The organism is Usitatibacter rugosus (assembly GCF_013003965.1).
Classification (GTDB): Bacteria; Pseudomonadota; Gammaproteobacteria; order Burkholderiales; family Usitatibacteraceae; genus Usitatibacter; species Usitatibacter rugosus.
In genome coordinates this window covers 1,789,609-2,712,354 of record NZ_CP053069.1, presented here as the reverse complement: position 1 = coordinate 2,712,354, position 922,746 = coordinate 1,789,609, and the positions used below count along the sequence as shown (strand labels likewise).

Here is a 922,746-nt window from a genome sequence, read left to right as displayed (position 1 = left end):
ACGCGGTGCCCAGGGCCGCCGACGCGGCAAGCGCGACGGAGACCAGCGTGGTCATGAACTTGCGGCGCAGCATTTGGATTTCCCCTTGTGAGTGGTGACTGGACCTGCTGCTTTTACTGTCAGCAGCATTCGTGCCAGCGGATTCCCACAGGGAAAAGGTGCTGCGCGCCGAAATGGCGCACGGAAGCGGTGCCTCGCGGTCCGTTTTGGTGCGTGGTAACGATCAGTCGGGCGCGAGCGTGATCCCGTGCGCCTTTGCCGTGCGCGAGTGGAGGTCGCGCAGGGTGACGAGCTCGAGCTGCGTCGGCGGGGCGGTGTCCTTGATCAGGTTCGCGATCTTCAAGTCCCAGCCCGTGGCCGCGCGCGCCTGCTCGACGCTCACGCCAGGATGCAGGGCCGAGAGGACGAGCTCCTTCGTGGTCGGATCGGGCGTGAGCACGCCGAGGTCCGTGATCACGGCGGTCGGTCCTGCGCCGCGGGCACCGGAACGCGCGCGCGAATCGCCGCCTTCGTAGTGGCCGACGGACGTGAGGAAGTCCACCTTCTCGACGAAGGTCCGCAGGCTCTGCTTGATGATGATCCACGTCTCTTTCGCGTTCGACGCGATCTCCGGCGCTCCGCCCGCGCCGGGCAGGCGCACCTTGGGCTTGGCGTAGTCGCTGCCGATGATGGTGGAGTTGATGTTGCCGTAGCGGTCCACCTGCGCGGCTCCGAGGAAGCCGATGTCAACGTGCCCGCCCTGCAGCCAGTAGCGGAAGATCTCCGGCACGGAGACGACGGTGTCGGCGAACTCGGCCAGCTCGCCGTCGCCGATCGACAGCGGAAGGATGTCGGGCTTGGCGCCGATGGTTCCCGACTCATAGATGAGAACGACATCGGGCGCGTGCGTGAGGCGAGCCAGGTTCGCTGCCGCCGAGGGCAGGCCAATGCCGACGAAGCACACCGTGCCGTCCTTGAGACGCCGCGACGCCTCGATGGTCATGATCTCCGCGGGCGTGTAGCCCGGGTGGCTCTGGGAAAAGCTCATCGGATCCCCGCGTAGGCCAGGAACTGCGCATGGTTGGGCGTGCCGAGCACGTGGGCGTTCATCCATTCGAGGAAGCGGTCGCGGTCGCGCGAGATCACCTCCCACTCCTTGCAGAAGGCGTTGTCGCGGTCGTAGTAGCCGTGGGCATAGCTCGGGTGCGCGCCCATCGGGACCTCGCACACGGCGGCCAGCACCCAGTGGGGCAGCACGCAGGAGTTCATCGGGGCCTCGAGGTCTTCGACGACCTCTTCGACGGTGACGATCGCGGCCTTGGCGGCGAGCACCGCTTCCTTTTGAATGCCGATGATCCCGTGGATGAGGACGTTGCCTTTCCGGTCGGCCTTCTGCGCGTGGATGATCGTCACGTCCGGGTTGATCGCCGGCGTGGCGGCGAGCACCTCGCCCGTGAAGGGGCAGGTGATGCTCTTGATGTTCGGGTTGTGCTTCGGAAGGTCGGAGCCCACATAGCCGCGCAATACAGAGAAGGGCAGGCCCGAGGCGCCGGCCTGGTAGCGGCCCGCCATGTCCGCATGGCTGTGCTCGGAGATCGTGACCGCGTTGGGCCAGCCGTTCTGGATCGCGTCGCGGAAGCGGTGCAGCGAGCCCACGCCGGGATTGCCGCCCCACGAGAACTCGAGGCTCGAGGCGCAGCCCATGCCGATCATCTGGTCGTAGACGATGTCCGGGGTCATGCGGATCAGCGTGAGGTTGCGGCGCTTCTGCCGGATGATCTCGTGGCCGGCCGCGGTGGGGATGAGGTGCGTGAAGCCTTCGAGGGCGAGCGTCTGGCCGTCCTTCACGTGGCGGCGCACGGCGTCGGCGAGGGGCATGATCCGGGATTCCATGGCGGTCCTTCAGCTCTCCGGGGTATCGAGGAAACGTCCGACGAGCGCCGCGTATTCCACCGGCTTCTCGTAGGCGGACAGGTGGGCGGCGCCGTCGATGACGGCGAGCTTTGCGTCGGGAATGCCGGCGGCCAGGATCTCGGCCATCGCAACGGGCGTACCCGGGTCGAGCGAGCCGGCGATGACGAGCGTGCGTGCGCGGATGCGCGGCAGCGAGGCCGTGTAATCGAGCTCCGCGATCGCGTCGCAGCAGCCCACGTAGCCTTCGACGCTCGTGGCGGTGAGCGGCTTCATGGCTACGGCGATCTTCTCCGGGTGCTCCAAGCGAAAAGACTCGGAGAAGTTGCGCGACACCATCAGGTCGTGGAGCGAGGCCATGCCGCTCTCGCGGACGAGCTTCTTGCGCGCCTCCCACAGGCCGCGTCCCTGTGGGCCGTACGAGCTGCTGGTGTTCGAGAGCACGAGGCGGTTCACCCGGTCCGGGTGGCGGAGCGCGAAGGCCTGGCCGACCATGCCGCCCAGCGAGAGGCCGACGAAGTCGGCGCGCGCGTGGCCGAAGCGGTCGAGGAGGGCCGCGCAGTCGTCGGCCATCGCTTCGAGTGAGTAGGGCCCGGGCGGCACGGGACTCTGGCCGTGGCCGCGCAGGTCCGCGAGGATCGCCTGGCGCTGGCTGCCGAAATGCTCGAGCATCGGCGTCCACATGCGATGGTCGTAGGCGATGGCGTGCGCGAGGAGCACGGGCGCTCCGGTGCCATGCGACTGCGCGTGGAGGGCCACCGCGTTCACTTCTTCTTCGCCGCCTTCTTCGACTTCGGCTTGGCGGCGAATGCGTCGATCTCCGCGCGCGCTTCCTTGAAGCCGTGGTTCGCGGTCGGCACGCCGCAGTAGATCATCGCCGTCAGCAGCAGCTCGCGGATGTCGTCCACGGAAAGGTCGCCCGAGCGCAACGCCGCGCCGATGTGCAGGCGGTACTCGGTCCAGTGGCCCTGTGCGGCGAGCATCGAGATGGTGAGGAGCCGGCGCGTGCGATGGTCGAAGTGCGGCCGGTTCCACACGTCGTCCCACGCATGCAGCGTGATGAGGCGCTGGAACTCCTCGTTGAAGCCGGTCTTCGTCGCCTCGGCGCGATCGACCCACTCGTCGCCCAGCACCTTGCGGCGCGTCTTCATCCCGCGCTTGTAGGCGTCCTTGCTCATCGTGCGATCTCCTTCAATAGTTCGTCGAGGGCCGAGCGCAATCCTTCCTTCGAGGCGCCGCCCGCGACATGCACTTCGGGTTGCGCTCGGAGGTTCTCGGCCATGCGTGCGGCATCGATGACCAGCGAAGGGCCGATGCGCTCGAGGAAATCCAGGCTCGATCCGAGCGCGCCCATCAGCTCGGGCACGGTGGCGAGCTCCGCCTGCCAGCCGCCCAGCGCGCGTTCGTGCTCGCCGAGGGCGGCGGCATGAATGGTGGCAAGGAGGCCCGGCGCACGCGTCGCGGCGGCGAGCGCATGGGCGCAGCCGACGGGATTGCGCTTGTGGGGCATGGCGCTCGACGCCCCGATGCCGGCACGCGGCGCGGCTTCCATCATCTCGCCGACCTCGGGTTGCGAGAGCAGCGAGAGGTCGCGAGCGATCTTGCCGATGGTGAGGATGGTGTTGCCGATGCGGTCGAGGAGGTCGATCCACGCGCCGCGATGCGTGTGCCACGCGGGCGCGTCGACGAGTCCGAGCTGGCGTGCGACCCGTGCGCGAACGGCCGGGCCTTTCGCGCCCAGCTTCTCCAGCGCTCCGACGGGGCCGCCGAGCTGGATCGCGAGCGCACCGCGCGCGCCTTCGATGCGCCGGCGGTCGCCTTCGAGCGCCGCCGCCCAGCGCGCGAGCTTCAGGCCGGCGGTGATCGGCAGCGCGGGCTGCATGAGGGTCCGTCCGAGCATCGGCGTGTCGCGGTGCTCGCGGGCTCGCGTGGCGAGCGCGGCGACCGCGGTGGCGAGGCAGCCGTCGGCCTCGTCGAGGCAGCGGCGCACGGCCATCACCATCGCCGTATCGATCGCGTCCTGGCTCGTCGCGCCGTAGTGCACATGGGCGGCGGCCTCGGGCGCGGCGCTGGCCACGCGCGCCTGCAGCGCCTCGACGAACGGCACGGCGATGCTCACCGAGCGCTTGCCTTCGGCGACGAGCGACTCGGCATCCATCACCTGCCGGGCCGCGTTCTCGATCGCGGCGGCCGACGAGGCGGGAATCACGCCTTCCTCGGCTTGCGCGCGGGCGAGCGCGGTTTCGAAGTCGAGCATCGCGCGCACGAACGCCGGGCCGCCGAGGGCCGCCTCGAAGGAGGAGCGCAGCAGCGTGCGTGCGGCGGGATTCATGCTCATGGCAACGGCCTCGTCGGAACGCAGAGATCCCCGGCCGCCTCGCGCAGCACCGGAAGGAAGAGGCGCTCCAGGTCCGGCACCGACACGCGATGCACCTGCGTGCCGGCGTTGATGGCGGCGACGATGCGGCCCTGGTCGTCGCGCACCGGGACGGCGATCGAGCGCAGCCCGACCTCCAGCTCCTGGTCGATGATGGCGAACTCGTCCTTGCGGGCGGCCTCGACGATGGCGCGCAGCTTTTCGCGGGAGACGACGGTGTGTTGGGTGTGGCGCACGGGGTCGATGCGCGAAAGGTAGGCGTTCAGGTCCGGTGCCGAAAGTCCCGACAGCAGCACCCGGCCGAGCGACGTGCAGTAGGCGGGCAGCCGGCTTCCGACGCCGAGGTCGACCGACATGATGCGCCGGGCGGTTCGCGAGCGCACGACGTAGACGACCTCATCCTTCTCCAGCACCGCCATCGAGCTCGATTCGTGGAGCTTCTCGCTCACGGCATCCAGCACGGGCTGCGCGAGCGCGGTGAGCGGAGTCGTGTTCAAGTAGGCGAATCCGAGCGTCAGCACCTTGGCACGGAGCGAGAACGTCTTGCGGTCCGGATCGTGGCCCACGTAGCCGAGACGGGCGAGGGTGTGCAGGGCACGGCGCACGGCGGCGCGCGGGATGCCCGTGCGCAGCGACAACTGCGAGATGGTCTGGTGGGGCCGCGATTGCGAGAAGCCGCGGAGCACGGCGAGCCCGCGAGCGAGCGACGTCATGAAATCGGGATCGCCCGCGAAGGCCTCGATCTCCTGCACGGGCGCCATGAGGCCGCGCAGGGGGAGTGCGTCGGGCGGAGGTTCCTTGCCGCGGGATGCCGTTCGAGCCATGGCGGGGGAGTGTGGGCGATAAACGCACAATGTGTCAATAATCGCCCTTGACGTGGGCGAGCCCAACCGGGATGCTCTCGAAAAATCGAGGAGACGTTGGCCGTGGCCGACGAAGAAAACTACCGCAAGCCGCTGCCGGGCACGCAGCCGGAATACCTGCATGCGCCTTACGGCTCGACGCGCAAGCGTTCGCCCTCGCACGCGCTCGTCGCGGCTCCGCAGCTCGCGGGTGAGCTCGCCGGTCCCCGCTTCACGCGCGAGGAAGTCGGCGTCGGATACGACGACCTCACGAAGCACGGAAATGCGCCGGCCTTGGGAGAGCGCATCGTCGTGGCCGGGCGGATCCTCGACCTCGACGGACGTCCCGCGGCCAACACCCTCGTGGAGATCTGGCAGTGCAACTCGGCCGGCCGCTATGCGCACGCCATCGACACGCACGATGCGCCGCTCGATCCCAATTTCACCGGCCTGGGCCGCGTGCTCACGGACGAGGAGGGCGGCTACAAATTCACCACCATCCGGCCGGGCGCGTATCCGTGGGGCAACCACGAGAACGCGTGGCGTCCCGCGCACATCCATTTCTCGGTCTTCGGCCCGTCCTTCATGACGCGCCTGGTGACGCAGATGTATTTCCCGGGCGATCCGCTGCTCGCCTTCGATCCCATCTTCAACTCCACCGCGGACGCCGAAGCGCGCCAGCGGATGGTCTCCTCCTTCAACTGGAAGCTCACCGTTCCCGAGCGCGCGCTGGGGTTCCACTTCGACATCGTGCTGCGGGGCCGCGGCGCCACGCCGCGGGAGGGCTGATGGCCTCCACGACGCCCTCGCAGACCGTCGGGCCCTACCTGCAGATCGGCCTCGCCTGGCTCGACACCGACACGATCGCTCCCGCTGGCGTCGCGGGCGAGCGCGTGCGGATCCGCGGCCGCATGCTCGATGGCGACGCGAAGCCCATCGCCGACGGCCTGCTCGAGATCTGGCAGGCCGATCCCGCCGGGCGCTTCGACAATCCGGCCTTCCGCGGCTTCGGCCGCGTGCCGACAAAGTCCGATGGGACCTTCGCCTTTACGACGATCCGTCCGGGTCGCATCGGATCGCAAGCCCCGCACCTGCTCGTGGGCGTGTTCGCCCGCGGCTTGCTCAAGCGCGCGGTGACGCGCATGTACTTCCCGGGCGACGCCACCCACGACAGCGATCCGCTGCTCTCGCTCGTGGAGCCTGCGCGCAGGGCCACGCTCGTGGCGCGGCCCGCGGGCGACGGAAGCCTCGAGTGGAACATCGTGCTGCAGGGCCCGCACGAAACGGTTTTTTTCGATCTCTAGGAGGAGAAACGAAATGAGGAGAATCCTGTTCGCGGCCGCCATGCTCGCCGCCGCTCCGCTCTTTGCGCAGGAGCCGCTCAAGATCGGCGTGATCGCGCCTTTCTCCGGCCCCTTCGCCGATTACGGGCGGCAGTTCGAAGGCGGCATCAAGGCGTTCATGAAGGTGAACGGCTCCACGGTCGCGGGCCGCAAGGTCGAGATCCTCTATCGCGACACGACGGGCCCGAACCCGGAGATCGCCAAGCGCCACGCGCAGGAGCTCGTGACGCGCGACAAGGTGGACTTCCTCGCCGGCTTCGGCCTCACGCCCGAGGCGCTCGCGGTGGCCGACGTGGCGACCGAGGCGAAGAAGCCGATGGTCGTGATGAACGCCGCCTCCTCGATCGTCACCACCAAGTCCCCGTACATCGCACGCTTCTCGATGACGCTGCAGCAGGTCTCGGCGCCGATGGGCGGATGGGCGGCGCGGAACGGCATCAAGCGCGTCTACACCCTCGTGTCCGACTACGCGCCGGGCATCGACTCCGAGACCGGCTTCAAGAACGCGTTCACCGCGGCGGGCGGGCAGGTGGTCGATTCGATCCGCGTGCCGCTGCGCAGTCCCGATTTCGCCCCGTACCTGCAGCGCGTGAAGGATGCGAAGCCCGACGCGGTGTTCGTCTTCCTGCCCGCGGGCGAGCAGGGCATCGCCTTCATGAAGGGCTTCCAGGAGCGCGGCCTGGCGCAAGCGGGCATCAAGGTGATCGCCACGGGCGACATCACGGACGACCACGTGATCGACGCGATGGGCGATGTCTCGCTCGGCATGATCACGACCTTCCACTACTCCGCGGCGCACGACTCGCCGGAGAACGCGGCTTTCCTCAAGGCGTTTGCGGAAGTGGCGGCCGACAAGGGCCGGCCCAACTTCATGGCGGTCGGCGGCTACGACGGCATGGCCGGCATCTACGAGGTGACGAGGAAGCTCGGCGGCAAGATCGACGGCGACAAGGTGATGGAAGCCTTCAAGGGCATGAAGCTCGCGAGCCCGCGCGGGGCCATCATGATCGACCCGGCCACGCGCGACATCGTGCAGACGGTGTATGTCCGCAAGGTCGAGAAGCGCGGCAACAGCTACTACAACGTGGAATTCGACAAGATCGCCGACGTGAAGGACCCGGGCAAGCCGTGATCGCCGCTTTCCTCGTTCGTCCATGCCGTAGCGGCATAGCTGCTAGTGCGGCAATCGAATTCTGGGATGGGCCGGGCGAGGGCAAACTTCGTCCATGATCGCCAACTTCATCGGCGTCCTGTTCGACGGCGTCGCCTACGGGAGCCTGCTTTTCCTCATCAGCATCGGGCTTTCGGTGACGCTGGGCCTCATGAATTTCGTGAACCTCGCCCACGGGGCTTTCGCGATGCTGGGCGGGTACGTGTGTGTGATGCTGATGTCACGCTGGGGCGTACCCTTCCTCGCGACCCTCCCGATCGCGTTCATCGTGACGGCCGCCGTGGGCGCGGTGCTGGAGCGCACGCTCTATCGCCGCCTGTACCGGGCCAGCCATCTCGACCAGGTGCTCTTCAGCATCGGGCTCACGTTCATGGCGATCGCGGGGGCCACCTGGGTGTGGGGCGCCTCGCAGCAGCCGGTGCGCCTGCCCGAGATGCTGCGGGGCCAGGTCGAGGTGCTGGGCCTGCACGTGGGCGCCTATCGCCTGTTCCTGGTTGCCGTGGTGGTGGTGATCACGCTGGCGCTGGTCGTCATGATGGAGCGCACGCGCTTCGGCGCGCAGGTGCGCTCGGCGGTGGACGATGCCGACGTCGCCAACGGCGTGGGCATCAACGTGAGCCTGGTCTTCAGCCTGATGTTCGCGCTGGGCAGCGGGCTCGCGGGCCTGGGCGGCGCGCTCGGCATCGACGTGCTGGGGCTCGATCCCACGTTCCCGCTCAAGTACATGGTGTATTTCCTGCTGGTGGTGGCGGTGGGCGGCGCGGGAACGATCCGCGGGCCGCTCGTCGCCGCGCTGCTGCTGGGCATCTTCGACGTCGCGGGCAAGTACTACGTCCCGCAGATCGGCGCCTTCATCATCTACACGCTGATGGTGGTGCTGCTGATCGCGTTCCCCGCCGGCCTCTACGGGAGGCGTACGTGATGCGGGCCGCCGAGGGGACGTTCGTGGCACCGCGCGCGGACGATGCCACGGCGGGGTTGCCCTCGGATCGCTGGTCACGCGCCGAGATCGCCTTCTGGGTGCTGCCCGTCGCGTGCTTCTTCCTGCTGCCCGGCTACCTGGTGCTGGGAAGCCAGATCCTCATCACCGCGCTCTTCGCGCTCTCGCTCGACCTCATCCTCGGCTACGCCGGCATCGTCTCGCTCGGCCACGCGGCGTTCTTCGGCGTCGGAGCCTATACGGCGGGGCTGCTGGCGCGCCACGGCTGGGGTGAGCCGATCTCCGGTCTTGTCGTCGCGGCGGTGGTGGCGGGGCTCGTGGGCTTGGCCACGAGCTTCCTCATCGTGCGCGGCAAGGATTTGACGCGCCTCATGGTCACGCTGGGCATCGGGCTCCTGTTCTACGAAGCGGCCAATACGGCGACTCCCGTGACGGGCGGCGTCGATGGGCTCACCGGCGTCACGATGTGGAAGCTGCTGGGCGTCTTCTCCTTCGACCTCGCCGGCAAGACGGCGTACGTGTACAGCCTCGTTGCGCTGTTCCTCGGTTTCGTGGCCGTGCGGCGCATCGTGAGCTCGCCCTTCGGGCTGTCGCTGCGCGCCATCCGCGAGAACGCGGGTCGCATGCCGGCGCTCGGCGCGTCAGTGCGCGCGCGGCTGGTGGTCGTGTACACGATCAGCGCGGCGCTGGCCGGCATCGCGGGCGCGCTCCTCGCGCAGACCACGCAGTTCGTGGGCCTGGACTCGCTCGGCTTCCAGCGCTCGGCGGAACTGGTGGTGATGCTGGTGCTGGGCGGCGCGGGGCGGATGTACGGCGCGGCCATCGGCACGGCGCTCTTCATGATCGTGCAGGACTGGCTCTCGGGGCTGAACCCGGTCTACTGGCAGTTCTGGATCGGCCTGCTGCTGGTGGCGATGGTGCTCTTCGCTCGCGGTGGATTGCTGGGTCTCATGGACCGCATCTCGGAGCGCGTGCGCCGGACGGGAGCGGGCCCATGAACGCCGCGCTTCGCGCAACCGGCATCACCAAGGCGTGGGGCGGCTTCGTCGCCAACCGCGACGTGAACCTCGAGCTCGCCGTGGGAGAGCGACACGCGTTGATCGGCCCCAACGGCGCGGGCAAGACCACGTTCATCAACCTGCTGACCGGTGTGCTCGAGCCGACCGCGGGCGAGGTGTTCATCGGCGAGGAGAACGTGACCCGCCTCGCGCAGCACGAGCGCGTGCGCCGCGGCATGACGCGCACCTACCAGATCACGTCGCTGTTCCCGGGGCTCACGGTGCTCGAATCGGTGGTGCTCGCGATCCTCGAGCGCGAAGGCCACGCGAGCCGCTGGTGGCAGCCGGTTTCGGCGCACGGGGCCGCGGCCCGGGAAGCACGAGACCTTCTCGACGTGCTCCACCTCGGCGCGGAGGCGAACAAGACGACCCGCAACCTTGCGTATGGCAAGCAGCGCCTGGTGGAGATCGCGCTGGCACTCGCCACGAAGCCGCGCATCCTGCTGCTGGACGAGCCCGCCGCGGGCATTCCGTCGGCGCAGAGCGCCGAGGTCTTCGAGGTGATCGCAGCATTGCCCCGAGACGTGACCATCCTCTTCATCGAGCACGACATGCAAATCGTGTTCCGCTTCGCCGAGCGCGTGTCGGTGCTGGTCTCGGGCGCGTTGCTCACGCAGGGGACGCCGGCCGAGGTGGCCAACGACGCGCGCGTGAAGCAGGTCTACCTCGGGGAGGCGGACCATGGCTGAGCGCCTGGGGCTGGAGCGCGTGAGCGCGGGGTACGGCGAGTCCGTGATCCTCGACGGCACGGACCTCGCACTGCAGGCCGGCGAGAGCCTGGCGCTCCTCGGCCGCAACGGCGCCGGCAAGACCACGCTGCTGAAGACGATCATGGGCCTCACGCACCTGCACGGCGGCACGGTGCGCTACGACGGGCGCGACCTTGCGCGCGATCCGCCGTACAAGCGCTCGCGCGCCGGCATCGCCTGGGTTCCGCAGGAGCGAGGCATGTTCCCGTCGCTCTCGGTGGACGAGCACCTCACGACGGTCGCGCGCCCCGGACCCTGCACGATCGAGCACGCGTACGGGCTCTTCCCGGCCATCGCCGCGCGTCGCGACAGCCCGGGCAATCGTCTCTCGGGCGGCGAGCAGCAGATGCTCGCCATCGCGCGGGCCTTGGTGATGAACCCCAAGGTCCTGCTCCTGGACGAGCCGATGGAAGGCCTGGCTCCGGTGATCGTGCAGGAGCTGAAGGCGCTGCTCGCGAAGCTGATCGGCGAGGGCGGCATGACGGTCGTGCTGGTGGAGCAGCACGCGCGCCTGGCGCTCTCCCTCACGGCACGCGCCGCGGTGCTCGAGCGCGGGCGCATCGTGCACCAGGCGCCGAGCGACCAGCTGATCGCTGACCAGGCGACGCTGCAACGGTTGGTGGCGGTGGCCTGACCGTGACGACGACGCGCACGCAGGTGGCGATCGTCGGCGCGGGCCCGGCGGGCCTGCTGCTGTCGGTGCTGCTGCAGCGCGAAGGCATCGACTCGGTCGTGATCGAGACCCGCACGCGAGACGAGATCGAGGCCACGGTGCGCGCCGGCGTGCTCGAGCAGAACACCGTGGACCTGTTGAAGGAGGCCGGCCTCGGGGACCGCCTCGTGCGCGAGGGCGCGGTGCACCACGGCATCCACCTGCGCTTCGACCGCCGCACGCGCCGCATCGATCTCTCCGCGCTCACCGGCGGGCGCTCGATCACGCTCTATGCGCAGCATGAGGTGATCAAGGACCTGGTCGCCGCTCGCGTCCGCTCGGGCCAGCCGATCGCGTTCGGGGTGCGCGACGTGCACCTGCGCGATCTCGAGACGGAGGCTCCGACGGTGCGATACCGCGCCGCGGAGGGCAACGAGGCCACGATCGCGTGCGACTTCGTGGCGGGTTGCGACGGCTACCACGGCGTATCCCGCACCTCGATTCCCGCGAGGAGCCGCGTCGAGCACTCGCGCGCCTATCCCTTTGGCTGGTTCGGCATCCTGGTCGAGGCACCGCTCGCTTCCGAGGAGCTGATCTACGCGCGCCACGACCGCGGCTTCGCGCTCGTCTCCACGCGCTCGCCTTCGCTGCAGCGCCTGTACTTCCAGTGCGAGCCGGGCGATTCGGTCGAGGCCTGGCCCGATGCGCGCGTCTGGGACGAGCTGCACACGCGCCTCGAGACCGACGACGGCTGGACCTTCCGCGAAGGCCGCATCACGCAGAAGAACATCGTCGCGATGCGCAGCTTCGTGTGCGAGACGATGCGCCACGGGCGGCTCTTCCTCGCCGGCGACGCGGCGCACATCGTGCCGCCCACCGGTGCCAAGGGACTCAACCTCGCGGTCGCCGACGTGCGCCTGCTCTCGGCCGCCATCGCCGCGCACTACGCCACCGGCGACGACGCGGGCCTGGATCGCTACGCCGCGGAGGCGCTCGCGCGCGTCTGGCGCTGCGAGCACTTCTCCTGGTGGATGACTTCGATGCTCCACCGCTTTCCGGGCGAGGACTCCTTCCATCGCCACCTGCAGCTTTCGCAACTGGACTATTTGACGCGTTCGAAGGCGGCCGCGACCGCGCTCGCCGAAAACTACGTGGGATTGCCCTGGGATTGGACGAACGACAACTCGAGAGGAGGATTGCAATGAAAACGACAATGACAAAGATCCGCTATGCCGTGCTCGTGACTTTGGGACTGGTTGCGAGCGGCGCGGTGCAAGCGCAAGGCGTCACGCTCTACGGCCTGGTGTTCCAGTTCGCGGAGAACACGAGGACGTCGGGTGCCACCAGCCCGGCGCCGCCTGCGGGTGAGCGGCCTTCGATGCGCAATGCGTACACCGGCGTCAACGATCCGCAGCGCAACCGCATCAGCGCGGGCACGTCGAACCTGGGCGTGCGGGGCTCGGAGGACATCGGAGCGGGACAGAAGGTCATCTTCCAGCTGGAGAGCGGCTTCTCCGTGGACGGCAGCCCGGGACCGGGCTGGGCGGGACGCAACTCGAACGTGGGCCTTCAGGGCGGGTGGGGCACCTTGTCGCTCGGCCAGTGGGACACGCCGTACAAGACGGTCGGGCTGCCGGTGAACCCGATCCGCGTGGGCTACCAGGCCGACTACACACCGGTAATGGGTAACCCCGGGTTCGGCGTTCCGGCCACGACCACGCAGAACACGAGAGCCGGCGCTGCTCCCGATGCGGCGTTCGACCGCCGCAACGGCAACGTCGTGCAGTACTGGAGCCCGGTGGTCGCCGGTTTCTCCGGCCGCATCCAGTACTCGGCTGATGAAGGCCGCACCGCGGCTTCGGCCACCGCACCGGGCATCGCTCCGGTGATCTGGTCCGGCAACGTCCAGTACGACTGGGGGACGCTCTCGATTCGCTACGCCTACGAGCAGCACGAGGACTACTTCGGCATGTCCGTGCTGGGCGGCGGCGCGGGGGCCACGCTCACCAACACGGGCTCCAAGGACCAGGGCAACAAGCTCGTGGGGATCTGGCGGATCGGATCGTTCAGGCTCGCCGGCATCTACGAGGAGCTCAAGTACCACAACGACGATTCCGTCGCGGGCAACGTGAACGACTACAAGCGCAAGGCCTACTACGCGCTGGGCGAGTACTACTTCGGGCAGGCGAGCTTCTGGGTGGCGTACGGCAAGGCCGAAGATGGTTCCTGCAGCCGAGTGGGCGGTGCGTCCTGCACGACCGCGGACCTCGGGGCGGATTACTACTCCGCGGGCCTGGTCTACAACTTCTCGAAGCGCACGCAGGTGATCGCGACCTACTACAAGGTGGACAACAAGAAGTCGGGCACCTACACCGTGCAGCCCCCCGTGGGCGGACCGGTCGCGGCCGGTGCCGACACCTTGTCGTTCGGCGTCGGTATCGCGCACTTCTTCTGACGCAACACGGAGTGCGGCCCCCGCCGCACTTCAGTTCCGCGCGATGCGGTCGGCGAGCTCTCGCCACGCCGCGTCGCGCGGCGCATCTTCGAAGGCTCCCGCTTCCTTCAGCGCCGCCATCCACGCCTGGCGATCGGCGATCGCGCTCGCCATGAACGGTTCGAGCCCGGCTTCGCCCACCGTCACGGCCGCTTCTCGCATCTCCTCGGCGCGGCGCCGCCCATGCGCCACCACGCGCTGGAAGAAGTAGCTGCCGTTCCTTTCCCAGTCGATGCCGGGGAAGGTCTCGGCGAGCGACGCGAGCACTTCTCTTTCGACGCCGTAGCGGCGTGCCGAGAGGAAACTCTCGATCACGAGCGCTTCCATGCCTTTCACGATGACGCTGCGGCACATCTTGATGGCCGAGGCGACGCCGAGCTTGTCGGACGCGTGCTCGACGTTGAATCCCAGGCCGGTGAGGAGCGGCGCCGCGGCCGATGCGTGCGGGCCGCCGGACAGCATCGGCACGCGGATACCGTGCGGTGGGATCGAGGTCATGACGGCCATCTCGACATAGCGACCCCCGGCGCCGTCGATCAGCGCCGCGCATTCGCACTTGGTCTTCGGCGAGGCGGAGTTGAGGTCCACGTAGAACGCGCCGGGGCGCAGGCCCGGGGCGGCGGCGCGCGCGGCAGCCAAGGTCTGGTCGGCGGTGACGGCACAGACGACGAGATCGACGCCGTCCACCGCTTCCGTCGCGGGCGCGATCGGCTCCACGCCGTCCTCCCGCGCGCGTTGAATCATGGCGTCACGCCGAGCGGCATCCTCGAGCTGGAGGTCGTACGTGCGAAGTGCCGCGAGACCCTGGGGCTGCAGAGCCTGTCCCAGCGTGCGCCCCACCTCGCCATAGCCGATGAGGGCGACGCGCGCGGAGGTCATTTGGCGGAGACCGAGTACAGCACCTTGGTGTTGCGCGTCTTCTGGAATTCCTCGAGCGTCTGGCCGCGCATCGCGGCGTAGATATGCAGGTTCGAGACGCCGACCACCGCGCCCAGCTTCTCCAGCATGAAGAAGATGACGCCGTAGTGGATCATGCCGCGCCAGTCGCGCTGGCGGATGAGATCGCGCTCCGTCTCGGCGAGCCCCGCAGCTTCGAAGGCGGCTTCCGGATCCGCGAGGAAACGCGCGCGATGCTCCGGTTCCACCATGCGGTGGAGGAAGTCGTTGATGCGATAGGCCTTGATGCTGCGCGCGAAGTCGAAGGGATACGTGCCCGCCAGCTTCTCGACGCCGGCCAGCTGGTGCCCCGCTGCCGCTCGCGCGCGCTCGTTCGCGGCGGGATCCACCACGGCATCGACGTCCTCGTAGATGGCGGTGGCGATGCCGGCCATGGAAGGCAGGTAGTACGTGCGGTGCAGGCAGCGCACCGTCTTGCTCATCGCGCCGCGCATCACGAGCCACATGATCACTTCCGATCCTTCGAGGCCGCCGCGCGTCGCGTATTCCGCGTGCGTCATGCCCGCGAGCTGCTCCGGATCGCTTTCGAGCAGGTCCAGGAATTCCGCATCCCAGGCCGTGTTGTTGAAGCCGGCGCGCTCGCCATGCACCTGGTGCGACAGGCCGCCGGTGGCGACGATCGCCACGCCGAGATCCTGCGGGAAGCTCTCGATCGCCCGGCGCAACGCCTGCCCGAGGCGGAAGCAGCGGCGCGCCGTGGGGATCGGGAACTGCAGCACGCCGACCTGCAGCGGCACGATCGCCGCGGGCCACGCCGGCTCGTGCGGCAGCATCATCGACAGCGGCGAGAAGACGCCGTGGTCGAGCGCGCGGTGCTGGAAGAACGAGAGGTCGAATTCCTCGGCCATCAGCGACGAGCCGATGTGCGCGGCCAGCACGGGATGTCCGGCCGCGGCGGGGAGGGCACGTGCGCCACCACCCTCGTCAGCGACGGGCCACGATTCCCCGATGCCGAGCGCGAACGCCGAGTAGTGGTCGAAGAAGAACGACGTCACGTGGTCGTTGTAGACCAGGAACAGCACGTCGGGCTTCTTCGCCGCGAGCCAGGCCTGGATCGGGCCGTAGGCTTCGAAGATCGGCGCCCAGACGGGATCGTCCTGCTTCTTCTTGTCGTACGCGAAGCCGATCGTCGGCGTGTGCGAGCTGGCGATGGCGCCGAGGATTCTGGCCATGGAAGTCTTCCGGTCGGAGCTCTAGACGCTGCCCCAGATGTCGCGGGCGGTCTGCACCACGAGCTCGAGCTTCTTCGTCTGCGATTCGACCGCGATGTCGTTGCCGTGCACCGTGCTGGAGAACCCGCACTGGGGCGAGAGACATAGTTGCTCGAGCGGCACGAGCTTCGCGGCCGCATCGACGCGGCGCTTCAAGTCGTCCTTGCTCTCGAGCTGTCCCACCTTCGTGCTCACGAGGCCGAGCACGACGGTCTTGCCCTTCGGCACGTGGCGGAGCGGTGCGAAGTCGCCCGAGCGGGCGTCGTCGTACTCGAGGAAGTAGCCGTCCACCGCGAGCTCGTTGAAGAGCACCTGCGCGACCGGCTCGTAGCCGCCCTCGGCCGCCCACGCGCTCTTGAAGTTGCCGCGGCAGAGGTGCACGCACACCGTCATGCTCGCGGGCCGCTCGGAGATGGCGGCGTTGATGAGGCGTGCGTAGCGGCGCGGGAGCTCGTCGGGATCGTCGCCGCGAGACCTTGCGCCCTCCCGCATCTTCGCGTCGCACAGGTAGGCGAGGTTGGTGTCGTCCAGCTGCAGGTACGTGCAGCCGGCCGCGGCGAGGTCGGCGATCTCCGCCTGGTAGGCCTTCGCGACATCGGCGTAGAACGCCTCGAGGTCCGGATAGGCCTCCTTGCTGATCGCGCCGCGGCCGCCGCGGAAATGCAGCATGGTCGGCGACGGAATGGTGACCTTGGGCGTGCGCTTCGTCGCGCCCTTCAGGAATTCGAAGTCGGCACGCTGGATCGGCACGTCGTGGCTCACCTTGCCGGCCACTTTCATGACCGGCGGGGCGAAGTCCACGTTGCCCGTCGCGCTGTGGAAGCTCACGTTGATGCCGCCCTGCGTCGTGACGCCGGAGAGCTTGGTGAGGAAGTCGGTGTGGAAGAACGTCCGGCGGAACTCACCGTCCGTGATGCCCGTCAGCCCCAGGTTCTCCTGGAAGCGCACGACGTCGCGGATCGCGTCGTCCTCGACGGCGCGCAGCCCCGCGGCCGGGAGCGTTCCGGCCTTGTGCTGGTCGCGGGCATCGAGCAGCTTCTTGGGCCGCAGGAAGCTGCCCACGTGATCGGCACGGAACGGCGGGCGGCGGGTTTGTGTATTCATCGGGTTCTCCTCGGAGAGCTGTTGCGCGTGGCGAGAGCGTCGATCAGCGCGACCGTCGACTGGAGCAGCGGCGTCGACGGGCGCTGGGCAGACGTCGCGACTGCCAATGCGCTCTTCAGGTGGGGTTGGACGATGGTCCGGGCGTGCAGGCGTGCCGCCATGGACGCGCCTTGTACCGCGCGGGGCGAGAGAACGGCATAGCCGTGGCCTTCGGCGACGAGATCGAGGATCGCGGGAACGGCGTCGATCTCCATCGCGATCTGCGGCTGGAGGCCGAGGCTCGCGAGGCGCGTCTCGACCAGGCGTCGGATCGCGTGCGGGCGGCTCGGGATCAGTAGCGGAAAGCCGGGGAGGTCCTGCAGGCGCACGGTGCGCGGCTCGGCGGGCTTGCGGCGCGCGCCCACGAGGCACAGGGCCTCTTCGTAGAGCGTGCGCACGTCGAAAGCCGCGGTGGGCGAGGGGTTGTACACGAGGCCGATGTCGATGCGGCCGTCGCCCAGCATGTCCAGGATGGTGGAGGAGAGGCCCTCGACGATCGACAGCGTGGCCTGCGGGTGCGAATGGCGGAACTCTCGCACGATCGGCAGCGTGAGGTGGCGCGCCAGCGTCGGCGGCAGGCCCACGACAACTTTGCCGACATGGGCGCCGCGCGATTCGTCGATGTCGTGCCGAGCCCGCTCGATCTGCTGGAGGATGCCGCGGGCATGCAGGAGCATCCGCTTGCCGGCCTCCGTGGGCACCGCGCCCCGGCCGTTGCGAAGCAGCAGGTTCTGGCGCAGCTCCACTTCGAGGCCGCGCACCTGGCGGCTGATCGCGGGCTGGGCGACCCCCATCACGCGCGCGGCGCGGCTGAAGCCGCCCAGGTCCACCACGCGGACGAAGTATTCGAGCTGTTTCAGGTCCATGGAATCTCCATCGCTATGGTATCTCCGGCGGGTTCGGTGAGCCATGCCGAAAAGGCATATCTGATAGTGCTCCAAGTGGATTCTATGAGGGGGCGGGCAAAGGCAAACTTCGGCATCGGCCGCTCGGGAGCGGCCAGGAGGAGGGCTCCATTCAAACCGCAATTCCCTGCCTCTTCATGCGGGGCGGCACCTCACGGGGCCCGTTCTTCTCGGCGAGCGACCTGCCGGCCGACGTTGCGGCGCGTGACGCGGTGCTGCTCGCCGTCATGGGCTCGCCGGACAAGCGCCAGATCGACGGCCTGGGAGGAGCGCATCCGCTCACGAGCAAGGTCGGCATCGTCTCGCCCGGCAGCAAGCCCGGCGTGGACCTCGACTTCCTCTTCGCCCAGCTCCAGCCGGAGCTGGATACCGTCGACACCACGCCCAACTGCGGCAACATGCTGGCCGCCGTGGTGCCGTTCGCGCTCGAAACCGGCCTCGTGAAGGCGCAGGGCGAGACCAGCACGTTCCGCGTCCTCACGCGCAACACCGACATGCAGTGCGACATCCGCGTGCAGACCCACGGCGGACGTGTCGAGTACGAAGGCGATGCGCGCATCGATGGCGTGCCCGGCAGTGCCGCGCCGGTCTCGATCAACTTCCTCGACACCGCTGGGTCGGTCTGCGAAGGCCTGCTGCCCACCGGCCGGGTGCGCGACGTGATCGACGGCATCGAGGTCACGTGCATCGACAACGGCATGCCGCTCGTGATGCTGCGCGCGGGATCGGTCGGCCGCACCGGCTACGAAGACGTGGCGCGGCTCAACGCCGACACGGAGCTCAAGGGCCGTCTCGAGCGCCTGCGCGTCGCGTGCGGCCACGCCATGGGCCTGGGCGACGTCACGCCGAAGAACTATCCCAAGATGACGCTCATCGCCGCGCCGCGCTCGGGCGGCAGCCTTTGCACGCGCAGCTTCATTCCCCACGTATGCCATGACGCCATCGGTGTCCTCGCGGCGGTCACCGTGGCGACCGCGTGCGTGCTGGAAGGCTCGGTCTGCGACGGCGTGGCCGTGATGCCGTCCGGCCTGGTGAAGAAAGTGTCGGTCGAGCATCCGACCGGCGAATTCAGCGTCGAGCTCGAGGTGGATCCCGCCAACCCGCAATCGGTCACGCGGGCCGCGTTGCTGCGCACGGCGCGCCTCATCATGCGCGGCGATGTCATGATCCCGGCATCCACGTGGAAGGGAAGGGCTGCATGATCATCGATTGCCACGGCCACTACACCACGGCGCCCCCGGCGCTCGAAGCGTGGCGGAACCGCCAGGTCGCGGCCCTCGGCAACCCCGCCGCGACGCCGAAAGCCTCGGAGCTCAAGATCGGCGACGACGAGCTGCGCGAGAGCATCGCCTCGAACCAGCTGAAGAAGATGAAGGAACGGGGCATCGACCTCACGATCTTCTCGCCGCGCGCGAGCTTCATGGCGCACCACATCGGGGATTTCGAGACCAGCTCTGCGTGGGCGGCCATCTGCAACGAGCTGTGCCACCGCGTGGCCGGCCTGTTTCCCGATGAGTTCATCGGCGCGGCGATGCTGCCGCAATCGCCGGGCGTCGATCCGGCGACCTGGATCCCCGAGCTGGAGCGGTGCGTGAAGGAGTACGGCTTCGTCGGGGTGAACCTCAATCCGGATCCTTCGGGCGGGCACTGGACGTCGCCGCCGCTGACCGACCGTCATTGGTATCCGATCTACGAGAAGCTGGTCGAATACGACATTCCCGCGATGGTCCACGTGAGCACGAGCTGCAACGCCTGCTTCCACGCGACCGGCGCGCATTACCTCAACGCCGACACCACGGCCTTCATGCAATGCCTGTCGGGCGATCTCTTCAGGGACTTCCCCACGCTGCGGCTTGTCATCCCCCACGGGGGTGGGGCCGTGCCATATCACTGGGGCCGGTTCCGCGGGCTGGCCGAGATGCTGAAGAAGCCGCTGCTGCGCGACCACCTGCTGCACAACATCTTCTTCGACACGTGTGTCTACCACCAGCCCGGCATCGATTTGCTCACGAAGGTGATCCCGGTGGAGAACGTCCTCTTCGCTTCGGAGATGATCGGTGCCGTGCGCGGCATCGACCCGGAGACGGGCTTCGCGTACGACGACACCAAGCGCTACATCGAGGCCGCGGCGCTCACGCCACAGCAGCGCAAGCAGATCTACGAGGGCAACGTGCGCCGCGTCTATCCGCGGCTGGACGCGGCGCTCCGCCGGAGAGGGCATTGAGCATGAACAACCTGGGCATCGTTCGCCGCGCGATCGCGCGCGCCGATCGCGCCGCGGTGGAGCGCCTCGCGGGTTTCGGGGTGGCCACCGTGCACGAGGCGATGGGCCGCGCGGGGCTCATGAAGACGTACATGCGCCCTGTGTACGCAGGCGCCCGGTTGTGCGGCCCGGCCGTGACCGTGCTGCTGCAGCCCGGCGACAACTGGATGCTGCACGTGGCCGCGGAGCAGCTCCGCGAGGGCGACATCGTCGTCGCCGCCTGCACGACCGACAACGAGGACGGCCATTTCGGCGAGCTGCTGGCGACGAGCTTCCGTGCGAGGGGCGCTCGCGGCCTGGTCATCGACGCCGGCGTCCGCGACGTGAAGGACCTCGCGGCGATGCCGTTCCCGGTGTTCTCGCGCGCGATCAGCGCGAAGGGCACGGTGAAGGCGACGCTGGGATCGGTGAACGTGCCCGTGATCTGCGCCGGCGCCGCGGTGAATCCCGGCGATGTCGTCGTGGCCGATGACGATGGCGTGGTGGTGGTGCCCTCGGCCCTCGCGGCCCAGGTGGCGGATGCCGCGGCGGCGCGCGAAGCGAACGAGGGCGACAAGCGCAAGCGCCTCGCCGCCGGCGAGCTCGGGCTCGACATGTACAAGATGCGGGAGGCGCTGGCGAATGCTGGCCTCAAGTACATCGATTGATCGCGCCTTCGAGGTGACGCCGGGATGGCTCCCGTTCCATCCCGCGCCTTCGCGGCCGCGCTTCGCGTTGCCTCGCGGCGCCGTGGATGCGCATTGCCACGTGTTCGGCCCGGGTGCGGCGTTTCCCTACGCTCCGGAGCGGAAGTACACGCCGTGCGACGCGTCGAAGGACGACCTCTTCGCCTTGCGAGACCGCCTCGGTTTCGAGCGCAACGTGATCGTGCAGGCCACCTGCCACGGAGCCGACAACCGCGCGCTCGCCGATGCGCTTCGTCATTCGGGCGGAAAGGCTCGCGGGGTCGCGACCGTGCGGCCCGGCGTGACGGACTCTGAGTTGCGCGAGCTGCATGCGGCCGGGGTTCGTGGCGTGCGCTTCAACTTCGTCCGGAGACTCGCGGATTCCACGCCGGCCGCCGCACTGCTGGAGATCGCGCGGCGCGTGGAGCCGCTCGGCTGGCACGTCGTCGTGTACCTCGAGTCAGCGGACCTTCCCACGCATCGGGATTTCCTCGCCGCGTTGCCGACGATCGTGGTCCTGGACCACATGGCGTGCCCGGACGTGACGCAGCCGGTGGACGGACCCGCATTCGAGTCGTTCGTGGCGATGCTGCGCGAGCATCGCAACATCTGGTCGAAGGTAAGCTGCCCGGAACGCCTCAGCGTCTCCGGCCCGCCCGCGCGCGGCGGTGAACGCCACGCCTATCGCGACGTCATCCCGTTCGCGCGCAGGATCGTCGAGACCTTTCCCGACCGCGTGCTGTGGGGCACCGACTGGCCGCACCCGAACCTGAAGGACCCCATGCCCGACGACGGCTTGCTGGTGGATATCATTCCGCACATCGCGGCAACGGCCGAGCTGCAGAGGAAGATGCTCGTGGCGAACCCGATGCGCCTGTACTGGCCCGAAGAACAACGATGAAGCACCCGACCCGGAGGAAACCATGAAGACATCCCTCGCTCTCTCGCGCCGCACCTGGCTCTCGCGCCTCGCCGCGACGGTCCTGCTGGGCGCGCTGCCGCTCGCCGTGCACGCCGCCGATCCGCTGAAGATTGGCTTGATCCTGCCGCTCACGGGGCCGTTCGCCTCCACCGGAAAGCAGATCGAGGCCGCCGTGCGCCTCTACATCGCGAAGAACGGCGACACGGTGGCCGGCCGCAAGGTCGAGCTCATCGTTCGCGACGACACGGGCCTGGCACCGGAGACGACCAAGCGCATCGCACAGGAGATGGTCGTCCAGGACAAGGTGACGGTGCTCGCGGGCTTCGGCCTTACGCCGCTGGCGCTCGCTGCTGCGCCCGTGGCGACCGAGGCGAAGGTGCCGATGATCGTGATGGCCGCGGCCACCGCGATGATCCCGACCCGCTCGCCCTTCATCGTCCGCACCGGTTTCACGCTGCCCCAGGTCACCGGGCCGATCGCCGAGTGGGCCGCGAAGAACAAGATCAAGCGCGTGGTCACGATGGTCACGGACTACGGCCCGGGGCTGGACGCGGAGAAGGCCTTCCACGCGGTCTTCAAGGCGAACGGCGGCGAGATCGTCGAGGCGATCCGCACCCCGCTGCGCAACCCCGACTACGCGCCGTTCCTGATGCGCGCGCGCGACGCCAAGCCCGAGGCGCTCTTCGTGTTCGTGCCCTCGGGCGAGGGGCTCTCCGTGATGAAGCAGTTCGACGACCGCGGCCTCAAGAAGTCCGGCATCCGGATGATCGGCACGGGCGATGTCACCGACGACGACCTGCTGGAGAGCATGGGCGCCCCGGCGGTGGGCGTGGTCACCTCGTTCCACTACTCGGCCGCGCACGAGTCGCCCGAGAACAAGGCGTATGTCGAGGGGATGATGAAGGCCAACAACGGCATGCGGCCCAACTTCCATTCGGTGGGCGGCTACGACGGCATGCACGTCATCTACGAGGCGGTGAAGAAGGCGGGCCCCGGTGCCACGGGCGAGCAGCTCGTCGAGGCGATGAAGGGCCTGAAGTGGGTAAGCCCGCGCGGCCCGATGTCGATCGACCCCGCGACGCGCCAGGCGGTGCAGAACGTCTACCTGCGCGAAGTGAAGATGGTGGGCGGCAAGCCCTGGAACGTCGAGTTCGACAAGTTCGAGAACGTGAAGGACCCGGGCAACTGAGGTAAAATGACCTCTCAGAACGGGCTGAAAGGGCCGACATGGTTATGAGACCGCCGACTACGCTGCAAAGGAAAACCCGGTAGGACGGGCGCGGACCCTTTTCGTCTACGAAAAAGCGCGGCTCGACCGCGCTTTTTTCTTTTAAGGAATGCAAACATGGTTGCCATCACGCTCCCGGACGGTTCGGTCCGGCAATTCGACAATCCGGTTTCGGTGGCCGAGGTCGCTTCTTCCATCGGCCCGGGCCTCGCCAAGGCGGCGCTCGGCGGCAAGGTCGACGGCACGCTCGTCGACACGTCGTTTCGCATCGACCACGACGCGAAGCTCGCCATCGTCACGGACAAGGACGCCGATGGCCTGGACCTCATCCGCCACTCGACGGCGCACCTGCTCGCCTACGCGGTGAAGGAGCTCTTTCCCGACGCGCAGGTGACGATCGGCCCCGTGATCGAGAACGGCTTCTACTACGACTTCGCGTACAAGCGGCCCTTCACGCCCGAGGACCTGGCGGCCATCGAGAAGCGCATGGGCGAGATCGCGAAGAAGGACATCCCGGTCTCGCGCGAGGAGTGGAAGCGCGACGACGCCGTCGAGTTCTTCAAGGGCATCGGCGAGAAGTACAAGGCCGAGATCATCGCGTCCATCCCGTCGGAGCAGGGCATCAGCCTCTACCGCGAGGGCGATTTCATCGACCTCTGCCGCGGGCCGCACGTGCCTTCGACGGGCAAGCTCAAGGTCTTCAAGCTGATGAAGGTCGCCGGCGCGTACTGGCGCGGCGACCATCGCAACGAGATGCTCCAGCGCATCTACGGCACGGCGTGGGCCAAGAAGGAAGACCAGGAGGCCTACCTGCACATGCTCGAGGAGGCGGAGAAGCGCGACCATCGCCGCCTCGGCACGCAGCTGGACCTCTTCCACCTGCAGGATGAGGCCCCGGGCATGGTGTTCTGGCACCCGAAGGGCTGGGCGGTCTGGCAGCAGGTGGAGCAGTACATGCGCCGGGTCTACCAGGACAACGGGTACCAGGAGATCCGCTGCCCGCAGATCCTCTCGCGCTCGCTGTGGGAGAAGAGCGGCCACTGGGAGAACTACAAGGACAACATGTTCACGACGGAGTCGGAGAAGCACGACTTCGCCGTGAAGCCGATGAACTGCCCGGGCCACGTGCAGGTGTTCAACAAGGGCGTGCGCTCGTACCGCGAGCTGCCGCTGCGCTATGGCGAGTTCGGCGCGTGCCACCGCAACGAGCCTTCGGGCGCGCTGCACGGGATCATGCGCGTGCGCGGCTTCACGCAGGACGACGGCCACATCTTCTGCACGGAGGAGCAGATCCTCCCGGAATGCCTCGCCTACACGTCATTGCTGCAGAAGGTCTACAAGGACTTCGGCTTCGAGAACATCATCTACAAGATCGCCACGCGGCCCGAGAAGCGCGTGGGCTCCGACGCGTCCTGGGACAAGGCCGAGGCGGCGCTGATGGAATCACTGCGCCAGTCCGGCTGCGAATTCGAGGTGACGCCGGGCGAGGGCGCGTTCTACGGTCCGAAGATCGAGTACTCGTTGAAGGACGCGATCGGCCGCGTGTGGCAGCTGGGCACGATGCAAGTGGACTTCAATATGCCGGGCGCCTTCGGGGCCGAGTACGTGGCCGAGGACAACACGCGCAAGGTGCCGGTGATGCTGCACCGCGCGATCGTGGGCTCCTTCGAGCGCTTCATCGGCATCCTGCTGGAGCACTACGGCGGGGCGCTGCCGGTGTGGCTGGCACCGGTCCAAGTGGTCGCGATGAACGTCACGGACCGCACGGAAGCGTTCGTGAGGGAGGTCGAGGCTGTCCTTCGCCTGAATGGCATCCGCGTCCAGGTGGACCTGCGCAACGAGAAGATCAACTACAAGATCCGCGAGCACAGCGTCCAGAAGGTGCCGTACCAGCTCGTCCTGGGCGACAAGGAAAAGGAGGCCGGCACGGTCTCCGCGCGCAACCGGGCGGGGGAGAACCTGGCGCCCGTTCCGATCGCGGAGTTCGTCGAGCGGATCAAGGCGGAAGTGGCGGCCCGGCAGTAGCGGCGCGGGGCTCGCGGGCCCCTCGCTGCCCTGTTTGCCCGCAGGTCAAATAACGTATAAAATTCGGGAACATAGCGTTCAAACAGCTCACGCGTTCGTGCCTCGGCACAGGACGCCAAGCAGCGGGAACCGGAGGGTCTCGGCAAGGGCCGTAGTTGGAGCCCGGCTCGAGGCCCTTAATTTCTGGTTCTCCGTGGCGCCGCACACTTCTCGAAGTAACTTCAGAAATGTCCGGCACGTGATTGATTAACTGAGGATTTTTACCCATAGCTCAAGACAAATCGGTACGCATCAACGGGGAGATCAACGCGCCCGAGATTCGTCTGGTCGGCATCGACAACGAACCCCTCGGCATCGTCACCCTGGCTGAAGCGATGAAGCTCGCGGAAGAGAAGGAGATCGATCTCGTCGAGATCGCCCCCACCGCCAAGCCCCCCGTTTGCCGTTTGATGGACTACGGCAAGTTCAAGTACCGGGAGAGCAAGAAGGCGCACGAGGCGAAGCTGAAGCAGAAGCAGATCCAGGTGAAGGAAGTGAAATTCCGCCCTGGCACCGACGACGGCGACTACAAGATCAAGGTCCGCAACCTGACCCGCTTCCTCACCGAGGGAGACAAGACCAAGGTCACGTTGCGCTTCCGCGGACGCGAGATGGCGCACCAGGAGCTGGGCATGGCCCTTCTCAAGCGCGTCGAAGCCGATTTGAAGGAATTTGGCGTCGTGGAGCAGTGGCCGCGACTCGAAGGCCGCCAGATGATCATGATCATCGGGCCGAAGAAAAAGTAGCTTGCAGGGCCCCGCCCGTGGCGGGGGTTGAACAAGGTGTCTTCAGGTTCGAAAGCGCGGAAGGGTTCCGCCACCTGCTGCACCAACGTAGCGAAAAGGAGGGCAATTCCATGCCCAAGATGAAGACCAAGAGTGGCGCCGCCAAGCGCTTCCGGGTCCGCGGCAGCGGCTCGGTGAAGCGCACGCTGGCCGGCAAACGCCACATCCTCACCAAGCGAACCACCAAGTCGAAGCGCCAGCTTCGCGGCACGGCCGGGGTCCACGCGACCAATGCCGCTTCCGTGAAAGCCATGCTTCCTTACGGTTGAGGAGATAAGCCATGCCTCGCGTCAAACGTGGCGTCACCGCCAAAGCCAAGCACAAGAAAGTATTAGCCGCCGCGAAGGGGTTCCGCGGCCGCCGTGGCAACGTCTTCAAGATCGCCAAGCAGGCGGTGATGAAGGCGGGCCAGTACGCCTACCGGGACCGCCGCAACAAGAAGCGCGACTTCCGCGCGCTGTGGATCACGCGCATCAACGCCGCGTGCCGTATCGAAGGCCTCTCCTACAGCCGCTTCATGGCGGGCATGAAGAAGGGCGCCATCGAGATCGATCGCAAGGTCCTCGCGGACCTCGCGGTGATGGACAAGGCGGCGTTTGCGAAGATCGTCGAACAGGCCAAAGCTAGCCTCGGCGCCTAGTCAGACGACAAAAAACGAAAGGGGCTCAGCGATGAGCCCCTTTTTTTGTTGATGCAGCGGGGGAGAACGCGATGTTCGATGAGTCGTGGCGCAAGCAGGTCCTCGAAGAGGCCGTGCGCGACGTGGCGGGCGCGGGGAGCGAGCCCGACCTGGCCAACGTGAAGGCGAAGTACCTGGGCAAGGAAGGCCGCGTCACCGAAGGCATGAAGGCGATGGGCAAGCTCTCCCCCGAGGAGAAGAAGGCCCAGGGCCAGATGCTCAATGGCATGAAGGTCGGCATCGAGCAGGCGATCGCGGGCAAGCTCGAATCGCTGAAGAACACCGAGCTGGAATCGCGGCTCGCGGCCGAGGCCGTGGATGTGACGCTGCCGGGACGCCGCCAATCCTCGGGAGGCCTCCATCCCATCACCCGGGCGCAGGAGCACGTGGAGGCGCTCTTCGCCTCGATGGGCTTCGCGGTCGCCGACGGTCCGGAGATCGAGGACGACGAGCTCAACTTCACCGCGCTGCGGATGTTCCCGAACCATCCGTCGCGCAGCATGCAGGACACGTTCTACGTCGAGGGGTCGTCGCGCGTGCTGCGCACGCACACCTCGCCGGTGCAGATCCGCTACATGAAGTCGCACACGCCCCCGATCCGCATCATCTGCCCGGGGCGCGTCTATCGCGTCGACCATGACGCGACGCATTCGCCGATGTTCCACCAGGTCGAGGGCCTGTGGGTCGACGAAGGCATCAGCCTCGCGGACCTGAAGGGCACGATCACGCAGTTCTGCCGCGCGTTCTTCGAGCGCGACGACATCGGCGTGCGCTTCCGCCCGTCGTACTTCCCGTTCGTGGAGCCGGGCGTCGAGATCGACATGGAGTGGGAGAACAAGGGTGGCGAGATCAAATACCTCGAGATCGCTGGTGCGGGCGTGGTGCACCCCGACGTGCTTCGCAACGTCGGCATCGACCCCGAGAAGTATTCCGGCTTCGCCTTCGGCATGGGCCTCGACCGTCTCGCGATGCTCAAGTACGGCGTGAACGACTTGCGCCTGTTCTTCGAGAACGACCTGAAATTCCTGAGGCAATTCCGATGAAGGTCTCGGTCAACTGGTTGCGCGAGCTGGTCGACGTGAAGCTGTCCGTCGACGAGCTCTCCCGCGTGCTCACCATGGGTGGGCTCGAGGTGGAGGAGGTCACGCCGGTCGCGGCTTCCTTCGACAAGATCGTCGTGGCCCACGTGAAATCCGTGGCGCCGCATCCGAATGCCGACAAGCTTCGCGTGACGGAAGTCGACGCGGGCACGGGCACCACGCTGCAGATCGTCTGTGGAGCACCCAACGTCGCCGCGGGCCAGAAGGTGCCCTGCGCGCTGATCGGCGCCAAGCTGCCGCTGGAGGACGGCAAGGTCCTCGAGATCAAGGCGGCCAAGCTGCGCGGCACGGAATCCAACGGCATGTTGTGCTCCGCGCGCGAGCTGGGCCTCTCGCAGGATCACGCGGGCCTGCTGGTGCTGCCGGACGACGCGCCCGTGGGCCAGGACATCCGCACGTACCTGGATCTCGACGACGTCTATCTCACCCTCAAGCTCACGCCCAACCGCGGTGACGCGCTGTCGATGCTCGGTATCGCACGCGATGTTGCCGCGCTGACGGGATCGGCACTTCGTCCGCCGAAGGCGGAGCCCGCTCCGGTCGCGATCGATGCGAAGCGAAGCATCCGCATCACCGACGGCAAGGCCTGCGGCGCCTACAACGGCCGCGTGATCAAGGGCATCGATGCGAAGGCCGCGACCCCCGGCTGGATGGTCCGGCGCCTCGAGCGCGCGGGCCTGCGTTCCATCAGCCCGCTCGTGGACATCACCAACTACGTGATGCTCGAGCGCGGGCAACCGATGCACGCCTTCGACGACGCGAAGCTGAAGGGCGGCATCGACGTTCGCTTCATGAGGGCCGGCGAGCGCGTGAAGCTGCTGAACGACCAGGAAGTCGACTACCGCCCCAGCCTGCTCGCGATCACCGACGACAGCGGCCCCGTGGCGCTGGGCGGCGTGATGGGCGGCCACGCGACGATGGTGGGCGACGCGACGACCGACGTGTTCTTCGAGTCCGCCTTCTTCGATCCCGAGGCGGTGCAGGGCAAGGCGAAGGCCCTGCAGCTCACCAGCGACGCGGCGTATCGCTACGAGCGCGGCGTCGATTTCGCCGGATCCCGCTCCGCGCTCGAGCGCGCCACCGCGCTCACGCTGGAGATCTGCGGCGGCAAGGCCGGTCCCGTCACCGAGGCGCTGGGCGAGCTGCCGAAGCGTTCCGCGGTTCGCGTGCGTCCCGATCGCGTCCGCCTGCTGCTCGGCTACGCAGTCGCCGATGACGAAATGGTCCGGATCCTCGAGCGCCTGTCGTGCAAGGTGCAGAAGGAGGGTGCCGCGATGCAGGTGACGCCGCCTTCGTGGCGCTTCGACCTCGCGATCGAGGAGGACTTCGTCGAGGAGATCGCCCGGGTGCGGGGCTATGACCACGTTCCCGCGACCCCTCCGCGTGCGAGCGTGCCGATGCTGCGCACGCGCGAAGGCGCCCGCGACCGATTCGCGCTTCGCCACATCGCCGCCGACCTCGGCTACCAGGAGGTCATCAACTACAGCTTCGTCCCGGCCGAGTGGGAGCGCGAGTTCGCGGGCAACGAGAAGCCCGTGCGCCTCGCCAATCCCATCGCCAGCACGATGGACGTGATGCGCACCAGCCTCGTGGGCGGCCTCGTCGCGTCCCTTGCGGCCAACCTGAACCGCGGCGAGGAGCGCGCCCGCCTGTTCGAGATCGGCCGCTGCTTCGATCGCGACGAGGCGAGCGTGGAAGCCCAGCCCGAGCGCCTCGCGGCCCTGGCCTATGGCCTGCGCGAGCCCGAACAGTGGGGCTGGGGTGCCAATGCCGGCCGCGTGGACTTCTTCGACGCCAAGGGCGACCTGGAGGCCCTGGCGGGCTCCGTGGCGCTGGAATTCGAGCCTGGAACCCATCCGGCCTGCCACCCGGGCCGTTGCGCGGTCGTGAAGGCGGGCGGGAGGGTGATCGGCTTCGTGGGCGAGCTCCATCCGCGGCTGCAGCAGAAGCACGACCTGCCGTTCGCCCCGGTGCTCTTCGAGGTGCTCGCCGGAGCCCTCCTGGAGGCCCCCGCGACCCGCTTTGGAGGGGTCTCGCGGATGCCGGTGGTGCGCCGGGACCTGGCCGTCACGGTGCCGGAAAACGTGGCCGTTGGGACCCTTTTGGGAGCCGTTCGGGGGTCTTTGCCGGCCTTTGTGACAGAGGTCGAAGTGTTCGATCAGTACCGCGGCAAGGGGGTCGAGCCGGGGAGAAAAAGCCTTGCGTTCCGTATACTTATGCAGGATACTGACAGAACTTTGACAGATACTGAGGTGGAGGTTGTGGTTGCCTCCATACGAGATCAGCTAGTCCAACAATTCAAAGCCCAACCGCGCACGTGAAAGACAAAGTCACACTCACAAAGGCCGAGCTGGCCGACCTGATGTTCGAAAAGGTCGGGCTGAACAAGCGCGAGGCGAAGGACATGGTGGAGTCCTTCTTCGAGGAAATCCGGATCGCCCTGGAGCGGGGGGAAATGGTCAAGCTCTCGGGTTTCGGCAATTTCCAGCTCCGCAAGAAGCCCCAGCGGCCGGGCCGTAACCCCAAGACCGGCGAGGAGATCCCGATCACCGCCCGCCGCGTCGTGACCTTTCACGCCAGCCAGAAACTGAAGAGCCTTGTGGAGAAGTCCTTCAATGGCCACGGAGAACCTGGCGACGACTGAACTTCCCGCCATCCCGGCCAAACGCTACTTCACGATCGGCGAAGTAAGCGAGTTGTGCGGGGTGAAGCCCCACGTGCTTCGGTACTGGGAGCAGGAATTCACGCAGCTGAAACCCCTGAAGCGCCGCGGCAACCGCCGCTACTATCAGCACCACGAGGTGCTGCTGATCCGGCGCATCCGCGAGCTCCTCTACGAGCACGGCTTCACCATCAACGGCGCCCGCAACCGACTCGAGGAACCGGCGCCTGCCGGCTCCAGCGCGGCCATGCGCGACGGCACGCGCACCATGACGGTCCCCCAGCCCATCTCTCCGGCGAGCATCCGCAAGGAGCTGAAGGGCATCCTGAAGCTCCTCGAGCCCTGATCGTCCTTTCTCGCCCTTTTCCTTGGGAAGAGGGCACTCCAGCAGGTATAATTTCGGTCTCGGTCGGGGCGTAGCGCAGCCTGGTAGCGCACCTGCATGGGGTGCAGGGGGTCGAAGGTTCGAATCCTTTCGCCCCGACCAAATCTTCTTCGAAGGGCCCGCACGCGCGGGCCCTTTTTCAGGGTGCCTTCTTCGGGCGCTCCAGCTCGACGATGTGCTTGTTCCGCGGCTTGTCGCGCGGCACCAGGACAGCAACCTCGTAATCGGGCGCAATGTAGGTCGAGAGGACGTAGATCCAGCCGTCCTCGACTTCGAACTCTTCCTTGATCGCCGTGCCGTCGCCGCCGCCGGAGTAGTTGCACTGGTACTGCTTGCAATTGGCCGACATCCACGAGATCACGTGGGGGCGCGCGTCCATGTACGTGAAGTTGTCGGGGTCGTGGACGAAATAGACCTTGTAGATGGACCACACGACCATCACCACCACCGCGATGCCGATTATCTTTGCCATCCCCTTGATGTCCACGCCGGCTCCTTGTTCGAGTTGTTGTTGGCGCGAATATATCGCAAGCGGCTGCGGCTAGCTCCAGTCGAGCACGACCTTTCCGGACTTCCCGGAGCTCATCGTTTCAAAGCCCTTCAGGTATTCCTTCACGTCGAAGCGATGCGTGATCATCGGCGAGAGGTCGAGGCCGCTCTGCAGCATCGCGATCATCTTGTACCAGGTCTCGTACATCTCGCGGCCGTAGATGCCCTTGATGACGAGCCCCTTGAAGATCACCTTCGTCCAGTCGACCGCGGCTTCCGAAGGCGGGATGCCCAGCATCGCGACCTTGCCGCCGTGGTTCATGACCTCGAGCATCTGGCGAAACGCCGTCGGCACGCCGGACATCTCGAGACCGACGTCGAAGCCCTCCACCATGCCCAGCTCCTTCATCACCGACTCGAGCGATTCGCTGGACACGTTCACCGCGCGACTCGCACCCATCTGCCTCGCCAGCGAAAGGCGGTAGTCGTTCACGTCGGTGACGACGATGTGCCGCGCGCCGACGTGGCGAGCGATCGCCGCGGCCATGACGCCGATGGGACCCGCGCCCGTGATCAGCACGTCCTCGCCGACGAGGTCGAAGGAGAGGGCGGTGTGCGCGGCGTTGCCGAAGGGATCGAGGATCGCGGCGATGTCGTCGGGAATGTCGTCGGGGATCGGGAACGCATTCTCGGCGGGGATCACGAGGTAGTCCGCGAACGCACCAGGTCGATTCACGCCCACACCCTGCGTGTTGCGGCAGAGGTGACGTCGGCCCGCGCGGCAATTGCGGCAATGGCCGCACACGATGTGGCCCTCGCCGGAGACGCGCTGGCCGATCGCGAGGCCGCGCACCTCGTCGCCCATCGCTTCCACGGTGCCGACGTATTCGTGGCCGACGGTCATCGGCACCGGGATCGTCTTCTGCGACCAGTCGTCCCAGTGGTAGATGTGCATGTCGGTGCCGCAGATCGCGGTCTTGCGGATGCGGATCATCACGTCGTTGGGGCCGAGCGCCGGCTTCGGCGCGTCCACCATCCAGATGCCCGGCTCGCGCTTCGTCTTGGCCAGCGTTCTCATGCGATCACCTCGAGTTCCTTGCCTACCTTGGCGAACGCGGCGACGGCGCGTTCGATGTGCTGCGGTTCGTGGGCTGCGGACATCTGCGTGCGGATGCGGGCCTGGCCGCGCGGCACGACGGGAAACGAGAAGCCGACGACGTAGATGCCTTCCTTCAGCATCCGGTCGGCCATCTCCTTCGCGAGCGTCGCTTCGCCCAGCATGACAGGAATGATCGGATGGCCGGCGCCGGCAAGCTTGAAGCCGAGCTTCGTCATGTCTCGGCGGAAGTGCTCGGCGTTGCGGCGCAGCTTCGCACGCAACTCGCCGCCGGCTTCGAGGAGGTCCAGCACCTTGATCGACGCACCGGCGATGGCCGGCATCAACGTGTTCGAGAAGAGATACGGGCGGGAACGATTGCGCAGCCACGCGATCACCTCGCGCTTGCCCGCCGTGTAGCCGCCGGAGGCGCCGCCCAATGCCTTGCCGAGCGTGCCGGTGAGGATGTCCACCTTCCCTTCGACCCCGCAATGCTCGGGAGTTCCGCGGCCGTGCTCGCCCATGAAGCCGACCGCGTGCGAGTCGTCGACCATCACGATCGCGTCGTATCGTCCGGCGAGGCCGCAGATCGCCGCAAGGTTGGCCACGATGCCATCCATCGAGAACACGCCGTCGGTGGCGATCATCTTGTAGCGCGCGTCCGCCGCATCCGCGGCCTTCAGCTGCGCCTCGAGGTCGGCCATGTCGTTGTTGGCATAGCGATAGCGCTTGGCCTTGCACAGCCGCACGCCGTCGATGATCGACGCGTGGTTCAGCGCATCGGAGATCACCGCGTCCTCCTCGCCCAGCAGCGTCTCGAAGAGACCGCCGTTCGCATCGAAGCACGAGCCGTAGAGGATGGCGTCCTCCGTGCCGAGGAACTTCGCGAGGCGCATCTCGAGCTCGCGATGCACGGCGTGCGTACCGCAGATGAAGCGCACCGAGGCCATGCCGAAGCCGTCGCGGTCGAGCGACTCGTGCGCGGCGGCCACGAGCTCCGGGTGGTTCGCGAGGCCGAGGTAGTTGTTGGCGCAGAAGTTGAGCACCTCCGGCCCGCCGGCAACGCGTACGTTCGCGCCCTGCGGTGAATCGAGCACGCGTTCGGATTTCAGCAGTCCCTGCGACTCCAGGGTGCGCAGCTCGGTTTGTAGGAATTCAGGAAGGGGTTGTTTCATCGGGGAATTATCCCAAAAAACTGTCCCAATGCTCCGGGGCATGCGTTACCCTGACTTCCGATGGCCACCGCTTCCCAGAACAAACCCCAGGCACGTGCCGACGAGAATGCGTCGCGCGGTCTCAACGACGACGATGCGCTGCACCGGTTGCTGGTTGCCTCGGTCACCGACTACGCCATCTTCGTCCTGGATTCGCAGGGCTACGTCCGCTCCTGGAACGCCGGCGCCGAGCGCCTGAAGGGCTACCGGCCGGAGGAGATCATCGGCCACCACTTCTCCGCGTTCTACACGCCGGAGGACATCGAGCGCGGCTGGCCGGAAGAGGAGCTCACCCGCGCGCGGGACGCGGGCCGCTTCGAGGACGAGGGCTGGCGCGTGCGCAAGGACGGCACGCGCATGTGGGCCAACGTGATCATCACGGCGCTGCGCGACGATCAGGGCGATCTCGTGGGCTTCGGCAAGGTGACCCGCGACCTGACCGAGCGCCGCGAGCAGGAAGAGCGCGTCCGGCAGAGCGAAGAGCGTTTCCGCCTCCTGATCGACGGCGTGCAGGACTACGCGATCTACCTGCTCGATCCCGAGGGGCACGTGAGCAGCTGGAACGCGGGCGCCGAGCGCATCACGGGATTTCGCGCCAGCGAGATCCTCGGCCGCTCGTTCGAGGTGTTCTATCCGCAAGCCGACGTCGCCGCGGGCAAGCCGGCGGCGGAGCTCCGAGAGGCGCTCAACCACCGCCGCGCCGAGGACAAGGGCTGGCGCGTGCGCAAGGACGGAACGCGCTTCTGGGCCGACGTGGTCGTGACCCCGCTCTACAACGCACGCAGCGAGCACGTGGGCTTCGCGAAGGTCACGCGCGATCTCAGCGAGCGAAAGCGCATGGAAGCGCTCGAGCAGGAAGGCCGGCACGTCACCGAGTTCCTGGCGATGCTCGCGCACGAGCTGCGCAATCCCCTCGCGCCGATCCGCAACGCGGTCGGGATCCTCGCCATCCTGCAGGACCCGGCGCCCGAGGTCGCGTGGTGCCGCGACGTGATCGACCGGCAAGCGGCGCAGCTCTCCCGCCTCGTGGACGACCTCCTCGACGTGAGCCGGATCACGCGCGGCAAGCTCCTGCTTCAGTCGACGCCCATGGACCTCGCAGGTGCGGTGCATCGCGCCATCGAGATCACGCGCCCGCTGATCGAATCGCGCAGGCACGACCTCGAAATCGTCGTGCCGAACAAACCGGTCATCGTGCACGGCGACCTCACGCGCCTGGCGCAGGTGTTCTCCAACCTGCTCACGAACGCGGCCAAGTACACCGGCGAAGGCGGGCGCATCCGCATCGAGCTCGGTGTCGAGGGCGATGACGCGATCGTCCACGTGAAGGACAACGGCCAGGGGATCGCGCCGGATCTCATCGAGCGCGTGTTCGATCTCTTCGCGCAGGGCGAGCGCAACCTCGACCGGTCGGCGGGCGGGCTGGGCATCGGCCTCACGCTCGCGCGCCGGATCGCGGTGCTGCACGGCGGCACCATCGCTGCCGCCAGCGCGGGCGAAGGCCGCGGCTCGACCTTTACCGTTCAGCTCCCCTTGGTCCATGGCAAGGGCGCGGCCGATCCCGCCGGCGACGTCCTGGCTTCGCAGTCGCGCGGCCCGAGGCATTCGATCCTCGTCGTCGACGACAACACCGACTCGGGGGCCAGCATGGCGATGCTGCTTCGCCTGATGGGCCACGACGTCGAGACGTCGACCGATGGACCCGAGGCCCTCGCGCGCATGGCATCGCTCAAGCCGGACATCGTCTTCCTCGACATCGGCCTGCCGGGCATGAACGGCTACGAAGTCGCGCGCGAGATCCGCCGCGCTCCCGGAGGCGATCGCGTCCACCTCTATGCCATGACCGGTTATGGCCAGTCCGAGGATCGCCGCCGCTCGCTCGAAGCGGGCTTCAACGGCCATCTCGTGAAGCCCGTGGCGATGGAAGCGATGGTCGACGTGATCGACAACCTCCCGCCGCGCGGCTAGAATCGCGCCCATCTGATCGGGAGAGAGTCGGTCGAGGGATAGAACCCTGGATCGATCGCCGAAGGGGTAGCACCCGCAAACTCTCAGGCAAAAGGACCGATCGGACCCGGGGGTGTTCCCCGGACTCTGGAGAGCAGGCGGATATTCCGCCCACCGAAGGGGCTAGCGGCACGAGGCAGGGTTCCTCGCGCCGTAATCTCTCAGGTATCAAGGACAGAGGGGTCAGGCAAGATGGTGCCTGGCCCTTTTTCTTTTTTGCGACCGGAGAGATCTTGCTGAAAACCACGCCCCTCAACGCCGTCCACCTCGCCGCAGGCGCCCGCATGGTGGACTTCGGCGGCTGGGACATGCCCGTCCACTACGGCTCGCAGATCGAGGAGCACCACGCGGTGCGCCAGAACTGCGGGCTCTTCGACGTGTCCCACATGCTGATCGTCGACATCGAGGGCAGCGGCTCGCGAAGCTTCCTGCGCCACGTGCTCGCCAACGACGTGGAGAAGCTCAAGATCCCCGGCAAGGCGCTCTACACCTGCATGCTCGACGGCAACGGCGGCGTCATCGACGACCTCATCGTCTATTTCTTCCGCGAGGATTTCTTCCGCCTCGTCGTGAACGCGGGCACGGCCGAGAAGGACATCCGCTGGCTGACCCAGCTCGCCGACCGCGGCCAGTTCGCCGTGCACGTGACGCCGCAGCGCGATCGCGCTCTGCTCGCGATCCAGGGGCCGAACGCGCGCGAGATTTTCTGGAAGGCATTTCCCGAAGCGAAAGCCAACACCGAGAACCTCATGCCGTTCTCCGCCGCACTCGCCGCCGGGATGATGGTCGCCCGCACCGGCTACACGGGCGAGGACGGCTTCGAGATCGCCTTCGCGGCCGATCGCGCCGAGGACGTGTGGAAGAAGCTGGTCGCCGCCGGAGCGCGGCCCGCGGGGCTCGGAGCGCGCGACACGCTGCGCCTCGAGGCCGGCATGAACCTCTACGGACAGGACATGGACGAGAGCGTCTCGCCGCTCGACGCGGGCCTCGCCTGGACCGTCGACCTCAAGACCGACCGCGCCTTCGTCGGCCGTCCCGCGCTCGAGAAGGAGGGCTCGTCGAACGAGTTCCTCGGCCTCGTGCTCACCGACAAGGGCGGCGTCCTCCGCGGCCACCAGAAGGTGCTCGCCCCCGAAGGCGAGGGGGAGGTCACGAGCGGCACGTTCTCGCCCACGCTCTCGCAATCCATCGCGCTGGCACGCCTGCCGCGGGGCACCAAGCCCGGCGACACCGTGCACGTGCAGGTCCGCGACAAGGCGCTCGCCGCCCGCGTCGTGAAGCCGCCCTTCGTCCGCAACGGCAAATCCCTCGTCTGATCATCTGGAGCCCGCATGAACATCCCCAAGGACCTGCGTTACACCGAATCCCACGAGTGGCTGAAGCGCGAGACCGACGGCACCTACACCGTGGGCATCACGGACCATGCCCAGGAGCAGCTGGGCGACATCGTCTTCGTCGAGGCGCCGAAGGCGGGCCGCAAGGTCGCCTCGGGCGAGGCGATCGGCGTCGTGGAATCGGTGAAGGCCGCTTCCGACATCTATGCCCCGGTGGCGGGCGAGATCGTCGCGGCGAACGCGGAGCTCACCGGCACGCCCGAGAAGGTGAACACCGACGCGTACGGAGCGTGGATGTTCCGCATCAAGCCCGACAACGCCGGAGACGTCGACAAGCTCCTCGACGCGGCCGCCTACGAGAAATCCGCCAATGCCTGACATTCCCGTGAAGGGTGCGCGCGAGTCGCTCGACGCGCTCGAGGACCACGGCGCCTTCGCGCGCCGCCACATCGGACCCGATGCCGTCGAGGTCGCGCAGATGCTGGGCCTGCTGGGCCACGGCTCGCTGGACGCCCTCATGGACGCGGTGATCCCGCCCGCCATCCGCCGCAAGTCGCCGATGAAGCTGGGGCGAGCGATGCACGAGGCCGAGGCGCTCGCCGAGATCCGCCGCATCGCCGCGAAGAACAAGGTGTTCAAGAGCTACATCGGGCAGGGCTACTACGGCACGCACACGCCCGGCGTGATCCTCCGGAACGTCCTCGAGAATCCCGCGTGGTACACGGCGTACACGCCGTACCAGCCGGAGATCTCGCAGGGTCGGTTAGAAGCGCTGATCAACTTCCAGACGATGGTGACCGACCTCACGGGCCTCGCCATCGCCAACGCGTCCATGCTGGACGAGGCGACCGCGGCCGCCGAAGCGATGACGCTGTGCGCGCGCTCGGCGAAGGGCGAGGCGAAGGTCTTCGCCGTCGCCGACGACGTGCTGCCGCAGACGATCGACGTCGTGCGCACGCGCGCGAAGCCTCTGGGCATCGAGGTGCGCGTCATGCCGGCGGGACAGCTCGCGGAGGCTCCGGCTTTCGCGGTGCTGGTGCAGTACCCCGGCACGGACGGCGAGCTGCGCGACTATCGCAGCCTCGCCGCGGCCGTGCACCAGCGCGGTGGTTTCGTGATCGCCGCGGCCGATCTCCTCGCCCTCGTGCTGGTCGATGCGCCCGGTGATTGGGGCGCGGACGTCGCGGTGGGCTCGGCGCAGCGCTTCGGCGTGCCGATGGGCTTCGGCGGCCCGCACGCCGGCTACATGGCGGTGCGAGACGAGCTGAAGCGCAGCATGCCCGGACGCCTGGTCGGAGTGACCGTCGATGCGCAGGGCGAGCGCGCCTACCGCCTCGCGTTGCAGACCCGTGAGCAACACATCCGCCGCGAGAAGGCGACCTCCAACATCTGCACGGCGCAGGTGCTGCTGGCGGTGATGGCGTCGATGTACGCGGTGTATCACGGGCCGCAGGGGCTGGAGCGCATCGCGCGGCGCACGCACCGGTTGGCCTCGATCCTCAAGGCGGGTCTCGTGAAGCTCGGCTTCGCGGTGCCGACGGGCCACTTCTTCGACACGATCACCGTGGCGGCGGGCGAAGCCTCGCGCGAGATCGGCGATCGCGCCGTCGCGGCCGGCGTGAACCTGCGCCGCTCCGGCGTGCTGCTCGGCATCTCGCTCGACGAGACGACGGTCCCGGCCGACGTCGAGAACCTCTGGCGCATCTTCGCGGGCGAGGACGTGGGCTTCACCGCCGCGTCGCTCGACGCGCGCGTCGACGATGCGATCCCCGCGGCCCTCGCGAGGAAATCGCCGTTTCTCACGCATCCTGTCTTCAACCGGCACCACTCCGAGACGGAGATGCTGCGCTACCTGCGGAAGCTCGCCGACAAGGACGTGGCGCTCGACCGCTCCATGATCCCGCTGGGCTCGTGCACGATGAAGCTCAATGCCACGAGCGAGATGATCCCCGTGACATGGCCCGAGTTCGGCGCCATCCACCCGTTCGCGCCCGTGGACCAGTGGCAGGGCTACAGCGAGCTGATCGTCGGCCTCGAGAAGATGCTCTGCCAGGCCACCGGCTACGACGCGGTGTCGTTGCAGCCCAACGCCGGCTCGCAAGGTGAGTACGCGGGCCTGCTTGCGATCAAGGCGTATCACGAGAGCCGCGGCGAGGGGCACCGCAACGTCTGCCTCATCCCCACGTCCGCGCACGGCACCAACCCGGCGTCGGCGCAGATGGTCGGCATGAAGGTCGTCGTGGTCGCTTCGACGGACGAGGGCGAGGTCGACCTTGCCGACCTGAAGAAGAAGGCCGACGAGCACGCGCACGACCTCGCCGCCATCATGGTCACGTACCCGTCCACGCACGGCGTGTTCGAGACCGGCATCGTCGAGATCTGCGACGTCGTGCACAAGCACGGCGGCCAGGTGTACGTGGACGGGGCGAACCTGAACGCGATGGTGGGCTTGGCGGCGCCGGGCCAGTTCGGCGGCGACGTCTCGCACCTGAACCTGCACAAGACGTTCTGCATCCCGCACGGCGGCGGCGGGCCTGGTGTCGGTCCGGTCGCGGTGAAGGCGCACCTGGCGAGATTCCTGCCGGGCCATCGGCACCTCGAAGCGGCTCCCGGCGGCATCGGCCCGGTGTCGGCCGCGCCGTTCGGCAGCGCCTCGATCCTGCCGATCTCGTGGATGTACATCGAGATGATGGGCGGCGAGGGCCTGAAGCGGGCGAGCGAGGTCGCGATCCTCAATGCCAACTACATCGCCAGGCGCCTCGCGCCGCACTACCCGGTGCTGTACTCGGGCCCGGGGGGATTGGTGGCGCACGAGTGCATCCTCGACCTGCGGCCGATCAAGGAATCGTCCGGTATCACCGTGGACGACGTCGCCAAGCGCCTCATCGACTACGGCTTCCACGCGCCGACGATGTCCTTCCCCGTCGCCGGCACGCTGATGGTGGAGCCGACGGAGAGCGAATCGAAGCTCGAGCTCGACCGCTTCTGCGAGGCGATGATCGCGATCCGCGAGGAGATCCGCGCCGTGGAGGAGGGGAAGCTCGACCCGGAAGACAACCCGCTTCGCAACGCTCCGCACACCGCGGCCGTGGTGATCGGCGACGACTGGAAGCGGAAGTACTCCCGCGAGCTCGCCGCCTATCCGTTGAAGAGCCTGCGGGACTCCAAGTACTGGTCGCCCGTCGGTCGCGCCGACAACGTCTACGGCGACCGCAACCTCTTCTGCAGCTGCGTGCCGCTCGCCGAGTACGAATGAATGAATAAAGGGGTCAGGACAACTTATTCGAAAAGAGAGGCGTACGAATAAGTTGTCCTGACCCCTTTATTCATTCACCGCGCGGAAAAAGTAGCTGACCCTCATTTCTTCAGAGGGAGTTGGTGGAGTGGCCGCCGTCGACGGTGATGACGGAGCCGGTCATGTAGCTGCCGGCGTCAGAGGCGAGGAGGAAGAGGGCTCCGTGGAGCTCCTCCGCCGTCCCGATGCGGCGCATGGGCACGCGCTTCACGAGCGCCTGGCCGGCCTCCGTGTCGAACATGCCCTGGTTCATCTCGGTCTCCACGTAGCCCGGCGCGATCGCGTTCACGCGGATGCCGTAGCGCGCCCACTCGAGCGCCAGTGCCTTCGTGAGCTGCACCAGGCCCGCCTTCGCGGTGGCGTACGACGCGAGGTTGTTGGCCACGCGCAGCCCGAGGATGGACGCGATGTTCACGATGCTTCCCGGCTTCTTCGCGGCCACCAGCGCCTTGGCAGCGGCCTGCGCGACGCGCCACGCACCGTCGAGGTTGGTCGCCATCATGGAGCGCCAATCCTCCTCGGTGAGGTCGATGGCTGGCTTGGCCGAGCCGATGCCGGCGTTGTTCACGACGATCTGCGGCACGCCGATCGTCGCAACGATCTTCGCGAACGCCGCCTCGACCGACTTGGCGTCCGAGACGTCGAGCGCCACCGCATGAGCCGTGCCGCCCGCGGCCGCGATGTCGGCCACGAGCTTCGCCAAACGGTCCTCGCGGCGCGCGGCCACCACGACGACGGCGCCCGCCTTCGCGAGCGCCCGCGCGAACGATTCGCCCAACCCGCTGGAGGCGCCCGTCACGAGCGCCACGCGCCCGGCAATGTCGAAGGTCTTCATCGCGTGAACCCTACCAGATGTGCACGCGCTCCGATTCGGCGCGCAGCGCCTTGGCGGGATCGCACGAGAAGGCTTTCGCGAATTCCGGCAGGTTCTCGGTCGGCCCGCGGACACGGAAGCGACCCGGCGAGTGCCCGTCGGTCTGGATGATCAGGCGCTCGCGCTCCGGGCGGTCCAGGCGGCGCCACGACTCGGCGAACGCGAGGAAGAAGCGCTGCTCGGGCGTGAAGCCCTGCACCGGTTCGCGGGGCTTGCCGGCCAGCGACTTCTGCAGGGCCAGGTACGCGATCTTCACGCCGCCGAGATCCGAGATGTTCTCGCCCAGCGTGAGCTTGCCGTTCACGTGCAGGCCCTCGACGCCGACGTAGCCGTCGAACTGCTTCACCATCAGTTGGGCGCGCGCGTCGTAGCGCTTCGCGTCATCGGCCGTCCACCAGTCCTTGAGGTTGCCCTGCGCATCGTACTTGCGGCCGCTGTCGTCGAAGCCGTGCGTGATCTCGTGGCCGATCACCATGCCGATGCCGCCGTAGTTCACCGCGTCGTCCGCGGTTGCGTCGAACATGGGAGGCTGCAGGATGGCCGCGGGGAACACGATCTCGTTCAGGCTCGGGTCGTAGTACGCGTTGACCATCTGCGGGGCCATCCACCATTCGCTGCGGTCCACCGGCTGGCCGAGGCGCTTCAGCACGCGGCGCGTCTCGAAGCGCTTGGCCTCCATCCAGTTCTGCGCGAACGGTGCGGCCGCGATGCGCGCATCGGCGTAGTCCTTCCAGGGCGTGGGGTAGCCGATCTTCACGTTCATCGCGGCCAGCTTCGCGAGCGCCTTCTGCCGCGTCGCGTCTCCCATCCAGTCCACCTCGCGCAGGCGATCGCCCAGCGCGGCCTTCACGTTGACGATCAGCGCGTCGGCACGGGCCTTGGCCTCCGGCGGGAAGGCTTTCGCGACATAGATCTGGCCGAGCGCCTGGGCCATCGGCTCGTCGCCGTAGGGCCCGTTCATGATCGTGAGCACCTCGCGTTCGCGCTCCGGGCGCGCCTTGAGGCCGTTGATCACGCCCTGGTTGAACGCGAACGACTCATCGGAGATGGCCTTGGGTAGCATCGGGGCGAGCTTGCGCAGGGCCGACCAGCGCAGGTAGGTGCGCCACTGCGCGGCGGGCCGGCTCGCGACCTGCGTGGCGAAGGCCTTGGAGAACGCCGGCTGCGCGTTGTTGAGATTGGCCAGCGACGCGGCGCCGAGCGCGTTCAGGTACTCGGTCCACGGGAAGCCCGGGGCGCCGGAGGTGAGCTTCGCGACGGTCGTCTTGTTGTAGTTCTTCTCGTCGTCGCGGAGGTCGACCGCGGTGCGCGACGCGCGGGCGAGTGCGGTCTCGATCGCGAAGGCCGTGTTCGCGTTCGCCTTGGCGGCCGCTGGCTTGTCGCCGGCCAGCTCGAACATGCGCGCCATGTGGGCGCGGTACTTCTCGCGCTGCTCCTTCGTCTTCGCGTCGGTCTTGAAGTAGTAGTCGCGCTCCGGCAACCCGAGACCGCCTTGCGTCAGGTCGAAGAGGTAATGCGTCGAGTCCTTGAGGTCCTGCTTCACCGTGAAGTCGAAGCCGGCGGGGATGCCCGAGGTGTGCAACGCCGCCAGCGCGCGGGCGAGGCTCTTCGCGTCCTTCACCTCGTCGAGGGTTGCTTGCACCGAGACCAGCGGCGCCAGGCCCGCGCGCTCGATGGCCTCGAGGCTCATGCCGCTCTCGTAGAAGTCGATCGCCTTCCTTTGCGCGCTGCCTTCGGGCGGCGGGTTGCTGCGTGCCGCCGCGATCGATTCGCGGATCAGGGCTTCGTTGCGCTTCTGCATCTCCGCGCCCACGCCCCACGACGCGCGGTCCGCGGGAATGGTCGTCTTCGAAAGCCACTGCGCGTTCACGTATCGGTAGAAGTCGGTGCAGGCGTCGATGTCCTTCGAGTAGCTCTCGACGTCGAGGGCTGCGGCGGGCAGGCCAGCGGCGAGGGCCGAGGCGAGGGCGATGCGGCGGAATGTGTTCTTCATGGGGTCACCAGATGTTGACGCGCTCGTTGTCGGCGCGGAGGGTTTTCGCGGTATCGCAGGAGAAGGCGCGCGCGAACTCGGGCATGTTTTCCAGCGGGCCGCGCACGCGGAAGCGCGGCGGCGAATGCCCGTCGGTCTTGAGGTAGATCAGCTCCTGCTCGGGGCGCATCTTGCTGCGCCAGCCCTGCGCGTAGGAGATGAAGAAGCGCTGCTCGGGCGTGAGGCCGTCGATCGGAGCCCGGGCGGTGCCCTCGAGCGCCTTCTGCATCGCGGTGTAGGCGATCTTGAGCCCGCCCAGGTCGGAGATGTTCTCGCCCAGCGTGAGCTTGCCGTTCACGTGCACGCCCTCGACGCCGACGAAGGCGTCGAACTGCTTCACCACCATCGAGGCGCGCGCCTCGTAGCGCTTGGCGTCGTCGGCCGTCCACCAGTCGCGCAGGTTGCCGATCGAATCGAAGCGCCGGCCGCGGTCGTCGAAGCCGTGCGTGATCTCGTGGCCGATCACCATGCCGATGGCGCCGTAGTTCACCGCATCGTCGGCCTTCGCGTCGAAGAAGGGCGGCTGCAGGATGCCGGCGGGGAACACGATCTCGTTCGCGCGCGCGTTGTAGAACGCGTTCACGATGTGCGGCGACATGCCCCACTCCGTCCGATCCACGGCCTTGCCGAGCAGCGCCACCTGGCGCGCGGCCTCGAAGCGCCCAGCGCGCATCCAGTTGTCGGCGAAGGCATGGCGTCCGACGGTGGAAGCGGAATAGTCACGCCATCTGTCGGGATAGGCGATCTTCGGAACGATCGCGTCCAGTTTCCCGAGCGCGGCGACCTTCGTCTCGGCACCCATCCAGTCGAGGGCCCGGATGCGATCACCGAGCGCCGCCTTCACGTTGCGGATGAGCGCATCGGACCTCGCCTTCGCTTCCGGAGGGAACGCGCGGTCGACGAAGATCATGCCGATCGCCTGGGCCATGGGCTCGGTGCCGTAGTTGCCGCTGATGAACGAGAGCACGTGGCGCTCGCGCGGCGGGGCGACCTTCACGCCCTTCAGCACGCCGGAGTGGAACGCGTAATGCGCGTCCTCGAAACGCTTCGGCAGCGTGGGCGCCGCGTCGTTGACGAGCTGGAAGCGCAGGTACGCCTGCCATTCCGCGGGCCGGCGCTGCGCGGCGAACTTCGCCAGGGCGCGGAAGTACGCCGGTTGCGCCACGTTCACGCGCGCGAGGCCCTTGGCACCGACCGCGTCGAAGTACGCTCGCCACGGGAAGCCCGGCGCATCCGCGGCGAGCGCGTCGATCGTCATCGGGTTGTACGTGGCGTCGATGTCGCGGCGCTCGACGGCGGTCATCGAGGCGCGGGCAAGCTCGGTCTCGAACACGAGTACCTGTACGGCCGATTCCGCGGCCTTGGCCGGCGGCTCGCCCAGCAGCACGAAGACCTGCTCGATGTACTTGAGGTAGGCGTCGCGCTGCTGCTGCGTGCGCGCATCGTCGCGGAAGTAGTAGTCGCGGTCGGGAAGGCCCAGGCCACCCTGCGCGATCTCGGCGAGATACACCTTCGAATCCTTGGCGTCGGGCCGGACGAAGAACGCAAAACCCGCCTTGCTGCCCGCCTGCTGCATGCGGGCGAGGGTCGCGGCCAGCGTGGCCGGCTCGGCGGTGAGCGCGATGGCATCCAGCAGCGGCTGCAGCGGCTTCACGCCCGCGGCCTCGATGGCCTCGCGGTCGAGACCGCTCGCGTAGTAGTCCACCACCTTGCGTTGGGCGGATCCGGCGGCGAACTTGCCGGCCTTGATCTCGGTTCCGAACGCATCGATGAGCAGCGCCGTGTTGCGCTCGCCCACGATGTCGAACGTGCTCCAGCGCGACCGGTCGTCGGGGATCTTCGCGGTATCGAGCCAGCTGGCATTGGCGTACTGGTAGAAGTCGGTGCAGGCATCGAATTCCTTCGTGGGGACATCGATCGCTGCGGAGGCGCCGAGGGGGATACCCAGGGCAAGCAGGGCGGGCAGGAGGCGTTTCATGGGGGCCGGATGAGGGGAAGTGCGGCGATTCTAGCCGACCCCGATGCTATAATTCGTCACCAAAAAATGCGCATCCTCCTCTCGAACGACGACGGCTATTTCTCCCCGGGATTGGCGGCATTGGCGCAAGGCCTGGCTCCCCTGGGCGAAATCACCGTCGTGGCTCCCGAGCGCGACCGCAGCGGCGCCTCCAACAGCCTCACGCTCGACCGGCCGCTCACGCTTCGCAAGGCCCCCAACGGCTTCTACTACGTGAACGGCACGCCGACCGACTGCGTCCACATGGCCGTCACCGGCTGGCTCGATTTCGAGCCGGATGTCGTGGTCTCCGGCATCAACCTCGGCTCCAACATGGGCGACGACACGCTCTACTCGGGCACGGTCGCCGCGGCTACCGAGGGCTACCTGCTCGGCATTCCCTCGGTGGCCGTATCGCTGGTGGGCCACGAGATCTCCCATTTCGACACCGCGGCCCAGGTCGCGCGCACGATCGTCGAGCGCCTCGCCAAGGCGCCCTTCGGCGCTCCGGTGCTGCTCAACGTGAACGTGCCGGACGTGGAATACGCCGCCCTGAAGGGCATCGAGGTCACGCGCCTCGGCCGGCGCCACAAGGCGCAGCCCGTCGTGCCGGGCAAGAACCCGCGCGGCGAGACGGTCTATTGGGTGGGTGCGGCCGGTGCGGCGCGCGAGGCCGGCCCGGGCACCGATTTCCACGCCCTGGAGCACGGCTCCGTCTCCGTGACGCCGCTCCAGGTCGACCTCACGCACGCCGCGCAGATCCCGCTCGTGAAGGATTGGATCGTCAAGCCATGACGGGCGTCGCCGGCATCGGCATGACCTCCGACCGCACGCGCCAGCGGATGGTCGAGATGCTTCGTCACGAAGGCATCACGGACGAGCGCGTGCTGGCCGCGATGCTCGAGCTCCCGCGCCACGCGTTCGTCGAGGAGGGCATCGCGTCCCGCGCCTATGAGGACACGCCCCTGCCCATCGGCCATGGCCAGACGATCTCCAGCCCCCTCATCGTCGCGTCGATGACGCAGCTGCTCCTCGAGAAGACGCCGATGGCCAAGGTCCTCGAGATCGGCACCGGCTGCGGCTACCAGACGGCGGTGCTGGCGCGGCTCGTGAAGGAGGTCTACACGCTCGAGCGCATCGCCCCGCTGATGGACAAGGCCCGCCGGCACCTGCGCGACCTGCGCTTCTACAACGTGCGCTACAAGCATGCCGACGGCCACGCCGGCTATGCCGAAGGCGCACCCTATGACGGAATCCTCTCCGCGGCGTCAGCGAGCCACGTCCCTCCCGCGTTGAAGGAGCAGCTCGCCGTCGGCGGGCGGCTCGTCCTGCCGGTCGGCGTGGGCGAGCAGTGGCTCTACGTGATCGACCGCACGGAAAAAGGATTCACCGAACAGAAGCGCGAAGCCGTCCGGTTCGTGCCGCTCCTTCCGGGACTCGCTCAATGACCTCCAGGCATCTCTTCGTTGCGCTCGCCCTCGCGTTGCTCGCGGGCTGCGCGTCCCGCCAGCCCGCGCCCGTCAGCGATCGCGCCGCGCCTCCGCCCGCGGTGGTCGAGGCCCCCGCACCTGTGGAGCCGGAAAAGCCCGCGCCCAAGCCCATCCCCACGCACACGGTGAAGCGCGGCGAAACGCTGGTGGCCATCGCGCTGCAATACGGGTTGGAATATCGCGAGTTGGCGGCGTGGAACGGAATCACCAACGTCAACGTGATCAGCGTGGGCCAGGTGCTGCAGCTCGCTCCCCCGATGGGCATGGGGCAGACCACGCCGCTCGCCGTCGGTCCTACACCACTCGCCACTGCCGGGCCGCCGATCGAGGCGCGGCCCCTCGCGAATACGGACAAGCTGAAGGTCGAGCCGCGCGGCCAGAAGCTGCCGTTCTCCGAGAAGACGCTCTCGCAGCTCTCCGTGCCCGAGGCCGGCGGTACCACCGTCGCATCCGCACCGCCCGCGCCGATCAGTGCGCCTGCCTCGCCGGAAGCGCCCGCACGGCCCCCTGCGCCTGCACCCGAACCCGAGAAAGCCTCGCCCGGAACAGACTCCGAGGACGTCGACTGGATGTGGCCCGTGAAGGGCAAGGCGCTCGCGCCGTTCACCGATTCCACCAAGGGCGTCGACATCCCGGGCAAGAAGGGCGCTCCCGTGCAGGCCGCGGCCGCCGGGCGCGTCATCTACGCCGGGGAGCTCCGCGGCTACGGGCGTCTGGTGATCATCAAGCACAACGCCACGTGGGTGTCGGCGTATGCCCACAACGAGAAGCTCCTCGTGAAAGAGCAGCAGGACGTGAAGAAGGGCCAGAAGATCGCCGAGATGGGCTCTTCGGATACCGACCAGGTGAAGCTGCACTTCGAGGTCCGCCGCAACGGCAAGCCCGTCGATCCCGCGAAGGTCCTTCCCGCGCCCTGAAGCGGAACTCCCGGTGCCGCCGCGGGGTCAACCCTGCGGATCACCAAGGAGACCCGCCATGCATCGCCGCTTCCCGCACTTTGCCGCCGCAGTGCTCATTGCCACCGCCGCGCCGTTTGCGCACGCCCAGGTGGCCGACGCGGACGCGCGTTGCAAGTCGGAGGTCACGAGCCGCGGCTACCCCGGTTCGTTCGACGGCGTGCAGGTCAACGGCAGCGTGGTCAGCGGCCAGGTGCGAACGGGCAACGACGTGCTCGCGTTCCGGTGCCTGGTGGATAACCAGGGCAACGTAAGCGAGGTGTACGTCGATCGCGCGTACGGCGTGCGCAACGACCTTGCTCCGTCCGACAGCGACTACAAGCGCGGCTATCGCGATGGCGCCGTGCGCTCGCCCTACAACAATTACTCGAACAGCAGCGCGTACGACCAGGGCTACGAAGAGGGTTACCAGTCGCGCCGTCGGCGCTAGGCCTTCACGGGCGCGGCGGGCGGCTCACGCGCATGCCCGGGTACCAGGGCGAGGTCTCGCCCTCGACCATCCAGCGCCACTCCGGCGGATCGGGCACGTAGACCCGCTGGCCTTTCGCCACACCGGCGCGCAGGTGCGTGTTGGTGTTGCTGGGCCCCACGTAGTCGTCGACGAGATCCATGAGGGCCAGCATGTCCTCGAGATCCGCGTTGGCATCGGACAAGTCGTGCACGGTCGCTCCCAGCGCACGCTCCAGGGCCTCTCGTGAACCGGGTACGGGGTTGCGCTGCACGCTCACGAGCGTCGCGGCGCTGCCGCGAAGCTCGCCGACGATCCAATCCGTCACCGCCTCCTTCACCTGCGCGCGCGTTGCACCCTTGGCCGCGACGCCCGCCCGCCAGGTGATCGCGATGCGCGGAGCGGGGCCCAGGGCTTCGAGCTCGCGTTGCAGGGCATCGATGCGATCGGCGAGCGGCGTGAGGGGCAGCGCCGGCGGAAAGCGCGAGGCGTCGTCGGCACCGGTGAGCCACGGCAGGTCACCCACGTAGATCGCTTCCAGGTCCGGCGCGGCTTGGCTCTCGGCCGCGCAGCCGAGCGCGAAGTGGCCGGTGCGTTGCAGCATGCCGTGCAGGCGCGGGTCGCCGCGAAAGGCGAGCTGCGCGCCGCGGCGCGTGAGCTCCGGTGCGAAGCGCAGGAAGAACAGCACGTCGCCCACGCCCTGTTCGCCATGGAGCACGAAGCGGCGGCCGGAGAGCGATGCGGGCAGGCGCGGCGCGTTTGCTTCAGGCGGGGCGGTCACGCCGCGCGCATGGAGGCGCCAGCGGTAATGGTCCCAGGCTTCCGCGAATCGCCCGAGGCACAACTGCAGGCGCGCGAGGTTCTGGTGCGCGGCGGCGAAGCCCGGCGAGCGCTCGAGCGCATGTCGATACGCGCTCTCGGCGTCTTGCCACTGCAGGGCGTCCTCCAGCGCGAGGCCGAGGTTGTTCCACGCTTCGAAGTAGCCCGGATCGACCTCGAGCGCACGCCGGAAGCCCGCGACCGCCGCGGCGTTGCGGCCGAGGTTGCCTTCGAGGAGCGCCAGGTTGCTGTGGAAATCGGGAATGCGCGCATCGGCCGCGATCGAGGCGCGCAGTTTCGCTTCAGCCTCGGCGAGGCGGCCCTCGGTCCAATCGATCATGCCGAGGTAGTGCGTCGCGATGGCGTTGCCCGGATCGGACTCGAGGATCGCGCGATACACGGCGCCCGCTTCGGCGAGGCGGCCCTGCTGGTGGGCCTGCAGCGCTTGCGGGATGCGCGGGTCGGTCGCCGTCGCTGCGGGCGGTGCATCGCCTCCGAGGCGGCCGTGGCAATCCTTGTAGCGCTGGCCGCTTCCGCAGGGGCAGGGCTCGTTGCGGCGAACGGGGACGGGCGGCATGGAGCGCGATTCTCGCCGAAGATCAGGCGGCGCGGAAGGCGCGCACGAGCCGCGAGAGCTCGCGCAGCTGCGCCGGGCTGGCACCGCGGCCGTAGCGCGCTTCGACGTAGCGCTCCGTGATCTCGCGGGCCGCGCGCTCCAGCTCCGGGCGAGTGCCGGCCACGCGTTCGGTGAAATCGACCGGACCTTCGTGCGGCGCCCGTGCGAGGCCGATGCGGGCGAGCTTCGCGCAGAAGCGCTTCCAAGCGGCGAGCGAGGGATCGCCGCGGCGCGGAAGGTCGCGCAGCAGCAACCCCAACGCGATGAGTCCGCCGATCACGAACGTGCTGCCGCCAAGCCACAGGGCCAGCTTCTGCCAGTCGATGTTCACGCCCATGCCGAGCTGCTGGAGGAACTGGCGCTGGCGGTCGACGTTGTAGCCGACGACCCATTGGTCCCACTCGCTGTTCACCACCTGCCAGGCGTAGCGCATGCGCGAGAGCACGCCCAGCTTGTCCGCGGCGATCAGCGAGGACATCGCGCCGATGGGTCCGAGCGCCGCGTCCATGCCGCCTTCGACGCGCAGCGGCGAGACGGCACCCGTGGGGTCGACGCGAATCCACCCGCGACCCTCGAGCCACAGCTCGACCCACGCATGCGCATCGGCCTGGCGGACGATGAGCTCCTGGTTCAGCGGGTTCACGTCGCCGCCGAGGTAGCCGGTCACGATCCGCGCCGGGATGCCGGCGGCCCTCATCAGCAGCGCGAAGCTGCCGGCGTAGTGCTCGCAGAACCCGCGCTTCGTCTGGAAGAGGAAGTCGTCGTAGGGGCTGCGCTCGTCGAGCAGCGGCGGCTCGAGGGTGTAGGTGAACTCGCGGTTGAACATCGTGAGGGCCCGATTCACGATCGCCGCGGGCTCCCGGAGATCCGCGCGCCATTGCTGGCCGAGGGCGATGGTCTGCGGGTTGCGCGACTCGTCGCCGAGGCTGAGCGCGTAGTTGCGCCACATCTGCGGGAATTTCTCGTCGTACGCGTAGTCGAGGTACGAGACCATCTCGTAGCGGATGCGCGTATCCACGGGCCGCGTCGAGCGGATCTGCAGGTCGTGGCGGATGGTGCTGCCCGGCGGCAGCGTGCTTCCGGGGATGTCGAGCGCGAAGAGCCAATGCTTGCCGGTGGGCTCGACCGTCACCGCGTAGCGCACCGGCCGCTCGGCCTTCTCGTATGGGGCGTTGCGAAGCGGCGCGCTCTCGTTCGCCCGCCACGTCGAGCCATCGAAGCCCCAGAGCACCGGCCCGCGCCAGTAGAGCGTTCCGTACGCCGGGATCTTGTCCTCGAACTGCACGCGAAACGCGAGGGAATCCGACTGGATCAACTTGGAGATGTTGCCCGGGGTCATGGTCTCCGAGAGCCCCGTCATTCCCGCTCGCGCGTCCTGCGGCAACGCCCACAGCGGCCCCTGCACGCGCGGGAAGAGCAGGAAGAACGCGGCCATCAGCGGCAAGGCCTGCAGCAGCAGCAGGCCCGCGGGCACGAGGCGCTCGCGCACGGTGGGCGTGGCCCCGATGCGCTGGAACCCCACGAGCGTGGCCACGAAGAGCCACACGCACGCCAGCAGGTAGATGCCGAGCGGGATCGACTGCGAGAAGAGGAAGTTCGTCATCACCAGGAAGAAGCCCAGGTAGATGCAGAGGATCACCTCGCGCTGCGTGCGCATCTCGAGCAGCTTCATCGCCGCCATCACGATGAGCAGCGTCACGCCCGCGTCGCGGCCGACGATGCGCCCGTAGGCGAAGAACACGGCGACCGAGGCGCCGAAGGTGAGCACGGTGGTGAACCAGCGCGGCGGGAAGCGCTGCGCGGAGATCGAGATCCATCCGCGCCACGCGATGATCGCCGCGAAGAAGATGCCGACCCACGCGGGTACGCGCAGCAGGTGGGGCGCGATCACGAACGCCATCGCGGCCAGCAGCCAGAAGACGTTGCGGATGTCGAGGGCGCGCAGGGCCGCGGGCGGGGCGAGGGCGCTCATTGCGGCTTCGGGTCGCCGTGGAGGGCGAGCGCGTTGAGGCAGCGCGTGCGGTGGGCGTCGCCCCGGCCCGGCTCGATCGAGGTTCCCGGCAGCCGCAGGCCGTAGCTCTGGCCCATGCGCTCGGCCTCGAGCACCCAATGACACAGCACCGACAGGCGCGACTCCGGGTCGAGGGCGCGGGCGTCGTTCCAGTCGAACCACATCTCCGAGGAGGCGGTGGCGTTGAACTCCTTCGTGAGCAGCCCCTGGCCGCGTGCCAGCGCCTTCCACGCGATCTGCCGCGGCGGATCGCCGGCGTGATACGGGCGCAGCTGGTTGAATTCGTCGTCGCCCGGAACGGGGATCCCTTCCTCGGCCTCACCGTGCGATTGCGTGGGCGGGGCGCCGGCGGAGGCATCCGGCTGCGGGTAGACGATGACCTGCAGGCCGAAGTCGAAGTACGACCACGCGTGGAAAAGCCCCACCGGATAGCGCGTGAAGATCTCCAGGCGGCCGCAGGCGACGCGCCCGCGCCGCACCGCCGCCGAAGGCAGCGACACGACGGCGACGTTGCCGAGCTCCACGTCCGCGTAGCTGGGCTCCGCATCGCGGCGGCGAATGGCGACGGCGAAGCGCGTGCGCGAAGGCGTCTCGATGGTGACGCCGAAGTGCGCGGTCTCGCCCGCGAAGACCGGCGGGCAATGCCCGGGGCGAAGCTTGAGGTGCGCGAGGTTGCGCCAGGTGTGCAGCATTGCCACGCCGCCCATCGCCGCCAGCAGGAACGTGAGCAGGAAGCCCAGCGAGAGCGTGTAGTTGATCGACGCCATCAGCAGGAGCAGCAGCGTGAAGGCGAAGAAGTAGCCCTGCCGCGTGGGCAGGATGAAGATGCGCCGCTGGACCAGCGTGACCGGCGGCGCCTCGGGAACGGCGGCGCGGAAGATCCAGTCGGCGACCGACTGGCGGATGTTCGCGAACATCACCCGTTCAAGGGATCGCGACGCCCGTCAGCAGGTCTCGCGCGGCGTCGAACCCGCCCTTGGCCGCCTCGGCGCTGCCGTGCACGCGGTGCCCGACGACCGAGGGCAGGATGGCCTGCACGTCCTCGGGCAGCACTTGCCTGCGGCCCTTCATCATCGCCCACGCCTGCGCGGCGCGAAGCAGGGCGAGGCCGGCGCGCGGCGAGAGGCCCTGCGCATAGCGCGGCGAGTGGCGCGTGTGGTTGATGAGGGCCTGGGCGTAGTCGAGGAGCGCCTCGGACACCTGCACCTGTGGCACCGCGGCCTGCAGCTCGAGGAGCTGCGCGGCCGTCATCGCCGGCTGGAGGTGCTGGATCATGTCGCGCCGCTCTTCCCCCATCAGCAGCGCGCGCTCGGCCTTGGCATCGGGGTAGCCCAGGTGGATGCGCATGAGGAAGCGGTCGAGCTGCGACTCGGGCAGCGGGAACGTGCCCACCTGGTGCAGCGGATTTTGTGTCGCGATGACGAAGAAGGGCTCGGGCAGGCGCCGCGTCTCGCCCTCGGCGGTCACCTGGTGCTCCTCCATCGCTTCCAATAGCGCGCTTTGCGCCTTGGGGCTCGCGCGGTTGATCTCGTCGGCGAGGATGATCTGCGCGAAGATCGGGCCCGGGTGGAAGCGGAAGGTGGAGCTGTCGCGATCGAAGATCGACACGCCGATGACATCCGCCGGGAGGATGTCGGACGTAAATTGGATGCGCTGGTAGTCGAGGCCGAGCAGCCGGGCGAGCGCGTGGGAGAGCGTGGTCTTGCCCACGCCGGGAACGTCCTCGATCAGCAGGTGGCCGCGAGCGAGGATGCACGCCATCGCGAGGCGGATCTGCCCCTCCTTGCCGAGGATGACCTGGCCGGCGCGGGCGATGACTTCCTCGATGGGATCGGCGAGTTGCTTGCGGGAATCGAGCAGCATGGAAGGGGGCGGAAACCTGTCAGCCAAATACGTGTCGGAACGTTAACTGGATTATAGTGGGACTCCCGATGAAGCCTTCCAAGATGCGTCTTTTCTTCGCCGCGGCCGCCTGTGCCGCCTCGCTCCAGGCCTCCGCGCAGGCCGTCCCCAACGCCAACTACACCGACATGTGGTGGCTGCCCGCCGAGTCGGGCTGGGGCATCAGCTTCATCCAGCACCCGTCCAATCAATCGTTCGCGGTGCTGTACCACTACGATCCGCTGACCCCCGAGCCCAACACCGCCGACGGCGCCGATTTCAGGCCGATCTGGATCGTCATGCCCGGCGGCACGTGGACTTCGCCTACCCGTTTCACGGGCGCCGTCTATGTCACGAGCGGGGTGCCTTTCTTCCAGTCCGGCACCAACACGGTCAACAACGAGGTCGGCACGTTCACGTTCAACTTCACCGACATCAACAACGGCACGTTCACGTACAGCATCCAGGGCAACAACACGCCCGGCACCCCGGCCTTCGGCCTGCCCGCGGCCAGCGGCGTGAAGAACATCACGCGCCAGATTTTCTGACGCGGGGCGCATGGCAGTCGCGCTCCTCACCCACCCCGATTGCGTCCTCCACGAGATGGGGGACCATCACCCGGAATCCCCGGAGCGCCTTCGCGCCGTCCTCGCGGCCATCGAAGGCGCGGGCCTGGCACCGAAGCTGCGCATCGAGCGCGCCCCCGAAGCCACCCGCGAGCAGCTGCTGCGCATCCATCACCCGGACCACGTCGACCTGATCTTCGACGCGTCGCCCCAGGCGTCCTACGCCTACCTGGATCCGGACACCTCGATGAATCCCAAGTCCCTCTCGGCCGCGCTGCATGCGGCGGGTGCGGTCGTCCGCGGCACGGACCTCGTGATGTCGGGCGAGGTGAAGAGCGCCTTCTGCGCCGTGCGTCCGCCGGGCCACCACGCCACGCCCGAGCGGCCGATGGGCTTCTGCCTCTTCAACAACGTCGCCATCGGCGCCGCCCACGCGCTCGAGGCGCACGGGCTGGAGCGCGTCGCGGTGCTGGACTTCGACGTCCACCACGGCAACGGCACCGAAGACGCTTTCCACGAAGATCCGCGAGTGATGCTGTGCTCCACCTTCCAGCATCCCTACTATCCGCACTGCGGCGCCGAATCCGGCAACGAGCACATCATCAACGTGCCGCTGCCGGCGATGACCGATGGCGAAGGCTTCCGCCAGGCCGTGGAAGAGGTGTGGATCCCCGCACTGGATCGCTTCAACCCCCAGCTCATCTTCGTCTCGGCCGGCTTCGATGCCCATCGCGAGGATCCGCTCGCGTACCTGAACCTCGAGGACGAGGACTACCGCTGGGTCACCGAGCGCCTCGTGGAGGTCGCAAACCGCCACGCGCAAGGCCGCGTGGTCTCCACGCTGGAGGGCGGCTACAACACGGTGGCTTTGGGGCGGTGCGTGGTTGAGCACCTCGAGGTGCTCGTCGCCCACTGAAGCCGGGCGAATCCGCTACGGCTTGGCGGTGGCGACGTTCTGGGCTTGCGCCCGGAAGGGCCCGGATTTCTGCGTGAGGCCGATCAGCGCCCAGTTCCGCGTCGCGATGGCGTCGTGGATGATGCTGCGATAGCGCATGGCCTGCGCGTACGCGAAGGGCGAGGCGAGGAAGTTCTGGTAGAGGTCCTCGTACGTGCGCGCATCGCAGTAGCCGGCGTAGGCGCAGGCATTGAGGGCTTCACGGTTGAGCGCGAGGCAGTCGGGGCCGTAATCGCAGGCCACGAGCAGGAATGCGCCCAGGAAGGCGTTGGGTTCCGCCATTTCGCCGTCGGGGCCGATGCGGATCTGCTGCGTGGTGGCCATGGTGGAGAGCACCTGGCCCACCGTCACCACGGCCTCGGGGTCGTGCGTCTCGAGCAGGCCGATCAGCACGTTCAGCTCCGAGGAGCCGTCGACGCGCTGGCCCGCGCTGGTGTCGCCGGGCGGCTTGGAGCTGCCGGGCACGCCGTTGTTGTGCTTGTTCAAGTCGGCCACGAACATGCGGGCCTGGGCGCGCGGGTCGCCTTGCTGGGCGGCATCGGCGTACAGCGACTCGATGTCCTTGGCGGCGATCTTCGTGCCCTGGAAGCGGGCGCAGCGCTGCGTGTTGTCGCTGGCCTCGAAGGCGGCGATGCGCTTGCCGTTGAGCGCGTCTCCCGCGGGCAGGCCGGCCAGGAACAGGCGGCGCTGCTTGGCGGCGTAGGCGATGAGGTCCTCGTTCATCGAGGCGACGAACTGGCACTCCTCGAGCGTCTTGGCGAGGTGGTAGCGCTCGTCGGCGTTGAGCGTGGCGCGGCGCGACAGGAGTTGGTCCGCGTAGGCCTTGAGGTCCGTGGCGGCGCGGAACTCGAGCGACGCGGCGGAGGCCTTGACGGTCTGGATGCGATTGGCCGAAGCGATGGAGGCGGCGGCACGAGGCTCGGCGACGACGGGGAGCACGGCAGATTCGCCGACCGTGAGCTTGCCCTCGGTGGCCGTGACGCGCGCAGGCGCCCGGTCACCTGCGGATGCAGGCGCAAAACCCGCGTACTTGGTGGCGATCAAAACGCCCCAAGCAACGAGAGAAGCCAGGCCGATGGCCGTCAGGCGATTCATGGATAGGGAGTTTCGGGGGAAAAACCCGTTTCGTCAATGGCTTGGGCAGGATTCCTCAGCCCATTTTCGGCAAGGAGTGCCGAAAATCGCCCAAATCGGCAGTTTGGGGTCAATGGTGGAGGATTTTGGACAGGAATTGCTGGGCCCGCTCGGAGCGGGCGGTGCCGAAAAACTCGTCCTTCGTGCAGTCCTCGACGATCTGGCCCTTGTCCATGAAGATCACCCGGCTGGCGACCGTCTTGGCGAAGCCCATCTCGTGGGTGACGCACATCATGGTCATCCCCTCGCGGGCGAGCTCGACCATGACGTCCAGCACCTCGTTGATCATCTCCGGGTCGAGGGCCGAGGTGGGCTCGTCGAAGAGCATGGCGATGGGGTCCATCGACAGGGCGCGGGCGATGGCCACGCGCTGCTGCTGGCCGCCCGAGAGCTGGCCGGGGTACTTGTCCTTCTGAGCGATGAGGCCCACGCGGTCCAGGTACTTCAGGCCGTGCTCGATGGCCTGGTCGCGAGGGCGGCCCAGGACCTTCATCTGGCCGATCGTGAGGTTGTCCACGATCTTCATGTGCGGGAAGAGCTCGAAGTTCTGGAACACCATCCCGATGCGCGAGCGCAGCTTCGAGAGGTTGGTCTTCGGGTCGTGGACCTTCACGTCCTCCACGGTGATCTCGCCCTTCTGGAAGGGCTCGAGCGCGTTCACCACCTTGATGAGCGTCGATTTACCGGAGCCCGAAGGGCCGCAGACGACGACCACCTCGCCCTTTTCGACCTTGGTGGTGCAATCCGTGAGCACCTGGAACTGCCCGTACCACTTGCTCACGTTCTTGATGTCGATCATCGGCATGCGATTGTCCTATCGAACGATGGCGTACTTCGCCTGGAGCTTCTTCACGGCCCACGAGGCCCCGAAGCAAATGATGAAGAACACGAACGCCACGAAGATGTAGAGCTCCACGATGCGCCCGGAAAGCTGGCCCGCCTTGCTCGCGGCGCCGAGGAAGTCCTTCAAGCCGACCACGTACACGAGCGAGGTGTCCTGGAAAAGGATGATCGCCTGCGTGAGCATGATCGGGATCATGTTGCGGAAGGCCTGGGGCAGCACCACGGTGCCCATCGCCTGCCAGTAGTTCATGCCGAGCGCGTAGGCGGCCCACGGCTGGCCGCGCGGGATCGACTGGATGCCGGCGCGGATGATCTCGGAGTAGTACGCGCTCTCGACCATGATGAAGGCCACGATCGCGGAGGTGAACGGTCCCACGGCCTCGCCCTGCTGGCCGGTCATCTTCTGCACCAGCATCGGCGTGAGGAAGTAGAACCAGAAGATCGCCATGATGAAGGGGATCGACCGGATCAAATTCACGAAGCCCGCGGCGGGGTAGGAGAGCACCTTCCACGACGACAAGCGCGCCATCGCGAGCAGCGTGCCGAAGAAGATGCCCCCGGTGAGCGCGATCGCGAAGAGCTTGAGCGACAGCATCATGCCGCTCACCAGCACCTCGCGGTTCTTCCAGATGACGTTCCAGTCGAAATCCATCAGTGCCCCGCCGCCTGGGAGATGTAGCCCGGAACCGCCACGCTCTTCTCGAGCCAGCGCATGAGGAAGATCACGGTGAGGGTGATCGCGACGTAGATCAACGTGGCCGCGGTGAAGGCCTCGAAGGTCTTGAACGTGTACTCGGAGATCTGCCGGCTCTGCGCCGTGAGCTCGATCACGCCGATGGTGAGCGCCGTGGAGGAGTTCTTGAAGATGGTGAGGAACTCGCTCGTCATCGGCGGGATGATGATGCGGAAGGCCATCGGCACCAGCACGAAGCGGTAGACCTGCGGCAGCGTGAAGCCCATCGCGAGGCCGGCGTTGGTCTGGCCGCGGGGCAGCGAAAGGATGCCGGCGCGAACCTGTTCGGCGACGCGCGAGGCGGTATAGAGGCCGAGGCACAGGACCGCGGCGGTGAATTCCCACATCGAGAACTGCGCGAACGGCAGCTCCACGAGGTTGGGAAGGTCCTGCTTGAGGTAGTCGCCCAGCGCCTTGGGCACCAGCTCCGGCATCACGAAGTACCAGAGGAACATCTGCACCAGCAGCGGGACGTTGCGGAAGATCTCGACGTACGTCGTGGCGATGGTGCGCGGCAGCGCGAGCGGCGTGGTGCGCATCACGCCCAGCACCGAGCCCAGGCTGAAGGCGATGATCCACGCGAAGATCGAGACCAGCAGCGTCCACATCGTGCCGGACGCGAGCCAGCCCAGGTACGTCATGCCCCCCGAGGGGGCCTGCTCCAGGAAGACCTTCCAGTCCATGGCGGGCTCTAAAGAAGCGAGGGGAGCTTTCGCTCCCCCGGTCGGTCAGGACATCAGTCCGGAAGTGCGTTCGTGCGGCAGACGGCCTCGAGCAGCGGGCTCATCGGCACGCCCATCGTCTGGCCGGATGCCAGCTTGTCGACGAACCACTTCTTGTAGACGGTCTTGATCGGGCCGTTGCACAGGCCCGGCTCGCCGAAGAAGCGGGCGACGGCGCGGCGCACGACGACACCGAACGCATCGTCGTTGTTGCGGAACATCATCCCGTACGGGTCGTACGAGAGGTAGTCGCCGACGACCTCGAAGTCCTTCGGGTTCTTCGCGGTGCCGATCAGGCCGTAGAGCAGGATGTCGTCCATCGAGAACGCGGCGGCGCGGCCGGACTCGACCGTGAGGAAGCTCTCGGCGTGGTCCTTGGCGTTGAGGAACTTGATGTTCAGGTTCTCCTTGTCGGAGAGGGCCTTGATGATCCGCTCGTTGGTCGTGCCCTGCGTCACGACGACCGTCTTGTTCTTGAGGTCCTTGTACGTCTTGATCTTCGCGGACTTCTTCACCAGCAGCTTGGTGCCGGTGATGAACGTGACCGGCGCGAACGCGACCTGCTTCTGGCGCGTGAGGTTGTTCGTGGTGGAGCCGCACTCGAGGTCGATGGTGCCGTTGGCCATGAGCGGGATGCGCGTCTGCGACGTGACCGGGTTGTACTTCACGGTGAGGGTCGGCAGGTTCAGCTCTTTCTTCACTTCCTCGACGATCGCGGCGCAGATGTCCATCGAGTAGCCGATGGGCTGCTGCTTCTCGTCCAGGAAGGAGAAGGGCACGGAGGTCTCGCGGTGGCCGAGGGTGATGGTGCCGGAGTCCTTGATCTTCTTCAGGGTGCCGGTGAGATCCTGCGCCATGGCCGGAATGGCCATGAAAGCGCAGAGCGCGGCCGCGGCGGCGGCGTGGATGTGGCGATGCATGGGGGTTCCCTCCTCTGTTGAAAGCCAAGAATACTTCAAGTGACCATGCCTTGGTGAGCCAAGGCTCATGCCGGCCGATCGATTCCGAACGTCCCCGAAGGCTCGGAGCAAGCCGTATGCCATCGGCGGAGCCGGTCATGAAGACGTCCGCCGAATGGAGCAAAATGGAGGACTCCATACGCTTTCCGCATCCCCAATCCCCATGCATTTCCCCGCCCACGAGCAGAAGCAGGCCATCCTCGCGCAGGTCCTGCGCCTCGCCGACCAGCGCCTTTCCGGTGCCGCGGCGAAGGAGGCACGCACCTTCATCGCGCACTACTTCGATTCCGTCGACGCCGAGGACCTGTCGAGCCGGTCCGTCGAGGACCTCTACGGTGCCGCCATGGCGCACCTGCAATTCGCGCGCACGTTTGCCTCCGGCATGCCCAAGATCCGCGTGTACAACCCGCGCGTCGAGGAGCACGGCTGGTCCAGCCCGCACACCGTGATCGAGATGGTGAACGACGACATGCCGTTCCTCGTCGATTCGGTGGGCATGGAGGTGAATCGCCTCGGCTATACGCAGCACCTGCTGGTGCATCCGTTGTTCGGCACGCAGCGCGACAAGGAAGGGGCGCTCACCTCGGTCGGTGCTCCCGGCGCGGGCACGAAAGTGGAGTCGCTGATCCACGTCGAGGTCGATCGCGAGAACGACCCCGAGCGCCTCAAGGTCATCGGGCTGCAGCTGAACGCGGTGCTCGGCGACGTTCGCGCGGCCGTCGAGGATTGGCCGGCGATGCGCGAAGGCATGGCGGCCATGGCGAAGACGCTCGAGAAGCCACCCGTGACCGTGGATGCGGACGACGCCCGCGAGATCCAGGCGTTCCTCGCCTGGGCCATCGACGACAACTTCACGTTCCTCGGCTGCCGCGACTACGAGCTTGCGGTGATCGATGGCGTGGATCAGCTGAAGATCGTGCCGCGCACGGGCCTTGGCGTGTTGCGGGAACCCAAGCTCGGCGGCGTCTCGGCCAGCTTCGCGGAGCTGCCGGCACAGCTTCGTGCGCTCGCCCGCGAGCCGCGCGTGCTGGTGCTCACGAAGGCGAACACGCGCGCGACGGTGCATCGCCCGGGCTATCTCGACTACATCGGCGTGAAGCGCTTCGATGCCGCCGGCCAGGTGATCGGCGAGCGGCGCTTCGTCGGCCTCTACACCTCGTCGGCGTATCACGCCGATCCGCTCGAGGTCCCGCTCCTTCGCCGCAAGGTGGCCGCGGTCGTGGAACGCGCCGGCTTCCCGAAGGGCAGCCACGCCTACAAGAACCTGGTGCAGGTGCTCGAGGACTATCCGCGCGACGAGCTTTTCCAGGTGGACGCGGAGACGTTGCTGGACACGGCGCTGGGAATCCTGCGCCTGGGCAACCGGCGCAGGACCCGCGTCTTCATCCGCCGCGACCTCTTCGGCCGTTTCTATTCGTGCCTCATCTTCCTGCCGCGCGACAACTACAACACCGACGTGCGCGTGAAGATCCAGGAGATCCTCAAGCGCCACCTCAATGGCACGACCGCCGAGTTCACCGTCATGCTGTCCGACGCGGTCCTGGCGCGCATCCACATGCTGGTGCGCACCTCGCCGAAGGAGACGCCCGACTACGACGCGCGAGCCATCGAGGCGGAGATCGCCCAGGCCACGCGCCGTTGGGAAGACGACCTCAAGATCGCGCTCACCGAGGCCCTCGGCGAGGAACGCGCCGTCGGAGCCGTGCGCTCGTACGGCGCGGCCTTCCCGGTGGCGTACCGCGACGACGTCACGCCGCATTCGGCCGTGCGCGACGTGGTCGCCATGGAAACGCTCGGCGCCGATCGCGAGTTCGCCGTGAGCCTCTACCGCCCCGTCGAGGGCGATGCGAACACGCTGCGGCTGCGCGTCTATCGCTCCGGAGCCTCGGTGGCGCTCTCGGCGAGCCTGCCGGTGCTGGAGAACATGGGGCTCGAGGTGCTCGATGAAGTGAGTTATGAAATCGAGCGCGCGGGCGGCACCGTGTTCCTGCACGACTTCGGCCTGCGCAGCCATCGCCCGATCCCGCAGGTCGAGGTGATCAAGGCCATCACCGAGGAGGCGATCGCGCGCGTGGCCCGCGGCGAGATCGAGAACGACGGCTTCAACCGCCTCACGCCCGGCGCCGCACTAGCCCCGGACGACGTGATCGTGCTCCGCGCCTACGCCAAGTACCTCAAGCAATCGGGCTTCACGTTCAGCCAGGCGTACCTCGAGCAGACGCTCGCCGCACATCCGATCATCGCCGCCAAGCTGGTCGCGCTCTTCAAGGCGCGCTTCGAGCCGGCGCGCACCGGCGACCGCGAGGCTGCGCAGCAGGAGATCCACACCGAGATCAAGGAGGCGCTGAACGGCGTCGCGAATCTCGACGAGGACCGGATCCTCCGCCGCTTCCTCCACGTGGTCTGGGCGACGCTGCGCACCAACCACTGGGTGAAGGGCGCGGACGGCAAGCGCAAGCACTACGTGTCGTTCAAGCTCGAGTCGGCCAAGGTGCCGGAGCTGCCCGAGCCGCGGCCGCTCTTCGAGGTGTTCGTCTACTCGCCGCGCTTCGAGGCGATCCACCTGCGCTCCAGCAAGGTCGCGCGCGGCGGGCTTCGCTGGTCCGACCGCCCGGAGGACTTCCGCACGGAGATCCTCGGCCTGATGAAGGCGCAGGTCGTGAAGAACGTCGTCATCGTGCCTTCGGGATCGAAGGGCGGCTTCGTGCTGAAGAAGGCGCCGCCGCAGTCCGACCGCGAGGCCTACCTGAAGGAAGGCATCGACTGCTACCAGAACTTCCTGCGCGGCCTGCTCGACGTCACCGACAACCGCGTGGCGGGCAAGATCGTGCCGCCCAAGGACGTGGTGCGTCACGACCCGGACGATCCGTACCTCGTCGTGGCCGCGGACAAGGGCACGGCCGCGTTCTCCGATTTCGCCAACGCGGTCTCCGAGGAATACGGCCACTGGCTGGGCGACGCGTTCGCCTCGGGCGGCAGCGTGGGCTACGACCACAAGAAGATGGGCATCACCGCGCGTGGCGCCTGGGAGAGCGTGAAGCGCCACTTCCGCGAGATGGGCATCGACACGCAGAGCCAGGACTTCATCGTCGCCGGCATCGGCGACATGTCGGGCGACGTCTTCGGCAACGGCATGCTGCTGTCGAAGCACATCAAGCTCGTGGCCGCGTTCGACCACCGCCACGTCTTCCTCGATCCCGATCCGGATCCCGCGACCACGTTCGCGGAGCGCGAGCGTCTCTTCAACCTCCCGCGCTCGTCATGGGAGGACTACGACAAGAAGCTGATCTCCAAGGGAGGCGGCATCTTCCCGCGCTCGGCGAAGTCGATCGCGCTCACGCCAGAAGTGAAGAAGCGCCTCGACATCCGCGAGGACAGCCTCACGCCGCCGGAGCTGCTGAAGGCGATCCTCAAGGCGCCGGTGGACCTGCTCTACAACGGCGGCATCGGCACCTACGTGAAGGCCTCGTACCAGGCGAACACGGAAGCGGGCGACCGAGCCAACGACGCGATCCGCGTGAACGGAGCCGACCTGCGCGCGAAGGTGGTGGGCGAGGGCGGCAACCTCGGCTTTACCCAGCTCGGCCGCGTCGAGTACGCGCTGAAGGGCGGGCGCATCTACACGGACGCGATCGACAACTCGGCCGGCGTCGACTGCTCCGACCACGAGGTCAACATCAAGATCCTCGTGGGCCAGGTGGTGGCCGAAGGCGAGATGACGCTGAAGCAGCGCAACAAGCTGCTCGCGGACATGACCGAAGAGGTCGGCCACCTCGTGCTCGTGGACAACTACTACCAGCCGCAGGCGCTCGCGGTGCAGGGCGTGCGCGGCGAGAAGCTGCTGGATGGCCAGGCCGCGTTCATGCGCGTGCTGGAGAAGGCCGGCAAGCTCAATCGCGCGGTGGAGTTCCTGCCCTCGGAGGACGAGATCGCCGAGCGCCGCGTGAAGAAGCTGGGCCTCACCGCGCCCGAGCGGGCCGTGCTGCTCGCCTACTCGAAGATCGTGCTCTCCGACGAGCTCGACCGCTCGACCCTGATCGACGACGCGTATATCGGCAGGGCGCTCGTGGATTACTTCCCGAGCACGCTGCGGAAGGAGCAACCGGCGGCGATCGCGAAGCATCCGCTGCGCCGGGAGATCATCGCGACCGTCGTCGCCAACACGATGATCAACCGCACGGGCAGCATCTTCGTGCACCGCATGCAGGAGGAGACGGGCGCTTCGGCGGAAGAAGTCGTGCGCGCCTACATCCTGGTGCGCGACATCTACGGCCTCGACCCGCTGTGGCTCGAGATCGACGCGCTCGACAACAAGGTCCCCGCGCAGCTCCAGTACGAGCTGCTGATCAACGTGGGCCGCGTTCTGCTGCGCGCCGTGCTCTGGTTCCTGCGCCGCCGTCGCGAGAGGCTGCCGATCGCGCAGGTGCTGGAGATCTTCCGGCCCTCGCTCGGCGCGCTCGGCAAGCAGGTTCCGGCGGTGCTCTCTCCGGGAGACCGCGCCGCGTGGGAGGCCTACGTGCACAAGCTCACGACGAGCGGCGTGCCGAAGCCCCTCGCCGAGCGGCTGGCCAGCCTCGAGTCGCTCTACGCCGTGCTCGACGTGACCGAGGTATCGGACGAGACGAAGAAGGGCATCGACGCGATCGCCGCGGTGTACTTCGCGATCGTGGGCGAGCTCGACCTTCGCTGGGTCGCGGAGAAGATCACCGCGCTGCCGACGGATACGTCGTGGCAAGCCCTGGCCCGCAACGCCCTGCGCGACGACCTCGCGAGCCAGCAGCGCGCCATCACGCAGTCGATCGCGAAGATCTCCGACTCGAAGGATCCGGCGCAGATGCTGGCCGCGTGGAAGGAGCGCTACGGTCCGCAGATCGCGCGCCTCGAGTCGATGGTGAAGGATCTCAAGGGGCAGGGCACGCTGGATCTCGCCGTGCTTTCGGTGCTGCTACGGGAATTGCGCGGGCTCGCGTGAGCCTGGGCGAGGTCCTCCTCAGGACCTGCCCGAACTGCGGCGAGGTGAACCGGCGCGCCACGGGCTTCCGCGCGATCTGGACCAACCCGCGCTACACGGCGCGACAGTGCCAGGCGTGCGCGCATCCCCTCGACGGCAGTGCGGCGAGCGTCTTCGATCGCCTGGCCGGAGCGGGGCTCCGCGCCACGTTCTACGGCTTCAATGCGCTCTCGTGGTGTGTGGTCGCGATCGTCGCAACCGTCATCGTGGATGCATCGATCACCGCGCCGGTGCCGCGCCTTGTCTACCCGGTGTTGGCGGCGGCCGGCGTGGCGTTCGGCCTGTACCGCGCGGACATCACGCGCCGCCGCAAGCGGATCCTCGCGGTGCGTTCGGGCTGACCTATCGTCACTTGCATGAAACTTGCATCATGGAGGCTCCACCAACGACAACAACCCGGGGAGCTCCACCGATGCATGCATTCCGCAAGGCGATGATCGCCACCGTCTTCGCCGCCGCCGCGTCCGGCGCCAACGCCCAGTCCATCGACAACAGTGCGATCGGCAAGCCGGAGTTCCGCGAGCACAAGGCCACGTACGGCGTGGTCTATCGCCTGCCGAAGGATGTGACCGACATCCTCGACAGCAAGGTCTACCCGCCGCTGCGCGAGAGGCTCGTGAAGCTGGGGCTGGTCGCCGAGGCGCGCACCTTCAACTTGCAGCACGTGACGGTCGTGCACATCCACAGTGCGGATCCCTCGACGCCGAAGAAGATGCTGGCCGCGTTCCCGAAGGCGCCGCCCGTTCTCACCCTCACGCTCAAGAACTTCTACAACACCGAAGCCGCGGCCGGCGCCGGAGCCCCGTGGTGGTTCGACCTCGGCGTGGTGAAGAGCGGGCAGGGCTACACCGAGATGATGAAGTTCAACACCGTGGCCACGGCGGCTATGGCGCCGCTGCGCGACGGCCCGCTGCCCCGCGTCACCGGGCCGGTGTACGAGAAGATGGGCGATGCCGGCAAGGACCTCGTGAAGACGGTGGGCGTGAGCGGCGTGAACATCGTGAAGGACGGCAAGGAAACGGCGTCCCACAACCCGCACAACACGCTCGTCTACAGCATGGTGCGCTGGGACGACCGGCTGAAGACCGCGATGAACGAATTCGCCGCCGAGATGAACGCGGTGCTGCCCAACGGCATCGACACGCAGTTCCGGGAAGTCTCGATCGTGGAGATCGGCTTCATGGGCAACGTGCTGCGCGAGTTCTACCGCGTGGGCCTCGCCGACGGCTCGGCCTACGACGTGGTGAACGGCCAGCCCGTGAAGGCGGGCAGCTAGTCGACCACGAGGGCCGCGACCACGTTGCGGCCCTCGCTCGCGAGGATGTTGAAGGTGCGGCAGGCCGCGGGGGTGTCCATCACCTCGACGCCGATGCGCGCCGCGTAGAGCGGCGCCAGCACCGCCGGGTCGGGAAAGGCGAAGCGCGCCCCGGACCCCAGCAGCACGATCTCCGGTTTCGCCGCGAGCACCTGCTGCACGTGCTCGGGCGCGAGCTGCGCGATCGAGGCGACGTTCCAGTCGTCGATGGCTTCCGGGCGCACCAGCACGCCGCGCTCGATGTGCCGTCCATTGACGGCCACGTACCCGGCCCCGTAGCCGGTGAATCCATTGCGGCCCTCGGCCGTGACGCGATCGACTTTCATCCCGGCATTCTCGCATTCCCGGGAGGCGCCGCGCGTGTTCGGATAGACTTCCGCCTGCACGGAGAACAGGAACCCGAGGTCGCAATGCCCGTACCCGATTACTACGAAATACTCGGCGTCCCCCGCCGGGCCAAGTTGACCGACATCACGCGGGCCCACAAGCGTTGGGTCGCGGAATTCAAGAAGGAAAGCACGGCGCCCGACCCGCGGCGCGAGGCCCTGCTGCTCGAGGCGTTCGAGACCCTGTCCGACGAGCATCGGCGCGACGCCTACGACGCGGAGCTGGCGGCCTTCGAGCGCGAGATCGGGAGGAAGAAGAACAAGCCCCCGGTTGCCGCGATCGCCGCGGGAGTCCTCGTGGTGGCCGCGGGCGCCGCCTTCTTCGGGTTCCGGTCCTCCGGCCCGCCCGCTCCGACGGCGAGCACCACCGAATCCCTGCAGATGGCGATGTCCGGCTCCGTGTCGCCGCTGCTGAGCTACGACATCTCCGGCAAGTCCACGCCCGCGGGCCTCGCGTTCGTGATCGAGGACAAGGTCATGGTGGGCAACTGCCAGGGCCTGGCGCCTGGAGCGCTGCTGGTCGTGAACGTCGGCAAGGGGCGCACGATCCCGGCGCGGGTCACGATCGCCGACGACGCGCTCGGCCTTTGCAAGATCCTCACCGACGGCTATGTCGGCCAGCCGCTCTCGGTGAACAGCACGCCGCCCGCGGTGGGCGCGAACGTCTTCTCGGCGGTGATGGATGCGAAAGGCGAGCTGGGCATCCGCGAGACGAAGGTCACGAAGGTCGTGGACGAGGGCAAGGGGAAGGCGATCCAGGCCGCCATCACGACGCAGCCCGGCGGCAACGGCGCCCCGCTGCTGGATGCGCAGGGCAAGGTGGTGGCCGTGGCGACGCTGCAGGCCGACGGAAGCACGCTCCACCGCGTGATACCCGCGGGCTGGCTCGCCGAAAACCGGCCGCAGCTGGCGGAGCCCAAGCCGTATCAGGATTCGGGAGGCGCGGCGAAGGCGACGGGCACCGCGGGCGCCACGACCGACCAGGGCGCGGCGAACCTCCTCGGGCAGAAACCGGCCAACTGGGAGGAGATGGGCCCGGACGAGCGCGAGCAATGGGAGCGCGGACAGGCGGAAATCCAGCGGCGGCAGGGCGCGATCATCAAGGGGATGGGCGGCAAGAAATAGCGCTGCGATAGAATTGGGGCATGCAACCCGAATTCCCGCGCATCAAGCGCCTCCCCCCGTACGTCTTCAACATCACCAACGAGCTGAAGATGGCCGCCCGCCGCGCGGGCGAAGACGTGATCGACCTGTCGATGGGCAACCCCGACGGTCCTACGCCGCGCCACATCGTCGACAAGCTCGTGGAGGTGGCACAGCGCGAAGACACGCACGGATACTCCGTCTCCAAGGGCATCCCGCGCCTTCGCCGCGCGATCTGCCAGTGGTACAAGCGCCGCTGGAACGTGGACCTCGACATGGATTCCGAGGCCATCGTCACCATCGGCTCCAAGGAAGGCCTCGCGCACCTGATGCTCGCCACGCTCGACCGCGGCGACACGGTGCTGGTGCCCAACCCCAGCTACCCGATCCACATCTATGGCGCGGTGATCGCCGGGGCGGACATCCGCTCGGTGCGCATGACCCCGGGCGTGGATTTCTTCGAGGAAGCCGAGCGCGCGATCCGCGAGCTCTTCCCCAAGCCCAAGATGATGATCCTGGGCTTCCCGTCGAACCCCACGGCCAAGTGCGTGGAGCTGGAGTTCTTCGAGAGGATCGTGGCGCTCGCCAAGCAGCACAACATCCTCGTCGTGCACGACCTCGCCTACGCCGACATCACGTTCGACGGCTGGAAGGCCCCGTCGATCATGCAGGTGCCGGGAGCGCGCGACGTCGCCGTCGAGTTCTTCACGATGTCGAAGAGCTACAACATGGCGGGCTGGCGCATCGGCTTCATGGTCGGCAACAAGGACCTGGTGCACGCGCTCGCGCGCATCAAGAGCTACCACGACTACGGCACGTTCACGCCCCTGCAAGTGGCGGCCATCGCGGCGCTCGACGGCCCGCAGGAATGCGTCGAGGAGATCCGCGCGAAGTACCAGAGGCGCCGTGACGTCATGGTGGCGGGGCTCCACGACGCCGGCTGGATGGTCGCGAACCCCAAGGCCTCGATGTACGTCTGGGCGCAGATCCCCGAGCCGTACCGCGCCATGGGCTCGATCGAGTTCGCGAAGAAGCTGCTCAAGGACGCGAAGATCGCCGTCGCCCCCGGCGTGGGCTTCGGCGACTACGGCGACGACCATGTTCGCATCGCCCTCATCGAGAACGAGGCCCGCTCGCGCCAGGCGGTGCGCGGCGTGAAGGAAATGTTCCGCAAGGACGGCCTGCTGTGAGGATCGTCCCCGTCACCGACGCGCAGGGCGCCATCACCGAGCCGCAGCTCATCGCCGCCGCCGAGGAAGTGCACCGCCAGCTCCGCCCTCAGCTGCCGCAGGACTACGTGGGCCGCCTGAAGGAGGTCTTCGCCAGCGGCGCCGAGATGGCCGTCGCCGAGAAGGACGGCCGCGTGCTGGGCATCACCGTCTTCCGCGTGATGGAGAAAACGTTCACCGGCCGCGAGCTCTACTGCGACGACCTGGTCTCCGACGAGCGCGAGCGCTCGAGCGGCGTGGGCAAAGCACTCCTCGATTACCTGAAGGGCGTGGCCGAGCAGCGCGGCTGCGACAACTTTGCGCTCTCGTCCGGCTGCCAGCGCACCGCGGCGCACCGCTTCTATTTCCGCGAAGGCCTCGTCATCGGCGCATTCAGCTTCAGCCGCAAGGTGAAGCCGTGAAGCCGATGCAGGTGGGGTTGCTGGGCCTGGGTACGGTGGGCAGCGGCACCGTCGAGGTCCTGCGCCGCAACCGCGAGGAGATCGCGCGCCGCGCCGGGCGCGACATCGTCGTGAAGGCGGCTTCCGCGCGCGACCTCAAGAAGAAACGAGCCGTCTCGCTGGACGGCATCGAGCTCGTCGCCGATCCAGCCGCGATCATCGCGCGCCCCGACATCGACATCGTGGTGGAGCTGATCGGCGGGGACACCATCGCGCGAGAGCTGGTGCTGAAGGCCATCGCCGCGGGCAAGCACGTGGTGACCGCCAACAAGGCGCTGCTCGCCAAGCATGGCACCGAGATCTTCCTCGCCGCGCAGAAGAAGGGCGTGATGGTCGCGTTCGAGGGCGCGGTCGCCGGCGGCATTCCGATCATCAAGGCCATCCGCGAGGGCCTCACGGCCAACCGCATCGAGTGGATCGCCGGGATCATCAACGGCACCTGCAACTACATCCTCTCGGAGATGCGCGACAAGGGCCTGCCCTTCGACATGGTGCTCGCCGAGGCGCAGCGCCTGGGCTACGCCGAAGCCGATCCGGCGTTCGACATCGAGGGCATCGACGCCGCGCACAAGCTCACCATCCTCGCCGCGATCGCCTTCGGCATCCCGATGCAGTTCGACAAGGCCTACGTCGAAGGCATCACGCGGCTCACCGCCATCGACATCAAGTACGCCGAGGGGCTGGGCTACCGGATCAAGCTGCTCGGCATCGCCAAGCGCACGGACAAGGGGATCGAGCTTCGCGTGCATCCGACGCTGGTGCCGTCGCGCCGCCTGATCGCCAACGTCGAGGGCGTGATGAACGCCGTCCTCGTGAAGGGCGACGCAGTCGGTCCGACGCTGTTCTACGGGCGTGGCGCGGGCTCGGAACCCACGGCGAGCGCCGTCGTGGCCGACCTCGTGGACGTGACCCGCATGGCCACGGCCGATCCGGAGCACCGCGTCCCGCACCTCGCATTCCGTCCCGACCGGCTCTCGGACGTGCCGATCCTTCCGATGGAAGCGGTCGAGTCCGCGTATTACCTGCGCCTGCGGGCGCTCGATCGCCCCGGAGTGCTCGCCGACGTGACGCGCATCTGCGCCGACCTCTCGATCTCCATCGACGCGATCTTCCAGAAGGAAGCGGGCGAGGGCGAGGACCAGGTCGACGTCGTGATCCTCACGCACGCGACGCAGGAGAAGCACGTCAACGCCGCCATCCATCGCATCGAGAATTTGCCGACGATTCCGTCGCCGGTGGTCCGCATCCGGTTGGAGGAGCTGCTGTGAAGCCGGGTGTCGTTGCCGTGGCCCTCGGGCTCGCGGCGGCCAACGCGTTTGCCTATGCCCCCTGCGACAGCCCGGCCAAGTACACGGCGATGAACGATTCGCTCCAGCCCTGGCGCAACGCGCTCACCGAGAAGCGCTTCGACGACCTCGAGCGCCATTTCTCCGGCGTGGTGAAGTCCGTGGAAGCGGGCACCCTCAGCGACGCCGAGGGCTCGACCCTGTTCAGCGTGTTCGCCGTCGCTTCGCCCGCCCGCGATCCGCTGCACCGCGAATGGATCCAGCGTTACCCGAAATCGGAGGCTGCCTATCTCGCCGCCGCGGCCTACTACCTGCGCCTGGCTTTCGCGGCGCGCGGCGACAAGTTCTCCGACGAGACCTCCGACGAGCAGTTCGACGCGATGGGCGAGTCGATGATCAAGGCCAACGAGCTGCTGGACGAAGCGATGCGTCTCTCGAAGCGCCCCACGATGGCGATCTCGCAGCGCATGCGCATCACGACCGCAACGGGCAACTCCGTGCGGACCGCCCAGCACTACCGCAAGGCCATCAAGGACTATCCCGAGACGCTGCAGGTCCGCTACCGCTACATCTCGGCCAGCAATCCGAAGTGGGGCGGCAGCATTCCCCAGCTGATGGCGATCGTCGACGACGCGAAGGGCATGTCGGAATCCGACCAGCGCTACGTGAAATACATGGTGCAGAACGAGGTGGCCTCGTCGCTCGAGACGGTCAACGACGACAAGCGCGCGGTCGAGGTCTACGAGAAGACATTCCTGCTTTGCCCGGGGCTCGAGGGCGCGCTCGACTCGGCGATCCGCCTGCGCGAGAAGAACAAGGAATACGCCGCGATGCTTCCGCTCGCCGAGGAGTTCATCAAGCGCTTCCCGGCGCGCGGCCGCGGCTATGTGTCGCGCGGCTGGTCGCTCTACTACACGGGCAAGATAAAGGAGTCCTTCGCGGACTACGAGAAGGCCGCGGAGCTCGGATACGGCCGCGGCTTCAGCGGCCTAGCCTGGTACTACGAGACCGGGACCGTGGTGGCCAAGGATCCGAAGCGCGCGGCCGAGCTCTACCTTGCCGCCGCCGCACAGGGCGTGCCGGGCACGAAGGAGAGGGCGGCCGCGGTCCGTGAAAAGGCAAAGGCCGGCGCATCCCCCGTCCCCGCGAAGCCGTGAAGTACGTCAGCACCCGCGGCGCGTCTTCCGGCCAATCGTTCACCGACATCCTGCTGGAGGGGCTCGCGCCGGATGGCGGGCTCGCCGTGCCCGAGCAGTGGCCGCGCATCATGCCGGTCAAGCTGCAGGCGATGCGCGATCTCGCCTACCCGCAGCTCGCCTTCGAGATCCTGCGCTTCTTCTCCGACGATTTTCCCGGCGGCGCGTTGAAGCGCATCGTCGACAAGACGTATACGAAGGAGATCTTCGGCACGCCCGAGATCACGCCGCTCCGGCCGCTCGGCAACAATCTTCATCTGCTCGGCCTCTCCAACGGGCCCACGCTCGCCTTCAAGGACATCGCGCTCCAGCTCCTGGGCAACCTCTTCGAGCAGGTGCTCGAGGAGAAGGACCGCCGCCTCACCATCGTCGGCGCCACGAGCGGCGACACGGGCTCCGCGGCCGAGTACGCCCTGCGCGGCAAGTCGCGCGTGAAGGTCTTCATGCTCTCGCCGCACAACCGCATGAGCCCGTTCCAGCGCGCGCAGATGTTCTCGCTGCAGGACGCCAACATCTTCAACATCGCCGTCGAGGGCACGTTCGACGAATGCCAGGACGTGGTGAAGGCCGTGAATGCCGACGCCGCATTCAAGGCGCGCCATTCGATCGGCGCGGTGAACTCGATCAACTGGGCGCGGGTGGCAGCCCAGGTGGTCTACTACTTCAAGGGCTACTTCGCGGCGACGCAGTCGAACGACCAGCAGGTCTCGTTCGCGGTGCCGTCGGGCAATTTCGGCAACATCTTCGCGGGCTACGTCGCGAAGCAGATGGGCCTGCCGATCCGCAGGCTCGTCCTCGCCACCAACGAGAACGACGTGCTGGACGAATTCTTCCGCACCGGCCGCTACCGGCCGCGAGCGACGGCAGATACGCACGAAACCTCGAGCCCGTCGATGGACATCTCCAAGGCGTCCAATTTCGAGCGCTTCATCTGGGACATCGTCGGCGGCGACGGCGAGAAGGTCCGCTGGCTCTTCGGCCAGGTGGCGAAGGAGGGCGGCTTCGACCTCTCGCGCGAGAAGGAATGGGAGAAGGTCGAGGAGGATTCCGGCTTCGTCTCCGGCAAGAGCACGCACGCCGACCGGCTGGCCACCATTAAAGAGGTAAAGGCGATGCACGGCGTGATCATCGATCCGCACACGGCCGACGGCGTGAAGCTCGCGAAGCGATACGCCGAGCCGCGCTATCCGATGATCTGCCTCGAGACCGCGCTGCCGGTGAAGTTCGAGGCCACGATCATCGAGGCACTCGGTGAGCCGGCGCCGCGGCCGCCGGGATTTCACGATCTGGAATCGAAGCCGCAGCGCTTCGACATCTTGAAACCCGATGCCGAGGCGTTGAAGCGCTACATCGCCGATCGCTGAAAGTTTGTCAAGACTTCCCGTTCGTTTCGGAGGCCCTTAGACTCCGAAAAAAACGTGGAAGTAACGATCATGCGCACTTCGCTCCTTCGCACACGTTCAGGGCGTGTCGCGAATGCCGTCAAGGCTGTGCTATTCGTCGCCTGCGTTGCGGGCGCTTCGTCGGCACACTCCGCCACCTTCGACGTCACGTCGCTCGCCGATTCCGGAGGCGGGTCATTGCGCGACGCGATCGACCAGGCCAACGCGAATCCCGGCGGAGACACGATCACCTTCTCCGTGACCGGCACGATCACGCTGGCCTCGCCGCTGCCCCCGAGCATCGGACCTCTCGTCGTGCAGGGCTCGCCGGGCGTGATCATCGACGGCATCGGGCTCTACCGCGCGTTCATGTTCCTCGCCGGCGACGGAGCGCTCCGCGACCTCGTCATCCGGAACGCCCGCGCAAAGGGCGGCGACGGCGGCATCGGCCAAGGCTCCAGCGGCGGCGGCGGGATGGGCGCGGGGGGTGGCCTCTTCGTGAACAGCGGCGTGAACGTCATCGTCAGCGGCGTCGCTTTCCAGGACAACGTCGCGCTCGGCGGCAATGCGGGTGCGATCGCGGCCGAGTCCGCCGGGGCCGCGGGCCCGGGCGGCGGCGGCATGGGCGGCAACGGCGGCAACAGCCGCTATACAGGCGGTGGCGGCGGCGGTGGGCTGATCGGTCAGGGCGGCTCGTCGACGACCGCGGAGCAAGGCAATCCCGGATTCGTGAATGGCGGCGCGGCCGGCGGTCTCGGCGGGAACACCTACTCGTCCGGCAGCGGCGGGGGCGGACCCGGTGGCGGAGGCGGTGGGGGCTACTCCGGCGGCGCAGGCGGCGCTTCGCTCGGCTTTCCGGGCACGTCGGGCACCGGAGGCTGCGGAGACGTCGCGGGTTCGCCCGGTTCGGCCGGCGCGGGCGGTGCGGGCGGCAATGGTTCGACCGATCCCGCGGCTCCGCCCTTCGACTACCAAACCGGCGGGGGTGGAGGCGGTGCGCCAGGAGGCGGGGGCGGCGGCGGCAGCGACAATGCGTGCGGCGGCGGCGGCGGCGATTTCGGCGGCGGCGGCGGCGCGGGCCTCGACCAGAACCTGAGGACCACGACCGGCGCGCCCGGTGGATTCGGGGGCGGCGGTGCCGGCGGTGCGAGTGAACGGGCGGGCGGCGCCGGCGGCTTCGGCGGTGGCAATGGCGGAACGGGCGGTGACTACGGCACCGGACTGGGCGGCTCGCGCGGCAACGGAGGCTCGGCTTACGGAGGCGCCATCTTCGTGCGCCAGGGTGGAACCGTCACATTCGCCGAAGGTTCGATGTCGGGCAACATTGCCCTGGCCGGTACCGGTAACGCGAATGGCAGCGCGGACGGGCGCGGGATCTACCTGCATGGCTCGTCCACGCTCTCGCTCAACACGGTCGTGAGCTCCACGCTGAGCGACCCGATCGCAGGCACGGGCTCGGTCAGCAAGACGAGCCCGGGCACGGTCACGCTCGCGGCGGCGAACACCTACACGGGCGGCACGACCGTCGGTGGCGGCACGCTCGTCGTCAACGGATCGATTCCTTCCGCGACCGTTTCCGGCGGAACGCTTGCCGGGACCGGCACCGTACCCAGCGTGGTGGCCACCAGTGGCGCCATCAATCCCGGCGTCGGCGGCTCGGGCCTGCTCAACGTCGGCACGATGAGCCTCGCGGGCGGCGTCACGTACTTTGCGACGATCGGACCGACGACCGCGCGCGCGCGTATTGCGGGCAACATCACCCTCGGCGGTGCGACGCTCTCCGTCACGCTCGCCCCGGGCTACACGCACACCGTGGGCGCGGCGCACACGATCGTGGAGAACGCCGGCGTGCAGGCTATCGGCGGCGTGTTCGCGGGCCTCGCCCCGAACGCGCTCACGACGATCGGCGGCAACCTCTTTCGCATCAGCTATGCCTCGGGCGCCGGCGGCCGGCAAGTGACGCTCACTGCGGTCGGCCTGCCCTCCGCGCCCACCGGCGTTGGCGGCAGCGCGGGCAATGCCAACGCGACGATCTCGTACGGCGTGCCCCTATCCAACGGCGGCCTCACGATCACCGGCTACACGGTGATCTGCAATCCGGGCGCAATCACGGTGACGGTCTCCACGCTCTCGCGCAACTTCACCGGCCTGGTGAACGGCACGCCTTATACGTGCACGGTCGCCGCGGTGAACGCGGCGGGAACGGGTCCGGCCTCCGCGCCCGTGACCGTGACGCCCACGCTCCTCAACGTCACGGGTCCCGATCCGGACGGGGTCGGCGTCGTGACCGCGGCGCTCGCCGGCGGTGGCGGGGGATGCTCGTTCGCTCCGACGCCCGCGTTCGTGCCGCCGGTCGGCGATCCACGTTCGCCGCCGGAGCTTCCGCCGATGGTCGCCTTCCCGCACGGGCTGTTCGATTTCAGCCTCGTCGGCTGTACGCCGGGTGCCACGGTGACGCTCACGCTCGCGTATCCCGATGGCCTGCCGGTGAGCAAGGCGCAATTCTTCAAGTACGGGCCCACGGTGTCCGATCCCGTGCCTCACTGGTCCCCGTTCCCGGCCACCCTCGCCGGCAACACGCTCGTGATCACGCTGGTCGACGGAGGCGCCGGTGATAGCGATCTCGCCGCGAACGGCGCGATCGCGAACCTCGGCGGCCTGGGCGTGCGCGTGCCGGACCCGCCGGTCTTCACGCCGGCGACGGTCGCGTACCAGGGCACGTGGTGGGCGAGCCCGGGCGGCCGCGAGAACGGCTGGGGCATCAACACCACGCACCAGGGCAACACGATCTTCGCCACGTGGTTCACGTACGACGCGAACGGCGACGGCCAGTGGCTGGTGATGTCCAACGCCGAGCGCGCAGCAGACGGTTCGTTCACGGGCAAGATCCATCGCGTGACCGGACCCGCGTTCGATGCGGTGCCGTTCGATCCGCGGCTCGTCACGCGAACGGAAGTGGGAACGGGCACCCTCACGTTCACGAGCGCCACCGAAGGCACGTTCGCGTACACGCTGGATGGCGTGACGCAATCAAAGCCGATCACGCGCCAGGTGTTCGGCGACGTCGTGCCGGAGTGCGTCTCGAGCGGCTCCACGGGAACGATCGACAACTACCAGGACCTCTGGTGGAACGCGGGCGGCTCCGAATCGGGCTGGGGACTCAACATCACGCACCAGGGCGAGGTGATCTTCGCGACGTGGTTCACCTTCGCCGCTTCCGGCAAGGGGCAATGGCTGGTGATGTCGAACCTGCGGCGCGTGGAGCGAAGCGACACGTACACCGGGAAGATCTATCGCTCGCGCGCCAACCGCTTCGATGCGCAGCCCTGGGATTCCTCGTCGCTGCACCTCGTGGAGGTGGGCGAGGCCACGCTGAGCTTCCCGGACCGCAGCAACGGCACGTTCGCCTATACGCTGGACGGCATCACGCAGCAGAAGGCGATCACGCGCACGGTCTTCAAGGACGCATCGGCGGTCTGCCGCTATCCGTAGGCGGCACTTGCCCGTACTAAAGGAACATCTGCAGCCGGGGGCGGCGCGTATTCCCTACAGCCGCCTTTCCCGGCGCCTTCGCCCGCCCTCGCATTGACGATGCGATAACGCTGCATTAACACCCGTCCTGCCGGCCTTTCCCGACACTGCTCCCATCCCATCGATGGGAAACCAGGAGCCGGGCCATGGCAGATATCCAGCGTCGCATCCGTTCGTTTCTCCCCTTGCTCGTCGTGGCGGCCGCGGCTCTCGCGCCATCCGCCGCGTCAGCCGCGGATTGCCCGGCCAACAACGAGGCCACCTTCCTGGCCTGTGCGTCCGGCCCCGGCGCCGGGGACACCATCACCCTGTCCGCGGACATCACGCTGGGCGGTGGAAGCCCCGTCCTGGTGGTCGCGGACAAGACCCTGGTGCAGGGCGCCTTTCGCCTCTTCGGTAACCTCAACAAGACCGGCGCCGCGGCCCTGTCCATCAACGCCAACAACTCCCTGGGCGTCGTCCAGATTTCCGCGGGAACGATCTTCATCGGCGCCACCGGCGCCCTGGGTTCGGGCAGCCTCCTCATGGCCGGTGGCCAGCTCGTCGCGACGGGCCTCGCGAACCCCACCTTTTCGACGCTCGATTTCACGGCCGGCACGACCAGCGTGATCTCCGCCGTGACAGGCCAGTCGATCGGGCTCTTCGTGACCAACGTGACCCTCCAGACTTCCTCGCAGGCCCGGTTCGGGAGCCCGGGGCGCCAGGGCGGGGTGTTCCTCTTGCCGGGAGCGCCTTCCAGCGCGGCAGCGGACTCGACGATCGTGGTCGACGGGACCAGCCTCACGGCGGGCAGTCCGAACTTCTCGCTGCTGTCCGATGCCGCGGCCTCGCTGACGATCCAGAACACGGGGGGCCTCTCCAACAACGGCAACAACCTCACGATCGCCAACCTGCAGGCGCCGGACATCTTCGCGGGCCTGACGATCGCGTCGGCCGGCGCCTCGACGGTCAGCGTGCGCAGCGGCAACTTCCCGGCGAGCATCGGCGGCAACGGCGCGCTCGCGAAGATCGGGGCTGGAACGCTCGTGCTGTCGGGCCTGCTCCAGCACACGGGAGGCACCACGATCAGCGGCGGGACGCTGCAGCTCGGCGACGGCTCCGGCACCAACCAGAACTACAACCTCGCCATCCAGAACGACGCCACGCTGGTGATCGACACGGCGGCGGCCAACTTCACGCTCGGCGGGACGATCAGCGGATCCGGCAGCGTCGTCAAGAACGGCGTCGGCGCCCTGAACCTCAACACCACGAGCTCGTACTTCGGCGACACCACGATCAACGCCGGCACGCTTCGCATCGGCAACGCGGGCGCGCTCGGCGTCGGCCCGAACCTCAACATCAACACCGGGCGGCTGCAGGCGACCGCCACGATGACGCTGAACAAGAACATCACCTTCGGCGCCGGCAGCTCGCCCACGATCTGCGCCACCGACTTCCAGACGCTGGTGCTCACCGGGCTCATCACCAGCAACACGAGCGGCGTGCTCCGCTTCAACGATTGCGGGGCGGGGTACATCGAGCTCGCCGGCGGCACGACCGGCCTGCCGATCGGATCGTTGCAGGTCGTCAACGGCGAGCTGCAGGTCAACAATCCGTTCAATGGCACCCTGTTCCAGACCGCGATCAATACCCAGGTCACGGCACCGGGCGCGCTGCGCGTGAATCGCGTGACGCCGCTGCGGGTCGCGAACCTGCAGGGCGACGGCAGCGTCATCGTCGAGCAGAGCCTGCTCGAGCTGAGCGGCGGCACCTTCGATGGCGTGATTTCGGGCGCGGGAGGCGTGAGGACCGTCACCTCGCCCGTCACGCTCACCGGCGACAACACCTACACCGGCGGCACGGAAGCCCAGATCAACTTGACCGTGGGCAACGGCGGCGCGTCCGGAACGCTCGGCACGGGGCCCATCAACGTGATCAGCGTCGTGACCTTCGTCCGCTCCGACACGCTCGACATCCCGAACACGCTCAGCGGCAACTCCATCCAGTTCAACGGCGGGGGCACGTTCATCCTTTCCGGCACCGGGACGTCGGTCGGCAACTTCCGTACCCAGCCGAACGCGACCCTCGTCGTGACGGGCACGTACCTGGCGGCGCGTCCGCAGATCACCGGTGCAGGCGGGGTGCTGCGCGGCACGGGCATCGTGCAGGGATTCCAGGTGGCGCCGGGCGGGATCGTCGAGCCCGGCGTCGGCGCAGGGACCGGAATATTCAATGGGGGCCAACCCTCGCTGGTCGGTGGCCAGGTCAGCATCAAGATCGGCGGCTCCACGGCCGGAGCGCAATACGACCAGCTGCAGGTGTCGAGCTTCAGCTCGTTCTCGGCCACGCCGCTCAGCGTGATCCTCGTCGGCGGCTACGTCCCGCCGGCGGGCACGTCGTTCACGATCGTGGACGTCGCGACCGGGAGCACGCCGGCCTCTTTCAACGGCCTCCCCGAAGGCGGGCTGCTGGCGACCGGCGCGACGAATTTCCGCATCACCTACCAGGGCGGCAACGGCAACGACATCGTGCTCACCGCGATCAGCGTTCCGGGCGCGCCGACGATCACGGGCGTGATGCCTGCCGACCCCGACTTCCCGAATGACGTGCAGGTCTCGTTCACGGCGCCGGCCTCCGACGGCGGCTCGCCGATCCTCGACTACACCGTCACGTGCGCGGCCACCGCCGTGATGGGCGTCACTTCGTCGCCGGCGCTGCTGTCCGGTGTCGCCTCGGGGCCGACGACCTGCGTTGCCCGCGCTCGCAATGCGCTGGGCAACGGTCCCGATTCGGCGCCGTTCGCGGTCACCATCGGCCTCTTCGACTTCTCCGGCCCGAGTGCCACGGGCAGCGGCACGATCACGGCGAACGTCGCCGGAGGCGGCGGTTGCAGCTTCACCATTCCGCCGTTCCTCCTTCCGGTCACCGCGGCTCCGGATGCGCCGCCGGCGAACCTCGATTTCCCGCACGGGATCGTCGGTCTCATCGCGGACGGATGCACGCCGGGCTCGACGGTCACGTTCACGCTCACCTTCCCGGCACCGCTGCCCGCGGGCACGCGCTACTGGGTCTACGGCATCGAGGCCGGCAATCCCGTGCCGCACTGGTACGCGCTGCCGCTATCCGCCGCGGTCATCTCGGGCAACACCGTCACGCTCAGCATCATGGACGACAGCACCGACGACGCCGAGCCCACGCCGGGCCAGGTCATCATCGGCGGCGGACCCGCGGCGCCGAGGGCGGCTCCCGTGACGCCTCCGACCGCCGGCACGCCCGCGTACCAGGCGTTGTGGTGGGCCGGCGCGCAGGAATCCGGCTGGGGCATCAACACCACGCACCAGGGCGACATCCTCTTCGCGACGTGGTTTACGTACAACGCGAACGGGGAAGGGCAGTGGTTCCTGATGTCGCGTGCCGAGCGCACGGGACCCGGCGAGTACACCGGGACCATCTACACGACGCGAGGCCCGGCCTTCAACGCGGTGCCGTTCGATTCGCGCCAGGTCGTGGCCACCGAGGTCGGCACCGGAACGTTCAAGTTCTCGAGCGCGACGTCCGGCAGGTTCGAGTACACGGTGAACGGCATCACGCAGTCGAAGACGCTCACGCGCACCGAGTTCGGCAACGCCATTCCCGAGTGCACGGCGGGCGGCCCGGCGAGCGCGATCGTGAACTACCAGGACACGTGGTGGAACGCTTCGGAGTCCGGCTGGGGCTTGAACATCACCCACCAGGGCGACGTGATCTTCGCGACGTGGTTCACCTACGACACGAGCGGCAAGGCGCAGTGGCTTCTCATGTCGGACGTGCGCCGTGTTGGATTGGGCGACAGCTTCGCCGGGAAGATCTACCGGGCGCGCGGCAACCCCTTCAACACGCTGCCGTGGAACACGGGCTCCATCCAGGTGACCGAGGTCGGCCAGGTGACGCTCTCCTTCAGCGACGCCGACCACGGGACGTTCGCGTACACGCTGGATGGCGTGTCGCAGACGAAGGCGATCACGAGGCAGGAGTTCGCATCGCCCAAGGCGATGTGCAGCTTCCGCTAGGGAGACGGCGATGACGGCGATGAGGAAGGTCCTGCAGGCCCTGGCCGTCGCCGCCCTCGCGCTGCCGCTCGGCGCACGGGCGGCGGCGTGCCCCGCGACCAATGAGGCGACGCTGCTCGCCTGCGCGGCGAGCGCGGCCGACGGCGACACGATCACGTTCGCCACCACGATCACGCTCTCCGGCGCTCCCATCGTGGTGCCCGCGGGCGTGACCGTCACGCTCACGGGAACGAGGCTGCAGGGCACCATCCTCAAGGACGGTCCCGGCACCCTCGTGTTCGCGCTGACGAACCCCCTCGGCACCGGGATCCCCCGCGTGGAAGCGCGCGCGGGCACGATCTCGATGGGCACGGCGCAGGTCCAGTCACCCACCGCGTGGATCTTCTCCGGAGGGCGCTACGTGGCTACGGGTGGCGGCATCGTGGTGATCTCGGGCAACACGATCAACTTCGCCGCGGGCACGTCCAGCACGGTCTCGGCGGAAGCGGGCACGACGATCTTCTTCCAGCCCACCGTGACGCTCGAGCTCGAGCACGACTCCGTCGCGACGTTCGGCGATCCCCTGGCGACGGGCAGCGTCAACATCAGCCAGCCCGCGACGGCCTACATCTCGGATCCCACGGCGGAGTTCGTCGCGGGCGGCGGCACGGTCGTCATCGGCCGCCCGAACTCGTTGCCGCTGCTTCGCGACGTCGGGTTTACGACGGTGAACGCGGGAGCGACGCTGCGCAACAATGGCGATCCCCTCACCATCAACAACCTGCGCGGCACCGGCACGTTCCAGTCGCAGTTGAACCTCAACACGATCCTCACGGGCACGAGCCAGTTCGACGGCCTGATCACCGGCTTCGGGAGCCTGGAGATCGCCGGCGGCGCGGAGATCACGTTCACGGGGAACCACACCTACACCGGAGGGACGACGGTCGGAGGCACGCTGAACCTCGGTGCCGGCGGGACATCGGGCGCACTACCGCCGGCGAGCGTCGTCACGATCCTCGGCAATTTCCTTTCCGGCGCGATCGTCAACGTGAACCGCTCGAACGTCTACGACATGCCGAACCCGCTCACGACGGGCGGCCGGCTGTTCATGAGCGGCCCGGGCGACCTGCGCCTGTCGGGGCCCAGCACGCGCACGAGTGGCCAGACGTACGTGAGGGGAGGCGGCACGGTCACGATCGCCAACCCGCTGGCGACAGCCGGGGGCGGCGCCGTCATCAACCAGTTCAGGATCGAGGACGGCCGGCTCCACTTCGTGGTCGGCGTTTCCGATGTGCGCTTGCAGTTCGCCCACGCCAATGCCCGGCTCACGGTGGCGGCGGGGGTCACGGTGAACCCGCTGTCGATGGGCATCAGCAACATGACGGACCGGTACCTGATCGGCGATCCCGTGAATAGCGGCACGTTCGCGATCGACGTGCCCCTGAGCGGCTTCAGCAGCTTCACGAACTTCAGCACGGCCTTCCGCGTCGAGGGAGGCACCGTGCGATTCGGCAACACCTTCTTCAATAGCGCCACCGACGCCTTTGGGTCGACCTACGTCGCGGCGGGCGCGACGATCGAGGTGAATGCGACCCCGGGCACGGTGCGCCTGCGCAACCTCCAGGGTGACGGCCGCCTGCTCCTGGGCACCGCGACCAACCTGCGCGGGCCCACGAACTTCAACGGACGCATCGAAGGGGTGGGCACGCTCACCCTCGCGGAGACCACGATCCTGACGGGCGACAACAGCGGTTACTCCGGCTCGCTCAACGTCAACGCGTCGCTGAACGTCGGCGTCGGCGGCTCGACCGGCACGCTCGGTACCGGTCTCGTCTTCGTCAACGACGTGCTGACGGTCGACCGTGCCGGCGCGCTCACGATGGCCAATGTCTTCCAGAGCTCCGGGACGATCGTGAAGAGCGGCGCGGGAACGCTCACGCTCTCCGGCGCGAGCCCCTTCAACGGGCCCGTGAACGTCCAGGCGGGCGTGCTCTCCTTGACCGGCTCGATCGCGGGGACGATCACCAACAACGCGCGCCTGATGGGGACGGGCAGCGCCGCGGCGGTGAACAGCTCGGGCTCGTTCGCGCCGGGCCTTTCCCCCGGCCTCTTCACCGTCGACTCTCTCAACCTCGCGGCCGGCACGCTCGAGGTCGAGATCAGCGGGCTCGCTGCCGGCACGCAATACGACCAGGTTCGCGCGAACATTGGCGCAAGCGTCGGCGGGGCTCTCAACGTGGCGCTCGGCTACGCACCCGCGACCGGAGACGTGTTTCGCATCGTCGACAACCTGGGTCCTTCGGCGACCGCCGGCACGTTCGCGGGCTTGCCCGAAGGCGCGATCGTCACGGCGGGCGCTTCGAAATTCCGCATCTCGTACGCGGGCGGTACGGGCAACGACATCACGCTCACCGTACTGGCCGTTCCCTCGGCGCCGACGATCACGAACGTCACGCTGCCGACGACGTCGAGCGCGCTCGTCACGTTCTCGGTCCCCGCTTCGGACGGTGGCTCGGCGATCCTCGACTACACCGCGCAGTGCGGCGCGCGCACCGCCACAGGGCCGGCCTCGCCGCTCACGGTGGGCGGATTGCCCGCGGGTCCGGTGACGTGCGTCGTTCGTGCACGCAATGCCGTCGGCACGTCGGTCGACTCCGCGCCGTTCTCGATCACGCCCGGCCGATTCACCGGCGGCGGCACGAGCCCCACCGGCACGGGGACGATCGCGGCGAACCTCACGGGCGGTGGTGGGGCCTGCGAGTTCTCGGTGGATCCCTCGTTCATTCCGTTGACGGGCGATCCCTTGTCCCCGCCTGCGGGAACGGGCCCCTCGAACGTGCAGTTCCCGCACGGTCTCTTCGCGTTCGATGCGGGGGGCTGCGCTCCGGGCTCGACGGTCACGATCGTGCTGACGTATCCGCAGACGTTGCCCGACGGCACGCAATACTGGAAGTACGGTCCGACCGCAGCCGCGCCCGCGCCTCACTGGTACACGGTGCCGGCGACGATCGCGGGCAACACGATCACGCTCTCCATCGTCGACGGTGGATTGGGCGACGACGATCTCGCGGCCAACGGCGCCATCAGCGATCCGGGCGGCCCCGGCATCTACGTGCGTCCGCCGCCGCCGGTGGCTTCCGTCGCCGATGCGTATCAGGCGTTGTGGTGGGCCGGCCCGCAGGAATCCGGCTGGGGCATCAACACCACGCACCAGGGCAACATCCTCTTCGCCACGTGGTTCACGTACGGCGCGAATGGGGAAGGGCAGTGGTACCTGATGTCGCGTGCGGAGCGCACCGGTCCCGGCGTCTATACGGGGACGATCTACACGACACGTGGGCCCGCATTCAACGCGGTGCCGTTCGATCCGAAGCAGGTCGAGGTCACCGAGGTCGGTACGGGGACGTTCACGTTCTCGAGCACGACGGCCGGCAAGTTCGACTACACGGTAAACGGCATCACGCAGACGAAGCCGCTCACGCGCACCGAGTTCGGCAACGCCATCCCCGAATGCTTCACGGGTGGTGCGCCGTCGGCCATCGTGAACTACCAGGACACGTGGTGGAACGCTTCGGAGTCAGGGTGGGGCTTGAACATCACGCACCAGGGCGATCTCATCTTCGCGACGTGGTTCACGTATGACTTGAGCGGCAAGGCGCAGTGGCTGCTCATGTCGAACGTGCGGCGCGTGGGGCTGGGCGACCAGTTCACCGGGTCGATCCACCGCGCGAAGGGAAATCCGTTCAACACGCTGCCGTGGAACGTGGGCTCGATCCAGACGACGGAGGTGGGGCAAGTGACGCTCACGTTCAGCGACCGCGAGCACGGGACCTTCGCGTACACGCTGGATGGGGTGGCGCAGGTGAAGAACATCACCCGCCAGGAGTTCGCGTCACCGAAAGCGACGTGCAGCTTCCGGTGACGCAGTCCAGTAGTCGCTGGTCTTAGGGGGCGTTGCAGGCGGCCTGCGCGCCGTCCGGATTGAACACCGTGCGCGTGATCGCCTTCGATTGGCTGATGTTGTCCAGCGTGTACGCGAACGTTCCGTTGTTGCGGTCGCTGAACACGACGGTCGCCGTCCCGACTTCGGTCGAGATCACGGATGCCGGGTTCCACGGCGTGCTGTTGAACGGGTTGCCGGTGTAGCGGTAGATCTTCCCGCTGAAGGACTCGCCCGTCCCTTTCACGACGTCGGGCATCAGCAGCCACTGGCCCTTGCCCGTCGCGTCGTAGGTGAACCACGACATGAGCAGGCGGTTGCCTTGATGCACGATGTTGAGGCCCCAGCCCGATTCGGACGAGGCGGGAGCCTTCCACCAGATGTCCTGGTAGTTGAGGCCGGTCGGCGTTCCGCCGAGCGTGCACTCGGGAGCACCCGCGGAGAAGACGAAGCGGGTGATGTCCTTCGTCTGCGTGATGTCGTTGACGGTGTACTGGAACGTGCCCGACGACGAGTTGCCGAACGTGAACGTCCCGTTGCCCACGTTGGTGAGCACGACCTGGTTGGGAAAGAACGGCTCCGCGTTGAAGGGGGGGCCGCGTGCCGTGTAGATGTCGCCGCGATACTGGCCCTCGCCGATCTTCGATGCATTCGAGAGGATCATCCAGAGGCCCTTGCCGTCCGCGCCATAGGTAAACCACGTGGCGAAGATGATGTCGCCCTGGTGCGCGGTGTTGATGCCCCAGCCGGATTCCTGGCCCGGGTCCTGCCACCACATGCCCTGATAGGCGGGTGGCAAGCCGGCGAAGCTCTGCGGCGTAGCGGCCCGGGACACGAAAGTGACGCCGCTCGTATTGAGCGACGTGGCGCCATCCACGGGCAGGGCCGGGTAGACGAGAGTGTCCGATCCTTCACCCCAGTTGATCGTGCCTCCCGCCGGCGCGACGAATGAGTTCGGGCAGATGTAGTCCGGAGTCACGCCGAACCGGGCCTGCACGCCGGCCGTGCCGAACAGCATCTTCTTGCCGCTGGTGTCGCCCGGCAGGTTCGGGGCGGAGTTGCAGACCACGGCGGCCCCACCACCGGCCGGGGTGATGGTCAGCGTGTGTCCCGACGTGAACTGCTGGCCGCCCGCGAGCGCGGTCAGCTCGACGAACTGAACCGTGCCATTGTTGTTGGTGTAGACCTCGTTGATCCTGAAGAGGTGAAATGCCGCCGAGGCGGGGCCGCTGGCGGCGACGAGGGCCGCGAGGGCGAGGGATGAGGCTAAATGACGCATGGATTTCTCCTGAGATGATCGATACGGTAACAGCGGCCAAACGGATTTGTTCCCGCGGCCGGAGAGGGGCGCGCCGTCGTTGATTGCCGACAGGCGGAGGGGGCGGGCGGTCTTAGAGGAAGACCAGCCACGCGACGAGGAGCGTGAGGAGCAACCCGCCGATGGCGGCGGAGAAGATCACGATCAGTACCCGGGCATCCTGCGCTTCGCCGGCGGCAATGTCACCTGGCGCGAGAGCCTTGCCGCGCGCCCGTTCGCGGAAGGCCATGTACATCACGCCGCCCATCAGCGTGCAAAAGCCGATGAAGACGAAGAAAAGTTTCCAGCCGAGCGACATGCCTAGAAGTCGTCCTTCACCTTCGGCGGCTTGCCGTCGTAGACCTGGTTCTGGCGGCGCTGCAGCCATGCGTCGCGGATGAACGAATACTTGTCGATCGCCGCGTCGTCGAGGAGCTTTTCGTTGCGGAGCAGGTTCGCGCGCGAGCGGGTGATGTCCACGCCGAAGAGGATCCAGCCCACGGATTCCGGCTCGATGTAGCGGCCCCACACGTATTGCGGATCGACGATGCGAGCCGGCGCATCGCGCGCGGTGCTGGGACCGAAGAGCGGGATCATGAGGTAGGGGCCTGAAGGCACGCCCCACACACCGAGGGTCTGGCCGAAGTCCTCGTCGTGCTTGTCCAGCCCCATCGGCGTGGCCACGTCCCACAGGCCGAAGATGCCCACGACGCTATTCACGACGAAACGGCCGAGGTCGCCCACGCCCTGCTGCGGCTTGCCCTGCAGGATGTTGTTCAGGCCCGTGGCGATGTCGTTGATGTTGCCGAAGAAGTTGTTCACCCCGGTCTGCGCGAACTCCGGCATCACCTTCTGGTAGCCCTGGGCCACGGGCTTCAGGACCGCCTTGTCCACCGTGTCGTTGAAGGCGTAGACCGGACGGTTGAAGCCCTCCCATGGATCGCGCGGGTTGGTCTCGGCGGTGGTGGCGCAGCCGGAGAGCAGGGCGATGAGGCAGAGGGCAAGAAGGGAGCGCATGGTTTCCTTATCGGTGGATGAAGCGCATCGAGAGATCGATGGCCTCGATGTCTTTGGTGAGCGAGCCGATCGAGATGCGGTCCACGCCCGTCTCGGCGATGGCACGCACGTTCTCCAGGCTCACGCCGCCGGAGGCCTCGAGCTCGGCGCGGCCGGCCGTGGCTTCGACGGCGGAGCGCAGGCCCACGATATCGAAGTTGTCCAGCAGCACGAGCTTGGCTCCGGCGTCGAGCGCCTCGGCGAGCTGGGCGAGGTTCTCGACTTCGACTTCCACCATCGTGCCGGGGTCGGCGACATGGCGGGCTTCCTCAAGCGCGGCGCGGATACCGCCGGCGGCGAGGATGTGGTTTTCCTTGATGAGGATGCCGTCGTGCAGGCCGATGCGGTGGTTCGAGCCGCCGCCGGCGCGCACGGCGAATTTCTGCGCGATTCGCAGCCCCGGCATCGTCTTGCGCGTGTCGTAGATGCGCGCCTTCGTTCCGGCCACGGCCTTCACGAAGCGGTTGGTGCGCGTTGCTACGCCGGAAAGCATCTGCACGAAGTTGAGCGCGGTCCGCTCGGCGGTGAGCAGCGCCCGGGCGCGGCCCTCGATCTCGCAGAGCTGGGTGCCGGCCATGACCTCGTCGCCGTCCTCGAAGTGCCAGAAGATCTCCGCGTCGGTGTCGAGCTCTTCCACCGTGCGGTTGAACCATTCGACGCCGCACAGGATCGCATCCTGGCGGGTGAGCAGGCGGGCGGTGCAGGACTTGTCCCGCGGCACCAGGCTCGCGGTGAGGTCGCCCACGCCTACGTCTTCCGCCAGGGCGCGCGTGACGTCGGCGGTAACGGTTTCCTCTAGGGCGTGGAAGGGGTCGGACATGGCGTGTAAAAAGGTAAAAAGGCCTTGAAACCGTAGGGCTAACGCCCCACGTCTTTCGCATCACAAGGGAATGATACCTATGCGGATCGACAAGCTGACGACTAAGTTCCAGCAGGCCCTGGCCGACGCCCAGAGCCAGGCCCTCGCACACGACAACGCGTACATCGAGCCCCAGCACCTGCTGCTGGCGCTCCTGAAGGATCCTGACGGCGGCATTGCGTCGCTGCTGCAGCGCTCCGGCGTGGCCGTACAGCCGCTCTCGGCCGACCTCGAGGCATCCGTCGATCGCCTGCCGAAGGTCGAGGGCACCGGCGGCGAGATCTCCGTCTCGCGCGACCTGAACAACCTGCTCAACATCACCGACAAGGACGCCACGAAGCGAGGCGACCAGTTCATCTCCTCCGAGCTCTTCCTCGTGGCCGCGCTCCACGACAAGGGCGAAACCGGCAAGTTGCTCAAGAAGCACGGCGCCGAACCGACCGCCGTCGAGGCGGCGATCAAGGCCGTGCGCGGCTACGGCAACGTGAACAGCGCCGATGCCGAGGGCCAGCGCGAGGCTCTGAAGAAATACACCGTCGATCTCACCGAGCGAGCCCGCCAGGGCAAGCTCGACCCGGTCATCGGCCGCGACGAGGAGATCCGCCGCGTGATCCAGGTCCTGCAGCGCCGGACCAAGAACAACCCGGTGCTGATCGGCGAGCCCGGCGTGGGCAAGACCGCGATCGTCGAGGGGCTGGCGCAGCGCATCGTCAATGAAGAAGTGCCCGAGGGCCTTCGCGGCAAGCGCGTGCTGTCGCTCGACATGGGCTTGCTCATCGCGGGCGCCAAGTACCGCGGTGAATTCGAGGAGCGCCTCAAGGCGGTGCTGAAGGAGCTCACGGCGGACGCGGGCAAGTCGATCGTGTTCATCGACGAGCTGCACACCATGGTGGGTGCCGGCAAGGCCGAAGGCTCCATGGATGCCGGCAACATGCTGAAGCCCGCGCTCGCGCGCGGCGAGCTGCACTGCGTGGGCGCCACCACGCTCGACGAATACCGCAAGTACATCGAGAAGGATGCCGCGCTCGAGCGCCGCTTCCAGAAGGTGCTCGTCGACGAGCCGTCGGTGGAAGACACCATCGCGATCCTGCGCGGCCTCCAGGAGAAGTACGAGGTCCACCACGGCGTGGACATCACCGACCCGGCGATCGTCGCCGCGGCCGAGCTCTCGCACCGCTACATCACCGACCGCTTCCTTCCGGACAAGGCGATCGACCTCATCGACGAGGCCGCGTCGCGCATCAAGATGGAGATCGACTCCAAGCCGGAGGTGATGGATAGGCTCGACCGCCGCATCATCCAGCTCAAGATCGAGCGCGAGGCCGTGAAGCGCGAGAAGGACGAGGCGTCGCAGAAGCGCCTCGGCCTGATCGAGGACGAGATCAAGCGCCTCGACAAGGAGTATTCGGACTACGACGAGATCCTCAAGGCCGAGAAGGCGCGCGTGCACGGCTCGACGCACGTGAAGGAGGAGCTCGAGAAAGCCAAGCTCGCGATGGACGAGGCCAAGCGCAAGGGCGACTGGTCGAAGATGTCCGAGATCCAGTACGGCAAGATCCCGGAGCTGGAGAAGCAGCTCAAGGCCGCGGAAGCGCAGGGCGAATCGAAGGACAAGCCGAAGCTGCTGCGCACGCAGGTCGGCGTGGAAGAGATCGCGGAAGTGGTCGCTCGCTCGACCGGCATTCCCGTGTCGAAGATGCTGACCGGCGAGCGCGAGAAGCTCCTGCACATGGAGGATCGCCTGCATCGCCGCGTGATCGGCCAGGACGAAGCCGTGCGCCTCGTCTCGGATGCCATCCGCCGCTCGCGCTCGGGTCTTTCGGATCCGAAGCGCCCGTATGGATCGTTCCTGTTCCTGGGCCCGACCGGCGTGGGCAAGACGGAGCTTTCGAAGGCGCTCGCGGAATTCCTCTTCGATTCCGAGGACCACCTCATTCGCATCGACATGTCCGAGTACATGGAGAAGCACTCCGTCGCGCGGCTGCTCGGAGCGCCCCCGGGCTACGTCGGCTACGAGGAGGGCGGCCAGTTGACCGAGATGGTTCGCCGGAAGCCCTACTCCGTGATCCTGCTCGACGAAGTCGAGAAGGCGCACCCGGAAGTGTTCAACGTCCTCCTGCAAGTGCTGGACGATGGCCGCATGACGGATGGCCAGGGCCGCGTCGTGAACTTCAAGAACACCGTGATCATCATGACCAGCAACCTGGGCTCGCAGATGATCCAGCAGATGCAAGGGCAGGATTACCAGGTGGTGAAGCTCGCCGTGATGGGTGAAGTGAAGACGCATTTCCGCCCCGAATTCATCAACCGCATCGACGAGATCGTCGTGTTCCATGGCCTGGACGAGAAGAACATCGAGGGCATCGCCCGCGTGCAACTGAAGCAGCTCGAGGAGCGCGTGGCCGCGATGGACATGGCCCTCGAAGTGTCCGATGCCGCGCTCTCCGAGCTCGCGAAGGCGGGCTTCGATCCGGTCTACGGCGCGCGGCCGCTGAAGCGCGCGATCCAGTCGGAGATCGAGAACCCGTTGTCGAAGGCGCTGCTCGAGGGCAAGTTCGGCCCGAAGGACACGATCCGCGTGGATGCGAAGGGTGGAGTCTTCAGCTTCACCAAGGCCGGATTGAAGCGGGCGGCGTAGAAACTCGCGGCCCCTCCTCGCGGTCGAACGGATTCACGACATCGAGGAGGTTGCCATGCAAGCAGATCACATCGAGAAGTCCGTCCGCGCGTGCTTCGAGGCCTACGCCACGAAGGACCGCGCGGCGATCGAGGCGTTGCTCGCCGACGACTTCCACTTCACGAGTCCCCTCGACAACCGCATCGATCGCAAGACTTACTTCGACGTGTGCTGGCCGAACAGCGAGCGCATCGACGGCTTCGAGATCGAGCGCCTGGCCGTCGATGGCGATCATGCCTTCGTGACCTACGAGGGCCGCATGGGCAAGGAGACATTCCGCAACACGGAGATCCACACCGTGCGCGGCGACAAGATCGTCGACGTCGAGGTCTATTTCGGCTGGAACGTGCCGCACAAGGCGAAGCCGGGAAAACACAAGGGCTGACACGCGGCGTCGGTATCATGGCGTTCCACTCCCTCCAGGATTCGCCATGAAGGCATTCGCCGCCGTCGTCGTGACACTCGCCGCCACGTCGGCCAGCGCGCAGGACCTCACGGGCACGCTGAAGAAGATCAAGGACGCCAACGCCATCTCGCTCGGCATCCGCGACACCTCCGTGCCGTTCTCCTTCCTGAACGAGAAGCAGCAGCCCGTCGGCTATTCGATGGACCTGTGCATGAAGGTCGTCGACGCCGTGAAGGCGGAGCTGAACCTGCCCAACCTGCAGGTGAAGCACATCCCGGTGATCTCGCAGACGCGCATCCCGCTCGTGGCCAACGGCACCGTGGACCTCGAGTGCGGCTCCACCACCAACACGCTCACGCGCCAGAAGCAGGCGGAGTTCTCGCCCGTCACGTTCATCGGCGGCACGCGGCTGCTCGTGAAGGCGAAGTCGGGCATCAAGGAGGTCGAGGACCTGAAAGGCAAGACCATCTCGGTCTCGCAGGGCACGACCAACGAGCGCGTGATCAAGAACCTCTCCGAGAAGCTCAACCTCGGCATCAAGGTCCTCAACGTGAAGGACCATGCGGAAGGCTTCCTGGTGCTCGAGAGCGGCCGGGTCGATGCGAACGTGAGCGACGACGTGCAGCTCTACGGTCTCAAGGCGAACGCCCGGAATCCCTCGGACTACGCAGTCGTCGGCCGCACGCTCTCGTATGAGCCTTTCGGGCTGATGTTCCGGCGCGGGGATCCGGACTTCAAGTTGCTGGTCGCGAAGACCCTCGCGGGCCTGATGCGCAGCGGCGAGATGGAGAAGCTCCACGCGAAGTGGTTCGGTCCGCTGGGCCTCGCGGTGGACGAAGCGACCAAGGCGGCGTTCGCCTTGCAGGCCCTGCCCGAGTAGTCGCGGCGGATTCCTACGTCGTTGCGATGAAACGATTGCGCCGTTTACCGGTCGATCCTCCATGAAGCGACACTTCTCGATGATCCGCGACTTCCACGTCGCGGATTTCTTTACCCTCGGCAACGCGGCCTGCGGCATGGCGGGCGTGATGCTCGCCATGCTCTTCATGGCCGACGCATCGCCCTCGCACTTCCTCGCGGCGGCGGCGTTCGCGCCGGCGGCCTTCATCTTCGACGTGCTGGACGGCAAGATCGCCCGCGCCCGCAACGAGCACTCCACGCTCGGGCGCGAGCTCGATTCGCTGGCCGACGTGATCTCCTTCGGGGTCGCCCCGGCGTCGCTGGCTTTCGCAGCTGGCATGCGCGGGGGTTGGGATGCCGTGGTGCTCGCGTATTTCGTCTGCTGCGGCGTGAGCCGCCTCGCGCGCTTCAACGTGACCGCGGAGACGCTCGCCGAAGGCAACGAGGGCGGCAAGGTGAAGTACTTCGAAGGAACGCCTATCCCCACGAGCGTGGCCCTCACCGGCGTGCTCGCCTTCGCGTGCTGGCAGGGGCGGATCGGCGAGTCGCTGTACGGCGGAGCGTGGGCCCTCGGACCCTGGACGCTCCATCCGCTGGTATTGCTTTTCGCGCTGTCCGGCTCGCTGATGATCAGCAAGACCCTGCGCATCCCCAAGTGGTGATTCTGAAAGGGATTTTTCCCGCTTCGGTTACATCTGTCGCTTTCTGACAACACTTGTTGTTTTCTCGCCCACAAGCACCCCGAAGGCGGTAAAATTGCAGCATGGGAATTCGCCTCTCCGCCTTCGTCGCGCTCTTCACCGTCTCGCTGCTCGTCCAGGGCGCGGGCGTCTCGGGCGTCACGAAGCCGTTCGACGGCGGTAGCCCGAAGCGCTTCGAGCAACTCCAGTTGGGGGCGGGTCCGGACGCGGTCCTCGCGTTGCCGCCCCTGGGCGCGGAAGCCAAGAGCGCCATCGCCGATCTTCCCTTCCACCAAGTGGGCGTCTCGCGCCGCTTCGAGGTCGAGTCGCAGCCTTCGATCGATGCCTCGTCGCTCACGTGGGTTGCCGCCGCGGGCGGATACGCAAGCCGCATTCGGGTCGTGTCGCCCGGAGCCGTGCAACTACGCGTGGGCCTGCTCTTCACCGCCATGCCGGCCGACCTGCAGGTCCGTGCCGCGTCGGCGTCGGGCGGCGAAGTCACGCGCGTCGACGCATCCGATCTCTTCAAGCTCTCGGGCGGCACCTGGCCCATCGAGCACTGGACCAACACCAGCGACGGTGACGTCCAGGTGATCGAGCTCTGGAGCGCGCGGAAGCCCCTGCCGCAGCAGCTCGCCTTCCGCGTGATCGACGTCTCGCACGGCTTCAGCAAGGCCCTCGACTTCGCGTGCCACGTGGACATCGCGTGCGTCTCCGATCCCAACGTCCGCACGGACGGGAAGGGCGTCGCGCGCATGCGCTTCGTGAAGGACGGCAGCGCGTTCGTCTGCACGGGATCGCTGCTGAACGACAACGCGAGCTCCATGACGCCGCTCTTCGCGACGGCGAACCATTGCATCTCGAGCTCGGCGGTGGCGGCGACGCTGGAGTCGTGGTTCTTCTACTACCCGGCCGTGTGCGGCGGTACGCCGGCCTCGCCCACGCGCCTCACGGGCGGTGCCACGCTGCTGATGGCCGACTTCGACACGGACTTCACGTTGCTGCGTCTCATGAATGCGGCGCCCGCCGGCGCGCATTTCCTCGGATGGGATCCCAGCCCGCTCACGGTGAACTCCGCGGTCTTCGGCATCCACCATCCGAACGGCGAGGCGCAGCGCTACATGGCGGGCAGCGTCGCGGCGAGCGTGCGCGTGACCGATTCCGATACGGGCCTTACGTTCGGCCAGCCTTTCAACCGCATCGCGATGTCGCAGGGGATCATCGAGGGCGGCAGCAGCGGCTCGCCGCTGCTCACCGGTACCGGCATCTTCCGCGGCACGCTCTTCGGCAGCCCGGCCAGCAACGCGTGCGGCAACACGGGCAACGTCGCGTCGTATTCGGACTTCTCCAAGGCCTATCCGCTCGCCTCGACGTTCCTCGCCGGCCCCAACGCGGCCGATGACCATTCGGATTCCGCGGGCTCGGCAACACTGCTGCGCGCCGACGCGCGCATCGTGGCGCAGATGAATCGCGACGGCGACGCGGACTGGTTCCGCACCACCTTCGCGAGCTCCGGCAACTGGACGATCCGCTCGTTCAGCCCCTCGAACGGCGCGCCGCTCGACGTGATCGGCGAGGTCTACGCTTCGGATGGCCTGACGCGCATCGTCATGAGCGACGACCGCTCGTCCTCCGACCGCAATTTCGAGATGGTGATCCCGGTCACGCCGGGCACGTACCTGCTCAAGGTGACCAGCCATGCGGGCGCCACGGGCGCGTATGGCGTGCAATCCGCCTTCGAGCTTCCGGACGACCACGGCAACACGTTCTCGACGGCCACGCCGCTCGCCCCGACGGGCAGCGCCGCCGGCGGCCTGCAGAGCCGCACCGACCAGGACTGGTTCCGCATCACGTTCGACGGCCCCGGCACGTTCAGCGTGCGCTCCACCGGCACGACCGACATGTACGGCCGCCTCTATCGCGCCGACGGCACGTCGCTGATCGCGGAGAACGACGACATCGTGCTCGGCACCGAGGTCAACTTCCAGATCGGCGCCACGGTCAACGGCGCGGACACGTACTACCTGCAAGTAACGGGCTTCGACGGCGACGTCGGCACCTACGGCATCACGACCACCTTCACCGCCGGCACGGGGGTCGCGAACTACACCGACCTCTGGTGGAACGCGGCGGAGTCGGGCTGGGGCATGAACCTGAACCAGCAGGGCGAGACGATCTTCGCCACCGTGTTCACCTACGCCCCCGACCGACGCAACATGTGGCTCGTGGCCTCGGCGCTCGCGCGCCAGCCGAACGGCTCATTCGCGGGCGCGCTCTACCGCGCCACCGGCCCGGCCTTCAACGCGCAGCCTTGGGGCGCCTATGCGCTCACGCAGGTGGGCACGCTCTCGATCACGTTCTCCGGCCCGGACAGCGGGACGCTCGTCTACACGGTCAACGGGCTCACGGTGAGCAAGGTGATCACGCGCCAGCGTTTCGGTGCGGCACCCCTCTGCACCTTCACCTCCGCACCGCGCACGGGCGCCACGAACTACCAGGACCTCTGGTGGAACCCGCAGGAGGCCGGCTGGGGCATCAACCTCACGCACCAGGGCACGATCATCTTCGCGACGCTGTTCACGTATGCCGCGGACGGGCGCGACGCCTGGTTCGTGGGCGACGCGCTGAAGCGCCAGGCGGACGGGTCCTTCACGGGAACGTTGAGGCGTGCTTCAGGCCCCGCGTTCAACACGGTCCCGTGGACGCCGATCACCCTCGAGGACGTCGGGACGATGACGCTCTCCTTCACGAACGGCACCAACGGCACGCTGCGCTACACCGTGGACGGCGTGGTGGTCGTGAAGCAGATCGAGCGCGAAGTCTTCGGGTTGCAGCCCAGCGTTTGCCAGTAGGCTGCGGGGCCGCGGAGCGGCGCTAGTCCGGGAGGATGGGCAGCCGGACTTCGAAGGTCGTCGGGCGTCCCGCGCCGATGCTCTCGGCCATGACCGAGCCCCCGTGCAGGTCCACCAACGCTTTCACCAGCGCCAGCCCGACGCAGAGGCCGCTCGCCATGGCGCCGGCGTCGCCTTCGACGGCCGGGAAGATCCCGAACATCGACGCGACGGCGCGGGGAGCCCGTGACGCATGGTCGCGGACGGTGAGGATGACCTCCGCGCCTTCGACCACCGCGGAGATGCGCAGGAGATCCTCGCGGCCCGCGCGGCGCGACGCCTGGACCAGCAGCGTGCCCAGGGCCTGCGCGAGGCGCTTCGAATCCACATGCACGAAAACGGCGGCCGTCGGCAGCGACACGGCGACCTCGTGGCCGCCTTCGGCCAGGACGGGTCGCGCGTATTCGAGGGCGGCCGAGACGGCATCGGCGAGCCGCACGCGCGTGCGCGCCAGCGGGAGCTTGCCCTCGGTGAGGCGGGAGAGCGTGGCCAGGTCGTCGAGGATGCGCGCCATGTGCTCGAGCTGGCGCTCCATCAGCGGCAGCTCGTGGGCGACCAGGGCGCTGAAGTCGTCGCGGGCGCCGGAGGGCTTCTTCGGGGCGCGGTTGCGGTGGTCGGCGACGGCGAGCAGGCGCGAGGTGAGCTGGTTCAGCTCCTCCAGGGCGCGCAGCTCCAGGGTGACGATCGCCGGCTCGGCCTCGGGCAGGGCGCGCGGGCGCGCCCGGGAACCGGGAGCGGTGGAATTACGCGCAACGGTGCGGACGGCGGTCTTCATCGGGAGGGGGCCATTCTCCACCTCGTACGGTGACAAGACAATGGCGGATTCGGCACTCTAGAATCGGACCTTCCCCACCGGTTGGAGTTGCAGAATGCCCCGCTATCTCGTCGAGCGAACCTTTCCCGAGGGCCTCGCCATCCCCATCAACGACGTGGGCGCCCGGATCTGCGCCTCGGTCGTCGCCAACAACCTGGCCGGCGGCGTCACGTGGATCCACTCCTACGTGACCCCCGACCGCAAGAAAACCTACTGCATCTACGACGGCCCCAGCCCGGAGGCCATCCGGAGTGTCGCCGAGAAAAACGGCCTGCCCGTGGACCGGGTCGAGGAGGTCCGGGTCTTCGATCCGTACTTCCACCGGTAACCTGTCCCACGCCTTGCCCTGTTTCGAAAAAGGAGAACCCATGCTTCGCGCCGCTTGCTTCGCGTTCGTCACGTTCGCCGCAGTCGGCGCCCAGGCCCAGGTCGTGAAGATCATCGTGCCGACGCCCCCGGGCGGCGGCACGGATGGGTTCTTCCGCGTGGTCGGCAAGGAAGCGGAGCCTTTCCTGCAGCAGAACGTCATGGTCGAGAACGTGCCCGGCGCCGGCGGCACGATCGGTGTGGCCAAGCTCACCAATTCCAAGCCCGACGGCCTCACCCTCGCGGGCATCTGGAGCAGCCCGCTCACCGCCACGCCGCACACGCTGAAGGCCACGCCGTACTCGACCACGGACTACATCCCCGTGATCGAGCTCTCGCATACGCCGTACGTGATGTGCGTGGATGCCAAGTTCCCGGCGGCGAGCGGCGCCGACCTCGTCGCCGAGCTGAAGAAGAACCCGGACAAGTACACCTTCGGCAACGACGGCATCGGGGGCACGGGCCAGCTCTCGGCCGCGCGCGTCTACAAGGCGCTTGGCGTGAAGGTGCGCGACGTGCCGTTCAAGGGTGCCGGCGAGACGCTCACCAACTTCCTCGGCGGCCACGTGGACATCTACGTGGGCTCGCCCGCGCCGATCCTGCCGTCGGTCGCGAGCGGCAAGTCGAAATGCCTCGTGGTGACTTCGGCCGAGCGCCTTCCCGCGTTGCCGGGTGCCGCGAGCCTGAAGGACCTTGGCATCCCGGGGGAAGAGACGATGCTCTGGCGCGCGATCCTCGTGCCGAAGGGGACGCCGCCCGAAACGGTCGCCAAGCTCGAGGCCGCGTTCGAGAAGGCGATGTCCACGCCGGCCACGAAGGCGTACGTGGAGAAGGCGGGCGAGATCGTGCAGATCCGCAAGGGCGCGGAGCTGCGCCGCATGCTCGAGACCGAGTACGCGTCGCTCGGAGCCGTCGCGAAGGGCCTGAACCTGCAGGCGCAGTAGCGTGGGTTCACGTGCCTACGACACGCATGCGCATGTCTGGCACGGACCGCTGCGGCTGATCGAAGGCGCGCGGCACCGTCCCACGCACGACGCGCCGGTCGACGCCTTCATCGCCCACCTCGATCGCCATGCGCTGGGCGGTGGCCTCCTGATCCAGCCGAGCTTCCTCGGCACCGACAACTCGCTGATGCTGGAAGCCGTGCGGCGCTACCCGCACCGCCTGAAGGCGGTGGCCGTGGTGAATCCGGCGATCGATGCCGCGGCGCTCGACGCGCTCGCGAAGGACAACGTGGTCGGCGTGCGCTACAACCTGATCGGCCTGCCGCTGCCGGACTTCGCTTCGGGTCCGTATCCGGAATTCCACCGCGAGCTCGCGCGCCGCCGCTGGCACGTGGAGCTGCATCGCGAGTCGGGCGACCTGCCGCGCCTGCTCCACACACTGGTCGCGCAGGGCGTGCGCATCGCCGTCGATCACTTCGGCCGCTGCTACTCGCCCGATGACGCGGGGTTCCGGCATCTGCTCGGCCTGGGCCCGAGCGGCAACGTCTGGGTGAAGGTGTCGGGGGCATACCGGTGCGGTGGCGATGCGACCGGAACGGCGCTCACGCAACGGCTGCTCGACGCTTTTGCTCCCGATCGCCTGCTCTGGGGCAGCGATTGGCCGCACACCCAGCACGAGTCCCTCGCCACGTACGACTCGACGTACGCGCTCTTCGAGCGCAGCATCCCCGACGCGGCCGTCCGCAAGCGCATCCTCGAGGAGGCGCCGGCCGCGCTCTTCGGGGACACCTGATGCCGGCCGGGCGACTGCAGCAAATCTCGTATGGGCTGGCCGGGGGCGTGCTCGTCTTCGTCCTGTATTTCCACCTGCTGCCGGCGCTGCTGGCCGGGCTCCTGGTCTACGAGCTCGCGCACATCGGCGGGCGGCTGCTCGAGCGGCGGCTCTCCAGCCAGCGCGCGAAGCTGCTGGTGATCGCGCTGCTCGCGATCGCGGTGGCGGGGCTGGTGGCCGGCGCGATCATGGCGATCGTGGCGCTCCTGCGCGACGAGAACAGCCTCGCGGCGCTCGCCGCCAAGATGGCGGAGGTCCTCGAGAGCTCGCGGCGGATGCTGCCGGCCCCGGTGATCGAGTCATTGCCCGAGAGCGTGGACGACATCAAGGATGTCGCGGTCGCGTGGCTGCGCGAGCACGCCCAATCGCTGCAGGGCTACGGCAAGGACGCCGGCGTGGCCGCGGCGCACATGCTGGTGGGCATCGTGATCGGCGCGATGGTGGCCATGCGCCACGCGACGCAGGCGGCACCGCTGGCCCCGCTCACCGCCGCGCTTGCCGAGCGCTGCGCGCATTTCGCCGAAGCCTTCCGGCGTGTCGTGTTCGCGCAGGTGACGATCTCGGCGCTGAACACCGTATTCACCGCCGCCTACATCCTGGTGGTGCTGCCGCTGTTCGGCATCCACCTGCCGCTCGCGAAGACGATGGTGGTGGTGACCTTCGTGGCCGGCCTGCTGCCGGTGCTGGGCAACCTCATCTCGAACACGGTGATCGTGGTGTTGAGCCTCGCGCACTCGCCGCAGATGGCGGTGGCCTCGCTCATCTTCCTGGTCGTGATCCACAAGCTCGAGTACTTCCTCAACGCCCGCATCGTGGGGTCACGCATCTCGGCGCAGGCGTGGGAGCTCCTGCTCGCCATGCTCGCGATGGAGGCCGCCTTCGGCATCCCGGGCGTGGTCGCCGCGCCGATCTACTACGCGTACGTGAAGCGCGAGCTCGCCGCGGCAGGGCTCGCGTAGCCGCTAGAGCTGCTTCAGGCAGCGCTCCCGGGCTTCCTGGTCGATCACGCGGTTGCACTCCGCGCGCCGCCATTCCTTCTCGGACTTGTCCTGCTCGGAGACCGCGCAGCCCGGAAGCAGGGTGGCGGTCGAGAGGGCGAGCACTATCGCGGCGATCTTGAGCATGGGATCCGGCCTCATACCAGCACGTTGACGATGGCGTTGCCGATGCCGACCAGCGCGGCACCGGAGATGAGGCCCGCGCAGATGGGCTCCATGCCTTCCACCCAGAACTCGTGGCCCCGGGTTCCTTTTTCCTTGTGCTTGCGGCCCATCAGCCAGAACATCAGCGCGCCGACCCACATGGCGAACGTCGCTTCCGGCGGCAGCACCACGCCCAGGCCGATCGAGACGGCGGAGAGCGGGAAGCGGCCCTTGGTCACGATCTTCGCGATCTCGATGGCGGCGGCCGCGCAGGCCGCGACGATCATCGACACGACCGCGGAGTGGGGGAGCGAGCCGATGCCTTTCGCGATCAGCTCCGCGACGCCTTTCCACTGGAGCGCCGCGGGGAACGCGAAGTTGTCGGAGACCATCTTCTCGACGGAGCGGTTGCCGGACGCGTCGGGCGGCAGGAAGAGCAGGAAGAAGAGCGGCACGCAGAAGAGCGCCCCCGAGAGGATGCCGATCACATGGCCCACCGCCTGCTGGCGCGGCTTGGCGCCGAGCATGTAGCCCGGCTTGATGTCGGAGAGCAGGTTCGACGCGTTGGACGCGATCTCCCCGGTCATGCCGGCGGGAATCAGGTTCGAGGCCGGGTTGGTCCGGTCGATGGCGCCCATCGAGAACTGCGTGATCTTCGAGAGCGCACCCGTGGGCGTCCACGACGTGAGCGCCATCGAGTTGGCGCAGATGATCGAGAGCACGAAGATCAGCGGCAGCGAGATGAACGCGAGCAGCCACGGCACGCCGAAGAAGTAGTGCGTCACCGCCGCACCCAGGACGCTGAACACCGGCACGCCGATCGCGGAGATCCACAGCGGGAACTCGATGTGCTTCAGCACGTCGTGCTTGCCGCTCTCGCCCGCCGCGCGGGACTTGCGCCTGAAGAAGCTGGTGAAGATCTCCGGGCGGCCGAGCAGGCTCACGAGCGAGCCCACGACCATCATCGTGACACCCCACCAGAGCGACCACTGGTTCACGATCTCGATGCGGCTGATCGGTACCGGCTGGCCGGTGGGCCCGATGCGCACGGCAATCTCGCCGGCCTGGATCATGATCGGTGCCAGCACCGTGAAGTTGATCAGCATCCCGAGCAGCACGCTCGTGGCCACGGCCATGCCCATGAGGCCGCCCACGCCCAGCATCGCCACGTCGAGCGTGAGTCGAAGCCCGAGCTGGCGGATGTCGGTGCCGAGGATCGTCGGGATGCCCCAGCCGAATTTCGCGGCGGCGGCGTAGTAGTAGCTGTCGAGGCGCTCGTGGAAGACCCACGGGTCCTTGGAGAACTGCACGATCCGCATCCAGCCGTCGGAGATGATCGCCTGGTAGGCGCCGGCGAGGAGCGCGGTGTAGGCGAGCAGCTTCGCCTTGAACAGGCCCGCCTTCTCGGCGCCGGTGTACAGCGCATCGAGCACCACGCCCGCGGCGCGGCCCTCGGGGAAGGGGAGCTGGTCGTCGTTGATGAAGCGGCGCTTCAACGGGAAGGCGAGCAGCACGCCCAGCACGGAGCACACGATCATCCACACCATCATGTGCAAGCCGGGGATGACCGTGCCGGTGACCAGCATGTAGGCGGCGAGGCTGGAGGCGAGCGGGGTCACCATGTAGCCCGCGGCGGTGGCGATCGACTGCGTGCAGTTGTTCTCGAGGATCGTGAAGTCCTGCGAGATGTTCGCCTGCGCCATCAGCTTGTAGATCGCGAAGGCGAGGATCACGGAGGTGAGGCCCACGCCGATGGTGATGCCGGTCTTCGCCGCGATATAGAGCGCCGTGGCCGCCAGCACGCCCCCCAGGAAGAAGCCCGTGATCGCGGAGCGGATCGTGAGCTGCGCCATGTCGCCGCGGAACACGTTTTCCAGCCACCAGCGGTCCTTCTGGTCGCGGGTCCAGGTGCGGATCTGCTCGTCGGTGATTTGCTGCAGCGCCATAGGGAGGTCGGGGGTTCGAAAAGGTGCCGTATCCTAAATCAAATCCCCCTGCTTATAACTAAAGCAACTTGGGACCCCTTGAACCACGGAGGCACGGAGACACGGAGAGCCACGGAGATACCCTTCAAGGGATTGCAGTTGCGAGCGGCCGCCAATCAGTACTGCCGGAATCCTTCAAGTTCATTCATGGATTCCTCCGTGGCCCTCCGTGTCTCCGTGCCTCCGTGGTTCAAGGGGTCCCGAGTGGTGTCCCCGGGCGGTGCCTCCGAAGTCACTCCCTCACATTCACGAAGCGAAGCTCCACCTGGTCATTCGGCCGAGGCTTGATCTGCACCTTCTCGCCCACCGCCCAGAAGACCCGCCGGTAGTGGATCGGGATGAACCCCACGTCCTCGTCCACCAGCACCATCGCCTCCACCAGCATCGACAGCCGCTTGGCGGGATCCAGCTCCACGCGCGCCTTGTCGACGAGCGCGTCGACCTTCGCGTTCGAGTACGCCCCGGCGTTGTACTCGCCGTTGCCCGGCGCGTTGGGCGAGTGCGCGATCGGCACCAGCACGCCCTCGGCGTCGGTGGAGGGCGTCCAGCCGAGCGCGTAGAAGCTCACGTCCTTGGTCATGATCTTCGGCACGAGGCTGTTGAAGGGCAGCGGGGCATAGGTCACGCGGATGCCGATCCGCGCGAGCATGCCGGTCACCGCCTGGCAGATCCCGTCGGTGGGCGGGGCGTTGCTGCAGTGCAGGGTGACGCCGAAGCCGTTGGGATAGCCCGCTTCCTTCAGCAGCTCGCGCGCCTTGGCGGGATCGTAGGGCGAGAACTTGTCGAAGCGCTTGTCGTAGCCCGCGACCGCCGGCGTGTAGAGCGCGCTGCCGGAGAGGGCCAGGCCGCGCATCACCTTCTCCTGCATCGCGTTGAGATCGATGCCGTAGCGCACCGCGAGGCGCACGCGCCGGTCCTTGAACGGGTTCTTCGGGCCCGCGTCCGCGTAGAGCAGCTTGTCGCGCGCCTGGTCGAAGCCGAGGAACTGCGTCGCGCGCGAGAGCCCCGTCACGATCTTCACGTGCGGCGTCGCCTTGAGACGCTCGATGTCCTGCGTGGCCGGGTCGATCACGAGGTCGATCTCGCGCGAGACGAGCCCGGCGATGCGCGTGGCGGGCGAGCCCAGCACGAGGTACTGCGCCTCGGTCACGTTGCCGCGCTTGCCCCAGTACGACGGGTTCGCGACGAGGATCGTCTTCGAGTCGGGCACCCACGACTTCAGCATGTAGGGGCCGGTGCCGTTGGCGTTGCGCGAGACGAACGTGTCCTCCTTCGCGGAGAAGTTCTGCGGCTTCGCGGCGCCGTGCTTGTCCATCCACGCCTTGTTCGCGATGCGCATGTTGGTGAGCGCCATGGGCAGAACGGGCGTGGGGCCGTTGGTGGCGATGTCTACGGTGAGCGCGTCGATCTTGCGCGCGCCGGTCACGTTGGGCAGCGCCGATTTCACCGCGGAGCTCGGCGCCAGCGCGCGCTCGACGGAGAAGACGACGTCGTCGGCCGTGAAGGGCGCGCCGTCGTGGAACTTCACCCCGGGGCGCAGCTTGAAGCGCCATCCGGTGGGGACCGCCGTCCATGAGAGCGCGAGCTGCGGCTCCAGCTCGAAGTTCTCGTCGCGTCCCACGAGCGAGTCGTAGATCTGGGAGAGCACGCGCGTGTTGTAGACGGTGGCCACGGCATGCGGGTCCATCGAGCCGGGCTCGAAGGCGGAGGCGTAGCGGAAAGTCGCCGCGCCGCAGAGTGCGGGCAGCATCGACAGCAGCACGACAGCGAGGCGGAAAGGGCTCATGACGCGAGCATTGGGGGCGGCGCGCGGGCTGTCAATCATCGAGGCTGGAATTCGTCCTAAACCCGCGCGATCATGAGCCCAATGAGCGAGACCTTCGAAGGCGGCTGCACCTGCCGCGCAGTGCGCTACCGCATGGAAAGCCGCCCCATGTTCGTGCACTGCTGCCATTGCCGCTGGTGCCAGCGCGAAAGCGGTGCGGCGTTCGCGTTGAATGCGTTGATCGAGACGGACCGCGTGACGCTCCTGGCGGGGAAGCCGGAAACGGTGGACACGCCGTCCAACAGCGGCAAGGGCCAGAAGATCGTGCGCTGCCCGGCCTGCCGCGTGGCCGTGTGGAGCCACTACGGAGGCGGAGGACTGAAGGCGGCCTTCGTGAAGGTGGGCACGCTGGACGAGCCCGACCGCCTGCCGCCCGACATCCACATCTTCACGGCCTCGAAGCAGCCCTGGGTCGTGATCCCGCCCGGCGCCCGTGCGGTCCCGGAGTACTACCGGAGCGCCGAGGAGTGGCCCGCGGAGAGCCTCGCGCGGCGCGAGGCTCTCTTTGGATGAGGCTGGGTCCCCGCCTACGCGGGGATGACGGCGTTCAGGGTTTGTCCACCAGCTTGAAGACGGTCACCTTGTGGCCGCCGCCCGCGTCGATCTCCTTCTTGGTCGCGCGGACGATCCCGTAGATCGAGCCGGCCTGCGAGCGGTCCCAGGCGATGCCCTGGCCGCGGATGTTCATCGGCAGGATCTCCACGACTTCCAGCACCGAGCCGGCCTTGGGCGGACGAACCTTGTAGATCTCCGCGGGATCGTGGCCCGAGAGGTAGAGGAAGCCGTCGGGGCCGAACGAGCCGCCCGAGTTGCTCATGTCCTCGAACTTGTCGAGCAGCGCCTTGGGCAGCGTGTACGACTCGACCAGCTTGAACTGCGGATCGAGCTTCACCACCAACGTGTTCGCCTTGTTGCCGTAGGGCGTCTTGTTGGGGCCGAGCAGGCGGTCGTAGTTCGCGAAGCCCATCCACCAGTGGCCATCCCTCCAGTCGACCCAGGTGAGCGAGCCCCACTGGATGCCGAAGCTGTGCGTGCCGATGTGCTCCATCGTGTTGGCGTCGAAGATCTCGAGCGAGCTCGTCATCGGCCATTCGGGATAGTTGGAATGGGCCGCGTAGATCTTCCCGTCCTTCAGCATGGCGCTGTCCAGGTGCAGGATCGGGCCGGCCTTGGGCCCCTCGTAGCGCTTCACGAGCTTGCCGGTGGCCTTCTCGTACTTGCCGATCACCTGGTTGTCCACGGCGTAGAAGTACTTGTCGTCGACGCCGACCGCCTGGTTGGCCTCCTTGATGGTGAATTCCCCGACCTGCTCCAGGGTGGGCTTGGCGCCCGCGTCGAGGGTGAAGGCGAGGGCGAGGGCAGCTAGGGCGAGCGAGCGAATCAAGGCTTTTTCTCCAGGTGGGGTGGCCGAGGGGGGATTGTACAAAAGCCCTTGTGAATCATTTAGGTCGCTTCGCATATGTCGAAAATTCTGCATCGCGCGCGTCGGCATCTGGCGACACTGCGGAGATGGAGAACGCCGACCTCGTCTCGCCCGAGTTCCTGGCCCACCGGTTGCGCCGTGTGCTGCGCTTGCTGCGCACGCATGCTGAGCACATCCGCACGGCCCCCGTGGGCGATTCGCGGGCGGACCGGGCGGCGTGCGACACCGTGCTGCTCTGCGCCAAGCTCTCGCGAAACGGCCACCTGGAGGGCGAGGAGGGGGTGGACGGCCTGCTGGACGTGGCCGATGCTCGCCTGCGCTCCGACGCGATGGTGGCGAGCCTCGTGTGGCGGCCCGGCCTCGTGCCCTGCCTGGCGATGGCCACCACGCTGCTGAACGAGCTGGGGCGGGGCGATCCCCGCTTCGACGTGCTGCCGCTGGCGGCCTGGGATACGAGCTTCCGCGAGTCCGCCGAACGCCGCCCCCACGAGGTCCTGGAGGCCCGCTGGAGCGCCCGCCATTCGGGCGCCGGCGACGACGTTCGCATCCCGGACACGAGCCTGCTGCTGCGGAAGCCCTTCGCGCCCATGACCGAGGCCGCGGACCTGGGCGCCTACGCCCGGTCGCTCTACTGCGTGACCGACTTCGGCCGCGATCCGTTGCCCGCCAAGCCCCTGCCGCGGGATGTGTGGGATGTCCTGGACGCCGCGGTCACCTGGACCCTCTTCACGGGCGACCCCGAGCGCCTGGCCGAGCTGCTGCTGGCCGCCGTCTATGCGGGCATGCCGCCCACGCCCGCGTTCCGCGCCGGTCTGTGCGCACTGATGGTCGCCTGGGACGATCGCGGTTTCGTCGCCCCGCGCGGTGCAGGACACGATGAGCTGGACGAGACCGGGCGCTTTTTCAGCATCTGCCGCGGCAACACGCTCGCGGCGCTGCTGTGCAGCGAGCTGATCGTGCGCGAGTTCCACTGGCCCCTGATGTCCGGTACCGACGAAGGGGGCGAGGCGGAGGAGCTGCTGGCCTCGGCGCTCGGCCCGGACGTGGCACGGCGCATCGCGGCCCACGTCGGCCCGGCCTCGATGCAGGCGCTGGAAGGCGACCTGCGGGTCGCGCGGGGCTTCGCCCGCCGCGACATCGAGGACATCTCGCGCAGCCTGCGCAGCGGCTCCGCCACGTGGGCGATCCGTTGCGCCGCCGAGTGGCTGGCGATGGTGAAGTCGGTCGCGGAGGTGACGCGCCGGACGGACCACGCCTTCGCCGCGACGGGCGCGCAGCCCGCATCCACGGGCTGCGGCGCCGGCATCGCCTAAGGCCGCACGCCGGCCCCGTATACTTTCCCCGTCGTCGTTCCATCGCGAAGGGGCTCTCATGAAGCGGATGTTGGTGCACGCGCTGTCGGCCGTGCTGCTGGCGGCATCGTTCGCCGTGCTCGCGGACGAGCCGAGCGTCGAGGAAATGATCGACGCCCTCGCGCCGAAGCCCACCACGCCGCTCACGCGCGGCCTTTCCCGTGGCATGAAGCCCGCGCCGCAGGTGCGCGAGGGGCGGCTGCAGCTCTCCGTGCAGTTCGACTATGCGTCGGCCTCGCTCACCAACGAGGGACGCGATCTCCTCACGCGCCTCGCCACGGCGATGCGCAGCCCCAACCTCGCGCAGCTTCGCTATCGAATCGAAGGCCACACCGATTCCTCCGGCGACCCGCAGCGCAACCAGAACCTCTCCGAGCGGCGCGCGGCGACGGTCGCGAAGTTCCTCTCTTCCTCCACGGGCATCGAGGCGCTGCGCATGAACCGTGTCGGCCTGGGCGCCACCGTACCGGCGAACGAGGTGAACCCGCGCGCGGCCGAGAACCGCCGGGTGGTGATCGTCTCGCTCGAGGCGGGTGCGGAACCGGCGCCCGAGCAGAAGGCACAGAAGGGTGGCGGCGGCGTCGTGCAACAGGTGAAGGGCGCGCTACACGCGAACCGCGCGGGCGAGACCACGACGCTGCGCGTGGGATCGCGCATCGCCGAGCGTGACGTCCTCACCACGCCCGGCCGCTCCACGGCGCTGCTCAAGATGGACGACGGTGCCAACCTGCTGCTGCGCGAAGACACGACGATCGAGGTGAGGAAGCTGCAGACCCAGGGCGAGCCCGGCGCGGTGGGGCAGGTATTCGAGCTGCTGGTGGGCGCCTTCCGCTACGTCTCGGGGTCGCTGGGCTCCGAGCGCCCGGACTCGATCGCCTTCGTGACCTCGGCCGCGACGCTGGGCCTGCGCGGCACCGACCTCGACGTGGTGCATCGTCCGCTCGCCGCCGGCAGCGAGGACCCGGGCACGTACGTGAAGGTGAACCGCGGTGCCGTGGCACTGGGCGGGCTCGACGGCTCGTTCGTGCAGGTCGCCAAGGACCAGCAGGCCTATGCCGGCAAGCCCGCGACGCTCACCCGCGGCGGAAAGACCGGGCCGGTGACGATGCGCATCGAAGCGCCCGCCGACATGTTCAAGACCGGCGAGCTGGACGCCTTGCTGCCCCGTTGAGCGAGCCCATCCCCGAATACCACGGCGTCGACGCCTGGACGTTCCAGAGCGAGATCCGCGCGCAGTACCGCCCGGCCGTCCTGCGCGGGCTCGTCGCCGAATGGCCGGCGGTGGCGCGCGGCCTCGAATCCAGCGACGCGATGACCGCCTACCTGGCCGGCTTCGACAGCGGACGCAAGGTGGACGTACTGATGATGCCGCCGCACGCGCGCGGGCGGATCTTCTACAACGAGAACCTGAGCGGCTTCAACTATTCGCGTGACCAGCTCGCCGTCTCGAAGGTGGCCGAGCAGCTCGGGCGCTACGCCAAGTTCGAGAACCGGCCCGCGGTCGCGGTGCAGAGCGCCTCCATTCCCGAGTGCCTGCCGGGCTTCGCCGAAGAGAACCGGCTCGCGATCGTGGACGAGGACGTCGTGCCGCGCATCTGGCTCGGCAACGCCGTGGTGACGCCGGCGCACTTCGACGAGTCGAGCAACATCGCCTGCGTGGTGGCGGGCAAGCGCCGCTTCACGCTGCTGCCGCCCGAGCAAGTAGCCAACCTGTACATCGGGCCCCTCGACTACGCGCCGACGGGAACGCCCATCAGCCTCGTGTCCTTCCGCGATCCCGACTTCGAGAAATTCCCGCGCTTCCGCGAGGCGCAGGCCGCCTCGCTCGTGGCCGACCTCGAGCCGGGTGACGCGATCTACATCCCGCCGCTGTGGTGGCACCACGTGGAGTCGCTCGCCAAGTACAACATCCTCGTGAACTACTGGTGGTGCGCCGCGGCGGGTGGGACGGATAGATCCAACTCCGCGTTGAACGTGCTGCTGCTGGCACTCCTTTCCCTCAAGCAATTGCCTCCCGACCAGCGCGGCGCCTGGCGGGCGCTGTTCGACCACTACATCTTCGACGCCGATGAAGAGAGCGTGGCGCACATACCCGAGCATCGGCGCAGCGTGCTGGGGGAGATCTCCCCCAAGCTGGCTGCAGAGATGAAGGCTTTCCTGGTCAAGCAGCTCAAGGGCGACAAGGCCTGACGTCCTGACGCTGCGCTGGCAGGTGCTCCTTGAACCACGGAGGCACGGAGACACGGAGGGCCACGGAGAAACCCTTCAAGGGATTGCCGTTACGAGCGGCCGCCCATCACTACTGCCGGAATCCTTCACGTTCATTCATGGATTCCTCCGTGGCCCTCCGTGTCTCCGTGCCTCCGTGGTTCAAGGAGTACCTGCCAGCGCAGCGCAGCGCAAATCCTGGGCAATGGCGCGGTTATGTCCCGCCATCAGGGCGATGAGGATCGCGAGCAGGGCGGCAGCGAAGAGCAATCGGGATTCGAGGCGCATGCGGAACTCCGGTGGGGTGCGTTCGGTTTCCATGGACGCACCTTACGGCTAAACTAGGACGCATCAAGCCCTAGTTGCTCTATATATTGGCGGTATGTCCAGACCGACCACCCGCGTCCTTGCCGTCCTCGAGCTGCTCCAGTCCCAGGCCCAGGTCGGCGGGGCGGAGCTGGCCGATCGTGTCGGCGTCGACCGCCGCACGCTCCGGCGCTACATCGCCACGCTTGAGGAGATGGGCATCCCCATCACCACCGAGCAGGGCCGGTACGGGGGCTACAAGCTCGTGCCGGGCTTCAAGCTCCCGCCGATGATGTTCACCGACGAGGAGGCCCAGGCCCTCTCGCTGGGGCTCATCGCCGCGCGCGGCCTGGGCCTCGCCGATACATCACCCGCGATCGAGAGCGTGCAGGCCAAGCTCGACCGCGTGCTGCCCTCGGCGCCCAAGAAGACCATCGCAGCGCTGCGGGAGAGTGTCGCGCTGCAGACGGGCGGCATCCGCGCCACGGCGGATGCGAGGCTGCTTCGCGTGCTGTCGGAGTCCGCGCAGGCCCGCCGCACCGCAACGCTTCGCTACCGCGCGGCGGACGGCACGCTCACCTCCCGCGACTTCAACGTCTACGGCCTGGTATTCCGCTCAGGGCGCTGGTACGTGATCGGCTTCTGCCTGCTTCGCTTCGGCCTGCGCACCCTGCGGCTGGACCGCGTCGCGCATGCGGATGCCACGGAGCGAGACTTCACGCGGCCGGACGGCTTCGATGCCGGCGAGTACCTCAACAAGGCGCTGGCAACGCTGCCGCGCGGCACGCCCACCGAGCTCCTGCTCTTCACGGACATGGAATGCGCCAAGCGCGAGGTCTTCCACGTGATGGGCCTGTGCGAGCCGTGCAAGGAAGGCGTGCGCCTCGTGGGCTCCGCGGACGACCTCGAGTGGTATGCGCGCGAGCTGATGCGCCTGCCGTTCCGCTTCAAGGTGAAGGCGCCGGCCGCGCTCAAGACCACGCTCGCACGCCTGGCGCGCGAGTACGTCGAAGCCTTCAGCTGAGGGGTTTCTTCGGGGCGGGCTTGCGCAGCGCCTCGATCTCCGGCTTCAACGTCGCGAGTTGCTTGTCGTTGGCCATGAGCTTCGAGTAGGTCGCCTTGGGCAGCGCTCTCACCTCGGGCGCCAGGAAGGCGGTCGCGGTGCCGAGCTTCTCCTCCTGCTCCTTCATCCGCACGGTGCGGAAGGGATCGGGCGTGGCCTTCGCGAACTTTTCCATCCGCACCACGCGCTTCTTCGCGTCGTCCCACATCTGCAGGCAGCCCTTGAAGCGCGGCTTCTCGGTCATGCGCCCCTCGCACTTCGAGAACGCTTCGGCCTGCAGGCCCAAGGTCGTGAAATCTTCCTCCCAGGCCGCAACGTCATAGGCGGCGAATGCGGGAAAAGGAACGACCAGGACGAGGGCGAGAAGGAGGGCGGGGCGCATGGCGATAGTCTAGCTCGACGAGATGGGCGCTTCCGTCGATCAGACACCGGACTAGGAAAAGCGAGGATGGGGAGGAAAGGCGGAGGAAGGAGAGGAAAGCAAAATAGGGCTGTGAGATCGACATAGTTACCCGGTCACGGCACGACGGCCGACCTGCCCCGATTTTGCTTTCCTCTCCTTCCTCTGCCTTTCCTCCCCATCCTCCCTCTTAAAAACCGGCGCCCGCACCCTCGCGACTTGCTGCCCTGGGAAGTCAGAGACCGAGGAAGGTCTTCACATCCTCGAAGCGCACCACGCCGGCCCCGCGCTTGTCGATGGCCTGGAAGTTGTCCGCGATGTACACCAGCCCCGCCGCGCGAGCCTGCGCCTGAGTGAGCGTCCCGGATTTCGCGAGGTCGGCGGACTCGAACTGGTCGCGAAGCTTGCGCTCCACCTGCGCCTTCAGCGCCGGGCCGCTCGTCTCGACATAGTCGGGCGAGCGCTTGATGTGCGGCGGCACGTACGGGTCGCTCCAGGTCTGCTGGGCGCTCGCGCCGAAGGTGGTGGCAAGCAGGAAGGCGAAGAGGATTCGGCTCATGGTTGCGTCGCGGTCCGGTAGAACTCGGCGAGGTCCGCCTTCTGCGCGATGCGCGAGGCGTTGTCGAGGTAGATCATGTGCCCGCCCGGATAGTTTCGGACGCGCACGTTGGGATGCCCGCCCAGGCGCGCGATATCGCGCTCGGTCTGGAACCAGGGGGTGGCGAGGTCGTGATAGCCGCTCACCGCCAGCACCTGCAGCCGCGGGTTCAGCGTGAGCGCGGCGAGGAGGTCGGGCACGACGTCGGGCAGGCTGTTACCGTCGTGCGAGAAGTCCCACGTGTTGATGGCGGGCGAGGAGAACGTGTAGATCGATGGCGTCGTGAACCGGAGCGTATCGGTGAGGTAGCCGCGCAGGCCCACGTCGAACGAGGTCGAGATGAACGTGTTCGAGATGTCGATGTTCGGGCTCGCGCCGAACACGCTCATGCGCGCGTCGTACCGGCCGAGCACGAAGCCGGGCAGCAGGCGGATCCGGTAGGTGTCGGGCGGCACGTTGAGGTTGGCCTGCCATTCGGCGACCGGGATGCCCGTCGCGTTGGTGAAGGTCTGCAGCGTCGCGGGATCGGGCACCGCGTGGCTCGCGATGTACGTCGTCACCGCGGGCTGGTACACGTTGTTCGCGAGATCGCGGAGCTGCTGCGCGAATACAGGCAGGCCTGCCACGGGCACCGCCGGGTTGGTCTTCTGGTGCCACGCGCCGATCGCGCCATAGCTCGGGAAGTACCCCACGCAGCTGATCTGCACGGTGAAGCCCAGCCCGCAGTTGGTGTTGTAGTTGAGCACCGAGGAGAGCAGCACCACGCCGCTCATCCGCACGCCGGCCGTCTCCAGCGCGCGCACGAGCACCGCGCTGCGCGTGGTGCCATAGGACTCGCCGAACAGGAACTTGGGCGAAGCCGTACGGCCGTTCACGGTCACGTAGCGGCGGATGAAGTTGCGGAACACGCCGGCATCCGCATCGACGCCGTAGAACGTCTGGTTGCGGTTGGGCGAGATCGCCTGCGAGTAGCCCGCGCCCACGGCATCGACGAACACGAGGTCGCTCACGTCGAGCATCGACTCGGCGTTCTCCACCAGCGCGAAGGGCGTCGGAATGTCCTGCGACGGTGCCTGGACATCGAGCCGCTTCGGCCCGTACGAGCCCATGTGGAGCCACACGGTCGCCGAGCCCGGACCGCCGTTGTAGAAGAACGTCACGGGGCGCGTGGCCGGATCGCGTCCGTTGGCGGTGTAGGCCACGTAGAACATCGACGCGTCCGCGGCATCGGTGCCCAGGTGGCGCGCTGTCAGGTGGCCCGCGGTGGCGGTGTACGCAATCGCCTGGCCGCCGACGGTCACCGAGCCCTGCGTGACCGACGTGTTCTCGTTCGGCGTGGAAAGGGATGCGTTGGGAGACCCGGTGTACGCATTCGGGTCCGTGTAGTTGAAGGTCTGCCCGCCGGGCGGCGGGATGACCGTGACGCTGTTTTCCGGGCCGCTGCCGCCCCCACACCCGGCGAGGGCCAGAAGCAGGAGGGCGGCGGCGGAGCCCTTGGGGATCGATGTCATGCGGGAAAGCATAGACGCCCCGCCCGCCGCCCGCGTAACCGCCTGTTACGGCGCTCCGTGCACCCGCATCCCGACCGGGCTCGCCTTCAGCGGGACGCTGCCGCCGTCGCGCATCTGCCCGTTCGCGTCGATGTCGAGGACCTGCAGGCGATTCTCGAGGATGTTCTGCACGTAGAGCTTGCGCCCATCCCCGCTGAAGCCCGAGCCCTGCACCCAGGCGCCCACCGGTGCTTCGGAGACTTTCGTGAGCTTGGTGCCGTCGACGCGCACCAGCACCGCCTTGCCTTTCTCCGCGTACCACGGCCAGTCCTTGACCTTGTTGCTGCCGTTGATGACCGAGACCGCGACCCACTTCCCGTCGGCGGACATCGAGACGGCCTCCGGTGACTGGCCCACGGTGAGATGCTCGGCCACACGCGGCCACTTGCCGGTGAGGTCGATCGACGCGATGGCATCGTTGTCGCCCACGCCGCGGCCCACCAGGCCGACCACCGCGGTCCTGCCGTCGGGCGTGATCACGAGGCCGTAAGGGCGTACGCCGGGGAAGAGGTCACGCTTGTTGTACGTCACCGTCTCGCCGTCGATCGCGAGCACGGACACGGCGTTCTCGGTGCCGTCCTTCGTCACGAGCGCCGTCCTGCCGTCGGGCGTGAAGGCCACGTGGCTGGGCCCTGACGTCGCCGCGCCGACCGTCACCGTGCCGATACGCGTGACAAACGAGCCATTCACCTTGAGGACGGAGACCGTGCCGTCGCTGCGGTTGGCCACGAGCGCCAGCGTGCCGGCCTTGTTGAACGAGACCCCCGAGGGTGCCGCACCGCATTCGATGGTGCTCACGACCTTCGGCGGCGATACCGATAGATCGATCACCGAGAGCCGATTGTCGGGCACCCAGGTCTTCGGGTTGGCGGGGCTGATCTTGTACGCGCTCGTCACGAGCGCCACCTTGCCGTCGGGCGAGATCGCCACGTTGGAAGGCGGGCCCATGAAGCTGCCCGGCACCTCGATCTCCGCGACGACCTTTCCGCCGGCTCCGAGGTCGAGGATGGCGATGGTGTCGGGAACGATCTTCTCGGGCATGGCGGCAGCGCCATTCACGAGCGTCACCTTGCCGTCGTTGGACGAGATGGCGAGCTGGGCCAGTGCCGCGGGGGCGGCGAGGGCGAGCGAAACGGCGAGTGCGAGGCTAGCGGACGCTGAACGGCGCATTGTAGGGTCTCCCATAGGCGATACCACCGGCAACGGTCTGCACCGGGCGAAGGTGAACCTTGCCGGCGCGCTTGTTATTCCTCGTGTCCACGAATTCCACCGGACCCTCGACCACTTCCAGCATCGAGACGTCGGCGGGCGCGCCCACTTGCAGCGTGCCCAGCTTCGCGACGCGGTTGATCGCGCGCGCGGGGGTGATCGTGGCCATGCGCACCACGTCCTCGAGCGAGAAGCCCATGTTGAGGAACTTGCTCATCACCCACGTGAGATACGGCATGCCCGGCGTGTTGCCCGAGAACACGTGGATGTCCGACGAGATCGTGTCCGGACCCGCGCCCTGCGCGATGGCGGCTTCGGCCACCGTGTAGTCGAAGCTGCCGCCACCGTGGCCGATGTCGAACAGCACGCCGCGCCGCTTGGCCGCGAGGGCCGCGGGCAGCAGCTTGCCGTCCTGCACGATGTTGGTGAACTGGTTCTGCAGGTTGGGCGCGCCCGAGTAGCAGTGCGTGAGGATGTCGTCCTTCCTCAGCAAATCGAGGATTTCCGACATCAGGCCCGCGTTCTCGACGCCGCCTATGTGGCACATGATCTTGGCGCCCGGCACGCCCGACATCACGCACGCGGCGATCGCGCGCTTCAGCGGCTCGGTGCCGTGCTTGGCGACCACGTTCTCGCTCATCCGCACCTTGATGCCGATCGCGATGTCGGCGTTCTCGGCGAGCGTGCGCGCCGCGTCTTCGGTGCGCGCGTAGTCGATGTTGTAGAGCTCGGCGATCGGGAAGCCCGTCAAGCCGATGTTGGCGATGTGCACGAACGCAAAGAGCCGCGACCGCGTGGTGCCGACCACGAAGCGGCGGAAGGCCGCGAAGTTGTTGGCACCGGCGTCGCCGCCGGAGACGGCCGTCGTGCTCGCCTGGTGTTGTACCAACTCGTCGGCAGGGATGCCGATGCCCGAGCCGTAGGGGAACACGTGCGCATGTAGATCGACCAATCCGGGCGTCACGAGGCGTCCGGTAGCGGTGATCACCTTCTGGGCGCGTGCAACGGGAATGTCGGCTTCGACCGCCTCGATCATCCCGTATCGAATGCCGATATCCCGGACGCCGCGCAGCCTCTGGCTGGGATCGAGGACGTCGCCGCCCTTGATCAGCAGGTCGAACTTGTCGTTGGGACCCATCGCCGCGCGAACGGCGGTGGGAATGGAAGCAAGAGCGGATGCCGCTGCTGCGCCCGCGACGAAATCGCGGCGCGTGACCGGACGCTTCATTTCTTTTTCTCCCCGAGTGGACTGCTGCCCAATCCTGAGCGCACTCGCGCCACGGGGTCAACCGCCATTACGCCACGTCTTCGAGAAACGTCCTTTCCTCCCGGAGGATGAATCGCTTCGACTGGGCCATCGCGAAGTTGGCGCGACCCTCGGCATCGGACTTGATGCGCGCTCGGTAGGTCTCGTACGCGGCGAGGCTCTCGAAGCCGATCACGCCCCACGCAATGTCGTTGGTGCCTTCGTACGGAAGGTAGTAGCCGCGGAGATTCCCTCCACAGCGCGGGATGATGCGAAGCCACGCCTGCGCGTATTCGCGGAAGACCTCGCGCTGGAAGGGATCGATCTGGTAGCGGATGAAGACGGTGAGGGCCATGCAGCTCTCCGGCATTGTCGAAACCGACTGTAACCGCGGGAGTGTTGTCGATGGTTCGTTGCAAGACGTACCATGGAGCCATGAAGGACGGACCTCCCATTGCCGGCATCGCGGCGTTGATCGGCGACCGTGCACGCGCCGACATCCTCATGGCACTGATGGCCGGCCAGGCGCTCACGGCGACCGAGCTCTCCGAAGTCGCGGGCATCACCAAGCAGACGGTGAGTGCGCATCTGGCGAAGCTCCTCGATGCGAAGCTGCTCGCGATGCAGAGCCAGGGCCGCCACCGCTACTTCCGGCTCGCCGATCCCGACGTGGCGGATCTCATCGAGCGACTCACCGGTGTTGCGCAACGCACCGGCGCCGCGCGCCTGAAGCCGGGACCTCGCGAGCCCGCGTTGAGGAAGGCCCGCGTCTGCTACGACCACCTCGCGGGCGAGCTGGGCGTGCTGGTGCTCGACGGCTTCGAGAAGCGCCGCTTCGTTCGCCGCATGGATGACCAGCTCGAGCTCACCCGCCGCGGCGTGGAGTTCTGCGAGTCGCTGGGCCTCGATCTCGAGACGGCTCGTGGAAGGCGTCCGCTCTGCCGCCCGTGCCTGGACTGGAGTGTCCGCCGCAACCACCTCGCCGGCGTGCTGGGCGCCGCGGTCCTCGAACACTGCTACGCGAAGGGCTGGGCGAAGCGCGTCCCCGGCACGCGCGTGGTTCAATTCACCGCGGCGGGCGAGAGAGCCTTCCGTGAACGTTTTGCACCCTGACAGGACGCCATGAGCTCACTTTTCCCGGACGACCGCATGACGCTGCTGAAGACGCTCGACATCGAGGTGACCGAGGCCACGAAGGATCGCGTGGTCGCCACCATGCCGGTGGCACCCAAGGTGCACCAGCCGTTCGGGCTGCTGCATGGCGGGGCTTCGGTGGCGCTCGCGGAGACGGTGGCCTCGATCGGCGCATTCAGGAATTGCGATGCCACGCAGAATGCGGTCGGCATCGAGATCAACGCCAATCACCTGCGCGCCAAGAAGGACGGAATGGTGACCGCGGTCGCGACCCCGATCCACAAGGGCCGCTCGACGCATGTGTGGGAAGTGAAGATCACTGACGAGGCGGGCAAGATGGTGTGCATCTCACGGTGCACGCTCGCCATCGTGCCGCGCGGCTAGATCACTCGATCTTGATGCCCGCGGATTTCACGACCTCGCCCCAGCGCGCGAGATCTTTCTTAACCTGCTCGGTGAACTGCTCCGGCGTATTTCCCACCGGGTCGATGCCGAGCACCGCATAGCGATCGCGAACGGCTGGCGTTTGCAACGCGGCGGCGATCTCGCGCTGCAGCTTGTCCACGATTGCCTTCGGCGTCTTCGCGGGCGCGAAGATGCCCACCCACGACACCGCCTCGAAGCCATCCAACCCGGCTTCGATGAAGGTCGGCACGTCCGGCAGCGACGACGAACGCTTCGCGCTCGGAACGCCCAGGCCGATCACCTTGCCGGACTTCACGTGCTGCTGCGCTGAGGCGATTGCGGTAAACACGAGCGGAATCTGCCCGCCCAGCACGTCGGTCATCGCCTGGCCGCCGCCCTTGTACGGGATGTGCTCCAGCGCGACGCCGGTGCGCTGCTTGAGAAGCTCGCCCGCGAGGTGCGGCGTGCCACCGGTGCCCGAGGTGCCGTACGGATACGGGCCGGGCTTGGTCTTCGCGAGCGTGAGGAACTCCGCGAGGCTCTTCACGCCGAGCGAGGGATGGGCCACGAGCAGCAGGCCGGCATCGCCGAGCTTGGTGACGGCGGCGAAGTCGCGCAGCGTGTCGAAGGGCATGTCCTTGAAGACGTGCGGGTTGATCACCATCGTGCCGTCGAAGCCGAGCACCAGGGTGTAGCCATCGGGGGCTGAGCGCGCGACCTGGTCCGTGCCGATGTTGCCGCTGGCGCCTGGCTTGTTCTCCACGACCACGGGCTGTCCCAGGCGCTGCGACAGCGCTTCGGCGATGGTGCGCGCGCTCGTGTCCGCGACGCCGCTGGGGGCGAACGGGACGATCAGGCGAATCGGTTTGGTGGGCCAGTCCTGGGCAAACGCCGATGCGGCGAGGAGGGTGGCGGTGAGAGCGAGAGCGCGGGTTATCGTTTTCATCCCGCGAGTGTATTGCAACAGCCCGCGGCCGAACTAGACCTCGGCCCAGGAAGCCCAGCTCAGGATGTGCTGGGCGATCTTGTCGAGCGGCGCTTCGACCGCGACGGCCTCGGCCTCGAGCGCCGCGCGCGGCATTCCGTAGACGAGCGAGGTGGCTTCGTCCTGCGCGATCGTGTGGCCGTCGGCCAGGTGCATCTCGCGCAGGCCGGCAGCGCCGTCGTTGCCCATCCCGGTCAGGATCACGCCGCAGCCGTTGGAGCCGGCCGCGATGGCCGCGGAGTGGAAGAGGGCGTCCACGGGGTGGCCGTCGAGGTTCACGTCGACGACACGCGAGCCGTAGCCACGCGATTCGTACCTTTCCACCGTGACCGTCGAGCCGCTCGGCGCGACGTACACGTTGCCCGGGAGCAGCGGCTCGCCGTCGGCCGCCTCGCGGATCGTCATCTTGCATTCGCCCTGCAGGCGCTTCACGAAGTGGCGCGAGATGCCGGGCGGGAGCTGGAGGGCCAGCACCACGGGCGGGGCATCGTCGGGCATCTGCGTGAGGATCTCGCGCACGGCCTCGGCGCCGCCGGTGGCCGCGCCGATCACGACGACCTGCTGCAGCGTCATCGCGCGCTTGCCCAGGTTGGGAAGCACGGCGCGGGCGTCGTTCTTGTTGGTGGAGTTGGCCTGGAGGTTGTGGCGCGCTTCGTGGGCGCCGCGGATCGCCTCGATGATCGACTTCGAGTACTTGTCGTCGACCGGCGCGCCCAGCGTGGGCTTGCCGACGAAGTCGACCGCTCCGAGCTGCAGCGCCTGGAAGGCCACGTCGGAACCCTGCTGCGTGAACGACGAGAGCATCACGACGGGCATCGGGCGCACCGCCATGAGGCGCTTCAGGAAGGCGAGCCCGTTCATGTGCGGCATCTCGATGTCGAGCGTGAGCACGTCCGGGTTGACCTTCGCGATGAGGTCTTTCGCCACGAGCGGATCGGGGGCTGCACCGACGACCATCATGTCGGGCTGCTCGTCGATGATGGCCGAAAGGATGCTGCGAATGACGGCCGAATCGTCGACCACGAGAACCTTGATCTTCACGGCCCGAATCCTACCTTGCCGACCCCCTGTCCGGTCGCCTGCGTTACGAATGAAAATGTCGGACGTTTCCTACAGTAGAACCGCTTGTGCCGGACGCCGTAATATCCTTTCCATTCATGAGGAAACTCCCCAGGGCGTTCTACGACCGAGATACGGTCGAAGTGGCCCAAGACCTGCTCGGCAAGCACCTCGTCCACCGCGTGGGCGGCGTGGAGCGTGTCGGGCGCATCGTCGAGGTCGAGGCCTACCTGGGCCCGCACGACCTCGCGGCCCATTCGTCGAAGGGGCTCACCGATCGAACGCGCATCATGTTCGGCCCGCCCGGCCACGCGTATGTCTATCTCATCTACGGCATGCATAGCTGCATGAACATCGTGACGCAGGCCGAAGGTCACGCCTCCGCGGTGTTGCTTCGCGCGCTCGAGCCCGTGGCGAACGTCGAGCTTCGTACGCAGGGTCCGGGTCTCCTGTGCAAGGCGATGGACATCGATCGCACGCAGAACGGATTCGACCTCACGGGCACGGAGCTCTTCGTGCGCGGCGAGGCGAATGCATCGCGCATTGCGATCGTGAAGCGTCCGCGCATCGGCGTCGACTACGCGGGGCACTGGGCACGAAGGTTGTTGCGCTTCTACGAGAAGGGCAATCCGTTCGTCTCGCGCGTGTAACGTTTCCAACGCGTTTTACAGCTGAAAGATGCGCGGCATTGTGATTGCCGCACCCGCGCCCATCTACCGGGTCGTAGAGATATAGCCCGGCAGACGTTCTACGTCTTGCACCCTCCAGGTCGCGTCGGGGTTCCCTAACGAAAGAACAACCGGTGTCCTCGCGGCACCCGGGAGCCTGTTGCCATGAAAGTGCTTCGCACGGAGAGGCTCGTCCTCGAGCCCCTGCAGGAGGCCCATGCCTCCGAGATGTTCCGAATCCTCGTCGACCCCATCATCTACACCTATCTGCACGAGCGTCCGCCGTTCACGGAGGACGAACTGCGCGCGCGCTATCGCTTCCTCGAGCGCCGGCGTTCGCCCGACGGAGCGCACGAGTGGCTTTCGTGGGTTCTTCGCGGGCCGGGCGGCGAGGTATACGGGCATATCACCGCCATCGTCCACGCGCGCGGGGCGGCCGACCTCACGGTGCTCATCACGCCGCGCATGTGGCGCCAGGGCTTCGGGCGCGAGGCGCTGAAGTCGGCCATTGCCGACCTCAAGGCGAACCATCGTGCGACGTACTTCTTCGCCACGGTTTCGCCGCGCAACGAGCAGGGGATCGCTCTTTTCCAGCACCTGGGTTTCCGCCTGGTGGGCCGATCGGACTTCGACCTGAGGGCGGTGGACAACGGCGACCTGGTGTTCGTCAACGGCCGCCACCCGAACGGCGGCGACAACTAGGACGCAGCCCCGCCGCTAGTGCAGCGGCGGCTCGCAGGCCAGCAGGCGGATGTGCGCGATGAGGTCGCGGTCCGCCTGCAGCCACGCGTTCTTCAACGCCTGGGCCTCCTCGGGCGTCATCGGCTCGTGGCCCTGCGGATATCGCTCGTAGAGGAAGCGCACGAAGAGCTCGCCCGGTGCCGGCTCCTCGATGCGCATGAGCTTGCGCGCCGCCGGAATCGTCGGCGTGGCGTCCGTGCGGATCTCGATCTCCTGCAGGGGCTTTATGCGCACGTGGTCGCGGATCACCGTGCTGCCGAAGTGCAGCTCGCGGTCGATTCCGTCGGAGCGCCGCTCGAGGATCTTCACCTCGTCGATCGCCGCGAGGAACTCCGCGGGATCCTCCGCGCTGTGCAGCAGGCCCTTCCACAGGGTCTCGCGCGTGAGCGTTTCCACGAGGGGGTTGAGGAAGTCGTTGATCTCGACCAAATGCTCGAATTTCATGTCCGGTTTAGGATAGCGCAGCCCAAGACCCCGAAAAGGCCCCTCCCGTGGTTTCCAGCGCCGCCGCGACCGTGTCCCAGTACCTCGGGGAGCTCCCGGCGGAACGCCGCGCGGTCGTCTCCAAGGTGCGGACCCTGGTGCGAAAGAGCATCCCCAAGGGCTACGAGGAGTGCATGAACTGGGGAATGATCTGCTGGCAGGTCCCCCTGAAGCGGGCACCCGACACGTACAACGGCAAGCCGCTTTGCTACGTCGCGCTCGCCGCACAGAAGAACAACTACGCGCTGTACCTCATGGGCCCGTACATCGACAGGAAGCAGGCCGCCGCGTTGCGCGCTGCCCGGGGAAAGTCGGGCAAGAAGCTGGACATGGGGAAGTCCTGCCTTCGTTTCAAGGCGCTGGACGACCTTCCCGTCGAGGCGATCGGCGCTTCGATCGCCAGCATCCCGGTGGATGAATGCATCCGCCTCCACGAGAAGCAGCACCCGAGGAAGAAATGAACGCCGCCCTGCGTGTCCTCGCAACCGCTTCGCTGCTCCTGGCCGTGGCCGCTTGCGCGCCGACCGCCACTTCCGTGTCGCCTACGTTGCGCACGGAGGCAGCACCCACGGGCAAGCTGCGCGTGGGCGTCGTGTCCGCCACCCCGGATATGAAGGGCGTGGGCGTCGACATCGGCCGCGAGATGGCGTCGCGGCTGGGCGTTCCCGCGGAGCTGGTGCGCTACGAGTCGCCCAATGCGTTGTGGAGCGGCATCGCGCGCAACGAATGGGACGTGGCCTCGCTCGCGATCGATCCGCAGCGTGCCTCCGACATGAACTTCACCTCCGCCTACCTGTACCTCGCGGACCGCCCGGTCGCCGTGGCCGTCCCGCGCGGGCGTCCCGCCGCTTTCGCATTTGCCTACGACGTGGTCGAGGACCTCAAGGCCTCCGGCTTCGTGGGCGAAGCCATCTCTCGTGAGGGCATCGCCGGGGCGCGCGTCGCGCCGGCGCGTGCAAAATGAAAAACGATCAACCCAAGGAATCCCCGATGATGCTGCGTCTCGCCCGTTTCGCTCCGCTGTTCCTCGTTGCCGCCTGTGCTTCCACGCCGCCGGCGCCCACCGCTCCGTCCGCGGACGTCGTGAAGCAGATCGCGCCGAGCGGGAAGCTGCGCGCCGCCATCAATTTCGGCAATGCCGTGCTCGCGCAAAAGGGCCCGTCGGGCGAAGCGAAGGGTGTCTCCGTGGATCTCGCGACGGAGCTGGCGCGGCGCCTGGGCGTGCCGCTGGATCCGGTCTACTACGACGCGGCGGGGAAGGTCGCCGCGGGCGCGAAGACCGGCGAATGGGACGTGGGCTTCGTCGCCCTCGACCCCGAGCGCGCGCAGGATATCGACTTCACGGCCGCGTATGTCGTGATCGAGGGCGGCTACATGGTCCGCGTGGACTCCCCGCTGAAGGCGGTCGAGGATTTCGACCGCAAGGGCCAGCGCATCGTGGTGGGCAACAAGAGCGTCTACGACCTGTACCTCACGCGCACGATCAAGAATGCGGAGCTGGTGCGTGCTCCGACCACGCCGCTTGCGCAAGAGCAATTCCTGGCCGATCGCGAGCGAAAATTCGACGGCCTGGCCGGCATCAAGGGACCGATGATCCGCTATGCCAACGCGCATTCCGCCGAGGTGCGCGTGATTCCGGGCCGCTTCATGGCGATCGAGCAGGCCATGGCGCTGCCCAAGGGGCGCGACCCCGCGGCGTTGGCGTACCTGAAGGCTTTTGTCGAAGAACAGAAGGCGAGCGGATTTGTCGCCCGGGGTTTGGAACGAAGCGGCCAGTCGGACGCCAACGTGGCGCCGCTCGCCGCGAAATAGGGAGGTATAGGGGATGAAAACAACAATCGTGACGCTGTCGCTGGCCCTCGCGGCCGGTCCGGTCTTCGCTACACCGTGCGACGAGGTGAAGGCGAAGATCGCGGAGAAGGTCGAGAAGAAGGGCGTGAAGGACTACACCATCGAAGCGGTGGCGCCCGACGCGGTAGGTGACAAGCGGGTGGTCGGCACCTGCGAGGGTGGCAAGAAGAAGCTCGTCTACACCCGCGAAGCCGCGAAAAAGTAAGACGCAATAAAGTGGTCTGACCCCTTTATTGTTTAGCCGCCCCAGGACTTGAGGGCGAGGAACTCGCGCCGCGTCTTCGGCCCGTAGGTGACGTAGGCCGGGTCGTGGCGCTCGGCGCGGTATTCCTCGCGCACCTGCGCCACGCGGTCGCCGCGCGCGTGCTTGTCGACGATGTCCTTCGGTACCGGATAGATCTTGAGCGCGTTGAGGCCGAAGACCTTCGCGCGAAGGGCCGGCGTCATTTCGGGGTAGCCGTGCTTCGCGCGCAGCTCGGGCGAGATCTGGAACGTGCGGAAGGCCTGGATCTGGTCCTGCGGCGATCCGTACCAGACCGAGTCCGTGCCCCACAGCACGTTGTCCTCGCCGCACGCCTTGAAGAGCTTGCCCATCATGTGCGCGGCCGTGTCGGGATCGCGCATCGCGAAGCGCCAGGACGATCCCAGCTCCGCGAACACGTTCGAGTTCGGCTTCACGCCGTTCTCCGCGAGGCTCGTGACCAGCGCATCCACACCGTCGGTTCGCTTCGGGTCGTAGACGCCTTCCTTCTTCTCGGCGACGAAGCCCGAGTGGTAGATGAGGAAGTTCACGTCGGGATAGCGCTTCGCCACGCGGCCGATGTCGGCGCACGTCGAATGCTCGTAGCTCTGCGGGCCGAAGGGCAGGCCCTTATGGATCGCGATGTTGCGGATGCCGAGCTTGCGCGCGCGCTCGATCATCGCGATGCCCGGCTCGTCGTCCATGAAGAAGCCTTTGCCGCCGGGTCCGTACTGCGTGTAGGTCTTCCAGGCCGCGACCTTGTGGCGGGCGGCCAGCTCGTCCATGCCCTCGAGATCGCCTTTCTGGTTCGGGTTCACGCGCCCGTGGATGTACATGCGGTGCGTGCCCTCGAGCTTCTCGACGATGCGCGCGGTCGACTCCGCTTCTTCCATCGTGAGCGGCTCGCCCTCGCGCGTGGACGGCACGAAGGAGAGGACCATGAGGTCCGTGTCGGAGTCCATGAAGACGTCCTTCACGAACTGGTCGGGACCCACGCACCGGAGGTAATCGAAATCGCCGGGCCCCTGGTGCACCTTGCACTCGGCGCGCGACGTGGCGAACCCGAGCGGCTTGGCCCCTTTCGGCAGGCGCTTCAGCCACGCGCCCGACGGATTCACGAAGTGGCCCTGCACGTCGAAGATGAACTCGCGGCCGTCGACGGCGCTGCGTGCCGCCACCGGGTCGAGCGCCGCCTCCTTCGGAAGCTCGTAGAAGCCGCCCGTCATGCCGTGCTTCGCGTAGGCCGCGTTCATGCCGAGCAGCGTCGTGGCGACACCGCACGCGGAGACGAGGAAGCCGCGGCGCTCGAGGCCGAGGCGCTTCGCGTTCCCGCACGCTTCGGCGAAGGCGACGTGCCGCGCCTCGTGGTGGACGGGGGAGAGCGCGATCGGCGAGAACTCGCCGTTGGTGGTCGTATCGAGCTTGACCGGCAGCCGCAATCCGTCGGGATCGTTCTCGTATCGCATGGGGAGCCTCCTCAGGTTCATTTCATTCTAAGGGGAACAAGCGCGGGCCGTACGTCTCCAATGCGAGACACGATACGAAACCGAGGAGACTTCCATGCAAAGGCTTGCAACATTTTCCGTCGTGGCCCTGTCGCTCGCCGCAGGTGCCGCCCACGCCGACCTCAACTACACCGTGAAGATGCAGATGATCGGCCCCACGTCCACCGGCAAGGCGCTGGGCGACGTCGTCATCACCCCGGGCTACCAGGGCAAGGGCGTCGTGTTCGCGACATCCCTGTCGGGCCTCCCGCCGGGCGACCACGGCTTCCACGTGCACCAGAATCCGACCTGCGGTGCGGCGATGAAGGACGGCAAGATGGAGCCCGGCGAAGCGGCCGGCCCGCACTACGATCCGCAGAACACCGCCAAGCACTCGGGTCCGGCGGGCGGCGGGCACAAGGGCGATCTCCCGGTCCTCAAGGTCTCGGCCAACGGCAAGGCCGCGGAGAACATCAATGTGGACGGCCTCACGTGGGCCGAGCTGAAGGGCAAGTCGCTCATGATCCATGCGGGCGGCGACACCTACGGCGAGCCGCCGGCAAACGGCGGAGGCGGTGCCCGCATCGCATGCGGCGTCATCCAGTAGCGACAGCTTGAACGGCGGGGTGCAACACCCCGCCGTGCCGGGCGATCGGCACAGTAGAATGCGGAGGTCCTCGCAAGATCTCCCATGACGCTCCGCTCCCACCTGCTGATCCTCGTTGCCGTCGCGGTCTTCCCCGTGCTGGCCTTCGCGGGGTATGTGGTCGTCACGCTCTGGCAGGAGCAGCGCGCCGCGTATGCGGAGTCCTACCTCGGCAACACGCGCGCGCTCGCGATCGCGGTGGATTCGGAGACCGAGGGCTACAGCCGTGCCCTGCAGGGACTGGTCGCCGAGAGCGATCCCGACAACGAGAACAGCCCGCGCTTTGTCGCCGCTGCCCGACGCGAGCTCGCCACGCAGCCGACGTGGAGCTCCATCGCGATCGCGGATGCCGGCGGCAAGCACGCCGTGGGCGTCGGACGAAACGTCTACGAGCCCACGGCCGGCTTCATCGATCCCTCGGTGCTGAAGGCCGTCGTCATCTCGGGCCGGCCCGCGGTCTCGGGGCTCGTGCAGTCGGCCGCCGGTGCCACACCCGTGATTCAAGTGGTCATTCCCGTGGTGCGCGGCAATGCGGTCACGCACGTCGTGGCCGCGAACGTCGATGCCACCTATTGGGTGCGCTTCCTCTCGGGCTTCACGGTGCCCGAGGCGGCGACGGTCACGCTGATCGACCGCGAAGGCGTGATCATCGCGCGCACGCTGAACAACGAGCGCTGGATGGGCAAGCGCGCGTCCAACACATTCCTGGGCGAGATCGCGAAGGCGCCGCTCGAAGGGAAATACCGCAGCACGAGCCTCGAGGGCGTGCCGTTCCAGACGGCGCATCGGCGAGCGCGCTCGGGCTGGATCATCGGCATCGGCATTCCGATGTCGGAGATCGAGGCGGCGCTGCATCGCCCCACCATCGTGATGTCCGGCATCGCGCTCGCGGCGCTGCTGCTGGCGGTGCTCGCCGCGCTCTATGTCGGCCGGCGCATCGCGCTGCCGGTGGCGTCGCTCGCCGATTCCGCGCAGGCGCTCGCGAGGGGCGCCGCGCCCGCGACGCTGAGAAGCCACGGGATCACCGAAGTGGAGGGCGCCAACCGCGCGTTCGCGGAGGCCTCGCAGCTCCTGAATGAGCGCCAGGACGCGTTGAACGAATCGCTTGCGCGCGAGCGGCAGGCGCGCACGGGCGCCGAGGGCGCGAACCGCGCGAAGGACGAGTTCCTCGCGATGCTGGGGCACGAGCTGCGCAATCCCCTGCATGCGATCACGGCGGCGATGGCGGTGATCGACCGCGTGCCGCCTGCGAGCCCGCATGCCGTGCGCTCCCGCGAGATCGTCGTGCGCCAGGCGCATCACCTCACGGATCTCGTGGACGATTTGCTGGACGTCGCGCGCGTGACCAGCGGCAAGATCGTGCTCGACCGCAAGTTGATCGAGCTGGGTCGGATCGTGCGCCGCTCCGTCGCCGTGCTGCAGGAGGCGGGCCGCGTCGGCGACCACCCGGTCGACCTCGAGATCGGCGAGGCGTGGATCTCGGGGGACGAGACACGCATCGAGCAGATCGCGGTGAACCTGGTCGAGAACGCGGTGAAGTACACGCCTCCGGGACGGCGCATCCGCGTGCGCGTGACCACCGAGGGCAACGAAGCGGTCTTCGAGGTGAGCGACGAGGGGGAGGGCATCGCGCCCGAGCTCCTGCCGCGCATCTTCGAGCTCTTCATCCAGGGCGAGCGGACGCTCGACCGCGCGCAGGGCGGGCTCGGCCTCGGCCTCACGCTGGTGAAGAACCTGGTCGAGCTGCACACGGGCCGTGTGACCGCGCAGAGCGAGGGGATCGGCAAGGGAGCGCGCTTCGTGGTGCGCCTGCCGCGCGCCAATGCTCCGGAGCGCGAGGTGTCCGACGCGCTCGCCGTGGATCGCGATTCGCGTGCCCTCCGCGTGCTGGTCGTGGAGGACAACGCGGACAGCGCCGAGACGCTGCGCACGCTCCTCACCCTCCGCGGCCACGAAGTGGACGTCGCCCACGACGGACCGCACGCCGTGGAACGCGCGCTCGCAACGCATCCGGACGTGGCGCTCGTGGATATCGGCCTGCCGATCTTCGACGGCTTCGAGGTCGCGCGCCAACTCCGGGCCGCCCCCGGCGGCGATGCCATCCGCCTCGTGGCGCTCACGGGCTACGGACAGCCCGAGGACCGCAAGGCCGCCAGCGCCTCGGGCTTCGACAGCTTCCTGGTGAAGCCCGTGGACCTGAACGCGCTCTCCGAGCTCCTCACCCGCTACTGACCGGCGTTTCCCGGTTCGAAACCGGGTTTCCACCCTGCGACGGAATGCGGTTCCGGGGGAACGGACGGTAACGACCTCCGGCACCCTTCACGGGATAATTGCCGGCGTGACGAGAACCCTCCAGAAGGAACACCGATGTCGTTCGTGAAATCCCTGGCCGCCGGCATGGCCGTGGCCGCCTCCCTCATCGCGCCGCAGGCTGGAGCGGCATCCACGTTCTTTCCCACGGCGCCGCTGCCGTTCGAGCTCGTGAACCTGCGCACCACGGTCGACTCGTGCGCCTTCAACCCCGATACGGTGCAAGTGGTCAACACCGGCACCGCGATCCAGGTCCGCATGCGCGACAACAACTGCCTGGTCCCCGGCACGCCCAAGCAAGTGGACATCCGCCTCGGCGCGTTCCCGGTCGGCCTGTACAGCGTGGAGGTGGCGCAGGGCAGCTTCGAGAACGTCGTCGTGACCGAGCGGCTGCAGTTCTCCGTGATCCCGCGCTCGACGATCTTCGTCGCGCCGCCGATTCCGTTCCCGCTCACCGACTACACGGGCGCGTGGTGGAACCCGTCGCAGCCGGGCTGGGGCGTGTTGATCCACCAGTCGCCGCTGGATGCCGTGTTCGCCGCGGTGTTCGACTACGTGGAAGGGCCGAATGCCGCGCCGACGTGGGTCACCCTGCAGTCGGGCCGCTGGAAGTCGGCCTCGACGTGGGAAGGCCGCACGATCCGCACGACCGGCAACCCCGTCACCGCGCAGGATCTCGGCGAGGCCTACTTGCAGTTCGACGTGCCGCCGCCCGAGGGCGCCGCGCCCGGGACGAAATGGGCGATCGTGACCCACCGCCTGCCCAACGGCAGCACGGTCGGACGCTACATCACGCGGATGCCCTGACATGGCTCGCGAGCTCGCCCAGCTCAACATCGCGCGCCTGCGGGCGCCGCTCGATTCGCCGATGCTCGCGGACTTCGTCGCGAACCTCGACCGCATCAACGCGCTCGCCGAGGCGGCTCCGGGCTTCGTGTGGCGGCTGAAGGACGATGCGGGCAACGCCACGTCGTTCGAGAGCCCGTTCGGCGAGGGCGTGATCGTGAACCTCACGGTGTGGCGCGATGCGAAGTCGCTGCACGAGTTCGCCTTCCAGAGCGAGCACGTGCAGTACATGCGCCGGCGCCGCGAATGGTTCGAGAAGCTCGCCGAGGCCTATGCCGCGCTCTGGTGGGTGCCGGAGGGCCATCGGCCCGATGTCGCCGAAGCGTCGCGCCGGCTGGATCACTTGCGCCGCAACGGCCCCACGCCCGAGGCCTTCACCTTCCGCGAAGCGCTCGCGTCGGCTACCCTGTCGCCTTGAGCGACGCCGTCCGATCCCAATACGAAGCGCTGCCGTACCCCGCCCGCGATCCCGCCGAGGAAAAGCAGCGGCTGCTGCGCACGTGGCTCGATGACCTTCCCATGATCGCCCACTACGGTTTCGGTGGGCGTTCGGTTTTCCAGGAGGGCTTTCGCGCCCTGGTGGCCGGCGGCGGCACGGGCGATGCAACGGTCTTCCTGGCCGAGCAGCTTCGCGGCACCGATGCGGAGGTCGTGCACCTCGACTTCAGCAAGACCAGCCTGGAGCTGGCGCGCCGGCGCGTCGAAGCGCGCGGGTTGAAGAACGTGCGCTTCGTCCACGAGTCGCTGCTGGAGCTCCCACGCCTCGAGCTCGGCACCTTCCGCTACATCAACTGCGTGGGCGTCCTTCACCACTTGCCGGAGCCGGATGCGGGTTTGCGCGCGCTGCTCGGCTCACTCGAGGAGGGCGGCGCGTTGGGCCTGATGGTCTACGGCACCGTGGGCCGCACCGGCGTCTACCAGATGCAGGAGCTGATGCGCCTCGCGATCGGCGAGGACCTCGAGCTTCGCAAGCGGATCATGGCCGCGAAGGAGTTGCTGGGCGTCTTGCCGGCGTCCAACTGGTTCAAGCGCGGCGAGGATCTCTACTCGGATCATCGCGTGAGCGACGCGGGGCTCGTGGACTTGCTGCTGCATCCGCAGGACCGCGGCTACACGGTCGATGAGCTCTTCGCGTGGCTCGAGGATGGCCACGGCCTCCACCTCGAGCTCACGGACGTGCAGAACGGCCGCTCGGCCTACCTGCCGCACCTGCGCCTGGGACCCAAGCCCCCGAAGCTCGCCGAGCGCATCCGCGAGATGCCGCGCCGGCGCCAGTACGCGATCGGCGAGATGCTGACCGGCAAGGTGCAGACGCATTCGTTCTATGCGACACGCAAGCCCGCGGTGGCGCGCTACGGGGATCCGGAGCTGGTGCCGTTCTTCTTCCACGAGCCGCTCGACGGCAACCAGCTCGCGGGCTTCCTCGCCTCGGGCCGCGGCTCCGCGGTGCAGCTCGACCACCGGTACACGGGACTCTCCGTCACCGTCTCGCCGGGCCGCCATGGCCCCGCGATCGTGAAGCACATCGACGGCAAGCGGACGTGGCACGAGATCTTCGAGGTCGTTCGGTCGAGCGGCGTGTCCGCCAGCGACGAGGAGCTCTTCAAGGACTTCACGCCGGTCTACGAAGTCCTCAACGCGATCGACCGGTTGCTCCTCAAGAACTAGGGGAGGGTGGGAGGGGGTTGTCGAAACCTTCTGGAACCAGCCGGTGTCCAGACATCGTTTCGCCAACCCCCTCCCACCCTCCCTAGTTCTTGAGGAGGAGCACCACGCCGCTGACGAGATAGACGACCCCGACCGTCATGACCGTCCATCGGGTCCACTGGCGGAACGACTTGTCGTCCATCTTCTCGAGCACGCTGCGCGAGAGACTGGTGCCGGCCATCGCGAGCGCGATCATCATCGCGGCCACGCCCCAGTGGATGTGCGCGCCTTCGCCGACCGTGATGGCGCCGAAGTAGAGGATCTTCTGCAGGTGGGAGAAGCTCTGCGTCATGGCCTTGGTAGCGACGACCTTGTGGCGGCTCATCTTCGAGCGGACGAAGAAGACGTCGAGGATTGGACCCGACACGCCCGCCGTGAGTGAGAGGACTGTGCAGATGACCCCGCACGCGGCCGAGTGGAACTTGCGCTCGACGTTGAGGTGCCACTTCTCGGGAAGGGCGAGGGCCACGAACGGCGTGAAGCCCAGGATCACGAGCGCCACGGGCTTGGTCACGACGAGTTGCACGAGGATGAAGAAGGCCGTAGACCCCAGCGCGCCGTAGACGTAGCCGCGGAACACGCGCCAGTCCACCTCGTGCCGCCACAGCCACGCGCGCCAGCCGTTGGCCGAGAGCTGCGTGATCCCGTGCAGCATCATCGCCTGGGGCAGCGGCAGCATCGCGAGGAGGATCCCCATGAGGATCATCCCGCCCGCCATTCCGAGGATTCCGGAGATGAAGGACGTTACGAGCGCCGAAACGGCGAGCAGCGAGAGGACGACGAGCGATGGCATGGGCGCCAAGGTAGCACGCGCCCTCCGGGGCAACCGGACAGGAAACCGCTATCCAGCGGACAGGTGCGCTTCGGCGTCCTGCTGCTCGTGCAGAGGCCAGTAGCAGGAGGCGACGAGGCCGCCGAACAGCACGTGCGCGGAGAACGTCACGACGCCGCGCATCTCGATCATCCACGGGTACAGGCCGGTGAAGCCGTAGTAGTTCACGACGTAGAGCAACGCCCCGCACGCGGCGCCGACCCACGGAGCCGATTCCTGCGAGAACTCCACGATCAGGAAGGCCATGACCAAGCCGTAGATCATCGACAGGCCCGCGTGCACGGCGAGCGCGCTGAAGACCACGTTGGCGTTGAACGCATCCGCGTTCTCCATCGCGGACGGGCCCATGAGCATGGCCGCGATGCGGTGGAACGGATTCCACATGCCGTCACCATCGACGACCGAGCCCATCACGGACAGCGTGACGAGGTACGCGATGCCCGCGACCAGTCCGGCGGCAATGGCCGCGACGCCCCGCGGGCGCACGGAGGGGTCGGCAGGACGAGGGCTGGGGCGAGGGTTGCCCGTGCGGCTCGTGCGCTGTCGTTGTCCGGGGAAGGTGAGCTCGGCCATGACCCATTGACGCACTTTCGCGCCGGCGCCGGGACTGCCCACCCTCCGAGCGCTCTGTAGGACTGCGACGAAGTGCGTGTCAGGCAGCGACCGCGCCGGAGGCGATGAGCTGGTCCATCTCGGTGGCCGAGTAGCCGAGATCCGCGAGAACCTCGCGCGTGTGCTGCCCCAGTGTCGGGGCGCCACGACGAACTTCTCCGGGTGTATCGGAGAACTTGAGCGGCAGGCCCAGGGTCTTCATGCGGCCTGCCTTCGCATGATCGACCTCGACCACCATCTCGCGTGCGGCAACCTGGGGATCCTCGAGCATGTCGCCGATCTTGTTGACGGGGCCCGCGGGGACGCCGGCCGCTTCGAACGCCGCGAGCCATTCAGCCGACGGCCGCGTCTTCATGCGCTCGGCCACCATTGGCGTGAGCGCCGCGAGGTTGCGCATGCGATCGCCATTGGTCTTGAACCGCGCGTCGTCGGCCAGCTCGGGGCGGCCGATGACTTTCACGATGCGTTCCCAGTTGGCCTGGTTCGCGCCGCCGACGTTGACCCATCCATCGGCCGTGGGGAACGCCTGGTAGGGCGCCGTGAGCAGGTGCGCGGATCCGGAGGGCCCGGGGCTCACGCCGGTGGCGAAGTAGATCGCCGATTGCCAGTAGGTCTGCTGGATCGCGGCCTCCATGAGCGAGGTCTCGACGATTTGTCCGCGCCCGGTGGTCGCGCGCGCGTGCAGGGCGGAGACGATCCCCAGCGCCGCGAAGACTCCGGCGTTGATGTCCGCGATCGAGGTGCCCGACTTCATCGGCGGCCCGCCGGGCTCGCCGGTGATGCTCATGAGTCCCGCGAAGCCTTGCGCGATCAGGTCGAAGCCGCCCTTGTCCGCGTACGGGCCGGTGCGGCCGTACCCGGACACCGCGCAATAGACGAGGCGCGGGTTCAGCTTCTCAAGCACGTCGTAGCCCAGCCCGAGCTTCTCCAGCGTCCCCTTGCGGTAGTTCTCGGTGACGACGTCGGCATCGGCGAGCAGCTTCTTCACGACCTCGAGGCCGCCGGGGGTCTTCAGGTTCACCGCGATGCCGCGCTTGTTGCGGTTCAGCATCATGAACGCGGCCGATTCGCCGGCGATCGAGGGCTCGCTGTAGCTCCTCGTGTCGTCGCCACCGGGGAGCTTTTCCACTTTGATGACGTCGGCGCCCATGTCGGCGAGGAGCATGCCGCAGGTGGGGCCGGCCATGATCTGGGCCAGCTCGATGACCTTGATGCCCTTCAGCGGTCCGCTCATTTCAAAACCCTAAGGCGAAAGGCGTCCTCCGCAGATAAACACGGATAAACGCAGATGAAAAACAAAATGGGGTTTGATCCCAAGACCTTTGCCTTTGAAGTTATCTGCGTTTATCCGTGTTTATCTGCGGAGGGCGCCGTTTGCCGTAGTCATTTCCCCTCGAAAGAGGGCTTCCGTTTTTCGAGGAACGCCTTGCGCCCCTCCTGGAAATCGTCAGTTCCGAACGAAGCAAACCCTTCATCGATTTCATCCGCGGAGAGGGGTTCCACGGACCGAAGGCGCCGGGCAAACTTCTTGTGCCACCGCGCCACGAGAGGAGCGCCCTCCGCGATGCGCGTCGCGGTCGCGAGCGACTCGGCCTCGACCTCCGCATCGGCGACCACCTTGTTCACGAGCCCCTTGTCGAGCGCCTCCCGGGCGTCGAACACGCGGCCTTCGAGCAGGATCTCCATCGACACGGCCTCGCCCACGAGCCGCACCAGCGCCTCGATCTCGGGATAGGCCATCGTGAGGCCGAGCTTCGCGATCGGGACACCGAAGCGGCTCGATTCGCCACAGATGCGGATATCGGCGAGCGCGGCGACCTCGAGCCCGCCGCCGACGCACACGCCATGGATCATCGCGACCACGGGATGCGGGCAGCCGTCGATCGCGGCGATCGCGCGGCGCATCACCTCGCCGTACTCGCGGGCCTGCGTGACGTTGGCGCGCTGCGACTCGAATTCGGAGATGTCGGCGCCGGGCGAGAAGGCCCGCGTGCCCGAGCCGCGGAGCACGACGCAGCGCACCCACGGCTCGTCGGCGAGCGCTTCGAACGATTCGGCGAGGTCCACCCACATCGCGCGGTTGAGCGCGTTCAGCTTCTCGGGGCGGTTGAGGGTGACGATCGCGAGGGGGCCCTCGCGTTGCACGACGACGGGATTCTCCATCCCGCGATTCTAGACGAGCCCTCCGGCCACGTCCGCGATGGCGCCTTCGATCGAGGCCTGGGCCACGCCGGGACCGTCCACCTTGAGCACGGTGCCCACGCGGCGGCGCTCGCGAAGATCCAGGAGCCCGATCGCGAAGGAGCGGTTCTGGTCGAGGTCCTTGAAGAGGCAGGTGCCCTGCACGGGGCTCATCCAGTTCAGGCGGCAGCGGTGGCGCGTGCCGTCCGTGTCGATGAACTCGAACCACGCGCCGCGGAACAGGCCTTCCTCGGCGAGCGTGGCGCTCGAGATGCTGAGCGTGGCCGTGTAGTCGTCGGGGGAGGGGACCGTCGCCTCGGCGGGCGGGGCCTTGCGCAACGGCCTTGCCGGAGTCGTGGCCGTGCGCGAGCGCGTGAGCTCCTCGTGCAGCTCCTTCATCTCCTCGACCAGGGCCGCGGAGCGATCGCCGTCCATGCTGGCGCGAACGTGGCCCAGGCGCACGCGGAACGCGAGCGAGGGCAGCAGCGACACCATGCGCTCGCGCTCGGGCAGCGTGAAGCGCGGCGTCATGAGCCACAGCAAGTCGTCGAGCGTCTCGATGTCGCTCTTCCAGTCGTCGCCCGCCTCGCCGCCGGCAAGATAGTCGAAGACCATCACCTCGCGCCAGCTTCGATAGAGATAGTCGGCGACGTGGGGCGCGTAGTGGCCGGCGGCGAGGCGGTGGGCGATCGCGAGCGTGGCCTCGCGCATGCCGTCCAGCTGCGTCTCGCGCTGGCGGATCACCTGCACGTCCTCGTCGTGCTCGAGCGCGGCCTCGGCGTGGCGCTCGAGGATCTCGCCCAGGTGGCGTGCCGCGCGCGCGAACGTGCCCGGGTCCTCCCCATGCTCGATCACGATCGCCTCGACCGCCCCGGCGACCCATTCCACCGGCGCCTTGCCGTCGACCTGGACCGAAGCTTCGGCCCCGCCGAGTTGAGCCATCACGTCGATCAGCTCGCGGATCGGATGCTTCTTGTCGGTGAAGAACGCGCGGTCCTGCATCACGGCCTTGAAGACCGGGAGCTGCAAGCGGCCCACCTGCGCCTTGAATCCATCGGCGAGGCGCTCATCGGCGAAGAGTCGCTCGAAGAGGGCCGCCACGAGATCGGCCACGACGGCATCCGAAGGCGTGAGCGCCGCGCCCATCTCGCGCTTGATGCGCGGGATGACGACCGGATAGAGGGGCTCGGCGATGATGAAGGCGTCGTCGCCGCCCGCGGGCGCGGCACCGAAGGACGGCATCGCGGACGGGGCCATGGGCATCGCGCCAGCCGCGGAGCCCTGCGCATCGGCAGGCATGCGGGACTCCAGCGCACGCAGGGCCGCCACGAGCTCGGGCCGCACCTGGATCGTCACCAGGCCCGGTGTCGAAGGCGGCGGGGCACTGGGCGCGGCGGGACGTGCACCACCACCGGAGACGAGGCGTTCGAAGAGGGCAGCGGTTGGGTCTGCGGGCGCGGACGCCGCCGAACCTGCGGAACCTGCCGCCGGGCTCGACGCGTGCGTGGGCGGGGCGGCGGCGCCGGTCCCCAACGCACCCGCCGCGCCGGCATCACCGGCACGCACCGCGCGGTTCTCCGGATTCACGACGGAGCCGTAGGCCTTGCGGAAATCGGGCATCACGCCGCGTTCGCGCAGCAAGCGATTGGCCGCCGCGTAGCACTGCGGCACGACCTCGAGCATCGCGGGCCCGAAGGCGCCGAACGCCGCGAGCCGGCCCTGCAGGTCGATGCCGCCTTCGCCGATGGCATCGAGGAGCGCACGCGCGAACACGCGCGGGAAGACGGGGTTCATCTCGTCGGGCAGCGAGTCGCGCCCGAGGATCGATGCCAGGCGATGGGTGAGCGCGAAGAGCTCCTCGTCGGACTGGTCCTTGAGCCGGCGCGTGGCGTTGCCGAGGAGGATCTCTTCCTGCATCTCGTCGTCCGCCACCAGGGAGAGCGACTCGAGCGAGAAGCGCGCGGTCTGTCCGAGCGTGTCGGCGCCCGGCGTCAGCTTCGCGTCGAAGCGGGCGATCAAACGGTCGCGGGCCCGGCCCCCGAGCGCCCGGCCGCCGTCGCGCAGCATCGCGATGGCGCCCTTGAGCGGCTTCCATTGAGTGCGCTCGGGCGATTGCATCAGCTGCTGCTCCAGCACCTCCACGACCGCGGGCACGGCCGAGGCGATCGCGTCGCCGAAGGGCAGCGCAATGCCGGAGCGCACCTCGTCGAGGAGGGCGTTGTCGGGGCGTGCGGGACGGGATTCGTTCATGGTTCGTCGCTGATGAAAGGGCGGACCTTTCGAATAGTGTAGGCCATATATAATTTCCGCTACTTGCCCCGGATTTGCCGTGTCCACCGCCTCGCTCCCTACCACGCTTCGACAGGACGCCACCGTCATCTCGCTGGTGGGGTACGTCCACGGCACGTCGCACTTCTACCACTTCATGTTCCCGTCGCTGTTTCCGTGGCTGATGGCGGACTTCGGGCTCAATTTCACGCAGGTCGGCCTCACGATGACGGTGTTCTTCGTCGTCTCGGGCATCGGGCAGGCGCTCTCGGGGTTCATCGTCGATCGGTACGGGGCGCTACGCGTGCTCTATGGCGGCATCGGTCTCTTCATCGTCTCGGGCCTGCTCCTCGCCGCTTCCACCAGCATGGCGATGCTGCTCGGCGCGGCCTTCCTCGCGGGGCTCGGAAACTCGGTGTTCCATCCCGTCGACTTCACGCTGCTGAACCGCCGAGTCTCCACGCCGCGGCTGGGCCATGCGTTCTCGGTGCACGGGTTGTCCGGCAATCTCGGCTGGGCCATGGCGCCGGTCCTGCTCACCACGATCGCCTCGGCTTGGAACTGGCGGGCCGCGGGCGTGACGGCTGCGTTGGTGGGCGTGCTTGCCTTGATCGTGGCCTTCCTCAATCGCCGCACGCTGGACGATGCGCGAGTTGCCGCGGAACCGGACGGCAAGAAATCGGGTGGAACGTTCGACTTCCTCGCCGCGCCCACGGTGTGGCTCTGCTTCGCATTCTTCTTCATCGTGACGCTCGCTTTCGGCGCGCTGCAGAACTACTCCACGCCGGTCTTCACGAACGTCTATCACGTGTCCATTCCGATGGCGGCATCGGCATTGACCGCGTACCTGCTGGCGAGCGCGGCGGGCACGGCGACCGGCGGCTTCTTTGCCGCGAAGGGTGATGGGCAAGACCGCCGCGTCGCGATCGCGCTCTCGGTCGCCGCCGTTGCCGCGGGCCTCATCGCCTCGGCCGTACTGCCGGCGGTTGCGTTGCCCGTGCTGATGGCCGTGATGGGGTTCGGTGTGGGCTTCTCCGGCCCGTCGCGAGACATCCTCGTGCGCCGTGCAGCCACGAGCACCTTCGGCCAGCGCGCCTTCGGACGCGTCTACGGCTTCACGTACTCGGGACTCGATGTCGGATTCGCCGTCGCGCCGCTGGTCTTCGGGCCGATGATGGACGCCGGCCAGTACACCCACGTCCTCTGGGGCGCCGCAGCACTCCAGCTCCTGGCGATCACGACGGCCCTCACCGTCGGAGCGAAGTCTCGAAAATAATTAGGGTCAGACCCTAATTATTTGCGGCGGGGCATCCGGCGATGTGGTCGTCGACGAGGCCGGTGGCTTGCATGAAGGCGTACATGATCGTGGAGCCGACGAACGTGAAGCCGCGCTTCTTGAGGTCCTTCGACAGTGCATCGGACTCCGGCGTCGTTGCGGGAACGCCTTTGGTGGAGCGAGGGCGATTCACCTTCGGCTTGCCACCGACGAAGCGCCACACGTAGGCATCGAAGCTTCCGAACTCCTTCTGCACGGCGAGGAACGCCTTCGCATTCTTCACGGCGCCCGCGACCTTCAGGCGGTTCCGAACGATGCCCGGATCGAGCAGCAGCTTCTTCACCTTGTCGGGCGTGAAGCGAGCCACTTTCACCGGGTCGAAGCCCGCGAAGGCCTTCCGGTAGTTCTCGCGCTTGGCGAGGATCGTCGACCACGAGAGCCCGGCCTGCGCGCCCTCGAGGATCAGGAATTCGAAGAAGACGCGATCGTCGTGGACGGGGCGTCCCCACTCGCGGTCGTGGTAGGCGATGTACTCGGGGCTCCCGAGGCACCAGGGGCAGCGTTTGTCGGCCATGGCTCTTTCCGTGCGGGCTTCATGAAGGGGATTTCGACGAACCGGTACGAGAGGTACGAGACGGCGAGCACCATCGTGGCGTAGGTGGCGAAGCTCATCCAGCCCCAGTCCGCCGGGCCGTACAGGTTCCAGTTGAAGAGGAACGGCAGGTGGTAGAGGTAGGCCGAGTAGCTGATGCGGCCCAGGAAGCGAAGCGGGGCGATCGCGAGCGCCTGCCCGATGCGTGGGGCCACGGTGATCGCCACGTGCATCGCGAGCGCGAAGGCGATCGGTGCGGTGGCCCACGTCGAGCCGCCGAAGAAGCCGGGCAGCGACGAGTGGACGAGGTAGACCATCGTGAGTCCGCCGCAGGCCGCGACAACCCACGCTGCGGTGGTGGCAGGGCTCCAACCCCCTTTCGACAGCAGCCACGCGCGTCCCAGCATCACGCCGAGCGCGAAGTGGCCGAGGAAGGCCGGAAGCTGCGTCTCCACCAGGTGGCGGATCGCCGACTCGGGGACATCCTTGTACGCCAGCGACTTCTGCCACGCCACGAACGCATTCATGTCGTGCAGCGAGAACCAGCGCCAGGCGGTCGCGATCACCAGCAGCGCCACGAGCGTCCGCCAGGGCGCGCGCACGAAGAGCGGCGCCAGCAGCGGGAGGATCACGTAGTACTGCGCCTCGAGCGTCAGCGTCCAGAGCGCGCCGTTCACGTTCATCGACGCCGAGGACAGCGGCGTCGTGTAGTGCAGGAACGAGAGGTGCGCGGGAATGTTGTAGGCGAGGTACCCGAGGTTCCTCATCCAGTAGTTCGAGCCGTAGTAGAGCGGCACGAACACCACGATCAGGAAGAAGAGCTGCACGTAGTAGGCCGGCACGATGCGCCGGATCCGCCGCACGTAGAAGCCGCGGGCCGAGGGTGCGGGCCGGCCCTGCAGTGCGTGGCGGAACCACGGCAGCGTGAGCAGGAACCCGGTGATGAGGAAGAAGAGCTCGACCCCGAGGTAGCCGTTGGAGACGATCGCGCGAAGCGGCGGCACCGAGGCGATGAAGGCGTTCCACGGATCCTTCGGGAACGCGTCCACGCGCAGCACCCAGTAGTGGAAGAGGATCACCCACAGCACCGCGACGCCGCGCAGCGCCTCGATGGCCGCGATCTCGCCCACCTCGGCGCGAACGCCCTGCTCGGGATGCACGTCGCGCAGCACGTTCGCCGTCATGGCCGCGATGATAGCGGACTCAGAACGGCAGCTTCTCGCGGTAACCGGTGAGCTCGAGGTAGCCCTTGCCCGCGGAGGAGCCCGTGACCTTCACCGCGCCTTCCCAGTAGAGCGTGCCGGTGCTGCCGCGCGCGTCCAGCTCCTGGTCATCGAGCAGCGGCTCCAGCTTCCAGGTGCGTCCGCCGGCGCGCACCTCCATCGCGACGGGATAGTCGGTCGCGGTTCGGGGCGATTTCCACGAGCGCAGCGGCGTGAAGCGAACATCGTCGGGGCCGAGCGTGACCGGTTCTCCGCGGGCGGGTCGATAGGTACCGCCGGCCCACACGACATTGCCGGTGCGGCCGCGCATGCGAAAGGCCATCAGGGCGGCGCCATCCTCGAAGTTGAGGCCCACCCAATCCCAACCGACGGCCTCCTTGGCGAGCGGAGCGCTGGACCATTCGTGATCGAGCCACGCGGTACCGCGCACAGGAAGCGATTTGCCACCGACCCGCACGGTGCCGGTGACCTCGAGATGGGGCTCGCTGTAGTAGTAGCTGGCGTATTCCAGGGAGGGTCCCTTGCGGCTGAAGCCCCGGTCGCCCTGCAGGATCGGCGGCTGCGTGGGCCGCATCGTGAGGTCGAGCGTGAACGCGTCGCCGGGGATGCGCGTGCGGTAGGCGCCTTCCGCGAATTTCATCGACCAGTCGTCGATGAAGACGTCGGTCCCGCCGGTGCGTGCCTCGGCGAGGCCGAAGCCGGCGCGGGCGTTGCGCTCCTCGTGGCGCAGGCGCCCGTGCGATGGCTGCGCGAGCGCTGCGTGTGCGAAGAGGAGCTGCGAGGGCGCGAAACGGCTCGCGCGTCCCTCGGCATCGGGATTGCGTGCGCGAAAGAACGTCACCTGGAATCCGAGCGGGCCCTCGTCGGAATCGAGATGGCCGGTCACGTACCACCACTCGAGGCGATGTCCGGGATGCGCTCCGGCGTCTTCCGGCAGACGAATCGCGCGGCCGGGGACGACGGGATCGTAGGTCGCCGTGTCGGATGCTACGGCTGTGCCGGTAAGCAGCAACGTGCCCGCGAGCAGCGACACGCTCGCGAGCACCAACGTACCGGCGAATGCCTGGACAAGCACGCGAATGAGGCTACGCATCGTCCCGCACCGCTCGAACGGCTTCCTCGCGAACCGCCGCGTGGGCACTCCAGCGCGCCCCGATGGCGCACGCGACAACCAGCGCCGTGGCAAGGGCGACGAGCGCCGCAAACGGCCAGTGCACCTCCATGCCCCAATGGAACGACTGGCGGTTCACCACTTGCACCAGCACGACGCTGATCGCCGCGCCCGAGGCGAGACCAATCGCCGCGCCGAGCGTTCCGGCAACGGCGCCTTCCACGGTGAGCATCCGCAGCACGTCGCGACGCCGGAGGCCCAGGTGGCGCAGCACGCCGAACTCGCGCCGCCGCGACCAGGCGATGGCGGCGAAGCTGCTGGTCAGACCCGCGAGCGAGATCACCAGGGCCACCGCCTCGAGCGCGTACGTGGCCGCGAACGTGCGGTCGAAGATGTCGAGCGAACGCTGGTGGAGTCCCGTTGCGTCCTCGATGCGCAGGGCCGGAGCGTCGGCGAGTGCGAGGCGGATCGCGGCCTGTGCCTCGCTCGTGCGGGCCCGATCGGTGAGATCCACCGCGAGGTCGTTGGCGGCCAGGTCACCGGTGAGGCGGCGGTAGTCCTCGATGTCCATCAGCACGGCGCCCCAGGTCCGCGCGAAGTCGCGGAAGGTTCCGACGACGAACACCTCGGTCGAGCGTCCGCCGATCGGAAGCGTCATCGGCTCGCCCTTGCGCCATCCATGGAGATCGACCGCGGCCTCGCTCACCCACACGGGTATCGCCTTGGTGTTCTCGGGCCGCGACGCGGGCTCGGCCTGGAAGCCGCGCAGCACGCGGTCATCGAGGGTGCGCGCGAGCAGCGTCACCTGCGGCACGTCGGCGCCGAGCGTGAGGCGGTCATAGCGCATCACGTCGACGCGGGCGAGCTGCGGAAGCGCCGCGATCGCGCGTTGTTGCTCGGGACTGAAGGTGACGGTGTCGCCTTCCGCGCCCCGCACGTAGAGATCCGCGCCGATCACGCTGGTGAGCCACCGGTCGAGCGAGACGCGGAAGGAATGCACCATCACCACCATCGCGGCGCAGAGCGATGCGGACACGACGATGCCCGCCACGCTCGCCGCAAGATGGCCGGGGAGGTGGCGGAACTGCGCGGCGGCCAGGTGCGCGATCGGATCGCGCGTGGGCGCGAAGCGCGCGAGAAGGGCGCGGCAGGCTGGAGGCACGAGCAACGCCGAGGCCGCGAGCCAGAGCGCGATGGTGGTGTAGCCGCCGAGCGGAAGGCCGCCGACGGGCGGTGCCCAGAGGAACGGAACACCGGCAACAATGAGACCCAGGGCGACAGGCAGCGCGTGCCGATCTCCGGCCGGCAGGTCGTGCGCGCGCTCGCGAAGCGCCGAGGCGATCTCCACGCGGCTGGCACTGCGCGCCACGGCCCACGCACCGGCGAGCGAGGTCGCGATGCCGAGGAACGCGATCGCGGACAACGCCCATGGATCGGGCGCGAACGTGGCCTCGATGCCGCGGAAGTAACCGGACCCCAGGTCGGTGCCGAAGCGTTCGAGCACGACGCGGCTCACCGCGAGTCCGCCCAGCGTTCCGATCGCCGCGCCGGCGAGCCCGACCAGCAGGCCTTCCACCAGCACGAGGCGCGCGAGGCCGCCGCGCGTGACGCCGAGCGCGCGAAGCAGGGCGTATTCCTCCCGCCGGCGAGCGGCCTGCAGCGCGAGCGTCGAGAAGACGAGGAAGAGGCCGGTGAGCAATGCCATCGAAGCGAGCGCGTTCAGGTTCACGCGATAGGCGCGCGTGAGCGACGCGGCGCGTCCCGAGATCGCGGCAGGCGGCATGGCAACCACGCCGGGTGGAAGCTCGGCTGCGAGCGCGACGCGGAACGCCTCTGCATCCACACCGGCCCGCAGGCGCAGGTCGATGCGCGAGAGTTTTCCGAGCCGATCGAAGCGCTCCTGGGCCGAGGCGATGTCGATCACCGCGATCTCGCCACCCGCATCGAGCCGCGGCAACACGCCCGCGACATGCAGCTCGACGGTCCCGGGGCCCGACCGAAGCGCGACCGTTCCGCCGACCTTCACGCCGAGGCGAGCCAGGGCCGAGGGCGTGAGCCAGGCATTCGCGGAATCGAGCCCCTCGGCGGCCCACGAGAAATTCGCCTCGCCGACGAGGAAGCCGGGCTGCAGGCGAGCCGCACGGAACGGATCCACACCCATCACATGCAGCGTGTCTTTCCCATTGGCGAGCGACGCCTCGAGCTCCACGACAGGACTGGCCGCGAGCACTTCCGGATGCCGGGCGATCTTCGGGAAGAGTGCCTCGTCGAAGCCGCTGCGGGGTCCGCGGATCTCCAGGTCGGCACTTCCCGCGAGCGTGCGCGCGGCGCGGTCGACTTCCGTCAGCGCGGACGCGTGCAACGTGTGCACCGCTCCCGCGAGCGCCACGCCGAGCGCGATGCACGAGAGGGTGAGGGCGAGCCGCACGCGCTGGCCGATGGCCGCGCCGCGCAGCAACTGCAGCAGGACCGCCGCGTTCATGCCGGTGCGAGATGCCGTCCGGCCAGGCGCAGGCGACGATCGCAAGCCGCCGCGGCGAGCGCCGAGTGCGTAACGACGAGCGCCGCGGCACCCGTTCGCTTCACTTCCGCGCGCAGGCACTCCAGAACTTGTCCGGCATGCCCTTCGTCGAGATTGCCCGTCGGCTCATCCGCGAGCAGCAGCCGCGGCGCGTGCACCAGGGCCCGCGCGATCGCAACGCGCTGCGCCTCGCCCCCGGAGAGCGTGCCGGGCTTGCGGTCGGCATGCGCGACGAGCTCCACGGATTGGAGCGCGGCTCGGGCACGCTCGAGTCGCTGCGAAGACTCGACCCCGTTCAACGCAAGCGGCAGCGCGACGTTCTCGGCGACGGTGAGATACGGCAGCAGGTGGAACGCCTGGAACACGAAGCCCACGTGGGCGCGCCGCCAGAGGGCCAGCGCATCGTCGTCGCCGTAGGGCAGGGCAGCACCGTCCAGCCGCACGGTGCCGCGGTCGGGACGGTCGAGGCCCGCGACGATGTTGAGCAGCGTGGATTTCCCGGAGCCGGACTCGCCGACGATGGCCACCAGCTCGCCGGCCGCCACGTCGAGATCGACCGCCTCGAAGAGCGCGGCCGGACCGAAGGACTTCGCGAGGCCGCGGACCTCGAGCATGGCCTAGCTCAGATCCAGGCGATCACCCCGAAGACGGCGCCCGCAAGGGCGGCGAGCCCTGCGCCGGCCATCAGCCAGCGCTTGCGGGTGAGCACGGTGATGGAGGCGAGGGCGATCGCGATCTGCAGCAGCGTCATGGAGATCGCGAGGTGCTCGTGCGGGTGCAGCGCGTGGGCGCTCTTGTCGGACGCGGCCTTCGATTGCTCCTCGAGGCGCTCGGCTTCCTTCTTGATCTCGGCCTTTTCCTTCTCGTAGCGATCGACGCTCGCGCGGTACTTGTCGGCCTTGGCGGGATCGGTCGTAAGGCCGGCAGCGAACTCCGCCAGCGCTTGCTTCGTGCTCTTGGCCTGGAAGTAGTTCCACTGGTTCGAGGCTTCGGTCTTCTTCAAGACCGCCTCGTTCTTGTAGAGCAACGCCTCGTTCTGGGTGTGGCCGCCGAGGAAGCTCACGATGGCGCCGACGGTTGCCAGCACCGCGGTGAAGATCGCGATCTTCTGGCCGAGATCGCCGCCATGCTGTCCTGCGTGTTCGACTGCGTGGTCGTGGGGACCGTGGACGTGTACTCCGTGACCGGACATGCGTTGCTTTTCCTTTTCGTCGTTACTGGCCGCTTATATAGTGCTCGAGCTGCTCGATGGTGAAATCCTGGTCCGCGATGATATCGCCCACGATGTCGCGGATCGAGACCATCCCGATCACGCGCCCCTGGTCCACCACGGGGAGGTGGCGGATGTTCTTCTCGGTCATGAGCGCCATGCACTCGCGGCAGTGCGTGCGCGGGCTCACGACGACGACGCTGGAGGTCATGATCTCCTCGACGCGCGTCGTGTCCGACGAGCGGCCGTTGAGGATCACCTTTCGCGTGTAGTCGCGTTCCGAGAAGATGCCGGCGAGCCGATCGCCGACCATCACGATCGCCGCGCCGATGTTCTCGCGCGCGAGGACCTTGATGGCGTCGAGGACGGAGTCCTCGGGCTTCACGGCGACGACACGGGTGGGTTTGGCCTTCAGGAGCTCCGAGACGGTCTTCATCGCCAGTCCTCCTTCGCGAAGAATGCCACTGCGGCATTACATATTGGGGTAGTTGGGACCCCCGCCGCCTTCGGGCGCGATCCAGACGATGTTCTGGGTCGGGTCCTTGATATCGCAGGTCTTGCAGTGCACGCAGTTCTGGGCGTTGATCTGCAGCCGGGGCTCGCTGCCTTCCCGAACGATCTCGTAGACCCCTGCAGGACAGTAGCGCGTCTCGGGCGCGTCGTAAACCGCAAGATTCACGACGATCGGGACGGCGGGATCCTTGAGGGTGAGGTGGGCGGGCTGGTCCTCTTCGTGGTTGGTATTCGACACGAAGACCGAGGAGAGCCGGTCGAAGGTGAGGACCCCGTCGGGCTTGGGATACGCGATGGGCGCCACGTCCGTCTTGGGTTTGAGCGTCTCGTTGTCGGCGTGGGCATGGGCGAGCGTCCACGGCGCCTTGCCGCGGAAGAGCATCTGGTCCACGCCCACCAGGAAGGCGCCGGTGTAGAGGCCCTTCGACATGAACGGCTTGAAGTTGCGGGCGCGGTGCAGCTCCTCGTGCAGCCAGCTCTTCTCGAACGCGGCCGGGTAGGCGGAGAGCTCGTCGGCGGAGCGGCCGGCGCCCAGCGCTTCGAACGCGGCATCCGCGGCGAGCATTCCGGATTTGATCGCGGCATGGCTGCCCTTGATGCGCGAGGCGTTGAGGAAGCCCGCGTCGTCGCCCACGAGCACGCCGCCCGGGAACGTGAGCTTCGGCAGCGACTGCAAGCCGCCCGCGGTGATGGCCCGCGCGCCGTACGACAGGCGCCGGCCGCCCGCGAAGAAATCGCGGATCGCGGGGTGTGTCTTGTAGCGCTGGAATTCCTCGAACGGGTGCAGGTACGGGTTGCTGTACCCGAGCCCCACCACGAAGCCCACCGCGACCTGCCGGTTGTCCAGGTGATAGAGGAACGAGCCGCCGTAGGTCTCGCTATCGAGCGGCCAGCCCGCGGTGTGGACCACCAGCCCCGGCACGTGTTTCTCGGGCGCGACTTCCCACAGCTCCTTCAGGCCGATGCCGTAGACCTGCGGCCCGCGGCCCTCGCGCAATTTGAAGCGCGCTTCGAGCTGCCGGCCGAGGTGGCCCCGGCAACCCTCGGCGAAGACGGTGTACTTGGCGAGCAGCTCCATGCCGGGTGCGTAGCGCGCGGTCTTCTCGCCGTTCTTGCCGATGCCCATGTCGCCGGTCGCGATGCCGCGCACCTTGCCGTCCTCGGTGTAGAGGACTTCCTGGGCCGCGAAGCCCGGATACACGTCGACGCCCAGCGCTTCGGCCTGCTGGCCCAGCCAGCGCACGAGCGTGCCGAGGCTCGCGGTGTAGTAGCCGTGGTTGGTGAAGCATCCGGGCAGCGCGAAGCCGGGCACCTGGAACGAGCCCGTCTCGGTGAGGAAGAGGAAGCGGTCCTCGGTGACGGGTTGGGTGAGGGGTGCTCCGCGCTCCTTCCAGTCCGGGAAGAGCTCGGCCAGGCCGCGCGGGTCGATGACGGCGCCCGAGAGGATGTGGGCTCCGACCTCGCCGCCCTTCTCGACGACGCAGACGTTCACCTCGCGGCTGTTCTGCTGTGCGAGTTGCTTCAAACGGATCGCCGTGGCGAGGCCCGCGGGGCCTGCGCCGACGACGACGACATCGAACTCCATCGATTCGCGTTCGCTCATTTTCAAAAGATTAATGCAAAAGGCGTCCTCCGCAGATAAACACAGATAAACGCCGATGAAAAAATCTTGGGTTTATCGGCGTTTATCTGTGTTTATCTGCGGAGGACGCCTTTCGCCTTAGGGTTCCGAGTTCACAAGTGCGCGAGCCTCGAGAATGACGTCCGAGGCCGTGAGGCCGACGGGACCCACGCCCCGCGCGACGCACGCATCGGCGGCGGCGCCGTGGAGGCAGACCGCGAAGGCGAGGGCGCGCGGGGCGTCGAGCCCCTGGCAGAGCATCGCGCCGATCATCCCCGCGAGCGCATCTCCCGTGCCGCCCGAAGCGAGGCCGGGGTTGCCGGTCGTGTTGATCGCGTACGTTCCATCGGGATGGGCCACGATGCTGCCCGCGCCTTTCAGGACGACGTGCGCGTTGAACTCTTCCGCCATGCGAAGCGCGCTCGCGATGCGGTCGGCCTGGATCGCCTTCGTGTCGGTGTTGAGCAGGCGTGCGGCCTCACCCGGATGGGGCGTGAGGATCGTCGCGGCTTTGCGGGCCTTGAGCGGTTTGCGGTGCGCGGCGTTCTTCGCGAGATCGTTGAGGGAGTCCGCATCGAGGACGATCGGCTTCTCGAAAGCGATCGCGGTGGCGAGGGCGGGGCTCGATCCGCTTCCCGGTCCGGCCACCAGCGCATCGGCGTCGAGGACGTCCGCGGGCTTGCGCAACATCAGCTCGGGAGCCTCGGGGTCGAAGGCCGGTGCGCGCTCGTCGTAGAGGCCGACCAGCACCTTGCCCGCGCCTGTGCGCAGCGCCGCGCGTCCCGCGAGGATCGCCGCGCCCGTCATGCCCGCCGCGCCGCCCAAAATTCCGAGCGTTCCATGGCTGCCCTTGTGCGCGTTCGCGCGGCGCGGCTCGAGCCACGCGCGGACCGCTTCCCATTCGAGGAGCATGCCGCGCGACTCGCCCAGCTCGGCGCCGAGGTCGAGGTCGTCCAGGTGCACGACGCCGGAATGCTCGACGCCATCGCCGGTGAAGAGGCCCGGCTTCATCGCGATGAAGGTGAGCGTGTCGTCGGCGCGCACGGCGGCCCCGCGTGCCACACCCGTGTCGGCATCGATGCCGCTCGCTATGTCGAGCGCCAGCACGCGCGCGCCGGACGCATTGATGCGCTCGATCGCCGCGGCGATCGCACCCTCGGGCACGCGCGTCGATCCGATGCCGAGCACGCCATCGATCACCAGCGAAGGACGCACACTCGCGGGCCATTCGCGAACGACTGTGCCGCCGCCGGCGCCGTAAGCCGCCTTCGCCGCGACGGCTTCGGATGCGCGGGGCGCAGTGCCCATCACGTCGAATACGGTCACGCGGTGGAAGGACTGCGCCAGATGCTGCGCGGCAACCCATGCGTCGCCACCGTTGTTGCCCGGCCCGGCGACGATGACGATCGGCCCGCCGCGCTCACCGGCGATCGAGGCGGCGAGCACGGCGCTCGCGCGGCCGGCGCGTTCCATCAGGGGAGGTGAAGCGTCGCGGAAGCGTTGCTCGACGACGCGCAGCTCGGCGTTGTTGAGGAGCGCTGGGGCGCTCACGGGGCGATCGCGGCGAGCGGTGTGTCGCGAACGGTGGGGCGGGCGGCGGCGGCCACGCCGGGAATGATCACGGTGTCGCGCGCCTCGGGCAGGGTCTCGGGGAAGTCGCGGCTGAAGTGCAGGCCGCGGCTTTCCTTCCGGGCCAGCGCCGAGCGCACGATGAGCTCGGCCGTCGTGACGAGGTTGCGAAGCTCCAGCAAGTCGTTCGAGACGCGGAAGCTCGAGTAGAACTCGTCGATTTCCTCCTGCAGCAGCTGGATGCGGTGGCGCGCGCGCTCGAGGCGCTTGGTGGTGCGGACGATGCCCACGTAGTTCCACATGAAGCGCCGCAGCTCTTCCCACGTGTGGGCGATGATCACTTCCTCGTCGGCGTCGGTGACGCGGCTTTCGTCCCAGTCGGGCAGCTTCGGCACGGGCGAGGGGCCCTGGCCGAGGATGTGCCGGGTGGCGGCCTCGGCGAACACGAGGCATTCGAGGAGCGAATTCGAGGCGAGGCGGTTGGCGCCATGCAGGCCGCTGCTCGCCACTTCACCCAGCGCGTAGAGGCCGGGCAGCGTCGCGCAGCCGTGGAGGTCGGCCACGAGGCCGCCGCACGTGTAGTGGGCCGCGGGCACGACGGGAATCGGGTCCTTCGTGATGTCGATGCCGAACTCGAGGCAGCGCTCGTAGATCGTCGGGAAATGGTGGCGGATGAACTCCGGCCCCTTGTGCGTGATGTCGAGATACACGCAATCCAGGCCCAGGCGCTTCAGCTCGAAGTCGATGGCGCGGGCAACGATGTCGCGCGGCGCGAGCTCGGCCCGCGGGTCATGGCGCGGCATGAAGCGCTCGCCGTCCGGGAGCCGCAGGATCCCGCCTTCGCCCCGCACCGCCTCGCTGATCAGGAACGACTTGGCGTGCGGATGGTAGAGGCAGGTCGGGTGGAACTGGATGAACTCCATGTTCGCCACGGCGCAGCCGGCCCTCCAGCCCATGGCCACGCCGTCGCCCGTGGCCGTGTCGGGGTTCGTCGTATAGAGATAGACCTTGCCGGCACCCCCGGTGGCCAGGATGGTCTGGCGCGCCGCGATGGTCTTCACGCGGCCGGCGTCCTTGTCCAGGACGTAGGCACCCCAGACGCGGTCTTCGCCACCGCGGCCGAGCTTCCGGTTGGTGATGAGGTCGATCGCGATGTGGTGCTGCAGGACCTCGATGTTGGGATGGCTCTTCACCTGGCCCACGAGGGTCTTCTGCACCGCCCGGCCGGTGGCATCGGCGGCGTGGACGATCCGGCGGTGGCTGTGGCCGCCTTCCTGGGTCAGGTGCAGGCCGTCCTGGGTGCCGTCTTCGCGGGTGAAGGGAACCCCTTGGGCCATCAGCCACTCCACTGACTGCCGGCCACGCTCGACCACGAAGCGCACCGCATCGTCGTGGCAGAGGCCCGCCCCGGCGACATGGGTGTCCCGAACGTGGCTTTCGACCGAGTCGGTGCTGTCCAGGACGGCGGCGATGCCCCCCTGGGCCCAGGCGGAGGCGCCGTCCAGGAGCTCTTGCTTGGTCACCAGGGCCACGCGCCGGGTCGGGGCGAGCCGAAGGGCGGCGGAGAGTCCGGCCAGGCCGCTGCCAATGATCAAAACGTCGTAGTCAGCCACGGAAAGGTTGGACCGGGAGATGGAAAGACCTTGCAACGCGTGGAACTATTTGCAACCAGCCCGCTCTATGAGCCATGCTCCATGCGCGATGACGGCAAGGGAATGAAAAACCTGACGTTTATACTACCGCAAGCGGCCACCCGGCCTTTCGTGGGTGATGTCGCTGCGCATGCCCTTACGGGTGGCGCAACTTCCACCCCGACGAGAACAACACAGGCTCCAGCCCGGATGAGCGATCGTGAAATCGACCAGCAACTGGTCGAAAAAGCCCAGCGTGGCGACAAGCGGGCTTTCGAGCTGCTGGTGATCAAGTACCAGCGCAAGCTCGAGCGGCTGCTCTCCCGCGTGATCCGCGACCCCGGCGAGATCGAGGACGTCGCCCAGGAAGCCTTCATCAAGGCCTACCGGGCCCTGCCGAACTTCCGCGGCGACAGCGCCTTCTACACGTGGCTCTACCGCATCGGCATCAACACGGCCAAGAACCACCTCATCGCGCTGGGCCGCCGCGCGCCGACCTCCACGGAGTACCACTCCGACGAGGCGGAAGGCTTCGAAGATGCCTCGGGTTTGCGAGACATCAATACGCCTGAAAGCGAGTTGGCTACAAAGCAAATCGCGCAGACGGTGAACGATGCGATCGAAGCCCTGCCAGAGGAGCTGCGCACCGCGATCACGCTTCGCGAGATCGACGGCCTCTCGTACGAGGAGATCGCACAGATCATGAATTGCCCGATCGGGACGGTCCGGTCGCGCATCTTCCGGGCAAGGGAAGCAGTGGCCGAGAGGCTTCGCCCGCAGCTGGGCACGAGCAAGGATCAACGCTGGTAGCGGCACGCAAGCGCAACACAAAACAACCATAACCAGAATACGCAGCAGGGCGGCAACTCATGCAGGACAGGAGCAGCACATGAACCAGGAAATTTCGTCGCTGATGGACGGTGAGCTCGATACCCACGCGAGCGCCAAGGCCATCGGTGATTGTTGTGCAACCCCCGAAGGCAAGCAGGCCTGGGATACCTATCACCTCATCGGCGACGCGATGCGCGGCAAGGACTGCCGCCCGTTCGACGTCTCGGCGCGAGTGATGGGAGCCCTGGCGCAGGAGCCAACGGTTCTCGCACCCCGCGCTTCCAGCGCATCTCGCAGCCGCACGTCCACCTTCGGGCGGATCGCGCTCGCGGCCGCAGCCTCGGTGGCCACCATCGGCGTCGTCGGCTGGATCGGCACCCAGGGCATGACGGGCCGCGCGCCCGAGGGCATGGCGAAGAACGAGGCCGGCGTCACCATGCAGGCCAACGTTCCGACGCTGCAGGCCAGCACGCCCGTTTCGCAGATCCGCCCGGCGGAGCCTGCCTATGCCGCCATCGAGGTGACCGACTACCTCGCCGCGCACCGCCAGATGCCGTCTCCGGACCAATACCGTACGGTTGCCAGCCGCACCATCGTGCCGGCTCGATGATGCGCGTCACCCAAGCATGGCTTCCCGCGCTCGCCTTCGGCGCGGCGGCGGGAGCCCAGGCCGCGCCCCAGGATGACCCGCTCGCATGGCTGCAACGTGCCGCCAATGCTTCGCGCACGTCCGCCTACTCGGGCACCTTCGTCCACACCAACGGCGAGCGCACCTCCACGGTCCGCATCGCCCACGCGATCATCGATGGCGTGGAGCAGGAAAGGGTGGAGCCCCTGGAAGGCCAGCCCCACGAGATCGTCCGGCGCGGCGAAGACATGATCTGCTACATGCCCGAGCAGAAGACCATGCGGCTGGACAAGCGCGTCTCCGCCCGGTTCTTCCCCTCGATCTTCCGCGGGCCGCCCGAGGCCCTCGCCGAGAACTACACGCTCAAGCTCGGCAACCAGGAACGCATGCTGGGCCTGGATTGCCAGTGGATCCGCCTCGATCCGAAGGATGCGCTCCGCTACGCGCAGCGCCTCTGCGTCGAGGTCACCACGGGCCTGCTCCTGCGCGCGCGCACGCTGAACGAGCGCAAGCAGGTGATCGAGCAGTGGACTTTCACCGACCTGAAGATGGGCTCGCAAGTCGCCCGCAGCGACGTGAAGCCCACGCTGCAGTCGCGCGTGAAGAGCTGGACCACCGATGCCCAGCCTCGCGACGAGGCCAAGGGCGTGGACACCGGCTGGGAGGTGACGAACCTGCCCGCCGGCTATCGCAAGATTGGTGAAATGCGCAGGACGATGCCGGGCCGCCAGCTGCCCGTCTCGCAGATCGTCCTCTCGGACGGCCTCGCGACCATCAGCGTCTTCGTGGAGCCCGCCGGCATGCCCGCGCGCCCCGCGGAAGCCGCGAGCGAGGAGGGCACCACGAGCTTCTTCGTGCGTCCCGCGGGCGACAATGTCGTCACGGTCCTGGGCGAGGTTCCCATCGCCGCCGCGCAGCAGGTCGGCCGGAGCGTCTCGCGCCGTCCTTGAACCCTTTACACTCGTCACCATCTACAACAATTAGAAGCAGTACTTTCCCTCACCATCGGGTGTCGCTCTGCAGGGGCGCCCGCTGAAAAGGATTCCCACATGACACAACGATTGAATACCCTCGCGGTCGGCGTTGCCGTCGCGCTGGGCATCGCCGGCGCCGGCGCGCTCACTTTCTCGCACAACCCGTCCGCCAATGCCCAGGCGCAGGCTCCGGCCGTGCCCGTGCAACTGGCCCAGGCACCGATCACCACGCCCTCGGGCGCGCAGCTGCAGGTGCTGCCCGACTTCGCGGACCTGGTGGACAAGTACGGTCCCGCGGTCGTCAACATCAACACCACCACGCGCAAGGCGCAGGCCGCGCTGAACGTGCCGGGGCTCTCCGAGGACGATCCGTTCTACGAGTTCTTCCGCCGCTTCATGCCGCCGGAAGGCCGTGGCGCTCCCGAAGGGCGCGGAGCGCCCAAGGGCGAAGGCAAGTCGGCCCCGGAACAGCGCCGTGGTCCCGCGCGCCCGCTGGGCCTCGGCTCCGGCTTCGTTATTTCGCAAGATGGCTACATCGTCACCAATGCGCACGTGGTGGAGAATGCGGACGAGATCACCGTTCGCTTCACCGACAAGCGCGAGCTGAAGGCCAAGGTCATCGGCGCCGACAAGCGCAGCGACGTCGCCGTGATCAAGGTCGAGGCCACGGGCCTGCCGGTCGTGAAGATCGGCAACTCCACCAAGGCCCGCGTGGGCGAATGGGTCATCGCGATCGGTTCGCCGTTCGGCTTCTCCAACACGGTGACCGCCGGCATCATCAGCGCCACCAGCCGCGAGAACCTCTCGGATCCGAACATGGACGCGGTGCCGTTCATCCAGACGGACGTGGCCGTGAACCCGGGCAACTCCGGCGGCCCGTTGCTGAACCTGAAGGGCGAGGTGATCGGCATCAACTCGCAGATCTTCTCGCGCACGGGCAGCTTCGCCGGCATCTCGTTCTCCATCCCCATCGACTTCGCGATGAACGTCGCGAACCAGCTCCAGGCGGGGGGACGCGTGACGCGCGGGCGCATCGGCGTGTCGATCCAGACCGTCACCAAGGACATCGCCGAGTCGCTCAACCTGCCGAAGGCGCAGGGTGCCGTCATCGGGCGCATCGAGGATGACTCCCCGGCCGGCAAGGCGGGCCTGCAGGCGGGCGACGTGGTGCTCAAGATCGACGGCAAGACGATCGACGGCTCCCCGGACCTCTCGCGCTACGTGCGCCAGGTGAAGCCGGGCAGCAAGATCAACGTGCAGGTCTGGCGCGAAGGCAAGATGAAGGACGTTGCCGTCACCGTAGGCGAGCTGAAGGAAGAGGGCGAGACCACCAAGGTCGCCTCCGCCAAGGCCAAATCCGAGGTGAAGACCACCAAGCTGGGCGTGGCCGTGACCGAGATGAAGGACGACGTGAGGAAGAAGCTCAAGGTCACGGGCGGCGTCGAGGTCGAGGCCGTGGATGGCTCGGCGCTCGCCGCCGGCATCCAGCCGGGCGACGTGATCCTGCGAGTGAACAACGTCGCGATCACCAACGTGAAGTCCTTCAACGACGCCATCGCCAAGCTCGACGCGAAGAAGCCGGTCACCCTCGTGGTGGCCGACGAGAGCGGCACGCGCGTCGTGCCCTTCCGCCCGGACGAAGGTTGAAACCAAAGCTGACGGTACTCTCCCGCGAGTATTGCCACCTTTGCCAGGACATGATCTCGGCCCTGCAGCAGTTGCAGGGCCGATTTTCTTTCGATGTGGACGTCGTGGACGTCGACAGCCGCCCCGAGCTCGAGGAGAAGTGGGGCGACAAGGTCCCGGTCCTGCTGGATGGCGAGATCGAGATCTGCCACTACCATCTCGACGTCCCGGCTTTGGATGCGCGGCTGGCCCGAATGAAGTAGAATGTTGCACCGCAAAAAGGCCACGTTTCTGTGGCCTTTGTTCGTTGTCACGGGCCTTTTGCGCGTCTACAAGGGCAATTCCGGCTTCATGGACCACATTCGCAACTTTTCCATCATCGCGCACATCGACCACGGGAAATCCACGCTGGCCGACCGCATCATCGAGCGCACCGGCGGCCTCTCCTCGCGGGAGATGGAATCGCAGGTGCTGGACTCCATGGACCTCGAGCGCGAGCGCGGCATCACCATCAAGGCGCAGACCGCGGCCCTTTCGTACAAGGCGCGCGACGGCAAGACCTATCGCCTGAACCTGATCGACACCCCCGGCCACGTGGACTTCTCCTACGAAGTCTCGCGCTCGCTCTCCGCCTGCGAAGGCGCGCTGCTGGTCGTGGATGCCTCCCAGGGCGTCGAGGCCCAGACGGTCGCCAACTGCTACACCGCCACCGAGCTCGGCGTGGACGTGGTGCCGGTCCTGAACAAGATCGACCTCCCGTCGGCCCAGCCCGACCGCGTGATCCAGGAGATCGAGGAAGTGATCGGGATCGACGCCACCGACGCCGTCTTCTGCAGCGCCAAGACGGGCGAGGGCGTGGACGACGTGATCGAGGCCGTGATCGCGCGCATCCCGCCGCCCAAGGGCGACCCCACGGGCCCGCTGAAGGCCCTGATCATCGATTCCTGGTTCGACAACTACGTGGGCGTGGTGATCCTCGTTCGCGTGAAGGACGGTGTCCTCAAGCCCAAGGACAACATCCTGTTGATGGCCACGGGGGCCAAGCACCTCGTGGAGCAGGTCGGTGTGTTCACGCCGAAGTCGCTGCAACGCGAAAGTCTCGGCGCGGGCGAGGTGGGCTTCATCATTGCCGGCATCAAGGAGCTGAAGGACGCGAAGGTGGGCGACACCGTCACCACCGTCGAGCGCCCGGCCGTCGAGCCGCTGCCCGGCTTCAAGGAGATCCAGCCGCAGGTGTTCGCGGGCCTCTATCCGGTGGAGTCGAACCGCTACGAGGCGCTGCGCGACGCGCTGCAGAAGCTGCAACTCAACGATTCGTCGCTCCGCTACGAGCCCGAGACCTCGCAGGCGCTGGGCTTCGGCTTCCGCTGCGGCTTCCTCGGCCTGCTGCACATGGACATCGTGCAGGAGCGCCTCGAGCGCGAGTACGACATGGAGCTGATCACCACGGCTCCGACGGTGATCTACCAGCTGGCGCTCCGCGACGGCACCGTGATCGACATCGACAATCCGTCCAAGCTGCCCGACGCGTCGAAGATCGAGGAGATCCGCGAGCCCATCATCCGCGCCACGATCATCATGCCCAACGAGTACGTGGGCCCGGTGATCACGCTCTGCGAGATCAAGCGCGGCACCCAGGTGAACATGCAATACGCGGGGCGGCAGGTGATCCTCACGTACGACATGCCGTTGAACGAGATCGTGATGGATTTCTTCGACAAGCTGAAGAGCAACTCGCGCGGCTACGCGTCGCTCGACTACGAATTCCGCGAGTTCCGCGCCGGCGACCTCGTGAAGCTGGACATCCTGATCAACGGGGACAAGGTCGATGCCCTGTCGCTGATCGTGCACCGCGAGACCGCCAAGTACCGCGGCCGCGAGCTCGCTTCGCGCATGCGCACGCTGATCCCCCGCCAGATGTTCGACGTGGCGGTGCAAGCGGCCATCGGCTCGGACGTGGTGGCGCGAGAGAACATCAAGGCCCTGCGCAAGAACGTGCTCGCCAAGTGCTACGGCGGCGACATCTCGCGCAAGCGGAAGCTCCTGGAGAAGCAGAAGGCCGGCAAGAAGCGCATGAAGCAGGTCGGCAACGTCGAGATCCCGCAGGAGGCGTTCCTCGCCATCCTGCAGGTCGAATCCAAGTAGGAGACGGAATGCAGCAAGGCGGACTGGACTGGGAAATGATCGCGATGGTGGCCGCGGCGCTGTCGTTCGCGCTGATCGGCTGGGATTTCGTCACCACGCGCGGCGGCGTGCTTCGCTCGGAAGCGAGGAAGGGCCTGCTCGAGGTCGCCTGGCCGGTGCTCTTCATCGCGCTGATGGGCCTCATGCTCAAGTTCACCGACTTCGCCGCCGTGCTGCTGATGGCCGCGGTCCTGACGGGCCTGATCTGGCTCTACGACGCGAGGTTCGCCCGGCCGCGCCGCAGCTCCGGCACCGCCGAGCCGATCGTGGTCGACATGGCGCGCGCCTTCTTCCCCGTGATCATCGTGGTGTTCCTGATCCGCTCGTTCTGGGTCGAGCCTTTCAAGATCCCTTCGGGCTCGATGAAGCCGACGCTCCTCGTGGGCGACTTCATCCTCGTGAACAAGTACACCTACGGCATCCGCCTGCCGGTCATCAACAAGAAGATCGTCGAGATCAACCCGGTCGATCGCGGCGACGTCGTCGTGTTCCGCTACCCGGTCGATCCTTCGGTGGACTACATCAAGCGTGTCGTGGGCATTCCCGGCGACGTGGTGGAGTTCCGCAACAAGCGCCTCGCAATCAACGGATCCCCGGTCGCGGTGCAGGCCTCGGGCTTCTACACCGACGCCGAGGTGAACTACACGCGCCTGCCGCAATTCATCGAGAAGCTGGGCAACCGCAACCACCGCATGATGGTCGTGCCGTCGCAGCCCGTGGTGGACCTGGCGCAGGTCCGTCAATTCCAATACCGCGACAATTGCGAATACAATGACGAAGGATTCCGCTGCACGGTCCCGCCGGGTCACTACTTCATGATGGGTGACAACCGAGACCAGAGCAGCGACAGCCGATACTGGGGCTTCGTCCCCGACGACCACATCAAGGGCAGGGCATTTCTGGTGTGGATGAATTTCGGCGACCTGAAGCGCATCGGCAACGGCATCGAATAGGATTCGGGGAGGATCCAAGATGAGGAATCAACGCGGCATCACCTTGATGGGCGCCATCGGGGGCATGGTCGTCATTGGCTTCGTCGGCCTCTTCGCAGCGAAGCTGCTGCCGAGCTACATCGAATACTTCGCCGTGAAGAAGATCTTCGCCTCCATGGAGCAGGCGGGTGACTTCAAGGGCAGCGTGCGCGAGATCCGCAACTCCTTCGACAAGCGCAACTCGATCGAGGGCGCGCAAGCCGTCAAGGGCGACGACCTCGAGGTCACGAAGGAAGGCGGCGAAGCCGTCGTCACCGCCGCGTGGTCGGTGAAGGTGCCGATGATCTACAACTTCTCGGCGTGCCTCGACTTCGTCGCGACCAGCGCCAAGTAGAGTCGTCCGGCGCCCTGGCGCCGGAGGGCCTGACGCGCCTCGAGGAAGCCCTCGGCCACCGCTTCGCCGACCCGGCGCATGCCGCTCGCGCGCTCACCCACCGCAGCTTCGGAACGCCGCATAACGAGCGCCTGGAGTTCCTCGGTGATTCGTTGCTGAACTGCGCGGTCGCAACGCTTCTCTACGAACGGTTCCCGAAGCATCCCGAAGGCGATCTCTCGCGCCTTCGCGCCCAGTTGGTGAAGCAGGCGACGCTCTTCGAGGCGGCCCAGCGCATGGGCCTGGGCGAGTGGCTGCGTTTGGGCGAAGGCGAGCTGAAGAGCGGGGGCTTCAGGCGTCCATCCATCCTCGCCGATGCGCTCGAGGCCGTGCTGGGTGCTGTTTACCTGGATGGCGGGTTCGACGCCGTGCGGGGCGCCGTGGAGCGCCTCCTGGCCGATGCGCTGGACGACGCCGGGCGCCACCCGGTGGACAAGGATCCGAAAACCGCCCTGCAGGAAGCGCTGCAGGGGCGCAAGCTTCCGTTGCCGCGCTACACCGTCCTTACGACGGCGGGCGAGGCCCATGAACAGGTCTTCACCGTGGAGTGCCGAGTGGACGAGTTGAGTGTCACCGTGCAGGGCAGCGGCACCAGCCGCCGGGCCGCCGAGCAGGATGCGGCCGCCAAGGCGCTGGAGCAGCTCGAGGCCGAGCGCGCGAAGAGGCGGGCATGAGCAAGCAGGCCTTCCGCACCGGAACCGTCGCGATCGTGGGCCGGCCCAACGTCGGCAAGTCCACGCTGATGAACCAGCTGGTTGGCGCGCACGTGGCCATCACCTCGCGCAAGGCCCAGACCACGCGCCACCGCATCAACGGGCTGCTCACCAACAGCGACACGCAGTACATCTTCGTCGACACGCCGGGCTTCCAGACGCGCCACACCAATGTGCTGAACAAGCGCATGAACCGCACGGTGCAGCAGGTGCTCTCCGAAGTGGACGTGATCGTGATGGTCGTGGAGGCCTGGGCCCCGGACGAGCGCGACGAGCCCGTCTTCGAGATGCTCCCGGACAAGGTGCCGGTGATCCTCGCGTTGAACAAGGTGGACCGCATCAAGGACAAGGCCAAGTTCGCGCACGTCCTCACCACGTGGGCCGCGCGCCGCGACTGGGCGGCCCTGGTGCCGGTGAGCGCGGAGAAGGGCACGGCGACGAAGGCGCTGCTCTACGAGATCCGCAAGCTCCTGCCCGAAGCCCCGCCGATCTTCGATGCGGATGACATCACGGATCGCTCCGAGCGCTTCCTCGCCGCGGAGCTCGTGCGCGAGCGCGTCTTCCGCCTGCTGGGCGACGAGCTGCCGTATTCGACGGCGGTGGTGATCGAATCCTTCGAGACGGAGCCCTCGCCGCAGAGTCCGGAAGGCTTCCGCCGCATCCACGCCACGATCTTCGTCGACCGCGACGGCCACAAGGCGATCGTCATCGGCGAGAAGGGCGCGTCCCTCAAGCGCATTGGTACCGAGGCACGCCATGCGATGGAAGCGCTCTTCGGCGGCAAGGTGCACCTCGAGATCTGGGTCCGCGTGAAGGGCGGCTGGGCGGACAGCGAGAAGATGCTCCAGCAGTTCGGGTATGAGTGATCGCGGTTACGTCCTGCACTCGTACCCGTACAAGGAAACGAGCCTGATCCTGCAGGTGTTCACCGAGCACCACGGCCGCTTCGGCATGGTGGCCAAGGGTGCGCGCCGGCCCCGGTCGGCGTCGCGCAGCACGCTCGTTCCCTTTCTCCCCCTGGTGTTCGACTGGTTCGGCCGTGGGGAGCTGAAGACCCTGAAGACCGGCGAGGCCGACGGCCCCGCGCTGCCGCTCGCAGGCGCCGCGCTGCTGGCCGCCTTCTATCTCAACGAGCTGCTGCTCAAGCTCACGCATCGCGACGATCCGCACGAAGGCCTCTACGACGCGTACCACACCGCCATCGGCGAGCTGCGCGCGCTGTCCCGCTCGACCGTGAAGCCGCCCGCCGACGCCGTGGAGCCGGTGCTGCGCCGCTTCGAGGTGACGCTGCTGCGCGAAGTGGGCTATGCCCTCGAGCTCACGCGGGAGGCCGGCACCCACGCGCCGATCGTCGCCGAGCGCGATTACCTGTACTACGTCGAGCGCGGAGCCGTCCCGGCGGGCGAGGGGCAGGAGCCGAGAGCGAATGCAGTAAAATTGCGGGGACTGACACTCCATCACCTGGAGCGCGGCGAGCTCTCCGATCCCGTCACCGCGACCCAGGCCAAGCAGCTCATGCGGCTCATCATCCAGCACGTGCTCAACGGCGAGGAATTGTCCACGCGCAATCTCGCGCGCGACCTGCAACGCATGGCCGAGGGAACGACGAAATGATCGAGCTGGGCGTCAACATCGACCACATCGCGACCATCCGCCAGGCGCGGATGACGTACGAGCCGGATCCCGTGTGGGCCGCGGTGGAAGCGCACTTTGGAGGCGCCGACGGCATCACGGTGCACCTGCGCGAGGACCGCCGCCACATCCAGGACGAGGACGTGCGGCGCCTGCGCGAGGCCACCAACATCAAGCTCAACCTCGAGATGGGCGCCACGGACGAGATGGTCGCCATCGCCGAGCGCATCAAGCCCGAGATGGCGATGCTCGTCCCCGAAGGCCGCCAGGAAGTCACGACCGAAGGCGGCCTCGACATCGCATCGCAGGAAAAGCGCATCGCGAAGCAGGTCGCCAAGCTCGCCAAGGCCGGCATCACCGTGAGCGTCTTCATCGACGCGGAGCCGAAGCAGGTGAAGGCGGCCGAGCGCGTGGGGGCCAGGGTCTGCGAGATCCACACCGGCCCCTATGCGCACGCCTTCTACTCGAAGGGGCGCGATGCGGAAAGCCCCGCGGTGGTGAGGGAGCTGGACAAGATCCGCAAGGCCGGAGAGGCGATCCGCAAGGCCGGCATGCGCTTCAACGCCGGCCATGCGCTGAACTACTTCAACGTGCAGCCGGTGGCGGCGCTGCCGGGCATCCGCGAGCTGCACATCGGGCACGCGATCGTCTCGCGCGCCGTGTTCGTCGGCCTGCGTGAAGCGGTGCGCGAGATGAAGGACCTGATGCGGCAGGCAGCGAAATGATTGTCGGCATCGGCACGGACGTGACGTCGATCCCGCGCATCGCCGCGGCGCTCGAGCGCTTCGGCGAGCGCTTCGCCAACCGCATCCTCACGCCCGAGGAGCGGGGCCGCTACCACCGCACCAAGCAGAAGGCGAGCCATCTCGCGAAGCGCTTTGCGGCCAAGGAAGCGTTCGCCAAGGCGATCGGCACCGGCATCCGCAGCCCGTTCACATGGCACAGCGTCACGGTGGCGCGCGACGTGCGCGGCCGCCCGATGCTCCATCCGAGCGAGAAGATGGCGAAGCACCTCGAAGGGATCGGCGTGAAGTCGTCCCACATCTCGTTGACCGACGACGCGGGCGTGGCCGTGGCGTTCGTCGTCCTGGAAGGATAGGCATGCGGCTGGGTCCGGTGATGGTGGATGTGGGCGGCCTCGAGTTGACGACCGACGACATCGAACGCCTCCAGCACCCGCAAGTCGGCGGCGTGATCCTCTTCGCGCGCAACTTCGCGGCGCCGCTGCAGCTGATCCAGCTCGCCCATTCGATCCGCGAGCTCCGCAAGCCCGAGCTGCTGATCGCCGTCGACCACGAAGGCGGGCGCGTGCAGCGCTTCAAGCACGGCTTCACGACGATCCCGGCGATGACGCACCTGGGCAAGCTCTTCGATCGCGATCCTGCCCAAGCCCTCGCGGCCGCGCGCGGCTGCGGATACGTCATGGGCAGCGAATTGCAGGCGCACGGCGTGGACTTCACGTTCGCGCCGGTGCTGGACGTGGACTACGGCGAGTCGAGCGTGATCGGCGACCGCGCGCTGCACTCCGATCCGAACGTGATCGCGGTGCTCGGCGAGGCGTTGCAGGCGGGCTTGCAGGCAGCGGGCATGGCGAGCGTCGGGAAGCACTTCCCCGGCCACGGCTACGTGCGCGCGGATTCGCACCTCGAAGTGCCGGTGGACGACCGCACGATGGCCGAGATCGCCGCCAAGGACCTCGTGCCTTTCCAGCGCCTCGCGCGCTCGGGCATGGGCGGCATGATGCCCGCGCACGTCATCTACCCGAAGGTGGATTCCAAGCCCGCAGGGTTCTCCTCCATCTGGCTGCAGAAGATCCTGCGCGAGAAGCTCGGCTTCGACGGCCTCATCTTCTCCGACGACCTCGGCATGGAAGGCGCCAGCACCGCCGGTGGGATGGTCGCCCGGGCCAACGCCGCGCTCAACGCCGGCTGCGACATGGTGCTCATGTGCAACGACCCGCGGGCCGCGGACTCCATGCTGGAAGGCCTCGAGCGCCGCGTGGTGGCGCCCACGCTCGCGCGGCGCCTGGAGCGCATGCGCGGCCGCGCCATCTCGACGGCGGCGCTGAAATCCAGCGCGAACTACCTCGCGGCCGCGGAGAACCTGGCGCGCATCCGCGCGGTCTGATCCGGGCCGATGGCCACCGAATTCGACAGCGCCGCGTTCCTCGCGGGGCTCCCGTCACTCCCCGGCGTCTACCGCTTCATGAACGCGGGCGGCGAGGTCATCTACGTCGGCAAGGCGAAGGACCTCAAGAAGCGAGTCTCCTCGTACTTCCAGAAGACGCACCCGAGCCCGCGCACCACGCTGATGGTTTCGCAGATCGGCGCCGCCGAATACACGGCCACGCGTACCGAGGCCGAGGCGCTGCTGCTCGAGAACAACGCGATCAAGAGCTCGCAGCCGAAGTTCAACGTCGTCTTCCGCGACGACAAGAGCTACGGCTACGTTCTGATCACGGGACATCAGTTCCCGCAGATCCGCTTCTACCGCGGCGTGCAGCACAAGGGCAACCGCTACTTCGGCCCGTTCCCTTCCGCGTGGTCGGTGCGCGAGACGATCGGCCACCTGCAGAAGATCTTCCTGCTGCGCACCTGCGACGACACGGTCTTCGGCCACCGCTCGCGCCCCTGCCTGCTGCACCAGATCGGGCGCTGCTCGGCGCCGTGCGTCGGCAAGATCGACGCGGAAACGTACAAGCACGACGTTGACCAGGCCGCGCAATTCCTCTCCGGCAAGGACGACGACGTCACGGCCGAGATCACGAAGAAGATGGATGCCGCCGCCGAGGCGCTCGACTACGAGAAGGCCGCCGAGCATCGCGACCGCATCCGCATGCTCCAGCGCGTGCGCTCCGGCCAGGCCGTCGAAACCGCGAAGGCCGGCGACGTGGACATCATCGTCGGCGTCGAGCGCGAGGGCGTGTGGGCCGTGACGCTCGCGATGGTGCGCGGCGGCCGCCACCTGGGCGACCGCACGTTCTTCCCCTCGAACGCCAACGGCCTCAATGCCAACGAGGTGCTCGAGGCCTTCATGGAGCAGCACTACGTCACGCAGCCCGCGCCGGCGAAGATCGTGATCGACCAGCTCGAGGGGCCGACCTCCATGGAAGAGATGCTCACCGAGGCGTCGCAGCGCCCGATCCGCCTCGTCTCGCGGCCGGTGGGCGAGCCGCGCCTGTGGATCGACATGGCGCGCAAGAACGCGAGCCTGGCGCTCATCACGCGCATCGCCGCGCAGGAGACGCAGGAGGCGAGGGCGGTGGCGCTGCAGGAGTTCATGGCCTCCGAGTCGCCCGTCGCGCGCATCGAGTGCTTCGACATCAGCCACACGATGGGCGAGCTGCCCGTGGCCTCGTGCGTGGTCTACGACAAGGGCGGCATGCAGACCTCCGAGTACCGCCGCTACAACGTGAAGGGCGTGGAGCCCGGCGACGACTACGGCGCGATGAAGTACGCGCTCGAGGTCCGCTACCGGCCGCTCGCCGAGGGCGAGGGCAAGGTGCCCGACCTGATCCTCATCGACGGCGGGCGAGGGCAGGTGAACGCCGCGCGCCAGGTGATGACCGAGCTGGGGCTCACGGAGATCCCGATGATGGGTGTCGCCAAGGGTGTCGAGCGCAAGGCCGGGCTCGAAGAGCTGATCTTTCCCGACGAGCAGGAGCCGCGCATCCTGCCCCCGCACCATTTGGCACTGCACCTGATCCAGCAGGTGCGCGACGAGGCGCACCGCTTCGCCATCACGGGCCACCGGGCGAAACGCGGCAAGGCGCGCATCGTGTCCCGGCTGGAGGAGATCGGCTCCGTCGGGCCCAAGCGACGCAAGCAGCTCCTGGCGCACTTCGGCGGATTGCAGGGCGTGATGGCCGCGAGCGTCGACGATCTTGCCCGCGTGGAAGGCATCAGCCGTACACTCGCGGAACGCATCTACAACGAGCTGCACTAAGAAGCGTGTCGAACCGGTTCAACCTCCCCATCCTCCTCACGTGGCTGCGCGTCGCGGCGATTCCCCTCTTCGTGGCCGTCCTCTACTTCCCCGAGGACTGGCTCACCGAGCGCCAGGCGAACGTGATCTCGATGTGGATCTTCATCGCCGCGGCCATCACCGACTGGGCCGACGGCTACCTCGCCCGCAAGTGGAACCAGACCACGTCCTTCGGCGCCTTCCTGGACCCGGTGGCCGACAAGCTCATGGTCGCCGCCGCGATGATCGTGCTCACGGAGAAGGGCTTCGTGGACCCGTTCGCGACGCTGATCATCATCGGCCGCGAGATCACGATCTCGGCCCTGCGGGAATGGATGGCGCAGATCGGCCAGTCGAAGAACGTGGCCGTCAACATCTTCGGCAAGCTGAAGACCATCGCCCAGCTCGTGGCCATCCCGTTCCTGCTCTACAACGGGGTGCTTTTCGGGCTCTTCCACACCAACGGGGTGGGGCGGATCCTCATCTGGATCGCGGCCTTCATCACCCTGTGGTCCATGGTGGTCTACCTCAAGGCCGCCATGGTGCCTCCCAAGGGCGGGAGTTGATCGGAAGTCCCTAAAAAGGTTATAATTTCCCTTCAGTTTTGCGGCAGTAGCTCAGTTGGTAGAGCGCAACCTTGCCAAGGTTGAGGTCGAGAGTTCGAGACTCTTCTGCCGCTCCAGAATTGCACGGGGGAAATCGGGATACCGGTTTCCCCCGTTTTGTTTTCCCCACAACAGAAGAAGAATCATAAAAAATGAAAGCAGTCGCGCGCGCAGTAGCCGTCCTCGTTGTTTCCCTCGCTTCCCTCGCCTCCCTCACCGCAAACGCAGCCACCGTCGTCAGCACCTGGCCCCTCGGCCAGACACCCACCCTCGTCACCAACATCAATGGCCCGGCCAACGCCCAGCAGACCTCGTTCACGGGGTACGTGGCGGGTCCGTACAACTACGTCCTGCTCCCGCTCACCGTCACCCAGACGGGCACCTACACCGCCACCTCGAGCACCACGAACGTCCTGAACACGACCTGGATCCTCAACGGGATCTTCAGCCCGTCGCCCGTCGCGCCGGCCACGCCGCTCGCCAACTTCATCGTCGCGGTCCTTGCGCTGAACACCAACCCCAAGGTGGGCACGTTCACGGGCTTCAACCTGGTGGCCGGGCAGCAATACTCCGTGCTGGTCGCGTTCAACTCGGGCAGCACGCCCGTCGATGTTTCGACCTTCACGATCAACGGGCCGGGCGGCAGCTGCATCACGCTGGGCAGCAGCACCAACTGCTCGCGCGTCCCGACGCTCGACTCCTGGGCGCTGCTCTTGCTGGCCCTGCTGGCGATGGGAGCCGGCATGCTGCACATGCGGCGCAGGCGCTAGGGTTTGGTATAATTTGTCGTCGCGTGTCCTAGCGCGGCACCAGATTCCCCGGGGGAAAACGGTCACACCGGTTTCCCCCGTTTCGCTTCACCGGCCCTGAATTGCGGGGTCGCCTCCCGGGCGGGATGGCAGAGTGGTTATGCAGCGGCCTGCAAAGCCGTGTACGGCGGTTCGATTCCGCCTCCTGCCTCCAGAACTACGGTCCCACCCGGTCCCTCAAGTACGCCTGCAACCGGGGATGCGCGAGCACGGCGCGCCGGGCGCCTTCGATCGTGGCTTCGATCTCCCTGGGCTCCAGGGCGAGGCGAGTAGCAATAGGCTCCACCCGTTCGCGCCATGGACTTTCCAGGTCTTCAATGGCGAGATTGGCCAGCGCGAACTTCACGTCCGCGCAGTTCCAGTCAGCGGGCCCTCCGAGCCGCGCGACCTCGCTGGGCGACAAGCTGCATCGATACGCAATCACCGCGAGCTGCCAATCCAGCAGTATTGAACCGAGCGCATCGGCAGCACCCCGCGCCGCGGAGTCCACCGCCGCGTCCGTCGCGGAAACAGCGAGCTCGAATCCCCCCGGACCGGCTTCAGCGCCGATCCAGTCGCCATGGGGACCGCGGGACGCGTCCACCACGACGACCAGCAGGCGCCGGATCGTCACCGCATCGCGTTGCGTCATCGGGGCATACGGCGTTTCCATGATGGCGCGAGACAAGACGAGGGTGGAGACCGCGAAGTTGTCGGTGAGGCCACCGTCGCCCAGCTTGACGTACCTTTCCCGCTTGGGATCCCGGTAGGCCGAGATGGCCCGGGCGATCGCATTCACGCTCCGGGGGGATTCGGGCTGCACGCGAAGGTCGCGCGCGAAGGAGGGCAGCGGGCCGCACCGATCGTGATAGGGACGAAGGACCACCGGGGCGAAGACCACCGGAACGGCCATCGACGCGGCGACCGCGTCGGCTACGCTGTATCGCGACAGGTCGCTGCAGAGCACCTCGAAGATCGCCGGAATGAACGGGAACGGCACGCGATGGTAGAGATCGGTGGCCTGGATCCTGATTCCGGGGCGTCCGCGGCGGTACATGTCGCCGAACGTCGCGCCGTGGAAGATCCGGTTGTCGAGGACGTCGCTGAAGTTCTCGCGGCCGTTCACTCCACCACCGATAGCGCGCGCCAGGTTGGCCGGACTCCACAGCGACGTTCGCATCGCGTCTTCGAAACCGGGGGAAAGGACTCGCTCCGGAAACCTCGCCAGGCCCTCGCGCCCGAACACACCGAAGTGTGCTGCCGTGAGAGCGCTTCCGGACACGGCGTTGATCAGCGCCACGTCGTCGAGAAGATCCTTGTCGCCGGACTTCACGGCGGCGAGGCCCTCGAGTACACCGTGCGCGAAAGCTGCCGCGCGGAGCCCTCCACCGGAGAACGCGAGAATGATGGAATTGGGCCGGATGAGGTCCGTCGGCGCCCCCATTCCCGCAGGTGTCGTGGAGGACACCGGCATGTTGGCCGGCGGGCTCCGAGCCACGCTCGCGCAACCGGCGAGGGCCGTGGCGGCAGCCAAGGCTCCAACAGCTCGGGCGGCCTTGGCCAGGCAGACCGTGTCCATTACTCGTCGTGCTTTTCCGCCAGGAGCTTCAGCTTGTCGACCATTCGGCTGAGCTCGACGAGCGATCCAGCCTTGACCTTCCGCATCATGTTGCTGCGATGCACCTTCACCGTGGTTTCGGTGATACCCATGTCGCCGGCAATCTGCTTGTTCAGCCGGCCCTCCGCGACCTGGAGCAGGATCGCGCGCTCTCGCGGCGTCAGCACCTCGAACCGTGCCTTGAGCGAGCTGATCGATTCTTCATTCTCCCGGCGCTCCCGGTCGCGAGCGATCCCGATGTTGACGGCATCGATGAGGTCCTGGTCCCGGAACGGCTTGGTGAGAAACTCGATCGCGCCACGCTTCATCGCCTGCACGGTCATGGGAATGTCGCCGTGTCCCGTGATGAAGACGATGGGTAGCCTGCCGCTCCCCGCGACGAGATCGCGCTGGTAGTCGAGCCCGCTTCGCCCCGGCAGCCTCACATCGAGGACCAGGCAAGTCGGGCAATCGGGCGGCGCGGATCCCTGGAATTCGGCGATGGATGCAAACAGACGGGCCTGAAGCCCCGCGGAACGCAACAGTCGTCCAAGCGATTCGCGGAACTCCGCATCGTCGTCGACGACCACGACGCATGCTCTCGAGTCCGGCAATGGCTTCGCTTGCGATTGAACGACCACGGAAGCCTCTCTTCCCTTGACGGCTTGTTGGCCAAATCCTCGTGCCGTTCCTCCTTGGCGAGTCTAGTCCCAACGTATCCCTCGGGAAAGACGGCCTTCGGCTCATGGGGCTAAGCCAAGGTTTAGAGATCCGGGGTTTGCAGCGCGCTATTCTTCACTCACGGCGGTGGATCGCGAGCCGTGAGCCGGAGGCGGAGTGTCCGAGCAAGCGCTGATCTCCATCGTAGACGACGACCAGTCCTTTCGCGATTCCATGCGGAGACTGCTCAAGTCGCTGGGCTACCCGGTCGCGGTGTTTTCGTCCGCCGGCGAGTTCCTCGCATCTCCCGAGCTTGCGGCGACGACCTGCCTGGTCGCCGATGTCCACATGCCCGCAATGACGGGTATCGACCTCTACAAGTCGTTGACCGAAGGTGGGCATGCGATCCCGACGATCCTCGTCACGGCCTACCCGGACGACATCGTCCAGGACCTCATGCTGTCCCTGGGGGTGAAGTGCTACCTTAGCAAGCCGCTGGAGGAGGCCCACCTGATTCGCTGCCTTCGTTCCGTCTTCGCGCGCGGCACGGGAGAGCCTGGCCGATGAAGGCAATCGCGATGGGAGCCGACCGACAACAGGAGTCCGTAGAGATCTTGTGGAAGGACGGCGAACGGGCGTTCTGCAGGCTGCGACGAGTCGATGCCGAGGGTCAGAGGCATGCGTTCGTGCCGGCGGGGGCCGGCACCGAGCATCCGACGCTCGAGAGCATCAATCGCCTCACCCGCGAGTACGAGCTCAAGGACCACCTGGACTCCTCATGGGCGCTGCGTCCGCTCGAGTTGGTGCGCGAGCGTGGGCGAACAATGCTCGTGGTCGAGTACGCCGGAGGCGAGCCCCTGGAAGGCCTTGTCGGCCAGCCCATGGAGGTCGGCCGATTCTTGCGCCTTGCCGTGGCCCTCTCTGCGGCCGTAGGCCGGCTGCACGGACGGGGGCTCATCCATCGGGACCTGAAGCCGGCCAACGTGTTCGTGGATTCCACCACGGGACAAGTCTGGCTGACCGGCTTTGGCATCGCCTCGCGGTTGTCGCGAGAGCGCCAGCTGCCCGAGCCCCCGGGAGTCATCACGGGCACGCTGGCCTACATGGCTCCGGAGCAGACGGGACGGATGAACCGCTCCGTCGACGCGCGCAGTGACCTCTACGCGCTGGGGATTACTTTCTACCGGATGGCTACCGGTGTACTGCCGTTTACGGTCGCGGATCCCATGGAGTTGGTGCATTGCCATATCGCGCGCCAAGCCGTGCCACCCGCCGAACGCGCGCCGGGCGTGCCTGAAGCGATTTCGGCCCTGATCATGAAATTGCTCTCAAAGACACCGGAGGACCGCTATCAAACCGCCGCCGGCCTGGACGCGGACTTGCGGCGCTGCCTGGCGCCGCAGCAGCTGGCCGCCGGGATCGAATCCTTTGCGCTCGCTGCGCACGACATTCCCGATGTCCTCCGGATTTCCGAAACGTTGTACGGACGCGAAGAGGCCCTCCGGGCGCTGCTCGCGGCGTTCGAGCGCGTTGCCGCCGAGGGAAGCTCCGAACTGATGCTCGTTTCCGGGTACTCCGGAATCGGCAAGTCGTCGCTGGTCCTCGAGCTTCAAAGGGCATCGAGCGTGTCGATGTCGATCTTTGCTTCGGGTAAGTGCGACCAGCTCAAGGGTGATATCCCTTACGCCGCGCTCGCCCAGGCCTTGCAGGCGCTCGTGCAGATGATCCTGCGCAGCAGCGAAGCGGAGCTTGCCGGCTGGCGCGACTCGATCCGGCGAGCCGTGGGGCCCAACGGCCAACTCATCGTGAGCCTCGTTCCCGAGCTGGAGCTCGTCATCGGCAAGCAACCGCCCGTGCCGGACCTGCCGCCACAAGATGCCCGCAACCGCTTCCAGATGGCATTTCGCGGATTCCTCCACGCGTTCGCCCAATCCGACCATCCGCTGGTGCTGTTCCTGGATGACCTGCAGTGGATCGACAGTGCGACTCTTGCCCTGCTCCAGGATGTGGTGAGCCGGCCCGAGACCCGCCATCTGCTGTTGATCGGGGCCTACCGGGACAACGAAGTCGGCCCCTCGCATCCGCTCATCTCCTCGCTCGCAGCGCTCCGGGAGACCCGGACACGTGTAGAGGAGATCGTGCTCTCGGCGCTCGAAATCGATGACCTGGTTCGTCTCGTCGCCAGTGCCCTCCATTGCGACGGGCAGCGCGCGCTGCCGCTCGCCCGCCTGGTGTTCGAAAAGGCGGGTGGCAATCCGTTCTTCGTGATCCAGTTCCTGACCGAGCTCGCCGCCGACGGGCTCCTCTCGTTCGATGCGGGAGTTACGGCCTGGACCTGGGATGTCGAGCGCATTGGCGCCAAGGGCTACACGGACAACATCGTGCAATTGATGGTCGTGAGGCTGAAGCGCTTGCCGGCAGCCGCGCAAGAAGGGCTGAAGGAGCTTGCCTGCCTGGGCAGCCACGCGGACTTCGCGACCCTCGCGGTCGTCCGCGACAGCTCCGAAGGGGAAATCCACTCCGCACTCGCGGACGCCACCAACGCGGGCCTTGTCCTTCGCCTCGAGGGTGCATACCAATTCGTGCACGACCGTGTCCAGGAGGCGGCATACGCATTGGTGCCCCAGGGGTTGCGGCCCGAAACGCACCTTCGTATCGGACGCCGGCTCCGCGCGGCAAGCCGCAGGGAGCCGACGGCCGATCACGTCTTCGCCATCGTCAACCAACTGAATCACGCTGTGGGTCTCATTGCCGACGCCGATGAGAGGGTGGACCTGCTTCGGCTAAACGTGGTGGCCGGCCTGAGGGCGAAATCCGGGGTTGCCTATGGAGCCGCTCGTGCCTATCTCGCCCAGGCTGCCGCCCTGGTCACCGCAGACGGGTGGACACGGTCCCATGGCGAGACCCTCGAGTTGTACCTGGGCCTTGCCGAGTGTGAATACCTGGAAGGCCATTTCGAATCGGCAGACCGCCTGTTCGAGTTGATGCTTGCGAATTCGGATTCCAATCTCGACCGAGCCCGGATCTACAGTTTGCGCATGAAGGTCTACCAGGTCGGCGGGAGTTACGACGCGAGCCTGGGTCTTGCACTGGAAGCCCTGAAGCTGTTCGGCGTCGCTTTTCCCGAGTCGGACGAAGAGATCCAGGCGGCCGCGGACGCGGAGTTCAGGGCCGTGGCGATCAACCTGGGCGAGCGCCACATCGGGGACCTGCTCGATGCCCCCGCAGCGCTCGATCCCGAGGTGCGGGCCACCATCGATCTGCTCGTCGATGCGGTACCCAGTGCGTACAACGGAAGGCCGAAGCTGTTTCCGCTTCTCGTCATGAAGGCGGTGAATCTCTCGCTTCGTCACGGCAACACCGACCAGTCCAGCTACGCTTACGCGGTGCACGCCCTCATGTTGGTCGGCGTGTACGGTGAGATGGCGCAAGCGTTCGAGTTCTCCGAGATGGCGCTGCGGCTCAACGAGCGGTTCGGCAACGCACGCCTGCGCGGGGCTCTGCTGCACCTGCATGGCGACCACGTCAACTTCTGGCGCCGTCACTTCGCGACCGGTGCGCCCATTTTGGAACAGGGGCTCCGCGCATGTCTCGAAGTCGGGGACCTGGTCTACGCGGGCCACCTGGCCTTCCTGAGTGTCTGGCAGGGGATCGAACGGGGAGACGCGCTCGAGGAAGCGAGCGCATTGGCAGCGCGCAATGGCGAGATCGCCCGGCGCAGCCACAACGACGCGGTTCACCACACCATCCAGCTCGAACAGCAGTTCCTGGCGTGCCTGCAGGGAAAGACGCGCGATCCGCTGAAACTCGACGTGGACGGTTTCGACGAGGGCGCATCGCTCGCCACGATTGAAAAGGCCGCCTTCGGTTGTGGCATCGCCCTGCACCAGGTCATGAAGCAGATCCTCGCCTTCCTCGATGGGCGGCATCCCGAGGCCCTGGAGGCCGCGCACGTGGCCGAGCCCTTGCTGGGCGCCGCGATGGCCACGCCGATCGTGGCGACCTATCACTTCTTCCACGCTCTCACTCTCACGGCCCTTTACCCAGGAGCACCGGCAGAGGAGCAGCCGAAGATTGCCCGGCTTCTCGAGGGCAAGCTGGAGAAGCTCGAGCACTGGGCGGCCAACTGTCCCGGGAACTACCACAATCGGTATGCGCTCTTGCTGGCGGAGATCGCTCGCATCGAAGGCAGGCCGACGGAAGCCATGGACCTCTACGAGGATGCGATTCGCTCGGCGAGGGACAATGGTTTCGTGCACCAGGAGGCGCTGGCCTTCGAGCTGGCTGCGCAGTTTTATGCGGCTCGCGGCTTCGCAACGTTCGCCCACGCGTACCTGAGGAATGCGCGGGATGCATACCTTCGATGGGGCGCGCAAGGCAAGGTGCGGCAGCTGGAAGCGGTGTACCCGCAGGTGCGCGACGGAGACCCCGCGCCGCATTCGTCATCCGCAATCCAGGAAACGGTGGAGCACCTTGACCTGGGGACCGTGGTCAAGGTTTCGGAAGCGATATCGGGTGAGATCGTCCTGGAGAAGCTGATCGATACGCTCATGCGCACGGCCCTCGAGCACGCCGGCGCCCAGCGAGGCCTGTTGCTCCTCCCGCACGGCGATGAATATCGAATCGAGGCAGAGGTCACGACCCGGGGCAACGAGGTGGCCGTCGATCTGCGCCAGTCGGCCGTCACGGCAGCGGATCTGCCGGAGTCCATCTGGAGATATGCCTTGCGGACCAAGGAAAGCGTGCTGCTGCCCGACGCCTCGGGGCAGGGCCCCTTCTCCTCCGATGACTACATCCGCAGGCATCACGCGAGGTCCGTGCTGTGCCTTCCGATCCTCAAGCAGGGCCGTTTGCTCGGGATGCTTTACCTCGAGAACAACCTCGCGCCACATGCCTTCACTCCAGCACGAATGGCGGTCCTGAAGCTGCTCGCTTCGGAAGCGGCCATCTCGATGGAGAACGCTCGCTTGTACCGCGAGGTTGCCGAACGCGAAGCAAGAATCCGGCGACTGGTGGACGCCAACATCATCGGGATCGCCATCTGGGATTTCGATGGCCGGATCCTCGATGCGAATGACGCATATCTCCGAATGGTTGGCTATGGGCGGGAAGACGTGCTCTCGGGTCGCTTGCGATGGAAGGACCTGACGCCGCCGGAATGGCTCGAGCGCGAAGAACGCGAGTTGCTTCCCCAGCTCAAGGCGGCGGGGAGCCTGGCGCCGTACGAGAAGGAATATTTTCGCAAGGACGGCAGCCGCGTACCCGTGCTGCTCGGCCTGGCGACCTTCGAGGGAGACGGCAACCAGGGTGTCGCATTCGCGCTCGACCTCACCGAGCGCAAAAGCGCCGGCGATGCCCTTCGCGCGTTGCAGATGGAGCTGGCGCACGCGAACCGCCTGGCGACCATGGGGCAGCTCGCTGCCTCCATCGCGCACGAAGTCAATCAACCGATTGGTGCTACACGCAACAACGCCCATGCGGCGCTACGGTTTCTCTCCGCGGATCCGCCGGATCTGGGGGAGGTGAGGGAGGCGCTCGAGTGCGTGGTGAACGACACCTATCGGGCGGGCGACATCATCGGGCGGATCCGCGACCAGATCCGGAAGGTGCCTCCCCGCAAGGAGGAGGTCGCATTGAACGATGCAATCGAGGAAGTCATCGCGCTCGTGCGAGGTGAGCTGTCGAAGAATCGCGTATCCGTCCAGACGCAACTCGCGGAAGGGTTGCCAACGATCCACGGTGTTCGAGTTCAACTGCAGCAGGTCGTGCTGAACCTGATCGTCAACGCGATCGAGGCCATGGCGGGCGTGGATGTCGGCGTGCGCGAGCTGACGATCCGCAGCGAATCGCACCCCATCGAAGGCCTGTGCGTCGAGGTCGGTGACTCGGGGCCCGGCGTTTCCCCGGAAGATCGCGGCCGGATCTTCGAGTCCTTCTACACCACGAAGGCCGGCGGAGTGGGGATCGGACTCTCGATATGCCGTTCCATCATCGAAGCCCATGGAGGGCGCCTGTGGGCGGACGCGAACCACCCTCGCGGCGCGCTCTTCAGCTTCACGCTTCCGGCAGGACTGAACAAGGGTTCAGTACACCCCTAGTTCCATAGGCCTCGGTACTCCCGAACCGCGGCGTGTCGCCCCCCCGGTGGTGGCGGCCCAAACCAAACCCGTAGATCCATAGGCCATCGCGCAATCGACGCAGGTCTCCTCGCGCCGCGTAATCGCTGCTGGGTCGCGAGCCTTCCCCAGGCAGACCCGAATCCGACCAACAGTTGCCAAGGAGCGCGCCATGAAAGGGATTCCCAGCCTCGATCGCCGTCGCTTTTGCGGCGCCGCAGCGGCAACCGTTGCCGCGGGCCCGGTAGGTCTTCCCAGCCTTCTCTTTTCCGAAAGGAGTACCGCCATGGATACCGTTGCACAAACCCAGAGTCGTGACAGGACCGCCATCCGTCCGTTTCACGTGACGTTTCCCGAGAGCGATCTCGTGGACCTGCGTCGGCGCATCCTCGCCACGCGCTGGCCCGAAAAGGAACCCGTCGCGGACTTCTCGCAGGGCGTGCCGCTCGCGACGGTCCAGAAACTCGCCCACTACTGGACGACGAAATACGACTGGCGCAAGGTCGAGGCGAAGATGAACTCGTATCCGCAGTTCATCACCGAGATCGACGGGCTGGACATCCATTTCCTGCACGTCCGCTCGAAGCACGAAAATGCGCTTCCGGTCATCGTCGCGCACGGGTGGCCGGGCTCGCTCGTCGAGCAGCTGAAGATCATCGATCCGCTCGTCAATCCCACGGCGCATGGAGGCACGGCGTCCGACGCCTTCCATGTGGTGATTCCGAACATGCCGGGCTACGGATTCTCCGGCAAGCCGACGGCGACGGGTTGGGATGGCCCCCGCATCGCACGTGCGTGGGCGGTGCTGATGAAGCGCCTCGGGTACACGCGCTACGTGGCGCAAGGCGGCGACTGGGGCGGGCTCGTCGTGGACCAGATGGGCGTGCAAGCCGCGCCGGAATTGATCGGCATCCACACCAATTTTCCGCGCGTGGTTCCGCCGGAGGTTTCCAGGGCGATGCAGAGCGGCGCCCCGGCGCCGGCTGGCCTGTCCGACGAAGAAAGAAGCCAGTTCGAGCGGCTGAAGGTCTTCTTTGCGAAGGGCGTCGCGTACGCGCTCGAGATGGGGCTGCGCCCGCAGACGCTGTACGGGATCGCGGATTCCCCGGTGGGCCTGGCCGCCTGGATGCTCGACCACGACATCGACAGCCTGAAGATGATCGCGCGTTCCTTCGATGGAAAGCCCGAAGGCCTCACGCCGGATGACGTGCTCGACAACGTCACCTACTTCTGGCTGACGAACACGGGGGTCTCCTCGGGGCGTCTCTACTGGGAAAACAAGTTGCCCTTCTTCGAGCCCTCGGGCGTGACCATCCCGGTCGCCGTGAGCGCGTTTCCAGACGAGCTCTACACGGCGCCGCGGAGCTGGGCGGAGAAGGCCTATCCCAAGCTCATCCACTACAACAAGCTCGAGAAGGGCGGCCACTTTGCGGCATGGGAGCAGCCGAAGGCCCTCGTGAACGAGCTGCGCGTGGGGTTCAAGTCGCTGCGGTGATCGCAGGTGGTTCGACGCAGCACGGCGGATGACGCTCCTCGCAGGCGTGTCATCCGCTCCTTCACCCACGGGAGGGGAAAAGTCATGGACACGATTGCTTCCAGCACCGAGATCCGCCCGTTCACCTATCACGCCCCCCAGGCCGAGCTCGACGAGCTTCGCCGGCGCGTCCTTGCGGCTCGCCTGCCCGAGCAGGAGACGGTTTCCGATCGGTCGCAGGGCGTGCGGTCGGCGACCGTTCGAGAGCTCGCGCACTACTGGGCCGCGGAATACGACTGGCGCAAGGTCGAGGCCACGATGAACGCCCATCCGCAGTTCATCACCGAGATCGACGGGCTGGACATTCATTTCATCCACGTCCGCTCGAGGCACGAGAAGGCGTTGCCGCTTCTCATCACGCACGGATGGCCGGCTTCGATCGTTGCGCTGCTGAAGGTCATCGATCCCCTGACCAATCCCACCGCGCATGGGGGAGAGGCATCGGACGCGTTCGACGTGATCATTCCCTCGCTGCCGGGTTACGGGTTCTCCGGCAAGCCGGCCACGACGGGCTGGGGTCCCGCGCGGATCGCCCGAGCCTGGGCGGTGTTGATGGATCGCCTGGGATACGCGCGCTACGTGGCACAAGGCGGCGATTGGGGCGCGATCACCACGGACCTGATGGCCGCGCAGGGCCATCCGGGACTGATCGGCATGCACACCAATCTGCCTGGTGCGGTTCCGTCCGACGTGGATGTAGCGGCATTCACCGGGAGCGAGCCGCCGCCGGGACTGTCGGAAGAGGAGGGGCTTGCATTCGAGCAGCTCTCCCTCACGTACAAGAACGTCCAATACGCGTTCTTCATGGGAGCGCGACCCCAGGCGCTGAGCGCCCTGGGCGATTCGCCCGTGGGCCTGGCGACGTTCATGCTCGATCCTCCACTCATTTCGCGCATCTTCGAGGGGCAGGCCGGAAGTCTCACCCGGGACGACATCCTCGATAACATCACGCTCTTCTGGTTGACGAACACAGCGGTTTCCGCGGCGCGCCTCTACTGGGAAAACAAGGTCGCCTTCTTTGCTCCCAAGAACGTCACCATCCCGGTTGCGGTGAGCGTCTTTCCGGACGAGCTCTACCAGGCTCCGCGGAGCTGGGTTGAGCGGGCGTATCCGGGGCTCGTGCATTACAGGAAGCTGGAGAAGGGCGGACACTTCCCGGCCTGGGAACAACCGGGGCTCTTCGTGTCGGAGCTGCGCGCGGGATTCAACTCGTTGCGGTAGTCATGAGAGGTGACGCATGGACTCGAAACGGCTCGTGGCAATCGGCATCTTGTCCGTGGTGGCGGGTGCGGTGTTTCTCGGGGCGCGTGGCGGCGAGGTCGGCGGACCCACGGACCTGTTCAACCTGCAGGGCGGATATCGGAAGGCCGCGGTGACCTCGCTTTCGTTCGATGGAGCGACGGCCTGGCTCAACACGCCGACGCCCTCGGGCCCCGACCTTCGCGGGAAAGTGGTGCTCGTCGACTTCTGGACTTACAGCTGCATCAACTGGCGGCGAACCCTTCCCTACGTGCGTGCATGGAACGAGAAGTACAAGGAGCAGGGGCTCGTGGTCGTCGGCGTGCACACGCCGGAGTTCACGTTCGAGAAGGACATCCGCAACGTGAGCACGGCGGTGAAAGACATGCGCATCGACTATCCGGTGGCGATGGACAGCGACTACCGGGTCTGGAATGCCTTCGGCAACCGGTATTGGCCCGCTCTCTACCTGGTGGACGCGAAAGGGAAGGTGCGTTACTTCCATGCGGGCGAGGGCGACTACGAGGGCGCGGAACGTGCCATCCAGCAGGCGCTCGAGGAAGCTGCGGCACCCGCCGTCGCTAAAGGCCTTGTCGCGCTGCGAGGTACGGGGGTCGAGGCCCCGGCAAACTTTGCCCAGCTGCGCACTCCGGAAACGTACATCGGTTACGCGCGAGCGCAGAATCCGGCGAACGGCCTGGCGGTTCCCAACCGTCAGCACCTGTATCGAGCGCCTCTCGAGCTGCCGCTCAATGCCTGGGCGCTTTCGGGCGAGTGGACGATATCGAGGGAATTCGCGACGGGGAATGCACCGGGCGGGACTCTCGCGTTTGAATTTCATGCCCGCGACCTCCATCTCGTCATGGGACCCTCGGACGATCAGGTGCGGCCGATACGGTTCCGCGTGCGCCTCGCAGGCCGCAAGCCGGGCGCCGACCACGGCGTCGATGTCGACGAGAGCGGCGAGGGGACCGTGACCGAGCCCAGGATGTATCACCTGATTCGGCAATCGGGGTCCGTCGCCGACCGGCGCGTGGAGATCGAGTTCCTCGACGCCGGTGTGCAGGCCTACGTATTCACTTTTGGATAGCCAGGAGATTCATCGATGAAATCCGATAAACCTGCCCTTCGTACCTTTGCAAGGGATGAAGAAGCGATCCGCAAGCTGTCGTCGGAGCAGTTCCGCGTGACGCAGCAAGCCGCCACGGAACATCCCGGGACCGGAGAGTATCTGTCCAACGAGGAACCGGGCATCTACGTCGACATCGTGTCGGGCGAGCCGTTGTTCGCGTCGTCGGACAAGTTCGACTCGGGCTCGGGTTGGCCGAGCTTCACCAAGCCGATCGAGCCCGCTTATGTCAACGAGCGCCCGGATCCGCGCGAAGGCGGCACGGAAGTGCGTTCCACGCATGGCGACAGCCACCTGGGTCATGTCTTTCCGGATGGTCCGCGGGATCGCGGTGGACTGCGCTACTGCATCAACTCGGCCTCGTTGCGGTTCATTCATCGCGATGACATGGAAGCCGAAGGCTACGGGGCCTACCTGACGCAGGTGGAGGCTGACCATGACTGAGGAACGAGCGGTCCTCGCGGGCGGCTGCTTCTGGGGCGTGCAGGACCTCATCCGCCGCCACGATGGCGTCCTGTCGACGCGCACCGGCTACACCGGTGGCCGCGTCCCGAACGCGACCTATCGCAATCACGACGGCCACGCGGAAGCACTGGAGATCGTCTTCGATCCGATGCGCATCAGCTACCGGAAGCTCCTCGAGGTCTTCTTCCAGATCCACGATCCGAGCACGCGCAATCGCCAGGGCAACGATGTCGGAAGCAGCTACCGATCGGCGATCTTCTACACCAGCGACGAGCAGCGACGGATCGCCGAAGACACGATCGCCGACGTGGATGCTTCGGGCTTGTGGCCCGGGAAGGTCGTGACGGAAGTCGTTCCGGCAAGTGACTTCTGGGAGGCGGAGCCGGAGCACCAGGACTATCTGCAGCGAACTCCCAATGGCTACACGTGCCACTTCGTCCGGCCGAATTGGAAGTTGCCGGTCCGCGCCGGGAGCTAGTGGGCCGTCATTTGATTTCGATGGCCCGGATGACCGGCAACGTTCGTATTCTTGGTAGTCCTCGAAAGAGGGTGCCTTACTCCCCGTTCGAGCGGAATGCCGTCCCGGCTTTGCTGGCAATATAAAGCGCAGGGTTGTGTCAGGGGGGCCTGATGATCGTCACTGCGCTCCGGTTTCTCGCGTTGTTGGTAGCAGGCATGGCCCTGTGGCCCGTACCTGCGTGGGCGCTCGACCCGCGGCTTGAAGTGACCCAGTACGGGCACTCCGTCTGGAAGGGGGTCGAACGGCTGGGCCGCGGACGGATCGATTCGATCGCGCAGACCACCGATGGATACCTCTGGCTCGGCACGTCGTCCGGGCTCATCCGGTTCGACGGCGTTCGCGGCGTGCCGTGGAGACCACCCGTGGGCACGCTTCCGGACAACCGGGCGCGCGCGCTCCTGGGCACGAGAGACGGCGCGTTGTGGATCGCGACCTCGCGAGGTCTCGCGATATGGAAGGACTCGCAGCTCGTCACGCCCGGGCAGTTCGACGGCAGCATCGTGAACGCGCTCCTCGAAGACCCCGATGGAACGGTGTGGGTTGCCGGATCGACCAAGGCGAATTCGGCTTTGCTTTGTGCCTTCCGTGCGACGCAGCCCGTTGAGTGCCACGGTAGCGACGGTCGTTTCGGACGCGTGATCGCCTCGTTGTATCGCGACCGGGATGGAGCGCTTTGGATCGGCGGACGCGATCGAGTCTGGAAGTGGAAAGGCCAACGAGAGGAAGCGTACGACCTTCCGCACCCCATCATGGCTCTCCGGACGCTCACGGAAACCGCGAACGGCGCGATGCTCGTCGGGACCAATCGCGCGCTCCTGAAGCTCGCGAACGGCAAGGTCGAGCCGTTTCCCCTGCCCGAGGAAATCGAAGGCCAGGGTGTGATGAGCCTCCTGCGGGATCGCGAGGGGGCCCTGTGGCTCGGCGTGGCCGACTTCGGCTTGGTGCACATCTTCGAGGACCGAACGGACGTGTTCCGCGTTGCCGAGGGACTCTCCGGCGATTTCGTGCTGGACATGTTCGAGGACCGCGAGGGCAACGTCTGGATCTCCACTCACACTGCACTCAACCGCTTCCGGGAGGCAACGGAGACGGTCTATTCGCGAGCGCAGGGCCTCGGGGGACGCGTGCTCTCGGTGCTGCAGGCGAAGGATGGCGTCATCTGGACGTCGACCTCCGACGGCTTGTATCGGCTTGACCGTGGGCGCTTCGAGAAGGTCGCGCCCACGCGATCCTCGGCGCTCTTCGAGGACCCCCTCGACCGGATCTGGGCGGCCGCACCGACAGAGCGCGGATATGTGAAGGACGGGCGCTTCGTTCCCGCGGAGCTCGAGTCGGGGGGGCCCGTCGATGCGGCCGTCCAGGATGCAAAGGGCAACCTCTGGTTCGCGCAGCGCAGGGCCGGTTTGCTGCGCATGCCGGCAAGCGGAAAGATCGAGCGCGTCGGATGGCCCGCTGCGGGCGAGGATGCGATCGTGTCCAGCCTCGCGGTCGACCCGTCCGGCGACGCCTTGTGGATCGGCCAGGCATCGGGCCAGGTGTCGAAGCGGGTCGATGACAACGTCCAACCGATGTTCTCGCTGCAGGGGACGGCCGAAAACCGGCGAGTCCTTCATCTTCGCGTCGAGCCGGACGGCAGTGTGTGGATGTCCTCGCGTGCCGGCCTGTGGCAGTTCAGGAACGGGGCCTTGAGGCGAATGGCAATCGCCGGTTTGCCCTGCAACTCGACGTACTGGAGCCTGGCGAAGGGTGACTCGGTGTGGGTGTACACGACCTGCGGGCTCGTGGAGCTCGACGGGAAGGATGTCGCCGCATGGTCGGTGACGGCCGACGTGGAAGCCAACAAGGTTCCGATGCAGAGTTTTCGCGATCGCATCGTGATGCAGCGCACGCGGATCCCGGTGGGACAGCTGCCGCAGACCACGATCTTCACTCCCAAGGCGGTCCAGGCGAGAGATGGCCGTATCTGGATCGCGGGAATCGACGGTCTCTACGTCGTCGATCCGACGCGCCGCAAAGCCGTGGACGTGCGGCTGCCGGTACACGTCGAGAAGCTCGTCAGCGACGGCGTGCCCTACTCGCCGACGCAGGCGTTGCGCTTGCCGCCACAACAACGTGACGTCGCGATCGAGTACACGGCACTGGCATTCGCCGCGCCGGAGAAGCTCCGGTTTCGGCACAAGCTCGAAGGGCGCGATGCCGAATGGCAAGCGGTTGGAGATCGCCGCGTGGCTTCCTACACGGATCTTCCTCCCGGCAGCTATCGATTCATCGTGTCTGCGGCGGGCGAGAACGGCGTGTGGAGCAAGGAGGAATCCGCCATCGAGTTCGCCATCGCCCCGGCGTGGTGGCAGACCCTGGAATTCCGGGCGGCATGCGTCGCCGCATTCGTCCTGTTGATGTTCGGCCTTTACCGCCTTCGCGTGGCGAGCCTCGCGCGCCAGATGAACGCGACGCTCGAAGCGCGAGTCAACGAGCGGCTCCGCATTTCACGCGACCTGCACGACACGTTGCTGCAGAGCTTCCAGGGACTGCTGTTGCGCTTCCAGACCGCGCTGCAACTCTGGCCCAGTCCGGAGGGCCGGGATGTCCTGGTGAAGGCCATCGACCAGACCGCGGCGGCCGTGACGGAAGGCCGCGACGCCGTGCATGGGCTGCGCGTGTCGGCAACGGAGGCCAACGATCTTGCGGAGGCGATCCGTTCGCTGGCCCAGAGCCTCGCGACGGAATATGGACCGCAACGGGTGACTGACCTGCGCGTGGAAGTGCAGGGCTCGCTTCGCGCGCTCCATCCGATCCTTCGCGACGAGCTCTTCCGCATCGCTGGGGAAGCGATGCGCAACGCCTTCCGGCACGCGGGTGCAACCCGCATCGAAGTCGAGACCCGATACGACGAGCGCGAGCTTTGCCTGCGCGTGCGCGACAACGGCAAGGGCATGGATCCGGCGGTGATGGCGCATGGAGGGCGCGAAGGTCACTTCGGGCTGCACGGCATGCGCGAGCGCGCGAAAGACATCGGGGGCACGCTCGCGGTGTGGAGCGGCGAGGGCACGGGTACGGAGGTCGAGCTCAAGATCCCGGCGCGGCAGGCCTACGCACTCCAGCCGCCGGCAGGCCTCGCCGTTCCCATTTCGTTGAGCGGCCACGGGGCAACATGAACGAGACACCACGAATCCGCATCCTCTGCGTGGACGACCACCCGGTGGTGCGCCAGGGCATCGCGGGCTTGATCGACGTGCAGGCCGACATGGCACTCGTCGGCGAGGCGGCGAACGGCCGCGACGCCATCCACCAGTTCCGCACGCTCAAGCCGGACATCACGCTGATGGACCTGCAGATGCCGGAGATGAGCGGGTTCGACGCGATCAGCGCGATCCTGGGGGAGTTCCCGGATGCGCGCGTGGTCGTGCTGACGACCTTCGCCGGCGATGCCCAGGCGCTCCGGGCGCTCAAGGCCGGCGCGCGCGGCTACTTGCTCAAGAACATGCTGCACAAGGAGCTCCTCGACACGATTCGCGCGGTCTACGCGGGGAAGAAGGCCATCTCTCCCGAGATCTCGTACGAGCTGGCCGAGCACGCGACCGACAGTGCCTTGACGCCGGCCGAGGTTCGCGTGCTGCGCCTCGTGGCCGGCGGAAACGCCAACAAGGAGATCGCGCGCGAGCTCCACGTCAGCGAGGAAACGATCAAGGGGCAGGTGCGCAATATCCTCTCGAAGCTCGGCGCGAAAGACCGCACGCATGCGGCCATGATCGGTTTCAAGCGAGGGATCCTCGACCTCTGAGGGATCGCCTCCCGAACGAGGGGCGTCTTTTCCCCGTTCGAGGCTACCGCCCCTGGGTGGTGCATTCGTAGACTTGGGGCGTGAGAAGACTCTTCTCTTCGTTCGCTCGGGGTGCTCCAGGCGCCGGACTTCTCCTGATGCGCGCGGCGGTCGGCGGCGCCTTGATTGTCCATGCCGCAGCACGGATGAATAGTGCGGCGCCTCTCGCGGCGAACGCCTTTCCATTGACGATCGGTGTCCTCGGAGCCTTGCTGGTGGCGGGCCTGTGGACGCCGGCTACGGCATTGATGACGGCGGGTGCTGCGGCGTGGATCGCGATCTCGCAGCAGGTCAGCGCGGCTCCCTGGTTCTTCGTGTTCGTCATCGCGACCGCGCTGGTGTTGCTGGGTCCCGGTGCATGGTCGATCGACGCGCATCTGTTCGGATGGAAGCGGGTCAACGGTCACGGCGAAAAAGAGGGGCCATCGCCGCCCGACTGAGGGTCGCGGGCCGCGCAGGTGCGGGCGCAACGTGGGACGGCTGCATTCATCTCCTCCACTCCCGCAAGGAACCCGACCATGGACACGACTGTTGCCAGCAGCACCGAGATCCGACCGTTCATCTATCACGCGTCCCAAGCCGAGCTCGATGACCTTCGACGGCGCATCCAGGCCACGCGGTGGCCGGAGAAAGAGACCGTCGCGGACACGTCGCAGGGCGTGCCGCTCGGGCCGCTCCAGGATCTCGCGCGCTACTGGGCGACGGACTATGACTGGCGCAAGTGCGAAGCGAAGCTCAATGCGCTGCCCCAGTTCGTGACCCGGATCGACGGGCTCGACATCCATTTTATCCACGTGCGTTCGAAGCACGAGGACGCGTTGCCCGTCATCGTCTCGCACGGATGGCCCGGCTCGATCCTGGAGCAGATCAAGCTCGTCGGCCCGCTCACCGACCCCACGGCCTTCGGCGGCCGAGCGAAGGATGCCTTCGATGTCGTGATCCCGTCGATTCCCGGTTATGGATTCTCGGGCAAGCCGGCGACGACCGGCTGGAGCCATGCCCGCATGGCCCGCGCCTGGATCGAGCTGATGCGCCGCCTGGGATACATGCGATACGTCGCGCAGGGCGGCGACGTCGGCGGACAGATCACGGACGCCATGGCCGTCGAAGCCCCCGCGGAGCTCGTGGCCATTCACACGAATTTCCTCTTCGCCCTCCCGGAGGACATCTCGAACACGCTCCAGGCCGGAGCGCCGCCGCCGTCCGATCTCTCCGACCTCGAGCGACGCGCGCTCGACAAGCTGAGGGTCTTCTTCACCCGAAACGCGGGGTACGCGATCGAGATGGCGACACGTCCGCAGACGCTCTACGGACACGCCGATTCGCCGGTCGCCCTCGCGGCCTGGCTGATCGATCACGGCGACGGCGACGACCAGCCGGCAGCGACGGTCCTCGCGGCGATGCGCACGCCCACGCAGGGACAACCTCCGGAGCGACTGACGCGGGATGACGTGCTCGACAACATCACCCTCTACTGGCTGACCAACACCGGGGTCTCTTCGGCCCGCAGCTACTGGGACAACAAGCCCCCGTATTTCGGCCCCAAGAAGTTCTCCATCCCCGCGGCGTTCACTGTCTTCCCCGGCGAGATCTACCAGCCCTCGCGGCGTTGGGCGGAGCGAGGCTACGCGAACCTCTCGTATTTCCACGAGGTGGACAAAGGGGGGCACTTCGCGGCGTGGGAAGAGCCGCTGCTCTTCGCATCGGAGATGCGCGCGGCGTTCAAGTCGTTGCGATAGGAGGCCGAGGCCTACGCGGAATACCTACATCCGCGTAAGCCGTCCGGCTTCGATTCGAACCCGCTGCCCGTGCGCGAAACCGGGGTGGGTGGGATACGTGAAAACCCGGGTGGCGCCGCCCGCGAAGTTCACGCGAACCTCCCACCCGTTCTCGCCGCGCAGCAGGTAGCGCGAGAGCACCGAGGCGACCGTGCCGCACGTGTCGCAGGACACGTACCTCGAGCCTCCGGCCTGCGAACGGGTTTCAACGGCGGGCATCACCGAAGGGGCCCTGGCCGCGGTGATTTCGATCGCGCGTTTCGTTTCGGCGAGCTTCGCCTCCGCGAGCTTCGCCTCGGCCAGCGTCGCTTCGACGGCGCGCTTCTTCTCGGCGAGCCGCGCGTCCGCAGCCTTCATTTCAGCCAGGCGTTGCGCTTCGGCCAGCTTCGCTTCGATCGCCACCATTTCGGCGGCGCGTTTCGTTTCCGCGAGCTTCGATTCCGCCGCGACCATCTCGGCCGCGCGTTTCGTTTCCGCCAGCTTTGTTTCGGCGGCGAGCTGTTCCGCCGCGCGCTTCGTCTCGGCCAGCTTCGCCTCGGCGGTCCGGATCTCGACCACGCGTTTCGCCTCGGCCGCTTTCATCTCGATTGCCGGGCGTTTCGTCTCGACGCGCCTGGGCTCGGCAGCCCTCACGGTCGAGACCTTCACGATGACCGGCTTCGGCTCGACGCGCTTTACTTCGGCGATCTTCACTTCGGCGGGCTTCGGCTTGGCCGGCTTCGCCACGACGACCACCTTGGGTTCGGCAGGCCTGGGCTTCGCCACGGCGACCCTGACGTCAGCCGGCTTCGGCTTGCCCCGATTCGCTTCGATCACTTTCGGTTCGACGGGCTTCGGATCGACGCGCCTCGGTTCGGCCGGCTTCGCTTTCGAAATGCTTGTCTTCACGCGCGCGAGCTCAACGATCTTCACTTCCGCGACTTTGATTTCTGCGACCTTGGGCAGCTCTGCTTGTGGGGCCGCGGCGACCTTCGTCTCGGCAGGTACGGGCTCGGGGAAGTTCGCCTCGAAGGACTCGTCTTGGCGCGGCTTGGCCTCGGGGCTTAGCACGACCACGACGTACTCGCGCTGCGAGAGCGACTCGGGCGGCACCGGTTCCGGCGGACCCTGCGGGGATCCCGCATCGGCGGTTTGCGTCGGGGCAGGGGGATCGGGGGGCAGGGGTTGCGGCGGCGCGAGCTTGACGGGATTCCATCGCGATGACTTCACCATCTGCGTGGGCCTGCCCGGCGGAGCCGAATCGGGGGGCGCCGTGCCCGCCCGCTCGAAGAACGGCGTTCTCGTATGCGCGATGATGCCGAACAGCGCAGCACCGCCCAACGCCAATGCGACGCCGGCGACGAGGAGCGCCGCCTGTGGACCGCCCTGGAATCTCCCCATATTTCCCCCCCAGGAGAATGCGCGATCGTGACGCTCTCGAGTCGCGCGATCTCACTGCAATGCGTGAGCGAGTCGTTAGGTTGACAAGCCAGCGCGACGAACACAACAGATTCCGCAGTCCTACAGCAGCATTCGCGGGATACGTGCACTAGTCGGCCCCGGAGCGCCGAATTTTCAGCACGCATTCGGCCCCCTTGAGGCGTAGGTTGGCGCAACAACAACACAAGGGGCGCACATGAAACGCTGGCTCTTCGCGCTGCTCGCAGCGCTCGGTATCTCCTCTTCCGCCCAGGCGCAGTTCACCATCGACATCGCCGGCAAGAACCCGACCAATATCGAGGGCTTGTGGTGGAATGCCTCGGAGTCGGGGTGGGGCGCGGCCTTCACCCAGCAGTTCCACATCATCTTCGTCACGCTCTACACCTACGACGCCTCGGGCTATCCCACGTGGTACGTGGTGACCGATTGCCGTGTATCGGGCAATTCCTGCTCCGGAGCGCTCTACCGGGCCGGCAACGGGCAACCGTTGACCACCCAGTGGCGATCGACCGCGGGAGTCCAGCAGGTGGGCTTCTTCACGGCGACGTTCAGCGGCACGAGCGCCGGGACGCTGACGTTCACCATCGACGGCGTGAGCGCCGTGAAGTCCATCACCCGGACGATCTACAACACCAGCGGGCCCGCGCCGGCTGTCGAGACCAGCCGGCAAAAGACCGAGCGCCTTGTCGGCGGAACGTGGAGCCACACCTACACGCTCTCCACGACCACGTTCACGGATCGCTTCACTTTCGGCGGCTCGCTGATCGCGGCGCAATTTGCCGGCGATTTCTACGCGGTCGGGCGCGACCAGTTCAATACCGACGTGCTGGCGGGCTACTCCACGCAGAACGACTTCTGGGGACTCCTGAATCCCGGGATCACCATCGACGAATTCTTCACCTACCAGTTCAACACGCTGAATTCCGTGGGAGGCTGCTACTACCTGATCAGTCCCGCCGGCTCCACCAACCTGTCGCGCTGCTACAGCTTCAGTGGTTCGCGGTCGCCCCCGAAGGTTTTCTTCGAGCCGGACTCGGGCAAGGTCCTCAGCGAGCAGGAGAGGGTGGAGTTGGTCGCCGGGGACAAGACCGAGTACGTCGTCGACCAGGCTGTGCTCGATCAATACCTGCGTGCCTACGCGGCGCGCAAGACCTACCAGAGTCGCCGCTAGCAACTCGGGAGCGACGGGAGATCTAGAACAGCGCCCGCGTGATCGCCTTGGTGCCAGTCCGCCCGTCCACGGTGTAGCTGAGGACGCCGTTGTTGCCATCCGTGAACGACAGCGACACCGTACCCGCCTGGACGGCGTGAACGCTGGCGGAATTGAAGGTCGGTCCGAAGGCAGGTCCCGTCGTGCGATGCAGCGCCCCGGTGCAACCGTTGCCGGCGGCATTCACCGCGCAATTCGTAGCCACGTACCACATGGGCTTTCCCGCATCGTCGTAGACGAACCACGCGAGGAACATCACGCGGCCTTGTTGCGCGACCGAGAGGCCCCATCCGGACTCGGACGCGTTCCACCAAAGATCGGTGTAGTTCACGCCCGGCACGCTGCCCGTCGAGAGCGGCGCGCGCGTGATGTCGATGGAGCGAGACTGGGTGGGCATGGAGTAGTAGAGGGACCCGGTATCGGCGTCCGTGAAGCTCACGCTGACGTATCCCACGTCCTTTGCCGCGGTGGCGGAAGGGTTGAAGGGCGCGCCGAAGAAACGCGAGCCGGTGACCTCGTAGAGGCGGCCGGAGCAGTACCTCGCATACGCTTCGCAGCGTGACGCGATGTACCACTTGGGCGCGCCCGTCGCGTCGTAGGTGTACCAGGCGAGGAAATAGTTTCCACCGCGTTGCGTGACGCTGAGGCCCCACCCCGATTCATCCGCGTTCCACCACATGCCGCTCGTCCAGGAGGGGGCATTGCCCTGCGAGGCCGGGGGCGCGGGCGTGATGAAGCGGCCGAGCACGATCATCTTTTCCGCGTACACGCGCTGCGCGACCCTCTGGTTCACGAGGTCCACGATCGCCATGCTCGTGGTGTGCATCGGCACGTAGAGCTTGGTGCCGTCGGGAGTCAGGTCCAACCCCGTGGGGCTCTGGTCGATGGGAATGGTCGAAAGGACGGTGTTCGTCGCCGTGTCGACCACGCTGATCGAATCGCTCTCCACGTTGCCGACGTAGAGCCGCGTGCCGGCGGCGTTCAGCACCACGAGCGCCGGGCGGATACCCGCGTTGATCGTGGCCGTGACCGAATGGCTCGCGAGGTTCACCACGCTCACGACGGACACCTGCTGGAACAGGGTGCCGATGTGGCCGACGTAGAGATGGTTGCCCGCGGGATGGAGGGCGAGGCTGAGGGGGCCCAGCGCGACCGGAATCGTCTCCAGCGTCTGGAGCGTCTGCGCGTCGTGCACCGTGATCGTGTGGGATTCCCCGTTGGCCACGTAGATCCGGTTGCCATCGGCGCTGAAGAGCGCCGCGGCGGGGCGCAAGCCCGTCTCGGCGGTCGCGATCACCGTGTTTGTCGTTGTGTCGATCAGGCTCAGCGTCGAGCCGGCACCCAGGAGCGTGCCGGCCGAGCCGACGGCGAGGCGCGTTCCCGCCGGGTTGACCGCGAGCCCCACGGGACCTCTCGCGACGGTGATGCGCGTGACGACGGACTGGCGCGTCGCATCGACCACATAGACCTGGTCGGCGGCGGCGTCTCCGAAGTAGGCGCGGGTGCCGTCCGGTGAGATGGCAACGCCTCCCGGCGCGGTGTCCGGCAACCGGAGCTCCCAGATTCGGGTGTTCGAGGCGGTATCGAAGACGGCGATGCCGCCGCGAAACGGCACGTATGCGATCGGGGCGGCCGCCGCGGCCGAGAGCCAGAGGCAGGCGAACAGGCAAAGCCATTGTCGGGTGCGCATGGCGGCCACTCTCGGCCAGCCTCGCGCCGGAGTCAAACCGGTCGGACGGTCACTCGGTATGATCGTGTTGCCGACTACGGGAAGAGGGAAAAATGGCGACGACAGGTGCGATCAGGGCGATCCGGCAGGCGGGCTTGGCGCTCGCCGCAATCGTGGCGTGCGGTGCGTGGGCGCAGGCCGATCCCCGGATCCGCGCGCTCGCCCAGGAGCAGAAGCCGGCGATGCTCGAGACGATGAAGGAGCTCGTGGGCTTCGAATCGGGTTCGCGCGAGATCGAGGAGCTGGACCGTATCGCGGCCCATATCGCCGTGAAGTTCCGGGCAATCGGTGCACAGGTGGACGTCATCGATCCCGTCGAGGCGCAGACCCTGCGGTTCTCGGATACGCCCGAGCGCATCGGCAAGATGGTGAAGGCCTCGTTCACCGGCACCGGCAAGGCCCGCATCCTGATGCTCGCCCACATGGACACGGTGTATCCGAAGGGCATGCTCGCCAAACAGCCGTTCCGCATCGACGGGAACCGCGCGTACGGCCTGGGCATCGCCGACGACAAGCAGGGCATCGCGCTCATCCTCCACGTGATGACCATGCTGAAGGCGCTCGACTTCCGCGACTACGGAACGGTCACGGTGCTCATCAACGGTGATGAGGAGATTTCCTCGCCCGCGGGACGCTACTACCAGGGGCTGCTCGGGGAGTCGCACGACGTCGTCCTCTCGTACGAAGGCGGGGGCTCGCCCGAGGAGGAGCGCCTGCGCCTTGCTACGAGCGGCATCGCGCTCGCTCACCTCAACGTGCGCGGCCGCGCTTCCCATGCCGGATCGGCGCCCGAACGCGGCATCAACTCGCTCGAGGAGCTGGCGTTCCAGATTGGCCAGATGCGCGACCTCTCCGATCCGAAATCCGGCATCAAGGTGAACTGGACGCTCGCGAAGGCTGGCGTCGTGCACAACATGATTCCGCCCGAGGCGCAGGCCACCGCGGATGTTCGCGTGGAGCGCGTCTCCGATTTCGATGTCGTGGAGAAGGCCATTCGCGCCCGCATCGAGAAGCAGCTATTGCCGCACGCGAAGGTGGAGCTCAACTTCGAGCGCCACTTCCTCCCCTTGGAGCTGCGGCCCGTTTCACGAGCGCTCGCGCAACATGCGAAAGGGATCTACAGCGAGCTTGGACGCCCGATCGTGGTCCTCGAGCGTTCGACGGGCGGCGGCACGGATGCATCGAACGCCGCGGTCCGGGCGAAAGGTCCCGTGATCGAAGGCTTCGGCCTGCCGGGATTTGGCTCGCACACGGTGAACGCCGAGTACATCCTCCTCGACGCCATCGAGCCCAAGCTCTATCTCTCGACGCGGTTGATCATGGACTTGGCGACGGGGAAGGCACCGTTGCAGTAGCCCTCACCATTTCGTAAACAGCTTGTTTACGAATTTCAGGCGGTGCTTCCCTTCACCGCCGGCCGCGTCGTCGGCCCCGAATTCACGTTCACGCTCCGCTCGAACGTGATGCGATCGCCATCGAACTTGCAGACCACGGTGTCCTTGAACGCGGACTCCACGAAGACCCACGTCATCGCGAACGTGTTCGCGTCGCGCCACTCGCCCCCGGCGACGACGCGCATCGAGTCCAGTTGGTATTCGTGGTGGAGCTTGTTCCCCGTCATCGACGTGCTTCCCTCGATGCGCCTGCCCAGGCCCGCGTCGATCGTGTGCGTCCCGCGATCGTCGACCAGCGTGAAGCGGCAGCGGTTGTCGGCGAAGTCGAGCTGGACGGATTTGATCGCATCCTCGTTCGCTTCCATCGCGTAGCGCTTGCCGGAGACCCGCGCGGCGGTCGGCGAGGTGGGATTGCCGGGTGGCGGCAGCAGTTGCAGGTTCTTCGTCCGCTCGGTCAGCGCGGCAAGCGCCCCATCGTCGTTCGCGACCTTGCCCGCCCGGAACATGGCGGGGAAATGCTTGTACGTGCGCGACGTGAAGCCCGTCTTGATGGCCGAGGTGATGGCGAGCACCGCGTCGTCCTTGGGAAAGACAAACGCGAACTGGCCGAAGAGGCCGCGCGCGGAATAGTTGTCGGGCCCCAGCCACCATTGGGCGCCGTAGCGGTCCTTGGTGAAGGGCGACTGCACGAAGTCGGTCCAGCCGGCGGGCAGGACCTGCTTGCCATTCCAGAGGCCCTTGTTCAGGTGGAGGACGCCGAGCTTGAGCGAATCCGCCGTGCGCCAGCTGAGCCCGTTCGCGCCGGGCGAGATGCCGTGCGGATCGGGGTCCCACTCGTAGCCCCTGATGTCGAGCGGCTCGAAGAAGCGCGGGCGCAGGTAGGTTTCGGTGTTCTGCCCGGTGGTCTTGGAGATGATGGCCGAGAGCATGTACGTGGCCGCACTCGTGTACAGGTACTCGGTTCCCGGCTTCTTGGTGACCGGAATCTTGAAGAATTCCGCGACCCAGCTCGTCTTGATCGGCCGCCATTCGGATCCCGACACCTCGCGCACCTGGCCGGTACGCATCGTGAGGAGGTCCTCGACCGTCATCGCGGCGAGGTTCGGCTCGACCGTCGCGGGGAGATATTCGGGAAAGAACGAGACCACCTTGTCCTGCAGGCCGAAGCGTTTCTCGGCAAGCGCGAAGCCGACACCGCAGGCCGTGACGCTCTTCGTGAGCGAGTGCGTCATGTGGATGCGGTCGGCACGGTAGGGGGCCCACCAACCCTCGGAGATCACGTGGCCGCCCTTGTAGAGCATGAAGCTGTGCATCTCGCCCGATTGCATCTCGTCGAGATAGGCGGAGATGGCGGCGGGCGAAACACCCACGGACTCCGGCCGGGCACGCGTGAACCCGTCGTTGTATGCCATGGAACCGGCCGGCAATGTCGCGCAGCCGGGAAGGAGCCCGGTTGCGGTGGAACCGGCCAGCAAGCCCACGAATTGGCGGCGCGTCGTCATTTCTTCTCCTCCTGAATTCTTCAGGCCATTTTGCCCTATCCCGGTCCCCGTACAATTGCGCCATGAGCGCATTCGACGAAGCCATCACCTTTTCCCAGGCCCACGAGATTCCGTGGCCCCGCGATCCCGCAGCCGACCCCGCACGCTGGGGCGTTCACCACGACGATCCGCCGCCGTTCAATCGCTTGCGCGGCCCGGTGCATGTGCGGGGCGGCGTCTCCGGCGTCATCCGGGTTCGCGGGAAGGAAGTTGCGGCGTGGGGCGAGCCCGATCGCTCCGACCAGACATACAGCGTCGCCAAGACCTACCTCGCGATCCTCGCGGGCATCGCGCAATCGCGTGGGTTGCTGAAAGCCGACGAGCGCGTGAGCGATCGGCTGCCCGGGATCGGCTTCGATTCCGAGCACAACCGCGCGATCACCTGGGAACACATGCTCACCCAAACCAGTGAGTGGCATGGCGAATGCTTCGGCATGCCCGACCAGGTGGAGCACAACCGCCGTGTGTCGCACGATCCGAAGCCGCCCGCAGGGAAGAAGGGCGAGCTTCGCAAGCTGCACGCTCCGGGAACGTATTGGGAGTACAACGATGTCCGCATCAACCAGCTCTCTCTCGCGTTGCTGCATCTCTTCAGGAAGCCGCTGCCGGAAGTTTTCCTTGACGAGGTGCTGCGGCCGATCGGCGGTGGCCACGACTTCCGCTGGGAAGGCTACGACGACTCGTGGGTCGAGATCGACGGCAAGCGCATTCAATCGGTACCGGGCGGCACGCACTGGGGCGGCGGCATCAGCATCAGTGCACGCGACCAAGCTCGCATCGGTCAGTTGCTGCTCGATGGCGGTGCGCACGAAGGCCGCCATCTTGTCCCGCGGGAATGGGCTCAGCGCATGCCCGTGCCGTCACAGACCGCCCCGTTCTACGGTCTACTCACGTGGCTCAATGGCGACGGCCGCATGTTCGCCGACGCATCGCGCTCGAGCTGGTTCATGTTCGGTGCGGGCGGGCACACGGTGTGGATCGATCCGGACCACGATGCGGTGGTCGTCGCTCGCTGGCTCGACGGCGCGCACTCGAAAGAATTCGTGAGCCACGTCGCGCGGGCGCTCGGCTAACCACTCGATCAGGAGGCATTCATGGCTGAAGAACGCGCAATCCTCGCCGGCGGCTGCTTCTGGGGCGTGCAGCACCTGCTGCGCCGCCAGGAGGGCGTGATCTCGACGCGAGTGGGCTACACGGGTGGGAACGTCCGCAACGCGACCTACGGGAACCACGGCTATCACGCCGAGGCGGTCGAGGTCGTCTTCGATCCGGCACGCACCAGCTACCGGCAGATCCTCGAGTTCTTCTTCCAGATTCACGACCCGACCACGCTCAATCGACAGGGCGGCGACTACGGCACGAGCTACCGCTCGGCGATCTACTACACGAGCGAAGAGCAGAAGCGCGTGGCGGAGGACACGATCGCCGACGTCGATGCCTCCGGCCTATGGCCGGGCAAGGCCGTGACCGAGGTCGTGCCTGCCAGCGACTTCTGGGAAGCCGAGCCCGAGCATCAGGATTACCTGCTGAGCAATCCCGGCGGATACACGTGCCACTTCATTCGCCCGGAGTGGAAGCTGCCGAAGCGCAAGGTCGCCGTATAGATGGAACGACCCCAACTCGACCTGGCTTTCGTCTCCGATGTCGCTTGCCCGTGGTGCGCGATCGGGCTTGCCTCGCTGGACCAGGCGCTCGCACGCCTGGCCGGTGAGTTCGATGTGACTCTGCACATCGAGCCCTTCGAGCTCAACCCGGACATGCCGGCGGAAGGCGCCGAAGTCGTGCCGTATCTCGCGCGCAAGTACGGCCGCACGCCCGAACAGATAGCCCAGGGGCAGGCGAGGATCCGCGAGCGCGGCGCCGGTGTCGGATTCACTTTCGGGCCGCGCAATCACGTGTGGAACACCTTCGATGCGCACCGGATCCTCCACTGGGCCGGTCTCGAGGGGAAGGCGCCGGAGTTGAAGCGCGCGCTGCTTCGCGCTTATCACGCCGAAGGACGCAATCCCGGTGCGGCGGATGTGCTCGTCGAGCTCGCGGGCTCTGTTGGCCTGGACGCGGCGCGCGCGAAGGCGATCCTGGAAGGCGATGAGTTCAAGACCGAGGTCAAGGATCGCGAGCGCTTGTGGCTGCAACGCGGCGTGGGCGGGGTGCCGCTCGTCGTGGTGAACGACACGCACGCGATCGAAGGGGCCGAGACGCCCGAAGGCTACGAGCGCGCGCTCCGGCAGATTGCCGCGCAACTCGGATGACGAAATTCCTCCTGGCCATCTGCGTCGCGCTCATGGCCGCATGCGCGAGTGCTCCCGTCGTGCCGGTTCAGGACATCGCCCCGAAGGGCGAGCTGCGCGTCGCGGTCGGCGTCGGCCCGTCGGCCTCGGCGTTCTGGGCGACCCGTGACGCGTCGGGCAACTTGAAGGGCGTCACCGTCGACCTCGGACGCGCCGCGGCCGAAAAGTTGGGCGTACCCCTCAAGCTCGTCGAATATCGCAACGCCGGCGAGATCACCGCCGCCGCCTCGAAGGACGCGTGGGACCTCACGTTCATGCCGCACGAGGCGGAGCGCGAGAAGCTCATGGACCACGGTCCCGCCTACGTTTCCTACGACAGTGCCTACATCGTGCGCGCCGGGCTCGATGTCGCGAGCGCCGCCGAGCTGGACCGTGCGGGCACCCGTGTCGGCGCCATCGAGGGCACGAGTACGTCACGCACGGCCGCGCGTTCGCTCAAGAACACCTCGGTGACACTGTTCGCGAAGGCCGACGATGCCGTGGCCCAGCTCGCGGATCGGCGCGTCGACGCGCTGGCCATGGGCCGCGAGGCGCTCGTCGACATCACGCGGAAGGTGCCCGGCACGCGCATTCTTCCCGACGTGATCCAGACCACCGGCGTGGTCGTCGTGGTCCCGCTCAACCGCCCGGCGGCGCGCGCGTGGGCGGCGCGATTCATCGAGACGGCGAAGGCGGACGGCACGGTGCGCAGCGCCCTGGATCGCGCGGGCTTCGCGAACGCCGTGGTTGCACGTTAGTCTTCGGGGATGACGATCGCGCAACGTTCACTGCCCCTCGACCTCGGCCCCATCGTGGTCGCCCTGGATGCCGCGCCCTTCGAGCAGCTCCTGGCCGAAGCGGCGAACGCCCACCGAATCTATGAGTTAGCGTTGCTGCAGCGCCCCGGCGATCTTTGGGAATACCTCGAGGTCGTCGCCACGCAGGTTCCGTCCTTCATCACCGGACCCCTCGAGCTCGCGCGCTCCATCGCCTCCAAGACGGGCGCACCGTGGCCCGCGGGCCGCGTCCCGTTCGCGGTCTTCGACAGCCATGTGCGCTACGGCGCGGATGAAGCGGCCGCGGCCGCCGAAGCCTGGAGGGATGCCTGCGCGGGCGAGGAAGCACAGGCGTTCGTGCGAGAGCTCTTCGGGCGCATTCCGGATGCCGTCGCCAAGGGCAACGATCTCGTCGCCCACGAGCAGGCGCGCATTGCGGACGGCACGCACGCCTTCGCCTTCCTTCCTCGCGAACGGGCCATTGCCGAAAGCCGCCGCCATCCGCCCAACGCGCCCGCGCACACCGAAGCGTTCTACGCGAAGCTGGATGAGCTCATCGGCACGGCGGACGTGACCTCCGTTTCCGTGCGAGGCCTGGGCGACCATCGCCTGCTGCGCCAGCTCTGCGAACGCCAGCGTGTGCGCGAGGAGTTCGAGATCAGCGCTCTCACCGATCGCGAGGTCAACGATGCGGCCTGGGATGCGCGCATTGCCTTCTTCTCCGAGGACATCGGGCAGGGCTTCCTCTTCGTGGAGGACGCGGGCGAGGGAAGCCGAAGCGTGAAGGACCTGGTGGAAACCTATGCGACGCTGGGTCCCGGCGGGCTCATCCTGTCGTGCAAGGACGAAGGCGACATCGCGGGCTACGAGCGCGAGCAGGGGGAGGGCTGGTACCTCTACCGCAGCGAAGTCACGCCGCTCATGCTGCCGAACCTGCGCAAGTACTACAACGTCTGGTCGCTGCTGCTCGCGCAGGAGAACGACGAGATCTCCGACACGCAGGTGGTCGAGATCATCGCGCAGTGGGAGAACTTCCTCTCGCGGAGATTCACGCGCCGCAACGGCTAGAGGGATCGGCGTGCGCGCAGCACCGGCGCGATGTCGGCTTGCTCCGGGAAGGCGGCCAAGGCATCGCGAAGCGCGTCCCTTGCCCCGCGATCTTCCCTGTTCAGCTCGCGGATCGCGGTCAATGCCCGCAGCACCGTCAGGTGCGCGCCTTGCCGCGTGGCGATCGCCTGGCACTCGCGCAGCGCGACCTCCGCGGCCTCTCGCCGGCCCAATGCCGCAAGGGCTTCGCCCCGCAGCCGAACCTGATCGCCTTGCCGCCATCCCTCGACGCCGATTCGCTCGGCGATGACCGGGTCTTCGAGCGTCGCGAGCGCCTGGGCCGCGCGGCCGGCGAGGATCTGAACTTCCGCCAGCACCTGCATGAAGATCACCAGGCCGATCGAGGCGCCCGTCGCGCGCCAGGCGGCGATGGCTTCCTCGATCTCGGCGAGCCCGCGCGCGGGGTCCCCGTTCCTCGCGACGGCCCAGCCATGCACGACGTGTGCGGCGGCGGCAAGATAAGGGAATCCGCGCTCGAGCGAGAGGTCGCGCATCATCGCGGCTCGCTGCTGGGCTTGCTCCGGCTGGTCGACGAACCACCCGGACCACATCGCGGTTCCGCCGGCGAAAGCGCGCGAGAACGGGTGGCCGAGCGCGTCGGCGCGCGCGACAGCGGCCTTGATGTGCTCGAGGGCGGAGACGGGCCGGCCGAGATAGCACAACGCCCATGACAGGATGCCGCGATTGGCCACGTCGGGATCCTGGCCCAGTTCCACGGCGAGGGCCTGGTGGCGCTGCGGATCGTAGAGGGCGACGGCGCGCTCCATCTCCACGCACGCCGTGGTGAAATCGCCGGTCCAGAACGCGACGTTGCCGGTGACGCGATGCGCCTCGACCAGCAGCGCTCCGTCCGTGGCTTTCTGCGCGAGCGAGAGCATCTCCTGCGCCGTGGCATGCGCCAGGTCGTACTTGGACTGCCCGACCTGGAACTGCCACACGCCGCGCAGCGCACGGAAGAGCTGGCCCGGATCGCCTCCGTCGCGGCACAGCTCGCGCGCACGATCGTAGACGGCCTGCACTTCCGGCGCTCCGTAGCTCGTCGCGGCGACGAGCGCGGGGCCCAGCTCGAGCTGAAGCCGCAGCTCGATGCTCGTGGCCGCGGGGCTCTCGGGCAGCGTCCTCACCATCGCGATCGCCTGCTGCAGCAGGTCGATCGCCTCGCGGTTCGCGAAGGCGCGCATCGCGTGCTTCGCGGCCTTCTCGTAGTAGCCGGCGGAGCGCTCGACCAGCTCGGGATGCGCGACGCGATCCTCGGCCGCCATTCGCCAATGGTGCGCGAGCTGCGTCACCACCTCGGCCTGGTTCGTGTCCCCGTTGGCTTCGAGCCACTGCGCGACCTTCTGGTGCAGCTCGCGGCGTTGCGAGAACAACATCAAACCGTAAGCGATGTCCTGCGTGAGCTTGCTCTTGAAGAAGTAGGCCTTGGCGTCGGGTGGAGCGGGCGGAGGCCTGCGCCCGGCGAACGACGGCGTGAGCTCGAGGCGTTCCAGCGTGGCGCACTGCGCGGCGACCTCGGAGCGCTCGGACTCGATCGGGTGCACGTCGGCGAGCGTCCAGGGATCGAACACGCGGCCGACGACGCTCGCTACCTTGAGCGTCATCTGCTCCGCGGCGCCAAGCCGGTCGATGCGGCCCGTGATGACGCCGCCGAGCGTATTCGGCAGCTTGTCGGCCGAGAGCGCCTCCCCGCCGCGCACCAACCGGCATTCCCGCCCGACGACCTCCACGAGGCCCTGGTCGCGCAAGCCGAGCGCCAGCTCCTCGGCAAACATCGGATTGCCTTCCGCGCGTTCCTGCACCAGGTCCTGCACCGCCTTCGGCAGGCGGTCGACCCCGAGGCGCCTGCGAACCACGGCGGCGATGTCGTCGTTCGAAAGTGGCGGAAGCGAGACGCGTTCCAGGCCGGGCAGGGCCAGGAAGCTCGCGAACGCCTTCGGCGCATCGGCGCCGAGCGGCCGCGAAGTGACGACGAGCGAGAGGCGCTCGACTTCCCGCGCGATCCTCAGCAGCACGGACCACGAGGCCGAATCGAGGAAGCCCGCGTCGCGGATGATGACCAGCAGCGGGCTCGCCTTCGCGGCGTGCTGGAGCAGGGCCACGAGGAGATCCTGGGTCTTCTGGGCGCGGGCCTTGCCGCTGAGGCCGCGGGTCACGTCGTTGTCGCTCCACTGCATCGGCAACACGGCCTCGATCAGCGGCGTGAGCTCGATCAGCTTCGGATCGGCGGGGAGCATCGATGCGAGGCGGGTGCGCCTCGCGCCGGGATCGGTGAGCTTCGGGTCGACCGGGTAGAGCCAGTCGAACACGCGCCGCCAGGCCCGATAGGGGATCGTCATTTCCAGCGGGTCGGCCGTCCCCATCAGGGCGAGGATGTCGCGGTCCTCCGCGAGAGCGAGGAAATCCCTGAGCAGGCTCGCCTTGCCCATGCCCACCTCGGCTTCGAGGAAGACGCGGCTTGCAGTCCCCTTGCGCCGCAGCGCGTCCAGCCGCCCGATCATCGCCGTGCGTTCCGCGCTCCGGCCGATCACGGTCTCGCGCTTCACGGCGCTGCGCTCGGTGCGGTCGACGTCGGTTTCCAGCGGCCGCCAGATCTCGATCGGCAGCGCCTTGCCCTTCACCTTGATGGCGGGCAGCGCCTCCAGCCCGACGCGTTGTCCCGCGGCCGATGCCGTCGCCTTGTCGCAGAGGATGCCGCCCTTCGCCGCCTGCATCAGGCGCGCGGCGAGATTCACGACGTCGCCCATCACCGTGTATTCGCGACGCCGCGAGTTGCCGACGGCGCCGCAGAAGGCGAGGCCGGTGCACACGCCGACGGAGCTGCGCATGCCGATCGCGATGAGTCCCTCCTGCATGGCCAACGCCGCGCGGAGCGCCCGTTCCGGGTCGTCCTCGTGAGACAGCGGCGGGAGGCCCAGCACCGCGATGAGCGACGCGCCCTTGTCGTCGACGCTGATCTTGTTGATCGAGCCCTCGAAGCGGTACAGCGCCGTCTGCAGCGCGCGCATGGCGGCCTGGGCGGCCTCGAGCGGTGCATCGACGTTGAAGTCCGGAAGGTTCACGAACATGAGCGAGATGCGGCGCATCTCGCCCAGCCAGTCGGTGTGGCCCGCGTCGAGACGTCCGCGGATCGCGACAGGCACGAACGAGCGGACGCCCGGGGCGATCTCGGGACGAAGCTCGAGCGGTGCGGGGGGCTCGACCGGGAGCGAGCGCTCCAGGCCCGTGAGGCGCACCGTGCCGTCGTCCAGCACGACACCCTTCGCATGTTCGCCGACAAGTCGCCACGCCTCGGCGGAGACCATGATGTCGCCGGGCTCGGCGCGGCCGTTGGCCACCCCGACTTGCGCCAGGGGCAGGCCCGCGATCAGCAATTCCCACCGGTCGAAGACGCCGCCGAGGTGTTCCGTGAGCACCTCGCCGGCTCCGATCGCGAGCTTCATCGACAGGCGCAGTCCCTCGGCGACTTCGTAGTCGTGAAGCCGTCCCTGCATCTCCAGCGAGCACCGGGCGATGCGCTCGACCCGCTCGGCGAGCCCGGCTTCGTCGGGGCTGGGCCACAACGCCACCAGCGCATCGCCGGCGAACTTGACCACGTCGCCTCCATGTCCGGCGATGAGATCGATCATCTGCCCGAAGTAGAGGTTCAGGAGGACCGTGAGGTCCTCCGCGCCGGCGGGCCCGCGCGCGGCGAGGCGTTCGGTGAGCGCAGTGAACCCGGAGATATCGGCGAACAGCACCCCGGCCGGCAGCCGCACCACGGTTGCGGAGGTGATGCCCTTCGGATCGTGGTTCGCCCGCCGCAGGATCAATTGCGGGGCGAAGCTCGCGAGGCTCTCGAGATAGCTCGACATACCCGAATTCTACGGGGGGAGCGGGGGCCAGCCCGGGAGAAAACAAAAAGGCCGGCGGGTCAGGCCGGCCTTTCGGGTCCTGGGGAGCCGCGCTCAGCCGCCGCTCTCGCGCGTGAAGCTCTTGAAGAACACCTCGGCCTGCTTCTTGTCGATCTTGCCTTCCTTGCGGGTGTCCGCCTTGTCGAAGGCCTTGCCCGCCATGGCCATCACCTGGGCGCGGGTGATCTTCCCATCGGGACTCTTCTCGCACATGACGACGAAGACATTGGGCTGCTCGTCGTCGGCGTGAACCGGAAACTGGACGAGCGCGATCGAGGCCAGCACGAGCGTTGCGAACACGGTTTGAATCGGCTTCATGGAATTCTCCTGGTGAGGTAGTGGGTAAGTCAGGTGATGCTCAAGCCGCCATCCACGGCGAGAACCTGGCCTGTGATCCAGGCTGCAGCCGGTGAGGCGAGTGAAACGATCCATCGGGCGACGTCGTCGGGCGTGCCGCGCCGGCCCAGGGGGATGCGGCTGCGTTCGTCGGCCTTGACGGCCTCGATCCGCTCCGCATCGAGCCCCATGCGCTCGGCGAGGAAGTCCGTCTCGGTCGGGCCGGCGGCGACCGCGTTGACGCGGATCCCGGAGGGGGCGAGCTCCAGGGCCCAGCATCGGGTCATGTGCTCGAGTGCCGCCTTGCTCGCGGAGTAATGCGAGAGCATCGCGGCCGCCTTGTGGCCGAAGGTGCTCGACACATTGACGATGCTTCCCTGCGTGGCCGTGAGATGCGGGACAGCGGCTGACGCGAGCAACGAAGGGCCGAACACGTTGACCGCGAAGACCGCGGCGACCTGGCGCTCGTTCATGGTCGTGAGCGGCGCGATCGCTCCGGCTCCAGCGTTGTTCACGACCACGTCGAGCCGCCCGTACCGGTAGATCGCGCCTTGCACCGTCTTGATCGCGTCTTCCTCGCTCGAGGCGTCCGCGACCGTGAAGAAGATGTTGCGATGCTCTACGGCGAGCGCCTTCAGGGGCTCGATGCGGCGGCCCGTGACGATGACGCGCGCCCCTTGTGCCGCGAACTGGAGGGCGGCCGCGCGGCCGATGCCTGCGCCGCCCCCCGTCACGATCACGACCTTGTCGTTGAACGTTTTCATGCCAGCTAGACGGCCATGCGGGAGCGCTGTGACAGATGGCACCGGCCGTTTGCCGCGGCGCGCTCGAGTCACATACGCGGCGCCGGTGTCGTCTTGAAGGAGACACACAACGGAGGCCACCATGCAAAGGACCATCTTCTTTCGCCGCTTCAATCGCGGGCTTCCGCGAACCGCCCGCATCGCGCTGTTTATCGCCGTCGTGCTCGCGCTGCTGAGCTACGCTTCGAGCTCGCTGATGGCCGATCCGAGGATCGCCTCCACGCCGGTCGTGGTTCCGCAATGGACCGTGCCCGCCGTCGAAGGCGAATGGATCAGCAGCCCGCGAGAGTGCGACCTGCCGGCCGGCCTCTCGACGGACTGCGTCTTCATGGACTAGCCATGGGCAAGGCGATCCGGATCCTGCTGCAGACCACCATTCCCGCCACCGAGGACGACTGGCACATCGGGCGCTTCTCGCTGCTGCGTGTGCTGCTCGAGTCCCAAGTCGATGAAGGCGGTGCACCCCTCTATGCGGTGACGGCGCGCGACCGATCCGGGGCCGCCATCGATCCCGTGCTCAGCACGCTAGATACCTCGGACTTCGACCAGCTGTGGCTGTTCGCCGTCGACTCCGGCAATGGCCTGGTACCCGAGGACGTCGCGGGGATCTCCGGGTTCTACCAGCGCGGCGGTGGTTTTCTGGTGAGCCGGGACCACGAGGATGTCGGTTCCTCGGTCTGCGAGTTGGGGTGCGTGGGCAATGCCCATCACTTCCATAGCCGGCGCCGGGAGCAGGACGAGACCCGGCGGGTGCGCGACGACAAGCACAACCCGGCCATCTCCTGGCCCAACTACCATTCCGGCCGCAATGGCGACTACCAGAGGATCCTGCCGCTCGATCCGCTCCACGAGCTGCTGCGGGATCCGCGCTCTCCCTCGGGAGTCGTCGAATATTTTCCCGCCCATCCGCATGAAGGCGCGGTGGGAGTGCCGCCGGGCGAGCACGATGCCCGCGTGATCGCGGTCGGCCGAAGCGTGGCGACGGGACGGCCGTTCAACCTGGCGGTGGCATTCGAGCGCGTGACCGACCCGGAAGGTGAGCCTCGCGGCCGTGGCGTCGCCGAGTCGAGCTTCCACCACTTCGCCGACTACAACTGGGACGTCTCGATGGGCTGCCCGAGCTTCGTCGACGAGCTCCCTGGCGACGAGGTGGCGCGCCATCCCGCCCGGCTCGCCGGCATCAAGGCCTACGTGCGCAACCTGGCGCGGTGGCTCGCCCCGTCACACGGCAGCGATGTCAGGCGTCTTGCTGATGTCCACATGCTTGCCCACGGAGATTGACATGAACTCGCTCGCACGCCGTTTCCTCGCCCTCGTCGCCGTCCTCGCGGTTCCCGTTCTTGCGCTGCTCCCGCTTCCCGCCGAGGCGAAGGCGTCGGCGGCCAAGCCTACGGTCGTCCTCGTCCACGGCGCGTTCGCCGATTCGTCGAGCTGGAACGGCGTCGTCGCCCGCCTGGCCGCCAAGGGCTATCCGGTCATCGCGGTCGCCAATCCGCTGCGCGGCCTGAAGAGCGACGCGGCCTACGTAGGATCGGTCCTCGACAGCATCGACGGTCCGGTCATCCTCGTCGGCCATTCGTATGGCGGTGCGGTGATCACCTTCGCGCCGACTTCGAAGGGCAACGTGAAGGCGCTGGTCTATGTCGCGGGCTTCGCGCCCGACGTGGGCGAAACGGCGTTCACGTTGTCGGGCAAGTTCCCGGGAAGCACGCTGGGCCCGGCGCTGGCGCCGCCCGTCGGGCTGCCCGGCGGCGGCAAGGATCTCTACATCCAGCCCGCGAAATTCCATGACCAGTTCGCGGCCGACCTGTCGACGCGCGACACGAAGCTCATGGCCGCCGCGCAGCGCCCCATCACCGAGGCCGCGCTGAACGAGTCCGGCGAGTCTCCGGCATGGAAGTCGATCCCGTCGTGGTTCCTGTACGGGAGCGCGGATCGGAACATCCCCGCGGCCGTGGTCGCGTTCATGGCCGAGCGGGCCGGCGCGAAGAAGGCGATCGAGGTGAAGGGCGCTTCGCACGTCGTGATGATCTCGCACCCGATCCCCGTCGTGAGGCTGATTGAAGACGCGGCCGCCGCCACGCAGCCCGGCATCTGAACCTCCACGTCACCTCATTGAGATAGAGAGCTCCCGTGACCCAACGCATCGACTACATGAAGCAATCCCCCGAGCTGTTCAAGAAGTTCGTGGCGTTCAACATGGCCGTGGCGGAGGGCATCGAGTCGTCGATCGCCGACCTTGTCGTCATCCGCGCCTCGCAGCTCAACGCCTGTGGCTTCTGCCTGGACATGCACGTGAAGCAGGCGAAGATCCACGGGGAGAAGGAGCTGCGCCTGCATCACGTGGCGGTATGGCGCGAGTCGACGCTCTTCGCTCCGCGGGAACGTGCCGCGCTCGCCTGGACGGAGATCCTCACGAAGCTGCCGGAGCAGGGCGTTCCCGACGACATCTACGAGCGCGTCCGGACGCAATTCTCCGAGAAGGAGATCACGGACCTCACCTACCTCGTGATGTGCATCAACGCGTGGAACCGGATCAACGTGGCCTTCAAGCCCGTTCCGGGATCGGCCGACGTCGCGTTCGGCCTCGACAAGGCGAAGTTCGCCGCCTAGGAGCAATCACATGAAGATCGTCGTCATTGGCGGTACCGGACTCATCGGCTCGAAAGTCGTCGAGAAGCTGCGGGCGCAGGGGCATGACGCCATTGCCGCATCGCCTGCGTCCGGCGTGGATACGCTCACCGGGGAGGGATTGGCCGCGGCGCTGGCGGATGCGAGCGTCGTCGTCGATGTCTCGAATTCGCCGTCATTCGAGGACCGTGCGGTGATGGCGTTCTTCGAGACGTCCACCCGCAACCTGCTCGAGGCGGAGTCGTTCGCCGGGGTGAGCCACCACGTGGCGCTATCGGTGGTCGGCACCGATCGCCTGCCCGACAGCGGCTACTTCCGCGCGAAGCTCGCCCAGGAAACGCTGATCCGCAACGGTCCGATCCCGCACACGATCGTGCGCGCCACGCAATTCTTCGAGTTCCTGGGCCGCATCGCCCAGATCGACTCGAAGGCGACGGCGGTGACGTTATCGCCGGCGTACATCCAGCCGATGGCTTCCGACGACGTGGCGGCGGCGGTCGCCGATGCCGCGGCCGGAACGCCGGCCTACGGCGTCGTCGAGGTCGCGGGGCCGGAACGCGTGCGCCTCTCGGAGATCGTCCAGCGGCTCCTGCGGGCGAAGGACGACTCGCGCAGGGTGATCCCGGACCTCCACGCCCGGTACTTCGGCGCGGAGCTGGACGACCGGTCGCTCGTTCCCGGCGCGCAGGCCCGCATCGCCGCCACCCGCTTCGAAGAATGGCTCGTTCGCTGATTCCCACCTGGAGGACTCCCGATGGACATCCACACCCACGAAGAGAGCGTCACGATGATCCACGTCTCCTGCGCCGTCTGCCGGCACGAGGTTCCCGTGGACGAGGCGATCAATGCCGAGGCGTCCGACTACGTCGCGCACTTCTGCGGCCTGGAGTGCTACCAGCGCTGGCTCACCCTGTCGCACACGCCGGGCGATGACACGTTCTGAGACCTTGCTCGCCTGGATCGACGCGCGCTTTCCGCTCTCGAAGAACTGGAAGGCGCACGTCTCGGAGTACTACGCGCCGAAGAACCTCAACGCCTGGTACAACTACGGGCTCTTCGCGCTGGTGGTCCTCGCGATCCAGGTCGTCACGGGCATCCTGCTCGCGATGAACTACAAGCCGAACGCCGCGCAGGCGTTCGACTCCGTCGAGTTCATCATGCGCGACGTGCCCTGGGGCTGGCTCATCCGGTACATGCACACGACCGGCGCGTCGATGTTCTTCGTGGTCGTGTACCTGCACATGTTCCGCTCGCTCATGTATGGCTCGTACCACAAGCCGCGCGAGCTCTTGTGGATCTTCGGCGTGCTGATCTACCTGGTGCTGATGGGCGAGGCCTTCTTCGGCTACCTGCTTCCCTGGGGCCAGATGTCCTACTGGGGCGCGCAGGTCATCGTGAACCTGTTCAGCTCGGTGCCGTTCATCGGGCCGGATCTCGCGATCTGGATTCGGGGCGACTACGTGGTGTCGGATGCGACGCTGAACCGCTTCTTCGCGCTGCACGTGATCGCCTTGCCGCTCCTGCTGATCGGCCTGGTGACGGTGCACCTGCTGGCGCTCCACGAAGTGGGCTCCAACAATCCCGACGGCGTGGAGTTCCACGACGACGTGGATCCCCGCACGGGCACCCCTCGCGACGGGATTCCGTATTTTCCGTACCACGTGTCGAAGGAGCTGGTCGCGACCGTTGTGTTCCTGATGGTCTTTGCGGCCATCGTGTTCTTCGCCCCGGAGATGGGCGGTTACTTCCTCGAGGCCAACAATTTCATTCCCGCCGATCCGCTGAAGACGCCCGAGCACATCGCGCCGGTCTGGTACTTCACGCCGTACTACTCGATCCTTCGTGCCATCCCGCCGGTGGCGGGTTCGCAGTTCCCCGGCGTCGTGGCGATGGGGGCAGCGGTGCTGATCCTCTTTCCGCTGCCGTGGCTCGACCGGAGCCCGGTGCGGTCGATTCGCTATCGCGGCTGGTGGTTCCGCTCCGCGCTCGCCGCGTTCGTCGTCGCGTTCCTCGTGCTGGGCTATCTCGGAACGGAACCGTCGAACGTGTGGGGCCAGTTCGGTTCCTGGCTGGGCGGGGCGGACGTCGCCACGGTCGTGGCTCGCATCCTCACGGTCGTGTATTTCGCGTTCTTCCTCCTGATGCCCTGGTACACCCGCCGGGACAAGACCAAGCCTGTCCCGGCGCGTCTCACGTAGCCTTGCGCCTACTCCCTGAACGGGGAGTTGAGGAAGAAGTCCACCGTCGAAGGCGCCTTGTAGCCCGGAACGAATCGCTCGCCGAACTCGCGGGCGAAGTTGTCGTAGGTCGTTCCGGCGCGACTCCTGGCGAGTCCGCAGATCGCATGGGCGAATCGCTTCTTCATCTCCAGTCGCGGGAATGCCTCCACGATCGCCTCGATGCGTGCCTCCGGAAGCGCCTCGTACCCGATGCCACCCCAGTCGAGGCCGATGCCCGCGGTGGCGAGCGCGACTTCGGCCTCCTTGTAGAAGGCGATCGACGGGGTCGAGTTGAGGGCCACGCCATCCCAAACGAGTTGCGCACGGCGCTCGTCCATGCCTTCGTTGCGGGCGAAGGCGCGCACCGCGTTCGCGCCTTCCACCTCGAAGCGCAGCGGCCCCGCGAAGGCCTCTTCCAGTCCGATGTCGTGGAGGAGGGTGGTTACCGCGAGGACTTCCGCGTCATGCGGCGTCTTCCGGGCCTCGGCGATGAGGACCGCGAACAGCCAGGACCGCACGCCGTGGTTGAAAAGGTAGGGCTGCGAGTTCTCCCGCGCATACGCGAGGGCCGCGTTGACGAGCTTGGTGTCGGGCACAGGCACTCCTGCCAGCAGGCGGGTCGCCGCGGCAGTCGGACGTTTCGCTTCGAGGGTATCCATTCCACGTACTCCTTCTCGGGTTTGTCGTGAAGGGAAGACGCAGCCGGCGATCCGTACGTGACCACGGGATGTCACGCCGTGCTGTGGCTGGTCGTCTTGGTAGCAAGACCAGCACGGGAGAGCAGGATGAATATCGGACGAATCGGAAGAATGGCCACGGCGTTCGGCGTGGCGATCGCACTTGCCCAGGGCGCCCTGGCCCATGACGGCGACGTGGCGGTGAGCCCCCTCATGCAGCTTCCCTTGCCCGACCTGCCCGGCAAGGAAGGATTGGTCCTGAAAGTGGTGTATCCCCCGGGATTCGTCGAGCCCGCGCATCGGCACGACGCGCACGCGTTCGTCTACTGCCTCTCCGGCTCCGTCGAGATGCAGATGGCCGGAGGCAAGCCCGTGGTGCTGAAACCGGGCGACATGTTCTACGAGGATCCGAGCGGCGAGCATCGCGTGGGCCGCAACCTGAGCAAGACGAAGACAGCGACGCTGATCGTCTTCCTCGTGAAGGACATCGGCAAGGCGCCGGTGCTCCCCCCGACGAAGAACTGAGGAAGGGTCGTGCACGCGGGCCGCAGGTACACGCTTCCCCAGTTTCTCCTCTGGACGCGGCATTGCATCTACCCGCTCGCGGCCTATGCGACCGCCGTCGTGGTCCTGTACGAGTTGGCGGGCCTCCAGTGGGTCGGCATCCCGTGGGCCGTGGTCGCGGTCCTCGGGACCGCCACCGCCTTCATCGTCAGCTTCAAGAACATCCAGACGTACAACCGCACCTGGGAGGCGCGCCAGGTCTGGAGCGACATCGTGAGCGCGAGCCGGGGGTGGGGTGCGATGAGCCGGGACTTCGTGCCCGATGCGCGCAAGGCGCGCGAGATGCTCGATCGCCACCTGGCCTGGCTCACGGCGCTGCGCTACCAGATGCGCGAGCCGCGTCCGTGGGAGCTCACGGACAAGCCGTACAACGTCGAATACCGGCGTTTCTACTCGATTCCCGAGCGCGAGGTCCCCCTCGAGGATGAGCTCGCGAGGTACCTGTCCGTCGGCGAATTGAAGCGGGTGCTCTCCGCAAAGAACCGGGCGACGCAGGTGGCGGCGCTGCAGAGCGCGGTCGTCAAGGACCTGTTCGCGCGGCAGGAGATCGTCGTTCTCCAGTTCATCCACCTGCAGCGGGAGATCAAGGAGCTCTTCGTGCTCCAGTCCCGCAGCGAGCGAATCAAGGACTTCCCCTATCCCCGGCAGTTCGCGACCGTGAGCACGCTGTTCGTGACGCTCTTCTGCGTCTTCCTGCCGCTCGGCCTGCTGCGGGAATTCGACCGGCTGAATGAAGGCATCGAGGGCCTCATGAAGGGCCACATGGTCTGGCTCGCCATCCCGTTCAGCGTGGTGATCTCGTGGGTGTTCACCTCGCTCGACCAGGTGGGGGAGGGCACCTCGAATCCCTTCGAGGGTGGATCGAACGACGTCCCCATCTCGCAGCTTTGCCGCAAGGCCGAGATCGACATGCTGGAGATGATCGGGGAGCCGGACCTGCCCGCGGCGCTGAAGCCCCAGAACGATGTCGTTCTTTGATCAGGAGACTCGCAATGCCCGAAATCGATGAAATGCGCCGCAAGGTGCTGATCAGCGGCGCAGCCGCAGTGGCCGGAATCGGCCTTCCCCTGGCGGCGACCGCCGCTCAATCGAAGCAAGGAGCCCAACACATGAACACCATCACCACCAAGGACGGAGTACAGATTTTCTTCAAGGACTGGGGCCCCAGGAACGGGCAGCCCATCGTCTTCCATCACGGCTGGCCGCTGAGCGCGGACGACTGGGACACGCAGATGATGTTCTTCGCCGTGAACGGCTTTCGCGTCATCGCCCACGACCGGCGCGGCCACGGCCGTTCGAGCCAGGTCGCCACGGGCCATGACATGGACCACTACGCCGCCGATGTCGCCGCGGTGGTGGAGCACCTGGACCTCAAGAACGCCATCCACATCGGCCACTCCACCGGCGGCGGCGAAGCAACGCGATACGTGGCCCAGCATGGCCAGAAGCAGGGCCGCGTCGCGAAGCTGGTGCTGATCAGCGCGGTACCGCCGCTCATGCTCAAGACCGCCGCCACCCCGGGCGGCCTGCCGATCGAAGTCCTCGACGGCTTGCGCAAGGAGCTCGCGGCGAGCCGCGCGCAGTTCTACCTCGATTTCGCCAGCGGTCCTTTCTACGGGTTCAACCGGCCCGGCGCGAAGGTGTCCCAGGGCGTGATCCAGAACTGGTGGCGCCAGGGGATGATGGGCGGAGCGAATGCGCATTACCTCGGCATCAAGGCCTTTTCCGAAACGGACTTCACCGAGGACCTGAAAGCCATCACCGTGCCGACGCTCGTCCTGCACGGCGATGACGACCAGATCGTGCCGATCGCCAACGCCGCGTTGCTGTCGGTGAAGCTGCTGAAGAACGGCGCGCTGAAGGTCTACGAGAAGTTCCCGCACGGCATGTGCACGACGCACGCCGACGTGATCAATGCGGACCTGCTCGCGTTCGTGAAGACGGGGAGCGTGGACGCTGCGAAGAAAGCGGCCTGACGGCTTGGGCGCGATGGTGATTTCGCCGTCGCGCCCGGCTCACCGGGTTCGCGTTCAGTCGGTGGCCGGTAGCGTCAGCATGACGTCGGTGCCTTTTCCCGGGCGGCTCTCGATCGAAAACGTCCCGCCGATGTTCTGCGCACGCTCACGCATTCCGGAAAGGCCGAAGTGTCCCGGCTTGCTTCCCGCCGAGAGCAGCTCTTCGGCGATGCCGATGCCGTCGTCGTGGATGCGGATGCGGAGCTCTCGAAGGGCAAAGGTGACGGTCACCTCGACCGACCTCGCCTGGGCGTGACGTGCGATGTTGAACAACGCCTCGCTCGCGATCTGCTTGATCTCGGCCAGTACGAGCGGATGCACCGTGCGTACCTTGCCCTGCACGTTGATATGGACCGGGATCCGGGGATCGAAGGGCGTGGCCGCCGCGATCTCCTGGAGGATCGTTCGCACGTCGCCCTGGCCGCCCGCAATCCGCAGGTCGAGCACGCGGTTGCGTCCCTCGGCGACCACGTCATTGGCGTGCTCCAGCGCGGCCTCGAGCTGCTCGCGCGGCGCTTCGCCGGGCGCCATCTTCGTTGCCGCGGATTGGATGTGGAGGATCAAGCCCTGCGTGCTTTGCAGCAGCGTGTCGTGGAGCTCGCGGGCGATCCGCTCGCGCTCGATCAGCTGCGCCTCGAGGCGGCTGCGGATGCGGGCCGCGACTTGCGCCATCCGCAGGCGATAGAGCAGCCAGAGCAGGAAGAGACCCGTCGCGACGCACAGCACGGCGAACAAGCGCGTCTGGTACCAGGCGGGCGCGATATCAAAGGCCACCGAAGCGCCGGGCTCGCTCCAAAGCCCGTCCTCGCTGGCGGCCGTGACCTGGAATCGGTAGCTTCCCGGGCCGAGGTTCGTATAGAAGGCCTGCCTGCGGGGACCGGCCTCGCGCCAATCGTCATCGAGACCTACGAGCCGGTGGCGGAACCGAACGCGGCGCGGCGCGGCGGAGTTGGGCACGGTGTAGTCGAACTCCAGGCTGGTCGTACCAGCCGGCAGCTCGAGGCTCGCAGGAGCGACGAAGCGATCGCCGGCCGCCACAGCGGAGTTGATGACGACGGTCGGCGGCACATCGTCGCCGACAAGCCTTCGCGGGTCCAGCGAAAAGACTCCCCGGGTCGTGGCAATCCACAGGCGCTCATCGCTTCCCTTGACCAGGGTCGGCAACGGACGCACGAGGGCGCGGTTTCCTCGCAATCCGTCTTGCTCGCTGAAGACACGAACTTCAGGGCGGTGGGCCGGATCCTTCAGCGCCCTTTGGACTTCCGCCGCGCGCATCCGCGCTACGCCACCCACTCCGTGCAACCACAGGTCACCCCCGCGCGTCTCGACGATGCCGGTGATGCCGGCCACGGCGTCCGGCGCGGCGGTCGCGATCGTGCGAAACGTGTCCCGATCGAATGTCGCGACGCCGCGATCGCCGCCGATCCACAAGCGCCCGTCGCCTTCATGGATCGCGCTCACGACTCCGAGGTCGACGCCGTCCGCGGAGCCGTAGATCCGTACCTTGCCGCGCGCGTATTGCGCGACCTGACCCTCGCGGTAGCCGAGCCACACGTTGCCCGAAGCGTCCGCGGCCATGACGACGGCCGTGCGCCTTCCCCCGTCGGGGAGGCCGGCGACGCGGGACCATGTCGTGCCCTCCCGGCGGAAGACACCCCGGCGAACCACCGAAATCCACAGGCCTCCGTCCGCGTCGACGACAATCGCCTGGAGGTCGACTCCAAGGCCGAGCTCCCCGGGCAGCGCGATCGTCTCGAAGCGGCCGCCTTCGTATCGCAGCAGCTCCGGGGCAATCCCTGTGATTTCGCCGGAGGCAAACCACATCGCGCCCCCGGGCTCCACGTAAGCGCTGCTGCCGCGCAGGCTCTTCACGGTTCGCGCGGTGCCGTCGGCAGCGACGTGCCTGAGGGTACTCTTCCACCCGGCAAACCAGAGGCCGCCGCTCGTGTCGGGGATCATCGCGGGCCATCGCGTGGCCATCAGCCCCGTCGGCGGCACGATCGCGCCCGATCGAAAGCGCTCGATGCCTTGTCCGTTGGCCACCCAAATGCTTCCATCCCGATCCTCGAGCAGGGCGCTGTAGTCGTGCTCGAGGCCCCCCAGGGTCTCGTGATACTCGACACGGGGGTCCTTGCCGCCGGGTTGCGGGACCCGGGCGATGCCGGTGTTCGTGCTGAACCAGAGGCCGCCGTCGCGATCGAGGAGCAGGTGCCGGTAATCGCTGTCCGGCAGGCCTGCGAGCAGCACCGGATTGTCCGGGCGATCGTAGTGGGCGAGATTTGTGAACGACCGGATCGAAGTCCCGAGACTGAAGTAGTACTTGTCGTCCCTAGCCCGGGCCATCGGCGCGCCCGAGCTATGGGTGCCTCCCGTTTCGCGGAATGCCGCCGCTCCCCTGGGAAGGAGCATGAGCGTCGTTTCGGTCAGTGCCCCGACGGTTCCATCCCGATCGAGGAACAATGCGTAGGCATGAAGTCCCGCGAAATTCATCTCGGCGCCGACCCGCTGCCATCGCTTGCCGTCGAACCGGGCGAGCGCAGTGCTCGTTGCTGCCCAGAGGCCCCCATCGCTGTCCCTCAGGAACTGGTACGTGGTTCCCGGCGGATATCCGTCCTTCTCGCTCCAATGCGTGACGTCGCCATTGCGCACCAGGCTCGCGCCGCCCCAGAACCATCCGACCAGGAGACCGTTGCTGGGAAGCGCGAGGATCGAGTGCGCCGGATTTCGCGGAAGGCTCGCACCCCGGGCACCGTAGCTTTCGAACCGCACGCCGTCGAAGCGCACGACGCCGGTCGCCGTCGCGAACCACAGGAAGCCATCGTCCGTCTGGGCCATCATGTTGACGGCCGTCGGGGCGCCGTCATGGACGCCCCATGCCTCGTGGTGAAGCTGGACGAGCGTTCGATCCGCCTCGATGGGCCATACCGGCATGGCGCAGAGCAGGGCATAGCCTGCAAGGAGAAGCGACCGGATCACCGCGCGCCCTTCAAGCTCAGTCGCTCGCCGGCAGGATGAGCGTCACGTCCGTGCCTGCACCCGGGCGGCTCTCGACGGCGAGCGTGCCGCCGATGTTCTGCGCGCGCTCACGCATGCCGGGAAGTCCGAAGTGTCCCGGCTTGCTTCCCGCCGCGAGCAGCTCTTCGGCGATGCCGATGCCGTCGTCGTGGATTCGGATGCGGAGCTCTCGAAGGGCAAAGGTGAGAGTCACCTTGACCGACTTCGCCCGCGCGTGGCGCGCGATATTGAACAACGCCTCGCTCGCGATCTGCTTGACCTCGGCCAGTACGAGCGGATGCACCGGGCGTACCTTGCCCTCTACTTTGATATGGACCGGGATCCGGGGGTCGAACGGCGTGGCATCCGCGATCTCCTGGAGGACCGTTCGCACGTCACCCTGGCCGCCGGCGATCCGCAGGTCGAGCACGCGGTTGCGTCCCTCCGCGACGACGTCATTGGCGTGCTCGAGCGCGGCCTCGAGTTGTTTGCGGGGCGCCTCGCCGGGGGCCATGTTCGTTGCGGCGGCCTGGATGTGGAGGATCAGTCCCTGCGTGCTCTGCAGCAGCGTGTCGTGCAGCTCGCGCGCGATGCGCTCGCGCTCGATGGTTTGCGCCTCGAGGCGGCTGCGGATCCGCGCGGTGACCTGCGCCACGCGCAGGCGATAGATCGCCCAAAGGAGCAACACGCCAAGCGCGATGCAGAGGGCCAGAAATGTCCTCGACTGGACGAACGTCGGCGGAATCTCGAAATCGAGCGCCGCGCCCGTTTCGTTCCACACGCCCTCGTTGTTCGCGGCCTTCACGCGGAAGCGATAGGTTCCCGGTGCAAGGTTCGTGTAGAACGCCTGGCGCCGCGTGCCGGGATCGACCCAGTCCTTGTCGTAGCCTTCGAGGCGATAGCGGAACTCCACGCGCTTCGGATTCGCGTACGAGAGCCCGGCGTAGTTGATCTCGACGTTGGAAGGCGCTGCCGGCAGCGTTAGCGACCCAGGGTCGCGGTGAAGCTTGCCGTCGACGATCAACGAGGTGATCACGACGGGCGGCATGAGCGCGTTGCGAATGATGCGCTCGGGATCCATCCAGACCGTCCCGAGAAGCGTGCTGATCCACAGCCGGCCGTCGCCGCCGCGGACCATGGCGCGTGCGGCCCGGGCGTAGATTCGCCCCGGCAACCCGTCGTCGTAGCTGAGCTTCACCACGGCGGGCTGGAAAGCGGGCTCCGCGAATGCGCGATCGAGATCCGCGGTACGCGTGCGCGCGATGAAGTTCTCGTTGACCGTCCAGGTGTCGCCCCCGGACGTTTCCGCGATTCCCTTCACGCCCCGGTAGTGCAGGCCCTGGGCCTCGGTGATCGTTTCGACGCGGCCGTCGCGAAACTGCCGGAAGGCCCGCGAGCTGCCCGAGAGGACGTGCCCGCGGGGTGAACCGTAAACGGTGATCAGGTTCTCCGGTGCATCCCCCAACTTTGCCGACGTGCGCTCCGGGTGGTCGATCCAGCTCAGGGTCTTCGGACCCCACTGCAGCACGAGCCGTTGTCGAGAGTCGCGGGTCATGCCCGAGGGAAAATAGTTTTCGCGATCGACGGGGCCGAACATCGGCTCCCAGCGCTTGTCGCGATAGCGGAACATGCCACTCGCCTTCGCGGTCACCCACAGGTCCCCGTGCCTGTCGAAGGCGCAATCCTGGATGACCGCCTCGGCGGGCGCCTTCGGCACGCGTCCGACGATGCGATCGCCCTTCCAGACGACGATGGGCTCGGAGCTCATGATCCACGCCGCACCGTCCGGACCCTCGCAGATCGCCGAGGGGGTTGACGTGCTCTTGAGGATCACCTGGGGCTGGCCACCGGGCGCGACGCGGTACACCGCGTCCGACTCGCCGATGTAGACGCTGCCATCCGACGATGCCATCAGTGCGTCGCCGAAAGGCGTCGGCTTCGTGAGCATGGGCTCGACCCGCACCGTCGCGGCGCGAAACTTGTCGAGGCCCTTTTCCGTGACGACCCAGATGTTGCCCTCGCGGTCCTCCAGCAATTGCGTGGTAACGGCAGCGGTGAGGCCGTCGCGTACGCCGAAGGTCTCCACCCGCGATGCGGCTTCCTCCGCGGAGTTGCCTCCGGCGGGATCGGGGGCGGTGACGCGCTGCAGGCCACCGCCGAACGGCAACGCGAGCCACAGGTGCCCATCGCGATCGAACATGGGCCGGCCGGGCACGGGCGGGTTGGCCGTGGGGTAGGGGAATCGGACCGGCGGTGCCGCGCCCTGCGCTCCCGGCCCGGTGAGCGGATAGCTGCCGCGCTTGCCCGATATCCAGATGCGTCCGGAGGGATCCTGCGAGATGCGGCCGTTCTCGCCCTGCGTGTCGAACGCCTTTTCGAACCGGTCGGCACCCGGTGCGAGGCGCGAGACGGAGTGAAAGTAGGAAACCCACAGCGCGCCGTCGGCCGCCACGAGCATGCTGCGCGAGTAGTCGTCCGGCAGGCCATCCGCGGGGCCGAACTTCCGCCATTCGCCCTTCGCGTACCGCAGGAGTCCCGTACCCTTGCCCGTTCGCCGCGCCCAGATCGCCCCGTCGCGTGTCTCCGCCAGCTCGGTGACGTCGCTCACCTTGGGAGCCTCGATCGCGCGTAGCGCGCCACTGCGATAGACCGCGAACGTCTGCGAGAGCACGAACCACGTCCACACGTCGCCGTTCGCCGCGGCCACCAACCCCTCTATCGAGCCTTGGCGCCCGGTGACTCCCTCCAGCTCGATTTTCTCGAAGCGCACCCCATCGAACCGGTAGAGGGCGCCTTCGCCCGCGCCGACCCAGAGGTAGCCATCCTTGCCTTGGACCAGGTTGAAGGTGGGACCCGGAATGCCGTTCTCGTCCGTCCAGCGCTGGTGGGTGTACTGCGACAGGGAGCGTGGGATATCGGCGCCCACGGAGGCAAGCGGCAGCAACATCACCGCGAGGAGCAGCAATCGGATCACCACGAACTCCCTTAGGTCACGTCGAGGATGCCGCGCTGGATCGCGATCGTGACCGCGTGGGTGCGGTCCTTCGCGGCCAGCTTGCTGGAAATATTCTTCATGTGCGCCTTGATCGTGTCTTCCGAGACGAACAGCGCATTGGCCGCGTCGCGGTTCGAGTTGCCGGCCGCGACCTGGCGCAGCACAGCGAGCTCCCGTGCCGTCAGCAGCTCATCGACCCGGTGGGCCGCGAGCTCGCGCGACACCTCGGCCGGCAGGTAACGGCGTCCCGCATGGACCGCGCGAATGGCGTCGAGCAACTCGGTACGCACCATGCTCTTCAGCAGATAGCCACTCGCTCCGGCCTTCAGGGCGCGGACCATCTGCACGTCGCCCGGATAGGTGGTCAGCATCACGATGCGGGCTTCGGGCGCCTCGGCACGGATGGTCGCGCACGCCTCGACGCCGTCGATGTCGGGCATGCGTACGTCGAGCACCGCCACGTCCGGCGCGTGCTCGCGATAGCGCTCGATCGCCTCGCGGCCGTTACCGGCCTGCGCCACGATTTCCATGTCCGCTTCCTGCGCGACGACGGCGACGATGCCGTCCCTCAGCAGCGGGTGGTCGTCGACGACCATCACGCGGATGCGCGCCAAGGATTTTCCGCCGGTCTCCGTCATTTGCTTTCCCTGTATCGGCATGCCATTCACCACCAGCGGGCGGTGCGGCGAAGGTAGGCGATGCGCGCGGGCACCTGCAGCTCGATCTCGGTACCCACGCCTTCATGGCTGCGAATGTCGAGTTTAGCGCCCATCGCGCGCGCTCGCTCCCGCATCCGCTCCAATCCCCATCGCGCGGCGTCTCCGTTTCCGCCGGCCTCCGCCCCGAAGCCGCGTCCGTCGTCGCGGACGCGCAGCCGGAACATCTTGTCCGCGAAGGCGAGCTGCACCTCCACCAAGCCCGGCTTCGCGTGGCGGAAAGCGTTCGACAATGCTTCGCGGGCGATCTCGTAGACGTCGTTGGCGATCGTCACGCACATCGTGCGCGGGCGGCCCTCGACCACGACGTCGAAGCGCGTGCCGTCGGCACGCCACAGCGCCTGGCCCAGCCGCTTCAACGCATCGGGCAAGTCGGTGGGGTCGATGCCGAGGGAACGCAGCTGGTGCACGCGGTCGCGCCCGTCGGCGAGGACCTGGTCGGCAGTGTCGAGAGCGCGCTCCAGCATCGGACGCGCAGGGCTGTTCGCCGGCACGAGCCCGGCGGCGGCCTGCACGGTGAGGATGAAGCCCTGCGTGCTCTGGACCAGCATGTCGTGCAGCTCGCGCGCGATCCGCTCCCGCTCGCGCAAGCGGTCGTCGTGGAGGAGGCGTTCCTGCTGGAGGAGGCGATGGGTCCGGCGCCGCATGAGGAGCGCCACCAGGGCGATCGTCGCCAGTCCGCACAACGCCCACATGGGCCAACCCTGTACTGCTTCCGTCCGCATGGCCTGGTCGCTCCGCGCTCGAGACGTCGAGCTTCGCAAGCCATTGTCGTCGGCTCCGACATTGCGCCCCTCACCCGAACGGGTAGTTTCATTGCCAGACGTCCTAGGCCGCCACTTTGTGACAACGGTCGGACGTCGCTCTTGCAGGCTCGACGTATTCGACGGGCTCCGACAGGAGTGCCATGACGTTCGGGTGGCTGCCCGTTGCCATCGCCGCCTGGAACTTCTGCATCACGCGCATCCGGGATTCGTCGGTCAGCGTGAAGCGCCGGTTCGAGTCGCGAATGCGGGTGCGTGCGCGGTGGATCAGCTGGCGGCAGGCGGGCTCCGCCTTGCCCAGCAGGCGTGCCACCTCGGGGTAGTCGTAGTCGAAGATCTCGCGCAGGAGGAACGCCGTGCGCTCGTCCGTGCCGAGGCGCTCCATGACGGCGTCGAACGCGATGGAGACTTCTTCGGCCTGGATGCGTTGCGCCTCGGGAGACGGGCAAGGATCGGCGAACGTCGCCTCGGGCTCGTCGGTCACCACACAGTGCTCGCGTTCGCGCTTCAGCTCGCGAAGCCGGTCGAGCGAGAGCCGCGTGGTGATCGTGACGAGGAAGGCGAGGGGCGATTCGATGTGCTCACGCGCGGTCCGGTGCCAGCGCAGGTACGCGTCCTGCACGAGGTCCTCCGCTTCGGACCAAGAGCCGAGCATGCGGCAGGCGATTCCCAGGAGGCGCTGGCGATGCGCCATGAAGACTTCCGTCACGTTGTCGGCATTCACTGCGTTCATGTCTTTTCTCCCGTTGGCGAAGACAGGCCCAGCGTAGGGACCTCTCGAATCTCGCGACACACCCGTTCGGCGATTCCTGCACCTACTCGAACGGGTACCCGACTGCATGGCTCGCATTGAATGCCGGGGAGATCGCAAGTTGTCCGCAGGATCGCGTCCGGGAATGCCGCCGGTGACGCGGATGCGGCGCTTGAAGCTGCAGGCGCGACGTTTGTGGCAAATGCCATCTCATTGCAACGCCTGGCAAAGGCGCACGTGCACCGCCGGTGGCGGTGTATTCTTCGCGGTCGTAGTCCTCGCCAAAGGAGCAAGCCATGCAGGCTGCGATGCGCTACGCACTCGCACCCGGTTGCGTTCTGCTCGCCGCGCTGGCGTACCACTCGCCAGTGGGCCCCATGTTCAGCCTCGCAGGCCTGTTCGTGATTGCCGCGCTCGTCACGGGGTGGTTTGGCGGCGCAGGCCCCGGATTCCTGGCGGCCGTCCTGGCGACCCTCCTGGTGCCGCGGCTCATCACGGTGAGCTACCCGCTGCTGGGCGGCTTCCTGGACTTGCCTCGCTTCATCACGTTCTCCATCGTGGGAGTCGCCGTGGGGTGGTGGGGGTTCAGGCGCCGGCAGGTGGAAGCGGAGCTACGCGAATACAGGGAACGCTGCGAGCTCGCCTTGGGCGCCGGCGACGCAGGGTTCTGGGACTGGACCGTCGAGGGTGACAGGCTCTATGTCTCACCCCGGCTGCTCGAGCTCTTCGGGATCGCGCCGGGCACGACGATCAACGGGCGGGGGGACCTGTTCCGGCGGGTCTCGATGCCTAACGAGGACCGGGCGGTGATGAACCGCATGGTCGCCGAGCACTTCGCGGGCAAGACGGAGCGCGTCGAGTTGGCATACCGCGTCCTGGCGCAGGGCGAGGTGCGCTGGATCCACTCCATGGGCCGTGCGACGCGCGATTCCACGGGGCGGGTGGTGCGTTGGAACGGTGCGGTCCGTGATGTATCGGAGAGCAAGCGCGCTGAAACGGCACTGCGCGAATCCGAGGAGCGCTACGCCCTCGCGATGGAAGCGGCCGGGGAGGGCTACGTCGACGCCGACATCGAGACGGACACGTTCGTCACGTCCGAGCGGCTGAACGAGATCTTCGGCATACCGAGGGGCACGCGTTTTACGGGCCGACGCGATTTCCTGAGGTACTTCCGCTTCTACGCAGACGAGGACGCAGCGAACTACGCCGACATGATCCGCGCCGTCGAAACGCCCGGCGGCCCCGATCGCTACGCGTTCGAGTTCCGCATCGTGCTGCCCTCGGAAGAGATGCGCTGGCTCTCGACGCGCGGCAAAGTGGTGCGTGACGCCACCGGCCGCGCGCACCGGCGGGTCGGCGTGGTGGCCGACATCACGGCGCGCAAGGTTGCCGAGGAGGCGCTGCGCGAATCCCAGGAACGCTTCGCTCGCGCGGTCGCCGGCTCCGCCGACGGCGTATGGGACATCGATCTCGTCGGTCGGAGCGTCTATTTCTCCCCGCGCACGCGCGAGCTATGTGGAGTGCCTCCGGGGCCGGAGGTCGTGCCGCTGGACGGATGGTTCGAATCGCTGCCGCTCCATCCCGAGGACCTTCCACGGCGTTTCGCCGCGGTGCAGGCGCACCTGTCGGGAAAGGCGCCGGCGTACGACGGCGAGTTCCGCTTCCTTCAGCCGGATGGTGTCTACCGCTGGCGACACCTCCATGGCGTGTGCGTGCGGGATGCATCCGGGAAACCGCTGCGCATGGCCGGCTCGATGAGCGATGTCGATGCCCGCCGGCGCGCCGAGGAAGCGCTGCGCGAATCCGAGGAACGCTACGAGCTCGCGATGGCGGCGAGCGAGTCGGGATACTGGGATTGGCACATTCCGACCAACCGCTACTTTGTCTCGCCCAGGTCTTTCGAGCTGGGCGGCTATGCACGCGACACCACGTGGTCCAACCGGGATGAGTACCGCGCGAACATCAACATGCATCCGGAGGATCTCGTTCGATGGGAGGCTGCGCGACAGGAGCTGTTCGACGGGACGGGCGAGCGGCTTTCCATGGAAGTGCGCTACATGGTCCGTGGGGAGACTCGGTGGCATCTCCTTCATGCCATCTGCATGCGCGATGACACGGGCAAGGTCGTCCGCTGGAGCGGCTCCACGACCGACATCACGGAGCGCAAGCTGGCCGAGGAGGGGCTGCGCGAATCCGAGCAGCGTTACGAGCTCGCCATGGCCGCGAGCGAGTCGGGGTATTGGGATTGGCACGTTCCCACCGACCGCTATCTCGCCTCGCGCAGGGCGTTCGAGATGGGCGGGTTCGACTTCGACGAATGGTCGAGCCGGGAACACTTCCGGACGCGAACCAACATGCACCCGGAGGACTTCGCAAAATGGGAGGCCGCACGAAACGAGCTGTTCGCCGGAACGGGCGATCGGCTCGCCATGGAAGTGCGCTACCTGGTCCGTGGAGAGACCCGCTGGCACAGCCTCCAGGCCATCTGCGTGCGCGACGACACGGGCAAGGTCATGCGGTGGACCGGCTCGACCACCGACATCACGGCCCGCAAGGCGGCGGAGCAGGGCTTGAGGGCGATGGAGGAGAAGCTTCGCCAGTCGCAGCGCCTCGAGGCAATGGGAACGCTGGCCGGCGGGATCGCGCACGACTTCAACAACATCCTTGGGGCGATCCTCGGCTACGGCGAGATGGCGCAGCGCGGTGTCCCCAAGGGCAGCCGCCTTGCGCGCGACCTGGACAGCATCATGGTCGCCGGCGAGCGCGGGCGGTCGCTCGTCGAGCGCGTGCTGGCCTTCAGCCGCAGCGCGGTCGGTGAAGTCGTGCCGGTCCATGTGGAGAGCGTCGTCCGTGAGGTGCTCGACCAGGTTTCGTCGAAGGTGCCGGCGGGGGTGGCGGTGCATTCCATGCTGCACGCGGGGTCGGCGGCGGTGCTTGGCGACGCGACGCAGGTCCACCAGGTGGTTTCCAACCTGGTGACCAATGCCGTCCAGGCCATGCCTTCCCACGGAACGCTGCGCGTCGAGCTCGCCATCGAGCGCATCGAGGTGCCTTCCACCGCCACGATCGGCGCGCGTGGGGCTGGAGAGTATGTCGTGCTCAGAGTGTCGGATACCGGTTCGGGCATCGCGCCGGACATCGTGGATCGCATCTTCGATCCCTTCTTCACGACCAAGGAAGTTGGCACCGGCACCGGACTGGGGCTTTCGCTCGTGCACGGCATCGTGACTGAGCTCGGCGGTGCGATCGATGTTCAGAGCGCCGTCGGTGCCGGCAGCACGTTCGTCGTCTACCTGCCTCGATCCGGGGACGCTGCGGAGCCTGCCGAAGAACGGGTGGAAGAGGAGTCGGTTTTTCCGCGAGGCGAGGGCCGGTGCATATTGATCGTCGACGACGAAGAGCCGTTGGTGCTGCTCGCGGCCCGCGCTCTCGAGGACCTGGGCTATGAGCCCATCGGCTTCACCTCGGGTGCGGCTGCGCTCGCCGCGTTTCGTGCCGATCCCGGGCGCTTCGATGCACTCATCACCGACGAGCGCATGCCGGAGATGTCGGGCTCGGACCTGATTCGCGAAGTGCGTGGCATGGGCAGCTCCATGCCCGTCGTATTGATGAGCGGCTACCTGGGGTCGCACGCCGGGCTCCCGGAAGGAGCCGACGAAGTCCTGCAGAAGCCGCTTTCGGTACGCGACCTCGCCACGAGCCTGGCGCGGGCGCTTCGCCTGTAGACAAGTAGATAAAGGGAGAGAAGGTGAGGATCTTTCTTGCTGGGGCCACGGGCCTCATCGGCATTCGACTCTTGCCGCTCATGCGGGCGGAAGGCCACGTCGTCGCGGGCATGACACGCACGCCTGCGAAGATCGAGGCGCTACGCGCCGCGGGCGTGACGCCCGTGTTGTGCGATCTCTTCGACGCGAAGGCGCTGGCCACCGCGGTGACGGACTTCCAGCCGGATCTCGTCGTTCACCAGGTGACGGACCTGCCGGATGAGCTCGAGAAGCTGGCCGACTTTCTCTCCCGGAACGACCGTGTACGCAGCGAAGGGACGCGCAATCTCCTCGACGCGGCGAAGGCCGCGAAGGCTCCGGGGTTCCTGGCTCAGAGCATTGCGTGGCGCACAGGTCCCGGGACCGGGCCGGTGATCGACGCCCACGAGAACGCCGTCGTCGCGGCGGGGGGGAGGGTGTTGCGGTACGGATTGTTCTACGGGCCGGAGACGTACTTCGACAAGGAGCCGCCGCCGGCCCCCCGGATCCACGTCGATGACGCCGCACGGCGCACCATGCCGTTTCTCACGGGTCCGCAGGGAATCTTCACCATCACCGAGGGTGACATCGCGCCATGAACGAACCGACGAAACCTTTTGTGCACGACCTCGCCGTGGACGCCGCGAAGCTGCGCAAGCTGCACGTTCCCGGCAATCCGCTGATTTTGGCCAACGTCTGGGATCCGACGAGCGCCCGCGTCGTCGAGGCCGCCGGCATGAGCGCGATCGCCACGGCCAGCAACGCGCTCGCGCCCGTGAACGGCTATGAGGATCACGGCCACCTTCCGCCCGATGTCGCGTTCGGCGCGACGCGGCGAATCGCGGATGTCGTGACGCTGCCGGTCACGGCGGACCTCGAGGATGGCTATGGCCTGTCGCCGAAGGAGTTCGTCGATCGGCTTGCGGAGTCGGGCGCCTGCGGGGCCAATCTGGAAGACTCCGACTATCGCGCCGGAGGTCTCGTCGACATTGGCCGGCAAGCGGAGCGCATCACCGCGATCAAGGCAGCGGCGCGCGCCCGGGGCTTCGACGCCGTGATCAACGCCCGGGTCGACGTGCATTTTCCCGGCCGGGAGCGCTCGCTGGACGAGGGCTTGAAGCGCGCACGGAGCTACCTCGAGGCCGGCGCCGATTGCGTCTATCCGATCTTCCTGTCGGAGCCATCGGCCATCCGGCAGTACGTTGCCCTGGGCCCGACGAACATCGTGTACGCCCCGGGTAGCATCGCCCTCGCCGAGCTTGGCCGGATGGGCGTGGCAAGGATCAGCGTCGGTCCCATGCTGTTTCGCCTCCTGCTGAAGCGGCTTGCGGCCGCCACGGATGCGCTGCGGCGCCTCGACGACGCAGGAATGGGGCCGGACTGGAATGCCGAGCTGTGGAAATGACGCCGGGCAGGGCGCACCGCGCCTCTCGATCACGCGCCGCCGATCGACTCGTCCACCGCCGAGAGCAACTCCTCGCGCGTGAACGGCTTCGGCAGGACCATTCGCACGCCCAACTGGCGCGCCACGTTGCTCGAGGAGCCCGAGCCTCGCGTGAATCGGGCGGACAGGAGCAGGATCGGGCCACTGTACGCTTCGCGGACCGACCGGATGATCTTCTCCGCGCTGCGGGGCGTCGGAACGTCGATGATCACGAGATGCGGTACTTCGCGCCCGCCCACGGCCCGCGACACCGCTTGCGAGGCCTCGACGACGACCGCATAGCCTGCCTCGCCCAGCCAAAGCTGGAGCAAGCCGAGAATCAGGTCGTTCGGCTCGACAACGAGGATGTGCCCCTTCGCACGCCGATTGCCCATGGCGCATTGTCGGCCGGCGACGCCGTCAGGACGGTGGCAGGATCCGTCCGGTCTTTGTCATCTGACACAAAGTCCCGCCGGAAAGACACGCGGCTGCGATACTTCGGGCCGAATCTTTCGCCATGTTCCATGACGCACTGGCTCAAGTGAGCACGACTACGACCGGGAAGACGCCGCCTGCCGCGACCCACGTCCTGGCCGTCGATGACGATCCCTCCGTGCGCCAGATGGTCGCCGACTACCTGGGCGACAACGAGATACAGGTCACCGCGCTTTCGAGCGGGCGGGAAATCGCCGGCGTGATGGCGCAAGACATGATCGATCTCGTGATCCTCGACCTGAAGCTGCCCGGCGAGGATGGAATGGAAATCGCCCGCAGGATCCGCGCCGACTCCAACGTGCCGATCATCATGCTCACGGGGCGCAAGGAGGAGGCCGATCGGGTGATGGCCCTCGAGCTGGGAGCCGACGACTACCTGACCAAGCCCTTCTCGCCGCGCGAGTTGCTGGCGCGGATCCGAGCGTTGCTGCGCCGTTCGCGCTCCCACGAGACGGTAGCGGACGGTTTGGCGAAGATTCGTGCCTACCGCTTCGCGGGCTGGGAACTCAACGTCCGCGTGCGGCGCCTGAAGTCGCCCCAAGGCGAGGTGATCGCGCTCAGGAATGCCGAGTTCAATTTGCTTGCGGCCTTCCTCGCTTCGCCGCAACGCGTCCTTACGCGCGAACAATTGCTCGGCATGTCGCACCTGCACAACGACGAGGTCTACGATCGCGCGGTCGACACCCAGGTGGGCCGCTTGCGCAAGAAGCTCGAAGAGCACAGCGCCGGCGAGGAATTGATACGCACCGAACGCGGAGCCGGGTACGTGCTCACGGTGCCGGTCGAGGTCGTGCGCTGACCTCAGGGGACTGGCGTGGTATAGGCGCTAAGCGCCGCCGAAGCCGACCGCGCCAGCAGGCGCGCTATGAACGTGATCATTTTGCCGTCCTCAGGTAGAGGGCCATTGCGCTACATCCACTTCGCGACGCGATACGCGCGCGAGGCGAGCGTGGTCCGCAGGGAGCTCTCGCAGCACGCGGCCTGCGAGCCCTGCACTTGCGCGACTCGCTGCGGCTGCGCGGAGGCCATCGTGCCGATCTCCACCCAGAGGATGAAGACGAGGCTCAGCAGGCCCACCGAGAGGGTCGCAATCGTCGCGACGACGACGCCGAGGGTGAATTGGGACGTACTCATCGTGCTCATGTCAGGGGCTCCCGGTCCAGGGTTCGATTCGGCGTTGAAGAAGCTTCCCGTCCGTCACCTCGTCGCATGGCTGGCCGGAGTTTCGCGGGGACACCGCGCCGGCGTAGGCCGTCCCGTGCACGAACGGGTGGAAAGTGCACGCCCCGTTACAGCCGCTTCGACGAACTGACACCCGTCATCTTCGTTGCGACGGACGGGATGCAACGTTCAACATCCCACAGGACGGCCGCGGCCCCCGGGGTGTGACAGGGCGTGTCACGTGGCCCGTGTCGCTTCGTCTTCACGGCATGACCTCGAATACGCTCTTGCGGCCCCGGCCTGCACACGGCCATCACCGGGTCACGTATGTGGAGCTGCTCTTCGATCTCGTGTTCGTGTTCGCGATCACGCAGGTCTCGCACCTGCTGATCAAGCACTTCACGCTCGCGACCGCCGCCGAGTGCGCGCTGTTGCTGCTCGCGGTCTGGTGGGTGTGGATCTTCACGGCGTGGGTGACGAACTGGATCGACCCCGAACGTTCGCCGGTCCGCGCGATGCTGCTGGTGCTGACGGTCGTCGGCCTCGTGCTGTCGGCCGCGATCCCGCGGGCCTTCGAGTCGCGCGGGCTGGTCTTCGCGGGTGCCTACGTCGCGATGCAGATCGGGCGAACGGCCTTCGTCGTCTGGGCCGCGCGCGGCGAGAGCTCGAGAATGGCGCGGTCCTACGAGCGAATGCTTGCGTGGTTCGCGGTGGCCGGCGTGTTCTGGATCGCCGGCGGCCTGGCCGAGGGGAGTGCTCGCTGGATCCTCTGGATCGTGGCGCTCGCGATCGAGATCGTTTCGCCCTCGGCGGGTTTCTGGATTCCGGGCGTCGGTCGCTCCGCGACAAAGGACTGGAGCGTCGAAGGCGGCCACATGGCGGAACGCTGCGGTCTCTTCGTGATGATCGCGCTGGGCGAGTCGGTGCTCGTCACGGGCGCCACCTTCGCGGAGCTCGCGTGGACAGGCGCGACGATCGCGGCCTTCCTCGCCTCCCTGGTCGGGAGCATCGCGATGTGGTGGTTGTACTTCGGCACGGCGGCCGATGCGGGTGGCGAGCGCATGGCGCATTCGCACGACCCCGGCTGGCTCGCGCGCCTCGCCTATACATACATCCACGTCCTGTTCGTGGCGGGCATCGTCGTGAGCGCGGCCGGAGACGAATTCACGCTCGCGCATCCCACGGGACACACCGACGCGAAGACGGCGATCTCGGTGCTCGGGGGAACGGCGATCTATCTCGCCGGCAACCTGCTATTCAAGTGGGCGATCGCGGGGAAGGTCGGGCATGCGCACTGGATATCGATCGTGGCGCTGGGCGCGCTGGCGCTTGCCACGAGCCACCTCTCGCCCGTGATGCTGATGACAGCGACCTCCGCGGTGCTCGTGGCCCTGGTGATCGGGGAAGAAAACAAAAGGCCGGCGGGTTAGGCCGGCCTTTCGAGCCCTACGCCGTAGCGGTAGGGTGGAACCGCCCGCTCAGGCGATCGTAGCCTTCGCTGCGTGATCCATCACCACTGCAACGGCGAAATTCAGGGGCTTTTTCACGATCACCTCCTCTCGTACGGGTTGAAGACGGCATCACTCTACCATCGGTCCGCGCGAAATTGCGAGGGGCCTACTCCTCGCCGGGCTTCGCTCCGCGTGCTTTCCACCAGAGGTAGACGCCATAGGCGACGATGCTGCCGAGGAAGAGCACGAGGAACACGCCGACCACCATCCCGTTCGCATGCTCGACGGGAGCTTCGGCCTCCTCGGCCAGGGCGAGGAGAGGGGCGAGCAGAAGGAACAGCGACGAGAGGAGTCTCTTCATGGCGTGTTCACCATTTCTTCGTTCAGGGGGCTTCCAGTAGAGCAGGCTGAACTTGCGATCAACTTGCTCGGCAGTCACCTGAACGGACCCTGTCGGAAACCTTCCGGCCCGACCCGGAAGCGAGGTCGATGCGCCATGTGGTGCCCGTGCTCGCGCCGGCGTAGATCACCTTTTCGTTCTCGCCCCATCGAAGGCTCGTGAAGCCGAAGTCCTTCTCGGCGTCGCTGTCCACCGCGATCTCGAGACGCTCCACCTCGAAGCGCGACGGGCTGATGCGCCACAACACCGGCTGCGCATTGGAAGAGACGATCAGCGTGCCCGTACGGCCGAGCAGCATGTCGGGCAAGCAGCTCTCGTGCGCGCCGGAGAGACTCGCACCCGTGAGCGCCACGACGCGCAGTCGTTGGCCGCTCGCGATGTCGTAAGCAGTGACGGATCCCCAGCGGAGCTCCCAGCGCATGCCGCGTGCGAGGTCTTCGCGCACGGCAATGGGTTGCTCCGAAGCGAGCAGGGGTGTGGATACCAGGAAGAGTGCGGCCAGCAGGGTTCGCCACATGAGTGCCTCCACGTCCTCGCGAGAGGAACGATGCAGCACTTGGGCGACAGGCCTTGGGTGTGTCGGGCGTCTGCGTTATGCCCGGCGAGTCAGGACAGCATACTCCGCGTCGCGGCTATTCGCGCGCGTTCATCTTCCGCAGGCGGTCGGCCATGACGCGCATGATCTGCAGCGAGAACTGCGGCATCGCCGAAACCATGAACAGGAAACGGTTCTCGGGAATGACGAGCAAGCGGACGTTGGTCTTGGCCACGGCGGTGGCCGTGCGCGGCGCCTGGTCGATGAGGGCCATCTCACCGAAGGGCTCGTCCATGCCCACGGTCTCGACCACCTTGTTGTTGATCAGGAGATCGATCTCGCCTTCGAGCACGACGTACATGGCCGCGCCCATCTCCCCCTCGACGAAGATCGTCTGCCCCGCGTCGTAGGTCACCCCGTCCGCTTCGGTGCGGAAAAAACTCAGCTTTACGCCCATGTTATGCGCCCCCTCCGTGGCTCGATACTACATCCGTCAGGCCAGAGCGCGAAGCTCCCGCCGGAGAATCTTGCCCACCGTGGACTTCGGCAGGGCCTCCGCGAAGCGCACCTGCTTCGGCACCTTGTAGGACGAAAGCCCGCGCTTGCAGTGTTCGATCACCTGCGCCTCAGTGAGCGGGGTGCCCTTTATCGGCACGACGTAGAGTCGGACGGCCTCGCCGGTCTTCTCGTCCGGGACGCCGATGCAGGCGCACTCCAGCACCCCCGGGCACGCCGATGCGATGGCCTCGATCTCGTTCGGGTACACGTTGAAGCCCGAGACCAGCACCATGTCCTTCTTGCGGTCGACGATCTTCAGGTTGCCGCGCGCATCGAAGACGCCGATGTCGCCGGTGCGGAAGAAGCCGTCGGCCGTGAATGCGGCGGCGTTGGCCTCGGCCTTTTCCCAGTAGCCGCCCATCACCTGGGGTCCCTGGGCGCAGACCTCGCCGGCCTCTCCGGGCGGGACTTCCTGCCCGTCATCGCCCAGGAGCTTGATTTGCGTCCCGGGAAACGGAGGGCCCACGGTGGCGGAGAAGCCGTCCCCGCCGGGGTGGTTCAAGGTGAGGATCGGACCGGTCTCCGAAAGGCCGTAGCCCTCGAGGATGTCCTGACCGGTGATGGCCTTCCAGCGCGCGGAGGTGACCGGCAGGATGGTGGAGCCGCCGCCGATCGAGCAGGCGAGCCGTGAGAAATCCACCTCGCGGATCCGGGGGTGCGCGGCCAGCCCTCCATAGAGCGTGTTCACGCCCGTGAAGATCGTGAACCGCGCCTGCTTGAGGACGTCGATGTAGGCGTCGAGGTCGCGCGGATTGGGGATCAGCCAGTTCTCGGCGCCGCGCACGAACGCGGACACGAGGTTCACCATCAGCGCGAAGATGTGATACAGCGGCAGCGCGGTCGCGATCACCACTTCACCGGGGCGGAAGGCCTCGGGCACCACTTGCATGAGCTGCTGCGTGTTGGCGATGAGGTTGCGGTGGCTCAACGCCGCGCCTTTGGACAGGCCCGTCGTGCCGCCCGTGTACTGCAGGAAAAGGATGTCCTCGCCGGTGAGGGGCACGGGCGTGAAGGGGAGGCCCGCGCCATCGTCGAGCGCCTGCGCGAACCCGGCGGGCTCCGCGATCACGTTCTTCACGGCCGTGCGTTCCACCACCTGCGCCAGCGTGGCGGCCGCCGCGGCACCGACGACGATGGTCTTCGCCCCGGCGTCGTTCAGCTGGTATTCGAGCTCGCGCGGCGTGTACATCGGGTTCACGTTCACCTGCACGGCGCCGGCGCGGAGGATGCCGATCATCGCCACGGGGAAGGCGAGGATGTTGGGCAGCATGATCGCGACCCGGTCGCCCTTGCGCACGCCCAGGCGCTGCTGGAGGTACGCGGCAAACGCCCGCGACTGGCGGTCCACCTCTGCGTACGTGAGCGACTGTCCTGCGCAGCGGAAGGCGGTCTTCGAGGTGTAGCGCTGCATCGCCTCCTCGAGCATAGCCACGACCGACGGATACGCGTCCGGCCCTGCCTGCATGTCGACTCCCCCGTTTTCTTATTGGTGAATGCAGGTTACCGATGACCTGACGCGGGCGCCATATATCCCGGGCGAGGTTCCCGGCAGAATCCCCGGACCGCCTCCGGAAATCCCCCCGAAAAGACCATGCATCGCCTCCTGCATCACCCCCTGCATCGCCTCCTGCTCGCCGCGGCCGTCCTCGCCGCCTCGCTCCAGGCCGACGCGCAATCCGACTTCCCCTCGCGCCCGATCACGATGCTGGTGGGCTTCGCCCCCGGAGGTGCCGCCGACGTCACGGCACGCATCATCGCGAAGAAGCTCTCCGACCAGATGGGCCAGCCCGTCACCGTGGAGAACAAGGGCGGGGCCGGGGGCAACATCGTCCACCAGCAGTTGGCCGGCCTGCCGCCCGACGGATACACCATCCTGCTGGGCTCGGTGGGGCCGCTCGCCATCTCTCCGCACTTCGGTGCCAAGCTGGGCTACGACCCGCTGAAGGACTTCGCGCCCCTCTCCATGGCGGCGATGTTCTCGCAGGTCCTGCTGGTGCCAGGGTCGCTCCCCGTGAAGGACATCAAGGAATACATCGCCCTCGCGAAGAAGCAGTCCGTGGACTTCGCGAGCTCCGGGATCGGCAGCATTCCCCACCTCGCCGGCGAGCTCCTGAACCAGGAGGCCAAGGTCCAGATCGTGCACATCCCCTACAAGGGCGGCGGCGCGGCAGTGACGGACCTGCTCTCGGGCCGCGTGAACTCGCTCTACGGATCGCCCGCGACCGCAGCGCCGTACCTCGAGAGCGGCCGCATGCGCGCCATTGCCGTGACGGGCGCCAAGCGCTCGCCCTTCATGCCCACGGTGCCGACCATCGCGGAGCAGGGCTATCCCGGGGCGGTCGCGGAGAACTGGTATGCGTTCATTGCGCCCGCCAAGGTGCCGGCGCCGATCCTCGAGCGCTGGAACCGCGAGCTCGTGAAGGCCCTGAGCGCTCCGGACGTGAAGGAGCAGATGGCCAAGCACTTCCTCGAGCCCAACCCGAGCACGCGGGAAGAGCTCGGCGCCTACATCCGGAAGGAGTACGAGATGTGGGGCAAGGTCATCAAGTCGGCAGGAATCAAGGGCGAGTGAGCTTCAGAAGTTCACGTTCTTCCGGCCCTTGAGGGAGAGCATCGAACGCGCCTCGTCGGGCGTGGCGACCTGCAGGCCCAGCCCCTCGATCACCTGGCGCGCAGCTCGCACTTGCTGCGCATTGGTCTCGGCGAGTTGGCCGGGGCCGATCCAGAGGGAATCCTCCAGGCCCACGCGAACGTTGCCGCCGAGCGCGACCGACTGCGTGGCGATTGGCATCTGATTCCTGCCCGCTCCCAGAACGCTCCACACGTACTCGTCGCCGAAGAGGCGGTCCGCGGTGCGCTTCATGTGCGCGACGTCCTCCGGATGTCCGCCGATGCCGCCGAGAATCCCGAACACCGACTGGATGAAGTAGGGCGGCTTGATGAGCCCGCGGTCGGCGAAGTGGCGCAGGGTGTAGAGGTGGCCGATGTCGTAGCACTCGACCTCGAAGCGCGTGCCGTTCACGCGGCAGGTGTCGAGGATGTTGGCGATGTCCTTGAAGGTGTTCTTGAAGATCCGGTCGTCGGAGCCCGCGAGGTACGGCTTCTCCCACTCGTGCTTGAATTCCTTGTAGCGGTTCAGCATCGGGTAGAGGCCGAAGTTCATCGATCCCATGTTGAGCGAGGCGACCTCGGGCTTGAAGTGCGCGCAGGGCTTCAGGCGCTCTTCTACCGTCATCGTCGGGGCGCCACCGGTCGTGATGTTGATCACGACATCGCTCTCCTGCTTGATCTTGCCGAGGAAGGGCGCGAAGGCTTCCGGCCGTTGGTCGGGGCGCCCGTCCTTGGGGTCGCGCGCGTGCAGGTGGACGATCGCCGCTCCCGCTTCCCAGGCACCGAGCGCTGCGGCGGCGATCTCATCCGCGGTGATAGGGAGGTGCGGCGACATGGTCGGCGTGTGGATCGCGCCGGTGACGGCGCAGGTGATCACGACCTTGCGGGTGGGATTGCGGGTGGCCATCGCGGTTACCTCGTCGTCAGCGGCTGTGCGCCGCCAGGATGCGTTCCAGCAGCGCCCCGAAGGCGATGCCCTCGACCTTCTTGTGCGGCTCGTCGGTGTCGGCGCGGTGCACGATCACGAGGTCGTGCGAGGGGATCACCACGATGTAGTGGCCTCCCGCGCCGCGCGCCGTGTACGTTCCCTCGGGCACTTCCATCTGCGGGAAGTGCACGCTGCCCTGCGCGATCCACCACATGTAGCCGTAGCCGCCGCGCTCGCCCGCGTGCGAGTACGAGCGCGTGCTCAGGCGAACCCATTTCTCCGGGAGGACCTGCTGCTCCTTCCAGCGGCCGCCGCGGAGGAACAGCAGGCCGAAGCGCGCCAGGTCGCGCGACGAGAGGCGGAACGGATAGGCGCGGTGGATCGACACATCGAAGGGAACGTAGCTTCCGTCCCGGCGCGTGTCGTCGTAGCGATAATCCTGCATGCCGACGCGCAGCGCGATGCGGTCGCGAAAGTCCTCGAAGATCGAGCGTCCCGTGCACTGCTCGAAGATCGTGCCCAGCGCGTTGAAGTCCCAGTTGTTGTAGCACCACCACGTGCCCGGCCCCTGGCTGTGGCGCGCGGGCTTCAGGTTCTTCATGTAGTCGGTCTCGTAGCCCGTCGGGTGGTAGACCCCGGAGCGCGCCATGAGGAGATCGATTACCTTGGCCGCCTTCTCGCGCGGCGAGAGGCCCTCGACGTCGTCGATGTTCAGCTCGCCCATCGTCTTGTTGAGGTCGATCTCGCCCGTGTCCACGTGCAGGCCGATCAGCGCCGAGAGCAGGCTCTTGCGGATGGAGTGGCACTTGTAGCGCCGCTCGATCTCGCCCCACTGCGACACGACCTCGCCGCCTTGCACGATCATCACGGCGGCGCTGCCGATCTGGTCTCCGAACGCGCGCGCCTCATCGAGCGCGGCGAGCGACCATCCGCGCTTCGCGGGCGACTCCATCGCGGACCAATGCTCGCCCGGCCAGGTCTCGGTGGTCATGCGGTCTCCGGGTGCCATTCGGCGTGCGAATCGAGCGGGAACATGGGGCGGCGAATCCTTGCATAGGGCAGGTGGGCCAGTCCCTGCGTGGTGAGGCCGGGCGCGTCCACTTCCACGATCTGGTCGTCGCGGAAGAACTCGCCGAACGCGGCGCGGAAATGGCCGCGCGATTTCACGATGACGCCGCGCAACTTCGCGACGTCGATGCCGAAGTGCTCGAGCGTCGTGGGGTCGGTGCATTGCTGGCGGATGCTGATGACGACGATGTCGATGCCGCCTTCGCCGCCGATGCGCACGCGGGCGCTCTTGCCGAGCGTGAGGGTCCGTCCGTTGCTGGCACCGCGCTTGCCGACGAAGGTGCCGTCGGACACGGCCACGACTTCGACGTCCGCCTCAAAGCGCTTCGAGAGCGCATGGGTTTCCTTCGCGTTGAAAGTCGTGCGGAATCTCGAACCGACGCCCCGGCGATGCGCTTCCGCGGCGAGCGCGGGATCGTTGAAGAGGCCGAGCGCCACGCCGCGCACGCCGGCATCGATGAAGGACTTGAGGAGGTCGGTCGTATTGCCGCGCCCGCCGCCGCCGGGGTTGTCGGCGCAGTCGGCGAAGCAGAGCGCGGGCAGGGACGGGTCGCGGCTCGCGAGCACCATGCGCTGCGTGGCATCGCCGAGCGAGACCAGGTGCGGCACGTAGCGGTTGCGGTCCTCCCACGCGCGGCGGGCGAGGTCGTTGGCGAGCTCGCGCGCCAGGGGCTCGTCGCCCCGCGTGGTCACAACCACGGACATGCCGCCCTTGGGTGAATCGGTGAGGTAGAAGCCGGCGCAGATCGAGACGTTCATCACCTTCGGACCGAGGAGCGTCTGCCCGTATCGGATGAGGTCGCCGTACGGCCGGCCAGTGCCTGCTCCCGTAAGTAGCGTGAGCGAAGGCGGCATCAGCGGGATCTTCACCAGCGCCATGGCCGTCTTCACGCCTGCCAGCAACTCACGCATCGCGGCGGCCGCTTCGAGGCCGCGTTCGCGCTGGTCCACGTGCGGGTTGGTGAGGAACGCGATGAGGACGTCGGTCTCGTCGACCATGCGGTGCGACACGTTCGCGTGCAGGTCGAGCGTGGCGACGACGGGAATCGTTCCGACCACGGCTCGTACCGCGGCGAAGAGCGTGCCGTCGGGATCGTCATCCCCTGTCGCCGATGCCGCGCCGTGCTCGGCGATGTACACGCCGTCCAGCGGGCCGGCGGCGTGCAGGCGCTCTTCGATCTCGGCCACGACCTCGCCGAAGAAGGCCTGGTCCACGGGGCCGCTGGGGCTCGTGGCGGCCACCGCGATCGGCACCAGCTCCCAGTCGCCGCTCTCGTCCATGCCCTTCACGAAGCCGGTGAGCGTGCCCACGGCTCGTGGATGCGCGGCGCGAAGGTCGGCCTCGAGTTGCTCGCCGCCCATCAGGTACGACTCCTCGAAGTCTGCTTTCACGGCCACGGGCGCGAAGCCGTTGCTCTCGAGGCTGAACCCGAGAATGGCAATTCGAGGGCGGGAGGTGGGTGACATTCGGTAGGTCTTCTTAGGGGGGACGGCTTTTTTAAAGGGGAGGAAGGGGAGGAAAAGCAGAGGAAGGGAAGGAAGGCTCTGAAAGGGAAATGGGGGCGTCGCCTGGGTTCGAGAATGTGGGTGCGTCAATCTTATTCAATGATTTCCTTCCCTTCCTCCGCTTTTCCTCCCCTTCCTCGCCGTTCAAAATTCGCCGCTCGCCCACTCCAGCCCTAGCTCGAGTCATGCTTCCTCCCAGGATGCGGCCATGGCTCGATCGTACCCGCGGCTCGCTTCAATGAAGCGACGGCTGTAGGGCTGCGAGACTTCGCCGGCGCGCAGGCGCTCCGTGGCGACCACCTCGACGAGCTTGCCCTCGTGGATGAATCCGACGCGCGAACAAAGATGCGCCACCACGGCGAGGTCGTGGCTCACGAGCAGGTACGTGAGGCCGCGGTCGCGCCGGAGGTCGGCGAGCAGGTTCAGGACTTCCGACTGGATGGAGACGTCGAGCGCCGAGGTGGGCTCGTCCAGCAGCAGGATCTTCGGCTCGAGGATCATCGCGCGCGCGATCGCCACGCGCTGGCGCTGGCCGCCCGAGAGCTGGTGCGGATAGCGGAAGCGGTATTGCGAGCCGAGGCCGACCTGCTCCAGCGCACGCAGGATCCGTCCCGCGGCATCGCCCAGTCCGTGCACGGCGATGGGCTCGCGCAGGATCGCGTCGATGGTGTGGCGCGGATGGAGCGATCCGTACGGATCCTGGAACACCATCTGGACTTTGCGGCGCTGCGCGAGCGAGCGGTGCGCTCCGAGCCGTTCGCCTTCGGCCCAGACTTCGCCGTCCCAGGCGTCGTTGAGCCCGGAGACCGCGCGCAGCAGCGTGGACTTGCCGCATCCCGATTCGCCGACCAGTCCGTACGATTCGCCCGGCTCGATGGCCAGGCTCACGTCGTCCACGGCGAGCAGGCGCCGGTCGTCCTGCCCGAAGGCGACTCGCAGGTGGCGGATGTCGAGCATGGCCATCGCCTAGGCCTCCAGCCAGGCGGGGTCGCGCTGCAGCACGGCCAGGCGCTCGCGAGGGGCTTCCAGCCGCGGCATCGATTCGAGCAGCCCGCGTGTGTAGGGATGCTTCGCATGCTCAAGCTCGTTGGCCTTGCACGACTCCACGATCCGCCCGGCATACATCACCAGCACGCGGTCGCAGAAGGTGGCGACGAGGTTCAAGTCATGGCTGATGAAGAGCAGGCCGAGGCCGCGCTGCGTGACGAGGTCGTCCAGGATCGCCAGCACCTGCGTCCGTACGGTGACATCGAGCGCGGAGGTGATCTCGTCGGCGATCAGCAGCGCCGGCTCCGGGATCAGCATCATCGCGATCATGATGCGCTGGCCCATGCCGCCGGAGACCTCGTGCGGATAGAGGTCGTAGACGCGCTTCGGGTCGCGGATGCGCACCTGCGCCAGCATCTCGAGCGCTCGCTCGCGCGCCTGGGCCTTCGTCGCCTTGTGATGGACGAGGAACGACTCGGCGACCTGCGTGCCCACGCGCATCACGGGATTCAGCGAGAACTTCGGGTCCTGCAGGATCATCGACGCGTGGCGCCCGCGGATCTGCCGCATGCGCTTCGCATCGGCCGCGAGCAGGTTCTCGCCCTGCAGCTCCAGCTTGCCCGCGGTCACGGTGGCCGCGCGCGGCGTGATGCGCAGGATCGCGCGCCCGGTCATCGACTTGCCCGAGCCCGACTCGCCCACGAGGCCCACGCGTTCGCGGCCGACTTCGAAGCCGATGCCGCGCACCGCTTGGACGACACCCCGGGGCGTGTCGAAGCTGACGCGAAGGTCCTCGACGCGCAGGATCGGATCCATCACTCGTTCCTCGGGTCGAGCACGTCGCGCAGCCCATCGCCCAGCAGGTTGAAGGCGAGGCTCACCAGCAGGATCGCGAGGCCGGGGAAGGTCGCCATCCACCAGTTGTCGATGAGGAAGCGCCGTCCCGCCGCCAGCATCGCGCCCCATTCCGGCGACGGCGGCTGCGCACCGAGGCCCAGGAAGCCCAGCCCGGCCGCGGTGAGGATCACGCCGGCCATGCTGAGCGTGGTGCGCACGATCACCGACGGGATGCACATCGGGATCACGTGGCGCAGCACGATGCGCGTGGCCGATGCTCCTTGGAGGCGGCTCGCGGCGATGTAGTCGGAGGAACGCACGATCAGCGTCTCCGCCCGCGCGAGGCGCGCGAACCCCGGCCAATGGGTAAGCGAGATCGCGATCACGGCGTTGAAGAGCCCCGGTCCCAGCGCGGCCGCGAAGGCGAGCGCCAGCACGAGGCCCGGGAACGCCAGGAAGATGTCCGTGAGCCGCATCAGCACCGCGTCGACCTTGCCGCCCGCGTAACCGGCGATGGTGCCGATGAGCAGCCCGATCGGCGCCACGATCACCGCGACCAGCACCACGATGTAGAGCGTGATGCGCGAGCCGTACACGACGCGGCTGAAGAGGTCGCGTCCTACCTGATCGGTGCCGAACCAGTGCTGTGCGCTGGGCGGCAGCAGGCGGCGGGTCAGCGACTGGTCGAACGGATCGTAGGGCGCGATCCACGGCGCGAAGATCGCCACGAGCACCAGCGCCACGATCACCGCGAAGCCGCCCACCGCAAGCGGGTTGCGCAGCAACCGGCGCGCGCCCAGCCACACGCTTTGCGCCGTCGCCTGCGCGGTGGACTCGGGAACCTCGGCGGTGAGCCAGGCGATCATCGCGTGCGCGGGTCGAGAGTGCGGTAGAGCACGTCCGACAGGAGGTTCAACGCGAGGAAGATCACGCCCACCAGCAGCGTGCACGTGAGCACCACGTTCATGTCGCCGGCGAGCAGGCCCGAGGTGAGGTACTGGCCGAAGCCGGGCCAGCCGAACACCGTCTCGGTGAGCACGGCGCCATCGAGCAGCCCGCCATACGCGAGCACGATGATCGTGAGGAGCTGCACGCCGATGTTGCGGAAGGCGTGGAAGGTGACTCCCCATTCCGACAGGCCCTTGATGCGCGCGGTGACGACGTATTCCTGGCTCAGCTGCTCCAGCATGAAGCTTCGCGTCATGCGGCTGAGATATGCCATGGAAGTCGTGGCGAGGATCAGCGCCGGCATCACGATGTGTCGCAGCGCGTCCACGAACACCTCCGTGTTGCGGTCGAGCAGGGCGTCCACGAGGATCATCCCCGTCACGTCTGGAACGGCGTCGACGAACCCGAGCGACAGCCGCCCCGAGCCACCGATCCAACCGAGCTTCGCGTAGAAGATCACGAGCGCAATGAGTCCCAGCCAGAAATGCGGCACCGAGTAGCCGACGAGCCCGAAGAAGCGCACGACGTGGTCGGCCCAGCGTCCTTTCCACACCGCCGCCGCCACACCGAGCGGAACGCCCAGCAGCACGCCGCCCAGGAGCGCCAGCGTGGCCAGCTCGAGCGTGGCCGGGAAGACGCGCTTGATGTCCTCGATGACGGGGTGGCCCGTGGTGATCGCCGTGCCGAAATTGCCGGTGGCGATGTCGCGCAGGTAGTAGCCGAACTGCACCGCGATCGGCTTGTCGAGGCCGAGGCGCTCATAGACCGCGCGGTAGGTCTGCTGGTCGGCCTGGTCGCCCACCAGCGCGGTGACCGGATCGACCGGCATCACGCGCCCGATGAAGAACGTGAGGGCAGCGAGGCCCAGCAGCGTGAAGGCGACGGTGGCGGCGAGGCGCGCGAAGCCGCGGGCCCCGCGCAGCGCCTCAGCGCTTCTCGACGCTGGAATAGTCGTCCCCGACGAGCGTGTGGTGATACGCGCTCACGTTCTTGCCCACCGCGTTCACCGAGAGGCGCTGGAAGAGATAGATGATCGGCGAGGCGGCGTTGTGCCGGCGCTGCAGCTCTTCGTACATGGCCTTGCGCTTTGCCTGGTCGCGCTCGAGCTGGGCGGCGCGGATCGTGTCGTTGATCCACGGCCCCGGATCCCAGCCGGCTCTCCAGGCGATGGAGATGGTGTCGTTCGACTTGTCGGTGTTGTCCGCGTTGTAGGCGTGGCGAAGCATGATGTTGTTGGCGTCCGGATAGTTGAACCCGTAGCCGGCCATGTACAGCTCGAACTTGCGCGCCCTCGCCTTCTGGTAGAGCTGCGCCCCGATCATCTGCGTGATCTTCAGCTTCACGCCCACCTTGTCGGCGTTCTGCTGCAGGTGCTGTGCGAGGTCGGGGTAGGGGAAGTTGTTCAGCACCGAGAGCTCGGCGGAGAAGCCGTTCGGGTAGCCCGCTTCGGCGAGGAGCTTCTTCGCGCGGTCGAGGTCGAGCTTGTACGGCATGTAGCTCTTGGGCAGCGCGCCGAAGACGCCGGTGGGCACCGGGCTTTGCCGCGCCTCGGAGTCGTTCTTGAGCAGCGTCTCCTCGAGGCCCTTGTAGTCGAACAGGTAGCGGAACGCCTGGAACAGCTTCGGGTTCTGGAAGCGCGGGTCCGACATGTTGAACATCATGTAGCGGATGCCGAGGCTCGGGCTGTAGTCGATCTTCACGTTCGGGTTGCCTTCGAGCGCCTTGAAGTCCGCGGGATCGATGTCGTTCGCGGTATCGACGTCACCTTGCTCGAGCAGCAGGCGCTGCGCCCCGGCCTCGGGCACGTGGCGGAGCACGACGCGCTTCATCGCGACCTTCCGGCGCCAGTAGCCGTCGTTCCTCTCCATGATCAGCATGTCCTGCGGCCGCCACGTCGTGACGCGGAAAGCCCCGAGGCACGCCGTGTGCGTCGTGAGCCATTTGTTGCCGAGGTCGCCGTTCACCTCGTTCTTGAGGATTTCCTTGCGGTCGAGGATCGGCGCCACGCGGAAGTCGGTGAAGGCGAACAGGAAGAGGTTCGGCGACCAGGCGCGCGTCGGCTTCACGCGGAGCGTCTGCGAGTCGACCACCTGGACGACCGCGTCCACGTTGTCCTTCGTGATGTCCCATTCGCGCAGGCGCTGCGCGTTGGCGAGGTTCAACGTGAGGTTGCGCTTGATCGACCACACGATGTCCTCCGCCGTGACCGGGTTGCCGGAGGCGAACTTGAGGCCCTTGCGGACCTTCAGCGTGTAGGTCGTCGAATCGGGCGAGACGGTCCAGCTCTCGGCGACGCCGGGAACCAGCTTTGCTGCATCGTTGGGATCCTGCGCGATCAGCGCGTCACACGCATTGCGCACGAAGCCGGAGGCGAAGCTTTCGTTGATCGCCGCGGGGTCGAGCGTGATCATCTGGCTCATGTTGGCCGCGATCACGAAGGTGTCGGCGGGCGTCTTGGCGAGCGCGGGTGCGGCGAGGAGGAGCGATGCAGCGAGGGACAGCGGGAGGAGGGGGCGCATGGTCGCGAAATGATACATCCTCGCCCGAGCGGGCGAGGATGCTTCGCGAGTTAAAACCGTCAGCGAATCTGCGTCAGATCTTGCCCATCAGCAGCAGGATGACGAGGATGAGCACGACGAGGCCCAGGCCGCCGCTCGGGCCATAGCCCCAGCTGCGGCTGTGCGGCCAGGCGGGAATCGCGCCGACCAGAATCAGGATCAGGATGATCAGCAGGATCATTGAAATGGACATTTGTGCTCTCCCTGGAGGGTTATGTGTGCGGGTGATCATCCCGCGCACGGACCCCGAAAGATGCCGGACAGGGACTACACGCCGGGGGTCTTGGGCACCAGCCGCCAGAGAGAGGTCACCTCGAGCTTCCGGGCCGCGTGCAACGGATCGTTCGCATCGGAGGCTTTGGGATGCTTCGGCCGGATGTCCATGCGGTCGATCGCCTTCAGGCCGGCGGCCTCGAAGAGCGCGAGAAGGTCCTCGCGCTTGCGAAGGCCGAGGTGCTCCGCGAGATCCGAGAGGATGAGCCAGCCTTCGCCACCGTCCTCGAGATGCGAGGGCAGTCCCCCCAGGAAGCCCTTCAGCATGCGGCTCTCGGGATCGTAGATGCCGTGCTCCAGCGGAGAGCTGGGCCGCGCGGGAACCCAGGGCGGGTTGCAGACGACCACGGCGGCTCGGCCTTCGGGGAAGAGATCGGCCTGGACCACATCGACATTCGCGCCGAACCCGAGCCGTTGCACGTTCTCGCGCGCGCACGCGAGCGCCCGGGGGTCCAGGTCGGTCGCGACCACGCGCTGCATTCCGCGCTTTGCAAGCACGGCAGCGATCACGCCGGTGCCCGTTCCGATATCGAAAGCGACCGAGTGCGTCGCGGCAACGGGCGGGAAGGACATCTTCGCGACGAGATCGACATATTCGCTGCGCACCGGGGCGAACACACCGTAGTGCGGATGGATCTTCATCCCGTGCAGCTCGATGCCGCGCCGACGCCATTCGTGGGCGCCGATGACGCCCAGCAGCTCGCGCAGGGATACGACCGAGGCCTCCTGAGTTGCCGACCCGTAGGCTTCGAGACAGGCTTCGCGGATATCGGGTGCGCGGCGCAGCGGAATCGCGAAATCGGCCTCGAGCGGGATGAGGAGCATGCCGAGCGTTCGCGCGCGCTGGGCCCGCGCCTGGCGCGCGAGGTTGAACGCATCCGCGGGTGCCTTCGGCTTGCCGGGCTTGGCCGCTTTGCGAGGCGGCTTGTCGGCGCGGTGTGCGAGCGCGGTCAGCATCTGCCGGGCATTCTGGAAATCGCCGCGCCACAGCAGCGCGATGCCCTGGCACGCGAGCCCGTACGCTTCGTCCGCCGTGATGCGATCGTCGACGATGGCGAGCTGCTCCGGGGGTGGGGCGCCGCGCTCGGAGCGCCAGGCCGCGGAGCGCTCCTGGCCGTCTTCGCTCCAGTCGACGACGAGGGCGTCGCCCACTAGAGCTCGGTGTACTTCTTGTTGTTGCCGCGGGCCTTGTCGGCGGGATACTTCTGCGCGTTCGCGATCATCTTGCGGCGCGCGGCGGCAACGGGATCGATGCCGAGCTTGTCGGCGATGCGAACCAGGTACAGGAGGACATCCGCGATCTCGTCGGCCGCCTTGGCCTTGGCATCGGCGGAAAGGTTCTTGCTCTGCTCTTCCGTGAGCCACTGGAAGATCTCGAGCAGCTCCGCGGATTCCACGGAGAGCGCCATCGCGAGATTCTTGGGCGAATGGAATTGATCCCAGTCGCGATCGGCCGCGAACTGGCGCAGCGCGTCGCGCAGCCCTTCCAGCCCCGCGCTCAAAACTTCTCCTCGCGGCGCAGGTAGCGCCACTGCCCGGGAGGGAGCTTGCCAAGGGGAACGCCGCCCGTGCGCACGCGCTTCAGGCCCGTGACCACGAGGCCCACCATTTCGCACATGCGGCGGATCTGGCGCTTGCGGCCTTCGCGCAGCGCGAAGCGCAGCTGGTCCTCGTTGGCCCACGACACCTGCGCGGGCTTGAGCTTCACGCCGTCCAGCTCCATGCCGTGGCGCAGCTGCTTGAGTTGATCCTCGGTGAGCGTGCCCTGCACGCGGACGAGATATTCCTTCTCGACCTCGGAGTCGGCGCCGATCAACCGCTTCGCCACGCGGCCGTCCTGCGTGAAGACGAGCAGCCCCGTGGAATCGATGTCGAGGCGGCCGGCCGGGGCGAGGCCGCGCAGGTGGCCGTGGACGAACTTCGTGGGCGACGGGTCGTCTTCCCAGCGATTCTCCGGCTTGATCAGCACCATTGCCGGCTCATGGCCGTCCTCGGGTTGTCCCGAGACGTAGCCCACGGGCTTGTTGAGGAGGATCGTCACCTGCTCGCTCTGGTGGCGCGAGGCGGCCGGGTCGATCTCGATCTTGGCGTCGCGCGCGACGCGCACGCCGAGCGTGGTGACGACCTTGCCGTCCACCAGCACCCAGCCGTTCTCGATCCACTCGTCGGCTTCGCGGCGCGAGCAGAGGCCCAGCTCGCTCATGCGTTTCGAGAGGCGCGGACCGTCGGGATTCTCGACGACGGGCGCTCGCGGCTTCGGCGGCGGGGCGGCCTCAGGCCTGCGGGGCGTGAATGCGGGCTTCGGACGTGCCGCGGCGGGTTTTGGCCGTGCCTTCGTGGCCTTGGGGCGTGATTCGGAAGGCTTGGGCGGAGCCTTGGGTGCCTCCGCGGGCGGAGGCCGCTTGGTGAGCTTGATCGTGGGCCGGGTCATTCCCGGCATCGTACCTCAGGCGATGGACGCTTCCGCGCTCACTCCGTTTCGCATTTGCGGTCCCACTCGCGCAGGAGCTTGGTCGCCGCGCTGCGGGTATAGAAGAAGCCGCCGCGCACGAAGCCGGAGATGAGCGTGGCCTTGCCGGCGATCACGCGGCCGTCTGCAGCACGCATGCGAACCGCTTCGTCCGGAAGGCCGTCCAGCAGGTGGAAGGGGGCAGGCTGGCCGTCGGCGAAGCGCGAGAGGTGGATGGCGAAGGTCGCGTAGTCGAGGAAGGCGGGGGAGAAGCCGAGTCCGCCATTTTCCTGGCTGCGGCCACCCGTGCCGGCGTGTTCGCGGTTCTCTTCCTTCAGGCGTTCCTTGTTCAGCAGCCTTTTCATCGCGGTCTCCTTCGCCGGTTGGGTCGTCACTCGATGAACCCAGTGTCTACCCGGTCGCGAAGGCGCGATGTGAGGGAATTCGCAAATCGCTCCCGGTCATATTACGAACGTGGCGGACGAGCGGTCGGTGGACACGGAAGGACGGGTGTTTTCCCCGTTTCGATTTCCGTTGAAATAATCGGGCGGAGGGGTGCTATTTCGGCCGGCCGTTGAAATAGGCGAACGCCGCGGCCACGATCCCCAGGCCGAAGACGATCGCGCCGTAGTAGCCGATGTAGTAGCTCGCGTTCGCGCCGAACATGCGCTGCATGATGGCGCCGAGGAGCACGGCGGCGATGCCCAGGAACCAGATGGGAATCTTCGCGCCCGACATCTTCCGGGCGAAGAACACCCAGGGGGCGAGCATCACCACCAGGAAGAGCGCCGTGACCGTCGTCTCGAGCATCGGGACTTACTCCGAGCGGAGCACCTTCCCGGTGGCGAACTCGACCGTCTTGGGCTCCCAGGTCACGATGAGCCGGCGCTCGTCCAGGGCGACGAAGTCCTTGGCCCTTTCGCCCGAGCTCCCGCGCAGGTTCGAGCAGCGCACCTCGACGGACTGGCTGCCGCCGACGGGCTCGCGATGGTCGATCCAGCATTGCGCGAGGCCCAGCAGGGACTTCGGATCGGATTCGCTGCGCACCTGGACCGAGCCGGTCACGCGCGTGATGGTCTCGCTGCCGTGGTTCTGCAGGCGGTAGGTGACGACCAGGACCTCGTTGTTGTTCAGGGCGCGGCCCGGCTGGGGCTGGCGTCCCGAGGCCTCGTCCGCCGTCATGATCTCGCGCCGGAGCAGCGTGGCGGAGATGGCACGGCGAAGGGGCTCGTACGCTTCCTCGCGCGCTTCGGCCAGCGACTCCATGCGCTCGGTATCGGCGGCGTGCTTCACCTTCCATTCCTTCTGCAGCTTGATGGCCTCGGCGAACGTGCGCGCGGTGAGCGGGTTGTCCGGATCGGCGAACTTCGCGGGTAGCACGTCGCCCTTGCTGCGCTGCAGGTAGGCCAGGACAAGCTCACGCTCGTCGGGCGGCAGCTTGTCCAGCTGCTTCTGGATCTTGGGGATGTCCGCGAGGTCGAGCGGCAGGCGCGTGGTGCGCGGATCGCGCGAGCAAGCCGAAAGAGCCAATACCGCGGCCAGGACGACGACGGGGGCCTTACTCCACATAGGCGGGCGCTTTGGGAATGGCGGCATGCTGTTCCTTGTCGTGGTTCACCCAAACCTGCGCGCCGGTCGCCTTGGCGTAGGCCTTCATCTCCTCGAGGCTGCGCTTCGTCTGCGCGACGTCGTAGTTGAAGCCCGGGACGATGTTGTTGTCCCAGCTATAGAGAAGGTGGACGAGATCGCCGGTGAGCAGCACCGGGCCGCGCTTCGGTAGCCGCACCAGCAGCGACTGGTGACCCGGCGTGTGGCCCGGAGTCGACTTGATCACCACCGAGCCGTCGCCGAAGACGTCCTGGTCGCCGGTGAGGCGGACGAACTTCGAACCCTTCAGCTTCTCGAAGTTGGCGAGCGGCAGGCCCGACTTCGCGGCATCGGGGCCGAAGAGCGCGTCGTACTCGGTCTGCTGCATGTAGATCGTCGAAGCGGGGAAGAGATTCGCGTTGCCCGAGTGGTCGCCGTGCGAATGCGACATGGCGAAGTAGCCGATGTCGGCGGGCGCGACGCCGATCTGCTTCAGCGACTCGGACAGCGGCGTCTGCATGAACGCCGTGATCGTGCCCTGCGCGTTCGGCATGCCGTGGGGCAGGGCCGCGATGCGGTCGGCGATGCCCGTGTCCCACAGCATCCAGCCCTTGGCGTGCTTGATGAGGTAGCAGTAGTCGCCGAAGACGTGCGCCTTGCCCACGTTCTCGCCCGGCGTCCAGCGCGAGAGGTCCTTGGTGTGGTTCTCGCCGCACGAGATGACGTACATGCGTTCGACGGCGGCTTGTTTGGGCTCCGTACTCGCACATGCGGCAAGGAGCAAGAGCACTGCGGAGGTAATCAACGCTTTCATGGGAGTCTCCTGTCGGCGGTGCCGATTTTGCCAGATACTGGGTCCAACAAGATCCACGGAGGAGGGAAGATGACGCGTTTTCTCGTGACGTGCCTGGCTGCGTGCACCGTGGCCTTCGGCGCGCTCGGCCAGCCCCAACCCTATCCCGCCAAGCCCGTGAAGGTCGTCGTGCCGTTCGCACCCGGCGGCGGTAGTGACATCGCGGCGCGCGCGCTGACCGCGAAGCTGCAGGAATCTTTGGGCCAGCCCTTCATCATCGAGAACCGCGGAGGCGCCGGCGGCATGGTCGGGATGGAGATCGCCGCCAAGTCGCCCAACGACGGCTACACGATCCTCATCATGTCGGACAGCTTCCCGGTGATCGCGGCGACCCACAAGCCGGCGTGGGATCCGGTGAACTCGCTCGTGGCCGTCTCGCAGGTGAGCGTGGCACCCTTCGGCCTCATCGTGCATCCGAGCGTGCCGGCCAACACGGTCGCGGAGTTCATCGCGCTCGCGAAGTCGAAGCCGGGCGCCTTCTCGTACGGCTCGTCCGGCAACGGCGGCCTCACGCACCTCATCACCGAGATGTTCACGCAGATGGCGGACATCAAGCTCGTGCACGTGCCGTACAAGAGCACCGGGGCGGCGCTGCCCGACTTCCTCTCGGGGACGATCCAGGTGTACGTGGGCAACGTCTCGCCGCTGCTGCCCAACATCCAGTCCGGGAAGCTCAAGTTGATCGCGGTCACCAGCGCCGAGCGCTGGCCGCTGCTGCCCAACGTGCCGACGATCGGCGAGACGCTGCCCGGCTTCGCGGCCGATCCGTGGTTCGGCGTCTTCACGCCGCGCGGCACGCCGCAGCCCATCATCGACAAACTGAACGCCGCGATCAACAAGCTGAAGGACGACGAGGACGTGAAGAAGAACTACATCGGCCAGGGCATGCTGCCGCGCGCGGGGACGCCGGCGCAGTTCGACGCGATCGTGCGCAAGGACTACGCGCGCTGGTCGAAGGTCGTGGCCGACATCGGCTTCAAGCCGGCGGACTGATGGCGGTTCGCGTCGACGCCGGGCGCCTGCTCGCGTTCGTCACGGAGGTCTATCGCCGCGGCGGCATGCCGGATGCGGATGCCGCTCTCATCGCGGACACGCTCGTCCAAGCAGATCTCTGGGGCCACCAGTCGCACGGCGTGCTGCGCACCGGGTGGTACCTGGCGCGCCTGAAGACGGGCGTGATGAAGGCGGTCACCGAGACGCGCTTCGCGGTCGATGCGCGCGCCGTCGCCGTCATCGATGCGCAGGACGGCGTGGGGCAGGTCGCGACGAAGCTCGCCGCCGAGGAAGCGATTCGCCGGGCGAAGGTCCACGGGGTTGCCTCGGTGGCGGTGCGCAACTCCAACCACTTCGGCACCTGCATGTACTACACGCGCAGGGCCGCGGAGCAGGGCTGCATCATGATGCTGATGACCAACGGCGGCCCGGCGATCGCACCGACCGGCGGCCGCAAGAAGATCATCGGCACCAACCCGTGGTCGATCTCCGCGCCGGCGGGCAAGCATCCGCCGTTCATGATGGACATGGCGAATACCGGCGTGGCTCGCGGCAAGATCTATCTCGCCCGCCAGCGCCGTGAGCCGATTCCCCTCGGATGGGCGCTCACGGCCGACGGCGAGCCCACGACCGACCCGCAGGCCGCGATCGACGGGATCATCCTTCCCATGGCGGGGCACAAGGGGTATGCGATCGCCTCGGTGGTGGACATGCTCTCGGGCGTGCTCTCCGGGAGCGCGTTTCTCTCCGCCGTGAACGGGCCGTACAAGACGGAGCTGAAGAGCGGGGCGGGACATTTTTTCACCGCCTACGACATCTCCGCCTTCATGCCGCTCGCGGAGTTCAACGCGCGCATGGAAGCTTTCATCGCGGAGATCAAGGCCGTGCCGCTTGCCAAGGGTGCGGACGAGATCTTCTACCCGGGTGAGATGGAAGCGCGCAGCGACACTCGCTTGCGCGCGCAGGGGCTGGACCTTCCCGAAGACACGATCGCGGATCTCTCGCGGATCGCGGCCGAGCTGGGCATGGAGGCGCTTGTGCCGGGACGCGGCTAGAACACGAGATAGCGAACCGAGATCTGCAGCCGCGTGTTCGAGGCCGTGGCGCCATCCACGCGCGTCGCTTGTCCCCAGAGCACTTCCGCGCCGACGATCAACGTCGGCGTCACGCGATGCGCGAGATTCGCGGACGCATACACGACGCGCTTCAACTCCTCCGGCCGCCGCGCCAATCCCTCATCCGCGATGCGCAGCGTGCTGGCGCCCGCGATCGTGGTCCAGTCCGGCGCCCAATGGTGCTGGTAGTAGAGCGTGGCGCCGCTGGAGCGCAGCAGGTCGAGCTGCGATCCGGAGCCGAGGCCCACACCGGTGGCGCTCAGCGGATCGTTGAAGTAGCGGCCGATGCCTTCGCCGCTCGCGATCTGACCCGAGATCGCGTTGTCGCCGACGTTGAGCGATCCCGAGAGCGAGACGCCCTTGCCGTTCACGTGTTTCTCGCGCGTGCCTGCGGGGGTGTCGAGCGCGACATCGATCCGGCGCGACAGGCCCGCGAGCTGCACGTGGCCGAAGTCGCCTTCGAAGCGGACGCGCGCCGCGATATCGGGACGTCGCTCATCCGTGCGGAAGGAGAGAAGGGTGCCGCTCGCATCCAGATCGGCTTGCGAATCCTCCACCGACGCCGCGACGGTCCAGCCCGCCGCGATCGGCAGTGACACGCGAACCAGCGCCTGGCGCGCGAAGGTGACGCCGCTCGGTCCGTTGTAGTCGAGCGTCGTGGGGAGCACGTCCTCGTCCACGAAGGTCGAATACGTCTTGCCGATCGTGACCGCCTCGCCGAAGCGCACGAAGAGCTGGTTCAGCGTCGGGTGCGTGCGGCCGTCCAGCGGGAAGAGGTTGGCCTCGAGGCGCGTCCAGAAATCGCCGAAAGGGGCCGGCGTCTTCGAGATCCAGTTCAGCTGCGAGGCGCGAATGCCCGCGCGGTAGTTCTTGTCCGCGGGGCCGAAGGGCGTGGTCGAGACGATGAACGCGTCCTGCTCGTCGCCGTCCTGGCGGTGGCGCGTGGCGAGCCCGTCCAGCTGGAGATAGCCGCCGATGAAGTACTGCGTGTCGGTGCCCGGCAGTGTGCGGATGGAGGCCTTCAAGCGAGCCTGGAGCTGCGCTTCGGCCGCCGAGCCTTTCGTCGCCGCGAAGTCCGCGTCTTCCTCCGCGGCCAGGGCACCGCAGGCCGCCAGCGAGGCGACCGCGGCGGCGAGCGTCCTCACCCGCCCAGCGCCATGATCGCGGCCATCAGCAGGATCCCCGTGACGGCCATCCAGAGTCCCCCGCGCCAGGGCCGGGCGCCGGCATAGCGGCCGAGGACTTCTCCCGCCAGGAAGAGCATCGCGACCGCGACGCCGTTCGACACGCGGATCGCGATCGACGCCTGGTCGAAGAGCATGAAGGGGATGACGACCGGAAACGTCGCCAGCACCACGAGCAGGAAGACGCCGACGGCTCCGCGGAAATCGGTGCCGGCAAGAACGGGGCGGACATCCGGTGCGGCCGGTGCGATCAGGCGCCGGTGGATGGCGTCCACACCTTCGGAGCCGGCCGCCTCGACGATGCTGCGCGGCAGGGCCTCCTCGACGAGTGCGCGGCCTTTCGCCGCATCCGGCTCCGCGCGCACCTTCGTGAGCATCGTGCGGTTGCGGGTGCGGTTGGTCGCGATCCGCACGAGGTACATGACCGCGTCCGCGAGACCCCAGGCGAGGTTGCATCCGATGGCGGTAAACATCATCGTGCGTACTTCTTCACGGCCAGCCGTGGCGGCGCTCAGCGCTCCGATGAAGGTCATCGCCATCAGCAGCCCGAAGATCACCTCGGAGGCGCGCTCGATCGGGTCCAGCACCCGGGCCGGTTTCTCGGTCTCAGACTGCGCCATGCCTCACCCCACGGGAATGAAATAGAACATCAAGGCGATGATGAGATACACCGCGATCAGCTGCACGCCCTTGAACCAGTTGGCGCGGCCGTCGCCGGCCACCATCGAGCCGATCAGCACCGCCATCAGCAGCGCTCCGATCTCGGCGCGGTTGAACGAGAGCTCGAGCGGGCGCGGTCCCACGAAGTAGCTCGCCAGCACCAGCACGGGTGCCACGAAGAGCGCGATCTGGATGCAGCTGCCCATCACGATGCCGACGGTGAGGTCCATCTTGTTGCGCCGGGCCATCGCGATCGCCGAGCTCGATTCCGCGGCGCCCCCCACGATCGCGAGGAAGACGATGCCGATGAACACCTCGGACATGCCGAGCGCCTTGCCCGTGCCTTCCGCGGCGCCCACGAGGATCTCGCTCATCCACGCGGCGAGCAGCGAGGCGAGGACGAGGCCGCCCACCGAGCGTTTGATGCTCCAGCGCTCACCGTGGTGCTCTTCCTCCGCGCCCGGCGCGGCCTTGAACTCCTCCGGATGCGTCTTCAGCATGAACACGAGGTACAGCACGTAGGCCACGAGCAGGACCACCGCGAGCCCGATATTGAGCATGGCCTCCGCGCGCACCATCTCCGTGGGCGCGAAGAAGCGGCTGAAGGCGCTGGGCACCAGGAGGCTGATCGCGGCCACCAGCATCATCGAGCCGTAGAGGCGTGCGGCTCCCGCCTGGTAGGTCTGGGTGTGGTAGCGAAGGCCGCCCAGCAGGAACGCGATGCCGAGCGCCAGCAGCAGGTTGGCGAGGATCGCCCCGGCGATGGAGGCCCGGACCATGTCGAGCATCCCGGCCTTCAGCGCGACCATCGCGATGATGAGCTCGGGCGCGTTGCCGAACGTCGCATTGAGAAGGCCGCCGACCGCATCGCCCGTGTACGTCGAGAGATGCTCGGTGGACCGTACGATGAGGCTTGCGATCGGCACGATCGCGACCGCGGCCGAGAAGAACACCCATGGCGGGCTCGCGTGCAGGTGCTCGAGCGCCAGCGTGATCGGAATGAAAGCCAGCAGCCAGTTGAGCGAGGGTTTCACGCCGTCGCTCGCAGGGTCACTTGGGAGTGCCGGACTCGTTGGCCGCCTTGGGATCGGGCGGCGGAGGCACGGTGGGCTTCTCGTCGAAGCTGCCCCCCAGTGCGACGTGCAGGTTCACGCGCTGCACCAGCCGCTCGCTGCGAATGCGCACCAGGTTCACCTGCGCGCTGAAGAGCGAAATGTTCTGCTGGAGCACGGAGCGCAGGTCGCCGGAGCCGACGCGGTAGCGGATGCCGGAGAGCTCGAGGCTGCGCGTGTTCTCGGCGACGGCCTGGCGCAGGAAGGCCTCGCGCGCGTCGAGCGCGAAGCCCGACGAGAGGGCGTTCTCCACTTCCCCGAAGGCACGCGTGCTGATGCGGCCGTATTCCGCGATCGCCTGCTTCTGCTCGGCGGTGCGGATGTCGACTTGTGCCTGCAGCTGGCCGCCAAGGAAGAGCGGCGCCATGATCGATCCGCCGAAGCTCGACACGGGGTTGCTCCGCTCCTGGAGGACGAAAAGCTCGCTGCTGACCGAGGTGAGCGATGCCGTGAGCGAGATGCGCGGCAGGCGTGCGGCCTTCGATTCCTGCGTGCGATAGAAGGCCGCGGCGACGCGGCGCTCCGCGGCCACGACATCGGGCCGGCGCTCGAGGAGCTCCGAGGGCATGCCGACCGGAACCGGGGGCGGCGGCGCGGGAAGGTCGGTGGGAACGGCGAGGATCGCGGCGGGATAGCGGCCGACGAGGATCTCGAGCGAACGAACCGCTTGCTGGTAGGCCTGGTCGAGGCTCTGCGAGGCATCGCGGAAGCTGTAGAGGCTCGCGTTGGCGACGGTGAGGTCGTATTCGTCACCCACGCCGACCCTCATGCGGTCCTGCGAAAGACCCACGACGCCTTCGGCGGCTTTCACCGATTCGTCGGCGATGCCGCGCTGCAGCCGCGCCTCGGTCGCGAGGAACCAGCCCTTCGCGACCTGCGCCACGATCGACTGGCGGGCGAATTCGGCATCCAGCGTCGCGGAATCGAATTGATAGTCGGCCGCCTTGGCTCCGGAGCGCATCCGGCCCCAGAGGTCGATCTCCCAGTTCGCGAAGAGGCCGATGCCCTGCAACCCCGAAGGATCGCCGCCCATCTTGCCGCCGCCGCGCGCCATGGCGTTCACCTGCGGCCAGAGCGTGCCGGCGGCAACCCGCTGGTACGCCGCGGCCTGCTCGACGCGTGCCGCCGCGACGCGAAGGTCGAAGTTGTACGCGATCGCCTCGGCGGCGAGGGCTTCCAGCTGCTTGTCGTTGAAGGTCGCGAGCCAGCGGTCGGTGGCCGTGCCCGCGAGGCCGCCCGGAGCCGTCCACTGCGCGGCGATCGGACGGTTGGGCGCGGAGTCCTTCTGCAGGTCCTCGCCCTGGGGCGGCGGGGCGAGGGCGCAGCCGGCCAGCGCGAAGGCGATGGCGGCCGGCAGTGCGGATCGGATCACGCGCATCTCAGTGCAGCTTCAAAATCAGGTAATTCGTGTACGAGCCGACGCGCACGATGATCTTGCGGATGATGTGCACCGCATGCAGGTGGTCCGTGTAGATCGCCGCGTGGCCCGCGGCGCCGGCCGCGAGGAATGTCGCACGGTCCTTCTCGGCGATGTTGAACTTCACCGCGAACCGTCCCGGGGGCTGCTGGATGTACGCGGACATCGGGATCTGCCCCGAAGCCTGCAACTGTCCCGCGCCCTGGGCCCAGATGATCGAATCGACGGTGCCCTTCACGACCTTGCCGGGCAGCGTATTCACGGTGAACTCGACCTCGTTGCCGGGCTCCACCTGGTGCAGCTCGTTCTGGTTGTAGAGCGCGACCACCTGGCCCTCGGCCTCGACCAGCGTCATTACCGCGTTCAACGGCAGTCCCGCGACGAAGGCGCCCACGCGAAGCTGCAGGTTCACCACGTAGCAGTCACAGGGCGACACGGTGGTCGTCTGTTCGAGCAGCCACTTCGCGTTCTCGAGCTGTGCGCGGATCTGTGCGACTTGCGCGTATTCGCCGTTCACCCGGCCGCCCAGCTTCTGGACCACTTGCTGCTCGCCCGCGACCGCCTGCGTTTCGGAGGCGCGCGCCTGGACCTCGGCGCTGCGTGCAGCGGCGAGCTGGCCTTCCTGCTCGGCCAAGTCGGCTTCGGCCTTCTCGAGATCGAAGCGCGATCCGGCGCCGGTTTTCGCGAGCTCGCGGTACTGCTCGGCGCGCTTCCGCGTAAGGGCCAGCCGCGCGTTCACTTCGCGCGTACGGCTTTCGGCCTGCGTGATGGCGCCGCGCGATTCCGCGATCTTGCCGCGCGTGCCCTTGAGGTTCTCCTCGACCTCGCGCTGCCCCGCGCTCGCGGCGGCGAGCTGCGCGGTGAGCGTGTTCACGTCGAGCTGGTAGGGCGTGGGATCGACCTTGAAGAGCACTTCGCCCTTCTTCACCAGGCGGTTGCCTTCGGTCACCGGAACCTCGATCACGCGGCCCCTCACCTGCGAGACGATGGGGATCGTGTACTTGTAGACGCGCACGTCGGCGGAGGAGGGCGCGAAGATGTTCAGCAGCAGGATCAGCGAGGCGAGGCCGACGATCGGGATGATGACGACGGTGACCTTCCAGGGCGTGTTCCACGGCAGCAGCTTGAACTTGATGAAGATCAGCCAGACGAAGAACGAATAGATGCCGAGGAGAATGATTTCCATCAGCCGTTCCCCCTTTCGTTCGCCGCGGGCGGCGGGACCGGCGCGGCGGCGATCGCGGCCGCTTCGGCCTGGACGGCGTTGCGCTTCAAGGCGTCCAGCTCGTCCTTCAAGGTCTTCAGCTTCGGCGGAAGGGCTCCGCGCGATTCCATGGCCTCGAGATCTTCGCGCAAATGGCGAAGGTCGTCGCGCAGCAGCGTGCCGGCGCGGTGCTTCTCGGCCATCTCGTCGTAGTAGTTGTCATGCTTGTCGGTGCCGTACGCCACGCGGTACCCGACGGGCTTGGTGTACGCCCAGAGCCAGGCCAGCGGCCAGAGCAGGCCGCCGAAGACGAGCGACAGCAGGCACAGGGTCGTGATCGCCTCGGTCTGCGGGTGGTGGCGCTTGTGGGCGATCTTCTCGGGCATCACGTGCACGAGCCAGAACACGATGATGAGGACGACCGGGACCAGGAACAGGACCACGATGGCCATCACGTCGGCCATGGTGTCCAGCGCTTCGCCGGAAAGGAATGAGGCCCGGGCGGGGGTGGCCGCGAGCACGAAGAGGCACAGTAACAATCGCATTGCATTTCTCCCGAACTGCATGGGTCGGTAGCCGACTCTAGATCGCTTTGGATGGCGCTGCACTTGGACCAAGGTGCCATATTAACGCCCTCCATACTGTGGCGACCCTTGCGCGGCGAGAAAAGGGTCCGCAGACTGCGGTCCATGCGCTTCCATACCCTGTTCGCCGCCGCACTCCTTGTCGGATCGACGGTCGCCATGTCGGCCGACGACGACTATCCCGTTCGCCCCGTGAAGATCGTCGTGCCCTTCGCTCCCGGAGGTTCCACCGACGTCGTGGCCCGCATCCTCGCCGACAAGCTGGGCACGGAGCTGAAGCAGACCTTCGTCGTGGACAACCGCGCGGGCGCCAGCGGCAACATCGGCGCCGATGCCGTGGCCAAGGCGGCCCCGGACGGTTACACGTTGCTGATGGGCACCACCGGCGTGCTCTCGATCAACGCGCACCTCTTCAAGGAGCTGTCGTACTCGCCGGCCCGCGATTTCGCGCCGGTGAGCTACACGTCGCTCATCACCAATGTGCTCGTGGTGAATCCGGCCGTGCCCGTGAAGACGGTGCAGGAGCTGATCGCCGCGGCGAAGGCCAAGCCCGGTAGCCTCACGTTCGCGTCCTCGGGCTCGGGCAGCTCCACGCACCTCACGGGCGAGCTCTTCAAGGCGATGGCCGGCGTGGATGTCCTGCATGTCCCGTACAAAGGCAGCTCGCAGGCGCTGGTGGACGTGATCTCCGGCCAGGTGACGATGCTCTTCGACAATGCGCCGTCGTCGATCCCGTTCATCCAGCAGGGAAAGCTGCGCGCGCTCGGTGTCACCAGCAAGACGCGCATGCCCAACCTGCCGGACGTGCCGACGATCGCGGAATCGGGCGTGGAAGGCTACGAGTCGCTGTCGTGGAGCGGCATCGTCGCGCCTGCCGCGACGCCCAAGCCGATCATCGCGAAGCTGAATGCGGCGATCGACAAGATCCTCAAGTCCGACGAAGTGCGCCAGAAGTTCGCGGCGCTCGGTGTCGATCCCGTGGGCGGTCCTCCCGAGGCCTTCGCCGCGCACATTCGCGCGGAGAGCGACAAGTGGGGCAAGCTGATCCGCTCGGCCAACATCACCGTCAACTGACCGCGCGCTAGCCCGCGCTGCCTCGCAGGCGGCGCTCGTGCACCACCAGCCCCACGCCGGAGGCGACGATGATCGCCATGCCGAGCGCGGAAACCTTGTCCGGCAGGTGCCCGAAGACCAGGTAGCCGTAGAGCGTCGCCCACAGCATCTGGATGTACATGAAGGGCGCCAGCAGCGAGGCGGGCGCGCGCACGAACGCGCCGATCAACATGCCGTGGCCCAGCCCCGCGAGCGTTCCGAGCAGCACGAGAAAAAACACGTCCGTGTACGAGAACGACACGGGAAACGGCGTGAACGGCACCATCGCCGAGAGCGCCACGGTGCCGACGAGCCCCGAATAGAAGAGCGTGGTGTGCGGCGTGTCGTTGGGGAGCTTGCGCGTGAGGAGCTGGTACATCGCGTTCGAGATCGCGGCCAGCACGAGCAATGCAGCCGCGGGCTGGAACACGGCGGAGCCGGGCCGTGCGAGCAGCAGGATGCCGATGAACCCGGCGATGGCCGAGATCCAGCGCGACATCGTCGGCACTTCGCCCAGCACGGCCTTCGACAGCACGATCGCGAACATGGGCGCCAGGAAGGTGATGGCCGTGGCCTCCGCGAGCGGAAGGAAGCGCAAGGAGCCGAAGAAGCACATCGTCGCGATCACGAGGCACAGGGAGCGTGCGAGCTGCATGCGCAGGTGCTTCGTGCGCCAGAAGCCGTGCCCTCGCTGGTGCCATGCGATCGGCGTCACCACGAGCATCTGGCCGGCATAGCGCGCCCAGACCACCACGAAGAGCGTGTGCTCGACGACGAGGTACTTGGCGGTGGCGTCGAGGGTCGCGAAGCACACGCCCGCGAACAGTAGCGGCGGCAGGGCGTGGCGCAGGGGATGGTCGGTGTCCACCCCGCCACGATACAGGCTCGGGCCTCGCGGCCCGGGAGCGGCTAGCCCTCGGTGCAGCGGGGCGCGGGATGCGTGGCGGCCCACGACTTCGCGCGCTGCTGGCCCTCTTCGATCACCGTGGGATCGAGCTTGGATTCGGCCGATGCGACGGAGGGACGGATCTTCTCCGCATAGCCCGGGCACGCCGATGCGATGGTCCACCATTTCACGGCTTCGGGGAGATCGCGGCCGACGCCCTGCCCCTTGTAGTAGGCCACGCTGCTCTCGAACTGCGCCTGGGGCGCTCCGAGCTCCGCGCCTCGCACGTACCAGGTCGCGGCGCGAGCGAGGTCCACGGGGACGCTCATTCCGTACTCGTACATCTTGCCGAGCGTGATCGCGGCCTCCGTATCGCCGGCCTTCGCGGCGTTCTCGAGATGCATCACGGCCTTGGGGATGTCCTGCTTCACGCCCTCGCCCTGGTAGTACTTCATGCCGAGGAGGCGCTGCGCCTCGGCGGCCTTGGGATTGGCGGCGTCGAGGTTCGGTGACAGGGCGAGCAAGGCGACCACGAGCGATGTCTTGATCATGACGAGGACCTCCTTGCCGGAAGTCTACGCCGGGAGGCTCTCGATGCGCGGATCGCCGAGCAGCTGGCGGAAGTTGAGGTCGAGCGCCACGACGCCCAGGCGGGTTCCATCGGCCGGGCCATACGTCGCGGCCACGGTGAGGCAGAACTCGTCAGTGGCCACGGAACGGTAGATCTCCGAGCTGAAGACGCCGGGCGCGCGAACGGCCCCCTGGAACCACGGCCTGCGCGACCAATCCCGGCCCGCCCCCGAGCGGCCGTAGCTCGCGCTGAAGGCCTTGCGCGCGATGTTCTCCGTCACCTGCACGCCGCGAAGGTCGGTCACGTAGGCGAGCTCGACGGGCGGGCAGAGCTCGAGCGCGAGCCGAAGCGCCCGGGTCTTGCGCGTGAGCTCGCCCGAGCACAGGCCCGGATCCGTGCGCAGCTCTTCCAGCAGCGACTCGGCGCGGCGATGCGCATCGAGGCGGAAGGCGCCGACCGAACGGATCATCGCCTCGGACAGCGCGCGGAGCTCCGAGCCGAGGTGCGTGAGCTCGCGCGCTTCCGTCGCCTGGCGCGTGGCACTCGATTGCGCCTCTTCCATGCGGGAGAGCACCCACGCGAGGCCGGGCCCGTCTTCCTGCTTGGCCTTGGCGGCGCCGTCGAGTCCCACCACGCGAGCGGTGCGCTCGGCACTCTCCTGCAACTGGCGGATCTTCGTCTCGACGTCGCGAGCGGCCGCCGTGGTGTTCTGCGACAACGCGCGGATCTCCTGCGAGAGTACGCTGAAGACCTTGCCCTGCGCTCCGGCGTGCGCGGCAGCGACACCCGTGTTGATGGCGATGAGGGAGGTCTGCTCGGCGATGCGACGGATCCGTTCGGCCAGGTCCGTGATCTCGGTGGTCGCGGTGCGCAAGGTGCCGACGGTCTCCGCGAGCGACTCGGACATCTGCCGCGTGAGCGCCGTGACCTCCGTCGCCCGCCCCGCCTGCCGCTCCGCTTCGCCCTGGCGCGTTTCGGCCAGCTCGTTCAATCGCGGCGCGATCTTCGAGAGGCCGATGGTCGCGTGCGCGAGCTGGAGGAGGGCCTTGCCACGCACCACGCGGGTGCCTGACGCACCATCAACGGGTGTTTCGGGTACTGCCGCGCCGAGCTTCGCACCGTCGTAGGTCTCCATGCCGGTGCATGACGCAACGCTCGTGCCACAACTCGTTCAACAGTCGAGGAGGGCGAGGGGGTCGGTCGGTCTTTTTTCCGTTCGGCCCCCGGATCTGGCGGATCGTGGACTAGTCGTGATCGCTCATCGTGTTGACGTCACTTGCGACGGTTGTAGATCGAAGATGGGAGGCAGTGTCATCGGGCCTCACTCCGACACCCACGGTTCATTCCGCCAGTCCTCCCGCCGAAGGAAAAAAGCCCGACGCGACCCCCTGCCCTCCGCGGCCAATATCGTCGAATCGAACGGAATAGAGGCACGTCGATATGGCCCCGCGATCTTCGATTCAGCTCCGATGATCGATGCAGCCCCTCGCCCTCCTCACCTGTTTAGTCAGCGTCAGCGAGGCGAATAGGTGAAGTGACTGAAGTCCGCGGGGCAAGCCACGCCCGATTGGTCGAACGCGAGCATTCCGATGAAGGCGCCGGTGAACGAGCCATGCGCTCCCCGGCCGCCTTCATCCGAGATCACGCTCGCGTCGAGATCAGGACCGATGCGCCGCCACCCATCTCCGGCATTGAAGAAGAAGTGCAGCGTCGGTCCATCGACTTCGGCCGCGAGGCCGATCGGTCCGATCGGAGGCACCGGAATCGGCGCGTGCAGCGGGAAGACCAGCCGGCCGTCGGGATAGTCCCCGGGGCAGGACATCATGGTGATCACGCGACCCATCGTCTCGTGCCACGTGACGGCGATGAAGTGGAACTTGAAGCGGTTGTAGTAGTAGGTGAGGCCCGCGACCTGCTGGTACGTGGTCGGCGAGAACGACACCGAGGTCTCGGAGCGGAACTTGAAATCCTCCTGCCGCCGCGCCACGAGGCTCTGCTCGAACCAGCTTCCCACCGATTCGCGTGCGTGCAGCCGCAGTGCCGAGCCCGTGAGCTTGAAGAGGCGCTCGGGTTGCGGCGTGCGCAGCCACTGGAACTCCATCGGCAGCTCCGTGCACTTCGCGAAATCGCGTTTGATTTCCACGTGCGGCTTCGGCATCACCGAGGGATCGGGCGAGGGCACCTCCACGGCGGGCACCACGCCGCCGTGCTCGAGGTAGAGCCACTCGTCTTCCTTCCACACCACCTTCTGGATTGCGGTCTCGCGCCCGAGCGGCGAGCGGCGCGTGCCCGGCAGGGGACGGCCACACAGATGCGTGTGATAGAACTGCCCGTCCGGCGTCTCGACGATCTGCCCGTGGCCTGCACGCTGCAGCGGCGCCTCGGGCTTGTCCTTCGACGTGATCGGATGCAGCAGCGGGTGCGTCTCGTACGGGCCGTCGAGCTTTCGCGACCGCGCCATCGTCACCGCATGGCCGTACGACGTGCCGCCCTCGGCGACGGTGAGGTAGTACCAGCCGTTCCGCTTGAAGACGTGCGGTCCTTCGACCAGCCCCTGCGGCGTGCCGCGATACACGTTCTTCACCGGACCCACGAGCTTCGAAGTCTTCGCGTCCCACTCCTGCAGCAGGATGCCGTCGAAGGCCGGTGTCTTCGGGTTGCCGCCGACCGATTCCGTCCGATAGTTCCAGACCATGTTGAGAAACCACTTGCGGCCATCGTCGTCGTGGAAGAGCGTCGGGTCGAAGCCGGAAGAGTTCACGTACCAGGGATCGCTCCACGGCCCGGTGATCGACGGCGCCGTCACGATGTAGTTGTGCACGTCCTTGAAGTTGCCGTCGTAGCGCTTCACGTCCGTGTAGACGAGCCAGAACTTGCCGTCCGCGTACGAGAGGCACGGCGCCCAGATGCCGCACGAGTCGGGGTTGCCGCGCATGTCGAGCTGCGAGGCTCTCGTGAGGGGCCGGCACACCAGCTCCCAGTTCACGAGGTCCTTCGAATGGTGGATCTGCACGCCGGGATACCACTCGAAGGTGGAGACGGCGATGTAGTAGTCGTCGCCGACGCGGCAGATGGACGGATCGGGGTTGAACCCCGGCAGGATCGGGTTGCGGATCATCGGTTTCTCTTCTTCGAGGGAGCTACTTTTTTCGCCCGACGCTGGGTTGCTTCGGGTCGTACTTCCATCCGGGAACGAGGTATTGCATCGGCATCGCGTCGTCGCGGGCGCCGCTGCCGACCTTCTTGTAGAGCTCGTGGGCCGCGCGGATGCGGTCCATGTCGGGTTCGATGCCCAGGCCCGGCTTCTTCGGCACCTCGACGTGGCCGCCGCGGATCTGCAGCGGCTCCTTCGTCAAGCGCTCCTCGCCTTCCTGCCAGATCCAGTGCGTGTCGATCGCGGTGATGCGCCCGGGGGCGGCGGCCGCGGCGTGCGTGAACATCGCAAGCGAGACGTCGAAGTGGTTGTTCGAATGCGAGCCCCAGGTGAGGCCCCAGTCGTGGCAGAGCTGCGCCAGCCTCACGGAGCCCGCCATGGTCCAGAAGTGCGGGTCCGCGAGCGGGATGTCCACGGCGCCGAGCAGGTACGAGTGCGCCATCTGCCGCCAGTCGGTGGCGATCATGTTGGTGGCGCTGCGGATCCCGGTCGCGCGCTTGAACTCGGCCATCATCTCGCGCCCCGAATAGCCGTTCTCCGGGCCGCAGGGATCTTCCGCGTAGCTCAACACATGGCCCTGGCCGCGGCAGAGCTCGATCGCCTCGGCGAGCGACCAGGCGCCGTTGGGGTCGAGCGTCACGCCCGCCTGCGGAAAGCGCTTCTTGATCGCGGTGACGGCGGCGATTTCGTCCTCGCCGCTCATCACGCCGCCCTTCAGCTTGAAGTTCGTGAACCCGTAGCGCTCGACCGTCGCCTCGGCCTGCTCGACGATCTGCGCGGGGGTCAATGCCGGTTGATGACGCGACCGGTGCCATCCCGAGAGGGTGTCACCGGAGAGATAGGGCAAGTCCGTGCGCTTGCGGTCGCCGACATAGAAGAGATACGCGAGCATCGGGACCGCCTCGCGTTGCTGCCCGGAGCCGAGCAGCTCGCAGACCGGTACGCCCAGGTGCTGGCCCAGGAGGTCGAGCAGCGCCGCTTCGACCGCGGTCACCACGTTGTCCAAACGGAGATTGATCTCGTGCGGCTGCTTCAGCACCGCCGCCTCGGCTGCGGACGTGACCTGGTGCTGCATGCCGGTCGCCTTGCCGGCAATGCACTCGCGTACCGCCGCGATCGTTCGGTTGAAGGTGCCGACTTCGGTGCCGACGACCACCGGTACGGCCTTCTGCAAGGCCCTGAGGATCCCGTCCCCGCCGGGGACTTCCCCGATGCCGGTGCGTCCCGCGCTGTCCTTCAGCAGGACGAGGTTGCGGGTGAAGTAGGGCTGGTGGGCCCCGCAGAGGTTGAGGAGCATCCCGTCATGGCCTGCGACGGGGATGACCTGCATCTCGGTTATCATAGGTAGCGCTACCATAAATCAAATTCTGGAGGAGACATGAGCCCGGGTCAACACGGGAAACGCGGGTTTGCCGCGTTGCTGGCTGCTTTTGGCCTCGCCGCGTGCGCGTCGACCCAACACGCCCCGCCCGCAGAGCATTGGGTGGCCTCATGGGGCACCTCGCAGATCATTGCCGAGCGCGACAACGTCCTCGAGCCCGAGAAATGGCGCAATGCGAGCCTGCGGCAACTGGTCCAGGTGTCGCTCGGGGGCTCGCGCATCCGTTTGCGACTGAGCAACGTCTTCGGCACGGCGCCGCTCACGGTCGAGGCGGCGAGCATTGCGCGCGCGTTGGCCGTCGGCAAGGCCGATGTCGATGCGGCTTCGATTCGCGCGCTGGCCTTCGGTGGCAAGCCTTCGGTCACGATTCCGCCGGGTGGTGAGTACTACAGCGATCCCGTGGATTTCGCGCATGCGGCGGGCGCCGACCTCGCGATCTCTCTCCACTTCAAGGACGAACCGGCACGGCAGACGAGCCATCCCGGATCGCGCACCACGAGCTTCCTCGCCAAGGGTAATCGCGTGGTCGAATCGTCCTGGCCCGGAGCCGAGACCTTCACGCGCTGGTACGTGATCGCCGATCTCGAGGTGCTGGCACCGCGTGGCACTGGCGCCGTGGTGGCGATCGGCGACTCGATCACCGATGGCAACGGCGCGACCACCGACGGCAACGACCGCTGGCCCGATCTTCTCGCGCGCCGCCTGAGAGCCGAAGGACCGGCGATGGGCGTGGTCAACGCGGGCATTGGGGGCGGGCGGATGTTGAAGGACGGCATCGGCCCCAACCTCGTCTCTCGCTTCGATCGCGATGTGCTGGCGAGGAGCGGCGTCACGCATGCCATCGTGCTGATCGGCGTGAACGACCTCGGTGTGCTGCATCGCAACGCCGAGGACACCGCGCTGGCTCGCGCTCAGCTCGTCGAGAATCTCAAGATGGCCTATCGGCAAGTTGTCGCGAAGGCGCACGCGCAGGGCATCTGTGTCGTCGGCGCCACGATCACGCCTTACGGCTCCAGCGAGTATTACCACCCGAAGGCCGACAACGAGGCCGATCGGCAGGAGCTGAACACCTTCATTCGCAGCTCGGGCACCTTCGACGCGGTGGCGGACTTCGATGCCGTGGTCCGCGATCCCGCGCAGCCCGACCGCATGGCGAAGGACAAGGACAAGGGTGACGGGCTTCATCCTGGCGTCGGCGGCTTCCGGGCGATGGCGGATGCGGTGCCGCTCGCGGCGTTCGCGAAAACCTGCAGATGACCAGGTCAAAAGCGTTGAACCACGGAGAACACGGAGAACACGGAGGAATTCGGGTTTTGGGAATGGCGATGGTGATGGGCGCGATCATGTTGGCGGGGTGCGCGTCGGTGCCATCACCGAAGGAATATCGCAATCCCGTTCTCACCGGCTTCCATGCCGATCCCAGCGTTTGCCGCTCGGGCAGCGACTACTACCTCGTCACGAGCAGCTTCGAGTATTTCCCCGGCGTGCCCGTGTACCACTCGCGCGACCTCGTGCATTGGCGGCAGGTGGGGCATGCGCTCACGCGCGAGAGCCAGTTGCCGCTGAAGGGGCAGAAGGCGTCGAAGGGCATCTTCGCGCCGACGATCCGCTGCCACGCGGGCACCTTCTACATGATCACCAGCAACATCGACAACGGTGGCGATTTCTACGTGACCACGAAGGACCCGGCGGGCGAATGGTCCGAACCGACGTGGATCAAGCAGAAGGAATGGTCGATGGATCCGTCGCTCTTCTTCGACGACGACGGCAAGGTGTACTACACGCGGCATGGCGGCGGGCGGAATGGCGGCGTCTATCAAGCGGAGATCGATCTCGCGACCGGAAAGCTCTCCGAGGAGCCGCGGCTCATCTGGTCCGGCACCGGCGGCATCTGGCCCGAGGGTCCACACCTCTACAAGGTCGGCGGCACCTACTATCTGCTGATCTCCGAGGGCGGCACGTCATACGGCCACATGCTCACCGTCGCGCGCTCGAAGTCACCGTGGGGTCCCTTCGAGGCAAACCCCGCGAATCCGATCCTCACGCACAAGTCGCAGCCCGAGTTGCCTCTGCAAGCGGTCGGCCATGCGGATCTGGTGCAGACCGACGCCGGCACGTGGTGGACGGTGCTGCTCGGCATCCGACCGGTCGCACGCAATCACCACATCGGCCGGGAGACACTCCTCGCGCCCGTGACGTGGGACGCGAACGGTTGGCCGGTCGTGAACGGCAACCAGCCGCTCCAGTTGTCGATGACGGTGACGGGATTGCCGGCGTCTTCGCCTTGGCCGCGTGAGCGGGTCCGCGACGACTTCGATGCCACGCGTCTCGGTCTTCAATGGGTGCATTTGCGCGGACCCGCCACCGCGCTCTGGTCGGTTACGGAGCGTCCGGGGATGCTTCGCCTCAAGGGGAGCGTCCACACGTTGAACGACGTTGCGACGCCGGCCTTCGTCGCCCGCCGCCAGGAACACTTCCGCGTGCGTGCTGCCACGGAAGTGACGTTCGATCCCACGGCCGAGGGCCAGGTCGCGGGCCTCGTGCTGCGGCAGAACGAAGAGAACCACTACGAGCTGCGCGTGACGGGTGCCGGAGCTCGCCGCGTGGAGCTCGTGACGCGCGTCGGGGGCGTGACGAAGATCGTGGCGACCCAAACGATCGAGGCCGGTCCGACGACACTGCAGGTGGAAGCTTTCGAGGATCGCTATGAATTTTCCGTTCGATCGCGTGCGGGTACGACGCGCGCCGTGGGATCCGCACCGACGCAGCCGATGTCATCCGAGAAGGCCGGCGGCTTCACCGGCGTCTACTTCGGGATGTATGCGAGCGGACCGCAGCCGATGCCGCCCGCCGACTTCGCCTGGTTCGACTATGAGCCGCTGGACGAGTAGGGCGCTGCTCGCCGCGGTGCTCGCGTTTGCAAGCGTCTTGCCGGCGCATGCGCTCGGCGAAAAACCCTTCGTCGCTTTCACGCCGTCGCCCGGCGCCGTGGCCATCGCCAACGGCGACTACGTCGCGACGCTCGTCACCGACAGCGGCGAGGACCAAGGCGTCGTGCGTGCGGCACAGGGCCTCGCATCGGACATCCAACGCCTCACCGGCCAGAATCCCGGAGTCATGCGCGGCGCCAAGGCATTCGGCCCTGGCGCGATCCTGATCGGCACGCTCGGCAAGAGCGGCTTCATCGACGGCCTGGCTCAATCGGGCGCGATCGACGTCTCCGCCATCCGCGGCCAGTGGGAAGGCTTCGTGATCCAGGTGATCACCTCGCCGTGGAACGACCGCCAGCCGATGATCGTCATCGCCGGGAGCGACAGGCGCGGCACGATCTACGGCATCTACACGCTCGCGGAGCAGATGGGCATTTCTCCCTGGGCGTGGTGGGCTGATGTTCCGGTGACACCGCGCAAGCAGATCTTCGTGCCCGCGGGAACGCGCGTGCAGGACAAGCCCGTCGTGAAGTACCGGGGCATCTTCCTCAACGACGAGGCGCCGGCGCTCACCGGGTGGACCAGGGAAAAATTTGGCGGGTACAACCACAAGTTCTACGAGCGCGTCTTCGAGCTGATCCTGCGGCTGCGCGGCAACTACCTCTGGCCGGCGATGTGGCCGCCGACGGCCTTCTTCGCCGACGACCCGGAGAACGGCCGCCTCGCCGACGAGTACGGCATCGTGATGGCCACGTCGCACCACGAGCCGATGATGCGCGCGCACGCCGAGTGGCACCGTGGCGGCGACAAGGGGCCGTGGAACTACGACACCAACTCGGAACGGCTGCAGGACTTCTGGCGCGGCGGCATTCGAGGCACGAAGCCCTATGAGAAGGTCGTGACGCTCGGCATGCGCGGCGACGGCGACGAGCCGATGTCGCGCGACGCGAACGTGGCGCTGCTGGAGCGCATCGTGGCCGACCAGCGCCGCATCCTCACCGAGGAAGGCGAACGTGCACCGCAGGTGTGGGCCCTCTACAAGGAGGTGCAGGAGTACTACGAGAAGGGCATGCGCGTGCCCGACGACGTGCTGACACTCTGGTGCGACGACAACTGGGGCAACATCCGGCGGCTTCCCACGCCCGCGGAGCGTGCGCGTCCCGGTGGGGCTGGTGTCTACTACCACTTCGACTACGTGGGCGGCCCGCGCAACTACAAGTGGATCAACGTGACGCCGCTGCCCAAGGTCTGGGAGCAGATGCACCTCGCGTGGAAGTACGGTGCGACGAAGCTGTGGATCGTGAACGTCGGCGACCTGAAGCCGATGGAAGTGCCGATCGAGTTCTTCCTGCAGTACGCATGGAATCCGGAGCGCTGGCCGGAGTCGCGCCTCCAGGAGTTCCTCCAGCTCTGGGCTGAGCGCGAGTTCGGCGCGGCGCACGCGGTGGAAATTGCTGACCTCGTCGCCAAGTACACCAAGTACAACGGCCGGCGGAAGCCCGAGATGCTGGATCCCGCGACGTACTCCCTCGCCAACTACCGCGAGGCGGAGCGAATCGTCGCGGAGTACAACGCGATCGCACAGCGCGCGGAGACGGTGAGCGCTGCGCTGCCCCCGCAATACCGCGATGCGTTCTACCAGCTCGTGCTCTATCCCGTGAAGGCGGCGGCGGTGGTGAACGAGCTCTACGTGACCGCCGCGAAGAACCGGCTGTACGCGACGCAGGGCCGGGCTTCGACCAACGACCTGGCTCGCGACGCGCGCGCTCTCTTCGCGCTCGACGCCGAGCTCGTGCGTCGCTTCCACCAGGACATCGCGGGTGGCAAGTGGAACCACATGATGTCGCAGACGCACCTGGGCTACACCTACTGGAACGATCCGCCGCGTAACGTCATGCCGGCCGTGAGCGAGCTGCAGGTTCCGGCCGCGCCGTCGATGGGCGTGGCGGTGGAGGGCACCGAATGGGCATGGCCGGGGCGCAGCGCCAATCGCCTGTCGTTTCCGGCGCTCGATGCGTTCGAGCGATCCACGCGCTACTTCGAGGTGTTCAATCGTGGCGAGCAGTCCTTCGCGTATCGCGTCACGGCGAGCGAGCCTTGGGTGACGCTGTCGTCCTCCGAGGGGAGGGTCGATCGCGAGGTGCGCATCGAGGTTGGCGCGCGTTGGGAGGACGTGCCGCCCGGGACGAAGGAAGCGACCATCACCGTGACGGGCCCGGACGATCGCAAGGTCACGCTGCGTGTCCCCGTGAACAAGCCCGCGGAGAACCTGCCGGCACGGGGAGCGGGGTTCGTCGAGACACGCGGTGTCGTCTCGATCGACGCGGATCACTTCACGCGTGCGATCGCACCACCGGGCCGCGAGTGGCGTCGCGTGCCCGACCATGGGCGCACGGGTTCGGGCGTGATGCCGCTGCCGGTGGAAGCGCCGTCACTTTCGGCGTCCGCGGCCATGCGGCTCGACTACGACCTGCATCTCTTCACGGCAGGTGAGGTGACGGTGCATGCCACGCTCGCGCCGACGCAGAAGTTCCAGCCGGGCGAGGGCCTGCGTTTCGCCGTCTCCTTCGACGACGAGCCGCCGCAGATCGTGAACATGCATGTCGACGAGTCGCGTCGTTATTGGGACAAGACCGTTGCGGATGGCGTGGCTGTCCATGTGACGAAGCACGTCGTCGCGAAGCCCGGAGCCCACACGCTCAAGTACTGGATGCTCGATCCGGGCCTTGTGCTGCAGAAGCTCATCGTGGACACGGGCGGGTTGCAGCCCAGCTACTTGGGCCCTCCCGAGAGCCCGAAGCTTTAGGCGTGCGTGTCCTCGTCCTTGGCGGCACGGGCTCGATGGCGCATCGCGTCGTCGAGGCTGCACTCGCGCAGGGCCACGAGGTGATGGTGGTGACCCGCGGCCGCCGTCCGGTCGCTGCGCCGCCCGGCGTTCGAGTGCTGCAGGCCGATCGCACGGCGCTGCGCTCGGAGGCGAAGGCCCTGGACGCGTTCTCACCCGAGGCCGTGGTCGACGCGATCTGCTTCCAGCCCGCACAAGCGCAGGACCTGGTCGACCTGTTTCCGAGCGCACGCCGCGTCGTGCTGGTGAGCTCGGTCGACGTCTATGGCGAGGACGTCGGCGGCATGCCCGTTACCGAGGAGCGCGATCCGCATCCGGTGACTCCGTACGCGACCGCGAAGGCCGAATGCGAGCGCATCGTGCTTTCGGGTCTGGGACGGCGCGCTACTGTCATTCGACCCAGCCACATGCTCGGACGAACGTACCTCACCACGAGCCTCTGGAGCCGCAGCCCGTACCTGGTCGATCGCATCCGCAAGGGCAAGCCTATTCCCGCCATCGACGGGGGCCGCAACCTGATGACCCCCGTGTGGTCGCTGGACGTCGCGAGCTGGATCCTGGCGACGCTGGATCGCAGTGGGGCCGATGGCGAGATCTTCAACGCCGTGGGCGCCGAGACCGTGACGCAGCGCGACTACTACGAGACGATCGCTCGGATCCTCGGCGTGGAGCTGCGGATCGTCGCGGTTTCATCGCAGGTGTTCCAGCGCTACGTTGAGTCGCCGTCGGCATTCAACTGGCACCGTCCGTATAGCAACGCGAAGGCGGTCTCGCGGCTCGAATATCAGCCCCGGGCGACGCTGCGTTCCATGATGGAAGAGACCGTGCAGCACATGCTCGAGCACAGCCTCGTTCGGGACTGCGCGGGGGAGCCTCGGGACGATGCGCTGGTCGAGCTCCTGTTGAGACACGAGGCGGAGCTTGGTGTTGCGCTGGGCGGGAAGGGGTGATGCGTTTCCCTTTTCGTTTTAACATTGGTTCCAGCAATTCCGCTGGCTTGACAGGCACTTCCGCCGTTCCGAATATTGTTTTAGAGGACAAGATGGCGATTTTTCCTGCAGTTCATCCATCCATATCTTGTTAGATTGCATGCTGCGAGCGCTGTGCATATTGATGCTTGTTGGCGGTGCACTGCCGTCTTGGGCTCAGGTCAAGTCGCAGCCCATCATTGACCACGCGTGCATCTTCGAAGTTGAGAACCTTCGGAAGTACGATATTGCGTACGAGTCCTCTGGATACTGCTCCGAAGCGGAAGCTCGAACATCGGAACACGACGAGATGCTCAGGCGTCGCGCCTTTCTTCAGCGCGAGAGGTTGGGCGCCGGTCAAAGCAAGCGGATCTCGACCGCTTGCTCCTGCGCGTGGGTGCGGTGGTGCCAACTTGAGCCGGCTACGAGCCTTCCCTGTCATATTGTGAACGTAGATACTCGGGGCATCGGCGCCAAGCTCACTCTTGAATGAGCATGCAATCTAACAACGCGTTGGAGCGGACCGTGAACCACCGTGGCGCGCTGTGTCATTGCGAACGGGTATCGTGCCCGGCCGCTCAACTCGGTCGTTAGACAGCACCCATGGGACAGTCCGCATCGCAGGCGCACACGTTCTATCGGGAAGTCGCAAAGAATCGCGTCGTTTGGACGATCCGCGATTCTGGCGGGTATCCCGCGCCGAAGACTCGAACAGGACAACGAGCGCAGCCCTTCTGGTCGTCGAAGTCGCGAATAGATCGAATCAAGAAAATCGCCCCCGACTACGCCGGGTTCGAAGCAGAGAAGATTTCTTGGGAAGAGTTTCGTGACAAATGGCTTCCCGAGCTCGCTCGCGATGGGTACCTGGTCGGAGTAAATTGGAGCGGAAAGAACGTGACGGGTTACGACCTCGATGCTCCGTGGGTCAGAACGTGCATTGAGGGGTACATCGAGAATGGTGCTGTCTAACAACGCGTTGGAGCGGACCGTGAACTATCGCGGCGCGCTGTGTCTTTGCGAATGGGCATCGTGCCCGGCCGCTCAACTTGGTCGTTAGATCGCAGGCAAAGTCGAACACCAATCACTCGTGGCTCACGACCACAACGCTTTTCAGATCACCTCATGCCGCCGCCGTGCCACGGGGCCGCTCAGCGGAGCGCGATCATCCCCATTGCGCCGAGCTCTTGAGCAAGACCATCGGCGCAAGTTTGGGCAAAATACAGCCATGTGCACTCAGCTAGTGGGCCAGCGTTCTAACTTCGCGTTGGAGCGGACCGTGATCCAGCGTGGCGCCCCTCTCAGGGGCGAAGCGGCAGCGTGTGCGGCCGCTCAACTCGGTCGTTAGCCGTCATGGATCGACCGTTTTCCATGCGCGATCAAAGGGTCATCGCCTGGGTCTCGGCCGTATCCATCCTTGTCGTCGCAGCGGGAGCAATGTTCTCTGTCTCGCTGTACATCATCATTGCCGGCGCGGTTCTATGGATGATCGCTTCCTTCCACTACGACTTCACGTCGGCACAGCGCACTTGGCAGGCCCCCACGCTCACGTGGCCTCAGGGAATCGCCGTTGCGACCGGGGCGGCACTCATCATCGCGGGTTCGCTCGCCGCAGTTCTCAGATATACGATAGTGCTCGCATGACGCCTAACAACGCGTTGGAGCGGACCGTGAACCAACGCGGCGCGCTGTGTATTTGCGAATGGGCGTCGTGCCCGGCCGCTCAACTTGATCGTTAGATTGCACCTCGAGCCATGACCTTAGTTCCGAAGACCTACGCTGAGATCGACGGCTTCGTCACAATGCTCGTGGCCGCGTGCGAAGACGCCGCAATGAACGAAACACTCGAGATGCTCCTGTCCGCTCCCGACGACCGTCGCAAGGCGGTCATCCGCGAGTTACTCGAGCGTTTCCGGACGAGCGGGGTGCCGCAATCGCTCCACGACGCATTCGTGTGTCTCCTGGATGACGCCGTGGCCGGGAAGGCGTACGAAGTCATCTTCCAGTGCAAACGGGGTGAACGCGGTGCAATCTAACAACGCGTTGGAGCGGACCGTGAACCATCGTGGCGCGCTGTGTCTTTGCGAATGGGCGTCCTGCCCGGCCGCTCAACTTGGTCGTTAGCTGGCATGAAGGAAACGCAGTGCCCCTTGTGCAATGGCGCTCTCGAAGTTCGAGACGTCGCTCCGTGCCACGAGTGCGGCGGAGACCCTGTGGAGCTGGCGCACTGGCGCGACGAGAAGCACCACTTCACGGAATACGAGGTCTTTTCGGGGCTTCGGCTAACACTCTGCAACTTCTGTGACGTCGACTTTTCCTCCTACAATCCCGAGTTCTTCGGTCTGCCGCCCAAGAGCAAGCTCGGCCTCTCGAAAATGAACGTTTCTCGGGCTGTTTCTGATGCATCGCCAGGCATCGACAAATTCTGCAGCCATTGTGGCTATCGGCTCGCCTTTCTCCGGTTCGTCCAACGGGCCCGTGAGTTACATGCCAGCTAACAACGCGTTGGAGCGGACCGCGGACTACCGTGGGCCGCACCCTGGTTGCCAACCGGCGGTTGGCTCGCTCTGCATGCGGCAAGCGGCATCGTGGCCGGCCGCTCAACTCGGTCGTTAGACAGCATGAGTCACACGGTGTACCTGTATCACCCGACTATCCGTCAGACGCACGCCGATGGCGATGCGTTGGACGACGGCGAAAAGATCGGACTACCCACCTCTATTGTCGACGCATTCATCGCGCGTCTATCGAGCTTTGGCTACGCCCCTGAAGGCGCATCGTCCGGCAGGCGCAGCTTCGTGAAGCTCGCGGGCGGAAGCACCATCACTGTCGCAGTTCACTCCTCCGAAATATCATTCACCGTGCCGACGTCGGACAGCGGAAGCGATGCCGTATTTGAAGCGCTGCAGGATGCCTGCGAACTGTCTGACGGCGGGGATCTTGAGCCCTATGACCCGCAAACCGAGGAGTGGCTCAATGCTGTCTAACAACGCGTTGGAGCGGACCGTGGACCATCGTGGCGCGCTGTGTCTTTGCGAATGGCCATTGGGGCCGGCCGCTCAACTCGGTCGTTAGAAGGCCTACGCGAAGCAATGCGACTCTCTCAGCTCGCACCCGCATCGATCCTCTTGGCAGCCAGTTTGGTCGCAGCTCAGCAACCGCGGCCTCACAATTACGTTCCGCCCAATGGTTACGTCCCCGATGCCGAAACCGCAGTGCAAATTGCGGTTGCTGTGTGGAGTCCAATTTACGGTCGTGACAAGATCGAGCAGGAAAAGCCCTATAGCGCAGTGCTGAAGGGTGACGTTTGGACAGTGGTCGGCTCACTACCCTCCGCTTACCAGCTGGGTGGAGTCGCCGAGATCGAAATCTCAAAGAAAGATGGTCGCGTCTTGCGAGTGACTCATGGCAAGTAGGCCTTCTAACAACGCGTTGGAGCGGACCGTGAACCATCGTGGCGCACTGTGTCATTGCGAATGGGCATCGTGCCCGGCCGCTCAACTCGGTCGTTAGGCGCTACGCCGCAGAGAGTTAGGCGATGAGCCGTCGAAAATTCCAATCGGTCAACGGGGACTTCGTGAGCCGCATTAATGCAAAAGCGCAGCGCCCTGCGGGAGGCTTTGAACGTGGGGGCATCGATGGCGCGCAGTCTCATCCAGCGACGCGAATTGATAGGCCGACGCTCCGATCAAGAGATGCCTTGAGCATCGATCTAGAGGCGGCGAGGCCTAACAACGCGTTCGAGCGGACAGGAGTGTGGCCAACGCGCTCCGCGCTTTGGCCACCTGCCGCTCAACTTGTAAGTTAGGTTGCAGCGCGAACGTCTCCGAAAATTTCATCGATGAGAAGAATTTCACAAAGACTTCTGCTTACCTATGCCATCACCTTGGTAGCAGCAGTGGTGTTCGTGGTGCTTACCGTGCAGGTCTCGGGGGCCTTTGCCACCGGGCTCATATTCACCGTCATGTTTGGCGTCGCAGCTCTAGTCTTGGTCGCATGCCCCAAGTGCGGCAAATGTGTCCTGATTGGAGCCCAGAAGGCATTTGGAGTCACCGTCAAAAGTCATGTGCTCATCCTCTTTCCGGTACCGAAAGAGTGTCCAAAGTGCGGCCACAAGCTATAGAGCAACCATGCGACTGCAACCTAACAACGCGTTGGAGCGGACCGTGAACGGTCGCGGCGCGCTGTGTCTTTGCGAATGGGCGTCATGCCCGGCCGCTCAACTTGGTCGTTAGATTGCACCCAAACACCGTGGCTCCGAAGATCTGTCCAAAGTGTTCGACCGATTTGCGGTATCTGCCACCGCCCAAGCAAACCGGCACCCTTGCGTGGATCGGCGGCGAGTTTGCGGGCTGGATTGTCGCGGCCCTCACCGCGGGCGCAGTGTCATGCGCAGTCGATGCGAAGTACGCCCTATCCTCAGTCTTGGGCGGCATCGCAGCGGTGGCGATTGGCATTCTCATCTTCCGTACTCGCGAAAAGCAGCCCCCGGGCCCTGGCCTGTTTCATTGTCCAAAGTGCCAGTACTACTATCGACCGGAGCGCCTTGAGGGAGGGGCAGGTGCAATCTAACAACGCGTTGGAGCGGACCGTGAACCATCGTGGCGCGCTGTGTCATTGCGAATGGGTGTCGTGCCCGGCCGCTCAACTTGGTCGTTAGCTGGCAATGAGCGCTCCAACTACGGTCGCCTCACTTCTCGCCCTCGCCATGCTGCTGGCATCTGGCCCTTCCTTGGGCGACGACGAGCACGCCAAGCGCGCCAAGGTCCCGAGCAACGACATGCGACGAATCGCGGGGGAGCTGTTCCCCGACAAGTGTGGCTGGAGCGGCGAGCGCTGCACGCTCGTCTATGACGCCCGTGGTTGTCCCCTCCAGTTCATAGTGTCCTTTCCACTCGACGAGAGAGTCTCCGGGGAGCCTTCCGCAGCGTGGGTCACGGTCAATCCCCGTGGTGCTGTGATCGAGGTTGCATCCACCAAGGGCAAGGAGTGCCGCAATGGCATTGCCAGCTAACAACGCGTTGGAGCGGACCGGGGTACATCGTGGGCCGCGTCTGCCCGCGGCACGGGCGTCGTGCCCGGCCGCTCAACTTGGTCGTTAGAACGCACCTTGACTGTCGACCGTGGTGCACCCACAAGCGTCCGAAACGCCGTAGTTCTACTCTGCGCCTCGATCGCCATCGGTCTCGCCCAATTGCCCATCGATCTGTCGCGAGCACCAAGTCGTCTGGATATTTTCGTTGTTGGCCCAACGATTGGCTTTGCGACCTGCGTGTTCATTGCAGCTCGCCGCAGGAACTGGGCCCGATACCTGCTCTTGCTTTGGTTCCTCGGCGGCCTGATCGTAGATGATCTGTACCCCGAGAACCTTGAGGAGTCTGCCCTTGCGATCGGGGCATTCTTGGTGCGCACAGCCTGTGAAGCTGTGGCAGTTTACTGGCTGTTCACGGGCGAAGGAGACCGGTGGTATGAGTCGAGTCGTGAAGGTGCGTTCTAACAACGCGTTGGAGCGGACCGTGAACCATCGTGGCGCGCTGTGTCTTTGCGAATGGGCGTCGTGCCCGGCCGCTCAACTTGATCGTTAGACGTCAACATGAGATTCCCGGAGCTGGAACCGCTGCTGGTGAAGGTTGCGCCGTTAGAGCGTTCTGCCGACGCATCTGACATTTGGGAGTCCGTTAGTCGTGCCGTGAGTACGGCGACCACACCCGCAATGGCGCAGAGCGCCTGCGACAAGGTCATCACCATGTGTCATCCCAAAGCCTGGGGCGATCGCTATGTGACTGGCTTTGACTCGATTGGTGGTTGGAATGCTTTCCTCGGCGAGCTTTCCGATATAGCGACCGTTTGTGGTCAACGCATTTTTGAGAATCATGGCAAGGTCGGAAACTGTTGACGTCTAACAACGCGTTGGAGCGGACCGTGAACCATCGTGGCGCGCTGTGTCATTGCGAATGGGCGTCGTGCCCGGCCGCTCAACTCGGTCGTTAGACAGCACCAAATGAACGCTTCCGCGAGACGATCATTGTGGTGGTTGCCCGGTCCTCTATTCGCTATTGTGCTGACGGGCCTAGCCTTCCTGGGCAACGTGGGCCCGGGAGCTTTCGCCCTTGTCTGCGTAGTTGTCATACCGGGGTTTATGTTCTTGGTGCCAATGATTCAACTTGTCCTTCTCGGCACCGCGTCATTTCGCGGAAGATATGGTGCGGCGTGCGGATTAGCTTTCGCAGCCGTTTTCGCCATTCTGGTTGCGGCCATCTTTTCGGGCGCATTTAGCTTTTGGTGATCGCGCTGCAGAATGGTGCTGTCTAACAACGCGTTGGAGCGGACCGTGAACCATCGTGGCGCGCTGTGTCTTTGCGAATGGGCGTCGTGCCCGGCCGCTCAACTTGGTCGTTAGATTGCACTTGGATCCATCTCCGCCAAATCTCAAGCTAGCACCGAGCGCACGAGCTGTGCTTGAGCAGCTTAAGTCCACGAGCGGACTGAGCCGCCCCGTCTTTGCGTTGTGGTGGGCCGTCGGGGCGCAGGAGGGAAATGCTGAAACGGGCGAATGGCGCACGCTCGATCCACACTGGGGCCTGGGGTGCTATGACTCAGAAACGCTTCCTGAACAATTGCGAATCGTGGAGATTGACGGATTTCCATTCACGTACGGCTCGCCGAGCGATCACCTTCTTGATGGTGGGACTCTTCACTTCACCAATGGGCTGTTCAGTGTCGAGAAGAGTGCAATCTAACAACGCGTTGGAGCGGACCGTGAACCATCGTGGCGCGCTGTGTCTTTGCGAACGGGCGCTGTGCCCGGCCGCTCAACTCGGTCGTTAGGCATCAAGGGAACGTCGGTGAAACGGACGATCATTGGACTAGCGGTCATCGCCCTGATTGCCGCGACTGTGGCCTGCGTCTGGGCGGGATATCCACCGTTCGAGTCCAAACCGCTCCGTCAGGCGCTCGGCGTGCTATTCCTGATCCCATTCCCAGTCCTACTTCTTACGGGGTTGGCGGCGCATGCGGGAAAGGACGTGCTCTTCTTTCTGGCCTTTACCCTCGTATCGGTCGAGTTGTTGTTTTGCTGGGGGATCTGGCGAATGGTTCAAAGTCTGCGGCAGCAGGCCCGTGATCGGAGCGCCGGTATATAACGATGAATGGCTTGATGCCTAACAACGCGTTGGAGCGGACCGTGAACGATCGTGGCGCGCTGTGTCGTCGCGAACGGGCATCGTGCTCGGCCGCTCAACTCTGTCGTTAGAAGGCAGCATGACGGCGAAGAAGTTTGCGATCATCTCCGTCCTCGTGGCGACTGCGCACTTCCTATTGACATGGGGTGCCGCAATTGCGAGCGGAAGTCCCGCCGCAGATGGGACGCGGACCTCGCTGTTTGCGACCTTAGCCTGGCGCGTTTCCCAAGTCCTGTTTCAGCCGTTAACCTCTCTCTGGGAACCGGCTCTGCACTTCCCGAGAGCTCAGGCCTTCGCGTTGGTCATGGCCAACAGTGTGTTTTGGGGAATCGCCATTGCACTGGCCGTTGTCTTCGTACAGACACTAAGAGGTCGAAATAATGCTGCCTTCTAACAACGCGTTGGAGCGGACCGTGAACCATCGTGGCGCGCTGTTTCCTTGCGAGTCGGCATCGTGCCCGGCCGCTCAACTCGGTCGTTAGACAATGACGACGCAGCGGCGAACGATTTGGATCGTCGTTCTAGCGACACTTGCGTGGATGCCGTGGATTGCAGCGCGGTGGTATTTCTACGAGCACGGCCAGCACATGCAGCTAGGTTTCTGGTGGCGGGTGGCAATGGTCGAAGGCGCAGTGGCCGCATCAATTGCGGTGGGGCTGTGCGTGGTCGGAATCCGCCAGCGCCAATGGAACCTTCTGATCGTCCTATCCACGTGTGCGGCACTTTGGTTCATCGTGAAGTACCTGCCCCTCGCAGTTGAGGGCTTGCTCAGGTCTTGGAGGGTCATTGTCTAACAACGCGTTGGAGCGGACCGTGAACCATCGTGGCGCGCTGTGTCTCTGCGAATGGGCATCGTGCCCGGCCGCTCAACTCGGTCGTTAGGCTGCAGGAGATACAGTGTCGAACATGACCATCGTCGCCCGCATCGCGACGCTCACTGACGACCTTGAGAAGGGGCGAACGACGTTGGCCGCATTTGCTAGCGAGCTCCTTGGCCACGCGGAGGCATTGGAGGGCGTGCCATACCCTCAACTTAAGCAAGTTCAATTGGCGCGGGCCCAGATCCTTCATGCCGTGGGCCAAAAGCAAGATCATCTTGTAGACGTACCTGCGTTGGTCAGCTGGGTGCGCGGTTGGGTCCGCGATGTACCGGTCGATGCAGCCTAACAACGCGTTGGAGCGGACCGTGAACCAGCGTGGCGCGCAGTTTCTTTGCGAACGGGTATCGTGCCCGGCCGCTCAACTTGATCGTTAGATTGCGCCAGACGTGCTGAATTTGAACGTCATCGAAGTAGGGACCTATCACGCGCATGGGTCGCACGGCCTTAGCGCGTCCAGCACGCACTTGCCGCTCGAAGCTCACTTCGAGGCGGAGTCCTTTCCGAACGCACTCGTCCTCGAGGGAAAGTGGCAGACGCATTCTGATCGCCCTGCCTACGCATTCCGCGTCGAGCTCAGCCGAGACCATACGTCGCAGTCCCAGGCCGACGCCACCGTTACCGCAACCGGCGTTGGTGTTCTCTCCGGGCGCATGTCGATGCGCGGGCCGACTCTTGAGCTGCTTGCCAGTGACTCTTCATCCGGAAGTCAACTCAGTGCGCGCTTCGTGCCTATGGAGAAATCGCGCACCTACGAGATATCGGGCATCGTCTCTTTCAAGGGGCAGTACTGGTTTCCGTTTCACTTCCGCGCCGTGCCATTGGAAACGGCATTGGCCAAGGTTGTGGCCCTTCCGAAGAGGTCGGCATAGCAATGGCGCAATCTAACAACGCGTTGGAGCGGACCGTGGAAAATCGGGGCGCGCCTCTCAGGCGCGAAGCGGCAGCGTGTGCGGCCGCTCAACTTGGTCGTTAGGCATCCGAGTCGGCCATGGCAGACCTATTTGTCGAAGAGCTCCGAAGATTCATTCTGACCTACGCAGAACATGATCCCTCCTGCCCAGGGATTGATGCGAACTCCTGGCCCGATCAGCGAAGGGTCTGCTCGTGTGGCTTGGCACCGCGGTTGGACGAGCTGCTGGAGCAGCTCGAGGGCAAACTATCTCGATCTCAAACTTAGTGGGAGACTCGGATGCCTAACAACGCGTTGGAGCGGACCGGGGTACATCGCGGGCCGCGTCTGGCCGCGGCACGGGCGTCGTGCCCGGCCGCTCAACTCGGTCGTTAGGCATCACCAGTGTACGGATGGGGCGCATCCTTTGAGTTCTTGGAAACGACATCGCAGTCGGAGCGGTTCCGCATCCTTGCAGATCTATCCGCGCAGATTGAGGGAGCCTCGCCACAATTTAATGGAAGCCCTGGCTTCTCCGTCACCATGGATCGCCGGGGTCACGTTGAGCTGGTCATATGGAACCCCATGAAAACCTGGCCAGCGCAGCTCGCGCTGCGGCGATTCGAGAGGAGTGGCGCGCTTCGAGTTTCGAAGCCAGCAGACTTTTCCGCGAATGTCGACGAAGGGGAACGGGAACGTGCGACATGGTGATGCCTAACAACGCGTTGGAGCGGACCGTGAGCCATCGGGGCGCGCTGTGTCTTTGCGAACGGGTGTCGTGCCCGGCCGCTCAACTTGGTCGTTAGGCTGCAGGAGATACAGTGTCGAACATGACCATCGTCGCCCGCATCGCGACGCTCACTGACGACCTTGAGAAGGGGCGAACGACGTTGGCCGCATTTGCTAGCGAGCTCCTTGGCCACGCGGAGGCATTGGAGGGCGTGCCATACCCTCAACTTAAGCAAGTTCAATTGGCGCGGGCCCAGATCCTTCATGCCGTGGGCCAAAAGCAAGATCATCTTGTAGACGTACCTGCGTTGGTCAGCTGGGTGCGCGGTTGGGTCCGCGATGTACCGGTCGATGCAGCCTAACAACGCGTTGGAGCGGACCGTGAACCAGCGTGGCGCGCAGTTTCTTTGCGAACGGGTATCGTGCCCGGCCGCTCAACTTGATCGTTAGGCGTCACGGAGGCAGCGTGGACAGCGAAACGTTGAAAGCGGGAATCGCGGCACTTGCGGCGGTAGTTGCTGTGATTAGCGCCATCCTTGCGCACCGTGCCAAGGTTCAAACGCGTGGAGATCTCTTCGAGGGAGAGCGAAATGCGCTTGTGCTCGCGATGGCCGAGAACGACGGGCGGTGTCATCACTTGGCCATCCAGGAGGCGTTTGCTCGCGCGGAGCTCGCTCGCATACACCCCTTAATAGGTGAACCAGCTCTTGTCGAAGAGCACTCCGAGTGGCTTAAGCGTATCCCCGAAGCCGCGTCGTTCGCCTCGGTGTTGCAAAGCCGAGAGTACACAAAAGACAGTCTCGATTCGCTCTCCTACACCGAAAGGGGCCTCAGTGTGCTTCGTGTTGCGCGAAGAGGAGAGCAGCTCATTTCGCAGTCTTTGAGTCCACCGACTTACGACTTGATATTTTCCGGGCTCACCGCCTTTGTTGCGCGATGTGAGAAGAAGTCCCCGTGACGCCTAACAACGCGCTGGAGCGGACCGTGAACCTTCGTGGCGCGCTGCGTCGTTGCGAATGGGCGTCGTGTCCAGCCGCTCAACTCGGTCGTTGGGCGTCATCGAATACCTCGTGAACGCACCCATCTCCTTACTGGTTCCGTGCGGGATCATCCTCGTCGCGAGCATCCCCCTCATGCTCGGACTCGTCCCTCCCAATCGGCTCTACGGTTTCCGGACGCGGGAAACCCTTGGCAATCGCGACCTTTGGTTCCGAGCAAATCGTTTTGCGGGGTTCGCACTCTTCGTGGCTGCAGGGGCGAGCTCGATCGTCTTCCTGGTTCAGCCCGAATATGCATCGGGGAGATCTCTAGCTGGCCTGCTCGTACTACTGCTGCCGCTCGTCACAGCCATCGCGGCTTGCTTCGTCTATCTTCAACGCTTGCGCAGTGGCGGGCCGAGATGATGGACCTGCAGCCGCTCGTCGCGTTAGTGCTTGCTGCCCTGACGGCCGCAACGGCTTTAGCGGTTCCCGTCTACTTCGGTAATCGAAAGCCTGGCTATAGCCATCTTCGACATACGATAAGTGAGCTCGGTGAAGTAGGCTCGCCAGTTGGGGCGCAGGTGTCCTATGTCGGGTTTGTGTCGATCGCACTCCTGCTTTGGCTCTTTCTGGTTGTCGCGGCGCAATCGGCCCCAGGAGGATCAAGCGAAGTGTTTTGGATGCTTTCGCTGGTTGGCGTGGGCTACTTTGGCGGCGCGATATTCCGGTGCGATTCTGGCGCCCCAGCTTTCGGCACATGGCGCAATACTCTCCACAATGTCTTTGGTGCCCTTGGATACCTCGGGGCGGCAGCCGCCTTCTCGACGCTCAGGTTCAGCTCATACTGGGCGCCGCTTTCCGATGTCATGGGGTACGCCGTTCCACTCGTGCTCGTTTGTTTGTTGGGTTTGAGCTTTCCTCACGGATTCCGCGGCCTGATTCAGCGCGTCGCCGAGACGACAATCTTCGCTGGCGTGGCCGGGATGGGCTTTTGGGTGTATCGGGCGGGCGCCTGACAACCGGTAGCAGCGGACGATGAGAGGTAGAGTGCCAAGACACGAACGTCAGCGTAACGCCACTGAACCGGGACGTTAGGCCAATGGAATTCGCACTCCAGCTTTTGCCGCTCCTGTTCTTGTTTGGTCTTGTCGCGGCCCTTGTTCGCGTATCAGGCCACGTACTCGCCAGAACGAAGATCGAGTGGGGGCATTGCCTCAAGTACGCGGCGATTGCGGTGTTGCTCCTGCTGCCGTTGCGCCTCATCACGGCTCAGATGGGGTCGGGCGGGGTTTGGTTTGGTGCACTTCTCGCCGTTGCCGTCCACGCGGCCGTTGGCGCGTTCTATCTTGGGCCGCGCGTATTGACGAGCAACGGTTCTCGCCTCGGTCCTATAACCGGAGCAAAGGTTGCATGCGGCGCAGCGTTCCTGGCCATTGGTTCTGCGATCTTGCTGGTTTTCGCACTACGAGCGCTTCGTGCAATCTTGCAGCAATAGCGGGCCAAGGCTTAACAACGCGTTCTACCTCGACAAGAACAATCGTGTTGATGCCGTGTACCTTAACGTGGAGCTCAAGTAGTTGAGCAGACGCCTCACAACGCCTCGAGCGAAACCGTGAAATACGATCAATTCAGAGTACTTTCGATTGCGACTGTCCTTTCGCTCACGTGCATGAGCGCCTTTGCACATCAGGCCTCGGATGCGGCCATCACGTCGAAGGCGCAACCGACGCCCGCTCCACTCCAGGACGCGAGTCGCGAAACTCCAGCCGCAACGAAGTCACGTCTACCCTGCGAGGCCTTTACGCGCCCGCCGGCGAAAGCGCATGACCCCAACGCGCTTGCCTTCACCTTCGACCAGCTTGACCACTGGTATCGGGTACCCGGCGAGTTCACGCATCGCCTCGATGGCGACAAGTACGGGTTCGAAACGCTCTCGTTCATCATTTCTGAAACGCACCCTGGCGGCGGGCCCGGACTTCATGTGCACGACACAGAAGAGGCGCACGTCTTGCTCGCCGGCACTGCCCAGTACCGGATCGGCGACCGGACATTCACCGTCCAGGCACCTTACGTAGCCAAGGTGCCGGCCGGCGTGCCACACACGTTCATCAACGTTGGGACCGAGCCGTTCAACCTGGTCGCGGTGTTCGCTACGAAGCATCCCAGCACCACAAGAGTCGGCCCCAATCCTTTGGTGGCCGCGTGGGAAAGCCGACACGGAGGACCTCCTTGCGGCACGGCGAAGTGACCCGCATCGCACAACCGTGTTTGAGCACCATCACCAGGCGTTCGGAGGAAACACTGTGGCCCGTCAAATCGTATTCACGCCGAAGGCAGCCAAACCGCCGGCGACGTACAGCCAGGCAGTCAAGGCCGCTGGCCTGGTGTTCGTCTCAGGCACGGCCCCCACTGATCCCATCACGGGTGCCTTGAGTGGTTCCACTATTCAAGATCAGACCCGACAATGCCTGGCCAACATACAGGCGATCCTCGAGGAAGCAGGCAGCTCCCTCGACAAGATTGTCAGCGCGACGGTGGTGCTGGCTGACGAAGATGACTTCGCCGGAATGAACGAGGAGTGGCTCAAATGGTTCCCTTCCAATCCGCCAGCTCGCCAAGGGGCCAAGCTGCCCGTGCGCATCCCCGGTTTGAAAGTCTCCATTGCGGCGATCGCCGAGGCCTAGCGATGCGTTGGAACGGGCCGTGGAGAATCGCACTAGCGTTCGTGTCTGGAATCGCCCTTCAATTGATCGCAGCCACGGCCCTTGCACAGGCCACTCAGCCGGCGAGCGCCGCGAAGCGCTTGGTTGGAACGTGGCGGCTTGTCTCGATCACCGAAAGCCGGCGTCAAGAGTCTCGCGGAGAAAAGCCTACCGGCCTCATCTACTACGACGACAAGGGCAACATGGCCGTGCAGATCATGCCCGATCGCCCGCGCGCGAAATTTGCAGGCACGTCACCGACGCCCGATGAGGCAAGGGACGCGATCCTGGGGTACACAGCCTACTTTGGGACCTACACCGTTGACGAGAAGCTGCAAACGGTCACCCACAACCGCGCGGGTAACATCGACCCGAGCGGGCTTGGCGACTTCGTAAGGCGTTACGAATTTCTGTCCGAGGACAAGATCGTCCTCAGGCCGCTCGAGACCAAGGGCGGCTTGACCTGGGAGCGCGTGAAGTAATGGGATTGTTGACCTTCAGTATCAACGTCACCCTGGACGGCTGTGTCGACCACCAGGAAGGAATCGCCGACGACGAGACACACGCCTTCTTCACCCGCCTCATGGACGAGAGCGGGGCAATGCTGTGGGGCCGTGTCACCTACGAGATGATGGAGGGCTACTGGCCAGCCGTCGCCCGTGGCGACGCGGAGGCACCGCCGGCGTTGCGCGAATGGGCGGTCAAGCTGGAGGCCAAGCCGAAGTACGTGGTGTCCTCGACGCGTAAGGACTTCCCCTGGACCAACAGCCACCCCATCGCCGGCAACCTGCGCACGGGCGTCCAGAAGCTCAAGGATGCGACCCCGAACGGCGTGCTCCTCGGTAGCGGCAAGCTTGCGGCCGAGCTGGACCGGCTGGATCTGATCGACGAGTACAAGTTGCTCGTCCACCCCAGGATCGCCGGCCACGGCCCGACCCTGTACGAGGGAGGGCTGCCCAGCACGCGACGGCTAGAGTTGCTCTCGGCGAAGCCGCTCCGCGGCGGCTCGGTCGCAATGCACTACCGGCGCGCGCGCTGATTCGGAGATCTACGATTGACCACTGAGAACAGACGACATGCAATTGGCGAGTCCACCTTGGCTGCTATTACTGGCGGCACAGGTACTGCCGTTGTAGAGAGCCTCAAGGACATTGCCCCCGATTTGGCGGAGTGGATCATTTCCTTCTCATACGGGGATGTGATGTCACGCCCAGGCTTGGACTTGCGATCGCGCCAATTCGCCACCATTGCGGCCTTGACTGCCATGGGTACAGCGACGCCGCAGCTGAAAGTGCATATCCATGGCGCCCTCAATGTCGGTTGCCAGCCGCCGGAGATCATCGAGGTCATCCTGCAAATGGCGGTATACGCCGGATTCCCGGCAGCCATAAACGGGCTCAACGTTGCCCGCGAAGTGTTCCAAGAGCGCGGTGTTGCGGTCGGCACCTGACATGGCGGTGTTGGACTCCGGACCATTTTTCCACGGCACAAAAGCGAAGCTGCAGGTGGGTGAGTTCCTGACGGCGGGTTTCAGGTCAAACTATCGCGACACGGTCGTGATGAACCACATCTATTTCACAGCCTTGGCAAAGGGCGCCGGACTTGCCGCGGAAATAGCAAAGGGCGACGGGAAGCCAAGGGTCTACATCGTCGAACCCACTGGACAATTCGAAAACGACCCGAACGTGACGGACAAGAAATTTCCGGGTAATCCGACACGGTCGTACCGAAGCAGGTTGCCTCTGAAAGTCATCGGAGAGCTGGAGAGCTGGGAGCCTTACGACCCGGAATTCATCCGCCAGCTCAGGCGTCGCATCGAAACCGGCATGGGTGAGATCATCAACGACTGAGATGAAGAACAAACGATCCCCTCAGCACAGCGTTGAATGGAACAGCGGCCGGCGAGAGGTGCTGCAATCTCTCGGCGCGTTGGCCGTCGCCACCGCCGCAAGCGGTTGCACGACATTTGCAGCTGCCCCACGCAAGAGTTACGACGTCGTCGTTGTCGGAGCCGGAGTCTTCGGAATCTGGACGGCCTACAAGCTCCACATGGCGGGTCGGCGAGTGGCCGTGGTCGAGGCCGTAGGCCCCGCGCACAGCGGTGCTTCGTCCGGGGGAGAAAGCCGCGTGACTCGCTGCGGTTACGGCGGGAAGGAAATCTATTCGGAGTGGGCCTGGCGCTCCCTCAGCGAATGGCAAGCTCTTTCCGCACGCTCTGGACTGCCCATCTTCCATCCGACGGGTGTGTTGTGGGTGCATACGCAGCCGAGCGAACTGGTTCAAGCCAGCGCACGCGTGCTGTCCCGGAAGAACATTCCATTCACGTTGCTGCAGGCCGATGAGCTGAGGCGCCGGTTCCCGGTCATGCGCGTGGCAAATGACGAGGCCGGGTTCCTCGAGCCGGCGGGCGGTGCGCTGATGGCTCGGCGGGCAGTGCAGTCGCTGGCTTCGGAGCTGAAAGCCAACGGCGTCACGTTTCTGTCCGGCGAGGTATCGCCGATCAGGCGGGAACAAGGTGAGAACGGTGCCTTAGCCGCAGTGACGACGAAGAGCGGCGAGCGGATCGATGCAGATCAGTTCGTTTTCGCTTGCGGCCCCTGGCTGGATCGAATCTGCCCCGATGCGATGGCGAACCGTCTGTTCGTCACCCGGCAGGAGGTCTTCTTCTTTTCGGTGGATGCCGGCGCCACCGGTGCACTTCCGATCTGGGCTGACCTCCCTTTCTATGGCTTTCCAAGCCTGGAAGGCCGCGGCTTCAAGGTGGCCAACGATACGCATGGAGCGCCGGCGAATCCCGATACCGTGGATCGCCGTGCAAGCGCGGCCGGGGAAGAGGAGGCGCGCGCTTTCCTGGCCCGACGATTCCCGTCGCTGGCCAAGGCTCCATTGAGCGAAATGCGGGTGTGTCAGTACGAGAACAGCTCGAACGGCGACCTCGTCATCGATCGGCACCCGGGCCTCGACAACGTCTGGGTGGTCGGATGCGGTTCGGGGCACGGATTCAAGCATGGACCGGCGGTCGGTAGCCACATTGCTGAGCTCGTCGCGGGTACCGCGAAACCACGCGATCCCTTCCTCATCGCGTCAAAATTGCGGCAACAGGATCGGGGTGTCCAATGACCGGGAGGGTGACATTGCATGGGTAAAGCGACCTTTACAGCCTGGCTCTACATCATGGGCGTGGCGTGCGTGGCCATCGCGGTGGGCGAGAAAAAGTGGGGCTGGCTGATCGGGGCCGTCGTCTTCTTCGCCGTGGCGGAGATGGCTCGCCGCATGATGAAGGATGGAGAGGCGAGCAATGGTCCCGCGCGCGTGAGCTTCGTGGCGCTGGCGATGCTCGTGATGCTCACCGCGATGGGCTTCCTGTTCTGGATCCAGTTTCGCGCGTGACCGCGACGGCTGCGCCAGCCCTGGCGGAAGAGGCGGTGAGGCTCCACCTCGAGGGGGCCGCCGATGAGTCCCTCGCGCTTTGCGACAAGGTCATCCTGCACTACCGGAACTCTCGCGATGCCGGGGAGAAGGCCGCCGTGGACCGCGCCTTGTGCAGCAAGGCGGCCGTGCTGGACGAGCTGGGAAGGAAGGACGAGGCGATCTCGCTCCACGACGAGGTCATCGAGCGCAACTCGCCGCCGGCAGACCTCGAGTCGCGGCGGCTGCTCGCCGATTCCCTGCTGGCCAAGGCCTGCATCGTGCAGAGCCTGGGCACGGACGAGGCGGTCGCGGAAGCCCTCGAGTGCTACAGGCTCGTCCTGCCGGTGCGGGAGATGTCCGACGATCCCGTGCTGGTGGAGATCGAGTCCCGCGCGCTCCTGGGGGAGGGATACGCGCGCTTCGTGGCCCAACGCGGATTCGTGCAGTCTTTCTCCTGGGGCGAGAAGCGGGCGCTGTTCAAGTGCCTCGATCGGTCGGTGGAGGTTCTCGCGGAGTGCCCGCACGACACCGACGCATTGATGCTCCAGGCCGCGAAGGCCGTGATCCTGAGAGCGCAGTTGCTCCGCCAGTTCGGGGATGCGAAGGCGGCGGACAAGTCGGTGACTGCGATCGAGCGCAGCTTCGGTGCGGCGCGAGCCCAGCGGATCGCCGGATTCATGGAGCTCGAGCAGAACCTCGACGCCATGGCCGCCGCGGCGGGCACCCGCTCGATGGGCGTCTTCCTTCCCTAGGTGCGCTGGGGCATCGCCCGGAAGGCGTCGGCGAGGGCTGTGTACAGCGGTGTGGGCTGGAGCTTCTCGTCGAACGGACATCCCCGCACCATCGTCTTGTCCGCGCGCGGGATCCACTCCTGCAGCCAGCTCTGGCGATTCGCCATCCCCCAGAAGAGGAACTCCCGCAGCCGCGTGTACGACAGCGTGACGTCGAGGAACTCCTTCGCGATCGCCGCTACTTGCGCGTCGCGCGCGGGCACCTCGGTCGGCAGGCCCTTGTCGGAGACGTCGAACTCCGTGATCAGCAGGTCCAGGTCCATCGCGGTCGCTTCGTCCAGGAACTTGCGCCATTGGGCGGGGCCGCCCAAACCGGTGGCTTCGTTGTCGGGCCAGTAGCCGATGTGGCCCTGCAGGCCCAGCGCGTCGATCGGCGTGCCGCGCTTGCGAAGGTCGCGCAGAAGCTGCAGGACTCCGGAGCGATGCTTGGCGCTGCGCTCGTCCCAGCGCATGTAGTCGTTGTAGACCAGCTTCGCGTTCGGCGCGTGCTCCTTGGCGAGGCGGAAGCAGAGATCGATCTGCTCCACATTGCCAAGCTTGCTGTTCAGTACGTTCACGCGGTGATCGCCCGTGACGGGGTCGATGGCCTCGTTCACGACGTCCCAGCTGTAGACGTCACGGCTGAAGTGCTTGCAGGTCTGCGAGATGTGCGTGCGCAGGATCCGCTCGGCCTCGGCCTTCGGGTTGGCGCCATAGTCATGCTTGTTGACCCAGTCGGGCAGCCACCGCGGCGTTTGCCACACGAGGCAGTGGCCGCGGATCGCCATGCCTTCCTTCTTCGCCCACGCGAACATCTCGTCGGAGGCTTCCGGACGGAACGTATCCGGGCGTGGCTGGAGGTGCTGCCACTTGGTCTCGTTCTCCGCGACGAACAGGCTGCATTCGCGGGCCATCAGCGCGCGATAAGCGGGATCCTCGAAGCGGACGTTGGCACGCGGTCCCGTCGTGCCGCGGCCCATCGCGTTGCCGACGCGCAGGCCCTTGGCGCGGGCGATCGCGTCGAGCGAACCGGGAGCGGGGGTGGCGAGCGCGGAGCCCAGGGGGGCGAGCGTGCCGAGACTGGCGCCGAGCAAAGCCTTGGAGAAGTCGCGGCGGGAAGGGGAGCGGGGTTCGGACATGGTCAGGTGATCTCGAGGGCGACGGATTGGAGGTCGCGGGAATTGGATCCCACGAGGATGTCGAACGTGCCGGGCTCGATCACTTCCTTCATCTGGGCGTTCCAGAGCCGGAAGGCTTTCGGGCCGAGCGGGATGCGCACGGTCTTGCGTTCTCCAGGTGCCAGCGTCACTCGCTCGAAGCCCCGGAGTTGCTTCGCGGCGCGCGCGACCGTGGCCACGCGATCGTGCACGTAGACCTGCACCACTTCGTCCCCGGCGCGTGAGCCCGTGTTGCGGACGTCGACTTCGACCGTGACGTTGGCACCGCGGGCGATCGAGCTCGCGGACAGGCGCGGCTTGCCGACCTCGAACGTGGTGTAGCTGAGACCGTAGCCGAACGGGTAGAGCGGAACGGGATCGCGGCCACCCACGCGGGCCGAGGGCCGGGCGTTGTAGTAGATCGGCACCTGGCCCACGTCGCGCGCCACCGTGACCGCGAGCTTGGCGCCCGGATTGATATCTCCGAAGATCGCATCGGCCATCGCCGTGCCGCCTTCCTGGCCGACGTACCAGCACTCCAGCAGCGCGTTGCACTTGGCGATGGCATTGGGGAAGCTCGGCGGCCGCCCGTTCTGCGCGACGATCACCAGCGGCTTGCCGAGCTTCGCGAGCGCGTCCACGAGTTCGTTCTGCTCGCCGACCAGGTCCAGGCTCGTGCGGTCTCCAAGATGGTTCTTGGCGAAGCCTTCGCGGCTCGTCTGCTCCGTGTCGCCGATGGAGAGCAGGATCACGTCGCAAGTCTTCGCGACCGCCACCGCCTCGGCGATCAACTGGCGGTTGCGCGCGGGATCGGCCAGCAGCACCTCGTCGGAGCTGCGGTCCTCGCTCTTCGTGATGAAGACGCCCTGCGCGAACACGGCCTCGGCCTTGCCCGCGAGCTTCGCCTTCACGCCGTCCAGCAGCGAAATGTTGTGCAGCGGTTCGCCCGAATAGCCACCGAGGCGCGCGATGCCGGCGTTGGGGCCGATCACCGCCACGCGCTTGTGGGCACCGGGGGCGAGGGGCAACGTGCCGTCGTTCTTCAACAGGCAAATGGAGCGGTGCGCGGCGCGGAGTGCCAACGCGCGAGCCTCGGCATTGGAGTTGAGCGCGATCGCTTCCTCCGCCTTCGCATACGGGTTCTCGAAGAGCCCCGCGCGGAACTTGAGTGAAAGCATCCGCGCGCAGGCCGCGTCGATGGCGCTCTCGGGCACGCGCCCGGAGCGAACCAGCGCCGCGAGGCCCCGGAACGCAGCGCCGTCGGGAAGCTCGCTGTCCACGCCGGCCTCGAGCGTGCGGATGCCGGCCGAAGGCAGGTCGGGCACCACGTGGTGCAGCGTGTCCAGCTGCTCGACCGCGTTGTAGTCGCTGACCACGACGCCGTCGAACTTCCATTCGCCGCGCAGCAGGTCGCCCAGCAGCCATTTGTTGGCGTGCGAGGCGACGCCGTCGATCTCGTTGTACGACGGCATGAGCGAGCTGATGCCGGTGCGCTCGACCACCTCGCGGAACGGCGGGAAGAAGCTCTCGCGAAGCTCGCGCATCGCGATCGGCGCCGGCCCCACGTTCGCGCCCGCCTGCGGCTGCCCGTGGCCGGTCATGTGCTTCAGCGTCGCAAAGACCTTGCCCGGCCCCAGCGTGCGGCCCTCGCCTTGAAGGCCCAGCACCGAGGCGACACCCATCTCGCTGCACAGATACGGATCTTCGCCGAAGGTCTCCTCGATGCGGCCCCAGCGCGGATCGCGCGCGATGTCGACCACGGGCGAGAGCGCCAGGTGCGAGCCGTGCGCGCGCATCTCGCGGCCAATGACCGACTGCACCTCGCGGACGAGCGCGGCGTCGAAGCTGCCGGCGAGCGCGATCGGCACCGGGAAGTTGGTCGCCTCCGGCGCCATGTACCCGTGCAGGGATTCCTCGTGGAAGATCACCGGGATGCCCAGGCGCGTCTGCTCGAGCGCCCAGCGCTGCGTGTCATTGACCAGCTTCACCGTCGATGCGGGATCGCGCCAGCGCTTGCCCGGCACCGTGGGCGCTCCACGGCGATCCGAAGGACGCGTGACCTGGCCGAAGCTCGCGGGGTACGCCTTGCTCGCCTTCGCGGGCGAGAAGTCGCCTTTCTCGTCGGTGACATCCGTCTTGGTGAACCAGAGCGCGATCATCTGCGCCACTTTCTCCTCGAGCGTCATGCGCGGCAGCAGGTCGCGCACGCGCTGCTCCACGGAGAGTGCCGGGTTCTTGTACGGAGGAGGATCGCCCGCGGCCGCAACCGCTGGCAGCGAGGCCGAGGCTCCGGCATACGCGGTCAATCCGGCGAGAGACTTGAGCGCATCGCGGCGACCGTTCTTCATGGCGCGGCCCTCACGGTGAGCGTCGCGGACTGCAATTGACTGGAGCTGTTGCCGGTCATGATCTCGAAGTCTCCGGGCTCGACGACGCGCTGCATCTTCTCGTTCCACATCTCGAGGCTGCGCGCATCGACCTTGAAGGTGACGGTGCGCGCTTCCGCGGGCTTGAGCGCGATCCTCTGGAAGCCTTTCAGTTCCAGCACGGGCCGCGTCACGGAGCTCACCTTGTCGCGGATATAAAGCTGCACCGTCTCGTCGCCCGCCAACTTGCCGGTATTGCGCACGTCCACCGACACGACGATGGAGCCCTTCGCGTCCATCGTCGCTGCGGATAGGCGAGGCGCACCCAGCGTGAAGGTGGAATAGCCGAGGCCGGAGCCGAACGTATAGAGAGGATCGGTCGTGTCGAAGAGGTAGCCGCGCCGGGCCGAGGGCTTCACGTTATAGAAGGCCGGCATCTGGCCGGCATTGCGCGATAGCGTCAGCGGAAGCTTGCCGCCGGGGTTCACGCGGCCCGACACCACGTCGGCGATCGCATCGTCGGAGCGCTCGCCCAGGTTCCACGCGGCGAGGATGGCGTTGGCCTGCTCCGACATCTTCACGGTGAGCGGGGAGCGCGGCGAGGTGAGCACCACGACGACGGGGCGGCCGGTGGTCTTCGCGGCATCGACGCGCGATTGCTGCGCGGCTGCGTCACCGTCACCGATGCGGAGCACGAGGACGTTCGCGGCAGCAGCGGCCGGAAGCGTGCCGTCGTTCTTCAGTAGCACGATCGAGCGTTGCGCGGCCTTGAGTGCAAGCGCGCGGGCGGATGCATTGAGCGGAGCGGCCTCCGTGGAGGAGGGGCGATCGAGCGTCTCGATTCCGGCATCGCTCGCGATCCGGGACGCGGCGTCCGCATTCGCGGCCACGCCGTGGATCGCATGCAAGTCCGTGATGGCGTCGGAGCCTGCGAGCAGGGCGCCCGTGTACTTCCACTCACCGCGCACGACATCCTTCAGCAGCCACGGATTCGCGAGCGACGGGAGGCTGTCCAGCTCGTTGCGGGAAACCACGATCGCACGCAGGTTGGCGCGGGCAATGGCGGCTTCGAAGGGCGGGAAGTAGATCTCGCGCAGCTCGCGCTCCGCGACCGGCACCGGTCCGACCTCGCTTCCGTCGCCCGGAAGAGGCGGACCCGCGAGATGCATCGCGGCCGATGTCACCTTGCCGGCGCCGGGCGTGGCACCTCGTCCTTGCAAACCTTCGATCGCAGCCACACCCATCTCACCGACGAGATAAGGATCTTCACCGAACGTGCGCTCCGCGACGCCGCGCCGTGCATCGCGCACGACATCGAGCGTGGGAGCGAGCACGAGGGCACAACCCCGGGAACGAGCCTGCTGTGCCGCGAGCGAATGGACCTCGCGAACCAGCGCGGGATCCCAGGACGAAGCGAGCGCGAGAGGCTGGGGCAGGGCGGCATCGATGCCGTCGCATGCAGGGCCCGGTGTTGCGGCAAACGGGCTCGTGACACACGCGAAAAGCACCGCGGCGGCGAGCCACGCTGCGTTCTTGGACGCATTGTTCGTGGCGGACATCTGGCTTTCCCGAGAGAGGTAGCGTTACCATTCTGGCACCGGGTAGGAGGCTCGGGCAAGATGAATCGAATGAATAAGCCGCAAACGATATTGCGGGCGCTCGCGCCCTTGATGGTTGCGTTGCCCCTGAATCCCGCCTGGGGATTCGAGGAAGATGGATACGAATTGTGGCTTCGCTACCGGGCGTTGGAAGGCGCACAGCGCACGCGCGTCCTGGCCCACGCGAAGGTCATCGTGGCACCCGCGGGGCCTTCGTTGACGGCGCTTGCCGCGGTCGCCGAGCTGCATCGCGGCCTCTCCGGCCTCGTCGGCCGGCCCCCCGAGCTGGCGCGCGAGATCCGCAAAGGCGCCATCGTGCTCGCCACGCCCGCTTCGCTGCCGGCCATCGCGAAGCTCGATCTCGACCTCGCATCCCTCGGGCAGGAAGGGTATTTGTTGCGCGCGACCAAGGTGCGCGGCCATGCCGTGACGCTGGTCGCGGCCAACTCGGATGTGGGGCTCCTCTATGGCACGTTCGCGCTGCTGGCGGCCATGCGGACTGGCGTGGATCTCGCGAAGATCGACGTGCGCTCGGCACCGAAGGTCGCGCTGCGAATGCTCAACCATTGGGACAACCTCGACCGCACCATCGAGCGCGGCTACGCGGGTGAGTCGATCTGGGAGTGGCACCACCTGCCGGACGTGAAGGACGCGCGCTACGTCGACTACGCCCGGGCCAACGCCTCGATCGGCATCAACGGCACGGTGCTGAACAACGTCAACTCGAAGGCCGAGATGATGACCGCGCCCTGGATCGCGAAGGCGGCAGCGCTGGCCGACGTGTTCCGGCCCTACGGCATTCGCGTCTATCTCTCGGTGCGTTGGTCGGCTCCGATGGAGCTGAAGCAGACGGCCACTGCGGATCCGCTCGACCCGGCCGTGCGCAAATGGTGGAAGGACAAAGCGGCCGAGATCTACAAGGTAATCCCCGATTTCGGCGGCTTCCTCGTCAAGGCGAACTCCGAGGGCCAGCCCGGGCCGCAGGACTACAAGCGCAGCCACGCGGAGGGAGCGAACCTCCTCGCCGAGGCGGTGGCGCCGCATGGCGGCCTCGTCTTCTGGAGAGCCTTCGTCTACTCGCAGTTCGACGAGGAGGACCGCGCCAAGCAGGCATACACGGAGTTCGTCCCCCTCGACGGGACGTTCGCGAAGAACGTGATCGTGCAGGTGAAGAACGGTCCCATCGACTTCCAGCCGCGCGAGCCTTTCCATCCGCTCTTCGGCGCGATGCCGAAGACGCCGCTCGCGATGGAGTTCCAGATCACCAAGGAGTACCTCGGCTTCGCGACCCACCTCGCGTACCTCGGCCCGATGTACGAGGAGGTCCTGCAGGCCGACACGGGACGCCCGCGCAAAGGCTCGACGGTCGCGAAGGTGATCGACGGGAGCCTCGATGGCAACAAGCTCACCGCGATGGCCGGGGTCGCCAACATCGGCAGCTCCCGCACGTGGAGTGGCTCGCATTTCGACGCCGCCAACTGGTACATGTTCGGCCGGCTCGCCTGGGATCCGCATGCGTCGTCGCGCGACATCGCGCGCGACTGGGCGGCGCTCACGTTCTCCACCGACCGCAAGTCCACCGAGGCGATCGTCGAGATGATGATGCGGTCGCGCGAGGCCGTGGTCGACTACATGAACCCGCTGGGCCTGCATCACCTCATGGACACGGGGCATCACTACGGACCGGGGCCCTGGGTGTCGGAGCTGCGCCGTCCCGAATGGAACCCGACCTACTACCACCAGGCCGACCGGAAGGGCATCGGCTTCGACCGCACGCCCAAGGGCAGCAATGCGCTCGAGCAATACGCGCCGGATGTCGCCCGGCAGTGGGCCGATCCGAAGACGACGTCGGATCAATTCCTGTTGTGGTTCCACCACTTGCCGTGGGATTTCAGGATGCCGTCGGGGCGCTCCTTGTGGGATGAGCTGATCGCGCGCTACGACCGCGGCGTGGCCGGGGCAGGGGACCTTCGCAAGCGCTGGGATCGACTCAAGAACGTGATCGACCCGCGCCGCCATCGCGAGGTGCGCGAATTCCTGCTGATCCAGGAACAGGAAGCGAAATGGTGGCGCGATGCCTCGGTCGCCTACTTCCGTTCGGTCTCGGGATTGCCCCTGCCGAAAGGTCACGCCGCACCGCCGCTCACCCTCGAGCAATACAAGTCCCGCCGCACTCCGTGGGCGCCCGGCCGGGCCCAGCCGTATTAGGGAAAACCCGAGACCCCCCGTTGACACGGGATTTAGGACCTGCCTACACTGAAATGGTCACGCTACCAATTCAGGTGATAAGTTGAAGCGAATGCCACCAAAGAGTGGCGCCGGAAGCCCGCCCAGGAGGAATCACAATGCAGAAGAATCCCAGGAAGTCGCACGTCCGCGCGCTCCACGGCGGCCGTGCATTGTTTGCTATGACCGCCCTCGCGGGCATGATTTCGCAGGCGTATGCACAAACGCCTCCGGCAGATCCCACCAAGATCGAAACCATCACCGTCACCGGTTTTCGTGCGAGCGTGGAATCCTCCACGCGTGACAAGCGCGATGCCACGGGCTTCCAGGACTCGGTCTTCGCCGAGGACATCGGCAAGTTCCCGGACGCCAACATCGCCGAATCGCTGAACCGCATCCCCGGCGTGCTGATCAGCCGGGAGATCACCGGCGAGGGCCTGAACATCCAGATCCGCGGCCTCGGCACGAGCTTCACGAAGATCCTGTTGAACGGCGCGCCCATCGCAGTGGCTTCCTCGGGCCGCACCGACAACCAGAACACCAACCGCGAAGTCGACCTGGACATGCTCCCGACGGAGCTCTTCTCGCGCTTGAGCGTGTACAAGAGCCCGACTTCGGCGATGACCGAAGGCGGAGCCGCGGGCGTGGTCGACATGCGCACCGCACGCGCGTTCGACAACCCCGGCCGGCACGTCACCGTTTCGGTGTCGGGTGTCGAGAACAGCGTGGCCGACAAGTGGGGCAACAAGGGCGCGATCGTCGCCAGCCAGACCTGGGGCGATACGTTCGGCATCTTGGGCGGCTTCGCCTGGGGCCAGAACAAGATCCGCACCACCGGCTTCGAGACCATCGGCTGGACCAACCCGAACCTCACGGCCGCGCAGAACACGCTCGCCACGCGCAACAACACCGGCGGCGGCAACTTCTCGATCCCGAACGTCGTCCCGGCCAACGCGGGCAACGGCCTCACGCCGGGCGCCGCGATCGACCAGGCCTTCCTGCTCGCGCACAACCCGGGCCTGAACATCACGCAGATCGACAACGCGATCATTCCGCGCCTCGGCCGTGACATGGACGAGTCCGGCACCAAGAACCGCTACAGCGGCGTGGTGAGCCTCGAGTGGCGTCCCAACGCGGACCTGTACTTCTACGTGGACGCGCTGGACGCGAAGAAGAAGAACGACATGAAGCGCATCGACATGAACTGGGTCGGGCGCAACGGGGCCGTCATCCCGCTCAACATGACGGTCGACCAGACGGACTGCACGAATGGCTGCGTGGTCCAGTCGGGCACCTTCGCCAACGCGCAGTTCTTCCTCGAATACCGCCCGTACATCGAGGACGTGAAGCTCTACGGCATCAACCCCGGCATGGAGTGGAAGATCGGGAAGGATCTCAAGCTCGACGGGATGCTGAACTACACCAAGAGCGAGTTCCACCGCGAGTCGCCGACGGTCCTTCCGATCACGCGCGGCAGCTCCGGCGTCACGGTGAACTTCACCAACGGCGAGCGGCCCACCATCTCCAGCAACGTGGACCTGAACAATCCGGCGAACTTCGTCTGGGACGGCGGGCGCGTGAACCAGCAGGAGGAGTTCCGCGAGACCGAGACCAAGGGCGGCCGCATCAACCTCACGTGGGGCGACAAGCGCTTCAACGTGCACGGCGGCCTCGCCTACGACGAGATCGAGCGCAGCATCCGGGCGAAGGACAACTCCGGCGCCTGGCAGGCGGCGACGTGCGGCAACAATCCCAGCACCTTCGTCCTCGGCCCGAACGGCGGCCCGGCTTGCAACGGCGCCAACACGCCGGGTGCCACCGCCGCCGCGCTGTATCCGGGCTTCGGCACGGGCTACACGGCGGGGCAGGGCTCTCCGGCCTCGCTCACGTACCGCGGCTCGCTGATCCCGCTGGCCAACCTGGCGAGCTACCTGTCGCCCGGCCCGGCCGGCTTCATCACGGTGGACTGGAACCGCTTCGCCACCGACTCGCGCTACGGCGATTTCGTGAACTCGGCTCCGGAAGTCGGCTCGTCGAACACCGGCGCCAGCGCCGGGTTCATCAACGAGAAGGCCACGGCGTTCTACACCGAGATCAACGGCATGGCCGATCCGTGGGGCATGGCGCTCAAGTACAACGCGGGCCTGCGCTACGTCCGCACGGAGCAGACGGTGGGCGGCTTCATCTCCATCGCCGATCCGCGCAACGCCGTCGTCCCGCTGCTGCAGAACGGCGGCAAGTACCCGAACATCGACAACTTCGTGTACCTGGAGACGACGTACAACAACACGTTGCCGTCGGCCTCCGCGGCCTTGAACCTCACGAAGGACGTCGTGCTCCGTACCAGCGCCTCGCGCACGATGACCCGCGCCGACCCGAACGCGATCCGTCCCTCGATCAACTTCAGCTCGCCGTCGGCCGACGTCGGCACGCTGGGCAACCCGGCTCTCAAGCCGTACCTCTCGGACAACCTCGACCTCGGGCTCGAGTGGTACACGGGCGGTTCGGGCTACGTGAGCGCCACGCCGTTCTACAAGCGCATCAAGGGCTTCACGACCAACGCCAACACCACGCTGCCGTTCAACGCGCTCGCGGCCTTCGGCATCAACTACGACTCGCTCTCGCCGACGCAGCAAGCGGCGATCACGGCGCGCGGCGGGCCGGATGCCGCCACCGTGGTGATCACGCAGTCGGTGAACGCGGAGGGCTACCTGAAGGTGAAGGGCGTCGAGCTCTCGTGGGTGCAGCCGCTCGACCGGATCCTGCCGATCGAGGGGTTCGGCTTCAGCGCGAACTACACGCGGATCAAGCAGACCACGAGCGGCGGGGTTTCCGGCGCGGTGGCCCTCGGCGTGCCGGAGAAGACGTACAACCTCACCGCGTACTACGAGAACCACGGCTTCATGTTCCGCATCTCGCAGACGTTCCAGGAAGGCAGCCAGGTCGCCACCGCCAACCAGAACGGCATCACGAATGCGGCGCTGTTCGTGGACGACTACAAGCAGGTGGACCTGTCGTCGGCCGTGGACCTGGGAGATGTGCTGGGCAAGACGAGCAACTTCTGGCCGCAGATCACGTTCGACGTCCAGAACGTGACGCGCCAGTCGCAGCGCACGTACTTCCAGTTCCCGAACGCGACGTTCACGCTGTATGACCCGGGCCGGACGTACATCGTCGGGGCGCGCTTCAAGTTCTAGGGCCCCCGCCCGGTAACGCCCGGTAAAGAGTGTGCTGGCGCGACGAGGGCAACCGAGCCGCAATCGGTTGCCCTTGTCGCTTGTTAGCGGTACATATTGATCACATGAAAAAGGGTAGAACGCGGTGAGAGCAGCAAGGACCAGGGCCGGACGGGGCAAGAACGTCGCCACCATCGCCGATGTCGCCGCGCAAGCGGGCGTCTCGCCGATGACCGTCTCTCGCGTCGTGAACGGCGAGCAGAACGTGCGCGAGAGCACCCGCGAGCGCGTCCGCGAGGCGATCGCGTCGCTGAACTACGTCCCCAACCCGGCGGCACGCCGCCTGGCCGGCTCCGAGCTCATCCGCATCGGCGTGCTCTACAGCAACCCGTCCGCGGGCTACCTCTCGGAATTCCTGGTGGGCCTGCTGAACAAGGCGAGCCTGATGCACATCCAGCTCGTCGTGGAGAAGTGCGAGGCGGGCGACCACGAGGAAGCCGCCGCCCGCGACCTCATCACCAACGGCATCGACGGGCTGATCCTGCCGCCGCCGCTGTGCGATTCCGCTCCACTGCTGAGCCTCGTGTCCGACACCGCCACGCCCTCGGTCGCGGTGGCGAGCGGCGCTCCGGACAAGCGCATCAACGCGGTCAGCATCGACGACTACCGCGCCGCGTACGACATGACGCGCCACCTGGTCTCGCTGGGCCACCTGCGCATCGGATTCATCACCGGCGCTCCGAACCAGACCGCGAGCGAGCGCCGCATGGCGGGCTTCCGCGCGGCCATGGCCGAAGCAGGCCTGGGCGTTCCCGAGGAACTCGTGGCCAAGGGCATGTTCAACTACCGCTCGGGCCTCGACGCGGCCGAAGTGCTGCTGAACGTCGACCCGCGCCCCTCGGCGATCTTCGCCTCGAACGACGACATGGCGGCGGCCACCGTGGCCATCGCCCACCGCCTGCACCTCGACGTGCCGGGCGACCTCACCGTAGCCGGCTTCGACGATGCCGCGCTCGCCACCACGATCTGGCCCGAGCTCACCACGGTTCGCCAGCCGATCACGGACATGGCGGCCACGGCGGTGGATATCCTCGTGCGCCAGATCCGCGCACGCCGGGCCAAGGAGATCATCAAGCCCGAGCAATTCGTCATGGACTTCGCGCTGATCCGCCGCCAGTCGGACGCGGCGCCACGCCTGCGCCCGCCCGTGAGGATCGTGAGCCAGTCGTGACCTTTCGCTTCCGCGGATCCGCCATCGCCCTGGCGATCGCTGTCTCGATGGTGGGCGCTGCCCGTGCGGAGGAGATCGTCGTCCAGGCGATCAACACCTACGTCGGCTTCACCGTCGATCGGTTCAACCGGGAGAACCCGGGCGACAAGGTCCACTTCCGCCTCGTCTCCTACCAGTCCATCCTCGAGAGCCTGCCGGTGCAGCTCGCTTCCGGACGCGGGCCCGACATTTCCATCGTGGGAGACTGGAACGGCCTCTCGAAGTACTACCTCGACGTGCGCCCCTACGTGGACGCGGCGTACTTCGAGCGCGAATTCGGCGTGATGCTGCCGATGCTTCGCGGCACCGATTCGCGCCCCGACGCGATCAACGGCATGTCCTCGGCGATCACGATGAACGGCGCGTACGTGAACCTCACGCTCTTCCGGCAGGCGCGCGTCGAGCTGCCGCCCCCGGGTGCTACGTGGGACGACTGGGCCGCGGCGTGCCGGAAGGTCGCGAAGGCGACGAACACCCCGATGGCGATGGAGGTCGATCGATCCGCGCACCGCTTCGCCAGCATCGCCATCAGCTACGGGGCCCGGTTGGTCGATGCACGCGGCAACTTCGTCGTGGACGAGGGGCTCAAGACCGCCATGCGCAAGTTCGTCGGCTGGCACCGCGACGGCACATTGCCGATGGATCTCTGGGGCGCGGTCGGCGGCGCCACGCACCGCGACAATTTCCAGGACTTCATGAACGCCAAGGTCGTCCTCTACTTCGGCGGCTCGTGGCAGCTCGAACGCATGAACAAGGAGGTCGGCGATCTCTTCGACTGGGCCGTGATCGACGCGCCCTGCGGCACGTCGTCCTGCGCGCTCATGCCGGGCGGGGGAGCCGTGGTCGGCTTCAAGCATTCGAAGGCGCCGAAGCTGGTCGGGCGCTTCCTCGCCTTCGCCGCGCGCGAGGACGTCATGCGCGAGCAGCTGGCCCGCGGCGCGAACATTCCCATCGCCGCAACGCTGGTGAGGACGGGCGTGGCCTATCCCAACGCCTCGGAGCGCGTGCGCGAGGCGCTCGCGAGCTACACGCGCCAGGTCTCGACCAACATCCCGCCGGCCGCCTACGCCTTCCAGGGCTGGCGCTTCCAGCGCGCGGCGATGAACGCCATGACCACGCGCATCAGCCAGGTCCTGAACAACGAGCTCGACATCGACACCGCGGCCGCCTTCATCAAGAAGGACGTCGATCTCGCCGTCCAGGTCACGAGGATGTGACGGCCATGGCCCCGGGACTCGAGGATCGGGCAAAGGCAGTCCTGGGCGCGGTGGCGGCGGTCCCGGCGCGCGCGCTCGAGCCCGCGATGGTCTTCCTGCAGCGCGTGCTCGGGATGAAGCGCCTGCCGTGGGTGTTCCTCGCACCCAACCTCATCATCATCGCCGTGTTCTCGCTGTTGCCGGTGCTGGTGAACGTCGTCTACTCGATGACGGGCGGGGAGAGCCTCTACCCGACGCAGCGCCACTTCGTGGGCCTCTTCAACTACGAGACGCTGCTCGCCTGCGACAACTACCTCGATCCGTCCACCTGCACGCGCGACCTCTTCTGGCGGGCGGTGAGGAACTCGATGTGGTTCGTGCCGCTGCAGGTGACGATCATGATCGGCGTGGCGCTCGCCACCGCGATCGCGTTGAATCGCCGCATCCGCGCGCGCGGCTTCTTCCGCGGCATCTTCTTCTTCCCGGTGATGCTCTCGCCGGTCGTGGTGGCGATGACGTGGGTGTGGCTGCTGCAGCGCGACGGCGCGCTGAACGGGCTGCTCGCGGGGGCGGGAATGCCTGCGGTGAGCTGGCTCACCGAGCCGTCGCGTGCTTTTAAGTGGTCGATCTTCGTCACCGTGTGGGCTCACATGGGCTTCTATATGGTGATCCTGCTGGCGGGGCTGCAAAGCATCCCGGCCGATCTCTACGAGGCCGCGAAGATGGACCGCGCCTCGCCGTGGCGGGTGTTCACGCGGATCACGCTGCCGCTGCTGAAGCCCGTGCTGCTGGTGGTGTTCATCCTCGCGGTGATCCGTGCCGTGCAGACCTTCGACGAGATCTACGTGCTCACCGGCGGCGGGCCGGGCTCGGCCACGAAGATGATCGTCCACTACATCTACGAGACGGGCTTCGCGGTGATGCCGCGCAACTACGGGCTGGCGGCGGCCGCGTCGCTGCTGCTGGGATTGGTCCTCTTCGGGTTCACCGCGCTGCAGATGCGCCTGTCGCGGGGAGGGCGAGATGCTTAGCTTCTTCACGCGCAAGCGCGGCGGCATCCGTGCGGATTGGACCGACTGGCTCACGTACGGCTACCTGGGCCTGGGCGCGATCGTCATGCTGGCCCCGGTGCTGTGGGTGGTGATCTCGTCGTTCAAGGGCGAGGGCAACCTCACGGAATTCCCGCCCACGCTGCTGCCGAAATCGTTCGAGTCGGTGAAGGTCCCCGGCTATCCCCGGCCGCTGACCCTCTTCCGCGTGACGCGCGAAGACGGCAGCGTGGTGACGCTGGCGCAGGTCCGGCGCGTCGGCATCGAGGCGGTGATGGTCGACCCGGCTCATCCCGAAACCGGACGCATCACGGTGCCCGCGGACCGCGCCGAGCCGATCCGCCAGTACCACCTCGCCACCGAGAATTACACGCAGCTCCTCGATTCCGCGGGAAGCCGCATCGGGTCGTCCATCTACAACACGTTCTTCATCACCGTGATGGCCACGGTCATCACGCTGGTGATGAACTCCATGGCGGCCTTCGCGCTGTCGATCTACCGCTTCCCGGGCAGCAACGTGGCGCTGCTGATCATTCTTGCGACGCTCATGATCCCGGCGACGGTGGTCCTGGTGCCGATCTACCTCATCGTCTCCGAGCTCGGCCTCACCAACAATCCGTGGGGCGTGATCCTGCCGGTGATCTCCACGCCCACCGGGGTCTTCCTGCTGCGCCAGTACATGCTGACGCTGCCCACGGAGCTGATCGAGGCCGCGCGCATGGACCACGCGAGCGAGTGGCGCATCTATTGGAAGCTCGTGGTGCCGCTGTCCACGCCGGCGCTCGCCGTGGTGGCGATCTTCTCGATCATGTCGCGCTGGAACGAGTTCCTGCTGCCGCTCATCATCCTCACCGAGCCGCACGCCCAGACGCTGCAGATCGCGCTCGCCGGCTACACGGACGAGAACGGCATCCACTACGGCATGCTGCTCGCGATGACGACGTTGACCGCGCTGCCGCTGGCGCTCGCGTTCATCTTCCTTCAGCGCTACATCACCACCGGCATCGCCTCGACGGGGATCAAATGAGAGCGACGATTTCGCGGATGGCGACGTGGCGGGCGTTGTTGGAACCGCCGATCCCCGCCGATTTCCCGCCGATTGCCGCCGATCAAAGCAAAGGACGGGCGAAATGCGTTAGGGACACAGATGAACACGGATTCACACAGATAAAGGCAAACCGAACTCGAGAAGGTCTTCGCAAGGGTCGCCAAGCCGGGATCGGCGGTTCCAAGGGCGCTCGTCTCGAAGCCGCTCGTCCCACTGGGGAGATCTCGTGGCGAGCCTGACCCTCGAGAACGTCACCAAGGCTTTCGGCACGGCGGAAGTCATCGCCGGGGCGAACCTCGAGATCGCGGACGGCGAGTTCGTGGTCTTCGTGGGGCCGTCGGGCTGCGGCAAGTCCACGCTGCTGCGTTTGATCGCGGGTCTCGAAGAGACGAGCGGCGGCGACATCCGCATCGACGGGCAAAGCGTGGTGCGTACGGCCGCAGCCGATCGCGGCGTCGCGATGGTGTTCCAGTCCTATGCGCTCTATCCGCACATGACGGTGCGCGAGAACCTCTCGTTCGGACTCGAGAACATGCGCATGAAGAAGGACGAGATCGCCAGGCGCGTGGACCACGCGGCGAAGCTGCTGCAGATCGACGCGCTGCTGGAGCGCAAGCCCCGCCAGCTTTCCGGCGGCCAGCGCCAGCGGGTGGCGATCGGCAGGGCCATCACGCGCGACCCGAAGATCTTCCTCTTCGACGAGCCGCTGTCGAATCTCGACGCGGAGCTGCGCGTGATGATGCGCCTGGAGATCTCGAAGCTCCACGACCGCATCAAGAACACGATGATCTACGTCACCCACGACCAGGTGGAGGCCATGACCATGGCCGACCGCATCGTGGTGCTGCGCGCGGGGCACATCGAGCAGGTCGGTGCTCCGCTCGATCTCTACAACCGCCCGCGCAACAAGTTCGTGGCCGGCTTCATCGGCTCTCCGCGCATGAACTTCGTGAACGCCCGCGTGCTGTCGGTGAACGACGCGGAGTTCGAGCTCGAGTGCCCCGGCCTGGGAAAGCTCCGGCTGCCCCGGTCGGGCCTCGCGCTCACTGCGGGGCAGGACCTCGTCTTCGGCCTGCGACCCGAGGACATGGTGGTGGTGCAGGGCGCCGACAACGCGTGGACGCTCGCCGTGGACGTGATCGAGCAGCACGGCTCGAACACCTACGTGCACTGCAGCCCGCAGCTGAGTGGCGGCGTGCTGCTGCACCTGCCGGGCCAGAGCACGCTGGCCGCCGGGGACGTGGTGCATGTCCGCCCGGCGCCGGGACGCTGGCACCTCTTCGGCGCGGACGAGCTGCGCATCGTCGCCGGGGGAACCGCCTCGTGATCACGATCGGCATCGACATCGGCACCTCGAGCGCCAAGGTGGCGCTGGTGGGCGACGACGACCGCGTGATCGCCACCGCAAGCCGCTCGCTCGAAGTGAGCCGGCCGCAGCCCGGCTTCAGCGAGCAGGATCCGCAGCTCTGGTGGAACGCCGTGCTGGAGTGCCTGGACGAATTGAAGGCCGCGCACGGCTCCGAGCTCGCGCAAGCGGAGGCGATCGGCCTCTCGGGCCAGATGCACGGCGCCACGCTGCTCGATGAGAAGGGCGAGGTGCTGCGGCCCTGCATCCTCTGGAACGACGGGCGGAGCGCCGCGCAGTGCGAGCAGCTCACGCGCGAGTGGCGCGGGCTTCGCAAGGTGACGGGCAACCTCGCCATGCCCGGTTTCACGGCGCCCAAGCTGATGTGGGTGCGCGAGCACGAGCCGGAAGTGTTCGCGAAGGTCGCCACGGTGCTGCTGCCCAAGGCCTACGTGCGCTATCGGCTTTGCGGTGCGCTGGTCGAGGAGATGTCCGATGCCTCGGGCACGCTCTGGCTGGATGTCGGCAAGCGCGACTGGTCCGATCGAGCGCTCGCCGCATCCGGCATGACGCGCTCCCAGATGCCTAAGCTGGTGGAAGGCAACGCCGTGTCGGGCGAGCTCTCGGCCGAGCTCACCCAGCGCTGGGGCTTCCGCAGGCCGCCGGTGATCGCGGGCGGAGCGGGGGACAACGCCGCCGGGGCCGTCGGGCTCGGAGCTGTCCACGCCGGCGATGCGTTCGTCTCGCTCGGCACGTCCGGCGTGCTCTGGGCAACCACGGCGGCCTTCGCCCCGGCGCCCGCCCGTGCGGTGCACGCGTTCTGCCATGCCGTCCCGAATACGTGGCACCAGATGGGTGTCCTGCTGTCCGCCGCGGCCAGCCTCGCGTGGTGGGCCGAGGTCACGGGGCGCACCGAGTCGTTCCTGCTGGGCGAGCTCGATCCGAATCGCGCCGCGTCACGCTGCTGGTTCGCGCCGTACCTGAACGGCGAGCGCACGCCGCACAACGACGCCGCGGTACGCGCGGGTTTCGCGGGCCTGGACGGAAGCTGCACCCGCACCGACATGACGCTGGCCGTGCTCGAAGGCGTGGCCTACGCGATGCGCGATGCGCAGCAGGCCCTGGCGAGCGCCGGCACGACGCTCACGGAAGCCGACGTGATCGGAGGCGGGGCCCGCTCGCCGCTCTGGTCGCAGCTAATGGCCGACGTGCTCGGCGTCCCGCTCCACCAGGTGGCCGAGAGCGAGATCGGGTGTGCTCTCGGTGCTGCGCGCCTCGCACGTCTCGCCAACAGCGCACCGCTGGAAAGCCTGCAACGTCCGAAGCGCGTTCGCACGTTCGAGCCGCGCGCGGAACGCTCGGCGCTGCATGCCGTGCGCCATCGCCACTGGCAGGGCCTCTATCCGGCGCTCTCCACATGGTCACAGGCGGCGGGCTGACGATGAAACGCCCCGCGCCCTTCTTCCAGCAGGCCCAACCGGTGAAGTACCGGTGGTACAAGCCCGATCGCAAGGTGCTCGGCAAGCGCATGGACGAGCACATGCGCTTCGCCGTCTGCTATTGGCACAGCTTCGCCTCGATCGGCGCCGATCCGTTCGGCGTCGGAACCTTCGAGCGTCCGTGGCACGCCCCCGGCGGCGATCCGATGCAGCAGGCGCGGCACAAGGCCGACGTCGCCTTCGAGCTGCTGCGGCTCTTGAACGCGCCGTACTTCACCTTCCACGACCTCGACATCGCGCCCGAGGGCGCCACGCTGCGCGAGACGAACCTCAACGTCCGGCGCATGGGCGAGGTGATCGAGAAGAAGATGCGCGCCTCGGGCGTGAAGGTGCTCTGGGGCATGGCGAACCTCACCTCGAATCGCCGCTACTTTTCCGGCGCGGCGACCAATCCCGATCCCGACGTCTTCGCATACGCCGCGGGGCAGGTGAAGGGCGCGCTCGAGCTCACGCACGACCTGGGCGGCGAGAACTTCGCGCTCTGGGGCGGGCGCGAGGGCTACGAGACGCTGCTCAACACCGACATGGGGCGGGAGCTGGACCAGCTCGGCAGGTTCCTCAACCTCGTGGTCGAGCACAAGCACAAGCTCGGCTTCCAGGGCGCGATCCTCGTGGAGCCCAAGCCCGCGGAGCCGACCAAGCACCAGTACGACTACGACGTCGCGACGATCTACGGCTTCCTGCAGCGCTACGGCCTCGAGCGCGAGGTGAAGATCAACGTCGAGCAGAACCACGCGCTGCTGGCCGGCCACACCTTCGAGCACGAGATCGCGCTCGCCCAGGCGCTCGGCGTCTTCGGTTCGATCGACATGAACCGCGGCGACGAGCTGCTGGGCTGGGACACGGTGCATTTCCCCACGAACCTGCCGCACGCCGTGATCGCGATGTACCAGATCATGAAGGGCGGCGGCTTCACCACCGGCGGCCTCAACTTCGACGCCAAGGTCCGGCGCCAGTCGATCGACCCGGACGACCTCGTGGTCGCCCACGCGGACGCGGTGGACCTGTGCGCCCGCGCCCTGCTGATCGCCGCGAAGATGATCGAGGAGGGCGAGCTCCCGAAGCGCGTGGCCGACCGCTATGCCGGATGGGACGGCGCGCTCGGCCGCGGCATCCTCGGCGGCCGCCAGTCGCTCGCCAAGCTCGCCACGCACATCGAAAAGAACGATCTCGAGCCGCAGCCCCGCTCGGGCCACCAGGAGCGCTACGAAGCCCTGGTCAACCGCTACATCTGATGGACCCCCGGAACGAAAGACGCACATGAAAAAATCGCAGAGCTTCTTCACGCAGGACAAGCCCGCCTCCTTCCGCTACTACAAGCCGGACCGCAAGGTCCTCGGGAAGAAGATGGCGGATCACCTCCGGTTCGCCGTCTGCTACTGGCACAGCTTCGTCTGGCCTGGGCTCGATCCCTTCGGCGGCGACACCTTCCAGCGCCCGTGGCACGCCGCGGGCGGCGACGGCATGAAGCAGGCCGAGCACAAGGCCGACATCGCCTTCGAGCTCTTCCGCCTGACGCAGGCGCCGTACTTCACCTTCCACGACCGCGACATCGCGCCCGAGGGGGCGACGCTGCGCGAATCGAACCGCAACGTGCGCAAGATCGGCGAGGTCTTCGAGAAGAAGATGCGCAAGTCCGGCATGAAGCTCCTGTGGGGCACGGCCAACCTCTTCAGCCACCGCCGCTACATGTCGGGCGCGGCGACCAATCCGGATCCGGAAGTCTTCGCCTACGCCGCCGCGCAGGTGAAGAACGTGCTCGAGATGACGCACGAGCTGAAGGGCGAGAACTACGTGCTGTGGGGCGGGCGCGAGGGCTACGAGACGCTGCTCAACACCGACGTCGGCCGGGAGCTGGACCAGCTCGGCAAGTTCCTGAACCTCGTGGTCGAGCACAAGCACAAGATCGGCTTCAAGGGCCTCATCCTCATCGAGCCGAAGCCCGCCGAGCCCACCAAGCACCAGTACGACTACGACGTGGCCACGGTCTACGGGTTCCTGCGCCGTTATGGGCTGGAGAAGGAGGTCAAGGTCAACATCGAGCAGAACCACGCGCTGCTGGCCGGCCACACCTTCGAGCACGAGATCGCGCTCGCGTATGCGCTGGGCATCTTCGGCTCGATCGACATGAACCGCGGCGACGAGCAGAGCGGCTGGGATACGGACCAGTTCCCGAACAATCTGCCGCAGATGGCGCTCGCCATGTACCACATCATCAAGGGTGGCGGCTTCACCAGCGGCGGGCTCAACTTCGACGCGAAGGTGCGCCGCCAATCGATCGATCCGGACGATCTCGTGATCGCGCACGCCGAGGCGATGGACCTCTGCGCCCGCGCGTTGCTGATCGCCGAGAAGATGATCGACGACGGCAAGCTCGGCCAGGCCGTGGACGCGCGCTACGCCGGGTGGAAGGGCAAGATGGGACGTGACATCCTCGCGGGCAAGATGTCGCTCGCGAAGCTCGCGGCCCACGTGGAGAAGACCGACCTCGAGCCGCAGCCCCGCTCGGGTGGACAGGAAAGACTCGAAGGACTCGTCAACCGCTACATTTGAACGGTCAGGGCTCCCCGGCAGAGGGGGCCCGCCCGGAGGAGAAGCAAAGATGGTGCGAAGCAACCTCGGGGCCGCGCTCGCGCTGGCTGCCTGTTTCCTGGGTGCGGCCCCCGCCGTGCATGCGAAGGGCGAATTGGTCGGCGTCTCCTGGTCGAATTTCCAGGAGGAACGCTGGAAGAAGGACGAGACCGCCATCAAGGCCGCGCTCGAGGCCGCGGGGGCGCGATACATCGCCGCCGACGCGCAGGGCTCGAACGAGAAGCAGCTGGCCGACGTGGAGGCGCTGATCGCCAAGGGTGCGAAGGCGTTGATCATCCTCGCCCAGGACGCGAGCGCGATCCTGCCCGCGGTGGCGAAAGCGAAGGAGGCGAAAGTCCCCGTCGTCGCCTATGACCGCCTGATCCAGGACCCGAGCGTGCTCTATCTCACGTTCGACAACACGGAAGTCGGTCGCATGCAGGCGCGTGCCGTGCTCGCGGTAAAGCCGCGCGGCAACTACGTGTTCATCAAGGGCTCGCCCACCGATCCCAACGCCGACATGCTCAACGCCGGGCAGCGCGAGGTGCTGGCCGATGCGATCTACAAGAAGGACGTGAAGATCGTCGGCGAGCAGTACACCGAAGGCTGGGCGCCGGAGGTGGCGCAGAAGAACATGGAGCAGATCCTCACGAAGAACGCCAACAAGGTGGATGCGGTCGTCGCTTCCAATGACGGCACGGCCGGAGCCGCGATCGCGGCGCTGCGGGCGCAGAACCTCGTGGGCGTGCCGGTCTCCGGGCAGGACGCCGACGTGGCCGCGCTGAATCGCGTGGCGCGCGGGGAGCAGACCGTGACGGTGTGGAAGGACGCGCGCGAGCTCGGCCGGGTGGCCGGAGCCTACGCGGCGCAGATCGCCGCGGGCGGCAAGCGCTCGGACATCAAGGACGTGCGCCTCTGGAGCCCGGGCAACCGCAAGGCCTCGGTGCCGGCGGTGTTCCTGAAGCCGGTCGCGATCACGCGCGATAACCTGAACGTCGTCATCGAGGCCGGCTGGGTGACCAAGGCGCAGGTGTGCGCGGGCGTCGAAGCGGCGAAGGCGCCTCCTGCATGCAAGTAACACGCTTCACGGCGCTGGTGATGGCGCTGTCGGTGATCTGGATCGCGCTCGCGATCGCGACCGACGGCATCTTCCTCACGCCGCGCAACCTCTACAACCTGTCGATCCAGACGTGCGTCACGGCGATCATGGCGTGCGGGATGGTCTACATCATCGTCGCACGCCAGATCGATCTCTCGGTGGGCTCGCAGATGGCGTTCACCGGGATGCTGATCGCTTTCGTGCAGGTGGAGTGGCTGGGCGCGGAGACACCGTTCGCATGGCTGCTGTCGATCGGCGTTGGCGTGCTGGGCGGGATGGCCCTGGGTGCGTTCCAGGGATATTGGACGGCTTTCAGGGGCGTGCCGGCGTTCGTCGTGACGCTGGCGGGCTACCTCATGTTTCGCGGCGCGGCGTTTCTTGTGGCCGATGGACAGACGCTTGCGCCTCTTTCTATGACGTACCAAAGGCTCGGAGGCGGGGTCCACGGATCCATCGGGCCGTGGTGGAGCTGGTTGCTGGGGCTTGTCGCCTGCGCATGGGTCGTGGCGCAGGTGGTCTATGCGCGGCGCTCGCGCTCGCGCTACAACGCATCGATGGCACCTCTGTGGGCCGATGCGCTGAAGGCCTTCATCTCGTGCGCCGCGGTGATCGCCTTCGTGCTGGTGATGAACGCCTATCCCGATCCGGGCAGCGGCGACGGCGAGGCGACGACCGGGAAGGGCATCGGCGTGCCGGTGTTGATCCTCGTCGGCGTGGCAGTGGTCCTCACGCTCGTCTCCACGCGCACGCGCTTCGGGCGTTACGTGTTTGCCTATGGCGGCAACCCGGAAGCCGCACTTCTTTCGGGGCTCCCGACCAAGCGCGTGCTGCTCTATCTCTTCATCCTGATGGGCGCGCTCGCGGCGATCAGCGCCGTGATCACCACGTCGCGCCTCAACTCGGGGACGCACTCCATCGGGCAGATGGCCGAGCTCTATGTGATCGCCGCGGCCGTGATCGGCGGCACGTCGTTCGCGGGCGGGGTGGGGACGATCCCCGGCGCCATCGTCGGCGCGCTGCTGATCCAGAGCCTCGACAACGGCATGGTGCTGATGGATGTCTCGAGCGCCAAGCGCCAGATCGCGATTGGCCTCGTCTTGATCGGCGCCGTGTGGGTGGATGGCATCTACCAGCGAAGGCAGGCGCGATGAGCACCGCGCTGGTCGAGGTCCAGGGGCTCACCAAGCATTTCGGCGGCCTCACGGCCGTCGACCGTGTCGACTGCTCGCTGCAGGAAGGCGAGGTCGTGGGCCTGCTGGGCCACAACGGCGCGGGCAAGAGCACGCTGATCAAGATCCTCGCGGGCGTGTATCCCGCCGACGAAGGGCGCATCGTGGTGCGGGGAACCGAGCAGCGCTTCGAGACGCCGCTGGAAGCGCGCCTCGCGGGCATCGAGACCATCCACCAGACGCTCGCCCTCGCCGAGAACCTCGACGCGCCGGCGAACGTCTTCCTCGGCCGCGAGCTGCTCACGCCCTGGCACACGCTCGACACGGACCGCATGGAGCACGAGGCGCTGAAGGTCATCTCGCGCCTGAACCCGAACTTCCGCGACATGAAGAAGCCGGTGCGCGCGATGTCCGGCGGCCAGCGCCAGACGGTGGCGATCGCACGCGCGCTCTACTTCAATGCGCGCATCCTGATCATGGACGAGCCGTGCGCCGCGCTCGGGCCTGCCGAGACGCAGATGGTGCTGGATACGATCCGCCGGTTGAAGGCCGAGGGCATCGGCATCTTCCTCATCTGCCATGACATGGCCGACGTCTTCGCCGTCTGCGACCGCGTGACGGTGATGAAGAACGGGGCGGTGGTCGACACCACTCGCGTGGCCGACGTCACGGAGCAGGACGTGCTCGCGATGATCATCCTCGGGGAGAAACGTGGACATGGGAGTGTCGAAGGTCGGGAGTCTGTTGGAACCGCCGATCCCCGCCGATAACCCCGCGCCGATTCTCGCCGATGAAAAGCAGAAGGCAGTGGGGACACCGATGAACACAGATTCACACGGATAAAAGCCAATCGGGCTTGAGAATCTCCGCGCGCGGGTCGCCAAGACACTATCTGTGTCCATCTGTGTTCATCTGTGTCCCATGATTTTTCGTTTCTATCGGCGGGAATCGGCGGGGGGCTATCGGCGGGGATCGGCGGTTCCAACAACGTCCCTATAACTCGCACAGTCCCAGTCAGGAGAAAACCCTTGCAATACCGCCCTCTCGGCCGCACCGCATGGAATGTTTCTACCGTGAGCTTCGGCGCATGGGCGATCGGCGGCACGTGGGGCCCGGTGGACGATGCGGAGTCGATGGCGGCGCTGCACCGTGCGCTCGATCTCGGCGTCAACTTCTTCGATACGGCGGATGTGTACGGCGACGGCCACAGCGAGCGCCTGATCGGCCGCCTTCGCCGCGAGCGCAGCGAACCTTTCTACGTCGCGACCAAGATGGGCCGGCGCCTGTCGCCGCATGCCGCCGAGGGGTTCACGCGCGAGAGCCTCACCGCCTTTGCCGAGCGCAGCCTCGTGAACCTGGGCTTCGAGGCGCTCGATCTCGTGCAGCTTCATTGCCCGCCGACGCAGGTCTACTACATGCCGGAAGTCTTCGGCGTGCTGGACGATCTCGTCCGCGCCGGCAAAGTCCGCCACTACGGCGTCAGCGTCGAGAAGGTGGAGGAGGGCCTGAAGGCGATCGAGTATCCCGGCGTGCAGTCGGTGCAGGTCATCTACAACATGCTGCGACAACGTCCCGCCGAGCGCCTGCTGCCCGAGGCGCAACGCCGCGGCGTCGGCATCCTCGCGCGCCTGCCGCTCTCTTCGGGCCTGCTCACGGGCAAGCTCACGGCGCAGAGCACCTTCGCCCAGGACGATCACCGCCACTTCAACCGCGAGGGGGCGGGCTTCGACCGCGGCGAGACCTTCTCGGGGATCGACTACGCGGCGGGACTGGAGGCGGTGGAAGCGCTCAAGCCCCTCGTTCCCGCGGGCATGAGCCTCGCGCAGATGGCCATCGCCTGGATCTCCATGAACCCGGCCGTCACCTGCAGCATTCCGGGCTGCAAGCGCGTGGCCCAGGTCGACGAGAACCTCGCCGCCGCCGACCTCCCGCCGCTGTCCGACGCGGCGATGAAGGCCGTCGCCGAAGTCTACGAGCGCCACGCCAAGCCCCTCGTCCACCCGCGCTGGTAGCTTCTGCAATTCCGCAAGGTACGGCCCGCGCCGACGCCGCCATGCGGCCCCGGCCTACAGGCTTTCGACCCCCTCCGGCCTATCGTGTCACCACCCGCCAAGGGGCGGAATACACACGTCGGAGACAAACACATGAACAAGCAGATCGCATGGATGCTGGGCGCAGCCGGGATCGCCGCGTCGCTGCACGCGGCGGCGCAGGTGACTTTCTACGAGAACGAGGGCTTCCGCGGACGCATGTTCACGGCGAACGGCCCGATGGCCAACTTCGAGCGCTCGGGCGGCAACGACCGCGCCTCGTCGGTCGTCGTGGACCGCGGCAACTGGGATGTCTGCGTCGACGCGGGCTACCAGGGCAAGTGCACGACGCTTCGCCCGGGCAGCTACGACTCGCTCGAGCGCATGGGCCTGAACGACCGCATCTCCTCGGTTCGTCCCAGCAACGGCAAGGTGCGCTACGACTACAATCCGGAGCCGCTGGCCGCTCCGAACTACGAATATCGCCGCCGCCCGAACGAGCGCCTCTATGAAGCGCCCGTGACGAACGTGCGCGCCGTGGTCGGCCAGGCCAACCAGCGTTGCTGGGTCGAGCGCGAGCAGGTCCGCGAAAGCCCGAACGTGGGTGGCGCCGTCGTCGGCGCGATCCTCGGCGGCGTGCTGGGCCACCAGATCGGCAGCGGCCGCGGCAACACGGCGGCAACGGTCGGCGGCGCGGTCGCCGGCGGCGCCGTCGGCTCGCAGGCTGGCCGCGGCACCACCGATCGCGACGTCCAGCGTTGCGAGAACGTGTCGAACACCAATCCCGACTATTGGGATGTCACCTACAACTTCCGCAACCAGGAGCACCGTGCCCAGATGAGCACGCCCCCGGGCCGGACGGTGACGGTGAACGAGCGCGGCGAGCCGCGCGGCTAAGCCTCCTTCGGGAACCTTCGCCCCCCTGCCCCCTGTCGAAGGGGGCGGGGACCTTCCCCGGGCGTCAGTCTCTCGAAAGGAGAACCATGAAGAACCTGCATCGCATCGGCATCCTCGCCGCTGCGTTGGCTGCCAGTCCTGCGTTCGCGCAAGTCGCGCCGCACTGGTATGCCGGCGTCGGCGCGGGCATCGGCAACCTCAACGCATCGGGGTCCGATCTCACCAACCTCAGCAACGCCAACATCGACGACAGCGACAAGACGTATACCGTCCGCCTGGGCTATCGATTCCATCCGAACTTCGCCGTCGAGGCGGGCTACTACGACTTCGGCAAGTACACGTTCAGCGGCAACACCACCGGACCGGGCAACACCGACGTCTCCGGCTCGTTCAAGGCGAAGTCGTACGGGCTCTCGTTCGTCGCCCTGGCGCCGCTGTCGGACCAGTTCGACATCTACGGCCGCGTGGGCTATGCGCGCTCGGAGCTCAAGCCGAACGCGAACACCGACAACTTCACCGCGAGCCGCGAGGACAAGCAGAACGAGCTCACGTATGGCGTCGGCGCGCGCTGGATGTTCGCCAAGTCCTTCGGCGTGTTCGGCGAGTGGGTGAAGAACGACAAGATCGAGATCGACAGCTACATGGTCGGCGTGGACTTCCGCTTCTAGCATCGCGGCAAGTCATTACGGCAAGCCCCCTGCCTCACTGGCGCACGGCCAGCATGTGAGGCGGGGCGGTCCCCCGGCGGGACCGGGTAGAATTGGCCTCTATGCCGAAGCTCACGAGGCTGTTCGACAACAACCGCGCCTGGTCGGAGCGGATCCATCGCGAGGACCCCGGCTTCTTCCGTCGCCTGTCCGAGCAGCAACGCCCGCGCTACCTCTGGATCGGGTGCGCCGACAGCCGCGTTCCCGCCAATGAGATCGTGGACCTCGCCCCCGGCGAGCTCTTCGTCCATCGCAACATCGCCAACGTCGTCGTCCACAGCGACCTCAACTGCCTGTCGGTGATGCAGTTCGCTGTCGATATCCTGAAGATCGAGCACATCATCGTCGTCGGCCACTATGGCTGCAGCGGTGTCGCGGCGGCGATCCAGAACCTGCGCGTGGGCCTGGCCGACAACTGGCTTCGCCACCTGCAGGACGTGATCGCCAAGCACGAGGCACGGCTCGCACGAGTGCGCGACCAGCCTCTCGCCCAACGCATCGACCTGCTCTGCGAGCTGAACGTGATCGAGCAGGTGGCCAACGTCTGCCAGACGACGATCGTGCGCGATGCGTGGGAACGGCAACAGCCGCTTTCAGTGCACGGATGGGTCTACGGACTTAAAGACGGCCTCGTGCGCGACATGGGGACCACCATCTCGTCGCCCGAGGAAATGACGCAGGCCTACCAGGAAGCGCTCATCGCGCTCTACTAGGGACACCGTGGCGCGAGACCTCCGCGAACAGGTGCGCGATGACGGATTCGCGTTCGTTCCCGGTACCGATTTGCGCGCGCTCCTGCCGCTCGCCCCTTCGGACTGGGAGGCGTTCGCCGCGAGTTGGGCTGACCTCGATCTCGATACGCACCTTCCGGACGGCCACCGGTATCGCCGGCGGCGTCATGCGACGCTCTCGGCACGGGCAGGGGACACGGCCGCGCGGCGCGAGCCGCACCAGCCGCATTACCAGGGACTCGAGTACAACAAGCTGGTCGGCGGGATCGAGCGCTGGTTCGAGCCGATCCACCAACACATCCTCGAAGGTCCGACTTTCCGGGGCGTGTTGTCGTTCTGCCTCGATTTCTTCGGCGCGCTGCGGCCGGATACGGCGTGGCACATCGAGTGCCACCAGTTCCGCATCGAGGCGAGGGCGGATGCCGAGGGGCTTCCGACGCCCGAAGGCATCCATCGCGACGGCGTGGACTACGTGCTGGTGATGCTCGTGGGCCGCGCGAATATCGCGAGCGGCACCACGACGGTCCACCTGCCGGACGGCACGACGCTCGGCAGCTTCACGCTCGCCGCGCCGTTCGACTCCGCGCTCGTGGACGACAACCGCGTGATGCATGGTGTCACCGCGGTGCATCCGGAGGATCCGGCGCGCGCTGCGTTTCGCGACGTGCTGGTCGTCACGCTCCGCGCCACGAGATAGCTTCCTGTGTGCGGTGTCGTACAGATGCCCGGCCGCCAGGCCGGGATACTGCACTGGCCATGATGCCCACGTCGTCCCGACGTCGATCCCTCGCGCTGCTCGTGCTTGCGCTGCACGCGTGCCATGCGCACGCGGCCGACCCCGAGGTGCCGATGTTCTCCTTCAGCGGCTTCGGCACGCTGGGCGTCGTGCATTCGAGCGAGGACCAGGCGGATTTCACCGGGACGCAGTCCAAGCCGGACGGTGCAGGCTTCTCCCGCTCCTGGCACCCGGGTGTCGACAGCCTGATCGCGGGCCAGGTGAGCGCGAACCCCACGCCTCGGCTGTCCGCCATCCTGCAGGTGATTTCGGAGCAGAACTACGACGGGAGCTACCGGCCCCACGTCGAATGGGCGAACGTGATCTACAAGGTGACTCCGGACATCACGGTGCGTGTCGGGCGCATGGTGCTCCCGTCCCTGATGCTCACGGAAACGCGCAAGGTCGGGTACGCGAACCCCTGGGTGCGTCCGCCCGTCGAGGTCTACAGCCTCGTTCCCCTCTCGTCTTTCGACGGCGCCGACGCGACCTTCTACATTCCCGCCGGCACCGCCTCCCACCGGCTCCAGGCGACGGTCGGGCGAACGGATTCGCTCTATCCGGGCGACGGCGGAGGCTCGACGAAGTCGAAGGCACGCGGGAACGTGACGCTGATCGATGCCTTCGAGCTCGGATTCTTCTCCGCGCGCGTGAATGTGGGCCGGGCGCGCATCACGATCGACGCATTGAACCCGCTCTTCGACGCGTTCCGGCAGTTCGGCCCCGAGGGCGAGGCGATCGCGAGCAAGTACACCATCGACGACACGCTCGTGACGTTCGCCGGCGTGGGTGCGACCTACGATCCGGGCAAGTGGTTCGTGACGGGCGAATGGTCGCGCCTGAACAGCGCCAATCGATTCCTCGGCGGGAAGTCGGGTTGGTACCTGAGCGGCGGTTACCGCATCGGCAACTTCACGCCTTTTGCCACGTACGCCCGGACGACTGCGAACAATCTCTCCGACCCCGGGCTCCCGCTCGAAGGGTTGCCGCCCGAGATCGCCGGCGCCGCGGCCGGTCTCAATGCAGCGCTCAACGCCACGCTGGCCGGCCGGATCGCGCAGGACACCGCCTCGGTAGGCGTGCGCTGGGATTTCCGGAGAAACATGGCGCTGAAGCTCCAGTTCGACCGCACGTCGATCGCTTCGGGGTCGACCGGACTCGTGAGCAACATCCAGCCCGGCTACCGGCTGGGCGGGAAGATCGACCTGTTCAGCGCATCCCTGGACTTCGTCTTCTGATGCGCGGCGCCGGTCTCATGCGCCGCTCGCACTTCATGCACCGCCTCGGATCCGCGATCGCGGCCCTCGCCCTGTGCCTTTGCGGAAGCGCGTCCGCCGAGGTCGTTGCCGTGGTTTCCGCAAAGGCCCCGCTGGCGCCGTTGAGCAGGAACCAGGTCGTGGACATCTTCCTCGGCAAGGCCAGCCGCTATCCCGACGGGACCCTGGCCGTGCCGATCGACCTCGCGGAAGGCTCGACCGCCCGCGACGAGTTCTACTCGCACCTCGCCGGCAAGTCCCCGGCGCAGGTCACCGCGCATTGGTCGCGGATGATCTTCACCGGCCGTGGGCAGCCGCCGCGCGAGGTCGCGACCGGCGCGGAGTTGAAGCGCCGCCTCGCCGCGACGCCGGGGGCCATCGGCTACCTAGATCGCAGCGAGCTCGATGCCACCGTGCAAGTCGTGGCGATGCGGGAGCTTCCCCTGGGCGCGAAGTAGCTCCGCGATGTCCGCGGGCGCCATCGGCACGTTCAGGTAGTAGCCCTGGAATTCGTCGCAGGCGTTCTCGCGCAGGTAGTCGGCCTGCTCCTTCGTCTCCACGCCCTGCGCCACGACCGTGAGGCTCAACGTCCTGCCCATCGCGATGATGGCCCGCGTGATCGCCTTGTCCTCCCGCCCGCTGGTGAGGTCGCGGATGAAGGAACGGTCGATCTTGATCGTGTTGAGCGGGAATCGCTTCAGCAACGAAAGCGACGCGTAGCCGGCGCCGAAGTCGTCGATCGCGATGCGCACTCCGATGTCCTTCAACCCGTCCAAGATCTTCAGCGCACGCTCGACGTTGCCGATCAGCAGGGCTTCGGTGATCTCCAGCTCGAGGAGGCCCGCCTCCATGCCGGACTCCGCGAGGGCCGCGCCGATGTGGCCCAGCAGCTCCGGATCGTTGAACTGGCGCGCCGAGAGGTTCACCGACAGCGTGAGCCGCGGCAGGCCCAGCGCGTGCCATGCGGCGTTCTGGCGGCATGCGGTCATCAACACCCAGCGACCGATGGGCACGATGAGGCCGGTTTCCTCGGCGAACGGGAGGAAGCGCCCCGGCTCGACGATGTCGCCTCCGTCCGGGCGCCAGCGCAGCAGCGCCTCCACGCCGGTGATCGTGCCGCTCTGCACGTCGCGCTTCGCCTGGTAGTGCAGCTCGAACTCGCCGCGCTCCAGCCCGTGCCGCAGGGCCTTCTCGAGCGACAGGCGCTCCGCCGAGCTCGCGTTCAGCGTCTCGGAGTAGAACTGGAAGTTGTTCTTGCCTTCCTGCTTCGCCTTGTACATCGCGGTGTCGGCATTCTTGCCGAGCGCCTGCTCGTCGGTGCCGTCTTCCGGGTACACGCTGATGCCGATACTGGCGCTCACCCGCACCTCCTGCCCGTCCAGCATGAAAGGCCGGGCGATGGCGGCGAGGATCTTCTGCGCGACGATCGCGGCGTACTTGTCCTGGGTGAGCTCCGGCAGGAGCGCCACGAACTCGTCGCCGCCGAGACGGGCCACCGTGTCGCTGTCGCGCAGGCATTCGCGCAGCCGCACCGCGACCTGCTTCAGCAGCGCGTCGCCGCCCTCGTGGCCGAGCGTGTCGTTGACGGCCTTGAAGCCGTCCAGGTCGAGGAATATCACGGCGAGCTGCCGGCGGTAGCGGCGCGCCTGGCTGATGCTCTGGCCGAGGAGCTTGCTGAACAGGGTGCGGTTGGGCAGCGCCGTGAGGCCATCGTGGTAGGCGAGGTATTCCACGCGTGCGGCGTGCGCTACCTGTTCCTCCGCGGCGCGCTTGCGGGCGCGGGCGAGCTGCCGGCTCATGCGCCACAGCGCGAAGATGACCACCAGCAGGACCACGCTCGCGGTCCCGGCCTGCAGCGCGTGGAGCCGCACCGCGGCGCGCGCCGGCGCGAGCTGCTCGTCGGCGGAGAGGCCGACGATGACCGCGAGCGGGAACTCGAAGAGCTGGCGCGCGCTGGTATAGCGCTGCACGCCGTCCCAGGGGTTGGTGACGAGCCGGGCTTCCGCCGGTTCGTCGTCCGCGTCGGATACGATCGTCGCCTTGCCCACCGTGTCGCCGGCGTTGACCTTGTCGCCGCTGCGCCGCGCGCGGAACACGCCGTCCGTCCCGACGATGCCGAGCATCCCGTGGGCGCCGAGCTTCGCCGCGTCGTAGCCGCTCACGAAGTAGGCGATATCCACCGAGATGATCACGACGCCCGCGAAGGACCCGTCGGGCGCGCTCAGCCTGCGGCTGAACTGCAGCTTGCCCTTTGCGTCATCGACCAGCCGCGGCGGCTGGCCGATGAAGACCGTATCGACGCCCCGAGGCACCCGGAAGTAGTCCTCGCTCGCCACGTTGTGCTGCGCCGGAGGGCGCGTGCCGGCCACGATGTTGCCGTCGCGATCGGCGATGCTGATGCCGAAGAGCAGTTCCGGCGGCAGCAGCGCACTCGCCTTCAGCTCCTGCAGCACCTCGAAGCGCCTTCCCCGTTCGTACGCGTACTTCACGAGCTTCAGCGTCTGGTCGATCTCGCGCAGCGCGCGCACGACCTGCGCTTCGTAGGTCTCGGCCAGCTCGCGTCCCGAGACCGCCACCGCGTGCTCGGCCGCGGCGCGCTCGATCCCGATCAGCTTGTAGGTCGCGCCCCAGATCATCGCCAGGGCAATCACCGCGATCACCGGGAAGATGAACAGGGGTGTCGCGGCGCGACTCATCCACGGCTTGTGGGCGACGGGCGGTGGGGGGAGGGGGATCATGGCAGCAGGTAGCGGGCTTCGAACTCCGCGCTCGGCACGGGCTTGCCGTACAGGTAACCCTGGATCTCGTCGCAGCGCAGGTCGTGCAGCAGCCGCGACTGCATCGCGGTCTCCACGCCTTCGGCGACGACGCAGAGCTTGAGCGAGTGCGCGAGCGTGATGATGGTCGACACGAGCGAGAGCCCCTGCGGCCCGGTCGTCATGTCGACCACGAAGGAGCGGTCGATCTTGAGCGTGTCCACCGGGAGCTTCGAGAGGTAGCTCAACGACGAGAAGCCGGTGCCGAAGTCGTCGATGGCGATGGTGACCCCCATCTCGCGGATCGCCTGGAGGCTCGCGATGCTGTTCTTCACGTCCTCCATGATCAGGCTCTCGGTGATCTCCAGCTCGAGGCCGGCGGCCGCGTGGGGATCGACGTCGATCGCGTTGCGGATGTCGCGGACGAAGCCGCGGTCGCGCAGCTGCCGCGGCGAGACGTTGACCGAGACCCGCACCGCGGCGCGGCGCGCGGCGCGCCAGTGCAGGTACTCCGCGATCGCCTTGTGCAGCGCCCAGCGCCCCACCTCGTGGATGAGGCCCGTCTCTTCCAGGATCGGGATGAACCGGCCCGGGGGCACGAGGCCGGTGGCCGGATCGTTCCAGCGGATCAGCGCTTCGGCGCCGGTGAGCCCGCCGCTCGCGAGGTTCATCTTCGGCTGGAAGTGCAGGACGAACTGCTCCTTCTCCAGGGCCTGGCGCAGCTGGTTCTCGAGGGTCAGCGTGCCCGCCGAGCTCTCCGTCATGCGGGGTGCGTAGAAGGCGTAGCGGTCGCCGGAGGCCTTCGCCGTCTTGAGCGCCGCTTCGGCCTGCTTCAGCAGCTCGTCGGCGTTGGCACCGTCGCCCGGATAGAGCGCCACGCCCACCTTCGCGGCAATCCGGTAGACGGCGCCATTCAGGTTGAAGGGATGCTCGGCGAACCCCTTGATCGCCTTCTCGAGCAGCCGCTCGATGCTGCCGCCCGGCTTGATCTCGGGCAGCACGAGCGCGAAATGGTCGGCTCCGAGGCGCGCGGCCAGGTTCGCGTCGCGCGCATCCTGCGTGATCCACTGCGCCACCTGGCGGAGGAGCTCGTCGCCGGCCGGCTGCCCCAGGCTGTCGTTGATGCTCTTGAAGCGCTCGAGGTCGAACAGGAATACGGCGAGCCCATGCTTGCCGGTCGCCGCGCTCCGGATGTACTGGCTGACGCGCTCGAGGAACAGCGTGCGGTTGGCCAGCCCCGTGAGCACGTCGTAGTAGGCGAGGTAGTCGAGGCGGTCGCGCTTGTCGAGGTAGTTGATCGCGTAGGCGATGTCGCCGGTGAGCTCGGAGAGCAGCCGCAGCTCCGCCTCGTCGAAGACGTTCGCGTCGGCGGCGTAGAGGTTGAGCACGCCGACGGGATCTCCGTCGATCATCAGCGGCAGGCTCACCACGGCGCGGATCCCTCGCTGGGCGTGCGCCTTCTTGTGCAGCACGTACGGCACGGTCTCCACGTCGTTCACGACGACGGAGCGCTTCTCCCGGACGGCGACGGCGGGGGCACCATGGCCCGCGGGCGAGTCGTCGAGGAGCGAGAGCCGGTCCTCGATGATGTCGAAGAACGCCTCGTCGAGGCCGCTCGAGGCCACGCGCACGATCCGCATCCCGGGGCGGTCGACCATCCCGATCCACGCGCCGACGAAGCTGCCGTCCTCGACCGCGATGCGGCAAGCGTCCTGGAAAAGGTCTTCATGGTCGCGCACGCGAACGATGAGCGTGTTGATTCCGCTCAGCACCGCGTAGACGCGGTTCAGGCGCGTGATCTTGCGCTCGGCATCCTTCCGGTCGGTGAGGTCGCGAATGAAGGCGCTGAAGATCCATTTCCCGGCGAGCCTGAGCGGCGAGATCGCAAGCTCCACCGGGAACTCGTGGCCGTCGCGGTGCATCGCGGTCAGCTCGACGCGCCGGTTGATGATCGCGCCGGTTCCGGTCTCGAGGAACCTCGCCAGGCCCAGCACGTGCCTCTCGCGATGCTGCGGCGGGATGATGACGGCGGCGAGCGGAGTGCCGGCGACCTCGTCCCGGGTCCAGCCGAAGGTCTTCTCGGCTTGCGTGTTCCAGTCGACGATCGAGCCCGTCGAGTCCATGACGACGACGGCATCGAGGGCCAGCTCGACGATCGAACGCGTGCGCTCGTCGCTCTGTTGCCGCGAGTCCTGGTTCTCCTTCTGCTCGGTGATGTCCTCGCCGATGCTGGCCACCCCGATCACGTCTCCCGCCGGCGAGCGAAGCACCGAGTTGTTCCAGCGGACCAGCCGGCGCTCGCCCATGCGCGTGTAGATCTCGTTCTCGACGTGCCAGGCGGAGGGCAGGTTGTCGAGGAGGTCGAGGAACGTGGGCTTCATGTCTCCCAGCTCGGGAGGCATGAAGCGCTCGAACCAGTCCTGCCCGATGACCTCGTCGCGCTTCCAGCCCGTGAGGCTCAGGAAGAATTCGTTGCAGTACGTGACGCGCGCGTCGCGGTCGAGCATGACCGCGACCAGCCGCACGTGCTCGAGCATGTCCGTCAGGCGCCGCTCGCTTTCGCGCAGGCGTGCCCGGTCGGCGAGCTGCATCGTGATGTCGTCGGTGATCACGAGCAGGTGCGTCGCCTGTCCGGCGTCGTTTCGCAGCGCCACCTTGCGCATGTGCACATGGATGTCGCCCCGGTCCCGGGTCGTGGCGCGCCGGTCGACGTATTCCTGCATGCGCCCGGTGGCGGCGAGCTCGAGGTCCGAGGCGTGCATCGGATCGGCGTCGGCCTTCGGCCAGAGGTCCTGGACGTGGCGCCCGATCGCCTCCTCGCGGGGCACGCCATACATCGCCTCGGCCGCCTTGTTCCACATGCGGATGCGGAAGTCGTCGCGGACGGACTTCACCTGCACCGCGGTCGGGATGTTCTCCACGATGTTGTCCAGCAGCTGGCGCAGGTCGCGTTGTCCCTGGGCCGCTGCTTCCTTCTCGGTGATGTCGAGGTGCATGACGACCGCGCCGCTCGGGGGATGGCCGAGCGGTGTCACGGTCATCAGGAACCAGCGATGCAACTCCGGGGAATCGCAGGCGTATTCCATCGAGAAGCGCGGCGCCTCGCTCGTGAGGACGGACCGGATTCCCACCGCGGCTTCGACGGCACCCGCGGATCCGGGGCCGGCGGCACGATCGCAGATCTCGAGGTAGTTGGCACCGATGCCATGGCCCGCGCCCTGCACGGCGTTCGCGGCCGCGAAGCGGTGCCACGCATCGTTCACCGACACGATGACGCCCCGCATGTCGATGAGGGCGATGTGCGCGGGCAGCGCGTTGAGGATTGCGGCCTTCTTGGCGGCCTCGCCCTGCCGTACCAGCTCCTGCGCGCGCGGCAGCAGGTAGGCCATGCCATGCTGGTCGGCCACCGCGTCGATCTCTCCGGCGGTGAGCTCCTCCAGGCGTTGCCCGGCGCGGTGCAGCGTATCGATCAGCGCGCTCACTTCCGCGTTCACGTCGCTGCCGGGGGCGGACCTCACCGGGCTCATGCGAGCACGACTTCCAGCCCGATGGCCTCCATCAGGTTTTCCGGCTGGCTCAGGGTACCCACGATCCTGCGCACCGGCCGGGGGTAGAGCTTGATCAGCGTGGGGGTCATGAAGACGCGGTCGGCCAGTGCGCGCTTGGGCTCGCGGAACACGTCCACGACCTCGATCTCGCAGCGGCCGGGGATGTGCGTGCGGCAGAAGGCGCCGAGGTTCGCGAGCGCGCGGGTGGAGTTCTGGGCGTCGCCTGCGACGTAGAGGCGGAACCGGTAGGCGGAGCGCTTCATGCGCGGCTCACTTTGGAGGGACGACGTCCGCGCCGCGCAGCTCTCCCATCCGCGTGCGGCCCTTGGAAAGCTCGCGCTTCTGGATCTCGGTGGTGCGGGCGAGGAGCGCCTTTTCCACTTGCTTGGCCTCCAGCTCCACCATGAGCGACTTCACGCGCACCTCGAGCTCGGCCTCCTCGGCGTCGAGGCGAACGCGCTTCAGCTTGGTCGCGACCTCGGTCACCTCGTGGGCGACGCGCTCGGCGCTCTCCTTCTCCCAGCGCAGCGTTCCCATCAGCACCTCGCCGCCCGCCGTATAGGTGTCGGTGAGGGTCACGCCCGTGTCGCTCAGGATCAGCTCGCGCACCTGGTTCGAGTGGGCCGTGCCGCGCGACTTGATGATGGAGAGCCCGCGGTTGCGCTCGCCGGCCTGCACGACGTAGCTCAGGTGGATCCAGGCGTCGGCGAGCGTCGAGATCTGCAGCGACGAGCCGCCCTCGGTCTGGCTGGCGATCTCGTCGAGCAGGCTCGTGCACAGCATCGTGATGCCGTTGGCCTTCGTCCAGCCGATCAGGCGCTCGGCCACGCTATGCGCGGCCTGGTCGCTGCCGGATTTCGACCACGTGGAGACGGGGTCGATCACCAGGCAGCGGGCCTTGTGGGTCTTCGCGAGCGACTTGATGCGCACCAGGTACGTCTCGGCACTTCCCGTGATCGTGCGTGCCGAGGCCATTCGCAGCACGCCGCTCTTCACGTGCGGCCCGAGATGGATGCCCACCGAGCCCAGGTCGCGGACGACCTCGTTCACGTCCGAATCGAAGCTCACGAAGAGCGTCTGCTCCCCGCGGAGGCAGGCCGCTTCCGCGAACGCTCCGGAGAGCGTCGTCTTCGCCGTGCCGGGAAAGCCCGTGACCAGGATGGCCGAGCCGCGGTAGAAGCCGCCGCCCAGCATGGTGTCGAGGCGGGCGACGCCGCTCGAGATCCGCTCGTTGCTCACCTTGGCGTGCTCGATTCCCAGGGTCGGCGCGGTCGCGACCTCGAGGCCGGTCGGGCCGATCAGGAACGGCGATTCGTTTTCGTCGAACGCCGTGCCGCGGTATTTCTGCACGCGCAGGTTGCGCTGCGAGACGCCCAGCACGACGCCGTGGCAAAGCATCACGGCGCAGTCCACCATGAACTGCATGAAGCCGAAAGTCTGCTCGCCGACCGAGCTCGCCTCGTCGCCGCCGCTCTTCGCGGTGATGAGGCCGGTCAACCCGTGGGCCAGCAGCCACTCGTGCAGGCGGTAGACCTCGCGGCGCTTCGAGGCTTCGTCGGGAAGCAGGGCCAGCACGACGTCGAGCGCATCGAACACGATGCGCTTCGCCTTCATCTGCGCGACCTGGGCTCCCAGCGCCGCGAGCATGCCGCTCAGGTCGAAGGTGCCGGACTGCACCAGGTCGGCCATGGGTTGCGCGTCGAGGAAGTACAGCTTCCCGTCGCGGCGAAGCTGGCGCATGTTCCAGCCGAAGCTCTCGGCATTGGACTCGATGCGCTCCGAGGCCTCTTCGAAGGCGACGAAGATTCCGGGCTCCTTGCCGTGGCGGGCTCCGTGCACGAGGAACTGCAGCGAGAAGATCGTCTTGCCGGAGCCGGGGCCGCCCACCAGCAGGGTGGTGCGTGCACGAGGCAAGCCGCCGCCCGTGATCTCGTCGAAGCCGAGGATGCCGGTCGGGGCCTTGACCGGAGCCTTGACGGACTTGCGGGGATTGATGCGATTGGCGTCCATCATGTTCCGGGGGACTCCTTCACGGGGAACTGTCCGCCTGCCGGGAGAGCGGGTCTGTACGGTAAGGCACGCTTCGTCGTTATCCGCCGGGCTTGCTGCCCGGTCCGTCGAGCAATCGCGTCGTGAGGGCCTTCAGTTCGGCGAGGGAATGGGCCAGCAACTCGCCGGTCGCCCCGTTGATGCCGACCCTGCCGGTGCGCATCGCCGCGCAGGAGTGCTGGGCGACGCCCACCAGGCGCCGCAGCTCGATCGCGATGGCCTGGAGGTGCTCGGTCGCGTCGCTCGCGTCGGAACAATGCGCTCGCTCCCGCGCGTTTCCGAATGCCATGACGGATTCGGCGATCGCGTCGTCGAGGGCCAGGTTCAGCGCCCGGAATTCCTCTGCCGAGATCCGCGCGCCGAGCTCGTCGGCCATCTCGGTCACGGTCTGGCAGACGTCGCCGTAGTCGCGCACGACGTGCTCGATGCCATGGCCGAGGCCGAGCATCTGCTGGCCGTGCGCCGCCGCGGCGCCGAGCACACGGGCGGCGAGCGGGGGGGCGAGGTCCGCCGAGCCATCGCGCGTGGCCTCCGCCCTGCGAAGCGTGTCCACCAGCTGCACCAGGAACAACGGGACACCCTGGTCGGCCTCGGGAGGCGCCTGCGCGAGTCCCAGCCGCTTCGCGACCCGGCCGCGGCAGCGCAGGATCAGCTCGTTTCGATGGGTGGCGACGAATTCATGCAGCATGGGCCAAGGCTAATGCGTTCGCCGGACTTTGACTGTTCGGTGGCGAACATAGGGACATCGTCAGGGGAGGTCGGCGGGGCTCCGCGCGGGAGGCTCGTTGCGCGCCTTCCACTGCTCGATGACGGCGGTGGGATCCCAGCGGGCCGGCGGCTCATCGGCGGGGCCTTCCCGGTCGGGGTTGCCCAGCAGCTCGCCGAAGCGGAATGCCTCGCTGATGTTCTCGCGCATCGTCCGGTTGTCCCACGGCTTGGTGTAGTAGCGGTGGATCGCTCCGCGGTTGATCGCGTCCATGATCCCGCTCGGGTCGGCCTGGCCGGAGAGCACGATGCGGAACGTATCGGGATACAGGTCCTTCACGCGGTCGAGGAAATCGGTGCCGCTCATGGCCGGCATGCGTTCGTCGCACATCAGGACGTCCACCTTGTGCAGGGCGAGCAGCTCGAAGCCTTCGGCCGCGGAGATCGCGGTGAGGATCTGGTAGCCATCCGCCCGCAGCATCGCCTGCAACGCGGCAAGGATGCGCGGCTCGTCGTCCAGGAGCAGGAGCGTGCGCACCCGCTCCTTGCCATCCCCCCGGGGCGAAGGCAAGGTCCTGCCCTCGAGCATCAGCGCCTCGACCTCCGGGACCGCCAGGGGCTTGCTGAAGAGGTAGCCCTGCATCTGGTCGCAGCCGTGGCGGCGCAGGAACGCGAGTTGCGCTGTCGTCTCGACGCCCTCGGCCACCGTCTCGAGCTTGAGGCTGCGCGCCATGCGCACGATGGCGAGCACGATCGACGCGTCGTCCGGGTTGCTGGTGACGTCGTCGATGAATCCCTTGTCGATCTTCAGCTTGTCGATCGGGAAGCGGCGCAGGTAGGCGAGGCTCGAGTAGCCGGTGCCGAAGTCGTCGATGGACACGCGCACGCCCAGCTTCTTCAGGCGCCGCAGGCACGCGATGGTGAGCTCGGTGTTCGCAAGCAGCGAAGTCTCGGTGAGCTCCAGCTCGAGAAGGTCGGGCGGCACGCCGTTCAGCTCGAGCGCGCGGATCACGTCGCCCTCGAGGTCGCCCTCGCCGAACTGGCGCGAGGAGACGTTGATCGAGACCTGGCGGGGCCCGACGGGCGAGTCCATCCAGGCCCGGATCTGCTTGCAGGCGGTCGCGACGATCCACCGCCCGACGCGCACGATGAGCCCCGTATCCTCGAGCGCCTGGATGAATTCCCCCGGGAGCACGAGGCCGTGGCCCGGGCGCTCCCAGCGAACGAGCGCCTCGAGCCCGCAGACGCGGCCGCTATCGACCTGCACCTTGGGCTGGTAGTGCAGGACGAACTCGCGGTGCTCCACCGCCCGGCGCAGGGCCGTCTCGAGCTCGAGCCGCGCCACCACCTCGACGTTCATCTGCGCGGTGAAGAAGCGGAAGGTGTTGCGCCCGGCCTGCTTGGCGCGGTACATCGCCGTGTCCGAGTACTTCATCAGGGTGTCGGAATCGGCCGCATCGTCGGGCAGGATCGCCACGCCGATGCTCGCGGTCGAGTTCACCTCGTGGCCGCCGAGCTCGAAAGGTGCGCGCAGGCACTCCTGGATCTTCGCGGCGACGGCGGCCACGCCGAGCTGGCCGTGCTGCATCACGAGGATCACGGCGAACTCGTCGCCGCCCAGGCGCCCGACGGTGTCGCGCAGGCGCACGCACTTCACGAGGCGGCTGGCGAACTGGCGCAGGAGCTCGTCGCCCATCGCATGGCCGAGCGTGTCGTTCACGTTCTTGAAGTGGTCCAGGTCGATGCAGAGCACGGCGACCCGCCAGGCGTTCTGGGTGGCGTGCACGAGGGTGTTCCTGAGCGTCTCGTTGAACAACGTGCGGTTGGGCAGCGAGGTGAGGGGATCGTAGTGGGCGAGGCGGTGCAGCCGCGCTTCGGCTTCCTTGCGCTCGGTGATGTCGCTCATCACCTCGACCATGATCCAGGCGTCGCCCGAGGCGTGGGCCGTGCGCTTGGCCTCGACCGGGAACTCGGTGCCGTCCTTGCGGCGCAGGCGCGTCTCGGCGAGCTCCCCGGTGGAGCGGCCGTCGATGATGGCGTCGTAGACGCGGTCCAGCTGCTCGAAGCTGCCCAGCGCGACCTGCTCGGGCCCCATCCGGAGAGTCTCCTCGCGCGTGAAGCCGAGCATCTTGCAGGCGGTCGCGTTGACCTCGATGAAGCGCATCGTCGAGCAGTCCACGAGGAAGATCGCGTCGACGGTTGCGTCCATCGCGGTGCGGAATCGCTGCAGGTCGGCGGTGCGCTCCCGGACTTGCGCCTCGAGGATCGCCCCGTGGTCGCGCAGCAGGTCGGCCGAAGCCTTCATGCGCAGGAGGTTTCGCACCCGCAGCCACAGCTCGGAGCGGTCCACGGGCTTGGTGAGGAACTCCTCGGCCCCGGCATTGAGGCCGGCCAGGCGTGCCCCGCGGTCGATCTGCGCGGTCACCATGATGATCGGGATGTGCGCGCTGGCGGGGTTTCCCTTGAGGATCTTGGCGACCTGGTAGCCGTCCATGCCCGGCATCATGATGTCGAGCAGGATCAGGTCGGGGGATCGCTCCGCCACGAGCGCCAGCGCGGCCTCTCCGTTGGAAGCGACCATCGTCGCATAGCCTTCGGCCTGCAGCAGCGTCACCAGCAGCTTGCAGTTGGCCGGCTCGTCGTCGACGATGAGGAGGAGGGCAGCGGGGCCGCTCATCGGGAGCGGACCAGCAGCAGGTCCATCGCCGCGTAGAGCTCCAGGTAGCGCAGCGGCTTGGCCATGTAGGCGTCGCAGCCCGCGAGGGTGGCGCGCTCCTGGTCTTCCTTCATGGCGAGCGCCGTCAACGCGATGACCGGGATTCCCGCCGTGGCGAGGTCCCGCTTGAGCAGCGCCGTCGCCGCGAGGCCATCCATGCCGGGAAGCTGGACGTCCATGAGGATCAGGTCGGGCAGCTGCTCGCGCGCGATGGTGATCCCGGCTTCCGCGTCGACGGCGCAGAGGACGTGGTGGCCGGCATTGCGAAGCAGCAGCACCGCGAGCTTCATGTTCGCCTGGTTATCCTCGACCACGAGCACGCGCGCCATGGGGCGGGCCTAGTGCGGCCGCAAGGCGCGCCGCACCTCGTCGATGAAGTGGGCGTGGTTGAAGGCGGCCTTCTCGACGATGTTGATCGCGTTGTCGGGGTTGGCGTTGAGCGTGGCGCGGTCGTGCGGCGTGATGTGCTTCGCGGTCACGACGAGGATGGGGATGCGCGCGGTGTCGGAATCCCGCCGCAGCTCCAGCACGACATCGAAGCCGCTCACGCCGGGCATCATCAGGTCGAGGAGGATCAGGTCCGGCTGCAGGTGCTTGGCCATCGCGATGGCTTCCTCGCCGCCGTTGGCGCGGATCACGGTGTAGGCCGGGCTGGGGAGGAACGCGGCGATCACTTCGATGGCCTTCGGATCGTCATCGACGACCAGGACCGTGTGCGTGTGCTCCGCGTCGGGATGCAGCCCCAGGCGTGCCAGCGAGGACTTCAGCTCGCTGCGGCTGATGGGCTTCTGCAGCACGGTGGCGGCGCCATCGGAGAGCGCCATGTGATTGTCGACGAGGCTCGAGACAACCACCACCGGAACGCCGGAGAGTGCCTGGTCCTCGCGGATGCGCAGCAGGAACTCCCAGCCGTTGATGCCGGGCAGCTCGATGTCGAGCGTGATCAGCGAGAGGGGTTGCTGTTTCGCCATCTTCAGCGCGTCCTCCGCGTGCGCGGCGCGCAGCACCCGGAAGCCCTCGGCCTCGAGCAGCAGGCGCACCAGGTCGGCCGCCCGGTCGTCGTCCTCGACGATGAGGGCCACGCGCTCCTTGGGGTCGCTGCCCACGGGCTTGTACGCGGGCATGGGCTGGGTGGCGGACAGGCCCAGGGCGCTGCGGAGCGGCAGCCACACGGCGAAGGTCGCGCCTTCGTCCACGGCGCTGGCCACCGCCACGCTGCCGCCATGCAGCTCGGCGATCAGCTTCACCATCGCGAGGCCGAGCCCGGTGCCCTCGAATTTGCGCGACAGGCTGCTGTCGATCTGGCTGAAGGCCTGGAAGAGCCTCGGCATGTCGTCGGCCGCGATGCCGATGCCGCTGTCGGTGACGCAGATCTCGAGGAAGTGCTGGTGGGTGCTGTCGGCGAGCGGGAAGGCGTGCACATGCCAGGAGCCTTTCAGGACGCCGACGGCACTTCGGGGAACCCGGTGGGCGCGGAGCGTCACCGAGCCGCCTTCCGAGCTGAACTTCACGGCGTTCGACAGCAGGTTGTAGACGATCTGCTTCATCTTGCGCATGTCGAGCTGGGTGATGCCCAGGTCCTTGCCCGTCTCGAGCACGAGGCCGACGTTCTGCGCGGCGGCCTTCTCGCGCACGATGGTGAAGCTGTTGGCGAGCAGCAGGCCCAGGTCCACCGCCTCCAGCTCGAGGGCCATCATCCCGGCCTCGACCTTCGAGAGGTCGAGGATGTCGTTGATGAGGGAAAGCAGGTGCTGGCCGGCGGAGAAGATGTCGCCGATGTATTCGCGCTGCGTCTCGCTCATCGGGCCCACCAGGCCGTCGCTCATGGCCTCGGAGAAGCCGATGATGGCGTTCAGCGGCGTGCGCAGCTCGTGCGACATCGTGGCGAGGAACTCCGACTTCATGCGGCTCGCGTGCTCCAGCTCGATGTTCTTCTCCTGCAGCGTGCGGTCGAAGCGCTTCCTTTCCGTCACGTCGCGGGCCGCGGCGAAGACGCCCTGGAGCTTCCGGTCGCGATCATGGAACGTGGCCGCGTTGTACGAGACGACCGTCTCCTCGCCGTTCAGCGCCCGCACCGTGAGCTCGTAGTTGCTGACGCGGTTCTCGGCCAGCACGCGCTTGATCGCGGCGTCGGCGCGGACCGGGTCGGTGAAGAAGGTCTTGCAGGGCGCTCCGATCAGCTCGTCGCGCGTGCGGCCGGTGAGGGCGATCATCTGCTGGTTCACGTCCGAGATGATGCCCTGCGGATCCGTGGTCATCAGCGCGTCGATGTTCGACTCGATCAGCGAGCGCGTATAGAACTGCTGGTCGCGAAGCCTCTGGTCGAGCAGCGCCTGGTTGGCCTCGACCTGCTTCCTCGCGGTGTTGTCGGTGCCGATCAGCAGGTAGCCGAGGATGGCCTCCTTCGCGTCGCGCAGCGCCGTCACCGAGACGATCGCCGGGAAGCGGCTGCCGTCCTTGCGGATGTAGGTGAGCTCGTAGATGTCCTCGATGCCGCGCGAGGCCTTGAACACCAGCGCCTCGAAGCCCGGGGTGATCGTCGTGTCCAGCTCGAGGCTGAGCACGTTGGCCCGGGCGATCAGCTCCTGCGGATCGGAGATGTCGGCCGGCGTGATCTTGTTCATCACGTCCGCCGCGGCGTAGCCCAGCATGCGCTCGGCGCCGACGTTGAAGATCTGGATCACGCCCTTCTCGTCGGTGGCGATGCTGGAGAAGTTCGCGCTGTTGAAGATCGCGCTCTGCAGCGCACCCGCCTTCAGCAGCGCTTCCTCGGCGCCCTTGCGCGCGGTGTTGTCGGTGCCGATCAGCAGGTAGCCGAGGATCGCTTCCTTCGCATCGCGCAGCGCCGTCACCGAGACGATCGCCGGGAAGCGGCTGCCGTCCTTGCGGATGTAGGTGAGCTCGTAGATGTCCTCGATGCCGCGCGAAGCCTTGAACACCAGCGCCTCGAAGCCCGGGGTGATCTTCGTGTCCAGCTCGGCGCTGAGCGCCGCGGCGCGCGCGATGAGCTCCTGCGGATCCGAGATGTCGGCCGGCGTGATGAGGTTCACGACATCGGCCGCGGCGTAGCCCAGCATCCGCTGGGCGCCGACGTTGAAGATCTGGATCACGCCCTTCTCGTCGGTGGCGATGCTGGAGAAGTGCGCGCTGTTGAAGATGGCGTCCTGCAGCGCTCCCGTCTTCAGGGGCGATTTCACGGAAAGCTGCTCAACCGCGCCCATAGCTTTTCCTTGTTGTTATCGGATGGACCTTAGCTCCGGGAAGTGCCAACGTCGGTGCGGTAGCGCACATGCGATCGTATCGCCGGCGGGAACAGCTAAAGGTCGGGGCGGTCGGCGCTCACGAGGTGGTGGCGCACGGCGAAGAGCACGAGGCCCGCGATGTCGTGGATGTCGAGGCGTTCCATGAGGGTCGCGCGGTGGGTCTCCACCGTCTTCGCGCTGAGCGAGAGCGCGAAGGCGATCTCCTTGGTGCTCTTGCCTTCCGCGATCAGCTGCAGGACCTCGCGCTGCCGGGGCGTGAGCGCGTCGAGCATCGATTCACTGGCGTCCGCGCCCCGGCCCACCATGCCCGAGACCACGCCGCGCGAGACGCGGGGGCTCAGGTAGACCTCGTTGCGCAGCACGGCGTCGAGCGCCATGCGGAGCTCCAAAGGCGCGGAATCCTTGACGAGGTAGCCCGAGGCGCCCGCCTTCAGCGCCCGGCGCACGAAATCGTCGGTGGTGTGCATCGAAAGGATGAGCACGCGCGAGCCCGGCGCCTCGGTGCGGATCCGCGCCGTAGCCTCGATGCCGTTCAGCTCCGTCATGGAGATGTCCATCACGACCACGTCGGGCGAGTGGGCCTTCGCGAGCGCCACCGCCTCGCGCCCGTTGCTGGCCTCGGCCACGATCGTCGCGCCCTCCATCTCCTCGATGAGGGCGCGAATTCCCGCGCGCACGAGCGCGTGGTCGTCAGCCAGCAGGATTCGCATGGCGATAGGGAAACTGAGCGCTCAACGTCGTGCCGGCACCGGGGGCGGTGGTGAGCCTCACCCGGCCCCCGACGAGCCGCGCTCGTTCTTCCATGCCGACCAGCCCGAGGCTGCCGGACTGGATCGCCGAGCGCCGGCCGGCGGCCTCGTCGAACCCGGCGCCGTCGTCCTGGATGACGAGCTTCAGCAGCGGGTCTTCGTAGGCGAGCTTCACGAGGATCATCGAGGCCTTCGCGTGCTGCGTCGCGTTGCTCAGGCCCTCCTGCGCGACGCGAAAGCAGGCGACCTCGATATCCGGCGGAGGGCGATGCTCCTCGACGCCGGAGAAGCTGAAGCGGATGTCGGTCCCGGTTGCGTCGCGCTGGCGCTCGACCAGCCAGCCCAGGGCATCGACCAGGCCCAGGGCGTCCAGCTGCGGCGGGCGAAGGTCGTGGATCAGCAGGCGCAGGCGCTCGAGGGTGTCGTCGGTGACGCGCAGGCCCTCGTCGATGAGCGGACGCGCTTCCACGGGGGTTCGCGCGGCGAGGCGGTGCAGCGTGATCTTGAGCGCGGTGAGCGACTGGCCGATGTCGTCGTGCAGCTCGCCCGCGATACGCCGGCGCTCGTCTTCCTGGGCGGAGAGCAGCCGGCTGGAGAGGTTTCGCTGGCGCTCGTGCGCCACCTCCAGCTCGACCAGCGCGGACATGCGCTCGGTCGTCTCGGCGTGGGAGAGCACGGCGCCGCGCTCGCTTCCCTCCAGCGGGGTCGCGCACACGCGGAACCAGCGGGTGCCGCTGGGCGTCTCGACCTGGTAGTCGAGGGAGGCGAAGGTTCGCTCGCGCGCGATCACCGAGGCGATGCCTTTAAGTCCCTCCGGCGCGAAGGCCCGCCCGCCGCGCGCGGCCTCGCGCAGGATCTCGAGGAAATTCGAGCCGACCTTGGCGCTGCCCAGGCCGAGCTCGGAGCGTGCGGTGTCGAAGCGCTCCCACGACGGGTTGGCCTCTAGGATGGCGCCGTCGCCGTCGATCACCGCGATGCGCGAATCGAGCGAGTCGAGGATGCTCTGCGCGAGAGGGGCGTTCACCTCCGCAGCGTGCGCCCATTTGCCATCGGCCGCTTGCCTCTCAGGGACTTGGAGGCACGATGCCGGGGATTTCCCGATGGCCGCGCCCGGCCCGATGACGCACCCTGAGGCTCGTCCCAGACCCGCCGTGAAGGAAGTCCCGATGGAATTCCAGAATGCCGTCCTCCTCGCCACTACCGCCGTGGCCTCGTTCGCGGTCTTCGAGAGTCGCGCTTCCTCCATCGCTCCGCGCGTGGCAAAGCGCGCCGACCCGGCGCCCGTGCCGCGAACGACGCCGCAGGGCGACCTTACCTGGGATCGCCCCATCTCCAGCGAGCCGTCCAACGCCCCGCAAGCCGCGCGAACGATCAACGGCGACCTGATCCTGCAGCGCAAGCTCCGGGACCGCTACATCGCGGCGCGCTTCCCGTGCACCGCGCAGTCCAGCGCCGACCTCGAGAACCCGGACCGCATGATCCAGGCCGCGCGGCTCTTCCTCGAGGAGGAGCAGCCCGACCGCGCGATGGAGCTGCTGTCGCTCGCGATCGAGCAGTGTCCCGCCGTCGAATCGCTGCGCCTCGCGCAGCTCGAGGTCGCGTTCCGGATGGGCGATGCCGGGTCGTACCGGACGCTCGCGATGGAGTTCCAGAAGAACCATCCGGCCAGCAAGGACTGGAAGCAGGTCGCGCGCCTCGGCCGGGCGCTCGCCGGCACCCCGTCCCCGGCGCACGACGGGCCCTGGCCGGACACCCCGAACTGGATCCACGCATCCTGGGACCTGACGGGCGAAGTGCTCGCCGCGGACTTCCATCGGGCGATGAACCGCACGTTCGCGGCGGGATCGCGATGAATACCCCGACATTCACGTCCCTGATGAGCGTCGATGCGCAGAAGGCCAGCATCGAGCGCCACCTCTCGGAGCTGCGCGAGACGCTGAAGGGCACCTTCACCGAGGCCGCGCTGACGGGCTACTACGGCTTGCATGCCGACGTCGACGGGCTCATCGGCAAGATCAAGCGCCGCCTCCTCGGGAGCGCACTCGCCTGGAACGCCGAGGAGAAGGAAGCCAGCGCCTGGATCTACTACACCAGCCGCCGCATGGCGAAGCTGGGCCAGCGCCTGCTGGAATCGATCGACCGCAAGTTCGACACGCCCGACGGCCGCACGCTCGACGTCGCCGCGCTGGCGCTGCTCTACCTGGGCGAGTCGGTGAAATGCGAAGTCAACGTGGGCCGGCAGGATCCCTACGACTACCGCGGCACGCACGCCATCATGAGCCTCGCGCTGGCCACCGGCCGGCAGGGCGACGAGCGCCGCTTCGCGTTCGACGGCCGCCCGGTCGCCAGCTCGATCGAGGGGCTCTACTTCCGCGCGCTGCTGCTCGCGAAGTTCTCGACCGGCAATCTCAACGCGAAGCAGATCGAGATCTTCGACGCCTGCCTGTGGCTGTGGATGCCGGTGCTGCGCGCGGTGCGCGAGTCGCCTTCCGCCTCCGCGCTGCGAGCCGACCTCGATTCGGGCGACGGCCTTCGCCGCGGGCCACGCCATCTCGGCGCGGAGCTCTCGCTCTATCTCCCGCCGGAGCCGATCGAGGCCGCGTACCGAAGCGCCCTGAAGGAGTTCCACGCCGGCCGGATCATTCCTTCGGAGGGCTTCACGGCCGAGTTCGGCATCGAGGAGCACGTCGCCGTGCTGGACGTGGTGCGCCAGGGCCTGCTCGATTCGCGCTCCGTGCTCACGCCCCGAGCCGAGCGGCGTGCCGCGGGCTTCGAAGCCGAGGCCTTCGTCGGGCTCGCCGAGATCATGGCGCGAGGCTTCGGGGACGTCGCGCAGTTTCTTTCGGCCGAGCGGAGCATCCGGTGGGTCGATGTGAGCGACACCGGGCTGGGCGCCTCGTGGAGGCTCGGCGATTGCGGCGAGATTTCCGTGGGCGACCTCGTGGGCATCCGCCGCTCCGCGGCCGATCCCCTGATCGTGGGCCGCGTGGTTCGCAGCGTGCCCGCGGCGGAGGGAGGCCGGACGGAGATCGGCGTATCGATCGTCACCCAGGCGGCGCGGAGGGTGTCGATCTCGCGGCCGTCAGGACACGAAGTCCCGGGCGCCATCGACGTGCTTTACGTGCCGGGAACCGACGGCAGCGGACGGCACGATGCCTATCTCATTCCCGATCGGCTCTACCGCGACGCGGGCCCCTTCGAGGCCCTCGTGGACGGCGACACCTACGAGTTCCGCTTCAACCGCATGCGTGAGCGAGGCCACGGCTGGGCGCTCGCGGGCGTCGAGATCACGGGAGTGCGGCGCGCGACCGTCTCCGTCGGAGAGCTCTAGGCCTTCTCGAGGCCGAAGAAGTTGCGGATGCGCCCGAGGATCGCGTCGGAGGTCGAGGCGTGGGGCGTTCCGTTGGTGCGCTCGGCGATCGCGGTGACGAGGTCCGCCTCCCGCGAGGCGAGGATGCGCGAGATCTCGCCGGCGATATCGGTGCGCGCTCGAAGGATCGCCTCGAGCCCGGACTTGTCGAGGCGGTAGCAATCCACGTCCGTTTGCGCGACCACGGTGGCGCGCCGCGGCTCGCCCGTGAGCAGCCCCATCTCGCCGAAGACGCTGCCCGATAGCAGGGTGGCCAGCGGCCGGCGGCCGCTGGGCGTCTCCAGCAGCACTTCAGCCCGGCCCGCATCGAGGATGTAGAGCCAGTGCGCGACGTCGCCCTGGCGCGTGATCGTGTCGCCCTTCACGAAGGGCGCGTGCACGAGGCGGGAGGCGAGCTGGTCGCGCTCGGCCTCGGTGAGCGTGCCGAACATCTCGCAATGCGCCAGCACGCGGTTGTTGCGCTCGCGCTCCTTCGTCGCGGCCTGCGTGCGGTGCGCCTCGTTGTCGCGGATCTGCAGCTCTTCCTGGTAGGGCACGCCGATCTTCATGCCCTTCCTCTCGAGCGAGGCGAGGACGTGCGCGCGTACGGCGGAATCCGTGGGATCGTCCACCTGCGGGTTGGTGAGGTAGTAGCGCAACGCGTACGTGCCGTAGCGCGCGCCGATCTCCAGCAGCACGGCGTTCGCGGCCGGCTCGCGGGCGACGTTGGGGATCTCCGCATCGCGCACCGAACGCTCGAGCGCCGCGCACACCGCCGTGGGCGACGCGGAGAGGTCCACGTTCACGCGCACCCAGCGGCGCCAGACGGGCTTGGGATCCGATCGAGACCCGATGACCGTGAAGCGGTTGGCCATGAGCCATCCGTTGGGGACGACGACGGTCTCGCGGTTTCGCGTCTCGATGGCCGTGTGCCGCCAGCGGATCTCGACGACTCGGCCCGACACGTCGTCCACCTTCACCCAGTCGCCGACGCGGATGGATTCGTCCAGCTGCAGGACCACGCCGCCCAGCACGTTGCCGAGCGTGTCCTTCATCGCGAACGCGAGCACCGCCGTGATGACCGCGGAGGTGGCGAGCAGGCTTCCCACGTCCACGCCCGCGAGGCGGAACCACATCAACGCCCAGGCGGCGAAGAGCGCGGAGACCGCGAGGTCCTCGATGATGCGCGGCGTCTCGAAGCGCAGCACCGGCAGCAGCACGCGGAAGAGGAACATCGCCGCGAGGCGAAGGACGATGAAGCCCACGAGGATGGCCGCGGCATCGGCCACCCAGCCGCCGACGCGGCCCACGGCGCTGCCTTCGAGCGCATGGCCACCCACCTCGCAGATCGCGGCGAGAACCAGCACCACCAGGTGGTTGCGCACGCTCGCGCGGTCCGCGGGGCGGAGCGCGAGCAGCCCGAGGCCGAGCACGAGCGCGACCAGCGCCGCGTACCCGACCTCGTCGCGGAACATGCCCGAAAAGCCCAGCGTCAGCCCTTCGTGTAGTCCGGGTACCGCGGGTCGTACATCTTCGACTTGATGAACGCCAGGATGTCCGCGGGACGCGGGTCCTTCGTGAGGCCGCGGTCCCAGGCCACTTTCGCGATGGCCGCTGCGATGTGGGACGAGACGTCGCGCACGGTCTTCAGCGGCGGGTAGAGCGAGCCCTGGTCCAGGTCGGCTTGCGTGACCAGCTCCGCGAGCGACTTGGCCGATTGCATGAACATCTCCTCGGTGATGCGCGAGGAGTGCGACGCGATGACACCCATGCCCACGCCGGGGAAGATGTACGAGTTGTTGCCCTGGCGCGGCACGTACGTCTTGCCGTTCAGGGTGACGGGGTCGAACGGCGAGCCCGAGGCGAAGAGGGCGCGGCCATCCGTCCACTTGTACGCCTGCTCCGCCGTGCACTCGCACTTCGAAGTCGGGTTCGACAGCGCGAAGATGATGGGGCGCTTGTTGTTCGCGGCCATCGTGCGCACGACTTCCTCGCTGAAGGCTCCGGGTTGTGCCGCCACGCCGATGATGGCCGTGGGCTTGAGGACCCTCACCGCTTCGGCGAGTGTCTTGACCTCCGCGTGCTCGTGGGCGAAGGGCACCTTCTCACCGGCGACGTCCGCGCGGCCCTTGACGACGAGGCCCTTGGAATCGACCAGCCAGCAGCGCTTGCGCGCATCCGCTTCGGAGAGGCCGTCTTGCATCATCGCCAGCACCGCAAGCTTCGCGATGCCGGTGGCGGCGCTACCGGCGCCCTGGAACACGATCATCTGCTCGGACATCTTCTGGCCGGTAACGCGCAGCGCCGTGAACAGCCCGGCCAGCGAGACCGCGGCCGTGCCCTGGATGTCGTCGTTGAACGTGGGCAGGCGGTCGATGTACTTCTGCAGCACCTTGAACGCGCTGTGGTTCGCGAAGTCCTCGAACTGGATCATGAGGCCGGGGAAGACTTCCATCGCGGCGGTCACGAATTCCTCGATGAGGCCGTAGTAGTCGTCGCCCGTGAGGCGCTTCTGGTGCAACCCGATGTAGAGCGGATCGTTCAGGAAGGCCTCGTTGTTGGTGCCGACGTCCAGCACGACCGGCAGGCACTCCGAGGGATGCACGCCAGCACAGGCCGTGTAGAGCGCCAGCTTGCCGACGGGAATGCCCATGCCGCTGGCGCCGAGGTCGCCCAGGCCGAGGATGCGCTCGCCGTCCGTGACGACGATGATCGAGACCTTTTTCTCCGGCCAGTTCTGCAGGACCTTCTTGATGTTGCCCTTGTCCTTCGCCGTCACGTAGAGGCCGCGCGGGCGCTGGAAGATGTGGCCGAACTTCTGGCAGGCGAGGCCGACGGTGGGCGTGTAGACGATCGGCGTCATCTCGTCCGGATGGTCGACGAGGAGCCGGAAAAAGAGGGTCTCGTTGCGGTCGTGGAGCGCCGCGAGGTTGATGAACTTCTCGAGGTCGTCGGTCTTGCGGCGGAAGCTCGCCAGCACGCGGTCCATCTGCTGGTCCTGGGTGCAGACGTACGGGGGCAGCAGGCCGCGGATGCCGAGGGCATCGCGCTCCGCGTCCGAGAAGGCCGTGCCTTTGTTGTATTCGGGCGAGCGCAGGAGGTCGATGCCTCGCAGGCCGCCTGCGGCGCCATGTTTATCAGTCATTTTTATTACTCCCTGGGGGAAACGGATGGGGTTCGACACCATTCTAATCGCATATGATTTCCACTACCTGATCGGGGAGCGACGAATGGCTGCGACGAAGAAGAAGGTCCGGAACGTGGAGCGTCCCACGCGGGAGGAGGCCGAAGCGGCCGTTCGAACGATGATCCTGTGGGCGGGAGACGACCCCGATCGGGAGGGCCTCCTGGAGACGCCGTCGCGCGTCGTCCGCGCCTACGAGGAGTTCTTCGCCGGCTACGCGCAGGATCCCCGCGAAATCCTCGCCAAGACCTTCTCCGAAGTGGAGGGCTACGACGAGATGATCGTGATGAACGACATCCGCTTCGAGAGCCACTGCGAGCACCACATGGTCCCGATCATCGGCAAGGCCCACGTGGGGTACCTGCCGAACAAGCGCGTGATCGGCATCTCGAAGCTCGCCCGCCTGGTCGAGGTCTACGCCCGGCGCCTGCAGGTACAGGAGAAGATGACCGTGCAGATCGCCGACACCCTGCAGGAGGTGCTCCATCCCAAGGGCGTGGCCGTGGTGATCGAAGCCGCGCACCAGTGCATGACCACGCGCGGTGTCCACAAGCCCGGCGTGGGGCTGGTCACGAGCCGCATGGTCGGCGCCTTCCGCGATGATCCGTCGACCCGCCGGGAATTTCTCGCCGTGATCGGCCGGACCGGGGCCGGAGGCCTGCCGAATACGTAATCCGGCGTATCGAATCGCGTGAATTGTTGGGGTGGAATTTTGTTCATCCCCTGATATTCTGGCGCCGCTTTACAGCGCACAACCAGAAAACAAACCAGGGAGATGAAGTGAATAACATCGGGAAGCTGTTGGCGATCCTCGCGGTCGCCGCGCTTGTCCCGGGATGTGCCGTCAACCGCGCGACCGCCCAGGTCGACGCGACGGCGGATCTCGACAAGCTGAAAACCGTCCACGTGAGCAAACTGGCTCCGGACGAAAGGGGCATCAACAACCTGATCGCGGACAAGTTCCGCTCCCGCGGCCTCACCGTGTCCACCGGACCCGGCAAGGTCGAGGGCGTGGACGCCATCGTGACCTACACCGACAAGTGGATGTGGGACATCACGATGTACATGCTCGAGCTCACCGTCACGGTGCGCGATCCGAAGACCGATTTTCCCCTCGCAACGGGAAACTCGTACCACACCTCGCTCACCCGCAAAACCCCCAAGGAGATGGTGGATGAGGTGGTCGACAACATCTATAACAAAGGGAAGACAAAATGAACAACGCACTCACCCGTCGCTTCGCAGTCGCCACGATCCTCGCCGTTGCCGCCGTCCTCGCCGGTTGTGCCTCGCCCGCCAGCCGGGAATCGATGGCTCCGCCGCCCGTCACCGTCGCGAAGAAATTCCCGCTCACCCTCACCGTCGAAGCCAAGGGCGGCTCGGAGACGGGCGCGATGGACAGCTCGAACATCTCGGATGCCGACCTCAAGGCCGCGATCGAGAGCGCCGTCACCAGCTCGGGCCTGTTCAAGTCCATCGTGCAGGGCAAGGGCGGCGACTACGAGCTCACGGTCACCGTGACGCAGCTCAGCAAGCCCTCGTTCGGTGCCAGCTTCACGGTCAACCTCGAGGCGGGCTGGGTGCTCGTGAAGGCGAGCGACAAGTCCGTCGCGATGCGCAAGTCCATCCAGTCGTCGCACACCGCCAGCATGGGTGACTCGCTGGTCGGCGTGACGCGCCTCAAGCTCGCCGTCGAAGGCGCCGCGCGCGCCAACATCACGCAGGGCCTGCAGGCGATCGCCGCGCTGAGCCTCTAGCGTTCACACACCCTGGGCCGGGCTCCCCGCAAGTGGAGCCCGGCCCCAGGGGTTTCCCGTACTATCCGGCGATGCCAGGTGATTGGGTCTCGCAGGCCGCGCTCCCCGCGGGCTTGATGTTCATCATGTTCACGCTGGGAATCGGCCTCGCGTTGGCCGACTTCCGTCGCGTGTTCGCGCATCCGCGCGCTTTCCTCGTGGGTACGGTGTGCCATTTCGTGCTGCTGCCGCTCGTGGGCTTCGCGGTGGTGAAGGCCTTCGGCGTGACCGGCGCCCTGGCCGTCGGCTTCTTGATCGTCGCGGCTTGCCCGACGGGCACGACGTCCAACCTGCTCACGTACTTCGCCCGGGGTGACGTCGCGCTGGCGCTTTCCTTCACGGCCTTCGCGGGGCTGGTTTCGATCGTCACGGTGCCGCTGATCGTGTCGTTCGCGATCTCGTACTTCATGGGCGGGGAGCAGGGCGTGGCCTTCCCCGCGGGCGCCACGATGGGCCAGATCTTCGTCGTGATGGGCGTGCCGGTGATCGCGGGCATGGCCGTCCGCGCGAAGTGGCCCGCGTTCGCGCAGCGTTGGCAGGCGCGGTTGGGCGTCGTCTCGGCGGTCGTCTTCGTGGCGATCGTGCTGGCGGGCATCGCCCGCAACTTCGCGCTCTTCCAGCAGCACACGGCGACCTTCGCTCCGATGGTCTTCGCCATCAACCTCACCATGCTGGCCGCGGGATATGGATTGTCCCGCCTCGCGAAGGTGCCTCGCGACCAGGCGATCACGGTCGCGATCGAATCGTCCGTGCAGAACGCCGCGCTCGCGATCGTGATCGGCGCCACGCTGCTGAAGAACGAGGAGATGATGCTGCCGGGCGCGATCTACGGCGTGCTGATGTACGTCACCGGAGTCGCCTTCGTGTTCGTCGGTCGGCGGATCGCGACGGCCGCGAGGTAGGCGCCCCCGGCGGCCGTCACGCCCGGGGCCGGACGGTTCACCAACCGCCCGGCCCAAGCGGCACGCGTCAGCCCTTCAGGCACGTGCTCATGAAGGAGCGGCGCTCGTCGCCGTGCAGGTCCTTCACCCGCGCACTGGCGTTGCAGTACTTCATCTTTTCCTGCTGCGAATGCGGCTTCGGGCACGCGGCCAGGGCCTTGTCCTTCTCTTCGCCTTCCAGCGAGCTCGCCGTGGCGATGCACGTCGAGTCGTTGGACGGCGCGTTCTTGTCGGCGGCGATGACGGGGGAAGCGAAGGCGAGCGCGGCGGCGCACGCGAGGGCAAGCGTGATCGGTTCGGGTCTCATGGATTTCCTCGGTTGTGGGTCGAGGCGCCATTGCACACGAGAATCGGTCAAGCATCGCTGCAGAATCTCAAGTAGATAGAGTCAGATTTCGCTTATCCACAATCTGATGCCTGCACAAATTATTGCTTGGGTTCTTGAGACAATATTCACGTCGCACGAAGCTTGGAATCAGCAATTGGGAAGAAGAAGGCGCTGGACAGATGATGCGTTGCGAATAGCCGTCGCGAACAATCGGTCCGTGGCAGGAACACTTCGCGCTTTGGGGATACGCGCGACTGGTGGGAACTACGGTTCGGTCATGAGACACGTCGCAGCGCTTAAGTTGGACGTTTCGCACTGGACGGGGCAGGCCCACAGACGCGGCTGCAAAGGGAACATGACGCCAACCATCCCCCTCACTGCATTGCTGAGGCGAGGAAGTCAGTGTCAAAGTAACAAGCTTCGACGCAGGCTATTGGCGGAAGGGTATTTCAAGCCGATCTGTCGTTCGTGCGGTCTACGATCTTGGCTGGGTCGGCCCATTCACCTGGAGCTGGATCACATCGACGGTGACCACTCGAACAATGCCCTGACAAATCTCAGGCTGCTTTGCCCTAATTGCCACGCTCAAACGCCGACGTACAAGGCGAGAAACATTTCCTACGACTACATTCCAACCCTGGACGAAATAAAACGTGGAATCGCGCGGTGCGGAAGCATTCGCATTTATGCGAAGGAGCGACGCGTTTCTGACGGCACTGTGCGCGGATGGTTGAGGTCGGACCGGCTTAAGCGTGAGGCCGGAATTTCTCCCCATCCTGAGTTATTGTTGTGACTTGCCCGGGTGGTGGAATTGGCTATACACAGAGCACTTAAAATGCTCCGCCGCGAGGCATGTCGGTTCGAATCCGACCCCGGGTACCAATCGGAGAGAAAAAACGGCGCCTTGAAGCGCCGTTTTTTCTTGATGTGTTTCGCAGGTCATGCGACTGCTGAGCACGCACGTTTAGGGCGCCGCGCAGATCGTCCCGAGCTTCTCGCGCGGCTTCTTGGGATAGCCGTCGTACTTGAGCGCGCGCGACTGCATCACCAGCTCGGTGTGCGTTCCACCCCATTTCGGCGTCACGTCCGGATCGACCGCGTAGACCGGATCGGACTGCGCGTCCTCGAGCGTGGTGAGCTGGAAGCCTTCCTTCTCGATCAGTGCCAGCAGATCGGGAAGGATCACGGGGCTGAAGGCCCCGAGGTGCAACAGGAACACATGTGAGATCTCGCGGCCGAAGGCCAGCTTCGCCGTCTCGCGCCCGCCCTTGATGTAGGCGGCGGCCATCTCGAGGTAGCTCTCACGCAGCCACGCGATCGCGGCCGTGTCCTTGCGATCGAGGCAGCGCGCGTAGGCGGTGTTCCAGAGGTAGTCCTCGTGGTCGAGTGTCGTCTGCGCGATGCGGTAGCGGCTCTTCTCGAGGAAGGCGCGCACGGCGCGGCGCTTCTCGAGCGTGTCGCCTTCACGGAGATACGGATAGCGGAACCAGCGCCATGCATTCACATCGCGCGTGGACAGCAGCATCAACGCGGGCTCGTTCTGCAGGATGTCGCGCGTGAAGGCCTCGACCGTGTTCTGGTGGAGATCCATGTGCGAGTACGCATGGTTGCCGACGGGATGGCCCGCGTCGACCCACGCACGCAGCGCCGACGCTCCATCCGGATCGCCCTCGAGCTTGCGGGCGTTCACGAAGCCGTAGGAGGGCGGGACCTTGAAGCGCTTCAGGACCGCGACGGTCTCCTGCGTGATGGCGGTCTTGGTCGCACCCGCCGGCAGCGCGCCGTTGAGCGGAAGGTCGTCGAAGGTGAGCGCGAGTTTCTCGGCCATGGCGGGACCTGCCATCCCCAGGAAAGCGGCGAATAGCAAAACGGCGCCTCGCGGCGCCGTCCTGTTGCTCATCGAACGCTCGCCGTTCAGGCGGGCACCGTCGCCGGCGTGAGCGCCTTGCTCATGCGCTCGGCGGCCTTCTTGAGGTTGTCCATCGACGTGGCGTAGCTGATGCGGACGTAACCTTCCATGCCGAAGGCGGAGCCCGGCACGACAGCGACGGCCTTCTCCTGCTCCATCAGGTACTCCGTCAGCGCGGCATCCGTCGGCGACTTCAGCTTGCCGTCCGCATGCAGGCGCGCGATGGCTTCGCGAAGATCCGGGAACACGTAGAACGCGCCCTGGGGCTTCAGGCACTTCACGCCCGGGATCGCATTGAGGGCCTCGGAGATGAACTTGCCGCGCTCCTTGAAGGCGACAACCATCGGGTCGATGCAGCCCTGGTCGCCGTTCAGCGCCGCTTCGGCCGCGTACTGCGAGATGGAGGAGGGGTTGGAGGTCGAATGCGACTGCACGTTCTCCATCGCCCAGATGAGCTCCTCCGGACCGCCGCAGTAGCCGATGCGCCAGCCGGTCATCGAGTACGCCTTGGAGACGCCGTTCAGCACGACGGTGCGGTTGAAGAGGTCGGGGCAGGCGTCGAGGATGTTCACGAACTTCGAGCCGTCGAGCAGGATGTGCTCGTACATGTCGTCCGTGGCGATCACGATGCGCGGGTGCTTGCGGAGCACTTCGCCGAGCGCCACGAGATCGGCCTTGGCGTAGATGGCGCCGCTCGGATTGGACGGGCTGTTCAGGAACAGGAGCCGCGTCTTCGGCGTGATGGCGCGCTCGAGCTGCGCCGCGGTGATGCGGAAGCCCTGCTCGATGCCGGCCTGGATGAAGACCGGCGTCGCGTCGGCCATCATCGCCATGTCGGGGTACGAGACCCAATAGGGGGCGGGGATGATGACCTCGTCGCCCTTGTCCAGCAGCGCCATGCAGAGGTTGAAGCAGCTCTGCTTGCCGCCGACGGAGACGAGGATCTGCTTCTCGGTGTAGTCCAGGCCGTTGTCGCGCTTGTACTTGGCGATGATGGCCTTCTTCAGCGAGGACGTGCCGCCGGCCGGCGTGTACTTGGTGAAGCCCTTGTTCATGGCGGCGATGGCCGCGTCCTTGATGAACTGGGGCGTGTCGAAGTCCGGCTCGCCGGCACCGAGGCCGATGATGTCCTTGCCCTCCGATTTCAGCTTGGCAGCCTTGGCGGTAATGGCGAGGGTGGGGGACGGCTTGATGGCCTTGAGGCGCTGGGCGATGAACGACATCGAAAGTTCTCCGGGAGGGCGGGCGGGGTACGTCTTTTCAGGGCTATTTTACGCCGTTGATGCAGTGCAGCAAAGCTACGCGGTGCGTACACCGGGTGCCATTCCTCCGCTCCGCCAACTAGGTCACGAAAAGGAGGGGTCCAACCCGTACAATGGTCGTTTTTGCCTCGCAAAAGATGGACGTCGCCACCTTCCCCAACAGCCCCTTCCGGCTGCACCGCCCGTTTCTTCCCGCCGGCGACCAACCCCAGGCCATCGCAAAGCTGGTCGAGGGCCTCGGCGACGGCCTTGCCTACCAGACGCTGCTCGGCGTCACGGGCTCGGGCAAGACCTACACGATGGCCAACGTGATCGCCCAGACGGGGCGGCCCGCGCTGGTGATCGCCCCGAACAAGACGCTGGCGGCACAGCTCTACTCCGAGTTCCGCGAATTCTTCCCCGAGAACTCGGTGGAGTACTTCGTCTCGTACTACGACTACTACCAGCCCGAGGCGTACGTGCCCTCGCGCGACCTCTATATCGAGAAGGACTCCTCGATCAACGAGCACATCGAGCAGATGCGCCTGTCGGCCACCAAGAGCCTGCTCGAGAAGAACGACGTCGTGATCGTGGCGACGGTGTCCTGCATCTACGGTATCGGCGACCCGTCGGACTACCAGGACATGCGCCTGCTGCTGCGCGAGAAGGACCCGATTCCCCAGAGGCAGTTGCTGGGGCGCCTGGCCGGCATGCAGTACCAGAGGAACGACATCGACTTCCGCCGCGGCGTCTTCCGCGTGCGCGGGGACACGATCGACGTCTTCCCCGCGGAACACGGCGAGACCGCACTTCGCATCCAGCTCTTCGATGACGTGGTCGAATCCCTGACGCTCTTCGATCCGCTCACCGGCGAGTTGCTGCACAAGATTCCGCGCTTCACGCTCTACGCCAAGAGCCACTACGTGACGCCGCGCGATACCGTGCTGCGCGCCATCGAGACCATCAAGGCGGAGCTTCGCGAGCGGCTGGACCAGTTCCAGCAGGAGGGAAAGCTCCTCGAGCTCCAGCGCCTGCAGCAGCGCACGCACTTCGACCTCGAGATGATGAACGAGCTCGGGTTCTGCAAGGGCATCGAGAACTACACGCGCCACCTGTCCGGCCGTGCGCCCGGCGAGCCACCGCCCACGCTGATCGACTACCTGCCGCACAACGCGCTCGTCGTTATCGACGAGAGCCACGTGACCATTCCGCAGATCGGCGGCATGTTCAACGGCGACCGCGCGCGGAAGACGACGCTGGTGGACTACGGCTTCCGCCTGCCGTCGGCCCTGGACAACCGCCCGCTCAAGTTCGAGGAGTTCGAGCGGCAGGTCAAACAAGCAGTCTTCGTCTCCGCGACGCCCGCCGACTACGAGAAGACGCATGCCGGGCAAGTGGTCGAGCAGGTGGTTCGCCCGACCGGACTCGTCGATCCCACGGTCGAGGTGCGGCCGGCCTCGTCGCAGGTCGATGACCTGCTGTCGGAGATCACCAAGCGAGTCGCGGTGAACGAGCGCGTGCTGGTCACCACGCTCACCAAGCGCATGGCCGAGGACCTCACCGATTATCTCGGCGAGCACGGCGTGAAGGTGCGCTACCTGCACTCGGACGTGGATACCGTGGAACGGGTGGAGATCATCCGCGACCTTCGCAAGGGCATGTTCGACGTGCTGGTGGGCATCAACCTGCTGCGCGAGGGCCTGGATCTTCCCGAAGTGTCGCTGGTGGCGATCCTCGATGCGGACAAGGAAGGGTTCCTGCGCTCCGGCCGCTCGCTCATCCAGACCATCGGCCGCGCCGCGCGCCACATCAACGGCAGGGCGATCCTCTACGCCGACAACATGACGGACTCGATGAAGCTCGCCATCGGCGAGACGGATCGCCGGCGCGCGAAGCAGGTGGCCTTCAACCTCGAGCACGGCATCGAGCCCAAGGGCATCTCGAAGCGCATCAAGGACCTCATCGACGGCGTCTACAGCTCCGAGGACGCGCGCGATGCGAAGGAGGCGAGGGCGCTCGCCCGCGAGGACGAGAAGGTCGAGTCCCTCGGCGAGAAGCAGCTCGACAAGCGCATCCGCACGCTCGAGAAGGAGATGCTCGAGGCGGCGCGCAACCTCGAGTTCGAGCGCGCGGCCCAGATGCGAGACGAGCTCCGCCGCCTGCGCGACCGCCTGATGATGGTGGGCGGGGAAGGATAGGGGGCCTGCGTTGGACGCGGATCTCTTCGTTCACGTCCGGGTGCTCGTCGGCATGGTCGTGAGCCTGGGCATCGCCAAGCTGCTCACCGGCCTGGTCGGCTTCGTGCAGCACCCCACGCGTGCGAAGACGTACGGCGTGCACCTCGCCTGGTCGGCCTCGATGCTGCTCATGCTTGTGCACTTCTGGTGGTGGGAATTCCGCCTCTCGCACCTGCACGGCTGGCACTTCGCCACCTACGCCTTCGTCGTCTACTACGCGGTGATGTTCTTCGCGCTCTGCGCACTGCTCTTCCCGGACAACGTGGACGAATACGACGGCTACGAGGGCTACTTCCACTCGCGCCGCCGCTGGTTCTTCGGCCTGCTCGCGTTCACGTTCCTGCTGGATTTCGTCGACGCCGCGATCAAGGGACAGGGAAGGCTCCTGGAGCTCGGCATCGAGTTCCCGATCCGCAATGTTGCCTACATCGGCCTGTGCATCACCGCGGCTTTCGTCCGCAACGAGACGTTCCATCGGGTGTTCGCCGGTGGCAACCTTGCGTACCAGGTCTACTGGATTCACCGCACGTACGAGACGCTGAGCTAGGAGCCGTTGAATGGGTGTGAGTGTGCTGGTCGTCTGCACGGGAAACATCTGCCGCTCGCCCACGGGCGAGGGCGTGCTTCGCGCCAAGGCGAAGGAGCGAGGTCTCGACAAGGCGGTGCACGTCGCTTCGGCGGGGACGCACGACTATCACATCGGTGATGCGCCGGATGCTCGCTCGATGCGCCATGCCATCAAGCGCGGCTACGACCTGAGCGCACAACGGGCGCAACAGGTCTCGGAAGAGCACTTCGAGAAATACGACTACATCCTCGCGATGGATCGCTCGCACCTGCGCATCCTGAAGGCGCTGGCCCCCAAGGGCTCGCGCGCGAAGATCGGCCTCTATCTCGAGATGAGCAAGTCGTGGAAGGGCGAGGACGTGCCCGACCCTTACTACGGCGGCCCGGAGGGATTCGAGACCGTGCTCGACATGGTGGAGGAAGCGGCCGAGGGTTGGCTCGACGTGATGGCCGCGGAGATCGATCCCAGGGCGTTCAGGCTGGACGGCGCCCGTTAGGGCTGCCGTCCCTTCGCGATTCAGCCCTGCCGCTTGAAGCGGACTTCGCGGGGCGACGAGCCTCGACGGCCTTTGCCCCCGGGCACGTAGATCGTGAGCACGAGCGATTCTGGCGTGAGCGTCGTCCAGGCCGCCCACTCGGGGAGCGTGACCACGTAGTCGTTGTCCGGGATGTAGGTGATGCCGCTGTACTCTTCCTTGATGTAGTAGAGGACGCCGTTCTCGATCCCGGCACCCGCGTAAGGAAACCACTGCATGGGTGACGGGCCGCCCGTGAGCCAACCGGCCGTCGTGTTTCCGACAAGCACGCCCACGAAGTCGAAAGAATTGTTCGGGACCGCCTTTCCGTGCTCAGCCATGAGCTTCTCCCTGATCGTTTTTATGGGAAGAAAAGCGTGGCACCGGTGCGCGGCAGAGGCCCCACCCGACCGGGTGGGAGAGCGAAGCTTCGCCCAGCGCACCTGCATAAGGCCGCGGTGATATGGCGAGACGTTTGTCGCGCCGATGCGGTAATCGTTGACGCCCGGCCGTCTTACACAGGCGATTTCGCGCCACGCGTACCTAAGTCCCTGATCGACGAAACAACTTCCCCGAAGCGGCCCGCGCGGGCGCGTGCGCCTTTCGCGCGAAGTTGTCTGCCATTTAAATGGTAACGGCGGTCCTAACCAAAATCGCTCTGGAGATAAACGTGAATTTCTGACGCCCGGCTTTCAAGGTCCTGTGCTATCTTCCGGCGCGTCTCAGAAGAAAAAACAAACAAGAATCCCATCCGCACAGAGAGACGAGTCCGGGGAGGGCTCCATCCTGTCGTTTCGCGCACGCCCTGCGTTCACGCTGCCGTCGGCGAGATTCCTCGCCGCGCTCCTGGCCGCACTGCTCGCCGCTCCGCTTGCGTGGGGCCAGGCGAACCCGTTGCCGCCCTCGCTGCAGGGCGTGACGCTCGCATCCATCGATGCGGGAGCGGGGATCGCCATCGTGCGCCGTGCGTCGGGCGAATACGCCCCGATGCGCTCCGGTGATTTCACGCCCGAACGCGACTATCGGTTGACGCGCATCTACGAGGACCGCGTCGAGTTCTCGCTCGCCGGTAACGCGAGCGTTCTTGCGACGCGGTATTGGCTCACGGTCGGCGAGCCCTCGGCCGTCGCGGTCACCAGCACGCCGCCCGGCGGCCGCGCGCGATATGTGACTCCGGAAACCCAGATCGTCGGCGGGCCGCAGCGATGACGGTCCGCGCACGCCTCGCCCGATTCGCAGCCGCGGCGTGGCTCGCGCTGCTCGTATTCCCGCACTTCGCCGAAGCGAGCACGCCGCCGGTGCTGAACGCGCCCGCAAAGAGCGGCGCGGCCAAGGCGGGCGAGGACAACACGGCGACGTTCGTGCGCGACCAGGGCGACGTCGCGATCATCGAGCTCACGGGCAACTACGATGCGTCCCTGGCCGGAGGCGCGTTCAACGTTGGAGCCCGCCAGGTTCTCGCGCGCGAGTTCCTCCGCACGCACCCGGATGCCTACGACATGCTCGTGGTCTTCACGGGGTTTCCGATCCAGACGGGCGAGGCGCTCGCCTTCCACCATCCGGTCCGCAATCAAGTGATGGGCATCGGACGCGACCTGTTCGACAACTCGTCCTTCTATGGGAGCGCCGGCCGCCTGCAGGGCATGATCGACATGGCCCTGCTCACGCAGTACTCGACGGATTCGATGTCGCGGGATTTCGAGCAGGGACTGATGGTGTTCTCGCACGAGTTCATGCACCAGTTCGGCTCGTACGTGAAGTACCGCAAGGCCGACGGCTCGACCAGCACGGGACTGCTCGGACGGGACGCCAGCCACTGGTCGTACCTGCTCGAGACCAACGGCTCCGTGATGTACGGGTCGCGCTGGCGAGATAACGGCGACGGCACGTTCACGTCGGTGGCCGTCCGCGACGCGTACAGCGCGCTCGACCTGTATCTCATGGGATTGAAGCGGCGCGAGGACGTGCCGCCGTTCTTCGTGATCGATGCGCCGGGCGTCGACCCGACGCAGCTCCCCTTGCTCGGAGCGACCGTCACGGGCACGAAGCGCATCGTCACCGTCGAGGACATCATCGCGGTGGAAGGTCCCCGCATCCCCGAAGCCGGCCTGGCCCAGAAGGACTTCCGCCTTGCGTTCATCTACGCCGTGCGGCCCGGGCAGCAGGCCACGATCACCGAGCTGGCGGCGATGGACCAGATGCGCCGCGCCCTCGCCACGCGATTCAGCGCGCTCACCGGCGGCGTGGGCAACCTCAACGTCTTCGTCGAACCGGCACTCACGCTCGCGCCCGGTACGCCCGCCACGTTGCCCCCGTCCGTCAGCCTGCCGGCCCCAACGGTCAACGTGCAGCAGGGCATCACGTGGCTTCGCCAGAAGCAGTCCCTGGCCGATGGCTCGTGGTCGGATACCGCGCCGACCGCCATGCGCGACAGCGCCGTCGCGCTGAGCACGCTGAGCGATGTCGATTCGGGCTTCGCCGGAATCGCGCTGGGCGCCGGGTGGCTTTCGGCCCGCACGACTTCGAGTGTCGATTTCCTCGCGCGCAAGACGAACACGCTGGCGCAAGTGGCCCGCGTCACGATCGCCGCGCCCACCGAGCTGCTCGCGGCCCAGAACCCGGATGGCGGTTGGGGCTCGGCCGCCGGCTACGGCAGCAACCCGCTCGACACGGCGCTGGCGCTCCAGGCCCTGATGCGCCGGGCTCAGCCGCTGGATGCGGTTGCCGCAAACGGATTCACTTACCTGCGCGCCAACCAGAACACCGATGGGGGCTGGGGTAACGTCTCGGGAGGCGCCAGCCGCTCGGCGACCTCCGCGCATGTCCTCGTCGCGCTGCAACCGGATGTGGACGTGGCGGCGGTCCAGGCGATCGACCGCGGCCGCGCCTTCCTCGCCTCGCGCCAGAACACCGATGGCGGCTTCGGCGACAGCCCGAGCTCCATCCACGACACGGGCAACGTCGTGGCGGCGCTGATGGCGACCAACGCAAGCGCCGGCATCCGCCTGGGCGACGCCATGACGTACCTGGCCTCCAGCCAGCGCGTCGACGGAAGCTGGGCCGGCAGCGTCTATTCGACGGCGCTTGCGGTGAACGTGCTCGCGCGCGCTGATGCGCTGAACTGGGCGATCGTCGGATTCACCGCGACGCCGGGACGCGCGAGCGACGGCCAGCGCGTTGTCGTAACCGTCACGGTCCGCAACACCGGCAACCGGGCCACGCCGGCCGGCAAACTGCGAGTCTCCGTGGGCGATCCTTCCGCGGGCGGCGTCGCGATCGGTCCCGATGGCGACATCCCCGCGTTGGCTCCGGGCTTGAGCGCCGTGGTGCCGATCACGTGGAACACCTTCGGCAAGGCCGGCACCGTATCGCTCTACGCCGTGGTCGATCCGGACCGGTTGTCCCAGGAGCTGAGTGTCGCGGACAACACGGCGATCCTCCCGTATGCCGTCGATCCGCCGGCGACCGGAGCGGACCTGCTCGTTGCCGCCTCGGATATCACCTTCTCGCCGGCGCGCCCCGCGCAACTTCCGGCGCCGCTGCAAGTGAGCGCGCTGCTCACCAACGCGGGCTTCGGCGACGCGGCGAACGTGAAGGTCGTCCTGTGGGAAGGAACCGGGGCCCAGCGCGTGAAGGTCGGCGAGACGACGGTCGCGTCGTTCACCGGGCGCTCCACGCGGCCGGTGACGTTCCCGGTCACGCTCGTGGCTGCGGGCACCACGTCCTACACCGTGCAGATCGATCCGGACAATGCCGTCGCCGAGAACGCGAAGGACAACAACGAGGCGACCGCGACGATCTCGACGGAAGCCGGCATCGACATCGAGGTGACCGCCGCGGACATCTCGCGCGACAAACCCGCGCCCCGCAACGGCGAGGACGTCAACTTCTCGGTGCGCATCCGCAACAAGGGCACGGTCGCGACGCCGGACTTCACGGTGCGGCATTCGGTGGACCAGCCGGTGGGCACGGCCGAAGCAGCCACGAACACGATCCGCCTCCTTCCGGGGCAGCAGGTCACGCAGTCCGTCACGTTCCGCGTCACGCAGAACGGCGCGCATACGTATCGCGTGCAGGCGGGCGAGGGGAACGAGGTCGTCGAAAACAACAAGGCCAACAACGTCGCCACGCACGCCTTCACGGTCGCGTCGGACACCGGGCCCAGCCTCTCGATCTCCTTCCCGGACATCACCGCTACGCCCAACCCGGCGCTCGAGGGGCTGCCGCTCGTCCTCACGGCGCGCATCCGCAACCTCGGCGACCAGCCCGCTTCGAATGTGCAGGTCGCGTTCTACAACGGCGATCCCGCCACGGGCGGAACGCAGATCGGCGACACGCAAGTTGTCGCTTCGCTGCCGCCGAGCACGGGGGCCATCGCCACCGTCACGTGGAGCGCCGTGCCCGACGCGAACCAGAAAGTCCTCTTCGTCGTCGTCGATCCCGCGAACGCGATCCCCGGCGATGTCGTTCGCGCCGACAACAAGGCGTTCATCGTGGTGCCGGTGCGCTCGCTGCCGGACCTTGCCATCTCGACCGGCAACCTCACGCTGACCCCGGCGTTGCCGCAACCGGGCGCCGCGGCCTCGCTCGCCGTAAAGGTGCAGAACCTCGGCGTGCAGGCCGCGAACAACGTGCTGGTGCGCGTGTTCGACGGGAACCCGGCGGCGGGCGGCACGCAGGTTGGCGGTGACCAGGTCATCGCGGTCCTGGAAGGGCAGGCCACCGCGACGGCCACGTTCAACTGGACGTTCCCCGCGGCGTCGGGCGACCGGGTCCTCTACGTGCAGGTCGATCCGCTGCAGGCGATCAACGAGCGCGTGCGCACGAACAACGAGGCGCAGCTGGTCGTCGGCGTGCAGACGGGCGACTTCACGGTACAGCCGCGCTACTTCTCCCCGAACGGCGACGGAGCGCAGGACACCGTCGACTTCACGTTCCGTGTCGGCACGGCACAAGCCCTGTCGATCCAGGTGATGTCGTCGACCGGCACCGTCGTGCGCCACTACACGGGCACGGAGCTCGCGAATGCCTCGGCGGGCCGCTGGTCCTGGGATGGCCGCAACGACACGGGCAGCGTGGTGTTCGACGACACGTATCGCATCCAGGTCGTCGCCGCGGGCGTCGTCGTGGGCGAAGCCTCGGTGGTGCTCGACACGAACCGCTCGTCGCTCGTGGACGCATTGGGTACGCCGGACGCGACGATCTCGAGCCTCGACTGCCAGGTGAGCAACGAGGTGTCGTGGCCGCGCTTCACGGCGGATCTCTCGTACGCCTATTCGCGATTCGGCAGCAGCAGCTCCTCCACCGGAGACTTGCCGGCCGGCATCTACCGCACCGATGCGCGCGGAGGCGACCTGCGCCAGGTCGCCGCCAACGACTCGGCGGTGTTCTGGACCGATGCCCGGCCGAGCCCCGATGGCACGCGACTCGCACTGGCTCGTGCCATCGGCCTGTCGGCGCAACTCTGGATCGCCAACGCCGATGGATCCGGTGCGCACGACGTGACGTTCGAATCCGTGTTCCCGGGGGCGACGGGCGTCACGCTCGTCACGTTCAACCTGGCGGGCACCGAGGTGGTGATCGTCGCGTCGCGCTTTGGGAGCCAGGCGATCATCACGGTGCCGGTCGGTGGCGGCCCGCCGCGACTGCTGGCCACCGGCGACGCGTTCATCTCGTACTCGCCCGATCGCACTCGACTGCTGGTGCGTAGCGTCGATGCGTTCGCGATCGTCGAGGTCGCGACGGGTGCTCGTCATGCGGTCCAGACCACCGCGCCCCAGTGGACGGAGTTCACGTGGTCGCCCGACTCGCGCGCGCTCGTCACGATGCCCCCGGAGACAACCTCGCTCCTCGTCTTCGATGCGGCCGGCGTGCTCCAGCGGACGATCGCGTTGCCGCTCGTCCGGCACGTGCACGCAATCACCTGGGGCGACGATTCGAGCCAGATCTTCGTCGCTTCCGGTGACGACACCTTCTGCAACCCCAACACGGACTGCAACGTCGACGCGATCATCCAGCGCATTCCGGTGCTGGCGGGCGATCCGGAAGTGGTCCTGCGGGTACCCGGCGGCGTGACCTCCTATGGCGAGGCCAATATCCCGGTCCGGCTGTCGATGGCACGCCTGGAAGGCCGTGGAGAGCTTCTCGTCAGCCACGGAGTCGTGCTCCCCGAGGGGCAGCCTGGAGAGCCGCACAACCTCACCTTCGCGCTGTCCACGTCCGCGCCCTACGGCACGCGCCCGCTTCGCGACGCGGCGCGAGTGGTCCTGCTGGGCCAGTTCGAGTTCCGGAACGAGGAATCCCTGGACTTCGGCCGGGCCTTCCTGTTCAACGGCGACAACGCGCTCACGGACAACCCGGGCCAATGCCTCGACCCGACCTCGGGGAGCTGGCTGCTGGCCCGCTCGCTGAGGAACCTGACCGCCGACCTGCTCGTGGTCCGCAATACAACGGCCGTCCGGTTGGTGGGCACCGCGTGGGATGCGAACTTCTCGCGCTACACCCTCGAATACGCCAACGTCGACGCGCCGGGCGTGTGGCAGTTGATCGCGCCGGTCTCGACATCCCCCGTGCGCGGCGGGGACCTCGCTTCGTGGGTGCCGCCGCTCCAGGGCCGCTACCTCGTCCGCCTCACGGTCCAGGATCTCGCGGGCAACCGGCGCGAGGCGATACGCAGCGTCAATTGGGGCGCGGGCACGGTCATCAGCAGCCTGCAGCGCTCCAACGAGTACATCTCGCCGAACGGCGACGGGGTCAAGGACGGCACGACGCTCTCCTATCGCGTGCTGGAGCCGACGAACCTCGAATTCAGCGTCTTCGACGCGCAAGGCGGACGCGTGCGGGTGTTCACGCGCAACCATCCCGTGAGCGGCATCGACGCGTCGGTCGAATGGGACGGGCGCGACACTGCCGGCAACGTCGTCGCCGACGGCACGTATCGCATCACGGTCCTCGACTACGAGTTTCCGGTGACGGTGGACACGAAGCGCCCGGTTCCGGCCGGCGACGCCACCACGATGGCGCGCATGGACATCAAGATCACGCAGATCGCGCACGACAACGATGAGGACCTGCAGGTCGCGCTGCAGGGGGGGATCCAACCGCACGTGCGCATCGATTGGGCGATCGCGGAATCCCACCTCGCCAGGATCGAGCTGCAGGCCGGGGACGGGGATGCACCCACCGAATGGCTCACCGTGCGCGAGACCAATCGCCTCGACATCCGCACTCCCTACGAGCCGGTGATCGTCACGTTCAACGATGCGGCGCGCAAGCGCTACCGCCTGGTGGTGACGGATCTGGCGGGCAACGTCTCCATCGAACCGCTCACGGTCGACGAGAAGATCCTCGTCACGGCCTACCACGGCGACGGCGAGTGGCACTTCCTGCAGGAGGACAAGGTCAGCGTTTCGGATCTCGTGGCGGGCATGGACCTCGAAGTCGTCGAGACCGTGCGCGCCATCACCGCGCAGTGGGCGATCGAGTACCAGGGTCCCTACCAGCGCGATAACGAGGGCAAGCTGCCGCCTCCGAATGCGGCCGCCTGGACGGCCCACGTCCTCGTGCCGCCGTTCGACACGGCGCTGTTCACGGAGCCGCACAAGCAGCCGCTGGATGGCGCTTTCCTCGCGTCGTGGGATCTCAAGGAGCTGGGTACGTCCGGCGCCTACTACTTCCGGCTGCGTTCGACGAACGCCGCGGGCGGCGTGGTGACCAGCAACGCGATCCTCTTCGAGAGCATTCCGAAGCTGCTCGTCCGCGCGGTTGTGAAGGACCTGATCCGGCCCGCCATCCGCTACGTCAGCGCCGAGGAGAGCGTCGGCGAGCTTCTCCAGCGGGTCGACCTCTACGTCCAGGCCGAAAAGGATCCGTTCTACAGCCAGGAACGCAAGATCGCCACGCGGCCCGGCGCGCCCACGTCGGCCGGTTTGGGCCGCTTCACGTACGAGATCCAGGATCGGCTCCAGACCTGCGTGAAGTACAAGTTCAGGCTGGAGGGGACCGCGCCCAACGGGAAGACCTTCAAGTCCGCGCCGTTCGAGTACGAGGACTGCAAGTTCGTCCAGACCTACCTCGAGCCGGTCGAGGCGCAGACCTGCGGCGCGATTCCTCCCGGACGCCTGGTGGCAAACATGTTGGTTCCGGGACCGATCATCCCGGACACGCTCCTCACGCTGCTCGAATTCGGGCGCAAGCGCACGGATGGCACCGACGACATCCTGTTCAGCAAGGTGAATCCGCAGTTGAGGACGCCGTACCCGTTCGAGTTCTCCACGGCGGCGCTGCCCGAGGGCGAGCTGGCTGCGGACGGTTCGCAGTTCTTCACGCGCCTCACGGACCTCGACGGCAACCGCAAGGTGGAAGGGGTTCGCGTCGTGGTCGATCGCACGGTGCCCGAGAGCCGCATCACGTATCCGGTCGCCGAGCAGCGGGTCTGCGCGGTCCAGGCGATCGAGAACGGGAAGCTCAAGACGTTCCTCGACATCCAGGGCTCCACGACGGATCCGTCGGGCGTCGACTACGTGATCGAGAACGGCGTCGGTGCGTCGCCCACCGCGTGGAACGGCATCGGCGCCGTGAACCCCGGTTGCTTCACGGCCTCGAACGCCAATCGCGCGGTGGGCAAGATCGACTGGAACGGCATCCAGGGCAACAGCGCCACCTACCTCCCGCCCGACGACCCCGTGCATTGCGGCGCTTGGACGGCCCTTGCCGCCAAGGATGTGCAAGGCACCGTCGGCCGGTGGTACAACCCGCACGGATCGGTCTCGGCGCGGCTCGTGGCCCGCAACTGGGGCGGCTACAAGTCGTGCTCGCAGGTCGCGTTCTTCGTGGACGGGCGCGTGGAAGTCCAGCCCGCCTCGCTCTCGCGCACGCGGATCGCGCCCGGCCGCCCCGAGCCGTTCGGCATCACCCACGTTCGCTACACGGCGGACGAATCGGTGAAGCTCACGCTGCTCGTCTATCGCAAGGCCGATGTCGTCCTCGACGCGGGCCGGATCACGGGCGTCCTCACCGGCCGCTCCCCGATCCGCACGCTGGCCGACCGCAGGCCGGTGATCGGCGAAGGCACGGTCGCCTGGGATGGCCGAGACGATGGCGCGACCCTGGTCGACGACGGCGAATACGTCATCCTCACGAGCTACGAGGACGATTGCACGAACCTGCTCGTCGACGCGGCGCTCATCGTGCAGACGGACCGGACGCCGCCCGTCGTATCGATCGCCTCGCCGCTGGTCTCCGCCAACGTGACGGGCATCGTGGGCGTCACGGGCAGCGTGAGCGACGCGTCGCTCGAGGCTTTCGTCCTGGAGTTCGGCTCCGGTGCCAGCCCCGAGACGTGGACGGCGATCGCGAGCGGCGCCTACAACGTCCCGGGCAACGGCAGCCTCGGCTCGTGGACCACGCTGGGCCTCGACCCGGGCGTCTACACCTTGCGTCTCCGCGCGAGCGATCTCGCGGGCAATGCGGCGGAGACGCGCGTTTCCGTGACGGTGCAGGCGAGCGGCACTCTCGTGGCCGACCTCGAAGCCGTGCCGGCGGTGTTCTCGCCCAATGGCGACGGCAAGGCCGACCTGGCCGCCATCCGCTTCAGCCTCAACCGGACCGCGCAGGTCACGCTGCGGATCCTTCAGGGAACGCTGGTGGTCCGCACGCTGGCGAACGGCGTCACCGTGGGCGCGGGCGACAGCTTCTATCCGTGGGATGGCCGCAATGACGGCGCCGTCATCCAACCCGATGGCCGCTTCGAGGCGGAGCTCACGGTGAACGACGGAGGCTCGAACCAGACCCTGCGCGTGCCCATCACGATCGACAACACGCCGCCGCAGGTCACGATCGTGCGGCCGTCGGAGGGCTACGTCCGCGGAGCGGAGTCGGTCGTGGGTAGCATCGCCGACGCCAACCTCCTCGACTACTCGGTGCTCCTGCGCGGCCTCGATGCGCCCATCTCGGTGATCCTCGACGAGGGCGGCGACACCCGGTCCAACTATCCGTTTGGCCAGCTCTCGCTCTATCCGGAAGGCCGCTACGAGCTCGAGGTCATCGCGCACGATCGGGCGCAGAACACGACGCGGATCCTGCTGCCCTTCGTGATCGACAACGTGGCTCCGCAGGTCGCGATCACGGCACCCGCGGCACAAGCCGTGCTCGGCATGAAGGGCAACAAGTACGGCGTCACCGGCACGGTCGACGAGCGCAACCTCCTGCGCTATCGCCTGAACCTGGGGCAGGGCCCGCCGCCGGCACCGCAGACCGAGCTCGCGACGGGATCGGTCCTGGCTGCGCCGATCCACCAGCTCGACATCACGAACCTGCCCGACGGCGCCTACCAGCTGCAGCTCATCGGCGAGGACCGCGCAGGGTGGAGCACCACCGCGACGGTGCCCTTCATCGTCGACAAGACACCGCCGGTCGCGAGCTTCTCGGCACCGGCCGAAGCCAGCTACGTGAAGGCCGGGACCGAGATCCGCGGCTCCGCGACCGACACCAACCTCAAGCAGTACAAGCTCGAGATCGCGCCCGGTCCGCGCGCGACCGCCAGCCGCTTCACCGAGCTTGCCACCGGCACATCGCCCGTTTCCGTCGGCGTCCTGACAACGCTCGCGGCGCTTCCGCCCGATGGCGTGCATACGCTGCGCCTCACGGTGACGGACAAGGCCGAGAACGAGACGAAGACCTTGCTGCAGGTCACGGTGGATACCGTGCCGCCGCCGGTACCGCTCAACCTCGCCGCGCGTGTCGAGAACCGCCAGGACGTCGTGCTCACGTGGAACGCGGTCACGGATCCGGACCTCGCGGGATACCGCGCCTATCGCGGCACTACGCTGCTTACACCGGCACCGATCACGGCGACCACGTTCACGGAAGTCGGCGTGGCCGAAGGCGACCACTCGTACACCGTGACCGCGGTCGACCGCGCGGGCAACGAGAGCGCGCGTTCCGCGCCGGCGATTGCGCGCGTGAGCCTGTCCACGCCGATCGCGCAGATCACCTTCCCGACCCGCGACTCGACGGTCACGGGCGTGATCGAGATCCGCGGCTCGGCCTTCAGCCCGCGCGAGTTCAAGGAGTTCCGTGTTTCGGTCGGTGTCGGTGCGGCGCCGGCGAGCTACACGCTGCTTCGCCACTCCACGGTCGGAGCACAGGGCGAGGTCCTTGCGACGTGGAATGCATCTGCCTTGCCGCAGGACGCGCAGTACACGATCCGGCTCGAGGCCGAGGACACGTTCGGGGCCATCGGACGCGACCTGGTCACGGTGCGCATCGACAACCTCGCCCCCGCGGCGCCGACCAACCTGCAAGCGGCCGTGGCCGGGGCGGACATCACGCTCACCTGGAACGCAAATACCGAGCCCGACATCGACGGCTACCTGCTGTATCGCAATGGCCAGCTCGCGAACCTGAGCGGGCCGGTGGCGCCGGACATCCGCGCCTACCTCATCCACGGCACGACGTACGTGGACCGCAACATGCCGGACGGTACGTACAAGTACACGGTGGTGGCCGTGGACACGGCGGGCAACCAGAGCCCCGAGTCCGAGGAACGTACGGTGGTGCTGGAGTCCCGCGTTCCGAAGGCGCGCATCGTGAAGCCGCTGGAAGGTGCGCGCATCGACGCCAGCGCCTTCGTGCAGGCCGCGACCGACGACAACGACGTCCAGTTCATCCAGCTCCAGTTCCGGAAGAAGGGCGTGCTGCCGTGGACTCCCATCGGCGGAACGCTCACGGCACCCCCGTACGGGCGCGATTGGGATCTCTCCGGGCTGGTGTACGGCGAGTACGAAGTGAGCGCCGTGGCCCACGACTTCGGGGGCCGCTTCCAATCCGACCTGGAGCTGGAGTTCATCACCATCAACCACACGCGCGTCGACCGTCCGCCGGCGCCGGCGAATGTCGTCGCGCGCGTGGCCGGCGACATCGTGACGCTCACGTGGAACGCGGTCACCACCGACAGCCTCGGCGGGTACACGGTCTACCGGGAAGATCCGGATGGCTCGCGCACGGCGCTCACGCCCGATCCGATCAGCGCGCTCACCTATGTCGACGGGGGCCTCGCCGACGGCGTGTATCGCTACACCGTGGTCACCAGCGACACGTTCGGAAACCTGAGCGACCCGAGCGCACCCGCGACGGCGCGCGTCTACGGCATCGAGATCGAGCAGCCTTACACGCCGACCGACGCGCGCACGACGAACCTCTCGGGCACGGCCGTGGCGGGTTCCCCGGTGACGCTCACGGTGACCTCGCCCGGCGGCGGAACGCGACAGCTCATCCAGGGCACGGACGCGCAGGGCCGCTTCACATTCGCGAACATCGCGCTGGAGCTCGGCAACAACGGCTTTGTCCTCGTGCAGACCGATGCCGTGGGCAATACGAGTCGCGATATGCCGTCGCATGTTCGCGTGGGCGATCGTCCGTCGGTGCCGACGGGCCTCGCGGTCACTCCGCAGGGTCTCGACGCGCGCGTGACCTGGAACGCGAATCCGGAAGCGAACCTCGGCGGCTACATCCTCGCGTTCGACGGCGAGCCGGTGACGTTCCCGGCAACGCCGACGTACGTCGAGGGCAGCACGGAGGAACCGGATTCGTCCGCCCAGAGCGCGGTCGATGGCGACACGACCACGGCATGGCGTCCGGCTCGGGAAGATTCGAAGCCCACCATCAAATTCCAGTTCGATGCGCCCCGGCTCCTGAAGAGCGCGACCATCCTCTGGAGCCCGTATGAAGACGACACCGGGATCACGCCGGCCACGTTCATCCTCGAGGGATGGGATGGCGAAGTCTGGGTGCCGCTTGCCGTGCGCCAGCCGGGCACGGTGACGGAATCCATCATCGCGCTCGACCAGCCATACCTGACGGACGCCCTCCGGATCCGCATGATCGGCCCGCGTCCGGAGAATGGCGTCCAGCTCTCGGAGCTCACGACCGAATGGCTGCAGACGTCGGCGGCGAGCCCGGAGATCGTGAGTGGGAAGAACGGGAACGTGTCGTTCTCGATCCGTGCGTACAGCGCGATCGGCCTGGTGGGCGCCGCGTCTCCGGCCGTGCAGGCGACCGTCGGCGATACCACGCCGCCGCAGCCGGTCGTGCTGCAACTGACGGCGGTCTCGGGGCGCAATGCCACGCTGAGCTGGGCGGCGAGCGCGTCGACCGATGTGTCGGCGTACTACGTCTACACGAACGGCGACTTTACGGCCCAGGTCGAGCCGCTGCCGACGACGAACACGTTCCCGCTCGAGGGCTACGCGAACGGCGAGTACCGCTTCCGCGTGGTCGTCGTGGACCAGGCCGGCAACGAAAGCGTTCCCTCCAACGAGGTGGTGTTCACGGTCTCCGTGAATCCGACCGGTGCTCCGCGCGACGTGGTGGTGACGGCCGTGCCGTCGGGCCGCGCGCTCGACGTGTCGTGGAATCCGCCCGCGACGGGCAGCGCGCCGGTGGGTTATGTCGTGGAGCGCGCCCTGCAAAGCGGTGGCCCCTACGACTCCTCGGCCGACGCGATCGCCCCGCCGTATCGCGACGAGGGCCTTACGAACGGCACCCGCTACTACTACCGCGTGCGAGCCGTGAACGACAACGGCGATCGCGGGCCGGCCTCGGCCGAGGCGAGCGGCGTCCCGAGTGTCGCGGGCGTGCCGTTGGCGCCCACACTGATGTATCCGGGATCCGCGGCGCGCACCGGCACGATCTCCTCCGCGCTGTCCGCAGTCACGGGCTTCTCCGAGCCGGGAACGCAGGTCGCGCTGGTTCGCGACGGCAGCTCCGCAGGAACCGCCGTCGCCGCGACCGAGCCCCAACGCCGCTTCAGCAACGGCAACCTGGCGCGCTTCTCACCCAACGGCTACTGGTCGATCGGTGGAGACTCCGACGCCGACCTGTACGCGATGGCCCCGAGTGGCGAAACTCGCGTCCGCACGTTCAACGAATTGAAAGCCACCGCCTTTGCCTGGGCGGGCAACCAGCGCGCGGCGTTCGTCTTCTATCGCTTCGTCGGCGGCAACTTCGTGAAGACGACGGGCTACATCGACGTCGACGGCACGGAAGTCCACGCCCTCGATTCGCTCGTGCCCACCGCCGACGAGATCCAGGCCACGGGCGACGGCCGCTACGCGTACGTCATTGCCGACAATGGCGGCCATCCCGCCTTGTGGCGCATGGAGCTCGCGACCAACATCCCGACGCTGGTCGTGGATCTTCCGGGCGCGGCGAGCGTGACCGGGCTCGCACTCTCGCCGAACGAGCAGTTGATGGCGTACCGCCGCGATGGTCGGATCGAGGTCGCCAATCTCCAGAGCGGCACGGTGGCCTTGCAGGGTCCGGCGGTCCAGGACCCGGGCGTTCCGTCGTGGACGATGGACAATGCGTCGCTGCTCTACTCGGCCTGGGTGGGAGGGATCGAGCAAGTCTTCCGCCAGGCACTGAGCGGTACGGCGCCCGTGCAGCTCACCACCGGTACGACCTCGGCATCGTCGCCGACCGCGTCGCCGGATGGCGTGCGCTATGCCTACGTGCGCGGCTTCAGCGTCTTCATCGCTCCGCTCGATGGCGGGACGACCACGGAGATCTCCGACTTCCTCGACTCCGTCCGCTGGCTCCCCTCGGGATACATCGCGACCGAGATCTTCGGCACTCCGGGCCGCATGGAGCTGGCGGGCTTCTTCGCGGTTCCCGACGTCCTGTTCCGGCCGGGCATCAACCGCCTCACCGCTACGGCGAACTATGAAGGCGGCCTGTCGAGCGCAGTCTCCGCCGCGGCGCTGGTGAACTACTCCACGGCGGATCGTGCGGATCTCTCCGTGAGCAGCGCCGAGCTCGTGGCGATCCCGGGCGTGCCGACGGTCGGTGAATCCGTCCGAATCACCGCGCTGGTGCGCAACGTGGGCCCGCGCGGAGCGAATGCGGCGCCGTTCGTGCTGCAACTGGTCGATCCCACGGGCGCGATCGTGACGCTCGTCAACACGCGCCTGCCGCAACTCGCTTCCGGGGCGCTGCAGTCCTATGTCGTGGACTGGATGCCGGCAAGGGCAGGGGCCCACCGCCTCGTGGCGACCGTCGACCACACCGACGAGGTGAACGAGGTCACCGAGAACAACAACGTCGCCACGCGGGACATCGTCGTGGCCGAGGCCGGGGTACCGCGCCTGGAGGTCACGACCGACGCCCGCGTCTATCCGCAGAACGCGGCGGTCGCGGTCGAGGCGCGCATCACGAATGGCGGCACGACTTTCAACGGCGTGCTCGAGCTCGTGGTCGAGGACCCGGCCGGATTCCCGGTGACGACCTTCACGTCGCAGGCGGTGTCGGCGCTCGACTTCGGCCAGACGCTCGTGGTGCAACGCGCCTGGAACACAGGCAGCACGCTGCCGGGGCCGTACCGCGTCAGGGCGAAGCTTCGCAGCGGCGCAGGTGTAGTGGTGGCAGAGGCCAATACTCCGATCACCGTGGATGCGCCGGTCGACGCGGCCGTCACGCTCACGACCGATCGCGCGCAGTACTCGCCGGGTGCGACGGTGCGGGTGCTCGGGCGCGTCGCGTTCGCCAATGGCGCGGGCGTCGGGATCACGGGCGATATCGTGCTGCGCATCTACGACGCGGTGGGATCCATCCGCTTCGAGCAGCAGCGCAGCCTCGCGTTTGGCGCCACCGCCGACGTGAACGTCGACTGGCCGCTGGCGGGCCAGCCCGCGGGCGACTACACCGCGCGCCTGGAGCTGCGCCTCGACGGCCGCGTCATCGCGGCGGCGAGCACCGCGTTCAGCGTCGTCGCGGTGACCTTGCAGCCGCCGACGGTGGCCGTGATCGCGCCGGCCAACAACGCCGTCTTCGGGGCACCGGGCCGGATCGGCATCTCGGTCGGCGCTTCCAGCCCGAACGCCGGAGGATCGATCGCGAAGGTCGAATACTTCGCCGGCACGACGAAGCTCGGTGAGTCGCTCGCGGCGCCGTACACCTACGACTGGACCAACATCCCGGCGGGAACGTACGCGATCACGGCGATTGCGACCGACAACCGCGGCGTGACCTCGACCTCGACCGCCGTGTCGGTCATCGTCGACGCGCTGCCCACGGTCGCGATCACCGCTCCGGTGAACGGCGCCCAGTTCTCGACGCCCGCGACGGTCTCGATCACGGCGCAGGCACAAGACAGCGACGGCACGATCGCGCGCCTGGAGATCTACGCGGGCACGCTGAAGCTCGGCGAGTGCCTGGCCGCGAGCTGCACGGTGAGCTGGAACGACGTGCCGGTGGGCTCGCACGGGTTGACGGCCGTCGCATTCGACAACCATGGCGCGCGCGGCACCAGCAGCGTCGTCACGATCGTGGTGGGCCAGGCTTCGGCACCGCCCTCGGTTTCGCTCACGTCGCCGCTGGATGGCGCCGTCGCGCAGGCGCCGGGCAGCTTCGCGCTGTCGGCCTCAGCTTCGTCGCCGAATGCCGGCGGCTCGATCCAGAAGGTCGAGTACTTCACCGGGCTCACGAAGATCGGCGAATCGGCCACGGCGCCGTACGCGGTGACCTGGAGCGCCCTGGCGGCCGGCACCTACACGGTCTTCGCGCGCGTCACCGACGATCGCGGCGTGACGGCCGATTCGGTCACCGCCACCGTTTTCGTGAATGCCGCGCCGACCGCCGCGATCACGAGTCCCGCGGCGGGCGCCACGTTCACCGCTCCGGCGGCGATCGCGGTTACGGCGACGGGCACGGACACGGACGGCAACGTCACCAAGATCGAGATCTTCCAGGGCGCCGCCAAGCTGGGTGAGTGCGCGAGCACGCCGTGCACGGTCACGTGGACCGGCGTGGGCGTCGGATCCTATTCGCTGACGGCGGTCGTGACCGACAACCGCGGCGGGGTCACGGCCAGCGCGGCCGTCTCGATCTCCGTGGTGCCGCCGCTCCAGCCCCCGGTCGTAGCGCTCACGGCGCCCGCGAACGGCGCGCTCTACCAGGCGCTGTCCACGGTGGCGCTTGCAGCCACGGCCTCGAGCCCGAACGCCGGCGGGTCGATCACGAAGGTCGAATTCTTCCGCGGTACCGACAAGCTAGGCGAGTCGCTCGCGGCACCGTTCACGTTCTCCTGGACCAACGTCGCGGCGGGCACCTACACGCTCACCGCGCGGGCCACGGACAATCGTGGCGTCGCGACGGACTCCGCACCGGTGTCGATCAACGTCAATGCACAGCCCGCGGTCGCCATCACGGCGCCGGCGGCGAACGCGGCTTACCTCGCGCCGACCGACATCACGATCACCGCGACGGCCCAGGACAGCGACGGCAGCATCACGAAGATCGAGATCTTCAGCGGCACCGACAAGCGCGGCGAATGCGCGACCTCGCCTTGCACGATCTCCTGGACTGCCGTGCCGCCCGGAACGTACTCGCTGACGGCGAAGGCCACGGACGACCGCGGCGGCACCGCGACCACGGCCGCCGTGCCGGTGACGGTGGGCGTGCTCACGGGCACCGTGTCCGTCACCCCGACGCCGGCCGACATCGGCACCGCGGTGCAGATCAACGCCCGTGCGCAAAGCCCGGCGGCGGCCACGGGACTGCCGCTGCGCGTGCGTGTCCTCAACGCAGCCAATGCGACGGTCTCCGAATGGGATACGACCGCGACGCTCGTGGCCGGCGTGCCGTTCATCTGGGCTTTCTCGTGGGATACGACAGGGCAGGCGGCGGGCACGTACACGGTCGCCTTCTACGACCGCCGCACGGGCTCGAACGTGGTGCTCGCGACCACGACCCTGACGCTGCGTGCCGCCGGAAACGTCCAGCTCAGCGTGACCTCGTCTCGCTCGCGCGTGCTCGTCCTGGCGGCCTGCCACACGCCGAGCGGCAACAACGACCCGGCCGACGCCGCCTGTGCACTGCAGCGCAAAGCCGCCCTCGAATCGCTGCTCGCGGAGCTGGGAATCCCCGGACGCGTCGTGACCGACGCCGACACGTTCCGCACCGAGATGCGCTGCGGCACCTGGAACACGTTCTGGATCGCCGGCGGCCGGGAGAAGCTCAAGGACCGCATGGTCGAAGAGCTGGCCCAGCGCGTCTACGCGGGCGACGGCCTGCTGGTCGATGGCGTCCACGACGGCCCGGTGAACACGCTCGATCCGCTGCTCGGGGTCAACTACCTCGGCAAGCTCGCGCTGAACGGCGGCTACTCGGCCGTGCCGGTGGGCTCGCTGATCGCGGCCGGCTTTACCACGTCGGGCCGCGCGTCGCAGTACCAGGCGCTGCCGGGTACGACGGTGCACGCCGCGTTCGGCAGTGCGGGCGGCAACCCGGCCTTGATGTCGCGCGCCTACGGCCTCGGCTGGGCGGGAACGGCCGCGTTCGACTACCCGGCAACCATCGCGGCATCGGCCTCCGCGAAGGCGACCGTGCTGCCGATGCTTCGCAAGGTCCTGTCCGGCCCGGCCGCTCCCGGCACGAGCGTGAACGCGAGCCTCGTCGTCACCAACGGCGGCACGGCGGGACCGGTGACCGTGCAGGCCACGGTGCCCTCGGGCATCTCGATCGCGAGCTCGGTGCCGGCGGCGTCGGGCAGCACGTGGAACCTGAACCTCGCCGCCAATGAGTCGCGCACGATCGCGATCGTGTTCAACCTCACGGGCGCGGAGGCGAGCTACACGGTGCCGTTCACGTCCGGTGCGGCCACCGCGAACCTCGTGATCGACATCGCGCCGCATGCCGCCGGCACCCACTCGGCATTGGTGACCGCGTTGCAGGCCCTGGTGGTCTCCGGGGCGGAGGCGACCGCGCGCAACAACGCGGTGCAGTTCGTCAACCAGTCCTCGTCGTCGCTCTCGTCCGATCCGGAGGCGGCGCTGTACAAGCTGCTCGACGCGGCCAAGGAAGTCGCCAAGATCGCGAACCCGATCCCGGTCCCGACGCAACTCGCGCGCCTCGCGAACCAGACCTCGGCAGCGTGGTGCGGCCAGGTCGGCACGTGCATGCGGCCCGACCAGGGCGTGCCTTCGCTGGGCAGCTACCAGCTCCTGGTCTTCGGCGACGCCACGCTCTTCAACGGCAGCACGCAGGGCGCCGTGGGCATCTCGGGCAACGCGCAGCTCACGAGCGAGTTCGTCGGAACCGAATGGGCCGGCGATGCCGCGCGCCTGAACGTCGGCGGCAACCTGAACATGACCAACGGCAGCATCGGCCGCAACAGCACGGGTGCGATCCGCGTCGGCGGCACGATGACGCTGAGCGCCAACGTGGGCCGCCGCACCGCGACCGCGCCCGCGGAGACGGAGGATTGGGCCGCGCTCGAGACGTTCTACCGCGCTCGCTCCGACAGCATCGCTGCGCTGGGCGGCACGGCGCCGGTCACGGACGGCTTCGGCAAGTTCACGCTGACGGGCACGAACGCGGATCGCAACGTCTTCCAGATCGCGGGCTCGCAGATGACGCAGATCCGCAACCTCGTCTTCAACGTGCCGCTCGCCTCGACGGTCATCGTGAACGTCACGGGTGGCAGTGCGACGCTGACCAACGGATCGCAGTCGGTGATGGTGGGTGGCACCGCGCAATCGATGGCCCAGCATCCGTTCTCGGCTCGCGTGCTGTTCAACTTCGCGCAGGCGGGATCGCTCTCCTTCAACGGCTGGGCGCTGCAGGGCAGCCTGCTCGCGCCGCGCGCCGTGCTCTCGATCAACAACGGGCAGCTCTTCGGCCAGCTGGTGGTGGACGGCCTCACCTCCAGCGGCGTGGGCTTCCAGCAATGCGGCACGTTCAAGGGCGTGCTGCCGTGAAATCTCTCCCGGACCTCATGACTCGCCCCATCCGCTTCCTCGCCTTCATCCTGGCCGCTGTCCTGCCCGTGCTCGCCAGCGCCCAACCGCTGGACCGCGAGGCGCTCGAGCGCGCGATCACCGAGTCGGTGTCGCGGGGCGATCCGGCGAGCGACCTGCAGGCGCAGTGGCGCGAGCGCTACGGGAAGGAAGCTTCCACGTCCCCGCGGGCGAAGCGGGTCGAAGGCCAAACGCTCAAGCGTGCACTGGACGAGGTCAAGGCGACGGTTCGTGCTGCACGCGCCGGACGCGGTGATCCGCAGAAGCTCGCCGCGGCAGTGGAGTCGCTGCGTGCGGCCGATGCCCTTGCGATGGCGGCCTTCGACGATGCGCAGAAGCGCCTGGACGAATCGGGCAGCTCCGGCGGCACGTTCGGCCAGCGCCTTGCGGAAGCGCGCCAGCGCGTGCGCTCGGCCATCGATCCGGTCTACGGAGCGCTCGACGTGCCGCGCTCGAACGAGAAGCGCGCGGGCTCCGCCGTCACCACGGATGCCGCGCTGCTCGATCGCGCGGCCGCGGTGCTGGAGGCCATTCCCACCGACACTCCGAGTGCGATCCTCGGAGCTTCCACGCTGCCCGTCCGCCCGGCGAATCTCCCGGCACGCGCTCCGTTGCTGATCCCGGTCGTCACGCCGGTCTATCAATCGAACGTCTCCGACGCGACCCCCGCCGATGCCTCGGCGGCCGACGACGCGCCGTTCAACGCCGAGATCCTGCAGAAGGCCGCGGACCTCGGCCACGACTACGTGCGGGTCTTCGAGTTCGTGCGCAATGAAGTGCGGACCGAGTGGTACGCCGGCAGCCAGAAGGGCGCGACCGGCGTGCTGCGGACCAAGTCCGGCAACGCGGTCGACCAGTCTTCGCTGCTGATCGCGCTGCTGCGCGCGAGCGGCGCTCCGTCGCGATACGTCTCGGGCGTGATCGAGATGCCAGTGGAAACCCTGGCCGCGCAGATGGGGCTTGCCGATACCACGCTGGTCCCGGATCTCCTCGCACGGGCGGGCATCGCGTACTCGCCGATCGTGCAGGGCGGGCGGGTCGCACGCGTTCGGCTCGAGCACACGTGGGTCGCATCGCTCGTTCCGTATACGAACTATCGCGGCGTCACGCTGGACACGACGGGCCGCACCTGGCTACCCCTGGATGCGTGGCTGAAGCGCGTCGAGGGCCTTTCCACGCAGCCGCTGCTCCTGCAGCCGAGCCTCAGTGCTCCGGCGCTCGCCGCTGAGTACGTCTCGACGGATCGTACGAAGGACCTGATGACGTTCGTGCGCGAGCGCGCGACTGCCGTGGCCGCCGGGGCGAACCAGACCTACGCGCAAGCGCTGGGCGAGGTGCGGATCGTGGCGCAGCGCCTGGACCTGCTGCCCAACACGCTTCCGTACGACGTGGTCGTGGTCACGCGGGAGTCCGCGGCGGTGGATCCGGCGTCGGTCGTGACCGTGCGCATGCGCCTCTACCCGGCCGCCGTGGGTTCGGCAGCGGGAATGGACCTGAGCTACCCGTTGCGCGAACTGGTCAACGACCGGGTCACGCTGTCGTACGACGCCGCGAGCGTCGACGACCACCGCGTCTCGCTGCTTTGGGGCGGCCTGGACCAAACGCCCTCGTACCTCATCCAGGTGCGCCCGCGCATCCATGTCGCGGGCCACATTCGCGGGTCCGGCACCACCGGCTTCACGCCGGGAGCGCCGGTTCGCTTCGAGATCGCCTTCAACGGTCCGTTCGGAACCCACGCCGTCGAGCAGACGCTGACGGCGGGCGCGTACCAGGCGATGGGCGTCGCGGCGGGCGGGCTTACGCGCTCCGCGGTGCTCACGGGAGATCTCGAGCGCGATGGCCCGCGTTTCCTCGACGGCGCCGCGAAGAAGTACGTAACCGACCTCAAGGCCGCGGAGGACGAGCTGGCTCTCCTCACGGGCGCCGCGATCGCGCGTCCGCTGCCCTCGCTGGTGATGGTGAACAACTACCTGCGCGCCGATGCGATCGCGAACGTCACGTTCGCGGCGAGCTGGCGCGGCGTGACGATGGATGCGTTGACGCGTGTGTCCGAGCCGGTGGGCTCCGCCGCGGCGCGCACGGCGTGGATGCAGCTCGCGGCGCTCGAGGGCTCGTCGCTCGAGCAGCTGGTGTTCGCATCCCTGTTCCAGGTGGACGCGCTTTCCGCCGATCGTGTGCTGGCCCTGGCCGGCCGCGTCGTGCTGTCCGGAGCCGTGGGAGAGACCCAGCTCGCGGGGATGCCGCACGCGGCGGCGGTGAAGACCGAAATCGGAAACTGGCTCCGCCAGGGCTACACCGTCACCACGCACGCGGCGCCGATCACTCGCAACATCTGGACCGGTTCGGCCTGGGTGGTCGAGGATCCGGCCACGAAGGCCGCCGGCTATTTCATCTCGGGCGCGCTCGCGGGCGGCACGAGCACGGATGCCGAGTGGGTGATGAAGATCTTCGCCGACGCGCTGGCGAACTCGTCGTCGTCGGAGCCTGCCGATCCGCTGTCGGCCGCGTCGATCACCATCGTCACCGAGACCGATGGCCAGAAGGGCACGGTCGGGAAGATCCTCGACAAGAAGGTGCAGGTCCGCGTTCGTGACGCCGAGGGCCGCCCCGTGAAGGGCGCGAAGGTGACTTTCCGGTCGCTGCGGGGTGGAGCCACCGTCGCCCCCCTCGAAGCGGCCAGCAACGCCAACGGCATCGCCGAGACCGAGGTCACCCTCGGGCAGAGCACGGACGAGTCCTCCCTTTATCTTCGGAAGTCCGCGTCCGATACCTACACGTCGAAGGTGGGCCAGAACTTCGTGACCGCGAGCGTCGTCACGCGAAGCGGCTCGCTGCCGCTCACCGAGCCGATCAACGCGTATGCGTTCCCCGACATCGTCGATAACCTCTTCACGGGCTGGCTCAACCGGGGCGAGGGGGGCGTGTCCGGCGGATCCACGATCATCGCCGAGGATCGTTTCGGCAACCTGGTCGCCAACGCCTCGTTGGTCATCGCCGCGCAACAGGCGACCAATCCCTGCGAGGGCGTCGGCACCCCACCGCCGCTCAAGATGTCCTCGGGTACGCAGTGCGAAGGCTCCATGACCTACGCGGGGTGCGGAGGCGGGGGCACCCTCGAGCTCAAGACCAACTCCGAAGGTTCGGCGACCTTCCTCGCATTCCTGCCGCCCGTGAACGCCTCCATGTTCCCGGTGACGATCACTTCGGGGCTCACGCTGCTCAATCTCACGTTCCGCTCGACCGCCTCGTGCGGGGATCGCTCGCCGCGGATCATCATGCAGCACTTCACGGTGCGCGACGCGGTCGGCCGCCTCGTGCGCGCCGCGAAGCCAGGAACGCAGTCCACCGAGCCGGTGTACTTCTCGGCCTACGTGTCGGCGCCGGTGGGAAGTGGTTCCACATGCGGCACGAACCGGGACGTCACCCCGGTCACCACGCTGCTCACGAGCTCCGCGACCCTCGTGCCCGGGTCGGTGACGGGTCCCACGGTCGTCGGGGGCGGCCTTCTCAGCACGACGGTCACGACCGGCCCCTTGCCCGCGATCCACAACCTCTCGGTGACCTTCACCGTGGCCAACCCCGGCGGCTGCGACGGCCCCGGTTCCGGACCGTTGGCCGGGGGCATGGGCGTGGAAGCGATCTGGGGCGTGGAGGCCAAGGTCGATCGCGCCATTCCCGTGGAGGTCCCGCCGGGCACCGATACCGGAAAGTTGCACCTCAACGCGCTCGGACGCCTCACGTATCCGGTGGAGATCGAGTACTCGATCAAGCCGGCCAACTACGCCGCGGCGCTGGCGGACGTGAACCTGCTCGCTGCGGACGTGGTGAACTACAGCTTCATCGGCACCTCGACGCTCAACACCGGCAAGATCCGTGTGGAGTCGGGCTACCCGTTCGACATCAGCAAGCGCAACGACGCCCAGCTCGTGCTCAACAACGGGTACGGGGGCCTTGGCGAGATCAAGAGCGACAAGTACGAGCTGCCGTTCCGCCAGAAGATCATCACCGAGGTGCGCGCCGAAGGCGGGCAGGGCGGGGAGCCCGTCAGCACGAAGAAGCTGAAGCTCCTGATGGACGTGGACATCGTGAACGAACGTGCGTGCCGCATCGGCGCGACGTACTTCTTCAAGATCTCGCGCCAATCGCGCATCACGCTGAAGGCCTCGCCGCGCGCGAGCGCCGGCGGCCCGCCGACGGGAACGCCGCTCAAGCTCATCGACGACGTGGTGTACGCCGAGGGCGAGCACAGCATCACGCTGCAGCCCGAGCAGTTCCTGCCGAGGGAGTTCGGCTACCAGCTGCTGCTCACGGCGACCTCGGTATCCGATCCGAGCCTCGTCGAGGAAAACGAGGGCCACCTCGAGCTCGTCTTCAAGATGAACGACGCACTGCCCGTGGGGCAGGTGCTGGTGAAGGGTGTCAACGTGAAGAGCGGCCGCCTGGTGCAGCCCGGCCAGTCGCTGCAGGTGCAGGGCCGCGGCCCGGCGCTTGCGTTCCGGCCCACGTACTCGAGCGGCGGGGCGGGATCGATCGGCGCCCTGGGCGCAAACTGGTCGCACAACTACGAGGCGAGCCTCGCCATCACGCCGTGCGGGGAAGTCGTCGTCTCCACGGGGGACGCGGGTTCCATGCGCTTCTTCCCGGGACCGAACAACACCTTCGTGCCCGGCAAGGGCTATCACGGCACGCTAGTCGCGAACCCGACCGACCAGACGTTCGATTTCTACAGCAAGGACGGGACGCGCTACCACTTCAAGTTCGTTACGTTCCTGAAGCGCTGGCTGCTCGAGACCATCACCGATCCCAACGGCAACCTGCTCAAGCTGGATCGCGATCTCACCAGCCCCGAGACGCCGCTGAAGACCGTGACCGACGGCAATGGCCGCACGCTCAACTTCTCGTACGAGACGCAGGACTTCAAGGCGCGGCAGGCTTCGGTGATCTCGCGCGTGGCGGGGCCGGACGGCATCGCGATCGAGTTCGATTACGACACGGATGGAAACCTGATCCGCAGCCAGCGCGCGGACGCACCTGCGCTGATCGAGACGTATGCGTACTCGGTGTCCGAGTCCTCGAACCTCGCGCACCTGATGACCGCCTACACGAACATCAACGGGCAGGTCACGGGGTACACGTACCAGACGCAGATGACGCCGCTCCGCCTGGGCGTGGCGGGGACGCCGATCGACTTCACGATTCCGGACGGAAAAGTCTCGCGCGTCACCGCCGCGGACGCCGGGACGACGACCTTCGCCTATGTGCCGTCAACGGGCTCGCAGATCACGACCGTGAACGACGGCGTCGGCAACCCGACCGTCTACACGCTCGACCGCTATGGCAGCCCGCTCACCATCCAGACGCCGGCCGGAACCACCACGATGGTCTGGGAGCCCGCCGACGTCGTGATGCGCAGCAAGACGGACGCGAACGGCGTCGTCACGTCCTATACGTACGATGCGCAGGGCAACGTCCTCACGGAAGCCGTGTCGGGCGCCGGGGTGAGCGTCACGTCGAGCAACACGTGGCTGGTGCAGGCCGCTCCGCCGTACATCAAGAACCGTCCGCTCACGCGCTCCGACCGCCGTGGAAACACCACGGGGTTTACCTACGACGCGAGGGGCAACCTCACCGCGGAGTCCCGTCCCGAGAGCGTGACGCTTGGCTACACGTATGCCGGGAATGGCGACCGGATCACCGCCACCGATGGCCGTGGCGGCGTGACGAAGTTCTCTTACGACGCCAACGGCAACCTGGAGCAGGTCACCGACCCGATGGGCGGCACGATCGCCACGCGCCACGATTCGCGCGGCCGCGTCCGGTCGATCACGGACCAGGAAGCCCGGACGACCGTGATGGAGTACAACACGCTCGACCAGATGACCATCCGGGCCGATGCGAAGGGCGGGCGACGCGAGTTCACCTACGACGCGCTGGGCAACAAGCTCTCCGAGAAGGACGAGGAGAACCGCACGGCCACGTACGAGTACGACGCGGTCAATCGCCTCAAGAAAGTCACGAATCCCATCGCCTCGAAGTCGATGGGCTACGACAAGGCGGGCAACAAGACGTCCGAGACGGATTGGCTGGGCCACGAAACGACCTACGCCTACGACGGCGCGAACCGCCTCATCACGCGCACCGAGCCGCTGCAGAAGATCACGCGGTATGGCTACGACGGCGTCGGCAACGTCACTACGGAGACGGATGCCGAGAACCGCGCCACGGCGCATGAGTATGACGGCCTCAACCGCCGCACGAAGACGACCGATGCCGAGCTGGGCGTCACGCTGTTCCAGTACGACGGCAACGGCAACAAGACGCGCCTCACGGATGCCGAAGGACGCGTAACCGCGCACAGCTATGACGGACTGAACCGGTTGAAGGCGACCACGGCCGATGCGACCGGCGTGAGCGCCACGACCAGTTACACGTACGACAAGAACAACAATGTGACGATCGTCAGCGATCCGTACATCCGTGACACGAAGCACGAATACGACGCGAACAATCGCAAGACCCGCACCGTCGACCAGGCCCTGCAACCGACCCGGTTCGAGTATGACAAGGTCGGGAACAAGCTCACGGAGGTCAACGCCCGGGGCCGTGGAAAGGGCTGGACGTACGACGAGCTGAACCGCGTCAAGCTGGCGCAGGACGAGGAGCGCAGCCAGACGGCTTTCGAGTACGACAAGGTCGGAAACCAGGTCTCGGAACGCTGGCAGAACGGCAACACCATCGTCCGCGACTACGACGCGTTGAACCGTCTCATCGCCACACGCGACGACCTGGGGAGCCTTGGCGGAAAGGGCTATGACGGACAGGGCAACGTCACGTCGGAGCGCGATGCCAACGGCAACACCTCCACGCACGTCTATGACGAGCTGAACCGCCGCACCTCGAGCACGCTGCCTTCGGACGCCGGGGCGCGCCTGCTCACGTTCGGCTACGACAAGGTGGGCAACGTCACGAGCGAGAAGGACGCCAACGACAACACCACCACGCACATCTACGACAAGCTGAACCGCCGCACGAGCTCCACGGATTCGCTGGGCCGCCGCTACGCCGCCACCTACGACAAGGTCGGCAACAAGCGCACGGAAACGGACGCGAACGAGCGGACCGACACACATACGTATGACGGCTTGAATCGACTCACCCGGACGGTCGACTCGATCGGCACGGTGATGGAGGCGACCTACGACCTGGTCAACAAGATCCAGGAGAAGGACGCCAACGGGATCGCCACCGATTTCGATTACGACGACATGAACCGTCCGAGGTCCGCGACCCGATCGGGCGTTACGTTGAGCGCCAATGAATACGACGAGGTCGGCAACGTTCGTTTCGTGACCGACGCCAACGGCAACAAGGTCGGATACGAGTACGACGGACGGAACCTGAAGACGGCGGACAATCGGAGCCTGGGCGCCATCACCCGCTACACGCGCGACAACATGGGTGACGTGACGCAGGTGCTGGACCCCGAGGGCCGGAAAACCGTCAACGCCTACGATTCCCGCCGCCGTCTCGACACCGTCACCAACGGTGCCCAGGAAACGACGGACTACTCTTACGACCTGAACGGCAACCGCACGGGCGTGCTCAAGCCCAAGGGCGCCGGGTTCTTCCAGACGTTCGCTTACGACGCTGCAAATCGTTTGGTGCGCGTCACGACACCCGCGGGGACTTCGAGCCTCGGCTACGACCGCCATGGCAACCTCACGTCGAAGACCGACGCGAAGAACCACGCGACGGCGTATCAGTACGACGCGCGCCATCGCCGCACGCGAACGATATTCGCCGATACGAAGTTCGAGGTGCAGACGTTCGACGGCGTGGGCAATCTGAAGACGCTCACGGACGCGAATCTGGCCGTGACGTCGTACACGTACGACGCCCGCAACCGGGAGACGCTGAAGGCGTACTCCGCCAGCGCCGACGGGCTGCAAAGCATCGGTACCGGCTACGACGGCAACGGGAACGTCTTGTCGACGACGGAAACGTATGTGAGCGGCACTCGCGCTCATACGCGCGCCTACGACCGCTTCAACCGCCTGCAGTCGGAGACGGATCCGTGGGGCGACACGATCACCCACCTCTACGACACCCAGGGCAACCGCAAGAGCACCACGGCGCAGGGCTCGACCACGCTCTACGGCTACGACAGCCTGAACCGGCGCATTTCGACCACGGCGTCCGGCGGGGCCATCCAGACCACGTACGACCGCACGAACCTGCCAACGGAGATCCGCTACCCGAACGGCGTGGTCTCGACGACGACCTACGACGCGGCGATGCGCACGAAGTCGGTGGCCCACGCGAAGGGTGCGACTTCGCTGGAGTCCACGACGTACTCGTACGACACCAACGGAAACCGCACGCTGCAGACGAAGGTCGCAGGCGCGCTGACAGAGGCGACGACCTATCTCTACGACAACGACGACTGGCTGAAGCAGACCTCGGTCACCAAGTCGCAGGGTGCCACGACCGGCACGCAGCTGATCGTCTACACGCTGGACGCCGTGGGCAACCGCTCTATCGAGAACTCGACGGGGACGGGGGCGGCTTCTTCGCTGACCTACGAGAAGACCTACACGCTCGATCCACGCGACCGGGTGACACAGGTGGTGGTGACGGGCACTGGGTCAGGAACCACGACCTACACCTACGACGACAACGGCAACCTGCTCACCAAGGCCAACTCGGCCGGCACGCGCACCTTCGTGTGGAACATCCGCGACCGTCTGGTGGAGGTGAAGAACGCCGGCTCGACCATCGCTCGTTACCGCTACAACGCGGAGGGTCTGAGGGACGAGATCGAGGGACAGCGCCGCACGACTTGGGTGAACGGCTTCGCCTACCTGGATAAGAGCATCACCAACTCGCTGCTCGCGAAGTACGAAACGCATGCCAACGGGCGCAGTCCGATTGTGGCCATCACGGGCTCGGGTAACGAATACCTGCATTCGGATGCGCTGGGCTCAAGCACGTTGTCGACCAATGGAGCGGGTGGCCAGAACGCGATCACGAGCTTCGACGCGTGGGGAAATTCGGCCACCTCGGGCTCGACGATCAACAAGTTCGGCTACACGGGCCACGAGATGGACGGGGATACGGGACTCGTCTACTTCAAGGCGCGATATTACGACTCGGAATTGGGGCGCTTCATCAGCGCTGATCCTTACGAGGGTGAGGCGCCGGTGCCGGTGAGCTGGAACTCGTATCTGTATGCGAGCGGCAATCCGTTGTTCTACATCGATAAACAGGGGTATGCAGGCGAGCCGCCAGAGATTGAACAGAGAGGACGCGTGATCGGAGGCGTTACTCGATCATTCAACATGGCGAAGGAAGCGGCGACCGATCCCAATACGCCTTGGGTCGAAAAGCAGGTCAACACCGCGCTTGCGCTGGCTACATTCCCGGTCTCAGTTGCAGAGACCCTCCTTTACTCTCCGCTCAACGTCGCGGCACCGGCTGATGAGGCCGGGCAGCACTTGGCTCGAGCGTCGCTCCAGAAAGATCCACGCGAGCGCAATCTTGACCTGCTGCGTGCTGTGGCATCCGGAAGCGAAGCGTTTACGAATCAAGGAGCAGCCGTTGGAGCTCCACGTCCGTCGTTGCGCGCAGTCGAAAACGACATTGCCAAGAAGCAAGCGGCGAATGCCACTGAAGTAAAAGCAATTGCGCAGCGGGAGCAGGGTCAGGCTGCGGGAGCAAACAATGCTAGCGTTGGAACGCAGAGCGCCTCGCCAGGTACTAGGGTCCTCACGTCTGAGGGCGGCGACGGAAAAGTTGCCAAGCAGCTACTCCCGACCGACAAGACGGCCGTACCAACGGCGCCCCCCCCGCGACAAGTTCTTCTCGACAGCAACGTAACAACTGGATTGGCCAAGGACCCAACGCTCAAGGGTAGAGTTCTCGCGGACGAGCAACCTGTGGTGTCATACGTCACTCGACCCGAGATGCAGAATGCAACCAAACACTCAAACTTGAAGGGGGTTCCTCGAGCGTTGGACGATATTCCCGTTCTCGCCGATGTGCCATCGCTTGATTTGCGTATCAACATCCGGGGCCAACTACCCGACAAGGCCGGCCGCTTTGGCGATGGAATCATTGGTGCGCAAGCACTTGAAAAGCGAATTCCGCTTGTCACCAACGATACTGATCTTGCGAAGGTTGTAAGAGGACGCGGGGGCGAAGTCCGATGAAAGTTGGGGCTCGTTTGGAAATCGTAGGAAGGAGTGAGCTTCGAGTAGCGGGCCTTCCGGTCATTACGCTTGTTGCTGCGTGCGATGAGGGAGGTAGACCTGGTGCTCTGGATATCCTAGGGGGCCCTGCGAGCCTGGGACGCTTTGAGAACTTCGTAGGATGCACATCTCGGACCGTCGATGGGAGATCCTTTCCCGCTACAGTCGACTTCGTGAGCGGAGACCCTCACCGTGCATATCTTCTATTGATTGGAAGCTTCGACCTGATTTTCATTGGCACAGAAAGGGTCGCCAAGCACGTCACTACCCTGCACCGTCGATCTGACTGGGATCGATCGTTCTCGCGTTCCGAGGTCTATGAACGCGACGCGTTTCTCATTTTTCTCTACGAAGGCGGCATCTGCAGAATCAGCTACGACGGCCAACTGGCTTGGCACAGTCGGCTGTTTTGGGACGATCTGCTCGTGCGTGCGTCCGATAGTGAGTTCATCTTCGCGAATGAGCACGCCAACGACGGCAGAGAGTGGAGCATTGATCTCTCGGCTGGGCATCGAAGTTCCAATGCGCCTGCAGCGCCTTAGGCTTCCAAGCCCGGCGGCCAGTGAATTGGCGTGCGGTCACTTTGGCTGAAGGCAAAGGACCTACCAACCCCCGCGCTTCACCCACTCCTCGAGCATCGCCATGCGGTCGGTGCCCCAGAAGGACTCTCCGTCGACGATGAAGAAGGGCGAACCGAACGCGCCCTTGCCGATGATCTTCTCGACTTCCTGCTTCGCTCGATCCTTCACCGCAGGATCATTCAGCGCGGCGGCAAGCGCATCGCTGTCCACGCCGAGCGACTTCGCGATGGGCACCACGACGTCGGCGGCGCTGATGTCCTGGCCGTCCACGAAGTAGGCCTTGTACACGGCCTTCGCGAACGCTTTCGCCTTCGCCGGATCGAGATCGTTGATCCAGTAGAAGGACCGCAGCGCCGCGATGGCGCCGATCGGAAACTTCGCTGGAAGTGAAAACGGCACGCCGTAGTAGCGTGCCGTGCGGACAAAGTCGTGCTTCGAGTAATCGCCCTTCATCGGGACATCGACGAGGGGCGCCATGCCGTTGGCCTTGAAGACCGGGCCCAGCAGGAACGGGCGCCAGGTGACTTCGCGGCCGACGCGCTTGCCGAGGTCATCGGCAAGCGTGCTGGCGACATAACCGTAGGGCGACGAGAAATCGAAGTAGAACTCGATCGGCGCGCCCACGGCTTACACCGTCGTGTTGTCGACGGGCTTCTCGGCTCCGGCCGCCGTCTCGACGATCTGCAGCGGCTCGTTCTCGACCGAGACCGAACGGCGGCGACGCGGCTTCGTGCGGCGCGGCGCTTCGTCCTCGACGACAACGGGTGCCACCGGTACGTCGGCACCGGTTTCCACGAGCTGCAGCGGCTCCGCGGCTTGCGACGCGGATTCGTTGCGGCGCTTGCGCACCGGCTTGTGGGCGTCGCCTTCGTCCTCGTGTTGGCTCACCGGGGAGTACGAGCCGATGGGCGTGGGCGACGAGTAGGCGAGGGTGGTTTGCGTGGGTGCGGGCGCAGACGGCGCGGCCACGGGTGCGGCGGCCTCGGCCGGCGCCGCGGACTGCGGTGCGGGCTCGTCGAAGTCGTCGAACGACGGCGTGCGCTCGCGGCGCTGCGACGTCTCTTCCGTGGAACGCTCGGGGCGCGGCGCACGTTCGGCACGCGGAGCGCGCTCCTCGCGGGGCGCACGCTCTTCGCGCGGCGGACGGGACTCGCGTTGCTCCGGAGCGGCTTGCTGCTCCGAAGGTGCGTGATCGTCCTGGTGATCGTGCGAATGATCGGCGTGATCGTGATCGGGGTGCTCGGCGTGATGCTGGACTTCGCCACCGTCGGTCATCGGGGCCTGGCCCTCGACACCGGCGGCCTGGCCGTCACGCTGCGGACGATCGCCACGCTCTCCACCGCGGCCACCGCGGCCACGACGGCGACGGCGTCCACCGCGCTCGCCATCCTCACCGACGACTTCCTCGGCGGGGCGGGCTTCGAGACTCGGCGGGCCATCGGTGCGGGGCTCGCTACGCGGCGGGCGTTGCTCCTGGCCCTCGCGCTGCTCACGCGGCTCGCGGGCTTCACGCGGCTCGCGGGCTTCACGCGGTTCGCGCTGTTCCTTCGGCTCACGCGGGTCACGCGGCTCGCGGGCTTCGCGCGGCTCGCGTTGCTCCCTCGGCTCACGGGCCTCGCGCGGCTCACGAGCCTCACGCGGCGGTTGACCTTCACGCGGCGGTTGACCCTCGCGGGCCGGTTCGTCGCGGCGCGGCTCGCGGCCTTCGCCACGCGCCTCGTCACGGCGGCCGCCGCGTTGTCCCTCACGATTGCCGTCGCGATTTCCATCGCGGTTGCCGTCGCGTTGACCCTGGCCTTCACGCTTCTCACCGTCGCGGCCCTGGCGCTGGCGATCACCACCGCCACTGCCACCGCCACCACCACCGCGTCCGTCACGGCGGCCTTCGCCTTCACCACGGCCACCGCCACGGCGTCCGTCGCGATTTCCATCGCTGCGTCCACTGCCACCGCGGCCATCGCGGCGGCCTTTGCCGTCACGATTGCCCTCGCGAGCTTTGCGGTCCTCGATCGCGGCGACCGGCGCGGGAATTGCGGCCGGCTCCGAAGGCTTCTTGAACCAGCCGAACAAACGATCGAGCAGCCCCGGCTCTTGCGAGACGGGAGCGGCGGCCGGCGCGGCGCGCACAGCCATCGGCTGCGGTGCGACCGACGTCGGTGTGATCGGGGCGGGTTGGTCGGGCGTGATGCCCTTCACCAGCGGCTCGGGGCGCGCGGCGACGGGCTCTTTCGAGCGCGCGGCGGCCTTGGCATCTTCGTCCTCGGCCGGAGCGACCGCCATCTCGTAGCTCGGCGTATCCGAATCGAGGAGCGGCGAGTCGTGGCGCAGGCGCTCGACCTGGTAGTTCGGCGTCTCGAGGTGCGGGTTCGGGATCAGCAGCACGTTCACCTTGAAGCGCGTCTCGAGCTTGAAGATCTCGCTGCGCTTCTCGTTCAGCAGGTACGTCGCGACATCCACCGGAACCTGCGCGTGGATGGCGGCGGTGCTTTCCTTCATCGCCTCTTCCTGCAGGATGCGCAGGACGTGGAGCGCGGTGGAGGCCGTGTCGCGGATGAAACCCGTGCCATGGCAGCGCGGGCAGGGCGTGTGCGTCGTCTCTTCCAGCGAGGGCTGCAGGCGCTGGCGGGAGAGCTCGAGCAGGCCGAAGCGCGAGATCTTGCCGATCTGCACGCGGGCACGGTCGTGGCGCAGAGCGTCGCGCAGGCGGTTTTCCACCTCGCGCTGGTTCTTGGCGCTCTCCATGTCGATGAAGTCGATGACGATCAGGCCACCCAAGTCACGCAGGCGCAATTGGCGGGCGACTTCATCGGCGGCTTCGCAGTTCGTGTTGAACGCGGTCTGCTCGATGTCGTGGCCGCGCGTGGCGCGGGCGCTGTTCACGTCCACTGAGACCAGGGCTTCCGTGTGGTCGATGACGATCGCGCCGCCGGAAGGCAGCGTCACGTTCCGGTGGTAGGCGCTCTCGATCTGGTGCTCGATCTGGAAGCGCGAGAAGAGCGGGACGTCATCCTTGTACAGCTTCACCTTGTTCACGTTGGCCGGCATCACCGTGCTCATGAACGAAAGGGCCTGGTCGTAGATGTGCGGCGTGTCGACGAGGATCTCGCCGATCTCCGGCTGGAAGAGGTCGCGGATGGCGCGCACGACGAGGGACGACTCGAGGTAGATCAGGCACGGGCCTTTTTCTTCCTCGGCGGCTTTCTCGATCGCGCCCCAGAGCTGGTTCAGGTAGTTCAGGTCCCACTGCATCTCCTCGGCGCTGCGGCCGATGCCGGCGGTGCGCGCGATGAGGCTCATGCCTTCGGGGACTTCGAGCTGGTCCATCACTTCACGCAGCTCGTTGCGGTCTTCACCCTCGATGCGGCGCGAGACGCCGCCGCCGCGCGGGTTGTTCGGCATGAGGACCAGGTAGCGGCCGGCGAGCGAGATGTAGGTCGTGAGGGCGGCGCCCTTGTTGCCGCGCTCGTCCTTGTCCACCTGGACGATGAGGTCCTGGCCCACGCGCAGGTGGGTGGCCATCTTCGAGCGGCCGAACTCGCCGTCGTCGTTGACCATGAACTGCTTGGAGATTTCCTTGAAGGGGAGGAACCCGTGCCGGTCGGAGCCGTAGTCGATGAAGACCGCTTCGAGGGAAGGTTCGACTCGGGTGATGAGACCCTTGTAGATGTTGCTCTTGCGTTGCTCTTTGCCGGTGGTTTCGATGTCGAGGTCTACGAGCTTCTGACCGTCGACGATGGCGACACGGAGCTCTTCGGCTTGTGTCGCATTGAACAGCATGCGTTTCATTTTCTTCTATCTCCCGCGCTCGATGACACGGAAGAGGGTCCCGCCTCAGGCGGAGCCCGGGGGGACGAAACTACTTCAGAAGTCGGCTGGGTGAAGCGTCACGTGTTTTGACGTGTAAGTGGGCGAGTTCTGGTTTTCGTCGAGGTTGCTGCGGAGGCCCTAGGGCCCTGAGGGCAACAACCGGAATCGGTGCGTCGAGCGCGAATTGCTTCGTTATCCATCGCTGGCTTGGTCGGGCAGGTGAGCGAAGTTAACCTGCTTGGGGCCCGTTTCGTGGCACCCGGGGGGTGACTGGCAAGGTGTCCAACCAGTTGCTGGACTGCCTTGGAAATCAACCAGATAGTAGTATACGCACGATGGCTGTCGATGGCAAAGCGGGCGCTAGAGCCCCGGTTGGCGCGCCCGCGGTGCGCTGGATCGAGGTGGCTCCCGAAGAGGCCGGGCAGCGGCTCGACAACTATCTTCTCGCGCGCCTGAAGGGCGTTCCCAAGAGCCACATCTACCGCGTGATCCGGGGCGGCGAGGTGCGCGTGAACAGCAAGCGCATCGATGCCTCCTACCGCGTCGAAGGCGGGGACCGCATTCGCATCCCCCCCATTCGCGTGGCTGAACGCGAGGATGTCACCCCCGCACCGCATTTCAAGATGCCGATCGTCTTCGAGGACGACGCGCTCCTCGCGATCGACAAGCCCGCGGGCCTCGCCGTGCATGGCGGCAGCGGCGTCGCGCATGGGGTGATCGAGTCGATGCGTTCGATGCGGCCCGAAGCGAAGTACCTCGAGCTGGTGCATCGCCTCGATCGCGAAACCTCGGGCGTGCTGCTCATCGCCAAGAAACGGAGCGCGCTCACGGCGCTCCACGAGATGCTGCGCGGTCGCGACATGGACAAGCGCTATCTCGCCGGCGTGGCGGGGCGTTTCCGCAACGAATTGCAGCGCGTGAAGCTGGCCCTTGCCGAGCGCCGCGGCCCGGAAGGCGAGAAGCGCGTGGTCGTCTCGGACGACGGCCAGGCCTCCGAGACCGTTTTCCGCCTCGTGGGCCGCACCGACGAGTACAGCCTCCTCGAAGCGGAGCTGCTCACCGGACGCACGCACCAGATCCGGGTCCACGCGGCGTCGATGAAGCACCCGATCCTCGGCGACGACCGCTACGGCAACTTCGAGCTCAACAAGGCGCTGCGCAAAAACGGCCTGAAGCGCATGTTCCTGCACGCCGCGAAGCTCTCCTTCACCCACCCGCTCACGGGCGAGGCGCTCTCGATCGAGGCGCCGCTCCCCCGCGAGCTCGACGCCTTCTGGAAGAAATGTACGAGCTGATTGTTTTCGACTGGGATGGCACGTTGATGGACTCCACCGCGCTCATCGCCGGCAGCCTGCAGAGTGCTTGCCGCGACATCGGCGTGGCCGTGCCGAGCGACGAGGACGCGCGCTACGTGATCGGCTTGAGCCTCGCGGATACGCTGACCCACGTCGCCCCCGGGCTGGATGCCGAGCGGGCGCAGAAGCTCGCCGAGCGCTATCGCTTCCATTTCCTGGCGAAGGACGAATCGCCCCTGTTCGAGGGGATCCCGGAGCTCCTCACCGAGCTGCGCGGCAACGGCAAGCGGCTCGCGGTGGCTACGGGCAAGGCGCGTCGAGGGCTCCAGCGAGCGCTCGACATGACCGGCCTGGGACCGATGTTCGAGTTCACGCGCTGCGCCGACGAAGGCTTCGCCAAGCCTCATCCCGGAATGCTGCACGCCATCCTCGACTACACCGGCGTCGAAGCGGCCAACGCCGTGATGGTGGGCGACACTACGCACGACCTCCTGCTCGCCGCGAACGCCGGCATGGACGCCATCGCCGTCCTCTATGGCGCCCATCACCCGGAGCTGCTGGATACGCACGGGGCCGTCGCGCGTTGTGCGAGCGTCGCGGAGCTGAGGCAATGCCTGACCGCCGCCTGATCTGCCCCTCGGCCGAGCTGCTCGAGGGCGGGAAGGGCGTGCGTTTCGCCCTCCAACCCGGGGCGCCGGACGAGCGCGGCTTCGTTGTGCGCTATGACGGTGCGCCGCGTGCCTACGTCAACGTCTGCCCGCACGCGGGGACCGAATTGGACTGGCAGCCGGGGGAGTTCTTCGAGGAGGCCGGGTTATACTTGGTGTGTTCGACGCATGGCGCATTGTTCGATCCCGGTTCGGGCCTCTGCATCGCGGGCCCTTGCAAGGGAGAGTGCCTGGAGCCGATTCGCGTCGAGGAGCACGACGGCCACGTGATCATCCCCGGAACGACGCCATGACCGAATCCCCGCCCCCCGCCTGGGAGCGCGCGGTGCTCGAAAAGCTCGCACTCAAGTCGCTCGAAGAACAGCGCCGCGCCCGCCAATGGAGCGCGCTCTTCAAGCTCATCTGGTTCGGCTTCGCCTTCCTCGTCTTCGCGGCGCTGATGGGCTGGATCGGCCGCTCGTCGGACGGCGACAAGGCCAGCATCGGCCGCCACACCGCGCTGATCGACCTGAAGGGCGTGATCGGCGTCGAGGCCAAGGCCTCGGCCGACAAGATGATCCCGGCGCTGAACCAGGCGTTCAAGGACAAGAACACGCAGGGCGTGGTGCTGCGCATCAACAGCCCCGGCGGCAGCCCGGTGCAGTCCGGCTACATCAACGACGAGATCAAGCGCCTGCGCGCCAAGTACCCGTCGATTCCTCTTTATGTCGTGGTGCAGGACCTCTGCGCATCGGGTGGCTATTACGTTGCGGTCGCCGCGGACAAGATCTACGTCGACAAGGCGAGCCTCGTGGGCTCCATCGGCGTGATCATGAGCGGCTTCGGCTTCACCGGCACGATGGAGAAGCTCGGCATCGAGCGCCGCGCCTACACGGCCGGCGAGAACAAGGACTTCCTCGATCCCTTCCAGCCCGAGAACCCGAAGCAGAAGGAATTCGCGAAGCAGATGCTCTCGGAGATCCACCAGCAATTCATCGACACGGTGAAGGCCGGCCGCGGCAAGCGCCTGAAGGAGACGCCCGACATGTTCTCGGGCCTCATCTGGACGGGTGCGCGCAGCGTCGAGCTGGGCCTGGCCGACGAGCTGGGCAGCCTCGACTACGTGGCGCGCGAGGTGATCAAGGCCGAGCGCGTCGTGGACTTCACGCCCGACGAGAACTACCTCGAGCAATTCTCGAAGCGCCTGGGCGCGGAGACCGGGGCGGCCTTCGCCAAGGGATTCGCGGCATCGCTCTCGCGCGGCACGTCCGTCGGCGAGCACTGAGGCCGTGGCGAACGGCCTCTCGCCGGAATCCTCCGGCGCGTCCAGTGGACTCGACATCGACCTCGAGCTCGCCCGCGAGGCCCTCGACCGCACTCCGGTCGGCCTGGTGCTGGATAACCTCGACGGAATCTGCGTCCTCGCCAACCGCACGTTCTGCGAGCTGGTCGACTATCCGGCGCAGGCCCTGCGCGGCCTTTCCTTCCGCGCGATCACGCACCCCGAGGACATCGACCGCGACGAAGCGGCGCTGAACCGCCTCACCGCGCACGGCGAGATTCCCGGTTCGGTCGAGAAGCGCTTCGTCCGGCCCGACGGCAGCATCGTCTGGGTCCAGCGCAGCACGTCGCTCATCCGCGGCGTCGGGGGCGAGGTGCGCTTCATGGTGAGCGCGTTCGTGGATCTCACCGAGCGCCGCGCCAAGGACCGCGCGATCTACCAGATGAACGAGTTCCTCACCGCCGTGGTGGAGAACTCCCCGGTCGCCATCTTCACGACCGATCCCGAAGGCCGCATCACGTTCTGGAATCCCGCCGCCGAGCGCACGTTCGGCTACAAGCGCGAGGAAGCGATGGGCCAGAGCGCGCCCTTCGTTCCGGACGCCAAGCGCGAGGAGGCCCACACGCTTCGCCAGCGCGTGCTGGGTGGCGAGGTGCTGACCGGGCTCGAGCTCGAGCGCCAGCGCGTGGACGGATCGACGATCTACATCAACGGCGCCGCGGCACCGCTTCGCGACGAGAACGACCGCGTCACGGGCCTCCTCGTCGCCTGCATCGACACCACCGAGGCCAAGCTCACCGAGCGCGAGCTGGGCCGGCAGCTCCACTTCACGCGCGCCATGATCGACGCCATCCCGAGCCCGGTCTACTTCAAGGACCGCGAGGGCCGCTACAAGGTCTACAACCGCGCGTGGGACGACCTCTTCGGCGGCGGCCAGAGCTGGATCGGCCGCACCGTGTTCGACATGTTCGAGCGCGAGCTGGCCGACGTGCACCACGACCGCGACAAGACCCTGTACGACAAGCCGGCCTCGACCAGCTACGAAGCGAAAGTGCCCACGGCCGCGGGCGGCGAGCTCGAGATGCTCTACAACAAGGTGAGCTTCGTCGAGCGCAGCGGCGAGGTCGCGGGCCTGATCGGCGTGATCACCGACGTCACGCGCTACAAGGAGGCGGAGCGGGCGCTCGAGGCGAGCGAGGCGCGCTTCCGCGTGCTGACCGAGAGCGCGCTGGACCTGATCTCGGTGCTCACCGAGGACGGCATCATCACCTACCAGAGCCCGTCGCTGAAGCACCTCATCGGCTTCGAGCCGGCCGAGACCATCGGCAAGAGCGTCTTCGATCTCGTGCACCACGACGATGCCGAGCATGTCCGCGCCGCGTTCAAGCGCATCCTCGAGATGTCCCAGTCGCGCGAGCCGATCGAATACCGCGTGCGCCACAAGGACGGGATGTGGCGCACGTTCGAGTCGCTCGGCACCAACACCATCTCCAACCCGCACATCGGCGGCGTGGTCTTCAATTCACGCGACATCACCGACCGCAAGGTGATCCAGCAGCGCATCCAGCACCTGGCGTACCACGACAACCTCACCGGGCTGCCGAACCGCTCGCTGCTGCAGGACCGCCTCGCGCACTCCATCGCGCGCGGGGAGCGCTCGGGCAAGAAGGTCGCGGTGCTCTTCATCGACCTCGACAACTTCAAGAACATCAACGATACGCTCGGCCACGACGTCGGCGACGAGCTGCTGCGCCAGGTGTCGCGCCGGCTCTCGGACTGCGTCCGCGTCGAGGACACGATCGCGCGCCAGGGCGGTGACGAGTTCATCGTGCTGCTGGATAGCCTGGAGGACGGGCGTGGCGCCTCGGTCGTGGCGCAGAAGATCCTCAATTCGCTGCGGCTGCCGTTCCTGCTCGGCGCGACCGAGCAGCACGTCTCGGGCTCCGTGGGCATCGCGCTCTATCCCGAGGACGGCCGCGACGCCCAGACGCTCATGAAGAACGCCGACACCGCCATGTTCCACGGCAAGGGCCTCGGCAAGAACACTTACCAGTACTTCACCGCGCAGATGAATATCGCAGTGAAGAGGCGAATGACTCTGGAATCGGCGCTGCGCCGGGCCGTGATGCAGAAGGATTTCCTGCTGCACTACCAGCCGCAGATCAACCTCGAGACCGGGGAAGTGATCGCGGTCGAGGCGCTGGTGCGCTGGAAGACGGAGGACAGCGGCACCGTGATGCCGGGCGATTTCATCCCGCTCGCCGAGGAGACAGGTCTCATCAACGAGATCGGCGAATGGGTGCTGCGTGAAGGCTGCCGCCAGGCGAAGGAATGGCAGGTGGCCGGGCTCACGCCGCGGCGCATGGCGATCAACCTCTCCGCTCGCCAGTTCGCCGACAAGGCCTTCCTCGACATGGTGACGCGCGTGCTCGCCGAGACCGGCCTGGCACCCGAGTACCTCGAGCTGGAGATCACCGAGAGCCAGGTGATGCGCCAGACCGACGGCATGATCATGCTGCTGAACCGCCTCTCGGAGATGGGCATCCATCTCGCGATCGACGACTTCGGCACGGGCTACTCGAGCCTTTCGTATCTCAAGCGGCTGCCGATTCAGAAGTTGAAGATCGACCAGTCCTTCATCCGCGACATCACCGTCGACCCGAACGACACGGCCATCGTCGTGGCGATCATCAACATGGCGAAGAGCCTGGACCTGGACACGATCGCCGAGGGCGTGGAGACGGCGGGCCAGCTGGCGCTGCTGCGCTCGAAGGGTTGCCGCGTGGGGCAGGGGTTCTATTTCTCCGCACCCATGAGTGCCGAGGCGCTCTACCCGCTGCTGAAGCAGAATAATTTGTACCTGCAGTCGCGCGCCCGCTAGGACGCGCACGCCTCAGCGGCGCCGCGCCGCTCCCGCATGCAGCAGGAAAATCGCCGGGCGCTTGCCGATCTCAGGCACCGACCTGCGCCAGTCGGCGATGGTCTTCATGCGGATCCACTCCTTCGCACCCGTCACGTCCGCGGCGATCGCGAGCCGCGTCGCCGGCTGGCAGGTCTTCAGCAGGTCGGCCAGCATCGCGTCGTTGCGATAGGGCGTCTCGATGAAGACCTGCGTCTCGTCTTCCATCGTCGAGCGCCGCTCGATGGTCGCAATGCGCTCCACGCGATCGCGCGGTTCCTGCGGCAGGTAGCCCACGAAGCGGAAGCGCTGCCCTTCGAGGCCCGAGGCCGCGAGGGCCAGCAGGATGGAGGAGGGGCCGACGAGCGGCACCACGCCGATATCCTCGGCGTGGGCCAGTGCCACGAGGCGTGCTCCGGGATCCGCGACGGCGGGCATGCCGGCTTCGGAGAGCAGACCCAGGTCGCGACCTTCGCGCGCGGGAGCGAGCAGTGGCGCGATCGCGGCGTCCGGCGTGTGCTCGTTCAGCTCGGCCATCGCGATCTCGCGCATCGGCACGGGGTGCTTGCACGCGGCGAGGAACTGCCGCGCGGTCTTCGCATCCTCGACGACGAAGTCGCGAATCGTGCGGATGCGATCGAGCACGCCCGCGGGAAGAACGCTTTCGACGGGCACGTCCTCCGCGATCCACGATGCGATCAGCACGAGCGGCCCGGCCATCAGGGCACCGCGATGCCTTCGGAGCGCAGCATCTCCGAGAGCGCGATGAGGGGAAGGCCGACCAGCGCCGTCGGATCGTCGCCGCCCTGGCGCGAGAGCAGCGAAATGCCCAGCGCCTCGCTCTTGGCGCTCCCGGCGCAGTCGAACGCCGGCTCGCGGTCGAGGTAGCGCTCGATCTCGGCATCCTCCAGCGGGCGGAATTCCACGGGGGTCGTCACGAGCCGCTCCTGCGCGCGTTGCGTCGCGGCATTCAACAAGCAGAGGGCCGTATGGAAGTGCACCGTGCGGCCGCGCATCGAGCGCAGCTGCGCCACGGCGTTCTCGCGATTGCCCGGCTTGCCGAGCGGCAGGCCGTCCAGCTCGGCCACCTGGTCGGACCCGATCACCAGCGACTGCGGGTGGGCAGCTCCACCGGCATTGGCCTTGGAGCGTGCGAGGCGAATCGCGGTCTCACGGGGAGATTCGCCGGGAAGGGCTTTCTCGTCGACATCGGGCGACCAGCTTTGAAACGGCAGCCCGAGACGTCCGAGGAGCTCGCGGCGATAGGCGGAACCGGAGGCGAGGATGATGGAAAAGGCTTTCACAATCAGTATGTTATAGATGCCGACGACGGAAAGCCTATCATGGCGCCCCATGCGTGACGAGGACAGGATCGACCCCACCACCTTCGCGACCAAACCGAAGGTCTGGAAGGGGGTGCTGAAGCCCGGCGAACTTCCCCGGGTCGCCGATCTCGTGGCGAGCCCGGAAGGCGAGTTGCGCTACGAGGTTTCGGGCTTCCTGGACAAGCAGCGCCGGAAGCTTGTCTCGTGTATAATCAAGGGCTTCGCTCAACTTACGTGCCGGGTTTCGATGGAAGACTTCCGGTACGACATCGACGTGGAAGACCGGCTGGTGCTGGTGGACGATGAGTCCGCCCTTCCGCCGATCGAGATGGAGTCCGAGGAAGAGGATTTCGTGGTCGCGGAGGTTCCCCTGGACGTCCGCAACCTGGTTGAAGACGCGGTGATCCTGGCCCTGCCGATGATCCCGCGCAAACCCGGAATCGAGGAGGTCCCGAAGGTGGACGACAAGCCGCCGCGGGAATCGCCCTTCGCCGCCTTGAAGCGGCCGAAGTGAACAAACGCAGCATTTACTGGAGAACATCATGGCCGTCCAACAAAACAAGAAGTCGCCGTCGAAGCGCGGCATGCACCGCGCGCACGACCACCTCAGCAAGCCCCCGGTCGCCGTCGAGCCCACCACGGGCGAGACGCACCTGCGCCACCACATCTCGCCGTCGGGCGTTTACCGCGGCAAGAAGGTCATCCAGACCAAGGACTGACGTTTCGTCCCGCGGCCGCCTTCATCGGTGGCCGACTCGATGAACACCGTCATCGCCGTCGACGCGATGGGCGGTGACCACGGTCCCGCGGTCACCGTCCCCGCCTGCCTCGACTTCCTCGCCGCGGATCCCGCTGCGCATCTCCTGCTGGTGGGGCTCGCGGAGCCGCTCCGGCGCGAGCTCGCTCGCCATCGCGCGTCCGAGAACGACCGGCTGCAGATCGTCGTGGCCACCCAGGTCGTGGGCATGGATGAAGACGTGCGCAGCGCCATCCGCACGAAGAAGGATTCGTCGATGCGCGTGGCCATCGACCTCGTGAAGGAAGGCCGGGCGCAGGCCTGCGTCTCCGCGGGCAACACCGGGGCGCTGATGGGCACGGCCAAGTTCGTGCTGAAGACGCTCCCCGGCATCGAGCGTCCCGCGATCTGCGCGGTGCTCCCCACGCGCTCGGGCCAGGTCTACGCGCTCGACCTCGGTGCCAACGCCGATTGCACGCCCGAGCAGCTCCTCCAGTTCGCGATCATGGGCTCGACGCTCGTCGCCGCCGTCGAAGGCAAGGCGCGTCCCACCGTGGGCCTGCTCAACATCGGCTCCGAAGAGATCAAGGGCAACACGGTCGTGAAGGAAGCCGGCGAGTTGCTGAAGAAGAGCCCGCTCAACTTCTACGGCAACGTCGAGGGCAACGACATCTACAAGGGCACCACGGACGTCGTCGTGTGCGATGGCTTCGTGGGCAACGTCTTCCTCAAGACCTCCGAGGGACTCGCCAAGATGATGGGCGACTTCCTGAAGGAGGAGTACACGCGCGGCGTCCTCTCGAAGCTCGCCGCCGCGGTCTCCTACGGCGTCATCAAGCGCTTCCGCCGCCGCCTCGACCATCGCCGCTACAACGGCGCCGCCTTGCTGGGCCTGCGCGGCATCGTGGTGAAGAGCCACGGATCGGCCGATCGCCTGGCGTTTCGCACTGCGCTCGCGCGCGCCGCCTCCGAGATCACGCACGGCGTGAACGACCGCATCGGCCAGGAGATCACGCGCCTGCACGAGCTGGGACTGCTCGCGGCAAAGCCCGCCGAGGCTGCGAAGCCCGCCGACGAGGCCGCCGCATGACCTTTTCGCGCATCACCGGCACCGGCTCGTACCTGCCCGCGAACGTCGTCTCGAACGACGAGCTGTCGAAGATCGTCGAGACCAGCAACGAGTGGATCGTCGAGCGCACCGGCATCCGCCAGCGGCACATCGCGGCCGAGGGCGAGTGCACCAGCGATCTCGCGCTTCACGCCTGCCGCAACGCGCTCGCGGCCGCGGGCCGCACGCCCGAGGACGTCGACCTCATCATCCTCGCCACGTCCACGCCGGACATGGTGTTCCCGTCGTCCGCGTGCCTGCTGCAGGCGAAGCTGGGCGTCACGAAGGGCGCCGCGTTCGACGTGCAGGCCGTGTGCTCGGGCTTCGTCTACGCGCTCGCCACGGCCGATCTCTTCATCAAGTCCGGTGCGCACAAATGCGCGCTGGTCGTGGGCGCGGAAGTTTTCTCGCGCATCCTCGATTGGAAAGACCGCGGCACCTGCGTGCTCTTCGGCGATGGCGCGGGCGCGATCGTGCTCGAGGCCTCCGACAAGCCCGGCATCCTCGCCTCCGAGCTGCATGCCGACGGCCGCCACGCGAAGATCCTCAACACGCCCGGCCACGTCGACCGCGGCTGCATCACCGGCGACCCGACGCTCAAGATGGACGGCCAGGCCGTGTTCAAGCTCGCGGTGCGCGTGCTGGAGCAAAGTGCCCGCAGCACGCTCGCGGGGCAGGGCTTCGCGGTCGCCGATCTCGACGCGTACATCGCGCACCAGGCCAATGTCCGCATCATCTCGTTCGTCGGCAAGAAGCTCGGCCTCGCCGAGGACAAATGCATCATCACCGTCGACCGGCACGCCAACACGTCGGCCGCCTCCATTCCGCTCGCCCTGGACGTCGCCGCGCGCGACGGCCGCGTGAAGCCCGGCCACCTCGTCCTGCTGCAGGGCGTGGGCGGTGGGTTCACCTGGGGCTCCGTCCTCCTCCGTTATTGATCCCCTCATGACCCTCGCCATCCTCTTTCCCGGACAAGGCTCCCAATCGCTCGGCATGATGCAGGGCTTCGCCGATCTTCCCGTGGTCGAGAAGACGTTTCGCGAGGCGTCCGCGCTCGTGGACGTCGACTACTGGAAGATGGTCACCGAGGGGCCGGCCGAAGCGCTGAACCAGACCGTCAACACGCAGCCCGTGATGCTGATCGCCGGCGTGGCGTGCTGGCGTGCCTGGCGCGAGAAGGGCGGCGCGATGCCCGCGTACTTCGCCGGGCACAGCCTCGGTGAATACACCGCACTGGTCGCTTCCGGCGTGCTGAAATTCGAAGACGCCGTGCCGCTCGTGCGCTTCCGTGCGCAGTCCATGCAGGAAGCCGTACCCGAAGGCACCGGCGGTATCGCCGCGATCCTCGGTCTCGACGAGCCCGCCATCCGCGAGGTGTGCGCCGCCGCCGCGCAAGGCGAAGTGCTCGAGCCCGCGAACCTGAATTCCCCCGGGCAGATCGTGATCGCCGGCCATCGCACCGCGGTGGAGCGTGGCATGGCCGCGGCGAAGGAGAAGGGTGCCAAGAGGGCCGTGATGCTGCCGATGAGCGCGCCGTCGCACTGCAGCCTCATGAAGCCGGCCGCCGATCGGCTGGCCGAGCGCCTCGCCGCGCTGCCGATGGGCAAGCCGCAGGTCCCGGTCGTGCAGAACCGCGACGTGCAGGCCTTCGACGACCCCACGCGGATCCGCCAGGCCCTCGTCGAGCAACTCTATAACCCCGTGCGCTGGATCGAAACGGTGCAGTTCCTCGCGAGCCATGGCGTCACGCGCATGGTCGAGTGCGGGCCGGGCAAGGTGCTCACCGGGCTCTCCAAGCGCATCGCGGGAGACGCCGAAGTCATCGCCATCAACGATACGGCCGCGCTCACCGCGGCCGCCACCCAGGGTTAGAACGCATGCTCAACGGACAAGTCGCGATCGTCACCGGCGCCAGCCGCGGCATCGGCGAAGGCATCCTCCACGCACTCTCGAAGGCCGGGGCCATCGTCATCGGCACCTCGACCTCGGAGAAGGGCGCGGAAGGAATTGCAAAGTGGCTCGCCGACGCCGGCGCCAAGGGCACGGGCAAGGTGCTGGACGTGCGCGATTCGGCCGCTTGCGCGGCGTTCGCCGACGCGGTGGCCGCGGAATTCGGTCCGGTCGGGATCCTGGTCAACAACGCCGGCATCACGAAGGACAATCTCCTCGCCCGCATGAAGGACGAGGAGTGGGACGACGTACAGGCCACCAACCTGAAGAGCGTCTTCACGCTCTCGCGCGCGGTCCTGCGCGGGATGATGAAGGCACGGACGGGGCGCATCGTGAACGTGACCTCCGTCGTGGGCCACATGGGCAATGCGGGCCAGGCCAACTACGCGGCCTCGAAAGCGGGCACCATCGGCTTCACGAAGTCGCTCGCGCGCGAGGTCGGCAGCCGGAACATCACGGTGAACTGCGTGGCGCCCGGCTTCATCGACACGGACATGACGCGCGCGCTGGGCGAAGACCAGGCCAGGAAACTGGTGGAAAACGTCCCGCTGGGACGCCTGGGGCGCGTGGATGACGTTGCGCAGGCCGTATTGTTTCTCTGCTCGCCGAATGCAGGCTACGTGACCGGTTCCACGGTGCACGTGAATGGTGGGTTGTACATGGATTAGATGGTAGAATGTCGCGTTTTTTCGCACCTAAACAGAAGCGGAGGAAGTAGATGGACAACCTCGAAGCCCGAGTCAAGAAAATCGTCGCCGAGCAACTGGGTGTTGCCGAAGCGGACGTGAAAAATGAATCCTCCTTCGTCGAAGACCTTGGCGCAGATTCCCTGGACAACGTGGAGCTCGTGATGGCCCTCGAAGAGGAATTCGAGTGCGAGATCCCCGACGAGGAAGCGGAGAAGATCACCAACGTGCAGCAGGCGATCGACTACGTGAAGACGCACGTCAAGTAACAGCAAGCGGCGCGGGCCTCGGCCCGCCGCTCCCGGGGCCGCGTCCGCGGCCTCCGCAAATCCCGCGATCCCCTGTCGCGTTCCGGAGTGACCGAATGACCAAGCGTAGAGTCGTCGTGACCGGCCTCGGCGTGGTCTCCCCCGTCGGCATCGGCATCGAGCCGGCCTGGGAGAACCTGCTGAAGGGCGTGAGCGGCGTCGGCCCCATCACGCGTTTCGACGCGTCGGTGCTTCCCACCCGCATCGCCGCGGAAGTGAAGGGCTTCAACGCCGTCGACTGGATGCCGCCCAAGGAGACCAAGCGCTCCGACACGTTCATCCACTTCGGCCTCGCCGCGACCAAGATGGCGCTCGCGGATGCGGGCCTCACCATCGACGAATCGAACGCGGAGCGCGTCGGCGTGAACATGGGCTCGGGCATCGGCGGGCTGCCGATGATCGAGGACAACATCCGCGAGATGATCGCCAAGGGCCCGCGGCGTATCTCGCCGTTCTTCGTGCCCGGCTCGATCATCAACATGGTGGCCGGCATGGTCTCCATCCAGTTCGGCGCCAAGGGCCCGAACCTCTCGATGGTCTCGGCCTGCACCACGAGCTCGCATTGCATCGGCGATGCCGGCCGCGTCATCGAGTACGGCGATGCCGACGTGATGATCGCCGGCGGTGCCGAAGCCACCATCAACATGTCCGGCATGGGCGGCTTCTGCTCCTGCCGCGCGCTCTCCGAGCGCAACGACGACCCCGCGACCGCTTCGCGTCCGTTCGACAAGGACCGTGACGGCTTCGTCCTGGGCGAGGGCGCCGGCGTAATGATCCTCGAGGAATACGAGCACGCGAAGAAGCGCGGTGCGCGCATTTACTGCGAGCTCGCCGGCATGGGCATGAGCGCCGACGCGAACCACATCACCGCGCCCAACATGGATGGTCCCCGCCGCGCCATGCTCGCGGCACTGCGCAACGCCGGCGCCAACGCCGACGAGATCCAATACATGAACGCGCACGGCACCTCCACGCCGCTGGGCGATTCGAACGAGACCGCCGCGATCAAGGCCGCCCTCGGCGACCACGCCTACAAGATCGCGGTGAATTCCACCAAGTCGATGCACGGCCACCTCCTGGGTGCGGCCGGCGGGCTGGAGGCGGTGATCACGGTGCTGGCCATCCACCACCAGAAGTCGCCGCCCACGATGAACATCTTCAACCAGGATCCCGCTTGCGACCTGGACTACGTGGCCAACACGGCGCGCGACATGAAGATCGATTTCGCGCTCTCGAACTCCTTCGGGTTCGGCGGTACGAACGGAACCCTCGCGTTCCGCCGGTTGCGCTAGCGCCGGGCGGGCCGCTCGCATGACGGCCTCCATCCTTGTCGACGGCGTCGCCGCATCCACGGTGACGGTGCTGGACCGCGGCCTCGCCTTCGGCGACGGCATCTTCCGCACGCTCGAGGTTCGCGCGGGCCGGGCGCTCAACTGGGATCGCCATTTCCGCCGCCTCGCGCACGATTGCCAGGCGCTCGACATCCCCGTTCCCGACGAAGCCGTGCTGCGAAGCGAGATCGCGCGCGTTGCGCCGCGTGAAGCGGTGGTTAAGATCACCGTCACGCGCGGCACGTCCGGCCGCGGCTACTCGAAGCCCACGGAGACGGTCGCGCGCCGAATCGTGGCCGCATTCGATCCTCCTGAATACCCGGCCGAGCTGGCACGCGATGGCATTCGCGTCCGGCGCTGCGACCTCGTGCTCTCCGAGCAGCCGCGCCTGGCCGGCGTGAAGACGCTCAATCGCCTGGAAAACGTGCTCGCGCGCTCGGAGTGGTTCGATGCGTCGATCCGCGAAGGCCTGCTGTGCGATCGCGAAGGGCGCCTCGTCGAGGCCACGATGAGCAACGTGTTCCTGGTCGTCGCCGGCGCGCTCGTGACGCCGCTGCTCACGCGCTGCGGCGTGGCCGGTGCGCAGCGCGACCGCGTGCGCGACCTCGCGGCCGCCGGCGGCATCACCTGCGACGTGCGCGATGTCGCCTTCGCCGAGCTGGAAGAAGCCGACGAAGTCTTCCTCGCCAACAGCCTCATCGGCCTGTGGCCGGTCGTGGCACTGGGCGAGAAGAAATGGCCGGTCGGGTCCCTCACGCGCCGCTTCCAGTCAGAGATCGCCGCCGACGATGCGAAAGCTTAAGGTCCTCATCCTGCTGGTCCTGGCCTCGCTGCTCGGCGCGGCCGCGTGGCTCGCGCTGTTCGCCTCGAAGGCCCTCCAGCCGCCGGTGCCGGGCTACGAGTTCCACGTGCGGCCCGGAGCCTCGCTGCGCGGCGTCTCGCGCCGCCTCTCCGACGAAGGCCTCCTGCCCGACGCGAACTCCTTCTGGATCCTCGCTCGCATCCTCGGCAAGGACCGCGCGATGCAGGCCGGCACGTATCGCCTCGACGCTCCGATGACGCCGATCGAGCTGCTGGACAAGCTGAATCGCGGCGACGTGGTCAACGTGGACATCGCGTTCATCGAAGGTACGACCGTGCGCCAATGGCTGGCGGCGCTCGCGCTGCAGCCGCGCCTGAAGCAGACGCTGCCCGGCAAATCGAAGGACGAAGTGCGCGCGGCCGCCGGCCTGCCGGAAGGCTCCCTCGAAGGCTGGCTCTTCCCCGACACGTATCGCTTCGATCCGGGCACGGCGGATGCGGATGTCCTCAAGCGCGCGCACGCCGCGATGAAGAAGCGCCTGGCCGAGGCCTGGCAGGCTCGCGATCCCGACGTGCCGCTCGCCAATCCCTACGAGGCCCTGATCCTCGCCTCGATCGTCGAGAAGGAAACGGGCGCCGCCGCGGAGCGTCCCCTCGTCGCGAGCGTGTTCGTGAACCGCCTGAGGAAAGGGATGCGCCTGCAGACCGATCCCACGGTGATCTACGGCATGGGTGCCACCTTCGACGGCAACATCCGCAAGAAGGACCTCTCCGCCGACACGCCGTGGAATACGTACACGCGCGATGGCCTGCCGCCCACGCCGATCGCGATGCCCGGGGCGGCCTCCCTCGCCGCGGCGACGCGTCCCGCGAAGTCCGACTATCTCTATTTCGTCGGCAAGGGCGACGGCACGCACCAGTTCTCGCGCACCCTCGAGGAGCACAACCGCGCGGTGGCAAAATACCAGCTCGGGAAAGGATGAGGATGCGCGGGCGATTCATCACGCTGGAAGGCATCGACGGTGCGGGCAAGTCCTCGCACGTCCAGTTCATCGCCGACCAGGTGCGGGAGAGGGGCGTGCACGTGATCGACACGCGCGAGCCCGGAGGCACCCGCGTGGGCGAGGATGTGCGCAAGATCGTCTTGCACGAGCCGATGGGCGTGCGCGCCGAGGCCTACCTCATGTTCGGCGCACGATCGGAACACGTGACGAAAGTGATCGAGCCCGCGCTCGCCGCCGGTGAGTGGGTGATCTGCGACCGCTTCATCGACTCCACGTACGCCTACCAGTGCGGTGGCCATGGCCTGCCGCGCGCCACCTTCGATGCCCTCGTGAAGGCCCTCGAGCCGGCCCCGGTGCCCGACGCCACCTTCCTCTTCGACGTGGATCCGGCGCTCGCGGCCGAACGCCAGCAGGGCCAGCAGCGCACGCCCGACCGCTTCGAGCGCGAGAAGACCGACTTCTTCCGCCGCGTGCGCGGCGCCTACCTCGAACGCGCACGCGACGAGCCCGCGCGCATCCGCGTCATCGACGCGTCCGGATCCTTCGAACAGGTTCGCGCCCGCCTCGAGGCCGCGTTGGCCCCGGTCCTCGCATGACACCGTATCCCTGGCATCGCGCCGCGCTGGAGCGCCTGCTCGCCGATCGCACGCGCCTGCCGCACGCGCTCCTGGTGCAGGGCCGCTCGGGCATCGGCAAGAGTGAGTTCGCCAAGGCACTCGCCAACGCCGTGCTGTGCGAATCGCCCAAGGGCGCCTTCGCCTGCGGTACGTGTTCGTCCTGCCATTGGTTCTCGCAGGGCAACCATCCCGACTATCGCGAGGTGATTCCCGAAGCCGCCGAAGAGGATGCGGAAGGCGAGGCCGAGACGGCCAAGGCCGACACCAAGAAGAGCGTGGTCATCAAGATCGACCAGATCCGCGCGCAGGCGGATTTCATCTCGCTCTCCACGCACCGTGCGGGGCTGCGGGTGCTGGTGATCCGTCCGGCCGAGGCGATGCATCCCGGGGCGGCCAACGCATTGCTGAAGACCCTCGAGGAGCCGCCGCCTTCGACGCTCATCGTGCTCGTGAGCGACCAGCCCGCACGCCTGCTGCCGACCATCCGCAGCCGCTGCCGTGCCCTCGTGCTCCCCATGCCGGTCGAGGCCGAGGCGCTGGCCTGGCTGAAGGCCGAAGGCGTGGAAGACCCGCGCACCGCGCTCGCCGTGGCCGGAGGCGCGCCGCTCCTGGCCCGCGACCTCGCCGCCCCCGAGGAGATGCAGCTGCGCCGCAAGGTGCTGGCGGAGCTCTCGCGGGCCTCGGGCGCGGAGCCCCTGACATTCGCCGAGCGCATCGACCGGCCCGCGCTCGACCGCACCGTGTACTGGATGCAAACCTGGGTCCACGACCTCATGCGGGTGCGGGCGGGCGCTTCGGTGCGCCACCACGTGGACCTGGTCCCCGCGGCACAGGCCAAGGCGCGGGCCGCCGACCCCGAGCGCCTCTACGACCTCGAGCGCGAGCTGCGGGCCGCCCGCCGGCTGGCCTCGCACCCCCTGAATGCCCGGCTGCTGGCCGAGCACCTGCTCATGTCCTACAATCGGGCTACATCGGGTACCCGATAGATGAGCACAGCCGACACCGCCACCGCACACCGGCCTGGGGTCTTCTCCCTGGTGATCCGGTCCAAGGCCTCGCTCTACGCGGCCTGGATCCCCTTGCTGAAGGGCGGCGGGCTCTTCCTTCCCAGCAACCGCGACCACCGCCTCGGCGAAGAGGTGATCGTCCTCCTCTCGCTGCTGGACGATCCGTCGCGCATCTCCCTCCAGGGCATCGTCGCCTGGGTGAACCCGGCGCACACGGCCGGGAACCGTCCGCAGGGGATCGGCATCCAACTGCAGGACAGCGAGCAGGCCCGGGACTTCCGCAAGAAAGTCGAAGGACTTCTCGCCGGCGCACTGCAGTCCTCGCGGCCGACGCACACGCTCTGATCGTCGGCCCTCGCGGGCTGCCGGGCGCGTACCGGCAACCGTGAGGAGGTCGCCTTGTTCGGATTCGATCCCGCCAAGCGTCTTGGCCATGTGCAGGCTCCCGTGCGCGTCGTGCTCTGGGACGGCCGCGATTTCGCCCTCTCCGATTCCCCGAGCGCCACGCTGCGCGTGAAGCACCCGGGTGCGGCGCTCGCGCTGCGACGTCCGAGCCTCCTCAGCCTCGCTGAGGCGTACATCGAGGGCGACATCGACTTCGAAGGGGATATCGGCGCCGCCATCCGCACGGCGGAGGCACTGTCCCGTTCGACGGGTGACGGGCTCTTCGGGCGCTCGGGCCCGCGCGCCGCGCTGCACACGCGCCGCGGCGACCGCCAGGCGATCGCGCATCACTACGACGTCTCCAACGAGTTCTACGCGCTCTGGCTCGACTCGCGCATGGTCTATTCATGTGCCTACTTCCACAGCGAGTCCGACACGCTGGCGCAGGCGCAGGTGCAGAAGCTCGACCACATCTGCCACAAGCTGCGGCTGGAGCCCGGCGACCGCTTCCTCGACGTGGGTTGCGGCTGGGGCGCGCTCGTCATGCACGCAGCCCGCGCTTACGGCGTGAACGCGACGGGCATCACGCTCTCCGAGAACCAGTATCGCCTCGCCAACGAGCGCATCCGCGCCGCGGGCCTCCAGGACCAGTGCCGCGTCCTGCTCGAGGACTACCGCGATCACCACGGGACCTACGACCGCGTGGCGAGCGTCGGCATGTTCGAGCACGTGGGCTTGAAGAACCTGCCGACCTATTTCCAATGCGTCCGCCGCCTGCTGCGCGAGGGCGGGGCGTTCCTGAACCACGGCATCACCACCTCGGATACCGGCAACCGCTCGCTGGGCCTGGGCGCCGGCGAGTTCATCGACCGCCACATCTTCCCCCGGGGCGAGCTGCCGCACCTGCACCTCGTCGTGAAGGAGATGAGCGACGCGGACTTCGAGGTCCACGACGTCGAGACCCTGCGGCCGCACTACGCGAAGACGCTCTCGCACTGGAGCGCCAACTTCGAGGCGCGGCTCGCCGAGGCGTCGGCCGCGTCGAGCGAGCGCATCGCCCGCACCTGGCGCCTCTATCTCGCGGGCTGCGCGCATGCGTTCGAGCAGCGCTGGATCTCCATCCACCAGGTGCTTGCCACGAAGGAGACGCAGCCGGGGCGCTCCGAAATGCCGCTCACGCGGGACTGGATGTACCGCTGAGTTTCACGGCTGCGCCGACACGCAGATGCCCACCCTTGGACAGAAGAAAGGCGCCCGGAGGCGCCTTCCGGATAGGACAGGGTTACGCAGATGGCCGCAGATAAAACCTTGGAGGTATCTCAATAGCGTCGAGCGGTGATTCATTTCTCGCGTCTCGCCGCCCTGAGTCACAAACAGGGGGTTATCTGCGGCCATCTGCGTGACCCCGTCTTGTCCTGAAGCCGCCTGTTTGGCGGCTTTCTTCTGTCCCAGGGTGGGCATCTGCGTGTCGGCGCAGCCGTAAACGAAACGAACCCGTAAAATGGGAGCATGTTCGTCGACTCCCATTGCCACCTCGATTTCCCCGAGCTGCGGTCCGACCTCGATGGCGTCCTCGCGCGCATGCGTGAGAACGGCATCACGCACGCACTGACCATCAGCACCACGCTCGAGACCTTCCCCGCGGTTCGCGACGTTGCGCGCTCGCAGCCCAACCTCTGGTGCTCCGCGGGCGTGCATCCCGACGAGCGCGGTGACGGCCGCGAAGCTTCCGTGGAGGAGCTGCTCGCGATGGCCGACGACCCGAAGGTCGTCGCGATCGGCGAGACGGGCCTCGACTACTTCCGCGTCGAGGGCGACCTCGATTGGCAGCGCGAGCGCTTTCGCAGGCACATCCGGGCAGCACGCGCCTGCGCGAAGCCGCTCGTGATCCACACGCGCCAGTCGGCGGCGGACACGGTGCGCATCCTGGACGAGGAGGGCGCGCGGGACGTGGGCGGCGTCATGCATTGCTTCACGGAGACGTGGGACGTGGCGAAGGCGGCCATCGACCTGGGCTTCTACATCTCGTTCTCCGGGATCGTCACGTTCAAGAACGCCAGGGATTTGAAGGAGGTCGCGAAGCAGGTGCCGCTGGACCGCATGCTGGTCGAGACCGACTCGCCGTATCTCGCGCCCGTGCCCCATCGCGGCAAGACCAACGAGCCGTCGTTCGTGCGCCACGTGGCCGAGGAGGTCGCGCGCCTGAAGGAGGTCCCGCTCGAAGCGGTGGCGGAAGCGACCACGAAGAACTTCTTCGCGCTCTTCAGGAACGCCCGGCCCGCGGCGGCGTGACGATGGGGTCGATCGAGCTCGTGCAGTTCCGCGAGGCCACCCCCGAACGCGAGGCCGAGGTCGCGCGCGTGATGGCGGAGTGTCCCGACTACTACCGGGCCGTGCAGGGCCGCCTGGCGGGCCCCGGGGAAGTCAAAGACTTCTTCCACGCGGAGGTCCCCGGCATCCCGCCCGAGGACGTGCGCTCGTACGGCATCTATTCCCAGGGCCGCATGGTCGGCCTCGCAAGCCTGGTCCTCGGGTGGAAGCGCCCCGGCCAGTCGATGATCGGATTCCTCGCGGTCTCGGAGCGCGAGCGGGGCCACGGGTTTGCGCGAGCCGCTTGCTGCGCGCTCGAGGCGACCGCGCGTTCCTCGCCGCACGGCACCTCGATGCGCATCGGCATCGTCGAGACCAACGCGAATGCCTTCGGCTTCTGGCGGCACCTCGGATTCGTCGAGACGGGCGAGCGGAAGACGCTGGAAGAGTTCGCGGGCGACGTGATCCTCCTCGAGAAGCCCCTGCATGGCTGAGTCCATGGTCATCTACTGCCGGGCCGGCTTCGAGCGCGAGGTGGCCCAGGAGATCACGGCGGAGGCGGCGCGCTGCGAGGTCGAGGGCTTCGTCCGCGCGAAGCCCGACAGCGGCTTCGCCGTCTTCCAGGCCCACGAGCCCGCGGCGGCCGAGGCGCTCGCCACCGGGATCGAGTTCTCGTCGCTCATCTTCGCGCGCCAGCTCATCCGCTACGCGACGCTCGTCTCCGACCTTCCGGTGGGCGACCGCATCGGCCCGATCGTCGCCGCCGCCCGTGAACGGGGCACGCGCTTCCAGGGCTTGCACGTCGACATGCCGGACACGAACGACGGCAAGGCGCTTTCCTCGCTGATCAAGCCGCTGATGCCGCACCTCGAGCGCGCCCTCGCGAAGGCCGGCGTGGTGCTGGACGAGCCGCGCTCGCCCGACCGGCTGCACATCTTCTTCGTCGGCGGCACGGCGTGCTATGTGGGCGTCTCCGCGATCGCCAACAGCTCGCCGTGGCCGATGGGTATCCCGCGGCTACGCATGCCGCGCGGCGCGCCGTCGCGCTCCACGCTCAAGCTGGCCGAGGCCCTGATGGTCTTCCTCGGCAACGAGGAGACCGCGAAGCGCATCACGCCCGGCATGACGGCCGTGGACCTGGGCGCCTCGCCCGGCGGCTGGACGTGGCAGCTCGCCCAGCGCCACGTGAAGGTCCTGGCGATCGACAACGGGCCGATGGATCCCGCATTGCTGGAGACCGGCCTGGTGAAGCATTGGCGCGAGGATGCGTTCCACTACCGACCCAAGGATCCGGTCGACTGGATGGTCTGCGACATGGTCGAGAAGCCCTCGCGCATCGCCGACCTTGCCGCGCGCTGGATCCGCGACGGATCGTGCCGCGAGACGATCTTCAACCTGAAGCTGCCGATGAAGAAGCGCTGGGAAGAGGTGCAGCTGTGCCGCGAGCGCATCGATGCCGGCCTGGGCGAGATCCCCGCGCGCCTGCGCATCAAGCAGCTCTACCACGACCGCGAGGAAGTCACGGCGCACCTCGAGACACTTGCCGAGCGCGACAAGGGCCGGTCATGATGGCTGCATGAGCGCCCGCATCGTCATCAGTGAGTTCATGGACACGCCCGCGGTCGAAAGGCTGAAGGGCTCCTTCGAGGTCGACTACCGCCCCGCGCTGGTCGACGATCCCGCGGCCCTCGCCACGGCCGTCGCCAACGCCGATGCGTGGATCGTGCGCAACCGTACGCAGGTGCGCGGCGCGGCCTTGGCCGCCGCCGGAAGGCTTCGCGTCGTGGGCCGGCTCGGTGTGGGCCTGGACAACATCGACGTGGACGCATGCGAGGCTCGGGGCATCACGGTGATCCCCGCCACCGGCGCCAACGCGGATTCCGTCGCGGAGTACGTCATCGCCACGTCGATGATCCTGCTGCGCGGCGCGGGCTACCTCTCCACGGCCGCCGTCGCCTCGGGGCGCTGGCCGCGCCAGATGCTCTCGCAGGGCCGCGACCTCACGGGCAAGGTGCTGGGGCTCATCGGCTTCGGCGGCATCGGCCGGCTCACGGCCCGCAAGATCACGCCGCTGGGCGTTCGCGTCATCGCGCACGATCCCCTGCTGGGCCCGGATGCGCCCGCGTGGAAAGAGCAGCGCGTGGAGCGCCGGACGCTGGAGCAGCTCCTCGCTGAATCCGACGTCGTCTCGCTGCACATCCCGCTCACCCCTTCGACGCGAAACCTCCTCAACGCCGAGCGCCTGGCGCTGATGAAGCGCGGCGCCATCCTCATCAACACGGCACGCGGTGGGGTGGTGGACGAAGGCGCGCTGGCGGCTGCGCTGCAGGAAGGCCGGCTGGGCGCGGCTGCGCTCGATGTCTTCGACGAAGAGCCGCTGCCGGCGGGCAATCCGCTGGCGGGCGCCCCCAACGTGCTGCTCACGCCGCACATCGCCGGGGTGACCATCGAGTCCAACGAGCGCGTGAGCGCGCTCATCGCGGAGCGCGTCGCTGCCGCACTCGGTTAAGGCGAAAGGCGTCCTCCGCAGATAAACACAGATAAACGCGGATAAAGTCAAAAACTTGAAGGGCCAAACCCCTCAAGGTTTTTCATCTGCGTTTATCTGTGTTTATCTGCGGAGGGCGCCTTTCGCCTTAGTGTTTAAACACCTGGAGCAGGTTGTTGTAGGCGTCGGTCCAAAGGCGCCAGCCAGGTTGCGGCGCAACGGGCTCGGTGGAGGCGACGATCTCGGGCCGCAGGATGATCTTCTTCGTGCGTGAGAGCAGCACCCAGTCGCTGGTGGTGTCGCCGTCGTTCGAGCGCTGGTCCACGTAGGCGTACTCCAGGCCCTGCTTCTCCGCGATCGCCAGCAGCACCGGCTTGAGATCCAGGAAGCGGTTCGACACGTGGTAGGCGATCACGCCATCGGGCTTCATGTGGCGCAGGAACGCGGCCACGGCCTCGTCGGTGATGAGGTGGGTCGGGATCGAGTCGCCCGTGAAGGCGTCCACGGCGAGCACGTCGAACTGCTGCGGGGCTTCCCGCTCCAGCTGCAGCCGGGCGTCGCCCAGCACGAACTCGATCTTCGCCTTCGAATCCTTCAGGTACGTGAAGTACGTGTTGGCGATGCGCTCGACCGCGGGATTGATGTCGTAGAAGCGGTAGACGTCGTCCGCATCGCCATAGACGGCGAGCGTGCCGGTGCCCAGGCCGATCACGCCGACCTTGATCGGCAATCCCTCGTGGGCCAGGATCGCCATCCCGATGCCGGAGCCGCCGCGATAGTAGGTCGTCGCCGAGCGGCGGTACTTCTCGTTCAGCCACTGCTCGCCGTGCAGGATCGCCCCGTGCACCAGCGAGCGGTAGCGCGCCTCCTCGTCCTCGAGGCGCGAGGTCGTTTCCTTGACCCGAAGCACGCCGTAGTAATTGCGCTCGATGTGGATCGTGTCCTGCATGAACGTGTGGACGCGATAGACCAGCGCTCCGGTCGTGAACACCGCGACCAGCGCGAACATGGCCACGATGGGCACGGCGCGACCGAGGTTCAGCGCGAGCGCCAGGTGCGCCACGATCACGAGCGCGATCTCCAGCTCGAGGAAGCCCGGCAGCGTCACCGGAGCGACGATGCCCACCAGCACGCCGCCCACGACGCCGCCCAGCGACACCATGAGATAGAAGAGCGTGAGGTGCCGCGGTCCGGGGCGTAGCCGCGCCAGCTCGCCGTGGCAGAACATGCACACGAAGAAGAGGCCCACGGTGAACACGGCGATCTGCCACAGGAGCTCGAATTGCAGGCTCTTGTCGGCGAGGAACCACGCCATCACGCACAGGATCCAGACGAGGAAGCCCAGGTAGGCATCGCGCTTGTACCAGTCGCGTCCCTCGAAGCAGAGGATGAACGTGAGGAGGTAGATCGCGAGCGGCACCACCCACAGCAACGGGATCGACGAGACGTTCTGCGTGAGGTGGTTCGAGACACCGAGGAGCACCACCGAGCCCATGGCCGAGAGGGTGAGCCAGAGCGCGATGCGGCCCGCGGTGGGGCGCGGCTCCTGCATGGCCGGGGCTTCTTCCGTCGGGGTGTGCGCCAGCGGCGCGAGCGAGCGCGCTTTCCAGGTGAGCACCGCGCAGAGCACCACGAAGCCCGCGTAGCCGATGCTCCACACCTTCGACTGGTCCGGATTGTCGAAGCGCGGCTCGATCAGCAGCGGGTAGCCCAGGAGCGCCAGCATCGAGGCGAAGTTGGAGAGGGCGAAGAGCCGGTACGGGCTCGTGCCCGGATACGCCCGGGCGAACCACGCCTGCAGCAGCGGGCTGGTCGAGGACAGCATGAAATAGGGCAGGCCCACGGTCGCGAAGAGGAGCGCCAGGATGCGAACGACCGGGTTCTCCGTGCCGTCGGGCTTCCACATCGCGTCCGGCATCATCGGCATGAAGGCGAGGCTGGCCGCGAGGATCGCGAGGTGAACCCAGTTCTGCTTGGGCTGCGCCACGCGCGTGGTGATCCAGTGCGAGTAGGCGTAACCCAGCAGCAGCACGAACTGGAAGAACACCATGCAGGTGGTCCAGACGACGGCCGTGCCTCCGAACCACGGGAGGATCTGCTTGGCGAGGAGGGGCTGGACCAGGAAGAGCAGGAAGGCGCTCAGGAAAATCGTCGCGGCGTAAAGCGGCATTCGAACTCTTCTTCGGGGAGGGAGACAGCCGGAAATGGCCGGCGAAATCTTAACATCTATACTGCGGCCCTCCATGCTCTCCACCCTGGTCCGCGCCCAGCTCGCCGCCGAGCTCCTCATCGCCATCGCCCTGGGGGCCTGGCTCCACCGGTGCGGCTGGAACCTGGCGGCGGTGGGGGCCTTCCTCGTCGCCGTATCGCTGGGCGTTCGCCTCCTCATCGTGGTCACCTCGAGCCTCGTCGCCCATGCGAATCGCTCGCCGCGCGAGCCCGGGCAGCAGGTCGGTTTCACGGGCGGCGTGCGGGTCGTCCTGGACGAATGGCGAGCGATGCTCGTGGACAACTTCGCCTGGCTGCCCTTCGAGTCGGTGCTGGTGCGGGCCGATCCTCCCTCGGGTGGACCGCATGTTCCCGTCCTCACCGTGCACGGCTATCTCTCCAACCGCGGATTGATGCGTCCGGTGGTCGATGCGATGGATCGCGCGGGCGCCGAGGTCCACACCTTCAACTTCCGCGGCCTCTTCGGATCCATCGAGCCGCTGGTCGACCAGCTCGAGGCCGAGGTCCAGCGCCTCCTGGCCGCTTCGGGCCACCCGCAGGTCGTGCTGGTGTGCCACAGCATGGGCGGGCTGGTGACGCGGGCGTGGCTCGCGCGCCACGGAGCGCAGCGCGTGGCGAGGCTGGTCACGATCGCGAGCCCGCACCACGGGACGGCGATCGCGAAACTGGGCCTGGGCGCCAATGCGAGGCAGATGAGGCAGGGCAGCGATTTCCTCCGCGTACTCGAGGCGGCCGAAGGCGGGCGGGGTCCGGCTTGCCCGACGACCTCGATCTACTCGGTGCACGACAACCTGGTGGCGCCGCAGGAGACCAGCCGTCTCCCGCAGGCGACGAACATCGCGCTGCACGGCTGGGGACACGTGGGGATCGTTGCGGCGCCGCCGCTGCATGCGGCGGTGGTCGCGGCGCTGCGCGAAGCGGGCGCGCTGCCGAAGCCCTAGAGCAGGGCCAGCACTTCCTCGGCGTGGCGGTCGGTGTCGGGCTTGTCCAGGATGTGCGTGATGATCCCGTTCTCGTCGATCAGGAACGTCACGCGATCGGCGAGCCCCGCCGCGGTCTTCAGCTTGTTCACGATGCCGTCGCCGCCCAGCACCCCATAGGCCCGGCCCACGGCGCCGTCGGTGTCGGCGAGCAGCGGGAAGTTGAGCTTGTACTTCCACGAGAACTTCTGGTGCGACACCACGCCCTGGGTCGAGACGCCGAGCACGCCCGCGCCCTTGGCGATCAGCTCCGCGTTCGCGTCGCGCAACGAGCACGCCTGCGCCGTGCAGCCCGGCGTGTCGTCCTTCGGATAGAAGTACAGCACGAGCTTCTTGCCGGCGAAGGTCTTCAGCGAGATCTTGGCGCCCTCGTCGGTGGAGAGCCCCTCGAAGAACGGGGCCTTGTCGCCGGGCTTGAGCGTGAGCGTGTTGGGCATGGGAGTCCTTACCAGTGGATGCCTTGGGTGATCTGCGCGAAGGCGATCTGCTCGGGTGTCAGCTCGACTTCCTTCGCCTCGCCGTCCTTCTTCTTGCCCTGCGCGGCACCCGAGTCCGGGAACATGCGGAACGCGGTGTTGAGGATGATCTGCGTGGCCTTCGGCGCCACGGCGTGCAGGATCTCGCCGAAGATGCCCAGGCGGGTGGCGATGCGCACCGGCTTGTAGACCACCGCTTCCACCACGAGGTCGGCCGCCTGCTCCGGCGAGAGCGTCGGCACGTGGTTGTAGAGCTTGGTCGGCGCGATCATGGGCGTGCGCACCAGCGGCATGTTGATGGTGGTGAAATGTACGTTGTTGTCTATGAATTCGGATGCAGCGCAGTCGGCGAAGGCATCGAGCGCTGCCTTCGACGAGACGTAGGCCGAGAAGCGCGGCGCCCGCGTCAGCACGCCGATCGAGGAGATGTTGATGATGTGGCCGGCGTTCTGCGCCACCATGGACGGCAGGAAGCCCATGATCAGGCGCAGGCTCCCGAAGTAGTTCAGCTGCATCGTCCGCTCGAAGTCGTGGAAGCGGTCGTAGCTGGAGGCGATGCCGCGGCGGATCGAGCGCCCGGCGTTGTTCACCAGGTAGTCGCAGCGCCCGAACTTCTTCAGCACCGTGGCCACGAGCTTGTCGCAGTCCTCCAGGCTGGAGAGGTCGCAGGAGACGAACGTCCCGTCGCCGCCATCGGCCTTGATCTTCGCCATCACCGGCACGGCCTTCTCGGCATCGCGCGCCACGACCACGACGCGGGCTCCGGCCTCCGCGAGCTTGTACGCCGTCGCCTCGCCGATGCCCGAGGTCCCGCCGGTTACGACAACCACTTTGTCCTTCACCTTGCCGGCGAGCGACCGGTCGATGAAGAGGTCCGGGTCGAGGTGGCGCTCCCAGTAATCCCACAGGCGCCAGGCGTAATCCTCGAGGCGCGGCACCTCGATGCCGGAGCCCTTCAGCGCCTTGGCTGCCTCGCGGTTGTCGAACCGCGTCGGATAGTTGATGAACGTGAACATGTCCTTCGGGATGCCGAGATCCGCGAGGAGCTGCTTCTGGATGCGCCGCACGGGAGCGAGCGACATCGCGGCATCCAGCACGAAGGAGGGGATGAAGCTGAACATCTTGGCGTTCAGCCGCATCGTCATCTGCGGGGCGTGCGCGGCCTTGGCGAAGGCGTTCAGGACCTCGCCCACGCGCATGGGCTCGGGGTCGGTGAGATGGAAGCAGCCGCCGTCCAGGCCCTTCTTGTGCGCGATGTGGTCGATCGCGTCGGCGACGAAGTCGACCGGCACGATGTTGATCCGCCCGCCCTCGATGCCGACCGTCGGCACCCACGGGGGCAGGGCGTTCCTCATTTTCTGGATCAGCTTGAAGAAGTAATACGGCCCGTCGATCTTGTCGATCTCGCCGGTCTTCGAATGGCCGACGACGATGCCGGGGCGGTAGATGCGGAAGGGGACCTTCGATTCCCTGCGCACGATCCCCTCGGACTCGTGCTTGGTGTGGAAGTAGGGGTGGTCCTTGTCCTCCGCGTCCTCGAACATGTCCTCGCGGAAGACGCCGTCGTAGAGTCCGGCGGCGGCGATGGAGCTCACGTGGTGGAAGCAGCCGGCGTTCACCGCCTCGGCGAGCTCGACCGCGTTCCTCGTGCCTTCGATGTTCGCCGTCTCCTGGCTCGCGGCGTCGGCGGAGAGGTCGTAGATGGCGGCGAGGTGGAAGAAGTGCTTCACCTTGCCCTTCAGCTTCGCCATGTCGGCCGTGGAGAGGCCCAGCTTCGGCTTGGCGAGGTCACCCACCACCGGGATCACGCGCTCGGCGGCGGTGCCCCAGCGGGCCTTCAGCGCCTCCAGCTTCTTCACCGACCCCTTGCGCACGACCACGTACACCGGTCCTTCGCGCTCGACGAGGTTGTCGATGAGGAAGCGGCCGATGAAACCGGTCCCGCCGGTGACGAGGTATGCCATGGGGGATTTCTCCTGCGGCGTAGGGGTTCGTTTTGCGTCGAATGATACCCCGGAAAACTTTAGAACCCGGGCTCTAGGGACGGTCCCTAAGCTCCTGCCCGTGATGAACCGATCCCCGAAAGGAGCCTCCATGGCCCGCAAGACCCGTACCGTCCGCAAGACCCGCGTCACCCCCGCCACCACGATGCAGAAGGCGCGCGCCTCGGTGCGCAAGACCCTCGCCTCGATCGCCCAGCAAGGCGCCGCTTTCCAGGCCGCCTCGAGCGAGCGCGCGAACGCCGCCCGTGAAGCCGCCGGCAACGCCCGCGACGTCGCCGTCGCCCGCGTCGAGGAAGCCCGTGCGCGCACCGTCGCCGCCGTGAGCAGCCTCGAGAAGGTGTTCGAGCAGCGTGTCTCGCGCGCCATCGCGAAGCTCGGCGTGCCGACCACGAAGGACGTGAAGGCGCTGTCGCGCCAGGTCGCCCAGCTCCAGGCCAAGGTCGATCGCATGTCGCGCTCCCGCGCTCGTGCCTGACTCGTTTTAGCCTGAACCACGGAGGCACGGAGGCACGGAGGCACGGAGGCACGGAGGGCCACGGAGGAAAGCTTGAAGGGTCGGCAGTTTGCAGGCGGCCGCGATTCACCGACGTCGGCATCTTGCAGGACCCGCCATGATTTTCTCCGTGGCCCTCCGTGTCTCCGTGTCTCCGTGCCTCCGTGGTTCAAGGGGTCCATCCAGCGGAGCGTTCGGCCCTTGCCGGCAACCGCCGCGGAGCGTCCGGGTACCATAGCGCCCGATGGCCAAGCCCCGAACGTCGCTCGACGGCAACGCGGTCCGCACGCAACGGACGCGTGAACGGGTGCTCGCGGAGAGCCTGCGGCTCTTCAACGAGCGCGGCGAGCCGCACGTGACGACCGGCATGATCGCCGGCGAGCTGGGGATGAGCCCCGGCAACCTGTACTACCACTTCCGCAACAAGGACGAGATCGTCGAGCACCTGTTCCGGGCGTTCGAGCAGCGCATCGGCATCGGGCCCGCGGACGTGCGCGAGGGGCCGGCGGCGATCGAGGACCTCTGGCTCTACCTCCATCTCATGCTGGAAGCGATCTGGGAGTTCCGCTTCCTCTACCGGAACCTGGACGACCTGCTCGCCCGCAACCGGAAGCTGCGCGAGCACTTCAACCGCATCGTCGACACCAAGCACGAGACCGTGGTGGCCCTCTGCGGGTCGCTGGTGCGCAGCCGTTCGCTTCGCGCCACCCCGGCCGAGATCCACACCGTCGCTCGCAACGTCCTCGTCGTGGCCACCTATTGGCTGAACTTCCAGTCGCTGCGCGGGGCGCGGGTGCGCTCCGTCGAGGGCGACCTGGGCCTCGGCGCCTACCAGGTGATGGCCCTCGTCTCGCCGTACCTCGTGGGCGCCGCGCGCGATCACCTCGAGCAGCTGAGCCGCAACTACCTCGAATAGAACCCAAGGAGCCGACCATGGCCAAGCCGAAGTGGGCAGCGTTTCCGCATCCGACCAAGGAGTTCGCCTTCGCGGGCGACGCCCTGAAGAAGCACTGGGACGCGTTGCACCAGGGCGACGCGGAGCCGTGGCCGAAGGAAGCGGGCGCGCAGGAGGCCTGGCGCCTCTTCCACCAGGGCAAGTTCGCCGACGCCGTCGTGGTGGGGCTCGACGCCGGTGGCGCGGGAATCACCGCGGCAAATAAGGCGCAGGCGATCTACGCCAACGGCGTGGAGCCGAAGGACGCGGCGAAGGTCGCGCTCTTCGAGGAGGCGATGGAGCGCGCCGCGCAGCAGGCCCAGGACGAGCCGAAGAACGCCAACGCCCACTACCTCTACGCCTACGCCGCCGGCCGCTACAGCCAGCGGATCTCGGTGGCGAAGGCGCTCGCGCAGGGCTACGGCGGCAAGATCCGCACCGCCCTCGAGGCGGCGCTCAAGCTCGCGCCCAAGCACGCCGAGGCGCATATCGCGATGGGCGCGTACCACGCCGAGATCATCGACAAGGTGGGCGCGCTGGTCGGCGGCCTCACCTACGGAGCCAAGCGGGAGAAGGGCGATGAGCATTTCCAGAAGGCGCTCAAGCTCGCGCCGGCGTCGCCGATCGCACACATCGAATACGCCAACGGGCTGGTTCTCCTCTACGGCAAGGCGAAGCTCGCCGAGGCGGGAAAGCTCTATGCCAAGGCGGCTGCGATGAAGCCGAGGGACGCCATGGAGAAGCTCGACGTCGAGATGGCGAGGGCCGAGCTGGCGTAAAGCTGTGGCTTCGACGACACGCTCAGAGGGAGAAAACACGGTTTTCAGAGGGAAAACCATTGACAAGTTGTTTTCGCCTCTTGCATCCTCTCGCTTGTCACGCCCAGGGGGCGAGATTGAGTACTTAAGAACTCAACGCATTTTCCAGATTGGAGGAATCACTAATGGCAGCTAAGAAAGCAAAGAAAGCAGCGAAGAAGCCGGCGGCTAAGAAGCCCGCCGCGAAGAAGTCCACGGTGAAAAAAGTCGCCGCCAAGAAGCCGGCGAAGAAGGCCGCTGCGAAGAAGCGCAAGCCGAACGCCGCCTTCATGAAGCCCATGAACACGAGCTCCTCGCTGGCCGCCGTCATCGGCTCGGGCGCCATGCCGCGCACCGAAGTCACCAGCAAGCTGTGGGCCTACATCAAGAAGAACAACCTTCAGGACAAGGCCAACCGTCGCATGATCAACGCCGACGACAAGCTGAAGGAAGTCTTCGGTGGCAAGAAGCAGGTGTCCATGTTCGAGATGACCAAGCTGGTCTCCAAGCACCTGAAGTAAGTCCGGCGCCCCGGGTTTTCCGGGATACCGAAGTGAAACGGGCCGCAAGCGCGGCCCGTTTCTTTTGCTGCCCCGCGAGGGCACTACCCCAGGAATCCCAGGTTGGCCGCCGGGAAGCGGGCCAGGTTCGGGAAGATCGTGTTGACCCCGCCCACGTCCACGCCGAACCAGCGAGCGAGCGTGGCGCCGTACTGGTCCACCGACGTCGTGGGGATCCACAGCCCGCCGCCGCCCGTGTCGTCCGGCCCGCCCTTCACCAGCGTCGGGAACGTGCCGTACATCTTCCCGCCCTGCACGGCGCCGCCCACGACGACGTGGTGGCTGCCCCACGCGTGATCGGACCCCTTGCCGTTGGAGGGGAAGGTGCGGTTGAAGTCCGAGGCGGTGAAGCTCGTCACCAGGTCGGAGCAGTTCAGCTCCACGGTCGCGTTGTAGAGGGCGGTGAGGGCGTTGCTCACCTCGCCCAGCAGCTCCGACTGGCGGCCGATCTGCTCGTCGCCATGCGTATCGAAGCCGCCGATGGAGGCGAAGAACACCTGGCGCTTCAGGCCCAGCGCCGCCCGCACCGACACGAGGCGCGCGATCATCTGCATCTGGTTGCCGAGCCCCGTATTGGGAAACACCGTGGTGAACGGGGGCACGGCGGCCAGCGCCGAGGCCAGCACCTGCTGGTTCTGGATCGCGCGGTGGATGACGTCCTTCCACGCGCCGTCGAACAGGTTGGCGCTCGGCAGCCCCAGCAGGTCCGTGATGCCCTTCGACAGGGCGTCGTTCGACGAGGCGCCCTTGTAGAAGTCGAATCCGAAATGGTTGCCGGGCGAGACCTTGAACGAGGTGAGCGTGGTGCCGACCTCGAAGAGGTTGTTGCCCGACACCGAGATCAGCGTGGAGCTGTTGTTGGTGCCGTTGGCATCCTTCATCAGGTCGCCCACGCGCCCGCCCCATCCGGAGCGCGGAGCGCCGTCGGAGATCGAGCTCTGCCACTGCGCCTGCTGGTCGCTGTGCGAGTAGAGGTCCTGCGGGATCGGCACGCGGCGCGCCTGCAGGTCGGCCCGCGACGTCGGAGCCAGCAGCGGGCCCACGTTGGCCACCACGGCCGCCTTGCCCGCGTTGAACACGCCCTGGAGGCCCGTCATCGAGTTGTGCAGCCCGAAGGTGCGCCCGGGCGTGTTCGACACGTTGAGGGCGCGCAGCGAGTTCAGCGGCAGCGCCAGCGTGGGCGTGCGGCCCGTGGCGTACTGCTGGTACTCGGTCGTCGACGTGGGTATGACCATGTTGTTGGCGTCGTTCCCGCCGAACAGGAAGACGCACACCATCGCCCGGTAGTCCTCGCCCGCGGCCTTGGGGCTCGGCTCCAGGCTCGCGGCCGCAGCGATGCGTTGAAGGTCGCTCCAGGCGCCCAGGCCGCCGACACCGATGCCCGCGGTGCCGAGTTTCTTGAGGAAGTCTCTGCGGTTCGTCATGTTGTCCTCCCTTATTTCTGGATCACGAAGTCGGGCGAGAGCGAGACCAGGATCAGCGCCGCCCTTACCCGGTCGGTGACCGTCGTGTCGTTGGTCTTCATCGCCGGCATGGCGCCCAGCGTGCTCACGATCGTGCTGCGGAGCCCCTCGGACATCATCCCGTTCATGAACAGCAGGCTCAGGCGATCGGCCAGCGCCCCCGGCGTGTTGGCCAGCGCGTTCAGCTCGGCGAGATTCATCGTGAGCTTGGTGTCGCCGCTGCCGTAGGAGCCGTTCTTCACCAGCTTCGAGAAGAAGTTGAGGCCGCCCACCATGCTCGTCTCGGTGGTGATCTGGAACTCCGGCGCGACCAGGTTCGCGGCGGACAGGGGTCCCGGCTGCCGGTAGTTCGGCGAGAAGAAGTTGAAGACGCTCGGGGAGAGGAGCGGGCTCTGGTTCAGCCCCTCGTCGGCGCTGTCCAGGTACCAGATCTTGTTGCGTCCCGACGGGCTCGTGGCGTTCAGGCCGCGCAGGAAGTTCGCGAAGCGGATCACGGGCTCGCGCTGCTTGCCAAACGTCGGGTCGGTCGCGGCCTTGTTCACGTCCCGCGCCTCCGGGTCCATCAGCACCGCGCGCAGCGTCGCGCGCAGGTCGCCGCGGACGCCCGAGCCGTTGTTGTTGAACGCCGCCGCCACGCGCCCGATGTAGGCCGGGCTCGGGTTGGAGGTGACGAAGCGCTGGATCAGCTCGCGCCCGACGAACGGTCCCACGTTCGGGTGGTTGGCGAGCGCGTCCAGGACGGCCTTCATGTCGCCGCGCGCGTTGCCGCCCGCCGGGATCACGATGCCGTTGAAGATCGTCTTCGCGTTGGTGTCGTGCCACATCTCCCACGCCACCATCGGGTCGCGCCAGTTCTCCTTGGCCGGGTTGAAGATCGCGGCGTTGCTGGTGTCGTTGCCCGCGAAGTTCCATCCCGTGAACGCGGCCGCCATCCCGCCGATCACCGTCTGGTCATAGGTGTTGACCGGAAGCCCGCCCTCGATCACGCGGGTGCCGTCGGCGTTCAGCTTGTAGAGGCCGATCGAGAAGAGCTGCATCACCTCGCGCGCGAAGTTCTCGTTCGGGTGCGTGCCCTTCGCCGGGTCGGCCTTCTTGCTGCCGATCATGTTGAGGTAGTAGCCCATGGCCGGATGCAGCGTCACGTCCTCCAGGAGCTGGCGGTAGTTGCCGAAGGCGTTCTTGTTCAGCATGTCCATGTACGAGGCCATCGCGTACGTGTCCAGGTCCGGCGCGATGTTCGAGATCACGAAGATCTCGGAGAGCGCGAAGGCCATGCGGGCGCGAAGCTGGCCGTTGTCGAGGAGCCATTGTTGCCAGATCGCCTCGTAGGCGCGCTCCTCGTCGGGCTTCTCGTTGACCGCCACGCGCAGGTCGACGTAGCCGACATGCGAGCTCCAGCCCAGCGCGAACTGCTGGTTGAGCCAGCCCTCGTAGCCCTGCGACTTGAGGGCGTCGATCTCGGCGATGCTCTTGATGCCGAAGGTCGCCTGCGTGAGGAAGCGGGCCGCGTCCTTCGTGGCCGCGTCGACGACGATCGCCGGCGGGATCACCGTGACGCTGATCGCGCTCGAGGTCTTGGTCGCACCCTTGTCGTCGGTCGCCACCGCCGTGAGGCTGTAGGCGCCCGCGGGAACGGCCGACCAGGTCACCTGCCACGGCGAGGCGAGAGCCTCGCCCACCTTCGTGGCTCCGGCGAGGAATTCCACCTTGGCGACCGTGCCGTCGCTATCCGCCGCCGTGGCGACGATCGTGATGCTGGCGCCCTGCGCGAACTGCGCGTTGGCCACCGGTGCGGTGATCGAGACGGTCGGCGCCTTGTTCGTGCCGCTGCCGCCGCCACCACCGCCTCCGGGGGTGCCTCCCCCGGTGCCGGACTTCACCTCGATCATCTGCGTCGAGGCGAGCGCCGTGCCGCCCTTGTCGTCGCTCACGCGCGCGGAGAAGTAGTACTTGCCCGCGGGCAGGTTCGAGACCGTGAATTCGTACGGCGCGGCCGAGTCGGCGCCGATCATGTTGCAGCCCTGGAAGAAGCTCACTTTCGAGACGGTGCCGTCGGAGTCGGCCGCGGTCGCCTTGAGCGTCACGGTGGCCGGAGCGACGAGCGGGCTTGCGCCGGCCGTGGCCGCGAGCTGGATCGTGGGCTTCTTGTTGGAGGATTCCTTGCCGAAGGCGAGGCGCTTGATCTGCTTGAACTGCTGGAAGCCCTTGAAGTCGCTTTCGAAGAGACCCTGCGTGCCGTTGAAGGTGATCTTCGCCGTTCCGACCGGCGTCACCTGCGTCTGCTTCGCGTCGAAGCCGGCCATGTAGGGCGAGCCGGTCGTCGTGTACATGGTGCCGGTGAAGGTATTGCCGTTGAGCACGCCACCCGGCATCACGACCCACAGCGGCTTGCCGTCCTCGCCGTACGTGTACCAGACCGCGAAGATGTTGTCCCCGTGGTGGCTCACGGAAAGGCCCCAGCCGGACTCCTTGTCGTCCCACCACATGTCGCTGTGGTCGACGCCGAAGTTGGTGGGCGCGATGCCGTAGGCCTGGCGCGTGATGCGCTTGGTCGACGTCATGCCGTCGATCGTGTACGTCGCGGTCGCGTTTTCTTCATCCGCGTCGAAGTCGATCTTCGCCGTGCCCACCTGGCGGGTCGAGACGTTCTGCGAGCGGAAGATCGCTTCGCGGTAGGAGGGACCGCGCGTCGTGTGGATGGAGCCCGTGAAGGTGCGGCCCTCGTTCGAGAACACGCCGTCGGACATCACGACCCAGTACGGCTTGCCCGCGGAGTCGTAGATGTACCAGACGCCGAAGAGCTTGTCGTTGTGGTGCGTGAGCGTGACGCCCCAGCCGGATTCGGCCGAGTTCCACCAGATGTCGGTGTAGTTGGCGGCGCTCGCGAGCGGGCTCGTGAACAATGCGACGAGCAGCGCGAACAGCGCGATGAGTTTGTCGAAACCGGCGAGGCGCCGGCGCGGGGACTGTTGTTGGGCGTTCACGTTATTCTCCCAGAGGGTCGTGGTCGCCGGGCTTACTGCAACTTCGGTGCCACTGCATCAACGTGTTGATGTGCAACGAATTTCCGCAAGCGACACAAACGCCATGTGTCGCCGCTCAGCTACAGCGCTTTCAGGCGGTTCGCGTGAAGCCCTGTCGGATCAAGCACTTGTCAGTGTCGTCCTACAGCTACAGGGCACGGAGTCCCACGAAGGAGTTCGAAATGCACTCGATATCGACGGAGTCGGCGCCCCTCGCGCGCGGCCATTATTCGCAGGCGATCATCCATGCGGGCGTGGTGTATGTGGCGGGGCAATTGCCGCTGGTCCCGGGCCAGCCGGACGGAATGCTCGAGACCTTCGAGGCGCAGGCGCGGCAGGTGATCGCGAACGTGATCGCGGTGCTGGATGCGGCGGGAAGCGGACGCGATCTCATCCTTCGCACCACGGTGTATATCGCGGGCATCGAGCACTGGCCCGCCTTCAACGCGATCTATGCGGAGATGCTCGGCGGGCACAAGCCCGCGCGCACGGTGGTGCCCGTGCCCGAGCTCCACTATGGCTATCTCGTCGAGATGGACGCGATCGGGGCGGTCAGAGGTTCCTGAAGCGCTTCGGGATAGGCGCGGCGTCGGGAGCGGGCGCCTCACCCTCCGCTTGAGAATTTTTTGACAGCTTCGCCGTGGTTCCCTTCGCTTTCGCTCGGGTCTTGTGCTCCCCAGAGGAAGCCCCAGACACCTGGGTGACTGGGGCTTCCTCTTCCTGATTTTCACCCCAAGGACTCATCAGGGTCAGCCACATGAGCTTGTTGTACTCGTCGCCGAAGCGCCCGACGATCTCGTTGGGATCGGGTACCAGCCCCACGTCGGTGATGACGCCGAACTGGATGCGCCCGTCGTACGAGAGGATCGAGACCCCCATGCCGATGCTTCCCGACTGCGGCACCCAGAAATTCTGCTCGGTGATGCGCTCGCCCGCGAAGTAGAGCGGCGCCGCCGGTCCCGGCACGTTGGTCATCACCGCGCTCGCGTTCTGCCCCAGCAGGTGCGTGACCTGCTCCTGGATCACGCGCGGGCCGTAGCCCACCGCATTCAACAGGCCGAGGGCGAGCAGCGGCTGGTAGGAGCCCTTCAGCTCGCGCATGCGGCGGCGAAGCTCGTAGAGGCGCTCCAGCGGATGGTCCACGCCCACGGGCAGGTCGAGGAAGACGAGGCCGAAGCGGTTGCCGAGCTTGTGCCCATCTCCGCCCGGGCGGAGGTTCACCGGCACCACGGCGCGGATGTTCACGTCGTCGACGGGGTCTCCATGCTCTTCGAGGTAGTCGCGCAGCGCGCCCGCCACCATCGAGAGCAGCACGTCGTTGATCGAGCAGCCCAGCGCCTTGCCCATCACCTTCACTTCGTCGAGGGGCAGGGGATCGGCCCAGGCCACGCGCTTCCTCACGCCGAGCGCTCCCTTGAAGCGCGTCTGCGAGTCCTGACCCATGGTCGCCAGCTTCGCGATCTCGCCCGCGAAGCCGAGACCCTTGCCGAGGGCGCCTTGCAGCGTGTCGCTCGCCGCCTGCGGATTGGCGGCGAAGGCGCGGGCCTGCCCCGCGAGGTCCTTGCCGATGCGCCCCGCGTTCTCGAGCGCGCCCGCGACGGGCTTCAGGATCTGGCCCCAGAAGTCCGCGTCGGCCGTGTCGGCGGTGTCGATCTCTTCGGTCTCGGTTTCGAGGCTGGCTTCGGGCGTGCCGGCCGTGAGCGACAGCAGCACCTGCACGAGCGCGATGCCGTCCGCGTAGCAATGGTGGATGCGGATCACGAGGGCGCTGCCGCCCTGGTAGTTGTCGACGACGTGGAATTGCCAGAGCGGCTTGGCGAAATCGAGCGGCGTGGAGGCGAGGTCGCTCACGAAGGCCTCGAGCTCGGCCTTGCCTCCGCGGCCCGGCAGCCCGGTGCGGTGGACGTGGGAATCGATGTCGAAGTCCGCGTCCTCCTCCCACCAGGCGCCCGTCGCATCCTGGACGGCCTTCTGGCGGAAGCGGCGATAGGCGAGGAAGCGCGAGGCGATGATCCGCTTCACGGCTTCGAGGTCCAGCTTCGCCTCGAACATCATCACGCCCACGATCATCATGAGGTTCGTGGGGTGCTCCATCCGCAGCCAGGCGGTGTCGACGCCGGAGATGCGTTCTCTCTTGATTGTCATGTCGAGCGGGTTTCGGCTAAGTTAGGGCTGGTGATTCCGCAATTCCCCGGAGGATGGGATGTCCGATCTCAAGAAGAAATTCGAAGCCGCGTCCGCGAGCGTCCTGAAGGCCAAGAAGGACCCCGGCAACGACATGAAGCTCAAGCTCTACGCGCACTACAAGCAGGCCACCGAAGGCGACGTGAAGGGCGACAAGCCCGGCTTCACCGACTTCGTGAACCGCGCCAAGTACGAGGCCTGGGGCAAGCTGAAAGGCATGGGCCCGGATGACGCGATGACGGCCTACGTGAAGCTCGCCGATCGCGTCACCCGCGAGGACTAGCTACTTCTTCGCCTTCGCGGCCGGCTTCTTCTTCGCTTTCTTCGCCTTCTTCGCCGCGGGGCGCTTGGCCTTCTTCGCCGCGGGCTTGCCCGACATCGAGCGCACGCTCGCGGTGAGGTCGTTCACCTGGCGCATCAGCGCGTCCACGTCCTTGCCGGTGACGACCCCCAGCTTGTGGACGGCTTTCGAGACGCGGTCCTCGAAGACCTGCTCCAGCTTGTCCCACTTGCCGGCGGCCTGCGACGAGGCGCTCTCGGCCTGCGCGCGCACGTTCTTCAGCGCCTGGTCGGCGGCCGCGGCGGCCTGGCCGCGCAGCGCCTTGCCCTGGGTCACCAGCATGTCGAACATCTTCGGGCCTTCCTTGCGGGCGCGCTCGTAGGCGCCCAGCCCGGCGAGCCAGATCTTCTGGCCCGAGGCGGCGAACGTGCCGGCGAGGTCTGCGGGGCGCGAAGCGCTGCGGCGGGACGACTTCTTCTTGCGTGTGGCCATGGTGCCTCCGATGGGTGCGGTAGCGAATTCTAACGGTTACACTGCCGACGGTAGCCGCGGCACCTATAACGATACGAGGAGAAGCATGGAGAAGCCCTGGCTGAAATCGTACGCCCCCGGCGTGCCGGCCGAAATCGACGTCGGCTCGTACGGCAGCATCCGCGAGATCTTCCGCGAGAGCTGCGAGCGTTTCGCCCAGAAGCCCGCCTTCACGTGCATGGACCGCACGATCTCCTTCGCGGAGCTGGACCAGCAGTCGCGGGATTTCGCCGCCTACCTGCAGAACGTCGCCGGCCTCAAGCGCGGATCGCGAGTCGCGATCATGATGCCCAACCTGCTCCAGTACCCGGTCGCGCTCTTCGCGGTGCTGCGCGCGGGCCTGGTCGTGGTGAACTGCAACCCGCTCTACACGCCGCGCGAGCTCGAGCACCAGCTCAAGGACTCGGGCGCCGAGGCCATCGTCATCCTCGAGAACTTCGCGAAGACGCTGGAGCAAGTCGTCGCGCAGACGAGCGTGAAGACCATCGTCACCACGCAGCTCGGAGACATGCTGGGCTTTCCGAAGGGCGCGATCGTGAACTTCGTGGTGAAGCGCGTGAAGAAGATGGTGCCGGCGTGGTCGCTGCCGAATCCCATTGCCTTCAACGAAGCGCTCGCCGCGGGCCGCGGCAAGCCGCTGGACGAACCGCCGCTCACGCACGACGACATCGCCTTCCTGCAGTACACGGGGGGAACCACCGGTGTGTCCAAGGGCGCGATGCTCACGCACGGCAACATCGTCGCGAACCTGCTGCAATCCTCGGCGTGGTGGGGCGGGGACCTGCGCGAGGGCCAGGAAATCATCATCACGGCGCTGCCGCTGTATCACATCTTCGCGCTCACCGGGAATTGCCTCACGTTCATGAAGATCGGGGCGCGCAACATCCTGATCGTGAACCCGCGCGACATCCCGAAATTCGTCGAGGAGCTCGCCAAGTATCCGTTCACGTGCATCACCGGCGTGAACACGCTCTTCAACGCTCTGCTGAACGCCCCCGGATTCGACAAGCTGCAGTTCTCACAAATGCAACTGTCGCTCGGCGGCGGCATGGCCGTGCAGCGCTCGGTGGCGGAGAAATGGAAGCAGGTGACGGGCAAGCCGCTGCTGGAGGCCTACGGCCTCACCGAAACGTCCCCCGGCGCCTGCATCAACCCGATGGTCCCGGGCGCGGAGTACAACGGCTACGCGGGCCTGCCCATTTCCTCGACGATCGTCACCATCCGCGACGACGACGGGCGCGTGCTTCCATTCGGCGAAACAGGCGAGATCTGCATTGCCGGCCCGCAGGTGATGAAGGGCTATTACAACCGGCCCGATGAAACCGCGAAGGTGATGACGGAGGATGGAGCCTTCCGGACCGGCGACATCGGCTTCATGACGCCCGAGGGCTTCGTGAAGATCGTCGACCGGAAGAAGGACATGATCCTGGTGTCCGGATTCAACGTGTATCCGAACGAGGTGGAGGACGTGATCGCGATGCTGCCCGGTGTCCGCGAGGTCTGCGCGGTGGCCGCCCCCGACGAGCGCTCGGGCGAGGTGGTGCGCGTGGCCGTGGTGCGCAAGGACCCGGACCTCACCAAGCAGCAGATCCTCGACCACTGCAAGCAGAACCTCACCGGATACAAGGTTCCCAAGATCGTGGAGTTCTGGAAGGAGCTCCCGAAGACCAACGTCGGCAAGGTGCTGCGCCGCGAGGTGAAGAACGCACCGCCCCAGGCCGCATAGCCGCACGAAGCCAGGCCGTCCTTCCCGCGCAGGCGGGAACCCAGCTCAAGGAGAACACCGCATGGCGAAGCTCAACATCAATGGCAAGGTCCAGGACGTCAAGGTGGAGGACGACACGCCGCTGCTCTGGGCCCTGCGCGAGCAGGTCGGCCTCACCGGCACGAAGTACGGCTGTGGCGTCGCGGCGTGCGGCTCGTGTTCCGTGCACATCAACGGCGAGGTGCGCCGTTCGTGCGTGACGCCGGTCGGCAGCCTCAAGGCCACCGACAAGATCGTCACCATCGAGGGCCTCTCGAAGGGCGCCACGCATGCGGTGCAGAAGGCCTGGGCCGAAGTGGACGTCCCGCAGTGCGGCTACTGCCAGTCGGGCCAGATCATGGCGGCCTCGGCGCTGCTCGCGAAGAACGCGAAGCCGACCGACGCCGACATCGACGCCGCGATGACCAACATCTGCCGCTGCGGCACCTACCAGCGCATCCGCAAGGCCATCCATCGCGCCGCCGAGATCGCCTCGGCGCCGAAGGCGAAGGAAGGAGCCAAGGCATGAACGTCACCCGCCGGCAATTCCTCGTCACATCCGCCGCCGCGGGCGGTGGCCTCGCCCTCGGTCTCCATGTCCCGTTCTCCGCGGAAGCCAAGAGCGCGGCCGCGACCGAAGTGAACCTCTGGGTCGCCATTCGTCCGGACGACACGTGCGTGATCCGCATCGCCCGCGCGGAGATGGGGCAGGGCACGCTCACCGGCCTGGCCCAGCTCGTCGCCGAGGAGCTGGAGTGCGACTGGTCCAAGGTCACCACCGAAGGCGTAACCCCCGGACGCAACCTCGCCGCCAAGCGCGCGTGGGGCGAGATGGGCACGGGAGGCAGCCGCGGCATCCGCACCTCGCACGAGTACGTGCGCCAGGGCGGCGCGGCGGCGCGAATCATGTTGCTGCAGGCCGCGGCCGACGAGTGGAAGGTCCCGGTCTCCGAGCTCACGGTCGAGAACGGCGTCATCACGCACGCGGGCTCGAAGAAGAAGACCACGTACGGCAAGGTCGCCGCGAAGGCCGCGAAGCTCACGCCGCCCGACGTGAAGACCATCAAGCTGAAGGATCCCAAGTCGTGGAAGGTCGCCGGCCAGGGCCTGAACCGCCTCGACACGCGCGACAAGCTGGACGGCAGCAAGGTCTATTCGATCGACGTGAAGCTGCCCGGCATGTTGAACGCCGCGATCAAGCAATGCCCCGTCTTCGGCGGCAAGCTCGTGAGCTACGACGCGGTCGCGATCGCGGGAATGCCCGGCGTGAAGGGCGCCGTGAAGGTCGACAACGCCACCGTGGCCGTCGTGGCCGATACGTGGTGGCACGCCAAGAAGGCGCTCGACGCGCTGCCCATCACCTGGGACGAAGGTCCGAACGCGAAGGTGAACAGTGCCGGCATCGCCGCGCACCTGAAGTCGGGCATCGAAGCCGAGAAGGCCTTCGTCGGCTGGAAGGAAGGCGACGCGCCGAAGACACTGGCGGCGAGCGCCAAGCGCGTCGAAGCCATCTATGGCACGCCATTCCTCGCCCACTCCACCATGGAGCCGATGAACTGCACGGCGAAGGTCTCCGCCGAAGGCGTGGATGTGTGGGTGCCGACGCAGAACGCGGAAGCCTCGCTCGCCGCCGCGGCCGAGGCTGCGGGCGTGCCTCTCGAGAAATGCGAGATCCATCGCACCGACCTCGGGTGCGGATTCGGCCGGCGCGGCGGCAACCAGGACTACACCAAGCAAGCGGTCTCGATCGCGAAGCAGTTCCCGGGCGTGCCGATCAAGATGATCTGGAGCCGCGAGGAGGACACGACGCACGATTTCTACCGGCCCATCTCGCAGTGCAAGCTCTCGGCCGGCCTCGACGAAGCCGGAAATCTCACGGCGCTGCAGATTCGCGTGTCGGGCCAGTCCATCAACGCATGGGTCAACCCGAACTTCGATCCCGAGGGCAAGGACCAGCGCCAGCTCCAGGGCATCTGGCAGGCCGCGGGCGACGCGCAGTTCGGCTACACCGTTCCCAACCTGCAGGTGGAATACGCGATGCGCAACACGCACGTGCCCGTGGGCCCGTGGCGCGGCGTGAACACGAACCAGAACGGCGTCTACACCGAGTGCTTCATGGATGAGGTGGCGAAGGCGGCGGGCAAGGATCCACTGGAGTTCCGCCGCGCGCTGATGTCGAAGCATCCGAAGCACCTGGCCGTGCTCAATGCCGCGGCGGAGAAGGCCGGGTGGGGCACGCCGCTGCCGCCGGGAGTGCATCGCGGCATCGCGCAGTTCATGGGCTACGGCAGCTATTCCGCCGCGGTGGCGGAGGTGTCGGTGAGCCCGGCGGGCGAGCTGAAGGTCCATCGCATGGTGCTGGCGTTGAACTGCGGCCATGCGGTGAACCCGGCGCAGATCGCGGCGCAGGTGGAGGGCTCGGTCGCCTACGGCCTCAGCGCGACGCTCTACGGCGAGAACACGGTCGAGAACGGCCGCATCGTCGAGGACAACTTCCACACCTACCCGATCCTCAAGCTGGCCGAGATGCCGAAGGTGGATACGGTGATCGTCCCGACATATGACTTCTGGGGTGGCGTGGGCGAGCCGACGATCTGCGTCGTGGCGCCGGCGGTGTTGAACGCAATCCACGCGGCGACCGGGAAGCCCGTTCGCCAGCTTCCGCTGAAGAACCAGAAGCTTGTCTAAAGGACTAGGGCGAAAGGCGTCCTCCGCAGATAAACACAGATAAACGCCGATAAACCGAATCCCGGGTTTTGCCCTGCACGGTTTTATCTGCGTTTATCCGCGTTTATCTGCGGAGGACGCCTTTCGCCGTAATGAAGCCCGCCGTCAGGCGGCTTTTTCGTAGACGGGGCCGTACTCGCGCAAAGCGTCGCGAATGCGATCCACGGCCCAATCGAGATCCGCGCGCTCGACGATGAGCGGCGGCGCGAAGCGGGCCACCGTGCCGTGCGTGTCTTTCGACAGCACGCCGTGCTTGAGCAGCGTCTCGACGAAGCGGCGAGCCGAGACCTTGCGCGGATCGAGCTCGACGCCGATCAGCAGGCCCTTGCCGCGCACGTCCGTCACCACCGGGCTCTGCACCGCCTTCAATTTCTTCAGGAGGTAGTCGCCCAGCGTCGCGCTGCGTTCCGCGAGGTTTTCGTCCAGGAGCACGTTCAGCGAAGCGAGACCCACCGCGGCGCCCAGGGCGTTGCCGCCGAAGGTGCTGCCGTGGTCGCCCGGCTTGAACACGCCCATCACGTCTTCGCGCGCCAGGAACGCGGAGACGGGCATCAACCCGCCGCCCAGCGCCTTGCCGAGGATGAGGCCGTCGGGCTTCACGCCCTCGTGGTGGATCGCGAGCACCTTGCCCGTGCGGCCGAGGCCGGTCTGCACTTCGTCCACGATCAGCAGGACGTTGCGCTCGCGGCAGATGCGCTCGCATTCCTTGAGGTAGCCCTCGGGCGGCACGACGATGCCGGCCTCGCCCTGCACGGGCTCGACCAGGAACGCGGCGGTGTTGGGCGTGATGGCCGCGGCGAGAGCCGTGGCGTCGCCGAAGGGCACGTGCTTGAAGCCCTGCGTCGCGTAGGGACCGAAGTCGTCGCGATACTGCGGCTCCGAAGAGAAGCCGACGATGGTCGACGTGCGGCCGTGGAAGTTGCCGTCGCAGACGATGATCTCGGCCGTGTCGCGCGGCACCTTCTTCGAGACGTAGGCCCACTTGCGGGCGCACTTGATGGCGGTTTCCACGCCCTCGGCGCCGGTGGTCATCGGGAGCGCCCGATCCATGCCGGTCACCTCGCAGAGCTTCGCGAGGAAGGGGGGCAGCGTGTCGCTGTGGAAGGCGCGCGAGGTCACCGCGAGGCGCGCGGCTTGGTCGGTGAACGCCTTCAGGATCTTCGGGTGGCCGTAGCCGAAGCTCACCGCGGAGTACGCGGAAAGCATGTCGAGGTATTTGCGGCCTTCGTCGTCCCAGAGCCAGGGACCTTCACCGCGCGAAAGCACGATGGGCAGGGGTGCGTAGTTCGTGGCGCCGTAGCGGCGCTCCAGGGCGATTTTGTCGCTCATGACACACTTCCTTCTGCTTTCCGGGGCCGTTTTGCTACCGGTTGGACCCCGACGGCTCCTCGCCGTTTCACGCGCCGCGTTCTCAACGCAGCAGGCCTGAAAAGGAATTATACCGGGGGTATCAGGCGGCCGTAACCCCCGGATTTAACGGGCGAGTTTGCCCGCGAGGCCGGTCGCCAGGCGGGCGGCCAGGGCGTAGATCGTGAGCTGCGGATTGGCGCCCAGGCTGGTCGGGAAGAGCGAGCCGTCGTGGACCGAGACGTTGGCCATCCCATGATGCCGTCCGGCCTCGTCGACCACGCTTTCCCGGGGGTTCGAGCCCATCGCGCACCCGCCCATCACGTGCGCGCTCACGACGCGGGCGCGCAGCGACTCCATGGGCAGCGATTCGATTGCGGACTTCGTGGCGGCCCAACTCCCCAGGCGCGAGGCGCCCTCGTGCAGCGGCATCACCTCGCGCGCGCCGGCCGCGAACTGGATCTCGGCCATCGCGAGGAACGCACGGCGCGCACCCTCCCACAGGTATGGTGTCATCGCGTAGTCGAGCTCGGGAGAGCCATCAGCGCGCAGGCGAACCCGGCCGCCGCGCGAGTCCGTGTGAAAGCCATCCCGCAGCAGCGCGATCAGCACCTGCAGGTTGTTGAAGCTCGCCATCGCCTTCGCGTGCTCCATGCCAAAGCCCGGCATCGTGATGCCGGCCAGGATCGGATGGACCGGCGGCGCCTCGAGCTTGAAGCCCGCGGGCCCGGTGGCGGGATCGGCGGCGAGGAAGTGATCGGAATAGACCGACTGCGGAGCGCCCGCATGCGCTTCGACGGCGCCCGGCATGATCGCGGCCGAGACCAGCGTGGGATGCAGGAACGTGCGCATCCCCACGTTGAGATGCGGATCGGGCAGGGCGCTTCGCAGCAGGACCGCGGGCGATCCGATCGCGCCCGCCGCGAGCACGAAGTGCCGCGCGCGAAGGCGGATGCGATGCGATCCCGGCGAAGAACCCGCGCTCTCGATGCCCCGCGCCTCGGCGTACGCGATGCGCGCGCCTTCGCGAACGCGATCGCCGGGTTCGGACTGGCCCTCCGCGACCAGGCGCTCGACGCGGCAGCGATAAACCAGCGTCGCACCCTTCGCGAGCGCCGCGGGGATCGTCGTCACCAGCATCGACTGCTTCGCGTTCGTGGGGCAGCCCATGCCGCAGTACCCGATGTTCCAGCAGCCCTTCACGTTGCGGCGGATCGCGCCCGTGGGAATGCCCAGTGCCGCGCAGCCACGGCGCAGCACGTCGTTGTTCTCGTTCGGCGCCACGGGCCAGGGCGCGATCGCGAGCCTCGCCTCCATGCGCTCGAACCATGGCACGAGCTCGGCTTCGCCATATCCGCGGATCCCGCGCGCATCGCGCCAGTGGGCGAGCGTGGCCGCGGGCGTGCGGAAGCTCGACGTCCAGTTCACGGTGGTCGAGCCGCCGACCGAGCGGCCCTGCAGGATCGTGATGGACTTGTCCTTCGACTGGCGCCCGGCGCTCTCCTGGTAGAGCTGCGGATACGCCTCGCGCTCGCGCATGTGGAAGTCCGACGAGGTCTTGAGCGGGCCTTCCTCGACGAGGATCACGGTGAGGCCCGCATCCGCGAGGACCTCCGCCGTGACGCCGCCGCCCGCGCCCGTGCCGATGACGACGACATCCGCCTCGAGATCGCGGTCGGCTTCGAGCCGCGCGGCGTCGATGACCTTCCATCCGCTCGCGATTCCGGCGCGCACGGGATCCACGATCGGCACGATGCGCGCCGTGGCGAGATCGGTCATGGCGCGGCCTCGAAGCGAAACGGCGGGCCGGGATACCCGATGGCGCCCCACGACTGCGGGTTGCCGTACCACGCGGCCTGGATGAGCTGCGTGAGCGCCTGGTAGCCGGCGCGCAGCAGGTCGAAGCGGCTGGTGCGCCAGCGCGACAGGAACGCATTCACGTCCTCCACGCTCGCCTCTTGCCATGGACTCGTGAGCCCGGCCAGCGCGATGCGCGTCGGCGCGAAGTGCAGCAGGCCCAGCAGATCCGCGATCTCGCCCTGCACCGCGGGGGAAAGCCCCGAGACGGCGCGGTCGAAGGCGGCGACGACTTCTGCGATCGCAAGCCGCCGCTGCGCGGCCTCGGCCGGCAGCGCATTCGCGAGCACGGCGGGCACCAGAGCCTCGATCACGCGGGCGCGATCGGCGTCGAGCACGTGCAGCGGTGCCGGAGGGGCGGCGGAACGGTCGAGCCAGCGCGCGGCCACGAGGAGCGCGGTGCCGGCGAGGCCCACCTGGAGGAAGCGTCTGCGGGAAAGCAAGGTCAGCGGAAGAGGAATTTCGCCAGCGTCTCGAAGCGCTCGCGGTAGGGCGGGCGGAAGAGCTTGAGGCCGTTGAAGCGCGACTGGAGGAACACCGACTTCTTCACCGAGAGCGCTTCGAAGCCGTCGCGCCCGTGGTAGCGGCCCATGCCGCTCGGGCCCACGCCGCCGAAGGGCAGGTCGTCCTGCGCGAGGTGGACGATCGTCTCGTTCACGCAAGCTCCGCCGGAGACCGTTCCGGAGAGCACGCGATCGACGTCCTTCGAATCGTTCTCGAACACATAGAGGGCGAGGGGCCGGGGCCGCGCATTCACATACGCCATCGCCTCGTCGAGCGTCTTGTAGGGAACGATCGGCAGCACCGGGCCGAAGATCTCCTCTCGCATCACGCGCATCTCGTCGCGGCCGCCCAGCACGAGGTGCGGGGCGATCTTGCGCGGGGGCAGGGGCGATTCACCGGCCGGAGCGAGCGCGATCACGTTCGCGCCCTTCGCCTTCGCTTCGTCGAGGAGCGAGATCAGGCGGTCGCGCTGGCGCGCGTTCACGATCGCCGTGTAGTCCGGGTTCGATGCCACGGTCGGGTAGAGCCGTTCGACCGTGGAGCGCGCCGCGGCCACGAACGCCCCGGTGCTCTCCTCGGGCACCAGCACGTAGTCGGGTGCCACGCAGGTCTGGCCGGCATTCAGGCACTTGCCGTAGAGCACGCGGCTCGCCGCTTCCGCGATGGGAAAGCCGCGGCCCACGATGGCGGGCGACTTGCCCCCCAGCTCGAGCGTCACGGGCGTGAGGTTCTCCGCGGCGGCGCGCATCACGTGCCGTCCGATGGAGGTCGAGCCGGTGAAGATCAGGTGATCGAAGGGCAGCGCCGTGAAGGCCGCCGCGACATCGGCATCGCCATTTACGACGGCGATCTGTTCCGGGGAGAAACGGCTCGCGACCAGCTTCGCGAACAGGGCACCGGTCGCGGGTGCGGACTCGGACATCTTCACGAGCACGCGATTGCCGGCCGCGAGCGCCGAGGCCATCGGACCGACGGCGAGGTAGATCGGGTAGTTCCACGGGACCACGATGCCCACGAGGCCGAGCGGCTGGAACATGACGCGCGAGCGTCCCGGCAGGAACCACAGGTTGGTGGCGCGGCGCTCGGGCTTCATCCAGCGCTTCACGTGGCGGCGCGCATGGCGCACTGTCTCCAGCGAGGGGAAGAGCTCGAGCAGCCGCGTCTCGTGCGGCGACCGGCCGCCGAAGTCGTCCGACACGGCGTTCACCAGCGCCTCGGTGTTGTCCCGGAGCAGGCTTTCCAGCGCTTCCAGGCTCGAGCGCCGATCGTCGGCGGAAGGCAGGGGCTTCAGGGCCTGGGCGGCCTTCTGGCGCTCGAAAAGCTGGGCCAGCGGGGCCGATCCATCGTCGAGATTCAACTTGAAGTATGCCTTGTAGGTCGTTGAAATAATAAGATAAGATCAGAACTCAACCGAGGCCGAAAGTCAGGAAATCAAACGCCCGTTTGAATCGCCCGTAAGAATAACCCGAAACGTGATCGAACCGTCCCTGCCGCCGTCCCCGGAAGCCCTGAAGGCCCATCTCGTCCAGCTGCGGGCTCTCCGCGGCAAGGACGCACAGGCCGCCCCGCCGAAGCGCCTGCTCGAAGTGAAGCAATGGCAGCAGGCGCGGCTCCAGCAAACCTACGCCGACCTCGCGGCCAATCCGCGCTACGTCGAGGCGACGCAGTTCTTCCTCGAGGACCTCTACGGCCCGAAGGACTTCAGCGGCCGCGACGAGGCGATGCTCAAGATCTATCCGTCGATGGTGCGGCTGCTGCCGGCAAGCGCGGTACAGACGGCGGCCCTCGCCATCGAAGTCGACGCGCTGTCCGAAGTGCTCGATAGAGCGCTGGCCATGGCGCTGGGAACGCGGAAGCTCGACGAGGCGAGCTATGCGAAGGCCTACCGCGAAAGCTCGACGCCGGAGCTGCGCGAGCGGCAGATCGCGCGCGTGGAGGAGGCCGGCCATCGCCTCGCACAGCTCGTGAAGAAGCCCCTGGTGACGAAGACGCTCAAGCTCATGCGCGCGCCGGCACGACTGGCGGGTCTTTCCGAGCTGCAGGAGTTCCTCGAGCGGGGCTTCGAGTCGTTCGCCGCGATGGGCGAGGCCGATGCATTCCTCGCGACCGTGGGCAGCCGCGAGCGCGAAATCGCTAAGCGCCTTTTTTCTTCGGCGCCGGCGCCTTTTTCGCTTTAGGCGCGCTTTCCTTTTCCTTCGCCGCGGGCTGGGCGAAGAGCTTGTCCAGCTCCTCGTTCACGGCTCGCTCGATCGAGCCCTTCATCGCCTTCATCAGGAAACCCACCAGGGTGACGGTGAGGTCCAGGTCCTTCTCGGTGATCGCGAGGCTGCCGGTGACGCCGGGGCGCTCGAAATGCAGCGTGTCCCCGGCCCAGCGGCCCTGCAGGCCGAACTTCTTCGAGAGGTGGTCGGACATCTTCTCGGCCGCGGTGCGCGCGGCCGCGAGGCCGAGGCCGTGCTTTCGCGTGAGCTCGATGTCCGCCATGTCAGAGGTCGATCTTGAGCTTGGAGGCCTTCACGACCTTGGCCCACTTCTCGATCTCGCTGTGCACGAACTTGCCGAACTCCGCGGGCGGCATGCCGCCGGTCGTGGCGCCCTGTTGCTCCCACACGTTCTTCAGCTCCGGGGTGTTGATCGCCTTCACGATCTCCGCGTACATCTTGTCGATGATGGGCTGGGGCGTGCCCTTCACCGCCCAGACCGCGTACCACGTGGTCACCTCGAAATCCTTGAAGCCCGATTCCATCATCGTCGGCACTTCCGGGACGATGAACGAGCGCGTCGCCGTCGTGACGGCGAGCGGGCGAAGGCGGCCCGCCTTGATCGGCGCGGCGGAGGTGCTCATGCCGTCGAAGGCGAGGTCGACCTGGCCGCCGAGGAGGTCGGTCATCATCGGGCCCGCGCCCTTGTAGGGCACGTGGGTCATGTCCGTGCCGGTCTGCAGCTTGAAGAGCTCGCCCACCAGGTGGTGCGACGTGCCGTTGCCCGCGGAGCCGAAGTTGAGCTTGTTCGGATTGGCCTTCGCGTAGTCGATCAAATCCTTGAGCGTGCGGAAATTGTGCTTGGGATGGATGACGATGACGTTCGGGACGAACGCGAGCACGGTCACCGGCACGAAGTCCTTCTCGATGCCGTACTGGAGGTTGGTGTAGAGCGTCTCGCCGATGGCGTGGTGGATCGCGCCCGCGAAGAACGTGTAGCCGTCCGGAGCCGCGCGCGAAGCCGTGGTGGCGCCGAGCGTGCCGCCGGCTCCGCCCTGGTTCTCGACGACGAAGTTCATGCCCGTCTGCTGGGCGAGCTTGGCCGCGAGCGGGCGGGCGAATGCATCGACGCCGCCGCCGGGGGCGAAGGGGTTGATGATGCGAACGGGTTTTTCGGGCCAGGCGGTTTGTGCGTGTGCGGAGCCGAAAACAGCCAGGAGCGCTGCCGCGGCGATGCCGCGCAGGATCGAACGCTTCGACATCGGTACTTCCTCCTATTTCGTTATGGGTGTCACTCTAACTCAGGCTGCGCGCTTGACTCCCACGCGCTTGCCGGCCTCGGCCACGAGGTTTTCCAGGGCGGCATCCACGCCGCCTTTCTTGTGCGGCACGCCCGCGACGGCGAGGCCCATCTCCACGCCCGCCAACGTACCGGCGAGCGTGAGGTCGTTGAAATCGCCGAGGTGCCCGATGCGGAACACCTTGCTCGCGAGCTTCGAAAGCCCCGTGCCGAGCGACATGTCGAAGTGCTCGAGGGTCAGCGCGCGGAAGCGGTCGGCATCGTGGCCGGGCGGCATCATCACCGCGGTGAGGGCGGAGCTGTACTCCTCGGGCACGGCGCAGAGGATCTCGAGACCCCAGGCGCGCACAGCCCTGCGCGTGGCCTCGGCGTGCCGATCGTGGCGCGAGAAGACATTTGCGTAGCCTTCCTCTTCCAGCATCTCGATCGCGACCTCGAGGCCGTAGAGGAGGTTGGTGGCCGGCGTGGAGGGCCAGTAGCCGGTCGCGTTGGAGGCGAGGATCTCGCTCCAGTCCCAGTACGAGCGCGGCATCTTCGATTGCTTGTGCGCGGCGAGCGCTTTTTCCGAGATCGCGTTGAAGCCCAGGCCCGGCGGCAGCATCAGGCCCTTCTGCGAGCCGCCGACGGTGACGTCCACGCCCCATTCGTCGTGCTTGTAGTCGATCGAGGCGAGCGAGCTGATCGTGTCGACCATCAGCAGTGCCGGGTGCCTGGCGTTGTCGATGGCCTTGCGGGTGAGGGGGATGCGCGTCGTGACGCCCGTGGAGGTCTCGTTGTGCACGATGCACACGGCCTTGATGGCGTGGTTCTTGTCTTCGTTGAGGCGCCGCTCGATGGCGTCGTGGTCCGCGCCGCGGCGCCAGTCGCCGGGCAGCACTTCGACCTCGAGCCCGAGCTTCTTCGCGAGCTTCGACCACAGCGTGGAGAAGTGGCCCGTCTCGCTCATCAGGACCTTGTCGCCGGGATTCAGCGTATTCACCAGCGCGGCTTCCCAGGCGCCGGTGCCGGAGCCGGCATAGATGATGACCGGGTGCTTCGTCTGGAAGACGCGCTTCATGCCCTCCAGGACCGCGAAGCCGATCTTCTGGAAGTCCGGGCCGCGATGGTCGATGGTGGGGCGGTCGATCGCGCGCAACACTCGGTCGGGCACGTTGGTGGGACCGGGAATCTGGAGGAAATGGCGTCCGGCGCGGTGGGTCATGGCGAGGTCCTCGGAGGGCGGGCTTGCGGAGTCGGGCGATGTTTTGTATACAATAGTTACAGCCAAAACGACTGTCAATGCTGCGAGGCACCATTCTTCGCACCCCCAAGTATATGGTTTGCATACAAAAATGAGTGCCGTCCTGCGAGGCATCGCGCCGGTCGCCGCGGAGGCCAACGACACGCTCCAGGAAGAGACGACGCGGCGCCTCCGCGATCTCATCATCCAGGGCGAGCTGAAGGCCGGATCGCGCCTGAACGAGCGTGAGCTGACCGGCATGCTGGGCATCTCGCGCACGCCGCTGCGCGAAGCCACGCGCCGCCTCGCTTCGGAAGGCCTGGTGCAGTTGCTTCCGCACCGCGGGGCGATCGTGGCGCCCATCGACGAGGATCGCGTGCGTGACGCGCTGCAGGTGATGGGCGCGCTCGAAGGGTATGCGGGCGAGATCGCGTGCGCGCGTGCCACCGAGGCGGACCTGAACGAGATCCGCGCGCTGCACTTCGAGATGCTCGCCGACCGCGCCCGCGAGGACCACCAGTCGTACTTCGCGCGCAACCAGGCGATCCACTTCAGGATCATCGACTGCGCCGGCAACGAGGTCCTCTCGCAGACCTACCGCATGCTGAACGACCGCGTGCGGCGCGTGCGCTACCAGGCGAACGTGAATCGCGAGCGCTGGGACCAGGCGATCGCGGAGCACGAGGAGATCCTCGATGCGCTGCTCGCCCGCGATGTCCCGCGCCTGAAGCGAGAGATCGCGAATCATTTGGCCAACAAGGTCGGAGCCGTTGCCCGCGCGCTGGCGGCGCTGAAGGAAAGCGCTTGAGCGCGGCCGTTCAGCCGCTGCACTTCATGCCGCGCGGAGCCACGTCCGGGCACTCGCTCGAGGCGCGCCTGGCCCGAGAGCTGGACGGCGAGGCGCACTTCGATGCCGGCACGCGCGGCCGCTACTCCACGGACGCCTCCATCTACCAGGTGATGCCCATCGGGGTCGCCATTCCGCGAACGCGCGACGCAGCGCTCGTCGCCCTGCAGATCGCCATCGAGGCCGGCGTTCCGGTGCTCCCGCGCGGCGCGGGCACCTCGCAGTGCGGCCAGACGGTGGGCGAGGCGCTGGTGATCGACGCGTCGAAGTATCTCAACGGCATCCTGGAGGTCGACGTCGCGGGACGGCGCGCGATCGTGGAACCGGGCGTGGTGCTGGACCAGCTCAACAACCATCTTCGCCCGATGGGCCTGTGGTATCCGGTCGATGTGTCCACCGCGGCGCAGGCGACGATCGGCGGCATGACGGGCAACAACTCCTGCGGCTCGCGCTCCCTGATGTACGGCAACACGGTCGATCGCGTGACGGCGATCGACGCCTGGCTCGCGACCGGCGTCCGCGGGCGCTTCGGCGCCGAGTCGACAATCGATAATGCGGCCATCCGGGAGCTCGCCGTGAAGGCGCGGTCGTTGTGGGAACGCGAGCGAGACGAGATCGCCGAGCGTTTCCCCAAGGTCGGCCGCCGCGTCGCGGGCTACAACCTCGATCGCCTCGCACCCGCGGATTTCAACCTTGCGAAGCTGCTGGTCGGCAGCGAAGGCACGCTCGCGTGGTCGGAGCGCATCCATCTCGAATTGGCGCCGCTGCCGAAGCACAAGGCGCTCGGCGTCGCGCACTTCCCGCGCTTCCACGACGCCATGGAAGCGGCCCAGCACATCGTGAAGCTCGGGCCCTGCGCCGTGGAGCTGGTCGACCGCACGATGCTCGACCTCTCGCGCAAGATCCCGGCCTTCGAGAAGACGGTGAAGGGGTTCCTCAAGGGCGAGCCCGACGCGATCCTGCTCGTGGAGTTCGCCGGCGACACGATGGCCCCGCAGGCCGAGGGCGTGAAGCGCCTGGCGCAGCTCATGGGCGACCTCGGCTTCCCCGATTCCGTCGTGGACGTGCTGGATGCCAACGCGCAGAAGGCCGTGTGGGAAGTCCGCAAGGCGGGCCTCAACATCATGATGTCGATGAAGGGGGACGGGAAGCCCGTGTCCTTCATCGAGGACTGCGCGGTGCCCCTCGAGCACCTCGCCGAATACACGTCGAACCTGAACGACATCTTCCGCAAGCACGGCACCGAGGGCACGTTCTACGCGCACGCCTCGGTGGGCTGCCTGCATGTGCGGCCGGTGCTCAACATGAAGGGCGACGGCGCCGTACGCATGCGCGCCATCGCCGAGGAAGCCGCCGAGCTCGTGCGCCGCTACAAGGGCGCGTACTCCGGCGAGCACGGCGACGGCCTCGTGCGCTCGGAGTGGATCGCGCCGTTCTTCGGGCCCCGCCTCACCGCGTGCCTCGCCGAGATCAAGGGTTGGTTCGATCCGAAGGGACTCATGAACCCCGGCAAGATCGTGAATCCGCCCAAGCAGGATGACCGCTCGCTCTTCCGCTACAAGCCCGGCTACCGCACGGACATTCCCGCGACGGTGCTCGACTGGAGTGCGTGGGGCGGCATGGCCGGCGCCGTGGAGATGTGCAACAACAACGGCCACTGCCGCAAGTTCGACGCCGGGACGATGTGCCCGAGCTACCGCGCCACGCGAAACGAGCGCGACGTGACCCGCGGCCGCGCGAACACGCTGCGCCTCGCGGTCTCCGGCCAGCTCGGCCGCGACGGCCTCGGCGATGCCGCCGTGCGCGAAGCGATGGAGCTGTGCGTCTCGTGCAAGGGCTGCAAGCGCGAATGCCCGACGGGCGTGGACATGGCGCGCATGAAGATCGAGTTCCTCGCGCATACCAAGGCGCGCGACGGCTTCACGCTGCGCGACCGCCTCGTGGGCCACATGCCGCGCTATGCGCGCTGGGCCGCGCGGCTGGCGCCGGTGATCAACGTCGGCGCGCGCATCCCGGGCATTCCGTGGCTGTTGGAGAAGATCGCCGGCATCGACCGGCGTCGCACCGTTCCCGCCTGGTCGGGCGTCTCGTGGCTGGATCGCCACGAGCAGGGCGGCGAGGGGCGCGAAGTGGTGCTCTTCGCCGACACGTTCAACAACTGGCAGGAGCCCGGCAACCTCGCCGCGGCCGTTCGCGTGCTGAAGGCCACGGGCCATCGCGTCGTCACCGCGTCCGCCCCCGATTCGCGGCCGCTGTGTTGCGGGCGGACGTATCTTGCAACCGGGATGACGGCCGAGGCTCGCGCCGAGGCTCGCCGCACGATCGATGCGCTGGCGCCCTTCGTCGAGCGCGGCGTTCCGGTCCTGGGCCTCGAGCCTTCGTGCCTCTTCACGTTCCGCGACGAATATCCCGCGATGTTCCCCGGGGATGCGGTCGTCGAGAAGCTCGCCCGGGCCGCCAGGCTCGCCGACGAGTACCTCGCCGCGGAAATCCGCGAGGGACGTACCTCCGTGCCGTGGAAGAATCTTGGCGAGCGCGAGATCCGCGTGCACGGCCACTGCCACCAGAAAGCGTTCGGCACGTTCGACGCCACGCTCGAGCTGCTGCGCGGGCTCCCGGGCGCGAACGTGCAGGCGATCGAGTCTGGCTGCTGCGGGATGGCCGGCGCCTTCGGCTACGAGAAAGGTCACTACGAGGTGTCGATGAAGATGGCAGGACTCTCTCTGCTCCCGGCGATCCACGCCGCTCCCCAGGCTCGCATCGTCGCGGCGGGCACGAGCTGCCGCCACCAGATCGCGGCGGGTGCCGATCGCAGTGCCGTGCATCCGTTCGTGGCCCTCGCGGAGGCCCTGTGACCACGGCGACGCTCTCGGCATTGCAGTCGGCGCTCGGCTTCGAGGCGGTCGGCAACCGCGCGGGCAACGTCACGATCGGGCGGGGCACGCTCGACGGCCGCACGGTCCACGTCGCGCTGGTCGACAACCACTTGGCGAGCGGATCCATCGGCACGGTCGAAGCCAAGCGCCTCGAGGCCGTGTTGCGCATCGCGGTCGTCGAGAAGTCGCCCGTCGTGATCTATCTCGATTCCGCGGGCGCCAAGGTGTCCGAGGGATTGGCCGCACTGGGCGCCTTCCGCCGTCTCTTCCGCGCGGCGCTCGATGCCGCTGTGGCCGGCGTGCCGATGGCCGCCGTGCTCGGCAACAACTGCTACGGCGGCGCCAGCATGGTCGCCCACCTCGCGCGGCAGCGGCTCTTCGCCCATGCGACGCGCCTCTCGATGTCCGGCGCCTCGGTGATCGCGGCCGCGGCCGGCACGAGCGCGCTCGACGAGACGTTCAAGGCGATGGCCGATGCCTCGCTCTCCGCGGCGGGGCGCGCGAAGGCGAGCGCGGCCAATCGAGTGCTGGAAGCCGGAGAGGACATCACGCCGTGGCTGCGCGAAGCGCTGGCGCCCGCGGGCAAGACCCTCGAGAGCTTCCACATGCGCCACGAAGCCCTGGCCGCGCGCGTTCCGAAGATCACCGAGCCGCAGGGCGAGGGCGTGCAGCGGAAGGAGCTGGAGCGCATGTTCCCGCAGGGCTACGAGGCGCAGGAGAGCGAAGGGCTGGTGACCGGCATCGGGCGACGCGAGGGACGGACCGAAGCGCTGCTGGGCCTGATGAGCCGCAGGCCCGTCGGCGCCGAGCGCGCGTGGCGCTTCGCACAGCACGCGTGGAAGCTCGCGGAAAAGCGCGTGCCGTACGTCCATGTGCTGCTCGACTGCGAATCGCACGCGGCGCGCCTCGACGACGAACGGCTGGTGCTCTCGGAGTTCATCGTCGGCATGAGCCTCGCGCTGACCGCGTTGCGTCTCTCCGGAGCACACATCGAGATGACGATCGTCGATCGCGCGGGCGGCGGCGTGTACGTGGCGCTCGCCGCGCCGGCGACACACGTAGGTGTCGTCTACGGTGCGCACGTCCAGGTGCTGCCGGGCGCCGCGATCGCGGCGATCCTCGGCGACGCGACGCAGGAGCCCGACAACCTGGCCCTCGCCGCCGAGGCGGTGCAGACAGGCGTGGCCGACGCGCAGGTGAAGCTGGGCATCATTGAAACGCTCTGAATGGACGCCAACCTCTATTCGCTGTTCGAGTCGCGCTTTCCGAAGGATCGAGGAGCGCCGCTGCTGATTCTCGAGGAGGGGCGCCGCGTGAGCTACGCCGAAGCCGAAGCCACGAGCGCCCGCTATGCCGCGTTCCTCACGGGGCTCGGCCTCGTTCCGGGAGACCGCGTGGCGGTGCAGACCGAGAAGTCCGCCGAGGCGCTGCTTCTGTATCTCGCGTGCCTGCGCGCCGGGTTCGTCTACCTGCCGCTCAACACCGCGTACCAGGAAGGCGAGGTCGGCTATTTCCTCGGCAACGCACAGCCCCGGGCCGTGATCTCGCAGCCGCGCTCGCTCGGCTCCACGCAGGCGCTGTGCGCGCAGCACGACATCCGCAACCTCTTCGTGCTGGACGAGGACGGCGGCGGCAGCTTCACGGCCGCGGCCCGCTCGGCCCCCGAAACGTTCAAGACCGTGGAACGCAAGCCCGACGACCTGGCCGCGATCCTCTACACCTCGGGGACGACGGGCCGCTCGAAGGGCGCGATGATCTCGCACCGCAACCTCGCCTCCAACGCGGACGTGCTGCACCGCTACTGGGGGTTCGGGCCGACGGATGTGCTGGTGCACATGCTGCCGCTCTTCCACGTGCACGGGCTCTTCGTCGCCTGCCATTGCGTGCTGATGAACGGCACGGCGATGCGCTTCCACTCGAAGTTCGACGCGGCGCGCGCACTCGCGGACTTCAAGGAGTCCACCGTCTTCATGGGCGTGCCGACCTTCTATACCCGGCTGCTTGCCGAGGGCGGCCTGGATCGCGACGCCTGCTCGAACATGCGCCTCTTCATTTCGGGTTCTGCGCCACTGCTCGCCGAGACGCACGCCGAGTTCGAGCGCCGCACCGGCCAGCGCATCCTCGAGCGCTACGGCATGACCGAGACCGGGATGCTCACCTCGAACCCGCTCGAGGGCGAGCGCCGCGCCGGCACCGTGGGTTTTCCGCTTCCGGGCACCGAGGTGCGAGTCGTCGACGACACGGGCCACGGGTGCAAGCCCGGCGACATCGGACACATCCAGGTGCGCGGCCCCAACGTGCTCTCGGGCTACTGGCGCCTGCCGGAGAAGAACAAGGAGGAGTTCACGGCGGACGGCTACTTCAAGACCGGCGACGTCGGCACGTTCTCGAAGGACGGCTACCTCTCGATCGTCGGGCGCTCGAAGGACCTCATCATCACCGGCGGCTACAACGTGTATCCGAAGGAGGTGGAGCTCGCGCTCGATGAATTGCCGGGCGTGCAGGAATCCGCGGTCGTGGGCGTGCCGCATCCGGACTTCGGCGAGGCGGTCACGGCCGTTGTCGTCGCGAAGCCGGGAGCGAAGCCCGTCGAGTCGGAGCTGATCGGTGCGCTCAAGCAGCGCCTCGCGAACTTCAAGGTTCCGAAGCGGGTCCACGTGGTGGACGAGCTGCCGCGCAACACCATGGGCAAGGTGCAGAAGAACGTGCTGCGCGATCGCTATTCGGGAGAGTGAGAGATGGCCGAAGCCGGTTCCCTGATCCGCCGCCTCGTGGCTTCCGTCACCGGGGCCACGCTGGACATGACGCGCTCGAAGGACGCGCGTCGCGCCGATCGCCTGGCCCGCGTGCTGCGAACGCTCATCTCCGAGAAGGGCGAGGCCACGGGCGCCGCGCTCGCCCGCCGTTCGCTCACCATGTACGCGCACCTCGGAGCCGAAGGCCGCCGACGCTTCTTCGAGATCCTCGCGCGTGACTTCTCGCCGGACCGGCAGACGGTGCTGGAGGCGGCGCAGGCGTGGCACCGCGACCCGTCGCCCGCGAACCACGCGGCGCTGCAGCGCTTCGTCGAGCCGCCGCGCCAGGAAGTCTTCCGCCGCATGAACATGGCGCCGGGCGGCACGGCCGCGCTCGTGGGCCTGCGCAACGCGCTGCTCGACGAGCTGAAGGCGAACCCGCACCTCGCCGTCGTGGACCAGGACTTGACGCACCTGCTCGGCTCCTGGTTCAACCGCGGCTTCCTCGAGCTTCGCCGCATCGACTGGCGCACGCCCGCCGTCACGCTCGAGAAGCTCATCGCCTACGAGGCGGTGCACCAGATCCACGGCTTCCCGGACTTGAAGCGCCGGCTGGAGAACGACCGGCGCTGCTTCGGCTTCTTCCATCCCGCGCTGGCCGACGAACCGCTCATCTTCGTGGAGGTGGCGTTCGTCGATGAGTTGCCCGCCGCAGTGGGCCCGATCCTCGCGCCCGAGAGCACGGTGGGCGATCCGCGCCGAGCGAAATGCGCGGTGTTCTACTCGATCACGAGCTGCCAGTCGGGGCTGCGCGGCATCTCGTTCGGCAACTTCCTCATCAAGCAGGTGGCCGCGGACCTGCACGCGGAGCTTCCGAACCTCAAGATCTTCGCCACACTCTCGCCGATCCCGGGCTTCCGCAAATGGCTGCAACGTCGCGGCGTCAAGGATGCGGCCCTGCGCAGCGTGGTGGACTCCGGCACGCTTCCGCCCGAGGAGCTGCGCGCGCCGCTCGAATCGCTTGCGTCGCACTACCTGGCGCGCGAATGGGAAGGCACGCAGGCGCTCGATCCCGTGGCGCGCTTCCACCTCGGCAACGGTGCCCGGCTGGAGCGCGTGAACTGGCTCGCCGACGTGACGCCCAAGGGCCTCGCGCAATCCTTCGGGCTGATGGTGAACTACGTCTACGACCTGGGCGACGTCGAGCGCAACCACGAGGACTACGTGAAGCGCCACCGCGTGGTGTCCTCTTCCACGGTGGACCGCGCGGCCTCCGAGGCCGGAAAGCTCCTCACTTGATTTGCGGGGCGATCGGCGTCACATTGACTGCATGATCGTCTACGCGCTCGCCTGCAACGCCGGCCATGCTTTCGAAGGCTGGTACGCCTCCCCCGAAGCATTCGACAAGCTGAGCACCGCCGGGCACCTCGAGTGCCCGTCGTGCGGCACGAAGCGCGTCGAAAAGCGGCCTTCCGCGCCGTACGTGCACACCCAGGGCGCGGCGCCTGCGCCCGCAGCGCAGCAACCCACCGATCGCGACAAGGCCATCGGCGAGATGCGCGCCTTCCTGCTGGCCAATACCGAGGATGTCGGCCGCAAGTTCGCCGAGATCGCGCGGCGCATCCACTACGGCGAAGAGGCGCATCGCGGCATTCGCGGCCGCGTCACGCCGGAGGAAGCCACGGAGCTTCAGGAAGAGGGCGTGAACGCGGTGTCCATTTCAGCGGAAGTGGGGCTGGATGAGATTCCGCACTGAGGCGCTGGCTCTCGTTCGACAAACTCCCGGAGGCTGGACCATGCCGTTTCAACCGCTCGCGTTCGCCGCGCGCCTGCTGCTTGCGCTGTCCCTCATTCCCGCCGCGTTCGCCGCCACGCCGGCCCCGGCCGTCAAGGCACCTCAAGTCGACAACCCGGCGCGCGTGCTCTTCGTCGGCAACAGCTACTTCTACTACGGCGACAGCCTGCACAACCACGTGCAACGCCTGGTGACGGCGGCCGATCCCGCGCTCGAGGGGAAGTTGAGCTACAAGTCCGCCACGATCGGCGGTGCGGAGCTCGCGCACCACGACATCGACTACCTCACCAAGCCGGGGCGCATCGGCGTGAAGGAGCCCTTCCAGCTCGTGATCCTGCAGGGCGGCAGTGGAGAGCCGCTCTCGGACGTGCGCCGTGCGAAGTTCCGCGAGACCGCGATCGAGTTCGACAAGGTGATCAAGGCTCGCGGCGGCAAGACCGCGCTCTACATGTCGCAGGTCTACGTGAAGCCGCACAAGGAAGTGAAGCCGGACAACCTCGACAAGACAGCGAGCCTCTACACGTCGGTGGGCAATGAGATCGGCGCGCTCGTGATCCCCGTCGGCCTCGCCTTCGAGGAGGCCTACAAGCGCCGCCCCGGCATCCAGCTCCACAAGGATTTCGACGGCTCGCATCCCGAGCTCATCGGCACCTACCTCGCGGCGTGCACGGTCTATGCGAGCGTCTACGGCAAGTCGCCCGTGGGCAACAAGTACGACTACTACGGGAAGATCGACAAGGAAATGGCGGCGTTCCTGCAGCAGGTGGCCGCGGACACGGTGAAGAAGTTCTACGAGAAATGAGCGCGCGCGCGATCGCGAGCCATTTCGCGTGACGCGCTAGGCCGCGATCCCGAGCCAGCGCCAGTCGCTGGTCCGCAACGCGCGAACGATGCCGGAGCGGATCTCACGCGCCGCATCGAAATCCTCGCGCGGCTCACTGCGTGACAGCGCGTCCTCGTAGCTTCCCGCGCCGCAAGTCCCGCCGAATGCGCACTGGCCGAGCGTGAGGCGCGAGTCGGCTCCGCACGCATAGCCGAGGTCGCACGCGGCGAGCTCCCACGCGATGACGGCCACGCGCGCGGGCACCCGAGTCTCGCCCAACACGACTTCCGTCTCGCCACGCACCAGGAAGGCGCCCACGTCGCGCACCACGCCCGGATCCAGGTGTGCCAGCAGCGCAGGAATTTCGGCGAGCGCTTCTTCCTTCGGAGCGGTGACGTCCCGCATCAACAGCATTCGCGCACGAGCCCGCGCCTCGCCGCCGTCGGCCGCATGGCGCAGGAGCGCGAGCACCTCGTTGGGATCGATGCGCTGCGCCTCGAAGCCCCGGCACGGTGCGGCGAGCGACTCGCCGGCGGCCATCGCGGCCCACGAGCGCTGCGCGGCGACCGCGACAAAAGGATCGGCAGGAGCGAGCGCAAGCGATACGGCGTAGCACTCCTCGAGCGCCTGCGACACCTCGTAGGCGACGGCGGTCTCGGAGAGCCAGGCACGGCGCACCTCGACGAAGCCGCGGAAGTCGCGGGGCGACGGAGATGCCGCGGGAACGAGCGGCCGCTTGGAAAGGATTTCGTGGGGAACGGGCCCGGTGACGGACACAGGAGCCGGGGCCTGCAAGCCGAGCGGAGCGGCGAGCAGGAATGCGATCAGCAGGCGCTCAGAACGCCGCGATGCCGGTCTGGGCGCGCCCGAGGATGAGCGCGTGGATGTCGTGGGTACCTTCGTAAGTGTTGACGGCTTCAAGGTTGAGGACGTGGCGGATCACGTGGAATTCGTCCGCGATGCCGTTACCCCCATGCATGTCCCGTGCCACTCGCGCGATGTCGAGGGCCTTGCCGCAGTTGTTGCGCTTGATGATCGACACCATCTCGGGCGTGGCGCGCCCTTCGTCCATGAGCCGGCCGACGCGCAGTGCTGCCTGAAGGCCGAGCGCGATCTCCGTCAGCATGTTGGCGAGCTTCAGCTGGATGAGCTGGTTCGCGGCCAGGGGCTTGCCGAATGCCTTGCGGTCGAGCGTGTATTGCCGCGCCGCGTGCCAGCAGAACTCGGCCGCGCCCATGGCGCCCCAGCCGATGCCGTAGCGCGCCTTGTTGAGGCAGCCGAACGGACCCTTCAGGCCCTTCACGTTCGGAAGCAGGTTCTCTTGCGGCACGAATACATCCGCCATCACGATTTCGCCCGTGGGCGAGGCGCGCAGGCTGAACTTGCCCTCGATCTTGGGCGCCGTGAGGCCCTTCATGCCCTTCTCGAGCACGAAGCCGCGGATCTCGTTCTCGTCGTCCTTCGCCCAGACCACGAAGACATCCGCGTAGGGCGAGTTGCTGATCCACATCTTGGCGCCGTTCATCACGTAGCCGCCGTCCACCTTCTTCGCGCGCGTGACCATGCCGCCGGCATCCGAGCCGAAGTCGGGTTCGGTGAGGCCGAAGCAGCCGAGGAACTCGCCCGTGGCGAGCTTCGGCAGCCATTTCTGGCGCTGCTCCTCGGTGCCGTACGCATGGATCGGGTGCATGACGAGCGAGGACTGCACGCTCATGCCGGAGCGGTAGCCGGAGTCCACGCGCTCGATCTCGCGCGTGATGAGGCCGTAGGAGACGTGGTTCACGCCCGCGCAGCCGTAGCCTTCGATCGTGGGGCCAAGGAAGCCCAGCTCGCCCATCTCGTTGAAGACTTCGCGGTCGAACTTCTCTTCGCGGAAGGCCTTCGTCACACGCGGCAGGAGCTTGTCCTGGGAGTAGGCACGGGCGCTGTCGCGCACCATGCGCTCCTCTTCCGTGAGCTGCCCGTCGAGGAGGAGGGGATCGTCCCACTGGAAAACGGGCTTCATGTCGTTCGGCTTCATCTCAATGTCCCATGGGGCTCTCGCCCGTCGCGTTGCGCACGCACTTCATGAACGCGCGGCCGGCGTTGGCCTCGCAGGCCTTGAACGCGGTGACTTCCTTCGTACAGCGCGCGGCCTCCGTGCCTTCGTATCCCTCGCATTTGAGCGGGTTCTCCAGCAGGTAGCTCCGGTCGCAGGCGAAGTGCTCCTCGCCCTTCACCGCCCCGCACTGCTTGTACATCACCTCGTGGCGTTCGCAGCGCGCCTTGCCGACGCCCGACTGCCTGGAGCAATCGCTCGTATGCGCCCCGGCAGGCAGGGCGCAGGCGAGGATGGCAGCCGCGATCGCACGGCGCATCAGGACGCGCCCCCCGCATCCATCTGCGACTGGAGGTAGTTCTGGATGCCGACCTGCTCGATCAAGCCGAGCTGGGTCTCGAGATAGTCGATGTGCTCTTCCGTGTCCTCGAGGATTTCCTCGAGGATCTCGCGCGACACGTAGTCCTTCACGGTCTCGCAATAGGCGATGTCTTCCTTGAGGGCCGTCTGCGAACCGCGCTCGAGCTCGAGGTCGGAGGCGAGCATCTCCGGCGTGTTCTCGCCGATGCCGAGCTTGCCGAGGTTCTGCAGGTTGGGGAGCCCGTCGAGCATGAGGATGCGCTCGATCAGCTTGTCCGCGTGCTTCATCTCCTCGATCGACTCGTGGTACTCGTGGTCGCCGATCTTCTTCAGGCCCCAGTTCTTGTACATGCGGGCATGGAGGAAATACTGGTTCACCGCGGTGAGCTCACGCGTGAGCTGCCCGTTCAGCAGCTGGATGACTTTCTTGTCGCCCTTCATGGTCGTGCTCCCGGCTGGTTTCGCAGGCGACATTTTAGGCGGCGCGGTGCGTGACCACAAACGCGCGGAATGTCATCGATTCGCGTTTGCGGCGCGCTTCGGCGGCGCGAATTCCTTTTGCAGCCAGTTGTCGAGGAGATCCTTCTCGAAGCGCAGCGATTCCGCGCTGGTCGGGCTCGATCCCCACATGAAGGACGAGTCGCGGAGATCGCGGTGGCCTTCCTTTTCGGTACCGCCGTCGGCGCGCAGCAGCTTGAAGTCGAGCGAGATGCGCGGCGGATACATGTCCCTCACCACGCGGACCTCGTTCGGGCCCACGCCGCCAAGGCGGAAGTCGCCCGCCATGTCGATGTCGGTGATCGAGAGCTGCAGGCGGGTGCCGGCCGGAATGCGGTCGGGGACCTCGCGCTCGAGGTGGCGGCGCAGCTCGTGGGCCAGGCCCTCGCGCTCCTTCACGTTGGCCATCGTGGAGACGCGGAAGTCGGTGAACTTGGCGAGGTCGCCGAACGTGACCTCGACGCGCGGCGGATCGGCGGCTTGCGCGGCGGTTGCGAACAGCGCTGCCGAGATCAGCAGGATGGAACGGAAAGAACTCATGGTCTTGCTCCTTCCGGGGGCTAGGGAGTCCCCCACATGCGCAACAGGTTGTGATACACGCCCGTGAGCGACACCAGCGTCGGATCGTCCGGCCGTTCGGAGGAGAGGCGGACGATCGCCATGTCCAGGTCGAAGAGCAGGGCGCGCTGCGCGTCTTCCCGCACCATGCTCTGGATCCAGAAGAAGGACGCCACGCGGGCACCCCGGGTGATGGGCTCCACGCGATGCAGGCTGGTGGCCGGGTAGAGCACCAGCGAGCCCGCTTCGAGCTTCACGCGCTGCACGCCGTACGTGTCCTCCACGAGCAACTCCCCACCATCGTACTCCGAGGGTGGCGACAGGAAGAGCGTGGCCGAGATGTCGGTACGGATGCGAACTGCCGTCGGCTTGTGCCCCCGCATCGCGGCATCGACGTGGCTGCCGAAGGTCATTCCTTCCCGGTATCGGTTGAACAGCGGCGGGAACACCTGCTTCGGCAACGCGGCCGACATGAAGAGCGGGTTCTTCGACAGCGCGATGAGGATCGTCTCGCCCAGCTCGCGCGCCAGCGGGCTTTCTTCCGGGATCTGCTCGTTGTACTTCGCCTTGGCCGACTGGTGGCCGGAGGTGACGTTGCCGTCCACCCAACCCGAGCTGTCGAGGCGCGAGCGGAAGTGGGCGACTTGTTCCGGCGTAAGCAGGCCGGGAATCTGGAGAAGCATGGTCGTGGCTGCCTTTAGGGTGGCTGGACGCGAATACTTTTAGAACGAGTAGCGCAGGGTCACGGCGTACGTACGCGGCTCGCCGGGGATCACGCGGTTCGGGTTGTTCTGGTAACCCCCAATGTAGTACGTCTTGTCCGCGACGTTGGTCACGTTGAGGCGCACTTCATAGTTGGCCTTCACGTAGGCCGCCGTCAGGTCGACGATGGCCGCCGCGGGCACTTCACCCGTGTTGGCGTCGTTCAGCCAGAAGCCCGACGTGCCGCGCACGCCGCCGCCGATTTCCCAGCCGCCGGCGAACTTGTACGTGGTCCAGACGTTGCCAGCGACATCGGCGACTCCGAGCGGCGTCTTGCCCTGGTTCGCGTTCGACGACACGATCTTGCCCGTCATGAACGCGATGCCGCTGTAGACCTCCCAGTTGGGCAGGATGTTGCCGGCGAACTGGATCTCGATGCCGTCGACGCGGCGCTTTCCGGTCAGCACGGTGGCGCCCGTCTCGTCCAGGCGGCGCGCGTTGGTCTTCTCGTTGCGGAAGATCGCGCTGCGGATCTGCAGGCCGTCGGCGAAGTCCCAGGTCGCACCCATCTCGTAGCCCACGTTCTTCTCGGGATCGAGGTTCTCGTTGGTCGGGTTCAGGTTCGTGCCGTTCTGGCCATACACGGCCAGCTCGCCCGACGGGTTGTACGAGTTGCCGATCGAGACGTAATAGGACTGCGTCGTCGTCGGTTGCCAGATGATGCCGCCGCGGCCGCTCCACATCTTCTCGGTGCGGTCGAAGGGGCCGGTCGCGATGGTGCCCGCGATGATGTTCTCGGTGCGCGCTTCGGCCTTGAAGTGGTCGTAGCGCACGCCCAGCAGCGCCTTCCACTGGTCGCTGAACTCGAACTGGTCCTGGAAGTAGAGGGCCGCGGTGGTGCCTTCGGCCAGCGCACGAACGCCCGGGGTCTTGGTGTAGGTGAGCTCGGTGTTCGGGTCCGGGTTGAGGAACGGCGTGAACGACGTCGGAGCTTGGGTGCCGGCCTGGTTGGGGTTCGCGTCGAGGACGTAGCCCACGCGATCGAGCTTCTCGCGCGCGAGCTCCATGCCGGTGAGGATCGTGTGCTTCACGCTGCCGGTCTGCAGCTTCCAGCTGATGTCCGTCTGGTTGATGAACGCCGTGTCGTCGTTGTCGCGCGTCCTGCCCGAGTCGTGGTTGCGCTGGACGCGCAGCAGCTCCATCGGGGTGTTCGGCGTGACCGGCGCGCCGTTCATGTCGGTGCCCGAAAGCGTGGAGATGGTGGCTTCCACCTGGCGCTCGTACTTGGCGAGGCGAGTGACGTTCCGCAGGCTCACGTTCCGGTCGATGCGGTAGTCGATCCGCGCCGTAAAGATGTTGGTCTCGTGGTTCGCGTAGTCGTGCTTGGCGTAGCCGTAGTAGTTCTCGGGCGACACCGGCGGCATCTCGAACATGCCGTTGCCGGTGAAGGCCGGCGTAAGCGAAGGCTGGCCGTAGTCGGTCACGTCCTCGGTCTTGAGGTAGTAGTAGGACAGCGTGATCTCGAGCGGGTGGCCGATGCCGAAGCGCACGCTCGGCGCCAGGCCGTAGCGCTTCACGTCCTGCGGGTAGCGGTAGGAGCCGGAATCTTCCCAGAGGCCGACGATGCGCGCGGCATTGTCCTCGCCCACGGGCACGTTGAAGTCCGCCGTGAGGCGCTTCCGGTCGAAGTTGCCGAACGTGAACGCGGCTTCGTTGCGGCTGATGACGCCCGGGACCTTCGAGGTCTGGTTGATGATGCCGCCGGTGGCGCCGCGGCCGAAGATCAGCGCGGACGGGCCCTTCAGGACTTCCACCGTCTCGGTCGCGAAGAGGTCGCGGTTGTATTCGCCGAGGTCGCGGACGCTGTCGATGAAGATGTCGCCGCCCGCCGGGAAGCCGCGGAGGTAGAACACCTGGTTCGCCTGCGTGCCTCCTTCGCCCGCGGCGTAGGTCACGCCGGGGACGTTACGCAGCGCGTCGGAGAGCGACGTGGCGTTCTGCGAGCGGATCAGCGCCTCGGGCACCGTGTTGATGAACTGCGGGATGTCGCGAAGCGGCGTCTCGGTCTTGGTGGCCGTGGTCGTCACCTCGACCTTGAAGCCCGGGTCGACGGTGCTCTTCACCTTCACTTCGGGGAGCTGCGTCTCCTTCTTGTCCTTGTCGTCCTTCTTCTCGGCCGGCGGCGTCTGTGCCATCACGGCGAGCGGCAGCGCGCAGGCGAGGCCGAATGCCGCGGGGGCGAACTGGTTGCGGATCACGTCGGCGAGGGTGCGCGTCTGGAACGGAATGCTGCGGGTGGTGCTGGGGCGTTGTGCCATTTTTCTCTCCCGGAAAAAATGCTTGGAGGCTGGCTTGCCCGCGGAGGGCTGGCTGGCGCGAAGGTGCTGCGTTCGAAAAACCGAATCAGTGGGCGGCCGCCCTCCGGCGCGAGGCGCGAAGAAGGACCACGACGACGATCGCCAGCACGACCTGCGTGGCGAGCGCCTGCACGTTGGGGTGGATGCCGAGCCAGGACAGCGTGATGAAGTCGACGGGTGTGATCGGGATCCAGCCTGCTTCCTGCAGCGCGGCGACGCCATTGCCCGCCAGGATGATCGCGAGCACGGCGAGCAGGATGCCGCCCACCCCGAAGAAGAGGCCCAGCGGCATGCGGATCGAATAGCGAAGCATCGCGAAGGTGATGGCCGCGAGGCACACGAGCGCCACGCCGAGGCCGCCCAGGATCGCGTGCTGCTCGCCCGGCGCCTGGATCCACAGGGCCTGGTAGAAGAGCACCGTCTCGAACACCTCGCGATAGACGGCGAGGAAGGCCATGAGCGCCAGGCCCCACTTGGCCCCGGTCTCGATCCCCTGGGCGCCGCGCATCAGGAAGCCCTGCCAGGCCTGCGCGTGCGACTTGTCGTGCAGCCAGAAGCCCACATAAAGGAGCATCGCCGCGGCGACGAGGCCGGTGATGCCTTCGGTCACCTCGCGATGGGCTCCGCTGATGGCGATCAGCGTCGTCGCCACATACCAGGTCACCGCGCCGAGGGCGAGGGCGGAGATCCATCCCGCGTGCACGTACTTGAGCGCCTGGGTCTGGCCGCCGCGGCGCAGGAACGCGAGCAGCGCGGCCACGACGAGCACGGCTTCGAGGCCTTCGCGAAGCAGGATCACGAACGCCGCGATGAACGCCGCGGTGGGAGAGAGCGATCCCGAGAGCGCCTCGCGCGAATCCTCGAGGAGATCGTCCGCCTTCTTCGCCAGGGCCCGCACCTCGGCGATGGGCTTGCCGGACTTGATGGCGTTGCGGTACTCGATCATCGCGTTCTCGACGCGGCGCACCAGCGGCTCGTCGATCGTGGCGAGCGAGGATTCCACCAGCTCGAAGCCCTCGAGGTAGGCGGTGAGGGCGGCCTGGGTGGCGCCGTCGGCATCGCCCTTCGCGTAGAGCTCGACGCTGCGGGCGAGGTTGTCGCGCGCGAAATCGATCGGCGAGGGCTTGCCCTGGTCGAGCAGGGCAGGATTGGCGCGGAGATAGGCCAGCACGGCGAGCGCTTCATCGCCGCCATCGGCCTTCACTTCTCGCGGCGTGCGGCCGGCGATCGCGGATTGCGAGGTCCACTTCGCCTTCACCGCGTCGTTGGCCAGCAGCGTCTTGCCCTTGGCGCGCTCGTCGTCGGTGGTGCCGAAGTTCGACGCGACATACGCGAGCGCCCAGCGATCGGCGTCGGAGAGCTCCCTGAACGAGCGCATCGCCGTGCCTTCGACGCCGCGCGTGATCGTGTTGTAGAGGCCGTGCGCGCTGCGAAGCGACTGGCGCTCGCGGTCGTGGAAGTTGGTGGGCGCGGGATCGAGGCCCTTGGCGGCGATGCCGTCGCCCAGGCCCGTGGCCCCGTGGCACGTGGCGCAATGCTCGGCGAAAAGGGCCGCGCCGCGTGCGAGGTCGGGGGCGCGCTTCGGACCGATGGCCACCTTGTAGGCCGTCACCACGGACTGGCGGAGCTGCTGGGCGAGGCCGGCCACTTCGTCCGGCGAGGCCTTGGCCGCGATGCGATCGATGAGCGCCTTCGCGCCGGCATCGAGCTTCTCCTTGCCGGGCGTGGCGGGCAACTTGGCGATCGTTTCGGCGACGGTGGCCGCGAACTCCGTCATCTCCTTGTATTCCTCGACGCTCTTCACCTTGCCGTCCGCGACGGCGCCGTCGTAGTCCACCGCGATGTAGTCCAGCAGGTGAACGGCCAGCGCCGCATCCTGCGCGGAGGCGACAGCGGGCACGAGCAGGCAAAGGGCGACGAGAAGCCCGCGAAGGGAGCGCATGGAGGGGCTCTAGCCTTCGAGCTGGAAGTGGATCGGCACGAGCGCGACGCCGGAGATCGGACGGTCGCCCATGCGGGCGGGTGCAAAGCGCCAGCGTTTCACCGCGGCGAGCGCCGCGTCGTCGAGACGCTGCGAGCCGCTGGACTTGTGGATCTCGATACCCTCGACGCCGCCGGAGGCATCGACCCGCACGCGCAGCATCACCACGCCTTGCTCACGCGCGCGCTTCGCATACGCCGGGTAGCTCGGGGCCGGATTGTTGAGATAGGCGAGGTCCCCGCGCGGCGGCTCGACCGAGGGCGAGGGATTCGCGGCTGCGACGGCGGCCACGGGAGCGGGCACCGGCGCCTGCGGGACCGGTTTTTCTTCCAGCCGGACGGTGATGGTGTTCTCGATCACCGGCGGGTTGGGCAACCGGATTTCCGGCGGCTTCATGACCGGCATCGGCAACGGGCGGAGCGGCGTCGCGGGCTTGGGAGCCACGGGCTCGGGAAGGATCTGGACCAGCATGGGGACGTTCTTGGCCACGTAGACCACGCCCCCCATGGAGACCACGGCGATGCCCGCGATGACATGGGCCCCGATGATCATCGAGAGCACCGTGGCCCTCGAGCTCGCGCTACTGGGGTAGTAGTCCTCGGCGGTGGCGAGCCTCAATCGTCGCCCCCGGCGAAGGCCTCCGACGGGCAGGTCGCGCAATTGCGGGTGCAGGTGCGAAGGACCTTGCGCGCGTCGGGCGCGCACTTGCCGCAGCAGGTGGCCACGCCGAGGTCGCGCCGCAGGTCGTGCAGCGTGGTGCAGCCGAGCTCCACGGCGCCGCGGATTTCGCGCTCGGTGATGCCGTTGCAGTTGCAGATGTACATGGACCGGATTCTAGCTGTTTACGAATGAGCTTGCAAATGAGAAAGATTCGCAATAGGATTCGTCCTGTCGCATCCGTCAACCCCGCAAGGCCCCCACCATGAGCTCGATGCTGCCGACCTCGCCCGCTCCCGCCCCGATGCTGGACTCGCCTCCGACGCCCGTCGTCGAGAGCACCTCGCTGCTGAAGGGCCGCCCGGAGGTCGTCATCCTCCACAACGGGCGCGAGTACCGCCTGCGCCACACCCGCCTGGGAAAACTGATCCTCACGGCGTGAGCGTGGAAGCCGCCGAAACCGGCGAAGCCGACCGCCTGCTTGCGGCGGCGATCTACCTGATGAGTTGCCACGCCCGCAGCGGTTGTCCGCGCATCGCGTGCATGGTCGAGCGCCACCTGCAGCTGCTCGGCCGGCACCCCCAAGTGGGGGAGCACGTGCGCCACACCTGCCGCCAGCTCGCCGCTGCCTGGGCCACCACCGTGCATTGAGCAATCCACACCCAGATTCCCGAGGCCGGACGCGCTGCTACAATCGCGTCCATTTCACGCACCGGTATCCGGTGCGTTTTTCTTTTCGGGGAGCATGAGATGGCCAAGCGGATCACCGTCGAGGACCTCTGGAAGATCGAACGTCCCGCGCAGCCCACGCTCTCGCCCGACGGAGCCCAGGCGTGCGTCAGCGTCGCGGCTTACGACATGGAGGACAACAAGGGCCGCACGAGCCTCTGGCTCCTCTCGACCTTCGGCGGCGAGCCGCGCCGCCTCACGCACGCGGGTGAAAAGGACGGCGAGCCGCGCTGGTCGCCCGACGGCGGCACCATCGCCTTCGTGGCCAGGCGCGAAGAGGACGACGAGGCCCAGCTCTACGTGATCGCCCCCGATGGCGGCGAGGCCCGGCGCGTGACCTCGCTCGCCACGGGTGTCTCTTGCATCAAGTGGTTTCCCGATTCGAAGCGCGTTGCGTTCGTCTCGTGGGTATGGCCGAACGTGAGGGGCGCCGAAGCCCAGGCGAAGAAGCTGAAGGCCCGCAAGGACGATCCGGTGAAGGCGCACGTCGCCGAGCACTCCGCCTACCGCTTCTGGGACCACTGGATCACCGACGGCCGCGTGCCGCACCTCTTCGTGGTCGACGTGGGCTCGGGCAAGGTCCGCGACCTCTTCGAGGCCACGAAATGGGAGCTGCCGTGGAACGACACGGCTTCGCACCACTACGACATCTCGCCCGATGGCGCCGAGATCGCCTTCACCTACGATCCGGCGGCCGAAAAGCGCTTCGACCACGACTACCACGTGGCCGCGATCGAGGTCCGCACGCGCAAGGTCACGCCGCTCACCGAGCGCTCGCCCCTGTCGCACGGGAGCCCGCGCTATTCGCCCGACGGCAAGTGGATCGCGCTCTTCACCCAGGACCTTCGCAAGAGCCCGGTGGCCGCGGACCAGGTCGCGCTCGTCGACCGCCGCAAGAAGGGCGTGAAGGTGATCACCGCCGGCTGGGACCGCAGCATCGCGGCCCCGCTCGCCTGGACCGCCGACAGCGCCGCGCTGGTGTTCCATGCCGAGGACGGCGCCCGCACGCATCTCTTCCGCTTCCCGCTCGGCGCGAAGCAACCCACGGTCATCGCCCAGGGCGGGACGGTCGGCGACTTCGACGTCAACGGCGGCATGACGGTGTTCGTGCGCAACACGATGGGCTCGCCGCCCGCGGTGTTCGCGCTCGACGCTTCAGGCGAAGAACGGCCGATCGAGTCGTTCAACGCGAAGCGGATGGCCAAGTTCCGCTTCGGCAAGGTCGAGGAGCACTTCATCAAGGGCTGGAAGGGCGAGCGCGTGCAGATGTGGGTGATCTACCCGCCCGACTTCGACCCGAAGAAGAAGTGGCCGCTGCTGCACAACATCCATGGCGGCCCGCACTCGGCTTGGGGCGACAACTTCCACTTCCGCTGGAACAACCACGTGTTCGCCGCGCAGGGCTACGTGGTGGTGTGCGTGAACTACCACGGGTCTTCGTCGTTCGGGCAGGGCTACCTCGAGTCGATCGAGCACGAGCTCGGCAAGCGCGAGCTCGCCGACGTGGAGGCCGGCACCGACTACATGCTGAAGCAGGGCTTCATCGACAAGGACCGCCTGCTCGCCGCGGGCGGCAGCTACGGCGGCTACATGGTCGCGTGGATGAACGCGCACACCGACCGCTACAAGGCCTACGTGTGCCATGCGGGTTGCTTCGACTGGGTGGCGATGTTCTCCGACGATGCCTGGTACTGGCATCCGAAGGAGGTCGGGGCTTTCTACTGGGACGACTCGAAGAAGGTCGAGGCCCAGAACCCGCGCGCCCATGCGAAGGGGATGAAGACGCCGACGCTGGTGATCCACGGCCTGCTCGACTACCGCGTGCCGGATTCACAGGGCCTCGCGTACTACAACACGCTGAAGGCGAAGGACGTGCCGGCTCGGTTGGTGTTCTTCCCGGATGAGAACCACTGGATCCTCAAGCCGCGGAACTCGAAGCTCTGGTATGAGGAGTTCTTTGCGTGGCTCTCGCGCTTCGTCGTCCCTGGCGGGAAAAAGAAATAAGGCAAGGCATCATCCACGGATAAACACGGATGGATGTCTAGGGCGTTTGCGTTGTCGTCCTGACCCACATCGAGAAAGTCATCTGTGTTTATCCGTGTTTATCCGTGGATAGCGCCCTTCTTTGGTCAGGTCGACCAGACTCGCCAGAGGGCAACCGCGAGGATCACGGTCACCACGCCGGTGATGGCCGTTCGCAGGTCCACGAACCACGTGGGCAGCAATCCGCGCGAAGCGAGGTACTGGTCCGCCCCCCACGCGAAGACGAAGATCCCGATCGCCGTGCCGATCTGCTGCGTCGGCCCGTTCAGCCACAGCACGGTCCAGGCGGCGAGCGAAGGAACGGTAGAGAGACCCAGCGCGACAGCGCGCGTCATTTCGTTGCCGGCTTCTTCGCGCAGCGCCAGGCCCCACTCGATGCCGCCCAGGAACGAGAGGACCACCGCGGAGTAGGTGATGAGCGCCGCGATGGCCGGCACGCGCACGTGCGCCTCGCCGCGGAACATGAACGCGGTGGCGACGGCGAACGGGATGACTCCGGCGATCGCGAGGATCCACGCGATGCGCTTGATGCGGGCGGAGGCGAGCGGCCGGGACATGGCCGATTATCGCAGGATGGCGCCGAGCTTACCGATGAGCGCGTCGACGCTCGCCGTGTCGTGGTACACGCCGAAGCCGAAGCGCACGCGCCGGCCGCGGCGGTCGACGTAGATGCCCGCATCCACGATGCGCTTGTGGACCGCTTCCGCATCGTCGAGATCGAACGTGAGGAAGTTGCCACGCTCGATGCCCATGCCGGGCACGAGGTGCGAGGGTGCAAGGCGCGGCGAACCGATCGACGCGAGGCCGCCGAGGAAGCGCTCCTGCAGCTGCTGCGCGTGCTCGTGGATCGCCGCGGGCGTGGCACCGGCTGCCTGCATCCAGTCCATCGCCGCACCGAAGCGGTAGAGGCCCGAGGCATCGAACGTCGCGCCCCAGAAGCGCATCGCGCCTTCGGAGTAGGGCACTCGGTCGGGTGGCGGGCCACTCAGTGTCTCGAACGAGGCGAACCAGCCGGTATCCGCCGGCCGCGAGGTATTGCCGGGCGGCACGGCGAGGAAGCACGCGCCTTCGCCGCTCATCGCGTACTTGTAGCCGCCCGCGATGTAGAACGCACGATCGCGGATCAGCTCCAGGTCGACCGGCAGCGCACAGAACGCGTGGTAACCATCGATCACCACGAGGGCCTCCGGCGGCGCGGCCTCGACGATCGTGGCAAGACCGTTCACGACGAAGCCGGAATCGAAGAACACCTGCGAGAGCCAGACCATGTCCCAGCCGCCGTGCGCGCAGGCCTCGGCGAAGCGGGAAGGGAAGGTCTCGTACGGCTCCGCGGGAATTTCCACCAGCTCCACGCGCCCGGTCTCGACCAGGCGCCGCGCCTGGCGGCGGAAGCTGTGGAACTCATGCGCGCTCGCGAGCACGCGAACGGGCCGGGAGAAATCGAGGCACGAGAAGAGGCGGGCCACGAACTCGTGCGTGTTGGGCGCGAAGGCGACCTGCTTCGCGTCCTCGAGGTTGAGCAGCCGCGCGACGTGGCCTTGCGCGGCCGGGACGATCTCGCCGAAGACCTTGTCCCACTTGCGGTCGACGCGCGTGGCGGAGTCCACCCAGTACCGCTCGTGGGCGGACTGGGTGGCATCGGGCCAGGGATGGTGGCTGTGCGCCCCGAAGTGGAGCCAGCCGGGGTTCGCCGCGAAGAAGCGGGCGAAGTGCTGCGCGAGCAAGCTAGTCCTTGAAGGCTTCGACCGGGATCGAGAGCTTCACGTCGTCGCTGATGGCGGGGATGCCGTAGCTCACGCCGAAGTCGCTGCGCTTGATGGTCACCGAGGCATCGGCGCCGCACATGGCTTTCTTGTTCATCGGATGGTTGCCGCAGTTGAAGGCGCTCACGGCGAGCGTGACCGGCTTGGTGACGCCCTTCAGCGTGAGGTTGCCGCCCACCGAGACCAGCTTGTCGCCTTCGAACTTGAAGTCGCTGCCCTTGAACGTGGCCGTCGGGAATTTCTCGGCGCCGAAGAAATCGTCGGCCTTGAGGTGGTCGTTCAGCTTCGACACGCTGGTGGAGACCGAGGTCATGTCGATCGTGATGTCGGCGTTGCCCTTCTTGGCCGCGCGGTCGATGGTGATCTTGCCGCTGGCCTTGGTGAACATGCCGCGCTGCGTGGACATGCCGAGGTGCTTCACCTCGAACACGGGAACGGTGTGGGCGGCGTCCACCGAGTAGGTTTCCTGGGCGGCGGCGGGAAGGGCGGCGGCGATTGCGGCCGCGATGAGCAGGCGTTTCATAGGGGGCAGGGCTCCTGGAGGAAGAATCAGAGGGGAAGGACGAAGCGGTACTTGACGAGGACGTCGTCGGCAACGGTTTCGGTGTCGGCCCATTGCTTCTCGCCGATCTTGAACTGCAGGCGTTTCAGCGTGAACTGGCCTTCGACGGTGCGCGTGGTTCCGGCGTCGTTGAGCGTGAACGACGTCGTGATGTTCTGGGTGATGCCCTTGATGGTGAGCGCGCCCGCGGCCTCGAACTTGTTCGGGCCCGCGGCCTTCACCGAGGACACGGTGAACTTGCCCTTGGGGAACTGCGGCACGTTGAACCACAGCGGACGCTTGGCCTCGGTCTCGCCTTCCGTGGTCCCCATGTCGATGGAGCCCAGGTCCACCTCGAACTCGGCCTTCGTGGCCTCGGGCTTCTTCGGGTCGAAGTCCACGGTGCCGTCGAGGGTCTTGAACTTGCCTTCGACGGGGACGTTCATCTGCTTCGACACGAAGCGGATGTAGCTCTTCGAGGCATCGATCTTCTTCGGCGCGGCGAGAGCCGGGAGCGCGAAGAGCGCGGCAACGAGCAGGAGGGCGATTCGTTTCATGGCGTGGGAGGCAGGACCGTAGGAGTTGGGGCGGGAGGGCGGGGCTTCAGGAACGGCAGCATGCGGGTGAGGACATCGTCGCGGTCGATGACGTGGTGCTTCACGGCGGCCGCGGCGTGGAGAGCGATCAGTCCACCTAACGCATAGACCGTGGAGCGGTGCACCACCTTGAGAACATCGGCCAGCTCGCGATCCTTCCCGAGGAGATCGGGAATCGGCAGGACACCGAAGTAGACGGTCTGGAAACCGCCGGCGGAGCTGAAGAGCCAGCCCGTCAATGGCCCTGCGAAGAATAGGACATAGAGCAGGATGTGCGAGGCATGCGCGGCACGGCTCTCCCACACGGGCATGTGCGCGGGCAGGGGCGGCGCGGGATGCTTCAGCCGCCACAGCAGGCGCGCCGCGGCCAGCACGAAGATCGTCACGCCCGTCCACTTGTGCCAGGAGTAGTACTTGAGCTTCGCCGGCGAGAACTCCAGCGAGACCATGTACAGGCCCCACGCAAGGTTGCCGAGGATGAGGACGGCGGCGATCCAGTGCAGCGCGATCGCCGTGCGGGTGTAGCGCTCGGTATAGTTCATGGAGGCGTCGATTCTACCAAGGGGCCGTGACATGGCAGCCAAGCGCATCGAAAAGGACACCTTCGGACCCATCGAGGTCCCGGACGAGCGGCTGTGGGGCGCGCAGACGCAACGCTCCGTCGAGCACTTCAAGATCTCCGGCGAACGCATGCCGGACGAGCTGGTACGGGCCCTCGTGCAGGTGAAGCGTGCCTGCGCCCGGGTCAATCGCGACCTCGGCACGCTGACACCCGACAAGGCCGACGCGATCATGGCCGCGGCCGACGAGGTGCTCGCGGGCAAGTGGCCCGGCGAGTTTCCCCTGGTCGTGTGGCAGACCGGTTCCGGCACGCAGACCAACATGAACGCGAACGAGGTCCTCGCCAACCGCGCGAGCGAGCTCCTGGGCGGCCCGCGTGGCGAAGGCCGCCTCGTGCATCCGAATGACGACGTGAACCGCGGCCAATCGTCCAACGACATCTTCCCGACCGCGATGAACGTCGCCGCGGTCACGGCGCTTCGCGAGCGCGTCATCCCCTCGCTCGAAGCGCTGCGCGGAACGTTCGCGAAGAAGTCGGAGGCCTTCCGCGACGTGGTGAAGATCGGCCGCACGCATTTGCAGGACGCCACGCCGCTCACGCTCGGGCAGGAGATGTCGGGCTACAAGGCGCAGCTCGCGCACGCCGTGGGACACCTGCGCGACGCGCTGCCGCATTGCTGCGAGCTCGCAGTAGGTGGCACCGCGGTGGGCACGGGGCTCAACACGCATCGCGAGTTCGGCGAGCGCGTCGCCGCGGAGCTCGCGAGCGCCACCGGCCATCCCTTCGTCTCGGCGCCGGACAAGTTCGAGGCCCTCGCCGCGCACGACGCCCTGGTGAACGCGCACGGCGCGCTGAAAGGGGCGGCGGCCTCGCTCATGAAGATCGCCAACGACGTTCGCCTCCTCGCAAGTGGTCCGCGCTCGGGTTTCGGCGAGATCCTCATTCCGGAAAACGAGCCCGGCAGCTCGATCATGCCGGGCAAGGTGAATCCCACGCAGGCCGAGGCGCTCACCATGGCGTGCTGCCAGGTGATGGGCAACGACGTCGCGGTGAACTTCGGCGGCGCGCAGGGGCACCTCGAGCTGAACGTGTTCAAGCCCGTGATCGCCTATGCGTTCCTGCAGAGCACGCGGCTCGTCGCCGATGCGTCGGCCAGCTTCGACGAGCATTGCGCGCGCGGCATCGAGCCCAACCACGAGCGCATCCGCACGCTGGTGGCGGGCTCGCTCATGCTCGTGACGGCACTGGCGCCGCACATCGGCTACGACAAGGCGGCGGAGATCGCGAAGAAGGCCCACAAGGAAGGCACGGGCCTGCGCGAGGCGGCACTGGCGCTCGGCCACGTGACGGCCGAGCAATTCGACGGCTGGGTGAAGCCCGAGGCGATGACCCGCCCCGGCTAGGACACCGCCCGGAACTAGCCGGGCGCGATGCGAACGTGGCGAGAGCCGGTACGCGCCTGGCCGTTCACCACGATGCAGGCACCCTGCACGACGCGGGCGATGCCGTCCGCATACGCGCAGGCATCGTCCTCGTCGCCGAACGTCGCCAGCATGCGATCGCAGCCCCGCTCGCGGATTTCCCACAACCCCTCTCGCGAGAGGTCGACGTGGATCGCGAGCGGGGCCGCTCCTTCAGATGCGGCTGCGTTCATTTCTTGGTGGTCGGATTCAGCGGATCGCCCTTCGGCTGCCCGTCGGTCTTGCTCATCTCGCGCTCGAGGTACAGCGAGCGAGCCGACTGGCGGTCGTAGTAGCCCCGCTTGGTCGTGTCGTACGAGTCGTAGCGCTTGCCGTAGTAGTTCAGGTACTCGTCGCGCGTGACCTTGCCGTCGCCGTTGGCGTCGAGCGCCGTCCAGTAGCGGCCATAGGCAGGATCGTCGCCCGTGCCGGACAGGGGGTGGCCCGGGGCGCCCGGAGTGACCGGGGTCGCGACCGGCGTGTTGCCCGACGTGGACTTGCCGGTCTTGTCGGCCGACACCTGCGCAACAGCAGCGCCGGTCACGGCCAGGATCGCCACGGCAAGCGCGGCGCTAAGGGGTTTCATCGTCTTCATGGGTCTCTCTCCGGTGGTTTTAGCTGCAACCGCGCAGCAGGTAGATGAGGAACAGGATGGGAATCGGCACGCCCAGCAGCCACAGCAGGATGTAGCCGGCCTTGCCGGCCTGCGTGCGCTGCATCGCGTCCGCGGTCTTCTGCGACAGGAAGAAGGGCTTGATCATTTTTTACTTCTTCACCGTCGTGTCGGTGGTCGTGGTGGTCGTGGTGCTCGGCGGCGGCGTCGAGGACGGGGGCGGCGTCGTGGTCGTGGTCGACGACGTGGTGGTCGACGAATCCGTCGGCGAGGCCGGCGTGGTGGTGGTCGTCGACGACTGCGTGGTGCTCGCGGTCGAGGTCGGCGGCGCGCTGGTCGTCTCGCGCGTCGTGCTCGTGGTGCTGGTTTCCTTCGTGCACGCGGTCAGTACGGCGCTGGTGGCGAGGATGGCGAGGAAGATCTTCTTGCGTTCGAACGTCATGGTTTTTCTCCGGTCGTTGGGTGGGAAAGGATGTCGGGGGAAAAGCGTTATATGCGGCCCATCAGCAACAGCACGATGACGACGACGAGCACGAGGCCCAGAACGCCGCTCGGACCGTAGCCCCAGCTGGTGCTGTGCGGCCATGCGGGGACGGCGCCGACCAGCAGCAGCACGAGGATGATGAGAACGATCATTCCGATACTCATGGGGGTACTCCATTCGAGTTGACTTGAATGGACTACTGCAATGGCCGTGCCAACGCGCCCGTACAGAGGGGAAACCGCGAACCCTTCGTGGAGTCCGACGAACGGTGTTCCTGCGTTGCGGGAAAAAACTACCGACGCGAAACGTTGTCAGACCCCATGCCCCGCGCAGTCTCTGGCATGAGACGTGCAAGGGGTTTGCCTGACACTCCCTCGTTCCCCACGGAGCTTTTCAATGAATCGCGAGATCCTCGCCGGCAACTACCGGCAGCTGAAAGGGCTGGTCCTGCAGCAATGGGGCCGCATCACGGACGACGACTTCCGCGTGCTCGAAGGCCGCCAGGAATACTGGGCCGGCGAGATGATGGAAGCCCGCGGCATCGCGCTGGCGGATGCGCGCCGGCGTTCCAGCGCCCTTCGCATCGACACGTCCGCGCTTCGCTAGTCAGGCCTTCGCGGCACGCTCGCGGCGAATCGCCGCCGCGGGCTTGTCGTCGCGCAAGCTGCGAAACACGGCCTGGCGCACGATCCCTTCGCCCGTCCACTCGGCGAATTCCACCTCGGCCACCAGCTTGGGCTTCACCCAGTGCACGCCGCGGGCCTCGTAGCCCGTGGGCGGTTGCGCGAGGTCGATCTGCTTCGCCTCCAGCTTCGAGAGCCTCCCGTACACCGAGTCGAGCAGGCGCTGGTCGAAGCCCGTGCCGACCTTGCCCGCATAGCGCAATCCTTCCGGTCCGTTCACGCCAAGGAGCAGCGCTCCGAACCCCGAACGCGATCCGCGCGGCTCGGTGTAGCCGACGACGACGAACTCCTGGCGCTTCTTGCACTTCAGCTTGATCCACGCCTTCGAGCGGCCTGAAACGTACGCGCCGTCGCGCCGCTTTCCGATCAGGCCTTCCAGCTCCATGCGGCATGCCGCTTCGAGGAGCTCGCCGCCGGCGGCATCGAAGTCTTCGCTGAAACGCACCGAGGCCGGCGTCGTCTTCCTCTCGAGAAGCCGTCCGAGGCGAGCGCGGCGCTGTTCCAGGGCCACGTCGCGCAGGTCGAGACCGTCGTGGAAAGGAAGGTCGAACACGCGGTATTGGATCGGCGAGACGTGGCCTTCGTCGAACGCGTTCTGCAGGCGCTGGAAGCTCGGCACGCCCTTGTCGTCGAGGACGACGATCTCGCCGTCGATCCACGCCTCGCGCAGCTTCAGCTTCGCGAGGTCGCGGGCCAGCGGGCCGAGGCGGGCGGTCCAGTCGTTGCCGTTCCGCGTGAAGAGCCTCACGTCGGCCCCGGTCGCGCGCGCGAGGATGCGATAACCGTCCCACTTCATCTCGTAGCTCCAGCCGCTCGCGTCCGCGGGTGGGCGATCCACCAGCGTGGCGAGCTGCGGAGGGAGGAAAGCGGGAAGGGGAGAGCGGTGGGCTCCGGGCGGCGCGGGCATCTACGCCGCGCGACGCCGCGCCTGCGAAGCAGCAGGCTTCCGCGCAGCCGCCTTGCGGGCGGGCGTCTTGCGCACGGATGCCGCGGGAGCCTTGCGGCCCTTGTCACCCTTCTTCGCCAGGCTCTGCTTCAGCAGCTCCGTGAGGTCGATCACGTTCGAGGGCTTCTCCTCGGCTTCCTTCTCCGGCTTCATGACCTCCTCGGTCTTGCCCGCGGCGACCTTCTTCTTCACCAGCGCCATGATGTCGTCGTGGAACTTGTCGTGGTACTGGCCCGGCTCCCACTTCTCGCTCATATCCTTCAGCAGCTGCGTGGCCATCTTGATCTCGTTGTCACGCACGCCCGAGCTCTTCAAGCTCGCCGGCGGCACGTCGATGGCCTTGGCGTCGCGCATCTCGCTCGCCCAACGCAGCGTCATCATCACGAGGTGGTTGCCTTGCACGAGCACCGCGGCCAGGTGCTGCTTGGTCTGGAGCACCACGTAGGCGACGCCGACCTTGCCTTCCTTGCGCATCGTCTCGCGCAGCAACGCATAGACCTTGTCGCCGCGCGGACCCGGGGCGACGTAGTAGGGGGAGTCGAAGTACAGCGGGGAGATGCACTCCGCGTCCACGAACGCCACGATGTCGATCGTCTGCGTGGCCTTGGTGTTGGCCGACTTGATCTCGGCGTCGGACAGCACGACGTAGTGGCCGTCCTCGTACTCGAGGCCCTTCACGATCTGCTCCTTGGGCACTTCCTTGCCCGTCTCCTTGTTCACGCGCTTGTAGCCCACCGGGGCCATGTCGCGCTTGTCGAGCCAGTCGAAGCTGATGCCGTCGCGCGATGCGGCCGGGTAGATGGCCACGGGAACGTTCACGAGGCCGAAGCTGATGGCGCCTTTCCACAGGGGACGGGGCATGGGTCTTCCTTAACGTTGCGGTCGATGGGAATTTAGTCGCGCGGCGGGCGTCACAGGTTCCTCAGTGCCGCGCAAAGCACGCGGTCCGCGACCGGAGAGCCCCATGACCAAGGAACACATCCCGCACGTACCGCCGCCTTCCGACGGCCGCAGCCCGCCCAGCGAAGCGCGCCCGGACAAGGTCCACCGCGAGCGGCCGAAGGACCCGCCGCATGCACCGGTGGATCCGCGCTCGCATCCGCGCCACGCCACGCCGCAGCGCGGCCGGGCTAGCCGCCGCGCACTTCCTGGTAGACCTGGAGGCGGTTGTAGAGGGTCTTCAGGCAGATGCCCAGGGTCTTCGCGGTGCGTTCCTTGTCGCCGCGAAGCTGGGCCAGGGTCGCGAGGATCAAGTCGCGCTGCGCATCGGCGAGCGTCGTGCCCAGGGCGATGCTGAGGGCATTGCCCTCGACGCGCGTGGCGGCCCGCAGGCTCACTTCACCCGGAGCGATCTCCACCTCGTTGTCGGAAAGAATGTAGGCCCGCTCGATCGCGTTCTTGAGCTCGCGCACGTTGCCCGGCCACGGATAGGTGCGAAGGACGGCCAGCGAGCGCGTCGACAGCCGGCGATGCGAGCCGGACTCGGTGTTCAGCTTCGCGAGGAAATGGCGGGCGAGCAGCTCGATGTCGTCCTCGCGGTGGCGAAGCGGCGGGACTTCGATCGGGAAAACGCTCAGGCGATAAAGAAGGTCTTCGCGCAGGAGGCCACTGCGAACGGCCTGCTCGGGATCGCGATTGGTCGCGGCGAGCACGCGGACATCGACCGGGATATCGGCTTCGCCGCCCACGCGGCGGATGCGCCGCTCCTCGAGAGCGCGCAGCAGCACCGTCTGCATGGGCAGCGGCATCTCCGTGATCTCGTCCAGGAACAACGTGCCGCCGTGGGCGGTCTCGAAATAGCCGGCCGTGCGCTGGTGGGCGCCGGTGAAGCTGCCGCGCTCGTGGCCGAAGAGCTGCGCCTCGAGCAGGGACGCGGGAATGCCGCCGCAGTTGATCGCAACGAACGGAGCGCCGGCCCGGAGGCTGCGTTCCCAGACCGCACGCGCCACGAGCTCCTTGCCGGTCCCGCTTTCGCCCACGATGAGGACCGTGGCGTCGGTGGGTGCCACGTCGTCGATCTGTCGGCCCATCCGGATCATGGCGGCCGACTCGCCGACCAAGTCGTTCCTGCGGCTGCCTCGCCCTGTGCGGGGGGCGGGGACGGGACGGCGGGCAAGGAGGGGAAGGGAAGAAGGAAGGGTGGGCTCGTGAAGCATTGTTGGCTCTCCGGCAATTTTGTCTTTGCAATATCTATCCCGCGCGCGTGTAGGCCTGTCGGACTCGTCTGCTAAAAATGTAGGTGTTTCTCTGACAAACTTTCCGAAAGGAACGTTTTACGCTGGGGCGTCATCCATGGAAGCCAGGTCAGGAGAACCCGCCCATGCCCCACGCACTGATCGTCGAGGACGACGAAATCGCCCGTGAAGCGCTCGAGGAACTGGTCCGCGACGCGGGTTTCACCACCGCCACCGCCGGAACGCTCCGCGATGCCCGGATCCAGCTCACCCGCCAGCACCCCGACGTGGTCCTCATCGACCTCAAGCTGCCCGACGGCACGGGGATGGACCTCGTGGCCGACATCGAGGACCGGCGCGCCACGCAGGTGGTGCTCATTACCGGCTACGCCAGCGTCGAGACGGCCGTCGAGGCCCTTCGCCGCGGCGCGTCCGATTACCTCACGAAACCGATCAACCTCGAGCGCCTCAAGGCCGTGCTCTCGCGCGTGCCGAAATCCGGCGTGCTGAGGGCCGAGATCGGCAAGATGCGCGACGAGCTGCGCGACTCGGGACGATTCGGGCGCCTCGTGGGCCGTTCGCCCGCGATGCAGCGCGTCTATGACCAGCTCGCCCGCGTGGCCCCCACGGAGGCCACCGTGTTCCTCACCGGCGAGAGCGGTACCGGCAAGGAGCTGGTCGCGCGCACCGTGCACGAGCTTTCGCGCCGCCGCGAGCAGCCTTTCCTCGCCATCAACTGCGGCGCCATCTCGCCCAACCTGATCGAGAGCGAGATGTTCGGCCACGAGCGCGGCAGCTTCACCGGCGCCGACCGCATGCACCGCGGTTATTTCGAGCAGGCCAACGGCGGCACGCTGTTCCTGGACGAGATCACCGAGATGCCGCTGGAGCTCCAGGTCCGGCTGCTTCGCGTGCTCGAGACGCGGCAGCTCATGCGCATCGGAACGGCCCAGCCGATCGACATCGATGTGCGCATCGTCGCCGCCACCAACCGCGATCCCCGGATCGCGGTGCAGGCCGGCAAGCTTCGCGCGGACCTCTTCCACCGTTTGAATGTGTTCCCGATCGAGATCCCGCCGCTGCGCTCGCGCGACGGAGACGTGGGCCTCATCGCCCGCGCACTGGTCGAGGAGATCAACGCGGAGCAGGGCGCCCACCACACGATCTCGCCGCAGACCGTGGCCTTGCTCGAGAAGCACTCGTGGCCGGGCAACGTGCGCGAGCTTCGCAACTACATCCAGCGTCTGTCGATCCTCGGCCAGCTCGGCTCGTCGCAGCCCGAGCCCCTGGACGTGGAGCGGCCCTCCAACTCGGCCTCGCCCACGCCGTCGATCGTGCTGCCGCTGGGCACGCCGCTGTCGGCCGCCGATCGCCAGCTCATCGTCTCGACGCTGCAGTATTGCGGCGGCGACAAGAAGCGCGCCGCGGGCATGCTCGGCATCTGCGTGAAGACGCTCTACAACCGGCTCAAGGAATACGGTTCCGCCGCCGAGGCGCAGGGAATGCGATGAGCCGCACCCCGGAGCCGCAGGAGCCTTTCCCGCCGGAGAAGAAGCCGCCCTTATGGCCGGGCGAGCCTTCGCCGGAGAAGACGGGCGAGCGGCCGGTGCAGCCCGACATGCCGGAGAACGATCCGGGACGCTCGGGCATTCCACCCACGCGTTCCGCCGTCGGTGCCCCGGAACCGGTGCCGCCGTTGCCGCCCGGTGAAGATCCGGCTCCCGCTCCGCAGCCGACCGTTCCGCCCGATCCGCTGCATCCGCCCGGCGCGCCCGTCATCGAACCGCCGGGACCCAAGCCGCGCAGGCTCGGCGAGCGGGTAATGCCTACCGACGAACTGGATTTTTTTCTCTCGCGCGACGCGATTTCAACGCTCCGCTCCTCTCATCGGCGCTGGGCACGGATGTTGCGAAGCCATTGATGCGTCATCCGCTCCCGCCCCTCCCAATTCGCATACCGCGGGGAGGGGGCCCGGGGAGCGGTACCGGATTCGTGGGGTTGGGGGCTCGTCTGAGCCCCCTTTTTTTTCGTCCTAGCCGCCCGGCGCGCGCGCGTTCACCAGCTCGACCTGGCGAATGGGCCCGCCCTTGATCTGCTGCTCGCGCCGCAAGCGCTTCGGCGGCTCTTCCGCCGGCAGGGCTACCGGGCGTCCCAGCTTGGCGGAGCGGTAGAGCGCCTCGATGATCCGCACATCCCTCAGGCCTTCCTCGCCCGAGGCGATGGGATCGAAGTTGCCGCGGATGCAATCGGCGAAGTGGATCAGCATCGGCGCGAACTGGTCGCCCTTGCCGAAGCGCGTGACCTTGCGATGGTTGCCGCGGGAGAGCGTGAGCACCTTGTCGCTCGCGATCTCGTAGGCGTCGTCCAGCCGCAGGCGTCCCGTGGTTCCGAGCACCTCGAATTGGACCTGCGGATCGGTGGCGAAACCGCACGTGAACGAGGCGACGCGATCGCCGGGGAAACGCAGCACGCATGACGCGGCGGCTTCCACCTGCTTGAAGCGCGGATCCTTCGACCGCGACAGCGCCGCGTAGACCTCGATCGGCTCGTCCTGGAACACGTGGCGGGCCGCGTTGATGCAATACACGCCGATGTCGGGAATGGTGCCGCCGCCGAGGTCGCTCTCGAGGCGGATGTTGGGCGCCTTCACCGGATTGGAGAAGGTCGAGGTGAAAAGCCGCGGCTCGCCGATGTCGCCGCCGCGAACGATCTCGATCGCGGTCAGCGTCGCGGGCTCGAGCTGCAGGCGGTAGGCCGTCATCAGCTTCACGTTCGCGCGGTAGCAGGCCTGCACCATCGCTTTCGCGTCCAGCAGGCTGGTCGCCAGCGGTTTCTCGCACAGCACGTGGATGCCGGCGCGGGCAGCGCGCTCGGTGAAGTCGCGGTGCATCGTGTTCGGCAGCGCGATGTAGACCGCGTCGATCTCGCCGCTCGCGAGCAGCGCGTCGTACTTGTCGTAGGTGGCGAGCACCGGCGCGTCATAGCGCTTGCCGAGGACCTTCAGTTTCTTCGCGTCGGCCGATACGAGCGCCGTCACCACCGCATCGCCCTTCGCCTGGCGGAAGGCCGGGAGGACCGAAGCCTGCGCGATGAATCCGAGACCCACCACCGCGAAACGAATGGGGTCGTGGCCCTGGGGACGCTCGCGGGCGGGCTTCTTCGGGACGTTCTTTACTGCCATGTTTCTCTCCTGGACGTCGCGGCTGCAAAAAGACCGCAAGCATACGTCCTCCGGCCGCCTCGAACCATCTCGCCTGTCGGAGGGGTCCTACAGCGGGCGACGGGACCCACTTCTATACTCGATCGACGAAACGAGCCGGCGCGCACGCCGCATATCCACCTCGATGACAACAAGAACCCTCGACGACGCCGAAGGGTCGGGCTCCGGCCGTGACCCGCGCCGGCTGGCGCTCCTCCCGCCCGGTCCGCTCGCCGGCTTCATCGCCGCCGGCGTCGCGGTCCTGCTGATCGCGCTCGTTTCCTATCGCACCCTCGAGAGCCGTGCCGCGGCGGTCGCGCGCGTCACGCAGACGCTCGAGACACTCGAGCGTTTGCAGACCGTCCTCTCGACCCTGAAGGATGCGGAGACGGGCCAGCGCGGCTACCTCCTCACGGGCGAGGAGTCGTACCTGGAGCCTTACCTTTCCGCCAGGTCGCGCATCGCCAGCGAGGTCGAGAACCTCCGCAAGCTCGTGGGACAGGACAGCGCGCAGGCCACGCGGGTCGACTCGATCGGCCAGCTCGCGGCGGCGAAGATCGAGGAGCTCGGCCAAACCGTGGCGTTGCGTCGGGCCGGCAAGGCCGAGGAGGCCATGTCCGTGGTCCGCAGCGATCGCGGCAAGGTCACCATGGATCGCCTGCGCCAGGTGGCGGGCGACTTCGAGAACGCCGAGCGGTCCGCTTTCGTCGAGCGCCGCGCGACCTGGGAGGACGCGACCAATTTCTCGGTCGTCTTCACCTTCGCCGGTTCGGCGGTGCTCTTCGTGCTGATTTTCGCGGCGGCCGTGATGGCCTCCCGCGACTACCGCGCGCGCGAACGCCAGGTCTGGGTGCGTAACGGCGTGGCCGGTCTCGCCCAGCGCGTGCAGGGCGAGCAGCGGCTGGAGTCGCTCGGCGAGACGGTCCTGGATTACCTCGGCCGATATCTCGACGCGCGCGTCGGCGCCATCTACCTGCAGGAGGAGAGCGGCCTGTTCCGTCGCTTCGCCGGCTACGCGTTACCCAGCGAGATCGAAGCCGAGCCGACGCGCCCCGCGGATGGATTGCTGGCGCAAGCCGCCTCCGAGGGCCGGGCGTTGGCGATCCGCGATGTCCCGCAAGGCTATCTTCGCATCGCCTCTGCCGTCGGCAGCTCGGCCCCGCGGCAGCTGCTGATCGTCCCCGCGATCGTCGATGGCGCCGTGCAGGGCGCGATCGAGCTGGGCTTCTTCCGCGCCGTCGACCGCGACGACGAGGACCTCGTCGGGCGAGCCGGAGAGATCCTCGCCATCGCCGTGCGCACGTCGAAGGAACGCGAGGCGCGCGAAGCGCTGCTCGAGGAGACGCAACGGCAAGCCGAAGAGCTGCAGGCGCAGCAGGAAGAGCTCCGCGTCTCCAACGAGGAGCTGGAAGAACAGGGCCGCGCACTCAAGGAATCCTCGGCGCAGCTCGAGTCCCAGCAGGCGGAGCTCGCGCAGACGAACCAGCAGCTGGAGGAGCAGGCCCACTTGCTCGAAGGCCGCAACGACGACCTCATGCGGGTCCAGTCGACGCTGGCGGAGAAGGCGAGCGAGCTGGAGCGCGTGAACCAGTACAAGAGCGAGTTCCTGGCGAACATGAGCCACGAGCTGCGCACACCGCTCAACTCCACGCTGATCCTGGCGAAGCTCCTCGCCGACAACGTCGGCGGCAACCTCTCCGTCGAGCAGGTGAAGTTCGCGCAGACCATCTCCTCGGCGAGCAACGACCTGCTGGCGCTCATCAACGACATCCTCGACCTCTCGAAGATCGAGGCCGGCCGCCTCGAGGTGCAGCCCGAGACGGTGGCGCTGAAGCCGGCTCTGGAAGCGATGCTCCGCACGGTCGCCCCGGTGGCACGCGAGAAGGGCCTCACGCTCGACCTGGCGCTCGAGCCGGGCGCGCCCGCGTCGATGGAGACCGACGCGCAGCGCCTCGGCCAGATTCTTCGCAATCTGTTGTCGAACGCGCTCAAATTCACCGAGAAGGGCGAAGTGAGCCTGCGGGTGTTCGCGCCGGTGCCCGACCGCATCGCCTTCGCCGTGCGCGACACCGGGATCGGCATTCCCGAGGCGCAGCAGCACATCATCTTCGAGGCCTTCCGCCAGGCCGACGGCAGCACGCACCGGAAGTACGGCGGCACGGGCCTGGGCCTGTCCATCTCGCGGGACCTCGCGCGCCTGCTGGGCGGCGACATCTCCGTTTCGAGCACGGCGGGCGAAGGCAGCGTCTTCACGCTCACGCTGCCGTCGAAATTCTCCGACGTCTCGCCCACGACACGCACCAGCTCGTCCCTCTCCGGCACGCAGCCCGTGCCCGACGCGCCCGCCGTGCCCCGCAGCCCAGCGATGGCGAAGGAGGACCCGATCGCCGTTCGCGGCCACATCGAGGACGACCGCGACGGCCTGCAGCCGCGCGAGCGCCACATCCTCGTCGTGGAGGACGATCCCAATTTCGCCGCGATCCTGCGCGACCTCGCGCACGAGCTCGGCTTCAAGTGCGTCGCGGCCGGCACGGCGGAAGAGGGCCTCGCCGCGGCGATGCGCTTCATCCCCAGCGCGATCGTGCTCGACATGAACCTGCCGGACCATTCCGGGCTCGGCGTGCTGGACCAGCTCAAGCACACCTCGTCGACCCGCCACATTCCCGTGCACGTGGTCTCGGTCGCCGACTACACGCGGGCGGCGATGGAGCGGGGCGCGGTCGGCTATGCGCTGAAGCCCGTGAAGCGCGAGCAACTCGAGGCAACCCTTCGAAGCCTCGAGGAGCGGATCTCCAAGAGCCTGCGCCGTGTGCTGGTGGTGGAAGACGACACCCGCCAGCGTGACGCGATCATCCGCCTGCTGGCCGCCAGCGGCGTCGAGATCACGGGTGTGGACAGCGCCGCGGGCGCACTTGCCCACCTGCAGACGACGACGTACGACTGCATGGTGATGGACCTGAATCTCCCCGACTTGTCGGGCCACAAGCTGCTGGAGCGCATGGCCGAACAGGACGACGTGGCCTTCCCCCCGGTGATCGTCTATACCGGCGCCTCGCTCACCCGCGACCAGGAGCTGGAGCTGCGGCGCTTCTCGAAGTCGATCATCGTGAAGGACGCGCGCTCGCCCGAGCGGCTCCTGGACGAGGTCACGCTTTTCCTCCATCAAGTCGAATCGGAGCTGCCGCCGGAAAGCCAGCGGATGCTCAAGGCCGCGCGCGAGCGCGAAGCGGCGCTGGAAGGCCGCCGGGTCCTCGTGGTCGAGGACGACGTGCGCAACATCTTCGCGCTCTCCGCGGTGCTCGAGCCCAAGGGCGTGAAGATCGAGATCGCGCGCAACGGCCGCGAGGCGCTCGAAGCGCTGGAGCGCACCCGCGCCGCCGGTGCCGAAGCGATCGACCTCGTGCTGATGGACATCATGATGCCGGAGATGGACGGCATCACCGCGATGCGCGAGATCCGCAAGAGTCCCGAGTGGAAGAAGCTGCCCATCATCGCGCTCACCGCCAAGGCGATGAAGGACGACCGCGAGCGCTGCCTCGCCGCCGGGGCCAGCGACTACATCGCCAAGCCGCTCGACGTCGAGAAGCTCCTCTCCCTGGTGCGCGTGTGGATGCCCAAGTAGGATCGCCGCGCCCGGCCCGCGACCAGGACATCGAGATGACGCTGCTCATCGAGGCCGTGTATCTCAAGTACCACTACGACTTCCGCGGCTATGCCACGGCGTCGCTGCGCCGAAGGCTCGCCACCGCCGCCGATCGCTTCGGCTGCCGCAGCCTCACGCAGCTCCAGGACCGCCTGATCCACGAGCCGGGCATCTTCCCCGAGTTGCTGAACTACCTCACCGTGCAGGTGAGCGAGATGTTCCGCGACCCGGGCTACTTCAAGGTGCTGCGCGAGTCGGTGATGCCCCTGCTGCGCACGTATCCGTCGCTTCGCGTGTGGGTGGCCGGGTGCAGCAGCGGCGAGGAGGTCTACTCGCTCGCGATCCTGCTGCGCGAGGAAGGCCTGCTCGAGCGCACCACGATCTACGCGACCGACATCAACCCGCGTGCGCTCGAGCGCGCCGAAGCGGGCGTCTACGAGATCGACCGTATCCCGAAGTTCACCGAGAACCACCGCGACTCCGGCGCGCGAACCTCGCTCTCCGACTACTACACGGCCGGCTACGGCCGCGCGGTGTTCGACAAGTCGCTGCGCAAGAACATCGTCTTCTCCGACCACAGCCTCGCCACCGACAGCGTGTTCGCGGAAGTGCAGCTGGTCTCGTGCCGCAACGTGCTGATCTATTTCGACCGCAAGCTCCAGGACCGCGCCATCGGCCTGTTCCGCGAGGCGCTGGTCCGCCGGGGCGTGCTCGGCATCGGCTCGAAGGAATCGATCCGCTTCACGCACCACGCCGAAGCCTTCGAGCCTCTCTCGCGCGACCTGCGCGTGTACCAGAAGCGGGGCGACGCATGATGGCCGCGCGCACCGTCGATGCGATCGCCATCGGCGCCTCGGCGGGCGGCGTGGAGGCGCTCACGGCACTCCTGCCCGCATTGCCCGCGGATCTCTCCGCCGCGGTGCTCGTCGTGATCCACATCCCGCGCGACCGCCCGAGCGTGCTGGCCGAGCTCTTCGCGTCGCGCTGCAAGCTCGCGGTGCGCGAGGCGCAGGACAAGGAGCCGATCGAGGCCGGCACGATCTACTTCGCGCCCGCGGACTACCACCTGCTGGTCGAGCCGCAGCGCTACGTCTCGCTCTCGGTGGACGAGCCGGTGTGCTTCTCGCGCCCTTCGATCGACGTGCTCTTCGAGTCGGCGGCCCTGGTCTACGGACCCCGCCTCGCGGGCGTGGTGCTCACGGGCGCCAACGAGGACGGCGCCAACGGCCTCGCGGCGATCGCGCGCGCCGGCGGCGTCACCATCGTCCAGGACCCGGCGGGTGCGAAGATGCCGCTCATGCCCGCATCCGCCCTTCAACGAACGACGGCCGCCCACGTGCTGCCGCTCGAGCGGATCGGAGCGCAGCTCGCACGCCTGGGCGGCGGGACCGCCTCATGAATCGCATGGAACCGATGCCCCAGACGCTGCCCCGCCTGAAGTGCCTCGTGGTCGACGACCTCGACGAGAACCTGCTCGCGCTCTCCGCGCTGCTGCGCCGCGACGATGTCGAAGTCCTCACCGCCCGCTCCGGCCCCGAGGCGCTGGAGCTGTTGCTCGCGCACGACGTGGCGCTCGCCTTCCTCGACGTGCAGATGCCCGAGATGGACGGCTTCGAGCTGGCCGAGCTGATCCGCGGCAGCGAGCGCACGCGCGACGTGCCGCTCATCTTCGTGACCGCCGGCGGGCGCGATCCCTACCGCCTCTTCAAGGGCTACGAGAGCGGGGCGGTGGACTTCCTCTACAAGCCCATCGATCCGTTCATCCTGCGCAACAAGGCCGAGGTCTTCTTCGACCTGCATCGGCAAAAGCAGATGCTGCGCGAGGAGATTCGCGAGCGCACCGAGGCGCTGCGCTTCAACGAGATGTTCATGGCCGTGCTGTCGCACGACCTGCGCAACCCGCTCAGCGCGCTCCTCAATTCCGCGCACCTGCTGCAGATGGGCTCCAAGGAGCCGATGGTGCAGGAGACCGGGGCGCGCATGGTCGCGACGGGACGGCGCATGGGCCGGATGATCGAGGATCTCCTCGACATCACGAGAGCCCGCCTCGCTGGGGGCATCCCGGTGGCGCCCGTGGCCACCGATCTCGGCGCCATCGTCGAGCGCGTGGTGCATGAGCAACGCGCGCTCCATCCTTCCCGCTGCATCGACGTGCAGCGAAACGCGGACCTCTCCGGCCGCTGGGATCCGGAGCGCCTCTCGCAGGTGGCCTCGAACCTCATCGGCAACGCATTGCAGCACGGCACCGCGGGCGAACCCGTGCTCGTTCGCCTCGACGGCAGCGATCGTTCCGCCGTGACCCTCGCGGTGGAGAACGCCGGCGCCATCGATCCGACCATCCTTCCGCACGTCTTCGATCCCTTCCGCGGCGTCCAGCGCGAGGCGAAGCGCGGCGACGGGCTCGGGCTGGGGCTCTACATCGTTCGCGAGATCGTCGAAGCGCACGGCGGCACCGTCACCGCCCAGTCCAACGTCGAACGACGCACCACGTTCACCGCGCTGCTGCCCCGGACGGCACGGCGTTCTTCCGCCACGTAGGACCGGCGCGTTTTTTGCGAGTGTTGTCGCCATGACGCGACGGCATGCGCCCGCATTCCCATGAAGTCCACAAAATCAGGGAGTTATGCACATGCCTACGAGCGACCCGACAACCAGGGAGACGGCATTGAGTGACGTAGCGCGGCAGGAAGCCCACGTCAGCGAGCGATTCGACGGCGTGGCACGAGTGAGCTCCAAGGGACCGGTGGCGAGCCTTTCCACCCTCGACGATGCGACGGTGGAAGTCGCGGTCAACGGCTCCGTCCAGCGACTGCCGGTCGCGGCCGCGGCCCAGATCGCCTCGGCGATCAGCGCGGCGATCGACCACCTGCGCCACGAAAACCCGGACCTGCTGATGGCGCAGGCACCGACGGCCTCGGAGATCGAGTTCGCCTCCAAGGTGGTCGAGTGGGTGCGCATCCTCCAGGCCGAAGGACGGGCGATCGACACCATTTCCGATTCGGGCATCGAGCGCTCGATGCTGCTTCGCCGCCTTCGCAGCGGACGCACGCCGATGCGGGCGCCGCCGCCCACGTCGTTCGGCCAGCCCTGGTACGACGTGCTCGAGGCGGACAACACGCAGATCCACCTCGTCACCGCCGACGGCAAGCCCACCACGCTCGCGGAGCTGCTGGGCACGCTCGATGCCTCGGCGACGGCGCGCAACCAGTTCCTCGTGAAGATCAACGACTGCTACTGGAACGTGATCAAGACCGTGGAGTTCGGCAAGAAATACGTCGTGTCCTACCAGGGACACGCGCAGATGTTCGCGCTCGGCCAGGTGCCCGACGGGCGCTGGGCGCTGCGCAAGTACGACCCGCCGAAAGCCTGATGCTTCAGGCGGCGGCGCGCGGCGCCTCCGCCTTCTTGCGGGCGGCCGCTCGTAGCGACGCTTTCAGCACGTCCGCAAGCGGCTTCGCGCGGGCCTCGCGCTCGAGGCCCAGCACGCTCATCAGCAAGCCTTCGTCCTGCCGCAGCCCCGGGTAGCGACGGACCTTGCGGCGCGCGTTCAGCGCCTCCAGCCACAGCCGCGTGTCCATCACGGACGGGTGCACGTAGCTCTTCCGGCAGATGGTGGGCGTGTTGCCAAGGCACTTCGCCGCCGACTCGATCGCTTCCTTCAGCGAGGCGCGCGTCTCGGGACGCTCGGCGACGGCGAGGGCGTTCGCCACGAGCACGCTCGCCGTCCACGTGCGGAAGTCCTTCGCGCTCACGTCGTCGTCGCCCGAGATCTCCTGCAGGTACCCGTTGACGTCCGAGGACCCGATGTCGCGGACGGCGCCCGTGTCGTCGACGTACTGGAAGAGCTCCTGGCCGGGGAGGTCGCGCAGCTTTCTCACCAGCTTCGCGAGGCGCACGTCGTCCAGCGCCACGGCCTGGTTCTTCCCGCCCTTGCCGCGGAAGCTGAATGCCACGCGCGAGCCGTTCACCTTCACGTGCCGGCCGCGCAGCGTCGTGAGACCGTAGGAACCGTTGTCGCGTGCGTAGCGTTCGTTACCCACGCGAAGCGCGGTGCGGTCGAGCAGGCGCACGAGGGTCGCCAGCACCTTCTCGCGCGGAAGCCCCGGTAACCGCAGGTCCGAAGCGACACGCCGGCGAATCGACGGCAGCAGCTCGCCGAATGCCTTCAGGTGATCGTACTTGCCGGCCTCGCGCTCGGCGCGCCACATCGGGTGGTAACGGTACTGCTTGCGGCCGCGCGCGTCGTGGCCCACCGCCTGCAAGTGCCCGGATGCATCGCGGCAGATCCAGACGTCGGTCCACGCGGGCGGAATCGCGAGCGAGCGGATGCGCTCCAGCGTCCGCTCGTCGTGCACCGCCTTGCCGCGGGCGTTGCGATAGGCGAAGCCGTCGCCCTGCGCATGGCGCGAAAGTCCCGGCTCGCGATCGGTGGCATAGCGAAGCCCGCGCGTCGCGGCGAGCGGGCTCACGCGGACGGGGGTCGTGCGTGGATCATCGGCGTCTTCCGGACCGGCGGACGGCGGATCTCCTGCTTGCGGCTGAAAGCGGGCGGCGCCTCGCTCTCCTCGAGCGTGACCGGGTGGCCGGTGCGCGCCGATTCGTACAGCGCCTCGATCACGAGGAGGTCCTTCAGGCCTTCCTCGCCCGGCGCGATCGGCGTGCGGTCCGTCAGGACACAGTCCGAAAAATGCAGCAACTCGGCGGCGAACTGGTCGTTCTTCTTGAACGTGCGCGGGCGCTTCTTGCTGCCCTTGGCGACGGTGAGCGTCTTCTCGATCGCGATCTCGTAGGCCTGGTCGAGCTCGACGCGGCCTTTGGTGCCCACGACTTGAAATACCACTTCCTCGTCTGAGCCGAAGCTGCAGGTGAACGACGCGAGCCGGTCGCCGGGGAAGCGCAGCACGCACGCCGCGGATTCCTCGACCTCGTCGAAGCGCGGGTCGTTGCCGTGCACGGTGGCGGCGAAGACTTCGTAGGGCTCGGCTTCGAACAGATGGCGGGCGGCGTTGATGCAGTAGATGCCGATGTCGTAGAGCGTGCCGCCGCCCAGCTCGGCCGAGAGCCGGATGTTCGGCGCCTTCACCGGGTTGCCGAAGGTCGAGGTGAAGAAGCGCGGCTCGCCGATCTTGGTGCGCACCGCCTCGATGGCGGCCAGGTTCGCGGGCTCGAAGTGCAGCCGGTAGGCCGTCATCAGCTTCACCTTCGCCGCGGCGCAGGCCTCGATCATCGCGCGGCAATCGTCGCTGGTGGCCGCGAGCGGCTTCTCGCACAGCACGTGGATGCCGCGCTTCGCCGCGCGCTCGGTGTAGTCGCGATGCAGGGTATTGGGCAACGCGATATAGACGGCGTCGATCGCGCCGCTGTCCAGCAGCTCGTCGTACGCGGAGTAATCGATGCGCGTGGAAACCTGGTAGCGCTGGCCCAGCTTCGCGAGCTTCTTCGGGTCGTCCGAAACGAGGGCGGCCAGCACGGAATTGCGCTTGGCGTGCGCGAAGGCGGGCAGCACCGCCGATTGCGAGATGTAGCCGAGGCCCACGACCGCGTAGCGGACGGGACTGGTTTTCCATTGGGAAGCCATGCGATCTCCGGGTGAGGCGGACAACGGCGTCCGAGCCAGGGCCTGCCGCAATGTCCGTGCCATGGCGGTGTAGTCCGCATCCGACGCGGTGGTAGGCGCAACTCCGATTGGCGCCCCCTCCCACGTCCGGAAACTAGGAGAGGCCATGGGACTCCAGACCTACCAGAAGAAGCGCGATTTCAAGGTGACGCCCGAGCCGCGGGGCGAAGTCACGCCCGCGAAGGCTTCGGGGCTGCGTTTCGTCATCCAGAAACACGCCGCGAGCCACCTGCACTACGACTTCCGCCTCGAGCTGGACGGCGTGCTGCTGAGCTGGGCGGTCCCCAAGGGCCCCAGCCTGGACCCGGACGACAAGCGCCTCGCCATGCATGTCGAGGACCATCCCGTGGAATACGGCACGTTCGAAGGCGTGATCCCCAAGGGCCAGTACGGCGGCGGGACGGTGATGCTCTGGGACCGTGGCACGTGGGCGCCGGTGGGCGACCCGCAGGACGGCTACAAGAAGGGCAAGCTCAAATTCCAATTGCACGGCAAGAAGCTCCACGGCGGCTGGACGCTGGTGCGCACGCGCAGCCCCAAGTTCGGCGAGAAATCGTGGCTCCTCATCAAGGAGCGCGACGACGCGGCCGAGCCCGCCCACGACGGCGGCATCACCGTGGCGGCTCCGGACAGCGTGTCGACGGGCCGCAGCATCGAGGCGATTGCCGGGGATGCCGATCGCACCTGGAGCTCGAAGAAATCCGTCGCCGAGAACGTCTCGGAAGGCGCGGTTCGCCCGACGCGCAAGCGCACGGCCGTGGCCTCGACGCCGGCGCCCGCCGCGAAGGCTCCGGCGTCGCGCACCCGCAAGCGCACCGCCACCACGCAGACCGAGGAGGTCGCGGGCGTCGACGTGAGCAATCCGGGCAAGCTCCTCTATCCGGACGCCGGCATCACCAAGCTCCAGCTCGCGCGCTACTACGAAGCGGTGGCGGACTGGATCGTCCCGCACGTGAAGGACCGGCCGCTCACGCTGGTGCGCTGCCCGGACGGCTGGAACAAGGAGTGCTTCTACCAGAAGAACGCGCCGGACAAGATCCATCGCGCGATCAAGCCGGTGCAGGTCACCACGAGCAAGGGTGAAGCCATCTACATGATGGCCAACAACGCCACCGCAGTCGTGGCGATGCTGAACTCCGGAGCGCTCGAGCTGCATCCCTGGGGCTCGACCGCGAAGCACTTGGACAAGCCCGACCGCCTCGTCTTCGATTTCGATCCCGACGACGACCTCGCCTTCCGCGAGCTCGTGGAAGCCGTGCGCCTGGTGCGCTCGCTGCTGGAGGAGCTCGGGCTCCAGTGCTTCCTCAAGACCACGGGCGGCAAGGGGCTGCACATCGTGGTGCCGATCCGCCCGACGCTCGACTGGGACACGGCGAAGGGCTTCACGCGCTCGATCGCCGAGAGCCTCGCCTTCACGTTCCCCGAGCGCTTCACCGCCAATCTCTCCAAGGCCAAGCGCGACGGGAAGATCTTCGTCGACTACCTGAGGAACGGGGAGGGCGCCACCGCCGTGGCCGCGTACTCGATCCGCGCGCGAGCCAATGCGCCGGTCGCGACACCTATTGCGTGGGAGGAGCTCGCGAAGGACGTGCGCTTCGACCACTTCAACGTCCGGAACGTCCCCGCGCGCCTGCAACGCAAGCGCGATCCGTGGGCCGGTTTCTTCCAGGTCCGCCAAAGCGTGACCGCCAAAATGCTCAAATCCGTGGGGTATACGAAATGATCACGCCGCTCGCAGCACCGCTCAAGCGCTCCATCTCCGTGGACGGCCACGACTACACCGTCGTGATGTCGCCCGAGGGCATCCGCATCACGCCCAAGGGCAAGCGCAAGGGCTCCGAATTCACCTGGCAGCAGCTGCTCGGCGGGGGCTCCGCGCTCGTCGATGCGCTGAACGCTTCGCTCGGCGTCGTGCGGCCGAACACGGAACGAATTTCCTCGTGAGCGCAAATCCTTCCACGCCGCGCCGGGCCCTGCGTTCCTTCTGGATCGCCGGCTACGACGGCGCGGACCACCTCGACCAGAGCGGGAAACCCTGCTCGGTCGCGGACCTCACGCAGCACTCGCGGCTCGCTTCCGTCGACTATGCGCGCCTGCGCGAGTTCGGCATCCGCACCGTGCGCGAGACCGTGGGCTGGCGCCTCGTGGATCGCGGGCAGGGGCGCTACGACTTCCGTTCGCTCGATGCGCGCGTCGCCGCTGCGCGAGACCAGGGCCTGCAAGTGGCGTGGACGCTCTGCCACTACGGCTGGCCCGAAGGACTCGATCCGCTCTCCGATCGGTTTCCCGAGGCGTTCGCACGCTATGCACGTGCGGTTGCGCTTTACCTGCTCGATCATGGCGACGCCGTCCCCGTGTACACGCCGATCGAGGAGCTCTCGTATCTCGCATGGTCGGTGAGCAGCGGCGAGATTCGCGCCGAAGCGTCGCTGCGCGGCAAGGGCTCCGACTTGAAGCGCGCCTTCGTGCGTGCCGCGATGGCGGCGATGGACGCGATCCGCTCCGTCGATCCGCGCGCGCGCTTCCTCCATACCGATCCCCTGATGCACGTGGTGGCACCCGCCGGGCGACCGGAGCTGCAGGGCGCGGCCGCGGATTTCTGCGAGCGCCAGTTCGCCGCGTGGGATTTGTTCGCCGGCAAGCTCGAGCCCGACCTCGGCGGCGATCCGAAGTATCTCGACCTCCTCGGCGTGAACTACTTCTGGGGCAGCCAGTGGGAGCTGGGCAGCGGCAAGCCGCTCGGCTGGCGCATCGACGACCCGCGCCGGAAGCCGCTCGCCGAGCTGCTGGAGAACGTCCACCTGCGCTACGGACGACCGCTGGTGATCTCGGAGACGGGCCACGTGGGCGTCGAACGCGGAGCCTGGGTGAAGGAGATCGCGGCCGAAGTGCGCGAGGCTCGCACGCGGGGCGTGCCCATCGAAGGCATCGGCCTGCCGATCATCGACCGACCCGACCTCCACAACCCGGCGCTGTGGCATTCGAGCGGGCTGTGGGAGCTGGCCCCGCAAGCCGATGGCGAGCTCGAACGCCGCCTGAACGGGCCTTACGCGCGCGCCGTGCAGGACGCGCAGGCGATCACGGGCGCCCGGCCCAAATTACCGCGACTGCAGAATCACTGAGGACGTCGGCCACGCGAAGCTGACCGTCGCGAAGCGCGACCGTCCTGCCCGTCAGCCTGTTGAGCAACGCCGCATCGCGCGCCAGGAAAGCCGGCGCGATCGCGGTATCTCCCCACAACGCTTCGCCGCACGGCTCCGCGCCCGTCGCGACTCCTAGCCGTGACATCAGCCGCGGAACGACGGTGATGATCGCTTGGCCTTCGTGGCGGCGCGCGTACGCGAGCACATGCCGCGCCTTGGTACCCGTTGCTCGAAGCGCGACATAGCTGCCGTCCCGGAAGAGAACCTCCTGCTCACGGCGGAGCGCCAGCAGGCGCGACGTGATGAAGAGCTTCGAGAGCGGATCCGAGCTCGCGGGCAGCGCAGCCGCGTCGAGCGCGCCGAGTGCCGCCTGCCGTGCCGCGAAGTCCACGGGCCGGCGATTGTCCGGATCGACGAGCGAGAGGTCAGGCATCTCGTTGCCCTGGTAGATGTCGGGCACGCCGGGCGAGGTGAGCTTCACGGTGGCGATCGCGAGGCTGTTCAGCCGCCCGATCCACGCCACGGGCTCCAGCACCTGGCGGAAGTCCGCGAGGAAGGCGCGGTCCTTCAGCACCGCCGCGGCGAAGGCCTTGACCGCCGTCTCGTACGGCTCGTTCACGTTGGCCCAGCTCGTGTGCACCTTCGCTTCGCGCAGCGCCTTCTCGAGGAACGCGGCGATGCGCTTCGGATACTCCGCGCGTTTCGCTTCGTCCGCTTCGAGCGGGTAGCTGCCGAGCAGCGTCTGGTAGAGGAGGTACTCGTCGTTGCGCGACGGGGCGTTCACGCCATCCGCGTCGTGGTGGTAGCCCGCGTTCATGCGGCTCCAGCGCCGCAGGTGCAGCCGCCAGGCGGCCGGGTTCTCGGACACCACGTCGAGCCGCGCACGGACGTCTTCGCTGCGCTTGTTGTCGTGCGTGGAGGTGGCCAGCATCGTGTGCGGCCAGTAGCGCGCCCGGTGGGCGCTCGCGCGGTGGAAGCGAGTGACCGTCGTGCCGAACTCCTCCGGATCTCCACCCACGTCGTTCAGCGAGAGCAGCCGGTTGTAGCGGTAGAACGCCGTGTCCTCGACGCCCTTGGCCATGACGGGCGAGGTGAGCTGCTGCAGCCGCCGCGCGAAGCGCAGCGCTGTCCCCTGGCGCGGATCGTCGGCCGCATAGGCTTCGCCGAGCAGCAGGCGCTCGATGAAATCGAAGATCGTCGCGTCGGCCGCCCGCGCCTCGCGACGCGCGAGCCGCACCGCCCAGGCGATGTGCACGCGGTCTTCTTCCGACGGGCCGTCGTCCGCGATGTACGTCCGGTACACGGGATAGGCGGCGATGACTTCCGCCAGCGCTTCGCGAAGCGCCCCCGCGGTGTAGTCGCGCGTGTCGCGGTCGGCGAGCGCGATGCGCGAAAGCTCCTGCGCCGCGGTGTTCAGCTCGCCCGCGAGGGAGGATCGGAGGATCAGCCGGCGCGCCCGCCGCGCCACCGTGCGGAAATCCTCGCGCTCGCCGGTGAACGCTTCGTACGTCCGCGTCATCGCACCGCGTGCCGATTCGTCCACGAAGAGGCCGTTCACAACGTTGGCGAAACGATAGCCGGTCGTGCCGTGCGCGGCGAAGTCGCGCGGCAGGCTCTCGTGCGGCGCCACAATCTTCTCGACCACCACGTAGACGGGCTTTCCCGCCGCGCGCTGCAGGCGCTCGAGGTACTGGCGCGGATCGAGCAGGCCGTCGGGGTGGTCGATGCGCAGGCCGTCCGCGATGCCGTCGCGAACGAGCGAGAGCACCAGCCGGTGGGTACGCTGGAACACCGCCTCGTTCTCCTGGCGCAGCGCCGCGAGGCCGTTGATGTCGAAGAAGCGCCGGTAGTTGATCTCGTCGCCGGCGACGCGCCAGTACGCGGGCCGCCACGCCTGTGCCTCGATCAGCGCGTCGAGCCGGGCCGCGGCGGCGTCATCGCCCGGCCGCACCGCATGGGCCGCGATCGCACCCTCCACCCACGTTCGCGCTGTTTCATCGGAGGCCGTGAGCCGCGCGAGGTCGCGCTGGGCCGTGCGCGCGTTCTCGTGGCGCGTGGCGATCGCATCGGGCGGCAGCAGGCTCCGCTCGGCGAGGGAACCGAAGCGCTCGAGCAAAGCGGCCAGGCCCGAATGGGGCACGGGCTCGGCAAAGAGCAGCGGATACGTTCGCGGATCGAGCGGCAGGCGATGCTCGGCGTACTGGATCGCGAACGTCCCGGACTCCGCTTCGTAGCGCAGCTCGAGCTTGCCCGCCGCGAGCTCGCGCCCGTAGTGGTCGCCCAGCAGCGGGACCAGCACGCGGCCGGCGAGATGCGCGGCGAGCGGATCCCACGCGATGTCGAAGAAGCCCGCGTACGGAGACGCCGGGCCGTTCTCCAGGACATCCATCCACCAGCCGTTGTCCGCGCCCATCACGCCCATATGGTTGGGCACGATGTCCACGAGCATTCCCATGCCGCGCTGCCGCAGCGCCGCCGAGAACGCCTCGAGATCCGCGCGCGTTCCGATCTCAGGGTTCAGCGACTCGTGGTCGACGATGTCGTAGCCGTGCGTGCTCCCGGCGCGAGCGCGAAGGAAGGGCGAGCAGTAGACGTGGCTCACGCCAAGGCGGTCGAGGTAGGGGACCAGTGCCGTCGCGTCTCGGAACGTGAAGTCCTTGTGAAGCTGCAGGCGATACGTGGCGCGCGGAATGCGCGCTCCGGCAGGACGGTTTGCGGATTTCGCGGGCACTCCCCGCTCCTTCGCCATGGCGCGGGCGTGGCGCCGCACCCGCGAATCGGTGTCCAGGGCCTCCAGCGCCACCGGCAGCCGCCGGCGCCAGTTCGGTTGTCCGCTCGCGGGACCGGGCACGTTGGCCTGCTCCTCGACGCCGAGCACGTCCTCCATCTGCATGAGCATCAGCGCCGAGGGGGTGCGGGCGAGGAGGCGGTGCACGCCGATGGCGATCGCAGGCGGCAGGCGGCGGGCCGTGGCCTCACGCCCGTCCTTCATGAGCCCCGCTTCGCGAAGCGCGGCGACGAGGGCCTCACGATCGGGCTGCTGCGACCGCTTCCACCATCCGGCGAGCGTGGGCAGGTCGTGCGTGGACCATCCGACGAGCGCGTAGCGCGGATAATCCGCGGGTGGCGTGAAGCCCTTGTCGCCGCGAGCGAAGAGCATGACGCGATAGGAAAGGACGTTCGCGCGCTGCAGCCGCTCCGACAACGAGGTCGGCACGGTGCCCAGGTCCTCGCCGATCACGAGGCAGCGGTTGCGGTGGCTCTCGAGCGCGAGGATGCCCAGCAGGTCCTCGAGGGGGTAGCGGACGTAGGCGCCGTCGGTCGCCTCGTGGCCTTCGGGCACCCACCACAGGCGCGAGAGCCCCATCACGTGGTCGATGCGAAGCGCGCCGGCATTCGCCATGTTGGCGCGCAGCGTCGCGACGAACGGCGCATAGCCGAGCTCGCGCAGGCGCGCGGGCACGAGCGGAGGCAGGCCCCAGGCCTGGCCGCGCGGATTGAACTCGTCCGGCGGGGCACCGACGCTCGCCTCGATCGCGTACGCCTCGCGGTTCGCCCAGGCCTCCGACCCGCCGCGTGCGACGGATACCGCGAGATCCGCGTAGAGCCCGAGCGCCATGCCGGACTCGCGGGCACGCCGCGCGGCGAGCGAGAGCTGCGTCGCGCACTGCCATTGGACGTACGCGTGGAAGCCGACGCGGTCGGCATGGTCGCGCTCGAAGTCGCGTACTTCCTCCGTGCCCGGACTTGCGAACGGCGCGGGCCAGCGCGAGCTGTCGGGGCCGTGCACTTCCTCGATCGCGCAGAAGAGGGCATGGAGGCGAAGCGCGTCGCCACCCTTGCGGCGGAACGCCTCGAACTCCCGTTCGCGCGCGCTCGCACGGCCGCCGTGGCGTTGGAGATAGACGGCATAGAGGCCTTCCAGCGCCGGGTACTTCGCACCGGACACCGCGGCATAGTCCACCAGCACGCATTCGCGAAGCTCGGCGGCCGAGGCGGCGAACCGCGCACACGCCGCGGGCTGCGACTCCTTCCACGCCGCGTATTCGTCGACCGCCTCGATGTCCACATACAGTCCGTTCAGCATGAGGCGCGAGGACGGGCTGTAGGGGCTGCCTCCGGTGTCGCTCACCGCCAGCGCATGCAGGGGGTTCGTCCCGACGACGGCCGCGCCGCGCGTGCCCCACGTGGTGGCGAGATTCGCGAGGTCGGTGAAATCGCCGATGCCCGCGTTGCGCCCGGAGCGAACGCCGTAGAGCTGCACGGACACGCCCCAGGGACGTCCGTCCTGCGCAAGCGCCGCAGGCTGGTAGCAGCACTCGGGCACGACGATGAGCACCGCCTCGGCGACGCGCTCGCCGGCGAGCTCCAGCTCCACGCGGTGATAGCCGTCGGGAATGGCGCCCGGGACGGCGATGCCAGCGCCGCCGACATCGCCTTCGTGCGTGCCGCCTTCCTCCTCCACGATGCGCCAGCGCAGGCCCGGGCCGTACACGCCGTGGAGCGGAATGCCCTCGGCGAATTGCGTTCGGCGCAGCACGTGCACGGGCTCGATCCATTCCGGAGGCGCGGACGCGGGGCCCATCGCCGCGGCGAGGATGCGCGCCGTTTCTTCCGGCGTGGCATGCCATGTCCCGAAGACGTCGTGGTAACCGGGCTCGATGCCGTGCTGCTCGAGGAGCTCGTCGTGCGGGCCGGGCGTCCTCACCCGATCGTCCATACGCCTCCCCACGGCGGGAGTGCCTCCGGCTGCACGCCCGGCCCGGTCTCGAAGAGGGGCGAGCCGCTCACGGGCGGCATGCCGCCCAACGGTGAGTCCGAGAAGTTGGCGCGCATCGAAAGCAGCGTTCCGTTGCCGAACGTCCAATCCACCGCCACGCCTCGAGCCAGCGTGCGATACGTGCCCCGGGCGCCGGGGGCGGCGAGATGCGGAACGATCGCGAGGCGGCGAAGCGACAGGAGCTCGCGATGCAGGGCCAGCCATTCGGCGTGCGGCGGCGTGTCGATCTCGCTCCAGTCGAGGTGCGACATGCGGAAGGTGCCGGGCGCGTTGGGATCGGGGATCCGCTCGCGCGCTTGCGGGTCCGCGAAACGCTCGAAGGCCGCGAACTCGCGCCGCCGTCCTTCGCGTACGGCATCCGCGAGCGCTCCGCGGTAGTCGCAGAAGTAGAGGAAGGGCGAGCCGGCGGCGAACTCCTCGCCCATGAAGAGCATCGGGATCGCGGGTGCCAGCAGCAGGGTGGCCACGGCCAAGCGCAACGCTTCCGGTTGTGCGAGCTGCGCCAGGCGTTCGCCCATCGCGCGGTTGCCCACCTGGTCATGGTCCTGCAGGAAGTTCACGAAGGCCGTGGGGCGAAGGTGCGCGGAGCGTTCGCCGCGGCGTTCGCCCTTCCGGTGCGGCGACGCTTCGCCCTGGTAGGCAAAGCCTTCGGCGAGGCTGCGCGCGAGATGGCGGGCGGGATCGTCGGCGTAGTCGCCGTAGTAACCCTCGCACTCGCCCGTCACGAGCACGTGCATCGCGTGGTGGAAGTCGTCGTTCCACTGCGCCGAGGCGGGGCAGGGCATGGTCGGGCCGTTCGCGAGCCAGCGCGATTCGTTGCGGTCGTTCTCGAGCACCAGGTGCACGTAGCGGCGCGTCCCCGGTCCCTCCGCAAGGGCCGTGGCGATCTCCGAGAGCAGGTGCGTGGGCGAATCGTCGACGATGGCATGCACGGCGTCGAGGCGAAGACCGTCGAGGTGGAACTCCTCCACCCAATAGAGCGCGTTGTGCACGAAGAAGTCGCGCACCGGGCGGCTGCCCTCCGCGTCATAGTTGATCGCGGCACCCCAGGGCGTCTCGTGCTCCGCGTTGAAGAAGCCCGGCGCGTACTGCGCGAGGTGATTGCCCTCGGGACCGAAGTGGTTGTAGACGACGTCCAGCAGCACCATGAGTCCCAGCCGGTGGGCCGCGCAGACGAAGGCCTTGAAGTCGTCGGGCGTCCCGTACGCGGCGTCTGGCGCGAAGGGCAGCACGCCGTCGTAGCCCCAGTTGCGCATGCCCGGGAAATCCGCGACCGGCATCACCTCGATCGCCGTGACGCCCAGATCGGCCAGCGCGCCGAGCCGATCCATTGCGCCCCGGAAGGTGCCGGATGGCGTGAAGGTCCCGATGTGCAGCTCGTAGACCACGGCCTCGTGCCATGGGCGTCCCGCCCAATCGCCATCGGTCCACGTGAAGGTGCGCGGATCGACGAGCGCGCTGGGGCCCAGGGCGTCGGCCGGATTGAAGCGCGACGCGGGGTCGGGCACGGGATCGCGGCCGTCGATGCGATAGGCGTAGCGCGTGCCGGCGGGAATGCCGGAACGGCGCGCTTCGAACCAGCCATCCTCGAAGCGGCGCATGTCGAGCGCGTGGCGCTCGGGCTCGGCGGGGAAGGCGACGGACACGCGCTCCGCCGCCGGGGCCCACAGGCGGAATCGCACCACACCATCCTGCGCGACCTCGGCGCCGAAGGGCATCGGGTGCGAGCGCCTCACGATCCGGGCGCCTCTCGCAGCAGCACGAGCGAGCGGCCCTGCAGCGGGTACGCCGCGCCGGCGATGCCGCGCTGCGTGCCGGTCTCCGACGCGGTGTCCACATCGATATGCCAGCCGTGGCCCTCGGCGGGACGCGGGAGCTGGAAGTCGATGGCGCCGTCGTGCGCGTTGAAGAGCACGACGAAGTTCGCGTCGCGCAGCGGGTGGCCGTGCGCATCGACCCCTTCGATCGCATTGCCGCAAAGCTGCACGCCCAGGCAGCGCGCGAAGTCCTTGCTCCACTCCTCGTCGGTCATCTCGGTGCCCCCGGGCTGCAGCCAGCCGATGTCCTTCTGGCCCTCGCCATCCGCATGGCCGCGGAAGAACTCGCGCCGCCGGAAGATCGGATGCTCGCGACGCAGCTTCGACAGGTGCGCCACGAACTCGACAAGCCGTTGCCTCGTCTCGCCTGGCGTCCAGTCCACCCACGCCAGTTCGTTGTCCTGCGCATAGGCGTTGTTGTTGCCGTGCTGGGTGCGGCCCATCTCGTCGCCGCCCAGCAGCATGGGCAGGCCCTGGGACAGGAAGAGCGTCGCGAGGAAATTGCGCTTCTGCTGCTCGCGCAGCTTGTTGATGCCCGCGTCGTCGGTCGGACCTTCGGCGCCGAGGTTCCAGGAGAGGTTGTTGGTGCTGCCGTCGCGGTTCTCCTCGCCGTTGGCCTCGTTGTGCTTCTCGTTGTACGAGACCAGGTCGTGGAGCGTGAAGCCGTCGTGCGCGGTGATGAAGTTCACGCTCGCGAGCGGCCCGCGTCCCTTCGTGCCGTAGAGATCGGAGGAGCCCGTGATGCGGCGCGCGAAATCGCCGATCAGCCCGCCGTCGCCTTTCCAGTAGGCGCGCATCGTGTCGCGGTACTGGTCGTTCCACTCGGACCAGCCGGGCGGGAAGCCGCCGACCTGGTAGCCGCCATCGCCCAGGTCCCACGGCTCGGCGATCAGCTTCACGGTCGAGAGCACCGGGTCCTGCGCGATCACGTCGAGGAAGCCGCCGGCGCGGTCGAAGTGCGGGCTCTCCCGTGCGAGCGTCGTCGCGAGGTCGAAGCGGAAGCCGTCGACGTGCATCTCGGTGACCCAGTAGCGCAGCGAGTCCGTGACGAGCTGCAGGCCTTTCTTGGCGCGCAGGTCGAAGGAGTTGCCGCAGCCGGTGAAGTCCTCGTAGTGGCGCTTGTCGCCGGGCTGCAGGCGGTAGTACGCGTGGTTGTCGAGCCCGCGGAAGCTCAACGTCGGCCCCAGGTGGTTACCCTCGCCGGTGTGGTTGTAGACCACATCGAGGATCACTTCGAGGCCCGCGGAGTGGAAGGCACGCACCATCGCCTTGAACTCGTTCACGGGATCGGCTCCGCCGTAGCGCGCCTCGGGCGCGAAGTAGCCGATGGTGCTATAGCCCCAGTAGTTGCGCAGGTCCTTCTCGACCAGGTAACGATCGTCGACGAACGCCTGCACCGGCAGCAGCTCGACCGCGGTGACGCCGAGCTTCTTCAGGTGCTCGATCACCGGAGGCGTGGCGAGGCCCGCGTAGGTGCCGCGCAGGCCTGCGGGAACATCCGGATGCTGCTTCGTGAATCCCGCCACGTGCAGCTCGTAGAGCACGGTCTCGGACAGCGGTGTCTTCGGCGGCCGGTCCGTGCCCCATGTGAACGCGGAGTCGATGACGCGGCACTTGGGCATGCCGTGCGCGCTGTCGCGCGAGTCGAAGGAGAGGTCTTCCTGCTCGTCGCCGGGCTTGTAGCCGAAGAGCGCGTCGCTCCAGCGCACGGTACCGGCGATGCAGCGGGCATACGGATCGAGCAGCAGCTTGTTCGGATTGAAGCGGTGGCCTTCGTCGGGCTTGTACGGCCCGTGGGCGCGGAAGCCGTAGAGCTGGCCGGGCCGGCACTGCGGCGAGTAGCCGTGCCACACGCCGCCCGTGCGGCTGGTGAGCGCGATGCGCTGCAGCTCGCGCTTTCCCTTCTCGTCGAAGAGGCAAAGGTCGATCCCCTCCGCATGGTCGGAGAAGATGGCGAAGTTCACGCCCTCGCCATCCCACGTCGCGCCCAGCGGGTGCGGCGATCCGGGACGCAGCAGGGGAGGCTCGGAGACGGGTGCGCGTTCGGGTGCGTTCATGGTCGTGTCCATTCGAGGAGGCCGCGGAGCGGGATGGCGATCCATCCGGGCCGATGGGACATCTCGTAGCGAAGCTCGTACAGCGCCTTCTCGGCCACGAAGAGGTCGAGGAGGGCGGTGAAGGCCGTTTCGTCTTTCGGGACGGAAGAAAGGCCGTTCGCCGCCGCGCGATAGCCACGCAGGAACGTGGCGCTGCTCTCGTCCACCCAGCGCGCCAGGCGCTGCGCGCTCTGCTCGGGGTGGTGCAGCGCCGGAGGCTTGAGCCCCGCGGCGTGCGACGCGTAGCGGATCGAGCGAAGCATGCCGGCCACGTCGCGCAGCACGCTGTGCTTGCGGCGGCGCTCGCCCAGCGGTCGTGCGGGCTCGCCTTCGAAGTCGACGATGGCGAGGTCGTTCTTCGCCAGCAGCACTTGTCCGAGATGGAGGTCGCCGTGATAGCGCGTCTTGTCGAACGCGCCGTCGGGTAGGTCCAGCGACTCGATGCGGCCGATGTATGCGTCACGCGCTCCGAGTGCCTCCCGCGCCAGGGGCTGCACCGCGGCCGGCAGCGAGTCCACGGCGGTGGCCAGCGAGTCGAACGTCGCGCGCGCCTCGCGCAGCACGTCCTCGCGCCAGGCCTGAATCTCCTTCGCCGTGACGCGCTCCGGGTCGAACGCCTTGTTGCCGGTCTTCTTCCCGAACGCGCGATGCAGCTCCGCCACGCGCTGGCCGAGCAGCTCCATGCCCATCTCGGGTAGCGGAGCCGTGGGCGGCGTCTCGCCGTCCGTCGCTTCCACCGCGAGCAGCCGGTCGAGGAAGGCGAGCGCGGCGGTCCACAGGTCGCCCTGGTTCTCCACGTAGCCTTGGAGGATCGCGAGCGTCGTCCGCTCCTTGTCCTTCACCACTTCCATGGCGCCGACGAGCGGGGGCGTGTGCGCGTACGGAGACGCCTCGGCGAGGAAGCGGCCGATCTCCAGCTCGGGGTTCACGCCAGGGCTCACGCGGCGATAGCCTTTGAGGTACAGCGCGCTGCCGAGGAAGGCACTCGTGTTGCTCTGGTCGAGCGGCGCGATGCGGACCTCTTCGCCGATCGAGCCCTCGAGCGGTGCGAGCGCCGCCGTGGACGAGAAGCGCAGCGTCCCGCCGCCCGCCTTGACCTCGTCGCCGCGCAAGGCGGCGCGCGCGATCGCCCGCGCGAACTCCGGGTTGCCGAACGCGCCGTACAGCACGCCGACGCGGTCCTTGCGGCGCACCTTGGCGAAGCTGTGCTCGCCCATCTTCTCCACGGGATCCACGTCGCGCGTCTCCCACTCGATGGCGAGCGGCACGAAGTAGGTCTGCTTCTCTCCGGATACGAGCTCCGCTTCGAGGAAGGCGAGCCACCACGAGCCCTCATCGGTCTTCCATTCGTCGACCGAGGCGAAGCGGATGTCGCGGACCTGGCCGTCCTTGGCCGCGAACCAGCGGCGCGTCGTGAGCCAGGGCAGCAGCACCGTGTCGCGCAGCTTCTCGTGCGTGACGTCGTGGAAGATGGCCTTCAGGTCCGTGCTCTTCGCCGCGAGCGCCTTCTGCCAGTCGGCGGCGAGCACCAGCACGGGCAGCCTCCGATCGAGGAGTTTGTCCGAGTGCCACGTGGGCGGCTTCGCTTCCGCATCGAGGCGGAACGCGAAGTAGCCGTAGCCGGGCAACGTGAGCAGATAAGGGAGCTTGCCGATCGGCGGGAAGGATTCACCCCCGAGCGCTTCGACCGGCACCAGCTTCTCGTAGCGCGAGAGGTCGAGCTCCACGGCCTGGCTGGTGCGCGCGAGGTTCACGACGACCAGCAGGCGCTCGCCCTCGAACTCGCGCACGAACGCGAGCACGCGGCGGTTGCCGGGCTCGAGGAACGTGAGCGAACCGCGGCTGAACGCGCGATGCCGGGCGCGCATCGCGATCAAGCGGCGTGTCCATTGCAGCAACGAGGAGGTGCTGCGCAGCTGCGCTTCGACGTTGACGGCCTGGAAGCCGTAGACCGGATCCATGATCGGCGGCAGGAAGAGGCGCTGCGGGTCGCCGCGCGAGAAGCCTGCGTTGCGGTCCGGGCTCCACTGCATGGGCGTGCGCACGCCATTGCGGTCGCCCAGGTAGATGTTGTCGCCCATGCCGATTTCGTCGCCGTAGTAGAGGATCGGCGCCCCGGGCAGCGTCATCAGCAGGAAGGTGATGAGCTCGATCTTCTCGCGGTCGTTCTCCATCAGCGGCGCGAGACGCCGGCGGATGCCCACGTTCACCTTCATCCGCGGGTCCGACGCGAAGATGCCGTACATGTAGTCGCGCTCGCGGTCGGTGACCATCTCGAGCGTGAGCTCGTCGTGGTTACGCAGGAAGATCGCCCACTGGCAGCCCTCGGGGATGGCCGGAGTCTGGGCGAGGATCTCCACCAGCGGGTGCCGGTCCTCCAACGCGATCGACATGTAGAGCCGGGGCATCAGCGGGAAGTTGTAGGCCATGTGGCATTCGTCGCCCTCGCCGAAGTACTGGCGCACGTCCTCGGGCCACATGTTCGCCTCGGCAAGGAGCAGCTTGCCGACGTAGTGCTTGTCGAGGTCGGCGCGGATCTGCTTGATGACCGCGTGCGTCTCGGGGTTGTTCTCGTTGCTCGTGCCCTCGCGTTCGACGAGATACGGGATGGCGTCGAGCCGGAAGCCGTCCACGCCCATGTCGAGCCAGAAGTGCATCGTGCGAAGCACCGCTTTCACCACGTGCGGGTTGTCGAAGTTGAGATCGGGCTGGTGGCTGAAGAAGCGGTGCCAGTAGTGCTGCTGCGCGACCGGGTCCCACGCCCAGTTGGACGACTCGGTGTCGGTGAAGATGATCCGCGTGCCGGCAAACTTGTTCGGATCGTCGCTCCAGACGTAGTAGTTGCGCTTGGGGCTGCCGCGCGGAGCGTTGCGGGCCGCCTGGAACCACGGGTGCTGGTCCGACGTGTGGTTCACGATCAGCTCCGTGATCACGCGCAGCCCGCGCTCATGCGCGCCGTCCACGAACGCCTTGAAGTCCTCGCGGGTGCCGTAGGGCGGGTGGACGCCCTCGTAGTCGGCGACGTCGTAGCCGTCGTCCAGCAGCGGGCTGGGATAGAACGGCATCACCCAGATCGTGTTCACGCCGAGGTCGCGGATGTAGTCCAGCTTCTGGGCCAGGCCCTTGAAGTCGCCGATGCCGTCGTCGTTCGAGTCGAAGAACGCCTTCACGTGCACCTGGTAGACGACGGCGTCCATGTACCAGGTCGGGTTATCCCAGTCGGCCAGGGCCTGTGCGGTGGCATCGGTGGCGGCCGTGGTGCGCATGTCCATGGTCAGGCTCCCGCGAGCGGCGTGACCGCGAAGAGATGGGCCACGGCCTTCTCGGGATCGAGGTGCACGTAGTTGCGGCCGGCTCGCCACGCGTACTTCGCGTTGTCGAGGAGGTCATGCACTTCGAACGACGCATCGGCCTCGAAGCCCAGCGCCTCGGGATCGAGGGTCACCCAGCCGCTTTGCGGCAGCTTCGCGTCGAGGTTCACCACGACGAGGATCACGTCGTCGCCGGCGCGCTTCGAGTAGGCAAGAAAGTGCGGGTTGTCGGCGGGATGGAAAGCGAGGCTGCCATCGGATTGCAGCGCGGGATGCTGCCTGCGAATGTGGTTCACGCGCTCCATCAGCGCTTCCAGCGGGCCGGCCGCGGTGAGGTCCCAGGACTTCAGCGCGTACTTCTCGGAATCGGCGTACTCCTCGCCGTCGCGGTCGCGCGGCTGGTTCTCGCCCAGCTCGAAGGCCGGACCGTAGAGGCCGTAGGTGGCGGCCAGCGTGGCGGCGAGCAGGAAGCGGACCTGGAACATCCCGGGCGGTGCGTAGTGCAGGTGATAGGGAAGGATGTCGGGCGTGTTGGGCCAGACGTTGGGGCGGAAGTAGTCGCGGCCCGGCCCTTGCGAGAGCTCGGTGAAGTATTGCGTGAGCTCCTTGGCGGTCTTGCGCCACGTGAAGTAGGTGTACGACTGGGAGAAGCCGAGCTTGGCCAGCCGGTGCATCACGTGCGGCCGCGTGAACGCTTCCGAAAGGAAGATGGCCTGCGGGTGGCGCTGCCGCACCTCGCCGATCATCCATTCCCAGAAGGCGAAGGGCTTCGTGTGCGGATTGTCGACGCGGAAGATGCGCACGCCCTGTCCGATCCAGAACGCGACGACCGAGTAGAGCTCGAGCCAGAGCTCGCGCGCATCGGGGCTTTCGAAGTCGAAGGGATAGATGTCCTCGTACTTCTTGGGCGGGTTCTCGGCGTACTGGATGGTGCCGTCGGGCGCGCGGCGGAACCACTCGGGATGGGCCTCGACGTAGGGATGGTCGGGCGCGCACTGGTAGGCGAGGTCGAGCGCGATCTCGATGTTGCGCTCGCGGGCGGCCTCGAGCAGGTGGCGGAAGTCGGCGAGGGTGCCCAGCTCGGGATGCGTGGCCTTGTGGCCGCCTTCGGCCGAGCCGATGGCCCACGGGCTGCCGGGCTCGCCGGGCTGCGAGGTGCGCGTGTTGTCGCGGCCCTTGCGGTGCACGCGGCCGATGGGATGGATCGGCGGGAGATAGAGCACGTCGAAGCCGAGGCGCGCGAGGCGATCGAGCTGGCGCTCCACGTCGGCGAAGGTGCCGTGCTGGCCGGGCACGCTCGAATACGAGCGTGGAAACAGCTCGTACCACGCGCCGAAGCGGGCGCGGGCGCGCTCGACCACGAGCCGGAACTCGGCCGACTGAGACACGCCCGGCCGCGCCGCATGACGACGTGCGATCTCGAACGGCTCCCCGTCGAGGGCGATCATCCTCAGCTTCACGAGGTCGTGCTGGTTTTCCAGGAGCTCGGCCCATTCGACCAGGCGCTCGCGATCGCCGGTGTCGGCACACGCGGCCGCCACGCGCGCATATTCCGCGCCGAGGTGGGCCGCGCGGCGGATGTCGTCCTCGTTCGTGCGGCGCTCGAACTGCTCGCGCCAGGTGGCGAGCGGATCGATCCAGCCATGCACGGCGTAGTGCCAGATGCCGAGGCGCTCGGCGACGAACGTGGCTTCCCAGAGATCGTTGCCCAGCGGCGTCATCGGCACTTCGGTCCACGCCGTGGCCGAGTCGTGGCGAACGCGCAGCGCACAGGCAAGGCGATCATGGCCGTCCGCATACGCCGCGGCGCGGACCACGACATCGTCGCCGACGATCCGCTTCGCGGCGAAGCGCCCGCCGTCCACGCTGGGCGTGACGGATTCGATCGCCACGCGTGCGAACTCGACCGACTGCCGCTGCTCGGGCGCGTTCATGCGGGCGTGAGGAAGAGGGCTGCCAGGGGCGGCAGGGTGAGCGCGATGCTGTGCGAACGGCCGTGGCGCGGTTCTTCCGCGGCTTCGACGCGGCCAAGGTTGCCGACATCGCTGCCGCCGTAGATGCCGGCATCGCCGTTCAGCCGTTCGATCCACGGGCCGCCCAATGGCACGCCGATGCGATAGTCATGCCGGACGACGGGCGTGAAGTTGCACACGACGACGACCGGCTTCGAATCCGGTGCCGTGCGCACCATCGAGGCGATGCTGTTCTCGACGTCGCAGCAATCGATCCACGCGAAGCCCTGGGGATCGAAGTCGCGCGCGTGGAGCGACGGCTCCTCGCGCATCAGCCGGTTGAGATCCGCCACCCATTGCGAAAGGCCCGCGTGACCGGGATCCTGGAGCAGGCCCCAGTCCAGCTCGCGTTCGTGGCTCCACTCGCGCTCCTGGCCGATCTCGCCGCCCATGAAGAGCAGCTTCTTGCCCGGGCTCGCCCACATCCAGCCGAGGAGCAGGCGCAGGTTCGCGAGCTTCTGCCATTTGTCGCCGGGCATGCGCGTGATGAGCGAGCCCTTGCCGTGGACCACTTCGTCGTGCGAGAGCGGCATGACGAAGCGCTCGTTGAACGCGTACCAGAGCGGGAAGGTGAGGGCGTCGTGGTGGAAGCGGCGGTGGACGGGATCGTTGCCGAAGAAGCGCAGCGTGTCGTGCATCCAGCCCATGTTCCATTTCATCGCGAAGCCGAGGCCCCCCGTATCGCCGTCGCGGGTGACGCCGGGCCAGGCCGTGGATTCTTCCGCGATCACGCAGGTGCCCCGATGGTCGCGCGCGACCGACTCGTTCAGCATGCGCAGGAACGTGATCGCCTCGAGATTCTCCTTGCCGCCGTGCGGATTCGGAATCCACTCGCCGGACTTGCGCGCGTAGTCGAGGTAGAGCATCGAGGCCACGGCATCGACGCGCAGGCCATCCAGGTGATAGCGCTCGAGCCACGCGTGGGCCGAGGAGAGCAGGAAGGCGCGCACCTCGTGCCGGCCATAGTTGAAGATCGCGCTGCTCCACTCGGGGTGGAAGCCCTGGCGCGGGTCCTCGTGCTCGAAGAGGTGCGTGCCGTCGAAGCGGGCGAGGCCGTGCGCGTCGGTCGGGAAGTGCGAAGGCACCCAGTCGAGGATCACGCCCAGGCCGTGGCGATGCATCACGTCGACGAAATGCATGAGGTCCTGCGGCGTCCCGTAGCGCGCGGTCGGCGCGAAGTAGCCCGTGGTCTGGTAACCCCAGGAGCCGTAGAACGGATGCTCGGTGACCGGCATCAGCTCCACGTGCGTGAAGCCGAGGCCGACGCAGTACTTCGCGAGCGGCTCGGCGATCTCGTGATAACCGGGGAGGCCGCCTTCGCGTTCGCGGCGCCAGGATCCGAGATGCACCTCGTAGATCGACATCGGGGCGTCGGGCGCGTTGCGGGCCGCGCGATCGGCAACCCACGCTGCGTCGCTCCAGTGATATTCGAGCGTCCACGCGCGCGAGGCGGTCGCCGGCGGACGCTCGCAGAAGGCCGCGTACGGGTCGGCTTTCTGGTGGATCGAGCCGTCCTTCGCGACGATGTGGAATTTATAGGCTTCGCCGCGCGCGACGGCCGCATCGCGGACCTCCCAGATGCCCGAGCCGTCCCAGCGCGGCGCCATCGGGGTCGCGTCGGGCTGCCAGTCGTTCCAGTCGCCGACGACACTCACCGACTGCGCGCTCGGAGCCCACACCGCGAAGTGCCCGCCGCCCGAGCCATCGCCTTCGAGATGGCAGCCGAGCTTGTGGTGCAGCCCCGTGTGCGTGCCTTCGCGGAAGAGGTAGATGTCGTGCTCGGTGAGCACGTGCGGCGCGGGCCCGGTCATTTCAAATGGTGCAGTTGCTGGCCCAGCATCTCGGGCGTGACGAGCGTGATCCCCTTGTCGGTGACGTGGAAGCGCTTCGCGTCCTCCACGGGATCGAAGCCGATGCGCATCTTCGGCGGGATCTTCGCCCCCTTGTCGACGACCACGCGCCGCAATGCAGCGCCGCGGCCGACTTCGACGTTCGGGAGGATCACCGCCTCCTCGACCTCGCAGTAGTCCTCGATGCGCACGCTGGAGAAGAGGAGCGATTGCCGCACGGTGGAGCCGCTCACGATGCAGCCGCCGGAGACGAGGGAGTCGACCGCGGAGCCGCGCCGGTCGCTTCCGTCGAAGACGAACTTCGCCGGCGGGAGCTGCTCCTGGTAGGTCCAGATCGGCCAGTCCTGGTCGTAGAGGTCGAGCGCGGGCGTGACGCGCGTCAATTCCATGTTCGCGTCCCAGAAGGCGTCGATGGTTCCGACGTCGCGCCAGTACGGTTCGCCGTCGGTGACCTGGACGGAGCTGTCGCGAAGGCGGTGCGCCCACACGCTGCCTTTCGCGGCGACGAGGCGCGGGATGATGTCGGTGCCGAAGTCGTGCGACGACGATTCGTCCTCGGCATCGCGGATCAGCTGCTCGTAGAGGAATTCCGCGCCGAAGACGTAGATGCCCATGCTGGCGAGCACGCGGCTCGGGTCATGCGGCATGGGCTTCGGGTCCTTCGGCTTCTCGCGGAAGGCGGTGACGCGGAACTGGTCATCCACTTCCATGACGCCGAAGGCGCTCGCCTCGGCCACCGGGACTTCGACGCAGCCCACCGTCATGTCGGCGCGGCGCGAGACGTGTTCGTCGATCATTCGCGCGTAGTCCATCTTGTAGATGTGGTCGCCGGCGAGGATCAGCACGAGCTTCGGCCCGTGGCGGCGGAGGATGTCGAGGTTCTGGTGCACGGCGTCGGCCGTGCCGCGATACCAGTCCGCGGTGATGCGCTGCTGGGCGGGGAGGAGCTCGATGAACTCGTTGAAGCGCCCGTCCAGGAACGACCAGCCGCGTTGAAGATGGTGGATGAGGCTCTGGGCCTTGTATTGTGTGGCGATGCCGATGCGGCGGATGCCGGAGTTCAGGCAATTGGAGAGCGCGAAATCGATGATGCGGAACTTGCCGCCGAAGGGAACCGCGGGCTTGGCCCGCCAGTCCGTGAGGGGGCCCAGGCGCGAGCCGCGGCCGCCGGCGAGGACGATCGTGAGCGTCTGGCGCGCGAGGTGCGCCATGCTCGGACGGTCCGCGACATACTGGCGGTGGAGTCCGTAACCCGCTTGCGGGTCGGCAAGATTCATTGCGGGGCCTCCCATCTTCAAACGCCTCCCGGAAACAAGTTCAAATTCGAGTTGTAAAACCGTCCGATGGCAGAGCGCGTCCTTTTCGTCACTTCCGAGTGCGCACCGTGGAGTAAGACCGGTGGCCTCGCCGATGTTTCCTCTTCATTGCCGTACGCACTGCGCGAGCTGGGACTGGACGTGCGTGTGCTGGTGCCGGCGTACTCGTCCACGCCCCCCGCACCTGCGGCCCCGATCGCGGTGATGCCTCCCTCGGCCGGCCTGCCCGGTGCGAGCCTCGCCGAAGCGACGCTCCCCAACGGCGTTCCCGCCTTGCTGCTGCAAAGCCCCTCGCTCTACGCGCGGCCGGGCGGGCCGTATCAAACCGAAACCGGCTCGGATTGGCCCGACAACGCGAAGCGATTTGCACAGCTTGCCCGCGCCGCTGCATGGCTTGCATCGGAGGAATCCGACACGCCGTGGCGCCCAACGGTGGTGCATGCCAACGATTGGCAGGCTTCGATGGCGCCGGTTTACCTGCGGCATTCGGGCTCGAAGACGGCCGCCAGGAGCGTGGTCACCATCCACAACCTGGCGTTCCAGGGGCTCTTCGATGCCGACGTGGTCGCGGCGATCGGGTTGCCTCCGGAGGCGTTCGCGAGCTCGCTGGAGTACTACGGCCGCTGCTCGTTCCTGAAGGGCGGGCTCGTGACGGCCGACGCGATCACGACGGTGAGCCCGACGTACGCCGCGGAGATCCAGACCGAGGCGGAGGGCATGGGGATGGCGGGCATTCTCCGGAGCCGCGCGCGGAACCTGCACGGCATCGTGAACGGGATCGACACCGCGGCCTGGGATCCTTCGAAGGACTCTTTCCTGGCGCGCACCTTCGATGCGGATCGTCTCGACGCCAAGCGCGAGAACACCGCGGCGCTTCGTGAACGGATGGGCCTGCCGGCTTCCGACGGGCCGCTGCTCGGCATGGTGAGCCGGCTCGCCAAGCAGAAAGGCACCGACCTCGTGCTCGCGATCGCGCCGGCGCTGGAGTCGCTCGGTGCGCAGGTCGTGTTCCTGGGTGCGGGGGACGCGGATCTCGAAGAGGCTATCCGCGCGCTCGTGGCCTCGCGGCCTTCCTTCGCCGCGGCGCACGTGGGGTTCGACGAATCGCTCGCCCACCAGATCGAGGCGGGTGCGGATCTCTTCCTCATGCCGTCGCGCTTCGAGCCCTGCGGCATGAACCAGATGTACAGCCAGCGCTATGGGACGGTGCCCGTCGTCCGTTCCACGGGCGGCCTGGTTGATACGGTTGTTCCCTACGATGCGGCGACGGGGAAAGGCACGGGCTTCGCCTTTCGCGATCCCACGCCCGACGCATTGCTCGCGTGCATCACGCAGGCGCTGGAGATCTTCAAGTCACGCGATGCCTGGAGGACGATCCAGCGCGCCGGCATGGCGCGCGACTTCTCGTGGAACGCGAGCGCCCGGCGCTACGCCGACCTCTATTCGTCACTGCATGAATAAAGGGGTCAGACCACTTCATTGCCCGGAGCAATGAAGTGGTCTGACCCCTTTATTCATTATTCATGTGCTCGACCAGGCGGTGCGGCCGAGCTCGAAGTGGTGGGCGAGGAGGCGGTGGAAGGGATACACGCGCAGCGAGTAGGAGAGGCCGCCGCAGAGCGCGGGTGCGTAGTCGAGCCCGTAGCGCTGCCAGCCGTCGTGGGGCGGTTGGGGATCGGCGCGAAGGAAGGCCGAGAGGCGGTCGGGCTGCGGGGCGCCGCGGTCGCCTCGTTCGACCAGCATCTCGACCCGCACGTCATCCGGATCCAGCCCGTTCAGGCGCACTTCGGCTTCGAGGCGCGCGCGATCGCCCAGCGTGACGCGCGGGGGCAGGGCGGAGACCCAGCGGACTTCGACGCCCGGCCACGCGCCTTCCACCTTCGAGCGCCAGCCGCTCAGCTCGCGCGCCGCGGCGAAGCCATCGGCTGCGAAGCGCTCGCCCGCGTGCGCCGCCGATTGATAGAAGTGGTCGATGTACTCGTCGAGCATGCGGCGGGCGTCGTACTTGGGCAGCAGCGTGGCCATCGAGCGCTTGGCCATCGCGATCCAGCCCGGGGAGCGCCCGTCGCCATCGCGGTCGTAGTAGAGCGGGATCACGTGGTCCTGCAGCAGCTCGTAGAGCGTGCGGGCCTCCTCGCGGTCGCGCGCCTGCGCATCGAGGTGCGGCGCCGCCGGACGGATCGCCCAGCCGTTGCCCGGTTCGTAGCCTTCGCCCCACCAGCCATCCAGCACCGAGAGGTTGAGCACGCCGTTCATGCCCGCCTTCATGCCCGAAGTGCCGGAAGCTTCCAGCGGATAGACGGGATTGTTCAGCCACACGTCCACGCCCGCGACCAGCCGGCGCGAGAGGTGGAGATCGTAGTTCTCCAGCAGCAGCACCTTGCCTTCGAAATCCGGCATCGCGGCGACCTCGGCGATGCGGCGGATGACGTCCTGCCCCGGGTGATCGGCCGGGTGTGCCTTGCCCGCGAAGAGCAGCAGTACCGGCCGCTTGGGATCGCACAGCAGCTCGCGGGCCCAGTCGAGGTCGTCGAAGATCATCGCCGCGCGCTTGTACGTGGCGAAGCGGCGCGCGAAGCCGATGGTGAGCACGTCGGTGCGCTGGAAGTCGACGAGCCGCAGCAGCCGCTCGAGGTGCGGCTCGCTCCCCTGGTTGCGAAGGTGGCGAGCCCGCATGCGCGTGGCGATGTGCTTCAACGCCCGAGTCTTCAGGCGCTGGTGGATCGACCAGAAGTCCGCATCCGGCAGCTCGTGGGCGGACGGCGGCCATTCGGAAGCGAGGAAGGTCGGGACGTGCACGCCGTTGGTCACGTAGCCGATCGGGTTCTCGGTCGCGTCCACCTCGGGCCAGAAGCCCTGCAGCATCTTCGAGGTGACCTGCGCGTGGATGCGCGAGACGGCGTTGCGCGAGCGCGAGCCGCGCAGGGCGAGGGCCGTCATGTTGAAGCCCGGGCCGTCCGGCGAAACGCCCAGTGCCAGCAGCGTGGAAGGCTCGATGCCCATCTCGCGGCACAGCCCGCCGAAGTAGCCCTCGATCACCGCTTCCTCGAAGCGGTCGTGCCCGGCCGGCACGGCCGTGTGTGTCGTGAAGACGACATTCGCCGCGACGGCTTCCAGCGCCACGGCAAAGGGCACACCGCCCGCGACAATCCGGCGCACGCGCTCGATGATGAGGAACGCGGCATGCCCTTCGTTGATGTGCCAGGCCGCGGGCTGGATGCCCAGCGCCTCGAGCGCGCGAGCCCCGCCGACGCCCAGCGCGATCTCCTGTTCGAGGCGGTGCACGCGATCGCCGCCGTAGAGACGATGCGTGAGGTCGCGGTCGGGCTCGTCGTTCTCGTCGAAGTCCGAGTCCATGAGCACGAGCCGCACGTGGCCGACACGCGCCTCCCACAGCCGCAGCCACAGCGTGCGGTCGGGAAAGCTCACCGGCACGCGGATCTCGGAGCCGTCCTCGCGCTTGAGCAGCGTGATCGGCAGGTGCTCGAAATCGGCGTCGTGGTATTCGACCTGCTGGGCACCCTCTACATCGAGGCGCTGCGTGAAGTAGCCCTGGCGATAGAGCAGGCCCACGCCCACGAACGGCAGCCGCTGGTCGCTCGCGGCCTTGCAGTGGTCGCCCGCGAGGATGCCCAGGCCGCCCGAATACATCGGGAAGCTCTCGTGCAGGCCGAACTCGGCGCAGAAGTAGGCGACGGGCGCGGAGCGTGTCCACTCGGCTGCAGCGCCGCGTGGCCGTGCGTCCCCAAGGTATCCGTCGTAGGCGGCGAGCACGGAGCGCATGTGCTCGAGGAATGCCGTATCGGAAGCGGCATGCTCGAGCTTCGACTCGTCGACCGTCCGCAGGAAAGCGCGCGGGCTGTGACTGACCGCCTCCCACAACACGGGATCGATCTCGGCGAAGAGCTCGCGCGCCGGCCGGTACCAGCTGTACCAGAGGTCGCCGGCGATCTCCTCGAGCCGGCCCAACGGTTGCGGGAGGCGTGGACGAACCTCCACCCTCCGGCGCGCTCCGCGTCGCATGGGGCTAGGCGCGCTCAGTGCGACGGTGCGGCGGGAGGCGAGGCGGCCAGCCGCGCCACGGTGCTGGGCGGCGTGACGCGCGACACGGCCTCGGAACGCGGCTCGAGCACGATGCGCGTCTCGTCGTCGGCGGAGCGGTACGTGATGCCCTCGTCCGTCAGCTCGATGACCGAGTCCACCGTCTCGAGGAGATCGACGGCGAGGCCCGCGGGATCGGTGGTGACGTGGATCGCATCCACCGAAAGCAGGCCTTCGGGCAACTCATCCCCCGAGGCGAGGAGATCGTGCGCATCGTCGATCACGAGGCGGTGCGGGCGGCAGCGCGTGCGGCGAAGCTCCGCCATGCGGGCAGCGAAGTCGGCGAGCCAGGTGCCGCGCGCCTTTTCCTCCAGCGCACGAAGATCGGCCACCACCGCGACTTCCGGTGATTCGAGCGCTTCCACGATAGCGCGGGCTTCGGGCGGTGATTCGATGCTGCCGAGGACGACCGCGTCCTTGAGCTCGCGGTGCTCGCCCGTCGTATCGAGCACGCAGCACTGGTAGCCCTGCGCGCGAATGCGCTCCAGCAACCGGTGCGCGAAACCCACGCTTTCCGCGCGTGATTCGCCGGCGATCAGCACCGACGAGCCCATGGCGGGCACGCACACATCGCGCCCCTCGACGGAGCGCCCGAGCAGCATGGAGCGGCCGGGACGGCGCGTCGGTGTATCGAGATCGGAAGCGAGGAGATCCGCGACCACCTCCATCACGCCTTCATGGTCCGATCCGGTCGTGACGCGGTGCGCCGCTTCGCGCAGCGTCGGGATGGCGTTCGAAACCGCGACGCCCAGCTCGGCCATCTCCAGCATGGCGTGGTCGTTCTCGCCATCCCCCATGGCGACGACGTTGCGCGGCGAAAGCTTGAGCTCCGCCAGCGCGACCGCGAGCCCCGTCGCCTTGTTGACGCCCGAGGGCAGCACCATCACGGCGCCCTTGTTGAAGATCACCTGCCGCTCGAGACCCAGGTCGCGGATCGTCTCGAGGACTTCCTTCTCATAGGGCTGCACCGTCGCGACGATCGAACGGCCGACGGCAAGCGGCGTCACGCCGCGCGCACGCAACGCCTCGACGAAGGCCTCGCCGGGCTCCGGCCCCAGCTGCTCGCGCTCGCCGGTGGCAGGCCGATAGAGCAGGGCGCCGTTCTCGGCCACCACGCGGTCGAAGAGGGTGATGGAGGGGAAAATGCCGATCAACTCGTCGAGATCACGGCCCGTGACGAGTACCACGCGGCGGCCGGAAGCCTTCACGCGCTCCAGTGCCGCGAGCAGTTCCGGCGGGACCACACCTTCGCGGGCAAGGGTGCCGTCGAAATCGACGGCGAGGGCTGCGAATCGCATTTCGGCGACCTTTCTCGTTGTTCTGTTGTCCAGCATGCATGGCCAAGAAAAGAAACGCCTACATCGGCATCGATATCGGCGGTACCAAGAGTTTGTTCGCTTTGTTCGATGAAAAGTTCGCACGAATCGCCGAAGTGAAGCAAATGACGCACGCCGCGAAGGGCGGGCGCGGCGCATTCCGGGCGATGGTGCGCGAATCGGTCGGCGAGCTGCTGCAGGTCGCCAAGCGGCACAAGCGAATCGTTCCTGCTATCGGCGTGGGGTGCGCGGGCATCGTCGAGCCCGGCAGCGGAAAGATCCGCGTCTCGCCCAACGCCGTGTTCCTGCGGGGTTTCTCGTTCGCCGAGGCACTCGCTCCGCTCACCGATGCGCGGGTCTGCGTCCTGAACGACGTGCAGGCCGGCCTCTACGGCGAGCTCGAGTTGGGAGCCGCACGCAAGGCGCGCCACGCGATCGGCATCTTCATCGGCACGGGCATCGGCGGTGCGCTGGCCGTGGACGGAAGAATCTACACAGGCGCGGGCGGCGTGGCCGGCGATATCGGCAACTATCTCCTGCACGCCATGGGTCCGCTCGCCGGCTCGCTTCGCGAAGGCGTGCTGGACGACGTCGCGAGCCGCACCGCCATCGCGGGTGATGCGGCCGTGCTCGCGGCCAAGCGCTGGGCGCCGAAGCTGCGATCGATTGCCGGCACCGATGTCACGGCCATCAAGAGCACGCACCTGGCGAGATCGATCGCGGGCGGCGACAAGGCGGTGGAGAAGCTCGTGCGCAGCCGCGCACGCGTCGTGGGCATCGCGCTCTCGAACCTGGTCGACTTCCTCAACCCGCAGGTGCTGGTGCTGGGCGGCGGCCTGGTTGAGGCGATGCCGTCATTGATTCGCAATGAAGTGCGCAAGGGCATCGAAGCGCACGCCACCGCCGTCGCGTTCAAGGATCTCAAGGTGCGCGTCTCGCAGCTCGGCGATCACGCGGTGACGACAGGCGCGGCGCATCTCGCGGCCGATGTGATCTCGGGCCGCGCGCCGATGCCACGCTGAGTACGTACAAATGGTCGTCACTACTGCTTCTTAGTCGTGCACTATGTCCTCAGGGTCCACCCAGACGCAGCGCCCTCGATGGCGCGCCTCGCAGAATCGGTGAGTGCGTCAGGTTGACCGCGGGTTGAAACGGTCGATGCATCCCGTATCGGCTGTCGATCAACACGACTACAAAAGAGGATGTCCGGTGCACACCCAAATAACGCAGAGAAGTCTGTGCGCGAGGCTTTTGCTCGCCGTTTCCCTCCTTGCCGGTTCGCTGGCAGCCTCGGCGCAGGTGATGATCGTCGATCGGGGCTTACCCAACGCGAACCTGAACAACGCGGCCGCCGCGAACCGCAGCAACTTCGCCTGGGCCGATATCGAGACGCTTCCCGTGACGCCGTTTCTCCCCGGCGACAGCTTCACGCTTCCGGCGGGTGGACCGTTTGCCGTCTCGACGATCCGTGTCTGGTCGCTGAGCAGCGTCGGCCTCAGTCTTCGCGGTGGCATCGCCGGAGGACCGATTGCGGTGGTGTCCAACACGTACACCGCGACTCCCGTGACGTACGCAAACGCACAAACCTACGAGAGGTCGATCGTCGGCGGATTCCTGCCGCTCTTCCAGATCGATTTCACGGTCAACCTCCCGTTGGCGGGTGGCACCAACTACCAGTACTTCCTGGATGGGCCGGCGACTCCGACACTCCCGGCGGGCGACCAGGTTGGCGTCTTCCTGCACGCTTCGAACGCGGCCTTGAGTGGAAGCCCGCAACAAGGGTCGGATGGGATCCTGCTGTTCCTCGACAACGCCGGCACTGTCCTCACCTGGAACGCGGCAACCGGCGCGGGCACCTATTGCCCCGGCTGCATCGGCGCGGACAAGGTTTCGGACGGCAACGTGCAGGTCTTCGCGTTTGCCGGAGTCGGCGCACCGGGCACGACGCCCGTGCCGACCCTATCGACGCCTGCGCTCGCCTTGCTGACGTTGCTGTTTGCCGGAGCGGCTTTCGTGGTGATGCGCCGCCGCGGTTGAGACCCGGAGATCCAGGGGCGGTGGGGCAAAGAAGTTCGCCTTACTGCCTCTGGGTCCGCTTCTGGCTCTCGCGATCCTGGATGTAGATGTTCGCGAGCAGCCAGACGCCACCACCCGCGGCCGCGAGGAAGCACAGGATCGCGAGCCCTGGATAGCCGAGCACACGCCAGCTCGTCTCGACGCGCATCAGCAGCGCGGCGCCCACGATGAGCGCGGCGAGCACCAGGCCCGAGGCGATGCGGTTGGCCACCTTCTGCAGGCCCTCGACCATCAGTCCCGCTTCCTTCACGTGGACCTTGACCTCGAGCTCCTTGTCCGCGACGGTGTCCATGAGGCGGTTCACGCGCCCCGGCAGGCCCGCGACGAAGTCCTTCATCTCGAGCACCGAGGCGATCAGGTTGCCCGGCGTCGCTTGCTTGCGCAGGCGCTCCGACATGATGGTCGCCGCGTGGCGGCGGATGGCGGCATTGGGATCGAACTCGGGATCGAGCACCTTGCCGATCTCGTCCAGCTGCAGCAGCGTCTTCGCGAGCAGCGTGAGCTGGCTCGGCACGTAGACGCTCTCGTCCGCGCCGATGCCGGTGGCCGCGAGCAGGGTTCCGCCCACGTTGATCTGCTGCATGCTGAGGCCCTGTTGCTCCGCCACGAGCTGCGCGACGCGGTTCTCGAAGCGGCTGCGATCGAAGTCGGGACCGGTCTGGCTCATGCGCACCATCACCTCGGCGGCCTGCTCGCCCTTGCCCTCGCTCACGGCGACCAGCACCTTGAGGAGGTTTTCCTGCAGCGCGGGTGTGGTGCGGCCGACCATGCCGAGGTCGAGGAGGGCGAGCCGGTTGTCCTGCGTGACGAACACGTTGCCGGGATGCGGGTCGGCGTGGAAGAGGCCCGTCACGAGAACCTGGTGCAGGTACGCCTGGAAGAGTTGGTCGGCCAGGGCAGGGCCGTTCATCTCGAGCCGGGCGACGGGGCTCAACGCGGTGACCTTCGTGCCGTGCACGTATTCCATCGTGAGGACGCGCCGCGTGGAGTAGTCCACGATCGGCTGCGGCACGGTGAGGAGGTCGAAGCCCTGCAGGCTCGTGCCCACGGCGATGAGGTTCTGCGCCTCGCGCTCGTAATCGAGCTCGTGCCCGATCGACACGCGCAGCTCCTCGACGATGGCGGCGAGCCGGCGGCGGCGCGACCACTCCGAATGCTCCTCGAGGAACGCGCCCACCTGGCCCAGCAGCTCGAAGTCGTCGGTGATCTGCTGCGTGATTCCCGGGCGCTGCACCTTGACCACGACCTCGCGCCCGTCGCGGAGCGCGGCGCGGTGCACCTGGCCGAGCGATGCGGCGGCGATCGGCTCGGGATCGAATCGCGAGAACGCCTTGGAGATCCGCACGCCGAGCTCTTCCTCGATGATCTGCTGCGCCTCGGCATCCGAGAACGGCTTCACGCGGTCGTGCAGGCGCCCGAGGGCATCGATGTAGGCGGGGGGAATGAGGTCGGGGCGGCTCGCGAGGACCTGCCCCAGCTTCACGAACGTGGGGCCCATGGCCTCCAGGTCGTCGGCGAGTTGCGCGGCGTCGTTCGACGGCTCGCCTTGTGCTTCCTTTTCCTTGGGATCGGGGACGAGATCCGCGTCCTCGCCCATCTTGCTGACGAGGTCGGATCGCCCGTACTTCCAGCAGAGCGCCGCGATCTGCTTGTAGCGCTGCAGATGCTTGATGGTCGTCTTCATTGCCTTCTCGTGCCTTCCCGGAGAGCTTAGCCTCCGAGCATGCATGGGCAGGCCCCCGTGCCGCTGTAGCCGGACAGCACTGTGCGGTGTCGGACGAATCCGAGGGATCGAAGAATGCAATCCGGAAGCGTCCGATAACCGGCTACGGCCCGACCGAACTGACGCAGCGCGTCACTCCTGTTCAATTCTTGCGTAGGACACCGGCGCGAACACCACGCTGTCGTTTTTTCCGTTTGGTGTTTTGTGTCCGATCGGAGACACTGTGCAAGCAATTGGATGCAGGGCCCGGCACCACACAGGGCTTCGGCGCGAAAGCGGCGCTAGAACAATCAGGGACCAATTGATAAGGAGGCTTCCATGCGGAGGCTCATGATGCTGGCTTGCGCCGGCATGTTGTCGCTCACGTTTCATTCGCACGCGCAGATCAAGGTCGGCATCTCGGGCCCGTTGCAGGGGCCCAACTCGGGCTCGATGCTCGAGGTCGTGAAGGGCGCCGAGATCTACTTCAACTCGGTGAACGACAAGGGCGGGATCGGCGGGCAGAAGATCCAGCTCCTCGCACGCGACGACAATTTCGAAGTCGACAAGACCGTCGCCGTCGTGAAGAAGCTCGTCATCGAAGACAAGGTCACCGCGCTGCTGCTCGTGCGAGGGACGCCTCACAACCAGGCGATCCTTCCGATCATCGCCGAGCACAAGGTGCCGCTGATCGGTCCTTCGACCGGCGCGATGGTGTTCCACAAGCCGGTGAACCCGTACGTCTTCAACGTACGCACGGCCTACCAGCTCGAAGCCGCGACGCTGATCGACCTGCTGAAGACCTCGGGCATGCAGAGGATCTCCATCCTTTACGTGGACGATGGCTTCGGCAAGGACGTGCTCGAGGGCCTGAAGACCGGCCTCGCGACCGCGAAGCTGCAGGCCACCGCGATCGTGCCCTTCGACCGCACGCTCAATTCGAAGGACAGCATCGACATCATGAAGCCGTCGATGACGGAGGCGCTGAAAGGCGATCCGCAGATCGTGATCGTGGTCGGTGCGGGCCTCGCGGTGAAGAACTCACTGCTTGCGATCCGTTCGTCGGGCTCGCTCGCGACGCTCGCGACGCTCTCGAACAATGCCTCCACGGCATTCATGAAGCTGCTCTCGCCCCACGGCCGCGGCGTGATCGTGAGCCAGGTGTTCCCGGACGAGAGGAGCCTCACGAGCCCGTTCGTGCGCGAGGCCCAGCAGACCGCGTTCAAGGCCAAGGTGTCGCTCACGCCCGGGATGATGGAGGGCTACGCGGCCGCGAAGGTGCTGGTGCAGGGCCTGCGCGGTGCAGGATCGTCACCCACACGTGCCTCGCTTGTGACGGCGTTGGACTCGATGAAGGCCTTCGACCTGGGTGACCTCGTGATCGGCTATTCGCCCACCGACCATACCGGCCTCGAGATGACGGACCTCTCGATGATCACGAAGGACAAGGGGTTCCAGCGCTAACTCGCGCACGGTAAGCGTTACGGAAGCGGCGTGTAGGCCGACTCTGATTCTTGCGGAAGGGGTGCAACCCGGTGCCGATCGCGCCGGTCGCACCTGTACATCCGAACAATCAGGAGGACGCCATGACGCATTTCGGCTTTGCATTCACCCTCATCACGGCCAGCGTGCTCGGCGGCGCAGTCGCCATCGACCACCATCTGAAGAACACGCCGGACACGACGACGCATTCCACCACGACGACGGTCGCGCAAGCTCCCGCGTCCGCGCCGGCCACGAGCGATACGGAATCTGCGACGAAGCTCGCGGATGCCGGCACCGCCACGCAGGCCAACACCCCGCCGGCGATCACCGAGGGCGCGACGCCGAAGGCGGAGCCCGCGAAAGCCGCGAAGGCACCCGCGCGAACCGGCACCAGCCGCAGCGCGCCGGAACCTTCGGTTCCCAGCACGCCGACGAGCACGCCCACCGAGCCCGCGCCGGTCGTGAACGACGCTCCCAGCCCCGCGCCGGCCCCGACGCCCGCGCCCGAGCAGCCGGAGAAGTCCGAGCCGCAACCGACGCCGACGCCGGCGAGCGGCCCGGAAGCCTGATGCATAGGCTGTTTCGAACGGCCTGTTTCTCCGGACTCCTGGCACTTTCTGTTGTCGCACACGGCCAGGGTCCGGGGCAGGGCAACGAAAAGGGAAAAGCAATGCACGTCACGTCGAAGGACGGGACACGCATTGCCTATGACAAGGTCGGCACGGGCCCCACGCTTATCGTTGTGAATGGCGCGTTGGCCACGCGAGCGGGCGGGGCGGAGCTGGCCCAGTTGTTGGCACCCAACTTCACCGTGTACAGCTATGACCGGCGGGGGCGCGGTGATAGCGGCGACAACAAGCCCTACTCGGTGAAGCGCGAGATCGAAGACCTCGAAGCCGTTATCGACGCGGCGGGAGGTTCCGCGTTGGTCTATGGCAAGTCTTCGGGAGCGGCGCTCGCGCTCGAAGCAACGTCCTCGCTGGGCGGCAAGGTCAAGAAGCTCGCGATCTACGAAGCGCCTTACAGCGAGGCCGAAGGCGCCGCGCGGGAGTGGAGGGCGTTCAGGTCGAGCCTCGATGCAACGCTGGCCGCGGGACGTCGCGCCGATGCCGTGGCGCAGTTCATGAAATTTGTCGGCGCGCCCGATGAAGCCATCGCGAAGATGAAGGCATCACCGGCGTGGCCGCAGATGGAGGCGATGGCGCCCACGCTTGCGTACGACAACGCCGTACTCGGTGACGATCGCGCCGTACCGGTTGCGAGGGCGGCGAAGATCAAGGCGGTGACGTTGGTGATGGACGGCAGCGCCAGCCAGGAGGCCATGCCCTTCATGCGTCCGACGGCAGACAAGATCGCCAAGGCCATTCCCAAGGCCCAGCGCCGTACCGTCGAAGGCCAGGCCCATGACGTGAGCGCGAAAGCCCTGGCGCCCATCCTCGCCCGATTCTTCGGCGAAGGGGGCTGATTCACGTTCCGCTCGGCGGCCCACTTTCATCGCCGCCTCGCGTCAACTCCGGTATTTGCCCCCCACCATCGCCTGAACGGTTTCCTAGGAGTAGGATTTCTTTCGCGGTCCTGAAGAAATCCAACAATTATCCGGGGAGACACGTTCACCATGAAACTGCGTCCGATCAGTAGGGCGGTATTGCTGGCATTCCCTTGCAGTCTGGCGATTGGAGTTGCGGGCCATGCCTCGGCCCAGCAAACGCCGCCACCGCCCAAGGCCGAGGGCGAGAAGGTCGAAAAGCAGGATCGCATCACCGTCACCGCGACCAAGCGCGAGACTTCCCTGCAGGACGTGCCGTTCTCGATCAACGCGCAGACCGAAGAAGACATCCGGCGATCCGGCTCGCAGACGCTCGAGGACCTCTCGCGCAATATCGCGGGTGTGGCCATCCAGAACCTCGGTCCCGGGCAGAGCCAGGTGTCGATCCGCGGCGTTTCCTCGGGGCAGATCGTCCGCGACCAGCCCGGCGTCAAGGAGCAGGTGGGTGTCTACCTCGATGAGACGGCGATCTCCATGTCGCTCTTCACGCCGGACCTCGACCTGTTCGACCTGAACCGCGTCGAGACGCTGCGCGGCCCGCAAGGCACGCTCTACGGCTCCGGCAACATCGGCGGGACGATCCGCTACATCACCAATGAGGCGCGGCTGCGCGTCAACGAAGGCGTGGTCGAGGTCAATGCCAATACGATCTCCGGCGGCAGCGCCGGCGGCAGCGTGAAAGGGGCGCTGAACGTACCGATGGGCGACGCTGCGGCGATGCGCATTGTCGGTTTTGCCACGCGCTTCGGCGGTTGGGCCGACGCCCTGGGTCCGGCCAGCGGCAAGGACGTCAACGAGGGTGACCGCGTAGGCGGCCGCTTGAGCTTCACTTTCCAGCCCAGCCGGGACGTGACGATCCAGCCGCGCATCGTCTACCAGAAGTCGACCTACGACGGGTTCAACCGCCAGGAGAACTACAACCTCTACGCGAACCCGTACACGACCACGGTACCGCCGACCACGTTCGGGGAGGACCAGCAATACCTGCTGCAGCGCGAGAAGTTCGAGGACAAGACGACGATCGCGGACCTGGTGGCCAAGGTCGGCTTCGGCAGTTTCGACCTGACCTCGGTGACCACCTATACCGATCGCGACGTCCTGGTGAGCCGCGATGCCAGCGCGCTGACCGGTTCGGTGTCGGTCGATCTCGGCTTTCCGACGGCCGGCGTGCTGCTGCCCTCGCGCCTCAACGACACCACCGACTTCAAGGGCTTCACGCAGGAATTGCGCTTGAGCTCGAAGGCCCCTGGCCCGTTCCAATGGCTGGTCGGTGCCTTCTACGCCGATGCCGATCGCAAATATGCCCAGCGCCTTCCGACTCCGGGCTACGACACGGCAACCGACGCGACGCTCGGCGCCGGAACGTCGGCGGGGGTGGCCAACGGCTTCCCCGCGAATTCGCCCTACAACGCCGACATCATCTACAACCTGAAGCAGGCGGCGCTGTTCGGCGAATTCAGCTACGACCTGACCAGCCAGCTCACGGGTACGGCCGGACTTCGCTACTACGACTACAAGGAAGAGCGCACCTTCAGGTCCGGCGGCTTGTTCGCCAACGGCGACAACCAGTCCGACGAGACGAAATCGGACGGCTTCAACCCCCGCTTCCTGCTGGCGTACCGGATGGCGCCGGGCGTGACGTGGAATGCCCAGGCCTCGAAGGGTTTCCGCCTCGGCGGCGTCAACGATCCGCTCAACATCCCGCTGTGCACGGCCCAGGACCGCGCCATCTTCGGGGGCTACCAGCGCTTCGAGGACGAATCGCTGTGGAACTACGAGGTCGGCGTGAAGATGCAGAAGCCGGGGATGACCTTCAACGCGGCCGTTTTCCATACGCAGATGGAGAACCTGCAGGTCACGCTGGATGCCGGGTCGTGCTCTTCGCGCGTGGTGTTCAACGTGCCCAAGGCACACACGACCGGCGTCGAGGCGGAGTTGGTGTTCAGGCCGAACGACAGCTGGGAGGTGGGTTTCGCGGGCTCCGCGGTGAATGCGGAATTCGATTCGACCGTCACGGACGGCACCGGGGCCGTCATCGGTGGCATTCGCGAAGGCAACCGCCTGCCGTCCGTGCCGAAGGTGCAGTTCACGGCCAGCCTCACGTACAACTTCAACCTGGCCGGTCGCGAGTCCTATGTCACGGCGTCCTACCAATACATCGGCAGCCGCTTCACGCAGCCCTCGGACCAGGAGAACAATCCGCGCACGTTCGTGCACGGCCTGCCTTTCCTGGGAGCACCCGCGACCGCGTCCACGACGCTCGACCTCGAGTTGCCCAAGTACAACCTGGTCAACCTGAGCGCGGGGATGGAATTCTCGCGCGGCTTCTCGGCGATCGTCTACGTCAACAACCTGACCGACGAGCGGGCGCTGCTCTCGTTCGACCGGGAACGGGGCGGGCGCGCGCGGCTGGGATACACGACCAACCAGCCTCGCACCGTCGGCGTGACGCTGCGGAAGTCGTTCTAGGGCGGTCTTGCTGAACAAAGCCGCGGGCTGAGGCCCGCGGCTTTTTTTTCGGCTTCGCTATGCCTTCGACTTCGGCTTCCGGCCGGGCGTCGGCGGCGGCACGTAACCCGAAACGCGGCCTTGCCACGCTTCGAACGGCCGCCCGTTCTCGAACTGGATCGTCTTGCAGACGACCGCTTCGCGGCGATCGGCCAGGGCGGTGAGATGGGCCCTCACGGTTGCAAGGGGCACGCGCATTTCCTTGGCGATCTCGAGGTCCAAGCGCTGGCCGTGCTTCTTCAGGCATTGGAGAGTTTCAGTCATTTGCAGGTGTCCGCGAGAGGGGAAGGTTGTAGGTGGAGACACTTGGCGCGAAAAACAGGGGGGCCACCGGGTAATCCGTTGTTTTCTGCGGGCTCCACACATTGACATAATACAAATTATGCGGCTTCCGGGTGTGCTATTTTCCGCTCCATGGAGCCCGCCCAAGCCCCTCGCTGGATCACCGGCCCAGCCCCCGGCCTCGTCGGCGAGCTGGTCCGCTTGCACGGCACCCACTACGTGGGCGGCCTGGGCTGGTCGCCCGTCTTCGAGGCGCTCTGTGCCGAGCAGCTCGGCGAGATCGCCCGCCATTTCGGCGCACGCGATGACGTCACGGCCTTCAGCGCGTGGGCCGGCGATGAATTCCTCGCCGGCCTCGTGATGGACGCGAGACCCGCCGAACGCCCCGGCGCGCGGCTGCGCTTCCTCATTGCCAGCGATGCGGCGCGCGGCCATGGATTGGGACACGCGTTGCTCGAGCGTGCGATCGCCTGGTCGGAATGCCGCGGCGATCCTGCGGTGTGGCTCACGACCGTCGCGGGCCTCGAGGCCTCGTCGCACCTGTATCGCAAGTTCGGCTTCCGGATCCTCGAGGAACGCATCGACCGCACCTGGGGCGACGAGCATCGCGAGCAGCTCTGGGAGCTACGCTTTCGGGACCTCCGCGTCCGCCAGGAGGAACCGCAGGCGTAGACCCTCGCGCTTCACGTGCAGGCCGCGATGGCGCACCAGGTACCGGATGCCCACCACGGCAGCCAGCAAGCCCGCTGTGGCGCCGACCATCAGCGACCAGCGCGCACCGTGGCGATTCGCCACCCAGCCCACGAACGGAGCGCCGAACAGCGTGCAGCCGTTCACGATGCTCATGTAGATGGCCATCACGCGGCCTCGCATCGCCGGGTCCGTCGAGAGCTGCACCGTGCTGTTGGCCGTCGTCATGAAGGTCTGCAGGGACCAGCCCAGCGCCATGAGCGCGATGCCGAAGGAGAGATAGGTCGGCATCAACGCGGCGACGGTGAACAGCACCGCCATGAAGAAACCGCTCGCGACGAGCAGGATGGCCCGGGGCTTCTCGCGGCGCGCGGATGCGAGCGCGCCGGTGACCGAGCCGATGGCGAGCATCGAGCTCAAGAGGCCGAAGCCGCCGGAGCCCGTGCCGAAGACGGTGACCGCCATGGTCGACACATACACGGCGAAATTCATCACGAACGTGGCGACCAGGAACAGCATCGACATCACCGCCATCAGGTCCGCGCGCCCCAGCACGTAGCGGAAGCCCTCCCCCACGCTCCCCGGCTTGCGCTCCGCGCGCTCGAGGCGATGCAGCTCCGCCACGCGCATCGCCACGAGCGAGCCGATGACGGCACCGAAGGTGGCGAAGTTGAGGATGAACAACCAACCCGTGCCGATCGCCGCGATCAGCAGTCCCGCGAGCGCCGGGCCCAACATGCGCGCCAGCTGGTAGGACGTTGAATTGAGCGCGACGGCATTGGAGAGGTTGGCGTCGGAGACGAGGTCGGCGACGAAGGTCTGGCGCACCGGCGCATCGAACGCCGTGACGCATCCCAGCATCAGCGCGAAGAGATACACGTGCCAGAGCTCGATGTGCCCGCTGAGCGTGAGGACGCCGAGCCCGAGCGCCAGCGTGGCCTGCAGCGCCTGGGTCACCAGCAGCACGCGGCGGCGGTCGAAATGGTCCGCGATATAGCCGGTGAAAGGCAGCAGGAAGAGCGAGGGACCGAACTGCAGCGCCATCGCGAAGCCCACCGCCGTCGCGTCGTGGCGCGTGAGCTCCGTGTAGACGATCCAGTCCTGCGCCGTGCGCTGCATCCACGTGCCGACGTTCGACACCAGCGCGCCCGCGGCCCACAGGCGATAGTTGAAGCCGCTCAGCGATCGGAACGTGGTGCGAAGCATCGGGAATCGTGCGCCAAACCGACATTCTGCCGGAATGAAAACGGGGCTCCCGAAGGAGCCCCGTCGATGCTGCTGGCTACCGGGCGGTTAGCGGAACTTGTACTTCAGGCCCAGGTAGTACGTACGGCCGTGCGCGTCGGCGATCTGCGGATCGTAGCCGACCTGGAAGGTCTGGCCTTGATCCGAAGCCGGCGGGTCGCGGTCGAGGACGTTGCGGACACCCAGCACGACGCCGAGGCCACGCCATCCATCCCACGTACCTTGCACGTCCCACACTTCGTAGCTGCCGACACGGCGATCGCCGCTGTTGTCCTTGTACCCGAGGACGAACTGCTGGCCGACCGTCGCGCCCCACGGGCCGGAACGCCAGTTGGCGGTGATGTAATGGCGCCAACGCGGCACGGCACCGTTCTCACCCTGGAAGGAACCGACGTTGTCGATGTACTCGCCGTCGATCGCGTACTGGTAGCGATAGCGGTAGATGTACGTGCCTTCGCCGCGCAGCGAGACCTGGCCCCAGCTCTGGGCCGGGAAGCGCAGCGAACCGCTCAGGTCGACACCGGTGACGGTGTACTTGCCGAGGTTCTCCTGCACCTGCACGACGTAGTTGATGCCGCAGGGCACGTTCGCAGGCGTCGGGAGGCCCGGCTGGTCCGTCGAGCAGCTGCCGTCGGCGAGGCGGTTGCCCCGGACGAAGCGGCCACCGGCGTTCAGCGGGTCTTGCGCGCCGAGCACGTCGAACAGACGCGTATCGGACACGGCACCCAGGGAGTTGCGGCGATGGATCGAGAAGAAGTCGGCGCCGACCGAGGAGTTGGCCGTCGGCTCATAGATCACGCCGATGGTCCACTGCTTCGATTTTTCCGGCGTCAGCGCGGAGTTGCCGCCGAGCTGGTTCTGGAACTGCGCGTCGCACTCCAGGCCTTCGTTCACGTAGTTGCCGCGCGGAACGCTGTTCGCGCAACGCAGCGGGTCGCTGTGCACGTCGGCCGTGTTCGAGAAGAAGCGCGGCAGGTGGATGTCGGCCAGCGTCGGGGCCCGGAAGCCCGTGCTGTACGTGGCACGCACCAGCGTGTTCTTGAGCGGCGTCCAGCGCAGGCCCACCTTCGGGTTCGTGGTGCTGCCGAAGTCGCTGTAGTCGTCGTAGCGGATCGCGCCCGTCAACTCCAGGTTCTTCATCAGCGGGATGTTCACCTCGGCGAACAGCGCCGTCACGTCGCGATCGGTGCTCCACGCCGGCTGGTTGCCGCCGCCGCCGAGCACGTCGCCGGACGACAGCACGTCAGCCGGGTGATCGTCGATCTCTTCCTTGCGGAAGTCGAAGCCGACCGCCAGGGAGAACGGGCCGCTGGCCATCTCGAAGAGGTCCTTCGAGATCTTGCCGTCGAAGCCGGTGGTCTTGGATTCGGCGTTGCGAACCTGCTGCAGGATCTTGGCCGAGTCGAGCAGCGCCTGGCCGGCGGCATCCTGCGGGTTGCCCGAGAACACGTCGACGTTGCCCGTCGCGATGACCTGGCGGGTGCGGATCTCGCTCATCCAGCCGTCGATGTAGTTGTCGGTGACCTTGGAAGTGGCCGACGTGTACGCCGTGTTGTAGTCCCAGCCGAAGAGCACGCCCTGCAGGCCGGCGACGAGGCGATCTTCCTTGGACTCCGCACGGTTCGTGCGCAGGCCGTTCTGCTTGCCGCGCCAGGCGAGCGACAGGGCGCCCGTCGGGGTGACCGTCGTGCCGTTGCCCGCGACGAACGGGGCCGGGTAGTAGCGGCCGCCGACCGGGTACAGCATCGCGCCGTTGCCCAGGAAGTCGTTGATCGGGGTCTCGGACGAAGCGAACGTCACTTCATTTTCCGAATACATGTACTCGACGAAGGCCTGGTGGTCGTTCGCGAACTGCCACGCGCCGCGGACGAACGCGCTCTTCCGCTCGGACGGCGGGAAGATGTCCAGCACCGACGTGAAGTCATAACGGCAGGTGTTGCCGTTCGGCGTCGGGGCGCCGGTGGCGGCGTTGACGTTGTACGAGCCCGCGGCCGGGATACAGCCGTTACGCGCCGTCAGGTTGTACGTGCCCACGCCGGCGATGGTGAAGTTGGCGGGGAACACGTTGCCGGAGGTCTGGGCGAAGCCGAGGTCCGGGCGGATGGCGGTGCCGGCGAACTGCGGACGCTGGCTCGCCTTGAGGGGCGTGTCTTTCTGGTAGCCGAGCGAGGCGAGGACGTTGAAGCGGTCCTTGTTGATGTCGCCGAAGCCGACCGTGCCGGAGTAGCGGCGGGTGTTGCCACCGCCCTGCTCCGTCATCGTGCCGTAGGCGTCGAGCTCGATGCCCGTGTAGTCCTTGCGCAGGATGAAGTTGATCACGCCGCCGATGGCGTCCGTGCCGTAGATGGCCGAGGCGCCGTCCTTCAGCACTTCGACGCGCTCGACGGCAGCCAGCGGGATCTGGTTCAGGTTGACCGTGCCGCCGCCCGCCGAGTTGAAGGCGTAGTTGGAGAGGCGACGACCGTTCAGGAGGATGAGGGTGTTCGTGTTGCCCAGGCCGCGCAGCGATACGGCGGACAGGCCCGGCGTGCCGGAGTCACCCACGCCCTTGGAGATGTTGTATCCCCCGGCGTTGGTGGCGGAGACCTTGTCCAGCAGCTCGGCAGCGGTGGTGACGCCGGACTTCTGGATGTCGTCCCGGGAGATGACCGTTACGGGCAGGGCGGATTCCCCTTCGATCCGCTTGATGTTCGAGCCCGTGACTTCGATCTTCTCGATCTTCTGGGTTTGCTGGGCGTAGGCCGGTACGGCCAGCAGGGTGGTGGCGGCACCGGCGCCCAATGCGCGCAGTACAGCCTGACTGACAGCTCTTGCTTTGCAATTCATGGATAAATTCCCTTTCTTTTATAGAGCGTGCCGAACGTTAATGAACCGTGTGATAACGCGTCAACGAATTCACCAAATATGTCATCACGGGGTTGCAGTCTAGCAACGTTACAGCAGTGTGACGCTTAGTTTACGTCAACTTATTTGGAATTATGGCGGGGTCTTGCAACAGGCCGTGACGGTGTGGTAACCGAACCATGAAGTTCCTGTTGCAAAGCGCGAAGCTCGCGCTCGGAGGCCGCGATCAGGCCTGCCAGGCGCCTCGCCCGGGCCCGCAGGCGCTGCAGGAGGGGCCCCTGCCCCGGCCTCAGGTCGGCCAGGTTCACGAAGCGCTCGCGGGAATGCTCGAACTGCCATTTGCGGAGCTCGGCCGTGCTCACGCCGAGGCTCTCCGCGGTCTGGGTCAGCGTGGCAAGCCCCGCCCTCAGCCGCTCCAGGGCGAGCAGCCGGTCGCCCAGGTGGACGAAACGCGGTGCCACGGACGCCGCAGGCGTGCGCCGCGGAGCCTTGCGCTTCTTCGCGGCCTTGGCCGGCGCGGCGCGCTTAGCTTTCCGCTTCGTCATCGAACTTGCCGAGGCGCTCCCGCAGCAGCGCGACTTCGAGCGTGCGCTTGCCGAGCAGGCGCTCGAGGTTGCGCACCTGGAGCTGCAGGTCCTCGATCTCCTTCACCATCGTGCCGCGCGACGCGAACGTGGTGAGGTCGGTCTGGGCGACCTCGCCGTAGGCCTTGCGCCAGTAGTAGAGGACGTTCACCGCGATGCCGTGCAGCCGCGCCACGTGCGCCGCCGACATGCCCGGCGCGTTCGATTCGCGCACGATCGCGATCTTCTCGCCGAGGCTGAAGCGGCGTTGCGGACGGCGGCGGGCGGGACGCTCGGGAGGTGAACCGGGATCGGTCATGGCGAGCGGATGTTAATGGAAGTCGTGGCTCTCGGTCTTCAGCTTGCCCAGGAGCGCGCTCAGGTCCGTGAAGCGTTGCGCGATGACGTGGACCACGAGGCCCTGCTTCTGCACCTGCCCCGTGACGCCCAGCAGGCGCGATCCCAGCAGGGCCTTCCGCTGGCGGTCGGCGACGTCGTTCCACACCACGAGGTTCACGTAGCCGGTTTCGTCCTCGAGGGTCACGAACATGACGCCGCTCGCGGTGGCCGGGCGCTGCCGGCAGGTGACGATTCCCGAGGTGCGGATCAGCTGGCCGTTGCGGGATTCGGCGACATCCCTGGCGCTTTTCAGCTTCATCTTGTCCAGGCGCGGCCGCAGCACCGCGAGCGGGTGGCGGCGCAGTGTCAGGCCGAGCGCCTCGTAGTCCGCGACGATCTCCTCCCCTTCCCGCTTGGGCTCGAAGCGCGCGCCGTCCACTTCGACGCCCCCGGGGATGGCGAGGCGCGTCGGATCGTCCTGGGCCAGGGTCTCCCAGAGCGACTCGCGGCGGTGGCCGGCGAGGGTGGACAGGGCATCGGCCCGGGCCAGGTAGCTGAGATCCAGGCGGTTCAGGCCGGCCCGCCTTGCGAGGTCGTCTACGGATTCAAATACCTTTTCTTTTCTTGCTATTACGATTCGTTCTGAAGAATCGACTTTAAGTCCAGAAATGCGCCCGAGGCCCAGCCGGAGGGCGGGCGGCACCCCTTCCCCGGCGGGCTCCAGGGTGCAGTCCACATCGCTCACCAAGACATCGACCGGGCGGACCTCGACCCCGTGGCGGCGCGCGTCCTGGACGATCTGGGACGGCGAGTAGAAGCCGAGCGGCTGGCTGTTGAGCAGGGCCCCGGCGAAGGCCGCGGGCTCGTAGTGCTTGAGCCAGCTCGACACGTAGACCAGCAGCGCGAAGCTCGCCGCATGCGATTCCGGGAAGCCGTATTCGCCGAAGCCCTGGATCTGCCGGTAGATCTGTTCGGCATAGGCCTCGGGATAGCCGCGCGTGCGCATGCCCTCGATCAGCTTCTCGCGGAACGGGCCGATGCCGCCGCGCCGCTTCCACGAAGCCATGGCCCGGCGCAGCTGGTCCGCCTCCCCCGGCGTGAAGCCCGCGGCCACCATGGCGAGCTGCATGACCTGCTCCTGGAAGATCGACACGCCCAGCGTGCGCTCGAGCACGGCCTTCACCGCGTCGTTCGCGTACGTGGCTTTCTCCTTGCCCTCGCGTCGCTTCAGGTACGGATGCACCATGCCGCCCATGATCGGCCCCGGCCGCACGATCGCCACCTCGATCACCAGGTCGTAGAAATTGGCGGGCTTCAAGCGCGGCAGCATGGACATCTGCGCGCGCGACTCGATCTGGAAGACGCCGATCGTGTCCGCACGCTGGATCATCGCGTAGACCTCGGGGTCTTCTCCCTTGTCGATGATGTGCTGGACGGTGAGATCCTCGCCGCGGCGCTCCTTCACCAGGGCAAACGCGCGGCGAAGGCAGGAGAGCATCCCGAGGCCGAGCACGTCGACCTTGAGCAGGCCCAGGGCCTCGAGGTCGTCCTTGTCCCACTGGATGACGGTGCGGTCGGGCATCGAGGCGTTCTCGACCGGCACGAGGCGCGAGAGCCGGCGGTTGTCGATCACGAAGCCACCCGGATGCTGCGAGAGGTGGCGCGGGAAGCCGATCAGCTCCTGCGTGAGCTCGAGCACGGACTTCACGGTGCGGTTGGTGAGGTCGAAGCCCGCTTCCTCGAGGCGCTTAGTCATCGCCTCGCGGTTGTCCCACCACGACATGGACTTCGTGAGCAGGTCGATCTGGTCGAGCGAGAGCCCCAAGGCCTTGCCCACGTCGCGCAGCGCGCTGCGGGGCTGGTAGGTGATGACCACGGCGGCCAGCGCGGCCCGCTCGCGCCCGTACTTGCCGTAGATGTACTGGATCACCTCTTCGCGGCGCTGGTGCTCGAAATCGACGTCGATGTCGGGCGGTTCGTTCCGCTCCTTCGAGATGAAGCGCTCGAAGAGGAGGCCCGCACGGCTGGGGTCGACCTCCGTGATGTGCAGCGCGTAGCAGACGACCGAATTGGCCGCCGAGCCGCGGCCCTGGCAGAGGATGCCGACGCTGCGCGCGTAGTTCACGATGTCGTGCACCGTGAGGAAGAAGGGCTCGTAGGCCATCTCGCCGATCAGCTTCAGCTCGTGCTCGATAGTGGTGAGCACACTGCCGGGCGCACCTTTCGGATAGCGTTTATCGAGCCCCTCGAAGGTGAGCTTGCGAAGGTGCGAGGCCGGCGTCTCGCCGCGGGGCACCAGCTCCTCGGGATATTCGTAGCGGATCTCCGAGAGCGAGAAGTTGCAGGCATCGGCGAGATCGAGCGTGGCGGCAAGCAGGCGCGCGGGGTAGATGTTGGCGAGCCTGCCGATGGGCCGCAGGTAGCGCTCGGCGTTCGGCTGCAGCGCCCTGCCCGTTTCGGCGAGGGGACGCTTCAGGCGGATGGCCGTCATCACGTCCTGCAGGCGTTTCCGGGAGCGCAGGTGCATGTGCACGTCCCCCATCGCGAGGCAGCGCAGGCCCGCATCCCGTGCGAGGGACTCGATGCGGTCGATGCGGTGCTCGTCGTCCGGCCCGCGCGTGAGCTCCACGCCGGCCCAGGCGCCGGTGAAACGCTCGGCGATCCACGCGGCCTCCTCGGCATTCGGAACATCGCCCGGCAGCCAGATCGCGGCCAGGGCCGGGGGCAAATGCGGCACGTCGTTCCGCGCGAGGCGATAACTGCCTTTCTCCGCGGCGCGCCTCGCCTTCGTGATCAGCTCGCACAACGCCTCGTAGCCTTCGTGCCGCGTGGCGAGCAGCACGAGGCGAAGCCCGTCGACCAGGCGGAACTCGGAGCCGATGATGAGCTTCAGCTTCGTGTCGCGCGCGGCGACGAAGGCCCGCACCACGCCGGAGACGGAACACTCGTCGGTGATGGCGAGCGCGGAGTAGCCCAGCTCCACGGCGCGCAACACGAGCTCTTCCGGATCCGACGCGCCGCGCAGGAACGAATAGTTGGTGAGGCAATGCAGCTCGGCGTAGCCGGGGATCATGCGAAGAGCCCGTGCAGGAACCAGCTCTTCGGATCGAGATGCTCGCGATAGACCCAGAGCTTCTCGCCCGCGGGGTCCACGGCCACGAAGTAGTCGCGGCTCACGGGCTCGCCGTCCCACCACCCGGCCTCGATGCGTTCAGGACCTGCCGTGAGCTCGAGCGGGCCGAAGTGCGTGGGCGTGCCGTCCTTCGTGATGAGCTTGAGCGGCCGATGCAGCAGCCACAGAGGGCGAGGCCCGACGAAATAAGGCGCAACCGAATTAGGGTCAGACCCCCATTTCTGCTTGGCCGAACGGAAATGGGGGTCTGACCCTAATTCGGCGGCGCCTTTTTTCGAGATCTTCTCCGGCCTGTGGTCATCCGCGATCGCAAGGCCGAAGACACGATCCGAACCGATGCGCGCGGAGAGGCGCTCGAGGAAGCGTCCGCGGTCGAGGGCCTGCTCTTCGCGGCCCGGCAGCCACGTGGAAGCGCGCGGCGCGAAGGGCAGCAGGGATTCAGCGTTCAGCTCGATCGTGAGCGTGGGTGCGGCGAGCTGCGTGCGGCCGAGCTTCTCGCGCGCGAGGGCGAGGATGAACTCGGCCTCACGCTCGGGCGATGCGAACTCGAGGGACACCGCGGTGGACTTGGCGCGCACCGGCTCCAGCGTGAGCTCGATGCGCTGCACGCCGGCACCGCGCGCCCGGAGGAAGCCTTCCATCTGCACCAGCAGCCGGCGCAGCGGGAAGAGCAGCGCCTCCGTGGACCTCGCTTCCGCGGGAAGCTCCAGGCGCGCGTGGAACGTGGCCGGCGGCTGGTAGGAAGCGCGCGGATCGGGAATGCGACCCGTGAGCTTGTCGAGATCGGCGAGCGTCTCGGGGCCGAAGCGGCGCGAGAGGCCTTCGCGCGGCAGGGCGAGGATGTCGCGAAAGCGAAGGACACCGAGATCGGCCAGCAGGGCCAGCGTTCTCTCGGGCCAATCGAGGAGAAAAAGGGGGAGATCGGCGATGCGCCCGCCGAGCTCCCCGATGGCAACGCAGCTGCGAATGCTGGAACCCTGTGCTTCGGCGCGCGCGAAGAGCCGCGCGGCCAGCGCCGTCGGCGCAATGCCGAACGTGGCGCGGTACCCGAGATCGCGCAGCCCTTGCCGGAGCACGCCCGCGATCTTGCCGTGGCCCCCGAAGAGCCGGATGCTGCCCTCGACCTCGAGGAGCAAGCCCTGCCCGTCGATGCAGACCGCGGGCGTGAACTGGCAGGCCCACGCCGCGAGCTGCTCCAGCGCGACGCGCTCCCCCGCGACATCGCGCGGCAGCACCTTCAACGTGCCGCACAACACCTTGGCCGCGGCAACCGGTTGGCCTTCACGCACGCCTTCCGCCGTGGCGAGCGCATTGGCGCAGGCGACGAGCGGGCGCTGCGCCGGGCCGTCAGCGACGACCAGCGGCGATGGCGAGGTGCCCCCGCGCTCCGCGAGCTGCAGCGGGAGCGACGGCAATTCGAGGGCGATCCACAACATGGAGCGGAACCGGTCGGGTGAGCGGCGGGCCGCGCCGCTTGGGAATGCGGAGCGCCAACGCGCCCTCCTCGCTGCCGAGGAGGATGCGAAGGTGCGCGGGTGTGGCGAGCGTGAGCGCGGCGGTGGAACGGAAGAGCACGGCCATGGCCTTGCCCGCCTCGGCCGCCATCTGCAGGCGGCGCAACCACGCGTAATCGAGATTTCGCGACTGGCGCTCGGGCCAGAAGAGGACGGCCCCGCAGGCGCCCGAACGCAGGGCCAGCTCCGTGGACCACAGCGCATCCTCGTGCGTGAGCGGACGAACGACGAGGCAGCGCTCCAGCGGAATGCCGGACTGCGCGATGGCGGGCGCATACGGCAGGTGGGGAGGATCGATCCAGGCGATCAACCGATCGTCCTTCGCGGCGAGCGCGAGCGCACCGGCCAGCAGGCTCACTTCCCCGATACCGGCGCCGTCATGCAGCACCTCAGAGAGCGCGGCAGTAGGCCAACCGCCACCGGGCAGCTCCTGATCCAGGGCGGCGACACCGGTGGGCAACGTGATGCGCGGCGCCCTTTCGAATTCGCCACCGCGCCAGACGCCCTGGGGCAATGCGCTCACGACAAGCGCGCGCCCAGGTTGCGGATCACGCCCACCGCAACGCCTTCGATGGCGAGGGGCTGGCGCGTGAGATCGAAGTGCAACGTCTGGAAATCCGGGTTCGCGGGAATGAGCTCCGCCTTGTTGCCGCGGATGCGGAAGCGCTTCACGGTCACGTCGTCGCCGACACGTGCGATGACGAGCTGGCCGTTCTTGGCCTGCGTGGTCTTGTGGACGACGACCCAGTCGCCATCGAGGATGCCTTCATCGCGCATGCTCAAGCCGCGCACCTGCAGCAGGTAATCCGCACGCGGGCTGAAGAGCGAGGGGTCCACCGGATAGCGGCCGAGCATGTTCTCGATGGCCATCATCGGGCTGCCGGCGGCGACGTGGCCGATCAACGGCATGCCACTTTCCTCCACCACGCGGATGCCGCGCGCGACGTTGGGCGCCAGCTCGATGGCGCCTTTTTTCGCGAGGGCCGCGAGGTGCTTGAACACGGCGTTGGTGGAAGCGATGCCCAAGACCCGGGAGAGCTCCGGCTGCGAGGGCGGTCGGCCCGTCTCGCTGATGTGGGTGCGGATGGCTTCGAGGATCTCGGCTTGGCGAGGGGTGAGCGGAGGAGTTTCCACGGCGTGCTCCCAGGGGAGGCGGGTGATAAAGCTATCACCAGAGGTGGTAAACCTATCACCTATCCCCCACCCCCGCAAGCCGGGCCTTGACAACATTCAACCAAAAGGTTTAATGTTCGGCCATGCAGCTCGACAACACCTTGATTGCATTGGCGGACTCCACGCGGCGGGCCATCCTGGACCGGCTCACGCAGGGGCCGGCGAAGGTCACGGAAGTCGCCGCGCCCTTCCCGATCTCCCTCAATGCCGTCTCCAAGCACATCCGCATCCTCGAGCGCGCCGGCCTGGTCCAGCGCCGCATCTCGGGGCGCGACCACATGCTCTCCCTCAACCAGCAACCCCTCGACGAAACCGCGGCCTGGATCGAAAAGACGCGAGCCTTCTGGACCTCGCGCCTGGACGGCCTGGAAGCCCTGTTGAAAGCCGAGGACGCCCTCGCCAAAGCGAAAGGAAAACCATGAACGACTTCGCACAAGCCATCGCCACCGACACCCTGCGCCTCGAGCGCCTCCTGCCCGGCCCCATCGAGCGCGTGTGGTCGTACCTCACCGATGGGGAGAAACGCAGCCAGTGGTTTTGCGGCGGCAGCCTCGAGCCGCGCGAAGGCGGGAAGTCCGTGCTGCTCTTCGACCACGACAAGCTCTCCGACGAAAGCTACCCCGCGGACTTCGCCGGAATGAAGGGCAAGAGCTTCACCGGCACCGTGCTGGTCTACGACCCGCCGCGCGCCCTCGGCTACACGTTCGAGAACGGCGGCTCCGAAGTCCTCTTCGAGCTCACGCCCAAGGGCAAGGACACGCTGCTCGTCGTCACGCATCGCAAGGTGGCGACCCGCAAAGACATGGTGGGCTTCTCCAGCGGATGGGATACGCACCTGGGCATCCTCGCCGACCTGCTGGCCGGGCAGAAGCCGCGTGGCTTCTGGACCACGCACCAGGGCCTGCGCAAGGAGTACGAGAAGAGGATCGCGGCATGACGGTTCAACAGGGAAGCTGCCATTGCGGCAACGTTGCGTTCGAGGTGGAAGGAACGCCCACCGGCGCCATGTCGTGCAACTGCTCCATGTGCCAGAGGAAGGGCGTGCTCATGTGGTTCGTGCCGCGCGACGCGCTGCGCCTGAAGACGCCCGACGCGAACGCGAGCACCTATACGTTCAACAAGCACCACATCAAGCACCGCTTCTGCCCGAAGTGCGGCATCCACGCGTATGGCGAGGCCACCGATCCGAAGGGCAACCCAATCGCCGCGGTGAACGTCCGCTGCCTCGAGGGCATCGAGCTGGAGACGATTCCCGTCACGCCCTTCAACGGTCGAGCCCTCTGAAGCCATGAGCACGTAAAGAAAAAGCCGCGGGGGCTGTGATAATCGGCCGCAGCCCAGCGACCAACGCGGCATGGACCCCCAAGAACGATTCCTCGGCGAGCTCGAGGCCCACAAGAAGATCCTGTACAAGGTCGCGAGCCTCTACTGCGCCAACGCGCAGGACCGGCAGGACCTGATGCAGGAGACGGCCGTGCAGCTCTGGCGGTCGCACGGGCGCTTCGACGGCCGCAGCTCCTTCGCAACCTGGATGTACCGCGTCGCGCTCAACGTCGCCATCTCCTGGGTGCGAGACGACAGCCGGCGCAACAGGCATGTCGCCACGGATGCCCACGTGATCGACACCGCCTTGGCCGACGAAGCCACGCACGACGCCCCGCCCCACCTGCGGGTCTTCCTCGGCCAGTTGCTCGAGAGCCTGGACGCGCTCGACCGGGCGCTAGTGCTGCTCTACCTCGAAGGCCACGACCAGGACGAGATCGCCGCGATCCTCGGCCTCACCGCGACCAACGTCGCCACCAAGATCAACCGCATCAAGACACGGCTGCAACGGGAGCACGGAGGCTCCGGCACATGAACCTCGACATCCTCAGGACGGAATGGGCGGAACGCGACGCGAAGCTGGACACGGCGCTGCGGATCAACACGCGGATGCTGCGCGAGATGCTGGTGGCGAAGGGCTCGGCCGAGGTGCACAGGCAGATCCCCTTCGGGTTCTTCTCGATCGCCTTCTGGGTCTTCACGCTCGCGTGCACGGGCATCTTCCTGTTCAACCATGCGGGCGAGCTTCGCTTCTTCCTTCCGGCGCTCCTGATCTTCGTGTGGACGCTGGTGATGGGCGTGGTGTCGCTCATGCAGCGCACCGCCATGCGCGACCTCGACTACGGGCAGCCGACGCTCGTCGTGCAGAAGCGACTGGAGGAGCTGCGCATCGACCGGCTGCGCACGTTCCAGTGGGCCTTCCTCACCGGGCAGATCGTGTGGTGGATTCCGTTCTTCCTCGTGTTCATGAAGGGGGTATTCGGCGCGGACCTGTACGCCTCGGAGTGGATGCGGCAGTTCATGGTCGTGAACCTCGCGATCGGCGTGCTGGTGATCCCGCTCGCGCTGTGGGGAACCCGCCTGCTGACCCGGCGTTACGGAAATGCAACGGCGTTTCGAAAGCTGGCCGATGGCATCGCCGGCAACGACATCGTGGTAGCACGCGATTTCCTCTCGAAGCTGCGCAACTACGAGCAGGAGTGACTTACAATTCGCCGGGATGCCACGACAGCTTTTCAGACAGGAAGCGATCGACGCGCAACGTGAGAAGTATCTCGGCGAAGCGACGATTGCCCGGCCCGTGCCCTTCTGGGTCTTCACGGTGCTCGCTGCCGGTTCGGCCCTGCTGCTCATCGCCGTCGCCCTGTGGGGCCAGTACCAGCGCCGCGAGCGCGTCGATGGCTACCTCGCCCTCGATGAAGGTGCCGCCCGCGTCCTGATCTCCGACGCGGGGCGCGTCACCGAGCTGCTGGTGAAGGAAGGCGACGAGATCGCCGCCGGCGCGTTGATGGCGCGCATCACGATCGAACGCACGGCCAGCGTCTCCGGCTCCTCCACGAGCGAAGCTGTCACGAAGGAGATGGAGTCCCGGCGCGCGAACCTGCAGAACGAACAAGGGCAACTGCGCGACCTCGGCACCCAGCAGCTCGAGCAGAACCGCCGCCGCCAGCGCGACCTCGCCAACGAGGTGGCCCAGCTCGACAACGAAATGAAGCTCGCCGAGACGCGCACCAAGTCCGCGCGGGACGAAGCCGAGCGCTACAAATCCCTCTCCAGGGACAAGTTCGTCTCCGACGCGTACGCGAAGGGCAAGTTGGACGACGTCACCGACCAGGAGATCAAGCTGCAGGCGCTTCGCCGCCAGCGCCTCCAGGTCGAACGCGACCTGGGCTCGGCCAAGCTCGAGGAGCCCGCGATCCAGCTCCGCGCCCGCTCGCAGGTGGACCAGGTGTCGCGCCAGATCTCCGAGCTGCAGGAAGGCCTCGCGAACGTGGAGGCCCGCCGCGAGACGATCATCCGCGCGCCCATGACCGGCGTGGTAACCAACATCGCCGTGACCCGCGGCCAATCGGTGGCGCAGGACACGACGCTCGCCACCGTGCTGCCCAAGGGCTCGGGCCTGCACATCGAGCTCCTGGTGCCCACGCGCGCCATCGGCTTCGTGCAGAAGGGTCATGAAGTCGTGCTGCGCTACGAGGCCTTCCCTCACGAACGCTTCGGCCAATATCGCGGGACCATCACGGATATCGGCCGCAACGTGTGGTCCGCGGGCGAGCGCATCGGGCCGCTCTCGGCGCGTGAGCCGGTGTACCGCGTCGACGTGAAGCTGGATCGACAGAACGTGTCGGCCCTCGGCCAGGAGTTCGCCCTCCGCCCCGGCATGCTCGTGAACGCGGACCTCCTGCTGGAGAAACGCACGCTGCTGGAATGGATCTTCGAGCCGCTGCTGCAACTGAAGGGACGGCTCTAGTGGGCTTCTTCTCCGAGCTGCTGCGGCCGGGCACGCCGGTCATCCTGCAGAGCGAGGCGCCGGAATGCGGCATTGCCTGCATCGCGATGATCGCTTCGCATCACGGGCATCTCACGGATCTTTCGGCGATGCGGCTGCGCCTTTCGCCGTCGCTCAAGGGCGTGACGTTGAAGCACCTGGCGCAGATCGGCGAGGCGATGGGCATGACGTCTCGCGGCGTGCAGGTGCCGCTGGAGTCGCTCGGCAAGCTGAACCTCCCCGCGATCCTGCACTGGGACATGAATCACTTCGTGGTGCTCACGGAGGTCTCGGGCAAGAGGCTCACGGTGCACGACCCGGCGCGGGGCAAGCGCGTGTTGACGCTGGACGAGGCGTCCAAGCATTTCACGGGCGTCGCGATGGAGTTCACGCCGACGCAGACCTTCCAGAAGAAGGACGAGCGCGAGCGCATCCGGTCTTGGCAGCTCCTGGGCGTGGCCTCGGGGCTGAAGGGGACAATCGCGCAGATCCTCATGCTGTCCTTCGCGCTCGAGGTCTTCGCAATCGCGATGCCGTTCTTCCTGCAGCTCGTGGTGGACCGCGTGGTGGTGGGCCGCGACAGGGATTTGCTGACCGTGCTGGGCCTCGCCTTCATCGTGCTGGTGGTGATCTCGGTGGCGGTGACGGCGGTGCGGGCTTGGGTGGGCGTGTATCTCTCCACCAACATCAATTTGAAATTGCTGACGACGCTCTTCAGCCACATGCTGCGGCTGCCGCTCGCGTGGTTCGAGAAGAGGAACATCGGCGACATCGTCTCCAAGTTCCGCAGCGTGGACGCGATCCAGCGAACGCTCACCACGACGTTCGTGGAGACGGCGGTGGACGGGGTCATGGTGATCCTGACCCTCGTCGTGATGTCGTACTACAGCCTCACGCTGACGCTCATCGTGGTGGGTGCCGCGACGATCTACGCTCTCGCCCGCTGGACTTTCTACTACCCGCAGCGTTACGCGACTGACGAGCAACTGGCCCACGAGGCGCGTTCGAGTACGCACTTCATCGAGACGCTGCGCGGAATGATGGCGATCAAGCTGAATCTGCGCGAATCCGAGCGTCGAACGTCTTACCAAAACCTGGCAGTGGACCAGACTAATGCGGGGGTGAAGGTGCAGAACGTCGGGATTCTGCAACGAGCCTCTTATGGATTAATCTTTGGTGTTGAGAATGTCCTGGTGATCTGGCTCGGGGCGATCGCAGTGATGGAGTCGAAGTTCACCGTGGGAATGCTCTACGCGTTCATCGGCTTCAAGTTGGTGTTCCTCACCAGAATCGTGAACCTGGTGGACAAATGGAACGACTTCCGGATGCTGGATCTCCACGCGGAGCGCATTGCGGACATCGCACTAGCGGAAGAGGAAAAAGCAAATCAGACGGCAGGTGCCATTGCGACAATAGAACACGGTCCGCTCACCGTGGAGGCCAAGGATCTTGGGTTCGCCTATGGCCCCGAGGGTTTCACCTTCAGACACGTAAACCTGCAGATCACGCCCGGTGAGACGGTTGCTATCGTCGGACCTTCGGGTTGCGGGAAAACGACCCTCATTAAAGTCTTGTTGGGGTTACTACCACCGACAGAAGGCCAAATCCTTGTAAACGGCCGCGACCTTCGCGACTGGGACCTTGCCCAATACCGGCGTCGCATCGGTGCTGTCATGCAGGACGATCAGCTCTTCGTCGGAACTATTGAAGACAACATTAGCTTCTTCGATCCCGAGCACGATCCCGAGCGAGTGCGCGAATGCGCTCGGGTGGCGATGCTTCATGAAGACACGTCGAAGATGGCAATGGGCTACAACACCATAGTTGGAAGCCTTGGCGTAGCGCTATCTGGCGGGCAGAAGCAGCGACTTCTCCTGGCCAGGGCGCTCTATCGAAAGCCGTCGACATTATTTCTTGACGAAGCCTTTGATCAGCTCGACCTGGCACTTGAGAAACTAATCGCGAAAGAGCTCTCACAGGCGGGGATCACGGTTGTAGTCGTGAGTCATCGTCCGCACACGGCAGAGAACGCGACGCGCTCTATATCTCTGTCCTAGCCCACAAAGACATCCCCTGTCCCACAGCCGGCGTACGCCAACTGAAGCTCGGCGAGTTCTTTGCTGGAAGATTCAAATGCGGCCTCAGAAGCGTCTTTGAGAATAGAGAATTCAATATTTCCGATTTCCATCGACTTTCCTTTCGATGCGAGTGAATTGAGCCACGAAGTACATCGTCACTACCGCAGCTATGTTCGCGTGCGCCACAGACTAGCCAACGTGGACGTCGCCATGACCGCCGCCCACAAACGCCAGTTCAAGATCGGACAGATCCTGGATCGCGAGTTCGGAAACTTGGTCGTGCGCCTGCTCGACAACTTTGAGTTCTGCTTTTGCGAATTCCATGTGTAGCTCCTCTATCTAGTTTGTTGAACTCGTTGTGCTGCTTATTAGTGCGTCGTTCCGACGAACACATCCCCGCCCCCACCACCGACTTCGGAGAGCTCCGCGTCCGTAAGGACCGTGGCCAGTTCAGCGTCTTGATCCGTCTTACCTTGGTTGCTCATCACATTGTTGGCGCGTTCCATCGATCATCTCCAGATGTCTAGTTTTATTGTGAATAAGTTTCAGCTAGCCGACGAAAACGTCACCGCCGCCACCGCCAATTGCAGCGAGTTGAAGCAAGGTGAGTTCGTTGACAGCAGCTTCGTTGGCACGCACGGAAGCATCTTCCACAACACTAAGTTCGCCTTTTGCGAGTTCCATTTCCTAATTCCTCTTTAAGTTGATTTAGTTTTTTTAGCCCACAAACACGTCACCGCCACCGCCGCCCACCAGCGAGAGCTGAAGATCCGTCAGTTCGAGGACTAGCGCCTCGTTGGAACGGGTAGTAAATGCAGCCTCAAGAGCCCCCACTTCTTTCGTCACGATTTCCACTTGAACCTCCTCTAAGTTGCTACGACGTTATGAGTGATATGCAGCTGCCCCTTGCGGCTTACCCACTTCGGGAACAGGCTGAACATCCTCGCCAAGATTTCGCATCTGTCACCTGTCACTTTGGGTTAACTAGGCGTACAAAGCTGATGAAATGGCAGGGTTTTTACGAATCCGCCAGTCCAATTGTGGTAAAAGTGTGAACTAGATCACATCTACTGGCACCTTAAAAAGTTTTTTTACGTAAAATCAGTACCTTGTGACGCAATCATCCTTCGACCTAAAGCTGCTGGACAGCGCCACCGCGAACGACGATCAAGAGGCCGTTCGAGAGGCGCTCGCACGCATTTCTGAAGATGTGAAGTCCCGCCTTAAGAAGGGATCGGCCAGCTCCGTCGAGTTCATGACACTGACGATCGGAACTCTGAAGAAGATTGAGGGGACGTCCAACGCGGATGTGCGCATCAACTGCCTCATCGATGCTGCACATTTCTTTTACGTGATTGGCCAAGCCTTCTCAGCTATTGAACCTGCTCTCGCCGCAATAGACCTCGCGACCCGCGTCAACCAACGTTCGCTTCTCCGAAAAGGCCTTACGGTCGTCGGAATCATGTATGCGGACACAGGAAACATTTCCCAAGCTATCGAATGCTATGCCAGGGCATTGACTCTTGTTGAAGAACTGCGGGAAAAGGATTCAGAGTGCATCGTCTGGCTCAATCTCGGAGTCGCGCTCCTCTATTGCGCACTGTATCGGGACGCAATTGCATGCTTCGAGCATGTCATCACGCTGTCAGCTTCCGATAGCGGTCTTGCCCACTTTCGCGGATCCGCATACGCCAACATTGCCCTTTGCGCCCTTCACCTAGAGGACTTTGCCAGGGGCCTTCGTGCCGCGGAGAACTCGGTAAAGGAACGCGGCGAACCTCAGACTGCCGCTGAGATGGTCTCGAGAGTGCTGGCCGAGAACAACTACACGCGTCTATTGCTAGAGGTAAACAGCATCGAGCGCGCGAAAGAGCGCTGCGACATCGGTCGACGCTATGCGGCTCGCTCCATGTCCATGCGAGCTGAGATTTCAGCGACCATCGCCGATGGCCTCTGTGAAGTTCATGCGGGGCAAGTAGACGTTGGAATATCTCGCCTTACCAGCGCATTGGAGCGAGCGCGGATGATGCGGGGTTCTATGCTTCGCGAGGTGCTCATCGCACTCGTCAAGGCTTACGAGCTTGCCGGCCAACCGCAGCGCGCGCTCATTTATCTCCGTGAAATGATGGAGGTAACAAGGCAAACGCAGCAGGAAAATGCACTTAAGCACCTGCGGATCCACCTCGAGCACGCGGGACAAGAGTACGAAGGCCCACAGGTGGGCACGACCAGTCTTGAACGACGCGAGGCGGTCCTCAGGGGAAAGGTTGCAGAGCAGGAGCTGTTCAAGTCGAGAATAGAGATGCTCGAGAGACTCGCCGTGACAGCCGAACTGCGAGACGACTCGACTGGAGAACATTCATATCGGGTAGGGAAACTAGCCGGGCTAATTGCGCATGAGTTTGGCTGCGACAAAGACACCTGCTACATGATCGAGCTGGCGGCTCGACTTCACGACATTGGGAAGATCGGCGTCCCCGACGCTATCCTGCTGAAACCCGATAAATTGAACCCCGCCGAGCGACAGATTATGCGGACGCATACCACTGTAGGTGCGGAGCTGCTGTCGAAAAGCAACATTCCGCATATGCAAATGGCGGAAGAAATCGCACGTGCCCATCACGAATGGTGGGATGGGAGCGGCTATCCCGGAAATCTGTCCGGCAGTGCAATTCCTCTCGCCGCACGCATAACTGCGCTGGCAGACGTATTCGACGCCCTCACCCATAAGCGGCCCTACAAGGAAGCATGGCCGCTTGTTGCGGCACTTGAAGAAATCGCGTCGCTTAAAGGGAAACAATTCGATCCGCAGCTTACTGATCACTTCCTGGTACTAATCGGCCGATTGCAAGACGACTGCGTCGACATCGACAAGTTCTTGGGCCAAGCAGCCTTGGCTTCCCCATTTCTTGTCGCCAGATCCAAGATTTGGGACACCTTGCAGAAGTCGAAGAACACTGACGGAACGGGCAGTGACAGCCGCCTAGATTTGCAACGATGAATTCGAAGCGAATAGTTGCGAATTGGGAGCGTCGCCAGCACTCCTCAGCTTGTAATCGGAAGGTGCCTCACGCCTTTCCGCGAAGGGCATCGTCAGCAAAACCCACAACGTCGTAGACAAACTAACTACTTCGCGGGGTCATGTGAGATCAAGCCAAACAAGCCGACTCACGACGCTGATAGATCACGACACTTCGTCAGCCAACCCGGATCTCAAGGTTGCCTTTGCTCGACGGTCGCGGGGGCCCAAAGTACGTGTCGCAAATTGCGCTTCCGATGCCGAGAGCGTTGCCATCGAGCCGTCTCACTGGAGCATTCTTGACGGCGTCTTCCCGAAATTCGGCTTTCATTCAAGCTCGTTCAGAGATTCGAGTGATTGTTGGTCGATTCCTCGAGGCTATTTCAGACGAGAACAGACCACGCCGCATTTGAGGAATCAATTGTGAGCACAGTTCGGACCAGTGAACTCTCCGCGCTGATTCGAGACGGCCGTCCGGCCAACGACCCCTCGGTCAAGAACGCATTAATCGGTCTGTCGCAGGAAGTACAGTCACGCCTACAAGCAGGTTCGACGGATTCACGCGATTTTTTCATTTCTGCCGTCGAGATAGTTGCCGGCCTGAAGGGCTCCACGCATCGATCACTTCGCGCTGACTGCTTACTGAATTGCTGTCAGTACTTCTACTTCCTTGGCGACTCATCGACGGCATTAGATCCGGCACGAAGGGCCGCGAAGTTGGCGCAGCAACTCAATGATCAAGAGCGCGAAGCCACGGCACTGAACACGCTTGGAATCGTTCTTGCTGACACAGGAAATTTTGTCGAAGCGGTTGAATGCTATTCGAAGGCGCTTCAGACAAATCGGACCAGAAATCTTCGTGATGCCGAAGCACGGTCGTGGGTGAATCTTGGCGTCGCCTTGATGTACATGTCGCGATACCAAGAGGCATTGGAGTGCTTTCGTCAATCTGATTGCTCGTCAGATGAGGCGAATCGCAAGGTCGTTGCAACGCGCGCTGCTCACAATGCGTCCATTTGCTGGTTCCACCTTGGGGACCTCGAGCAAGCAAGAGACTGGGCCGAGTTCTCGACGACAAACTGTCCCGACCCAACGAACGCGTACGAGAAGTTCACGCGCGTAAATCGAGAACTAAGCTATGTCCAGATCCTGCTCGAACTGCGTGATTTCTCGAAGGCCCACGCTCGCGCCGAGATTGCCTCACGCATCCTCACCGCCGACATTCCTAGGGCGGCGCTCGTCCAGCGGCTGATTCGTGGCCTCGTGGAGGCCTACTGTGGCGACCACGTTCTTGGGCTTTCGGAATTGAATGCAGTTCTCGAAGCTGCGAAGGACAACCCGCCCTTCCATCAGGATGCGCTCATTGCTCTGGCGCGATCGCGAGAGCGCGCTGGAGACTTCACTGGAGCGCTCGGGCACCTCCAAGAACTGCTAGCCGTGAGTCAGAATCGGCGACAGCAATCGGCCCTCCTACATGTTGGGAGCGCCGGTCGATCAGTTGTGCGGACTGCAGGCGACCATTTGGACCTCGCCCACATGCGAGAAAGGCAATCTCAACTGAGGGCGCAGGTGGCCGAAGAAAGGCTATCGCATGCTCAATTCGAAATGCTCGAGCGTCTTGCAATAGCGGGGGATCTGCGAGATGACCCATCCGGTCAACATGGATTTAGGGTTGGGAGGCTCTCTTACCTCTTGGCCGAGAAGCTTGGGCACTCAGCCGAACAGTGCCTCACCCTTGAGCTGGCCGCGAGACTGCACGATATCGGCAAGTCCGCGATTCCCGACCGAATCGTGACCAGCTCTGAATCGCTCAGAGAGGGGGAACGACAGTTGATGAACGCCCACGCCCAAGTGGGCTCGGAAATTCTGGCGAAGAGCAATCTGGGTCAGGTGAAGCTCGCCGAGGAGGTTGCCCGATGCCATCACGAGCGTTGGGACGGGAGTGGATATCCCAATGGCATTCGCGGCAATCGAATTCCGGAATCCGCTCGCATTGTCGCCCTGGCTGACGTCTTCGACGCGATGACCCACGGACGATCGTATGCGGACGCTTGGTCGGTGCAGAAGGCACTCGCGGAGATCCAAGCCCAATCAGCGGCGCAATTCGATCCAGATATGACGACGAAGTTTGTCGAGCTAATACAAGCACTGTCGGCCAACCATCGCGATCTTGACGAAATTCTCGCCCAAGCCAGCAGCAACTCTCCGTTCTTCCGCGCGCGAGCTCGAATCCGTCGGCTTATCGAGAGCGCAAGCTCAGCCTCGTCGGCCGTTGAGCAGGGCCGTCCCAGTTGACCCAAGTAGGTCAAAAAAGCTAAAATTGAGGGCTCAATTCCCCGATAGCTCAGTTGGTAGAGCGACGGACTGTTAATCCGCAGGTCCCTGGTTCGAGTCCAGGTCGGGGAGCCAGAATCCAGCAGTGCGAAAGCCCCGTCCGCGGGGCTTTTTCATTTCCGGGAGTAGACTGGATTTCGATCCTCCGCTCCCCAAAATGCGCGCTCCTCTCCTCCTGCTGCCCGCCCTTCTCACCGCCGCGACGATGACATTCGCCGCGGGCCCCGACGCGGTCGAAGGCAAGAAGTTGGTCGCCGAGAAGAAGTGCGAGATCTGCCACAACAACGTGACGATGGGCGACGCGAAGGCGGTCTACCTCCGCAAGGACCGCAAGGTCACGACACTCTCCAAATTGAAGTCCCAGGTCGCTGCGTGCAACACGGAGCTCAACCTCGGCTTGTTCCCCGAGGACGAGGAGCACATCGCGGCGTACCTGAACCGCGAGTACTACAAATTTCCGGTCAAGTAGCCGGCGCGGGTTTCAGCCTGGAACGCAGGTCGATGCTTCGCGGCTGCCACGAGGACTCCATGAAGTTGCCGCGCTCGAGCTCCATCATTCCCGTGACGAGCGCCATGCCCAAGCCGGTGCCCAGTCCGGCAGTGAGGGGGCTGGCACTTGCGACCTGCGGGATGGATTGGGTGATGCTCACACCCACTAGGGACATGGCCGCGATCTCTTCGGCGCTTGCGGCGACGTTCTTCTGCGCCGAGTTCATGACGATGTAGATGTACACCGGCTTCGCACCGTCATGGGGGACGTAGACACCGCAATCGAAGTACGCCTTCTGGAATGCAGCCTTCGGATCGGGCCACTTGGCCTTCTCTTCCTCCGTGTACCGATGCCCCTTGCCGTCACCAACGAGCACGTTCGAGAGACATCCCCGCGGGCCGTGATAGTACGTACCCTCGCGGTCTTGCTTCGCCGGTTGGTAGATGCCGGCGGCCAGGACAAAGTCGCGGGTGAAGTGCTTGAACGAGTTCTCGAAGTCGGAAAATGCGATCGGCTCTGCGAGGACCAACGGAATCTTCGCGATTGCGGCTTCAAGAGACTTGGGATTCGTACCGCACGCAGCGAGGATCGCGGCGAAGGCAACGGCGACTATCGCATGACGTTGATTCAATGGGCACCCCGGCGAAGGACAGTGCCGAAAGTGTAGTCACGAACCGTCACGCAGTCGAACCAGGCTCCGCCATGAGAAAGCCCAAGTCGCCGCGTGCATCACGCAGCCAACCTGGGCCTGTTTCCTCGAAGCTGCTTGCCGGGCTATCGGATGTTGTCGACGCCCTGCCCCGACACCTGGTAGTTCGCGGAGATGACGCGATTCCGGCGATCGTCCACGACGCACTCGTAGCCGAAGCGAGTGGACTCGCCGCGTCCCTGCGCCCAGCCACCACCGCGGATGCGCTCACGTCCCGAGCCCATCTCTTCGCGACGCACGTTCGGGCGGAAGTCCACGTCCACGCGAGCACCGTTGCGCGCGCGGATCTGGTCGCGCACCGTGGCCTGGCACGCCTCTTCCTCGTCCATCGAGGCGACCGGCGGCACGTAGCGATCGCCGTTCCACGTCACGTCCAGCACATAGGTCTGGCCGCCGTTACGCGGGTCGTCGATGGTGACCGAGCCCGTGTAGCCGTTGCCGCGGGTCGGCGAATCGATGTCGAGGATGCGTCCGCCACCCGGCTGGTTGGAGCTCGAGATGCGGAAGTTCTCCGCGTTGGCCGGGAGCGGGCCGCTGCAGTAGCTGCCTTCGTCGCGCGCCATCTTGCCGCTCAGCGTGCGCACGCCGATCTGGTCGCCGCGGATATAGACGGTCGCACGATCGTCCACCCACACGCGCAGCAGGCAATGGCCCTGGCCCACGGTGGTCGCGGCCTGGTAGCGCGGCGTGAACACGATGCCTTCATTGGGTTGGAAGCGCAGCTTCTCCTGCGCCACGGCGGCGCCGGCGGCACAAGCGAGTGCCACGGCACCTGCGATAACGATCTTCTTCATGTTTTGGACTCCACGTCGATGGTGACCTCGCGACTATCACGGAATCGTGTCGCGGAGTGAATCCGGAGCGGGCGCATTCGCCCGTCGGTGGCGTCCTACGCTTACGAGGCGCGCTGGCGAGGGAGGATGCGTGAGCTGGTGCCGTATTCGCTGCGGCCCAGCTCGTACTCGCTCATGAGCTGCGTCACGATCTCCGCGAGCACGACGTTGCAGTTGTGCGGGCACTGCACGGGGTTCACCACGAACCAGTTGGCGGAGACCTCGTCGGCGGGCACGCACCGCATGGGCAGCGGCGTCACGCAGGCGCGGCAAAGCGCGGGGCGCGCCTTGCCGTATGCCTGGTCGAGAATGGAAAAAAGCTTTTCGAAGGACACCTGCTGCCGGGACATGGCATGCGCTTTGAGACGAGATTCAGGACAGGAGCCTATCGGAAGCCCGCCGCGCTGGCTGTCGGCCTGTTCTGACGCGCGGCGAGGAATATTCACTTCCTGGCCGCGGCGCGCTTGGTGCTGCCCGGGGCGGAGGTGGACGGCGGGTCGCTGGCGGGGAAGCTCTCGTCCAGCGCCTCGTCCACGAGCGATTCGTCGTGGCTGGCGGCATCGACGGGCTTGACGGGCTGCTTGGTGGCGTGGAGCTTGTCGGCGGGTTTCTTCGCGGGCTGCTTGTTCATGGTGTGTTTCCTCGGGGGGTGGATTGTGCGTACTGGTCGGAAAACAGCCTGAACCCTAAGTTCCCCACGGTCCACACCCGAATGGGGTAGATTCGTGCGGTTCGCCGCAGTCAATCCAATAAGACCCCATCCGTGTAGGAGGAGACCTATGAAACGATTCGTCCAGGCCGCCCTTGCGACCTCTGTCGCAGCAGCATTCGGCATCGCCCTTGCGCAGGCCCCCGCGCCCGCCACCACCCCCGCTCCCGCCGCAGCCCCCGCCGCACCCGCCGCTCCGCCGGCGTGGAAGCAGGGCCAGCCGGATTCGATGAAGGCCTCGCCGCTCGCACCCCACGCGCCGAAGCTCACCGAGACCGCCGTCGCGGACATCCCGCTTTCCAAGTTCAAGGTCCCCGCCGGCTTCAAGCTCGAGGTGTGGGCTTCCGGCATGCCCGGCGCCCGCATGATGGCCCGCGGCGACAAGGGCAAGATCTACGTGGGCACGCGCGCCATCGGACGCGTCTACGAGATCACCGACAAGGGCGACAAGCGTGAAAGCCGCGTCCTCGTGGACAAGCTCACGCAGCCCAACGGCGTGGCGTTCAAGAACGGCTCGCTCTACGTCGTGGCCATCGGCAAGGCGCTTCGCTACGACGGCATCGAGGACAAGCCCGACGTCCAGCCCGTGGACTTCAGCGACAAGGTCCAGTACGGCAAGGAAACGCACCACCAGTGGAAGTTCATCGCGTTCGGCCCGGACGGGAAGCTCTACATCCCCTTCGGCGCGCCCTGCAACATCTGCACGCCGCCGGAAGGCTACGCGCAGCTGCGCCGCTACAACGCGGATGGCTCGGGCATGGAAGTCGTCGCGACCGGCATTCGCAACACCGTGGGCTTCGACTGGGATTCCAAGGGCGAGCTCTGGTTTACGGACAACGGCCGCGACTGGGCCGGCGATGCCAAGTTCGACGACGAGCTGAACCACATCACGAAGGTCGGCCAGAACTTCGGCTTCCCGTACTGCCATTCCAAGGGCACGGTGGATCCGGAGATCAAGAAGGACAAGGCCTGCGATGGCGTCACGATGCCCGCCGCTTCGATGGGCGAGCACACCGCCGCGCTCGGCATGCGCTTCTACAAGGGCGACATGTTCCCGGCCGACTACAAGGGCGCCATGTTCATCGCGCGCCACGGCTCGTGGAACCGCACCAAGCTCGCCGGCTACGACGTCGTGGTCGCCCGCGCCTCCGCGGACGGCAAGTCGGCCAAGATCACGCCCTTCCTCACGGGCATGATCGACGCGAAGGAGAACAAGTTCTTCGGCCGCCCCACCGACGTGATGCTCATGCCCGATGGCTCGATGCTCGTGTCGGATGAGCAGAACGGCGCCATCTACCGCATCAGCTACGCGGGCAAGGCGAAGGCGGCTCCGGCCAAGGACGGGAAGACCAAGGCGTGATGATCCTCGCGGCGCTCGTCGTCGCGGCCGCGGTGTGCGAGGGGTGCCACGGTCCCGGGGGAAACTCCGTGACCGCGGGCATCCCTTCCATCGCGGGGCAACCCGAGATCTTCATCACCAACCAGCTCATCTTCTTCCGCGAAGGCCTGCGGCCCTCCCCGATCATGGAGCCGATCGTGAAGGGCATGAAGGACGTGGAAGTGACGGCGCTGGCCAAGCAGTACGCGAAGAGCCCGGTGAAGCTCGCCGCGGAAGGCAAGCCGGATGCAGCGCTCGCGAAGCGCGGCAACGAGCTCATCGCCACGATGTTCTGCGGGCAGTGCCACCTGCCCACGCTGCGCGGCCGCGAGCAGGTGCCGCGCGTCGCCGGCCAGCGGGAGGACTACCTCCTCGCCACCCTGAAGGCCTACCGCGACAACACGCGCACCGGTGCGGATACGACGATGGCCGAGGTCATGCGCGGCATGTCCGACGCGGACATCGCGGCACTCGCGCACGTGCTCGCGCGGAAGCAGTAGCCGGGCTACGGCCCCAGGTACTTCGAGAACCAGTCCACCGTCTCCACGTTCGCGCGGATGCGGTTCGGCGTCTTGCGGAACCCGTGCCCCTCGTCGGGGAACAGCACGTAGCTCACCGGGATCGAGCGCGCCTTGAAGCTCGCCACGACTTGTTCCGCCTCGATCACCGGCACGTTCGTGTCGTTCGCCCCGTGCAGCACGATGGTGGGTGCCACCGCGCGGTCGATGCGCGTCATGGGCGAGAGCTCGCGCAGCATCGCCGCTTCCGTCTTCGGGTCGCCGTATTCGAGGGTGGAGATCGCCGCCATCCACGGCTCGGAGTGCTTGAAGAACGTCTCGAAGTTGACGACGCCGAACATGTTCGCGCCCGCGGCGATCTCGCCCGGATACTCCACGAGCCCCGCCATCACCATGTAGCCGCCGTACGAGCCGCCCATGATGCCGATGCGCTTCGGATCCGCGACGCCGCTGGCGACCAGCCAGTCGATCGTGGCCTTGATGTCCTTCACGGCGTTCTTGCGAAGCGCCCCGTTGTCCAGGTTCACGAAGCGCTTGCCGAAGCCCGAGGATCCGCGGACGTTCGGCGCGAACACGCTGATGCCGCGTGCGAGCAGCCCCTGGTAGAGGCTGTTGAACTGGGGCCGCTCCTGGCTCTCGGGACCGCCGTGGTAGCTCATCACCACCGCACCCGGCCCCTTGGCGCTCGGCGCGCGATATAGCCACGCGGAGAGCTCGAGGCCGTCGAAGGATTTGTACGTCACGAGCTCGGGCTTCACCAGCGCGGCGAGATCCACGCCGGCACTTGGGCTGTTCGTGAGCTGGCGCACCACGCGTCCCGCCACGTGATCGATCAGGAACAGATCGCGCGGCTGGCGCGAACCCGTGGCGGAAACCAGCAGGTGCTTGCCGTCGGGAAGGAAATCCACGTCGGTGACGATCTCGCCGGGCAGCCCCTCGATCTTCTTCTGCCGGCCGCTCGCCAGGTCCACCACGACGATCTCGTTGCGGCCGCCCACGTTCCAGGCGAGCGCCGCGAGCTTGCCCGACGCATCGATGTCGAACTCCTGGAGCTCCGCGTCGTCTCGCGCCACCAGGACCTCGATGGCGCCCGGCCCCTTCGGCCCGTTCACGATGCGCGCGAACGCCTGGCGGTCGCGATCCCGATTGGTCGTGAGGTAGATCGTGCCGTTGCGGGCGACCTTGCCTCCGAACGACCCGGGGCCATCGTGCTTGGTGAGCAGCGTCTCGTTGCCGCTCGCCACCTCCACCCAATAGAGGTCGTTGCTGCCACGGCTCACCAGGCGGTCGATGAGCGCGTAGCGGCCATCGGCGGAGAACCCCGCGGGCCTTTCCAACCCCGCGGGTTTGCGCGTGATGGGAACGAACTCGCCGTCGAGCTTGAGCAGGTAGGCCTGCACGCCATCGCCGCCGGCCCGGTTGGAAGAGATGCCGAGCGCCTTGCTGTCCGGCGTCCACTCGCCGATCCAGTTGTTGATCTTCCCGCCTTCGGAGAGCTGGCGAAGCCCTGTTCCGTCCGGACGGATCACCATGATTTGGCTGTTGAGCCCGCCACCCGGCAGCGACTGGAACGCGATCCACTTTCCGTCCGGCGACCACTTGAGGCCCTGCACCGGATCGTCGCCGTTCGTGAGCATCCGCGGATAGCCGCCCGATGCCGGCATCTTCCAGAGCTGCGGCGTGCCGGAGAGGTTCGTCACGAAGGCGATCTCCTTGCCGTCGGGCGAGATCGTCGAGCCCAACGCATAGCCGACCTTCGCCATCGCGCGGATGGTCGCGCCGACGTCGGCGGGCGGCTGCGCAGGCAGCGGCGCGGCGGCGGATCCGAGCGCGGCCGTGAGTGCGATCGATGCGGTGGCGATTCTCTTCATGGTTATGCTCCCTATTTCTTCTGGAGGAGCTCTCGCTCCATCACGAGATATTGCCCGTAGGCGTTGATGCGATTGGCCGCGTCGAACGCCGGCACCTTCTCAAAGCGGCGCCAGTCGGTCTTCGCGTAGGCCTCCTCGAAGGGCGTGAAGTCCTCGACGGCTTTCCCCATGGTCGTGCGCAGGTAGGCGATGTACTCCCGCGTCAACGTGAGGTCCTTGCCGGGGTCGCGCGTGACGCCGCCATGGCCGGGCACGAGGATCTTCGGCTTCAGGGCCACGAGCTTGTCCACGGTCGCCAGCCACCGCTTGCTGTCGGCCTCGCCCACGAACGGAATGCGTCCGCCGGAGAGGATGTCGCCGCTGACCACGACACCTTCGGACGGCACGGACACGATGAGGTCCTCCGGCGAATGCGCGGGCCCCAGGTAGGCGATGTCGAAGCGGATGCCGCCCATCGTGAAGGTCGCGTCGCCGTCCAGCCAGCGGTCGGCGCGCACAAGCTTCATGTGGGCCGGAACCCACTTTGAGAGCTCGGCCGAGCGCTGCTCCAGGCGGCGTGCGCCCTCCCCGCCATCCAGGTATTCCTGCGCGGCACGGTGCGCCCAGATCTCGGCTCCGGCGTCCTTGAACGCCTGCAGCCCGTAGAAATGATCGGCGTGATAGTGCGTGAGGATCACGCGCTTCACCGGCTTCTCCGTCACGTGGCGGATCGCGGAGAGCAGCGCCTTGCCGAGGGCGGGCGTGCCGAGCACGTCGATGACGACCACCCCTTCGTCCGTCACGACGAACGTGGCGTTCGAGTTGAAGCCCTCGTTCGCGACGGATGCGACGCCCTGAAGGCCCTGCACGAAGAACGTGTGGGGCGCGATGGCCTTCGGCTGGATCGCGACCTTGAGGCCCGCGAAGCCTTCCGCATGGGCAGTGAACGCGAGCACCAGGAAGAAGCCCGCGTAGAGCGAGCGGCGCAGCATCACGCGATTCCCGCGTTGCCTTCGGTCCCGATCAACTTGGGAAGGTTGAGCTTGGCCGGCGCCAGCGTTTTCTTGTCGCGCAGGTACTTGGCCGTCACGTCCCAGATCGGATCGCCCTTCGCACCCTCGGCCACCGGAGCCCAGCCCGCCACCTTGTAGAGCTTGCCGGCTTCGAGCGGCTTGCCCGCGAGGCGCATGTCCGTGATGCGCTTGCCCATGCCGGCGCCGGGCTCGCAGGTATACGTCATGCCGCCCACGCGCACCATGTCGCCGCCCTGCTGGTAGTACGGGTCGCGGTTGAAGAGGTTGTCGCAGACATCCTCGAGGATGGTCTTGATCATCTCGCCGGTGAGCTCGCTCACGGTGACGTACGGGTACGTGATCGCGGTCCAGTCCATCACGTGCTCCATCGTCACTGCCTGGCCCGGCAGCAGCGAGGTACCCCAGCGGAAGCCTGGGGAGAAGGCGATCTCCACGTTCTTCACCGCCATCAGCGCATCGAGGATCACCTGGTCCACCGTGCCGTTGAAGTTGCCGCGCCGGTAGAGCAGCCCCTCGGTGATCGCGACCTTCTCCGCGAGCTTCTTCTCGTGCGGGGCGCGCACGGCCTTGATGTGCGCCGCCATCGCGTCGTCCGCGGGAATGAGGTTCGAGAACACGGGTAGCAGGCGGTACTTGTAGCCCTCGACCTTGCCGTTCCTCACGTCGAGATCCAGCACGCCGAGGAACTTGCCGTTGGATCCTGCGTTGGTGACGAGCGTGATGCCGCCGGCGTTCTTCACCTCCACCGGCTGCGGCACGCCGTCGTGCGTGTGGCCGCCGAGGATCGCGTCGATGCCGCGCACGCGCGAGGCGAGCTTGAGATCCACGTCCATGCCGTTGTGCGAGAGGAGGATCACCGCCTGGGCGCCCTTCTCGCGCACCGCGTCCACGTTCTTCTGCAACTCTTCTTCCTTGATGCCGAACGTCCAGTCCGCGACGAAGTAGCGCGGGTTGGCGATCGGCGTGTAGGGGAAGGCCTGGCCGATGATCCCGACCGCGATGCCGTTGATCTCGCGGATCACGTACGGCTTGAACACGGGATCGTTGAAGTCCGCGGTCGAGACGTTCTGAGCGAGGAAGTCCACCTTGCCCTTGAAGTCGTTCTCGACCACATGCTTCACACGATCCGCTCCGTACGTGAATTCCCAGTGGCCGGTCATCACGTCGACGCCGAGGAGCTTGGCGGCATCGATCATGTCCTGGCCCTTGGTCCACAGGGACGTGGCCGAGCCCTGCCAGGTATCGCCGCCGTCGAGCAGCAGCGAACCGGGACGGTCCTGCTTCAACCGCTTCACGAGCGTTGCGAGGTGCGCGAAGCCGCCGATCTTCCCGTAGGTCGCGGCGGCCGTGGCGAAATCGAGGTGCGTGAAAGCGTGCGCCTCGCGATTGCCGGCCTTGAGCCCGTAGTGCCTGAGGAACTGCTCGCCCACCAGGTGGGGAGGCTTGCCCGCCGCGGAGCCGATGCCGAGGTTCACGTTCGGCTCGCGGAAGTACACGGGCAGGAGCTGCGCGTGGCAGTCCGTCATGTGCAGCAAGCCTACGTTGCCGAAGCGCGGGAGCTCGTAGAACTTGTCCAGCTCCGCCGCGCGCGAGGCGAGCGGCAGCCCGGCGGCCGCCGCGATCGCGAGCGTCTCGAGGAATTCGCGGCGGTCCACGGGACCCTTACTTGTTGACCGGCGACTGCGGGTCCATCAGCAGGGCGACGACGTCCTTGATCTGCGCTTCGGTGAGGATGCCGCTGTGGCCGAAGCGCGGCATGCTCGAGCACGCCGAGAACGCCTGCGAGTTGTACACCTTGCCGTACGCGTACTTCTGCATCTCCGGCGTGTAGCCGCGCAGCTTGGCGAAGTTGTAGAGGCTGGGGCCGATGGTGCCGTACGCGAGCTCGGCCTTGGTGAGCTGGTGGCAGGCGTAGCAGTTGGCGCCGTTGGGGTTGGCGGGATTGTCGCTGAACTGCTTGCCCACGCCGGACTGCGCGATGCGCTCGCCGCTCTTCCAGTCGCCCAGGTACGTGCCGTCGGCCGGGTACTTGATCTGGGCCTGCTGGTCTTTCTCCAGCTTCTCGCCCACTTCCTTCGGCATCTTGGTGTCACCGTGGTAGCGGCTGCACATCTTCTGCATGTCGTCCTGGTCCAGGCGGTCCAGCTTGGCCTGGCCGTTCTCCTTGAACGAGGTCTTCATCATCGCGAGGGCCTGCGCCTCGCGCTGCTCCTCGCTCACGTACGTCGAAGCGCAGCCCGCGGCGATGAGCCCGAGGACCACGACGGAACCGATGATCTTCTTCATGTCGTCTCCCGGGGCCTAGCGCTTGATGGACGGGGCGTTGTACACGCCGCCGTTGGCGTTCTTCGCCAGGAACATCGTGAGCGCGATCGAGGCCGGGGAGGTGTACTCCAGCTCCGGGAAGCGCTGCTGGCGGAAGCAGTCGTAGAGACGCCACTGGAATGTGCGCACTTCACCCTGCGAGACGCGGTAGGCGGGCCACGACGTGTACGCCTTCTGCGCGTCTGCGAGCTTCGAGAGGTTCGGAAGATCCTGCAGTCGGATGCGCAGGTTGTCGTCGCCATGGCAAGTCGAGCACGCGAAATCGTGCGGGCCGCCGCGGTGGTAGAAGATGCGCTTGCCGATTTCGTACGCCTCGATCTCCTTCGGATGCGTCGCGGCGACGTTCATCTTGATGCCGCGCGAGGAACCGGTGACGTAGGCAACGAGCGCTTCGAGGTCCGAGCGGACGCCCGGGCCGCCGAAGACGGTCTTCTTCGCTTCCGCGGGCGTGAAGCCCTGCAGCGTGACCATGCACGTGACGAGGCGCGACTCGAGGTCTTCCACCTTGTCCGTATCGGCGAAGTACTTGGGGAGCACCGTGTAGGCGCCCTTCACGACGCCGGGCCCGAGGCCGATGTCGCATTTCTCGAACGAGGCCTTCTTCGGCCCGCGCGGCTGCTTCCAGAGATCCTCGCCGCGCGCTTCCCAGAGCTCGGCGGGGTTGCCGTCGCCCAGCGCCGCGCGGTACTTCTCGATCTCCTCGATCACCGACTTGTCCTGCGCCTGTGCGCCGAGCGCAAGCGTGAACAGCACTGCCATCAGGCCGGATCTGCGGGCCATGACGCCTCCTTCGAGTTATGGGTTTGGAACTACGGCTTGAGGTAGACGAATCCTTCCTGCGCCTGCAGGCGGGCTACCTCGGCTACCCCGGAGGGGACGAGCTTCGCTTCTTCGATCACGGCGGTCTTCGGGTCGAGGTTGCGCGACTGCAGCGTGAACGCGCAGACGTCGAACACGACGCCCTTCGACACGAGGTCCTGCACCGCGACCTCGAACGGGTTGCCGTTCGCGTCCTTGGCGTCCTTCAGCAGGAAGTTGATGCCCGCGGCATGCGACACCACGACGATCTTGGCCTTCGGGTCCGCGGTGAGGTGGTTGCGGATGTTGCGCAGCATCTGCGGCGCTTTGTCCACGCCTTCGTTCATGTGATAGACGACCTTCACCGGATCGCCGGGCGCCGCCCCTGCGAACAGCGAGGCGAACGCGAGCAATGCGGCGAGCAGTGGCAATTTCCAGGTGCGCATGGGCCCTCCGGGCTCAGGTGATCGTGGCTTCGTCGGTGCGCTTGTCGCCCTTGTTGTCGGTCCAGGTCACGGTGACCTTGTCCCCCGGCTTGCCGCCGGCGAACTTGAACGACAGGAACGGGTTCTTCGCGACCGCCGGGCCCCACTCGGCCGAGAGCACGGTCTTGCCATTCCAGGTGGCCGTCACGTTCTGGATGAACCAGGCCGGGATGGTCGCGCCCTTGGAGTCCTTGCGCTGGCCGGTTTCCATCTCGTGGCTCATCAGGACCTTCACTTCGACTTTGTCGCCGGCCATCGCGGCTCGGATCTTCATCGGGTCTGCCATGGTTTCTCCTTTAGCCGCCGCAGCCGCCGAGTGTCACTTTCACTTCCTTGCCCACGTAGTAGAACTTCCCGTCCGCCTTCACGAGCGCGATGACGTTCGAGGTCTGGCCCATCTTCACGCGCGTCTGCACGCCGGGCTCGGTGCCTTCGGGGATGTTGAACGTGGCCGCGAGCGTGTTGGGGTTCTTCTCCACCAGCAGCGCGATCGATTCGGTCTTGGGGATCTTGCTGGTGATCGTGAACGGCACCACGGCGCCGTTCTCGGCGATGTCCGGGGACGTGATCACGATGTCCTTGCTCTCCGTGGCGGCAGCGGCACCGCCCAGGGCCTTCACCGTGTCGTTGACCGACTTGGTCTCGAAGGCGGCCTTGTTCCAGCTCCCCTGCGCCCAGGCACTGCCCGGCTTGAAGAGGCCCGCGGATACCGCGAGGCCCATCACGGCCAGACCACCCGAACGCTGGAGGATCGTCCTGCGACCCGTATTCATGGTTCCTGCTCCTTGAGCGTTTTTCTGGGAAACAACCCTGAAATTATAGAACAGCCCGGGGGGGCTATTTACTCCCCGCCAATATCCATTTCACGAGCGTACGAACGTCGGTTTCGGCGAGATCCGGGTTCGCCGGCATGGGAATCGAGCCCCAATTGCCGCTACCGCCCTGCTTCACCTTCTCCACCAGCTTCGCTTCGGCACCCGAATCGCCGCGGTATTTGGCCGCGATCTCGTTGAAAGCAGGTCCCACGATGCGCTTGTCGATCCCGTGGCAGGCCACGCAGGCGCGTTCCTTCGCGAGGGCGGCTGCCGGCGAGAGGGCGGCCGCGGCGACCTTCGGCGTGCCGTTCGCCGGCGGCTCGCCACGTCCCGGGCCGATGGCGCGTTGCTGCGCTGCGAGATCGCCGTGCGAATCGCGGGCGTATTCCGGCAGGGCCGAGGCCAGCGTCACGTCGGTCTCGCACCTGGACATGCACGCGGTGTTCTTCACGTCCGGCGTGGCCTTGAGGTCCCACAGGCCATGCGCGCGGCTCACGCCGTTGCGGTTCGGAAGCTTCTGCTGCACATCTGCGATGTTCTTGTCCGAAAGGACGAAGTCCGCCGGCACGATGTCGCCCAGGTTGAGGATGTACGCGACGACCGCATAGACCTCTTCCGTCGTGAGGGATTTCGGCGCCGTCCACGGCATGGCGCGGTTGATGTAGTCCCAGAGCGTGGAGATCGTCGAGAGCTTCATCAGCGTGGTGCGCGCTTCGCCGCCCGTGACCAGCGACTTCACGCGGCCCGCTTTGATGTCCGCGGCCGTGGTGCCACCCACGATGGGCTGGAAGACCTCGTTGGACTCGCCGAACGTGCCATGGCACGAGGCGCACTTCGCTTCCCAGACCTCCTGGCCCTTCGCCACGCTGCCCGATCCCGGCGGCAGGCCCTTGAAGTCGGGACGCACGTCGATATCCCACGCGGCAATCTCGGCGGGCGTCGCGGTGCGGCCGATGCCGGGATACTGCCCGGCAGTCGTCATCCCCGCGTAGGCGGGGACCCAGGCCAGGAGCGCCAGCGTTGCCGTCATTCCCGCGAAGGCGGGAATCCAGCGCTCAGTAAACCTGGACATTCGACACTTCCCCCGTCTCCGCCACCTTCCACGACTGGATCGCGTTGTTGTGATAAATCGATCGCGATCCGCGCACGGCCCGGAGCTGGTTGATCTTGGGCTGAACGTAGCCGGTCTCGTCGATGGCGCGCGACTGCAGGATCGCGGGCGCACCGTTCCACACCCAGTCGATGTTGAAGCGGCGCAGGCACTTCGGCATCTCGGGATTCTCGAGCCGCGCCGTGCGCCAGTTGCGGCCACCGTCGAACGACACGTCCACGCGCTTGATGCGTCCGCGTCCCGACCACGCGAGGCCGGTCACGTTGTGGAAGCCCTTGTCGAGGATCGTCTGCCCGCCCGAGGGCGTGGTGATCACGCTCTTGCACTCCTGGATCGAGCTGTACTGGCGATGCACGCCGTCGGGCATGAGGTCCACGTAGTGCAGCGTCTCGTCCTTGGTGGCCCAGGGCTGGTCGCCGACTTCGATGCGCCGAAGCCACTTCACCCACGACACGCCCTGGAGGCCCGGGGCCACGAGGCGGATGGGATAGCCGTTCTCGGGGCGCAGCATCTCGCCGTTCATCGCCCAGGCGACCATCACATCGTCCAGCGCTCGGTCCATGGAGATCGTGCGCGTCATGCTCGAGCCGTCCGCGCCTTCCGCGAGGATGAACTTGCCGTTCTTCCGGTCGAAGCCGCAGTCGTCCAACAGCGTGGAAAGCAGCACACCGGTGTATTCGCAGCACGAGAGCATGCCGTGCGTGTACTGCACCGTCGGCACCGCGACGTTGCCCCACTCCATGCCGGTGTTGGCCCCGCACTCGATGAAGTGCATGCGCGAGACCGACGGCAGGCGCATGAGGTCGTCCATCGTGTAGACCTTCGGCTGCTTCACCATGCCCATCACCATGAGGCGATGCTTGCTGGGATCGATGTCCCACCAGCCCTGGTGATGGCGCTCGAAGTGCAGCCCGTTCGGCGTGATGATCCCGAAGAGGGCCTGCAGCGGCGCGAACGAGACGGACGCCGCCGAGACACGCGTGAGCCCGGGGCTCTCGCGGCGCTGGAGGTTCTGCTCGAATTGCGACGGCGAACCGTAGCCGCGCGCGGCCACGGGCTGGCCCAGGCCCTTGGTGTGTTCCGGCAGCTCGAGGATCTCGGACTCGCCCTTGAAGTCGGATCCGCGAAGGGGCTGCGCGATCGCGGTGCCCGCGACGGCGGCACTCGCGGCCACGAAAGCACCGCGCAGGAAGTCGCGCCGGCCCGATTGAACGGCGGCGATCTGCTGCTGCGTGAGGAAGCCTTCGGGCGCGCGCTGGACGCGGCCGGGCTTTGCGTCGGTGGGCATCCGGACGACTCTACGGCGCGGCCGGTCCATTAGTCAATCCTAATATTGAAGAGCGCTAATATGGCGTCGAGCCTTGCGATCCGATACGATTCGCGCCCATGCCTGCCACCCGCAAAACCCCCGCCACCGCGACCGTGTCCACGGACATCTTCGAGCTCATCGGCAAGAGCGAGAACATCGAGCAGGCGAGCGCCGCGATGCAGGCCATGGCGCACCCGCTGCGCCTGAAGATCCTTTGCCTCGTCGGCAACCAGGAGCTCTCGGTGCTGGAGATCGTGGATGCCGTGGGCACCTCGCAGAGCAACATCTCCCAGCACCTGGCGGTGCTTCGCGACCAGAGCATCCTGTTGTCGCGCAAGGAAGCCAACAAGGTCTTCTACCGGATCGAGGATCCCCGCATCCTCAAGATGATCTCGCTCACGCGCGAGATCTTCTGCAGCCGCTAGCCCTTCCAGCGGTTCGCGGCCACGTCGTCGCTGGCCCGCGCGTCCACCCAGCGCTCGCCTTCGGGCGTCGATTCCTTCTTCCAGAACGGCGCGCGGGTCTTGAGGAAATCCATGATGAACTCGCATGCCGCGAAAGACTCGCCGCGGTGCGCGCTTGTGACACCCACCAGCACGATGCGGTCGCCCGGCTTGAGCGGGCCCACGCGGTGGATCACCAATGTCTCCAGCACGTTCCAACGCGACGCCGCCTCGCGGCAGATGTCGTCCAGCGCCTTCTCCGTCATGCCGGGGTAGTGCTCGAGGGTCATGGAGCTCACGCCGCGCCCATCGTTGGCGCCGCGCACCAGGCCCACGAAGCTCGCGAGCGCGCCTACATCGGTGCGACCGCCGGTGAGGACCTCGAGCTCGCGGCCGACGTCGAAATCCGCTTCCTGGACACGGACGATCGGCATCGCTAGCCGCCCGTGACCGGCGGGAAGAACGCGACCTCGTCGCCGGGCTTCACCGGTGTGGCGGCATCCGCCATCTGCTGGTTCACTGCGACGCGGAAGTTGCGGCCCGGCGCGAACGCCTCGGACCAGCGGTCGCCGCGCGAACGCAGCTGCTCGATCAAGTTCGAGACCGTCGAAGACGCGGAGGAAAGCGGCACCTGCTCGCGGGCGCACGAAAGGCTCTCCCGCAGGCTCGCGAAATACAGCAGCGTGACCATGGAGCTAGCGGACGACGCCCAGGCGTGCGCGGTCGAGGCCCAGGTGGCGAACGAGGAAGCGCGCTACACCTTCCGCGTCATCGAGCGCGATCTGGGGAAGCTCCGTGGCAAGGTGCTCATCGGTCGCGATCGCGACGATGTCCGGATCCTCCGGGAACAACAGCGGAGCGCCGGCGAGCTTGCGATGCACCTCGATCTTGGGCATCTCGGCGTGCTTGAAGCCCTCGACGATCACGATGTCGCAAGGTGCGAGGTGCTTCAGCTGTTCCTGGAGCGAAGGTTCGGCCGCGCCACGCAGCTCGTGCATGAGGGCCCAGCGCCGCGACGAAGTAATCAGCACCTCCGCGCAGCCCGCGTGGCGATGGCGCCACGAGTCCTTGCCGGGCTGGTCCACGTCGAATTCGTGGTGGGCGTGCTTCACGAGCGAGACGCGCAATCCCCCCGTGACGAGCAGGGGAATCACCTTCTCGATGAGCGTGGTCTTGCCGCTGCCGCTGAAACCCGCGATGCCGATGATCTTCACATCGCCATGATAGATCGATTCAGCGGGCGCGGCCCTTGACCTTCGCCGGTGCCGCTACGGCGGCTGGAGGACGAATCCGCGTGGAATCGCGCATCACCAGCCGCGGCTCGATGGCCACGTGGCCGGTGACGGGCGGCGCGTCGCCGGCGATCTGCCGCAGCAGCAGGCGCATCCCCTCCTCGCCCAGCCGCTCGCTTTGCACGTCCACGGTGGTGAGCGCGGGGCTCGTGAAGCGGCCGAAGGGAATGTTGTCGATGCCCACGATCGAGATGTCCTCGGGAATCGAAACGCCGAGCGCCTTGGCCCCGCCCATGAAGCCGATGGCCACCATGTCGTTGTAGCAGACGATCGCGTCGGGCTTGTCCTTGCTGAGGAGGACCGCCGAGCAGATGCGCTCGCCTTCGACGATGGTAGGCCCGCCGACCTCGTAGCGCGTGACCTCCAGGCCATGTTCGGCAAGGCTCTCGGAGAGGCCGCGATAGCGCTCCGTATCCGGTCGAGCCGGCGCGAACCCGAGATACGCGATCTTGCGATGGCCCTGCTTCACCAGCAGCTCGCCGATCATGTACGCGGCCGCATGCGCATCGATCCCGATGCTGGGCACGCCCTTCGGCGCGACGCGGCCCGAGAGCACGACGGGCTTTCCCGACGCCAGCAGGCGATCGAGCTGCTCCTCCGGCATGCGCGTGCTGACGATGAGGCCGTCCACGCGGCGAGAGAGCGCGTCCAGCAGCTCCTCTTCGCGGGACTGGTTCTCGTCCGTGTCCACGAACAGCAGGTTGTAGCCGTGCTCCAGGGCCACGCGGTTCGCGCCCTTCACGACGTTGGTGAAGTGCGGGTTGCCGATGTCGAGGATCACGACGCCGACCGCGCCCGTCTTGCCGGTGATCATGCTGCGGGCGAGCGGGTTCGAGTGGTACTGGAGCTCGTCGATCGCCGCCTGGACCTTGCGCTCGACCGCGGAGGTGAAGCGCTGGGTCGAGTTGATGAACTTGGAGACGGTGGCGATCGACACCCCGGCTCGGGCGGCGACGTCGCGGATCGTGGGCTTCTTCTTCATCAGTAAATGTTTTCCGAAAACCGTGTTTCCGGCCCCGGGGTCCGGGACCGGTTCGGGGTGAATCCTACGCCTGCTTGACAAAGCCCGCCCACCCCTAGCAAACTTCCGGAAAACGTTTTCCTCCCGTGGGCCGTTTCGGCGGCCCTTTCTTTATGACCGACCAGCCCCGCTTCAACCGAATCCTCCTCACCGGCGCCGCAGGTTCCCTGGGCGTGGTGCTGCGGCGTGGGCTCGCCCCCTTCGCTAAGACCCTGCGCGTTTCCGACAAGGACGACGTCGGCCCGGCCGCTGGCAACGAGGAAACGGTGGCCTGCGACCTCGCCGACAAGGGCGCCGTCCACCAGCTGGTGAAGGACGTGGACGCGATCGTGCATTTCGGCGCGATCTCGGTCGAGGCGCGCTTCGAGCCCATCCTGCAGGCCAACATCGTGGGCGTATTCAACGTGTACGAGGCCGCGCGCAAGCACGGCGTGAAGCGCGTGGTGTTCGCGAGCTCCAACCACGTGACGGGGTTCTACAAGCAGACCGAGCGGATCGATGTCGACTCTCCCATGCGTCCCGATGGATTGTATGGGGTGAGCAAGTGTTTCGGCGAGAACCTCTCCCGCTTCTACTACGACCGCTACGGCATCGAGACGGTGTGCCTGCGCATCGGCTCGTCGTTCCCCGCGGTGCGCGACCGCCGCATGCTCGCCACGTATCTCAGCTACGACGACCTCATCGAGCTCGTGCGTTGCGCCCTGTTCGTGCCCGGTGTCGGCCACATGGTGATCTTCGGCGCCTCGGACAACGCCGTCTCGTGGTGGGACAACACCAAGGCGGCTAAGCTCGGCTTCAAGCCGCGCGATTCCTCCGAGCCGCAGCGCGCCCGTGTCGAGGGCGAGCAACCTCCGCCCGCGCCCACCGACCCGATGGTCGTCTACCAAGGCGGGGCCTTCGTCCGCGCCGGACCGTTCGACGAGTGATGGTTTCCATCGAACGCCTCACCCCCCCCGTGCATTCCGTGGGCGAATCGCCCGTGTGGCGCGCCTCCGAGAGCGCCCTCTACTGGGTGGATATTCCCGCGCGCAAAGTCCATCGCCTGCATCCCGAGTCCGGCGCCACGAAGTCGTGGGTGGCTCCGCAGATGGTCGCCTGCATGGCCTTCGCGCCGGACGGCAAGCTGGTCGCGGGTCTGGAGACCGGCATCTTCTCGCTCACCTTGCGCGATGACGGCACGGCCGAGGCCAAGGCCCTCGCCGAGCCCGAGCTGCCCCTTCCCGGAATGCGCTTCAACGACGGCCGCTGCGACCGCCAGGGCCGCTTCTGGGCCGGCACGATGCACATGGACATGCCCGGCGCCTACGCGGTGGGCGGCCTCTATCGCTACGCCGCGGGCTCGGGCCTCACCGGGCCGCTGCAGCGCGGCCTCATCACGCAGAACGGCCTCGCGTGGTCGCCTTCGGGCGACCGCATGTACCTCTCCGACTCGCATCCCAAGTCGCGCACGGTGTGGGTCTTCGACTACGACGTCCGCGAAGGCACGCCCAGCAACAAGCGCCTCTTCGTCGACATGAACCAGCACCCCGGCCGCCCCGATGGCGCCGCGGTGGATGTCGATGGCTGCTACTGGACCTGCGCCAACGACGCGGGCCAGCTCCTTCGCTTCACGCCCGAGGGCAAGCTGGACCGCAGCATCGCGCTGCCGGTGAAGAAGCCCTCGATGTGCGCATTCGGCGGCAAGCGCTTCGACACGCTCTACGTCACGTCCATCCGCCCGCAGTCCGAGTCCGACCTCGTGGGCCAACCCGATGCCGGTGCGGTCTTCGCGATCCGCCCCGGAATCCAGGGATTGCCCGAGGCGGAGTTCGGCCGCATGCAGTAGATTCACGTTCATAACGACGATCCGGCCCCGCGGGGACCGGAAGCGCAAAACCGGAGGAGCACCATGTTCAAACTGGTAAGTAACATCGCTGCGCTGGCCGCATTGGCCGCGCTCCCCCTCGCCACGCTGGCGCGCGACTTCCGCTCGGCCGAAGTCCATCCGCCGGATTACCCCACCACGCTCGCCGTGCAGTACATGGGCAAGCTGCTGGCCGAGCAGACCAAGGGCCGGCTGGGTGTTCGCGTGTACGCATCGGGCAGCCTCGGCACCGAGAAGGACACGATCGAGCAGCTGCGCATCGGCGGCCTGGACATGATGCGCATCAACTCGGCGCCGCTGAACAGCGTCGTGCCCGAGTCGATCGTGACGGGCCTGCCGTTCGTCTTCCGCTCCACCGAGCACATGCGCAAGGTCCTCGACGGCCCCATCGGCGACGACATCCTCAAGTCGATGGAATCGCAGGGCCTGGTGGGCCTCGCGTTCTACGACAGCGGTGCGCGCTCCTTCTACACCGTGAAGAAGCCGATCAAGTCGGTGGCCGACATGAAGGGCATGAAAGTCCGCGTGCAGCAGTCGGACCTCTTCGTCGCGATGGTCGAGGCGCTGGGCGCCAACCCGACACCGATGCCCTATGGCGAGGTGTACACGGCGTTGAAGACCGGCATCGTGGACGCCGCGGAGAACAACTGGCCCTCCTACGAATCCTCGCGCCACTTCGAGACCGCCAAGTACTACAACCAGAGCGAGCATTCCCTGGCGCCCGAGGTGCTGGTGTTCTCCAAGAAGATCTGGGACGCGCTCCCGAAGGAAGACCAGGCCCTGATCCGCAAGGCCGCGAAGGATTCCGTGCCGCACATGCGCAAGCTCTGGGACGAGCGCGAGGTGAAGTCGCGCAAGATCGTCGAGGCCGCCGGCACGCAGGTGGTGCCGATCGCCAACAAGCAGGAGTTCATCGACGCCATGAAGCCCGTGTACGCGAAGTTCGCGAATACGCCGCGGCTCCAGGAGCTGGTGAAGCGCATCCAGGAAACGAAGTAGCCCCATGCGGGCGCTGACGCGGTTCAACGCGACGCTCGCACGATACGGCGCGTACTTCTCGGTCGCGGGCCTGCTCGTGATCGTCGCGATCGTGGCCTTCCAGGTCTTCGGGCGCTATGTGCTCAACAGCAGCCCGACGTGGACCGAGAACCTGGCCCTGGTGCTGATCCTCTACGTGACGCTGATCGGCGCCGCGGTCGGCGTGCGCGATGCGGGCCACATCGGCATGGACTCGATCCTCATCCTCGTGCCCGAGGACCCGCGGCGCATCGTCGAGATGGTCGTGCACGTGCTGGTGCTCGTGTTCGGCATCTTCATGGTCTGGAACGGCTGGGTGCTGGGCATGTCGGTGGCGCCGTACAAGCTCGCCAACATCAGCCTCTCCGAGGGCTGGCGCTACGTGCCGCTCGTGCTGTCGGGCGCGATGATCATCCTCTTCTCGATCGAACACCTCATCGCGCTCATCCAGCGCACGGAAGTCGAACCGGCATGGCACTGATCATCCTCGGAGTCACCTTCGCGATCCTGCTCGTCCTGGGCGTGCCGGTCGCGTTCGCGATCGGCCTCTCGGCGGTCTGCACGATCCTCTACGAAGGCCTGCCGGTCGCGGTGCTCTTCCAGCAAATGATGTCGGGGATGAACATCTTCTCGTTCCTCGCCATCCCGTTCTTCGTCTTCAGCGGCGAGCTGATGCTGCACGGGGGCATCGCGGACAAGATCGTCACGCTCGCCCGCAACATGATCGGCCACGTGCGCGGCGGCCTGGGCATGTCGAACGTGGTGGCCTGCACGCTCTTCGGCGGCGTTTCCGGATCCCCTTCGGCCGACGTCTCGGCCATGGGCTCGGTGATGATCCCGATGATGAAGCGCGAGGGCTACGACACCGACTACGCGGTGAACGTCACCACGCACGCCTCGCTGGTCGGCGCGCTCATGCCCACCAGCCACAACATGATCATCTACTCGCTCGCGGCGAGCGGGAAGGTGTCGATCGGCGCCCTCATCGCCGCGGGCGTCATCCCGGCGATCGTGCTCACGCTCTGCATGCTCGTGGCAGCCTACGCGGTCGCGGTGAAGCGCGGCTATCCGGCCGGGGTGTTCCCGGGCTGGAACGCCGTGTGGCGCTCGCTCGCCGCGGCGACGCCGGGCCTGCTGATCATGGTGATCATCCTCGCCGGCATCCTCTCCGGGATCTTCACGGCCACGGAGTCGGCCGCGGTGGCGGTGGTGTACTCGATCATCCTCACGTTCTTCCTCTACCGGACGATGACGTGGGACAAGTTCATGAAGGCCGCGGCGCGTGCCGTGAAGACCACGGGTGTCGTGCTGCTGCTGATCGGCGTGTCGGGCATGTTCCAGTACCTGATGGCGCTCTACCAGGTGGCCGACCTCGCGGGTGCCACGCTCGGCAGCATCTCGACCAACCCGTGGGTGATCTTCTTCCTCATCAATTTGATCCTGTTCCTGCTCGGCACGTTCATGGACATGGCGAGCACGATCCTCATCTGCACGCCGATCTTCCTGCCGATCGCCATGCAGTACGGGATGGACCCGGTCCAGTTCGGGATGGTGATGCTGATCAACTGCGCGCTCGGGCTCAACACGCCGCCGGTGGGCACCACGCAGTTCATCGGCTGCGCGATCGGCGGCATCTCGGTGGGCGAGGTCATGAAGACCATCCTGCCGTTCTACGGCGCACTCGTCGCCGCGCTGATGCTCGTCACCTACGTGCCCGGCTTCTCGCTCTGGCTCCCGCACCTGCTCGGCGCCAGATAATTGGGGTCTGACCCCATTTATTTCAGCTGGTCTTGCGGAATTTCTGCTGGCCGGGATAGACGCCGGACTTCGGCTCCATCGTGTCGAGGTTCCAGTCGGCCTCGACGAACGGCGCGCGCGTTTCCTTCGGCGACGGATACTTGCTCACTTCCGTCTCGTCGTTGATGATGCCGCCCCGCCCTTCGGCGATGAAGAACAACACGCGGATGTCGTCGTAGTCGCGGTCCCAGGGCCGGGCACCGGCCTGGTCCAGCACGTGCGTCTCGACGTCGCGCGTCTGCATCACCTCGAGGCCCGCGGGCCATGTCGGAGGCTGGCTCACCTCGATCAGCTTCGCCTTCGTGTTGCCGTAGCGGCCGAACATCGGCAGCGGCTGGCCGAAGCGGTCGATGGCCACGTTGTCCTTCCCGTAGTACTCCACGTCGCCGTCGCCGCCCAGCATCATGAACGGCAGCTTGTCCTCGGTAGAGGGCCCGCCACGCATCACGTTGCCCACGACGCTCATCTTGCCGACCTCGTAGGTCCGGCTCTGCCACTCGAGCGCCATCAGGTTGTAGTGCACCGCGCGCTTCTGCGGGTCGTAGATGAGGTTGTTCACGATCGCGCCGTGCACGCCGCCCTTGAAGAGGGGGCTGCGCTCCACGTTGTGCGCGAAGATGTTGCGGTAGAAGAGGATGTTGGTGACGTTGTCGTGCACCAGCGAGCCCTTCGAGTGCTCGCCCTTCGGATGGCTCGAGTCGGCGATGCCCTCGGCGGCCAGGTTGTACGAGAAGGTCACCTCGCCGGAAGTCCCCGCGCGCCATTCGGCCACCGTCTCGCCCTTGAAGCGCGGGCCCGACGCGGACATGTTCTCGTCCAGCGCCCAGGTGAGCGAGCAATGGTCGATCACAACGCGGTGCGCGCCCACGGTCGTGAAGGCATCGGCCTCCCAGCCGCTGCGCTTGGCCGCACCGTCCGCGCCGGTCTTGATGCGGATGTGCCGCATGATCACGTCGCTCGCGTGCAGGTTGATCCCGCCGCGGATGATGGTGATGCCGGGCGACGGCGCGGTCTGCCCCGCGATCGTGAGGAACGGCTCCCGGATGTCGAGCTCCTTGCGGCCGAAATCGATCACGCCGCCCACTTCGAACACGACGATGCGCGGACCCTTCGCCTTCACGGCCTCGGCGAACGAGCCCGGCCCGTCCGCGTTCAGGTTGGTGACGCGGATGATCTTCCCGCCACGGCCGCCCGGCGTCGTCGCCGCCCAGCCCACGGCGCCGGGAAAGGTGGGCGCCTGTGCCCCGGCGGTCGGCGCGTAGAGGATCAGGCAGCACAGGGCGAGCGGCAGGTAACGCATGCGATTTCTCCGATTCGGTGACTTCACTTGTTGTTGTATTCGGCGAGGAAGCGTTCGGCGGGCTGCATTCGTGGCGGGTAGCGCAGCTCCTTTACCGGATCGACGCCCGCGGCCAGCAGCCGGTCCCAATGCTCGTCGGCGTCATATTGCACCGGACGGTAGCGCGGCGTCCCGATGCTCCAGTCCGCCCACGGCCGCACGGGGTCGATGTGCGGGCCGATCGTCGAGTTCAGCACCGCCACCTTCCCGACCGCTTCCGTCGCGCGGTACCACTGGCGGGCGAGCTTGAAGGTGCCGGCGCGCGCGTTGGGTGTGCCGTCGCCGGTGAAGCGGCAGGCGTCGAACACGAACCCGAAGCGGCGCTTGTAGTGCGTGCTGGGCGCCAGCGTGTACGAAACGGCCCGGTCGCCGAGCGTGCGGATCTCCGAGTCGAGGAAGAAGCCGGTCGCCTCCCCGAAGATGAAGTCCATGTCGCCCTCGATGTACGAGCGGTGGACGAAGGCACGCGCCGGGCGCTCCGGCGACGAGGCGGCCAGGAAGAACGTGTCCTGGTAGCCCACGAGCCGCACGTTCTCGAGGTGCGCCCGGTCCGCGTCGTCGAGCAGGAGGGCCACCGCCTGGCTCTGGTCGAGACGGTCGCCGCGATCCTTGTTGTACGAGTTCTCGAGCGTGAGGTTCTTCACCTCGAAGCCGGACTGCTTGACCCACACGACCGCCGAGCCGGGAGTGCCCACCGTCGGCCGCGACTTGAGCGACGCGAACATCGCCGTTACCGAAGCGGGCGCATCGTTGAAAGCGGATCCGAATGCCTGGGCATAGGCATCTCCGGTCACGGTCGCATCGAGCTTCGCGCGAATCCGCACGGCGGCAGGATCGCCACCCTCGCCGTAGAGCGTGATGGCCACGGGCGATTCGGGAAGGTAGACGAGCCCCTCGTGGATTCCGGGGCGCACGAGGATGAACGCCCGCGACGGAGCACCCTCCTTCGCGCTGCGCACCGCCGCATTCACCGCGGCCTGCACCGTGGCAAACGTACGCTGCCCGTCGGGACGCTCACGATCGACGATGTAGTCCGCCTTGAGCGGCTCGCCCTTCGCGAGCGGGCCCGACAGCGGATCCCAGCCACCGAGCACCTCGCGATACGAATAGTCCCTGGCCTGGGCCGCGCTCAGCTGGGGCCGCGCAATGCGCCCTGCCGGCTCCACGGCGCCCACGACGAGCTGCGCCGCCAGGCCGGGCACGGCTTGGGCGATCTCGCGCGCCACCAGTCCGGCGAAGAACGCAGCGCCTTTCGGACCGAGATGGGTGTGGTCGAACACGGGATCGGGTGCCGGCGCCTGCGCGAGCTCGTCTGCCCGCACCGGGCCCATCCGCGAGACGCTCGCGGCACTGTCGGCGTAGAGGTCCAGCAGCGGCACGGAGAGTTCCGTGGCGACCTTGCGCGTGGTCTCGGCCCATGAAGCCAGGTCCGTCTTCAACGAGCCGCTGGCGTCGAACTGGCGACGCGTGAGCGGCGTCACCAGCACGGGAATCGCGCCGGCGGAGCGCACCTCCTCCACGTAACGGCGCAGGTTGGCGGGAAACTCGGTCGCGAGATCCGTGGACCGCTCGGCTTTGCCCGGCTGGTCGTTGTGGCCGAACTGGATGAGGACATACGTGGTGCCCCGCCCCGCGCGATCGCGCAGGTGGCCCGCGACGCGGTCCCACGACCCATCGCCGCGGAAGCTCTTCGTGCTCCGGCCGCCGCGCGCGAGGTTGGCGCACTCCACCTGCCACTTGAAGAGGCCGCAGAGCGCATCGCCGTAGCCGGTGCGCGGCGCCATCGTCGAGTCGCCGGCCAGCACGACCCGGACTGCGCCGGGATCCGCCGCCCAGCCGGCGGACCCCAGCGCGAGTCCCGCTGCGAGTACCAGCTGCCTCAGAATTTCACGCGCACCCCGGCCATGTACTCTCGGCCCGTCACGGTGTAGACGACGTTGCTGTTGCGCGAGTTCGAGATGAACTGGTCGTTCGCCTCGTTGGTGAGGTTCACGCCCTCCAGCACGAGCTGGATGTTCGGGGTGACCTGGTAGGACACCGACGCGTCGATGTTGATGGTGCTGTTCTTGCCTTCGACGTCGTTGTTGTTCTGCCCCGGAACGCGTGTCAGGAAGCGCTGGCGATACGCCGCCGAGACACGGCCGGAGAGGCGCCCGTCGTCGTAGTACAGCGTGGCGTTCCAGGACTTCGGCGACAGGTTCAGCAGGTCATCCGTGATCGTGGCGTTGCCGGTGGGCGAGATCAAATAGTCGATCTCCGACTTCACGTACGTGTAGTTGAGGATGGTGCCCGTGTACTTCAGCACGCTCGGCAGGAACGTGAACGGCTGCATGTACTGCAGCTCGATGCCGGTCAGCTTTCCGCCCTTGGTGTTGACCGGGGTCGTGACCTGGAACACCTCGGTGCCGGTGAAGTTGGGCGGCAGCAGCGAGATCGGGAGGCCCGTCTCGTTGTAGGGCACGTTGACCCGCAGCTGCTGGATGTACGTGCCGATGTCCTTGTAGAACAGGCCCGCGGCCAGCAACGCGTTCTTGCCGAAATACCACTCGAGTCCCAGGTCCATTGTGTTCGCGCGGAACGGCTCGAGCAGCGGGTTGCCGACCGTGATCGACAGGTTGCCCGTCGTGGTGATGGTTCCGCCCGGCGACAGGTTGCCCAGCTGCGGGCGCGCCATCACCTTGGCCGCCGCGAATCGCAGGATGAGGTCCCGATTGAGGTTCATCGCGAGGTTGAGCGAGGGCAGCCAGTCGTCGTACGTCTGGTCGACGGTGACCGCCGTGCCGCCGCCCGTGGCCTGGTAGCCGGTGGCCGACTGCTTCGTCTGCACGTAGCGCAGGCCCACGTTGCCGCGCAGCGGCTTGCCGACCAGGTCGGTCCAGAAGTCGGCCATCACGAAGCCGCCGCTGTCCTTTTCCTCCACCTGCCGGTTGTTGCCTCGCGCGTTGCCGTTGGTGATGGACGACAGCGTGAAGTCGCCGGGGCCGCCGGCCGGGCCCGACTGCAGGCAGTTGCAATAGATGTTGTACGTGGAGGCGATCGCGTTCAGGTCCGGGATCACCCACGTCGTGGGCACGTTGCCGGGCAGGCTCAGGCTGCGGCCGAATCCCGAGAGCGTCGTCGTGAGGTTCGCGACCGTCGTGCCGGCGGGCGGGGCGAAGATCGTGTCGTTCTGGTTGACGCGGCGGAACTCGAACGTGTCGAAGTCGTACTTCTTGAAGTCCACGCCGCCCTTCAGCGTGAACTTGTCGGGCACCGCTTCCCACGCGAGGTCGAGGTGAAAGAGATCGGTGGTGTTCGTGGATCCCTGCGGGCGGATGCGGATCTCGCTCGAGGTGGTGTTGGGGATCGTCGCGGGTTGCGTGCCGCTCGCGACCAACGGCACGCCCACGATCGTGAGCGCCCCGCCGACCTGGGCCGGGTTGAACGGATAGCGGATATCCGGCTGGGTCGAGGAGTCGCGGAAATCGATGGCGTAGCCGTTGACGTTCAGGGCGTCCAGCGTGGTCGTGGTCTGGATCGGGTTGTCGAACTTCGACTTGGCCCGGCCGCCGCGCACGTTCATCTTGAGGGTGTCGGTGAGCTCCTGCTCCCACGTGATCGTCGGCTGCGTGAACGTCGTGGTGAGCTTGTCGAAGCGCGACTCGGCGCGGATGTCCACGCCGTTGTACACGCCGTAGAGCAGCGCTCCGTTGGGCCCGTACTGCGTCTCGACGACACTCGTCTGCGGCTTGCCGCCCTGCGCGGCCGTGCGGCTGAAGGAGATCGCCTCGAGGAAGTCTTCCTGGCGCGTCGCGTCGAGCTTGGAATACAGCATGTCGACCGTGACCAGCGTGCGCGTGCTCGGGCGCCACTGGAACGATCCGGTGATGCCGGTGCGCTCCTGCTCGTGCGTGAGGCGGCCGTAGCGCGGCAGGCGCGGATGGAAGTTCGCGGGATCGCTCGCCGTGTTGTACGCCGCGATGTTGCCCGGCGTGTTGGGCAGGCGCGCGACACCCTGCGCGGCCGGGCCGCACGTCGTGGCGGTGGAGGTAGTCGGGTTGGCCGGGGTCACGCCGATCGGGGCGCACCAGCCGCCCGACGACGCGCCGTTGTCCCAGCGCACCGTGCTGAAGCCTTCCTCGAACAGGTTGCGCTTCGAGTACGCCCCCGAGATGAGGAGGCCCATCGTGTTGTCGGCGAAGGTGTTCGAAAGGAGGAAGGCGATGCGCGGGTCGGTGTTCTTCGCCAGGTCGTTATAGCGGCCCAGCAGCGAGGCCCCCCCCGTGAAGCCGGACTTGAGGTCGAAAGGCCGCGTGGTCTGGAGGTCGACGGTGGCGCCGAGCGAGCCTTCGTCCACGTCAGCGGTGGCGCTCTTGCGGACCACGATCGAGCTGAAGAGCTCGGAGGCGAAGACGTTGAAGTCGAAGCCGCGCGAGCGGTTGTTGCCGCCCGAGCTGTCGGTGCCGCCCGTGGTGGCCAGCGCTTCGATGCCGTTGATGCGCACGCGCGTGAAGTCGAGCCCCAGGCCGCGCACGGTGATGTTGCGGCCCTCGCCCGCGTCGCGGTCGATCACGACGCCCGGAATGCGTTGCAGCGATTCCGCGAGGTTCGTGTCGGGGAACTTGGTGATGTCCTCGGCCTTGATGACGTCGACGATGCCCATCTCGTCGCGTTTCGCGTTGAGCGCGCTTTCGAGCGAGGCCCGGAAGCCCGTCACGATCACGGTCTCCTTGGACTGGGGCGACTTGCCTTCGGGGGCCGCCTTGGGGGCCGGCGCTGCGGCCGGTGGCGTTGTCCCCGCTTCCGGCGGGGTGGCCGGTGGCGTGGCCTGCTGCGCGTACGCCGGGTTCAGGATGGTCAGGACTGCCAGCGCGATGGGCGACAGCAGGAACGCCTTGGAATCATTCTTCATGGCTCTCTTCTCCTCCGAGCGTCGTAAACGCCGAGCTCTTGCACAGGCCGTTGGCGGGTAAACGTTTTCGTAATCTAGCCCCCCAACCAAACCGCTGTCAACAAAGCTTGGGAAGAGATTGAGGGTCCGGGAGAAGAAAACGTTTACTACCAATCGGGAAACAAGTTTCCTGGAACGCCGGTGCTGTCGAGGAGAAACACAAGGAAAAAGGCCCGGGGCGGGAGCCCAGGGCCTTTTCGGGTACTGCGGATGCGGACTTAGCGGGCGCGGGTCGCGGCGCGCTTGGCCTTGGCGGTGGCCGCCTTGGCCGTCGACACGTTCTGCTCGACCGACTTCTCGACCGTGTCGTAGATCTGCTTGTTGATGGTGACGAAGTTGTCGTAGGCGCTCTGCGCGGCGGCCATCGCCGACTTCACGTTGCCCACGACGGTCTCGGAGCCGGCGGGCGCGTACTTGAACGCCTCTTCGAGGGCGGCAACGGCGGCCTTGTTCACGTCGGCGGCCTGCTTCTCGAACACCTTCTTCACTTCGTCGTTGGTCTCGGCGAACGTCTCGTAGGCGGTGCGCGAGTACGCGTAGGCCTTCTTCATCGCCGGCTCGACGGCGGCGGAGTTGATCGCGATCATCTCCTGCACGTCGCGCGCGGAGGCGAGCGTCTGGGCATGCTTGGTCGCGGATTCCACGGAATCGCGAGCGGCACCCAGGCCGAGCTCGGCGAACTTCTCCATGTTGGCGAGGGACAGCTTGGCGAAATAGGACATCTGGTCGATCGCGGCTTCGTTGGCGGCGGCGAACTGGTCGGTCTTGAACATGGGTAGGCTCCTTGGGCGCGGGGAATGCTGCACTGCACAAGCCGGGTATTTTAGGCCGAAACCCCATGGCGTCAAGGGGTTTGGCGACTAATTTTTGTGCAGGGCACCATGCCCCGGCGCGAGGGCCGGAAGCCCTTGTGCATCAAGGGCTTACTTGAGGCGCTTGATCATCGCCCGGGCGAAGTCCGCGGTCGTGGCCTTGCCGCCGAGGTCGCGGGTGCGGACCAGGTCCTTGTTGAGGACGACGTCGACCGCCTTGTTGATGCGCTTGGAGAGGTCTTCCTTGCCCACGTGCTCCAGCATCAGGCCCGCGGCCAGCAGCAGCGCCAGCGGATTGGCGATCCCCTTGCCCGCGATGTCGGGCGCCGAGCCGTGCACCGCCTCGAAGATCGCGGCATCCGGGCCGATGTTCGCACCGGGCGCCATGCCCAGGCCGCCCACGAGGCCCGCGAGCTGGTCGGAGAGGATGTCGCCGAACAGGTTGGTGGTGACGATCACGTCGAACTGCTGGGGATTCAGCACGAGCTGCATCGCGCAGGCGTCGACGATGCGGTCGTCGAAGGCGATCTTCTTCTCGTAGCGCGAGGCGACGTCGCGCGCCGTCTCGAGGAAGAGGCCGGTGAGCGCCTTCAGCACGTTCGCCTTGTGCACGATCGTGACCTTCTTGCGTCCATGGCGCACGGCCCACTCGAAGGCGTGCTCCGCGATCCGGCGGCTGCCCGCGCGCGTGTTGATGCCGCTGGAGACCGCGACGGCCCGCGGGTCGTCGTCGATGGCCACGTAGTGTTCCCAGGCGACGTACAGGCCCTCCAGGTTCTCGCGGAAGAGGACGATGTCGATGTCTTCGTAGCGCCCTCCGGGCACCAGGGTGCGGACGGGACGCATGTTGGCGTAAAGGCCGAAGGTCTCGCGCAGGCGCACGTTGATGGAGCGGAAGCCGCCGCCCACGGGCGTGGTGAGCGGGCCCTTCAAGGCCAGCTTGTTCCGGGCGATGGAGTCGAGCAGCGCCTTCGGGGCGGGATCGCCCTCGGACTTCGCCGCCGCCATGCCGCCCAGCTGCCGGTCCCACGCGAAGGGCGAGCCCAGCGCGTCGAGGATCTGGACGACCGCCTCGGTGATCTCCGGCCCGATCCCGTCTCCGGGGATCAGCGTCGCGGGGATCTTGCCTTTGCCTTTGGTTTTGCCTTTGCTGGCTGCCATGTCTTCTTCCCTTGTCTCTCGGTGTTTCCGCGCCCCGCGACGTAGTCGTGCGCCTCGTCGGGCGTCCCGAAGATGTGCGGGACGACCCGGCGGCGCGTGAGCGTCTCGCCGAGCTTCTCGCGCATGAACTCGCTCGAGGTGTAGCGCGACGCGGTGGTGTAGTAATTCTGTTGCATGTACCGGATCATCGCCGCGTAAGTATCCGCCACCGCCTGGTCGATGAATACGTTCTCGTAGTTCACGACCATCTTCACTTTGCGGCCGATCGACTGGCAGCGCTCCTCGATGATCCTGCGCACGCGATCGACGTCGTCGCGCGTGAGGATGTGCATGCCCTCGGCGTTCAGGAACATCACGTTGGTCTTCGAATCGTACGAGATGCGCTCGTGGAGGCCCAGGCCCAGCAGCGATTCCTCGAGCTGCATCAAATGGTCGCGGAAGATGCGCGCGTCCATCATGACCGGCTTCTTCACGATGGGCTCGAAGTCCATGTGCGCGAGGATGTTCTCCTCGATGTCCATGCCCGGCGCCACCTCCACCAGCTCCATGCCCTCCTCCGTGCGGCGGAAGACGCAGCGCTCCGTCACGTAGAGCACGGTGGTGCCCTGCTCCGCCGCGTACGAGCCGTTGAAGGTGATCTGCTCCACGCGGTTCACGAACTTGCGGCTGCGGCCTTCCTTGATGATGCGAAGGATGCCGTTGTCGACCTCGACCTCGAGGCCGCCCGCGGTGAACGTGCCGGCGAAGGCGATCCGCCGCGCGTTCTGCGTGATGTTGATGAAGCCGCCGGCGCCGGCCAGGCGCGGGCCGAAGCGGCTCACGTTCACGTGGCCGTTGCGGTCGGCTTCCGCCATGCCGAGGCAGGCCATGTCGAGGCCGCCGCCGTCGTAGAAGTCGAACTGCTGGTTCTGGTGGATCAGCGCCTCGTTGTTCACCGCGGCGCCGAAGTTGAGGCCCGATTGCGGCACGCCGCCGATCACGCCGGGCTCGGCGGTGAGCGTCACGTAGCTGAGGATCCTTTCCTCGTTGGCCACGGATGCGACGCCTTCCGGCATGCCGATGCCGAGGTTCACGACGCCACCCATCGGCAGCTCGAACGCGCAGCGACGAGCGATCACCTTGCGCTCGTCGAGCGGCAGGTTGCCCAGCATGGTGAGCGGCACCTTGAACTCGCCCGAGAAGGCCGGGTTGTATTCGGTCCCGTAGGTCTGCAGGTGGTTCTCGGGCTTGGCGATCACCACGTAGTCGACGAGGATGCCGGGCACGACGACCTGGCGTGGGTTCAGCACGCCGGGCGCGGCGACCCGCTCCACCTGCGCGATCACGATGCCGCCGGAGTTGCGCGCGGCGGTGGCGATGGCGAGGTTGTCCAGGGTCAGCGCCTCGTGCTCCATCGTGATGTTGCCCGCGGGATCCGCCGTGGTGCCGCGGATCAGCGCCACGTGGATCGGGAACGACTTGTAGAAGAGGTACTCCTCGCCGTCGACTTCCATCACGCGCACGATGTCGTCCACGGTGCGCTTGTTGATCTTGCCGCCGTCCTGGCGCGGATCGACGAACGTGCGCAAGCCCACCTTGGTGAGGTTGCCGGCGCGGTGCGCGGCGATGTCGCGGAAGAGATGCGAGACCACGCCCAGCGGGATGTTGTAGGCCTCGATCTTGTTGTCGACCGCGAGCTTGCCCAGCTTGGGCACGAGCGACCAGTGGCCGGCGATGACGCGCTTCACCAGCCCCTCGTGCGCGAGGCGGTTCATGCCGCGTTCCTTGCCGTCGCCCGGCGCGGCCGCGAACACCAGCGTCAAGTCGTGCGGCCCGCCGTCTTCCAGGAAACGTTTCTCGAGCGCGCAGATCAGCTCGTCGGGCGTGCCGGTGCCGACGAAGCCTGAGCTCGCCAAGGTGTCGCGGTCGCGAATGAACGCGACCGCCTCCGCCGCGGACACGAGCTTGTTGCCGCGCTGGCCCCGCCGCGGCCTTCCGCCGGGCGTGGCCGCGACCGCCAGCTTCAGTCGGCCGTTGCCCCGCTGTCCTTTACGACCTTCGCCCATTTCGTCGCCTCCGCTTGCACGAACTTGTTGAAATTCTCCGGCGTGTCACCCACGTCTTCCGAGCCGGTCTCCTTGAGCACGTTCTTGAATTCCGGGGACTTCATGGCCTTGCGCGCCTCGGCGTTCAGCTTGTCGATGATCGGCTTCGGCGTGCCCGCGCGCGCGAACATCCCGTACCACGCGTACGACTCGAGGCTCACGCCCTGCTCGGCGAAGGTCGGCACGTCCGGCAGCTCCGGCGAGCGCTTGGCACCCGTGACGGCGATCGGGCGCAGCTTCCCGGCCTTCAGCTGCGGGACGATCGCGATGGTGCTGTCGAACATCATCGGCACGTGGCCGGCGATCACGTCGGTGAGCGCGGGGGCCGAGCCCTTGTAGGGCACATGCGTGATGTCGAGCTTGGTGACGGTCTTGAAGAGTTCCGAGGTCAGGTGCTGCGGCGTGCCGCTGCCCGACGAGGCGTAGTTCATCTTGCCGCCCTGCTTCTTGATGTACTCCATCAGCTCCTTCAGGTTCTTGGCCGGCACCGAGGGATTCACCGCGAGCACCAGCGGCACGCGAAGGATGTTGGTGATCGGCACCAGGTCCTTCGACGCGTCGTACGGCATCGTCTTGTAGAGGCTCGGGTTGATGACGATCGGCGAGCTGGAGGTGATGAGGATCGTGTAGCCGTCGGCCGCCTGCTGCTTGGCCACGATGGCGCTGCCGATGTTGCCGCTGGCACCACCCCGGTTGTCGATCACGAACGGCTTGCCCATCTGGTCCGTGAGGCCCTTGGCCACGGGGCGCGCGGCGATGTCCGAGGGGCCGCCGGCCGGCCACGGCACGATGACGGTGACGGCTTTGTTCGGATAGTCCTGGGCGAAGGCAGCGCCGGCGCTGAGAGCGAGGGCGGCAAGTGCAATTCTGGCGTTCATGCATTTCTCCTCAAGCAAATTAAGCGGCGTTCACGCGCCGCGTTCCCTTGTCCGTCTCGAGGAATTCCTCGATGAGCGAAATCTGGTGGTCGGCCATCAGCGCCGGGGCGTGGCCGCAGCCCCTCACCTCGACGGCGCGCACGAGGTTCTTCTTGGCGGCGATGCCGCGGTGCTGCATCTCGCGCACCGTGGTGGCGTGCAGGAGATCGGATTCCTCGCCGCGCAGCACGAGCACCGGGCACGAGACCTTCTCCCACACGTGCCACAGGCCCACGTCCACCATCAGGGGCCACTGGAAGTTGCGGCCGATCTGCGGGTCGTAGTGCTGCGCGTAGTCGCCTTCGGGCGTCTTCACGCCGCTGTGCTTCGCCATGTGCTGCCACTGCGCGTCGGTGAGCTTGCCGAACGGCGCGTGGATGGAACGGAAATGCTGCTCGAGCTCGTCCAGCGTGGCGAAGCGGCGCTTCAGGCGCATGTACGCGCCCATGCGCTGCAGCGCGTGGCCGGAGACGCGAGCGCCGAAGTCGTTCAGCACCAGGCGGCGGATGGGCGCCTCGGCGATCGCCGCCATCTCCATGCCGACGTAGCCGCCGAGCGAGGTCCCGACCCAGTCGATCGCATCGGCGCCGGTGCGCGCGATGACGGCGGCCATCGCGGCGAGATAGAGGGGTGTTGCATAGTCCGTCGGCGTGGTGATCCAGGCGCTCTTGCCGCGGCCCGGAAGGTCGGGACACACGACGCGCATGCCGCGCGCCGCGAGGCGCTTGGCGAGGAAGTCGAAGTCGCGCGCGTTTCGGGTGAGGCCGTGCACGCACATCACCACGTGCTTCGCGTCCTTCGGGCCCCATTCCACGTAGGCGATCTGCGTGAAGCCGTGGGGCCCCAGCGCCGGCACTTCCCCTTCCCGGGGGGTCAGCGCTGCTTCAGCCATTCGTAGATGGTCTTTCCGAGGATGCCCTGCGACTTGCCGCTCACGAAGACACCGACGTGGCCGCCCGGAAGCGGGAGCTCGGTGTAGTCCTTGGTGCCCACCCGCGTGCGCAATGCCTGGGAGCTGCGCGGCGGGATGATGTGGTCTTCCTGCGCGTAGATGTTCAGCACCGGCATCGTGATCTTCTTCAGGTCGACGATCTTGCCGTTCAGGCGGAACTCGCCCTTCACCAGCTGGTTCGCCTGGTAGAGATCCTTCAGCCACTGCTTGCCCGCCTCGCCCGGATGGTCGGGGCGGTCGGCAAGCCACTTCTCCATGCGCAGGAAGTTCAGCAGCTTCGCCTCGTCGTCCATCACGTCGAAGAGGCCGACGTTGTACTTGGTGAGCGAGTTGATCGGCGTCATCAGCGAGAAGACGAAGCTCATCAGCTCGCCGGGCAGGTTGCCGTTCGCGTCGATGAGGCGATCGACGTCGGAAGCGGACATGCTGCGCGCCCACGTGCCGATCATCCCGTGGTGCAACGGTGCATCCTTGTCGCCGGCGTGGAAGTCGATCGGCGTGATGGTGAGCATCAGGTTCTTCACGCGCTTCGGGTGGTTGGCGGCGTAGCACGACGTGAACACGCCCCCCTCGCACACGCCGAGCAGCGTGATCTTGTCGAGGCCGCTCTCCTCGCAAATGCGTTCGACGCAGTCGCCGAGGTAGCCCTCGATATAGTCCTCGAGGGTGAGCCACCGGTCGCTGCGGGAGGGCGAGCCCCAGTCGACGACATAGAGGTCGACGCCCTGGGCGAGCAGGTTGCGGACCAGGGAACGGTCCTCCTGCAGGTCCATCATCGTCTGGCGGCCAATGAGGCCATAGACCACCAGCACGGGCGCAGCGACCGTGCGCTTGGCCACCGGCTCGTAGTGGTAGAGCGAGACCTTGTCCTGGCTCCAGATCTCGCGCTTGGGCGCCGTGGCGATCTGCACGTCGCTGTTCTTCGTGCGCTCGAGGAGCCTGCGGCCTTCCTGCATCCGCTGGCTGAAATCGGCGAATTCCTGCAGGGCGTCCTTGGGGTCGACCTTCACGCGCATGCCGGCCACGTCGTCAGTCCCCGGCTTTCGACGCCGCGCGCTTCTTCGTGCGCTTGCGGGCGGGAGCCGTCCGCACATTCTCCTGCCGGCGCAACGCGCGCACTTCGCGCTTCAACTCCGTCACCGCACGCTGCATCTCATCCATCTCGGTGCGGGTCGGGATGTGGTGGATCTCGCAGAAGGCCTCCGCGATGCCCTGCTCGGCAAGCCGGTACTCGGTCGAGGAGCGCGTCATGCGGCGCTGCGAATCGAGGAATTCCTTGGAACGGTGCATCTCGACCAGCGAGCTGTTCGCGGTGGCGAGCCAGAGGTCGAGCAACGCGCGGCCGCTCTTGATCGGAGGGCCCTCGTTCTCGCCCAGCAATTTCAGGAACCGTTCGTAGGCGCGGTTCCACGCGCCCTGCACGACCTCGTAGTACTGCTCGATGTCGCGCGTGCGGTCGAGCCAGAGCTTCTGCGCCTTGAGGATCTTGCGGTCGAGGTCGTAGAGCGTGGCGTACGTCGGGCCTTCGGTGAGCTTCTCCAGGCCCATGTCGAAGCGCGTCCCCGCCCGGCGCCATTCCGCCGGATCGAAGAGCTTCTTCATCATGCTTTCGTCGAAGCGGCCGGTCTGCGACCACGCTTCCTGCGCGAGCGCCGCCCACTCTTCCATCGAGCGCTTCATGAGGTCGCCCATGGCGTCGGCGGCAGGCGGAACGTTCGTTCCGCCCTTGGCCTTGCCCTTCGCGCCCGGCTTCACCCCGGGCGCGGGTGCTGCGCCCGGGAATGCGCCTGGCATCCCCGGGAATGACGTCGCCTTACCCTCGGCCCACGCCTGGAAGAGGTTCTTCTGGTTCTCGGTCCAGAGCCTGAACCAGTCGTTGGCGGGAGCCGACTCGCTCACGGGATGATGACCTGCCTCACGACCTTGCCGTCGTGCAGGAGATCGAAACCCTCGTTGATCTGCGCGAGGGGCATCTTGCCGCTCATCAGCTTGTTCACCGGGAGGCGTCCCTGCATGTAGAGATCGACGTAGCGCGGAATGTCGCGCGACGGCACGCAGGTTCCGATGTAGCTGCCCTTGATCGTGCGCTCCTCGGCCACGAGGTTCACGCCGGGCATGGCCCACGTGGCGGTCGGCGGCGGAAGGCCCGCGGTCAACGTCGTGCCGCCGCGGCGCGTGATCTTGTACGCCGTGTCGAACGCGCGCGGGGAACCGGCCATCTCGACGGCGAAGTCGACGCCGCCCTGCGTGGCTTCCCTGAACTTGCCGACCAGGTCCGGATCCGACGCGATGAACGTGTGCGTCGCACCCAGCTCCTTCGCGAGCGCGAGCTTCTCTTCCGAGAGGTCCACGGCCGCGACGATGCGCGCGCCGGAAACCACTGCGCCCAGGATCGAAGCGAGGCCCACGCCACCCAGGCCGATGACGGCGACACTGTGGCCCGGCTTCACGCCGGCGGTGTTCACGACCGCACCCATGCCCGTCAGCACGGCGCAGCCGAAGAGCGCGGCCTCATCGAGCGGGAGATCCGGGTGCACCTTCACGACGGAGTTGCGCGACACCACGGCATGCGTCGCGAACGCGGAGCAGCCGAGGTGATGGTTCACGATCGTGCCGTCGCCGCGGAAGAGGCGACGGTCGCCGTTCAGCAGCGTGCCCGCGGTGTTGGCCACGGCACCCGGCTCGCAGAGCGCGGGTCGGCCTTCGGCGCAGGGCGCGCAATGGCCGCAGCTCGGCACGAACACGAGCACGACATGGTCGCCCTTCTTGAGGTCGGAAACCCCGGGGCCCAGCTCCTCGACGACGCCGGCGGCCTCGTGGCCGAGAGCCATCGGCATGGGGCGCGGACGATCGCCGTTGATGACGGAAAGGTCGGAGTGGCAGAGACCCGCCGCACCGATCTTGATCAGGATTTCGCCGTATCCCGGGGGCTTGAGCTCGATTTCCTCGATCGTGAGCGGCTTGGTCTGTGCGTAGGGACCTTTGTTGCCGATCGCGTTCAGGACGGCGGCACGGATTTTCATGGCTTGCCTTCTCCTAGTTTTTTGAGCCGTTCGGTAAGTTTCATGTTCTCCCGGTAGTCGACCGGGCAATCGATGATGACAACGGTGTTGTCCGCGAAGGCCTTCTTGATCGTGGGGACCAGGTCTTCGGTTTTCTCGATGCGGTAGCCCTTCGCGCCGAAGCTCTCGGCGTACTTCACGAAATCGGGGTTCTTGAAGTCGATGTACGCGGGCCGGCCGAAGTGGCGCAGCTGGTGCCAGGTGATGAGGCCGTACTCGGAATCGTTCCAGATGAGGATCACGATCGGCGTCTTCATGCGCATCGCCGTCTCGATCTCCTGCGAGTTCATCATGAAGCCCGCGTCGCCCGTGACCGCGATCACTTTCTTGTCCGGGTAGGCGAGCTTCGCGGCGATGGCGCCGGGCACCGCGATGCCCATGGCGGCGAAGCCGTTGGAGATGATGCAGGTGTTGGGGCGCTCGGCGCGGTACATCCGGCTCATCCACATCTTGTGGGCGCCGACGTCGGAGATGGCGATGTCTTCAGGCCCGAGGCATTCGCGCACGTCCCAGACGATCTTCTGCGGCTTCACCGGGAACTCGGTGTCCTTCGAGTGCTCGGCGCGGTCGGCCACGATCGTTTCGCGGATCTCGCGGAAGCCGAGGTTCGTGCGCGGCTTGGCCTTGAGCGCGATGCCCCGGAGCGCGTGGCCGATGTCGCCCAGCACGCCGACGGCGACGATGTAGTTCGCGTCCACCTCGGCCGGGCTCGCATCGATGTGGATGATGGTCTTGTCGTTGCCGGGGTTCCACATGTCCGGGTGGTACTCGACCATGTCGTAGCCGATGCAGATCACGACGTCGGCCTTCTCGAAGGCGAACCACGGAAGGTCGCGCGCCTTCAGGCCGATGGTGCCCAGCGAAAGCTCGTTGGTGAACGGCATCACGCCCTTGGCCATGAACGTATTGGCCACCGGGATCTTCAGCATCTGCGCGAAGGTGACGAGCGAATCGGCCGCGCCCTGCCGGATCACGCCGTTGCCGGCGAGGATGATGGGGTTCTTCGCCGACGAGATCAGCTTGGCGGCGTACTCGATCTTCGCGTCGGGGGCGACGGGCGTGTACGCCGTCTGCACCGGGATGGGCTTCTTCTCGACCTTCATCTCCGCGATGTTCTCGGGGAAGTCGATGAAGGCGCCGCCCGGCTTCTCGGTCTGCGCGACCTTGAAGGCCTTGCGCACGACTTCCGGAACGATCTCGGGCGCCACGACCTGCGCGCTGTACTTCGTGATCGGCTGGAACATGTTCACGAGGTCGAGGATCTGGTGGCTTTCCTTGTGCAGGCGCGTGGTCGCGCCCTGCCCCGCGATCGCGACGATCGGGGCGCGGTCCATGTTCGCGTCCGCGACACCGGTGATGAGGTTGGTGGCCCCGGGGCCCAGCGTGGACATGCACACGCCCGCGCGGCCGGTGAGGCGGCCATAGACATCCGCCATGAAGGCAGCGCCCTGCTCGTGGTGGCAGGTGACGAACTTGATCGAGCTGCCGAGCAAGGCATCCATCACGTCGATGTTCTCTTCTCCGGGGATGCCGAAGATGTACTGCACACCTTCGTTCTCCAGGCACTTGACCAGCAGTTCAGCGGCGGACAGGGTCAGGGCCTGCTTCGGGCGGTCGTTGGGCATGTGGATGTGCTCCGGGAGGGTGGTGATGCGCGGGCTTTTTCCCAGTGTAATGCGTTCTAGGTCTTGCCGGAATCCGGTTCCGAAGGATCGCCGAAAAGATCGGGGCTCGGTTTGCTTTCGGGAGCCTGCAGGCGCCGCGCGGTGCCTTCGACCAGCTTCAGTTCGACGATCTCCGCACCCTGCGACGTGGCGCCCAGGTCGCGGAACTTGCGAGCCGACACGAGCACGCGGCTCTCCAGCGAGGCGATCGCCCGGTTGTAGTTCATCGTGGCGCCCTCGAGGCCCGTGCCCACCTTCGCCAAGTGCTCGGCCATGTCGCCCAGGCGCTTGTGGAGCTCCTGGCCGAGCTGGCTGATCTCGCGCGCGTTGTCCGCGATGCTCTCCTGGCGCCAGCCATAGGCGACGGCGCGCAGCAAGGCGATGAGCGACGTGGGCGAGGCCACGATCACGTTGTTCGTGAAGCCGAACTCCATCAGCTCGGGATCGGCCTCGAGCGCGGCGGCCGCGAACGACTCGCCGGGGATGAACATCACCACCACCTCGGGCGTGGGCTCGAACTGCTCCCAGTACGACTTGCGCGAGAGCGACGTGAGGTGCCCGCGCACGAGCTGCGCATGCTGGCGGAGCTTCTCGCGGCGGTCTTCCTCCGTCAGCGCGTCGTGGGCATCCATGTACGCGATGACTGGCGCCTTGGCATCGACGACGATCTGGCGCCCGCCCGGAAGCTTCACGACGAGGTCGGGGCGCACGCGGCCGTCTTCCGTCTCGGCGGTCTCCTGCTCGGCGAAATCGCAGTGGTTCAGCATGCCGGCCAGCTCGACGACGCGGCGCAGCTGCACCTCGCCCCAGCGGCCGCGCACATGCGGCTGGCGCAGCGCCCGCACCAGGTTGCTCGTCTCGTTGCGCAGCAGGCCCTGGGCCTCCGACATCAGCGCGAACTGGGCGCGCAGCTCGCCGTAGGCACTCTCCCGCGCCTTCTCGAGGGCGAGGATCTTCTCGTCCACGCTCTTCAGCGACGCCGACACGGGCGCCACGAGGGAATCGATCGCGATCTGGCGCTTCTCGAGATCGCCCTTCGCGCCCTGGTGGAACTCGTTGAGCGAGGTCTTGGCGAGGTCGAGGAAGGACTGGTTGTTCTGGCGCAGCGCCTCGGAGGACAGCGACTTGAAGGCGTTCTCCATCACTTGCTTCGCGCTTTCGATGAGGGCCAGCTTCTCGTCGGACTGCTGGCGTTCCTCCTCGAGGCGCGTGGCGAGCTCGGCACCCTTCTCGCGAAGCTGCGAGACCTCGGCCCCGAGCTTCACGATGGCCAGCTCGCGCTCGCGGATCGTGCCGCGCATCTCCTCGGCCTGGCGGGCCCTCTCCTCGAACGAGGCGCTGCGCTGCACGGCCTCCATCAGCTGGGCGCGAAGCGTGGTGGCTTCCTTCTCCTGCTCCGCGGCCTGCACGCCGGCGCGCTGGGCTTGTTCCCTCGAGGCGACGAGCTGCGCTTCCAGCTCGGCCACGCGGCGTTGGTCCTGCACCGGCCGGGCACGCCCGAAGAAAAATGCGGCACCAAATCCCACGACGGCGCAGAGGACGGCGATGACGGCGGTTGCGAGCGCGGATTCCATGGCCGTATTTTCTCACGCCCTCGTTAAGATAAGCGCATGCCCGAATTGCCCGACGTGCAGGTCTACCTGGAGGCCCTGGAACGGTGCGTCGTGGGCCAGCGGCTCGAGCGGATCAAGCTCTCGAGTCCTTTCGTCCTGCGCAGCTTCGATCCACCGCTGGACGCCGTCTTCGGCAAGGCCGTGCTCGGTGTGCGCCGGATCGGCAAGCGCATCGTGCTCGGCTTCGAGGATGGGCTCTTCCTGGTGATCCACCTGATGATCGCGGGGCGCTTCCGCTGGCGCGACAAGGGCGTGAAGCCTGGCGTGGGCGCCCGGATCCTCCTGGCGACGTTCGAGTTTCCGGAAGGGGTCCTGCTCTTCACCGAGGCCGGGACGAAGAAGCGCGCCTCGCTCACGCTGGTGCGCGGCGAGGAGGCGTTGAAGGCGCTGGATCCGGGCGGCATCGAGCCGCTGGAGGCCTCCGCGGCCGACTTCCACGCGGCCCTGGTGCGCGAGAACCACACGCTGAAACGCGCGCTCACCGATCCGCGCCTCTTCAGCGGCATCGGCAACGCGTATTCGGACGAGATCCTCCACGCGGCGAAGCTCTCGCCGATGAAGCTCACGAAGTCGCTGACTGAAACGGAATCGTCACGCTTGCGGGACGCCACGCGCGAGACGCTCTCGCGTTGGACCCAGTGGCTGCGGGATGAGGTGGGGGACGGTTTCCCCGAGAAGGTGACCGCTTTCCACGACCGGATGGCCGTGCATGGGCGCTACAAGCTGCCCTGCCCCGTTTGCGGCTCCCCGGTACAGCGGATCGTGTACGCGGAGAACGAGGCGAACTACTGTGCCCGGTGCCAGACGGGCGGAAAGCTGCTGGCGGATCGAAGCCTGTCGAGGCTACTGAAGGACGACTGGCCGAAGTCGATCGACGACCTCTGAACGCCTTCGGCTTACTGGGAGACGGACGCGACGCTGGCGACGGCGGAAACGGCGATCGAGACGAAGAGGACGGTGAAGGTGGCGGCGAGGAAGAAGGTGATCATTGGGGGCTCCTTGGGGGTGAATGCGTTGTCGATGGGTGAACTCTAGGGACCGCCCCGGCCCCCGGACAGCGGAAAGCGACGAATTGCAGGAATCCGGGGCCGAAATGGGCCCTGGCCGCCCGTTCCGGTAAAGAGCGCTTCCGCACCGTTTGCGAACTAGTTCACTTCGGGGATTCCGGGGGCCCTGTAGGTTCCGGCTATAACGGGAGAAATCCGGATGCTGGGCACCTACAACCAAGGCCTCGTGCTGCTGTCGCTGCTGGTCGCCATGATGGCGTCCTACACGGCGCTCGACCTGGCGTCGCGCATCACCGCCTCGACCGGCGCCGCCGCGGTGGCCTGGCTGCTCGGCGGCGCGTTCGCGATGGGCACCGGCATCTGGTCGATGCACTTCATCGGGATGCTGGCCTTCGATCTCCCGATCGCGATGTCCTACGACATCCCGATCACGGTGGGCTCCATGGGCATCGCGATCGTGGTCTCCGGCTTTGCCCTGCTGATCGCCACGCGCCAGACCTTGAGCCACTGGCGGCTGGCCGCCGCGGGCGTGCTGATGGGCCTGGGGATCTGCTCCATGCACTACGCGGGCATGGCCGCGATGGAGGTGCTGCCGGCCATCCGATACGACGCCCTCCTCTTCCTCGCCTCCGTCGCGGTCGCCATCGCCGCGGCGACGGCCGCCTTGTGGATCGCCTTCCAGCTCCGCACCAACGGCCGGCGCCGGATCCTCGCCCGCATGGGAAGCGCGGTGATCATGGGCGGCGCCATCGTCGGCATGCACTACACGGGCATGGCCGCGGCGAACTTCGCGCCGGGCTCGATCTGCCTCGGCGGGCCGCTCGCCACCAACGGCTGGATGGCCGCCACGATCGCGATCATCACCTTCCTGATCCTCTGCGGGACGCTCTCGCTGTCGGTCCTCGATGCCCGCATGGAATCGAAGACGGCGCAGATGGCCTCCTGGCTGCAATCGGCCAACGCGGAGCTGCAGCGCCTCGTCCTGCACGATTCGCTCACCAAGCTGCCCAACCGCCTGCTGCTCGAGGACCGCCTCCAGCAGGCCGTCGAGGCCTGCCGCCGCCACGGCGGGCGCTGCGCGGTGCTCTTCGTCGACCTGGACCGCTTCAAGACCCTGAACGATTCCCTGGGCCACTATGCGGGCGACCGCGTGCTGCGGACCATCGCCGACCGGCTGCGCGCCGCGGTGCGCGAAGAAGACACGGTCTCGCGCCTGGGCGGCGACGAGTTCGTGATCCTGCTTCGCAACGTCTCGCGTCCCGAGGACGCCGGCGAGACCGCGGCCAAGATCATGAGCACCCTGTCGCGCGTGATTCCCTTCGACGGGCTGGACCTGCGCGTGGGCTCGAGCATCGGCATCAGCCTCTTTCCCGAGCACGGCCAGGACGCGACGCGGCTGATCGCGAGCGCGGACGCGGCGATGTACCACGTGAAGAAATCCGGCCGCGCGAACGTGGCCTACTTCTCCGAGGACATGAACACCTTCTCGCCCGAGCAGCTGGTCCTCGAGTCGGAGCTGCGGACGGCGGTCGAACGCCAGCAGCTCATCCTCCACTACCAGCCCAAGGTCGACCTGCATACGGGGCGCATCACCGGCGTCGAGGCACTGGTCCGGTGGAAGCACCCGGAGCGTGGCCTCGTGCCGCCGGCCGAGTTCATCCCGTTCGCCGAGGAAACCGGCCTCATCATCCCGATCGGCAACTGGGTGCTACGGGAAGCGTGCGTGCAGAACAAGGCGTGGCAGCGGCGTGGGCTCCCGGACCTGGTGATGGCCGTGAACATCTCCGGCCTGCAGTTCCAGCAGGCGGATCTCGTGCAAACGGTGTCGGAAGTCCTCGAGGAAAGCGGGCTGGATCCCTCGCTGCTCGAGCTCGAGATCACGGAGAGCGTCGTGATGCACAACGCTCCGCAGGCGATCGTGATGCTGGAAGAGCTGCACCGCATGGGCGTGGGCCTGTCGATCGACGACTTCGGCACCGGCTACTCGAGCCTCAATTACCTGAAGCGGTTCCCGATCCAGAAGCTGAAGATCGACCAGTCGTTCATCGCCGACCTCTCGGTCGACGCCGACGATGCGGCGATCGTGCAGGCCATCATGGCGATGGCCCATGGCCTGCGCTTGGGCATCGTCGCCGAGGGCGTCGAGCGCGAGGACCAGCTCCAGTTCCTCCGCGGCCTGGGCCAGGGCGAGTACCAGGGCTTCCTGTTCAGCCAGGCGGTGCCGGCAGCCGACGTGGAGCGCCGGCTGCTCGCCCAGCCCTCCAGCGTGGTGGTGACGGGGAACTAGCCCGCCTAGGCGGGCTGTCGGGACCTGCTCCGCCCTACGCTGCTTCCCGCGACGCGCGCTTGCGGTCGTGCTCCGAGAGGAAACGCTTGCGGAGGCGGATCGACTTCGGCGTGACTTCCACCAGCTCGTCGTCCTCGATGAACTCCACGGCGGATTCCAGCGTGAGCTGGATCGGCGGCGTGAGGACGACGTTCTCGTCCTTGCCTGCGGAGCGCACGTTGGTGAGCTTCTTGCCCTTCACCGGGTTCACGATGAGATCGTTGTCGCGGCTGTGGACGCCGATCACCATGCCGACGTACAGGCGCTCGCCCGGCGACACGAACATCTTGCCGCGGTCTTCGAGGTTGAAGAGCGCGAAGGCAACGGCATCGCCCTGCTCCGAAGAGATCAGCACGCCGTTGCGCCGCGACGGCAGCTGCGTGCCGACCGGGCCGTACTTGTCGAACACGTGGCTCTTGATCCCCGTGCCGCGCGTGAGCGTCATGAATTCCATGTGGAAGCCGATCAGCCCGCGCGAGGGAATGCTGTAGTCGAGGCGAACGCGGCCCTTGCCGTCCGGGACCATGTCCGTGAGCTCGCCACCGCGGCGGCCCAGCTCTTCCATGATCTTGCCCTGGTTGTTCGTGTCGACGTCGACCGTGAGGCTCTCCCACGGCTCCTGCTTCACGCCGTCGACTTCCTTCACGACGACGCGCGGCTTGCCCACCGCGAGCTCGTAGCCTTCGCGGCGCATGTTCTCGATGAGGATGGTCAGGTGCAGTTCGCCCCGGCCGGAGACGCGGAAGACATCCACGTCGCTCGTGTCCTCGACCTTCAGGGCCACGTTGGAGAGCAGCTCGCGCGCGAGGCGCTCGCGGATCTGGCGGCTGGTGACATACTTGCCTTCCTGGCCCGCGTAGGGCGAGGTGTTCACCTGGAAGTTCATGGTGAGCGTCGGCTCGTCCACGCCGACCATCGGCAGGCCTTCCTGGATGATCGGGTCGGAGAACGTCGTGCCGATCACGAAATCCTCGATGCCGGTGACGGAGACGATCTCGCCCACGCCGGCGACGTCCGTTTCAACTTTTTCCAGGCCCTGGAACGTGTGCAGCAGGCCGATCTTGGCTTTGCGCACGAGCTTGTCGCCGGCCATGATCGCCACTTCCTGCGCTTTCTTGATCGTGCCGCGGCGGATGCGGCCGACGGCGATACGCCCGAGGAACGTCGAGTAGTCGACGGCGCTGATCTGCAGCTGCAGGCCGCCTTCGCGGTCGCCCTTGGGCTCCGGAACGTTCTTCAGCACGCAGTCGAACAGCGGACGCATGTCGGTGCCGACCACGCCTTCTTCCATCGTGGCCCAGCCGTTCAGGGCCGAGGCGTAGATCACCGGGAAATCGAGCTGTTCTTCCGTCGCGCCGAGCTTGTCCATGAGATCGAAGGTCTGGCTGACCACCCAATCGGGGCGGGCGCCATCGCGGTCGACCTTGTTGATCACCACGATCGGCTTCAGGCCCTGGGCCAGTGCCTTGCGCGTGACGAAGCGGGTCTGCGGCATCGGGCCTTCGACGGCATCGACCAGCAGCAGCACGCTGTCGACCATCGACAGCACGCGCTCGACCTCACCGCCGAAATCCGCGTGGCCGGGGGTGTCGACGATGTTGATGTGGACGCCGTGGTAATCCACCGCCGTGTTCTTGGCGAGGATGGTGATGCCCCGTTCCTTCTCGATGTCGCCCGAGTCCATCACCCGTTCGGCGATGTGCTGGTGCTTGGCGAACGTGCCCGCCTGGTGGAGGAGTTTGTCGACGAGCGTGGTCTTGCCGTGGTCGACGTGGGCAATGATGGCGATGTTGCGGAGAGGCCGGGACATGGAAAGGACCTATTTGATGACAGCTGTAAAAAATCTTTAATTAACTCAACATTTTAGCATCCCGGCTGTTGCAGTGCATCAACTTTCTGCGTCAGTCCTCCCGGTTGCGCATCCAGTCCGCGGTCTTGAAGAGCGCTCCGCCCAGCTGGAGGCGGAGCAATTCCTCCAGCCCGACCTCCTCCATGGCCTGCGCCATGCACGCCATCCACTGGTCGCGCTCGACCGCGCCGATGGAAAACGGCAGGTGGCGGGCGCGCAGCATGGGGTGGCCGAACTCGTCGGTGTAGAGCGGCGGGCCGCCGAGCCAGCCGGACAGGAACATGAACAGGCGCTTGCGCCCGTTCTCGAGCGTCCCCGGGTGGGCGCGCCGGAGTTGTGCGTACCCGGGCTCCAGGTCCATCAGGTCGTAGAAACGGTCCACCAGCTCGCGCAGGACCGGCTCCCCGCCCATGCGCTCGTAGGGCGTGGGCGTGTTGGCTTCGGCATTCATGCCGCCATTATCGCAGCCTCAGTTGATCCTCCAGCTGCGCGTCGCGGGGCTCGCGTCCACGTTGCCTGCCGCGTCGATCGCCCGCACCCGGAAGGTGCGGTTGCCGACCGCGACGCCCGTGTAGGTCTTCGGGCTGGTGCACGGAGCGTAGGCGGCCGAATCGAGCTGGCACTCGAAATTGGAGGGGGTCTGCGACGAGGAGAACGTGAACGTCGCGGTCGTCGAGGTCACCGTGCCCGAGGGCCCGCTGTTGATCGTCGTGTTGGGCGCCGACGTATCGACGATCCACGAGTAGCTGGCGGGCGTCGCATCCACGTTGCCCAGCGAATCGGTCGCGCGCACCTGGAACGTGTGCGAAGCCTGCGAGAGGCCGCTGTAGCTCTTCGGGCTCGTGCAGGCCGCGAACGAGGCCCCATCCAGCTTGCACTGGAAGGTCGCGGTCTCGGACGCGGAGAACGAGAAGGATGCGCTGGTGGAATTCGAAGCGGCCGGAGGAAACGACGTGATCCCCGTCCCGGGCGCCGTCGTATCCACGGTCCACGTGCGCGACGCCGGGGTCGGGTCCACATTGCCGGCGGAATCCTTCGCGCGAACGTCGAACGTATGCGAGCCATCGGAAAGCGCGCTCAGCACGCGCGGCGACGTGCAGGCGGCAAACGCGGCGCCATCCAGCCGGCACTCGAACGTGACGCCCCCCTCGGGCGAGCTGAAGGTGAAGGTCGCGGACACCTGCGTCGTCGCTCCGCTCGGCCCCGACACGATCGCGGTGTCGGCCGCCACCGTGTCGATCGTCCACGCGAAGCTGCTGGGCGATCCGTCGGGATTGCCGGCTCCGTCGAACGCGCGCACCTGGAAGGTGTGCGCGCCGTCGGCGAGCGAGGAATACGTGGCCGGACTCGTGCAAGCGGCGAAGGCCGCGCCGTCGAGGCGGCACTGGAACGTGGATCCCGGCTCGTTCGCGGAGAACACGAAGGTCGCCGCGGGAAAAATCGAGGCCGGAGCCGGACCGGAAACGATCAGCGTGTCCGGAGAGGTCAGGTCCACGGTCCATGAGAACGACGGCGGCGTGGGGTCGGGTTGCCCCGCCCCGTCTCGCGCCCGCACGGAGAACTGGTGCGCGCCTTCCGCGAGGCTCGCATAGGTCTTCGGGCTGGTGCAGGGCGTGTAACCGGACTCGGCATCGAGCTTGCACTCGAACGCGGTGGCCGGCTCCGATGCCGAAAAGGTGAAGGTCGGAGCCTGCGACGCGGTCGTGTCCGAGGGGTGCGACAAGATGAAGGTCTCGGGCGGCACCGTGTCGACGGTCCAGTGGCGGCTTGCGTAGGGGTACGGCGTCGCATTGCCGTAGAGATCCACCGCCTGGACCCGGAACGTGTACGAACCGTCCGAGAGCGCGGGGTACGTGACCGGGCTGGTGCAGGGGGTGAAGAATCCGTCCCCCAGCAGGCACGCGAACGTGGCGCCCGATTCCGTCGAGGTGAACGTGAACGTCGCGCTGGCCTGGGAGGTCGTGGAAGACTCGACCGGCCCGGAGGTGATCGTAACGTCCGGCCCGATGGTATCGACGACCCACGTGATGGACGCCGGCGTGGGATCGATGTGCCCCAGCCCGTCCACGGCCCTGGCGCTGAACGTATGCGTTCCCTGCGAGAGCGACGAGACCGTGGTGCTTCCGATCGTCGTGAAGACGTCCCAGCACGGCCGCCAGGCCTCGCCGTCGAGGCTGCACTGCACCGAGCCGCTGCCGGGCTCGCTGGAGGCGAACTGGAAGGTCGCGGTCGTGCCATGCCCCTGCCAGGGGCCGGTGAGCGTGGTATCCGGCGGCGACACGTCATAGACCCACGTGTAGCTGGGCGGGAAGGCCTCGATGTTCCCGGCGGCATCGACGGCGCGCACGCGGAACGTGTGCGTGCCTTCGGGGAGCCCCGTGTACGACTTCGGCGTCGAGCACGGCGTGAACGGCTCGCCATCGAGGGAGCACTGGAACACGGCGCCCGAGTCGTTCTTGGTGAACGTGAAGGTCGCGCTTGCGCTGCCCGAAGGGTTCGGCGGCTTGTTGACGATGGACGAGCTCGGCGCGTTGGTGTCGATGAACCACGCGTATTCCGCGGGCGTCTGGTCGACGCCGAATGCGTTGACCGCGCGCACGTAGAAGCGATCCGATCCGAAGAGTCCCGAGAAGGTCACCGGGCTGGTGCAGGGTGCGAACGCCGTCGAGAACAAGCGGCACTCGAAGGTCGCGGTCGGGTCGTTCGAGCTGAACGTGAAGGTCGCCGTCGTCTGGTTGGTCGGAACCGGCGGCGTGGAAAGGATCGTGGTCTCGGGCGGAGCAGCCACCGACCACGCGTGCGTGGCGGGCGTGGGCTCGGTGCCCCACTCGTTCACCGCGCGCACCTGGAAGGTATGCGGCCCGTTCGCGAGACCGTTGTAGTTGCCGCCGGCGCAGGGCGCGAAGGGAGCGCCATCCAGCGAGCATTCGAAGGTGGCTCCGTAGCCCGACACGTCCCAGTCGTGGCCCCAGCCGAACTGCACGTTCGTACCCGACGGATTGGCCGGGTAGCTCAACAGGGTCGTGTCGGCGATGCCACCGGTGATCAGCGTGAGGGTGCCCTGCGTCGAACCCACGTGCACCGTCGTGCCCTGGGTGGTGAACGGTGTGGCCGCCGCGATCGCCCGCACGCAGATCATGTCGCCATTGTTCGCGGTCCCGGGCGTGGCCACGTAGTCGAACGTGCAGCCGATCGAGTACGTTCCATTCTCGATGGTGACCGGCACGGCCACGTTGATGCCCCCGATGCGAACCGGATCCGTCTGCCACTGCGCGGAGGGACCGAAGCGCCCGAAGACCGGCCGGAAAGCCAACGGGTTGGGTTCGGCATCGGCGCCGCTGACGGCGAAGTCGGTGTCGAAATCGAACTTGTCCGCGAAGTACCGGGCGATTCGCGCCGACTCGACGCCGGCCTCTTCCCGCGTGCCCACCGCGATCACCTGGCCGCTCGCGTTGGGATACGCGGCCTTCAGCAGGTCGTCGCCCCCCAGCTCTTCCACCAGCGGGTTGAAGTCCATGCCGCCCCAGCCGCCATAGAAGCGCGTCATGCCGAAATAGCTGGCGCCGGTCGAGGGGCGAACGACGGTTCCGCCCAGGATGAGGTCGCCGCTTCCCGGCACGACGGCCACCGAGGTCGTGGTCACGTCGCTGAATTCGCGGTCGTAGAAGATGCCCATGCGGGTCATCGAGTGATAGAGCGGCCACGAGTAGTCGGGAGTCCCGTACGGCGTCATGCGCACGTAGAGGAAGTTGGACATGGATTGCGTGCCGTAGCCATGGCCGTCGCGTCCCGCCGCCACGATGCTCCCGAAGGTGTCGAGCGTCACCGCGAACGCCTCGTCGTCATGGCCCCCGAACGCATTGACCACGGCCGCCCCCCCCTGGCCGAAGCCCATGTCGGGCGTGCCGTAGCTCTGGAATCCCATGAAGAGGAAGTTCTTGTCGGCGCCCGGCTGGCGGGCGTAGCCCACGCCCACGAAGCCGTTGGAGGTGCGCACCGCGGCTCGGATCTCGCTGTCGCCCAGGCCGGATGCCGCCAGCCACGCGCCCGCGGGGCCCGAGGAAAAGCCGGCGTCGCGAAAGCCGTACGAGTAGTAGCGGGCGACCATGGAGCGCCAGGCACCGCCCGTCTCCGGCCCGTTGTACGACCCCAGCGCGAAGATCGTCCCGTCCGCCTGCACGACGAGCGCGTTCACGCGGTGGCCGTCACTCGAGTCGTCGATCGCAAGACCCGGTCCGGAGATCCCGAACGAATAGTCCGGCGTGCCCGTGTCGTTGAAACGCACCAGGGCGACCCTGCCGTCGAGCACGGTGGCCACGAGCAGCTTGCCGTCGGGCTGGACCGCGATCGCCGTGACGCGGAATTCGGCCGTCGCCTGCATCGCGGAGTACTGCGTGGATCCACCGCCGAAGAAGGCCGTGTCCGCCGTTCCGTCGGCGTTGCGCTTCGCGATCGTGATGGAGAGCGGGGAACCGGAAGGCACGCTCTGGCCCGCCAGCAGGATCCCGCCATCGGGCGCGGCGACCGAGGCTTCCACCCGCATCGGGAGGGCGGCCTGCGAGGACGAGACGGGAACGAGGGCGAACGCGAGCGCGAGGCTCGCAGCGGCACGGCGCAGCATGAGGACTCTCCCTGAGCTTCTTCTTGTTGGGCCCGGAGGCCGGTTCACGCGGCCAAGATACCGAGTTTGCGGCGTCCGTCCAACCCGGGGATTCACCCCAGCCAGGGACGCTCGCGCCGCCGGCGATCTTCGTAGGCGGCGATGTCCGCCTCGTGACGCAGGGTGAGGTCGATCTCGTCCAGGCCCGCCAGCAGGCACTCCTTGCGGAAGGGATCGACGTCGAACCGGTCGACCCTGCCGTCCGGGCCGGTGACGGTCTGCGCGGCGAGATCGATCGACATCGAGGCTCCGGGCTTCGCTTCGAGCGCGGCGCGAAGCTCGGTCACTCGCCCGGGAGGCAGCACGATCGCGAGCACGCCATTCTTGAAGGAGTTCTCGAAGAAGATGTCGCCGAACGAAGGCGCGATCCAGGCACGCAGCCCGCTTCCCGCCAGGGCCCACACCGCGCCTTCGCGGGACGACCCGCAGCCGAAGTTGTCCGCCGCGACGAGGATCTGCGCACCCCGGTACTCCGCGCGATCGAGGACGAAGGACGCGTCGGCCTCGCGAAGGTCCGCGAACAGGAAGTTCTCGTAGCCCGCGGATCGGGGCTGGCGCAGGAAGCGCGCGGGAATGATGCGGTCGGTGTCGACGTTCACGATGTCGAGCGGCACGGCCACGGCGGTGAGCGTCGTGAACGGTTTCATCGCAGCAGCTTCCGGACGTCGGTGATGCATCCCGTGACGGCGGCGGCCGCGGCCATCGCCGGGCTCATGAGATGCGTGCGCGCGCCCTTGCCCTGGCGGCCCTCGAAGTTGCGGTTCGAGGTGGACGCCACGCGCTCGCCCGAGCCTGCCAGGTCGCCGTTCATGCCGACGCACATCGAGCAGCCCGCGTCGCGCCATTCGAAGCCCGCGTCGAGGAAGACGCGGTCGAGTCCTTCGGCCTCCGCGTCGCGCTTGACGAGGCCCGAGCCGGGGACCACGAGCGCGGGCACCTTGGCCTTGCGTCCACGCACGACCTCGGCGGCGGCACGCAGGTCCTCCAGCCGGCTGTTGGTGCACGACCCGATGAAGACGCGCTCGATCGGAAGGCCGTCGATGCGGGCTCCGGGCCGCAGGTCCATGTAGCCCAGCGCCTTCTCCATGCTGCCCCGCCGCGCGGCATCGGCTTCGCGCGAGGGGTCGGGCACCACGCCCGAGATGCCCACGCCGTGCTCGGGGCTGGTGCCCCAGGTCGCCATCGGTTCCAGCGCGCTTGCATCAAGCGTCACCTCGCGATCGAAGCGCGAGTCGGGATCCGAGGGCAAGGCGCGCCAAAGTGCAACGGCCCGCTCCCAATACTCCCCTTTCGGAGCCTGAGGACGGCCGTGCAAGTAGGCGAACGTCGTCTCGTCGGGTGCGACCAGGCCCGCCTTCGCGCCCGCCTCGATCGACATATTGCAGATCGTCATGCGCGCTTCCATCGAGAGGGCGCGAATGCCGGGACCCGCGTACTCGAAGGTGTAGCCGGTGCCGCCGAAGGCGCCGATCCTCGCGATCAGCGCGAGGATGATGTCCTTCGCGTGCACGCCCGGCGACAGCGCTCCTTCGACGGTCACGCGAAACGTCTTCGACGGCGCTTGCCACAACGCTTGCGTGGCGAGCACGTGGGCCACTTCCGAAGCGCCGATGCCGAAGGCGAGCGCCCCGAACGCGCCGTGCGTCGAGGTATGCGAATCGCCGCACACCAGCGTGATGCCCGGTTGCGTGATGCCCTGCTCCGGCCCCACCACGTGGACGATCCCCTGGCGATCGTCGCCGACGGGATAGATCGTGATGCCGTTCGCCGCGGCGTTGGCAGCGAGCGTCTCCACCTTGTCGCGCAGCTCGGGATGGGTGATCGGATGGCGGTTGTGCGTCGGAACGTAATGGTCCGGCGTCGCGAACGAGGCCTCGGGACGGCGCACCGCTCGGCCGGCCTGCTTCAGCGCCAGGAAGGCGTGGAAGCTCCCGTCGTGCACGAGCTGGCGGTCGATGTAGAGCAGCGTGCGTCCGCCCGCGCCGTGCGCGATCGCGTGGTCGTTCCAGATCTTCTCGTAGAGCGTGAGGCCCACGGGATCTAGCGCGGCACGTGCCCCACGGAATCGGCGTACTTCTTCATCGCCTCCTCGCCGAGGTACTCGCGCTCCCACGTGCGGACCTGGTCGAAGCCGGCGAAGGTATGGAGGTCGCCCAGCGGATGGTCCTTGAAGCGCGCATTGAAGCGCGTCTCGGCCGCCGGGCCGTCGGCCTTCAGCTCCTTCGCGAGGTCGTGCATCGCCGCCAGGGCGGCACGCAGCAGCGGGTTGGGCGAGATGCACATCGCGATGCCCATCGAGCGCATCTCGTCGACGGTGAAGCGCGGCGAGACGCCCGTCATGTTGTAGAAGACCGGGCCCTTCACCTCGCGGCAGATCCGCTTCACTTCATCGGCCGACGTCGGGCCCTCGATGAACGCGAGGTCGGCTCCGGCGCCGAGGAAGGCGTTGGCGCGCTTGATGGCCTCGTCGAGCGAGCCGCCGTGCGCTCCGCGCGCGTCGGTGCGGGCGACGATCACGAAATCGGGATCGATGCCGTTCTTCGCATCGACCGCCGCACGGACCTTGCCCACGGCCTCCTCGAAGGAGATCACGACGCGGCCCGCGACGTGGCCGCAGCGCTTGGGACTCACCTGGTCTTCCATGTGCACGCCGGCCACACCCGCCGCGATGTACTCGCGCATGGTGCGCATCACGTTGATGGCGTTGCCGAAGCCGGTGTCGCAATCGGCGAGCAGCGGGATCTTCACGGCCTGCGCGATGTAGCGCGCGTTGGCGACCATCTCCGTCATCGTCGTGAGGCCGACGTCCGGCAGGCCCGTGAGCGAGAGCGACGTGCCGTAGCCCGACATGTAGATCGCCTCGAAGCCCGCCTCCTCCAGCACCCGGGCGCTCATCGCGCTGTAGCAGCCCGGCACGTAGAGCGTCGGCCCCTGGGCGATCAAGCCCCGCAACTGCGTCGTCATGCGTTTCATCAGTCCGCCTTCGCTCCAGAGTCCTTGACCACCTTCATCCAGATCGCCTGCTCGCGCAGCAGCAGCTCGCGCAGCTCGTCGGGCGTGTTGCCCACCGGTTCGGCGCCGAGCTTCGAGAGCCTGTCGCGCACCGCGGGCGAGGCGAGCGCCTTCACCGCGGAGGCATGCAGCCTGGCGACGATCTCCTTCGGCGTTCCGCCCGGGGCCAGCAGCGCATACCAGGTGTCGGAGGCGTAGCCCTTCACGGTCTCGCCCAGCGTCGGAATCTCCGGGTTGCTCTGGGCACGCTTGGTGCTCGTGATGCCGATCGCCTTCAGCCGCCCGTCCTTGATCAGCGGCTGCAGGGGGAGCAGCCCGTCCATCGCGAGCTGCACCTGGCCGGCGAGCACGTCCTGCCGCGCGGGCGTCGAGCCTTTGTACGGCACGTGCACGATGTCGATGCCCGCCATCGAGAGGAAGAGCGCCATGTTGAGGTGCGTGGCCGAGCCCGTGCCGGCCGAACCGTAGTTCAGCTTGCCGGGGTTCTTCTTCGCGTAATCGATGAGCTCCTGCGTCGTGTTCACTGGAACCGACGGATGCGCCACGATCACCTGGTGCGTGTTGGCGAAGACCGTGATCGGCTCGAAGCCCTTGATCGGGTCGTAGGTCTTCTTGCCGGCGTGCAGCGCGGGAATGATCACGTGCGCCGGGCTCACGAGCAGCATCATGTAGCCGTCGGCCGGCGCCGCGGCCACGAGCTCCGTGCCGACGAGGCCGCCCGCACCGGGCTTGTTGTCGATGACGATCGGCTGCCCCAGGTCGCGCGACATCTCGTCGCCCACGGTGCGAGTCAGCGTGTCGCCCGTTCCGCCCACGGCAAACGGCACGACGATGCGAATGGGTTTCGCGGGATAGGACTGGCACCAGGCGGCGCCCGACGCGGCCATCGCAAAGACGGCCATCGCCTTCCAGATTCTCTTCATCGCTCCTCCGAGCGGCTTTCCGCCGCCTCGAGACGAATGTAGCACGCGTGATTCGCGCTTCGATTCGTCACCCGGGGGATGAAGGCCTCACCTTTCCGCGAGCACCTGCACGGCACCGCGCATCGAAGCCTCGTAGATTTGTTCGACCGCCACGCGCGGGACCGGACCGGCGCTCGCGGGCGTCGGATCGGCCTGGCCGAGCACCCGTCGAAGCTGCGACGGCGTGAGGACGCGGTTGCCGGAAAGCGCGACTCCGACGAGGCGGCCGCCCTGATCGTAGACCGGCCCACCGCGAGGACCGGCCGGCATCTCGACGCCGATGTCGCGCAGCTTGCCGTCGGACGTCGCCGCGCCGAGAAAGCCGCTGCGCAGCACCGGCCAGCGCGGCTGCGCGTCGCCGGAGGCGACGTATTCGATCGCGAACGCGGGACTGCCCGGAAACGGATCTCGCTCGGCGACGCGGGAGTCGCCCGGCGGCAACGGCTTGTCCAGGTGAAGAACCACCAGGCCCAGCTCGCGGTTGCGCCGCTCGACGCGTGCCGTCACGGCCTCGCCGAGGGCGTTGCGCAGCCAGACGCGCGAGGACGCGGGAACCGCCGCCAGCGGTGCGATGGCACGCCGTCCCTCGTCCACCAGCACGGCGGAGCCCGCAACGTGCAAACCCGGCGCAATCGTCGAGGCATCGAACGGCGCCATGCGCGCGGGAGCCTGCAGCAAGGGACCGCGCGCGAGCGGCGAGCCCGAACGCACCTGGGTCCGAACCTCCTGGAGAACCGCGGCGCTGCCGAAACGCGACCGGGCCTCGTCGAGCATGCGTTCCGCGTGCACGCCCTGCCCGCCGACGTAGAGCAGCCACGCGTACAACGCCGCACCGCCCGGCGCATCGCGATGCGCGCTCGCCGTGTGCGCGACGAACGCAACCGCCCTCCGGTACTCCCCGCCCTGCATGTACGCGCGCACGAGACCCATCTCGGAATCGGCGGCGTGGCGCATCCCCGCCGCACGGTCGAACGCGGCGATGGCCGCTTCGACTTGTCCGTGCGCGAGCGCGGCCTCGCCCTGCGCGAGAAAGCGCTGGCGCTCGGCTTCGGTTTCGGGGCGAATCGGTGCGGGCTCGACGCCGGCCGCCCGCCGCTTCGCGGCATCCATCACGTCGCGAAGCCGCTGGTCCGCCGGATCGGCGGCCACCGCGAGTCCGGCCAGGGCGAAGGCGAGCGCCCCGGCCGCGAATCGACTCACGGGTTGGTGTCGGCGCCGGTCGGGCAGTTCGTGCCGCCCGTCCGGTTGATGCGGGCCGAGCCCGCGTCCTCCGTGCGTGCGCCCGGGGCATACGCAGCCTTGGGGGCCTTGAAGTTCGACATGTAGGCCACGAACGCATCGATGTCCTGCGCGCCGCCGAGCTGGCTCGTGCCCTTGAGGAACGTCGAGTAGCCGTCGCCGCCGGTCGCCATGAAGTTGTTCACGGTGACGCGGTAGGTCTTCGTCGGGTTCGCGAGTACGCCGTTGGTGACGATCGTCTCCGTGGCGCCACCGCTGCTGAGCGTGACGCTGCGGATGCGCGAGTTGCACGCCTGGCTGCCATCCCACGTGTACTTGAGGCCTGCCGAGGCGAGCATCACGCGCGTCGTGGTGGCGCCCTGGCCCTTGCAGCCCGCGAACTGCTCCTCGAGCACGTCCTTCAGGTCCTGCTGCGTGAGCGTCATGGTGACCAGCGTGTTGCCGAACGGCTGCACGGTGAACGCTTCGCCGTACGTCATGTTGCCGTCACCCTCGCCCACCGTCTGCGCGAAGCCGTAGCCGGGATTGCGGACGCCGCCGCCGTTCATGAACGCGATCGTCGCATTGCCGAACGTGGCCGCCTTCGTGGCATCGAGCATGGCGTCGGCGATGAGGTCGCCGGCCGGCATGTTGCACGCCTTGTCCGTGCGCGAGTTCGACAGGGTCACCGTGTGCGAGCCGATCACCTGGTTCGCGATCGGCGACACGAGGCCGTTGTACGCGGTGACGAGGCTCGCCACGGCGGCGGTCGCCGGCGTGGCCGGGTCGTTGCGCGCGATGAGGCGGTTGGCCGCGGTGACGGCGGTGATGTCCTTCGTCTCCGGATTGATCGTGACGTCGATCTCCGTCACGGTCCGCCCGAACGCCGGCGTGCTCGTGACCGGGATCAGGCGGCCGGCGGCGTTGGGGAGTTTGCAGTTGTACGCGGCGTGCGTATGGCCGCTCACGACGACATCGACCGCGTCGTCGAGCTTCTTCACGATCTCGGCGATGGCCGAGCCCGCGAGGTTGCCTTCGCACCCGTTGATGTCCGACAGCGACCCGGTCTGGAAGCCGCCTTCGTGCACGAGCACGACGATCGCCTGGATGCCCTGGGCCTTCAGCGTCGGCACCAGCGCGTTGACCGTCGTCGCCTCGTCGCGGAACTCCAGGCCCGCCACGCCGGTAGGCGTCACGATCGTGGGCGTGGCCTTCAGCGTCATGCCGATGAACGCGACCGGCACGCCGTTGAAGGTCTTGGTGCCGAAGGCGGGCAACAGCGGCTGGCCGTCGCTCGTCTTCACCACGTTGGCCGAGAGCCACTTGAACTTCGCCCCTTCGAAGGGAACGGGCGTTCCGACGGTGGCGCCGCGGCAGCTCGCCGGATCCGTCGTGCCGTTGGTGACTTTGCAGCCGCCGTTCTGCAGGCGCAGCAATTCCGCGGAGCCCTTGTCGAACTCGTGGTTGCCGACGCTCGTGAACTCCATGCCGATGCGGTTCAGCGCCTCCACGGCCGGCTCGTCGAAGAACAGCGCGGAGATGAGCGGCGAGGCTCCGATGTTGTCGCCCGCGCCGACCACGACGCTGTTCGGGTTGGCCGCCTTCATCTTCGCCACGTACGCGGCGAGGAACTCCGCGCCGCCGACGGCGGGGCGATCGGCGGCGGGAACCGCGGTGCTCACGCCGAACGTCCCGGGCGACTGCAGGTTCCCGTGGAAGTCGTTGATCGCGATGATCTTGACGGCGAAAGGCGGCTGCGGCTCGGGATCGCTGCCGCCGCCACAGGAGGCAACGACGACCGCGGTGGAAATCAGGGTAACGGCTCCGATGGCGAAGCGACGAGCGTTCATGCGGGGATCTCCTCGGTGGACCAGCGCCCGCGATCCTAGGGGCGCGCGGTGACTACCGCGTGACACCGCCGTCACGATTCCGCAACGAGGCGCTACACTTCGCTCGCCATGAACCTCGCACTCAAGATCGACGTCGACACATTCCGCGGCACGCGCATCGGCGTTCCGCACCTGATGGACATGCTCAAGCGCCACGATGCCGGCGCCACGTTCCTCTTCAGCCTCGGCCCCGACCACACGGGCCGCGCGATCAAGCGCGCGTTCCGCCCCGGCTTCATGAAGAAGGTCGGCCGCACGTCGGTCATGTCGCATTACGGCGTGAAGACGCTGCTCTACGGGACGCTGCTGCCGGGGCCCGACATCGGCAAGCGCTGCACGCCGGTCCTGCGCAGCGTGCGCGACGCGGGCTTCGAGGTCGGCATCCACACGTGGGACCACGTCGAGTGGCAGGACCATGTCGGCACGGAAGACGCCGCGTGGACGGAGGAGCGCATGGCCAAGGCACGAGACCGGTTCCGCGAGGTCTTCGGCGCGGAGCCCGAGGTCCACGGGGCCGCGGGCTGGCAGATGAACGTCCACGCCTACCGGCGCACGCAATCCTTCGGCTTCCGCTACGCCTCCGACACGCGCGGCACCCATCCTTTCCTGCCGGTGGTGCGCGGCGAGATCGTCGCCTGCCCGCAGTTCCCCACCACGCTGCCGACGCTGGACGAGATGATCGGCCTGGACGGCGTGACCGAAGCCAACGTGGCCGAGCGCGTCCTCGCCCTCACCGCCGAGCCGCGCGACCACGTCTATACGCTGCATGCCGAGCTGGAGGGCATGAAGCTCGCCCCGGCGTTCGAAGCACTCCTCGCCGGCTGGAAGGACCAGGGCTACAAGCTCACCTCGCTGGCCGGGCTGGCGGCGGCCCAGCCCCCCGGCGGGCTGCCCCTCCACACCGTCCTGGATACCCCTCTCCCGGGTCGGTCCGGCACCCTCTCCACGCAGGGTCCGGCCTTTCTCCAAGACCGATCATCCCCATAGCTTGCGTTCCTCAAGCGACTTGTGCACCATAGGTTGCGCATGGTCAGGAAATCCCAGATTTGAGCGAACCTCCGGCACTCCCGGATTTCGAGCTCCCCGCCACCGGTAACCAACGGTTCCGGCTCTCGGCCTACAACGCCCCGTTCGTCCTGTACTTCTATCCCAAGGACAACACCCCCGGCTGCACCATCGAGGGCGAGGCGTTTCGCGACTTGCACCCCGAATTCGTGAAGGCCGGCGTGGCGGTATTCGGCGTCTCGCGCGATTCCGTGGCCTCCCACGAGAAGTTCAAGTCGAAGTTCTCCTTCCCCTTCGAGCTGCTCTCGGATGCCGATGAAGAGGTCTGCCTCGGCTTCGGCGTCATGAAGATGAAGAACATGTATGGCAAGCAGGTGCGTGGCGTCGAACGCAGCACCTTCGTGATCGACCGCAGCGGGCGCATCGTGCGCGAATGGCGGGGGGTGAGAGTCCCCGGCCACGCCCAGGAAGTGCTCGAGTTCGTACGATCCGCTCGCCTATAAGCCTTTCCCACCCCACCACCCACTCGATGCCCAACGACACCCTGAGAGACTCCTCCCGCCACGACGCGGAGGAGGCGACGTCCCCTGCCTCTCGTTCGGAGGTGCCCATGACCACGCGTAGACGAGAGCGGGAGCCCGGCTCCGCCAAGCCAGGCAAGTCCGCCGGCACCGCCAAGCTCTTCGTGCTCGACACCAACGTGTTGATGCACGATCCCACCAGCCTCTTCCGCTTCGAGGAGCACGACGTGTACCTGCCCATGGTCACGTTGGAGGAGCTGGACGACAACAAGAAGGGCATGAGCGAAGTCTCGAGGAACGCCCGCCAGGCGAGCCGCTTCCTGGACGAGATCGTGTCCTCCGGCGAAGGCGACATCGAGAACGGGTTCTCGCTGAAGGCCAAGAGCCATGGCGAGGCCCTGGGCCGCCTCTTCCTGCAGACGCATTCCGTCACGGTGGAGATCCCGGATTCCGTCGCCTCGCAGAAGGCCGACAACGTGATCCTCGGCGTCGCGGCGCACCTGAAGCAGAAATTCCCCAAGCGCGATGTCGTGCTGGTGTCCAAGGACATCAACATGCGCATCAAGGCGCATGCGATCGGGCTACCCGCCGAGGACTACTTCAACGACAAGGTCCTCGAGGACACCGACCTCCTCTACACCGGCGTGATGGAGCTGCCCCAGGACTTCTGGGACAAGCACGGCAAGGACGTCGAGAGCTGGCAGGAGCACGGCCGCACGATGTACCGCATCAAGGGGCCGCTGGTGCCCTCGATGCTCGTGAACCAGTTCGTGTTCCACGAGGGCGACAAGCCGTTCCTCGCCATCGTGAAGAACATCCGCGGCAAGCAGGCGGAGCTGCAGACGCTGCGCGATTATTCGCACCACAAGAACAACGTGTGGGGCATCACGGCGAGGAACCGCGAGCAGAACTTCGCGCTCAACCTGCTGATGGATCCCGAGATCGACTTCATCACCCTCCTCGGCCAGGCCGGCACCGGCAAGACGCTGCTCACGCTGGCCGCAGGCCTGATGCAGACGCTCGAGTACAAGGTCTACACCGAGATCATCATGACGCGGGTCACCGTCCCCGTCGGCGAGGACATCGGCTTCCTGCCCGGCACCGAGGAAGAGAAGATGACGCCGTGGATGGGCGCGCTCGAGGACAACCTGGACGTCCTCATGAAGACCGACGACGAGGCCGGGGACTGGGGCCGGGCGGCTACAGCCGACCTCATCCGCTCCCGCATCAAGGTGAAGTCGCTCAACTTCATGCGCGGCCGCACCTTCATCAACAAGTTCCTCATCATCGACGAGGCGCAGAACCTCACGCCCAAGCAGATGAAGACGCTCATCACCCGCGCCGGACCCGGCACCAAGGTGGTGTGCCTGGGCAACATCGCGCAGATCGACACGCCCTACCTCACCGAGGGCTCGTCGGGCCTCACGTACGTGGTGGACCGCTTCAAGGGCTGGAACCACGGCGGGCACATGACGTTGACGCGCGGCGAACGCTCGCGCCTCGCCGACCACGCCGCCGAAGTCCTCTAAATTAATTGGGGTCAGACTCCCATTTCGAAATGGGAGTCTGACCCCAATTTAATTCCCTTATTTATTGGTGCCTTGGTACTCGCGGGGACTCATGCCGAAGGTTCGGTAGAAGGTCCGCCGCATGTGGTCTTCGCTGCCGAAGCCACAGCGTCGCGCTATCGCGTCGAGACGCAAGTTGCTTTCCTCCAGGAGCCTGCGCGCCATTTCCACGCGGGCGTGCTCGACGAACTTCGCGGGTGAGGTGCCCAGCTCCTTCTGGAAGAGGCGGGTCAGCGTCCTCTCGCTCATCGCGGCGCGCTCGGCCATGCGCTGCACCGAGATCTCCTCGCCGGTCGAGCGCAGGAGCCATTCCAGCAAAGGGGCTAGCTGCGGATGGCTCACGGATTGGGCCGCGAGCTGCGCGCTCACCTGCGGCTCGTCGCCGGGGCGCTTCATCCACATGACCTTGTCGCGCGCCACGGCCACGGCGACGTCGCGCCCGATGTCTTCCTCGATCAGCGCGGCCGCGAGGTCCATGGCCGCGGCGATGCCCGCGCAGGTGTAGACGTTGCCGTCCTTCACGAACACGAGGTCGCGCTCGACGTGGATCGCGGGATAGTCGGTGGCGAGGGTGTCGCGGTGGCGCCAGTGCGTCGTGGCGCGCTTGCCGTCGAGCAGGCCCGCCTTGGCGAGCACGAAGGTGCCCGCCCCCAGCGCCACCACGCGCCGCGCCCGGGCCGCGGCCGAGCGCACGAATTCCATGAGGGCCGGATCGGCGAGCGCGTTCTCGACCTCGCCGCCCGCGACGACCAGCGTATCCATGTCGGAGGCGGCGGAGGCGAAGGTCGCGTCGGCCACGATCGCGAGCCCGCAGGACGACGTGACGGGATCGAGGCTCGCCGCCACGACCCGCGTCGCATAGGGGGGCTCGGAGAACGACCCGGGGCGCAGGCTCCGCACGGCACTCCACGCGCCGCGCAGCATCTCCATCGGTCCCGCGACGTTGAGGACCTGGACGCCCGGGAACGCGACGAGGGTTACGAGCCGGGGGTCCTGTCGAGCCATTGAAGGGCTTCGTGCAGGCGGGTGCGCTCCTCGTGGAGGCCGCCCAGCTGCACGTCGCAGCGCGCGATGGGTTGCGGATAGTGGCGGATCTCGTCGTTCACCTCGACGAGCTTCGCCTGCAGCTGGTCACGGATGTACACGCGAATGTCCATGGGTCCTCCGGGCGCCGTTGGGGCGCCCACCAAGCTACGCCCCCGCCGCCGCGGCGCGCGACAGGCTTCGGGCGTTTTGCGACAGGAACGCGCCCACCTCGGCCACGAAGGCATCGACCCCCGCCGCGTCGACGTCCAGGTGCGTCACCAGGCGCGTACGCGCGTCGATGAAGCACAGCATGTCCTTCGAGCGCAGGTGCTCCTGGAGCGGCTTGCAGATCTCCTTCGGGAAAGCGGCGAAGACCATGTTGGTCTGCACCGGGTCCGAAGCGATCCCCGCAGCGGCCAAGCCCTTGGCGAGGCGCTGGGCGTTGGCGTGGTCCTCGGCCAGGCGATCGACGTGGTGCTCGAGCGCGTACAGGCCCCCCGCGGCCAGCACGCCCGCCTGGCGCATGGCACCGCCCACCATCTTGCGGATGCGGCGGGCGCGCTCGATCACGTCGCGCTTGCCGACCAGCACCGTGCCGGCAGGCGCGCCCAAGCCCTTCGAAAGGCAGGCCGAGACCGTGTCGAAGCCGGTGCAGAGATCCTTCACCGGCATGCCCAGCTTCACGGCCGCGTTGAACACGCGCGCTCCGTCGAGATGGATCGAGAGGCCGCGGCGGCGCGCGAGCGCGATCGCATCGGCCATGTAGGCACGGCCGATCACCTTGCCGCCGATCGTGTTCTCGAGGGCGATCAAGCGGGTGATGGCGAAGTGCGAGTCGTCGGGCTTGATCGCCGCCTCGACCTCGGCGAGATCGAGCGAGCCGTCGGGCTTGTTGTTCAGCGGCTGCGGCTGGATCGAGCCCAGCACCGCCCCGCCCCCGCCCTCGTACTTGTACGTGTGGGCCTGCTGGCCGACGATCACCTCCTCGCCGCGCTGGCAGTGCGCCATCAGTGCCGCGAGGTTCGACTGCGTGCCGGTCGGGAAGTAGAGCCCCGCCTCCATGCCGAACATGGACGCCGCGAAATCCTGCAGCTTGTTGATCGTGGGGTCGTCGCCGAAGACGTCGTCGCCGACGTCGGCCTGCGCCATCGCGGTACGCATCGCGGTCGTGGGACGGGTAACGGTGTCGCTGCGGAAATCGATAGTCATGACGGTTCCTGCGTGGAAGCGATTTCGAGGGCGAGGCGGATCTCGGCGTCCTGCGGGCCGGGCCCCAGGGTGTCGAGGAGCGCGATCGCGGCTTGCGGCGTGGCGGACTTCGCGAACCACGGCAGCGCGTGCTTCACGAGGTAGTCGCCGAAGCCGTTCGCGAAGTGGCCTACCTCGGCCGGAGACGTAACGCGCCACTGGCCCGGCTCGGTGGGCGGATGCGGGCCGAATTGCATCACGGCGGCGCCCACGTCCAGGCGCGGTGTCGCGAGCGATTGGGGTTCCCCGTGCAAGGCCTTCTGCACCGGGTGGATCAGGACCCGAAGCGAGACGAGGACAGCGCCCCCGGGCCCGCTCCAGTCCTTGCCGCGATAGACCTCGATGTCCATGTCGCGGAAAGGACCCGTGGCCACATAGCGGCGGATGGTCTGCTCGAAGAGCGGCGTGGCCGGGCGGAAGCCCAGGGCGGCCAGGTGGTCGGCGATCTTCTGGTCGGTGGCTTCGCCGATGAGGCGGAGCAAGGCGGGACGGTCTGTCATCCCGCCATTTTACAGGCGCGGGACACGCGCCTCTCTAACGGTCCTTTGACTCGTCAATGGTTAGGCGCTTGTAGTTCGGCAGCCAAACATTCTTGTAGCGCCAGTTGAGATACACACCGAGTCCGCCCGCATCGGGGAAGACGGTGGAGAAGTTGTATCCAGCAGCATCAAGTCGCTTCAGAATTGTGAAGCAAGCGCTCTTGGCGATCGGGACGCGAAAGACGACGTCCGGTTTGAACGGCTTTCTCGGATCCCCGTGGATCGTAAGGATGCTTCCTTGAGATGCAATTCGCTCACTAACAAACGGAGGGCGGTAGCTACGCGGACTCCTTATCTTGAACGGAGCGCGCTCCTCTGCGCTGCTTATGTGTTGCACGTCACAGGTGATCCAAATTGCAGGATCTGGTGCCAACTTTGCCTCCGGTCGTTGTCTATTTGACCGGGTCAAGAGGCCCTTCACTCGCGCCTCAACGGGTGAGACGCGCTCTAGGTACTGCTCACAGGCAAACCAGGACGCAACGAGAATGTTTTCCGTCCAATCAAGCAGGCGCGTCGGGACACCATAGTGCTGAGCCACAGCGAGCCATTCAAGCTCGTGTCTTGGCTGAAATCTCAAGAGAGGTGGCGCCCTGTCCTGGAACAATCGCAGAACAGCTCGCTCGTCCTTCAGCTGATACGGCATGTGGATTCCCGAGTCAGGTTTCCACTTTCGGGCGTCAGATCTACCGATCTTCGGAATCAGGTCGAAGTCACCGCGACAAACCCCGCGGAACAACCAACCCCGATTCCTGAACAACGAACAGTGCGCGAGAAGTTTCGGGATGTCGTACCAAGAGTCGATCGCCCGTACTGGAAGTGCGTCATATCGGCGCTTCTTCGAAAGTGCCATACCCGCTAGCGAAGCAGCGTGTTGAACTTCTCCAGCGCCGCGTTGCCGGGGCAGAGCTCGCGCTCGTTCAGCTGGTTCAGCGGCGTGGCCACCGTATTCAGGGAATCGTGGAGGTCGCGCGGGTGGGCGTTCAGGTACAGCAGCCCGGTGGCGATCTCGCCGCGCGCGTAGCGCTCCTGCACGAAGTTCATGGCGGTGATGCGGTTCGAGGCGTCGTAGCCCGCGTCGATCTTGCGCAGCCGCAGCACCGAGCCGTCGTGCTGCTTCACCTCCTGCACGGTGCCCGCGTCGTACTGCGTGGTGATCTCGCGATGCATCGTGATCACGTCCAGCGCGTTCACGGCCTCGTTGTGCTCGCGCACGTAGTCGTAGCTCTTGGTGGACCCTTCGTGATTGTTGAAGGCCACGCAGGGCGAGAGCACGTCGATGAACGCGGCACCCGGATGCGTGAGCGCGCCCTTGATGAGCGGCACCAACTGCGCCTTGTCGCCCGAGAAGCTGCGCGCGACGTAGGTGGCGCCGAGCTGGAGCGCCAGGAGGGCGAGGTCGATCGATTCGTCCGCGTTCAGCGCCCCGCGCTTGCTCTTCGAGCCGCGGTCGGCCGTGGCCGAGAACTGGCCCTTGGTGAGGCCGTACACGCCGTTGTTCTCGACGATGTACGTCATGTTCACGCCCCGGCGCATCACGTGGGCGAACTGGCCCAGGCCGATGGATGCGGAATCGCCATCCCCGGACACGCCGAGATAGATGAGGTCGCGGTTCGCGGCATTCGCTCCGGTCAGCACCGAAGGCATGCGGCCGTGGACCGTGTTGAACCCGTGCGACTGGCCCAGGAAATACGTAGGCGTCTTGGACGAGCACCCGATGCCCGAGAGCTTCGCCACGCGATGCGGCGCGATATCCAGCTCGAAGCACGCCTGGATGATCGCCCCCGTGATCGAGTCATGCCCGCAACCGGCACACAGCGTCGACACCGTGCCTTCGTAGTCCCGCCTCGTAAAGCCCAGCTTGTTCTTGGGCAATTCGGGATGGTGGAGCTTCGGCTTCGTGAGATAGGTCATGGTCGAGATCCGTGTTTATCCGTGTTTATCCGTGGACAAAGCCTTATTCCCCGCCACCGGTCGCGGCCGTCTTCTTGATCGGCGTGACATTGAACGCCCCGAGCCGCTGCGCGATCTCGCCCCGGATGAAGCGCGCCGTGATCGGCGTCCCGTCGTAGTGCAGCACCGGCGTCACCTTGTTCGGATCCACGTTGCCCTCGGCGATCAGCAGCGTGCGCAACTGCCCATCGCGGTTCTGCTCCACCAGGAAGACGTGCTCGTGGCGGTTGACCCACTCGATCACTTCCTCGTGGAACGGAAAGGACCGGATCCGCAGCGCGTCGATCTCCACGCTCGCCGCCTCGAGGTCGGCCAGGGCCTCGCGCATCGCGGGGCTGGTCGAACCGTAGTAGATCACTCCGAATCGCGAAGGCTTCCTCGCATCGAAGCGTTCGGGCTTCGGCACGAGGTCCTTGGCGGTCTCGAACTTGCGGAGCAGCCGCTGCATGTTGTCGACGTAGGCCTTGCCGTCCTCGGTGTAGCGCGCATATCTGTCCCGGCTCGTCCCCCGGGTGAAGAACGACCCGCGCTTCGGGTGCGTGCCCGGATAGGTGCGGTACGTGATGCCGTCGCCGTCGACGTCGAGATACCGACCGAAGCGCGCCCCGGCTTCGAGGTCCTGGTAGCTGCGGACCTTGCCGCGGTCGTAGTGGCGGCTGTCGTCCCACTTGAGCGGCTCGCACAGGCGCTCGTTCATGCCGATGTCGAGGTCGAGCAGCACGAACACCGGCGTCTGCAGGCGGTCGGCGAGATCGAACGAGACCGCGGCGTGCTCGAAGCACTCCTTCGGATCCTCGGGGAAGAGCAGCACGTGCTTCGTGTCACCGTGGGATGCATAGGCGCACGACAATACGTCGGCCTGCTGCGTGCGCGTGGGCATGCCCGTGGAAGGGCCGGCGCGCTGCACGTTGAAGACCACCGCGGGAATCTCGGCGAAGTACGCGAGGCCGATGAACTCGCTCATGAGCGAGATGCCCGGGCCCGAGGTGCAGGTGAACGCGCGCGATCCGTTCCACGCCGCGCCGATCACCATGCCGATCGACGACAGCTCGTCCTCGGCCTGGACGATGGCGAAGCGGTTCTTGCTGGTCTCGGGATCGGTGCGGAACTTGCGGCAGTGCTTGGCGAACGCCTCGGCCATCGAGGAGGACGGCGTGATCGGATACCAGGCGGCGAACGTGGCGCCGCCATAGACGCAGCCCAGGGCGGCCGCGCTGTTGCCCTCGAGGAACACCTTCTTGCCCACGCGGTCGGCACGCCGCACGCGGATGCCGAGCGGGCACGGCAGGTTCGCGAGGGCATAGTCGCGGCCCATGTGCAGGGCCTTGATGTTGGGCTCGAGCAGCTTCTCCTTGCCCTTGTACTGCTCGGCGATCAGCTTCTCGATCTCCGGGACGTCGATCTCCAGCAGCGCCGAGAGCGCGCCCACGTAGATGATGTTCTTGAAGAGCTGGCGCTGGCGGGGATCGGAGTACGCGTTGTTCGTGATCTCCGTGAGCGGCATGCCGAGGACATGGATGTCGTCGCGGAACTTGCTCTGCGGCATCGGCCGCGTGGAGTCGTAGAAGAGGTAGCCGCCGGGCTCGATCTCGGCGACGTCCGGCTCCCACGTCTGCGGGTTCATGGCGACCATGAGGTCGCAGCCGCCGCGTCGCCCGAGCCAGCCTTCCTCGCACACGCGGACCTCATACCAAGTCGGAAGCCCCTGGATGTTCGAGGGAAAGATGTTGCGCGGGCTGATGGGCACGCCCATGCGCATGATCGACTTCGCGAACAGCGTGTTGGCCGAGGCCGAGCCCGACCCATTCACGTTCGCGAACTTGATGACGAAGTCGTTGACCGACTCTATTTTCTTCATCTTCGCTGCATCCTCCTCCGAGAGGTGCTTCCCCGCATTCTAGTTCAGCCCTACCCCGGGCGGCGCAAGACCTCCACCAGCCGTTGGGCGATGCCCGCCACGGGTTCCACGTGGTCGACGTACCCCGCCTCGATCGCCGCCTTGGGCATCCCGAAGACGACGCACGAAGCCTGGTCCTGGGCGAAGGTAGCCCCGCCCGAGCGCTTGATGGCGCCCAGGCCCTCGGCGCCGTCCTTGCCCATGCCGGTCAGCAGCACCCCGGCACCCTTGTCGCCGGCGGCCTTGGCCACCGATTCGAACAGCACGTCGACCGAGGGCCGGTGCCGGTTCACGAGCATCTCCTGGCCGATGCGCGCGATGTAGTCGCCGCCCTTCGCGTCGATGCGCAGGTGCCAGTCTCCCGGCGCGATATAGGCATGGCCGGCCTGCAGCGGCTCGCCGTCCTCCGCCTCGGTCACCTTCAGGGCGCAGAGGTCGTCCAGGCGCCGGGCGAAGAGGCGCGTGAACATCTCCGGCATGTGCTGCACGATCGCCACGGGCGGCGAGTTGGACGGGAGCCGTGTTAGGAGCTCGCGGATCATCTCGGTGGCGCCGGTCGAGCCGCCCACGGCGATGAGCGCGCTCGGGCGAAACGTGGCCACGGCTGGAGCGGGCACCGTGGGCGGATCGGGAAACGCGTGCACCTCGGCCTTGGCGGCGGCGCGCACCTTCTCGACCACGTCGTCGCCGAAATTCGCGAGGTCGCGCGAGCCCTCGCCGCCCGGCTTGGTGACGAAGTCCACGGCGCCCAGCTCGAGTGCGCGGAGCGTCACTTGCGCGTTGCTCTCGGTGAGCGAGGAGATCATCACGACCGGCATGGGGCGCAAGCGCATCAGCCGCTCGAGGAAGGTGATGCCGTCCATGCGCGGCATCTCGACGTCGAGCGTGATCACGTCGGGCTTCAGCTGCTTGATCCGCTCGCGCGCCTCGATCGGGTCGCCGGCCGTCCCCACGACCTTGAGGTCGTCCTGCGCCCCGATGATGGTCGAGAGCAGCCGCTGCATCAGCGGTGAATCCTCGACGATGAGGACGCGGATCGCCATCAGACGAAGATGTCCGCGCCGCCGCCCTTGGCGAGCTCGTCGAGCCGCTCGGCGTAGTTGCGCTCGCGGATCAGCACGGTGTCGTTGCTGAGGGTCTTCAGGCGCTTCACCAGCACGCGCCCGGTGTGCGGGAAGAAGTAGACCTTGCTCGCCTCGACGCGGCCGAGATCCTGCGCGAGGACGGGAATGCGCTCGCGCTCCAGGTACTCGACGGCGAACTTCGCGTTCTTGGCGCCCACGTCCGACATGCCGGGCACGATCCGCCCGGCGCCGAAGATCTTCGCCTCCAGCCGGTCGCGCCGCGCGCCGAGCGACAGGAGGTGGTTCACCAGCACCTCCATCGCATATGCGCCATAGCGTGCCGACTCGGAGAGCGGCCCGTCGGGCTGGCCCTCGTGGTGCGGAAGCATGAAGTGGTTCATGCCGCCCACGTTCGTCTCCGGGTCGCGAAGGCAGGCCGAGACGCACGAGCCCAGGACCGTGACGATGACCATGTTGCGCTGCGTGGCGTACACCTCGCCCGGGCCGATCTTCGCGGCGGGCAGGTTGAACTGCCGGTCGATGTAGTGCGAGTCGCGCGTGGTGCCGCTCGACTTGTCCTTGCCGCCGTCGCGCGAGCGCGTCGTCATGCGAACGGCCGTCCCGGATGGCTCGCGCGGCTGTAGACCGTGCGGCCGCGGGGCGCGAGGAGATCCGAGGCGTGCAGCAGGCTCTCGGAATGGCCGGCGAAGTACAGGCCGTCGGCGGCCAGGCGCTTCACGAGGCGCTCCAGCACCGCGCGCTGCGTCGGCTTGTCGAAGTAGATGAGGACGTTGCGGCAGAAGATCGCGTCGAACGGGCCCTCGATGTCCCATTGCACGTCGCGCAGGTTGAGCTGGCGGAATTCGATCAGCGCGCGCAACTCCTCGCGCACGCGGACGAACCCGCGCTTCTCGCCCTTGCCGCGGAGGAAGAAGCGCTTCAGGCGCTCCTCGTCCACGGGTGCCGCGCGCTCCATCGGGTAGATGCCCGCGCTGCCGGTGGCGAGCACCTTGCTGTCCAGGTCCGTGGCGAGGATGCGCACCGGAGGCTCGAACGTGCCGAAGGCCTCGCAGAGCGCCATCGCGATCGAATACGGCTCCTCGCCGGTGGAAGACGCCGCGCTCCACACGCGCACGTGGTTCCCCTTGGCCAGGGCATGCGCGACCAGGATCGGGAAGTGATGCGCTTCGCGGAAGAAGTCCGTCTGGTTCGTGGTGAGCGCATTGACGAAGTGCTCCCACTCGGGATGCAGGTCGTCGTCGAGGACAGCGAGATACGCGGAGAACGTATCGAGGTTCAGCGCCCGCACGCGCTTCGCGACGCGGCTGTAGACCATCTCGCCCTTGCCCTGGGCGAGCGCGATCCCGGCACGGCCATGGATGAGCTTGCGAACGCGTTCGAAATCTTCCCGCGTGTAGGCAAACTCCCGCGTCTCACTCATTCATCAGTTCTTCTGCGACAGGCGCCGCGGCGCATTTCGCGATGGCAGCCGCGAGGCCTTGCCGATCGCCTCGGCCGCCACCGCTTCCACCTTCGACGCCGGCGCCGGGGCGGCTCCCTGGGCTGCCTCGGAAGCCTGCAGGCGGAACGCTCCGACGACCGCCGCGAGGCGCGACGTCTGGCGCGTGAGCGCCTCGGTGGCGGCGAGGATCTCCTCGACCATCGCCGCGTTCTGCTGCGTGACGCGCTCCATCTGCGTGATCGTCTGTCCCACCTGCTCGATGCCGCTGCTCTGCTCGACGCTCGCGGCCACGATGCCGTTCATCAGCCCGTCGACCTCCGAGACGCGCGCGTTGATGTCGCCGATGGCCTCGGCCACCTCGTCCACGAGGCGGGCTCCGTCGGTCACCTGGGCGCTCGAGGTCGTCACCAGCCCCTTGATCTCGCGCGCGGAGTCCGCGCAACGCTTGGCGAGGTTGCGAACCTCGGAAGCCACCACCGCGAAGCCGCGGCCGTGCTCGCCGGCGCGCGCGGCTTCCACCGCGGCGTTCAGCGCCAGGATGTTGGTCTGGAAGGCGATCGAGTCGATCATCCCGACGATCTCGCCCACGCGCTTGGTGCTGCCGCGGATCGAGTCCATGTGGTCCACGACGCGCGAGGCCGCTTCCATGCCGCGCGTGGTCGCGTCCGACGCCTTGCCGGTGAGCTTGAGCGTCTCGCGCGCGCTGTCCATGTTCTGCCGGACGCTCGCGGTGAGCTCCTCCATGCTGGAGGCCGCCTCCTCGATCGCCGTGGCCTGCGATTCCGTGCGCTCGGAGAGGTCGCGGTTGCCGCCCGAGAGCTGGCGCGCCTCGCTCGCCACCGACTCGGCCACCGAGCGCACCTCGCCCACCATGCGCGCGAGCGCCTGGTTCATGGTGCGAAGCGCCTGCATGAGGCGCGCGGTCTCGTCCGTGCCGCGCACCTCGACGACCTGCGTGAGGTCCCCGGAGGCGACGCGGTCGGCGACATCCAGCGCACCGCCGATGGCCCGGCTGATGGAGCGCATGAGGAAGAAGCCCAGCAGCGCCGCCGCGCCCACCACGCCCACGGCGAGGAGAAGCAGGAGGTTGCGCTGCGCGACGAGGCTGCCCCGCCGGTCCGAGAGCTGCATCGCCAGCACCTGCGTGCCGCGGTCGTAGAGCTCGAAGGTCTTGTCGACGGCGTTCGGGACGTCGCGCGCCGAGGCCCATTCCGGGCGGTTCGACCGCGCGGAGCGCACCGAGGAATCCACGGTGCGGAGGAAGCGGTTGGCCGTCGCGTCCAGCGCGCTGAAGGGGAGCTTCAGGGTCGCGGTGCTTTCGGCGTCCACGCGCGCGAGGTTCTTCGAATCCATGTCGATCGCGTCGACGTCGGCCTGCGCCAGCGCCCCGCCGACCTGCAGCTTGTCCAGCTCGACGATGCCGGGGGCATTGCGCGAGTCGATCATCGGCAGCAGCGAGCGGATCTCGCCCAGGCGGCCGGCGAGCACGGGCACGCGCTCCACGACGATGCGCACGAGGTAGTAGCTCGCGGGATCCGGGTCCACGTAGAGGCCCGAGAGGCGGCCCACCTGCGAGAAGCGCGGCATCACGTTCATCGTGAGCAGCTCGTTGTGCTCGAGCCAGGTCTCTTCCGGCGGCCGGTTCTCGACGCTGCGCCGGACGATGTCCCAGGCGACGGCGGTGTCCGAGAGACCGGCGCTCACCTCCGGGGCCCAGGCGACGCTGGCCGCGAGCTGGGTCGCCTCGTCCAGGTCGCGCTGCACTTCGGTCGCGAGCTTGGTGACCTTCGCCTGCGCGCTCGCATCGCCCATGCGCCATCGCACGGAGGCGTCGCGGTGCTCGACCAGCGAGTACAGGACCTTCTTCAGCCCCTGGTGGACCACCAGGCCCTGGCGCTCGCGGTCGACCTGGACCACGCGATCGTTGATCTCCAGCAGCAGCAGCGCCAGCGTGAGCGCGAGCGGGATGAGGCTGGCCGCGGCGATCAGCAGGAACTTGGTGCCGATGGAAAGCGATCGCTTGGCCTCGACCTTCATGCCCCCTCCGCCATGTCCGAGACGAGCGCCATCTCGCGTGCGCCCATGAGCTTCTCGATGTCGGTGATGATGAGGAGTTGGCCCTCGACCGTCGCGAGGCCGAGGATGTACTGGGTGTCGAGCACGGCACCGAATTCCGGCGCCGGCTTCACCGCGTCCTCGGGAAGCGTGATCACGTCCGAGACGCCGTCGACCACGACGCCCACCACGCGCCCCAGCACGTTGAGGATGATCACCACCGTGCTGCCGTCGTAGCGGGCCTCGCCCACGGACAGCTTGAGGCGGAGGTCGACGATCGGCACGATGTGGCCGCGCAGGTTGATCACGCCCTTGATGAAGTCGGGGGCGTTGGCGATGCGGGTGGGCGGCTCGTAGCCGCGGATCTCCTGCACCTTGAGGATGTCGAGGCCGTAGCTTTCGGTCCCGAGCGTGAATGTGAGCAGCTCGCGTTTCATCAGAATTCCTCCCACTCCTCGTGTCCGTCCGTCTTGGGGCCGGCCTTCTGGCCCAGGGTGCGGGCGGGACGCGCCGCGGGAATGGCGGGCGCCACGGGCGCCGGACGTGCGGGCGTTCCGGGCAGGCGCGCCGTCTCGTCGATGCGGAACTGGCCGACCAGCCCGGACAGCCGCGCCGATTCCTCCTTGAAGGTGAGCGCGGAGGCGGTGGCCTCCTCCACGAGCGCGGCGTTCTGCTGCGTCATGTCCTCCAGCTGCATCAGGGCCTTGTTCATTTCCTCCACGCCCGAGCTCTGCTCGCGCGAGGCGACCGCGATCTCGCTGATGAGGTCCTTCACCTGCTGAACGCTCACCACCACGTCGTTCATGATGTGGCCGGCATCCTGCACGAGCTTCGCACCCTGGTCGACGTTGCCGACCGAGTCTCCGATCAAGCCCTTGATCTCCTTGGCCGCCTCGGCGGAGCGCTGCGCAAGGCTCCTCACCTCGCCCGCGACCACCGCGAAGCCGCGGCCCTGCTCGCCGGCGCGCGCCGCTTCCACGGCCGCGTTCAGCGCGAGAATGTTCGTCTGGAAGGCGATCGACTCGATGACGCCGATGATGTCGACGATCTTCTTCGAGCTCTTGTCGATCAGGTCCATCGTCGTGACGATCCGGTTCACGAGCGCCGCACCCTTGTTGGCCACGCCCGCGGCGTTGCCGGAGAGGTCGTTGGCGAGCTTGCAGTTGTCCGCGTTCTGGCGGACCGTCGCGGCGAGCTCTTCCATGCCCGAGGCGGTTTCTTCCAGCGTGGAGGCCTGCTGCTCGGTGCGCTGCGAGAGGTTCACGTTGCCCGCGGCCAGCTCGTCGGCGGCGGCGCGCGCGGCTTCCGCGCTCTGCTGCGCCTGCACGGTGAGCGTGCGCAGCCGGTCATGGGCGTCGGCGAGCGTGCCGAAGAGCGAGGCGAACTGGCCCTCGCCCAGGCGCGCGCGCACTTCCTCCTGCGTCATCAGGTCGCCGCCGCGCAGGTCGCGCTCGTTCAGGCGCGAGGCGACGCTGCGCACGATCTTCCACGCCTCGTCGGCGCTGTAGTAGTGCGAGGCTCCGCAGTACCAGGCGAAGACGTACGTCACCAGGATGGCGATGCCCACGGGCGAGAGCCACATCGGCGGGTTGGCGACGACGGCGATCGCGAGCGGCACGGTGTAGAGGATGGCGATGAGCGGCAGCTTGATCTGGTTTCGCAACCGGATGAAGAAGGCCATGCCTGGCGACAGGATCCATTTCATGATGTTTGCATCCTCAGAATTCCTCCCACTCCTCGTGCCCGGCGCCTTTCGGCTTGAATCCGAGACCACGAGCGGGCCGGGGCGGTACCACGGCCACGGGTTCAGGTGCGGAGACGGGCGCCGCGTAAGGCTCGGCACCCGGCAAATCTTCCGAATCGTCCAGCCGGAACTGGCGGACGAGCCCGGAGAGCTGCGCGGCTTCTTCCTTGAAAGTGAGAGCCGATGCGGTCGCCTGCTCGACCAACGCCGCATTCTGTTGCGTCATCCCTTCCAACTGCATCAACGCCTTGTTCATCTCGCCGACGCCCGAGCTCTGCTCGCGCGAGGCGACGGCGACTTCGCTGATCAGGTCCTTCACCTGCTTCACGCTCACCACCACGTCGTTCATGATGTGGCCGGCGTCCTGCACGAGCTTCGCGCCCTGGTCGACGTTGCCCACCGACTCGCCGATCAGGCTCTTGATCTCCTTGGCCGCCTCGGCGGAGCGCTGCGCGAGGCTCCTCACCTCGCCCGCCACCACGGCAAAGCCGCGGCCCTGCTCGCCGGCGCGCGCCGCTTCGACCGCGGCATTCAGCGCGAGGATGTTGGTCTGGAACGCGATCGACTCGATCACGCCGATGATGTCGACGATCTTCTTCGAGCTCTTGTCGATCAGCGTCATCGTCGTGACGATGCGATGGACGAGCTCGGCGCCCTTGTTCGCGACACCCACGGCGTTGCCCGAGAGGTCGTTGGCGAGCTTGCAGTTGTCCGCGTTCTGCTTCACGGTCGCCGCGAGCTCCTCCATGCCCGACGCCGTTTCTTCCAGCGTGGAGGCCTGCTGCTCGGTGCGCTGCGAGAGGTTCACGTTGCCCGAGGCGAGCTCGTCGGCGGCGATGCGCGCCGCATCGGCGCTCACGCGCGCGTGCGTCACCAGCTCGCGAAGCCGGTCGTGCGTGTCGAGGAGCGTGGCGTGCAGCCGGCCGAAATGTCCCGAGCCCAGGGCCTCGCTGGCTTCGTCGCGCGAGTAGCCGTCGGAGTCCAGGCCGCGAAGGTCGTGCTCGGAGAGGCGCCCGGCCACGCGCTGGACGTGCAGCCAGCTCTCGTCGGCCGCGGAGATGTGCGCGCCCATGCAGTACCAGGCGAACGCGAAGGTGAGGGCCACGGCCCACGCCGAGGGCGATGTCCAGCCCGAAGGGGGCGCGACAAGGGCGATCACGAGGGGAACGCAGAACAGGCTTGCGAGGATCGGCAGCTTCGACTTGTACTGCATCCGGATCAGGAGCGCGGCCGCCGGACGGAAGAACCAATGCATTTTTTTATTTTCGTTCATGGGAGTGCTCATTCACGAGCGGCCCTCACCAGGCTCGCCACGTCCAGGATCAGCGTCACCCGGCCCTCGCCGAGGATGGTTGCGCCGGCGATGTAGCCGACCTTGCGATAGTTGCGCTCGAGGCTCTTGATCACGACCTGCTCCTGGCCGACCAGCGCGTCGACCAGCAGCGCGACCTTGTTGCCTTCCGCTTCGAGCACGATCAGCAGGCCGTCCTCGAACGCCGCCGCGCCTTCCGTCGCGGTGAGGCGGGCCAGCTCCAGCAGCGGCAGGTACTCGCCGCGCAGCTCCACCAGCATGCCGCGCCCCGCGATGCTCTTCATCGTCGAGGGATCGGGCTGCAGGCACTCCACGATCGACGTCATCGGGACGATGTAGGCGTCCGCGCCGATCGTGACCAGCATGCCGTCGATGATCGCGAGCGTGAGCGGCAGGCGCAGCACGACTTCGGCGCCGCGGCCCGGCTTCGATTCGAAGCGCAGCGTCCCGGCCAGCGCGAGGATGTTCTTCCGCACGACGTCCAGGCCCACGCCGCGCCCGGAAAGCTCGCCCACCTCGGCCGCGGTCGAGAACCCCGGCTCGAAGATGAGCTCGCAGGCGCGCTCGGCGTCGATGGTCTCGCCCGGCATCAGCAGGCCCACTTCGCGTCCCTTCGCCTGCACGCGCGCGACGTCGATGCCGCGGCCGTCGTCGGACACGCGGATCTCGATGTGCCCGCCCTTGTGCTCGGCGTGCAGCTTGAGCGTCGCGCCCTCGGGCTTGCCCGCGGCCTTGCGCTCGGGCGGCGCCTCGATGCCGTGGTCGAGAGCGTTCCGCACCAGGTGCGTCAGCGGATCGACCAGCTTCTCGATGACCGACTTGTCGAGCTCCGCGTCGCCGCCGGTGATCTCGAGGGTGATCTGCTTGCCGGTGCGCTGCCCCACGTCGCGCACCAGCCGCGCGAACCGGCCGAACGCGTGGCTCATCGGCAGCATGCGGATCGACATCACGCGGTCCTGGAGATCGCGCGTGTTGCGCTCGAGGCTGGCGAGGATCTGCTCCAGCCGCTCGATGGCGGACGGATCGAGCGTGCTCACCGCTTGCTTGAGCATCGTCTTGGTGATGACCAGCTCGCCCATCAGGTTGATCAGCTCGTCGACGCGGTCGCGGCTCACGTGCAGCCGGTCGGTGCGCAGCTCCGCGCCGACCTCCTCGTCTCCGCGGCGTTCGGCTCGGCGGCGATCGGCCTGGCGGCGGTCGCGCCTTTCGTCGGAGGCGCGGCGCTCGGGAACAACCGGAGCGGCGGCGGCCGCCGCGGGCGCGGGCGTGTCGACGGCGATCGTCACGCGGCTCTCCTCGCCGGCCCAGGCGAACACCTCCTCGATGTCGCCGCGCGGCGTGGCCGTGGTGAGCAGGAGGTCCCAGGCGAGGTAGCAGGCCTCGGGATCGAACGCTTCCGGAGCCGGCAGCCGTGCGGTATCCGCCTTGGCCACCAGCGTGCCCATCTCGGAGAGCACCTTGAACATGCGCAGCGGGTCGTTGCCCGAGCGGAAGAAATCGAGCGAGGGCTCGAAGCGGATTCGGTAGGTGACCTGCGCGGGCCCGGCGGTATCGGCTTCCGAGGGCTTGGCAGCCTGCGGCGCGAACGGATTGTCGGGCGAGAGGTGGCGCAGCGTCTCCACCAGCAGGACGGAGCGGTTGGCATCGACCTCGCCCCCGTCGCGCGCCGCCTTCAACAGGGAGCGCGTGTGGTCGACGCTGGCCAGCAGCGCGTCCACCGCGCTGCCCGCGACGGCGACCGAGCCCTTGCGCGCATGGTCGAGGAAGCTCTCGAGGTGGTGCGTGAATTCCCCGATGGGACCGAAGCCGAGGCTGCCGGCGGCGCCCTTCACGGAGTGCACGGCGCGGAAGATCGCGTTGACGCGTTCCTCGGCGGCACCGGGGTCGCGGTCGCCCGCGGACTCCAGCGCCAGCAGGTGGGCCTCGGTGGCGTCCATCGCCTCGAGGCTCTCGGTGAAGAAGCTTTCGTGGAAGCGGGTGAGGTCGATCGTCATTGCAGACCCGACCTCAGTCGAGGACCTTCCGCAGCGTCTGGATCAGCACTTCGGGACTGAAGGGCTTCACGATCCAGCCGGTGGCGCCGACCTCGCGGCCCTTGGCCTTCACGTCCTGCCCGGCTTCGGTGGTGAGGACGAGGATGGGGGTGAACTTGAAATCGGCGAGCTCGCGAAGCGACTTCACGAGGTCGATGCCGTTCATGCCCGGCATGTTCACGTCGGTGATCACGAGGTCGAACTTGCGCCCGCCCTTCGCTTCCGCGAGCGCCGCGATGCCGTCGGCCGCCTCCGTCACCTCGTGGCCCGCGTCCTGCAATGTGAAGCTCACCATCTGCCGCATGGTGGTGGAATCGTCGACGACCAGAATTCGCGCCACTGCATCTCCCTTCAGAAAATCTCGACCGCTTCGTCACCCTTGCGCCGTCCCTGGACCCCGGCGGGTCCGAGGTTGCCCGGCGTTTCGGGTCCGCCACGCGGTTTCTCTGTTCCCGCCTCCACCAGGCCGCTGCCTTCCAGCTTCACCGAGAGCGAACGCGTCTCGTCGAAGATTGCGCGCAGGGCCGTCATGAGGTCGGATAGCATCGGATCCTTCAAGCGCTGCAACTTCTGCTGCGTGATGTCCTGGAACTGCAGCGCCACGATGATCTCGTTGATGTCGCGCTGGATCTCGTTGCCGATGCCGCCGATCTGCGACAGCGTCTCGGAGACTTCCTGGCTGTTGTAGAGCATCTCGCGCGAGAGCTTCTGGCCCTCGGCGCTCGCGAACGTGGAGGCCTCGCGCGCCTGGCCCACGGCGTTGCGCACGGCGCTGTGCATGCTCGTGGCCTGGCCGCGCACCTGCTCGAGCGTCCGGCGGATGTCGCGCGTGAGCGCTTTCGATTCCAGGCTCAGGGTGCGGATCTGGTCGCTCACAGAGACGACGTCCTGGCCCTTCACCGAGGTATTGAGTGCCAGCACGCCGATCTGGCTGTCGTGCGCGGCGAGCTGGTCGAGCATCTTGTCGATGTTCTCGAAGTCCTTGCGCACCGTCTCGTGGCGCTTCTCCAGCGCCTCGGCGCTCTCGGCCACCTTGGCGAGGCTGCTGGCGACCTTCGCGGCCAGGTCCTCGTAGGCCGTGACCAGCTCGGGCAGCGGACGGCTCTCGCGGCGCTTGCCGTCGGGACCCGCGTGCTCGAGCATGGCGAGCGCGTAGTCGACCTGCTTGCGGGTCTTGCGCGTCACCGACACGAAGCGCTTGCCGATCTCCACCACGGCGCTCTCGGAATACTCGATCACGTCGTCGACGTGGCTGCTGACCTCCTCGATGTGCGTGCGCGAGCGGTCGGCGTGCGTGGACCAGCGCGACAGGAGGTTGTGCACGCCCGAGGACATCTTGCGCATCTTGCGGATCTGCGCGTCGGGGACTTCGGACGTGTCGGTCTCGCGCCGCGGCAGCTCGGGCGGCGGCATCACGTGCAGCATGAGGATGCCCATCGCGATGGGCACGGTGAGGAGGCACACGACGTTCACCCACCACGGCACCCAGAACGCGGCCCATGCCCACGGCATCGCGATCATGAGCAGCATGAGCGCGAGCTTCGGCCGGTAGATCCGGCACAGGGCAAGGAGGTCCTGAATCATTCGAGTCCCAGGGCCTCGTCGAGGCCCGCAGACCGCGCGGAGGTGCGCAGCGTCTCGGTGGGATTATCCCAACGCCACGCCTTCCCGGCTGTGCGCCACTGCACAACGTGGACCGCCAACGCCTGCAAACCGGCCGCATCCACCTTTGCAACTGTGCTCGCGTCGATTACAACCGTAGCTTTGTTGCCCGCGGCGGCGAGGGCCTCGAAGATTTCGCGTGCGCGCCCGATGCGAAGGTCCGCGCCGAGATCGACGCGGTGCTCGCGGACCGCTTTCCCGCGCTTGGTCGTCATGGGCGCCTCCTAGGCGAGGCTGCGCTCGGGCTTGCGGTCGCGGCAAGCAGGCCCTGCGTGCGTCATGTCGAGGAGGAACTTCTGCATGTCCCAGGCGCCCGTGGGGCAGCGCTCGGCGCACAGCCCGCAATGCAGGCAGACGTCCTCGTCCTTGGCCATGATCCGGCCGGTCTTGAGGCCGGCGCCGATGTAGAGCGCCTGCGTCTCGTTGCGTGCGGGGGCCGTGAGGCGCGCTCGAAGCTCGCCCTCCGGGCCATCGGGCGTGAACGTGATGCAGTCCATCGGGCAGATGTCCACGCAGGCATCGCACTCGATGCAGAGCTTCGGCGCGAAGACGGTCTGCACGTCGCAGTTGAGGCAGCGCTGCGCCTCCTGGAAGGCGAGCGCCGGGTCGAAGCCCAGCTCCACTTCCTGGCGGATGTCCTTCAGCGCGATCGTGAGGTCCTTCAGCGGCACCTTGAAGCGCGCGTCGCCCGTGATCGCGTTGTCGTAGCTCCACTCGTGGATGCCCATCTTCTGCGACAGCAGGTTCACCATCGGCGGCGGGCGCTGGCGGACGTCCTCGCCGTTGCAGTGGCGGTCGATGGAGATCGCGGCGTCGTGGCCGTGCGCCACGGCCCAGATGATGTTCTTGGGACCGAGCGCCGAATCGCCGCCGAAGAAGATCTCCTTGCGCGTGGACTGCAGCGTGAGGGGATCGAGCTTCGGCATGCCCCACTCGTCGAAGTCCAGACCGATGTCGCGCTCGATCCAGGGGAAGGCGTTCTCCTGGCCGACGGCGACCAGGACGTCGTCGCATTCGTGGTGCACGTCGGGCTCGCCGGTCGGAACGAGCTTGCGCCGGCCCTTCTCGTCCTTCGTGGCGGCGACCTTCTCGAACAGCACGCCGGTCAGCTTGCCGTCGGCGTGCGTGAACGCCTTCGGCACGAGGTAGTTGAGGATGGGGATGCCCTCGTGCTGGGCGTCTTCCTTCTCCCAGGGGCTCGCCTTCATCTCCTCGAAGCCGGAGCGCACGATGACCTTCACGTCGTCGCCGCCCAGGCGGCGCGAGGAACGGCAGCAATCCATCGCCGTGTTGCCGCCGCCGAGGACGATCACGCGCTTGCCGATCTTGGTGACGTGGCCGAAGGACACCGAGGAGAGCCAGTCGATGCCGATGTGGATGTTGCCCGCCGCTTCCTTGCGGCCGGGGATGTCGAGGTCGCGGCCGCGCGGTGCGCCCGAGCCCACGAAGATGGCGTCGAAGCCGGCGGTGAGCAGGCTCTTCAGCGAGTCGATGCGATGGCCCGACTTGAAGTCGATACCGAGGTCGAGGATGTAGCCCACCTCCTCGTCGATCACGCTCTCGGGCAGCCGGAATTTCGGGATCTGGCTGCGGATCATGCCGCCCGCCCGCCGATCGGATTCGAACACCGTGACGTGGTAGCCCAACGGCGCGAGATCGCGGGCGACGGTGAGCGACGCGGGGCCGGCGCCGATGCACGCCACGCGCTTGCCGTTCTTGCGCGCGGGCACCTTCGGGAGGCGATCGGTGATGTCTTCCTTGTAGTCGGCCGCGACGCGCTTCAGGCGGCAGATCGCGACGGGCTCGGGCTTCTCGCCCTGGTTCTCCTCGACGCGGCCGCGGCGGCAGGCGGGCTCGCAGGGACGGTCGCAGGTGCGCCCCAGGATTCCGGGGAAGACGTTCGATTTCCAGTTGACCATGTACGCATCGCCGTAGCGGCCTTGCGCGATCATCCGGATGTATTCGGGAACGGGGGTGTGGGCAGGACATGCCCACTGGCAATCGACGACGCGGTGGAAGTATTCCGGCTGACCGATATCGGTCGGTTTCAAGGGACCCCTCCTCTTATAGTGGGGCCAGTCTACCGGGGGGCCAACCCTTTGAACAGGCGGCGAGAAATGCGGCCCGCAGGGCGCGGCAAACCCTCGCGGCGCGCGTGCTTCGGGCTCCGCCGCGCTAGGCGCGCGCCCCGCCCGGCGGCGTGCCGCGGTGCGACGCGAGCCCCGCCGCGCCCAGCACCAGGCCGATCACCAGCACGTACCAGAGCGACGTGAGGGCGCCCATCGCGACCACGATCTGCATCGATTCGAGCACCAGGCCCACGGCTGCGGCGAGTTCCAGCAGCAGCAGGACCGCACCCGCGACCTTGGAGAGGACCGGGAGGATCGTGTCACGCGAAGGGGCCGCCGCGAGGAGATAGCCGATCACGGTGAAGACGGGGAAGAACGCCCAGAGCGCGAGGCCCGGCGGGCCGGCGACGAAACCGAACGGGGCGAGGACGAGCCACACGCCCGACAGGGCGCCCAGCGCGAAGAGAACGAATCCGGCAACGACGAGCATGGTTTGAGTACCTCCGCGGCCAGCCTGCCGCATAATCCTCCGCCATGCAACGCATCCTCGAAGGCATCCGGGTCCTCGACCTCACGCGCGTGCTCGCCGGTCCCACGGCCACACAGATCCTCGCCGACCTCGGTGCCGAAGTGATCAAGATCGAGCGTCCCGGCACCGGCGACGACACGCGCCGCTGGGGCCCGCCGTGGCTGCGCGACGATGCGGGCCGCCCCATCGAAGCCGCCTACTATCTCGCCGCCAACCGCGGCAAGCGCTCGGTGACGCTCGACATCGCGAAGCCCGAAGGCCAGGCGCTCGCACGCGAGCTCGCCGCGAAGTGCGATGTGGTCGCCGAGAATTTCAAGGTCGGCGACTTGAAGCGCTACGGGCTCGACTACGCGAGCCTCGCGGCGGTGAATCCGCGCATCGTCTACTGCTCGATCACCGGCTTCGGCCAGACGGGGCCGTACGCCGACCGCCCGGGCTACGACTTCATCGTGCAGGGCATGGGCGGCCTGATGAGCATCACGGGCGAGCGCGACGACCTTCCCGGCGGCGGGCCGCAGAAGGTGGGCGTGGCCGTGTCCGATCTCTTCACCGGCCTCTATTCGGCCAACGCGATCGTGGCCGCCCTCTTCCACCGCGAGCGCACCGGAACCGGCCAGCACATCGACATGGCGCTGCTCGACGTCCAGGTGGCGATGCTCGGCAACATGAACACGAGCTACCTCGCATCCGGCGAGATTCCCGGGCGCCTCGGCAACGCGCACCAGTCGATTGTTCCGTACCAAGTCTTCAAGTCCGCGGACGACTACCTCATCGTTGCGGTCGGGAACGACTCGCAGTTCGCGCGCTTCTGCGAGGTGCTGGGCGAGCGCGCCCTGGCCGCCGATCCGCGCTACGCCACCAATCCCGAGCGCGTGAAGCATCGCGACGCGCTGGTGCCGATGCTCGCCTCGAAGCTCGCCACGCGTCCCGCCGCCGAATGGCTCGAGCGCCTCGAGGCGGCCGACGTTCCCTGCGGGCCGATCCGCAACCTCGAACAGGTGTTCGCCGATCCGCACGTGATCGCGCGCGGCCTCGAGATCCGCGTGCCGCACGCGAAGGCCGGTGAAGTGCGGCTGGTGGCGAACCCGATGCGCTTTTCCGCGACGCCCGTCGCGTACGATTCTCCGCCGCCGACCCTGGGCGAGCACACCGACCAGGTCCTCGCCGAGCTGCTGGGCCTCGATGCGCCGGCCATCGAAAGCCTGCGAAAACGCGCCATCGTCTAGGCGGTTTTGTGGGATTTTCAACAGGATCGCAGGGGGGTCCGGCCTGTAGAATGGCCCGTGCTGGGTGACGCGAAGACCGACAACAAACGGACCCGATGGAAACCAAGGTACCCACGACCGACCTTCGCGTCGGCATGTTCGTCGCCGACCTCGATCGTCCGTGGGTCGACACGCCGTTCCTCCTGCAGGGCTTCCTCGTCGAGGACGACGAGCAGATCCGCGAGCTGCAGCAGCACTGCATGTGGGTGATCGTCGACCGCGCCCGTTCGCTGGGTGACGAGTACGAGGCCCCCGCGGCCATCGAGCACCCGCCGCGCTTTGCCGCACCGCAGCAACCCGCCACCGCGCGCCCGCAGGTCGAAACCAGCTCCGCGAAGCCTTCCGAGCCTGCGCCGCCTCGGCCCCCGCCCCGGGACGATGCCGGACGCGTCGTGAACCTCGAGGACATCCTCACGCAAGGCGCGGGTGCAAAGCGTCTCCCCGGCGCGATCGTGCCGGGCATGACACAGGAGGGCGACGAGGAATCGGGTGAGGGCGTGATCGGCCGCGTCTTCGGGCGCATGAAGGGCCTCTTCAAGCGCGGGGCCTCGGGCAGCGCGGAGAACGCCGCTCCGCCCCCGCCGCCGCAGCCCGAGGAATCCCCGCAGGAGCTGGCCGCACGCGCCGCCCTTCTGCCTCCGGGCATCGTCGTGCAGACCTATCGCGACTCCGTGCCCGTCGAGGTCGAGGTCGTGAAGGCCCGCGAGGTCATCCAGAAAACCGACGAAGTGCTCGACAAGCTCGTCATCGACATCCGCGGCGGCCATCTCCTCGAGATCGAGGAGGTCGAGGAAGTCGTGAACGACATGGTCGAGTCGATCGTGCGCAACCCCGACGCGCTGATGTGGGTGGCGCGCCTTCGCGAGCAGGACATCACGACCTACGGCCACAGCCTGCAGGTCGCCGTGTACCTCACCGCGTTCGGCCGGCAGCTCGGATTCCCCAAGCCGCAGCTCTCGATGCTGGGCCAGGTCGGCCTGCTGCTCGACATCGGCAAGATCAAGCTGCCGCGCGACCTGCTGGAGAAGGAAGGCAAGCTCTCCCCCGAGGAATTCACGCTCGCCAAGCAGCACGTGCAATTCGGCCTCGACATCCTCGCCTCGACGCCGAACTTCCACCCCGAGGTGATCGAGGGCATCGCCCACCACCACGAGCGCATCAACGGCAGCGGCTATCCCGAAGGCCTGCTGGGCACCGAGATCAGCCTCTTCGGACGGATGGCCGGCATCGCCGACTGCTTCGCCGCCATCACCAAGCGCCGTCCGTACGCGGAGGCGGTGTCTTCGTACGAAGCCATGCGCAGCCTCTCCGGCTGGGCCGGCGACTATTTCCAGGAAGCGCTGGTGCAGCAGTTCATCTCGTCGGTCGGGGTCTTCCCCGTCGGCTCGCTGATCGAGCTCAACACGGGCGAGGTCGCCATCGTCGTCGCGCACAACAAGGTGCGCAGGCTGAAGCCGCGCGTGCTCGTCGTGACGGGCCCCGACAAGACGCCGGTGGGCTTCCCGTCGCTGCTCGACCTCCTGTACGACCCGAAGACCGGCGACGAGAAGCCGATCTTCATCCGCCGCGGCCTGGCCGCCGGAGCCTTCGGCCTCGACCTCAAGGATTTCTACCTCGCATGATCGCGGAAGACTTCAACCGCGAGGAGGTCCTGCGCTTCCTCGACCGCGAGAGCGCCGTGGCGCGTGCCACGCAGGGACGCATGGCGGTGCTGGTCCTCGAGCTGCGCCGTGTGGATCGCCTGCAGGCCCTCCTGAAGGGCCCTCCCGCCGCCGTGACCATGACGCTGGTGCTGGAGCGCATCCGCAAGGTCCTTCGCACCGACGACCGCGCCGCGTCGATCAACGACGACGAGGTGTGCATCGTCCTTCCGCGCCTCGCGCACCCCACGCAGGCAATCCTCGCCGCGGTGAAGGTGCTGCGCGCCCTCGACCGGCCCATCGCGCACGAGGGCGGCACCGCGGTGCTTCGGCCCTGCATCGGCATCGCGACGGTTCCGGAGCAAGGCTACGACCCCGCCGAGCTGCTGATGGCGGGCGACGTCGCACGGCGCATCGCCGCCACGCGCGAAGAGGGCTATCACGTTACGCAATCGGAAGACACGATCGAGTCCGAGGTCTACCGCGGCATGGACCTGGACCTCGAGCGCGCCATCCGCGCCAACGAGCTCGAGGTGGCCTACGCTCCGCAGGTGGAGCTCTCCACGGGACGCCCGGTCGCCGCCGAGGCGCTGGTGCGCTGGCGCCACGCCCAGGCGGGCGACCTGCCTGCGGACACCATCGTCGGCATCGCGGAACGCACGGGGCTCATCGGCTCGCTGACTGTCTGGGCGCTGAACGCGGTGCTGCGGCATGCGGCCACCATGAAGTCCGCCCACGGGACCCCGCGCTTCGCCCTCAACATCTCGACCCGCATCCTCACCGACGGCGAGCTGCCGACGGTGGTCGACCAGGCGATGAAGACCTGGGGCGTGGATCCGGGGACGATCACGCTCGAGATCACCGAGAGCTCCATGATCGGCGACGCGGAGCGCTCCATGGCCATGCTGACGCGCCTGAAGGGCATCGGCGTGCAGCTCTCGATCGACGATTTCGGCACCGGCTACTCGTCGCTCGCCTACCTGAAGCGGTTTCCGCTCGACGAGCTCAAGATCGACCGGCTATTCGTCGCGGGCCTGCTCACCGACAACGGCGACCGGCAGATCGTGCGCTCTGTCATCAACCTTGCGCACAACTTCGACCTGCGCGCCGTGGCCGAAGGCGTGGAAGCGCCCTCCGCCCTGGAGGAATTGCGCCGGCTGGGGTGCGACGTGGCGCAGGGCTTCGTGGTGAGCCCGCCCCTTTCGGAGAAGGCTTTCCGCGACTGGTGGGCCCGGGAACGTCCCGAGGGCTAAAACAACCGTTGTAACCCCATGATTTAGCATGCGTCAGGTATAGTGCCCGCCATGAAGCGCGGGTTCTACACGATCATGTCGGCGCAGTTTTTTTCGTCGCTCGCCGACAACATGCTGTTCATTGCAGCGATCCAGACGCTTTTGCTGCTCAACGGTCCCGAGTGGCTCACGCCCCTGCTGAAGTGGTGCTTCACGCTGAGCTACGTCGTGCTCGCGGCCTTCGTCGGCGCCTTCGCCGACTCGCGTCCCAAGGGCAAGGTGATGTTCGCGACGAACACGCTGAAGATCTTCGGCTGCGCGATGATCTTCCTCTCCGCGGGCGTGACCATTCCGGGCGTGGAGTCGTACTGGCTCGTGCTGTTCGCGTACGCGATCGTCGGTCTCGGCGCCGCGGCGTACTCGCCCGCGAAGTACGGCATCCTCACCGAGCTGCTCCCGGCCGAACAGCTCGTCGTGGCCAACGGATGGATCGAGGGCCTCACGGTCGCCTCGATCGTGCTCGGCAACCTGCTGGGCGGCGTGCTGATCTCGCCGGAGATCTCGACGCGCCTGCTGCGCTTCGACTTCCCGTTCATCGACACGCCCGTGGACACGGGGCCCGAGGCGGCGATCGTCGTCATCGGCTTCACGTACGTCATCGCGGCGTGCTTCAACCTCGCCATTCCCGATACCGGCGCGCGCTACGGGCAGCAGCAGACGAACCCGCTGCGCCTGCTCGCCGATTTCTCCCACTGCTTCCACACGCTGTGGCGCGACAAGCTGGGCCAGATCTCGCTCGCGGTGACCACGCTCTTCTGGGGCGCGGGGGCCACGCTGCAGGTGTTGACGCTGCGCTGGGCGGAGAAGCAGCTCCACCTGCCGCTCGACCGCGCCTCGATCCTCCTCGGCGTCTCGGCGATCGGCATCACGCTGGGGGCCGTGCTCGCCGCGCGCGTGCCGCTCAAGAAATCGCTCTCCGTGCTGCCCGTGGGCATCGCCATGGGGCTGGTCGTCATGACGCTGGTGTGGGTGAAGTGGATGCCGGCCGTGTACCTCGTGCTGATGCTGGCCGGGGCGATGGCGGGCTACTTCGTGGTGCCGATGAACGCGCTGCTGCAACACCGCGGCCACGTGCTCCTCACGGCCGGCCATTCGATCGCGGTGCAGAACTTCAACGAGAACGCGAGCATCCTGCTGATGCTCGCGATCTACGCGCTGATGATCCGCATGCACCTGCCGATCAACGTGATCATCGTGATCTTCGGCGCGTTCGTCGCCGGCTCGATGCTGATGATCCTCAAGTGGAACCAGGCCAACCACCGGGCCGACCCCACCCTCGACCAGCGCATCGGCGAAGCCAAGCACTGAATTAACTGGGGTCAGACTCCCATTTCCGAATGGGGGTCAGACTCCCGTTTCGGTCGGCCTGGCGCCGGGGTTCCGCGTTGAACCCGCATGGCTCGCCTCCCCCGCCTCTTCATGGAATCCACCCCCGCGCATGTCATCGTGCGCGGCAACAACCGGCAGGCGATCTTCATGTCGGAGGGCGACCGCGTGTACTTCCACAAGTGCTTGACCACGCTCGCGGCCCAACACGACGTCGCAGTGCATGCCTACGTGCTCATGACGAACCACGTGCACCTGCTCGCCACCCCCAGGCGCCCGACCTCGCTCCCCGCCACGATGCAAGCGCTCGGCCGACGCTACGTCGCGTACTTCAACAAGCTCCACGAGCGGACCGGCACCCTCTGGGAAGGCCGGTACAAGGCCACCCTGGTGGAGACGGAGCGCTACCTCCTCACCTGCCAGCGCTACATCGAGCTCAATCCCGTGCGCGCGGGCATGGCGGGCCATCCCGACGAATTCATCTGGTCCAGCTACCGGCACTACGCATGGCAGCGTCCGGACGATCTCCTGACGCCTCATTTCCTGCACGCGGACCTGGGGAAGGACGAGGAAGCGCGCCGCATCAACTACATCGGACTCTTCGAGGAGGACATCGATACGGAAACACTCGAGCGCATCCGAAGCAGCGTCCAGAACGGTTGGGCGCTGGGCAGCAAGAGGTTCTGCGCGGAGCTGGAAGCCCGGGGGAGCCGACGACCCGCGCCCGTCACCAGCGGCCGGAAGCGAACGAGTCCCCCGAATGATTTGGGGTCAGACTCCCATTCGGAAATGGGAGTCTGACCCCAATTAATTACTCGACGTCGCTGGACTCGGTGTAGCGCAGGAAGGATTCCGGCGAGACGCGAAGGGCGGCACCCGTGGGGCACGCCCGCACGCACGCGGCTCCGCCGGGGAGGTCCTTGCACATGTCGCACTTCACGGCCTTCTTCGGGATGTCCTTCGACTTCGGCTTCGGCTCGCGGCCGGGTTCCGGCCCCATGCCCAGCACCAGCCACGAGAAGAGGCTCGGGCGCTTGCGCTTCGGGTCCACCGGCGCCAGCTGGATCACGCCGTACGGGCAGTTCTTCTCGCAGTTGCCGCAGCCGATGCAGGTGTCGTTCATGTACACCTCGCCGTTCGGGCTGCGGTGGATCGCATCCGGCGGGCAATCCTTCATGCAGTGCGGATGCTCGCAGTGGCGGCAGGACGTCGGCACGTGGATCTGCGCGAAGGTCGGGCCCGCTTCCCGTGAAAGCCGCGAGGTCCCGTCGTGCACGTCGGCACAGGCCTTCTCGCAGTTGTCGCAGCGCACGCATAGCGACTCGTCGATCAGCAGCACGTCCGTCGCTTCGCCCACGCCCTGGGCGAGCAGGAACGAGATGATGTTGCCCGGATCCGGGGCACTCTCCATCGCGGCGTTCATGCGCAGGCGGTCGAGGAAGCGAGATTCCATCTCCTCGCGCCACTTCGGGTTGCGACCCACGACGCGCTTGAAGGTGGCCGAATCGAGGATCACCGCTTCCGTCGTCACGGCCGCCTTCACGGTGGCCGAACGCGGCTGGTCGGTGAGCAGCGCCATTTCGCCGACGTAGTTGCCCGCGGAAAGGTACGAGAGCACGACCTCGCGCCCCGCGATCGTGCGCGAGATCATCACGGAGCCGCGGCGGATGAGGTACACGCCGTCCGGAGGATCGCCTTCCTTGAAGAGGATCTCCCCGCCGCCGTAGCGCTTCACCTGCACGCCGCCCGCGACCAGCTCGTCCAGCTCCGCCTGCGGGAGCATCGGCGCCAGGTAGGTGCGGATGGCGCGCTGCAGGAACACTTCGTCGATCTGCTTCCTCACTGCGTCCTGCGAAGCGACCAGCTTCAGCATCGGACGGCGCGGCGCCTCGATCAGCACGCAGCCGGGACCCGCACGGCAGGTCGATGAGCGCCGGCGGCCCGAGATCAGGCCGAGCTCGCCGAAGAACGTGCCCGCGGGCAGCGGGAACCAGCCCTTGTGCTTGCCGTCCTCGAGCGACTCCACCTCGACGGTGCCCGCGACGATCATGTAGAACGAGTTGGTGTAGTCGTTCCTCTGGAAGACGACCTCGCCCTGTTTCGGCGAGCGCAGGTCGCTTTCCAGCATGAACTCGCGCAGCTGCAGGCGGTTCAGCGTCTTCAGCAGCGGCACGCTCTCGTGGATCATGTCCAGCACCTGCGAGACCTTGAGCGTCTTCGAGTAGCTGGCGAACTTGTTGGCGAGCAGCGGCTCGTCCGCGGGCTCGATGAACTTCCCGAGCGCGTACTCGACCGTCTCGTAGCCCTGGTTCATCGCCTGCTTGATGAGCGGATAGCCGCCCAGCGCGCCGATGATGTAGATGCCGGGGACGTTCGATTCGTACTTGTCGGTGAGCTCCGGGATCGCGGTGGGATCCGGGCGCGGGAACTTGATGCCGAAGCCCTCGACCAACTTGCGCGGCGGCGTGGCGCCCAGGCGCGCGATCACGCGGTGCGCCTCGATGACATCCGGGCCGTCGGGCGTCTTGATCGAGAACTTGAGCGGCGGGTCGCCCCCTGTGGCTTCGACGTTGGTCGGCGCCGAGCCGTACTTGCACTCGATCTTGCCGTCCTTGATCGCGGAGAGCACCAGCGTGAGGTTGCCCTCCTTGCAGCGCGCGAATTCCTCGTTGCGGTTGATCATGATCACGCGGTTCTGCTCGGCAAGCGCGATCGCGTTCTCGATCGCCGCGTCGCCGGCGCCCACCACGACGATCGTCTCGTCCTCGTAGGCCTTCGGGTCGTCCAGCTGGTACTGCACCTGCTCCAGGTTCTCGCCGGGGGTGCCGAGCTTGCGGATGTTGCCCTGCAGGCCGATCGCGAGGATCAGCTTGCGGCAGAAGAAGGACTCGCCCGACTTCGTCTTCACCTGGAACGAGTTGTCCGTGCCCTCGATCGCGACCACTTCCGAGTTGTACTTGATGTTGACCTTGTGCTTGGCGAGGCCCTCGTCCCACGCGCCGAGGATCTCCTCGCGCTTGCCTTCCTTGAAGGCCATGGGGCTTCGCAGCGGGAGGATCCCCGGCTCGGCCATCACGTGCTTGCCCTTCTGGTACTTGTAGATCGTGTTGGAGGCGTGGTCCTCGGCCTCGAACAGGATGTGCGAGACGCCGAGCTCGGCAGCGTGCGCGGCGGCGGAAAGCCCCGCGGGCCCGGACCCGATGATCCCGATCTTGTACCAGCGGAACTCGGTTCGATTGTCGAAATTGGACATGGTCGGTTACCTCGAGACGGTCTTGCGCAGCTCGGAGAGCGCGGCCTGGTACTTCTGCGGCGAGTACTTCTCGTCGTCCTTCACGGCGTCGTAGACACCGCTCAACGCCTTGTTCGCATTGCCCACGGCTTTCAGCTCCCCGCGCTTGGCGAGGAAGTTCATCACCGAGGACATCGCCATCGTCGCCTGCTCGGCGCCGGCGTAGTCGCTGTATTGGCCGTTCATCCCGTCCTCGATCAAGCCCGCCAGGATGGAGCGCAGGTCCTCGTTGGAGAAATCCCGCGTGGAAAGCTTGGCGATGACGACGTCGAGGCCGGCGCGCAGCTTCCTCGCCGCATCGATCGCATCCCCGCCCTCGCCCGCCACCGCCTTGTGCATGGCGAGCACGAGGTCGTTGTAGTTCTTCTCGTCGCCCGGGAGCGTCCGCCGGATGATCTGCTTCAGCATCAGCAGGTTCGCGTCGTTCAACCGGATGCGCCCCGGTCCGATGCCCAGGCGCGGCGTCCAGCGGACATCCTGCATGGAGTGGTGGCACGAGTGGCAGTCGAAGACCACCAGCTCGGGGAAGAGCCCGTCGCGGCTACGCTTGGGATCGAGCAGCACGTCGATGATCTCTTCGGCGGCGAGGGCCTGCCCGATCGCCCAGACGCGCACCGGGTCCCACTGGCGCTTCCTCTTCTGCCAGTCGTCGTCGATCACGAAGTGCGGTGGCTGCGTCTGCGTGAAGGTCTCCAGCTCGAAGGTGATGCGCGGGTGTCCGGAGCCCATGATGCGGTGCGTGACGAACTTGTCCTTGTTGCCGAAGTGGCAGGAGAGGCAGAGCTTCGCCTGCGCCACCGGATCGTCGGTCGGATAGAGCCCGTTGGCGACGTTCTCGGCGTGCGTGGCGCCCGGGGCCGTGTGGCTCTTCACCCAGCGCTCGGCGGGACCGTGGCAGGCCTCGCAGGAGACGCCGTCGCTGATCTTGAAGCGCTCGCCCTGGACTTCCTTCGCCGGGACGTAGCCGTGGCAGTCGGTGCAGATCTTCGCCTCGTGCGCGGGCTGCGTGAGCCCGAGGTTCTTGGCGATCTTCTTCGAGCGCTCGTTGAAGAGGATCTGGTAGGCCTTCGTGGCGTGCTTGTCGACGCGCGACCACGTCACGTACTCGTTCTGCAGGATGTTGGAGTCCTTCCAGGTCGTGACCGAACCGTGGCAGAGGCTGCTGGCGCACGTCACCACTCCCAGGTTCTTGTCCTTCGACTGGTAGGGCAGCGGATGCGGCGCCTGCTGCCCGGCCGCCTGCGCGAATGCGAGCGCGGGGACCCACAGGGCCAACGTGAGGATGAGGGTTCTCATTTCGCCTCCAGCTTGCGCGGGCCGATGGTCACGTAGTCGCCCGACTTCCCGGTATCGCTCACCGACCACACGGTACCGTCCTTGTTGAGGTAGAAGCGCTGCTGCTCCTCGCGCGTGAAGGGGCGCGCGCCGATGCGCCCGAAGATCGCGATCTGCCCGCCCGTCTCGTCCACGGCGCGGTCGCGGTCCAGGCCCTTGGCCACCGAGAGCGCGGGCGACGACGTCTGGCGCCACGCGATCAGGTTGGGCTTCGGCTCGGGCGCGAACCCGTAGAACTTGGGCTGGAGGTCCGGCGCGGTGAGCTGCACGACCTTGAGGCCGTTCTTGCCATCGGCCACGTACGCGAATGCGGAGGCGTTGGTGGTGCCCACGACCACGTCGCGCGCGTCGTCCAGCTTGCCGCCTGCCGTGAACTTCGTGAGCAGCACCGGTTGCTCGGGGCGCTCGATGTCCACGATCGCGAGGCCGTCGGCTCCGGCCGCCACGTACGCATAGGAGCGCGCCACGTAGATGCCGCGGGCGTTGGCGAGCGGCACCAGGGCCGACTCGACCCGCCGCGCCCTCTCGGGAACGGTCACGTCGATCACGCGCAGGCCGTCGCCCGCCGTCACGAACAGGTAGCGGAACTGCAGGGCCGAGCGGCGCGCATCCGGCATCTGCACCTGGGAGGCGAGCTTCGGCTTCAGGGGATCGTCCACGTCCACGATCACGACACCCGTGGGCGTGGTGACGTACGCGTAGTGGCCGCCCATCACGATGTGGCGGGCGCCGTTCAGCACCCCGCCCTCGTTCCACGTCACCGCGCGCTTGAGGAAGTTGTTGCGCGGCTCGCCGTCCATGAGCGTGTTCACGTCGACCACGATCAGGCCTTCCTCGCTGTCGCTGATGAACGCGTAGTTGTAGATCGGGTGGAACGGCTGTTCCTGGTTCGTGATGCGCATCAGGTCGCCCTGGTTGCGCAGCGGGTTGATCGGCTGGTTGGTCGGGATCGCGACGCAGGAAGCGTTCTTCGACGGGACGTGCGTGTCGTGCCCCAGCGGCGAGAACGGCGCGCTGATGATGCGTTGCGACACGCCCTTGTTGGCGATGCCGGCCACGTCGTAGACGCGCATGCCGCCCGCGCCCTCGGAGGCGAAGAGATATTCCCCGCGGATGGCGACGCAGTCGGCGTTGCCGCCGGAGCGGTGGTCGTACGCGTCCGGAAGGCGGCGGTCGCGCTTCTCGTGGTCCGCGTACCAGTCCGGATAGGCGTAGCGATGGAGGTAGCTTCCGATGACGGCCTGCGGCTCCTCCCACTCCGTGACCTGCACGGCCTCGACGTGCTTCTCCTCGCCGAGCCACGCGTTGAACCCGATGAAGTTCACGTAGTTGGTGCCCTGCAGGAGGAGCTGCGCCATGATCGCGTTGTTGTCGTTCTTCACCGAGACGTGGCAGTCCGTGCAGGTCTTGGTCTCCTCGGTGCGCTCCGTGTGCGGGTAGTGCGGCGCGAAGGCCTGGGACGAGAATCCGCTCGCGGCCACCGGCGGCTGCTGGATGTAGATGCGCTCGCGGTTGCTGTTGGTCGACGAGAGCACCAGCGCCGAAGACGATCTCACCGGCGTGATCCGCCCGTTCTTCACCGGGCCGGCCTTGCCCAGCTGGAACATGTCGTCCCTCGCCACTTGCGGGTTGTACGTCGCGTAGTTGCGCGTCTCGCCGCCCTCGTAGTGGTTCCTCTCCGTCTTCCAGTTGGCCTGGATCGGCAGGTGGCAGCCGCCGCAGCTCGTGGTCCACGAGAGGTGGCAGGTGAAGCAGCTCATCTTCTCGTTGCCGTGCGCGTAGTCCTCGGGCTTGCCGCCCGGGCCCCACTCGCCTTTCTTGCCCGAGTCGCCGCTGTGCATCAGCTTCGCGCGCGCGGCCTTCTCGTTGTAGACGCCGCTGCCTTTGGTGACGGTGTCCTTCACCAGCTTCATTTCCCACTCGAGGTCGGGGTAGATCGCCGAGCGCTGGAAGAGCTTGTCGCCTCTCCATTCGAAGCGCTTGCGGCCGTCCTGGGTGCGCAGCAGCGACATGTCCAGGCCGCCCGGGCGTGCCGCGGGGCCGGAGGTGCGGAGCGTCGGGTACTTGTCCGCCGTGCCGTGGCAATCCGCGCAGTCGATCTCCACCGCGGCGGCGACCTCGCCGATGATGTGGCCGTTGCCGTGCATGTCCTGCGCCCAGTGGCAGTCGACGCAGTGGAAGCCGAGGTCCAGGTGAATGGACTTCAGGTGCACCGCGCCCTTGTCCTTGTCCCACTTGTCCTTCGAATCGTCCGCGACGATGTTGCCCTTCTTGTCGAGGAGGTTGCCCTTCCTGTCGCGCTTGAACACAGCGCGGAAGTTCCAGCCGTGGCCGTGGTAGTCGGCGAACTGCGTGTCCTTCAGCGTCGGGTTCATCTTGGACACGTCCTTCAGGAACTCCGGATCGCCCCACTTGCCGCGGATCGCCGCTTCCTCGGGGTTGCGGTCGAGGATCTTGCGTTGCTCCGCGGCGGTCGGGTACTTCTGCTTCTCCGGCCACATCGACGGAGCGTCGCTCTCGTAGTCCCACATGATCGTGCCGTAGTACGAGTTCACGAACACGTTCGGCTGGTGCATGTGGCAGATCATGCATTGCGAGGACGGGATGGCCCGCGTGAACTCGTGCTTGATCGGGTGGCCGGATTCGTTCTTCGGGATCGTCGGATCGGCCGTCGCGGTCTTGCCCTCGTGGCCGAACTTCGCATAGACGCCGGAGTGCGCCGGGTCGCGGTCGTTCGCGTACACCGTGTGGCACGCGGTGCAGCCCGACTGGCGGTAGTCGCCCGGCTGCTCGTTGGTGCCGAGGAACCAGAGGTGCGGGTCATTCAGGCGCGTCTTGGTGATGTTGATCACCGGCACCGCGATGCGCTGGCCCGTGCCCGGGCCGCGGATCGACTGCTTGATGTCGGGGCGGCCCGGCTCGTCCAGCCTCTGCACGGCGCCGGCGCTGTTCGGGATGCCCACTTCGGGGAACGTGGAGAGGATCACTTTCCCGCCGCGCTCGAAGACCCGGAAGATGTCCGCCGGCGGGATGGTTTCCCACGCGGGCAGCGCGTTGAGCGACGGCAGGATCCCCTTGCTGATCATGAACTCGTCGGGCTTCACGGGGTTCACGACCGAGGCGCCCTGCCCCTCGCGGTTGTAGACCTCGCCGAGGATGTAGCGCTTGTACGGCAGGATGCCGTTGTTGTACGAGGCACCGCCCCAGAGCATGGCGGAGGTGGCCATGATGCTGCGTTCGGAAGCCTGGATGATCGGCAGGTGGCAGGCACCGCACGCCTCGCGGGCGATACGCAGGTCACCCGGGTTCATGAAGCGCACGAACTCCGGCGATTCCTTGTTCAGCTTGGCGTAGCTGATTTCCGGGTTCGCGGAAGAGCCCCACACCAGCGTGTAGCGCGGCAGGACGTGGGCTTTCTCCATCGCGGAGTGGTAGGTCTTGTCCTCCTTCGCGCCTTCCCCGTGCTTGGCCGGCGCGTGCTTGTCGCCCTCGCCGTGCTTCTCCCGCACCGTGGGCACCGCCTCGCCTTCGTACTTCACCGTGGGATCGCCGCCGTGGCAGTCCGCGCAACCCAGGATCACACCCGGGTTCTGGTGCATCGTGGGGCGGTCGGACGCGGTGTGGCAGCTCAAGCAGCCGAAGGATTTCTTGTCCGCATCGGTGACCGACTGCGCCTTCGGGGCCGAGGGATACGTGGTGTACGTGCGCTCGACGGGCTTGGCCCCGCTGTCGCCGTAAAGCGGTTGAACCACGGAGGACACGGAGGCCACGGAGAAAAGCAGGGCAAGGGACAGCATGACGCGGCGCCCGCGACTCATCGTCGGCGCAACCCCGACTTCGGGTTTTCCTCCGTGTCCTCCGTGTCCTCCGTGGTTCATGCTTTTTTGCCTTAGTACGTCAGCAGCAGGTTGAACAGGATCGAGTACTGCGGGCCGCGCTTGTCTTCGTCATACAGCTGCTTCAGGCCCTTGCCGGGATAGAGCGCCGCGGCCGAGGCGTTGAGGACGACGTTCTGGCTCATGAACGGCCGGTACTGCACGGCGCCCGAGACGTCCCAGCCGATCTCGCGGTCCGGCGGCTTCTGGTTGCGCAGCACGCCCAGCACCGTCGTGTCCTGGAAGCGCAGGTAGTTCACGTTGCCGATCAGGCGAAGCTGCGGCAGCACGTCGGCATCCACGCCCACGCCGAGCAGCATCAGGCCCGGGTTCACGAAGTTCGACTGGCCCTGCTCCTTCGAGGTGCGCAGCGACGCGAGCACGCCGTTGCGAGCGGAGAGCGCGATGCCGCCGCCGCCGATCAGCGGCACCGACTGGCGGATCCAGAAGCTGGTGTCGGCCCCCGCGAAGAGCGGGTTCTCGAAGATCGCGTCGAAGCCGGTGGCCTTGTGGTCGTAGGGATCCTTGTCGCCCGACTGGTAGAGCGCCGAGAGCCGAAGGCGCATCCAGCTGAAGTCGCGCGAGAACTCGGCCGCGGCGAAGCCCGCGCGGATGTCCTGGCCCTGGCCGGCGAGCGAGTTGTGGTCCTCGTGGCCGAGCGCGATGTAGAGCGAGGTCGAGAGGTTCCAGCGGTCGAGGAACCCGCCCGGGAAGTTCCGCAGGTGGCCGTCGCCCGTGTAGCCGAGGTAGCCCACCGTGTAGTTGCGGCCGCGCTCGTCGCCCAGGGCCGCGGGCCTCTCGATGAAGCCGTTGTTGTTGAAGTAGTTGCCCTGCGTGCCTTCGCGGTTGATGTTCAACGCCGCGAGGCCCTGCGAGGTGAACCCGACGAACGGGAAATCCTGCTGGTAGTAGTTGGCGAGATACGTCTCGTCCTTGCGCATCCGCGTCCACGGGTCGTTCAGGCCCGAGTTCGTGTCCTTCTCCATCTTGCGGAACCAGCCCACGTTGAACTGCACGTGGTTGTTGTCGCGGATGCCGAAGTAGCGGATGCCCATCGGCACGTCGTTCAGCAGGAAGCCGCGGAAGTCCGACGTGATCGGCTGGATGCCGACGCGGATGGAATCGAAGTCGTAGCGGTCGGAGACGTTGCGCAGGTGGACGTCCACGAACGCGGTCTGCAGGCCGACGTGGTTGTCGCTGCGCTCGGTGCCCTGGCGCGGGTCGATGCGCAGCGCCCGGTTCTCGTCGACCTCGGCGCGGTTGTACTGGATCGCGGGCGTGATGCGGATCTCGTAGTCCGGCGGCTTGAAGGTCGTGTTGCCCTTGATCGCCGCCATCTCGAAGATCAGCGTCTCGACGAACACCTGCTGCTTGCCCTGGCCGAAGATATCGACGCTGTTCGGCCGGATCGAGGTCTGCGGCGCGACCGGCGTCGGCAGGCGGCGCAATTCCACCAGCGAATCGGAGATCGCGGTGAGCGAGAAGAACCAGTCGGGCTTCAGCTTCTCCGCCACCCACGGCAGGTTCTCCTTCAGCCACGGGTCGTTCCAGAGCGGGAGATCGCCCTTCAGCACGTTCTGGTTGTACGGGTCGTAGCCCGGGAACTTGAATCCGAGCGCCTGCATGATCCGCCAGCGGTCGGGCACGGGCGGCGCTTCGCGCGGCGCGCCCCGCGTGGGGCCCGGCAGCTGCCACGGCTCCGCGGGCGGCGGGCGGAAGCGCAGCGGCTCGCTCCCGGTGCCCGGACGGCGCTGGATGATGTCGCCCTCCTTCGGTTCCGGAGGCAGCGGCTCGTCCTCGTTCACCTGGGGCTTCAGGCCCTCGGGCGGCTTGTCGGGATACGTGGGCGGCGCCGGCACCTGCGCGCGCGCGCCGAAGGCCGCGAGCAGCATCGCGCCCGCGATCGCGTTGGCGAGCCGGCGGCTATTTGCCGGCACAGACATTCTGCTCGTCCGAATCGTTGAACGGCGCCTGCGGGCACTGCACGTAGCGAAGCCGCACGCCCTGCGGCGTGAGGTTGTCGGCGCGGCGCTCCAGCGGTGCGTTGCCGATGCCGTTGTTGAGGCGAACCCCCGCGTTGTGCAGGCCGAGGAACGCGATCATGTCGTCCTGGTCCACGCCGTCGCCCGAGATGCCGATGGCGCCGGCCAGCACGCCGTTGCGGTAGATCGGCACGCCGCCCGGGAAGATCTGGATGCCGTTTCGCGCGATCGAGATGCCGCGCGGGTCCGCCGTCTCGGGCTTCCCGGCGAAGGCGCGCCCTGCGCAGCCCTCGGTGAGATCGCCGAGGATGGCCTTCAGCAGCTGGTTGTTCACGAGGTCCAGCTGCAGGCCCACGTTGAACGGGCTCCACGAGGTGATCGGCTTCGAGAACGAGCCGTTGACCGACGTATCCAGGCCATCGGGGAAGTACGGCCGGTGGATGTTGCCGATCGCGCGCATCGACCAGGCGGTGCTGCCGGTGAGCGCGTTGATGTCGCCGAGGAAGGCGCGCGTGGCCGGGACGTAGCTCGCGATGGAGCTGGGCTGGGTGATGAGCGGGTCGAGCGACTTCAGGTATTCCGCATCGGGCGCCCCGAGGATCAACGCGGCGGCCTGCGCGCTCGAGATCAGCAGCGCTCCGCGCGCCTTCTGCGCCGAGACGTCGATGCCGAAGAGCGGGCCGTCGGAGGTGCGCGTGAGCCCGAGGATGTCGCCGTTGGTGCCGACGACCGTGAACGAGACCTGCGCCGGCGAGCCGAGGGGACGCAGGATCTGAGCGCGCGCGCGGTTGGCGATCTTCACCGCCTCGACGAGGATCGTCTCCACGTCCGCGGCGGAGAGCTGACCATCCGTGCTCGCACGCGGCGGGAAGCGATTCACGTTCGACGTGTTGACGAGGACGTACGCACCGACGGCCGCGAGCGCGCCGGTGGCGGGCACGATGCCCGAAGCGGGCGTGCCGTATGCGGTGCCGGCGCGAACGGCCGCCGTCGAATAGTTCGGCACTTCGAGCACGTGCCCCGGAAGCGAGGCGAAGGGTGCGGCCTGCGCGGGGTTCGAGCGGATCGCGTCGGAGTCGACGTAGCGGAACGTGACGCCGCCGGCGGTGATGTGATCGGCGCGGCGGTCCACGGGCGCTTCGAATCCGCTGCTGCCCGCGACGGCGATCAGCTCCTCCGGATCCTCGTCGCGGTCCTGGATGTTGCGGTCGATCGTATAGAGGCCGTTGGCCTCGACGCCGATGCCGCCCACGACGACGCCGTTCTTGTAGAGCGGCATGCCGCCCGGATCGGCCGAGAGGCCGAGCGGCGAGCGCTGCGGGCCGATCGTGCCCTGCGTCATGTTGCGGTTCACGTCGCTGCACGTGAGCTGCGAGAACTGCACGCCGAAGAGCGGGCCCGAGGGCTGCTGGCTCTCGTGCGGCAGGAAATGCTCCTGGACGATCTGGCTCGCGGTGCGCGTCGTGAAGGCGTTGCCCTGCGACGAGAGGAAGGCGCCGGTGACGGCCTTGGCGATCGACGACAGCGCCGCCGGGACGATGCCGGTCGGAATGCCGTCCAGCCCGCCCGTGACACCGAGGCCGCTGCTGATCGCGATGAACTTCGGCGCGCCGTTCATTTCGTAGACGGCGAGCACGTTGCCGACGCGGTCCACCACCGTGATCACCGCCGGCGAGTTGCGCGCCGTCGCTTCGCCCACGGCCTGCGCGACGATGCGTTGCACGTCCGCGACTGTGAGGAGGTTCGTGGGCGGCGGCGGCGGGCAGTTGGCGCTGCACGCGGGGTTGCCGTCGCCCGCATTGCCCGACGAGCCGCCGGAGCATCCCGAGATCGCGGCCGCCACGAGTGCCGCGCCGAGCGCGGCGAGCCGCCAACCGCTACCGCGCACCGGCCGGACCCTCCGCGACGCGCGTCGTGCCCTTGGGCTTGAAGGTCGGATCATACGGATGCTTGAGATCGTGGAAGCCGTGGCACATGAGGCAGTTCGACGTGAGGGTCTTCTCGACCGTGTGCTTGCTGCCGCCGTGGCACTTGCGGCAATCGTCGATCGTGGGCATGGCGACGTCGGTGGAGGACTTCGACTTCGCGACGTTGTGGCAGTCCGCGCAGGGCGCCTGGGCGTGGGCCTTGTGGTCGAAGCGCACGGCCGGCATCCACAGGTTGTTGGCGCGGATCTTCGCGACGGTCCAGTCGGGGCCGTCGGCCTTGTCCTCGCGCGTGACCGCGTGGCAGATCTTGCAGGAGCGGACCTCGAAGAGCTCGTGGGCCACCTTGTCGGCCTTCTTGCCCGCCATGTTGAGCGCGACCTTGCGCTGGTCCTCGCTGGGCTCGCCCACCCTGCGCAGCAGCCCTTCGCTCTCGACGCCGAAGGCCTTGACGAAGCTGTCCTTCACGCCGTTCAGCGCGAGGTTGGCGTAGAACTCCTCGACCACGACCTTCGCTTCGCGAGCGTTGCCGTGCGGCACCTCGCGCGTGGTGACGGCCGGTTCGAACTCGAGGCGGTGGCACTCCTGGCAGTTCTTCTTCATCGTCACCGGCTCGAACGTGTTCTTCGACGCGTTCGGCGCGTGGCAGGCGGCGCATTCGAGCTTCACGCGGCCCTTCGACGGCGACTTGATGCCTTTCGGGTCGAGGTGGATGTCGTGCGGGAAGATGAGGTTGGAGCTTTCCTTGATCGGCGTCTTGCCGTCCATGCGGATGCGCTTCAGGCCCGTCTCCGTGGGCAGCGTGAGGCGGAATGGCGGATGGTTGGCCGCGAAGTCCGTCACGTTGAGCGAGGTGGCCAGGTTGGACTTGCCGCGCACGTCCTTGTGGCAGTCCACGCACATGCGGTCGTTATCGCGGTGGGTCGTCTTCGTACCCTTGTGGTCGACGTGGCAACTCGTGCAGCGCTGTCCCTCGAACATGCCGGGCGCGCCGCCGGCGGGCTTGAGCATCTCCTGCGAGACGTGGTGGCCGATGTTGCGATGGCACTCGAGGCAGGCGCGGTCCTTCACGTGCTCGAACGCGACCTCGTGGCAGGCCGCGCATTTCATCTCGAACGGCTGGTGGGCGAGGATGACCGGGCCCGGGTTCCAGAAGCGGTCGCCGGTGATGGCGTTGGCCTCCGAGGCGGCGCGCCACGGGAGATCCAGCACGCGGGCCGCGGGGAGGGCAAAGAACACGATGCCCAGGATCACGAAGAACGCCCACGCCGCCCAGCGCTTGGGCAGGCGGAGCGAGGAGAGCGAGAGCTTGGTGGCGCGCGAGCGGATGTCGCCCGTGGTGGCGGCTTCCAGCGGGCGGACGAGCTCGATGGTGATCGCGCCGTCGTAGCCGGCCGGCGGCTCGAGGGCGGTGAACTTGTACGGGCCGACCTCGATCGAGGCGCCGGCCTTCAGGCGCACCGACTTCACGGCCTTGCGCGTAGTGCTGCCCGGATTGACGATCCCGGCCTCGCCCTCGGTATAGACGATGCCGCCGCGATCCATGATCAGGCCCTGGTTCAGGGCGACGCGCGGGTCGGCGAGGTGGATCTCGGAGCTGGCGGCGCGGCCGACGCGGATCCAGTCGCCCTGCACCAGCCTCTTCTGCTGCATGACCCGGCCGCTGCGGCCGGTCGTCTGGGTGATGACCTGTAGTTTCACGGCGCGCCTACCAGTAGAGGAACACGGACACGACGTGGATCGTCAGCGCCGCCAGCAGCGCTATCGACAGCGGGACGTGGATGTAGAGCCAGAGATCCAGCACCGCCTTGTAGCGCATGTCGCGTCGCACGCGCTGCAGCAGCTCGTTCTTCTGCAGCAGGAGCTGGTAGACCTCCTTGTTCAGGTTCGCCTGTTCGCCCGAGAGGCCCTTGGCCATGCCGGGCAGCTCCCTCACCGCGGCCGCGGTGGCGCAGGAGCGGTCGCGGCCGGACATCACGCGGCCGAAGCTGCCGCCCAGGCGCGTGTTGGCGATCGACTGGTCGACGATGGCGAAGAGCTTGTCGGGGAGCGACAACGCCTTGTCGCGCATTTCCTTGTCGATGTCGGCGATGTGCATGAGCATCGAGGACTGCGTGTCCTCGCCGGCGTTGACCGTCATGTCGCGCGGAACCCGCAGGTAGATGAACACGCCGTACATGCCGCTCACGATCACGAGGACCATCAGCACGTAGGCGAGCGTGTGGACGTTCCAGCCGAGCTCGAAGCCGGTGTGCAGCGTGGCCACCACCAGCAACGCCACGCCGAGATAGACGTGGGCGGAGAGCCAGCCTTGGGCCGTGCCGACGTTCGACTTGTAGCGGCGCTTGCGAACGCCGAAATAGAGCAGCCACAGGATCAGCAGCGCCCCGATGGTTCCCAGCGTATAGCCGAGCCAGGTGCCGCCGTAGGGCTTGAGGGGCGGGTCGTGCCAGATGTAGACGCCCGCGGTGACGGCGCAAAGCAGCAGCGCCAGCTTGAACCAACGAAAGTTGGCGTACTCGAGGATCGAGCGATGCTTCACTGGGTCACGCCTCGCCTGGAAGTGATTCGCTGCTTCTTTTTCGTTGTTCTTGGTCTTTTGTTCGTTCTTATTGATCTTTTGGATGCGACCTCGGCGGCCATTCTAGCCTCATCGTCCGGTGCCGCCTAGGAGGAGTTTACAAATCGCTTGGGTATAATTCGTGACCTTCCCGCTTGCCTTCCGGCTTCATTCTCCGATGGTCGCCTTCTGGATCCTCGCCACCCTGATGATCGGTGTGGCGCTGGCTTTCGTGCTCTTCCCCCTGCTTCGCGCCCGCGCATCCGCGGCGCCGAGCCCGTCCGATGCCAACCTCGACGCCCTGCGCGAGCAGAAGCGCGAGATCGAAGCCGACATCGCCGCCGGCGTATTGCCGGCCGATTCGCGCGACGAGGCGCTGGGCGAGCTCGCGGCGCGAGCCGAGGCCGAGATCCCGGCTGCGGGAGATGCACCGATCGTGCCAGCGCGCCGCGCCTGGCCGCTCGCCGCGGGATTGGCCGTGGTGCTTCCCGCGATCGCGATCGGCCTTTATCTGTGGCTCGGCAATCCGCGGGGACTCGATCCCCTGGCGATCGCCGCCCGCCAGGGCGCCGAAGCGCCCCCGGCAGGAGCACCCGGCGAGCAGGCGGCGCCGGGCACCCCGCCCTTCAGCGACCAGCAGATCCTCGCGATGGTCGAGACGCTGGCCGCGAAGGTGAAGGAACGCCCCGACGACGTGAAGGGCTGGTCCCTCCTCGCCCGCTCGATGAACGCCCTCGGCCGCTACGCGGAGGCCGTCGATGCGTACGAGCACCTCACCAAGCTGGTGCCGAACAACGCGGACGTGCTCGCCGACTACGCAGACGCCCTCGCGATGAAGCAGGGCCGCGACCTCTCGGGCAAGCCGTATGCGCTGGTGAAGCAGGCCCTCAAGATCGATCCCAAGCACCAGAAGGCGCTGGCTCTCGCGGGCACCGCCGCCATGAACGAGGGCGACTACGCGAGCTCGCTCCGCTACTGGCAGGCGCTCGGTGCGCAGGTGCCGCCGGGCTCGGAGGACGCGTCGAAGGTCGACGGCATCCTCGCCGAGGTACGCAGCCGCGCCGCGTCGACGGGCAAGCCTGTCGCGGGAGGGCCCGCTTCGCCGGCGCCTCGCGTCGCGCAGGCACCGCCGCCTGCGAGCGCGCAGCCTCCTGCGGCCAGCGCGCAACCCGCGGCCCCGGCTGCCGCCGGGCCCACGGTTTCGGGAACGGTGACGATCGCCGACGCGCTCGCCCCCAAGGTCGCGATCACCGACACGCTCTTCATCTTCGCGCGCTCCGAAGGCGGGCCGCGCATCCCGCTCGCGGTGTATCGCGGCGGCGCGCGCGAGCTGCCCAAGGTGTTCGTGCTCGACGACTCGATGAGCATGGCCCCGGGCATGAAGATCTCCACCGCGCAGCAGATGCGCATCGAGGCGCGCGTGTCGAAGTCGGGCAACGCCACGCCCCAACCCGGCGACCTCGTCGGATCCAGCGCGGTGGTGAAGCCCGGTGCCCGCGACGTGAAGATCGTCATCGACCGCGTCCTGCCGTGAGCATCGCGCGTCTCGAGGTGCGCTCGCTCGCCGCCTCGCGCGGCCCGGTGACGCTCTTTCGCGACCTCTCCTTCGCGCTCGTCCCCGGCGAGATCGCGGCCGTGCGCGGCCCCAACGGCAGCGGCAAGACGACGCTGCTGCGCTGCGTCGCGGGCCTCACCCAGCCGGAAGCGGGCGACGTCGTGCGGGAGGGCGGGATCCTCTTCCTGGGGCATCTTCCCGGCATCAAGGACGATCTCACCGCGGAAGAGAACCTCGAATTCGCATTGCGGATGCAGGGCGTGGACGCCGACGCCACGAAGATCCGCACGGCCCTTTCGGTCGTGGGACTCGAAGGCAAGCGCCGCGTGCCGGCTCGCCGCCTCTCCGCGGGACAACGCCGCCGCATCGGCCTCGCGCGGCTCACCCTTTCGACCACGACCGGCCTGTGGATCCTCGATGAGCCGCTCGCGTCGCTGGACGCCTCGGGCGAGGAATGGCTGGGCGGCATGCTGGAAGCGCACGCGGGGCGCGGCGGGATCGCGCTGGTCGCGACCCACCATCCGCTGCCGCTCGCGAAGATCACCCCGCGCGACATCGCCATCGGGCCATGAGCGGCTTCGGCTGGGCGTTCGCCCGCGACCTCACGCTGGCGCTTCGCCATCCCGGCGGGACGATGCTCACGCTGGCCTTCTTCGTGCTGGTCGCCTCGCTCTTCCCGCTCGGCGTGGGCGCCGATCCGCAGCTGCTCGCGCGCATCGGCCCGGGCGTCATCTGGGTGTGCGCGCTGCTCTCCGCGTTCCTGTCGCTCGCGTCGCTGTTCGCCGACGATTTCGCCGACGGCACGCTGGAGCAAATGATGTTGTCGCCGGACCCGGTTTTCGCCTGGGTGTCCGGTAAAATTGCGGCTCACTGGATGGTTTCGGGATTGCCCCTGACGCTCCTCTCGCCGCTCCTCGGACTGCAATACGGCCTTTCCTCCGGGACGCTCGTCGCGCTCGCCGCTGCCCTGTTGCTCGGCACACCGGTGCTCTCGCTGCTCGGCAGTGCTTGCGCCGCGCTGTCGCTCGGGGCCCGCGGCGGCGGAACGCTGCTCGCCCTCCTCGCCCTACCGCTCTTCGTGCCGGTGCTGATCTTCGGCGCAGGCGCCGCCGAAGCCGCGGCCAATGGCCTGGGCGCCGGTCCCCATCTTTCGCTGCTGGGCGCCATGCTCCTCGTGGCCGCCGTCGGGGTGCCGTTCGCCGCGGGCGCGGCGATCCGCATCGCCCTCGATTGAGCCGCGCGTGAATCCCTTCTATCTCTCCTCGCCATCGACCTTCTTCCACTTCGCCGGACGCGTGGCGCCCTGGTTCTTCGGGCTCGCGGCGGTGCTCGGCGCGGCAGGCCTCTACGTGGGCCTGGTGCTGGCTCCGACGGACGCGACGCAAGGCGAGGTCTACCGCGTGATCTTCATCCACGTGGCCGCCGCGTGGATGTCGATGTTCATCTACTTCGTGATGGCCTGCTACGGCGCGATGGCGCTCACGTTCAACTCGCGCCTCTCGGCGATGATGGCGCGGGCACTCGCCCCCACGGGAGCGATGTTCACCTTCGTCGCCTTGTGGACCGGCGCCTTCTGGGGGCGGCCCACGTGGGGCACGTACTGGGTGTGGGATGCGCGCATCACCTCGGAGCTGGTGCTGCTGTTCCTCTATTTCGGGTTCATCGCGCTCGCCAACGCCTTCGAGGATCCGCGCCGCGGCGACAAGGCGGCATCGCTTCTCGCGATCGTCGGCATCGTGAACCTGCCTATCATCTATTTCTCCGTGCAATGGTGGAACACGCTCCACCAGGGCTCGTCCGTGAAGCTCACGGGCACCTCGATGCACGTGACGATGCTCACCGGGATGCTGCTCATGGTCTTCTCCTTCTGGATGTACGCGATCGGCGCCGCGCTCACGCGCGTGCGCTCGATCATCCTCGAACGCGAGCGGCGCACGCGCTGGGTGCGCGCGCTGAGGCCCGCCTGATGGACCACACCTTCTTCCTCGCCATGTCGTACGGCGCCACGGCGGTCGCCATCGCGGTGGAGCTCGTGGCGCTGGCGCTCGGCCGCAAGCGGGCGTGGAATCAGGTCGACGAGGAGCGCGAGCTTGAAGCCCAGGACTAAACGAGCCGCGTGGATCGGCGCCGGAGTCGCCGCGCTCGGCGTCGCGGTGGCGCTCGTGCTGAACGCGTTCCAGTCGAACCTGGTGTTCTTCTTCACGCCGAGCGACGTCGCCGGCCACAAGGCGCCGCGCGACCGGGCGTTTCGCATCGGCGGGCTGGTGGAAGCGGGCAGCGTGAAGCGCAATCCCGACGCGCTCACCGTCGCCTTCCGGGTCACGGACACGGTGGAGACGATCCCCGTTATGTACACCGGCATCCTTCCCGACCTCTTCAAGGAAGGCAAAGGCGTCGTGGCGCAGGGCAAGCTCGGCCCCGACGGCGTCTTCCGCGCGAGCGAGGTGCTCGCCAAGCACGACGAGAACTACATGCCGCCCGAAGCGGCCGAGGCGCTCAAGCGCGCCGGACATCCCATGGACAAGACCTCCTTCGCCGGGCAGAAGGACACGAAAGACAGCCGGAGCGCCAAACCATGATTCCCGAGCTCGGGCACTTCGCCCTCGTCATCGCACTCGCCCTCGCGCTTGCGCAGACCGTGCTGCCGCTGGTGGGTGCCGCGACCAACCGCCGCACTCTGATGGGCACGGCCCGCCCGATCGCGATCGGCCAGTTCCTCTTCGTGGCCCTTTCGTTCGCCGCGCTCGCCGCGTCATTCGTGGCGAGCGACTTCTCCGTGGTCAACGTCGCCAACAACTCGAACACGCGCCTGCCCACGGCCTACAAGTTCGCCGCCACCTGGGGCTCGCATGAAGGCTCGATGCTGCTCTGGACGCTGATGCTGGCCGGCTGGACGCTCGCGGTCGCCGCATTCAGCCGCCATCTCCCCGACCGCCTCGCCGCGCGCGTGATCGGCGTCATGGGATTCGTGAGCGCGGGATTCCTCCTCTTCATGCTGCTCACGTCCAATCCGTTCGCGCGCCACGTGCCCGGGCTCGCCGAGGGACGCGACCTGAACCCGCTGCTGCAGGACCCGGGGATGGTGATCCATCCGCCGATGCTCTACATGGGCTATGTCGGCTTCTCGGTCGCCTTCTCGTTCGCGATCGCCGCGCTGATGGAAGGCCGGCTCGATGCGGCGTGGGCGCGCTGGTCGCGCCCGTGGACCACGGCGGCGTGGTGCTTCCTCACCATCGGCATCGCGCTGGGTAGCTGGTGGGCCTACTACGAGCTCGGCTGGGGCGGGTGGTGGTTCTGGGACCCGGTCGAGAACGCGTCCTTCATGCCGTGGCTCGCGGGCACGGCGCTCATCCATTCGCTCGCCGTCACGGAGAAGCGCGGCACCTTCCGCAGCTGGACCGTGCTGCTCGCCATCACCGCATTCTCGCTCTCGCTCGTGGGTACCTTCCTCGTACGCTCGGGCGTGCTGACGTCGGTGCATGCATTCGCCACCGATCCGGCGCGCGGCATCTTCATCCTGATCTTCCTCGTGATCGTGATCGGCGGTTCGTTGGCCCTGTTCGCGTGGCGCGCTCCGCGCGTGGGAATGGGCGGCGGCTTCGCGCCGGTGTCGCGCGAATCGCTGCTGCTCGCGAACAACATCCTGCTCGCCGTGGCCCTGGCCGCCGTGATGCTGGGCACGCTCTACCCGCTCTTCCTCGATGCGCTCGGCGCCGGGAAGATCTCCGTCGGTCCTCCTTACTTCGAGGCGGTCTTCGGCCCGCTCATGGCGCCCGCCGTGTTCCTCATGGCCGTGGGTCCGGTCGCGAGCTGGAAGCGCGCCGAATTGCCCGCGCTCTGGACCCGCCTCAAGTGGGCGCTGGGCGTCGCAGTCGCTGCCGCGATCATCCTGCCCTTCGTCTTCGGCCGCTGGTCGCCGTGGGTGGCCTTGGGCCTGCTGCTCGCCGTCTGGGTGATCGCCGCGTCGATCGTGCAGGTGCGAAATCGCATCACGACCGCATCGCAGGCCACGCTCGGTGCGCGGATCGCGGCGCAACCCGCGCACTGGTGGGGCATGGTCGTGGCGCACCTGGGCATCGCGGTCTTCATCCTCGGCGTGACGCTCGTGAAGGGCTACGAGACCGAGCGCGACATCCGCATGGCCCCGGGCGAGAAGACGAGCGTCGGCGGCTTCGAATTCACGTTCCTCGGCACGAAGGACGTCACCGGCGCCAACTACGTCGCGGTGCAGGGCCAGTTTGAATTGCGCAAGGAAGGCTCGCCCGACGTGCTGCGCATGATGCAGCCCGAGAAGCGCGTCTACGCGGCCGAAGGCCAGACGATGACGGAAGCGGCGATCGCCACGCGCTTCCTCGGCGATCTCTACGTCTCGCTCGGCGAGCCGGTGGCCGAGGGCGCCTGGGGCGTTCGCGTCTATCACAAGCCGTTCGTGGACTGGATCTGGGGCGGCTGCTTCCTGATGGCGCTGGGCGGCTTCGTCGCCCTCGGTGATCGCCGTTACCGCAGCCGGGTGACGGCACGCCATGCCGCCGCCACCGCGCTCGCCGGAAAGGCCGCCTGACCGACCATGCGCTCGCTCAAGTTCGTCGTTCCCTTCGTCCTCTTCCTCGTGCTCGCGGGCTTCTTCGCCGTGGGCCTGCAGCGCGATCCACGCGAGATCCCCTCGCCGTTCATCGACAAGCCCGCGCCGGCGTTCAAGCTCGAGCAGCTGCACGACGCCGCGAAGCCCTTCACGCCCGAGGACATGAAGGGCCGCGTGTGGATGCTGAACGTGTGGGCCTCGTGGTGCGTCTCGTGCCGCGTCGAGCATCCGCTGCTGGTCGAAATGTCGAAGCGCAACATCGTCCCCATCGTGGGTCTCAACTACAAGGACCAGCGCGACGCGGGCATGCAGTGGCTCACGCGCTTCGGCAACCCGTATGTGCTCTCCGCCTACGACTTCGACGGCCGCGTCGGCATCGACTACGGCGTCTACGGCGTGCCCGAGACCTTCGTGATCGACAAGATGGGCGTGGTCCGCTACAAGCAGATCGGCCCGATCACGCCCGAGGCGCTGGAGGGCAAGATCCTCCCGCTGCTGAAGAAGCTGCAGGCATGAGGGCGCTTCTCGCGATCCTCGCCCTCGCCTTCACCTCGGCCGCGTTCGCGCAGGTTGGAGCCGCGGGCCCCGCCAATCCCGATCCCGGGACCGAGCAGCGCCTGAAGCACCTCGCCGAGGAGCTGCGCTGCCTCGTGTGCCAGAACCAGACCATCGCCGACTCCAACGCCTCGCTCGCGATCGACCTTCGCAACCAGATCCGCGGCCAGATCGCCGCCGGCAAGAGCGACGGCGAGATCCGCGACTACATGGTCCAGCGCTACGGGGATTTCGTGCTGTACAAGCCGCCGTTCCAGGCGAACACGCTCGCGCTGTGGATCGCGCCGCTGGCGCTGCTGGTCACGGGGGTAGCAGTGTTCCTGGTGGTGGTGCGCCGCCGGAAGGCGCAGGCCGCTCCGGCCGCGCCGAGCCCCCGGCGCGCGGAAATCGAGAAGCTGCTGGACGGGCCCTAGCGAGCTTCCAGGTAGCCCAGTTCCGACGAAGCCTCGCCGGCGATCTCGAGCACGAGCTTGCTCAGCTCTTCCTTGCGCGTGCCGAGGATCGAATCCTCCGCGCCCCAGATGCCCATCGCCGCGACTACTTGCCCGCGATGGTCGCGCAGCGGCGCCGCGATCCCGCAGATGCCCTGGCGCCACTCGCCGTAGTTCACCGCGAAGCCGCGGTTACGCGCATCGGCGAGGTCGCGATCGAGGTCCGCGCGCTGGGTGCGCGTGCGCGTCGTGAAGCGGCGCAGCAGCCCGAAGGCCTGCTTTACTTCCGCATCGTCGAGATACGCGAGGATCGCCTTGCCGGTGGAAGCGCACGCCGCGGGAATGCGGCTGCCGATCGTGGTCATCGCCTTGATCGGCTGCGGGCCGTCCACCTTGTTCACGTACACCGTGTAGCCCGCGTCATAGACGGCGAGCTGGACCGATTCCTTGGCGCGCGCCGCGAGGTCGCGCAGCTTGGGCGCCGTGACCGAGACCAGATTCGCGTCGTGGACCAGCACCGAGCCCATTTCCCAGAGCTTGAGCGTGGCCGAGTAGCGGCTGGTCGCCTCCTCCTTCGAGACGTAACCCAGCTCGGTCAGCGTCGAGAGCAGCCGGTAGACGTTGGGCTTGGTGAGGGACAGCTCGCGGGAGAGGTCGGTGAGCCGGCGCGGGCCGCCCGACTTGGCGAGCGCCTCGAGGACATCGAAGGCCTTGCGGACGGTTTGTTCCATGGCGGGAGTTTCGGCTGGCAGAATGGCGTGCCGAAAATTGTACCGCAACGACCCGCCCCGGCCTCCCGCAGATGTTTCACAACATGACTGGCCGGTCCGGGAGTTCGTTGGCCGACATTCCGTCTGGCGGGAAGTGGGTGGCGAGGACTTCCGACACGGCCCGCACCCCGGCGACCGCCCCCTCCTCGAACCGGCCGGCCCGGAAGTGCGTTTCCATCATCGCCACGATCGCGGACCAGTCCGCGGCCGGGACCTTGCGCTGGATGCCGCGGTCCGCGACCACCTCCACGCGATGGTCGGCGAGGAGGACGTAGACCAGCACGCCCGAATTGGACTCGGTGTTCCACACCTGGAGCATCGAGAAGACCTCGATCGCGCGTGAGCGGGCGGTGAGCGCCGCCCAGAGCTGGCCGGTCGTGAGCTCCGCCTCGACCACGAAGCGCACCTGGCCGCTGTGGCGCTTCTCCTGCTCCGTGACCTCGTGCTGGATCGCATCGAGGGTCTTGTCCGGGAACGCGCGGCGCGCCCTCCACGGAGTCATGGCGAAATGCCGTGCGAAGCGCCCGAGATCCATCACCAGTTTCCCGACGCGCCGCCGCCGTCGAAGCCGCCCCCGCCGCCGCTGAAGCCGCCCCCGCCACCACCGCCGAAGCCGCCTCCACCCCCGCCGAAGCCGCCGCCGGGAATCCAGGCGCCGCCGCCGCTCCGCCCCTGGCGAAGCGCGTTGGTGCCCATCGAGATCGCGACGATGAAGGCGATGACGGCGCCGATCACGCCCGCGATGAGCGAGCCCAGGATGAGCCAGGCGCCCACGCCGGTGATTCCGCCCGTGGCGAGCGCGCTGCCCGCGCGGCCGACCATGGGCCGCAGCATCATCGCGACCACCGGCACGCCGAAGAACGCGAGCCAGAGGAAATCGAATCCGGACGACGGGAGGGTATCGACCTTGCGCGAGGTCGTGCCCGCCTTGACCGGCGGCAGCGACTCCCCTTCGATCGCCTTCAGGATGGCGTCCACGCCCGCGTCGATGCCGGCGGCGAAGTTGCCGTCGCGGAACGCCGGCGTCACGCGCTCGCGGATGATGCGACCCGAGGTCGCGTCGGTGAGCGTGCCCTGCACGCCGCGGCCGGTCTGGATGCGGATCTTGCGCTGCTGCTTGGCGATCACGAAGAGCACGCCGTCATCCACGCCCTTGCGGCCGAGCTTCCACGCGTCCGTGACGCGAAGCGCGAAGTCCTCGATCGGCTCGGCACCGATCGTCGGCACCATCAGCACCGCGACCTGCGAGCCGCGGGCGGCCTCGAAGGCCGCGAGCTTCGCCTCGACCGCGGCGAGCTCGGGCACGGTGAGCGTGCCCGTCTGGTCGATGGCGTGGGCGGTGAGCTTCGGGACGGGAACGAGCGCGTCCTGCGACAGCGCCGCGAACGAAGCGGCGGCGAGCAGGCCCGCCGCCAGCCACGCCATCGGGGCTCGAAGCCCCCGCGTCACGCTCATTTCTTGTTGAAGTCGACCTTCGGAGGCTCCGCGATCACCTTCTCGTTCTCGACCGTGAACGTCGGCTTCTCCTTGTAGCCGAAGATCATCGCCGTGAGGTTGGTCGGGAACTTGCGCGCGAGGACGTTGTAGTCACGCACGTCCGCGATGAAGCGGTTGCGGGCGACGGTGATGCGGTTCTCCGTGCCTTCGAGCTGCGTCATCAGGTCCCGGAAGAGCGCGTCGCTCTTCAGCTGCGGATAGTTCTCCGTCACCACGAGCAGGCGCGACAGCGCGTTCGAGAGCTCGCCCTGCGCGGCCTGGAATTTCGCCATCGCCGCGGCGTCGTTCACCATCTCCGGCGAGGCCTGCAGCGAGCCCACCTTCGAGCGCGCCTGCGTGACGCCCAGCAGCACGTCGCGCTCCTGCGCGGCGTAGCCCTGCACCGTCTGCACGAGGTTGGGGATCAGGTCGGCGCGGCGCTTGTACTGGTTCAGCACCTCGGCCCACGCGGCCTTCACCTGCTCGTCCTTCGATTGGAAGTCGTTGTAGCCGCATCCGCTCAGAACGAGCATCGCGGTGACGGCGAAGAAGCCCAGCAGCTTTCTCATGGTGGTCCCTTGTCTCCCGGAAGTTGGGGCAACGCGATGATGGGGATGGCCCGCCCCGAACACAAGGCGGAAATATTCACGCGACCTTGGCAAGGTGGCGGCGTGCGAAGAGGAGGTCTTCCCACGCCTTGGACTTGTCGGGGAGCGTGCGCAGCAGGTAAGCGGGATGGTACGTGACGATGAGCGGCGTGCCGCGGTAGGCGTGCACGCGGCCGCGAAGGCTGGCGAGGCTCGATTCGGTGTTGAGCAGGCGCGATGCCGCCGTCTTGCCGAGCGCCACGATCAGCCTGGGCTTGATGTGGTCGATCTGCGCATCGAGGAAAGGCGCGCACGCCGCGGCCTCTTCCGGCGTGGGGGTGCGGTTGCCGGGCGGGCGGCACTTCACGACGTTGGCGATGTAGACCTCGCGGCCGCGCGCGAGACCGAGGGCGCCGAGCATGTTGTCGAGCAGCTTCCCCGCCTGGCCGACGAAGGGCTCGCCCTGCTCGTCTTCCTCGGCACCCGGGCCTTCGCCCACGAAGAGCCAGGGCGCGGCTTCATTGCCGACGCCGAAGACGGTTTGCTTCCGCTGCCGGCAGAGCCCGCACGCCGTGCATTCGCGAACGGCGGCCTGGAGGGCATTCCAGTCGGCCGGGATCACTCTCGGGACGGATGCGGCGGCGGGTGCGGAAGTCGGTACGGCCGCGGGCGCCGATACCGGCGCAGGCGATTGCGAAACGCGAGCGGCCGGAGGCGCCGCACTGGCGGGCGCGACGGCGGGAGATGCGGGCGCGGCCGTCGACAGGCCGTAGAGCCCGGCCACCTCGAGGAGCTCCAGCTCCTTCAGCGAGCGCGTGTCCATGGCTACAGGGTGAGGCCGAGGAACAATGCGTCCTCGCGCCCCAGCGTGGTCGGGTAGTAGCTCGGGCGGATCGCGATCTGCTGGAAGCCCATCGTGCGGTAGAGGTGGCGGGCCGCGACGTTGGACGGCCGCACCTCGAGGTAGACGATGCCGCACGCGGCGTTGCGCGCGACTTCCACCATGTGGCGCAGGAACGCGCGGCCCACGCCCTGGTTCTGCCAGTTCTCGGCGATCGCGATGTTGAGCAGGTGCGCCTCGTCCAGCGCGATCATCAGCACCGCGTAGCCGATCACCGTCTCGCCGTGGCAGACGGTCCAGCAGTCGTAGCCGGCGCTGAGCGAGTCGCGGAAATTGCCCGCGCTCCACGGAAAGGCGTAGAGCTCCTTCTCCAGCTTCGCCACCACCGGGAGGTCCGCCGCGCGCATGGACCGGTAGTGCATCTGGGGGATCGGGACCGCGCTCACCGCTTCGCCTGCCTTTCCTCGGTCGTGAGGGCGACCTTGTCGCGCAAGTATAGGGGCGCGGCACGCTCGGGCGGCACGCCCATTCCCCGAGCGAGGCGGCGCGCGGCGAGGCGCGCGATGGCGCCGGCGCGCGGCAGGTCGTTCTCGATGCGCATCGCGATGGAATCGCGGTAGTGCTCGCGCAGCCAGTCGAAGCGGTCGAAGCCGCTGCCGCTCGCGACCCAGGCACGGCCCGGCAACGGCGGAAGCGAGGCGCGGTCGGCCAGCATCGGCGCGATGATTTCGTTCCAGTCGTTGCCGTTGCGCGCATAGGCGGCGAGATAGGTCTCGTCCATGCGCGCGTCGAAGGCGACGATGACGCGCCCTTCGTTCGCCTGCTCGGCCAGGGCCAGCAGCGACGGCACGGGCACGACGGGCTTGCCGGCGCCGAAGGCCATGCCCTGCGCGATGCCGCAGGCGATGCGGATGCCGGTGAAGGACCCCGGCCCCTGGCCGAAGCCGATGCCATCCAGGCCCTGGGGAGTGAGGCGCGCGCGCTCGAGCAGGCGCCGGATCATGGGCACCAGGAGCTCGGAATGGCGGTTCTCGGCCAGGGCTTCCTCCAGGAAGAGCTCCTCGCCGCGCAACAAGGCGGCGGAGCACAACTCAGTGGAGGTCTCTACGGCAAGGAGGTTCACGGCACGGCGGGGAGCGGGACAGGCTCCATTATACGGCGCCGGGAATCCTTCTACATATCGTTATTATTTAATGCCTTACAAACGATATCTAAACCAATATATTAAGAAGATCGAAACGGCCTTGGAGCACCGCGGCCGGGTCCATTCCCCACCATCGGTCCAGGAAGGTCGCGTAGTAGCTGCGGAAATCCACCGCGAACGGCAGGTTGCCGTTGCCATCGAGGCGGTCCAGCCGAGGCGGGGTCCCGTACATCCCGCCGCGGACCTTGCCGCCCATCACGAGGTGGACGCTGGAGGTGCCATGGTCGGTGCCGCCGCTCTGGTTCTCCGCCGGGCGGCGGCCGAACTCCGAATAGGTGGCGACCACGGTCGTGTCCCATCGGCCGATCTCGACCAGTGCCTCGCGCAGCGCCCCGAGCCCCTCGCCCAGCTGGCGCAGCAGGTTCGCGTGCGTGCCGAGCTGGTTCGCGTGCGTGTCGAAGCCGCCCAGGGTGACGCGGATCACGGCAATGCCGAAGGGGTTGGCCGCGAGCTGGGCCGCCGTGCGGATGGCGTTGCCGAAGGCCCCGGTGGGAAACGCGGCCTGGAACGTGCGGCCCGCATTCAGCTTTTCGGCCGACTGCACGATCTCGCGCTCCACGCGGAGGATATGCGCGAGCGAGGGATTGCGGCTCTCGGCCGCCTCGTCCCGCGCGAGGCGGGCATTGCGCAGGAATTGCTCCGGATTCGTGAGCGCGATGGCACGCCCGGCTCCGGTGAGCGGTCCCATGTCGGCCGCACCCACCACGACGCCGTCGGCGGCGAAGGCCGCGGGCGACGGAGATTTTGCGAACGCGCGGGCGAGCCAGCCTTCGTCGAGGTACTCCTCGCTCTTCGAGGCCGTGTCCCAGATCTCGATCGAGCGGAAATGCGAGAGGTTGGGCTGCGGGTACCCCACGCCCTGCACGATCGCGAGCTGCTTCGCCTGCCAGAGCGGCACGAGCTTCTCGAGCGAGGGATGCAGCGCGGCCGTGTCGGTGAGCTTGAGCACCGCGTCGCGATCGAGGGCGATGCGCGAGCGCAGGCGCCGATACGTTCCATCCGCATACGGCACGACGGTGTTGAGCGCGTCGTTGCCGCCCTTCAGCTCGACCAGGACCAGCAGGTTGCGCGAGCCTCCTGCGGGAGCCGCGAAGGCGACGGAGCCGACCGTTCCCGACAGGGGGAGCGCGGCGGCGAGGCGGAGGAAATCGCGGCGCTTCATTTGAGCTGGTAAGCCGGATCGTTGACGAGCGCACGCAAGCGCTCCGCGCCTTCCGCGCCTTCGGGCGGTGCGTTGACCGCGGCGGTGGCGAGCACGAGCGATTCGACCTTCGTGCCCTTGCCGAGCTTGCGCGACCAGCGGTCCCAGTCGAAGGCGTAGGTCTGCATGCCGCGGTCCATCGCGCGGCGGTAGCGCGCCTCGAGGCCCTGGGCCGCATCCGGCACGGCCTTCTTCGTGTCGGCCATCGTCGTCGAGTCGGAAGCCGCACGCATCGTGGGGGACTCCACCATCGTGTCGCTCCCGCGGAAGATGCGCTCCATCCATTGCTTCCGGCCGAGCAGCGTCGCGGAGTTGATCCACGCCTCGCCGCCGGGCCAGCCCTTCACGTTGGGCGGGGACATCGGGTTCTGGCCGAGGAAGGCGGAGGCAAGCACCGCGGGCCGAAGCGTTGCGGGCTGGATCTCGAACGTGCGGAGCGTGCCGACCACGAGCTCGACGGGCGACTTGATCAGGGCCGCTCGCTGCGCCGGATCCCAGAAGGCGTCCGAAGCGAGCATCGAGCGCATCAGCGGCTTCACCTCATAGCGCGCATCGCGAAGCACCGCGCCGAGCCGCTTCACCTCGCGCGGGTCGGGCGTGGGGGAGACGAACTCCTTCCACAGCTTGGTGGCGAGGAACTCCGCCGTCTCGGGCCGGGCGAGCAGGATGTCCAGCACCTGGTCGCCGTCGAAGCGGCCGGTCTTGCCGAGCACGGTCTTCTCGCCGCGGTCGTGGAATGCGGGGCGGAACATGAACTCGAGCGTGTCGCGATCAAGGCTCCAGCCGGTGAAGGCACGAGCTGCCTCCTTGATGTCCTGCTCGCGATAACCGTGGCCCTCGCCGAGCGTGAAGAGCTCCATCACCTCGCGTGCGAAGTTCTCGTTGGGCGCAAGCTTCCGGCTGCCGGCGTTGTCGAGATAGATCAGCATCGCCGGATCCTTGGCCACGGCGTGCAGCATCGCTCCGAAATTACCGAGCGCCTCGCGGCGCAGCAGCACGTTCTGGCGATACATCAATTGCGCGTTGCGGACCTTCTGCTGGCTGGTGGCGAAGTGGTTGTGCCAGAAGAGCGTCATCTTCTCGGTGAGCGGCGACGGGGTGCCTATCATCTCGGCCAGCCACCACTCGCGAAGCTGCAGGCCCTGCTCCACGTTGAGGCGCTGCTGGCGCATGCGGTCCTCGGCACTCAGAGCGCGGTACTTGTAGAACGGCATGGGCGGCGTGTCGACGAACGCGGGCGCGGGTTGCGCGGCCTCGCGGCGCGCTCCGGAGAGCACGCGGTCGACGGCCTGCGTGCGGGTGAGGGCCGCGAAATCGCGGACCTCGGCATCGGTGGCGCCGAAGCCGACACGGTTCAGAAAATGGCGGGCGCCCTCGTAGCCGATGGCCTGCGCGGAAGCGCCGGCGGATGCCACGAGGAGCAGGAAAGAAAAAAGCGCGCCTCGAAGGACAGGAGTTTTCGAGGCGCGCATGGAGACCATCCTACGCTTTACTTCTTGGCGTGCGCAGCGCGGGCGGCCGCCAGCTCGTCTTTCGAGAGCAGGCCGTCCTTGTTGGTGTCGATCTGGTCGAAGTGCCCGGCCAGGCGCGGCGCGTTGGCGGCTTCGGCCTTGCTGATCTGGCCGTCGCCGTTCGTGTCCATCTTCTTGAAGTGCTCGCCCGCGCGCTGGGCGTGGAAGGCGCGCATTTCGTCGGCGCTGATCTGGCCGTCCTTGTTGGCGTCGATCGCGTCGAAGTTCTTGGCGAGGCGCGGGTTGGCCTTCGCCTCGTCGCGGCTGATCATGCCGTCGCCGTTGGCGTCGGCTTTCTTCAGCGAATCGCCGCGTCCGCCGTGGTCGCCCGCGAGGGCGGAGAAGGACAGCGTGGCAGCGAGGGTTGCAGCAAGAGCAATGGCTTTGTTCATGATGTCGTCGGTTCCTATGGTGAATGCGTTGTGCGTCTGGAACTCCCTTTGGCTGCGTTGGCCGCAAGCTTAGGCGTTCAACGGTGCTCAACTGTGAGCGGTGGACCGCGGGGAGGTAACGAAATGCAAGCGCACATTGCAACCGACACTCTTTCTAACAATTGCTTACAGTAGGCACCGCGGAGGCGCTCCCGCACCCACTTACGATGGCATCCATGCAAACCGCACAACGACAGAAGGTGCTGGTGGTCGACGACGACCTGCGCCTGAGAGACCTCCTCAAGCGCTACCTCACCGAGCAGGGCTTCGCCACCGACACCGTGTCCGACTCGCCCGCGATGGACCGCCAGCTCCAGCGCGTCCGCTACGACCTGATGGTCCTGGACCTCATGCTCCCGGGCGAGGATGGCCTGGCCATCTGCCGGCGCCTCCGCGCGGGCGGCGCCACGCTGCCCGTGATCATGCTCACCGCCAAGGGTGACGATGTCGATCGCATCGTCGGCCTCGAGATGGGTGCGGACGACTACCTCGCCAAGCCCTTCAACCCGCGCGAGCTGGTCGCGCGCATCAACGCCGTGCTGCGCCGGCAGGGCCCGGCGCCGGTGCCCGGCGCGCCCGCGGGTGAGCCGAAGGCGGTCGCGTTCGGGCCGTTCACGCTCGACCTCGCCACGCGCCTGCTCGCCAAGGATGGCGCGCCCATCGCGCTCACCACGGGCGAGTTCTCGCTGCTGAAGGTGCTGGTCGAGCACGCGCGCGAGCCGATGTCGCGCGACAAGCTGATGGACTTGGCACGGGGCCGCGAGCACGAGAGCTTCGACCGCTCCATCGACGTCCAGGTCTCCCGCCTGCGCAAGCTCCTCGAGGAGGATCCGAAGGAGCCCCGCTACCTCCAGACCGTCTGGGGCTACGGCTACGTCTTCGTGCCCGACGGAACACCGCAGAAATGAGGTTTCCCGGCTCCATCATCTGGCGGATCCTCGCCGTGGTCGTCGTGGCGCTCGGCGTCTCGCAGGTCATTTCGATGTACCTGCTGCACGAGAACGTGACGCGCCCGCGGCAAGTGGCCGGCATCGGCGCGTTCGTGAATCATTTGAAGACGATCCGCGCGGCCATGGAGACCATCCCGCCGCAGTCGCACGATACGTTCATCGCCAAGATCGCCGAGCGCGACGGCATCCGCATCACGCCGGTGCGCGGCGACGAGCGCGCCACCCCCGCACCCGACGTGCCGCCGGTGAACGTCTTCCGCGAGCGCATGAAGCAGATCCTCGGGCCCGAGTCGGAGCTCTACACGCGCCCGACCGAGCGGCGCTTCTTCTTCATCCGCTTCCCGGCGGGCGGCCGCGAATACTGGATCGCCTTCCCGCGCACTCGCGTGCAGACCGATCCCGTCGGCGCCCTGGTCGGCTGGGGCGTGGCCGGCATCCTGATCGCGCTGCTCGCGGCGTTCTCGATCGGCCTCTGGCTCACGCGCCCGTTGCAACGCATGGCCCGCGCGGCCGAGGCGATCGGGCGAGGCGGCGATCCCGAGCCCATCCCCGAGAAAGGCGCGTCGGAAGTACGCGCCGTGGCCCGCGCGCTGAACCAGATGAAGGATGATCTGCGCAAGCAGGAGCGCGACCGCGCCACGTTCCTCGCGGGCATCTCGCACGACCTGCGCACGCCGCTCTCGCGCCTGCGCCTCGAAACGGAGATGCTCGGCGTCGCCCCGGAGACGCAACACGCGATGGTCTCCGACATCGAGGACATGAACGCGATCATCGACCAGTTCATCGACTTCGCACGCGGCGAAGCCTCGGAGCCGCTCTCCAACGTGAACCTCGCCGAAGTCGCGAACGGCGCCAAGCTCCGCGCCGAAAGGCTCGGCGGCCAGGTCGAGGTGGAAGCAACACCGGGGCTTCCACCGCTGCGCCTTCGTCCGCTTGCCCTGCAACGCGCCATCGACAATCTCGTCGGCAACGCGTTGAAGCACGGCGCGGGTCCTGTCGTCGTGCGCGCCTCGCGCTCCGACACCGGCTTCATGTTGAGCGTGCTCGACCGCGGATCGGGCATTCCCGATGCGATGGTGGAGCGCCTGAAGCAGCCCTTCACGCGGCGCGACGAGGCGAGGAGCGGCCAATCGGGCGCGGGCCTCGGGCTCGCGATCGCCGATCGCATCGCCGTCATGCACGGCGGCAAGCTCGAGCTGCTTCCGAGGGAGGGCGGCGGCCTCGAAGCGCGCATCGTTCTCCCCGCGGTCTGACACGACAAAGGGGCGCACGCCGGCAATAACGGGCAGACTGGAGCCTTCACGGACCTTAAGGGGAGGCCCGATGGCGGGCGGTGCAAATCCGGTCAAGGCGATCCTGTACGCGCTCGGCGCGAACTTTGCGATCGCCATCTCGAAGTACTTCGCGGCCTTCGTCACCAACTCGGGCTCGATGCTCGCCGAGGCGGTGCACTCGACGGCGGACTGCGGCAACCAGCTCCTGCTGCTGCTCGGGCTCAAGCTCTCGAAGCGCCCGCCGACGTCCGACTATCCGCTGGGGTACGGCAAGGAAACCTACTTCTGGTCCTTCATCGTGGCGCTCATGCTCTTCAGCGTGGGCGGCCTCTTCTCGGCGTACGAGGGCTGGCACAAGCTGCACGAGCCCGAGCCGCTCGGCTACCCGATGCTCGCCCTGGGCGTGCTTCTCTTCGGCATCGTCGCCGAGGGCTTCTCGATGTGGGGCTGCATCAAGGAAGTGAACAAGCTCCGCGGCGAAGACTCGCTGTGGCGGTGGTTCCGCACCTCGCGCAACTCCGAGCTGGTGGTGATCTTCGGCGAGGATCTCGCCGCCCTCCTCGGCCTCGTGCTGGCGTTCTGCGCCGTGCTTGCCACCTGGGTCACGGGCGATCCGATGTGGGACGCGCTGGGCGGCATCGCGATCGGCGTGCTGCTGATCGTGGTCGCGATCCTGGTCGGCATCGAGGTGAAGCAGATGCTCGTGGGCCAGGGCGTCGACGATCGCATCAAGAAGGAGATGATCGACTTCGTGTCTTCCCAGCCGCAGGTCGATCGCGTCCTCAACTTTCTTTCGATGCAGATGGGTCCGGAAGCGATGGTCGCGCTGAAGGTGAAGATGAAGCCGGCGGGCACGGACACGGCGCTGATCGACAACGTGAACGCGGTGGAGGCGAAGTTCCGCGAGCGTTTCCCGGACGTCGCGTTCCTGTTCATGGAACCGGACCACCACGACTGACGCGCGCGCACGGCTGCTAGACTCCCCTCATGAGCCCCCTCAAGATCGTCGCAATCCTCCTCATCGTGGCCGGCGGCATCGGCCTCGCCTACGGCAGCTTCAGCTTCACCAAGGAGACGCACTCCGCGAAGCTCGGTCCCATCGAGCTGTCGGTGAAGGAGAAGGAGACCGTGAACATTCCCACATGGGCGGGTCTCGGCGCGATCGCGGCCGGCGTCGTGCTGCTGGTCATCGGCAAGAAGTAGCGGCGCGCCGATGGCGCGCGTCGTCCTCACGACGTGGGGTTCCTACGGGGACCTCTTCCCCATCGTGGGCCTGGCCCTCGAGCTGAAGCGCCGCGGCCACGATGCCACCGTCGCCACCTGCGCGTTCTACGGCGAGCTCGTCACGGGCCTCGGGCTCGGCTTCCATCCCGTTCCGCCGGACATCGACCCCAGCGACCGGCAGATGTTCGAGTGGCTGCTGGATGCGCGCCGCGGCCCCGACCGCTTGCTGCGCGGGCTCCTGGCGCCGGCGATCGAGGAGAGCTACGCGGCGACGGAAGCCGCGGCGCGAGGAGCCGATCTCATCGTCTCGCATCCCGTCACGTTCGCCGCGCCGCTCGTCGCGCGGAAGCTCGGCATTCCGTTCGTGTCGACGGTGCTCGCCCCGATCTTGTTCTTCTCGCGCTACGACTTCCCGGTGTTGCCCGGCATTCCCGGAGCCGTCTTCCTGAAGGAGCGCGGGCCTTTCGTCTGCGGCATCCTGCGCTCGCTGGTGCGCGCGATCTCTCGGCATGGCATGGCGCCCGTCGACCGGTTGCGCGATCGGCTCGGATTGCCCGACGCGGGCCATCCATTGTTCGAAGGGCAGTTCTCGCCGCTGGGCACGCTCGCGCTCTTTCCGACGGTGCTCGCCGAGCCGCAACCGGACTGGCCCGTGAATGTCGTGCGCACCGGGTTCGTGTCCTACAACGGTCCGGACCCGATGCCGCAGCCGCTGCTGGATTTCCTCGACGCGGGACCGCCGCCGGTCACGTTCACCCTGGGCACGTCCGCCGTCGGAGCTCCCGGGGATTTCTTCCGCGAAGCGGCCGCCGCGTGCGTCGAAGTGGGCTGCCGGGGTGTTTTGCTTGTAGGACGCCTGCCGGGGAACGAACGGCCGCCCGCGCCGGCCGAAGGAGTGATGGCCATCGACTACGCACCGCATGCCGCGCTCTTCCCGCGATCGGCCGTGATCGTCCACCAGGCGGGCATGGGCACCACGAGCCAGGCGCTACGCGCGGGCAAGCCCCAGTTGATCGTGCCGCATGCCCACGACCAGCCGGACAACGCGTATCGTGTCAACCAGATGGGTGTGGCGCGCGTTTGCTCGCCAACACGCTTTCGATCGGCGCGGGTGGCGTCGCACCTGCGCGATCTGCTCGCCGAGGGACCCCACCGCATCCGTGCCGAGGCCCTCGCCCGTACAGTGAAGATGGACCGCGGTGCCGAAGCCGCGGTCGACAAACTCGAGGAAGTCCTTCGCAACCGGAAGGAGACACCATGAAGATCATCAATGCCGTCCTGATTTCCGCCACAGCGCTCGCGCTGGCCCTGTTCGCTCCCCCGCCGGCTGAAGCCGCACGCGGAGGCGGCGGTGGTGGCGGCGGCGGTGGCGGTGGCCATGGCGGCGGTGGCGGCGGTGGTGGTCATGGCGGTGGTGGCGGCGGCGGCTGGCACGGCGGTGGCGGAGGCCACGGCGGCTGGAACGGCGGCGGCTATCGCGGCGGGTATTACCGCGGCGGCTACTACGGCGGACGCTACGGATACGGTTACGGCGGCTACTACCGGCCGTACTGGGGCTTCTACGCCGCGGCGCCGTTCCTCTGGGGCGCCTCGTACTATTGGGGCTATCCGTACTACTACGGTGCCTACGGCTACGGTTATCCGGCCCCGGCCTATTACGCACCGCCGGTGTACGACAGCGGCGCAGTCTCCGCGGCGCCGGCAACCGACTTGGGCCCGCCCGCGGATGTGAGCGGTGCCGTGGGCCCGGGCGCGCCGCAGCAAGGCCCGCTGTACCTCAATTACTGCGCGTCGGCGAAATCCTATTTCCCGAAGGTGCAGTCGTGCCCCGAAGGCTGGCAGTTCATCCAGCCGCAGTACCAGCAGCCCCAGAACCGGAACTGAAGAACGCCTCGACGTCCGCAATGGCGCGCGTCCGCTTGAACGGCGGCAATGCGCGCCAGATGCGCCGGCCGTAGGGCTTCCCCGTCAGGCGGGGATCGCAGATCATCAGCACGCCGCGGTCCGATTCGTCGCGGATCAACCGCCCCGCTCCCTGCTTGAGCGAGATCACCGCCCTCGGTACCTGGTAGTCCATGAACGCGTTGCCGCCCGAGCGGTTGATGCGGTCGATGCACGCGGCGAGCACCGGATCATCCGGCGGGTTGAACGGCAGGCGGTCGATCACCACGACCGAGAGCTGCTCGCCCTTCACGTCCACGCCCTCCCAGAACGATTGCGAGCCCACGAGGATGGCGTTGGGCGAGATGCGGAAGCGCTCCAGGAGCTCGTTCTTCGCGGCACTGCCCTGCAGCAGCACCGGCCACTCCAGCCCCTCCTGCTCGAGCTTCGCCTTCAGCCGGTCGCAGCCGCGCTCCATGGCGCGCAAGCTGGTGAAGAGCAGGAAGGCATGGCCGCCGCTCGCGCGCACCACCGGCCAGGCCGCTTCGATCACCGCATCGGTGTAACCCTCCGAGTTCGGGTCGGGCATGTTCTCCGGCGAGTAGAGCAGCGCTTGCGCTTCGTAGTCGAACGGGCTGGGCCAGCTGGCACTCTCGGCCTGCCCGAGCCCCATCTCGGCCTGGTAGTGCGAGAAATCGCCGCCGACGGAGAGCGTGGCGGAGGTGAAGATCCACGCGCGCTTGGAGCCTTCCACCTGCGCGCGGAAGATCGCGCCCACGTCGAGCGGCGTGATGTAGAGGACGGCGGAGTTGGCGTAGGCCTCGATCCAGCGCACGGCGTCCGGCGCGGATTCCTCGCGCTCGCGGCCATCGGCCTCGCGCCACTCGAGGATGCGGCCGCGGAAGGTCTCGGCGCGGATGCGCGCGTTCTTGAGCTCCTCGGCCCGCTCTTCCTGCGCCTTCAAGCCAACGGCCAGCTCCGAGAGCTTCTCGCCCAGCGCATCGAGCGATTTGTCGAAGTCGGCGCGGTTACGCAGCGACGCGAGCGGCGTGCGCCCGGCCACTTTGCCGAGCGAGATGCGCACGTCCTTTGCCGCGCGGTCGACGGCCGTGGCCGCATCCTGGAGCGCGGGGGATTCCTTCGCGTGCGCGGCGGCGGCGATCTTCGCGTCGCGCGCGAGCTCGACCGCCTGCGCGGTGGCGAGCGCTTCGCCGAAGAAGAGGCGCGCGAGATCCGGGAGGTGGTGCGCCTCGTCGAACACGACCGTGTCCGCGTTCGGCAGCAGGTCGGCCATGCCTTCGTCGCGCAGCACCACGTCCGCGAAGAACAAGTGGTGGTTCACGACGACGACGTCGGCCTCGCTGGCGCGCTTGCGGGCCTTCATCACGAAGCATTCCTTGTAATCGCCGCAGCCCGAGCCGAGGCAGTTCTCGCGCGTGGAGGTCGCGCGGACCCAGGCGCCCGAGGTCTCGGGGACATCGAGGCATTCCGACTTGTCGCCCGTCATCGTGGACTTGGCGAAGCGCTTGATGCGGTGGATGTGCGCCGCTTCATCGCGCGAGCCGAACTGGCCCTCCTCCGCCGCGATGCCGAGGTGATGGATGCACACGTAGTTGGCGCGGCCCTTGAGCAGGGCCAGGTCCACCGGCACGCCCAGCGCGGCACGGACTTTCGGGAGATCGCGGTGGAAGAGCTGGTCCTGGAGCGTGCGCGTGCCGGTGGAGACGATCACCTTCTGCCCGGCGAGCAATGCGGGGACGAGGTAGGCGAAGGTCTTGCCGGTGCCCGTGCCCGCCTCGGCGATGAGGACGCCGCGCTGTTCGATGGCCTGCAGCACCGCGCGAGCGAACTCCACTTGCTGGGGACGCTGGCGAAAGCCCGGGACGCTGCGCTCGAGCTCGCCGCCGGGCCCGAAGTAACGCTCGATCGCGATCGGCGTGCTCACGAGCGCCCGAAGACGATGCGCTCCCGCGACATCAACGTGGAGATGGCCGCGACGCAGAGCCCGGCCGCCAGCAGGGCCACGCCCGCGGTGAGCAGCCAGTCCAGCGGCGCGATGGCTTCCCCGCGCAGCACGCGCGTGAAGATCATCTGCTGGCCGAGGACGGGAACGGCGAGCTGCCACGTGGAATCCTTGAGGCCGGCGAACATCGCCGCCACGGGCACGAAGGACACCAGGCTCACGAAGTAGCTGGTGTACGTCTGCGCCTCGCGGAACGAGCGGCCGTAGGTGGCCACGAGCATGAGGAAGGCCGCGGTGGCTCCCGCGAGCGGAATCACGAAGGCCATGAAGATGGCGAGCTCGGGCCAGCCGAACTGGAGGAGCGTCGCGAGCTTCTTGCCGGTGAGCAGCGTCGCGGCGAACACGAAGCTCGCGAGCGTGAGCAGCGCCACGGTGGAGCCCGCGGTCCAGGCCGCGAGCCATTTGCCCAGCACGATCTCGCGCGCGGGCACCGGGTTGCCGAGCAGCGGCTCCAGCGACCCGCGCTCGCGCTCGCCGGCCGTGGCGTCGATCGACATGGAGAGCGAGCCCAGGATCGGCGCCAGGATGGCGAAGAGCGGGATCACGAAGAACAGGAACGCACCTTTCTGCCTCGCGGTGGCGGTGTTGACGTGCTCCACCTTCACCGTCTCGATGAGATTGGGGCTTACCCCCCGCGCGATGAGCCGGAGCGTGCCCGTTTCGCGGTTGAAGCCTCGAAGGAGCCTTTCGGCCTGGGCGATGGAGGGCTGGGATTCGGCGCGCGAGTCGTCGTAGACGAGCTCGACGGGGCTGTCGTCGCCCGCGAGGAAACGTTCGTAGAAATCCGGCCGGATAACGATGACCGCATCGAGGCTGCCTTCCTTCACGCGCGCCTCGTAGTCCGCAGGCGCCTTTTCGATTTCAACGTCCACGCGCTTCAGGTAGTTGACAAGCGGGGGGGCGAACTCCTCCCCCACCATGCGCACCTTGCGGGCTTCGGTCTTCTTGTCGAGGCTGGAGACGAACTGCGCCATCAGCAGCATCGACAGCGGGCCGGTGACGATCGAGACGAACACGATCATCAGCAGCGTCCTGCGGTCGCGCACCGCGTCGCGCAGCTCCTTCGCGTAGACCACGAGCGTGCGGTTCATGCCTCGGCCGCCTCGGCGCCGGCGAGCTTCACGAACGCGTCTTCGAGGCTGGTGCATCCGCTGGCTTCGCGGATCGCCTCGGGCGGGCCAACGGCTACCACCGCTCCGTGGGCAAGGATCACGATCTCGTCGCACAGCGCCGAGACCTCCTGCATGACGTGACTGGAGAAGAGGACGCACTTTCCTTCTTCACGCAGCCGCCGCACCACCTCGCGCAGCGACCGCGTCGTCATCACGTCCAGCCCGTTGGTCGGCTCGTCGAGGACGACGTTGCGCGGGTCATGGACGAGTGCGCGCGCGATGGCCACCTTCATCCGCTCGCCCTGGGAGAAGCCGTCGGTGCGACGGTCGAGCAGCGCTTCCATGTCGAGCCACTGCGCGAGCTTCGCGATCGAGCTCGCGATCGCCGGCGACGTCATGCCGCGAAGCCGCCCGTAGTACGCGATATTCTCGCGCGCGGTGAGGCGCATGTAGAGGCCGCGCGCATCCGAGAGGAGTCCCAGCTTGGCGCGCACTCCGAGCGGATCGGTTCCGGTCTCGACGCCATCGACCATCGCGCGGCCCGTCGTCGGCTGCACCAGCGTGGAGATCATGCGCAGCGTCGTGGTCTTGCCCGCGCCGTTCGGACCCAGGAGCCCCGTGATGCGCCCGTCGGGCGCCTCGAAGGTGACGCCCTTCACCGCCTCGATCTCGGCGAAGCGCTTCGAGAGGTTCTCGACACGGATCACAGCGGCGCTCCCGGCGGCTTCACGCCCAGCGGCATGAGGAAGAGCGGACGCGGAATGCGCTCGAGGCACTTGCCGTCGAGGCCCTCGGCATCGCCCTTGCGGATGAATCCCTCGAGCAGCTTGGGCGCGCAGCCATGCAGGCTCACGCCGTGCGCGAGGTTCGTGGCGACGAAATGCTTCGACTTCGGCAGCCACGAAGCGACGAGCTCGCCGTGGCGTGGTGGCGTGGCCGGATCGATGCCGCCGGAAAGGATCAGCGCGGGTACGTTCGCCCTGACCGGCTCGTAGTAGTCGGCCGGCACGGTTCCCTTGGGCCAGATCGCGCAGGCGCGCATGAAGTCGTCCACCAGCGCGCGGCCGAAGAAGGACTTCGACAGCCCCGCGAGGTCCGCGGGCGAGATGCGCGGCACGTCCTCGGCGCAAATCACGGAGAGGTGCATGCCGAGCGAGAAGTTCTCGCTCATCTCGTCGGCGAGCTCGAAGTTCTGCGCGAGGAGCGGATTGAAGTCGCCGCGCGAGGCGGCGGTGATGGCGAACGGCAGCAGGCTCGCCAGCTCCGGCAGGTAGAGCGGGCGGAAGAGGCCGGAGAGCAGCACGTTCTCGGTCACCGTGACGGTCTCGTAGTCGCCGGTCAGCGGATCCGAGATCGCGGCGCGCACGGGCCGGCGCGCAAGGCTCGAGCGCAGGGCCGAGAGCGTCTCGCGAAGCTTCGGGTACGAGCTCGCGCAGAGCGCGTCCGTGACGCACGAGTTGAGCAGCCGCTCGAGCGCCGCGTCGCCATCGGCGACGAACGACAGCGGCAGCTTCATCGTCGCCGGCGCCACGCCGTCGAGCGAGATCGTGCGGACGTGATCGGGATAGCGCCGCAGGTATTCGAGCGCGGCTCGCGTGCCGTACGAGCCGCCCCAGAGGTTCAGCTTCGCGTAGCCGAGGCCGTCGCGGATCTCGTCGAAGTCGGCCATCGCGACGGTCGTCGTGTATTGGCGCGGGTCGGCGTCGAGCTTGTCGAGGCACTCCTTCACCAGCTTCGAGGGGATGGAGTCTTCGAACAGCGCCTGGACCGGTTGGTCGCCGCTGCAGTCGAGCGGATTGGAGCTGCCGGTGCCGCGCTGGTCGATGAAGACGATGTCGCGCGAATCGTTCAGCTTCGCGAAGAGCGGCAGCACCTGCGCGGCGAGCGCGATGGCGCCCTGCCCCGGGCCGCCCGCGAAGACGACGATCGGATCGGGCTCCTTCGCGCGCAGCTTGGCCGGAACGACCGCGACCTTCACCTTGATGCGCCGGCCCGTTTTCGAGGCCCGGTCTTCCCACGCGTCGAGCGTGGCGCAGCGCGCCTCCGTCTCCACGCCCGGCAGGCGGCAGGCCGTCAGCGCAAGCTTCGATTCGGGGGTTTTCGGGGGTTCGCAGCCGCCGAGCAGCAGCGCGAGGAAGGCAACCAGTGCGACTCTCATGTCGGTGGGCATCGTACCATTCCGGCATGGATCCCAAGTTCCCGAAACTCGATCCCGCCGGCGCGGCTTTCTGGGACGTTCGCTACCGCGAGTCGTTCACGCCGTGGGATGCGGGCCAGGTGCCGCGGCAGCTCCGGGAGCTCATTGCGTCGACGCCCGCCCCCGGACGCGTCCTCGTTCCCGGCTGTGGCTCGGGCCACGACGTGCGCGCGTTCTGCGAAGCGGGCTGGGACGTGGACGGCATCGACTTCAGCGCGGCGGCCCTCGAGGCGGCGCAACCGGTGCTGGGCCCCTGCGCCAGCAAGGCGCGGCTGGCGGACTTCTTCGGCGAGAGCGTCGCCGGGCCCTACGCATTGGTCTACGAGCGCGCCTTCCTCTGCGCGCTGCCGCGGAGCCTCTGGCGCCTGTGGGCCGCCCGCGTCGGCGAGATCGTGCCGCGCGGCGGTTTCCTCACGGGCTATTTCTATGTCGAGCCGGGCAAGGAGCGCGGCCCGCCCTTCCCGCTCGCGTCTCGGGATGAGCTGCAGGACCTCATCGGCCACGCGTTCGTGCGCGTCGAGGACTCGGACGTTCCGGATTCCATCGACGTCTTCGCGGGCAAGGAACGCTGGCAGGCCTGGCAACGAAATTAATTGGGGTCAGACTCCCATTTCGAAATGGGAGTCTGACCCCCATTAATTCCCGTCGCCGGAGAGCAGCACCGAGGCGGGATAGGCGTTGGCGTGCCGTTCGTCGATGTGGATCGCGCTCGAGGTCTGCATGAGAGCCGCGCGCGTCGCGAGCTTGGCGGTCAGCAGCACGTCGTGGCGCGACTCGAAGAGACCCGGGAGCACCGGCAGCAAGCCGATGGCGAGCTTGGGCAGCGGCCGCACCTGCTCGCGCCCGTCGCGGCCGTGGAGGACGAAGTAGCCGCGGTCCACGACCTCGGCCGAAGCCTGCGCGGCCACTAGCGCGGGAAATTGGGACAGGACGCGCTCGGCCCGCGTGCGCCAATCGAGGCTTTGCATGAGCACGACGAATCGCCCGCCCGCGACGTGGCCGACGAAATCCAGCCCGCGCTCGCAGGCTGCCTCGAGTGCGCGCGCCACCGCGTGGATCAGCGCATCGCCCTGCGTGAAGCCCGAGCCATCGTTCAGCCCGCGCATGCGGTCGATCTCGACGAACCACGCGACGAACGGCACCTCCTTCGCGAGGAGGCGCTCGGCGTGCGCGTTGATCGGCACCTGCCCGGGCAACAGCGTGAGCGGGCTCGTGTAGCGCGCGGCGAGGACCTGGGCCTCCTGGAGGGCGCGCATCACGTCCTGCCCGCGGCCCATGCCGCGATAGCGCCCGCGCGTGGTGACGATGAAGCCGTCGGAGAAGCGCTGCGCGTCGGATTCGACGAGGATCGCCGCCAGCGCCGCGAGTTCGAGATCGCCCTCGACGCGGATCGGCGCGGGGTCCATGAAGTCCGAGCACGGGCGCGCGCGAAGCCGATCGCCGTCGGTGACGCCCGCGTGCACCAGCCAGCTGCTCGAGACCACGCCCTGGATTCCCTCGTTTCCCAGCACCGGGATTGCGCTGAGATGCGGTGACGCAGCGAAGCGATCGAGCAGCGCGCCGAGCGGCCGCGAAGGCGCCTCCGCATCGACCGCGAACAGGAAGCGCTCCGCCGTCACCTCCGACTGCGCCTGGAATCGCGCCGAGGGCACCACCGGGATGCGCGGGTCGATGCTCGCGCGCGCGAGCTCCGGCTCCATCTCGCTCGTCGGATCCGCCGAGGGGCGGCCGATGAAGTAGCCCTGAGCGCACGCGATGCCGATGTCCTTCACGACGCGGAAGTCCTCGCTGCCCTCGATGCCCTCGGCAATGACCTGGGCACCGCAGTGCTCCGCAATCTGCTGGATGGCGCGCAGGAACTGCGCCTTCACCGGATCGCGCGCGACGCCGGAGACGAAGTGCTTGTCGGCCTTGACGAACTCGGGCTTCAGCTCCGACCAGAGGCGCAGGCTCGCGAAACCCTCGCCGAGGTCATCGATCGCGACGCGAAGGCCCATCGCGCGATAGAGCTGCAGGGCCTCGCGCACCTGGCGGAAGTCCGAGGCCGGATAGTCCTCGGTGAGCTCGATCACGACCCGCTCCGGTTCGAGTCCGAGCGAGCTCATGAACCGGCGCGCCCGCTCCTGGATGAAGCCGGAGCGCTCGATCAGTTGCGGCGACGCGTTGAGGAAGAGCAACCCGGGAAGCGCTTTGCGCGAGAAGGCGCGCAGCACTTCCTGGATGCAGACGATGTTGAGCTCGACGCTGCGGCCCTCGGCGGTGGCCGCGGCGAAGAGGTCGCCCGGGGACTCCACCAGCGAGCCTTCCGGGCCGCGCACCAGCGCCTCGTGACCGACGATCGCTCCCTCGCGGAAGCCGAAGATCGGCTGGAAGACGATCGCGAGCTCCCTTCCCGCCAGCACCTGCCCGAGCTGGCGGGACATCTCCCGCGAGAGGTGGCTGCCGATCTCTTTCGTGTCAGGCCACGCCGTTCTGCTTGAACCACGCGAGCAGCTTCGACCAGCCGTCCTTCGCATCCTTCTCGCGATACGACGGGCGATAGTCGGCGTGGAAGGCGTGGGGGGAATCGGGATACACGACGAACTCCGCCTTCTTGCCGGCCGCGGCCAGGGCGGCCTTGAACTTCATGACGCCTTCGACCGGAATGCCCGCGTCCTGCCCGCCGTAGAGGCCGAGCACCGGAGCGTTGATGGAGGTGACGACATCCATCGGGTTCTTCGGCTGCAGCTCAGTGCCCGCGCCCTCGACGCGGCCGTACCAGGCGACGCCGGCCTTCAACTTCGGGTTATGCGCGGCGTAGAGCCACGTGATGCGCCCGCCCCAGCAGAAGCCGGTGATCGCGAGCTTGTTCGGGTCTCCGCCGTTCTTCGCGGCCCAGGCGGCGGAATCGTCGAGATCGCCCATCACCTGCGCGTCGGGCACCTGCGCCACGACCTTGCGGATGTCGTCCATGCCCTTGCCCGCGACGTCGCCCTGGCGCGCATAGAGCTCCGGCGCGATCGCGAGGTATCCCAGCTTCGCGAAGCGGCGGCACACGTCCTTGATGTGCTCGTGCACGCCGAAGATCTCCTGCACCACGAGGACCGTCGGCAAATTCTTCCCGTTGGCGGGCATGGCGCGGTAGGCCGGCATGTCCCCACCCTTCGCGGGGATTTTCACCTCGCCGGCGGTGAGGCCCGCGGTGTCGGTGGTGATCTGCGTCTGGGCGGACACGGGCTGCACGGCGGCGGCGAAGCCGGTGGCGAGCGTGGTCATGACGAATTCCCTGCGGTTGAATTTCGTAGGCTGGAAGTTGATGAAGTCGGGGTCGCGCACGGGGTCTCCTCGGTTTGGATTCTCGATGCTGTCAACCATTATAGGCACCGGAAATTCCCCAAAATAAAAAAGGCGCCTTGCGGCGCCTTTTGTTCCTACATGCGAATCGCGATGGGTCGCGTCACTCGCCGTAGAGCTTCTGCTTCATCTCGCGGCGTTCCTGCGCCTCGATGGTGAGCGTGGCCGTCGGACGCGCGATCAGGCGCGGCAGGCCGATGGGCTCGCCCGTCTCCTCGCAGTAGCCGTAGCTGCCGTCGTCGATGCGGCCCAGGGCCTGGTCGATCTTCTTCAGGAGCTTGCGCTCGCGGTCACGGGTGCGAAGCTCGAGCGCGTGCTCTTCCTCGAGCGTGGCGCGGTCGGCGGGATCGGGTGCGAAGGAAAGCTCGCGAAGGTGCTCGGTGGTGGCACCGGCGTTCTCGCGCATCTGGGTCTGGAGCTCGATCAACTTCTCGCGGAAGAACTTGAGCTGCGCCGCGTTCATGTAGTCCGCCTTGGGCATCTTGAGGACTTCTGCCTCGGTCGGAATCTTGGTCTTGCTGGCCATTTCGCCTCGCTTTTGTTTCGCGCTTCTGACTCGATTGACCCGCGCTGTTCGCGGGGTCCGAAAAGCCGGCTAGTTTAGCCCACGGGACCCCCGTTATCAAACAGGAAAATCCCTACAAAAAAGGGATCGGTCACGCCTCCGCAACAATGGCCGCAACAGGCTGTTTTCATTGGACCTTTGGGGGGTGCACGGTACACTTCGCCATGCCTCCCGGCCTGTTGTCCCACCCCCACCGCCGCTGGACCGTTGCCGCGCTGGCGATCGGCGCCCTGCTCGCGCTTCCGATCGGCGTCGTCGCGATGAACCTGTTTACGCCGGGCGGCGAGGCCTGGACGCACCTCGCTTCGACCGTCCTGCCCCGTTACGTTCGCACCACGCTGGCACTCCTGGCCGGCGTGCTGGTCGGCGTGGTCGTCGTCGGCGTCGCGAGTGCGTGGCTCGTCGCGGCCTGCGAATTCCCGGGGCGGCGCATCCTTGAATGGGCCCTGCTCCTGCCGCTCGCCATGCCCGCTTATGTGATGGCGTACGCGTACACGGACTTCCTGCAGTTCGCGGGGCCCGTGCAAACGATGCTCCGCACGACGTTCGGATGGAGCGCCGGCGACTACTTTTTTCCGGATGTGCGCTCGCTGGGCGGTGCGATCGCCATGTTCGTGTGCGTGCTCTATCCCTACGTGTACCTGCTGGCGCGCGTCGCGTTCATCGAGCAGTCGCCGAGCCTCGCCGAGGCGGGCCGCACGCTCGGGCTCTCCGCGTGGTCGACGTTCTTCCGCGTGAGCCTGCCGATGGCGCGCCCGGCGATCGCGGCGGGAGCGTCGCTCGCGTTGATGGAGACGCTCGCGGATTTCGGCACCGTGTCGTACTTCGGCGTGCAGACGTTCACGACCGGCATCTTCCGCGCGTGGCTGTCGATGGGAGAACCGGCCTCGGCCGCGAAGCTGGCCGCGATCCTGCTCGCGTTCGTCTTCGCGATCGTGGCGCTCGAGCGCTGGGCGCGGCAGCGCGCGCGCTTCCACGAGCTCGCCGGAACCGGGCGGCGCGAACGCGTGCTGCTGCGCGGATGGCGCGCCGCCGCCGCGAGCGTGGCCTGCGGGCTGCCGCTGGCGGTGGGCTTCCTGCTGCCGGCGTTGCTGCTCGTGAAGATGAGCCTCGGGGGCGGCGACCAGGCTTTCGGCGAGCGCTTCGCGCGGCTGGCCGTGAACAGCGTGACGCTCGCCGCGGTGACGGCGGCGGCCGCGGTCGCGCTGGCGCTCTTCCTCGCCTACGCCGCGCGCATCACGCGCAGCCCCGTGAGCGCGTTCGTGAACCGCGTTGCCGGCCTGGGCTATGCCATCCCGGGAGCGGTGATCGCGATCGGCGTGCTGATTCCCGCGGCACGCCTCGACAACTTCATCGCGGATGCGGCGCAGGCCACGTTCGGCTGGTCGATGGGCCTGCTCTTCACCGGCGGGATCGTGGCGCTGGTCTACGCGTACCTCATCCGCTTCCTCGCGGTCGCACTGCAGACGGTCGAGGCGGGCTTGGCGCAAGTAACGCCGAGCATGGAGGACGCCGCGCGCTCGCTGGGACTGGGCGCTTCCGAGACGCTGGCCCGCGTGCACGCGCCGATCCTGCGTTCCTCGCTCGTCACGGCGGCGCTGCTGGTCTTCGTGGACGTGATGAAGGAGCTGCCGGCGACTTTCGTGATGCGGCCGTTCAACTTCGACACGCTGGCGGTGCAGGCCTACAACCTCGCGGCCGACGAGCGGCTCGCCGAGGCATCGACGGCGTCGCTCGCGATCGTGGCGGTGGGATTGGTGCCGCTGGTGCTTGCGTCGCGCCGGCTGGTGCGGCGCGAGGAGAAGGCGCGCGGAGCGTTCCCGACCCGCGCCGTGCAGGCCTAGCGCGTGCGGCCGCCCGATTGCGGGTTCACGGGCGGCGGGGCGCGATCGCGGTCGCGCTCGTAGTCTTCCTTGCTCACCGTGGTGGACGACGGATCGCGCGTGGACTTGCTGGGGATGTTGCTCCCCGTCCGGTAGGTGGTCTCTTCCTTCGCCCCGCTGCCGGTGCTCGCCGTGTCGGCGGCGCAGCCCGCGAGCGCCAGGACCGCGAGCGAAACCCAAACTCTCTTCATGCCTTCAGCCTCCGTGGATGGACGCGACGATCATGACGGCGAACCGTGCCGCCTTCCTTACCGATCGTTACGTCCATCACGGATGCTTCACGACCCGCGTTACTTCCAGCCGGCCTTGTCGTAGGCCTGCTGCGCTGCCGCCTGGTTGCGGCCGAGCATCGACACGTTGAGGCTGTCCTTCTTGAACGCCGGCAGCGCGGCCAGCTCCTTGTTGTCCTTCACGGTGCCCACGACCGGGAACTCGTTGTTGCCGTTGGCGAAGTACGCCTGGGCCTCGGGGCTCGAGAGGTACTCGAGGAACTGCACGGCGGCTTCCGGATGCGGCGCGCTCCTCAGCATGCCGGCGCCCGAGATGTTCACGTGCGTGCCGCGATTGGACTGGTTCGGGAAGATCACGCCCACGCGCTCGGCCACGGCCTTCTCGTCGGGCTTGGTCGATTTGAGCAGGCGCACGTAGTAATACGTGTTGGAGACCGTCACGGCGCACTCGCCCGCGGCCACCGCCTTCAGCTGGTCGGTGTCGCCGCCCTTCGGGTCGCGCGCGAAGTTCGCGACGACGCCCTTGGCCCACTGCTCGCTCTTGTCCGCGCCGTCGTTGGCGATCATCGAGCCCATGAGCGAGAGGTTGTACATGTTCGAGCTGGAGCGCATGCAGACCTTGCCCTTCAGCTTCGGGCTCGCGAGGTCTTCGTAGTTCTGGATGTCCTTCGTGTCGACCATGCCCTTGGCGTAGAAGATCGGGCGCGCGCGCACCGAGAACGCGAACCACAGGCCGTCGGGATGGCGGAGCGACGCCGGGATGCGCTCGTCCAGCACCTTCGATTTCACCGGGGCGAGCAGGCCCATCTGCTCGGCTCTCCACAGGCGGCCCGCGTCGACCGTGACGAACACGTCCGCGGGGCTGCGCGTGCCTTCGTTCTTCAGGCGCTCGAGCAGCGCGTCCTCGCCCGCTTCGATGCGGTTGATCTTGATGCCGGTCTGCTTCGTGAAGTTCTCGTAGAGCGCTTCGTCGGTCTGGTAGTGGCGCGACGAGTAAAGGTTGAGAACTTTCTCCTGGCTTGCAACGGGCCCGGCGGCCATCAGGGCAAGGAGGGAAATCGCGAGCTTTTTCATGGGCTTGGAGTTTTCGGACGGGTGGGAAAGCGGACGTCGAGAATAATGCGAATTGTTCTCATTAGTCAATTCACGTTATAGAATCGACGCATGCCGTTCGCGCTCGACGTCGAGTCGATCTCCTTCTCGTACCCCGGTTCAGGACCTGTCGCCGACGGCTTCACGCTGCGGCTCGAGGACGGCGAGATCGGCTGCCTGCTCGGGCCGAGCGGCTGCGGCAAGACGACCGTGCTGCGATGCGTCGCCGGGCTGGAGGCGATCGACGCCGGCGAGATCCGCCTGCACGGCGCCGTCGTGAGCCGCCCGGGCATGACGCAGGCGCCGGAGACGCGCCGCGTGGGCGTCGTCTTCCAGGACTACGCGCTCTTCCCGCACCTCACCGTCGAGGGCAACGTCGCATTCGGCTTGCGCGGCGCGGCCAAGGCTTCGCGGGCCGAGCGCGTGCGCGAGCTGCTCGCGGCGATCGGACTCGAAGCGTGGGCGACGCGCTATCCGCATGAGCTTTCCGGCGGCCAGAAGCAACGCGTGGCACTCGCGCGCGCCCTTGCCCCGCGTCCGCAGCTGTTGTTGCTGGACGAGCCCTTCTCCAACCTCGACGTCGATCTCCGCGAGCGCCTCTCGCTCGAGGTGCGCTCGATCCTCAAGGCCCAGGGCATGACGGCGCTCCTGGTCACGCACGACCAGCACGAGGCCTTCGCGATGGCCGATGCGGTCGGCGTCATGCGCCGCGGCCGCGTCGAGCAATGGGACACCGCGTACAACCTCTATCACCGGCCGGCGACGCGCTTCGTCGCGGACTTCGTCGGCGAGGGCGTGCTGGTGGACAGCGAGGTCGACGGCCAGCCCGTCTCGCAGCTCCTGCGGCCGGACGACGTGCTGCACGACGACGAGAGCCCGGTGAAGGGCGAAGTCCTGAAGAAGGCCTTCCGCGGCGCCGAGTTCCTCTACACGCTGCGCCTGGACGACGGCAAGCAGGTCCTCTCGCTGGTGCCCTCGCACCACAACCACGCGATCGGCGAGCGCATCGGCGTGAAGCTCGACGTGGACCACGTCGTCGCCTTCCCGCGCCTCTCGGGCTCCGACGACTGAACAAATAGGGTCAGACCCCATTTGTTCAGTACTTCCGCAGGTCCTCGATCACCTTGCCGTCGTTGGGCAGCGAGCCCGCGGCGGCGAACTTCACCTCGCCGCGCAGCTTCGTGATCTCCTTCAGCGAGGCCTCGACTGCGGTCGCGACGCCGGCATCGGCCGCGCGCTCGACCGAGAGCGTCATGCGGTCCTCGCCGCCTTCGTTCTCGACGGTGAGCCGTGCCTTGCCGAGCGCGTGGCGCTTCAGCACCTCCGCGACCTGGTGCGGATGCACGAAGAGTCCGCGCACCTTGGTCGTCTGGTCGGCGCGTCCCATCCAGCCCTTGATGCGCAGGTTGGTGCGGCCGCACGGGCTCGCACCCGCGAGCACGGCCGACAGGTCACCGGTTGCGAAGCGGATGAGCGGGTAGTCGGGGCTGAAGGACGTGACGACGACCTCGCCCACCTCGCCGTCGGGCACCGGGTCGCCCGTGCCCGGCCGCACGATCTCCACCACGATCTCCTCTTCGCAGACCAGTCCCTCGTGCGCCGGCGACTCGTACGCGACGATGCCGAGGTCCGCGGTGCCGTACGCCTGGAAGGCCGCGATGCCCCGCGCGCGCAGGAACTCCTTCACCGGCGGCAGGAACGCCTCACCCGACACGACCGCGCGCTTGATCGACGACACGTCGAGCGAGAGCTCGTCCGCCTTCTCGATGAGGATCTTCAGGAACGACGGCGTGCCCACGTAGCCCGAAGGCTGCAGGTCCGCAATCGCGCGGCACTGCAGCTCGGTCTGCCCGACGCCACCGGGAATCACCGCGCACTCGAGCTTGTGCAGCCCCGTCTCGAACATGCTCGCCGCGGGCGACAGGTGATAGGAGAAACAATTGATGGCCACGTCGCCGGCACGAAACCCCGCCGCGAAGAGCGAGCGCGCCGTGTGCCAATAGTCGACGCCGCGGCCTTCCGGATCGTAGATCGGCCCGGGTGACATGAAGATCCGCGCGAGGCCGCCCGGCTTCGTCGCATTGAGGCCGCCAAACGGACGCTCGCGTTTCTGCTGCTCGACCAGCTCCGACTTCCTCGTCACGGGAAGCTTCGCCAATGCCGCGCGACTGTTCACCGTCTTCGGATCGACCGCCGCAAAAAGCTGCTTATAGAAGGAGGTCGATGTCCTGGCGTGTTCGATCTGCGCGGGCAGCCGATCGAGAAGTTGCTTCTCTCTCAGTTCCGATGCCCGAGTTTCCAGATCATCAAAATGTTCCGCGTTCATCCGTGTTTATCCGTGTTTATCCGCGGACAACGCCTTTCGCCTTGGTCTTCTAAGCGAGCCAGCGCTTCCGGCGCCGATAGTGTTTGGTCTCGCGAAAGCTCCGTCGCGCCCCCGAAGAAATTCCGAGGTAGAACTCCTTCACATCCTCGTTCTCCGCAAGGTGGTCCGCCGTGCCTTCCATCACCACGCGCCCGTTCTCGAGGATGTAGCCGAAGTCCGCGAAGCGCAGCGCCACCATCGTGTTCTGCTCCGCCAGGAGGAAGCTCACGCGCTCCGTGGCGTTCAGGTTCTTCACGATCTCGAAGATCTCCTCGACGATCTGCGGAGCGAGCCCCATCGAGGGCTCGTCCAGCAGGATCATCGACGGCTTGCCCATCAGCGCCCGGCCGATCGCCGTCATCTGCTGCTCGCCGCCGGAGGTGAAGCCGGCCATCGAGGTGCGGCGTTGCTTGAGCCGCGGGAAGAATCCGTAGACCTTCTCCAGGTCGAGCTGGATCTCGGAGCGGGAGACCTTTCGGGTATACGCCCCCGTCAGCAGGTTCTCCTCGACCGTGAGGTGGCCAAAGCAGCGCCGCCCTTCCATCACCTGGATCACGCCCCGCTTCACGAGGTCCGAAGGGCTCATCTCGTCCACGCGCTCGCCGCGGAAGTGGATGGAGCCCTTGGTCACCTCGCCCCGCTCGCTCTTCAGCAGGTTGGAAACCGCCTTCAGCGTCGTCGTCTTGCCCGCGCCGTTGCCGCCCAGGAGGGCGACGATGCCGCCCTCCGGAACGGTGAGCGAGACGCCCTTCAGCACGAGGATCACGTGGTTGTAGATCACCTCGATGCCGTTGACGTCCAGCAGCGGTTTCGCCAGCGCGTTCAAGCTCCTACTTCTCCTTCGAGCAGTCGCGTTTCTCGAACTTCTTCTCGGCAGCGTACCTGTCGGCCGAGGCCTTGATGATCGGCGCCAGCACTTTCGAGTTCGATTCGTACCAGTCCGACGTGTAGCTCCACTGGCTGCCGTCCCACGTGTGCACACGCGCCTTGTGGACGCCGGCGTGATCCGCGCACGAGGTCTTGAGCGGCTGCATCATGCCCTCCACGCCCAGCGCCTTGATGCGCGCCGCGTCGAGGTTCAGGTGCTCCGCACCCCACTGCACTTCCTCGCCCGTGACGACGCGCTTGCCGTACTTGCCCTGCGCGGCGCGGATCGATTCGATCGTGAGCATCGCCGAGAGCATGCCGCGGTTGTAGAGGACGCTACCCACCTCGTCCTTGCTCTTCGCGGTGCCCTGCCCCTTCTCGTAGAGATACTTGGCCATGTCCTTGTGGATCGGCGCGTCCTTTTCCGCCGAGTGGCCGAGCGCGAGGCCGTTGTAGCCCTTCGCGGCCGCTTCGGCGGGCAGGACATCCGGCTCCGCAGCGGACCACCACACCCCGTACATCTGCAGGCGCGGATAGGACACCGCGATCGCCTCCTTGATGGAGGTGGAGTTCATGACACCCCAACCCCACAGGAACACGTAGTCCGGGCGCTGCTGGCGAACCTGCAGCCACGTCGCCTTCTGCTCCACGCCGGGGTGCGTGACCGGGAGCTTGATGAGCTCGAAGCCCTCGATCTTCGACAGCGCCTCGAGCACCGGGATCGGCTCCTTGCCGTACGGCGAGTCGTGGTAGACGAGCGCGATCTTCTTGCCCTTCAAGTTGCCCTTCTTCTTCACGTGCTGGACGAGAATGTCGGCCGCGTCCCAGTACGTGCCCAGCATCGGGAAGACGTACTTGAAATCGCCGCCGTCGACCGAATCGGCGCGGCCGTAGCCGGCGGTGATCAGGACGATCTTGTCCTGCGGCACCTTGTCGATCAGCGCGTAGGAGATGCCCGTGGACAACGGGCTGAAGGCCACCGGCTTCTTGCTCTTCAGGCGCTCGTAGCACTCGACGCCGCGGTCGGTCGCGTAGCCCGTTTCGCATTCCTCGTAGGCGATCTTGATCCCGTTCACGCCGCCGTCGCGCGCGTTCACGAGCTTCAAGTAGTCGACGAAGCCGTCGGCCCAGGGCACCCCGTTGGGGGCGTACGCGCCGGTACGGTAGACGAGCACGGGAACGAAGATCTCGTTCGCCGATTGCGCGGCGGAGTCCACCGCCACGCCCAACACTCCCGCCACGGCCATCGCGGCAGCGGCGACCTTCATGCGCAGTTCTGTTTTCATGTTCTCCTCCTTCGTTGTACGAGACGGACGGACATCAATGCGGAAACGGCCACAGGCGAAGCTTTTCCTTGCCGACGGCCCACAGGCGTGCGAGGCCGCGGGGCTCGGCGATGAGGAAGATCACGATCAAGGCGCCAAAGACCATGATCTCGATGTGCGAGACCATCTCCGTGGACAGCGAGACGCCGAGCGCACGCGGCAGCTGGTTCAGCACCAGCGGCAGGATCACGATGAACGCAGCGCCGAGGAACGATCCAAGGATCGACCCCAGCCCGCCGATGATGATCATGAAGAGCAGCTGGAACGACCGGTTCACGTCGAAGGCGAGCGGCTCCCAGGAGCCCAGGTACACGAACGCCCACAGCGCGCCGGCCACGCCGACGAAAAAGGAGCTCACCGCGAAGGCCGAGAGCTTGGCCGCCATCGGGCGGATGCCGATCACCTCGGCCGCGACGTCCATGTCGCGCGTGGCCATCCACGAGCGGCCGATCGCCCCGCGCGTGAGGTTCCTCGCGATGAGCGCGAAGACGCACACGAACGCGAGCACCAGCAGGTACTTCTCCTCCGGCGAATCGAACACGCGCCCGAAGATCTCGAGGGGCGGCGCCGAAACGCTCCCCGACGACGAGTCGTTGGTGAACCACTTCACGCGCGCGAACAACCAGTCGATGAAGAACTGCGCCGCGAGCGTGGCCACCGCGAGGTAGAAGCCCTTGATGCGAAGGCTGGGGAACCCGAACAGCACGCCCACCAGCGAGGAGAAAACCCCCGAGAGCAGGAACACCACGATGAGGTTCAGGTCCGGCACGCGGATGGCTAGGTTGTAGGCGGCATACGCGCCCACCGCCATGAAGGCCCCCGTGCCGAGCGATACCTGGCCGCAGTACCCGACGAGGATGTTCAAGCCGATCGCCGCGAGCGAGAGGATGAGGAACGGCACGAGGATCGCGCGGAAGAGGTACTCCGTGCCGATGAACGGCATCACGCCGAACGCGAACACGAGGAAGCCGATCACGAACACGCGGTCCTGCAGGATCGGGAAAAGCTGCTGGTCCGACGCGTAGGTCGTCTTGAACTGGCCGGCTTCGCGGTAGATCACGGCGTCACACCCTATCTATGTGCCGCTCGCCGAACAGGCCTTCGGGGCGGAACAGCAGGAAGATGAGCGCGAGGACATACGCGAACCAGTTCTCGATGCCGCCGCCCAGCGTGGGACCGAGATAGACCTCCGAGACCTTCTCGCCCAGGCCGATGATGAGGCCGCCGATGATCGCTCCGGGAATGGAGGTGAAGCCGCCGAGGATCACCACCGGCAGCGCCTTCAGCGCCACGAGCTGCAGCGAGAACTGCACGCCGAGCTTCGAGCCCCATATGATGCCGGCCACGAGGGCCACCAGGCCCGCGACGCTCCACACGATCACCCAGATGCGGTTCAACGGGATGCCGATCGACTGCGCGGCCTGGTGGTCGTCCGCCACGGCGCGAAGCGCCCGCCCGGTGCTCGTCTTCTGGAAGAAGAGCGCCAGCGCGGCGACCATCACCGCCGCCAGGATCGCGGCGATCACGTCCTCCATCGAGACGAGGATCCCGCCCTCGAACGTGCTCTCGAAGAGGATCTTCGGCTCCTTGGGCATGCCGACGTGCAGCGTGTAGATGTCGCTGCCCCAGATCGTCTGGCCGAGGCCATCGATGAAGTAGGCCACGCCCAGCGTCGCCATGAAGAGGACGATGCCCTCCTGGTTCACGAGCGGGCGCAGCACCAGCCGCTCGATTAGCCATGCGAGCGCCACCATGATCGCGATCGTCACCGCGAGCGCGAGGATGAACGGCATCTTCTCCATCAACCGCACCAGCGAGAGCGCGGCGAAGAGCACCATCGCGCCCTGGGCGAAGTTGAAGACGCCCGAGGCCTTGAAGATCAGCACCAGCCCCAGGGCGACCAGCGAATACAGCACGCCCGACATCAGCCCGCCGATGATGACCTCCAGCCAGGGCGCCAGCTTCGAGCCCATGAAGAGCAGCGGCGAGACCGCGCCGAACGCGAGCAGCACGAAGAACGCGATGGTGAGGTTGCGCGAGGTGGCCGGGCTCATCAGTGCTTCACCCCGAGGTAGGCGTCGATGACGGCCTGGCTCGACCGGACCTCGTCGGGCGTGCCGTCGGCGATCTTGCGGCCGTAGTCCAGCACCACCACGCGGTCGGAGAGATCCATCACCACGCCCATGTCGTGCTCGATCAGGACGATCGTGGTGCCGAACTCGTCGTTCACGTCGAGGATGAAGCGGCACATGTCCTGTTTCTCCTCGACGTTCATCCCGGCCATCGGCTCGTCCAGCAGCAGCACCTTCGGCTCCATGGCGAGCGCGCGCCCGAGATCCACGCGCTTCTGCAGGCCGTAGGGCAGGCGCCCGACCGGTGTCTTCCTCACGTGCTGGATCTCGAGGAAGTCGATGATGTCCTCGACCTGCTTGCGATGCGCGACCTCCTCCTTCAGCGCCGGGCCGATGCGAAGCGCCTGGAGGAAGACGTTGGACTTCATCATCAGCGTCCGACCCGCGAGGATGTTGTCCAGCACGCTCATGCCCTTGAACAGCGCCAGGCTCTGGAAAGTGCGCGCGATGCCCGAGCGCGCGGCGTGATGCGGCTCCATCGCCGTGCGCGTCTCGCCGCGGTACGTGATCGTGCCGGCCTGCGGCTGGTACACGCCGTTGATCACGTTCAGCAGCGAGCTCTTGCCGGCTCCGTTGGGGCCGATGATGGCGCGCACCTCGTGCTCGCGCACGTCGAACGAGACATCGGTGAGGGCCTTCACGCCCCCGAAGGCGAGCGACACGCCGTCCAGCCGCAGGACGACCTCGCCCACCTTGCGGGCGACCGTCTGCGGCTCGGCGTCGTGCAGGTTCATGCGGCGCGCTTCCCGGCTTCCGGCGCGAAGGTCTTCGCGTCCTGCACAAGCAGGTCGGCGCGCACGTTGCCCGTGCGGCCGTCCTCGAATCGAACCTGGGCTTCGACGGTGCAGCTTCCAGCGCCGGAGTACAGCGCCTCCACGATCACCGCGTATTTCTCGCCGATGTACCCGCGCCGGACCTTGCGCGTGCGCGTGAGCTCGCCGTCGTCGGCGTCCAGCTCCTTGTGGAGGATCACGAAGCGGTGGATCTGGCTGCCGGAGAGCGTCGGATCGGCCGCGAGGTCCGCGTTGACCTTCTCGACGCATTCGCGGATCAGCTCCGACACCTGCGGCTTCGCGGCCAGGTCGTTGTAGCCCGAGTACGGCAGCCCGCGGCGCTCGGCCCAATCGCCGACGGCCTGCATGTCGATGTTGATCATGGCCGTCGCCTCGGCCTTGCCGTCGCCGAAGGCCACCGCTTCCTTGATGTGCGGGAAGAACTTGAGCTTGTTCTCGAGGTACTTGGGCGCGAAGAGCGTGCCACCGGAGAGCTTCCCCACGTCCTTCGCGCGGTCGATGATCTTCAGCTGCCCGCCGGCGTCGAAGTAGCCCGCGTCGCCCGTGTGGTACCAGCCGTCCGCATCCTTCACCTCGCGCGTCGCTTCGGGATTCTTGTAGTACTCGACGAAGAGGCCCGGGCTCTTGAGGAGGATCTCGCCGTTCGCGGCGACGCGGACCTCCACGCCCTTCATTGGCGGCCCCACCGTGTCGGGCTTCACGGTGCCGTTGGGCTGCACGCACACCATCACCGAGGTCTCGGTCGAGCCGTAGAGCTGCTTCAGGTTCACGCCGAGCGAGCGGTAGAACACGAAGAGGTCGGGGCCGATCGCCTCGCCCGCTGTGTAGGCCACGCGCACGCGCGACATGCCGAGCGCATTGCGCAGCGGTCCGTAGACCAGCACGCCGCCCAGTGCATACAGCAAGCGATCTCCGAAACCGACGATCGAGCCGTCGAGGATCTTCGCACCGACGCGCCGCGCGAGGCCCATGAAGTACTGGAACATGCGCCGCTTCACCCAGCCGGCGTCTTCCATGCGGATGGTGACCTGCGTGAGCAGCCCCTCCAGCACGCGCGGCGGCGCGAAGTAGTACGTGGGGCCGATCTCGCGCATATCCGTGAGCACGGTCTCGGCGGATTCCGGGCAGTTGATGCGGAATCCCACGACCATCGGCTGCGCGAACGAGAACACGTTCTGGCCCACCCAGGCCATCGGCAGGTAGGCCAGCACCTCGTCGTCGTCGCGCAGGCCTTCCAGCTCGGCGTACGCACGGCTCGATGAAATCAGATTGTCGTGCGAGAGGACCACACCCTTGGGGCTGCCCGTCGTGCCGGACGTGTACAGCATGATCGCCGGATCGGACGCCTCGCCCTTCTCGATCTCCGCTGCGAAGAACGCCGGGTTCGCCTTCGCGAATTCCCGGCCGCGCTCGCGCAGGCTCTCGTAGCTCGCGAGCTCGGGCTGGTCGTAGTGCTTCAAGCCCCGCGGCTCGTCGTACCAGATGCGCTTCAGATGCGGGCACTGCGGAAGGATCTCGAAGAGCTTGTCGGCCTGCTCCTGGTCCTCGACGATCGCGAAGCCGATCTGCGCGTCCTGGAAGACGTAGGTCATCTCGCTCGACGGCGCGTCCTCGTAGAACGGGACGGGAATGGCGCCGAGCGCCTGCGCGGCGGAGAGCGCCCAGTACAGGCGCGGCCGGTTGGCGCCGATGACCGCGAGATGCTGCCCGCGCGTGAGCCCGGCCTGGGCCAATCCGCATGCGAGCCACTCGACCTCGTCGCGAACCTCGGCCCAGCTCCACGACTGCCAGATGCCGAGGTCCTTCTCGCGGATGGCAGGCTTGTCACCCCGCTCGCGCGCATGGCGCAGCAGGAGGCGGGGAAAGGTTCGCTCCACGCCGATCGCCGTCATCAGGTGCCGCTCCTCCAGGGGGTTGCGACGCACAGCTCGTACCGGTCTTGCGCCGGCGAATGCATCTTACTTTACCGGGGTAGCCCCGCGAGGAATGTCTTTTGCCCGACAATCACGGCGTGGAGACCCTGAATGAACTGCTGAGCGCCTCGTTGTGGGCGCGATCCCTGACGCCGGCGCAGCTGGAGCGCGTCGAGGCGGAGACGCAGGTCCGCGAGTTCGCGGCGGGTGCGTTCGTCTGTCGAAAGGGAGAGCCCGTCGAGCAGTGGATCGGCGTTGTCGATGGCCTCGTGAAGATGACGAGCGTCGGGCCCAGCGGAAAGACCACGACCTTCACCGGCGTCACGAGCGGCGGCTGGTTCGGCGAGGGCTCGCTGCTGAAGGACCGGACGCGCAAGTACGACATCGAGACGCTGCGCGCGAGCCGCATCGCGCTGATGCCGCGCGCCACGTTCACGTGGCTCCTCGATACCGACCTCGGCTTCAACCGCTTCCTGCTCATGCAGCTGAACGAGCGGCTCGGGCAGTTCATCTCGGTGGTGGAGCAGGATCGCCTGCTCGAGCCCGACGCGCGGGTCGCCCGTTCGCTCGCGGGACTCTTCAATCCCCTGCTCTATCCGGACCAGGCGGCCGACATCCAGATCTCGCAGGAGGAGATCGGGTACCTGTCGGGGGTTTCGCGCCAGCGCGTGAACCAGGCGCTGCAGGTGCTGGAGAAGGCGGGCCTGGTGCGGCCCGCCTACGGGGGAATCTCGATCGTGGATCTCGAGGGGCTGCGGCGCTTCGGGGAGTGAAGCGCCGAGCCGATCAGAACGCCCAGGCGCCGTAGATGACCGGGCCGTCGAAGCGGTAGTCGAACTTGCCCTTCACGTTGTCCTTCTCGGAATCGAGCTCGTACTTGTAGTACACGTAGCCCGCGCCGACGTAGAAGTTCGGGTGGAACGCCCACTCGATGCCGCCCGAGGCATTGACGAGACTGCCGTCGTAGTCGCCGACCTTGAGCTTCAGGAACTGGATGAAGCCGGCGAGGCGAAGGTTGTCCGCGAACCTCCAGCCGCCGCGAAGGCCGATCGTGGGCAGCGGGAAATCGACCGCCGCGGATTCGTTGACCGAGCCCGCCTGGCCGTTCAGGCCCACCTTCAGGTTCGTGTAGTGCGCTCCGAGGAGCACGGCGAGCTCGTTGCCCGAGTCGTTGATGAACGAATAGCGATAGGCCAGGCGCCACACTTCCGATTCGAATTGCGAGTCCACCTGGGTGTTGACCGGATAGACCGTGTCGCGGAAGACGATCTCGCCGTTGATCGTGCGGGTGCCGCTGCGGTCGAGCTTCACGTACGAGCCTTCGAGGCCATGGTGCTGCGACGCCCGCCAGATGAAATCGATCTGCGGCAGGGTCTTCGTGCGGTCCACGCCGAGGTCGCTTTCCAGCGAGAACGAAGTTCCGGGCCGCCCGGTGTTCGAGTCGATGCGGACCGTGGTATTGGCGTCGGCGCGGAAAGCGCTCACCTGGAACGCAAAGGTCGCATCCCAAGGGCCCGCCGCGAGCGCGACCGGACTGGCCGCGAGAAGGATTGCTGTCGTCACCACGCGCTTCATCGTCTGACTCCCCAAAGTTGGACTCCGCAAGATGCTAAATGTAGCAGGCTGGCGTGACACTAGCACCAAAGGCCAACTGTCTCCTGAAGCAGACGCTCAGGTCATTCCGTATTTCACGAGGAGGTCCTGGACGCCCAGGATCTCCACCGTCGTGGTCCCCGCGAGGATGCGCTTGCGCACGGCCTCCTCCTTCGCCTCGCGCGCCTGCGCGGCCGCGAGCACCTCGGCCACTTCGCGCTGGTCGATCACCACCAGGCCGTCGCCGTCGCCCACGATGATGTCGCCCGGATTCACGAGCACGCCGCCGAAGACGAGCGGAATGCCCGCGGCGCCCGGCTGGTACTTGTTCGTGCCCTTGATGCAGGCTCCGCGCGAGAAGACCGGAAAGCCCATCTCGACGATCGAGGTCGAGTCGCGCACCGTGCCGTCGATCGCGAGGCCGGCGATCCCGCGGGTCTTGGCCGCGAGCGTCATCACGTCGCCCCACGGCCCCGACTGCGAGAAGCCCTCGTAGTCCACCACGAGCACGTCGCCGGGTTGCGCCTTCACCAGCGCGTAGTGCAGCGCCAGGTTGTCGCCGGGCTTGCACTTCACGGTGAACGCCGGGCCCGCGACGCGCATGGCCGGCGACAGCGGCTTGATGGCCGGGTCGACCGCACCGCGCTGGGCCTGCGATTCGTGGATGGTCGCGGCACCGCAGCGCTTGAGCGCCTCGAGGGTCGCTGCGTCGGGTCGAGTGGTCATCGTGTTCCTCCGTTGTTGTATCGTACCCGCCCATGATCATCGACTGCCACGGCCACTACACGACGTTTCCGAAAAGCCTTCAAGACTTTCGCGACGCGCAGATGGCCGCCGCGCTCGACCGCTCGCTCCCGGAACCGAAGGACCCGGTGATCTCCGACGAAGAGCTGCGCGAGACGGTGGGCAACTCGCAGCTGAAGCGCATGCGCGAGCGCGGCATCGACTTCACGCTCTTCTCGCCGCGGGCCGCGGGGATGGGCCACCACGCGGGGAACGAAGCGACGAGCCTTCGCTGGGCGCGGATCAGCAACGATCTGATCCACCGCATCAGCAAGATCTTTCCGGAGAGCTTCGCCGGCGTGTGCCAGCTGCCGCAGTCTCCGGGCGTGGCCCCGGCGCGCTCGATCCCGGAGCTGGAGCGCTGCGTGGGCGAGCTCGGCTTCGTCGGCTGCAACCTGAATCCCGACGCTTCCGGCGGCTACTGGAAGGACCAGCCGCTCACCGACCGCGCGTGGTATCCCCTGTACGAGAAGCTGGTCGAGCTCGAGGTGCCGGCGATGGTGCACGTGAGCGCCTCGTGCAATCCCAACTTCCACACCTCGGGGGCGCACTACTTGAACGGCGACACGACCGCCTTTATGCAGTTCCTGCTGTCGGACCTGTTCCGCGATTTCCCGACGCTTCGTTTCATCCTTCCGCATGGCGGCGGTGCGGTGCCGTTCCACTGGGGACGCTTCCGCGGGCTCGGCCTCGACAACGGCCGCGTGCTCGAGGAGCGCCTGCTGGGCAACGTGTTCTTCGATACCTGCGTCTACGACCCGGCGGGCATCGACTACCTCACGCGCACCGTGCCGGTGGACAACATCCTCTTCGCCTCGGAAACGTTCGGCGCCGTGACGGCGACCGATCCGCGCACGGGGTACGCGTTCGACGATACCAAGCGCCACATCGAAGCCGCCGCGCATCTCGACGATGTGGCTCGCGCGAAGATCTACTCCGGCAATGCGCTGCGCGTGTATCCACGCCTTGGTCGGTTGCTCGCTGCGCGTTGAGGCTTGTCAAGGTGAAAGGCGTCCTCCGCAGATAAACACGGATCAACGCAGATAAAGTCAAAAGCTTGCAGGGAAAAAATCAACGGCTTTCATCGGCGTTTATCCGTGTTTATCTGCGGAGGACGCCTTTCGCCTTAGTCAAAACAGCCATCAGGCGGAATCCGCGCCAGCGGCCTCCCGCATGAGCCAATCCTCGAAAGCCGTCACGCGAGGAGCCTTCGGGCGATCGGCGGCGTAGGCGAGGTAGTACGCGCCCTGCGTCGGCACGCGAAGCGCGATCGGCTCGATCAACCGCCCCGACGCAAGATCGTCCTCGACCAGCACGCGCTGCGCGATCATCACGCCCAGCTCGTCCACGGCCGCCTGGTAGGCGAGCGCCGCGTTGTCGAACTTGAGGCCGCTGTTGCCGTCGATGCCCTTCACCTTCGCCGCCTCGAGCCACGCAGGCCAGTCGCGCGGCCGGTTGATCGAGCAGAGCAGCGCGTGGTGGCGGAGATCTCCCGCCGCCTTCAGCGGCCGCGCGCGCGTCGGCAGCCGCGGGCTGCACACCGGCGTCAGCAGCTCGCCGAACAAGCGGCGGTATCCACTCGTGGGCGGCGTGTAGTCGGAGTGGATGCCGACGTCCACGTCCTCGCGGTCGAAGTCGGCGCGATCGTGCGAGGTGATGATCTGCACGTCGATATCCGGGAACTGCGCATGGAAGCGCGCGAGCCGCGGAACCAGCCAGCGAATGGCGAACGTGGGAGGCAGCTTCAGGCGCAACAGGTTGGCGCCGCCCTGCTCCTGGAGCTGGCGCGTGCCGAACTCGACCTGGTCGAACGCTCCCTTGAGGATCCGGAAGTACGTCGCCCCCTTTGCCGTGAGCTCGATGCCGCGCTGCGTGCGCCGGAAGAGCTTGGCGCCCAGCCATTTCTCGAGGCCCGCGACGTGGCGGCTCACTGCCCCCTGCGTGACGAAGAGCTCCTGGGCGGCGCGCGTGAAGCTCGCGTTGCGGGCGGCGGATTCGAACGCGCGCAGCGCATTCAGCGGCGGGAGCTTGCGGTGCATGGCCCCATGATATGACCAAAAGGCATGGCCGGCATGAGCTAATTGTTGTTCCGAATCAGGGATCTGCCGGTAGCATCGCAAAACAGGCCGACGACGAGCGGTCCCCGCAGCCGAACCCTCTGGAGGAGGAATCCCGATGACCCGTAGCCTTTGGCTGGCCGCGCTCGCGTGGGTGTTCGCCGGACTTGCGCACGCACAGACCTATCCCCACCAGCCCATCAAGCTCATCGTGCCGTGGCCCCCGGGCGGCGGCGTGGACACGTCGGCTCGCCTGACGTCGCAACCGCTCGGCGCGCGCCTGGGCCAGGCGATCGTGATCGAGAACAAGCCCGGTGCGGGTGGCAACATCGGCACCGAAGGCTTCATCCGTTCCGCACCCGACGGGTACACGCTCCTCATGGCCTCGGTGAGCCCCAACGCCATCAATCCGAACATCTACCAGACGAAGCTCGGCTTCGATCCGATCAAGGACTTCACGCCCATCGTCCTCGTGGCCTCGGTGCCCAACGTCCTCGTGGTGCCGGGCAACTCGCCTTACAACACCGTGGCCGACCTCCTCAAGGCCGCGCGGGAAAAGCCGGGCAAGCTGAACTACGGCTCGGCCGGCGTGGGCTCGTCGCAGCACCTGGCCGCGGAGCTCTTCAAGAGCCTGGCCGGCGGCCTCGACATCGTGCATGTCCCGTACAAGGGCACCTCCGCCGCGGAGGCCGACCTGGTCGCGGGCCACATCGACCTCGTGCTGGACACGACGACGTGCCTGCCCTTCATCGCCGCCGGAAAGATGAAGGCGCTCGCCGTCGCCTCGAAGCAACGCAATCCCGCGCTGCCCAACGTTCCTACGTTCGACGAGGCCGGCATCCCCGGCGTGTACTCGGGCGCGTGGTACGGCTACATGGGGCCGGCCAACATGCCGCGCGACATCGTGATGAAGCTCAACACCGAGCTGAACGCCGTCCTCAAGACCGACGACATGAAGAAGCGCATGGTGGAGTTCGGAGCCGAGATCGGCGGCGGCACGCCCGAGGAGTTCGGAGCGTTCGTGGCCTCGGAGATCAAGCGCTACGGGCCGATCGTGAAGACGGCCGGCGTGAAGATCGAGTAGGCGGGCGAGATTCCGACCCTCTTCGACAAGATCTGGAACGCGCACCGCATCCTCGAGCGCGAGGATGGTGCCGCGCTGCTGTCGGTCGACAGCCACCTGCTGCAGGACGGCTCGGCGCCGGCCTTCGAGATGCTTCGCCAGCGCGGGCTCGTTCCGCGCGCCCCCGAGCGCAGCTTCGCCACGCCCGACCACTACGTGCCCACCGACAGCCGCGACCTGGCCACGATGGCCGATCCGGAGAAACGGGCGATGGCCGAGGCGCTGCAATCCGATGCGCGTTCGGCCGGGATCACGCTGTTCCCGCTGGGCGACGTTCGCCAGGGCATCGTGCATGTGGTGGCGCCCGAGCAAGGCCTTTCCCGCCCCGGGATGCTGATCGTGTGCGGCGACAGCCACACGTCGACGCATGGCGCGTTGGGTGCGCTCGCCTTCGGCATCGGCGCGACCGAGGTCGCGCACGTGCTCGCCACGCAATCGATCTGGCAGCGCCGCCCGCGCACGTTGCGCGTGAACGTGGAAGGCACGCTGCCGCCGGCCGTGTCCGCCAAGGACATCATCCTCGCGGTGATCGCGCGCATCGGAGCGGCCGGCGCGGTCGGCCACGTGATCGAGTACGCCGGGAGCGCCATCCGCTCGCTTTCGATGGAAGGCCGGCTCACGGTCTGCAACATGTCGATCGAAGCGGGTGCGCGTGCGGGCCTCATCGCGCCCGACGACACGACGTTCAGCTATCTCGCGGGGCGTCCGCACGTGCCTCGCGGTGCCGAGTGGGACAAGGCCATGGCTGGCTGGCGCTCGCTCGCCACGGACCCGGACGCCGCGTTCGATCGTGACGTGACGCTCGACGCGGGATCGCTCGCCCCGATGGTCACGTGGGGCACGAGCCCCGAGGATGCGCTGCCGATCACGGGCCGCGTGCCCGACCCCGCGTCCGCGGGCGACACCGCGCGGCGAGACGCGATGCGCAGGGCCCTCGACTACATGGGCCTCACGCCCGGCACGGCGCTCACCGACGTCGCGGTCGATCGCGTGTTCATCGGCTCGTGCACCAACGGACGGATCGAAGACCTTCGCGCCGCCGCGGCCGTGGTGTCTGGCCGCAAGGTCGATCCGCGCGTGAAGGCCTGGGTCGTCCCGGGGTCGGGCCTCGTGAAGCGCGAGGCCGAGGCCGCGGGCCTGGACCGCATCTTCCTCGAGGCGGGCTTCGAATGGCGCCATCCGGGCTGCTCGATGTGCCTGGGCACCAACGGCGACCAGGTGGCGCCGGGCCAGCGGTGCGCGTCGACCTCGAACCGCAACTTCGTCGGCCGCCAGGGACCGGGCGCGCGCACGCACCTGATGAGCCCGGCGATGGCCGCCGCGGCGGCGTTGCGTGGACATCTCTCCGACGTGCGGGAGCTGCTGCGATGAAGCGCGAGCCGATCGGCATCGTCGAGTCGCCGGCGCTTCCCGTGCCGCGCCCCAACGTGGATACCGACCAGATCCTGCCCGCGCGCTACCTGCAGAAGCCGCGCGGCGCCCCTTTCGGCGACTTCCTGTTCCGCGACGTGCGCGATGCGATCCCGCTCGACGATCCCGTGTATCGCGGAGCGCGCATCGTGGTCGGCAGCGCCAACTTCGGCTGCGGCTCGTCGCGCGAGCATGCCGTGTGGGCGTTGTACGACCACGGCTTTCGCGTCGCGATCGCCCCCTCCTTCGGCGACATCTTCCGAAGCAACGCGATCAAGAACGGCCTGCTCCCCGTCCTGCTGCCCGAGGCTGCGGTGGCGTCGATGCTGCAACGCCTCGAGGCCGGGCCCGGGACGCGAGTCCGCGTGGACCTCGCACGCCAGCGGGTGACCGCACCGGACGGCACGGAACACGCCTTCGAGATCGACGCGTTCTCGAAGCGCTGCCTGCTCGAGGGCCTGGACGAGCTCGCCTACACGCTCACGCTGCTGCCCGACATCGAACGCTTCGAACGAACGAAAGCCACTCCCGCATGAAGATCGCAGTGCTCGCCGGCGACGGCATCGGAAGGGAAGTCACCGCGGAGGCGGTCAAGGTGCTGCGCGCCGCGGTCGGCCGGACGCGGCCCATGGAGCTCGTGGAGGCGCCGATCGGGCAGGCCGGCGTGGACCTCGCGGGCGATCCGCTGCCGCCGGCAACCCTCCAGGCCGCTCGCGACGCCGATGCGATCCTCTTCGGATCCGTCGGCATTCCCGGCGACGAGGCGATTCCCTACGGGATGCGTCCGGGTGCGAGCCTGCTGCGCCTGCGCAAGGACCTCGACCTGTTCGCGAACTTCCGCCCCGCGTTCCTGTTCCCGGAGCTCGTGGCCGCCTCGACGCTGAAGCGCGAGGTCGTCGAAGGCCTGGACCTCATGATCCTGCGCGAGCTGACCGGCGACCTCTACTTCGGCGAGCCGCGGGGCATCGCGCCCAACGCGGCCGGAGCGATGGAGGGCTTCAACACGATGCGCTACAGCGAGCCGGAGATCGAGCGCATCGCCCACGTCGCGTTCCGGGCCGCTCGGGGCCGCCGCTCGAAGGTCTGCTCGGTGGACAAGGCGAACGTGCTGGAGACGATGCAGCTCTGGCGCACGGTGGTCACCCGCGTCGGGCGCGAATATCCGGACGTGGAGCTGCGCCACCTGTTCGTGGACGCGGCGGTGATGCTGCTGATGAAGGAGCCGAAGTCCTTCGACGTGATGGTGATGGGCAATGTCTTCGGCGACATCCTCTCGGATGCGGCGGCGATGCTCACCGGCTCCATCGGCATGCTTCCGTCCGCATCGCTCGGCGCGGGACGCAAGGGTCTGTACGAGCCGGTGCACGGCAGCGCTCCGGACATCGCCGGACGCGACATCGCGAATCCGCTGGCCGCGATCCTCTCCGCGGCGATGATGCTGCGCCACTCCTTCGACGACGAAGCGACTGCTGCGCGCATCCACGGCGCGGTGGGCCGCGTGCTTCGCGAGGGCTTGCGAACCGCGGACATCCACGGCCCGGGAACGACGCAGGTCGGCACGCGCACGATGGGCGACGCCGTGGTGGAAGCGCTGAAGACCTAGAACGCGAGCGAGACCGAGACGCGCGCGGCGCGGCGCTCCACCGGATGGAAGTGGACGTCGTCCACGCCGGCGGCGGGCTCCCCCGGCAGGCGCGACGCGTAGAAGTACGCGATGTCGTCATCCTTCCGGTCGAACAGGTTGAAGACGTCCAGGTGCACGTGCATGGCCTTCGAGACGACATACCCCAGGCGCGCATTCACCATCGACGTCGAGCGTGACGTGACGCTGCCGTCCTCGACCAGCGGCCGCGGGCCGAAATAGCGCCAGCGCAGCGCCGCCGACACGCCGCTCGGATGATCCAGCGCGATGCCCGCGGCGGCGACCGTTTCCGGCGCACCCGGGATGAGGTTGCCTCCCTCGCCCCCGTCGAAGCGCGCCTTCGTCCGCGCGTAGGCGAGATCCATCGCGATCCACGGCAGCGGCAGGTACTGCACCAGCAGCTCCACGCCCTTCCGCTTCGAAGGCCGGCTGGGCTCGGTCGTGCCCGCGTCGCCCACGAAGAGCAGCTCCGAATCCTGGCGCAGCGCCCAGAGCGACATCGACGCGGTGAGGCCCTGCGCGAGCTTGCTGCGCGCGCCCAGCTCATGCCCGCGCGTTCGCACCAGCGGGTCCACGGGTTCGGCCGCTTCGCCCGTCTTCGGATCGACGCGCGTCGTCGTGCCGCGGGCATCGTTGCTGTGGAACCCGCTGCCGCCATTCACGAAGAGCTCTGTGTCCGCCCACGGCCCGAGCACGACGGAGAGCTTGGGCGATACGATCGAGTCGCTGCGATCGCCGCTGTTCTGGCGAAGGTCGCTCGAGACCTTGAAGCGGTACGCGTCGTAGCGCAGCGCCGCGAGCGTCCGCAGCCACGGCGTCCACAGCAGTGTGTTCGAGACGAAGGGCGCGGCGCTTTGCACGGTCACCTGGTCCTCGCGCGTCGTGGCGAGGCGCTCACGTCCTTCGCTGGCGTAGAGGCCTACGGGCTCGAGGCGGTCGTGGCGTACCTGCAGGCCAACCGTGTTCCAGTACGGCCGCGCACTCCACACGCCCGTCCATGTGCGGCTCCCCTGCCCGCCCAGCGTCGTGCGGCGCTCGGCCTGCTCGAACTGGTCGCCGCGATCCGGGTCGTCGAGGAAGTAGGTGAAGTTGGAGAAGAGATTCAGGCGTGAGCGGATCGCATACGCCGCGAACGTGGTCGTCGTGGTGTCGGTCGCGGCGCGCCATTCACCCGAAAGGCTGTATCGCTGCGCCTTTCCGCCGTCGGTGGGATCGACGTACCCGTAGCGTCCGACCGTACCCGCGTCCACCGCGCGCTGCGGGATCTGGTCGGTCGAATCCCACTTCGCGGAGTAGCCCATCGCCGTCACGTTGAAGCCGTTGTCGGCCGTGCCGCTCGCGTAGCGCAGCACCGCGTTCGCCTTTCGATAGTTCGCGGGCAAGTCCCACGAGCCGTCGTTGTGCTGGTACTCCACGCCGTAGACGAGATGGCCTGGTCCCAGCGCCGGCGATCCGGTGACGACCGCGCGCTGGAAATCGAAGGAGCCCGCGGTCAGCGTCGCGGAGTCCTCGCGCAGTTGCTCCGCGTACGAGATCCGGGCCGTGCCGACGGACGAGAAGTCGCCGTCCTCCGCGAAGTACGGACCCTTCGTGTACACCACGCGCTCGATCAACTCGGGGATGAGGAAGTTGAGGTCCGTGTAGCCCTGTCCATGCGCGTGCGTCGGCATGTTGACCGGCATGCCCGCGACCCAGGTCGCGAAGTCGGTGCCGTGGTCGAGGTTGTAGCCGCGGAGGAAATACTGGTTCGCCTTGCCGTCGCCCGAGTGCTGCGTGACGACCATCCCCGGCACGGCCTCCAGCACTTCGCCGGGGCGCAACAGCGGTCGCTTCTCGATCCCCTGGCGCGTGACGGCGCCCTGGCTCGCCGCATCCCAGGCGCCGATGTCGTCGGCGTAGCGGCCGAGAACCTCGATGCCCGGCATGGGCGTGGGATCGTGCGCGTGCGAAGCGGCCGATGCGGCGAGCAACGCCGCGCCGAGCCGGGCCCTCACGCCTTCGAGGTCGCGCGCACCGCGCCGCCTTCGACGTGCACCGCACCGGCGCGCACCAGGTCGGCGAGCAGCCAGTCGGCGAAGGCCTGCGGTTCGAGGCCGAGGAAGCGCTCGTTCATCTGGCGGTGGCATTCGACACGGGCGAGGTAGCCTGGCACCTCGTCCACCGCCATCGTTCCGCGATCGAGCAGCGAGAACACGAACATCACCTTCACGACGTGGCGCGCGTTCTTGCGCGGATCCTGCGAGAAGGCCTCGAGCTTCGAGCGCACCGTCTCGATCGCACCCCGCGCCCCGGCGAACACCGCGCCGTGCCCCGGGATCACGACGGCGGGATCGAGCGCCTCGATCGCCGAGAGCGTTTCGAACGCCGCCTCGATGTACGGATTGGTGCCGCCCTCCTCCGGCCACACGAACCCCATCGCGTTCTCCCACAGCGCGTCGCCGGAGATGAGGATGCGGTGGCGCGGCTCGAAGAACATCAGCGCGTCCATGTCGTGGCCGGGCGCGGCGTGCGCCTCCCATTCGAGGCCACCCCCTTCGAAGGTGTCGCCCGCGGCAATGGTCTCGTCGTGGAAGAACGGATCGGCGCGCTGGTCGAACTGCGCCATCCACGCGCTCTGCGGCGTCCACGGGACGATGTGCTTCACCTCGCCCTCGGGAACAGTGATGGAGCAGCCGTAGACATGGGCCACGGCCGCGTTGCCGCCCATGTGGTCGGAATGGCAGTGCGTGTTGATCAAGCGCTCGAGCGGCGCTCCGTCGAGGCCCACGGGTCCGGCCAGCAACGCCAAGGTCTCCTCGCGATGCGTGCAGTAGCCCGAATCGATGAGCACGTTCGCGCCCGCTTCGAAAAGCAGGACCTGGTTGCAGTTGAGCCAGCCGCGCTCGAGGGCGCGGACGGTAGGAGGAAGGAGCGTGGACATATAATTCGGCTCCCGCATTCTAGCGTGCCCGTCCTTGGCTTCCTCGCTGCTCGCAGGCCTCCACGTCGTCACGATGGCGCTGAACCTCCCCGGCCCGGCGGCGTGCTCGCGCCTGCGCGACCTCGGGGCCTCGGTCGTGAAGGTGGAACCGCCGCGGGGCGATCCGATGGAGCTGTATTGCCCCGCCTGGTACGCACGCCTGCACGACGACATCGCGGTGCGGAAGCTCGACCTCAAGGAAGAGGCCGATCGCCGCGCGATGGACGAGCTGTTGCTGCGCGCCGATCTCTTCGTGACGGCACAGCGCCCATCGGCGCTCGCCCGCCTGGGTCTCGGGGCCGGAGCGCTCGCCGAACGCTTCCCGAAGCTCTGCCACGTGGCCATCACGGGGCACCCGCCACCCGACGAAGAAGTGCCGGGCCACGATCTCACCTACCTCGCGCAGGCCGGCCTCCTCACGCCGCCGACCCTGCCCGCCACGCTGTATGCGGACATGGCCGGCGCCGAGCGCGCCGTCTCCACCGCGCTGGCGCTCATCATCGCGCGCGACCGGCGGCGCCCGTCGCAGGCCGCGTATGTGCCGCTTTCCGACGCTGCCAACTGGCTCGCATTGCCGCGCGACTACGGGCTCACGACGCCCGGGGCGATGGTCGGCGGTGCGCTCGCGGGCTACAACATCTACGCCGCGAAGCGCGGCTGGGTCGCCGTCGCCGCACTCGAACCCCACTTCGCCGCCGCGCTCGCCGAGGCGTTCGGGTTCGAGCGCCTCACCATCGACCGCGCCGCGACGGTCTTCGCCACCGAGGACGCCGATCATTGGGAAGCGTGGGCCCGGCCCCGCGACCTGCCGATCGTGGCGCTTCGCACCGCTTCCCTTCCCGAAAGCTGACCATGCAGATCGAAAAGCAGACCTTCCTCATCACCGGCGGGGGCTCCGGCCTCGGCGCCGCCACCGCGAAGATGATCGCCGCGAACGGCGGCAACGTGATGATCGCCGACGTGAGCGATGCGGGCGCGAAGCTCGCCGGCGAGCTGGGAGCGCGCGCCGCGTTCCAGAAGACCGACGTCACCGACGAAGCCTCCATGCAGGCCTGCGTCGATGCGTGCGTGGCGAAGTTCGGCGCGATCCACGGCCTCGTGAACTGCGCCGGCGTCGCACCCGGCGAGCGCGTCGTCGGCCGCAACGGCCCGCACGCCCTCGCGTCGTTCGACCGCGCGGTGAAGATCAACCTGGTCGGCACGTTCAACGCGATTCGCCTCGCGGCCGCGAAGATGAGCGTGCAGGCGCCCAACGAAGGCGGCGAGCGCGGCGTCATCATCAACACCTCGTCGGTCGCCTCGATGGACGGGCAGATCGGCCAGGCGGCCTACGCCGCCTCGAAGGCGGGCGTGAACGGCATGACACTGCCCATCGCCCGCGAGCTCGCGAAGTTCGGCATCCGCGTGATGACGATCGCGCCCGGCATCTTCGATACCCCGATGCTGCAGGGCATGAGCGACGAGATCCGCGCCTCGCTCGGAGCGCAGATCCCGTTCCCGCCGCGCCTGGGCAAGCCCGAGGAATACGCCGCGCTCGCCAAGCACATCATCGAGAACGAGGTGCTGAACGGCGAGGTGATCCGCCTCGACGGCGCCATCCGGATGACCGCCAAATAAACTTCGACCACTACGCCGGGACACACTGCTCGTCCTCGTCGATCGCGGACCTGCTGAAGTTCGACGGCGCACGCGCCTCCGAGCCCATGGTGTTCGGCCTCGGCAGCGGCCTGGGCTTCGTGTACACGGACGACGGCCGCTACTCGCCGGTGCATCGCTTCAACGGCCGCGCGCTCGACCTCGAAGGCAAGTTCTATCGCCTCTTCGGCCACGAGCTCGCGTGGATGGGCCGCTGGGATCCGCAAGCGATCACCGCGAGCCTCGCCGCGGGACGCCCGCTCCTCGCGCAAACCGACATTGCTTATCTCCCGTACTACGAGCCGGTGCATTTCCCGATGCACGGCATCGTCGTCACGGATTTCGACGGCACGACGGCGACGATCGCGGATACGTTCTCCCACGAGCTGCAGCGCGTGCCGGCAGAGGCGCTTCGTGCGGCGCTCGTCGGCGAGGGCTGCCCGTGGATGGAGCCGTATCGCATCGCCTCCGCCCCGAAGATCGACTTTCGCGTGGATGCGGCGCTCATCGCGCGCTCGATCGCGATCACGGCCCGCGAGATGCTCGAGCCGTCGCATGCCGACGCCGGCATTCCCGCGATGAAGCGTCTCGCGGCCCGCGGCAAGGCGTGGAGCGACTCCCCGGACTGGGCCTGGAGCGCGCGCTTCGCCTACCAGTCGATCGAGAAGCGCGGCACGGGCGGCGGAGGCTTTCGCGGCCTCTACGCGGACTTCCTCCAGCAGGTTTCGCCGGCCTTGCCGGGCCTCGCGGCGATCGAGGCCGTGCCCCGGATGCGCGCCCTCGCCGCGGACTGGTCGTCGCTGGCCGGCGACTGCAAGTCCGCTTTCGTACATAACGATCCCGGCCGGCTCCGGGCCGCAGCCCAAGCCCTTGACAAGATTGCAGATTTGGAAGCGGCCCTGCTGCTCGATCTGGGGGCCCGCGCTGCAGAAGCACCCCCTTTTGGGCGATAATTACTATTCCGGGCCGCTCCCCATGAGGGGGCCCGCCCGAGGACCCCCGCAAGACGGGGACCGACCCCGAGGAGGCCGTGCATGTTGTTCGATACGCATCTCACCGAGGACACCGACGCGCTTCGCGATACCGTGAAGCGCATGTGCGACGCGGAGCTCGCCCCCCGCGCCGCCGCGATCGACGTCGAGAACGAGTTCCCCGCCGACATGTGGCGCAAGTTGGGCGATCTCGGCCTGCTCGGCATGACGATCCCCGAGGAATACGGCGGCACCGGCCTGGGCTACACCGCCCACGTGGTCGCGATGGAGGAGATCTCCCGCGCCTCCGCATCGGTGGGCCTCGCCTACGGAGCGCACTCCAACCTGTGCGTGAACAACTTGTACCTCAACGGCAACGAGCAGCAGCGGGCGAAGTTCCTGCCGAAGCTCTGCTCGGGTGAGTTCGTCGGTGCGCTTGCGATGAGCGAGCCCGGCGCGGGCTCCGACGTCGTGGGCTCCATGGCGTGCAAGGCGGAGAAGAAGGGCGACCGCTGGATCGCCAACGGCTCCAAGATGTGGATCACCAACGGGCCCCACGCCGACGTCGCGATCGTCTACATGCGCACGGCGCCGAAGGACCAGGGCTCCAAGGCGATGACCGCCTTCCTGGTCGAGAAGGGCATGAAGGGTTTCTCCACCGCGCAGAAGCTGGACAAGCTCGGCATGCGCGGCTCGGATACGTGCGAGCTCGTCTTCCAGGACTGCGAGATCCCCGAGGAGAACATCCTCGGCACGCTGAACGGCGGCTCCAAGGTGCTGATGAAGGGCCTGGACACGGAGCGCACCGTCCTCTCCGGCGGCCCGATCGGCATCATGCAATCGGCGATGGACCTCGTGCTCCCGTACGTGCACGAGCGCAAGCAATTCGGCCAGCCCATCGGCACCTTCGGCCTCATGCAGGGCAAGGTGGCCGACATGTACACGAAGCTCCAGGCCTCGCGCGCTTTCTCCTACCGCGTGGCCAATGCGCTGGACCAGGGGCGCGGTCGTGCCGCGCGCAAGGACGCCGCGGCCTGCATCCTCTTCGCCTCCGAAAGCGCCGTCGCAGTCACGCTGGAAGCGATCCAGTGCCTGGGCGGCAACGGCTACATCAACGAGTTCCCCGCGGGCCGGCTGCTGCGCGACGCCAAGCTCTACGACATCGGCGCCGGCACCAACGAGATCCGCCGCATGCTGATCGGCCGGGAGCTTTTCGAGGAGAGCGTTTGAGGATGCGACGCGCGCTCGGCGCCCTCGCCCTCTGCGCGGCCCTACCGGCCGTGCCCTGCACCACGTTCTGCGTGCGCGGCCCCGAGGGCCTCGTCTTCGGCCGCAACTACGACTACGCGTTCGGCGAAGGCATGGTGCTGGTGAATGCGCGCGGCGTGGAAAAGGTCTCGGTCCTCGAGCGCAACGCCGCCCGCTGGACCTCGAAGTACGGCAGCGTCACGTTCAACCAGTACGGGCGCGACAACCCGATGGGCGGCGTGAACGAGCGCGGCTTCGTGGTCGAGCTGATGGAGCTGCAGGACACCAAGTACCCGCCGGCCGATTCGCGCCCGCAGCTCGGCTCGCTCGAGTGGATCCAGTACCTGCTCGACAACTACGCCAGCGTCGAGGAAGCCGTAACGGGCGCCAAGCGCGTTCGCATCGGCACCAGCGCCCCGCTGCATTTCCTGCTCGCCGACCGCTCGGGCGACACCGCGGTCGTGGAGTTCCTCAACGGCCGCATGGTCGTGCGCCGCGGCGAGACGCTCGCCTCGCGCGTGCTCGCCAACACGCCCTACGACGAGGATGTCGAATACGCCGCGAAGACGACGCCGAAAGCAGAGCTGCCGCGCGGGCTCGAGGGCTCGCGCGAGCGCTTCAGCCGTGCGGCGCGAGCCGTGAAGGCCTACGAGGCCCAGCCCACCGAGAGCGCCGTCGAGCGCAGCTTCGGGATCCTGGACGAGGTCGCGCAGAAGGGCCACACGCAATGGCAGGTCGTCTATGACCTCAAGGCCGCGACGATCCACTACCGCACCACCCCGAATCGCGAGCGCCGCAGCATCGCCTACGCGTCGTTCGACTACTCGTGCAAGGCGCCGGGCGGGATGCTCGACGTCGACACCGGCCGCGGCGACGTGACGAAGGCCTTCCTGCCCTACGCGCCGGAAGCGAACGAGCGCCAGGTCGTGCTCGCGTTCGCCAAATCCCCCGACATCCGCTTGCCGGCACAGGCCGCGCGGGCCGAAGCCGCACGGATCGAGAGCACCCGCCACTGCGTGGCGGGGTGAATCACGCAAGGAGAAACACGTAATGGCTGAATCCATCGTCATCGTCGCCGCGAAGCGAACCCCGATCGGGGCGATGCAGGGCAAGTTCAACTCCGTCACCGCGGCGCAGCTCGGTGCGGTCGCGATCAAGGCCGCCATCGAGCAGGCGGGCGTGAAGCCCACCGAAGTCGACGACGTGATCTTCGGCTGCGTACTCCCCGCGGGCCAGGGCCAGGCGCCCGCCCGCCAGGCCGCGCTCGGCGCCGGGCTGGACAAGTCCACGCCCGCCACCACCGTGAACAAGATGTGCGGCTCGGGCATGAAGGCCGCGATGATGGCCGCCGACGAGCTGTCCTCCGGCCAGGCCACGATCGTCGTGGCCGGCGGCATGGAATCGATGACCAACGCGCCGCACCTGCTGCCGAAGGCGCGCGGCGGCTATCGCTACGGCCACCAGAAGGTGCTCGACCACATGGCCTTCGACGGGCTGGAGAACGCCTACGACGGCAAGCCCATGGGCACCTTCGCCGACGCGACGGCCGCCAAGTACGGCTTCACGCGCGAGCAGATGGACCAGTACTCGAAGACCTCGACCGAGCGGGCGCTGGCCGCCGTGAAGTCGGGCGCCTTCAAGGACGAGATCGCCCCGGTGACGGTGGAAGGCCGCAAGGGCAACGAGATCGTCTCCGACGACGAGACGCCCTTCGCCGTGAACGTGGACAAGATCCCGACGCTTCGTCCCGCCTTCAACAAGGACGGCACCGTGACGGCCGCCACCTCCTCGTCGATCTCCGACGGCGCCGCGGCTCTGGTGATGATGACGGAGAGCGAAGCGAAGAAGCGAGGCACGAAGCCGCTCGCGAGGATCGTCGCCTATGCATCGAACGCGCACGAGCCGGAGTGGTTCACGACCGCTCCCGTGGGCGCGATCAAGAAAGTCCTCGACAAGGCGGGCTGGAAGGCCGGCGACGTCGACCTGTTCGAAGTGAACGAAGCCTTCGCCGTGGTCACCATGGCCGCGATGAAGGACGTAGGAATCCCGCACGACAAGGTGAACGTGAACGGCGGCGCGGTGGCCCTGGGCCACCCCATCGGCGCCACGGGAGCCCGCATCATCACGACCTTGATCTACGCGTTGAAGCAGCGCGGCGGAAAGAAAGGCGTCGCGGCGCTGTGCATTGGAGGCGGTGAGGCCACCGCCATTGCCCTGGAGATCCTGTAGACATGACGACCACAACGACCAATACCACTACGACCCCCACCCCGATCGAGCGCACGCCGAACATCGGGCCCACCCTCGCCTCGGAGCTTCGCGGCGTGGGCATCGACTCGCTCGAAGCCCTGATGCGCGTCGGCTTCTGGGATGCCTGGCTGCAGCTTCGCCGGGTCAATCCCGAGCGCGACGGCGTGCCCGCCTGCCTGGCGCTTGCCGGCGCCGTCGCGGGCGTGCGCTGGAACCACCTGCCGCCTCGCGTGCGCGCCGACATCCGGCAGCGCGTGAAGGCCGCGAGGACCTGATGCTGCGCTCGCCGCGGGCGCTGCTGCTCGTCGCCACGGGTGCCGCGATCGTCGTGGGCGGATGCAACAAGCCGCCGCCGCCGAAGGTGGACGCGGCCACGGAGCAGCGCGAAGCCACGGAGCGCGCGAAGCAGCGCGCCTACGGCGGCGACGCGGTGAAGGCCCTCGAGCAGGCCAAGGGCATGCAGGAAGACCTCAACAAGAAGGCCCTCGAGTCCGTCGAGAAGGCCGAGAAGACGAACTGACGACGATGCTGCAGCGCGCCCACGCCGATTTCCTCACCGACGAGCAGCGGATGATCCGCGACACGGCGCGCGATTTCGCACAGTCCGAGCTCGCGCCCCACGCCGGCCGCTGGGACCACGAAGGCTGGCTGCCGGAAGCGGTGCTGGCGAAGCTGGGCGAGCTGGGCTTCCTCGGCATGGTCGTTCCGGAGCAATGGGGCGGCTCGTTCACCGACTACGTCGCCTACGCGCTCGCCATGGAAGAGATCTCCGCGGGCTGTGCGGCCACCGGCGGCGTGATGAGCGTGCACAACTCCGTGGGCTGCGGTCCCATCCTCGCGTGGGGCACGGAGGCGCAAAAGCAGGCGTGGCTTCCCGACATGGCGGCCGGCAGGAAGATCGGCTGCTTCTGCCTCACCGAGCCGCAGGCCGGCAGCGAGGCCAACAATCTCAAGACCCGCGCCGAGCTGAAGGATGGCCGGTGGGTGCTGAACGGCAACAAGCAGTTCGTCACCAACGGCAAGCGGGCCGCGGTCGCGATCGTGTTCGCCGTCACCGACCCCGACCTCGGCAAGAAGGGCCTGTCGGCGTTCATCGTCCCGACGGACACGCCCGGCTTCAACGTGCAGCGCATGGAGCACAAGATGGGCATCCGCGCCTCGGATACCTGCGCCATCGCGCTGCAGGACTGCGCCATTCCCGAGGCGAACCTCCTCGGCCCCCGCGGCAAGGGCCTCGCGATCGCGCTCTCGAACCTCGAGGGCGGGCGCATCGGCATCGCCGCGCAGGCGCTGGGTATCGCGCGCGCTGCCTTCGAGGCCGCCCTCGCCTACGGCAAGGAACGCACGCAGTTCGGCAAGAAGCTGGTCGAGCACCAGTCGATCGGCAACATGCTGGCCGACATGCACACGCGCATCAACGCGGCTCGCCTGCTCATCCACCACGCCGCCCGCATGCGCACCGAAGGGCTGCCGTGCCTGTCCGAAGCGTCGCAGGCGAAGCTCTTCGCCTCGGAGCTGGCGGAGGAAGTCTGCTCGAAGGCGATCCAGATCCACGGCGGCTACGGCTACCTCGAGGACTATCCGGTCGAGCGCCACTATCGCGATGCCCGCATCACGCAGATCTACGAGGGCACCAGCGAGATCCAGCGCCTGCTGATCGCGCGCGACCTCGCCGCCGGCTAGGCCACGCCATGGCCACGAACGCGGCGAACCCCAACCAGGCGCTCGTCAACGCCTGGCTCGTCCAGATGATCGGAACCGTCGTCCTCGCGGGCGCGGTGCTCATGTTCTTCAAATCGGGCGCCATGCCCAGGGCGCCGGGAAGCGACGGCGGCATCAACTGGCCGCTCTACGCGCTCTATGCGGCGACCGCGGCGATCATTCCCGCGATGCTCTACCTGCGCAACTTCGCGCACGTGCTCCACGTGGACCGTGCCGCGATGCAGGCCAACGGCGGCGTGCCCGACCCCACCATCCGCCCGGTGCTCATGCGGGCGCTGCGCGTGGGCGGAGCGCTCGCCGAGCTGCCGCAGGCCTTCGGCGTGCTGCACCTGATCCTCGGCGGCGAGACGCGCTGGTTTCTCGGCGCGACCGTCGTTACCATCGCACTTCGCCTCTCCTACCGGCCCTTCGAACGAAAAAAATAAGCCCATGGCTCGAGTCCTCTACATCCTCATGGCGATCATCCAGTTCTCGTTCGCCTTCCACGCGCTCAGGACCGGCCGTGGCGCGAAATGGATCATGATCATCATCCTGGCCCCGGTGGTCGGCTGCCTCGCCTACTACTTCATCGAGGTCTTCCCCAGTTCGCGCGAGGAGCGGGACCTTCGCAAGCGCATCCACGACATCGCCAAGGCGCTGAATCCCGACGGCGAATTGAAGCGCCGCGCCGAGGAAGCCGCCGTGACGGCGAGCGTCGACAATCGCGCGGCCCTGGCCGACGAGTGCCTCGAGAAAGGCATGTTCGACGAAGCGATCCGCCTCTACGAAGGCTGCCTCGAAGGCCCGCACGCCAACGACCCGCGGGTCCTCTTCGCCTGCGCTCGTGCGTATTTCTACGACGGGCGCCACCGCCAGGCCGAGGAGATCCTGCAGCGCCTCGCGAAGGCGCACCCGAAATTCCGCCGCGAGGAAGCTCGCCTCCTGGAAGCGCGCGTGCTCGACGGCCTGGGCGATACGCAGCGCGCGCTCGCCGTCTACGAGGACCTTCGCACCCACTACGTCGGCTTCGAAGCCAAGTACCGCTACGCCGCGTTGCTGAAGCGCCTCGGCGACGAAGCGAAGGCCAACGAGCTCTTCGACCTCATCGCCAAGAATGGACGCCGCTCCGCGCTCGAGTCCGAGCAGGAATGGGTGAAGCTCGCGCGCCAAGAGCGCGGAGTCGCCTGATGCCCGTCATCCGCTCGCGGCTCGATCCCTCGTCGCCCGCCTTCACCGCGAACACCGAGCACCATCGCGCGCTCACCGAGGACCTGCGCTCGCAAGTCGCGAAGGTTTCCGAAGGCGGCGGTCCCGATGCGCAGAAGAAGCACACCGCGCGGGGCAAGCTGCTGCCTCGCGATCGCGTCCGCGCCCTGCTCGATCCGGGCGCGCCCTTCCTCGAGCTCTCGCAGCTCGCGGCCCACGGGATGTACGGCGACGACGCGCCGTCGGCCGGCGTCATCACCGGGATCGGTCGGGTCGAAGGCCGCGAGGTCGTCATCGTCGCCAACGATGCGACCGTGAAGGGCGGCACCTACTACCCGATGACGGTGAAGAAGCACCTTCGCGCGCAGGAGATCGCGGCGCAGAACCGCCTGCCGTGCGTGTACCTCGTGGATTCCGGCGGCGCGTTCCTGCCGCTCCAGGATGAAGTGTTCCCGGACAAGGAGCACTTCGGCCGCATCTTCTTCAACCAGGCCAATCTCTCGGCCGCGGGCATCGCGCAGATCGCCGCGGTGATGGGCTCGTGCACCGCGGGCGGCGCCTACGTGCCGGCGATGTGCGACGAATCGATCATCGTGAAGAACCAGGGCACGATCTTCCTCGGCGGCCCGCCGCTGGTGAAGGCCGCCACCGGCGAAGTGGTGACGGCCGAGGACCTCGGCGGCGGCGACGTGCACGCGCGCATCTCCGGCGTCGTGGACCACCTCGCCGACGACGACCGCCACGCGTTGGCCATCGTCCGCGACATCGTGAGAAATCTCGGCCCCTCGTCATTCCCGCCCCCGACAACAGCATTCGGGGGCAGGCTCCCTCGGGAATCCAGCGGCTGGGTTCCCGCCTCCGCGGCAACGACGTTTGAGGATCCGCTCTACCCCGCCGAGGATCTCTACGGAATCATCCCGAAGGACCCGCGCCAACCCTTCGACGTGCGAGAAGTCATCGCGCGCCTGGTGGACGGCAGCGAGTTCCATGAGTTCAAGGCGTTGTACGGCACCACGCTCGTCACGGGCTTCGCGAGCCTCTACGGCATGCCCGTGGGCATCATCGCGAACAACGGCATCCTGTTTTCCGAATCCGCGCTGAAGGGCACGCACTTCATCGAGCTGTGCAACCAGCGCGGCATCCCGCTGCTCTTCCTGCAGAACATCACCGGCTTCATGGTCGGGCGCAAGTACGAGACCGAGGGCATCGCGAGGAACGGCGCCAAGATGGTCACGGCCGTGTCGTGCTCGAAGGTGCCCAAGCTCACCGTGATCCTCGGCGGCTCGTTCGGCGCCGGCAACTACGGCATGTGCGGCCGGGCTTTCAACCCGCGCTTCCTCTGGACATGGCCCAACGCCCGCATCTCCGTGATGGGCGGCGAGCAGGCCGCGAGCGTGCTGGCCACCGTGAAGCGCGACGGCATCGAGCTGAAGAAAGGCGCGTGGTCGAAGGAAGAGGAAGAGAAGTTCAAGGACCCGATCCGCGAGCAGTACGAGCGCCAGGGCCACCCGTACTACGCGACGGCGCGCCTCTGGGACGACGGGGTCATCGATCCCGCCGATACCCGCCGCGTCCTGGGCCTCGCCCTCGCCGCCACCCGCAACGCACCCGTGGAAGAGACGCGCTACGGCGTCTTCCGCATGTAGGAACGCCATGTCCACGATCGCCATCGAACGCCAGGGCCCGGTCGGCCTGGTCACCCTGAACAAGCCCGAGCGCCACAACGCGTTCGACGACGTCGTGATCGGCGAGCTCACCGAAGCCCTGCGCTCGATGGAAGCCGAAGACGGCGTGCGCGTGGTCGTGCTCTCCGCGACCGGCAAGTCCTTCTCCGCCGGCGCCGACCTGGACTGGATGAAGCGAGCCTCGGGCTATTCGAAGGACGAGAACCTGCGCGACGCCATGGCACTCGGCACGCTGATGCGCACGCTCGACCACCTTCGCAAGCCCACCGTCGCGCGCGTGCACGGCAACGCCTTCGGAGGCGGTGTCGGCCTCGTCGCCTGCTGCGACGTCGCGGTCGCCACGCAGAACGTCGAGTTCGCGCTCACCGAGGTGAAGCTGGGCCTCATCCCCGCCGTCATCTCTCCGTACGTGGTCGCCGCCATCGGCGCGAAGAACGCGCGCCGCTATTTCCTCACTGCCGAGCGCTTCCCGGCCGCCGACGCCTACCGCATGGGTCTCATCCACGACCTCGCCGGCGACGACAACGACCTCGACGACAAGGTGGGCACGATCGTCGATGCCCTGCTGCTCGCAGGCCCGGTCGCTCAGCGCGAAGCGAAGGACCTCATCCGCTCCGTGGCGAACCGCCCGATGCACAGCGAGATCCTCCAGGACACGGCCGACCGCATCGCCCGCATCCGCACCTCGCCCGAGGGCAAGGAAGGCATCGGCGCCTTCCTCGAGAAGCGAAAAGCGTCCTGGGTCCCCGAGGAACCCGCGTCCGAGTAGAATCCTTGCGTTCCCCTGAACGCGGGAGAAGCCCTTGTCCTACAAGCACTTAGTCGCCGGTTTCCTCGCCCTCGCCGCCTCGTTCAGCGCGTTTTCCGCCACCCTCGCGGAGCGCTCGCCCTTCACGCAGGGGCTCTGGTGGAATTCGCAGCGTCCGGGCATGGGCCTCGAGCTCTTCAACGTGGGCGAGACGGGTGCGGCCACCTGGTACACCTACGAAGCCGACGGCCGCGCCATCTGGTACACGGCGCAAGGTCCCCTCGACGGCAGCACATGGCCGCTGATGAAGCACCGCTGGACCGAGGGCCGTAAGCAGGCGCCTGTCCAGGCGGGCACGTTCAAGGTCACGATCCGCCATCCCGAGAAGCTCACGCTCGACTTCACGATCGCCGGCGCCAGCGGCACGATCGACATCGAGCCGTTCATCCAATCGGGCGTTCCCAACGAGATCGACCACTCCGGCTCGTACTTCAATCCCGCGAACTCGGGCTGGGGCCTCACGTTCACGCAGCAGGGCGACATCCAGGGCGGCGTGCTCTACACCTACGACCCGACGGGCGCGCCCACCTGGTACTCGGGCTTCGACCGCAATGCCGACAACAGCTTCGCGGTGATCTCGGCGACCGGCGCTTGCCCGACCTGCGCCTACACGCCTTCGATCAACAGGCCTGCCGGCCGCATCGCGTACGCCTTCAACGGCGAATCGGCCCTGGTGCTTCGCAACCAGGTGTCGGTGCCGATGGCCGACGGCGTCGGGATGGACGGCGCCCCGGTGAAGCAACTCGGCCGCCCCGCATCGACGCGTCCGGCCGATCGCCAGCTCGCGCGCGTGGACAGCGACGCGGCCCTGAAGGCCTACCTCGTCGCCGGAATCCTCAATTCGCCTCCGAGCCCCGGCGATTTCTCGGCGCCCGCACCCGCGGCCCCGTTCTCCACGACCAACCTGCAGGAAGCCGATGTCGACGAGGGCGACCTCGTGAAGTCGGATGGACGCTACGTCTACACGTTCGCCGAGGCGCCGGTGAATCCGGAGTACGCCGGATCCATCACGCAGCGCGTATCCGTGTTGCGCGTGGCACGCATCGATGACGGGGGGAAGGCGCTGTCCATCGTGGGCAAGGTCGATCTCGCCGCGGGTGCCACGGAGCGGGCCTACAGTGCGGCCCTTTATGTCGACAGTGGCCGGATCGTCGCCGTGACGGGATCGGTTCCGTTCTCGGGCAAGTCGCCCACCTGGATGTTTCCCGGATCGTGGCTCGGCGGCACGACGCGCGTCGAGATCCTGCAGGCGGGGGCCGACGGCTTGCCGAAGTCGCAGTGGCACGCGCAGATCGACGGCCACGTCCTCAGCACGCGCCGGATCGGCGATCGACTCTATCTCGTCACGCGCCACGCGCCGAGCGTCGCCGGGATTCGCTATTCCCCGCCGAACAATCCGGCCGATCTCGCGCTGGCCGCCGCGACGCCCCTCGAGGACTTGCTCCCGAAGATTCGCATCCAGAACGGTGCCCCCAACCTGCTCGTCGACGCGCGCTCGCTCTACAGCCCGCCGCAGGGTGCACGTGCGCCCGTCTCCGCGATCATCGCGGTCACGACGATCGACCTCGCCACGCAGGCGGTGAGCTCCGTGGGCCTGCTCGGCCAGGCCGACGCGCTCTACGTCTCCTCGGGCAACCTGTTCCTGGCGAGCTCGCGCTACACGTCCCTCCCGGAGGGCGTGACGGGCGGAGACACGTCGTTCTACACGACCGATATCCACCAGCTCCGCCTTGCGGGCAATGCGGCCTTCGTGGCGTCCGGAACGGTCGAAGGCCGCGTGCGCGCGGATCCGGATGGCATGTCCTTCCGGCTGAGCGAGGCCGACGGCAAGCTTCGCGTGGTGACCGCGAGCGGCGTGATGTGGGGTGCGTCGACGAAGAATCGCCTCACGATCCTCGAGCCCTCCGCGATCGCACCGGGCCTGCTGCGCACGGTGTCCTTCCTCCCCAACAGCCAACGCACGGAGCCGATCGGCAAGCCCGGGGAAGATCTCTACGGCGTGCGCTTCGCCGGCGACAAGCTCTACGCCGTGAGCTTCCGCCGCGTCGATCCGCTCTACGTCGTCGACCTCGCGAACCCCGCCGACCCGCGCATCACGGGCTCGCTCGAAGTCCCGGGCTTCTCCGAATACTTGCATCCGCTGCCCGGCGGCCTGCTGCTCGGGTTCGGCCAGGACACGGCCATCCTCGGTGGACGCACGGTCACGCTGGGCCTGCAGCTCACGCTGTTCGATGTCTCGAACGCCGGCCAGCCCCGCGAGATGCAACGGATCCCGCTCGGCAAGACGGGCAGCATGTCGCCGCTCTCGGCGAGCCACCACGCCTTCAGCATGCTTCGCAATGCCGACGGCACGGCGACGCTCGGCATTCCGGCGCGCATCCACGGCGGCGAGGCGACCAATCCCAACGATCCCCCCGGGTGGCAGCAGTTCTCGTGGCAGTACAGCGGGCTCCTGCGGTTCCGCCTCGTGGGTACCACGCCTGCCACGGCGTCCCTCCAGGTGCTCGACCCGCTGGTGACGCACCGGCCGCAGTCCGTGTACGGGAGCTATCAAGACCCCGCGTACATGGGCACCGCACGCTCGGTGCTGTTCGAACGAGGCCCGGTCTACGTCGGCGGCGGCCTCTTCTGGCGCGAGGACACCAACGGAGCCGCGCTCGGGCCGTTCTGAGCCGCGAGGGCTGCGCCCGCTTATAATCGCGCAGCCCATGTTCTCCAAGATCCTGATTGCCAACCGCGGCGAGATCGCCTGCCGCGTCATCCGCACCTGCCGCAAGCTTTCCGTGCGCACGGTCGCGGTCCATTCCGACATCGACGCCCACGCCCTGCACGTGGAGATGGCGGACGAGGCCTACGCGATCGGCGGCCCTCGCCCGGCGGATTCGTACCTCCAGGGCGACCGCATCATCGCCGTCGCGAAAGCCTGCGGCGCCGAGGCGATCCACCCCGGATACGGCTTCCTCTCCGAGAACGAGGATTTCGCGCGCGCCGTCGAGAAGGCGGGGCTCGTCTTCATCGGCCCCACGCCCGAGGCCATCGAGCAGATGGGCCTGAAGGATCGCGCCAAGGCGATCATGGAGAAGGCCGGCGTCCCGGTCGTTCCCGGCTACCACGGCGAGAAGCAGGACGACGCGCATCTCGCGCAGCAAGCGAAGAAGGTCGGCTATCCGCTGCTGATCAAGGCCATCGCCGGCGGTGGCGGCAAGGGCATGCGCCTCGTGAATGGTGACGCCGAGTTCGCGCCCCAGTTGGCCGCCGCGCGGCGCGAAGCGAAGAACGCCTTCGGAGACGATCGCGTGCTGCTCGAGCGCTTCGTGACCGGCCCGCACCACATCGAGTTCCAGGTCTTCGGCGACACGCACGGCCACTACGTCCACCTCTTCGAGCGCGAGTGCTCGATCCAGCGCCGCCACCAGAAGGTGCTCGAGGAGACGCCCTCCCCGTTCCTCGACGATGCGATGCGCGAGAAGATGGGCGAGGCCGCCGTAGCCGCCGCGCGTGCGATCAAATACCGCGGAGCCGGGACCATCGAGTTCATCGCCGGCGCCGACCGCCAGTTCTTCTTCATGGAGATGAACACGCGGCTGCAGGTCGAGCATCCGGTGACGGAGATGATCACGGGCGAGGATCTCGTCGAATGGCAGCTTCGCGTCGCCGCGGGCGAGCCGCTGCCGCTGAAGCAGAGCGAGATCCAGTCCGGCGGCCACTCGATCGAGGTGCGCCTCTGCGCCGAGAATCCCGCGAACGATTTCCTGCCCGAGACCGGCACCATCGGCGTGTTGAGAGCGCCGCACGACACCGCCGAGGAAGGCCACGAGCATCACTCGCACGCCGACGTGCGCCTCGAGACAGGCGTGCGCCAGGGCGACGAGGTGAGCGTCTATTACGACCCCATGATCGCGAAGCTGGTCGTGTGGGGCGACGACCGCAACGAGGCCGCGCGCAGGATGGCGCAGGCGCTGTCCGAGACGCAGCTCCTCGGCGTGAAGACCAACCTCGCGTTCCTCGAGCGCGTCGTTCGCCACCCCGCGTTCCTCGCGGGCGACACCGACACAGCCTTCATCGAGCGCCATCGCGCCGACCTGCTGCCCTCCGCCTCCGACGTTCCGCTCGAAGCCACGGTGGCCGCGGCCGCGCGCGTGTTCCTGGACGAGCAGCAATCGCGCGAAGGATCGGCGCCCTCCCCGTGGAACGACACGGGCGGCTGGCGCCTGAACCAGCCGGCGCTCCGCAAGATGGAATTCCGGGCGGGTGCCGACAACGTCATCACGGTCGACGCGGTGATGAAGGCGGGCTACGCGGATGTCACCGTCGCCGGCAAGTCGCATCGCGTCGTGCTCGGGCCGAGCCACCACGGCCGCCTGCAGATCGGCCTCGACGACGAAACCTACTTCGCCGAGGTCGGCCGGCTGGACGACCGCGTGAGCGCCGTCGTTCCCGCGGGCCGCTACGAGCTGGAGCTGGTGGACCCGTTCCACTACGAGCCGGCGGATTCGCTGCCCGACGCGCGCCTCACCGCGCTCATGCCGGGCCGCGTGGTGAAGCTGATGGCCAAGGTTGGCGATTCGGTGAAGAAAGGCCAGTCGCTCCTCATCCTCGAGGCGATGAAGATGGAGCACACCATCGTCTCGCCGCGCGACGGCGTGATCGAGCGCGTCGCGTTCCAGGAAAACCAGCTGGTCCCGGCCGACGCTGTCCTCTTCGCGTTCCGCGAAGCTTGAGAGTCCCCCCGCGGTTGCAGCCGCTCGTCGACGACGGGCTGATCGACACCGTCGTGCGCCAGCTCATGAGCGGCAAGGAGGCGATGGTGTTCGTCGTGCGCCGCGGCGAGGAGACGCTCTGCGCGAAGGTCTACAAGGAAGCCGACAAGCGCAGCTTCCGCCAGGCCGTCGACTACACCGAGAACCGCAAGACGAAGAACAGCCGCCAGGCACGCGCCATGGCGAAGGGCTCGCGCTTCGGTCGCGCCTCGCAGGAGCAGGCCTGGCAGAGCGCCGAAGTGGACGCGCTACGCCGGCTGGCCGCGGCCGGCGTGCGCGTGCCGAAGCCCTGGCAGTTCCACGAAGGCGTGCTGCTGATGGAGCTCGTTGCCGACGCGGAAGGCAACGCCGCACCTCGCCTGAACGACGTGGAGCTCACGCCCGAGCTCGCGACGGAGTTCCACCACCGCCTCATCGGCGAAGTCGTGCGCATGCTCGCGGCCGGCATCATCCACGGCGACCTGAGCGAGTTCAACATCCTCGTCGACGCCGACGGCCCCATGATCATCGACCTGCCGCAGGCCGTGGACGCCGCGGGCAACAACCACGCGCCGCGGATGCTGGTGCGGGACGTGGACAACCTGCGGCGCTTCTTCGGGCGCGTGGCCCCCGAGCTCCTGGCCACCGACTACGGCAAGGAGATCTGGGCCGCGTACCAGGCCGGCACGCTGGCGCCGGGCATGGAGCTGACCGGCCATTTCGAGGCCGACGAGTCCAACGTGGACCTGGAAGACGTCATGCGCGAGATCGACGACGCCCGCCTGGAAGAGGAAGCGCGCATCTCGAGGATGCAGGAACCCGAGTGAAGCTGCGCTAACCCGAGGCGCGTTCCAGCCGCTCGCACAGCTCGCGCACCGAGTGCACGTCGACCCGCGTGTAGATCTTCTTCACGTGGTCGGCGACCGTCGAGGGCGCGACGGAGAGCGCCGCGGCGATCTCGGCCTGGGAGTATCCGGCGCGCAGCAGCGTGCAGACCTCGCGCTGCGCCACGGAGAGGTTGAGGGAGTCCAGGGCGCGCCGCCACGCGATGGCACGCGGCTCGTGGTGCTGGATGGTGACGTGGATCTGCGGCTCCACGCCGCTCGCCGCGGGCGCGAGCGGCTCGGCCTCGAACAGGAAGCGGCCCCAGGCGTTGTCCATGGTGAGCGAGACCTGCCGGCGCGAGGCGCCGACGTTGCGCCGGATCTGCGCGGCGAGCAACGCGAGCGTCGGATAGTCGGAGCCGCGCGGAGCGCGTCCCGCCGTCTCGGGCGTGATGCCCCCTTGCGAGAGCAGCAGCATCTTGTGCGCGTCCTCCGAGACGTGCAGCAGTTCGCCCTCGCCCGAGATGCTCAGCACCGCCTTGCGGTCTCCGCGCACGACGAAATCGTGCGGGAGCGTCGCCTCGGCCTCCAGCCCGCGCGCGATGTAGGGGACGAGGTTGCCCAGCAGCGTCTCCTCCTTCGCGTTGAAGGGCTGCTCGTGGATCTCGCGGTAGAGCACGAGCGAGCCCAGCGGCTCGTCGCGCGAGTTGCGCACGATCGCCTCGATGCGCGAATGCAGGCCCTGCGGCTTCCAGATCTCGTTGTAGAGGGCGGAGCGGAAGAACGCGGGGTTGTCGAGCTCGGCGGCGCTGCGGACGACCGCCCGCCCCATCACCGACTGGCGGAACCCCGTCATCGCCTCGGCCTCGCGCTTGTTGTGGAACTCCTCGAAGTAGTGGCGCGCCACCTGCGCGTCGATCGGCCCGTCGAAGTAGTAGCGGATGAGGTTGCCGTCGGGGTCGGTCCAGTCGAAGAGGTTGCGCGACGACGGGATGTGGCGGTGCAACGCCTCCAGCAGCGCCGGCACGAGCTGCTCGCCCGGCAGCCCGAGGCTGCAGAGGGAGCGGATGCTCGCGATGGCGGCCGACGGCTTCATGGATTGCGGAATATTACGCGCCCCGCGGATCCGAGATACCCCCTGACGAGGGGGTGAGCCCGCGACGCAACCTCCCTAGTCTGGTCGCCACGGACATTCGATCACGAACCGACAACAGGGAGCGCATTACGGTGCTGGCGCGCGGGCTTCGATTCCTTCTGCTCCTCGCGCTCGTCGGGGGGCTCCCGGCCGTCGTCGCGCAATCCACGCCGGCCCCGAACTACGGCCCCGGAAGCCTTCCGCCGTCCGAGATCTCCAATGCCATCGTCGACGCGTCGAAGGGCGGGATCCCCGGCGACAACGGCGACCTCGTGGACCTGGAGACCGCGGCGATCGTCATCAACGCCCGCGCGGGCCAATGCAATGCGGCCAAGTGCCCGATCCTCGAGGACTGCGCCACGGCGCAGGCCCTGCTCCAGACCCTGACCGATGCCCAGGCCTACCTCGAGGCGCTGGAGACGGCCTTGAACAAGGGCAGCGCGGCCGCGGCGGCCGCGCACAACGCCGCGATCGGCAGCGCCGCCATGACGACGACGAACATGGCGCTGGTCCAGGAGGAGCTCGCGGTCCAGGACTACCTGACGCGCTGGGCGGCACTGATCTTCGATCTCGCGTCGCTCGCCGATGACATCAAGAACATGCACGACAAGGGCGCGTTCTTTCCAGGAGATACGACCTGGCAAAGGCTCGACACCGCCTACGAGTCCCTGAAGGACCTCGAGGCGGTCATGAACGACCTCTCGCAGGCCGGGGCGGAGCGGATGACGCAGAACACGCCCAGTGTTTCCGCGTCGGGAACGTACACGCCGCTCACCAACATCACGACGGGACTCCTCGTGAGCGACGGCAAGACGGGACTGGCGAACGACCTGAAGAGCAGCATCTCGGACGCGAAGAACGCCATCGACGAGCTGCGGAAGATCCGGAAGGAGACCGGCGGGATCAAGCCCTCGGACCTGGGCGGTCTCACCAAGGCGCTGGGGAAGATCAGCTTCCGCGCCCTGAAGGCGCGCGCCGACAAGGAGATCGCCGAGCGCAAGCAATACATCGACCAGCTGGTGGGCGACCTCACCGCGGAGCAGCGGATCCTCGCCAACCTCGCCGCCGAACGGGCCCGCATGGTCGCCCGGCGCGACAAGGTCACGGCCGCGCGCTCCGCGATCGTCGCCGCGCGGACCGCGCTCATCTCGTGTCTCTCGCGCACGTGCGGGCTTCCGTCCGTTTCGCGCCCCTCGCTGCCCGACTACTACGCACCCCCAGCCGGTATGTCGCCGCGGGACGTGGCGAAGGACCAGGGCTGGGGCCGCGCCCTGGTGGACCTGAACGGGCGCATCGGCGCGATCGCGCGGCAACTGCAAAAGGTCTTCCAGGTGAAGGACCAATGCACGGCCGGGCCCACCGGCGAGATCGGCGTCATCCCCGGCGGTCCTTTCACGCCGATGCAGCGGGACGGTCCCGCGCCGACACCGCGCGTCGAGACGCAGTGCATTCCCTGCCTGCCCATCGCCGCGCAGCTCAACCGGATCCTCGACGAGATCGACTTCCTCCGACAGGAAGTCGCGCGCATCGAAGCCGCGCTCGAGCGGGCCCGCAAGCTGCGCGTCGCGCTCACGCAGAAGGAAGGCGAGCTCGCGCGGCACGAGGCCTTCCTCCAGGGCCTGCGCGATATCGTCCGCGACGCCAACGCCTCGATCCTCGCGGGGGCCGTGAAAGTGGAGGTCGGGGAAAAGGTCCGGCAGGACCTCGCCACGGCCCAATCCAAGCGCACGGCCCTGGTGACCGAGTTGAACGCGATCAAGCGCGAGCTCGAGCAGGCCGAAGCCGAGCGCAACCTGCTCGAGCCGTACCGGGAGCGCCTCGGAAAGCTGCAGGACGCCCGCCGCCTGCTGCGCGAGCGGCTTCGCAACTGCGAGGAGGACCAGTGCCGCACCGGTTACTTCTCCGAGCTGGACACCTGGATCAACGTGATCGGCAACAATCCGCTGGACCCGACCAATCCGCTCGGCGGCACGCGCACGCCGACCCAGGATCCGACGCTACGAGTCGCGTCGGTCGCCGCGACACGCCAGACCGGAGAGAACCAGCCGCCCGGCGAATTCACGATCACGATCTCGAGGCCGGCTCCGGTCGGAGGCTTGGCCATCAACTTCCGGTTCGAGGGCACCGCGACGCCCGGAACCGACTACGTGCCGCCGGGTGCGCGAGCCACCATCGCCGCCGGACAGACGAGCGCCACGGTCTCCATCGCCGCCGTCGACGACACGATCCAGGAGATGACCGAGACGGTGCAGATGGTCCTCCTGCCGGGCGCGGAATACACGCTCGGCGTCCCTTCGGCGGCGCTGATGACGATCACCGACGACGATGCGCCGGGCAACCCGGGCACCGTGGAATTCGCGGCCTCGGCGTACACGGCCATGGAAGGAGGCGGCCCGCCGCTCATCCTCGTCAACCGGACCAACGGCGGCGACGGCACCGTCAGCGTCACCTACACGGCCGTCTCGGGCACCGCCACGGCCGGCGCCGACTTCGAGGCGAAGACCGGCACCCTCACCTGGACGAACCGCGAGACGGGTTCCAAGCCGATCGCCATCGCGATCGTCGACGACACGCTGTTCGAAGGCAACGAGATTTTCAGCGTGCGGCTTTCGGCACCGACGGGCGGCGCGGTGCTGGGCGCGCTCAGCACGACGAGCGTCACCATCATCGACAACGACTCGCCGCCGGTGCAGGGGCCGTGCGGCTCGCAAGCCCAGGCGTGGCAGGGCAATCCCGGCAGCTACGCGTGCTCCGGCTCGTGCAATCCCACGCCCTCGCCGCAATCGCTCTCGGTGAACGGCGACATCATCACCGTGAGCCCGTTCCACGCCGGCGGCACCGCGACGTTCCAGGGGTGCGGCAACTCGGTCAACTCGCAGAGCAGCACGCTCACGTACTTCGGCCAGTCGAACCACCGCGCGACGATCACGCGCAGCTCCAACACGCAGTTCAGCGCGAGCATCGTGTCCAGCGGCGGCGGCACGTGCTCCTTCACGTGCTCGCGATGAATCGCGCCCTGTCGATCGCTTCCCTGGCCGCGGCGGCCGTGCTCGCGCTCGCGGCCGTTCCCGCGCTCGCCCAGGAATCGCGGCCCTTCAATCCGATCGGCCGCCCCGGCGGCGCGGCCGTTCCCGGCGCACCCGTTGCGGCGACGGGCAGCGCTCCGATCGCGCCCCCACCGCCCTCGGCCGTGCGCGCGACGGTGAACAAGTCGATCCAGAAACTCGCCGACGCGTGGAACACGCCCGAGCTGAGGAAGCTGCTCTCGCCCACCTACTACGACCGCGACCGCGTCGGCGATGCGCTGGTCTCCAAAGTGCCGCGCGATGCGACGCTGCGCGTGCTCGGCGTGGAGTCGATCCAGGTGCTCGCGCAATACACGCAGCCCACGACCGATGGCATGGAGCAGGAAGTCATCACCAAGGTCTCGGTGACGCTGCGCACGCAGGTCGAGTTCAACGATCCGGTGCTGGGATTCCAGCGCCGCGAGGGACTCAACGAAGCGATCTTCACGCTGAAGGAGATTCGCTGACATGGCGCGCGCCGTCGCGCGGGCCGTGGCACTCGCGCTCGCCGGTCCGCTTCCCGCCGCCGCGCAGGCGGTGACCGAGGGCTGGCAGATCTCGGGCACCAACGTGCTACGCGCCGAGCGCTACGACGCCAGCGGCGACCGCACCTTCGTCCCCTACCCGTTCCTCGGCAACACCGGCTACGACGAATTCAACATCGCCGGCCTGTCGCGTCCCTCGCCGTATTCGATGCGCCGCTTCCTCGTCGCCGGCGTCGTGAACGATTCCCCCTACCGCTCCCAGGACAAGGGCGTGGTGCCGGAGCGCCTCAACTTCATGGCGGAGTCGGGCGAGTGGGCCTGGGCCTGGCGCGCGGAAGCGGGCGACTTCTTCGCGTTCACGACGATGCGCACACAGCAGCGGTCGCTGAAGGGCGCGTCGGTCGAGCTCCAGCCCGCGCTCGATCCCTCGATTCGCCAGTCGATCGTGCTCTTCGGAGGGGCCGCGCAGCCCAACTGGCGCGATGCGCAATGGTCCGACGACAACACGCTCGGCGTCTCGTGGCTCGTGGACACCGACCGCTTCGGGCGATGGAACGCCAACGTGCTGCGCAACGCTCGCGGTGCCAACGAGCGCTTCTCGCGCTCCGAGGACCAGTCGCAGACCGTCGCGAGCCTGGCCGCGGAGTCGCTCTTCGATCTCGCGTCGTGGAAGCTTCGCGTGGAGGGCGAGGTCGCGCGCATGAAGGGCGACTACGATTCCTTCGATCCCGCCGTGGACGGGCGCGACCGCAGCGACTCGGGATACTTCGCGCAGGTCTCCGCCTACGATCCCGTCTACAACGTGCGCCTGCGGGCCGAGCGTTACGGCCGCGACTACCGCCCCTTCGGCGCCGTGACGCCCGCCGACCGGCGCAGCCTCGAGGCCTTCGCGGGCGCGAACCTGCCGCAGGGCATGTCGCTGCGCCTGCGGCTGCAGGACTACAGCGACCAGCACGAGAGCGCGAACCCGCTCGAAACACGCGTGGCGGGCGCCAACCTCTCCGGCTCGTATGCGCCGTGGGCTCTCTCCGGAATGCTCGATGCGTTCGTGCAGGACAGCGAGCGCGACGACCGCTCGATCGACTCCCGCTTCTCGCAGCTGGCACTCAACCTCACCCGGCCGATGGGCGGCGGCTGGATCGCGCAACTGAACGCGATGCGCCTCGACTTCGACGACCACGCGAACGACGCCTTCTCGTCGACCACCTCGCAGGTGCAGGTGGCCGCGATCCTCCCGGTCACGTGGGGCGCGGTCTCCGGAAGCGTCACGCCCGGCGTGATGTACCGGCGCATCACCGGCTTCGGCGCCACGCGCGACTGGCAACCCACGCTCGCGATGGCGCTCTTCGGCGGCCCGCACCGCTTCACGCTCAACGTGGGCGGCCTGAAGCAGGATCCGCGGCTGGAAACCGCGCCCGATGTCGCGACGGTCAACGCCGCCTTCGACTACCGCTACCGCTGGGGCCGCCACGAGTTCGGCGTGGATGCGACGCTCTTCGAGCGCCGCCCTTCTCCCGGCACGGACAGCTCGGCATGGCGGCTCGGTGCCTCGTGGACCTGGTTCTTCGAGAACGCGCCGGCCGCGACGGTTCGCTCGAGCCAGGGTTACACGCTGGCCCAGGCAACGCCTGTTCCCGACCGCGTCGCGCTCAATGCGTCGCTCCTCGCGAAGCTCACGCCCGGCCAGCCGCTCGCCGCCGTCGAGGCGAGCCTCGCCGCGAGCGGCATCGGCGCCGGTGTGGCGGAGCCGCGAGCCCAGGTGTACGAAGCGCGGATCATCGAAGAGATCGAGCAGCGCCAGCGCCTGGTGATCACGCACGATGCGGGCATCGTCGATCGCGTAGCACTGCTGGTCTCGCTCGATGGCGTGGCCGACGCGTCCCGCGTCTACGAACGCGTGCGTCGCGCCCTGCTGGATGCGTACGGCGCGCCGACGACGACCTTCGACGAAGGCGCGTGGAGCCCGACCTACGCGCGAGACATCGCGGCCGGCAAGCTCATCCGCATCACCGAATGGGCCACGCCGAACGGGGTCCTGAAGCTGGGCCTGCCGCGCCGGCTGGATGGCGTCGCGCGGATCGAGGTCCATCACGCCCGCACGTCCGCGTCGCCTCGCGACACGAACTGGGGCATCGAGGCGGTGCGCTAGCTAGCCGTACGGGCGCACCAGCGGCTTGCCGTCGAGCCACGCCGCGAGGTTCTCGACCACACCCGTGGCGAACTTCCCGAAGACGGGCTCGTTGACGAATCCGAGGTGCGGCGAGAGCACCACGTCGTCGCGGCCCACGAGCGGGTGGTCCTTCGCGAGCGGCTCGTCGTCGTAGACATCGAGCGCCGCGATGCCCGGACGGCCCGCATCGAGCGCGGCGGGAAGCGCCGCCATGTCGATCAGCGCCGAGCGTGCCGTGTTCACGAGAATCGCGTCCTCTCGCATCGTCGCCAACCGCTCGCGCGTCAGGAGCTTCCGCGTCGCATCCGACACCACGAGGGAGAGGCTCACGACCTTCGAGGTGGCAAGCAGCTCCTCGAGGCTCACCGACTCGGCACCGCCCGCGGCCGCACGCTCCGGCGTCATGTGCGGGCTCCAGGTCACGACCTCCATCTGGAAGGCCTTGCCGACATCGGCGATGCGTTGTCCGATCGATCCCAGGCCGATGATGCCGAGGCGCCCGCCCGCCAGGGTGACGGGCAGTCCCTTGCCGTCACGCCACTTGCCTTGCCGCACCAGCGAGAGATGCGCTTCGAGCCGCTTCGACGCCGCGAGGATCAGCGTCCACGCGACTTCGGAGGTGCTGAACTTCGACGAGCCGGCCTCCGTGATGCCGATCGCGACACCCTGCGCACGCATGGCCTCCGCGTCGAGCTGCTGGTTGCGCTGGCCGGTGAAGATGAAGCACTTCAGGTTCGGCAGCTTCGCGATCAGCTCCGCCTTGAAGGGCGTGCGGTCGCGCACGAGCGCGATCGCGTCCGCGTCCCGGATCGCCGCCAGCAACGTATCGCCGCGCAAGCGCTCGGTGTGGAACGAGATGTCGGCCTTCGCTTCGATCGGCTTCCAGTCCGCGAGGCGCCGCAGCGCGTTCTCGTAATCGTCGAGGACGACGATCTTCGGGCGCGCGCTCACGGGCACGCCGCCCGCGTGATGGCCCGCACGTCCGACGCTTCGCCCAGCCCCCAGCAAGCGGCGATCAGGCTGTTGGCGCGCGGTAGCCCGATGACCGGCTCGGCGAGGTCGCGCGCCTTCGCTTCCAGCATCGCGTCGGTCATGGGGCGCTCGAGCGAGCCGATCGCGTGCTTCACGAAGACGTGCTCGCGCTGCCCGCTCTTCAGCACCACCGTCACGTCCGCCGATTCCTCGGCGATCGCATCGTCCACGGTCGCGACCACCTTCCTGCGCAGCTCCACCATGTCGGCGCGGTTCACGATCGCATCGTCGTACTCGTGCTCGGCGGCGCGGCCGAACATCAAGCCGCAGCAGAAGCCGTGGTAGACGCTGAACTTGCCCTCGAGGCCGTCCTTCGGCTCCTTCTTCCCGGTGAGCTCGAGCACCAGCGAGTGCACGCGCAGCTCCACGCGCTCCACGTCCGCGGGCTTCACGCCCCGGTCGCGCAGCTGCACGGCCGCGTCGATGGTCGGGTGGATCACGATGCCGCAGGCGAAGGGCTTGTACGTGTTGAACGAGATCTCGAAGCGGCTGCCCAGCTCGTCGGTGATCTCGTTCCAGTCGTTCTTGGTGGAGATCGTCTGCGACATGCCGCGCGCGGCCTCGATCGCCCGCGGGCTCGCGGTGAAGCCGCTCCGCGCCAGCAGCGCGCTGGTGAGACCGGCACGCGCCGCGCCTCCCGGATGGAAGGGCTTGGTCATCGTGCCGAACTGCTCGCGCATGCCGATGGGCTGCGAGGCGGCGATGCCCAGGGCCATCGTGGTCTTCTGCTCGTCCAGCCCCAGCAGCCTCGCGCAGCCCGCGGCCGCGCCGAGCGTGCCGGTGGATCCGGTGATGTGCCAACCGCGGTCGTAGTGGTCCGGGTACATCATGTTGCCGACGCGGCACGACACGTCGATGCCCAGCACGAGCGCGTCGATCACCTCGCGGCCCGTGGCGCCCGTCACTTCCGCGAGTGCCAGCAGCGCCGAGGCCACCGGGCCGGCCGGATGGATGATCGTCTTCAGGTGGGTGTCGTCGAAATCGAACGTGTGCGAGGAGATGCCGTTCACGAGCGCGGCACTCGCCATGTCCACGCGCTCGGAGCGGCCGAGCACCGAGGATTGCGGTGCCGGCTGCAGCATGGCGACCGCGCCCAAGGCGGCGGTCACGCTCTCGTGCTGGGCCGCGCCGGTCGCGCAGCCCGCCCAGTTGAGGAACGTGCGGTGCGCTTCTTTCTCGACCGCATCGCTCCAGCCCCGCGAGGGATGCGTGGCGACCAATTTGGCGAGCGTGCGGGTGACCGGCGGCGCGTCCTGGATCGCCGCGACTTTCGTGTTGCGTGCCATGTATTTTTTCCGGGTCTGGATTCCCGCCTTCGCGGGAATGACGTCAATCTTCGAGGGTGATGTTGCGGTCCTTGGCGAGCTTCGCCCAGTGCGCGATGTCGGCCTGCATGTACTTGCCGAACTGCTCGGGCGTCATCGGCATCGGCTCCAGCGCTTCGCCGGCGAGGCGGGCCTTCAGCTCCGGCGTGGCGATCGCCTTGTTGATCTCTTCGTTGAGCTTCCTCACGATCTCGGGCGGCATCTTCGCGGGGCCCACGATCGAGTACCACTGCACGCCGTCGAAGCCCTTGTAGCCCAGCTCCTCGAAGGTGGGCGTGTCGGGCAGCAGCGCGTGGCGCTTCACGCCGGTGACCGCGATCGGCTTCAGCTTCCCGGCCTTGATGTGCGGCAGCGCGGCGGCGAGCCCCGGCATCATCATCTGCGTCTGGTTGCCGAGCACGTCGGTGATCGCCGGGCCGATGCCCCGATAAGCGGCATGCACCGCGTCGAATCCGGCCTCGGTGCGGAACTGCTCCATCGCGAGGTGCGTGAGCGAGCCCTGGCCGGACGAGCCGTAGCTCACCTTGTTGGCCTTCGCATAGGCGATCAGCGACTTCATGTCGGACGCGGGAACGGCGGAGCCGACCACCAGCACGTTGGGCGTGCCGACGACCATCGCGATCGGCGTGAAGTCCTTCACCGCGTCGTACGGCACCTTGCGCACCGCGGGCACCGTGCCGTGCGTGGCGACGTAGCCCAGCATCAGCGTGTAGCCGTCGGGCGAAGCGTTCTTCACGGTCTGCGAGGCGATCACGCCGCCGCCGCCCGAGACGTTCTCGACGATGAACGACTGGCCCATCGATTTCGTGAGCTGCTCGGCCACGGTACGCGCGGTGAGGTCCACGCCGCCGCCGGGCTGCACGGGGGCCACGATCTTCACGGTCTTGGTGGGGTAGCCCTGCGCGAACGCGCCGGGGATCGCGAACGCCAGCACGGCGGCCGCTGCAATCATCTTGTGCATCATCGGGGATCCTCCGGAAACGGAATCCCCGATTATAGGTGGCCGACCCCTGCCCAGCCGAGGCTCACCCCCGGCAAAGCCTTGCTACTACGGCTTCGGCGCAGCGGGGTTGAGGTCTTCGTCGGGCAGGTAGGCGACGCCGCCCCAGTTGGCCTGGAGGAGGATCCCGCTGTCGGTGTACTGGTAGACCGAGAGATAGGGATTGAACGACGTGCTGCCATCCAGCGAGACGCCCTTGCCCGATCCGATCTTGAGCGTCGCGTCCGCCGAGGCGCCGACGTCCGCTCCGAGCGTGCGGAAGGTGTCGAAGAGTCCCTGGTCCTTGAATACGAGCAGCTGCCGGTAGGTCTTGTAGCCCACGCCCGGGCCGGTGCCCGCGCGCGTGACCTTCATGAAGGTCTCCTTGCCGTCCTTGTCCACCAGCACGCCCGAGCCGACCGCCCCGACGTAGAGCAGCAGGTTCACCTGCGAAGCGTCGAACACGCCATAGCCGACCGCGCCCTTGAGCTCTTCGCGCAGCTCGGCCTTGTTCGCATAGAACTGCTTCAGGCTCTCGTCGCGCATCTCCTGGATCGCCGCGCGGCGCTTGGCGGCCGCGTCGGCGGAGATGCCGCCGGGTGTCGCGCACGCGGCCAGGCCCACGGCTGCGGCAGCGAGGAGGATGCGCGCGACAACACCGGCGCGGTCCATGGCGCTACTTCTTCGGCGCAGCAGCAGGCGCCTTTTCCACGCGGACCGCCATCGCCTCGGTGTAGGAGGCCTTCACCATGTCGCCCGTCTTCACGTCCTTCAGCATCGCCGGATCCTTCACCTTCATCGTGACCGTGTGCTCCGGGCCGCGCAGCGTGACGATGCCCTTCTTGGCGTCCACCGCTTCGACCGAGGCGACGACCGCGACATCCCGCACCACGATGCCGGCCGGCATCTGGCCCTTAGGTGCCCCTTGCTTGCCCTCGGTCACGACGCGCTCCCGCACCGTGCTCTTGGACTTCTCGAGGCCGACAAGGACCGCCTGCGCGTACTCGATGGTGACGATGTCGCCCTTCGAAACCTGGGCGAGGTTCTTCACCTCGGGCCCGGCGACGAAGCTGACGAGATCGCCTTTCTCACCCTTCAATGTCACGGCGCGCGTGGATTGATCGATGGCTTCGACCGTCGCGGTGACCTTCGTGTATTCGAGGGCGCCCACGGCACCGGCCTTCTTGTCCTGCGCAACAGCGGTAGCTGACGCGAACGCCACAACGGCCAGCAAGGCAACCAGATTGCGTTTCATGATTTCTCTCCCAAACCAGACGAATCCAAAAGCCTACCACTTCGCCGATCCTCAGGTATGAAGCCCTGTGCATGCCGGTTTGCTAGCGGCGCAGGCGGCGGGTAGGATGGTTCGCAAGAACACAAACAACACCTGTGGCGCACGGAACGTCCAAGGCTCAACGAATGCCAGCGGCCGAACCCTTTTCCGGAATGCGTGGCCTGGAGGCGGCCACCGCCCCGAATGCGACCGAAGTCCGTCGCCCCGGTACGCATGGGTTCGACAGCAACTCCGCCACCGCGCTCGCGGTCTTCGTCGGCTACTTCACCGGCGCCAAGCTGGGGCTCGCGCTCACCTTCCTCCCCAATCCCGTCTCGGTCCTCTGGCCGCCGAACGCGATCCTCTTCGCCGCGCTGCTGCTGGTGCCGCCGTCGCGGTGGTGGGTCGTTGCCGTGGCTGCCCTGCCCGCGCACCTGCTGGCCGAATTGCAGAGCGGCATCCCCTTCTCGATGGTGGGCTGCTGGTTCATCAGCAACTTCGCCGAAGCCGCGATCGGCGCGGCGATGGTCCGCAAGCTCGGAGCGCTGCACCAGCCGTTCGGCAAGCCCCTGCACGTGATCGGCTTCGTGTTCGCGGCGTTCACGGCGGCGCTGCTCTCCTCGTTCCTCGACAGCGCGTTCGTGAAATGGAACGCCTGGGGCGACGCCGACTACTGGGATCTCTGGGCGGCTCGATCGCTCTCCAACGCGGCCACGTCGCTCGTGCTGGTCCCACCGATCGTCGTCTTCGCCACGGGCGGCCTGCTGGTGTTCCGTCGCGCGAAGCAGACGCACCTCGTCGAGGCACTGTTGCTGCTCGTGGGCCTGCTCGCCTCCGCGCTGGTGGTGTTCCACACGCAACTCGCCGAGAGCGTGCTGCCGGTCGAGATCTACATGCCGCTGCCTTTCCTGCTGTGGGCCGCGTACCGTTTCGGGCCGGCGGGGACGAGCGCGACGGTGGCGCTGGTGGCGGTCGTGGCCATCGTGGGCTCGGGCCATGGCACCGGCGCGCTCGGCATGGGAACGCCCACCGAGAACGCGCGGGCCGTTCAACTCTTCCTGCTCTTCATCTCCCCCACGCTGCTGTGCTTCGCCGCGGCGATGGACGAGCGCCGGCGCGCCGAGGCGTCGCTGCGCCAGAGCGACCGGCGCTTCCACGTCATGCTCGAGGCCACGCGCGATGTCGTGTACGAGCGCGACCTCGTGAGCGGTGCGATGTGGTGGAGCCGAAGCGCGCTCTCCGAGTTCGGCTACGACCGGTCCGCCACCGGACACGGCTACCGCGAGTGGTGCGAGATGATCCATCCCGACGATCGCGAGAGCGCGATGGCGCCGCTGCACGTGGCGCTCGCCGCCGGCTCGCGCCAATGGGAATCCGAGTTCCGCCTGCGCCGGGCCGACGGCCGCCACGCCCTGGTGAGCGAGCGCGGCTTCATCGTGCGCGACGCGGAAGGCCACCCGCTGCAGATGATCGGCCGGCTCACCGACATCACGGAGCGCCGCGACACCGACGAGCTCGGCCAGGAGCTCACGCACGCCTCGCGCCTCACGATCATGGGCGAGCTCGCCGCCTCGATCGCCCACGAGATCAACCAGCCCATGTCCGCGATCCTGAGCAACGTCGATTCCGCCGAGATGTTGCTCGCGCGCAGTGGCGAGCGCGACGCGGAGCTCTCCGACATCCTCGCCGACATCCGCGCCGACGGCCTGCGCGCGAGCGAGGTGATGCGCCACATCCGTGGCCTCGCGAGCAAGCGCGGCGCCGACATCGAAACCTTCGACCCGAACGAGGTCGTGCGCGCGGTGCTGCGGCTCGTGGCGCCCGTGGCGAAGCGGCGCGGCATCCCGGTGAGCATCGCGCTCGACAAGGTGCCGCACGTCTGGTGCGACCGCATCCACGTGCAGCAGGTGCTGCTGAATCTCATCTTCAACGCGATGGACGCCATGGACGAGACGCCGCCCGCGCAACGCGAGCTCTTCGTCGAGGTCTTCCGTTCGGCCGACGGCATGGTGCAGATCGCCGTGCGCGACCGCGGACACGGCCTCTCGGTGTCCACGCAGGGCCGCATCTTCGACTCGTTCTTCACCACCAAGCGCGACGGCATGGGCCTGGGCCTGTCGATCGCGCGATCGCTCGTCCAGTCCCACGGCGGCCGCATCTGGGCGACCAACAATGCCGATGCCGGCGCCACGTTCCGCTTCACGCTGCGCGCCGACCGGCGCGACCGCAACCTCCCTCCGGAGCTCGAGTGATGAAACCCATCGTGCATGTCGTGGAAGACGACCGCTCCGTACGCTCGGCCCTCACGCGCCTGCTGAAGATCGCGGGCTTCGAGGCGCGCGGCTACTCTTCCGCCGGCGAGTTCCTCGTGAGCGAGCGCGACGCGACTCCCGGCTGCATCGTGCTCGACGTGGGGCTGCCCGGTCTCACGGGCATCGAGCTGCAGGCGGCGCTGCAACGCGAGCGCGACCCGCGCCCCGTGATCTTCCTCACTGGCCGCGGCAACATCGACATGGGCGTCACCGCCATGAAGGCCGGCGCCGTGGATTTCCTCACCAAGCCCGTCGATCGCGAGCGCCTGCTGGGCGCCGTCGAGACGGCGCTGCAGCGCGGTGCCCGTGCGCAGGCACGCGATGACGAAGAGCGCATCCTTCGCGAGCGCCTCGATCGCCTCACGGCCCGCGAACGCGAAGTGTTCGACCGCGTGGTGCAGGGCAAGCTCAACAAGCAGATCGCCTTCGAGCTCGGCACGTCCGTACGCACGGTGAAGGCGCATCGCGCGCAGGTGATGCGCAAGATGGAAGTGGGATCGCTCGCCGAGCTCGTGAGCGCCTCCGACCGCCTCTTCGCGACGGCGTAGCCGCGCCGCCGTCCGTCAACGACGGTAACAAAGTAGCCCCAAAGGACGATACGCGCCGCCGTGCGCGCGCCTGACAATGGCCCTTCGCCGTCCACAGGGAGAACAAGCATGAGAAGAAACCAGGCCGCGTGGCTCGCGTTGACGACCGTCGTGCTGGGCGGCTGCGCCAGCGCGCCCGGCGGAATGTACGGTCAGCCGTACGCCCTCTTCGAGCCCGAGCGCCGCATGCCCGCGGCCGACACGCGCTCGGCCTTCATCATGAAGATCGACGGCCGGGACCGCGACATCGGCCGCAACGACCCGGTGCCGCCCGGACTGCACGAGGTGGAAGTGAGCATTCCGGGCCCGCCCGGCATGAGCGACCCGGGGCGCGATTCCATCCAGGTCGACGCCAAGCCCTGCACGCGCTACTACTTCGCCGCGATGCGCTCCTCGCCCACGGCACGCGACTGGCGCGCGTTCATCTCCGCGACGGAGACGATCGGCGAATGCGCGAGCAAGTTCGGCCTGAAGTAATGCCGCGCTAGGACGGCGGCTTCGGCTCGCGCCGCTGGTTCAAGCCGAACCACAGCGCGACCGGCACCAGCGTGGGCAGGAGCAACGCGCCCACCTGGTAGGCGAGCCCGATGCCTTCGCGCATGAAGGTCGGAAAGGCGAGATAGAGCTCGAGCTCGCGCGCCAGCGCGAGCTGCTTCAACACGTCGAACGTGACGCCCCACGCCGGGACGAGCGAGAGCGCGATCACGCCCACCACGATCGGCGCGGTCCGGCGCGACGCGCGCGCGGCGACCGAGAGCGCGAGGAAGAGCGCGATCCCGAAGGTGTAGATCGACGGATTGACCTCGACCTCCGTGATCGCCGGCGCGCGTGCCCGGCCGACCTGGTAGGGCGCGAAGATCGTGATGGGAAAGCGGACGCTGCGCCCGCGCATCGTAGGCGGGGCCACCTTGGCGTCCGCGAGCACGGCAATCGGCGTCTTCGCCACGTGCGCCGCCAACTCGTTGAGGAAGGGGCTGGCGAAATACCAGAGCGCCAACGCGACAGGCAGCGCGAGCAGCGTCTTCCCGAGGAACACCAGCACTTCGCGGCGTGTCGTGAACTTCATGCGACCGCGGGCGGTGGCGACTCGGGCGGAGGCGCTTCGGGCGGCAACGCAGGTCCCGGGACGGTACGCATCCACAGCAGCCACACGATCAACGCGTCGAGCATGATCAGCGCCTGCCACACGTAGAGGTGGGCCCAGACGAACCACTGCGCATCCCACTGGCCCAGGTAGAACAGGCTCACGATGCGCACGAGGTTCAGCGCCTGGATCGCGACCACGCCGATGGCGATGCCGATCGCCTTCGACCGCCACGGCGCGGGATACGCGAGGATGCCCGCCAGCAGCACCAGCATGGCCTCGACGCCGTTGCATCCCGCCTCGATCATCACGCCGAAGCCGGTCTTCGGGTTGTAGAGCAGCTTGCCCTGCGCGGCCGCGTTCCCGTCGAACGTGGTGACGAGACCGGCGCTCGCCTTCGCCACGAGCTCCGTCCACGGCACGACGAGGGCCTGGCCGGGCGGAGTCAGCTCGAAGACGAAGAGGACGACGAGGAGGACGACGAAAGTCAGGGCGAAGCGGCGCATGGCGCGCGTAGGGTATCACCCAACGGTCTACCCTGCCCCCGAGGACAATACGCAAGCCTGGAGCCCGTGGGGACAATCGGGGTGCTCTCCCCCGTCAAGGAGTGACCTTCATGAAGAAGAACATCGTCCTGCTGCTTGCGACGCTGGCCCTCGTGTGCGGATTCACCGCCGAAGCCCAGCAGGCAACCGCGAAGAAGCCCAACGTCCTCGTCATCTGGGGCGACGACATCGGCCTCGCCAACGTCAGCGCCTACAGCAACGGCCTGATGGGCTACGAGACACCCAACATCGACCGCATCGGCAAGGAGGGCCTGCGCCTCCAGCACTACTACGGCGAGCAAAGCTGCACCGCCGGCCGCGCCGCGTTCCTCACGGGACAGCACGGCATCCGCACCGGCCTCACCAAGGTGGGCTTCCCCGGAGCGCCAATGGGCATGAGCCAGCTCGATCCCTCGATCGGGGGCGTCATGAAAAGCCTCGGCTATGCCACGGGCCAGTTCGGCAAGAACCATGTCGGCGACCGCAACGAGAGCCTGCCGACGGTGAACGGTTTCGACGAGTTCTACGGCAACCTCTATCACTTGAACGCGGAAGAGGAGCCCGAGCTCGCGGACTACCCGAAGGACCCGAAGTACCGCGCGAAATTCGGCCCGCGCGGCGTGTTGCGCACCAAGGCCCTGGGCAGCGACGACGGCACCGTGGACCCGCGCTTCGGCAAGATCGGCCGGCAGAGCATCGAGGACACGGGGCCGCTCACGAAGAAGCGCATGGAGACGATCGACGATGAAACCTCCAGCGCCGCCGTCGACTACATGAAACGCCAGAAGGCCGCGGGCAAGCCCTTCTTCGTATGGTTCAACGCGACGCGCATGCACCTGCGCACGCACGTGAAGGCGGAGAACCGCGGCCGCTACAAGTACGGCGACAGCGAGTACAACGACGGCATGATCGAGCACGACGAGCACGTCGGGAAGCTGTTGAAGGCGCTGGACGAGATGGGCATCGCCAACGACACGATCGTCGTCTACAGCAGCGACAACGGCCCGCACATGAATACCTGGCCGGACGGCGCGATGACGCCCTTCCGCTCGGAGAAGAACACGAACTGGGAGGGCGCCTTCCGCGTACCGCTGCTCGTGCGCTATCCCGGCGTGATCAAGGCCGGCACGGTGAGCAATGCGCTGATGAGCCACAACGACTGGATCCCGACCCTCGCGGCCTTCGCCGGCGAGCCCAACATCGTTGGCAAGCTGAAGGCCGGGGCGACGTTGAACGGCGTGAGCTACAAGGTGCACCTGGACGGGTTCGACCAGTCCCGCTTCCTGAGCACCGTGAGCGGCACGGTGGCCACCAATTCCGACGTCCCCAGCGCCCGCGACAAGTTTTTCTACGCCGACGACGACGGCCTGCTGGTGGCCATGCGCCAGGGGCCCTACAAGTACGTGTTCGCCGAGCAGCGCCTGGCGGGGACCATGGGCCTGTGGGCCGAGCCCTTCACGAAGCTGCGGCTGCAGAAGATCTTCAACCTCATGCAGGATCCGTTCGAACGCGCGGACATCACCTCGAACACGTTCTGGGACTGGAACCTGAACCACGTCGGCGCGGCTTATGGAATGATGGACGAGGTCTTCCAGTTCGTCGCGACGTTCCGCGACTATCCGCCGCGGTCCTTCCCGCCGAGCTTCAACCCGGCGAACGTCCTGGAGGAGACGTTGGAGGAGATCAGGGTCGGGCGGAAGCTGCGCCGCGCCTTCCCGATGATGCCCGAACCCGTCCGCCAATAGCCCCGAAGGAGCCCCATGAAAACGACTCTTCCCGCGACGATCGCCGCCGCCCTCCTGCTCGCCGCCTGCGCCGGCACGCCCACCGGCGACTACGGCAAACCGTACGGATTGCTCCAGACCGAGAGCAAGATGCCCACCGACTACGTGCGCCCCGCGTGGGTCGCGAAGATCGACGGCAAGGACATCGTGTTCGGCAAGAACGATCCGGTCGAGCCCGGCCTGCACAAGGTCACGGTGAGCCTGTCCGGCCCGCCCGGCAGCAACAACCTCGCCACCGACACGTTCGACGTCGACGTGAAGCCCTGCACGCGCTACTTCATCTCCTCGAAGCGCTCGACGCTGCAGTCGAACGACTGGAAGGCCTTCGTTTCCGGTTCCGAGACCATCGGGGAGTGCGCGTCGCGCCATGGCGTGAAGTAAGGCATCCTGACCGGATGCACGATGCATCCCCCACGACCGAGGCGCTGTCCCACCGGCGCGTTCCGCAGCAGCTCCTGAGGTTCCTCTCGCGCCTCGGCCACGTCCTCCTCTCGACGGGGGACGCGGTCTCGGTGATCGAGGAGGTGCTGCGGCGGATCGCGCTCGCCCAGGGCGCGCAGCGCGTGAACATCATCGCGTTCCCCACCGTGCTCTTCGTGAAGTTCGAGGATGGCGATCTCACGTGCCTCGACTTCACCGGCGACGAGGGCCTGACCCTCCGCTTCGACCAGACGGAGGCGGTGTTCGCCCTCGCGCGCGACGCCGAGAATCCGGAGATGGATCTGGGCGAGGCACTCCGCCGGCTCGAGGCGATCCTCGCGGCCCCGCCCCTGTACCACCCGGTGACGAGCCTGCTCGGCCACGTGCTGGTGACCGTGGGCATCGCGCTCGTGCTGCATCCGTCGATCGGCGTGATCGGGCTCGCCGCGGGGTTCGGCTTCGCGGTGGGCGCGCTCCGGCTCTTCGCGCGGAGCCGCGGCGGCATCCTGCAGACGCTGCTGCCGACGTTCTCGGCGTTCATGGTCTCGGCGATCGCGCTCGAGATGGCGAAGCACGGCTATGGCGAGAGCCCCGTGCGCGTGCTGATCGCCGCGCTGGTGACGTTCCTGCCCGGCGGCATCCTCGCCGTCGCCACGATGGACCTTGCCTACGGCGACGTGGTCTCGGGATCGAGCCGCTTCGTGACCGGCGTGCTGCAGCTCGTGTTCCTCGTGCTGGGGATGATGATCGCGGCGTCGTTCGTGGGTCTGCCCGCTTCGAAGATCCTCGTGGAGCTCCCCGATGCGACGCTGCTCACATGGGGCCCGTGGCTGGGCGTCGCGTTCTTCGGCATCGGCCACGTGCTGTACTACTCGTCGCCGCTACGCAACCTGCCGTGGATCCTCGCGGTGCTGTTCGTGGTCTACGCCGGCCAGCGCCTCGGCAACGCGGCGTTCGGCGGCTACATGAGCGGCTTCGTCGGCGCGATCATCGCGACACCCGTGTCCTATTTCATCCAGTACCGCGTCGGCGGGCCGCCCGCGGTGGTGACGTTCCTGCCCGCGCTGTGGCTGCTGCTGCCCAGCTCGCTGGCACTCCTGGGCCTCGCGGAGGTCGTCACGGACAATCCGCTGTCGGGCGTGCAGGACTTCATCGCGACGGTGTTCGCGATCGTGGCCATCGCCTTGGGATCGCTGATCGGATCGGGAATCTACAACCAGTACGTCGACCCGATCTTCAAGCAGACGGCGAGCCTCGCGGCCTCGGTCAGCAAGTTTCGCTGGCGCCGCCGCGGCTGATCAGAAGCGGTAGAAGAGCGCCGCGATCGCGTCCTTGCGAGTGCCGCCGAAGCCCACCTCGGCCAACGCGCCCCAGTTGCGGTTGATCGTCCAGTTCACGCCCGTGAGCAGGTTCCACGCGCTCTTGGGCCGCACGCTGATCTCGTAGGCCATGCTCGCATCGCGGCCGATCACGGTGCCGGACGTGTCGAACGTGAATTCGCCCGTGATGTGGACGTCGGACTTGAGGTAGGTGCCGCCGCCGTAGATCGTGAGGAAGCTCTCGCGATCGAAATGATGGTTCCAGCCCGCGCGCGGCGCGATGTTCCAGGTCTTGCCCTTGGTGGTCGACATCGTGACGTCCGAGACCACGTAGGTGATCGGGAGCGCGAAGAAGAGCCCCTTGTACGCTCCGGCGGCCGTGACGCCGATGCCGTAGGTCTTGCCGTGATAGTCCGCATGCGCGGTGCCCGCGAGGGTGCGCGTGCAGAGCTCCGGACGCGCCGCGGGAGGCAGGTTGCAGCCGGGAATGCCGAGGTAGTTGAGGAGCCCCGCGCCGTCGATGGTGATGTCGATGTCACCCGTGCCCTGCGTGGTTCCCGCGATGACATAGGCGTTCAGGAACGGAAAGATCCACGCGCCCGCCTGGACCTGGTACGACTGGTTCTTGATGCGCGCATTCGGAAACCCCACGAAGTCGAGGTCCTGCAGCGGATTGCCGTTGAAGCCCACATTGAGCGAGCTGAGCGTCCGGTGCTCGTCGCCGAAGTAGGCGTTGACGGCGACGTCGTACGGATTGGGCAGATCCACGCCCATGTCGATCACGCGCTGCGCCATGAACGGCAGCGCATGGTCCCATTCGCGCCTTGGCGCGGGAGGCTCGGCGGGCTTCGCGGGGTCCGCGGCCGGGGGCGGGATCACCGGGGCCGTCATCGGCGGCACGACACGGCCGCCATAGGCGAGGAGAAAAGACTGCGCCGAAGCGCCCGTGCAGAGGGCGAGGAGGCCGGCGATCGATGCCGCGCGGACGAGGCGCGCGGCAAGGGCGAGACGGATATCCATGGGCGAGCCGATTGTCGCATGCAGTCCGCGAACGGAATTGCGCCCTGCCCCTTGGTACAAGACGGGGTGCCCCCAAGTCCAATTGCCCGCATTTCAGCCGGCCGACAAGATGGCCGGGAAGTCATGAAACAGAGACCCGAACGACAACAGCGCGGCGAGCGCGGGCCTGGGGGTGCCACGATGCCGAGGTCCATCCCGAATGCGGTGATCGTGGTCGAGGACGACGCGAGCGTGAGCCAGGCCCTCATGCGCATCCTGCGCCTCGCCGGCTTGAATCCCATCGTGTATTCGTCCGCCGAAACACTGCTCGACGGCGACTCCGATTGGGATGCCGCCTGCCTCATCATCGACATCCAGCTCCCTGGCCTGAACGGTTTCGCCCTGCGCGACCGCCTGGCCGCGATGCGACAATTGCCCCCCGTGATCTTCATGACCGCATTCGACGAGCCCGAAGCGAGGGCCCAGGCCACGTCCGTGGGTGCCTTCGCGTTCCTCTCGAAGCCCTTCTCCGGCCGAGCCCTCCTCGATCTCATCGAGCGCGCGGTCGCCGCCTCGCGCGCCTCCATCCCCAAAGGTGTCCCTGGATGAAACTCCGCATCTCGCAGCTCCTCGTCGCCACCGCCGCGCTTGCCGCGGCGGTTCCGCTTGCATCGGCCCAGCAGCCCGCGGCAACCCCCGCCAAGACGCCCGCCTCGGCGACCGCGCGCGAGCCCGGCAACGAATCGCCGTGGCCGCTGGTGATCCAGGCGAGCGGCGACACCAAGCTCACGCTCTACCAGCCGCAGCTCGATGCGTGGGACGGTTTCTCGCTTCAAGCGCGCCTCGCGGTGCGCGCCGACATCGGCAAGGACAAACCACAGTCGCAATTCGGATCCATCACGTTGAGCGCGCGCACCCTCACGGACAAGGGCACTCGCACCGTGACGCTCTCCGAGGCGCGCGTCGCGAAGGCGGACTTCCCATCGGCGTCCACCACGCAGGCGCAGGGCTGGGTGAACGCGATCGGCAAGGACTTCCAGGGCAAGACGCGCGTCATCGCGCTGGACCGCCTCGAAGCGGGGCTGGCACTCATCAAGGCCGAGAAGCCCTTGGCAAAGGCGCCGCTCCGGAACGACCCGCCGCGCATCGTGTTCTCCGACGTGCCCGCGGTGTTGGTGTCGATCGACGGCGAGCCCATCTATCGCGACGTCACCGGCACGCTGCTGCAGCGCGCGATCAACACGCGGCCCCTGCTGCTGCGCGACAAGGCGGGCGGCTTCTACCTCAAGGTCTTCGACGGCTGGATGGCGGCCGGCACGCTCGCGGGTCCGTGGAAGGTCGGCGCGAAGACGCCCGAGCTCGAGAAGGCGTTCAAGGACATGACCGCGGCGCACGCGATCGATCCGCTCACGGGGCAAGGGGCGGCCGACCAGCCGGCGCCGAAGCTCGCCGACAAGGCGCCCGCGATCTACGTCGCCACGAAGCCGACGGAAGTCGTGGTGACCGACGGCGCGGCGAAGTTCGAGCCGATCGCGGGGACGAAGCTGCAGTATGTTTCCAACACGACCGGCAGCGTCTTCCAGGACACGTCGAGCAACCGCACGTACATCCTCGTCGCGGGACGCTGGTTCACGGGCGATCCGAAGAGCGCGGACGGCTGGACCTACGTCGCCTCCAACGCGTTGCCACCCGACTTCGCGAAGATCCCCGACGACAGCCCGAAGGAGAACGTGAAGGCCTCGATCGCGGGCACGACGCAGGCGCGCGAAGCGGCGATCGCCGCGGACATCCCGCAGGTCGCCTCGGTGAAGTTGGCCGGCACGAAGCTCACCGACCCGAAGCTGGACGGCGACTTCGTGCTGAAGCCGATCGACGGCACGCCGCTCTCGTACGTGGCCAACTCGCCGACGCCGATCATCAAAGCCGCGCAGGGCAACTTCTTCGCCGTCGAGAACGGCGTGTGGTTCCAGGGGCCGGCGGTGCGCGGGCCGTGGAAGGTCGCCACCGCAGTACCGACAGTGATCTACACGATCCCGCCCTCCTCGCCGCTGCACTACGTGACGTACGTGCGCGTCTTCGGCGCTACGCCCGAGGTCGTGTACGTCGGCTACACGCCGGGATACCAGGGCACGGTGGTCGATCCAGCCACCGGTGTCGTCGTGTACGGCACGGGTTACACCTACGATCCCTGGGTCGGCACGTACTGGTACGGAGCTCCGGTCACCTATGGCTACGGCGCGGCGGTCGCGTATACGCCGTGGACGGGATGGGCGGTCACCTTCGGCTTCGGCATGTGGTGCGGGGCGTACACGACGGCGTGGGGCTATTGCTGGGGCGCGTATCCGTACTGGGGACCGTGGGGCTATCCCGCGTACTACGGCGTCGCGTACGGCGTGAATGGCGGCGCGGTCGCATGGGGACCGGGCGGCTGGGCGGGCTACACGGGGAACATCTACTCGCAGTGGGGTAACCGCGCGCAAGTGTCGCGCTACGCGGGCGGCTACAACGCGTGGACCGGCAATGCGTGGGCAGGCAAAGCGGGGGCCTCGTACAACTCACGCACCGGCATCGCCTCCGCGGGACAGCGCGGCGCGGTGGGCAACGTGTACACGGGCAACTACGCGGCGGGCCAGCGCGGCGTGGCGGGCGGAGACAACTTCGCGGTCGCCGGGCGCAGCGGCACGGCGGGCAACGCCTATACCGGAGACTCGATCTCGGGCAAGCAGGGCGTGATCTACAACAAGAACACCGGCGAGGTCACGAAGTACGGCGGCATCACCGGGCAAGACGGCGGCAAGATCGGCCGCGTGGGCGACGACGTCTACGCGGGCAAGGATGGCAACATCTATCGCAACACCGGCGACGGCTGGCAGAAGCACGAGGCCGGCGGTGGATGGAACGACGTCGGCCCGAGCGCGGGTCAGCACAACCTTGATGGCGAACGCCAGGCGCGGCAGTTCGGCAACGAGCGTGCGGGCCAGATGCGCAGCTCCAACATGAACGCGCGCAGCTTCCACGGCGGCGGAGGATTCCGGGGACGTCGATGAATCGCATGCGGATCGCGGCACTCTGCGCGTCGCTCCTCGCATCGGCTGCTTTTGCCGACGAAGGCGGTGTCAGCTTCTGGCTCCCGGGCCAGCAGTCGAACTTCGCGGCACTCCCCGGAGCGCCCGGCTTCTCGATGCCGCTCATGTACTACCACGCGTCGGTGAGCTCGGGCAGCTCGAAGAACTTCGTGACCGGCGGGAATCTCGTCGCGGGCCTCGAAGCCGATGCGGATCTCCTGTTCTTCGTGCCAACGTATACGTTCAAGGAGCCCGTCGCGGGCGGGCAGGCCGCGCTCTCGCTCGCGTGGGCCGTGGGCCAGTTCAAGGCGACGGCGAGCTCGATCCTCACGGGCCGCGAGGGCGGCAGCAACGAACGCGGCCGCACGGACAAGGCTTCGGGCGGATCGGACCTCTACCCCCTGGCCTCGCTCAAGTGGCACGAGGGCGACTCGAGCACGATGGCTTACGTGATGGGCGGCATACCGGTCGGGGTCTACCAGGCAGGCCGGCTCGCCAACATCGGCTTGAACCACGCGTCGATCGACGGCGGCTTCGGCTACACCTACATGGCCAAGGGCAACGAGTTCTCCGTCGTGGGCGGCATCACGTACAACTGGGAGAACGACGACACGAACTACAAGAACGGCGTCGACAGCCACGTGGATTTCGCTTTCTCGCACTTCTTCAGCCCGCAGCTCCACGCGGGCGTCGTCGGCTACGCCTACTACCAGTTGAGCGGCGACAGCGGATCCGGAGCCGTGCTCGGCGACTACAAGGCGCGCGTCTATGCGCTGGGGCCCCAGGTCGGCTACTTCTTCCCGATGGGCAAGGAGAAGGCCTACGTGAGCCTGCGCGGCTACTACGAGTTCAATGCGCAGAACCGCGCGGATGGCTGGAACACTTATCTCGCGGCGTCGATACCGCTCGGACTCTAGGAGAACGCGTGCACATGCAGGGATGGATTCTCGCCGGACTCCTCGCGGCGAGCGGCAACAGCGCAGCCTCGGACTGGTTCCGCGATCGCTTCATCGATCCGCAGGACAAGCAGTTCGACGCATCGAACTACCTGCTCGAGCACAAGGGCGCGCTCGCGGTCCCGATCATCATCACCGAGCCGGCGGTGGGCTACGGCGGCGGCCTGGCGCTCGCGTGGTTCAGCGAATCGATCAAGGATGCCGCCACGCGCGCGAAGGAAACCGGCGGGCGCCTCACTCCGCCCAACATCTATGGCCTCGCCGTGATGGGCACCGAGAACGGCACCAAGGGGGCCGGCGGCGGAGCGCGCATGTCGTTCTTCGACGATACGTGGCGCTACCGCGGCGGCGCCATGGCGATGTCGGTGAACCTCGATTTCTACGGCATCGGCGGCGAGCTGCCGGGCGGCGGCATCGACAAGCTCGGCTACAACCTGAAGGGCTACATGGCGTTCAACGAGCTCACACGCCGGCTCGGCGAGAGCGACCAGTGGCTGGGCCTGCGCTGGCTGTACATGAGCCTGGACGCGAAGCTCGACCTCGGCACAGCTTCGGATGCGGGCCTCACGGACAAGGAGTTCGCGAAGAAGGGCTCGGGCCTCGGTGTCACCTACGTCTTCGATTCGCGCGACAACATCTTCTTCACGAAGAGCGGCGTCGAGGCGTCGATCGACGGCATGTTCTATTCGCCTTCCATCGGCAGCGATATGACGTTCCAGGCTTATCGCGCGCACGCTTTCGCCTACATCCCCGCGGGAGAGAAAGTGGTCGTGGCCCTGCGCGCCGATGGCCGCACCGCGCGCGGCGACGTTCCGTTCTATCAATTACCTTTCATCGACATGCGCGGCGTGCCCGCGGCGCGCTACCAGGACGAAAACGTCGGCGTCCTCGAAGCCGAGGCCCGCTACTACGTGACGCCGCGCTGGATCGCGCTCGCGTTCATCGGCGCCGGGCGCAACTGGGGCCGCACCACGTCCTTCGAAGACAAGGGCACGGTCGTGAGCAAGGGCGTCGGTTTCCGCTACGTGATCGCGCGGCGCCTCGGCCTCGCCATGGGCATCGACATCGCGAAGGGCCCGGAGGACACCGCGTTCTACATCCAGATGGGAAATGCCTGGCGCTGAAACGCCGGGGCGTGCAGAGGACAAGGAGAAATGGACATGACCAAGCTCATACGCACCATCGCCGTGGGCGCAGCGCTCGGCGTCGCGTGGCCCGCGCTCGCGCAGAAGTACAAGACCGACATCCCACCCGCGATCGTGGCGCCCGACAGCGTCGAGACGCGACTCGGGACGCTGCGCTTCAAGGATGGCTTCCCCGACGACGAGACCATCCGGAAGGTCTACGACAACCTGGATTTCCAGCGCGGCGTGCAAGCTTTCCTCACGGCGATGCCGGCGGCGTCCCTGGCAGCGATTCGCCGCGGCCTGCGGGAGTTGGGTCCCGACAACGGCACCGTCATCGTCTTCGAGACGCTCATGGACTCGCGCTCGCTCTTCCTCACCGCGAACACGGAGAGCGTCTACGCCATGGGATGGATCGACCTCAGGAACGGTCCTGTCGTGGTCGAATCGCCGCCCCAGACATTGGGGCTCCTGGACGACTTCTGGTTCCACTACGTGACCGACCTGGGCCTGGTCGGCCCCGACGAGGGGAAAGGCGGAAAATTCCTCTTCCTGCCGCCCGACTTCAAGGGCGAGCCGCCCGCCGGCTACCACGTGTTCAAGTCGCAGACCTACGGCAACTGGTTCGGAACGCGCGGCTTCCTGGTGAACGGCGATCCGAAGCCGGCCGTCGCGAGCATCAAGCAGCACCTGCGCATCTATCCGCTGTCGCTCGCCGCGAATCCGCCGGCGACGAAGTTCGTCAATGCGTCCGGCAAGGCGATGAACACCATCCACGCCATGGACGCGAGCTTCTTCGCCGAGGTGAACGAGGTCGTGCAGGAAGAGCCCAACGCGGCGATGGATCCGGAGACGCTCGGCCTGCTCGCCTCGATCGGCATCGAGAAGGGCAAGCCCTTCGCGCCGGACGAGCGCATGAAGAAGATCCTCGCCGAGGCCGCCGCCGTGGGCAACGCGACGGCACGGGCCAATGCCTACCGCTCGCGCCTCGCCGGCGCGTATTTCTATCCGGACAGCGCGTGGGGCACGTGCTTCGTCGGGGGCAGCTACCTCTTCGAAAGCGACGGCGTGCGCCTGCTCGATGCCCGCAGCTACATGTTCTTCTACGCGACAGGCATCACGCCCGCGATGGCGATCCAGAAGGTTGGCGCGGGCTCGGCGTACGCAGCCGCCTTCGTCGATTCGAAGAAGCAGCCGATGGACGGTGCGAAGACTTATCGCCTGCACTTGCCGCCGGGCATTCCCGCGAAACAGTTCTGGTCGCTCGTCCTCTACGACAACCAGACGCGCTCGATGCTGCAGACGGACCAGCCCCATCCCAGCGTCGGTAGCCAGAAGGCCGGCGTAAAGGCCAACGCCGACTCGTCCGTCGACGTCTACTTCGGCCCGAAGCCGCCGCCCGGCAAGGAAGGCAACTGGGTGCAGACCTGGCCCGGCAAGGGCTGGAACGTGATCCTCCGGCTCTATGGCCCGCTCGAAGGGTTCTTCGACAAGACGTGGCGCCCCGGTGAGATCGAGGAGATGAAGTGAATGCGCCGCGGCCCTACGAAGCGTGCAGCATCCAGATCAGCGCCGTACCCCCGATCGAGATGAGGATGTGGCCGAAGGCCACGGTGCTCGAGTAGCCGATCACCGCGACGGGGCTCTCCGAACGATCCTGCACGGCAGCCAGGCCGGCGGTCATCGTCTGCGCGCCCGCGAGCGCGCCCAGGAGCAATAGCGGATTCAATCCCAGCAGGTAGCGTCCCACGAGCAGCCCCACGAGCTGCGGCACGAGGGTGACCGCCATGCCTCCGAGGAATACCGTGAGGCCGATCTCCTTGAGCGCCTGCAGGAACACCGGGCCCGCCTTCAGGCCGATCATCGCGACAAACGCCGCGAGGCCGATGGACTTCATGAACTCGATGGCGTCGTGCGGCAGGATCGCGAACGTGGGCCGCACGAAGTTGCGGTAGCCCATCGCGAGCCCGAGGATGAGCGTTGCCACGCTCGAGCCCAACGCGATGTGCAGCCCACCCACCGGGAACGAAAGCACCGTGCCGATCAGTGCGCCGAAGCAGATCGCGAGGCCGAGCGCCACGTAGTCGGTGCCATGGCCGAGCTGCAGCACGGTGCCCACGCGCCCGCACACCTGCTTCACCGCCGGCTCGAGGCCGTACACCGTGAGCTGGTCGCCGAGGTGGATCGTCGTTCCCGGCGCGATGGGGATGTTCTCGCTGCCGCGGCGGATCGCCTTCAGGAAGACGCCCCGGGCCGCGTCGGTGTCCGCGCGAATCTGCGCGATCGTGCGCCCCGACACCGACTTGTTCGTGATCACGATGTCGTAGGTCGCCGAGGGCACGTCGAGCAGCTCGCGGTCGAAGACTTCGGTCGCGTGCGCCTCGACCACCTCCAGCAACGCCTGCTGCGGGCCGATCACCGCGACCACGTCGCCCGCCGCGAGCACGAGATCGGGCCGGACCTCGAGGATCTTGCCGTCGCGCCGCACGCGCTCGATGAAGATGCGCACGCGGTCCGCCCGGGTCTCCGCCTGGGCCACGGTCGTGCCGACCACCGGAGAGCCCGGCTCGATTCGATACGCCCGCAACTCGAACATGTGCCACGCGGAGGCGACTCCCGCCTTCTCGCGCTCGAAGCCCAGCTCCTTCTCGACCTTGAGCGCCTCGGCCTTCAAGTCGATCCGCAGCAGCCACGGCCCGATGTACGAGCAGAAGAAGATCACGCCGAAGGTGCCGAAGATGTAGGTGAGCGCATCGGCGATCGGGATCTGCGAGACGAGGCGATTCTTCTCGTCGTCGGAGATCGGGAGCGACCGGATCGCCTCGCTCGCCGTGCCGATCACGGGCGATTCGGTGAGGCCGCCCGACATCATCCCGGCCGCGTAGCCCATCTCGAGGTTCAGGACCTTGGCCATCGTGTAGGCGGTGAGCAGGCCCGTCACGGGGATCACGATCCCAAGCACGACCCAGCGCCAGCCCCCGTCGCGGATGCCGCGGATGAACCCCGGGCCGGCCGAGTAGCCGATGCCGTACATGAACAGGAGGAAAAGCAGGGACTTGGCGGTGTCCGACACGGGAACGTGCACGACGCTGCCGATCAGCAGTCCGGCGAGGAGCGACCCTGTCACCGGGCCGAAGCCGACGCCCTTCACCTTCCACTTGCCGATCCAGTAGCCGACCCCGATCGCCAGGAAGACCGCCAGCTCGGGATTCTTCTCGAAGTACGGGAGGAGCCAGTGCATGGGGGGCTTTCCGGCGGGCGCCCGGAGGCGATGGCACACCTTGCCACCCCGGTGCCCGGGCCGCAATTTCACCTTGGTACACCCATCCCGGGGGCGGTCTTTAGAACGCGTCGTTCCATCCGGGACGAGCCCCTATAATTGGGGGTTCCCGAGGAGGAAACCGATATGGCTGCCAATCCGCAGGTCGTCTCCAGCACCGCCCCCACCGTGAAGCTCCTGATCAACGGCCAGTTCGTCGAGTCGAAGGCGAAGGCCTGGCGCGACGTCGTGAACCCCGCCACGCAGGAAGTCCTGGCCCGCGTCCCGATGTGCGACGCCGCCGAGGTCGACCTCGCCGTGAAGAACGCCGCCGAGGCGTTCAAGACGTGGAAGAACACGCCGATCGGCGCCCGCGCCCGCATCATGCTCAAGCTCCAGGAGCTGATCCGCCGCGACATGAAGAAGCTCGCCGCGTGCCTCACCGCCGAGCAGGGCAAGACGCTCCCGGATGCCGAGGGCGACATCTTCCGCGGCCTCGAGGTCGTGGAGCACGCCTGCTCCATCGGCACGCTGTCGCTGGGCGAGTACGCCGAGCAGGTGGCCAACGGCGTCGACACCTACTTCATCCGCCAGCCCATCGGCGTCTGCGTCGGCATCACGCCGTTCAATTTCCCCGCGATGATCCCGCTGTGGATGTTCCCGATGGCGATCGTCACCGGCAACACGTTCGTCATGAAGCCCTCGGAACAGGATCCGATGACGCCGATGCTGCTGGCCGAGCTCGCGATCGAAGCCGGCGTTCCCCCGGGCGTGCTGAACATCGTGCACGGCGGCAAGGAGTCGGTGGATGCCCTGTGCACGCACCCCGACGTGAAGGCCGTGTCGTTCGTGGGCTCGTGCCATGTCGGCGAGCACGTCTACAAGCTCTCCTCGGAGAACGGTAAACGCGCCCAATGCATGATGGGCGCGAAGAACCACGCGGTCGTGATGCCGGACGCGAACAAGGAACAGTCGCTGAACGCGCTCGTCGGCGCGGGCTTCGGCGCCGCGGGCCAGCGCTGCATGGCGACCTCGGTCGCGGTGATGGTGGGCGATGCCAGCCAGTGGATCCCGGACATCGTCGCGAAGGCGAAGACGCTCAAGCTCAACGCCGGCACCGAGAAAGGCGCGGATCTCGGCCCCGTCGTCTCGAAGCAGGCGAAGGAGCGGATCGAGGGCCTGATCGCCGACGGCGTGAAGGAAGGCGCCAAGCTCGAGCTCGATGGCCGCAACGCCAAGGTCGCCGGCTTCGAGAAGGGCAACTTCATCGCGCCGACCATTTTCTCGGGCGTGAAGCCGCACCACAAGGTCTACACGCAGGAAATCTTCGGCCCGGTGCTGGTGATCGTCTCCGTGGACACGCTCGATGAAGCGATCGAGCTCGTGAACAAGAACCCGTTCGGCAACGGCACCGGCATCTTCACGCAGTCGGGCGCGGCGGCGCGCAAGTTCCAGAACGAGATCGACGTGGGCCAGGTCGGCATCAACGTGCCGATTCCCGTTCCCGTCCCCTACTTCTCGTTCACCGGCTCGCGCGGCTCCAAGCTGGGCGACTTGGGCCCCTACGGCAAGCAGGTGATCCAGTTCTACACCCAGGTGAAGACCGTCACGTCGCGCTGGTTCGACGACTCGACGGTGAATCCCGGCATCCACACGACGATCAGCCTCAAATGAGAATCGGGTTCATCGGCCTCGGACACATGGGCAACCCCATGGTCCGCAACCTCCTCAAGCACAAGCACACGCTGAAGGTGTACGACGTCGTCCCCGACCTCGTGCGCAAGATGGTGGACCAGGGCGGCAAGGCGGCAGAGTCCATCGCGGACACGGCGAAGGACGTGGACGTCGTCATCACCATGCTGCCGTCCTCGCCGCACGTGCGCAGCGTCTACATGGGGCCTTCCGGCCTCATCGCGAGCGCTCCGCCGGGCACGCTGCTGATTGATTCTTCCACCATCGACCCGCTCACCGCGCGCGAAGTCGAAATGGACACGCGCGCGAAGAACTGCCCGATGGTCGATGCGCCCGTCTCCGGCGGCGTGGGTGGCGCCGAGGCCGGCACGCTCACGTTCATGGTGGGCGGCGAGAAGGCCGACTACGAGGCCGCGAGGCCGATCCTCGAGTGCATGGGCAAGAACATCGTGCACTGCGGCGGCCCGGGCAACGGCCAGGTCGCGAAGATCTGCAACAACATGATGCTGGCCATCGAGATGATCGCGACCTCCGAGGGCATGACGCTCGCCGCGAAGCTCGGCATGGATCCCAAGGTCTTCGCGGGGATCGTGAACACCTCGAGCGGCCGCTGCTGGAGCTCCGACACGTACAACCCCTACCCCGGTGTGCTGGACGGCGTTCCCGCCTCGCGCGGGTACAGCGGCGGCTTCGGCTCCGACCTGATGCTGAAGGACCTGACGCTCGTGACCGACGCGGCGAAGTCGGCGAGGCATCCCGTGCTGCTGGGTGCCATCGCGCAGCAGGTCTACCAGAAGCATTCCGCCGACGGCAATGGCGGCAAGGACTTTTCGAGCGTGATTCTTCAATACATGACGGGATCCCCGCCTACGCGGGGATGACGGAGCCATGATCCGCCACGAAATCCGCGGCCACACCGCCTTCCTCACGATCGACAACCCGCCGGCCAACACCTGGACGCCGGAGAGCCTGCGCGTGCTGGAGAAGTTGATCGGCGAGCTGAACGACAACCGCGATGTGTATGCCGCCGTCATCACGGGCGCCGGTACCAAATTCTTCTCGGCCGGTGCCGACCTGAAGACCTTCAGCGCCGACAAGGTGCTCGCCCGCCACTTCATCGCATGCTTCGGTTCCGCGTTCGAGGCGCTGATGAACGCGCGCTTCGTGACCGTCTCCGCGATCAACGGGTATGCGATGGGCGGCGGCCTCGAGTGCGCCCTCGCGACCGACATCCGCATCGCCGAATCGCACGCGCAGATGGCGCTGCCCGAGCCGGCGGTGGGCTTGCTGCCCGCGGGCAGCGGCACGCAGAACCTGCCGTGGCTGGTGGGCGAGGCTTGGGCCAAGCGCATCATCCTCACCAACGAGCGCGTCGACGCGGCCACGGCGGTTCGCATCGGCCTCGTGCAGGAAGTCGTCGAGAAAGGCGAGGGCCTCGCCAAGGCCACTGAGATCGCCGAGCGCGTCGCGACGTTGAGCCCCCGCGCGGTGGAGTACTGCAAGTCGCTCATCCACAACGCGCGCAACGGCATCCCGCGCCGCGCCGGCCTCTCGCTCGAGCGCGAGCGCTTCATGGACCTCTTCGACCACTCCGACCAGCAGGAGGGCGTTGCCGCTTTCCTCGAGAAGCGCAAGCCCGAATGGAAGAACGACTAGAAGCGGCCGGCGGCGAGCTCCTCGCCATCGTCCGCAACGGGGTGGCCACGGTCGCCCTGAACCGCCCCACTGCGCTCAACGCCCTCACCCTCGGCATGATCCGCGGCCTCGCCGCATGGCTGGAGGCGTGGGCGGTGGACGATCGCGTGAAGGTGATCGTGTTCCGCGGCGCCGGCGAGAAGGCGTTCTGCGCGGGCGGCGACGTGCGTGCGCTCTACGAGGGCTGGAAGGCGGGCCGCACGGACCTGCTCGAGTTCTTCACCGTCGAGTACGCGCTCAACTACCGGATCCACACGTACCTCAAGCCGATCGTCGCGGTGATGGACGGCATCATCATGGGCGGCGGAATGGGGCTGGCCCAGGGCGCGGCGCTTCGCATCGCGACGGACAAGACGAAGATGGGAATGCCGGAGACGACGATCGGCCTCTTTCCCGACGTCGGCGGCAGCTGGTTCCTCTCGCGCACGCCGGGTCACCTGGGAACGTACCTGGGGCTCGTCGGCAATACGATCCGCGCCGGCGATGCGATCTACGCGAACCTCGCCGACATCTACCTGCCACCCGAGTCGCTGGCCCGCCTCGACGACATGCTGGAGAACGTCGTCGCGAAGGCGCCGTACCCGAGAGGCGCGCTGGACGAGGTGAAGACCAAGCTCGGAGCCGAGCCGAAGGAAGCCGGCGAGCTCCCCGCGCAGCGCAAGGCCATCGACATGATCTTCGGCTTGCCTTCCCCCGCGGCCATCGCCGCTGCCCTCAAGGACACGGACTATGGCCTGGGAGAATGGCCCGGCAAGACGCTGGCTGCGCTGGCGAAGCGCTCTCCCACGATGCTCGCGGTGACGCAGGAGCAGCTGCACCGCGGCCGGCAAAGCACGCTGGCCGAGGTCTTCCGCATGGAGCTCGGCATGGTCGCCACGGCGCTCGAGTACGGCGACTTCATGGAAGGCGTGCGGGCCCTGCTGGTCGACAAGGACAACGCGCCGAAATGGCAGGCCCCGGGGCTCGACCGCATCGCGCAGGCCGACGTGGACCGCTTCTTCGCGAGCCGCTGGCCCGTCGGCGCGCATCCCCTCGCAAACCTGAAGTAACTCCCGCACCACCACGGCGAAGGCTTCGGACTTCGGCGCCGCACCCCGGCCCCGAATTCGAAGAGAATGTGAGTCCCTTCGATACCACCCTCAAGGACCCGCAATGAAGCTCGTCACGTACGCCCCCATTCCCTCCGGCACGCCGCGTCCCGGCATCCTCCTCGACGACAAGACGATCGTGGAGGCCTCCGGTTTCGCGACGATGCTGGACATCATCCGAGGCGGCGCGGCAGCGATGGCGAAGCTGAAGGAGCTCGCCGCGAAGCCCGGCACCCAGGTGAACCTGGCGGACGTGAAGCTGCTCGCCCCGATCCCGCGTCCCTCGAAGAACGTGTTCTGCGTCGGCTGGAACTACCTCGAGCATTTCGAGGAGGGCGCCAAGAAGCTCGAGGAGAAGCGCGAGCTCCCCAAGTTCCCGGTGTTCTTCAGCAAGACGCCCACGGCCGTGAACGATCCGACCGGCACCATCCCGTATGACGCCGCGATCTCGACCACCCTCGACTGGGAAGTGGAGCTGGGCGTGGTCATCGGCCCGGGCGGCAAGAACATTTCCGAGGCGGACGCGATGAAGCACGTCTTCGGCTACACGGTCATGAACGACGTCACGTGGCGCGACATCCAGCGCCGGCACGGCGGCCAATGGCACAAGGGCAAGAGCCTCGACGGCACCTGCCCGATGGGCCCGGTCATCGTCACCGCGGACAGCCTCGACCACACGAACCTCAAGGTCGAGTGCCGCGTGAACGGCGTCGTGAAGCAGAGCTCGAACACGAAGTTCATGTACTTCAAGGTCCCGCGCCTCATCGCCGACCTCTCGCTGGGCATGACGCTCGAGGCGGGCGACCTCATCTCCTCGGGCACCCCCGAAGGCGTCGGCTTCGCCCGCACGCCGCCGGAATTCCTCAAGCCCGGCGACCTGCTGGAGACCGAAATCGAGGGCATCGGCATCCTGAGGAACCCGGTCGAAAAGTAGGGCTAGAATGGGGGAACACGGGGAAGGCAGAACAACCAGAACATGGTCAGCAAGATAGCGCCGGGCGCGACGGTCCTGGACCGCATGGGGATCTACCGGTTGTTCGCGCAGCTCTCCACGCTGCGCGACAGCTACGCGGGCAAGTTCGCGCTGGCGGCGTTCGTCGGTTCCATCTCCCCCCTCCTCTTCTTCATCATCTACCTGCTGGTGAGCCGCACGGACTGGGACCAGATGTATCCCATCCTCGCCGCGCTCATCCTTGCGTGCGTGGCCGGCTTCCTGGGCACGATGTGGATGTTGCGAGAGCTGCTGGCGCCGGTGGACATCACGGCCGAGGCGCTGCGCAGCTATATCGACAGCCGCAAGCTCCCCGACCTGCCGATCCACTTCCCCGACCGCGCGGGCAAGCTGATGGAAGGCACGCAGTACACCCTCACGCAGCTCCACCAGACGATCGAGCGGCTGGAGCGCGTCTCCGACAACGACGACCTCACCGGGCTCTACAACCGCCGCGCCGGCGAGAAGCGCCTCGCCGAGGAGATCGCGCGGGCCGAGCGCGACCTGCAGGGCTTCCAGGTCGCGTTCTTCGACATCAACGACTTCAAGGCCATCAACGACACGCACGGGCACTCCGCGGGCGATGCATGCATCTCGCACGTGGCCGCGCTGCTGCAGCTGAACACGCGCCGCGGCGACTGGGTGGTGCGCTGGGGCGGCGACGAGTTCGTGGTCGGCCTGCATCGCAACCGCGCTTTGAAGCTCGTGATGGAGCGGATCGTGAAGGCGTTCGACTCCTCCCCCGTGGAGATCGCGCCGGGCAAGGAGCTGCTACTCACCGTGAGCTGTGGCGTGGCGGAGTATCGCTTCGGCCTCGGCGCCGCGGGCGTGATCGCCGAGGCGGACAAGGCGATGTACGGGGCGAAGGAGCTCTCGCGCCGCGACCACACCTCGCACATCTGCTACTGGAACGAGCTCCCGCAGGCCGCGAGCCGCATCGAAGCGGCGTAGCGCCTCACCGGCGGGACGCTTCCGCCTTCCGCACTTCCTCCAACATGCCGCGGGCGATGGCACCCAGCGCGGGATTGCGCGCGGCGTAGTCCGCCATCGGCGTGGCTTTCGGCAGGGTGAACGTGATGCCTTCGCGCGCGGCAGCACCGGGGCCGATCGCGGCACCGAGGCCCTTCACCATCCCGCTCGGCCCCACGTAGCGATACGCGTTCATCCCGTAGAGCACCTGCGTGGTGGGCGAGACCCAGAAGCCGCGGCCCTCTTCGAGGTACGGATTCCAGAAGTACGTCGTGAGCGGATTGCCGGCCGCGTCGAACTGGACCGAGACGACCTGGCCGGCGAAATCGCCCGACACCATGTACTCCGCGCCGCCGCGCCGGACGGTGTCGACGACGACACCCGTCCCCGTCGGCGTGGCCGCGCCCACGCTCGTGTAGTTGAAGCGCGTGGCGAACGTGTCGTCTCCCACCGCGTAGACGTAGAGCCACGAGCCGAGCAGCGATTGCGGAGGGGATCCGACGCCGAAGTTCTGGTGCTCGATCGCGGCCGTTCGCCCGCCCGGCAGCGTGATCACGCCGGTCGTGCGCGAGGAGAACGCGATGGAAACAGCACCGTCGTTGCCGGACGCGGTGGGCGCCTTGTACGCGCCGCCGAGCGGCTGGCCCTGGTCGAACTTGAGCAGCGTGCCCGACCAGCTTGCGCCCTCGTTCGTGAGCTTGCCGTCGGAGTAGTACCACTGCATGCGGCCGTCGGGACCGTACAGGAACGAGATCAGCACCAGCGTGTCGTTCTGGACGTCGATCGTGTAGCCGCGGCCGCTCTCGGCGGGACTCCACCAGATGCCGGTCTGCGGTGCGGCGGCGGTGACGGCGGTGGCCGCCCACGTGAAGAGAATGGCGAGGGTTCGCATGGCCTCCTCCTTCGGACAAGCGATGGTACCGAATTCAGGGGGATTTCCGGCACTTTCAACCGGTTATCATTTGCCGATGGTCACGACCCCCCCGGCCGGGAAGGACAGCTCCGGTTTTTCAGTGGTTGAACTCGCGCTGCGCCGCCCCTACACGTTCATCGTGATGGCGATGCTGATCGTGCTCGCCACGCCGTTCGCGCTGCTGAAGATGCCCACGGACATCTTCCCCGAGATCGACATCCCCGTCGTGTCGATCGTGTGGAACTACCGCGGCCTCTCCGCGCAGGAGATGGGCACGCGCATCACCGGCCAGACCGAGCGCAGCCTCACCACCACCGTCTCCGACATCGAGCACATCGAGAGCCAGTCGCTCTCGGGCGTGGCGGTGATCAAGGTCTTCTTCCAGCCGAACGCGAACATCCAGATGGCGGTGGCGCAGGTGACGGCCATCGTGCAGACGCAGCTTCGCCAGCTTCCGCCGGGCACCACGCCGCCCCTGGTGATCAAGTACTCGGCCTCGTCCATCCCGGTGGTGCAGTTGGCACTCTCCAGCCCGGTGATGTCGGAGCAGGCGCTCTTCGACACGACGATCAACCAGCTCCGCCCGCAGCTGGTCACGATCCCGGGTGTCGCGATCCCCTTCCCCTACGGCGGCAAGCAGCGCCAGGTCTCTGTGGACCTCGACCTGCAGGCGCTGTATGCGAGAAACCTCGGCCCCTCGGACGTGGTGAACGCCATCAACACGCAGAACCTGATCCTGCCCTCGGGCACGGCCAAGTTCGGCATCACCGAATACAACGTGAACCTGGATACGTCGCCCGACGCGATCTCGGGGCTGAACGACCTACCCGTGCGCACGCAGGGCGGCACCACGGTGTACCTGCGAGACGTGGCGCAGGTGCGGGACGGCTTCCAGCCGCAAACCAACGTCGTGCGCCGGGACGGCCAGCGCGGCGTGCTGCTCTCGGTGCTGAAGAACGGCGGGGCTTCGACGGTCGACATCGTGAACAACCTGAAGGCGAAGCTGCCGGTTGCCGCACAGCTGCTGCCTTCGGACGTGGCCATCGCGCAGCTCTTCGACCAATCCATCTTCGTGAAGGCGGCGGTGATGGGCGTGGTGATGGAAGCGCTCATCGCCGCGGGCCTCACGGCCCTGATGGTGCTGCTCTTCCTCGGCAACTGGCGCAGCACGTTCATCATCGCGCTCACCATCCCGCTGTCGATCCTCGCCTCGATCCTCATCCTCTACGCGCTGGGCGAGACGCTGAACATCATGACGCTGGGGGGCCTGGCGCTCTCGGTGGGCATCCTGGTGGACCAGGCGATCGTCACCATCGAGAACATCGAGCGCCACCTGCACGAGGGCAAGGAGCTGCACGAGGCCATCCTCGTCGGCGCGGGCGAGATCGGCGTGCCGGCGTTCGTCGCGACGGTCTGCATCTGCATCGTGTTCGTGCCGATGTTCTTCCTTTCGGGCGTCGCGCGCTATCTCTTCGTGCCCATGGCCGAGGCCGTGGTGTTCGCGATGATCGTGTCGTACATCCTGTCGCGAACGCTCGTGCCCACGCTCGTGATGTTGTTGATGCGTGGCCAGGACCACGGCGGGAAGAAATTAGGGTCAGCTACTTTTTCCGACGGAACGGAAAAAGTAGCTGACCCTAATTTCTTCCGCGCTTTCCAGCGGGTCCACGTCGCATTCGACCGGCAGTTCGAGCGGGTGCGCGCCGGGTATTCGGAAGTGCTGGAGGCGGTGCTTGCGCGCCGGGCGGCGTTCGCGATCCTCTTCTTCGCGTTCACGGCGCTCTCCTGCGCGCTTTATCCGTTCCTCGGCCGCGATTTCTTCCCGAGCGTGGACGCGGGACAGATCCGGCTGCATTTCCGCGCACCGACCGGAACCCGCATCGAGGAGACGGCGCGCATCGCCGACCGCATCGAAGGTGCCATCCGCGAGATCATCCCGCGCGAGGAGCTGGTCACGGTGCTGGACAACCTCGGCGTACCCAACAGCGGCATCAACCTCTCGTACAGCAACAACGGCACCTTCGGCTCGCTGGACGGCGAGATCCTCATCGCGCTCCACGAGGACCATCGCCCGACCGACGAGTGGGTCTCGCAGCTGCGCCGCGAGCTGCCGAAGCGCTTCCCCGGCATCGAGTTCTTCTTCCAGCCCGCGGACATCGTCACGCAGATCCTGAACTTCGGCCTCCCCGCCGCGATCGACGTGCAGTTCGCCGGCAACAACATGACGAAGAACGCGGAGCTCGCCGCCGAGCTCACGAAGCAGATCAAGGCCATCCCGGGCGCCGTGGACGTGCACGTGCACCAGCGCCTGGACAATCCGGGCGTGGATCTGCAGATCGACCGCACGCGCGCCGCGGCCCTCGGCCTCAACTCCGCGAACGTGGGGCAGAACCTCCTCATCGCGCTCGCGGGCAGCTCGCAGACGCAGCCCGCGTTCTGGCTGAACCCGCAGAACGGCGTCGTCTACAGCATCGCGGTGCAGGCGCCGGATTACCGCGTGGATTCCCTCGATGCCCTCCTCAACATTCCGGTGCCCGAGCCGGGCGGCGCGGGCGCGGCCCAGTCCCGCCCGCCGCAGCCGCTCGGCAACCTGGTCGAGGCGAAGGCGGGCCGCACGCCCGCCATCGTCTCGCGCTACAACATCCTCCCGGTGATCGACGTGTACGTGAGCGTCCAGGGCACGGACCTTGCGAGCGTCGCGGGGAAGGTGCAGAAGCTCGTCGACGACATGAGGCCAAAGCTGCCGCGCGGCTCGCAGGTCTTCGTGCGCGGCCAGGTGGAGACGATGCAGAGCTCCTTCATCGGCCTGGGCGTGGGCCTCGCGATGGCGATCGTGCTGGTGTACCTGCTGGTGGTCGTGAACTTCCAGTCGTGGGTGGACGCGATGATCATCATCGCGGCGCTCCCTGCCGCGCTGGCCGGCATCGCATGGATGCTCTTCGTGACCGGCACCACGCTCTCCGTCCCGGCGCTGACCGGCGCGATCATGACGATGGGGGTCGCCACGGCCAACTCCATCCTGCTCGTCTCCTTCGCGCGCGATCGCGAGGCCGAAGGCGTGATCCCGGGCCTGGCCGCGCTCGAAGCCGGTGCCACTCGTATTCGCCCCGTGCTGATGACCGCGCTCGCCATGATCATCGGCATGATCCCGATGGCGCTGGGCGTCGGCGAGGGCGGCGAGCAGAACGCGCCGCTCGGCCGCGCCGTGATCGGCGGCCTCGCCTTCGCCACCGTCTCCACCCTTCTCTTCGTGCCGGTGATCTATGCCGCCGTGCACGACTGGCTCGCGCGCCGCGCGGCCCGTCCCGCATCCCACGCACCCCTGCCACAGGAGTCGCTGAGCAATGACTGAACGAACCACGATTCGACGAGCGAAGATCGTCGCGATCGTCGTGCTGGTGCTGCTGGCCCTCGGGGCCGGCCGCACGGTCCTGATGCGGCACACCAACGCCAAGGCCCTCGAAGCGGGGACGGCGGACTACGCCAAGCTCTACGTGAAGACGGCGCGAGCCACCGTTGGCGCGGGGGGCGAGACCGTGCTCCTTCCCGGCTCGCTGCAGGGCGCGACCCAGGCGCCGATCTCGTCGCGGGCGAGCGGCTACCTCAAGCGCTGGACCAAGGACATCGGCAGCCTCGTCGAGAAGGGCGACCTCCTCGCGGAGATCGAGAGCCCCGAGATCGACCAGCAGCTCTCGCAGGCGATGGCCGCGCGCGAGCAGGCCGTCGCGAGCCTCGGGCTCGCCAAGAGCACCGTGGATCGATGGGAGGCTTTGCGCGCAAAGGACGTCGTGGCGCAGCAGGAGCTGGACGAGAAGCGCTCCGGCTATGCGCAGGCGCAGGCCAACCTCAACGCGGCGAGCGCGAACGTCGAGCGGCTGCGCCAGCTCGAGGGCTTCAAGCGCGTCGTCGCTCCCTTCGCCGGGCTCGTGACGCGGCGCAATGTCGACGTCGGCGACCTCATCGACGGCGGCTCCGGAAAACCCCTCTTCATCCTCACGCAGGCCGATTCGCTCCGCGTGTACGTGAACGTGCCCCAGTCGTACGCCAACCTCGTGAAGCCGGGACAGAAGGTCGGCATCATGCAGCCGGAGATGCGCGGCCAGAGCTTCGAGGGCATCGTGGCGCGCACCGCCGGCTCCATCGATGCGACCACGCGCACCATGCAGGTGGAGATCGCGCTGCCGAACAAGGGCGGCGTGCTGATGCCGGGCGCGTACGTGCAAGTGTCGCTGCCGCTGCAGGCGAGCCGCGACATCGTCATCTCGACCAATGCGCTGATCGTGCGCGGCGACGGCGTGCGGGTCGCCTCCGTCGGCGCGGGCGGCAAGGTGCGCCTGCTGCCGGTGAAGCTGGGGCGCAACTACGGCCAGAGCGTCGAGGTCACCGACGGGCTCGCGGGCTCCGAGGAGCTGGTCCTGAACCCGCCCGATGCGCTCGCCGACGGCGACGTCGTGACCGTCGCGAAGGACGCCGAGAAGACCGACAAGGGCGACAAGACCGGCAAAGGCGAGAAGAAAGCCTGACGATGCGCGCTCGCCGATCCCTGGCCGCGCTCGCGGTCGTGCTCGTCGCGGGTTGTGCCGCCGGCCCGGACTACGTGCGTCCCGCGGTCGACACGCCCACCGCATGGAAGGTGGAAGCACCGTGGCGCGAGGCCCGGCCCAGCGACGCGCTCCCCAAGGGTGAGTGGTGGAAGGCCTTCGGCGATCCGGAGCTGGACGCGCTCGAAGCCCGCGCCCTCGCCCACAACCCCACGCTCGCCCTCGCCTCGGCGCGCTGGGCGCAGGCCCGGGCGTCGCTCTCCATCGCTTCGGCGAGCCTCTTTCCGCAGCTCTCGCTCTTCAATCGCGACACGCGGGCCCGCGGCACCGAGAACCGCCCGCTCAGCAACTACAACTCGCCGAACTTCTCGACGGTGCAGAACGACTTCGTGCTCTCGCTCACGACGAGCTACGAGCTGGATCTCGCGGGGCGCGTGCGCCGGTCGGTCGAGGGCGCACAAGCGACCGCGGAGCGATCGGCCGCGGATTTCGAGAACGTGCGGTTGCTGCTCACGGCGGATCTCGCGGTCGCGTACTTCGGGCTGCGCCAGGTGGACGCGGAGCTGGACGTGCTCGCGCGCGCCATCGCCATCCAGCGCCGCGCTCTCGAGCTCGTGACCGCGCGCCACGACCTGGGCGCCGCCTCCGGCATCGACGTCGCGCAGCAGCAGGCCCTGATCGACAACACGCTCACGCAGGTGGAGCTGCTGCGCCGGCAGCGCTCGCAATTGCAGAACGCGATCGCCACGCTCACCGGGACGCCGGCCCCCGTCTTCGAGATGGCGCCGCGGTCGAGGGCCCTGGTCGCTCCGCCCGTCTTCCCCGTAGGCGTGCCGTCCGACATCCTCGAGCGCCGGCCCGACGTCGCGGCGGCCGAACGCGCGATGGCCGCGGCCAATGCGCAGATCGGCGTCGCGCGCGCCGCGCTCTATCCCAGCATCGTGATCGCCGGCTTCTACGGCGCCGAGAGCCGCGACCTCTCCACGCTCTTCGACGCGCCCAGCCTCGTCTGGTCGATCGGCGCCTCGCTGGTGCAGCCGATCTTCGACGGCGGGCGCATCCAAGGCAACATCGCGTTCACGGAGGCGGGCTACGAAGCCGAGCTCGCCATCTATCGCCGCGTGGTCCTGAACGCCATGCAGGAAGTGCAGGACGGCATCACCGGCCTCTCGGCACTCGAGCGGGCACATGGACAAGCGACTGCGGCTACCGTGAGCGCCGCGCGCGTGCTGGACATGGCCAACACCCGCTACGAAGGCGGCGCCGCCACCTACCTCGAAGTCATCACCGCGCAGCAGTTCCTGCTCAACACCGAGCGCCTCGCCACGCAGTTGCAGGGCCAACGACTCGCAGCCTCGGCGGCGCTCGCGAAGTCGCTGGGCGGCGGCTGGGAGAGGAACTAGAAAGAATTAGGGTCTGACCCTAATTGCTATTTCTTGGGCGTGACCTTCCAGAGCTCGCCGTTCTTCTCGTCGGTGACGATGTAGAGGGCGCCGTCGTGGCCCTCGCGCACGTCGCGGATGCGCTGGCCGCGATCGGCGAGCAGGTGCTCCTCGCCGGTCACGCGGTCGTTCTGCAGCACGAGGCGCACGAGGTACTTGTCCTTCAGGCTGCCGACGAAGAGGTTGCCCTTCCACGCCGCGTGCAGCTTGCCCGAGTAGAACTGCGCACCCGAAGGGGCGATCACCGGATCCCAGTAGTACACGGGCTGCTCCATCCCGTCGCGGACCGTGAGCGCGCCGTCGATGGGCTTGCCGGAGTATTCCTCGCCGTAGGCCTGCACGGCCCAGCCGTAGTTCTTGCCCTTCTGGATGAGGTTCACCTCGTCGCCGCCCTGCGTGCCGTGCTCGACGACCCAGAGGCGCCCCAGCATGTCGAACGCCGAGGCCTGGACGTTGCGGTGTCCGTAGGTCCAGATCTCCGGCTTCGCGCCGGCCTGCGTGGCGAACGGGTTGCCGTCGGCGGCCGTTCCGTCGGGCTTCAAGCGAAGCACCTTGCCCATGTGGTTGTCGAGCTGCTGCGCGAGCTTGCGCATCGGCGTGTCGGAGCGCTCGCCCAGCGTGAGGTAGAGCATGCCGTCCGGGCCGAAGGCGAGGCGCGATCCGAAATGCTTGTCGCCCTTGTACGTCGGCAGGGCCTGGAAGATCACCTTCACGTTCTCGAGCTTCTTGTGATCGGTGGAGAGCACGCCGCGCCCGACGCTGGTGGCGTTGCCGCCCTGCCGCGGCTCGGAGAAGGAGAAGTAGATCGTGCGGTCCTTGGCGAAGCCCGGGGACAGCGCCACGTCGAGCAGGCCGCCCTGCCCGGCCGCATCCACGGTCGGGACGCCTTCGATCGGCTCACCAAGCTGCCCGCGCGCGCTCACGATGCGAAGCCGCCCGGGCTTTTCCGTGATGAGGAGATCGCCATTGGGCAGCGGCTCGACCGCCCAGGGGTTCGCGAGGCCTTTCGCGAGGACCACCACGTCGAGCTTCACCGCCGACTTCGATTCGCACGCGCGCGTCTGGTCAAGAAACGCGGGCTGCTGGCCCTCGGCATTTACCGGGCGGGTCTCGAGCGGCTTTTCGCAGGCGGCGTGCGCGGCGAAGGCCGCCGCGAAAAGGGGTGCGGCGGAGAGGGCAAGTAGGCGCATGGGTTTTCCTAGGAGATGTCGTTCGACGGCAACGCACAGGATCGCTTTCGCGGCGTCCCTTGTCCGTCGGCCAAGTCCTACCCGAGTTCCCGAGGATGGCCGTCGGAGGGGAAGGCGTCGCCGCGGAACGCGTCCGCGATGCGCACGTCCCACCTTCAGGACGCGACGATCGCGTTCCATCTTTCTGTCGTTGATAGGAGACGCAATGAACATGAATCTCAAGAGAGGAATCGCGGTACTCGTGCCCGTCGTGGGCTTCACGGTCGCGGGGTTCGCGAGTGCGCAGTTGATCGAGCCGGTCGATGACGGTACGACGACGACGATCTCGCAGGACACCGTGATCGTGGCTCCGACCGCACCGATCGCCGTGATCGCCGAAACGCCGGTGCTGCTGCCGGGCGAAGAAGTGGTCGTCGTGACGGATGCGCCGATCATCGTGGCCGACGCCAGCGGGAATCCGTACGTCCTGGCCCAGGGATCGACCGTGGTGACGTCCACCGATCCGTATCGCATCGTGACGCCCGTGATCGAGATCCCGCGCAGCGTCTCGCGCCGCTCCGGCGAGAACAGCCGCGAGGAAGTTGCGATCCGCACCGCGCCGGTCGACATCCGCGCGGGCCTGGCTCCGGAGTACCTGACCGACCAGTCGCCGGGCGGCGGGACCTGACCTAGGCAGCGCCCGAAAGGTGCTCGACCAGGATCTTGGTCCCGATGAGCACCAGCACGAGGCCCCCCAGCAGCTCGGCGCGGTGAGCGACCCGTTCACCGAGCCGGCTGCCGAGGCGCACCGCGGGGACGCAGAGCGCGAACGTCACCGCGCCGATGATCAGCACGGAAGCGAGCATCGGTAGATCCACCAGCGCCAAGGTAAGACCAACGGCCGCAGCATCGAGGCTCGTTGCTACACCCAGCACCAGGAGGCGGCGCCACGCGAAGGGATTCGCGGGGTTCGCCTCTGTTTCATTGGGATCGTCGTGCAAAGCTTCCCAGATCATGTGGCCGCCGACCGCGAGCAGCAGCCCGAAGGCGAGCCAGTGGTCCCAGGCCTCGATGGCATCGCGGAAGTAAGCCCCGCCGAGGTAGCCGAGCGCGGGCATGATCGCCTGGAACGCGCCGAACACGGCGCCCATCGCGAACGCATCGCGCCACGAAGCCTTCGCTCCGCGCGTCATGCCGCTGGAAATCGAGACCGCCACGGCATCCATCGCCACCGCGAACGCGGTGACGATCAGGGTCGGGAACCCGCTCAGAGGAAGGACTCTTCCACCGCGAGCACGCTCTCGCCACCCTTCGTGGCCGCGATCGCGAGCGCGGGAACCTGCGACAGGATGTGGTCGGCAAAGAAGCGAGCCGTGAGCACCTTGCCCTTGAGGTAAGACGCATCGCCCTCGCCCGCCGCGAGCTGCTTCGTGGCGATCTGCGCCGAGCGGGCGAGCATCCAGCCGCCGAACGTGATGCCCAGGAGCTTCAGCACGTAGGTGGAGCCGGCAGCCACGGCCGGTGCGTTGGTGGCGAAGTTGCGTGAGATCCACTGCACCGTTTCGCGGGCCTTCGCGGCCGCGGTGGCGAGCGCCATGCCGATGTCCTTCAGCGTGGGGTCGCCCTCGCCGGAAAGCTGTGCGGCGACCTTGTCGACTTCCGCGAGCACGACGAGCGCCGTGCGGCCTTCCTCGCGTCCGATCTTGCGGCCGACGAGGTCGTTGGCCTGGATGCCCGTGGTGCCTTCGTAGATCGTGGTGATGCGCGCGTCGCGCAAGTGCTGCGCGGCGCCCGTCTCCTCGATGAAGCCCATGCCGCCGTGCACCTGGATGCCGAGCGAGGCGACGTCGATGCCGTTTTCCGTCGACCAGCCCTTCACGATCGGGATGAGGAAATCCACCATCGCCTGGCTGCGGCGGCGTTCCTCTTCATCCGGATGCTCGCGGGCGCGATCGAGGATGGCCGAGGTCCAGTAAGCGAGCGCACGCGAGGCCTCGGTGATCGACTTCATCGTGAGGAGCATGCGCTTCACGTCCGGATGCTGGACGATGGGCGCGGTGGTGGCGCCCTTCACGCCGACGGGCTTGCCCTGCAGCCGCTCGCGCGACCAGGCGAGAGCCCGCTGGTAGGCGCGCTCCGCGATCGCAACACCTTCGAGCCCGACCGAAAGACGCGCGGCGTTCATCATGATGAACATGTACTCGAGCCCGCGATTCGCTTCGCCCACGAGGTAGCCCGTGGCGCCGTCCTTCTCGCCGTAGGCCATCACGGCCGTCGGGCTCGCGTGGATGCCCAGCTTGTGCTCGATGGAGACGCACTTCACGTCGTTGCGATCGCCGAGCGAGCCGTCGGGCTTCACGTTGAACTTCGGCACCACGAAGAGCGAGATGCCCTTCACGCCCTCGGGAGCGCCATCGATGCGCGCCAGCACGAGGTGGATGATGTTCTCCGTGTAGTCGTGCTCGCCGTACGTGATGAAGATCTTCTGGCCCTTCAACCGGAACGTGCCATCGGACTGCGGCGTGGCTTTCGTGCGCACGAGCGAAAGGTCGCTCCCCGCCTGCGGCTCGGTGAGGTTCATCGTGCCGGTCCACTTGCCCGAGATCATGTTGGGCAGGAATTTCTCGCGCAGCGCGTCGGGCCCGACGTGGGCGATGGCCTCGATCGCGCCCTGGGTCAGCATCGGGCAGAGCTTGAACGCGAGGTTCGCCGAGCCCCACATCTCCTCGACGGGCGTTGCGATCATGTGCGGCAGCTCCTGCCCGCCGTACTTGGCCGGCGAGAGGATGTTGCCCCAGCCCGAGTTCACGTACTGCCAGTACGCGTCCTTGAAGCCCGGCGGCGTGGTAACGACGCCGTCCTTCCACTTGGACGGATTCTTGTCGCCCGTGATGTTGAGCGGCGAGAGCACCTCGTGGGCCAGCTTGCTCGCTTCCTCGAGGATCGCATCGACCACGTCCTCCGTGATCTCCTCGTGGCCCGGGAGCGTGTTGACCTGGTCCAGGCCGACCACGTGCTTGAGGACGAACTGCATGTCCTTGATGGGTGCGATGTACTCAGCCATTTCTACGCTCCGCTGGGGTTACGGCGAAAGGCGCCCTCCGCAGATAAACACGGATAAACGCAGATAACTTCAAAACCTTGGAAGGTGAAATCCCTCAAGATTTTTCATCTGCGTTTATCTGTGTTTATCTGCGGAGGACGCCTTTCGCCTTTGACTTATAGTTTTTGAGTCAACTCGGGGACGATCTGGAACAAGTCACCGACGAGACCATAGTCGGCCACCTGGAAGATCGGCGCCTCGGGGTCCTTGTTGATCGCCACGATCACCTTGCTGTCCTTCATGCCGGCCAGGTGCTGGATCGCACCCGAGATGCCGATGGCGATGTAGAGCTCGGGGGCGACGATCTTGCCGGTCTGCCCGACCTGGTAGTCGTTGGGTACGTAGCCGGAATCCACCGCGGCGCGCGAAGCACCGATGGCGGCGCCGAGCTTGTCGGCAAGCGCATCGAGCATCTTGAAGTTCTCGCCGGAGGCGAGCCCGCGCCCGCCGGAGACGATGCGCTTGGCGCCGGCCAGCTCGGGACGCGCGGATTTCGTGAGCTCCTGCGAGAGGACCTTCGACTGCCCCTTGTCGGCGGCGGCCGTGCCCTCTTCCACCGGAGCGGATCCGGTCGCGGCCGCGGCATCGAAGCCGGTGGCGCGCACCGTGATCACCTTCACCTTGTCCGAGGACTGCACGGTGGCGAAGGCGTTGCCCGCATAGATGGGACGCACGAACGTATCCGGCGATTCCACGGAGATGATCTCCGAGACCTGCGCGGAGTCGAGCAGCGCGGCCACGCGCGGCATGAGGTTCTTGCCGAACGCGGACGCCGATGCCACCACGTGCGAATAATTCGCGGCCATCGGGACCACGAGCGCGGCGTAGTTCTCGGGGAGCCCCCCGTCGTACTGCGCTCCGGCGACGTGGATCACCTTCTTCACGCCGGCGAGCTTCGAGGCCGCATCGGCCGCCGCTTTCGCGTTGGATCCGGCGACGAGGACATGGACGTCGCCGCCCATCTTCGTGGCGGCCGTGACCGCGTTGGCGGTGCCGCCCCGCACGTTCGTGTTGTCGTGCTCGGCAATGACGAGTGCGGTCATGTCAGATCACCTTCGCTTCGTTCTTGAGCTTGTCGACCAGCTCGGCGACATCCTTCACCATCACGCCCGCCTTGCGCTTGCCGGGCTCCGCGACCTTGAGGGTCTTCAGGCGCGGCGTCACATCCACGCCGAGCGCGTCGGGCTTCAGCGTGTCGAGCGGCTTCTTCTTCGCCTTCATGATGTTGGGCAGCGTCGCGTAGCGCGGCGTGTTGAGGCGCAGATCCGTCGTCACGATCGCGGGCAGCGAGATCTCGATCGTCTCGAGGCCGCCGTCGATCTCGCGCGTGACTTTCGCTTTCGTGCCGTCGATCTCGACCTTGCTCGCGAACGTGGCCTGGGGCCAGTCGAGGAGCGCGGCGAGCATCTGGCCGGTCTGGTTCGCGTCGTCGTCGATCGCCTGCTTGCCGAGGATCACGAGCTGCGGGCCTTCCTTGTCGACGACGGCCTTCAGCAGCTTCGCCACCGCGAGGGGCTGCAGCTCGACGTCGGTCTCGACGAGGATGCCGCGGTCGGCGCCCATGGCCATCGCCGTGCGCAGCGTCTCCTGGCAGGCGGTGACGCCCGCGGAGACCGCGATCACTTCCGTGGCCTTGCCGGCTTCCTTGATCTTGAGGGCTTCCTCGACGGCGATCTCGTCGAAGGGATTCATCGACATCTTCACGTTCGCGAGCTCGACGCCCGACTGGTCCGACTTCACGCGCACTTTGACGTTGAAATCGACCACGCGCTTCACTGGCACGAGGATTTTCATGTCTCTCCGGAGGGGGAATTCAAACGAGCGTTTGAATTATAGCAGGAGCCTCCGGATGCCCGTTTTGGAGTGCCGGTGAGGCCATTTAACTAATTGTTTATTAAAGTATTTATCTTTACAACCCGTGCCTTGAAAGCGTCCGCCAAAGCGTCACCTTAAGCGTTGAGGATGTATTCGTGGAGACACCAGCGAGCCCTGGCGAGTAGAGCCAGGGCTTCTGCATTGCAATACCATGTATCGGCGCAGGCATCCTGCGTTTTCCCCTGGTTGTCACTCGATGGTTAGACCTCAAGCCGATCTGCATCGGTTGATGCGCGGCGCGCTCGCCGCACTCGCGACCGCGTGGGCCGGTGCCGTATTTGCGGCGTCACCGTCCCACAACTTTACTTCGCTCTGGTGGAACGCGGCCGAGTCCGGGTGGGGCCTGAACCTCACGCACCAGGGCGACGTGATCTTCGGCACGCTCTTCACCTACGACAACGCGCGCAACCCCGCCTGGTACATCCTGTCCGAGGGCCGCCTGCAACCGGGCACCAACGACCCCGCCGCGGACCTCGGCGCATACGCCGGCACGCTCTACCGCACGACCGGCCCCGCCTTCAACGCGAATCCGTTCACGCCCATCGGCCCGGGCAACGTGACGCGCGTAGGCGACATGCGCGTGGCCTTCGGCAGCCAGGGCACGACGCTCGAGTACGACATCGAAGGCGTTCGCGTCACGAAGCCGCTCACCCGGCAATCGTTCGGCGTGGCACCGGCCGCGTGCACGGCCTCGCTCGGCTCGCGCTCCGGCTTCACGAACTACCAGGACCTGTGGTGGAACCCGGCCGAGTCGGGCTGGGGCCTGAACGTCACGCACCAGGGTGACGTGATCTTCGCCACGCTCTTCACCTACGGGCTCGACGGCCGGCCCGCGTGGTACTTGATGTCCCGCGGCGAGAAGCGGGCCGACGGCTCGTACGCAGGCGACCTCTATCGCACCACGGGCTCGCCTTTCAACGCCGCGCCGTTCGTGCCCCTGAGTGCCGCGGACGTCACGCGCGTGGGCGGGATGTCGCTTACGTTCAGCAATGGCGAGACCGGGACGCTGCGCTACGACATCGAAGGCATCGCGGTCACCAAGGCCATTTCGCGGCAGGTGTTCGGTGCCGCGCAATCGGTCTGCACGAGCCCTGCTCCGCCGCCTGCCAGCGGGTTCACCAACACCACGGCCTACAGCACGGCCTCCGCGGGCTCCGTGGCCGTGGCCCCGGAAACCACCGTCTCCTCGCGCCGGCAAATCACGCTCGCCGGGGTGCCCCTCGCGTACACAGCGACCGTCGGCCACCTCAACACGGCCGGCGTGCAAAAAGCGTCGATGTTCTACGCGGCCTACACCCTCGACGGAGCCGCGGCCGCGAATCGGCCGGTCACCTTCATCTACAACGGTGGCCCGGGAAACGCGACCGTGTGGCTGCACCTCGGCTCGTTCGGCCCGAAGCGCCTGGCCACCGGCATGCCCGCGACCGACCTGCCCATGCCCTACGCGCTCGTCGACAATGCCGAGAGCCTGCTGGACGTGACGGACCTGGTCTTCGTCGACGCACCGGTGACGGGCTACTCGACGGCGATCGCGCCCGCGACGAACGGAGCGTTCCTCAACGTGACCGGCGACGCCGCCATCTTCAACGATTTCGTCGCGCGCTACGTGGCCGTGAACGATCGCCGTGCGTCCCCGAAATACCTCATGGGCGAATCCTACGGCGGCATCCGCGCGGCCGTGATGGCACGCGGGCTCGAGGCCGCGGGGATCCGCCTCGCGGGGCTCATCCTGGTTTCGCCGATCCTCGACTACACGCACAACTGCGAAGTGGCGGCCGTACCGTGCACGGGCCAGGTGGCGACCATCGCCGCAGCGGCAAGCTGGCACGGCATCGTGCCCGCGGTTCCCCACGACGAGATGCGCATGTTCGCCAACCACGACTACGACCCGGCGGCCGCGGCTTTCATCGCGAACGGCACGCCCGTTCCGGGTTTCGTGCTGGATCGCCTGGTCGCCACCTCGGGCATCGCGCGCAGCGAATGGGCGGCGAATCCGAATCGCTCCTCCTCGTACTTCCGCACGAACCTGCTGCCGGGCATGCTGGTCGGCCGCTACGACGCGCGCGTGAAGATCCCGCGCGGCAACCTGCCGGCGCTCGATCCCTCGACCTACCTGATCGACGATTCCTTCGACACGCGCATCGGCGAGTATCTCGCGTCGCTGGGCTACACCACGCCCACGCCCTACGCCTTGTACGGCGAGAAGACGTTCTCGCTCGCCTACGCGGGCCGCTCGCAACCCGACGTCGTGCCGGATCTCGCCGCGGTGCTCGACATCAACCCACGCCTGAAGGTAATCGCCCTGGCCGGCTACCACGACCTCGCGACGCCCTTCATGAACACGGAGCGCGACCTGGCGCGGCTCGGCGCACGGCCGGGCGTTCGCGTACGCAACTACGACGGCGGCCACATGATCTACCTCGACGACGCGTCGCGCGTCCGGTTGCGCTCGGACCTCGTGCAGTTCTACTTGATGCCGGTTTCGGAGTAGGGAATCGCGTCCAGCACCCGCGGGTAGCCGAACCGGCGCAAGTCGAGTGTCGTGTAGCGCCCATCGAGGATCAGCTCGGCCATCGCCCGCCCCGCGGCGGGTGCGTGCATCATGCCGTGACCCGAGAAGCCCGCGCACACGTGGAAGTTGTCGAGGCGCCCGGGCCAGTTGCCGAAGATCGGGTTGCCGTCGAGCTCGCACTGCTCGTAGAGCCCCGCCCACGTGCGCTGGCATTTGGCGGCTTCCAACGGCGGGAATCGGTGCGCCGCCGCCGGCCACACCACGCGCTCGAAGTAATCGTGGTCCACGTCGAAGTTGAAGCCGCGCGGCTCTTCGCCATCCACGACGCCGCCCGAGAAGCCGCGGCCTTCCGAACGGAAGGCCATGCGCTGGAAATCCTTCACGTACGGCAGGCGCTCCATCGGCTCCTGCGGCGTGAAGAAATGCTCGAAGCGGCGTAGCGGCGAGATGGGCGTGGGCATGCCCGCCATGTCGCCGATGACACCCGACCACGCACCGGCCGCGTTGATGAATTGCGCGGCGGCGATCGTCGTGCCGGACTCGAGCCTCGCCGCTCTCACCACGGATCCGTCGCGATCGAATCCCACGACGCGGTCCTTCACGTACCTGGCACCGGCCTTGATGGCCTGGCGCCGCAGTCCCTGCAGGAGACTGTTGGGATCGCACCAGCCGTCGCGCGGCGTGTGCACGCCGGCCGCCAGATCGTCCACGTTCATCGAGGGCCAGCGCGCCTTGAGCGCCGCCGCGTCCATCAGCACCGCCTCGCAGCCGTGCGCGAGCTGCACGCGATGGTTCGACTCGAGCAGCACCAGTTCCTCACCGGGACGCGCGATCAACAGGTAGCCGCCTTCCACCCAGTCGACGGGCTCCTCGAACGCGCGGATGAAGTCGAGGGAGAAGAGCGACATCGCGATGTTCTCGGGGCACGAAAACTGCACGCGGGCGCCGCCCGAGGCACGCGGTGTCGATGCGAACTCGTACGTGGGGTCGGGTTCGATGACGCTCACCCGAAGCGCGGGATCCCGTCCGCACAGGAAGTACGCGATCGCCGAACCGATGACGCCGCCACCGACGATGACAACGTCACTCGTGCTGGAACCGGAACTCAATGGGGGTCTGACTCTAATTCTTTCGGCGTTCGAGGAGCGCCCGGTACGCCGCGAACTTGTAGAGGTCGCCCAGCGTCGGATAGTTGAAGCACGCGCGGTTGAAGATCTCGGCCGTCGACTCCGAGAGCATCGCCATCAAGCCGATGTGCACCACCTCGGTCGCGTGCTCGCCCATCACGTGCACGCCGAGCAGCCGCATGTCGTCGCGGCGGAACAGGAGCTTCAGGAACCCGCTCTCGTCACCGATGATCTTGCCGCGCGGGATCTCCGCGTAGCGCGCACGACCCACCACGTACGGGATCTTCTTCTCGATCAGCTGGGCCTCGGTATCGCCCACCATGCTCGCCTCGGGAATCGTGTAGATGCCGGCCGGCAGCAGCGGCGCGATGTCGGTCTTGAGCGATTCGCCGAAGGCGTGGCACACCGCGACGCGCGCCTGCTCGATGCCCGTGGCGGCGAGCGCCGGCGGTCCGATCACGTCACCCGCGGCATAGATATGCGGCTGGTCGTTCGACTGGAAGTGTGATCCCACCGGGATCAGCCCGCGCTTGCCCGGCGTGATGCCGGCCGCGGCAAGATCGAGCGTCTCGGTGTTGCTGCTGCGGCCCGAGCATACGAGCACGCCGTCGCAGGTGAGCATGGCACCCGAGCTCAGCGTCAGCGAAACGTCCCGCGGATGGGACAGGTCGCATTTCACGACCTTCTCTTTCCACAGGAAGCGCACGCCATTCTCCGTCATCGCCTTCGTGAGCGCCGCGGAGATCTCCGAGTCCAGGAAAGGTAGCAGCGTGTCGCGTCCGTCGACCAGCCGCACCTCGACGCCCAAGGCCGCGAACGTCCCGGCGTACTCCGAGCCGATGACGCCGGCGCCGACCACGACGAGCTTCCGCGGCAGCTCCTTCAGCTGGAGGATCTCGTCGGAGTCGTGGACGCGCTCGTCCTTGAACGCGAACTCGGGCGGCTGGAACGGCGACGAGCCCGTGGCGACGAGGATCTTCTCGCCGCGCAGGAGCCTTTCGCTGCCGTCCGGCGCGACCACGCGAACGACATGCGGATCGACGAAGGACGCCGCGCCGTGGACGACCTCCACGCCGTGGAGGTCCAGGGAGTATTCCGCCAGCTCGCGCTCCCCGGCCGTCACGTGGTCCGAGTGGCGCATGAAATCGGCGACCGTCGCTTCGCGCTGCAGCGAGAGGTCCACGCCGAAGAGCCGGCGCGTGCGCCAGCCCGCGAGCATGAGCGAGGTCTCGCGCAGCGTCTTGCTGGGAATGGTGCCGGTGTTGATGCCGGCGCCGCCCACGATCGGGGCCTTCTCGACCAGGGCGACCTTGCGCCCCATCAGCCCGCCGGCGATGGCCCCACTCGTGCCGGCGGGACCGCCGCCCAGCACGACGAGGTCGAATTCCTGCGGCTTCGCGGAGGCGGCGATCGCGCTCTACTCCGGCTTGTCGCCGCCGGTGAGCAGCGGCACGCCGTCGCTCCCGCCGATGAGGCCGGTCTCGGTATACACGCGCAGCTTGTCGCGGGTGTCCACGATGTCGAGGTTCCTCATCGTGAGCTGGCCGATGCGGTCGGCGGGCGTGAAGAACGCCTCGCCCTTCTCCATCGTGAGGCGCTCGGGCTTGTACGTGAGGTTCGGGCTCTTCGTGTCGAGGATCGAATAGTCGTTGCCCCGGCGCAGCTCCACCGTCACTTCGCCGGTGATCGCGCGCGCGACCCAGCGCTGGGCGGTCTCCCGCAGCATCATCGTCTGCGGGTCGAACCAGCGGCCCTGGTAGAGGAGCCTGCCGAGGCGCCGGCCGTTGTTGCGGTACTGCTCGATCGTGTCTTCGTTGTGGATGCCGGTGATCAGGCGCTCGTAGCAGAGATGCAGCAGCGCCATGCCGGGAGCCTCGTAGATGCCGCGGCTCTTCGCTTCGATGATGCGATTCTCGATCTGGTCGCACATGCCCAGGCCATGGCGGCCGCCGATCGCATTGGCCTCGGCAAAGAGCGCCACAGAATCCTTGAAGGTCTGGCCGTTCAGCGCGACCGGCATGCCCTGCTCGAACGTCACCGACACGGTCTCGGCCTTCACGGGCACGTCGTCGCGCCAGAACGCCACACCCATGATCGGGTTCACGATGCGCAAGCCCTTGTCGAGGAACTCGAGGTCCTTCGCTTCGTGCGTCGCGCCGAGGATGTTGGAGTCGGTCGAGTACGCCTTCTCCGTGCTCATCTTGTAGTCGAAGCCCTGGGCCACCAGGTACTCCGACATTTCCTTCCGCCCGCCCAGCTCGTCGATGAAGCGCTGGTCCAGCCACGGCTTGTAGATGCGCAGGCTGGGATTGGCGAGCAGGCCGTAGCGGTAGAAGCGCTCGATGTCGTTGCCCTTGAACGTGCTGCCGTCGCCCCAGATGTGGACGTCGTCGTCCTTCATGGCGACGACCAGCATCGTGCCCGTCACCGCGCGCCCGAGCGGCGTGGTGTTGAAGTAGGTGATGCCGCCGGTGGAGATGTGGAAGGCGCCGCACTGGATGGCGCCGATGCCCTCGGCCACGAGCTGCGGGCGGCACTCGACCAGCACCGCCTTCTCGGCGCCGTAGGCCCGGGCCTTGCGCGGGATCTCCTCGTAGTCCGATTCGTCGGGCTGCCCCAGGTTGGCGGTGTAGGCGTAGGGAATCGCGCCCTTCTCGCGCATCCAGCGCAGCGCCGCGCTGGTGTCGAGGCCGCCGGAGAAAGCGATGCCGACCTTCTCGCCGGCGGGGAGGGACTGGAGGATCGTGGCCAAGGGGATTCTTTCGAACGCGTGCAAAGGGTCAATTCTAACAACTAGTCATTCCCGCGAAGGCGGGAATCCAGCCTGGGTCCCCGCCTTCGCGGGGACGACGTTTTTCGCGCGCTCTCGCAGGACGTACTTCTGGATCTTGCCGGTGGAGGTCTTCGGCAGCTCGCCGAACACGACGGTGCGCGGGATCTTGAAGCCCGCGAGGTTCGAGCGGCACCACGCGACGATGTCCTCGACCGTGGCGGTGGCTCCGGGCTTGAGCATGACGAACGCGCACGGCGTCTCGCCCCACTTCTCGTCCGGCCGCGCGACCACCGCGGCCTCCATCACGGCGGGATGGCGGTAGAGGCACTCCTCCACCTCGAGCGAGGAGATGTTCTCGCCGCCGGAGATGATGACGTCCTTGGAGCGGTCCTTGATCTCGATGTAGCCGTCGGGATGCCTCACGCCGAGATCGCCGGTGTGGAACCAGCCGCCGCGGAAGGCGGCTTCGGTGGCGGCGTCGTTGCCGAGGTAGCCCTTCATCACGGTGTTCCCGCGCAGCATCAGCTCGCCCATCGTGGCGCCGTCGGAGGGCACCGGTTGCATCGTCTGCGGATCGGCGACCATCGCATCGTCCAGCGTCGGATAGCGCACGCCCTGGCGCGCCATGCGGAGCGCCCGCTCGTCCAGGCCCATCGCATCCCACTCCGGCTGCCACGCGCACAACGTCGCCGGCCCATAGCTCTCGGTGAGGCCGTAGAGGTGCGTCACGTTGAAGCCCATCTTCTCCATCGCGGCGATGATGGCCGAAGGCGGCGCGGCCCCGCCCGTGGCGACTTCCACGCGATGGTCGAAGCGCTCCTTCACCGCATCCGGTGCGTGGACCAGCAGGTTCAGCACGATCGGCGCGCCGCAGAGATGCGTGACCTGGTGCTCTCGGATCGCGGGAAAGATCAGCGCGGGATCGACCCGCCGCAGGCAGACGTGCGTTCCGCCGACGGCCGTGACCGCCCACGTGTACGTCCAGCCGTTGCAGTGGAACATTGGCAGCGTCCACAGGTACACGGACCTCGCGTCCAGCCCGAACATGAGCGCGTTGCCGAGCGCGTTGAGGTAGCCGCCGCGATGGTGGTAGACGACGCCCTTCGGACTGCCCGTGGTGCCCGAGGTGTAGAGCAGCGACATCGAGTCCCACTCGTCCTCGGGGCCCGGCAGCTCGAACGCGGGATCGCCTTCGCGCAGGAACTCTTCGTACGTGAGCGCGCCGAGGAGATCGCCGCCGGCACCCAGCGGATCGTCGATGTCGATCACGAGCGGCTTTACCGTCGCCAATCGCACGGCCTCGGCGATCACCGGCGAGAACTCGCGGTCGGTCACGAGAACCTTGGCCTTCCCGTGGTCGAGGCAGAAGGCGATCGTGCGCGCGTCCAACCGATAGTTGAGCGCATTCAGCACGGCGCCGAGGCCGGGCACCGCGTAGTGCGCCTCGAGGAGTGCGGGAACATTGGGGGCCATGAAGGCGACCGTGTCACCGCGCCGGACGCCGCGCTTCGCGAGCGCCGAAGCGAAGCGCGAGACGCGCTCGGCAAGCTGCGCGTAGGTGTATCGGGCATCGCCATGCACGACGGCCGTCTTCTGCGGATAGACCTCCGCCGAGCGGCGGAGAAAGGCGACGGGGCTGAGCGGCGCGAAATTCGCGCAGTTACGGTCCACCGCGTTTTTCTTTGGCCCGCTTGTGGTGGCGGAACGCGAAGATCTCGAACATCAGCTGCCGGAAAGTGAGCTTGCGCTTGAGCAGCGCCTCCAGCTCGCCCACGATGCCGCGGCGGAACGCGAGCACGCAGATCACGAAGACGATGCCCTGCGTGATCGTCACCCAGGCGCCAAGGTCGGAGAGGTAATTCTCCATCGCCATGATCACGAAGGCGCCGGCGATCGGCCCGAACACCGTGCCCATGCCGCCCAGCAGCGTCATCAGCACGACCTCGCCCGACATCGACCAGTGCACGTCCGTGAGCGAGGCCAGCTGGAAGACGATGGCCTTGGTGGCGCCCGCGAGGCCCGCGAGACCCGCGGACAGCACGAAGGCGAGGAATTTGTAGCGCTCGGTGCGATAGCCCAGGGAGATCGCGCGCGGCTCGTTCTCCTTGATCGCCTTCAGCACCTGGCCGAAGGGCGAATGGATCGTGCGCACGATGAGGAGGAACCCCGCGGTGAAGATCGCGAGCACGAAGTAGTACATCGCGAAGTTGTTGGTGAGGTCCACCATCCCCAGCAGCGTGCCGCGCGGCACCGACTGGATGCCGTCCTCGCCCCCCGTGAACGGCGCCTGGAGGCAGTAGAAGAAGATCATCTGGGCGAGCGCCAGCGTGATCATCGCGAAGTAGATGCCCTGTCGCCGAATGGCGAGCAACCCGACCAGCGCGCCCAACAGCGCCGTCACGGCCGTTGCGGCCAGGATCGCCAGCTCGGTGGCGAACGGGGGAATGTGGAGCCCCACGGTGATGACATGCTTGAAGATCGTCACCTGCTCGACGTGCAGGCCTACTTTCGCGAAATGCGCGGAGAGGTAGCCCGCCATCCCGAAGAACATCGCGTGGCCGAACGACAGCAGGCCCCCGTAGCCGATCAGCAGGTTGAAGGCGCACGCGAAGAGCGCGAAGCACAGCACCTTCATCAGGAACACGGGGTAGATGAACATCGGGGCGACGAGGAAGAACGCCATCACCACGATGAAGCCGTAGCGGAAGAACTTCGCCTCGAACTCGACGTCGCGGGCGGCCAGCGGATCGATCGTCGGATCGGCCATGTCAGCGCTGCCCGAACAGGCCCTGCGGCCGGATCATGAGGACGATCGCCATGATCACGAAGATCACGGTGTTGGAGGCTTCCGGATAGAACACCTTCGTGAGGCCCTCGATGACACCCAGGCCGAAGCCGGTGATGACGGCGCCCAGGATGGAGCCCATGCCGCCGATCACGACGACCGCGAACACCACGATGATGAGCGACGAGCCCATCTGCGGGCTCACCTGGTAGATGGGCGCGGCGAACACGCCGGCCAGTGCGGCCAGGCCCACGCCGAAGCCGTAGGTGAGCGTGATCATGCGCGGCACGTTCACGCCGAAGGCTTCCACCATCTTCGGGTTCTCGGTGGCGGCGCGCAGGTACGCGCCCAGCTTGGTCTTCTCGATCAGCAGCCACGTGCCGATGCAGACCACGAGCGAGGCGCCGATCACCCAGGCGCGGTAGTTCGGCAGGAACATGAAGCCGAGGTTGTGGCCACCCTCGAGCGCCGAGGGCATCGAGTACGGCAGGCCCGCGGAGCCGAACTCGTTGCGGAACACGCCCTCGATGATGAGGGCCAGGCCGAACGTGAGCAGCAGCCCGTAGAGGTGGTCCAGCTTGTAGAGCTTCGAGAGCATGAAGCGCTCGATCACCACGCCCGTGGCGCCGACCGCGAGCGGCGCCACCACCAGCGCCCACCAGTAGTTCATGCCGAGCTTGTTCAGCAGGAAGTACGCCGCGAAGGCACCCATCATGTACTGGGCGCCGTGCGTGAAGTTGATGATGTTGAGGAGCCCGAAGATCACCGCGAGCCCCAGCGAAAGGAGGGCGTAGAACGACCCGTTGATCAACCCGATGAGGAGTTGACCCATGAATGCATTGATCGGAATCCCGAAAATTTCAGACATGGTCGCTTCGTTCTACACCGAGATCCGGGTTGGAGCGGACGCCGGCAAGCCGGCGCCGCTCACCCAGACGAGCAGCCTTACTTCACCAGCTCGCAGCCGCCGTCCTTGAGGGGACGGAAAGCCTGGTCGGCCGGGATCGTCGCGAGGACCTTGTAGTAGTCGTACGGTCCCTTCGACTCGCTCGGCTTCTTCACTTCCATCAGGTAGGCCTGGTGGATCTTGCGGCCGTCGACGCGGATCGTGCCCTTGCCGAACAGCGGATCGTCCGTGGGCATCTTCTTCATCTGCGCCACGACTTCCGTGCCGTCATCGCTCTTCAGCGCCGCCACGGCCTTCAGGTAGTGCAGCGTGCCCGCGTAGACGCCCGCGTGGACCATCGTCGGGTACTTGCCGCCGTTGGCCGCCGCGAAGCGCTTCGTGAACGCGCGGGACGCGTCGTTCTGGTCCCAGTAGAACGTGTTGGTGAGGATCAGGCCCTGCGCCTTGTCGAGGCCCAGCGCATGCACGTCCGTCAGGAACACGAGCAGGCCCGCGAGGTTCTGGCCGCCCTTCACGATGCCGAACTCGGCCGCCTGCTTGATCGAGTTGGACGTGTCGCCGCCGGCGTTCGCGAGGCCCACGATCTTGGCCTTCGACGACTGCGCCTGCAGCAGGAACGACGAGAAGTCCTGCGTGTTCAGCGGATGGCGCACCTTGCCCACCACCTTGCCGCCGGCCTTCAGCACCACGGCCTCGGTGTCGCGCTCGAGCGCGTGGCCGAAGGCGTAGTCCGCCGTGAGGAAGAACCACGTGTCGCCGCCGCGCTTCACGATCGCGCTGCCGGTGCCGTTGGCGAGCATCCACGTGTCGTACGTCCAGTGCACCGTGTTCGGCGAGCACTTGGCGCCCGTGAGATCCGAGCTCGCGGCGCCGGAGTTGATGAAGACCTTCTTCTTGTCGCGCACGACCTGGTTCACGGCCAGCGCAACGCCGGAGTTCGGCGTGTCGATGATCATGTCCACGCCTTCGGCGTCGATCCACTTGCTGGCGATCTGGCTGCCGACGTCGGGCTTGTTCTGGTGGTCGGCGAAGATCACCTCGACGTTGAGGCCCTTCTCCTTCGCCTTGAAGTCGGCGATCGCCATCTTCACCGCGACGACGGAGCCCTGGCCGCCCAGGTCCGCGTACAGGCTCGACTGGTCGTTCAGCACGCCGATCTTCACGATGCCGCCGGAGATCTGCGACTCGTCCTTCTTCGCATCCGCGGCGGGCTTGGCGGGCTCCGCCTTCTTCTCGTCCTTCTTCGCCTGCGCATACGCACCGGCCGCGAATGCGAACGCGGCGGCGACGGCGAGGGTCTTCATCGGGAATTTCATTTGCGTCTCCTCTGTGGTTTTCTAGACACCCAGGTACTCGTGCAGCAAGCCTGTCTTCGCTTCGAGCTCGGAGGCCGGGAATGACTCGGCGATTCTCCCATGCTCCATCACGTAATGACGGTCCGCGAGCGGAGCGGCGAACCGGAAATTCTGCTCGACCAGCACGATCGTGAAGCCGCGCTCCTTGAGCTTCACGATCACGCGGCCGATCGCCTGCACGATCACGGGCGCGAGGCCTTCGGTGATCTCGTCGAGCAGCAGCAAATGCGCTCCGGTGCGCAGGATCCTCGCCATCGCGAGCATCTGCTGCTCGCCGCCGGAGAGCTTGGTGCCCTGCGCGGTCTTGCGGCGCTCGCGCAGGTTCGGGAACATCTCGTAGATCTCCTCGATGCTCATGCCGCCCTCGCCCACCTTCGGCGGCAGCGTGAGGTTCTCCTCGACGGAGAGGCTGGAGAAGATCGCGCGCTCCTCGGGGCAGTAGCCGATGCCCAGGTGCGCGATGCGGTGCGTGCTCATGGCCACGGTCTCGACGCCGTTCACGACGATGGAGCCGCTGCGCCGGCCGACGAGGCCCATGATCGAGCGCAGCGTGGAAGTGCGGCCGGCACCGTTGCGGCCGAGGAGTGTCACGACCTCGCCCTTGTTCACCGCGAAGTCCACGCCGTGCAGCACGTGCGATTCGCCGTACCAGGCTTGCAGGCCGGAGACTTTGAGGACGGCCTCAGGCATGCGTCGTCCCCATGTACGCCTCGATCACCTGCGGATTCCTCGCGACCTCCGCGTACGGGCCCTCGGCGAGGATCGCCCCGCGCTGCAGCACCGTGATGATGTCGCAGATGCCGGAGACCACGCTCATGTTGTGCTCGACCATGAGGACGGTGCGGCCCTTCGCGACTTCCTTGATGAGGTCCCTCACTCGGTCGACGTCCTCGTGGCCCATGCCGGCCGTGGGCTCGTCCAGCAGCATCATTTCGGGATCCATCGCGAGCGTGGTCGCGATCTCGAGCGTGCGTTTGCGCCCGTAGGCCAGTGCGCCCGCGTGGACCTGCGCGAAATCCTTGAGGCCGACGCGATCGAGGATGGCGAGCGCGGCGTCGTTCAGCTTGTCGAGCGTCTTGTCCGACTTCCAGAACGCGAACTGCGAACCGGTCGACTTCCGCTGGAGCGCCACGCGCACGTTCTCCAGCACCGAGAGGTTGGGGAACACCGCCGAGATCTGGAACGAGCGGATCACGCCGCGGCGCGCCACATCCGCGGGGTTGTCACGCGTGATGTCGCTGCCCTTGTAGTGGATCGTGCCGCGCGTGGGCGGCAGGAACTTGGTGAGCAGGTTGAAGACCGTCGTCTTGCCGGCTCCGTTGGGGCCGATCAGCGCGTGGATGGTGCCGCGCTTCACGCGGAGGTCCACGTTGTCCACGGCGACAAAGCCCTTGAACTCCTTGGTGAGTCCGCGTGTTTCGAGGAGGGTCTCGTCGGTCACTTCTGGAAATCCGGACGCGCTCTTGGAGGAAGTCGGGAATGCTAACCCGCCGTCTCAGCGGCCAGCAAGGAAAGCGGCCAACAATCGCTGCTGCACCGCGCAAAAGACAACGGGTGTCCGGTTTCCCGGACACCCGTTTCGCGAACTCCGTGCAGCGCGGCTAGCCGCCGCGGCGACCGAAGGCGATGGCGCCGTTCACGCCGCCCATGTTGTACATCATCCCCGCGCGCTGGCCGTTGCGGCCGGTGAAGAAGCCGTCGAAGCTGCCGGACGGATTCTGCGGGCAGCTGGGCGAGCACGAGATCGTGAGCGGCGAGATGTTCACCGAACCCGGAATGCTGTTACCCGTCGTGGCCGAGAAGTACTGGTCGCGATAGATCGGCATGCTGGGCGCGGAGCCGATCCACGTCTGGTTGTTGATCGTGACGTTCACCGTCGAGGAGACGGTGCGGTTGGTGAAGTTCGCGTCGAGCGTGGCGCTGCCCAGCACGCCCACGTGGCCGCCCCTGTCGGTGGGCAGCGTGGAGCCGACCACGTCGTACGTCGCCGTGCCGGTGGCCGGCAGCGCGACCGGGCCCTGCTGCGCGCCCGCGAAGATGTAGTGGAGGCTCTGCTGGTTGAGGTCGATGTTGCGCGAGGTGCTGCCGCTCGAGACCTGCGCCACGCCGTTGCCCCAACGTCCCCACACCATGCCGGTTTCCGCATCGAAGCCGGACTGCACGACCTGCGCGGTGCCGATCGCGTAGCTCGCGCGGTTGCCGATGTTGGCCGCGGGCGCCACGAAGGCGGTGATCGCGCCGTTCGGGCCGGCCGTGACTTCGTCGGGGCGGTTCGTGGTCGAGTAGTTGCGCGAGAAATCGGAGCCGGCGAGGAGGCCTTCGGCATCCGAGATGCGGCCTTCGCGATACGGTGCGGCGCCGTCCTGCGCCGGGCCCGTGAAGGCGGCGACGCCGGTGACGAGGTTGTTGTTGTTCGCGTTCGCGGCCGTGAGGTCGCTGATCCCGTAGCCCAGGATCGCGGCCTGCAGGCTGTTGCCCACGAGGCTGCCCTCCACCGACCCGCTCAGGCTGCCGTTGGTGCGCGACGAGATGCCGGCGCCATTCACGATCGTGAGCAGGCCGCTGGTCGAGGCGAAGAACTGGTTCAGGCTGAACGGCACGGCGTTGGCCGTGAGATTCCACGAGCCGCCGGTGTTGCCGCTGGTGGCCGGGATCAGCACCGACAGCCCCAGGTTCAGCGTGCGGTTGGTGAAGTTCACGGCGAGCGTGGCCGAGCCCAGCGTGCCGGTCGTATTGGCCTGGTTCGTGGGCGACGTGTTGGCGACCAGGGTGTACGTGGCCGTGCCGGTCAGGACATCCGAGAGGTACGGGGGATAGCCGGACGGTCCGTAGATCCAGTGCACGCTGCCGAGCACCGGGCCACCCGAGCCGGGCCCGTTGAAGCCGAGCGAGGAACCGGTATAGCGGCCGAGCACGACGGATCCGCCGCCGCCCACCGAGACGCTGGTGGTCTCCGCGACGTTGCCGCCGCTGATGGCCGGGCGGAGGTTCCCCGTCGGCGCGTACATGGAGTAGCCGCGGAGCGCCGCGCCCTCGAGCGTGACATCCGCCGCGGGCGACTGGCCGAGGAACGGGCCGCTGGTGGCGATGATGATGTCGCGCAGGTTCTGCGGATCCGACAGGATGTTGCTGGACGCGTCGATCGTGACGAAGCCCAGGCCGTTGTTGCCCACGGGCGTGTTGCCGGTGCCCTGCTGCTGCGGGGGCAGCTGCTGGTTGTCGCCGGGGGCGAAGTTGCGGGTATCGCCGCCGCCCGCGCCCGGGGCCGGGCCGGCCTTGGAATTCGACGGATTGGAAGCCGTATCGGAGACGAAGCTCGGCGTCGGGATGAATTTCGGCGGCTGGCTGCCTTGCACCAGCACCGTCTGCCCGGGGCCGGTGATCAGCGTCGTCGGCCCACCCTGCTGCGGCGGCATGTTGGGATCGCCCGCCACGAAGTTGGTGATCGAGTGGCTGCCCTCGATCGTGTGGTTCACCGTGATGTCGCCCTTGGCATCCTTGTCGGCCACGCTCTCGTCGCAATCGCCGTCGGCCATCGAGCAGGCGTAGAGGATGTTGCCGGAGCCGCGGATGCCCACCGTGGCCACGCGCGTCTTCATCACGAACTTGTCGCGGTTGGTGGTGGCGATGAGGCCGGTGAACGTGCGCAGGGTGCCGCGCAGGAGGTTCAGCACGGCGCCGGAGGTGTCCTGGGCGTTGGTCTGGTAGCCCTCGATGCGGAACTGGGAATTGGGCCGCAGCGACAGGCGCGCCTGGTCGATCATCGAGAGCTGCGCCATGCCGGCGCCGCCCGTGGCGATCAGGTCGCCCGGATCGACTTCCGTGCCGCGGGTGGCGGCGACTTTCTTGCCGTCGCGCTTGGTGAGGCTCACGTCGCCGGTGACGAACGTGAAGGTCCCGCTGGCGGCGAACGCGGCCGGGGCGAGGACGGCCAGGGCAACGGAGGCGCTGAGGATCTTGATTCTCATGGCGTGGCCTTTCGGGCTAGAACAGGTCGCACCGCACGGCGGTCGAAACCTCGTTACGGTCATAGTCGAAAATGTCGATATTGGATGCGTTGCGCGTGTAGGACCACTGAGCCCGCACGGCGCACTTCTCCATGAATTGCCAAGTGACCCCGCCCAGCAGCTCGGCGAACTGGTCGCGGCCTCGGGCCACGACGGTCGAGCGGGCGAATTCGTCCTTGTCGCGGCGGTACACGTAGCCCACCGCGCCGAACGTATAGAGCTTGGGGCTGAACGAGTACTGGCCGTACACGCGGCCGCCCGCGAGGTTCTTGCTCTTGTCGGTCACGCCGTCGTCGAAGGTGTTCTTGGCGTTGTCGTTGGTGCCGAAGACCGAGAGGTAGACGAGCGGCGTGCCCTTGCCCTCGAAGCTGCGCAGCCACGAGGCCGAGAGGTAGACCTGGTCGAAGTCGTCGATCTTGTTGTCGGGGAAGCGCACCGACGTGAGCTGCAGCCCCACGCCGACCTGGTTGCGCGTGTCGAGCGAATGGCGCCACTCGAACATCGCGTTGGCGGTGTTGCGGTCGTTGGTGGGCTGCGGCTCGCCGGGGGCGTCGCCGTCCTGCGTGTACTTCTGGTAGCCGACCGAGGCCCTCCACTGCGAGGGGCCCTGGTTGAGCGCCGCGCCGGCACGAAGATCGCCGGAGAGGATGTCGAAGTCCGATTCGTCGTGGTAGGCCCGGCCGCGTGCGCCGCCGCCCGCGAAGAGGCTCCAGCCGCGCGAGAGGGGATAGGAATACTCGAGGTAGCCCAGGGCTTCGACGTACGCCGCATCGCGCTTGATCGAGTTGCCGGTGGGATCGACGGTGATGTTGAACGACTGCTGCGAGGCGGCGCCGAAATCGCCGGGCACGCCGGTCAGGTTGCTGTCGTACCCGATCTGCATCTCGGCGAAGCCGGTCCAGCCCGGGTTGATCTCGCGGCGGCGAACCTGGATCGCCTCGAGATACTGGTTCAGCGCCTGCAGCGCGGGCGCCGGCGGGTTGGCCGTCTTCAGGCGCTTGAACGCCGTTTCCGCGAGATCGTAGGAGCCGAGCGCGAAGTAGGCGCGGCCGAGGTCCATCTGCGCTCCGGCGTGGTTCGGGTTGATGGCCAGCACGCGTTCGAAGGCGATGATCGCGTCCTCGAACTTGCCGCTGTCCAGCGCCGCGACGCCGAGGAGGTAGTCGTATTCCGGGGTGCCCGTGAGGTCCTGCGCCGACATCAGCTCGACGTAGGCCTGCTTGGGGTTGTTCTCGGCGAGGAGCTTGCGCGCGCGCTCCAGGACCTGCGGATCGGCGGCCCACGCACCCAATGCGTAGGAGAGCCCGGCGAGCAGCGCCATTGCTCGGACGGTACGGAGGACGATCATGGAAGTGGGGCCTTTTTGTTGGTGCCGCGCTGTAAAATTAGCCTTAAGAATCAGGCGGCTTGGTCCGATGTTATTCCCGTTGCCCCTCGGACGCAATGAACGGCGCCCGATGCATGGGTGCGATAATGACGCGCATGGATGACCGTTCCGATTCGGGCCTGCTCGCGCGCGTCGAAGACGGCGTGGCGACCCTCACGCTGAACCGGCCGCGCCAGTTCAACGCCCTGTCCTCGGCGATGCTGGCGGCACTCCATTCCGAGCTCGACAAGCTGGCCACCGACGAGTCGGTGCGGGTGGTGGTGATCACCGGCAGCGGCAGCGCCTTCTGCTCGGGACACGACCTGAAGGAGATGCACGGGGCATCCCCGGAAACGGTGGCGGCGCTCTTCGCCTCGTGCAGCGCGATGATGCAGAAGCTCATCGCCCTGCCCCAGCCGGTCATCGCCGCGGTGAATGGCCTGGCCACCGCCGCGGGCTGCCAGCTGGTCGCGCAGTGCGACCTCGCGATCGCCGCCGACAACGCGCGCTTCGCCGTCTCCGGCATCAACCTGGGCCTCTTCTGCTCCACGCCCGCCGTCGCGCTCACGCGCAACGTCTCGCGCAAGCGCGCTGCCGAGATGCTGTTCACGGGGGAATTCATCGAGGCGGAAACGGCGCTGGACTGGGGCCTGGTGAACCGGGTGGAGCCGGCCGCCCTGCTCATGGAATCCGTGCGCGAGTACGCCAGCACGCTGAAGGCCCGCCCGCGGGCGTCCCTCGCTTCGGGAAAGGCCCTGTTCTACCGCCAGCTCGAGGCCGGGATGCGGGCCGCCTACGAGGAGGCGTCGCGGGCGATCGCTTCGGACATGGGGTCCGCGGAAGCCCGGGAGGGCGTCGATGCCTTCCTGGGGAAACGCCCCCCATCCTGGAAGGCCTGAGCGCCACGCCACCTAGCGGACCGGGGCGCTGACCGGCGGGATCACCAGGTCGCGCTGCTGGGTGGGCGTCCAGAAGGCGTAGAGCGTGGCCGCGCACAGTCCGAGGACGGTGGCGGTGACGAGAACCGGGCGCAATCGCATGGTGTTTCTCCGCGTAGTGACCGAACGTACGTTACGCGGGCGTTCCGGATGCGCCGACCGACTGTGCAGCCTCCCGGGTGCCGAAAATTCACCGCAGGTCGCGAACGACCTCCAGGGCGGCGTTGTGCCCGGGTACGCCGGTGACGCCCCCGCCGGGGTGGGCCCCCGAGCCGCACAGGTACAGGCCCGCCAGCGGCAGGCGGTAGTTGCCGTGCCCCAGGATGGGGCGGGCGCTGAAGAGCTGGTTCAGCGACAGCTTGCCGTGGAAGATGTCGCCCCCCACGAGGCCGAAGGTGCGCTCGAGGTCGAGCGGGGTGAGGACGCGCCGGCCCAGCACGCTCGCCTTGAAGTTGGGAGCGTGGCGGGTGACGAGGTCGATGGCCGCGTCGGCCGCTCGCTCGCGCTCGTCGTCCCAGGAGCGGCCGTCCGGCAGGCGATAGCGGAAGTGCTGGCAGAACAGGCTCGCCACGTGCTGCCCCGGCGGGGCCAGCGTGTCGTCCACCGTGCTGGGGATCAGGATCTCGACGATGGGCTCGGCCGACCACCCGTCCGCACGCGCGCTGGCGTGGGCGCGGTCCATGTAGGCGAGCGTGGGCGCCATGATGATTCCGGAGCTGTGGTGGGGCTGGCGCGCCTTGCCGGGGGCGGCGGTGAAATCGGGGAGCTCGGAGAGCGCCACGTTCATGCGCAGCGTCGCGCTCTCGCAATCGTAGTGGGTGAAGGGCTCGAACGCGGCGGCCGAAGCGGCGCCTACGAGACCCGGGAGGAGCCGCGGGTTCAGGTTCGAGACCACGCAGCGCGCCGCGATCTCCGTGCCGTCCGCAAGTGCGATGCCCGTAGCGCGGCCGCCCTCCTCCAGGATGCGCGCCACGCCCTGGCCGGTGCGGATCTCCACGCCACGCGCCTCGGCCTCCTTGCGCATCGCCTGCGTGATCGCCCCCATGCCGCCGATGGCGTGGCCCCAGATGCCCTTCTTGCCGTTCACCTCGCCGAAGACGTGGTGCAGCAGCACGTAGGCGCTGCCGGGCGTGTACGGGCTCGCGAAGTTGCCGACCACGCTGTCGAAGCCGAAGCATGCCTTGATCGGCTCGGACTCGAACGTGCGGTCGAGCCAGTCGCCCGCGGACATCGTGAAGAGGTCGAGCACGTCGCGCTTGGCGGCCATCGGCAGGGCGTTCAGCTTGCGCGAGACCTTCCAGCCGGCGAAGAGGTCGCGGATGCCGCCGCCGACGTTGGGCGGTGTTTCGAGCAGGAGATCGCGCAGCACGTCGGCCACGCGGTCGAGCCGCTCGTAGTACGCGGGCAGGCGTTCGGCATCGGCCTTCGAGAATCGCGCCACCTCGCGCTGCGTGGCCTCGAGGCCTCCGCCCACGCGAATCGAAGCGCCATCGTCCAGCGGCAGGAAGTTGGAGAACGGGCGCTCCACCACGCGGAGGCCATGCTCGGCGAGCTTCAAGTCGCGGATCACCTTCGGATTCAGCAGGCTCACCGTGTACGACGCGGTGGAATTGCGGAAGCCGGGATGGAATTCCTCGGTCACCGCGGCGCCGCCCACGACATCGCGGCGCTCGACCATGCAGACCTTCAGGTGGGCCGCGGCGAGATAGCAGGCGCAGGCGAGGCCGTTGTGCCCCGCGCCGATGATGACCGCGTCGTACGGCACCTTCGCCACGCTAGCCCAGCAGGAACTTGCGGATCACGTCCACCTGCGCGTCGTCCATCAGCATCGGCGCGTGGCCCGTGTTGGCGACGACGTAGGCCTGCGTGTTCGGGCGCTTCTTCATCTCCTCGAGCGTCTCGGCCGGCAGCAGGTCGGAGCCGTCGCCGCGCACGACCAGCACCGGGCACGGGATCGCATTCCAGAAGTGACGCATGTCGACGTCGCTGAACGGCGCGCCCTTGAAGGTCTCGGCGATGCCCGGGTCGTAGCGGAACACCCATTTGCCGCTGGCATCCTGCTTCGAGGCGCTCTGCGCGATCTGCGTCCACTGCGCATCGGTGAGCGCTCCGAAGGGGCTCACGCTGCGCACGGCGGCGGTGAGGGCTTCGAGCGAATCGAACGAAGGCGTGGTGCCGACGTATTGGCCGAGGCGCTCCAGCGCCGCCTTGGGAATGAACGAGCCCACGTCGTTCATCACGAGCTTCTTCACCGGCGAGCCCGGGATGCCCGCCATCAGCATGCCGATGATGCCGCCCATCGACGTGCCGACCCAGTGCACCTCCTCCACCCCCATCTTGGCGATGAGCGCCGAGATGTCGTTCAGGTACACGGGGTAGCCATAGTCCGTCTTCACGCGCAGCCAGTCGCTCTTGCCGCGGCCGACCACGTCCGGGCACACGACGTGGTACGCGTCGGAGAGCCGCTCGGCGAGGTAGTCGAAGTCGCGGCCGTTGCGCGTCAGGCCATGCACGCAGACCAGGAGCGGCTTCGACGGGTCGCCCCACTCGGTGTAGGCGATGTGGTGGAAGCCGTGGGGGTCCAGCGTGAGGATCTTCTGCTCTTTCATTCGATGGCCTGGGTGGATTTGGCGCGTTCGCGCAGGATGAACTTCTGGATCTTGCCGGTGGACGTCTTGGGCAGCGCGCCGAACACGACGGTCTTCGGCACCTTGAAGCGGGCCATGCGCGATCGGCAGAACTCGATGATGCCTTCGACCGAAGCCGAGGCGCCTTCCTTCAGCTCGATGAAGGCGCACGGCGTCTCGCCCCACTTCGCGTCGGGCTGCGCGACGACGGCGGCCATCATCACCGCGGGATGGCTGTGCAGCACGTCCTCGACCTCTTGCGAGGAGATGTTCTCGCCGCCCGAGATGATCACGTCCTTCGAGCGGTCCTTGATCTTCGCATAGCCGTCCGGATGCATGACCCCGAGGTCGCCGGTGTGGAACCAGCCGCCGCGAAACGCCTCCGCGCTCGCCGCGGGGTTCTTGAGGTAACCCTTCATCGTGATGTTGCCGCGGAACATGATCTCGCCCATCGTCTCGCCGTCGCGCGGCACGGGCTGCATCGTGTGCGGGTCGAGGATGTCCATGCCCTCTTGCAGCAGATACGCCACGCCCTGCCGGCCGTTCAGGCGCACCTGCTCCTCGATCGGAAGCTTCGTCCACTCCGGATGCTTCGCGCACACGGACGCGGGGCCGTACGTCTCGGTGAGCCCGTACACGTGGGTGAGGCGAAAGCCCATCGTAGCCATGCCCTCGATCATCGCGGCCGGCGGCGCGGCGGCGGCCACCAGCGCCGCGACCTCGTGCACGATGCCGCGCTTCATCTCCGCGGGTGCGTTGACCAGCATCGAGTGGACGATCGGCGCTCCGCAGTAGTGCGTCACGCGGTGGTCGCGAATGAGGTCGAGGATCGCCTTCGCTTCGACCCTGCGAAGGCAGACACTCGTGCCCGCGATCGCCGCCAGCGTCCAGTTGAAGCACCAGCCGTTGCAATGGAACATCGGCAGCGTCCACAGGTACACCGCGTGGTGCGGCATCGACCAGTCGACGATGTTGCTGAGCGCGTTCAGGTACGCGCCGCGATAGTGGTAGACCACACCCTTGGGGTTGCCCGTCGTGCCCGACGTGTAGTTGAGCGTGATCGCATCCCACTCGTCGGGCGGGGCCTGCCATTCGAAACCCGGATCGCCTTCGGCCAGCAGCGCCTCGTACTCGAGCGAGCCCAGCAGCTCGCCACCGGTGAAGAGCGCGTCGTCGACATCCACCACCAGGGGCTTCACCTTCGCGAGCGCGAGGGCCTTCGCGACCACGGGCGAGAACTCGCGGTCGGTGAACAGCACCTTGGCCTCGCCGTGGTCGAGCATGAAGGCGATGGCCTCGGCATCGAGCCGGGTGTTGAGCGTGTTCAGCACGGCGCCGAACATGGCGGGGCCGAAGTGCAGCTCGATCATCGCGGGAATGTTGGGAAGCATCGCGGCGACCGTGTCGCCGTGGCGGATGCCGCGCTTCGCGAGGGCCGAGGCGAGCTGCCGGCTGCGGCTGTAGACCTGGGCCCACGTCCGGCGTAGCGGCCCGTGGATGATGGCCACGCGCTCCGGGAAGACCGCCGCGGCTTTTGCAAGGAACGACACCGGCGTGAGCGGTGCGTAGTTCGCGGGATTGCGCTCGAGTCCCGACTCGTAGGCTCCAACCACCGGCAAGGCTCTCCTCAGGCGATTCGCGTCTCCGCGCCCGTCCCGAGTCCGGCGGCGCGTTCCGCCGACTTTACCGTGTTCCCGAGGAGCATCGCGATCGTCATCGGTCCGACGCCGCCCGGCACGGGGGTGATCCAGGAGGCGACCTGCGAGGCGGTCTCGAAATCCACGTCCCCGGCCAGCTTGCCGTTCGCCAGGCGGTTGATGCCCACGTCGACCACGACGGCGCCGGGCTTCAGCATGTCGCCGGTCACGAGTCCCGCCTTGCCGACCGCGGCGACGAGGATGTCCGCCTGCCGCGTATGGAACGCGAGATCCTGCGTCTTGCGGTGGCAGATCGTGGTGGTGGCGCCGGCGTGAACGAGCATCAGCCCCATCGGCTTGCCGACGATGTTGGACCGGCCGATCACGACGGCGCTCTTTCCCTCGATGGGGATGCCGGTGTGCTCGAGCAGCTTCATCACGCCCCACGGCGTGCACGGATAGAACGCCGGATGGCCGGTGATGAGCCCGCCCAGGTTCGCCTGATGGAAGCCGTCGACGTCCTTCGCGGGATCGATGGCCTCGATCAGCGCCTGGCCGTCGATGTGCTTGGGCAACGGCAGCTGCACGAGGATGCCGTGGATGGCCGGAGCGGCATTGAGGGCGTGGATGAATGCGAGGAGGTGCGCCTGCGTCGTCTCGGCCGGCAGCGGATGCACTTCGGAATGCATGCCGATCGCCTCGCACGCCTGCGCCTTGTTGCGGACGTACACCTTGCTCGCCGGGTCGTCGCCCACGATGACGACGGCGATGCCGGGCACGAGGCCCTTCTCCTCCTTCAGGCGTTGTACGCGCACGGCGCACTCGTTGCGGAATTCGGCGGCGATGGCCTTGCCATCGAGGATGCGAGCGGTCATGGGTCGGGGTTCGCGCGGGGATGACGGGTGGAAATTCGGTGGAATTCGGTCTCGGTCATCACGGCGTCGACCGCGATGTCGTGCGCTTCGTGCGGGACCTTGTCGACGAAGAGCGCGGCGGGCATGCCCACGACGCGCATCTGGTGCGCGGGGCTCCCGGCCAGCAGGCGGTCGAAGTAGCCGGCGCCGTAGCCGATGCGATAGCCGTCGCGGTCGACGGCGAGCGCGGGAACGAGCGCAAAGTCGACCTCAGTGATGTCGGTGCGGCGGCAGCGCTCCGGGTCCGGCTCCTCGATGCCCCACACGCCGGGCTTGAGATCGGCTCCGAGGTCGCGCACCTCGTAGAGCTCGAGCATGCGCGGCTGCTTCACGACGCGCGGCAGGATGAGCTTCTTGCCGTCGGCGATCACGGCCTCGGCGAACGAGCGCGTGTCCCATTCCTTGCCGATGTTGAGCGTGGCGAGCACCGCCTTGGCCGAACGGTACTCGGGCAACGCGCGCAGCCGCGCGATCACGCGGGACGAAAAGCCCGCGCTGCCGTTGGCGAACAGGGCGTCGCGCTTCGCGATGAAATCGCGGCGCAGCTCCGACTTCTGCGGATCGGGGGGCGCGGGAACGGCGAAGCGCTGCAGGGCGCTGCGGATCGCGGCGATCTTCACTTCGGTCTCCTCGTACTCGGCTTCCGGCGACGAATCCGCCACGATCCCGCCGCCGGCGTAGAACCGCAGCTCCCCCTTCGCGCACACCGTCGTGCGGATCGGGATGTTCATGTCCATGCGCCCCGCGGCCGTGAGGTAGCCGATGGCGCCGCAATACACCTCGCGGCGGTGGGGCTCCAGCTCGTCGATGATCTCCATCGCGCGCTTCTTGGGCGCCCCGGTGATGGAGCCGCCGGGGAAGGAGGCTTCGAGCAGGTGCAGCGCGTCGCGGCCTTCGGCGAGGCGGCCCGTGATGGTGCTCACCAGGTGATGCACGGTCGCGAAGCTCTCCAGCTTGCAGATCTCGCGCGTGGCGACGCTCCCCGGCTCGCACACGCGGCCCAGGTCGTTTCGCAGCAGGTCCACGATCATCACGTTCTCGGCACGGTCCTTCGTGGAGGCGAGCAGCTCGGCGCGGGCGGCGGCGTCCTGCACCGGGTCCGCCCGGCGGCGGCGCGTGCCCTTGATGGGCTTGGTGACGACCTCGCGGCCTTCCACGGTGACGAAGCGCTCCGGCGAGCTGGAGAGCACGGCACCGAACGGATATTCGAGGAACGCCCCCATGGGTGCGGGGTTCGTATCGTGCAGGTGGCGGTAGAGATCCCAGGGGTCGCCGGAATATCCGACGTGGAACTCGCGCGTGAGGTTCGACTGGTAGCAGTCGCCGGCGTGGATGTAGTCGATGACGCGCTGGGCCCGCGGCAGGTAGGCCTCGCGGTCGAGCGTCGAAGCGATCTCGCCCAGCACGCGGAATGGCTCGCGTTGCGGCGGCTTCGCGAGGATGCGCTGGCGCAATGCCGCGGCTTCGGCGTCGGTGAAGCGGTCGAGCGACGTGATCGCGGCGCGGCGGGCGCGGTGGTCGATCACGAGCGTCCATGCATAGAGGCCGATGGCCGCTTCGGGCATCAGCGGCGTGGTGCCGGCCTTCTCGACCGGAAGCTTCGCCGCGCCGCGTCCCAGCTCGTAGCCGAAGTAGCCGATGACCCCGCCCGCGATGGGCCAGCCCTCCGCATGCGACGCGGTGCCGGATTCGATGCAGAGCGCGCGCGCCGCTGCGAACGCGTCCTCCCCCGGTGCCACGATGCGCGTGGACAGCGGTTCGGCGGCGATGACGTCATAGCGCCCGGTGGTGCGGGCCGGATCGCCGCTGTCCAGGAACACCGCCCAGCCGAGCGGCCGCACGGACTCGAACCACGCATGGCGCTCGGCGCAGCGGGTGGCTTCGTCGTAGGGGAGCTCGATCGGGCGCGCCATGAGACCCATTTTACGGGGTGACACGGCCGGAACCTTGACGTGGGTTAGGTGGCGGCGGGCCGATGCTATGCTTCGCGCATCATTTTTCCCGCAAAGGCCCGTCCCACGATGAACCGCACCCTTTTTGCCGCCGCCGTCGCCTGCGCCGTCGCCCTGCCCGCCGCCGCCCAGGACAACCCGTTCGCGGGCTTCAAGGGCAAGATCAAGGAAGGGAACTGGGAATACAAGATGCAGATGGATGGCGTTCCCGGCATGCCGCCCGGCATGAAGATGCCCGAGCGCACGTTCCAGCACTGCATCACGCCGCAGGACGTCGAGAACGGCGGGCTCGGCACCAAGGACGGGAAGCTCCCCGACGGCTGCACGGTGAAGAACATGAAGATGTCCGGCAACACGGCGAGCTACACGATGGAGTGCACCAAGCAGCCCAAGATGACCTCCGACGTCAACATGACGTTCGGGGATGGCACGTTCGCGATGAAGCAGAAGATGGCGATGGACCAGAACGGCCAGATGATCAACATGAACCAGAGCATGACCGGCAAGTACGTCGGCCCCTGCCCCGCCGCCGCCAAGAAGTAGCTCCTCGTCATTCCCGCGCAGGCGGGAATCCAGCGACTGGGTCCCCGCCTACGCGGGGACGACTCACTTCAGCGCCGCCTTGATCTGGTCGAGGGCCGCGGGGTCCTCGATGGTCGTGAGGTCGCCGGGATCGCGGCCCTCGCAGATCGCCTGGATGGAGCGGCGGAGCAACTTCCCCGAGCGTGTCTTCGGCAGCACCGTGACGAAGCACACGCGGGAGGGCCGGGCGATGGCGCCGATCTCGCGGTCCACCGTCGCCATGATCTCCTTCTCGCAGGCCGCCGCACCCTCCGGGGTGGCGACCTTCGACGCATCCTTCATCACCGCGAAGGCGATGGGCACCTGGCCCTTCAGCGCATCGATCACGCCCACGACGGCAACCTCGGCCACGCTCGCGTTCGCCTGCACCGCCTCCTCGATCTCGCGCGTGCCGAGGCGATGCCCGGCGCAGTTGATGACGTCGTCGGTGCGGCCGAGCACGAAGTAGTAGCCGTCCTCGTCGCGCGTCGCCCAGTCGAACGTGGTGTAGACCATCTCGTCGCCGAACGACGTGTAGTAGGTCTGCACGTAGCGCTCGTCGTCGCCCCAGATGGTCGTCATGCCGCCCGGCGGCAGCGGCGGCACGATGCAGAGCACGCCCTTCTCGTTCGCGCCGACCTCGCGGCCGGTCTCCTCGTGCTTCAGCTTCACGCGGTAGCCGTAGGCGGGAAACGACGGCGATCCGAACTTGCGCGGCGTGTCCTCCACGCCGGGGCACGCCGTGAGGATCGGCCAGCCCGATTCGGTCTGCCAGTAGTTGTCGACGATCGGCACACCGAGGTTATCCGAGACCCAGCGCGCGGTCGGCTCGTCGAGCGGCTCGCCGGCGAGGAAGAGGAACTTGAGCGACGAGACGTCGTAGTCGCGCATGAACTTCGGATCCTGCTTCTTCAGCACGCGGATCGCGGTCGGCGACGAGAACATCGAGGTCACCTTCCAGTCCTGCACGATCTTCCACCAGATGCCGGCGTCCGGCCGCATCGGCACGCCCTCGTACATGATCGTGGTGGAACCGTTGATGAGCGGCCCGTAGACGATGTACGAGTGGCCGACGACCCACCCGATGTCGGAGGTGCAGAAATACGCCTCGCCCGGCTTCGAGCAGAAGATGTGCTTCATGGACGCAGCGAGCGCAACCGCATAGCCGCCCGTGTCGCGCTGCACGCCCTTGGGCTTGCCGGTGGTGCCGCTGGTGTAGAGGATGTACGACGTCTCGCTCGACTCCAGCCACGTGCACGGGACCTTCGCATCGCGATGCTGCTCGCGAAGCGCGGCCCACGAGAGGTCGCGCCCCGGGGTCATCTCGACCGGCACCAGCCCGCGGTCGCAGACGATGACCTTCGCGGGCGGCGAGGTGGAGAGCCGGATCGATTCATCGACGAGCGGCTTCAGCGCGATGCGCTTGCCCATGCGACTGCCGGCATCGCCCGTCACCATCACCTTCGGGCGCGCGTCGTCGATGCGGGCCGCGAGGCTTGCCGCGGCAAAGCCGCCGAACACGACAGAGTGGATGGCCCCGAGCCGCACCGTGGCCAGCATCGCGAACACGGCCTCGGGGACCATCGGCATGTAGATCAGCACGCGGTCGCCGCGGCCCACGCCCTGCGCCGCGAGCGCCGCGGCGAAGCGGTTCACCTCGGCATGCAGCTCGGCGTACGTGAAGCGGCGCGTCTCGTCGGTCTCCGTGGAGATCCACACCAGCGCGTCCTGCGCGCCGCGCGTGGCGAGGTGACGGTCGAGCGCGTTGTGCGCGAGGTTGGTCTCGCCGCCCGCGAACCAGGTGCGAAACGGCGGCTTCGCGGCGTCGAGCACCTTCGCGAAGGGCTTGCGCCATTCGATGAGCGCCGCCTGCTCGGCCCAGAAGCCCTCGGGATCAGACAGCGACCGGGCGTGGAAATCCCGATAGGTCGTCATGGCAGCCGGCGAACGGGAATCATTCGGGCTTCGCGCCGGTGAGCTGCACGACGCGGCGCCACTTCTGGATGTCGTCGACGAGGAACGTGCGGAATTCCTCCGGCGTGCCGGCCACGACCGTCGTACCGTCCGCCTCGAGCCGCGCGCGCACCTGGGGCAGGCGCGCCGCACGGGCCGCCGCCGCGTTGAGGCGGGTCACGATATCCGCGGGCAACTTCGCCGGACCGAGCAGACCGAAGTACGCGGCGCTCTCGAAGCCCGGCAGGACGCAGGCGATGGGTGCGACGTCCGGCAGCGCCGCCACGCGCTGCGCGCTCGTCACGCCGAGCGCGCGCACCCGACCCGACTTCACCTGCGGCAGGGCATTGAGCAGCGGCGCGAACATGAGCTTCACCTGGCCACCGACGACGTCCGACAGCGCCGGGGCGCTCCCCGTGTACGGCACGTTGAGGATGTCCACGTGCGCCATCATCTTGAAGAGCTCGCCGGACATGTGGATCGAGGAGCCAAAGCCGCCGACCGCGAACTCGAGCTTGCCGGGCTGCGACCGCGCGAGCTCGATCAGCTCGCGGGCATTGCGCACCGGGAGATCGCTCGACGCGATGAGCACCGAGGGACCGCTCGCCATGAGGATGATCGGCGTGAAGTCCTGCAGCGCGTCGAAGGGAAGCTTCGCGCCATAGAGCGCCGGGTTCACGCTGTGCGCGGTGCCGGTGAAGAGGAGCGTGTGCCCGTCGGCCACGGCGTTCGCAACCTCCCGGGCGGCGATCGTGCCGCCGGCGCCGGGCCGGTTCTCGACGAAGACCGAGGCATAGCCGTCGCGCACGATCTCCTGGGCCACCATGCGGGCGAGATAGTCGGTGGTGGCGCCCGGCGGCACGCCGACGAGGATGCGGATCGGGCGGCCGCTCGGCCCCTCCGCGAACGCATGCGTCGCGGCGGCGAGGACGAGAAGTGCGAGGAGGCGTCGCATGGCTAGCGATTCACGTCCACGACGAGCCGGCCGCGCACCTGGCCGGCGAGGATCTTCGGCGCCGCGGCCAGCGCGCCTTCGAGGTTCGTCTCTTCCGTCATCGACGCGAGGAGCTTGCGGTCGAGGTCCTTCGCGATGCGCGCCCACGCACGCTCGCGGATCGGCCGCGGCGCCGTCACGCTGTTGATGCCCGCGAGCGTTACGCCCCGCAAGATGAACGGCGCCACGGTGGAGGGAAGGTCCATGCCCTGGGCGAGGCCGCACGCTGTGACGACGCCTTCGGCCTTCGTCTGCGCGCACGCGTTGGCGAGCGTATGGCTGCCGACGGAATCCACGACACCCGCCCAGCGCTCCTTCTGCAGCGGCTTGCCCGCTTCTCCCAAGGCCTTGCGGTCCATCACCTCCGCGGCACCGAGCGATTTCAAGTAGTCCGTCTCGCCCAGGCGGCCGGTGGAAGCGACGACGCGATAACCCAGCTTCGCGAGGATCGCGATCGCCACGCTGCCCACGCCGCCTGACGCTCCTGTAACGAGGATGTCTCCGGACGCGGGCGTCACGCCAAGCTGCTCCAACTTCATCGTGCAGAGCATGGCCGTGAACCCCGCCGTGCCGATGGCCATGGCCTCGCGCGCGGTCATGCCTTCGGGAAGCTTCACCAGCCAGTCGCCCTTGAGGCGCGCCTTCTGCGCGAGGCAGCCCCAATGCACCTCGCCCACGCCCCAGCTGGTGAGGATCACGCGGTCGCCCGCCTTGAAGAGCGGATGCGCGCTCGTCTCGACGGTGCCGGCGCCATCGATGCCCGCGACCATCGGCCACACCCGGACCACGGGCGAGGTGTTGGTGATCGCGAGGCCGTCCTTGTAGTTGATCGACGAGTAGTCGACCTTCACGAGCACATCGCCCTCGGGGAGCTGCGCCTCGTCGATATCCGCGATGCGCGCGGAGAACGGGTCCTTCGTAAGGTAGATGGCTTTCATGCTTTCGCCTGGAGGACCTGCGGATTGGCGGCGGAGGCGTGCTTGCGCGAGAAGTAGTCCTTGGACTGCATCTCGCGCAGGCGGCTCGCGGTGCGCGCGAACTCCGTGCGCACCATCTTCTGCGGGCCGGTCTGCTCCGTCACGGGCGCGACCAGCTCCTCCGGCGGCACCTCGGCGGAGAGCACCAGCTTCACGCGCTGGTCGTAGAAGACGTCCACCATCCACGTGAAGCGGCGGATGACGTCGGTCTTCTCGGCCTTCATCTGCGGCACGCCCGAGATGAGGACCGTGTGGTACGCGCTCGCGATCTCGAGGTAGTCCACCTGCGAGCGCGGCTTCTCGAAGAGCTCGGAGAACGCGAACCAGATCACGCCCTTGGCGCGCCGGCGGTACAGCACCGGCCGGTTGCCGATCTCGATCGTGCCGTTCTCCGTGTACGTGGCCTTGGTCATCGCCTCGAAGAAGCGGGCGAGGTTGGCATCGGCCTGCTCGTCGATGGGCGAGTAGTAGACCTTGAGCTCGTCCAGGAGGCGGCGGCGATGGTCGGTGCCCCCGCCGAGATGCAGCACGTCGAGGTTCTCGTTCAGCACGCGGATGGCGGGCAGGAAGCGCTCGCGCTGCAGGCCGTTCGGATAGAGGTCGTCGGGCTTGTAGTTCGAGGTGAGCACGATCACGACGCCCTTCTCGATCAGCTTCTCGAGGAGCCGGCCGAGGATCATCGCGTCGGCGATGTCGCTCACGTGGAACTCGTCGAAGGCGAGCAGGCGCGTCTCCTTCGCGATCTCCGTGGACACGGCCTCGATGGGATTCTCCTCGCCGGAGAGCTGGCGCAGGCGCGCGTGGATCTCGCGCATGAACTCGTGGAAGTGCACGCGCCGCTTGCGGCGGTGGCGCGAGACCTTGAAGAACGCATCCATCATGAGCGACTTGCCGCGCCCCACGCCGCCCCAGATGTACATGCCGCGCGGCGGCTTCTTCCCCGCGCCCAGCGTGGTCACGAGGCGGTTCAGGGGCCCCGAGCGGTATTGCCGGTAGTCCTCGAGCTCGCCGAAGAGGCGCTCCAGCTCGTTCAGCACCTTCAACTGGTCGGCGTCGGCGCTGAAATCGGCGCGCTGGCTGAAGTGCCAGTACCACTCGAGGGGTCCGGAGAAACGCGAGCCGTCATCGACTTCCTCATCGATCTCGGGGATCTCGAAGTCGTCGGGCGCTTGCATCAGCTGTTGAGCGACCTCTTGTCGAGCGCCAGCGCCGCCTCGCGTACCACCTCCGAAAGCGTCGGATGGCCATGCACGATGCGCGCGATGTCCTCCGCGGCGCCCTTGAACTCCATCGTCGTGACCCCTTCCTGGATGAGGTCCGACGCATGGGCGTGGAGGATGTGCATGCCGACCACGCGATCGGTCGCGGCATCCGCGATGATCTTCACGAAGCCCGCGGTCTGGCCCGTGCCGAGCGCGCGGCCGTTGATGGAGAACGGGAACTGGCCGGTGCGAACCGCGAGGCCTTCGGCCTTGCACTGCTGCTCGGTCTTGCCGACCCAGGCGATCTCGGGGCTGGTGTAGATGATCCAGGGAATCGTGTCGTAGTCCATGTGCGGCTTCTGGCCCGCGATGATCTCGGCCACGAGCACGCCTTCATCCTCGGCCTTGTGCGCGAGCATCGGGCCGCGCACCACGTCGCCGATCGCGAAGACATTCGGCAGGTTCGTGCGGCAATGGCCGTCCACTTCGACGAAGCCCCGCGCATCGACCTTGAGGCCCACGGTGACCGCGCCCAGCCCGTCGGTGTTGGGGATGCGGCCGATGGAGACGATCAGCTTGTCGCACTCGAGCTTCTGCGCGAGGCCCTTGTCGTTGGTGTAGTCGACCACGACGCCGGTCTTGCGGGTCGTGACCTTGTCGACCTTGATGCCGGTCTGGATGCCGAGGCCCTGCTTCGCGAAGACTTTCGCCGCTTCCTTGGCGATGGACTCGTCGGCCGCGCCCAGGAACGCGGGCAATGCCTCCAGCACCGTGACTTCCGCGCCGAGGCGGCGCCATACGCTGCCGAGCTCCAGGCCGATCACGCCGGCGCCGATTACGCCCAGCTTCTTGGGCACGGTGCCGAAAGCGAGCGCGCCTTCGTTGTCGCACACCTGCACGTTGTCCACCGGCACGTTGGGCAGGTGGCGCGCCTTGGAGCCCGTGGCGATGATCACGTACTTGGCCTGCACGGTTTCCTTCTTGCCGTCGTTCGTGACCTCGAGCGTGTAGCCGCCCTCGCCGCCCGAAGCGAAGGCACCGAATCCATGCAGCCACGTGATCTTGTTCTTCTTGAAGAGGAACTCGATGCCCTTGGTCATCTTGTCGACGATGGAGTCCTTGCGCGCCTGCATCTTGCCGAGGTCGAGCTTCGCGCCGCCGACGGTGATGCCGTGCTCCTCCAACCCGTGCTGGACGTGCTCGTAGGATTCCGACGAGGCCAGCAGGGCCTTCGACGGGATGCAGCCGACGTTCAGGCAGGTGCCGCCCAGCTTGAGCTGCTGCTTCGGGTTCTTCCAGCCCTCGATGCAGGCGGTCTTGAAACCGAGTTGCGCCGCGCGGATCGCGGCGATGTAGCCGCCGGGGCCGGCACCGATGACGACAACGTCGAAAGCTTGGGACATGGGGGATTCCGTTCGTTAAACCTTAGAATTCGAAGATGGAGACGCTGTCCGACGCGATCAAGAACGCCATGCAGCACCTGCAGCAGGGGAGCCTACCAGAGGCACGGGGCATCCTTCACCGCCTGCTTGCCACTGCACCCACGCATGCCGAAGCCCTGCACCTGGCCGGCGTGGTGGAGCTGCAGGCGGGCGCGCCCCAGGCGGCCATCGGCTTCCTGCGCCGCTGCGTCGAGGTGGCGCCCGGCGTCGCGTTCGCCTGGTCCAACCTCGGCGTCGCCTACAACGCCAGCGGTGATTTTACCAACGCCCTCGCCTGCCACGAGAAAACCCTCGCGCTGGAACCGGGTAATCCCGTGGTGCTGCGAAACCTCGGGATTGCGCTCCGCTACCTCGGGCGGCACGACGAGGCGATGGCGAGCTTCGAGCGCGCTGCCGGCAAGACGCCCGACGATCCCGAGCTCCGGCGCGAGATCGGCGACCTGCTCGTCGACATGGGACGTCCCGGCGATGCCGTCGCGCACTATGCCCGGGGCCTTGCCGCCAACCCCCGCGACACGACGGGCCTCCACAACCGCGGCTATGCGTTCTATCGGATGGGCAATGCCGAGCTCGCGATCCAGGACTACCGGGCCGCGCTGAAGATCGACCCCCGCTTCGCCCGCGCGATGAGCAGCCTCGCGGTCGTGCTGAACGAGCGCGGCGAATCGGCCGAAGCGGTGGACCTGCTGGAGCGCGCCGTGCAGCGCGAGCCCGGCAATGCCCGCTTCCACAACAACCTCGGGATCGCGCTGGACAAGCTGGGCCGCGCTTCCGAAGCGCTCGCCGCCTACGGGCGCGCGATCGAGCTCGATGCGGGATACGCCGAGGCGTACGCGAATCGCGGCGCCACGCTGAACGAGATGAAGCGCCACGCCCAGGCCCTCGCCGACTACGACCGCGCGATCGAACTCGCTCCGGAGCTGCCGTACAACCCCGGCCATCGCCTCCACATCCAGATGCACCTGTGCGACTGGACCGGGCTCGAGGGCCGCATCGCGGGTGTGGCCGACGCGATCGCCGCCGGCAAGCTCGCCGCGGAGGCGTTCGTGCTGTGCGCCGTGCCCGTGCCACCGGACATTCGTCGCAAGTGCGCCGAGCTGTGCGCCCGCGACGTGCTTCGCTCGACGCCGATCGCGGCCTGGGACCGGCCCGCCTACGGGCACCAGCGCCTGCGCATCGGCTATTTCTCCGCCGACTTCCGCAACCATCCGGTGGCCTACCTCGTCGCCCCCCTCGCCGAGCGCCACGACCGCTCGAAGGTGGAGACCTTCGCGTACTCGTTCGGGCCCGACACGGGAGACGCGACGCGGAAGCGGCTCGAGCGCGCGTTCGACCATTTCGACGATGTGCGCGCGCGATCCGACGCCGACATCGTCGCCCTGGCCCGCCAGCACGAGCTCGACATCGCGATCGATTTGATGGGACACACGACGCACGCGCGGCTGGGGATCTTCGCGCGCCGCGCCGCGCCGATCCAGGCCCAGTACCTCGGCTTTCCCGGAACGATGGGCACGAGCTGCATGGACTACGTGATTGCCGACGAGACCGTGGTGCCGCCGACGGACGAGCCGTACTACACCGAGCGGATCGCACGCCTGCCCGTGACCTACCAGGTGAACGACCTGGGCCGCGAGATCGCCGCGGAGGTGCCGGCGCGCACGGCGGTGGGATTGCCCGAGCGTGGCTTGGTGTTCTGCTGCTTCAACAACAAGGCGAAGATCACGCCCGACGTCTTCTCGGCGTGGATGCGGATCCTCGCCGCCGTGCCCGGCAGCGTGCTGTGGATGGTGGAGAGCGAGGCGATCGCCGCGGAGAACCTGCGACGCGAGGCAAAGTCACGCGGCATCGACCCGGAACGGCTCGTGTTCGCGCCCCGCGTGCCGCTGGCGCAGCACCTTGCGCGCGTGCGCAACGCCGATCTCTTCCTCGACACGTATCACTACAACGGCCACGCCACCACGAGCGACACGCTGCTGGCCGGCGTGCCCGGCATCACCTGCCTCGGCGATGCATTCCCCGGCCGCGTGGCCGCGAGCCTGCTTCGCGCGGTGGGATTGCCGGAGCTGGTGACGGAAACGCTGCCTGAGTACGAGGCGCTCGCCGTGCGTCTCGCGCAGGACGCGGGAGCCCTGCGCCAGCTGAGGGAGAAGCTGGAACGGAATCGCGCCACGGAGCCGCTCTTCGATGCCACGCGCTTCGCGCGCGACCTGGAAGCCCTCTACGCGCGCCTTCACGCCGCGCGCCGGGACACCTAGCCGATCGAAGCCGCGGTCCTTTCGGGCGCGCGCTCCGCGGGCTGCTCCCATCGGGCGGGATCGGGCTCGAACGACGGATCCGGCTCCCGTTCCAACAGGACGGAAGCGACCTGGCCCAACCCGATGCCGTAGTGCTTGAGCGCCGCGGCCGCGCCGCCGTCGGACCAGTCGGCCTCGAGCGCGAATGCAGCGAAGCGCTCCCAGTCCGCCGACATCTTGTCCACGAGGATCCGCGCGAGGTCGTACGAAAGCATGTTGCCCTCGTCCGGGCGGCGAAACGACGTGCCGGACCACAGCTGCTGCATCTCGTCGGGCCCCCAGAAGCGCTGGTGCTTCGCATGCATCTCCTGCGGCGTGAACTGCCTTCCCATCGGCCGGCTCAGCCGCGCCTCCGTGTTCACGGCGAGGCCTTCGTTCAGCCACAGCGGCAACGGCAAGTGCGAGAGGAAGGCATGCGTCATCTCATGCGCGATCACCGGCTCCACCGCGTGCGGATCGTCGCGCGTCGTCATGAAGTAGCTCGCCCAGCCGCCGATGTAGCGGCCCGAGGAGAAGGCGTACTCGCCGCCCTCCGGATCGAACATCGAGGCATAGCGATAGTAGGTGTCCTGGTCGTCGAAGACGACGAGCACCTCGCGGCCGTCATCCGGCGGCTCGACGATCCCGACCAGCACCTTGGGGATGCGCTGCGCGATGAGACCCACGAGTCCATGCACGGACTTCAGGTCGGCGGGCGGCATCGACGACATCACGAGCGCGGCCGGTGAGCGGGTGACGTGGTATCCCTCGCCCAGGGCATCGCGCAGGTGCAGCAGCCAGCCCAGGTTGCAGGCTTCCCACGCGGCGTTCCTTCCCGCCTCGTCGAGCGGCGCGATCCACTCGTGCACGTCCGGCCAGCGCACATGCGGCAGGCCCTCGTTGAAATCCATGTGGTCGGCGTAGACGAAGGGCTCGAGGCCGGGATGCCCGGCCGCGGCGGGCGCGGCGTCGGGAACCTGCTGCGGGTCGGACGCAGGCCCTTCCTTTCGCCGTCCCTTGAGGAAACCGAACATCCCTACTTGAGCCAGGTGCGCGCGATGTGGACGCCCAGCCCCGCGCACAGGCCGGCGGCGAGCGGATGGACGTTCTTCAGGAACATCGGCGGGTGCTTGAGGAAGCGCAGCAGCCCGAACGTGATCGACACCGCGAGGCCCACGGCGATGGACACCGCGAAGTGGCGCGGCAGGATCTCCCGCAGGGCCACGTCGAGCAGCACCGTGAGGATGCCCATCAGCAGCGAGCCGAGCACGAAAAACAAAGCCCGCCGTGCGAGCACGGCGGGCGTGAGCTTCTTCTTGCGGGCCACCGGGGCTATACGTCCAGCAGCAGGCGCGCGGGATCCTCGAGCGCTTCCTTCATCGCCACCAGCGACAGCACGGCTTCGCGGCCGTCGATGATGCGGTGGTCGTACGACAGCGCGAGGTAGTTCATCGGGCGCACCACGACCTGCCCGTTCTCCACCACCGCACGGTCCTTCGTGGCGTGCACGCCGAGGATCGCGCTTTGCGGCGGGTTGATGATCGGCGTCGAGAGCATCGAGCCGAACACGCCGCCGTTGGTGATCGAGAACGTGCCGCCGGTGAGCTCCTCGATGGAGAGCTTGCCGTCCTTGGCGCGCTTGCCGAAATCCGCGATCGACTGCTCGATCTGCGCGATGGAGAGCTGGTCCACGTTGCGCAGGACCGGCACCACGAGACCGCGCTCCGTGCCGACGGCGATGCCGACGTCGTAGTAGCCGTGGTAGACGATGTCGTTGCCGTCCACGCTCGCGTTCACGACCGGGAATTTCTTCAGGGCGTGGACCGCGGCCTTCACGAAGAAGGACATGAAGCCCAGCTTCACGCCATGGTCCTTCTCGAACTTCTCCTTGTAGCGGTTGCGCAGCTCGATCACCGGCGCCATGTTCACCTCGTTGAACGTGGTGAGGATGGCGGCGGTCGATTGCGACTGGACCAGGCGCTCGGCGATGCGCGCCCTCAGGCGCGACATCGGCACGCGCTGCTCGGTGCGGTTGCCGGTGGGGAGCTGGATCGGGAGCGGCTTCGCGGCAGCGGGGGCCGGTGCGGCGGTGGCAGGCGCGGAGCCCGCGGCCAGCACATCGCCTTTCGTGACGCGGCCATCGCGGCCGGAGCCGGACATCGTGGCGGTGTCGACGCCCTTCTCGGCGGCGATCTTCGCCGCGGAGGGCGAGGCGGATTTCGAAGCGGCCGCAGGTACGGCAGCGGCAACCGGCGCCGCCGGTGCCTGGGTCCCCGCCCCCCGATTAGAACTCTCGGGGGCAGGCTTCGCGGGGACGACGGCCTGCTTTTCCGTCGCGGGAGCGGCGGCGCTTACCGTCGCCTTCGCATCCGTATCGATTGTCGCGATCACGTCGCCACTGGTGACGGATTCGCCGTCGCCCTTGGCGATCTTCGTGATCACGCCGTCGGCCGGCGCCGGGAGCTCCAGCACCACCTTGTCGGTCTCGATGTCGATCAGGTTCTCGTCGCGCTTCACCGCCTCGCCGATCTTCTTGTGCCAGGAGACGAGCGTCGCCTCGGACACGGATTCGGAGAGCTGCGGGACCTTCACTTCAATCACAGGCATGTCTGTTCCTTGACTCGGGTTTCTTTCAGGCGGCTTCCTGGGAGGCTTTCGCATCCCACGTCAGCGCTTGTTCGACCAACGCCTTCTGCTGCTCGTTGTGCAGGGCGAGGTAGCCCACCGCCGGCGAGGCCGACGAGGCCCGGCCCGCGTACGAGAGCGCCTGGTCGGCGCGCAGGTGGCGTTGCAGGTAATGCTGGATGCGGTGCCACGCGCCCATGTTGCCGGGCTCTTCCTGGCACCACACGATGCTCTTGGCCGCCGGGTAGCGCGCGATCTCGGCCGCGAACTCCTCGTGCGGGAAGGGATAGAGCTGCTCGATGCGCACCACGGCGATGTCGTCGATGGCGCGGCGGGCGCGCTCGGCCACGATGTCGTAGTACACCTTGCCGGAGCAGGCGACCACGCGGCGCACCTTCTTCGCGTTCAGCTTCTCCACCTCGGGGATGACGTTCTGGAACGTGCCCGTGGCGAGGTCCTCCAGCGGCGAGGCGGCCTCCTTCTTGCGGAGCAGGCTCTTCGGCGTCATCACGATGAGCGGCTTCCTCATCGGGCGGATCACCTGGCGGCGGATCATGTGGAAGAACTGCGCGGCCGTGGACGGCACGACGACCTGGATGTTGTGCTCGGCACAGAGCTGCAGGAAGCGCTCGAGACGCGCCGACGAGTGCTCCGGGCCCTGCCCTTCGTAGCCGTGCGGCAGGTACATCGTGAGGCCGCACAGGCGCTGCCACTTCGATTCGCCCGCGGCGATGAACTGGTCGATCACCACCTGGGCGCCGTTGGCGAAGTCGCCGAACTGGCCTTCCCAGATCACGAGCTCGAAGGGCTGCGCGGTGGAGTAGCCGTACTCGAAGCCGAGCACCGCCTCTTCCGACAGCAGCGAATCGATCACGACGAAATTGGCCTGGCCCTGGCGGATGTTCTGCAGGGGAACGTACACGCCCGAATCCCACTTCTCGCGGTTCTGGTCATGGATCACGGCGTGGCGGTGCGCGAACGTGCCGCGGCCGCAGTCCTGGCCCGAGAGGCGGACCGGGTTGCCGGTATCCACGAGCGAGGCGTAGGCGAGGTTCTCGGCCATGCCCCAGTCGAGCGCGACCTTGCCTTCGCCCATCTCCCGGCGCGTGGCGAGGATGCGCTCCACGGTCGGATGGACCTTGAAGTTCTCCGGCACGGTCGTGAGGCGCTCGGCGAGCTGGTGCAGCTTCGGCTTCGGCACGGCGGTGATCGCCTCATGACGCCAATCGATGCCGAGGTACGGCGCCCAGTCCACGGCGAGCGCGGGCTTCAGGCCATAGCGGATCTTGGCGTTGGTGGGCTTGCCGGCATCCAGCGCGGCGCGCGTGCTGGTCACGAGCTCGTCCGCGTGGCCGGCGGCGATGACGCCCTCGGCTTCCAGGCGGTCGGCGTAGAGCTTGCGCGTGCCCGGGTGCTGGGCGATGCGCTTGTACATGAGCGGCTGCGTCACGAACGGCTCGTCCTGCTCGTTGTGGCCGAGGCGGCGGAAGCACACGATGTCGATCACGACGTCCTTGTGGAACTGCATGCGGAAGTCGAGCGCGGCCTTCGTCACGAAGACCACGGCCTCCGGATCGTCGCCGTTCACGTGGAAGACCGGCGCCTCGATCATCTTCGCGATGTCGGTGCAGTAGAGCGAGCTGCGCGCATCGCGCGTATCCGACGTAGTAAAGCCGATCTGGTTGTTCACGATGAGGTGCACCGTGCCGCCCGTGCGGTAGCCGCGGGTCTGCGACAGCGCCATCGTCTCCATCACGACGCCCTGGCCGGCGAAGGCCGCGTCGCCGTGGATCAGGACCGGCAGCACCTTGTCTCCGGTGTGGTCGCCGTGGCGATGCTGGCGGGCCCGCACCGAACCTTCGACCACCGGATTCACGATCTCCAGGTGCGACGGGTTGAACGCGAGCGTGAGGTGGACCGTGCCGCCCGGGGTCTGGATGTCCGACGAGAAGCCCTGGTGGTACTTCACGTCGCCGGAGCTGTCCTTCGTGTGGACGTGCTTGCCTTCGAATTCCGAGAAGAGGTCCGCGGGCACCTTGCCCAGGTTGTTCACGAGCACGTTGAGTCGGCCGCGGTGGGCCATGCCCAGCACGACTTCCTTCACGCCCATGCCGCCGCCGTCCTCGATCACCGTGTCCAGCGCGGGGATGAGGCTCTCGCCGCCTTCGCCGGAGAAGCGCTTCTGGCCGACGTAGCGCGTATGGAGATAGCGCTCGAGCGTCTCGGCCGAGCTGATGCGCTCGAGGATGCCGCGCTTCTCCTCCGCCGTGAACGAGGGCGTGGAGAGCGTGCCCTCGAAGCGCTTCTGGATCCAGCGCTTCTGCTCGTTCGACGAGATGTACATGTACTCGAGGCCGATGGTGCCGCAGTAGGTTTTCTTCACGGCAGCCACGAGGTCGCCGAACTTCATCGGGCCCTTCTGGCCTTGCCACGAGCCCGGCGAGAACTCGCGCTGGAGGTCGGCGTCGGTGAAGCCGTAGTAGGCGAACTCGAGCTCGGGCACGAGATCGCGCTCCATGCGCTTCAGCGGATCCAGTTGCGACTGGCGAGAGCCCAGCACGCGGTGGGCGCGGATGTATTGCAGGACCTTCAGGTCCTTGCCGTCACCGGCCGAGGTCGCCACGCCGGGCGCGGAGCCGCCCTCCTTCGCGAGGCGCTCGAACGCCGCGATCACGGGGCTGTGGGGCACGTCCTTGCCCGCGCCCTGCCACGCGTCGAACTGCGCGCGCCAGGCATCGGACACCGAGGCCGGATCCTGGAGGTACTGCTCATAGAGGTCTTCCACGAACGGGGCGTTCGACCCGTACAGGTGGGAGGAGTCCTGGAAATCCTTCATGACACTCGACATCTCGCTTCCTTTCGACTACTTGCGCTTGGCCATGGGCACGACGTCGCGCTTGGTGGCCCCTGTATAGAGCTGGCGGGGACGCCCGATCTTCTGCTCGGGGTCCGAAATCATCTCGTTCCACTGCGCGATCCAGCCCACCGTGCGGGCCATCGAGAAGATGCAGGTAAACATGGATGTGGGGATGCCCAGCGCCCTTTGCACGATCCCCGAGTAGAAATCGACGTTCGGGTAGAGCTTGCGGGAGACGAAGTACTCGTCCTCGAGGGCGATCTTCTCCAGCGCCATGGCGAGCTTGAGCAGCGGGTCGTTCTCGGCACCCACGGCGGCCAGGACCTCTCGCGTCGTCTCCTGCATGAGCTTGGCGCGCGGGTCGTAGTTCTTGTAGACGCGGTGGCCGAAGCCCATCAGCTTCACGCCGGAGTTCTTGTCCTTCGCTTTCTTCACGAACTCGCCCACCTTCGCGAGGCCGCCATCCTTCTCGATGTCGATCAGCATCTGCAGCGCCGCTTCGTTGGCGCCGCCGTGCGCGGGACCCCACAGGCAGGCGATGCCCGAGGCGATGCACGCGAACGGGTTGGCGCCCGACGAGCCGGCGAGGCGCACCGTGGACGTCGAGGCGTTCTGCTCGTGGTCGGCATGCAGGATGAGGATGCGGTCCAGCGCGCGGTTCAGCACGTCGTTCTGCTCGTACTCTTCCGCGGGCACGCCGAACATCATGCGCATGAAGTTGGGCGTGTAGGCGAGCGCGTTCTTGGGGTACATGAACGGCTGGCCCATGTTGTACTTGTAGGCCATGGCGACGATCGTCGGCAGCTTCGCGATCAGGCGGTAGGCCGAGATCTCGCGGTGCTCCGGGTTCGTGATGTCGAGGCTGTCGTGATAGAAGGCCGACAGCGCGCCCACCACGCCCACCATCACCGCCATCGGATGCGAGTCGCGGCGGAAGCCCTGGAACAGGCGCGCGAGCTGCTCGTGCACCATCGTATGGCGCGAGATGGTCCAGTCGAACTTGTCCTTGTCGACCTTGTTGGGCAGCTCGCCGTTCAGCAGCAGGTAGCAGACCTCGAGGAAGTCGCAGTGGGTCGCGAGCTGCTCGATGGGGTAGCCGCGATAAAGCAGCACGCCTTCATCCCCGTCGATGTAGGTGATCTTCGACGAGCACGAAGCCGTCGACAGGAAGCCCGGGTCGTACGTGAAGGCGCCCGTCCCGCCGTAGAGCTTGCGGATGTCGATGACGTCGGGGCCGATCGTGCCCCCATAGACGGGGAATTCGGTGCTCTTGCCGTCGTACGAGAGTGTTGCCTTGCCTTTGGCTTCCATGCCTGTCTTCTCCGGGGTTGCTGTTGCCGCCTAGGCGGCCTTGAGTTTCTCGACCAGGTCCGCGAACGCCACATCGCGCGTCGTGGTCCTGCCCATCACGAGGTCCAGCAGGTCGTTGTCGGGGAGCAGCAGGAGCCGCTCCAGCACCTTGGCCTCGGCCTCGGGCATGCCGCCGTCGTGCGCCTTCCAGTAGCGCTGGAACACGATGTCCAGCTCCAGCAGGCCACGCCGGCTACGCCACTTCAACCGCTCGATGCTTCGCGAATCCAATGACAGTTTCCCGAACGTTTGCTAGATCGCCCTCCGGACCATCGCGTCCTTGATCTTGCCGATCGCGGAGGTCGGATTGAGGCCCTTCGGGCACACGTCCACGCAGTTCATGATGGAGTGACACCGGAACAGGCGATAAGGATCCTTCAGGTCGTCCAATCTTTCGTTCGCCGCCTGGTCGCGGCTGTCCGCGATGAAGCGGTAAGCGTTCAGCAAGCCCGCGGGGCCGACGAACTTGTCCGGGTTCCACCAGAACGACGGGCAGGAGGTCGAGCAGCAGGCGCAGAGGATGCACTCGTACAGGCCATCCAGCTCGGCGCGCGCATGCGGCGACTGCAGTCGCTCCTTCTCCGGCGGCGGCTCGTCGTTGATCAGGTACGGCTTGATCGAGTGGTATTGCGCGAAGAAATGCGTCATGTCGACGATCAGGTCGCGGATGATCGGCAGCCCCGGCAGCGGGCGGATCACCACGGGCTCTTTCAGGTCGACGATCTTCGTGATGCACGCGAGGCCGTTCTTGCCGTTGATGTTCATCGCGTCCGAGCCGCAGATGCCCTCGCGGCAGGAGCGGCGCAGGCTCAGCGTGTCGTCGGCCATCTTGATGCGCACCAGCGCATCGAGAAGCATGCGATCCGACTCCTTGAGGACGACGTCGTACTCCTTGAAGTACGGCTTCTTGTCGGTTTCCGGGTTGAAGCGCTCGATCTTGAATTTCATGTCAGTACACCCGCGCTTTCGGAGGAATGGTCTCGACGGACAACGGCTTCAGGTTCACCGCCTTGTATTCGAGTCGGTCGCCCTCCTTGTACCAGAGGGTGTGCTTGAGCCAGTTCACGTCGTCGCGCTGGTGGTGGTCGGCCCGGTCGTGGGCGCCGCGCGTTTCCTTGCGGGCCTCGGCGGAGATCATCGTGGCGCGCGCCACTTCGTAGAGGTTCTGCAGCTCGAGCGCCTCGATGCGGGCGGTGTTGAACACCTTGCTCTTGTCGCCGATCTCGAGGTTGGCCACGCTGTCGGCGCAGGCTTTGATCTTCTCCACGCCCTGGACCAGCATGTCCGGGAAGCGGAAGACGCCGCAGTGCGCCTGCATCGTGCGTTGGATCTCCGAGCGCGTCTTGTCCACCGACGCCCCGCCCTTCTTGCCGTCCAGCGCCGCCACGCGGGTGAGCGACATGTCGCCCGCATCCTTCGGCAGCTCGGCGTGCTTCGGGCCCTCGGCCTTGATGAAGTCCAGCATGCTCAACGCCGAGCTCTTGCCCATCACCAGCAGGTCGGTGAGCGAGTTGGTGCCCAGGCGGTTGGCGCCGTGGATCGAGGCGCAGCCGCACTCGCCCGCGGCGTAGAAGCCGGGGACGACCACGCTCATGTCGCTGCCCTTGGGCGCGATCACTTCGCCGTGGTAGTTGGTCGGGATGCCGCCCATCTGGTAGTGGCAGGTCGGCACGACCGGGATCGGCTCCTTCACCGGGTCGATGTTGGCGAACTTGATCGCGCTCTCGCGGATACCCGGCAGGCGCTTGTTGATGACGTCCGCACCGAGGTGGTCCAGCTTGAGCAGGATGTAGTCGCCGTGGGGACCGCAGCCGCGCCCTTCCTTGATCTCGGTGGCCATGGCGCGCGACACCACGTCCCGCGACGCGAGGTCCTTCATGGTGGGCGCATAGCGCTCCATGAAGCGCTCGCCGTTCTTGTTCAGCAGGTAGCCGCCCTCGCCGCGCACGCCCTCGGTGATGAGCACGCCCGCGCCGGCAACGCCGGTGGGGTGGAACTGCCAGAACTCCATGTCCTCGAGGGGAATGCCGGCCCGCGCCGTCATGCCCACGCCGTCGCCCATGTTGATGAAGGCGTTGGTCGACGAGGCGAAGATGCGCCCGCCCCCGCCGGTGGCGAAGAGCGTGGCCTTGCCCTGGAAGATGACGATGTCGCCGGTTTCCATCTCCAGCGCCGTCACGCCCAGCACGCGGCCGTCCGGGGCGCGAATGATGTCGAGCGCCATCCACTCCACGAAGAACTGCGTCTTGCTGTGCACGTTGCGCTGGTAGAGCGCGTGCAGCATCGCGTGGCCGGTGCGGTCCGCGGCGCAGGAGCTGCGCTGCACCGGCTTCTCGCCGAAGTTGGCGGTGTGGCCGCCGAACGGACGCTGGTAGATGGTGCCGTTGTCGTTCCGGTCGAACGGCATGCCGAAGTGCTCGAGCTCGATCACGACCTCGGGCGCCATTCGGCACATGAACTCGATCGCGTCCTGGTCGCCCAGCCAGTCCGACCCCTTCACGGTGTCGTACATGTGCCAGTGCCAATGGTCCTCGCCCATGTTGCCGAGCGCGGCACCCACGCCGCCTTGCGCCGCCACGGTGTGCGAGCGAGTCGGGAAGACTTTCGAAAGGCACGCGACCTTGAGGCCCGCCTTGGAGAGCTCATAGGCCGCGCGCAACCCCGCGCCGCCCGCTCCCACGATCACTGCATCGAATTTTCGAACCGGAAGCGTCATGGCTATCGTCCCCAGAGGATGGCGACCGACCATGCGAAGCAGGCGATCAAGAAGAAACCGATGAGGAAGAGTGCCGTCATGCGCACGCTGGCGGGCTTGAGGTAGTCCATCACGATGTCGCGGATGCCGATCCAGGCGTGCCAGATCAGTGCCGAGAGGAAGAGGATGGTCGCGAGCCGCACCGCCTGCGAGGAGAACATGCCCTGCCATTCGTGGAACGTGCCCGGCTTGTGCATCACCATGCAGGCGACCAGGAACGGCGTGTAGAGCGCCAGGACCACCGCGGTCAGGCGCTGCATCAGCCAGTCGGACAAGCCGTAGCTCGCGCCGACGGACTGCTTTTTATAGGCGCTCACCATAGCCACGCTCCGAAAGCGAGCGCGGAGAGGACTCCCAGCGCCAGCACGATGTTGGCGGACAGCCTCGACGGCTCCTTCGCGATCCCGATGTGCAGGTCGAGCAGGAGATAGCGGATGCCGGCGAAGAAGTGGTGCGCGTACAGGTAAGCGAGCCCGATGGTCGCGAGCTTCACCAGGGGCATCGAGAAGAATGCCTTCAGGCGGGCGAAATCGGCTTCGGAGGACAGCGATCCCTGGAGGATGTAGAGCAGGATCGGGATGGCGAGGAACAGGACTGCGCCGGAGATGCGATGCAGGATCGAGACTTTGCCGGCGGATGGGAGGTTTAAGAGATTGAGATCGTAATACTTCGGTCTCGGAGACAACGAAGTGCGCGGCGTGGGCGCGGAGCTCATTTTTGTAGTTCCCCTGGATGGCGACGCTCTGGTCTCGGGAGGTCCGCGGCGGTTTTGGCTGGCCCCCGCGACCTTTGGCTGGCCCGGCGATTTTAGCTGAAATTAATTGGGGTCAGACTCCCATTTCCCGCAGACAGCCTCAGGCCAGCATTTGGGAAATGGGAGTCTCACCCCAAATAATTTCAGCTGAGCTCGTTGTAATACGAGAATCCGTCGGTGAGGCAAAGGCCCCGGCGCCACTCCACCGGCTTGTCGCCATAGGTGAAGGCGATGCGGTCGACGCAGAGCAGCGGCGCGCCGGGCGCCACATTCAGGTGCGCCGCGGTGGCGGCATCGGCCGCGACGGAGCGCAGCCGCTCCTCGGCGCGGATCATCCGCAGGCCATAGACCGTCTCGTAGAACATGTACATCGATCCCTTGAACTCCTCGAGCTTGGGCAGCGTGAGGCCGGGAAACTGCGCCGCGGCCAGCACGATTTCATCGTGAATCAGCGGCCTGTCATGGAACAGCAACACGCGCTTGATCGAGTGCACCGGCGTCGTGGCCTTGATCTTTAACGATGCGGCATGCTCGGCTCCCGCCTTCACCTTCTTCAACTCCAGGAACAGGTTCTGCGGATGGAGCTTCTCGCCCGTGTCGGGCATCACCCGAAGGAATCGGTATTGGTAGGCGGGCTGGGTGTGCGAGGCCACGAACGTGCCCTTGCCCTGCCGGCGCACGAGGATATGCTCGGAGGCGAGCGCGTCGATGGCCTTGCGCACGGTGCCCTGGCTCACGCGGTAGCGGGCGGCCAGCTCGAGCTCGGAAGGGATCATCTCGCCCGGCTTCCACTCCCCCGCGACCAGGCTCTGCGTGAGGAGGATGCGGATCTGCTCGTAGAGCGGCCGGTACGACGGGGTGGCGCTGTGTTTCGCGGCGGGCATGGAGGCGGATGATAGCAGGCACGCCGTCTCCTATGTCTTATATAAGACTGTTGACACGGCGCGCCGCCGGGCCCTACGATGCTGCGAAGCAGCAAGCCTTCGGCGCACTCACCTAACCCTTCAAAATCAAAGACCTGCATCGATGACCCCTTACTTCCGCCCGCGCCGCTCGATGCTCTACGTGCCGGGCTGCAGCACCCGCTACCTGCACAAGGCCCGCACCCTCAAGGTGGACTCGGTGATCCTCGACCTGGGAGATCCGATCCTGGTCGCGGCCAAGGAGGAGTCGCGCCGCAACGTCGTCGATGCCGTGCTCTCCGGCGGCTACGGCCGGCGCGAAGTCGTGGTGCGCGTGAACGACCTCGATTCCCCGTGGGGACCCGACGACGTGAAGGCGGTCGCGCGCTCGGGCGCCGACGCGATCCTGTTTCCCAACATCGAGTCGACGAAGGACGTGCAGCGCGCCCTCTCGGCCCTCGACGCCGCCGGCGGCAGCCACCTGCCGATCATGGTGATGATCGAAAGCCCGATCGCGGTGCTGCGCGCCGAGGAGATCGCCGCCGCATCGGATCGCATCGCCTGCATCGTGATGGCGACCTCGGACCTGCTGAACCAGCTCCACGGCCGGCGCACGCCCGACCGCGTCGCCATCGTCCACAGCCTCGCCCACGTGCTGCTCGCCGGGCGCGCGTACGACCGCTCCGTGGTCGACGGCATCTCGACGGATCTCAAGGACATGCAGTCCTTCGAATACGCCTGCCGCCTGGCGCGCGACCTGGGCTTCGACGGCAAGAGCCTCGTGCACCCGTTCCAGCTTCCCTACTGCAACGACGCGTTCACGCCGAAGCCGCACGACCTCGCGGCGTCGCTCGAGGTGATCGAGGCGCTCGACCACGCGCACGCCGAAGGGCGCGGCACCGTCGTCGTGAACGGGCGCCTGGTCGAAAGCCATCACGTGAAGGCCGCCAAGCGGATGCTGGCGTTGAACGACATGATCCAGCAGCTGGAAGCCGGCCAATGAGCGACGGCGTTCCCGTCCTGCCCGGCACGCGGCCGATCGGCGGCTGGTTCTTCGAGGACTATGCGGTCGGCTTGCGCTACGGACACCCGACGCCGCGCACGATCACCTCCGGCGACACGGCGCTGTACCTCGCGCTCACCGGCGCCCGCCAGCCCGCGCATTGCAGCGAACCGCTCGCCCGCGCCCTCGGCCATCCCTCCTGCCCGGTCGACGACCTGCTGGCCTTCCACATCGCCTTCGGCAAGACCGTCCACGACATCTCGTACAACGCCGTCGCGAACCTCGGCTACGCGAACCTGCGCTTCCTCGAGCCCGTGTATGTGGGCGATACGCTGCACGCGCAATCGGAAGTGATCGGCCTCAAGGAAAACTCCAGCGGCAAGAGCGGCGTGGTGTATGTCGCTTCGCGCGCCCTGAACCAGCACGGCCGCGAGGTCCTTTCATGGGTGCGATGGGTGATGGTCGCCAAGCGTGATCCGGCATCACCAGCGCCGCCCGCCACCGTTCCCGACTTGCCGCGCGAGGTGTCGCCCGAAGCGCTCGCCGTGCCGGCCTTCCTCAAGCCCGGCGCCCTCGACCCGATGGCCACCGGCGGCACGCGCCTGTGGGACGACTACGAAGCCGGCCAGGTGATCGACCATCCGGGCGGCATGACGCTCGAGGAAGCCGAGCACATGATGGCCACGCGCCTCTACCAGAACACCGCGCGGGTCCACTTCGACGCGTATCGCGCGAAATCGGCCGCTACCGGACGGCGCCTCATCTATGGCGGCCACGTGATGTCGGTCTGCCGCGCGCTCTCGCACGACGGTCTCGAGAACGCCTTCGCCATCGCCGCGATCAACGGCGGCACCCACGCCAACCCGACCTTCGCCGGCGACACCCTTTATTGCCGCCACGTCGTGCTCGACCGCTGGGCCCTGCCCGGCCGCAACGACCTGGGGGCGCTACGGCTACGCATGCTGGGCGTGAAGAACGCCGAGCTCGCGGCGCTGCCGGCCGTAGCCCCCGGCGAGCGCCACGAATCGGTCGTCCTCGACCTCGATTACACCGTGCTCGTTCCCCGCCGCAAGGCGACGTAAAATAGACATCCCTCGGAGTCCTCCCATGGCCACCCCCGCTTCGGAACGCCACCCCAACGACGCCCTCTTCGCCGGCGAGAAGGCCCTGCCCCCCATTCCGGCCTGCGAGCATTTCGCCGGCAGCGAGAAGCTGATCCTCAAGGCCCTCGAGCTGCAGCAGCGCATGGGGCCGGTGTTCGACATCACCTGCGATTGCGAGGACGGCGCGGAAGCCGGCCGCGAGAAGGAGCACGCCGAGATGATCGTCTCGGTGCTCAACTCCGCCCGCAACACCCACAAGATGGCGGGCGTGCGCATCCACGATCACTCGCACCCCCACTGGAAGAAGGACATCGAGATCCTCGTGGGCGGCGCTGGCTTGGTGCTCGCCTACGTGACGATTCCCAAGTCCACGTCCGAGCGCGATGCGGCCGAGATGGTCGCGTACATCCGCGAGGTCGGCGAGAAGGCGAAGATCGGCCGTACCGTCCCCGTGCACATCCTCGTCGAGACGCACGGCGCGCTCCACGATGCCTGGGAGCTCGCCATGCTGCCGGGCGTGCAGGTCCTCGACTTCGGCCTGATGGATTTCGTTTCCGGCCACCACGGAGCGATCCACGCCTCCAACATGCGCTCGCCGGGCCAGTTCGAGCATCCGCTCGTCGTGCACGCGAAAATGCAAGTCGTGTCCGCCGCGCTCGCCCACGGCGTGGTCCCGGCGCACAACGTCTCGCTGGATCTCAAGAGCCCCTACAACGTGTTCCGCGACGCGTGGAAAGCCCGCAACGAATTCGGCTTCCTGCGCATGTGGAGCATCCACCCCTCGCAGATCCAGCCGATCGTCGATGCGATGAAGCCCGACCTGGGCGAGGTCGTCGACGGTGCCGCCATCCTGCTCGCCGCGCAGCGCGCAAACTGGGGGCCGATCCAGTACTCGGGCGAGCTGCACGACCGCGCCACGTACCGCTACTTCTGGGAGCTGCTCCAGAAGGCGCGCGTGACGGGTGTCGCGATCCCCGAGGAAGCCGCCCTCGCTTTCTTCCAATAGGACCCACGACTCGATGACTCCCGGCGCGACCTTCCGCGCGGCCCTCGCGGCCGAAAAACCCCTGCAGATCCCCGGCGCGATCAACGCGTACCACGCCACGCTCGCGAAGAACTCCGGCTACAAGGCCATCTACCTCTCCGGCGGAGGCGTCGCCGCCGGATCGCTCGGCCTCCCCGATCTCGGCATCTCCAATCTCGACGACGTGCTGGTCGATGTCCGCCGCATCACGGACGTCTGCGACCTGCCGCTGCTGGTCGACGTGGACACCGGGTTCGGCTCCTCCGCGTTCAACGTGGCGCGCACCGTGAAGTCGCTGATCAAGGCCGGCGCCGGGGCCATGCACATCGAGGACCAAGTGGGTGCGAAACGCTGCGGCCACCGCCCGAACAAGGAGCTGGTGTCGAAGCAGGAAATGGTCGACCGCATCAAGGCCGCGGTGGACGCGAAGACCGACCGCGACTTCTTCATCCTCGCGCGCACGGATTCGCTCGCGAACGAGGGGCTGGAGGCCGCGATCGAGCGTTCCCTCGCCTGCGTCGAGGCCGGCGCCGACGGCATTTTTCCCGAAGCCATCACGGACCTCGCGATGTATGCGAAATTCAAGGCTGCGGTGAAGGTCCCGATCCTCGCCAACATCACCGAGTTCGGGAAGACTCCGCTGTTCACGATCCCGGAGCTCGCGAGCGCGAACGTCGACATCGCCCTCTACCCGCTCTCGGCGTTCCGCGCCATGAACAAGGCGGCGCTCAACGTCTACGCCACGTTGCGGAAGGACGGCACGCAGAAGGACACCGTCGGCACGATGCAGACGCGCGAGGAGCTCTACCAGCACCTCGGCTACCACGAGTTCGAGCAGAAGCTCGACGCCCTTTTCGCGAAGTCGAAATAACCGGACCGGAGAGACCATGACTGCAGAAGTGAAGGAAGCCGCACCCGCCGCGGGATTCAAGCCGAAGAAATCCGTCGCCCTGTCCGGCGTCACCGCGGGCAACACCGCCCTGTGCACGGTCGGCCGCTCCGGCAACGACCTCCACTACCGCGGCTACGACATCCTCGATATCGCCGAGACCTCGGAGTTCGAGGAGATCGCCTTCCTGCTGGTCCACGGCAAGCTCCCCAACAAGGCGGAGCTGAAGGGCTACAAGCAGAAGCTGAAGGCGCTGCGCGGCATTCCCGCCGACGTGCAGGACATCCTCGAGAGCATCCCGGCCGGAGCGCACCCGATGGACGTGATGCGCACCGCCGTTTCGGCCCTCGGATCGGTGCTGCCCGAAGGCGAAGCCCGCAAGGTCTCGGAAGCCCGCGACATCGCCGACCGGCTGATGGCCTCGCTGGGCTCGATGCTCCTCTACTGGTACCACTTCTCGCACAACGGCAAGCGCATCGACGTCGAGACCGACGACGACTCCATCGGCGGCCATTTCCTCCACCTGTTGCATGGGAAAGAACCGTCGGAGCTGTGGGTGCGCTCGATGCACACCTCGCTCATCCTCTATGCCGAGCACGAGTTCAACGCCTCGACGTTCACCTGCCGGGTGATCGCCGGGACGGGCGCCGACATGCACTCGGCCATCACCGGCGGCATCGGTGCCCTGAAAGGACCGAAACATGGCGGGGCGAACGAGTTCGCCTTCGATACCATCGGGAAGTACGACAACCCGGACGAAGCCGAGGCCGATACGGTGAAGCGCATCGGCGAGAAGCAGATCGTCATCGGCTTCGGGCATCCGGTCTACACCATCGCCGACCCCAGGAACCAGGTGATCAAGGAAGTGGCGCGCAAGCTCTCGAAGGACGCCGGCACCCTGAAGCTCTTCGACATCTCGGAGCGCGTGGAGACGGTGATGTGGCGCGAGAAGAAGATGTTCCCCAACCTCGACTGGTTCAGCGCCACCTCGTACCACATGATGGGCGTGCCCACGGCCATGTTCACGCCGCTCTTCGTGATCGCGCGCACCTCCGGCTGGGCCGCCCACGTGATCGAGCAGCGCATCGACGGCAAGATCATCCGCCCCTCGGCCAACTACACCGGCCCCGAGAACCAGGCCTTCGTTCCGATCGGCAAGCGCCCGTGATGCGCGCCCTCCTGCCGGTTATCGCCGCCGCGCTCGCGTTCTTCGCCGCGGACGCCCTCGCGATCACGAAGTGCATCGACAAGGCGGGCAAGGTGACCTACCAGGACGGCAAGTGCCCGGACGATTCGAAGACCGACGCGCTGAAGACGCCGATCCCGCTCTCCCCGCCTCCGATGTCGAGCGGATCGGCGGAATCATCCGGCTCCTCGGGATCGTCCGGATCCGGCGGATCCACGGAGCCTACCGGGACCGAGGACCCGGCGATGATGGAGCTGGCCGGCACGCAGTCCACGTTCGACAATTGCGACGTGGCCTCGCCCGGATTCACCGGCCGCAACGGGGAAACCTACATCGGCTGGCGCACCCAGGCGGGCACCCTCCTCAGCAAGTGGGAAGCCACTCCCGAATACCAGCGTGCCGTCGAGAACGGCCGCGCCAAGTTTCGCAACAATGTCGTTCCCTCGTCGATTGCCCTGCAGAATTTCGCGAAGACCTGCGAGACGCAGTTCCTGCCGGGGATGAAGAACGCGCTTCGCAAATAAGGAAAAATCCAGGCATGTCCGCTCACATCAGCAACGTCCGCCCCAAGCCCGATCAAGTGCTGGTCGACATCGTCGACTACGTCTCCAAGTACAAGGTCTCCTCGAAGGACGCCTACGAAACCGCCCGCTATTGCCTCATGGATACGCTGGGCTGCGGCTTCGAGGCGCTCGAGTACCCCGCCTGCACCAAGATGCTGGGCCCCGTGGTCCCGGGCACGCTCGTGCCGAACGGCGCCAAGGTGCCGGGTACCTCCTTCCAGATGGATCCGGTCAAAGCCGCGTTCGACATCGGCTGCATGATCCGCTGGCTCGACTTCAACGACACCTGGCTCGCCGCCGAATGGGGCCACCCGTCGGACAACCTCGGCGGCATCCTCGCGACGGCCGACTGGCTCTCGCGCATCGCCGTGGCCAACGGCAAGGCGCCGCTCACGGTGCGTGACGTGCTGACAGGAATGATCAAGGCGCACGAGATCCAGGGCTGCATCGCGCTCGAGAACTCCTTCAACAAGGTGGGCCTGGACCACGTGGTGCTGGTCAAGGTGGCCTCCACCGCCGTGGTCGCCCAGATGCTGGGCCTTACGCGCGACGAGATCATCAACGCGGTCTCGCTCGCCTGGGTGGACGGCCAGTCGCTTCGCACCTACCGCCACTCGCCCAACACCGGTTCCCGCAAGAGCTGGGCGGCGGGCGATGCCACCAGCCGCGCCGTGCGCCTGGCGCTGATCGCGAAGACGGGCGAGATGGGCTACCCCTCGGTGCTCTCGGCCAAGACCTGGGGCTTCTACGACGTGCTGTTCAAGGGGAAGCCCTTCCAGTTCCAGCGCCCGTACGGCAGCTACGTGATGGAGAACGTGCTGTTCAAGATCTCCTTCCCGGCGGAGTTTCACTCGCAGACGGCCGTGGAAGCCGCGATGACGATCCACGGCGAGCTCGCGAAGCTGGGCAAGTCCGCGGCCGACATCGAGAAGATCACCATCCGCACGCACGAGGCCTGCATCCGCATCATCGACAAGAAGGGTCCGCTCGATAACCCCGCCGACCGCGACCATTGCATCCAGTACATGGTGGCGGTGCCCATCCTCTTCGGCCGCCTCACCGCGGGCGATTACGAGGACGCGGTCGCGAAGGACAAGCGCATCGACGCGCTCCGCGACAAGATCGAGTGCGTCGAGGACAAGAAATTCACCAAGGACTACCACGACCCCGACAAGCGCTCGATCGCCAACGGCCTCACGGTGGAGTTCAGGGACGGCAAGAAGATGAAGGAGATCGTGGTCGAGTACCCGATCGGCCACAAGCGCCGCCGCAAGGAAGGCATGCCGGTGCTGGTGGAGAAGTTCAAGGTGAACCTCGCCCGCCGCTTCCCGTCGAAACAACAGCAGGCCATCCTCGACCTGTGCATGGACCCGAAACGCCTCGAGGCGACGCCCGTGCACGAATTCGTCGACCTGATGGCCATCTAGTCCCAGAAGGGGAACCGACTATCCCGGAGGTCCCGATGAAACGAGTCCCGATCCTCATCCTCGCCGCCCTGCTCGGCGGTTGCGCCACGACGTACGACATCACGCTCATGCCGCGCGACAGCGGCAAGCTGTACGCCGGCATCCTGGAAGACGTCGGCAAATCCGAGGGCCGCGTCTCCGTCACGCTCGAGAACCGCACCTACAACGGCACCTGGGTCCAGGTCACCTCCGACCGCGCCACCGGCTACGTCTCCGGCGGCGTGGGCTACGGCGGCCGCCGCGGTTGGGGCGGCTGGGGCATGGGCGGCGGCTTCGTGAGCGTCGACAATCCCGAGGGCTCGCTCGCCACCGCCCTGCTGCAATCCGCCGACGGCCAGGGATTGCGCTGCGAATTCCGCGGCTCCTACGGCACCGGCGGCGGCCGCTGCCGGGACGACTCGGGACGCGAGTACGATGTGCAGCTTCGAGCCAAGGCCACTACCTAGCCAATAAGAGAAAGATATCCATGCCCCATAACGCCTTCGACACCTACCAGTCCTTCAACCTCGCCTCCGGCGGCAAGGGGCAGTTCTATTCGCTGCCGGCGCTCGCCAAGACCTTCCCGAACGTCTCGAAGCTGCCCGTCTCCGTGCGCATCGTGCTGGAGTCGGTGCTGCGCAACGTGGACGGCAAGAAGGTCAGCGAAGCGCACGTGAAGGAGCTGGCCAACTGGGGCCCGACCGCCGCGCGCACCGCCGAGATCCCGTTCGTCCTCGCGCGCATCGTGCTGCAGGACTTCACCGGCGTTCCCCTGCTGGCCGACCTCGCCGCCATGCGCGGTGTCGCGCACAAGATGGGCAAGGATCCCAAGGTCGTCGAGCCGCTGGTGCCCGTGGACCTCGTCGTCGACCACTCGGTGCAGATCGACCACTACGGCACGGCCGATTCGCTCGACCTCAACATGAAGCTCGAGTTCTCCCGCAACAAGGAGCGCTACCAGTTCATGAAGTGGGGCATGCAGGCGTTCGACACGTTCAAGGTCGTGCCCCCGGGCGTGGGCATCGTGCACCAGGTGAACCTGGAGTACCTCGCGCGCGGCGTGTTCCACAAGAACGGCGTGTACTACCCCGATACGCTCGTCGGCACCGACAGCCACACCACGATGATCAACGGCGTGGGCGTGGTGGGCTGGGGCGTGGGCGGCATCGAGGCCGAGAGCGGCATGCTGGGCCAGCCCGTGTACTTCCTCACGCCGGACGTCGTTGGCGTGAACCTCACCGGCAAGCTCCGCGAGGGCATCACCGCCACGGACCTCGTGCTCACCGTCACGGAAATGCTGCGCAAGGCGAAAGTGGTCGGCAAGTTCGTCGAGTTCTTCGGTGAAGGTACCGCCTCGCTCGCCGTGCCCGACCGCGCCACCATCGCCAACATGGCGCCCGAGTACGGCGCGACCATGGGCTTCTTCCCCGTCGATTCGAAGACCGTCGAGTACTTCCGCAACTCCGGCCGTACGCCGGCGGAAGTGGACGCGTTCGAGTCCTACTTCAAGGCGCAGGGCCTGTTCGGCGTGCCGATGAAGGGCGACATCGCCTACTCGCAGGAGCTCTCGCTCGACCTGTCCACCATCAAGGCCTCCGTGGCCGGTCCGAAGCGCCCGCAGGATCGCATCGAGCTGGGCGCGTTGAAGAGCAAGTTCACCGAGCTCTTCTCCAAGCCGCCGGCGGAGAACGGCTTCTCCAAGAAGCCCGAGGACCTCGGCAAGCGCTTCAAGACCAAGGACGGCATCGACATCGGCTCCGGTGACGTGCTGATCGCCGCCATCACGTCGTGCACCAACACCTCCAACCCCGGCGTGCTGATCGCCGCGGGCCTGCTCGCCAAGAAGGCCGTCGAGAAGGGCCTCAAGGTGAAGCCGCATATCAAGACGTCGCTGGCCCCGGGCTCGCGCGTCGTGACGGATTACCTGAAGGCCGCCGGCCTGCTGGAGTCGCTCGAGAAGGTGGGCTTCTACCTCGCGGGCTACGGCTGCACCACGTGTATCGGCAACGCCGGCCCGCTCGCCGAGCCGATCGAGGAATCCGTCGTCGGCAACGACCTCGTTTGCGCCGCCGTGCTTTCCGGCAACCGCAACTTCGAAGCACGCATCCACGCCAACATCCGCGCGAATTTCCTGGCTTCGCCGCCGCTCGTGGTTGCCTACGCGATCGCCGGAACGGTGTTGAAGGACCTCGAGAACGAGCCGGTCGGCATGGGCACCCACGGCCCGGTGATGCTGAAGGACATCTGGCCCACGTCCGACGAGATCCACGCGCTCCTCAAGTACGCGCAGGACCCGAAGGTCTTCCAGAAGCTCTACGGCGACCTCACCAAGGACAATCCGCTGTGGGCCGCCATCCCGTCAACCCAGGGCCAGGTCTACGACTGGCCGAAGTCCACGTACATCGCCGAGCCGCCGTTCTTCGAGGGCTTCGGCATGAGCGCGGGCAAGGCGCATGACGTGAAGGGTGCCAAAGTGCTCGGCATCTTCGGCGACTCGGTCACCACGGACCACATCTCCCCCGCCGGCTCGATCAAGGACACCTCGCCCGCCGGCAAGTACCTCATCGGCAACGGCGTGATGAAGGCCGACTTCAACAGCTACGGCGCCCGCCGCGGCAACCACGAGGTGATGATGCGCGGCACGTTCGCCAACGTGCGCGTGAAGAACCTCATGCTGCCGCCGAAGCCGGACGGCACGCGCGTCGAAGGCGGCGTCACGTTGTACCAACCGGGCGGCGAGCTGATGTCGATCTACGACGCCGCGATGAAGTACATCGGCAACAAGGTCCCGACGGTCGTGTTCGGCGGCGAGGAATACGGCACGGGGTCGTCGCGCGACTGGGCGGCCAAGGGCACGCAGCTCCTCGGCGTGAAGGCGGTCGTGGCGCGCAGCTACGAGCGCATCCACCGCTCCAACCTCGTGGGCATGGGCGTGCTGCCGCTGCAGTTCAAGGACGGCGCCTCCGCGGAATCGCTCGGCATCACCGGCACGGAGACCGTGGACGTGGTCGGCGTCGAGGGCGGGATCAAGCCGCAGATGGACGCGAAGCTCGTGATCCACCGCGCGGATGGCTCGAAGCAGGAAGTGCCGGTGCTGGTTCGCATCGATACGCCGATCGAGGTGGACTACTACCTCCATGGCGGCATCCTGCCGTTCGTCCTTCGCGAGCTCGTGTCGAAAGCTCCCGCCACCGTCGCGGCCTAGGGCAAAGTCAAAGGCGAAAGGCGCCCTCCGCAGATAAACACAGATAAACGCGGATAGACCCACTGTTGGTTTTGGCCCTGCAAGGTTTTATCTGCGTTTATCTGTGTTTATCTGCGGAGGGAGCTTTTCGCCTGAACCAAGCCGCCGAAAGGCGGCTTTTTCTTTCATGAATGCCGAACGTCCCACCCGCATCCTCCCCGTGATCGTGCTCTCGCAATTCGCGGGCACGTCGCTGTGGTTCGCGGGCAACGCCGTGCTGCCGGACCTTCAGCGGGAGCTGGGGCTCGCGGGCAACGCCGTCGCGTCGATCACCTCGGCCGTGCAGCTGGGCTTCATCGCCGGCACGCTGGTGTTCGCGGTGCTCGCGATCGCCGACCGCTTCCTGCCCTCGCGTGTGTTCCTTGCTTGCGCGTTGCTGGGCGCAATCGCCAACGCGCTGGTCATCGCCACGCCGGCGCTGGCCGAGCCCTATCCCGCGATCCTTGCGCTGCGCTTCGCGACGGGATTCTTCCTCGCGGGGATCTATCCCGTGGGCATGCGCATCGCCGCAGGCTGGTATCGCGAGGGCCTCGGCAACGCGCTGGGGTGGCTCGTCGGCGCGCTCGTGCTCGGCACCGCGTTCCCGCACCTGCTGAAGGGCCTCGGGCAATCGATGCCGTGGAGCACGGTGCTCGCGAGCCTTTCCATCATCGCCGCGGCGGGCGGCGTGGCCATGGTCGTGCTGGTGCACGACGGTCCGTACGGCGTGAAGGGCTCGAAGTTCGATCCGCGCGCGGTCTTCCAGATCTTCTCGTCGCGCGACCTGCGGGCCTCGGCCTTCGGGTACTTCGGCCACATGTGGGAGCTCTACACGTTCTGGGCGCTCGTCCCGCTGCTGCTCGCGGGCTATGCGGCGATGAACGGTACCGCGCTGAATGTTCCCGCGTGGTCGTTCGCGGTCATCGGCGCGGGCGCGATCGGCTGCGTCGCGGGCGGTTACGCGTCCCGCACGGCCGGCAGCGCGAAAGTCGCCTTCGCGCAGCTCTCGCTCTCGGGGCTCTGCTGCCTTGCCTCGCCGCTCGCGTTCCTGCTCCCCGCCCCCTTCTTCCTGGCCTTCCTCGTCGCCTGGGGCGTCTTCGTCGTCGGCGACTCGCCGCAGTTCTCGGCGCTGAACGCGGCGAACGCGCCGAAGGCGCTCGTGGGCTCCACGCTCACATTGGTGAACTGCATCGGCTTCGCGATCACGATCCCCAGCATCGCCCTCGCGGCACGCCTGGCGGAGAGGCTGCCCCTGGAATGGCTGTTCGTCCCGGTCGCGGTGGGGCCGGCCCTGGGCCTGCTGGCGACCCGGCCCCTTTGTATCCGGAACAAGCAGTAATACAAACCTGCCGATTGTACGATTGCCGGCCCGGCGTACAATGACGCCATGCCCTCCCTCGTCCCCTGGCTCGCCGAACGCATCGTGGAGCACCTCGAGCGCTCCGGGGCGGAGCCGGGAGCGCACATCACCGAGCAGAGCCTCGCCGACCACTTCCGGGTGTCCCGCTCGCCGGTGCGCCGGGCGCTGGCCCTGCTGTCGGAAACGCGGGCGATCGAGCGCCAGCCCAACCGCGGGTACTTCATCGCCCAGCGCCCCTCCGCGGCCGCACGCGTGGAAGTCGCCGCCGCGGCCGGGGATGACGACAGCCTCTACTACCGCATCGCCGAGGATCGCCTCTCGGGCCGCATTCCCGAGCGCGTCACGGAAATGGCGCTCACCCGGCGCTACAAGGCGACGCGCGCGCATGTCCGCGCCCTTCTCGAGCGCATGGCGAAGGAAGGCTGGCTGCAGCGGCTCCCGGGCCACGGCTGGGCCTTCGAGCCGATGCTGGCCTCGGTCGAGGCCTACGAGAAGAGCTTCCACTTCCGCTCGCTGATCGAGCCGGCGGCGCTGCGCACGGCGGGCTATCACCTCGCGCCTGACGCCATCGCGCGGCTGCGGCAACGCCAACGCGATCTCCTCGACGGAGGCCTGAAGCGAATGTCGGATGCGGAGGTCTTCGAGATCGGCGCGACCTTCCACGAAGTGATGGTGGGCGGCTCGGGCAACCCGTTCCTCGTCGATGCGATCCGGCGCGTGAACGCGCTCCGCCGCCTGCTCGAGTACCGCGCCAAGCGCAGCCGCGAGAAGGTCGTGCGCCAGTGCACCGAACACCTGAAGCTGCTGGATCTCATCGAGGCGGGAAAGCTCGAGCAGGCCGCGCGCATGCTCGAGAAGCACCTCGTGGTCGCCCGCAAGACGAAGATCGCGCTGGTGGGCGATTGAGCATGGCCACCGCGTTCCCCCATCGCTTCATCGACGTGCCCGCCCTCGGCCCTGCCGTGGCGCGCCTGCCCGTCGTCCTTCGAATCCTGCTGGAGAACGTCGCACGCACGCAGGAAGGCCAGGAGCGCGATGCAGCGATCGCCGCCCTCCTCGATTGGGAGAAGCACGGCACGAGCGAAGCCGAGATCCAGGTGCAGCCCATGCGCGTGCTGATGCACGACACGACGAGCACGCCGGCGCTCGTGGACATCGCGGCCATGCGCGACTCGCTCGCCGAGCACGGCATCGATCCGCGATCGCTGAACCCCGTCCTGCACGTGGATGCGTCGGTGGATCACTCGCTCGCGGTCGAGGTGCACGGACGCGACGACGCCGCCACGGTGAACCTCGCGCACGAGCTGCGCCGCAACGCCGAGCGCTACCGGTTCCTGCGCTGGGCTTCGAAGAGCCTCGAGCACGTGCACATCCATCCGCCCGGCACCGGCATCATGCACACGATCAACCTGGAGCAGCTCGCGACCGTCGTCACGACGGAAACGCGCGCGGGCGAGACGTGGGCTGTGCCCGACCTGATGATCGGCACCGACAGCCACACGCCCATGGTGAATGGCATCGGCGTGCTCGCGTGGGGCGTGGGCGGCCTCGAGGCGCAGACCGTCATGTTCGGCATGCCGGTGACGCTCCGCATTCCCGACGTGATCGGCGTGCAGCTCACGGGCAAGCTCGGCCGCGGCGCGCTGGCCACGGATCTCGCGCTCGTGGTGACGCAGCGCCTGCGCGAGCTCGGCGTCTCCGGCGAGTTCGTCGAGTTCCACGGGCCGGGCGTCTCGACGCTCTCCGCGGGCGACCGCGCCGTCGTCGCCAACATGGCCCCGGAGTACGGCGCCTCCACCGGCTACTTTCCCATCGACGACGCCACGCTCACTTACCTGCGTGGCACGGGGCGCGACGAGGAGTCGATTCGCCTTGTCGAAGCGTATGCGCGGCGCACCGGCCTGTGGTTCGATCCAGCAGCCGTGCCCCGATACACGAAGGCGATCTCGATCGACCTCGCGGCTGTCGGCATGAACGTAGCCGGCCCGAAGCGCCCGCAGGATTGTCTCCCCTATTTCGACACGGCCGAGGCCCTTCGCAAGGCCGCGCCGGGGAATGCGGCATTTCCGGTCGTCATCGCCGCGATCACGAGCTGCACGAACACCTCGGATCCCCGGTTGCTCATCGCGGCCGGTCTCCTGGCGCGCAAGGCGCGCGAGGCGGGTCTCACGGTCGCGCCCGGCGTGAAGACCTCGCTCGCACCGGGCTCTCCGGCCGCGGCGCGTTATCTCGCGCGTTGCGGCCTCGATCGCGACCTGGGAGCGCTCGGCTTCCAGATCGTGGGCTACGGCTGCACCACGTGCATCGGCAATTCGGGCCCGCTGCCCGCGACGCAGCGTCCCGGCCACCCGGTGGCGGTGCTGTCGGGCAACCGGAACTTCCCGGGGCGCATCCATCCGGATCTCGACCTCGCCTTCATCATGTCGCCGCCGCTGGTCGTGGCCTTCGCGCTCGCGGGCGACGCGTCGCATAACCTGCGCGACGAGCCTTTCATTGCCGCCGATGGACGGCGCGTCACGCTGGAGCAGATCTGGCCGACGGATGCCGAGATCGAGGCCGCGATGGAGATCGCCCTCGACACCCGGGATTTCGCGGAGGCGTTCAAGGTCGCCACCGCGGCACCGGCTTGGCATGCGCTGGAGAGTCCCTCCGGCGCCCGCTTCGCGTGGGATCCGCGCTCGACGATGCTGCGCCGTCCGCCCTTCGCTTCCGTCGAGGCAGGCTGCCTGCTCGGGCGCTACGCGGCGTATCCGCTGCTCGTGCTGGGCGACGACATCACCACGGACCACATCTCGCCCGCGAGCGCGATCCCCAAGGACAGCTTCGTCGCCGACTTCCTCGTGGAGCGCGGCGAGGACCGCGACGACCTCAACGTCTTCGCCTCGCGCCGCGGCAACTGGGAGGTGATGCTGCGCGCCGCGTTCCACAATCGCACGGTTCGCAACGCCCTCGCGCCCGACGCGCCGGTCGCCCACACCCTGCATGCGCCGAGCGGCGAGGTCGTGCCGATCTGGGAGGCGGCCCGTCGCTACGAAGCGGATGGGGCAGCGGTCGTCATCGTCGCCGGCCACCGCTACGGCACCGGATCCTCGCGCGATTGGGCGGCGAAGGGCCAGCGCCTCCTGGGCGTGCGCGCCGTGCTGGCGTCGAGCTTCGAGCGCATCCACCGCTCGAACCTCGTCGGCATGGGCATCCTGCCGCTGCGCCTGCCCGAGGGCACCGGGCCCGCGGAGCTCGCATTGCGCGCCGGCGACCGCATCGAAGTGAACGTGCAACCCGAGGACCTGAAGCCGCGAGGCGCCGTGCCCGTCACGATCCTTCGCGCCGACGGCACTCGCACGGCGCTGGCCGCGACGGCCGCCGTCGAAACCCTGTTCGAGATCGCCCTGCTCCGCGACGGCGGCGTTCTGCCCCACATCCTTCGCGGCGCATTCCGCAACGCAGCGTGAATACCACTACCCCTCAAGGAGAGACTCCATGAAGAAGACCCTGCAACTGTTGTCCGCCACGCTGCTGAGCGCGGCCGCTTTCGCGGCGTTCGCCCAATCGCCGGTGAAGATCCTGATGCCCTCGAACCCCGGCGGCGGCTGGGACCAGACCGGCCGCACCCTCGGCAAGACGATGCTCGACTCGAAGCTCGTCTCCAGCGCGCAGTACGAGAACAAGGGCGGCGCGGGCGGCACCATCGGGCTCGCCGCGTTCCTGAACGGCTCGAAGGGCGATCCCACGCAGCTCATGGTCGCGGGCCAGGCGCTCGTCGCCGCGGTGGAGCTGAACCGTGCGGCCGTGCGTGTGCAGCAGGCCACCCCGATCGCGCGCCTCCTCGCCGAGTACTCGGTGATCGTGGTGCCGGCGAACTCGCCGTACAAAACGATGGCCGACGTCATCAAGGACTTCAAGGCCAACCCGGGCGCCGTGAACTGGGGCGCGGGCTCCGCGGGCAGCACCGAGCATCTCCTGATCGGCCTCATCGCCAAGGCGGTTGGCGTCGAAGGCTCGAAGATCAACTACATCGCGTTCAAGGGCGGCGGGGAAGCGGTGCCCGCGATCATCGGCGGCCACGTGAAGGTCGGCGCCTCCGGCCTGGGCGAGTTCGCGGAGCACATCAAGAGCGGCAAGATGCGCGCGCTGGCGGTCTCCGCCCCGACGGCGATCGACGGCATCCCCTCGCTCAAGGAGCAAGGCATCGACGTCGTGTTCGGCAACTGGCGTGGCGTGTGGGCGGGCCCGGAGATCACCGCCGCCCAGCGCGCGCAGATCGTGAAGATGGTCCAGACCGCGGCCGAGACCGCCGAATGGAAGGCCATGCTCGCGAAGATGGGCTGGACCCCGACCCTGCTGACGGGCGACGCCTTCACCAAGTTCGTCGACGACGAGTCGAAGAGCCTCGGATCCCTCGTCGAGTCCCTCGGACTGCGCAAGTAACGCCTACGGCGTACCAAGGCGAAAGGCGTCCTCCGCAGATAAACACAGATAAACGCAGATAACAGCAATGCAGGGTCTAACCCCAGATTGCCGTTCATCCGCGTTTATCTGTGTTTATCTGCGGAGGACGCCTTTTGCCTTAACCAGGAGGAGCGACAGCGACGTCGGACTGCCCGCTGTCGCGGAGGGCCTTGGCGACGAAGCCCGAGGCCTTCATCTCCTCGATGAATGCCGCCAGGTACGCGTGCGCGGCACTGCGGCCCTTCGGAACGCCCGAGGCCTGCTGGATCACCATGAAGCTCTCCGGCATCACGCGGTAGCCCGGGTGGCTCGCGGCGGAAGCCTCGAGCGGCTGGCGAACGCCGGCCACCGCATCGAGCGGCTCCGAGAAGAACTGTGCGATCGCGGCCTTCGAGCTCTCCGAGCGCACGAGCGTGGCGTGCTTGATCTCGCGCGTGAGGTAGAGGTCGTACGCGGTCTTGAGTCCCACGGCGATCTTCACGCCCACGCGGTCGGCATCGGCCGGCGTCTTCATCGGCGAGGCCTCGGCCACCATGTACGTGCCCTCGATGTGGACGTACGCGGCCGTGAAGTCGATGTCGGTCGCGCGCGCCGGATCGATGGCGAGGAAGGCCACGTCCCACTCGCGGTTCTTCACCGCGTCCGCGAGCTTGCCCGCGGTCTCGTAGGTCGTGAACTTCACGTCGACGCCGAGGCGCCTGGCGAGCTCGCGCGCGAGCGCGGCCCCCACGCCCTTCGGGTCGCCGCCGTGCGGATCCTTCTGCGCGATGACGGGATTGCCCATGTTGATGCCCGCGCGCAGGAACCCGCTGGGCGTGAACTGGCGCTTGGCTTCGGCGATGTCGGTCATGCGGAGATCTTCGCGTCGTCGATGAGCTTCTGGTAGCGCGCCACCTCGGAGCGCAGGAAGTCGCCGAACTGCTTCGGCGACATGGACGAAGGCTTGGCGTCGAACTCGTCCAGGCGCTTCACGACGTCGGGACTCTGGCCGAACGCCAGCATCGCGGCATTGATGCGCTCGACGATCGGCTGCGGGATGCCCTTCGGCCCGACGATGCCGTACCAGGTGATGATCTCGTAGCCCGGCAGCGTCTCGGCGATCGCGGGCACGTTCGGATACTCCGCGAGCCGCTTCGACGTGGTCACCGCGAGCAGCGTGAGCTTGCCGCCCTTCACCTGGGGCACCGCGGTACCCGTGGAGCTGAAGGTGAGGTCCACGTCGCCCGCCAGCAACGCGGCCAGCCCCTCGCCCGTCCCCTTGAACGGGACGTGCAGCAGGTCCACGCCGGCGCGCAGCTTGAAATCCTCGGCCGCGAAGTGCTGGAGGCTGCCGATGCCCGACGAAGCGAACGTGAGCTTGCCCGGGTTTTTCTTCGCGTACGCGATCAGGTCCGCCACGTCCTTGAACTTGTGCTTCGGATGGTGGCAGAGCATGTTCGGCGAGGTGGCGATGATTCCGATCGGCGTGAAGTCGTCCACCGGATGGAACTTGCCCTTGGCCAGCAGCAGCGCGCCGATCACGTTGGAGTTGGCGTTCGCCGCTTGCAGCGTGTAGCCATCGGGCGCGCTCTTGGCGACGATCTCCGAGCAGATCGTGCCCGTGGCACCAGTTTTGTTCTCGACGATGACGGGCTGGCCCAGTGCGTCGGTGAGCTTGGCGGCCACGAGGCGCGCGGTGCCGTCACCACCCCCACCCGGCGGAAAGCCCACCATCAGCTTGACCGGCCGCGTGGGCCATTTGTCCTGCGCCCACGCGAGCGGAGAGCCCACTACGGGCAGCGCCGCGAGGGCAGCCAGCAGCGAGCGCCGATTCATGCTGTGATCTTCGCGTCGATGATGAGCTTCTGGTAGCGCGCGACCTCGGCTTTCCAGAAATCGCCGAACTGCTTCGGGCTGCCGGAGCTCACCTTGGCGTCGAGCTCGTCGAAGCGCTTCACGACGGCCGGGTCCTTGAGGATCGCCTGCACCTCGGTGTAGATGCGATCGACGATCGCCAGCGGCAGGTTCTTCGGTCCCGCCAGGCCATACCACGTGGAGATGTCGTAGCCCGGCAGCGTCTCGGCGATCGCGGGCGTGGTCGGGTAATCGGGGAGCCGCTTGGGCGAGCCCACCGCGAGCAGGATCAGCTTCCCGCCCTTCACCTGCGGCACCGCGGAGCCCGTCGAGCTGAACGTGAGGTCCACGTCGCCGGAGAGCAGCGCCGCCATCGCTTCACCGGTCCCCTTGAACGGCACGTGCAGCATGTCCACGCCCGCGCGCAGCTTGAAGTCCTCCGCGGCGATGTGCTGGATGCTGCCCACGCCGGAAGATGCGAACGTGAGCTTGCCGGGATTGGCCTTCGCGTACGCGATGAGGTCGGGCACGTCCTTGAACTTGTGCTTCGGGTGGTGGCACAGCATCTGCGGCGTGATGCCGATCAGCGTGATCGGCGTGAAGTCGTTGATCGGGTCGAACTTGCCCTTGGCGACCAGCAGCGGGCCGATCGCATTCGAGTTGATGTGCGCGACTTGCAGGGTGTAGCCGTCGGGTGGCGACTTCGCGACGATGTCCGAGCAGATCGTGCCGGTGGCGCCCGTCTTGTTGTCGATGATGACCGGCTGCCCGAGGCGCTCGCCGAGCTTGGCACCGACCAGGCGGCCCATCGCGTCCGCGCCGCCTCCGGGCGGGAAGCCGATCATCAGCTTGATGGGCTTGTTGGGCCACTTGTCCTGGGCCAGCGCGCCGCGCGCGCCGAGCAGGGGGAGGGTCGAAAGGGCGGCGAGCAACTGGCGGCGGCGGGGAAGCGGTTTCATCGGCTTGTCTTTTGAGGAGGGAGAGCGGAAATGGGAGGTTACCTGTCGCCAGCCTTGGCCGGGAAGTGACCGGCAGGAGAGGTCCTTCAGATAGAACAGCGCGGGTCCAGTGGTGGCCGGCCATGCTAACGTGGTTACCCCATGTTTCTGCGTTCCCTCCCCCCGGAAAGCGGTGCCTCGTACTACAGCGTCGATGCCTTCGCGATCGAGGCGGGCATCGCGGTCGACACGATCCCGGCCTGCCTTCGCATCCTCGCGGAAAACGTGCTTCGCCACGTGGGGCGCAACGGCGTCACCGCGGCGGATCTCGAGACGCTGCTGCGCTGGAAGCCCGAAGCCCCCCAAACGCTCGCCGTTCCTTTCCACCCCGCGCGCGTCCTGATGCAGGACTACACCGGCATTCCCGCCCTCGTCGACCTCGCGGCCTTGCGCGACGCAATGCGAGACCAGGGCCGCGAGCCGTCGCGCATCAACCCGCAGATCCCCGTCGATCTCGTGATCGACCATTCGCTCATCGTCGACCGCGCGGGCCACGCCGGGGCGCTCTCCTTCAACCTCGCGCGCGAGTTCGAGCGCAACGCCGAGCGCTACCAGCTCGCGCGCTGGGCGCAGGGCGCGTTCGACAGCCTGCGTGTCGTCCCGCCGGGCAACGGCATCCTCCACCAGGTGAACATCGAGCGCATAGCGCAGGTCGTGCGCACAGGGACGCACGACGGAAAACCGATCGCCTTCCCCGACACGATGGTCGGCACCGACAGCCACAGCACGATGGTGAACGGCGTCGGCGTGCTCGGCTGGGGCGTGGGCGGCATCGAGGCCGAGGCCGCGATGCTGGGCCTGCCGCTCATCGTTCCGCTGGGGCGCATCGTGGGCGTGCGCCTCACGGGGCAGCTCCGCGAAGGCATCACCGCGACCGACCTCGTGCTGACACTCACGAAGACGATGCGCGCGTTCGGCGTGATCGACGCGCTGGTCGAGTTCTGCGGCCCCGCGCTCGCGACACTCCCGGTCGCCGACCGCGTCACGCTCGCCAACATGGCGCCGGAGTTCGGCTCGACGTGCGCCCTCTTCCCGATCGATACGGAGACGCTTCGCTATCTCGAGCTCACCGGGCGCGATGCCAAGCGAGTGGCCCTCGTCGAGGCGTATGCGCGCGCGCAGGGCCTGTGGCGCGACGCGGAGACGCGCGAGCCCACGTTCAGCGATGTCGTCGAGTTCGATCTCTCCACCGTGGAACCGACGGTGGCGGGGCCGCGCAAGCCCCACTCGCGCGTGGCACTCGGCGCCGTGCCGGAAAACTTCCGCGAGGAGATGACGCGAGGCGCGTCCGATACGGGCACGCTTTCCGACGGCGCGATCGTCGTGGCCGCGATCACGAGCTGCACCAATACGTCGAACCCGGCCGTGATGCTCGCTGCCGGCCTGCTCGCGCGGAAGGCCGTCGCGCGCGGCCTCCTGTCGAAGCCGTGGGTGAAGACCTCGCTCACACCCGGCTCGCTCGTCGTGGGGCGCTACCTCGAAGCGAGCGGCCTGCAGCGGGATCTCGACGCGCTCGGCTTCCAGGTGGCGGGTTACGGCTGCGCCACGTGTGGCGGCAACTCGGGTGAGCTCGATGCGAAAGTCGCCGAGGAGATCCGCGAACGCGACCTCGTCGCCTGCGCGGTGCTCTCGGGCAACCGCAACTTCGAAGCCCGCATCCATCCGCTCGCGCGCGCCAACTACCTCATGTCCCCGCCGCTCGTCGTGGCCTACGCGATCGCGGGCCACGTGGGGATCGACCTCACGTCGGAGCCGCTCGCCACCGACCGCGACGGCAAGCCCGTTTACTTACGAGAGCTGTGGCCCTCGAACGCCGAGGTGGCCGAGCTGGGCGCCAACGTGCTCTCCCCGGAGCTCTTCGAGAAAAGCTACGCCACGCTCTTCGACGGCAGCCCCGAATGGGCCGCGCTCGAGGCTCCGGAGGGCACGCTCTTCCCGTGGGCCGCGAAGAGCACGTACATTCGCCGCCCGCCCTACCTCGATTCCTTCGAGACCGTAGCCGCGCCCGTCCCGGACATCGAAGCCGCACGCGCGCTGCTGATGCTGGGCGACGGGATCACCACCGACCACATCTCGCCGGTGGGCAACATCGCCGCCGGCTCGCCCGCGGCGTTGCACCTGCGCGAGCGCGGCGTGGCCTCCGTCGATTTCAACGCGTACGGATCGCGCCGCGCGAACCATGAGGTGATGGTGCGCGGCACGTTCGCCAACATTCGTCTCAAGAACGAGCTCGCCGGCGGCCGCGAGGGCGGCATCACGCGCCACGTGCCGAGTGGCGAAGTGCTGAGCATCTTCGACGCGGCCGAGCGCTACGCGGCCGAAGGCGTGCCGCTGGTGATCGTCGCCGGACGCGACTACGGAGCGGGCTCGTCGCGCGACTGGGCCGCCAAGGGCTCGGCGCTGCTGGGCGTACGCGCCGTGATCGCCGAGAGCTTCGAGCGCATCCACCGCTCGAACCTCGTGATGATGGGCATCCTGCCGCTCGCGTTTCCCGAGGGCGTCACGCGCCAGACGCTGCGACTCGACGGCTCGGAGACTTTCGATCTCGCAGGCCTCGCGCACCGCGTGGCACCGCGCGCGATGCTGCCGCTACGCATCCATCGCGCCGACGGGACGATCGAGACGATTCAACTCAAGTGCCGCATCGAGACGCCGAACGAGCAGCACGTGTGGGTCGCGGGCGGCATGATGCCGTTCGTCCTGCGCCGTCTCGGCGCCGAACCCGAAAAGGAGGCTGCCTGACCATGCCGCAAACCGCCATCCGCGCCGTCTACATGCGGGGAGGAACCAGCCGCGCGATCATGTTCCGCGCCGAGGACCTGCCCGCGGATCCGAAGCAACGCGACGCGATCTTCGCGCTCGCCATCGGCAGCCCCGATCCCGGCAAGCGCCAGCTGGATGGGCTGGGCGGCGGCATCTCGTCGCTCTCGAAGATCGCCATCATCGGCAAGCCGTCGCGGCCGGATGCCGACGTCGACTACACATTCGGGCAGGTGGCCGTCGACGCGCCGATCGTCCAGTACAAGGCCAACTGCGGGAACATCTCCTCGGCCGTCGGCCCGTTCGCGGTGGACGAAGGCCTGGTCGACGCGAGTGGCGACACGGCGACCGTGAGGATCCACAACACCAACACGAGCAAGGTCATCGTCGCGCGCTTCTCACTCGATGGCGGCAAGGCCGCGGTGGATGGCGATTTCGTCCTGCAGGGCGTGGCGGGCACCGGCTCTCCAATCCGCCTCGCATTTCTGGATCCGGGTGGTGCCGGCACCGGCAAGCTGCTGCCGACGGGCAACGCCCGCGACGTGCTCGATGTTCCCGGGCTTGGCAAGATCGAGGTGTCGTTCGTCGATGCCGCGAATCCCGTCGTGTTCGTTTCCGCGAAGGACGTCGGCCTGCAGGGCACCGAGCTGCCCGCGGACCTCGAGGCCGATGCCGCGATGATCGCGCGCTTCGAGGAGATCCGCGTCGCGTCGGCCGTGCGCATGGGCATCGTGAAGACCGCGGACGAGGCGCGCACGAAAGTCCGCAACATGCCGCAGGTCGGCATCCTCTCGACGCCGCGCGACAACCCGATGCTGAGCGGAAAGATCCTGCCCGCCTCGGACGTGCACATCACGGTGCGCTCGATCTCCGCGGGGCAGCCCCACCGCGCGTCTCCTCTCACCGGCGCGATGTGCCTCGCTTCCGCGATGCGCATTCCCGGAACGATCGCCGCCCAGCTCGCGCGCCTGCCCGAGGACCCGAACGCCGACCTGATGATCGGCCATCCCTCGGGGCGGCTGCCGGTCGCCGCCCGCGTCACCGGCGGCGCCACGCCGCATGTCGAAGAAGCCGTCGTCTATCGCACCGCGCGCCGCCTGATGGAAGGCTCGGTGCTCGTGCCGACGCGCCGCCTGGTCGCCGCATGAAGAACAACAACCCGTCCAAGGAGAAGAAATCCATGAACCCGATGCACCGCGCCCGCGTCCGGATCGCCCTCGCGATCGCCGCGCTCCTCGCCGCGCCTTCGCTCGCCCACGCCCAGGCCGCCGACTGGCCGAACAAGCCGGTGCGCATCGTCGTGCCGTTTGCGCCCGGCGGCGGCTCGGACTTCATCGCGCGCTACATCGCACGGCGCCTCTCGGAAGAGCTGAAGCAGCCGTTCATCGTGGAGAACAAGCCCGGGGCCGGCGGCAACATCGGCGCCGAGCAGGGCATCAAGTCGCCGCCCGACGGCTACACGCTCACCCTCATCGCCTCCAGCTACACGGTCAATCCCAGCGTCTACAAGATCAACTTCGATCCCGTCGCCGACATGACGCCGATCGTGCAGATCTCGCAGGGTCCGCTGCTGATCGTCGTCAATCCGAACGTCGCCGCGAAGACACTGGGCGAGCTGGTGGCGCTCGCGAAGGCCAAGCCCAACGAGATCTATTTCGCGAGCTCCGGCTCCGGCAGCATCGTCCACGCCGCGTCGGAGTACTTCAACCTGAAGGCCGGAACGAAGATGACGCACGTGCCCTACAAGGGCAGCGGCCCGGCGATGACCGACACGATCGCGGGGCAGACGCAGGTGTTCTTCAGCAGCGCGTCCACCGCGATGCCGCAGATCAACGCCGGGAAGCTGCGCGTGCTCGCGGTGACGACCTCGAAGCGCATTCCCGCGCTGCCGAACACGCCGACGGTGATCGAGGCGGGCGTGCCGGGCTACGACGTGACGCTGTGGCACGGCCTCATCGGGCCGAAGGGCATGCCGCCGGAGATCGTGAACAAGATCAACGCCGCGGTGGTGAAGGCCTTGAAGCTCAAGGAGACCGAGGACCAGCTCCAGAATGACGGCGTGGCGCCCGCCGGCGGAACCCCCCAGCAGTTCGGCACGACGATCAAGACCGAGATCGAGATGTGGCGCAAGGTCGTCGCCGACGCCAGCATCAAGGCCGACTGAACCACCGTCGCCCCCGCGAAAGCGGGGGCCCAGGTGGATTCCCGCCTACGCGGGAATGACGGTCATTTGCGAGACGGTCATTGGATGTGGTGCATCTTCCCGAGCTCCGCGGGCTTGCCGGTAATCCAGCCCTTCACCAGCTCGAAGAGCACCACGGGCTGCGGCTTGTCCACCTCGAGGAACATCGCCGAGTGGACCTCGACGCCGATCAGCACGATGCGCGGATCGTCCGGGGTGCCATGGCGCGAGTCGCCCTCGCGGCCGAACCACACCTTCCAGTCCTCGGCGAAAAGCTGCGCGATCGTGGCGCGGTCCTGCGTGACCGTGGCGATCCCGGAGACGGAAATCCATTCCCGCGTGCGGTCCTTGTAGTAGGCAAGGTTTACATGCGGGTCCTCGATCAGCTCGTCCAGCTTGTGGGTGGCGTTCGAGGTCACGAACCAGAGGTCGGCGCCCGGCGCGGCTTTCTGCGTGGACATCGCTCGCGAGACCAGGTGGCCGTCGCGGCGGCGCGTGGTCATCATCGCGACGTCGAGGTCCTCGATCATCTCGTACAGCTTGGCGATTTCGTCGGTCATTGCGATTCCCTTTCGTGTTCGTTGAGAGGTAGGCCCCCCGGACGGCGAAAGGTTCGCCACGGCATCGCTACTTGCCGTACTTCTTCTCCATGTCGCGCTGGTAGGCCTTCATCTCGGCGTCGCTCATCGAGTTGAACTCGGTGAGGGATTTGCCGGTCATGCCCTTCATGGCCGCGTCCATCTGCGCCTGCTGCTCGGGGTTCAGGCCCTGGAGCTGCGCCTTCGCGGCCGCATCGCCCTTCCCCGCACGCTGGATGACGGCCATCTTCTCGGCGTAGAGGCGCCTGGCCTCGGCGTCGGACTTGCCCTCCGCGGCCGGCCCCAGGTAGGCGCGGGCCGCCTTGAGCTCGGTATCGCTCCGGATGCGATCCATCTCGGCTTTCTTGCGCGCGCTCTCGGCGGCTTGCGCCTTGCGCTCCGCGGCGTCGCGCTTCTCGCGCGCTTCGTCCCAGTCGGCCAGGGCCGGGGGCACGGCCAGCGCCGCGAGCAGGACTACCAGGGGGAGCTTCCTCATCGTCGCCTCCAGTCGCGCCCGGAATGGGGGCGCTCACCGGATAGAACGAGATTGCGGCGGGAATCCCGCCAACGACCCCCGAAAGCTAGAGGATCAGCCGGCCGATCGTCCAGCCGAGCGCGGCGATCAGCGCGGAGGCCGGGATCGTGAAGATCCACGCCCATACGATGGTGCCCGCCAGGCCCCAGCGCACGGTGTTGATGTTGCGCGTGGAGCCGACGCCGACGATGGCACCGGTGATGGTGTGCGTGGTGGAGACCGGCACGCCCAGGAACGAGGCGAGGAAGAGCGTGATCGCCCCGCCCGTCTCGGCGCAGAAGCCATGGATGGGCTTCAGCTTCGTGATCTTCTGCCCCATCGTCTTCACGATGCGCCAGCCGCCGAACATCGTGCCCAGGGCGATGGCCACGTAGCAGGAGATCACCACCCAGTAGGGCACCTGCTCCTTGGCGCCCTCGACGTTCGCCGCGATCAGCACCAGCCAGATGATGCCGATGGTCTTCTGCGCGTCGTTGCCGCCGTGGCCGAGCGAATAGAGGCCGGCGGAGACGAGCTGCAGGCGCCGGAACCAGCGGTCCACCCGGGTGGGCGTCGACCGGCGCACGACCCAGGAAACCACCACGAGGAGCAGGCCTCCGAAGAGGAACCCCAGCGCCGGCGAGAGGAAGATGAAGAGGACGATCTTGCCGATGCCCGAGGTGATGATCGCGCCGAAGCCCACCTTCGCGGCCGCGGCCCCCACGAGGCCACCGATCAGCGCGTGCGACGAGGACGACGGAAGGCCCCACCACCACGTGATCCCGTTCCAGGCGATCGCGCCGCACAGCGCGCCGAAGATCACGTACTGGTCTACCACCGCGGGATCGACGATGCCCGTGCCCACCGTGGCGGCGACCTTGAGGTGGAAGATGAAGAGCGCGACGAAGTTGAAGAACGCGGCGAAGGCCACCGCGTGCTGCGGCCTGAGGACGCCGGTCGAGACGACCGTGGCGATCGAGTTCGCCGCGTCGTGGAAGCCGTTCATGAAGTCGAACGCCAGGGCCAGCACCACGAGCAGCACCAGCGTGCCGAGGCCGATCTCCAGTCCGCCCATGGCGGTCAGGAATTCTCGAGGACGATGCCCTCGGCCAGGTTCGCGAGGTCCATGCAGCGGTCGGTGATCTCCTCCAGCAGCTCGTAGATCGCCTTCATCTTGATGATCTCGCGCGCGTCCTGCTCCTCGCGGAAGAGGCGCGAGAGCGCCGAGCGCATCACGCGGTCGGCGTCGCTTTCCAGCCGGTCGATCTCCTCGCAGGTCTTCAGCAGCGCTTCCGACTGCTCGGGCTTGCCGATCAGGTTCACCACGTCCTTCACGCGCTCGCAGCACTTCACCGCGATGTCGGCCAGGCGCTCGGTCTCCGGCGTGATCCGCTTGATGTCGTAGAGCGTGATCGACTCGGCCGTGTCCTGCATCAGGTCGCAGATGTCGTCGAGGGTATTCACCAGGCCGTGGATCTGGTCGCGGTCGAGCGGGGTAATGAAAGTGGTATGCAGCAGGCGGATGGCTTCCTGCGTGATCCGGTCGGCGGCGTGCTCGGCCTCGTCGATGGCCTTCGCATACTTGTCGCGGTTCTCGAAGTCGCGCATCAGCTCCTGCAGGTGGCGCGCGGCGATCACCACTTGGTCCGCATGGGCGTTGAAGAGCTCGAAGTACCGCCCTTCCTGGGGGAGCAGCCGGCCGAACATGGGGTATCCCCGTGACTTGAGAGTGGCGCGAAGTATATAATGGCTGCACGAATTCCCCACCCCGATCCGGACATTTAGAACATGCGATCCCACGACCTCCCGGTCATTGCCTCCAGCGCGCTGCGCGGCGGCATTCGCATGGCCGCTTCGGCGTGGTTCGGGAATTCCGTCCTCCGCCGTCGTTGACCCCCTAGCCCGACAAGCCTCACGAGTGTCGCGCTGGATTCGCGACACAGGTCGCGCTATTGGACGAAGGACAAGAAGAACATGGCTTCCCTGATCAAATCGCTGCACCCCCGCCTGTGGTTCACGGGCCTCTGGCTCTCCTCGGACTTCCGCAAGCTCTGGGGCTCGCTCACGATCACCCACTTCGGCGGGCAGATCACCTTCCTGGCGCTGCCGCTCACGGCCGCCCTGCTGCTGGACGCGAGCCCGTTCGAGGTGGGCGTGCTCACGGCCCTCGAGGCGCTGCCCTTCCCGCTCTTCGGGCTGTTCGCGGGCGTCATCGTCGACCGCACGCCGAAGCTCCCGGTGATCATCGCGTCGGACGTCGGCCGCGGCCTGGCGCTGCTCGCGGTGCCGCTGTGCGCATGGTTCGGCGTGCTCTCGATGCCGGTCCTCTACACCGTGGGCTTCCTCGTGGGCACCGGGACGGTGCTGGGCTGGCCCGCGTACCAGGTGTTCATGACCGAGCGCGTCGGGCGCGAAAACCTCGTCGAGGCGAACGCGAAGATCGGCGTCGCGGATTCGGCCGCGCAGCTGGTCGGCCCCGGCCTGGCGGGCATCCTCATCCAGTGGCTGACGGCGCCGTTCGCGATCCTGCTCGACGCGTTCTCGTTCTTCTTCTCGGCGTGGATGCTGCGCGGCATCCCGCCGCGCGAGAGCGATGCGCCGAAGGTGAAGCGCAGCTCGGTGAAGGAGGAAATCCTCGAGGGCCTGCGCACGATCTGGCATAACCGCACGCTGCGGGCGCTCGTGTGGGTGCTGGGCACTTGGCAGGTCTTCCGCCACGCCTTCATCGCGATCGTGGTGCTCTTCTGCGCCCGGGAGCTCAACTTCTCCGCGGGGCACGTGGGCGCGCTCTTCATGCTGGCGGGCATCGGCTCGCTCGCCGCGGCCACGCTCACGGCGCGGCTGAACGCGCGCTTCGGCATGGGCCCGACGATGCTGACCGGCATCACCGGCACGGGTGTCGCCTGGCTCGTGATGGGTGCGGCGATGGGCCCCTACTGGCTCGCCTCGGCCGTCTTCGGGCTGGGGATGTTCCTGCTCGACCTGACGGCGATGGTGTTCTTCATCAACTACCTCACGCTACGCCAGGCGGTGACGCCCGACCGCCTGCTGGGGCGCGTGACGGCGACGATGATCTGCCTCACGGTGTCCACGGCGCCGCTGGGCGGGATCGCCGGCGGCTGGGTCGCGGACCACTACGGCCTCAGGTCGGCGATGATCGCCGCGGGCGTCGGTGCGCTGCTGCTGGGGGTGCTGGCGACGTGGCTCTCGCCGCTGGCGAAGATGCACGAGCTCCCGGGGCCGCCCCAGGAGCCCGCCGTCACCGAAAGCGTCGCCGAAGAGATGGCCGGCGACTGACGTTCGCTACCGGTTGATGGCGGTATCGCAGTCGCGGATGGCGTCTTCGACGTTGTTCATGAAGAGGCCCTGGCGATCGAGGTTGCGCATCCGGTAGCTGGAGGATGCGAGGTCCATCTGCGCCTCGCGCTGGCGGATCTCGGAGACCGGCTTCTTGACGCTGGCCTCGGTGGCGCTGGCGGTGGTGACCGGCGCGACCTTGCAGGTGGGCGTCGCCTGGGCGACCTGGACATCCTGGGTGGCGCAGCCGGCGGCGAGGGCCAGGGTTGCGGCGAGGGCGAAGGCGGTTTTCATGGCGGTCTCCTCGGGAAAGATGTGTCCATTCTACGATCGGACGGGGCTGGCCGGGACCCCGTTCCGTAATTGGTAACAAATCCGAATGGCCCGTCCGGTGCATCAAAGGGGGCATGGTAACGTTGGCCGCCCTCCCGGCGCCTGGAGAATTCGATGCAAGCGAACGAGACGCTGGTCGCGATCATCGGCATGGTCGTGACCTTCGGCCTGCCGGTGCTCCTCGTGGCCCTCATCCTCTGGTTCAAGCACCGCAAGCTGCGAATGACGCACGAGACGATCATGCGCCTCGCGGAGAAGGGGCTGCCCGTGCCGCCCGAGCTGGTCGCCCCGCCGCCGCGGGGCCAGACCGCGGCGCTGCGCGGGGGCCTCGTGCTGGTGGCCCTGGGGATCGCGTTCGGCTTCCTGTTCGAGGAGATGCGCGGCCCGTGGTCGGTCGGGCTGATCCCGGGGCTGATGGGCGTGGCGCTGCTCGTCGCGTGGGCGATCGAGCGGCGCGACTCGAAGGCGAACCCGCCCCGCTAGCCCGCTCGATGCCCCCGGCTGCGTCCGCGACGGACGCCGAGCTGATCCTCGCCGTCCTCGAGCGCGACGACCGCAACGCGTTCGCGCAGCTCGTGAACCGCCATCAATCGCGTGTGCGCACGGTGCTTCGCCGCCTCACCAAGGGCGACTTCGGGCTCGCCGACGACCTCGCGCAGGAGACGTTCGTCCTGGCGTGGAAGAACCTGCGCCACTTCCGCTTCGAGGCGCGCTTCTCGACGTGGATCTACCGCATCGCGTTCAACGCGTGGCAAAGCGAAGCCCGCAAGAAGCGCGAGGTGCTGCTGGACGATCCCGACAGTGTCGTGATGGCCGACGAATCGCAGGCCGACCTCCCCGACGCCGCCTCGATCATCGACCTCGAGCGCGCGCTGGCAACTTTGAGTGACGGCGAACGCGCGGCCATCGCGGCGTGCTACTACGGCGACCTCTCCCACGAGGAAGCCGCTCAGGCCCTCGGCATCCCGCTGGGCACCGTGAAGACCCATGTATTGAGAGCGAAGGCGAAGCTGCGCGCGCGGCTCGCCGGAAAGGACGCGGCATGAAGACGCTGGAACAACTCCTCCTCGAAGACGCCCAGGCCCCGCTGGCCGACGATTTCTTCACCGCCCGCGTGATGGGCGCACTGCCCCCGCCGAAGCCGCGCGCCTCGTGGTGGAAGGCGTTCCTGATCCTCGGCTCCACCGCATTGGGCGGCCTGCTCGCCGCGCTCTTCGCCCCCTCCGGCACCTCAGCGCTGCAGGGCGTGCTCGACCTCTCGGCTTCGCACTACCTCACGCCCAGCGCGCTCGCCGTGGTGGCTACAGCCATCACGATCGCCATCGCCGGAGCGGTGCTCGCCGCAGACGAATGAAGGACTGTGCACACGGCGTTTCCCTTTTCGTAAACATTCTGTTTATGAAAACGCTGGAGGTGGGTCGGTAACCTCCTACGCGGCAATCAGGACCCACCCCTCGCCGCAAGGGATCGGCGACGGCTGCCGTCCGCGAGCTGCTCGCGAAGACCGGCGTCGAATCGACGATCACCGTCCTCCCGTGGGACGAGGCGTACAAGAAGGCACAAACCAATGCCAACATGTGCATCTTCTCGACCGCGCGCGTCGAGGCGCGCGAGAAATTATTCAAGTGGTATGGCCCCATCGCCGACAACACGTGGGCGCTCTACGGCCTGCCTTCGTTCGACAAGAAGCTCGCCGCCGCGCGCGATGCCCGGTTCTACAAGATCGGCAGCGTGAAGAACGACGCGAAGGTGGAGTACATGCGCGCCGAAGGTGCCTCGAGCATTCGAGAGGCCGCCACCGATGCGGAGAACCCGAAGCGGCTCGCGTCGCCGAAGAGCGATCCAGACCACATCGACCTGTGGATCACGACGTCGGCCACCGCGAAGGATGTCGCCACAAAAGCGGGCGTGAAGGACCTGAAGGAAGTGCTTGTCGTGAAGCGGCAGCCGCTCTTCCTCGCCTGCAACCCTCGCACCGACAAGGCCCTGCTGGACAAGCTCGCGGGCGCCACGAAGAAATAAAAAAAGCGCCCTCCTCGGAGGGCGCTTTCGTTTCTGCGGATTACTTCCCTGCGGACTACTTCAGGAGGTGCGCGATGGCCGCGCGCTCTTCCTCGAGCTCCTTCTGCGTCGCCGCGATCTTCGCCTTGGCGAAGTCGTTGTGCTCGATGCCCTTCACGATCGTGTACTGCCCGTTCGCGGTCGTGCACGGATAGCCGAAGATGATGCCCTCGGGAATGCCGTAGCTGCCGTCCGACGGCACGCCCATCGACACCCACTCCGACGAGCCGAGCACCCAGTCGCGCACGTGGTCGATGGCCGCGTTCGCCGCCGAAGCCGCGGACGAAAGCCCGCGCGCGTCGATGATGGCCGCGCCGCGCTTCTGCACGGTCGGGATGAACGTGCCTTCGATCCAGGCCTGGTCGTTGATGGTCTGCGCGGCATTCTTGCCCGCGACTTCGGCATGGAAGACATCCGGATACTGCGTGGCCGAGTGGTTGCCCCAGATCGACATCTTCTTCACGTCGGTCACGGCCTTGCCGGTCTTCTGCGCGACCTGCGTGAGGGCGCGGTTGTGGTCGAGGCGCATCATCGCCGTGAACTGGGAAGGCTTCAGGCCTTTGGCGGCCTTCATCGCGATCAGCGCGTTGGTGTTCGCGGGGTTGCCCACGACCAGCACCTTCACGTCGCGCGAAGCCACCTCGCCGATCGCCTTGCCCTGCGGCACGAAGATCGCGCCGTTGGCTTCCAGCAGATCCTTCCGCTCCATGCCCGGGCCACGCGGGCGGGCACCGACCAGGAGGGCGACGTCCACGTCCTTGAACGCGACGTTCGCGTCCGACGTGCCCACCATCGACTGCAGCAGCGGGAAGGCGCAGTCGTCCAGCTCCATCATCACGCCCTTCAGCGCCTTCTGGGCCTTCTCGTCGGGGATCTCGAGGAGTTGCAGGATGACGGGTTGGTCCTTGCCGAGCATCTCGCCGCTGGCGATGCGGAACAGCAGGCTGTAGCCGATCTGGCCTGCGGCGCCGGTGACGGCGACGCGCATGGGCTTCTTCATGGTTTCTTTCTCCGAGGGGATAAAAAGCGCTGACGCGCCAATTATAAAAGACTAAGGCGAAAGGCGTCCTCCGCAGATAAACGGGGATAAACGCAGATAAGGAAAGGGCTCAGAACTCCCAGACGACTCGACGGTACTGAACACGGGCACGGCCGAAATTGAGAACGAGCCCTATGCATAGGTCCGTGGCGCGGAGATAGTTCAGGCATTGCTGAATATGAGTTTCCTCGAGACCGCCCGCTGCCTTTACCTCTAGAACCACACCGTCGACTATCAGGTCGGGGCAGTAGTCGCCCACGACCTTGTCCCGGTAACGAACTTCGACATGCGGCTGCTGGACAACACCCAGTCCACTCTCTGTCAGCTCTATCGCCAGTGCGTTCTCGTAGACCTTTTCAAGGAATCCGTGCGCACGCCAGCGCAGCCTCGGTGACCGCATTGAGTCTTTGCCTCTCTTCTTGGCTCTTCATCAGCGTTTATCCACGTTTATCTGCGGAGAACGCCTTTCGCCGGAATGGGTTTACGGGGCGTCAGCCCTTTTTCTTCTGCAGGGTGATCGCAAGGACGCCCGCCAGCACCAGCGCAGCGCCCGCAAGCTGGATCGCGGTGATCTGCTCGTCCAGGAACCAGTACCCCAGGAAGATCGTGGCGACCGGCCCCACCGCCCCGATCATCGCGGCATGGCTCGCCCCGATCCGGCGGATTCCCTCCGCGGTCAGCACGATGGGAATGACGGTGGACACCAGCGCCATCGTGAGCGACAGCCAGTAGACAGCCGTCGGCTGGTTGAAGAGCAGCGCTCCGTCGTTGGTAACGAAGAAGTGTCCCACCACGCCAACACACGAAACCAGCGCGGCATAGCAGGCGAATCTCATGCTGCCGAGACGCTCCACGTAGCGCCCGCTTCCGAGGAGGTATCCCGCGTAGAACAACGCGGAGAGGAATACCCAGAAGGCACCGAGCGCAACGTTGGATCCCGACAATGAAAAGTCGTGCGCCACGACGAGCGCGATTCCACCGTATGAAAGGGCAAGCGCGAGGATGTCGCGCCCCGTAACCTTCCGCTTGAAGAAGACCGCCGCCAGCAGCAGCACCATCGTGGGGTACAGGAACAAAACCAGCCGCTCGAGGGCCGCGGTGATGTACTGCAGGCCGATGAAGTCGAACAGGCTCGCGAGGTAGTAGCCCATCATCCCCAGCAGCACCACCGCGCGCCAATCGGGCCGGGTGAGCGGCATCACGTGCTCGCCGCGGGCCGACCACAGGCCGAGGGCGAGGAAGAACGGCGCGCTGATCAGCATGCGTAACGCGAGCAGCGTCACGGGGTCGACCCCGTGGCGGTAGGCGAGCTTGATGATGACGGCCTTGGCGGAGAAGGCGCAGGCGGCGACCGTGACCAGGGCCGCGCCCGTGAAGCGCGAAGAGGAACTCATTTCCTCTATTTTACGACTTCGGCTCCCAGGTCCCGGCGAAGCGGCCTGTCGGTTGCAGTTTCGCCTGGGCGAGCGAGTTGTCCGCGGCCATCAGCAGCGACTCGAGGCCGTTGGCGTCGCGCGGGTAGATCGCAAAGCCGAGTGCCGCGTGGACGGAGACGCCGGCGAACTCGAAGCGCATCGCCGCCGAGCAGCGTTGGGCGACGTCGTAGGCGGCCGCCTCGTTCGCGACACCGGTCTCGAGGATCGCGAACTCGTCGTCGCCGATCCGCGCGATCAGCGCACCCGGCACGGTCACGGTGACGCGGCGCCCCACCTCGGCGAGGATGCGGTCCGCCGCGGAGTGCCCGACCACGTGGTTCATGCGGCGGAAGTTGTCGATGTCCGCGACCATCAGCACGCCGAACTCGTCGGAGTCCGTGGCGCGCAGCCGCTGCACGGCGAGCCCGATGAAGCGCTCGCGGTTCGACAGGCCCGTCACCGGATCCTTGATCGCGTTCTGCTGCGCGTCGCCGATGCTGCCGAAGAGGATCTCGGCCACGGTCCGCCCGATGAAGCCCACGAGCCCGGTGATCAGCAGGAAATCGATCAGCGTCGGCCACGCGACCAGCGAGCCCAGCTCGCTGTTGGTGAGCCCGAGGAACTCGAGGATGAAGACCGCCGTCGCCGAGACCAGGGCCACCAGCGCCATGAAGAAGAACGTCTTGCGGGAAAGCAGCAGCGCGTTGAACAGCAGCACGCCCGCATAGGCGATGACCGCGTGGTCGTGCACGCCGAGCGGGCTGAGATAGAGCGTGAGCGTGACGACGGCCACCAGCACCGACGAGAGCAGCACCACTGCCGCCTCGTGCTGGCCGGCGCGTGCGAAGCCCCATGCGGAGATGCCGAGCGGCGCGGCGAGCGCGAACAGCACCGCGATGTCGCGATTCCCCAGCACCACGTTGAAGGTCGATCCGAGGATGAGCGCGGCGGTGACCGCGATCACCGCGATGCGCACGATGCGGCCCATCGGGCCGACCGGCGGTCGGCGGATGACCTGCGTGCTATCCATCAGGGTTGCACCCGGACCTGGAAGCTGACGGTTCCCGTACCGCTCGAGACGAGCGTTCCCGTGAAGGTCCACACGACGGTGCCCGAGCCGTTGACGGCCGGCTGCGTGGTGACGGAGCAGCCCGTCAGGTTGGCCGGCAGCGGACCGCCGCACGCGGCCGACAGGTACTGCGTGAAGGCCGGCGTGGCATCCGTGATCACGATGGTGTTCACCGTGCCGCCGCTCGTGTTCAGGTACGTCACCGTGTACTCGAGGACGTCGTTCGGGCGCGCGGTGTTGAGGGTGAGGGCACCCCCGCCCAGCGTCACGTTCCGCACGGTCTTCGAGAGCGTGAGGCCGGCGCCCGCGACCGGGCCCACCGTCGTGGTGTCGGTCCGGACGTACGTGGACGAGCCGTTGAACGTGGCCGTCACGCTGATCACGTTCTGCGCGTTGCCCGGCGCGGCACCCGGGATGTTGTCCTTCACGATGATGCAGACCTGGTCGCCCGGGTTCACCGCGATGGTGCCGGCGAGGATCGTCAGGCCTTCCGCCCCGTTCAGCGCGCCGCTGCAATCCGCGTCGCGGTAGATCTGCTGCGTCCAGCCCGGGACCGCCGGCGTGGCGACGTTGCCGGTCGAGAAGCCCACCGTGCCGGCGGCAGCCGCCGTGAACGTGTGCGCATAGAAGACCGAGGAGCCCGGCACGCCGGTTTGCATGCCGTCCGGCACGAAGGTGTTCACGCCCACGGCCACGACGATCGTGTAGTCCGAGGCGCCGTTGTCGGTGGCGAGCGCGGCCGGCTCGCCGCCGCCCGACACCACGGCTGCGTTGGTCACCGCCGGCAACGCGGTGGGGCCCACGGCGACGGTCAGCGTGATCGGCGCGCTGAAGCCGCCGGCCGGGATGCTGGTGGACGATGTGCAGGTCACGAGCGGCGGCGCGCTCACGCACGCCCAGCCCGTGCCCGTGGCGCTCACGAACGTGAGGCCGGCCGGCAGCGTGTCGACGACGGTGATGGTGCCGGTGGTCGCCAGCGTGCCCGCTGAGCTCGCGGCCGTGAGCGTGTAGACGCCGTTCGCGCCGACCGTGAAGTTGCCCACGTGCGTCTTCGCGAGAGTGAGGTTCGGCGCCTGCACCGTCGTCACGACCGTCGCGGAAGTGTTGTTCCCCGGCACCGGATCGGCGACGCCCACCGGCGGCGTGATCGTGGCCGTGTTGCTGAAGGTGCCCGCGCCCGGCGCCGTGCCGTTGATGGTGATCTGAACGGCCGCGCCCGCAGGCAGCGTGGTGACCGTGCCGCTCACCGTGTTGCCCACGACGTTCACCGTTCCGCACACCGCGCCGCCCGTGGGCGATCCGCAAATCGCGCTCACGCCCGTCACGACGGCCGGGACGACGTCGTTGAACGCCGTCAGGTTGGCCGAGTCCGGGCCCGCGTTGGAGATCACCAGCGTGTAGGCGATCGGGGCGCCCGTCGAGATCGTGGCCGGGCCCGCCTTGGTGATGGAGACGTCCGCCACGGCGGTCACCGTGAGCGAGGCGTTGGCCGCCGCGAGGTTCGTGCCCGCGGTGGTGGCGAGCGCGCCCGCCGCGATGGTGTTCGCGTAGATGCCCGCGGTCGGGGCCTGGACGTCGATCTGGAACGTGCACGAGCCGCCGGCCGGCACCGTGCCGCCCGTGAGGGTGACGCTGCCCGCGGTCGAGCCGACCGTGCCGCCGGTACACGTCGTCGAAGTGTTCGGCGTCGGCGCGCGCACCATCGTGCCGGGCGTCGTCGGGAAGGTGTCGGTCACGCTCGTCACCGTGATCGGCACGGTGTTGGCGTTGTTGATCGTCACGAGCAGCGTCGAGATCCCGCCCGAGGCGATCGTGGACGGCGTGAAGGACTTCGAGAGGGTCGGGCGCGTCGCCGTCACGTCCACGCAGGCGCTCGCCATGCCCGTGGTCGAGAGGTTCGCGAGGCCGGTGATGTTGGCGATGGCGTTCGTGTTGTTGGCTGCCGGGCACGTGGCCACGGTCGGCGTCGTCGACGGCGTGATCGGCACCGTGATCGTGCAGCTCGTGCCCGTCAGCTGGCGGTTCGTGACCGTGATCGTGTTGGTGCCCGCGGTCGCCGTGACGGTGCCGCCCGAGCAGGTGCCGCCCACCGCGCCGCTGCCGACCACGAGGCCGCTGGAGAGCGTGTCGACGAAGCTGAAGGTCGAGGTCGGGTTGCCCGCGGGCTGCGAGATCGTGAAGGTGAGCGTGGTGGTCGCCCCGAGCGCGACGGTCGTCGGGCTGAACGCCTTGGCGAGCGTGGGCGTGGCGGAGACCACCGAGAGGCACTGGTCGGTCACGCCGTTGGTCGTGCGGGCGATGCCGGTGATTTGCGCGGCGCCGTTCGTGTTGGCTGCGTTGCCCGGGCATGTGGCCGTGGACGGCGTGCCCGACGGCGACACGTTCACGGAGATCGTGCAGCTCGCCTGCGCGGCGTTCATGGACGCGCCGGTCACGGTGATGGTGTTGCTGCCGCCGGTAGCCGTCACCACGCCCGCACCGCTCGGGCAGTTGCTCGCGATACCCGGCGTGGCGGCCACGGCGAGGCCCGAGGGCAGCGTGTCGGTGAAGTTGATCCCGCTCTGCGCCGGGTTGCCCGTACCGTTGGTGAGCGTGAACGTGAGCACGCTCGGCGTGCCGCCCACCGTGATGCTGGTGGGTGCGAAGGCTTTCGTGAGCGTGGCCTGGCGGACGTTCAATGTCTGGTTGGTGACGCCGTTGAGGAGGCCGGTGATCGAGGTCACCTGGGCCGAGCCGTTCACGTACGCGCCGGCGGTAGTGGACGTCACCGTGACCGTCACCGTGCAGCTCGAGGCGCCGGCCGCGACGTTGAGGCCGCTCGCCGTGAAGACACCCGTGTTGTTCACGGCCGTGAAGGCCGGCGTGCCCGTACACGTGGTCGTCGGAACCGGCGGGTTGGCGATGACGAGGCCGGCCGGGAAGGTATCGGTGAACGCGACGCCGGTGCGCGCCGGGGCGCCCGCCGGGTTCGCGATCGTGAAGGTGAGCGAGGTCTGCTGGCCCACGCCGATGTCGCTGGCACCGAAGGCCTTGGTGAGCGTCGGCTGGGCCTGCACGGTGAGCTGCGCGTTGATGCCGCTCACGTCCAGGCGCGTGACGGCCGAGAAGTTGGCCGTCGCGTTGGTGTACACCCCCGGCGTGGCGGAGGTCACGTCCACGCGGAACTCGCAGCTCGCCACACCCGCGTTCATGGCAACGCCGGAGATCGTGTTCGGCGGCGTCAGCGTGAACACCGGGGCGGCCAGCGCGCCGCCCGCCGGGCAGTTGGAGAGCGCGTTCGGCGTGCCGGCGACGGTGACGCCGGCCGGCAGCGTGTCGGTGAAGCCCATGCCCGACTGCGCCGGGTTGCCCGTGCCGTTGGTGAACGTGAAGACGAGCGTGCTGGTGCCGCCCGCGTTGATCGTGGCCGGGACGAAGGCCTTGTTGAGCGTCACCTGGCGCACGTTCAGCGTCTGGTTGGTGACGCCGTTGTTCAGGCCCGTGATCGAGGTGACCTGCGCCGAACCGTTCACGTAGGCGCCGGCGGTGGCCGACGTCACCATGACCGTCACCGTGCAGCTCGAGGCTCCGGCCGCGACGTTGAGGCCGCTCGCCGTGAACACGCCCGTATTGTTGAGCGCGGTGAAGGCCGGAGTGCCCGCGCACGTGGTCGTCGGCACCGGCGGATTCGCGATGACCAGGCCCGCCGGGAACGTATCCGTGAACGCGACACCGGTGCGCGCCGGGGCGCCCGCCGGGTTGGTGATCGTGAACGTGAGCGCCGTGGTCTGCCCCACTCCGATGTCCGTGGCGCCGAAGGCCTTGGTCAGTGTCGGCAGTGCGTTCGCCGTGAGGGTCGACGGCGTCACGCTGTTGGTGACACGCGCCAGCGCCGACATGTTGGTCGAGTCGTTGGTGTACGCGCCCGCGGCCGCGGCCGAGACCGTCACGCGCACGTCGCAGCTCGCCACCGTGCTGCTCATCGAGAGGCCGGTGACCGCGATGGTGTTGGTGCCGCCGGTGGCCGTCACCGTGAAGCCTGGCACCGCGAAGCCGCCGCCCGCCGGGCAGTTGGTCTGCACGTTCGGCGTGGCGCCCACGAGCACGCCGGCCGGCAGCGTGTCGGTGAAGTTGATGCCCGTTTGCGCGGGGTTGTTCGTGCCGTTGGTGACCGTGAAGGTCAGCACCGAGGAGCCGCCCACGTTGATGGAGGTCGGGACGAAGGCCTTGTTGAGGCTCGCCTGGCGCACGTTCAGCGTCTGGTTGGTGACGCCGTTGTTCATGCCGGTGATCGAGGTCACCTGCGCCAAGCCGTTCACATAGGCGCCGGCGGTCGGGGACGTGACCGTCACCGTGACCGTGCAGCTCGAGGCGCCGGCCGCGGCGTTGAGGCCGCTCACCGTGAAGACGCCTGTGTTGTTGACGGCCGTGAACGCCGGCGTGCCGGCACACGTGGTCGTGGGCACGGGCGGATTCGCGATGACCAGGCCCGCCGGGAAGGTGTCGGTGAACGCGAGGCCCGTGCGTGCCGGAGCGGCCGCCGGATTCGTGATCGTGAACGTGAGCGAGGTCTGCTGGCCCACGCCAATGTCGGTGGCGCCGAAGGCCTTGGTGAGCGTCGGCAGCGCGTTGACCGTCAGCGTGGAGGCCGTGACGCCGTTCGTGAGGCGCGCCAGCGCCGACATGTTGGTCGAATCGTTGGTGTAGCTGCCCGCGGCGGCCGCCGACACGTTCACCCTCACCTGGCAGCTCGCGACGGCGCCCGTCATCGAGAGCCCGCTGACCGCGATGGTGTTGGTGCCGCCGGTGGCCGTGACCGTGAAGCCCGGGGCCGCGAAGCCGCCGCCCGCCGGGCAGTTGGTCTGCACGTTCGGCGTGCCGCCCACGAGAACACCTGCGGGCAGCGTATCCGTGAAGTTGATGCCGCCCTGCGCGGGGTTGTTCGTGCCGTTCGTGATCGTGAAGGTCAGCACCGACGTTCCGGCCACGTCGATCGAGGTCGGGACGAAGGCCTTGTTCAGGCTCGCCTGGCGCACGTTCAGCGTCTGGTTGGTGACGCCGTTGTTCATGCCGGTGATGGAAGTCACCTGGGCCGAGCCGTTCACGTACGCGCCAGCCGTGGCCGACATCACCGTGACCGTCACGGTGCAGCTCGAGGCCCCGGCCGCGACGTTGAGGCCGCTCGCCGTGAAGACACCCGTGTTGTTGAGCGCGGTGAACGCCGGCGTGCCGGTACACGTGGTCGTGGGCACGGGCGGATTCGCGATGACCAGGCCGACCGGGAACGTATCCGTAAATGCGACACCGGTGCGCGCCGGGGCGCCCGCCGGGTTGGCAATCGTGAAGGTGAGCGCCGTGGTCTGCCCCACCCCGAGATCCGTCGCACCGAACGCCTTGGTCAGCGTGGGCAGCGAATTCACCGTCAGGGTCGACGGCGTCACGCTGTTGGTGACGCGCGCCAGGGCCGACATATTGCCGGAGTTGTTCGTGTACGAGCCTGTCGCCGCCGCGGAGACGTTCACGCGCACGTCGCACGAGGCCACCGTGCTGCTCATCGAGAGGCCCGTCACCGCGATCGTGTTGGTCCCGCCCGTCGCCGTCACCGTGAAGCCCGGCGCCGCGAAGCCGCCACCGGCCGGGCAGTTGGTCTGCACGTTCGGCGTGCCGCCGACCAGCACGCCGGCCGGGAGCGTGTCCGTGAAGTCGATGCCGGATTGGGCCGGGTTGTTCGTGCCGTTGGTGATCGTGAAGGTCAGCACCGACGTGCCGCCGACGTCGATCGTGGTCGGAACGAATGCTTTATTGAGCGAGGCCTGGCGAACGTTGAGCGTCTGGTTGGTGACGCCGTTGTTCATCCCGGTGATGGAAGTCACCTGCGCCGCACCGTTGACGTAGGCCGCCGCCGTGGCCGAGGTCACGGTCACGGTGACGGTGCAGCTCGAGGCGCCGGCCGCGACGTTGAGGCCGCTTGCCGTGAACACGCCCGTGTTGTTGAGCGCGGTGAATGCCGGGGTGCCCGTACACGTGGTCGTCGGGACCGGCGGATTGGCAATCACCAGGCCAGCCGGGAAGGTGTCCGTGAACGCGAGGCCGGTGCGAGCCGGAGCCGCCGCCGGGTTCGTGATCGTGAACGTCAGCGCGGTCGTCTGCCCCACGCCGAGGTCGGCCGCACCGAACGCCTTCGTGAGCGTGGGCAGCGCATTGGCCGTGAGGGTCGACGGCGTCACGCCATTCGTGACGCGCGCCAGCGCGGACATGTTGGTGGAGTCGTTGATGTACGCGCCCGCGGCCGCCGCCGAGACGTTCACCCTCACCTCGCAGCTCGCCACGGCGCCGGTCATCGAAAGGCCCGTGACCGCGATGGTGTTCGTGCCGCCCGTGGCCGTGACCGTGAAGCCCGGGGCGGCGAAGCCGCCGCCCGCCGGGCAGTTCGTCTGCACGTTGGGCGTCGCACCGACCAGCACACCCGCTGGCAGCGTGTCCGTGAAGTTGATGCCGCTCTGGGCCGGGTTGTTCGTGCCGTTGGTGATCGTGAAGGTGAGCACCGAGGTGCCGGCAACATCGATCGTCGTCGGGACGAAGGCCTTGTTGAGGCTCGCCTGGCGGACGTTGAGCGTCTGGTTGGTGACGCCGTTGTTGAGGCCCGTGATCGAGGTCACCTGCGCGGATCCGTTCACGTAGGCCGCGGCCGTGGCCGAGGTCACCGTGACCGTCACCGTGCAGCTCGAGGCGCCGGCCGCGACGTTGAGGCCGCTCGCCGTGAAGACACCGGTGTTGTTCACGGCCGTGAAGGCCGGCGTGCCGGTACACGTCGTGGTCGGCACCGGCGGGTTCGCGATGACGAGGCCGGCCGGGAAGGTATCGGTAAAGGCCACCCCCGTGCGCGCCGGAGCGCCCGCCGGGTTCGTGATCGTGAAGGTGAGCGCGGTCTGCTGGCCCACGCCGATGTCGGTGGCGCCGAAGGCCTTGGTGAGCGTCGGCAGCGCGTTGACCGTAAGCGTGGACGGCGAGACGCCGTTCGTGACGCGGGCCAGGGCCGACATGTTGGTGGAGTCGTTGGTGTACGCGCCCGCGGCCGCGGCCGAGACGTTCACGCGCACCTCGCAACTGGCCACCGTGCTGCTCATGGAGAGCCCGCTGACCGCGATGGTGTTGGTGCCGCCGGTGGCCGTGACCGTGAAGCCCGGGGCCGCGAAGCCCCCACCGGCCGGGCAGTTCGTCTGCACGTTCGGGGTGCCGCCGACCAGCACGCCCGCCGGCAGCGTATCCGTGAAGTTGATGCCGGTTTGCGCCGGATTGTTGGTGCCGTTCGTGACCGTGAAGGTCAGCACCGAGGTGCCGCCGACGTTGATGTTCGTCGGGACGAACGCCTTGTTGAGCGAAGCCTGGCGCACGTTCAGCGTCTGGTTCGTGACGCCGTTGTTCATGCCCGTGATCGAGGTGACTTGCGCCGCGCCGTTCACGTAGGCGCCGGCGGTCGAGGACGTCACCGTCACCGTGACCGTGCAGCTCGAGGCGCCCGCCGCGACGTTGAGGCCGCTCGCCGTGAAGGCGCCCGTGTTGTTGAGCGCGGTGAACGCCGGGGTGCCGGTACACGTCGTGGTGGGCACCGGCGGGTTGCTGATGACCAGGCCGGCCGGGAACGTATCGGTAAACGCGACGCCCGTGCGTGCCGGAGCACCCGCGGGATTGCTGATCGTGAAGGTGAGCGCCGTGGTCTGCCCCACCCCGATGTCCGTGGCCCCGAAGGCCTTCGTGAGCGTCGGCAGCGCGTTGACCGTGAGCGTGGACGGCGTAACGCCGTTGGTCACGCGCGCGAGGGCCGACATGTTGCCCGAGTTGTTTGTGTACGAGCCCGCCGCGGCCGCGGAGACGTTCACGCGCACGTCGCACGAAGCCACCGTGCTGCTCATCGTGAGGCCCGTGACCGCGATCGAGTTCGTGCCGCCGGTCGCCGTGACCGTGAAGCCCGGCGCCGCGAAGCCGCCGCCCGCCGGGCAGTTGGTCTGGACGTTCGGCGTGCCACCCACCAGGACACCGGCCGGCAGCGTATCCGTGAAGTTGATGCCGCTCTGGGCCGGGTTGTTCGTGCCGTTGGTGATCGTGAAGGTCAGCACCGACGTGCCGGCAACATCGATGGTCGTCGGCACGAACGCCTTGTTGAGCGATGCCTGGCGGACGTTCAACGTCTGGTTGGTGACGCCGTTGTTCATGCCGGTGATCGAAGTCACCTGCGCCGCGCCGTTCACATACGCAGCGGCGGTGGCCGAGGTGACCGTCACGGTGACCGTGCAGCTCGAGGCGCCGGCCGCGGCGTTGAGCCCGCTCACCGTGAAGACGCCCGTGTTGTTGAGCGCAGTGAAGGCCGGTGTACCCGTACACGTGGTCGTCGGGACCGGCGGGTTGGCGATGACGAGACCGACCGGGAACGTGTCCGTGAATGCGAGGCCCGTACGCGCCGGAGCCGCAGCCGGGTTCGCGATCGTGAAGGTGAGCGCCGTGGTCTGCCCCACCCCGATGTCCGTGGCACCGAACGCCTTGGTCAGCGTCGGGAGGGCATTGGCCGTGAGGGTGGATGGCGTCACGCCGTTCGTCACGCGCGCCAGCGCCGACATGTTGGTGGAATCGTTGGTGTACGCGCCCGCCGTGGCCGCGGAGACGTTCACGCGCACGTCGCACGAAGCGACCGTGCTGCTCATCGAGAGCCCGGACACCGCGATCGAGTTCGTGCCGCCCGTGGCCGTCACCGTGAAGCCCGGGGCCGCGAAGCCGCCGCCCGCCGGGCAGTTGGTCTGGACGTTCGGCGTGCCGCCGACCAGCACGCCGGCCGGCAGCGTGTCGGTGAAGTTGATGCCCGACTGCGCCGGGTTGTTGGTGCCGTTGGTGATCGTGAAGGTCAGCACCGAGGTGCCGCCCACGTCGATCGTCGTCGGAATGAAGGCCTTGTTGAGCGAGGCCTGGCGAACGTTCAACGTCTGGTTGGTGACACCGTTGTTCATCCCGGTGATGGCAGTCACCTGGGCGGAGCCGTTCACGTACGCACCGGCCGTGGCCGACGTGACCGTCACGGTGACCGTGCAGCTCGACGCTCCGGCCGCGACGTTGAGGCCGCTCGCGGTGAAGACACCCGTGTTGTTGAGCGCGGTGAATGCCGGGGTGCCGGTACACGTCGTCGTCGGCACCGGCGGGTTGGCGATGATGAGGCCGGCCGGGAACGTATCCGTGAACGCGACGCCGGTGCGCGCCGGAGCGGCCGCCGGGTTCGTGATGGTGAAGGTGAGCGAGGTCTGCTGGCCCACGCCGATGTCGGTCGCACCGAACGCCTTGGTCAGCGTCGGCAGCGCCTGCACCGTCAACGTGGAGGCCGTGACGCCGTTCGTGATCCGCGCCAGGGCCGACATGTTGGCCGTGTCGTTGGTGTACGAGCCCGCCGTCGCCGCCGAGACGTTGACGCGCACCTGGCAGCTCGCCACGGCGCCGGTCATCGACAGGCCCGTGACCGCGATCGTGTTGGCGTTGGCTGCAGCCGTGACGGTGAAGCCCGGAGCCGCGAAGCCACCGCCCGCCGGGCAGTTGGTCTGGACGTTCGGCGTGCCGCCCACCAGCACGCCCGCCGGCAGCGTGTCCGTGAAGTTGATGCCCGTTTGAGCCGGGTTGTTCGTGCCGTTGGTGATCGTGAAGGTCAGCACCGAGGTGCCGGCCACGTCGATCGTCGTCGGAACGAAGGCCTTGTTGAGCGAGGCCTGGCGCACGTTGAGGGTCTGGTTCGTGACGCCGTTCACGAGCCCGCCGATGGCCGTGATCTGCGCGGCGCCGTTCACGTACGCGGCCGCGACCGTGGAAGTCACCGTGGCCGTCACCGTGCAGGAGGCCGCGCCCGCGGCGACGCCGATGCCGCTCAAGGTGAACACACCCGTGTTGTTGAGGGCCGTGAACACCGGCGTGCCGGTACACGTCGTGGTCGGCACCGGCGGATTCGCCAGCACGAGGTTCGTGGGCAGCGTGTCGGTGAACGAGAGGCCCGTGCGCACCGGGGCGCCCGCCGGGTTCGTGATCGTGAACGTGAGCGAGGTCTGCTGGCCCACGCCGATGTCGGTGGCGCCGAAGGCCTTGGTGAGGACCGGCAGCGCCTGCACCGTGAGGGTCGAGCCCGTCACGCCGTTCGTGATGCGCGCCAGGGCCGACATGTTGGCCGTGTCGTTGGTGTACGAGCCGGCGGTCGCCGCGGAGACGTTCACGCGTACCTGGCAGCTCGCCACGGCGCCGGTCATCGACAGGCCCGTGACCGCGATCGAGTTGGTGTTGGCCGCGGCCGTGACGGTGAAGCCCGGAGCCGCGAAGCCGCCGCCCGCCGGGCAGTTCGTCTGCACGTTGGGCGTGCCGCCCACCAGCACGCCGGCCGGCAGCGTATCCGTGAAGTTGATGCCCGACTGCGCCGGATTGTTGGTGCCATTCGTGATCGTGAAGGTCAGCACCGAGGTGCCGCCCGCATCGATGGTGGTCGGGACGAATGCTTTGTTCAGGCTCGCCTGGCGCACGTTCAGCGTCTGGTTCGTGACGCCGTTGAGCATTCCGGTAATGGAAGTGACCTGGGCCGAGCCGTTCACGTAGGCACCGGCGGTGGCCGAGGTCACGGTCACGGTGACGGTGCAGCTCGAGGCGCCGGCCGCCACGTTGAGGCCGCTTGCCGTGAACACGCCCGTGTTGTTGAGCGCAGTGAACGCCGGCGTGCCCGTACACGTGGTCGTCGGCACCGGCGGGTTGGCGATGACGAGGCCGACCGGGAAGGTATCCGTGAACGCGAGGCCCGTGCGAGCCGGAGCCGCCGCCGGGTTCGTGATCGTGAAGGTGAGCGCCGTCTGCTGGCCCACGCCGATGTCGGTGGCACCGAAGGCCTTGGTGAGCGTCGGCAATGCCTGCACGGTCAACGTCGACGGCGTCACGCTGTTGGTGACGCGAGCCAGGGCCGACATGTTGCCGGAGTTGTTCGTGTACGAACCCGCGGTGGCGGCCGAGACGTTCACGCGCACGTCGCACGTGGCGACCGTGCTGTTCATCGTGAGGCCGGTGACCGCGATCGAGTTGGTGCCGCCCGTGGCGGTGACCGTGAAGCCCGGAGCGGCGAACGTACCGCCGCCCGCCGGGCAGTTGGTCTGCACGTTCGGCGTACCGCCGACCAGCACGCCCGCCGGCAGCGTGTCGGTGAAGTTGATGCCACCCTGCGACGGGTTGTTGGTTCCGTTCGTGACCGTGAAGGTCAGCACTGAGGTGCCGCCCTGGTCGATCGTGGTCGGGACGAAGGCCTTGTTCAGGCTCGCCTGGCGCACGTTCAACGTCTGGTTCGTGACGCCGTTCAGCATCCCGGTGATCGAGGTCACCTGGGCGGATCCGTTGATGTACGCGGCGGCCGTGGCCGAGGTCACCGTGACCGTCACCGTGCAGCTCGAGGCGCCTGCCGCGACGTTGAGGCCGCTTGCCGTGAACACGCCCGTGTTGTTGAGCGCAGTGAACGCCGGCGTGCCCGTACACGTGGTCGTCGGCACCGGCGGGTTGGCAATCACCAGGCCCGCCGGGAAGGTATCGGTGAAGGCGAGGCCGGTGCGCGCCGGAGCCGCCGCCGGGTTCGTGATCGTGAAGGTGAGCGCGGTGGTCTGCCCCACCCCGATGTCGGCCGCGCCGAAGGCCTTGGTCAGCGTCGGCAGGGCCTGCACGGTGAGCGTCGACGGCGTCACGCTGTTGGTGACACGCGCCAGGGCCGACATGTTGCCGGAGTTGTTGGTGTACGAACCCGCGGCCGCGGCCGAGACGTTCACGCGCACGTCGCACGTAGCGACCGTGCTGTTCATCGTGAGGCCGGTCACCGCGATCGAATTCGTGCCACCCGTCGCCGTCACCGTGAAGCCCGGCACCGCGAAGGTGCCACCGCCGGCCGGGCAGTTGGTCTGTACATTCGGGGTGCCACCCACCAGCACGCCCGCGGGCAGCGTGTCGGTGAAGTTGATGCCGCCCTGCGACGGGTTGTTGGTTCCGTTGGTGACCGTGAACGTGAGGACCGAGGTGCCACCCTGGTCGATCGTCGTCGGTACGAACGCCTTGTTGAGCGACGCCTGGCGCACGTTCAGCGTCTGGTTCGTGACGCCGTTCAGCATCCCGGTGATCGAGGTCACCTGGGCGGATCCGTTCACGTACGCGGCGGCCGTGGCCGAGGTCACGGTGACGGTCACCGTGCAGCTCGAGGCGCCGGCTGCGACGTTGAGGCCGCTTGCCGTGAACACGCCCGTGTTGTTGACCGCGGTGAACACCGGCGTACCGGTACACGTCGTGGTCGGAACCGGCGGATTGGCGATGACGAGGCCGGCCGGGAAGGTATCCGTGAACGCGAGGCCGGTGCGCGCCGGGGCCGCCGCCGGGTTCGTGATCGTGAAGGTGAGCGCCGTCTGCTGGCCGACGCCGATGTCCGCCGCGCCGAAGGCCTTGGTGAGCGTCGGGAGCGCCAGCGCCGTCAGCGTCGAGGCGGTCACGCTGTTGGTGATGCGCGTGAGGCCCGACATGTTGGCCGTGTCGTTGGTGTAGCTGCCCGCGGCCGCCGCCGAGACGTTCACCCTCACCTCGCAGCTCGCGACGCCGGCCGTCATCGACAGGCCCGAGACCGCGATCGAGTTGGTGTTGGCCGCGGCCGTGACGGTGAAGCCCGGAGCCGCGAAGCCCGCGCCCGCCGGGCAATTCGTCTGCACGTTCGGGGTGGCGCCGACCAGCACGCCCGCGGGCAGCGTGTCGGTGAACGCGACGCCCGACTCGGCCGGGTTGCCGGTGCCGTTGGTGATCGTGAACGTGAGGACCGACGTGCCGCCCTGGTCGATCGACGTCGGGACGAACGCCTTGTTCAGGCTCGGCTGCACGACCGTGATCGTCTGCAGCGTGACGCCGTTGTTGGCGCCCGTGATCGCCGTGATGTCGGCCGTGGTGTTGTTCCTGGCGCCCAGCGTCGTGCCGCGCACCGTGAGCGTGATCACGCACGTGGCCCCGGCCGCGACCGAGATCGTGTTCGCCGTGAAGGGCTGCGTGTTGTCCACCGCCGTGAAGCCCGGCGTGCCGCACGCGGTGGAGGTCACGACCGGCGGGTTGGCGATGACGAGGCCGGCCTGCAGCGTGTCCGTGAACGAGATGCCGGTGCGAGCCAGTGCGCCCGTGCCGGTATTCGCGATCGAGAAGACCAGGGTCTGCGTCTGGCCGATGCCAACCGTCGCGGCGCCGAAGGCCTTGGTGAGCGTCGGGCGCGAGGCGACCAGCAGGCAGGCCGCGGTCACCGTCGACGTGGTGACGTTCGCGCCCAGCGTGATGTTGCCGGTGACGTTGGTGAACGCCGCCGGGTTGCCCGCGCACGAGCCGTTCAGTTGATTGAGGACGTTCGAGACGCCGTTCACGGTGCCGTTGCCGACCGTGACCGTGCAGCTCGCGGTCGCCGCGGCCATCGCGATGCCGGTGAGCGCGATCGCGTTGCCGCCCGTCACCGCAACCGTCGCGGGACCCGAGCAGCCTGCGGAGTACGTCACGGGCAGCGGCGTACCGATGAAGCGCAGGCTCGCGGGCAGCGTCTCGGTGAAGCCGATGCCGCCCTGCGCCGGGTTGCCGGTGCCGTTGGTGAGCGTGAAGACCAGCGTCGTCAAGCCGGCGTCGTCGATCGTGCCGGCGCCGAAGGCCTTGTTGAGCGACGCCTGCACCACGTTGATCGACGTCGTGCCGACGTTGTTGTCCATGCCGGAGATCGCGGTGATCTGCGCGGCGTTGTTGGCCACGGTCCCGACGGTGACACCGCGGATCGTGAGCGTGATCGTGCAGACCGCGCCGGCCGCGACGTTGATCGTCGACGCCGTGAACGGCTGCGTGGCGTTCACCGCCGTGAAGGCCGGCGTGCCGCAGGAAGCCGTGGCGGACGGCGCCGTCGGGTTGGCGATGGTGATGCCGGCCAGCAGCGTGTCGGTGAACGAGAGGCCCGTGCGAGCGACCGCGCCGGTGGCCGTGTTGTCGATGGTGAAGGCGACCGTCTGCGTCTGGCCCACGCCGACGCTCGCGGCGCCGAAGGCCTTGGTGAGGCCCGGACGCGGGCGAACCACGAGGCAGGTGTTGGTCACGCCGTTGGTGACGTTGGCGAGCGCGCTCATGCTCGCGGCGGCGTTGGTGTGCGTGGCCGGGTTCGTGGCGCAGCTCGGGTTCACCGTGCTGGAGGTGACGTCCACGGAGACCGTGCACGAGGCCACGCCGTTGTTGACCGAGAGGCCCGTGACCGTGATCGCCGTGCCGCCCGCCGGAGCGGTGACGGTGAACGCCGGAGCGCCGGGCGCGGCACCGGCCGGGCAGTTGGTCTGCACGTTCGGCGTGGGCGCGATCACGACGGCCGTGGGCAGCGTGTCGGTGAAGTTGATGCCCGAGGCGAGCGGGTTGCCGGCGCCGTTGGTCACCGTGAACGTGAGCGTCGTCACCTGGGCCGGATCGATCGTGGAGCCGGTGCCCGTGTACGCCTTGGTGAGGGCCGCTTGAACGACCGTGAGCGAGGCCGACGGGTTCGTGCCGCTGCCCGCGCTCGAGGTGTTGGAGGTGACCGTGTTGTTGTACACGTTCACCGCCGTGGCGGTGATGTTGGTCTCGATCACGCAGGTCTGGCCCGCGGTCACGGTGCCGCCCGTGAACGTGATCGACGTATTGCCCGCCACGTTGCCCGCGGTGACGGTGCCGCCGCAGGTGTTGGTGAACGACGGCACGGTCGCGACGGTGACGCCCACCGGGAACGTGTCGGTGAGGTTCAGGCCCGTGATCGGCGTCGAGAGGTTGGGGTTGCGGATCGTGATCCGCAGCTGCGCCATGCCGCCCGGGGCGATCGTGGACGGCGAGATCTGCTTGGTGAGGACCTGCGGCGTGATCGCCGAGTTGACCTGCAGCACCGCAGAGGCGGCCGCGCCCGCGCCGATGCCCGTCGTGGTCGAGGTGATCGTCGAGGTGGTGTTGGTGACGGTGCCCGTCGTCGACGACGTGACGTAGAGGCGCAGGTAGCAGACCGTGGACTGGCCGATCGAGCCGCCGGTCACGTTGGCGCTGCCCGCGGTGGTCGTGAAGGTGAGGCCGCAGGTGTTGTACGGCGAGGTCGCGCCCGAGACGGCGACCTGCGTGCCCGCGAGTGTCAGGCCGGCCGGGAACGTGTCGGTGAACGCGACGCCCGTCGCGGTGATCGTGCGGTTCAGGTGCTCGATCGCGAACACCAGCTCCGTGGTGCCGCCGGCGTTGATGGTCGAGGGAGCGAAGCTCTTGGTGAGCGACAGCGGCAGCAGCGAGGCCACCACGTCGTAGGCGGCGCTGCCGACGTTGCCGGTGCCGCCGTTCAGCGACGAGACCGCGCTCGTGGTGTTGACCGCGTTGCCGAGCGTGGCGGAGGTAACCGTCCACGAGAGGCGGCAATCCGTGCCCGCGGGCACCGACTGGTTCTGGCCCGCCGTGATCGAGACCGCCGTGTTGCCGATGGCTCCGTTGGTGAACGCGAGCCCGCAGGTGTTGGAGGCACTCACGACGCCGGTCGCGGCGTTGGTGCCCGCGGCGATCGTGAGGCCGGCCGGGAACGTGTCGGTGAACGCGATCTGGTTCAGCGCCGTGGTCGAGTTCGTGTTCGACAGCGTGATCGTGAGCGTCGCGGTGGCGCCGGTCACGAAGAGGCGCGGCGAGATCGCCTTCGAGATCTGCGGCGGGCGCGTGGCGATGTCGAGCGAGGCGCTCGCCGCGTTGCCCGTGCCGCCGTTCGCGGAGGTGACGGCGCCCGTGGTGTTGACGATGGATCCCGCCGTGGCCTTCACGACGTTCACCGCCAGCGAGCAGACGCCCGCGGCCGGCGCGATGCCGTTGGTCACGTTGATGTTGGTGGCACCCGCCGTGCCGCCCGTGAAGACCAGGCCGCAGGAGTTGGTCGCCGAGACCGCGCCCGAGGTGACGCCCGGCGCGGGCGCCACGACGAGACCCGCGGGGAACGTGTCGGTGAACGCGACCGTCGTGAGGTTCGCGGTGAGGTTCGGGTTGGTGATCGTGAAGTAGAGCTGCACCACGTCGCCCGGCTGGGCCGAGGTCGGGTTGAAGCCCTTCGCGAGCACGGGCGGGGCCACCGCGGAGGCGGAGAGCGTGGCCGAGGCCGAGTTGCCGGTGCCGGCGTTGCCCGTGGTGATCGCGCTCGTCGTGTTGACGAAGTTGCCCGCGGCCGTGGTGGTGACGTCGAGCTCGATGAAGCAGTTGGTGCTCGGGTTGATCGACGTCGACGTCATGTTGACGTTGTTGTTGCCGGCGGCGCCCCCCGAGATGTTCACGGCGCAGCTGTTGATCAGGTTCGGCGGGGTTGCGACCACCATCCCGGCCGGGAAGGTGTCGGTGAAGGCCGCCGTCGTGACCGTGTTCGGGTTCGGGTTGTTGATGCCCAGGCGCAGGCGCGCGATGCCGCCCACGTTGATCTGCGCCGGAGAGATCGACTTGCTGAGGATCGGCGGGCGCAGCGTCCCCGCGGCCACGTAGGAGAGCGTCGCGCTCGAGGTATTGCCGGTGAGGGCCGCCGGGCCGGTGGCGGTGACCGCGTTGGTCGTGTTGGTGTGCACGCCCGCGGCCATCGGGTTCCTGATCACGTTCACGCCGATCGTGCACGAGCCCAGGCCCGCGCCTACGGTGAGCGTGCTGATCTGCAGCGAGGTCTGGCCGGCCGTGTTGCCCGAGGTCGTGGTCATGCCCGCGCACGCGGCCGCCGGGTCTGTCTGGTAGTTCGGGGTCGGCGCGATCTGGATGTTGGCCGGGAACGTGTCGGTGAGCGCGATGCCCGAGAGGCTGATCGACGGGTTCGGGTTGCGGATCGTGATCAGCATCCGCGACGTGGCGCCGGCGGCCACTTCGACCTGGGGCGGAACGAAGCTCTTCTCCACGATCGGCGGCAACAGCGGCCCCACCTGGAGGAGCGCCGTCGCCGCGGGGCCGGCGCCGGTGCCGCCCCCGATGGTGCTGGTGGTGTTGGTGTAGTAGCCGGCGACCGGACTGGTGACGGCGACCGTGATCGTGCAGGTGCCCCCCGCGGGGATCGAGCCGGCGGTCACGTTGATGTTGTTGGCACCGGCCGTCCCGCCCGTGATGGTGAGGCCGCACGAATTGGTGAGGGCCGGCGCTGCCGCGATCACCAGGCCCGCCGGGAAGGCGTCCGTGAAGGTCGGCGTGGCCGCGGCGCCGTTCGGGTTCTGCAGCGTGAACGTGAGCGTCGAGGTGGCGCCGATGGCGATGGACGTGGGCGAGAAGCCCTTGGTGATGCGCAGCGGCTGCGCGGCGTTGTTGTCGAGCGAGGCCGACGCGCTGTTGCCCACCACCGGCTCCGGCCCCGTGGCCGCGACGTTGCTCACCGTGTTGGTGTGCAGTACCAGCGTGTGGCGCACGACCACGGTGTAGGTACACGTGCTGTTCGCGGGGATCGTGCCGGCCGTCAGCGCAAACGTGCCCCCGCCGTTGGCCGCGGTCAGCGTGCCGATGCACCCTGCACCCGTGACGGCCGCGGCCGGGGCGGTGGGATGGTTGGTGAGACCGGCGGGATACGTGTCGGTGAAGGTGACGCCCGTCACCGCGACCGAGCTCGGGTTGTTGACCAGGATCGACAGCGTCACGTTCGTGGTCGTCAAGGTGGCCACGGTCGGGTTGAAGGTCTTCGTGACCTGCAGGGGTGCGAGCTGCATCGTGAGCTTCGCCGAGGCGGTGTTGCCCGTGCCGCCGTTGGTCGAAGCTACGGTTCCCGTGGTGTTGGTCACGCTGCCGTACGTGGCCTTCGTGACGTTCACCTGCACCACGCACGTGCCGTCGGCCGGGATCGTGCTGCCGGTGTTGGTGATCACGATGTTGGTTGCCGCCGCGGTTCCGCCCGTGAACGTGAAGCCGCAGGTGTTCGCCGTCGATACGACGCCCGAGGCGACGCCCGGCGTGCCGGTGACGACGAGGCCGGCGGGGAACGTGTCGGTGAGCGTGATGCCCGTGAGCGGGGTACCGCCGTTGGGGTTGAAGAACACCAGGTTCAGGACCGTGGTGTCGCCCGGCCCGATGTTGTCCGGCGCGAAGAACTTGGTGACCTGGGGCGGGAGCAGCGCGCCCACGCCAAGCGGCGCGCTGGCCACGTTGCCGGTGAGCGCCGAGGGGCCAGTGGCCGTGACCGCGCCGGTGGTGTTGACCACGTTGCCGGCCGTGGCCTTGGTGACGTTCGTGGTCCACGAGCACGAGCCGCCCGCGGGAATCGTGGCACCCGTGAGCGTGATGCTGCCCGCGGCCCGGGTCGCGTTGCCCACGCAGCCCGTGCCGACTGGCGCCACGGCCGTGATGGCCCCGTTGGTGAGCCCCGCCGGGTAAGTGTCCGTGAACGCCACGCCCGTCAGCGCGAATGTCGCGTTCGGGTTGGTGATCGTGAGCGTGATGTCCGTCGTGCCGCCCGCCGGGATCTGGCTCGGCAGGAACGACTTCACGAGCATCGGCGGCTGCGCGGCGACGATGGAGAGCACCGCGGAGGCGGCCGCGCCCGCCGTGGTCTGCGCGGTGGCGATCGTGCTCGTGGTGTTGGTGACGTTGCCCGTCGCCCCGCTCCACGTCACGTTGACCGAGATCTCGCACGCACCGCCCGCGGGGATGGTGCCCGCCGTGATGGAAAGCGCCGTGCTGCCCGCGCCGGTTCCGGTCGCCGTGAGGTTGCACGAGTTGGCGAGCGCCGGCGTGGCCGCGACCGCGAGGTTGGCGGGGAACGTGTCGGTGAAGACCACGCCCGTGAGGTCGTCCGACGGGTTGGCGTTGGCGAGCGTGATGGTGAGGCGGGTCGTCCCGTTCACCGCGATCTGCGCCGGGTTGAAGCTCTTCGCGGCGTTCGGCGGCGCCAGGCTCTGCACGAGCAGCGACGCGCTGCCCACGTTGCCGTTGAGCACGAACGGCCCGGTTGCCTGGATCGCGCCCGTGGTGTTGTTCGCGTTGCCGAGCGTGGAGCTGGTGACGTTCCACCGGACCGCGCACGTGTCGAGCGGCGTGAGCGTGAGGTTGGTGACGTTGGCGTTGTTGTTGCCCACCGCGCCGCCGGTGAAGGTCGCGCCGCACGGGTTGTCGGCCGAGACCACGCCGCTCACCGCGCCCGGGGGCGAGGCGATCGTCATGCCGGCCGGGAACGTGTCGGTGAGGCCGATGCCCGTCAACGTCACGGTGCCGTTCGGGTTGCCGATCGTGAACGAGAGCTGCGTGACACCGCCCGCGTTGATGCGGTTCATGCCGAACGACTTCGTGATGATCGGCGGCAGCGTGTTCGCGTCGACGGTGAGCGAGGCCAGCGCGGCCGTGCCCGCGGCGCCCGCGGCGTTGTTGATCGCACCGGTGCTGTTGTTCAGCGTGCCGGCGGCCGTCGCGGTGACGTTGACCTGGATCTCGCAGAAGCCGGAGAGCGGGATCACGCCGTTGGCGAGCACGAGGCTCACGTCGTTCGTAGCCGCGCCCGGAGTGATGGTGCCGCCGCAGGTGTTGACGAGGCCCGGCGTGGCGGCGACGCGAAGGCCCGCGGGGAACGTATCCGTGAACGCCGTGCCGGTGAGCGGCACCGTGTTCGCGGCGGCGTTCTGCAGGCGGATGCGCATCACGGAGACGGCGCCCGCGGTGATGCGCGACGGCGTGAAGCTCTTCACGGCCGTGGGCGGCGAGACGGTGGTGAGCTTCGCCGAGGCGATGTTCGAGCCCGGAGCCTGCGCGGTGAGCAGCGCGCTCGTGACGTTGGTGTACTCGCCCGGCGCCGCCGCCGTCACGTTGACGGTCACCGTGCAGGTCGTGTTCGCGGGCAGCGTGCCGCCCGTGACGGCGATCGAGGTCGAGCCGATCGTGGCGCCCGAGACGGTGAGGCCGCACAGGTTCACCAGGCCCGGCACGCCCGCGACGACGAGGCCCGAAGGCAGCGCGTCCGTGAGCGACGTGACGGTGAGCGGTGTGATGTTGGCGTTCGTGAGGACCAGCGACATCGGCACCGTGGCGCCGGCCGCGGCGAGCGTGGAGGCGAACGACTTGCCCAGCGTCGGGGCGAGCGTGCCGGCGGTGACGGTGAGCGTGTCGTGCGCCGTGTTGCCGGTGAGCGCGACCGGACCCGTGGCCGAGACCGCGCCCGTGGTGTTCTGGTCGCCGCCGGCCGGGCTCGCGGAGGCCTTGGTGACGATCGTGGTCCAGGTGCAGGTACCGTTCACGGGAACCGTGCCGCCCGCGAGGGTGATGCTGCCCGCGGCCCGCGTCGCGTTGCCCACGCAACCGGCGCCGGTGGGCGCGACCGCGGTCAGCGCCGTGTTGGTGATGCCCGCCGGATACGTGTCGGTGAACGCCACGCCCGTGAGATCCACCACGTTGCCGTTCGGGTTGGTGATCGTGATCGTGAGCGTGGATTGCGCGCCGACCGCGATCGAGTTCGGCGTGAACGTCTTCACGATGATCGGCGGGGCGACCACGGTGAGCTGCGCACTCGCCTCGACCAGGTTGCCGAGCGTGTTGCCGAGCACGATCCCGGAGACGGCGCCCGGGGGGATCACGTTGGTGACGCGTGCCGCGGTCTGGCTGGTGACGGCGACCGTCACCTGGCACGAGGCGCCGGCGGCGAGCGTGGCGGAGTTGCTCTCGATTCGCGTGGCACCCGCGGTGTTGCCGGAGACCACGGTGCCCAGGCACGCGGCCGGGGTCTGCGTGAAGGCGGGCACGGCCGCGACCGTCACGCCGAGCGGCAGGTCGTCGATCAGGCGCACCGCGGTCATCGCGGTGGCGGGGTTCGGGTTGGCGATCGTGATCGTGAGCGTCGTGGTGCCGCCCGTGGCGATCATCGGCACGGAGAAGCTCTTCGTGACGGTCGGGCCCGCGAGGATCGTCACGTCCTCGGCCGTGTTGCCCACGAGCGAGCCGTTGTAGTTGCTGCCCGCGACCGCGCCGCCGGTTGCGTACGTGCCGCCCGGGGAGACGCGCGTTCCGGGGACCGTGGTCGTCGGATCGAGGAAGTTGACCGTGGTCGTGTTGTCGTACTTGCCCGGGGGCGCGTTGTTCAGGTCGACGGTCACGACCGCGGTCACCGTTCCTGCCGGGCCCGGAGACGTGCCGGCGATGTCGAAGCTGCCGATCGTGAGGTTCGAGGTGCCCGCGGGCGGCGTGGTGACCGAAGTGCGCGTCGCGTTGCTGAGCGTGAGCACGAGGCCGTCCACGCGCTGCAGGAACGGCGCCGGCAGGTTGTCGAGGATGTTGACGCTCTTCGCCGTGCCCGTGCCGGTGTTGGTGACGGTGATCGTGTAGTTGAAGCGGTCGGCGCCCGGCAGCAGCGTCGCGGCCGACGTGACCTTCGTGGCGGTGAGCGTCGGCAAGCACTGCGCCGGGCCGGTGCCGCCCGGGATCGACGTGCCGGTGATCGTCATCGTCGCCCCCGAAGCGCCGGGGCTCGAGCCGTCGGAGGTGCCGTTCGCCGGGTTGGTCGTGTTGAAGATGATCCCGGAGACGCCGCCGGTGAGCTGCACGTTGCCGCCGGAAGCGCTGCTCATGAGTCGGCCGCCCGCGCCGCCGCCGCCCGGGCCGTCGGTCTCGTTCACGCCGCCCATGCTGGAGTTGCCGCCGCGGCCGCCGCGAAGGTCGACCGACACGCCGCCCGGGATGGAACCGGAGCCGAGCTGGATCACCACCGTGCCGCCCGCGCCGCCGCCGCCCGCGCCGTCCGTGGCGTTGGTGAGGCCGTCGGGTGCATCCGCGCCCTTCGCGGTGATGGCGCCGAAGCCGGTCATCGTGCCGGCGCGGATCAGGACCACGCCGCCGCCGGGCCCGCCGTTGGCCGTCGCGCAGCCGATGCCCGCGCACTGGTTGTTGATGTCGCCCGAGCCGCCGCCGCCGCCCATCACGACGCGCACGCCCGTGATCGCCTCGCCGCCGAAGCCGCCGACGTCTTCGCCCGAGTAGTTGTTCTGGTTCTGGTTCCACGTGCGGCCGCCGTTGCCGCCGCGCCCGCCGTTGCCGCCGCCGCCGCCGCCGCCGTTGTGCTGGTTCGAGCCGCCGCCCGCGTTGCCCGGGGCGCCGCGCGCGTAGTCGCCGCCCGGATAACCCGCGACGCCGCTGTCGGTGGAAACCGTGTTCAGCAGCGAGTTGAAGGTGCGCGCCGGCGTGCCGACGATGCCCTCGCCCTTCACGCCGCCGCCCGGTGCGACCGCGTTGGTGGCCGAGCGATAGTTGTACTGGGCGTTGGTGAACGCGTCGCCGCCGACCGCGCCGCCGCCGCGGAAGCCGCGGCCCGACGCATCGATGGTGCCGCCGACGAAGTTCAGGTTCCCCGCGACGTCGAGCGCTACGACGCCACCCGTGGTGCCGTTCCACGGTGCGACCGGGACGGAGGTGGTGAGCGCCACGCTCGCGTACTGCGGCACGCGCAGCACCTGGTAGCGGCGTTGTCCCGTGGTGCCGGTGGCCGCCGCGGTGGTGTACGAATACGTGAGCGAGCCGAAGATCGGCACCGAGCCCCCCGAGACCGGGCCCGAGGCCACGGCGTACTCGAGGTTGCCCGCGGTGAAGTTCGCGTTGCCGAGCACGCCGCCGGCGTAGTCGCCCGTCGTCGTGTATTGCGTGCCGCCGTTGCCGCTGCCGTCGCCGTAGCGGTTGTTGTCGGACGAATCGATGTCCGCGCCCTGCATCTGGATCACGAGGATCACGTCGCCCGCGGCGATCGGCACCAGGGCGCCGCGCGTATCGACCGTGCCGACGGGCACCGTGCTCGAGCCCGCGGGAACGCTGACACCCGTGCCGGGATAGAGCGTGTTGATCGGCGGGTTGTAGCTCGTCGCCGTGGGCGGCGTCGGGCAGACCTGCGCGGCCACGGGCAGCACGACCGCGGCCAGGAGGCCGAGGGCGATTCTGCGCAGCGTGGAGCGGAGGTCGATCATCATTTCTTCTCGTTCTTGTCGCCGGCGAAGGCTTCCAGCACCTGCTCGTCGAACTTGTAGCGCACGCGGACGAAGGGGCCTTTCGCCGTGTAGTCCGCCCCCGAAAGGTCCGCGTCCTTGTAGCCCATGAAGTTGTAGCCGGCCGATACCCAGAAGTTCGTGAACGCCTGGTAGCCGACCTCGACACCCACACCATACTGCCTAGACGCGGTGGAATCGCCAAACAGGGCGCTGGCGACGATGCCCACGTCCCACTTCGGAGCGAATTCCCAGGTGGCGCGGCCGCCGATGACCTGCGCACGGTACTTGGTCGAGAGGCCGTTCGTCTTGTCGCTCGTCCACTTCGCCGCATACCGGCCGCTCACCACGAACGGGCGGATCGGCTGCCAGTCGGCGTTGACCGAGACGATCTCGGTGGTCTTCTTGAGCGAGATGCCGGGCAGCGTGTCGTCGTCCTCGAGGCGATGCTCGACGCGGGCGAGCGCGTTCCACATGTTGGTCTCGCTGTCGCGGTAGGACACGCCGGCCTGCATGCGCTCGATGGTGCGCTCGCCGTCGTCGTCCTTGTTGCGCGTGAGCGAGTAGGCGTTGCGGACGAGTGCCGTCCAGTCGCGGTTGATCTTGGCGGCGAAGCCGACCGTCGAGAGCAGCGACTGCTGCGTCGACGCGTCGCGAAGCTCGAGGCGCGTGGAGGCTTTCCAGATCGCGTTCGCGGTGTATTCGAGGCCGAGGGCGAGAGCCGTGTTCTCGTTCTGGCCCGTGCCCGAGAGCGCATGCACGCGCTCGAACGAGGTGCCGAGGCGCAGGCCCGGGGCGAGCGTCCAGAGGTTCTTCAGGCCGAAGGCCGCCTCGGCGTCGCCGCCGGCCAGCGCGTCGCGGATGCGGTACTCGCTGAAGAGGCGGCCGTCCTTCATGTAGTCCATGTCGACGCCGACCGCGGTCGTGTTCTGGCGCTCGCCGGCGTTCAGGCCGTACGGGCCGGTGATCGACGAGATGAATTCGTGGCGGGCGTAGAGGCGGCCCTTGTTCGGAAGCTGGTACTCGGCGCCGGCGGCGAGGATCTTGCGGTCGGTGTCCTGCACGTCGACTTCGGCTTCGCCGTAGACCGTGGCGTTCGGCACGAACGGCACCTGGCCCGTGAGGCGCGCGCGCACCGTGGTCACTTCATCCGGCAGCGGCTGCGGCGGCGGCAGGCCCGGAACGTACGGGACCGGAGAAGCGGTGCCGCGTTCGGCCGCGTGGCGCACGCCGACTTCGAGCGAGAGCTTCTCGCCGATCTCCTGCGTCACGGCGACCATTGCGCCATCGCGCACGGAGTTCGTGGTGAGGTCTTCGGTGCGCAGCGCTTCGGCGCGAACCAGCGTGCCGTCGCGCACTTTGTATTCAAGGCGCCCGCCGGCTTCGCCGCGGCCCTGCGTGAGGTACGCGCCCGGATTGTCGAAATCCTTGTCGGTGCGCGCGACGAAGGCCTGCGCCTTCAGGTCCTTCGACTCGTGCTTGACCTCGAGGCGGCCGCCGTTGCCCTTCTTGTCCTCCAGGCCCTTCTCGGTGCGGGCGAATTCGCCCATCACGTAGGTGTTCTCGCCCAGCTTCACGGTGGCGTTGATGCCGCCGAGCTTGAAGGGCTCCTCGGGATTGTTGTCCTTCACGAACACGCCGCCCACTTCGATGCGGTCGGTCACCTTGACTTGAGCCTCGGCGCCGCCCACCCAGAACTCGGGGCCGCCCTGGTCGACTTCGTAGGTGACGCGGATGAAGACCGGGTTCAGGTCGCGGTCGACGGAGGACACCGGCGACTTGAAGAGGATGCGGCCGGTCAGCGCGTCGATCTCGTAGTCGGCGAAGCGCGCGAGGGGCAGCGCCGAGAGGATCATCGCCGGCTGGTTGCGGTCGCGCGTGACGATCTCGATCTTCTCGCTGTTGATGAGCGCGCCGCGGTTGCCGAGCTCGTACGGGCCCGACGTGCCGTTGGCGCGCAGCTCCTCGATCGCCTGGCGGCTGGTGTCGCGCGAGGCGAACACGTTGGCGCTCACGCGGTCGTTCTCGAAGTGCTGTCGCAGGCCCGTGAGCGAGCGGTTGTAGCTGGAGAGCTTGCGGACCTGCGAATCCGACTGCGTCGTGTAGTCGCCCCACAGCAGGTAGGAGCGGTCCTTGTCGACGCGCACGTAGAGGCGGCTGGTGGACTGCGCGTCGAAGCCGCGGATCGCGGAGTCGCCGTAGACCGGATAGAACTCGTCGGGCTGGATGTCGCGGAAGAGGCGCTCGCGCGAATCCTTGTCCGAGTCGTAGGCGGCGGTGAGCAGCATGTCGCCCTTGATCTTGCCCTTGAGGAAGAAGGCCGCGCGCGCCGCCGCCTGGCCCTTGCCGCCGTCGAAGTCGCGCGACAGCGTCTTCAGCTCCTGCTCGAAGCCGTCGTTGTTGCGCGTGGGCACGATCGACTTCGAGCCGATGTTGCGCAGGTTCACGATGCCTTCGATCACGCCCGCGGCGACGAGGCTGCGAAGCTCGGGCAGGAAGTCGAGGCGAGCCTCGGCACGGAGGCTGCCGCTGCTGGCGACGATCTGCGAGGAACCGGGCTCGAGCGGCGGGGACAGCGGGAACACGCCCACGCCGCCCTCGACCATGACCTGCGTGCCCGGCTCGTTCGGATCCGGATCCGGGATCTGCCACAGGCCGCGCGAGGCGACGATCGTGACCGGCGTGCGCGTGGTGACCGGAACGCCGTCGACGTCGTAGACCTTGACCGTCACCTTGGCGGGCGTGCGGCCATCGGCGACCGCGCCGCCGGCCGGCAGCACGATCTCGATCTTGCCCAGCTTGCCCGGGGCGCGAACGCGGATCGTCTCGGAGCCGCGCGCGTTGCCGAAGCCGTCGATCATCGACACGGTGAGCTCGTTCACGCCGGGCTTCATCTCGATGCCGACGTATTCCCAGGCCTGGACCTGCTTCTCGGCGAGCGTCGCGCGCTTGCCGATGCGCTTCTCGGAGATCTCGGCGCCGTTCACGACCAGCTTGAAGTTGGAGCCCATCGTGCCCTTCACGCGCAGCGTCGCTTGCGCGGTGGGCAGCGTGTCGCCGTCGGCGAGGCCGACGAAGCCGAGCTTGTTGTCGAGGTTCGGCACCAGCGTCTCGAGCGGCGCCATCGCGACCGGCTCGGCGGCGGGCGGGAGGATCTGCGGGGCCGGGGTCGGACGGACGGCGGCGGGAACGGTCATCACGCTGCCGTAGGCCGCACCCTGCGAGGCACCGGCGGGCGCGTCGAGCGCGGGGCCGCCGACGGCGGTGCCACCCGGTTGCTGGGCGGCCATCGTGACGACGCCGGAAGCGGGCAGCGTCTTCGGATCGGCGAGGACGCGAGCTTCCGTGGCGAGCTGGGCGCCGGCGAGCGAGCCGAGCGCGTTCTCGTCGTACATGGCCTTGGCGCGCGCGGCGGCCTCTTCGACCATCGCCGGGTCGCAGCCCGCGATCGCGAAGTCGCCGCGGTGCAGCTCGCCGGACTTGAGGTCCACGATGCGGCTGCTCGCGTCGCCCAGGTTGCGCTGGCTCAGCACCTGGAGCTTGGCACCGGGCGGCAGCGTCGAGCGGTCGAGCTTCAGCACGTGCGTGCGGTTGGTGATGCCGTAGAAGCTGTAGCGCCCTTCCCCGTCGGTCACGACGAAGGTGCCGTCTTCGATCAGGAGGCGAACGCCCGGCATGCCGAGCTCGCCCTTGTCCTGCGAGCCGTTGGCGTTGCAGTCCATCCACACCTTGCCGAGGATGAAGGCACGGTCGCTGAACACGCCGCCCGTGACCTGCACGCGCGCCGTGGCGATGTTGGAAACGGTCGTCGCGGCCGGCGTGACGTACGTGGCCTGCACGCGGTTCACGCCGTCGCCCTGGAGGGCTCCCGGGCCGACGCGCACGCGGTAGGTGATGAGCGCCTGCTGGCCGCGCTCCATGTTGCCGATGGTGAGCGTGAGGCGCGGGCCGTTAGTGACCGGGTCGGCGATCGTCTTGCCGTCGCGGCGCACCGTGCCCGGCACGTAGGCGAAGCCGGCGGGGAGATCGTCGACCAGGACCACGTTCGCGCGGTCGAGGGCGTTGCCGGTGTTGTTGCGCACGCGCACCGCGTAGTCGACGAACTCGCCCAGCTCGACCAGCGCCTGCGACGCGACCTTCTGCACGAAGAGTCCGTCCTGCTTGCCTTGGTCGACCGGCACGTCCACGACCACGACGCCCGCGGCTTGCGTGAACGGCGTGCCGTACGAGCCGCCGGTGGTGGCGCCGCTGACGACGAGGTTGCGGCCCTGCGGAAGGCTGCCGTACGCGACCGTCGACGGGAAGGTGTAGCCGTTCGGGGGCGTCACGCGCAGGCAGAAGTTGCCGGCGGCGGCGGTGATGGAGAAGGTGCCGTCGCTGCCGGAGGTGACCGGGGTGCCGATCGCCGCGCCGCACTGGCTGCCCGAGGCGGCGAGGAGCTGCACGCTGGCGCCCGCGACCGGCTCGTTGCTGCGGCTGTCGAACACGACGCTCACCGGGGCGAGCACGGTCATCACGCCGGAGACCGGGCGGCTGCAGCCCAGCACTTCCATGTTGAACACGGTGCCCGGGACGCCTTCGAGCGTGCCGTTGCCCGCGGTGACCGGCGGCAGGCGAACCGGCAGCGCGGGCACGGTGAAGATGCCGGTGTTCGGGCCCGTCTCGGTGGCCGTCACCTGCTCGCGCTCACCGTTGAGGCCGGTGATGAGGACGAGGCGGGTCTCGACGACATCCGCGACCGCGTTGCAGGCCGGGGCGTTGGCGCGCAGGTAGGCGTTGCGGCCGACGATCGCCCACGCGGTCGGCGTGAAGAAGGTGCTGTCGTTGTAGTTGCGGATCGTGTTCTCGGTGTCGGGGCCGTCGGCCTTGTTGTCGTCGACCGACGTGGTGTCGCGCACCGAGACCACGCCCGTGCCCAGGCCCGTGAGCTGCAGCGTGGTGACGTTGGTGTCGACGATCGCCTTCGCGTTGCCCGACTTCGCGGCGCGCGCGGCCTGCATCTCTTCCTTCGTCGGGGCCAGCACGTCGACCAGGAGGCGAAGCTGCTGGCCCGGGGCGAGCGTCGTGGTCCACGACGGCGTCACTTGCGTGTCGGTCGAATCGAGCACGCCCGGGATCGAGCCGCCCGTGCCCGAGGCATTGTCGACGAACGCCTGCGAGCGCCAGCCCGGGCGGGAGTCGCCGAGGTAGCTCACCTGGGCCGTCACGCTCTCGTTGCAGTTGCCGCGGTTCACGAGCGTGTGCAGGTACGTGACGTGCGTGCCGAAACCGGTGAGCGCCTGGTTGTCCGGCTCGAGGATCAGCGCGCACTTGGTGACGATCGTGTCGATCGAGTCGTCGGCCGAGGCGATGCGCGAGGGGGCACGCACCGAGCGGGCCGACTTCGTGATCTTGTACGCGCCGGGAACCGTGGTCGGGAGGACCAGCGCGCGCACGACGATGTTGTACGTGGCGTTCGGAGCGACCGGGCCGGTGTCGGGATTGCCGTCGCCGTTGGTGTCGGTGAGCGGCGTCACGCCATCGGGCTTGAAGAGCGTGAAGGTCGTGCCGGCCGGGAAGGTGCTGCCGCCCAGCGTGATCTCGAACGTGTCCGTCTCGTTGCCCTTGTTGGTGAGCACGTTGGTGAAGACGGCGGTCGAGCCCGGAACGGCGGTCGGCAGGCGCTGGCCGACGAGCGTGAGATCGGCCGTGCCGGTCACGAGGTACGAAGCGATGTTGGTGTTGGCGCGGTTGCCCGGGTTGCCGGCCGTGTCCCAGAAGGTATAGCTGGCGACGTTGTCGACCAGAGCGTTCACCGCGAGGCCCGGGACGATCTGCACCTGGAAGGTGACCGTGGCCTTCGTCGTGGCGGGGAGATCGTTGATCATCGCCGTCACCGTGTTGGCCGCAGTCACGCCGAAGTCGTAGGTGATCTTCGAGGTGCCGGGGCCCTGGGCGTCGGTGGCGTTCGCGTCGGTGAGGACGAGCGGGCCGGTGGCGGTCCAGCGGGCGCTGCCCGCGACGTAGGTCATGCCGGCCGGCAGCGTGTCCTGGATCAGTACCTTCTGGCGCGCCTTGTCGCACGCGTCATACGTCAGCGAAACCGTGATCGGGCCGCCGGGCGACGGGCCACGGTCGAGCGAGAGGGCCTTCGTGGCGGTGGCGCAATCGCCCGGCACCGTCGGACGGCCGGCGATGCTCACGCGGTCGGTGTTCTGCGCGAGGACGCCGTTACCGGCGCCGGTCGCCGTGACGCGCAAGCTGCCCTGCGAGGCGGGCGACGAGCCGATCGGCACCGTGGCGCGCACGACGAAGCGGAAGATTCCGCCGGGGGCCAGCGTGGTGGTCGGCGCGATCGGCGTGGCGCTGTCGGCTACACCGTCGCCGTTCGTATCCGGCAGCAGCACGATGCCGACCAGCGGGAAGCCGGGACCCTGGCTCGTCGCGGCGAGCGCGTAGGTGTCGGCCACGGCGCCGGTGTTGGTGAGGACGTGCGGGAAGTTGACCGTCACGCCACCGGCCGCGACCACGTTGCCGTCGGTCGACAGCGTGGCGGAGTAGATCGCGCCGCCGAGCGCGCTGGTGATCGCCGTCACGATGTTGGAGTTGTTGGTGTAGCCGCTGGCGCCGACGTTGAACGTCGCCGCGGCGGAGTTCGGGATCACCGTGCCGGCCGGCGGAGCGGCGTGCGCGAGGCCCGAGGCGAGAGCCGCCACCGCGAGCGCGGCCGCACCCAGCGCGCGGAACACGCGCGTGGCGAACGGGACGGCTTGCCGGTGGGACTCGAATTTCACTTTCTTCTTTCTCTCGTCACTTTCGTTATTGGTGAACTCCGTTGCTGCCTTGCCGCAGCTCCCTCTCGCGAAGAAGCTTCGAAAAGGGGGAGGCACCCTTGCGGATGCCTCCCAAAATCACTCGGGCGCCATCAGGGAGGCAGAGCAGCCCGAGTGGAGTGACGCCGGTTGCATCACGGATCGATCCGGACGCAGAAGGTCACGATCGCGTTCTGCGCCGAGGCCAGGGCCCCGACGTTCGCGCTGATCAGACCGGTGTTGCCGTCGCCGGGCGAGGTGACCGTGCCCAGCGTCGTCGCCGGTGCACCGCAGCTGTTGCGCTGCCGCGTGTTGCCCGGGACGTTGTCGTTGATGAACACGAGCGTGATGCCCGCGGCCGTGGTGTTGGTACCCGTGATGCGATACGCGATGCACTGGCCCGGCGCCGTATTGGGACCGGCGGGGATCGGTGCGGTCGAGTAGCCCGCGTGCGGGCCAGGAGCGGCGCAAGACACCGCGACCTGTTCCTTCAGGAGCGTGAGGCCGTCCGTCACCGACGTGGTGTCGGTGGCCGTGGCGGTGTTGGCGCCGGTGTTGTACGTCGCCGTCACCGTCGTCACGTTCGCCGGATCCGCGGCCGTCGCGCTGCCCGGAGCGAACACGCGCACGAACACGGTGCGGGTGGCGCCCACGGCGACCGAGAAGGTCGTGGCGGTCGAGATCTGGTTGGCCGCGACGTCATCGACGCCCGGATCGAACACGCCGTTGCTGTTGCCGTCGACGTACGCGATCGAGGTCCAGCCCTGGCCCGAACGGGAATCCGTGAGGAATCCGAGCGAGAAGGTGATGGGTTCGGCCGCGTTGCCCAGGTTGGTCACGACGTGCGTGTAAGTCACCGCGCCGCCGGGGAACGTCTGCTGGGTGTTGTTCGGCGTCACCGTCACGGAGTGCACGGCGTTGACCGTCACGCGATCGCGCTTCACGTCGGACACGGTGCCGTTGAGCGCCGAGGTCGCCGTGAAGTCGATGTCGTAGTTGCCCACCGTGGCATTGCCCGTGTTGGCCGCCGGAACCGTCACTTCCGCGCAGATCAGGCGAGCGCTGCTCGCGTTGATCGTGCCCGTGGTCGTGAGGCCCGCGCCCACCGTCGAGCAGTTGCCCGCGCCGCCGTCGGCCCGGAACGTCACCGTCCAGCCGGCCGGAGCCGCCGAGGAGGTGAGGTTGAACGAGTCGTTGATGGCGCCGGTGTTGTTGACGAACAGCTGGAAGCGCGTCGTGGTCGGACCGGACGTCGACGGGGTCACCGTGTTCGTGGTGATGACCGTCGTGCCCGTCGCGCCGAAGCCCGTCGTCCCGGCGTTACCCGCCGCGGCAGTACCCGGGTTCGTCGTGATGTCGGCACGCGCCGTGTTGTTGGTGACGTCGACCGTGTTGGCCGCGACCAGCGTGAGCGTGTCGATCACCGTGTCCGTGCGGGCGTTATCGAACGTCGACGTCGCCGTCTTCGTGATCGAGAACGGGCCGCCCGTGGCGGTAACCGGCAGCTGCACGCGCAGGATCACGCGGTAGCCGCATCGCTGGTTGGGGGTGTCGGTCTCGAAGCCCGGCAAGCACGCGCCACCCGAATACACCGGGATGGACGGCGTGGTGTTGCCGATGAGCGACGTCACGCCGTCGGACTGCAGCAGCGTGAACGTGGAGCCCAGCGGCCAGCCGGCTTGCCCGGCGATCGAGATCAGGAACGTGTCGGCGGCGTTGCCCGTGTTCCAGATCACGTTGGTGAACGACAGCGTGGAGCCCGCGGCGGCGCTGGCGATCGTCACGGGTTCAGCCGTGCCGTTCACGCTGCTCGTGGTCGAGCCGTTCGCAACAACGTTCGCAACCTGCAGGACCTGGTAGGCCGCCGTGTTCGTGTTGACCAGCGGCGTCTGCGTGGAGGTCTGGTAGGTCGCGGTGTTGTTGAGCAGGCCCGGGGCGATGCCCGCGGCGATCGTCACCTGGAACGTCACCGTGCCCGAGTTGCCGGCCGGCAGCGACGAGATGATGGCGTTCACCGTGCGCGTGCCACCGTTGTAGTCGTACGTGATCGTCGGGCCGGGACCTTGCGCGCCGTCGACCGCGTCCGTGAGCGCCGGAACGAAGGCACTCCAGCGGCCGGAGCCAGCGATGTAGTTCATGCCGACCGGGAGGGCGTCATGCAGCTCGAGGGCCGAGGCCGCGACGCTACCCGTGTTGGTGAACGACAGCGTGACCGTGATCGGACCGGCGTTCGGGGAAGGACCGCTCGTCTGCGACAGCGACTTGGTCACCGTGACGGCCGAAGTGGCCACCGTGGTGGTGTCGAGGTTCGTCAGCGCGGGGCCGCCCGAGGTGTCGGTCACCGAGACCGTGATCGTGCCCTGCTGCGGGGCGGTGGCCGTGCCCGGCACCGTGCCGGCGACCACGAAGCGGAAGACTCCGCCCATCGCGAGGGGGCCGGTCGTGGTGATCGGCGTGAAGTTGTCCGGCACACCGTTGTTGTCGGCGTCGAGGTAGTACACCAGGCCCGTGTGGGCGAAGGCGCCACCTGTCGTCGGCACGTTCAGTGCATACGTGTCGGTTCCGTTACCCGTGTTCGTGATCGTGTGCGGGAAATAGACCGGCTGGCCGGGGCTCGCCGTGCGGAAGCCCGGGGCGTCGAGCGTGAAGCTCTTCACCTGGGAAACCGTGGTCAGCACCTGGTTCGAGGTTGCGGTACGGGCTGCACCGCCGGCGTCGTTATACGTGGCGGTCGCCTGGTTACCGATGACCGTCCCGACGGGCGGGGCCGCTTGCGCCGTACTGGACGCGAGCCCGAACAGCAGCCCTGCGACCAGCACGATCAGCGCCATGACGACGTTGCGGGTGGATCCGCGCGCCATGGCTGCTTCGTGGTGGGAACTCATTTCTTTCTCCTTGGGTTGGGTCTTGCCAAACAAATCGGTCTTGCTGAACAAAAACGCCGAAACCGGCGAGAGCCGGCTTCGATTCCTGAAAGGGGTCGGGAACAGGGGGGTATTCACTTGCGCACCCCGGGGCTGCCCGGCGTGACGGGCACGTCGTCGAGGACGCGAACTCGGGCCACGTAGCTGGCCGATTTCTCGCCGCCGAGGTCGATCGGCGCCCAGCGCAGCATCCGGTACTCGCGGACCGGGACGATTTCTTCGACGTCGACGCCGTTACGCTTCACGACGCGCTTCAACGGCAGGTCGGCGAAGCGCTTGCCGTCGTCGGTTGCCTTCGGGTTCGCGGGCTTGGCGCTGCCGGGCACGAACTCGACGTTGGTCGGGATGGGCAGCGTCGCCTCGATCATGGTGAGGGTCGTCTTGCCGGTGTTCCGGAAGGTCGCCGTGTACTCGAGGATGTCGCCCGGCTTGGCGGCCTCGGCGCTCGTGAGCTCTTCGCGACCGTCGGCCGTCTTCACGACCTTGCGGGCTTGCAGCTCGCTCGCGAGCGGGCCGGTCGCCGGCGCCTGGGACCAGGCGGTGGGGGCGACGAGGAGCGCCCCGGCGAGGGCGCTTGCGATCAGCAGTGCTTGCTTCATGGGGCATGTCTCCTTGAACAGAGCGCAGGATACGCATTTCGCATGCGGAAACCGTGTGCAGAAGTGCACACCGCATGTGTTTCGCGGTTTTCAATTGAAATTAGGGTGTAATGCGTCATTTTTTGTATTTGTTATCAGACGCTTGTGCACGCGATGTGCGGAACATCACAATCCACTGATGTACCTCCCCGGAATAGAGCATACAAAGTGCTCAACTATTTGAATTTATTGTTTTATCCGGCGCCTTATTGGCGCTCGTCCTGCGGGCCTGGCGCGGGCCCTACAACCGTAGGAAAAAGTAGGAAAACGGATACCTTCGGCGCGATATCCCTCAATGCCCCCCCCAACGGCTCTTTTTCGATCCGCTCGTGGGAGAGGAACGCAGGCCCTGCGCAGTCCCCTTTCGCGCCCTTTGTGCGGGCGCTCCGGGAACGTGGGCCGCGGAGAGCGCGGCCAGGGCTGCGAGCGAGAACTCGGTGATCTGCCGGGCAAGGCGCTGGCGGGAGCCATGCCCGGAAACGACACTGGGATAGATGCGCTCGATCGCCGGGCGGCCGAACAGGTACAGCAGGCATTGGCCGGCAATGCTGAGGGAGGCGAGCGTCACCTCCATGTCCGGCACGCGGGAGCCGACCAGCTCGCGAACCACCGAGCGGATCATCTCGAGCTGGGGGCGCGTCATGTCCTCGATCAGGCGATCGAGGTGGGGCGAGGGGTCCATGGCCTCGTGGGCCAGGATGCGGCCGAGCGCGGGTGAGCGGGCTTCGGGGGCGAGGCCTTCGAGGAAGGCGTAGACGAGGCGGTGCAGGCGCGTTTCCGCGGTCTGGCCGCGGCGGTCGGCGCGCCCGGGCGGAAACTTGGCCATGGCCTCGCCCGCCAGGTGGCGCAGCGTGGCCCGGTACAGGCCTTCCTTCCCGCCGAAGTAATAGTTGATCGCGGCGAGGTTGGCCCCCGCGGCGAGCACGATGTTGCGAATCCGCGCTCCGGCGTACCCGTGCTGGGCGAACTCCTCCGAAGCCGCGGCGATAAGGCGCCGGCACGTCTCGTTGTCGTGCATGGCGCTGGGTTGGCCCAGCATCTTCTTCTTCCCTCCCTGACCTGCTTGTTGTTGTTGTTTCAAACAAATTTTTGAAACATCAGTTTGCACTAATTCTGGCAGCTCTTGCAAAGCCAAATTGCATTGGATGCAATGGGTTAGGAAGGAGAGTTCACGTCAGGTCGACGAACGGGCCAAAACGGCCGACAGCCGGTCTTCCCCGGATATGTGAACTATTCAACATTCCGCAGCCGAATCCGCCCTCGGAGGGCACCCCGGCGCGGGCGAACAATGGCGACCTTATGAAGCCCGCCCTGCTCGCCCTCCTCCTCCTGCTCACGGCCGCTCAAGTCGCCGCGAGCGTGACGGGCGAGGCAGCGTGGCCCCAGCCGAAGGTCCAGGCGACCCGGCTGAAAGTGGAAGTCACCGATTCGGCTTCGACCGCGACCCTGGTCCTGTCCCCCCTGCCCGCGACCAAGGCGGCCGGGCCGGAGGACACCACCCAGAAACGCACGCGCATCGGCGCTCGCCGCGACCTGGCCGCCGACCTCGAGTCCGTGTCGGGGCCCGCACCGGGCTCGCATTGGGAACGCGCGGCCGACGGTGGCTCGGTGACCCGCATCGCCGTCGCCTCGCCCGGGGCGCTGGCGCTTCGCCTCGGAATTCGCCTCGCGGCCGCACCCGCCGGTGCGGAGCTCCGCTTCCGCGGGGCCAACGCCACGGTGGTCGGCCCGATCCCCGCGCAAACAGCCCTCGAGGCGACGCATGACCAAGGCGTCTACTGGAGCCCGGTCACCGAGGGCGGCCTGCAGACGGTCGAGCTCTGGATTCCCGCCGGGGCCGATCCCGCCCGGGTGAAGCTGGAGGCCGAAGCGGCCTCGCACCTCGTGGCCCAGCCGTCGTCGCGTTTCAAGTCTTCGGGCATCGGCGCCGCGGGCACCTGCCACGAGGACGTGGCCTGCGTGGCGAACTCCAATCCGGCCGTGGCCCGAGCCGCCCGTGCGGTCGCGAAGATGGTCTACACCGAGAACGGCGTGACCTACCTGTGCACCGGCACGCTGGTGAACGACGCCGACCACGCGAGCCAGGTCCCCTACTTCTATACGGCCGCGCATTGCGTCGGTTCGCAGGCCGCCGCCGCGACGGTCAACACGTTCTGGTTCTACGAAGCCAACGCGTGCCCCGGCAAGTCGATCTCCAACTACAAGCAGCTTCCCGGCGGCGCCAAGCTGCTGCACGCGAACGCCGATACCGACGTGGCGCTCCTGCGCCTGGCCGAGCGCGCCCCCGACGGTGCGTGGTTCGCGGGCTGGGACGAGGCCGCGTTGCCCGTCGGCTCGCCACTCGTGGCGATCCACCACCCTGCCGGTGACCTGAAGAAGGTCGCGATGGGCACGACCCTCGCACCGACGGCCTCGTCGTCCGGCGCGAGCTACTCGACGGTCACGTGGCTATCGGGAACGACCGAGCCGGGCAGCTCGGGCTCGGGTGTCTTCACGCTCCAGGGCGGCGAATACGTGTTGCGCGGCGGCTTGAGGGGCGGCAGTGCCTCCTGCATCAACACGGGCCGCCCCGAGGACCCGTCCAATCGCGACTACTACTCGCGCATCGATCTCGAGGCGGTGTCGCTGCGCACGATCCTCGCCTCCGGCCCCGCGCCGCTCGAGGACTACACGGACATGTGGTACGACCCGGCCGAGGCGGGCTGGGGCGTCTCGATCCAGCAGCACCTGTCGAACAAGACCTTCGTCACGTGGTTCGCGTACGACGCGGATGGCCTGCCGACGTGGCTCGTGATGACCGATCCGCAGTGGACGTCGGCGGCGACGCTCGAAGGGGCGCTCTATCGCACGACCGGCACGGCCTGGGACAAGCCTTGGGACGCTTCGCGCCTCACGGTGGCGCTCGCGGGCCGCGGCCGCATCGATTTTGGCTACAACGGGGCCGCAACCGCGACGCTCACGGTCGACGGACGCGCGGTCGTGAAATCCCTTCGCCGGCAGGCGTACTAGCTCAGGCGGCCCTTTGTTCTTTATCTAACACTTCGAAGCCGCACGAGAGCCAACCGCGACCCTGGCGGCGCACGCGGTTGAGCGCGATCACGAACACGCATTCGTCGATCGCGAGCTCATAGCGGGCCCGCGGGTCATAGCTGCCTTCCGTGACGACGAGGGCATCTCCGCGGCCACAGGCGTCGGCGCCGGGAAGGAAAACGGCATCCAGCTGGCGCACACCCCGGCCGTCCGGACCTGCGATGCGCTGCAGGCGCACGGGACGCGCGGATCGCGTGCGGATCTCGACGCCGATCACCAGGCCCGCCGTACCGTCGGGAACGCGGCGCATCACCTCGCCCACGGCCAGGTTGCCGTTCTCGGAAATCGCAACGAGGTCACCCACTCCGATGTCTTCCTGGTCGCCGAGCGGGGCATGCAGGCCGATGCCGCCCTCGGAGACATCCGCGAGTCCCATCCAGCGGCGCTTCAACTCGATCTCCTGCAGCGAGTCGATGGCGTCGCGAAGCCGCGCGCCCTCCTCGACCAGCTGCAACGTGGCGCTCGTCGATGACGGGTGGCGAGCGGCGGATCCGGCCAAACGGGCGCCCGCGGCGATCTCGCGCACTCCGACGAAAACCTCCACGGTGCCGCCCTCGACCAGCTTGCGCTCCTCGCGACGCGCCGGCGCCGTGCCGCGAAGCTGCTCCACGAGGGCATGCAGATGATCCAGCACCGCGACGTGCTCCTCGATGCGGAATTTCACGCTGACGCCGGCGCCGGGAAAGATCCGGCCGCCGTGGAAACCCCGTTCGACGATCGCGAGCTGGCGCGGCAAGGCTTCGAGCACGAGGAAACGAACATCGCCGGCCGCGGCGACGTCGCCCGCACGCAGGCGGTGGCCCTTCGAGACATCGACCCACATCGAGGTACCCGACGCTGGCGCGGTGCGGGACAAGGCGTAGTCGCGCGACCAGCGGCTGATCCACGCATCGGCGATCTCGACCTGTTGCCTCGTGAGGTTGCCGGAGGTGAAGTAGCCGAGGAGCAGCGCACGCGCATACAGGTGCGGGGCCTGCCGGGTGAGCGTCGCCCCATCGGCTTCGCACACGACCTCGGTCTCGGAGACGCCCAACGCCTCGGCGACGCGCAAGGCACGGCTCGCGCGCGCCATCAATTCATTCGGGCACGGCATCGAGGCGATGGCATGCCACTTCACCGAGTCGCCGGCCATGCAAAGCGTGGCACCGATGAGCGCAGCCGCCGAATCGCGGCCGGCGGAGGCATCAGCTGCGCTGGCCGCCGCGGCGCACCAACGCCACGTCGCGTTCGCCGCCCAGTGCGCGAGCTCGCGGTCCTCGCTCGTCCATTGCAGGGGGTTGTCTAGCAGGCTCTCCTGGTCGCGGTTCAGGATGCAGCGGAACGCCTGCGCGCTTTCGGCGAGCTCGGTGCCGCGCGAGGCGAGATCGCGCCCCGGCACGCGAGCCAGCGAGGCGAGTGTTGCCGCGATGCGGCCGCGAAGATCGGGCGAGCGCAGTGTGAGCTCGCCCTCGTGGCAATCGGCCAGCGTATCGAGAAGCGTCGCGACCGACATGTCAGGCCGCCTTCTGGAGGGAAGGGCTGCCCATCGGCGCGCCTCCGATCAGGCGCGCGCGCAATTCGCTGGCGGCCAGCTCGCCCGTCAGGTCCCAGTTGGCCTGGATCCAGTTCGGCATCTGCGGCCACGGACCGATGTGCTCGTCGTCGCGTTGATCGGCGCTCGATTGGGCGAAGCGCGGGTGCATCGGAGCCACGCGGCGGCCGAGTCGCGCGACCTCGGGCCAATCCGGAGACTCGGGATGGGCGCGGAAGAAGGCGTGCGCGAGGCGAACGTAGCGCTCGGGATTGCGGTCGAGGAAAGTGATCTCGAGGTTCGCGAGCCACGCCGGCTGGCTTTCCGGATGCTCTTCGGACACGAGATCGAGGAGCTCGCCGGCGCGCGAGGCGAACCCATCTTCGAAAAGCAGGCGCGCGCACTTGATGATGCGCTCCGTGTCCGCGAGATCGGTGGTCGACCGAAGCACGCCGGGGAATCGCGCGGCGAGATAACGCTCGCGGATACGTCGTGCGCCGGCGTCCAGGCCACTCGTGGTTTCGGGCTTCGGTACGGTTTCGTCGCGACGCTCGGATTCCCGCGTCAACGTGATGGGACCCCTCGAGGGCACGGGGCTTTCCCAGACCAGCGCGTCCAGTTCCGGGACGGCGGGCGCGGGCGCGAAGGCATCCGGCTCGTGCGTGACCGGCGTGGAATTCTTCGGGGGCCACGTTCCGGCGAGCTTGGCGTTCGGGTCGGCCAGGGACTTGAGGCTCGTGATCGTGCGGGACCCCGTGTTCGTACGGGACCCGACGCTCGTCTTCGATCCAGGGGTCGTGTTGGAACCTGATTTCGACCGCCCCTTGGCAGGCATCGCGGGCGAGATTCTGCCGGAATGACCCATGAAGAAGAAGAGGGTTACGAACCCGAGCAGGGCAGCGATCGCGAGGAAGGAGGGCGTCATGGACCGTATCTTTCGTCCGCGCGGCCCCCGGGGCTATCGGACAGCGACGGAAACCTCCCAGGGCGGACGCTTACAGCGCGAGGCCTGTTCCGCGGCGTTCGAGGAGCTTGCATGGTTCGATAATTCGAGTATTATCGAATCATGATGAATGCCAAGACCGTCGTCGCCTCCCTCGCCGCCCTCGCCCAGGAATCGCGGCTCGCCATCTACCGCCAGCTCGTCGAGGCCGGTCCCACCGGGCTTTCCGTAGGAGAGATCGGCGCCCCCCTCAAGGTCTCGCCGGCCACCCTTTCCTTCCACCTGAAGGCGCTATCCCACGCCGGGCTCGTCCAGAGCCGGCAGGACGGGCGCTACCTCTACTACTCCGCGAACTTCGAGCGGATGAACGGCCTGCTCGGCTACCTCACCGAAAACTGCTGCGCCGCCGATGGCGTCGATTGCGCCCCGTCCGGCTGCGGCCCCCTCCGAACCACCAAGCGTCCCGCAAAGGAGCAACGATGAAGCGTTTCCATGTGCACGTGGCCGTGAACGACCTGCAAAAGGGCATCGGTTTTTATTCCACCCTGTTCGGCGCCGAGCCCACGGTGCTGAAGGACGACTACGCGAAATGGATGCTCGACGATCCGCGCGTGAACTTCGCGATCTCGAAGCGCGGCACCGAGCCGGGCATCAACCACCTCGGCTTCCAGGTCGACGAAGCCTCGGAGCTGGACGAGATCCGCGCCCGCCTCGAGTCGGCTTCGGCCCGCGTGAAGAACGAGGAGAACGTGTCGTGCTGCTACGCGCGCTCCGACAAGGCGTGGGTCACCGATCCGGCCGGCGTCGCGTGGGAAACCTTCCACAGCCTCGGGACCGTGCCTTTCTACGACGGCGAGAAGAAGGCGGAAGAAAAGCCCGCGCCCAAGGCGCGCTGCTGCGCGTGAGCGAGAAGCCCTGCGACGTGCTGTTCCTCTGCACGGGCAACTCGGCGCGCTCGATCATGGCCGAGGTGATGCTGAATGCCCTCGGCAAAGGCCGCTTCCGGGGACATTCGGCCGGCAGCCAGCCTAAAGGGCAAGTGCATCCGATGAGCCTGGAGACGATGCGCGCGCTGGGCTTCCCGACCTCGAACGTACGCAGCAAGAGCTGGGACGAGTTCGCGGTACCCGGTGCGCCACCGCTGGACTTCATCATCACGGTCTGCGACAACGCGGCCACGGAGGTGTGTCCCATCTGGCCGGGCAAGCCGACCAGCGCGCACTGGGGCGTGCCCGATCCGGCGGCCGTCGAGGGCACGGTCGAGGAACAGCGCGCGGCATTCCACGATGCGGCGCTGGCGCTGCGCCGGCGCATCGAACTGATGACGAGCCTGCCGCTCGCGAAGCTCGATCACCTGTCGTTGCAGTCGAAGCTCCACGACATCGGCACGCAGTGATGCCTTCGTTGGCACGGCGGTTGGCCGCGGAAGCGGTCGGCACCGCGTTCCTGCTGGCCATCGTCGTCGGCTCGGGAATCATGGCCGAGCGCCTCGCGGGCGGGAACGCCGCGCTCGCCCTGCTCGCGAATGCGCTCGCCACCGGCTTTGGCCTCGCGGCCCTGATTGCGTGCCTGGGCCCCGTGTCGGGCGCGCACTTCAACCCGGTGGTGACGCTCTCCCTGGCCGCACGCCACGAATTCGCCTGGAACGAGGTGCTGCCCTACGTCGCGGTGCAGGTCGCCGCGGCGGCGGCAGGCGTCGTGGCCGCGCACCTCATGTTCGACGAGCCCTTTGCGTTTTCGACGAAGCCCCGATCGGGACCGCACCAGCTCTGGAGCGAATTCGTCGCGACGTTCGGCCTGGTGCTGGTGGTGTGGGCGTGCGTGCGGCAACGGCTCGCCGCGGCGCCCGCGTGGATCTCGGCCTATATCGCGGCGGCCTATTGGTTCACCGCGTCCACGTCTTTTGCCAACCCGGCGGTGACGCTCGCGCGCTGCCTGACTGACACGTTCGCGGGCGTGAGGCCTAACGACGTTCCCGGATTCATCGTCGCGCAACTCTCGGGCGCGATCGCCGCCACAGCTGTTTCGAATCGCCTGTTTCCGGCCTATCCAACGCAAACAGACAAAATTGACTTATAAGTCAATTTGAGTCACGATGATCACGTGCACCCTGTCCTCCCGGCAATGCTCGACACGCTCTCCCATCACGCGCAAACGCGCGGCGTGGCGGGCCAGCAATGGGCCAAGCAGGCAGGCATTCGTCCGGAGACGCTCTCTCGCCTTGCCCAGCGCAGCGATTGCGACCTGCAGACCCTCGCCAACCTCGCCTCGGCGCTCGGTCTCGAGCTGGCGTTGCGCCCGAAGCGCGAGCGCGAGATGCCGACGACCTTTGGCCGTAAACACGAAGAGCAACTGCTGGATCTCTGCGCTTCGCGCGATCTCGACCTCGCCAAGTGGATGGCGGAGGGTCCCCGCTACTTCGTGGCCGGCCTGGCAACGCTGCTCTCGGGCCTGCCGGGTTTCGATGCCGAAGGATTGCTGCTCGTCGCCGAAGCCCTCCATCCCGGCATGACGGAACTGGCCGAGTACCAGCGCTGGCTCGATGCGAGTCCGCTCAAGCCCTCGCGCTTCCTCCCGATGCTGAAGGAACGCATCTCGCAGAGTGCCGTAGCGGCATGAAGATTCCCCGCTCCTTGCCTCAGGGCTACGTCGATGCGTTCGTGAAGATCGTCTCGCGGATCGCTGCGGGAATGCCCGATACCCTCAAGGAACCGGTAAGGATGTACATCGCAGGAGGGGCCGCGACCTTCATGTACACCGGTGTCCGCGTGAGCGCGGACATCGATGCGGCATTCTCCCGGCGCGTGGCACTGCCGACGGAGCTCGAGGTTGCCTATCGCGATCAGGATGGCACTTTGCGTACGCTCTACCTCGATCGCCAGTACAACGACGCCTTCGGCTTGCTGCACCAGGCTGCCCACGACGACTCAATCGCGCTCCAGGTCGACGGTGTGGACCCCGCGAAGTTCGAAGTGCGGCTACTCTCCCCGACGGATCTTGCCGTCTCGAAAATCGCGCGCTTCGCGGATCCTGACCAAGCCGACATCGCGCAGCTCGCCCGTATCGGCCTCATCGAGACCGAAAGTGTGCGAGCCCGGGCCCTCGAGTCGCTGCCCGATTTCGTGGGGAACGTCGCCGCGCTCAAGACCTCGATCGACCTCGCCTGCAAACTGATCGCGAAGAACGCCCCCCGCCCCGGGAAGCCCCGCGTGTGACGGGTGCCGCAGAAACAAAAACGCCAACCCGTTCAAAGGCTGGCGTTGTCAAAATTTGGCGGAGTACCTGTCCGCCCACTGGCCCTGCTAGCTGGTTAATTAGGTGGGACTAGCTAGCAATGACGCATACCTAACCCACGACCTACCCCACAAACATCCTGGCCGGATCTCTCCGCCGCTTGATACCGAGACCCCCCGGGGGTACAAAGCGGCAGGCGGGGGTGGGTGTTAAGGGAACCCGACGGCATCGCCCCCATTCCACTGCCACTGCCATGCAGGAGTACGTGTTGTTGAAGGCAGCAGAGCTCGCCCGATCGCGGGGATACAGCCACTTTGCGGTCTTGAATGCGCAAGGCGGCGCGATGCAGGGCATCTACACCGCACCGGGCACCTATGAGGGGACCACAACGGTTCAAGGACGTACCGCGACGACAAGTGGCCAGTACACGCCCGGAGTCTCCATCCCGATGCATTTCCCCAATCACGAGGCCATGATTCGCTTGAGTAATGGCGAAGCACCGGGGATGCTTTCGTTCAATGCGGACTCGGTGTACGCGAATTTGGCTCCCAAGCACAAGAAGTAGTCCTGGCGTGGATCTCGATTCGCAGCAAGGGAACGCTATTGACCGGTTGGCGCTACCCTACTCTCTCTACTCGTCCCGTCGCCCCCCCAATGGCCACGTTGTCGCCGGAAGTTCAGCAGCAGGTCACGGAAAGACTGCGCCGCTTAATCTCGAGCCAGACCGCTGAACTAGCGCAAGCGGCTGAGGCGCACCGCCGCCAAGGAAGCGCGACTGGCAATTCCGGTCGAACCTATGTCCTCATTCTTGAGGAATGCAAGCGAGTGGCGGGAGCGCGTGCCACCGCCACATGGCAGGAAGCCAAGGAGGTCCTAACTGTAGTCCGCATCCGGTACGCGCCATCTCTGGAGAGCCAATTACTCATCCTGCTGTCGAGTATCGTCTACTTCACAGACATAGAGGGCGTGTTGAAAGAACAGCTAAAGGGGCTTTCAAATCCACGGCTTGTGGAGCAGCAGTTGGGAATGCTTGAAGTCACGATTGCCGGAGCGAAAAGGCGGTTGGAGAGCGATGCCAAACTGTATGTTCTTGGCCTGCGCGCGGACGAACCGCAGACCGCCAGAGACAAACAGCAGAAATTTGGCATCCTCGATGCTCAACCGTTGCTCGCGGAGGATATTGCGACCACGCACGGACCGCTCGGGCGTGCGGTCCTCTATATCGACATAGACGACTTCAAGGCGGTCAACACCTCCCTCACAGAGGTGCGCGTTGATGCGCTAGTACTTCCTGTCATCCACCGCTTCTTGGCGGAAGTCGTCCGAAGTATCGGCCACGCCTACGCTGAGGGGGGCGACGAGATGACCATCTATCTACCAAACTGCACGCAGACCTTCGCCATTGAGGTCGGACACGCCGTGCGAAAGGGAATTTCAGAGCTCTCATTTGGCGCCGCAGCGGCCCATACCAAGGTCACCGTCTCTGTAGGAGTGGCCTATGCCGCCGCCAATTCGCCAAGTGAAAATCTGGTGCTTGAAGCTAACGAAGCAAAGCAGTTAGCAAAGGGTAAGGGGAAAAACCGCATCGAGCCTTGGGGCGGCAGTTGAGCTGGAGGCCGTGGTGATCGATCAGACCCAACCGGCGTCCGACGCTACTGAGGCACCCGCTGAAGCCGGCGATTCCCAACAGCTGTGCTCCAAGCGGCGCCTAAGATAGAGTCGTCAGAAATGGGTACAGAACGCGACGACTTTTCACCCAGGACCAAGCTCATCCTCTTCTAAGAGGGTCGCTGGGACCTGCTCGAATCCCGCGTGTCAGTCTGTCCACGGCCAGCCTTGCTTCGTCGCAGCGCCCTACAATCGATGAGGTTCACTCTTGAGGGATGTCTATGAGACTACTTGTCTCAAGTCTGATTGTGTTTGGAGTTGCGGTCTCCGGTGCAACCCATGCGCGATACAACAAGGGCGCGTCGCTCATTGAAAGTCTTCGCGAGTGGGAGCGCGCGGAACGATCAGACCCCACTGCAAACCTTGGCCGGGCAATGGCTTTCCCGCACTACGTTATGGGGGTAAGTGACGCCTTAGAAGGAATAGTGATTTGCACTCCTCAAGGCGTAACTGTTCGTCAAGCAAGCGCTATTGTGGCTAAGTACATCAATGACAACCCGCGTCTTTGGAACGAGCAAGCCCTAGGCCTCGTTTCCGTTCCATTGATGGACGCATTCCCTTGCAAGAAGTAGTCCAGGGGTGAAGCAGTCGTTGCCTCCTAATCCACGACTTCTTCGACGATCGAGTCACCGCTACGACCGACCAACTGTGTGAGTTCGTCCATGAGATCGATCCGTCGAGGCGCGCGACTATCGCTTGAACCGCCAATAGAGTCCAGCCGGCGACGGCACGGGTTCAAGAGAGAATCGTTCCTTTGCCCTCTTGCCGTCGCGCATCAGGTAGAAGATGTCTGACAGGGCTGAGCGATTTCCGCCAACGTATGAGTGACCAACAAGCGTCACATCCACATCCGAGGCATCCACGGTTTCAATACCACGCAGAACGACGATGCCATTTCTCGTGTCACCCGCCCGCGGCGTCCCGTGAACGACAGACGATGCCCACAGCGCGCGATCATCTGAAGAGGCGTAGAGAGTAATTGGTCGCATCTCGTTTGCGAGTACCGGGGCGATATCGCGGACAAACACCTGCGCGTCGATATCGGGGGCCGCCAGAATCAACTCGGTGACCTTGGATCGAAGCGCGGGATCGACTAGATAAATCTCCCTCAGAGCGCGAGTAAGCGCTCTGCTTCCCATGCTATGCGCGATTAGAAAGACTCGATCCGCACCGCTTGTACGCAAATATTCTTCGAGGAAACCACGTAGATTGGACTGAGACCATTCGACATTTGCCTCATCCACCGTGTATTTCAGAGCGGCGCTCTGCGACGGCCAACTGTAGAAAACAGCCGCACCTTTGAACTCGAGGTCGTAGGCTATCTGAGCCGTTCGGCGGGCAGCTTCCTCGAAGGAAACGTTGTAGCCGTGGATGAAGAGCAACGTGTCGCGCCTACTTGAGCTAGCAATGCGGCTACGCATCAGACTGAAGAACTCGTGGGCTGGAAGCGCGCGCGCGTTCTTTATGACGATGTCGTACTTTTCGTTCTCTTCAAATCGAAGCGGCCACCAAGAGGGGCGTTCGACTTGGCCAAGCGTGTGTGTAAGGGGAATCGACACCTCGCAGAGGCCGTATGTAATCTTGGCTCGCTCGACTCCGAAGGTGAGGCGATCGCCAGGAACCACATTGCGATCGGTGGCGAAAAGAACGCCCACGGTGCGGTCAGTACCCGCGATGGCAGACGTATCGTTTGAAACTTTGCCTTCAATCAATAGAGGCGAAAGATAGGAAGCCAGGTTCCCGGCGGGCGACGCTGCCGGACCGAAGCAAAAGCATTTGGCTCCAGGGGGGCGATCGGTGGGGCATTGGTTGATGTTGGTTGCGCAATTGCGAACCTCAACCGGACGATCTGGCTCATCTCCTGTGCGCATGAATGGTGGAAGGTTTTCGATGAATGCCGCCTCGCCAGACCTAGCGGCCCGAACTCTGGCTCGCCCCACCTGATCCGCCTCGGCGATTGCCGTCAGACGTTCGTCGGGACTCGGGCGTCGAAGGCCGTCCCCCACTAGGCAGCCGCTCACTCCGCTCGCGAGAATGAGGCCGAGCAACACCGCTTGGTCTGCGCGCATGCGCCACCGCCTCTCTCATTGTTGGTTGTAACTCTTATCCGAGGGACTCTGCGATTCGTCGTGCCAAATAGTCTGGTGAATATTCGGCATATTGCCTCCCAACAATTCAACTTCTTCGTCCGCCGGCGGAACTGCGGAATCCGCCGTTCAGAGGAAGTTAAGATTTTGTTGACGCGATCAAGCTGTGATGCCATCTACGCGGTGAGGAGGGCATCCATCTCGGAAGCGTCTCCCCCGCGCTAGCTGTGGCAAGGCGATATCACTCGGAGCCTGTTGCGGATCTAGCGCGTCAGCCTGAGAACCTCAAGAATCGCATCACTCACTGCTTTTGGTTGGTCGGTGTGGACGAGATGTCCCGATTGGCGAACAAGTCGGTTGCTTCCTCGAGTGGACAGAGCGGCGACGTCGTCGTGGAGTACGAACCACAGTCTGAAGTGAGGATCGTTCGGCGGTTCTTTTTCCGGACTGCCCAGCCCGCGAGTGTCGCTCGTGAGGACAATGATTGGAATGTCCCCCAGACTGCGCCGTGCGTCGCGCAACTGCTGGGCACTAGCGTGGAAGATTGCCTCTTCTTCACTCATCGTGGCCCGCTGATAGCCGACAGCTTCATAGGACTTCAGATGCGCGGCGTTGATCGCCTCGCTGAAGCGGGAATCAGGTTCTCCCACGCACTTGGAGTAAAGCTCCGTTCCGGGAGTGAACCCGGCGGGTGCGGCGGCGATGCACTCGCGACGCATCGCGAGAATTGGTTCGAGCTTCTTCTGATCGTTCTCAAGCTCTGTAGGTTGTTTGGGATTCAGCCTCAAGTACCTGAGGCGTTGATCCTCATGCGACGGATCTACGAAGACCATGCCAGCGACTTCGGACGGATGCTGGTAGGCGAACAGCTTGATGTTCATCCCGCCATAGGAATGCCCCACGAGTATGTAGGGAGGCGGTACTCCCGCTGCGGCAAGAAGGCGACGCAAGTCATCAACGATGTTCGCGCTCGAGCTCGGGCGCCTCGGTCCGTCACTGAAGCCAACGCCGGCGCGATCATAGGAACAAGCTCTCGTCTTCGCCGCAATCACCGGCTGCACCAGACCCCACTCGCTCGTCTCCGCTGTCTGTCCCGCATCGAACATCACGGTCGGAGAGCCCGACCCAGTGCAATAGAGGTTGAGTCGGCGGCCAGGCTCTATCTCTACGAGTTGTTGAGGGCGCGTGTAGACCGGATCAACAATCGCGGGTGCCGAAGGGCCCGTTCCTCCTGGGCTAGTCGCACAACCACCAATGGCGAGAGCCAGTGAAACTGCGCTCAACTGGATCTTCATTTCCGCCCCCTTGGTTTGGCATGGGAACAACCTTGCTCTAAGGCACGCGCAATGCGGAGCATATCCACAAATTGTTGAGAGTGAATTTGCATGGACGCAAAGCAGCTACCATTCTCGACATGCCAATCCGCGTCTATCGAATGAGAGACGAGTCTCACTGGGCTGGGCTCCGCTGCAGTTCTTGTCGCAATTCGGACGCGAGTGTGCCCACGCTCAGGTCGCGGCGCTCTGAGCCGTCGTTGCGGTTGGAGCGGCGCCGTCCGCCGGCGGGAAGGCAAGGATGTATCGATAGAGTTGGGTGTATCGCCATGCAAGCTTAGTGTTCGACGTCTCGCGGAACCGCTCTAATTCTTCATGCACAAAGGTCCGAGCACGATCATAGAGACCACCAGCCCAATCGGCGCCAACTGAGTCGGCGAAGGACTGTCCAAGGTAGTGAACGATCGCGGTTCCGTCCTCATCCCGTATGAGCATGCTCAGGCAAAGCTGGGCGAGCGCACGATCATTGCGCGCGAAGACGCTCTTGTCCTCGTTGCTTGCGTGCGCCCTTAAGTAATTCATGGCATGTGGGCCAACGACAATTCTCGGATATCCGGCGACCTCGCTTTCGAGCTCGTATGCGCGTGCCACCACTGCGCCTGTCAGCTCACCATCGTGAAGCTCGACTCCCCAAGAGACCTCCAACGACCCACGAATGGGACGCTTCGAAGCCAAGCCGAACATGATTAGGGCGCCTGAAAGCGCGATGAGATCAAAGACCTCGTTCACGTGACACTTGATTTTTTCGTTGCCTAGGCTGGCAAAGAGCAGGAGCCCATCGGACCACCGTTGCGTGCGAACGTCCGTAGGGAACATTAGATCCCATTCGGCCTGTTGGGCCGATGGCAACGATGCCCGCAACGGTGAATCCAAAGATCTCTGTAAATCGTGCGCCGTCTGGAGCATGACCGACGCTCGATCCTGGAGTACGTAGAGGGCTCCAACGGTCTTCCGAACTGTGGCGATGAAATTCGCCTCGTCTTCTGGGGTAGCGAATTTCGGGACCAGGCTCTCTTTCGCGAGTGCGTCGCGTTGGCCCAGAAGGTCGATGAAGCATGCGCAGTAGTTGTGGATCTGAATCGGACCTAGATCGTCAGCCTTTGTGGCTGCTCCGCTTGTCGCCATCATCACTCCTCACGCACGTCGATAACGCGATGACCTTGGGCAATCGCCAAGGCGCCAGCCTCCACGAGCATCCTAGCTCGAAGAGCTAGGGCGCTATGGGCCGACCGTGCGTCCGGTGCATTCGGGCTTGGAGGTGGACGTCCATCGCGGAATCCTCCACCGCCCCTCCCCAACGCGCAAGACAGTACTCTCTGAAGATTCTTTCGATTTCAGTGATTGTGGATATCAGGCGATTCACCACCGATAGAGAGGCGAGATACCCACACTCACGGGCGACTTGCAGCAACTGGCGCAGCAGCCGCTACGATTCCGCCCATGCCGATTCGCGTCTACAGGATGAGAGATCGAGGAAGGAAGCCGATCGCGAGAGGGCCCATCGGGGGTGAGGGGCACACCGGGACTATAGGGATACAGACTCAACCGGGCGGGTACGAGAGCATCACTGCAGCCACTCTCCGCAAATCGGGGCCGGAAAATGCCCACATAGTTCCACCGCTTTACGAGCCGGTTCTAGCTGCGCTCACCGACCGCGGCATGATGCTGCGGGGATTTGAATCGATCGACGGCGCAGCCTACGTGCAGGAGTGGCATTGCGTATTCGAGTGAGAGTCCCAAGGAAGCTCGGCCATCGAGACCTCCGCGTGGAGTTCGACGCGGACGAGGTGAACATCAGAGCGTGGTTGCTTTGGGCAGCAATTCCGATCGGTCACGCCAACGTGGGCGTCGAGGACGGACGCGCGCGGCTTTTCGACATCGTACTCGTGGAGGACGGGATCCATCCGTTCCGGCCAGCGCGTTTCCTTGGAGTGCGTGTTGACTATCGCGGTCGCGGCGCGGGCGCCTACCTACTAGATCAGGTCGTTCTGGAGCTGCGGCGGAGGGGGATCGTCGAACTTTGGGGAGAGATGCAGCGTGCACAAGGGACGCTGCCCGGGTGGTACCGACGAACGGGCTTCGACGTGAACGAAAGCACTGGGCTCATTCGGAAACGGATCTGAGGCCCCGGCGAAGAATTACGCCTTCTCAGACTTTGGCGCGGGCTCCGTGGCCAAAACCCCGCTCGGGTTAACCGAGAAAAGACCAGGCTTCGCAAAGATCACGCTCGGGATGAACATCGGACCGTGGACCGACCGCGCCGTGATGGTTGCTACAGTCTCACGCGCAACTGACATCAACGCTGAACCCCCGTGAAGCGCGACGAACTGCTCCAGATTAACTTCAGGGGCTACCAACACAACCTCGAACAGCCCCTCGGCGATCACCCTAAAATTATAGGGCGTCAGCTTCTGCCGCTCCCCTTGATCGCCAAGTTCAAGCGTTAGCTTCCCAACGAAGACTGGGTTGCCCGCTTGCTCGATCCTGCCGAAGGCGGTCTCTATGCCCATCGAGATGCCTTCCGGGAGCAAAAGCGCAGCACCCGGCTGCGCTGCCTCAAACAGCGGATTAGCGGTGACGTGCACCTCATTAACCCGCGTATGCCTTGTCTGAACCGCGTTCAGGCCGATTTGAACGATGCCCTGAACAAGTTTGGTCTCAGCCACTTACAACATCTCCTAGCTTGTTGGAATGATTCTCGAGTGCTCGAGCATGATCCCCCTTCATCGCCGAGCGCGAGACCACTAAACACCCCGCCGCAATGGCGCCCCCACCCGTGATTCGTTCGGGGTACATGCCACCGCCGGTTCGTAGGAGTCGGGCCTTTGTCCAACTCTTATGGCTATCCATCAACACGAACGCAGTTGTCGAGTCACTCACCACATGCGTGCTCGCGCCGGCAACTCGTGATTCGTACTTGGTCACCAGTCGCTCAAAGAGTTTCGCGAGGGCCTTCCTGGGATCATCAGTAATGCCGGCCCCGGCCTCACCCCATTGCAGTGAACTCTCGTCTCGCGGGAGAACGGAGGTGACCAACTCCTCAATCCGCCGAAAAGACTTGCCCTGAGGGTCAAGCTTGACTCGACTGTTGAGGATCTCCACTTGGGCTTGGATGTGGCTCAGCATGTGCTGCAGATGGCCAGGGTCCACGTTGGGGAACATGGCAAGAACTCGTGGGAACGTCACGGCACACATGGCGCCGACAAATCGGGCCGATGCCGAATGGACGACCACGCCCACATTTACGAACTCCCTCGTGGTCATGTCGTGAACGTATCGAAGAGGTACGTAGGTGTACTGGATCTCGCTCATGCCAACACCCTCCTTACTTCGGTGATTACCGCTGGGGCATTTGCAACCAGCGCCTTAATGTAGTCAGCCATTTCCTGCGCCTCCTCGTAAAAGTCGGCACGCCACTCATCCGGCAGCGCCGCAACGTATGCGTCGCACTGCTGCGGAGTCACGCCCCCTAGCGCCGTGCTTAAGCGAGTGAAGCTGAGGTTCTTCCCGCGAATCCTAGAATAGAAGAGGTGCGGGACACCCGCCTTCCACGTCTCCAGTGCCCCGACGTTCCATGGCTCCTGCCAGAAGAGCGTGCCAAAGAAGAACGTAAGTTCGTGGTCCAGAAGGACCATCCGCTTACCGTCACATAGGCAATTGGGGTTCTCAAGGCGCCTGTCGGTATTGTCCAAGGCGACATCGAAAGCAAAGGCGTCGCCAGCCTGGGCAATCAAGGCATCAGAGAACGGCGTGTCCGTAGAAATCGCATTCATTCCGACCAGCAATTCAGTCCCGAAGGTTACCGGCATGGCCTTCATGAAGTCTTCGGCCGCTTCCGGCTCCACTATAGAGCTTACGAACGCTTCGCTGATTCGAATCGCAAATGGCGTAGGGACGCCCATTCCAAGATCCCGAGCGAGCATCGCTGCCATGGCCTCGGCCAGAATCCCGGGCCAGCCCCGCTCCATCCTGTGAGCAAATTTCACCACAACGTCGTGCTCAGAGCCATCTTCAGCCGTAGCTGAAATCAAGATGGGTCTAGTCTTCCCCACCTTCAACCTACCGTCATAGCGAGTCGCCCGCAGAACGGGGAGCATGTGTGGGGTGCGCGTCTGGAATTGAGGGCGGTTTTGTGGGTTGCCGCTGCCACTATCGACAATTGTTCTTTATAAACATATCAATAGGGCAAGGATCTGGCGGAGAGGGTGGGATTCGAACCCACGTTACGTTGCCGTAAACCAGATTTCGAGTCTGGCGCGATCGACCACTCTGCCACCTCTCCGGTGACACGCGAAAACAGCCCGCAATTATAGCTGATCGGACACGTCTGACACAGCTTTAGGCATCGGCTGAGGCGGGGGCGCAGCCCTCCCGGGCCATATTTGCACTCATGGACAGGCACACTCAGGCGGGAATCGTTTGCCAGCCCGGCACAAATTGCCGGTCGGTGGGCCGCGCGTCGCGCGCGTCGATGGTCGTCGACGGGGAAAACTACTTCGAGGCCGCGGCGGCGGCCATGGAGAAGGCCGAGCGATCCATCCTTCTCCTAGCGTGGGACTTCGACAGTCGCACTTTCCTCGAGTACGACGAGAGCGGCAAAGGCTCCAAGCCGATCGGGGAGTTCCTGAACCAGCTTGCACGCAAGCGCCGGCGCCTTCGCATCCGCATCCTCGACTGGGATTACCCGATGGTGTTCGGCACCGACCGGGAATTCCCGCCGACCTACGGCCTGAGCTGGAAGCCGCATCGTCACGTCCAGTTCCGCTACGACGACACCCACCCCTTCGCGGGCTCGCACCACCAGAAGATCCTGGTGATCGACGACAAGATCGCGTTCGTCGGCGGCCTGGACATCACCTCGAAGCGCTGGGACACGCACGACCACAAGCCCAAGGATTCCCGCCGCTGCTGCGACGGCAACGGCTACCCGCCCTTCCATGACGTGATGATGCTGGTCGACGGCGAGGCCGCTTCGGCCGTGGCACGCGTGGCCCGGCAGCGTTGGCGCTTCGCGACCGGCGAGACGATCCGCACCTTCCCCACCACGCAGGATCCGTGGCCGGAGCACATCGAGCCGCAGTTCACCGACGTGAACGTGGGCGTTGCCTGCACGTATCCGGAACAGGAAGGCGAGAAGGAAATCCGCGACGTCGAGAAGCTCTACCTCGACATGATCGCCAAGGCCAAGGACTACATCTACCTCGAGAACCAGTACTTCACGTCGGAGGCGATCGGCAAGGCGCTGGGCGCACGGCTCGACGAGCCCGACGGCCCCGAGATCGTGCTCGTGACCCGCAAGCTCTCGCACGGCTGGCTCGAGGAAGTGACGATGCACCTGCTGCGCACGCACATCGTGAAAGACCTGCGCCAGCGCGACAAGCACGGCCGCTTCCACGCCTTCTATCCGGACATTTGCGGCCTCGAGGAAGGCACGTGCGTGGACCTGCACTCGAAGGTGATGATCGCCGACGACGAATGGCTGCGGGTGGGATCGGCGAACCTCTCCAACCGTTCCATGGGCCTCGATACCGAGTGCGACCTCGTGATCCACGCCGAGGGACGCGACGATGTCCGCAAGGCCATCCGCACCGCGCGCGACACGCTGCTCGCCGAGCATTGCGACAGCGACATCGAGACCGTGGAGCGCGAGCTCGAGCAGCGCGGCTCCATCGCGGCCGTGGTGGAAGCGCTCTCCAGCGACCAGCGCGGCATGCGCCGCCTCGAGGACAAGGAAGTCTCGGAGGGCGTCTCGCAGGCGATCGCGAGCTTCGCCGACCCCGAGAAGCCGATCTCGCTCGACAAGCTGGTCGGAGAATTCGCGCCGCGGGATACGAAAGCCGTGAGCCGGAAGATCATCCCCATCGCGGGCGTGATCCTCGCCGTGGTCGCGCTCACGCTGGCGTGGCGCTACACGCCGCTGAAGGACATCGTGACGCCGCAGTCCGTCGCAGACTGGGCCGACCGGGCCTCGGACTACTGGTGGATGGCGCCGCTCATCTTCATTGCGTACACGCCGGCCAGCTTCGTGATGTTCCCGCGGCCGCTCATTACGCTCGCCTCCGTCGTGGCCTTCGGTGCCAAGGTCGGGGCGCTGCTTTCGATCTCCGGCATCCTCTTCGCGGCGATGGTCGGGTACTTCCTCGGCCGCGCGTTCGATCGCGACCGGGTGCATCGCTTCGTCGGGCCGCGGATGGAGCGCGTCACACACTTCCTGCAGCGCCGCGGCCTCGTGGCGATGACCCTCGTCCGCCTGGTGCCCATCGCGCCCTTTCAAGTCGTCAGCATCATCGCGGGCGCGATCCGCGTGAAGGCACGTGATTTCCTGATAGGCACCGCGGCAGGCATGTTGCCGGGCCTCATTGCGACCGCGGTGCTGGGCGACCAGGTGCTGGACGCGCTGCGCAACGGTGCGCATCCGAACTACTGGATCGTGGGCGCGGCGATCGCGGTCTTCGCGGGCATCGCCTTCGCGGGCCAACGGTGGCTGCTGCGCGAGAAAGCGCGGCGGCCCGCTTGATCCGCATCGCTTCGTACAACGTGCACGGCGCCGTCGGGCGCGACCGGCAGCACGCACCGGAGCGCATCCGCGACGTGATCCGCGAGATCGATCCGGACATCATCGCGCTGCAGGAAGTGGAGTCGGGCCGCAACGGCGTGGACATGTTCGATTGGCTCGCCGGGGAGACGGGGCTCACGCCCATCGCGGGCAAGACGCTGATGCAGGCGAGCCGCCACTACGGGAACCTCATGCTCTCGCGCTGGCCCGCCACGTCGTTCCAGTTGCTGGACCTCACGTGGTCGCGCCGCGAGCCGCGCGGGGCGATCGCGGCCAACATTCCCTATAACGGTCATCGCCTGCACGTCGTCGCGACGCACCTCGGATTGCGGCCGGCCGAACGGCGGGCGCAGGTGGAGCGGCTCCTGACGCTCTTCACCGAGACCAAGCTCGACCACGAGATCCTGCTCGGCGATCTCAATGAGTGGTACCTGTGGGGTCGTCCGCTGATGCGCCTGCGCAAGTACTTCGACGAGCTGCCCGCCCCGCCGACGTTCCCTGCGGGCCGGCCCGTGTTCGCGCTCGACCGCATCTACGCGAGCCCGAAGGGCATCCTCAAGAAGCTCGCCGTTCACCGCAGCGCCCTCGCCCGCCAGGCTTCCGACCACCTGCCGATCGTCGCCACGCTCGACCTCGGATGAGCATCGACTGGCTCGATGCGATCCAATGGCCGGCGATGGTCGCGACGATCGCCGCCGCGTGGCTGGTCGGCTCCAACGACAAGCGCCGCCGCAACGTGGGCTTCTGGACCTTCCTGGGCAGCAACGTGCTGTGGGTCGTGTGGGGCTTCTACGCGGGCGCGATCGCGCTCGTGGTGCTGCAGTTCGCGCTCGCCGCGATGAACATCCGCGGCACGGCGAAGACGAGCTAGGGCCGCGTCGAGTAGCCGGCGATGTTGGGCGGCGGGCCGCGGTGAAACGTGAAGTAGCTCCAGTCGCCGGTGCGAGCCGCGTTGGCGAGCGCGACGTTGTAAGCACCGATGAGCTGCGAGGTCGCCGGCGAGCTCCCGTAGAAGAAGACGTACTCGCGGTAGTCCGTCGCGCCGCACTGGCCCTGCATTGCGCACGCTTGCAGCAGCTGCCGCGAATCCGGACCACAGGGATAGCCATAGTCGCAGGCCGCGAGCGTGGCCGCGTTGTAGAGAGCGTTGGCATTGATCGGCAGCTCGTCAGCGCCAACCCGGAGGCTCAGGTTCTGCATCGGGAAGCCGAACGTGGAGACTGCAGCCTGCATCGCATACGGATCGCCTGAAGCGAAACTCTGCTTCAACGTATCGACCTGCGTGTCCGTGATGGTCGGCATCTTCGTGGGATCGAATCGGTACTTGCCGTCGGGACCTTGCCCTTGGCGCATGAGGTCGCGCCGAACCTGGCCGGCCCTCGCCTTGGGATCGCCACCGGCGGCGCCCAGCTCGTAGAGCTTGTCGATCTCCGCGTCGGTTACTTCCACGTCGCCCACGCCCGAGCAAAGGTCGCTGTTGATCTGCTCGAAGGCAGCGAGGCGCTTCTCGCGATCCGGATCCTTGGGCGAGAGCGACGCGGCAAAGCGCGCCTTTGCATCATCGCCGCCGAGCGCCCAGCGCGGACCTTCGCGCGGCCGCTCCTTGCTCTTCGCACAGCGCTCGAGCATCTGCGCCAGCATCCACTGCTCTTCCGGCGTGCGCGTGGTCGAGGCATTGATGCGCTGGTAAAGCGCGCCGTACGACTTGGCGTTCGCGTATTCCTGCAGCGTGGGGCTCAGCACTCGCTTGGGCGCTTGCTTCGCGCCGGTGCCCGGGGCGATCGAAAGCACGGCATCCGTCGAGAGCTTGCCGTTGCGGCCCGAAACGCTCCCGGGGCTCGATGCCCCAGAAGACGCAGCGTCGGGGCGGTTGCCGGCAGCGCCGCCCCGATAGATGACGACACCCAGGGCGATCGCCGCGGCCACGACGACGACCGCGATGATGAGCCCGCTCTTGCGGGAGGCCGGCGAGCCCACGGCCGTCAGGCTTTCAGCAGTTCCACGTCGAACACCAGCGTGGCGTTCGGAGGAATCACACCGCCCGCGCCGCGCGCGCCATAGCCCATCTCAGGCGGAATGATGAGGGTCCGCTTGCCGCCGACCTTCATGCCCTTCACGCCTTCGTCCCAACCCCGGATCACCTGCCCGCCGCCGAGGTGGAAGCCGAACGGCTGGCCGCGATCCACGGAGCTGTCGAACTTGCTGCCCTTGCCGTCGGGCTTCGACGGATCGTGCAGCCATCCCGTGTAGTGAACGGAAATAGGACCGGAGCTGGCTTCGGCGCCGGTGCCCACGGTGGTGTCGGTCTTGATCAGGTCTGCCATCTCAAACTCCCGGAACGTGATTTTTCACGCGCCATGATACGCGCGGAACGCGCGGCGCCGCGGCTACAATGGATTCGGCATGTGGCCCTTCAATAGCTCTCGCAAGCGGAGGCAAGATCGCACCTTCAATGCGGCGGTGCTCGTCATGCTCGGGGCGCACTACGACGAGCGGTTGACCGATGTCGAGAAGCAGCGCGTGGAAGCCGAGATCGCCCGGATGCTGACTGGCCTCGGAAGCGACTTCCGCGGCCCGATCGCAACGAACTGGGCGGTCGATGCGGCCTTTCGTGCCGCGGCAATGGCAACGGTCGGTATCAAGCTCATGGGCGACCTCGCGTGGTCGAAGTTGATGGAGCCCTGGCCGGAGGACGACATTCCGGAGTCCTCCCTCTGGACCAACGGCCAGAGTGCGGTGGACATTCGTTTCCTGAGTGGCTTTCGTCCCATGGACCCGGCGACCGAGGAGGCCAAGCGATACCTGAGATCGTTGGGCCTCGAGATCCCCGAGATCGGCCCGTGGTCGCTGCCGCGAACGGACGGCCTCGGGACGATCGGGCCGGGCGAAGCCCCGAAGGCGCGTTCCAAACCGAACAGCTAGGCAACCTTTCACATATCTTGCGCGGGCGGGTTATGCTTGAGTTTCTCCATGAGCAAAATCATCCACCGCAGCCTTCGCGGCACCCTGCCATTCGCCGTCTCCGCGCAGGGGGTCTATCTCACGGATCGTGAGGGGAAGCAATACATCGACGGCTCCGGCGGCGCGGCGGTCTCGTGCCTCGGCCACGGACACCCGGATGTGCTGGCCGCGATGCACGCGCAGATCGACAAGGTCGCGTACGCGCACACCAGCTTCTTCACCACGGATGTCGCCGAGGAACTCGCGGACACGTTGATCGCGAAAGCCCCGCCCGGCATCGGCCACGTGTACTTCGTCTCCGGCGGCTCGGAGGCGATCGAGGCCGCGCTCAAGATGGCGCGCCAGTACTACGTCGAGACGGGTGAACCGGAGCGCTCCATCTTCATCGCACGCCGGCAGAGCTATCACGGCAACACGCTGGGAGCGCTCGCCGTCGGCGGCAACGAGTGGCGGCGGAAGCAATTCGCGCCGATCCTCATCGATGTCGGCCGCGTGTCGCCCTGCTACGAATATCGGGACCGCCGCGATGGCGAGACGCCGGAGCAATACAGCCAGCGCCTGGGTGACGAGCTCGAAGGCGAGATCCAGCGCATCGGGCCGCGCAAGATCATCGCGTTCATCGCGGAGCCCGTCGTGGGCGCCACGCTTGGTGCGGTGACGGCCACGCCGGGGTACTTCAAGCGCGTGCGCCAGATCTGCGATCGCTACGGCATCCTCTTCATCGCGGACGAGGTGATGTGCGGCATGGGCCGCACCGGCTCGCTCCACGCGGTGGACCAGGAAGGCGTGCGCCCGGACCTGATGGCGATCGCGAAGGGCCTCGGCGGCGGCTACCAGCCCATCGGCGCCGTGCTCGCGTCCTCGCGCATCGTCGAAGCCTTCCGCAAGGGCACCGGCATGTTCCAGCACGGACATACCTATATAGGGCACGCCACGGCGTGTGCCGCTGCGCTCGCTGTGCAAAAGGTCTTCGCACGCGACAAGCTGATCGAGCAGGTGCAGTCGCTCGGCGCGTACCTCGAGAAGCGCCTGCACGAGACCTTCATCAACAGTCCGTACGTGGGAGACCTTCGCGGCCGCGGCCTCTTCCGCGGCGTCGAACTGGTGGCCGACCGCGCCACGAAGAAGCCTTTCGACCCCGCGTTGAAGCTCCATGCGAAAGTGAAGAGCGAGGCCATGAACCAGGGCCTGCTCTGCTACCCCATGGGCGGCACCATCGACGGCGTGACCGGCGACCACGTGTTGCTCGCCCCGCCCTTCATCTGCACCGAGGCGCAAATCGACGAGATCGTCGACAAGCTCGCCCGGGCCATCGAGACCGGCACGCATGCCCTGAAGCACGCGGCCTAACTAGGAGCAGTCCAATGAAAAACCCCATCAAGACCCTGGCGCTTTGCGCCGCGCTCGGCGCTGCGTTCGTGATGCCCGATGCGTCGGCTCAGCAGAAATTCATCACCATCGGCACGGGCGGCGTCACCGGCGTGTACTACGCCGCGGGCGGCGCGATCTGCCGCCTCGTGAACAAGGACCGCGCGAAGCACGGCATCCGCTGCTCGGTCGAATCCACGGGCGGCTCGGTGTTCAACGTGAACACCATCAAGGCCGGCGAGCTCGACATGGGCACGACGCAGTCCGACGTCGCATACAACGCGGTGAAGGGCATCGCGCAGTTCAAGGACGGCGCCTTCGGCGACCTGCGCTCGATCATGAGCCTGCACCCGGAGCCGTTCACGGTGCTCGCCCGCAAGGAAGTGAACGCCAAGTCGTTGGCCGACTTCAAGGGCAAGAAGTTCAACGTCGGCAACCCGGGCTCCGGCACGCGGGCCTCGCTGGAAGAGCTGATCGCCGCGATGGGCTGGAAGCTCACAGACTTCTCGCTCGCCTCCGAGCTGAAGGCCGACGAGCACGGCGCGGCGCTCTGCGACGGCAAGATCGACGGCTTCTTCTACGGCGTGGGCCACCCGTCCGCGAACATCCAGGACCCGACGACCTCCTGCGGCGCGAAGCTCGTGTCCGTCACCGGCCCGGCCGTGGACAAGCTCGTTGCCGAGAAGCCCTACTACGCCTACGCCACGATCCCCGCGGGCCTGTATCCGAACAACCCGCAGGAGACGAAGACCTACGGCGTGCTCGCCACGCTCGTCACCTCCGCCAAGGTTCCGGATGAGCAGGTGTACGCGGTCGTGAAGGCGGTCTTCGACAACTTCGAGGAATTCAAGAAACTCCACCCGGCCCTCGCGAACCTGAAGCCCGAGGAGATGGTGAAGAACGGCCTGTCGGCCCCGCTGCATCCGGGCGCCGCCAAGTACTACAAAGAAAAAGGCTGGATCAAGTAACACCTCAATAAAGGGGTCAGACCACTTTATTCACGCGAATAAAGTGGTCTGACCCCTTTATTGATTTCCTGGGGAATGCACATGGCCGTAGAGCCGATTGCGGTGGCTGCATCGAGCGAGGAGCTCGACCAGCTGGTGAAGGAAGCCGACCTCGGCGGACGTGAACCGGTCGGCAAGGTCGGGGCCTTCTTCGCGATCGTCGCGGCGATGTGGTCGCTGTTCCAGGTCTGGTACGCCTCGCCGCTCCCGTTCGTCTTCGGCTTCGGCATCTTCAACGACACGGAAGCGCGCGCGATCCACCTCGCGTTCTCCGTCTTCCTCGCGTTCATCGCCTTTCCGGCATTCAAGAAGTCGTCGCGCACCGTCGTGCCCTGGACCGATTGGGTTCTCGCGGTCGTGGGCGGCTTCTGCGCGGCCTATCTCTTCCTCTTCTACAACGATCTCGCCACGCGTCCGGGCAAGCCCACGACGATGGACCTCGCGGTAGGCCTCACGGGCGTGATCATCATGCTGGAAGCCACGCGCCGCGCGATGGGCTTCGGCATGCTCATCACGACGGGGCTCTTCCTGCTCTACGTCTTCGCCGGGCCTTTCATGCCGGACGTGATCGCGCACAAGGGCGCCTCGCTCTCTCGCTTCGTCTCGCATTTCTGGCTCACGACGGAGGGCGTGTACGGCGTCGCGATCGGCGTCTCGGTCCAGTTCATCTTCCTCTTCGTGCTGTTCGGCACGCTGCTCGACCTCGCGGGCGCGGGCAACTACATGCTGCAGGTGTCGCTCGCCCTCCTCGGCCATTTGCGCGGCGGGCCGGCGAAGGTGGCCGTGGTCTCCTCGGCGCTGAACGGCGTGGTGTCGGGCTCGTCGGTCTCGAACGTCGTCTCCGGCGGCATCTTCACGATCCCACTGATGAAGCGCACCGGCTATTCGGGCGTGAAGGCCGGCGCCATCGAGGCCGCCTCGTCGATCAACGGGCAGATCATGCCGCCGGTGATGGGCGCCGCGGCTTTCCTGATGGTCGAGTACGTGGGCATCCCGTACACGGACATCATCAAGCACGCATTGCTGCCCGCGGTGATCTCGTACATCGCGCTCTTCTACATCGTCCACCTCGAGGCGCTGAAGTACGACCTGCAGCCGATCCCGCGCGGCTACGAGGTGACGTGGAAGGACCGCATCATCGGCTGGGGCATGGGCATCGCCGGCACGGTGATCGCGCTCGGCGCCGTCTGGTACTCGATCGTGGCCGTGCGCTGGGTCTTCGGCGAGAACGCCACCTGGGCACTTGCGATCCTCACGTTCGGCGCCTACCTGGGCCTGCTCGCCTATTCGTCGCGCTATCCGGACCTTCCGATCGACGAGCCGGGCGCCAAGCTCTTCAAGTTGCCGCGGCCGTGGCCCACCGTGCGCGCGGGCCTGCATTTCTTCATTCCCATCGTCGTGCTGCTCTGGTGCCTGATGGTGGAAGAGCTCTCGCCGGGCACGTCCGCCTTCTGGGCGACGGCCACCTCGATGGCGCTCGTGGTGATCCAGCCGCCGCTGGTGAACTTCTTCCGCAAGACGGGCACGATCGCCGCCGGCTTCAAGCAGGGCCTCGCCACGCTGTGGAAGGGCTTCGTGCTGGGCGCCCGCAACATGATCGGCATCGGTGTCGCGTGTGCCTCCGCGGGCCTCATCGTGGGCGCGATCACGCTCACCGGCATGGGCCTGATGATGACGGACTTCGTCGAGCTCATCTCCGCGGGCAACGTGTTGCTGATGCTCATCCTCACGGGCGTGATCTGCCTGCTCCTGGGCGCAGGCGTGCCGACCACCGCGAACTACATCCTGGTCGCCACGCTGATGGCGCCGGTGATCGTGGAGCTGGGCGCGCGAAGCGACCTCGTGATCCCGCTCATCGCCGTGCACCTCTTCGTCTTCTACTTCGGGATCATGGCGGACGTGACGCCGCCGGTGGGCCTCGCGTCCTACGCGGCCGCCGCGATCTCCGGCGCCGACCCCAACGCAACCGGCTGGCAGGCCACGTGGTACAGCATGAGGACGGCGCTGCTGCCGTTCGTCTTCATCTTCAACCCGCAGATCCTGCTGATCGGCGTGGCGACGTGGTGGGACATCTTCTTCGTGTGCCTCTCCGCCACCACGGCCTCGCTGCTCTTCGCGGCGGCGACGATGTTCTATTTCCGCACCAAGTGCACGATCCTCGAGGTGGTGCTGCTGCTCGCCGCGACGTTCCTGTTCTTCCGGCCCGACTACGTGGTCGACATGATCCAGCCCGAGTACGTGCCGGCCATACCGAGCCGCATCTACGAGGTGGCCGACAAGCTCGCCACCGACGAGTGGCTCGTAGTGTCCACGGCGGGCGAGAACATCGAGGGCAAGCAAGTCCGCAAGACCGTCGCCATCCCGATGGGCGAAGGCAAGGACGGCCGCGAGAAGATCAAGAATGCCGGCGTCACGCTCGCGCAGCTCGGCAACGAGCTCACGGTCGCCAACGTGAGGTTCGGCAGCCGCGCGAAGAAACTGGGCGTGGAACAGGGCTCGAAGATCGTCGAGCTGAAGCTGCCGAACCCGCAGCGCCCGTCGCCGCATTGGGTGTTCATCCCCGCGGCGCTGATCGCGTGGCTGGTGTGGTTCCTCCAGGGGCGGCGAATTCGAAGGGTCGCCGCCGCCTGATCGAGGCTCAGCGCCCTTCGTTCGACGCTTCCTGCACGTCGAGCAACTGGTCGACGATCGCCGCCTGGGCCGTCTTGCCGTCGTGCTCGAGCTCCACCGAGAGCCGCACGCCGAGGAAGAGACCGGTCTTGCGCGTCGCACCGTGACGCAAAAGGCAATACTGGTCGATGATCGGATCGCGCAGCCACTCGATCGCCGCCGGCACGTCGGTCACGCAGCGGGCGTGCGCCTCGCTTCGCATCCGTTCGAGGTCAAGCCTCGAGATCACCCGCGTCATGTCGTCCTGGGTCAGGCCGGCGAAGGCCGACGGGGCGACGAGCACGGACAGGCACAGCGACAACGCGGCGATACGCATCGGCAACTCCCGGGATGTGGGACACCCCCAGCTAACACCCTGCGAGGGAGGTCGGTCCTGAACGGGACCAACAACGATGCTTACCGGTGATTTGTGACAAAAGTCATTGCGGCGAGGCTGCGTTGCGCGCGGCGGCGATTCGCGCGGCCTGCGTGAAGAACAGGTCGTTGCCCACGATCGCAATGCCGTACGGGCGGTCGATCACGCCCGGTGCGGGTCCCGCCTGGAAGCCCAGGACTCCGCCCGTGCCGGCCACCGTGGAAACAACGCCGGCCGGCGACACCTTTCGGATCAGCGCGCTGCCGCCGTCGGCGACATACACGTTGCCGCGGGCGTCCACGGCCACCTGGTACGGGACGCGGAAGGTCGCAATCGACGGCGGGCCATCGACGTAGCCCGAGACGAAGGGCAAGCCGGCGACAGTCGTCACGATTCCCGTCGGCGTCACCTTGCGGATGGTGTTGCCCCCGGTGTCGCCCACGAAGAGATTTCCTGCCGCATCGATGGCGATGCCGACCGGATTGGCGAAGCGTGCCTCACGCCCGACGCCGTCGGCCTCGTACGACACGCCGGGCATTCCCGCGACCGCGGTGAGGTCGCCATCCGGAGTGAGCTTGCGAATCGTCGCGCGCCCCCCATCGGAAAAATAGAGGGAGCCCGCAGCGTCGACTGCGATGCCGGTGACATGCCGGATGTCCATATCCGATTGGTCGCTGCTCTTCACGACCGGGATCGGAGTGACGGTGCCGTCGGTCGCGATCTTCTGGAAAATCGAGACGGGGTTGCGCGTGCAGTCGCCGATCCCGGAGCAAAACTGGTTGTCGCCGACATACACGTTGCCCGCCGCGTCCGTCGCTATGGCCCCGGGATTGGCCACCACAACGAACAGCCGAACGATCGCGCCGGAGGGTGTGATCTTCGTGACGACGAACTCCAACCCGTTGCCCGTAGGTCCGAACGTGTACAAGTTTCCGGATCGATCCGCCGCCATGTGACGGCCATCGACCACGGCAACCGACTCCAGCGTCACGACGGGCGGTGGGGGTGGCGGCGGGCCGTCATTGCCGCCATCGCCCCCGCAACTCGACACGGCCACCGCCATGGTTGCCGCTGCAAGCCACTTCATCGAGGTGCGCGAGATCCCCATGGTTTGAAGACAGGCTGCGACGCGCGCGGTTCCTTCGTCCTACAAGGGCGTGCATGCGATAATTTCGCCCGCAGCGCCCCGGTAGCTCAGTGGATAGAGCAGCCCCCTCCTAAGGGGCAGGTCGCACGTTCGATTCGTGTTCGGGGCGCCAATAAATCAAATACTTACGACGAATGACGGTCCCGCCTCATCGGCGTAAGTGCGCGGTAAGTGCAATGCTAGAACCGCGCCACAAGAAGCAGAACTAGCCCGATCAAAAATCCAACGCTCGCCCAAACCGCAATCATCGTTCCCAAGGATTGGAAGGGCTTTTCATTCACATTGAATGCGCGGCGAAACCAATCGCCAATCGCTAGCGCTCGCGGGTAGATACGAACCCAACTAGTCGCGCTCATAAAAATGCCCATCCACAAGGTGGTAAAGAAGGTGGCATAGAAATTCACACCAATCGGTACGAGGTTGCCGCCCGTTTCCTTCCACTCGCCCTGCTTCACTCCCGCCGAATCAAAAAAAACCCACGTCATTTGTATGCCGGGGTTTGCCTTAAGGGAAAGGATGTCTAGGAAGTCTTGGAAGGTAATGAAGCTGAAGTTTAAGTTGGTGGAAATTGCTTTCCAGCTACTACCAAAATTCGGCAGATAGAACGGGAAGAACAACCAAACAACGTATGCGACAAGCGCGGTGGCTAGGAGTCCCAACAACGCGCTCAAGGCGATATCCGCAAGTACAAGTCCTACGAATTTTGTTGATGATGAGGTACGTGCTGCTGCACCGATGAGCGCCCTACTCTTGACGACAGAAAGGTAGTCGGGAATGACGTTCAATAGCGTTGCGAAGATGAGCCACAGGACTATCGCCAACAACAAACCCAATAGCGAGCCATCCCGCTTCACCAACACCACTGCAGCCTGCACGGCCTGATCCGGGCGGAACGCCGCCCAAGCCAAAAGCAACATGCTAAGAGCGACCACCGTAACAACAGACGAGCGAAGGAAAAAGCCAAAACTAAATGCACGGTAACCAAACAGCCTGTCAAATGTCTCGATGAACATCTTGGGCAGTCGATTGACCACCCGTTGCGGCGTGTCTCTATGAATCCAACGTATCCAATCGGTCCGCATGGCGGGAGAGGCGTCGGCCTCGGCCCTGTCAAACAGAAACCGAATGGCTCTGTACACCACGAACCAAAGACCCAAGTACGACGCTATCGAGAGGATTTCCGGTTCCATGCCTTGGTCGTGTCGTGAGGGGCCACGGAAAATTCAAAATACGTGCGCCGAGTTTCCGCTGCTATCCGCTAAAGACCCAATTCTCAGTCTCGATCAGCTTCACTAGCTGAATACATTGAATGCCCTCTCCCGCGCACACGTCAGGCACTTTGGGGGAGTTGAGCTTCCCCTTGTTTTCCTCTGACACCACGATAAGGCGCGGATCACGCATGCGCGCCACCGCAATCACGAAGGGGTCGGCAGCAGAGCGGCCCGTCGCAGTGTCCACAAGGCGCGGATACTTAGTCATGATTTCGGACACGTGCGATTGTTGGTCATCGTCAATGGGTAGAAAACAACCGGAGCGCTTCTTGCACCAATCGTGCAACTCATCATCTTTTTTCTTGAGCTCACGAAGCACCTCGGCGGAAGAAAACAGCCTTCCTTCCTCGCCGAGTTCGTGAAGGTACTTCCAAAAAAGCGGGAAGTTCCTAGGCGGATAGGTTCGCCGCCACGCATGAATCAGCGAGCTTGTGTCAATGCTGTAGGAGGGATTCGCCGCCACTTACGGGCCACCCACCATGCTCTCTAACTTCTCAACGTGCCTCGCGCGAATTCCGAGATAGCTCGATACGTCACTAAGCGACAAGCGATCTTGGTAGTAGCTCTCAAGAATTCGCCTAACGAGTGGTTGCCCGAGATTGGATAGAGCATCGCGCGGAGGATTCTTGGCAAACTGCTTCTTGCTCGCGCGCATCTTCGCCTTTTTCTCGCGCGTCCACGTCTCAAACGCTTTTTTGTATTGCTCGCGCTTCGTCGTGTAGAAACGCTGAGTGGTTAAGTTGAACGTGAGCATTCTCCGCACCACAACCTCTCTGCTCACGCCATATCGGTGCGACAGGTTCGTAATGTCCTCATCACTCCAACTCTCCGGGCCGGAGCGATGCGTGCGGATGATAGCCTCAGCAACAAATAGGTCACGCGGCATCAGCACTGCGGACGCAACGCGATTGCAGAAAACTTCTACGGCCAGGTCCTCGGGAGGGCGCGCAGCATCCACGTCAATTTCCGAAACTCCACTAACTCGCAACATCAGGTGCGCGAATTCGTGAAGCAGGCTGAACGTCCGTCGCCGAGGTGTATCCGAGCGGCTCACCACTATCGCGGGCATGGGCGATTCCGCGATCGCAAATCCTGAGGCCTCATCCGAAGAAACACGTTGAGCCTGAAAAACAAGCACGCCAATCTTTTCAATCCGGGCTCGCCACGTATTGAGTGCCGTGTACCCTTCCTTGTCGGAAGCCCAATGCGTCCTATCGTCCTCGGTGGCCCCTAGCAGTTCACGAATTTGCAGGCCAACTCTCTCAGGATCGTCGGCGAGCGTGGCGCGAGGCGTGAACGGCGGTGGTGGCTCGCCCGACTCTTCGGCAAGTTCAATCGCTAGCAGCCGCTGTTGGTGGGCGAGGCGAATCTCAAGCGCCAACTCATAGGACAGAGTGCGCATCCCTCTGCCGGGCATGCGCCTAAAGTCCTTCATCGGTTGGAATGAAAGCGGCGGCTCGGCGAGATAGAAAACGCCTAGCGGGCGCTTGTAGAGGTCCGCGAGGTTTTGAAGTTGCTTGACGGTGGGTGCGGCGGAATTCGCCTCCCACGCCTCAATAACTTCCGGCTTGACCTTAAGCCGTTTGGCAACAGCGCTCGGCGAGAGTCCGACGCTTTCCCGCGCCCAAATCAGTAATTGGCCCTTTACCCGGGCCCTCACGCGCGTAGCCATTAGCCATTATGTGGGCGGGGGATGCCAACCGCAAAGGACCCCCTCGGCCGTCAGACCTTTCCCCACCAATTCACGCCCCACGCGGATACACCCACAGCAGCGGCGGCGGCATCCGGGGTCCATCCGCGCCGTGTCAGCGAATCCTCGTTGAAAGCCCCACGAGTGATCATGCCGTAGCGCGGCGGCAATGCCGGGCCGAGCAGTTCACCCGGCGTAGCAATGTCTCGCCCGAGCGGCCGGGCAATGGTCGGCACGCGGCCGCCGCTCGGCAGAACCTGCACGAAGAGAGGGAGGTTTATCGGTGCTGCCACGTCACCTCACCATGCGCGCGCGGCTGTCTCCACACTCTCGCGCGAAACGCAGGCCGCGCTTACCGTGCCGTCCTCGCGGTACAGGTCAAAGCAATCCGGCACCGCGCTTGGGCGGACGATGAAGCCCGCGCGTCGAGCAGCGGCAACAACTTCGGCGGGCAGCGGGTCCGTGGTGAGGTTCATGGTGTCCGACTCCTCTGAAATGGGATGCTTGTTGATGATGGTCACGGGAATCACACGGCTAGCGCTCATGCCGCCACTCCCGCAATGCGCAAAAATGTTGCCGCCGGTGGCAGGCAATGCGGCACCTGAGCACGCGCATTGCGCAAGAGCCTTCCCGCAAGCTCGGGCGGGCAAACGGCGGAAACGGGGATGGCTAGCGGGCCGTGGAACCGTACCGCCCACGAGGTGAGCAGCTTGTGCAACTCCCCGATGCGGTGGCCGTAGAGGGTGAGCCAATCAAAGGCCACCGCTCCCATGACGAATTGATCAATCGCGGAAATGTCCCCGGCAAGCTTGCAGTCAACCTCTGACATTTGCTCACGTTGGCGGCCCTCGAGAATTGCCATCCCGATTTGCTCGCGGCTCCGAAAAAATCCCAACGGGCCGCACGCGCAACACTGAAGCACGCGCCGCTTTTCCTGTGCACTTAGTTCCCTCGTGTACGCGGGCTTCATAAACGTGAAGGCCACATGAGCGTTCCCCATGGGGTCATCATCCTCAAAGTGGATATGCGCCTTCACGAGTGCGCTAGACACCCCGGGCATTGTGGCGAGGGCCGCGGCGGCATCAACGATGTGCAGCACTTCGTGCGTAGAGCTCAAGTGCCTCATGGCGAGCCTCCCGCGTCCAACTCGGCGAGCCACGGCGCGGGCGTGCTCGTGCGCGCGTCAACAAGCGCCGAGCGTTTATGCGCAATCGTGTAGAGCCAACTGCGCAGGCCCGCGATGGACTCATCAATGCGCAAGCCTTCCACGGTCTTGATGAGATTTGCCGCGCGATCGGTGCGGTTCACCTGCTTTTCTATTTCCGCGAATCTCTCGCGCAGCACAGTGCCGAGGTTGTCGTAGATTCTTCGCTCCATATCGTTCATGCGAGTTCCTCCGCAATGAGTGCAGTGATTCGCGCCACTAGCTCACGCCCAACGCGCTGCTCTTCGGCGCGCCGGTCTTTGTTGGCATCACAACTTGCGAGCAGGACGCACGCCAATGCATCGGCGCTGTTGCGTGCGGGCGTGCCCTCGGGAGCGTTGCGATCCGCTACCGGGCCGAAGGCCAGGTTGCGGTCTATCGTGGGCGGCAGCAGGCCTGCACGCGCAGCCACGCGCAACGTCATGCCCACATCCGAGCACCGAGTAAGCGCCGGGTGAAGGGTCCACGCCGCAACGCGGCCTGCCTCGTGCGTGGCATCCCATGCGGCTTCGCGTGCGGTGAGTACCTTGCCGGTAGCAGCGCTCAACTCTTCCCCGAGTTCATCAAGGCTCGCCACTTCGTGATCCGGTGCGGCGCGCCGAACGGCATCACGGCGCAGGCGCAGGTCACGCGCCTCGCGCACGGCATCGTGCCGAAGCTCGCACCCGGCATCGCCATCAAGGGCCCGCCGCATATCAACGAGGGTCGCGTGCACATCGTCCAACGCCTTCGCGGCGCGCGCGGCGTCCACGAGCGCATGGCAGCCCTCAACAAGCGTGCGCGTGATTTGCGCCGAGTCATCCATTTCATCAAGCGCGGCAAAGCGCGTGCGCGCGTGCTTGGCGATGGCAATAGGCGCGGCGCACCCCACGGTGCGCACCTGTCCTGAAACGGTGAAGGTGGGAATCCTCATGCTTGATCCTCCCGGTTGATGGTTGATTGCGCGCGCTCGCGCAGTGCAATGGCGCGCTGCCGTAGCGTTTCCTCGTGCGACATGGCGGCCCACTCGTCTAGCAAGTCGTCCGGCGCATCTAGCAGCAGGCTCGCCACGAGAAAGCGCTTGTGATCAAACTTGCGCAGACGGATGCGGGCAAGCTCGGCATAGGCACGGCGCTGCTCGGGTTCGTCCTTTGGCGGCATCGGTCCGCCCATGATTTGCCCAACCTCGGCGGCGGTGAAACCGTGGGAGGTGATTTCATTGCTCATGTGTACCTCGCTTCCCCTCATCGTTGAGTTGACTGACCCAATCCACCGGTGGATGCGTAGCGCTAGCGGGGTGCTGCAAGTCACCGCCCCGGAAGTGCGCCTCCAACGTGGCACAGTTGCGAATGACGCGCGCGTCTAGCGTGGGTAGAGCGCGCATCGCACGAAGGCACGCAATCTGCGCTGACGTTAGGGAAACGAGGCTCCGCGTGAGCGGATGTGCCGAACCGTCAGGACAGACTGCGCCACGCAATGCCAATTCACGGGCGAGGTGGTCAATGGCTAACGTGATCGTTGCGGCGGTCGCGGCGAGTGCGCGCGCGCCAGGGCGCGAGCGTTCATCACCCGGCAGGCTCCCGAGATAGGCGGCCGACAAGCGCGCGTGCTCCACGGTGGCGGGCTCGGTGAGCGGTAGCGCGAGCGCATGCGCCTGCTTGATGTGCTCAAGGTCGCGGGCCACCCCTGTGGTGCTGCGTTGCCGGGCAGTCATGGAGCACCCGCGCGCGGCACTTGGTGAGATTCACCACCTCGGGCACGGTCATCGGCGGGGATCGGAGTTGCCGCTTTCGCGCCTCGATAGGTTATTCGTGGGCGGGCCCCGCTCGTTGGGCGAGGCGCTGCACTTTTGCGGGAACCCCCCACCGTGCCTGCCTGCCCCGGCCTCAGCAACAGTGCAACAGTAGCAACGGTTGGAATGCCCAACACTTCCCGCAACGTGCATTCACGTACTACGCGCGCGCGTATATCTACAATAATCACATTCTCACTAGTTTCTAGAAATCTACTGTTGCTACTGTTGCTACAGTCGGCAACGGTTCCGATTTCATCTACCGTTGCCCACGGTAGCCAACTGTTGTAACCGCGATGGCACCACAGCAGCGGGGCGCTTGCGAAGGAGCCTAGTGTTGCTGCACTGTTGCGGGACCGTGCCCGATCACTCGGCATCGCCGCCCTCGCTGTCGAGGATGAACCCGCGCTGTTGCTTGCCCTTCCCGCTCGGGTTATCCACCCAACCTCGGCCGTATCCCAAGGTCCGCATCACGGCGGTCAGGCGCTTCCCGGTGTAGCCGCCTGTTTGCCGCTCGGCCGGGATGCCCAACGCCCGGTAGAGCGCGTTGTTGGTGATTTCCGTAGGCAACTCGCCCGGGTTCGCCTGTGAGTCGCGCAAGCGCTCATCCAATGCATCAACCCACGGGTCAGGTGCTGTGTGCTCGGCCTGCTTGCCCTCCGCACCGGCCACCGTGTGCCACGTGTCGGGTAGTCCTTGCTTCACAAGGGCATACGCTTCGGCGAAGCATGCCAACCTCAAAGCCCGCGCAACGTCCAAGGCAAATGGGCGCTTGCACTGCACCGGAAACCATCGGCGATTGCCCGACGTGTCCATTAAGAATTGCTTTTCATTGGTGGTGCCCATCATCACGCACGTGCGTGGCACCGCAACCGTGGTCTTGCCGTATGGCTTGCGATAGTTGTCTGTCGGCCGCGTGAGCACCGCCTTGGTGTTCTCTAGCTCCGCGCGTGAATGCCCGCTCAACTCATCAAGCTCAACGAGTATTTTGCCGCGCAGCGAGAGACACCAATCCTTTGAGCCAATATCGCCGAGGCCCACGGCCCCGTAATACTCACCGCCCACGATGCGCGCGAGCGATGACTTGCCGATTCCCTGCGGGCCCACGAGCGTGATGATGCTGTCCACCTGCGCGCCGGGATGCACCATGCGTAGCGCCATGCCGAGCCAAAAATACTTGCTCACGCCTTGCAAGTAGTCCGTGGCCTCAAGGTCGCACACGTCCGCGAGGAATCGCGGCGTGCGCTCGGTGCCATCGTGGGGCAACGTGGCGAGCCAATCGGCCGCCGAGTTAAAGGGGTCGGCGGTGGCAGCCATCATTGCGGCCTCTTGCACTAAGGGCGTGGTGACTTTCATGAACGGGCGGCGCGCCTCTATCACCGCGCTTTGCAGTGCCACCGTGATTTCCGAAAAGGCACTTTCGCCCTGCAAAGGCTTGCCGTTCCAAACCACCTCACCGGTGAAGCGATCCTCCCTCAACTCGCCGATGCCACCGGCCGCGATGAAGGTGCGCACGTTGGTGAGATTCGGAAGGATGTTGCGCCTTCCATCAACGAGGTACGGGCCGACAGTGCCGGGTTCCGCATCGCGTGCCGCCGCGATCACGTTGCGTGCAGTGTGTGCATTGGTGTGCGTTGAAGGAAGCGGGGGGACAGGCTCGGCCTGCTCGATCCGCGCGCGCACCTCGGCGGGCGTAGCACCCTCAATGATCCAATCCGCCGCGTCATAACCGTCCTGTGAATCCTCAGGCCCGGGAAGCGCTAGGCGCCCCTGCACGGCACGCGCCGCTTCCATGGGTACAGACAAGTCACCCCTGTCCGCAAAGATCACGATGGCCGCGTTTGGTGCGAAATGGCGGGCAATTAGTGCGCCTTCGGGCATCGTGACGCGCGAGCCCGAAACCAACACCGGCATGCCGCTCGCCTCGTTGATCGCGCACGCGGTAGCGAAGCCCTCGGCCACGCACACGGTGTGCGCTCCGCTCAACTCGCCCACGATGCACACCGAGCCCTTGGCCTTGGCACCGGCAAGGAATCGTTTGGTGCCGTCCGCTGCGATGTATTGGAGCGTTTGCAGTTGCCGCTCACGGTTGTGATACGGCACCACGAGCCACCCGGTGGCGTTCACGCGCGCACCATGCGTGCCGATTTTCTTGCGCGTTGTGTACGGATGCACGTGCACCTCTTGGCACGCATCCCACACAGGGCGCGGGTCCGTGGGCGGCGGTTCCTCTTTCGGTAGCGGCGCGCTCGCCCTGGCGTGCGCGTTGCGCACACCGCTCGCACCGTTACCACCGTGCGCACGCTCGGGGTCCCATCCGGAATCCCGCGCCATCATGAAGAGCGTGGCCGAGGTGACACCGCCCGCCATGGGCTTCGCGTTTCGGTATGCGGCTATCGCATCGGCGCGGTTGAAGTTCGCGCCCTGCTCACACCACTTGAGAAATTCATCCTCACCAACGCCCGCGTCTTTGCACGCGCAACACACCTTGAACCACGGTTCACGCGGCATGCCCGCGTCCAACGAATAGAGAGCGGAAATGGCCCTAACGCTTGCGGATAGGCCCACGGGTGGACTAGCCTTGGACTGCTCGCGGTGCTCCATTGGGGAAGTCCTACCCCGCCTCAGAGGTGTGGCGGGGTTTTTATTTCCGGTGGGTCTGCAATGGGCAGAAGGCCCGTGATTGGCGCGCGCACCGTGTTGAACGCATTGCCGAGTCGTGGCGGCAGTTGAATACGCAGCAGGCCGTCGCGCGAGCGCTTCAAGCTTCGGCGTAGTTGCCGCGAGGTCATCAGCTTGTTGAGCGCGGGGCCTTTCACGCGGCCTCCCGAAGCTTTCGCGCCACGTAGGCGTCAATGCTGTCGGCCAAAATCTTGCGCCGCTTGCCCGCCCTCCAACTTTTCACCTCGCCATCCTTGAGGGCGTTGTACAGGTGAGTGCGGCTGTTGAACGCGCCCGTTTCAAGTGCTTCTTCAACGGTGAGCGCGATGCGGCGCGGGCGCGAGGGTGACTTCAGCTTGGTGTGCATGACGCTTCCCGTGTGAGTGCGTCTCACCGTGTTTCGGTGTACGCAGGGACTCACACGGTACCAAGCAGCGACAGAAAAACGCCAATTGAAAGTGCCACGTGCGAAGGTTGCAACGTGATGCGGTGCTATGCGGTGTGATGCGATGTGCTGCGGATTGCTAACTCGCAAAATCCGCGATTGAGAAAACTAATGGGGTGCAAGCACCCCTTCCCTCATCGGCCGCCGCGCTTGTGTCCATCAAGCAACGCCACGGCCTTGGCGGCCTGCTCATCCGCGAGGTGCGCATATCGCATCGTCTGCGAAACGTTGCCGTGCCCCAACAACTTCTGCACCACGTAGACGCTTCCGCCGCGTTGCACGATGCTGCTAGCGAAGTCGTGCCGCAGGTCGTGAATGCGCACGTTTTCCACACCGCTCATTTTCTTGATCGTTTTCCAAGCCGTCTTTATGGACTTGATGGGCTCGCCATCGCACTGAAACACAAGCCCGGTCGTGCGATTGGTGAGGGCCCGCCACGTGGTGAGTACCTTCAGCGCCTCATCATTCAACTGAATGATTCTTCCGCGCCCGGCCTTTGCCTTTTCACCCACTACAGTAATCGTGCGCGTGGTTAGGTTCACCGCTTGCCATTCCAACTTGACAACCTCGCCATAGCGCATGCCTGTGTTGAGCAGCACGAGCACCATTGGCATTACGTGATCTGCAACCATGGGAAGCTCGGGATAACGGCGCTCGCGCCGCCACTTGTTCGCACTCGCACGCTCGCGCGCTTGTTGGCGGTCCCGGTCTGAAAGCGCCTTGCGAATAGCGGCTTTCTCCTGCGTGGTGAGGTAGCGCTCCACGTTGCCTTGCGGCACGTTGGGCGCTTTCCACGTGTCGAAGGGAGACACCTTCAGGTGCTTGCGCTCTACCGCGAAGCGAAGTGCGCCTTGCAATTGATTTGCCTCTCGCGCGATGGTGGCGGCCTTCACGCCATCCTCCCGGCGTCCACGCACCCACGCATCAAGCTCACGCGAGGTGATGCGGTCAAGCTTTGTGCTCAACAGGTCAGCGAAACTGCGGCGCAAATCCTCGGCGGTGCGCTTGCCGCGCCGATGCTCGTGCTCCACGAAGGGCTCATAAACATCCGCGATGAATTTTTCCAACGTGATGGCGCGCACGGGCATCACCGCCTCAACGCCCTCGCCCATCACCTTCACGGAGAGTCTTTTCGCGGCCTCCGCTGCCATCGCAGGGGTTACGGTGCCCACGCGGCCGATGCGCACGCGCTTGCCGCGCGCCACTTCCACGTAATAGGTGCGCACGCCACTCGGTTGGACGCGCAGAATCAACCCATCCTCAAACCTCAACTCTTGCGGCTTGTCACCGGCTTTCGCCTCCTTCACCGCCGTCTTGTTGATCTTCAACGCCATTGCCGTGGACCCTTTTCCGTAAGTGCACCGTAAGTGCAGAATGGCGTACATACTAGCACTTACCGGGACACAACCGGACGCAGCTTGCTCACATCTTCACTATGAAACCGGCGGCTCAGAGCGAATCGGTAAGTGCATAAAACCCTCTCCTAAGGGGCAGGTCGCACGTTCGATTCGTGTTCGGGGCGCCACTCTCATACGCAGGAGCGCGCACCGTGGAGAGTCCTTTGCACACCGACCCGATTGCCGCCGCTGCCGACCGGCCGTGGCGCCGGCGCCTGCTCATCACCTTGGTTGTCGGGCCGGTCGTCGTGCTTCCGTTCTACGCGTCCATTTCGTACCACTACAGCAGCAGGACGCGCAACGAGATCGCATCGATCCTCTACGACCTCGGCCCGTGGCGCCTCGAAGTCGAGCGCGCGCTGCTCGGCCAGGGGACGATGCCCCCACCGCCGGCCGCGAACGGCTTGCGTTCCGTCGCGATGGATACGAACGGGATCGTCCACATCACGCTGGGCGAGCGCCACGACCGTGCGGTGGTCCATCTCACGCCCGTCGCATCGGGCGCCGGCATCGCGTGGAAATGCGCGGCCCCCGCCGTCCCCGACGGCAAGTTGCTGGCGCCCTGCCGCAAGGACGACAGCCGCTTCCTGTTCACGCCATAGCCGCGGCCCCATGCCACCACTTTCCGTCCACCTCATCGACGGCACCTACGAGCTGTACCGCCAGTTCTATGGGCGCCTGCGCTTCGAGAAGAACGGCCCTGCACCCCTCGGCGCCGTCGCCGGCGTGCTGCACTCGATCCTCGAGATGATGGAAAAGGGCGCGACCCATGTCGGCGTCGGCACCGACCACGTCATCGAATCGTTTCGGAACGCGCTCTGGCCGGACTACAAGACCGGCGAGGGCATCGAGCCGGCGTTGCGGAAGCAATTCGCCCCGCTGGAGCACGCGCTCGACGCGATGGGAGTTACCGTCTGGCCCATGGTGGAACTGGAGGCGGACGACGCGCTCGCGTCGGCAGCGCACTTGGCGGCTGCAGATGAGAGCGTCGGGCAGGTCTGCATCTGGACGCCGGACAAGGATCTCGCGCAGTGCGTGCAAGGCAGCCGGGTGGTGCAGGTGCTGCGCAAGGCGAACACGATCCTCGATGCCGCCGGTGTGCGCGCGAAGTACGGCGTCGATCCCGAGCGCATTCCGGACTTCCTCGCGCTGGTCGGCGACACCGCGGACGGCTATCCCGGGATCGAAGGCATCGGACGCGTTGGAGCCGCACGGCTCATCGCGAAGCATGGAGCCCTCGAGGACTTTCCGCCCGACGTGTTGGGAGGGAACCGGGAACAGGCACTCCTGTTCAAGAAGCTCGCGACGTTGCGGCGCGATGCGCGCTTGTTCGACAACGTGGACGAGTTGCGCTGGCGCGGACCCACCGATGCGTTTGCCGCGATGGCGGAAAAGATCGGCGATCCGAAGCTGTTCGAGCGATGCTGCAAGGCGGCGGCACGATAGCCAGTGCTTATTTGACGGGTTCTGACGAGAGGCGCGGCTTCCCCAGGAAGTAGTGTCCGGCTGGGCATCCCTCCGAGTCCGTCCTCGACGTGTGCTCGACGTGGTCCTGGGGGCCATGGGCAACCTTCTGCTTGTGCACCCTGACGGCACCGTGGCAATACAAGCAGCGGACGTGCTGGGGCGCGGCGTCGAAGACCTTCGTGACAGGCACCGAAGTCCAGCGCCATACCCTCCTCTCCCCGACGAGGAATTGCTTCTTCACTTCGCATTCGAACATGTGGTCAGGCATGAGGGGCCGATCTGTCCCTGTGACGTGCCGCACACCCGTTCAGGGTCTGCTCTGCTACCGTTGGCAAGACGATACCGTCGGCGAGCACGAGATGTAGTAATACCACTTGGCGCCCGAAAAGTGGGAGATCGCTTCCGCAAAGAGCGCTCGCCGAGGTCCCCAGCTAAGGGCCGGGCACAAAAACGCCGTCGACCTTGTCCTTGCGCACCTTGTCCCAGGCGAAGATCCGCGCGTTCATCGCCACGTAAACGCCGGCCGCCAGGGTTTGGGCGCTCGCCAGTGCAAACCCCAGGTTGAACAAGGCGTCGGAACCCTGGACCGCGTAGGGAATCATCGCGCCGGTGAAGACGATGACCTTGCCGAGCTTTGCCTCACCCACCACTCGGGCCGTCTCGGCCATCGTGTCCGTTCCGTGGATCACGACGATCGCCTGCTCGGGCGCTGCACGGCATGCCTCCAGCACACGCACGCGATCCTCGGCGGTCATGTGGAGGCTGTCGATCAGTTGGTTGACCTCGATGGCGATCGGGATCGTCGATCGCGCCTGCTCCAGGATCGCAGGCAAGTGCGTCGAGCCAAAGGTCAGCTCGCCCTTGATCGCGTCGTACTGCTTGTCGAACGTGCCGCCCGTAACGATGATTCGCGATGCCGTCATGGCTCGGACTAGAAGGACAAGCGCGAAAGCACGTGCGAGCCGCGATGCCCTTCGACGTCATACGTGAAGGTCACGTTGTCGCCCGCGAACCGCAGCTCGAAGGAACCCACGTCGGTGGCCTTGAACTGCGAGGCATCGTACGAACCCGTCAGCCAGGCCGAGCTCCTCGTGCGGTAGACGCGGCCCGCATACGTGTCGGGCGCCGTCCATGTCCCATCGGGCATCGCGAACCACGTACGGTTGCCCGCCGCGTCGTACGTGTACCAGACGGAGAACAGGACGGAGTCGCGCTGGTGGATCGCGAGGCCCCAGCCGTTCTGGCTCGGGCCGGCCCACCACATGTCGCTCACGTCGGGATAGGTGGCACTACCGGGCCGGCCGAATTCGTGACGCATCACGGGTACGGTGAATATCGGCTTGAAGACCTGCCCTTCCAGCGCGCTGATCGTCAGTTGCGACATCCCTCCGGCACCGAATTCCTCCAGGGAAACCGTGCCGATGTCCGGACCTACCGCGAAGCGTGCGGGATCATAGGCGAAGTACGGCGAGCCCGTCGGGAGGTATCGAAGCCCCGCGCCTCGACGCGAGGTCGGCGCGAAGAACCCATCCGCTCCCTGCACCAAGTGCCAGGTCGGCGCGCCCGTATCGTCATAGACGAACAGCGCACCGAAAATCGCGGTGCCGTGCTGCGCATAGCTCAGGCCCCACCCATTCTGCTCGGGACCTCCCCACCACATGTCATGAAAGGTTTTCCCTACGCCGAAGGCCGCAAACACTCGAATGATTCCATCAGGGAACGGGCTGGCATTGGTATCGGCTCCTTGCCCGTCGATCATGGTCGTCTCGAGGGTGCGCCGATCGATCACCCGGGTGTAGAAGGGCTTCCAGAACTTCGTTTCGGTCAGGAAGGTATTGCCGTAGGTGTAGATGCTCCCGCGCGCCGGCAAATCCTCGGGGAGCTCGATGCGCACGATCGGCGGCGTCGCGTTGGGCCTGCAATCGATCTCGAAGGCCACGGCAAAGCCGACCTGGCGAACATCCGCGGGAAGCGCGGCAATGTCCGGATTCGAAGAAGAGCCGGGCTCGATCCGCCGTGCGTTCGAGATCGAGCACGGTGGGGCATTGGGGTGTTCCTGGTATGCCCGCACGCGCGTCACCGCGCCTGAAGCCGAAGCGATCGCGACGGTGCCGCTCCCGTTTCCTCCCGAGGGGGGTGGCGACGGTGGACGCACCTTCTGCGTCATCTGGATCACGTGCGGCGGGGAGTTGTTCTCGGAATTGAAATTGAGGCGAAGCCGATAGCTGCCCGGCGTATTCGAGCGGTTCTTCCCGCGAATGGTGTAGCGGCCCTCGGAATCCGTCTTGAACAGGAGCCCTTCCGTGATCACCTCCGAATCGACGCCGTCGGGCACGACGCTGATGGTGTTGCCGCCCAGCGTGCGTCCAAGCCTGTCCGTGATCTGGACCGGGATCTCGAAGGTTTCCCCGAAGTACGACTCCACCGAGAACGGCGTGATCATGACGTCCGCCCCGCGATAGATCACGATGCGGAAGGTCGCGGAGACGGTCGGATCGCTCGACAGCCAGGCCGTAGCCTCGCAAGTACCCGGCTGGGAACTCACACCTCCCATGGAGGGCGAGCTTGCGCGGCCGTTGGCATCGGTCAGGGCGCCGATATTGGGTCCGGTGAAACCCGGGCACGAGCCCGAAGAGAAATCGACGAGGACCCCGGCCTTCGGCCGGCCGCCGTCCAGCACGGTCACCGAGAACGGCCCCGAGATCCCGTAGTTCACGGGAAGCGAGTTGACCGGCTCGTTCATCCGGATCGACATCAAGGCCGATGCCACGCAAGGGGCGCACGCCAGGGCCAGGAACGCGAAGAGGGATCGCATGGCCCTCATCTTACGAAAAATATCGAACATCGGTCGCATGCCCGGACGTCGTAGTATTCGACGGGAATCTCCTCTTCGGCCGCGGCTGAACCGGCGCAGGTGAAAAGGATCAGAAAACAGTGGGCCGTCGTCTTCATGTGGCCGCCAATCTGAACGAAGTCGAAACCGAAGGCAATCCGGCCGAACCGCATGACGACGCTGAGAACCATCGCCGCGCTGGGAGCGTTCGCCGCCTTCACCGCGGCCGCCGAACCCGTGATCCGAATCGAGCCCGGCCCCGTCGTGCTCGATGGCAACGCCATCCATCTTTCGATCGCCGGAGTTCCACCGCGCAGCGAGGTCACGCTTTCCGCGCAACGCTGGTTTGCGCCGGTATCGACCCAGCGCCCGCGGCCCCGCCTGTTTCGATCGGAGGCGGTGTTCAAGGCCGACGACGACGGTCGTGTCGATCTCCGCACGGCGCCTTCGTTGAGGGGCACCTACGTCGGAGCCGATCCCCGTGGCCCGTTCTGGTCGATGCAGCCCTTGGCGGGAGTCGAACGTGCGGAGCCGGGGTCCGTGGACACGAGCGAAGTCCGGTTCGAGCTGCACATCGCAACGAAACAACAAGCCACGTCCCGCGTCCGTCTCGTGCCTTCACTGCCGGAAGTGCTGACGATCGCCGTCGACTCCCTGCCGGGCGCGGTATTCGCCACCCTTCCTGGCACGAAGAAGCGCCCGGCCATCGTGGTCATCGGCGGCTCGGAAGGCGGCTCGCTCGTGACGACCGCCGCCGCCCCGCTGGCATCGCACGGTTTCGCAGTGCTCGCGCTGCCCGTGTTCTCCCCACCGGACTCACGCACGGGTACGCGCGAGATCCCCGCTCTTCCGGCCGAGTGGGCCGACATGCCCGTGGAAACGCTCGATCGCGCGCGGGCATGGCTCGCGACGCGTCCCGAAGTCGATTCAAAGCGAATCGCCCTGCATGGCACGTCGATGGGCGCGCTGCTCGTGCTGCTTGGAGCCGCGCATCTCGAGTGGCCGGCGGCGGTCGTTGCCAGCGTCCCTTCCGACCTCGTGTGGGATGGCTGGGGGCCCGGTGTCGAGCTCGGCACGCGCTCGACATTCTCGCTGCGAGGAAAGCCGCTGCCGTTCGTGCCGCTGGTCGGCTACGAGGAGGAGTTGAAGGGCTTCGAGCGGCAGGAGCCGGTCATCCTTCGCCGGACGTTTGAACAAGGACGGGCCAAGTATCCGGACCGCGTGGCGCCGGCACGGGTGCCCGTGGAACGCATCCGCGTGCCCCTCCTCGTGATCGGCGCGGACGACGACCAGATGTGGCCCTCCGGTGCGATGGCGCGGAACATCGTCGAGAGCCGCAAGGCCGCGGGATTGCAAACGGAGGCGTTGATCTTCCGCGACGCAGGCCATTCGCTCTACGACACCGGCTATGCGCCCACGACGACTTACAACACCGGATTGCGGAAGACCGGCGGAACACCCGAAGCGAATGCGCGGGCGCAAGCCGAGGCCTGGACGCGCACGATCGAATTCCTGCGCCGTGCGCTCGGCGGGACGCCCTGACAAACTACGCGGCAACTAGTGGAGGTCCCCAATGCACGCAGGAAAATGTTTGCTGGTCGTAATGACGAGTCTGTTGGCAGGCTGTGCGTCATCCAGCGTGCAGCCGCTGGGCGAGAGCATGATCGTCGTCCCGATCGAGGCCGCGCAATTCGTGCCGGTGGACCCGGCGTCGCCGAACGGTACTCAAGTCGCGGTGCTGAGCGGTGACCCGACCTCGGGGCCCTCCGCGATGCTGATGCGGCTGAGGAAGGGCGGCGGCACGCCGCACATTCATTCCTCCGACTACCAGCTGGTCGTCCTCCAGGGAACCATGAAGCACTTGGGCAAGGGACAAGCGGCAGCCGATGGCAAGCCCCTCAACCCCGGCAGCTATTGGTTCCAGCCGGGAGGCAAGACGCATGCGGATCCGTGCCTGACGGACGAGTGCCTGCTCTTCATCGTCTGGGCCGGCAAGCGCGACGGCCGTCTCCCCACCGAGGGCGATCAATAGCTTCCGTGAACTCACCCGTACCCGCCCGCAGCATCAAGACCTACCTGCCCTGGGTGGTCGCGACCGCGCTGTTCATGGAGCAGCTCGACTCGACCATCGTCAACACCGCCATCCCGGCGATGGCCGCGAGCCTCCAGGTAACGCCGTTGAGCCTGAAAGCCGTGGTCACGAGCTACATCATCGCGCTCGCGGTGGGCATCCCGATCAGCGGCTGGATGGCGGACCGGTTCGGCACGCGGCGCGTCTTCATGTTCGCCGTCGCACTGTTCACGGTGTCGTCGATTCTGTGCGGCCTCGCGGTCAACGTGCCCATGCTCGTGGCCACGCGCATCCTCCAGGGCATCAGCGCGGCGATGATGATGCCCGTGGGCCGCCTCACGATCATCCGCACGTTCGCGAAGTCGGAGCTGCTGGTGGCGATGAACTTCGTGATCATCCCGGCGCTGATCGGCCCGCTCCTCGGTCCGACGGTCGGCGGCCTCATCGTGCACTGGCTCTCGTGGCGCGAGATCTTCTTCGTCAATGTGCCGGTGGGCCTCGTGGCGCTCTACGTGATCCACAAGTACATGCCGGACTATCGCAGCGACCACGTGCGTCCGCTGGATGTCGTCGGGCTGATCCTCTTCGGCAGCGGCATGGCGCTGCTCTCGTGGCTGCTCGAGATCTTCGGCGAGCACACGCTGGACCCGACCACGGCGGCGATCCTTTTCCTGGTCTCCGTCGCGCTGCTGGTCGGATATTTCCTGCATGCGCGGGGCGCGAAGTTCCCGCTGCTCAAGCTCTCGCTCTTTCGCGTGCGGACCTTCCGCGTCTCCGTGGCCGGCGGGTTCGTAACGCGCCTCGGCGTTGGCGGCCTTCCGTTCCTGCTGCCTCTGCTCTACCAGTTGGGCCTCGGCATGCCCGCGTGGCAAGCGGGATTGTTGATGATGCCGGCGGCCATCGCGGCCATGGGCATGAAGTTCGTGTCCGTGCGCATCCTGAAGGCGTTCGGCTATCGGCGCGTGCTGATGGTGAACACGGTGATGATGGGCGTCACGATCGCGATGTTCGCGCGCATCGACGCAACGACACCTGTCGCCTTCATCGTGTTGCTAGGCCTCGCGCAGGGCTTCTTCAACTCCCTGCAGTTCTCGGGCATGAACTCGATGGCCTATGCGGACATCGACGCGCCGGATGCGAGCATGGCGAGCTCCATCGCGAGCACGCTGCAGCAGATCTCGCTCAGCTTCGGCCTCGCATGTGGGTCGCTCGTCGCGGGCTGGTATCTCGGCAACGTGTCGCAGACCAACCCCACGGCCGTGATCAACGCGCTGCACCACACGTTCCTCACGCTGGGCGGCCTCACGATCCTCTCGTCGCTGTCGTTCTGGACGTTGCGGCCCACCGATGGCGCGAGCGTGAGCGGTGCCGGCGTGGTCCCCGCCGAGGCGGACTAGAGTCCCGCCTCCTTGTAGATCCCGACGCCGACGATGAAGTTGCCGGCGCGTTCCACGTAGAGCGACTTCGGCTCGCGCTTCTTTGTCCTGGGGTGCGTCCCCGTGTAGTCGCACCAGCCCGTGCCGCGCTGGCGGACCATCTCGACGATCTCGCGCCAGTAGAGCTTGCCGGCCTCGTCGCGCGTCTCGTACACGTTCTGGCCGCGGTACGACGGATTCGCGCCATGCGCGCGCCGTTTGTACTCGAGGTCGGTCACGAGCACGTACAGCTCACCGTCCCAGAAGCCACCGTCCTTGCGCTCGAAATCGTTGAAGGCGCGCTCCGGCCCGGCCACGCCGATGTGCATGACGGCGCGCTTCACGAGGCCGATCGCCCGGCCGCGCGCCTCGCCGCGATCCGTCTTGAAGTTGTCCACCAGCGCCGAGAGCCGCGCGGCTTCCCCGCGGAACGACTCGCCGGAGGCCGCCGCTTCCTCGACCAGCGCGGCGTTCTGCTGCGTCATCTCGTCCAGGTGCACGATCGCGCGGTTGATCTCGTCGATGCCCTCGGTCTGCTCGGCCAGGGCGCCGGCCATGTCCTTCACGATGACGCCCACCTCGCGCACGCTCTCGGCCGCCTCGTCCATCGTCTTGCCCACGCGATCGACCAGCGCCACGCCGCCCTTCACGCCGGCGGCCGACGCATCCAGCAGCGTACGGATCTGCCGCGCCGCTTCCGCGCAACGCCCGGCCAGCTCGCGCACCTCGACCGCGACCACCGCGAATTCCCGCCCCCGATCGCCCGCGCGCGCCGCCTCCACGGCGGCATTGATGGCGAGGATGTTGGTCTGCGCGGCGATCTTGTTGATCACGCCGATGATCTCCACCGAGCGCCGGGCGCCTTCCTCCAGCTCGCCCATCTTCTGCACGACGGCGCGCATGTCGACCGCCGCCTGCGCCGCGACCGCGGTCGTGCGCGTGGCCAGCGCATCCGCGCGCTTGCAGCCTTCGGCGTTCCGCGCGATGGTGGCCGCGATCTGCTCCGTGCTCGCGGAGGTCTGCTCGAGGGTCGATGCCTGTGCTTCGGTGCGGCGCGAGAGGTCCGCGTTCGCCGAGGCGATCTCCGAAGCCGCTATGAGGATCGCGTCGGAGCCGGTACGCACGCGGGTCACGATGCCGGCGAGCCGCGCCTTCGTCTGGCCCAGCGATTCCACGAGGTGGCCAATTTCGCCGTGGTGCGCATCGGCGTCGATGGCGCTCAGGTCACCGCTGCCGAGCCGGTCGATGCCGACCGCGAGCACCTGGAGGCTGTCGCGCGCCCAGGCGTAGAGACCGGCGAGCAGGTACGGCGCAACGAGGAGCGCGAGGACCGCGAGAGCCGCCGACACGGGCTGCGCGCCTGCGAGCGCCGCGAGGCCCGCGCCGCCGAGCGAAAACGCGAGGAAAGCCGCGGGCATGAGGAACAGCACCGAGACAGCGGTGAAGGCCAGCGGCAACGGTACGCGTGAGAACGCGGATTTCGCGGGTCGGAGAAACGCTTCCACGGTGACGGATTCCTTTCGGGTAGCTTGCCCTCGCCACCCTACACGAACGCTGCGTGGCGAGCCCTATGCACCCGGCATCCGATCCCGCCCAGCAGGGCGCGCCTCGACCGGCGTCAGAAGGACATGCGCGCCGTGGCCTTCACGGTGAGCGGATCTCCCAGCGTGAGGGCGCTGCCCAGCGCGCTGGCCCAGTAGTCGCGGCCGCCGACGTTTTCCACCGCGAGGTAGAACGTCGTGGGCTTGCCGGCGATACGCGTCTGGTAGCGACCACCGATGTCCACGCGCGTCCACGACGGGATCGACTGCACGTTGGCCACGTCGAAGTACTGCTTGTCGCTGTAGTACACGCCGGCGTTCACGAAGAGACCGGGCACGGCCGCGACCTGGTAGTCGAGATAAGCGTTGGCCGTCCACTCGGGCACGCCCGGCACGCGCTTGCCATCCGTCGCGGACGAGCCCGTGCCCTCCTGCTTCGCATCGAGGTACATGAGGCCCGACACGACGCGAAGCTGCGGCGTGATCTGGCCGGTGACGACGAGCTCGAGACCCTTGTGGCGTTGCTCGCCACCTTCGACCCAGCGGTTCGAAGCGTCGCGAAATTGCAGCGGCTTCTTCATGTCGAAGATCGCGGCGGTGAGGCCAAGGGTGCCAGTGTCGAACTTCGCGCCGATCTCGTACTGCTCGGTCACGAGCGGACGCAGCACCTCGTTCGCGTTCGCCGCATCCACCGGCGCCGTGCCGCCGGGCTCCAGGCCCTGCGCATAGTTGAAATAGACGAGCGAGCTCGCGGTCGGCTTGAACATCACCGCGCCCACCGGCGTGAACTTCGAGATCTCCCCGCCCGGCACGACGGTATTCGCGTCGTCGTAAGCGGTGACCTTCGCCTGGCGTCCGCCCACGAGCACGGACCACTGCTCGCCGAAGCCGACGATGTCGCTCACGAGGAAGCTCGAGGACTTCGTCTTGCCCGTGTAGGGCATGCCGTCGATCGGAACGAAAGGGCCCTGGGGCACGCTGCCCGAACCCGTATAGAGGTTGCCGGGGACGAAGCCGACGACCGAGAAGCTCGAATAACCCTTCTGCTCGTACTCCGACGCGCCCAGCGAGACCTGGTGCTGGATCGATCCGGTCGCGAACGTCCCGTGGACCAGCGCCTGCAACGCCTGCACGTCGGTGCGCGAACGCTCTTCGCTCGCGAAGAGCAGCGTGTCGCCCGTGGTGCTGCCGATCGATCCGAAGCGCGTGTCCTGCGTGCCGTCGTTGGGACGATCGTCGCGGCCCGCTCCGTAGTGGAACGAGGCCGACCAGTCCTTCGCGAAGGCCCAGTCCGCACGCAGCCAGCCGATCGTCGATTCCTGGCCGAACCGGCTCCACGACGGAGTGATGCTGCGGCTCGTGTCCGGCGCCGAGGGGATCGCGATCGGGTTTCCCTCCGGATCACTCACGCCGACGAAGAAGGGCGTCATGTTCTTGAAGTCGTTCTTCGAGTAATAGACGCCCGCCTGCAGGACGACGTCGCGCGCGATACGCCAGTCCGCGAGCGCCGAGACGAACGTCTGCTTCCACGACATCTCGTCGACGGCAGTGTCGCCGTCGCGGAAGCCGACGTTCACGCGATAGCCGAATTCGCGCTGGGCGCCCAGGCGATCACCCACGTCGACCGAGATGCCGAGCTGCGACTTCGAGTCGTAGGTCAGCGCGACATCGCGTACCGGGCGCTCGGGGGGAGCCTTCGGAACGTAGTTGATCGCGCCACCCAGGCTGCCGGTGCTGCCGAGGCCGTAGAGGAACGCGCTCGCACCCTTCAGGACATCGACGCGCTCGAAAGCCTGCATCGCGACGCGGCCGTCCGAAAGCGGGTAGCCCAGGCGCATGCCGTTCAGGAGGAACCCGTCGGTGCCGAGCGCGAAGCCGCGCAGCGTCGCGAAGCTCACCACCACGTTGCCGATGGCGGCCGAAGGATCGTTCTTGAGGAAGTCGCCGAGGAACGAAGCCTGCTGGTTCTCGATCAGCTCGCGGGTGACGACGTTGATCGAGAACGGCGTGGACAGGAGCGGCAGGTCGCCGAGCGCTCCGCTCTCCGCCTCCTTGGGCCGGGCCTCCGAGGGCGAGGCCTTGACGGTGACTTCGGGGAGGACCTGCGGGGATGGCGTGGACTGCGCGTGAGCCTGCAGCGCGCCGAGTGCGGCGGCTACGGCAAGGACGAGCGGGGACAGGGAATACGGGCGGGCGCCAGCGGGGGACATGCTTTCTCCTTGGGTTTCATGGAGAGAGCTGGCGAGGCTGGCTGGCGTCTCTGCGGCAGCGCGAAGTTTAGCCGATTCCTTACAACCGAAATACGGCGCCGTGTTTCGCTGTGCGTTCTTTCACACGCAACCCCGGGACTCCCGGATAACGATGGGCCCACAACGAAAGTTTCCCGACAGGAGGAACGAGATGAGCTCCGGAGCCGTATACCGAAAGACCAACCTTGGCGTGGCCGAGGTCGGCGCGCGCAAGCTCAAGCTGAACCCGCGAGTGCGCACGATGCTGATCCTGATCGACGGTGCGCAGGACGAACCGACGGTCCGCGACGAAGCCGAGAAGGTCGGCGCCCCGCAGAACTTCCTCGAGGAGCTGATGCGCCTCGGACTCGTCGAGCAGGTGCGCGAGGCGGCGATGATGAGCGTTCCCGCCAATGGACCCCACGCGACGGGCGCGTTCGAGCGCTTCCGCTCGGCCAAGGATTTCATGAACGTCACCATCGTCGACGCGATGGGGATCAAGTCCTTCTTCTTCACGATGAAGCTGGAGCGGGCAGGCACGCTGGACGACCTGCGCGGGTTGCGCGACGCCTACGACGCCGCGATCGCCAAAGCCCTCGGCGAGGTCCAGGCCAAGGTCTTCGGCCGGCGATTGACGCAGTTGCTCGCGTAGCTAGACGGCGCTTTCCTCGATGCGGTAGCCGTGCTGGTAGACGCTGGTGAGCCTCCAGCCATGGCGGCCGTCGAGCTCCAGCGCCTGGCGAAGCCGGCTCACATGCGTATCCACGGTGCGCGTGTCGAGTTGCTCGCGCCGGCCCCACACCTGCTCGTAGAGTTGGGCCCGTGATACGAGCTCGCCCCGTTTTCCGAAGAGGACCAGCGCGACCTCGATCATGCGCGGCGTCATCTTCACGACGCGATCCTCGAGCGTGATCACGCGCAGGCGCGGATCGACGCGGTAGGGTCCCGCTTCCAGCGCCTCGCTCTTGGGCTTGCGCACGCCATGGCGGCGGCCGATGGCATCCACTCGCGCCAGGAACTCGAGGCGGCGTAGCGGCTTCACCAGGTAGTCGTCGGCACCGAGCCCGAGGATGTGGACGATCTCCTCCTCCTCGTCCTTCGCGGTCGCGAACACGACGGGCAGGTGGACGTCGCGCTTGCGCACCCAGCGCAGCACCTCCTCGCCGGTCACGTCGGGGACCATCCAGTCGAGGATCGCGAGGTCGAACGTGTCGCGGTCGACGGCCTTCATCGCATCGCCTCCGCGCGTGAAACCGTGCACCACGTGGCCGTGCTCTTCCAGCCAGAGCTTCGCGATCGCGAGCTGGTCGGGATCGTCTTCGAGGAGCAGGAGGCGCATGGTGGCCTCCTTCAGCCGCGGATCTCTTCGGCGCGGCGCATCAGCGCCTGCGCGAGCTCGCGGATCGACGCGGCATCGGCGCCGCGCGCCGCGCGCTGCAGCCCGCGGCCGATCTCCGAGATGTCGTCGAATCCATACGCGCCGCCCGCGCCGGTGAGCCGGTGGCCGAGCGTGAAGATCGTGTCGTAGTCTCCCGCGTCCAGCGCGGCGAGCGCCGCGCCTGAATCACGCTCGCAGCGAGCGATGAATTGCGGCAACAGCGCCTTCAGGCGCGAGTCGACTTGTCCGGTTTGCAATTCCTGCCTCCGACACGTTCGTTGACATTCGGGCGCGCGGCGAAACAATCGTTGACAGTCCTCGCGCCCGTCCGATTACCCAGGCTCGCAACATCGCGGCCTTCTTCGCCGTCCCTACCGATACCCCGCTGGTTTTTCTCGCGCCACTACCCGCGCGGGTGGGAAAAGCCCTGGCCGAGGACATTTCGGCCTCCACCGAGGGCGCCACGGCCTTCCAGCCCGGGGCGGGGCCGTCGACACAATCGTTGACAGTCCCCCGCCAGCCCTTTCCCTACCATGAGTACCGTGGACAACGAACCGAGTGGAGTGACGAACATGAAGACGCGAATCTACGTCGTCGAGCCGGATGCGGAGCTGCGCAAGGCGATCCGCCCGCATCTCTCGGCGCTCGGCGAAAACGCGGGCGTGATCGAGTCGGTCGACGGGGCGCCGTGCGAGGTCCCGCCCGGACAGGACCTGCTGGTGATCGTGCGCAGCCCCGCCGTCGCCTGCCGTGCCGCGGAGTTCGCCTGCGGCCTGGACCTGTGCCGCGATCGCCACGGCGTCCGACTGGTCGTGATGGGCACGACCTTCGACGACCCGCCCTCCGCCAAGGCGGTCGCGGAGTACCTGCACGAGCTGGACCAGGTGATCGCCCGCGTGCTGCTTCCCCCGGCCGAGCGCATCGGCAGCTCGCGCGCGAAGGACGGCTCCGCGATCCCCGCCGATTTTCCGCACGATGCCTACGAGGCGATCCGCCACATGGGCGAGCTGCGCAACGCGCACCTGCTGCTGGTGCGTAATCGCGTGACCGGAGAGAAGGAGCTGCTGGTGCAGATCGAGGATTCGCAAGCGGGCGCCGAGGCGGTCTCGGAGATCCTCTACGCGGAGCACCTCTGCCACCTGAATGCCGATCCGCGCCGCCGCAAGCCCGTGCTGCGCCACGAGATGACGGGCTACCACTCGTTCGTCACGTGCGCCACCATTCCCGTCAACCTGGCCGAGAAGGTCGAGCGCGCGTCGCTGCGGTGGCACGCGCTGGACACGGAACCGACCCCGGCCTGATGCAACGCACCACAACGATCTCACCTACAAGAAAGGGATCCCCGATGGACACCAGCGCACCCACCCTCACCCGCATCCTGCAGGTCGATGACGACGAGGACATCCTCATGATCGGCAAGACCGCCCTCGAAGGCTACGGCGGCTTCGAGGTCGAGACCGCCCTGGGCGGAACGGAAGGCCTGAAGGCGGTCGCCGCGTTCAAGCCCCAGCTGATCGTGCTCGACTGGATGATGCCGGGCATGAACGGGCTCGCGTTCATGCAGGAGCTGCGCAGGCGCCCCGGGGGAGAAGAGATCGGCGTGGTGTACATGACGGCTTCGGTGAGCGAGTCCCGGCGCGGTGAGCTGATCGCCGCCGGCGCGCTGGACGTGCTCACCAAGCCCTTCGACGCGCGCGGCCTGTCCGCGCAGATCCTCGCGATCTGGAAGCGCCACCACGGCGTGGCCGCGGCGGGCTGAAGGACACGCCATGATCTCCAACGACCCGCGCGTGCGCGAGCGACGAACACCGGACGCGGTCTATGACCGCGCCGCGGGCGTCGCCGGCGCCGTCGGCCTCCTGTCGATCCTCACCGTCTCGGTGACGGGCCTGCGCCTCGTGGACGCGTGCCGCGATGCGATCGACTGGTCGCGCGGGGCCACCGCGATCCTCCTCGCGGGCGCCGTCGCCGGCGCCGGAGCGATCATCGGCGCCGCCCTGCTGGCGCGCCGCCACCGCCGCCGGCGCGACCGCGCCGAGACGCGGCTGCGCGACGGACGAGCCTGGGTCGGACGCCTGGTGGACCTCATGCCGGGCATGGTCTGCTACCTCGATCGCGACGCGAACATCCTCTTCCACAACCGTCACTTCGTCGAAGCCGTGGGCAAGCGCTCCGAGCAGATCCAGGGCCGGCATGCGAGCGAAGTCCTGGATGCCGAGGCGTGGGCACAGACGCGGCCGTGGATCGAACGCGCGCTTCGCGGGGAAGCCGTGCGCTTCGAGCGCCAGCAGACACAGTCGGATGGCACGTCCGCCATCCTCGAATGCAGCTTCGTGCCGCACCACGATTCCACCGGCGCCGTGAAGGGCATCTACGGCATGCACCACGACGTGAGCTCCATCAAGGAGCTCGACACATTGCGCTCCGCGTTCATGTCGACGGCGAGCCACGAGCTGCGCACACCCCTCACCTCGATCTCGGGCGCGCTGGCGCTGCTCGCCGACGGGTTGGGCGGCACGCTGCCTTCGGCCGCGGCGGCGCTGGTGAAGGCCGCGCATCGCAACGCCGGGCGCCTCGAACGCCTGGTGAACGACCTGACCGACCTGCACCAGATCGACGCCGGCGGCCTCAGCACGCGCATCGACGACCATGCCGTGGCCCCCGTGGTCGAGGAAGCTGCGGCCGCCTTGCGCGCATTGAACGATCGCGACATCGGCATCGTGTGCGACGTGCCCGGCGACATCCCCGCGGTGCGTTGCGACCGGCGCCGCCTGCTCCAGGTGCTGCGCCACCTGGGCACCAACGCATGCCGGTTCGCCAACGATGGCACCGACGTCCGCATCGCCGCGCGCGCCGCGCAAACAACCGTGCGTTTCGAGGTGCACAACACCGGGCCGGGCATCACGCCCCAGTTCCGTCCCTACGTCTTCGCGCCCTTCGTGCCGCCGCAGCGCGGCCCCACGGCCGACGGCGCTCCCGCCAACCGCGGCCTGGGCCTCGCGTTGTGCAAGGCCCTCGTCCAGCGGATGGGGGGCACGATCGGCTACGAATCGGCGACGGACGCGCAGACGGTCTTCTACTTCGAGCTGCCGCGCGCCTAGGTCGCACGCCCCGCGGCACTACAGCGCTTCACATCCTCCAGACGACCTTCGCGAAGACGCTGCGCTCGATCACGCTGGCCGACGCGGGATCCTGGAACTCGATGTGTCCGGCGTCGAACGCGTTGTTCACGACGAGCGAGATCTCGAGCGCGGGCGTCACGCGCCATCCGAGCGATGCGTCGAACGCCGTGTACGACGGAACGCGCGGCGACGGCAGCTCGCCCACGTAGCGCGCGCGCATGTCGAGCTCCACGCTGCGGCCGAGGTTGTGCGTGGAGCGCAGCATCCACTGGCGCTTCGGATCGTTGCCCAACGCGCTCGGGCCCACGGGGTCCGTGCTGCCCGGCTTCACGCGCAGGTCCTGGTTCAGCAGGAAGCCGCCGGCGCTCAACCGCCACGCGCCGAACGGCCGGTAGCTGGCCCAGGCCTCGAGGCCGGTCGTATCCCCGTCGATCTTGTTCTCCACGACCGCGGGCGCCGGCTGGCCGCTGCGCAGGCGATCCCACTTCGTGTAGTACGCCGTGACCGAAAGGCCGAACGCCTCGCCCGCCTGCACGCGGTAGCCCGCCTCGATCACGTTGGCGAGCTCCGACTGCACGTTGGGGCCGCCGAGGATGAAGTACGGCGGCCGGCCGGGAAAGTAGAACTCGCGATCGAGGCGGGCCGGGGCCCGCACCGCGCGCGAGTAGGCGGCCCACGCGAGCTGGTCGGGCTTCAGCGTCCACGCGATGCGCACGTTCGGCAGCACTTCAAGGCCGGTGTACACGTTGGTCTCGAGCTTCAGGCCCGCGGTGAGGCGAAGCTCGGGCGACAGCGTGACCTCGTCCTGAACGAACACGTTGCCCCAGTAGAGGTTGCGGTCCTGCGGAATGAACGCGGTCAGCAGGCGGGGTTGCGTCTGGTCGCGCGCGGCCCGATACCCGCCGCCCCATTGCACGGCGTGCCGTCCCATCGGCGCGAAGGCCTGCAGGTACTCCACGTCGAGGATGTCCATGCGATCGGCGAACGTGATCGGATCGCTGCGATACGTGTGGTCGTAGTAGAGCTGCAGGCTGTTGCGGGAGCCGTCGCCTTGTTGCCGGCTCCAGCGGGCCAGCAGGTTCCCGCCCGAGTTCTCGAGCAGCGGCACGGTGGCGTCGACCTTGCCCCGGTAGAGGTCGCCCTGCAGCGTGAAGCGCGAAGACGGATCGCCCCAGTCGGCGCGGAAGCCCACCTGGGCCTTCCGCCATTCGTCGTTGGACGAGGTGCCGTCCTGGTGCTCGGTGGCGTCCTCGTCGTAGCCGAGCGCGTAGACCCGGTAGGCGAGGCCGTTGTCGAACCGCGCGCCGAACCGCGCCTCGCCCGCGGTGATGCGGCTGCCGCCGGCAAGCGTCACGGCCGCGCCCTGCGTATCGCCCGCCGATCGCGTGATCACGTTGATCACGCCGTTCACCGCGTTGGCGCCCCAGAGCGTGGCGCCCGGGCCGCTGATCACCTCGATGCGCTCGACGTCCTCGAGCGCCACGTCCTGCGCGTCCCAGAAGACGCCGGAAAAAAGCGGCGTGTACACCGTGCGCCCGTCGACCAGGACCAGCAGCTTGTTGCCGATCGCATTGTTGAAGCCGCGCGCACTGATCGCCCACTGGTTCGTGGTCACCTGCGCCACCTGCAGGTTGGGTGCCAGCCGCAGCGCTTCGGGAAGGCGCGTGACGCCCGATCGGCGGATGTCCTCGGCCGTGATCACGTAGATCGACGCGGGCGCATCCTGCAGGCGCTCGGGCCGCTTCGACACCGACGTGATCTCGAGGTCGGCCAGCTGCTCGAGCGAGAGATCGGCGAGGCGATCGGTCGAGGGCACCGCGGCGAACGCGGGTGTCATCGCGACGGCCATGGCCATCGGCCACGCACGCGCCGCACGCCAACGTCGATCACAGGCTGAAACAGCCACGCCATCTCCTTCGCGGTTCCTTGCGAGAGGCTAGCGGCACGCCGATCGCGGCGACACTACCCGCACAGGTGGGGTGGGTCCGCACGCGCGCCCCTAGACTGCATCGCATGGTGGAGCCTCGACATTCCACGGGGCGGCGCGCGGCGCTCGCAGCACTCTCGTGCCTCGTGCTCGCGGGCACGGGACTTTGCCATCCCCTCCCTGCCCGCGCCGATGACGCCGCTACGGCCGAGCGGCGCATCAAGGCCGCGTACCTCTACAAGTTCGCGGGCTACGTCGAGTGGCCCGAAAGCTCTTTCGAGAAACCCGAGTCTCCCGTCGTCATCGCCGTCCTCGACGCGGATGCGCTCGCCGCGGACCTCGCCGAAGTCGTCGCGGGCCGCCAGCTCGGCACGCGGCCGATCGAGGTGCGGCGGGTGCGTGAAGGCGAGCCCCTCCCGCGGGCGCACGTGCTCTTCGCTTCGCGCTCCGCGGCGGCCGCCGCGATCCGCGGCAGTGCCAGGCAGCCCACCCTCGTGGTGACCGATTCGAAGGGCGCGCTCGCGCAGGGCAGCGTCATCAACTTCGCCGTCACCGACGGCAAGGTGCGTTTCGAGGTGTCGATGGATTCGGCCGAGCAGCGCGGCATCAAGCTCAGCTCGCGCCTGCTCGCCGCCGCGACCAACCTGCGCGCGGGGGCGAACTGATGCCGGGCATTCGTCTCCAGACGCTGCGCGCGAAGATCGTCGCCGTGGTGCTCGCCTCGACGGCCGCGGCCCTGCTCGTGGCCGGCATCGGCATGGTGGCCTACGACCTGCGCAACTACCACGTCGCCTCCGTCGACGACGTGATCACGCAAGCGGAGATCCTCGGGCGCGCCAGCATCCCGGCGCTCGCGTTCGACGACCTCAGCGCGGCGCGCGACGACCTCTCGCTGCTGAAGACGCGGCCGCGCTTTACCGCCGCGGCCCTGTACACGACCAAGGGCAAGCTCTTCACGAGCTATTCCGTGGACCCGAAGGCCGCGGCCGCGTTCCCGCCGCTGCCGGGCGCCGACGGCTACGAGGTGCACGGGCGCGAGGTCTCGGTCTTTCGCCGCATCATCGAGAACAACGAGATCGTGGGCACCGTGTACGTGCGCGCGCGCTACGAGCTCTACGAGCGCCTGTTCAACTACCTCGCCATCCTCGCTGTCGTGATGCTCGCGAGCCTGCTGGTCGCCTGGGTCCTGTCGGACTGGCTGCAGTCGGTCGTCACGCGGCCGATCCTCGCGGTGAGCGACGTTGCCCGAAGGGTGATGGACCAGCGTGATTTCTCGCTTCGCGCCACGCGGGCCTCGAACGACGAGATCGGCCACCTCGTCGACGCCTTCAACGCGATGCTGGAGGAAGTCGAGCGCCGGGCGCAGGTGCTCGAGACGTCGAACGTCGCGCTGGAGCAGGAGATCGCCGACCGGCGCCAGGCCCAGGCCGCGCTCGGCAACAGCGAGCGGCGCAACCGCACGCTCGTCCACGCGATCACCTCGATCCTCTGGACCGCGGACGGCAAGGGCCGCTTCACCGAAGAGCAGCCCTCGTGGCACGCGTACACCGGCCAGTCCCGGGAGGAATCCGGCGGGCTCGGCTGGCGGGCGGCGTTCGCCCCGGAAGACCGGCAGGACCTCGACGTGGCCTGGGGACGAGCGCTTGCGCGCGGCGCAGCCTTCGACGTCGATGCGCGACTGTGGCATGCGCCTTCGCGGCGCCATCGCTACGTCAACCTGCGCGCCGTGCCGATCGACGAAACCGGCGGCGAAGTGGACGAGTGGATCGGCTCGGTCACCGACATCGACGACCAGCGCAGCGCCGAGGGCGACCTGCGCCGGCTGAACGCCGAGCTCGAGCAGCGCGTCGCCGAGCGCACGTCCCAGTTGCGCGAAGTGAACAAGGACCTGGAGGCCTTCAGCTACTCCGTGTCGCACGACCTGCGCACGCCGCTCACCGCGATCATCGGGCTCGTGCAGCTGATCGGCGGCGGGCTCGCCGGCGCCGTGGACGACAAGGCCCGCTCCAAGCTCGCGGTCGTGGAGCGCCGAGCCCAGCAGATGGTCGGCCTCATCGAGGGCCTGCTCGCGTTCTCGCGGC

At 67.1% G+C, this 922,746-nt stretch carries 788 protein-coding genes, 7 tRNA genes and 2 riboswitches (2 of these 797 cut by a window edge); of the genes, 404 read left to right on the top strand and 391 right to left on the bottom strand.

Going from position 1 to position 922,746, the window contains the following annotated elements; translation table 11 throughout:
* The 7 genes from urtA to DSM104443_RS12740 form a co-directional block, all read right to left on the bottom strand.
* Positions 1-73, bottom strand: the beginning of a protein-coding gene (urtA, locus tag DSM104443_RS12770; protein WP_171092795.1) for an urea ABC transporter substrate-binding protein. The gene continues 1,238 nt to the left of window position 1, outside the view; 73 of the gene's 1,311 nt are visible here — the first part of the coding sequence; its start codon is at positions 71-73; its stop codon lies beyond the left edge, outside the window.
* A 150-nt stretch (positions 74-223) separates the two neighbouring features.
* Complete coding sequence (locus tag DSM104443_RS12765) at positions 224-1,027, bottom strand: CoA-transferase subunit beta (protein ID WP_171092792.1); 804 nt, start codon at positions 1,025-1,027, stop codon at positions 224-226.
* Positions 1,024-1,857: a CoA transferase subunit A gene (locus DSM104443_RS12760; protein ID WP_212756656.1), complete on the bottom strand. Its 834-nt coding sequence runs from the start codon at positions 1,855-1,857 to the stop codon at positions 1,024-1,026. Before DSM104443_RS12760 ends, DSM104443_RS12765 begins: the two co-directional genes overlap by 4 nt.
* Positions 1,858-1,881: 24 nt before the next feature.
* Positions 1,882-2,658, bottom strand: a complete 777-nt coding sequence (locus tag DSM104443_RS12755) for an alpha/beta fold hydrolase (protein ID WP_171092788.1) — start codon at positions 2,656-2,658, stop codon at positions 1,882-1,884.
* Positions 2,655-3,068 carry a carboxymuconolactone decarboxylase family protein gene (locus DSM104443_RS12750; RefSeq protein WP_171092786.1) on the bottom strand — a complete coding sequence of 138 codons (414 nt, stop codon included), beginning with the start codon at positions 3,066-3,068 and terminating at the stop codon, positions 2,655-2,657. The genes DSM104443_RS12755 and DSM104443_RS12750 overlap by 4 nt, the downstream gene beginning before the upstream one ends.
* Positions 3,065-4,228, bottom strand: coding sequence for a lyase family protein (locus DSM104443_RS12745; RefSeq protein ID WP_171092784.1), 1,164 nt, complete (start codon positions 4,226-4,228; stop codon positions 3,065-3,067). The genes DSM104443_RS12750 and DSM104443_RS12745 overlap by 4 nt, the downstream gene beginning before the upstream one ends.
* On the bottom strand, positions 4,225-5,091 hold the full coding sequence (locus DSM104443_RS12740; RefSeq protein ID WP_171092782.1) for an IclR family transcriptional regulator domain-containing protein: 867 nt from the start codon (positions 5,089-5,091) through the stop codon (positions 4,225-4,227). The genes DSM104443_RS12745 and DSM104443_RS12740 overlap by 4 nt, the downstream gene beginning before the upstream one ends.
* A 102-nt stretch (positions 5,092-5,193) precedes the next feature.
* Here DSM104443_RS12740 and pcaH point away from each other — a divergent pair, with 102 nt between their 5' ends.
* From pcaH to DSM104443_RS12695, 9 genes are all read left to right on the top strand, one after another.
* On the top strand, positions 5,194-5,898 hold the full coding sequence (gene pcaH, locus DSM104443_RS12735; protein WP_171092780.1) for a protocatechuate 3,4-dioxygenase subunit beta: 705 nt from the start codon (positions 5,194-5,196) through the stop codon (positions 5,896-5,898).
* Positions 5,898-6,413 (top strand): protocatechuate 3,4-dioxygenase subunit alpha, encoded by a 516-nt coding sequence (pcaG, locus tag DSM104443_RS12730; RefSeq protein ID WP_171092778.1) that lies wholly within the window; start codon positions 5,898-5,900, stop codon positions 6,411-6,413. Before pcaH ends, pcaG begins: the two co-directional genes overlap by 1 nt.
* 13 nt (positions 6,414-6,426) lie before the next feature.
* Positions 6,427-7,584 carry an ABC transporter substrate-binding protein gene (locus DSM104443_RS12725; RefSeq protein ID WP_171092776.1) on the top strand — a complete coding sequence of 386 codons (1,158 nt, stop codon included), beginning with the start codon at positions 6,427-6,429 and terminating at the stop codon, positions 7,582-7,584.
* A 94-nt stretch (positions 7,585-7,678) separates the two neighbouring features.
* Positions 7,679-8,545: a branched-chain amino acid ABC transporter permease gene (locus tag DSM104443_RS12720; RefSeq protein WP_171092774.1), complete on the top strand. Its 867-nt coding sequence runs from the start codon at positions 7,679-7,681 to the stop codon at positions 8,543-8,545.
* Positions 8,545-9,561, top strand: a complete 1,017-nt coding sequence (locus DSM104443_RS12715) for a branched-chain amino acid ABC transporter permease (RefSeq protein ID WP_171092772.1) — start codon at positions 8,545-8,547, stop codon at positions 9,559-9,561. The genes DSM104443_RS12720 and DSM104443_RS12715 overlap by 1 nt, the downstream gene beginning before the upstream one ends.
* Entirely contained in the window at positions 9,558-10,310 is a 753-nt protein-coding gene (locus DSM104443_RS12710; RefSeq protein WP_171092770.1) for an ABC transporter ATP-binding protein, read from the top strand. Before DSM104443_RS12715 ends, DSM104443_RS12710 begins: the two co-directional genes overlap by 4 nt.
* A complete protein-coding gene (locus tag DSM104443_RS12705; protein ID WP_171092768.1) occupies positions 10,303-11,004 on the top strand; it encodes an ABC transporter ATP-binding protein in 702 nt (233 codons plus the stop codon). The genes DSM104443_RS12710 and DSM104443_RS12705 overlap by 8 nt, the downstream gene beginning before the upstream one ends.
* A gap of 2 nt (positions 11,005-11,006) precedes the next feature.
* Entirely contained in the window at positions 11,007-12,227 is a 1,221-nt protein-coding gene (locus tag DSM104443_RS12700; protein ID WP_171092766.1) for a 4-hydroxybenzoate 3-monooxygenase, read from the top strand.
* Positions 12,224-13,477, top strand: a complete 1,254-nt coding sequence (locus DSM104443_RS12695) for a porin (RefSeq protein ID WP_171092765.1) — start codon at positions 12,224-12,226, stop codon at positions 13,475-13,477. The genes DSM104443_RS12700 and DSM104443_RS12695 overlap by 4 nt, the downstream gene beginning before the upstream one ends.
* A gap of 30 nt (positions 13,478-13,507) precedes the next feature.
* Here DSM104443_RS12695 and DSM104443_RS12690 read toward each other — a convergent pair whose 3' ends face one another.
* From DSM104443_RS12690 to DSM104443_RS12675, 4 genes are read right to left on the bottom strand one after another with little or no spacing between them, the layout of a single operon-like run.
* On the bottom strand, positions 13,508-14,395 hold the full coding sequence (locus tag DSM104443_RS12690; RefSeq protein WP_171092763.1) for an NAD(P)-dependent oxidoreductase: 888 nt from the start codon (positions 14,393-14,395) through the stop codon (positions 13,508-13,510).
* On the bottom strand, positions 14,392-15,645 hold the full coding sequence (locus DSM104443_RS12685; RefSeq protein WP_171092761.1) for a gallate dioxygenase: 1,254 nt from the start codon (positions 15,643-15,645) through the stop codon (positions 14,392-14,394). Before DSM104443_RS12685 ends, DSM104443_RS12690 begins: the two co-directional genes overlap by 4 nt.
* A gap of 21 nt (positions 15,646-15,666) precedes the next feature.
* Positions 15,667-16,788 (bottom strand): 5-methyltetrahydropteroyltriglutamate--homocysteine S-methyltransferase, encoded by a 1,122-nt coding sequence (locus DSM104443_RS12680; RefSeq protein WP_171092759.1) that lies wholly within the window; start codon positions 16,786-16,788, stop codon positions 15,667-15,669.
* Positions 16,785-17,693, bottom strand: a complete 909-nt coding sequence (locus DSM104443_RS12675) for a LysR substrate-binding domain-containing protein (protein WP_171092757.1) — start codon at positions 17,691-17,693, stop codon at positions 16,785-16,787. The genes DSM104443_RS12680 and DSM104443_RS12675 overlap by 4 nt, the downstream gene beginning before the upstream one ends.
* Before the next feature lie 176 nt (positions 17,694-17,869).
* On the opposite strand from DSM104443_RS12675, the gene DSM104443_RS12670 reads away from it, so the two are divergent.
* The 14 genes from DSM104443_RS12670 to DSM104443_RS12605 all read left to right on the top strand — a co-directional run bounded on the left by DSM104443_RS12670 (position 17,870) and on the right by DSM104443_RS12605 (position 30,587).
* Positions 17,870-18,934, top strand: a complete 1,065-nt coding sequence (locus DSM104443_RS12670; RefSeq protein WP_212756654.1) for a 4-oxalomesaconate tautomerase — start codon at positions 17,870-17,872, stop codon at positions 18,932-18,934.
* The gene (locus DSM104443_RS12665) at positions 18,931-19,956 is read left to right on the top strand and encodes an amidohydrolase family protein (RefSeq protein WP_171092755.1); all 1,026 of its coding nucleotides are present in this window, start codon (positions 18,931-18,933) and stop codon (positions 19,954-19,956) included. Before DSM104443_RS12670 ends, DSM104443_RS12665 begins: the two co-directional genes overlap by 4 nt.
* Before the next feature lie 2 nt (positions 19,957-19,958).
* On the top strand, positions 19,959-20,642 hold the full coding sequence (gene ligK / locus DSM104443_RS12660) for a 4-carboxy-4-hydroxy-2-oxoadipate aldolase/oxaloacetate decarboxylase (protein ID WP_171096479.1): 684 nt from the start codon (positions 19,959-19,961) through the stop codon (positions 20,640-20,642).
* A complete protein-coding gene (locus DSM104443_RS12655; protein WP_171092752.1) occupies positions 20,617-21,561 on the top strand; it encodes an amidohydrolase family protein in 945 nt (314 codons plus the stop codon). The genes ligK and DSM104443_RS12655 overlap by 26 nt, the downstream gene beginning before the upstream one ends.
* Positions 21,562-21,583: 22 nt before the next feature.
* On the top strand, positions 21,584-22,771 hold the full coding sequence (locus tag DSM104443_RS12650) for an ABC transporter substrate-binding protein (protein ID WP_171092751.1): 1,188 nt from the start codon (positions 21,584-21,586) through the stop codon (positions 22,769-22,771).
* A gap of 156 nt (positions 22,772-22,927) precedes the next feature.
* On the top strand, positions 22,928-24,835 hold the full coding sequence (gene thrS, locus DSM104443_RS12645) for a threonine--tRNA ligase (RefSeq protein ID WP_171092749.1): 1,908 nt from the start codon (positions 22,928-22,930) through the stop codon (positions 24,833-24,835).
* Between the two features lie 266 nt (positions 24,836-25,101).
* Positions 25,102-25,620 (top strand): translation initiation factor IF-3, encoded by a 519-nt coding sequence (infC, locus tag DSM104443_RS12640; RefSeq protein WP_171096478.1) that lies wholly within the window; start codon positions 25,102-25,104, stop codon positions 25,618-25,620.
* A gap of 110 nt (positions 25,621-25,730) precedes the next feature.
* The gene (gene rpmI, locus DSM104443_RS12635; RefSeq protein ID WP_171092747.1) at positions 25,731-25,928 is read left to right on the top strand and encodes a 50S ribosomal protein L35; all 198 of its coding nucleotides are present in this window, start codon (positions 25,731-25,733) and stop codon (positions 25,926-25,928) included.
* Between the two features lie 11 nt (positions 25,929-25,939).
* Complete coding sequence (gene rplT, locus DSM104443_RS12630) at positions 25,940-26,299, top strand: 50S ribosomal protein L20 (RefSeq protein ID WP_171092745.1); 360 nt, start codon at positions 25,940-25,942, stop codon at positions 26,297-26,299.
* A 71-nt stretch (positions 26,300-26,370) separates the two neighbouring features.
* Complete coding sequence (gene pheS / locus DSM104443_RS12625) at positions 26,371-27,381, top strand: phenylalanine--tRNA ligase subunit alpha (RefSeq protein WP_171092743.1); 1,011 nt, start codon at positions 26,371-26,373, stop codon at positions 27,379-27,381.
* Positions 27,378-29,759 carry a phenylalanine--tRNA ligase subunit beta gene (gene pheT / locus DSM104443_RS12620; RefSeq protein WP_171092741.1) on the top strand — a complete coding sequence of 794 codons (2,382 nt, stop codon included), beginning with the start codon at positions 27,378-27,380 and terminating at the stop codon, positions 29,757-29,759. The genes pheS and pheT overlap by 4 nt, the downstream gene beginning before the upstream one ends.
* A gap of 41 nt (positions 29,760-29,800) precedes the next feature.
* Positions 29,801-30,082 (top strand): integration host factor subunit alpha, encoded by a 282-nt coding sequence (locus tag DSM104443_RS12615; protein ID WP_076022546.1) that lies wholly within the window; start codon positions 29,801-29,803, stop codon positions 30,080-30,082.
* Positions 30,054-30,446 carry a MerR family transcriptional regulator gene (locus DSM104443_RS12610; protein WP_171092739.1) on the top strand — a complete coding sequence of 131 codons (393 nt, stop codon included), beginning with the start codon at positions 30,054-30,056 and terminating at the stop codon, positions 30,444-30,446. The genes DSM104443_RS12615 and DSM104443_RS12610 overlap by 29 nt, the downstream gene beginning before the upstream one ends.
* Before the next feature lie 64 nt (positions 30,447-30,510).
* Positions 30,511-30,587: transfer RNA gene (locus DSM104443_RS12605), tRNA-Pro, on the top strand.
* A 37-nt stretch (positions 30,588-30,624) separates the two neighbouring features.
* Here DSM104443_RS12605 and DSM104443_RS12600 read toward each other — a convergent pair.
* The 3 genes from DSM104443_RS12600 to DSM104443_RS12590 all read right to left on the bottom strand — a co-directional run bounded on the left by DSM104443_RS12600 (position 30,625) and on the right by DSM104443_RS12590 (position 33,245).
* Complete coding sequence (locus tag DSM104443_RS12600) at positions 30,625-30,957, bottom strand: hypothetical protein (RefSeq protein ID WP_171092737.1); 333 nt, start codon at positions 30,955-30,957, stop codon at positions 30,625-30,627.
* Between the two features lie 69 nt (positions 30,958-31,026).
* The gene (gene tdh, locus DSM104443_RS12595; RefSeq protein WP_171092735.1) at positions 31,027-32,052 is read right to left on the bottom strand and encodes an L-threonine 3-dehydrogenase; all 1,026 of its coding nucleotides are present in this window, start codon (positions 32,050-32,052) and stop codon (positions 31,027-31,029) included.
* Positions 32,049-33,245 carry a glycine C-acetyltransferase gene (locus DSM104443_RS12590; RefSeq protein WP_171092733.1) on the bottom strand — a complete coding sequence of 399 codons (1,197 nt, stop codon included), beginning with the start codon at positions 33,243-33,245 and terminating at the stop codon, positions 32,049-32,051. The genes tdh and DSM104443_RS12590 overlap by 4 nt, the downstream gene beginning before the upstream one ends.
* A 60-nt stretch (positions 33,246-33,305) precedes the next feature.
* On the opposite strand from DSM104443_RS12590, the gene DSM104443_RS12585 reads away from it, so the two are divergent.
* The 4 genes from DSM104443_RS12585 (at position 33,306) to gcvP (ending at position 39,881) form a co-directional block, all read left to right on the top strand.
* Positions 33,306-35,252, top strand: coding sequence for a hybrid sensor histidine kinase/response regulator (locus tag DSM104443_RS12585; protein ID WP_212756652.1), 1,947 nt, complete (start codon positions 33,306-33,308; stop codon positions 35,250-35,252).
* Between the two features lie 7 nt (positions 35,253-35,259).
* Positions 35,260-35,361: riboswitch (glycine riboswitch) on the top strand.
* A gap of 7 nt (positions 35,362-35,368) precedes the next feature.
* A riboswitch (glycine riboswitch) is annotated at positions 35,369-35,479 on the top strand.
* A gap of 45 nt (positions 35,480-35,524) precedes the next feature.
* Positions 35,525-36,607: a glycine cleavage system aminomethyltransferase GcvT gene (gene gcvT, locus DSM104443_RS12580; RefSeq protein ID WP_212756650.1), complete on the top strand. Its 1,083-nt coding sequence runs from the start codon at positions 35,525-35,527 to the stop codon at positions 36,605-36,607.
* Positions 36,608-36,622: 15 nt separating this feature from the next.
* A complete protein-coding gene (gene gcvH, locus DSM104443_RS12575) occupies positions 36,623-37,003 on the top strand; it encodes a glycine cleavage system protein GcvH (RefSeq protein WP_171092732.1) in 381 nt (126 codons plus the stop codon).
* Positions 36,996-39,881 carry an aminomethyl-transferring glycine dehydrogenase gene (gene gcvP, locus DSM104443_RS12570; RefSeq protein ID WP_171092730.1) on the top strand — a complete coding sequence of 962 codons (2,886 nt, stop codon included), beginning with the start codon at positions 36,996-36,998 and terminating at the stop codon, positions 39,879-39,881. Before gcvH ends, gcvP begins: the two co-directional genes overlap by 8 nt.
* Positions 39,882-39,990: 109 nt before the next feature.
* Here the strand turns inward: gcvP and DSM104443_RS12565 are convergent, their stop codons facing one another.
* The 3 genes from DSM104443_RS12565 to DSM104443_RS12555 are packed head-to-tail and all read right to left on the bottom strand — an operon-like array spanning position 39,991 to position 44,804.
* On the bottom strand, positions 39,991-40,755 hold the full coding sequence (locus DSM104443_RS12565; RefSeq protein WP_171092728.1) for an SDR family NAD(P)-dependent oxidoreductase: 765 nt from the start codon (positions 40,753-40,755) through the stop codon (positions 39,991-39,993).
* 10 nt (positions 40,756-40,765) lie between these two features.
* Positions 40,766-42,787: a M13 family metallopeptidase gene (locus tag DSM104443_RS12560; RefSeq protein WP_171092726.1), complete on the bottom strand. Its 2,022-nt coding sequence runs from the start codon at positions 42,785-42,787 to the stop codon at positions 40,766-40,768.
* Between the two features lie 4 nt (positions 42,788-42,791).
* Positions 42,792-44,804: a M13 family metallopeptidase gene (locus DSM104443_RS12555; RefSeq protein ID WP_171092724.1), complete on the bottom strand. Its 2,013-nt coding sequence runs from the start codon at positions 44,802-44,804 to the stop codon at positions 42,792-42,794.
* Positions 44,805-44,870: 66 nt separating this feature from the next.
* Between DSM104443_RS12555 and surE the strand changes: the two genes are divergently transcribed.
* Genes surE through DSM104443_RS12535 form a run of 4 tightly spaced genes read left to right on the top strand, consistent with a single transcriptional unit; the run spans position 44,871 to position 47,698 of the window.
* Positions 44,871-45,617 carry a 5'/3'-nucleotidase SurE gene (gene surE, locus DSM104443_RS12550; RefSeq protein WP_171092722.1) on the top strand — a complete coding sequence of 249 codons (747 nt, stop codon included), beginning with the start codon at positions 44,871-44,873 and terminating at the stop codon, positions 45,615-45,617.
* Positions 45,614-46,270: a protein-L-isoaspartate(D-aspartate) O-methyltransferase gene (locus DSM104443_RS12545; RefSeq protein WP_171092720.1), complete on the top strand. Its 657-nt coding sequence runs from the start codon at positions 45,614-45,616 to the stop codon at positions 46,268-46,270. The genes surE and DSM104443_RS12545 overlap by 4 nt, the downstream gene beginning before the upstream one ends.
* The gene (locus DSM104443_RS12540; RefSeq protein WP_171092718.1) at positions 46,267-47,229 is read left to right on the top strand and encodes a peptidoglycan DD-metalloendopeptidase family protein; all 963 of its coding nucleotides are present in this window, start codon (positions 46,267-46,269) and stop codon (positions 47,227-47,229) included. Before DSM104443_RS12545 ends, DSM104443_RS12540 begins: the two co-directional genes overlap by 4 nt.
* A gap of 58 nt (positions 47,230-47,287) precedes the next feature.
* Complete coding sequence (locus tag DSM104443_RS12535) at positions 47,288-47,698, top strand: hypothetical protein (protein ID WP_171092716.1); 411 nt, start codon at positions 47,288-47,290, stop codon at positions 47,696-47,698.
* A 4-nt stretch (positions 47,699-47,702) separates the two neighbouring features.
* Here the strand turns inward: DSM104443_RS12535 and DSM104443_RS12530 are convergent, their stop codons facing one another.
* Genes DSM104443_RS12530 through DSM104443_RS12515 form a run of 4 tightly spaced genes read right to left on the bottom strand, consistent with a single transcriptional unit; the run spans position 47,703 to position 53,025 of the window.
* Positions 47,703-49,112, bottom strand: coding sequence for a tetratricopeptide repeat protein (locus tag DSM104443_RS12530; protein WP_171092714.1), 1,410 nt, complete (start codon positions 49,110-49,112; stop codon positions 47,703-47,705).
* A gap of 22 nt (positions 49,113-49,134) precedes the next feature.
* The gene (locus DSM104443_RS12525; RefSeq protein ID WP_171092712.1) at positions 49,135-51,123 is read right to left on the bottom strand and encodes a transglutaminase TgpA family protein; all 1,989 of its coding nucleotides are present in this window, start codon (positions 51,121-51,123) and stop codon (positions 49,135-49,137) included.
* Entirely contained in the window at positions 51,120-52,079 is a 960-nt protein-coding gene (locus tag DSM104443_RS12520) for a DUF58 domain-containing protein (protein ID WP_171092710.1), read from the bottom strand. The genes DSM104443_RS12525 and DSM104443_RS12520 overlap by 4 nt, the downstream gene beginning before the upstream one ends.
* A 7-nt stretch (positions 52,080-52,086) precedes the next feature.
* On the bottom strand, positions 52,087-53,025 hold the full coding sequence (locus tag DSM104443_RS12515; protein ID WP_171092708.1) for an AAA family ATPase: 939 nt from the start codon (positions 53,023-53,025) through the stop codon (positions 52,087-52,089).
* Positions 53,026-53,093: 68 nt separating this feature from the next.
* Here DSM104443_RS12515 and DSM104443_RS12510 point away from each other — a divergent pair, with 68 nt between their 5' ends.
* A complete protein-coding gene (locus tag DSM104443_RS12510) occupies positions 53,094-53,591 on the top strand; it encodes a hypothetical protein (RefSeq protein ID WP_171092706.1) in 498 nt (165 codons plus the stop codon).
* A gap of 10 nt (positions 53,592-53,601) precedes the next feature.
* Positions 53,602-54,525, top strand: a complete 924-nt coding sequence (locus DSM104443_RS12505; protein ID WP_171092704.1) for a histone deacetylase family protein — start codon at positions 53,602-53,604, stop codon at positions 54,523-54,525.
* A gap of 15 nt (positions 54,526-54,540) precedes the next feature.
* Here the strand turns inward: DSM104443_RS12505 and DSM104443_RS12500 are convergent, their stop codons facing one another.
* From DSM104443_RS12500 to DSM104443_RS12480, 5 genes are all read right to left on the bottom strand, one after another.
* Complete coding sequence (locus tag DSM104443_RS12500; protein WP_171092702.1) at positions 54,541-55,659, bottom strand: hypothetical protein; 1,119 nt, start codon at positions 55,657-55,659, stop codon at positions 54,541-54,543.
* A 109-nt stretch (positions 55,660-55,768) separates the two neighbouring features.
* Positions 55,769-56,503 carry an amino acid ABC transporter ATP-binding protein gene (locus DSM104443_RS12495; RefSeq protein WP_281359525.1) on the bottom strand — a complete coding sequence of 245 codons (735 nt, stop codon included), beginning with the start codon at positions 56,501-56,503 and terminating at the stop codon, positions 55,769-55,771.
* Between the two features lie 9 nt (positions 56,504-56,512).
* Positions 56,513-57,193, bottom strand: coding sequence for an amino acid ABC transporter permease (locus tag DSM104443_RS12490; RefSeq protein ID WP_171092700.1), 681 nt, complete (start codon positions 57,191-57,193; stop codon positions 56,513-56,515).
* A complete protein-coding gene (locus DSM104443_RS12485) occupies positions 57,193-57,957 on the bottom strand; it encodes an amino acid ABC transporter permease (RefSeq protein ID WP_171092698.1) in 765 nt (254 codons plus the stop codon). The genes DSM104443_RS12490 and DSM104443_RS12485 overlap by 1 nt, the downstream gene beginning before the upstream one ends.
* Before the next feature lie 53 nt (positions 57,958-58,010).
* Positions 58,011-58,916, bottom strand: coding sequence for an amino acid ABC transporter substrate-binding protein (locus tag DSM104443_RS12480; RefSeq protein WP_171092696.1), 906 nt, complete (start codon positions 58,914-58,916; stop codon positions 58,011-58,013).
* Between the two features lie 202 nt (positions 58,917-59,118).
* On the opposite strand from DSM104443_RS12480, the gene DSM104443_RS12475 reads away from it, so the two are divergent.
* The 3 genes from DSM104443_RS12475 (at position 59,119) to DSM104443_RS12465 (ending at position 65,242) form a co-directional block, all read left to right on the top strand.
* Entirely contained in the window at positions 59,119-63,927 is a 4,809-nt protein-coding gene (locus DSM104443_RS12475) for an NAD-glutamate dehydrogenase (protein WP_171092694.1), read from the top strand.
* Positions 63,924-64,307, top strand: a complete 384-nt coding sequence (locus tag DSM104443_RS12470; RefSeq protein ID WP_171092692.1) for a hypothetical protein — start codon at positions 63,924-63,926, stop codon at positions 64,305-64,307. Before DSM104443_RS12475 ends, DSM104443_RS12470 begins: the two co-directional genes overlap by 4 nt.
* Positions 64,308-64,378: 71 nt before the next feature.
* Positions 64,379-65,242 (top strand): hypothetical protein, encoded by an 864-nt coding sequence (locus tag DSM104443_RS12465; protein WP_212756648.1) that lies wholly within the window; start codon positions 64,379-64,381, stop codon positions 65,240-65,242.
* Here DSM104443_RS12465 and DSM104443_RS12460 read toward each other — a convergent pair.
* Positions 65,239-65,607, bottom strand: a complete 369-nt coding sequence (locus tag DSM104443_RS12460) for an Mth938-like domain-containing protein (protein ID WP_171092691.1) — start codon at positions 65,605-65,607, stop codon at positions 65,239-65,241. The genes DSM104443_RS12465 and DSM104443_RS12460 overlap by 4 nt on opposite strands.
* An 84-nt stretch (positions 65,608-65,691) precedes the next feature.
* On the opposite strand from DSM104443_RS12460, the gene DSM104443_RS12455 reads away from it, so the two are divergent.
* The 9 genes from DSM104443_RS12455 (at position 65,692) to DSM104443_RS12405 (ending at position 83,803) form a co-directional block, all read left to right on the top strand.
* Positions 65,692-66,792, top strand: a complete 1,101-nt coding sequence (locus DSM104443_RS12455; RefSeq protein ID WP_171092689.1) for a trypsin-like peptidase domain-containing protein — start codon at positions 65,692-65,694, stop codon at positions 66,790-66,792.
* Positions 66,793-66,812: 20 nt separating this feature from the next.
* Positions 66,813-68,000: an alanine transaminase gene (alaC, locus tag DSM104443_RS12450; protein WP_171092687.1), complete on the top strand. Its 1,188-nt coding sequence runs from the start codon at positions 66,813-66,815 to the stop codon at positions 67,998-68,000.
* A complete protein-coding gene (locus DSM104443_RS12445) occupies positions 67,997-68,440 on the top strand; it encodes a GNAT family N-acetyltransferase (protein ID WP_171092686.1) in 444 nt (147 codons plus the stop codon). Before alaC ends, DSM104443_RS12445 begins: the two co-directional genes overlap by 4 nt.
* A complete protein-coding gene (locus tag DSM104443_RS12440; protein WP_171092683.1) occupies positions 68,437-69,747 on the top strand; it encodes a homoserine dehydrogenase in 1,311 nt (436 codons plus the stop codon). Before DSM104443_RS12445 ends, DSM104443_RS12440 begins: the two co-directional genes overlap by 4 nt.
* The gene (locus tag DSM104443_RS12435; protein WP_171092681.1) at positions 69,744-70,922 is read left to right on the top strand and encodes a DUF4034 domain-containing protein; all 1,179 of its coding nucleotides are present in this window, start codon (positions 69,744-69,746) and stop codon (positions 70,920-70,922) included. Before DSM104443_RS12440 ends, DSM104443_RS12435 begins: the two co-directional genes overlap by 4 nt.
* The gene (thrC, locus tag DSM104443_RS12430) at positions 70,919-72,325 is read left to right on the top strand and encodes a threonine synthase (RefSeq protein ID WP_171092680.1); all 1,407 of its coding nucleotides are present in this window, start codon (positions 70,919-70,921) and stop codon (positions 72,323-72,325) included. The genes DSM104443_RS12435 and thrC overlap by 4 nt, the downstream gene beginning before the upstream one ends.
* Before the next feature lie 69 nt (positions 72,326-72,394).
* A complete protein-coding gene (locus DSM104443_RS22060; RefSeq protein WP_281359524.1) occupies positions 72,395-75,835 on the top strand; it encodes a choice-of-anchor U domain-containing protein in 3,441 nt (1,146 codons plus the stop codon).
* A gap of 185 nt (positions 75,836-76,020) precedes the next feature.
* Complete coding sequence (locus DSM104443_RS12410) at positions 76,021-79,902, top strand: beta strand repeat-containing protein (RefSeq protein WP_171092678.1); 3,882 nt, start codon at positions 76,021-76,023, stop codon at positions 79,900-79,902.
* Positions 79,903-79,912: 10 nt separating this feature from the next.
* Positions 79,913-83,803: a beta strand repeat-containing protein gene (locus DSM104443_RS12405; RefSeq protein ID WP_171092676.1), complete on the top strand. Its 3,891-nt coding sequence runs from the start codon at positions 79,913-79,915 to the stop codon at positions 83,801-83,803.
* A gap of 22 nt (positions 83,804-83,825) precedes the next feature.
* Here DSM104443_RS12405 and DSM104443_RS12400 read toward each other — a convergent pair whose 3' ends face one another.
* The 4 genes from DSM104443_RS12400 to nadC all read right to left on the bottom strand — a co-directional run bounded on the left by DSM104443_RS12400 (position 83,826) and on the right by nadC (position 86,994).
* Positions 83,826-85,100, bottom strand: coding sequence for a hypothetical protein (locus DSM104443_RS12400; RefSeq protein WP_171092674.1), 1,275 nt, complete (start codon positions 85,098-85,100; stop codon positions 83,826-83,828).
* Between the two features lie 112 nt (positions 85,101-85,212).
* A complete protein-coding gene (locus DSM104443_RS12395; protein ID WP_171092671.1) occupies positions 85,213-85,437 on the bottom strand; it encodes a hypothetical protein in 225 nt (74 codons plus the stop codon).
* A gap of 2 nt (positions 85,438-85,439) precedes the next feature.
* The gene (locus tag DSM104443_RS12390; protein ID WP_171092669.1) at positions 85,440-86,135 is read right to left on the bottom strand and encodes an MlaA family lipoprotein; all 696 of its coding nucleotides are present in this window, start codon (positions 86,133-86,135) and stop codon (positions 85,440-85,442) included.
* Between the two features lie 7 nt (positions 86,136-86,142).
* Entirely contained in the window at positions 86,143-86,994 is an 852-nt protein-coding gene (gene nadC / locus DSM104443_RS12385) for a carboxylating nicotinate-nucleotide diphosphorylase (RefSeq protein WP_171092668.1), read from the bottom strand.
* Positions 86,995-87,073: 79 nt separating this feature from the next.
* Here nadC and clpB point away from each other — a divergent pair, with 79 nt between their 5' ends.
* The 5 genes from clpB (at position 87,074) to DSM104443_RS12360 (ending at position 94,548) form a co-directional block, all read left to right on the top strand.
* Positions 87,074-89,671 carry an ATP-dependent chaperone ClpB gene (gene clpB, locus DSM104443_RS12380; RefSeq protein WP_171092666.1) on the top strand — a complete coding sequence of 866 codons (2,598 nt, stop codon included), beginning with the start codon at positions 87,074-87,076 and terminating at the stop codon, positions 89,669-89,671.
* 55 nt (positions 89,672-89,726) lie between these two features.
* Positions 89,727-90,095, top strand: a complete 369-nt coding sequence (locus DSM104443_RS12375) for a nuclear transport factor 2 family protein (protein ID WP_171092664.1) — start codon at positions 89,727-89,729, stop codon at positions 90,093-90,095.
* A gap of 46 nt (positions 90,096-90,141) precedes the next feature.
* Positions 90,142-90,996, top strand: coding sequence for an amino acid ABC transporter substrate-binding protein (locus tag DSM104443_RS12370; protein WP_171092663.1), 855 nt, complete (start codon positions 90,142-90,144; stop codon positions 90,994-90,996).
* A 61-nt stretch (positions 90,997-91,057) separates the two neighbouring features.
* Positions 91,058-91,678: a CDP-diacylglycerol--serine O-phosphatidyltransferase gene (gene pssA / locus DSM104443_RS12365; protein ID WP_212756646.1), complete on the top strand. Its 621-nt coding sequence runs from the start codon at positions 91,058-91,060 to the stop codon at positions 91,676-91,678.
* Between the two features lie 101 nt (positions 91,679-91,779).
* Positions 91,780-94,548 carry a trypsin-like serine peptidase gene (locus DSM104443_RS12360; RefSeq protein ID WP_171092661.1) on the top strand — a complete coding sequence of 923 codons (2,769 nt, stop codon included), beginning with the start codon at positions 91,780-91,782 and terminating at the stop codon, positions 94,546-94,548.
* 22 nt (positions 94,549-94,570) lie between these two features.
* On the opposite strand, the gene DSM104443_RS12355 is transcribed toward DSM104443_RS12360, so the two are convergent.
* Positions 94,571-95,362 (bottom strand): sensor histidine kinase, encoded by a 792-nt coding sequence (locus DSM104443_RS12355; protein WP_171092659.1) that lies wholly within the window; start codon positions 95,360-95,362, stop codon positions 94,571-94,573.
* A gap of 94 nt (positions 95,363-95,456) precedes the next feature.
* Between DSM104443_RS12355 and DSM104443_RS12350 the strand changes: the two genes are divergently transcribed.
* From DSM104443_RS12350 to DSM104443_RS12335, 4 genes are read left to right on the top strand one after another with little or no spacing between them, the layout of a single operon-like run.
* Entirely contained in the window at positions 95,457-95,729 is a 273-nt protein-coding gene (locus DSM104443_RS12350; protein WP_171092657.1) for a DUF4242 domain-containing protein, read from the top strand.
* Positions 95,730-95,769: 40 nt separating this feature from the next.
* On the top strand, positions 95,770-96,711 hold the full coding sequence (locus DSM104443_RS12345) for a Bug family tripartite tricarboxylate transporter substrate binding protein (RefSeq protein ID WP_171092655.1): 942 nt from the start codon (positions 95,770-95,772) through the stop codon (positions 96,709-96,711).
* Position 96,712: 1 nt separating this feature from the next.
* Positions 96,713-97,504: an amidohydrolase family protein gene (locus DSM104443_RS12340; RefSeq protein ID WP_171092652.1), complete on the top strand. Its 792-nt coding sequence runs from the start codon at positions 96,713-96,715 to the stop codon at positions 97,502-97,504.
* Positions 97,504-98,502, top strand: a complete 999-nt coding sequence (locus DSM104443_RS12335) for an AI-2E family transporter (protein ID WP_171092650.1) — start codon at positions 97,504-97,506, stop codon at positions 98,500-98,502. The genes DSM104443_RS12340 and DSM104443_RS12335 overlap by 1 nt, the downstream gene beginning before the upstream one ends.
* Positions 98,503-98,505: 3 nt before the next feature.
* Here DSM104443_RS12335 and DSM104443_RS12330 read toward each other — a convergent pair whose 3' ends face one another.
* The 3 genes from DSM104443_RS12330 to DSM104443_RS12320 form a co-directional block, all read right to left on the bottom strand.
* Positions 98,506-98,667 (bottom strand): hypothetical protein, encoded by a 162-nt coding sequence (locus tag DSM104443_RS12330; RefSeq protein ID WP_171092648.1) that lies wholly within the window; start codon positions 98,665-98,667, stop codon positions 98,506-98,508.
* 11 nt (positions 98,668-98,678) lie between these two features.
* Entirely contained in the window at positions 98,679-100,631 is a 1,953-nt protein-coding gene (locus DSM104443_RS12325) for an OPT family oligopeptide transporter (protein WP_171092646.1), read from the bottom strand.
* 271 nt (positions 100,632-100,902) lie between these two features.
* Entirely contained in the window at positions 100,903-102,456 is a 1,554-nt protein-coding gene (locus tag DSM104443_RS12320) for an ABC transporter substrate-binding protein (RefSeq protein WP_171092644.1), read from the bottom strand.
* Between the two features lie 81 nt (positions 102,457-102,537).
* Between DSM104443_RS12320 and DSM104443_RS12315 the strand changes: the two genes are divergently transcribed.
* On the top strand, positions 102,538-103,008 hold the full coding sequence (locus tag DSM104443_RS12315; RefSeq protein WP_212756645.1) for a GFA family protein: 471 nt from the start codon (positions 102,538-102,540) through the stop codon (positions 103,006-103,008).
* Between the two features lie 34 nt (positions 103,009-103,042).
* On the opposite strand, the gene DSM104443_RS12310 is transcribed toward DSM104443_RS12315, so the two are convergent.
* Positions 103,043-103,879 (bottom strand): cycloisomerase, encoded by an 837-nt coding sequence (locus DSM104443_RS12310; RefSeq protein WP_171092639.1) that lies wholly within the window; start codon positions 103,877-103,879, stop codon positions 103,043-103,045.
* A 125-nt stretch (positions 103,880-104,004) separates the two neighbouring features.
* Here DSM104443_RS12310 and DSM104443_RS12305 point away from each other — a divergent pair, with 125 nt between their 5' ends.
* Genes DSM104443_RS12305 through DSM104443_RS12295 form a run of 3 tightly spaced genes read left to right on the top strand, consistent with a single transcriptional unit; the run spans position 104,005 to position 107,460 of the window.
* Positions 104,005-105,231, top strand: coding sequence for a DUF6895 family protein (locus DSM104443_RS12305; protein WP_171092636.1), 1,227 nt, complete (start codon positions 104,005-104,007; stop codon positions 105,229-105,231).
* A 58-nt stretch (positions 105,232-105,289) separates the two neighbouring features.
* Positions 105,290-106,441: an OmpA family protein gene (locus DSM104443_RS12300; RefSeq protein WP_171092634.1), complete on the top strand. Its 1,152-nt coding sequence runs from the start codon at positions 105,290-105,292 to the stop codon at positions 106,439-106,441.
* Positions 106,438-107,460, top strand: a complete 1,023-nt coding sequence (locus DSM104443_RS12295) for a cupin-like domain-containing protein (protein WP_212756644.1) — start codon at positions 106,438-106,440, stop codon at positions 107,458-107,460. The genes DSM104443_RS12300 and DSM104443_RS12295 overlap by 4 nt, the downstream gene beginning before the upstream one ends.
* A 180-nt stretch (positions 107,461-107,640) precedes the next feature.
* Here the strand turns inward: DSM104443_RS12295 and DSM104443_RS12290 are convergent, their stop codons facing one another.
* On the bottom strand, positions 107,641-107,799 hold the full coding sequence (locus DSM104443_RS12290) for a hypothetical protein (protein WP_171092632.1): 159 nt from the start codon (positions 107,797-107,799) through the stop codon (positions 107,641-107,643).
* A 61-nt stretch (positions 107,800-107,860) separates the two neighbouring features.
* Here DSM104443_RS12290 and DSM104443_RS12285 point away from each other — a divergent pair, with 61 nt between their 5' ends.
* Positions 107,861-108,808 (top strand): helix-turn-helix transcriptional regulator, encoded by a 948-nt coding sequence (locus tag DSM104443_RS12285; protein ID WP_171092630.1) that lies wholly within the window; start codon positions 107,861-107,863, stop codon positions 108,806-108,808.
* Here DSM104443_RS12285 and DSM104443_RS12280 read toward each other — a convergent pair.
* The 6 genes from DSM104443_RS12280 to DSM104443_RS12255 form a co-directional block, all read right to left on the bottom strand.
* Positions 108,801-109,229 carry a hypothetical protein gene (locus DSM104443_RS12280; RefSeq protein WP_171092628.1) on the bottom strand — a complete coding sequence of 143 codons (429 nt, stop codon included), beginning with the start codon at positions 109,227-109,229 and terminating at the stop codon, positions 108,801-108,803. The genes DSM104443_RS12285 and DSM104443_RS12280 overlap by 8 nt on opposite strands.
* A gap of 253 nt (positions 109,230-109,482) precedes the next feature.
* The gene (locus DSM104443_RS12275) at positions 109,483-109,806 is read right to left on the bottom strand and encodes an EF-hand domain-containing protein (RefSeq protein ID WP_171092626.1); all 324 of its coding nucleotides are present in this window, start codon (positions 109,804-109,806) and stop codon (positions 109,483-109,485) included.
* Positions 109,803-111,356: a S10 family peptidase gene (locus tag DSM104443_RS12270; protein WP_171092623.1), complete on the bottom strand. Its 1,554-nt coding sequence runs from the start codon at positions 111,354-111,356 to the stop codon at positions 109,803-109,805. The genes DSM104443_RS12275 and DSM104443_RS12270 overlap by 4 nt, the downstream gene beginning before the upstream one ends.
* A 45-nt stretch (positions 111,357-111,401) precedes the next feature.
* On the bottom strand, positions 111,402-112,565 hold the full coding sequence (locus DSM104443_RS12265; protein ID WP_171092621.1) for a lactonase family protein: 1,164 nt from the start codon (positions 112,563-112,565) through the stop codon (positions 111,402-111,404).
* Positions 112,543-113,832 (bottom strand): amidohydrolase family protein, encoded by a 1,290-nt coding sequence (locus DSM104443_RS12260; protein ID WP_212756643.1) that lies wholly within the window; start codon positions 113,830-113,832, stop codon positions 112,543-112,545. The genes DSM104443_RS12265 and DSM104443_RS12260 overlap by 23 nt, the downstream gene beginning before the upstream one ends.
* Before the next feature lie 67 nt (positions 113,833-113,899).
* On the bottom strand, positions 113,900-114,205 hold the full coding sequence (locus tag DSM104443_RS12255; protein WP_171092619.1) for an NIPSNAP family protein: 306 nt from the start codon (positions 114,203-114,205) through the stop codon (positions 113,900-113,902).
* Between the two features lie 80 nt (positions 114,206-114,285).
* Here DSM104443_RS12255 and DSM104443_RS12250 point away from each other — a divergent pair, with 80 nt between their 5' ends.
* Positions 114,286-114,963, top strand: coding sequence for an ArsR/SmtB family transcription factor (locus DSM104443_RS12250; protein WP_171092616.1), 678 nt, complete (start codon positions 114,286-114,288; stop codon positions 114,961-114,963).
* Between the two features lie 9 nt (positions 114,964-114,972).
* Positions 114,973-115,368, top strand: a complete 396-nt coding sequence (locus DSM104443_RS12245) for a hotdog fold thioesterase (protein WP_171092614.1) — start codon at positions 114,973-114,975, stop codon at positions 115,366-115,368.
* 1 nt (position 115,369) lies between these two features.
* Here the strand turns inward: DSM104443_RS12245 and DSM104443_RS12240 are convergent, their stop codons facing one another.
* A complete protein-coding gene (locus DSM104443_RS12240; RefSeq protein WP_171092612.1) occupies positions 115,370-116,335 on the bottom strand; it encodes a Bug family tripartite tricarboxylate transporter substrate binding protein in 966 nt (321 codons plus the stop codon).
* 33 nt (positions 116,336-116,368) lie between these two features.
* Complete coding sequence (gene cheB / locus DSM104443_RS12235; protein WP_212756642.1) at positions 116,369-117,415, bottom strand: chemotaxis-specific protein-glutamate methyltransferase CheB; 1,047 nt, start codon at positions 117,413-117,415, stop codon at positions 116,369-116,371.
* A gap of 116 nt (positions 117,416-117,531) precedes the next feature.
* On the opposite strand from cheB, the gene DSM104443_RS12230 reads away from it, so the two are divergent.
* Both DSM104443_RS12230 and DSM104443_RS12225 read left to right on the top strand, forming a co-directional pair.
* Positions 117,532-118,083, top strand: coding sequence for a DNA-3-methyladenine glycosylase (locus DSM104443_RS12230; RefSeq protein WP_171092610.1), 552 nt, complete (start codon positions 117,532-117,534; stop codon positions 118,081-118,083).
* 183 nt (positions 118,084-118,266) lie between these two features.
* Positions 118,267-118,803, top strand: a complete 537-nt coding sequence (locus tag DSM104443_RS12225) for a GNAT family N-acetyltransferase (protein ID WP_171092607.1) — start codon at positions 118,267-118,269, stop codon at positions 118,801-118,803.
* A gap of 15 nt (positions 118,804-118,818) precedes the next feature.
* On the opposite strand, the gene DSM104443_RS12220 is transcribed toward DSM104443_RS12225, so the two are convergent.
* The gene (locus DSM104443_RS12220; protein ID WP_171092605.1) at positions 118,819-119,286 is read right to left on the bottom strand and encodes an AtaL-like protein; all 468 of its coding nucleotides are present in this window, start codon (positions 119,284-119,286) and stop codon (positions 118,819-118,821) included.
* Positions 119,287-119,333: 47 nt separating this feature from the next.
* Here DSM104443_RS12220 and DSM104443_RS12215 point away from each other — a divergent pair, with 47 nt between their 5' ends.
* Genes DSM104443_RS12215 through DSM104443_RS12200 form a run of 4 tightly spaced genes read left to right on the top strand, consistent with a single transcriptional unit; the run spans position 119,334 to position 121,381 of the window.
* Positions 119,334-119,786 carry a DUF1801 domain-containing protein gene (locus DSM104443_RS12215; protein ID WP_171092603.1) on the top strand — a complete coding sequence of 151 codons (453 nt, stop codon included), beginning with the start codon at positions 119,334-119,336 and terminating at the stop codon, positions 119,784-119,786.
* Positions 119,783-120,289: a transporter substrate-binding domain-containing protein gene (locus DSM104443_RS12210; RefSeq protein WP_171092602.1), complete on the top strand. Its 507-nt coding sequence runs from the start codon at positions 119,783-119,785 to the stop codon at positions 120,287-120,289. The genes DSM104443_RS12215 and DSM104443_RS12210 overlap by 4 nt, the downstream gene beginning before the upstream one ends.
* A 26-nt stretch (positions 120,290-120,315) precedes the next feature.
* A complete protein-coding gene (locus tag DSM104443_RS12205; RefSeq protein WP_212756641.1) occupies positions 120,316-121,137 on the top strand; it encodes a transporter substrate-binding domain-containing protein in 822 nt (273 codons plus the stop codon).
* Positions 121,138-121,150: 13 nt separating this feature from the next.
* Positions 121,151-121,381, top strand: coding sequence for a DUF1161 domain-containing protein (locus tag DSM104443_RS12200; RefSeq protein WP_171092600.1), 231 nt, complete (start codon positions 121,151-121,153; stop codon positions 121,379-121,381).
* Positions 121,382-121,413: 32 nt separating this feature from the next.
* On the opposite strand, the gene DSM104443_RS12195 is transcribed toward DSM104443_RS12200, so the two are convergent.
* Positions 121,414-122,883, bottom strand: a complete 1,470-nt coding sequence (locus DSM104443_RS12195; protein ID WP_171092598.1) for an amidohydrolase family protein — start codon at positions 122,881-122,883, stop codon at positions 121,414-121,416.
* Positions 122,884-122,977: 94 nt separating this feature from the next.
* Between DSM104443_RS12195 and DSM104443_RS12190 the strand changes: the two genes are divergently transcribed.
* The 5 genes from DSM104443_RS12190 (at position 122,978) to DSM104443_RS12170 (ending at position 128,371) form a co-directional block, all read left to right on the top strand.
* Positions 122,978-123,508, top strand: coding sequence for a superoxide dismutase family protein (locus tag DSM104443_RS12190; protein WP_171092596.1), 531 nt, complete (start codon positions 122,978-122,980; stop codon positions 123,506-123,508).
* Positions 123,509-123,592: 84 nt separating this feature from the next.
* Positions 123,593-125,779, top strand: coding sequence for an ATP-binding protein (locus DSM104443_RS12185; RefSeq protein ID WP_171092594.1), 2,187 nt, complete (start codon positions 123,593-123,595; stop codon positions 125,777-125,779).
* A gap of 135 nt (positions 125,780-125,914) precedes the next feature.
* Positions 125,915-126,664: a hypothetical protein gene (locus DSM104443_RS12180; RefSeq protein ID WP_171092592.1), complete on the top strand. Its 750-nt coding sequence runs from the start codon at positions 125,915-125,917 to the stop codon at positions 126,662-126,664.
* Position 126,665: 1 nt separating this feature from the next.
* The gene (locus DSM104443_RS12175) at positions 126,666-127,121 is read left to right on the top strand and encodes a DUF3291 domain-containing protein (RefSeq protein WP_171092591.1); all 456 of its coding nucleotides are present in this window, start codon (positions 126,666-126,668) and stop codon (positions 127,119-127,121) included.
* A complete protein-coding gene (locus tag DSM104443_RS12170; RefSeq protein WP_171092589.1) occupies positions 127,118-128,371 on the top strand; it encodes a class I SAM-dependent methyltransferase in 1,254 nt (417 codons plus the stop codon). The genes DSM104443_RS12175 and DSM104443_RS12170 overlap by 4 nt, the downstream gene beginning before the upstream one ends.
* Positions 128,372-128,453: 82 nt before the next feature.
* Here DSM104443_RS12170 and DSM104443_RS12165 read toward each other — a convergent pair whose 3' ends face one another.
* The 5 genes from DSM104443_RS12165 to DSM104443_RS12145 all read right to left on the bottom strand — a co-directional run bounded on the left by DSM104443_RS12165 (position 128,454) and on the right by DSM104443_RS12145 (position 134,285).
* On the bottom strand, positions 128,454-129,203 hold the full coding sequence (locus DSM104443_RS12165; protein ID WP_171092587.1) for a sulfite exporter TauE/SafE family protein: 750 nt from the start codon (positions 129,201-129,203) through the stop codon (positions 128,454-128,456).
* Positions 129,204-129,251: 48 nt separating this feature from the next.
* On the bottom strand, positions 129,252-129,815 hold the full coding sequence (locus DSM104443_RS12160; protein WP_171092585.1) for a hypothetical protein: 564 nt from the start codon (positions 129,813-129,815) through the stop codon (positions 129,252-129,254).
* Positions 129,816-129,894: 79 nt separating this feature from the next.
* Positions 129,895-131,088 (bottom strand): CaiB/BaiF CoA transferase family protein, encoded by a 1,194-nt coding sequence (locus DSM104443_RS12155; protein ID WP_171092584.1) that lies wholly within the window; start codon positions 131,086-131,088, stop codon positions 129,895-129,897.
* A gap of 149 nt (positions 131,089-131,237) precedes the next feature.
* A complete protein-coding gene (locus DSM104443_RS12150) occupies positions 131,238-132,017 on the bottom strand; it encodes an enoyl-CoA hydratase/isomerase family protein (RefSeq protein WP_171092581.1) in 780 nt (259 codons plus the stop codon).
* Between the two features lie 9 nt (positions 132,018-132,026).
* Positions 132,027-134,285 (bottom strand): DUF1631 family protein, encoded by a 2,259-nt coding sequence (locus DSM104443_RS12145; protein ID WP_171092579.1) that lies wholly within the window; start codon positions 134,283-134,285, stop codon positions 132,027-132,029.
* 79 nt (positions 134,286-134,364) lie between these two features.
* Here DSM104443_RS12145 and DSM104443_RS12140 point away from each other — a divergent pair, with 79 nt between their 5' ends.
* Positions 134,365-135,579 carry an MFS transporter gene (locus DSM104443_RS12140; RefSeq protein WP_212756640.1) on the top strand — a complete coding sequence of 405 codons (1,215 nt, stop codon included), beginning with the start codon at positions 134,365-134,367 and terminating at the stop codon, positions 135,577-135,579.
* Between the two features lie 13 nt (positions 135,580-135,592).
* Here the strand turns inward: DSM104443_RS12140 and DSM104443_RS12135 are convergent, their stop codons facing one another.
* From DSM104443_RS12135 to nadB, 10 genes are all read right to left on the bottom strand, one after another.
* On the bottom strand, positions 135,593-136,153 hold the full coding sequence (locus DSM104443_RS12135) for a DNA-3-methyladenine glycosylase I (protein WP_171092578.1): 561 nt from the start codon (positions 136,151-136,153) through the stop codon (positions 135,593-135,595).
* On the bottom strand, positions 136,042-137,355 hold the full coding sequence (locus tag DSM104443_RS12130; protein ID WP_171092575.1) for an acyltransferase family protein: 1,314 nt from the start codon (positions 137,353-137,355) through the stop codon (positions 136,042-136,044). The genes DSM104443_RS12135 and DSM104443_RS12130 overlap by 112 nt, the downstream gene beginning before the upstream one ends.
* A 19-nt stretch (positions 137,356-137,374) precedes the next feature.
* Positions 137,375-138,469, bottom strand: coding sequence for a lipocalin-like domain-containing protein (locus DSM104443_RS12125; protein WP_246232189.1), 1,095 nt, complete (start codon positions 138,467-138,469; stop codon positions 137,375-137,377).
* 10 nt (positions 138,470-138,479) lie between these two features.
* Positions 138,480-140,987: an FtsX-like permease family protein gene (locus DSM104443_RS12120; protein ID WP_171092572.1), complete on the bottom strand. Its 2,508-nt coding sequence runs from the start codon at positions 140,985-140,987 to the stop codon at positions 138,480-138,482.
* A complete protein-coding gene (locus DSM104443_RS12115; protein WP_171092570.1) occupies positions 140,984-141,640 on the bottom strand; it encodes an ABC transporter ATP-binding protein in 657 nt (218 codons plus the stop codon). Before DSM104443_RS12115 ends, DSM104443_RS12120 begins: the two co-directional genes overlap by 4 nt.
* A gap of 8 nt (positions 141,641-141,648) precedes the next feature.
* A complete protein-coding gene (locus DSM104443_RS12110) occupies positions 141,649-142,218 on the bottom strand; it encodes a DUF4337 domain-containing protein (protein WP_171092568.1) in 570 nt (189 codons plus the stop codon).
* A 22-nt stretch (positions 142,219-142,240) separates the two neighbouring features.
* On the bottom strand, positions 142,241-142,672 hold the full coding sequence (locus DSM104443_RS12105) for a CBS domain-containing protein (RefSeq protein WP_171092566.1): 432 nt from the start codon (positions 142,670-142,672) through the stop codon (positions 142,241-142,243).
* Positions 142,673-142,708: 36 nt separating this feature from the next.
* A complete protein-coding gene (locus DSM104443_RS12100) occupies positions 142,709-144,352 on the bottom strand; it encodes an electron transfer flavoprotein-ubiquinone oxidoreductase (RefSeq protein WP_212756639.1) in 1,644 nt (547 codons plus the stop codon).
* 117 nt (positions 144,353-144,469) lie between these two features.
* On the bottom strand, positions 144,470-145,921 hold the full coding sequence (locus DSM104443_RS12095) for an NAD(P)H-hydrate dehydratase (RefSeq protein ID WP_246232186.1): 1,452 nt from the start codon (positions 145,919-145,921) through the stop codon (positions 144,470-144,472).
* A complete protein-coding gene (gene nadB / locus DSM104443_RS12090; protein WP_171092564.1) occupies positions 145,918-147,552 on the bottom strand; it encodes an L-aspartate oxidase in 1,635 nt (544 codons plus the stop codon). Before nadB ends, DSM104443_RS12095 begins: the two co-directional genes overlap by 4 nt.
* Before the next feature lie 228 nt (positions 147,553-147,780).
* On the opposite strand from nadB, the gene rpoE reads away from it, so the two are divergent.
* The 19 genes from rpoE to DSM104443_RS11995 all read left to right on the top strand — a co-directional run bounded on the left by rpoE (position 147,781) and on the right by DSM104443_RS11995 (position 163,054).
* Positions 147,781-148,380: an RNA polymerase sigma factor RpoE gene (gene rpoE, locus DSM104443_RS12085; protein ID WP_171092562.1), complete on the top strand. Its 600-nt coding sequence runs from the start codon at positions 147,781-147,783 to the stop codon at positions 148,378-148,380.
* A gap of 79 nt (positions 148,381-148,459) precedes the next feature.
* The gene (locus DSM104443_RS12080; protein WP_171092560.1) at positions 148,460-149,011 is read left to right on the top strand and encodes a sigma-E factor negative regulatory protein; all 552 of its coding nucleotides are present in this window, start codon (positions 148,460-148,462) and stop codon (positions 149,009-149,011) included.
* Positions 149,008-149,979: a MucB/RseB C-terminal domain-containing protein gene (locus tag DSM104443_RS12075; protein ID WP_171092559.1), complete on the top strand. Its 972-nt coding sequence runs from the start codon at positions 149,008-149,010 to the stop codon at positions 149,977-149,979. Before DSM104443_RS12080 ends, DSM104443_RS12075 begins: the two co-directional genes overlap by 4 nt.
* 99 nt (positions 149,980-150,078) lie before the next feature.
* Positions 150,079-151,650, top strand: coding sequence for a Do family serine endopeptidase (locus tag DSM104443_RS12070; protein WP_171092557.1), 1,572 nt, complete (start codon positions 150,079-150,081; stop codon positions 151,648-151,650).
* A 50-nt stretch (positions 151,651-151,700) separates the two neighbouring features.
* On the top strand, positions 151,701-151,892 hold the full coding sequence (locus tag DSM104443_RS12065) for a glutaredoxin family protein (protein ID WP_212756638.1): 192 nt from the start codon (positions 151,701-151,703) through the stop codon (positions 151,890-151,892).
* 88 nt (positions 151,893-151,980) lie between these two features.
* The gene (gene lepA / locus DSM104443_RS12060) at positions 151,981-153,774 is read left to right on the top strand and encodes a translation elongation factor 4 (protein ID WP_171092553.1); all 1,794 of its coding nucleotides are present in this window, start codon (positions 151,981-151,983) and stop codon (positions 153,772-153,774) included.
* Between the two features lie 182 nt (positions 153,775-153,956).
* The gene (gene lepB, locus DSM104443_RS12055; protein WP_171096447.1) at positions 153,957-154,766 is read left to right on the top strand and encodes a signal peptidase I; all 810 of its coding nucleotides are present in this window, start codon (positions 153,957-153,959) and stop codon (positions 154,764-154,766) included.
* A 19-nt stretch (positions 154,767-154,785) separates the two neighbouring features.
* Complete coding sequence (locus DSM104443_RS12050) at positions 154,786-155,139, top strand: DUF4845 domain-containing protein (protein ID WP_171092550.1); 354 nt, start codon at positions 154,786-154,788, stop codon at positions 155,137-155,139.
* On the top strand, positions 155,106-155,852 hold the full coding sequence (rnc, locus tag DSM104443_RS12045) for a ribonuclease III (protein ID WP_246232184.1): 747 nt from the start codon (positions 155,106-155,108) through the stop codon (positions 155,850-155,852). The genes DSM104443_RS12050 and rnc overlap by 34 nt, the downstream gene beginning before the upstream one ends.
* Positions 155,849-156,757, top strand: coding sequence for a GTPase Era (era, locus tag DSM104443_RS12040; RefSeq protein ID WP_171092547.1), 909 nt, complete (start codon positions 155,849-155,851; stop codon positions 156,755-156,757). The genes rnc and era overlap by 4 nt, the downstream gene beginning before the upstream one ends.
* On the top strand, positions 156,750-157,505 hold the full coding sequence (gene recO, locus DSM104443_RS12035; RefSeq protein WP_171092545.1) for a DNA repair protein RecO: 756 nt from the start codon (positions 156,750-156,752) through the stop codon (positions 157,503-157,505). The genes era and recO overlap by 8 nt, the downstream gene beginning before the upstream one ends.
* Entirely contained in the window at positions 157,502-158,248 is a 747-nt protein-coding gene (locus tag DSM104443_RS12030) for a pyridoxine 5'-phosphate synthase (protein ID WP_171092543.1), read from the top strand. Before recO ends, DSM104443_RS12030 begins: the two co-directional genes overlap by 4 nt.
* Positions 158,245-158,622, top strand: a complete 378-nt coding sequence (gene acpS, locus DSM104443_RS12025; RefSeq protein WP_171092541.1) for a holo-ACP synthase — start codon at positions 158,245-158,247, stop codon at positions 158,620-158,622. The genes DSM104443_RS12030 and acpS overlap by 4 nt, the downstream gene beginning before the upstream one ends.
* 2 nt (positions 158,623-158,624) lie before the next feature.
* Positions 158,625-159,650, top strand: coding sequence for a beta-N-acetylhexosaminidase (gene nagZ / locus DSM104443_RS12020; protein ID WP_171092539.1), 1,026 nt, complete (start codon positions 158,625-158,627; stop codon positions 159,648-159,650).
* Between the two features lie 9 nt (positions 159,651-159,659).
* Positions 159,660-161,468, top strand: coding sequence for an excinuclease ABC subunit UvrC (gene uvrC / locus DSM104443_RS12015; protein ID WP_171092536.1), 1,809 nt, complete (start codon positions 159,660-159,662; stop codon positions 161,466-161,468).
* A gap of 5 nt (positions 161,469-161,473) precedes the next feature.
* Positions 161,474-162,052, top strand: coding sequence for a CDP-diacylglycerol--glycerol-3-phosphate 3-phosphatidyltransferase (pgsA, locus tag DSM104443_RS12010; RefSeq protein WP_171092534.1), 579 nt, complete (start codon positions 161,474-161,476; stop codon positions 162,050-162,052).
* A gap of 40 nt (positions 162,053-162,092) precedes the next feature.
* Positions 162,093-162,168 (top strand) — tRNA-Gly (locus DSM104443_RS12005).
* Between the two features lie 75 nt (positions 162,169-162,243).
* On the top strand, positions 162,244-162,861 hold the full coding sequence (locus tag DSM104443_RS12000) for an IPTL-CTERM sorting domain-containing protein (RefSeq protein ID WP_171092532.1): 618 nt from the start codon (positions 162,244-162,246) through the stop codon (positions 162,859-162,861).
* Positions 162,862-162,980: 119 nt separating this feature from the next.
* Positions 162,981-163,054: transfer RNA gene (locus tag DSM104443_RS11995), tRNA-Cys, on the top strand.
* A 3-nt stretch (positions 163,055-163,057) separates the two neighbouring features.
* On the opposite strand, the gene DSM104443_RS11990 is transcribed toward DSM104443_RS11995, so the two are convergent.
* Positions 163,058-164,458, bottom strand: coding sequence for a patatin-like phospholipase family protein (locus DSM104443_RS11990; protein ID WP_171092530.1), 1,401 nt, complete (start codon positions 164,456-164,458; stop codon positions 163,058-163,060).
* Positions 164,458-165,066 carry a response regulator transcription factor gene (locus DSM104443_RS11985; RefSeq protein ID WP_246232181.1) on the bottom strand — a complete coding sequence of 203 codons (609 nt, stop codon included), beginning with the start codon at positions 165,064-165,066 and terminating at the stop codon, positions 164,458-164,460. The genes DSM104443_RS11990 and DSM104443_RS11985 overlap by 1 nt, the downstream gene beginning before the upstream one ends.
* A gap of 304 nt (positions 165,067-165,370) precedes the next feature.
* Between DSM104443_RS11985 and DSM104443_RS11980 the strand changes: the two genes are divergently transcribed.
* From DSM104443_RS11980 to DSM104443_RS11930, 11 genes are all read left to right on the top strand, one after another.
* Positions 165,371-165,703: a response regulator gene (locus DSM104443_RS11980; protein WP_212756637.1), complete on the top strand. Its 333-nt coding sequence runs from the start codon at positions 165,371-165,373 to the stop codon at positions 165,701-165,703.
* Complete coding sequence (locus DSM104443_RS11975; protein WP_212756636.1) at positions 165,700-171,234, top strand: trifunctional serine/threonine-protein kinase/ATP-binding protein/sensor histidine kinase; 5,535 nt, start codon at positions 165,700-165,702, stop codon at positions 171,232-171,234. The genes DSM104443_RS11980 and DSM104443_RS11975 overlap by 4 nt, the downstream gene beginning before the upstream one ends.
* A gap of 304 nt (positions 171,235-171,538) precedes the next feature.
* A complete protein-coding gene (locus tag DSM104443_RS11970; protein ID WP_212756635.1) occupies positions 171,539-172,747 on the top strand; it encodes an epoxide hydrolase family protein in 1,209 nt (402 codons plus the stop codon).
* A gap of 84 nt (positions 172,748-172,831) precedes the next feature.
* A complete protein-coding gene (locus DSM104443_RS11965) occupies positions 172,832-174,007 on the top strand; it encodes an epoxide hydrolase family protein (protein ID WP_171092524.1) in 1,176 nt (391 codons plus the stop codon).
* Between the two features lie 34 nt (positions 174,008-174,041).
* Positions 174,042-175,115, top strand: coding sequence for a thioredoxin family protein (locus DSM104443_RS11960; RefSeq protein ID WP_212756634.1), 1,074 nt, complete (start codon positions 174,042-174,044; stop codon positions 175,113-175,115).
* Positions 175,116-175,130: 15 nt separating this feature from the next.
* Entirely contained in the window at positions 175,131-175,598 is a 468-nt protein-coding gene (gene msrB / locus DSM104443_RS11955; RefSeq protein ID WP_171092519.1) for a peptide-methionine (R)-S-oxide reductase MsrB, read from the top strand.
* Positions 175,591-176,097, top strand: coding sequence for a peptide-methionine (S)-S-oxide reductase MsrA (gene msrA / locus DSM104443_RS11950; protein WP_171092517.1), 507 nt, complete (start codon positions 175,591-175,593; stop codon positions 176,095-176,097). The genes msrB and msrA (DSM104443_RS11950) overlap by 8 nt, the downstream gene beginning before the upstream one ends.
* 152 nt (positions 176,098-176,249) lie before the next feature.
* Complete coding sequence (locus DSM104443_RS11945; protein WP_171092515.1) at positions 176,250-179,294, top strand: sensor histidine kinase; 3,045 nt, start codon at positions 176,250-176,252, stop codon at positions 179,292-179,294.
* Positions 179,291-179,920 carry a response regulator gene (locus DSM104443_RS11940; RefSeq protein ID WP_171092513.1) on the top strand — a complete coding sequence of 210 codons (630 nt, stop codon included), beginning with the start codon at positions 179,291-179,293 and terminating at the stop codon, positions 179,918-179,920. Before DSM104443_RS11945 ends, DSM104443_RS11940 begins: the two co-directional genes overlap by 4 nt.
* Positions 179,921-180,057: 137 nt before the next feature.
* Positions 180,058-180,399: a hypothetical protein gene (locus DSM104443_RS11935; protein ID WP_171092511.1), complete on the top strand. Its 342-nt coding sequence runs from the start codon at positions 180,058-180,060 to the stop codon at positions 180,397-180,399.
* A gap of 78 nt (positions 180,400-180,477) precedes the next feature.
* Positions 180,478-181,698, top strand: a complete 1,221-nt coding sequence (locus DSM104443_RS11930) for an epoxide hydrolase family protein (protein ID WP_171092509.1) — start codon at positions 180,478-180,480, stop codon at positions 181,696-181,698.
* Between the two features lie 24 nt (positions 181,699-181,722).
* Here DSM104443_RS11930 and DSM104443_RS11925 read toward each other — a convergent pair whose 3' ends face one another.
* Entirely contained in the window at positions 181,723-183,117 is a 1,395-nt protein-coding gene (locus tag DSM104443_RS11925; protein WP_171092508.1) for a hypothetical protein, read from the bottom strand.
* A gap of 235 nt (positions 183,118-183,352) precedes the next feature.
* On the opposite strand from DSM104443_RS11925, the gene DSM104443_RS11920 reads away from it, so the two are divergent.
* Complete coding sequence (locus tag DSM104443_RS11920) at positions 183,353-184,327, top strand: hypothetical protein (protein ID WP_171092505.1); 975 nt, start codon at positions 183,353-183,355, stop codon at positions 184,325-184,327.
* A gap of 22 nt (positions 184,328-184,349) precedes the next feature.
* Here DSM104443_RS11920 and DSM104443_RS11915 read toward each other — a convergent pair whose 3' ends face one another.
* Positions 184,350-186,056, bottom strand: a complete 1,707-nt coding sequence (locus tag DSM104443_RS11915) for a YncE family protein (RefSeq protein ID WP_171092503.1) — start codon at positions 186,054-186,056, stop codon at positions 184,350-184,352.
* Positions 186,057-186,148: 92 nt separating this feature from the next.
* On the opposite strand from DSM104443_RS11915, the gene DSM104443_RS11910 reads away from it, so the two are divergent.
* The gene (locus DSM104443_RS11910; RefSeq protein WP_171092501.1) at positions 186,149-187,450 is read left to right on the top strand and encodes a glutamate carboxypeptidase; all 1,302 of its coding nucleotides are present in this window, start codon (positions 186,149-186,151) and stop codon (positions 187,448-187,450) included.
* A gap of 35 nt (positions 187,451-187,485) precedes the next feature.
* Here DSM104443_RS11910 and DSM104443_RS11905 read toward each other — a convergent pair whose 3' ends face one another.
* Positions 187,486-188,991 (bottom strand): serine hydrolase domain-containing protein, encoded by a 1,506-nt coding sequence (locus DSM104443_RS11905; RefSeq protein ID WP_171092500.1) that lies wholly within the window; start codon positions 188,989-188,991, stop codon positions 187,486-187,488.
* A gap of 62 nt (positions 188,992-189,053) precedes the next feature.
* On the opposite strand from DSM104443_RS11905, the gene DSM104443_RS11900 reads away from it, so the two are divergent.
* From DSM104443_RS11900 to DSM104443_RS11880, 5 genes are read left to right on the top strand one after another with little or no spacing between them, the layout of a single operon-like run.
* The gene (locus DSM104443_RS11900) at positions 189,054-190,103 is read left to right on the top strand and encodes a serine hydrolase domain-containing protein (protein WP_171092497.1); all 1,050 of its coding nucleotides are present in this window, start codon (positions 189,054-189,056) and stop codon (positions 190,101-190,103) included.
* Between the two features lie 21 nt (positions 190,104-190,124).
* Positions 190,125-190,634, top strand: a complete 510-nt coding sequence (msrA, locus tag DSM104443_RS11895) for a peptide-methionine (S)-S-oxide reductase MsrA (protein WP_171092495.1) — start codon at positions 190,125-190,127, stop codon at positions 190,632-190,634.
* Positions 190,635-191,282 (top strand): DsbA family oxidoreductase, encoded by a 648-nt coding sequence (locus tag DSM104443_RS11890; RefSeq protein ID WP_171092494.1) that lies wholly within the window; start codon positions 190,635-190,637, stop codon positions 191,280-191,282.
* Positions 191,279-192,058, top strand: a complete 780-nt coding sequence (locus DSM104443_RS11885) for a transporter substrate-binding domain-containing protein (RefSeq protein WP_171092492.1) — start codon at positions 191,279-191,281, stop codon at positions 192,056-192,058. The genes DSM104443_RS11890 and DSM104443_RS11885 overlap by 4 nt, the downstream gene beginning before the upstream one ends.
* Positions 192,059-192,067: 9 nt before the next feature.
* A complete protein-coding gene (locus DSM104443_RS11880; RefSeq protein WP_171092490.1) occupies positions 192,068-193,144 on the top strand; it encodes a hypothetical protein in 1,077 nt (358 codons plus the stop codon).
* Here DSM104443_RS11880 and DSM104443_RS11875 read toward each other — a convergent pair.
* From DSM104443_RS11875 to DSM104443_RS11865, 3 genes are all read right to left on the bottom strand, one after another.
* A complete protein-coding gene (locus DSM104443_RS11875; protein WP_171092488.1) occupies positions 193,141-197,034 on the bottom strand; it encodes an adenylate/guanylate cyclase domain-containing protein in 3,894 nt (1,297 codons plus the stop codon). The genes DSM104443_RS11880 and DSM104443_RS11875 overlap by 4 nt on opposite strands.
* A gap of 93 nt (positions 197,035-197,127) precedes the next feature.
* Positions 197,128-197,391 (bottom strand): hypothetical protein, encoded by a 264-nt coding sequence (locus DSM104443_RS11870; RefSeq protein WP_171092486.1) that lies wholly within the window; start codon positions 197,389-197,391, stop codon positions 197,128-197,130.
* A gap of 29 nt (positions 197,392-197,420) precedes the next feature.
* A complete protein-coding gene (locus tag DSM104443_RS11865; protein WP_171092484.1) occupies positions 197,421-198,173 on the bottom strand; it encodes an SDR family NAD(P)-dependent oxidoreductase in 753 nt (250 codons plus the stop codon).
* Between the two features lie 121 nt (positions 198,174-198,294).
* Between DSM104443_RS11865 and DSM104443_RS11860 the strand changes: the two genes are divergently transcribed.
* Genes DSM104443_RS11860 through DSM104443_RS11830 form a run of 7 tightly spaced genes read left to right on the top strand, consistent with a single transcriptional unit; the run spans position 198,295 to position 203,041 of the window.
* Positions 198,295-198,549 (top strand): hypothetical protein, encoded by a 255-nt coding sequence (locus tag DSM104443_RS11860; RefSeq protein WP_171092483.1) that lies wholly within the window; start codon positions 198,295-198,297, stop codon positions 198,547-198,549.
* A gap of 2 nt (positions 198,550-198,551) precedes the next feature.
* Positions 198,552-199,493 carry a hypothetical protein gene (locus tag DSM104443_RS11855; protein WP_171092481.1) on the top strand — a complete coding sequence of 314 codons (942 nt, stop codon included), beginning with the start codon at positions 198,552-198,554 and terminating at the stop codon, positions 199,491-199,493.
* A gap of 1 nt (position 199,494) precedes the next feature.
* A complete protein-coding gene (locus tag DSM104443_RS11850; RefSeq protein WP_171092479.1) occupies positions 199,495-200,310 on the top strand; it encodes an alpha/beta fold hydrolase in 816 nt (271 codons plus the stop codon).
* Between the two features lie 35 nt (positions 200,311-200,345).
* Positions 200,346-200,825, top strand: coding sequence for a carboxymuconolactone decarboxylase family protein (locus tag DSM104443_RS11845; protein ID WP_171092477.1), 480 nt, complete (start codon positions 200,346-200,348; stop codon positions 200,823-200,825).
* A gap of 10 nt (positions 200,826-200,835) precedes the next feature.
* A complete protein-coding gene (locus DSM104443_RS11840) occupies positions 200,836-201,576 on the top strand; it encodes an SDR family oxidoreductase (RefSeq protein ID WP_171092473.1) in 741 nt (246 codons plus the stop codon).
* Between the two features lie 21 nt (positions 201,577-201,597).
* The gene (locus DSM104443_RS11835) at positions 201,598-201,786 is read left to right on the top strand and encodes a DUF3330 domain-containing protein (protein ID WP_212756633.1); all 189 of its coding nucleotides are present in this window, start codon (positions 201,598-201,600) and stop codon (positions 201,784-201,786) included.
* Positions 201,773-203,041 carry a cytochrome b gene (locus DSM104443_RS11830; protein WP_171092471.1) on the top strand — a complete coding sequence of 423 codons (1,269 nt, stop codon included), beginning with the start codon at positions 201,773-201,775 and terminating at the stop codon, positions 203,039-203,041. The genes DSM104443_RS11835 and DSM104443_RS11830 overlap by 14 nt, the downstream gene beginning before the upstream one ends.
* 8 nt (positions 203,042-203,049) lie before the next feature.
* Here the strand turns inward: DSM104443_RS11830 and DSM104443_RS11825 are convergent, their stop codons facing one another.
* Positions 203,050-203,721, bottom strand: coding sequence for an HD domain-containing protein (locus tag DSM104443_RS11825; RefSeq protein ID WP_171092469.1), 672 nt, complete (start codon positions 203,719-203,721; stop codon positions 203,050-203,052).
* Between the two features lie 150 nt (positions 203,722-203,871).
* On the opposite strand from DSM104443_RS11825, the gene DSM104443_RS11820 reads away from it, so the two are divergent.
* From DSM104443_RS11820 to DSM104443_RS11810, 3 genes are all read left to right on the top strand, one after another.
* The gene (locus DSM104443_RS11820; protein WP_212756632.1) at positions 203,872-204,264 is read left to right on the top strand and encodes a cupin domain-containing protein; all 393 of its coding nucleotides are present in this window, start codon (positions 203,872-203,874) and stop codon (positions 204,262-204,264) included.
* 9 nt (positions 204,265-204,273) lie between these two features.
* Positions 204,274-205,281 (top strand): bestrophin family protein, encoded by a 1,008-nt coding sequence (locus tag DSM104443_RS11815; protein ID WP_171092465.1) that lies wholly within the window; start codon positions 204,274-204,276, stop codon positions 205,279-205,281.
* 131 nt (positions 205,282-205,412) lie between these two features.
* Positions 205,413-206,279 carry an alpha/beta fold hydrolase gene (locus DSM104443_RS11810; protein WP_171092464.1) on the top strand — a complete coding sequence of 289 codons (867 nt, stop codon included), beginning with the start codon at positions 205,413-205,415 and terminating at the stop codon, positions 206,277-206,279.
* Positions 206,280-206,333: 54 nt separating this feature from the next.
* Here the strand turns inward: DSM104443_RS11810 and DSM104443_RS11805 are convergent, their stop codons facing one another.
* The 5 genes from DSM104443_RS11805 to DSM104443_RS11785 form a co-directional block, all read right to left on the bottom strand.
* Positions 206,334-209,294, bottom strand: a complete 2,961-nt coding sequence (locus DSM104443_RS11805; protein WP_212756630.1) for a sensor histidine kinase — start codon at positions 209,292-209,294, stop codon at positions 206,334-206,336.
* 16 nt (positions 209,295-209,310) lie between these two features.
* Positions 209,311-212,286, bottom strand: a complete 2,976-nt coding sequence (locus tag DSM104443_RS11800; RefSeq protein WP_171092459.1) for a sensor histidine kinase — start codon at positions 212,284-212,286, stop codon at positions 209,311-209,313.
* A gap of 11 nt (positions 212,287-212,297) precedes the next feature.
* Positions 212,298-212,945, bottom strand: a complete 648-nt coding sequence (locus DSM104443_RS11795) for a response regulator (RefSeq protein WP_212756629.1) — start codon at positions 212,943-212,945, stop codon at positions 212,298-212,300.
* A 26-nt stretch (positions 212,946-212,971) separates the two neighbouring features.
* Complete coding sequence (locus tag DSM104443_RS11790) at positions 212,972-213,748, bottom strand: sensor histidine kinase (protein WP_171092457.1); 777 nt, start codon at positions 213,746-213,748, stop codon at positions 212,972-212,974.
* A gap of 103 nt (positions 213,749-213,851) precedes the next feature.
* The gene (locus DSM104443_RS11785; protein ID WP_171092455.1) at positions 213,852-214,520 is read right to left on the bottom strand and encodes a sigma-70 family RNA polymerase sigma factor; all 669 of its coding nucleotides are present in this window, start codon (positions 214,518-214,520) and stop codon (positions 213,852-213,854) included.
* Between the two features lie 314 nt (positions 214,521-214,834).
* On the opposite strand from DSM104443_RS11785, the gene DSM104443_RS11780 reads away from it, so the two are divergent.
* From DSM104443_RS11780 to DSM104443_RS11770, 3 genes are read left to right on the top strand one after another with little or no spacing between them, the layout of a single operon-like run.
* A complete protein-coding gene (locus DSM104443_RS11780) occupies positions 214,835-218,263 on the top strand; it encodes a PAS domain-containing protein (RefSeq protein ID WP_171092453.1) in 3,429 nt (1,142 codons plus the stop codon).
* A 23-nt stretch (positions 218,264-218,286) separates the two neighbouring features.
* A complete protein-coding gene (locus DSM104443_RS11775) occupies positions 218,287-218,880 on the top strand; it encodes an NAD-dependent epimerase/dehydratase family protein (protein ID WP_171092451.1) in 594 nt (197 codons plus the stop codon).
* Complete coding sequence (locus DSM104443_RS11770; protein ID WP_171092449.1) at positions 218,877-219,686, top strand: isocitrate lyase/PEP mutase family protein; 810 nt, start codon at positions 218,877-218,879, stop codon at positions 219,684-219,686. Before DSM104443_RS11775 ends, DSM104443_RS11770 begins: the two co-directional genes overlap by 4 nt.
* Before the next feature lie 29 nt (positions 219,687-219,715).
* Here DSM104443_RS11770 and DSM104443_RS11765 read toward each other — a convergent pair whose 3' ends face one another.
* Positions 219,716-220,099 carry an ANTAR domain-containing protein gene (locus tag DSM104443_RS11765; protein WP_171092447.1) on the bottom strand — a complete coding sequence of 128 codons (384 nt, stop codon included), beginning with the start codon at positions 220,097-220,099 and terminating at the stop codon, positions 219,716-219,718.
* Between the two features lie 122 nt (positions 220,100-220,221).
* Here DSM104443_RS11765 and DSM104443_RS11760 point away from each other — a divergent pair, with 122 nt between their 5' ends.
* Positions 220,222-220,998: a response regulator transcription factor gene (locus DSM104443_RS11760; protein ID WP_171092445.1), complete on the top strand. Its 777-nt coding sequence runs from the start codon at positions 220,222-220,224 to the stop codon at positions 220,996-220,998.
* A 110-nt stretch (positions 220,999-221,108) separates the two neighbouring features.
* Here the strand turns inward: DSM104443_RS11760 and DSM104443_RS11755 are convergent, their stop codons facing one another.
* A complete protein-coding gene (locus tag DSM104443_RS11755) occupies positions 221,109-221,342 on the bottom strand; it encodes a hypothetical protein (protein ID WP_171092443.1) in 234 nt (77 codons plus the stop codon).
* Positions 221,343-221,629: 287 nt separating this feature from the next.
* On the opposite strand from DSM104443_RS11755, the gene DSM104443_RS11750 reads away from it, so the two are divergent.
* Positions 221,630-222,790, top strand: coding sequence for a low temperature requirement protein A (locus DSM104443_RS11750; protein ID WP_171092441.1), 1,161 nt, complete (start codon positions 221,630-221,632; stop codon positions 222,788-222,790).
* A 187-nt stretch (positions 222,791-222,977) separates the two neighbouring features.
* On the opposite strand, the gene DSM104443_RS11745 is transcribed toward DSM104443_RS11750, so the two are convergent.
* The 4 genes from DSM104443_RS11745 to DSM104443_RS11730 all read right to left on the bottom strand — a co-directional run bounded on the left by DSM104443_RS11745 (position 222,978) and on the right by DSM104443_RS11730 (position 225,769).
* Positions 222,978-223,172: a hypothetical protein gene (locus DSM104443_RS11745; RefSeq protein WP_171092439.1), complete on the bottom strand. Its 195-nt coding sequence runs from the start codon at positions 223,170-223,172 to the stop codon at positions 222,978-222,980.
* Positions 223,173-223,230: 58 nt separating this feature from the next.
* Positions 223,231-223,728 carry a hypothetical protein gene (locus tag DSM104443_RS11740; protein ID WP_171092437.1) on the bottom strand — a complete coding sequence of 166 codons (498 nt, stop codon included), beginning with the start codon at positions 223,726-223,728 and terminating at the stop codon, positions 223,231-223,233.
* A 115-nt stretch (positions 223,729-223,843) separates the two neighbouring features.
* Positions 223,844-224,203, bottom strand: coding sequence for a cyclic nucleotide-binding domain-containing protein (locus DSM104443_RS11735; RefSeq protein WP_171092435.1), 360 nt, complete (start codon positions 224,201-224,203; stop codon positions 223,844-223,846).
* Between the two features lie 36 nt (positions 224,204-224,239).
* Positions 224,240-225,769 (bottom strand): AMP-binding protein, encoded by a 1,530-nt coding sequence (locus DSM104443_RS11730; protein ID WP_171092433.1) that lies wholly within the window; start codon positions 225,767-225,769, stop codon positions 224,240-224,242.
* 126 nt (positions 225,770-225,895) lie between these two features.
* Here DSM104443_RS11730 and DSM104443_RS11725 point away from each other — a divergent pair, with 126 nt between their 5' ends.
* Positions 225,896-226,876, top strand: a complete 981-nt coding sequence (locus DSM104443_RS11725; RefSeq protein WP_171092431.1) for a Bug family tripartite tricarboxylate transporter substrate binding protein — start codon at positions 225,896-225,898, stop codon at positions 226,874-226,876.
* A gap of 3 nt (positions 226,877-226,879) precedes the next feature.
* On the opposite strand, the gene kce is transcribed toward DSM104443_RS11725, so the two are convergent.
* The 16 genes from kce to DSM104443_RS11645 all read right to left on the bottom strand — a co-directional run bounded on the left by kce (position 226,880) and on the right by DSM104443_RS11645 (position 240,869).
* Positions 226,880-227,821: a 3,5-dioxohexanoate:acetyl-CoA acetone transferase gene (kce, locus tag DSM104443_RS11720; RefSeq protein WP_171092429.1), complete on the bottom strand. Its 942-nt coding sequence runs from the start codon at positions 227,819-227,821 to the stop codon at positions 226,880-226,882.
* Positions 227,822-227,837: 16 nt separating this feature from the next.
* Positions 227,838-228,833, bottom strand: coding sequence for a serine hydrolase domain-containing protein (locus DSM104443_RS11715; protein WP_171092426.1), 996 nt, complete (start codon positions 228,831-228,833; stop codon positions 227,838-227,840).
* Positions 228,830-230,377, bottom strand: a complete 1,548-nt coding sequence (locus tag DSM104443_RS11710; RefSeq protein ID WP_171092424.1) for a M81 family metallopeptidase — start codon at positions 230,375-230,377, stop codon at positions 228,830-228,832. The genes DSM104443_RS11715 and DSM104443_RS11710 overlap by 4 nt, the downstream gene beginning before the upstream one ends.
* Positions 230,378-230,599: 222 nt before the next feature.
* A complete protein-coding gene (locus DSM104443_RS11705) occupies positions 230,600-231,379 on the bottom strand; it encodes an ABC transporter ATP-binding protein (RefSeq protein ID WP_171092422.1) in 780 nt (259 codons plus the stop codon).
* A 3-nt stretch (positions 231,380-231,382) separates the two neighbouring features.
* Entirely contained in the window at positions 231,383-232,219 is an 837-nt protein-coding gene (locus tag DSM104443_RS11700) for an ABC transporter ATP-binding protein (protein ID WP_171092420.1), read from the bottom strand.
* Complete coding sequence (nikC, locus tag DSM104443_RS11695) at positions 232,219-233,106, bottom strand: nickel transporter permease (RefSeq protein ID WP_171092417.1); 888 nt, start codon at positions 233,104-233,106, stop codon at positions 232,219-232,221. Before nikC ends, DSM104443_RS11700 begins: the two co-directional genes overlap by 1 nt.
* Positions 233,103-234,017, bottom strand: coding sequence for an ABC transporter permease (locus tag DSM104443_RS11690; protein WP_171092415.1), 915 nt, complete (start codon positions 234,015-234,017; stop codon positions 233,103-233,105). The genes nikC and DSM104443_RS11690 overlap by 4 nt, the downstream gene beginning before the upstream one ends.
* Positions 234,018-234,114: 97 nt before the next feature.
* Entirely contained in the window at positions 234,115-235,707 is a 1,593-nt protein-coding gene (locus DSM104443_RS11685; protein ID WP_171092413.1) for an ABC transporter substrate-binding protein, read from the bottom strand.
* A gap of 73 nt (positions 235,708-235,780) precedes the next feature.
* The gene (locus DSM104443_RS11680) at positions 235,781-235,939 is read right to left on the bottom strand and encodes a DUF3309 family protein (protein WP_171092410.1); all 159 of its coding nucleotides are present in this window, start codon (positions 235,937-235,939) and stop codon (positions 235,781-235,783) included.
* Positions 235,940-236,013: 74 nt separating this feature from the next.
* The gene (locus tag DSM104443_RS11675) at positions 236,014-237,171 is read right to left on the bottom strand and encodes a methyltransferase (RefSeq protein WP_171092408.1); all 1,158 of its coding nucleotides are present in this window, start codon (positions 237,169-237,171) and stop codon (positions 236,014-236,016) included.
* Complete coding sequence (locus DSM104443_RS11670) at positions 237,171-237,521, bottom strand: nucleotide pyrophosphohydrolase (RefSeq protein ID WP_246232176.1); 351 nt, start codon at positions 237,519-237,521, stop codon at positions 237,171-237,173. The genes DSM104443_RS11675 and DSM104443_RS11670 overlap by 1 nt, the downstream gene beginning before the upstream one ends.
* Entirely contained in the window at positions 237,518-238,450 is a 933-nt protein-coding gene (locus DSM104443_RS11665) for a pseudouridine synthase (RefSeq protein WP_425509589.1), read from the bottom strand. Before DSM104443_RS11665 ends, DSM104443_RS11670 begins: the two co-directional genes overlap by 4 nt.
* Before the next feature lie 38 nt (positions 238,451-238,488).
* Positions 238,489-238,833, bottom strand: coding sequence for a hypothetical protein (locus DSM104443_RS11660; RefSeq protein ID WP_171092405.1), 345 nt, complete (start codon positions 238,831-238,833; stop codon positions 238,489-238,491).
* Positions 238,834-239,026: 193 nt separating this feature from the next.
* On the bottom strand, positions 239,027-239,278 hold the full coding sequence (locus DSM104443_RS11655) for a hypothetical protein (protein WP_171092403.1): 252 nt from the start codon (positions 239,276-239,278) through the stop codon (positions 239,027-239,029).
* 6 nt (positions 239,279-239,284) lie between these two features.
* Positions 239,285-240,037 (bottom strand): hypothetical protein, encoded by a 753-nt coding sequence (locus tag DSM104443_RS11650; protein ID WP_171092401.1) that lies wholly within the window; start codon positions 240,035-240,037, stop codon positions 239,285-239,287.
* Complete coding sequence (locus tag DSM104443_RS11645; protein WP_171092398.1) at positions 240,027-240,869, bottom strand: N-acyl homoserine lactonase family protein; 843 nt, start codon at positions 240,867-240,869, stop codon at positions 240,027-240,029. The genes DSM104443_RS11650 and DSM104443_RS11645 overlap by 11 nt, the downstream gene beginning before the upstream one ends.
* A gap of 69 nt (positions 240,870-240,938) precedes the next feature.
* On the opposite strand from DSM104443_RS11645, the gene DSM104443_RS11640 reads away from it, so the two are divergent.
* Both DSM104443_RS11640 and DSM104443_RS11635 read left to right on the top strand, forming a co-directional pair.
* The gene (locus DSM104443_RS11640; RefSeq protein WP_171092396.1) at positions 240,939-241,901 is read left to right on the top strand and encodes a Bug family tripartite tricarboxylate transporter substrate binding protein; all 963 of its coding nucleotides are present in this window, start codon (positions 240,939-240,941) and stop codon (positions 241,899-241,901) included.
* Entirely contained in the window at positions 241,901-242,956 is a 1,056-nt protein-coding gene (locus DSM104443_RS11635; protein WP_171092394.1) for an Ldh family oxidoreductase, read from the top strand. The genes DSM104443_RS11640 and DSM104443_RS11635 overlap by 1 nt, the downstream gene beginning before the upstream one ends.
* Here DSM104443_RS11635 and DSM104443_RS11630 read toward each other — a convergent pair.
* From DSM104443_RS11630 to DSM104443_RS11605, 6 genes are read right to left on the bottom strand one after another with little or no spacing between them, the layout of a single operon-like run.
* Positions 242,953-244,161 (bottom strand): hypothetical protein, encoded by a 1,209-nt coding sequence (locus tag DSM104443_RS11630; RefSeq protein WP_171092392.1) that lies wholly within the window; start codon positions 244,159-244,161, stop codon positions 242,953-242,955. The genes DSM104443_RS11635 and DSM104443_RS11630 overlap by 4 nt on opposite strands.
* Positions 244,158-244,820 carry a VIT1/CCC1 transporter family protein gene (locus tag DSM104443_RS11625; protein ID WP_171092390.1) on the bottom strand — a complete coding sequence of 221 codons (663 nt, stop codon included), beginning with the start codon at positions 244,818-244,820 and terminating at the stop codon, positions 244,158-244,160. Before DSM104443_RS11625 ends, DSM104443_RS11630 begins: the two co-directional genes overlap by 4 nt.
* Positions 244,821-244,823: 3 nt before the next feature.
* Positions 244,824-245,894, bottom strand: coding sequence for a calcium/proton exchanger (cax, locus tag DSM104443_RS11620; RefSeq protein ID WP_171092387.1), 1,071 nt, complete (start codon positions 245,892-245,894; stop codon positions 244,824-244,826).
* A 16-nt stretch (positions 245,895-245,910) separates the two neighbouring features.
* On the bottom strand, positions 245,911-247,344 hold the full coding sequence (locus tag DSM104443_RS11615) for a TolC family protein (protein ID WP_171092386.1): 1,434 nt from the start codon (positions 247,342-247,344) through the stop codon (positions 245,911-245,913).
* A gap of 7 nt (positions 247,345-247,351) precedes the next feature.
* Entirely contained in the window at positions 247,352-248,575 is a 1,224-nt protein-coding gene (locus DSM104443_RS11610; RefSeq protein ID WP_171092384.1) for an HlyD family secretion protein, read from the bottom strand.
* A complete protein-coding gene (locus tag DSM104443_RS11605) occupies positions 248,575-249,138 on the bottom strand; it encodes a DUF3302 domain-containing protein (protein WP_171092382.1) in 564 nt (187 codons plus the stop codon). Before DSM104443_RS11605 ends, DSM104443_RS11610 begins: the two co-directional genes overlap by 1 nt.
* 144 nt (positions 249,139-249,282) lie before the next feature.
* Here DSM104443_RS11605 and DSM104443_RS11600 point away from each other — a divergent pair, with 144 nt between their 5' ends.
* Positions 249,283-250,251, top strand: a complete 969-nt coding sequence (locus tag DSM104443_RS11600) for a Bug family tripartite tricarboxylate transporter substrate binding protein (protein ID WP_171092380.1) — start codon at positions 249,283-249,285, stop codon at positions 250,249-250,251.
* A 7-nt stretch (positions 250,252-250,258) separates the two neighbouring features.
* Here DSM104443_RS11600 and DSM104443_RS11595 read toward each other — a convergent pair whose 3' ends face one another.
* The 5 genes from DSM104443_RS11595 to DSM104443_RS11575 form a co-directional block, all read right to left on the bottom strand.
* Positions 250,259-251,137, bottom strand: coding sequence for a DMT family transporter (locus DSM104443_RS11595; RefSeq protein WP_171092378.1), 879 nt, complete (start codon positions 251,135-251,137; stop codon positions 250,259-250,261).
* 41 nt (positions 251,138-251,178) lie between these two features.
* Positions 251,179-251,706 (bottom strand): tetratricopeptide repeat protein, encoded by a 528-nt coding sequence (locus DSM104443_RS11590; protein ID WP_171092375.1) that lies wholly within the window; start codon positions 251,704-251,706, stop codon positions 251,179-251,181.
* Positions 251,707-251,730: 24 nt separating this feature from the next.
* Positions 251,731-252,861 (bottom strand): methyl-accepting chemotaxis protein, encoded by a 1,131-nt coding sequence (locus tag DSM104443_RS11585; RefSeq protein ID WP_171092373.1) that lies wholly within the window; start codon positions 252,859-252,861, stop codon positions 251,731-251,733.
* Between the two features lie 378 nt (positions 252,862-253,239).
* Entirely contained in the window at positions 253,240-254,844 is a 1,605-nt protein-coding gene (locus DSM104443_RS11580; protein ID WP_171092372.1) for a glycoside hydrolase family 43 protein, read from the bottom strand.
* A gap of 22 nt (positions 254,845-254,866) precedes the next feature.
* Positions 254,867-256,210 carry an enolase C-terminal domain-like protein gene (locus DSM104443_RS11575; protein WP_171092370.1) on the bottom strand — a complete coding sequence of 448 codons (1,344 nt, stop codon included), beginning with the start codon at positions 256,208-256,210 and terminating at the stop codon, positions 254,867-254,869.
* A 48-nt stretch (positions 256,211-256,258) separates the two neighbouring features.
* Here DSM104443_RS11575 and DSM104443_RS11570 point away from each other — a divergent pair, with 48 nt between their 5' ends.
* From DSM104443_RS11570 to DSM104443_RS11430, 29 genes are all read left to right on the top strand, one after another.
* A complete protein-coding gene (locus tag DSM104443_RS11570) occupies positions 256,259-257,518 on the top strand; it encodes an SGNH/GDSL hydrolase family protein (protein ID WP_171092368.1) in 1,260 nt (419 codons plus the stop codon).
* A gap of 62 nt (positions 257,519-257,580) precedes the next feature.
* Positions 257,581-259,152, top strand: a complete 1,572-nt coding sequence (locus tag DSM104443_RS11565; protein ID WP_212756627.1) for a glycoside hydrolase family 43 protein — start codon at positions 257,581-257,583, stop codon at positions 259,150-259,152.
* On the top strand, positions 259,133-261,997 hold the full coding sequence (locus DSM104443_RS11560; protein ID WP_171092366.1) for a glycosyl hydrolase 115 family protein: 2,865 nt from the start codon (positions 259,133-259,135) through the stop codon (positions 261,995-261,997). Before DSM104443_RS11565 ends, DSM104443_RS11560 begins: the two co-directional genes overlap by 20 nt.
* A gap of 2 nt (positions 261,998-261,999) precedes the next feature.
* Complete coding sequence (locus tag DSM104443_RS11555; RefSeq protein ID WP_171092362.1) at positions 262,000-262,986, top strand: NAD-dependent epimerase/dehydratase family protein; 987 nt, start codon at positions 262,000-262,002, stop codon at positions 262,984-262,986.
* 621 nt (positions 262,987-263,607) lie between these two features.
* Complete coding sequence (locus DSM104443_RS22190) at positions 263,608-263,973, top strand: DUF2750 domain-containing protein (protein WP_171088916.1); 366 nt, start codon at positions 263,608-263,610, stop codon at positions 263,971-263,973.
* Between the two features lie 381 nt (positions 263,974-264,354).
* A complete protein-coding gene (locus DSM104443_RS11545) occupies positions 264,355-264,645 on the top strand; it encodes a hypothetical protein (RefSeq protein WP_171092360.1) in 291 nt (96 codons plus the stop codon).
* A gap of 110 nt (positions 264,646-264,755) precedes the next feature.
* On the top strand, positions 264,756-265,037 hold the full coding sequence (locus DSM104443_RS11540) for a hypothetical protein (RefSeq protein WP_171092358.1): 282 nt from the start codon (positions 264,756-264,758) through the stop codon (positions 265,035-265,037).
* A 177-nt stretch (positions 265,038-265,214) separates the two neighbouring features.
* Positions 265,215-265,499, top strand: coding sequence for a hypothetical protein (locus tag DSM104443_RS11535; RefSeq protein WP_171092355.1), 285 nt, complete (start codon positions 265,215-265,217; stop codon positions 265,497-265,499).
* Between the two features lie 135 nt (positions 265,500-265,634).
* Positions 265,635-265,988 carry a hypothetical protein gene (locus DSM104443_RS11530; RefSeq protein WP_171092352.1) on the top strand — a complete coding sequence of 118 codons (354 nt, stop codon included), beginning with the start codon at positions 265,635-265,637 and terminating at the stop codon, positions 265,986-265,988.
* A gap of 51 nt (positions 265,989-266,039) precedes the next feature.
* Positions 266,040-266,417, top strand: coding sequence for a YbbC/YhhH family protein (locus tag DSM104443_RS22185; RefSeq protein WP_425509587.1), 378 nt, complete (start codon positions 266,040-266,042; stop codon positions 266,415-266,417).
* Between the two features lie 1,250 nt (positions 266,418-267,667).
* The gene (locus DSM104443_RS11520) at positions 267,668-268,015 is read left to right on the top strand and encodes a hypothetical protein (RefSeq protein WP_171088932.1); all 348 of its coding nucleotides are present in this window, start codon (positions 267,668-267,670) and stop codon (positions 268,013-268,015) included.
* A gap of 579 nt (positions 268,016-268,594) precedes the next feature.
* Entirely contained in the window at positions 268,595-268,897 is a 303-nt protein-coding gene (locus tag DSM104443_RS11515; protein WP_171092348.1) for a hypothetical protein, read from the top strand.
* A gap of 1,364 nt (positions 268,898-270,261) precedes the next feature.
* Complete coding sequence (locus DSM104443_RS11510; RefSeq protein WP_171092346.1) at positions 270,262-270,576, top strand: hypothetical protein; 315 nt, start codon at positions 270,262-270,264, stop codon at positions 270,574-270,576.
* Positions 270,577-271,088: 512 nt separating this feature from the next.
* Positions 271,089-271,349, top strand: a complete 261-nt coding sequence (locus tag DSM104443_RS11505) for a hypothetical protein (protein ID WP_171092342.1) — start codon at positions 271,089-271,091, stop codon at positions 271,347-271,349.
* A 100-nt stretch (positions 271,350-271,449) separates the two neighbouring features.
* The gene (locus tag DSM104443_RS11500) at positions 271,450-271,932 is read left to right on the top strand and encodes a hypothetical protein (RefSeq protein ID WP_171092344.1); all 483 of its coding nucleotides are present in this window, start codon (positions 271,450-271,452) and stop codon (positions 271,930-271,932) included.
* Between the two features lie 850 nt (positions 271,933-272,782).
* Positions 272,783-273,043, top strand: coding sequence for a hypothetical protein (locus DSM104443_RS11495; RefSeq protein ID WP_171092342.1), 261 nt, complete (start codon positions 272,783-272,785; stop codon positions 273,041-273,043).
* Positions 273,044-273,147: 104 nt separating this feature from the next.
* On the top strand, positions 273,148-273,639 hold the full coding sequence (locus tag DSM104443_RS11490; protein ID WP_171092340.1) for a hypothetical protein: 492 nt from the start codon (positions 273,148-273,150) through the stop codon (positions 273,637-273,639).
* A gap of 58 nt (positions 273,640-273,697) precedes the next feature.
* Positions 273,698-274,084 carry an SdpI family protein gene (locus tag DSM104443_RS22180; RefSeq protein WP_425509584.1) on the top strand — a complete coding sequence of 129 codons (387 nt, stop codon included), beginning with the start codon at positions 273,698-273,700 and terminating at the stop codon, positions 274,082-274,084.
* Positions 274,081-274,677: a DUF998 domain-containing protein gene (locus DSM104443_RS11480; RefSeq protein ID WP_171092336.1), complete on the top strand. Its 597-nt coding sequence runs from the start codon at positions 274,081-274,083 to the stop codon at positions 274,675-274,677. Before DSM104443_RS22180 ends, DSM104443_RS11480 begins: the two co-directional genes overlap by 4 nt.
* Before the next feature lie 83 nt (positions 274,678-274,760).
* Positions 274,761-275,156 (top strand): hypothetical protein, encoded by a 396-nt coding sequence (locus DSM104443_RS11475; RefSeq protein ID WP_171092335.1) that lies wholly within the window; start codon positions 274,761-274,763, stop codon positions 275,154-275,156.
* 174 nt (positions 275,157-275,330) lie between these two features.
* Entirely contained in the window at positions 275,331-275,909 is a 579-nt protein-coding gene (locus DSM104443_RS11470; RefSeq protein ID WP_171092333.1) for a cupin domain-containing protein, read from the top strand.
* 55 nt (positions 275,910-275,964) lie between these two features.
* Positions 275,965-276,345 carry a RidA family protein gene (locus tag DSM104443_RS11465; RefSeq protein ID WP_171092331.1) on the top strand — a complete coding sequence of 127 codons (381 nt, stop codon included), beginning with the start codon at positions 275,965-275,967 and terminating at the stop codon, positions 276,343-276,345.
* A gap of 62 nt (positions 276,346-276,407) precedes the next feature.
* Positions 276,408-276,845, top strand: coding sequence for a lipocalin-like domain-containing protein (locus tag DSM104443_RS11460; RefSeq protein ID WP_171092329.1), 438 nt, complete (start codon positions 276,408-276,410; stop codon positions 276,843-276,845).
* Positions 276,845-277,402, top strand: a complete 558-nt coding sequence (locus DSM104443_RS11455; protein ID WP_171092327.1) for a dihydrofolate reductase family protein — start codon at positions 276,845-276,847, stop codon at positions 277,400-277,402. The genes DSM104443_RS11460 and DSM104443_RS11455 overlap by 1 nt, the downstream gene beginning before the upstream one ends.
* Before the next feature lie 15 nt (positions 277,403-277,417).
* Positions 277,418-277,813, top strand: a complete 396-nt coding sequence (locus tag DSM104443_RS11450) for a carboxymuconolactone decarboxylase family protein (RefSeq protein WP_171092325.1) — start codon at positions 277,418-277,420, stop codon at positions 277,811-277,813.
* Position 277,814: 1 nt separating this feature from the next.
* A complete protein-coding gene (gene arr, locus DSM104443_RS11445; protein ID WP_171092323.1) occupies positions 277,815-278,213 on the top strand; it encodes an NAD(+)--rifampin ADP-ribosyltransferase in 399 nt (132 codons plus the stop codon).
* Between the two features lies 1 nt (position 278,214).
* Positions 278,215-279,483 carry an FAD-dependent oxidoreductase gene (locus tag DSM104443_RS11440; RefSeq protein WP_171092321.1) on the top strand — a complete coding sequence of 423 codons (1,269 nt, stop codon included), beginning with the start codon at positions 278,215-278,217 and terminating at the stop codon, positions 279,481-279,483.
* 18 nt (positions 279,484-279,501) lie between these two features.
* Positions 279,502-279,753, top strand: a complete 252-nt coding sequence (locus tag DSM104443_RS11435) for a hypothetical protein (protein ID WP_171092318.1) — start codon at positions 279,502-279,504, stop codon at positions 279,751-279,753.
* A complete protein-coding gene (locus DSM104443_RS11430; protein WP_171092316.1) occupies positions 279,750-280,526 on the top strand; it encodes a hypothetical protein in 777 nt (258 codons plus the stop codon). The genes DSM104443_RS11435 and DSM104443_RS11430 overlap by 4 nt, the downstream gene beginning before the upstream one ends.
* Here the strand turns inward: DSM104443_RS11430 and DSM104443_RS11425 are convergent.
* The 3 genes from DSM104443_RS11425 to DSM104443_RS21795 are packed head-to-tail and all read right to left on the bottom strand — an operon-like array spanning position 280,523 to position 285,626.
* Positions 280,523-281,683, bottom strand: a complete 1,161-nt coding sequence (locus DSM104443_RS11425; RefSeq protein WP_171092314.1) for an endo-1,4-beta-xylanase — start codon at positions 281,681-281,683, stop codon at positions 280,523-280,525. The two genes, DSM104443_RS11430 and DSM104443_RS11425, sit on opposite strands and share 4 nt — an antisense overlap.
* Positions 281,684-281,685: 2 nt before the next feature.
* Complete coding sequence (locus DSM104443_RS11420) at positions 281,686-284,049, bottom strand: glycoside hydrolase family 3 N-terminal domain-containing protein (RefSeq protein ID WP_171092312.1); 2,364 nt, start codon at positions 284,047-284,049, stop codon at positions 281,686-281,688.
* Positions 284,046-285,626 carry a glycoside hydrolase family 3 N-terminal domain-containing protein gene (locus DSM104443_RS21795; protein WP_212756626.1) on the bottom strand — a complete coding sequence of 527 codons (1,581 nt, stop codon included), beginning with the start codon at positions 285,624-285,626 and terminating at the stop codon, positions 284,046-284,048. The genes DSM104443_RS11420 and DSM104443_RS21795 overlap by 4 nt, the downstream gene beginning before the upstream one ends.
* Before the next feature lie 69 nt (positions 285,627-285,695).
* Here DSM104443_RS21795 and DSM104443_RS11410 point away from each other — a divergent pair, with 69 nt between their 5' ends.
* From DSM104443_RS11410 to DSM104443_RS11315, 20 genes are all read left to right on the top strand, one after another.
* A complete protein-coding gene (locus tag DSM104443_RS11410) occupies positions 285,696-287,873 on the top strand; it encodes an alpha-glucuronidase family glycosyl hydrolase (RefSeq protein ID WP_171092310.1) in 2,178 nt (725 codons plus the stop codon).
* A gap of 137 nt (positions 287,874-288,010) precedes the next feature.
* Entirely contained in the window at positions 288,011-291,088 is a 3,078-nt protein-coding gene (locus DSM104443_RS11405; RefSeq protein ID WP_171092308.1) for a TonB-dependent receptor, read from the top strand.
* Positions 291,089-291,212: 124 nt separating this feature from the next.
* Complete coding sequence (locus DSM104443_RS11400) at positions 291,213-292,298, top strand: LacI family DNA-binding transcriptional regulator (RefSeq protein WP_246232172.1); 1,086 nt, start codon at positions 291,213-291,215, stop codon at positions 292,296-292,298.
* A complete protein-coding gene (locus DSM104443_RS11395; RefSeq protein WP_212756624.1) occupies positions 292,295-293,554 on the top strand; it encodes an ABC transporter substrate-binding protein in 1,260 nt (419 codons plus the stop codon). Before DSM104443_RS11400 ends, DSM104443_RS11395 begins: the two co-directional genes overlap by 4 nt.
* 5 nt (positions 293,555-293,559) lie before the next feature.
* A complete protein-coding gene (locus DSM104443_RS11390) occupies positions 293,560-294,564 on the top strand; it encodes a carbohydrate ABC transporter permease (protein WP_212756623.1) in 1,005 nt (334 codons plus the stop codon).
* Positions 294,557-295,609 (top strand): carbohydrate ABC transporter permease, encoded by a 1,053-nt coding sequence (locus DSM104443_RS11385; RefSeq protein ID WP_171092306.1) that lies wholly within the window; start codon positions 294,557-294,559, stop codon positions 295,607-295,609. The genes DSM104443_RS11390 and DSM104443_RS11385 overlap by 8 nt, the downstream gene beginning before the upstream one ends.
* Positions 295,610-295,856: 247 nt before the next feature.
* The gene (locus DSM104443_RS11380; RefSeq protein ID WP_171092304.1) at positions 295,857-296,957 is read left to right on the top strand and encodes an ABC transporter ATP-binding protein; all 1,101 of its coding nucleotides are present in this window, start codon (positions 295,857-295,859) and stop codon (positions 296,955-296,957) included.
* A complete protein-coding gene (gene xylB / locus DSM104443_RS11375; protein WP_212756622.1) occupies positions 296,954-298,414 on the top strand; it encodes a xylulokinase in 1,461 nt (486 codons plus the stop codon). Before DSM104443_RS11380 ends, xylB begins: the two co-directional genes overlap by 4 nt.
* Positions 298,415-298,416: 2 nt before the next feature.
* A complete protein-coding gene (gene xylA, locus DSM104443_RS11370) occupies positions 298,417-299,709 on the top strand; it encodes a xylose isomerase (protein WP_171092302.1) in 1,293 nt (430 codons plus the stop codon).
* 25 nt (positions 299,710-299,734) lie between these two features.
* Positions 299,735-301,027, top strand: a complete 1,293-nt coding sequence (gene xylA / locus DSM104443_RS11365; RefSeq protein ID WP_171092300.1) for a xylose isomerase — start codon at positions 299,735-299,737, stop codon at positions 301,025-301,027.
* Between the two features lie 49 nt (positions 301,028-301,076).
* A complete protein-coding gene (gene xylF, locus DSM104443_RS11360; RefSeq protein ID WP_171092298.1) occupies positions 301,077-302,123 on the top strand; it encodes a D-xylose ABC transporter substrate-binding protein in 1,047 nt (348 codons plus the stop codon).
* Positions 302,114-303,295: a sugar ABC transporter permease gene (locus tag DSM104443_RS11355; RefSeq protein ID WP_171092296.1), complete on the top strand. Its 1,182-nt coding sequence runs from the start codon at positions 302,114-302,116 to the stop codon at positions 303,293-303,295. The genes xylF and DSM104443_RS11355 overlap by 10 nt, the downstream gene beginning before the upstream one ends.
* A complete protein-coding gene (locus DSM104443_RS11350; protein WP_171092294.1) occupies positions 303,292-304,083 on the top strand; it encodes an ATP-binding cassette domain-containing protein in 792 nt (263 codons plus the stop codon). Before DSM104443_RS11355 ends, DSM104443_RS11350 begins: the two co-directional genes overlap by 4 nt.
* Positions 304,084-304,386: 303 nt before the next feature.
* Positions 304,387-305,325: an aldo/keto reductase gene (locus DSM104443_RS11345; RefSeq protein ID WP_212756620.1), complete on the top strand. Its 939-nt coding sequence runs from the start codon at positions 304,387-304,389 to the stop codon at positions 305,323-305,325.
* A gap of 132 nt (positions 305,326-305,457) precedes the next feature.
* Positions 305,458-306,240, top strand: a complete 783-nt coding sequence (locus DSM104443_RS22055) for a beta/gamma crystallin-related protein (RefSeq protein ID WP_171092290.1) — start codon at positions 305,458-305,460, stop codon at positions 306,238-306,240.
* Positions 306,241-306,326: 86 nt separating this feature from the next.
* Positions 306,327-306,908 carry a porin family protein gene (locus DSM104443_RS11335; protein ID WP_171092289.1) on the top strand — a complete coding sequence of 194 codons (582 nt, stop codon included), beginning with the start codon at positions 306,327-306,329 and terminating at the stop codon, positions 306,906-306,908.
* 101 nt (positions 306,909-307,009) lie between these two features.
* Entirely contained in the window at positions 307,010-307,660 is a 651-nt protein-coding gene (can, locus tag DSM104443_RS11330; protein WP_171092286.1) for a carbonate dehydratase, read from the top strand.
* 7 nt (positions 307,661-307,667) lie between these two features.
* Positions 307,668-308,375 (top strand): 2OG-Fe dioxygenase family protein, encoded by a 708-nt coding sequence (locus DSM104443_RS11325; protein ID WP_171092285.1) that lies wholly within the window; start codon positions 307,668-307,670, stop codon positions 308,373-308,375.
* Positions 308,376-308,434: 59 nt separating this feature from the next.
* Entirely contained in the window at positions 308,435-309,691 is a 1,257-nt protein-coding gene (locus DSM104443_RS11320) for a hypothetical protein (RefSeq protein WP_171092283.1), read from the top strand.
* Positions 309,691-310,167: a type 2 periplasmic-binding domain-containing protein gene (locus DSM104443_RS11315; RefSeq protein ID WP_212756619.1), complete on the top strand. Its 477-nt coding sequence runs from the start codon at positions 309,691-309,693 to the stop codon at positions 310,165-310,167. The genes DSM104443_RS11320 and DSM104443_RS11315 overlap by 1 nt, the downstream gene beginning before the upstream one ends.
* On the opposite strand, the gene DSM104443_RS11310 is transcribed toward DSM104443_RS11315, so the two are convergent.
* The 10 genes from DSM104443_RS11310 to DSM104443_RS11265 all read right to left on the bottom strand — a co-directional run bounded on the left by DSM104443_RS11310 (position 310,096) and on the right by DSM104443_RS11265 (position 326,519).
* Positions 310,096-312,447 carry a putative bifunctional diguanylate cyclase/phosphodiesterase gene (locus tag DSM104443_RS11310; RefSeq protein WP_212756618.1) on the bottom strand — a complete coding sequence of 784 codons (2,352 nt, stop codon included), beginning with the start codon at positions 312,445-312,447 and terminating at the stop codon, positions 310,096-310,098. The two genes, DSM104443_RS11315 and DSM104443_RS11310, sit on opposite strands and share 72 nt — an antisense overlap.
* On the bottom strand, positions 312,444-315,983 hold the full coding sequence (locus tag DSM104443_RS11305) for a sensor domain-containing protein (protein WP_212756617.1): 3,540 nt from the start codon (positions 315,981-315,983) through the stop codon (positions 312,444-312,446). Before DSM104443_RS11305 ends, DSM104443_RS11310 begins: the two co-directional genes overlap by 4 nt.
* Before the next feature lie 5 nt (positions 315,984-315,988).
* Complete coding sequence (locus DSM104443_RS11300) at positions 315,989-316,276, bottom strand: circadian clock KaiB family protein (protein WP_171092279.1); 288 nt, start codon at positions 316,274-316,276, stop codon at positions 315,989-315,991.
* Positions 316,277-316,283: 7 nt separating this feature from the next.
* Positions 316,284-318,026: a circadian clock protein KaiC gene (gene kaiC, locus DSM104443_RS11295; RefSeq protein WP_171092277.1), complete on the bottom strand. Its 1,743-nt coding sequence runs from the start codon at positions 318,024-318,026 to the stop codon at positions 316,284-316,286.
* A 76-nt stretch (positions 318,027-318,102) separates the two neighbouring features.
* Positions 318,103-318,750 (bottom strand): hypothetical protein, encoded by a 648-nt coding sequence (locus tag DSM104443_RS11290; RefSeq protein ID WP_171092275.1) that lies wholly within the window; start codon positions 318,748-318,750, stop codon positions 318,103-318,105.
* Between the two features lie 60 nt (positions 318,751-318,810).
* The gene (locus DSM104443_RS11285) at positions 318,811-321,444 is read right to left on the bottom strand and encodes an EAL domain-containing protein (RefSeq protein WP_171092273.1); all 2,634 of its coding nucleotides are present in this window, start codon (positions 321,442-321,444) and stop codon (positions 318,811-318,813) included.
* Complete coding sequence (locus tag DSM104443_RS11280; RefSeq protein WP_171092271.1) at positions 321,441-321,812, bottom strand: response regulator; 372 nt, start codon at positions 321,810-321,812, stop codon at positions 321,441-321,443. The genes DSM104443_RS11285 and DSM104443_RS11280 overlap by 4 nt, the downstream gene beginning before the upstream one ends.
* Positions 321,813-321,821: 9 nt before the next feature.
* Positions 321,822-324,680 (bottom strand): PAS domain-containing hybrid sensor histidine kinase/response regulator, encoded by a 2,859-nt coding sequence (locus tag DSM104443_RS11275; protein ID WP_246232170.1) that lies wholly within the window; start codon positions 324,678-324,680, stop codon positions 321,822-321,824.
* Between the two features lie 119 nt (positions 324,681-324,799).
* Positions 324,800-325,456: a response regulator gene (locus DSM104443_RS11270; protein WP_171092267.1), complete on the bottom strand. Its 657-nt coding sequence runs from the start codon at positions 325,454-325,456 to the stop codon at positions 324,800-324,802.
* Entirely contained in the window at positions 325,437-326,519 is a 1,083-nt protein-coding gene (locus DSM104443_RS11265; RefSeq protein ID WP_171092265.1) for a sensor histidine kinase, read from the bottom strand. The genes DSM104443_RS11270 and DSM104443_RS11265 overlap by 20 nt, the downstream gene beginning before the upstream one ends.
* A gap of 142 nt (positions 326,520-326,661) precedes the next feature.
* Between DSM104443_RS11265 and DSM104443_RS11260 the strand changes: the two genes are divergently transcribed.
* Positions 326,662-327,348 (top strand): hypothetical protein, encoded by a 687-nt coding sequence (locus DSM104443_RS11260; RefSeq protein ID WP_171092264.1) that lies wholly within the window; start codon positions 326,662-326,664, stop codon positions 327,346-327,348.
* Positions 327,345-328,826, top strand: a complete 1,482-nt coding sequence (locus tag DSM104443_RS11255) for a hypothetical protein (protein ID WP_171092261.1) — start codon at positions 327,345-327,347, stop codon at positions 328,824-328,826. Before DSM104443_RS11260 ends, DSM104443_RS11255 begins: the two co-directional genes overlap by 4 nt.
* Here the strand turns inward: DSM104443_RS11255 and DSM104443_RS11250 are convergent.
* Positions 328,823-330,319 (bottom strand): mechanosensitive ion channel family protein, encoded by a 1,497-nt coding sequence (locus DSM104443_RS11250; RefSeq protein ID WP_171092260.1) that lies wholly within the window; start codon positions 330,317-330,319, stop codon positions 328,823-328,825. The genes DSM104443_RS11255 and DSM104443_RS11250 overlap by 4 nt on opposite strands.
* 17 nt (positions 330,320-330,336) lie before the next feature.
* Positions 330,337-331,989 (bottom strand): NAD-dependent malic enzyme, encoded by a 1,653-nt coding sequence (locus DSM104443_RS11245; protein WP_171092257.1) that lies wholly within the window; start codon positions 331,987-331,989, stop codon positions 330,337-330,339.
* A gap of 85 nt (positions 331,990-332,074) precedes the next feature.
* Here DSM104443_RS11245 and folE point away from each other — a divergent pair, with 85 nt between their 5' ends.
* From folE to DSM104443_RS11225, 4 genes are all read left to right on the top strand, one after another.
* Positions 332,075-332,701 (top strand): GTP cyclohydrolase I FolE, encoded by a 627-nt coding sequence (gene folE, locus DSM104443_RS11240; protein ID WP_171092255.1) that lies wholly within the window; start codon positions 332,075-332,077, stop codon positions 332,699-332,701.
* A 107-nt stretch (positions 332,702-332,808) separates the two neighbouring features.
* Entirely contained in the window at positions 332,809-333,246 is a 438-nt protein-coding gene (locus tag DSM104443_RS11235; RefSeq protein ID WP_171092253.1) for a hypothetical protein, read from the top strand.
* Complete coding sequence (locus DSM104443_RS11230; protein ID WP_171092251.1) at positions 333,243-333,785, top strand: hypothetical protein; 543 nt, start codon at positions 333,243-333,245, stop codon at positions 333,783-333,785. Before DSM104443_RS11235 ends, DSM104443_RS11230 begins: the two co-directional genes overlap by 4 nt.
* Before the next feature lie 71 nt (positions 333,786-333,856).
* Positions 333,857-334,726 (top strand): bile acid:sodium symporter family protein, encoded by an 870-nt coding sequence (locus tag DSM104443_RS11225; RefSeq protein WP_171092250.1) that lies wholly within the window; start codon positions 333,857-333,859, stop codon positions 334,724-334,726.
* Between the two features lie 67 nt (positions 334,727-334,793).
* On the opposite strand, the gene DSM104443_RS11220 is transcribed toward DSM104443_RS11225, so the two are convergent.
* Complete coding sequence (locus DSM104443_RS11220; protein ID WP_171092248.1) at positions 334,794-335,072, bottom strand: PsiF family protein; 279 nt, start codon at positions 335,070-335,072, stop codon at positions 334,794-334,796.
* An 817-nt stretch (positions 335,073-335,889) separates the two neighbouring features.
* On the opposite strand from DSM104443_RS11220, the gene DSM104443_RS11210 reads away from it, so the two are divergent.
* A tRNA-Leu gene (locus tag DSM104443_RS11210) sits at positions 335,890-335,975 on the top strand.
* An 82-nt stretch (positions 335,976-336,057) separates the two neighbouring features.
* Here the strand turns inward: DSM104443_RS11210 and DSM104443_RS11205 are convergent.
* Positions 336,058-336,921: a polysaccharide deacetylase family protein gene (locus DSM104443_RS11205; RefSeq protein ID WP_171092246.1), complete on the bottom strand. Its 864-nt coding sequence runs from the start codon at positions 336,919-336,921 to the stop codon at positions 336,058-336,060.
* An 86-nt stretch (positions 336,922-337,007) separates the two neighbouring features.
* Positions 337,008-338,225 carry a pyridoxal phosphate-dependent aminotransferase gene (locus DSM104443_RS11200; RefSeq protein WP_171092244.1) on the bottom strand — a complete coding sequence of 406 codons (1,218 nt, stop codon included), beginning with the start codon at positions 338,223-338,225 and terminating at the stop codon, positions 337,008-337,010.
* A gap of 176 nt (positions 338,226-338,401) precedes the next feature.
* Here DSM104443_RS11200 and uvrB point away from each other — a divergent pair, with 176 nt between their 5' ends.
* Genes uvrB through DSM104443_RS11185 form a run of 3 tightly spaced genes read left to right on the top strand, consistent with a single transcriptional unit; the run spans position 338,402 to position 341,544 of the window.
* Positions 338,402-340,441, top strand: a complete 2,040-nt coding sequence (uvrB, locus tag DSM104443_RS11195; protein WP_171092242.1) for an excinuclease ABC subunit UvrB — start codon at positions 338,402-338,404, stop codon at positions 340,439-340,441.
* A 10-nt stretch (positions 340,442-340,451) separates the two neighbouring features.
* Positions 340,452-341,027: a hypothetical protein gene (locus DSM104443_RS11190; protein WP_212756615.1), complete on the top strand. Its 576-nt coding sequence runs from the start codon at positions 340,452-340,454 to the stop codon at positions 341,025-341,027.
* 10 nt (positions 341,028-341,037) lie between these two features.
* The gene (locus tag DSM104443_RS11185) at positions 341,038-341,544 is read left to right on the top strand and encodes a low molecular weight protein-tyrosine-phosphatase (protein ID WP_212756614.1); all 507 of its coding nucleotides are present in this window, start codon (positions 341,038-341,040) and stop codon (positions 341,542-341,544) included.
* A 20-nt stretch (positions 341,545-341,564) separates the two neighbouring features.
* On the opposite strand, the gene DSM104443_RS11180 is transcribed toward DSM104443_RS11185, so the two are convergent.
* A complete protein-coding gene (locus tag DSM104443_RS11180; protein WP_171092240.1) occupies positions 341,565-341,903 on the bottom strand; it encodes a hypothetical protein in 339 nt (112 codons plus the stop codon).
* Between the two features lie 553 nt (positions 341,904-342,456).
* Here DSM104443_RS11180 and DSM104443_RS11175 point away from each other — a divergent pair.
* From DSM104443_RS11175 to DSM104443_RS11160, 4 genes are all read left to right on the top strand, one after another.
* Positions 342,457-342,771: a hypothetical protein gene (locus DSM104443_RS11175; RefSeq protein WP_171092239.1), complete on the top strand. Its 315-nt coding sequence runs from the start codon at positions 342,457-342,459 to the stop codon at positions 342,769-342,771.
* Positions 342,768-361,316: an Ig-like domain-containing protein gene (locus DSM104443_RS11170; protein ID WP_171092237.1), complete on the top strand. Its 18,549-nt coding sequence runs from the start codon at positions 342,768-342,770 to the stop codon at positions 361,314-361,316. The genes DSM104443_RS11175 and DSM104443_RS11170 overlap by 4 nt, the downstream gene beginning before the upstream one ends.
* A 17-nt stretch (positions 361,317-361,333) precedes the next feature.
* Complete coding sequence (locus tag DSM104443_RS11165) at positions 361,334-371,563, top strand: RHS repeat-associated core domain-containing protein (protein ID WP_171092235.1); 10,230 nt, start codon at positions 361,334-361,336, stop codon at positions 371,561-371,563.
* Positions 371,564-371,775: 212 nt separating this feature from the next.
* Positions 371,776-372,144 (top strand): hypothetical protein, encoded by a 369-nt coding sequence (locus DSM104443_RS11160; RefSeq protein WP_171092233.1) that lies wholly within the window; start codon positions 371,776-371,778, stop codon positions 372,142-372,144.
* A 60-nt stretch (positions 372,145-372,204) separates the two neighbouring features.
* Here the strand turns inward: DSM104443_RS11160 and DSM104443_RS11155 are convergent, their stop codons facing one another.
* Both DSM104443_RS11155 and DSM104443_RS11150 read right to left on the bottom strand, forming a co-directional pair.
* The gene (locus DSM104443_RS11155; RefSeq protein WP_171092231.1) at positions 372,205-372,807 is read right to left on the bottom strand and encodes a 2-hydroxychromene-2-carboxylate isomerase; all 603 of its coding nucleotides are present in this window, start codon (positions 372,805-372,807) and stop codon (positions 372,205-372,207) included.
* A 3-nt stretch (positions 372,808-372,810) separates the two neighbouring features.
* A complete protein-coding gene (locus DSM104443_RS11150; RefSeq protein WP_171092229.1) occupies positions 372,811-375,969 on the bottom strand; it encodes an Rne/Rng family ribonuclease in 3,159 nt (1,052 codons plus the stop codon).
* 356 nt (positions 375,970-376,325) lie between these two features.
* Here DSM104443_RS11150 and DSM104443_RS11145 point away from each other — a divergent pair, with 356 nt between their 5' ends.
* The 5 genes from DSM104443_RS11145 to DSM104443_RS11125 are packed head-to-tail and all read left to right on the top strand — an operon-like array spanning position 376,326 to position 382,095.
* Entirely contained in the window at positions 376,326-377,285 is a 960-nt protein-coding gene (locus DSM104443_RS11145; protein WP_171092227.1) for an RluA family pseudouridine synthase, read from the top strand.
* On the top strand, positions 377,273-377,914 hold the full coding sequence (locus DSM104443_RS11140; RefSeq protein WP_171092225.1) for an HAD family hydrolase: 642 nt from the start codon (positions 377,273-377,275) through the stop codon (positions 377,912-377,914). Before DSM104443_RS11145 ends, DSM104443_RS11140 begins: the two co-directional genes overlap by 13 nt.
* Positions 377,896-378,246, top strand: coding sequence for a Rieske (2Fe-2S) protein (locus DSM104443_RS11135; RefSeq protein ID WP_171092223.1), 351 nt, complete (start codon positions 377,896-377,898; stop codon positions 378,244-378,246). The genes DSM104443_RS11140 and DSM104443_RS11135 overlap by 19 nt, the downstream gene beginning before the upstream one ends.
* Complete coding sequence (locus tag DSM104443_RS11130; RefSeq protein ID WP_171092220.1) at positions 378,243-379,217, top strand: S49 family peptidase; 975 nt, start codon at positions 378,243-378,245, stop codon at positions 379,215-379,217. The genes DSM104443_RS11135 and DSM104443_RS11130 overlap by 4 nt, the downstream gene beginning before the upstream one ends.
* Positions 379,218-379,221: 4 nt before the next feature.
* Positions 379,222-382,095 carry a sensor domain-containing protein gene (locus DSM104443_RS11125; RefSeq protein WP_171092217.1) on the top strand — a complete coding sequence of 958 codons (2,874 nt, stop codon included), beginning with the start codon at positions 379,222-379,224 and terminating at the stop codon, positions 382,093-382,095.
* A 12-nt stretch (positions 382,096-382,107) separates the two neighbouring features.
* Here the strand turns inward: DSM104443_RS11125 and DSM104443_RS11120 are convergent, their stop codons facing one another.
* Positions 382,108-382,833: an SAM-dependent methyltransferase gene (locus tag DSM104443_RS11120; RefSeq protein WP_171092215.1), complete on the bottom strand. Its 726-nt coding sequence runs from the start codon at positions 382,831-382,833 to the stop codon at positions 382,108-382,110.
* Complete coding sequence (locus DSM104443_RS11115; protein WP_343034609.1) at positions 382,833-383,417, bottom strand: Maf family protein; 585 nt, start codon at positions 383,415-383,417, stop codon at positions 382,833-382,835. The genes DSM104443_RS11120 and DSM104443_RS11115 overlap by 1 nt, the downstream gene beginning before the upstream one ends.
* A 49-nt stretch (positions 383,418-383,466) precedes the next feature.
* Between DSM104443_RS11115 and DSM104443_RS11110 the strand changes: the two genes are divergently transcribed.
* From DSM104443_RS11110 to DSM104443_RS11025, 18 genes are all read left to right on the top strand, one after another.
* Positions 383,467-383,952 carry a YceD family protein gene (locus DSM104443_RS11110; RefSeq protein WP_171092211.1) on the top strand — a complete coding sequence of 162 codons (486 nt, stop codon included), beginning with the start codon at positions 383,467-383,469 and terminating at the stop codon, positions 383,950-383,952.
* A 28-nt stretch (positions 383,953-383,980) separates the two neighbouring features.
* A complete protein-coding gene (gene rpmF, locus DSM104443_RS11105; protein WP_171092208.1) occupies positions 383,981-384,157 on the top strand; it encodes a 50S ribosomal protein L32 in 177 nt (58 codons plus the stop codon).
* A gap of 39 nt (positions 384,158-384,196) precedes the next feature.
* Positions 384,197-385,264 (top strand): phosphate acyltransferase PlsX, encoded by a 1,068-nt coding sequence (gene plsX / locus DSM104443_RS11100; RefSeq protein WP_171092206.1) that lies wholly within the window; start codon positions 384,197-384,199, stop codon positions 385,262-385,264.
* Positions 385,261-386,220, top strand: coding sequence for a beta-ketoacyl-ACP synthase III (locus DSM104443_RS11095; protein WP_171092204.1), 960 nt, complete (start codon positions 385,261-385,263; stop codon positions 386,218-386,220). Before plsX ends, DSM104443_RS11095 begins: the two co-directional genes overlap by 4 nt.
* Positions 386,221-386,227: 7 nt before the next feature.
* Positions 386,228-387,154 carry an ACP S-malonyltransferase gene (gene fabD, locus DSM104443_RS11090; RefSeq protein ID WP_171092201.1) on the top strand — a complete coding sequence of 309 codons (927 nt, stop codon included), beginning with the start codon at positions 386,228-386,230 and terminating at the stop codon, positions 387,152-387,154.
* 5 nt (positions 387,155-387,159) lie between these two features.
* On the top strand, positions 387,160-387,900 hold the full coding sequence (gene fabG, locus DSM104443_RS11085; protein WP_171092200.1) for a 3-oxoacyl-ACP reductase FabG: 741 nt from the start codon (positions 387,160-387,162) through the stop codon (positions 387,898-387,900).
* A 50-nt stretch (positions 387,901-387,950) separates the two neighbouring features.
* Complete coding sequence (gene acpP / locus DSM104443_RS11080; protein ID WP_171092197.1) at positions 387,951-388,187, top strand: acyl carrier protein; 237 nt, start codon at positions 387,951-387,953, stop codon at positions 388,185-388,187.
* Between the two features lie 95 nt (positions 388,188-388,282).
* The gene (gene fabF, locus DSM104443_RS11075) at positions 388,283-389,518 is read left to right on the top strand and encodes a beta-ketoacyl-ACP synthase II (RefSeq protein ID WP_171092195.1); all 1,236 of its coding nucleotides are present in this window, start codon (positions 388,283-388,285) and stop codon (positions 389,516-389,518) included.
* Positions 389,519-389,537: 19 nt separating this feature from the next.
* On the top strand, positions 389,538-390,359 hold the full coding sequence (pabC, locus tag DSM104443_RS11070; protein WP_171092193.1) for an aminodeoxychorismate lyase: 822 nt from the start codon (positions 389,538-389,540) through the stop codon (positions 390,357-390,359).
* Positions 390,346-391,341 carry an endolytic transglycosylase MltG gene (mltG, locus tag DSM104443_RS11065; protein ID WP_171092191.1) on the top strand — a complete coding sequence of 332 codons (996 nt, stop codon included), beginning with the start codon at positions 390,346-390,348 and terminating at the stop codon, positions 391,339-391,341. Before pabC ends, mltG begins: the two co-directional genes overlap by 14 nt.
* 2 nt (positions 391,342-391,343) lie before the next feature.
* Positions 391,344-391,958 carry a dTMP kinase gene (tmk, locus tag DSM104443_RS11060; protein WP_171092190.1) on the top strand — a complete coding sequence of 205 codons (615 nt, stop codon included), beginning with the start codon at positions 391,344-391,346 and terminating at the stop codon, positions 391,956-391,958.
* Complete coding sequence (holB, locus tag DSM104443_RS11055; protein WP_171092188.1) at positions 391,955-392,965, top strand: DNA polymerase III subunit delta'; 1,011 nt, start codon at positions 391,955-391,957, stop codon at positions 392,963-392,965. The genes tmk and holB overlap by 4 nt, the downstream gene beginning before the upstream one ends.
* Positions 392,966-393,331 carry a PilZ domain-containing protein gene (locus tag DSM104443_RS11050; RefSeq protein ID WP_171092186.1) on the top strand — a complete coding sequence of 122 codons (366 nt, stop codon included), beginning with the start codon at positions 392,966-392,968 and terminating at the stop codon, positions 393,329-393,331.
* 54 nt (positions 393,332-393,385) lie between these two features.
* Positions 393,386-394,570 carry a class I SAM-dependent methyltransferase gene (locus DSM104443_RS11045; RefSeq protein WP_212756613.1) on the top strand — a complete coding sequence of 395 codons (1,185 nt, stop codon included), beginning with the start codon at positions 393,386-393,388 and terminating at the stop codon, positions 394,568-394,570.
* Positions 394,571-394,879: 309 nt separating this feature from the next.
* Positions 394,880-395,662, top strand: a complete 783-nt coding sequence (locus DSM104443_RS11040) for a TatD family hydrolase (RefSeq protein WP_171092184.1) — start codon at positions 394,880-394,882, stop codon at positions 395,660-395,662.
* Between the two features lie 2 nt (positions 395,663-395,664).
* Entirely contained in the window at positions 395,665-396,174 is a 510-nt protein-coding gene (locus DSM104443_RS11035; RefSeq protein WP_171092182.1) for a GNAT family N-acetyltransferase, read from the top strand.
* The gene (rlmM, locus tag DSM104443_RS11030; protein WP_171092180.1) at positions 396,167-397,249 is read left to right on the top strand and encodes a 23S rRNA (cytidine(2498)-2'-O)-methyltransferase RlmM; all 1,083 of its coding nucleotides are present in this window, start codon (positions 396,167-396,169) and stop codon (positions 397,247-397,249) included. The genes DSM104443_RS11035 and rlmM overlap by 8 nt, the downstream gene beginning before the upstream one ends.
* Before the next feature lie 7 nt (positions 397,250-397,256).
* Positions 397,257-398,189 (top strand): NAD(P)-dependent oxidoreductase, encoded by a 933-nt coding sequence (locus DSM104443_RS11025; RefSeq protein WP_171092177.1) that lies wholly within the window; start codon positions 397,257-397,259, stop codon positions 398,187-398,189.
* Between the two features lie 127 nt (positions 398,190-398,316).
* On the opposite strand, the gene DSM104443_RS11020 is transcribed toward DSM104443_RS11025, so the two are convergent.
* Entirely contained in the window at positions 398,317-400,338 is a 2,022-nt protein-coding gene (locus tag DSM104443_RS11020) for a spermidine synthase (protein ID WP_212756612.1), read from the bottom strand.
* A 73-nt stretch (positions 400,339-400,411) separates the two neighbouring features.
* Here DSM104443_RS11020 and DSM104443_RS11015 point away from each other — a divergent pair, with 73 nt between their 5' ends.
* Positions 400,412-401,338 carry an alpha/beta fold hydrolase gene (locus tag DSM104443_RS11015; protein ID WP_171092172.1) on the top strand — a complete coding sequence of 309 codons (927 nt, stop codon included), beginning with the start codon at positions 400,412-400,414 and terminating at the stop codon, positions 401,336-401,338.
* Here the strand turns inward: DSM104443_RS11015 and DSM104443_RS11010 are convergent.
* Complete coding sequence (locus tag DSM104443_RS11010) at positions 401,335-401,814, bottom strand: peroxiredoxin (RefSeq protein ID WP_171092170.1); 480 nt, start codon at positions 401,812-401,814, stop codon at positions 401,335-401,337. The genes DSM104443_RS11015 and DSM104443_RS11010 overlap by 4 nt on opposite strands.
* An 8-nt stretch (positions 401,815-401,822) precedes the next feature.
* Positions 401,823-403,817 carry an SDR family oxidoreductase gene (locus tag DSM104443_RS11005; protein ID WP_171092167.1) on the bottom strand — a complete coding sequence of 665 codons (1,995 nt, stop codon included), beginning with the start codon at positions 403,815-403,817 and terminating at the stop codon, positions 401,823-401,825.
* A 130-nt stretch (positions 403,818-403,947) separates the two neighbouring features.
* Here DSM104443_RS11005 and DSM104443_RS11000 point away from each other — a divergent pair, with 130 nt between their 5' ends.
* The 4 genes from DSM104443_RS11000 (at position 403,948) to DSM104443_RS10985 (ending at position 406,601) form a co-directional block, all read left to right on the top strand.
* The gene (locus tag DSM104443_RS11000) at positions 403,948-404,331 is read left to right on the top strand and encodes a phasin family protein (protein WP_171092165.1); all 384 of its coding nucleotides are present in this window, start codon (positions 403,948-403,950) and stop codon (positions 404,329-404,331) included.
* Between the two features lie 262 nt (positions 404,332-404,593).
* A complete protein-coding gene (locus tag DSM104443_RS10995) occupies positions 404,594-405,265 on the top strand; it encodes a TetR/AcrR family transcriptional regulator (protein WP_171092163.1) in 672 nt (223 codons plus the stop codon).
* A gap of 17 nt (positions 405,266-405,282) precedes the next feature.
* The gene (locus DSM104443_RS10990) at positions 405,283-406,062 is read left to right on the top strand and encodes a tetratricopeptide repeat protein (protein WP_171092161.1); all 780 of its coding nucleotides are present in this window, start codon (positions 405,283-405,285) and stop codon (positions 406,060-406,062) included.
* Between the two features lie 164 nt (positions 406,063-406,226).
* The gene (locus tag DSM104443_RS10985) at positions 406,227-406,601 is read left to right on the top strand and encodes an SWIB/MDM2 domain-containing protein (RefSeq protein WP_171092159.1); all 375 of its coding nucleotides are present in this window, start codon (positions 406,227-406,229) and stop codon (positions 406,599-406,601) included.
* A gap of 83 nt (positions 406,602-406,684) precedes the next feature.
* Here the strand turns inward: DSM104443_RS10985 and DSM104443_RS10980 are convergent, their stop codons facing one another.
* The gene (locus DSM104443_RS10980) at positions 406,685-408,064 is read right to left on the bottom strand and encodes a DUF1501 domain-containing protein (protein ID WP_171092157.1); all 1,380 of its coding nucleotides are present in this window, start codon (positions 408,062-408,064) and stop codon (positions 406,685-406,687) included.
* Between the two features lie 11 nt (positions 408,065-408,075).
* Positions 408,076-411,087, bottom strand: a complete 3,012-nt coding sequence (locus DSM104443_RS10975; RefSeq protein WP_171092155.1) for a DUF1800 family protein — start codon at positions 411,085-411,087, stop codon at positions 408,076-408,078.
* Positions 411,088-411,308: 221 nt separating this feature from the next.
* Here DSM104443_RS10975 and DSM104443_RS10970 point away from each other — a divergent pair, with 221 nt between their 5' ends.
* Positions 411,309-411,692, top strand: a complete 384-nt coding sequence (locus DSM104443_RS10970) for a RidA family protein (RefSeq protein WP_171092153.1) — start codon at positions 411,309-411,311, stop codon at positions 411,690-411,692.
* On the opposite strand, the gene DSM104443_RS10965 is transcribed toward DSM104443_RS10970, so the two are convergent.
* A complete protein-coding gene (locus DSM104443_RS10965) occupies positions 411,679-413,271 on the bottom strand; it encodes a WS/DGAT/MGAT family O-acyltransferase (RefSeq protein WP_171092151.1) in 1,593 nt (530 codons plus the stop codon). The genes DSM104443_RS10970 and DSM104443_RS10965 overlap by 14 nt on opposite strands.
* Before the next feature lie 58 nt (positions 413,272-413,329).
* On the opposite strand from DSM104443_RS10965, the gene DSM104443_RS10960 reads away from it, so the two are divergent.
* The gene (locus tag DSM104443_RS10960) at positions 413,330-413,593 is read left to right on the top strand and encodes an acyl-CoA-binding protein (protein ID WP_171092149.1); all 264 of its coding nucleotides are present in this window, start codon (positions 413,330-413,332) and stop codon (positions 413,591-413,593) included.
* Here the strand turns inward: DSM104443_RS10960 and DSM104443_RS10955 are convergent, their stop codons facing one another.
* Positions 413,594-414,082: a phasin family protein gene (locus tag DSM104443_RS10955; RefSeq protein ID WP_171092147.1), complete on the bottom strand. Its 489-nt coding sequence runs from the start codon at positions 414,080-414,082 to the stop codon at positions 413,594-413,596. It lies immediately after the preceding gene.
* A gap of 85 nt (positions 414,083-414,167) precedes the next feature.
* Between DSM104443_RS10955 and DSM104443_RS10950 the strand changes: the two genes are divergently transcribed.
* The 3 genes from DSM104443_RS10950 to DSM104443_RS10940 all read left to right on the top strand — a co-directional run bounded on the left by DSM104443_RS10950 (position 414,168) and on the right by DSM104443_RS10940 (position 418,553).
* Positions 414,168-415,847 (top strand): long-chain-fatty-acid--CoA ligase, encoded by a 1,680-nt coding sequence (locus DSM104443_RS10950; protein WP_171092145.1) that lies wholly within the window; start codon positions 414,168-414,170, stop codon positions 415,845-415,847.
* Positions 415,848-415,908: 61 nt separating this feature from the next.
* Complete coding sequence (locus DSM104443_RS10945; RefSeq protein ID WP_171092143.1) at positions 415,909-416,394, top strand: (2Fe-2S)-binding protein; 486 nt, start codon at positions 415,909-415,911, stop codon at positions 416,392-416,394.
* On the top strand, positions 416,391-418,553 hold the full coding sequence (locus tag DSM104443_RS10940) for a xanthine dehydrogenase family protein molybdopterin-binding subunit (RefSeq protein WP_171092141.1): 2,163 nt from the start codon (positions 416,391-416,393) through the stop codon (positions 418,551-418,553). Before DSM104443_RS10945 ends, DSM104443_RS10940 begins: the two co-directional genes overlap by 4 nt.
* A gap of 144 nt (positions 418,554-418,697) precedes the next feature.
* Here the strand turns inward: DSM104443_RS10940 and rocD are convergent, their stop codons facing one another.
* From rocD to DSM104443_RS10920, 4 genes are all read right to left on the bottom strand, one after another.
* Positions 418,698-419,921, bottom strand: coding sequence for an ornithine--oxo-acid transaminase (gene rocD, locus DSM104443_RS10935; protein WP_171092139.1), 1,224 nt, complete (start codon positions 419,919-419,921; stop codon positions 418,698-418,700).
* A gap of 144 nt (positions 419,922-420,065) precedes the next feature.
* Positions 420,066-421,718, bottom strand: coding sequence for a GMC family oxidoreductase (locus tag DSM104443_RS10930; RefSeq protein ID WP_171092137.1), 1,653 nt, complete (start codon positions 421,716-421,718; stop codon positions 420,066-420,068).
* Positions 421,715-422,239 (bottom strand): hypothetical protein, encoded by a 525-nt coding sequence (locus tag DSM104443_RS10925; protein ID WP_171092135.1) that lies wholly within the window; start codon positions 422,237-422,239, stop codon positions 421,715-421,717. Before DSM104443_RS10925 ends, DSM104443_RS10930 begins: the two co-directional genes overlap by 4 nt.
* Positions 422,240-422,241: 2 nt before the next feature.
* Entirely contained in the window at positions 422,242-423,657 is a 1,416-nt protein-coding gene (locus DSM104443_RS10920; RefSeq protein ID WP_171092133.1) for a coniferyl aldehyde dehydrogenase, read from the bottom strand.
* A gap of 115 nt (positions 423,658-423,772) precedes the next feature.
* Here DSM104443_RS10920 and DSM104443_RS10915 point away from each other — a divergent pair, with 115 nt between their 5' ends.
* Positions 423,773-424,477, top strand: a complete 705-nt coding sequence (locus tag DSM104443_RS10915; protein ID WP_171092131.1) for a DUF8198 family protein — start codon at positions 423,773-423,775, stop codon at positions 424,475-424,477.
* Here DSM104443_RS10915 and DSM104443_RS10910 read toward each other — a convergent pair.
* From DSM104443_RS10910 to DSM104443_RS10900, 3 genes are read right to left on the bottom strand one after another with little or no spacing between them, the layout of a single operon-like run.
* On the bottom strand, positions 424,434-424,784 hold the full coding sequence (locus DSM104443_RS10910) for a polyhydroxyalkanoic acid system family protein (protein WP_171092129.1): 351 nt from the start codon (positions 424,782-424,784) through the stop codon (positions 424,434-424,436). The genes DSM104443_RS10915 and DSM104443_RS10910 overlap by 44 nt on opposite strands.
* 1 nt (position 424,785) lies before the next feature.
* Positions 424,786-425,763 (bottom strand): Bug family tripartite tricarboxylate transporter substrate binding protein, encoded by a 978-nt coding sequence (locus DSM104443_RS10905; RefSeq protein ID WP_171092127.1) that lies wholly within the window; start codon positions 425,761-425,763, stop codon positions 424,786-424,788.
* A 39-nt stretch (positions 425,764-425,802) separates the two neighbouring features.
* The gene (locus DSM104443_RS10900) at positions 425,803-427,002 is read right to left on the bottom strand and encodes a pyridoxal-phosphate-dependent aminotransferase family protein (protein ID WP_171092125.1); all 1,200 of its coding nucleotides are present in this window, start codon (positions 427,000-427,002) and stop codon (positions 425,803-425,805) included.
* Between the two features lie 130 nt (positions 427,003-427,132).
* Between DSM104443_RS10900 and DSM104443_RS10895 the strand changes: the two genes are divergently transcribed.
* The 7 genes from DSM104443_RS10895 to DSM104443_RS10865 are packed head-to-tail and all read left to right on the top strand — an operon-like array spanning position 427,133 to position 436,075.
* Positions 427,133-427,828, top strand: coding sequence for a GntR family transcriptional regulator (locus DSM104443_RS10895; protein WP_171092123.1), 696 nt, complete (start codon positions 427,133-427,135; stop codon positions 427,826-427,828).
* A complete protein-coding gene (locus DSM104443_RS10890; protein WP_212756611.1) occupies positions 427,825-430,722 on the top strand; it encodes an FAD-binding and (Fe-S)-binding domain-containing protein in 2,898 nt (965 codons plus the stop codon). The genes DSM104443_RS10895 and DSM104443_RS10890 overlap by 4 nt, the downstream gene beginning before the upstream one ends.
* The gene (locus DSM104443_RS10885) at positions 430,719-431,969 is read left to right on the top strand and encodes a carboxyl transferase domain-containing protein (RefSeq protein WP_171092121.1); all 1,251 of its coding nucleotides are present in this window, start codon (positions 430,719-430,721) and stop codon (positions 431,967-431,969) included. Before DSM104443_RS10890 ends, DSM104443_RS10885 begins: the two co-directional genes overlap by 4 nt.
* Positions 431,970-433,478 carry a malonate--CoA ligase gene (locus DSM104443_RS10880; protein ID WP_171092119.1) on the top strand — a complete coding sequence of 503 codons (1,509 nt, stop codon included), beginning with the start codon at positions 431,970-431,972 and terminating at the stop codon, positions 433,476-433,478. It abuts the gene before it with no gap.
* A gap of 3 nt (positions 433,479-433,481) precedes the next feature.
* Positions 433,482-434,777 carry a malonyl-CoA decarboxylase gene (locus tag DSM104443_RS10875; RefSeq protein ID WP_171092116.1) on the top strand — a complete coding sequence of 432 codons (1,296 nt, stop codon included), beginning with the start codon at positions 433,482-433,484 and terminating at the stop codon, positions 434,775-434,777.
* 31 nt (positions 434,778-434,808) lie between these two features.
* Complete coding sequence (locus tag DSM104443_RS10870; protein WP_171092114.1) at positions 434,809-435,234, top strand: DUF1178 family protein; 426 nt, start codon at positions 434,809-434,811, stop codon at positions 435,232-435,234.
* Between the two features lie 40 nt (positions 435,235-435,274).
* Positions 435,275-436,075 (top strand): SGNH/GDSL hydrolase family protein, encoded by an 801-nt coding sequence (locus tag DSM104443_RS10865; protein ID WP_171092112.1) that lies wholly within the window; start codon positions 435,275-435,277, stop codon positions 436,073-436,075.
* Between the two features lie 36 nt (positions 436,076-436,111).
* Here the strand turns inward: DSM104443_RS10865 and DSM104443_RS10860 are convergent, their stop codons facing one another.
* The 10 genes from DSM104443_RS10860 to DSM104443_RS10815 form a co-directional block, all read right to left on the bottom strand.
* Positions 436,112-436,873 (bottom strand): hypothetical protein, encoded by a 762-nt coding sequence (locus tag DSM104443_RS10860; protein WP_171092110.1) that lies wholly within the window; start codon positions 436,871-436,873, stop codon positions 436,112-436,114.
* A 58-nt stretch (positions 436,874-436,931) separates the two neighbouring features.
* Positions 436,932-438,116: an acyl-CoA dehydrogenase gene (locus DSM104443_RS10855; protein ID WP_171092108.1), complete on the bottom strand. Its 1,185-nt coding sequence runs from the start codon at positions 438,114-438,116 to the stop codon at positions 436,932-436,934.
* Between the two features lies 1 nt (position 438,117).
* The gene (locus DSM104443_RS10850) at positions 438,118-438,453 is read right to left on the bottom strand and encodes a hypothetical protein (protein ID WP_171092107.1); all 336 of its coding nucleotides are present in this window, start codon (positions 438,451-438,453) and stop codon (positions 438,118-438,120) included.
* On the bottom strand, positions 438,453-438,935 hold the full coding sequence (bfr, locus tag DSM104443_RS10845; protein ID WP_171092104.1) for a bacterioferritin: 483 nt from the start codon (positions 438,933-438,935) through the stop codon (positions 438,453-438,455). The genes DSM104443_RS10850 and bfr overlap by 1 nt, the downstream gene beginning before the upstream one ends.
* Before the next feature lie 72 nt (positions 438,936-439,007).
* The gene (locus DSM104443_RS10840) at positions 439,008-439,532 is read right to left on the bottom strand and encodes a DUF3016 domain-containing protein (RefSeq protein ID WP_171092103.1); all 525 of its coding nucleotides are present in this window, start codon (positions 439,530-439,532) and stop codon (positions 439,008-439,010) included.
* Positions 439,533-439,552: 20 nt separating this feature from the next.
* Complete coding sequence (locus DSM104443_RS10835; RefSeq protein WP_171092101.1) at positions 439,553-440,233, bottom strand: Fe2+-dependent dioxygenase; 681 nt, start codon at positions 440,231-440,233, stop codon at positions 439,553-439,555.
* Between the two features lie 39 nt (positions 440,234-440,272).
* Complete coding sequence (locus DSM104443_RS10830; protein ID WP_171092099.1) at positions 440,273-442,570, bottom strand: TonB-dependent receptor; 2,298 nt, start codon at positions 442,568-442,570, stop codon at positions 440,273-440,275.
* An 85-nt stretch (positions 442,571-442,655) separates the two neighbouring features.
* Positions 442,656-444,551, bottom strand: a complete 1,896-nt coding sequence (locus DSM104443_RS10825; RefSeq protein WP_171092097.1) for a cytochrome c/FTR1 family iron permease — start codon at positions 444,549-444,551, stop codon at positions 442,656-442,658.
* 9 nt (positions 444,552-444,560) lie between these two features.
* Complete coding sequence (locus DSM104443_RS10820; RefSeq protein ID WP_246232847.1) at positions 444,561-445,208, bottom strand: energy transducer TonB; 648 nt, start codon at positions 445,206-445,208, stop codon at positions 444,561-444,563.
* A complete protein-coding gene (locus DSM104443_RS10815) occupies positions 445,205-445,414 on the bottom strand; it encodes a (2Fe-2S)-binding protein (protein ID WP_171092094.1) in 210 nt (69 codons plus the stop codon). The genes DSM104443_RS10820 and DSM104443_RS10815 overlap by 4 nt, the downstream gene beginning before the upstream one ends.
* 98 nt (positions 445,415-445,512) lie before the next feature.
* On the opposite strand from DSM104443_RS10815, the gene hemP reads away from it, so the two are divergent.
* The 3 genes from hemP to DSM104443_RS10800 all read left to right on the top strand — a co-directional run bounded on the left by hemP (position 445,513) and on the right by DSM104443_RS10800 (position 447,980).
* Positions 445,513-445,689 carry a hemin uptake protein HemP gene (gene hemP / locus DSM104443_RS10810; RefSeq protein WP_171092092.1) on the top strand — a complete coding sequence of 59 codons (177 nt, stop codon included), beginning with the start codon at positions 445,513-445,515 and terminating at the stop codon, positions 445,687-445,689.
* A gap of 2 nt (positions 445,690-445,691) precedes the next feature.
* Entirely contained in the window at positions 445,692-445,898 is a 207-nt protein-coding gene (locus DSM104443_RS10805; RefSeq protein WP_171092090.1) for a hypothetical protein, read from the top strand.
* Between the two features lie 99 nt (positions 445,899-445,997).
* On the top strand, positions 445,998-447,980 hold the full coding sequence (locus tag DSM104443_RS10800; RefSeq protein WP_171092088.1) for a S9 family peptidase: 1,983 nt from the start codon (positions 445,998-446,000) through the stop codon (positions 447,978-447,980).
* Positions 447,981-448,105: 125 nt separating this feature from the next.
* Here the strand turns inward: DSM104443_RS10800 and DSM104443_RS10795 are convergent, their stop codons facing one another.
* Genes DSM104443_RS10795 through DSM104443_RS10775 form a run of 5 tightly spaced genes read right to left on the bottom strand, consistent with a single transcriptional unit; the run spans position 448,106 to position 451,461 of the window.
* On the bottom strand, positions 448,106-448,576 hold the full coding sequence (locus DSM104443_RS10795) for a DUF3429 domain-containing protein (RefSeq protein WP_171092086.1): 471 nt from the start codon (positions 448,574-448,576) through the stop codon (positions 448,106-448,108).
* Between the two features lie 6 nt (positions 448,577-448,582).
* A complete protein-coding gene (locus DSM104443_RS10790; protein ID WP_171092085.1) occupies positions 448,583-449,743 on the bottom strand; it encodes an aminotransferase class V-fold PLP-dependent enzyme in 1,161 nt (386 codons plus the stop codon).
* A 1-nt stretch (position 449,744) separates the two neighbouring features.
* On the bottom strand, positions 449,745-450,305 hold the full coding sequence (locus DSM104443_RS10785) for a YceI family protein (RefSeq protein ID WP_171092083.1): 561 nt from the start codon (positions 450,303-450,305) through the stop codon (positions 449,745-449,747).
* 26 nt (positions 450,306-450,331) lie between these two features.
* Positions 450,332-450,880 (bottom strand): YceI family protein, encoded by a 549-nt coding sequence (locus tag DSM104443_RS10780; RefSeq protein ID WP_171092081.1) that lies wholly within the window; start codon positions 450,878-450,880, stop codon positions 450,332-450,334.
* A complete protein-coding gene (locus tag DSM104443_RS10775) occupies positions 450,877-451,461 on the bottom strand; it encodes a cytochrome b (RefSeq protein ID WP_171092079.1) in 585 nt (194 codons plus the stop codon). The genes DSM104443_RS10780 and DSM104443_RS10775 overlap by 4 nt, the downstream gene beginning before the upstream one ends.
* A 31-nt stretch (positions 451,462-451,492) precedes the next feature.
* Between DSM104443_RS10775 and fumC the strand changes: the two genes are divergently transcribed.
* Complete coding sequence (gene fumC, locus DSM104443_RS10770; RefSeq protein WP_171092077.1) at positions 451,493-452,884, top strand: class II fumarate hydratase; 1,392 nt, start codon at positions 451,493-451,495, stop codon at positions 452,882-452,884.
* Between the two features lie 14 nt (positions 452,885-452,898).
* Here fumC and DSM104443_RS10765 read toward each other — a convergent pair whose 3' ends face one another.
* Genes DSM104443_RS10765 through DSM104443_RS10745 form a run of 5 tightly spaced genes read right to left on the bottom strand, consistent with a single transcriptional unit; the run spans position 452,899 to position 454,202 of the window.
* Positions 452,899-453,135 carry a hypothetical protein gene (locus DSM104443_RS10765; protein ID WP_171092075.1) on the bottom strand — a complete coding sequence of 79 codons (237 nt, stop codon included), beginning with the start codon at positions 453,133-453,135 and terminating at the stop codon, positions 452,899-452,901.
* Positions 453,132-453,536, bottom strand: a complete 405-nt coding sequence (locus tag DSM104443_RS10760) for a hypothetical protein (protein WP_171092073.1) — start codon at positions 453,534-453,536, stop codon at positions 453,132-453,134. Before DSM104443_RS10760 ends, DSM104443_RS10765 begins: the two co-directional genes overlap by 4 nt.
* 19 nt (positions 453,537-453,555) lie before the next feature.
* Positions 453,556-453,702, bottom strand: coding sequence for a hypothetical protein (locus DSM104443_RS10755; RefSeq protein ID WP_171088673.1), 147 nt, complete (start codon positions 453,700-453,702; stop codon positions 453,556-453,558).
* 3 nt (positions 453,703-453,705) lie between these two features.
* Positions 453,706-453,996, bottom strand: coding sequence for a hypothetical protein (locus DSM104443_RS10750; protein ID WP_171092071.1), 291 nt, complete (start codon positions 453,994-453,996; stop codon positions 453,706-453,708).
* Between the two features lie 47 nt (positions 453,997-454,043).
* Positions 454,044-454,202: a DUF3309 family protein gene (locus DSM104443_RS10745; RefSeq protein ID WP_171092069.1), complete on the bottom strand. Its 159-nt coding sequence runs from the start codon at positions 454,200-454,202 to the stop codon at positions 454,044-454,046.
* Positions 454,203-454,434: 232 nt separating this feature from the next.
* Between DSM104443_RS10745 and DSM104443_RS10740 the strand changes: the two genes are divergently transcribed.
* Positions 454,435-454,644: a CsbD family protein gene (locus DSM104443_RS10740; RefSeq protein ID WP_171092067.1), complete on the top strand. Its 210-nt coding sequence runs from the start codon at positions 454,435-454,437 to the stop codon at positions 454,642-454,644.
* Here the strand turns inward: DSM104443_RS10740 and ligD (DSM104443_RS10735) are convergent, their stop codons facing one another.
* The 3 genes from ligD (DSM104443_RS10735) to DSM104443_RS10725 all read right to left on the bottom strand — a co-directional run bounded on the left by ligD (DSM104443_RS10735) (position 454,645) and on the right by DSM104443_RS10725 (position 457,697).
* On the bottom strand, positions 454,645-455,628 hold the full coding sequence (ligD, locus tag DSM104443_RS10735; RefSeq protein WP_171092065.1) for a non-homologous end-joining DNA ligase: 984 nt from the start codon (positions 455,626-455,628) through the stop codon (positions 454,645-454,647). It abuts the gene before it with no gap.
* The gene (gene ku / locus DSM104443_RS10730) at positions 455,629-456,528 is read right to left on the bottom strand and encodes a non-homologous end joining protein Ku (RefSeq protein ID WP_171092063.1); all 900 of its coding nucleotides are present in this window, start codon (positions 456,526-456,528) and stop codon (positions 455,629-455,631) included. It abuts the gene before it with no gap.
* A gap of 269 nt (positions 456,529-456,797) precedes the next feature.
* Complete coding sequence (locus DSM104443_RS10725; RefSeq protein WP_212757116.1) at positions 456,798-457,697, bottom strand: sigma-54 interaction domain-containing protein; 900 nt, start codon at positions 457,695-457,697, stop codon at positions 456,798-456,800.
* 290 nt (positions 457,698-457,987) lie between these two features.
* Here DSM104443_RS10725 and DSM104443_RS10720 point away from each other — a divergent pair, with 290 nt between their 5' ends.
* Together DSM104443_RS10720 and DSM104443_RS22050 are read left to right on the top strand one after the other, a co-directional pair.
* Positions 457,988-459,352 (top strand): sigma-54-dependent transcriptional regulator, encoded by a 1,365-nt coding sequence (locus DSM104443_RS10720; protein WP_171092059.1) that lies wholly within the window; start codon positions 457,988-457,990, stop codon positions 459,350-459,352.
* Positions 459,349-459,762 carry a hypothetical protein gene (locus DSM104443_RS22050; protein ID WP_171092057.1) on the top strand — a complete coding sequence of 138 codons (414 nt, stop codon included), beginning with the start codon at positions 459,349-459,351 and terminating at the stop codon, positions 459,760-459,762. The genes DSM104443_RS10720 and DSM104443_RS22050 overlap by 4 nt, the downstream gene beginning before the upstream one ends.
* A 111-nt stretch (positions 459,763-459,873) precedes the next feature.
* On the opposite strand, the gene DSM104443_RS10710 is transcribed toward DSM104443_RS22050, so the two are convergent.
* Positions 459,874-461,022 (bottom strand): Gfo/Idh/MocA family protein, encoded by a 1,149-nt coding sequence (locus tag DSM104443_RS10710; protein WP_171092055.1) that lies wholly within the window; start codon positions 461,020-461,022, stop codon positions 459,874-459,876.
* A 163-nt stretch (positions 461,023-461,185) separates the two neighbouring features.
* Between DSM104443_RS10710 and DSM104443_RS10705 the strand changes: the two genes are divergently transcribed.
* From DSM104443_RS10705 to DSM104443_RS10685, 5 genes are all read left to right on the top strand, one after another.
* Positions 461,186-464,662, top strand: coding sequence for a response regulator (locus tag DSM104443_RS10705; protein ID WP_171092053.1), 3,477 nt, complete (start codon positions 461,186-461,188; stop codon positions 464,660-464,662).
* The gene (locus DSM104443_RS10700; protein ID WP_246232844.1) at positions 464,647-465,498 is read left to right on the top strand and encodes a CheR family methyltransferase; all 852 of its coding nucleotides are present in this window, start codon (positions 464,647-464,649) and stop codon (positions 465,496-465,498) included. Before DSM104443_RS10705 ends, DSM104443_RS10700 begins: the two co-directional genes overlap by 16 nt.
* Positions 465,495-466,082 (top strand): chemotaxis protein CheB, encoded by a 588-nt coding sequence (locus tag DSM104443_RS10695; RefSeq protein WP_171092051.1) that lies wholly within the window; start codon positions 465,495-465,497, stop codon positions 466,080-466,082. The genes DSM104443_RS10700 and DSM104443_RS10695 overlap by 4 nt, the downstream gene beginning before the upstream one ends.
* A gap of 5 nt (positions 466,083-466,087) precedes the next feature.
* Positions 466,088-467,221, top strand: a complete 1,134-nt coding sequence (locus tag DSM104443_RS10690) for a hybrid sensor histidine kinase/response regulator (RefSeq protein ID WP_212757114.1) — start codon at positions 466,088-466,090, stop codon at positions 467,219-467,221.
* Between the two features lie 127 nt (positions 467,222-467,348).
* Positions 467,349-468,053: a hypothetical protein gene (locus DSM104443_RS10685; protein WP_171092048.1), complete on the top strand. Its 705-nt coding sequence runs from the start codon at positions 467,349-467,351 to the stop codon at positions 468,051-468,053.
* A gap of 4 nt (positions 468,054-468,057) precedes the next feature.
* On the opposite strand, the gene DSM104443_RS10680 is transcribed toward DSM104443_RS10685, so the two are convergent.
* Positions 468,058-469,152: a DNA topoisomerase IB gene (locus tag DSM104443_RS10680; protein WP_171092046.1), complete on the bottom strand. Its 1,095-nt coding sequence runs from the start codon at positions 469,150-469,152 to the stop codon at positions 468,058-468,060.
* On the bottom strand, positions 469,149-470,261 hold the full coding sequence (locus DSM104443_RS10675) for a Gfo/Idh/MocA family protein (RefSeq protein ID WP_246232841.1): 1,113 nt from the start codon (positions 470,259-470,261) through the stop codon (positions 469,149-469,151). Before DSM104443_RS10675 ends, DSM104443_RS10680 begins: the two co-directional genes overlap by 4 nt.
* Before the next feature lie 145 nt (positions 470,262-470,406).
* On the opposite strand from DSM104443_RS10675, the gene ligD (DSM104443_RS10670) reads away from it, so the two are divergent.
* Genes ligD (DSM104443_RS10670) through DSM104443_RS10660 form a run of 3 tightly spaced genes read left to right on the top strand, consistent with a single transcriptional unit; the run spans position 470,407 to position 473,422 of the window.
* Entirely contained in the window at positions 470,407-472,023 is a 1,617-nt protein-coding gene (gene ligD, locus DSM104443_RS10670) for a non-homologous end-joining DNA ligase (protein WP_171092043.1), read from the top strand.
* The gene (locus DSM104443_RS10665; protein ID WP_171092040.1) at positions 472,020-472,244 is read left to right on the top strand and encodes a hypothetical protein; all 225 of its coding nucleotides are present in this window, start codon (positions 472,020-472,022) and stop codon (positions 472,242-472,244) included. Before ligD (DSM104443_RS10670) ends, DSM104443_RS10665 begins: the two co-directional genes overlap by 4 nt.
* The gene (locus DSM104443_RS10660) at positions 472,241-473,422 is read left to right on the top strand and encodes a hypothetical protein (RefSeq protein WP_171092038.1); all 1,182 of its coding nucleotides are present in this window, start codon (positions 472,241-472,243) and stop codon (positions 473,420-473,422) included. The genes DSM104443_RS10665 and DSM104443_RS10660 overlap by 4 nt, the downstream gene beginning before the upstream one ends.
* Here DSM104443_RS10660 and treY read toward each other — a convergent pair.
* From treY to glgC, 7 genes are read right to left on the bottom strand one after another with little or no spacing between them, the layout of a single operon-like run.
* Entirely contained in the window at positions 473,379-478,151 is a 4,773-nt protein-coding gene (treY, locus tag DSM104443_RS10655) for a malto-oligosyltrehalose synthase (protein ID WP_212757112.1), read from the bottom strand. The two genes, DSM104443_RS10660 and treY, sit on opposite strands and share 44 nt — an antisense overlap.
* The gene (gene treZ, locus DSM104443_RS10650; protein ID WP_246232838.1) at positions 478,148-479,959 is read right to left on the bottom strand and encodes a malto-oligosyltrehalose trehalohydrolase; all 1,812 of its coding nucleotides are present in this window, start codon (positions 479,957-479,959) and stop codon (positions 478,148-478,150) included. The genes treY and treZ overlap by 4 nt, the downstream gene beginning before the upstream one ends.
* Entirely contained in the window at positions 479,956-482,097 is a 2,142-nt protein-coding gene (glgX, locus tag DSM104443_RS10645; RefSeq protein WP_212757110.1) for a glycogen debranching protein GlgX, read from the bottom strand. The genes treZ and glgX overlap by 4 nt, the downstream gene beginning before the upstream one ends.
* Complete coding sequence (gene treS / locus DSM104443_RS10640) at positions 482,094-485,408, bottom strand: maltose alpha-D-glucosyltransferase (RefSeq protein ID WP_212757108.1); 3,315 nt, start codon at positions 485,406-485,408, stop codon at positions 482,094-482,096. Before treS ends, glgX begins: the two co-directional genes overlap by 4 nt.
* A gap of 2 nt (positions 485,409-485,410) precedes the next feature.
* Positions 485,411-487,381, bottom strand: coding sequence for an alpha-1,4-glucan--maltose-1-phosphate maltosyltransferase (locus tag DSM104443_RS10635; RefSeq protein WP_212757105.1), 1,971 nt, complete (start codon positions 487,379-487,381; stop codon positions 485,411-485,413).
* Entirely contained in the window at positions 487,378-489,270 is a 1,893-nt protein-coding gene (glgB, locus tag DSM104443_RS10630; protein ID WP_171092032.1) for a 1,4-alpha-glucan branching protein GlgB, read from the bottom strand. Before glgB ends, DSM104443_RS10635 begins: the two co-directional genes overlap by 4 nt.
* A complete protein-coding gene (gene glgC, locus DSM104443_RS10625; protein ID WP_171096392.1) occupies positions 489,267-490,520 on the bottom strand; it encodes a glucose-1-phosphate adenylyltransferase in 1,254 nt (417 codons plus the stop codon). Before glgC ends, glgB begins: the two co-directional genes overlap by 4 nt.
* A 132-nt stretch (positions 490,521-490,652) precedes the next feature.
* On the opposite strand from glgC, the gene glgA reads away from it, so the two are divergent.
* The gene (gene glgA, locus DSM104443_RS10620; protein WP_171092030.1) at positions 490,653-492,086 is read left to right on the top strand and encodes a glycogen synthase GlgA; all 1,434 of its coding nucleotides are present in this window, start codon (positions 490,653-490,655) and stop codon (positions 492,084-492,086) included.
* A 60-nt stretch (positions 492,087-492,146) separates the two neighbouring features.
* On the opposite strand, the gene glgP is transcribed toward glgA, so the two are convergent.
* A complete protein-coding gene (gene glgP, locus DSM104443_RS10615) occupies positions 492,147-494,624 on the bottom strand; it encodes an alpha-glucan family phosphorylase (protein WP_343034680.1) in 2,478 nt (825 codons plus the stop codon).
* A 38-nt stretch (positions 494,625-494,662) separates the two neighbouring features.
* Entirely contained in the window at positions 494,663-496,024 is a 1,362-nt protein-coding gene (locus DSM104443_RS10610) for an HAD family hydrolase (protein WP_171092026.1), read from the bottom strand.
* Between the two features lie 38 nt (positions 496,025-496,062).
* On the opposite strand from DSM104443_RS10610, the gene DSM104443_RS10605 reads away from it, so the two are divergent.
* Both DSM104443_RS10605 and DSM104443_RS10600 read left to right on the top strand, forming a co-directional pair.
* Positions 496,063-497,064 (top strand): ROK family protein, encoded by a 1,002-nt coding sequence (locus DSM104443_RS10605; protein ID WP_171092024.1) that lies wholly within the window; start codon positions 496,063-496,065, stop codon positions 497,062-497,064.
* A gap of 103 nt (positions 497,065-497,167) precedes the next feature.
* The gene (locus DSM104443_RS10600) at positions 497,168-498,079 is read left to right on the top strand and encodes an IPTL-CTERM sorting domain-containing protein (RefSeq protein WP_171092022.1); all 912 of its coding nucleotides are present in this window, start codon (positions 497,168-497,170) and stop codon (positions 498,077-498,079) included.
* Positions 498,080-498,119: 40 nt separating this feature from the next.
* Here DSM104443_RS10600 and DSM104443_RS10595 read toward each other — a convergent pair whose 3' ends face one another.
* On the bottom strand, positions 498,120-499,802 hold the full coding sequence (locus DSM104443_RS10595) for an ABC1 kinase family protein (protein WP_171092020.1): 1,683 nt from the start codon (positions 499,800-499,802) through the stop codon (positions 498,120-498,122).
* A 357-nt stretch (positions 499,803-500,159) separates the two neighbouring features.
* Between DSM104443_RS10595 and DSM104443_RS10590 the strand changes: the two genes are divergently transcribed.
* The 4 genes from DSM104443_RS10590 (at position 500,160) to DSM104443_RS10575 (ending at position 505,320) form a co-directional block, all read left to right on the top strand.
* Positions 500,160-501,284: an ABC transporter substrate-binding protein gene (locus DSM104443_RS10590; protein ID WP_171092018.1), complete on the top strand. Its 1,125-nt coding sequence runs from the start codon at positions 500,160-500,162 to the stop codon at positions 501,282-501,284.
* A 122-nt stretch (positions 501,285-501,406) separates the two neighbouring features.
* Entirely contained in the window at positions 501,407-501,874 is a 468-nt protein-coding gene (locus DSM104443_RS10585) for a hypothetical protein (protein WP_171092016.1), read from the top strand.
* Positions 501,875-501,975: 101 nt separating this feature from the next.
* Positions 501,976-502,770, top strand: a complete 795-nt coding sequence (locus tag DSM104443_RS10580; protein WP_171092014.1) for an alpha/beta fold hydrolase — start codon at positions 501,976-501,978, stop codon at positions 502,768-502,770.
* A gap of 180 nt (positions 502,771-502,950) precedes the next feature.
* Positions 502,951-505,320 (top strand): TonB-dependent receptor, encoded by a 2,370-nt coding sequence (locus DSM104443_RS10575; protein WP_212757103.1) that lies wholly within the window; start codon positions 502,951-502,953, stop codon positions 505,318-505,320.
* A gap of 57 nt (positions 505,321-505,377) precedes the next feature.
* Here the strand turns inward: DSM104443_RS10575 and DSM104443_RS10570 are convergent, their stop codons facing one another.
* Positions 505,378-505,623: an ArsR family transcriptional regulator gene (locus DSM104443_RS10570; RefSeq protein WP_171092003.1), complete on the bottom strand. Its 246-nt coding sequence runs from the start codon at positions 505,621-505,623 to the stop codon at positions 505,378-505,380.
* Positions 505,624-505,773: 150 nt separating this feature from the next.
* On the opposite strand from DSM104443_RS10570, the gene DSM104443_RS10565 reads away from it, so the two are divergent.
* The gene (locus tag DSM104443_RS10565) at positions 505,774-506,313 is read left to right on the top strand and encodes a GNAT family N-acetyltransferase (RefSeq protein ID WP_171092000.1); all 540 of its coding nucleotides are present in this window, start codon (positions 505,774-505,776) and stop codon (positions 506,311-506,313) included.
* On the opposite strand, the gene DSM104443_RS10560 is transcribed toward DSM104443_RS10565, so the two are convergent.
* The 8 genes from DSM104443_RS10560 to lexA all read right to left on the bottom strand — a co-directional run bounded on the left by DSM104443_RS10560 (position 506,266) and on the right by lexA (position 517,103).
* Positions 506,266-507,537, bottom strand: coding sequence for an MFS transporter (locus tag DSM104443_RS10560; protein WP_171091998.1), 1,272 nt, complete (start codon positions 507,535-507,537; stop codon positions 506,266-506,268). The genes DSM104443_RS10565 and DSM104443_RS10560 overlap by 48 nt on opposite strands.
* A gap of 87 nt (positions 507,538-507,624) precedes the next feature.
* Positions 507,625-510,357, bottom strand: a complete 2,733-nt coding sequence (locus DSM104443_RS10555) for a TonB-dependent receptor plug domain-containing protein (protein ID WP_171091996.1) — start codon at positions 510,355-510,357, stop codon at positions 507,625-507,627.
* A 185-nt stretch (positions 510,358-510,542) separates the two neighbouring features.
* Positions 510,543-510,965 (bottom strand): hypothetical protein, encoded by a 423-nt coding sequence (locus DSM104443_RS10550; protein WP_171091994.1) that lies wholly within the window; start codon positions 510,963-510,965, stop codon positions 510,543-510,545.
* Entirely contained in the window at positions 510,946-511,302 is a 357-nt protein-coding gene (locus tag DSM104443_RS10545; RefSeq protein ID WP_171091992.1) for a transposase, read from the bottom strand. Before DSM104443_RS10545 ends, DSM104443_RS10550 begins: the two co-directional genes overlap by 20 nt.
* 12 nt (positions 511,303-511,314) lie before the next feature.
* The gene (locus DSM104443_RS10540; protein WP_171091990.1) at positions 511,315-514,395 is read right to left on the bottom strand and encodes an error-prone DNA polymerase; all 3,081 of its coding nucleotides are present in this window, start codon (positions 514,393-514,395) and stop codon (positions 511,315-511,317) included.
* Positions 514,392-515,891 (bottom strand): Y-family DNA polymerase, encoded by a 1,500-nt coding sequence (locus DSM104443_RS10535; RefSeq protein WP_171091988.1) that lies wholly within the window; start codon positions 515,889-515,891, stop codon positions 514,392-514,394. The genes DSM104443_RS10540 and DSM104443_RS10535 overlap by 4 nt, the downstream gene beginning before the upstream one ends.
* Complete coding sequence (gene imuA / locus DSM104443_RS10530; protein ID WP_171091986.1) at positions 515,803-516,492, bottom strand: translesion DNA synthesis-associated protein ImuA; 690 nt, start codon at positions 516,490-516,492, stop codon at positions 515,803-515,805. The genes DSM104443_RS10535 and imuA overlap by 89 nt, the downstream gene beginning before the upstream one ends.
* Positions 516,489-517,103 (bottom strand): transcriptional repressor LexA, encoded by a 615-nt coding sequence (gene lexA / locus DSM104443_RS10525; protein ID WP_246232827.1) that lies wholly within the window; start codon positions 517,101-517,103, stop codon positions 516,489-516,491. Before lexA ends, imuA begins: the two co-directional genes overlap by 4 nt.
* Positions 517,104-517,225: 122 nt before the next feature.
* On the opposite strand from lexA, the gene DSM104443_RS10520 reads away from it, so the two are divergent.
* The 7 genes from DSM104443_RS10520 (at position 517,226) to DSM104443_RS10490 (ending at position 523,010) form a co-directional block, all read left to right on the top strand.
* A complete protein-coding gene (locus DSM104443_RS10520) occupies positions 517,226-517,564 on the top strand; it encodes an ArsR/SmtB family transcription factor (RefSeq protein WP_171091982.1) in 339 nt (112 codons plus the stop codon).
* The gene (locus tag DSM104443_RS10515; protein ID WP_171091980.1) at positions 517,561-518,079 is read left to right on the top strand and encodes an SRPBCC family protein; all 519 of its coding nucleotides are present in this window, start codon (positions 517,561-517,563) and stop codon (positions 518,077-518,079) included. Before DSM104443_RS10520 ends, DSM104443_RS10515 begins: the two co-directional genes overlap by 4 nt.
* Positions 518,076-518,426, top strand: a complete 351-nt coding sequence (locus DSM104443_RS10510) for a GFA family protein (protein WP_171091979.1) — start codon at positions 518,076-518,078, stop codon at positions 518,424-518,426. Before DSM104443_RS10515 ends, DSM104443_RS10510 begins: the two co-directional genes overlap by 4 nt.
* A 70-nt stretch (positions 518,427-518,496) precedes the next feature.
* Positions 518,497-519,000, top strand: a complete 504-nt coding sequence (locus tag DSM104443_RS10505; protein ID WP_171091977.1) for an RNA polymerase sigma factor — start codon at positions 518,497-518,499, stop codon at positions 518,998-519,000.
* A complete protein-coding gene (locus DSM104443_RS10500) occupies positions 518,997-519,668 on the top strand; it encodes a hypothetical protein (protein ID WP_171091975.1) in 672 nt (223 codons plus the stop codon). The genes DSM104443_RS10505 and DSM104443_RS10500 overlap by 4 nt, the downstream gene beginning before the upstream one ends.
* A 16-nt stretch (positions 519,669-519,684) precedes the next feature.
* Complete coding sequence (locus tag DSM104443_RS10495) at positions 519,685-520,935, top strand: HlyD family secretion protein (RefSeq protein WP_171091973.1); 1,251 nt, start codon at positions 519,685-519,687, stop codon at positions 520,933-520,935.
* Positions 520,935-523,010, top strand: a complete 2,076-nt coding sequence (locus DSM104443_RS10490) for a peptidase domain-containing ABC transporter (RefSeq protein WP_171091970.1) — start codon at positions 520,935-520,937, stop codon at positions 523,008-523,010. The genes DSM104443_RS10495 and DSM104443_RS10490 overlap by 1 nt, the downstream gene beginning before the upstream one ends.
* Positions 523,011-523,220: 210 nt before the next feature.
* Here the strand turns inward: DSM104443_RS10490 and DSM104443_RS22045 are convergent, their stop codons facing one another.
* The 3 genes from DSM104443_RS22045 to DSM104443_RS10485 form a co-directional block, all read right to left on the bottom strand.
* Positions 523,221-523,355: a hypothetical protein gene (locus DSM104443_RS22045; RefSeq protein WP_281359564.1), complete on the bottom strand. Its 135-nt coding sequence runs from the start codon at positions 523,353-523,355 to the stop codon at positions 523,221-523,223.
* 225 nt (positions 523,356-523,580) lie between these two features.
* Positions 523,581-523,715 carry a hypothetical protein gene (locus tag DSM104443_RS22040; RefSeq protein ID WP_281359563.1) on the bottom strand — a complete coding sequence of 45 codons (135 nt, stop codon included), beginning with the start codon at positions 523,713-523,715 and terminating at the stop codon, positions 523,581-523,583.
* A gap of 33 nt (positions 523,716-523,748) precedes the next feature.
* Positions 523,749-523,886, bottom strand: coding sequence for a hypothetical protein (locus DSM104443_RS10485; protein WP_171091968.1), 138 nt, complete (start codon positions 523,884-523,886; stop codon positions 523,749-523,751).
* A 256-nt stretch (positions 523,887-524,142) separates the two neighbouring features.
* Between DSM104443_RS10485 and DSM104443_RS21790 the strand changes: the two genes are divergently transcribed.
* The 4 genes from DSM104443_RS21790 to DSM104443_RS10465 all read left to right on the top strand — a co-directional run bounded on the left by DSM104443_RS21790 (position 524,143) and on the right by DSM104443_RS10465 (position 528,853).
* On the top strand, positions 524,143-526,032 hold the full coding sequence (locus DSM104443_RS21790; protein WP_212757101.1) for an HD domain-containing phosphohydrolase: 1,890 nt from the start codon (positions 524,143-524,145) through the stop codon (positions 526,030-526,032).
* 375 nt (positions 526,033-526,407) lie between these two features.
* The gene (locus DSM104443_RS10475) at positions 526,408-528,345 is read left to right on the top strand and encodes an HD domain-containing phosphohydrolase (protein WP_171091966.1); all 1,938 of its coding nucleotides are present in this window, start codon (positions 526,408-526,410) and stop codon (positions 528,343-528,345) included.
* Between the two features lie 38 nt (positions 528,346-528,383).
* Positions 528,384-528,459, top strand: a tRNA-Asn gene (locus DSM104443_RS10470).
* Between the two features lie 82 nt (positions 528,460-528,541).
* Positions 528,542-528,853, top strand: a complete 312-nt coding sequence (locus tag DSM104443_RS10465) for a hypothetical protein (protein WP_212757099.1) — start codon at positions 528,542-528,544, stop codon at positions 528,851-528,853.
* On the opposite strand, the gene DSM104443_RS10460 is transcribed toward DSM104443_RS10465, so the two are convergent.
* The 4 genes from DSM104443_RS10460 to DSM104443_RS10445 all read right to left on the bottom strand — a co-directional run bounded on the left by DSM104443_RS10460 (position 528,846) and on the right by DSM104443_RS10445 (position 531,047).
* On the bottom strand, positions 528,846-529,403 hold the full coding sequence (locus DSM104443_RS10460; RefSeq protein WP_171091964.1) for a hypothetical protein: 558 nt from the start codon (positions 529,401-529,403) through the stop codon (positions 528,846-528,848). The two genes, DSM104443_RS10465 and DSM104443_RS10460, sit on opposite strands and share 8 nt — an antisense overlap.
* 245 nt (positions 529,404-529,648) lie before the next feature.
* Complete coding sequence (locus tag DSM104443_RS10455; RefSeq protein ID WP_171091962.1) at positions 529,649-530,377, bottom strand: hypothetical protein; 729 nt, start codon at positions 530,375-530,377, stop codon at positions 529,649-529,651.
* 101 nt (positions 530,378-530,478) lie between these two features.
* Complete coding sequence (locus DSM104443_RS10450) at positions 530,479-530,766, bottom strand: hypothetical protein (protein ID WP_171091960.1); 288 nt, start codon at positions 530,764-530,766, stop codon at positions 530,479-530,481.
* A 92-nt stretch (positions 530,767-530,858) separates the two neighbouring features.
* Positions 530,859-531,047, bottom strand: a complete 189-nt coding sequence (locus tag DSM104443_RS10445; RefSeq protein ID WP_171091958.1) for a hypothetical protein — start codon at positions 531,045-531,047, stop codon at positions 530,859-530,861.
* Positions 531,048-531,195: 148 nt separating this feature from the next.
* Here DSM104443_RS10445 and DSM104443_RS10440 point away from each other — a divergent pair, with 148 nt between their 5' ends.
* Together DSM104443_RS10440 and DSM104443_RS10435 are read left to right on the top strand one after the other, a co-directional pair.
* Entirely contained in the window at positions 531,196-532,485 is a 1,290-nt protein-coding gene (locus DSM104443_RS10440) for a PQQ-dependent sugar dehydrogenase (RefSeq protein WP_171091956.1), read from the top strand.
* Positions 532,485-533,003, top strand: coding sequence for a c-type cytochrome (locus tag DSM104443_RS10435; RefSeq protein WP_246232918.1), 519 nt, complete (start codon positions 532,485-532,487; stop codon positions 533,001-533,003). Before DSM104443_RS10440 ends, DSM104443_RS10435 begins: the two co-directional genes overlap by 1 nt.
* A gap of 5 nt (positions 533,004-533,008) precedes the next feature.
* Here the strand turns inward: DSM104443_RS10435 and DSM104443_RS10430 are convergent, their stop codons facing one another.
* The 10 genes from DSM104443_RS10430 to soxC form a co-directional block, all read right to left on the bottom strand.
* A complete protein-coding gene (locus DSM104443_RS10430) occupies positions 533,009-534,892 on the bottom strand; it encodes a S9 family peptidase (protein ID WP_171091952.1) in 1,884 nt (627 codons plus the stop codon).
* 11 nt (positions 534,893-534,903) lie between these two features.
* Positions 534,904-535,863, bottom strand: coding sequence for an MBL fold metallo-hydrolase (locus DSM104443_RS10425; RefSeq protein WP_171091950.1), 960 nt, complete (start codon positions 535,861-535,863; stop codon positions 534,904-534,906).
* Positions 535,863-537,560, bottom strand: coding sequence for a thiosulfohydrolase SoxB (gene soxB / locus DSM104443_RS10420; protein ID WP_171091948.1), 1,698 nt, complete (start codon positions 537,558-537,560; stop codon positions 535,863-535,865). The genes DSM104443_RS10425 and soxB overlap by 1 nt, the downstream gene beginning before the upstream one ends.
* A gap of 7 nt (positions 537,561-537,567) precedes the next feature.
* Positions 537,568-538,191: a sulfur oxidation c-type cytochrome SoxX gene (gene soxX / locus DSM104443_RS10415; RefSeq protein WP_171091946.1), complete on the bottom strand. Its 624-nt coding sequence runs from the start codon at positions 538,189-538,191 to the stop codon at positions 537,568-537,570.
* A 15-nt stretch (positions 538,192-538,206) separates the two neighbouring features.
* Positions 538,207-539,010, bottom strand: a complete 804-nt coding sequence (gene soxA / locus DSM104443_RS10410) for a sulfur oxidation c-type cytochrome SoxA (RefSeq protein WP_171091945.1) — start codon at positions 539,008-539,010, stop codon at positions 538,207-538,209.
* Positions 539,011-539,039: 29 nt separating this feature from the next.
* Positions 539,040-539,474: a DsrE family protein gene (locus DSM104443_RS10405; RefSeq protein ID WP_171091942.1), complete on the bottom strand. Its 435-nt coding sequence runs from the start codon at positions 539,472-539,474 to the stop codon at positions 539,040-539,042.
* Between the two features lie 13 nt (positions 539,475-539,487).
* Positions 539,488-539,799: a thiosulfate oxidation carrier complex protein SoxZ gene (soxZ, locus tag DSM104443_RS10400; protein WP_171091940.1), complete on the bottom strand. Its 312-nt coding sequence runs from the start codon at positions 539,797-539,799 to the stop codon at positions 539,488-539,490.
* A gap of 10 nt (positions 539,800-539,809) precedes the next feature.
* A complete protein-coding gene (soxY, locus tag DSM104443_RS10395; protein ID WP_171091938.1) occupies positions 539,810-540,286 on the bottom strand; it encodes a thiosulfate oxidation carrier protein SoxY in 477 nt (158 codons plus the stop codon).
* A 64-nt stretch (positions 540,287-540,350) separates the two neighbouring features.
* Positions 540,351-541,400 carry a c-type cytochrome gene (locus DSM104443_RS10390; protein WP_246232824.1) on the bottom strand — a complete coding sequence of 350 codons (1,050 nt, stop codon included), beginning with the start codon at positions 541,398-541,400 and terminating at the stop codon, positions 540,351-540,353.
* Entirely contained in the window at positions 541,384-542,727 is a 1,344-nt protein-coding gene (gene soxC, locus DSM104443_RS10385; protein ID WP_171091935.1) for a sulfite dehydrogenase, read from the bottom strand. The genes DSM104443_RS10390 and soxC overlap by 17 nt, the downstream gene beginning before the upstream one ends.
* Positions 542,728-542,825: 98 nt before the next feature.
* On the opposite strand from soxC, the gene DSM104443_RS10380 reads away from it, so the two are divergent.
* Entirely contained in the window at positions 542,826-543,173 is a 348-nt protein-coding gene (locus tag DSM104443_RS10380; RefSeq protein ID WP_171091934.1) for an ArsR/SmtB family transcription factor, read from the top strand.
* Here the strand turns inward: DSM104443_RS10380 and moaE are convergent.
* From moaE to DSM104443_RS10360, 4 genes are read right to left on the bottom strand one after another with little or no spacing between them, the layout of a single operon-like run.
* The gene (moaE, locus tag DSM104443_RS10375) at positions 543,170-543,625 is read right to left on the bottom strand and encodes a molybdopterin synthase catalytic subunit MoaE (RefSeq protein WP_171091932.1); all 456 of its coding nucleotides are present in this window, start codon (positions 543,623-543,625) and stop codon (positions 543,170-543,172) included. The genes DSM104443_RS10380 and moaE overlap by 4 nt on opposite strands.
* A gap of 2 nt (positions 543,626-543,627) precedes the next feature.
* Entirely contained in the window at positions 543,628-543,882 is a 255-nt protein-coding gene (gene moaD / locus DSM104443_RS10370; RefSeq protein WP_171091930.1) for a molybdopterin converting factor subunit 1, read from the bottom strand.
* A 4-nt stretch (positions 543,883-543,886) separates the two neighbouring features.
* Entirely contained in the window at positions 543,887-544,405 is a 519-nt protein-coding gene (gene mobB, locus DSM104443_RS10365; RefSeq protein ID WP_171091927.1) for a molybdopterin-guanine dinucleotide biosynthesis protein B, read from the bottom strand.
* A 19-nt stretch (positions 544,406-544,424) separates the two neighbouring features.
* Positions 544,425-545,465, bottom strand: coding sequence for a LacI family DNA-binding transcriptional regulator (locus DSM104443_RS10360; RefSeq protein WP_212757097.1), 1,041 nt, complete (start codon positions 545,463-545,465; stop codon positions 544,425-544,427).
* 152 nt (positions 545,466-545,617) lie between these two features.
* Here DSM104443_RS10360 and DSM104443_RS10355 point away from each other — a divergent pair, with 152 nt between their 5' ends.
* The 5 genes from DSM104443_RS10355 (at position 545,618) to DSM104443_RS10335 (ending at position 550,143) form a co-directional block, all read left to right on the top strand.
* Positions 545,618-546,430 (top strand): NAD-dependent epimerase/dehydratase family protein, encoded by an 813-nt coding sequence (locus tag DSM104443_RS10355; protein WP_171091925.1) that lies wholly within the window; start codon positions 545,618-545,620, stop codon positions 546,428-546,430.
* Positions 546,430-547,329 (top strand): SMP-30/gluconolactonase/LRE family protein, encoded by a 900-nt coding sequence (locus tag DSM104443_RS10350; protein WP_171091922.1) that lies wholly within the window; start codon positions 546,430-546,432, stop codon positions 547,327-547,329. The genes DSM104443_RS10355 and DSM104443_RS10350 overlap by 1 nt, the downstream gene beginning before the upstream one ends.
* A gap of 63 nt (positions 547,330-547,392) precedes the next feature.
* The gene (locus DSM104443_RS10345; protein WP_171091920.1) at positions 547,393-548,367 is read left to right on the top strand and encodes a TRAP transporter substrate-binding protein; all 975 of its coding nucleotides are present in this window, start codon (positions 547,393-547,395) and stop codon (positions 548,365-548,367) included.
* Between the two features lie 4 nt (positions 548,368-548,371).
* Positions 548,372-548,866 (top strand): TRAP transporter small permease, encoded by a 495-nt coding sequence (locus tag DSM104443_RS10340; RefSeq protein WP_171091918.1) that lies wholly within the window; start codon positions 548,372-548,374, stop codon positions 548,864-548,866.
* A complete protein-coding gene (locus tag DSM104443_RS10335; RefSeq protein ID WP_171091916.1) occupies positions 548,857-550,143 on the top strand; it encodes a TRAP transporter large permease in 1,287 nt (428 codons plus the stop codon). The genes DSM104443_RS10340 and DSM104443_RS10335 overlap by 10 nt, the downstream gene beginning before the upstream one ends.
* 22 nt (positions 550,144-550,165) lie before the next feature.
* On the opposite strand, the gene DSM104443_RS10330 is transcribed toward DSM104443_RS10335, so the two are convergent.
* From DSM104443_RS10330 to DSM104443_RS10270, 13 genes are all read right to left on the bottom strand, one after another.
* Positions 550,166-551,482, bottom strand: a complete 1,317-nt coding sequence (locus DSM104443_RS10330) for a pectate lyase family protein (protein WP_171091914.1) — start codon at positions 551,480-551,482, stop codon at positions 550,166-550,168.
* A 23-nt stretch (positions 551,483-551,505) separates the two neighbouring features.
* Positions 551,506-553,326 carry a pectinesterase family protein gene (locus tag DSM104443_RS10325; RefSeq protein WP_171091912.1) on the bottom strand — a complete coding sequence of 607 codons (1,821 nt, stop codon included), beginning with the start codon at positions 553,324-553,326 and terminating at the stop codon, positions 551,506-551,508.
* Positions 553,327-553,400: 74 nt separating this feature from the next.
* Positions 553,401-556,412 (bottom strand): TonB-dependent receptor, encoded by a 3,012-nt coding sequence (locus DSM104443_RS10320; RefSeq protein WP_171091911.1) that lies wholly within the window; start codon positions 556,410-556,412, stop codon positions 553,401-553,403.
* Between the two features lie 257 nt (positions 556,413-556,669).
* The gene (locus DSM104443_RS10315; RefSeq protein WP_171091909.1) at positions 556,670-557,224 is read right to left on the bottom strand and encodes a phasin family protein; all 555 of its coding nucleotides are present in this window, start codon (positions 557,222-557,224) and stop codon (positions 556,670-556,672) included.
* A 150-nt stretch (positions 557,225-557,374) separates the two neighbouring features.
* Positions 557,375-558,424, bottom strand: a complete 1,050-nt coding sequence (locus DSM104443_RS10310) for an isocitrate/isopropylmalate dehydrogenase family protein (RefSeq protein ID WP_171091907.1) — start codon at positions 558,422-558,424, stop codon at positions 557,375-557,377.
* Complete coding sequence (locus tag DSM104443_RS10305; protein ID WP_171091905.1) at positions 558,370-560,469, bottom strand: acyl CoA:acetate/3-ketoacid CoA transferase; 2,100 nt, start codon at positions 560,467-560,469, stop codon at positions 558,370-558,372. The genes DSM104443_RS10310 and DSM104443_RS10305 overlap by 55 nt, the downstream gene beginning before the upstream one ends.
* Positions 560,427-561,386 (bottom strand): Bug family tripartite tricarboxylate transporter substrate binding protein, encoded by a 960-nt coding sequence (locus tag DSM104443_RS10300; RefSeq protein WP_171091902.1) that lies wholly within the window; start codon positions 561,384-561,386, stop codon positions 560,427-560,429. The genes DSM104443_RS10305 and DSM104443_RS10300 overlap by 43 nt, the downstream gene beginning before the upstream one ends.
* 19 nt (positions 561,387-561,405) lie before the next feature.
* On the bottom strand, positions 561,406-562,317 hold the full coding sequence (locus DSM104443_RS10295; protein WP_171091900.1) for an alpha/beta fold hydrolase: 912 nt from the start codon (positions 562,315-562,317) through the stop codon (positions 561,406-561,408).
* Positions 562,299-563,393, bottom strand: a complete 1,095-nt coding sequence (gene phaC, locus DSM104443_RS10290; RefSeq protein WP_171096382.1) for a class III poly(R)-hydroxyalkanoic acid synthase subunit PhaC — start codon at positions 563,391-563,393, stop codon at positions 562,299-562,301. The genes DSM104443_RS10295 and phaC overlap by 19 nt, the downstream gene beginning before the upstream one ends.
* Positions 563,394-563,406: 13 nt before the next feature.
* Positions 563,407-564,276 carry a poly(R)-hydroxyalkanoic acid synthase subunit PhaE gene (locus DSM104443_RS10285; protein WP_171091898.1) on the bottom strand — a complete coding sequence of 290 codons (870 nt, stop codon included), beginning with the start codon at positions 564,274-564,276 and terminating at the stop codon, positions 563,407-563,409.
* Positions 564,273-565,400, bottom strand: coding sequence for a zinc-dependent alcohol dehydrogenase family protein (locus DSM104443_RS10280; RefSeq protein ID WP_171091897.1), 1,128 nt, complete (start codon positions 565,398-565,400; stop codon positions 564,273-564,275). Before DSM104443_RS10280 ends, DSM104443_RS10285 begins: the two co-directional genes overlap by 4 nt.
* Positions 565,397-567,064, bottom strand: coding sequence for an acetolactate synthase large subunit (locus DSM104443_RS10275; protein ID WP_212757093.1), 1,668 nt, complete (start codon positions 567,062-567,064; stop codon positions 565,397-565,399). Before DSM104443_RS10275 ends, DSM104443_RS10280 begins: the two co-directional genes overlap by 4 nt.
* A 56-nt stretch (positions 567,065-567,120) precedes the next feature.
* Positions 567,121-568,677 carry a DNA recombination protein RmuC gene (locus DSM104443_RS10270; RefSeq protein WP_171091894.1) on the bottom strand — a complete coding sequence of 519 codons (1,557 nt, stop codon included), beginning with the start codon at positions 568,675-568,677 and terminating at the stop codon, positions 567,121-567,123.
* A 36-nt stretch (positions 568,678-568,713) separates the two neighbouring features.
* Between DSM104443_RS10270 and DSM104443_RS10265 the strand changes: the two genes are divergently transcribed.
* On the top strand, positions 568,714-569,601 hold the full coding sequence (locus tag DSM104443_RS10265) for an Fpg/Nei family DNA glycosylase (protein ID WP_171091893.1): 888 nt from the start codon (positions 568,714-568,716) through the stop codon (positions 569,599-569,601).
* A gap of 321 nt (positions 569,602-569,922) precedes the next feature.
* Positions 569,923-572,010: a putative bifunctional diguanylate cyclase/phosphodiesterase gene (locus tag DSM104443_RS10260; protein WP_171091891.1), complete on the top strand. Its 2,088-nt coding sequence runs from the start codon at positions 569,923-569,925 to the stop codon at positions 572,008-572,010.
* A gap of 34 nt (positions 572,011-572,044) precedes the next feature.
* On the opposite strand, the gene typA is transcribed toward DSM104443_RS10260, so the two are convergent.
* The 9 genes from typA to DSM104443_RS10215 form a co-directional block, all read right to left on the bottom strand.
* Positions 572,045-573,859, bottom strand: a complete 1,815-nt coding sequence (gene typA, locus DSM104443_RS10255; RefSeq protein ID WP_171091889.1) for a translational GTPase TypA — start codon at positions 573,857-573,859, stop codon at positions 572,045-572,047.
* 91 nt (positions 573,860-573,950) lie between these two features.
* Entirely contained in the window at positions 573,951-574,349 is a 399-nt protein-coding gene (locus DSM104443_RS10250; protein WP_171091887.1) for a group II truncated hemoglobin, read from the bottom strand.
* A gap of 18 nt (positions 574,350-574,367) precedes the next feature.
* A complete protein-coding gene (locus tag DSM104443_RS10245) occupies positions 574,368-578,519 on the bottom strand; it encodes a hypothetical protein (protein ID WP_171091884.1) in 4,152 nt (1,383 codons plus the stop codon).
* A gap of 92 nt (positions 578,520-578,611) precedes the next feature.
* A complete protein-coding gene (gene leuD / locus DSM104443_RS10240; RefSeq protein WP_171091882.1) occupies positions 578,612-579,205 on the bottom strand; it encodes a 3-isopropylmalate dehydratase small subunit in 594 nt (197 codons plus the stop codon).
* Positions 579,202-580,593: a 3-isopropylmalate dehydratase large subunit gene (gene leuC, locus DSM104443_RS10235; protein ID WP_171091880.1), complete on the bottom strand. Its 1,392-nt coding sequence runs from the start codon at positions 580,591-580,593 to the stop codon at positions 579,202-579,204. The genes leuD (DSM104443_RS10240) and leuC (DSM104443_RS10235) overlap by 4 nt, the downstream gene beginning before the upstream one ends.
* Before the next feature lie 5 nt (positions 580,594-580,598).
* Entirely contained in the window at positions 580,599-581,531 is a 933-nt protein-coding gene (locus DSM104443_RS10230; RefSeq protein ID WP_171091878.1) for an isocitrate lyase/PEP mutase family protein, read from the bottom strand.
* Positions 581,531-582,493 carry a tripartite tricarboxylate transporter substrate binding protein gene (locus DSM104443_RS10225; protein ID WP_171091876.1) on the bottom strand — a complete coding sequence of 321 codons (963 nt, stop codon included), beginning with the start codon at positions 582,491-582,493 and terminating at the stop codon, positions 581,531-581,533. Before DSM104443_RS10225 ends, DSM104443_RS10230 begins: the two co-directional genes overlap by 1 nt.
* Positions 582,494-582,580: 87 nt before the next feature.
* Entirely contained in the window at positions 582,581-583,732 is a 1,152-nt protein-coding gene (locus DSM104443_RS10220) for a tetratricopeptide repeat protein (RefSeq protein ID WP_171091874.1), read from the bottom strand.
* Positions 583,729-585,600 (bottom strand): bifunctional metallophosphatase/5'-nucleotidase, encoded by a 1,872-nt coding sequence (locus DSM104443_RS10215; protein ID WP_171091872.1) that lies wholly within the window; start codon positions 585,598-585,600, stop codon positions 583,729-583,731. The genes DSM104443_RS10220 and DSM104443_RS10215 overlap by 4 nt, the downstream gene beginning before the upstream one ends.
* A gap of 108 nt (positions 585,601-585,708) precedes the next feature.
* Here DSM104443_RS10215 and DSM104443_RS10210 point away from each other — a divergent pair, with 108 nt between their 5' ends.
* The 3 genes from DSM104443_RS10210 to DSM104443_RS10200 all read left to right on the top strand — a co-directional run bounded on the left by DSM104443_RS10210 (position 585,709) and on the right by DSM104443_RS10200 (position 588,694).
* Complete coding sequence (locus DSM104443_RS10210; RefSeq protein WP_171091871.1) at positions 585,709-586,626, top strand: polysaccharide deacetylase family protein; 918 nt, start codon at positions 585,709-585,711, stop codon at positions 586,624-586,626.
* A gap of 59 nt (positions 586,627-586,685) precedes the next feature.
* Positions 586,686-587,147 (top strand): peroxiredoxin, encoded by a 462-nt coding sequence (locus DSM104443_RS10205; RefSeq protein ID WP_171091869.1) that lies wholly within the window; start codon positions 586,686-586,688, stop codon positions 587,145-587,147.
* 107 nt (positions 587,148-587,254) lie between these two features.
* Positions 587,255-588,694, top strand: coding sequence for a PhoH family protein (locus DSM104443_RS10200; protein ID WP_212757091.1), 1,440 nt, complete (start codon positions 587,255-587,257; stop codon positions 588,692-588,694).
* A gap of 57 nt (positions 588,695-588,751) precedes the next feature.
* On the opposite strand, the gene DSM104443_RS10195 is transcribed toward DSM104443_RS10200, so the two are convergent.
* From DSM104443_RS10195 to DSM104443_RS10100, 20 genes are all read right to left on the bottom strand, one after another.
* Positions 588,752-589,738, bottom strand: a complete 987-nt coding sequence (locus DSM104443_RS10195) for a GlxA family transcriptional regulator (RefSeq protein ID WP_171091864.1) — start codon at positions 589,736-589,738, stop codon at positions 588,752-588,754.
* Positions 589,711-589,890, bottom strand: coding sequence for a hypothetical protein (locus DSM104443_RS10190; protein ID WP_171091862.1), 180 nt, complete (start codon positions 589,888-589,890; stop codon positions 589,711-589,713). The genes DSM104443_RS10195 and DSM104443_RS10190 overlap by 28 nt, the downstream gene beginning before the upstream one ends.
* Before the next feature lie 34 nt (positions 589,891-589,924).
* Entirely contained in the window at positions 589,925-590,968 is a 1,044-nt protein-coding gene (gene ltaE, locus DSM104443_RS10185; protein WP_171091860.1) for a low-specificity L-threonine aldolase, read from the bottom strand.
* Positions 590,965-591,507: a hypothetical protein gene (locus DSM104443_RS10180; protein WP_171091857.1), complete on the bottom strand. Its 543-nt coding sequence runs from the start codon at positions 591,505-591,507 to the stop codon at positions 590,965-590,967. The genes ltaE and DSM104443_RS10180 overlap by 4 nt, the downstream gene beginning before the upstream one ends.
* A 34-nt stretch (positions 591,508-591,541) precedes the next feature.
* Positions 591,542-592,396: an FRG domain-containing protein gene (locus DSM104443_RS22175; RefSeq protein ID WP_171091855.1), complete on the bottom strand. Its 855-nt coding sequence runs from the start codon at positions 592,394-592,396 to the stop codon at positions 591,542-591,544.
* A 5-nt stretch (positions 592,397-592,401) separates the two neighbouring features.
* Positions 592,402-593,457 carry a 2-oxoacid:ferredoxin oxidoreductase subunit beta gene (locus DSM104443_RS10170; RefSeq protein ID WP_171091853.1) on the bottom strand — a complete coding sequence of 352 codons (1,056 nt, stop codon included), beginning with the start codon at positions 593,455-593,457 and terminating at the stop codon, positions 592,402-592,404.
* Positions 593,458-593,500: 43 nt separating this feature from the next.
* Positions 593,501-595,354 (bottom strand): 2-oxoacid:acceptor oxidoreductase subunit alpha, encoded by a 1,854-nt coding sequence (locus DSM104443_RS10165; RefSeq protein ID WP_171091851.1) that lies wholly within the window; start codon positions 595,352-595,354, stop codon positions 593,501-593,503.
* 50 nt (positions 595,355-595,404) lie between these two features.
* Positions 595,405-596,436: a protein-glutamate methylesterase/protein-glutamine glutaminase gene (locus DSM104443_RS10160; protein WP_281359562.1), complete on the bottom strand. Its 1,032-nt coding sequence runs from the start codon at positions 596,434-596,436 to the stop codon at positions 595,405-595,407.
* On the bottom strand, positions 596,436-597,065 hold the full coding sequence (gene cheD / locus DSM104443_RS10155) for a chemoreceptor glutamine deamidase CheD (protein WP_171091849.1): 630 nt from the start codon (positions 597,063-597,065) through the stop codon (positions 596,436-596,438). Before cheD ends, DSM104443_RS10160 begins: the two co-directional genes overlap by 1 nt.
* Complete coding sequence (locus DSM104443_RS10150) at positions 597,062-597,898, bottom strand: CheR family methyltransferase (RefSeq protein ID WP_171091847.1); 837 nt, start codon at positions 597,896-597,898, stop codon at positions 597,062-597,064. The genes cheD and DSM104443_RS10150 overlap by 4 nt, the downstream gene beginning before the upstream one ends.
* 3 nt (positions 597,899-597,901) lie before the next feature.
* Positions 597,902-599,956 (bottom strand): methyl-accepting chemotaxis protein, encoded by a 2,055-nt coding sequence (locus DSM104443_RS10145; RefSeq protein WP_171091845.1) that lies wholly within the window; start codon positions 599,954-599,956, stop codon positions 597,902-597,904.
* On the bottom strand, positions 599,953-600,411 hold the full coding sequence (locus DSM104443_RS10140; RefSeq protein WP_171091844.1) for a chemotaxis protein CheW: 459 nt from the start codon (positions 600,409-600,411) through the stop codon (positions 599,953-599,955). The genes DSM104443_RS10145 and DSM104443_RS10140 overlap by 4 nt, the downstream gene beginning before the upstream one ends.
* A complete protein-coding gene (locus DSM104443_RS10135) occupies positions 600,411-601,679 on the bottom strand; it encodes a methyl-accepting chemotaxis protein (RefSeq protein WP_171091842.1) in 1,269 nt (422 codons plus the stop codon). The genes DSM104443_RS10140 and DSM104443_RS10135 overlap by 1 nt, the downstream gene beginning before the upstream one ends.
* Positions 601,680-601,692: 13 nt before the next feature.
* Entirely contained in the window at positions 601,693-602,973 is a 1,281-nt protein-coding gene (locus DSM104443_RS10130) for a methyl-accepting chemotaxis protein (RefSeq protein ID WP_425509624.1), read from the bottom strand.
* Positions 602,974-602,999: 26 nt separating this feature from the next.
* Positions 603,000-605,024 (bottom strand): chemotaxis protein CheA, encoded by a 2,025-nt coding sequence (locus tag DSM104443_RS10125; protein ID WP_171091838.1) that lies wholly within the window; start codon positions 605,022-605,024, stop codon positions 603,000-603,002.
* 13 nt (positions 605,025-605,037) lie between these two features.
* A complete protein-coding gene (locus DSM104443_RS10120; protein ID WP_425509631.1) occupies positions 605,038-605,367 on the bottom strand; it encodes a response regulator in 330 nt (109 codons plus the stop codon).
* Positions 605,368-605,414: 47 nt separating this feature from the next.
* Positions 605,415-606,647, bottom strand: coding sequence for a methyl-accepting chemotaxis protein (locus tag DSM104443_RS10115; RefSeq protein ID WP_171091834.1), 1,233 nt, complete (start codon positions 606,645-606,647; stop codon positions 605,415-605,417).
* Entirely contained in the window at positions 606,644-606,940 is a 297-nt protein-coding gene (locus DSM104443_RS10110; RefSeq protein WP_171091832.1) for an STAS domain-containing protein, read from the bottom strand. The genes DSM104443_RS10115 and DSM104443_RS10110 overlap by 4 nt, the downstream gene beginning before the upstream one ends.
* A gap of 9 nt (positions 606,941-606,949) precedes the next feature.
* Complete coding sequence (locus DSM104443_RS10105; protein WP_171091829.1) at positions 606,950-608,776, bottom strand: FAD-dependent oxidoreductase; 1,827 nt, start codon at positions 608,774-608,776, stop codon at positions 606,950-606,952.
* Positions 608,777-608,900: 124 nt separating this feature from the next.
* Positions 608,901-609,284, bottom strand: a complete 384-nt coding sequence (locus tag DSM104443_RS10100; protein WP_171091827.1) for a hypothetical protein — start codon at positions 609,282-609,284, stop codon at positions 608,901-608,903.
* A gap of 44 nt (positions 609,285-609,328) precedes the next feature.
* On the opposite strand from DSM104443_RS10100, the gene DSM104443_RS10095 reads away from it, so the two are divergent.
* The 5 genes from DSM104443_RS10095 to DSM104443_RS10075 all read left to right on the top strand — a co-directional run bounded on the left by DSM104443_RS10095 (position 609,329) and on the right by DSM104443_RS10075 (position 615,647).
* Entirely contained in the window at positions 609,329-610,549 is a 1,221-nt protein-coding gene (locus DSM104443_RS10095) for a CaiB/BaiF CoA transferase family protein (protein ID WP_171091825.1), read from the top strand.
* 95 nt (positions 610,550-610,644) lie between these two features.
* Positions 610,645-612,210, top strand: coding sequence for a cyclic di-GMP phosphodiesterase (locus tag DSM104443_RS10090; protein WP_171091823.1), 1,566 nt, complete (start codon positions 610,645-610,647; stop codon positions 612,208-612,210).
* Positions 612,207-613,481, top strand: coding sequence for a putative bifunctional diguanylate cyclase/phosphodiesterase (locus DSM104443_RS10085; RefSeq protein ID WP_171091821.1), 1,275 nt, complete (start codon positions 612,207-612,209; stop codon positions 613,479-613,481). Before DSM104443_RS10090 ends, DSM104443_RS10085 begins: the two co-directional genes overlap by 4 nt.
* A 51-nt stretch (positions 613,482-613,532) precedes the next feature.
* Positions 613,533-614,828, top strand: coding sequence for a lysophospholipid transporter LplT (lplT, locus tag DSM104443_RS10080; RefSeq protein ID WP_171091819.1), 1,296 nt, complete (start codon positions 613,533-613,535; stop codon positions 614,826-614,828).
* 87 nt (positions 614,829-614,915) lie between these two features.
* Positions 614,916-615,647 (top strand): transposase, encoded by a 732-nt coding sequence (locus tag DSM104443_RS10075; RefSeq protein ID WP_171091816.1) that lies wholly within the window; start codon positions 614,916-614,918, stop codon positions 615,645-615,647.
* Between the two features lie 10 nt (positions 615,648-615,657).
* Here the strand turns inward: DSM104443_RS10075 and DSM104443_RS10070 are convergent, their stop codons facing one another.
* From DSM104443_RS10070 to DSM104443_RS10040, 7 genes are all read right to left on the bottom strand, one after another.
* Positions 615,658-618,099: a cyclic nucleotide-binding domain-containing protein gene (locus tag DSM104443_RS10070; RefSeq protein WP_171091815.1), complete on the bottom strand. Its 2,442-nt coding sequence runs from the start codon at positions 618,097-618,099 to the stop codon at positions 615,658-615,660.
* Between the two features lie 6 nt (positions 618,100-618,105).
* On the bottom strand, positions 618,106-619,434 hold the full coding sequence (locus DSM104443_RS10065) for a multiheme c-type cytochrome (protein ID WP_171091813.1): 1,329 nt from the start codon (positions 619,432-619,434) through the stop codon (positions 618,106-618,108).
* Positions 619,431-623,270, bottom strand: a complete 3,840-nt coding sequence (locus tag DSM104443_RS10060; protein WP_212757089.1) for an LVIVD repeat-containing protein — start codon at positions 623,268-623,270, stop codon at positions 619,431-619,433. Before DSM104443_RS10060 ends, DSM104443_RS10065 begins: the two co-directional genes overlap by 4 nt.
* 92 nt (positions 623,271-623,362) lie before the next feature.
* Entirely contained in the window at positions 623,363-625,285 is a 1,923-nt protein-coding gene (locus tag DSM104443_RS10055) for a hypothetical protein (RefSeq protein WP_212757087.1), read from the bottom strand.
* Entirely contained in the window at positions 625,272-627,218 is a 1,947-nt protein-coding gene (locus DSM104443_RS10050; protein ID WP_212757085.1) for a heme-binding protein, read from the bottom strand. The genes DSM104443_RS10055 and DSM104443_RS10050 overlap by 14 nt, the downstream gene beginning before the upstream one ends.
* Positions 627,208-628,956, bottom strand: a complete 1,749-nt coding sequence (locus tag DSM104443_RS10045) for a cytochrome c3 family protein (RefSeq protein WP_171091806.1) — start codon at positions 628,954-628,956, stop codon at positions 627,208-627,210. Before DSM104443_RS10045 ends, DSM104443_RS10050 begins: the two co-directional genes overlap by 11 nt.
* Before the next feature lie 7 nt (positions 628,957-628,963).
* Positions 628,964-629,797: a hypothetical protein gene (locus tag DSM104443_RS10040; RefSeq protein ID WP_171091805.1), complete on the bottom strand. Its 834-nt coding sequence runs from the start codon at positions 629,795-629,797 to the stop codon at positions 628,964-628,966.
* 196 nt (positions 629,798-629,993) lie between these two features.
* On the opposite strand from DSM104443_RS10040, the gene ccmI reads away from it, so the two are divergent.
* The 9 genes from ccmI to DSM104443_RS09995 are packed head-to-tail and all read left to right on the top strand — an operon-like array spanning position 629,994 to position 636,920.
* Complete coding sequence (gene ccmI, locus DSM104443_RS10035) at positions 629,994-631,349, top strand: c-type cytochrome biogenesis protein CcmI (RefSeq protein ID WP_171091803.1); 1,356 nt, start codon at positions 629,994-629,996, stop codon at positions 631,347-631,349.
* A complete protein-coding gene (gene ccmA / locus DSM104443_RS10030; protein WP_171091801.1) occupies positions 631,346-631,942 on the top strand; it encodes a cytochrome c biogenesis heme-transporting ATPase CcmA in 597 nt (198 codons plus the stop codon). The genes ccmI and ccmA overlap by 4 nt, the downstream gene beginning before the upstream one ends.
* Complete coding sequence (gene ccmB / locus DSM104443_RS10025; RefSeq protein ID WP_171091799.1) at positions 631,939-632,604, top strand: heme exporter protein CcmB; 666 nt, start codon at positions 631,939-631,941, stop codon at positions 632,602-632,604. The genes ccmA and ccmB overlap by 4 nt, the downstream gene beginning before the upstream one ends.
* Before the next feature lie 7 nt (positions 632,605-632,611).
* Entirely contained in the window at positions 632,612-633,337 is a 726-nt protein-coding gene (ccmC, locus tag DSM104443_RS10020; RefSeq protein ID WP_246232820.1) for a heme ABC transporter permease CcmC, read from the top strand.
* Entirely contained in the window at positions 633,337-633,477 is a 141-nt protein-coding gene (ccmD, locus tag DSM104443_RS10015; protein ID WP_171091795.1) for a heme exporter protein CcmD, read from the top strand. Before ccmC ends, ccmD begins: the two co-directional genes overlap by 1 nt.
* The gene (gene ccmE / locus DSM104443_RS10010) at positions 633,461-633,949 is read left to right on the top strand and encodes a cytochrome c maturation protein CcmE (RefSeq protein ID WP_171091793.1); all 489 of its coding nucleotides are present in this window, start codon (positions 633,461-633,463) and stop codon (positions 633,947-633,949) included. The genes ccmD and ccmE overlap by 17 nt, the downstream gene beginning before the upstream one ends.
* Positions 633,946-635,931, top strand: coding sequence for a heme lyase CcmF/NrfE family subunit (locus DSM104443_RS10005; RefSeq protein ID WP_171091791.1), 1,986 nt, complete (start codon positions 633,946-633,948; stop codon positions 635,929-635,931). Before ccmE ends, DSM104443_RS10005 begins: the two co-directional genes overlap by 4 nt.
* Before the next feature lie 6 nt (positions 635,932-635,937).
* On the top strand, positions 635,938-636,468 hold the full coding sequence (locus DSM104443_RS10000; RefSeq protein WP_171091789.1) for a DsbE family thiol:disulfide interchange protein: 531 nt from the start codon (positions 635,938-635,940) through the stop codon (positions 636,466-636,468).
* Complete coding sequence (locus tag DSM104443_RS09995; protein ID WP_171091788.1) at positions 636,465-636,920, top strand: cytochrome c-type biogenesis protein; 456 nt, start codon at positions 636,465-636,467, stop codon at positions 636,918-636,920. The genes DSM104443_RS10000 and DSM104443_RS09995 overlap by 4 nt, the downstream gene beginning before the upstream one ends.
* Here the strand turns inward: DSM104443_RS09995 and DSM104443_RS09990 are convergent.
* The 10 genes from DSM104443_RS09990 to DSM104443_RS09945 form a co-directional block, all read right to left on the bottom strand.
* Entirely contained in the window at positions 636,917-637,669 is a 753-nt protein-coding gene (locus DSM104443_RS09990; protein WP_171091785.1) for an IclR family transcriptional regulator, read from the bottom strand. The two genes, DSM104443_RS09995 and DSM104443_RS09990, sit on opposite strands and share 4 nt — an antisense overlap.
* A gap of 76 nt (positions 637,670-637,745) precedes the next feature.
* Positions 637,746-638,210 (bottom strand): TPM domain-containing protein, encoded by a 465-nt coding sequence (locus tag DSM104443_RS09985; RefSeq protein ID WP_246232812.1) that lies wholly within the window; start codon positions 638,208-638,210, stop codon positions 637,746-637,748.
* Positions 638,211-638,242: 32 nt separating this feature from the next.
* Complete coding sequence (locus tag DSM104443_RS09980; protein WP_212757083.1) at positions 638,243-639,163, bottom strand: TPM domain-containing protein; 921 nt, start codon at positions 639,161-639,163, stop codon at positions 638,243-638,245.
* The gene (locus DSM104443_RS09975; RefSeq protein WP_171091782.1) at positions 639,160-639,753 is read right to left on the bottom strand and encodes a LemA family protein; all 594 of its coding nucleotides are present in this window, start codon (positions 639,751-639,753) and stop codon (positions 639,160-639,162) included. Before DSM104443_RS09975 ends, DSM104443_RS09980 begins: the two co-directional genes overlap by 4 nt.
* A gap of 76 nt (positions 639,754-639,829) precedes the next feature.
* Entirely contained in the window at positions 639,830-640,594 is a 765-nt protein-coding gene (locus tag DSM104443_RS09970) for a uracil-DNA glycosylase (RefSeq protein ID WP_171091780.1), read from the bottom strand.
* A gap of 2 nt (positions 640,595-640,596) precedes the next feature.
* Positions 640,597-641,058, bottom strand: a complete 462-nt coding sequence (gene rimI / locus DSM104443_RS09965; protein ID WP_171091778.1) for a ribosomal protein S18-alanine N-acetyltransferase — start codon at positions 641,056-641,058, stop codon at positions 640,597-640,599.
* On the bottom strand, positions 641,055-641,702 hold the full coding sequence (gene tsaB / locus DSM104443_RS09960; RefSeq protein WP_246232809.1) for a tRNA (adenosine(37)-N6)-threonylcarbamoyltransferase complex dimerization subunit type 1 TsaB: 648 nt from the start codon (positions 641,700-641,702) through the stop codon (positions 641,055-641,057). The genes rimI and tsaB overlap by 4 nt, the downstream gene beginning before the upstream one ends.
* A gap of 121 nt (positions 641,703-641,823) precedes the next feature.
* Positions 641,824-642,978 (bottom strand): DUF1501 domain-containing protein, encoded by a 1,155-nt coding sequence (locus DSM104443_RS09955; RefSeq protein WP_171091776.1) that lies wholly within the window; start codon positions 642,976-642,978, stop codon positions 641,824-641,826.
* Positions 642,975-644,489 (bottom strand): DUF1800 domain-containing protein, encoded by a 1,515-nt coding sequence (locus tag DSM104443_RS09950; protein WP_171091775.1) that lies wholly within the window; start codon positions 644,487-644,489, stop codon positions 642,975-642,977. Before DSM104443_RS09950 ends, DSM104443_RS09955 begins: the two co-directional genes overlap by 4 nt.
* A 17-nt stretch (positions 644,490-644,506) precedes the next feature.
* The gene (locus DSM104443_RS09945) at positions 644,507-644,920 is read right to left on the bottom strand and encodes an EF-hand domain-containing protein (protein ID WP_171091774.1); all 414 of its coding nucleotides are present in this window, start codon (positions 644,918-644,920) and stop codon (positions 644,507-644,509) included.
* Between the two features lie 215 nt (positions 644,921-645,135).
* Between DSM104443_RS09945 and ompR the strand changes: the two genes are divergently transcribed.
* The 6 genes from ompR (at position 645,136) to DSM104443_RS21785 (ending at position 650,291) form a co-directional block, all read left to right on the top strand.
* On the top strand, positions 645,136-645,867 hold the full coding sequence (ompR, locus tag DSM104443_RS09940) for an osmolarity response regulator transcription factor OmpR (RefSeq protein WP_171091772.1): 732 nt from the start codon (positions 645,136-645,138) through the stop codon (positions 645,865-645,867).
* Positions 645,864-647,162 carry an ATP-binding protein gene (locus tag DSM104443_RS09935; RefSeq protein WP_171091770.1) on the top strand — a complete coding sequence of 433 codons (1,299 nt, stop codon included), beginning with the start codon at positions 645,864-645,866 and terminating at the stop codon, positions 647,160-647,162. Before ompR ends, DSM104443_RS09935 begins: the two co-directional genes overlap by 4 nt.
* Before the next feature lie 70 nt (positions 647,163-647,232).
* On the top strand, positions 647,233-648,141 hold the full coding sequence (locus tag DSM104443_RS09930) for a cation diffusion facilitator family transporter (RefSeq protein WP_171091769.1): 909 nt from the start codon (positions 647,233-647,235) through the stop codon (positions 648,139-648,141).
* A gap of 29 nt (positions 648,142-648,170) precedes the next feature.
* Positions 648,171-648,386 carry a hypothetical protein gene (locus DSM104443_RS09925; protein ID WP_171091767.1) on the top strand — a complete coding sequence of 72 codons (216 nt, stop codon included), beginning with the start codon at positions 648,171-648,173 and terminating at the stop codon, positions 648,384-648,386.
* A gap of 10 nt (positions 648,387-648,396) precedes the next feature.
* Positions 648,397-649,668 (top strand): glycosyltransferase, encoded by a 1,272-nt coding sequence (locus DSM104443_RS09920; RefSeq protein ID WP_171091765.1) that lies wholly within the window; start codon positions 648,397-648,399, stop codon positions 649,666-649,668.
* Positions 649,665-650,291 carry a hypothetical protein gene (locus tag DSM104443_RS21785; RefSeq protein ID WP_212757246.1) on the top strand — a complete coding sequence of 209 codons (627 nt, stop codon included), beginning with the start codon at positions 649,665-649,667 and terminating at the stop codon, positions 650,289-650,291. Before DSM104443_RS09920 ends, DSM104443_RS21785 begins: the two co-directional genes overlap by 4 nt.
* Here DSM104443_RS21785 and yoaA read toward each other — a convergent pair.
* Genes yoaA through DSM104443_RS09895 form a run of 4 tightly spaced genes read right to left on the bottom strand, consistent with a single transcriptional unit; the run spans position 650,251 to position 655,581 of the window.
* The gene (gene yoaA / locus DSM104443_RS09910; RefSeq protein ID WP_246232805.1) at positions 650,251-652,233 is read right to left on the bottom strand and encodes a DNA repair helicase YoaA; all 1,983 of its coding nucleotides are present in this window, start codon (positions 652,231-652,233) and stop codon (positions 650,251-650,253) included. The genes DSM104443_RS21785 and yoaA overlap by 41 nt on opposite strands.
* Positions 652,230-653,402, bottom strand: coding sequence for an ABC transporter permease (locus DSM104443_RS09905; protein ID WP_171091763.1), 1,173 nt, complete (start codon positions 653,400-653,402; stop codon positions 652,230-652,232). Before DSM104443_RS09905 ends, yoaA begins: the two co-directional genes overlap by 4 nt.
* Positions 653,399-654,130 carry an ABC transporter ATP-binding protein gene (locus DSM104443_RS09900; protein ID WP_171091761.1) on the bottom strand — a complete coding sequence of 244 codons (732 nt, stop codon included), beginning with the start codon at positions 654,128-654,130 and terminating at the stop codon, positions 653,399-653,401. Before DSM104443_RS09900 ends, DSM104443_RS09905 begins: the two co-directional genes overlap by 4 nt.
* On the bottom strand, positions 654,127-655,581 hold the full coding sequence (locus DSM104443_RS09895; protein ID WP_171091758.1) for an alpha/beta fold hydrolase: 1,455 nt from the start codon (positions 655,579-655,581) through the stop codon (positions 654,127-654,129). The genes DSM104443_RS09900 and DSM104443_RS09895 overlap by 4 nt, the downstream gene beginning before the upstream one ends.
* Before the next feature lie 26 nt (positions 655,582-655,607).
* Between DSM104443_RS09895 and DSM104443_RS09890 the strand changes: the two genes are divergently transcribed.
* A complete protein-coding gene (locus tag DSM104443_RS09890) occupies positions 655,608-656,213 on the top strand; it encodes a class I SAM-dependent methyltransferase (RefSeq protein WP_171091756.1) in 606 nt (201 codons plus the stop codon).
* Positions 656,214-656,255: 42 nt separating this feature from the next.
* Here the strand turns inward: DSM104443_RS09890 and DSM104443_RS09885 are convergent, their stop codons facing one another.
* The 3 genes from DSM104443_RS09885 to dksA form a co-directional block, all read right to left on the bottom strand.
* The gene (locus tag DSM104443_RS09885; protein ID WP_171091754.1) at positions 656,256-658,043 is read right to left on the bottom strand and encodes a bifunctional diguanylate cyclase/phosphodiesterase; all 1,788 of its coding nucleotides are present in this window, start codon (positions 658,041-658,043) and stop codon (positions 656,256-656,258) included.
* A 34-nt stretch (positions 658,044-658,077) separates the two neighbouring features.
* Positions 658,078-658,935 carry a dienelactone hydrolase family protein gene (locus DSM104443_RS09880; protein ID WP_246232802.1) on the bottom strand — a complete coding sequence of 286 codons (858 nt, stop codon included), beginning with the start codon at positions 658,933-658,935 and terminating at the stop codon, positions 658,078-658,080.
* A gap of 121 nt (positions 658,936-659,056) precedes the next feature.
* A complete protein-coding gene (gene dksA / locus DSM104443_RS09875) occupies positions 659,057-659,479 on the bottom strand; it encodes an RNA polymerase-binding protein DksA (protein WP_171091750.1) in 423 nt (140 codons plus the stop codon).
* Between the two features lie 203 nt (positions 659,480-659,682).
* Between dksA and DSM104443_RS09870 the strand changes: the two genes are divergently transcribed.
* Positions 659,683-661,362 carry an ABC transporter permease gene (locus DSM104443_RS09870; RefSeq protein WP_171091748.1) on the top strand — a complete coding sequence of 560 codons (1,680 nt, stop codon included), beginning with the start codon at positions 659,683-659,685 and terminating at the stop codon, positions 661,360-661,362.
* On the opposite strand, the gene DSM104443_RS09865 is transcribed toward DSM104443_RS09870, so the two are convergent.
* Both DSM104443_RS09865 and DSM104443_RS09860 read right to left on the bottom strand, forming a co-directional pair.
* Positions 661,359-661,592 carry a hypothetical protein gene (locus tag DSM104443_RS09865; protein WP_171091747.1) on the bottom strand — a complete coding sequence of 78 codons (234 nt, stop codon included), beginning with the start codon at positions 661,590-661,592 and terminating at the stop codon, positions 661,359-661,361. The genes DSM104443_RS09870 and DSM104443_RS09865 overlap by 4 nt on opposite strands.
* 99 nt (positions 661,593-661,691) lie before the next feature.
* Positions 661,692-662,705, bottom strand: a complete 1,014-nt coding sequence (locus DSM104443_RS09860; protein ID WP_171091745.1) for a Fe(3+) ABC transporter substrate-binding protein — start codon at positions 662,703-662,705, stop codon at positions 661,692-661,694.
* Between the two features lie 90 nt (positions 662,706-662,795).
* On the opposite strand from DSM104443_RS09860, the gene DSM104443_RS09855 reads away from it, so the two are divergent.
* The gene (locus DSM104443_RS09855) at positions 662,796-663,794 is read left to right on the top strand and encodes an ABC transporter ATP-binding protein (RefSeq protein WP_171091743.1); all 999 of its coding nucleotides are present in this window, start codon (positions 662,796-662,798) and stop codon (positions 663,792-663,794) included.
* A gap of 25 nt (positions 663,795-663,819) precedes the next feature.
* Here DSM104443_RS09855 and DSM104443_RS09850 read toward each other — a convergent pair whose 3' ends face one another.
* From DSM104443_RS09850 to DSM104443_RS09820, 7 genes are all read right to left on the bottom strand, one after another.
* Positions 663,820-664,866: a phenylacetate--CoA ligase family protein gene (locus DSM104443_RS09850; RefSeq protein ID WP_212757080.1), complete on the bottom strand. Its 1,047-nt coding sequence runs from the start codon at positions 664,864-664,866 to the stop codon at positions 663,820-663,822.
* A 232-nt stretch (positions 664,867-665,098) separates the two neighbouring features.
* Positions 665,099-665,914 carry an ABC transporter ATP-binding protein gene (locus tag DSM104443_RS09845; protein WP_343034678.1) on the bottom strand — a complete coding sequence of 272 codons (816 nt, stop codon included), beginning with the start codon at positions 665,912-665,914 and terminating at the stop codon, positions 665,099-665,101.
* Positions 665,915-665,918: 4 nt separating this feature from the next.
* Complete coding sequence (locus tag DSM104443_RS09840) at positions 665,919-667,241, bottom strand: ABC transporter substrate-binding protein (protein ID WP_212757078.1); 1,323 nt, start codon at positions 667,239-667,241, stop codon at positions 665,919-665,921.
* Between the two features lie 34 nt (positions 667,242-667,275).
* The gene (locus DSM104443_RS09835; RefSeq protein ID WP_171091739.1) at positions 667,276-668,340 is read right to left on the bottom strand and encodes a branched-chain amino acid ABC transporter permease; all 1,065 of its coding nucleotides are present in this window, start codon (positions 668,338-668,340) and stop codon (positions 667,276-667,278) included.
* Between the two features lie 4 nt (positions 668,341-668,344).
* Complete coding sequence (locus DSM104443_RS09830; RefSeq protein ID WP_425509630.1) at positions 668,345-669,253, bottom strand: branched-chain amino acid ABC transporter permease; 909 nt, start codon at positions 669,251-669,253, stop codon at positions 668,345-668,347.
* 80 nt (positions 669,254-669,333) lie between these two features.
* Positions 669,334-670,146: an ABC transporter ATP-binding protein gene (locus DSM104443_RS09825; protein WP_171091737.1), complete on the bottom strand. Its 813-nt coding sequence runs from the start codon at positions 670,144-670,146 to the stop codon at positions 669,334-669,336.
* Positions 670,143-672,098 (bottom strand): AMP-dependent synthetase/ligase, encoded by a 1,956-nt coding sequence (locus DSM104443_RS09820; RefSeq protein WP_171091735.1) that lies wholly within the window; start codon positions 672,096-672,098, stop codon positions 670,143-670,145. The genes DSM104443_RS09825 and DSM104443_RS09820 overlap by 4 nt, the downstream gene beginning before the upstream one ends.
* A gap of 119 nt (positions 672,099-672,217) precedes the next feature.
* Here DSM104443_RS09820 and DSM104443_RS09815 point away from each other — a divergent pair, with 119 nt between their 5' ends.
* Positions 672,218-672,892 carry a Crp/Fnr family transcriptional regulator gene (locus DSM104443_RS09815; protein WP_171091732.1) on the top strand — a complete coding sequence of 225 codons (675 nt, stop codon included), beginning with the start codon at positions 672,218-672,220 and terminating at the stop codon, positions 672,890-672,892.
* A gap of 13 nt (positions 672,893-672,905) precedes the next feature.
* Here the strand turns inward: DSM104443_RS09815 and DSM104443_RS09810 are convergent, their stop codons facing one another.
* Together DSM104443_RS09810 and DSM104443_RS09805 are read right to left on the bottom strand one after the other, a co-directional pair.
* Positions 672,906-673,694 carry an outer membrane protein gene (locus tag DSM104443_RS09810; protein WP_171091729.1) on the bottom strand — a complete coding sequence of 263 codons (789 nt, stop codon included), beginning with the start codon at positions 673,692-673,694 and terminating at the stop codon, positions 672,906-672,908.
* 96 nt (positions 673,695-673,790) lie between these two features.
* Positions 673,791-674,438, bottom strand: coding sequence for a 4-carboxy-4-hydroxy-2-oxoadipate aldolase/oxaloacetate decarboxylase (locus tag DSM104443_RS09805; RefSeq protein WP_171091727.1), 648 nt, complete (start codon positions 674,436-674,438; stop codon positions 673,791-673,793).
* A gap of 32 nt (positions 674,439-674,470) precedes the next feature.
* On the opposite strand from DSM104443_RS09805, the gene DSM104443_RS09800 reads away from it, so the two are divergent.
* Positions 674,471-675,487 carry an amidohydrolase family protein gene (locus DSM104443_RS09800; RefSeq protein ID WP_171091725.1) on the top strand — a complete coding sequence of 339 codons (1,017 nt, stop codon included), beginning with the start codon at positions 674,471-674,473 and terminating at the stop codon, positions 675,485-675,487.
* Positions 675,488-675,637: 150 nt separating this feature from the next.
* On the opposite strand, the gene gcvA is transcribed toward DSM104443_RS09800, so the two are convergent.
* Positions 675,638-676,534: a transcriptional regulator GcvA gene (gene gcvA / locus DSM104443_RS09795; protein ID WP_171091723.1), complete on the bottom strand. Its 897-nt coding sequence runs from the start codon at positions 676,532-676,534 to the stop codon at positions 675,638-675,640.
* 136 nt (positions 676,535-676,670) lie between these two features.
* On the opposite strand from gcvA, the gene DSM104443_RS21780 reads away from it, so the two are divergent.
* From DSM104443_RS21780 to leuB, 4 genes are read left to right on the top strand one after another with little or no spacing between them, the layout of a single operon-like run.
* Entirely contained in the window at positions 676,671-677,636 is a 966-nt protein-coding gene (locus tag DSM104443_RS21780) for a Bug family tripartite tricarboxylate transporter substrate binding protein (protein ID WP_212757076.1), read from the top strand.
* A 9-nt stretch (positions 677,637-677,645) separates the two neighbouring features.
* Complete coding sequence (gene leuC, locus DSM104443_RS21775; RefSeq protein WP_212757164.1) at positions 677,646-679,046, top strand: 3-isopropylmalate dehydratase large subunit; 1,401 nt, start codon at positions 677,646-677,648, stop codon at positions 679,044-679,046.
* Positions 679,043-679,621: a 3-isopropylmalate dehydratase small subunit gene (gene leuD / locus DSM104443_RS09785; protein WP_171091721.1), complete on the top strand. Its 579-nt coding sequence runs from the start codon at positions 679,043-679,045 to the stop codon at positions 679,619-679,621. Before leuC (DSM104443_RS21775) ends, leuD (DSM104443_RS09785) begins: the two co-directional genes overlap by 4 nt.
* On the top strand, positions 679,618-680,688 hold the full coding sequence (gene leuB / locus DSM104443_RS09780) for a 3-isopropylmalate dehydrogenase (RefSeq protein WP_171091719.1): 1,071 nt from the start codon (positions 679,618-679,620) through the stop codon (positions 680,686-680,688). Before leuD (DSM104443_RS09785) ends, leuB begins: the two co-directional genes overlap by 4 nt.
* Here leuB and DSM104443_RS09775 read toward each other — a convergent pair.
* Complete coding sequence (locus DSM104443_RS09775) at positions 680,685-682,721, bottom strand: TonB-dependent receptor (protein WP_246232799.1); 2,037 nt, start codon at positions 682,719-682,721, stop codon at positions 680,685-680,687. The genes leuB and DSM104443_RS09775 overlap by 4 nt on opposite strands.
* Positions 682,718-683,647, bottom strand: a complete 930-nt coding sequence (locus DSM104443_RS09770; RefSeq protein ID WP_171091717.1) for an MBL fold metallo-hydrolase — start codon at positions 683,645-683,647, stop codon at positions 682,718-682,720. The genes DSM104443_RS09775 and DSM104443_RS09770 overlap by 4 nt, the downstream gene beginning before the upstream one ends.
* A gap of 34 nt (positions 683,648-683,681) precedes the next feature.
* Between DSM104443_RS09770 and DSM104443_RS09765 the strand changes: the two genes are divergently transcribed.
* The 16 genes from DSM104443_RS09765 (at position 683,682) to DSM104443_RS09695 (ending at position 700,756) form a co-directional block, all read left to right on the top strand.
* Positions 683,682-684,536, top strand: coding sequence for a CoA transferase (locus DSM104443_RS09765; RefSeq protein ID WP_212757074.1), 855 nt, complete (start codon positions 683,682-683,684; stop codon positions 684,534-684,536).
* 2 nt (positions 684,537-684,538) lie between these two features.
* A complete protein-coding gene (locus DSM104443_RS21870; RefSeq protein ID WP_246232793.1) occupies positions 684,539-685,303 on the top strand; it encodes a 3-hydroxyacyl-CoA dehydrogenase in 765 nt (254 codons plus the stop codon).
* Positions 685,210-686,274: a BtrH N-terminal domain-containing protein gene (locus DSM104443_RS09760; protein ID WP_246232912.1), complete on the top strand. Its 1,065-nt coding sequence runs from the start codon at positions 685,210-685,212 to the stop codon at positions 686,272-686,274. The genes DSM104443_RS21870 and DSM104443_RS09760 overlap by 94 nt, the downstream gene beginning before the upstream one ends.
* 81 nt (positions 686,275-686,355) lie before the next feature.
* On the top strand, positions 686,356-687,522 hold the full coding sequence (locus tag DSM104443_RS09755; protein ID WP_171091714.1) for an isovaleryl-CoA dehydrogenase: 1,167 nt from the start codon (positions 686,356-686,358) through the stop codon (positions 687,520-687,522).
* Between the two features lie 2 nt (positions 687,523-687,524).
* Positions 687,525-688,568: a linear amide C-N hydrolase gene (locus DSM104443_RS09750; RefSeq protein ID WP_171091712.1), complete on the top strand. Its 1,044-nt coding sequence runs from the start codon at positions 687,525-687,527 to the stop codon at positions 688,566-688,568.
* 22 nt (positions 688,569-688,590) lie between these two features.
* Positions 688,591-689,769: a thiolase family protein gene (locus DSM104443_RS09745; protein ID WP_171091710.1), complete on the top strand. Its 1,179-nt coding sequence runs from the start codon at positions 688,591-688,593 to the stop codon at positions 689,767-689,769.
* A gap of 2 nt (positions 689,770-689,771) precedes the next feature.
* Complete coding sequence (locus DSM104443_RS09740; RefSeq protein WP_171091708.1) at positions 689,772-690,065, top strand: TfoX/Sxy family DNA transformation protein; 294 nt, start codon at positions 689,772-689,774, stop codon at positions 690,063-690,065.
* A complete protein-coding gene (locus tag DSM104443_RS09735) occupies positions 690,065-690,310 on the top strand; it encodes a hypothetical protein (protein WP_171091706.1) in 246 nt (81 codons plus the stop codon). The genes DSM104443_RS09740 and DSM104443_RS09735 overlap by 1 nt, the downstream gene beginning before the upstream one ends.
* A 5-nt stretch (positions 690,311-690,315) precedes the next feature.
* Entirely contained in the window at positions 690,316-691,473 is a 1,158-nt protein-coding gene (locus DSM104443_RS09730; protein ID WP_171091704.1) for an acyl-CoA dehydrogenase family protein, read from the top strand.
* 8 nt (positions 691,474-691,481) lie between these two features.
* Positions 691,482-691,937 (top strand): hypothetical protein, encoded by a 456-nt coding sequence (locus DSM104443_RS09725; protein WP_171091702.1) that lies wholly within the window; start codon positions 691,482-691,484, stop codon positions 691,935-691,937.
* A gap of 4 nt (positions 691,938-691,941) precedes the next feature.
* Positions 691,942-692,679, top strand: a complete 738-nt coding sequence (locus DSM104443_RS09720) for a tetratricopeptide repeat protein (protein ID WP_171091700.1) — start codon at positions 691,942-691,944, stop codon at positions 692,677-692,679.
* Positions 692,679-694,343: a carboxyl transferase domain-containing protein gene (locus tag DSM104443_RS09715; RefSeq protein ID WP_171091698.1), complete on the top strand. Its 1,665-nt coding sequence runs from the start codon at positions 692,679-692,681 to the stop codon at positions 694,341-694,343. Before DSM104443_RS09720 ends, DSM104443_RS09715 begins: the two co-directional genes overlap by 1 nt.
* Before the next feature lie 7 nt (positions 694,344-694,350).
* A complete protein-coding gene (locus tag DSM104443_RS09710; RefSeq protein ID WP_171091696.1) occupies positions 694,351-695,151 on the top strand; it encodes an enoyl-CoA hydratase/isomerase family protein in 801 nt (266 codons plus the stop codon).
* Positions 695,152-695,185: 34 nt separating this feature from the next.
* Positions 695,186-697,861: a beta-propeller domain-containing protein gene (locus DSM104443_RS09705; RefSeq protein WP_171091694.1), complete on the top strand. Its 2,676-nt coding sequence runs from the start codon at positions 695,186-695,188 to the stop codon at positions 697,859-697,861.
* 37 nt (positions 697,862-697,898) lie between these two features.
* Positions 697,899-699,911, top strand: a complete 2,013-nt coding sequence (locus DSM104443_RS09700; protein ID WP_171091692.1) for an acetyl-CoA carboxylase biotin carboxylase subunit — start codon at positions 697,899-697,901, stop codon at positions 699,909-699,911.
* A complete protein-coding gene (locus tag DSM104443_RS09695) occupies positions 699,908-700,756 on the top strand; it encodes a PA4780 family RIO1-like protein kinase (RefSeq protein ID WP_171091690.1) in 849 nt (282 codons plus the stop codon). The genes DSM104443_RS09700 and DSM104443_RS09695 overlap by 4 nt, the downstream gene beginning before the upstream one ends.
* A gap of 7 nt (positions 700,757-700,763) precedes the next feature.
* Here DSM104443_RS09695 and DSM104443_RS09690 read toward each other — a convergent pair whose 3' ends face one another.
* Complete coding sequence (locus DSM104443_RS09690; protein WP_171091688.1) at positions 700,764-701,849, bottom strand: helix-turn-helix transcriptional regulator; 1,086 nt, start codon at positions 701,847-701,849, stop codon at positions 700,764-700,766.
* Positions 701,850-701,980: 131 nt separating this feature from the next.
* Here DSM104443_RS09690 and DSM104443_RS09685 point away from each other — a divergent pair, with 131 nt between their 5' ends.
* Genes DSM104443_RS09685 through DSM104443_RS09675 form a run of 3 tightly spaced genes read left to right on the top strand, consistent with a single transcriptional unit; the run spans position 701,981 to position 707,587 of the window.
* Positions 701,981-704,896 (top strand): Calx-beta domain-containing protein, encoded by a 2,916-nt coding sequence (locus DSM104443_RS09685; protein WP_171091686.1) that lies wholly within the window; start codon positions 701,981-701,983, stop codon positions 704,894-704,896.
* Positions 704,893-705,420, top strand: coding sequence for a hypothetical protein (locus DSM104443_RS09680; protein ID WP_171091684.1), 528 nt, complete (start codon positions 704,893-704,895; stop codon positions 705,418-705,420). The genes DSM104443_RS09685 and DSM104443_RS09680 overlap by 4 nt, the downstream gene beginning before the upstream one ends.
* 1 nt (position 705,421) lies before the next feature.
* Positions 705,422-707,587 (top strand): hypothetical protein, encoded by a 2,166-nt coding sequence (locus DSM104443_RS09675; protein WP_171091682.1) that lies wholly within the window; start codon positions 705,422-705,424, stop codon positions 707,585-707,587.
* Here the strand turns inward: DSM104443_RS09675 and DSM104443_RS09670 are convergent, their stop codons facing one another.
* From DSM104443_RS09670 to DSM104443_RS09650, 5 genes are all read right to left on the bottom strand, one after another.
* Positions 707,588-708,559: an NAD(P)-dependent oxidoreductase gene (locus DSM104443_RS09670; RefSeq protein ID WP_171091680.1), complete on the bottom strand. Its 972-nt coding sequence runs from the start codon at positions 708,557-708,559 to the stop codon at positions 707,588-707,590. It abuts the gene before it with no gap.
* Positions 708,556-709,926, bottom strand: coding sequence for an MmgE/PrpD family protein (locus DSM104443_RS09665; protein WP_171091678.1), 1,371 nt, complete (start codon positions 709,924-709,926; stop codon positions 708,556-708,558). The genes DSM104443_RS09670 and DSM104443_RS09665 overlap by 4 nt, the downstream gene beginning before the upstream one ends.
* A gap of 43 nt (positions 709,927-709,969) precedes the next feature.
* Positions 709,970-710,929 carry a Bug family tripartite tricarboxylate transporter substrate binding protein gene (locus tag DSM104443_RS09660; RefSeq protein ID WP_171091676.1) on the bottom strand — a complete coding sequence of 320 codons (960 nt, stop codon included), beginning with the start codon at positions 710,927-710,929 and terminating at the stop codon, positions 709,970-709,972.
* Between the two features lie 84 nt (positions 710,930-711,013).
* Complete coding sequence (locus DSM104443_RS09655; RefSeq protein WP_171091674.1) at positions 711,014-711,616, bottom strand: lipid-binding SYLF domain-containing protein; 603 nt, start codon at positions 711,614-711,616, stop codon at positions 711,014-711,016.
* Between the two features lie 4 nt (positions 711,617-711,620).
* Positions 711,621-712,199, bottom strand: coding sequence for a hypothetical protein (locus DSM104443_RS09650; RefSeq protein WP_171091672.1), 579 nt, complete (start codon positions 712,197-712,199; stop codon positions 711,621-711,623).
* Positions 712,200-712,363: 164 nt separating this feature from the next.
* Here DSM104443_RS09650 and DSM104443_RS09645 point away from each other — a divergent pair, with 164 nt between their 5' ends.
* The 3 genes from DSM104443_RS09645 to DSM104443_RS09635 all read left to right on the top strand — a co-directional run bounded on the left by DSM104443_RS09645 (position 712,364) and on the right by DSM104443_RS09635 (position 715,593).
* Positions 712,364-714,469: an MASE1 domain-containing protein gene (locus DSM104443_RS09645; protein ID WP_171091670.1), complete on the top strand. Its 2,106-nt coding sequence runs from the start codon at positions 712,364-712,366 to the stop codon at positions 714,467-714,469.
* A complete protein-coding gene (locus DSM104443_RS09640) occupies positions 714,469-715,077 on the top strand; it encodes a response regulator transcription factor (protein ID WP_171091668.1) in 609 nt (202 codons plus the stop codon). Before DSM104443_RS09645 ends, DSM104443_RS09640 begins: the two co-directional genes overlap by 1 nt.
* A 108-nt stretch (positions 715,078-715,185) precedes the next feature.
* Positions 715,186-715,593, top strand: coding sequence for a hypothetical protein (locus tag DSM104443_RS09635; RefSeq protein ID WP_171091667.1), 408 nt, complete (start codon positions 715,186-715,188; stop codon positions 715,591-715,593).
* A 7-nt stretch (positions 715,594-715,600) separates the two neighbouring features.
* Here the strand turns inward: DSM104443_RS09635 and DSM104443_RS09630 are convergent, their stop codons facing one another.
* Together DSM104443_RS09630 and xrtH are read right to left on the bottom strand one after the other, a co-directional pair.
* Complete coding sequence (locus DSM104443_RS09630; protein ID WP_171091665.1) at positions 715,601-716,182, bottom strand: exosortase H-associated membrane protein; 582 nt, start codon at positions 716,180-716,182, stop codon at positions 715,601-715,603.
* Complete coding sequence (gene xrtH, locus DSM104443_RS09625; protein ID WP_171091663.1) at positions 716,179-716,706, bottom strand: exosortase H; 528 nt, start codon at positions 716,704-716,706, stop codon at positions 716,179-716,181. The genes DSM104443_RS09630 and xrtH overlap by 4 nt, the downstream gene beginning before the upstream one ends.
* 110 nt (positions 716,707-716,816) lie before the next feature.
* On the opposite strand from xrtH, the gene DSM104443_RS09620 reads away from it, so the two are divergent.
* From DSM104443_RS09620 to DSM104443_RS09610, 3 genes are read left to right on the top strand one after another with little or no spacing between them, the layout of a single operon-like run.
* The gene (locus DSM104443_RS09620) at positions 716,817-718,490 is read left to right on the top strand and encodes an arylsulfatase (protein ID WP_171091661.1); all 1,674 of its coding nucleotides are present in this window, start codon (positions 716,817-716,819) and stop codon (positions 718,488-718,490) included.
* A 15-nt stretch (positions 718,491-718,505) separates the two neighbouring features.
* Positions 718,506-718,910 (top strand): hypothetical protein, encoded by a 405-nt coding sequence (locus DSM104443_RS09615; RefSeq protein WP_171091660.1) that lies wholly within the window; start codon positions 718,506-718,508, stop codon positions 718,908-718,910.
* Positions 718,911-718,924: 14 nt separating this feature from the next.
* Positions 718,925-720,247, top strand: coding sequence for a threonine/serine exporter family protein (locus tag DSM104443_RS09610; protein ID WP_171091658.1), 1,323 nt, complete (start codon positions 718,925-718,927; stop codon positions 720,245-720,247).
* Here the strand turns inward: DSM104443_RS09610 and DSM104443_RS09605 are convergent, their stop codons facing one another.
* On the bottom strand, positions 720,248-721,288 hold the full coding sequence (locus DSM104443_RS09605) for a hypothetical protein (protein WP_171091656.1): 1,041 nt from the start codon (positions 721,286-721,288) through the stop codon (positions 720,248-720,250).
* Positions 721,289-721,411: 123 nt separating this feature from the next.
* Here DSM104443_RS09605 and DSM104443_RS09600 point away from each other — a divergent pair, with 123 nt between their 5' ends.
* The 5 genes from DSM104443_RS09600 to DSM104443_RS09580 are packed head-to-tail and all read left to right on the top strand — an operon-like array spanning position 721,412 to position 727,942.
* Positions 721,412-721,876 (top strand): response regulator transcription factor, encoded by a 465-nt coding sequence (locus DSM104443_RS09600; protein ID WP_171091654.1) that lies wholly within the window; start codon positions 721,412-721,414, stop codon positions 721,874-721,876.
* Positions 721,873-724,314 carry an autotransporter gene (locus DSM104443_RS09595; RefSeq protein WP_171091652.1) on the top strand — a complete coding sequence of 814 codons (2,442 nt, stop codon included), beginning with the start codon at positions 721,873-721,875 and terminating at the stop codon, positions 724,312-724,314. Before DSM104443_RS09600 ends, DSM104443_RS09595 begins: the two co-directional genes overlap by 4 nt.
* Entirely contained in the window at positions 724,311-725,249 is a 939-nt protein-coding gene (locus DSM104443_RS09590) for a SphA family protein (protein WP_171091650.1), read from the top strand. Before DSM104443_RS09595 ends, DSM104443_RS09590 begins: the two co-directional genes overlap by 4 nt.
* 14 nt (positions 725,250-725,263) lie before the next feature.
* Positions 725,264-726,412: a BamA/TamA family outer membrane protein gene (locus DSM104443_RS09585; RefSeq protein WP_171091648.1), complete on the top strand. Its 1,149-nt coding sequence runs from the start codon at positions 725,264-725,266 to the stop codon at positions 726,410-726,412.
* Positions 726,413-726,448: 36 nt separating this feature from the next.
* Positions 726,449-727,942 carry a DUF1254 domain-containing protein gene (locus tag DSM104443_RS09580; protein WP_171091645.1) on the top strand — a complete coding sequence of 498 codons (1,494 nt, stop codon included), beginning with the start codon at positions 726,449-726,451 and terminating at the stop codon, positions 727,940-727,942.
* A gap of 13 nt (positions 727,943-727,955) precedes the next feature.
* Here DSM104443_RS09580 and aspT read toward each other — a convergent pair whose 3' ends face one another.
* Positions 727,956-729,653 (bottom strand): aspartate-alanine antiporter, encoded by a 1,698-nt coding sequence (aspT, locus tag DSM104443_RS09575; protein WP_171091643.1) that lies wholly within the window; start codon positions 729,651-729,653, stop codon positions 727,956-727,958.
* A gap of 165 nt (positions 729,654-729,818) precedes the next feature.
* On the opposite strand from aspT, the gene DSM104443_RS09570 reads away from it, so the two are divergent.
* The 6 genes from DSM104443_RS09570 to DSM104443_RS09545 all read left to right on the top strand — a co-directional run bounded on the left by DSM104443_RS09570 (position 729,819) and on the right by DSM104443_RS09545 (position 736,088).
* A complete protein-coding gene (locus DSM104443_RS09570) occupies positions 729,819-731,345 on the top strand; it encodes a CoA-acylating methylmalonate-semialdehyde dehydrogenase (protein ID WP_171091641.1) in 1,527 nt (508 codons plus the stop codon).
* Entirely contained in the window at positions 731,342-732,244 is a 903-nt protein-coding gene (gene mmsB, locus DSM104443_RS09565; RefSeq protein ID WP_171091639.1) for a 3-hydroxyisobutyrate dehydrogenase, read from the top strand. Before DSM104443_RS09570 ends, mmsB begins: the two co-directional genes overlap by 4 nt.
* 7 nt (positions 732,245-732,251) lie before the next feature.
* On the top strand, positions 732,252-733,019 hold the full coding sequence (locus DSM104443_RS09560; protein ID WP_171091638.1) for an enoyl-CoA hydratase: 768 nt from the start codon (positions 732,252-732,254) through the stop codon (positions 733,017-733,019).
* Complete coding sequence (locus DSM104443_RS09555; RefSeq protein ID WP_171091637.1) at positions 733,004-734,107, top strand: enoyl-CoA hydratase/isomerase family protein; 1,104 nt, start codon at positions 733,004-733,006, stop codon at positions 734,105-734,107. The genes DSM104443_RS09560 and DSM104443_RS09555 overlap by 16 nt, the downstream gene beginning before the upstream one ends.
* A 103-nt stretch (positions 734,108-734,210) precedes the next feature.
* Positions 734,211-735,080 carry a fumarylacetoacetate hydrolase family protein gene (locus DSM104443_RS09550; RefSeq protein WP_171091636.1) on the top strand — a complete coding sequence of 290 codons (870 nt, stop codon included), beginning with the start codon at positions 734,211-734,213 and terminating at the stop codon, positions 735,078-735,080.
* A gap of 42 nt (positions 735,081-735,122) precedes the next feature.
* A complete protein-coding gene (locus DSM104443_RS09545; RefSeq protein ID WP_171091635.1) occupies positions 735,123-736,088 on the top strand; it encodes a GGDEF domain-containing protein in 966 nt (321 codons plus the stop codon).
* Between the two features lie 4 nt (positions 736,089-736,092).
* On the opposite strand, the gene DSM104443_RS09540 is transcribed toward DSM104443_RS09545, so the two are convergent.
* The gene (locus tag DSM104443_RS09540) at positions 736,093-736,998 is read right to left on the bottom strand and encodes a hypothetical protein (RefSeq protein ID WP_171091634.1); all 906 of its coding nucleotides are present in this window, start codon (positions 736,996-736,998) and stop codon (positions 736,093-736,095) included.
* Between the two features lie 76 nt (positions 736,999-737,074).
* Between DSM104443_RS09540 and DSM104443_RS09535 the strand changes: the two genes are divergently transcribed.
* Genes DSM104443_RS09535 through DSM104443_RS09525 form a run of 3 tightly spaced genes read left to right on the top strand, consistent with a single transcriptional unit; the run spans position 737,075 to position 742,963 of the window.
* On the top strand, positions 737,075-740,371 hold the full coding sequence (locus DSM104443_RS09535) for an efflux RND transporter permease subunit (protein ID WP_171091632.1): 3,297 nt from the start codon (positions 737,075-737,077) through the stop codon (positions 740,369-740,371).
* Entirely contained in the window at positions 740,364-741,542 is a 1,179-nt protein-coding gene (locus DSM104443_RS09530) for an efflux RND transporter periplasmic adaptor subunit (RefSeq protein WP_171091629.1), read from the top strand. Before DSM104443_RS09535 ends, DSM104443_RS09530 begins: the two co-directional genes overlap by 8 nt.
* A 2-nt stretch (positions 741,543-741,544) precedes the next feature.
* A complete protein-coding gene (locus tag DSM104443_RS09525) occupies positions 741,545-742,963 on the top strand; it encodes an efflux transporter outer membrane subunit (protein ID WP_171091627.1) in 1,419 nt (472 codons plus the stop codon).
* Between the two features lie 26 nt (positions 742,964-742,989).
* Here DSM104443_RS09525 and DSM104443_RS09520 read toward each other — a convergent pair whose 3' ends face one another.
* Positions 742,990-744,192, bottom strand: a complete 1,203-nt coding sequence (locus DSM104443_RS09520) for a PQQ-dependent sugar dehydrogenase (RefSeq protein WP_171091625.1) — start codon at positions 744,190-744,192, stop codon at positions 742,990-742,992.
* A 211-nt stretch (positions 744,193-744,403) separates the two neighbouring features.
* On the opposite strand from DSM104443_RS09520, the gene DSM104443_RS09515 reads away from it, so the two are divergent.
* The gene (locus DSM104443_RS09515) at positions 744,404-744,859 is read left to right on the top strand and encodes a hypothetical protein (protein ID WP_171091623.1); all 456 of its coding nucleotides are present in this window, start codon (positions 744,404-744,406) and stop codon (positions 744,857-744,859) included.
* A gap of 1 nt (position 744,860) precedes the next feature.
* Here the strand turns inward: DSM104443_RS09515 and DSM104443_RS09510 are convergent, their stop codons facing one another.
* From DSM104443_RS09510 to DSM104443_RS09495, 4 genes are all read right to left on the bottom strand, one after another.
* Positions 744,861-745,364 (bottom strand): manganese efflux pump MntP, encoded by a 504-nt coding sequence (locus tag DSM104443_RS09510; RefSeq protein ID WP_212757072.1) that lies wholly within the window; start codon positions 745,362-745,364, stop codon positions 744,861-744,863.
* A 74-nt stretch (positions 745,365-745,438) separates the two neighbouring features.
* A complete protein-coding gene (locus DSM104443_RS09505) occupies positions 745,439-747,235 on the bottom strand; it encodes an acyl-CoA dehydrogenase (protein WP_171091619.1) in 1,797 nt (598 codons plus the stop codon).
* Positions 747,236-747,390: 155 nt separating this feature from the next.
* Positions 747,391-748,317, bottom strand: a complete 927-nt coding sequence (locus tag DSM104443_RS09500) for an electron transfer flavoprotein subunit alpha/FixB family protein (protein ID WP_171091617.1) — start codon at positions 748,315-748,317, stop codon at positions 747,391-747,393.
* A gap of 1 nt (position 748,318) precedes the next feature.
* Entirely contained in the window at positions 748,319-749,068 is a 750-nt protein-coding gene (locus DSM104443_RS09495) for an electron transfer flavoprotein subunit beta/FixA family protein (RefSeq protein WP_171091615.1), read from the bottom strand.
* A gap of 310 nt (positions 749,069-749,378) precedes the next feature.
* On the opposite strand from DSM104443_RS09495, the gene DSM104443_RS09490 reads away from it, so the two are divergent.
* Positions 749,379-751,640, top strand: a complete 2,262-nt coding sequence (locus DSM104443_RS09490) for a S10 family serine carboxypeptidase-like protein (protein ID WP_171091613.1) — start codon at positions 749,379-749,381, stop codon at positions 751,638-751,640.
* Here DSM104443_RS09490 and DSM104443_RS09485 read toward each other — a convergent pair.
* From DSM104443_RS09485 to DSM104443_RS09435, 11 genes are all read right to left on the bottom strand, one after another.
* Complete coding sequence (locus DSM104443_RS09485; RefSeq protein WP_171091610.1) at positions 751,616-752,770, bottom strand: NAD(P)/FAD-dependent oxidoreductase; 1,155 nt, start codon at positions 752,768-752,770, stop codon at positions 751,616-751,618. The genes DSM104443_RS09490 and DSM104443_RS09485 overlap by 25 nt on opposite strands.
* Positions 752,771-752,783: 13 nt before the next feature.
* The gene (gene sthA, locus DSM104443_RS09480; RefSeq protein WP_212757070.1) at positions 752,784-754,160 is read right to left on the bottom strand and encodes a Si-specific NAD(P)(+) transhydrogenase; all 1,377 of its coding nucleotides are present in this window, start codon (positions 754,158-754,160) and stop codon (positions 752,784-752,786) included.
* Positions 754,161-754,205: 45 nt separating this feature from the next.
* On the bottom strand, positions 754,206-755,540 hold the full coding sequence (argG, locus tag DSM104443_RS09475; protein WP_171091608.1) for an argininosuccinate synthase: 1,335 nt from the start codon (positions 755,538-755,540) through the stop codon (positions 754,206-754,208).
* Between the two features lie 45 nt (positions 755,541-755,585).
* On the bottom strand, positions 755,586-757,232 hold the full coding sequence (locus tag DSM104443_RS09470; RefSeq protein WP_171091606.1) for an acyl-CoA synthetase: 1,647 nt from the start codon (positions 757,230-757,232) through the stop codon (positions 755,586-755,588).
* Positions 757,222-758,328 carry a branched-chain amino acid ABC transporter permease gene (locus DSM104443_RS09465; protein ID WP_171091604.1) on the bottom strand — a complete coding sequence of 369 codons (1,107 nt, stop codon included), beginning with the start codon at positions 758,326-758,328 and terminating at the stop codon, positions 757,222-757,224. The genes DSM104443_RS09470 and DSM104443_RS09465 overlap by 11 nt, the downstream gene beginning before the upstream one ends.
* A 1-nt stretch (position 758,329) precedes the next feature.
* Complete coding sequence (locus DSM104443_RS09460) at positions 758,330-759,178, bottom strand: branched-chain amino acid ABC transporter permease (RefSeq protein ID WP_246232786.1); 849 nt, start codon at positions 759,176-759,178, stop codon at positions 758,330-758,332.
* 113 nt (positions 759,179-759,291) lie between these two features.
* A complete protein-coding gene (locus DSM104443_RS09455; protein WP_246232781.1) occupies positions 759,292-760,569 on the bottom strand; it encodes an ABC transporter substrate-binding protein in 1,278 nt (425 codons plus the stop codon).
* A gap of 21 nt (positions 760,570-760,590) precedes the next feature.
* Positions 760,591-761,298 carry an ABC transporter ATP-binding protein gene (locus DSM104443_RS09450; RefSeq protein ID WP_171091600.1) on the bottom strand — a complete coding sequence of 236 codons (708 nt, stop codon included), beginning with the start codon at positions 761,296-761,298 and terminating at the stop codon, positions 760,591-760,593.
* Positions 761,291-762,049 (bottom strand): ABC transporter ATP-binding protein, encoded by a 759-nt coding sequence (locus tag DSM104443_RS09445; RefSeq protein WP_171091598.1) that lies wholly within the window; start codon positions 762,047-762,049, stop codon positions 761,291-761,293. Before DSM104443_RS09445 ends, DSM104443_RS09450 begins: the two co-directional genes overlap by 8 nt.
* A gap of 160 nt (positions 762,050-762,209) precedes the next feature.
* Entirely contained in the window at positions 762,210-764,576 is a 2,367-nt protein-coding gene (locus DSM104443_RS09440; protein ID WP_171091596.1) for a FecR domain-containing protein, read from the bottom strand.
* A gap of 16 nt (positions 764,577-764,592) precedes the next feature.
* Entirely contained in the window at positions 764,593-765,963 is a 1,371-nt protein-coding gene (locus DSM104443_RS09435) for a tetratricopeptide repeat protein (protein WP_171091594.1), read from the bottom strand.
* A gap of 134 nt (positions 765,964-766,097) precedes the next feature.
* Here DSM104443_RS09435 and DSM104443_RS09430 point away from each other — a divergent pair, with 134 nt between their 5' ends.
* Positions 766,098-766,880 (top strand): enoyl-CoA hydratase, encoded by a 783-nt coding sequence (locus DSM104443_RS09430; RefSeq protein ID WP_212757068.1) that lies wholly within the window; start codon positions 766,098-766,100, stop codon positions 766,878-766,880.
* Positions 766,881-766,892: 12 nt separating this feature from the next.
* On the opposite strand, the gene DSM104443_RS22035 is transcribed toward DSM104443_RS09430, so the two are convergent.
* The 6 genes from DSM104443_RS22035 to pabB all read right to left on the bottom strand — a co-directional run bounded on the left by DSM104443_RS22035 (position 766,893) and on the right by pabB (position 774,010).
* The gene (locus DSM104443_RS22035; protein WP_281359560.1) at positions 766,893-767,021 is read right to left on the bottom strand and encodes a hypothetical protein; all 129 of its coding nucleotides are present in this window, start codon (positions 767,019-767,021) and stop codon (positions 766,893-766,895) included.
* A gap of 88 nt (positions 767,022-767,109) precedes the next feature.
* Complete coding sequence (locus DSM104443_RS09425) at positions 767,110-768,693, bottom strand: phytoene desaturase family protein (RefSeq protein ID WP_212757066.1); 1,584 nt, start codon at positions 768,691-768,693, stop codon at positions 767,110-767,112.
* Between the two features lies 1 nt (position 768,694).
* Positions 768,695-769,528 (bottom strand): alpha/beta fold hydrolase, encoded by an 834-nt coding sequence (locus tag DSM104443_RS09420; protein ID WP_171091593.1) that lies wholly within the window; start codon positions 769,526-769,528, stop codon positions 768,695-768,697.
* Positions 769,525-771,159: an acyl-CoA synthetase gene (locus DSM104443_RS09415; RefSeq protein WP_171096350.1), complete on the bottom strand. Its 1,635-nt coding sequence runs from the start codon at positions 771,157-771,159 to the stop codon at positions 769,525-769,527. Before DSM104443_RS09415 ends, DSM104443_RS09420 begins: the two co-directional genes overlap by 4 nt.
* 14 nt (positions 771,160-771,173) lie before the next feature.
* Complete coding sequence (folD, locus tag DSM104443_RS09410; RefSeq protein WP_171091592.1) at positions 771,174-772,058, bottom strand: bifunctional methylenetetrahydrofolate dehydrogenase/methenyltetrahydrofolate cyclohydrolase FolD; 885 nt, start codon at positions 772,056-772,058, stop codon at positions 771,174-771,176.
* Entirely contained in the window at positions 772,055-774,010 is a 1,956-nt protein-coding gene (pabB, locus tag DSM104443_RS09405) for an aminodeoxychorismate synthase component I (RefSeq protein ID WP_171091591.1), read from the bottom strand. Before pabB ends, folD begins: the two co-directional genes overlap by 4 nt.
* Before the next feature lie 108 nt (positions 774,011-774,118).
* On the opposite strand from pabB, the gene DSM104443_RS09400 reads away from it, so the two are divergent.
* Positions 774,119-774,592 (top strand): DUF3617 domain-containing protein, encoded by a 474-nt coding sequence (locus DSM104443_RS09400; protein ID WP_171091590.1) that lies wholly within the window; start codon positions 774,119-774,121, stop codon positions 774,590-774,592.
* 63 nt (positions 774,593-774,655) lie between these two features.
* Here DSM104443_RS09400 and DSM104443_RS09395 read toward each other — a convergent pair whose 3' ends face one another.
* From DSM104443_RS09395 to lpdA, 5 genes are read right to left on the bottom strand one after another with little or no spacing between them, the layout of a single operon-like run.
* The gene (locus DSM104443_RS09395) at positions 774,656-776,545 is read right to left on the bottom strand and encodes a propionate--CoA ligase (RefSeq protein WP_171091589.1); all 1,890 of its coding nucleotides are present in this window, start codon (positions 776,543-776,545) and stop codon (positions 774,656-774,658) included.
* Between the two features lie 19 nt (positions 776,546-776,564).
* Complete coding sequence (locus DSM104443_RS09390; protein WP_171091588.1) at positions 776,565-777,518, bottom strand: tripartite tricarboxylate transporter substrate binding protein; 954 nt, start codon at positions 777,516-777,518, stop codon at positions 776,565-776,567.
* A 2-nt stretch (positions 777,519-777,520) separates the two neighbouring features.
* Positions 777,521-778,495, bottom strand: a complete 975-nt coding sequence (gene acuI / locus DSM104443_RS09385; RefSeq protein WP_171091586.1) for an acrylyl-CoA reductase (NADPH) — start codon at positions 778,493-778,495, stop codon at positions 777,521-777,523.
* On the bottom strand, positions 778,492-779,709 hold the full coding sequence (zapE, locus tag DSM104443_RS09380; protein WP_171091584.1) for a cell division protein ZapE: 1,218 nt from the start codon (positions 779,707-779,709) through the stop codon (positions 778,492-778,494). Before zapE ends, acuI begins: the two co-directional genes overlap by 4 nt.
* A complete protein-coding gene (lpdA, locus tag DSM104443_RS09375) occupies positions 779,709-781,139 on the bottom strand; it encodes a dihydrolipoyl dehydrogenase (protein ID WP_171091583.1) in 1,431 nt (476 codons plus the stop codon). The genes zapE and lpdA overlap by 1 nt, the downstream gene beginning before the upstream one ends.
* A 35-nt stretch (positions 781,140-781,174) precedes the next feature.
* Between lpdA and DSM104443_RS09370 the strand changes: the two genes are divergently transcribed.
* The gene (locus DSM104443_RS09370; protein WP_171091581.1) at positions 781,175-783,433 is read left to right on the top strand and encodes a tetratricopeptide repeat protein; all 2,259 of its coding nucleotides are present in this window, start codon (positions 781,175-781,177) and stop codon (positions 783,431-783,433) included.
* On the opposite strand, the gene DSM104443_RS09365 is transcribed toward DSM104443_RS09370, so the two are convergent.
* The 11 genes from DSM104443_RS09365 to DSM104443_RS09315 form a co-directional block, all read right to left on the bottom strand.
* Positions 783,430-784,485, bottom strand: a complete 1,056-nt coding sequence (locus DSM104443_RS09365; protein ID WP_171091578.1) for a hypothetical protein — start codon at positions 784,483-784,485, stop codon at positions 783,430-783,432. The two genes, DSM104443_RS09370 and DSM104443_RS09365, sit on opposite strands and share 4 nt — an antisense overlap.
* 2 nt (positions 784,486-784,487) lie before the next feature.
* Positions 784,488-784,778 (bottom strand): hypothetical protein, encoded by a 291-nt coding sequence (locus DSM104443_RS09360; protein ID WP_171091576.1) that lies wholly within the window; start codon positions 784,776-784,778, stop codon positions 784,488-784,490.
* A 5-nt stretch (positions 784,779-784,783) separates the two neighbouring features.
* Positions 784,784-786,058, bottom strand: coding sequence for a 2-oxoglutarate dehydrogenase complex dihydrolipoyllysine-residue succinyltransferase (odhB, locus tag DSM104443_RS09355; protein WP_171091574.1), 1,275 nt, complete (start codon positions 786,056-786,058; stop codon positions 784,784-784,786).
* A gap of 25 nt (positions 786,059-786,083) precedes the next feature.
* On the bottom strand, positions 786,084-788,924 hold the full coding sequence (locus tag DSM104443_RS09350) for a 2-oxoglutarate dehydrogenase E1 component (protein ID WP_171091571.1): 2,841 nt from the start codon (positions 788,922-788,924) through the stop codon (positions 786,084-786,086).
* A 15-nt stretch (positions 788,925-788,939) separates the two neighbouring features.
* A complete protein-coding gene (gltA, locus tag DSM104443_RS09345; protein ID WP_171091569.1) occupies positions 788,940-790,244 on the bottom strand; it encodes a citrate synthase in 1,305 nt (434 codons plus the stop codon).
* A gap of 30 nt (positions 790,245-790,274) precedes the next feature.
* Positions 790,275-790,490, bottom strand: coding sequence for an FAD assembly factor SdhE (locus DSM104443_RS09340; protein WP_246232773.1), 216 nt, complete (start codon positions 790,488-790,490; stop codon positions 790,275-790,277).
* A gap of 45 nt (positions 790,491-790,535) precedes the next feature.
* Positions 790,536-791,231: a succinate dehydrogenase iron-sulfur subunit gene (locus DSM104443_RS09335; protein ID WP_171091567.1), complete on the bottom strand. Its 696-nt coding sequence runs from the start codon at positions 791,229-791,231 to the stop codon at positions 790,536-790,538.
* A 1-nt stretch (position 791,232) separates the two neighbouring features.
* Positions 791,233-792,999: a succinate dehydrogenase flavoprotein subunit gene (gene sdhA / locus DSM104443_RS09330; protein WP_171091565.1), complete on the bottom strand. Its 1,767-nt coding sequence runs from the start codon at positions 792,997-792,999 to the stop codon at positions 791,233-791,235.
* Between the two features lie 2 nt (positions 793,000-793,001).
* On the bottom strand, positions 793,002-793,355 hold the full coding sequence (gene sdhD / locus DSM104443_RS09325; protein ID WP_246232761.1) for a succinate dehydrogenase, hydrophobic membrane anchor protein: 354 nt from the start codon (positions 793,353-793,355) through the stop codon (positions 793,002-793,004).
* Entirely contained in the window at positions 793,352-793,753 is a 402-nt protein-coding gene (gene sdhC / locus DSM104443_RS09320) for a succinate dehydrogenase, cytochrome b556 subunit (protein ID WP_171091563.1), read from the bottom strand. Before sdhC ends, sdhD begins: the two co-directional genes overlap by 4 nt.
* 182 nt (positions 793,754-793,935) lie before the next feature.
* Entirely contained in the window at positions 793,936-794,676 is a 741-nt protein-coding gene (locus DSM104443_RS09315) for a GntR family transcriptional regulator (RefSeq protein ID WP_171091561.1), read from the bottom strand.
* 142 nt (positions 794,677-794,818) lie between these two features.
* On the opposite strand from DSM104443_RS09315, the gene DSM104443_RS09310 reads away from it, so the two are divergent.
* The 13 genes from DSM104443_RS09310 to DSM104443_RS09250 all read left to right on the top strand — a co-directional run bounded on the left by DSM104443_RS09310 (position 794,819) and on the right by DSM104443_RS09250 (position 810,915).
* Positions 794,819-795,697, top strand: a complete 879-nt coding sequence (locus tag DSM104443_RS09310) for an HpcH/HpaI aldolase/citrate lyase family protein (protein ID WP_171091559.1) — start codon at positions 794,819-794,821, stop codon at positions 795,695-795,697.
* On the top strand, positions 795,694-796,779 hold the full coding sequence (locus DSM104443_RS09305) for a MaoC family dehydratase (protein WP_171091557.1): 1,086 nt from the start codon (positions 795,694-795,696) through the stop codon (positions 796,777-796,779). Before DSM104443_RS09310 ends, DSM104443_RS09305 begins: the two co-directional genes overlap by 4 nt.
* A 25-nt stretch (positions 796,780-796,804) precedes the next feature.
* On the top strand, positions 796,805-797,806 hold the full coding sequence (locus DSM104443_RS09300) for an HpcH/HpaI aldolase/citrate lyase family protein (RefSeq protein ID WP_171091555.1): 1,002 nt from the start codon (positions 796,805-796,807) through the stop codon (positions 797,804-797,806).
* 13 nt (positions 797,807-797,819) lie between these two features.
* A complete protein-coding gene (gene prpB / locus DSM104443_RS09295) occupies positions 797,820-798,695 on the top strand; it encodes a methylisocitrate lyase (RefSeq protein ID WP_171091553.1) in 876 nt (291 codons plus the stop codon).
* Between the two features lie 16 nt (positions 798,696-798,711).
* Complete coding sequence (gene prpC, locus DSM104443_RS09290) at positions 798,712-799,881, top strand: bifunctional 2-methylcitrate synthase/citrate synthase (RefSeq protein WP_171091552.1); 1,170 nt, start codon at positions 798,712-798,714, stop codon at positions 799,879-799,881.
* Positions 799,881-800,423, top strand: coding sequence for a DUF4124 domain-containing protein (locus tag DSM104443_RS09285; protein ID WP_343034688.1), 543 nt, complete (start codon positions 799,881-799,883; stop codon positions 800,421-800,423). The genes prpC and DSM104443_RS09285 overlap by 1 nt, the downstream gene beginning before the upstream one ends.
* Before the next feature lie 14 nt (positions 800,424-800,437).
* Positions 800,438-801,889 carry a bifunctional 2-methylcitrate dehydratase/aconitate hydratase gene (locus tag DSM104443_RS09280; protein WP_171091547.1) on the top strand — a complete coding sequence of 484 codons (1,452 nt, stop codon included), beginning with the start codon at positions 800,438-800,440 and terminating at the stop codon, positions 801,887-801,889.
* A 35-nt stretch (positions 801,890-801,924) separates the two neighbouring features.
* Positions 801,925-802,374: a hypothetical protein gene (locus tag DSM104443_RS09275; RefSeq protein WP_171091545.1), complete on the top strand. Its 450-nt coding sequence runs from the start codon at positions 801,925-801,927 to the stop codon at positions 802,372-802,374.
* A gap of 20 nt (positions 802,375-802,394) precedes the next feature.
* Positions 802,395-805,112: an aconitate hydratase AcnA gene (gene acnA / locus DSM104443_RS09270; RefSeq protein ID WP_171091543.1), complete on the top strand. Its 2,718-nt coding sequence runs from the start codon at positions 802,395-802,397 to the stop codon at positions 805,110-805,112.
* A gap of 166 nt (positions 805,113-805,278) precedes the next feature.
* The gene (locus tag DSM104443_RS09265) at positions 805,279-806,469 is read left to right on the top strand and encodes an MFS transporter (protein ID WP_171091542.1); all 1,191 of its coding nucleotides are present in this window, start codon (positions 805,279-805,281) and stop codon (positions 806,467-806,469) included.
* Between the two features lie 48 nt (positions 806,470-806,517).
* The gene (locus DSM104443_RS09260; protein WP_171091540.1) at positions 806,518-807,396 is read left to right on the top strand and encodes a GntR family transcriptional regulator; all 879 of its coding nucleotides are present in this window, start codon (positions 806,518-806,520) and stop codon (positions 807,394-807,396) included.
* 2 nt (positions 807,397-807,398) lie between these two features.
* The gene (gene acnA, locus DSM104443_RS09255) at positions 807,399-809,939 is read left to right on the top strand and encodes an aconitate hydratase AcnA (protein WP_171091539.1); all 2,541 of its coding nucleotides are present in this window, start codon (positions 807,399-807,401) and stop codon (positions 809,937-809,939) included.
* Between the two features lie 28 nt (positions 809,940-809,967).
* Positions 809,968-810,915 (top strand): Bug family tripartite tricarboxylate transporter substrate binding protein, encoded by a 948-nt coding sequence (locus DSM104443_RS09250; protein WP_171091537.1) that lies wholly within the window; start codon positions 809,968-809,970, stop codon positions 810,913-810,915.
* A gap of 139 nt (positions 810,916-811,054) precedes the next feature.
* Here DSM104443_RS09250 and DSM104443_RS09245 read toward each other — a convergent pair whose 3' ends face one another.
* Genes DSM104443_RS09245 through DSM104443_RS09235 form a run of 3 tightly spaced genes read right to left on the bottom strand, consistent with a single transcriptional unit; the run spans position 811,055 to position 813,728 of the window.
* Complete coding sequence (locus tag DSM104443_RS09245; RefSeq protein ID WP_171091534.1) at positions 811,055-811,786, bottom strand: ABC transporter substrate-binding protein; 732 nt, start codon at positions 811,784-811,786, stop codon at positions 811,055-811,057.
* On the bottom strand, positions 811,783-812,751 hold the full coding sequence (locus DSM104443_RS09240) for a Bug family tripartite tricarboxylate transporter substrate binding protein (RefSeq protein ID WP_171091532.1): 969 nt from the start codon (positions 812,749-812,751) through the stop codon (positions 811,783-811,785). The genes DSM104443_RS09245 and DSM104443_RS09240 overlap by 4 nt, the downstream gene beginning before the upstream one ends.
* Complete coding sequence (locus tag DSM104443_RS09235) at positions 812,748-813,728, bottom strand: Bug family tripartite tricarboxylate transporter substrate binding protein (protein WP_171091530.1); 981 nt, start codon at positions 813,726-813,728, stop codon at positions 812,748-812,750. Before DSM104443_RS09235 ends, DSM104443_RS09240 begins: the two co-directional genes overlap by 4 nt.
* Positions 813,729-813,869: 141 nt before the next feature.
* Between DSM104443_RS09235 and acnA (DSM104443_RS09230) the strand changes: the two genes are divergently transcribed.
* The 3 genes from acnA (DSM104443_RS09230) to DSM104443_RS09220 are packed head-to-tail and all read left to right on the top strand — an operon-like array spanning position 813,870 to position 818,691.
* Positions 813,870-816,509, top strand: a complete 2,640-nt coding sequence (acnA, locus tag DSM104443_RS09230; protein ID WP_171091528.1) for an aconitate hydratase AcnA — start codon at positions 813,870-813,872, stop codon at positions 816,507-816,509.
* 2 nt (positions 816,510-816,511) lie between these two features.
* Positions 816,512-817,675, top strand: coding sequence for a 2-methylaconitate cis-trans isomerase PrpF family protein (locus DSM104443_RS09225; RefSeq protein ID WP_171091525.1), 1,164 nt, complete (start codon positions 816,512-816,514; stop codon positions 817,673-817,675).
* Complete coding sequence (locus tag DSM104443_RS09220) at positions 817,672-818,691, top strand: tripartite tricarboxylate transporter substrate binding protein (RefSeq protein WP_171091523.1); 1,020 nt, start codon at positions 817,672-817,674, stop codon at positions 818,689-818,691. The genes DSM104443_RS09225 and DSM104443_RS09220 overlap by 4 nt, the downstream gene beginning before the upstream one ends.
* A 77-nt stretch (positions 818,692-818,768) precedes the next feature.
* On the opposite strand, the gene DSM104443_RS09215 is transcribed toward DSM104443_RS09220, so the two are convergent.
* The 4 genes from DSM104443_RS09215 to DSM104443_RS09200 form a co-directional block, all read right to left on the bottom strand.
* Positions 818,769-819,269 carry a pyridoxamine 5'-phosphate oxidase family protein gene (locus tag DSM104443_RS09215; RefSeq protein ID WP_171091521.1) on the bottom strand — a complete coding sequence of 167 codons (501 nt, stop codon included), beginning with the start codon at positions 819,267-819,269 and terminating at the stop codon, positions 818,769-818,771.
* Between the two features lie 67 nt (positions 819,270-819,336).
* Entirely contained in the window at positions 819,337-819,783 is a 447-nt protein-coding gene (locus tag DSM104443_RS09210) for a hypothetical protein (RefSeq protein WP_171091518.1), read from the bottom strand.
* 85 nt (positions 819,784-819,868) lie between these two features.
* Positions 819,869-820,876 carry an inorganic phosphate transporter gene (locus tag DSM104443_RS09205; protein ID WP_171091516.1) on the bottom strand — a complete coding sequence of 336 codons (1,008 nt, stop codon included), beginning with the start codon at positions 820,874-820,876 and terminating at the stop codon, positions 819,869-819,871.
* A 5-nt stretch (positions 820,877-820,881) separates the two neighbouring features.
* Positions 820,882-821,508, bottom strand: coding sequence for a DUF47 domain-containing protein (locus DSM104443_RS09200; RefSeq protein WP_171091514.1), 627 nt, complete (start codon positions 821,506-821,508; stop codon positions 820,882-820,884).
* Between the two features lie 267 nt (positions 821,509-821,775).
* Between DSM104443_RS09200 and DSM104443_RS09195 the strand changes: the two genes are divergently transcribed.
* The gene (locus tag DSM104443_RS09195) at positions 821,776-823,098 is read left to right on the top strand and encodes an MFS transporter (protein ID WP_171091512.1); all 1,323 of its coding nucleotides are present in this window, start codon (positions 821,776-821,778) and stop codon (positions 823,096-823,098) included.
* 6 nt (positions 823,099-823,104) lie between these two features.
* On the opposite strand, the gene DSM104443_RS09190 is transcribed toward DSM104443_RS09195, so the two are convergent.
* Positions 823,105-823,392, bottom strand: a complete 288-nt coding sequence (locus tag DSM104443_RS09190; RefSeq protein WP_171091510.1) for a hypothetical protein — start codon at positions 823,390-823,392, stop codon at positions 823,105-823,107.
* A 153-nt stretch (positions 823,393-823,545) separates the two neighbouring features.
* Between DSM104443_RS09190 and DSM104443_RS09185 the strand changes: the two genes are divergently transcribed.
* The 4 genes from DSM104443_RS09185 (at position 823,546) to DSM104443_RS09170 (ending at position 825,453) form a co-directional block, all read left to right on the top strand.
* A complete protein-coding gene (locus DSM104443_RS09185) occupies positions 823,546-823,914 on the top strand; it encodes a DUF6249 domain-containing protein (protein ID WP_171091508.1) in 369 nt (122 codons plus the stop codon).
* 8 nt (positions 823,915-823,922) lie between these two features.
* Complete coding sequence (locus DSM104443_RS09180) at positions 823,923-824,477, top strand: RNA polymerase sigma factor (protein ID WP_171091506.1); 555 nt, start codon at positions 823,923-823,925, stop codon at positions 824,475-824,477.
* Complete coding sequence (locus DSM104443_RS09175) at positions 824,474-824,785, top strand: hypothetical protein (RefSeq protein WP_171091504.1); 312 nt, start codon at positions 824,474-824,476, stop codon at positions 824,783-824,785. Before DSM104443_RS09180 ends, DSM104443_RS09175 begins: the two co-directional genes overlap by 4 nt.
* Before the next feature lie 221 nt (positions 824,786-825,006).
* Complete coding sequence (locus DSM104443_RS09170) at positions 825,007-825,453, top strand: hypothetical protein (protein ID WP_246232749.1); 447 nt, start codon at positions 825,007-825,009, stop codon at positions 825,451-825,453.
* A gap of 55 nt (positions 825,454-825,508) precedes the next feature.
* On the opposite strand, the gene DSM104443_RS09165 is transcribed toward DSM104443_RS09170, so the two are convergent.
* From DSM104443_RS09165 to DSM104443_RS09125, 9 genes are all read right to left on the bottom strand, one after another.
* Positions 825,509-826,492 carry a malate dehydrogenase gene (locus DSM104443_RS09165; RefSeq protein ID WP_171091502.1) on the bottom strand — a complete coding sequence of 328 codons (984 nt, stop codon included), beginning with the start codon at positions 826,490-826,492 and terminating at the stop codon, positions 825,509-825,511.
* Between the two features lie 109 nt (positions 826,493-826,601).
* A complete protein-coding gene (locus DSM104443_RS22170; protein WP_171091500.1) occupies positions 826,602-826,931 on the bottom strand; it encodes a GxxExxY protein in 330 nt (109 codons plus the stop codon).
* Positions 826,932-827,022: 91 nt separating this feature from the next.
* Positions 827,023-827,925, bottom strand: a complete 903-nt coding sequence (locus DSM104443_RS09155) for a DMT family transporter (protein ID WP_171091498.1) — start codon at positions 827,923-827,925, stop codon at positions 827,023-827,025.
* 10 nt (positions 827,926-827,935) lie between these two features.
* Positions 827,936-828,976 (bottom strand): GGDEF domain-containing protein, encoded by a 1,041-nt coding sequence (locus tag DSM104443_RS09150; protein ID WP_171091496.1) that lies wholly within the window; start codon positions 828,974-828,976, stop codon positions 827,936-827,938.
* Positions 828,976-851,946, bottom strand: a complete 22,971-nt coding sequence (locus DSM104443_RS09145) for a DUF7933 domain-containing protein (protein ID WP_171091494.1) — start codon at positions 851,944-851,946, stop codon at positions 828,976-828,978. Before DSM104443_RS09145 ends, DSM104443_RS09150 begins: the two co-directional genes overlap by 1 nt.
* Positions 851,943-858,734 carry an SdrD B-like domain-containing protein gene (locus DSM104443_RS09140; RefSeq protein ID WP_171091493.1) on the bottom strand — a complete coding sequence of 2,264 codons (6,792 nt, stop codon included), beginning with the start codon at positions 858,732-858,734 and terminating at the stop codon, positions 851,943-851,945. The genes DSM104443_RS09145 and DSM104443_RS09140 overlap by 4 nt, the downstream gene beginning before the upstream one ends.
* A 173-nt stretch (positions 858,735-858,907) precedes the next feature.
* Positions 858,908-861,637: a beta strand repeat-containing protein gene (locus DSM104443_RS09135; protein WP_171091490.1), complete on the bottom strand. Its 2,730-nt coding sequence runs from the start codon at positions 861,635-861,637 to the stop codon at positions 858,908-858,910.
* A 113-nt stretch (positions 861,638-861,750) separates the two neighbouring features.
* Positions 861,751-862,275 (bottom strand): DUF11 domain-containing protein, encoded by a 525-nt coding sequence (locus DSM104443_RS09130; protein WP_171091488.1) that lies wholly within the window; start codon positions 862,273-862,275, stop codon positions 861,751-861,753.
* Positions 862,276-862,606: 331 nt separating this feature from the next.
* The gene (locus DSM104443_RS09125) at positions 862,607-863,353 is read right to left on the bottom strand and encodes a TetR/AcrR family transcriptional regulator (RefSeq protein ID WP_171091486.1); all 747 of its coding nucleotides are present in this window, start codon (positions 863,351-863,353) and stop codon (positions 862,607-862,609) included.
* A 260-nt stretch (positions 863,354-863,613) separates the two neighbouring features.
* Between DSM104443_RS09125 and DSM104443_RS09120 the strand changes: the two genes are divergently transcribed.
* A complete protein-coding gene (locus tag DSM104443_RS09120) occupies positions 863,614-865,323 on the top strand; it encodes a trypsin-like serine peptidase (RefSeq protein WP_171091484.1) in 1,710 nt (569 codons plus the stop codon).
* Between the two features lies 1 nt (position 865,324).
* Here the strand turns inward: DSM104443_RS09120 and DSM104443_RS09115 are convergent, their stop codons facing one another.
* Both DSM104443_RS09115 and DSM104443_RS09110 read right to left on the bottom strand, forming a co-directional pair.
* Complete coding sequence (locus DSM104443_RS09115; protein WP_171091482.1) at positions 865,325-866,896, bottom strand: hypothetical protein; 1,572 nt, start codon at positions 866,894-866,896, stop codon at positions 865,325-865,327.
* 1 nt (position 866,897) lies between these two features.
* Complete coding sequence (locus tag DSM104443_RS09110) at positions 866,898-867,839, bottom strand: hypothetical protein (RefSeq protein WP_171091480.1); 942 nt, start codon at positions 867,837-867,839, stop codon at positions 866,898-866,900.
* 144 nt (positions 867,840-867,983) lie between these two features.
* On the opposite strand from DSM104443_RS09110, the gene DSM104443_RS09105 reads away from it, so the two are divergent.
* The 9 genes from DSM104443_RS09105 (at position 867,984) to DSM104443_RS22165 (ending at position 873,331) form a co-directional block, all read left to right on the top strand.
* Positions 867,984-868,340: an ArsR/SmtB family transcription factor gene (locus tag DSM104443_RS09105; RefSeq protein WP_171096342.1), complete on the top strand. Its 357-nt coding sequence runs from the start codon at positions 867,984-867,986 to the stop codon at positions 868,338-868,340.
* Positions 868,337-868,762, top strand: coding sequence for an ArsI/CadI family heavy metal resistance metalloenzyme (locus DSM104443_RS21770; protein ID WP_212757060.1), 426 nt, complete (start codon positions 868,337-868,339; stop codon positions 868,760-868,762). The genes DSM104443_RS09105 and DSM104443_RS21770 overlap by 4 nt, the downstream gene beginning before the upstream one ends.
* The gene (locus DSM104443_RS21765; RefSeq protein WP_212757058.1) at positions 868,759-869,253 is read left to right on the top strand and encodes an arsenate reductase ArsC; all 495 of its coding nucleotides are present in this window, start codon (positions 868,759-868,761) and stop codon (positions 869,251-869,253) included. Before DSM104443_RS21770 ends, DSM104443_RS21765 begins: the two co-directional genes overlap by 4 nt.
* A 20-nt stretch (positions 869,254-869,273) precedes the next feature.
* Positions 869,274-869,936, top strand: a complete 663-nt coding sequence (locus DSM104443_RS09095; RefSeq protein ID WP_212757056.1) for an aquaporin — start codon at positions 869,274-869,276, stop codon at positions 869,934-869,936.
* A gap of 24 nt (positions 869,937-869,960) precedes the next feature.
* Positions 869,961-870,476, top strand: coding sequence for a hypothetical protein (locus DSM104443_RS09090; protein ID WP_171091473.1), 516 nt, complete (start codon positions 869,961-869,963; stop codon positions 870,474-870,476).
* Positions 870,473-871,072, top strand: a complete 600-nt coding sequence (locus tag DSM104443_RS09085; protein ID WP_171091471.1) for a DUF6036 family nucleotidyltransferase — start codon at positions 870,473-870,475, stop codon at positions 871,070-871,072. Before DSM104443_RS09090 ends, DSM104443_RS09085 begins: the two co-directional genes overlap by 4 nt.
* A 272-nt stretch (positions 871,073-871,344) precedes the next feature.
* Complete coding sequence (locus tag DSM104443_RS09080; RefSeq protein ID WP_171091469.1) at positions 871,345-871,656, top strand: hypothetical protein; 312 nt, start codon at positions 871,345-871,347, stop codon at positions 871,654-871,656.
* An 89-nt stretch (positions 871,657-871,745) separates the two neighbouring features.
* A complete protein-coding gene (locus DSM104443_RS09075) occupies positions 871,746-872,699 on the top strand; it encodes a diguanylate cyclase domain-containing protein (protein WP_171091467.1) in 954 nt (317 codons plus the stop codon).
* Between the two features lie 275 nt (positions 872,700-872,974).
* Positions 872,975-873,331: a Rap1a/Tai family immunity protein gene (locus DSM104443_RS22165; protein WP_425509623.1), complete on the top strand. Its 357-nt coding sequence runs from the start codon at positions 872,975-872,977 to the stop codon at positions 873,329-873,331.
* A 117-nt stretch (positions 873,332-873,448) separates the two neighbouring features.
* Here DSM104443_RS22165 and DSM104443_RS09065 read toward each other — a convergent pair whose 3' ends face one another.
* From DSM104443_RS09065 to DSM104443_RS09055, 3 genes are all read right to left on the bottom strand, one after another.
* Positions 873,449-874,828 (bottom strand): alpha/beta hydrolase, encoded by a 1,380-nt coding sequence (locus DSM104443_RS09065; protein ID WP_171091458.1) that lies wholly within the window; start codon positions 874,826-874,828, stop codon positions 873,449-873,451.
* A gap of 281 nt (positions 874,829-875,109) precedes the next feature.
* Entirely contained in the window at positions 875,110-875,952 is an 843-nt protein-coding gene (locus tag DSM104443_RS09060) for an alpha/beta hydrolase (RefSeq protein WP_246232909.1), read from the bottom strand.
* A 402-nt stretch (positions 875,953-876,354) separates the two neighbouring features.
* A complete protein-coding gene (locus DSM104443_RS09055; protein WP_171091454.1) occupies positions 876,355-877,308 on the bottom strand; it encodes a hypothetical protein in 954 nt (317 codons plus the stop codon).
* 638 nt (positions 877,309-877,946) lie between these two features.
* Between DSM104443_RS09055 and DSM104443_RS09050 the strand changes: the two genes are divergently transcribed.
* Complete coding sequence (locus DSM104443_RS09050) at positions 877,947-878,303, top strand: GNAT family N-acetyltransferase (protein WP_171091451.1); 357 nt, start codon at positions 877,947-877,949, stop codon at positions 878,301-878,303.
* Positions 878,304-878,318: 15 nt separating this feature from the next.
* Here DSM104443_RS09050 and DSM104443_RS09045 read toward each other — a convergent pair whose 3' ends face one another.
* The 4 genes from DSM104443_RS09045 to DSM104443_RS09030 all read right to left on the bottom strand — a co-directional run bounded on the left by DSM104443_RS09045 (position 878,319) and on the right by DSM104443_RS09030 (position 880,462).
* Entirely contained in the window at positions 878,319-878,846 is a 528-nt protein-coding gene (locus DSM104443_RS09045; protein WP_171091449.1) for a hypothetical protein, read from the bottom strand.
* Positions 878,839-879,492 carry a DUF3037 domain-containing protein gene (locus tag DSM104443_RS09040; RefSeq protein ID WP_171091447.1) on the bottom strand — a complete coding sequence of 218 codons (654 nt, stop codon included), beginning with the start codon at positions 879,490-879,492 and terminating at the stop codon, positions 878,839-878,841. Before DSM104443_RS09040 ends, DSM104443_RS09045 begins: the two co-directional genes overlap by 8 nt.
* Positions 879,489-880,277, bottom strand: a complete 789-nt coding sequence (locus tag DSM104443_RS09035; RefSeq protein WP_343034670.1) for a HipA family kinase — start codon at positions 880,275-880,277, stop codon at positions 879,489-879,491. Before DSM104443_RS09035 ends, DSM104443_RS09040 begins: the two co-directional genes overlap by 4 nt.
* A 97-nt stretch (positions 880,278-880,374) precedes the next feature.
* Positions 880,375-880,462, bottom strand: a tRNA-Ser gene (locus DSM104443_RS09030).
* Between the two features lie 165 nt (positions 880,463-880,627).
* Here DSM104443_RS09030 and DSM104443_RS09025 point away from each other — a divergent pair.
* Genes DSM104443_RS09025 through DSM104443_RS09015 form a run of 3 tightly spaced genes read left to right on the top strand, consistent with a single transcriptional unit; the run spans position 880,628 to position 883,607 of the window.
* Positions 880,628-882,697: a VTT domain-containing protein gene (locus tag DSM104443_RS09025; protein WP_171091443.1), complete on the top strand. Its 2,070-nt coding sequence runs from the start codon at positions 880,628-880,630 to the stop codon at positions 882,695-882,697.
* Positions 882,694-883,377, top strand: a complete 684-nt coding sequence (locus tag DSM104443_RS09020) for an endonuclease/exonuclease/phosphatase family protein (RefSeq protein ID WP_171091441.1) — start codon at positions 882,694-882,696, stop codon at positions 883,375-883,377. Before DSM104443_RS09025 ends, DSM104443_RS09020 begins: the two co-directional genes overlap by 4 nt.
* On the top strand, positions 883,374-883,607 hold the full coding sequence (locus tag DSM104443_RS09015) for a hypothetical protein (RefSeq protein WP_246232742.1): 234 nt from the start codon (positions 883,374-883,376) through the stop codon (positions 883,605-883,607). Before DSM104443_RS09020 ends, DSM104443_RS09015 begins: the two co-directional genes overlap by 4 nt.
* On the opposite strand, the gene DSM104443_RS09010 is transcribed toward DSM104443_RS09015, so the two are convergent.
* On the bottom strand, positions 883,604-884,713 hold the full coding sequence (locus DSM104443_RS09010; RefSeq protein ID WP_171091439.1) for a hypothetical protein: 1,110 nt from the start codon (positions 884,711-884,713) through the stop codon (positions 883,604-883,606). The genes DSM104443_RS09015 and DSM104443_RS09010 overlap by 4 nt on opposite strands.
* A gap of 5 nt (positions 884,714-884,718) precedes the next feature.
* Positions 884,719-885,060: an FKBP-type peptidyl-prolyl cis-trans isomerase gene (locus DSM104443_RS09005; RefSeq protein ID WP_171091437.1), complete on the bottom strand. Its 342-nt coding sequence runs from the start codon at positions 885,058-885,060 to the stop codon at positions 884,719-884,721.
* A gap of 136 nt (positions 885,061-885,196) precedes the next feature.
* Here DSM104443_RS09005 and DSM104443_RS09000 point away from each other — a divergent pair, with 136 nt between their 5' ends.
* The 4 genes from DSM104443_RS09000 (at position 885,197) to DSM104443_RS08985 (ending at position 890,703) form a co-directional block, all read left to right on the top strand.
* Entirely contained in the window at positions 885,197-885,658 is a 462-nt protein-coding gene (locus tag DSM104443_RS09000; protein WP_171091436.1) for a hypothetical protein, read from the top strand.
* Between the two features lie 48 nt (positions 885,659-885,706).
* Positions 885,707-887,047 carry an aspartate aminotransferase family protein gene (locus DSM104443_RS08995; protein ID WP_171091434.1) on the top strand — a complete coding sequence of 447 codons (1,341 nt, stop codon included), beginning with the start codon at positions 885,707-885,709 and terminating at the stop codon, positions 887,045-887,047.
* Between the two features lie 14 nt (positions 887,048-887,061).
* Complete coding sequence (locus tag DSM104443_RS08990; protein ID WP_171091432.1) at positions 887,062-888,033, top strand: TAXI family TRAP transporter solute-binding subunit; 972 nt, start codon at positions 887,062-887,064, stop codon at positions 888,031-888,033.
* Between the two features lie 81 nt (positions 888,034-888,114).
* Positions 888,115-890,703: a TRAP transporter permease gene (locus DSM104443_RS08985; RefSeq protein WP_171091430.1), complete on the top strand. Its 2,589-nt coding sequence runs from the start codon at positions 888,115-888,117 to the stop codon at positions 890,701-890,703.
* 7 nt (positions 890,704-890,710) lie between these two features.
* Here DSM104443_RS08985 and DSM104443_RS08980 read toward each other — a convergent pair whose 3' ends face one another.
* Positions 890,711-891,058 carry a hypothetical protein gene (locus tag DSM104443_RS08980; protein WP_171091428.1) on the bottom strand — a complete coding sequence of 116 codons (348 nt, stop codon included), beginning with the start codon at positions 891,056-891,058 and terminating at the stop codon, positions 890,711-890,713.
* Between the two features lie 103 nt (positions 891,059-891,161).
* Positions 891,162-892,205, bottom strand: coding sequence for an NHL repeat-containing protein (locus tag DSM104443_RS08975; RefSeq protein WP_171091427.1), 1,044 nt, complete (start codon positions 892,203-892,205; stop codon positions 891,162-891,164).
* A 75-nt stretch (positions 892,206-892,280) separates the two neighbouring features.
* On the opposite strand from DSM104443_RS08975, the gene DSM104443_RS08970 reads away from it, so the two are divergent.
* Positions 892,281-892,356: transfer RNA gene (locus DSM104443_RS08970), tRNA-Arg, on the top strand.
* Between the two features lie 67 nt (positions 892,357-892,423).
* On the opposite strand, the gene DSM104443_RS08965 is transcribed toward DSM104443_RS08970, so the two are convergent.
* From DSM104443_RS08965 to DSM104443_RS08905, 13 genes are all read right to left on the bottom strand, one after another.
* On the bottom strand, positions 892,424-893,434 hold the full coding sequence (locus tag DSM104443_RS08965) for a hypothetical protein (protein ID WP_171091426.1): 1,011 nt from the start codon (positions 893,432-893,434) through the stop codon (positions 892,424-892,426).
* Positions 893,435-893,495: 61 nt separating this feature from the next.
* Positions 893,496-893,978, bottom strand: a complete 483-nt coding sequence (locus DSM104443_RS08960) for a DUF4411 family protein (protein WP_171091425.1) — start codon at positions 893,976-893,978, stop codon at positions 893,496-893,498.
* The gene (locus tag DSM104443_RS08955; protein WP_171091422.1) at positions 893,979-895,187 is read right to left on the bottom strand and encodes an XRE family transcriptional regulator; all 1,209 of its coding nucleotides are present in this window, start codon (positions 895,185-895,187) and stop codon (positions 893,979-893,981) included.
* Between the two features lie 50 nt (positions 895,188-895,237).
* Entirely contained in the window at positions 895,238-895,498 is a 261-nt protein-coding gene (locus DSM104443_RS08950) for a hypothetical protein (protein ID WP_171091415.1), read from the bottom strand.
* A 6-nt stretch (positions 895,499-895,504) separates the two neighbouring features.
* Positions 895,505-895,726 (bottom strand): hypothetical protein, encoded by a 222-nt coding sequence (locus DSM104443_RS08945; protein ID WP_171091413.1) that lies wholly within the window; start codon positions 895,724-895,726, stop codon positions 895,505-895,507.
* A gap of 20 nt (positions 895,727-895,746) precedes the next feature.
* A complete protein-coding gene (locus tag DSM104443_RS08940) occupies positions 895,747-896,304 on the bottom strand; it encodes a hypothetical protein (protein ID WP_171091411.1) in 558 nt (185 codons plus the stop codon).
* 23 nt (positions 896,305-896,327) lie between these two features.
* Positions 896,328-896,591 (bottom strand): hypothetical protein, encoded by a 264-nt coding sequence (locus DSM104443_RS08935; protein ID WP_171091409.1) that lies wholly within the window; start codon positions 896,589-896,591, stop codon positions 896,328-896,330.
* Positions 896,588-897,322 (bottom strand): hypothetical protein, encoded by a 735-nt coding sequence (locus DSM104443_RS08930; protein WP_171091407.1) that lies wholly within the window; start codon positions 897,320-897,322, stop codon positions 896,588-896,590. The genes DSM104443_RS08935 and DSM104443_RS08930 overlap by 4 nt, the downstream gene beginning before the upstream one ends.
* The gene (locus DSM104443_RS08925; protein ID WP_171091406.1) at positions 897,319-897,615 is read right to left on the bottom strand and encodes a hypothetical protein; all 297 of its coding nucleotides are present in this window, start codon (positions 897,613-897,615) and stop codon (positions 897,319-897,321) included. The genes DSM104443_RS08930 and DSM104443_RS08925 overlap by 4 nt, the downstream gene beginning before the upstream one ends.
* A 931-nt stretch (positions 897,616-898,546) precedes the next feature.
* Positions 898,547-900,691, bottom strand: coding sequence for a VapE domain-containing protein (locus DSM104443_RS08920; protein WP_171091404.1), 2,145 nt, complete (start codon positions 900,689-900,691; stop codon positions 898,547-898,549).
* Between the two features lie 113 nt (positions 900,692-900,804).
* On the bottom strand, positions 900,805-900,999 hold the full coding sequence (locus DSM104443_RS08915; protein ID WP_171091402.1) for a hypothetical protein: 195 nt from the start codon (positions 900,997-900,999) through the stop codon (positions 900,805-900,807).
* The gene (locus DSM104443_RS08910) at positions 900,996-901,208 is read right to left on the bottom strand and encodes a MerR family transcriptional regulator (RefSeq protein WP_171091400.1); all 213 of its coding nucleotides are present in this window, start codon (positions 901,206-901,208) and stop codon (positions 900,996-900,998) included. The genes DSM104443_RS08915 and DSM104443_RS08910 overlap by 4 nt, the downstream gene beginning before the upstream one ends.
* A 212-nt stretch (positions 901,209-901,420) precedes the next feature.
* Positions 901,421-902,620: a site-specific integrase gene (locus tag DSM104443_RS08905; RefSeq protein ID WP_171091397.1), complete on the bottom strand. Its 1,200-nt coding sequence runs from the start codon at positions 902,618-902,620 to the stop codon at positions 901,421-901,423.
* 215 nt (positions 902,621-902,835) lie between these two features.
* On the opposite strand from DSM104443_RS08905, the gene DSM104443_RS08900 reads away from it, so the two are divergent.
* Both DSM104443_RS08900 and DSM104443_RS08895 read left to right on the top strand, forming a co-directional pair.
* On the top strand, positions 902,836-903,285 hold the full coding sequence (locus DSM104443_RS08900) for a hypothetical protein (RefSeq protein ID WP_171091395.1): 450 nt from the start codon (positions 902,836-902,838) through the stop codon (positions 903,283-903,285).
* Positions 903,286-903,295: 10 nt separating this feature from the next.
* On the top strand, positions 903,296-904,129 hold the full coding sequence (locus DSM104443_RS08895) for a 5'-3' exonuclease (protein ID WP_171091393.1): 834 nt from the start codon (positions 903,296-903,298) through the stop codon (positions 904,127-904,129).
* A 452-nt stretch (positions 904,130-904,581) separates the two neighbouring features.
* On the opposite strand, the gene DSM104443_RS08890 is transcribed toward DSM104443_RS08895, so the two are convergent.
* Together DSM104443_RS08890 and DSM104443_RS08885 are read right to left on the bottom strand one after the other, a co-directional pair.
* Complete coding sequence (locus tag DSM104443_RS08890) at positions 904,582-905,073, bottom strand: asparaginase domain-containing protein (protein ID WP_171091391.1); 492 nt, start codon at positions 905,071-905,073, stop codon at positions 904,582-904,584.
* An 8-nt stretch (positions 905,074-905,081) separates the two neighbouring features.
* Complete coding sequence (locus tag DSM104443_RS08885; protein ID WP_171091390.1) at positions 905,082-906,965, bottom strand: hypothetical protein; 1,884 nt, start codon at positions 906,963-906,965, stop codon at positions 905,082-905,084.
* A gap of 189 nt (positions 906,966-907,154) precedes the next feature.
* On the opposite strand from DSM104443_RS08885, the gene DSM104443_RS08880 reads away from it, so the two are divergent.
* From DSM104443_RS08880 to DSM104443_RS08870, 3 genes are all read left to right on the top strand, one after another.
* On the top strand, positions 907,155-908,525 hold the full coding sequence (locus tag DSM104443_RS08880; RefSeq protein WP_171091388.1) for an acyl-CoA thioesterase/bile acid-CoA:amino acid N-acyltransferase family protein: 1,371 nt from the start codon (positions 907,155-907,157) through the stop codon (positions 908,523-908,525).
* Between the two features lie 61 nt (positions 908,526-908,586).
* Complete coding sequence (locus DSM104443_RS08875; RefSeq protein ID WP_171091385.1) at positions 908,587-909,015, top strand: DUF4437 domain-containing protein; 429 nt, start codon at positions 908,587-908,589, stop codon at positions 909,013-909,015.
* A gap of 5 nt (positions 909,016-909,020) precedes the next feature.
* The gene (locus DSM104443_RS08870) at positions 909,021-910,451 is read left to right on the top strand and encodes a DHA2 family efflux MFS transporter permease subunit (protein WP_246232733.1); all 1,431 of its coding nucleotides are present in this window, start codon (positions 909,021-909,023) and stop codon (positions 910,449-910,451) included.
* On the opposite strand, the gene DSM104443_RS08865 is transcribed toward DSM104443_RS08870, so the two are convergent.
* Both DSM104443_RS08865 and DSM104443_RS08860 read right to left on the bottom strand, forming a co-directional pair.
* The gene (locus DSM104443_RS08865) at positions 910,448-911,974 is read right to left on the bottom strand and encodes a methyl-accepting chemotaxis protein (protein ID WP_171091383.1); all 1,527 of its coding nucleotides are present in this window, start codon (positions 911,972-911,974) and stop codon (positions 910,448-910,450) included. The genes DSM104443_RS08870 and DSM104443_RS08865 overlap by 4 nt on opposite strands.
* A gap of 113 nt (positions 911,975-912,087) precedes the next feature.
* Complete coding sequence (locus DSM104443_RS08860; RefSeq protein ID WP_171091381.1) at positions 912,088-914,220, bottom strand: TonB-dependent receptor; 2,133 nt, start codon at positions 914,218-914,220, stop codon at positions 912,088-912,090.
* Positions 914,221-914,410: 190 nt separating this feature from the next.
* Here DSM104443_RS08860 and DSM104443_RS08855 point away from each other — a divergent pair, with 190 nt between their 5' ends.
* A complete protein-coding gene (locus tag DSM104443_RS08855) occupies positions 914,411-914,890 on the top strand; it encodes a hypothetical protein (RefSeq protein WP_171091379.1) in 480 nt (159 codons plus the stop codon).
* On the opposite strand, the gene DSM104443_RS08850 is transcribed toward DSM104443_RS08855, so the two are convergent.
* Both DSM104443_RS08850 and DSM104443_RS08845 read right to left on the bottom strand, forming a co-directional pair.
* Positions 914,891-915,577 carry a response regulator transcription factor gene (locus DSM104443_RS08850; protein WP_171091377.1) on the bottom strand — a complete coding sequence of 229 codons (687 nt, stop codon included), beginning with the start codon at positions 915,575-915,577 and terminating at the stop codon, positions 914,891-914,893.
* A gap of 11 nt (positions 915,578-915,588) precedes the next feature.
* Positions 915,589-915,873 (bottom strand): Hpt domain-containing protein, encoded by a 285-nt coding sequence (locus DSM104443_RS08845; RefSeq protein WP_171091375.1) that lies wholly within the window; start codon positions 915,871-915,873, stop codon positions 915,589-915,591.
* A gap of 315 nt (positions 915,874-916,188) precedes the next feature.
* Here DSM104443_RS08845 and DSM104443_RS08840 point away from each other — a divergent pair, with 315 nt between their 5' ends.
* Genes DSM104443_RS08840 through DSM104443_RS08830 form a run of 3 tightly spaced genes read left to right on the top strand, consistent with a single transcriptional unit; the run spans position 916,189 to position 918,717 of the window.
* A complete protein-coding gene (locus tag DSM104443_RS08840; protein WP_171091373.1) occupies positions 916,189-916,917 on the top strand; it encodes a hypothetical protein in 729 nt (242 codons plus the stop codon).
* 44 nt (positions 916,918-916,961) lie between these two features.
* Complete coding sequence (locus tag DSM104443_RS08835) at positions 916,962-917,375, top strand: response regulator (protein ID WP_171091371.1); 414 nt, start codon at positions 916,962-916,964, stop codon at positions 917,373-917,375.
* A 10-nt stretch (positions 917,376-917,385) separates the two neighbouring features.
* The gene (locus DSM104443_RS08830; RefSeq protein ID WP_171091370.1) at positions 917,386-918,717 is read left to right on the top strand and encodes a sensor histidine kinase; all 1,332 of its coding nucleotides are present in this window, start codon (positions 917,386-917,388) and stop codon (positions 918,715-918,717) included.
* Positions 918,718-918,745: 28 nt separating this feature from the next.
* Here the strand turns inward: DSM104443_RS08830 and DSM104443_RS08825 are convergent, their stop codons facing one another.
* Positions 918,746-920,593, bottom strand: coding sequence for a TOL_0244 family TonB-dependent receptor (locus tag DSM104443_RS08825; protein WP_171091369.1), 1,848 nt, complete (start codon positions 920,591-920,593; stop codon positions 918,746-918,748).
* A gap of 158 nt (positions 920,594-920,751) precedes the next feature.
* On the opposite strand from DSM104443_RS08825, the gene DSM104443_RS08820 reads away from it, so the two are divergent.
* A complete protein-coding gene (locus DSM104443_RS08820; protein WP_171091367.1) occupies positions 920,752-921,330 on the top strand; it encodes a TOL_0243 family YfiR-like periplasmic protein in 579 nt (192 codons plus the stop codon).
* On the top strand, positions 921,330-922,746 hold the 5' portion of the coding sequence (locus DSM104443_RS08815) for a sensor histidine kinase, YfiR-like protein-associated (RefSeq protein ID WP_171091365.1). 485 nt of this gene lie beyond the right edge of the window; only the first 1,417 of its 1,902 coding nucleotides appear in the window; it begins with the start codon at positions 921,330-921,332; the stop codon falls past the right edge of the window. The genes DSM104443_RS08820 and DSM104443_RS08815 overlap by 1 nt, the downstream gene beginning before the upstream one ends.

Excerpts from the sequence above, each read along its gene's own strand:
- DSM104443_RS12765 (WP_171092792.1), bottom strand. The coding sequence starts at position 1,027 with ATGAGCTTTTCCCAGAGCCACCCGGGCTACACGCCCGCGGAGATCATG.
- DSM104443_RS12760 (WP_212756656.1), bottom strand. The coding sequence starts at position 1,857 with ATGCCCCTCGCCGACGCCGTGCGCCGCCACGTGAAGGACGGCCAGACG.
- DSM104443_RS12750 (WP_171092786.1), bottom strand. The coding sequence starts at position 3,068 with ATGAGCAAGGACGCCTACAAGCGCGGGATGAAGACGCGCCGCAAGGTG.
- DSM104443_RS12745 (WP_171092784.1), bottom strand. The coding sequence starts at position 4,228 with ATGAGCATGAATCCCGCCGCACGCACGCTGCTGCGCTCCTCCTTCGAG.
- DSM104443_RS12740 (WP_171092782.1), bottom strand. The coding sequence starts at position 5,091 with ATGGCTCGAACGGCATCCCGCGGCAAGGAACCTCCGCCCGACGCACTC.
- pcaG (WP_171092778.1), top strand. The coding sequence starts at position 5,898 with ATGGCCTCCACGACGCCCTCGCAGACCGTCGGGCCCTACCTGCAGATC.
- DSM104443_RS12725 (WP_171092776.1), top strand. The coding sequence starts at position 6,427 with ATGAGGAGAATCCTGTTCGCGGCCGCCATGCTCGCCGCCGCTCCGCTC.
- DSM104443_RS12720 (WP_171092774.1), top strand. The coding sequence starts at position 7,679 with ATGATCGCCAACTTCATCGGCGTCCTGTTCGACGGCGTCGCCTACGGG.
- DSM104443_RS12715 (WP_171092772.1), top strand. The coding sequence starts at position 8,545 with ATGCGGGCCGCCGAGGGGACGTTCGTGGCACCGCGCGCGGACGATGCC.
- DSM104443_RS12710 (WP_171092770.1), top strand. The coding sequence starts at position 9,558 with ATGAACGCCGCGCTTCGCGCAACCGGCATCACCAAGGCGTGGGGCGGC.
- DSM104443_RS12705 (WP_171092768.1), top strand. The coding sequence starts at position 10,303 with ATGGCTGAGCGCCTGGGGCTGGAGCGCGTGAGCGCGGGGTACGGCGAG.
- DSM104443_RS12695 (WP_171092765.1), top strand. The coding sequence starts at position 12,224 with ATGAAAACGACAATGACAAAGATCCGCTATGCCGTGCTCGTGACTTTG.
- DSM104443_RS12690 (WP_171092763.1), bottom strand. The coding sequence starts at position 14,395 with ATGACCTCCGCGCGCGTCGCCCTCATCGGCTATGGCGAGGTGGGGCGC.
- DSM104443_RS12685 (WP_171092761.1), bottom strand. The coding sequence starts at position 15,645 with ATGGCCAGAATCCTCGGCGCCATCGCCAGCTCGCACACGCCGACGATC.
- DSM104443_RS12680 (WP_171092759.1), bottom strand. The coding sequence starts at position 16,788 with ATGAATACACAAACCCGCCGCCCGCCGTTCCGTGCCGATCACGTGGGC.
- DSM104443_RS12675 (WP_171092757.1), bottom strand. The coding sequence starts at position 17,693 with ATGGACCTGAAACAGCTCGAATACTTCGTCCGCGTGGTGGACCTGGGC.
- DSM104443_RS12670 (WP_212756654.1), top strand. The coding sequence starts at position 17,870 with ATGCGGGGCGGCACCTCACGGGGCCCGTTCTTCTCGGCGAGCGACCTG.
- DSM104443_RS12665 (WP_171092755.1), top strand. The coding sequence starts at position 18,931 with ATGATCATCGATTGCCACGGCCACTACACCACGGCGCCCCCGGCGCTC.
- ligK (WP_171096479.1), top strand. The coding sequence starts at position 19,959 with ATGAACAACCTGGGCATCGTTCGCCGCGCGATCGCGCGCGCCGATCGC.
- DSM104443_RS12655 (WP_171092752.1), top strand. The coding sequence starts at position 20,617 with ATGCTGGCCTCAAGTACATCGATTGATCGCGCCTTCGAGGTGACGCCG.
- DSM104443_RS12650 (WP_171092751.1), top strand. The coding sequence starts at position 21,584 with ATGAAGACATCCCTCGCTCTCTCGCGCCGCACCTGGCTCTCGCGCCTC.
- thrS (WP_171092749.1), top strand. The coding sequence starts at position 22,928 with ATGGTTGCCATCACGCTCCCGGACGGTTCGGTCCGGCAATTCGACAAT.
- rpmI (WP_171092747.1), top strand. The coding sequence starts at position 25,731 with ATGCCCAAGATGAAGACCAAGAGTGGCGCCGCCAAGCGCTTCCGGGTC.
- rplT (WP_171092745.1), top strand. The coding sequence starts at position 25,940 with ATGCCTCGCGTCAAACGTGGCGTCACCGCCAAAGCCAAGCACAAGAAA.
- pheS (WP_171092743.1), top strand. The coding sequence starts at position 26,371 with ATGTTCGATGAGTCGTGGCGCAAGCAGGTCCTCGAAGAGGCCGTGCGC.
- pheT (WP_171092741.1), top strand. The coding sequence starts at position 27,378 with ATGAAGGTCTCGGTCAACTGGTTGCGCGAGCTGGTCGACGTGAAGCTG.
- DSM104443_RS12615 (WP_076022546.1), top strand. The coding sequence starts at position 29,801 with ATGTTCGAAAAGGTCGGGCTGAACAAGCGCGAGGCGAAGGACATGGTG.
- DSM104443_RS12610 (WP_171092739.1), top strand. The coding sequence starts at position 30,054 with ATGGCCACGGAGAACCTGGCGACGACTGAACTTCCCGCCATCCCGGCC.
- DSM104443_RS12600 (WP_171092737.1), bottom strand. The coding sequence starts at position 30,957 with ATGGCAAAGATAATCGGCATCGCGGTGGTGGTGATGGTCGTGTGGTCC.
- tdh (WP_171092735.1), bottom strand. The coding sequence starts at position 32,052 with ATGAGAACGCTGGCCAAGACGAAGCGCGAGCCGGGCATCTGGATGGTG.
- DSM104443_RS12590 (WP_171092733.1), bottom strand. The coding sequence starts at position 33,245 with ATGAAACAACCCCTTCCTGAATTCCTACAAACCGAGCTGCGCACCCTG.
- DSM104443_RS12585 (WP_212756652.1), top strand. The coding sequence starts at position 33,306 with ATGGCCACCGCTTCCCAGAACAAACCCCAGGCACGTGCCGACGAGAAT.
- gcvH (WP_171092732.1), top strand. The coding sequence starts at position 36,623 with ATGAACATCCCCAAGGACCTGCGTTACACCGAATCCCACGAGTGGCTG.
- gcvP (WP_171092730.1), top strand. The coding sequence starts at position 36,996 with ATGCCTGACATTCCCGTGAAGGGTGCGCGCGAGTCGCTCGACGCGCTC.
- DSM104443_RS12565 (WP_171092728.1), bottom strand. The coding sequence starts at position 40,755 with ATGAAGACCTTCGACATTGCCGGGCGCGTGGCGCTCGTGACGGGCGCC.
- DSM104443_RS12560 (WP_171092726.1), bottom strand. The coding sequence starts at position 42,787 with ATGAAGAACACATTCCGCCGCATCGCCCTCGCCTCGGCCCTCGCCGCT.
- DSM104443_RS12555 (WP_171092724.1), bottom strand. The coding sequence starts at position 44,804 with ATGAAACGCCTCCTGCCCGCCCTGCTTGCCCTGGGTATCCCCCTCGGC.
- surE (WP_171092722.1), top strand. The coding sequence starts at position 44,871 with ATGCGCATCCTCCTCTCGAACGACGACGGCTATTTCTCCCCGGGATTG.
- DSM104443_RS12545 (WP_171092720.1), top strand. The coding sequence starts at position 45,614 with ATGACGGGCGTCGCCGGCATCGGCATGACCTCCGACCGCACGCGCCAG.
- DSM104443_RS12540 (WP_171092718.1), top strand. The coding sequence starts at position 46,267 with ATGACCTCCAGGCATCTCTTCGTTGCGCTCGCCCTCGCGTTGCTCGCG.
- DSM104443_RS12535 (WP_171092716.1), top strand. The coding sequence starts at position 47,288 with ATGCATCGCCGCTTCCCGCACTTTGCCGCCGCAGTGCTCATTGCCACC.
- DSM104443_RS12530 (WP_171092714.1), bottom strand. The coding sequence starts at position 49,112 with ATGCCGCCCGTCCCCGTTCGCCGCAACGAGCCCTGCCCCTGCGGAAGC.
- DSM104443_RS12525 (WP_171092712.1), bottom strand. The coding sequence starts at position 51,123 with ATGAGCGCCCTCGCCCCGCCCGCGGCCCTGCGCGCCCTCGACATCCGC.
- DSM104443_RS12520 (WP_171092710.1), bottom strand. The coding sequence starts at position 52,079 with ATGTTCGCGAACATCCGCCAGTCGGTCGCCGACTGGATCTTCCGCGCC.
- DSM104443_RS12515 (WP_171092708.1), bottom strand. The coding sequence starts at position 53,025 with ATGCTGCTCGATTCCCGCAAGCAACTCGCCGATCCCATCGAGGAAGTC.
- DSM104443_RS12510 (WP_171092706.1), top strand. The coding sequence starts at position 53,094 with ATGAAGCCTTCCAAGATGCGTCTTTTCTTCGCCGCGGCCGCCTGTGCC.
- DSM104443_RS12505 (WP_171092704.1), top strand. The coding sequence starts at position 53,602 with ATGGCAGTCGCGCTCCTCACCCACCCCGATTGCGTCCTCCACGAGATG.
- DSM104443_RS12500 (WP_171092702.1), bottom strand. The coding sequence starts at position 55,659 with ATGAATCGCCTGACGGCCATCGGCCTGGCTTCTCTCGTTGCTTGGGGC.
- DSM104443_RS12495 (WP_281359525.1), bottom strand. The coding sequence starts at position 56,503 with ATGCCGATGATCGACATCAAGAACGTGAGCAAGTGGTACGGGCAGTTC.
- DSM104443_RS12490 (WP_171092700.1), bottom strand. The coding sequence starts at position 57,193 with ATGGATTTCGACTGGAACGTCATCTGGAAGAACCGCGAGGTGCTGGTG.
- DSM104443_RS12485 (WP_171092698.1), bottom strand. The coding sequence starts at position 57,957 with ATGGACTGGAAGGTCTTCCTGGAGCAGGCCCCCTCGGGGGGCATGACG.
- DSM104443_RS12480 (WP_171092696.1), bottom strand. The coding sequence starts at position 58,916 with ATGCATCGCCACATCCACGCCGCCGCCGCGGCCGCGCTCTGCGCTTTC.
- DSM104443_RS12475 (WP_171092694.1), top strand. The coding sequence starts at position 59,119 with ATGCATTTCCCCGCCCACGAGCAGAAGCAGGCCATCCTCGCGCAGGTC.
- DSM104443_RS12465 (WP_212756648.1), top strand. The coding sequence starts at position 64,379 with ATGCATGCATTCCGCAAGGCGATGATCGCCACCGTCTTCGCCGCCGCC.
- DSM104443_RS12460 (WP_171092691.1), bottom strand. The coding sequence starts at position 65,607 with ATGAAAGTCGATCGCGTCACGGCCGAGGGCCGCAATGGATTCACCGGC.
- DSM104443_RS12455 (WP_171092689.1), top strand. The coding sequence starts at position 65,692 with ATGCCCGTACCCGATTACTACGAAATACTCGGCGTCCCCCGCCGGGCC.
- alaC (WP_171092687.1), top strand. The coding sequence starts at position 66,813 with ATGCAACCCGAATTCCCGCGCATCAAGCGCCTCCCCCCGTACGTCTTC.
- DSM104443_RS22060 (WP_281359524.1), top strand. The coding sequence starts at position 72,395 with ATGCGCACTTCGCTCCTTCGCACACGTTCAGGGCGTGTCGCGAATGCC.
- DSM104443_RS12410 (WP_171092678.1), top strand. The coding sequence starts at position 76,021 with ATGGCAGATATCCAGCGTCGCATCCGTTCGTTTCTCCCCTTGCTCGTC.
- DSM104443_RS12405 (WP_171092676.1), top strand. The coding sequence starts at position 79,913 with ATGACGGCGATGAGGAAGGTCCTGCAGGCCCTGGCCGTCGCCGCCCTC.
- DSM104443_RS12400 (WP_171092674.1), bottom strand. The coding sequence starts at position 85,100 with ATGCGTCATTTAGCCTCATCCCTCGCCCTCGCGGCCCTCGTCGCCGCC.
- DSM104443_RS12395 (WP_171092671.1), bottom strand. The coding sequence starts at position 85,437 with ATGTCGCTCGGCTGGAAACTTTTCTTCGTCTTCATCGGCTTTTGCACG.
- DSM104443_RS12390 (WP_171092669.1), bottom strand. The coding sequence starts at position 86,135 with ATGCGCTCCCTTCTTGCCCTCTGCCTCATCGCCCTGCTCTCCGGCTGC.
- nadC (WP_171092668.1), bottom strand. The coding sequence starts at position 86,994 with ATGTCCGACCCCTTCCACGCCCTAGAGGAAACCGTTACCGCCGACGTC.
- clpB (WP_171092666.1), top strand. The coding sequence starts at position 87,074 with ATGCGGATCGACAAGCTGACGACTAAGTTCCAGCAGGCCCTGGCCGAC.
- DSM104443_RS12375 (WP_171092664.1), top strand. The coding sequence starts at position 89,727 with ATGCAAGCAGATCACATCGAGAAGTCCGTCCGCGCGTGCTTCGAGGCC.
- DSM104443_RS12370 (WP_171092663.1), top strand. The coding sequence starts at position 90,142 with ATGAAGGCATTCGCCGCCGTCGTCGTGACACTCGCCGCCACGTCGGCC.
- pssA (WP_212756646.1), top strand. The coding sequence starts at position 91,058 with ATGAAGCGACACTTCTCGATGATCCGCGACTTCCACGTCGCGGATTTC.
- DSM104443_RS12360 (WP_171092661.1), top strand. The coding sequence starts at position 91,780 with ATGGGAATTCGCCTCTCCGCCTTCGTCGCGCTCTTCACCGTCTCGCTG.
- DSM104443_RS12355 (WP_171092659.1), bottom strand. The coding sequence starts at position 95,362 with ATGAAGACCGCCGTCCGCACCGTTGCGCGTAATTCCACCGCTCCCGGT.
- DSM104443_RS12350 (WP_171092657.1), top strand. The coding sequence starts at position 95,457 with ATGCCCCGCTATCTCGTCGAGCGAACCTTTCCCGAGGGCCTCGCCATC.
- DSM104443_RS12345 (WP_171092655.1), top strand. The coding sequence starts at position 95,770 with ATGCTTCGCGCCGCTTGCTTCGCGTTCGTCACGTTCGCCGCAGTCGGC.
- DSM104443_RS12335 (WP_171092650.1), top strand. The coding sequence starts at position 97,504 with ATGCCGGCCGGGCGACTGCAGCAAATCTCGTATGGGCTGGCCGGGGGC.
- DSM104443_RS12330 (WP_171092648.1), bottom strand. The coding sequence starts at position 98,667 with ATGCTCAAGATCGCCGCGATAGTGCTCGCCCTCTCGACCGCCACCCTG.
- DSM104443_RS12325 (WP_171092646.1), bottom strand. The coding sequence starts at position 100,631 with ATGGCGCTGCAGCAAATCACCGACGAGCAGATCCGCACCTGGACCCGC.
- DSM104443_RS12320 (WP_171092644.1), bottom strand. The coding sequence starts at position 102,456 with ATGAGCCCTTTCCGCCTCGCTGTCGTGCTGCTGTCGATGCTGCCCGCA.
- DSM104443_RS12315 (WP_212756645.1), top strand. The coding sequence starts at position 102,538 with ATGAGCGAGACCTTCGAAGGCGGCTGCACCTGCCGCGCAGTGCGCTAC.
- DSM104443_RS12305 (WP_171092636.1), top strand. The coding sequence starts at position 104,005 with ATGGAGAACGCCGACCTCGTCTCGCCCGAGTTCCTGGCCCACCGGTTG.
- DSM104443_RS12300 (WP_171092634.1), top strand. The coding sequence starts at position 105,290 with ATGAAGCGGATGTTGGTGCACGCGCTGTCGGCCGTGCTGCTGGCGGCA.
- DSM104443_RS12290 (WP_171092632.1), bottom strand. The coding sequence starts at position 107,799 with ATGGAAACCGAACGCACCCCACCGGAGTTCCGCATGCGCCTCGAATCC.
- DSM104443_RS12285 (WP_171092630.1), top strand. The coding sequence starts at position 107,861 with ATGTCCAGACCGACCACCCGCGTCCTTGCCGTCCTCGAGCTGCTCCAG.
- DSM104443_RS12280 (WP_171092628.1), bottom strand. The coding sequence starts at position 109,229 with ATGCGCCCCGCCCTCCTTCTCGCCCTCGTCCTGGTCGTTCCTTTTCCC.
- DSM104443_RS12275 (WP_171092626.1), bottom strand. The coding sequence starts at position 109,806 with ATGAGCCGAATCCTCTTCGCCTTCCTGCTTGCCACCACCTTCGGCGCG.
- DSM104443_RS12270 (WP_171092623.1), bottom strand. The coding sequence starts at position 111,356 with ATGACATCGATCCCCAAGGGCTCCGCCGCCGCCCTCCTGCTTCTGGCC.
- DSM104443_RS12265 (WP_171092621.1), bottom strand. The coding sequence starts at position 112,565 with ATGCGCCGTTCAGCGTCCGCTAGCCTCGCACTCGCCGTTTCGCTCGCC.
- DSM104443_RS12260 (WP_212756643.1), bottom strand. The coding sequence starts at position 113,832 with ATGAAGCGTCCGGTCACGCGCCGCGATTTCGTCGCGGGCGCAGCAGCG.
- DSM104443_RS12255 (WP_171092619.1), bottom strand. The coding sequence starts at position 114,205 with ATGGCCCTCACCGTCTTCATCCGCTACCAGATCGATCCCTTCCAGCGC.
- DSM104443_RS12250 (WP_171092616.1), top strand. The coding sequence starts at position 114,286 with ATGAAGGACGGACCTCCCATTGCCGGCATCGCGGCGTTGATCGGCGAC.
- DSM104443_RS12245 (WP_171092614.1), top strand. The coding sequence starts at position 114,973 with ATGAGCTCACTTTTCCCGGACGACCGCATGACGCTGCTGAAGACGCTC.
- DSM104443_RS12240 (WP_171092612.1), bottom strand. The coding sequence starts at position 116,335 with ATGAAAACGATAACCCGCGCTCTCGCTCTCACCGCCACCCTCCTCGCC.
- DSM104443_RS12230 (WP_171092610.1), top strand. The coding sequence starts at position 117,532 with ATGAGGAAACTCCCCAGGGCGTTCTACGACCGAGATACGGTCGAAGTG.
- DSM104443_RS12225 (WP_171092607.1), top strand. The coding sequence starts at position 118,267 with ATGAAAGTGCTTCGCACGGAGAGGCTCGTCCTCGAGCCCCTGCAGGAG.
- DSM104443_RS12220 (WP_171092605.1), bottom strand. The coding sequence starts at position 119,286 with ATGAAATTCGAGCATTTGGTCGAGATCAACGACTTCCTCAACCCCCTC.
- DSM104443_RS12210 (WP_171092602.1), top strand. The coding sequence starts at position 119,783 with ATGAACGCCGCCCTGCGTGTCCTCGCAACCGCTTCGCTGCTCCTGGCC.
- DSM104443_RS12205 (WP_212756641.1), top strand. The coding sequence starts at position 120,316 with ATGATGCTGCGTCTCGCCCGTTTCGCTCCGCTGTTCCTCGTTGCCGCC.
- DSM104443_RS12200 (WP_171092600.1), top strand. The coding sequence starts at position 121,151 with ATGAAAACAACAATCGTGACGCTGTCGCTGGCCCTCGCGGCCGGTCCG.
- DSM104443_RS12195 (WP_171092598.1), bottom strand. The coding sequence starts at position 122,883 with ATGCGATACGAGAACGATCCCGACGGATTGCGGCTGCCGGTCAAGCTC.
- DSM104443_RS12190 (WP_171092596.1), top strand. The coding sequence starts at position 122,978 with ATGCAAAGGCTTGCAACATTTTCCGTCGTGGCCCTGTCGCTCGCCGCA.
- DSM104443_RS12185 (WP_171092594.1), top strand. The coding sequence starts at position 123,593 with ATGACGCTCCGCTCCCACCTGCTGATCCTCGTTGCCGTCGCGGTCTTC.
- DSM104443_RS12180 (WP_171092592.1), top strand. The coding sequence starts at position 125,915 with ATGTCGTTCGTGAAATCCCTGGCCGCCGGCATGGCCGTGGCCGCCTCC.
- DSM104443_RS12175 (WP_171092591.1), top strand. The coding sequence starts at position 126,666 with ATGGCTCGCGAGCTCGCCCAGCTCAACATCGCGCGCCTGCGGGCGCCG.
- DSM104443_RS12165 (WP_171092587.1), bottom strand. The coding sequence starts at position 129,203 with ATGCCATCGCTCGTCGTCCTCTCGCTGCTCGCCGTTTCGGCGCTCGTA.
- DSM104443_RS12160 (WP_171092585.1), bottom strand. The coding sequence starts at position 129,815 with ATGGCCGAGCTCACCTTCCCCGGACAACGACAGCGCACGAGCCGCACG.
- DSM104443_RS12155 (WP_171092584.1), bottom strand. The coding sequence starts at position 131,088 with ATGAGCGGACCGCTGAAGGGCATCAAGGTCATCGAGCTGGCCCAGATC.
- DSM104443_RS12150 (WP_171092581.1), bottom strand. The coding sequence starts at position 132,017 with ATGGAGAATCCCGTCGTCGTGCAACGCGAGGGCCCCCTCGCGATCGTC.
- DSM104443_RS12145 (WP_171092579.1), bottom strand. The coding sequence starts at position 134,285 with ATGAACGAATCCCGTCCCGCACGCCCCGACAACGCCCTCCTCGACGAG.
- DSM104443_RS12135 (WP_171092578.1), bottom strand. The coding sequence starts at position 136,153 with ATGGCCGACAAACGCTGCCCCTGGTGCCTCGGGAGCCCCGAGTACATC.
- DSM104443_RS12130 (WP_171092575.1), bottom strand. The coding sequence starts at position 137,355 with ATGACGGCGAACGTGCTGCGCGACGTGCATCCCGAGCAGGGCGTTCGC.
- DSM104443_RS12120 (WP_171092572.1), bottom strand. The coding sequence starts at position 140,987 with ATGAACGCGGCGGTCCTGCTGCAGTTGCTGCGCGGCGCGGCCATCGGC.
- DSM104443_RS12115 (WP_171092570.1), bottom strand. The coding sequence starts at position 141,640 with ATGCTCGAGGTCCGCGGCCTCGCGAAGTCCTTCGGTCCGGCCGCGCTC.
- DSM104443_RS12110 (WP_171092568.1), bottom strand. The coding sequence starts at position 142,218 with ATGTCCGGTCACGGAGTACACGTCCACGGTCCCCACGACCACGCAGTC.
- DSM104443_RS12105 (WP_171092566.1), bottom strand. The coding sequence starts at position 142,672 with ATGAAGACCGTCTCGGAGCTCCTGAAGGCCAAACCCACCCGTGTCGTC.
- DSM104443_RS12100 (WP_212756639.1), bottom strand. The coding sequence starts at position 144,352 with ATGAGCGAACGCGAATCGATGGAGTTCGATGTCGTCGTCGTCGGCGCA.
- rpoE (WP_171092562.1), top strand. The coding sequence starts at position 147,781 with ATGAGCGATCGTGAAATCGACCAGCAACTGGTCGAAAAAGCCCAGCGT.
- DSM104443_RS12080 (WP_171092560.1), top strand. The coding sequence starts at position 148,460 with ATGAACCAGGAAATTTCGTCGCTGATGGACGGTGAGCTCGATACCCAC.
- DSM104443_RS12075 (WP_171092559.1), top strand. The coding sequence starts at position 149,008 with ATGATGCGCGTCACCCAAGCATGGCTTCCCGCGCTCGCCTTCGGCGCG.
- DSM104443_RS12070 (WP_171092557.1), top strand. The coding sequence starts at position 150,079 with ATGACACAACGATTGAATACCCTCGCGGTCGGCGTTGCCGTCGCGCTG.
- DSM104443_RS12065 (WP_212756638.1), top strand. The coding sequence starts at position 151,701 with ATGATCTCGGCCCTGCAGCAGTTGCAGGGCCGATTTTCTTTCGATGTG.
- lepA (WP_171092553.1), top strand. The coding sequence starts at position 151,981 with ATGGACCACATTCGCAACTTTTCCATCATCGCGCACATCGACCACGGG.
- lepB (WP_171096447.1), top strand. The coding sequence starts at position 153,957 with ATGCTCAAGTTCACCGACTTCGCCGCCGTGCTGCTGATGGCCGCGGTC.
- DSM104443_RS12050 (WP_171092550.1), top strand. The coding sequence starts at position 154,786 with ATGAGGAATCAACGCGGCATCACCTTGATGGGCGCCATCGGGGGCATG.
- era (WP_171092547.1), top strand. The coding sequence starts at position 155,849 with ATGAGCAAGCAGGCCTTCCGCACCGGAACCGTCGCGATCGTGGGCCGG.
- recO (WP_171092545.1), top strand. The coding sequence starts at position 156,750 with ATGAGTGATCGCGGTTACGTCCTGCACTCGTACCCGTACAAGGAAACG.
- DSM104443_RS12030 (WP_171092543.1), top strand. The coding sequence starts at position 157,502 with ATGATCGAGCTGGGCGTCAACATCGACCACATCGCGACCATCCGCCAG.
- acpS (WP_171092541.1), top strand. The coding sequence starts at position 158,245 with ATGATTGTCGGCATCGGCACGGACGTGACGTCGATCCCGCGCATCGCC.
- nagZ (WP_171092539.1), top strand. The coding sequence starts at position 158,625 with ATGCGGCTGGGTCCGGTGATGGTGGATGTGGGCGGCCTCGAGTTGACG.
- uvrC (WP_171092536.1), top strand. The coding sequence starts at position 159,660 with ATGGCCACCGAATTCGACAGCGCCGCGTTCCTCGCGGGGCTCCCGTCA.
- DSM104443_RS12000 (WP_171092532.1), top strand. The coding sequence starts at position 162,244 with ATGAAAGCAGTCGCGCGCGCAGTAGCCGTCCTCGTTGTTTCCCTCGCT.
- DSM104443_RS11990 (WP_171092530.1), bottom strand. The coding sequence starts at position 164,458 with ATGGACACGGTCTGCCTGGCCAAGGCCGCCCGAGCTGTTGGAGCCTTG.
- DSM104443_RS11980 (WP_212756637.1), top strand. The coding sequence starts at position 165,371 with ATGCGGAGACTGCTCAAGTCGCTGGGCTACCCGGTCGCGGTGTTTTCG.
- DSM104443_RS11975 (WP_212756636.1), top strand. The coding sequence starts at position 165,700 with ATGAAGGCAATCGCGATGGGAGCCGACCGACAACAGGAGTCCGTAGAG.
- DSM104443_RS11970 (WP_212756635.1), top strand. The coding sequence starts at position 171,539 with ATGGATACCGTTGCACAAACCCAGAGTCGTGACAGGACCGCCATCCGT.
- DSM104443_RS11965 (WP_171092524.1), top strand. The coding sequence starts at position 172,832 with ATGGACACGATTGCTTCCAGCACCGAGATCCGCCCGTTCACCTATCAC.
- msrB (WP_171092519.1), top strand. The coding sequence starts at position 175,131 with ATGAAATCCGATAAACCTGCCCTTCGTACCTTTGCAAGGGATGAAGAA.
- msrA (WP_171092517.1), top strand. The coding sequence starts at position 175,591 with ATGACTGAGGAACGAGCGGTCCTCGCGGGCGGCTGCTTCTGGGGCGTG.
- DSM104443_RS11945 (WP_171092515.1), top strand. The coding sequence starts at position 176,250 with ATGATCGTCACTGCGCTCCGGTTTCTCGCGTTGTTGGTAGCAGGCATG.
- DSM104443_RS11940 (WP_171092513.1), top strand. The coding sequence starts at position 179,291 with ATGAACGAGACACCACGAATCCGCATCCTCTGCGTGGACGACCACCCG.
- DSM104443_RS11935 (WP_171092511.1), top strand. The coding sequence starts at position 180,058 with ATGCGCGCGGCGGTCGGCGGCGCCTTGATTGTCCATGCCGCAGCACGG.
- DSM104443_RS11930 (WP_171092509.1), top strand. The coding sequence starts at position 180,478 with ATGGACACGACTGTTGCCAGCAGCACCGAGATCCGACCGTTCATCTAT.
- DSM104443_RS11925 (WP_171092508.1), bottom strand. The coding sequence starts at position 183,117 with ATGGGGAGATTCCAGGGCGGTCCACAGGCGGCGCTCCTCGTCGCCGGC.
- DSM104443_RS11920 (WP_171092505.1), top strand. The coding sequence starts at position 183,353 with ATGAAACGCTGGCTCTTCGCGCTGCTCGCAGCGCTCGGTATCTCCTCT.
- DSM104443_RS11915 (WP_171092503.1), bottom strand. The coding sequence starts at position 186,056 with ATGCGCACCCGACAATGGCTTTGCCTGTTCGCCTGCCTCTGGCTCTCG.
- DSM104443_RS11910 (WP_171092501.1), top strand. The coding sequence starts at position 186,149 with ATGGCGACGACAGGTGCGATCAGGGCGATCCGGCAGGCGGGCTTGGCG.
- DSM104443_RS11905 (WP_171092500.1), bottom strand. The coding sequence starts at position 188,991 with ATGACGACGCGCCGCCAATTCGTGGGCTTGCTGGCCGGTTCCACCGCA.
- DSM104443_RS11900 (WP_171092497.1), top strand. The coding sequence starts at position 189,054 with ATGAGCGCATTCGACGAAGCCATCACCTTTTCCCAGGCCCACGAGATT.
- msrA (WP_171092495.1), top strand. The coding sequence starts at position 190,125 with ATGGCTGAAGAACGCGCAATCCTCGCCGGCGGCTGCTTCTGGGGCGTG.
- DSM104443_RS11890 (WP_171092494.1), top strand. The coding sequence starts at position 190,635 with ATGGAACGACCCCAACTCGACCTGGCTTTCGTCTCCGATGTCGCTTGC.
- DSM104443_RS11885 (WP_171092492.1), top strand. The coding sequence starts at position 191,279 with ATGACGAAATTCCTCCTGGCCATCTGCGTCGCGCTCATGGCCGCATGC.
- DSM104443_RS11880 (WP_171092490.1), top strand. The coding sequence starts at position 192,068 with ATGACGATCGCGCAACGTTCACTGCCCCTCGACCTCGGCCCCATCGTG.
- DSM104443_RS11875 (WP_171092488.1), bottom strand. The coding sequence starts at position 197,034 with ATGTCGAGCTATCTCGAGAGCCTCGCGAGCTTCGCCCCGCAATTGATC.
- DSM104443_RS11870 (WP_171092486.1), bottom strand. The coding sequence starts at position 197,391 with ATGAAGCCGATTCAAACCGTGTTCGCAACGCTCGTGCTGGCCTCGATC.
- DSM104443_RS11865 (WP_171092484.1), bottom strand. The coding sequence starts at position 198,173 with ATGAAAACGTTCAACGACAAGGTCGTGATCGTGACGGGGGGCGGCGCA.
- DSM104443_RS11860 (WP_171092483.1), top strand. The coding sequence starts at position 198,295 with ATGCAAAGGACCATCTTCTTTCGCCGCTTCAATCGCGGGCTTCCGCGA.
- DSM104443_RS11855 (WP_171092481.1), top strand. The coding sequence starts at position 198,552 with ATGGGCAAGGCGATCCGGATCCTGCTGCAGACCACCATTCCCGCCACC.
- DSM104443_RS11850 (WP_171092479.1), top strand. The coding sequence starts at position 199,495 with ATGAACTCGCTCGCACGCCGTTTCCTCGCCCTCGTCGCCGTCCTCGCG.
- DSM104443_RS11840 (WP_171092473.1), top strand. The coding sequence starts at position 200,836 with ATGAAGATCGTCGTCATTGGCGGTACCGGACTCATCGGCTCGAAAGTC.
- DSM104443_RS11835 (WP_212756633.1), top strand. The coding sequence starts at position 201,598 with ATGGACATCCACACCCACGAAGAGAGCGTCACGATGATCCACGTCTCC.
- DSM104443_RS11830 (WP_171092471.1), top strand. The coding sequence starts at position 201,773 with ATGACACGTTCTGAGACCTTGCTCGCCTGGATCGACGCGCGCTTTCCG.
- DSM104443_RS11825 (WP_171092469.1), bottom strand. The coding sequence starts at position 203,721 with ATGGATACCCTCGAAGCGAAACGTCCGACTGCCGCGGCGACCCGCCTG.
- DSM104443_RS11820 (WP_212756632.1), top strand. The coding sequence starts at position 203,872 with ATGGCCACGGCGTTCGGCGTGGCGATCGCACTTGCCCAGGGCGCCCTG.
- DSM104443_RS11810 (WP_171092464.1), top strand. The coding sequence starts at position 205,413 with ATGAACACCATCACCACCAAGGACGGAGTACAGATTTTCTTCAAGGAC.
- DSM104443_RS11795 (WP_212756629.1), bottom strand. The coding sequence starts at position 212,945 with ATGACGGAGACCGGCGGAAAATCCTTGGCGCGCATCCGCGTGATGGTC.
- DSM104443_RS11790 (WP_171092457.1), bottom strand. The coding sequence starts at position 213,748 with ATGCGGACGGAAGCAGTACAGGGTTGGCCCATGTGGGCGTTGTGCGGA.
- DSM104443_RS11785 (WP_171092455.1), bottom strand. The coding sequence starts at position 214,520 with ATGAACGCAGTGAATGCCGACAACGTGACGGAAGTCTTCATGGCGCAT.
- DSM104443_RS11780 (WP_171092453.1), top strand. The coding sequence starts at position 214,835 with ATGCAGGCTGCGATGCGCTACGCACTCGCACCCGGTTGCGTTCTGCTC.
- DSM104443_RS11770 (WP_171092449.1), top strand. The coding sequence starts at position 218,877 with ATGAACGAACCGACGAAACCTTTTGTGCACGACCTCGCCGTGGACGCC.
- DSM104443_RS11765 (WP_171092447.1), bottom strand. The coding sequence starts at position 220,099 with ATGGGCAATCGGCGTGCGAAGGGGCACATCCTCGTTGTCGAGCCGAAC.
- DSM104443_RS11760 (WP_171092445.1), top strand. The coding sequence starts at position 220,222 with ATGTTCCATGACGCACTGGCTCAAGTGAGCACGACTACGACCGGGAAG.
- DSM104443_RS11755 (WP_171092443.1), bottom strand. The coding sequence starts at position 221,342 with ATGAGCACGATGAGTACGTCCCAATTCACCCTCGGCGTCGTCGTCGCG.
- DSM104443_RS11750 (WP_171092441.1), top strand. The coding sequence starts at position 221,630 with ATGACCTCGAATACGCTCTTGCGGCCCCGGCCTGCACACGGCCATCAC.
- DSM104443_RS11745 (WP_171092439.1), bottom strand. The coding sequence starts at position 223,172 with ATGAAGAGACTCCTCTCGTCGCTGTTCCTTCTGCTCGCCCCTCTCCTC.
- DSM104443_RS11740 (WP_171092437.1), bottom strand. The coding sequence starts at position 223,728 with ATGTGGCGAACCCTGCTGGCCGCACTCTTCCTGGTATCCACACCCCTG.
- DSM104443_RS11735 (WP_171092435.1), bottom strand. The coding sequence starts at position 224,203 with ATGGGCGTAAAGCTGAGTTTTTTCCGCACCGAAGCGGACGGGGTGACC.
- DSM104443_RS11730 (WP_171092433.1), bottom strand. The coding sequence starts at position 225,769 with ATGCAGGCAGGGCCGGACGCGTATCCGTCGGTCGTGGCTATGCTCGAG.
- DSM104443_RS11725 (WP_171092431.1), top strand. The coding sequence starts at position 225,896 with ATGCATCGCCTCCTGCATCACCCCCTGCATCGCCTCCTGCTCGCCGCG.
- kce (WP_171092429.1), bottom strand. The coding sequence starts at position 227,821 with ATGGCCACCCGCAATCCCACCCGCAAGGTCGTGATCACCTGCGCCGTC.
- DSM104443_RS11715 (WP_171092426.1), bottom strand. The coding sequence starts at position 228,833 with ATGACCACCGAGACCTGGCCGGGCGAGCATTGGTCCGCGATGGAGTCG.
- DSM104443_RS11710 (WP_171092424.1), bottom strand. The coding sequence starts at position 230,377 with ATGTCACCCACCTCCCGCCCTCGAATTGCCATTCTCGGGTTCAGCCTC.
- DSM104443_RS11705 (WP_171092422.1), bottom strand. The coding sequence starts at position 231,379 with ATGGCCATGCTCGACATCCGCCACCTGCGAGTCGCCTTCGGGCAGGAC.
- DSM104443_RS11700 (WP_171092420.1), bottom strand. The coding sequence starts at position 232,219 with ATGGATCCGATCCTGCGCGTCGAGGACCTTCGCGTCAGCTTCGACACG.
- nikC (WP_171092417.1), bottom strand. The coding sequence starts at position 233,106 with ATGATCGCCTGGCTCACCGCCGAGGTTCCCGAGTCCACCGCGCAGGCG.
- DSM104443_RS11690 (WP_171092415.1), bottom strand. The coding sequence starts at position 234,017 with ATGCCGGTCGATCCGGTCACCGCGCTGGTGGGCGACCAGGCCGACCAG.
- DSM104443_RS11685 (WP_171092413.1), bottom strand. The coding sequence starts at position 235,707 with ATGCGCCCCCTCCTCCCGCTGTCCCTCGCTGCATCGCTCCTCCTCGCC.
- DSM104443_RS11680 (WP_171092410.1), bottom strand. The coding sequence starts at position 235,939 with ATGTCCATTTCAATGATCCTGCTGATCATCCTGATCCTGATTCTGGTC.
- DSM104443_RS11665 (WP_425509589.1), bottom strand. The coding sequence starts at position 238,450 with ATGACCCGGCCCACGATCAAGCTCACCAAGCGGCCTCCGCCCGCGGAG.
- DSM104443_RS11660 (WP_171092405.1), bottom strand. The coding sequence starts at position 238,833 with ATGAAAAGGCTGCTGAACAAGGAACGCCTGAAGGAAGAGAACCGCGAA.
- DSM104443_RS11655 (WP_171092403.1), bottom strand. The coding sequence starts at position 239,278 with ATGCTCGAGACGACGGTCACGGCGCTCTTCCTGGTGGTGATGCTCGCC.
- DSM104443_RS11650 (WP_171092401.1), bottom strand. The coding sequence starts at position 240,037 with ATGTGGAGTAAGGCCCCCGTCGTCGTCCTGGCCGCGGTATTGGCTCTT.
- DSM104443_RS11645 (WP_171092398.1), bottom strand. The coding sequence starts at position 240,869 with ATGAAAGCGTTGATTACCTCCGCAGTGCTCTTGCTCCTTGCCGCATGT.
- DSM104443_RS11640 (WP_171092396.1), top strand. The coding sequence starts at position 240,939 with ATGACGCGTTTTCTCGTGACGTGCCTGGCTGCGTGCACCGTGGCCTTC.
- DSM104443_RS11635 (WP_171092394.1), top strand. The coding sequence starts at position 241,901 with ATGGCGGTTCGCGTCGACGCCGGGCGCCTGCTCGCGTTCGTCACGGAG.
- DSM104443_RS11625 (WP_171092390.1), bottom strand. The coding sequence starts at position 244,820 with ATGGCGCAGTCTGAGACCGAGAAACCGGCCCGGGTGCTGGACCCGATC.
- DSM104443_RS11610 (WP_171092384.1), bottom strand. The coding sequence starts at position 248,575 with ATGGAAATCATTCTCCTCGGCATCTATTCGTTCTTCGTCTGGCTGATC.
- DSM104443_RS11605 (WP_171092382.1), bottom strand. The coding sequence starts at position 249,138 with ATGCGATTGTTACTGTGCCTCTTCGTGCTCGCGGCCACCCCCGCCCGG.
- DSM104443_RS11600 (WP_171092380.1), top strand. The coding sequence starts at position 249,283 with ATGCGCTTCCATACCCTGTTCGCCGCCGCACTCCTTGTCGGATCGACG.
- DSM104443_RS11590 (WP_171092375.1), bottom strand. The coding sequence starts at position 251,706 with ATGATCAAGACATCGCTCGTGGTCGCCTTGCTCGCCCTGTCACCGAAC.
- DSM104443_RS11585 (WP_171092373.1), bottom strand. The coding sequence starts at position 252,861 with ATGGAGACCTACGACGGTGCGAAGCTCGGCGCGGCAGTACCCGAAACA.
- DSM104443_RS11580 (WP_171092372.1), bottom strand. The coding sequence starts at position 254,844 with ATGATCCGCAACCCGATCCTGCCGGGGTTCAACCCCGATCCGTCCATC.
- DSM104443_RS11575 (WP_171092370.1), bottom strand. The coding sequence starts at position 256,210 with ATGCAGGTCATCCCCGTCGCAGGCCATGACGGGATGCTCCTCAACCTC.
- DSM104443_RS11570 (WP_171092368.1), top strand. The coding sequence starts at position 256,259 with ATGAGCCCGGGTCAACACGGGAAACGCGGGTTTGCCGCGTTGCTGGCT.
- DSM104443_RS11565 (WP_212756627.1), top strand. The coding sequence starts at position 257,581 with ATGGCGATGGTGATGGGCGCGATCATGTTGGCGGGGTGCGCGTCGGTG.
- DSM104443_RS11560 (WP_171092366.1), top strand. The coding sequence starts at position 259,133 with ATGAGCCGCTGGACGAGTAGGGCGCTGCTCGCCGCGGTGCTCGCGTTT.
- DSM104443_RS22190 (WP_171088916.1), top strand. The coding sequence starts at position 263,608 with ATGGGACAGTCCGCATCGCAGGCGCACACGTTCTATCGGGAAGTCGCA.
- DSM104443_RS11545 (WP_171092360.1), top strand. The coding sequence starts at position 264,355 with ATGGATCGACCGTTTTCCATGCGCGATCAAAGGGTCATCGCCTGGGTC.
- DSM104443_RS11540 (WP_171092358.1), top strand. The coding sequence starts at position 264,756 with ATGACCTTAGTTCCGAAGACCTACGCTGAGATCGACGGCTTCGTCACA.
- DSM104443_RS22185 (WP_425509587.1), top strand. The coding sequence starts at position 266,040 with ATGGCCATTGGGGCCGGCCGCTCAACTCGGTCGTTAGAAGGCCTACGC.
- DSM104443_RS11520 (WP_171088932.1), top strand. The coding sequence starts at position 267,668 with ATGAGCGCTCCAACTACGGTCGCCTCACTTCTCGCCCTCGCCATGCTG.
- DSM104443_RS11515 (WP_171092348.1), top strand. The coding sequence starts at position 268,595 with ATGAGATTCCCGGAGCTGGAACCGCTGCTGGTGAAGGTTGCGCCGTTA.
- DSM104443_RS11510 (WP_171092346.1), top strand. The coding sequence starts at position 270,262 with ATGACGGCGAAGAAGTTTGCGATCATCTCCGTCCTCGTGGCGACTGCG.
- DSM104443_RS11505 (WP_171092342.1), top strand. The coding sequence starts at position 271,089 with ATGACCATCGTCGCCCGCATCGCGACGCTCACTGACGACCTTGAGAAG.
- DSM104443_RS11495 (WP_171092342.1), top strand. The coding sequence starts at position 272,783 with ATGACCATCGTCGCCCGCATCGCGACGCTCACTGACGACCTTGAGAAG.
- DSM104443_RS22180 (WP_425509584.1), top strand. The coding sequence starts at position 273,698 with ATGGGCGTCGTGTCCAGCCGCTCAACTCGGTCGTTGGGCGTCATCGAA.
- DSM104443_RS11480 (WP_171092336.1), top strand. The coding sequence starts at position 274,081 with ATGATGGACCTGCAGCCGCTCGTCGCGTTAGTGCTTGCTGCCCTGACG.
- DSM104443_RS11475 (WP_171092335.1), top strand. The coding sequence starts at position 274,761 with ATGGAATTCGCACTCCAGCTTTTGCCGCTCCTGTTCTTGTTTGGTCTT.
- DSM104443_RS11470 (WP_171092333.1), top strand. The coding sequence starts at position 275,331 with ATGAGCGCCTTTGCACATCAGGCCTCGGATGCGGCCATCACGTCGAAG.
- DSM104443_RS11455 (WP_171092327.1), top strand. The coding sequence starts at position 276,845 with ATGGGATTGTTGACCTTCAGTATCAACGTCACCCTGGACGGCTGTGTC.
- arr (WP_171092323.1), top strand. The coding sequence starts at position 277,815 with ATGGCGGTGTTGGACTCCGGACCATTTTTCCACGGCACAAAAGCGAAG.
- DSM104443_RS11440 (WP_171092321.1), top strand. The coding sequence starts at position 278,215 with ATGAAGAACAAACGATCCCCTCAGCACAGCGTTGAATGGAACAGCGGC.
- DSM104443_RS11435 (WP_171092318.1), top strand. The coding sequence starts at position 279,502 with ATGGGTAAAGCGACCTTTACAGCCTGGCTCTACATCATGGGCGTGGCG.
- DSM104443_RS11425 (WP_171092314.1), bottom strand. The coding sequence starts at position 281,683 with ATGTCCGAACCCCGCTCCCCTTCCCGCCGCGACTTCTCCAAGGCTTTG.
- DSM104443_RS11420 (WP_171092312.1), bottom strand. The coding sequence starts at position 284,049 with ATGAAGAACGGTCGCCGCGATGCGCTCAAGTCTCTCGCCGGATTGACC.
- DSM104443_RS21795 (WP_212756626.1), bottom strand. The coding sequence starts at position 285,626 with ATGTCCGCCACGAACAATGCGTCCAAGAACGCAGCGTGGCTCGCCGCC.
- DSM104443_RS11410 (WP_171092310.1), top strand. The coding sequence starts at position 285,696 with ATGAATAAGCCGCAAACGATATTGCGGGCGCTCGCGCCCTTGATGGTT.
- DSM104443_RS11405 (WP_171092308.1), top strand. The coding sequence starts at position 288,011 with ATGCAGAAGAATCCCAGGAAGTCGCACGTCCGCGCGCTCCACGGCGGC.
- DSM104443_RS11390 (WP_212756623.1), top strand. The coding sequence starts at position 293,560 with ATGGCCCCGGGACTCGAGGATCGGGCAAAGGCAGTCCTGGGCGCGGTG.
- DSM104443_RS11385 (WP_171092306.1), top strand. The coding sequence starts at position 294,557 with ATGCTTAGCTTCTTCACGCGCAAGCGCGGCGGCATCCGTGCGGATTGG.
- xylA (WP_171092302.1), top strand. The coding sequence starts at position 298,417 with ATGAAACGCCCCGCGCCCTTCTTCCAGCAGGCCCAACCGGTGAAGTAC.
- xylA (WP_171092300.1), top strand. The coding sequence starts at position 299,735 with ATGAAAAAATCGCAGAGCTTCTTCACGCAGGACAAGCCCGCCTCCTTC.
- xylF (WP_171092298.1), top strand. The coding sequence starts at position 301,077 with ATGGTGCGAAGCAACCTCGGGGCCGCGCTCGCGCTGGCTGCCTGTTTC.
- DSM104443_RS11355 (WP_171092296.1), top strand. The coding sequence starts at position 302,114 with ATGCAAGTAACACGCTTCACGGCGCTGGTGATGGCGCTGTCGGTGATC.
- DSM104443_RS11350 (WP_171092294.1), top strand. The coding sequence starts at position 303,292 with ATGAGCACCGCGCTGGTCGAGGTCCAGGGGCTCACCAAGCATTTCGGC.
- DSM104443_RS22055 (WP_171092290.1), top strand. The coding sequence starts at position 305,458 with ATGAACAAGCAGATCGCATGGATGCTGGGCGCAGCCGGGATCGCCGCG.
- DSM104443_RS11335 (WP_171092289.1), top strand. The coding sequence starts at position 306,327 with ATGAAGAACCTGCATCGCATCGGCATCCTCGCCGCTGCGTTGGCTGCC.
- can (WP_171092286.1), top strand. The coding sequence starts at position 307,010 with ATGCCGAAGCTCACGAGGCTGTTCGACAACAACCGCGCCTGGTCGGAG.
- DSM104443_RS11320 (WP_171092283.1), top strand. The coding sequence starts at position 308,435 with ATGATGCCCACGTCGTCCCGACGTCGATCCCTCGCGCTGCTCGTGCTT.
- DSM104443_RS11315 (WP_212756619.1), top strand. The coding sequence starts at position 309,691 with ATGCGCGGCGCCGGTCTCATGCGCCGCTCGCACTTCATGCACCGCCTC.
- DSM104443_RS11310 (WP_212756618.1), bottom strand. The coding sequence starts at position 312,447 with ATGATCCCCCTCCCCCCACCGCCCGTCGCCCACAAGCCGTGGATGAGT.
- DSM104443_RS11300 (WP_171092279.1), bottom strand. The coding sequence starts at position 316,276 with ATGAAGCGCTCCGCCTACCGGTTCCGCCTCTACGTCGCAGGCGACGCC.
- kaiC (WP_171092277.1), bottom strand. The coding sequence starts at position 318,026 with ATGATGGACGCCAATCGCATCAATCCCCGCAAGTCCGTCAAGGCTCCG.
- DSM104443_RS11290 (WP_171092275.1), bottom strand. The coding sequence starts at position 318,750 with ATGCTGCATGAATTCGTCGCCACCCATCGAAACGAGCTGATCCTGCGC.
- DSM104443_RS11285 (WP_171092273.1), bottom strand. The coding sequence starts at position 321,444 with ATGAGCGGCCCCGCTGCCCTCCTCCTCATCGTCGACGACGAGCCGGCC.
- DSM104443_RS11280 (WP_171092271.1), bottom strand. The coding sequence starts at position 321,812 with ATGGCGCGCGTGCTCGTGGTCGAGGATAACCAGGCGAACATGAAGCTC.
- DSM104443_RS11270 (WP_171092267.1), bottom strand. The coding sequence starts at position 325,456 with ATGCGAATCCTGCTGGCTGACGACCACGCGCTCGTGCGCGCGGGAATT.
- DSM104443_RS11260 (WP_171092264.1), top strand. The coding sequence starts at position 326,662 with ATGGAATTCCAGAATGCCGTCCTCCTCGCCACTACCGCCGTGGCCTCG.
- DSM104443_RS11255 (WP_171092261.1), top strand. The coding sequence starts at position 327,345 with ATGAATACCCCGACATTCACGTCCCTGATGAGCGTCGATGCGCAGAAG.
- DSM104443_RS11250 (WP_171092260.1), bottom strand. The coding sequence starts at position 330,319 with ATGTTCCGCGACGAGGTCGGGTACGCGGCGCTGGTCGCGCTCGTGCTC.
- DSM104443_RS11245 (WP_171092257.1), bottom strand. The coding sequence starts at position 331,989 with ATGACTGATAAACATGGCGCCGCAGGCGGCCTGCGAGGCATCGACCTC.
- folE (WP_171092255.1), top strand. The coding sequence starts at position 332,075 with ATGGCTGCGACGAAGAAGAAGGTCCGGAACGTGGAGCGTCCCACGCGG.
- DSM104443_RS11230 (WP_171092251.1), top strand. The coding sequence starts at position 333,243 with ATGAACAACGCACTCACCCGTCGCTTCGCAGTCGCCACGATCCTCGCC.
- DSM104443_RS11225 (WP_171092250.1), top strand. The coding sequence starts at position 333,857 with ATGCCAGGTGATTGGGTCTCGCAGGCCGCGCTCCCCGCGGGCTTGATG.
- DSM104443_RS11220 (WP_171092248.1), bottom strand. The coding sequence starts at position 335,072 with ATGAGACCCGAACCGATCACGCTTGCCCTCGCGTGCGCCGCCGCGCTC.
- DSM104443_RS11205 (WP_171092246.1), bottom strand. The coding sequence starts at position 336,921 with ATGGCCGAGAAACTCGCGCTCACCTTCGACGACCTTCCGCTCAACGGC.
- DSM104443_RS11200 (WP_171092244.1), bottom strand. The coding sequence starts at position 338,225 with ATGTCGTTCATCGCCCAGCGCCTCAAGGCCATCAAGCCGTCCCCCACC.
- uvrB (WP_171092242.1), top strand. The coding sequence starts at position 338,402 with ATGGACGTCGCCACCTTCCCCAACAGCCCCTTCCGGCTGCACCGCCCG.
- DSM104443_RS11185 (WP_212756614.1), top strand. The coding sequence starts at position 341,038 with ATGGGTGTGAGTGTGCTGGTCGTCTGCACGGGAAACATCTGCCGCTCG.
- DSM104443_RS11180 (WP_171092240.1), bottom strand. The coding sequence starts at position 341,903 with ATGGCTGAGCACGGAAAGGCGGTCCCGAACAATTCTTTCGACTTCGTG.
- DSM104443_RS11170 (WP_171092237.1), top strand. The coding sequence starts at position 342,768 with ATGACGGTCCGCGCACGCCTCGCCCGATTCGCAGCCGCGGCGTGGCTC.
- DSM104443_RS11165 (WP_171092235.1), top strand. The coding sequence starts at position 361,334 with ATGACTCGCCCCATCCGCTTCCTCGCCTTCATCCTGGCCGCTGTCCTG.
- DSM104443_RS11150 (WP_171092229.1), bottom strand. The coding sequence starts at position 375,969 with ATGAAACGCATGCTGTTCAATGCGACACAAGCCGAAGAGCTCCGTGTC.
- DSM104443_RS11145 (WP_171092227.1), top strand. The coding sequence starts at position 376,326 with ATGGCTGTCGATGGCAAAGCGGGCGCTAGAGCCCCGGTTGGCGCGCCC.
- DSM104443_RS11140 (WP_171092225.1), top strand. The coding sequence starts at position 377,273 with ATGTACGAGCTGATTGTTTTCGACTGGGATGGCACGTTGATGGACTCC.
- DSM104443_RS11135 (WP_171092223.1), top strand. The coding sequence starts at position 377,896 with ATGCCTGACCGCCGCCTGATCTGCCCCTCGGCCGAGCTGCTCGAGGGC.
- DSM104443_RS11130 (WP_171092220.1), top strand. The coding sequence starts at position 378,243 with ATGACCGAATCCCCGCCCCCCGCCTGGGAGCGCGCGGTGCTCGAAAAG.
- DSM104443_RS11120 (WP_171092215.1), bottom strand. The coding sequence starts at position 382,833 with ATGGCCGGGCCGCTCGTGCTGATCGCATCGTGGATCGCGGAGGACGTG.
- DSM104443_RS11110 (WP_171092211.1), top strand. The coding sequence starts at position 383,467 with ATGCGTGACGAGGACAGGATCGACCCCACCACCTTCGCGACCAAACCG.
- rpmF (WP_171092208.1), top strand. The coding sequence starts at position 383,981 with ATGGCCGTCCAACAAAACAAGAAGTCGCCGTCGAAGCGCGGCATGCAC.
- plsX (WP_171092206.1), top strand. The coding sequence starts at position 384,197 with ATGAACACCGTCATCGCCGTCGACGCGATGGGCGGTGACCACGGTCCC.
- DSM104443_RS11095 (WP_171092204.1), top strand. The coding sequence starts at position 385,261 with ATGACCTTTTCGCGCATCACCGGCACCGGCTCGTACCTGCCCGCGAAC.
- fabD (WP_171092201.1), top strand. The coding sequence starts at position 386,228 with ATGACCCTCGCCATCCTCTTTCCCGGACAAGGCTCCCAATCGCTCGGC.
- fabG (WP_171092200.1), top strand. The coding sequence starts at position 387,160 with ATGCTCAACGGACAAGTCGCGATCGTCACCGGCGCCAGCCGCGGCATC.
- acpP (WP_171092197.1), top strand. The coding sequence starts at position 387,951 with ATGGACAACCTCGAAGCCCGAGTCAAGAAAATCGTCGCCGAGCAACTG.
- fabF (WP_171092195.1), top strand. The coding sequence starts at position 388,283 with ATGACCAAGCGTAGAGTCGTCGTGACCGGCCTCGGCGTGGTCTCCCCC.
- pabC (WP_171092193.1), top strand. The coding sequence starts at position 389,538 with ATGACGGCCTCCATCCTTGTCGACGGCGTCGCCGCATCCACGGTGACG.
- mltG (WP_171092191.1), top strand. The coding sequence starts at position 390,346 with ATGCGAAAGCTTAAGGTCCTCATCCTGCTGGTCCTGGCCTCGCTGCTC.
- tmk (WP_171092190.1), top strand. The coding sequence starts at position 391,344 with ATGCGCGGGCGATTCATCACGCTGGAAGGCATCGACGGTGCGGGCAAG.
- holB (WP_171092188.1), top strand. The coding sequence starts at position 391,955 with ATGACACCGTATCCCTGGCATCGCGCCGCGCTGGAGCGCCTGCTCGCC.
- DSM104443_RS11050 (WP_171092186.1), top strand. The coding sequence starts at position 392,966 with ATGAGCACAGCCGACACCGCCACCGCACACCGGCCTGGGGTCTTCTCC.
- DSM104443_RS11040 (WP_171092184.1), top strand. The coding sequence starts at position 394,880 with ATGTTCGTCGACTCCCATTGCCACCTCGATTTCCCCGAGCTGCGGTCC.
- DSM104443_RS11035 (WP_171092182.1), top strand. The coding sequence starts at position 395,665 with ATGGGGTCGATCGAGCTCGTGCAGTTCCGCGAGGCCACCCCCGAACGC.
- rlmM (WP_171092180.1), top strand. The coding sequence starts at position 396,167 with ATGGCTGAGTCCATGGTCATCTACTGCCGGGCCGGCTTCGAGCGCGAG.
- DSM104443_RS11025 (WP_171092177.1), top strand. The coding sequence starts at position 397,257 with ATGAGCGCCCGCATCGTCATCAGTGAGTTCATGGACACGCCCGCGGTC.
- DSM104443_RS11020 (WP_212756612.1), bottom strand. The coding sequence starts at position 400,338 with ATGCCGCTTTACGCCGCGACGATTTTCCTGAGCGCCTTCCTGCTCTTC.
- DSM104443_RS11015 (WP_171092172.1), top strand. The coding sequence starts at position 400,412 with ATGCTCTCCACCCTGGTCCGCGCCCAGCTCGCCGCCGAGCTCCTCATC.
- DSM104443_RS11010 (WP_171092170.1), bottom strand. The coding sequence starts at position 401,814 with ATGCCCAACACGCTCACGCTCAAGCCCGGCGACAAGGCCCCGTTCTTC.
- DSM104443_RS11005 (WP_171092167.1), bottom strand. The coding sequence starts at position 403,817 with ATGGCATACCTCGTCACCGGCGGGACCGGTTTCATCGGCCGCTTCCTC.
- DSM104443_RS11000 (WP_171092165.1), top strand. The coding sequence starts at position 403,948 with ATGGCCCGCAAGACCCGTACCGTCCGCAAGACCCGCGTCACCCCCGCC.
- DSM104443_RS10995 (WP_171092163.1), top strand. The coding sequence starts at position 404,594 with ATGGCCAAGCCCCGAACGTCGCTCGACGGCAACGCGGTCCGCACGCAA.
- DSM104443_RS10990 (WP_171092161.1), top strand. The coding sequence starts at position 405,283 with ATGGCCAAGCCGAAGTGGGCAGCGTTTCCGCATCCGACCAAGGAGTTC.
- DSM104443_RS10985 (WP_171092159.1), top strand. The coding sequence starts at position 406,227 with ATGGCAGCTAAGAAAGCAAAGAAAGCAGCGAAGAAGCCGGCGGCTAAG.
- DSM104443_RS10980 (WP_171092157.1), bottom strand. The coding sequence starts at position 408,064 with ATGACGAACCGCAGAGACTTCCTCAAGAAACTCGGCACCGCGGGCATC.
- DSM104443_RS10970 (WP_171092153.1), top strand. The coding sequence starts at position 411,309 with ATGCACTCGATATCGACGGAGTCGGCGCCCCTCGCGCGCGGCCATTAT.
- DSM104443_RS10965 (WP_171092151.1), bottom strand. The coding sequence starts at position 413,271 with ATGACAATCAAGAGAGAACGCATCTCCGGCGTCGACACCGCCTGGCTG.
- DSM104443_RS10960 (WP_171092149.1), top strand. The coding sequence starts at position 413,330 with ATGTCCGATCTCAAGAAGAAATTCGAAGCCGCGTCCGCGAGCGTCCTG.
- DSM104443_RS10955 (WP_171092147.1), bottom strand. The coding sequence starts at position 414,082 with ATGGCCACACGCAAGAAGAAGTCGTCCCGCCGCAGCGCTTCGCGCCCC.
- DSM104443_RS10950 (WP_171092145.1), top strand. The coding sequence starts at position 414,168 with ATGGAGAAGCCCTGGCTGAAATCGTACGCCCCCGGCGTGCCGGCCGAA.
- DSM104443_RS10945 (WP_171092143.1), top strand. The coding sequence starts at position 415,909 with ATGGCGAAGCTCAACATCAATGGCAAGGTCCAGGACGTCAAGGTGGAG.
- DSM104443_RS10940 (WP_171092141.1), top strand. The coding sequence starts at position 416,391 with ATGAACGTCACCCGCCGGCAATTCCTCGTCACATCCGCCGCCGCGGGC.
- rocD (WP_171092139.1), bottom strand. The coding sequence starts at position 419,921 with ATGAGCGACAAAATCGCCCTGGAGCGCCGCTACGGCGCCACGAACTAC.
- DSM104443_RS10930 (WP_171092137.1), bottom strand. The coding sequence starts at position 421,718 with ATGACCGATCTCGCCACGGCGCGCATCGTGCCGATCGTGGATCCCGTG.
- DSM104443_RS10910 (WP_171092129.1), bottom strand. The coding sequence starts at position 424,784 with ATGGCGGACATCGAGCTCACGCGAAAGCACGGCCTCGGCCTCGCGGCC.
- DSM104443_RS10905 (WP_171092127.1), bottom strand. The coding sequence starts at position 425,763 with ATGTCGAAGCGTTCGATCCTGCGCGGCATCGCCGCGGCAGCGCTCCTG.
- DSM104443_RS10900 (WP_171092125.1), bottom strand. The coding sequence starts at position 427,002 with ATGACCCACCGCGCCGGACGCCATTTCCTCCAGATTCCCGGTCCCACC.
- DSM104443_RS10895 (WP_171092123.1), top strand. The coding sequence starts at position 427,133 with ATGAGTGCCGTCCTGCGAGGCATCGCGCCGGTCGCCGCGGAGGCCAAC.
- DSM104443_RS10880 (WP_171092119.1), top strand. The coding sequence starts at position 431,970 with ATGGACGCCAACCTCTATTCGCTGTTCGAGTCGCGCTTTCCGAAGGAT.
- DSM104443_RS10875 (WP_171092116.1), top strand. The coding sequence starts at position 433,482 with ATGGCCGAAGCCGGTTCCCTGATCCGCCGCCTCGTGGCTTCCGTCACC.
- DSM104443_RS10870 (WP_171092114.1), top strand. The coding sequence starts at position 434,809 with ATGATCGTCTACGCGCTCGCCTGCAACGCCGGCCATGCTTTCGAAGGC.
- DSM104443_RS10865 (WP_171092112.1), top strand. The coding sequence starts at position 435,275 with ATGCCGTTTCAACCGCTCGCGTTCGCCGCGCGCCTGCTGCTTGCGCTG.
- DSM104443_RS10855 (WP_171092108.1), bottom strand. The coding sequence starts at position 438,116 with ATGAAGCCGAACGACATGAAGCCCGTTTTCCAGTGGGACGATCCCCTC.
- DSM104443_RS10850 (WP_171092107.1), bottom strand. The coding sequence starts at position 438,453 with ATGCGCCGTGCGATCGCGGCTGCCATCCTCGCCTGCGCCCTGCCTGCC.
- bfr (WP_171092104.1), bottom strand. The coding sequence starts at position 438,935 with ATGAAGGGCGACAAGAAAGTCATCCAGCTGCTGAACGGGCAGCTCACG.
- DSM104443_RS10840 (WP_171092103.1), bottom strand. The coding sequence starts at position 439,532 with ATGAGTTCTTTCCGTTCCATCCTGCTGATCTCGGCAGCGCTGTTCGCA.
- DSM104443_RS10835 (WP_171092101.1), bottom strand. The coding sequence starts at position 440,233 with ATGCTTCTCCAGATTCCCGGCCTGCTTACGCCGGAACAAGTCGCCCAC.
- DSM104443_RS10830 (WP_171092099.1), bottom strand. The coding sequence starts at position 442,570 with ATGGCACAACGCCCCAGCACCACCCGCAGCATTCCGTTCCAGACGCGC.
- DSM104443_RS10825 (WP_171092097.1), bottom strand. The coding sequence starts at position 444,551 with ATGCGCTCCCTTCGCGGGCTTCTCGTCGCCCTTTGCCTGCTCGTGCCC.
- DSM104443_RS10815 (WP_171092094.1), bottom strand. The coding sequence starts at position 445,414 with ATGTACATCTGCAACTGCAACGGCATCACCGAGCGCGAAATCCGCGGC.
- hemP (WP_171092092.1), top strand. The coding sequence starts at position 445,513 with ATGAGCTCGATGCTGCCGACCTCGCCCGCTCCCGCCCCGATGCTGGAC.
- DSM104443_RS10800 (WP_171092088.1), top strand. The coding sequence starts at position 445,998 with ATGGCCAAGCGGATCACCGTCGAGGACCTCTGGAAGATCGAACGTCCC.
- DSM104443_RS10795 (WP_171092086.1), bottom strand. The coding sequence starts at position 448,576 with ATGTCCCGGCCGCTCGCCTCCGCCCGCATCAAGCGCATCGCGTGGATC.
- DSM104443_RS10785 (WP_171092083.1), bottom strand. The coding sequence starts at position 450,305 with ATGAAACGCCTGCTCATCGCGGCCGCAATCGCCGCCGCCCTTCCCGCC.
- DSM104443_RS10780 (WP_171092081.1), bottom strand. The coding sequence starts at position 450,880 with ATGAAACGAATCGCCCTCCTGCTCGTTGCCGCGCTCTTCGCGCTCCCG.
- DSM104443_RS10775 (WP_171092079.1), bottom strand. The coding sequence starts at position 451,461 with ATGAACTATACCGAGCGCTACACCCGCACGGCGATCGCGCTGCACTGG.
- fumC (WP_171092077.1), top strand. The coding sequence starts at position 451,493 with ATGGCAGCCAAGCGCATCGAAAAGGACACCTTCGGACCCATCGAGGTC.
- DSM104443_RS10765 (WP_171092075.1), bottom strand. The coding sequence starts at position 453,135 with ATGAACGCAGCCGCATCTGAAGGAGCGGCCCCGCTCGCGATCCACGTC.
- DSM104443_RS10760 (WP_171092073.1), bottom strand. The coding sequence starts at position 453,536 with ATGAAGACGATGAAACCCCTTAGCGCCGCGCTTGCCGTGGCGATCCTG.
- DSM104443_RS10755 (WP_171088673.1), bottom strand. The coding sequence starts at position 453,702 with ATGATCAAGCCCTTCTTCCTGTCGCAGAAGACCGCGGACGCGATGCAG.
- DSM104443_RS10750 (WP_171092071.1), bottom strand. The coding sequence starts at position 453,996 with ATGACGTTCGAACGCAAGAAGATCTTCCTCGCCATCCTCGCCACCAGC.
- DSM104443_RS10745 (WP_171092069.1), bottom strand. The coding sequence starts at position 454,202 with ATGAGTATCGGAATGATCGTTCTCATCATCCTCGTGCTGCTGCTGGTC.
- DSM104443_RS10740 (WP_171092067.1), top strand. The coding sequence starts at position 454,435 with ATGAATCGCGAGATCCTCGCCGGCAACTACCGGCAGCTGAAAGGGCTG.
- ligD (WP_171092065.1), bottom strand. The coding sequence starts at position 455,628 with ATGCCCGCGCCGCCCGGAGCCCACCGCTCTCCCCTTCCCGCTTTCCTC.
- ku (WP_171092063.1), bottom strand. The coding sequence starts at position 456,528 with ATGCCCCGTCCCCTGTGGAAAGGCGCCATCAGCTTCGGCCTCGTGAAC.
- DSM104443_RS10725 (WP_212757116.1), bottom strand. The coding sequence starts at position 457,697 with ATGGGCCGACAGATCGACGACGTGGCACCCACCGACGCCACGGTCCTC.
- DSM104443_RS10720 (WP_171092059.1), top strand. The coding sequence starts at position 457,988 with ATGCCCCACGCACTGATCGTCGAGGACGACGAAATCGCCCGTGAAGCG.
- DSM104443_RS22050 (WP_171092057.1), top strand. The coding sequence starts at position 459,349 with ATGAGCCGCACCCCGGAGCCGCAGGAGCCTTTCCCGCCGGAGAAGAAG.
- DSM104443_RS10710 (WP_171092055.1), bottom strand. The coding sequence starts at position 461,022 with ATGGCAGTAAAGAACGTCCCGAAGAAGCCCGCCCGCGAGCGTCCCCAG.
- DSM104443_RS10705 (WP_171092053.1), top strand. The coding sequence starts at position 461,186 with ATGACAACAAGAACCCTCGACGACGCCGAAGGGTCGGGCTCCGGCCGT.
- DSM104443_RS10695 (WP_171092051.1), top strand. The coding sequence starts at position 465,495 with ATGATGGCCGCGCGCACCGTCGATGCGATCGCCATCGGCGCCTCGGCG.
- DSM104443_RS10690 (WP_212757114.1), top strand. The coding sequence starts at position 466,088 with ATGGAACCGATGCCCCAGACGCTGCCCCGCCTGAAGTGCCTCGTGGTC.
- DSM104443_RS10675 (WP_246232841.1), bottom strand. The coding sequence starts at position 470,261 with ATGGCTTCCCAATGGAAAACCAGTCCCGTCCGCTACGCGGTCGTGGGC.
- ligD (WP_171092043.1), top strand. The coding sequence starts at position 470,407 with ATGGGACTCCAGACCTACCAGAAGAAGCGCGATTTCAAGGTGACGCCC.
- DSM104443_RS10665 (WP_171092040.1), top strand. The coding sequence starts at position 472,020 with ATGATCACGCCGCTCGCAGCACCGCTCAAGCGCTCCATCTCCGTGGAC.
- glgX (WP_212757110.1), bottom strand. The coding sequence starts at position 482,097 with ATGAACGCACCCGAACGCGCACCCGTCTCCGAGCCTCCCCTGCTGCGT.
- treS (WP_212757108.1), bottom strand. The coding sequence starts at position 485,408 with ATGGACATGCGCACCACGGCCGCCACCGATGCCACCGCACAGGCCCTG.
- DSM104443_RS10635 (WP_212757105.1), bottom strand. The coding sequence starts at position 487,381 with ATGAACGCGCCCGAGCAGCGGCAGTCGGTCGAGTTCGCACGCGTGGCG.
- glgB (WP_171092032.1), bottom strand. The coding sequence starts at position 489,270 with ATGACCGGGCCCGCGCCGCACGTGCTCACCGAGCACGACATCTACCTC.
- glgC (WP_171096392.1), bottom strand. The coding sequence starts at position 490,520 with ATGGCGCACCTCGCGCGCCAGACGCTCACGATCGTCCTCGCCGGCGGC.
- glgA (WP_171092030.1), top strand. The coding sequence starts at position 490,653 with ATGGCAGAGCGCGTCCTTTTCGTCACTTCCGAGTGCGCACCGTGGAGT.
- DSM104443_RS10610 (WP_171092026.1), bottom strand. The coding sequence starts at position 496,024 with ATGCGATTCGCAGCCCTCGCCGTCGATTTCGACGGCACCCTTGCCCGC.
- DSM104443_RS10605 (WP_171092024.1), top strand. The coding sequence starts at position 496,063 with ATGGCCAAGAAAAGAAACGCCTACATCGGCATCGATATCGGCGGTACC.
- DSM104443_RS10595 (WP_171092020.1), bottom strand. The coding sequence starts at position 499,802 with ATGAAGACGACCATCAAGCATCTGCAGCGCTACAAGCAGATCGCGGCG.
- DSM104443_RS10590 (WP_171092018.1), top strand. The coding sequence starts at position 500,160 with ATGCGGAGGCTCATGATGCTGGCTTGCGCCGGCATGTTGTCGCTCACG.
- DSM104443_RS10585 (WP_171092016.1), top strand. The coding sequence starts at position 501,407 with ATGACGCATTTCGGCTTTGCATTCACCCTCATCACGGCCAGCGTGCTC.
- DSM104443_RS10580 (WP_171092014.1), top strand. The coding sequence starts at position 501,976 with ATGCACGTCACGTCGAAGGACGGGACACGCATTGCCTATGACAAGGTC.
- DSM104443_RS10570 (WP_171092003.1), bottom strand. The coding sequence starts at position 505,623 with ATGACTGAAACTCTCCAATGCCTGAAGAAGCACGGCCAGCGCTTGGAC.
- DSM104443_RS10565 (WP_171092000.1), top strand. The coding sequence starts at position 505,774 with ATGGAGCCCGCCCAAGCCCCTCGCTGGATCACCGGCCCAGCCCCCGGC.
- DSM104443_RS10560 (WP_171091998.1), bottom strand. The coding sequence starts at position 507,537 with ATGCTTCGCACCACGTTCCGATCGCTGAGCGGCTTCAACTATCGCCTG.
- DSM104443_RS10550 (WP_171091994.1), bottom strand. The coding sequence starts at position 510,965 with ATGACGAAGCGGAAAGCTAAGCGCGCCGCGCCGGCCAAGGCCGCGAAG.
- DSM104443_RS10545 (WP_171091992.1), bottom strand. The coding sequence starts at position 511,302 with ATGACCGATCCCGGTTCACCTCCCGAGCGTCCCGCCCGCCGCCGTCCG.
- DSM104443_RS10540 (WP_171091990.1), bottom strand. The coding sequence starts at position 514,395 with ATGATCCCCGGCTACGCCGAGCTGCATTGCCTCACCAACTATTCGTTC.
- DSM104443_RS10535 (WP_171091988.1), bottom strand. The coding sequence starts at position 515,891 with ATGTTGTGGATCGCCCTCGAATTGCCGTCGCTCCCGCTGCAGCTCGCG.
- DSM104443_RS10520 (WP_171091982.1), top strand. The coding sequence starts at position 517,226 with ATGCAGCTCGACAACACCTTGATTGCATTGGCGGACTCCACGCGGCGG.
- DSM104443_RS10515 (WP_171091980.1), top strand. The coding sequence starts at position 517,561 with ATGAACGACTTCGCACAAGCCATCGCCACCGACACCCTGCGCCTCGAG.
- DSM104443_RS10510 (WP_171091979.1), top strand. The coding sequence starts at position 518,076 with ATGACGGTTCAACAGGGAAGCTGCCATTGCGGCAACGTTGCGTTCGAG.
- DSM104443_RS10505 (WP_171091977.1), top strand. The coding sequence starts at position 518,497 with ATGGACCCCCAAGAACGATTCCTCGGCGAGCTCGAGGCCCACAAGAAG.
- DSM104443_RS10500 (WP_171091975.1), top strand. The coding sequence starts at position 518,997 with ATGAACCTCGACATCCTCAGGACGGAATGGGCGGAACGCGACGCGAAG.
- DSM104443_RS10495 (WP_171091973.1), top strand. The coding sequence starts at position 519,685 with ATGCCACGACAGCTTTTCAGACAGGAAGCGATCGACGCGCAACGTGAG.
- DSM104443_RS22045 (WP_281359564.1), bottom strand. The coding sequence starts at position 523,355 with ATGGAATTCGCAAAAGCAGAACTCAAAGTTGTCGAGCAGGCGCACGAC.
- DSM104443_RS22040 (WP_281359563.1), bottom strand. The coding sequence starts at position 523,715 with ATGGAACTCGCAAAAGGCGAACTTAGTGTTGTGGAAGATGCTTCCGTG.
- DSM104443_RS10465 (WP_212757099.1), top strand. The coding sequence starts at position 528,542 with ATGCGCGCTCCTCTCCTCCTGCTGCCCGCCCTTCTCACCGCCGCGACG.
- DSM104443_RS10455 (WP_171091962.1), bottom strand. The coding sequence starts at position 530,377 with ATGAAGAAGATCGTTATCGCAGGTGCCGTGGCACTCGCTTGTGCCGCC.
- DSM104443_RS10450 (WP_171091960.1), bottom strand. The coding sequence starts at position 530,766 with ATGTCCCGGCAGCAGGTGTCCTTCGAAAAGCTTTTTTCCATTCTCGAC.
- DSM104443_RS10445 (WP_171091958.1), bottom strand. The coding sequence starts at position 531,047 with ATGAACAAGCAGCCCGCGAAGAAACCCGCCGACAAGCTCCACGCCACC.
- DSM104443_RS10440 (WP_171091956.1), top strand. The coding sequence starts at position 531,196 with ATGAAACGATTCGTCCAGGCCGCCCTTGCGACCTCTGTCGCAGCAGCA.
- DSM104443_RS10435 (WP_246232918.1), top strand. The coding sequence starts at position 532,485 with ATGATCCTCGCGGCGCTCGTCGTCGCGGCCGCGGTGTGCGAGGGGTGC.
- DSM104443_RS10430 (WP_171091952.1), bottom strand. The coding sequence starts at position 534,892 with ATGAAGAGAATCGCCACCGCATCGATCGCACTCACGGCCGCGCTCGGA.
- DSM104443_RS10425 (WP_171091950.1), bottom strand. The coding sequence starts at position 535,863 with ATGCTGCGCCGCTCGCTCTACGCGGGCTTCTTCCTGGTGCTCGCGTTC.
- soxX (WP_171091946.1), bottom strand. The coding sequence starts at position 538,191 with ATGAAGAAGATCATCGGTTCCGTCGTGGTCCTCGGGCTCATCGCCGCG.
- soxA (WP_171091945.1), bottom strand. The coding sequence starts at position 539,010 with ATGGCCCGCAGATCCGGCCTGATGGCAGTGCTGTTCACGCTTGCGCTC.
- DSM104443_RS10405 (WP_171091942.1), bottom strand. The coding sequence starts at position 539,474 with ATGCGCACCTGGAAATTGCCACTGCTCGCCGCATTGCTCGCGTTCGCC.
- soxZ (WP_171091940.1), bottom strand. The coding sequence starts at position 539,799 with ATGGCAGACCCGATGAAGATCCGAGCCGCGATGGCCGGCGACAAAGTC.
- soxY (WP_171091938.1), bottom strand. The coding sequence starts at position 540,286 with ATGAATACGGGTCGCAGGACGATCCTCCAGCGTTCGGGTGGTCTGGCC.
- DSM104443_RS10390 (WP_246232824.1), bottom strand. The coding sequence starts at position 541,400 with ATGTCCAGGTTTACTGAGCGCTGGATTCCCGCCTTCGCGGGAATGACG.
- soxC (WP_171091935.1), bottom strand. The coding sequence starts at position 542,727 with ATGCCCACCGACGCAAAGCCCGGCCGCGTCCAGCGCGCGCCCGAAGGC.
- DSM104443_RS10380 (WP_171091934.1), top strand. The coding sequence starts at position 542,826 with ATGCCTGCCACCCGCAAAACCCCCGCCACCGCGACCGTGTCCACGGAC.
- moaE (WP_171091932.1), bottom strand. The coding sequence starts at position 543,625 with ATGCCGATCGTCCGTGTCCAGGAAGCGGATTTCGACGTCGGCCGCGAG.
- moaD (WP_171091930.1), bottom strand. The coding sequence starts at position 543,882 with ATGGTCACGCTGCTGTATTTCGCGAGCCTGCGGGAGAGCCTTTCGTGC.
- DSM104443_RS10360 (WP_212757097.1), bottom strand. The coding sequence starts at position 545,465 with ATGAAGAAGAAGCCCACGATCCGCGACGTCGCCGCCCGAGCCGGGGTG.
- DSM104443_RS10355 (WP_171091925.1), top strand. The coding sequence starts at position 545,618 with ATGACCGACCAGCCCCGCTTCAACCGAATCCTCCTCACCGGCGCCGCA.
- DSM104443_RS10350 (WP_171091922.1), top strand. The coding sequence starts at position 546,430 with ATGGTTTCCATCGAACGCCTCACCCCCCCCGTGCATTCCGTGGGCGAA.
- DSM104443_RS10345 (WP_171091920.1), top strand. The coding sequence starts at position 547,393 with ATGTTCAAACTGGTAAGTAACATCGCTGCGCTGGCCGCATTGGCCGCG.
- DSM104443_RS10340 (WP_171091918.1), top strand. The coding sequence starts at position 548,372 with ATGCGGGCGCTGACGCGGTTCAACGCGACGCTCGCACGATACGGCGCG.
- DSM104443_RS10335 (WP_171091916.1), top strand. The coding sequence starts at position 548,857 with ATGGCACTGATCATCCTCGGAGTCACCTTCGCGATCCTGCTCGTCCTG.
- DSM104443_RS10330 (WP_171091914.1), bottom strand. The coding sequence starts at position 551,482 with ATGCGTTACCTGCCGCTCGCCCTGTGCTGCCTGATCCTCTACGCGCCG.
- DSM104443_RS10320 (WP_171091911.1), bottom strand. The coding sequence starts at position 556,412 with ATGAAGAATGATTCCAAGGCGTTCCTGCTGTCGCCCATCGCGCTGGCA.
- DSM104443_RS10315 (WP_171091909.1), bottom strand. The coding sequence starts at position 557,224 with ATGTTCAAGACCGACCAGTTCGCCGCCGCCAACGAAGCCGCGATCGAC.
- DSM104443_RS10310 (WP_171091907.1), bottom strand. The coding sequence starts at position 558,424 with ATGGCAGCCAGCAAAGGCAAAACCAAAGGCAAAGGCAAGATCCCCGCG.
- DSM104443_RS10305 (WP_171091905.1), bottom strand. The coding sequence starts at position 560,469 with ATGGGCGAAGGTCGTAAAGGACAGCGGGGCAACGGCCGACTGAAGCTG.
- DSM104443_RS10300 (WP_171091902.1), bottom strand. The coding sequence starts at position 561,386 with ATGAACGCCAGAATTGCACTTGCCGCCCTCGCTCTCAGCGCCGGCGCT.
- DSM104443_RS10295 (WP_171091900.1), bottom strand. The coding sequence starts at position 562,317 with ATGGCTGAAGCAGCGCTGACCCCCCGGGAAGGGGAAGTGCCGGCGCTG.
- phaC (WP_171096382.1), bottom strand. The coding sequence starts at position 563,393 with ATGCGCGTGAAGGTCGACCCCAAGGACGCCCTGCAGGAATTCGCCGAT.
- DSM104443_RS10280 (WP_171091897.1), bottom strand. The coding sequence starts at position 565,400 with ATGAAAATCCGTGCCGCCGTCCTGAACGCGATCGGCAACAAAGGTCCC.
- DSM104443_RS10275 (WP_212757093.1), bottom strand. The coding sequence starts at position 567,064 with ATGCCCAACGACCGCCCGAAGCAGGCCCTGACCCTGTCCGCCGCTGAA.
- DSM104443_RS10270 (WP_171091894.1), bottom strand. The coding sequence starts at position 568,677 with ATGGAATCCGCGCTCGCAACCGCCGTCATCGCCGTCCTCTGCGCCGTC.
- DSM104443_RS10265 (WP_171091893.1), top strand. The coding sequence starts at position 568,714 with ATGCCCGAATTGCCCGACGTGCAGGTCTACCTGGAGGCCCTGGAACGG.
- DSM104443_RS10260 (WP_171091891.1), top strand. The coding sequence starts at position 569,923 with ATGCTGGGCACCTACAACCAAGGCCTCGTGCTGCTGTCGCTGCTGGTC.
- typA (WP_171091889.1), bottom strand. The coding sequence starts at position 573,859 with ATGTCCCGGCCTCTCCGCAACATCGCCATCATTGCCCACGTCGACCAC.
- DSM104443_RS10250 (WP_171091887.1), bottom strand. The coding sequence starts at position 574,349 with ATGAATGCCGAAGCCAACACGCCCACGCCCTACGAGCGCATGGGCGGG.
- DSM104443_RS10245 (WP_171091884.1), bottom strand. The coding sequence starts at position 578,519 with ATGCTGCGCCGTGCCGCTGCGAGCCTCGCGCTCGCGTTCGCCCTCGTT.
- leuD (WP_171091882.1), bottom strand. The coding sequence starts at position 579,205 with ATGAAACCGTTCACGACGCTCACCGCCGTGGCCGTGCCGCTCGACATC.
- DSM104443_RS10230 (WP_171091878.1), bottom strand. The coding sequence starts at position 581,531 with ATGAAACGCATGACGACGCAGTTGCGGGGCTTGATCGCCCAGGGGCCG.
- DSM104443_RS10225 (WP_171091876.1), bottom strand. The coding sequence starts at position 582,493 with ATGAAGAGAATCTGGAAGGCGATGGCCGTCTTTGCGATGGCCGCGTCG.
- DSM104443_RS10215 (WP_171091872.1), bottom strand. The coding sequence starts at position 585,600 with ATGAACGCTCGTCGCTTCGCCATCGGAGCCGTTACCCTGATTTCCACC.
- DSM104443_RS10210 (WP_171091871.1), top strand. The coding sequence starts at position 585,709 with ATGAACCTCGCACTCAAGATCGACGTCGACACATTCCGCGGCACGCGC.
- DSM104443_RS10200 (WP_212757091.1), top strand. The coding sequence starts at position 587,255 with ATGACCACGCGTAGACGAGAGCGGGAGCCCGGCTCCGCCAAGCCAGGC.
- DSM104443_RS10195 (WP_171091864.1), bottom strand. The coding sequence starts at position 589,738 with ATGGCTCGACAGGACCCCCGGCTCGTAACCCTCGTCGCGTTCCCGGGC.
- DSM104443_RS10190 (WP_171091862.1), bottom strand. The coding sequence starts at position 589,890 with ATGGACATTCGCGTGTACATCCGTGACCAGCTGCAGGCGAAGCTCGTC.
- ltaE (WP_171091860.1), bottom strand. The coding sequence starts at position 590,968 with ATGACTATCGATTTCCGCAGCGACACCGTTACCCGTCCCACGACCGCG.
- DSM104443_RS10180 (WP_171091857.1), bottom strand. The coding sequence starts at position 591,507 with ATGACAGACCGTCCCGCCTTGCTCCGCCTCATCGGCGAAGCCACCGAC.
- DSM104443_RS22175 (WP_171091855.1), bottom strand. The coding sequence starts at position 592,396 with ATGGCACTTTCGAAGAAGCGCCGATATGACGCACTTCCAGTACGGGCG.
- DSM104443_RS10170 (WP_171091853.1), bottom strand. The coding sequence starts at position 593,457 with ATGACCTATCTCACGAAGCCGAAGCTCCACCATCCCGAATTGCCCAAG.
- DSM104443_RS10165 (WP_171091851.1), bottom strand. The coding sequence starts at position 595,354 with ATGAAGAAAATAGAGTCGGTCAACGACTTCGTCATCAAGTTCGCGAAC.
- DSM104443_RS10160 (WP_281359562.1), bottom strand. The coding sequence starts at position 596,436 with ATGGCGATCCGCGTCCTCATCGTCGAGGATTCACCGCTGATGCAGCGG.
- cheD (WP_171091849.1), bottom strand. The coding sequence starts at position 597,065 with ATGACGACGCGCTCGCGCGACGGCGGCAAGGACAAGTCGAGCGGCACC.
- DSM104443_RS10150 (WP_171091847.1), bottom strand. The coding sequence starts at position 597,898 with ATGAGTGAGACGCGGGAGTTTGCCTACACGCGGGAAGATTTCGAACGC.
- DSM104443_RS10145 (WP_171091845.1), bottom strand. The coding sequence starts at position 599,956 with ATGAAGGTCGAGGCCAAGCGATCGCTTTCCATCGGCACCAAGTTCCTG.
- DSM104443_RS10140 (WP_171091844.1), bottom strand. The coding sequence starts at position 600,411 with ATGAAACGCGAGCTGCTCACATTCACGCTCGGGACCGAAAGCTACGGC.
- DSM104443_RS10135 (WP_171091842.1), bottom strand. The coding sequence starts at position 601,679 with ATGAAATGGATCCTGTCGCCAGGCATGGCCTTCTTCATCCGGTTGCGA.
- DSM104443_RS10130 (WP_425509624.1), bottom strand. The coding sequence starts at position 602,973 with ATGCATTGGTTCTTCCGTCCGGCGGCCGCGCTCCTGATCCGGATGCAG.
- DSM104443_RS10125 (WP_171091838.1), bottom strand. The coding sequence starts at position 605,024 with ATGACGATCGACCTCACCCGCTTCCACGAAAGCTTCTTCACCGAGAGC.
- DSM104443_RS10120 (WP_425509631.1), bottom strand. The coding sequence starts at position 605,367 with ATGCGGCAGATGGTGAGCTTCACATTGCAGGACGCGGGCCACGAGGTG.
- DSM104443_RS10115 (WP_171091834.1), bottom strand. The coding sequence starts at position 606,647 with ATGATTCAGGACCTCCTTGCCCTGTGCCGGATCTACCGGCCGAAGCTC.
- DSM104443_RS10110 (WP_171091832.1), bottom strand. The coding sequence starts at position 606,940 with ATGACGACCAAGCGCGGGAAAGCGGTCCGCGAGCACCGCGTCGATCTC.
- DSM104443_RS10100 (WP_171091827.1), bottom strand. The coding sequence starts at position 609,284 with ATGCTCGTCGTTGCCGGATTCGTTCTCTTCGCGCTGGGCGCCCTGTCG.
- DSM104443_RS10095 (WP_171091825.1), top strand. The coding sequence starts at position 609,329 with ATGCAACGCATCCTCGAAGGCATCCGGGTCCTCGACCTCACGCGCGTG.
- DSM104443_RS10090 (WP_171091823.1), top strand. The coding sequence starts at position 610,645 with ATGGAAACCAAGGTACCCACGACCGACCTTCGCGTCGGCATGTTCGTC.
- DSM104443_RS10085 (WP_171091821.1), top strand. The coding sequence starts at position 612,207 with ATGATCGCGGAAGACTTCAACCGCGAGGAGGTCCTGCGCTTCCTCGAC.
- lplT (WP_171091819.1), top strand. The coding sequence starts at position 613,533 with ATGAAGCGCGGGTTCTACACGATCATGTCGGCGCAGTTTTTTTCGTCG.
- DSM104443_RS10075 (WP_171091816.1), top strand. The coding sequence starts at position 614,916 with ATGGCTCGCCTCCCCCGCCTCTTCATGGAATCCACCCCCGCGCATGTC.
- DSM104443_RS10070 (WP_171091815.1), bottom strand. The coding sequence starts at position 618,099 with ATGTCCAATTTCGACAATCGAACCGAGTTCCGCTGGTACAAGATCGGG.
- DSM104443_RS10065 (WP_171091813.1), bottom strand. The coding sequence starts at position 619,434 with ATGAGAACCCTCATCCTCACGTTGGCCCTGTGGGTCCCCGCGCTCGCA.
- DSM104443_RS10060 (WP_212757089.1), bottom strand. The coding sequence starts at position 623,270 with ATGCTGTCCCTTGCCCTGCTTTTCTCCGTGGCCTCCGTGTCCTCCGTG.
- ccmI (WP_171091803.1), top strand. The coding sequence starts at position 629,994 with ATGGTCGCCTTCTGGATCCTCGCCACCCTGATGATCGGTGTGGCGCTG.
- ccmB (WP_171091799.1), top strand. The coding sequence starts at position 631,939 with ATGAGCGGCTTCGGCTGGGCGTTCGCCCGCGACCTCACGCTGGCGCTT.
- ccmD (WP_171091795.1), top strand. The coding sequence starts at position 633,337 with ATGGACCACACCTTCTTCCTCGCCATGTCGTACGGCGCCACGGCGGTC.
- DSM104443_RS10005 (WP_171091791.1), top strand. The coding sequence starts at position 633,946 with ATGATTCCCGAGCTCGGGCACTTCGCCCTCGTCATCGCACTCGCCCTC.
- DSM104443_RS10000 (WP_171091789.1), top strand. The coding sequence starts at position 635,938 with ATGCGCTCGCTCAAGTTCGTCGTTCCCTTCGTCCTCTTCCTCGTGCTC.
- DSM104443_RS09995 (WP_171091788.1), top strand. The coding sequence starts at position 636,465 with ATGAGGGCGCTTCTCGCGATCCTCGCCCTCGCCTTCACCTCGGCCGCG.
- DSM104443_RS09990 (WP_171091785.1), bottom strand. The coding sequence starts at position 637,669 with ATGGAACAAACCGTCCGCAAGGCCTTCGATGTCCTCGAGGCGCTCGCC.
- DSM104443_RS09985 (WP_246232812.1), bottom strand. The coding sequence starts at position 638,210 with ATGACTCCGTGGAGGGCGCGCCGCGCGTTCCCGGACAAGACCCTCGAT.
- DSM104443_RS09980 (WP_212757083.1), bottom strand. The coding sequence starts at position 639,163 with ATGAGCGTGACGCGGGGGCTTCGAGCCCCGATGGCGTGGCTGGCGGCG.
- DSM104443_RS09975 (WP_171091782.1), bottom strand. The coding sequence starts at position 639,753 with ATGAGAAAGCTGCTGGGCTTCTTCGCCGTCACCGCGATGCTCGTTCTG.
- DSM104443_RS09970 (WP_171091780.1), bottom strand. The coding sequence starts at position 640,594 with ATGGACACGCGCTCGCTGAAGGAGCTGGAGCTCCTCGAGGTGGCCGGG.
- DSM104443_RS09955 (WP_171091776.1), bottom strand. The coding sequence starts at position 642,978 with ATGAAGCGCCGCGATTTCCTCCGCCTCGCCGCCGCGCTCCCCCTGTCG.
- DSM104443_RS09950 (WP_171091775.1), bottom strand. The coding sequence starts at position 644,489 with ATGCGCGCCTCGAAAACTCCTGTCCTTCGAGGCGCGCTTTTTTCTTTC.
- DSM104443_RS09945 (WP_171091774.1), bottom strand. The coding sequence starts at position 644,920 with ATGAACAAAGCCATTGCTCTTGCTGCAACCCTCGCTGCCACGCTGTCC.
- ompR (WP_171091772.1), top strand. The coding sequence starts at position 645,136 with ATGCAAACCGCACAACGACAGAAGGTGCTGGTGGTCGACGACGACCTG.
- DSM104443_RS09935 (WP_171091770.1), top strand. The coding sequence starts at position 645,864 with ATGAGGTTTCCCGGCTCCATCATCTGGCGGATCCTCGCCGTGGTCGTC.
- DSM104443_RS09930 (WP_171091769.1), top strand. The coding sequence starts at position 647,233 with ATGGCGGGCGGTGCAAATCCGGTCAAGGCGATCCTGTACGCGCTCGGC.
- DSM104443_RS09925 (WP_171091767.1), top strand. The coding sequence starts at position 648,171 with ATGAGCCCCCTCAAGATCGTCGCAATCCTCCTCATCGTGGCCGGCGGC.
- DSM104443_RS09920 (WP_171091765.1), top strand. The coding sequence starts at position 648,397 with ATGGCGCGCGTCGTCCTCACGACGTGGGGTTCCTACGGGGACCTCTTC.
- DSM104443_RS21785 (WP_212757246.1), top strand. The coding sequence starts at position 649,665 with ATGAAGATCATCAATGCCGTCCTGATTTCCGCCACAGCGCTCGCGCTG.
- DSM104443_RS09905 (WP_171091763.1), bottom strand. The coding sequence starts at position 653,402 with ATGAACCGCACGCTCGTGGTCTACGCGAAGGAGCTGCGCGACGCGGTG.
- DSM104443_RS09895 (WP_171091758.1), bottom strand. The coding sequence starts at position 655,581 with ATGAGAGTCGCACTGGTTGCCTTCCTCGCGCTGCTGCTCGGCGGCTGC.
- DSM104443_RS09890 (WP_171091756.1), top strand. The coding sequence starts at position 655,608 with ATGGATCCCAAGTTCCCGAAACTCGATCCCGCCGGCGCGGCTTTCTGG.
- DSM104443_RS09885 (WP_171091754.1), bottom strand. The coding sequence starts at position 658,043 with ATGTCCCGCCAGCTCGGGCAGGTGCTGGCGGGAAGGGAGCTCGCGATC.
- dksA (WP_171091750.1), bottom strand. The coding sequence starts at position 659,479 with ATGGCCAGCAAGACCAAGATTCCGACCGAGGCAGAAGTCCTCAAGATG.
- DSM104443_RS09870 (WP_171091748.1), top strand. The coding sequence starts at position 659,683 with ATGCCTCCCGGCCTGTTGTCCCACCCCCACCGCCGCTGGACCGTTGCC.
- DSM104443_RS09865 (WP_171091747.1), bottom strand. The coding sequence starts at position 661,592 with ATGAAGAGAGTTTGGGTTTCGCTCGCGGTCCTGGCGCTCGCGGGCTGC.
- DSM104443_RS09860 (WP_171091745.1), bottom strand. The coding sequence starts at position 662,705 with ATGAAAAAGCTCGCGATTTCCCTCCTTGCCCTGATGGCCGCCGGGCCC.
- DSM104443_RS09855 (WP_171091743.1), top strand. The coding sequence starts at position 662,796 with ATGCCGTTCGCGCTCGACGTCGAGTCGATCTCCTTCTCGTACCCCGGT.
- DSM104443_RS09840 (WP_212757078.1), bottom strand. The coding sequence starts at position 667,241 with ATGAAAACAGAACTGCGCATGAAGGTCGCCGCTGCCGCGATGGCCGTG.
- DSM104443_RS09830 (WP_425509630.1), bottom strand. The coding sequence starts at position 669,253 with ATGGGCTCGAAGCTGGCGCCCTGGCTGGAGGTCATCATCGGCGGGCTG.
- DSM104443_RS09825 (WP_171091737.1), bottom strand. The coding sequence starts at position 670,146 with ATGAACCTGCACGACGCCGAGCCGCAGACGGTCGCCCGCAAGGTGGGC.
- DSM104443_RS09820 (WP_171091735.1), bottom strand. The coding sequence starts at position 672,098 with ATGACGGCGATCGGCGTGGAGCGAACCTTTCCCCGCCTCCTGCTGCGC.
- DSM104443_RS09810 (WP_171091729.1), bottom strand. The coding sequence starts at position 673,694 with ATGAAGCGCGTGGTGACGACAGCAATCCTTCTCGCGGCCAGTCCGGTC.
- DSM104443_RS09805 (WP_171091727.1), bottom strand. The coding sequence starts at position 674,438 with ATGACCACTCGACCCGACGCAGCGACCCTCGAGGCGCTCAAGCGCTGC.
- DSM104443_RS09800 (WP_171091725.1), top strand. The coding sequence starts at position 674,471 with ATGATCATCGACTGCCACGGCCACTACACGACGTTTCCGAAAAGCCTT.
- gcvA (WP_171091723.1), bottom strand. The coding sequence starts at position 676,534 with ATGCACCGCAAGCTCCCGCCGCTGAATGCGCTGCGCGCGTTCGAATCC.
- DSM104443_RS21780 (WP_212757076.1), top strand. The coding sequence starts at position 676,671 with ATGACCCGTAGCCTTTGGCTGGCCGCGCTCGCGTGGGTGTTCGCCGGA.
- leuD (WP_171091721.1), top strand. The coding sequence starts at position 679,043 with ATGAAGCGCGAGCCGATCGGCATCGTCGAGTCGCCGGCGCTTCCCGTG.
- leuB (WP_171091719.1), top strand. The coding sequence starts at position 679,618 with ATGAAGATCGCAGTGCTCGCCGGCGACGGCATCGGAAGGGAAGTCACC.
- DSM104443_RS09770 (WP_171091717.1), bottom strand. The coding sequence starts at position 683,647 with ATGTCCACGCTCCTTCCTCCTACCGTCCGCGCCCTCGAGCGCGGCTGG.
- DSM104443_RS21870 (WP_246232793.1), top strand. The coding sequence starts at position 684,539 with ATGCAGATCGAAAAGCAGACCTTCCTCATCACCGGCGGGGGCTCCGGC.
- DSM104443_RS09755 (WP_171091714.1), top strand. The coding sequence starts at position 686,356 with ATGTTGTTCGATACGCATCTCACCGAGGACACCGACGCGCTTCGCGAT.
- DSM104443_RS09750 (WP_171091712.1), top strand. The coding sequence starts at position 687,525 with ATGCGACGCGCGCTCGGCGCCCTCGCCCTCTGCGCGGCCCTACCGGCC.
- DSM104443_RS09745 (WP_171091710.1), top strand. The coding sequence starts at position 688,591 with ATGGCTGAATCCATCGTCATCGTCGCCGCGAAGCGAACCCCGATCGGG.
- DSM104443_RS09740 (WP_171091708.1), top strand. The coding sequence starts at position 689,772 with ATGACGACCACAACGACCAATACCACTACGACCCCCACCCCGATCGAG.
- DSM104443_RS09735 (WP_171091706.1), top strand. The coding sequence starts at position 690,065 with ATGCTGCGCTCGCCGCGGGCGCTGCTGCTCGTCGCCACGGGTGCCGCG.
- DSM104443_RS09730 (WP_171091704.1), top strand. The coding sequence starts at position 690,316 with ATGCTGCAGCGCGCCCACGCCGATTTCCTCACCGACGAGCAGCGGATG.
- DSM104443_RS09725 (WP_171091702.1), top strand. The coding sequence starts at position 691,482 with ATGGCCACGAACGCGGCGAACCCCAACCAGGCGCTCGTCAACGCCTGG.
- DSM104443_RS09720 (WP_171091700.1), top strand. The coding sequence starts at position 691,942 with ATGGCTCGAGTCCTCTACATCCTCATGGCGATCATCCAGTTCTCGTTC.
- DSM104443_RS09715 (WP_171091698.1), top strand. The coding sequence starts at position 692,679 with ATGCCCGTCATCCGCTCGCGGCTCGATCCCTCGTCGCCCGCCTTCACC.
- DSM104443_RS09710 (WP_171091696.1), top strand. The coding sequence starts at position 694,351 with ATGTCCACGATCGCCATCGAACGCCAGGGCCCGGTCGGCCTGGTCACC.
- DSM104443_RS09700 (WP_171091692.1), top strand. The coding sequence starts at position 697,899 with ATGTTCTCCAAGATCCTGATTGCCAACCGCGGCGAGATCGCCTGCCGC.
- DSM104443_RS09690 (WP_171091688.1), bottom strand. The coding sequence starts at position 701,849 with ATGAAGCCGTCGGCCGCCATCGCGAGCATCCGCTCCCTCTGCAGCCTC.
- DSM104443_RS09680 (WP_171091684.1), top strand. The coding sequence starts at position 704,893 with ATGAATCGCGCCCTGTCGATCGCTTCCCTGGCCGCGGCGGCCGTGCTC.
- DSM104443_RS09675 (WP_171091682.1), top strand. The coding sequence starts at position 705,422 with ATGGCGCGCGCCGTCGCGCGGGCCGTGGCACTCGCGCTCGCCGGTCCG.
- DSM104443_RS09665 (WP_171091678.1), bottom strand. The coding sequence starts at position 709,926 with ATGGCACGCAACACGAAAGTCGCGGCGATCCAGGACGCGCCGCCGGTC.
- DSM104443_RS09660 (WP_171091676.1), bottom strand. The coding sequence starts at position 710,929 with ATGATGCACAAGATGATTGCAGCGGCCGCCGTGCTGGCGTTCGCGATC.
- DSM104443_RS09655 (WP_171091674.1), bottom strand. The coding sequence starts at position 711,616 with ATGGACCGCGCCGGTGTTGTCGCGCGCATCCTCCTCGCTGCCGCAGCC.
- DSM104443_RS09650 (WP_171091672.1), bottom strand. The coding sequence starts at position 712,199 with ATGAAACGCAATCTGGTTGCCTTGCTGGCCGTTGTGGCGTTCGCGTCA.
- DSM104443_RS09645 (WP_171091670.1), top strand. The coding sequence starts at position 712,364 with ATGCCAGCGGCCGAACCCTTTTCCGGAATGCGTGGCCTGGAGGCGGCC.
- DSM104443_RS09640 (WP_171091668.1), top strand. The coding sequence starts at position 714,469 with ATGAAACCCATCGTGCATGTCGTGGAAGACGACCGCTCCGTACGCTCG.
- DSM104443_RS09635 (WP_171091667.1), top strand. The coding sequence starts at position 715,186 with ATGAGAAGAAACCAGGCCGCGTGGCTCGCGTTGACGACCGTCGTGCTG.
- DSM104443_RS09630 (WP_171091665.1), bottom strand. The coding sequence starts at position 716,182 with ATGAAGTTCACGACACGCCGCGAAGTGCTGGTGTTCCTCGGGAAGACG.
- xrtH (WP_171091663.1), bottom strand. The coding sequence starts at position 716,706 with ATGCGCCGCTTCGCCCTGACTTTCGTCGTCCTCCTCGTCGTCCTCTTC.
- DSM104443_RS09620 (WP_171091661.1), top strand. The coding sequence starts at position 716,817 with ATGAAGAAGAACATCGTCCTGCTGCTTGCGACGCTGGCCCTCGTGTGC.
- DSM104443_RS09615 (WP_171091660.1), top strand. The coding sequence starts at position 718,506 with ATGAAAACGACTCTTCCCGCGACGATCGCCGCCGCCCTCCTGCTCGCC.
- DSM104443_RS09610 (WP_171091658.1), top strand. The coding sequence starts at position 718,925 with ATGCACGATGCATCCCCCACGACCGAGGCGCTGTCCCACCGGCGCGTT.
- DSM104443_RS09605 (WP_171091656.1), bottom strand. The coding sequence starts at position 721,288 with ATGGATATCCGTCTCGCCCTTGCCGCGCGCCTCGTCCGCGCGGCATCG.
- DSM104443_RS09600 (WP_171091654.1), top strand. The coding sequence starts at position 721,412 with ATGAAACAGAGACCCGAACGACAACAGCGCGGCGAGCGCGGGCCTGGG.
- DSM104443_RS09595 (WP_171091652.1), top strand. The coding sequence starts at position 721,873 with ATGAAACTCCGCATCTCGCAGCTCCTCGTCGCCACCGCCGCGCTTGCC.
- DSM104443_RS09590 (WP_171091650.1), top strand. The coding sequence starts at position 724,311 with ATGAATCGCATGCGGATCGCGGCACTCTGCGCGTCGCTCCTCGCATCG.
- DSM104443_RS09585 (WP_171091648.1), top strand. The coding sequence starts at position 725,264 with ATGCAGGGATGGATTCTCGCCGGACTCCTCGCGGCGAGCGGCAACAGC.
- DSM104443_RS09580 (WP_171091645.1), top strand. The coding sequence starts at position 726,449 with ATGACCAAGCTCATACGCACCATCGCCGTGGGCGCAGCGCTCGGCGTC.
- aspT (WP_171091643.1), bottom strand. The coding sequence starts at position 729,653 with ATGCACTGGCTCCTCCCGTACTTCGAGAAGAATCCCGAGCTGGCGGTC.
- DSM104443_RS09570 (WP_171091641.1), top strand. The coding sequence starts at position 729,819 with ATGGCTGCCAATCCGCAGGTCGTCTCCAGCACCGCCCCCACCGTGAAG.
- mmsB (WP_171091639.1), top strand. The coding sequence starts at position 731,342 with ATGAGAATCGGGTTCATCGGCCTCGGACACATGGGCAACCCCATGGTC.
- DSM104443_RS09560 (WP_171091638.1), top strand. The coding sequence starts at position 732,252 with ATGATCCGCCACGAAATCCGCGGCCACACCGCCTTCCTCACGATCGAC.
- DSM104443_RS09555 (WP_171091637.1), top strand. The coding sequence starts at position 733,004 with ATGGAAGAACGACTAGAAGCGGCCGGCGGCGAGCTCCTCGCCATCGTC.
- DSM104443_RS09550 (WP_171091636.1), top strand. The coding sequence starts at position 734,211 with ATGAAGCTCGTCACGTACGCCCCCATTCCCTCCGGCACGCCGCGTCCC.
- DSM104443_RS09545 (WP_171091635.1), top strand. The coding sequence starts at position 735,123 with ATGGTCAGCAAGATAGCGCCGGGCGCGACGGTCCTGGACCGCATGGGG.
- DSM104443_RS09540 (WP_171091634.1), bottom strand. The coding sequence starts at position 736,998 with ATGCGAACCCTCGCCATTCTCTTCACGTGGGCGGCCACCGCCGTCACC.
- DSM104443_RS09535 (WP_171091632.1), top strand. The coding sequence starts at position 737,075 with ATGGTCACGACCCCCCCGGCCGGGAAGGACAGCTCCGGTTTTTCAGTG.
- DSM104443_RS09530 (WP_171091629.1), top strand. The coding sequence starts at position 740,364 with ATGACTGAACGAACCACGATTCGACGAGCGAAGATCGTCGCGATCGTC.
- DSM104443_RS09525 (WP_171091627.1), top strand. The coding sequence starts at position 741,545 with ATGCGCGCTCGCCGATCCCTGGCCGCGCTCGCGGTCGTGCTCGTCGCG.
- DSM104443_RS09520 (WP_171091625.1), bottom strand. The coding sequence starts at position 744,192 with ATGCGCCTACTTGCCCTCTCCGCCGCACCCCTTTTCGCGGCGGCCTTC.
- DSM104443_RS09515 (WP_171091623.1), top strand. The coding sequence starts at position 744,404 with ATGAATCTCAAGAGAGGAATCGCGGTACTCGTGCCCGTCGTGGGCTTC.
- DSM104443_RS09510 (WP_212757072.1), bottom strand. The coding sequence starts at position 745,364 with ATGACGCGCGGAGCGAAGGCTTCGTGGCGCGATGCGTTCGCGATGGGC.
- DSM104443_RS09505 (WP_171091619.1), bottom strand. The coding sequence starts at position 747,235 with ATGGCTGAGTACATCGCACCCATCAAGGACATGCAGTTCGTCCTCAAG.
- DSM104443_RS09500 (WP_171091617.1), bottom strand. The coding sequence starts at position 748,317 with ATGACCGCACTCGTCATTGCCGAGCACGACAACACGAACGTGCGGGGC.
- DSM104443_RS09495 (WP_171091615.1), bottom strand. The coding sequence starts at position 749,068 with ATGAAAATCCTCGTGCCAGTGAAGCGCGTGGTCGATTTCAACGTCAAA.
- DSM104443_RS09490 (WP_171091613.1), top strand. The coding sequence starts at position 749,379 with ATGCGCGGCGCGCTCGCCGCACTCGCGACCGCGTGGGCCGGTGCCGTA.
- DSM104443_RS09465 (WP_171091604.1), bottom strand. The coding sequence starts at position 758,328 with ATGGCCGATCCGACGATCGATCCGCTGGCCGCCCGCGACGTCGAGTTC.
- DSM104443_RS09460 (WP_246232786.1), bottom strand. The coding sequence starts at position 759,178 with ATGGGTCAACTCCTCATCGGGTTGATCAACGGGTCGTTCTACGCCCTC.
- DSM104443_RS09455 (WP_246232781.1), bottom strand. The coding sequence starts at position 760,569 with ATGAAATTCCCGATGAAGACCCTCGCCGTCGCCGCCGCGTTCGCATTC.
- DSM104443_RS09450 (WP_171091600.1), bottom strand. The coding sequence starts at position 761,298 with ATGCCTGAGGCCGTCCTCAAAGTCTCCGGCCTGCAAGCCTGGTACGGC.
- DSM104443_RS09440 (WP_171091596.1), bottom strand. The coding sequence starts at position 764,576 with ATGAGAATCAAGATCCTCAGCGCCTCCGTTGCCCTGGCCGTCCTCGCC.
- DSM104443_RS09435 (WP_171091594.1), bottom strand. The coding sequence starts at position 765,963 with ATGATCGTCCTCCGTACCGTCCGAGCAATGGCGCTGCTCGCCGGGCTC.
- DSM104443_RS09430 (WP_212757068.1), top strand. The coding sequence starts at position 766,098 with ATGGATGACCGTTCCGATTCGGGCCTGCTCGCGCGCGTCGAAGACGGC.
- DSM104443_RS22035 (WP_281359560.1), bottom strand. The coding sequence starts at position 767,021 with ATGCGATTGCGCCCGGTTCTCGTCACCGCCACCGTCCTCGGACTGTGC.
- DSM104443_RS09420 (WP_171091593.1), bottom strand. The coding sequence starts at position 769,528 with ATGAAAGAGCAGAAGATCCTCACGCTGGACCCCCACGGCTTCCACCAC.
- folD (WP_171091592.1), bottom strand. The coding sequence starts at position 772,058 with ATGACCGCTCGCATCCTCGATGGCAAGGCCATCGCCGCCGAATTCCGC.
- pabB (WP_171091591.1), bottom strand. The coding sequence starts at position 774,010 with ATGGCGCGCCCGATCGAGCTCCCCTACGACGAAGCCACCCGCTGCGCC.
- DSM104443_RS09400 (WP_171091590.1), top strand. The coding sequence starts at position 774,119 with ATGAACCGCACCCTTTTTGCCGCCGCCGTCGCCTGCGCCGTCGCCCTG.
- DSM104443_RS09395 (WP_171091589.1), bottom strand. The coding sequence starts at position 776,545 with ATGACGACCTATCGGGATTTCCACGCCCGGTCGCTGTCTGATCCCGAG.
- DSM104443_RS09390 (WP_171091588.1), bottom strand. The coding sequence starts at position 777,518 with ATGCGACGCCTCCTCGCACTTCTCGTCCTCGCCGCCGCGACGCATGCG.
- acuI (WP_171091586.1), bottom strand. The coding sequence starts at position 778,495 with ATGAAAGCCATCTACCTTACGAAGGACCCGTTCTCCGCGCGCATCGCG.
- zapE (WP_171091584.1), bottom strand. The coding sequence starts at position 779,709 with ATGCAAGCGCCCGACGACTTCGAGATCCCCGAGATCGATGAGGAAGTC.
- lpdA (WP_171091583.1), bottom strand. The coding sequence starts at position 781,139 with ATGTCCCAAGCTTTCGACGTTGTCGTCATCGGTGCCGGCCCCGGCGGC.
- DSM104443_RS09370 (WP_171091581.1), top strand. The coding sequence starts at position 781,175 with ATGGAGACGCTGTCCGACGCGATCAAGAACGCCATGCAGCACCTGCAG.
- DSM104443_RS09365 (WP_171091578.1), bottom strand. The coding sequence starts at position 784,485 with ATGTTCGGTTTCCTCAAGGGACGGCGAAAGGAAGGGCCTGCGTCCGAC.
- odhB (WP_171091574.1), bottom strand. The coding sequence starts at position 786,058 with ATGCCTGTGATTGAAGTGAAGGTCCCGCAGCTCTCCGAATCCGTGTCC.
- DSM104443_RS09350 (WP_171091571.1), bottom strand. The coding sequence starts at position 788,924 with ATGTCGAGTGTCATGAAGGATTTCCAGGACTCCTCCCACCTGTACGGG.
- gltA (WP_171091569.1), bottom strand. The coding sequence starts at position 790,244 with ATGGAAGCCAAAGGCAAGGCAACACTCTCGTACGACGGCAAGAGCACC.
- DSM104443_RS09335 (WP_171091567.1), bottom strand. The coding sequence starts at position 791,231 with ATGAAATTCAAGATCGAGCGCTTCAACCCGGAAACCGACAAGAAGCCG.
- sdhA (WP_171091565.1), bottom strand. The coding sequence starts at position 792,999 with ATGACGCTTCCGGTTCGAAAATTCGATGCAGTGATCGTGGGAGCGGGC.
- sdhC (WP_171091563.1), bottom strand. The coding sequence starts at position 793,753 with ATGAGCTCCGCGCCCACGCCGCGCACTTCGTTGTCTCCGAGACCGAAG.
- DSM104443_RS09315 (WP_171091561.1), bottom strand. The coding sequence starts at position 794,676 with ATGCCCGCCGCGAAACACAGCGCCACCCCGTCGTACCGGCCGCTCTAC.
- DSM104443_RS09310 (WP_171091559.1), top strand. The coding sequence starts at position 794,819 with ATGACCCCTTACTTCCGCCCGCGCCGCTCGATGCTCTACGTGCCGGGC.
- DSM104443_RS09305 (WP_171091557.1), top strand. The coding sequence starts at position 795,694 with ATGAGCGACGGCGTTCCCGTCCTGCCCGGCACGCGGCCGATCGGCGGC.
- DSM104443_RS09300 (WP_171091555.1), top strand. The coding sequence starts at position 796,805 with ATGGCCACCCCCGCTTCGGAACGCCACCCCAACGACGCCCTCTTCGCC.
- prpB (WP_171091553.1), top strand. The coding sequence starts at position 797,820 with ATGACTCCCGGCGCGACCTTCCGCGCGGCCCTCGCGGCCGAAAAACCC.
- prpC (WP_171091552.1), top strand. The coding sequence starts at position 798,712 with ATGACTGCAGAAGTGAAGGAAGCCGCACCCGCCGCGGGATTCAAGCCG.
- DSM104443_RS09285 (WP_343034688.1), top strand. The coding sequence starts at position 799,881 with ATGCGCGCCCTCCTGCCGGTTATCGCCGCCGCGCTCGCGTTCTTCGCC.
- DSM104443_RS09280 (WP_171091547.1), top strand. The coding sequence starts at position 800,438 with ATGTCCGCTCACATCAGCAACGTCCGCCCCAAGCCCGATCAAGTGCTG.
- DSM104443_RS09275 (WP_171091545.1), top strand. The coding sequence starts at position 801,925 with ATGAAACGAGTCCCGATCCTCATCCTCGCCGCCCTGCTCGGCGGTTGC.
- acnA (WP_171091543.1), top strand. The coding sequence starts at position 802,395 with ATGCCCCATAACGCCTTCGACACCTACCAGTCCTTCAACCTCGCCTCC.
- DSM104443_RS09265 (WP_171091542.1), top strand. The coding sequence starts at position 805,279 with ATGAATGCCGAACGTCCCACCCGCATCCTCCCCGTGATCGTGCTCTCG.
- DSM104443_RS09260 (WP_171091540.1), top strand. The coding sequence starts at position 806,518 with ATGCCCTCCCTCGTCCCCTGGCTCGCCGAACGCATCGTGGAGCACCTC.
- acnA (WP_171091539.1), top strand. The coding sequence starts at position 807,399 with ATGGCCACCGCGTTCCCCCATCGCTTCATCGACGTGCCCGCCCTCGGC.
- DSM104443_RS09250 (WP_171091537.1), top strand. The coding sequence starts at position 809,968 with ATGAAGAAGACCCTGCAACTGTTGTCCGCCACGCTGCTGAGCGCGGCC.
- DSM104443_RS09245 (WP_171091534.1), bottom strand. The coding sequence starts at position 811,786 with ATGACCGACATCGCCGAAGCCAAGCGCCAGTTCACGCCCAGCGGGTTC.
- DSM104443_RS09240 (WP_171091532.1), bottom strand. The coding sequence starts at position 812,751 with ATGAATCGGCGCTCGCTGCTGGCTGCCCTCGCGGCGCTGCCCGTAGTG.
- DSM104443_RS09235 (WP_171091530.1), bottom strand. The coding sequence starts at position 813,728 with ATGAAACCGCTTCCCCGCCGCCGCCAGTTGCTCGCCGCCCTTTCGACC.
- acnA (WP_171091528.1), top strand. The coding sequence starts at position 813,870 with ATGTTTCTGCGTTCCCTCCCCCCGGAAAGCGGTGCCTCGTACTACAGC.
- DSM104443_RS09225 (WP_171091525.1), top strand. The coding sequence starts at position 816,512 with ATGCCGCAAACCGCCATCCGCGCCGTCTACATGCGGGGAGGAACCAGC.
- DSM104443_RS09220 (WP_171091523.1), top strand. The coding sequence starts at position 817,672 with ATGAAGAACAACAACCCGTCCAAGGAGAAGAAATCCATGAACCCGATG.
- DSM104443_RS09215 (WP_171091521.1), bottom strand. The coding sequence starts at position 819,269 with ATGACCGACGAAATCGCCAAGCTGTACGAGATGATCGAGGACCTCGAC.
- DSM104443_RS09210 (WP_171091518.1), bottom strand. The coding sequence starts at position 819,783 with ATGAGGAAGCTCCCCCTGGTAGTCCTGCTCGCGGCGCTGGCCGTGCCC.
- DSM104443_RS09205 (WP_171091516.1), bottom strand. The coding sequence starts at position 820,876 with ATGGGCGGACTGGAGATCGGCCTCGGCACGCTGGTGCTGCTCGTGGTG.
- DSM104443_RS09200 (WP_171091514.1), bottom strand. The coding sequence starts at position 821,508 with ATGTTCGGCCGGCTGCTCCCCCAGGAAGGGCGGTACTTCGAGCTCTTC.
- DSM104443_RS09195 (WP_171091512.1), top strand. The coding sequence starts at position 821,776 with ATGGCTTCCCTGATCAAATCGCTGCACCCCCGCCTGTGGTTCACGGGC.
- DSM104443_RS09190 (WP_171091510.1), bottom strand. The coding sequence starts at position 823,392 with ATGAAAACCGCCTTCGCCCTCGCCGCAACCCTGGCCCTCGCCGCCGGC.
- DSM104443_RS09185 (WP_171091508.1), top strand. The coding sequence starts at position 823,546 with ATGCAAGCGAACGAGACGCTGGTCGCGATCATCGGCATGGTCGTGACC.
- DSM104443_RS09180 (WP_171091506.1), top strand. The coding sequence starts at position 823,923 with ATGCCCCCGGCTGCGTCCGCGACGGACGCCGAGCTGATCCTCGCCGTC.
- DSM104443_RS09175 (WP_171091504.1), top strand. The coding sequence starts at position 824,474 with ATGAAGACGCTGGAACAACTCCTCCTCGAAGACGCCCAGGCCCCGCTG.
- DSM104443_RS09170 (WP_246232749.1), top strand. The coding sequence starts at position 825,007 with ATGTGCATCTTCTCGACCGCGCGCGTCGAGGCGCGCGAGAAATTATTC.
- DSM104443_RS09165 (WP_171091502.1), bottom strand. The coding sequence starts at position 826,492 with ATGAAGAAGCCCATGCGCGTCGCCGTCACCGGCGCCGCAGGCCAGATC.
- DSM104443_RS22170 (WP_171091500.1), bottom strand. The coding sequence starts at position 826,931 with ATGCGGTCACCGAGGCTGCGCTGGCGTGCGCACGGATTCCTTGAAAAG.
- DSM104443_RS09155 (WP_171091498.1), bottom strand. The coding sequence starts at position 827,925 with ATGAGTTCCTCTTCGCGCTTCACGGGCGCGGCCCTGGTCACGGTCGCC.
- DSM104443_RS09150 (WP_171091496.1), bottom strand. The coding sequence starts at position 828,976 with ATGGATAGCACGCAGGTCATCCGCCGACCGCCGGTCGGCCCGATGGGC.
- DSM104443_RS09145 (WP_171091494.1), bottom strand. The coding sequence starts at position 851,946 with ATGATGATCGACCTCCGCTCCACGCTGCGCAGAATCGCCCTCGGCCTC.
- DSM104443_RS09135 (WP_171091490.1), bottom strand. The coding sequence starts at position 861,637 with ATGAGTTCCCACCACGAAGCAGCCATGGCGCGCGGATCCACCCGCAAC.
- DSM104443_RS09130 (WP_171091488.1), bottom strand. The coding sequence starts at position 862,275 with ATGAAGCAAGCACTGCTGATCGCAAGCGCCCTCGCCGGGGCGCTCCTC.
- DSM104443_RS09125 (WP_171091486.1), bottom strand. The coding sequence starts at position 863,353 with ATGCTGGGCCAACCCAGCGCCATGCACGACAACGAGACGTGCCGGCGC.
- DSM104443_RS09120 (WP_171091484.1), top strand. The coding sequence starts at position 863,614 with ATGAAGCCCGCCCTGCTCGCCCTCCTCCTCCTGCTCACGGCCGCTCAA.
- DSM104443_RS09115 (WP_171091482.1), bottom strand. The coding sequence starts at position 866,896 with ATGTCGGTCGCGACGCTTCTCGATACGCTGGCCGATTGCCACGAGGGC.
- DSM104443_RS09110 (WP_171091480.1), bottom strand. The coding sequence starts at position 867,839 with ATGACGCCCTCCTTCCTCGCGATCGCTGCCCTGCTCGGGTTCGTAACC.
- DSM104443_RS09105 (WP_171096342.1), top strand. The coding sequence starts at position 867,984 with ATGAATGCCAAGACCGTCGTCGCCTCCCTCGCCGCCCTCGCCCAGGAA.
- DSM104443_RS21770 (WP_212757060.1), top strand. The coding sequence starts at position 868,337 with ATGAAGCGTTTCCATGTGCACGTGGCCGTGAACGACCTGCAAAAGGGC.
- DSM104443_RS09085 (WP_171091471.1), top strand. The coding sequence starts at position 870,473 with ATGAAGATTCCCCGCTCCTTGCCTCAGGGCTACGTCGATGCGTTCGTG.
- DSM104443_RS09080 (WP_171091469.1), top strand. The coding sequence starts at position 871,345 with ATGCAGGAGTACGTGTTGTTGAAGGCAGCAGAGCTCGCCCGATCGCGG.
- DSM104443_RS09075 (WP_171091467.1), top strand. The coding sequence starts at position 871,746 with ATGGCCACGTTGTCGCCGGAAGTTCAGCAGCAGGTCACGGAAAGACTG.
- DSM104443_RS22165 (WP_425509623.1), top strand. The coding sequence starts at position 872,975 with ATGTCTATGAGACTACTTGTCTCAAGTCTGATTGTGTTTGGAGTTGCG.
- DSM104443_RS09065 (WP_171091458.1), bottom strand. The coding sequence starts at position 874,828 with ATGCGCGCAGACCAAGCGGTGTTGCTCGGCCTCATTCTCGCGAGCGGA.
- DSM104443_RS09060 (WP_246232909.1), bottom strand. The coding sequence starts at position 875,952 with ATGTTCGATGCGGGACAGACAGCGGAGACGAGCGAGTGGGGTCTGGTG.
- DSM104443_RS09055 (WP_171091454.1), bottom strand. The coding sequence starts at position 877,308 with ATGATGGCGACAAGCGGAGCAGCCACAAAGGCTGACGATCTAGGTCCG.
- DSM104443_RS09040 (WP_171091447.1), bottom strand. The coding sequence starts at position 879,492 with ATGAGCGAGATCCAGTACACCTACGTACCTCTTCGATACGTTCACGAC.
- DSM104443_RS09035 (WP_343034670.1), bottom strand. The coding sequence starts at position 880,277 with ATGCTCCCCGTTCTGCGGGCGACTCGCTATGACGGTAGGTTGAAGGTG.
- DSM104443_RS09015 (WP_246232742.1), top strand. The coding sequence starts at position 883,374 with ATGAGCATCGACTGGCTCGATGCGATCCAATGGCCGGCGATGGTCGCG.
- DSM104443_RS09005 (WP_171091437.1), bottom strand. The coding sequence starts at position 885,060 with ATGGCAGACCTGATCAAGACCGACACCACCGTGGGCACCGGCGCCGAA.
- DSM104443_RS08995 (WP_171091434.1), top strand. The coding sequence starts at position 885,707 with ATGAGCAAAATCATCCACCGCAGCCTTCGCGGCACCCTGCCATTCGCC.
- DSM104443_RS08990 (WP_171091432.1), top strand. The coding sequence starts at position 887,062 with ATGAAAAACCCCATCAAGACCCTGGCGCTTTGCGCCGCGCTCGGCGCT.
- DSM104443_RS08985 (WP_171091430.1), top strand. The coding sequence starts at position 888,115 with ATGGCCGTAGAGCCGATTGCGGTGGCTGCATCGAGCGAGGAGCTCGAC.
- DSM104443_RS08980 (WP_171091428.1), bottom strand. The coding sequence starts at position 891,058 with ATGCGTATCGCCGCGTTGTCGCTGTGCCTGTCCGTGCTCGTCGCCCCG.
- DSM104443_RS08975 (WP_171091427.1), bottom strand. The coding sequence starts at position 892,205 with ATGGGGATCTCGCGCACCTCGATGAAGTGGCTTGCAGCGGCAACCATG.
- DSM104443_RS08965 (WP_171091426.1), bottom strand. The coding sequence starts at position 893,434 with ATGGAACCGGAAATCCTCTCGATAGCGTCGTACTTGGGTCTTTGGTTC.
- DSM104443_RS08955 (WP_171091422.1), bottom strand. The coding sequence starts at position 895,187 with ATGGCTACGCGCGTGAGGGCCCGGGTAAAGGGCCAATTACTGATTTGG.
- DSM104443_RS08935 (WP_171091409.1), bottom strand. The coding sequence starts at position 896,591 with ATGAACGATATGGAGCGAAGAATCTACGACAACCTCGGCACTGTGCTG.
- DSM104443_RS08930 (WP_171091407.1), bottom strand. The coding sequence starts at position 897,322 with ATGAGGATTCCCACCTTCACCGTTTCAGGACAGGTGCGCACCGTGGGG.
- DSM104443_RS08925 (WP_171091406.1), bottom strand. The coding sequence starts at position 897,615 with ATGAGCAATGAAATCACCTCCCACGGTTTCACCGCCGCCGAGGTTGGG.
- DSM104443_RS08920 (WP_171091404.1), bottom strand. The coding sequence starts at position 900,691 with ATGCCGCGTGAACCGTGGTTCAAGGTGTGTTGCGCGTGCAAAGACGCG.
- DSM104443_RS08910 (WP_171091400.1), bottom strand. The coding sequence starts at position 901,208 with ATGCACACCAAGCTGAAGTCACCCTCGCGCCCGCGCCGCATCGCGCTC.
- DSM104443_RS08905 (WP_171091397.1), bottom strand. The coding sequence starts at position 902,620 with ATGGCGTTGAAGATCAACAAGACGGCGGTGAAGGAGGCGAAAGCCGGT.
- DSM104443_RS08895 (WP_171091393.1), top strand. The coding sequence starts at position 903,296 with ATGCCACCACTTTCCGTCCACCTCATCGACGGCACCTACGAGCTGTAC.
- DSM104443_RS08890 (WP_171091391.1), bottom strand. The coding sequence starts at position 905,073 with ATGACGGCATCGCGAATCATCGTTACGGGCGGCACGTTCGACAAGCAG.
- DSM104443_RS08885 (WP_171091390.1), bottom strand. The coding sequence starts at position 906,965 with ATGCGATCCCTCTTCGCGTTCCTGGCCCTGGCGTGCGCCCCTTGCGTG.
- DSM104443_RS08880 (WP_171091388.1), top strand. The coding sequence starts at position 907,155 with ATGACGACGCTGAGAACCATCGCCGCGCTGGGAGCGTTCGCCGCCTTC.
- DSM104443_RS08875 (WP_171091385.1), top strand. The coding sequence starts at position 908,587 with ATGACGAGTCTGTTGGCAGGCTGTGCGTCATCCAGCGTGCAGCCGCTG.
- DSM104443_RS08860 (WP_171091381.1), bottom strand. The coding sequence starts at position 914,220 with ATGTCCCCCGCTGGCGCCCGCCCGTATTCCCTGTCCCCGCTCGTCCTT.
- DSM104443_RS08855 (WP_171091379.1), top strand. The coding sequence starts at position 914,411 with ATGAGCTCCGGAGCCGTATACCGAAAGACCAACCTTGGCGTGGCCGAG.
- DSM104443_RS08850 (WP_171091377.1), bottom strand. The coding sequence starts at position 915,577 with ATGCGCCTCCTGCTCCTCGAAGACGATCCCGACCAGCTCGCGATCGCG.
- DSM104443_RS08840 (WP_171091373.1), top strand. The coding sequence starts at position 916,189 with ATGAAGACGCGAATCTACGTCGTCGAGCCGGATGCGGAGCTGCGCAAG.
- DSM104443_RS08835 (WP_171091371.1), top strand. The coding sequence starts at position 916,962 with ATGGACACCAGCGCACCCACCCTCACCCGCATCCTGCAGGTCGATGAC.
- DSM104443_RS08830 (WP_171091370.1), top strand. The coding sequence starts at position 917,386 with ATGATCTCCAACGACCCGCGCGTGCGCGAGCGACGAACACCGGACGCG.
- DSM104443_RS08825 (WP_171091369.1), bottom strand. The coding sequence starts at position 920,593 with ATGGCCATGGCCGTCGCGATGACACCCGCGTTCGCCGCGGTGCCCTCG.
- DSM104443_RS08820 (WP_171091367.1), top strand. The coding sequence starts at position 920,752 with ATGGTGGAGCCTCGACATTCCACGGGGCGGCGCGCGGCGCTCGCAGCA.